This is a genomic window from Arthrobacter sp. MDT2-3, from assembly GCF_059090465.1.
In genome coordinates, this window is the sequence record NZ_JBNHFS010000001.1 from 168,221 (window position 1) to 1,076,943 (window position 908,723).

Consider the following 908,723-nt stretch of genomic DNA (forward strand, 5'->3'; position numbering starts at 1 on the left):
AGTTCCTTGGCCAGCAGCTTCAGGGCGCGGGAGAATTCCGAAACTTCCTGCTGGCGCGACTCCACCTTTTTGCCGGAGCTCATCAGCTGCAGGTAGTCGAGGATGACAAGCTTAAGATCGTGCTGCTGCTTCAGCCGCCGGCACTTGGCACGGATTTCCATCAGGGACATGTTGGGACTGTCATCGATAAACAGCGGAGCGTCATTCATCCGGCCCATCGTGGTGGCGATCTTGGACCACTGCTCATCCTTGATGGTTCCCTTGCGGAGATCCTGCAGGCCAATGGTGGCTTCGGCTGAGAGCAGGCGCATGGCGATCTCGTTGCGGCCCATTTCGAGGGAAAACATCACAGTAGCCAGGTTGTTCTTGATGGCGGCGGACCGGGCAAAGTCCAGGGCGAAGGTGGACTTACCAACTGCGGGCCTCGCTGCGATAACAATCATCTGGCCTGGGTGGAGGCCGTGCGTGAGCTCATCAAGTTCGTAGAAACCGGTTGGCACACCGGTCATTCCCTCGCCGCGGTGGCCGGACGCCTCGATCTCGTCCACAGTGGACTCCATCACGTCCTTGAGCACCACGTAATCCTCAGCGGTGCGCCGCTCGGCCACGGCATAGACCTCGGCCTGGGCCTGGTTCACCAGGTCCTCCACCTCGCCGTCCGAGCCGTAGCCCAGCTGCACGATCTTGGTGCCGGCATTAACCAGGCGCCGGAGGACCGCCCGTTCGGCAACGATCTCTGCGTAATAGCCCGCGTTGGCTGCAGTTGGAACGGTCTGGATCAGCTCATGCAGGTAGGCGGGGCCGCCGATCCGGTTGATCTCGGCGCGCTTTGTGAGCTCATCGGAGACTGTGACGGCGTCGGCCGGCTCACCCCGGCCGTAGAGGTCGATGATGGCTTCATAGATGGTTTCATGTGCCGGCCGGTAGAAATCCTGGCCGCGGAGGATTTCCACGACGTCGGCAATGGCGTCCTTGGACAACATCATTCCGCCAAGGACCGACTGTTCGGCGGGGATGTCCTGCGGTGGCTTCCGGCTCACGTCCGATCCGCGGGTGGCCTCGATCGGATCCAAATGCGCTACTGACAAAGCTGCCGTCCTCCATGTGTACCGGGGACCGAAGTGCCCGGTGGCTAACCATCCTGCTAAAGGCGTTGCGCCGCCCAAGCTGCGCTCCACCACCTGTCCAGGTTTACCGGCTGGGTCTGACAATCCTGCGCAACCCGCGGGTGTGCGGGCTTTTGCCGGAGTTATCCCCACTATCCACAGGTTTTCCACATTTGGCCGCCCCTGCAGGTTGCAGCGGTCCCGCCCTGTACCGTTTCATAGCCCTTTTGAAAGCCGTAGCGGGCACCGAAGAACAGGCACCCCGCTACGCTAGCCGCCAGGAGTTCAGCCTCCAAGCCAGCATGCGGGAGGGGTTGTGGATAACCTGTGCAGTACCGGGCATAGCTTGTGCACAGCCTGTGGGGAAAGCTGTGGAAACAAAAAAACTTTAAAACTGCTTGTGCGGCTGACCTGCGGAAACGTCTTTGGCAGCATGTGGAGTAAATATTTCTTTCGGGGAATTTCATCCACAGCCTGCACCGCGGACCCCGGCAACGAGAGACGCCCGGGGAGCCGCCAGCTGATACCGCCGGCGGCCTTGTGGCAATCATCATATTCCGCCCTGCCGATTTGACCCGGCCCCCTGCCCGCCTTTATGCACCATGCTGAATATTGCTGTGGATAACCCGGATCTGGCATAAGCTCTATGCATGGGCGAACTACTGCTGATGCTGTTGCCTGCGATTGTTTTGGTGGCGCTCATTTGGGGTCTTTTCACCGCCCTGAGCCCGCGCGACTCGGGGATGTCCGACGCCGAAAAATACCAGCGCGACCTGGCGGAGCGTTCGGCACAGCATTACGCAGCCCAGGTCGAGGCTGCCACCGCCGCCCGCGCCCGGCTCGAACGGAATACGATGCCCAGCCAGAACACTGCCCAGGCAAAGCAATCAGATCTGGCTGCTGCCAGGAAGCACATAGAACGGCTTTAGACAATGGAATCGCTCGTGGCCCCTGTCCTTATCCTCCTGGCAGTTATTGCCGGAGTAACCCTGGCTGCCCGCGCCATCAGCAGGCGGAAGGCCGCCCGCAGCGCCGAACCGGCGGAACCTGCCGTTACCCCCGCCGAACTGGCGCGCGCGGCCGCCGCCAAACTTTCCGAAGAGGAACACCGCAGGCTTTATGCCTTGATCGCGCAGGGCCAGGCTATGGCGGCCATCAAGCTGTACTACGAGGCCACAGGAGAGGGCCTCCGGGCGTCCCGTGACGCCGTCGGGGCCCTGGCAGCCCACCCACAGCCCTACCGGGGAACAGAGGCTCCCCCTGCCCCCGTTGAAGACGACGAGGACGAGGAGCCGCAGCGCTTCCCCTACCGCTACCGAGCAATTGCCAGCAAAGGCGATGTGACCCGGGAAGTCAGCAGCAACATGCTCAATGACGAGATCTACGGAAGGATCCGCACGCTGGCCCGCAGCGGGGACACGGAAGCTGCTGCCACCGCGCTGACCCGGCACTCCGACATCACGATGAAGCAGGCAAGGGAATTCATCGAACTACTGGACGACTGACGTACGGGGCGCCGGCTTTCCCGGCGTGGCCTGGCGTCCTGTGTGGGCCAGGCCTAGAAGTCGAACATCTCTCCCAGCCAGCCTTCCTTCTTCTTATGGCGCCGCCGGTCAGGGTCCCGGTCGTAGTCCTGCTTGCCGTACCTGCGGTCGTCGTAGCCGCGCTGTTCCCTGCGCGGTTCGAAATTGGGATACAGCGGCGGGGGCGCTGCCGCGGGCGCGGGGGCCGGGCGTGCCGGTGCAGGGCCAGGCACGGAATCCGCCGCCCGGTCCAGGATTTTGTCCAGTTCGCCGCGGTCCAGCCACACCCCCCGGCATTGGGGGCAGTAGTCGATCTCAACCCCGCTGCGCTCGGTCATCAACAGTTCCACTGAATCCACAGGACATTTCATGCCCACACAACGTCCCGCGCCGCCCGAAAGTTCGGCGCGGCCGGCTTACCGTGATCCGGAGATGCCTGCCAGCAGCTGCTCAAAGGGCAGGGACTCCATCGGGGCAGGCTTCCGCCCCGGCTGCGGTCCTTCAAGCAGGCGCGTAAATTCGCCGGCGGCCCGGTTGATGCGCTCCGCAAGGCCTGAGCCGCCGTCGTCCGTCGTGCCCCAGTCCTGGGGGCCGGCGAAGACTCCAGTGGCTGCCGTCCGCGTACGGAGGTAGCTGAACAACGGCCGCAGGGCGTAGTCCAGGACCATCTGGTGGCGGTCCGTTCCGCCGGTGGCACCCAACAGGACAGCTTTGCCGTCCAGTGACTTGGGGTCCAGGACGTCGATGAACGACTTGAACAGCCCGCTGTAGGAGGCACTGAAGACCGGCGTCACCGCGATGATCCCGTCTGAGGCTTCCACGCCTCCAATCACTTCGGCGAGGCGGGGGGCCGCGTAGCCGGTGACAAAGTTGTTGGCGATGTCCACAGCAAGGTCGCGAAGCTCCACGACGTCAATCCGGGCACTGAATCCTGCCGCGCGAAGTTGCCGCTCAGCAGAGGCGGCAAGCTGGTCCGCCAGCAGGCGGCTCGAGGACGGTACGCCGAGTCCGGCGGAAAGGACTGTGATGCGGCGGGTGTCCATGGCATTCTCCTGTTGCTCGTTCATTCCATCATACATGCGTATGCATCTATCCTCTGAACCGGGGGAGCTCTCCAGATATTCCCGTATTCCGGTTCTACAGCACCACTGATCCCCGAATGCATGTGGTCGAATGTCCGCCTACCCAGATGTCGGCGTCCTCAGCCTTGATGTGAAGGCGACCGGCCCGCCCGAGGACGGTTCCCTGCGCGGCCACGTACTCGACCGGGGCTCTGTTGCTGCTCATCAGCCACTGCGCCACTCCGGCGTTGAAACTGCCGGTAACGGGGTCCTCCATGATGGCATCACCGGGGAGGAAAGTCCGCACCTCAAAGTCGGCATCGGCTCCGGGTTCGTGGGCTCCGACGATTCCCACCTTCAACCCGCCCATCGCCGCGAAATCCGGCTGGACGGCCAGCACCTGCTCGGCAGATTCGAGCAGGACGCCGATCCATTCCGGACCGTTAACCAGCCATGACGCATCAAGAATCCGGGACTCGGGAAGCCGCAGGCCGGCTGCCAGCTGCCGCCGAATGATGTCCTCCACCGGGCCGAAGCGGGTGAGCGGCGGGGCCGCGAAGGCCAGCCGGCCGGCGTCGTGCTTCACCTTCACCAAACCGGCACCGCACTCCTGCACCACAAAGCCGTCTGACTTTGGCACGCCCCCGGACTCCAGCCAGGTGTGCGCCGAACCAAGTGTCGGATGCCCCGCGAACGGAAACTCCTCGCTGCCCGTGAATATCCGCACCCGGTAGTCGGCGCGGGGATCTGTAGGGGGCAGAAGGAACGTCGTTTCGGAGAGGTTGGTCCAGTTGGCGAACTGCTGCATCTGTTCCGCGGACAGTCCCTCGGCGTCAACGACGACGGCGAGCGGGTTGCCGCGGTACGGCTCACGGGAGAAGACATCCACCTGCTGGAAGGGGCGGCTGCGTGGGGAGGGTGAGGTCACCGGTGCAGATTATCACCGGGTGCTGGCCGGCGGTGGTCCGGTCTGCGACACTACGACCATGGCAGAGAACAAGACCCAGCCCACCGCGGTGCCCGTAGATGAGTTCCTGGCGTCGGTGGAGCACCCTGGCCGCCGTGCCGACAGCTTCGAGCTGCTCGAACTAATGGGCAGCATCACCGGGCAGGAAGCGGTGATGTGGGGACCGGGCATCGTTGGTTTCGGCAGTTACCACTACCGGTACGCCAGCGGACGGGAAGGCGATGCCGCTGCCGTGGGTTTTTCTCCGCGCAAGACCAACCTCGCCCTCTACGGACTGACCTACGGCCCGGACGCCGAGCGGCTGCTCCCGGCCCTGGGCAAGCATAGGACGGGGGTGTCCTGCCTCTACATCAGCAAGCTGCAGGACGTCGACCGCGACGTGCTCGCCGAGATGGTGCGGACGGGTTACCACCACGTGATGGCGGAGCTTCACAGCCCGTAAGCGGAAGCGGGAGGGCACGAAAAGACCCCCACCACCGGAATCCGGCGACGGGGGTCCTTGCGCAGTCAGGAGACTACTTACCTGCCACTACGTCGAGTTCGATGACAGCAGCAACATCGTCGTGCAGACGGACGTTGGCCTGGTAGGAACCAACCGACTTGATGTGTGCCGGCAGTTCAACCTTGCGCTTGTCGATGCGGCCAAGGCCAGCGGCCTCAACAGCGTCAGCTACGTCGGCCTGCTTGACGGTGCCGAACAGGCGTCCGGTCTCACCAGCCTTGACAACGAGCTTGACCGGCTTGGCGGAGAGTGCAGCGGCCTGCTTCTGAGCATCTTCCAGGGAAGCGTGCTCGCGGGCGGCGCGGGCAGTCTTGATGGACTCAACCTGCTTCTCGCCACCCTTCGACCAGGTCAGGGCGAAGTTGCGGGGGAGCAGGTAGTTACGTGCGTAACCGTCCTTGACCTCTACAACATCGCCAGCAGCACCGAGACCGGTTACTTCGTGGGTCAGAATGAGCTTTGCCATGTTAGTTAATCCCTTCCTTAGCCGCGGCCAGCGCCGGAGTAAGGCAGCAGGGCAACTTCGCGGGCGTTCTTGATTGCCTGTGCGATCTTGCGCTGTTCCTGCACCGTGACGCCAGTGACGCGACGGGCGCGGATCTTTCCGCGGTCGGAGATGAACTTGCGCAGCAATGCTACGTCCTTGTAGTCGATGACAGTGATGTCAGCGGCCTTCAAGGGGTTGGACTTTGGTTTGGGCTTACGGAGTTCAGCCTTAGCCATCGTGGAGCTCCTATTCTAGGGAGCCCGTGGATATTGATCCACGGGATGGTGGTGGTCCGACGGCGGCAATCACCTTGGTGCCTTGCGGCAGTTCCGGTGTCCCGTCGTCGGGCCTTAATTGGTTGTTAGAAGGGAGGTTCGGAATCGGGGCCGTTGCCCCAGCCGCCTGCATTGGAGACACCGGGCGTTGCCCAAGGATCGTCCTGTGCAGCCTGCTGGTTGCCGCCGCCCCAGCCTCCACCGGAGTTGCCGCCCTGGTTTCCACCAGGAGCGCCGCCTCCGAAGCCACCGCCGCTGTTGCCGCCGCCGAAGCCACCCTGAGCACCCCCAGCGCCGGAGCGCTGGGTGCGGTTGACCTTGGCATTGGCGTAGCGCAGGCTCGGGCCGATTTCATCGACCTCGAGCTCGATAACGGTGCGCTTTTCGCCTTCTTTGGTTTCGTAGGAACGGCTCTTCAGGCGCCCGGTAACAATCACGCGCATGCCCTTGGTGAGGGACTCGGCGACATTCTCGGCCGCTTCACGCCAGACAGCGGCGCGGAGGAACAGGGTTTCCCCGTCCTTCCACTCGTTGGACTGGCGGTCAAAGGTGCGGGGGGTGGAAGCGATGGTGAAGTTCGCTACTGCTGAACCGGACGGTGTGAACCGCAATTCCGGGTCATTGGTGAGATTACCGATGACCGTAATGGTGGTCTCGCCTGCCATCTACTGCCTCCTTGTTCGATCCTGGGTGAAGAGTGCGTTTCCTGCGGGGTAAAGAATGAAAATTGGGCTGAAATTACTCAGCAACAACCTTCTGCTCTTCGGGGCGGGTGATCTTGGTGCGCATGATGGTCTCGTTAAGAGACAGCTGGCGGTCAAGTTCCTTGGCGGTTTCCGGCTTGGCGGTGAAGTTCACCACGGCGTAGATACCTTCGGACTTCTTCTTGATGTCGTAAGCCAGCCGGCGACGGCCCCAGATGTCAACCTTTTCGATGGTTCCACCATCGTTCGTGATGACGTTCAGGAACTTCTGAAGCGACGGCTCAACGGTACGCTCTTCGACCTCGGGGTCGATGATTACCATCAATTCGTAAGGACGCATATGTGAACCCACCTCCTTTGGGCTAAGCGGTTACGGCATTTCCGTAACAGGAGGTTCATTTGCGATGCCATGCAATGCCCCACCGCCGGAACGGAGGCAGGACGCAGCACAGACTTCAATATCTTAGTGCATTTGGACCGGATAGGCGATTCGCGCTTGACTCCAAGCTAAGCGTCCGGCAGCGGCGCGGAAACCACTGCTGCGCCTATGTGGAAAACTTGCCGCTCGCGCTGGTATCCGGACTCGGGGCGGCCATCCCACCCAGCATGGGCATCACCAAATATGAGTACTTGAAGGCCCGGATCTCTCTGGTGCGGATTATGGATCAGGGTTATATTGGCAACCATCGGCTGGGTACCGTGCTGGATGCGACAAGCGGACAGACATTTGGTCCGCTGGACGTGCATTCGGCTGGCGTCCCAAATAGGCGGATTTGGACAGTACAAAGGAATACAGGTCTCCTTCTTCGATGGATGGGGACCACATGTCGTTAATAGGCCGAAGCAAGGAGCTGGACCGGATCCTTGCCGTGATCCGGGGGCCCAACGAGTCCGCACTGAGGGTCGTCGGCCAGCGAGGTGTAGGAAAATCCTCCCTGCTGTCCGAGATTCCCAGGCTTTCCGACTACCGGACTGTCTTCCTGCGGGCAAGCGCATCAGAGTCAGATTGGCCGCTCTCCGGTCTTACAGCGCTCCTGGACGGAATCGACGATCCCGTCCTTAACCGCTTCGCGGACGACTTGCTCCGCGATTCCACCGGCACCATGGACATTCCCACGGTCTCCACCATGCTCCTCAACGCACTGCACCAGCGCTCGTCCTCCCGCACGGTGATTGTCGTGGACGACGCTGACCGGCTGGACCCCAGCAGCCAGGCGGTGATCGGATTCCTGGCGCGCCGCCTTTCCCGAACCGACATGGCGCTTTTCATCAGCGTGCGCGAAGAAACCCCTGACAGCACGTTCGCAAGCCTGCCGACCCTTCTACTCAGGCCACTGAGCTACAACGACACCGTACGGATGCTCGAGTCAATCCCGGCTCGGCAGGCCGCGACCGCGGCCGCCCATGTGGTTGCCGCCGCAACCCGGGGCAACCCGCTCGCCGCCGTCGAGCTCTACACCTGCCTGCTTGAACGGCAGGCCGAAGGGAAATATGCCCTTCCGGTGCCTTTGCCCTGCAAGGGCAGCTTCGAATTCGAGTTCGCCGCGACCGTTGGCGGGCTGAGCCAGGATGCACGCCACGTCCTGGATCTCCTCTCGTTGTCCTGCCGGAGCGACATCGCGACTTTGGAAAAGGTGTACAGCCAGCTGTGGCCCGGGATCGACGAACTCCTGGCCACCGGCATGGTCAGCAGGACCGGAGCGCACCTTCGGATCCAGGACCAGCTGCTCCGCGGCTACGTCTTCGCGGCCATGACACCGGCAGTGCGGACCGCCAACCACCGTGCCATGGCCGAAGCCGCCGACCCCACTGACCCCTATGCCCGGCGGTGGCACCTGAGCTTTACCGCGTTGGAGCGGCAGACGCCGTTCGGCCTCCTCGGGTTTGCCGTTGACCTTATCCGCAGCGGGGAAATCGCCTTCGCCGTCGAATACATCGAACGTGCCCTCACCATCAACCCTTGGGAGCCCGAGGCTGCCGCCCGCCTCACTGCTGTGGCCGAACTTCTGTTCAACAGGGCCGAGTTTGTCTATGCCAAGCGCTACCTGGCCTGGGCACAACGGGTGACGGGCAACCCTGCCCTGATCCTTCGCCTGACCGGACTTGCCTTCGAGATCCAGTTCATCCAAGGGGCCGCGGTGCGCTCAAGCATGGTGTTGCGCCTGGTCAGGGAATTCGGCCAGCACGACCCCGTGTTCGCCTCAAACCTGCTGGCCATGGGTTCCCTCTACTACGCCGAGCGCTGGGAACTGGAGGACGCAGTCAACCTGCTGCAGTACATCGAGAAGTTCCGGGATTCCGCGTCCGTGGAGTGCTTGGCGGTTGCAGGGCGCGCCCAGCAGCTGATCGAGGTTATCGGCGGAAACACAGAACACGCCGGCCGTAAGCATGGGGCCGGCCGGCGTGACATGGTGGCGGCGCTCCTGGTCCAGGGCCGCTCCCTGAGCTATGCCGAACACCATGAACTCGCCCAGGAGGCGTTCACCATGGTCCGGAACTCCGTTGAGGCGGGCAACATCAACTGGCGGGAGACGGCGAACTTCCTTGCGGTGGACAACGAGATCCGCGCCGGCAATGTCCGAACGGCAATCAAACTTATTGAAGACCTGGAACTCTCTGAGCCGGAGACCAAATACCATCGCGGGATGCGGCACATCTTCCGGGTGTGGCGGGCGAACGCTTTGGGTGATGAGGCACTGGCACGTGTTTATCTGGCAGAGGCACAGCACTCCTTTGGCGCCGAAAGCCACCCGGCCATGACCGCCCAACTGGCCGCCTGCCAGGGCCATTTTGCCCTCATGCGCGGCAATCTTGCGGAGTCATTCGCGCAGTTGTCCCGGGCTGCTGAGATCGGCATGGCCTTCCGAAACCCCGCCCTGCTGCGATGCGAGGCGGACCTGGTGGAAGTCCTGGTCCGTCTGGGACGGCACAGGGAAGCGACGGAAGTGCTCTTCCGCCTGGAAGGACGTTCCGTGGGCCTGCGCTCACCATGGCTCATGTCGGCTATTGCCCGCAGCCGGGCGATGCTGGCCGACGGCGAACAGTCCCTGCAGCTGTTCAGCCAGGCGCTGGAGGGCAGGATCGGCCGCGAGTCTCTCCTGGAGCGGGCCCGGACAACACTCTGCTACGCGGAGCGGCTGGGTGCGTTTGGCCGGCTGCGCGAAGCCCGGGAAGGGCTGCTGCGTGCGAAAGTGATGTTCGACGAAGCCGGAGCCGATGCCTGGACCCAGCACGTGGATTCCCTGCTGCTTGACGAGCGGGTGGAACCCGTCCGCGTCCCTGGCAACCCCGCCATGCTGATGCTCGCCGACCACGAACGGGCACTGGCAAAAATGGTGGCCCGAGGGATGCGGAACAAGGAAATCGCCGCCACGCTCTATGTGTCCGTCCGGACCGTGGAAGTGCGCCTCACGGCGATCTACCGCAAGCTGGGTGTGGAATCGCGTGCCCAGCTGACGGCACTGGCAGCAGGTAAGGAAGCCGCGTCCCGGGAGCCCTACGTCCTGCCCGTCCTTTAGGCAAAGCCCGAGCCGAAGGCCAGGCAAACCGGGCCATTGCAGGTAGCCGCAGTTTCCACAGTCTTCCCTTCCGGTACCCACAGAGGCCCTGCCTTTCCCCGCTATAGCCGCCTTCGAAGGGCTATTTTTGTATCAGGTCACAGCACAAGAGCGGGCCACGCCGGGAAGGGGTAGTCATGGCAGGAATATCACTTGCCCGGTCCCACCGCGCAGCCTTTGGCTGGCCCGTTGCGTGCGTTGCTGCACAACCAGTTGGCCTGGGCCCTATCCGGGAGACGGCGGCAGAGTACATCGCCGGTGCGCAGGCGTGAGCGAGCTCATCCTTATCACCGCGAGCGGCCTTGCCCGCGAGGTCCTGGCGATGGTGCGCAGCAGCGGCCAGTACGACGTCGTGGGCCTGCTCGATGACGACAAGGAGATGGCGGGCGTCACGGTGGACGGCGCGCCGGTCCTGGGAACCATCGATGATGCCCGCAAGTACACGCACGCGTTTGTGCTCGTATGCATCGCCTCCGGAAGGTCAAGGGAAGCAGTGGTGGAGCGGCTGACAGCCATGGGCCTGCACGAGGCCCGCTACGCCACGGCAGTTGACCCCTCCGTGCAGCCGCCCGAGGGGTGCAGGATCGGCCGCGGCAGCATCCTGCTGCGGAACGTTACCCTGACTGCGTCAGTCACCTTGGGAAGCCATGTAGTGGCCATGCCCTCGGTGACCTTCTCGCACGACGACGACGTGGCGGACTTCGCCACGTTCGCCGCCGGCGTCTCGCTGGGCGGCGGCGTCCGGATCGGGCGGGCGGCCTACCTCGGGATGAACTCCAGCGTCAGGGAACGGACATCGGTCGGAGCCTACGCAACCGTCGGCATGGGCGCCGCCGTCCTCAGCAACGTGCCCGACGGCGAGACCTGGGCGGGCGTCCCTGCCCATGAAATCGACCGGGACGCGTTTGGGTTCGCTAACGGACGATGAGCGCCACTGCGCACTTCGGGCGACAGACTCTGGCGCACGTCGGCATTTCTCTAGGCGCGCACAGAGTCCGCCGCCCCGCCCGTGCGCTGACCCGGTGCCGGCTCAGCTGCCGTCCGGACGCCAGAACCGCAGCCCGCCGCTAGTGGCGCCGTCGGCGGCCACATCGACCAGGGCGTACGGGAACGCCCGCCTGTCCGACTGGTCCGGTCCTCGGCCGCGGACGTCCGAACTCCACGTACCGGTGTTGATGTACCGGGCGGAGCCACCCTCGAGCGCCGACTCAAGGGCCCGGTGGGTGTGGGCTGAGACGTACCAGGCCACCCCGGACCCGTGTGTCTCAAGGGTACGTACGAACCGGCCCGCTGCAGCAGGAGCCTTGTCCCCGGAGGTTGTACGTCCGGCGGCCGCAAGAACCATGCGAGTGGCGGTGCGCGGGAGCGCCGACACCGTTCGGAACCTGGACAGGCGCGCCAGGTCCCGAACGGCCACTTCATCGAGCGCGAGCCGCAGTGATTCGGTCTGCAGCAGCTCACCGTACCCGGGCTCCCGGACGCGGCGTTCCGCCCGCTCAGATGCCAGGCAGGCCCGGGCAACGGCCCCGGCGCGGCTCAGGCGCGACCTGGACGGATGAGCGTGCCAGGCTGCGAGAGGTGGCAGGTCCAGCTCGTCAGTGCCATTGACTGCCGCGCGGAGTACCTCGGGAATCCGGTGCAGCGCGTGGTGCTGGTGCCCGTGCTCCGCCACGAGTACGTGGGGCACGTGCAGGAACCACGGGTGCACCCTGACCCGTGTTGTCTCGGCGGGTGACAGGAGAGCGGACAGTCTTGCTGCTACCGCCGGCCGGGCCAGCTCCACGTCGTGGTTGCCGCACACGAAGTGCAGCTGCACTCCGTGCGCTGCACATGCCTGCAGCGCACGGTACGTGTCGGGATGCCGGACCAGGATGGACTCAAGCCGGGCCAGGCTCTCGTCCTCGTCGAACCCTGCCAACTCGAACGTGTCACCGACAAAGACGACGTGCTGCTGCAGACCGGAGGCTGCGAGCACCTCGCGGTGCAGGAAATCGGGCAGCACTGTGCCGGGACGCCGGGGGTCGACGTCGGACACACCCAGGTGCAGGTCGCTGAGGAGCCACCAGCGGGCCGGGCGGCTCACGCGAGCAGTTCCAACACGCGCGGCAGGAAGAAGAGCAGGGACACTATCCACATGACGGCTACGACCCTGCGGCTCACTGTCCTGCCGAGTAGCGTTGGTCGTGTCGTGGGTTGCCCGGCTTCCGGTCCAACGCGTCGGACCTCAAGCCCGACAAGGGTAACGAGCAGGGCGAGGGTGACGACCAGCGCGGCCGTCCCGATTATTGCCGACAGATCGATCATGACACGGCCTCCTGGCGTGCGCGTGCTACGCACGCGAGGATGGTGATGACGCCCATCGCGACAATGCATGCCTGCCACGACCACACAGCGAGGTAGAACATCGCCGTGGACACCGTCGTGAGGGCGGCGAGGCCAAGCGCCAGGACCAGCAACGCGCTGAGCGCGAAGTCGGTAACCGGCGTGAGTCGGGCCAGTGCCTGCCCTGGAAGCACGACGAGGACGGCTATCGCTGCGACCGCCTGCAGCGGTGTCGGAAGCCCGATGAGCGTCACGAGCGACAGCACGACGGCCGCAGCAACGACCACCGCGGTGGGCCGGCTGATGGCGGCGCTCATGGCGTCACCCGGTAAACGCGTGCATCAACGTTGCTGAACACGAGCTCCACACCTTCCTGCGCGGTCAACCACGCTTCCAGTTCATCGAAACTACCCTCGTTGCTGACGCCCCGGACTACGAGGCTCGCTTCCGACGAGCGCGTGAGCAACACGACGGCACCGGCAGCGTTGTCCTTGGCGTTTTTGTAGACGAGCGGTCCGCACGTCGGCGTCGACAAGTCGGACTTGCACATGAAGTCGATCGTCCGGTACCGGTGTTCGAGGTATGCCTCGCTGCGCCACGGCGTCGGGGTGGACGCTGAGATCATCATTGAACCGGGGGGCGCGAGGCGCTGTGCAGCGGCGACGGCGGCGATCTCATTGTCGGTGAAGACGTCATACTGGGCGTTCCCGAACCTGCCTGTCACGGTCATCCCGGCCAACAGGAGGCACGTGAGCGCAAGGCCACCCGCGGCGCGGGAGGAGGGGCGTGTGCTGCCGTCCGCGGGGAGCAGGACTGAGCACGCCTGCAGGGCGATGAAGGGCAGCGCGAACAGCGAGACGCGGATGAGCATCTCCCCGCCGTACAACTGGACGGGGAAGAGCAGCAGCGGGGTGAGGGCAAGGAGGACCACCCGGATGTCGAGACGCCCCCTGCGCCAGTCGCGCACGGCCCCTGCCGTGGCAAGCGCCCACAGCACGAGGGTGAGAAGGACCCGGACCTGCACCACGAGCACGTGGCCCGCAGTTCCGCTCACGCGGTCGACGACATTGGCGTCGATTGCGGCCAGCAGTCCTCCTTCCGCCAGGGGTGGGTTACCGGCGAGGTATGCGCTTGCGGGGTAGACGAGCCAAAGCGCCAGCACGACCCCGATGATCAGGGGCAGCCGGCTGGGCCAGACACGTCCGCTCAAGGTGAGGGCGGTGACGGTAATGAGCACCAGGAACGGCGTCAGTTGATGGCTGGCGCAGATGACCGTGATCAGCAGGAGGGTCACCGCGAGGGCGGTCACCCGGTGCCCCGGCCGGTGCTCGGCGGGTGACCGCCCTCGCCACCACTCCACCAGGTCGGCGCGTCCGAAGCCGAGGAACTTGGGTGTCCGCGCGGCCAGCGGGCCGAGGACCAGCGCGATCACAACGAGGTACAGGAAGAAGCCAAAGGCCTGGGGAGACAGGTAGTCCTGGTCCTGCCAGTTGCCGAGGCAGAAGATCCAGAGCACGAGCCAGCGCCGCCGCGCATCGCGGGTCAGGTAACCCGTCAGGACACTCAGGGCAGCGAGCCATAGACCCATGTTGAGCACCGGCGCCCATAGGGCAACGGTCACCGGGTCCAGACCGGTCGCCTTAAGCACCGTCGCCAGGAGGGCGAAGAAACCCGGCCAGTTGAAGTAGGCATCGATGTCCGGGTTAACCCCTTCGGTGCGCGTGAGTGCGTCCGCAATGCCGAGATGGCGGAACGCGACCTCACCCCGCGGTATGTCCGTCACGAAGGATGCGGTCCCAAAGAGCACGAGGACCAGCACCAGCACCAGCCACAACATAACCGGGCGGCTTGCCGGGCCCGCGGAATCTCCGCGCAGCGCCACTACAAAGGCGACGTTCAGGACCAGAAGCCCCACCCAGAACGGGTAGGGCAGGACGGCGGCGAGCCCCAGATCGCTGTTCACGGGTAGTGCCACCGTGGACGCGGCCCATACGGTAAGCACCAGTGACACTACTCCCGCCAGTGCGCACCCCACGTCACGGGGCTTCCAGCGGGCCTGGATACTGCTGGGTGCATCAATTGTGGTGGTCATCTTGACTCCTTGGTGATGCGCCGGAGAACGGCGACTAACCGTAGGCCGACCGCAACGGCCCCAATGGACAGCACCACCAGCCACGCTTGGGCCATAGCACCGGGGCCTGTTTCGGCGACCCACAGCGCTGAAACGCAGAGGGCGACTCCGATCGTCACGCCGACCACGATCGGCTCCGTGTAGCGGCCGAGAGCCCGGCACACGGCGTTGTAGGCCTGCAGCACCGCGTACGGCAGCAGTCCGGCCGCCAACCACCGCAGCGCGTCAGCGGATGCGTCGGCGTACCGCTCGCCCAGCAGACTAAGCAGCGGGTGAGCGAGGAGGACGAGGACGACTGCGGCCAGGCCTCCTACGGCGAGCGACCAACGAAGACTCGCCCAGGTTGTGGACACCAGGCGGTGCGGGTCGCGGACACCCTCGGAAAACTGGACGATGCCCATCAGCATCGGAGCGGAGTAGGCTGCCCAGGCCATCATCCATGCGGGATACCAGTAGGCAGCGGTCTCCGGTGCCACCGTGTGGGCGAGCAGGAGCGGCAGCACCAGCCCGGGGGCGCGCTCCGTGAGGGTGAGGAGCTGGTACGGGATACCCACCGCCAGCAGTGGACGGCCGCGAGCCGAGCGCAGGGATGGTCGCGGCCGGTAGCCAATCAGTTTTCGCAGCTGGACCACGCCGACGACGCACGCCACCGTATTCCCGAGGGTCCAGCAGGCCATCACCACGTCGGCGGAGGCGCCGTGCGCCTGCCAGGCCACGAGCGCTGCCGCCCCGAGTGAAACCCCGCCGCCCAACGCGTACCGCAAGCTAGCGCTGGCACCGCGGCCCAACGCCACGAGCGCCTGGTCCAGGACGATCACCAGGGTGCCGGTGACGGCAGCCGCAAGGAATGTAAGCCAGAAGAGAACCGAGGCCGACGCCGTGTCCGGCGCCACAGCCGACTGCAGCACGAGGTAGCCGACGGCCAGCACGGTGCCGGCTACCCCCACGATGGCGAACGCCGCATCCAGCACCCGAGCGGGCGGCTCTCCCCGCCCCACGGCAACAATTACGGCCGACCCGGCACCCAGCACTGCGAGCTGCGTGCAGATCATCACTGCCGCAACTGCGGCCATGGTGAGCCCGACTTCACGGTCTGACGTCGCACGCGCCGCCACGACCCAGAAGGCAAAACCCCAGCCAATCTGGGCACCCTTGCCAACGATGAGGCCAAGGGAACTGCGCAAGGCGGAGTGCCGAACGGTTGAGGGGTCCGTGACGGCGGTCCCAACCTCGGCACTCATGACGCGAGACCTTTTCTCAGGCCCGCATAGTTGTACCAGCAGAAAGCGAGGTAGTAGCGCAGCCACCGGGGCTGGCCGGAGGCGAGGCTTAGGGCGCTGCCGCGGACTGCCGCGGCGGCGGGCAGCAGCGCCAACCTCGCACCTCGCCAGCCGTGCTTGCGGATCATCCGTCCCAGTCCTGTTCCGTCCATAAGGAACTGGTCGAGCGCAAAGTCGAAGTCATCCGCCGCGAAGCGGTGTTCGACAACGACCCGTTGTGACACGCCGGTTCGCAGCCCTGCCTGCCGCATCCGCCAACGCAGCTCGATGTCCTCCCCCGACTTGAACTTGTCGTCGAAACCGACACCCAGCATGAGCTCCCGGTCGACGACCGTCGCCACGAGCCCGAACCAGTTGCGGCTGCGGCCGGTGCGGTGGTGGTGTGCGAGCGCCTGCCCCCAGTAGCCGGGTCCGGCGACACTCTCCAGACCGGCCTGGAGTGCGTCGTAGCCGCCTTCGACCAGCTCCGAGAGCAGGTCTGCGACCCCCGTTGGCCCGAACACGACGTCGGAATCAACGAGCAGGACCCAACGGGTGTTGCTGTTCTGCACCCCGAGCGTTCGGGCCCACGGCAGGCCACGGCCCTCGTCACTCAGGATCCTGGCACCGGCCGCGAGGGCGATTTCGACGGTCCTGTCGGTAGAGCATCCGTCCACCAGGATGATCTCGGCGACGCCGGACTGGCGCAGGGCTTCCAGGCAGCGCGGGAGCATGAGCTCCGCGTTGCGGGCCGGAACAACCGCGGTGATCTCGGAAGGGCTTGGACCCACTCTGTCCACCCCCTCAGATCTGCTCGTCGAGGACCGACGGCAGCAGCTCCTCGAGATACCGGACGATGTCGTCCGACGCCTCGTCCGCGCTGTACGCGGCAGGCACCTGCAGCAGGTGGCAGGGCCGCCCGTCGAGGGCTTTGCTCAGCACTACCCCTTTCGCGGCGAAGTGCTCACGCCATGGGACGACGGACGTGGCGGCCAGGCCTGTCACCACATGCTGCGAGAAGCCAGCCATCTCGATGTGGAAGTTGCCGAGCATCCGGTCCACCATCCAATCGGTTGTCCGCTCGACAATCCGGGACCGGGAGCCCTCGTAGCGCTCAATGTAGATGGCCGCCGCGAGCGGGGCCGTGGTGGTCACTTCGCGACCCGGAAACGCCTTCGCAGCATCAACCATGCGGTGCTCCGGCGACCACCGCCGGGAGAAGTCCGCGAGGCGCGGGTAACGGATGACGTAGGGATGCACCACCGTGGTGAGGCGGCCGACGCTCTTCGAGAGCTGCGGCGGGACGAGGGGCTTCCGGACACCTTCAAACAGGTGCGGGTAGATGGCCCGGTGGTGCGGCTTGATGAACATCGGCTTCGCGTAACCGAGCAACGTGGCGTCCTCGGCGAGGAAGGCCCAGTCATCACCCATGAACGACCACCCTTCGCGCCGCATCAGCTTGGCGGCGGTGCTCGTCTTACCGGTCCCCCCGGCGGCCGGAAGCGCGATCGCGTGCCCCCGGTACGCCATGGTTGCCGCGTGGATCATCCCCGCTCCTCGAGCGACCATGGCGGCATCCAGAACAGGGACCACGGAGGTCAACAGCTCGCCCGGGCCGTGGATGCGCCACTGGTTTCCGTCCCTCACGACCTGGAGCCGCTCGGCCTGGAAGCGCACGCTGTTTTCCGTGTACGCGAGCTCGTGCTCAAGCAGACCGGCATCCGGCATTGGCTCCAGTTGGTCATCCACCGTGATATCGGCCGGCCGTTCGGTGTCGGTAGCGAAACACGCCAACATGCTTCGGAGCTGCGGCGCTGACGGCGCCGCTGCGTCAACGCGGAGCGTGATGCGGCCATGGATGTCGAAGTGCAGTGCCTTGGTGTTGGTTTCGGTCTGCTTGTGCATTGTTTGTCCCCTGTTTTAGTGGTGCCTGTTAGATGGTGTTGCTGGTAGATGTGTCGGACGGATGGTTGCTCGTGTGGACGGGTGTCGGTCGTGTCGACGGCGTCCGGCTAGTTCGCCAGCGTGAGTACCAGCTTGGGTGCGTATATGCCACTGCTGGCCTCCTTGGAATTAAGGTCCACGCCGTCGCTGCTGCTGGAGTCCATACCAAGAGAGAGTTCCTGGCCGAGCTCACCCATCAAGGCGTTGGCGTTCAGTGAAACGTTGTAGTTGGTGTTGGTTGCTGTTGGCCCGAGCGTGCCGAGAATGCTGGTGCCGAGCGCGGGCTTGTTGCTGTAGGTGATGCCGGTCTCGGTCCAGCTGTCAATAGCAACCAGCTTGACGTTCTGCGTACCCGTGGACCCGCTCCCGGCGCTGCGCAGCTGCAACACTGCGCCCTGCAACGTTCTGCCTGCATAAGCCTGCAGGTTGAACTTCAAGTACGTGATCTCCTCGGTGCTGGCGTCTACGCCCAGCATGGTACTGGTGCCATTGTTCACTGTCACCGCCCCTGCCGAGACGTAGCTGTCAGCGGTGGCAGTGAGCGTGACGGTCGTCGACGTGCCGCCGGCGGAACTGACGCTCCAGGTCCGCGTCGCTGGTGTGACATCGGTGTTACCGGTTGCGTCGATGGCCCGGACGCTGAATGTGTGGGCTCCGACCGACAACCCTGTGTAATCCCGGGGCGAGGTGCACGCCACGTACGCTGCACTATCCAGGCTGCACTGGAACGTCGAACCAGCCTCAGTCGAGGTGAATCCAAAGGAGGCGCTGGTCGACGTCGACGTCGATGCCTCAGATGGTCCCGACGTGATCGTTGTATCCGGAGGTGTCGTATCACCGCCGCCGGAGCTGACGCTCCAGGTCTGGGTCGCTGGTGTCGTGTCGGCGTTGCCGGCTGCGTCCGTGGCCCAGACGTTGAACGTGTGGGATCCGACCGACAGCCCGGTGTAGTTCTGGGGCGAGGTGCACGCCGCACGGGCAGCACCATCCAGGCTGCACTGGAACGTCGAATTCGCTTCACTCGAGGTGAATGTAAAAGAGGCACTGGTCGACGTCGATGTCGCAGGTGGTCCCGACGAGATCGTCGTATTCGGAGCCGTCGTGTCACCACCACCGCCGCCGCCCTTGGGGTCGTAGAAGTGCCAGTACCTGCTGGTGGCGTTCACATCCGCGAGCAACAGCAAACCGCTGTTGGCCGTGCCCGTCGAATTGTTGAGGTTCTGCTTCGTCGACGTCGCGTTGTGGACATACTGGTCGGCGTCCACAATGCGGGCCGTCTTCGCAGTGGTGAAGCTGATGTTGTTCAGCGGCGTGGATTTTTCGTAGATCGCGCCTCCCGAGCTGGTGCAGACACCGGCGTTCGTGATGCCCGTGCCACTCGTCTTCGGATAGGTAGCGAAGGTACGCAACATCTGCGTGCTCTCATCAATCAGGACAACCACCCGGTTCGGGCACTCGGCCACAGTCGCGATCGTGTGCGCCGACCAGGCCGACGTCGTAGCGTTCAATGCCAACAGCTGGATCAGCGGCTGGGACGACGACGTGAAGGACGTCTTGATAGCGGCGAAAACCCTTCCGCCCGAGGAGTCCAGCCACTTCAGGTTCATGTGGTCGTCACCGCTGCGCTGGCCCGATACTGCCGCTACCGGGGTGGTCCAGGCGTTGCTCGCTGCTCCGTCGACGTGGTAGCTCCAGTACATGCCGTCCGTGGAGTCACCCACTTGCCGGCTCCACATCACGCCCATCTTGTTCCCACCGAACGCGATCACAGCCGAGGTGTCGTCCACAGACACGTTGCTCAATGACGCAGGATGCGTGAACGGCGTCCCCCACGTCGTGCCGTCCGTGCCAGTGACGTTCAGATAAATCCGGTTCCCCTGCTGCCACGTGGCCCACAGCCGACCAGTCGAGTCCTTATCGATGGTCAGGGCCTCGACGCGGTGGTTGTTGATGTTGGCAGAACCCAGCAGCCTGTACGTCTTTGCAGCCGAGTCGTAGCTGTAACGCCGCATTGTCGTAGGGTAGTTGGGCTCAGCGGGCACGCCGTCGTTGACGAACCGATAGCTGGCCACATACAACGTCTTCCCGTCCCACAGCACGTCATGGTGGGTGTTAGCCCGCGTATCCGTCGCCACACGTGTATCAACCCACGTGTTCGTCGCGGCGTTGAAGCGGAAGATATGGAAATCCGAGCTGGCCGTGTCCCACAGGTTCCCCCACCAGGACCCGTCATTGAACCACAGCCCACTCGTTGACCGCTTCGTGCCCGTCGGCGTCCCCGTCCCGGTATGCGACGGGCCCTCGACCCCAACATCACCCGTGGCAGCCGATGCCGCAGGCACCATCACAACAACACCCACGGCAAGCAGCACTGCCGTCAGCAGTGCTGCCAGCAGTGAGTGTGGCCGCAGCTTCCGCGACCCGTGTGAACGGAGACCATCTCCGGCGACGAAACCGCGCGGAGCTGTACCCTCGCGCGCAATCTGGTTATTCATGTTCATTCCCCGACCTTTTCAAACTGAAAACTTCTGACAGTGCCGCTCCACCGTGCCCCCGGCCGGTCCGGCAATCGATCACTCTCCATACCCGGAATCAGCTCCGGGGACCGCGGCGTCGGCGGCCCGTAGCAGCTCCTTCGTACGTTTACTCACTGGACTTCCCGCCAGGCAGCATCCACGGGAGCTGTGCTCCCCGGAAGCGGCGGGACGTGGGCCAAGCGCCGGCCTCGCACATAACCTGCGGCTGTGACGGCCAAAACCGAAACCACCGCCCCTGCCCGCCCAAGTCCTCCCCGGTCGCGGTTTCTGCTCCAGTCGTAAATTCCGGAAACAACGGCGCGTGGCAGGACGCTGCGGACATAGCGGCGTTCGGGGCCCAATGCCCGTTTGTGGCCTACGACCTGGCTGACCTGGGCCTTGGATATCCCTTCGGACCAGGACCTGGCCAACATGTAGCGGAACGTTCCCCTCTGGGCCGGAACGTGATGGTGTACCAGGGCGGCGGGTTCGTACACGATGCGTGACCCCGGTGTGCCCATCCTCGAACGTATGCAGATCTCCGTCTCTTCACAGCCGAGGGGCTTTGTCCCTTGGCGTCCAAGGTCCAAATTGAAGCCGCCGACCTGACGGAGCACTTCCAGCCGGAAGGACATATTCGCACCGATGACGTTCCTGACCTCGGAGGCCACCTTGGGCAATCCCCTGTAGCTGCAGCCGACGATCCAGTCCAGCTCCTCGCCGAAGTAGGAGGGACGGCCGGCTTCCCAGACCGGTTCAACGCGACCGCCCACAGCCAGTACATCGGGATCGTCGTAGTAGGTGATCAGCCGTTCCAGCCAATCGGGAGCCGCCTCGGCGTCGTCATCGAGGAAGGCCACGACATCGGAGGTACAGAGGCCCACTCCCGTGTTCCTGGCCCCGGAGAGCCCCGGGGCACCGCTGCTCTCCACAAGCCTCACGTCATCAACAGTGGCGATGAGGCGCTTATAGAGATCCTGGTTGTGGTCGACAACCACAAAGACCTCGTGTGGGACAACGGTCTGGGCACGGACGGAACCAATGACGTCCAGCAACCTGTCCCAGCGTGCCATCGTGTAGCAGCAAATGACCACGGAAACGGTGGGAGGTTCAGTATGTGTGCGCATTTCAAAGTCCTTGAACTACGGAAAGAAGGCTCTGGGGATCAGTAGGTGTACGTGGAAACCTGACGTTTTCGTATGCATACTTCACTCGCCGGAGGGCCTCGGGGCGGGCTCCGGCAGTCGGCGCTTCCCAAAGCATGCATTCGCGTGCGAGCGTCCCCAGGACCCGCCACCCGTCACGGAACGTCTGCAGATTCGAGGCTCCGGAAATGCGGTCGAGCTCAATGCTGGGTACCTCGGCAATGCGAAGGCCCGCCCTGGCTGCGCGGACAATCAGCTCGGTCTCAATCTCGAACCCGTCTGATTCCAGCTGTAGAACCTCCAGGCATTCCTTGCGGAAGGCTATATATCCGTAACAGAGGTCGGAGTAGTTGCTGCGCAATACAGTATTGGCCATCCACGTAAACGCGCGGTTGCCGGCGCTCCGCAGCCAGGTCAGGTCTTCGGATCCGCCTCCCGTGACGTAACGGGACCCTTTCACGAAGTCGTAGTCGTGCTGGAGCGGGGAGACAAACCACCCGATCTCCTGGGGGTCCATGCTTCCGTCAGCGTCCAGCATGACGATGATGTCTCCAGAGGCTGCAGCGAACCCTGCCCGGAGTGCGACGCCCTTGCCCTTGCGCTGCTCGTCCACCACAACAACGTCGACGCGCAGTGCACGGGCAACGTCGACGGTGTGATCGTGGGAACGCCCATCCACGATCACAACCTCGTCCACGTAGGAGGGCATGCGGCGAATGACCCAGGGAAGGTTCATTGCTTCATTCAGGGTTGGAATAACCACGCTGACTGACGCTCTTGGTGACGAGATAGTCGGCTCGGACAAGGAGACTGGGAGCTGGGTGGAAATAGACAAATGCATCACCACTTCATGACAATTACCGAATAGGAGACAACGTCGCTCTTATGAATGCGCGACACTAGCGCTTGTCGGTCTCGGTCTAGTCTGTGGCCCCAGCTCTTCAGCCGTTGACTCTGCCCGTGTCAAAAGAGCCTACGGTCCGCCCCTGGGGGTGTCACGAGTAGCCTGTACTCCCTTTTCGCCGCAGAATCCCCTGGCCCTACGTAAGTAGCGGGGTTACTGTGCAGGCAAGTACTTAGGTATAGGGTTATCGCCCCATCCGATGATTAGGTATAGGGGGTTTCACGCGTTCCGGGGAAATAGGTACAGGGGTTGTATTGCGAAGTATTTGGCGCCGGTCTATTGTTTTGCATTTTGGGTCTACGGCTCGCTGAACTCCAGGCGTATCGTTCAATTCCCCAGTAGGAACAGCGATGAATACGAAAGCTACGTCCGCTGGCTTACCTGCGGGGAGAACCGGTTACGCTGACCCGTTAGCCGCCGTCCGGAAGAACAGCTCCGTCACGGCTGCCAGACGCCGCGGGTCCTCCACCCCGCACAGCTCCCTGGCAGAATGCATGGAAAGCAACGGAACACCCACGTCCACCGTCCTGATCCCAAGGCGCGTCGCAGTCAGCGGACCAATGGTGGAGCCGCAGGGGATCGCGTTGTTTGAAACAAACTCCTGGTACGGCACCCCGGCTTCACCGGAAAGCCGGGCCCAAAAAGCTGCCCCGTTGGCGTCCGTGGCATAGCGCTGGTTGGCGTTGATCTTCAGCAGCGGGCCGCCGTTGAGTACAGGGCGGTTGGCGGGGTCGTGCCGCTCGGCGTAGTTGGGGTGGACAGCGTGCCCGGCGTCGGCGGAAACACAGAACGACGCCGCCAGCGCCTGCCGCCGTTGGCTCACCGTGGCACCGAGGCCGTCCGAGATGCGCACCAGCACATCCTCGAGGATGGGCCCGCAGGCCCCGGAGCGGGAGTTGGAGCCAATCTCCTCGTGATCGAAGGCGGCAAGTACGGCGATCGGCCCGCCGGCGGCGCCACCACCAACAGATGAAGCATGCGCAATCAGCGCCACCAGCCCTGCGTGGGTGGCCGAAAGGTTATCCAGGCGCCCGGACGCGAAGAACTCCCCGTTGCCCCCGAAAACCGCAGGTGCCTGTGTGTCTGCAATGACGACGTCGTACCCGCCAATCCGGGCAGGGTCCACGGAAGCGCCGGGAACATGGGAAGCCAGCACCGCAAGCAGGTCAGAATCCCCGGCGTTGCCGAGCCCCCATACAGGATTCATGTGCCGTTGCTTGTCCAGTGTGAGGCCATCGTTCACGGTGCGGTCCAGGTGGATGGCCAGCTGCGGGAACCGGAGCATGGGGCCGGTGGCCGTGAGGTGCTCGGTACCGTCCAGCATGACCAGCCGCCCGGCCAGCTGCAGCTCACGGTCCAGCCAGGAGTTCAGCAGCGGCCCCCCGTACACCTCTACGCCTGCCTGCAGCCAGCCGTGCGCACCGATGGTGGGCTTGGGCTTGAGCTTGAAGGAGGGGGAGTCAGTGTGCGCCCCCAGGATGTTGAATCCGGTGGTGGGTCCGGCGCCCCCGGGGACCACCCAGGCGATCAGCGCGCCGTCGCGGATGATGAAGAATGAACCGGCGCCGCCCTCCCAGGGCTCCAACTCATCCAGCCGGACAAACCCGGCGTCCAGCAGCCGGCGGCCGGCTTCGTGCACGGCATGGAAGCTCGACGGCGATGCGCTGACGTAGTCGCCAAGGTCCTGGATGTGGTCTGCAGCGGAGGATGAAGAAGGCATGCTCCCGAGTCTAGAGGGTGACGTTCAGCCCCGCCGTGTAGCCTGCCGCAGCTGATCCGGTCATGGTGGCGAGCTGATAGATGCCGCCGTCGTTCCTGAACACACTGTCCGACTGCAGCGTGGTGCGGCCCATATTCCGCCTGCTCGTCTCGTAGCCCGGAGAGGCGTAAACGTCGTCGCAGGACGCCTTGGTGAGCGCAATCTGCGAAACGGCCAGCACCTGCCCTGCCGCCGTCGCATTGTTCATGGACTCGAACACCTCGAAGTGGATGTGCGGCCAGCGTCCGGAATAGGCGCCGGGGAAAATCGACGTGAAGGTGGCCCGGCCGTTTGCGTCCGCTTCCTGGACGCCGCGCAGATAGTTCTCGTTGGCTAGTTCCGGGTCGTACATTGAATACCTGCCTTCCCGGTCGCAGTGCCACGCATAGACGGCCGCGCCGGCCAGCGGGACGCACCCGTTCGCGTTGTCCAGCAGTGTCAGGGTGAAGGTCAGCGGTACCCCCTCGGCCCTGGCGGTCCCGGTCCCGAAGCTGGACGCGATGTCCCGCCGCACTACGCCCGAGGCTTCCAGCAGGTTGGGCCCGTTCGAGCCGTCAGCCGGAAATGGCCCGGAGGTTTCCCGCGGAATTTCAACGCCGCACTCGGCAATGGCCCGGGTCAGGGTTGATGACGGCGACGCTGGTGCAGCAGCGCCGCCCGCAGCAGCAGTTGCCGGGCCGGCGGACGACGTCGAAGGACTGGCGTTGGGCGTCGGCCCGCCAGGAGTGCAGGCAGCCAAGGCAGCGGCGGCACCGCCCGCGCCGAGGATCATACCCAGTGACCGGCGGCTCATGATGGTCGAAAGGTCGAATTCGAGGCCGCGGTCGTGGTTCGGGTGGGGGAGGCGATTGCTCATGGAACCATCCAACCGCCCTGCCCATAGCCTGCATAGGGTTTCCTGGGGGACGCGTGCGTCAGTAGTCCGGGTTGCTGGGAACCACCAACCCGGTTTCGTACGCATAGACCACTGCTTGGACGCGGTCGCGGAGGTGGAGCTTGGTGAGGATGCGCCGGACGTGCGTCTTAACCGTGGCCTCTGACAGGAAGTACCGGTGGGCGATCTCCGCATTGGAGAGGCCCTCGGCCATTGCCTGCAGCATTTCCGTCTCCCTGGGCGTCAGGTCGGCCAGGAGCGGATCGGGCGCAGGAGCCGCCGGTGCGGGCTTGGCGGCACCGCGGACATAGGTCTCCAGCAACCGCTGGGTGATCCTGGGCGCCACGACGGCGTCACCGCTGGCCACCAGCCGTACGGCGTTGATCAGTTCCGACGGCGCGGCGTCCTTCAGCAGGAACGCGGACGCGCCTGCCTGGAGGCCCGCGAAGGCATACTCGTCCACATCGAAGGTGGTCAGGATGATGATCCTGGCGCAGGCCCCGGATTCCGTGATGGCACGCGTCGCCTCGATGCCGTCCAGCAAGGGCATCCGCACGTCCATCAGTACCACATCGGGGTTCAGTTCCCGGACCTGGCGGACGGCCTCGGAACCGTTTGACGCTTCGCCCACGATCCGCAGGTCATCCTCGCCCTCGAGGATGAGCCGGAAGCCCATGCGAAGCAGCGGCTGGTCATCCACCAGCAGGACGGTTACGGCCGGATTATTGGTCATGCTTTGCCTTGGAGTTCGTAGGGACGGAGGGATTCGGAAACATCATCGCCAGGCCAGGTAAGAACGGCGTGCACCCGCCAGCCCCGTCCGCTGCGGCCGGCCTCTACTGTGCCGGCGTAGATCCGGGCCCGCTCAGCCATTCCCGTGATTCCCTGGCCGGTGCCGTAGGAGCCGTGCCCCGGGGCGGGGGCCGCGCCGTCGCCAGGGGCGGGCCGCCCTGGAAGTCCTGCCCCGTCGTCGAGCACGTCAATGGTGACCGTTGAACCCGTGCGGATAATCGCGACGTCTACCCGTCCCAGCGAACGGCCGTAACGGAGCACATTTGTCAGTGATTCCTGGACAATCCGGTAGACGGTGAGCTGGAAGGAGGCGTCGTCGGGCAGCGCCGGCCCGGTGTGGGAGTAGTGCAGGGGCAAGCCCGCGGTGCGGAACCCCTCCAGCAGCTTGGACAGGGTGTCTCCCGAAGCGAGCGGCAGCGGGGCCGCTGCTCCCGCATCGTCGCGGAGGACACCCAGGACCCGCCGCATGTCGGCGAGGGCCGTCCGGCCTGTCCGGGACAGTTCACCCAGCACCTCGCTGGCGCGCTCGGGACTTTTCCGGACCACGACGGCGGCGCCGTCCGACAGACTGATCATCACCGTCAGCGAGTGGGCCACGACGTCGTGCATCTCCCGGGCGATGCGGTTTCGTTCGTTCACCGACGCCAGCCGGGCGGTCCGCGCTGCCCACGCGGCAACTTCCAGTTCGTGTTCCCGCCCCTGCCGGACGGAGATGCCAATGCCTGTGGCGATGAAATTGGACAGCGTGATGGTCGCCCCGGTGGCGATGCTGGTCAGCAGGTGGAAGTCGCCGGGGTTGACTCCGGTGTCGTGGACGAAGGAGTTCTCCATCGGCCCGACGGCGGCCAGCAGGTAAAGGAGGGCCAGCGGCGCCGTGGCCACCGCCATGGTGATGAGCGCAAAGCGGCGGGTGTGGGCCACTGCCACGCCATACAGCGAGAACCAGAGGCCAGCCGACACATTGGAGCCCCACGGGTGCAGCAGCGTCACGGCCACCTCCGCCACTGCCACAAAGGCAACAAGGCCCACCGGGTGGAAACGGCGGAGGAACAACGCACCGGCCACCGCCACCAGCAGGGCGATGGCGGGCCAGTTGCCGGACCGGACGGCGTCCGCAACTGTGGGCGCCACCAGCAGGCTGTAGCTGGCGGCCACCACGGCGTCCATCACAAGGGGGTGCCGGTGCAGGTAACGGCGGATGCGCCCCCGGCGCCTGGCCGTGAGCTCGGCAAAGGACGCGTCGGCCTGTCCGGCCGGCGCGTCCCTTCCTTCTGCCGTTTCGGTCATGGTCGCGGTTCTTGGTCCATGTTTAGACGTCGCGCTTCTTCAAGGCGATCATTGCCGGGATCAGGAACAACAGCACGTAGCCCAGGAAAATCAGGCCGCCGTGCCAGGGATCGATCATGCCATCGGTGTGGCCGATGGACAGGAAACGTCCGCCCGCCTCGCTCGGAATGTATTGCGGAACGTACTTCCAGAATTCACCGGGAATAAGGGACATGAACCCCGCAGCGATGGAGAGGACGAAGAACATGGCCACCAGGACGGTGATGCCGCCGGCGGAGTTCCGCAGCAGCGTGCCCAGGGACAGGCCGATCAAGGCAACGCCGGCCACGTAGAGGCCACCGGTGAAGATGCTGTAAAGCACCCCATCGGTGGACCAGCCGAGGTCGAAGCCCATGCCCTGGAATACCGGCATGGCGATCAGGAAGGTTACTGCTCCGGCGATGGTGGTGATCACGTAGGAAATGACCGCAAGGATGATCGCTTTGGCCACAAAGGCGGGGGTGCGCCGCGGCACGGCGTTCATGGTGGAACGGATCATTCCGGTGGCGTATTCGGAGGACATAAAAAGCACCGCCAGTGATCCGAGGATCAGGATGCCGATCTGCAGGCCGGCGTTCGGCAGGTTGTAGAGGTCGAAGCCCGAGCCCGGCGGAAATGATGCCTCGAGCATTTCGGGGGTCATCGTCTGGCCCTGCTCCCTGGCATTGCGGATCATCTCGTCCAAATAGGTGTAGCGGATCAGGACGGTCAGAGCGCCAACACCAACGATGGCCGCCAGTGTCAGCAGCAGCAGGATGCGAGTGGACATCAGCGAGAAAAGCTTGATCCATTCGGACCGCAGGACGCCGCCAAAGGTCACGCCCCGTGATCCCGCAGAGGACCGGGTGGAGGCGGTACGGGTTTCAGTCATCGTGCTCATCGTCCTTACTTTCCTGCCGCTGCCGGGGCGGCCACTGCGGATCCGCCGGTCAGGTGCGAATGGTATTCCACTTCGTCCTTGGTGAGGTCGAAGTACGCGTCTTCAAGGGAGGACATCTGCGGGGTGAGCTCGTAGACCAGGACACCGTTGTCCAATGCCACCTGTGCGATCCCGCGGGAATCCATCCCTGTCACTTCGAGGGTTTCGGGCTCGCTGTGGTCCACGGTGACGCCATCGCCTGCCAGGAGGGCAGAAAGTTGCAGCGCGTCGCTTGTGCGGACCAGGGTCCTGGCCTGCCGGGTTCCGGCGATGATCTCCTGGACCGGCGCATCGGCGATGATCCTTCCACGGCCGATGACAATCAGGTGGTCAGCAGTCTGGGACATTTCACTCATGAGGTGCGAGGACAGGAAGACGGTTTTGCCCTGGTTTGCGAGGTACCGCACCAGGTTGCGGACCCACAGCACGCCCTCCGGGTCCAGGCCGTTGACGGGTTCGTCGAGGATGAGCGTCTGGGGATCACCCAGAAGCGCGGCGGCGATCCCCAGCCGCTGGCCCATGCCAAGGGAGAAACCGCCGGCCTTCTTGCGGGCCACGGCCTCCAGACCAGTCATCTCGATGACCTCATGGACCCTGTCCTTGGAAATGCCATGCGTGGCGGCCATGGCCAGGAGGTGGTTGTAGGCGCTGCGGCTTGTGTGCACGGCCTTGGCGTCCAGCAGCGCACCCACCTCGTGCAGCGGTGCCTTGTGGTGTGCGTACGGCAGGCCGTTCACGGTGACGGAGCCCGACGTCGGCCGGTCCAGCCCCATGATCATGCGCATGGTGGTGGATTTACCGGCTCCGTTCGGGCCCAGGAATCCCGTGACCAGCCCTGCTTGGACGGTGAAGCTGACCCCGGCCACGGCGGTTTTTCCGCCGTAAACCTTGGTCAGGCCTTTTGCCTCAATCATTGATTGTTCCTTCGGACGGCAGCGCGTGGCTGCGGCAGATGTTCGGGGACGCTTGCGTTATCCACCACGCTACCGAGGCGCAGGCCTGTTTTCGCCGGTCTCAGGGATGATTCAGGGGTAAACCGGGGTAGTCCCCCTGGATGAGGCGCGGCCACCATCAGGGGATAGCGCCGTCAGGGACGGGGGGAGTAGTAGGCAAGAGCCCGGGGCCGCACCCTGTACTCGACACTGCGGACGCCGGCCAACGCCTCGCCGTCGACAGCCAGTGCCATCGGTGCTCCGCCCGCTTCGATGCGCACTTCCTTGGCCTCGGACAAATGGGTGATTCGTGAGGTGGCCAGCGTGCCGGTCAGCACCGACCAGAGCAACCTCAACCGGGCGAAGGACTCATCTGCCGTGATCAGGCGGATGTCCAGGACGCCGTCGTCCATCACCGGCCGCAGCAACGGGGCATGGTCGCGGGGATAGTACCGGCCCCGTCCCACATAGGCGATCCACACTCTGTGGAGCCTGCCGTCCACGGTCAGGGTGGTGGGAGTGCCCGCCGCGAACGTCCGGAACATTGCCACCACTCCGGCGAGGGGCTTTCCCAGTGCCGGCTGCAACTGTTCGCGCCGCCGCACAAAGTTGGGATACAGGCCGACACTGGACGTGTTGAGCATCGTCACTTCCGCCTTTTCGGGCTTTCCGGCCAAGCCGCGCTCCACAGTGATGGTCCCGACGTCCGCCAGGGCAGCTTCGCCTTTCGACGCGGCCGCCAAGGCTTCTTTCAGGCTCCCCGTTCCAGCGTCCCGGGCAAAGTGGTTGATGGTTCCGCCGGGCAGGACCAGCAGGGGGAGTGACCGCTCGACGGCGGCAGTGGCCGCCGCTCCCACTGTTCCGTCACCGCCCCAGACACCCAGCGCTCGTGTCCCGGGACGATCGGAGGTCTCATGGATTGCGGCACTCAGGTCATCGTCCGGCTGCACTGTCTTTATATACGCCTTCGGGAATACCTGCTGAAGTGCTGCGGCCGTCTCCTTGGTAAAGGAACCACCCAAAGTATTCACTACAATCGCCAGCCCTTCCCCTTCGGGCAATTGGGGCGCAGTGGTCCAGGTCCTTGCCGTCTGCGGGAACGACGGGCGGACGGGCCACCACCGCCTCGTAACCAGCGCCGCACCGGCACCTATCGCCGAACCGAACAGCACATCAGAGGGCCAGTGCGCCCCCGTATGGACCCGGGAGTATGCCACCCCGAGCGCTGCCGGAGCCAGCGCTGCGCCCAGGGACGGCTTGACCAGCCCTGCCCCTACCGCGAACGCCACCGCCGAAGCCGAGTGACCAGACGGCATGGACGAACTCTTCGGCTGCGGATGCACGAACCGGAACACAGGAAGGTGTTCCGGCAGCGGACGGGCGCGGGGCAGCAGGCTCTTGAACACTCCATTGGTTACTGCGGAGGCAACTGCCTGAGCGATCAGTCCGTGAAGTGCGGCGCGGCGCGGCCTGCCCGGGATGGTGGCTACGACGGCGGCAATCCCCATCCACAGTTTTCCGTGGTTTGCAGAGGCTGACAGCCGGCGGAAGAACTCGTCATGGTTTCCACCTGGCAGCTTTGATACATGCCGTACCAGGTACTTGTCCGTGCGGCTGATCCACTGATGGCCCCGGCGCCATTTCCTCTGCATGACCTCACCCTACCGCCGCCACTGCACCTGGCGGCGATGGGTGCAGCACTCCCGGGAGGACCTTACGTGACCTTCAGCGGCTTGGCGGCGCCGGCGAGCAGGAGCGCCAGGATGATAGGTGCAAGGATCGCCAGCAACGCGAAGTGGATTCCCGTCAGGTCGCCCAAATATCCCAACAGGGGAGGCCCGGCCAGGAATGAGGTGTACCCAAGCGTGGAAACAACAGAAACCCTTGCTGCTGCATGTTGGGGGTCATCGGCGGCAGCGGACATTCCCATCGGGAAGGCCAGGGCTGCTCCTACACCCCAGAGTGCCGCGCCCACGGCAGCCAGCCACACATTACCGGCCAGCACGAAGAGGCAAAGACCGGCGGCTGCTGCTGCCATGCTGGCGCGGAGCACGGCAACGCGGCCGTATTTGTCGATGACGCGGCCGCCCAGGAAACGCATCGCTGTCATGGCCAGGACAAAGAGGGCGAACATCAGGGCGCCGGTGGACTCGGAGGTGCCGAGGCCGTCAACGGATGCCTTCGCAATCCAGTCATTGCCAGCACCCTCGGTCAGGGTGGCGCCAAGGATAACGACGCCGATGAGCAAGGTCCGGCTGTCCCGCCAGGCCGAAGGGCCTTTGGCAGGCTTGGCTTCTCCATCCGCCAGTGTTGGTGCCGTGATGTGCGGAAGGAAGTAGCGGGGAGCAACCATCGTCACCAGCAGCACGATGCCCACGATAACCAGCAGGTGCACCGGCAATCCGACGCCCAGGTTCGACAGCCCTGCTCCAATCAGCGCACCCACGAAGGCTCCGCCACTGAACGCAGCATGGAACTGCGGCATGATGGTCCGCCGCAACTTGTGTTCGACGTCGGCACCTTCAAGGTTCTGGGACACATCCCAAAGCCCGATGGCTATGCCAAAGAAGAACAAAGCGACTGCTGTGCCCGGAATGGAGGCCATCGAAAGGGACAGCGCAATGGCCGCCCCGGCCACCGAGGCCACCAACCCGCCGAAACGCACAGTGTTGGCCGTGCCGATCCTGCCCACCACCCAGCCGGCCGTGGGCAGGGCGAGCAAAGAGCCGATGGCGGTGCAGAGCAGCAGTGTGCCCATTTGGCCGGAGGTTATCTGCAGGGTCTCGGTGACCGCAGGGATCCTCGCTGCCCAGCTGGCGAAAACCAGGCCGTTAATGCCGAAGACAACGAACGTGGCAACTGCCGCTGCTTTCAGGCCAGCCTGCTGTGCCGTTCCGGTATTTAAGCTCATACATTCACTACTTCCACAGAATTGTCATCGAGTCGTCGTTGTTCTTCACGGCTGAACTGTTTGTTGGTGACATCAACACGCTCTCTCACTTAATGCGTCATTTCCGCCAACGCTCTTCCACCCGTGCGAGAGCGTTGGCCCAAAGTGTGCGGGAAGTGAGAGAGCGTCCTGTTAGCGGACGCGCTCCACGCGCTTCTCGTCCCACACCGGCTCGGCTGATTCGTACACCTTGCCGTCCGATCCAAACACCAGGAAGCGGTCGAAGGTCCGGGCGAACCAGCGGTCGTGGGTCACGGCCAGGACTGTGCCCTCGAAGTGGTCAATTGCCCGTTCCAGTGCCTCGGCCGAGTGCAGGTCCAGGTTGTCCGTGGGCTCATCCAAAAGAAGCAGGGTGGCACCGCTCAACTGCAGTAGCAGGATCTGGAACCTGGCTTGCTGCCCGCCGGAAAGGGACTCGTACTTTTGCTCCGACTGCCCCGCCAGCCCATAACCGTCCAGCGCCCCTGCTGCTGCCTCGCGGCCCAGGCCGGACCGGTGTTCGTCACCGCGGTGGAGGATTTCCAGCAGGGTCTTGCCCAACAGGTCGGGCCGGACGTGCGTCTGGGCAAAGAACCCGGGGCGGATCCTGGCTCCGAGTTTGACGGTGCCCTCGTGCGGCACTTCGGCGATTTCGACGTCGGACACGGGCAGGTGCTCCCGCTCCGGATCGGTGCCCCCCGTGGCCAGCAGCCGGAGGAAGTGGCTCTTACCCGAACCGTTTGAGCCCAACACACCTACCCGGTCCCCAAACCACACCTCGGTGGAGAACGGCTTCATCAGCCCGGTGAGCTCAAGCTTCTCCGCCACGATGGCGCGCTTGGCGGTCCGCCCGCCCTTGAGGCGCATCTGCACGTTCTGCTCGATGGGCAGTGCCTCGGGCGGCCCGATCTCCAGAAACTTCGCCAGGCGGGTCTGGGCTGCGTGATACCGGTTGGCCATGTCGGAGCGGAACGCGGCCTTATTCTTGTACATGTTGACGAGTTCCTTGAGCTTGATGTGCTCCTCGTCCCACCTCTTGCGGAGTTCCTCGAAGCGGGCGTTGCGGTCCGCCCGTGCGTCCACATAGGAGCCGAACCCGCCGCCGTGAACCCAGGCCCCGGCGCCGCTGATTCCGGGCTCCAGCGTGACGATGCGCCCGGCTGCGTTGTTCAGCAGTTCACGGTCGTGGCTGATGAAGAACACCGTCTTCTTCGATTCGTTCAGCTTGTCCTCAAGCCAGCGCTTGCCCGGCACGTCCAGGTAGTTATCCGGTTCGTCCAGCAGCAGCAGGTCATCCGGGCCGGCAAAAAGCGCTTCCAGCACCAGCCGCTTCTGTTCACCGCCGGAAAGACTCGACGCCGGGCGGTGCTGGGCGCGGTCAAACGGTAGTCCCAGCGCGGCCATGCACACTTCGTCCCAGACTGTCTCCACGTCGTAGCCTCCGGCGTCTCCCCAATCAACGATGGCTTGGGCATAGCGCATCTGGCTGGGTTCGTCGTCGTGCTCCACCATGGCGAGCTCGGCGTCGTCCACCTCGCGGGCCGCCGCTGCCAGGGCGGGCGGCGCCGCGGAGACCAGCAGGTCGCGGACGGTGGAGCCGTCGCGGACCTGGCCGACGAACTGGCGCATGATGCCCATGTTCCCGGAGCGGCCGATCACGCCTTCGTCGGGAACCAGATCCCCGGCGATGATCCGAAACAGGGTGGTTTTGCCAGAACCGTTGGGGCCGATCAGGGCCGTTTTGGTGCCGTCCGGAACCTTGAAGGTCACGCCGTTCAGCAGTTGGGTGCCGTCGGAAAGGAAGTAATCGATACCGGAAACGTCAATATGGGCCACGTATTCCATCTTCCCACGCCGCGCCCACCCGGATTCTTGTCCAGGTCTGCAGGCCTACCCGGCGTCAGAAGTCCGCGTCTCCGGACAAAAACCCTAGCTCGCGGCGGTCAGGAACTTTTGCAACAGCGGCCCGGAGGTTGTCGCCCCCAGGCCTCCATCCTCCACAAAAACTGCAACGGCGAGATCACCCTGTACGGCCACAATCCAAGCGTGCGTCTTTGGCGGATTCTCTTTGCCGAACTCGGCCGTGCCGGTCTTGGCGCCAACGGGGGCGCCGGGAACACTGGACAGGAAACCTGCGTGGCCTGATGTCACTACGGCCCGCATCATGTCGGCCAGGGACGCCGCTTCCTCGGCGGTGATGGGATTCTCAGAGGCCCGGGACGGAGCCTCCCCGGTGGCCGTGGCGGATGGCTGGGCAGCGGGAGCAGTGGAGCCGCTGGTTGTTCCCTCGGCAGCGGCACCGGCGTCGGCATTCAACACCAGCTGCGGGGCAACCGGCGCACCCTTGGCCACGGAGCCGGCCATCATGGCGGCGGCCAGTGGCGACAGCAGCACCTTTCCCTGGCCGATCATCGAAGCGGCGTGCTCAGTTCCCGCGGCTTCCCCGGGGACGGATCCCAGGAAGGCGGCGGCGCCGAGCGTGGGTGCCTCGACGGCGAGGCCCATCGCCATGGCGGCCGCTTCAAGCTGTCCCTGCGAAACGGTGTCACGGGCGGCGATGAACGCTGTATTGCAGGAGTGGGCAAAGGCGTCACGGAGCGTCACTGAACCCAATGAGCCTTCCGGGTAGCCCTCCGCGTTTTTGAAGGTCCGTCCGTCCACCGTCAACGTGGGCGTGCATTCAACCTTCGACTCAGGGGTCAGCCCGTTACGGAACATCGCCAGCGAATCCACCATCTTGAAGATGGAGCCGGGCGCGTACTGGCCCAGCATCGCCGTGTTGTAGCCGTTGCTGCCCGGGCCGGAGGCGACCGCCAGGACAGCGCCGGTTGAAGGCCGGAGCGCAACAATCGCAGATGCCGGTTCCACGCCTTCCAGCGTGCTCTCCGCCAGCGACTGCAGCGTAGGATCCAGGGTTGTCTTCAGCGGGGTTCCCGGTGTGGGCTTCACCTCAAAAAGCACCCGGCGCGGATCTGCTGCGGCGGACTGGATCTGTTCCCTCGTCAGGTCGGCGCGCTGAGCACGGATAACGACGGCGTCCGTCCCCCTGAGCTGGTCGTCGTACTGCTGCTGGAGGCCGCCGACGCCGGTGACGTCACCGGCCGTCAGCTCGCCACCGGATGCCTCGATCTGCTCCGCCGTGGCCTCGCCCACCGAGCCGAGGACGGCGCGGGCAAACGTGCGGCTGGGAGCCAACGGCATTGAGGCCGGAATGGCACGGGCGCCTGGAATCGCCGCAATCTGCTCATTGGTGATAGTGCGGCCTTCTTCGCGCAGGGTGATCGCGGAGACAAAGGCCTCGGCACCCGACGCCTGCACCTGCTGGACGTAAGCGGCAGGGTCAACTCCGACGAGCGCTGCGAGCTTGGTGGCCGCATCAGCAGGATCTCCAGCACCAAGCTGAGGCTTGTCGATACCCACATTCACCACGGGGCGGTACGTCACCAGGGGTACGTCGCCCGCACCCAGGATGTCTGCCCGCTGGGGTGACTGGGAGCCCTTGGTCAGGATCTCGCTGTCGGCCAGGTCCGGCGCCAGGGTGGCCGGATCCCAGACCGTCAGCCATTTGTCCCCGGACTTCTTGAATTTGGCCGAGACGGTGTACTTCCACTCGGCACCACCGAAGTTCCAGGTGTAGTGGAGGGGTGCAGAGGCGTTGTCCCCGTCAAGGGCCAGTTCGCCTGCTTCGACGGCGGGCTTCTGGGGACCAAGTGCCGCAAAGACTTTTTTCAGCTGGTCATTCGCAGCTGCGGAATCCTTGCCGTCGAAGGGCACCGAGCCCACATCCAGTCCGGCTACTGCCGCGGCCAACTGCCCCGCAGCCGCCTCAGCTCCGCTCCTGCCGTCATCGCAGGCAACCAGCGACGTTCCGAGAATGACGGCAGCGATGCCCAAAGAAAGTTTTGTTGATATCCCCATCGCGCCATTATCCCCCGCTTTTGAGGTCACTTTGGCACGTTCCGTTCTTCCGTGCCGCCGGAGACGGGAACTGGAGGGCTACGCTGCTGCCAGCCCGAGCGCCGGGACGGAAAGACCGAACATGTCCTGAAGTGCATACTTTGCGGCGTGGTACCCCGGCATGCCTGTAACACCCGGGCCCGGCGGGGTGGAGGAAGAACACAGGTAGACGCCACGCAAGGGGGTACGCCAGGGGACCGGCGACACGACCGGCCTCTGGACAAGGTTCAGGAGGTCCATAGTGCCCGCGCTGAAATCCCCGCCGACGTAGTTGCGGTTGTACTTCGCCAGCCCGGCAGCGGTAATCGCCCTCGACTCCACCACAAGGTCCCTGAACCCTGGCGCGAACCGCTCCAGCTGTGCAGTGATGGCTTCAGTCATGTCCCTTGTCGATCCGGAGGGGACATGGCAGTAGGCCCACAGGGTGTGGTGTCCGGCAGGCGCCCGACCGGAGTCGAAGCGTGACTGCTGGGCCACCAGGACGTACGGACGCTCGGGGTGTCTGCCCGCGCTGACCTCGTTCTCAGCGCGTGCCACCTCCGCCCGGGTACCGCCCAGGTGCACCGTTCCGGCGTCGGCCAGTTCCCTTGCCGTCCACGGCACGGGTCCCGAGAGGATGAAATCCACTTTGCACGAGCCATTTCCGTACCTGAACGATTCCAGCGCCCCCCGGTACCGGGCGGGAAGGGCACCACCGGCCATGTTCAGCAACCCTTGCGGGGCAACATCCAGCAACGTGGTGCGTGCGGACGGCAGGTCCACCAGCCGGTCGATGGGTGCATCGGTGTGGATAACACCCCCATGGGCAACGATGTCCTCCGCCAAGGCGGTAGCTATGGCGGCCGACCCTCCTTCCGGGATCGGCCAGCCACCGGCATGCCCGAGCGCCCCCAGCATCAGTCCTGCCCCGGACGCGGCGAGGGAGGGCAGGTGGGAGATGGCATGGGCGGCAACCCCGGCCAGCAGGGCAGGTGCAGAGTCTTCCTTGAAACGGGCGTTCCACAGTCCGGTTCCCTGCTCCACGGTCCTCAACCCGAACAGCCCTGCCGCCAACGGGTTGCGGGGGACCCGGATCAGCTGGTTCTGGGTGAAGTCCATGATCTCGTCGATGCTGTCCACGAGAGGTGCCATCAGCCGCCGGTAAGCAGCACCGTCGCGGCCCAGTCCGTCAGCTGTCCGGTCCAGCGACCGATAGGCGAGGGCGGCCCTGCCACCATCCAGCGGGGATCCGTAGGACAGGTCGGGAGTTATCAGGTTCACCCGGCGGGACAGTTCGAACGCCTTGAAAAATGGTGAGGCTACTGCCATCGGATGAACAGCGGAGCAGATGTCGTGGAAGTGCCCCGGCTGCATCAGTTCACTGGTCCGGGTCCCGCCGCCGATGGTACTGCCTGCCTCGAAGAGCTCCACGGACAGCCCGGCCCGCGCCATTACCGCTGCGGCTGCAAGCCCGTTCGGCCCGGCGCCTACTACCGCTACGTCAGGCATTGGAACCCGTCTTCCAGGGCAGTACGGAGTTTGATCGCTCTCGAAGGTTCAACCGGAGCCAGTCAGGCGCGCCGGCGAAGGGACCGCTCTGGGGATCATCAAGATGATGCCGGCGGATGGGGTCGTAGTCCGGGTTGTAAATGTCCCAGGTCACGCGCAGCATAAGGTAACCCACCGCGGCCATGTGCGCCGCCACGGCGAGGACGTAGTAAGGCATATCCAGGTTGTGCTGGGAAGAGCCTGCGCTGGTCACTTGTCCAAGGTACATCCACACTGCTGCCCAGTGCAGGCCCTCGATTCCCTGCCAGATTAGAAAGTCACGCCATCTGGGCCGCGCCAGCGCAAGGAGGGGGATCAGCCACACCACGAACTGCGGCGAATAGACCTTGCCGGTCAGGACAAACGCCGCCACGATCAGGAAGGCCAGCTGGGCAAGGCGGGGACGGCGGCGGGCGGTCAGGGCAACGGCTGCAATGGCCACACAGGACAGTAGAAAAAGGCCAGGGGACAAGAGGTCGACGGCGGCCGGGCTGAGTTCCGTCCATTGCAGCCGGTTCGCAACGAGATTGTAGGCGAACCAGGGCGAGCTGTACCCGGCGTCACGGTCCACGCTGAACTGGAAGAAGTAGGCCCACCCGGCAGGGTTGGCAGCGGCGAAGGGCAGGTTGACGGCAAGCCATGAGGCGGCGGCAGCGCCCGCCGTCACCAGCAAGGGACGGAACCGTCCAGTCCGGATGGCCAGCAGCAGGATCGCGCCAATAACAAGCAGCGGGTACAGCTTCGTCGCCGCCCCCAGTCCGATGAAAAACCCGGCAAGCACCAGCCGTTCCCGGGAGAAGAAGTACATGCCCAGGGCGAGCAGGGCTACTGCCCACAGATCCCAATTGATGGTGCCGGCCAGCACGATGCCCGGGGCCAAGGCCACCATGGCAGCATCCCAGGGCCGTCGGCTGGACATCCGGGCGGTGGCCAGAACCGTGACCACAGTAACCGCGGCCAGAAGGGCAACATTGATGTCGAAGTAGGCCAGGACACGCGAATCCGATATCCCTGTCCCGGGAACGAGCCATGCCGTCACCCCCGCGATCAGGGCGATCAGAACCGGATACTCAAACTGGCTACCGGCACCAAGGACGGGTACGGTTCCCACTGCCAGTCCACGGTTCCGAAAAAGCTCAGGGAAGTCCGAATAGCAGGTGGCGTAGAACTGCGTGGGGGATTCCCAGCCGTTGACGCGGCAATACCCTTTGACGAGGATGCCCGCAAGGGCCGCCAGGACCGTGAGCAGGATCAGTACACGTTCAACGGTGAAGATGCCGGGGGAAACGATGCCCGGGGCGGCCCTGGTTCCGAGGGGACCGCCGATGGCTTCGGTGAAGTTGCGCAGCAGGACATCGCTGCGGCTGGGAACTACCAGGCGGGTCCGCCCTCGATGCTCCGGCGGCTGGGTCTCCTGCATGGCATCGAGCTTACCGCCGCTGCCTGACACTATCGGAAGATGGCCCGCGAGGAGCCCACGCGCCGCCGCGTGGGCTCCGGCACTGGCACTGATGTGCGCCCATGTCTTCTCCTGGGGGCCACACGGGCGTTAGCGCATCCCGCCCAACTGCTGGTGCATCAGGAGGAAGACGTCTTCCCGCTGCTTCTCCAGCAGCGGGCGGTTGAATTGCCTGCGGCTGCTGCGTCTCCCGCGTGAAGGAGACAGGAGTTTCTGAAGCTTCTTGATCATTGTGGTCACCTCCTTTCGAACTGGCTGGCCCGCAAACTGGGCGCGACAATTAAGCCCCCAATCCGGACCATAAAGAAACGGGCGGTTTTGGGGCGTAGGAATACCCGGAAATGAATAAGTAATTAGAGCGCGCGGGAAGGGAGCACAAAGCCAAAAGCTGCCGATGGCAATAAAAGAAAACTGCCGGGCTAATGGAGTAGCTGCTTATCCCATACAAGACGCAGGGGTGCGGAGACCGGTGCCTGATGCACCCGAAGCATCGCTGCCGGTCTCAGTACCGGCGGCAGGGGTGGCGGCTAGGAGCCGGTGAACCCTGCAAACGGGCGCGCAAAAGCATCAGAGGCCGGGTCCGCGGTGATGGTTGTCTTCCGTCCGCTAGTCAAAGTAATCATTTTTCCCAACCTCCTTTTCTGCTCTGCCGTTGCTGGCTGACTGGCCTTTGCAACGAACGCCACGACCCCGGCAGGACGCTCTGGGGTCAGGAATAAAAGTACACCACGATTACAGTGCACCGCTACCTAATTCGTGAAACTTTCTAAAGAAACTCGGAAATAGCTATTAAAGGCCCCATCGGACAATTGCCGGAGTCCTCTTATCCCAGCCCAGGGTGCACACTTTCGCGGTTCCGAGAATAAAGTGGCGCCCCTCGGTGGGCGGCAATTCAAGCCAGCGGGCTGTGAGGATCCGGGAGAAGTGCCCGTGGGCCACAATGAGGACGTTGTCCATGCCGGATTCCAAGACGCGCCCAATGATCTTGTCCGCCCGGGCGGCCACCTCGTCCAGCGTCTCTCCGTTGGGCACGCCGTGGGTCCAGATCAGGTAATCGGGGTTGTCTTTCCGGATCAGGTCCGAGCTGATGCCTTCATAATCGCCATAATTCCATTCGACGGCGAGGGGCTCATGCTGGGCGTCCGGGAAGCCTGCCAGTTCCGCCGTCCGGCGGGCACGCCTCAGGGGAGAGGTCAGTACCAGGTCAAAATCGACGGGGTCCAGTACCTTCCGGGCCTCCACCGCCTGCTGCTCGCCTTCAACAGTGAGGGGCAAATCAGTAAGTCCCGTGTACTGCCCGCTTTTGGACCACTCGGTCTCGCCGTGGCGGAGGATCCAGAGCTGGGGCCGGGGGGCAAGGGCAGGATTGGTCACTTGGACTCCTTGGAGGAAAGGTCGACGGCGGCAGGAGGCGTTCCGGCCCCAGGTTCGGCAGGTGCAGATTCAGGCTGCTCCGCCCACCAGCGGAGCAGCCTGGCTTCCGCTTCTTCGGAGGGCAGGGGCCCGTGTTCCATCCGCTCATTGAGCAGGAACTTATAAGCGCGGCCCACTACAGGGCCAGGTTTTAGGTCCAGGAGGGCCATGATCCGGGCACCGTCCAGGTCAGGGCGCACCGAATCCAGCGATTCCTGTTCCCGGAGCGCCGCGATCCGGGCCTCGAGGTCGTCATAGGCGAAAGCCAGCCGCTCGGCCTTCCGCTGGTTGCGCGTGGTGACATCCGAGCGGGTCAGCCGGTGCAGCCGTTCCAGCAGCGGCCCGGCGTCGGTCACGTAGCGGCGGACCGCGGAGTCACTCCAGCCGGCATCGCCGTAACCGTAAAAGCGCATGTGCAGCTCCACCAGGCGGGCAACGGCCTTGATGGTGTCGTTGTCGAACCGCAGGGCCTTCATCCTCTTGGTGGTGAGTTTGGCACCCACCATGTCGTGATGCCGGAAGCTCACCGCGCCGCCCGGTTCAAAACGGCGCGTAGCCGGCTTGCCGACGTCGTGCATCAAGGCTGCGAAACGGAGCACAAAGTCCGGCGCCGGCACGGGGCCGTCAGCGTCCGTTTCCAGTTCCGCCGCCTGTTCCAGCACCTGCAGCGAATGCTGGTACACGTCCTTGTGGCGGTGGTGCTCATCCGATTCGAGCCGGAGGGCGGAGACTTCCGGCAGCACGAACTCGGCCAGGCCGGTGTCCACCAGCAAGTCCACGCCCACACGGGGGCGGCGGCCGCAGATGAGCTTGGTGAGTTCGTCCCGTACACGTTCGGCGGAAATGATGGTGATCCGTTCGGCCATCCTCGTCATGGCCTCGCGGACGTCATCGTGGACGGAGACACCCAATTGCGCCGCGAACCTGGCGGCGCGCATCATCCGCAGCGGATCATCCGAGAAGGACGCTTCCGGAGCCCCCGGCGTAGCGAGGATGGAGGCGTGCAGGTCGCGTACGCCGCCGAACGGATCCACCAGTTCCAGGGAAGGCAGTTTCAGGGCCATGGCGTTGATGGTGAAGTCGCGCCGGAGCAGGTCGTCAGTCAAGGAGGAGCCGAACGCCACCACCGGTTTCCGGGACTCCGGATCGTAGGCCTCGGCACGGTAGGTGGTTATTTCGATCTGGAAGCCGGCCTTGCGCATTCCGATGGTGCCAAAGGCGCGGCCGATCTCCCAGAAGTTGTCCGCCCACTTCTTGATGAGGGCCACCGTTTGGTCCGGCGTGGCGTCGGTGGTGAAGTCCAGGTCCGGGGAGGTCCTGCCCAGGAAAAGGTCACGCACGGGACCGCCCACCAGCGACAGTTCGTGGCCTGCGTCCACAAAACGCTGGCCGAGCTCCAGGACCACCGGGTCCACCTGGAAATCGACGGTGTGGGATTCAGTCTTGTGATGTGGGTGCGCCATAGTTACTTAAGCTTGTCAGAAACCAGCGGCAGCGCAGGCCAAAATGCTGTCAAGATCCTGCTCATTCCGTGCGGCGCCGGCAAACCGCGTCATATGCAGTCCATGTTGGTGTCATGTTCCGGTCATCACGAACGGGCAACAGTCGTTAGAGTGGACTCCATGGCCCATCCAGTACCGAGCGCTCCAGGCAGGAGGACGAACGCACCGTTGCCGTCGGCGATCGGTGCGCACGTTGCACCTGCCCAGCATTCGGCACCGGCTTCGCTGCCCACTGTCGAGGAAGTCTCTGCCGGCGGCGTCGTCGTGGACACCTCCGACGCCGAACTGAGGGTGGCAATCATCGCCCGCCTTAACCGCGGCGGACGCCTGGAATGGTGCCTGCCCAAGGGGCATCCGGAGGGCAAGGAAAACAACGAGCAGGCCGCGGTCCGTGAAATCGCCGAAGAAACCGGCATCGAAGGTGACATCCTCGCGCCGCTGGGCAGCATCGACTACTGGTTCACCGTGAGCGGCCACCGCGTACATAAAACAGTCCATCACTACCTCCTGCGGGCTACAGGCGGCGAGCTGACCATCGAGAACGATCCGGACCAGGAAGCGGTGGACGTCGCGTGGGTTCCCATCCAGGAGCTCGCCCGCAAGCTGTCCTTCCCCAATGAGCGCCGCATCGCCGACCTGGCACGCGAAGTCCTGCCAGAACACCTATAGGGCGGCATTGCCGGCGCCGGCATTGCGGTGATAGGCGCCTGCGGGTGAGACGATGAACTCGATGTCAGCTTCCAATTTTCCTTCCGATCAAGCCGGCCGGGCCGGCGGCGCTCCAGAGGGCGTACCTGCCGACGGTGTACCCCTGGACGGCGCGCCCCAGGCTGCAGCACCCCTGGACAGCACAACGCAGGACAGCGCTCCCGCGGAAACCGCGCACCTGGCTGCGCCTGTGGACGGGTCTCCCTTGGACGGCGGACAAGCCGGCGCTGAGCAGGCGAGTGAAACCAGGTCCAGCGCCATCATGGCCGCGGGAACCCTCGTTTCGCGTTTCCTGGGATTTGGCAAGACGTGGATGCTGGGAACGGCCCTCGGCCTCGGTTCCACCGTTAATGACACGTTCATCAACGCCAATAACCTGCCCAACCTGATCTTCCTGCTGGTGGCCGGCGGCGTTTTCAACGCTGTGCTCGTGCCGCAGATCATCAAGGCCAGCAAGGCTCCGGACAGGGGAGCGGACTACATCAGCCGGCTGCTGACGCTGGCTGTCCTGCTCCTGCTGGGACTGACGGGCCTGGTGACGCTGGCGGCGCCCTGGGTCATCGAACTCACCACCCAGGGCTATTCCCCACAGCAGAAAGCGTTGGCCGTAGCCTTCGCCTTTTGGTGCCTGCCACAAATTTTCTTTTACGGCCTCTACGCCCTCCTCACCCAGGTCCTTAACGCCAACGGTGCCTTCGGGCCGGCCATGTGGGCGCCCATCCTCAATAACCTGGTGGCCATCGCCGGGTTGGGCATGTTCATCTACATCTTCGGTGCCAACGAGTTCAACCCGCACACCCTGGACAACTGGGGCGACACCCAAACACTGTTCGTGGCCGGCTTCTCGACCATCGGCGTCGTGTCCCAGACGGTGATCCTGATGATTCCCGTTTTCCGGCTGCGGCTGGGGTTGCGTCCGCGGTTCGGCTGGCGGGGAGTGGGACTCGGCAAGGCAGCCAAGCTGAGCGTCTGGACTCTCCTAACGGCCGCCGTCGGGCAACTCGCTTTCCTGTATGTCATGCGCATCGCCACCATCCCGGGCGCGGAACGGCTCCGGCTGGAGCGCGCCGGGGATCCCGCCGCTGACTTCCTGCCCGGCAACGCCGTGCTGGAAGTGGCCAGCCAGCTCTACCTGCTGCCGCACTCCATCATTGCGCTGTCCCTCGCCACAGTGCTGTTCAACCGGATGACCAGGGCATCGCAGGACGGCAATCGGGCGCAGTTGCGGGATGCGCTCTCGCACGGCCTGCGGACTATGGCCGTCGCCACCGTTTTTGGTGCCATGGCCCTGTTTGCCCTGGCCGGCCCGCTGGGCATGTTCTTCTCCGGCGGCGACAAGCAGGACGGCGTGATGCTCGCGCAGACGCTCACCATCCTGGCCCTTAGCACCCCCTTCATGAGCGCCAACTTCATGATGTCGCGGGTGTTCTACGCGAATGAAGACGCCCGGACCCCCTTCTACGTCCAGCTGCAGCTTGCCGTCGTTTACGTTGCAGGCGCGTTTGCCATCCAATTCCTCCCGGTAACCCAGATCATCTACGCCATCGCAGTCCTCTATATGGTGGGCAACATTTTGTCCGTTGTGATCAGCGCCTACTTCCTGCGGCGCCTCCTCGGACACCTCGACGGACCGAGGATCGCAAATTCCTACATCCGCATGGGCTACGCCGCCCTTGGTTCCGCGATTGCGGGTGCGGGAGCGCTGTGGTTGATGGGCAGCTACAGCCCGGACGGGTTCGCCTGGCGCGATCGGCTGACGGCGCTCATAACAGTCATCGTGGTGGGTCCCATCATGCTGGTGGCCTACTTCTTCCTGCTCAAACTGTTCCGCGTCTCTGAACTGCGCGACTTGCTCCGTCCCCTCCTGGGAAGGCTGGGACGCGGCGGGCCGGCTGCGCCTGCTTCAGAAGACGGGACCCCGCCGTCGGACGATACAGCTGGAGCAGGCTCGGCTGACCGTCGGCCCCGGGCACCCGAGCGTGCCACCACCTCCGTGGATACTGGGCTTATCCCACGCATTTCAGGAGAGTTTGACTCCGTCTCCTTCCGCGCCGGTCCAGTCCCCGAGCGCGGGGCAGGACACCGGGAACCGGCCGACGGCGAAGATCACTCCGGCGGTGACGGCACGTACCTCCCTGGCGAGGACCAGCCCAGCACCGCGCGCGGCGGACTGCTGCGCGATCAGATTCCGCTTCCCGGACGCCGGACCTTCCAGGGGAAGCCCGGCGAGAACCCGAATTTCAGGCCTCGGCGGCCGCGGAAAAAGTGATGTTGGCGCGGTCTGCCGCTGTCTTTGTCCACGGTGCGTAAGGCGCAATCGGCTAGGATCGATAGGGAACAGGGGTAGTTGCATTCAAGGGCCAGCCTTTCCGGCGGCCCCTTGAACGGTGGTTGCGTCATCCATCCCGGCAATACCGGACAGTCTAGGAGGAACACGTGTCCAACCCGATCGATGTCGGATCAGTACTGGGCGGCCGTTACAAGGTCACAGCCACTGTATTGGCCTCGCACGACCACGATCTGGTGCTGGATGGTGTGGACCAGGTGCTTAATCGCCCTGTCAGCATCCTGGTTGCCGGACCAGAGAACACGGAGCAGGTTGCACAAAGCGCGCGCGAGGTTGCAACGGGTGAACGCCCCGGCACCGTTCAGGTTCTGGACCTCGGCGTGACCGAGGCCGCCACCTACCTCATCACCAACCACACGTCTGCAGCGGACCTGCTGGATCTTGTGGTGGCTTCCAACCCTCCCTATGTGGAGCCGTTCTTCACGGACACGCTCGGAAGTGAAATCTTTGGGCAGCCGCGGTCCCATGAGCCTGAGCCCTACGACGACGAAGATCACGTAGACGCCGGCTACATCAACTACGGCGATGCACACCCCAGCCAGGTTGATCCTTTCCGTGCTGCACCCGCAGTGCCGCCGAGGCCTCCTGTCCGGCCGACGAATGCACCCGCGGGCCGTAAGCCGTCCGGTGCATCCCCAATCGGCGGAGCAGCTCTGGGCGGCGCGGCGGGGGCTGCGGCGTCCCATTCTTCAGCTCGCCCAGCCGGCCCCTCGACGCGGCCCGCTGAGGATCCGGCAACGGCCAGCTTCGCCTCCAACCCGAGGAATCAGCCGGAGTCGGCCGGCAGCGGGAAGCCGAAGGTGTCCCTTTGGTCCGAGGATGATTACGCCAGCGCCGGAGACCAGGACCGGTACGAAGACTCTCCGGTTAGAGATGAAAATCCGGCCAAGAAGAAGTCCCCCGTGTTTGCGCGGCCGGCTGCCGCTGCGGCGCCTGTTGGCCCCTCTTACGCTGAGCAGGACGACTATAACGACGACGACCGGGATGCACCGGCACGTGAACCGCGGTCCATGCGCTGGCTGGTGGGCGGGCTGCTCGCCGTGGTTCTGATTGCTGGGCTTGTTTTCGCCGTGACCAAGCTCGGCAGCCTGTTTTCCTCGGAGCCGCAGGCCAACCCCTCAGCTCCTGCCACCGCCAATGGGGCTCCCGCAGGCTCTGCCGCGCCAACGCAGGCGCCTACCTCGGCCCCGCCCGCTGTCCCGCCGGCCATTGAAAGCGTCAGCCGGCAGGGTAACTTCGATTTTGCCGCCACCTTTGACGGTGACCTGGTGAGGGCATACGACGGTAACGCAGCCAGCTACTGGTCGGACATGGAATTCGCCTCGGAAAACTGGGGAGGACTGGCCGCCCAGGGCGTGCCGCTGGTGGTGAAGCTTGAGAACCCGGCAACGGTTTCCTCAGTAACGCTTTCGCAGCTGGGCGGTTCAGGTGGAAACATCACGGTGTACACCAACGATCAGCCGTCTTTGGACGGAGCGAAGGCAGTCGGGACAAACAGCTTTACATCAACCGATCTCAATATGCCCCTTGCGGAGCCGGTACAGGCCCAGTACGTTATTGTGTCCATCAACTCCCTTCCCCGGCTGGCTGCCCCGAAGACGCGCTATGGCTACGGCCTCCGGTTGGCGGAGATCAAGGTCCAGTAACCCCACTGCCCCTGCACCGGTTCCGCAGAACTGGTTGGGCCGTAATCCTTACTGTGCTTGGGTTTGCCATGGGACGGTAATCTGGAAAGAGCGTCTCGCGGAGTTCGCTTACTGCCGTCCGCGGTAATCCGCCGTGCCCTGGGTCGGAATATTCAGCCTGCAGTATCAGTTGTGCCATGTGGCCGGCCTCCAAAGCGGGGCGCGTCAAATAAGGAAGAGGTTCACCGTTCAGTGACCATCACAGAAAACACCACGTCAGAAGTACGTGATGTCATCATCGTCGGCTCCGGCCCGGCTGGTTACACGGCAGCTGTCTATACTGCCCGCGCCAACCTGAAGCCTCTGTTGCTGGCAGGTTCTGTCACTGCCGGCGGTGAACTGATGAACACCACCGATGTCGAGAACTACCCGGGCTTCCCGGAAGGCATCATGGGGCCGGACCTGATGGAAAGCTTCGAGAAGCAGGCGGCGCGCTTCGGCACCGAGATTCAGTTCGAGGACGTTACGTCGCTCCAGCTCGAAGGACCTGTCAAGACTGTCACCATCGCCACCGGCGAAAGCTTCCAGGCAAAGGCAGTGATCCTCTCCACCGGCTCCGCCTACCGGGAACTCGGCCTCCCGAATGAGAAGCGGCTTTCAGGCCACGGTGTCAGCTGGTGTGCAACCTGCGATGGTTTCTTTTTCAAGGACCAGGACATTGCGGTCATCGGTGGGGGAGACTCTGCCATGGAAGAGGCGCTGTTCCTTACTAAGTTCGCGAAATCGGTGACGGTTGTCCACCGTCGCGATTCTTTGAAGGCTTCGAAGATTATGGCTGACCGCGCACTGGCCCACGAGAAGATCAAGTTCATCTGGAACAGCACTGTGGACGACGTAGTTGGAGACCAGAAGGTCACCGGCTTGAAGGTGAAGAACCTTGTGGACGGTTCCATTTCTGATCTTGCGGTTACGGGCGTATTCGTCGCCATTGGCAACGACCCCCGGACTGATCTCGTTAAGGGAGTCCTGGACCTGACGCCGGAGGGAACTATTGCCGTCGAAGGCCGGAGTTCCAAGACCAGCCTGTCAGGCGTGTTCGCAGCCGGCGACGTCATCGACCCCACCTACCGCCAGGCGATCACAGCGTCCGGTTCCGGCTGTGTTGCCGCTATTGACGTCGAACACTACCTCGCAGACCTGCAAGCCTAAGACCCTAAGCGCTACGAAGAGAGAGATAAAACTATGAGCAATGCAAAAGACGTAACTGACGCCAGCTTCGGTACGGATGTTCTGTCCTCGGATAAGCCGGTTATCGTGGACTTCTGGGCGGAATGGTGCGGTCCCTGCCGCAAGCTGGGCCCGATCCTTGACGAGATCTCCGTCGAGTACAGCGAAAAAGTTGATGTTGTGAAGCTGAATGTGGATGACAACCCCGGTATTGCCGCACAGTACGGTATCACCTCGATTCCAGCTGTTTACCTGTTCCAGGGCGGGGAAGTGAAGAGCACGGTTATCGGAGCAAAGCCGAAGCAGTTCTTTGAGAAGGAATTCGCGGACGTCCTTTCGTAGGTCGTAATCCCGGGGCTCTTGCCCTGTAAGTAGAGAAGTGGTCACCGCTCATAAAAGCGGTGGCCACTTCTTTTTTGGCTCCACGTCTGTACCAGGACGTCTCCGTTGCCTCGCTGCGGACGCGACCCCCAGCGTCCCAAGGCGATGCCCGGGCAAAGTTGGAGTGTATCGAGACGAACAAGAGGAACATTATTAACGGTTGTGATCCCGGGGTTGAGACGCAAGCCGGGTGCGGTCGTAGGCGTCGTGGATCTGTTTCACGTGAAACACCGGGGTCCGTGTGGAGCTGCACGAAGGCGATGAAGGAATCGAAACGACATCCCCCGAAGTCCGGAACACGGCCACGTCTCCAGCCGAAATTTTTGCCAAGGTGATGCGCAATGAGATGCCACTCCTACCCTCTTCCACGCTCGTCGCGCTCTCTAGTCTTCCTCCAAAGATCCGGCTATGCCGTACTGCCCCAAGTTGTCGCCGCTGGTAATCTCGGACTTTTTTGCACGGCATCTGGAAGGCTCTTGCCCCCGGCTGTAGTCCTATGCCGTATGGCTACCGTGGACGGGGATGCCGCCAAGGGCCGCGCGGATATGCGCAGTACGACATCACAAGGAAGACCTCTGCAGCCCTCTGCTCGTAACGTTTCACGTGAAACGGACGACCAGGCGGATGGATCAGTTGCAATTGCGCGGGAAGCGCCTTATCCGGCGCTATTTAAGATGCGTCAGAGGAAAAGCGCGCCTACCTTGAATGGGCCGCCAGTAACTGCGACAGCCCCAGACACATTACCCCCTGCAAAAGGCAGGATTCAGGCGGGCTAACGGAAAACAACTCCCGCATGGTTCGTCTTGAGGGTGAGTTTACACAGAAGGGGTAGAAATATGGGCTTTACGCCGTGTGCGAGGAGCGGTAGTTTTTAGACGCTACGGTTCGAAAATTTGGACGGTCCCCAGCGTTATGGGGAGGCGACAGCACCGCAAGGATACGAGGTATGGGCAAAGCCTGCGCCGGTAGCGACGAAAACATAGTTCCGGCTGAGACGAAAAGGGACCAGTACGCGACCAACGCTCCTAACCAGGGAGTCGGTTGATGCACCACCGCATCTCGGAAGTCGAGGGTAGGGGCCCGATCGAACGACGGTCGAAAAGTAGGAAAATGGCAACACTCCAGCAGGGTCCTGCAGGGATACCGGGCACAGCACTTGAGGTGCGTCCCAGCATCGTAGTGCCCAACCAGCACGTGCTCTCAATCATCCAGATGTGGGGGTTACAGCAACACCGGGCGTTCCTATTGGGCACACCAACTCTAAGTGCGAGGACCCGATATTAATCAGACCACATGTGGAATATGACAATCCGTCCCGCTCCTAGCCATCCAACCATCGGGCCGCTCTCAGCTACGCATCAGCCAGAACGTGCCCACCCCTGTACGCACCAATCTTCATATCGGGCACGCCAAGTTTTAGAGCCGGCTGTCGCGGTACATCGAGGTTGACTAGGCTATCGCCCGTTGTCGAGTAGCGAGCGTCGAAAAGCCTGGTAGGCCGGCGATGCCGTGTGAGGGGGAGCCGCCTCAATAGTCTGCCTGGACCATGTTCGCGCCGATGAGGCGCGGGCAGGATGACCGCGATGGCCCTCCGCTGTTTCACGTGAAACAGAGGATCAGCTCGAAGTGGGCACCCCCCTGCGGCGCTGCCGCTACCGGCGCTCGGCTTGGCCGTCGCAGGTAGCCACAAACCCGCCAGCAGCAAACCCCGGCCGTGGGCGCCCGGAACTTCCAGCCGACAGCAGCCATACGAGGAGCGCGCTACATCTATTCCAGACCACGAAAAGACCAACTGAAATTCCGCAAGTCAGGGAAGAGGTGTTTCACGTGAAACAAGCAGTGGAGTGGGCATCCCCATCCAACCGGTCCGCTATTGCCGAAGCTGCCAATGGTCTAGAAGGACTCCGGGCAAGCGCTACCCCTCCGGCACGGATGAAGCGATATCTAAAGTAGGAGCCAGCGGTCTCTTCGACTTATCGCCGATGTGTCCCCTTAACCCATTGCAAGGACTTCCGTAGCGGCCTGGTGCGACAATCGCGCTAGGCAAGCTGGAATAGAACGCCCGTCACCTGGAGGTCTGACAGCACGTGCATGCTCCATGAACGCGGTATCGCTCAACATCGAACACGCCTACTTCGCGTCTCTCGCACTTCTGAACCTGAAGTCCCCGACTGGTGATCCATGCGCGACCAGGGCAACTGCGGACGCGCCCACTGCTCTCCCCAACTTGCCGTTTGGGAATCAGGTCTTACGTGCCTGCACCGCGCCCGCGCAACCAACCAGATCTATAGTCTGAGCGGCGGCAATTATGCATCTTCGACAACAGCGCTACACCTCTAGGGTCGGCACGCGCCACGGCAGCTCTCAGTACACCAGCGCTCCTTACCTGACCTGCTTCACACTGTCAGTGCGATCAGCGACGGATGATGACGCCCAAGAGCGCTCACTTGCTATGCGCAACTGCACAGGACCAGTTGTTATCCCCAACGATATCCACAGCCTTGCTGATCCGTTATCCCCAGCATTATCCACAGCCCAGCTGTCGGTCCACAGCAGACTGATCCCGTCCTTTTGCGACCCCACCATCAGAGTTGCCGCGCTTCTTGTGGTAACTGGTGCGCGCGCATGCGGCTGGCAGGCATCCCGAGGGGCTTGGCGGCGGATTTGCGATGCCTTCGGGTTGATTTCAATATATATGGGACTTGCTTCCCGCACCTTCATCACCCCGGGTCGTTTCACGTGAAACACCCTCAGCGACACTGCAACCCGGAAGCACGCAAAGCGGCAGCGCCGACGAGCAATTCCTATGGCGCTGCCACAAAATATCCACAACGGGCCACCGGTGTATCCACAAGGTTATCCACAACAGTATCCACCGTACGAACCTCGGTTCCCCACCACCTCACAGTTGACGTGCAGCTGGACATCTAGGGCCGAAGCATGTGAGAACTGCGAGCCTGTAGATCTTAGGGCTGTAGACAAAAAGCCAGTCAGGACACCGCCCCGGCTACACGTCCTGTCCCGTCCTCAGGGTAGGGCCAATGATCAGCGCGGGTCTCAGTCCCGGGGGCAAGGGAATGCCCTTTCGCCGCATCTTGGCTTGCGCTATGGGTATCTTGGCGGGAACCAAGAAGGGCAGGTCTCCTGGTAGCACACGGTGTCCTGACCGTCCTCCTCGGGAGAGGCAAGCGGTCTATGAGCTGAGTACGGGGATGGGCACGAGGCCAAAGTGTCCGGCGCGGCGTGCAGGGCAGTAGGCCGACGGACTAAGAGTGGGCTCCTCGGTTCACGGACAAGCGTCCAGGGGCGACTACCGAAAAGGCACCTACCAAGGACTCAATGGCCGCTCACCTGTGCCGATCCCAGGTCGAATCAGTGCGAGTCTGAGTTTTCCTGCGTATCACCATGGCACGGGCTGTGCCAATGAGTCGGGGTAGTAGCCGCTCTCACCATATCCTTTGCGAACAGACGAGGGGACTTCATCGGGCACGGAACGATAAGCATATGTAGGCAGCTGCTGCAGTTTCCTGGGCACCAACACGTAAAGACTGGAAGTGCCAAGGAGACGGTCGATTACCCCGGCGGAGACTGACTAGCTTAGGATGGGCACGTCCTTTTCCCTTCCGCAGTAGTTTTTTAAGGAGTTCGCCCGCATCGATGTTGTCCGCTCGACGGGCAAGAATGTAATTCGTGCGGGTATCAGCAAGAGTTGTCGTGATAGCTACCTGCTTGCGCTCCTTTACCGGTGGCTGGACTCCGTAGTACGTTCTTCCTTCTTGTATCAGGAAAGCCGCATAGTTTCCGACTTGCGACGTACGCACGGCCCAGCAGGAGTAGCTGTGGCTGGCTGGGGATTGGATACCATGCTCCCACCGGCGAGCTTCCAGAAGAGAGCTCGTTTCACCGCTCGTCCAAATGTCGCGGCCGAAGCCGTAAGCGTCCACGCGGCAAGTGTTGCGCAGTCTATTGTGGTTCCCCCTGTCCTCACTTCGTTTTACGTGAAACAGTGCAGCGAACCTTTAGTGCAGCTATTCGAGTTGCTGGTCGAAGATTTTGGGCAGTAGGAAGGCTCTTTACGCTGCTGTCCGCAACTAACTAAGATGAAGTCTGCTCAATTTCCCTCGTAGTAAGACAACCGAGGAGAAATACCTGCACCGAGTGAGCACCGCGGACCGCCCCACGAGCCGCAGGGGCGGTCGGACAAACCCTGCACTTCCAGGAAGAGGCCCCTAATCCGTAAATGGTGGTTTGATCGGCAACAAGGTATACGACGTTCCACATACCCTGCCGACTGCTCTACAGAATCAAGAGCATCGCCGCCCGCCTGTTATCAGAAGGCCGCTTAGCGATAGAAGGGGCCACAGTGGCGTGACGTCTATACGCCCTGCAGTGGTACGCACGGTAAGCGAGATGAGTCCATATAGGGCCGCACATCTGGCTACCCAATAGGGATAGAGACGTTTCACGTGAAACAGATGCCCGGGAAAAGCCGTGGATAGTTATGCGAGTTTTTGCAGACGGCAACCGGCGGGTAACGGAGATAGCTGTCCGACCCAGGGATTGCGGCCACTGCAGCTAAGGCCGCGTACTTGGAGCCTGCAATCGGCCCATAGTTCGGCCCCCCACTTAGCACATCACAAAAGAATCAACCGCACGTCGGAATTCACGGCACAAAGCAAGAAGGCCTCTAGCCCTTTGTCATTGAGAAGCACAAAAGCACTTCTACTGCGGAACGAAGCACTGCAAGGACAGCAATCACAAAGCCGCGCGCACGGTAACTAGTTCTCTGCCCCTGGCGCGAGCACATCCATGATGCGGTTAAGATCCTCGACGCTGGCAAATTCGATGCTGACCCGGCCCTTGCGGACCCCAAGGGAGATCTTTACGTTGGTGTCCAGGCGGTCGGAGAGCGATGAAGCCAGATAGTCCAAGCGCTCGTGTCGCGCGCCGGGACGGGGGATGTTGTTCTTGGCAGGTTTGGCCGGGTCCTGGTACATCGCCACGGCTTCTTCCGTGGCGCGTACAGACATGCCTTCAGCCACAATCCGCTGTGCCAGACGTTCCATGGCGGCGGCGTCAGGAAGCGCCAGGAGCGCACGCGCATGGCCCGCCGACAGCACTCCTGCTGCCACGCGCCGTTGGACCAACGGGGGCAGCTTCAGGAGCCGGAGGGTATTGGAAACTTGGGGACGGGAACGGCCGATCCGGTCTGCCAGCTGTTCATGGGTGGTACCGAAGTCTTCGAGCAGCTGCTGATAGGCCGCCGCTTCTTCCAAGGGGTTCAGCTGGCTCCGGTGGAGGTTTTCCAGCAGCGCATCCCGCAGGAGGTCGTCGTCGGTGGTGTCCCGGACGATTGCGGGGATAGTTTCCATGCCGGCGGCCTGTACTGCACGCCAGCGCCGTTCACCCATAACAAGCTCAAACGGTTCTCCACCGTTTTCGGTTGAGTTCCGGACCACAATTGGCTGGAGGACACCTATTTCGCGGACGGAGTGTACAAGCTCCGCCATGTCGTCCTCGTCGAAGACAGCACGGGGCTGCTTCCGGTTTGGATGAATATCAGAAACGCGAATTTCTGCGAATCGAACCCCGGGCACCGGCACCAGTTCCACGCCCGTGTCCGTCCCAAACGAATCGGGGGAATCGTCGGCGGCGACGGCCAGGACTTCCTGCCCGTCCGGGTCGGCGGGCACCGCCTGCTCGGCATCCTTTTTAGCCGTAGGCTTGTGCCCGTTCTTGGTGCCCGCAGCAGTCTTCGTTGCAGAACTGCTTCCTGAGTTGTTGGAGGTAGAGGTTGCGTCAGCTGCCCGCGTGGACGATTTCGTAGCAGCCGGCTTACGCGAAGGGCTGGTAGCTTTGGCCGCAGAATCCTTTACGGTCGCTGGCGTAGTAGTAACCGCAGTTGACGGCGCTAATTCCTCGGCCTCTGAAGGGTCCGCAGCCGTCTCGGGCTCCGCAGTCTTCCTGCGCCCCTCGGGAAAGAAGAGATCGACGGGACGCGAAACCGCTGCGCCGTTGCCAGCCCCATTCGCACCGGCGGAACTTGGAATCAGTGCGCCAAGACCGCGGCCTAAGCCCCTTCGCTTCTCGCTCATGGGTAAATCCCTCCAGTGGTAGAGACCGGCCGTGCCGGACTCCAGTTGTTGCAGTTCTTGAAGATTTTAGCGTTCTGCTATTTCAGCAGCGGCTTCCAGGTAGGACAGGGCTCCACTGGATGAGGGGTCGTAGGTCATCACGGTTTGTTGGTAACTCGGAGCTTCGGAAATACGAACCGAGCGCGGCACAACCGCAGACAGTACTTGCTCGGGGAAGTGTTGGCGGACCTCGGCGGCGACCTGGGCGGCAAGGTTGGTGCGGCCGTCGTACATCGTCAGGAGGATGGTGGAGACCACGAGGTCGGCGTTGAGATGCTTCTGGATCATCTCGATGTTTTTGAGCAGCTGGCTCAGTCCCTCCAGTGCGTAGTACTCGCACTGGATGGGAATCAGGACTTCACTTGCTGCACAGAAGGCGTTGACCGTCAGAAGGCCAAGGCTTGGAGGGCAGTCAATGAAGATGTAGTCCAGGCGTTGTTCGCCCTTCTTCTCTCGAACCTTTGCATAAACATCAATCGCTCGTCGCAGCCGCTGCTCGCGGGCCACGAGCGACACGAGCTCAATCTCTGCACCCGCCAAGTGGATTGTGGCCGGTGCACAGATGAGGTTGTCGATGTCCGGGCATGGCGCGACCACATCGGCCAGGGGAACGTCGTTGATCAGGACGTCATAGATACTGTCCACGTCCGCGTGGTGCTCAATGCCCAAAGCAGTTGAGGCGTTGCCCTGGGGGTCGATGTCTATCACCAGGACATTCAGTCCGGCGGCGGCAAGGGCGGCCGCTATGTTCACTGTTGTGGTGGTCTTGCCCACGCCGCCTTTTTGGTTGGAGACCGTAAAGACCCTCGTCTTCTCGGGACGCGGCAGTTGCCGTCCGACAAGCCGTTCACGCCGGCGGGTTTCGTGCGCCAGTTCGCGGGCGATAGGACTGGAATCATCAATTGCATCGATAATGTTCGCCCTACCCGCAGAAGTTGTTTCACGTGAAACCAACACCGGAGAGGAGTTTGATACCCGACGCGGTTGACTCCCCAGCAGACCGGAGGCGGCCGAAACAGCACCAGCGAGAGAACGTGCTGACCCCAATGACACGAACGGCGGTATCCGTTGCGTGGAGGCTTCGCTACTGGTCACTGGGGCACACTCACTCTCGTTCAGCTATTTTTGCTGCCGTTGACTAGCCTAACTGCTTACCCCGGCAGACTGTGGCCGCCGGGCCTACCCTAGGCCTTCTTTTGGGACTTGTTTACAACGATGCGTACTACAGTGGTGGGTTCCTCCAGCAGGTTGTCGCCAACCGTGATGACAGAGGTCTGAACGCCCCCCAGTTTGCGGATAACCTTTGCTGCCTTCTCGATTTCCTCAGCGGCACTGCGGCCCTTGATGGCCACCACTTCGCCGTGGCCTCCCAGCAGCGGAATGGTGAGGCCGGCGAGGTTACTCAGCGCCGATACCGCCCGGGCCGTCACGACGTCGGCCTCCACGTGGCCAACCGCAAGTTCGGCCCTGGTCCTCATCACAGTGACATTGTCCAGGCCCAGATCGTCAACAACTTCCTGGAGCCAGATGACCCTGCGCTCCAGCGGTTCGATCAGGGTGAGCTCCAGGTCCGGACGTGCGATCGCGAGGCAAAGGCCCGGCAGTCCGGCGCCGCTGCCGACGTCGGCAACATGGCTTCCCTGGGCGATCTCACTTTCGATGACGGCACAGTTGAGGACGTGCCGCCCCCAGAGGCGGGGTATCTCCCGCGGGCCGATAAGCCCGCGCTCAGTTCCGGACGTGGCGAGGTGTTCCACATAGCGCTTGGCGAGATCCAGGCGGTCGCCAAAAATCTTTTCAGCTGCCAAAAGCTCAGCTGCCGTGATGTCAACCATGATCAGCGAATCCGCAATCTCTAGTCTGCGGATACAACAATATGGCGTCCGGCGCCTTCGCCCTCGGACTCGCTCACCAGGCCCAAGCCGGCAACAGCGTCGTGAACAATTTTCCGCTCATAGGCACTCATCGGTTCCAGGGCAACAGCCTGGCCGGTTTTCTTCACAGCAGCGGCTGCATCTTCGGCAATCTTCTGCAGGTGGCCAGTGCGTTCCTGTCGGTAGCCGTTGATGTCCAGCACCAGGCGGGAGCGGTTCTCCGTTGCGGACAGGACGGAAAGCCGGGTCAGTTCCTGCAGGGCTTCCAGGACTTCGCCGTCTTCGCCCACGAGGTTGTCCAGGCTATCGGACTCTTCCTCGGTAACGATGGAGATGTAGGTACGGCCGTTGCGGACCTCAATGTCTATGTCACCGTCGATGTCCGCGATGTCCAGCAGTTCTTCGAGGTAGTCCGCAGCAACATCCCCTTCTTCCTCCAGTCGGCTGGCTGAGGAAGCCTTCGGGGCGGAGCTGTCCTGGGCAGCGGACTCGTCCTGATCGTCGATGATCTCTTCGGAAAGGGCGTGTTCGGTACTCTCGGCTGACATTACTTCTTCTTCCTGTTCTTGCGTTGCGGCTGAATGCGCTGTCCCTTGGCCTGCGCCACGGCTGCGGCGGCGGCAGCGTCGGCGTCCTCGTCCTTCTTACCACTCAGGATCGAGAGGGCCGGCAGGCCTTTGGCGGCCCGGCGCTCGGCGAGGGCCTTGGCTGCGGGGGATCCCGGCGTCGGCATGCGGCGGATGACAAAGAACTGCTGGCCCATGGTCCAGAGGTTGGTGGTGGTCCAGTAGATCAGGACACCGATGGGGAAGTTGATGCCGCCCACACCGAAGACGATGGGCAGGATGTACAGCATCATCTTCTGCTGGCGCATGAAGGGGCTGGCCATGGCTTCTTCGGACATGTTCTTGGCCATGATCTGCTTCTGCGTGATGAACTGCGAGGCGGTCATGGCGAGGATCATCAGGATGGAGAGGATCCATACTGCCGTCTGGTTTCCGTCACCGCCATGCAGCAGGGAGGCAGACAGCGTGGCACCGAAGATGGTGGAGTCATCGAACTGAACCACCTGTTCGTGGCTCATGGCCCCGATGCCGTTCCCTGCGGCGGCGGCTCCGGAGATCCCGGAGAGAACCGTGAACAGTGCGAAGAAGAAGGGCATCTGGATCAGCATCGGGAGGCACGCGGAGAACGGGTTGGTCCCGTGCTTCTTGTACATGGCCATCTGTTCCTGAGCCATGGCCTGGCGGGACAGCTGGTCAGTCTTGCCCTTGTACTTGTCCTGGAGCTTCTTCAGGTCGGGCTGAAGCAGCTGCATGCCGCGCTGCGCCTTGATCTGCTTCACGAACACAGGAATAAGGGCGGCACGGATCACCAGCACCAGGCCGATGATGGACAGAGTCCAGGTCCAGCCGGAGGCCTCAGGCATGCCAATGGTGCTCAGGCCCTCATGGAAGCCCACCATGATGATGGACACAAGCCACTTGAACGGAAACATGATTGTTTCAAAGAAGTCCATACTTATCCCTATTCGTCAGGCCGCCGTGCGGCCTTCTCCATCAGTCCGAGCAGCCAGGTACTTGTCCGGGTTGTTCAGCACAACAATTGTGGGGGTCTGGCTTAGAGGCCATTCCCGGCGGCCGGCGGGGACGTGGTCCACGCCACCGGCATTCCATGGATGGCAGCGGCAAAGACGGCGGAGGGCAAGCCAGCTCCCCTTGACGGCACCATGGACGGTAATCGCTTCAAGGGCATACGCCGAGCATGAAGGAAAAAAACGGCAGACCTGGCCATACAAGGGAGAGATCACCTTGCGGTAAGCCTTCAATAGAAGAATGAGGATGTTCCGGGGCAGGTTCCAGAGGAACCTCCCGGCAGCGGCAGCAACAGGACGGACATAGGTGACGACGACGGCGGTGGCGTTACGCACGCGGTGTCCCCTCCTGTGTTGTACCGGCCGAACCGTTGGCAGCAGCCCGTGAAGAGCGGGCAGCCAGCCGGGTCATCGTCGCTGCCAAGGCGGCGTTGTAATCCGACAACAGCTGATCCCAGCTTGCGGACGCGGACGCAGGAAGCGCCCGGACCACTATGGCAAACCCGGTACCATACTCGCGCAGCGAGGCAGCACCTGCTTCTCTCAGTCTCCTCTTAACGAGGTTCCTGACCACAGCGTTCCCGACACCCTTGGAAACGATGAACCCGATCCGGCTGGGTTCGTCAGCAGCAATGGCTGCCGCATATAACACTACGTTCCGGCGTCCATTGCGGACACCGGAACGTACAGTTGTTGAAAAATCGGTTGCAGTCCTCAAACGGTTGCGGGTGGCCAGCACCTTAAACTCGCAAAGAAATGTCTACCGACGAGTCAGTATTAGGCCGACAGCTCGGTACGGCCCTTGCCACGACGGGCTGCCAGGATGGCGCGGCCGGCACGGGTACGCATACGAAGGCGGAAGCCGTGCTTCTTGGCTCGACGGCGGTTATTCGGCTGAAAAGTCCGCTTGCTCACGTTAGTTACTCCAGTGGATCAAAGGTGCGCCCACCCGATCAGTAAAGGGGAAGAACTGGCCGACGCTAAGTTTTGTATATGCACGCTTCCCCCGGCTGCCCAAACGCACTGCGTCTGGGAGATTCAGATGGGGCCAAAAAGCGGACACAAAGGACTTCACAACGTTAGGGCAATTTGAGCCCCTGAGTCAAACCGGAGCAGGGTGCAGGCGCTATCCACAGTTGTGGCCAAGTGACCCTTCCAGCCTGTGGATGAAGTGGCTCACAGGGCCACTTTTCAAACAACAACCGTGTAATTATCCACAAGCTTCTTGCCAGCTATCTTCTAGGCTTTTCATCCCCTAGAGTGGCTCAGTAGCCGATTATCCACGTGCTGTGCATAACCCTGTGGATGAAGCTGAACCCATCCTGGTTCAAGACTTGCGGCTGCAGGCAATGCAGGCAAAGCAAGTTTTGAGGGAACCGATTGATGACAGTAGACGAAGCCAACCACGCCAATACTGTCGGAAGTTCCTGGCGGCGGGTTGTCACCCTGCTGGAGCAGGACCACCGCGTCACACCGCGGCAGCGTGGCTTTGTCATTCTCGCCCAGGCGCAGGGCCTGATCGGCTCCACCCTGCTGGTTGCCGTTCCCAATGAGCTCACCCGGGAAGTGCTGCAAACCCAGGTCAAGGACGCGCTGGACGACGCACTGCACAACGTGTTTTCCGAAGACATCCGCTGTGCCATCGACGTGGACACCGATCTGGTGCCTGTCCACGAAGAGCCCGAACCCGTCGTAGAACCTTCCTTCTCGCCGGACCAGCTCATTGAGCAAAAGCCGCAGCCCATGCTGCCCAGCACGTCACACGAATTCGGCCGGCTGAATCCCAAGTACGTCTTCGATACCTTCGTGATCGGTTCCTCCAACCGCTTCGCCCATGCTGCTGCCGTCGCAGTGGCTGAAGCACCGGCGAAGGCTTACAACCCCCTGTTCATCTACGGCGACTCCGGCCTGGGAAAGACGCACCTGCTCCACGCAATCGGCCACTATGCCCGGCGGCTGTACAGCGGCATCCGAGTCCGTTACGTCAACTCGGAAGAATTCACCAACGACTTCATCAACTCCATCCGGGACGATGAGGGCGCCAGCTTCAAGACCACCTACCGCAACGTGGACGTCCTGCTGATCGACGACATTCAGTTCCTGGCGGGCAAGGACCGGACGCTGGAGGAGTTCTTCCACACCTTCAACTCGCTTCACAACAACAACAAACAGGTGGTCATCACCTCTGACCAGCCGCCCAAGCTACTCGCAGGCTTCGAAGACCGCATGAAGTCCCGGTTCGAGTGGGGCCTGCTGACGGACATTCAGCCGCCGGAGCTCGAGACCCGAATTGCCATCCTTCGGAAGAAGGCCCTCAGCGAAGGCCTCTCCGCTCCGGATGACGCACTGGAGTACATCGCATCCAAGATTTCGAGCAACATCCGTGAACTCGAAGGCGCCCTGATCAGGGTTACTGCCTTCGCCAGCCTCAACCGGCAGCCCGTGGACGTTGCCCTCGCTGAGATGGTCCTCAAGGACCTCATTACCGACGACGGCGCCCAGGAAATTACATCGAGCCAGATCCTCACCCAGACAGCGGACTACTTCAAGCTCAGCATGGAGGAGCTCTGCAGCAAGTCCCGTACCAGGACCTTGGTCACCGCACGGCAGATCGCCATGTACCTGTGCCGGGAGCTGACTGACATGTCGCTTCCCAAGATCGGCCAGGAGCTCGGCGGCCGGGACCACACCACCGTGATCCACGCGGACCGGAAGATCCGCGAACTGATGGCCGAGCGCCGTGTGATCTACAACCAAGTGACAGAGCTGACCAACCGGATCAAGCAGCAGCAGCGCGATTCGTAGCGGCGCATCTATACCTTATTAACAGGTACATGTGGATAAGCCTGTGGATACTTAAGGGGACAACCGCGGTTAATGGGCTTAAAACCCTTAAGGCGCCTGTGGATTCGAAAAACCGCGAAAAATGTTGTCCCCATCCACACCCTGTTTAAAACCTGCTCCACCCACAGTCCATGAACAGGGCTTAACCGCCGGATCATGCGGGCGGAGGCAGTTATCCACAGTTTCCACAGCAGTTATTAACACTACTAATCCCAAAAATTTGAAGTCCCTCAAATAACAAGTCCGATCTCCAGCACCGCACGAAGGGTCCAGCGGCCCAAAGGGACCTGGCGCTGCCGGCTGGGGATGGGTTAATCGCTGATCTTCCGGCTAAGCTGTCAGCAGCGCTCCCATCCTTGGGTTTCTGCGTGGTCCAGGCAGCACGGACCATGCAAGTTCAGGTGCAGGGCAACTCCTTGGGAACTTCCTGCGGGAAGTTTCGTCGAACACCATCGCAGCAGCAATGAAAGGCGGCACCCTTCCGTGAAGTTCAGAGTCGATCGGGACGTCCTGGCAGAAGCCGTCACCTGGACAGCCCGCTCGTTGTCTCCGCGGCCGCCTGTTCCCGTCCTCTCCGGCCTCCTCTTGAAGGCTGAAGCAGGCACGGTCAGCCTTTCGAGCTTTGATTACGAGACCTCCGCGCGTCTCGAAATCGCAGCTGACATCCGGGACGAAGGCACCATCCTGGTATCGGGACGCCTCCTTGCGGACATTTGCCGCAGCCTCCCCTCGGCTCCCGTCGACGTCGAAACCGATGGCAACAAAGTCACCCTGACCTGCCGCCGAAGCAGCTTCCACCTGGCCACCATGCCCGAAGCCGAGTACCCGCCGCTTCCGGCACTGCCGGCCGTCAGCGGAACGGTTCCGGGCGACTCGTTTGCCCAGGCCGTTTCCCAGGTGATCATTGCTGCCAGCAAAGATGACACGCTGCCCATCCTTACTGGCGTTCGGATGGAGATCGAGGATGACCTCATCACACTCCTCGCCACGGACCGCTACCGCCTCGCCATGCGTGAAGTTCCGTGGAAGCCGGTCACGCCCGGAATCTCCACCAGCGCCCTGGTCAAGGCAAAAACGCTGAACGAGGTGGCCAAGACCCTCGGCAACAGCGGCGACATCCACCTTGCCCTTTCCGATGACGACAGCCGCCTGATCGGCTTTGAAAGCGGCGGCCGCACCACCACCTCGCTGCTGGTGGACGGTGATTACCCGAAGATCCGTTCGCTCTTCCCGGATTCAACCCCGATCCACGCGACCGTGCAGACGCAGGAACTCGTTGAGGCAGTACGCCGCGTGTCCCTGGTGGCAGAACGCAACACCCCTGTCCGCCTGGCCTTCACCCAAGGACTGCTGAACCTCGACGCTGGTACCGGCGAAGATGCCCAGGCTTCCGAAGAACTGGAAGCCCAACTCTCCGGTGAAGACATCACGGTGGCCTTCAATCCCCACTACCTGGTGGAAGGCCTGAGCGTGATTGAAACCAAGTTCGTTCGCTTCTCCTTCACCACGGCACCGAAGCCGGCCATGATCACCGCCCAGGCGGATGCCGACGGCGAGGACCAGGACGACTACCGTTACCTCGTGATGCCGGTCCGCCTCCCCAACTAATCCCCACCGCCACCCTCGCCTCGCAAGTCCCCATCGGCTCCCAACCTTCGCAAGCGCAGAAAGAGGTTCCACCGTGCATATTGGACTGATCGGCCTTGGCAAAATGGGATTCAACATGCGCGAACGCCTGCGCAAGGGCGGTGTGGAGGTCACCGGGTATGACCGCAATCCGGACGTCACCGACGCCGGCTCCATCGATGAACTCCTCACCGCTGTTCCAAGTCCGCGGCTGATTTGGGTGATGGTTCCCGCCGGTGACATCACGGACGCCGTCATCAGGGAGCTCAGTGAAAAGCTTGACGAGGGCGACCTCATCATTGACGGCGGCAACTCCCGCTTCACCGAAGACCAAAAGCACGGGGAACTCCTGGCCGCCAAGGGCATCCGCTTCGCGGACTGCGGGGTATCCGGTGGCGTATGGGGCCTGCAGAACGGTTACGGACTGATGGCCGGCGGCGACGCAGCCGACATCGAGCGGGCACTTCCGGTCTTTGACGCCCTGCGCCCGGAGGGGGAACGCGAGGACAGCTTTGTCCATGTAGGCGGGATCGGCGCAGGCCACTACGCCAAGATGGTGCACAACGGCATCGAGTACGGCCTGATGCAGGCCTACGCCGAGGGGTACCAGCTGCTCGCCTCCAAGGACATCATCACTGATCTGCCAGGCACTTTCCGGGCTTGGCAAAAGGGCACGGTGGTCCGGTCGTGGCTGCTGGACCTGCTGGTCAAGGCACTCGATGAGGACCCGGGCCTGCAAAACATCGACGATTACGTCGAGGACTCCGGTGAAGGCAGGTGGACTGTGGAAGAAGCCATTGCCAACGCGATTCCCGCGCCGGCCATCACGGCCGCGCTGTTCGCGCGCTTCGAGTCCCGCGAGGACAGTTCCCCGGCCATGAAGATGGTGTCCGCCCTGCGCCACCAGTTCGGCGGACACGCAACCCGTCCCGCCAAGTAGCCTCCACCGGGAACTGCGAGGTTCCCAGAATTGCCGAAAACCGCGTGTACCTAGAACACCTTTCCCTGACTGACTTCCGCAGTTACGCGCAGGTCGACCTTGCCCTGGGCCCGGGTGTCACGGTTCTGGTGGGCTACAACGGCATCGGCAAGACCAACCTCATGGAGGCCATCGGTTACCTGGCCACCATGAGCTCCCACCGGGTCAGTTCTGACGGGCCGCTTTTGCGCTTCGGTACTGACCGCGCGCTGGTCCGGGCCAGGCTGGTCCGCGGCGGACAGACCACCGTCCTGGAGCTGGAAATCAACGCGGGGCGGGCGAACCGGGGACGCATCAACCGCAGTAATCCGGTCCGTGCCCGCGATCTGCTGGGCATCTGCCAGACAGTGCTCTTTGCCCCGGAAGACCTGGCACTGGTCAAGGGCGACCCCTCAAACCGGCGCCGTTTCCTGGATGAGCTGCTCGCCAGCCTCATTCCGCACCACGCGGCCACGCGCAGCGATTACGACCGGGTGCTGAAACAACGCAACGCCCTGCTGAAATCCGCCCGCGCCGGGAAGTTCACATCCGCCCACGAGGCAACGCTGGACGTGTGGGACCAGCACATGGCCAAGGCCGGCGCTGAGCTGCTGTTCGCGCGGCTTGAACTGGTGGAGCGCCTCCGCCCCCACGTGGCCCGTGCCTATGCTGAGCTGACTGACGGGTCAAAGCCAGCTGACGCCGTCTACCGCGCCACCCTCCAGAACCAGATGGACGACGACGGCGCCCCCGTGGTGCGCACTGCCGGCACCAGTGCCGCAGGTACTTCGGACGACGTGGAAGACCTGCGCCAGCTGACGGTGGATCAGCTAACCGAACGGTACGTGCGTGCCTTTGCTGAAGCGCGGAAAAAAGAACTGGAACGGGGCATTTCCCTGGTAGGCCCGCACCGGGATGAACTGGAGCTGGTCCTGGGCCAGGCACCGGCGAAGGGGTATGCCTCCCACGGAGAAACCTGGTCCATGTGCTTGGCACTGCGGCTCGGTTCGTACTATGTGATGCTGGACGATGCCAGAACCGGAGGCTCAGCCCCCATCCTGATCCTCGACGACGTTTTTGCCGAGCTGGACGTCCAGCGCCGGCGTAAACTGGCGGCAATAGTCTCGGGTGCGGAACAGGTCCTGGTGACCGCCGCCGTCGACGCCGATATACCGGAAGAGCTGTCCGGACGGCGGGTGAAGGTCATCGCGGGAGGTATCGATGAATAGGGACGACGAAAGCGCCGGCGGCAAAGCCCCCCGCCACGACGCGGACGGCCGCACCCCGGACAACATCGACGCACCCCAGGCTGCACTGAACAGAATGCGCGAGGCTGCCGCCGCGCGGGGCGAAATCCGCCGTGCCGCCCCGCGCCCCGGATCCCAAAAGGCCAAAAAGGGCATCCGCGACACCCGCGGTTTCAGCCAGTTCCACGCTACCGGCCGCGATCCCCTGGGCCTCGGCAAAGTAGTGGGCCGCCTGGTGGCCGAACGTGGCTGGACCTCGCCTGTTGCAGTCGGGTCTGTCATGGCAGAGTGGGCCACGCTGGTGGGACCGGAAATTTCAGCCCACTGCACGCCCGAAAGCTTCACCGGCACCACCTTGCACGTCAGGTGCGATTCGACCGCCTGGGCCACACAGCTGCGGCTCCTCAGCATGAGCCTGCTGGAGAAATTCCGGGTGGAGCTCGGCGATGGAGTGGTCACCAGCATCCAGGTCTTGGGGCCCTCCGCGCCCAGCTGGCGCAAGGGCGGCAGGTCCGTCAACGGCCGGGGACCCCGGGACACCTACGGATAGCCCGCCGTCGAACTCTTGAAAATCCCCTGATTGGCGTGTAGCGCCCTGGAAGGGCCGGAGGGTGTATAGGCACCCGGAGACCGGACCATTGGAGCGCCCAAGGCGCGGTCTACGGCCTGCAAAGGGCACATCGACTGCCATCCACGCCCCTGGAATGCGGGGATACTGCCCGTTTCGCGGTAGAATCGTTGGAGATAACTGGGCGCGGGTTAAACGTTGACTGAGTCCGTTTTCCGCACGCTTCCAGCACGCGGACTTCGGATTCCGCCATCAGCTACTAACCGGCGCTATAAGTTTGTGCCTGTTGGCAGATGACTTTCCTGATGGAACCGAGGAAAAGAATCAGCCGGCCATCATCGAGAACAGAGGAGTCGACAGCACCTGTGGCTAACGACAATACAGATATTCTGGCAGCTGAGCCCGCAGTCGAGGATGCCCGCACGCCTGACACCCCGGGGGAAGCTGCCACTCCACGTGAGTACGGCGCCAGCGACATCACTGTCCTTGAAGGCCTCGAAGCAGTGCGGAAGCGCCCGGGCATGTACATCGGCTCCACCGGGCCCCGCGGACTCCACCACCTGGTCTACGAAGTGGTGGACAACTCCGTGGACGAGGCACTGGCCGGCTACTGCACCCATATTGAAGTCGTGCTCCAGGCCGACGGCGGCGTGAAGGTCGTAGACGACGGCCGCGGCATTCCAGTGGACATGCACCCCACCGAACACAAACCAACTGTCGAAGTGGTCATGACCATCCTGCACGCGGGCGGCAAGTTCGGCGGCGGCGGCTATGCCGTATCCGGCGGCCTGCACGGTGTAGGTATCTCCGTTGTTAACGCCCTCTCCAGCAGGGTGGACACCGAGGTCCGCCGCCAGGGCCACGTCTGGCGGATGTCATTCGCCGACGGCGGCAAGCCCCAGGGCAGCCTGGTGAAGGGTGAGGAAACCGACCTGACGGGAACCACCCAGACGTTCTACCCGGACGCCGAGATTTTCGAGACCACCGAGTTCGACTTCGAGACGCTGCGCGCCCGCTTCCAGCAGATGGCGTTCCTCAACAAGGGACTGCGCATCACGCTGACTGACGAACGCACCTCTGCCAGCGATAACGACGCCGACGCCGACCTTGACCTTGATGCTGTTGTAACCGAAGGCGAAGTAACTGCCGAGCACCGCACTGTGGTTTACCAGTACGACGAAGGCCTGCTGGACTACGTCAAACACCTGAACTCCGGCAAGAAGGTGGAAGTGGTCCACGAGGACGTCATCGCCTTCGAGACCGAGGACAAAGAGCGGCGGATCGCCCTGGAGATGGCGATGCAGTGGACCAATGCCTACTCCGAAAGCGTCCACACCTATGCGAACACCATCAACACCCATGAGGGCGGTACGCACGAAGAGGGTTTCCGCGCTGCCATGACGTCCCTGATCAACCGCTATGCGCGCGAGAAGGGGATCATCAAGGAAAAGGATGACAACCTTACCGGTGATGACATCCGTGAGGGCCTCACCGCCGTCATTTCCGTCAAGCTTGCCGAGCCTCAGTTCGAAGGGCAGACCAAGACCAAGCTCGGCAACTCCGAGGTCAAGGGCTTCGTCCAGCGCGTTGTTACGGACGGACTTGGCGACTGGCTGGAACGCAATCCCGGCCCTGCCAGGGACGTGATCCGCAAGGCCATTTCGGCGGCACAGGCTCGCATGGCTGCCCGCAAGGCCAGGGACAACGCGCGCCGCAAGAGCCCCCTCGAATCCTTCGGCATGCCGGGCAAGCTGTCCGACTGCTCCTCAAAGGATCCGGAGAAGTGCGAGGTCTACATCGTGGAGGGTGACTCGGCAGGCGGTTCCGCCAAGCGTGGCCGGAACCCCGAAACCCAGGCCATCCTGCCGTTGCGCGGCAAGATCCTGAACGTGGAGCGCGCCCGCCTGGACAAGGCACTGGGCAACGCAGAGGTCCAGTCCATGATCACGGCGTTCGGCACCGGCATCGGTGAGGACTTCGACCTCTCGAAGCTGCGATACCACAAGATCGTCCTGATGGCCGATGCCGATGTTGACGGCCAGCACATCACCACCCTGCTGATGACCCTGCTGTTCCGCTACATGCGCCCGCTGATCGAAAACGGCTACGTCTACCTGGCCCAGCCTCCGCTGTACCGGATCAAGTGGTCCAACGCCGCCCACGACTACGTCTACAGCGACAGGGAGCGTGACGCGAAGCTGGTTGCCGGCCAGGCAGCCGGACGCCGCATCCCGAAAGACAACGGCATCCAGCGTTACAAGGGCCTTGGCGAGATGGACTACACCGAACTGTGGGACACCACCATGGATCCGGACCACCGCACCCTGCTGCAAGTCACTATGGATGACGCCCTCGCGGCGGACCAGATCTTCTCTGTGCTGATGGGTGAGGACGTGGAATCACGCCGTAACTTCATTCAGCAGAACGCCAAGGACGTCAGGTTCCTGGATATCTAAGCGCACGTCCTTCGCATATTCCAGAGCTGACATATACCTGAAACGGAAATAGAAAATGAGCGACGAAACACCCGAGAACCCGGTCCCCGAGGCCGGGAACCCGGACACCGTTCTTGAAGGCGATGTGCTGGTGGACCGCGTGGAGCAGGTGGACCTGCAGACGGAAATGCAGCGGTCCTACCTTGACTACGCCATGGCCGTCATCGTGGGCCGTGCCCTTCCGGACGTCCGCGACGGCCTGAAGCCGGTTCACCGCCGCGTGCTTTACGCCATGTTCGACGGCGGCTACCGCCCCGAGCGCTCGTTCAACAAGTGCGCGCGTGTGGTGGGCGAGGTCATGGGCCAGTACCACCCTCACGGCGACACCGCGATCTACGATGCGTTGGTCCGCCTCATCCAGGACTGGACCATGCGCTACCCGCTGGCCCTCGGCCAAGGGAACTTCGGCTCACCGGGCAATGACGGTGCTGCTGCGCCCCGTTACACCGAGACGAAGATGGCGCCGCTCGCCATGGAAATGGTCCGGGATATCGACGAGGAAACGGTCGATTTCCAAGACAACTACGACGGCAAGAACCAGGAACCCACCATCCTGCCGGCCCGGTTCCCCAACCTCCTGGTCAACGGATCCTCAGGCATCGCCGTCGGCATGGCCACCAACATCCCGCCGCACAACCTCCGCGAAGTAGCCGACGGCGTGCAGTGGTACCTGGCCAACCCGGGAGCCAGCCGCGAAGAACTGCTGGAAGAACTCCTGCTGCGGGTCAAGGGCCCGGATTTCCCCACCGGTGCCACCATCCTTGGCCACAAGGGCATCGAGGATGCCTACCGGACCGGCCGCGGCTCCGTCACCATGCGGGCCGTGGTGAACGTGGAGGAGTTGCAGGGACGCACCTGCCTCGTGGTCACGGAACTGCCGTACCAGGCGAACCCGGACAACCTCGCCATTAAAATCGCCGAACTGGTCAAGGACGGCAAGATCCAGGGCATTGCCGACCTGCGCGATGAAACGTCCGGCCGGACCGGCCAGCGGCTGGTCATCGTCCTCAAGCGCGACGCCGTCCCGAAGGTGGTGCTGAACAACCTTTACAAGCACACCGAACTGCAGAGCAACTTCTCCGCCAACATGCTGGCCATTGTTGACGGCGTGCCCCGCACCCTGAGCCTGGACGCCTTCATCAGGCACTGGGTGACCCACCAGATGGATGTCATTGCCCGGCGCACCCGGTACCGGTTGCGCAAGGCCGAGGAAGAAGCCCACATCCTGCGGGCGCTCCTCAAAGCACTGGACATGCTCGATGAAGTCATCGCCCTTATCCGCGCTTCCAACACCACCGAAGCGGCGCGCGACGGCCTGATGGAACTGCTGGACATCGACGAGCTGCAGGCACGGGCCATCCTGGACATGCAGCTGCGCCGCCTGGCGGCTTTGGAACGTCAGAAGATCCAGGACCGCCACTCAGAGCTGGAAGCGCTGATCGCGGAGTACAACGAGATCCTTGGCTCCGAGCAGCGCCAGCGTGAAATCATCAGCACCGAGCTTGGCGAGATTGTGGCGAAGCACGGCGATGACCGGCGAACCAAAATCCTCATGGGCTACGACGGCGACATGTCCATGGAGGACCTCATCCCCGAAGAGGAGATGGTTGTCACCATCACCCGCGGCGGCTACGTCAAGCGCACGCGGAGCGACAGCTACCGGTCCCAGCAGCGCGGCGGCAAGGGCATCAAGGGTGCCCAGCTCCGCGGCGATGACGTGGTGGAACACTTCTTCGTCACCACCACCCACCACTGGCTGCTGTTCTTCACCAACCTCGGCCGCGTGTACCGCGCCAAGGCATACGAGCTAATGGAAGCCGGCCGCGACGCCAAGGGCCAGCACGTGGCAAACCTGATGGCGTTCCAGCCGGACGAGCACATCGCCCAGGTCCTGGACCTGAAGGACTACCAGCAGGCGCCGTACCTGGTTCTCGCCACCAAGCGGGGCCTGGTCAAGAAAACGCGGCTGGAGGACTATGACACCAACCGTTCCGCGGGCGTCATCGCGATCAACCTCCGCGATGGCGATGAACTCGTGTCCGCCCAGCTGGTTTCGGAAACCGATGACCTGCTGTTGGTGTCCCGCAAGGGCCAGTCCATCCGCTTCACGGCCACCGAAGACGCCCTTCGCCCCATGGGCCGGGCAACCTCCGGCGTCACCGGCATGAAGTTCCGCGAGGAGGACGAACTGCTCGCAGCCAACGTGGTGACCGACGGCTCGTTTGTGTTCATCGTCACGGACGGAGGCTACGCCAAGCGCACCGCGGTTGAGGAATACCGGCTGCAGGGACGCGGCGGCCTGGGCATTAAGGTGGCCAAGCTGGCCGAAGGACGCGGTGACCTGGTGGGGGCGTTGATCGTCCAGGAAGAGGACGAGGTCCTGGTGGTCATGGAAGGCGGCAAGGTTGTCCGTTCTTCGGTTGCCGGCGTCCCGGCCAAGGGACGCGACACCATGGGCGTCATCTTCGCCAAGCCGGACAAAAACGACCGGATCATAGAGGTGGCGCGCAACAGCGAACGCGGTCTTGAGGGCGAGGAATCGCTTGAGGATGACGTAACGTTGGCTGAAGATGGCGGTTCCCCGGAGGAAGCCGCAGAGTCAGCAGTGGCAGAAGAATCACCGGCCGTTGAGTCAGAGGACGCCTCGGGCGACGCTGAGCCGAACGAAGACAACACGGAGGTAACGAGTGAGTAATCCGGACTCATTTCCCAAGCCGAACACTTCTGTTCCCGAGGGAAGCCGGCCCTCGGCTGCGCCCCGAGTGAACGCTCCTGTTCGTCCCCAGCAGCGGCCGGCAGCTCCCGCAGCTGCCCCGGGCCAGCGCCCGTCTGTTCCCGGCCAGCGCCCTGCCCAGGGTGAGCGTCCGACGACGGGGCAGCCAGCCCCGCGCACGGCTCCGGGAAGTCCCGTGCAGGGTCAGCGCCCCGTGCAGGGCCAGCCGGGCCAGCGCCCCGCTCAAGGAGCTCCCGTACAGGGCCAGCGTCCTGCCGCGGGCACACCCGGATTGGTGAAGCCGGCACCAAAGGCCAAGGTCAGGCGTGCCCGGCTGCTGGTCAGCAAGGTGGATCCGTGGTCTGTGCTGAAGATGGCATTCCTGCTGTCAGTAGCGCTGGGAATCGTCACCGTGGTCGCAGCCATCGTCCTGTGGACCGTTCTGGACCTCACGGGGATCTTCGACCAGGTGGACAGCCTGCTGGGCACGCTCGCCGGCTCTGAGGGCGGCGGCTTCGAGCTGAAGAAGGTCGCCAGCCTCGGCCAGGTGGCATCATTCGCCACCATTATTGCCGTAGTGAACGTGGTCCTGCTGACCGCGCTCTCCATGCTGTCTGCCGTTCTGTACAACATCGCTGCCACCCTGGTGGGCGGCATTGGCGTCACCCTCACCGACGATTAGGTGCCTGCTTTCACCGGCCAGTTCCCGGTGAAAGCGCCCGATTTGAGATCGGGCCGGGATGTGCTGTAAAGTCATGTCTCGGCCCGATGAGGTATCGGGGCGTATAGCTCAGGCGGTTAGAGCGCTTCGCTGATAACGAAGAGGTCCCAGGTTCAAGTCCTGGTACGCCCACGGAACCTGTGCAGGTTCAAGTGGAGGTTTGGTTCGCATCACTGCGGCTGAACCGGAACGGGGAGCATGTGAAGAAGTTGCTTGTATTGGCAGCCGCAATCGCAGGCGTCCTGGTCTTCCGGAAAGCACAGGAATCCGAAGCCCGGAAAACTGTCTGGAGCAAGTCAACCGATACGGTTGACTAGGACAGGCGCCCGGTGCCGGGGCTGGTCAGCAGCCCTAAGGTTCTAGGGTATGATTGACGGGTTGCTTCTTATGGGGGCATGGCGCAATTGGTAGCGCACCTGCTTTGCAAGCAGGGGGTTCGGGGTTCGAGTCCCCGTGCCTCCACCATAAGGAAGTCCCGGTCAGCGGAAACGCTGGCCGGGACTTTTGCTTTTCCCCGCATTACCCGACATTAGGGTTGGACAGTGAACTTCTTTCTCGCGGCCCTGGGGGTGCTGGGCGTTGCGTCCTCCGGTCCCCTGATAGCGGCAACGCTTGGGGCAACCAGCGTCAGCGCGCTGGCCATAGCCTTCTGGCGCAATGCCATTGGCGCCGCTGTCATGGCGGCGCCCACCCTCATTCGGGAGCCTGCCCAGTTCGGCAGGGTTACAAAGGTGGAGTTCCGCTGGTCCGTCCTGGCCGCCGTCGCGCTGGCCCTGCACTTTGCCTGCTTCATCACCTCACTGCAACTGACGTCGGTTGCCGCAGCCACAGCCCTGGTCTGCCTGCAGTCGGCGTGGATCGCCGTCTTCCAGCTCTTCAGGGGAACCAAGCACCGGTGGCAGGTACTGGCCGGACTTGGCATCGCGTTCGCCGGTGTGGTGGCCATTACCGGTTTCGATCTGGGCACGTCACCCGAAGCCCTGCTGGGGGACCTGCTGGCTGTGGCCGGCGGAGCCCTTGCCGGGCTGTATACACTCGCCGGAGGCAAGGCGAGGCAGAGCATGACCACTGGGACCTACACCACGCTGTGCTACGGCATGTGCGCGGCGCTGGTGGCCGTGCTGGCCCTGCTGGGCGGCCAACCGCTGGTGGGCTTCGAGGCGGCGGGCTGGCTGGGCATCGCAGCCATTACGGTCTGCGCGCAGCTTATCGGGCACACGGCGTTCAACCACCTGCTGGCCACCATGAGTCCGCTTTTGGTGTCGATGATCATCCTGCTGGAGATCCCCGGGGCTGCCCTCCTCGCAGCGCTCTTCCTGGAGGAGGTGCTCCCCGCGGGTACGTACGCCGGACTCGCGCTCATCCTGGTGGGGCTCGCCGTCGTCGTCCTTGGGCAAAAGTCCGGAAGGGCAGGGCGGCGTAGCCGTGCGGCAGGAACAGGCAATGCTGATGGGCCGCCGGAGCGTCCCCTGGCGGAACTGGGGACAGACTGACCCTGTGCAGGTTCAGCTGCGGCAGGATCCTATTGGCCCCCGCGGCGGACGGGCTGGGCCGTATTGACCGTGTGGATGGCCCGGAGGAGTTTGGCCGGGAAATACACCGAGAAGAACACCACCATGGGCGCTTTGAGCGCCATCTTCTTGACGTTGTGTGCCTTGTAGGTACGGTCAAACCGGGTGACGTAGAAGCGGTAGTCCCGCGGTGAGTCCTCAAGCCGGCGGGCCGACATGCCGGAAACCATCTGCGGACAGTAACTGATCTTCAGGTCGTGGTCCGCCAGGTGCAGGGAAAGATCGATGTCCTCATGCATCTCGTCCTTCTCGTCACGGCAGGTCTCGGACCGGATGATTTGCCAGGCTGAGGAACGCAGGGCCATGTTGGACCCGAACAGGAAGTGGTACTGGTGTTTGGCCAGCTTCAGCATGAGCTGGCGCATCTTGTCGTCGGCTTTCAGGCCGAAGCGGCGCATGGGCATGTCGTAATAGACGACGGGACCGGTGGCCGCCTGGACGGATTCGTCCAGGAAGGCCCGCTGCACCTGTTCCACCCAGTCCGGCTCCACCACGGAGTCCGCGTCAATACGGCCGAGGATGTCACCGGTGGCGTTGTCCAGGCCGTAGTTCCGTGTGGGAATGAGGCCCTGTTCCTTGTCCTGGCTCAGCAGGACGATGGGGCTTTCCGGATATTCGAGCTGCATCTGGCGCACAATGTCCGCGGTCCGGTCCTTTGACAGGTTGTCCACCACGATGATCTCGTGGGCCGGGACGGACTGGTAAATGGCAGCAATAAGGCACTGCCGGATCACGCTCTCCTCGTTGTATGCCGGGATAACGATTGACACGCGGGGCAGTTCTGCTGCGTCGTTCAAGGCATCCTCAGAGGATTGATCGGCTGACATCAGTCCAAATCTAGCATCGATCAGATGCGCCTCCCGGGAGGGCGGCTGTGCCCGGAGACGAATGAGGGGCCCCGCCCCAAAGGCAGGACCCCTCACCGGACATCCGGACCGCTAGGACTGGATGGAGCCCTTGTCCGCACCGCTGCTGCTGGAAACGTCCTCAGCCACGTGCTTTGCCTTCTCCGCGGCGTCTCCCGCCGAGTCCTTGGCAGCCTCGGCCACCTCGGAGGCGGAGCCGGTGGTTGCTTCCGGGACCTCGTTCACTGTGGTGGCAGGAACCGGCGCGGGCGTGCCTGTTCCTGTAACAGGCGAGGGCGTCTTCCACGGATCCTCGACCGGCTTGGAGGCTTTCCAGGCTGCCACGCCCGCGGCAACCGCCGCGGCGATGACACCGAAGACCAGCCAACCGCGCTTCTTCGGTACCTCGGGCTCCGCGAGCTGAACGGGTGCCGTGCGGCCGGCTTGGGTGGCCGCAGCCTTAAGCTGCGTTCCGGTGGCCAATGCCTGCTCCTGGAGGGCGTGGATGATTCCCACGTCGCCAAGCTTCTGGGCAACGGCGTCCACGCGGGCGGGCGTGTTTTCCAGCGTCCGGTGCACAACGCTGGATGCGGAACCGATCTGGTCTGACAAGCGGGGCAGGTATTCCACCACCACGCGGTCACGGGCATTAAGGATGACAGGCGTGGCCTTGTCCAGGGCCTCATGCAGCCGCGGCGAAGCGCCGTCCACAGCATCGTTAATCCGCGGAGCGAGCTGGGCCAGGCCGTCCTGGATGCGGGGCGTCACCACGGCTACTCCGTCCGCCGCCCTGTGGGCCGCGGTCTTCAGGCCTTCCTGAATCTTGGGAGATGCGGTATCCAGGCTGTGCTGCAGACGGTCCACGGCTGCTTCCACGCGGGGGGATGCCCAATCCTTGGCATTTTCCATGGCGCCGATGACTGACAGCTCAAGGTCACGGGCAATACGATCCGATTTCTTCACAACTACCTCCCGAATTAATGTGACGGTCTGTGGTTAGCCTACGTGCCTTGGTCTTCACCGGCTATTCTCTCTGCGGATTTTAGGCCGATTTCACCCAGCGCGGAACTGATGCAACAGCCATCACCACCCCGGACCGCCGTGGAAGAATGGGCCCTATGACTGCAATCGCAACCGCAAAAGCAACCATCCACACCAGCCTTGGCGACATCGTCGTCAACCTCTTCGGCAACCACGCGCCGAAGACGGTCAAGAACTTCGTTGGCCTCGCCACCGGCGAGCAGACGTGGACCCACCCGGAGACGGGCGAGGAGAAGACCGGCACGCCGCTGTACAACGGCACCATCTTCCACCGCATCATCAAGGACTTCATGATCCAGGCCGGCGATCCCCTTGGCCGCGGCACCGGCGGACCGGGCTACCGGTTCGACGACGAGATCCACCCCGAGCTCAGTTTCAACCAGCCCTACAAGCTGGCCATGGCCAACGCCGGGATCCAGATGGGCAAGGGCACTAACGGTTCACAGTTCTTCATCACCACCATCCCCACCGACTGGCTCCAGGGCAAGCACAGCATCTTCGGTGAAGTGGCCGACGACGAATCCAAGAAGGTTGTGGACGCCATCGAGGGCGTTCGCACCGGCATGGGCGACCGCCCGGTGGAGGACGTCACCATCAACAGCATCGACATCGAACAGCTGTAATCCCCACCCATGAGTTACGGAATTCCGTCGGCTGAGCCGTCCGCACAGGTTCCGGTGTGCCCGCGGCATCCGGACCGGCCATCCTATGTCCGCTGCCAGCGGTGCGGGCGGCCGGCGTGCCCTGACTGCCAGCGGGCGGCCGCCGTCGGATTCCAATGCATTGACTGCGTCAACGAGACAAGGCGGACGACGCCGCAGGTCCGGACGGTTTACGGCGGCGCCGTGGCGTCGGGCAAACCAGTGGTGACGTACGGGATTATTGCCCTTTGTGCGGTGATGTACGTGCTCCAATGGGTGGTTCCCGGCCAGGTGGTCTACGAGCAGTTCGCCTACAACAACGTCTTTGCTACCCCTGAATACGGGGCGTTTGAGCCATGGCGGATGCTGACCGCAGCTTTCCTTCACTCGCCGGATTCCGTCCTGCACATCGCCTTGAACATGTACACACTGTGGATCTTCGGCCAGGCCCTCGAGCCACTCTTAGGGCGTGCCCGCTTCCTGGCGCTGTACCTGATCTCGGCCGTGGGCGGCTCCGTTGGATACCTGCTCCTGAATCCGGTGCTGGTACCCGGACAAGGGTTGGTGGGAGTTGTGGGCGCTTCAGGCGCCATTTTCGGCCTCTTCGGCGCCATGCTGCTGGTGCAGCGGCACCGTGGCGGGGACACCCGCCAGTTGTGGGTGCTGATTGCCATCAACGGGGTGATTGGATTCCTCATCCCCCAGATCGCATGGCAGGCGCACTTGGGTGGCCTGGTAACGGGTGCCCTTTGCGCGGCAGTCCTTGCCTACACTCCCCGCGGACGGCGGCAGGGCCTCATCCAGGCAGCAGGCCTGGTGGCGGTCCTGGTACTGCTGGGCGTTGCCAGCTGGGTGAAAATCTCGATGTAAGCCCAAAGGCGTGCAGCCTGAAGGGCTGACGACCGTCCCGTTCTCAAAGAGGGCCCCGACATTACCAATGTCGGGGCCCTTTTTTATCCACAGGACTTATCCACAGTGTTGGTAACTTACACGTCTGTAGTTCGATTGGGGAAAGCAGTTTTTCCGCCAGTCCGCGGCGCTTTGTGAAAGCAGCACGGCTCGCCATCCACATCTGTGGATAACTCTTGGGGATAGTGCTGTGCTTAAGTGGACAAAAGCCGTTAAAAGCTGAGGTCTGTGGATAAAACAGTGGAAGACGGCCTGTATCGGCAGCACATGAGGCTTTCAGGGGCTTCTTTCAACAGCCTTTTGCACAGTGTTAATAAGTAACAGCGGTGTAATCGTGTTGCCGTAAATGCCCGGACTGCGGCCCGTAAGGAGTGACGATCCGCTTGCAGCTTCCGCAGTTTCCACAGTTGTGGATAACTTGTGGGTATCGCAATGTTGGTAAGTGGACAACCCCGCCGGGGTAGTTGAAGCTAGGTTCCAGTTCGCAGTTTCACCGCAGGTTGCCGCCACTTGTGGGCCTGCATTGCCGTCCGACCCAGGAGAATCTCTTGAGCGCCACCACGCAGCACATCTTCCTCGACAAGCAACATCCCGTCCTCTGGCGGGCACTGAACGGGCTGGGGCTCAAAGTGCGGGAGGCCGCAGAGGCAGCAGGGCTGGACGGGAAGACAGTGGAGCTCCTGCACGTCCGGATATCGCAGCTCAACGGCTGCGCTTACTGCCTGGACCTGCACGTCAGGGACGCGCTGAAGGCGGGTGAGAGCGGACAGCGCCTGGCGGTGCTCCCTGCCTGGCGTGATACGGCCCTCTTCACCGAGAAGGAACGGGCTGCCCTTGCATTGGCCGAAAGTATCACGGAGTTACCGGACCACCATGCGCAGGCCCACGAGGAAGCGTTCGCCCGCGAGCATCTCACGGACGAGGAATTCTCAATCGTCAGTTGGCTGGCGATCACCATGAACGCCTTCAATCGGATATCCATCACCAGCCACCACCCCGTCCGCCGCGACCGCTGAAGCAAGGTGGACGCGCGGGTCGGTTTATCCACAGGTCTTCCACACTGTTAATAACCGCATCCGGATGGCATGATTGGTGTTTTCACGCTGCCGGGCGGTCCAACAGCCTGCATTCTTCCGGTGCTCCCAGGTTTTCAACAGTGTGGATAACTTTCCCAACAGTTGGGGAAAACCGGGGAATCAGGCGCGTGGCCGCGGCCAGATTCCTGAGGATCCACGGCGGTGGCTGTCCAGCAGGTGCGTATCCACCATGCCGATGGCTTCCATGAGGGCAAACATGGTGGTGGGACCAACGAAGGAGAATCCCTTTTTCCGCAATGCCTTGGAGAGGGCCACGGACTCCGGGGACTGGGTGGGGATATCGGTGTGGACTGCAGGGCGGGGGGTGTCTGTTGGTTTGAACTGCCAAACAAAGTCCACGGGCCGCCTTCCTGGCGCAGCGCGAGTGTGGCCTGTGCATTTGCCACAGCAGACCGGATTTTCAACCGGTTCCGGACGATGCCGGGATCCTGCAGCAGCCGATCGATGTCCCCCTCGGTGAACAGCGCTACCGCATCCGGGTCGAAGCCTGCAAAGGCGGCCCGGAACGCAGGGCGCTTCCGGAGGATGGTGGCCCAGGAAAGTCCTGCTTGAAAACCCTCTAGGCAGATGCGCTCGTAGAGCCCCTGTTCGTCGGTGACAGGAAGGCCCCACTCATTGTCGTAATAGTCGCGGAGGAGTGGGTCAGTGGACGCCCACGCCGGCCGGGCGAGGCCGTCCTCGCCGACGGCTGCACCGCCGTGAGCAGGCCGTCCAGAGGCTGGATCGCGGCTATCCGTTGTGCCGACGGCTGGACCGCCGTCAGGAACTATGAGCGCCACCGGGTGGTCATGAGGAAGCCGATGATTGCGATGCCGAAGCCGGCCACGATGTTCCACGATTCCCACGCCGCAACCGGCAGCTGGCCCTCGCTGATGTAGAACGTGATAATCCAGAAGAGGCCGATGATCATCAGGCCGAACATGACCGGCTTAAACCAGACGGGGTTGGGCTTGTAGGCCTGCGACGAAGCCTGCTGGGGGGTGCTGGCGGTCTTCTTGCGAGGCTTTGACTCGGGCACGGGTTCTCCTTGGCGGGCTGAGGCAAGCTCGGCGTTCCGGGCTTGATATCCTGCAAGAAGGAAGTTGCCAGCGGTCTGCGCGATCTTGGTCAAATCTGGATTCTTACTAGCAGCCAATTCTAGCCGTAGTCATGGGTCACCAATGCCCATCGCAACCGCCGGGAGGAGAACCCGTGGTACTGCAGGAGAAGGCGAGGCCCGTTGCTGCGCCCGCTGCCGGCGTCGTCATTCTGCGCGGGGCAGTCCTGGTGTTGGGTGAGCTGCTCATTACAGCCGGGATCATCCTTCTTCTTTTTGTTGCCTGGCAGCTGTGGTGGACCAACGTGGAGTCCGACGCCAAGCAGAGCGAGGTCATCAAGGAGTTTGCACAGGACCTCGGAGCTGCCGCTCCAGCCGCCCCGGACGCGCCGGCAGCCCCTGAAGATTTCGGGCCGCCGGCGGTTTCGGCAGCGCCCGGCCACGCCGGCACCATCGGGATCATGTACATTCCCCGGTTCGGCGAGAACTACACCCGGCCCATCGTCCAGGGGACCACCAGCGACGTACTGGACACGCTCGGGTTGGGGCACTACACCAACACGGCCATGCCGGGAGCGGTTGGAAATTTCGCTGTTGCGGGGCACCGCCAGACCCATGGTGCGGTCTTGGACAACATCCACACCCTGGTTCCCGGGGACAAGATCTACGTCCAGACCAAGGACGGATACTACGTGTATGTCTTCCGCAACAACCAGATCGTGATGCCGTCACGAACGGACGTCCTGGAACCTGTGCCCACTCTGCCGGGCGTCACCCCCACGGAAAGCTTCCTCACCATGACCAGTTGCAACCCCCGCTTCGGGGCGGAAGAACGCATAATCGCCTATGCCCTGCTGGACAGCTGGCGCCCTGCATCAGCCGGTCCGCCTGCTGAAATCGCACGCCAGGTAGCCGCAGCGATCGGAAGGGGCTGAGCATGTACGGCTGGATCTTCCGCCATCTTCCCGGGCCTTTGTGGCTGCGGATCGCCACCTCGCTGGTGCTGATCGCCGCCGCACTGGTATTGATGGTTCAGTTCCTTTTCCCGTGGATGTCCGAGTACACCCAATTCACCGACTCAACGATTGGTTCGTAAGCCAGCCATGACCACAACCAAGATCCTCGTGGTGGATAACTACGACAGCTTCGTCTACACCCTGGTGGGCTACCTCCAGGAGCTTGGCGCCGAGACCACGGTGGTCCGCAACGACGACGTCACCCTGGCGGAGGCCACCGAACTGGCCGGCACCCGCGACGGCGTGTTGATCTCTCCCGGCCCTGGCAACCCTGCTGAAGCGGGGGTCTGCATCGAACTCATCAAATGGTGTGGCGAGAACAGCGTGCCTATGTTCGGCGTGTGCCTGGGACACCAGGCGCTGGCGGAGGCATTCGGTGGCAAGGTGACCCATGCCCCGGAACTTATGCACGGGAAGACCTCCCTGGTGGAACACATCGGAACCAGTGTCTTTTCGGGACTCCCCTCCCCCGTCACAGCCACCCGCTACCACTCCCTCGCTGCGGTGCGGGACACGCTTCCCGATGTCCTTGAAGTGACTGCGGAAACCGCGTCAGGCGTGGTGATGGGGCTCCAGCACCGGACCGCACCCCTGTGCGGTGTGCAGTTCCACCCGGAATCCGTGCTGACTGAGGGCGGCTACCAGATGCTGGGGAACTGGCTCGAGTCCCTGGGCATGAAGGGCGCGGCTGCGCGGGCAGCCAAGCTGAGCCCGCTCATCCAGCACTGACCTGTTGCGGCCTGCCGTTCAGTCGTCATCCTTTTTGGTGGATGTCGGCGTGGGCGTTGGGGTCGGAGAGGGGCTTGGCGGCGGAGGCGGCGCCTTGGCAACCACGATGGTGACAGTCTTGCCCTGCTCCACCGCGGCGTTAACAGCGTCGCTCTGATCCGTGACCCTGCCTGGTTCCACCTGCGCGTTCTCCGCCTCAACCACAGCGGGTACCAGGCCCAGTTCCTTCAAAGCCGCTTCTGCTTCTGCCCGGGTCCGTCCGCGGAGTTCGGGGACTGCGACCTTGCCCGTGGACACCACCAGCTCAACGCTCGTGCCCACGCCAACGCTCTGTCCCGGGGCGGGGCTGGTGGTGATCACGATACCTGCCGGGACTGTGGCGCTGTTGGCGGTGGTGGTTGAGGGAGCGCCCACCAAACCGATTTGGCGAAGCATGTCCCGGGCGGCAGCTTCGGTCTTGCCCGGCAGGCTGTCTGGAATCTTGACCGCGCTGGGCCCGTCGGAGATATTCAGGACCACCTCGGCTCCCGGATCCACGGCGACGCCGGACGCAGGATCCGTTCCGATGGCGGTGCCCTTGGGCACCGTGTCATGTTGTGCGCGGACAATTCTGGGCTCGAGGTCCGCGCCGTAGAGCTCCTGCAAGGCAGCAGACTCAGTCATCGCCGCTACCGCAGGAATCGAAACCTTCGGCGGCGGCGGTGCCGGGCGGTTGACAATGTTGTACAACCACAGTCCGCCGCCGGCCAGGACGAGGACGGTGAAGATCACCAGGGTAGTGATCCAGGCACGACGCCGGGACTTTTGCCGTGCGGTCCGCTCGCGTTCCGGAGGGAGGCCGAGAAACAACTCATCCCGTGTGGAAGGTTCGTAAGCACCAGGACCGGGGCTGCCGCCGTCGTCCGGTGTGCTGATGGCAGCGAGCCGTCCCGTAGGTGCGTCATCCAGGAAGCCCGCGCCCGTAACCGCAAAGGCTTCAGTGGCAGGGGAAGAGGACGAAGGTGGGACATGGTCGTTGGGATCGGTGGGCGCCTCAGAGGGCGATGCCGCCGCAACAGGAATACCGGCCCTGGCGGCGCGCAGGGCACGCTGGAACGCTGCGGCATCCTGGAACCTGTCGTCGCGGTTCTTCTGCAGTGCCTTGGCCAGCACGGTGTCCAGTGCAGGTGATATTTCCGGGTTCAGGCTGCTCGCCGGTGCAGGGATTTCACGCACGTGCTGGTATGCCACCGACACGGGACTGTCGCCAACGAACGGCGGGCGCGAGGTGAGCATTTCGTACAGGAGGCAGGCGGCGGAGTAGAGGTCGCTGCGCGCATCCACTGTTTCACCGCGGGCCTGCTCCGGTGACAAGTACTGGGCGGTGCCCACCACGGCCTGCGTCTGGGTCATGGTGGCCGAGGAATCGGCAATGGCACGGGCGATGCCGAAGTCCATGACCTTCACAGAGTCGCTGCCGTCGCAGTACATCACGTTGGCCGGCTTGATGTCCCGGTGCACGATCCCCGCCTTGTGGCTGTACTCGAGGGCTCCGAGTACGCCCAGGCAGTAGTCGATCGCCTGGTCGATAGTGACGTCATTGGCCCGGATAAGATCCCGGATGGTCTTGCCCTCAACGAACTCCATCACGATGTACGGCACGCGGACGTTGTCATCCGAACCGTCGTGGACGAGGTGCTCGCCCGTATCGTAGATAGCCACAATGGACGGGTGGTTCAGCGCAGCAACAGCCTGCGCTTCGCGCTTGAAGCGCGCCTGGAACTGGGGATCACGTGCAAGATCCGCGCGCAGCAGTTTGATGGCTACGGTGCGTCCGAGCCGGGTGTCCAGGCCCCGGTGAACGTCCGCCATTCCTCCCCGGCCAATGAGGTTGCCCACCTCGTACCGTCCGCTGAGGACGCGTTGGCTATCCACCGGAAGGCTGTCCTCCCGGTGCAACGGTGTGCGCGCTGACTCGTTCATTGGCTGTCCTGGCGGTTACGGCTTGCAGGTCGGCGGCAGGCCCGGCAGCTCGCCGGCGGCGCAATCCGGGAGGGGCGACTGTGCTGACTGTGCTGTGGGTGCTGCCGCGGAGGAGGTGGTGGGTGCCTGTGTCGGCGTCGGCGGCGGAGAGGTTGTGGTGGGGGCGGGCGGTGCCACGGCATACGTGATGGTCACCGGCGAACCCACTTCCACCAGACCTGACCGCGACAAGCCAATCACCGAGTTGGGTGCTGAGTTCGCATCAACCTGCGGCTGCACGCTGACGTCAAGGTTAAGGGCGGAAAGCTGCGACTGAACCGTCCGGTAGTCCTTCCCCAGGTAAGCCTCAGGAATGACATTCACGGTTTCCGGCGGCGGGGGCGTGCTCACTGTGGGTGTGGCGCGGGTCTGTGTCGGCGTGGCCGACGGCGTTGTCCGGGTGGGGGTCGCGCTGCTGGGCTGAGTGCTTGAAGGGGCGGTGGAGGTGGGGTCGCTCGACGGAAACAGGATGCCCCGCTGGTTGAGGAAAAAGCCAACCAGCGCGAACAAGAGCAGCAGGATCAGGGCGATCAGCGGCCAGGTCCAGGGGCTGCGGCGGCGGCGTTCGGGCTCATCGGCCGGCTCGTCGTCGTACGTTGTTTCTTCCGGCACCCAATTCCGCTCGGCGGCGAGGGCATTGGCGCGGGCGAGCGTTCCCTGCGGCTCCTCGGCATCCGCAGCCGATCCTGCGGCACCGGCCGCTATTCCTGCCACTGCACCGGCAGCACCGGCACCCAGCACCGGCAACGCAGAGGTTGCCGTGGCGGAAGTGTCACGCTGGGCACCGATCACACCGGTGGGTGCAGTTGTTGTGTCCACCGGTGCCGTGATGGGACCGGTATCGGCGTCAAACAGGAGCATGCCCGGGACTGCGGCGCGGGCGGCGCTGACGTCTCCGTTCCGGATGGCCTCCGCTGCCTCAGCCAGCTTGATGGCGTTAGCGGGCCGGTTCTTGGGATCCTTGGCGAGCATGGACATCAGGAGGGCCCGCACCGGTGTGGGAAGCGACTCCGGCAGTGGCGGCGGCGCGTCATTGACCTGGGCGAGGGCGATGGCAATCTGGGACTCGCCGGAGAAGGGCCGGTGCCCGGAGAGGCATTCGTAGCCAATGACACCCAGTGAGTAGATGTCCGAGGAACCGGTGGCCGTCTGGCCGGTGGCCTGCTCCGGCGCCAGATACTGGGCAGTGCCCATCACCTGGCCCGTCTGGGTGAGGGGCACCTGGTCGGCAAGGCGGGCGATGCCGAAGTCAGTGACTTTCACGCGTCCATCAGGAGTGATCAGGAGGTTGCCCGGCTTGATGTCGCGGTGCACCAATCCCTGGGCATGCGCAACGGAGAGCGCACGGGCTGTCTGGGCGATGATGGACAGGGTGCGGTCCGGGGACAGCACCTGCTCATGTTCGATAATGCTGCTCAGCGGCTGGCCGGGGACCAGTTCCATGACCAGGTAGGCGGAGCCCTCTTCCTCGCCATAGTCGAAGACGTTGGCGATGCCTACGTGGTTGAGCAGGGCAGTGTGGCGGGCCTCTGCGCGGAAGCGCTGAAGGAAACCGGGGTCCCCCGTGTACTCCTCTTTCAACACCTTGATGGCGACGATGCGGCCCAGGACGAGGTCTTTGGCTTTCCAGACTTCGCCCATGCCGCCGATCGCGATCCGCGTGGTCAGCTGGAATCTGCCGCCGAGGGTGATTCCGGTTGTAGGCCTCACTTATTCAACACCGCCTCAAAAATTCTCTTCGCATTCGGACTGGTTAGCTGTGCGCCGGTAGTGATGTCCACGCCCTCCATGACGATGGTGACACCCACCTGCGGGTTGTTTGCCGGGGCAAAGCCGGTGAACCAGGAGTTGTTCACGCCATTGCCCAACTCTGCAGTTCCGGTTTTGCCTGCCACCTGGACTCCCGGAACTGCTGCCCTGTTGGCGATGCCCTGGCTGACCGCACTGGTCATCCACTCCGTGATCTGGTTGGCGATCTCAGGCGTGGTTGAGGTGCGCAGTTGTTCCGGCTGCGGTTCTTCGATGACACGAAGGTCCGGGGAACGCAGGGTCTTGATCAGGTTGGGCCTCATCTGCACCCCGTCATTGGCGATGGCCGCGGTCATCATGGCCACCTGCAGGGGCGTGGCCCGGACGTCCCGCTGTCCGATGGCTGATTGGGCGAGTCCCGGCGCATCCAAGTCGTCGGGGAAGCCGTTGTCCCGGGCGTAGCCGAGCTTCAGCTGGTCCCCCATGTCCTCGCCGAAGCCGAACTTCCTTGCCTGTTCGGCGATTGCGTCCCGGCCCAGGTCCAAGGCAATGCTGGCGAACGGTGTGTTGCAGGATTGCTGCAGCGCGAACGCGAAGTCCGCCGTGTCCCGGGTGTAGCAGTTGCCGCCTGCATAGTTGGGAAGCTTGTACTGGATGCCGTCGAAGGGCATTTCAGCCGGATTGGGAAGCTCGCTTTCCTTGTTGTATTTGCCTGACGCAAGGGCGGCTGCGGTGTCCACGAGTTTGAAGACGGAACCCGGGGCAAGCAGTTCACCGGTGGGTCCGCTGACGTTCGGGTTCAGGTTGATGCCCGGAACTTTGACGAGTTCGTTGATATTGGCCGACTCTTCGGTGGGATTCTGGGTGGCAACCAGGTTGGGGTTGTAGGAGGGTTTGGACACCATGGCCAGGATTGCGCCGGTCTTGGGGTTGGTGACCACAATGGAACCGCGCTGCCCTTCCGGGATGAGGTCGTAGGCGAGCTGCTGGATCTCCGGATCGATGGTGAGTTCCACCGACGCACCCTTTGGCTGGCTGCCCAGGAAAAGCTGGCCCACCCGGTCCAGGAAGAGCTGGTCCGAATTGCCTGCCAGTTGCTCGCCCATGGCCTGCTCCAGGCCGGTGGCCCCGTAGTTCTGCGAGAAGTACCCGGTGATTCCCGCATACAGCTCCGGCTGCGGGTAGGTCCGCTGGAACGCGCAGGTCTCCGAACCGCTCTCCACTGATTCCGCCACGGGTGATCCGGCCACAACGATCGCACCGCGGTCATTGCAATAGTCCTGCAGGATGGCACGCTGGTTCCACGGGTTGGCCTCAAGCTCTTCGGCGCCAATCACCTGGACGTAGCTGATGGCGCCGAAGATCAGTGCGAACATTGCAATCGCCGCTACCCATGAATGCCGTATCGCCTGGTTCACAGGTGCTTCACCGCCTCGGTAGGAGTATCAATGCCCGTGGATTCCGCGCCCTTTGCCGGTGGCAGGGGCGTGGTGTCCACCGGGCCGCGGGCGGTGTGTGAAATCATCAGGAGCAGGCCCACGATGATCCAGTTGGCCAGCAGGGAGGAACCGCCGGCGGCCAGGAAGGGCGTGGTCAGACCGGTCAGCGGAATGAGACGGGTAACGCCGCCAATGACCACGAAGCACTGCAGCGCCACCGCGAATGACAGGCCGCAGGCCAGCAGTTTGCCGAACGCATCGCGGGTGCCCAGGGCCGCCCGGAACCCGCGGGTGAAGAGCAGCAGGTACATCAGGACGATGGCAAAGAGTCCGATCAGGCCAAGTTCCTCGCCGAGGGAGGCGATGATCATGTCGCTGTTGGCGAACGGAACCAGGTCCGGCCGGCCCTGGCCCAGGCCGGTCCCTACGAGGCCGCCGTTGGCCATGCCGAAGAGTCCCTGCACGATCTGGTGGCTTCCACCGGGAGCCCGGTCGTAAACCTCCGGGGTGAAGGCGTTCAGCCAGCCGCTAATACGGAGTTCCACGTGGGAAAAGACCCGCGACGCCGCAAAGCCGCCGCCGAGAATGAGGGCCAGGCCGATCACTACCCAGCTGATACGGCTGGTTGCCACGTATATCATGACGATGAACAGGCCGAAGAAGAGCACGGAGGAGCCGAGGTCGCGCTGGAAGATGAGCACACCGATGCTCACCAGCCAGGCAGTGATCATGGGGCCCATGTCCTTGAACCGCGGAAACTGCAGCGGGCCGATCTTCCGGCCGGCCAACAGGATTAGGTCCCGGTTCGAGGAAAGATACCCGGCGAAGAATATGGCGAGGGTGATCTTGGCGACTTCACCCGGCTGGAACGTCATGGGCCCAAGCCGGATCCACACGCGGGCACCCAGGATTTCGCCTGCGCTGATGCCGGGAACCAGAGGCAGCACCAGCAACAGGGCGCTGGCGGCAAGGGAAATGAAGGTGAACCTGCGGAGGATGCGGTGGTCCTTGAGGAACCAGATGACGGCGATGGCGACTGCCATGGCGATCAGGGTCCACCGGAGTTGGTTGTTGCCGGTATCGTCCCCGGGCGCGTCCAGCCGGTGGATCATGGCCAGGCCGATTCCGTTGAGGGCCACCACCAGGGGAAGTATTACCGGATCTGCATATCTTGCGCGGAACCGAAGCACGCCGTGGAATACCAAGGCAGCGAGGGCAAGCAGGCTGGACTGGAACCAGAAGTCCGAGTCGAACGCCTTCTCCTGGTCCACCCCCACCAGCATGTTGGCCCCAATGCCGACCGCAAGGGCCAGCAGGAGCAACGCAAGTTCCACGTTGCGGCGGGGTTTGGTTGTGGTACTGAGCTGGCTCATTGGCCCACCTCGCAGGTGACTGTGGGACTGGGTGTGGGGGACGGGCCCGCGGGGGTGGCCGAAGCATCAGGCGTCGGTGCGGCGGTAGCAGTGGGCGTGGCCGTGGGGGTGGGCGCGGCCGTAGCGGTGGGCGTGGCCGTGGCGGTGGGCGCGGTCGAGGCGCCGGGGGATCCCGAAGGCGCCACGCACTCGTCTTCAGGTGACGTGCTGCCCGTCAGTTCGAGGTTTTTCACAATCCGCTGGGCGTCGTAGAGGTCCTGGGCAGGTACCGTCTGTCGAACGCGCTGCTGCGAGAACGGCGGTAGGGAATCCATCCGGATCTCGGTTACCGTCTCAAGACTCGAGAGCTGGATGGGTCCCAGGCGCTGGGAAACACCGTTGAAGATGGCAACGCGGGCATCGAACTCGCCGACGTAATAACGGGTTTGGGTCCAGGCGTACCCGAGCCAGAGTCCGATAGTCAGGAGCACCAGGACGGACGCAGCAATGGACCAGGTCAGCCACCGCCGTGGCTTGAGGGCTACGACTGCGTCATCGTCACCGGCTGGGGGTTCCGCCTTGTGCGTGAGGAGGGTGGCGGCGCGCCGCGCAACAGTGCGGCCGGCGATGGTGGGAATGGAACCGGACTCCGCAGCTGTTGCGGCTGCTCCCACAAGTTCGTGCGGGCGTGAGGCCAGTTCGTCACGGAGCACTTCGGCGGAGAGGTGCTCGCCAAGGTGCGGGTCCGTGACTCCCGCTCCGGGGGTATCCGGGCTGCCGCTGTTTTCGGCCGAGGCCGGTTCCTCCGGCTCCTTAACGGGATCGGAGTTCTTGGCATCATTGGCGGCAGGAGGTTTTGCCGGGTTGACGGCGGCGGGCTTGGGGCTGTCTACCGCATCCGGTGCCCCGGCTGCCACGGAACTGGCGCTCTTCGCCACGGCAGCGGCTTTGGTGACTTCGTGGGAGGGAATGACGTCGACGGCGGCAGTACTGACGTCGTCGGGCGTTTCCTCAACGATTTCCACCATAACAACGGTGACGTTGTCCGGGGAGCCGGCCTCGAGGGTGAGGTCCACAAGGGTCTCCACACACTCGCGCAGGTCCTTGGTCTCGCGGACGGTCCGTTCAACTGCATGTCCGGCAACGTAGTTGAGGCCGTCCGAACAGAGGAGCCAGCGTTCCCCGGGTTTCACGTCCAGGCTGTCAAGGTCCAGTTCAGGGCTGGCATCGACGTCACCCAGGACACGCATCAGAACGTTTTTGTGCGGGTGGGTTTCGGCTTCCTCGGGCCGGAGCCGGCCTTCGTCGATCAGCCGCTGCACAAAAGTGTGGTCAACACTTACCTGCTCAAACTCGCCGTCACGCAGGCGATACGCCCGGGAATCACCGATGTGCGCAAAGTGCAGCTTCCCCTCGGCAAGCAGGAGCGCCGTGACGGTGGTTCCCATCCCGGCCAGCTTGGGGTTGACATGCACAAGCTCGGACAGCAGGGAGTTTGCGGTCTGGATCTCATCGGCCAGCGTGGTGGCGGCATCGCCGGCGTAATCACCCCGGTCCAGGTGGATCATGTCAAGAACAGTGGCGGCCGAAGCGACGTCGCCGCCGGCGTGCCCGCCCATTCCGTCCGCGACTACGGCCAAGTGGCGTCCCGCGTAAGCGGAATCGTCGTTTTTCGAGCGGATTTTTCCGACGTCGGACCTCGCCGCGAAGCGCATGATGAGGGGCCGCTCCACCGGCTTGGGGCCGGGTGCGGGGCTTTCCGGGGCGGCCACGGCTATGGCCTCAATTCAATGACCGTCTTGCCGATTCTCACGGGTACGCCAAGCTCAACGGGCAGGGCACGGGTCAGCTGCTGGTCAGCTAGGTAGGTGCCGTTGGTCGAACCCAGGTCCTCGATGAACCAGCGGCTGCCCTGCGGAAACAGCCTGGCGTGACGGCCGGAGGCGTAGTCGTCCTCCAGGACCAGGGTGGCCTCCTGCGCGCGGCCCAAAAGGATGGGGCTCGCGGCCAGCGGAAGTGTTCGGCCCTTAAGCGGGCCTTCGACGACCACCAGTTGCCGGGCCTGCTGCTTCACGGGTTGTGGCGTGGCTTCGGCCAATTCGGGATTTTTGCGCATCTGCCGGGCTGTTGGGGCGCCGGCGGCGGCCTTCCGGCCCACCATAAGATCCCGGCGCATGGTGGAGACGATGCTGAAGATCAGCACCCAGAGCAGCAACAGGAAACCGAACCGCAAGGCGGTGATGGTGAGTTCACTCATGCGTGGCCGCCAGGGCTGGCAGGAAGCAGGCGGAAGATGATCTTTGTCCGTCCCATGGTGATGGTGGAGCCGTCGGTGAGTTCGGTGCTTCCCGAGACCTTGTGCCCGTTCACGTAGCTCCCGTTGGTGGAACCCATGTCCACTGCCGTGGTGACGCCATTAGCCGTGCGGATTTCAAGGTGGCGGCGGGATACGCCGGTGTCCTCGACCAGGATGTCGGCCTCCGAGGACCTGCCGAGCACGATGGACGGGGCGTTGAGTGAGTACCGCTGGCCGTCGATATCGAGGACGGGCTGCAGCCGGACCGGCTGGCGGCTGGGAGCGGCAGGCAGGTTGGGCCGGGGCGGGGGAGCGCCTGTTGTGCCTTTGGATTTCTCGGTTGAGGAGACAATTTCGAAGTCGCCGGCGCGCAGTTCTGTATCACGGCGGAAGGAGATCCGCACCGAACCCTGCAGGGTGTAGCCCTGGCTGCGGACGTGGTTGATCACAACATCGCAGAGTTCTTCGGCCAGCGGGGTACCCCATTCCTGGGCGCGTTTGAAGTCATCATCGCTGAGCTGGACATCAAAAACGTTGGGCACCAAGGTGCGTCCCGCGGCGACGGTAAGGGACTTGTGGTCCACTTCCCGGCGCAGCCTGCTGGCGATTTCGACGGGTTCAACCTGGGCGCGCGAGCCGGTGGAGAAGACGCCCCGGACGGCCTTTTCAATGCCGCGCTCGACTTTGTCCAGCAGACCCATGGTTCTTCTCCTTTCCCCCCGGCTGCGGGGCAGTTTTCGTTCCGTAAATTCACTTGCAGTGGTGTTCCCAAGCCGCCGGTGTGCCTGCATCCAGCAGCCACTCCTACATCCGATACTACTGGGCGGGCCCGTGAATGACCTTAATCCACAACGGCCGGGCGCTGCCAAAAGTTCAGATTCCGATGGTCTGCGGTGCCTGGTTGCCCGCGGTGTTGGCTGTGTTGTGGGTCGGTTCCTGGCCTTAGTCCGAGGGCGGTTGCGGGTGGCCGGGTGCCCCAATTGGTATTTTCCGGGCAATGTCCGTTATGCTTGATCTCGCTGCTTTTACAGGGTTGCGGCTCGGGAAACCGGACGGGATTCTGTGAAGGAAGTTGCGCGCGAGTGGCGGAACGGCAGACGCGCTGGCTTCAGGTGCCAGTATCCGAAAGGGTGTGGGGGTTCAAATCCCCCCTCGCGCACGCACATCAAGAGCCCCGGTCAATAGACCGGGGCTCTTTTGCTTTTGCTGCCCGAATGCCTGCCTGCATCCCTGCCTGCCTGGGCGCAGGGCCGGAAACAACCCAGGTTAGGGCCGGGCGGAAGCCTTGAACCGGCGTCGGGAGTTGGCAAGGTGACTGCGCATGGCGGCGGCTGCGGCAGCCTCGTCGCCCTCGGCAATGGCTTCTGAGATGGAACGGTGTTCCTGGACCACCTGGTCGAAATGGTCGCGCGCATAGTGTTCCGCGTCGGTCATCAGCCGGGTGCGCGGCATCGCGATCATGGTCTGGCCAAGGGCGGCCAGGCAGTCGGAGTAGTAGGGATTGCCGGACGCGGCAGCAACGGCCCGGTGGAACTCGAAGTCGGACTTCATGGCATGCGCCGGATGGCCGGCACTCAATGTGAACTCGTCAAGTGCCGCCGTAACAGCACGGAGCTGCCGCTCGGTGTGGTTCCGTGCGGCCAGCGCCGCCGCTTCAGCTTCCACCCCGATCCGGAATTCGAGCAGGTGGAGCCGGTCCTCCATGGTTGCGACGGGACGGGCCCCGGGTGCTGCCTGGGGCCCGTCCGATGGCGGGGTGAGGGCGAAGCTGCCGCGCCCTCGTTCGGTTTCGACCAGTCCCTCGGCCTGCAGCCTGGTCAGCGCGGCGCGCACCACGGTACGGCTCACCCCGAAGTCGCTGATGAGGGTGTTTTCGCTGGGGAGCTTCTCGCCCGGCTGGATGACGCCGTCGACAATGCGGGTGCGAAGGTCAGCGGCGAGGTCCGCGGTGAGGTTCCGGCTCATGGCAACAAGGTTACGCGCCGAACTCCACGGACTCGGTGGTCCAGGCGCGTGCCTGGTCGCTCAGCGTGACGCCCAGGCCGGGGCGGTCCGGAACGATCATCCGGCCGTCTTTGGTCTCAAGCCGCTCGTTGAACAGGGGATCGAGCCAGTCGAAGTGCTCAACCCACGGCTCGCGCGGGTACGCAGCGGCCAGGTGCAGGTGGATTTCCATGGCGAAGTGCGGGGCAAGGCCCAGCCCGCGCTCGTCGGCAAGCGCAGCCAGGCGAAGGAACTGGGTGATACCGCCCACCCGGGGGGCGTCCGGCTGGATGATGTCGCAGCTGTTGGCGTTGATGAGGCCTTTGTGTTCGGCCACGGAAGCGAGCATTTCGCCGGTGGCGATGGGGGTGTCCAGGACCTGGGCAAGGTGCGCGTGGCCCTCGAAGTCGTAGGCGTCCAGGGGCTCCTCGATCCAGATGAGGTTGAACTCTTCGAGCTGGCGGCCCATCCGCAGCGCGGTGGCGCGGTCCCACTGCTGGTTGGCGTCCACCATCAGCGGGACGTCCCAGCCGATGTGCTCGCGGATGCCGGCGACGCGGCGCAGGTCCTCTTTGCTGTCCGGGAGGCCCACCTTGATTTTGATGCCGCCGATGCCCTCCTCGAGGGACTGCGTGGCGCGGGCCTTCACTTCTTTAAGGGTGGCGTTGAGGAAACCGCCGGAGGTGTTGTAGGTCTGCACGGAGTCGCGGTAGGAGCCAAGGAACTTGGCGAGCGGCAGGCCGGCCCGCTTGGCTTTGAGGTCATAAAGGGCGATGTCGATCGCTGCCAGGGCCTGGGTGGCAACGCCGGACCGGCCTACCGAAGCTCCTGCCCACAGCAGTTTGGTGTAGATCTTGGCGATGTCGTTGGGATCCTCGCCGATGATGCCTTCGGCCACTTCCTTGGCATGCGCGTACTGGGCCGGGCCCCCGGCACGCTTTGAGTAGCTGAAGCCGACGCCGGTGTGCCCCAGCTCCGTGGTGATCTCGGCGAAGAGGAAGACCACCTCGGTCATGGGCTTCTGCCGGCCGGTGAAAACCTTGGCGTCGCTGATGGGAACAGCGAGGGGCAGGCGGGCGGTGGACAGTTTGACGTGGCGGATCAGGTCGACGGTACTCACGGTTTCTCCTTTGGGCGGCGCTGGGCTCCTTCGCCCACCCTCTTATTCTACAAGTGAGCAACTTGTATTACAACCACGATTGGCTTATGGGTCTGACATCCCCCACCGGAGGCAGGTTTCACTATCAGTGGGAAAGAGGCGCCGCATAAACTTAGGGGGTACGCAGCGAACGCAGTTGGCGGGTGCAGCGTGCTTCAGAACGGAGAGCGCCATGCTCGGGATCCTCATGTGCAAACTGAACCTGCGCCACGTCTGGCACATAGAATCTGCGGAAGATGGCAGCGGCCGTTATCGGCGCTGCACGCGATGCGGTAAGTACGACCGCGACAGGGACGGCAGTGGCTTTATGCACTGACGGGCACGGCGTTGCCGCGTCCCTTTTTCGGCAATATCAAGGCATGGGACAATGGAGGGGATGACTTCCCCCACTTCTTCCTCCGAAGCTCCCGCGCGCGCCCGTCAAGAGGCCCCGGAGAGCACCCGCCCGCAGGTCCGCCCGACTGCCGAAGGCTGGGAGCAGGCGCGTACCGTCGAGGGCCGGCCGCTGCTCCAATTCGCGTCACCGCGGGTAAAGCAGCCGCCCACGCATCTTGCCGACCTGAGCCTGGCCGAGCGCGGAGCGAAGATGAAGGAGCTTGGCCTTCCTGCCTTCCGGGCGAAGCAGCTCTCCACACACTACTTCCAGCACTGGACCGTCGACCCGGAAGCCATGAGCGACCTCCCCAAGGCCGGCCGGGAGGAACTCGTTTCCCAGATGTTCCCGCCGCTGCTCACCGAGGTCCGCCGCCAGCGCAGCGACAAGGGGGATACCATCAAGTTCCTCTGGCGGTTATTCGACGGAGCGCTGGTGGAGTCCGTGCTGATGCGCTACCCCGGCCGCATCACTCTCTGCATCTCCTCACAGGCCGGCTGCGGCATGAACTGCCCGTTCTGCGCCACCGGCCAGGCCGGTCTGACCCGGAACATGTCGACGGCGGAGATCGTTGACCAGGTGGTCGCTGCGAACCGGGTAATAGTGGCCGGTGAGCTGGGCCCCAAAGAGCACGACGACGAGCGTGTCACCAACATCGTCTTTATGGGCATGGGTGAGCCGCTGGCCAACTACAAGCGCGTCATGGCCGCGCTCCACCGCTTCGTGGATCCCGCACCCGAGGGCCTGGGTATGTCCGCCCGCAACATCACGGTCTCGACGGTGGGCCTTGTCCCCGCCATCCGCAAGCTTGCGGACGAGGACCTGCCCGTCACGTTCGCGCTGTCCCTGCATGCTCCCGACGACGAGCTCCGCGACGAGCTGATCCCGGTCAACAACCGCTGGAAGGTGGACGAGGCGCTCGACGCGGCCTATGACTACTACCGCAAGACGGGCCGCCGGGTCAGTATCGAGTACGCGCTTATCAAGGACATGAACGACCACCCCTGGCGTGCAGACCTGCTGGGGAAGAAGCTCAACCAGCGCGGCCGCGGCTGGGTGCACGTGAACCCGATCCCGCTCAACCCGACCCCGGGCTCCATCTGGACCGCCTCGGATAAGCCGGTGGAGCAGGAATTCATCGCGCGGCTCCGCGCCGCGGGCGTGCCCTGCACCCTGCGCGACACCCGCGGCAAGGAGATCGACGGCGCCTGCGGCCAGCTTGCCGCTGCCGAAGACTAGGGGCTCTCAGCCCCGCAGGGCACCGAGCCCTGAGATCAGCGCCTCGAGCCCAAGCTCGAACGCCGCGTCCGCCGGCCGGCCCGGCACTTCGGCACCGCTACGGGCGGCGGCGCTTCGGACGGCTGCGGTGAAGTGAGGCGTGGTGCCGGCCATGGATCCCGCCTCGAAGATGTCCTCGGGTGCGGTCACGTCGTACGCCGAGCCGAAGATAAAGGACTCCAGCGCCACGATGGAGGACACGACGCGGTCCTGGGGGAAGCCGGCGTCGAGAAAGCCCTTGCTCACGGTCTCGTACATCGCCAGTGTCTGCGGCGCATCAGTTACCGGAAGGACGGCGATCACCGGAATCAGGGGGGTGTGCTCGGCGAAGACGTTGCGGTAGCTCCACGCCCAGCTGCGCACCGCGTCCTCCCAAGGGGCCGAGCCGAAATCGGACACATCCACCAGCGAGGTGAGGTGGTCCTCCACCAGGAGCAGGACGTCCCGTTTGGCGGCCACATGGTTGTAAAGGGCCGACGGCGCCACGTCCAGTTCCTTGGCCAGGCCCGCCATTGTCAGGCCGTCGTAGCCCTTGCGGTTGATCAGTTCCAGCGCCGCCGCCGTGATTCCGGCTTTGTCCAGCAGTGCGGCCGAGGGCCGGCCCGCCCGCCGCCTGGCGGTGCCGGGTTTTCCGGCGGCGCGTCCCTGTACAGCTGGTACTGCCGGCATTACTGGCCTTTCTCTGGTGGTCTCCAGCATTATTCCATCCGGCACTTCCGGTCGGTGCAGGGAACCGCTATAGTTCTAATAAATGAATGGCATTCATTTAGTGGTCCCCATCACTGCGGGGACCCAAGAGAGGACATCATGCTGAACCTGAACCGCGACGTTGTGGTCGTTGGAGCCGGGCCGTCCGGACTTACCGCAGCCCGTGAACTGAAGAAGGCCGGCCTGAGCGTCGCCGTGCTTGAGGCGCGCGACCGCGTAGGCGGCCGCACCTGGACCGACACGGTGAACGGGGCGATGCTGGAGATCGGCGGCCAGTGGGTCTCGCCGGACCAGACCGTACTCCTGGAGCTGCTCGAGGAACTCGGCCTGCAGACCTATCCCCGGTATCGCGAAGGCGACTCGATGTACATCGGCGCCGATGGCGTGCCTGTCCGCTACACGGGGGACACGTTCCCTGTGGATCCGGACACCAAAGCCGAGATGGACAAGCTGGTGGGGCTGCTGGACGCGCTGGCCGCTGAGATCGGCGCCACGGAGCCGTGGGCACATCCGAAAGCACGCGAGCTGGACACCGTTTCCTTCCACCACTGGCTGCGGCAGAACTCGGCCAACGAGGAAGCGTGCAACAACATCGGCCTGTTCATCGCCGGCGGCATGCTCACCAAGCCGGCCCACGCGTTCTCGGCCCTGCAGGCAGTGCTGATGGCCGCTTCGGCCGGGTCCTTCACCCACCTCACCGACGAGGACTTCATCCTGGACCGGCGCGTCGTGGGCGGTATGCAGCAGGTTTCCCTGCTGCTCGGGCAGGAGTTGGGGGACGACGTCGTCCTTAACTCCCCGGTGCGCACCATCAACTGGGAGCCGGACGCCGACGGCGGGCACCGCGTCACCGTCGTCTCGGAACGGGCCACTGTGAACGCCCGGTTCGTGATCATGGCCGTGCCGCCCAACCTCTATACCCGCGTCTCGTTCAACCCGCCGCTGCCCCGCCGCCAGCACCAGATGCACCAGCACCAGTCACTGGGCCTGGTTATCAAGGTCCACGCGGTCTACAGCCGCCCGTTCTGGCGGAACTCCGGCCTGTCCGGAACCTGCTTCGGCGCCGGATCCCTGGTCCAGGAGGTCTACGACAACACCAACTTCGAGGACACCAGGGGAACCCTGGTGGGCTTTATCTCGGACGAAAAGGCCGACGCCGTCTTCGAGTTGAGCCCCGAAGAACGCAAGGGTGCGGTGCTGGAGTCCATTGCCGGTTTCCTCGGCGCCGAGGCGCTGGAGCCCGAGGTCTATTACGAGTCGGACTGGGGTTCGGAAGAATGGACCCGCGGCGCCTACGCCTCCAGCTATGACCTAGGCGGCCTCCACCGCTACGGCAAAGACCAACACGCACCCGTTGGACCCATCTACTGGTCGTCTTCGGACCTCGCGGCGGAAGGCTACCAGCACGTTGACGGCGCCATCCGGATGGGCCGCCGCACCGCAGAACGCATCTGCGAAGCGGCGCGCGTGACGGTCCCTGCCTAAGCCCGGACAGCCCGGCCGGCGACGAAAAGGCCGGCCGGGTGGATTCTAAGCATACTTACTAATAGGCTGGTGGATGGGGAGCGTCCCCGCATGCAGACGAACGAGGTGAGATATGACTGACACCGAGAGCATCAGCAAGGTCACGGACATCATCAACGATTCCCACATCGGAATGTTGACCACCATTAACGAAGAAGGCGCCCTCGTCAGCCGGCCGCTGGCGGTCCAGGATGTCAAGGACGACGGCGATATGTGGTTCTTCACCGGCCTCGGCACCTCGCAGGTCGCCCATGTCCGGGCTGACCCGCGCGTGAACGTTTCCTTTGGCAAGAACACTGAATGGGTCTCCGTTGCCGGAACCGCTGAGGTGGTAACGGACCGGGAGAAAATCCGGGGGATGTGGAACCAGGCTGTTGAAGCGTGGTTCCCGGATGGCCCGGACACTCCTGAGGTGTGCCTGCTCCGCATCGATTCGGACTCCGCCGAGTACTGGACGAGCCCCGGCGGGACCGCCGCGACGGTGTTCCAGTGGGTTAAGTCCAAGGTGACCCACAGCCGAATGAGCGTGGGCGAAAGCGGCACCGTAGAGCTGTAGGCCCGATTAACCGTTCAGGGCGCCGAGGACGGCGGGCAGCAGCACGTTGTCCCGGCCCCAGGACGGGTCCAGGATCTCCACGTACCAGGAGTCCGCTAGCAGGAGCGCCAGCGTTTCGTTGGTTTCATCGGCCCAGTCCTGGATCTGCTCCTCCGTCACGGGGTTCTCGCTGGACCCCAGGACGGTCACCACCTCGCCTCCGTCTACGGTGACCGGGATGGCTGCACTGCTTGACTCGCCCGGGGCATGCACCACGGCGACCAGTTCGGAGCGGGTGGAGAGGGCCAGGAGTTCCGTGGCGACTTCTGCACTGCAAAAGCCGGTGACGTACTGGCGCTGGGCAAGGCCGGCTGAGCGGAGCCCGGGTTGTGATTCCTTCGTGAACACCCCGCTTCGGTTCAGGGCAGCGAGGCCGGGCGCGATGGTTGCGGTTTCAGCATCGTAGGTGGCAGTGAAGGTGGCCGCCTGATACCCGCTGTGGCCCTCCAGCCAGCGCGCGGTCAGCTCACCCGCAGCCTCCAGCGTGATGGCCTGGCGCCAGGCTTCCCGGTCCTCCAGCCGCCTGCCGAACTGGTCACGGCTTTCCGTTTCTTGAGGCTCCATCCTCGGATGCTACGGCGCTGCGCCGCCGGACTCCAGCGGCTGCGACACAGCAGTTAATGCGCGCCGGCAGTCAGTGTCCGCTGGCGGGGATTCCTGCCGCCTGCTCGGCGGCGGCGAGAGCGCGGCCAAAACGTTCGACGGCTGGCGGATACCCTTGGTGCCCCGCGGCCCGGAGCTGCTCGGCCTCGCGCATGGCCTTAATAACGGCGGCGGTCTGGGGCAGCCGGACGTCGGTCATGGCAGGGTAGTCGATGCAGTACGCGGGATCCAGTTCGTATCGGCGCCAGCGCTCCAGCAGCACGCTGTGTTCAGCCTGTGCGGCCGTGTGCAGGGGCAGGTACTCCCGGCGTTGCCGCCGAAGGGACAGCCAGGCCACCATCCGCGGGCTGCCCCAATAGGCAGCGACACCGGAAGCAACGGCCGCGCCGGCGAGGAAGAGCCCTGCCCAGGCCGATGTCAGTGCGGGGATGAGCAGGGCAGGTAGGGCCACCGCCGCGCCGAGGAACAGGTCCCAGAACAACTGGTCCGAACGCTCAGGTTCCGTGCCCGTGCCGGCCAGGGCCCGCCGTCGTACCTGGAAAACGGTGGCCGCAACGCTGCCCACCAGCACGGATCCACACAGTAGAAGGACCCACGCCCCCTGGAACAGGGATTCTGCGATGGCTGCCACCTTGCACCTCCACGTCCGCAGGCCCGGGCGGGAAACGCCGGGCTGGTCCCTCCATTCCAGCGCCTTCCCGTTCTTGGGTCAATGGCAATGGCAGACCGCCGGATGGCGAGGGCGGGGCTTTCCGGGCCGCTTGGCGGCACGTACGTTTGGGACCATGAGACTCAAAATGTGCAACATCCACGTTCAGGACCCCGCGGCGGCCCATACCTTCTACACCGAAACGCTTGGCTTCGAAACCCTGATGGCCATGCCTGAGTACAACCTGTTCATCATCAAGGACCCCGGCGCGGACCAGAGCTCCGTGGGCCTACTGCTGGAACCCAGCGACAATCCGATTGCTGCGGACTACATGAACGGACTGTACAAGGCCGGCATGCCTGCGATTGTTTTTGGCGTCCCGGACGTGCGGGCGGAGTACGAACGGCTCACCAAGGCGGGAGTGAGCTTCCGCGGCGAACCGGCGGAAGACCCCTCCGGGATCAGCGCCGTGTTCGACGACGGCTGCGGCAACTACATCCAGCTCCATCAGGACTGATTTCCCCCTGGATAACAGAAACTTGTTCGCGGATCCCGACCACAAAGGGTCTGGATCTGCGAACAGGGCCAGTTAGGAGCCGCGGATTACTCCGCCTGGGCGCGGGCCTGCTTGGCTTCCTTTTTGGCGGTTTCTTCCTTGACTCGCTGGGCTTCAGCCCGAACGGCGGCGTGGGTGGCGCGCTCGGTGACCAGCCACGCGGGGGGAGCCTGCAGCAGTGCGGTGATTTCCGCCGTCGTCAAGGCTTCCTCGATGCCGCCGCGGGCCAGGCCGCTGATGGAGACGTTCAGCTTCTGGGCCACTACCGGACGCGGGTGCGGACCGTTGCGGCGGAGTTCGGCGAGCCATTCCGGCGGGTTGGCCTGGAGTTCGGCGAACTCTTCGCGGGTGATGGTTGATTCCTGGAACTCCTGCGGTGTTGCGGGCAGGTAGATGCCAAGTTTCTTGGCAACGGTGGCCGGCTTCATGGACTGGGAGTTTGCAGAGGTCATGCTTCAAGGGTATCCGGGCGGGCGGTACTGTGAAGACGTGCCCACCGACAACGCCCCCCAGACAGACGCCGGTTCCGCAGGGTCTGCTGACCCGGCTGGGCCGGATGCCCCCCGCACGCTCCGCATCGCCTATGTGGCGGGGGTGACGCCCGGAAAGTGGATCCGCCGGTGGGAAGAACGGGTGCTGGACATTCCGCTCCAGGCGTTTATGTCCGACGACGGCGCGCAGGTCGAGGTGTTGCGTGACGGTACCGCGGACCTCAGCTTCGTCCGCCTTCCGGTGGAGCGCGAGGGCCTCAGCGTGATTCCCCTGTACGAGGAGCAGCCCGTGGTGGTTGCACCCAAGGGCCATGAGATTTCGGTGTTCGAGGAAGTGGCGCTGGCTGATGTGGAGCAGGAGGCCTTCCTGGACGTGGCTGCGCTCGGCGGTCCGGAAGCTGCGTTGCAGGTGGTGGCAACAGGGGCGGGCCTGGTGATCCTGCCCATGTCCGTGGCCCGCCATTTCAACGTCAAAGACACGGTGGCGCGGCGGCTCATGGGAGCGCCTCCGACCGAGATAGCTGTTGCCTGGCCTGCCGATTCCACGGACGAAGTCATCGAGGAATTCATCGGGATCGTCCGGGGGCGTACCGCCCAGAGCTCCCGCCAGCCGTCCGCCCAGCCCGTAAAGGCCAAGAAGGAACCCAAGCCGGACCGGCGCGGCAGCGGAACCAAGAAGGCGCCCAAGGTAGCGCAGCGCTATGCCCCCAATCCGGACAAGGGCCGGGGTAAGGGTTCCCGCAAGAAAGGCAAGCGCTAGCCAAAACACTAAAGGTGGAAGCCGTCTACGTGGCTTCCGCCGATGAGGCCGCTTCACACTTAGGGTGTACAGGGTGAATTAAGTTAGCCTTACCTTGCCCAATTCGCGTGCGGTAAGAGTGCTGCCCCTTTGAGAAGAGCTACGAGTGTCCCGTCGAAGCGTGATCGCTGCCACAGCAGGCCTGACAATCCTGGCGTCCGCCGTAACTGGTTGCGGCATCATTGGTGGGCAGCCCGCTGACCTCCAGATCTATTCCGCCCGCCACTACGATTTGGAGGGCGCTTTCGGGCAGTTCCAGGATGAAACTGGAATCTCCGTGGAATTCATCAGCGGTGACGACGCCGAGCTCCTCGAACGCCTGAAGGCTGAAGGTGAGGACTCCCCAGCCGATGTCTTTATGACGGTGGACGCCGGCAACTTGTGGAATGCGGCCCGCCAGGATGAGCTCGCCGCCGTCGACTCCGCAACCCTGAATGAAGCGGTGCCGGAGGACCTCCGTGATCCGCAGGGCCGTTGGTACGGCTTGGCCATGCGCGCGCGCACCGTCACCTACAACCCGCAGAATGTGGATCCCGCTGAATTTGACGCGGCGGACACCTACGCCGCCCTGGCGGACCCGAAGTGGAAGGGGCGGCTGTGCATGCGGGACGCCACCTCGTCCTACACCCAGTCACTCGTGGCCAGCCTGATCGACCTGCACGGCCGGGAGAAAGCCCTGGAGATTGCCAAGGGTTGGGTGGCCAACGACGTGCAGATCATGAGCAATGACGTGCTTTTGCTTGAAGCCATCGACGCCGGCACCTGCGATGTGGGGATCAACAACCACTACTACCTGGCCCGGACGCTGGAGGACAAACCCGATTTCAAGGCGGAGCTGTACTGGGCCAGCCAGGACGGTGCCGGGACTCACGTCAACATTTCCGGTGCGGGCGTGGTGGAGGGCTCTGATAATGCAGGGGATGCCCAGCGGCTCGTCGAATGGCTCGCCACCAAGGGCCAGAACGCCTTCGTGGACGCGAACCACGAGTTCCCGGTCAACCCGGCGGCGAAACCCGAGCCAGTGATTGCAGGCTTTGGCGACTTCAAGCGGATGCCGCTGAACGCCGAAGCCTACGGCGACCTCAACGCCGGGGCCGTGGACCTGCTCGCCGAGGCCGGATACAAGTGACCGAAACGGCGGTCCTCGCTGAAGCGGGGACGCCGAAGCGCCGTCCACGCCGGACGGCCGGTGCCGGGCGCCCGGCGTGGTCCGCGCTCGTGGTCCTGGTGGCCGTGGTGGTTGCCACCCCCGTGTTCGCCGTGGTCCTTGATGGCCTGGGCAGCATGGGCGACACCGCGCCGCCGCGGGGACTTGCCGGCATGGTTCTCACAACCCTGCTCCTGATGCTGGGAGTGGCAGCGGGTTCCCTCCTGGTGGGCGGCGGCCTGGCATGGCTCGTCACCGCCTACCGCTTTCCGCTGCGCACTGTCTTCGCCTGGCTGCTGGTCCTGCCCCTGGCGGTACCCGCCTACATCCTGGGCTTCGTCTTCCTCTCCGTGTTCGACGTCTCCGGGCCGGTGCAGTCCGCCCTGCGCGCGGTGCTGGGTACGGACGCCTGGGTCCCCAACGTCCGGTCGCTGCCCGGCGCAGTGCTGGTGATGTCGCTGTCCCTCTACCCCTACGTCTACCTCTTGGCGCGCACCGCGCTCAGTGAGCACGCGTCGGGAACGTACGATGCAGCGCGGACCCTCGGTGCAGGGCGGGGCCGCGCACTCCGGCGAGTTCTGCTGCCGCTCGCCAGGCCCTCGCTGGCCGCGGGCATGGCCTTGGTGATGATGGAAACCCTGACTGATTTCGCCACGGTGCAGTACTTCAACGTCCAGACCGTTTCCGTGGGTGTCTACCTGGTCTGGAAGGGCACCTTCAATTTCCACGCAGCTACCCAGCTGGCCGTCCTGGTCCTGCTGTTCGCCGTCGCCGTGCTGGCGGGGGAGCGGGCACTGCGCGGCCGGGCACGCTATCACCGGCAGGGCGGGAGGGGGCAGGGCCTGCAGCCGAAAACACTCCGCGGCGGCCGAGGCCTGGCTGCCGCCGCACTGTGCACAGCTGCCGTCAGCACAGGCTTCCTGATTCCCGTCCTCCAGCTGCTGGGCTGGGCCGTGGGGGGGGCAGTTAAGAACCCCGGCTTCCTCGCGGATCCGCGGTTCGGCGAGTACATCGTCAATACCCTCCTGGTTGCGGCAGCCACCGCTGCGGCCTGCGTGTTCCTCTCCGTGGCAGTGGCGCACGGCGTCCGCCTCAGCGGTGGCCGGTTCGTCTCCTCCGCGGCGCAGCTGACAACTTTCGGTTACGCGGTGCCGGGCGCCGTGGTGGGCATTGGCGTCCTCATCTCCTTCGCGGCACTCGATAATGCGCTCGAGGCTGCCGGCGTTCCCGGCGGCACCGGACTATTGGTCACGGGGTCGGTCCTGGGCATCCTCTACGCCTACGTGATTCGTTTCCTCGCACCGGCCTACCAGGCAGTGGACGCGAGCTTCGCGAAAATCCCGGCAACCCTCACTTTCTCGGCCCTTAGCCTGGGTGCTGCCCCGCGGCGCATCCTGGCGCGGGTGCATGTCCCCCTGGCACGGTCCGGGATTGCGGTGGCGCTGATGCTGGTGGCGATCGACGCCGTTAAGGAGCTGCCCATCGTGCTGCTGCTCCGGCCCTTCGGATTCACCACGGCGTCCGTCTGGGTCTATGAACTGGCCCGTGAAAACTTCTGGGAAAAGGCGTCGCTGCCCGCACTGGTGATCGTTGCGGCCGCCGTCCTCCCCGTCCTGGTCCTCGTGAGGCAAGCCCGCCGCAATGAAACACCTGGAAAGGCCCCAGCATGACCATGCGCATGGCACACGGAAATCGTCCTGCGGGCATGGAGACTGCTCCGGCAGCGCTGGTCTTTGAAGGCGTCAGCAAGCACTACGGACGGGCCGTAGGCGTGGATATGCTGGAGCTCGCAGTGCCGGCTGGCGAGCTGGTCACCCTGATCGGTCCTTCAGGCTGCGGTAAGTCCACTACGCTGCGCCTCGCCGCAGGCCTGGAACGGCCGGACGGGGGCACCATCCGGGTGGCCGGGGACGTCGTGGCGGGCAAGCGCCACTTCGTCGAACCCGAGCAGCGCCGGGTGGGGTTGGTGTTCCAGGACTACGCACTGTTTCCGCACATGACCGTGGCCCAGAATGTCGAGTTCGGGCTGGACCGGCTGAGCCGCGGTGAGCGCAAAACGCGGGCCGGGGAAGTCCTGGACCTGGTACGGCTTGGCCACTTTGCGGGCCGATACCCGCACGAACTATCCGGGGGCGAACAGCAGCGCGTGGCCCTGGCCCGCGCCCTGGCGCCCCGCCCTGCCGTCGTCCTCCTGGACGAACCGTTCTCCAGCCTGGACGAGTCGCTGCGCGCGCAGGTGCGCCGGGACACTGTGGCGACGCTTCGCGAGGCCGGCACCACCGGCGTCCTCGTCACCCACGACCAGACCGAGGCGCTCTCCGTCGGCACGCGGGTGGTGGTAATGCGCGGCGGCGTCATCGAACAGGCGGACACGCCGGAGAAGGTCTTCGAGCAGCCGGCCACACGATTTGTGGCCTCCTTCATGGGCGACGCGGACTTCCTCCCGGCCCATGTGCACCGCGCCCTGCTGACCTGCGAGATCGGCGTCGTTTCAACTGTCCCGGGCTGGGCCAACAGCGAAGCGGACGTAGATGTGGTGCTGCGGCCGCACGAGGTGGCGCTGCACCCGGACCCCGACTCTGCGGCGCGGGTGTCCGCGGTGGAGTACCACGGCGCCTTCGTCCTCCATTACGTGCGGCTGGCCTCGGGACGCACCGTGCGCTCCTGGCAGCCCCACACCGTCCGCCATCCGGTTGGAACAGCGGTAGCGGTGTCCGTAGCGGCAGGCACCACGCCCACGCTGCTGCTGGGCGACCATGCCATCACATCCCCACCCCCGGGCAGCACATTGAAGCAGCGCTCGCCCGAGCCAGTCCAGCTAAGTTAGGCCAGTTCCATGTCCCTACATACCGCCCCGGTGTCGCGTTGACCGCGCAGCCAGACCTCGCCCGGGCCGCCTTCACCGACCTCGCCCGCCACGGCGACCGCCCGGCGGTGCTCACCGCGGATGGCGTCCTGTCCTACGGGGAGCTTGCCGCCCGCGTGGACGACGCCGCCACCCGCCTGGGAACAGCACGGCGCCTGGTGGTGCTGGCAGCGCAGAACGACCTGGACTCGCTGGTGGCGTACCTCGCCGCGCTGTCGGCTGGCCATGTCCTGTTGCTGGCCCCGGCCGACAAGCCCGAAGCCCTCGCGTCCCTCATGGACGCTTACGACCCGGACGTACTGCTGCGCTCCGGCGACGGGCACGGGGTGCCCGTGCTCGAGGAGCGGCGCGCCGGCTCCCGGCATGAGCTGCATCCTGAACTGGCCCTGCTGCTCAGCACCTCGGGTTCCACGGGCTCGCCGAAACTGGTGCGGCTTTCGCATACCAACCTCACAGCCAACGCCGAAGCCATCGCCGAGTACCTGGGCATTGGGCCGGACGACAAGGCCGCCACCACGCTGCCCCTGCATTACTGCTACGGCCTGTCCGTTGTTAACAGTCACCTGGTCCGCGGGGCAGGGCTGGTCCTCACGGACCTCTCAGTGGTGGATCCCTGCTTTTGGGATCTCTTCCGGGAACGGCAGGCCACCTCCTTCGCGGCGGTTCCCTACACCTTCGACCTCCTGGAGCGGGTGGGCTTCGCCGATGCGGACCTGCCCAACCTGCGCTACGTCACCCAGGCCGGCGGACGGCTGGCACCGGAGAAGGTGCGCGCCTGGGCGGAAACCGGGCAGCGCCGCGGCTGGGACCTCTTCGTGATGTATGGAGCAACGGAAGCCACCGCCCGGATGGCCTATCTGCCACCTGACCTGGCCGCCGACCATGCTGAAACCATCGGCGTCCCCGTACCGGGCGGATCCTTCCGCATTGAACCGGTGGAGGACCTGGCAGACGGGGAACTGGTCTACAGCGGCCCCAACGTCATGCTCGGTTACGCCGACCACCCCGGGGACCTGGCACTCGGCCGGGAAGTCCGCGAACTGCGCACCGGAGACCTCGCCCGCCGGCACCCGAACGGCCTGTACGAGGTGGTGGGACGGCGCAGCCGGTTCGTGAAAATTGTCGGCCTGCGCGTGGACCTCGGCCAGGTGGAGCGGATCTTCGCCGACATGGGAATCACCGCAGCCGCCGCCGGCACCGACGACCGCCTTGTGGTCGCCGTCGAAGGCGGGCACGACGGCGGTTTGCTCGCCAAGACCCTGGCCGGCACGCTGGGGCTGCCGCGCACCGCCGTCGTGATCCATGCCGTGGAAGCCCTCCCGCGCCTGACCACCGGCAAGGTGGACTACCCGGCCGTCCTGGGACTTGCCGCTCCAGCGCCCGCTGCTGCGGGTGCCGTCGGTACCGCCCGCGCCGCAACCGCCAAGCCGGCACCGGAGGGCCCAACCCCCGCCGGCAACCCCGACGACATCCGAAGCATTTTCGCCGAGGCCCTGGAATGCCCCGTTGTGGGAAACGACGACACGTTCGTCTCCCTTGACGGCGACTCGCTGTCCTACGTGGCGGTCTCGGTTCAGCTGGAACGTGTCCTGGGACAGCTTCCTTCCGACTGGCACCTTTTGCCGGTGCGGGAATTGGAGCGCCGCCGGAAGCCCAGGCGGCGGAGCCCCTTTTCCTTCCTGGAAACCTCGATTGTGCTCCGGGCCGTCGCCATCGTGTGCATTGTGGCCACGCACGTGGAGCTGATCATGTTCCAGACCGCCCACCTGCTCTTCGTGGTGGCCGGCTACAACTTCGCACGCTTCCAGTTGGCGGACCAGCGGCTCCCGCGGCTGCGCCGCCAGCTCCGCGGTGTGGCCCGGATAGTTGTGCCCTCCACCGCTTTTATCGCCGTGGCCTACGTGCTCACGGACCGCTACAGCGTTGCCAACATCTTCCTGTTGAACGCCATAGTTGGGCCCGAGCAAGTAACCACGCAGTGGCATTTCTGGTTTGTGGAACTGCTGGTGTACATCCTGTTGGCCGTGGCAGCGCTTATGGCCGTGCCCTGGGTTGACCGGGTGGAGCGCCGTGCGCCGTTCGCTTTCGCCGTGGGGCTGGTGGCCATCGCGCTGCTCAGCCGGTACGACATCGTGGATCCTGGCCTTCCCAAGCCGCCGCCCGTGTTCTGGCTCTTCGCGCTCGGCTGGGCGCTCGCCCGGGCCCGCACACACTTCCACAGGATTACTGTCTCGGTCATCACCCTGATGACGCTGCCGGGGTTCTTCGGCAGCACCGTCCGCGATGTCACCGTCGCTGCAGGCATTCTGCTGCTGGTGTGGGTGCCAGCCCTGCCGGTGCCGGCCGTCCTGCGCCGGGTCATCGGCTGGCTGGCCGCGGCGTCCCTGTATATCTACCTCACCCACTGGCTGGTCTACCCGCTGCTGCTTCCCATCAACCCGGTCCTTGCGGTTGCCGGGTCCCTCGTGCTGGGGATGGGCTACTGGGCACTCTGCAGGTGGTTGCCCACTACGGCGGCCTTTAAATCAACGGGGCGATGCTTCACATCGTTGCTACGCCCCGTTGAACGGGAACGATTGACGTAAGTCCCAGCCCGAAGTGCGTTATGCAAATGTGACAAATGGGGCTGTTGTGACGTAGGGTCTGAAGCCGTGCCCGTTTCTCCGAATGCGGCACTCCTGAGCAGACTTGCCTAACTCTGCCGCTGCCCGGGATCCGTTCGCAAAATCGTCCGGCAGAGACGGGGAACCCAATAACGGCCTGCTTCCGGCAGGCCTTGGGGTGAAGCCGTGCCTGGTGCCTTTCGCGCATCACCACGGCCGGGTGTCTCCCATCCGAATCCGACAGCTAACCTCGCAGGCAGTGGGAGAGGCTCTTTCATGCCCAATGGCAAAGCTCACGGCCGCCGCCGCGCGGTCCCCGTCCAGACCAGCCCCCTGGCGGTCCTGTCCAAATCCTTCGCCGGCCACGCCGGCGGTGTAGGCCGTCAGGCCGCCGTCATTGCAGCCGCTTCCGGCCTCGTCCTGACCAGCGGCATCGCCGCCCAGGCAGCAGACGCCCCAACCCAGCGCGAAGCCGAGCCGGCATCGAACCTGGAAGTCGCCAGCCAGGTACAAACCCCGCTCAGCGCAGACGCCACAGTGCAGATCTCCTTCGAGCGTCCCGCCGTCAAGACCACGCCTGCCCCCGTCGTCGAAGCACCCAAACCAGTCGTCGTCGAGGCCCCCAAAGCTGCCGCTCCTGCCGCTTCTGCCGCCGTCAAGACGCAGGCCGTTGCGCCGGCCAAGGCCCAGGTAACCGTCACGCCCGCCGCTCCCGCTCCCGCTCCGGCTCCTGCCCCGGCAGCGGGAGGCGTAAATGCCATTATGGTGTCCTCCGCTTACGCCCAGATCGGCATGATTCAGGACTGCACACGACTGGTCGAAAATGCCCTGAATGCTGCAGGGATTCCTGTCGGTGACCTTGGTCCGATGCAGTTCATGAACTACGGCACCGTCGTCACTGATCCCCAGCCCGGTGACATGGTTGTCCAGTCCGGCCACGTGGGCATCTACGTCGGCAACGGCCAGGTCCTCAGCTCCGGCCTGAACGGCAAGAACGAAACCGCCGTCCACCCCCTGACCTGGATGACCTCCAAGGGCGCCGTCACCTTCGTCCGCGCAGGCAAATAGAAACTACTGAAGGCCGGTGAGTCAATGCCTTGGGGGCATTAACTCACCGGCCTTCAGCATGCCCTCTGCACATTGGAGCACTGCCATTTCCGCCGGATCGCGTGGTTATGTTGCCCCATGCCTTCCCGACCTTCGGCCGCGGACTGAGTTCCGCCGCGTACGCGAAGCAACCAAGATGCCGCCTGCTGCTCCCGCAACTCGACTCAGCGCCTGGTCTCATACCTGGTCAGGACCACACCGTCGGGAAACTTCCGGGTCTCCACCAGGTTGAGGTTCACCCAGTTGTCCAAGGCTGTGAAGAACGGCGTGCCGCCGCCCACCAGGACCGGATGGGTGACCATCATGTATTCGTCGATCAGTCCGGCCCGCATGGCCGCCGCGGCGAGTGTGGCACCGCCGATGTCCATGAAGCCGCCGTCATCCGCTTTGAGCCGGGTGATCTCGGTGACCGCGTCGCCGGTGGCCAGGCGGGTGTTCCAGTCGACCGTGCTGGGCGTCGAGGAGAACACCATTTTCGGCATGGCCCGCCAGCGGCGGGCAAACTCGATGTGCGCCGGCGTGGCGCCGGGCTGCTGGTCGGCCGTCGGCCAGTGGGAGCTCATCGTCTCCCACAGTTTGCGCCCGTACAGCGCCAGGCCCGTCGCCCCCACCCGGTCGGACCACCACTGGAACAATTCGTCGCTCGGGACGCTCCAGCCGAGGTCGTCGCCGGGCGCGGCGATGTAGCCGTCCACGCTCACGTTCATGCCAAAGGTCAGGTTGCGCATGGCGACAGTCTCCCGCGCGCCGGTATTCCTTGTACAGACCAGCACGGAGCGGTACGGATCGCAGCATCAATTTCCGCGGAGGTGGTTGGTGGCTGCTTCCTCATTGGACTTCAACTCGGTGCTGTTAGCGGCGGCCCAATTCGCCAGCAGCTGCAGCCCGTCGTTGGACGCGGAGCCTGGTTCCGCGGAGAAGACCAGCATCTGGAGGCTGTGGTCGGAGGCCAGGTCAAGGCCGAGGTAGTTCAGGTCGAGGTCGCCGACGATGGGATGGTGGACGCTTTTGATGCCGGTGCGGTGTTCCCGGTCGTCGTGGGCTCCCCAGAGCTGCCGGAAGAGGTCGCTGCGGGTTGAGAGTTCACCGACAAGATCGCTGAACTCGCTCCAACCTGCCGTGGAAGAACGCCACGACGAGGCCAACATGGCCTCCATCGAGCGCTGATCCCTAGCGGTGTGGTGTCCCCCCGGGGGACGCGCCGAGGAAGCGGAAAGGCCGGCCCCTGCGGGAGCCGGCCTTTCCATTCCTAAACAACTTTTAGGTGTTTTGGACGTTGGTTTTGGCGTCGGTGGCGCGGTCTTTGACGTCGGTGACGGCTCCTTGGCCTTCGGCTTTGACGTTTTGGGCGGCGTCGGTGGCGGTGGCTTTGACGTTGTCCATGGCTTGCTGGGCTGGTTCCTTCAGGTCCTGGACCATGTCCTTGGCGGCGTCGGTGACCTGGGTGGCGAGGGGCTCGGCGGCGGTTTTGAGCTGCTGGGCTGCTTCGCGTTCCTTTTGGCTGGCCGGGATCAGGGACGAGACGAGCATTCCGGCGCCGAAGGCGATCAGGCCGGCGGCCAGGGGGTTGCCCTGGGTTTTGGCTTTGACCTGGTCCGGTGCGTGGGAGAGTGCGGTGCCGGCGTCAGAGAGTTTGGCGGCGGCGGTGTCCTTGGCGCCGTGCAGGGATTCGCCGGTGCTGTGCAGGGCGTCCCCGGCGTGCCCGGTGCCGGAGGAGACCTTGTCCTGGACCCGGGTGGTGGTTGAGTCTGCTGCTCCCATGATTTTCTCCTTGACCCCTGTCACGGCGTCCTTCACTGATTCTGTGACTTTTTCAGTCTGGCGGTGGACGATGTTGGAGGGGGTAACTTTGTCGGCGACCGCGTCCACGTTGGTGCCCAGGCGTGCGCGGGTGGCTTCTATGTCTTGGCGGATTGCGTCCGGGTTATCGCTCATCGGTTTACCTCACCTGGTTTTAGGGTTGGGGGAATTTCAGAGAGTGTTTCGCCTGTCTGGGGCATGCCTTTGATTTGTTTGAGTTCCTTGCGGCCGATCGAGGCCAGGACCGCGGCGATGATGCCCCAGATCACGGCGACGATCACGGCGGCCCAGCCCAGCGGCATCAGGGCGCCCAGGGCGAACATCAGTGCCAGGGAAAGGAACAGCAGGACGAAGTGCCCGGCGACGCCGGCTCCGGCGAGCATGCCGGAGCCTTTGCCTGCCTTGGTGGCGGACTGTTTCAGTTCGGCCTTGGCGAGCTCGACTTCCTGGCGCATCAGGGTGGACAGATCCCGGGTCACATCACCCAGCAACTCACCCAAGGACGCGTTGTCCGCCTTCACATGCGCCTCACTCGGCGGCGGCTCCGGAATAGAACTACTCACAGGTGGCGTCCTTCCTTCGACTGGTAGGGGTCATCCTCAAAGCGCAGGGCGCTGTCTTCCGCGGTACCGGAAGGCAGCGACGCTGTGGATACCGGAGTTCCCGTGCCTACAACCGGCTCGTCGTACAGGTCGGTGGCGCTTCCTGCAGCGAACACCGTCTCCTGCCGGAGGGGTGCTGCCTGCGGAGCGGCCACAGGGCGCTGTGCGGGGGAGGACTGCAAGGTCCCGCCCTGGGATGCGTTGGTGTCTGCGGTGAGGCCGCGGGTCAGGCGGCCTGCGAGGACGCCGGCGCCGGCGGCCAGCAGGAGGAAGGTGCCGGGCTTGTTGCGGGCGAACCTCTGGACTTCGCCCAGCAGATCGCCCGGCTGCTTGTTCTCAAGCCAGGAAGCCACCGACTCGCTGCGCTGGGCAGCCTGCCGGATCAGGTCGCTGGCCATGCCCTGCTGGTCCGGGGCGTCCGCCATGCTCTGCAGCTGGCTGGAAATGGTGCGGATGCCTTCGGCCGCCTTCTGCTGCTGGGTGCCGGCCTGGCTGGAAAGCCCTGATTTTGCCTGGGACAGCAGGTCCTGTGCGCTGGACTTTGCCTCGGAGGCGACGTTGGCCACTTCCTCCTTGGCCGTCTGGGCGACGCCCTGTACTGCGGTTGCGGCCTGGCCGGCTACGTTCGAAGCTTCTTCCTTGGCTGCCTGCTTCTTGGAACTGGCGCCGGAATCAGGCGTGCCTGAGGAAGTGAAGGTGTCTTCAGCACCAACCTCTGAGGCGCCGTAAGGATCCGAGATGGCGGGGTTAGGCGTCTGGGGCCATTGGTTCTCTGTCATCATGCTCTCTTTCGTAGAAGGGTCAGCTGGCGATCAAGAACCAGCAGTGCTGGCTGTAGTTAGTAAGCATGGTTACTACTTAGATACTAAGCACACTTCCCATTTGCTTTGCAAGGGGGTGTGTTGGTGGAGGTCCCGTGGAGGGTTGTTTGTGCGGGGAGTCGCGAAGATGTTTTGACGGTGAATAGTAAGCCTACTTGCGAATAGGATGCTAAGCATGCTTATTGTAGGTAGGTAGCGACGCATGAAGGGGTGAGGACACCCGCACTTCGCCACCTACAGGAAGGCCGCGGCCGATGACCAGCAACCTCGATCCGGATGCACGGAACAGCTACCGCCTTATTACACTGGCGGCGCGGCTGGTCCAAAGGCGTCAGGATGACGCTCTGGCGCCCCTTGGACTGACCCGCGCCGCCGTTATTGCCCTGGAAGGGCTGGCTGCCGGGCCCTTGAACCAGGAGCAGCTTGCGGAAGTGGTCCGTGTGCAGAGCCAGACCCTGGGCCGAGTACTTACCAGGTTGGAAGCTTCAGGGCACATCAGCAGGACCCGGCAGTCAGCAGACCGCCGGCAGTTTAAGGTCGAGCTGACAGAAGTTGGCAAGGCTGCGTTGGATGCGGCACGGCAGGCAGAAAGTGATGCTTATCCCGACGATCCCAACATCGCGTGGAAGGTCCTGCACGAGGAACTTTCGAAATTCATTCGGGCTTTGCCGGCAACCCGGGATCCCGAGGTGGTTCCGTTCGTTGCTCCTGAGCACAGGAACGTACGCCGGCCCCATGGCGGCCGCGGCAGCGGGCTGCGCGGGCTGGACCAGCCGCACCAGTGATGACAGGACCGTGGTGATACATCAGAGGGGCAGGGCCGCATGGCCTTGCCCCTCTTCTCCATAGCGGTTTACTTGTTGTTCTCACCCCTGCACCTCCTGGGTGCTGGCAGGAGTGCCTGAGCCGGCGTAGTGCAGCCGGATCTCGCCGTGTTCGCGGCTTACCTCAGCCACAACATAGGGGAATTCCTCCGGGCGGTGCTTAGCGAGCGGGTCCACTGTGCCGGTTCCGGCATCCACATAAGCCGTACACCAGGGACCTTCCCGCAGGTAAAGCTCAGCCTATTCTTCAGGCTACCGGTCACTGTTCGTCCTCCTCATCGCTGATGGAGTCCGGGGGAGCTACGGGATTGAGGGCTTCCTGGATTTCGGCGGGATCTCAAAGAGGCAATGAAAGGGAATAGCCTTACGCCGTGCAGGCATCCTTCAGGGCCTGGACGGACTCGGCCGGCACCTGGTCTCCGGACTCCGCAATCTGGCCCAGCGGCGTCGTAATTTCGGCCGGAACGCCGGCCGTGCGGGCAGCGGAGACCAGCCCCCCGAGCACCCGTTTGTCCTCCACGCTGACCAGGCCGTCCTGGACCACCGCGCAGATCTGCCGGTTCACTTCGTCGGCGGCGGCGGTGGCAACCTTTGAGGCAGCATCGCTGGCTGCGTTCCCCGCGGCTTCCTCTACGGCGCCGCAGCCGGCAAGCAGCAGCAACAGGGGGACAGCGGACAGGGTGGCAAGGCGGCGGTTCATGGGTACAGCCTAACAATCCAGCGTATTGACGTTCCGCGTACCATGAGGTTCCTATGGAGACAACGCCGCCTGCTCCCGGAAATCCGGCATCCCCCGTCCCGTCCGCTGCACTGAAGGTGCTGGCGGTCCGTGCGGTGGGGACCACTGCGGTTCTCGCCGAGCTTTCCGGGCTTCCGGGCGTTCTCGCACTGCAGGCATTGCTGCTGAAACATCCGCTTCCAGGCCAAGTGGATGTCCTTGCGGCTGCGGAAACAGTGCTGGTGATGGCCGATTCACCGCGTGCGGCGCGCCGGATGCCGGCGCTGCTGCTCGCAATGGACCTTGCGGTCCAGGAGCGGGCGGAGGGCAGGCTGGTAACCATAGATACCGTGTACGACGGCGAAGACCTCGCCGAAGTGGGAACGCTGACCGGCCTGGGTCCGGACGGCGTGGTGGCTGCACATACCGGACAGGTGTGGACTGTGGCCTTTGGCGGGTTCGCCCCCGGCTTCGGCTACATGGTGGGCGAGAACCAGGTGCTCGACGTTCCGCGCCGATCCTCGCCCCGGACTGCTGTTCCGGCAGGGTCGGTGGCCCTCGCCGGAAGCTACTCGGCCGTTTATCCGCGGCAAAGCCCCGGCGGGTGGCAACTGATTGGCCGAACGGCTGCCCGCATGTGGGACCTGGGCCGGGAGCAGCCCGCGCTCGCCGCCCCCGGCGACCGGGTGCAGTTCCGGCCCGTCCGGGAACTCATCGACGTGGCAGTCCCGGATGAGGGGACTAAGAAGGCGGGGTCCCCACCCGACGCGGGGCTGCGCGTACTGTCGCCGGGATTGCAGAGTCTTATCGAGGATCTCGGCCGCCCCGGGTACACCGGTTCGGGTGTGGGCACTGCCGGCGCTTTGGACCGATCCTCCCTGCGCCGAGCGAACCGGCTGGTGGGCAACGGCCCGTCAGCTGCCGCCGTGGAAGTCGTGGCCGGAGGACTGCAGGTGCAGGCAGTCGGTGACCAGATTCTGGCTGTCACCGGCGCCCCTGCGGCGCTGACTGTGAAGGGCCCGGTCGGGGATCCGGAGGACGATGACGCATACTTCGAGCGGAATATATCCATGGCAGAACCGTTCGTGCTGCTGGACGGTGAGCTGCTGATTATTGGCCCGCCGGAACAAGGCTTCCGCAGCTACCTGGCCATGCGTGGAGGCGTGGAGGCCGAACAAGTCCTGGGCAGCCGTTCCACGGATACCCTGTCCGGCCTGGGGCCCGCCCCGCTGGCGGCGGGAGACTTTATCCATGCTGGCGATGCCACGGAATCCCGTGTGGTGAGCAATCCCGAGGTCCAGCCCGATTTCCCTGGCGAGGGAGTGACGGTGCTGGATGTTGTGCCCGGCCCCCGGGAGGACTGGTTTGGCGCCGCGGCGGTGGAATCGTTCTACGCCCAGGAGTGGGAGGTCACCCCCCGGTCCAACCGGATCGGAATGCGCCTTTCGGGCCAAGCGCTGGAGCGGAACCGGCAGGGGGAGCTGGCCAGTGAAGGCACCGTGGCCGGCGCCCTCCAGGTCCCTCCGGAGGGGCTGCCCGTTCTGTTCCTCGCCGACCATCCCGTCAGCGGCGGTTACCCCGTGATCGGGGTGGTGGTGGACCACCAGTTGGACCTCGTGGGGCAGGTGCCCATCGGCGGCCGTATCCGGTTCCGGCGGGTAGAGCCCGGCGGCTGAGGGTACGGCTGCTTTTGCATAAGAGGCACTGCCTTGGCCTCACCCTGACCCTCCCGCCGGGGCCGCCACCGCACTAGGATGACCCGAAACGGACGGAGGACCACCCCATGCCTGAGCCAGTGACGCCAGCCCCCGAAACGGGATACGCCCCCGTCAACGGCCTGCAAATGTACTACGAGCTGCACGGCGCCGGCGGCACGCCGCTGCTGCTCCTGCACGGCGGACTGTTCGACATCGAGCAGCAATTCGGCGCCCTGATCCCGGGCTTGTCAGCGGGCCGGAGGGTCATCGCAACAGATTTTCAGGGTCACGGCCGGACCAACGACATCGACCGTCCGCTGAAAACCCGCGACCTTGCTGCCGATGTCATCGGACTCCTTGAACACCTGGGCGTCCCGAAGGTTGATGTGTTCGGCTTCAGCGTCGGGGGCGCGGTGGCGCTGCACTTGGCGGTCAAGCATCCGGAACTTGTCCGCAAGCTCATTGTCTCGTCGGTATCATTCCGGCCCGACGGGGACCGCGGCGGAAACGCCGAGGCGGTAGCCGCCATGACCGTCGATATGATCGCCGGCACTCCAATGGAACAACGCTACCTGGCTGTTTCGCCGCACCCGGACCGCGAGCACCTGCAGGGGCTGTTGGACAAGCTCGGCGGCTACGACGCGGATGCCATCGGATGGAGCGATGAGGAGATCCGCAGCATCGCCGCCCCGACGCTGATCACGGTGGGCGATTGCGACATGGTCAAGCTCGAGCATGCCGTGCGGTTCCTGCAGCTCCGCGGGGGAGATGTAAACGGTGACTTCGACGGCGTACCTGCATCGCAACTGGCGGTTTTTCCCGGTACGACGCACTTCTTTGGGTTGTCCAGGAGCGGGCTGGTGCAGGACGTTGTGACCACGTTTCTGGACGGGCCCCCGCCTGCCGGCTGGAGCGACCGGTAACCAACTGAAGCGTTCGACGGCGGGTGGGCACCCGCCGTCGAACGCTTCAGTTCGCGGCCCGCCGCGGGGGCGGGCGTACCCATTCAGTTACCGGCCGCTTTCAGTTACCGGCCGCTCGCTGCGGGGACGCCGAGGATGCTGTCCAGCAGAGCATTGCGGAACTTGCCCTCGGGATCGTGGGACGACGCCAGGGACCGGAACCCGGCGAAGCGGGGGTAGAGCGTCTCCCAGTCGTGGCCCCCGGGGGAGAAAAGCTTGCCCCAGTGCGGCCGGGCGCCGAAGGGCCGGAGCAGGTCTTCGAGTTCCGGGAGCAGGGATTCCACCTCGGCCTGCAACGGCTTCCAGGTGAAGTGCAGGGCAACGCTTTGCTGCTTGTAGAAGGGGCTCAGCCAGAATTCGTCCGCGGCACCCGTGCGGACTTCCGAGACAAAGAGCAGGGGCGCGAGCTTTTCCGCCAGGCTGCGGACCGCCTGCAGCGCGGCCGGTGCATGCTCCAGCGGCAGGATGAATTCGCTCTGGAGTTCCTCGCCCTTGCTTGGGGTGAATTCGTGACGGAAGTGCGGCAACCGGTCCAGCCACTGCCCCGGCTCATCAAGCTGGATAGTGCAGTTTTCGGCGGACATATCCGGCAGCGGGTGCCGGGGCCGCAGGGCCGGCGTTGCGCCGAACAGTTCGGTCAGCGGGGGCTCCGAGCCCAGCGCTTTCAGCCACACCTGGCTGATGGTGTCACCGGCGTAATTGGTGAAAAGGCTGACGCTGTACGCGCTGGACATGATGTCCGGAAAGGCTGCCAGCGCCCGTTCCCATGGCAGGTCCTCCAGCACGCGCTGGCGCACCTCAAAGCTCGGCTGGACGGCCAGTTCAAGGCCGGTGACAATCCCCAGGGCGCCCAGGCCCACTACGCTGGCCAGGAATTCGTCCCCATCTTCCCGGGACAGGGTGACGGTTTCGCCCGAGGGCCTTACCAAGTCGATGGACTGTACGGCCCCGGCCAGCGACGGGTTATCCACACCGGAGCCGTGGGTTCCCGTCTGCACTGCGCCTGCGACCGAAATGTGGGGAAGTGACGCGAGGTTGTGGATAGCTGCACCCGACTGCTCGAGGGTTCGGCACAGGGCGCCGTAGCTGACGCCGCCGCTGACCCTAACAGTGTTGCGATCGGTGTCCAGGGCTATGTGCTGGGGCAGGGCGTCGAGCAGGACGTGGACTCCATCGGTGTCACCCACACGGTTGAAGGAGTGGCGTGATCCCAGGGCCTTGACGCGGGCCGCTCGCTCCACAAGCTGTGCCAGTTCCGCCACGGATTCCGGCCGTTCGACCTTTGCAGAGGAGTATTCGAGGTTTCCTGCCCAGTTCTTCAATGAATCAGCTTTCCGATGGGGGATGGGTGGCGGCTCACTCAACTGTCAGCGCTCACAATCTGCATGTCAAGGCGGCGGCACGTGCCGCCGCGTCGTTTCCCGAGGCAACCCGGATGCTCTTGCCTTCGCCTTTCTATCGTTGTAAATTTTTCCGGTGACGCTTGCCGAGACTCCGCCGATGGGCTGGAACAGCTGGGACTGCTACGGCACCACGGTGACCGAGGAGGAGGTGCTGGCGAACGCCACTTTCATAGCTGAGCACCTGTTGCCCTTCGGGTGGGACACGGTGGTTGTGGACATCCAGTGGTACGAACCCGCGGCGAGGGCGGGCGGCTACAACGAGGGTGCCGTGCTGGAACTGGACAGCTTTGGCCGGCAGCTCCCCGCCGTCAACCGGTTCCCCTCGGCCGCGGGTGGACTCGGCTTCAAACCCCTGGCGGACCGGATCCACGCTTTGGGGCTCAAGTTCGGGCTGCACATCATGCGGGGCATACCCCGACAGGCGGTGCATCAGGGTCTCCCCATTGAAGGCACGGCCTTCACTGCCGGCGAAGTGGCAGACAAGTCTTCGGTGTGCGATTGGAACACGGACAACTACGGACTGGACCATGACCACCCCGGCGCCCAGGCCTACTACGACTCCCAAGTGCGGCAATTCGCCGGCTGGGGAGTGGACTTCGTCAAGGCGGACGACATGCTGGGGCCCTACTTTGGCGCTGAAATCGAGGCCTACCGCCAAGCCCTGGACAGCAGCGGCCGGGACATGGTCCTCAGCCTTTCGCCGGGCAGGGCGGTGTCACTGGCGAGGCTGGAGCACCTCCGCGGAAATGTCCAAATGTGGCGGGTATCAGACGACCTTTGGGACGTGTGGGAGGACGTGGAGGCCCAGTTTGCCCGGCTGGCAAGGTGGGCCGCCCACCAGCGCCCCGGTGCCTGGGCGGACGCCGACATGCTGCCCGTCGGCAGGATCGCCCAGCGGGCAGAACGGGGAAGCGAGCGGCTCAGCCGCCTCACCCTTGATGAACAGCGGACCATGCTGACACTCTGGTGCGTTGCACGATCGCCGCTTATGCTCGGGTGCGACCTCCCGTCGTCCCCTGCGGAAACCTTGGACCTCCTGACCAACCGGGACCTCCTGGACGCGCACGGCGCCAGTACCAACAACCGGGAGTTACTGCGCGACGGCGGCCTGGTGCTGTGGGCGGCGGACAGCACGGCGTCGGACGATTACTTTGTTGCGGCGTTCAACACCGGAACGGCCGGGTTGTCCCGGACGCTGCCGCTCGCGGACCTTGGGCTTCCAGGCCCTGGTGCTTCCATTGCGGGCACAGCTCTTTCCGACGCCGCCCTTTCCGGCACTGCCCGCCTGGACGGGATGGAGTGGCACGGCCGTGAGGCGTGGAGCGGGCGCAACGCCGTGATCCGCCCACTGAGGGGCTGGCCGGCGCTGCATGTTGAGGTTCCGCCGCACGGCGTGCATTTCTACCGGTTCTCGCAGGTACGGACCCCCTGAGCCGCCGCTCACCGGAAATTCATCGCCCGGCGCCGTTCGGCCGGCGGTTGAATCATGGCAGAGTGGAATGCAGTCGAGTTGAGGGAGGAACTCAGTGTCTGAACTGGGAAAAGCTACCGCCAGCGTCTTTGAGGATGATGCAGCAGAGCTAGCGGGGGACACCGGCGGTGTGACCGAAGCGGAGGCAGCGGAAGCTGCGGAGCTTATGGAGGCCCCGGAAGCGCCGGAAATTACCTTCGATGAAAAGTTCTACCCTGCACGGCCCAAGGCGCTGCGGCCTGTAGCCCGCCGCCGGCAGTACTTTGCCAACGCGCCGTCACTGGAACTTGACGGCCTCAACAAAACCTATGTGGAGTGGCTGAGGAACCAGGCGATGCTCGGCGATGCCAATGTCCTTGCCCGGCAGCTGTCAGGGCAGGCGAGCATGTGGCAGCACTCCTACGCGCACCCCAACCCGCGGGCCGCCGTCGAACGCGCCTCGGTGTGGTTCACTGCCTACCCGCTTTCGTTTATGACGACGCCGGGCCAATCCTTCCTGGGGGCGCTCGGCGATCCTGAATTGTGGAAGACGTTCCGGGAAATCGGCATCCGGGCCATCCACACAGGACCGGTGAAGAAGGCCGGCGGCCTGCAGGGGTGGGCAGAAACGCCCAGCGTGGACGGCCACTTTGACCGCATCAGCATGGCCATCGATCCACTGTTCGGTTCCGAAGACGAGTTCCGCAGGATGTGCGAGGTTGCCGGCGAACACGACGGCACCATCATTGATGACATCGTCCCCGGGCACACCGGCAAGGGTGCGGACTTCCGCCTGGCCGAGATGAACTACCGGGACTACCCCGGCATTTATCACATGATCGACATCCCGGAATCGGACTGGCACCTGCTGCCCGACGTTCCGCCGGGCGAGGACTCGGTAAACATCAGCCCCGAAGCCGAGCAGGCCCTGCAGAAGGCCGGATACATCATCGGCCGGCTGCAGCGGGTCATCTTCTATGAACCGGGCGTGAAGGAAACCAACTGGAGCGCCACCCGCACCATTGTGGACACCACCGGCCAGAAGCGCCGGTGGGTGTACCTGCATTACTTCAAGGCCGGGCAGCCGTCCATCAACTGGCTGGACCCAACCTTCTCCGGCATGCGCCTGGTGGTGGGCGACGCACTGCATTCGCTGCTGGACCTGGGCACCGGCGCGCTGCGGCTGGATGCCAACGGCTTCCTCGGCGTCGAAAAAAGCGCAGAGGAACAGCCCGGCTGGTCCGAAGGTCATCCGCTCTCCGAAGCAGCGAACCAGCTGATCGGCAGCATGGTACGCAAGGTGGGCGGCTTCTCGTTCCAGGAACTCAACCTCACCATTGATGACATCAAGGCGACCTCGGAAACCGGCCCGGACCTGTCCTACGACTTCATCACGCGGCCCGGCTACCACTATGCCCTGGTCACCCAGGACACGGAGTTCCTGCGGCTGACCCTGCGGCTGGCGATGGAGATCGGTGTGGACCAGGCGTCACTGGTGCACGCGCTGCAGAACCACGATGAGCTGACCTATGAGTTGGTGCACTTCGCCACCCGGCACAAGGACGACGTCTTCGAGTTGGCTGGTTCCGAATTGACTGGCGCCGAGCTGACCGAACATGTCCAGGACACGCTCCGGAACAAACTCACGGGCGAAAACGGGCCCTACAACGCGGTCTTCACCACCAACGGTATTGCCTGCACCACGGTCAGCGTTATCACCGCCGCCCTGGGCATCAAGGACATTTCCTCGCTGACTGCCGAGCAGGTTGAGACGGTGCGGGAAGCCCACCTGCTGCTGGCAATGTACAACGCGCTGCAGCCCGGAGTCTTCGCGCTTTCCGGCTGGGACATGGTGGGCATGACAACCCTGGACCGGGCGCAGGTCAGCGAGCTCACAGCCCAAGGCGATACCAGGTGGATTAACCGGGGCGCCCACGACCTGATGGGCACCAACGCCGAAGCCACCGTCTCAGCTTCGGGGATGCCACGGGCACGCAGCCTTTACGGTCCTCTGCCCGAGCAGCTCAAGGACGACCGGTCCTTTGCCCGAAGGCTCCAGAAAATCCTCAAGGTCCGTGAGGAGTGGGGGATTGCCACCAGCCTGCTCCTGGACGTCCCGGACGTTTCCCACCGGGGCCTGCTGGTGATGGTGCACCGCCTCGCATCAGGGCAGATCCAGGTGACGGTCCTGAACTTCTCCGGTGAAGGCATCACCGGAAGTGTCCAGTCCACCCATCTGGAAGCCGGCGCGCAGGTCCAGGACCTCTTCACCGAGGAGACCGTGGGCCAGGTGGACGACCTGCACAGTTTCTTCATCGAGCTCGGCCCATACCAGGGCACGGCGCTGCTGATCGAGGAACCGGTCAGCGTGGAGGACGAAGCATAGGGACAACTGTGGTGGGGACGCTTCCCCGGGCGGCGCTGCCTCGGTGCAGCTAGGCTGCCTTGACGAGCGGAAGCTCGTCCCAGTGGGTGGTGTACCTGGGGGAGCGCATGTCCCGTTTCATGGTCCAGTCCGGGCCGCCGCGGATCCCGGCGTGGCCCAGGCCGATGGAGCCGCGGCCGTAGCGGCGGGTGATGTCCTCCAGCAGCGGCCCGATGTGCCTTTCCTCGTGCGGGTTCTCAAAGGGCTCCAGCGGTTTCTGGTTGCCGCTGGGCCGCAGGTCCGTGACCATGATGCCGGCGCGGGCGTACTTGGCGCCGTCAATGATGGCGGGCAGCAGCGCGTGGGCGGCTTTGGTGAGGATGACAGGGTCCGCCGTCGGCATGGGAAGCGGGATGCACACGGAGGGAAAGGACGTTTCCTGCGCGTTGAAGTGGGACGTTCCGGCGAAGGCGGTGAGGAGTTTGGCCTGCAGGTTGTGCTTGGCCAGCCGGCCGCTGGCCATTTGGGCATAGACGCTGAGGACCTGCCGCACGTCGTGGGCCCTGGTGATGGGAGTGGAAAAAGAGCGGGAGAAGATCAGCTGGTCCCGGCCAATCCGGGCCTCCTCCATGGGGATACAGGGTGTCCCCTGCAGTTCCAGGACGGTCCGCATCATCACCACCGAGAAGCGCTCGCGGATCCGGACAGGGTCTGCGCGTTTGAGGTCCAGAATGGAGTGGATGCCCATGGCGTTGAGGCGTTTGGTGATTCTGGTTGCCACGCCCCAGACCTCAATCACCGAGAGCCTGGCCATCAGTGCCTCCTGCTGCTCCGGCGGTACCGAATCCCAGCGGCAGACGCCGTTGAACGCCGCATTGTGCTTGGCCCACTGGTTGGCCAGCTTGGCCAGGGTTTTGGTGCGGGCGATGCCCACGCAGACGGGGACGCCGACGTTCCGGGCTGCCGCGGCCTTGATGGTCCGCCCGAGTTCCAGCAGGTGGTCCGGGGTGCCCTTAACGCCGAGGAATGCTTCGTCGATGCTGTAGACCTCCAGCCAGGCGGAGTAGCGGCCCAGCAGTTCCATCACGCGGGCGCTGATGTCTCCATAGAGTTCGTAATTGCTGGACTTCGCGATCAGGCCCCATTCCTTGGCCCGCGGTGCGAGCTTGAACCAGGGCTCGCCCACTCCGATGCCCAGGGCCTTCGCTTCGGGTGAGCGCGTGACGGCGCAGCCATCGTTGTTGGAGAGCACGATCAGGGGCTTTCCCTCAAGGGAGGGGTCAAAGGCGCGTTCGGCGCTGGCATAGAAGCAGTTGACGTCCACGTGGGCGATCTCGGGCATCTGCCGCATGATGGCTGGCCGGGTCACGCGTGTCCCTTAGACATGGTGCAGGCACCGGGTGGCCACGCCCCAGATGGTCAGCTCACTGAGGGCCGACACCTTGATATCGGGGTACTTCGGGTTTTCCGCCTGCAACACCACGCCCGTGGCGGTGATGCGAAGCCGCTTGACCGTCAGCTCACCGTCCAGGACGGCGATAACCACGCAGCCGTCCTTTGGTTCGAGGGCCCTGTTGACGATGAGTTCATCGCCGTCGCTGATGCCCGCGCGCTCCATCGAGTCGCCGGTAACCCGGACCACAAACGTGCTGGTGATGTCCTTGATCAGGTGCTCGTTCAGGTCTATCCGGCCGTCGAAGTAGTCCTGCGCAGGCGAGGGATAACCGGCAGCAACGGGCACCGGAGACACCCAAGCCAGCTGCAAAGAGAGTCCCGCATCTATCACACGGGGACCGACAACAACGCCCACAACACACCCTTATTCGAATATATGTTCGATACTCTGAGTGTACTCCCCGGTCCGGACATTCACAGCCAGCGGCCTTCCTTTCTGGCGGGTGAAGTAGAGCGCACGAAGCGACACATTGACGACGACGGCCTACGGCGTGCGCTCCACCGCCGCCTGGATGGCGCGGGCGAGTTCCGCGGGCTTGGTGAACTGGGGCCAGTGCCCCGTGGGGAGGTCGACGTACTCGACGTCGCGCATCCGGGCCAATTCGGCAACGAAGGGGTGGCCGCCGTTGATCCATTCCTTCAGCATGGAGGACGGAAATTCGCAGGCGATGATGGTGGCCGGAACGTCGTAGCGGCGCTCATCACTCAGGTGCTGCTGGTCGTAGGCGACGCCTTTCGGCTGCGGGATCGCCCGCGCACGGAAGGCCTGGCGAAGCCCCTCGTCCAGATCCACCAGGTCGGCGTCTTCAAAGCCCTCCCACGGCGGAAGTGGCACGTCGTCGCCCTCGGCGGGCAGTTCGTCGTTGATGACGCCTCCTTCGCCGAGGGGCCCACTGTCCACGTAGATGGCCCGCTCCACCCGGTTCGGCCGGGCATCCAGGGCCGCGTGGATGATGGCACCTCCGCCGGAATGTCCTACGAGCACAACCTTGCCTTCGAGGGAATCGAGGAGGGCCACCACCGCATCGACATGGTCGCGGAGGCCGATTCCGGCACGGCTCGCGTCCACCGATTCGAGCCCGGGAAGCGTGAGCGGATGGGTCCGATGACCGGCGACCTCCAGGGCCGGCGTCACCTCCTCCCAGGATGAGGCGTCCAACCAGAATCCGGGTACGAGGATGATGTCCATGACGGAACCCTACTACCGGGGAGGCACCGACAGGAGCTGGACGGACAGGAGATCCCCTGTCCGCATGCCGGGCAGCGCCGTGACGGTGAAGGCGAGTCCGCCGCCAGGGAATGCAGCCCGATGGGTATCCCCGATGCGAAAGTCGCTCAGCACCTCCCCGCCCTCTTGCTCCTGGCGGACAAGTTCGCCCAGAGGCAATCCGTTCAGACTCAGCTGATGGCTGCGGTTTTCGTCCGGGCGGAAGCGGACCCGCAGCAGGCTGGCGCGGGCATCACGATCATTAAGGACGTAGGAGAACCACCCGGTTGCGCTGCGCCAGTGGATGCCCTCGCCGCCCCCGGCACGGGTGCCTTCACCACGGAAGCCATGGTCCGCCTCCGGCTGTTGCTCCCCGGCGGTTACGCCATCCACCACTTCCCCCTGTACGACGGCGGCCCGGTCCAGTTCCAGCAGTTCCTCCCGCCGCTCGCTGGGCTCACCGGAGGGCCAGTACACGGTGTACCGCTCGTCGTGGATGGCGTGGAACGGTTCCAGGACAACGGTGCCGGGTTGCCCGCCGGCGTCGATTATTGACAGCTCCGCCGTTACTGTGGCTCTGTCGCGAAGCCGGATGGATGCGGCGTTGGGGACCACGGAGGCTTCGGCAAGCGGCAGCAAGGGCCCCGAGGCCACGTGCCCCATCCGTTCGTCCGCTGCCTCGAACCCGGGTACGCCTTCCGTTCCCGCCCGCGATGCCAGCACCACGGGGCCGTAAAGGAATGAGACCCAGGGCGAACCGTCCGGCAGACCTTCTGATCGGAAGCCGGGGGTCAGCCGGATCCGGACGTCGGAATCGCCCTGCCAGGTGCGGCTGATGCTGACGTGGCCGGCGCCGGCCGGCGCGGCCCCGCCGTCGACCTCAAATGCCGCGGCCCATCCCGGACGCCTCAGGGTGATGGTGGCCTCAACGGAGGTGTGTGCCGTGACGTGCAGCGTTGCCTCGTCGGAGTTCGGGAAGTCCGTGTCGAGCCTGACCTGCAGGCCCTTATCCGTCCAGTCGAGGGTCGAGGGGATGTAGAGGTTGACGAGCAGTTCGTTCCCGCTGTGGCTGTAGATCAGTTCACCGTAGCGGGCATGGTTTTCCAGCCCCGAACCGACGCAGCACCACATGGACTCCTGCGCCCGTGAATAGACGCGGTAATGCCGGGGGCGCATGGGCGTGAAGTACACAAAGCCGCCGCGGCGGGGGTGCTGGGAGGACAGGATGTGGTTGTAGGTTGCCCGTTCATAGAAGTCGACGGCGGCCGGGTCGCCCAACTGTTCAAAGCGCAGCTTGGCCAGCTTCAGCATGTTGTAGGTGTTGCAGGTTTCGGGGCCCTGGGCATCAAGGATCATCGGCGTGAAGTCGGCTGAGGGATGGAAGTGTTCCCGCACGCTGTTTCCGCCGACGGAAACGGAGCGGCGCAGGACCACCGAGTCCCAGAAGCTGGAGCTGGCCTGCTCGTATTCCCGGTGGCCGGCGGCGGCGAGCCTGGCGTAGCCCACCGCCTTGGGGATCTGGGTGTTGGCGTGCAGCCCGTCCAATTGGTCCTGGCCGGCGGCGAGCGGCTCCAGGATGGCGCGGTGCGCGAACCGGTGGGCTTCCTGAAGGTAGTTGGCCCGGCCGGTAATTCCGGCAAGGATGGCGAAGGCGTCGTTCATGCCGCCGAATTCAGTATGCAGGAGCTCCTCAAAAGCCTCGCCGGAAATCTTGGCCGAAATGCCCAGCCACCAGTCGGCAAGCCCGGCGGCGATCTCCAAGGCCTCCGCTGATCCCGCGTACGAATACGCGTCCAGCAATCCAGCGAGCGTTTTATGGAGGTTGTAGAGCGGGACCCACCGTCCGTTCAGGGTGAAGAGGTCCGCATCCACGGTGCCCGCGGCCAGTTCCTTTCCCAGCTTCCGGCCGCCGGGTACGCCGCCCACATAGCCGTCGTCACCGGCGTCCTGGCACCTGCCAAGGACGCCGACGACGGACCGCACCTTGTCGAGCAGGCGCGCATCCCCGGTGGCCGCGAACAACTGTGCGCAGCCTGACAGGTAATGACCGCCGATATGCCCACCCATCCCGTCCCGTTCCCAGCTTCCGTACGGTTCAGCACCGGCATCCAGGCCGGCCTCCGAGAGGTAGGGGGCGCAGAGCCTGTGTGTATCAAGTTCCAGGACGTACCGGATGGAGGTTTCCTGGGCAGTCTTGAAGTCACTGTCGAGGAGTCGGACCCGATCAAGGGGGAACGGTGCCACAGGACGCCCTGCCTCGAGCCTGGAAGTGGCGGTGCTGCTGGTCATCGCATGGGCTTTCTTGCTGGTGGGCGTTACTGCTTGGGAGAGAGTCCGACGGCGTCCGTGGTCACCGTACCGTGGGCGTTGCGGAAGACGGCGCGCACCAGCACGTCCGGGTCGCCGGGCATCCGGGGCGGAAGTTCGAGGGTGGAACGGTAGATGCCCTCGTCGGTGCGTTTGGTAACCGGCTGGGTCCCGACCCTGTGCCAGCTTGCGCCGCCGTCGGAAGAGGTCTCCCAGGCAGCAACCGGACCCGGCGTTCCCGTGGCGGCGGCACTGAAGCTGGCATTTTTGCCGCTACCCGCCTCTACGGCTTTGGGCTGCTTCGCAATCACCGGCAGCCCCACAGTTTGGTCGAATACCGGCCAGCCGTTAGCCCATTCGATCTTCTGCACACCCAGGGTGGGGAAGTAGGGGATCTCCTCGTTGGAACCGTCGTAGTAGTGGAACGCCAGGTAGTCGCCGAAGACCGACTGGCCGCCGGGTCCGGTGATGGCTCCATGCGAATCCAGCACCACGGAACCGCCGCCGCCAAACATGTCTCGGCCCTCTTTGTCCAGGTAGGGGCCCTTCACGGAAGTAGACCGGCCCACGGCTACTTTGTACGTGGAGTCGCCCCCGCGGCAGCAGGAATCGAACGAGACAAACAGGTAATAGTAGCCGCCATGCCGGGTGATGTAGGGCGCCTCGATGGGGTTGCCGGGCATAAAGCGGTCCGCAATGTTCACAGTCTTTGATTGCCAATCCGCTAAAGGCTTGCCGCTGGGCCACTCGATGGGTACCAGGAAGATGCCGTACCAGAAGGAGCCAATGGCCATGTAAGGCGTGCCGTCAGCGTCCTCGATGATGCCGGCATCGATGGCGTTGAAGGTTTTTCCCGGGTTGCCTGGGTCGAGTCCGGTCACCGGCGAGGAAACAACGAGGCCTTGGTCAACCCATTCATAATCCGGGTGGTTCGGATCGAGGGTGGTGTTGGTGGCCAGCGCCGTTACCGAGTTGCTGCTGCCAAACCGCGACGCCGAATAGTAGAGGTAATACGTGCCGTTGTGCTCAGTAATCTCAGGGGCCCAGAGATTGCCCGGCAGTTCCCCGTCGGAAAAGTGCTCGTCGATCCAGGCGGGGATCCGGTCCCACACCGTCCCGCTGTATTCCCACGTGGTTCCCGCGTCGTGGGACGCCCATATCTGGATGGTGCCGCCGTTTTCGCGGTTCACCAGCCCGGTTGAATAGACGTACCAGGTGCCGTCCCCGGCGATGATCAGCGCGGGATCGTGTATGGGGGACGTCTGACCCACTACGGTCTTGCCCCCGGGAAGGTCCGGCTGGACCTTCTCCTTGGCGGGCCATTCGAGCGCAGACTTTGCTGTCTGCCGGGCTTCCAACGCTGCTGCCGGGGCGCTGACGGGACTGGCCGTCGTCGGAAGCGCTGCTGCTGTGAGGGCGATGCCGATGGCTGCAGCTAATCCTGCAGCGCGCAGCGCCCATGGACGTGACTTCATCATCACGTGGTCCTTCCGGGAAGTGGATGCGGCACGGGGCCGCAGCTGGGAAAAGAAAGCTTGCAACGTTGTAATGGAAATATGGCATGCGACCTGGATCACGTCAAGCAGCCGCCGCTCCGCGTTGGAGACGTTCGTTTTCTAACTCTTGACGATTCATCTGCTGCTGTGTGATGGTTTCTTACAACGTTGCAAAGAACCTCGCAAAGACGCTCCGCTACCGCGGCGTGCGGGGTCCGGTACCGCTCAGCTCAGCCCATACACTTGTTGCTCCACCAACCCGGAAGGACTGCGTGATGATGAAGTCACGTCCCATGGCCGCAACCCTGGCGCTCTTTACCGCCGCCGGCCTTATGCTCGGCGGTTGCTCCGCCCCCACCGGCGGGGACGCCGGCGGCGAAAAGAAGCTCACGTTTATGTTCCGCGGAGGTGAAGACGAGAAGAAGGCCTATGAAAAGGCCGTGGAGCAGTTCGAGGCCGCCAATGGTGTGGACGTGGACATCATCGTTACCACCGCTGACCAGTACGCCACGAAGCTGAAGGCCGCGATTGCCGGCAAGCAGGTCCCGGATGTGTTCTACATCGGGCCGGGTGACGTCCAGGCCTACGTGCAGAACGGCATCGTCAAGGACATCACCGAATACGTGGAAGGCTCCGACACCATCGACCTGGAGAACATCTGGGAGTACGGCGTGGACAGCTACCGCTACGACGGGAATAGGGTGGGCGAGGGGGCCATCTACGCCCTGCCCAAGGACGTGGGCCCGTTCTCCTTCGGCTACAACAAGACGATGCTGGAGAAGGCCGGAATTCCGCTGCCGGACAAGGACAAGCCGTACACCTTCGACGAGTTCGTGGCAGCTGCCAAGAAGCTGACGGCGGACACCAATGGCGACGGCACCTTGGACCAGTGGGGCACCGGACTGAACGTCCAGTGGAACCTGCAGCCGTTTGTCTGGTCCAACGGCGGGGACTGGCTCAACGAGGACCGCACCAAGGTCACTGTGGACACCCCGGAGTTTGCTGAATCACTGCAGTGGTTCGCCGACCTGCAGAACGTCCATGGTGTGACGCCTTCGGTGGCTGAAGCCCAGACCCTGGACACCTACCAGCGCTGGATGAAGGGCGAAATCGGGTTCTTCCCCATCGCCCCCTGGGATCTCTCCACCTACCAGAAGCTGGGCTTTGAATGGGACGTTATTCCTTACCCGGCCGGAGAGACCGGCAAGACAGCCAGCTGGATCGGTACCCTCGGCGTCGCTGTTTCCGAAAGCACGAAGTACCCCGAAGAAGCTGTAAAGCTGGTGGAATACCTCACCGCCAACAAGGAAGCCCAGCAGAGCCTGGTGGACGCCGGAATCCAGATCCCCAACCTGAAAGACATGGCCGAGACCTGGGCCGCGGACACCACCACCAAGCCGGCCAACAAGGCCGAGTTCCTCGAGATCGTGAAGGACTATGGCCGCGCGCTGCCAGGCGGCAATACCTTCAACGCTGAGTGGTACGACGAACTCTTCACCAATATCCAGCCTGTTTTGGACGGCAAGCAGACGGCGGCGGACTACCTGAAGGAAGCACAGCCCAGGATGCAGGAATTCCTGGACTCCGCCAACCAGCAATCCGGCAACTAGAGGGGGGGATCACCGGTATGACAACCATGACGCGCCCGCGCCGCTCGCGGCTTCACCGGAAGGAACACCAGCCGCCCTTGCATTTGTTGCCATACCGGTGATCGGGTTCCTCCTCTTTACGCTTTTCCCACTCCTTTTTTCTGTCTACGCATCCTTCACGAACTGGAACGGCATTTCAGCGCCGGTCTTCAAGGGCCTGGACAACTACACAAAGATGTTCGGCGACCGCTACTTCCTGCAGTCGCTCTGGAACACGCTGTACATGATGATCGGCATTCCGATCGGCCTGGTCATCTCACTGGGCCTGGCACTGGCCATGAACCGCAAGATGCGCGGAACCACGTTTTTCCGCACCGTCTACTACCTGCCCGTGATCTCCTCGATTGCCGCCGTAGCCATCCTCTGGCAGTGGGCATTCAACGGCGACTTCGGCCTCATCAACCAAGGCCTTGCCCTGGTGGGGATCGACGGCCCCAACTGGCTGCAGGACACCGCGACGGTGAAGCCAGCGCTCATCATCATGGCCATCTGGAAGGGACTGGGATACTCCATGCTCCTGTACCTGGCCGCCCTCCAGTCGGTCCCCCGCTACCTCTATGAAGCAGCCGCGCTGGACGGCGCCACCGCGTGGCAGCAGTTCCGGCACATCACCATCCCCATGGTCCGGCCGGTCACCTTCTTCCTCATCGTCACCAGCATCATCGGGGGATCTCAGATCTTCGTGGAGATCAACATCATGACCCCCACCGGCGGCCCTGAATTCCAGTCCGCTTCCATCGTTTGGTACATCTGGCAGAAAGCGTTCGACAACCTCCAGATGGGCTACGCATCGGCCATGTCCGTGGTCCTGGGGCTGCTGGTCTTCGTCATCACCTTCATCCAGTTCCGGCTCAACCGCCGCAACCAGTTCTCGATCGATTGAGGCAGGCAGCCCATGTCCGCACAGAATGTCATCACCACCCCACCACTGGAACCAAGCCAGGAAATTCCGGGCGGCACCGGGGGTTCACGCCCCTCCGCTTCGCGGACAAGCGGCGGCACCCGGTCCGCCAAGGACACGCTCCGCCTGGGAAACATCCTCACCACCCTGATCCTCAGCGTCGGTGCCATCGTGATGATCGCCCCGCTCGCCTGGACCTTCTCCACCTCACTCAAGACCAAGGACGGCGTCTTTGAGCTTCCGCCGCAGTGGATCCCGGATCCGTTCGTGTGGGAAAACTACGCCCGTATCTGGACTGCGGGCCCGCTCCTTAGCGGCATCCAGAACAGCCTGATCGTGGCATGCTCGGTGACCATCGTGGGCTCACTGACCTCCGCGCTCGCGGCCTTTGCCTTCGCCAAGATGCGGATGCCCTTCAAGAACGTCCTGTTCCTGGGACTCCTGTCCGGGCTCATGATCCCGTTCCCCACCCTGATGATTCCGCAGTTCACCATCTTCGCCAGCATCGGCTGGGTGGATACGCTGCTGCCGCTGATCGTGCCGGGACTCTTCGGCAACATCATCATGATCTTCTTCCTGCGCCAGTTCCTGAACAGCATCCCGGACTCCATCGTCGAAGCAGCCAGGATCGATGGTGCCTCCTACCTGCAGATCTTCTGGACACTCATCCTGCCGGCCATCCGCCCGGCCCTCGCCGCCCAGTTCATCCTCTGGTTCATGGCAATGTGGAACGACTACCTTGCCCCGATCATCTACTTGAACTCGCCGGGTACGCAGACGCTGCAGCTGGTCATTGCCAACTTCAACGCCCAGTACGCCATCCAGACGGACTACCCGCTGATCATGGCCGCATCCTTCGTGGCGCTCCTGCCGGTACTGATCGTCTTCGTGGTGTTCCAGCGCCAGATCATCGAATCCATCGCACTCTCCGGCTCCAAGGGCTGAACCGTGGCTATCGATCTTGACGTTTCCCGCGAGCTGCTTCCGCTCCCGGCAGGGGCCCGCCAGGAAGCTTCCTCCTGGGGAGCCCGCCACGCCCACGATCCCACCGTAGTGCGGGACGATGACGGCACCTACTACATGTTTTCCACTGACGCCGTCGCCAATTCGGAAGATATACCGGCGGGAGTACATATCAGGACTTCCGCTGACCTGGTGGCGTGGACGTACACCGGAACAGCGTTTGACGGGGTGCCGAAAGAGGCTGCGCAATGGTCCGGGGCAGTGGGGTTGTGGGCGCCGGACGTGGTTCGCTGGCCGAACGGTGAATGGCATATGTACTACTCGGCGTCGACCTTTGGCTCCAACACCTCAGCCATCGGGCTTGCGGTTGCACCTTCACCGGCCGGTCCGTGGGAGGACCGCGGGCTGGTGGTGGCAACGAGGAAAGGCGAACATTCCCAAAACGCCATAGACGCGGCAGTGACCTTTGACGCCGATGGCCTCCCCTGGCTGACCTACGGCTCCTTCTTCTCCGGCATCTACATCCTCCCGCTGGACCGGAACTCCGGGCTACCGCTGGTGGAGGGTGATCTCGGATCCGCCATCGCCCGCCGGGCGAAGTCCGTGGAAGGGGCAGTGGAAGGCGCCTTTGTGCTGTACCGGCCTGAGGAGGACCGCTACGTCCTCTTTTGCTCCTACGATTCGCTCTTCAATACCTACAACATGCGTGTGGGCGTCGCGGACTCCATCACCGGTCCTTACCGCGACTTCCGTGGCACGGAGATGACGGATTTGGGCGCCCCTCCCGCGGCTGTGGGAACCAAGGTGCTGGGCGGCTACCAGTTCGACGGCGGCACCGGCTGGCTGGCCCCCGGCCACAATTCAATCCTCACCCAAGCGGGTCCGGACGGCATGGAGTATTTCGCGGTCCACCACGTCCGCTTCGCAGCGGATCCGAGCCAACACGTTGTCCAGCTCCGGCGGGTCTTCTTCACCGCGGCCGGCTGGCCCCTGGTGTCACCACAGCCCTTCGCAGGAGTGCAGCGTGAAACGCTCCCCGCACCTGTACCGGTGGCAGGAACGTGGCAGGTTCTCCGATTCGCTCCTGAGTCCGCAGGCCTTGTCAGGGCTGTGGCCATGGAACTCGAAAGCACCACCGGCGGCTGCGTTGTGTCCTCCGGCGCGCCAACCCGCATCGGGCTCCGGACCGTCCACACCGAGCCAGACGATGCCGTCGAGCTTGATGCAGTAGTTTTCGGTTCCTGGGACTGGGCCGGGCGCCGGACTGCCTTGTCCTTCAGCGGCATGGACCAGCACGGTGTGGCCTGGTCCGGAACCCAGGATGCACCGCGATGATTGATGCTTCCCTGGGGTGGGCCGGCCGTCTGATGGACTGGCTCCGCTTTGCAACCCGGCTGGTCCTGGTCAACGTGCTGTTTGTGGCCGGAGTGCTGGCCGGGCTGGTGGTCCTGGGGGTCTTCCCCGCGGCCGTCGCCGCCACCTCAGTCCTGGGCAGGCTGCGTGGCGGAGCGGCCGGGGACGCACTGGTCCGGGACTTCATCACGGCTTACCGCTTCCAGTTCCGGCACGCCAACCGGGTGGGAAGCGTCTTTTGGATAGCCGGCGCCGTACTCCTCCTTGACTTCCTGGCGCTGCTGGGACAGGCCGGGACCGCGATCCCACCGGCCGCACACGCTGTCCTCCTGGTGCTTTCAACGGTTGCCGCCCTCGTAACGGTGGCTGCCGCGGCAACCGCAGTCGCCCTGTGCAGCCGCTACCGGGACGAGGTGGCGAGGACGTGGCGGACGGCCTTTGTGCTGCCGCTGGTGTCGCCGGTGATGAGCCTGTCCCTGCTGGCCACCCTGGCGGCCGCCGCCGCCGTTTTTTCCGGGATGGCGGTGCTGGTGCCCCTTGTGGGCGCGTCGGTTCCCCTGCTGCTCTCAGGCTGGCTGGTGGGGAAGCGGCTCGCAGGGTTGGAACGCGCAGCCACCTCTCCCGCCTAGAACCCCATAACCACCCGCTCCTACCTGATTTTTCAACTTCTACAACGTTATACAGAACAGGAACAAACCAATGACCATCACCTCAGCCGCTGCCGACCAGACGGAACTGGCCGTTGTGGCACCTACCGTCGTCACTATCGACAGGGCCGCTGTTGTGGCACCTGTCAGCCGACGCATCTTCGGTTCCTTCGTGGAGCACCTTGGCCGCTGCGTCTACGACGGCATTTACGAGCCCGACCATCCCACCGCCAACGAGGACGGCTTCCGGCTGGACGTCATCGAACTGGTCAAGGAGCTGGGCTCGAGCACCATCCGCTACCCGGGCGGCAATTTCGTCTCTGGCTACCGCTGGGAGGACGGCGTTGGCCCGCGCGACCAGCGCCCGGTCCGGCGTGACCTCGCCTGGCACTCGCTCGAGTCCAACCAGGTGGGCCTGGATGAGTTCGCACGCTGGTGCAAGCTCACCGGCTCGGAGCTGATGATGGCGGTGAACCTTGGAACCCGCGGCATCGAAGCCGCCCTCGACCTGCTGGAATACACCAACCACCCCTCGGGGACCGCACTCAGCGAGCAGCGCATCGCCAACGGCGCCAAGGATCCCTACAACATCACCATGTGGTGCCTGGGCAACGAGATGGACGGTCCCTGGCAGATCGGCCACATGTCCGCCGAGGATTACGGAAAGCTCGCCGCCCGCACCGCCTCCGCCATGAAGACCGCGGACAAGAACCTCGAACTCGTAGTCTGCGGCTCCTCCGGATCCTCCATGCCCACGTTCGGTGAGTGGGAGCGGGTGGTCCTGGAGCACAGCTACAACTACGTGGACTACATCTCCTGCCACGCCTACTACCAGGAGCGCAACGGCGACCTCGGCTCCTACCTGGCGTCCTCGCTGGACATGCAGTACTTCATCGAAACAGTGGTGGCCACCGCCGACCACGTCAAGCACAAGCTCAAGAGCAAAAAGACCATCCAGCTCTCCTTCGACGAGTGGAACATCTGGTACCTGGACGAGCACCAGGCTTCCGACGAGGTCAACGAGGAATGGACGCACGCGCCGCGCCAGCTCGAGGACACCTACTCCGTGGCCGACGCCGTGGTGTTCGGCAACCTGCTGATGACGCTCCTGAAGAACCACGACCGGGTTGCCGCCGCATCCCTCGCCCAGCTGGTCAACGTGATCGCGCCCATCATGACCGAACCGGGCGGTGACACCTGGCGGCAGACCACCTTCTTCCCGTTCTCCGTCACGTCCCGCCTCGCGAAAGGCGAAGTGCTCCGCCCCAGGATCGAGGCCGGAACCTACACGACGGCGGTGTACGGAGAAGCCCCGCTGGTGGACTCGGTGGCAACCACCGACGCCGCTACCGGAGAATCGGCCGTCTTCCTGGTCAACCGCAGCCAAACCGAGGCCATCGACGTGACCATCAACGTCGCCGAACTCAATGCGAAGACGATCACCGAGGCCGTGACCCTGCACGATGAGGACGTTTACGCCAAGAACACCCTTCAGGACCAGAACCGCGTGGGCCTGAAGCAGCTCGACGGCGCCGTCCTGGACGAAGGCACTCTCACCGTGACGCTTCCGCCGGTGTCCTGGTCCGCCGTCGCGCTTGGCTGACGTGACCCAGCCAGGCAGGTCCGCTGCCAGCCGCCCTGCTGTTCGATGGACAGCGGCGCGGCTGGCGGCGGTGCTGGCCGCCGTCGTCCTTGTCCTGACGGGATGCGGTGCACTGCCACCTGCGCCAAAGGCAGGCCCTGCCGCCGAACTCAGCGGTGACTTCTTCACGCACGATCCCGCGCTGGTCAAGGGGGAGGACGGCAAACCCTGGTTCATCTACTCCACCGGGAGCGGGCAGGTGGCGGATGGCAACATCCAGGTGCGGCGCTCAGACGACGGCGTGAAGTGGGAGTACGCCGGCGAGGTGTGGCCGGACAAACCCGCGTGGCTCAAGGAAGCGGTGCCTGGCGTGGACAATCTCTGGGCACCGGAACTGTACGAGCATGACGGGACCTGGTACCTCTACTATTCGGCGTCGACGTTCGGGAAGAACCTCTCGGTGATCGCACTGGCCACGAACACCACACTTGACCCTGCCGACCCGGCCTACGAGTGGGTGGACCAGGGGCAGGTGATCTCCTCCAAGGGGGAGAGGTTCAACGCCATCGATCCGGGCATCGCCAAGGATGAAAACGGCACGCCCTGGCTGTCCTTTGGCTCCTTCTGGACGGGACTGCAGCTGGTGGAGCTTGAATGGCCGACTGGCCTGCGCGCCGGGACGGAAGAGCCACTAACGATCGCGGACCGGAAGGCGCCGCCCAACGCGATCGAGGCGCCGTACATCCTCCCGCACGACGGCAAGTATTACCTGTTCTTCTCCCGCGACTTCTGCTGCCAGGGGCTCGAGAGCACGTACAACATCGCCGTGGGCAGGTCGGACAGCATCACCGGTCCGTACCTGGATGCCGAGGGCAAGGAACTGCTCGACGGCGGCGGCACGCCCCTCCTGGCGTCCGACGGCGGGCGCGTGGGGCCGGGCGGACAGTCCGTTTCCGGCAATACGCTGGCGTTCCACTACTACGCGGAAGAGCTCGACGGCGCCTTCCGCCTGGGGCTTGTCGGGCTGGAGTGGGAGGACGGCTGGCCCAGTGCGCGGTGGGAATAGGGTCTACGCGGCGCCGGCCGCGCTGCCCATGGTCGATTCCCTTGCCACCACGCGGAACGCCGTCTCGACTTCCCGCGGCGGTGTTCCGGCAGGGTCCTTGATCCGCTCGAGCAGCATGCGGATGGCGGTCTCGGCGATCTCCGTGCGGCCGGGATCGACAGTGCTCAGAGTGGGAAGGGTGTAGCGGGTTTCATCCAGGTCGTCGAAGCCAATCACGGCGACGTCGTCCGGGACCCGGTAGCCTGCTTCCTGCAGGACACGCACCGCGCCCTGGGCAAGGGTGTCATTCAGGCCGAAGACGGCGTCGAAGGACACTCCGCGGTCCAGGAGGTCGTGCATGGCTGCGGCACCGTTGGACCGGTGCCAGTCCACCACGTAGGCGACGATCCCGTCGTCGTACGGGATGCCCCGGGCCTCAAGCGCCTCCCGGTACCCGCGCAGGCGAAGCCCCGCGGAGCCTATGACCTCGCCCTCATGGGCGCCGACGACGGCAATGCGTTTCCTGCCGAGGTCCAGCAGGTGCTCGGTAGCGGCCCGCGCGGCCGGAACATTTTGCATGGTGACGTGGTCTGAAGAACTATCGAAGATGCGCTCGCCGAGGAGGACAATCGGCACGTCAGCCTTGATCAGGTCCGCATCTTCCTGGCCCAGTGCCAGCGGGCTGAAGATCAGGCCGTCGGACATTTTGAGCCTGGGGCTGGCCATCACCTCCAGCTCTCGCTTGCGGTCGGCGCCGGTCTGTTCAATGAGCACCACCAGCCCGCGCTGCGCCGCCGCTTCGATCACGGCGTCGGCCAGTTCCGCGAAATAGGGAAGGCGCAATTGCGGCAGCGCCAGGGTGATGGCCCCGGTGTGCCCGGAGCGCAGGCTTCGGGCGGTCAGGTTGGGCCGGTAGCCCAGCTCTGCGATCGCCTTTTCCACTTTGGCGCGGGTGGTGTCCCGGACATGGGGGTGGTGGTTGATCACGTTGGAGACGGTCTTGAAGGACACGCCTGCCACGCGGGCCACGTCGTGAAGAGTCGCCGCCATCCCTGCCCCCTGCTCCTGCCGCGGCCCGCAGGCCAGTACCTGCGATTTTACAACGTTGAATCGATAACTCGTGTGCAGGATGCGCCAGGAACGGGCCGCCCATGACACAGAACTGGGCGGCCCGCCTCCTCAACGCCGCTTCCGGCCCGACCGGTCCTTCCGCTCTGCTGTCTCCCGCCCGGCCCACCGCTGGGACTTCCCGGCCGACACCACCTTCTGGTGCCACTCCCGCTGGTAGGCGCGCTGCGCCGCGGCGTCGCTCCGGCGGGCAAGGGCGGCCAGCTCACGCTGCAGCTTCAGGTAGTTGTGCCAGCGGCGTTCCTCCAGCACGCCGCCGGCAATGGCTTCCTGCACGGCGCAGCCGGGCTCGCCCTGGTGGGCGCAGTCCGAAAACCTGCACCGGCCCGCCAGTTCCTCGACGTCGCCGAACATCTCGCCGATGCCGTCCTCGGCGTCGAACAATCCGAAGCCCCGCACGCCGGGCGTGTCCATCAGGACCGTCCCGTTCCGAAGCGGCACCAGTTCCCGCGACGTGGTGGTGTGTTTGCCCTTGAAGTCGCCGGCCCGCACCTCCCCGGTGTCCTGGACATGGCGGCCCACCATCGCATTGATGAGTGTGGACTTTCCGGCGCCGGAGGGTCCCAGCAGGACGATGGTGCCGCCCGCCGGAATGTGCGCCAGCAGTTCGTCGATGCCGTCCCCGCTCTCCCCGGACGTGGTCACCACGTCTACGCCGGCGGCCTGCACCATGACTTTCCCGACGACGTCGTCCGCCACCTCGGCGAGGTCCGCCTTGGTGATAATCACCAGGGGAGTGGCGCCGGAGTCCCACGCCGCCACGAGGGTGCGTTCCAGCCTGTTGTGCGTCAGTGGCCGGTCCACCGGCACCACCACGCCTACCATGTCCATGTTCGCGGCCAGGACCTGCGCCGCGGAGGAGTCCTCGAAGGCGCGCTTGCGGCTGAGCTCCGAGCGGCGGGGAAGGACGCCCAGGATCTGGCGCCCGCCGGCCCGGTTGGGTCCGAGCCAGACCCAGTCTCCGGTGACTGCTGCTTCGCCGGTCAGCGGATAGGGCAGGTGCAGGAGGTCCGCGCCAGCTGCCACCAGTAACAGGTTGCGGTCCACGCGGACCACCCGTCCCGGCTCGGTTGCGTCCGGGAGGGCATGATTCTGGAAGTGCCGGGCAACGGCGGGCGTATATCCGTAGGGGACAGGGCCCTTGCTCGTTGAAGCCGAAGTGCTCGACGTTTTGTTGCTCGGCGTGCTGATGCTGTCCAGGGGGCTGCCTGAAGATGTTTTCACTGTGATACCTCGGGGTATTGCCCCTCCGCAGCGGCTGCTTTCGGCTTTGGTGCTGGGCGCTCCGCGGTGAGGTCAGGCGGGGCCGGTGCGGTACAGGGGAAGGGTCTGGATGATGGGTGCGGAGCGCGTTGGGCGCGCGGCTGTGACAGTCATCGAAAACACCTCCCTTTCCCGAAAACGGGACTGGTATCAAGTTCCTCAATTCCGAAGCCTAACTGGCTGGCGGACGGCCACACCTGCGTGCAGTCGCGGATCCGCTCCTACTCTAGCTGCGGGTATCCATATCCACCAGAGTTTGTCTTGCCGTCTGGGCTGGCCACAGCCCGCGCGGCGCCGTTCCAATGTTTTCCCAGCCTCGCGCTTCTACGATCCGAGGATCTTGAGGACTCTCGGGCTGGGAAAAAGGCGCAATGAACAAGACAGCACTCGGAGTTCTGGCTCTAGCCGGGACACTCTTCGGTCAGCTCGCTGGTGCGGGACCGGGTATCGCGGAGGAGCCGCGTCTCATCACGAAAACCGTGGCGACAGGGGAGGCCATGACCGCGGAATTTGACCACACGGATGGATGTATACGGACGACGGTCAGCGTGTTCGGCAGCGTCTTCACGGTCCGCGGAGCAACTGCCCTTGAGAAGCTGGGCTTTGTATCGGTCACCCAGGACAACACCTGTACAGGCACCACGCTGATTAACGGATTTGGGGAGACATAGACCCTGGAAATGGACTCTCCAAACGGGTTGTCCAGAGGGCGCCTGAAGATGTCCATGGAATTCACGAATTTTGCAGACCCCGGCAATCCAGTGAATTCGCAGTTGACGGCCGATATGTCCTTCCGGGCCACGGCTGAAGCGGACAGGACGCGGGTGAAATCCCAATCCGCTTCGGCGGGTGTTCGTTTTGTCTCGTCGGCAGATACCAGGAGCCGGCCCGTCTCCTCCACCGGCACGGTAAAACTGGGGGCTCAAACTGTTGTTTCGGTGGGCACGCCGGCGTACTACGGGATGCTCGCCTCGATGGTAAGCAAAGAGAAGACAGTTGCCCGCCCCGTGAAGTAGCGGCCGGCAGCCCGTGTTTCCGGGCTTTGGTGCGCTTCACCGGCGGAACGAACGGGCAACGGTATGGTCTTAGCGCTGGAGTTCCAGTGCCCGCTTTTCCCGTGCGGAGATTCGCGAGACGTAGCCGCAGTTCGTACAAGTGATCTGGTAGGACCGCGACGTAGTAAACACCGGAATGAAGAAGAGAGTGAACTTGGTGGCCCGCTCCTCGAGGTGGTGGTGAACAAACGAGCGGCAGTACTGGCAGGTGGCAGGTTTGCCGGGGAGCGCCTTAAGCACTGTCTTGAAACCAAAGAGAAGGAGCATGGGTTTGCCTTTCGGGTTTGTCCTGCGGGCTATCTGACAACCCTAAGCCCTGGAAAAGGTCCTGGGGATAGCCTGACATGCTCCCCGGCCGGTGTAATACTGGGGGTCAGCGCGCTCTTCGGCATCAGGGGGACTTCGGTTACATGGTTCTGGATACCGCCACGCTGAGGATTGCGTTTGGCCTGATGGCCCTGGTTCTTGTGTTCCTCTTCTACTTCTCCGCGTACCGGATCACGCGCTCACCGTACAGTGGCTGGTGGTGCCTGGCCCTCATCTTCTTCCTCACTGGGGCTGCCTGTTTCCTGCTGGACGGGACGGCGCACCAGATCTGGGCCAACCCGGCCGGCAACGTGCTGCTGGTACACGGCGGGGTGGCTGTCTGGGCCGGCGCGCGCTCGCTGCGGACGGTGCCGCCGCCGAAGTGGGCGTTCACCGGCATCCCGCTGGTTACTTTGGTCGCCTCCGTGATGGACAACCCGGCCACCAACACCTGGTCCGGCGGGCCGGTGTTCCTCGCCGCGATGAGCATCACCATCGGGCTGGGGTCCCGGGAGCTGTGGCGCCTGGAGCCCGGCTATTCACGTGCCCGGATTCCCATGGCCGTGTCCGCCGGAGGACTCGCCATCTTCTACTTCTTCCGCTGGGTGGCGTTTGTCCTGGAGGGCCAGAACGGAACGACGTTCGTCACCGTCTTCGGCTCCGCCGCGACCACGCTGGTGACAATGGTGCTGCTGGTGGTGGTGTCATTCAGCATGGCCGCCCTCAGCAACGAACAGCAGACCAGGGCCCTGCGCATGGTGGCTTCCCGCGACGACCTCACCGGGCTCCTTAACCGCAAAGCCTTCCTGGACCTGGCCACAGGGCAGTTGGCGGACCGTGCCATCACCCGAGGTTCCGGCACCCTCATCCTGGCCGACCTGGACCACTTCAAATCCGTCAACGATACGTACGGCCACGCCGCGGGGGACCTCGCCCTGAAGGCCTTCGCCGACGCCTGCACGGCGACAGTCCGCTCCACGGACCTGGTGGGAAGGTACGGGGGGGAAGAATTTGTCCTTCTTTTGCCCGGTACCAGCGCGGAGCGGGCTGAAATGATCGCCGAGGAGATCAGCCGGCGCCTGGCGGCGGCACCATCGGTGGACGGGATGGAGATGCCAACGGTCAGTTACGGGATTTCCACCTACGACGCCGGCACAAGGGACGTGGAGGACCTCATCGCCACGGCGGACGGCGCCTTGTATGCGGCAAAGTCACTGGGCAGGAACCGCGTCGCCCGCAGCGACCGGATGCGCTAGGACGGTCAGCCTGCGTTAAGCTTTCCGGCCAGCCGCTCGCGCATCTGGACGCTGGCCGAGTTCAGGCCCAGCAGCTCCACCTCCCGGCCGTGGCGGCGGTACTTCTCGGTCACGGCGTCCAGCACGGCGATGGTGGAGGCGTCCCACAGGTGTGAGGCGTGCAGGTCCACCACCACCCTGCTGATCTCGGGCTCCGCGTCCAGGGCGTACTCGAACTGCATGTAAAGATCGTTAGACGAGGCAAAAAACAGCTCGCCGTCCACCGTGTACGTGGCAACATTCTCGCCGTTGATCTCAAGGACCGTCCGCTCAACGGTGACAAAGTGCGCCACCCGCCGGGCGAACATTGCCATTGCGGCTAGCACTCCGACGCCGACGCCGATGGCCAGGTTGTGTGTCGCCACCACCACGCCCACCGTGATCAGCATGACGGCGGTTTCCGACTTGGGCATCCGCCGCAGGGTCTGTGGGGCGATGGAGTGCCATTCGAAGGTGATGGCGGAAACGAAGATCATTACCGCTACCAGGGCTGCCATGGGGATGAGGCCCACCACGTCACCCAGCACCACCACGAGGACCAGCAGGAAGACGCCGGCGAGGAAGGTGGATACGCGGCTGCGCGCTCCGGAGCCCTTGACGTTGATCATCGTCTGGCCGATCACAGCGCAGCCACCCATGCCGCCGAGGAACCCGGTGACGATGTTGGCAACGCCCTGCCCCCATGATTCCCGGGTCTTGTTGGAGCGCGTGTCCGTGATGTCGTCCACCAGCTTGGCGGTTAGCAGGGATTCGAGCAGTCCCACCAGCGCCATGGACAGCGAAAACGGCGCCAGGACCTGGAAGGTCTCCCAGGTCAACGGGACGTTCGGGAGGAAGAAGCCGGGCAGGCTTTCCGGCAGCTGGCCCTTGTCATGGACGGTTGGCACGTCGGCGCCCGCGAGTACAGCGACCAGGGTGAGCACCACGATGGCAACCAGGGGTGAGGGCACCGCCGTCGTCATCCTTGGCAGCCCCACCACGATGACCAGGCCGGCGGCGACGAGGGGGTAGACCAGCCAGGGGACGCCGATCAACTCCGGCAACTGGGCCATAAAGACCAGGATGGCCAGCGCGTTGACGAATCCCACCATGACGGAACGAGGGATGAAACGCATCAGCCGGGTGACACCGGCTACCGCGAGCATGATCTGGAAGACGCCGGCCAGGATGACTGCCGCAATCAGGTAGTCCAGGCCGTGGCTGCGCATCAGCGGAGCAATCACCAGCGCCACGGCCCCGGTTGCGGCCGAAATCATCGCGGGCCGGCCGCCCACAAATGAGATGGTCACCGCCATGGTGAAGGAGGCGAAGAGGCCGATTCGCGGGTCCACGCCCGCAATTACCGAGAACGCGATGGCCTCGGGAATGAGCGCCAGCGCCACCACCAACCCGGCCAGGGCTTCCGTCCTAAGCCGCCGCGGGGAGCGCAGTGTGGCGCGCACAGACTGCAGTTGCTGGGGCGAGGGCGCCCTGTTCTCGGCGGTGGAAACAGCCATGGTCCGGCTCCAATCGGGTATCGAAACGCGGCAGCAGGGGAGGCGCGCGCCTTCGCAGGGAGGTGGGTGGTCAGGAAGGAAGGCGCTGCCTTGCGCCGGAGTGAAAGAGTCGGCCGGGGCACAAGCGGTTTGCGGCGCCCGGACTCTCCAACTTTACGCGGAGCCGCGGGGGAGCCTGCACGTGCGCATGTTGTCAAACTGTGGCTTCCTGCGGCCCGTCATCCGGAAGCAGCTGGAAGCTCGACTGGTAAAATGGCGGGGTTGCAGGGCGGCCTTTTCGCTGGTGCAACCAGCGCCGTAACGAAGTAGGGGACCAACAATCATGACGGCAGGCGGTGCACACCTCGGGACGTCGGAAAGCCAGCCAGGCTCGCTGGCAACCGCCGTCACCGAGCCCGTCAAGCGCCGCGCCTACGTGGCCATTATTGAGGGGTTCCTCGGCGCCCTCATGATGTTCGTCGGTTCCATCGGCACCGGCTGGATCGCCAACGGCTCGCCGATGATCCGCCAGCCTGTGGTCATTGCGCTCCGTACAGAAGGCTGGGGAGTGACGGTTTCCACCATCCTGCTGACGGTGGGAGCAATGGTGCTGATGCGATCGTGGCTCCGGCTGGGGCAACGGCTGACTGATTGGGGCATATCGTCCCTTCGGTCCGTTGTTATCGCCATTTCTGCCTGGTCCCTGCCGCTGCTTTTCTGCGTACCGGTTTTTTCCCGCGACGTCTACGCCTACACAGGCCAGGGCCGGCTGGTGATGGAGGGCCAAAACCCGTATGAGGTGGGCATTTCCACGCTCAACAACTGGTTCTCGCTCGGGGCAGATCCTGCGTGGGCGGAGAACAGGACCCCCTACGGTCCGTACTTTTTGTGGCTGGCGCGCGCCGTCGTCGGGCTCACCGGAGCCCAGCCCGATGTTTCCGTGCTGCTCTTCCGCCTTCTAGCCGGCGCCGGCGTCCTCCTCTGCGTCATCTACGTGCCGAAGCTGGCGGAGCTGCACGGCATCAACGGTGCCCGTGCACTGTGGATCTCCGTGGCCAATCCCCTGTTCCTGATCAGCTTCATCGCCAGCGCCCACAATGACGCACTCATGGTGGGGCTCGCCGTCGCCGGCGTCTACTTCGCGGCAACGCGGCGCTACCTGCTGGGCATCTTCCTGGTCACCGCCTCCATCGGCATCAAACCCATCACTGTGCTCCTGCTCCCGTTCATTGGGGTCATGTGGGCGGGCCCCTCTGCCTCCTGGCTGCGCAAGTTCCTCATTTGGGGCGCGACGGCGGGTATCAGCTTCGGCGTCCTGGCCGTAAGCGGCATCCCGTACAACCTTGGACTGGGCTGGACCTGGGCCATCATGGATCCCACTCCCGGCTATACCGGCTACTCGCCGTCAGGCTTCCTGGGCCAGCAGGTGGAGTTCCTGGCCAATGTGCTGGGGCTGCCGGGCGGGACGTTTGCCACCCTGCTCCGGACGGGCATGAAATATGCGGCCATCGCGCTGGTCCTGCTGTTGATGTTCCGCGGGGACTACTCCCGGGCGGTGCGCCGGATGGCCTTGGCGTTCACCGCCGTCGTGATGCTGTCACCCATCATCCAGCCCTGGTACATCCTGTGGTTCCTGCCGTTCCTGGCTGTCACCGGCATTCGGGACGACTGGCAGATCCGGTCGCTGTACGTGGGCGTTACCTTCTTTGTGGTGTTCGGGGCGCAGGATCAGCTCTCCGTGTGGTCCTTCGTTGAGCTTCCCATCGACGCCTCATCGCTGGCGTTCGTGACGGCCCTGGGGTTCACGTTCTACCTTTTATTCCTCGACGTGCATACACGAAAACTGCTGATTGAAGGCAAGCCGCTGGACCTCGCAAGGCGGGGCCTGAACTGGATCACCGCGAGGCGTGAGGTGCGCCGCCTGCGCGCTGAACAGCCCGATCGGCAACAGCTCGGAAGCCGCTGAGCTAAGCTCCGGCCGGTACTGCGGCAGGGGACTTCCTGCCCAGCTCGGCTGTCCGCTGCACCGACCACCAGAGCAGCACCACCAGAAGCACATTGCGGGTGGTGAGGATGGCTGCCATCACCGGGTGGGCATGAATGAGCGGTGTATAGAACAGGGGATAGATCACGAAAGTGGTCATGGCGATCCCCATCAGCAAGGCAGCCGGAACCTTCCAGCGGTTCCAGTCATGGGTGAGGCCGGCAATGATCACCGGCGCCAGCCAGATGATGAACTGCGGGGAACCCACCTTGTTGAACACGATGAACGCGGTGACCATCATGAGGGAACCTTCCAGGAACAGTTCCTCGCGTTCGGCACCGCGGTTCATCGCGCGGACCAGCAGGACAGCCGCTCCCGCCGCCGCGAGGATGAGGAGCGGCTGCATCAGGAACGCCGCAGTGCTGGCGCCCGGGCCGTAGACCTCGGTGGAGTTGATGGCAGTGTTGTCCGCCATTTTTGAACCGGCGATGTTGAAGACGCTCAGCCACACCCACGGCGTGGAGAAGGTTGCTTCGAGCTGCATGCCGCGCTCGCCCTGGTTGGTGAGGAAGTCCATGATGTGCGGCAGCCCGCCGGACAGCCACGTTCCCAGGGCGACAACCGCCGTTACCACCACCCCGGAAAGGACCACCTGGATCCGTTTCTGGCTGGCGATAACGATGGGCGCCAGCACCGCGGCCGGCCAGACCTTGATCCAGGTGGCAATACTCAGCAGGATGCCCGCCACCATCGGCCGCTGCGCCGCATACAGGAGGGCAATCAGCACGATGGGCGCGGTAATGCCCTCCACCCTCGCAAAGCTGAGGTAACCCATAAAGACGGTGAAAAACAGCCACCACCAGGCCGGGGCCACACCGCTCACCTTTCGCGGACCCCGGGTGAGGAAGGCAAGCCCGACGGCGTTGAGGGCTGTGATGATCAGGAACCAGGCCAGGAGGTACAGCCCTGGTCCGGCGATGTTCGCGAGGAAGATGGGGATCTGCGCCAGCACCGGGTACACCCACGGGCTGATCTTCCCGTCGAGGTTCTCCGGGTTGTAGCCGTCCGTGGCCCACTGGCGGTACTGCTCGGTGTCGCTGAAGGTCTCGCCGTGCAGGAAGAAGGACGCCATCCAGCCCAGGAAGTAAAGATGGACCACCGCGAAACCCCACCACACGCTGGACGGCCGCGCGAACCAGTCCACGACCTTTGCGGGAACGATTTTCGTGCGGACGCTGGACAGCCCGTCGAAGAACTTCGTGGAAATCTTAGGACTCCTTCAGCGCGGGAGCGGCTGCAGGCGTCTTTTTGCCCAGCGAGTAGAGGCGCCGGACGCTCCAGAGGAACAGGACCACCAGGAGGACGTTGCGGATGGTGAGCACCAGGGCCATCCACGGGTTGTTGTGGCTGAGCGCGTCGTAGAACAGGGGGTAGATGAAGTAGGTGGCCACAGCGATGACGATCAGCATGGCCGCCGGGACCCGCCATTCGCGCCAGCTGTGGGCCAGCCCGACGGCGACCGCCGGGGCGAGCCACACCATGAACTGCGGCGAGCCCACTTTGTTGAAGACCACGAACGCGGTGGCCAGGGTGAGTGCGCCGGCCAGGAGCAGTTCGGTGCGGTCCACCCCGCCGGTGAGGTTGCCGTTGTGCAGCGCCCAGAACGTCAGGCCGGCCACCAGCAGGGCGGCCAGGATCAGGAGGGGCTGCATCAGCACGGACATCACGGCGGTGCCGGGGCCGTCCACCTGCATGGAGTTGATGTCCGTGTTCATGTACATGCGGGAATCGCCGATGTTCAGGACGGACAGCCAGAGCCACGGCGTGGTGAAGGTGGCTTCGAGCTGCATGCCGCGGTCGCCCTGCTGGGTGAGGAAGTTCAGGAGCTTCGGAAGGCTGCCTGCCGAAGCGGCCAGCGCAACCACAACCGCCGACGTCGCAATTCCGGCAAGCACCACCAGGATCCGGTTCTTGACGACGGCGAACAGGGCCAGCATGACAGCGGCGGGCCAGACCTTCACCCAGGTGCCGATGGCCAGCAGGACGGAGGCGATGAACGGCCGGCCCACGCCGTAGGCGAGGGCCACCAGGACCAGCGGCGCGGTGAGGCCGTCCACGCGGGCGAAGCCGAGCCAGCCCATAAGGAAGGTGAAGGCCAGCCACCACCAGCCGGCGGGGATGGCCTGGCGGTCCCGGCCCCGGTTGGTCAGTTTCAGCAGGGCCCAGCCGTTGAGCACTGTGGTCATCAGGACCCACAGGAAGAAGAACGGCCCGGGACCGGCAACGCCTGCGATGGCCATGGGGATCAGCGCGAGGATGGGGTAGACCCAGGGGCTTGGGCCGCCGGTGAGGTTGGCGTCGTTAAACCCGGCCATGGCCCAGTCACGGTAGATAAACGTGTCGCTGAAGGCCTCGCCGCGCAGCGAAAGCGAAGCGGCGAAGACCAGGAAGACCAGGTGCACCACGATGAATCCGGCCAGCAATCCCCGTCCGGTATTCAGCCGGGACTGGAAGGACGCCGGGATGAGGAGGTTGCGGATCCGGGTGAGATTGCCGAAGAAAACGTCGGTGGAGATGGCGGAATCCTTGTCAGGTCGTTGCACAGCAAGGTCGTTGCGCAATGGTGCACGGGTCATGCCGGGAGGCTTCTCCGGGGCATTGGAGGCGTTCAAAAAACAGCTTCCACTCCCCATCAACTCTAATTGACCATGCCTCAGGGCCCGTAATTGTGGTGCTTGCCTGATGGAGTGCGGGCCGCTGACCTGCGGTTCTTTGTTACTTGATTTTTCAAGTTGCTGGTGGGGCGATGCTAGGGCATCATGAATTGGGCAGTAAGATGCCCTGCGCGTTGGTAGCTTGGGGGAGCGGACCGATGTTTTGTCCCACCCCTAAAACACTAAGGCTAGACCCATGACCGCTCACAACTTCCCACTGACCCTGACCGTCGCCGACCGCGAGAGCATGGACAGCCAGCTCGACGCCGCCGTCACGGCCGCCAAGGCCCACGCCCTCGCTGAGAAGCGCCAAGGCATACTGGTGACACGGCACGGCGTGGACAAGTTCACGGTTGCCCTCAGCGAGACCGTCCCCTTTGGCCTCACCCGCGAGCACCAGGCCTGGTAGCCCCGGCGCGCCGGTCTCCCTGACGGCGCCCTAGCCTCCGGCGTTGCCGGAATCGTCTCCGGATACCCGTCCGCTGCGTTGTTGCAGCCGGTCGATGTGCTTGGACGCTTCTGCTTTGCTGAGGTCCGCCGGGAGTTCTTCGCCTGCTTCGCGGGCCAATGTATCCAGGTAGCTCCGCTGCGCTGCAGTCATCGGCTCGTCGCCGGTTACCCAGTCTTCCGGGTCCCGGTTCAGGCCTGCATCAGGTTCAGGGGTGGGGCTGCCGATGGTTTCCTTGTTATCACTCATGCCTAAAAGTTTAGGCGCCGCGTACCCTCACACCTCGGCAAGCTCCGGAGGTTATCTGTACCACCCCACGGAACGGTCGAAACTGGACACCAGCGCTCCCGTGCCCGGTACGCCGTCCCCGCCGGCAGGAAAATATATAGCCCCGAACTCGGCGCACTGGGCTTCGATCCGTTCCCGCGCCCAGATTTTGGCGTCCTCGATGTCCTTCTCCGGAATGCTTTCCCGTGTGCTGGGGCTTCCGCTGTGATGGATGTCCAGTTGATACTGGCCCTCCTGTGAAGCGCCGGCGTGGTGGGACGGGTCTTTTTCATCCCGCATGCTGACCATCACCTCAGCTGCGGCATGGAGAATAGCTGGTTCCTTGGCCGCGCTGCCCTGCTGCTGCTGTTCGATCCGGAGGCCTGAGACCACGTTCTCCACGGTGTCCTCACCGCGGACCACGTAGACAGCTTCGTTGACGTCAGACTCTGACCCCCCGACACTTTTCAGGTTCTGCATAAATTGCTCGGAGCTGGACTGTGTGGAGTTCATGCACCCTCCCTGAGGGCTATTCGCGGCGAGTGCCGACCCCACCCACACTAGACCTATTCGGGTGCGTCGAACCGGCGCTCCAGGGGATGATGTGGACGGCCGCAACGGCAGGCGGGAAAGAGGCTGAAACGCGGCTTCCATTTCCAATGTATCCCCCGGGGTGGGGCTTGCGGCAAGGGCCGGGCCGGGCCGCATAATCGCAGCAGGCCGCTGGAGGGCCACAAGCGGGAGAACGGGGCAGGCGTAATGGGTGATCATGCGGTGGTGATCGTTGGCGGCGGCCCTACCGGGCTGATGCTGGCAGGGGAGTTGGCGCTGGCGGGAATTGACGCGGCCATCGTGGAGCGGCGTGCCACCCAGGACCTTGCGGGGGCCCGGGCAGGCGGCCTTCACGCCCGGACCATCGAAGTCCTGGATCAGCGCGGCATCGCCCACCGATTCCTCTCGGAGGGGCAGGTGGCGCAAGTGGCGGGGTTCGCAGGAACCCGTCTTGATATCAGTGACTTTCCGTCCCGTCACCCCTACGGCCTCGGGCTGTGGCAAAACCACATCGAACGCCTTCTGGCAGGCTGGGTGGAGGAGTTGGGGGTAAAGGTCTACCGCGGACGCGAGGTGACGGCACTGGAGCAGGACGTCGACGGCGTCGACATCCTCTTCCCGGACGGCCGGAAGCTGCGTGCGGGGTACGTTGCCGGGTGCGACGGCGGCCGGAGCCTGGTCCGCAAGGCGGCAGGTATAGATTTCCCCGGCTGGGATCCCACCACCAGCGCCCTGATCGCAGAGGTGGAGATGACGGTGGAGCCGGAGTTCGGCATCCACCAGAATCCCTTTGGCATCCATTCGTTTGGCCGGCGGGAGTACGAAATCCGGGACGGCCAGGTGGTCTATGCAGACAGCGGCCCGGTGGGGGTCATGGTGACGGAAGAGCACGTGGGGCCCGCCACTGAACCTACCCTGGGCGATCTCAGCGGGGCGCTCATTGCTGCCTGCGGCACCGATTACGGCGCTCACAGCCCCACCTGGATCTCCAGGTTCACGGACACCACCCGCCAGGCGGCCGCCTACCGCAAAGGGCGCGTCCTGCTGGCCGGTGACGCTGCGCACGTGCATGCCCCCGACGGCGGGCAGGGCCTGAACCTCGGGGTGCAGGACGCGGTGAACCTGGGCTGGAAGCTGGGGCAGGTGGTCAACGGAACGGCGCCGGAAAGCCTTCTGGACACCTACCACGCCGAGCGTCACCCCGTTGCCGCCCGCGTGCTGCGCAACACCATGGCGCAGACAGCGCTGCGCCGCGCGGATCCCCGGATCAAGGCCGCGGGCGAGGTGGTTTCCGAGCTCCTCAGCATGGAGGAGCCGCGCAAGCGGTTCGCCGGGATGCAGTCCGGGCTGGACATCCGCTACGACTTTGGCGAGGGGCACCCGCTGCTCGGGCGGCGGGTGCCCGACGTCGACCTTGTCACCCAGGGCGGCCCGCTGCCGGTCTATGAGCTGCTGCATGAGGCACGGCCTGTCCTGCTGAATTTCGGGAGGCCCGGGAGCTTGGACAGCATTCCCCGGCCGGACCGGGTTCAGCTGGTGGACGCCGAGTACCGCGGATCCTGGGACCTGCCGGTACTGGGGAAGGTCGCCGCGCCTGCCGCTGTCCTGGTCCGGCCCGACGGGTATGTGGCCTGGGCGGGGGACGGAACTTCGCTGGGCCTCAAGGAAGCGCTGGCCGCCTGGTTCGGACCGGCGGCCGCGGCCTAGGGGCAGGCACCTCGGATGCGGGAAGAGCGCTAGGCCAGGTGCTCGCCGGTGGCGTGCGCGAGGTGGTTTAGAAGACCGTTTTGGAACCGCTCGTCGTGGACGGCCGGGTGTGCTTTCTGCCGGTGCTGGTGGTACCAGTAGCCGCCGCTGGTGGTTGCCTCCGGGTCGTCGCTGGTGGCGAGCCACTCCTGCGTGCGGTGGCCGAGACGGAGGTCGTCCGGAGCGCCGCGCCCGCCCATCCTGGTGGGCACCCAACCGGGGTCGACGGCATTGCTGAGGACGCCGGGCCACAAACGGGCGACGGCGGCGGCCAGGGCGGTGACGTAGAGCTTGCTGTCCGAGTAGGTCACCTCGTGAGCGCTCGGGTGGATGCTGTCGAGGTGGGGCCGGCCGCCGCGGTGCATGCCGCTGCTGAGGTAGATCAGCCGCCGTGGGTGGGGGATCAGCACCGTGAGGAGGTAGGGTGCCACAACGTTGACCTGGAAGATGTGCGGGCCGTGGAGCACACCGGCGTTGTGGACCACGGCGTCGACCGGACCAATCTCGTTTACCTGGCGGGACACGTCGCGCGTCTGCTCCACGTCGGACAGGTCCCCCACCACGCCTGCCGCGCCGCGGTCAAGCAGGTCCTGCACGGCGTCCAGGCGGCCCGCGTTTCGAACATGCACGATGACCTGGTGGCCCTCATCCATAAGGGACTGTGCTGTGGCACGTCCCAGCCCGTCGGCCGAGCCCGTGACGAAGATGCGCGCCATTGTTCTTTCCGGTGCTACGCGGGCTGCCCGTCTCGATGCGTTTCCCTGACGGCGGCGGGTATGGCGCCCTGGAGAACCCAGCGATTGCCGTCCGGGTCGGCAAAGTAGGCAAACTGCACGCCACCCAGGTCCTGGACGTCACTGATGTCGGCGCCCCGGCCGACGAGTTCGGCGCGCGTGGCGCCCATGTCCGGTACTACAAGCTGCAGCCCCTCAAGGCTGCCTGGTGCCATGCTGGTCATTCCAGTGCCGATGACGATCGAAGCAGCCGAACCCGGCGGCGTCAGCTGGACCACCCGCATTCCGGGGATGTGCTCCACATCGTGATCCAGGACGAAGCCCAGCTTCTCCGTGTAGAAGGTTTTGGACCTGTCCACATCCGCTACAGGTACCTGGACAACTTCTAGGCGCATCTCCATCCGCCCACAGTACCCCCAGCATCGCCAACGGGCAGCCGGAATGCGGGCTGCGCTGCCGGCAAATTCCTACGGCAACCGGCTTGGCCGCAACAGGCTCGGCACATCCGCCTGCGCAGGATCAAGCGGCACGGGGCTGGCCAGCACTGCCCGGCCGCGGTGAAGCGTGCCGCTGGAAAGTGCCCGGCAGCGGATGCCGCCCCGGCCCCGCATGGCCGCGTGCCCGCCCGGCGCGAGCACCTCGTTCATCCAGGCGCAGGGGTGGGCCGGGCGCCCGCCGTGGAAGTGGACCGTGGAACCGCCGGATTCGAGCGCGAAGTCGTGACCCAGCAGGGGAGCCAGGTGCGCTCCCCGGAGGATCACGTTCCGCCGCGTCGCCAGCGGATTAAACGGCCCGGCACCAAGTTCCGCGGCCATGGCTTCGAGGGACTCCACGGCGAACAGGGTCACCGCAGCGTCCATGTGCGCCGCTTTGCCGAAAAAGCGGTCACCCACAATGCCCTTGCCGGCCACCACATCGGCGGAGTCGGCATCAGTAGTTGGCACGTCCGCCGCGCCGTCCTTAGCCCGACCAAAATAGGCGTGCGCAGGCGAGACCAGCAGGTGCAGGATCTCGACGTCGTACCTATAGGTCTCTGCCATGCCGCTTATCCACCGACGTAGGCCGCGAGGTGCTTGCCGGTGAGGGTGGAGGCGCCGGCCACAAGGTCAGCGGGCGTGCCCTCGAAAACGATCCGGCCGCCGTCGTGCCCTGCTCCCGGCCCAAGGTCAATGATCCAGTCGGCATGCGCCATCACGGCCTGGTGGTGCTCAATAACAATCACGGACTTGCCCGAATCAACCAGCCGGTCCAGCAGGCCCAGCAGGTTCTCCACATCCGCCAGGTGCAGGCCGGTGGTGGGTTCGTCGAGGACGTACACGTCGCCCTTTTCGGCCATCTGGGTGGCGAGCTTGAGGCGCTGGCGCTCGCCGCCGGAGAGCGTGGTAAGCGGCTGGCCGAGGCTGAGGTAGCCCAAGCCGACGTCTTCGAGCCGCGCAAGGATGGTCCGTGCGGCCGGGGTCTTGGCATCGCCCTCGGCGAAGAAGGCGGCGGCCTCCGTCACGGACATCGCCAGCACGTCCGCGATGTTCTGGCCTCCCAGCGTGTATTCGAGCACCGAAGCCTGGAAGCGGCGGCCCTCGCAGTCCTCGCACGGGGACTCCACGGTGGCCATCACGCCCAGCTCGGTGAAGATGACACCGGCACCGTTGCACGTGGGGCAGGCACCCTCCGAGTTCGAACTGAACAGCGCCGGCTTCACGCCGTTGGCCTTCGCGAACGCCTTGCGGATAGGCTCCAGCAGGCCCGTGTAGGTGGCCGGGTTGCTGCGCCGCGAACCGCGGATGGCACCCTGGTCGATCACCACCACGCCGTCACGCTTCGCAACGGAACCGTGGATGAGGGAGCTCTTGCCCGAGCCGGCCACCCCGGTGACCACCGTCAGGACGCCCAGGGGGATGTCGACGTCGACACCCTGCAGGTTGTGAGTCGACGCGCCGCGGACTTCCATCGCGCCGGAGGCCTTCCGGACGGCATCCTTTAGTGCTGCCCGGTCTTCCAGGTGCCGGCCGGTGATGGTGTCGCTGCTCCGCAGGCCCTCGACGGTGCCCTCGAAGCAGACCGTTCCGCCTTTGGTGCCGGCCCCTGGACCAAGATCGACGACGTGGTCGGCGATGGCAATCGTCTCGGGCTTGTGCTCCACCACGAGCACGGTGTTGCCCTTGTCCCGCAGTTGGAGCAGCAACTGGTTCATCCGCTCGATATCGTGCGGGTGGAGCCCGATGGTGGGTTCATCAAAGACGTACGTGACGTCGGTAAGCGAGGACCCGAGGTGCCGGATCATCTTGGTGCGCTGGGCCTCGCCGCCGGACAGCGTGCCGGCCGGCCGGTCGAGGCTAAGGTAGCCCAGCCCGATGTCGGAAAACGAGTCGAGCAGGTGCTGGAGGCCCTTGAGCAGGGGAGCCACCGAGGGGTCCTTGAGGTCGCGCACCCACCCGGCGAGGTCGCTGATCTGCATCTGGCACAGCTCGGCGATGTTCTTGCCGTTGATCTTCGAGGACAGAGCCTGCCGGGTCAGCCGGGTCCCTTCGCAGTCCGGGCAGGTCTGGAACGTCACGGCCCGCTCCACGAACCGGCGCACATGCGGCTGCATCGCCTCCGGGTCCTTGGACAGCATCGACTTCTGGATCTTGGGGATGATGCCCTCGAAGGTCAGGTTGACCCCCTCCACCTTGATCTTGGTGGGCTCGGCGTACAGCATCGTGTCCAGCTGCTTCTTCGTGAATTTGGCGATCGGTTTGTCCATCGGCAGGCCCATGCCTTCGAACAGTCGCCCGTACCAGCCGTCCATGGAGTAGCCCGGGACAATCAGCGCGCCGTCATTAAGGGACTTGTCGTCGTCGTACAGCGCTGTGCGGTCAATGTCGCTGACTGCACCCATGCCCTCGCACCGGGGGCACATGCCGCCAAGGTAGACCGCCTGCTGGACCACGGCTTTCTCCACCCGGCCGTCGCTCTTCTCCGTGGACATCACGCCGCTGGCCTTGCGGGTGGGCACGTTGAAGGAGTACGCCGTGGGCGGGCCCACGTATGGGGTGCCGAGCCGGCTGAAGAGGATCCGCAGCATGGCGTTCGCGTCGGTGGCGGTGCCAACGGTGGAGCGGGGGTTGGCGCCCATCCGCTCCTGGTCCACGATGATCGCCGTCGTCAGGCCTTCCAGGAAGTCCACCTCGGGCCGGGCCAGCGAGGGCATAAAGCCCTGGACGAACGCACTGTAGGTCTCATTGATCATCCGTTGCGACTCTGCAGCGATGGTGGCGAACACCAGGGAGCTCTTGCCGGAGCCGGACACACCCGTGAAGACTGTCAGCCGGCGCTTGGGCAGCTCAACGCTGACGTCCTTGAGGTTGTTTTCCCGCGCCCCCTGGACGCGGATCAGGTCGTGGGTGTCGGCGACGTGCAGCCCGTTAGTCCGGGGGTCGGTGTTCGTGTCGGTACTGGTGTCCGTGCTCATCGGGTCTCCATCTGCTGGGCTGCGATTGTTCGTTTCGGGGGGAGCCTGCGTTTGCAGCCTCCCCCGGCGCCGCTGGTTCCAATCCTCCCAGCTCAGGGCTGCTGGTTGATTCGGACGGTGTTGCCGGCCGGGTCGCGGAAGGCGCAGTCGCGAATTCCGTAGGGCTGGTCGACGGGTTCCTGTACGACGTCGGCCCCGGTCGCCTCCACTTTCGCGAACGCGGCGTCCACGTCCGGAGCGGACAGGATGACTGTTGCGAAGGTGCCCTTCGCCATCATTTCCGCGATGGTGCGGCGTTCGTCGTCGGTGATTCCGGGGTCCACGGCCGGCGGGTGCAAGACGATGGAGACGTCGGGCTGGCCGGCCGGGCCCACCGTAATCCAGCGCATGGTGCCGTGGCCTACGTCGTTGCGGACCTCGAAGCCGAGGGCGTCGCGGTAGAACGCCAAAGAGGCGTCGGGATCGGTGTGCGGAAGGAAACTTGAGCTGATGGTGATGTCCATGGCAGTCATGCTAGTTGCGGCTCCGGCGCGGGCGCTTCTCGATTCCTGACCGGTCTGGTGACCTGTTTTGCCACGCACGCCGGGATGCCCGCCGTGGATACCGCTGCCTCCTGTTTAAAGATGCTTGGAGGCATCCCCACCAGCTCGGTGAAGCGCGTGCTGAAGGTGCCCAGGGAGGAGCAACCGACGGCGAAGCACACCTCCGTGACGGGAAGGTCGCCGCGGCGCAGGAGCGCCATGGCGCGCTCGATGCGGCGGGTCATGAGGTAGCTGTAGGGCGATTCCTGGTAGGCGAGCCTGAACCTGCGGCTGAGATGCCCGGCTGACATGTGGACGCCCCGGGCGAGGGATTCGACGTCCAGCGGCTGTGCGTACTCCCGGTCGATGCGGTCCTTGACGCGGCGAAGGTCCCGGAGCTCGCGCAGGCGTGCATCGGAGAGGGGGCTGGTGGTCACCTTTCAGATGGTGCTACTTGGCAGGGAAGTTGTCCATAGGCGGCAGCCTGGGCGCCGGGCGTTAGAGCAGCTTCTGCGCAGAGTATGATTATCCCGCCGACCAACAAATAGGGTCCTCGCCCCCGCACGGGCTTGAGTAAACGCTTTGTCCGGCTAAGCCTGATTTATCCAGCAATGGCGTCCGGCAAAAGAATTTCCAAACCCACGCCTGGTTCCTTATTTCCGCCATCGCTCTTATCCGGATGCGTTCGACCGATCAGCCGCCGGCGGCGCCTGTTGAAGCGCCGCCGGTTCAGTTTCCGGGTGTTCCCGACACCACGGGGCAGATTGCGGTTGTTGAGGCCGTTACTGCTGCTGTCCACGGCGATGTCCCGGCACGTACGGCTGCCTGCCACGCCAGCCTGGGCCATGAAGGCTCCCTTCACTCCGTGCCCATGGCAGCCGGGGTACACGAAGGGCGCTAACCAGCCTTCCTGCCGCCGGCACCGCCGTGAGCTTTAGTGCCCGATGGGTGCCGGCCCCAGCTCATCAAGCAGCTTCTGCATGGCCACGTACGCCTTGTTGCGGTAGGCGATCAGCTCGGGGGTGCGCTCTGCGGGGACGTTGAGGAAACCGGCACCGGTCTTGGTGCCGAGCTTTCCGGCGTCCACCAGGTCGCTGAGGATTTTCGGGGTGGCAAATCGCTCCGGGAACTCCTTTTGCAGAGACTTGTAGCAGAAGTTGTACACGTCCAGCCCGGCCATGTCGGCAATGGCGAACGGCCCGAAGAACGGCAGCCGGAAGCCGAAGGTGGTGCGCACCAGGGTATCCACGTCGTCCGCGGTGGCAATGCCCTGCTCCACCAGCTGTGCTGCCTCGTGGAAGAGCGCGTACTGCAGGCGGTTGAGGACAAAGCCGGTGACATCCTTGACGACGGCGGTCTGTTTGCCGGCGGCGTGGACCAGCCCGCGGACGGAGCTGATGGTGGCTGCAGACGTGCCGGCGTGCGGGATGATCTCGACGCCAGGGATAAAGGGCGACGGGTTCGAAAAATGCACGCCCAGGAACCGTTCCGGGTTGCTGACTGGCCCGGACAGTTCGGCAATGGAGATGGTGGAGGTGTTGGAGCCGATGATGGCGTCAGGCGCGGCGGCGGCACTGATGCGCGCCAGCGTCTGGTGCTTGATGGCGATGACTTCGGGGACCGCTTCCTCGATGAAGTCCGCATCCGCGACGGCTTCCTCGATGTCCTTCGCGGCCCACAGGTTCTGCTTCAGAATCTCGGTGGAACCGGCAGGAAACAGTCCGTCGGCCACGAACTGGTCGGACTCAACCAGGAGCCGGTCGTAGTTTCCCTGGGCCACCTCGGCGGACACATCGGAAAGAGCCACGCGGGCACCTCCCAGCGCCAGGACCTGCGCGATCCCGCCGCCCATGTAGCCGGAGCCCACGATGGCGATCTTCCGGGCCCCGGGAGCGCCCGCGGCGCCACCGGTGCTGGTTGGGTGGGACGAATTTTCGGTCATGATCAGACTGCTTTCGTGGATTCGGGTTCGTAGGAGCAAATGGCGTCCACCTTCGCGGCGGAGGCCGAGGTTTCGTCAAACCGGTAGCCGAGCCATTCGCCCACCAGTTTCTTGGCCAGTTCCAGGCCGATGACGCGCTGGCCCATGGTGAGGACCTGTGCGTTGTTGCTCAGCACCGAGCGCTCCACCGAGTACCCGTCGTGGGCCGTGGCCGCCCGGATTCCCGGGACCTTGTTGGCCGCGATGGCCACGCCCAGTCCGGTGCCGCAGATCAGCAGGGCGCGGTCCGCCTCGCCCTGCGCCACCTTGCGGGCGGCGTCGACGGCGACGTGCGGGTAGGCGGTGGTGTCGCCGGCACCAACGCCCACGTCCAGAACGGATGCAACGCGGCTGTCAGCTTCGAGCATCGCCTTCAGTGCATCCTTGTACTCGACGCCGGCCTCGTCGTTCCCGATGACGATCCGCCATCCTGCCGGAGCGCCGGCGCTCATGCCTGAGCCCCATGTCCGGCCGCCAAAGCGGCCACCCTGGGAGAGGACAGGGGTGGTGAAGACTCGAAGTAATCAGATACCCGGGTTACGATCAGGGCAAAGGACACCGCTCCGGGATCCGGGTGGCCCAGGCTCTTGTCGGCCAGCGGCCGGGCCCTTCCCTTCAGCGGCCGCAGGGATGCGGTGGCGTCGGCCGCCTGCCGGGCGGCGGTCACTGCCGAGGCCAGCGCCCCGGTCACAGCCGTCCCGTTGTCGAACGCCGCCACGAAGGCGTCCCGGAAGGGAAGCAGCGAATCCACCATTGTCTTGTCGCCCACATCAGCCTTGCCCAGGGTAGTGACGGCGTCAGCGAAGGCGGTCACTGCGGCCGCTGCGTCCCCGCCGCTGTACGAGTCCTTGTTGCCGAGTGCGCGCCCGGCCGCCGCCACCGCGGATCCCCAGAGCGCCCCCGACGTGCCGCCGGCGCGCTCGCTCCAGGCTTCGCCCGCCGCGGTGAGGACGCGGTGAACCGAAAGTCCCGCGCCAACAGCTTCACCGGCCGCTGCCACCGCGGCGTCCACGCCCCGGCGCATGCCGACGCCGTGATCGCCGTCGCCGGCAATGGCATCCAGCCTGCCCAGTTCCTTTTCATGCCTGACCACGACGTCCCGCGCCTGAACGAGCACGGCGGCTGCCAGCCGGCCCAGCTCAGCTGCTGCCGCCGTCGTCTCTTCCATTTCAGCGGCCACGGCGTCTTCCGGTGCGGCCAGTTCCCGCTGTACCCGCGGTGCCAGGTTGCCCTTGCGGAACGCTGGGGTGTCGGCCGGAGCTGTCCAGTAGCGCTCCAGTTCGTCATCAAGCCACAGCAGCGTGAGCGAGAGGCCGGACATGTCCAGGCTGGTGACCAGCTCGCCGCATTCCGGCTCCACGATGGTCAGGCCGGCCGTGGTGAGGAGCTTCTCGATCTTGCCGAAGAGCAGGAACAGCTCCTCGTACTTCACCCGGCCCAGGCCGTTGAGGATGGCCACCACACGCTTCCCGGCAGCATCGGGCTTGTCATGGAGAAGCCGCGAGACCAGCAGCTCCGCAAGTTCTGAGGCGGTAGGCATGGGATGGTCGGAGATGCCCGGTTCACCGTGGATGCCCAAGCCGAGCGACATCTGTCCGTCGGGCACGTGGAACAGCGGCCCGGCAGCACCAGGCAGGGTACAACCGTCGAAGGCCACTCCGAGGGAGCGGGTGCGGTAGTTGGCGCGGACCGCGAGCCGTTCGACGGCGTCCAGGTCCAGTCCCGCCTCGGCCGCGGCGCCGGCAATCTTGAAGACAGTCAGGTCACCTGCAATCCCGCGGCGTTTTTCGATCTGGTCCAGCGGTGCGCTGGCGATGTCATCCGTGACCAGGACGGTGCGGGTCTCGATGCCTTCGGCGTTGAGCCGCTCCTGTGCCGCGCTGAAATGGATCACGTCCCCCGCGTAGTTGCCGTAGCTCAGCAGCACGCCGCCACCGGCGCTCACCGCCTTGGCCACACGGTACGCCTGCCCGGCGGATGGCGACGTGAAGATGTTGCCGCACACGGCACCTGCGGCCAGGCCGGGCCCCACCAGGCCGGCGAAGGCCGGGTAGTGGCCCGAGCCGCCGCCCACCACCACGGCCACCTGGCCGGCGGGGACTTCTGAGGACCGGACGATGCCGCCGTCCACCCGGGCGACGTATCCGCGGTTGGCCGCGACGAAGCCGTCCAGTGCCTCGTCCTCAAAGTCAGCCGGGTTATCAAAGATCTGGGTCATGGTTTCCTCGTTAGTCCTTGGGTGGGAAGGAGGTGCTTCCGGCAGGCGCCGCGCTTACACGCGGGCGAGTTCCGCCGTCGGCTGTTGCCGCCCCTGGGCCACCTGGCTCGTGCCGGGCGCGTAGCCGTCGGTCTTGGGGAGAACGTGGCGGCGAAGGTAGTCCTGGTTGCTGGCAGCAACGCTCAGCCCATCCCCGCCGTAGTGCTCGGTGCAGAGGATGCCCTGGAAACCGACGGACAGGGCCAGTTTGAAGGCCTCGCGGTAGTTGATGATGCCGCTTTCCATGGGAGCCGGCATGGTCACGTACATGCCGCGGGCCGCGTCCTCGTCCCTGAAGTAGTTCTTCATATGCCAGAAGTTGGCGTACGGCAGGGTCTTCGCCACCAGCTCCCGCCAGTCCTCCACCGGGCGGTGCAGCCGGATCAGGTTGCCCAGGTCCGGGTTGAGGCCCACGTTGCGGAGCCCAATGTCATGGACAAGGCGCACCGATGAGTCCGCGGTGCCCAGATACGTGTCCTCGTACATTTCGAGCGAGAGCAGGACTCCAACTTCGGCGGCGTGCCGGCCCAGTTCGCGGAGGCGGGTGACGGCGTGGCCCCACGTCTCCTTGCTGCCCGCCGGGTCCTTGTGGCCTTCCACCGTCCAGAACCACAGCTGTTTCTGCTGCTCCGGCGTGATGGCCTGGTGGAGCCCGACGGAGACAACCTCGCAGCCCAGCTCCGCCGCCGCATCAATGGTCCGGTGGCTGTAGGCCAGGTTCTCTTCCCAGTTGTCTTCCTCAATGATGCTGCGGCGGATGGCGGAAATGGCCGGGATGCCGATGCCTACTTCCCCTGCCGTCTGCTTGAACTCGGCCAGGCGGCTCCGGTTGAGATCACCTGGACGAAGCCAGCTGTCCGTCAGGTCTGCGTTCGCGAACCCGGCGTCCTTAACCTCCGTCAGCGCCGCGGCCCACGCTGAGGAATCAGCGTCGTTGATATGCGTTCCCTCGGCGTTGGTGCCCGGGAACGGCAGCATGGCCGCGGCGATGGGCCAGTTTTCGGCGGTGTAGGCCATGGCTAAGAAGCCGCTTCCTGGGCATGGAGCGCGTCCACACGCTCGGTCAGGACGGTCAGTTCGACGCTCGCCGGCCGCTCAACGGTGCTGCGGATCGCTACTGCCGCGCCGCTGTGGGCTGATTCGAGGACCGATTCCATGACTTCGAGGGCGTGGTAGGCCAGGGCCCCGCCTGCCCGGGGTTCGGCGCCCGCAGGGGTGGACGCCAGGTCGGCGATGCCGAAGCCGCGTCCGGCGTCAACGTAGCCTGCGGATACGGGGAGGGTTTCCCAGTCCTCGGCCCCAAGGGAAAACAGCTGGACGTCGCCGTCGAAGTGGTTCGGGTCGGGGACCACCAGCGACCCCCGTTCGCCGTGGATCTCGATGTTGGGCGATTTGGACTTCACGGCGTCGAAGCTCATGAACAGGGTGGAGAGCGCACCGGAGGCGTGCACCAGGACACCGGTGACATGGGAATCGATGTTAACGGGGACCTTCTCGCCCTGCCGGGGCCCGGAGCCGATGGTGCGGTCGTTGCGGGTGTGGCTTGCGGCGCCGATGACCGAGACGACGGGACCCAGCAGGGTGACCAGGGCGGTCACGTAGTACGGGCCCATGTCCAGGAGGGGGCCGCCGCCGGGCTGGTAGTAGAAGTCCGGGTTCGGGTGCCACCGCTCATGGCCCGGCGTCACCATCGTGGCGCTCGCCGAGATGGGTGCGCCGATAAGTCCGTCATCGATCGCCTTGCGCGCGGTCTGGATGCCTGTCCCCAGAACGGTGTCCGGGGCACAGCCGACGGCGACGCCCGCCTCGCGTGCCGCGTCCAGCACCTGGCGTGCTTCGGCAGTGGTGGCGGCCAGCGGCTTCTCGCCGTAGACGCTCTTGCCGGCGGCGATGGCCTTCAGCGCCACCTCGGCGTGCGCGGCGGGGATGGTCAGGTTCAGGACCAGTTCGACGTCGTCCGCGGCGAGGAGTTCCTCGACGGAGATGGCGCGGACGCCTTCGTATTGCTCCGCCACCGCCTGGGCGCGCGCCGGGTCCAGGTCCGCCACGGCCACCAGGTCGATCTGTCCGAGTTTGCGGAAGTTCGCCAGGTACTGCGCGATGATGGCTCCGCAGCCAATAATTCCGACTTTCAACGGCTTGCCCACAGCAGGCCCCTTTCGATGATGGTGCGGACGTTGGTGTCCTGGAGGATGTCGACCCGGTGGCCGGGGGTGGCAACGAAAATGCGGCCTTTGCCCCACTGGCGCGTCCAGATGGCCGGGGAGGTGACTTCGCGGTTCCACGGGTCCCACTCGCGGACCTGCTGGGTGGTGGTGGCAAGGACGTCGATGTAGTCGTCGGAGAGCACCCAGTACTGCTCGGTGACCAGGTCGAAGTCGGAGATGCCCTGGGTGATGGGGTGCTCCGCGGCCGCCGGACGCATGGTGACGGTGTAGGGAACGTAGTTGTCCGACTGCTCGCCGACGCACTCGTCCGGGTGCTTGCCGGGGTGGCACGCGAACTGGCCGCCGATCAGGTGCAGGTAGTCCGAGTTGTTGCGGTACGAATCGGCGATACCGCCGTGCCAGCCAGCCAGGCCGGTGCCGTTTTCGACGGCGGTCCGCAGTCCGGCGAACTCGTCCTTTTCGATGGTGGTCATGGTCATGCACTGCATGATCAGGTCCACGCCTGCCATGTATTCGGCGTCGGCATAGACCTTGGGGGATTCCTCGACGCGGACGTCGTAGCCGTTGTCCTTGAGGTAGGGGATGAAGAGTTCCGTGGCCTCGTACGGCTGGTGGCCGTCCCAGCCGCCGCGGACCACCAGGGCGTTCTTGCGTTCTGTCATGTCGGGGTTTCCTTTTGGTTGGCTGCCGGCCGGGGGGCCGGAAAGTATGTGTCAGCGGCTGGCGAAGGCTGCGTCGAAGGCGGCAGCCGGCGGGGCGATCCGGGCGAGTTCCTGGACCATCGCCAGTGCCTGCGGTGCGCCGACGAGCCGGTCCATGCCGGCGTCCTCCCACTCGATGCTGGTGGGCCCGGTGTAGCCGATGGCGTTCAGGGCGCGGAAGATCCGGTTCCACTGGACGTCCCCGTGCCCGGCTGTGACGAAGTCCCAGCCGCGCCGCGGGTCTGCCCAGGCCAGGTGGGAGCCGAGGCGGCCGTTGCGGCCGTCAAGCTGCCGGACCGATTCCTTGACGTGCACGTGGAGGATGTGTTCTGCGAAGTCCTGCAGGAACATCACCGGGTCCAGGTCCTGCCAGATGAAGTGGGACGGGTCGAAGTTCAGCCCGAAGCTCTTGCGGTGGCCGATGGCCTCCAGGGTGCGCTTGGCGGTCCAGTAGTCGTAGGCGATTTCGGACGGGTGGACTTCCAGCGCGAAACGGACGCCCACCTCGTCGAAGACATCCAGGATGGGGTTCCAGCGGTCCGCGAAGTCCTGGTAGCCGGCGTCGATCATTGCCTCGGAGGCGGGCGGGAACATGGCCACCGCCTTCCAGATGGAGGATCCGGTGAACCCCGTCACTGTCTTGACGCCCAGGCGCGCGGCGGCCCGGGCTGTGTCCTTCATGGACTCCGCGGCCCGGCGGCGCACGCCTTCCGCTTCGCCGTCGCCCCAGATTTCCGCGGACAGGATGCCCTGGTGACGTTCATCGATGGGGTCATCACACACAGCCTGGCCGGTAAGGTGGTTGGCGATGGCGAAGACCTTCAGGTGGTTCTTTTCCAGGATGTCCAGCCGGCCCTGGAGGTAGTTGTCGTCCTCCGCCGCCCGGCGGGGGTCCAGGTGGTCGCCCCAGCAGGCGATCTCGAGCCCGTCGAAGCCCCACTCGCCGGCAAGCCGGGCCACCTCCTCGAACGGCAGGTCGGCCCACTGGCCGGTAAAAAGCGTGATTGGTCGTGTCATGGGGGTTCCTTCTCCTGTGCTCACGTTCCTAGACCTTCTGCCAATGGCTGGAGTTGGCGGCGCTGGCCTCGACGGCGGCCAGGACCCGCTGGACCTGCAGGGCGTCCGCGAAGGACGGTTCCGGCTGGCGGCCCTCACCGATTGCGGTGACCAGGTCCACCACCTGGTGGGTAAATCCGTGCTCGTAGCCCAGGCCGTGGCCGGTGGGCCACCAGTTGCCGACGTACGGGTGCTCGGGTTCGGTGACGAAGATTTTCCGGAAGCCTGCGTCCGGAGACTCTGCCGCGTCGTAGAAGGACAGGACGTTCATGTCCTCGAAATCGAAGGCAAGGGAGCCCTTGGTGCCGTTCAACTCCAGGCGCATCGCGTTCTTCCGGCCCAGCGCATACCGCGTGGCTTCAAAGACGCCGATCGCACCCGCGGAAGCGCCGCCGTCGAACTTTGCGCTGAAGATGGCGGCGTCATCCACGGTGACTTTCCCGCGGGGCGCATCGCCGCTGAGGTCGCCGTGGCCGCCCAGGCCCACGAGGTCCCCGGCCAGCGGGCGTTCCGGGACAAACGTTTCAAGCAGCGCCGAAACGCCGGTGATGCTCTGGCCGGCCACCCACTGGGCGGCGTCGATGCTGTGCGCACCGATGTCGCCGAGGGACCCGGACCCGGACTTGCTCTTGTCCAGCCGCCAGGTCATGGGGGCGTTGGCGTCGGAGAGCCAGTCCTGCAGGTACTGCGCCCGGATGTGGCGGATCTCGCCCAGCCTGCCCTGCTCCACGAACCGTTTGGCCAGCGCCAGCGCCGGGGTGCGGCGGTAGCTGAAGCCGCACATCGACATGACTCCCTGCTTGGCGGCGGTCTCGGCGGCGAGGGTCATCCGCTCGGCTTCCTCCACGGAGTTCGCCAGCGGCTTCTCGCACAGGACGTGCTTGCCGGCCTCGAGGGCTGCGATGGCGATCTCGGCGTGGGTATCGCCGGGTGTGCAGATGTCGATCAGGTCGATGTCGTCGCGCTCGATCAGGCGGCGCCAGTCCGTCTCCACCGAGTCCCAGCCCAGCTTGTCGGCGGCCGCCCTGGCGGCATCGGCGTTCCGGCCGGCGACGGCGGTCAGCCGGGGCTGCAGCGGCAGGTCGAAAAACCGTGGTGCGGTGCGCCAGGCGTGGGAGTGTGCTGCGCCCATGAAGGCGTAACCCACCATGCCGACGCGAAGGGGCTGTGCGGGGGTCATGGGTCTGTCCTTTCGTGAAAGTTCCTGGGTGTTACTTGCTGAAGCCGGCGGTGAGGCCGCTGAGCAGCTGCCGGCGGCCCACGACGTAGAGCACCAGGATGGGCAGGGTGCTGAGCACCACCGAGGCAAGCACGGCCGGGATGTTGACGCTGTATTCGCCCTGGAAGCTCCACAACGCCAGGGGAAGGACGCGCAGGCCCGGGCTCTGGGTGAGGACCAGCGGAAGCAGGAAGCCGTTCCAGACGTGCAGGCCGTTGTAGATGGCGACTGTTACGATCGCGGGGCGGGTCAGCGGCAGGGCAAGCCGCCACATGGTCTGCCATTCGCTGCAGCCGTCCAGCCGCATCGACTCGAAGAGTTCGTTTGGAACGTCGCGGATGAAGTTGGACAGGATCAGCACGGTCAGCGGGATGGCAAAGGCGATGGAGGGAAGCATGAGTGCCAGCAGGCTGTCGTAGAGGTTCAGCCGGATGATCATCAGGTAGATCGGGATGATCGTTGCCTGCAGCGGGATGGCCAGTCCCATCAGGAACACGCCGTTGACCAGCTTCAGGAACCTGCCCTTGCCCCGGACAATCGCGAACGCGGCCATGAAGGAGACCAATACCGTCGGAATGACGGCACCCAGCGTGACGATGGCGCTGTTCATGAAGTATTTCGCGAAGTCAGCCTCGAGGACCAGCTGGTAGTTTTCCAGCGTTGGGGAGGTGGGAAGCGCCAGCGGATTCTGGCCGAAGTACCCTTCCTGGGTCTTCAGGCTCGTGATGACCACGTAGTAGACCGGAATGATGATGATGGCCAGCCAGATCCAGCCGCCGAGGCCGGCCGAGATGTTCAGCCGCCTCATCCGGAAACCGAGCCCCCGCTGGACGGCGGCGGAGTTGGCCCGGGAACCGGTGGGAGTTTCCTCCGTGCTGCTTTTCAGGACGGTGCTCACCCTACATACCTTCCAATTGGCTGCCCTGCTTGTCCTTGCCTCCAAGGCGCTGGAGGAACAAGGCGAGTGCAAGGCCGATGAGTACGAGAATGACGGCGATGACGCTGGCCGGGCCCATGAGGTTGGCCCGGAAACCCCGCAGGTACATGTCCAGGGCAAGGATCCGTGTGGAGTTGCCCGGGCCGCCGCCGGTGAGGACGAAGATCAGGTCGAAGTACGTCAGGGACCCCACCACCATCAGGGTGGAGGAGGTGATGATGGTGTACTTCAGCTGGGGGAGGGTGATGTGGAAGAACTGCTTGATGGTTCCCGCCCCGTCGATTTCCGCTGCTTCGTAGAGTGACTTGGGAATTTGCCGCACCCCGCCCTGGTAAATGAGCGTGTGGAAGGGAACGAACTGCCAGGCGATCACAAAGATGACCAGCCCGAGGGCCAGGTGGGGGACACCCAGCCAGTCCTGGGCCAGGAAGGGCAGTCCCAGCCCGGTGGCCAGGCCGAAGTTCGGGTCCAGCAGGGCCTTGAAGGCGATGGCGACTGCTGCCGATGAGAGCAGCAGCGGCAGGAAGTACAGCACGGCCAGGGCAGCCCGGTACCGCTGGCTCCCCGCGGTGAAGACACCCAACAGGAGGCTGATGGGCGTCTGGACCAGCCAGGAAGCAATCATGATCAGGAAGGTCAGTCCCAGGGCGTTGTACAGCCCGGGGTCCGCGAGCACGGAAAACCAGTTGCCCAGCCCTGCCGACCCGATGGCACCGATGCCGTCCCAGCTGGCGAAGCTCAGGATGAGGACACCGGCCAGCGGCACCACGGCGAACACCAGGAAGAAGAACAGGGCAGGCAGTGTCAGCCAGGCGAGGGCGGCGTTGCGCTGTCCGCTATGGCCCGGGTCGCCCTTGGAGCGGGCGGCCCGGGCAACGGGCTTACGGGCGGTGGAGACGGCGTTACTCATTTTCCGAGCGTGGCATTCATGTTCTCAGCGAACTGCTGCGGGGTGATCGACTTGAGGAACAGCTGGTCGATATTGTTCAGCAGGGCTTCGGCAGCCGTGGGGCTCAGGGCCTGGTCCCAGGACTGCTGGAAATTCGGAGCGTTCTTGGCCAGATCGTAGACGAAGTTGAGGAAGTCCTTGTCAGGGGACGTGTTCAGCTTGTCCTCGATGCCGTTGACGATGGGGACGGAGCCGGAATTGATGTAGGTATCGATGACGGTCTCGGTCAGGATGCCTTCCTTGAAGAACTTCTTCGCCGTCTCCTTTTCCGCGTCGGTGGCCTTGGACGAGATCGACATGTACTGGGCGGGGTTGCCCACGCCGTTCTTCGGGTCGCCCTTGCCGCCGGCTACAGTCGGGAACTGAACGAAGCCGAGCTTTCCGTCCTGGACGAAGTTCTGTCCATTCTTCTTCATGGCTCCGTAGGTCCAGGAACCATGCAGCATCATGGCGGCCTTGCCCGTGAACAGAAGCGCCTGGTCGGCATTGGAGTCTGCGGCGATGGAGGAGAAGCCCTTGATGAAGCCGTCCGCGGAGACGAGCTCCTGGATCTTGGTGCCGGTCTCGATGACGGCTGGATCCATCCAGGAATTGGGTTTGCCCTCGAAAATGGCCTTGAAGACCTCCGCGCCGCCAATCCGGTCAAGCAGGTATTCAAGCCACATCATGGAGGTCCAGCGGGACTGTCCGCCGAGGGAGAAGGGTGCCACACCCATGTCATTGAAGGTCTTCACCAGGGACATGACATCCTCCCAGGTCTTGGGTGGCTGGACGCCGGCCTTTTCGAACAGTTCCTTGTTGTAAAACAGGACGATCGGCGCAACGTACTGGTTGGGCACCGCGTAAATCTTTCCGTTGACGGTGGCTGCACCGAAGGACGCCGGGAAGAACTTGTCCTTCAGGTCCGGGTTCTCGTCAAACCAGCCGGTCAGGTCGTCCACCTGTCCGGCTTCGGCGTAGGTCTTCAGGGTGCCGCCGCCCCAGCCATAGATGATGGTGGGCGCCTGGCCGGCGCCGATGGCCGTCTTGATCTTGGTCTTGTAGGCGTCGTTCTGGAAGTAGGTCACGGCGATCTTGTTGTCCGGGTTCGCGGAGGCAAACGCGTCCACGGCCTTCTGCATGGTGGTCTCGTTGGGTTGGCCGGAGAGGTACCACATGCTGGCGCCCCCGCCTGCGCTGGAGGTGCCCGGTCCCGACGTCCCACAGGCAGTCGCCATCATGGCGGCGAAGGGAGTCAGGGCAGCAAGGGCGAGGAAAGAGCGGCGGGAGGTCTGGGGTTGCTTCATTGCTTCTCCATCTGAAATTGCTTCGTTGCAAAGGTCGGGGCCGTGAACGCAGCATCGCGTTTCGAAATATTTCGAATCCGTGATTTAGGTCACGGTCTAAACTAAAGGTGCGGAGTGGTAGAGGTCAATAGGGGCCCAAGACTTTCTTGTGCATTCGGTTGCACCCCTTGACCGGCGGCATAGGGCAAGGAAAGAATGAAACACCCGAAACTTTTCGAAAGGTTGCGAATTCATGGCACTGAAGATGCCGGAGCGGGCCAAACCGACGCTCGCATCCGTGGCGCGCCAAGCCGGCGTCTCGGCGCCTACCGTTTCGAAGGTAGTCAACGGGCGGGAAGATGTAGCGCCCGAAACCAGGGCCCGAATACTCGCCGCGCTGGAGCAGGCGGGGTACCAGTCCCCCCTGCAGCGCCGTTCCACTGCGGAGGCAGGGAACGTCGTGGAGGTGGTTATTGACGTGCTTGACTCCGCTTACATGATTGAGGTTCTCAACGGGGTACTGCAGTTCGCGGCGGCTTCCGATGTTGAAATTCTGTTGAGCGTCACGGGTCCGGCACCCTCGAGCCCCCGCGGCCCGGAGCGCCGCGCCCAGCGCATGATGGACGAAGGCAGGGCGGGGATGATTGTGGTGACGTCCGCTTTCAGCGAGGCGCAGCTGCATGCGTTCCGCCGCCGCCACATTCCCGTCGTCGTCATCGACCCGCTCAACCCGCCCTCAGCCGATGTGGTGAGCGTAGGAGCGACCAACTGGGCCGGCGGCAAAGCCGCGACAGAGCACCTGCTTGAGTTGGGGCACCGGCGTATCGCCTACATTGGCGGTATACCGGGGGCTGAATGCAACCAGGCGCGGCTGCACGGTTATATGGCGGCTTTGATGGCCCAGGGCGTTCCCGTGGAGCCCCAGTACATTATTTCCGGCGGCAAATTCCGCCGTGAAAGCGGGATCACCGGGCTCAAGGCGCTGCTCCAGCTCGACCAACGGCCCACGGCCATCTTTGCCGGAAGTGACAGCATCGCCCTGGGTGTTCTCGGGGAAGCAGGCCGCCACGGTATCCGGGTTCCGGAAGATATCAGCCTTATCGGCTTCGACGGAACAAAACAGGGCGAGGAATCCATCCCGGCGCTCAGCTCCGTAGCCCAGCCGCTGGAGGAAATGGGGCGCGCAGCGTTGCGGTCGCTCCTGCGCCAGGCCCGGGGGGAGATCCTCGATTCCCACCGGGTGGAACTGGCCACCCAGCTGATTGTCCGCGACTCCACGGCCCCTCCCGCGGGCACAGCAAAGGGGTGAGATTGGCGAGGATGATCATCACGGGCCTCGACACTGTTGTCGTCGATTTTTACCGGACCAACCTGATCTTTGTCCGCCTGCACACGGACTCCGGCCTCACCGGCGTCGCGGAGGCGACCCTTGAGGGGCAGGAACACGCTGTCCGCGGCGCCGTCGCTGTCCTCGCGGACGCGGTCCGGGGTAAGGACCCTACCCGGATCGCCCAGACCATCTACGAACTCAACCGGGACGCGTACTGGCGTGGTGGCCCTGTTTCGATGACTGCCCTCAGTGCCCTCGAAATGGCGATGTGGGATGTTTCGGCACGCGCCCTGGGTGTACCTGTGCACCGCATGCTCGGCGGACAGGTCCGGGACCGGGTCCGGGCCTACGCCAACGGCTGGTTCTCCGGAGCCAAAACCCCTGAGGACTTCGCCGACGCCGCTGTTCAGACAGTTGCCCAGGGCTTCCGCGGACTCAAGTGGGATCCGTTCGAGGCAGCGGACCTGACACTTGGCCCGCGGGATCTGCGGCGCATGCTTGAGCCCGTGGCCGCTGTGCGGGAGGCAGTGGGCGATGATGTTGAAATCTTTATTGAAGGACACGGCCGGTTCGACGTGCCCACGGCCATCCGGGTAGCGCGCGAAATCGAGCGATTTCAACCAGTGTTCTTCGAGGAACCATGCCCGCCGGACGGCATCGACTCCCTTATTGAGATCCGGTCCAAATCGCCTGTGCCGATCGCGGCCGGGGAGCGCTGGTTTGGACGGAACACCTTTGTCCCCGTCCTCGCACGGAACGCAGTTGACTACATCCAGCCGGACGTCACGCACGCCGGCGGCCTGCTGGAACTGTCATTCATCTCTACGCTCGCCGCAGCCCATTACATTCCCTTCGCCCCGCATAACCCGAGCGGGCCCCTGAGTACCGCGGCCACCCTGCAGCTCGGCGCCATGCTGCCCAACTTCCGTTACCTGGAGATCATGGCCTCGGACGTCCCATGGCGGAGCGAGATCTCCAACGAGCGCCTCCAGCTGACGGAGGAAGGGGACATTCTCATCCCCGACGGTGTCGGCCTCGGCGTCGAACTGGACTTCGACGCCATCGCCGAGCACCCGTACACACCGCATCCGATGAGGATCTTCAACGACGCTGTAGCTGACATCAGGCCGCCGGATGCCCGTTCCTACTTTAACCTCGAGCGCACCCCAGAGAGCCTGGACAGGCTATGACCACCACGGCATCGCTGCCCATTCTCCCGGCCGACGCTGCAGACGCGGTCCTCGTTGGCCGAGTGTGGGATCCGGCCTCCGGCGGTCCAAGGGTGGTGTGCGTCCGGGGTGATGAGGTCTTTGATCTCACCCCCGGGGTCCGCACTGTCGCCGGGCTCATGTGTCACTGGAACCCGGTGGACTTCGTTCTGCAGACAGCCGGCGCTCCTCGCTGGAACCTGGCAGAATTGGTGGAAGCCTCGCTCGGCGGGGACCGGGACCGGCCCCACCTGCTGTCCCCGATCGACCTCCAGGTCATTAAGGCCTGCGGGGTCACCTTTGTGGAGAGCCTGATCGAGCGCGTCATCGAGGAACGGTGCGGCGGTGATTTCAACCGGGCAGCGGAAGTCCGCACAACCGTTGCCGAGGCCCTGGGCGGCAGCCTGGATTCCCTGCGCCCCGGGTCTGAAGAGGCCCGGGAGGCCAAGAAGGTGCTGTCCAGCCAGGGCATGTGGTCGCAGTACCTGGAGGTGGGACTTGGCCCCTACCCGGAGGTCTTCACCAAAGCCCCGGTCCTGTCTTCCGTTGGTTTCGGTTCCGCCGTCGGCATCCCCGGATTTTCCTCGTGGAACAACCCGGAGCCGGAACTTGTGCTCATTGCCGACTCAGCCGGGACGGTTCGGGGTGCAGCCTTGGGGAACGATGTGAACCTGCGGGACGTGGAGGGCCGCAGTGCGCTCCTCCTCGGTATGGCCAAGGACAATAACGCTTCCTGTGCCATCGGTCCGCTGATCCGTCTTCTCCACCAGGACTTCACGCTGGACTCGCTGCGAAGCGAGGACATTACCCTTACCGTGGAAGGCATGGACGGCTACCGCCTGGAGGGCCGCAACAGCCTTGCCCGCATCAGCCGCCCCTTCGAAGAACTCATGGCAGCAGCCCACGGCCGGCACCACCAGTACCCCGACGGTTTCGCCCTCTTCACCGGGACACTGTTCGCTCCAACGCAGGACCGTGATGCCGAAGGGCTCGGCTTCACACACAAGCCCGGCGACGTGGTCACCATCAGCAGCCCGCAGCTCGGCGCGCTGATCAACCGGACGCAGACCACCGAGGACATGGAGCCCTGGACCTTCGGGCTCAGCGCCTTATTCAGCTACCTTTCCCGGCTGGAGGCCGGGCCTTGGCCGTCAACGGGTGTGAACTGCACGGATTCCCACGTCTCCCCATAGGGCACCTGATCGCTCAGTTCGACGGTGAAGCTGCCCGGGCCGCGCCTGGTTACGAGGATGCCCCGTACGGGGTTTTCCTGGGCCAACGCCCGGAGCTGTTGGATGGAGACGTTCAGCTTGTCATCAACGTCGGATCTGGTCGTGGCAAGGACAGTCAGGCAGTGCGGCGTTCCCATGGAATTCCTTTCGGCTTGCAGGTGGCCGTGCCAAGGGCGCGGCCACCTGCCTCTTGTCTCAGTTGCCTGGCGTCACCGTGACATCGCAGTGCAGCCGGCGGCTGTGGTCAACGATGCGTGTTTCACCGGTCAGCCGGAACCCGGCCCGCAGGCGGATGTCCCCGCTGGAAGCCCCGAAGCGGAGTTCCACGTCGCCGGCCTCGACGATTCGCTTGCCATCCCGGCCCGTAAACGATGTGACGTCGGCGGGCACCGTAAAGGAAACCCTCGCCGAAGCTTTCGCCTCCAGTGGCACGCGGGCATACCCCACCAGCTTCTGCACCGGGCGGACCACTGAGGCCACCGGATCGTGGAGGTACAGCTGGACGAGTTCGACGCCGGCCCGTTCACCGGTGTTCGTGACGGTGATGCTGGCGTTCGCCGCACCATCCACCGCCACGGTGGAGGACCCGTCCAGTTCCAGGCCGCTCCATTCGAACGTGGTGTAGCTGAGGCCGTGGCCGAAGGGGTAGGCGGCCGCCGGATCGATGTTGGAAACGCTGCTGGCCTGGGCCAGTGGAGAGGCCAGGTATGACGAAGGCTGGGCGCCCGGCCGGGCGGGAATGCTTACCGGCAGACGGCCACTGGGGTTGACGCTGCCGCTGAGGATCTTCGCCACAGCCGGCCCGCCTTCCTCGCCGGGGAAGAATGCCTGCACGATTGCGGCGGCCTCTTCGACGGCGGACCCCACGGCGTAAGGGCGGCCTGTGAGGAGCACCAGCACCACGGGGACACCGGTTTCAATCAGCCGGTCCAGCAGTTGCTGCTGGACGCCCGGGAGCACCAGGGATTCCACGTCGCAGCCTTCACCGCTGGTTCCCCGGCCGAACAGGCCGGCGCGGTCACCCATCACAGCGATGACGACGTCGGCCTCGCCGGCGGCAGCAACGGCGTCGTCAAATCCCTCAGCGGACGGGCCGTCGATGGAGCAGCCGGCCGCTACCGTGATGCGGCTGTCCGGGAATTCGGCCCGCAGGGCCTGCGCCACGGTGGGCAGCTCGATGCCAACCGGGATGTCCGGGTGCTGCCCGCCGACGTGTGCCGGGAAGGAGTAGCAGCCGAGGAAAGCCGCGGTGTTGTCGGCGTTGGGCCCGACGACGGCTATGCGGCCGGGATTGCGCAGCGGCAGGATGCCGTTGTTGCTGGCCAGGACGATCGACTCTTCGGCAATTTGGGCGGCGAGCTTCCTGTTTGCCGCGGTGTCAAGGGTGATGCTGCCCTGCAGCCCGGCACTGTTCTGCAGATCGGTGTCCTGCAGGGCAAGGGGAACGGCAGACCAGTCCTCATCCAGCAGGCCCAGCTCGATTTTCTGCACGAGCACCCGGCGCAGGGCACGGTCGATGAGGCTGACCGGAACGCGCCCGGCTTCGACTTCGGCCAGAAGGTGCCCGCCAAAGGCGTGCACGGTGGGAAGTTCGACGTCGACCCCGGCGGCCAGGGCGGCTGCTGCAGCTTCGCCGAGGGACCCGGCGACGCCGTGCAGGTTTTTCAGGAAGGCGATGCCGAAGTAGTCAGCGACCACAGTGCCATTGAAGCCCCACGTGTTGCGCAGGAGGTCAGTGAGCAGGGAAGCGTCGGCTGCCGAGGGGACACCGTCCAGGTCCGTGTACGCATGCATGACGGAGCGGACGCCTGACTCCCGGATGGCCATCTCGAAGGGCGGAAGCAGGACGTCTGACAGCTCGCGGGCGCCAACGGAGACGGGGGCCAGGTTGCGGCCTGCCTTTGAGGCCGAGTAGCCCACAAAGTGCTTAAGCGTGGCGACGATGCCGCTGCTCTCCAGGCCCTGGATATAGGCGGTGGCGAGGGTTCCGATCAGGTAGGGGTCCTCGCCGATCGTTTCCTCCACGCGGCCCCAGCGGGCATCGCGGACCACGTCGAGGACGGGGGCAAGGCCCTGGTGCACGCCCACCGAGCGCATGTCGGCTCCAATCGACGCACCCATCGTACGGATGAGGTCAGCGTTGAAGGTGGCGCCCCACGCGAGCGGCACGGGGTAGGCCGTGGCCTGCCAGGTGGCGAAGCCCGCCAGGCATTCTTCATGGACCAAAGCCGGGATGCCGAAGCGGTTGGCGGCGGCAATGCGCTGCTGGGTCCGCTGAAGCGACAAGGCACCCAACGCCGGGTCGACAGGGGCCGTGCCGAACGGCCTGGTGAGCTGTCCCAGGCCGTTTGGCAGGATCTCGTCGAGGTCAACCGCCGGGTTCATCTCATTCTGGTGGGGGGCTACTTCGCCGCCCTCCGTGGAAGCACCTACCCAGATGCCGAAGAGCTGTGCGGTCTTCTCCCGAAGCGTCATGGCGGCAATCAGGCTGTCGGCGCGCTCCCGGGGGGTGGACGCGGTGTCGCGCCACGGCGCGCTGTGAGTTTTGGTTTCTGTCATGATTACTTTCCGCCAGCGCCCATGAGGCCCTGGACAAGCGCGCGGCGCGCGAAGAGGTAGGCGAGCAGTACCGGCACCATGGATAGGGTCACGGCCGCCAGGAGTCCGGGGATGTTGATGCCGAACTGAGTCTGGAAGTTGAACAGGCCGAGGGTGACCACACGGGTGGATTCAGACTGCGTCAGGATCAGCGGGAAGAGGAAGCCGTTCCACGCCTGGAGCGCTGAGAACACGGCGATGGTGGACAGGCCGCCCTTGGACAGCGGCAGCACTAGGCGCAGGAAGGCACGGGCGGGGGATGCGCCGTCCATGGCCATGGCCTCATAAAGGTCCGGCGTGATGTCGCGCATGGTGCCGCTGAGGATGATCGTGCAGATCGGGAGTGCGAAGGCCGCCGTCGGAAGAATGACGCCTAGCAGGTTGTCATAGAGGCCCACCGTGTTGATCAGGTAGAACACCGGAACAATGACAGCCTGGGCAGGAATCGCCAGGCCCAGCAGGAACAGGCGGAAGATGGCCGTCGCGGCACGGCTTTGGCTGCGCACAATGGCATAGCTCAGCGGAGGTACCAACAGCAGGACGAGGCCAACCACACCCAGGGTGACGATAACCGTGTTAAGGAAGTACCTGCCGAAACCGCTGCTGATGGCATCCACGTAGTTCTGCAGGGTGAAGCTGGTGGGGAACGACAGCGGCCCGTTGTCGCCGAACTCGGCACGCGTCTGGAACGTCGCGGACAGCATAACGTACAGCGGAACAGCAACGATGGCCAGCCAGATGAAGGCTCCGACGCCGGCGAGGTAATTCGGACGCGTTTTCATTTAGAGCCCCTCCATGGAACTGCGCATCTTGTCGTACCCGGAAACGCGGACCACTGCGAAGGAGATCGCCGTGGAGATGACGACGAGGACCAGCGCAATCGCGCTGCCGGTGCCGAAATCGAACCTGCGGAAGGCTTCCTGGTACATGTGGAAAGCGGTGATGGTGGTGCCGGTTCCCGGTCCGCCGTTGGTCAGGATGAGGACTGTTTCAAAAGTCGTCAGGCCGCCGACCACCATAAGGATCACCGACGTGATGATGCTGTTCTTCAGCTGCGGCAGCGTGATGCTGAAGAACTGCCTGACGGTGCCGGCCCCGTCGATCGACGCCGCCTGGTACAGGACCGGCGGGATCTGGCGGGCGGCACCCTGGTAGATCAGTGTGTGGAACGGCGTGAACTGCCACATGCCCACGAAGATCAGCACCGCAATGGCGCCGGTCTGCGTGCCGAGGAGGTTGCCGTCCCCGAACAGCCAGGACAGCTGGCCGGGGAGGCCGAAGTTGGGGTCGAGGAGGGCGCGCCACAGGACGGAAATCGCCGCGGAGGACAGCAGCAGCGGAACGAAGTAGATGGCGCTCAGGATGGCGCGGTTTTTCTGGTTTCCGGCCGCCCAGACGCCGAGCAGGATACTCAGCGGAGTCTGGGTGATGATGCCGAGCGCAATAAACAGCAGGCTCAGCCAGAGGCTCTGGAGCATCACCGGGTCCTCAAAAAGAGCCTCCCAGTTCTTGAGCCCCACAAATTTGGGATCGCCGAGACCGCTCCACGTAGTGAAGGACAGCACCGCCACCGCAACAAGCGGCACGAGCGCGAAAAGCCCAAAGAAGATAGTGGCAGGAAGAGCCCAGACAAAGCCGGGGCGGCTCGAGGTGGAGCCGCCCCGGCGTGTGGGACGGCCCTTTTCAGGGCCGCCCGCACGTTCCGGGCGCCTGCGGTTGGCAAGCGTCGTCGTCATGATTTTTCCTAAAGGCTCTGCATGGCCTTGATGAAGCCGTCTTCATCAATCTGTCCGCTGAAGAACTGGGAGACGGCGGTGAGGATGGTGACAGTTGCTTCCGGCGGGTACGCCTGGTCCCAGGAAAGCTGGAACGACGGCGCTTCCTTCACCAGGCTGAACTGGTACTTGGCGTACTCGGGGTCGGCAGCCTTGTCGAGGAACTTTTCCGTGTTCGTGGTGGTGGGAAGGTTGCCGATGGCCACCTGTTCCTCCACGAACTGATCCGAGTACATGAGCTTCAGGAAGTCGCGGGCGGCTTCCGGATAGCGCGTGTTCTTGTGGATCGAGTAGAAGTTGTTCGTGTTGCCCACGAGGTTGTCCTCGTCGCCTTTTCCACCCTCGATCTTCGGGAACTCGCTGTAGCCGAGGACATCCGCAGCGAACGCAGCATCATTGCTCTGCTGCGTGGAGTACTCCCACGAGCCCATGAGCTCAAAACCGGCCTTGCCGCTGGCAAGAAGGGCAGGCGAACCGCCGTCGGTGAACTTCACGGAGTCGAAGTTGGTGCCAAAGGCCCCCGCATCCACCAACTCGCGGAGCATGCCAAGCGCCTTGCGGCTTTCTTCGGATTCCCAGACGCTGCTGTCCCCTTCCAGCGCCTTCTGGAACAGACCCTCGCCTGCAACGCGGTCGTAAAGGTACTCAAACCACATCAGCGTCGGCCACCGGTCACCGGCCCCCAAAGCAATGGGGGTGATGCCCTTGTCCTTGAGGATCTTTACGTCCTCCAGCAGTTCATCCCAGGTGGCCGGCGGCTTGCTGATGCCCGCGTCAGCCAGGACCTTGGTGTTGTTGAAAAGCATGACCGGCTGGGTTCCCCGCATGGGAACCCCGTAGGACTTGCCGTCGATAACCGCAGTTTCAAACACAGACGGCAGGAAAGCGTCCTTGAGCTGCGGGTCTTCCTTGATGAAGTCGTCCAGTGGAAGCACAAGGTCGGCATCCACAAAGCTCTTGATGCTGCCGCCGCCCCAGTTGAAGAAGATATCCGGTGCGGTGGGGGTATCCATGATCGTCTGCAGCTTGGACTGGTATTCGGCACCTGGAATCTTGTCCAGGACAATCTTTACCTCGGAAGTAGCGTTAAAGGCGTCGATCATCTTTTGCTCAACTACGTTGCCTGCGTCGCCGTACATCGCGACGTGGAGTTCATTCTCCGGCCGGCTTGATGCGCCGGACCCGCCGGAGCAGCCTGCCATTGTCAGGCCAAGGGCAAGTGCCGCACCGCCTGCGATAGTGCGGGCTACCCATCCATGGTTGTTCATCTTCGAACGCCTCTCGAAAGTTTCGATACTTTGATCGAAAGTTATGTGACGGTTGCCAGTGTAAGTTGCGTTACACCTAGGGCGCAAGGTGTAAGTATTTCGGGCACCAATGGACGAAACGCCCGCTATGCTGGTCCTCATGTCCAGCCCTGCATCGTCCGACGCGCGCGTTACCTTGGCCCAACTGGCAGAGGAAGCGGGCGTTTCGTTGTCCACCATCTCGAAGGTTCTTAACGGCCGATCGGACGTTTCTCGTAAAACGCGATCGAAAGTTGAGGAGCTCCTCGAGGAGCATGGCTATAAGCGGCGGAAAACGACGGCGTCCAAATCCGCCCTCCTGGAGCTTGTGTTCCATGAGCTTGAAAGTGCGTGGGCGCTCGAAATCATCCGCGGTGTGGAGAACGTCGCCAAAGCGAACGGCATGAGCGTCATCCTCACCGAAAGCGGCACCAGGCATGCTCCCGGAACGGATTGGATCGAAGGGGTCCTGGCCCGCCGGCCCGCCGGGGTGGTGCTCGTCTTTTCCGATCTGCCGCAGGAGTACCGGCAGCAACTGGATGCCCGCTCCATCCCGTTCGTGATCATCGACCCGGCAGGTGACCCTGCCCCCGACGTGCCTTCGGTTGGTTCAGCCAACTGGGCCGGGGGCATGATGGCCACCCGCCACCTCATCGAACTCGGCCACACCCGCATTGCCGCCATCTCCGGGCCTGAGGACATGATGTGCTCCCTCGCCAGGATCGATGGCTACAGCTCGGCCCTGAACACCGCGGGCATCCCCATCGACCGGACCCTGATCCGATACGGTGACTTCCACGTGGACGGCGGCCGGAAGCACGCCCTTGAGCTGCTGCAGATGGAGCAGCGGCCTACCGCCATCTTCGCCGGAAGTGATTTGCAGGCCCTCGGCGTGCTGGACGCAGCCCGCCAGCTGGGAATTTCAGTCCCGGCCCAGCTGTCCATCGTGGGCTATGACGACCTCCAGGTGGCACGGTGGTCCAGCCCCGCGCTGACCACCGTGCACCAGCCCCTGATAGAAATGGCTGAAGAGGCGGCGCGCATGGTCCTGCGGCTCCGGGAAGGTGAACGGCCCAACAACCTGCGCCTTGACTTGGCAACATCCCTTGTTGTCCGCCAAAGTACTGCAATCTGCCCCGACTGATTCGCGGGCAGCATCTTCCTGAAAGGAACACCATGTCCAGTGCGGGGCCCAACGGAGATCTGATCACCCTCAAGGCGGGGGCCTATACGGCTACTGTCGCCAGCGTGGGGGCCGGACTCGTAAGCCTGTCATTCCAAGGCCAGGACATTGTGCTGCCCTTTCCCGAGCACGAACTGCCGCCAGCCTACGCGGGGAAGGTGCTGTTGCCCTGGCCCAACCGTGTAGCCGGCGGCGCCTACACCTTCGCCGGCCGGCGCTATGAGTTGCCGGTAAACGAGGCCACTACCGGCAGCGCCCTGCATGGGCTTGCACTGTGGAACGCCTGGCAGGTAGAGCACAGCTCGGACAGTGAAGTGCTACTCACCCATCTGCTGCACGGAGAACCTGGCTACCCGTTCCAGCTCGCGCTCTCGGTGCGCTACGCGCTGGACAGCGGCACAGGGCTTCGGGTCGAGCTTCACGCCTCCAACTGCGGCACGGCGGCAGCCCCTTACGGCTGCGGCTCCCACCCTTACATCACCGTGGGCGGCGAGGACGTCGGCAACTGTGAATTGAGCTTCCGGGCCGGCAAAGTTCTCCTCACTGACAGCAGGCTCCAGCCCACGGAGCTCCTGGACACCAAAGGTACGGACTTCGCATTTCCCGAGCCGCGCATGCTGGCTTCGCAGTCGCTCGACCACGCCTTTACAGACCTCCCCCAAGGGGACTGGAACGTCACGCTGCGCAACCCCGCCCTCAGGCTTTCGGCAGTGGTGGAAGCTACTGGAACCGAGGCCCCCTGGCTGCAGCTCTACTCGGGCGAACTGCGCGGCCGGAAGGGCTTGGCTGTCGAGCCGATGACCTGTCCGCCCGATGCCTTCAACTCCGGGCAGGACCTTGCTGTCCTTGAACCAGGTGAGTCACATTCCCTCACCTACCGGATCCATGCTGTGAAGGGCTAGCAGCAGGAAACGGCAATGCGGCCCGGAACCACGTGGTTCCGGGCCGCACCTTTATGAGTGACTGCCGGTGGTGTTACTGCTGGTAGGCGGGGTGGTGGCCGGCACGCTGCTCACCACCCGGATTGGCCTTGAGGAGCGTGGACTGCAGTGCGTCGTACGAAGGCTTGCGCGTGTAGTCCTCCCACATCACCGTTGCCTCGCCCTGGCCGTTGAAGAAGACCGGCACCCATGAGTACTTGTCATTGAAGCCCCAGATGGTGAAGGACTTGCAGTCCTCAACATTCAGGCAGGCTTCCAGCGCGCGCTGGTAGTAACTGGCCTGCTTGGCCAGCTGCTCTTTGGTCGGCTTGGTGCCGGCAGCAATGTTCATGCGGACATCGATTTCCGTGACGGCGGTTTCCAGGCCGAGGTCATCGAAGCGCTGAAGGTTCGCCTGCAGGTCGCCGGGGAAGCCGTACTGGGTGCTGAGGTGGCCCTGCACGGCGAAGCCGTCCACCTTGACGCCCTGGGACAGGAGCTTCGAGATGAGTCCGACGTAGGCCGTGCTCTTGGGGTTGATGCTTTCCACGCTGTAGTCGTTGAAGAAGAGCTTGGCCTTCGGATCGGCTTCGTGCGCCCACCGGAAAGCATCAGCGATGATCTCCGGACCAAGTTCCCGGATCCAGATGTTGTCAGTGGTCCGGAGTGTACCGTTGTCATTGAAGATCTCGTTGGCGACATCCCACTGCTGGATCTTGCCCGCGTACCGGCCAACAACAGTGGTGATGTGGTCCTTCAGAATGGAGCGAAGCTCGTCCTTGCTGAAGTTGCCCTGCTCCAGCCAAGCCGGGTTTTGGCTGTGCCAGAACAGCGTGTGGCCGCGGACCACCTGGCCGTTCTGCTGGGCGAACTCGACGATGGCGTCCATCTCAGCGAAGCGGTACTGATCGCGCTGGGGGTGGATGAACTCCCACTTCGCCTGGTTCTCCGGCGAAACCGAACTGAACTCTGAGGCCAGGACTTCACGGTACTGCTGGTCTGAAGTGAAAGGGTTGGCATAGGGCATCGTCTCGTGGTGGCCACCGCCGGCAACTGCCGTGCCAATTCGAACGTTTTTCGGTGCGGCCCAGCGCAGGGTGTCCTGCTTGGCAAGGCCCGGGGGCTGCGGCTTGTCATTCCCGTCGGCAACTGCTGGCAGTGCCGTGGGGAGGACAAACGCTGACGCCATGACGGCGGCAGCAACCATTTGTGCAACCTTCATAAAGAGCTCTCCTTTGAGTACGAGCCGATCGGGAACCTGATTCCGACCAGACCTTTCCGGAAAATTCCGGAACTTGGTTGTTGTAGATTAGGAGCGTTTCGGAGAGCGCGTCAAGGGTTTCGCCGAAAATGCCGTGGCTGGCGGTGCGACATGAAGGCCTATACTGGCAGCGACCCAGGAGGAATGCGTGCCCGAGAGCCAGCGCCCGGCAGTCACGATTTCGGCTATTGCTGCCGAAGCGGGGGTGTCAGTGCCTACAGTTTCCCGCGTGCTCAACGGCAGGGGCGATGTGTCCGCGCGTACCCGCGAGCGGGTGGAAGCCCTGCTGCGGGACCACGGCTACCAACGGCGGGGGATCCGCCCGGATGTCCGGTCAGGCCTTATTGACCTTGTTTTCAACGACCTGGACAGCCCTTGGGCGGTGGAAATCATCCGTGGCGTGGAGGAAGCCGCCAATGAAGCGGGGGCTTCGACGGTGGTGTCCGCGATCCACCGCAAAACAAGTCCCACCTCCACCCGGCAGTGGCTGGACAACGTCAGTGCCAGGGCGAGTGACGGGGCCATTCTGGTCACCACAGACCTCGATTCCTTCCTGCGGGCCGAACTGCAGCGCCTGCACGTCCCCGCAGTCGTGATTGATCCTGCGGGCGTGCCGGACTTGGACGTGCCAACGATAGGTGCCACCAACTGGACCGGAGCGGTCGGTGCAACCGAGCACCTCACTGGAATCGGCCACCAGCGGATTGGATTCGTTGCCGGCACACCTGGCCTGTGGTGCAGCAGGGCGCGGCTGGACGGCTACCGCGCGGGCCTTGACGCGGCCGGGATCCCCTTTGATCCCGACCTGGTGGTGGACGGGGACTTCGACTACCAGTCCGGGTTTCGCGCCGGGTGCCGGTTGCTTGAGCTGCCCCAACCACCGTCTGCCGTGTTCGCCGCGAGCGACCAAATGGCCCTCGGCGTCTACGAGGCAGTGCGAAAGAAGGGGCTGCGGGTGCCCGAGGACATCAGCGTCGTTGGATTTGACGACCTTCCGGAAGCCCGCTGGGCGTCTCCTCCGCTGACCACCGTCCGGCAGCCGCTGGCGGAGATGGGCAAACTTGCTGCGCGCACCGTGCTTCGGATGCTTCAGGGCGAGGGTGTTGAAAGCCCCCGCGTGGAACTCTCCACCAGGCTTGTGGCCAGGGAGAGCACCGCCGCGCCCCGCAACACGTAATCCCTGCGCTCCGAAACTCCTCTTGGCGCACCCTTGACGAGGTGATTAGCACAAGCCTACGCTCAGCGCATTCCGGAAATTACCGGAAATTCCCGTGACTCCGATGAGGTAGACATGAACTTCCCACTTCGCCGCCCGTCATTTCTACGCAGGGCGGCGCTGCCTTTCGCTGCCACCGTTGTGGCACTTGGTGCTGCCGTTCCGGCAGGCCTTGCTGGCGCAGCTCCTGCCCAGGCCGACCAGGCCACCCCCGCGATCGTCGATTCAACCAGGCACGAGGGCAAGTACCTAAGCCTGACGTTCGACGACGGTCCCGATCCCGTCAACACCCCAAAGCTGCTGGCCGTGCTGGAGAAGCACCACGTCAAGGCCACCTTCTGCCTGTGGGGAGACCACGTGAAGCAGCACCCCGAGGTTGTCCGCCAGGTCGCGGACGCGGGCCACCTGCTCTGCAACCACACGATGCATCACCACAACATGGGTGGCTGGAGCGCCGAGGCCATCAGGGCCGATCTCGAAGAGACGAGTGCCGTTATCCGCGAGGCCGTGCCGGAGGCGAAAATCAACTACTTCCGCGCTCCCTATGGAAGCTGGGGACAAACTCCGGAGGTAGCCGCAAGCATGGGCATGCAGCCGCTTGGCTGGGCCACGGTGGTGGGCGACTGGGATCCCCCGGGGACTGCAGAACTGGTCCGCCGCATCAGGGATGGCATCACGCCGGGAGGGGTGGTGCTCCTGCACGACGGTGGCGGGGACAGGAGCCAGACGGTGGAAGCAGTAGACCAGGTCATTCCGGAACTACAGTCCGAGGGCTGGCGCTTCGACCGGCCTGCCCGGCGCGGCTGACAGCCTTCCAGACGCAGCCCGTCCCCACCTCCCTTGACGGTGCTGCCGCCGCAACCATATAGTTCAATTTATAAACTAATTGGCTGTTTCCGGCCTTACTCTTTGACTGCAAGGACGCATCATGACTCTTACCCCGACCCCCGCTGAGAAGTTCACTTTTGGTCTTTGGACTGTTGGCTGGACCGGTGCCGACCCGTTCGGTGTTGCGACCCGTGCGGCGCTGGATCCGGTGGAGGCGGTCCACCGCCTCGCCGAGCTGGGCGCCTACGGCATCACCTTCCATGACAACGACCTGGTCCCGTTTGAGGCCACGGCCTCGGAGCGCGAGCTGATCCTGAAGAACTTCAAGGCGGCCCTGGCCGAGACCGGGTTGAAGGTCCCGATGGTGACCACCAACCTGTTCAGCCATCCGGTATTCAAGGACGGCGGGTTCACCTCCAACGACCGCTCCATCCGCCGCTTCGCCCTGTCCAAGGTCCTGCGGAACATCGATTCCGCCGCGGAGTTCGGCGCCGAAACGTTCGTGATGTGGGGCGGACGTGAGGGCAGCGAATACGACGGGTCCAAGGACCTTTCCGCGGCCCTGGACCGGATGCGCGAGGGCGTGGACACCGCCGCCGCGTACATCAAGGACAAGGGCTACAACCTGCGGATCGCCCTGGAGCCCAAGCCCAACGAACCCCGCGGCGATATCTTCCTGCCCACCGTCGGGCACGGCCTGGCGTTCATCGCCCAGCTCGAACACGGCGACATCGTGGGTTTGAACCCCGAAACCGGGCACGAGCAGATGGCCGGGCTGAACTTCACCCACGGCATCGCCCAGGCCCTGTGGGCCGGCAAGCTGTTCCACATTGACCTTAACGGCCAGCGCGGCATCAAGTACGACCAGGACCTCGTCTTCGGCCACGGCGACCTCACCAGCGCCTTCTTCACCGTGGACCTGCTCGAAAACGGCTTCCCCAACGGCGGCCCCCGCTACGAGGGCCCGCGGCACTTCGACTACAAGCCCTCCCGCACCGATGGGTACGACGGCGTCTGGGAATCCGCCAAAGCCAACATGTCCATGTACCTGCTCCTGAAAGAACGCGCCACCGCGTTCCGCGCCGACCCCCAGGTCCAGGAAGCCCTCGCCGCCTCCGGCGTCTTCGAACTCGGCGAAACCACCCTCACCGCCGGCGAAACCGCCACCGACCTGCTCAACGACACCACCGCGTTCGAAGACTTCGACGCCGACAAAGCAGCCGAACGCTCCTTCGCCTTCGTCCGCCTCAACCAGCTCGCCATCGAACACCTCCTCAACGCACGCTAAGCAGGTCATTCCGTCACTGCCGTCCGGCCCCTTCAGCAGCAGCTCCATCGAGCGCGTCCTGAAAGGGGCCGGCGCTGCGTTTGAGCTCTAAGCCAGAGGCGCGCGACGGCGGTCATGCCGGCTGGGGTGCCTTGCTGGCCTGGCTTCATTCGGCTGCGCCTCGTGCACCTGTGCCTGTGCGGAGCAGCGGATTTTCCCCTATGGATCGTGTTGTTGCCGCATGGTACTTTGACCCTCTTACGTCGCTTACCGGAAGCGATCCAGGAGGAGGCGAGCTCATGAGTGATACTGATTCCGCCGGAACGAACGTGGATGTCGTAGACATCCTGACCAGTGACCACCAGGACATGGTTGCACTGATCGGGCAGATCAAAAGCACGCCGGATGGCACCGCGCGCAGGGACCTTGCGGACACCCTGATTGCCGAAGTCATGCGCCATGCCGTCGCGGAGGAAATGTACGTCTATCCCGCCATTGAGGACCACGTGCCCAACGGAAAAGAAGAGGTGGAGCACGACAAGAAGGAGCATGACGACATCGTCAAGCTGATGAAGCGGCTGGAAAAGGTTGATTCCTCCGACCGGGAGTTTATGGAACTCGTGGGTGAGCTTGAGGGACAGCTGACCCATCACGCCAACGACGAGGAATCCGAGCAGTTCCCGAAGCTCCGCCTGCACATTCCCCGCGAAAAACTCATCGAATTGGGGCAAAAAGTAGAGAAAGCGAAAAAGGTGGCACCCACCAGGCCGCACCCAAGCGCCCCGCATTCGGAGCTGTTCCATAAGACGGTGGGACCGGGGGTCGGCATGGTGGACCGGCTCCTGGACAAGCTCACTCATCGGCAGACAGGTTCGAAGGACGACTGACAGGCTGCTTATGGCTTTCGGGGCGGGTTGCCTTGGTGGTGACGCCACTCGCGGTTAGGTTGGCAGGAGTTCTTTGCCTACCACCGACACCGAGGAGGAGTCATGAGCGACGGCGCCATGGACAGCACCGGCCCAACGAGCAGGCCGGCAACGGCCGCGCAGCAGCAGCTAGCTTCAAAGGCCGGCCATGCCGACCGGATTGATGACGACGGCGGCCGTCCCGCCAAATGGCGCATCATCGGGCCTGGCCTGGTGGTCGCAGCCACCGGCGTGGGCGCTGCTGACATGGTGGCCACTTTGGTGGCGGGCTCCCGGTACGGTTACGGCCTGTTCTGGGCGGTCATCGTTGGCGTGGTCTTGAAGATCATCCTCGTTGAAGGCGCCGGACGCTACACGCTGGCAACCGGAAAGACGATCTTCGAGGGATGGCGTTCCCTCGGCAAGTGGACCACCTGGTACTTCGGGCCTTACATCATGATCTGGGGCTTCGTCTACGGAGCCACTGCCATGTCCTCCGCAGCCTTGCCGCTCGCGGCCGTGTTCCCAATCCTGCCGCTGTGGGCGTGGGCCATCCTGATGGGCCTGGCCGGTTTCGCGATGGTGTGGTGGGGCAAGTACGCCACCTTCGAGAAGATCACTGCCGTGCTGGTGGGCATGATGTTCGTGACCGTGGTGGGTTTGGCCATCATTGCCGCCCCGAACATCCCGGAGATGCTCACCGGCCTGATCCCGATGATCCCATCGACCGATGGCGGCATCTTCTACACCCTGGCCCTGGCCGGCGGGGTGGGCGGAACCATCACGCTGGCCGCCTACGGATACTGGCTCCGCGAAAAGGGCTGGTACACGCCCAAGTGGATGAAGGTCATGCGGATCGACAACTCCATGGCCTACGTGATGACAGGGATCTTCGTGATCGCCATGCTCATCGTCGGTGCCGAGGTTGTCCGCTCCGCCGGTGTTTCCCTCAGTGCAAGCGATGAAGGACTGCTGGATCTCTACGATGTCCTGAAAGCGGAGTACGGCGACGTGGTGGGAACGGGGTTCCTCGTCGGTTTCTGGGCCGCTTCCTTCTCCTCCATCATCGGCGTCTGGAATGGCGTTTCTTTGATGTTCGCCGACTTCTGGGGCAATATGCGGGGCAAGGAATCCGGACACCCTGATACCCGGGTGGGCGGGAAATACTTCAAGTTCTACATTCTTTGGCTCACGTTCCCGCCCATGATCCTCTTCGCCCTGGGCCAGCCCATCGGCCTGATCCTGCTTTACGGCGCTTTGGGTTCACTGTTTATGCCGTTCCTGGCACTGACCCTGCTCGGCCTGCTCAACGGCAGGCGGATACCCAAAGCCTGGGCCAACAAGCTGCACTCCAACATAGCGCTGGGAGTGTGCGCCCTACTGTTTGTCGTCCTGGGCATCCGCCAGTTCTGGACGTCCCTGTCGCCGCTCTTCGGCGGGTGAAAAAGCCGCATCAAGTGCGAGAGCGTTGCCGGAAAAGCCGCATCAAGTGCGAGAGCGTTGCCTCTGGAGCACGTTCCCTGTGCGTCGGAGACCACGACGCAACGGACCCGGCCGTGGAAGCGGCCGGCCCGCAGCTCCCGGTTTGCCGGATTGGCCGGAGTACGGGCCCGGCCGTAGGACGATGATCCTGGATGAGCTGCCCCGTGTGGCGGAGGACCCCCGCCGGGAGCTTCGGGAGTTCTGGGCGGGGGCTTGAACCGGCTGTACAACTTCCAGCAGCAGGACAAAGCAGGCGCCCTGCGATGGGTGGAACGCTCCAGGTTGAAAGATCCCCGACCAGGAACTGCAAATATCGGACAGTCCGCTCCAGCGCCGAAACCCTACGTCTTCGTCAGCCGGTACCGTTCGATCTGTTTGAGCCGCCGCAGGAGGCTGTCGCGCCGCGGGTGCGGGACGGCGTCGGCCGCTTCGGCGGTGAGGTCAATGTGTTTGGTGCCGTACTGCCACAGCAGCAGGTCATCGAGCAGCCGGTCCGGACCGGGGGAGTAGCGGTGGTCCAGGGCCTTGCGGACTTCGGTGATGCGGTTGGCGCTCAGCAGCCCGGCGAGCTGCATGGTCTGGTTAAGTCCGTGTGCGGCGAGGAGCTCCGCGGCCCAGCCCCAGTCGTCATCCACCTTGCGGTCCACGTGCGGGAGCAGGGTGCGCCACACGTCGCGGATCCGGTTGGGTGTCAGCGGCGCGGCGCCCTCGCCCTCGGTGTCCCAGAAGCTGCGCACTTCCTCGTACCGTTCGTGCAGGTCCGCGAAGGCCGTTTCCACCGTTTCCAGCATCGCCGCCGTGGCGGTGAACTGCCGGTCGAAGTGCGGGGTCCAGGCGCGCGGGTCCTCGGCCTTGAACCGGATGTCGTGCTCGATCTCGCTCCAGGCGTGCGCAAAAATCGTGCGGATCTGGCATTCAAAGAAGTAGCTGCCGTTGGGCTGGGCATCCGGGTTGAAGACCTGTTGGTACTCCTTGACGGCCTCGTTCTGGATGGTCCGCAGGATCAGGTGGCGGCTGGAGTAGCCGTAGGTGCCGGACTCGATGGAACCGATGTCCTTCTCCCGGTCCCCGCGGCAGTCGAACAGTTGCCGCTGCCGCTTGATGATGTTGGCCACCGCGGCATTTTCGGCCGGCAGCTTGGTGATCACCCTGATGCCTACCATGTCATTCAGCGTCCGGAACGGGTCCGGGAACTTCAGCACCGGCGGGCCGCCTGGCTCCAGCGGCTCCTCGATCCGAGAGATCTTCTCCTTGAACGATTCCACCGTTTTGGTGCGCCCGGTAACGAACAGCGGGGTAACCTCGCTGTCCTTCAGCATGTCCCGCATCAGCAGCAGGACATCCCGCGTCACCAGTTTCAGGGCAGGCCGGACGCGCTCATAGATCTCCACGTTCTGCTGTACAGATTCGCGCAGGCTAGGGTCCAGGCTGTCCCAGTTACTCGGCATAGTCCCAGCTTACGGCCGGGCACAGACAGAACGACGGCGGCTGGAACCGTCAGCGTTCCGCCGCCACTGTGGATCCGCGCACCACGAGGGAACTCTCCAGCGTGGCCCCGGTCTGCTCCAGTGCCTTCCCTTCCATGAGGCGGCGCAGCTGCTCCCCGGCCTTCAGGCCCAGCGAAGTGGCGGGCAGATGGACGCTGGTGAGGCCGGGATTGCTCGTGGCGGAATAGGGGAGGTCATCAAAGCCGGCCACCGCCAGCTCCTCGGGTATCCGCACCCCTGCCACCCGCGCTTCCTGCAGCACGCCGTAGGCGTGGGTATCGGTGCCGCAGACGACGGCGGTCACCCCCTCACGTTGCCACGCCGGCCAGGCGGAGGCGAACGCGGCGGCCGCCGTTCCGACGTCGATGGTGGTGCTGATGATGCGGTCCGGCCCAACGCTGATGCCGCGGGCGGCCGCCTCCTCCAGGAAGGCTTTCCGCCGCAGGGCGAAGGTTTCCGTGCCGGTGACGCTGTCCACGTACGCCGCCTCCCGGTGCCCGGCGTCCGCGAGGTGCGCCGCGAGTTCCCGCGCTCCACTGGCCACGTCCAGGTTCACCGACGGCGCGTACGCCTCCAGCCCGGGAGCATCCAGCAGGACAAGCGGCGACGGCGACGCAAGGTCTTCGAGGAAGCCGGCGTTGGGTGCGTCAACGAGCAGCCCGGCCGGACGTAGGGACATCAGCCGCCGGACGTCGTCGGCCTGGGGGAACTCGCCCGCCTCGGTGACCGACAACAGCAGCTGGTACTGCGAACCCAGGGACTCCCGCACGCCGGCAATCACCTTGGCGAAGAATGGATTGGAGATATCCGGCGCCACCAGGATCACGATGGAGCTCACACCCTTGGCGAGGGAACTGCCGATGCCGTCCACCACGTAGCCGAGTTCGGTGATGGCCTCCCGGACCTTGGAAACGTTGTCCTCGGAAACACGGCCCGCAGTCTTGCCGTTGGCCACCAGCGAGACGGTGGCCGTGGAGACGCCGGCGCGGGCAGCGACCATCGCCGCCGTGATCCGCCGCGAACGCGAGGGCTGGTGCGACTGATCCGCGAATTCCATACTTCGATCGTAGTAGGCGATGCGCCGGCTTCAGGTCAACCGGGGGGCAGCCCTACCTGTCGAGGCCCAGGTCCTCGATCACCCCTGCCACCCGGCGGCGTTGGTCCCCGCTCAGCCCCTGGATCGGCAGGGGCAAGCAGGCCTCCGGCGCCAGTTCAAGCTGCTCCGCGATGGCGGCGACCACCCTGATGCTTCCGCCGAATTCGGCAAACAGGTTCCACAGCGGCGCAAGCCGCCCGGACTCGGCCAAGGCGTCGGCAATCCGGCCCTCCTGGGCAGCCCTGGTGATTCCCGCAGCAAGGGCGGGCAAGGTGCCGCCGATGACGGAATACCAGGCATCGCACCCGGCCGCCAGCCCGGCGGCGGCACGTGCATCACCGGAGACGCCGATGGTCACGGACGCCGGGACAACAGCACGGATTTCCTGGAGCCGGGCCGCTGCCTCCTCCAGGCCGCCCGGCACGCCCGGTATCTTGATGGACGCGATCCGCGGCAGCGCGGCAATCCGCCCGTAAAGCTTCGTGCTGAACGTGAAGTGGGTAGTCCCCGGGTTGTCATAGACGGCGACGGGCAGTGACGTGTGCGCAGTGACCGTCCGGAAGAGTTCGAACACGTCGTCGTCCGTCAACGGTTGATACGTCATCGGCGCAAGCAACAGGCCGGAAGCGCCGGCCCGCTCGGCGTTCTCCGCGTTGGCCAGCACCTGGGACGTCCGCAGCGCCCCGATCCCAACGATCACCGGAGTGGACCCGGCATGCTCCACCGCCAGCCGGGCAACACGGCTCCGCTCTTCCCCGCTCAGGTACGCGTAGGAACCGGTGGAGCCGAGCGCGGTGATGGAATCAACGCCGGCCTCCCTTAGCCGTTCCACCAGGCGGACGAACGAAGCCTCGTCCACAGCATCGTGTGCCAGTGGGGTGAGGGGAAAAGCGCTCAAGCCAGTGAACATCGGCTCAACCGACAAAGTCGAGATCGGCGGGGCTGGCTGCCTGCTTCCTGGGCGAACGGCGGCTGCCACCGCGCTGCGCCGCGGAACCGGCCAGGACCACCAGCAGGATTCCCACCACCTGGATGGCAGAGGGCTGCTGGTGCAGGATGAGCAGTCCGAGGAGGACGCCGACGGCGGGTTCGAGGGCCATCAGCGTTCCAAACGCCGTGGGTGTCATCCTGCGCAGGGCCAGCATTTCCAGCGCGAACGGCAGCACGGGCAACAGAAGGGCCAGTCCGGCGGCGGCAGCCAGGATGTCAAGGCTGAGGTGGCCTGCGGCCTGCGGGATTCCGACGACGGCGGCCGTCACCGCGGCGATGGGCACCGTGAGGGTGAGCGCGCCGATGCCGGTGAACCGGTCGCCGATCCGCTGGGTGAGGAGGATGTAGAAGCCCCAGGCGACGGCTGCCAGCGCGGCGAACGCAACGCCGGTGGGGTTGAAGTCGCCCTGCCAGGGCTGGGTCAGCAGGACCACGCCGACGAGCGCCAGCGCAGGCCAGGCGAGGGCCTTCCGGTTGTGGCTGCGGATGGCGGCCACCGTCAGCGGACCCAGAAACTCAATGGCGACGGCGGTCCCGAGCGGTATGTGCTCCACCGCGGCGAGGAACCCGATGGTCATTACGCCAGTGGTGATCCCGAGCCCGAGCAGCGGCAGCACGTCCGGCCGCCGGATGGAGCGCAGTGGCGGGCGGCCAATCGCAAGCAGGATGAGGGCTCCCATGCTCAGGCGCAGCCATGCGGTACCGGCCGGGCCCACGTCCTCGATCAGGCCCACGGAGAGGGCTGAGCCCAGCTGGACCGAGAGGATCGCGGTGACGGCCAGCCCCCACGGCGGTACCGGAACGTTTCGCTTGAGCATGTCAGTTTCCTTCGGTGGTTGTTGGGGCGGCGGCGTTAGCTTCGGGGCGGTGCCCCGAGCCAACGCCCGGTTCGAAGACCGCGAGCGTGAACGTGGCCGGTTCGTTGGCCGGATTGGCATATGAGTGCTCGACGTCGCCAGGGAAGGAGACGGCGTCACCCGCCTCGAGGACGAAGGTTTCGCCGGCAACCACAACCGTGATGGATCCCCCGCGGACCTGGAGCAGTTCCTTGGTGCCGGCTGCATGGGCTTCGCTCTCGTGCCGGTCACCGGGCGCCAGGGTCCAGTCCCACAGCTCAACCACATCAGGGGACTCGGTCCCGGCCACCAGCACACCGCGGCCACCGGAGGCAGAACTCCAGAGGGCTGCGCCCTTACCGCTCCTGGTGACCGTTACGGGCTTGGGCTGCGGCGAGTCCACCAGGGCCGGCAATCCTATGCCCAGCGCGTCACTGATTCGAAGCAGGGTCCCCACGCTGGGATTCGCAGCGCCCTGTTCGACGTTGACCACCATGCGGCGGCTCACTCCCGCGGCTTCTGCCAGCTGGTCCAGGGTCCAGCCCCGTGACTGGCGTTCCTGCCTGACCCGGCTGCCGATCGCTGACGCCAGGGCTGATGTGCTTTTATCCATTAGTGCATCATACTGCACCTTTAGTGCACTGCGTGGACGCTCGGTGAGGAAGGGGAGCGTGGGTTGACGGAGCCCTTCCTTAGGGGGACGCCAGGTGGGACGATGCCCTTATGAGCGATACAAGCGGAGGGGGCACGCGCGATCTTGGTCCCCACCAGCATGCGCACGCAGCACCCAGCACCCAGCAGATGAGGACCGTCGGGCAGCGCCGGCGGGACGCCGAGGAGAAGTTGGAACACCACCTTCAAGAAGCACGCCAGAAGCACGAACATCACGACGTTGAGGGCGACCCGGAGGCGGGGCTGGCCGGCACTGTCCAGCCCTAGGACGCCTTTCTCGCATACGGCCCGAAAAGGAGCACCGGCAGCCAGTGGGCTGCAGGCGTCAAACGCTTGACCTGCAACTACGTCAAGCGTTTGACGTGATGCTGCTGACGGTGCCATGATCTCTCCTGAACGCTTTCGCTCCCCGCGCTGCGGTCAATACACCCGGCGCGGGCCCCAATGACGTGGAGATCATCGTGGAACCCACCGCCCAGTCCCTCAGAGGGCAATCCCCCGACCGCAAGAAAATCATTCTCGACTGCGACCCCGGGCATGACGACGCTGTGGCGTTGCTGCTCGCGCACGGCAACCCGGACATCGAACTGCTGGCCGTCACCACGGTGGTGGGAAACCAGACCCTCGAAAAGGTCACCCGCAACGCGCTGGCCGTCGGCACCATCGCTGGCATCACCGGCGTTCCCTTCGCCGCCGGCTGCGGCCGCCCCCTCGTCCGCAGCATCGAAACCGCCCCGGACATCCACGGCGACAGCGGCATGGACGGCCCCGCCCTCCCCAACTCCACCATCGAGCTGGACCCGCGGCACGCCGTCGACCTCATCATCGACACCGTGATGGCCCACGAACCCGGCACGGTCACCTTGGTGCCCACCGCCGGCCTCACCAACATCGCCATGGCTGCGCGCAAGGAACCGCGCATCGTTGAACGCGTGAAGGAAGTTGTCCTGATGGGCGGCGGCTACCACGTGGGCAACTGGAGTGCCGTGGCGGAATTCAACATCATCATCGATCCCGAAGCCGCCCACATCGTCTTCAACGAAAAGTGGCCGGTGGTCATGGTGGGCCTTGACCTGACGCACCAGGCGCTCGCCACCCCGGAGGTGGTGGAAAAGATTGCGGCAATCGGCACGAAGCCGGCGAAGTTCGTCACGGAACTAATGGACTTCTTCGCCCATACCTATAAGGACGCCCAAGGCTTCGACTCCCCGCCGGTCCACGATCCCTGCGCCGTTGCCTATGTCATCGACCCCACGATCGTCAGTACCCGCAAGGTGCCGGTAAACATCGAGCTGCAGGGAACCCTAACGCTCGGCATGACGGTGGCGGACTTCCGTGCGCCGGCCCCGGCTGACTGCCACACGAGCGTTGCCGTAGACCTCGACCACGAGAGGTTCTGGAACCTGGTCACCGACGCGTTGGTCACCATCGGTGAGCCCCTCGGCGGCGAGGGCGGCAGCGTCGCCAACGCGGCCGACGCCGAACGCCGGGAACCTGCCCACCTCACCGCGGGAGGCGTCAAGTAAATGACTGCCACCATTTTCGAAACCAAGGCCACCCGCGGCAACGTTACCGCCCTGATGGTCGCCCTGCTGGCGGCCTGCGTGGCCTTCCAGCTCAACGCTTCCATGCTCAGCCCGGCCCTGGTGACCATGGGCGAGGAGCTCAACACGGACCAGGCCGTTATTGGCCTCTCGCAGACATGGTTCTTTACTGCGGCCGCCCTGTTCTCCCTGTTCCTGCCCCGCCTGAGCGACATTGTGGGCCGCAAGAAGATCCTGGTGGGCATGATGCTGCTCATGGCCGTCGGATCGGTCATCGCAGCCCTCGCTCCGGACGTCACCTGGCTCTTTGTGGGCCGCATCATCCAGGGCGTCAGCGGCCCCACCGTTCCGCTCTGCCTGATCATGCTGCGCTCCGCGGTCAGCAACCCCCGCAAGTACGGGACGCTGATGGGCCTTATTACGGCCGTCAACGGCGGCGTGGCCGGCGTTGACTCGTTCGTGGGCGGCTACTTCGCCGAGCACTTCGGGTTCCGCAGCATTTTCTGGCTCATGGTGGTGCTGGCACTGGTGGCCACCGCACTGATCGCCTTCCTGGCCGGCGAAAGCAAGCCGGCCGCCGGTACGCGGATGGACTGGCTGGGCGTGTTCTTCATCGTCGTTGCCGTGGGTGCGCTGCTGACTGCCCTGAACGAAGGCGCCAAGCTGGTGGGCGCCTTCTCGTCCGGCACCCTGATGCTGAGCCTGGCGCTGGTGCTGGTGTCCGCCGTCGCGTTCTATGCCTTCTGGACCGTGGAGAAGCGGGCGAAGCAGCCGATGGTGGAAACCGTGCACCTGCGCCAGCGCTCCACGTGGGCGCCGCTGCTGACCACCACCCTGACCATGACCGGCATCTTCGCCGTCATCAACGGAATTGTCCCCGCCTATGTCCAGGCGGCCGACGGTTTCGGCGTCGGGCCCACCGAAATGTCGCTGATCATCCTTACGCCGTACGCCCTGCTGGGGTGGATCGTGGGGCCGCTCAGCGGGAAGCTCGCCCCGGTGCTGGGCTACACCAAGGTACTGCGCATCGGCCTCCTCGGCAGCATTGCGGCGCTGGCCATCATGGCGTTCTTTGGCCTGGGCAGCCTGCCCCTGATGATCGCCGGCACGGTCTTGCTGGGCATCATGTACGCCGGTACGGTCAACATCATGCTCAACGGACTCGGCGTTGTCCTCTCGCCCGCGGGGAACCCCGGCTTCCTGCCCGGCATGAACGCCGGCGCCTTCAACCTCGGTGCCGGCCTCAGCTTCCTGGTGCTCCCCGCCGTCCTGGTGGCCACCTCCGCCCTGGGTGATGCCAGGGCCTCCTACCTCACCGTGATCGTGGTGGGCCTGGCCCTCACCGTGGCAGCCTTCGCTGCCTCGCTGCTGATCCCCAAGCCGGTTGAAGCCGAGGTGGCCGAATGAACGCCACGGAAAAGGCCGGCCGGATTGTCGTCGTCGGCTCCCTGAACGCCGACCTGACCATTTACTGCGAACGCCTCCCGCTCCCGGGCGAGACCGTGCATGGCAACGGGTTCGCCGTGAATCCGGGCGGCAAGAGCGCCAACCAGGCGGTCGCCGCGAGCCGGTTGGGCGGGAACGTGAGCCTTGTCGGCGCGGTGGGTGAGGACCCCAACGGTGACATGCTGCTCTCCTCCGCTGCCGGTTCGGGGGTGGACGTCGGGCATGTGCGGACGTCGTTTGAGCCCACGGGTGTCGCGGTCATCGCCGTCGATGCCAGCGGCGAGAACAACATCATCATCTCCGCGGGTGCCAACGGCACCCTGTCTCCGGCGGACGTGGCGGAGGCCTCGGACGTCCTGGACGACGCCGCCGTCGTCTGCCTTTGCCTGGAAGTCGGCATGGAGACGGTGCTGGCAGCGGCGCAGGCAGGGCACGACGCCGGCGCAACAGTTTTGCTGAACCTCTCGCCGTACGGTGAGGTTCCGGAGCCGCTGACTGCCCTCACCGGTGTCCTGCTGGTCAACGCCCATGAGGCCGCGCTGTTCCTGGGTGACGGCGCCGCCGTTCCAGGCCCGGAGGCGGCCGGCGCCGAATGGGACAAGGTCCGGATGCGGTTTGCGGAGCGGGGGATCCGGCAGGTCCTGGTGACGCTCGGTTCGCAGGGTTCGATGGTGCTGGATTCGCTGGCCGCCGAGGGCCGGCAGGTGGTCCGGATCGCGCCCACGAAGGTGAAAGCTGTGGACACCACCGGGGCGGGCGATGCCTTCACGGGGGCCGTTGCAGTCCGGCTCGCCGCCGGCGATGCGCTCGCCGACGCCGCTGCCTTTGCCTCGGTGGCTGCTGCCCTGGCCACCACCCGGAAGGGAACGCAGGCTGCGTACCCGGAAGCGGCTGACGTGGCGCGGCTGCTCCGGAGATAGCCGCGCTCGGGTGGGGCCTTCAGGAAGGCCCCACCCGAGTCGAATCAATTGCGGGCCAGGTCCTTATCGGATCCTGCGTTGGTGCCGGCGGAGGCCATGGCGTGCGGGACCGCCAAGAGGGCAACCACGGCAAGGGCACCCGCTGCTGCGAAGACGTAGAAACCCCACGGGTAGGCGATGCCGGCGGCGACCAGGCCGCCTGTCACGGCAGGTCCTGCGATGGCGCCGACGCGGCCCACGCCGGCAGCGAAGCCGAGTGCCGTTGCGCGCAGGCGGGCCGGGAACAACTGGCTGACCCAGGCGTAAACGAGGACCTGGGAACTGAAGACGAACACTCCCGTGACGAAGACGAGGGCGTTCAGCAGGACCGCGTTGTCCACCTTGATGCTCAAGAGGCCAAGGCACACCGCCGAAAGGCCAAACCACAGCAACACGACGGGCTTGGTTCCGTGCTTGTCAGCCAGGACGCCGGCGATGATGAGACCGGCAACAGCGCCGAGGTTCAAGACAAGGAGCAGGGAAAGCCCTGCGCTTACCGGATATCCAGCGGAAGCCATCAGTTGCGGAAGCCAGGTGTTCAGCCCATATACCAGCAGCAGCCCCATGAACGACGCCGCACCGATCGCCGCGGCAATCAGGGGGTACGGCTTCTTCACCAGGTTCCGGAACCCGGTCTGCTCCTCTGTCCGGGCAGCCCGGGCGGCGGGCAGTGTCTCGGGCAGCTTGAACCACAGGAACGGCAGGAGGATCAAGCCGGACACGCCTCCCACCACGAACATGATGCGCCAGTCCGGAATGACGATCATCGCCAGGAACGCGGTGGCCACCGCACCGACGTGGTACCCGGTCATCGTGCGGGTGGTTGACTTACCGGCGGAACCTGCAGGGGCATAGTCGTTCATGTAGGCAAGGGCTGCCGGCAGGCATGCCCCAAGCCCGGCCCCGGCCAGAAGCCGGAGGGCACCAAACACGGCAACGTTCGGCGCCCACACCACCGCGAGGGCAAAGAGCGAGAACCAAAGCACGCAGGCAACCAGCAGGTTCCGGCGCCCGAAGCGGTCCGAGAGCGGGGCGATAAAGAGCGCCCCCAGGCCCACGCCCACGAGGGATATCGTGGCCACGAAAGTAGCGCCCACCGCGTCAAAGCCAAGCTCGCCGGTCTTGATCAAGGTGGGAATGACGGTGCCGAGCACCACGAGGTCAAAGCCGTCCAGGACCATGGCCAGCCAGCAGAGCCACACCGGCCAGCGGGAAGGGCGGGCGGAAGGGGAAGTTGTCATGGAATCCTCATTGATTTAGGGAAAAGAATGGAAGCAGGGCCGGTCGAGAGTTTTGCCACAACTGGTTGTGACTCGCGGCATAGTTTCCGCCCACAAGAGTACAGGCTTGTTCAATGAACGCACAAAAGTTCACTAGTCGAACATCGGTGTTCCTAGACTCGGCGGCCGGTAGTCTCGGCTCATGACTGGCTTCCGTCGTCGGACCTTCCTCGTAGGGGCAGCCGCGGCAGGTGCCGGCCTCGCCACCTGGGCAGGGGTGCCGCCAAGCGGCCAGCCACAAGAAAGAGCAACGGAGGACCCCATCAACGAAGCAGCAGTCCAGCGGCACCGGTACCAGTACGGCGATGACCCGAGCCAGTGGGGTGAGCTGTTCCTTCCCGAACTGTCCGACGGCGGGAAGCATCGCGGCGTTGTGGTGGTCATCCATGGCGGCTACTGGCGCTCGCGGTACGGGGCCGAGCTCGGGGAGCCGCTGGCCCGGGACCTGGCCACCCGCGGGCTGGCGGCGTGGAACCTGGAGTACCGCCGCGCGGGAAACGGCGGCGGCTGGCCGCACACCTTCCAGGACATTTTGGCGGGCATCGACAAGCTTGGCGAGCTCGCCGGTCCGCATTCCCTGGACCTGAGCAGGGTGGTGGCGCTGGGCCATTCTGCCGGCGGCCACCTGGCGGTGTGGGCGGCAGGGCGGGACCGGTTGGGCGGGCTGGGGCCGGAGGCCGAGCACTTCGAGGCCGGCGCGGGTACTGACGGCGTCCGTCTCACCGGGGTGGTGAGCCAGTCCGGTGTGCTGAACCTGGCTGAAGCCGAAAGGCTCAACGTCAGCAACGGTGCGGTGGCCAACCTGCTGGGCGGGCCGTCGTCGAACTTTCCTGGCCGTCACCAGTACGCGGATCCGATGGCAGCGTTGCCCCTGACCGTTCCCATTTACGCGGTACACGCCGCGGAGGACGAAGACGTGCCGCTCAGCATGTCCTCGTCCTACGTTCAGGCGGGCCGGACCGGGTCCACTCCCGCGCAGCTGGTCATGGTGCCCGGGGACCACTTCGCATTGATCGATCCCGCAGCACCCGCATACGTAAGGTGCCGGGAACTGGTCCAGGAGCTGCTGCGCTGACACGAACTGCTGCGGGAGCCTCTTCTCTGGCAAAGTATGACCATGCTCACTGTTATTGGCGAAGGCCTTGTTGACGTTGTCCAGCGCGCCTCAGGAATTGAAGCGCATGTGGGCGGAAGCCCGTTGAACGTCGCGGTGGGCCTGGCCCGCCTTGACCACCCCGTGCAGTTCATCGGCCGGTATGGCCGGGACGCGTACGGCGATTCGGTCGCGGCACACCTGCGCGCCAGTTCGGTAATGCTTCCGTTGGGTCCCGATGAGCTGCCCACCAGCGTGGCCACCGCCCTGATCGACGACGACGGCGCCGCCACCTACACGTTCGACCTCACCTGGGAGCTCCCCGGCATCGCCGACCGGCTTGCCTTTATGCTGCAGGGCACCACCCTGCTGCACACCGGATCGATCGCGACCATGCTGGCGCCGGGCGCCACGGATGTCCTCGCCACCGTCGAATATGCCCACCCGCATGCCACCATCAGCTTCGACCCCAACTGCCGGCCCAGCATCATCACCGACGTGGACTACGCGCGCCGCCACGCGGAGAAGTTCGTGTCCCTGGCGGACGTTGTAAAGGCGTCCGATGAGGACCTCGCCTGGCTCTACCCGGACCTTGACGTGCTGGACGCCGCGCGCCGCTGGTTGTCCCTAGGCGGGCCGGAAGGGCCGGCGATGGTGGTGGTCACGCGCGGGGCAGACGGGCCGTGGGGAGTGTGCCGGGCAGGCGAGGCCCAGGTGCCTGCTCCCAAAGTTGAGGTGGCAGACACCGTGGGCGCCGGTGACTCCTTTATGGCAGCCCTGCTCTCCGGACTGGTGGACCGCGGCCTGGATGGCGCCCAGAACCGCAAGGACCTGCGGGAAGTTCCCGCTGAGGGCTTGGCTGAACTTTTGGCGCACGCGGCCAAGGCGGCAGCAGTCACGGTGTCACGGCCCGGCGCCAATCCGCCCACGCGTGCCGAGTTGAACGGCGCGTCCAGGGAGAGTTAGGTAGATTCCTCACAAACTTAAGTGCGAAACCGACATAATACTGTTACGCTGGTTTCGTACCTAGAGAGAGTGAGCAATGATGCTTCTCGAAAGAGACCTCATCCAGTCAGTTGGCTTCCGCAACGTCACCGAAGGCGGGCGCGTGACGGGCTTCCAGTTCCGGGTCCGGATGCCTTCGTACCGGGGCATGGCCGCATCCCTCATCGACGGCATCGCGGTCCGCGTGGGCAACCTCGTCGACGTCGGCCCTGACGTTCCGCTATGGACGTTCGGCGGGCGGACCTACACCCTGCAGCAGCTCTGGGAGAGCGACGGCGTCCGCTGGCCCCTTGAGGAGGCGGCAGTGGTCACCGTTCCGCTCGAGGGCGGCCTGCCGCAGGGCGTTTATGAACTCGCCATTGAATTGCGGCTGCGCATGTCCTACATCCCGGTTGAACACCAGCCCACCACCCACCGGGTCAGCCGGAAAGTAACGCTGGCACCGGAAGGCGGCGACGGCACCTTCCGCTACGGCGTTTCCCTATACAGCTTTATGGGCGACTACGGCACCGTGATGGACCTGGAAACCGCCTTGGCCGCCGTCGCTGACCTGGGCGCCACGGGCGTCGAAATCCTCGGCGAGGGCCACGTCCCCGGTTACCCGGAACCTTCCCCGGCGTGGATCGACAACTGGTTCAGCCTGCTCGGGAAGTACTCCCTGGAGCCCACGAACTACGGCTCCTGGATTGACACCCGGCTGCACCCGGGCCGGACCATGACAGCGGGCGAGGGTGCAGACGCTCTGCAGCGGGACCTGAGGCTTGCCAGCCGGCTTGGCTTCAGCTTCGTGCGGCCCAAGATCGGCGTCGTCTCCAGTGACCTGGTCCCGGATTCGATCTGGACGGAGTCCGTGGAGCGTTCCCTCGACCTGGCGCACGAGCTGGGAATTATCGTCTGCCCCGAGATCCACTCGCCCACGCCCATAAAGCACCCCGTCGTGGAGGACTACATCGGCCTCATTGAACGGACCGGAACCAAGAACTTCGGCCTGCTCATCGACACTGGAATCTTCCAGGACCGGCCTATCCCGCTGCGTGAAGGGGAAACTCGCGAGACCCGGCCCGCGTTCCTGGACGGCATCGGCGTTGATCCCGCAGACTTCGCGGATATCGCCCAGTATGTGGTGTTCATCCAAGCGAAGTTCCACGACATCAACGAGCAGTTGGAGGACCAGCAGATTCCGTGGCGCCCGGTGCTGAAAGCTCTCAAGGACTCGGGCTACACCGGCTATCTCTCCAGTGAATACGAAGGCGAACGCACTCCCTGGCGTGCCATTGAGCAGGTGCGGCGGCAGCACTCCCTTATCCGCCGCATCACGTCCGAGCTTCCCTGATCCCTTCCATCCCACGAACAAAGTGAACAACCATGCCAAACGGACTTCTTGACGATTCAAGCCTCCGCGCCCATCCCGAGGGTTTCGCGCTGGCCCTTGCCCTTCCGTGGTACCGGAGCCTGTGGCTCTCCTCCGTCTCAGCCCTGCGGCTCACTGTTGACGGCCAGGAAGTTCCCACGGAGGACCTGTCCCTTGAACTGGGCGGCGTCCGCTACACCCTTCCCGACCTGCCGGCGCAAAGCGAAACCCTCTGGTACCTGCAGGAGCACCCCCTGCTGATCGCCAAGCGGGATACCCCTCTGGCCCGGGGCGAGCAGCACACGGTCCAGCTCATAGGGGAGCTGCGCCTGCCCTACATGCAGATCGCCCCGGGCCAGGACGGCGGCCCCGGCATGTACGTCCCCAACTTCGTGAACCAAACGCTGGAGCTGACCGTCACGGACAGGGCTGCCGCGGTTCCGGAACTCACGACGGCGGTCACGCCGCCTCCGCCGAAGGCCGCGGACGATCCGTTCTCGCTGGGCCTCACCCTGTACTCCGCCAGCGCCGAGTTCCGCGCCGGCTGGTACGACTTCGACGGCCTGCTGAACCGCGTGGCGGAACTGGGCATCGGCCCCGGCATCGAAATTGTGGCGTCCCAGGTCCTGCCCACCTACCCGCAAGTGACGGATGACTTCGCCCGTTCTTGGCAGGAGGCCTTCGACAAGCACGGCTTCACGTCCAGCTCCTTCGGCGCCAACCTGGACATGGGCCGCCGCCGCGACCGCGACATGACCCCGGACGAGGAGTATGAGTTCACCGAGACTCTCTTCCACGGCGCCAAGAAACTCGGCTTCCCGCTGGTCCGCATCCAGAGCGCCAAGCCGGCCCTGCTGCGACGGCTGCTGCCGCTCGCCGAGGACCTGGAGCTCAAGCTGGCCTACGAGATCCACGCACCGCTGGGCCCCAACTCCCCGGAGATTATGAAGGTCCGCGACGTGTACGCGGAACTTGACTCACCGCTGCTGGGGTTCGTGGCTGACTTCTCCTCCACCATGCACAGCATGTCGCCCACGCTCCTGCGGGCTGTCCGCCGTGCCGGGCTCGACGACGAAGCCGTCCAGAAGCTGCAGGCCATCTGGGCCACCGACGCGCCGATGCGGGCGCGGCAGGAGGAGTTTATCGGATACCTTCGCGGGCGGGGCTTCGATCCCGCCCGCCTTGGTTCCTTCGCACACCTGGCCTTCAACATGCACGGCCATGTCAGCCCGAAGGAGTGGGCGGACATCATGCCGCAGATCATGCACGTCCACGCGAAGTTCTACGACATCGATGAGCAAGGAAACGAACCGGCCATCGACTATCCGGAACTCGTCCGGGTATTCGTCGAGGGCGGGTATCGCGGCTACTGGTCCAGCGAGTGGGAGGGCCACGCCTTCGCCGAGCTAGGCGAAGTTGATCCGCTGCTGCTGGTCCGCCAGCAGCACGACCTCATCCGCAGGAGCATGCGGTCGGCGCTGGCATCGGCCTGACCCTGCCCGAATGCCTCAGTGCCCGTCAGTTTAGCCGGCGGGTACTGAGGCGTTTAAGGGCAGACAGGCGTTTGAGCGCTCACGGCGTTTACGGGGCTTCCTTGGCCGCGGCCGCTGCCACGATCTCGCCAGCCTCCTTGAACAGGTCCCGCATCCACTCGTGCTCCGAATCGCGGTTGTGCACGGGATGCCACCACAGGGCGTTGACCAGCGGCGTGGCATTGAAGGGCAGTGGCAGGATCCGCACCCCGCCCACCCGCAGTGCGAACGGCACAAGTGCGGCCTGGATGAGGGCGATGCGGTCGGTGCCCACCACAAAGTGCGGCAAGGACTGAAAGCTCTCCACCACTACGTCCACGCGGGGCTCAACGCCGAGCTGCATGATCTGGCGTTCCGCCGAGGTTGACGCCGAGCGGGTTTGGTAGGTCATCACCCAGGGAAGCTCGGCGATGTTCTTCATGGTGATGTTCTCGCCGACGGCGTTGTTGGAGGAAGAGACGACGGCGACCCAACCGTCCCGCCACAGGTCCAGGTACGGGAGCCCGGTCAGGAAGCCGTGCGGAATCACCATGCCGTCCACCGAACGGAGGCGGTTGGCGGCATCCTCCACCACCATCGGGTTGTGCAGCATAAACCGGAACCGGACGCCGGGGGCGCGCTCGGCCGCAAGCTCGGAAACCACGCGCCCGATGGTGGTAAACCCGTAGTCCGAGCCGTAGATGGAGAACTCGCGCTCTGACTCGCTGGGCTCCCATATTGCCTGGCTCTCGAAAACCCGGCGAGCGGCCTCAAGTGCTGTGGTTGTGTGCTCCGCCAGGCGCAGCGCGAAGGGAGTGAGTTCATAGGCATTGCCGCGGCGGGCCAGGATGGGATCGCCAAAATGGGCCCGGAGCCGCGCGAGCGAAGCACTCAGTGCTGGCTGGCTGAGATGGAGCCGCTCGGCCGCCCTCGTCACGCTCCGCTCGGTAATGAGGGCATCCAGCGAGATCAGCAAGTTGAGGTCGAGCCGGGAAAGCAGGACATTATTCGTCACGGCACGGCGATCTTTCAACGGTGAACTTTCGTCCCGCCAGTCTATCAGCGGCATCAATAGCGGCGGCGTAGTGCATCACACCCTCCGATGCAAGTGGGAGCTTACGCAGACCCCCGTGAAACTTATGTCTATCATCGGCAATACTTATGTGCTTTTTCTACACATCTCCTGCATACTGATGAGTGACCGGGGTCACGGCTCCCGGATGTTTTCGACAACGAAGTCAGAAAGGCTGGACATGACACAGCACCGTCGCTATTCGGGCCTGAAGGTCGGCGCCCTCGCCGTCCCCACGATCGCAGCCCTCGTCCTTACTGGCTGTTCGGCCCCCGCCGGCAGCAACGCCTCCTCCGGTGGCTCCAAGGAATTTTCCCTGTCCTTTGCTACCTCCAACACCATCGAAAGCCCATTCCAGGTCCTGGGGGAGAAGTACATGGAGGCAAACCCGGACGTGAAGATCACGTTCAACCCGCAGCCCAACGACTCCTATGACCAGACCCTGCGCACGCAGCTCCAGGCCGGAAATGCCTCCGATATCGTGGTGACTTCGCCCGGCAGCGGCCAGGGACGCAGTATCCTCCCGCTGGCGGAGGCCGGGTTCCTTGAGCCGCTGGACGATGCCGCCAAGGAGCTCCTGCCTGAAGGGAGCGCCAGCACCTTCGGCCCGGAAGGCAAGGTTTTCGGCCAGGCCACGGCCATCACCGTGTCAGCCCTGGTCACGAACGAGACTGCGGCTAAGGCTGCCGGCGAGTTTCCTGCGGACTTTGCGGCTCTTGAAGAGCAGTGCAAAACCCTCGAATCGTCCGGGAAATCCCTCTTCGCCCTTGCCGGTGCCGCGCCTCCCAACACGGGCCTTACCGCGATGTCCCTGGCAGCCTCCCGCGTTTACGGGGAAGACCCCCAGTGGAACGAAAAGCGCGCGGCCAATGAAGTCACGTTCGCAGGCTCGGAGGGATGGAAATCGGCACTGGAAGCAGTCAACACCTTGAAGGACGCGGGCTGCTTCCAGAAGGGTGCCGCAGGTGCCGGTTTTGACGCCATCACCAAGGGCCTTGCCAGCGGTACGTCTCTGGCAGGATTCATCCCGGCCACGAGCTGGAAGCAGCTGCAGTCCGCTGCTGCCGGCTCAGAATTCGGCGTGCGCGCCCTCCCGGCCGAGAGCTCGGACAAAAGCTTCGTCTACGCCAGCGCCAACTACGCCTTCTCCATCAACGCGGCCGCCAAGAACAAGGAGGCGGCCAAAGCCTTCCTTGCTTGGGCGGCTGAACCGGAGCAGACCAAGGCTTTCGCAGAAATCGACGGCGCGCTTCCGGTCACCGGCCTGGACACCTACGACTTCGAAGGCGGCGCCTACAAGAATATCGGCGACCTGATCAAGAACGGCAAGTATGGCCCCCTGCCTAACAGCCAGTGGCCTAACTCCGCCGTGTACGACGCGCTGGCCACAGGGGTCCAGGGCATCATCACCGGCCAGAAGAGCCCTGACCAGGTCCTGCAGGCCATGGACGCCGCCTGGGGCCAGTAAGCCGTTCCCATCAACGTTCCGACCACTCAAAGGGACAAGCAAGGAATACCATGACTGCGACGATGCAACCGAAAAGCGAAGCAGCAGAAGCCCCCCGGCGAGGCAGGCGCACTCCGGGGGCGGGGCAGAACACCCGCTCCCGGGGCCGCGGCCTGGAGTTCGGACACTGGTGGTGGGCCCTGCCGGGAATCGCCCTGGTGTTTGCCATCCACTATGTGGCAACCGGGATCGGCGGATTCTTCGCCTTCACCAACTGGACGGGCATCGGCTCGTTCAAAATCACCGGCTGGGCCAACTTCGAGGCCATCTTCAAGGACCCCACGAAAGTGGGGGCCCTCTCCAACACCCTTTTCCTGGCCTTTGGCTCGGTACTCCTGGGCAATATCGCCGGACTGGTCATTGCGTTGGGCCTGAACCGGGTCCTCAAGACGCGCTACATCCTCCGGACCCTCTTCTTTATGCCGGTGGTGCTCAGCCCGCTGGCCACGGCCTACATCTGGAAATACATCTTCGACTTCGACGGCCCGCTCAATGCCTTCCTTACGGCAATAGGTGCCGGCGACCAGGCGAAGCCGTGGCTGGCCGACCCGCAATGGGCCATTTGGACCGTCCTGGTGGTGCTTGTCTGGTCTTCAACCGGCTTTGCCATGGTGATTTTTATGGCCGGCCTGGCCGGTGTCCCCGCGGAAGTGGAGGAGGCGGCCGCCATTGACGGCGCCAACCTCTGGCAGCGGTTCCGGAACGTTATCCTGCCCGCCATCCGACCCGCCGTTGCCATCGCCACCACGCTGGGAATCGTCCAAGGACTGCGCGTCTTCGACCCCATCATGGCGCTCACGGGCGGTGGCCCCGCAGGGGCCACCGAAACGCTGGCCACCCAGGTCTACAAGCAGGCCTTTGCGCTCGGGAACTTCGGTGGCGGTGCCGCCCTGGCCCTGGTGCTCGCCGCCATCATCCTGATCTTCGCCGTACTCCAGCAGCGGCTGACGCGTTCGAACCCTGAGGACTAAGCCATGTTCCGCTACACCAAACTCACCCTGCTCCGCGAAGTCGGCCTGTGGGCACTCGCCCTGCTGTTCCTTACGCCGTTCTACTTCCTGGTGACAACTGCACTGAAGCCGGACACCGAGTTGTTCACCACCTCAGCCCTGGCTCCGCCAACAAGCCCTGACTTCAGCAACTTCATCGACGTCCTCACCGCCACCGGCAACTCCAATGTGGTGATGGGCCTCGTCAACAGCCTCATCATCACCGCAGGCAGCATTGTGGGACTTATTGCACTCGGCTCCATCACCGGATACGTCATCTCACGGAGCACCCGACGCTGGAGCAAGGGCGCGTACTACCTCTTCCTGGTGGCCATCATCCTGCCCGGCCAACTCGGCGCCGTACCGCTGTACATGGGTGCACGCGCCCTTGGACTCACCGGATCCGCCTGGGGCCTGATCGTCCTCTACACGGGCATGCTCCTGCCGCTGTCGATCTTCCTCTACGCAAACTTCTTCCGTGGCCTCGGCACGGACTATGAAGAAGCGGCAACCATCGACGGCGCCAGCAAATCCCAGATCTTCTCCAAGGTGGTGTTCCCCATGATGGCTCCCGCCACGGGCACGGTGACCATCTTCGCCGGGCTCATCGTGTGGAACGACTTCTTCACGTCGCTGATCTTCCTGGGCGGCTCCGCCAACCAGACGCTGCCGGTGGCCATGTACTACTACATCGGCTCCCTGGTCTCCCAGTGGAACTCGATCTTCGCCATTGTCATCGTGTCCATGATCCCCATCCTCGCCCTGTTCCTGTTCGCGCAGAAGCGATTCATCCAGGGATTCTCCGGCGGCCTGAAGGGCTGATCCGCAACGGTTGACCACCGCTCAGCGTTTCGAACGCTGCGCGGCGGCCTTTCACACCCAAAAACTGGTGGATCCGGGCGCTGATGGCCCACAGTCCAGCTCACCTTCCTACTTCAAGGAGAAATCCATGTACCAACTTGCGCCCAATATCGACCTCCTGTTCTCAGAAGCAGGGGACAGCGCCGCAGACCGGGTCCGCGCAGCAGCCGCCGCCGGCTTCGACGCCGTGGAAATGTGGGGCCCCACCGGCAAGGACATTCCCGCGCTCAAGGAAGCCCTTGAGGAAACCGGAGTCCAGCTCACCGCCCAACTCGCCGAACCCCGCATGCAGTTCATGATCCCGCCCAAGGACCACGCACCCTTCTACACCGGCCTCGAAGCCGGCGTCGAGGTGGCACAGCAGGTCGGCTGCCCACGGATCGTGGTGGGCAGTGGCACCGGCTTTGGCGGACGCAAGCGGCAGGACCAGCTGGACGAACTGATCGAGATCTTCACCCGCGGCGTGGCGCACATCGAGGGTTCGGGCATCACCCTGGTCCTCGAACCGGTGAACATCCGTGTTGACCACCCCGGAGCCCTCCTGGACCGGACCTCGGAAGCTGTCTACGTCGCCAGGGGCGTGGAGTCGCCGAACTTCGGCGTCCTCTACGACCTCTACCACTCCACGGTGGAGGGCGAGGACGTGGTTGCCGAACTGGCCAACGCCGGGGACCTCATCAAGTACGTGCAGATCGCCGATGCCCCGGGGCGCGGGGAGCCCGGGTCGGGTTCCATCGACTGGACCGCCCGGATCGCGGACCTTCAGAACAGCGGCTACACGGGCCCGATCGGGCTGGAGTACTACCCGACCATTGACTCGGCAAAGTCCGTCCGGCGCATCCAGGAACTGGTGGCGGGCCATGGGCGGTAACCGCTACCCCGCACGGGTCGACGTCGCCATCGTCGGCAGCGGGCCCACAGCATCGGCCTATGCACGGATCCTCAGCGAGGAAGCCCCCGGCACCACCATCGCCATGTTCGAAGTAGGCCCCACCGTCAGCAATCCACCCGGGGCGCACGTCAAGAACATCGCGGATCCTGACCGCCGGAGCATCGCCCAGCGCGCTTCCGAGGGGCCGGGGGCAGGGGCAGCAACGATCACCTCCCCCGGCGCCGCCAAGAGTGGAGAGCGCCGGGCCAGGGCAGGCACGTACCTCCTACCGGACGGTTACGCCTTCCCCGGAGAGGACGGCATGCCCGTCGCCGCCATGTCCAGCAACGTGGGAGGCATGGCGGCGCACTGGACCGCCGCCTGTCCTCGTCCCGGAGGCACCGAGCGCATTCCGTTCCTGCCGGACCTGGAGCAGCTTCTCGACGACGCCGACCGCCTGCTGGGCGTCACCACCCACGCCTTCGACGACGCACCGTTCTCGGACCTCGTCATCAGCCGCCTGTCGGCCGTCCTGGACGAGGGCCGCGACCCTGCGTTCCGCGTCCAGCCCATGCCGCTTGCTGTCCACCGGCGGGAAGACGGCGGCCTCGTCTGGTCAGGCTCCGACGTCGTGATGGGGAACGTCACCCGCGAAAACCCCCAGTTTGAGCTCTTTGACGAGTCGCTGGTGACCCGTGTGCTGGTGGAGGACGGAATTGCCTCCGGCATCGAAGTCCAGGACCGCCGCAGCGGCGAAACCCATCACGTGGCCGCCCGCTATGTTGTTGTGGGAGGGGATGCGCTGCGCACGCCGCAGCTGCTGTGGGCTTCCGGCATCAGGCCCGACGCCCTGGGCCGCTACCTCAATGACCAGGCGCAGGTGGTGTTTGCGAGCAGGCTGTGCGGCGTTTCCGCCGAACACGTGACGCGGGCCGCTGCCGGTGCCCTGAGCGAGCAGAGCGGCGTGGCGTGGGTTCCCTACACGGACGCGGCACCCTTCCACGGCCAGATCATGCAGCTGGATGCGTCCCCGGTCCCGCTGGCCGAGGATGATCCCATTGTTCCCGGATCGATTGTGGGACTGGGCCTGTTCTGCGCCAAGGACCTGCAGCGGGAGGACCGGGTGGCCTTCGACGACGACGCGCGCGACGCCTACGGAATGCCCGCCATGCGCATCCACTACCGCCTCACCGAGCGGGACCACGAGGTGGTGGAGCGCGCGAAGCAGGAAATCGTCCGCCTGGGCAAGGCGGTGGGTGACCCTCTCGACGAGCGTCCGTTCGTGATGCCCCCCGGAGCGTCCCTGCATTACCAGGGCACGACGCGGATGGGCGAAACGGACGACGGCGGGAGCGTCTGCTCTCCCGACAGCCAGGTCTGGCAGGTCCCCGGCCTCTTCGTGGCCGGCAATGGCGTTATCCCTACCGCCACGGCGTGCAATCCCACGCTGACGGCGGTGGCGCTCGCCGTGCGCGGTGCCCGCAAAATCGCAGGAGGACTGACCAGCGCTTTACTTATGTCTGAATCAGACAATAGAATGGTTAAATAATGAAGAAGTGGCAGCGTCTAGCCCTTTCGTTCAATCACAGGCATTTCATTCACCGGCAAGGCATGCCGCAGACAAGGAGGTCTCGATGATCGCCGATCGCATAATCGAGCAGGGAACACTCAGTACCCAGGACGGCCGCACCGCCGTCGAAGTCCGCATCCCCTGGTACCGCGCCCTTCCTGGCTCGTGCATCGCCGGGGCAGCACTGACGGTTGACGGCGTTGCCGCCCCCGAGGACTCGCTGCGCTGGACCATGAACAACCGGACGTTCAGCTTTGAGGAGCTCGTGGACGAGACCGGCGAATGGTGGTTCCCGCTGGATTCGGCCGTCCTCTCCGGCGACCTTCCCGTCCAGGATTCCGATGCAGAACATGAGGTCCGGGTGGACCTGAAGCTCTACATCCCGTACATCATCACCGACCACGGCGTGCTGCATATCGAAGAGCACGACACCAAGACCATGAAGGTGGCACAGCGATGACCAGCCTCGGCACACCGATCCAGGGCGTCACCCTTTACAGCTTCACCCGCGCCTTCCACGCCCGGCAGTACGACCTCGACGGCCTCATCCGTAAGGTGGCCGCCGAAGGCTTCGGTCCGGGGCTTGAGGTCATCGGATTCTCCAGCCTCCGGGGCTTCCCGGACCGCATCGATGACGCTTTCGTGGGCCAGTTCCGCGACCTGGTGGCTGAGGTGGAGCTGGTCCCCACGTCCCTCGCAGTCAACGTAGACACGGGGATCCGCCGGGACCGGCTCATGAACCACGACGAACTGGTCGAATACATGCGCAAGCAGATCGAGGTGGCGGCCAGGCTCGGCTTCCCGATTGCCCGTGTGCAGATCTCGCTGACACCCGACGCCATGGAAAGCCTGCTGCCGGTCGCCGAGAAGTACGGCGTCACACTGGCCTTGGAAGTCCACGCTGACCAGCACGGCGCCCACGAGCGCGTTCTTGCCCTCCGCGACCGCTACGAAAAGCTCGATTCCCCGTTGCTGGGCTTCACCGCCGACTGGGGCGCCACCGTCACCGGCTTTGCCCCCTCCCTGCTGGAGGCCTACCGCCGTCGTGGTGCATCCGAGGACCTGCTCCAGCAGGTTGTTGAGCTGTGGCACGGCTTCTACGCGGAAGGTCCCCCCAACACACAGAAGGTCCATGGTGAGCGCTTCGGTGCCTTCATCGGCCTGGCCGCCCGCAACGGCCGGCCGGACCTCGGCATCGACTTCGGCATCAACGGAACAGGGCTGTTCGGTCCCGCACCGCTTGACACCTGGCTGGAAATCATGCCGTGGGTCCGCCACGTGCACGGCAAGTTTTTCGGCATCGACGAGAACGGCGAGGAGCCATCGGTTCCGGTGCGCGGCCTGGTTCGCCAGCTCGTGGACAACGGCTACACCGGTGCCATCTCGAGCGAATATGAAGGCTGGCACTGGAACAACTGGCAGGATCCGTTCGACATCATCCGCGCGGAGCAGGCCGTCCAGCGCTCTGCCGCGGCTGACGCCGGCTCGGCAATGATCACCGACGCCTCAGAAGCGCGCCGCCTCCTCAGCAGCCACCTCGCCCAGCCCGTCCGCGGCTGAAACAGAAGGAACACACACATGTCAGAAGGCATCGCAGGCTCGGGCATCGAGCTTGGCATCACACTCTATTCACTCACCTCCGAGTTCGCCGCCGGGCTCTACACGCCGGAGACGCTCATCAAGGCCGTCGCCGATGAAGGCCTTGGCCCCGGCGTCGAGTTCAACATCGCGCAGATGCTCCGCACCTACCCCGATGTGGACGAGGACTTTGTCCGCTTGTGGCGGGGCAGCATGGACCGTTACGGCCTGACCCCCAGCGCCGTGGGCACCAACCTGGACATGGGCCGCCGCAAGGACCGGGACATGACGCCGGACGAGGAGTACGACTTCTTCGCCAGGCAGCTCAAGACCGCCAACACGCTGGGGTTCAACAAGATCGTCATCCGATCCGCCGGCAAGGAACTGCTCCGCCGGCTGCTTCCGCTGGCCGAGAAGTACGACCAGAAGCTCGGCTACGAGATCCACGCGCCCCAGGGCCCCAACGATCCCAAAATTCTGCAGATCCGAGAAATGTATGAGGAGCTCGGCAGCGACCGGCTGGGCTTCACGGCAGACTTCAGCTCCACCATGCACAGCCTGTCGCCCACGCTGTTCCGCACCCTGACCCAGATGGGCCTGCCGCAGGAGCACTTTGCGGTCATGCAAGACATCTGGCGCAAGCCCCTGCCTATGCAGGAGCGGAACCAGGAGTTCGAGGACTACCTGCGCGAAAAAAACTTCGATCCCACCCGCTTGGGCCCCTTCACCCGGCTGGCGTTCAACATGCACGGACTGGTCCCGCCGGAGGAATGGCTGGACATCATGCCGCAGATGTTCCACGTCCACGCGAAGTTCTACGACATCGACGAGAACGGTAACGAGCCCGCCATGGACATCCCGCGCATCGTGCGGCAGTTCGTCAAGGGCGGCTACACCGGATTCCTCTCCAGCGAATGGGAAGGCCACGCCTTCGCCGACCTGGGAGAATCGGACCCCATCGACCTGGTCAAGAAGCAGCATTCGCTGATGCGCCGCGCCATCGAAGAATCCGTTGATGCAACTGTTTCCAACCCGGCCCTCGTCGAGACTGCGAAGTAAGGAAAGCCATGGCAACCCACAACTCCCTGTTCCAAGACGCTGACGTCCGCAGGCACCCCGAGGGCATTTCAGTGTCCGTTCAACTGCCCTGGTACCGCAGCCTCTGGCTGTCCGCCGTGGACGATGTTGCGGCCACAGTCAACGGCGCGGTGATCCCCAAGGGAGCCCTCCGCTTCGAACTCCAGGGAGTGTCCTACTCCATCGCCGAACTTCCCGAACAATGGGAAACGCTGTGGTTCGTCGCCGACAAGCCCGATGTGATCATCCCGCTGGACCGCATCCCCGACGCCGGCGAGGAGATCGACGTCGAAGTCATCCTCACCCTCCGCCTGCTCTACATGCAGATCGCGCCCATGCGCTACGTCGGAAACCGGGTGGCGGTTGAGCGCAAGGTAGTTCTGGCATGAACACCCTGCGCGTGGCCATGATCGGTTACGGCTTTATGGGTGCCGCCCACTCCCAGGGCTGGCGCACGGCTCCGCGGGTGTTCGACCTGCCGGCGGAACCGGAAATGGCGGTTGTGGTGGGACGGAACGCCGAAGCGGTGGCCGCGGCCGCCCATAAGTGGGGCTGGGCTGAGTCTTCACCAGACTGGCGCGAGGTGATCGCCCGGGACGATATCGACGTCGTTGACATTGTCACCCCCGGTGATTCCCATGCAGAGATAGCTATAGCGGCGCTGGAAGCCGGGAAGCACGTCCTGTGCGAGAAGCCGCTGGCCAATACGGTGGCCGAAGCCGAAGCGATGGCCGAAGCGGCGGAGCAGGCGGCAGCACAGGGCATCCGGTCGATGGTGGGGTTTACTTACCGCCGCGTCCCCGCCGTCACTTTCCTGCGCGACCTCATCGCTGAAGGCGCCGTGGGGACTGTTAACCAGGTACGTGCCTCTTACCGGCAGGACTGGCTCGTTGATCCCGAGATGCCGCTGGCCTGGCGCCTGCAGAAGGAGCACGCCGGCTCCGGTGCGCTGGGGGACATCGGTGCCCATGCCATCGACCTGGCCCAGTTCGTCACCGGGCTGAACCTGGAGAAAGTGTCCGGCACCATCGACACCATTGTGAAGGAGCGCCCCCTTTTGGAGGACTCAACTTCCGGCCCCGGGCTTTTCGGTACTGCCGGGGTGGGCAAGGGCCAGGTGACCGTGGACGATATTGCCATCTTCACCGGTCGCTTCGAATCGGGCGCCCTGGCGTCGTTCGAGGCTTCGCGCTTCGCCACCGGACGGAAGAACGCGCTGCAGATCGAGGTCTCGGGGGACAAGGGCGCTCTTGCCTTTGACCTTGAGGACCTCAACAGTGTCCAGTTCTATGACCGGACGGCACCCGCGGACCGCCAGGGCTTCCGAAAGATCCTGGTCACCGAAGCGGAGCACCCCTACGTCTCCGCGTGGTGGCCCGCCGGCCACATGCTCGGCTACGAGCACGGGTTCTCGCACCAGGTCAAGGACCTCGTGGAGGGCATCGCGGCCGGCACGGACCCGCAGCCCACATTCGCTGACGGGCTGAGGGTGCAGCGGGTGCTCGACGCCGTCGAACGCAGTTCCGACAATGATTCAGCCTGGACCCGCGTCGCTTCCGGCGTCACTGTGCAGGCCGGGTAGGAAGGGGAAGTTAGATGGCACGACCCATTACTTTGTTCACCGGCCAGTGGGCCGACCTGCCGTTCGAGGAGGTGGCGCGGCTCGCCGGCGAATGGGGCTACGACGGGCTGGAGATCGCGTGCTGGGGTGACCACCTGGACCCCTGGCGTTGGGACGACGACGCCTATGTCCAGGGAAAGCTCGACATCCTGGAACGCCACGGCCTCAAGGTGTGGACCATCGCCAACCACCTCAAGGGCCAGGCTGTCTGCGACGACCCTATCGACGAACGGCATCGCGGCATCCTGCCGGACGCCGTATGGAGCGACGGCGATCCTGAGGGAGTGCGCCGCCGCGCCGCCGAGGAAATGAAGAACACCGCGCGGCTCGCCGCCAAGCTCGGCGTGAAGAAGGTGACCGGCTTTACCGGCTCGTCCATTTGGAAGTACGTGGCGATGTTCCCGCCCGCCTCAGAAAAGATGGTGGACGCCGGGTACCAGGACTTTGCCGACCGGTGGAACCCCATCCTCGATGTCTTCGACGAGGTCGGCGTCCGGTTTGCCCACGAGGTGCACCCGTCCGAAATTGCGTACGACTACTGGACCACGCAGCGGGCGCTGGAGGCAATCGGGCACCGCGAGGCCTTCGGGCTGAACTGGGATCCGAGCCACATGGTGTGGCAGGACATCGACCCCGTGGGGTTCCTCTGGGACTTCAAGGACCGGATCTACCACGTGCACTGCAAGGACACGAAGAAGCGGCTCAGCAATGGGCGCAACGGGCGGCTGTCATCCCACCTGGCATGGGCTGATCCGCGCCGCGGCTGGGACTTCATCTCCACCGGCCACGGTGACGTTCCCTGGGAGGACGCGTTCCGGATGCTGAACTCCATCGGCTACCGCGGCCCACTGTCCGTGGAGTGGGAGGACGCCGGGATGGACCGCCTGGACGGAGCCCCCGAGGCTCTGGCGTTTGTGCGCAGGCTCTCCAGCTACGAGCCCTCCGCGGCAGCCTTCGACGCCGCCTTCAGCACCAAATAACACCACCCAGCACAACACGGTTACAGCAGAACGGCCGGCTCCGGAACTCCGGGGCCGGCCTCTGTTGTTTAGTCTGTCAGGTCGTGGAAACCCTCCATCACCTCCTGCAGCAATTCGGCGCACCCTCCATCACCTCCTGCAGCAATTCGGCGCACCCTCCATCACCTCCTGCAACGAATCGGGGAACCCTCTATAACCTTTGGGTTTGCCCGGGGCTACCGCACGCACACGGCCGGGGAGCGCTCCAGTTGGACTTCATCAGGATTTGATGGAGGGTGGCCGGGAAAGCGGCGGGAGGTGATGGAGGGGTGGCCGGGAAAGCCGCGGGAAGTGATGGAGCGTTGCCGGGAAAGCGGCGGGAGGTGATGGAGCGTTGCCGGGAAAGCCGCGGGAGGTGATGGAGCGTTTTCCTTCCGGGATCGGGTTTCGAGGGGTTCAACCAACGAAAGAGGTTTCGACGGGTTCAACCACCGATGGGAAAGGTTAAACCAGCGCTGCTTCCGCCAGGGCCAGGTGCCGCCGCGTCATTTCGGTGGGGTCGTCCTGCAGCCACTCGTGGCCGCCCCACTCGCTGGTGAGCGTGCCACTGAAGCCGTTACGGCGCAGGAGGCCGCCCAGGTCCCGCAGCGGCTGCGAAACCCGCCCGGCGTCGTCGTCCAGGTCCCAGAACTTCAGGTGGAAGGCGCCCACCAGGGGCAGGATGCCCTGCAGGTCCGCAGCGTCGCTGCGGCCAAAGCGGATCAGCAGGTTCATAAAGAGGGTGTGGATCCGCGGCGGCACGTTTCCTGAACGGAGCAGGGCGGTGACGGCGTCGAGGGTAGCCGGATCCCGCCAATCACTCTCCAGGCGCACCAGAAGATCCGGGGAAACACCGCCCTGCCGCAGCTCCTCGAGATAGGTGACCGGAGGGGCCGGCATCAGCATGCTGATATCCACGAGCACCCGTACATGGCCATCTGCGAGCGTCGCGATCGCCTCCAGTGCAGGTTCGACGCCGGGACTTCCGGGGGTCTGCTGCCCCTGTATTTCCTCGTACAGCACCAGGTCGAGCTCGTGCAGGAGCGGCTGCACCAGCGTGAGGAGTTCTGTCCCCGCCTGTCCGATGGGCAGCCGGACTCCGCGGGCTCCCACCCGGTGGGCGGCATGCAGTTGGGGGACCAGGAAATCCAGGCGCTCCTGCAGGGAGCGGCGGTCCGTGGGTGACGTGTAGTCGTCCAGGCTTGCCCCCACAATGCTGACCGCTCCGCCCTTTGCCGCCAGGGCATCGCGCAGGCCGTCAACCTCGTCATTCTGCGGAACGGGGAAGGACCGCCACACCAGCCCGGGCTCGAGCTCTACCGTCTTTGCCGCCGAGTCCGCAATGCCGGCGACGATGTCCTGCGCCGTCCGGCGGGCGGCGAGGATGTCCGGAGTCCAGTTGAAGGAGCTGGCGCAAAACGTCCAGCTGCTGGGAATTTCGGGAGCCATAGGGCGTCTTCCCCTTTATGCTTGTTAATGACAAACTTATGTCAGATTCAGGATAAAGGATGGAAGCCATGTTGGAAACCGCCTTGCGCGAAGATGCGCTGACCGCCACCCAGGGAGGCTTTGAGCTCCGGATTGGCCTGCCGTGGATCCGTTCGATGCCATTGTCCAGCGTTGCCGGCCTGTTAGTTGACATCGACGGCGTTCCGCTTGCGCCGGGGGAGTTGGCGGTGGTGCTCGGGCCCCGCACCGTGCCGCCTGATGCGTTGCAGGCAGAGCCCGGCTGGTGGTTCGTGCAGGACAGGCTCGTTCTGGCGGGCCGGCGTGAACTCCCGCGCGGACCGAGCGCCATTGCCGTCGCCTTCCGGCTGATGGTGCCCTACCTGCAGGCACCTCCTGGCTCTCCGCTGGTCCTTCCATTTCGCCTGGAGGCCCGCTTGGAGCTTGACCGGGTGTCGGTCCCCAGCGTGTCCCTAGACGTGGCCTGAGGAGGTCCGGGCCCCGCCGCGGCGGGACCCTAGGCGGAAAGGGCGACCCGTTCCGGCGACGGCCGTCCGTCCGCGAACCAGCGCGGGAAGGTGATATCGAACAGTTGCTCGCGGGCCAGCTCGGCTCCTCCGCGCAGCGGCTCGCGCTCATCGTTGACGGAGAGGGTGATGGTGAGGTCGCGGGTGGCCAGCGGCAGGGATAGTTCGTAGACGCGTTGGCGCACTTCGGCAAGGAACACTTCGCCGGCCGATCCCATGGCACCGCCAATGACAATAACGCCGGGGTTGAACATGTTCACCAGCGCGGAAATGGTCTCGCCCGCCACCCGCGCCGACTTTTGGACGAGGGTAATGGCCAGGGAGTCGCCCGCCTGGGCTGCAAGGGTGATCTCCTCGAGGGAAAGCCCTCCCTTCTTCGCCGGCGCGGCAAGGGAGGTGGTGACGCCTTCCTTGATGGCCTCTTCCGCGTCCCGGACCAGTGCCCAGCCGCCGGCAACGGCTTCCAGGCAGCCGGTCTTGCCGCAGCGGCATTGGGCATCGGAGTCGGAAACCCGGACATGGCCGATGTCGCCTGCCGCACCGTTGGCGCCGCGGTGGATCCTGCCCTTGGACAGCAGCCCGGCTCCGATGCCCGAGCCGATTTTGCAGTAAATGAGGTCCGCGAGCGAGTCGCGCCGGCGGGCACGTTCGCCAAGGGCCAGCAGGTTGGAGTCGTTATCCACCCACACGGGCGCCTTGAGCCGTTCCTCGAAGGGGGTGCGGACGTCGAAGCCGTTCCATCCGGGCATGATCGGAGGCGCCACGGGCTGTCCCGAGGCGAAGTCCACGGGCCCGGGAAGGCCCACCACTACACCCCAGACCGGCACGTCCGGGTACTGCCCGAGTACTTTCTCCACGAGGGCCATGACCGCATCGATGGTTTTCTCCGGACCCTGCGCGATATCCCAGGTGCGGTGCGTGTGTTCCAGGATGTCGCCGTCGAGCGCTGCTACGCCCACCCTGATATGAGCAGCTCCAAGGGCGCAGATAACGATGTGTCCCTGCTCCGCGCGAAAGCGGAGGGTTCGGGGTGCGCGGCCACCGGACGAGGCCCCGAAGTCGCCCTCGCCGAGGAAGCCCATGGAGATGGCCTGATCCACGCGCTGACTGACAACGCCCCTGCCGAGCCCGGTTACCTTGCCGATTTCGGGCCGCGTGGTGGCCTCGCCGGTTCGCACCAGGTTGACGATCCGCAGGAGGCTCGTCACTTCATCCGTCTGTGCCCCAAAGCGGAGGGTGGAGTCTGTGCTCATGGCAACAATTCTCACATAGATAAGCCAACTAAGGTGCGGTTAAGCGCGACTATAGCCAGAAGCGTCCTTACTTAGGAATAATAAGAACAAAAGTGAGGAGCAATGATGCCTTGGAGTGTGGGGATACTGGGCGCCGGGCCGGGCGTTGCGGCGCTGCATCTGCCGGTGCTGGGACGCATGGGGGACCTGTACAACGTGGTCCATATTGCCGACGCCGGTAGTGGCCGTGCGCGGGTGCTTGCGGAAAGGCTTGATGCACGCTGGTCGGAGGGGGAGGCCGACCTCCTCGCCGATCCTGCGGTGGATGTGGTGGCCGTCTGCAGCCCGCCCGGTGAACATGCCCGCCAGATCCTCGGCGCGGTGGCCGCCGGAAAGCGCGCAATCTTCTGCGAGAAACCGCTGGCCACCAGCAGGGATGAAGCCGATGACGTGATTTTTGCATGTCGGGCCGCGGGCACGCTCCTGTTGGTGGGAACCAACCACCTGTTTGATGCTGCATGGGGGCGCGCAAAGCACCATCTTGTCGCCCTGGAGGGCCGCGTGCAGGCCATCTCCGTGACGCTGGCGCTGCCGCCAAACGACAGGTACCACCGGCTGGTGGCTGAGGGCGGTTCCCTGCAGGCTGCCCGGCGGGGACGCCCCGACCTTGGCAACCCGGCGGTGGCGGCGGACGTCCTGCGGCAGTTGCTGACCGGGCTCGCGATCCATGATCTTCCTGCCGTGCGGGATATCGCGCCCGGCATCGATGAAATAGCCTACGCAAGGATCGTTGCGCCCATTGGCTACCTTGTGGGGTACCGGACCGGCGGAGTCCTGGTCCAGCTGGCACTCACCATGCTGCCTGAGGGGCCGGATGCCCTCTGGCGGATGAGCATAGCCACCACCCACGACCACATCGAGGTGAACTTTCCGCCCGCCTTCGTCCATGCCGGAAGCGCTGCCATCCGGGTGCGAAGCGTGGACGGGCACTGGACGGAGTATCCGCGGGATGAGGAAGACGGCTATGTGGCAGAGTGGCGCCTGATGGCCTCGCTCCTGCAAGGTGACGCCCCCGTGGAGTACGACGAACTGCTCGCCGACGCGCATTTTGCCGTCGAGCTGGCCGATGCTGCGGCAGCCAAAGTCCTTGAAGGGGTGCCGCAATGAGCAGGGACGGCGCATTCGGCGTCTTCACAGCGTTGCCTGCCTACGCGGCCGCTGTTGCTGAGCTTCCCGTCAGCGCTGCACTCACAGGGGACATGCGCGGTGCGGTGGTAGTGGTGCCGGGGACCGGGGATTGGTGGCCGGGCATGCTGGCCGCCCGAGCCGGGGGAGCTTCGGCAGTGGTGCTTGCGGATCCTGCTATCCTCCCGGGGGGAGCTGTTGAGTCGGAGCGGTGGCCCGGGGACATCCCGGTGATCGTTGAACGCCCCCGCCTGCGTCCCGATGTTGTGGCCGGTGCGGTTGCGTCAAGGCGAGGCATTGCGGTCCGCCTGGTCACCGTCGAATGTGCCGCCCCCGCTGCAGGCCTTGGTGCGCTGATCTGCGACGGTTTCGGCTGGATGCGTTCGCTTGCCGGCGGAGCCTTGGTGCTTCAATCCAGCATTGCCACCATGCACAGCAGGATCGCTCTCCTGGACCCGCACGAGTGCAAGGGCGGGAGTGCCCCCGCCACCCTTTCGGCAACCGCCATCGGTGGCCTCCGTGCCGGAGGCCTGCTCCAGGTGCTGGCCCTGGGGGACGTTCGGACGGAAGTGACCGTCGACGAGCCCGCCGGCCTGACCCGGGTGGAGACCGTCACCGAAGAAGGGACCTGACGCGCTCCCGCCCGCTATGAGTCCTCGGCGCGCCTGGCCCTTCGCCGGGCGATAAACGCCTGCTTGTCGGGCGAGTGGGCAGCTGACCTGGAAGAGCTGCTCCAGGACATGGCCCTGACCCGGGCCCTGCGCGATGCGTAGGCAGGGCGCCTCACCTACATGTGCGAATCACACAGTCTTATGTTGTTTTCTGACTAAAGTGCAGTATCATGGATAACGGCGCCGGGGTTCCTTCCGGACCCGTTCTCCGGTGTGATGGTGCGTCGGAGGCACACCACGTCGCGTCGACGGCCCGATCGTTCGGGTAGATCACTATGCCACTTTCGCCTTTGAGACTCCGTCTCCTTGTTGTCTCCCTGCTCTCGGTCTCCTTCCTCGGGGCCTTGGACCACACAGTGGTGTCCACGTCCCTGGCCACCATCTCCGGTGAACTGGGCGCCCTGACGCTCATGAGCTGGGTTGTGGTGGGCTACACCCTCGCCAGCACCGTGCTGCTGCCGGTACTCGGCAAGCTCGGTGACGTGCTGGGCGCCCGCCGGATCTTCATCGGTTCGCTGGTGATGTTCCTCGCCGCGTCCCTGGCCTGCGGTTTCGCGACCGACATGGCGTGGCTGATTGCCGCCCGCGTCCTGCAGGGCATGAGCTCCGCGGGCCTGCAGCTGATGTCCCAGACGATCATTGCCCGCGTCACCAGCCAGCGGGAACGGCCCCGCTACATGGCCATCATCGGCGCGGCTTTCCCCATCGCCATCCTGGTGGGGCCGGTGCTCGGCGGTGCCATCACTGACTACTGGGGCTGGCAGTGGGTTTTCTGGATCAATATCCCCGTTGGTGCGGCGGCCCTGGCCCTTGCGCTGCTTGCTGTGCCGCACCTGGAGCCAGGCCCTGCGCCCCGCCACTTCGACGTTGCCGGGGCTGCGGTCTTCACCACCGCACTGGTGGCGCTCGTTCTCACCGTTACCTGGGCCGCCGAACGCAGTGCAGGCTTCGCCACGGCCGCCGCGCTCGCGGTAAGCATCGCCGGCTTTGCTGCCTTCTTTTTTATCGAGCGGCGTGCACCCGAACCCATCGTGCCACTCCACTTCTTCGCCAACCGGACCATCGCCGCCGGCACGGCACTCTCGGCGATTATCGGCGTCGGCCTCTTCTCCATCACCGCCTACCTGCCCACGTACTTCCAGATGGCCTACCAGACCACGGCCACCGTGTCCGGCCTCGTTCCGATCGCCACGGTGTTCGGCATGCTGGTCAGCAACCTGCTGACCGGATGGCTGGCCAGCCGGACAGGGCAGTACCGGGTTTTCCCGATCGTGGGAACCATGATGGGGGCCGCCGGGCTATTGGTGATGGCCATGCTGCCGGTGGGCCTTCCGCTGTGGGTTCCCATGATGGTGATGGCTGTCGTGGGAATGGGCACCGGCGCGTTTATGAGCTTAATCGTGGCCGTAGTCCAGGGCGCCGCCCCAGCCAGCCAGACCGGCACCATCACGGCCACCATCAACCTCGTGCGGCAGGTGGGGTCCACAGTGGCGACGGCGGTCATCGGCGGAGTGATTGGCTTCGGCGTGGCCGCCCTCCTACCGGCAGGCCTTGATGCTTCCACGCTGACGCCGCAGCTGGTGCACGCAGCCGCACCTGAAGTCCAGGCCAGCGTGGCCCAGATCTACAGCTCTGTTTTCACGCCGATCTTCATTGCCCTGGCAGCCACCTACGCGGTGGGGATTGTCGCGGCGGTCCTGCTTCCGCACGGCCGCCTCTCCGACGACCCTGTTCCCGCTTCCACCACCACTTCCGAATCCCTCTCGGCCTGATTTCAAAGGAGACATCATGTCCAACCCCACCATTGCCATCGTCGGCAGCGGACCCATCGGCTCCACTTACGCCCGGGTGCTCCTGGAGCAGGTCCCGAACGCGCGGGTAGTGATGTTCGAAGCCGGGCCGCAGCTCACCGACGTCCCCGGCGGGAGCGTCCGCAACATCCCCAATCCTGCAGAGAAGGCGCGTGCCCGGGAAATGTCCCAGGGGCCGCAGGCCGGCGCCTACCGGGAATCGCTTGGCATTCCTGCAGGCACTGTCACCGAAGGCATGTTCACGGCGCGGCAGGGCACCCACCTCCTGGACTTCGGCGGTGCGGGCTCCGCCCACACCCCCTCCTTCCCGGCCGCGGCTGCGGCCACCAACGTGGGCGGACAGGGCGCGCACTGGACCTGCGCGACGCCGTCGCCGGCCTTCAGCGAGAAGATCCCTTACATCGCCGACGACGAGTGGGATGGCCTGATTGAGGACGCCAAGCAGCTTCTGCACGTCCACAGCGCCGCGTTTGCGGACTCCAAGGTGGGCGAAGCCATCCGGTCCCTCCTCGATGAAGAGTTCGGTGCGGAACTGCCGGAAGGTTATGGGGTGGGCACCCTTCCCGTAGCCGGGGATCCGCAGCCTGACGGGTCCGTACGCTGGGCGGGTGCCGACGTCGTCCTTGGCCCGCTCGTGGACAAGGACAGTCCGCTTTCGAAGCAGTTCGAACTCCGCGATCTCACCCTGGTGCGCCGGGTGGAACTGGACGGACGCCGGGTCACCGGGGTCACCGTCCAGGATCTCCGGACGGGTGAAACGTCATTTGTGGCAGCCGACATCGTGGTGGTGGCCGCCGATGCCTTCCGTTCCCCGCAGCTTTTGTGGGCCTCAGGCGTACGGCCGCAAGCCTTGGGCCACTACCTGACCGAGCATCCCGTGGTCATCTCCACGGTGGCTTTGGATGCCGAGAAGATGGGGCGGTTTGCCACAGAGGAGGACCTCAATGCTGAGCTGGCCAGGCGCGGGCTGAATTCCGCCGATCCGGTGGCGGCAGTGAACCGCATCCCGTTCTCGGAGCCGGAGCACCCCTTCTCGGTCCAGGTGATGTATACCGAGACCACGCCGTTCCCCATGGAGCCGGGCACCCCGTACGCGGAGAACCGCTGGGGCTACGTCAACATGGGCTACGGCCTGCGCAAGCACCCGCGCTACGAGGACGCCGTCACCTTTGACGACAACGAGCCGGACTACCGCGGTTTCCCGAACATGACCATCGACTATGCGCTCACCGAGCGGGAGGAAACGGAGATCGCCCAGGCCACGGAACGGCTGCGCCGCGCCGGCAAGGCCCTCGGCGTCTTTGTTGCCGAGCCCAGGCTGATGCCCAATGGCTCCAGCCTGCACTACCAGGGCACCATGCGGATGGGCGCTAACGACGACGGCACCTCGGTGGCGGATCCGTGGTCCCGGGTGTGGGGCTACGAGAACCTGGTGGTGGGCGGCAACGCGCTCATTCCGACGGCGACGGCGATGAACCCCACCCTGATGAGCGTTGCCATTGCAGTGCGCGGGGCCCGCAAGGTTGCGGAGGAACTGGGGTCCTGACACGCTTCCGGTCCGGTTGTCGCCCTGGGATCCCTGGCGTCCGTCCATCCGTCCCATGGATACCAGCTATCCCAAATCTATGATTCCCGGATAGTCCAAGGGTTGTCAGAGTGAGGGAGGTCACTTTCAGCGCCTAAATCGTGCTGAACCCTCCGTGACCATCAAAGGCTAAGGAATTCAATGGAGAATATTCAGCTCACGGATACCGGGACCAGGAGTGCGGCACCCGGTCCCTCAACGCCGCGCAAGGCCGGACGGCTGCAGGCGACCCTCCTGGTCGCCGGCAGTTGCATGCCGGTGCTGGGCGCCGTCCTTTTGGCACCCATACTGCCCACCTGAACCAGGCGTTCGCGGACACCCCGGGCGTCGCCATCCTGGTGCCGCTCACCCTCACACTGCCCGCGCTGTTCGTGGCACTTTTCTCACCACTTGCCGGTTACGTTGCCGACAGGGTGGGCCGCAAGCAGTTGCTGGTCTTCGCCATGCTGGCCTACGCTGCGTTCGGGACGGCGCCGCTGTGGCTGAACACGCTTGAATCCATCGCACTGTCCAGGGTGGGTGTCGGAATTGCGGAAGCCGCCATCATGACCTGCTGCACCACCCTCATCACCGACTACTACGCCGGCGAACAGCGGAACAAATACCTGGGCCTTCAAACCATGGTCAGCGCGCTCGCCGCCACCGCGTTCTTCGCCCTCGGCGGCGCCCTGGGCAGCATCAGCTGGCGGACGCCGTTCTGGCTCTACGCGGTCAGCGCGGTGATCGTTATCCCCATGATCTTCAAGCTGTGGGAGCCGGCAAAGAACCAGCGCGCGACGGCGGAAAGGACGCCGGTGCCATGGCGGCAGATCGGTGCCCCGGCGGCAGTGACGCTGTTCGGCGGGATCGTCTTTTATGCACTCATCGTCCACCTGCCCTACGTCGTCACCGGACTGGGCGTAGGCGACGCAGCCCTCATTGGACTCGCTGCGGCCATCGCGTCCCTTGCAACCGCAGCAGGCGCCATCTCCTTCCGCTTCCTGGCCAAGCTGGGCACGCGGAACCTGCTGGCGCTCGCCTTCGGGCTGGCCGCCGTCGGACTTTCCCTGGTCTCCGTCGCGGGCAACGTGCCGCTGGCAATCGCCGGGGCCGTGATTGCCAGCGCGGGAACCGGCGTGTTGCTGCCCACCCTGCTGACGTGGGCCGTGAACGGCCTTGAATTCCGGCAGCGCGGGCGGGGCACCGGCGTCTGGACCGGCACTTTGTTCATCGGCCAGTTCCTGACCCCTATCGTCCTCGGCGCGGCCGCGGCGGCAACCGGCAGCCTCAGCCTTGCCCTGGGCGGATTGGGCATCGCGTGCGTAGTGGCTCTCGTGGCTGTCCTGGTGCGGGGACCGCGGATGGTGCCCGCCAGCCACTAACCGCCCCTGGAAGGGCGACTTCGGACGGATAACCTTAGGAACGTGAAGAACCTGGACCTGAACCTGCTGCCCCACCTGCAGGTCCTGCTTGAACTGCGGAACATCTCCCGGGCAGCGGAGCGGCTCCAGCTCAGCCAGCCGGCCACCAGTGCTGCGATGGCCCGGCTCCGGCGCCATTTCGACGACGAACTCCTGGTGCGGAACGGCCGCACCTATGACCTCACGCCCTTTGCGCAGTCGCTGGTTCCGCTGGTTGATGAAGCCATGCTTCACATCCAGCGGGCCACGCGCGTGCGGTCCGGTTTCGACCCCGCCACCAGTGAGCGGGAGTTCGTTATCGCCGCCTCGGACTATGCGGCGGCGCTGATCGTGGGTCCGCTGCGCGGCATCCTGCGCCAGGAGGCCCCGGGCGTGTCAGTGGACTTCGTGCCCACCGCCGGTTCCGGGATCCAGGGGCAGATGGCCGACTATTCGAAGATCGACCTGCTCGTGGGGCCCACCGGGTACCAGATGCAGGGTGCCAGCAAGCAGGTGTTCCGTGACAGCTTCGTGGCGATCGCCGACGCCGGGAACCTCCTGCTCCAGCAGCCCCGGCTGACGTTGGAGGACCTGGCCTCGGTGCCCCACGCCGTCGGCTATTTCGGCGAGGGAATCAGTACCCCGGCGGACAAGCTGTTCGAGTCGCGGGGCATCCAGCGCCGCGTGGCTGCCGTGGTGGCCGGGTTCCTGTCCCTGCCGCTCCTGGTGGAGGGGACCGACCTCGTCGCCTTGGTCCCGCGGATGCTGGCCGCACGGGCCCAGCGCGGCGCGGACATCGTCGTGCTGGAGTTCTCCGAGGGCACGGAAGCTTCCCTGGTGGAGGCCATGTATTGGCACCCGTCCCAGGCGGAGGACCCGGCCAGCGTGTGGCTGCGGTCCGTCGTCCAGCGTTCCTGCGCCCGGCTCCACGAACTCTTTCCCGTCACAGCGCATCCGGTGACTGTCCACGCGGAAGATGCCACGCAGGCGTAGTACCCGCGGACGTTCGTGGTGGACCTCGGGGCCCCATCCGAGGCCTGCTGGAAGCTTTCATTCGCAGTAGCGCGACCGACTGGTCGGTCTGTTTCGTGATATCTTTGCTGCATGACGGCTAAAGAACGCATCCTCGATGCAGCACGACGGCTCGCCATCGAAACGGGGGCGGTGCCATCGATGGACGTGATCGCTTCGGCGGCCGGGGTATCCAAGGGGGGCTTCACACATCACTTCAGAACGAGGTTGGCCCTACTGGCCGGTCTCGCGGAGCACGCGATCGCCTCCATGGATGAGGCCCTCGATGCGGCAGTGGCTACCGGTGATGTCGTGAGGACCTGGTTGCAAATTTCCATGTCCCGGGAGGAAGCAGATCTTTATCGGGCCCTGCTGATGTCCTTCAACGAGGGAGGATCGGACAGCTCCGAGCTCCTGCGCCGGTCGGCCGAGGCGTCCGCCAGGTGGGAACGCTTGCTGGCCGAGGAATTGGGCGATCCCGTCGCCGGGTCCGTAGTCCGGCTCCTTGGCGACGGACTTATCGTCAACGCGTTGACGGGCGACGCCCTGCCGTCGCTCGAGGCCATCCTGGCATGGCTGGACCCGGAGCGGGACACGTGATGAGTGCCGGTCTTCTGTGGGCGATCCTCGGGCTCGCACTGACCGACAGCCTGAATCCTGCGACGATCGTGACGATCACCCTCATCCTCCTTACCGTGCCTCGATACCCGGTTGCCTCGGCCATGTCCTTCGTCCTGGGAGCGTTCAGTACCGTCTTCGTCCTGGGAGCTGTCATCTTCCTGGGCGCGGGGGCGGCAGCAGAAACGGTCAGTGGTGGACTCGTGTGGCTGCGGCGAATCGTATTCCTGATCGCCGCAGGCACCCTTTTCATAGCCGCAGTACGTCGCCTAAAGGACCGCGAGAAAAAGGGCATCGGCCTGCCCTCATGGTTCGGAGTTGGGACGGCTTTGCCTCTCGGCATCCTCGTAACGGGAGCCGACCTGCCCAACGCCTTCCCGTACTTTATCGCCATCGAACGCATGATCGATGCGAACATCAGCACCGGTACCGGACTACTCGCCCTGACCGGATACGCGGTCATATACTGCACTCCCTGCCTGATCCTGCTCGCCCTCGGTATCGCTAACGGCGACCGGGTCCGGCTTCGCCTGCAGAAGGTCTACGACCGCTTTGCGACCGGCACCACTAAACGCTCCATTCCCGCGGCCGTGGCTCTCACGTTCCTCGGTCTCGGCGTGCTAACCATCGCCGTCTGGCCCTAAGCCGCTCACGCACTAAATCCCTCCTGACCGGGAGAGAACGCAGACGTAGAATCGTGCTCACGCCGAGCCGGGCAGCGACACAACCACATACGGAGGACTGTTATGCGCAATGTAACCACCAGCCCTGAGGCGGCCGCCGCCGCACAGACCCTGTTCCGGGTTGGCCTCGGAGGCGTGCTTATCGCGCACGGATCCCAAAAACTTTTCGGCTGGTTCGGCGGGGGAGGCGTTGAAGGCACCAGTAAGGGTATGCACGCGATGGGGTTCCGCCCCGCAAAACCCAGTGCCGTCCTCGCTGGTGTAGGTGAAGCAGGAGCGGGGCTTGCCTTGGCCCTGGGGCTCGCTACCCCCGCCGCCGGCGCCGCTGCTGCCACCACGATGGGAGTGGCGGCCAGCGTCCATGCCCCCAACGGTTTCTTCGCCCAGGAGGGCGGCCTCGAGTACCCCGCCGTGCTGGGGCTGGCGGCAGCGGCGTTCACTATCGGGGGCTCCGGGCCCTTCTCCCTGGATGCACTCACCGGCCACGTCCTGGACCGGCCCTGGATGCGGATCACCGCTTTGGCCGCGATCCCCACAGCCATTGCCGTCCAGATTGCGCGTCGGCGCAAAGCCCTCGCCGCAGACGCTGCAGCCCCGGCCACGGGCACCGCCGTCGAAGACGCATGAACCTGCCCCTGTAAGTATCCAAGCGGCAGATACCACCTAGACCCAGAGGGCCGTTCCCCGGTCAGCCTATCCCTGCGAGAGTCGAAGAAACACGCCTTCGGAAGGACCATTTACGCCTGTCTCCAGCCAGCGCTGGCCGGCAAGACCGCCGTCATCACCGTTACGGCCAGCGGCCAGGGCAGGGCGGCGGCGCTCGCCTTCGCCCGGGCAGGAGCGGTGGTGGTGGGCTGCGACATGGACGACGACGGCGCCGCGGCCACGGTTGAGTCGGTCACCGCCGCGGGTGGCCGGATGAGCAGCAGCCGGGTGGATCTCACGGATGAGGCAGCCGTGGCCGGATGGGCGTCGGATGTCGCCGAGGAACACGGTCAGGTCCACATCCTGTACGCCAACGCGGCAGTCACCCGCTTCGCCCCGGTGGAGCAGCTCACCCTTGCCGACTGGAAATGGAATGTAGAGCACGAGATGGATGTGGTGGTCCGGGCATGATCCGCACCGCGGCTACCGAAGGCAACCTGCTGGCGCCGGACCACCCCATGCGGACCATTGCGGCCAGCATCCCGCTGGGGCGGATCGGGGCGCCGGAAGAAGTCGCCAACTGTGCGCTGTTCCTGGCATCCGACGAAGCGTCCTACGTGACGGGCGCAAACCTAATGATCGACGGCGGATGGTCGGCCGTGCTGCCGGGCTAAGTTTCTGCTGTGGCCTCGGGGACTAGCGCAGGGCGTCGGAGATTGACTTGGCACCGCCGTGGCCTGATTGGCCGCCGTCCACCGGGATCTCCGCGCCCGTCACGAACGAAGAGAGCGGGCTGAGGAGGAAGAGCACGACGCCGGCCACCTCCTCCACGGTTCCGGTGCGGCCCAGCGGGGTTTCGGCAAGCGTGGCCTGTCGGAACGCCGGCTTGGCGCCCGCCGTCATGGGGGTCTCAATAAAGCCGGGGTGCACGCTATTGACCCGGGTCCCGCGGGGCCCGAGTTCCATCGCGGCCACCTGGGAGAGCCCGCGCAGCGCCCACTTGCTCGCGGTGTACGCCACCGGATAATGGGCGGTCAGGCCGGCAACAGAGCCGACATTGACGATCGATGAGCCGCTGCCCATCAGCGGAGACAGTGCCTGGATTCCCAACAGGCTGCCGGCCACGTTCACTTCATAAACCTTCTGCAGGTCTGCCACCGAGGCGTCCAGGAGCCTGCTGCGCTGTGTGATGCCGGCGTTGTTGACCAGCCCGTCCACCTGCCAGCCCCGGGATCGGATCCAGGAAGCGAGGCTGGACCAGCCGGCTTCGTCACTAACGTCCAGCTGCCGGTACACCAGGGCACCGGCCCAAGCCGAAGACTCCGCGCCCAGCCCGGCTGGCATGTCCGCCGTCAGATCCGTGGCGATCACCCGTGCCCCGGCCTCCGCCAGCAGCCGTGCTTCCGCCGCGCCCTGCCCCTGGGCTGCACCGGTGACCACCACGGTCCGGCCGTCAAGGTGAAGGGAAACCACCCTAGATGCCCCAAGGAGCCGCAGCGGCCACCCGGGTGCGCGGGCGGACGCGGGCGGCCACCCGGGTCACAGCCTCGCGCCGGGCGCCCACCGTGTTCTCGATGGTGCCGATCCCTTCCACCGTCATCCTCACCACGTCGCCGGTTGCCAGGGGCGGGGGAGTCTTCGCACCGTTCCGTCCCCACAGCTCGGCGAGGCAGCCGCTGCCGCACGTGCCGGAGCCCAGGACGTCGCCGGGCCGCACCACCGAGTCCTGCGACGCGTAGGCCACCAGCTCGGCGAACGGCCAGCCCATATTGGACAGCAGGTCCTGCCCGATGAGCTGCCCATTAACCTCAACGGCCGTGGAGATGGGCAGGAATCCCTCGGCGTCGTGCCGGTCCTCGAACTCGTCCGCCGTCACGATCCAGGGGCCCAGTGTGTTGGCGAAATCCTTGCCCTTGCAGGGTCCCAGGCTGACCTTCATCTCGCGGCGCTGCAGGTCGCGCGCAGACCAGTCGTTGAGGATTGTGTAGCCGAAGATGTGCCGGTGCGCCTCCGCGGCGGTCAGGTTCCTGCCGTCGCTCCCGGGGACGCGGCCGACGACGGCGGCCACCTCCGTCTCGAAGTCCAGGTCCTCGCAGCCTGCCGGAATACCAATTACCTCGCCGGTTCCGGTCACCGTGTGCGGGTTGGTGAAGTAGAACGTGGGCGCCTCGTACCACTCGGGCACCACGCCCGCCACGCCGTCGATGCTCTTCCGCACGCCTTCAACGTGTTCCTCGAAGGCCACGAAGTCCCTGATGGTGGAGGGAACCAGCGGGGTGAGCAGCTGCACCTTCGACAGTGGAACGGCAGGGGCGGAACCTGCGGTTTCCCGGGCAACGCGCAGGGTTTCGTCCAGTCCGGCGTCCAGCAGCGTCTGGACGCCCTGGCCGGCGGGCATTGCATAGCAGTGTCCGCCGTCCACGAAGCCGGACTGCGTCCCGCCGTCGTGGTTCCAGCGTGCGATCTTGACCATGGAAGTGTTCCTTAAGCAGTAGGTCGGGAGGTCAGGGCGGCCGCCGAGGTGATCCCCAGGGTGCGTGCGTTGCCGCCCAAAACCTGGGCCTCGCCGTCGAACGCCAGGCCGGCATCCTGGACCTCGTCCACCGGAAGGTCGGAGCCCATGTCGAACGGGTAGTCCGAGCCCAGCAGTACCTGCTCCGGACCGGCTGCGGCCACGAGTGCCCGCAGTTCAGCGGGGCTGTGGACGAGCGAGTCGAAGTACAGCTTCTTCAGGTAGGACGACGGCGGTTGTGCGCAGCCGTGTGCCTCAGGCCGGACCTTCCACGCGTGGTCCGAGCGGCCTAGGGTGGTGGGCAGGTAGCCGCCGCCGTGCGCCGCCACAACCTTGAGCTCCGGGTACCGGTCCAGGACGCCGCTGAAGATCAGGTGGGACAGGGCCACCGCGTTCTCGGCGGGTTGGGACACCGTGTTGGCGAGGTAGAAGCGGTCCAGCCGCTCATCCAGCGAGCAGCCGAACGGGTGCAGGAACACCAGTGCACCCAGCTCTTCGGCCCGGCTCCAGAACGGCTCCAGGCGGGGGTCGGAGAGTTCGACGGTGCTGCGCTCCGGATCGTTCGGGGTGGCGGCGAACGATCCGATTTCGACGCCGAGCAGTCCGCACTCGAGCACGGCGTGCTCCAGGGCTTCCACCATCAGGGCGGGGTGCTGCAATGGGACCAGGCCCAGGCCGTTGAGCCGCTCAGGCACGCGGTCCACGAACTCCCGCACGGCCTGGTTGGCTGTCTTTGCCACCTGCAGGGCAAGTTCTTCGCCCGCAAAGTAGTAGAAGTGCGACGGCGACGGGGAGACCAGCTGCACGTCCACGCCCTGGGCATCCATGTCAGCGAGCCGGCGGTCCAGGTCCGTTAGCTGCGGCCATCGCTCCCTGATCATCCGGCCCGAAGCGGCCATCGATTCGGGCCCGTTGCGCCGCACCTCCAGGGCCTGCTGGGCGCCAAAGCCCTCGGGGTCCGCTTCGGCCACGAGCTGCTGCAGGGCCGGAAGCAGGATATGGGCGTGGACGTCAACGGTGGGGGATTCAGTGGTGGGAACGTTCATGCCGGTTCCTTCACCAGGCTGGAGATTGAATGCATGAGGCCGGGCACGTTGGCATCCCGGACGCCGTCGAGCATCCACTGGCCCAGCTGGACGGACGCGTCGACAACTGCCTTTGCCCTGTCCAGGCGCCGGTCGGTGAACTCTTTCCACAGGGTCTCGGTAACGTCGTCGGCACTGATGAGCAGCTCGGCCAGCACGGCCGCATCCTCCATCGCCATGGCAGCACCCTGCGCAATGGTGGGCGGGCAGCTGTGCGCGGCGTCGCCGATGATGACGCTGCGGCCGCGGTTCCAGGGCCCGTCGACCAGGTGGGTGGTGAACCAGGTGTAGTTGATGCGGGCACTGTGGTCCAGGTTGGCGCGGATCTCGTTCCAGGGGCCGCCGTAGGCCGCGGCGAGTTGGGCCATGATGCGGGGGCCGTCCTCGTGCTTGCGCTCCTGGGCCTTCTCCACGAGGTAGGCGTAGATGGTGTCAGGGCCGGTGGGGCAGTAGCCGGCGATGAAGCAGGGGCCGCCGTAGGTGAGATCCGTGCGGACCACTTCCTCGGGGCGCTCCACGAAGGCACGCCAGATGCCCATGCCCGTGGACTGGGGTTCAACCTCGATGCCGATGGCCTTGCGGACGGCAGAGTGCAGGCCATCGGCGCCGATGAGGAGGTCGTAGGTGGCGCTCCCGCCGTCGGCGGTGCTCACGATGATGGACCCGCCGTCGTCCGTTATGCCGGTGACCGTCTTGCCGTAGCTGATCCGGGCGCCTGCCTGCTCTGCACGTTCGCGGAGGATGGCGGTGAGGTCGGGACGGTACATGCCCATTGTGGCGGGGAGGTCATCGCCGCCCGTCCGGATGTCCTCAAGGACGGCGAGGACGGTGCCGGCGGGGTCCGGGGCGCGCAGGCCCAGGGTGCTGAAGCCGTAGCCCTTCGCCTCGACCTGCTCCCAGACGCCGAGTTGGCGGAGAATCCGCAGGGCGTTGCCCTGCAGGGTGATTCCGGATCCAAGGGTCTGCGGTGCTTCCGCCTTCTCGAGGATTTCCACCTGGATTCCGGCGTCGGCCAGGAGGATGGCTGCGGTCAGTCCCGCGGCTCCGGCCCCGACGATTCCGACGTTCTGTACTGCTGCCATCGCTGACTCCTTTGTATTGACGGCGTTACTGCTGGTGGTTTTGTTGCTGTTTTAACTGAAGCTACCGGACGGCGATCGGGTTGACGGGCGATCCGACGGCACCGGTGATCGGCAGTGGCGCGGCGGTGAGCAGGAAGTCGCACCTGCCGTCCGCCGCGCACGCCTCGGCCAGCCCGTCCGGATCCCACATCTCGCCCAGGAACAAGCCCAGGTTGGGGATGGCGATCTGGTGCAGGGGCTGGAAGGCGGCGTCGAACTCGTTGGGCCGGACTTCGAAGCCCCAGGTGTCGGTGGCGATCCCGGCGATCTCGGAGCGGTGCAACCATGGCGCCGTGGTGAAGGACAGGCCGGGGGCAGAACCGCCGGCGTAGTCACCCCAGCCGTCTCGGCGGACCCTGGTGTACTGCCCGGTGCGGATCACTACAATGTCGCCCCGGCCCACCTTCGAGCTTGGGCCCTGCAGGTCGATGGTCCGCTGGAGGTGTTCGGGGGTGATGGCGAAACCGTCCGGCAGTTCGCCGTCGTTCCCTCCCAGTTCGGGGCCGAGCGCCCGGCCAACGTCCAGCAGCACGCCTCGGGTGACGATCTTGGCGGCGGCTGTTTCGATGCCGGTCACCAGGTCGCCCTCGGAGGTGACCACGTCGCCGGCGGCGCGGCCGTTCCAAGCTTTGCCCTGGTCGAAGATGTGGCCCAGGCCGTCCCACTGGGTGGAGCACTGCAGCGGCATGGCGATCACGTCGTCCGCGCCGCCGAAGCCGTGCGGGAACCCCTGGTTGCCGCGCTCTGCGTCCACGCCCGTGTCCGTCATGGTGTGGACGGGGTTGGTGCGGCGGCGCCAGCCCTTTTGCGGGCCATTGGTGTCGAACGGCTGGGACAGCGAGAACGCCTCGCCGGTCTTCACCAGGGCCGCGGCCTCGACACGCTTGGGCGCGTCGATGAAGTTCAGGGTGCCCAGGACGTCGTCCTGGCCCCAGCGGCCCCAGTTGTTGTGGGCCTCGGCCATGGTGCGGATGCTGCCGAGCGGGTCTTCACGCCGGATGACCGGGGAATCGCTTGATTCCCCGGTGCCGGTGGTGAATGCAGTGTCCTGGGTGGTCACTGGACTTCGTCCTTGCAGTGGATGAGCTGGGTGCCCAGTCCGGTGATGGTGCCTTCCATAATGTCGCCGTCCTGAAGGAGGCGTCCCCAGTGCTGGCCGTTGCCTGCCGGGCTGCCGGTGAGCACCAGGTCACCCGGGCGCAGCGGCATGATCTGGGAGGCTTCGCTGACGAGCTTGGCGACGCCGAAGATCATGTCCTGCGTGGACTCGTCCTGCATGGCCTTGCCGTTGAGCTTCAGCGTCACCTGGACGTCCTGCGGGTCGCCGAAGAACTTCGCCGGCACCAGCAGGGGCCCGGTGGGCAGGAAGCCGGGGGCGTTCTTGGCGCGGTACCAGTCCGAGCCGATGGCCGGCATGTCCTTGCGGAAGACATATTCACGGGTGGTGATGTCGTTGACCATGGTGTAGCCGAATACGTAGTCCAGGGCTTCCTCGGGGGTGACGCGGAACGCGGTCTTGCCGATGACTGCTGCCAGCTCCAGCTCCCAGTCGTGGGACTTGGAGTAGGCAGGCAGGGTGAGGTCGTCCGTGGCAGAAGCGATCGCCGTCGGGAGCCCGATAAAGAAGTACGGCGTGCCCTGGCCCGCGCGCTTGTCCATCATGGCGGCCGTTTTGGCGCGCACCTCCTCTTCGTCTTCGCCAGGTTCGCGGTGGGCTGCGGCGAGGTCGATGACGTGCTTGCGGTAGTTCGCGCCGGTCTGCAGGACCTGGGCCGGTTCCACCGGGGCGAGAACCTCGACGTCGGCCAGCGCCAGGCCTGCGTCCTGGCCAGCGGAGGCGGCGAGGGCGTCCAGCTGTGCTTCGGTGGTGTCCCAGTGCTCGATCAGGGAGTTGATGTCCCCGTCCAGCGGCAGGACCCGGTCCTGGACCAGGAGGCCGGCGCGGGCCTTGCTGTCACCCGCCTCCTGGAAGCGGATGAGGGAATATGTTGCTTCAGGCATATCTTTCTAGCCCCGTCCCTGCTTGGCGTAGGGGTTGAGCAGGGCTTCCTTCATTTCGGGGGAGGCGCCTTCTTCGGTGGCGGTGAAGCCCTCGGCCGGCGGGAAGGATTCGGTCATGGAGTGCGGCATGGCGCCGTTCTTGTAGAAGTTGTTGGAGCCCAGCGACGGCTTCCAGGTGTTGGCATCCCAGTCCGGGACGTAGTTGCGGTAGCCGCCCGAGTTGAGCTCGACGCGTAGGCCGGAGGGGTCGCGGAAGTAGAGGAAGTTCTGCTCGCCCACACCGTGGATGGAGGGGCCATATTCCATGGGGGTGCCGTTTTCCATCATGACGTCCGCGGTGCGGAGCAGGTCCTCGGTGGCGTCCACCCAGAAGGCGATGTGGTTGACGCGGCCGGCGCGGCTGGAGGTGTCCAGGACGACGCCCAGGTCGTGGGACTTTTCGTTGGTGGTGAGGACGGAGAAGACGGTGATGGGTGCTTCGTCCAGGTCAACGAAGGCCATAACGCGGAAGCCCAGGGCCTCGTTGTACCACTTGGCGAAGCCGCGGACATCGGAGGATGCCACCGTGACGTGGTCCAGGAAGCGGGGTGCGGCGGCGTGGCTGCTGCGGCGCTCCGGGCGGTCCGGGTAGGTGGACTCGAAGCCGGGCTCGGCCACGAACTTCTCCACGTCATAGAAGAGGCGCATGGGGTGGCCGTACGGGCCAGTGAATTCGTAGGCCTTGCCGAAGCCGTGGCCGCCGGGCGTCCAGGTGCCCTGCACGCCCGTTGCTTCGATGCGCTGGGCTGCGGCTTCAAGGGCTGCCTGTGAGTTGGTGCGCCAGGCCATCCGGCCCAGGGACGCTTCCGGTCCTTCGGTGATGACCAGGCTGTAGCGGTAGTAGTCGCCCCAGCAGCGCAGGTAGACGTTGCCGTCCACGCGGTCGATGATGCGCATGCCGAACTTTTCCTCGTAGAACCGCGCCGAAGCTTCGACGTCCGGAGTGGTGATCTCGAGGTGGGCAAGATGGGAGAGCGGAGTTTCCACGTTGAAGTCCTTCTGGTTACTGGCTGCGGTACTGGTTGTTGCAGGTCCTGTAACTACTGTGAGGCACTTCATATATTCGGGGAAGGCGAGCTTTTTGATATGAACTATCCGCCGCACCGATACCCGCCTAGTGCGACCCTCTCTCACTTAATGGGCTTAAATCACCAACGCTCTCTCACTTTCTTAAGGAAAGTGAGAGAGCGTTGGCCGGAATGCCCCGTTAGGTGAGAGAGCGTTGGCCGGAATGCCCCGTTAAGTGAGAGAGCGTGCCAGCCGCTGTGTTACTCCTTGCCCAGCCCCGCGGCCGAGGTCTTCTCGTCCGAAACGCTGTTGAGCGCGGTCAGGTCGAAGATGCCGTTGATGTCGGCCTGCTTAGTGGTGCCGGCAGCGACGCCGTCGGCCAGGAGCTTCTGGTACGTCCCGGCGAGCGGGTCCACGGTGAACACGATGTTCTTCAGCGACCTGTCGATCACGTCCGCCTTCAGCTCGGCACCCGCGGCTTCCTTGAGGGCCGCGTTGATGACGGTGGCCTTCTCGCCGTCGGCAGCCTTGTTCAGCCACTCAACCGACTTCACGTGGCCCTTCAGCAGCGCCTTCACGGTGTCCGGGTGGTCAGCGGCGAACTTCTGGTTCACGATCAGGATGGTGGTGGGGAACTCGCCCGGCTTGCCGGACAGCGAGCCGTCCCACAGGTCCTTTTCGTCCACCAGCACCTTGGCGCCGGCGGTGAGCACCAGGCGGGAGGCCCAGGGCTCAGGCAGCCACGCGCCGTCGAGCTTACCGTCCTGGAACAGCTTCAGCGTCTGGGCGTTTTCGGTGGGATTGATGGCGACGTCGCCGCTGCCGTCCACATTGGTCTTGTAGCCCTGCGCGGTAAGCCAGGCGCGGAGGGCCACGTCCTGCGTGCCGCCGAGCTGCGGGGAGGCGAGGGTCTTGCCCTTGAGGTCTGCTGCGGAGTTGATCTCCGGCTTGACCACCAGCTGGGCGCCGCCGGCCGCTGCGCCGGCGATGATGTTGATCGACTCCCCGCCGCTCTTGACGTAGGAGTTGATGGCCGGGTTGGGCCCGATGTAGGTGGCATCGATGGCGCCGGCGTTCAGGGCCTCGATGGCGGCGGGGCCGGCGTTGAATACCTGGGTGGTCAGCTTTGTGTCGCCGAGTTCATCGGCGATGTGGCCCTGGCTGACGCCGACAAGGGCGGGGGCGTGGGTCACGTTGCCGAAGTAGCCGAGCTTCAGTTCGGCGGCGGGGTTGCCGGCAGGTGCGGCCTCCTGGACCGCTGCCGGGGTGTTGTTGTTGTTGACGGCGGAGGCGACGGCGGCGCCGCCGCCCACCAGGGCCAGGATGCCGGCGGCGATGCCGATCTTCAGGCCGAGGGGGCGCTTGGGAGTGGCTGACTGGCCGGCGACGATGCGGGTGGAGGCTTGCTGTTCCGGGCTCTTGTCGGAAGGGTCTGACATTGGAAGTTCCTTTGCTGGGACGGATGCTGAGTTGAGATTACGGAGCACCCGGCAGCGCCACAATCATCACCGTAGCGGGCGTTCACGCGACGTCGCGAAGGCGCAACAGGGCGTAGCGCAGCGTCAAGGAACGACTCGGGAAGACACAGAACAATGCTTACGACGGCCGTCGCCCGGCTCAGCGGGCGCGGGACGTCTGGCGCGTGGATAGGGAGCGCCTGCGGATGAAGTATTCCGCTACGGCGAGGTTGATCGCCCAGGCCGCGCCCATCAGAACGGCCCTCGTTGTGACGTCCGGCGGGCTGGCGAGGAGTTCGGGCACGATGAGGATCAGGGCCTGGGTTCCGGCGCCGAGACCGATGGCGTACGCCCTGGCCATCCACGCACCGTGCCTCGTGAAGTCGCGGCGCAGCACTGCGCGAAGTCCCAGGATCAGGCTCACTGCCATGGCGGAGCCGAAACCGAGCCGAAGGACGAGCAGCAGCTGCCCGTCACTGGGCGGCAGGGTGTAGAAGACTGCCATCCATAGGCCGGACAGCGCCGCGAGCAGGCCGGCGGGCAGGAGGATCCGGCCGGCGATGCTGTGCCAGCGGCGCCGGCGAAGCGACGGAACGAACTGGAATGCTCCCAGCAGGGAGTACACGGTGACACTGACGATATGGATTACCACCGGCGCGGGAGAGTCGAAGAACCTGGCGTTGCGCTCCGTCACTGCCGCTCCACCGGTCAGTTCGGTCAGCCGGGCGGCGCCGGCGATCACGGGGATGAGGCTGAGGAAGATCAGGCCGGCGGGAATAAGCCACTCCGGCCGCTGCCGGCGTGCAGTGGCCGGTGCCTTCGCCGGTGCACTGTGCCTTGTGGTTTGCATTGACCTGCTCCTCTTGTTGCCGGAGTGCCTATCCTCAGGAAGCAGACCGCAAGGGCGCCCTTCGGAATCAGGTGTACGGCGTACACCTTTAGGACCAAATGTAGGTGTACGCCGTACACTAGTCAAGGGGTGCAAGGAAACGGAAGGACCAATGGCATGAGCAGGCAAGGCCCGGTGCAGCGCGTGCGCCTCAACCGCGACCGGGTGCTGCAGGCCGCCGTCGCGCTCGCTGACGAGATAGGGATCGGGCCGCTGAGTATGCGCAGGCTTGCCCAGGAGCTCGACGTGGTGCCCATGGCGCTCTACAAGCATGTGGCCCACAAGGATGAACTTCTCGACGGCATGGTCGACGTGATTATCGCCGAGATCGATCCGCCGGCCACCGGCCCGGGCTGGAAGGACGTGGTCCGGCGCAGGATTCTTTCAGCCCGGAGCGTCCTCCAGCGGCACCCATGGGCCCGGCAGGTCCTCGAAACGCGCACCAACAAAACGCCTGGCGTCCTCGCCTACATGGACTCCTTCATCGGGATGTTCCTCCTCGACGGCGGCTTCTCGGTGGACCTGACCCACCACGTCATGCACGCCATCGGCAGCCGCATGTGGGGCTTCACCCAGGAGCTGTTCCAGGAGCCGGCCGAGCCAACAGACGGAACGGGGGCGGAGCCGGACGAGGCGGCCCAGCAGGCAGTGCTCCAGGAGATGGCCAGGCGCTACCCGAATATCCTGACAATCGCCATGGCTTCCGCCCACGATCCGGACGCCGTTGTTGGGCAGGGCTGCGATGACCAGTTTGAATTCGAGTTCGCGCTCGACCTGCTGCTGGACGGCATCGAGAAACTGCACGCCCAGGGTTGGACGTCTGCGCGGGCGTAAGGCCGGAACTGCTTAAACACAAGGGAGTGGCACCGCGCCCTTCGCTGAAGGCGCAGTACCACTCCACTCTTTGTTGTGTCGGGTTTAGCTGCCGGCGGCTGCCGGCCTGGACTCCCTTACCACCGGTGGCGTGAACCTTGCCCCGGTGTCCGGGAACGCGGGCACTTCGATGCGGGCGTGGGTGTGGACTTCCTGGACCGTCCGGCGGGTGTGTTCGGCGATGTCTTCCATGGTGGCCACCCACATGCCGTCCATCCCCTTCACCCGTTCAATCAGCCTTTCCAGGGCCACTGCTTTTGAGGGCCGCCCGGAGATGAAGGGATGGTTGGTGAGGACAAAACAGCTGCCCTGGGCATGGTGTGCCTCCGCCTCGAGCGTCCACATCTCAAGGACCTTGGCCGGGCTTTCGATGACGCCGCTGCCCGTGACGCCGGGGTAGAAGGCGTACTGCTCCCAGTCGTCCAGGGCCCAGTCGACGGGGATTTCCACGATGTCCCGGGTGTCACCCGGGGCGACGCTGAAGCGGTAGGGGGCGTCGCCGTCGAGCAGGCTCGAATCGTAGAGGAAGCCGCGGTCCGCCAGAAGTGCCGGTGAGTGCCAGTTGAGCTCCCACCACGGCGCCCGGTACCCCACCGGCTCTACTCCCGCGGCCTTGGCCAGGGCCTCGAGTCCACGGTCGATGTAGCGGGCTTCCGTTGCGGCGTCGATGCCCTGCATTGGCTCGTGCAGGTAGCCGTGGTGGGCCACCTCATGCCCGGCGTCCACAATGCGGCGGACGGTGTCCGGGTAGCACTCGGCCGTGAAGCCGGGGACGAAGAACGTGGCGCGGATGTCCTGCCGCTGGAGGATCTGCAGCAAGCGGGGGACTGCCACCTTGGGCCCGTAGGACTGGTGGGTCATCAGGGACATCCGGCTGGTGCTCTTGGGGTCGTGGGCGATAGTGCAGGATTCGGCGTCGACGTCGAACGTGAAGGACGCTGCTGCCCGCTTGCCTTCCGGCCAGGTGATGGGGTGGGCGGCGTCGGGGAATGCTTCAAGAGTCATGCGGGGAATTCCTGTCGTAACGGGGTGTGGCGGTTCAGAAGGTCCGGTTCAGAGTGCGGCGGGTGTGCCGGGCTGGGCAGCGGCACCCGTCAGCTCTGTGGGCAGGTGGCGGTGGGCAGATCCCGGGGCGGACTCAATGTATTTGCGGTGCATCGTCGGTCCCAGAATGGCGTAGCTGGTGGCGCTGGCAAGGCCGCCGGCGAGCCAGGACAGGTCCCAGCCGCCCAGGGCCACGGCGATGGGGCCCTGCATGGCGGGGACGAGGCCGTACATAAACAGCCAGGTGGCGAAGATGCCCACCAGGAGGGAGGTGATGCCTGCCCAGTTGACGCCGGGGAGCCGCCGGGTGCCGACGCCGTCGAACAGCCTTTCGGGGTTGCCGGGCCAGCGCTTGTCGATCCAGAAGTAGTGGACCAGCATGACGCCGCCCCAGGCAGCGACCCAGGCAACGAGCCCGATGAGCCAGGCGTCGAGGACCGCTGCGAAGTCCTCCTGGAAGATGAAGAACACGACGGCGGCGAGCGAGAAGACGCCGACGAACAGGTTGAGCTTGCGGCGGCTGATGGTGATGTCGAGTGCCTGGGTGGCAACTGAGAAGGTGTAGATGTTGAGGATGTTGGTGGCGATGGGGCCGTGGAGCACCATCAGCAGTACGGGCAGCGCGAGGACTCCGAAGTTCTGGACGATGAGCTTGCCGGGGTCGATTTCGCCGCTGTTGGTGGCCAGGCTTGCGCCCAGGACACCGAGCCAGACGACGGGGATGAACTGGCCCAGGACCGATGCCAGGTAGACCCTTTTCTTGGGCACTTCGGTGCTGACGAACCGCGAGTAATCTGCGGCGTAGGTGAACCAGGTGATGCCCCAGCCGATGCCGATGGCGGTCATCACGGCACTCATCGCGGCAATCCGCTCCGAGCCTTCCAGGATGTTGCCCGCGGGGCCGGCGTAGCCCCAGTTGATGTCCATGCCGAACCACGCCACGGCGGACATCACGGCCAGGATGACGATGGTTGGCGGGACGGTCCACTTTTCGAAAGCCGCAATTGCCTTGTAGCCAAACCAGGCGATGGCTACTTGGGCGGCCATGATTCCGGTGGCGACGGCAATCTTCCAGCCGTAGTTGGCGGCTGTAGGATCCACCCAGCCGAGGGTGCCGAAGAGCGCCATGACCAGGTCCAGGATGATCCAGGTGTTCACGGCGCACCAGCCGATCACCAGGAGCGCCTGGATGGCTGCCGGGAGGTAGTTCCCCTGCCTGCCGAATGCGGCCCGGGCGAGCACCATGCCGGTGGCGCCGGTCTTCTGCCCGAGGAGGACGAAGCAGCCGAAGAGCAGCATGCCGATCAGGTTGCCCAGTACCAGGACGGTCACGGTGTCCGCGAAACCCAGCCCCAGGTGGATTCCGAGGGCGCCCAGTACCCAGTTGATCGGTGCCAGGTTGGCGCCGGCCCAGATCCAGAACTGGCCGGAGACCTTGTGCGTGCGCTGGGATTCGGGAATTGGCTGGAGCCAGGCTTCGACGTCTTCCGTGTGAACGGATTGCTCGGCTCCTGGGGCTGTGGGTGGTTGTTGCATCGGGGCCTCTTCGTTGAGGGGATGGGGATTCTTCAAGATTATGTGTCGAGGGCCACATCCACCATCTACAATGTGTCTTGAGCTTTCCCCTTCTCCATGACGGAGTGTCATGCCTGTTCATTTGGAAGATGTCCTGCGGCATTCGACCGTTGTTGCCGCGGATCCCGTGGTCCGTGCGGCGGCGGGTGTGGTTTCCCAAACCCAGCTTCGGTGGATCCACTCCAGCGAGGTCCTGGACATTGCCTCGCTGCTGGGCGGCGGGGAGCTGCTGCTGACCGGCGGCCAGGCCCTGGCGCTGGCTTCCGATGAGCGCCGCACGGGTTACGTCCGGGATCTGGCCGAGCGTGGGGTAGCGGCGCTCGCCATCGAGACCGGCAGTGTGCTGCCGTCCATCCCCTCCTCGATGATTTCGGCTGCCGAGGAAGCCGGGCTTCCCCTAATCGAGCTTCGCAAGGTGGTGCCTTTCGTGGCGGTCATGGAGGCTATCAACTCACAGCTTGTCAGCCAGTCCGCCGCCCAATTGCAGCAGGCCGACCAGGCCAGCCACGCCATGGCGGTGGAGCTCGCACATGGAGGCAGCCTGGACCGGATTCTGGCCGTCCTTGCTGCGGCCACGGGTGCAGAGGTGGTGCTCACCTCTACCGCCGGGATTACTTTGGCGAGTGCGGAACCTGCGGGGGAGCGTGAAGCATCCTTCTCCTTGGATGGCGCTTCCGGCGAGCATCGGAGCACCGTCCATATTGAAGTGCCCGTGCGGGGGATTCCCTCCGCCCGCCTGACACTGCAGGTACGCGGCGGAGCCGACGTGAACCTGGCGCGGATCGCCGGCAACCGGTCCGTGGACATCCTGGCCCTTGCCTTGCTGCAACGGATGCCTCCCGGCTTGAAGGAGATGGCCGGCGCTGCCTTGATCCGGGCCGTTGATTCCGGCAAGCAAAACTGGCGGCTGCAGGAACTGGCTCCCGCCGCAGGTATCCCTGTCTCTGCTCAAGTGGTGGCGGTGGTTATGCGCTCCTCCGCTTCGCAACAACTCCGGCGGCAAGTGGAGCACCTCCTGGACCCGGGTGGCCAGCACGGTGCTAGTTATGCGGACAACGCGGAGCTGCTGGCCCTGGGCGTCCTCCGCTCCGGGAAGGCCCAGGATGAGCGGCAAGAAATCGTGGCCGGCCTGCAGTCGTTGGACGTACCGGAGGGAACTGTGAGCGCTGTCGGGCCCATTGCCTCGGGTATTTCCTCCGCCCCGTGGTCCCTCGCCGAGGCGAGGCTCACGCTGGAACTGGCTGCCGACGTCGGACGCGTCGGTTTAGGGGGAACGGCACCTGGGCGGGTGCTTGATGCCCAGGCATTCGCCGTGGAACGGCTCGCAGTTCACTCCATGGACGAAACCCTGCGCCGTGACTTCGTGAGCCAGCAGCTCGCCGCCGTCCTTGAGCACGACGCCCAGCGCCAGTCCAAGCTGGTGGAGACACTGCGGGTCTGGCTGGACTCCGGGTGCAACACCGCCCAGGCTGCAAGGGAACTGCACGTGGAGCGGCAGTCCATGCACCAGCGGCTCCAGCGGATCTTCTCCCTCTGCGGCGGCGACCCCCGCGGAACGGGCCGCCTGCCCGCGCTGCACCTGGCCACCCGCCTCGCCGCCCTCCAGCCCAAATAACCCCTGCGACGCTCTCTCACTTAACGTGGGTTTTAGGGCGACGCTCTCTCACTTAACGTGGGTTTTCCGGGGACGCTCCCTCACCCGCCGACGCGCAACGGCAGGCCTGTGGATAACTTCTGCGGCGTCCTGCCCTGAGAAGGCACAATGCCAGCATGCGAAAGCAAGGTTTCCTGCCGCCACCGTTGGCAGAGGCTCCTTTCACCTTCGGTTCGGCCAGGGCGTCCGGCGTCACCCTGGACAGGCTTCGCCGCAAGGATGTGGTCAACGTGGGTCGCGGTCTTTATCGCCCGGCGGATTGGGACTTTGATCTGGAAGGTGCCGCCAGGGCGTTATCCGCTGCCTCGCCCGGCGCTTGGATTTCACACGTGACCGCGGCCCGGCTCCGGTGTCAACTGCTGCCACCGTGGCTGGCTGATTCCACGGAACTGCATCTCAGTAAGCCGCGGGCACTGCCGTCGGTCCGCCGGAAGGGCATATTCGGGCACACCGTGCTGGCCCTTGAGGATGAGGTTGAAGTGGTTGACGGCATCAGCCTGAGCACGCGGTCCCGTACTTGGCTCGACCTGGCACGGGTCTTGCTGCTCAATGACCTGGTGAGCATGGGTGACGAACTGATCCGCATCCCGCGGGTGGATTTTGAGGGAAGGACGCAGCCCTACGACACCTTGGCGGGGCTTCGCATCCTGGTGGGCCGCCACCCGAATCTCCAAGGCATCGTCAGGGCACGCGAAGCGCTGGATTTGATGCGGGTGGGTGCGGACTCCGCGCCCGAATCGCTGCTCCGCCTGGCCATCGTCAGCGCGGGCCTACCCGAGCCCGAACTTCAGGTGCCCTTGCGCGCGGGAGACGCCATGTCGCCGTCGGCCGATCTCGGCTACCGTCATCGGCGCCTTGCCATCCAGTACGACGGCGGGCATCACCTTGGCGACGCGCAGATCCTCAGCGACAGGCGACGGGACAAAGCCTTCGAAGCAGCCGGCTGGACCGTCCTTGTTCTTGACAAGGACGACCATGCTGACGGTTTCGAAAGAGCAGTACAACGCATCAAACGCGCACTTCGGAAGGGCTGGCTTGACCACCCGCAGGCATCAGGGTTTGCCAGCGGCGATTGAGCGTCGGGCGAAATGTGCGGCATGACGAAGACGGTCCTTAACGCCGTGGCGCTCCCTCACCAAAGGTGAGAGAGCGCCACGGAAAGACCCACGTTAGGTGAGAGAGGGTCGCGCGAAAACACATCAAGTGAGAGAGGATCGCGGGAGAACCCACGTTAAGTGAGAGAGCATCGGTGGGGGACTAGCGGAGCACCACGGTCCGGTTCCCCTGCAGGATCACCCGGCCCTCGCAGTGCCAGCGCACCGCGTTGGAAAGGGCCTTGCACTCGGTGTCGCGGCCGGCTGCCACCAGCTCTTCGGGTCCGTAGGTGTGGTCCACTTCCACCACCTGCTGGGCGATGATTGGCCCCTCGTCCAGTTCCGCGTTGACGTAGTGTGCGGTGGCGCCGACGGTCTTCACACCGCGGGCGTACGCCTGGTGGTACGGCTTGGCGCCCTTGAAGCTGGGCAGGAACGAGTGGTGGATGTTGATCGCCTTCCCGTCCAGCTTGCGGGTCAGGTCGTCGCTGAGCACCTGCATGTACCGGGCCAGAACCACGAGTTCCACATCGAACTCGTCAACCAGTTCCAACAGTCGTGCTTCGGCTGCGGGCTTGGTTGCGGCCGTAACGGGCACATGGAAGAACGGTATCCCGTGCCACTCCACCAGCGCCTGGTGGTCTGTGTGATTGGAGACCACGGCCACCACGTCCACCGGCAGTTCGCCAATGCGCGCTCGGAACAGCAGGTCGTTGAGGCAGTGCCCAAACTTGGACACCATGATCAGCACCCGCCGCTTGGAACCGTGCCGCTCCAGCCGCCAGCGCATCCCGAAGCGCTCCGCAACGGGGCCAAAAGCGGCCCGCAGCGTGTCCGCGGTGGAGGCATCGCCGTCGGACGCAAAATGCACCCGCATAAAGAAGTGCCCTTCGGAGCGCTCACCGAACTGCTGGTTGTCGATGATGTCGCAACCGTGCTCCAGCAGGAAGCCTGAGACGGCGTGGACAATGCCGGGCGATTCGGAGCAGTCCAGCGTGAGGACGTGCTCCACCGTGGTGGGGGGAGTTACAGCAACATTTTCAGTCTGGATGGCAGTCATGGCTCAACACTCGATAACGTTGACGGCAAGGCCTCCGCGGGAGGTTTCCTTGTACTTGGTTTTCATGTCGGCTCCTGTTTCGCGCATCGTTTTGATGGCCTTGTCGAGGGATACCTTGTGGCTGCCGTCGCCGTGCAGGGCAAGGCGGGCGGCGTTGATGGCCTTCACGCTGGCGATGGCGTTGCGCTCGATGCAGGGGATCTGCACCAGTCCGCCCACCGGATCGCACGTCAGGCCGAGGTTGTGTTCAATGCCCACTTCGGCGGCGTTTTCCACCTGGGCAGGCGTGCCGCCCAGCACTTCGCAGAGCCCGGCGGCGGCCATGGAGCAGGCGGAGCCCACTTCGCCCTGGCAGCCCACCTCGGCCCCGGAAATGGAGGCGTTGATCTTGAACAGGATTCCGACGGCGGCCGCGGCCAGCAGGAAGCGGACCACGCCGTCGTCGTTGGCGCCGGGGACGAACTTCACGTAGTAGTGCAGCACCGCGGGGACGATGCCGGCCGCGCCGTTGGTGGGTGCGGTGACGATGCGCCCGCCGGCGGCGTTTTCCTCGTTCACGGCCAGCGCGAACAGGTTCACCCATTCCATGGCCCGGAGCGGATCGGTCACCCCGGTGTCCGCCGTCAGGGTCTGGAATAACGACGGCGCGCGGCGGCGGACGTTGAGCCCACCGGGAAGGATTCCTTCCGCGGCGCAGCCGTTGTCCACGCATTCGCGCATGACCGCCCACAGCCCCAGCAGCTTCTCCCGGAGTTCCGCTTCGGTCCGCCAGACCAGCTCGTTGGCGAGCATAACGTCGGAAATGGACATGCCTTCGCGTGCGCAGATCTCCAGGAGCTCGTCCGCGCTGGCGAACGGGTAGGGGAGGACGGTGGAGTCGGCAACCACCCTGTCGCCGGCGTCGGCGTCCCCGTCAACAACGAAGCCGCCCCCAATGGAATAGAAGCTCCGTTCGCTGAGGACAGCCCCCGTGTGATCGAGCGCGCGGAAGGTCATGCCGTTCGGGTGGGCCGGGAGGGACTTGCGCCGGTGCAGCACCACGTCCTCGTCCCAGTTGAAGTCCACCCGGTGGTCGCCACCCACCCACAGTTCGGCGTCCAGGGCGGCGGCCGCCACCTGGTCATCGGCAGTGAAGGTATCCACGGTCTCCGGGTCGAGCCCCTTGAAGCCCAGGACCACCGCCTTGTCCGACCCGTGCCCCCGGCCGGTAGCGCCCAGCGAGCCGAACAGTTCGGCCTGCACACGCCTGGTGGAGCTGAGGTGTCCGTCGCCTTTGAGTCCGTCGGCGAACAGCTTCGCTGCCCGCATCGGGCCCACCGTGTGTGACGACGACGGCCCGATGCCAACGGAGAACAGGTCCAGGACGCTGAGGGCCATTTAGGGGACCTCGGGGGAGGCGTACTCCCGCATGGCGTCAAGGAGCCAGCGGCCCAGGAAATCGGCGAACGACGCGCGGGGGAAGATCCGGAAGGTCTCCTCGCCGGTCTTCCACAGAACCACGGGGATGTTGCCGATTTCCGTGGACAGTGCCGTGCCGGCCTTCAGCACGCGGGGGTGCAGGTCCAGGGAGCAGCCCTTTTCCAGGACGGCGCGGGACCGGGGCCCGGTAAGTTCGAAGGTGGTGCGGTTGGCGGAGAGGTCCACCACCTGGCCTTCGCCGTCGCCGAGTGCTTCGCGGAGTGCCTGGATCAGGTCGCCGCCGAGGGACTCATGGGCTTCGGTGGGGGCCACCACCAGGAACTCTTCCGGCCCGAGCCACAGCACGGACGTGTCCCTGGTGCCGCTGACGGCGCCGCAGGCCGCTGGCAGGCCGCCGGTGACGGTGGCTACGCGCTGGCCGGCGTCGCTGGTCCGGTTGACCCGAAGGCCCACCATGGTCAGGAAGGACACCTCGGACAGTTCCACCACGCCCGGGACGGAGCCGGTTTTAAACGCTGCCCGGAGCTGGGCGGCGGGGCTGACACGGAGGGAGAGGTTCTTCTCGTAGGAGGTTGCGGGTGCTGCTGTTTCAGCCATCTTTGCGGGTCCCTTCGGGGTCAAAAAGTACGGTTTCGGCGACGACGACGTCCACAAGCTGGTCGCCGGCGGCAGCCACCAGGGTTTCGCCGATGCGGTTGCGGCCGTTCTTGATCAGTGCCAGGCCGAACGACCTGCCCAGGGCGGCGCTGTGGTAGCTGGAGGTGACGAAGCCTTCCATCGGCACCGGCCCGTAGGCAGGGTTCGTGGAGCGGCCCTTTTCCACAAGCTGCGTGCCTTCCGGCAGGCGCAGCGTCCCGTCCACCGGGAGCACACTGACCAGGTGCTTGCGGTCCTCGCGCTGGGCGTCAGCCCGTGCGTAGGAGCGCTTGCCGATGAATTCCTTGGCCTTGGAGACAATCCATTCCATACCCGCGTCCTGCGGGGTCACGGTGCCGTCCGTGTCCTGCCCGACAATCGGGTAGCCCTTTTCGGCGCGGAGCACGTGCATGGTTTCCGTGCCGTAGGGGGTGATGTTGAACTCGGCACCGGCGGCTGCCACGGCTTCCCACGTGTTCAAGCCGTACCAGGACGGCACGTTGATCTCGTAGGCCAGTTCACCGGAGAAGGAGATCCGGCACACCCGGGCACGGACGCCGGAGGCGAGGGTGGTTTCGCGGAACGTCATGAACGGGAAGGCCTCAGCTTCCAGCCCGCCGTTGGCGGCCAGTTCCGGTGCCACCTTTGCCAGGACCGCGCGGGACTTGGGCCCGACGACGGCAATGGTGCTCCACTGTTCGGTCACGGAGGTGCAGTGCACGTCCAGGTCCGGCCACTCGGTCTGCAGCCATTCCTCCAGCCAGTCCAGCACCTTGGCGGCGCCGCCGGTGGTGGTGGTCATGAAGTAGCGGTCTTCATCGAGACGCAGGGTCACGCCGTCGTCGAAGATCATGCCGTCAGCCATGCACATCACGCCGTAGCGCGCGGAGCCCGGCGCGAGCTTCTTGAACGCGTTGGTGTAGATCCGGTTGAGGAACTCACCGGCGTCCTTGCCGCGGATCTCGATCTTGCCCAGGGTGGTGGCGTCCATAAAGCCCACGGAGTCGCGAACGGCGGCGCACTCACGCAGGACGGCCGCGTCCATGTCCTCCCCGTCCTGCGGGTAGTACCAGGGCCGCTTCCACTGTCCGACGTCCTCGAAGAGGGCGCCCTTGGCCACATGCCACGGGTGGATCGAGGTGACGCGGGCGGGGTCGAACAGCTCACCGCGCTGGCGGCCGGCAAGTGCTGCGAACGCCACGGGGGTGAAGGGTGCGCGGTAGGTGGTGGTGCCGATGTCGCCGATGCCGCGGGACGCTTCGCCTGCGGTGCGCAGCGCGGCGGCGATGACGCCGATTGCATTGACGCCGGAGGTCTTGCCCTGGTCGTTGGCGGTGCTGATGGAGGTGTAGCGCTTGATGTGTTCCACGGACCGCATGCCGGCTCCGGTGGAGCGCAGCACGTCAGCCACGGACTGGTCGCGCTGGAAGTCCACGAAGTGGTGGTGCCAGTCGTCCGGGGTGCCCTGTTCGCCGGGGACCAACCACAGCTGGCGGGTGGGCGCGGCGGCCTTCGGCTCGCTGAGCGGTGCGGGTTCGACGGCGGCGCTAAAGCCAGCTTCGATGGCCGCCTTGGCGCCAGCGGAGATGCCTTCGGCCAAGCAGTCTGCGGTGTTGAAGGAGCCGCGGCCGGAGCCGACAATCTGCTGGTTGGGGACCACGGTGCTGGGCACAAAGGCGGCCAGTTCGTCGTCCCAGCGCAGCTTGCCCTGCCGCTGGGAGTGCAGGTGGACCAGCGGGCTCCAGCCGCCGGAGACAGCCAGCAGGTCGCAGGCGATCTGTTCGATGCCCGAGGTGAGCTCGCCGTCGTCGTTAATGCTGCGGACGGTGACGCCGTCCAGTCGGCCATCGCTGCCGGCGGCGGTATTGGCCACGGCGCTGCCGATCAGCACGCGGGTGCCGGCTTCGACGGCGGCGGCGGCCACCGAGGTGAGCTGCGGCCGGGCGTCCACCACGGCGGCAACCTTGACGCCGGCGGCGCGCAGGTCAGCGGCCAGGGCGTAGGCGCTGTCGTTGGTGGTGCTGATGACCACGCGCTGGCCGGCGGCGACTGCGTACCGGTTGAGGTAGCTGCGGACGGCCGAGGCGAGCATGATGCCCGGCCGGTCGTTGTTCTCGAACACCAGCGGGCGTTCGTGGGCGCCGGGGGCCAGCACCACCTGATTGGCACGGATGTGCCAAATACGCTGCCGGGATACGCCGGACGCGGCGGGGGAGGACAGGTGGTCGGTGCGGTTCTGGACGGCGATGACGTAGTTGGCGTCGTAGGCGCCAAAGGCGGTGGTGCGGTTCAGGACGGTGGATTCGGTGCCGGAGACGAGTTCGGCTTCGACGTCAGCCACCCATTCCAGAGCCGGCTTTCCTTCGATCGTTTCCGCCAGTTCCGGTGCCGTGGAACCGGACAGGAGCGATCCGCCCAGTTCCGGCTGGTCGTCCAGGAGCATCACACGGGCGCCGGTGCGGACGGCTTCGCGGGCTGCGGCCAGGCCGGCGGGGCCGCCGCCAATCACCAGGACGTCGGTGTGGACGTACTTCTTGTCGTACTCGGCGCGGTCTTCCTCGGGGTCCAGCTTGCCGAGGCCGCTCAGCAGTTCTACCTGCAGGCCGTCCACCAGCGTGACGGTGGTGGCGGGGAGCATGGATTCGGCCACGTGCCCGGGGAAGCGCGGCTGCACCTTGACCAGGGCGTTGGATTCCTCCACGCCGGCGGACATGATGCCGCGGGGGCGGTCCTCGTAGAGGGAGTTGCCGGCGGCGATGCGGCCGTTGGCGAGCAGGGCCGAGGCGAGGGTATCGCCCGGGTGGCCCGTGAATTCCTCACCGTCCACCGTGAAACGCCAGGAGATGGTGCGGTCGATGCGTCCGCCGGCGGCGAGGCGGGCGTTGTGGGAAGTCACTTGGTTGCTCCTTCCGGGGCGGTGGTGCTGGCGGGTGTGGTGCTGGTGCCGGAAATGCTCGTTCCGGACGTGCTGGGTGCGGCGGTCCCGGTGGTGGTGCTGTCAGCGGCGAGGCTGGCGGTGCCGGACTCGGGCGTCGTCTTGCCGGCGGCATCAGGCCGGGGCGCGCCCATCGGGTAGACGGCCTGGATGTCGTAGGTGACGGTGTCGCGGAGCATGTTGAACCACTGGCGGCAGCCGGTGCTGTGGAGCCAGCGCTCGGCGAAGGCGCCCTTGGTGTTGTCCCGGTAGAACAGGAACTCAGCCCATTGGCGGTCGGTCAGTTGGTTGGGGTTTTCCGGGTAGGCCACGTGGGCCTGGCCGCCGTAATGGAACTCGGTCTCGTCGCGGGAGCCGCAGTTGGGGCAGGAGATGAGCAGCATGTGCGTCTTCTTTCTAAAGTGCAGGTTCGCTGGCGGCTAGTGGGCGACGGCGGCGGCGCCGTGTTCGTCGATCAGCGCGCCGGTTTCGAACCGCTCCAGCGCGAACGGCTTGTTCAGCTTGTGCGGGGCGCCCGTGGCGATGTTGTGTGCGAAGGTGAGCCCCGCCGCGGGGGTGCCCTTGAACCCGCCGGTGCCCCAGCCGCAGTTCACGAACATGTTCTCCACCGGCGTGTTGCCCACGATCGGGGAGGCGTCCAGGGTGGTGTCCACGATGCCGCCCCAGGTCCTGAGCACGTGGGCCCGGGCGAAGATGGGGAAGAGCTCCACGGCGGCTGCCATCTGGTGCTCGATCACGTGGAAGGAGCCGCGCTGGCCGTAGCCGTTGTAGGAGTCAACGCCGGCTCCCATGACGAGTTCGCCCTTGTGCGCCTGCGAAACATAGACGTGCACGTGGTTGGACATCACCACCGTGGGGTGGACGGGTTCGTGCAGTTCGGACACCAGCGCCTGGAGCGGGTGGGACTGGATGGGGAGCCGGAAACCGGCCATTTCCGCCAACACTGAGCTGTGCCCGGCAGCGCAAAGGCCCACCTTTTCGGTGTTGATGGTGCCCTGGTTCGTCTTGACGCCCACCACGCGGTTGCCGTCCTTGACGAAGCCGGTGACTTCGCAGTTCTGGATGATGTCCACGCCCAGCTCGTCGCACTTGCGGGCGAAGGCCCAGGCTACGTGGTCGTGCTTGGCGATGCCGGCGCGGGGCTGGTATGTGGCGCCCATGACGGGGTAGCGGATGTTGTCGCTGATGTTCAGGATGGGGCAGAGTTCCTTGACCTGCTGGGGGTCAAGCCATTCCGCGTCCACGCCGTTGAGCTTGTTCGCTCCCACGCGCCGCATGCTTTCGCGGACGTCGCCCAGGGTGTGGGCGAGGTTCATGACGCCGCGCTGGCTGAAGAGGAAGTCGTATTCGAGTTCCTCCGGCAGGATTTCCCAGAGCTTGAGGGCGTGCTCGTAGATTGCGGCGCTCTCGTCCCAGAGGTAGTTGGAGCGGATGATGGTGGTGTTACGGGCCATGTTGCCGCCCGCCAGCCAGCCCTTTTCCAGGACGGCGATGTTGGTCATCCCGTGGTTCTTCGCCAGGAAGTAGGCAGTTGCCAGGCCGTGCCCGCCGCCGCCGACAATCACGGCGTCGTAGGAGGACTTGGGCTCCGGGTTGCGCCAGAGGAAATCCGGGTGCTCGGGGAGCTGGTGGGTGCTCACTGGGCTGCTCCAATCATGTCTGTTTCAAAGGCGGTAATGTCGCTGCCGCTGTCACCCTGGGAGAGGTGGGGGTAGAGGGGGAACCGATCGGCAAGGGCTGTCACGCGGGCGCGGAGTTCGACGACGGCGCTGTCGCTCAGGGACGCGGTCCCGGAGGTGCTGTTGCCTGCCGAGGCGATCAGCGCCGTCGCGATGATGTCCGCAACTTCTGCGAATTCCTCGGCGCCGAAGCCGCGGGTGGCGAGGGCCGGGGTGCCGATCCGGAGTCCGGAGGAGACCATCGGAGGGCGGGGGTCGAAGGGGACGGCGTTGCGGTTGACGGTGATGCCGATGCGGTGCAGGGCGTCTTCGGCCTGCTGTCCGTCCAGCTCGGAGTTGCGGAGGTCAACCAGGACCAGGTGGACGTCGGTGCCGCCGTTGACCACGGAGATTCCTGCTGCGGCAACGTCGTCCCGGAGGAGCCGCTCGGCGAGAAGCTTGGATCCCTGCAGGACGCGTTCCTGGCGTTCCTTGAATTCGGGGCTGGCGGCGAGCTTGAAGGCCACGGCTTTCGCGGCGATCACGTGCTCCAGGGGTCCGCCCTGCTGGCCGGGGAACACGGCGCTGTTGATTTTTTTGCCGTACTGCTCCTTGGCGAGGATGACGCCGCCGCGGGGGCCGCCGAGGGTCTTGTGCGTGGTGGTGGTGACGACGTCGGCGTACGGCACCGGGTTCGGGTGCAGGCCGGCGGCTACCAGGCCGGCGAAGTGAGCCATGTCCACCATGAGGTAGGCACCCACGAGGTCGGCGATGCGGCGGAACTCCGCGAAGTCCAGCTGGCGGGAGTAGGCGGACCAGCCGGCAACGATCAGCTTGGGCTTGTGTTCAAGGGCCAGTGCCTCGACCTCGGCCATATCGATGCGGAGGTCTGATTCGCTCACGTGGTAGGGGACCACGTTGTAGAGCTTGCCGGAGAAGTTGATCTTCATGCCGTGGGTCAGGTGTCCGCCGTGGGCCAGGCTCAGGCCCATGATGGTGTCACCCGGGTTCAGCAGGGCGAACATGGCGGCGGCGTTGGCCTGCGCGCCGGAGTGTGGCTGAACGTTGGCGAATTCGGCGCCGAACAGGGCCTTGACGCGGTCGATGGCGAGCTGCTCCACAACATCCACGTGCTCGCAGCCGCCGTAGTAGCGCTTGCCCGGGTAGCCCTCGGCGTACTTGTTTGTGAGGACCGAGCCCTGTGCCTCCATGACTGCGGACGGGGCGAAGTTCTCCGAAGCGATCATTTCCAGCGTGGACTGCTGGCGGCCCAGCTCATGGGTGATGGCCTGCTGGACCTCGGGATCGACTGCGGAAAGTCGCTCGTTCAACTGCTCAACCACGGATGCTCCTTTTTGAAATACCATTTGCTCGGTAACTGATATATCAGTGTGAGGTCAATGGTATGATCAGCATCACATCAGAGTCAATAGCTGGACCCAAAGCGGCAGGAAGCTACCGTGTCCGGTCCGGCACGTCATGGAAGAACGGAGCGGCGCGTGAATGCACTTCTTGCTCTGACCCCTGTGGAGGAGGAAGCTCCGTCCCAGGCGGAGGCCGCGTACCGGCAGCTGCGGGACAGGCTGATCATGCTGGAGATCCGGCCGGGGGAGCCGATCAATGACGGGCAGCTGGCGGTTGAGCTTGGCTTCGGGCGGACTCCCGTGCGCGAGGCCATTAAGCGGCTTGAGGTGGATCACCTGGTTGTTTCCTATCCCCGCCGCGGAACGTTCGCAACGAACGTCGACTTCACGGAGCTGGCGGATGTCTCGGAGATCCGGGAGCTGCTGGAGCCCCTCGCGGCCCGCCGTGCGGCCGCCCGGGCCAGCGAGGGTATGCGCCGGGAACTGCTGCGGGTGGCCGATGCCATTGCGGGAATTGACCCCACGTCCGGGGAGTCGCGGGACCTCATGCGCTACGACCTGATGGTGCACCGGCTGATTTACAAGGCAGCCGCGAACCCGCACCTGGAAAGCACGCTGATCCGCTACGACAACCTGGCCACCCGCATCTGGTGCGTGGTGCTGGACAAGGTTCCCTCGGTGACAGGCCATATCACCGAGCACGTCGATTTGCTCAAGGCGGTAGCGGCCGGTGACGCCGACAAGGCCGGGGAATTGGCTTTGCACCACGTCACGAGCTTCGAGGAAACAATCCGTAAGGTGCTGTAGTCCCATGCCTATTGCCACCCGGAACGGACAAGCCCGCACCGCCAGGATTGGCTTCGCCCTGATCGGTGTTCTGCTTATTGCCGTTAACCTGCGAGTGTCCTTTGTCAGCGTGGGACCGGTACTCGCGAACATCAGCGGTGACCTCGGCCTGTCCAGCGCCGCAGCGGGGTTCCTGACCGGTCTTCCGCTCATTGCCTTTGCGGTCTTCTCACCCGTGGCGCCCGGATTCGCTTCCCGCCTGGGGCTGGACCGCGCGCTGTGGATGTCCCTGCTGTTCCTGGCCTCGGGCATCGTGCTTCGCTCCTTGCCTGTGCCCGGCTTCATCTGGGCCGGAACGGCGTTGATTGGCCTGGCGATAGCGTTTCTGAATGTCTTGGTCCCCTCACTCGTCAAGCGGGACTTTCCGGCAAAGGTCAGCAAGGTCACCGGAAGCTACACCGCAACCCAGGCCGCCTTCGCAGCGATGGGGGCCGCCGTCGTCGTACCCGTGGCGCAAACATCACCGGCGGGATGGCGGCTTGCCCTGGGTGTCTGGGTGGGACTGGCCCTCATCGCCATGGCGGTGCTCCTGCCGTGGCTGCGCCGGCACGGGGCAGGCACCGTGAGCGCCACCAAGCCGGAGGGTTCCTACCGGTCGCCGTGGGCCTCGGCCCTGGGCTGGCAGGTGACGGTTTTTATGGGGTTGCAGTCCATCGCCTTTTACGTCCTGATGGCGTGGCTGCCCACCATCGAACAAAGCCGCGGGGTTTCAGCCACGACTGCCGGCATCCACCTGTCCGTTTTCCTGCTCATCAGCGTGTTCGCCAGTCTTATGGCCGGGGGCATCCTTCACCGGGGTTCGGACCAGCGGCTCGTATCCTTCGCGAGCGGCGCGGCGATGTTCGTGACGTTCCTCGGGTTGGCGCTTGCACCGGACCTCACATTGCTGTGGGTCGTTCTGGGGGCAATCGGGTGCGGGAGCCTCATTGTGATCGCCCTGTCACTGTTCAGCCTCCGGACGGTGAACTACCCCCAGGCGGCGTCACTCTCCGGCATGGCGCAATCCGTCGGCTACGGGCTGGCTGCTGTGGGGCCAGTGATGTTTGGTGCTCTTCGCGACGTGAGCGGCGACTGGACGCTTCCGCTGCTCGTCACTGCGGGCATCATGGCGATTCTCGCTTTCATGGGTGTGCTCGCTGGGCGTGACCGGGTGATCAGCGGTTCAGTGTGACGCATGGTCGGTTTGTTGGGCTGCGGCGAACCGGTTCACCCTGAGCATTTCCGGCCTTGGTTCCTTCGCGGTCTTCTGTCAGGTTGAGGTCTCAGAGTGTTCGCACCGGGCGTGCAGGAACTGCCTTTCGGACCCTATTCTGACGGTAATTGCGTGAATGTCTGACGTCAGGCTGGGGTGTGCCCCAACATGACGGACTCCCACCCATGAGCCCAGGTGCTTCCGGGCCCCTCTGAGCCGGTTACACAAGGGGCCCTGCTCGCCAAAACTTTGAGCAGGCTGCCCGCCCTTAGGAGAAGACAGGCTCTGTGGCCGCCTTGCGGGACGCGAAGGAGTTCAGCACTCCGGTTTTCGCCAGACCGCGGGTGGCGATCCAGGACAGCACGCCGGCGATGATGGCACCGGAAATCGCGGTAAAGATGATGTAGGTTATTTTGTCTCCGGCCGCGTAGGCGATGTTCCACCCCCACGGAGCAAAAGAGTCGTTCAGGCCGCAGAGCAGCCCGGCGCCCGAACCAGCTAGCAGCGAAACGGGAAGGTTGAACTTTTTGTACCTGAACGCTGCGAAAACGAGCTCGGCGCCAAGGCCCTGCAGGAGGCCCGAGATCAGGACCGTCGTGCCGTACTGGGATCCCATGATCAGTTCGCCGGTGGCTGCCACGGTTTCGCAGAACAGTGCTGCCCCCGGCTTGCGGATCACCAGCATGCCCAGCACTGCCGGGATCATCCAGCCGCCGGCGTAGAGGCCGGTCAGTGGCGGGTAGACCGCGTTGATGGGAGCGGAGATGAGGTTTGCGCCATGGGACCAGGCCCAGAAAATCACGCCGCCGGCGACGGCGATCAGTGCAGCCACCACGATGTCGGCCACCCGCCAGTTGTTGCCTGTCTTCTTCTTTGCTCGAGTTGTCATGGTTGGCTTCCGTCAGTTGGTTGCTTTTACGGCGTGGGGATGGGGGCTTCGATGAGTTCTTTGAGTCGTTTAAGGAAGACCGCTCCCATGGAGCCGTCCACGGCCCGGTGGTCGCAGGTGAGGGTCAGTTCGGCGATGGGCCGCCATTGGGGTTGGCCGTCATTCATGACGTATTGCTGGCGGGTGGAGGCCACGGCGAGGATAGCGACCTGAGGGACGTTGATGATGGCGTCGAACCGGTGGATACCGAGCATCCCGAGATTTGAGATGGTGAAGGTTCCTGCTGAAATGTCGGCCATTCCAAGCTTTCTGGCGCGGGCCTTGTCGACGGCTTCACGTCGCCTTTGCGCTATGTCAGGCAGGCTGAGTGTCGGCACTTGGTGGATGACCGGGACGGTCAGACCGGCATCTGTTGCCACTGCGAGTCCGATGTTGATGTCCTCGAAAGTAGTGACACCTTCTTCGGAGTAGTGGGCATTAAGCCCGGGGTTCTCCTGCAGGGCCGTGGCTGTCGCGGAGATGAGCCGGTCGGTGACAGTTGATTGGGGTGACACGGACTTCACCGTGAGTGCGTTGGTCATGTCGACTTCGACGGTGAGGTGAAACGCCGGCGCTTCCCAGGCTGCGACCATCTGTCGTGCTGCTGCCCGTCGGATGCCTTTGAGCGGAACCGTGGTTCCTTGAAGGATCTGGATTTCATTCGTAGTCATGTGGTGTTCTTTCTGGTTCAGGGCGCCCGGGTCAGATGTTGATGCTCTGGCCGGCTGCGCCATGGAGGGCTTCTTTGACTGCTTCACTCAAGGTTGGGTGTGCGTGGACGTTCCGGGCCACCTGGGTGACGGTCAGCCCTTCCTGGCGCGCCAGGGTCAGTTCCGGCAGCAGCTCGGTCACGTCCGGGCCGATGAGGTGGGCGCCCAGGAGTTTGCCATCGCGGCTGTCGGTGAGTAGTTTCACGAAGCCGCCCGGTTCGCCAACAGCGTGGGCTTTGGCATTTGCTACGAACGGGAAGACTGTTTTCTTAACTTCGCTGCCCGCGGGGGAGGACCCGTTTTCCGAGTATCCAAAGCTTGCGATCTGCGGGCTGGTGTACGTGGCCCGGGGCATCATGAGGTAGTCCAGAGGATGCGTAGGTTCGCCGGCGAGGGCTTCGGCCGCGACCAATGCCATCGCTTCGGCCGCGTGGGCGAGCATAAGCTTGGCGGTCACATCACCAATGGCATAGATGTGGGGGACGTTGGTTCGCATTTTGTCGTCCACGGCGATGGCACCGCGGTCCGTAAGTGCTACGCCGGTTTTTTCCAGGCCGTAGCCTGTGACTCGGGGGGTGAACCCGGTTGCCTGAAGGAGTTTTTCTGCACGGACAACCTCGGAAGACTCACCCTTGGTCAGTGTGACGGCGACCTCGTCAGGGTACTCTTCAACGGCAGTGACTGCGGTGGCGGTACGTATGTCTATGCCAAGTTTCCGGTATCGCCGGGTCAACTCCTTTGACACGTCCGGGTCTTCCAGCGGGACAATTCGCTCCGCAAATTCGACCAGTGTCACTTTGACGCCGTAGCTGCTCATCACGTAGGCGAATTCGACACCGATGGCGCCGGCGCCGGCGATGACGATGCTTTTGGGCAGGGTGGATGAGAGGATCTGTTCCTTATATGTCACTACCCTCTCGGAGAGTGCTGTTCCTGGCAGCAGCCGGGTTTCCGCTCCGGCAGCGATGATGGCGTGGTCAAAGGTCAGGCTTTGCCGCTCACCGTCGTTCAGTTCCAGGTCCATGGTGTTTGGTCCGGTAAAGGTTCCACGGGCGTTGAACTCGGTGATGCCGTTCTTTTTCATCAGGTAGTGGATGCCTTTGACCCGGCCGTCGGCGACTGACCTGCTGCGGTGGTGGGCGGCCTGGAAGTCATAGGCGACCTCCCCGTCCACCTGTATGCCGTGTTCCTTTGCGTCATTCTTGAACGTCTGTACCAGCTGGGCGCTGTAAATCAGCGACTTGGAAGGGACGCACCCGATGTTCAGGCACACGCCCCCCCAGTACCGTTCTTCGACGATCGCGACCCGTTTGCCTAACTGGGCTGCGCGGATAGCTGCCGTATACCCTCCTGGGCCGGCACCAACAATGAGGACATCAAACTGCTGCGGATTCATCTAAACCTCTTTTGTTCTCTTCGGATTTCTGTTTTCGCGCTCTTGCGCCCTGCTAAGTGGTCAGCAAGCTGCCTGTTAACCCCGGATGTGGGCCAACGCGTGGGGCAGTTCGCGGCCCTTTTTCGCCATGGCCTCTGCCCACAGCCGTCCTGCCCGGTAGGAGGAGCGCACCAGGGGACCGCTCATGACACCGAGAAATCCCATCTCTTCGGCTTCTGCCTGGAGCTCAACGAATTCCTGGGGTTTGACCCAGCGGGAGACGGGGTGGTGTCTCTGGCTGGGGCGCAGGTACTGGTTGATGGTGACGAGATCGCAGCCGGCTTCGCGTAGGTCGTGCAGTGCCTCTGACACTTCGGCCCTGGTCTCGCCCATCCCGAGGATGAGGTTTGACTTGGTCACCATGCCCTTGTCGTTTCCCTGCCGAATGACGTCGAGGGAACGTTGATACCGGAATGCGGGGCGAATGGCCTTGAAGATTCTTGGCACCGTTTCGAGGTTGTGGGCAAATACTTCGGGCCGGGCGTCGATGACCAGCTGGATGAGCTCCCGGTGGCCGGTGAAGTCGGGAATCAGGATTTCAACGCCGGTTCCCGGGTTGAGCGCATGGATTTGCCGGATGGTTTCTGCATACAGCCAGGCTCCTTCGTCCGGGAGGTCGTCGCGGGCCACTCCGGTGACGGTGGCGTAGCGCAGGCCCATGGTCCGTACGGACTCGGCGACCTTAATGGGTTCGGTCGGGTCCAAATCCTCTGGCCTGCCCGTGTCGATCTGGCAGAAGTCACATCTCCTGGTGCATTGCGCCCCACCAATGAGGAAGGTTGCTTCTTTGTCTTCCCAGCATTCATAGATGTTGGGACAGCCGGCTTCTTCACAGACTGTGTGGAGGCCTTCTTTCCGTACCAAGTTTTTTAGCCCGATAAATTCAGGTCCTGTTTTTACTTTGCTTCTGATCCACTCCGGTTTGCGTTCCACGGGTGTTTCAGAGTTACGTGCTTCCACGCGCAGCATGCGCCGGCCCTCCGGTGCAATGGTCACGATCGCGCTCCTAACTTGTGCATTGGAATAGTCGCGCGCCCTCGGCTCCTTCAGCGCGGGGCACTGCTGCTCCGGACACCTGAAGCAGACGTGCCTGCTTGCATAGTTTTTCCGTATGCCCGGAGTACCGCGGTGGAAGTGTCGGGCCAAGCGATAGGCGCCCAGTCCCCGAATTCGATTGTCGAGAGAGCCGTACAGGCCAGACCGGCTTCCCTGTCCACCCAGAGGAAGCTCCCTGCCATGCCGAAGTGGCCAAAAGTCTCTGGGGAATTGTTGGGGCTGGTCCAATGTGGTGACTTATGTCCTCGTACTTCAGCTCCCGCCCCCCAGTCGTTGTCGGTGTGGTAGCCGAAGCCTGGTAAAAATCCCCCTAGACCGGGGTAGGCCAGTGACGAGAGCGCGTCAATCCGCGCTTTGGGAAATACCGTCGGCTTCAGTAATTCCCAGGCAAGGCGTGCAGTATCTGTGATCGTCCCTTCGCCACCTTTTGATGGCGGACCGGTCAGTTCCGTCTTATGCATGCCCAAAGGCTCCAGCACCCGGATCCGCATCTCATCGCGGAAGTCCTTCCCGGACCGGCTCGCCAGGTAGTCAGCAGCAAGGTCGATGCCGGTGTTGGAGTAGATTCGCCGGACCCCCGCCGGTGCACGGACCTGCTCGTCAGCAAACCCCACCCCTGATGCATGCGAGAGCAGGTGCAGGAGCGAGGACCCAGGCGGGCCGGCCTCGTCATCGAGTGAAATTACCCCCTCGTCCGCTGCCGAAAGAACCGTAAGGGCAGTAAGGAGCTTCGTAACCGAAGCCAGCCGGTACACCCGCCCGGAATCCTTGCATCCCAGGATGCCGTCCTCCCCGATGACGGCCAGGGATGGTTCTCCGGGCCAATTCTCCAGTTCCAACGAGACCTCCTTAGCGAGAGGGGGGAAGTCTTTGTCGCTTAGCGCCCTCATTGGCACCCTTTCGAGTTCATTGCCGGTAATTGTGGAAAACCAACGAGAGGAACCGTCGCGTCCTACGTTGACAGGCCTTCGTGATCTGGGTCATACTCTACCTATGAATCACATATGTGAGCAAGTGCACAATTGTGAGAATGAGGAATCCGAGGCATTGGCGCCGGTAGACATTCTCGTGATCGGCGGTGGTGTCAACGGCCTTGCTGTAGCCAGGGAAGCCGCGTCCCGCGGATGGCAGGCTGCGGTCGTGGACGCAGAGGACTTCGGGGCCGGAACGTCAGGAACATCAAGTCGCCTGATTCATGGCGGCATCCGGTATTTGGAAAACCTGGAGTTCCACCTCGTGCGGGAGTCACTGCGTGAACGTGAACGGCTTCTCCAGACCGCGCCCCACCTGGTCAAGCCTTTTCCGCTCCTGATCCCGTTTTACCGCCATAACCGCCGCTCAGGCCTCATGATGCGGCTCGGCATGTTCCTGTACGACCTCTTGTCCTTCGACAAGTCCACGCCGCTGCATAAGGCACTGTCTAAAGCAGAGGTTGAGCTCATGTACCCCGGGCTGGAGGCAGATGATCTTTACGGAGCTGTCCTTTACTACGATGCCCAGGTCGCCAACGCGGAACGGCTTTGCGTGGAACAAGCACTGGATATCGCCCGTTTCGGCGGCAAGGTCCACAACCACATGAAAGTAACGGGCCTGGACCAAAGCGAGGGCGGTGTGACCGTTTGGCTCACCGACACTCTCACCGGCCGGCAGCTGGTTCAGTCCGCACGGGTTGTGGTGAACGCGTCGGGACCGTGGGTCGATATGGTGCTGTCCACTTCCACGCCCGAAAATGCACGGCTCATTGGGGGAACCAAAGGCTCCCACATGACCGTCGTCCCCTTTCCAGGCGCCCCCAAGACGGGGGTGCACTACGAAGCAGCCAGTGACGGCCGCGCAATCCTGGTGCTCCCCTTGCCCGATGGAAACTACCTGATCGGCTCCACGGATATCTTCTTTGAAGGTGATCCGGCCGAAGCCGTCATGACTGACGAGGAGATCGCGTATCTGCTGAAAGAAGTGAACACTCTAATACCAAAGGCCCGGCTCACCTCTCAGTCCGTCCTGCACACCATCTCCGGAGTTCGCCCCTTGCCCTACTCACCTAAAGCCACAACAGCTGCCCAGGTGAGCCGGAACCACCACATCAGCGTCCACCCCACGATCAAGAACCTCTTCAGCATCAGTGGGGGAAAGCTGACCACCCACAGGGCACTGGGCCAGATGGCGATGAATGTCGTCGAAAAGCATGAAAAACCACGCACGTCGCGCAAATCCCTGCGCGGAGTCCTTCCGACCTCCGTTGCATCCGGGACAAAGAACCTTAAATTGCCCGGTGCGCGCTGTGCCGACTGGGGACAGTTCCAGAAGGACTTTCGGGAACGGACCAAACTGTCTCCGGACACCGCACGCAGGCTGCTCGGACTCTACGGAGTTCGCGCGGCCAGGATCGAAGAACTGATCTGCGAAGATCCGTCCCTCGCCACCCCTCTGCCCAGCCATAAGGACGCGGTCGGCGCCGAAGTCGTGCTCGCCATCCGCGAGGAGTACGCCCGCACACTGACGGACATTGTCGCCCGCCGGATGCTGCTGTCTTGGGGCGACGATGCCGGGCTGAAGGCGATCGAAGCCGTCGCTGAGATCGCCGGCCGGGAACTGAAGTGGAACGAGCAGCGCATTCAACAGGAAATTGATGCCTACCGCAAATGGATCCGCCACCGCAGGCCGCGTCTTCTGGAAGACATTGCCACCTTGCATTCCAACCTTGCCAAGTACCAAAAATCAATGAAGAAACTGGAGCTATAACTCATGTCACTCGTATCCCTTCCCGAACTGCTGGACCACGCTGGAAAGAACCGCTACGCAGTCGGATACTTTGAGTCCTGGGACATCTACAGCCTTGAAGCCACCATCGCAGCGGCAGAGGCGAGCAAGTCCCCGGTCATCATCGGTATCGGCGGCCTGTCCTCCAACCACGAATGGCTGCAGTCCGGCGGCATCGAACTTTACGGCGCGGCGTGCCGGGCCCTCGCCGACCGTGCCAAGGTTCCCGTCGCCACCTTGTTCAATGAGGCAGACAGCTTCGCCGAAGCAGCAGGCGGACTCGGTGCCGGTTTCAACTCCGTCATGATGCACACCCAGGGTTGGGATCAGGACAAGCTGATCGCCGACACCGCAGCCCTGGTGGCAGCCGCTCACGCCGTCAACGTCGCAGTTGAAGGCGAAATCGGGGCGCTGGCAGAAATTAAGGACGGCGTCCTTGACGTCGCCGGGGCCTCCTACACAACCCCGGAAGCCGCAGAGCTCTTCGTCCGCGAAACCAAGGTGGACTGCCTCGCAGTCGCCGTCGGCAACGTCCACTTCGTGACCGGCGGCCACGTTCCCACGGTTCAGGTGGACCTCATCAAGGAAATCGGCAACACCGTCGATGTCCCCCTCGTTCTGCACGGCGGATCCGGCACACCTGACGATCAGACCCGCCAGGCCGTCGAAGCAGGCATCACCAAGGTCAACGTCGGCACCAAGCTCAAGCACGTCTTCGGGCAGGCGCTTGTCGCTGAGCTGGGCCGCCCCGTCGAGGACCCGAACCTTGTCTTCGGCTCGCGGTTCGAAGGCGACGCCAACTCCCGTGCAGGCGTGGCGCTGCGCAAAGAAATCCAGCGTCTCATGGACGTCTTCGGTTCCACCGGTCAGGCAGGCCGCTAATGTCACAACCAACAGATACCTTGCAAAAGGAAGTTCTGAGCGCTGAAGAGAGCCTTCACCTCCTTGAGGAAATGGTCCTTATCCGCCAGTTCGAACAAACCGCCTACCTGCGCTACCTGCAGGGCGAGATCCCCGGAACGCTGCACCAGTCCCAGGGGCAGGAAGCCGTGGCCGTAGGCGTCTGTTCACTGCTGCGGACCGAAGACTGGATTACCTCCACTCACAGGCCCCACGGCCACGCCCTGGCTAAGGGCTTGGATCCTGCCGCCGGAATGGCCGAAATTTACGGTCGGGAGACCGGCTGCCTGGGTGGACGCGGCGGTTCCATGCACCTGGGAGATCCTGCCCTGGGTATCCTTCCCTCCATCGCCATCGTCGGCGGCGGCGTCACCATTGCCCCCGGCCTGGCACACGCCCTCAAGTACAAGGAAACGGACAACGTTGTCGTCTGTTTCTTCGGTGACGGAGCCGTCAACGAAGGCGCCTTCCACGAAGGCGTGAATTACGCCGCCGCGTTCAACCTTCCCGTGGTATTCGTCTGCGAGAACAATATGTATGGGGCTTCGACTCCGTTCCACGAGACCACCCGGAACGTCAACGTGGCCTCCAGAGGCGCAGCCTACGGAATACCTTCCGAGCAGGCCGACGGAATGGACATCAGGGCCGTCAGGGACGCAACCCAGCGTGCATTGGAAACCGCCCGCAGCGGCAAAGGCCCGGTCCTGCTCGAGTTCCTCACATACCGGTACGTTGGCCACAGCCGTGGCGACGCCAGGGGTTACCGGACCAAGGACGAGGAAGCCATCTGGGCGGCCAAGGACCCGATCAAGACCTTCGGCGCCGCGATCGTGGAAGAAGGCATCGCCTCCGAGGACCAGGTGAAGGAAGCCACCTCCCGGGCCAAGAAGCGGATCGCGGAGGCGCTGAAGCACGCCCAGCAGGCACCGTGGCCGGACCCGGTCACCGCCCTTGCTCCCAACATCATCTTCGGCAACCCGCCGCAGGAAGTTGAGGGCGCGGGCCCGCTGGAGGAAAGTACCGACGAGGAACGGTACATCACCATCGCTGACTCCATCAGGGAGACGCTGCACAGTGAGCTCGGCACAGACGATTCACTGGTCCTGCTGGGTGAGGACGTCGGCGTTCCAGGCGGCTTCGGCGGCGCGTTCGGCGTGTACCAGGGGCTTGCCGAGGAATACGGCCGGCACCGCGTCATTGATACGCCCATCAGTGAGAAGGCCATCATTGGTGCAGCAATCGGTGCCGCCATCGGCGGGCTGCGCACTGTGCCGGACCTTCAGTACGCGGACTTCGTCTTCGAAGCCATGGACGAACTCGTCAATGAGGCCGCCAAACAGCGCTACATGTCCAACGGAAAACTCACGATTCCGATGGTTCTGCGCTGCCCGGTCGGCGCTTCACAGCGAGGTGCCCAGCACGCCCAGTGCCCGGAGAGCTTCTTCATGCACGTGCCCGGCATCAAGGTGCTGTGCATCTCTGATCCTTACACGGCCAAGGGTGCCCTCACTGCCGCCATCCGTGACGATGACCCGGTCCTGGTCTTCGAACACAAGCTGCTTTATGGCGCAAAGAAACGCCAGGAAGCCGGGGCCATCAACACCAGGGCTTATGTTCCGGAAGAGAACTTCGAACTGCCCGTCGGGCAGGCGCGTGTGCGCCGCCGAGGTAAGGACGCGACGATTGTTGCGACCTTTACGGAGCTGTACAAGGCGCTGGAACTTGCGGAGAAACTTTCGGCTGAAGGTATCGAGCTGGAAGTGATCGACCCCGTATGGCTTTCCCCGTTCGACTGGCCGACCGTCATGGAAAGCGTCAAGCGGACTGGCCGGCTGGTCATCGCCCATGAAGCCCACCTGACCGGTGGCTGGGGCGCCGAAGTGAGCGCCAGGGTCTCTGACGAGCTGTTTGCCGACCTCAAAGCTCCAGTGCGCCGAGTGGCGAGCCGGGACATTCCGATGCCGTTCTCGCCGCCCCTGGAGGCTGCAGTCCTGCCGCTGGCAGAGCACATTGAGTCGGCCGTCCGGGACGTCCTGTCCCACGACCCAAAGCGATCAGAAAAGGAGTAACACCGTGGAAGCAATCGTCATGCCTGCCCTTGGGCAAACAAGCGAAGAAGCCTACATCCAGGAGTGGCTTGTAAAGGAGGGCGACGAAGTCGAAATGGGCCAGCCCCTCCTCAGCGTCGAAACCGACAAGGCACAGCTGGAGGTCGAATGCGTAGCCGACGGCGTTCTGCTGAAGATTGTCTGCCCTGCTGACACCACCGTGAACGCGGGAACAGTCATTGCCTACATCGGCGAAGCCGGAGAGTCCGTCCCCACGGAGTAGCTCGATACATGTCGCCATGGTTCGCGTCCCGGAACTCCACCGGGACGCGAACCATCACCCTACCCAGGAGGGCCATTGTGAGGCCGCCCCAAGTCTTAGCCATTGACTGCGGAACACAGTCGGTCCGCTGCCTCCTTATCGACCCTGTAACCGGCGCGCACGAAGTCGGAGCATCGGAAAAACTCGCGCTAAAAATCAAGGGTCCGCAACAGATCGAAATTGACCCCGTCGAACTTGTTGCCGCAACCGTCCGGGTACTGCGGGCCACCATCGCCCGGAGTGAAGAGGCCCCGCTGTGTATCGGGATCACCAACATGCGCGAGTCAGCAATCGCGTGGTCACGCGACACCGGGCTGCCCGTCCATGACGGCATCATGTGGATGTCCCAACAAAGCCAGAACATCGTCGCACGCTGGGATAAGGACGGACTTGCGCCGTTGATCCGGCAAAGAACAGGGCTAAGCAACCACACGTTCTTCTTCGGATCCAAAGTTGCCTGGCTGCTTGACGAAAAACCTGAACTCGCAGCCATGGCCAAAGCCGGCAGACTAGCTGTTGGAACCATCGACTCCTGGTTGCTGTACTCCCTCACTGGCGGAACTACTCACGCGACCGATGTATCAAACGCCTCCCGATATCAGCTCCTCAATCTGCATTCGCTGGATTGGGACGATGATCTTCCCGAAGCTCTCGGGATACCCCGTGCAGCGTTGCCGGAAGTCCTGCCCACCTCCTCGCATTTTGGCCTTACCGATCCCGAACTCACCGGTTATCGCATACCAATTACGGGAATGATCGGAGATCAGCAGGCTTCACTGCTGGGTCATGGTTGTGACCGTACGGGAGAGGCGAAAGCAACGTTCGGCACGTCCTGCGTCGTCAGCGCCAATCTTGGCGAAAACCCTTCAGCGGCCGAGGGCCTGGTTACCTCGGTTGCATGGTCCACCTCCGTAAGAGCAGTTGTGTACGAGATGGAAGGATCTGCCTTCCACTGCGGGTACACGATGTCCTGGCTTTCCCGCATGCTCTCCCCGCAGGCCACCACCAACACTGAACCGGAACGAAGCCACCTGCCGGCCAGCCGGCGCGTCTATCTGGTGCCCTCGTTCACGGAACTTGGTGCACCATGGTGGCCAAAGGGATCCGGAGCAATCATCAGCGGCCTGCGTATGGATTCTGACCCATCCGACATCGTAAGGGCAGGAATTGAAAGCATGGCGTTCCAGGCCTTTGATCTTGTCAAAGCCATTCCCGGCTTACTGAGCGGCCGTCAGCCCTTGTCTGTCGACGGGGGTGGAGCCGGCAACAATTATCTGTGCCAGCTGCTCTCAGACCTTACGTCAAAGGCAATAGTCCGGCCGCCCAGCCGTGAACTGACGGCGCTGGGGGCTGCCCGGGTAGCCCTCAGAACGTTCGGGGACGACCTACCCGCAGGCTCTGCGGTGGCAGTATCTCCGGATTTTTTCCACCCCTCGGAGGAGCAGTCTTACGCGGCGGATGGCTTTTATCACTGGACGGAGCTCGTCGCCCGGAATCTCGATTGCGGCCGTCCAGCCGGTGGTGGAGGGGCCGATACAATTTAAGACAGTTTCATTCGTGGCACACCGGTGCCGGTAGGGAGCAGCATGGTTAGGCAAAGCGCTGAGCGGCTGGCTCATGCCGCATTCCTGTACTACGTCCAGGGCCTGTCCCAGTTGGAGGTAGCCAAGCAGCTCGGTGTTACGCGTTCAAATGTTTCCCGCATGCTCACAGCCGCGAGGGAACAGTACATTGTCAAGTTTGAGATCGCCTACCCGCTGGACCGGGACCCGGCTATGGAACAACGGCTGCTGGCCAAGTTTTCCACTGACGGAGTGTCTGAAGTGATCGTCGTGCCGGGCCGCGAAACCGGAGTAGGGGCTTCCAGCCACGGGTTGCTGGCCGTCGGCCAGGCGGGCGTTGGGTGGTTGGATAAAAACCTCCGTGATGGTCAGACTTTGGGTCTTTCCTGGGGCAGCACTGTGGAGGCGATGGTTGACAGCGCGCATTTCAACCGGCGGGTGGATGTCGAGGTCGTCCAGGTCGCAGGAGAACTTAGCCTGGACTCCCGGTTTTCCGGCCACGACCTGGTGAGGAATCTTGCAGAAAAACTGGGCGGCCGGTACCGCTACTTCAACGCACCGGCGACCGCTCCGGATGAAACCACCGCAGCCGCCCTGATGAAGACGGAACAGGTCGCGAATGCCCTCGCCCTGGGACGAACCTCAGACGTGGCCGTCCTCGGCATCGGCCAATACGGAATGGAAAGCTCCAACCTCTTCCTTCAGCGCGCAGGAGCATCGGACGACGAGATCCGCGAAGCCGTGGACCTCGGCGCCGTGGGGCAGATTTCCGGGCGCTTCTACGACAGCGCCGGTAAACAGCTCGACCTTGCCATCAACCGGCGGATTATTTCCCTGGACCTGGACGACATTAGAGACATCGACACTGTAGTGGCGGTCGCCAGTGGACCCTTCAAGGTTGAAGCCGTCAGCGCCGCGATCAGAGGAACGCTCGTCAACGTCCTCATCGTCGATAGCGCCCTCGGTCATGCGCTGGAAGCCGTCTAAACGGATCGCAATCCCCTCCCACTCAACCTCAATGCACCGCCTGCATGCACCTGCACCCAGTGCCTGCCTGCGGCAGCAGCGGCCCTGCATCAGCCGCCACAACATGTCCCGCCTGCGAAATTTCTGCCAGCGGCACTCTGAGTTGAGGGCTTGTGCCGGGAACTTGGGATGAAACTGATAGGCAGTCACCCCGACCTGTTCCCGCCAGGCCTTATCCGCCGGCCGACCCGTGCTAGCCCCCTCCGAAGATGTCGTTGCGGACCTTCGTGCTGGGTTCAGCAGCAACCTCCGAATCAAAGAACTGCCGTTAACTGAGCGGTTATCCCCTGTCAGGTCCTCCGGGCCATAAGTTCAGCCTGAGCCAGCGACTCCGGCTGACCGTGTTATCGCAGCACGCTCACCTACAGCTCGCCATAAACAGGGAACAGTCCTAGGCCGCTCTACGGCGCACTTCAGAGCGCCGTACGGAGCCCGCCTCATTGACAACTGTGATTCATAACACTAGCCTTGAACTCACATACGTGATTCTTCTCACAAATGTGACTTGCTTTAGTCCAGATGAAACCTCAGCCCAATGTGGGGCCACGTTTCACGGCTACTAGATTCCCGATAAATTCTTATGAAACGTGAGTATCCAATGACGAATCCACAGCATTCTGAAGACAGCGCCAAGTCCCGGCTCCTTGCCCGCTTGAACGGGCAGCCCGACGTCCGGCGCCGCCAGTTCCTCCAGGGTCTCGGAATAGGCGCTCTCGCACTTGGCGCAGGAAGCACCCTGGCCGGATGCAGCGAACCACTGGGGTCCGGTGCCGGTGCCGGCGGCACGACCGGTGCTGCGGGCGGGGGAGTAGCTCTCGCCTCAGTGCCCACCCTGACCAATGAGTACTTCACCATGTGGAAGGCCGGCGGCACAGAGGCCGCGCAGGCCCTGGGCCTGACCTACCGGATGCAGAGTTACGAGGGATCTGCAGCCGCCCAGATTGATCAGTTGCGCTCGGCCAAGGCAGCGGGCGCGAGCCAGGTGGTGACCTTCCCAATTAACAATGATGCGGTGCGGCAGATGGGTGAAATTCTGGCCGGCCAAGACATCCAGCTGGCAACGTCCTTTGCAGCGACGCCCTGGATGGTCCCGTCAGAACCGGGCTATAAAGACATGTACTCCACACTTTTCACCCCGCGCGAAGTGCTTGGCCAAAAAGCCCTGAGTGAGGCAGTTTTCAAAGCCATCGGTGGCAGCGGCAACGTCGTATACATTCAGGGTGCCCCCACGAACCGGACGTCCAACGCCCGGGAGAAGGGGTTTGACATGGCGGTCGCGAACTTCCCCGGGATTAACGTGCTGGCGAAGCAGGACGGCAAGGAAACCGGCCAGGACACCCGGCCAGTCGTCCAGACCATGCTTTCGCGCTTCAACAACATCGATGCCATCATCTGCCACAACTCCTCAGAGGCCCTGGGAGCAGTGTCCGTTCTCGAAGAGAAGGGAAACGAGCACATCAAAGTAGGCGGAACAGATGAGCAGATCGCGATTCTGGACAAGCTGATCCAGGGCCCGAATGTCGTCGCTGTGCAGTCAATATTCGGAACATGGCTGGGCGGATACATGATCGTCCGCAACTATGACCTGGCCAACGGGGTCGAGCTGGATCCGGTCGAGCGCATGATCTTCCAGGACTCCCTGATCATCGACACCAAGGAGTCCGCGGCGGAGTACAAAAAGATCGCCACCTCTCCAACAACAGGCTTCGATTGGAAGAAGATGTCCCGGCACCTGCACCCCGATGACTGGGACACGCAGGTAGCTCTGGCTCCGGTGGACCCGGTCAAGTTCTTCACCGAAGATCTCGCCACTCCCAGGCCCTCGGACTTCAAATTCCCTGACGCGCTCGAGGCCTCACTCAATGCCGGGGGAGTGGAGAAGTTCACTGACCTGTACGCACAGCACACGAAGAACAACCCGTATGCAGAAGCCGTCAAACTCACCACCACGGGAGCGACAGTCTTCGGAACGAAGTTCTAACAATGGCCACGGACCACACCCTGCTGGAGATTAAAGACCTCACCAAAGCATTCAAAGGGGTAAAGGCACTGGACTCGGTGTCCTTCAACCTTGAACTTGGGGAAGTCGTCGGACTCGCCGGCCACAACGGCGCCGGGAAATCCACCCTGCTGAATATCTTGTCGGGCGTCTTCACCGCCGATTCCGGATCAATGTCCCTTGACGGCAAAAAGTTCAAGCCGACCTCATATTCGGGGGCAACCGAAGCAGGCGTCTTCCGCATCTACCAAGAGCTTTCCGTCATCGACAACCTGACCGTTGCGGAGAACCTCACACTCGGCACAGAAAAGTACATCCGGAAGTTTGGCCTGCTCACACCTAAGCGGACCACCGCAACCGCTGCTGACTTCCTGGACGACGTCGGACTCGGAGATCTCGACGCTAAAAGGCGCGTAGAACAACTCACCATGGCCGAACGGCAGTTAGTCGAAATCGCGAAGGCGCTCTACATGGCCCGGCTGGCGAGGATCGAAAAGCCGGTTTTGCTGCTGGATGAACCGACAAGCGGCCTCACCCAGACCCAGGTGGACTTCCTGGAGGGCCACATCAATAAGCTCCGCAGTCAGATGGGCATCATCCTTACCACCCACCGGGGCAGCGAACTTCTGGAATGGAGCGACAGGGTGGTGGTTCTGCGCGACGGGCGTGTAGTGGGCGAACCTGACCCACGCACGACCTCGGCAGAAGAACTCGGCAACCTCATGGTTGGCGAAGCGGAAGTCACCCGACATGCCCGCCGGGATACCCGCGGGGAGCAGGGAAAGCCGGTGCTGGAACTCCGGAACCTCGTCCTGCCCAGCCTGGCTGAACCGGTGAACCTGGTTTTGCAACCAGGGGAGGTCGTTGCACTCATTGGCGAATCCGAGGAAAAGACGCAAATCGCACGGTGCATTTCGGGTCTGCTCAAACCATCATCCGGGGAAGTTCTGGTTAACGGGACAAAAGTTCCGGCAGCCGTCAAGGGCGCCCTTGACGCGGGCGTCAGGTTTGTTCCCGCTGACCGGGGAGGCGAGGGGCTTTCGCTCCTTCACTCCGTCCAAGACAACCTGGCTCTGGGTGCAATGGCAGCCGAGCACCGACAGGACCTTGCCCGCAAACCAAAGGTCGAGAAGGCCTTCGCCCAAGATCTCGTATCCAAGTACGGCGTCAAAGTCGCCAGCCTGGAGCAGGCCTCCGGCTCCCTGTCCGGCGGCAACCAGCAGAAGCTCCTTGTCGCACGGGCCATGTCAGAAGCGGCACAGGTCATCGTGTTGGACAAACCCACGCGCGGCATCGACGTCCACGCCAAGTCCGAAATTTTCCGACTAATCCTGGAAGCATCCGACCGAGGCGTTTCAGTTCTTGTTGCCAGCGACGAACCCGAAGAACTTATGCCGATCTGCGACCGGCTCATCGCTTTCCGCAACGGAAGCATAAGCGCAGAATTCAATTGCCGGTCCGGGGCAGAACCAACGCTGACCGAACTTGCCGAAGCAACCTCATAGTTTCAAAGGAGAATCACCATGAGTTCCGAACGACTGGCAGCCCAAAAGCCGCCCACCAGCAACGGCAAGCCGCCGGCAAAAATAAGCCTTGGCCCCATCCGGTCCATACAGACCCCGGTGATGATGAACCGCGACCGCCTCCAGACGCTTCTTTTATTTGCCGCCCTGGTCATCCTGCCCATCATCTTCACCTCAATGAACCCGCAATACCTTTCCCCGGGCAACCTCGACAGCATGATGCGCCAAGCATCCGTGCTGCTCCTCGTGGTCGCCGCAGGAACAGCACCCATTCTCCTCGGCTCCATCGACCTGTCCGTCGGCGCGATCGTCTCGCTGTGCGCGGTGTCAGCTGCGCTGCTGGCGCAATCCATGGGCCAGGCAGCCGTGTTCCTGGTGCTACCGCTTGGTTTGCTCATCGGCCTGTTCAACGGCGTCATCTGCTCCTACATCAAGCTCCCCTCATTCCTTGTCACGTTGGGAACCTCCTTCGCCTTTGGCGGCATAGCCCTCCTTTTGTCCGGAGGCTTTCCCGTCCAGCTGGTCAGCGGCCCCCTTAACGCGGCCTTCCAGCGCAGCCTCTTCGGCATCTTCCCCCTGCCGCTGGTATACGCCGTCATCCTTTGGCTGCTGCTAATCATCTTCCTGAGGCGCACCGCGACCGGCCGGTTCATCTACGCCATCGGCGGGAATGAACGCGCCGCGAAGGTGTGCGGTGTAAATGTCCCATGGGTAAAAGCCCTCGCCTTCGGCGCCAGCGGCCTGTGCTGTGCCCTTGCAGGCGTGTTGGTTCTCTTCTCCACCACTGCTGCCACTCCGGACATCGGGAACGCCTTCCTCCTGCCATCCATTGCCGCTATCGTCATGGGCGGCACCCCGTTGTCAGGCGGGCAGGGCGGTGCGGCACGAGGCCTCATTGGCACCCTGATCCTGGTAGAGCTCACGAACGGAATGCTGATCATCGGTCTGCCCCCGGCAGCCCAGCAGATAGTGCAAGGACTTGTAGTCATCCTCGCGGTTCTCCTGACCTTCGACCGCCGCGGAGTGGCAGTAGTTAAATAGCGCCACGGCCCGGCCCGAATACACTACAGCGACGGGTTCATTGCACCCTCACCCTGTACCGCAAATAGGAGAAAATTAGATGGCCACTCGGCTACTCGGGATAGATTTCGGAACAGGCGGAGCCAAGGCCTGCATCATCGACGATCAGGGTGAAGTCCTTGCCTACGCATTCCGCGAATACCCCATCTTCCACCCACGTCCGGGCTGGTCAGAACACGACCCGGAAACGTACTGGCGTGTGACGTGTGAAATGGTTCAGCAGGTGCTGCGCGACACCCAGTGCCTTCCACAAGAGATCGCCGGAGTAGCCGTGTCCAGCGCACTGCCGTCCATGGTGCTGGTCGATGCCCAAGGCCGCCCAGTGGCGCCTGCCATGAACCTCATGGACCGCCGTGCCCTGGATGAAGTTAACGTCATCAGGCAGGTAGTGGGGGAGTCGGTTATTGAGGACGTGACTGCCAACCGCATCGAGGACCACCCGAACCTGGTGAACCTGTTCTGGTACAAAAAGAACAAGCCACAGATCTATGACAAGGTCTACAAGGCCCTCACTATAGATGGTTTCATCGTGTCCAGGCTCACCGGAGAGTTCACTCTAAACACCAGCTCAGCGGTTTTCTACGGCGTCGCCTTCGATATCCGCAAAGGTGTTTTCCACAACGACATTCTGGAAAAGCTAGGAATTGATCCGAGCATCCTCCCCCGTCTCTGCGACAGCACTGACGTAGTAGGAAGCATCACTACCGAAGCGGCAGGGGCTACCGGACTCCAAGCAGGCACTCTCGTTGTTGGAGGACAGGTCGACTGCAACGCTGGCTGGATCGCCGGGGGAGCGGTCGAGCCCGGTGACATGCAACTGAACCTCGGGACCGCCGGTGTGCTAGGTGTGGTGCATCAAAACCTGGAGTACCTGAGCTCACCTGACGGACTCCGCATGGTGAACATCCCGTACACGACCTCACCCCGGGACACGTTCTCCGCGGTAGCTGTGACCACGACCGGCGGGCAAGCCCTGCGGTATCTCCGTGACACCTTCGGGGAGGGAGAAGCCGACGTTGAGCGGCTCCTGAAGGTCAGTTCCTATGATCTGATCACGCTTCAGGCCCGGGATGTCGCTCCAGGCAGCGAAGGGCTGCTGGTGCTGCCCTACCTGATGGGTGAGCGCTCCCCGATTTGGGACACGTCAGCCCGTGCCGTCATGTTCGGTCTATCACTGCATCACCACCGCGGCCATGTCTTCCGGGCCTTCATGGAAGGCGTCGCTTACGCACTCTTTGACTCATACACCGTCCTGCAGCGAACGGGCCTAAAAATCAACCACCCACTCATCTTTAATGAGGGAGGAGCGAAAAGCGAAGTCTGGCGCCGCATCATCACGGACGTTTTCGGCATCCCGACAGCGATGCTTAAAGGCCGCACCGGGGCGCCGCTGGGCGACGCAATCCTGGCCGGAGTCGGTGTGGGGGTGTTCGACGACTTCAGCGTCGCTAAAGAGTGGTGCACATACAAAGAACACCTCGAACCCGACCCGCAGAACCACGAGATGTACATGGAGTACTTCCAGCTGTACAAAAACATTTACTCGAACGTTCAGGGAAACTTCCAGGATCTTCAGGCGATCGTCCGCCGCCACCAAAGTTGACCTATACGCATCTTCTAGTCCCAACCTTAAGCAAGTGACCGTCCCGCGGTCAGCTGCACTGCCGTCCCGGCCAGTCACACGCCTACTTACAATCAGGAGGATCACAGTGAGTGCCCCGAAGTTCACGCTCGAAAATAAAGTCGCAGTTGTCACCGGCGCAAGCAGCGGCATTGGCCGCGCCATCGCCGTCGCCATCGCTGAACTAGGTGCAGCCGTAGGTTGCGTTGACCTCGCAGGAAGTGATTTGGAAGGTGTCACCGCCGATATCAAAAATGCCGGTGGACGCGCTGTCTTCGTCGCCGCGGACGTTACCCAGCCCCAAGACATGATCGACGCCGTCGCCACGATCGAAAAAGAGCTGGGCGCCCTCTCGCTGGCAGTCAATGCCGCAGGCATCGCCAACGCAGCACCAGCGGAAGACATGTCCTTGGCTCAATGGCAAAAGGTCATCGACGTCGACCTGACCGGGGTCTTCCTGTCGTGCCAGGCGGAAGGCAACGCGATGCTCCGCAACGGCGGCGGAGCTATCGTGAACATAGCTTCCATGTCGGCCACAATTGCCAACCGCGGTCTGGTTCAGGCTCATTACAACACGGCCAAGGCCGGAGTGGTCCATTTGGGTAAAAGCCTTGCCTGGGAATGGGCCTTACGCGGCGTCAGAGTGAACAGTGTGAGCCCTGGATACACAAATACCCCCATGACCAAGCGCCCTGAACAGGCCAGTGCGATGGCCGGGTACGCCCAAGACACCCCATTGGGCAGAAATGCCGAACCAGAAGATATCGCAGGCCCCGTCGCATTCCTCCTCAGTGACGCTGCATCTTTTGTCACAGGAGTGGACTTGCTGGTCGACGGCGGCTTTGTCATTTGGTAAGCCGTTGGGGGTAGCTCCGTGACAGCAGCAGCGGTGGATAACGTATGAGAATTGTCCCCGGCTGCGGGCGGCGGTTTCATACTTCTTCTTCACGCTGCAGGGGAAAATAAATTCCATTGTCAGGTTGGGGTGTGTACTTCAGATTGACTCCGCGGATTCGGGCCCATCACTGAAGTGCCCGTGCGCTTGTCCTGGGCTTCGATCTTGTCTCCGAGGGAAGCAGCAGCAGGCTTTCCTTAGCGCATCCTGCGGCTCGCCCGACGGCCGCTCTGAGCGGTTACGGCGAAGACTAGAGGTTGGAGGCTTTGAGGGAGAGTGCTGTCCGTGCTGGGACGTGCCAGTTGATGGCCTGCGCGGACAGTAATGCTGCGCCGACGGCGGTGACCTCAGGTTCGGGGATGACGTGTACGTCGGTGTCGATGAAGGTTCGTTTGATGTCGATCCAGCCTTGGGATCTTGCCCAGCCCCCGGCGACGTATACCGGGGCTCCAGGGGGCATCCGGGAAGCAACGACTTCGATGGCGGCGTCGCCCGCTCGTGCCAGGGCGCCGGCAACTGCGGATGCGCGTGACAAGGGTGCGGCCGGGGCGTCGGGGGAGTACTTGGGCCTGACGCCCCCTTGCCCGCCGGGAATGAAGCATTCCGAGTCGAGGTACTCGTCCGGTTTTTGGCTTCCTTCGATGATCGCCTGAAGTGCAGCGGCGACGGCCGGGTCCTGTGACGTCCACTCCACGTTCCGTGCCAGCTCGGTGACTGTCAGGAGGGTGCTTCCGTCGCTGAGGATGCCGGGCCCGACATCGCAGCTCCCGAATCTGGGGACGTTGGGGGTGGGGGACTGGGCGACTACGACTTCCGCGGTGCCCATGGAATCCAGAATCGCGCCGGGGTGCAGCTGGTCCACCCCCCATCCGCCGATGGGGTGGTCATGGCCGCCGGCAACGACGGTGGCGTCAGGTGCGAGGACCCCGGCATCGCTCAGACGAGGGGAGCGCAGGGGCCCGACCGGTTCTCCAGTGCGGATCACTTCCGGCAACAGGTCTGTTGAGCCAAGGGTCAGCTGGACCCGGTTGGTCAGCCAGGTCCGGGTCCGTCTGTCCCAAGCCGCTGTCCGTGACGCTAGGGTGTCGCTGATGAATGGCCTTCTGGTCCAGCGGATAGCGGCGTAGTCGGTGATGGCGGCCCAGGACGCAGCCTTGTTGCTCCCATCCTGCTGGCGGGACCAGAGCCAGCCGGTGAGGGTGTGGGAGGGGTTGGCGTGGACGCCGATCCAGTCGGAGGAGGAAAGGCTTGGTTCGAAGCTCTCGAAAAGGCGGGTCCGGCGGGGGTCGAACCAGGCCAGGGCACGGCCAAGCGGGTGGCCGTCCGCATCGACGAGTACGCCGTCTTCTCCGACTCCGGCGCAGGCCACTGCGGCAACCAGGTAGTCGGTGCCGCACACTTCAAGGATCATGTCCTCGACTGCGTCCAGAATGCCCTGGGCATCAATGGAAAGGTCGGTGCGGTTGCGGGGGGTCACCTGCCGTGCACGGGCGACGACGCGTCCGCTGCGGTCAACTGCGACGACTTTGCAGTTTGTGCTTCCGATGTCGATGCCACAGACGACCTCTGTACGCCCGCTTGATCCGCCCATGTTTTGCATCCTTTGCTTGACACCCATATATGAAGTTCAGGTCCTAATCGCTAAAGGAAACGCTCTTGGTCAGGGAAGCGATTTCAGCCAGGGTCTTTTCCGCGATGACGCGTTCGCGCTGCCAGATGTTTCGGCCGACGATAACACCTCGCGCCCCGGCGCGGATGGTTCCCGCAACTGCGTCGATGGTATCGGCAGGCTCGCCTGAGAGGGGGCCTCCGGCGATGACGAGGGGCACGCCGAGTTCGTTGGCGAGGCGCTTCGTGCGCTCTTCACCGGGGAAGGCGATTTTGATGATGTGGGCGCCGAGGTCATAAGCGATCCGGGCTACCTTTTCTTCTTCGATGATGACCTCTTCGGTCCTCGGTGCGCCAATGAGGACAGGCTCGAGGACAAGCGGGATGTCCCACTGGTCACATGCGGAGATGACTTGCCCGACGCGGGTGCACATGGCCACCCTTTCAGCATTGGACATGTTCCAGGGGAACAGCATCTTGACCGCATCAACGCCCATTCGGACGGCTTCTTCCACCGTCGTAATGAGACCGTGGGAACCCTTGCCGTCCATCTCGCGGTAGTCATAGTAGGTATCGATGGCGAGAACGCGGCTCAGGTGCGGGTTCTGGGCAAAGAAGCCCTCCGTTTGTTTCACCTGGCCAGGGGTCATCATGAAGCCGGTAACGCCGTGGCTAGCCCAGGCGGCGAAGGGAGCGGAGGGGGTCTCGAGTCCCTCGATGCGGTCAAAGATCAGGCCATGGTCGACGGGCATAATGATCGCAGCACGGTTGCTGGGCAGCGTACGGCGTAGACGGTATTCCATGGACATTGAAGCCTGCTTTCTATAGACGAGCCACGTTGCTGTCGACAGCCGTTCTTAGATGGTCGGGGGTCCGGTACAGGCAAGATCACAGTGCATCTTGTACGTACAGTATGGACTGATCTACCTTATTATCCGGGCTTCTTCGCCGTCAAGGGGCATGAGATCCCAACAACTCACTCGGTGGTTTTGCTGACCGTACAGTACGGTCGGTCTACAATGGAGCAGACAATGTTTTTCCGTGCGTAGACCTCATTAAGGAGGGCCTCGTGTCAGTAGCAGCTGCCGAGTCGATCGACCGCCAGTCCCCCACGCCTTATTACCAGCAGCTGTTTGATGTCCTTGAGCGGAGGATTGCTGCCAAGGACATCGCGGCAGGGGAGCGGCTGCCTAGTGAGAATGAGCTGTGCACCGAGTTTGGCCTCTCACGGGCGACGGTGCGCCAGGCGCTGAAGCTGCTTGAATCCAGGGGCTTAGCCCACCGCATCCCGGGGCGGGGCGTTTTCGCGAGCGAACCGACGGCGGACAAGGGCTGGATCATCCAGGGCCAGCAGGGCTTCCTGGAAAACGCCATCAGTCACCAGAACAGGCACGTCACCACTCAGGTGCTGCGTTCCGGTCCGGTCATCCTGCCCGACAGCGCGTGCCGTTCGTTGGAGCTTCCCGAGGGGACCAGGGGTTTCGAACTGGTCCGTCTGCGCTCCCTCGACGGCACTCCTGCGGTCTACAGCATCAACTACAGCCCGCCGGCCGTCGCCCCTGTCATCGCGGGGGCACAGGAGGTTTTGTCGGGGCAGGCTTCGCTGTCTGAGCTTCTGGCAGGTGCGGGCTATGGTCTTGGTGGTGCAAACCGCACTATCCGGGCGGTCAACCCGGCACCGGAAATTGCCAAGGCGCTGAATGTTACGGATTCCTCGCCGCTGCTGCGGGTCCAGTCCACTTCCTGGACGGCCCGCGGTGAGCGGTTTGACGTCTTCGAGACGTGGGTGCGCAGCGAGATTGTTCCCCTCGAGGTCAATGTCAGCACTGTTGACCCTACGGCCGGCCGCTAAGGGCCTTGGGACAAAAGAGCCTCCGTTTCATTCCTGAAACGGAGGCTCTTTCTGTTGTTGGTGCCCTCTGCAGGACGACGGTTGGTGTAGCTAGGCCTGGATCAGCTGCGAGGCAGCTGCTGCACTTTTGTCGGCCTCGGTCGTCTCAGGAACCTGGAGCCAGCGGACTGCCACGCCGGCGGCTACATAGAGTGCGGCGAAGATGATCGTGACTCCGCCGGGGCCGATCAGCCCGAGGAAGAGGGCGACAATCAGGGGGCCAACGAAGGTGGCGGCGCCCGCGCCGAGGTTCAGCAGGGCGACGGCGTTGCCTTTCTGGCCCGGGGCCATCAGGGACATCAGCACCGAGATGGGCGTGAAGCCCGCCAGGGTCACGCCGTAGAAGGCAGCGCAGGCAATGGCGACCCAATACTGGGATCCGGCTATCTGAGGAACGAAGTAGAAGCACAGGCAGCTGATGGCAGAGCCGATGCAGCCAAACCAGCGCAGCGTGCGGTGCCATCCGAGCCTGTCGCTGAGGACGCCGAAGAACAGGTTTGCGAAGATGTTGGCAAAGCCAAGAGTGAAGATCAGTTGCAGCCATCCGGCGGTGCCGAAGCCGAGGTCCGTGGCGAAGACCGTGGGGAGGAAGACCAGGAATCCGAACTGGGGTGCGGTGTTCACCACGCGGATGAGGGCGCCCAGCCCGACGCGGGGGACCTGCACGGCGATGGAGACGCTGCTGATGATGCTTTGGCGGGCTGTCACGCCGGGCGCGGCGAGCCGGTCGCCGCCCTTGGCTTTGCGGATGCCGACGAGGCAGACCACGCCTCCGGCGATGACCATGAGCAGTGAAACCCACAGGGTCATGTATTCGCCGATGATGGGTTCGGTGCCGCTGGCCATCAGGGAACCCAGGGTGGGCAGGCCGCCGGTGAAGGCGAAGTAGAACCAACCGACAGCGGATCCGAGCCGGTTGGCGGGACTTCCTGCCAGGATCCAGACCAGGAACCCGTAGGCGAACAGGGGGTAGCCAAAGCCGCGGATGGCGTAGGTGATCAGGATCAGAGTGTAGTTCTGGGACGGAACGGCAATGGCCAGGAAGAGCACTTCGAAGACGACCCAGATGGCCAGGCCGAGGAGCATGACCCGCCTGGGACCCCAGATGTCGGAGAGAGCGCCGGCAAGCCAAGAGCCCAGGGTGACGATGAGGCCGTAGGCGGTAATGATGATCGCGGCATGGGTTTCGTTACCGGCCCCGTTGGAGGCCAGGAAGGGGGCGATGTAGCCGGATTCGACCCCGTCGCCGACCATGAACAGCAGGAGCCCGACGAATCCCCAGACCAGCGGCCGGGGCAGCCCCAGCCGATCCAGCAGGGCGGGACGGGTGAAACTGCTCGCAGCAGGTTGTGCAGACATTTATAAGTACTTTCTCAAAAAAGGGGTGCGCTTTACTGCTGCGGCAGAATGAGGACTTTGCGGGCCGACTCGGAGTGCGCTGCTTCAAGTGCTGCTGCATAATCGGAGAGGCCAAACGTATGGGTCACCATTCGGGACGCGAGTTCGGGGAGTTCCTTGATGGCCTCGACTGCAGCAGGGTAGGACGTGGCCACTGACTGCGAACCGACGAAGGACAGCTCACGGTCAAAGAGGTCGTACGGGAAAAGATCGATACTGGCGGTGGAGCTCACAACGCCCATCTGCAGCAGCGTGCCCCGTTCTGCGAGTTTGGCGATCGCGTCCTTGACGGCCGAGGGGTGGCCGCTGGCTTCAATGACCAGGTCAACGTCGCGCTCCGTGGTGCGTTCACCCGGCGCGTAGGCGTTGTCCGCACCGAACTCAAGGGCGGCTTCCCGGCGCACGGGGCTCGGCTCGACGATGTCGATGGAAGCAGCTCCCCGTGCCCTAACCAGGGCTGCTGCCAGCAGGCCGATAGAACCTGCACCGTAGATCAGGACGCGCTTGCCGACGACCGGATCGACCCGGCCGAGGGCGTGCAGGACGCACCCCAGTGGCTCAATGAGTGCGGCGGTGGTCCAGTCAATGCCGTCGGGAAGGGCGAAGACGACAGACGTGGGAACCTTGACCAGTTCGGCGACGGCACCATTGCTGGTGACTCCGATCGGTACGAGGTTCCGGCAAAGGTTTACTGCACCTGCCTGGCACTGGTCACACTGCCCGCAGGCGACGTTGGGATCTACGCATACGCGGTCTCCCACTTTAAAGCCGTTAACACCGGATCCGACCTCGACGATAGTCCCGGCAAACTCATGCCCGGGAACAACCGGGAAGGTGCCGGTGGGGTAGTCGCCCGAGGCCAGATGGATGTCGGTGCCGCAAATGCCTACTGCTTCCGGGGCGATGACAACTTCGCCTGCCCCGGCAACCGGATCGTCAATTTCTGCGACCTCAATCGAGCCTTTTCCATCAAGGATTACTGCGCGCATCTATGCGCTCCTCTCCGCTTCGCTACGGCAGAGGGCGATCCTCGACCGTGAGAGTTAGTCCGGCTCCGGGCATGTGGAGCGGGATGTCTACTGGGGCACAAGAATACGGCAGGAAGGACCAAAATGTCTAGACGAAGCGTACTGTACATACACGCCGGCTGGGCCGCGGCGTTTGGAGGTAGGCGCAGGGCCTTCAGACCTCTTTGGAAGATTAAAGCGCGAAGGCCCCCGCAGGTGCGGGGGCCTTCGCTGGCAAGTGCTTCTGCCGTGCCGCCCGTATCCGGGCGGGTCAGGGTCTACATGCGGTGGGTGCTATTTCACGGCGCCGAAGAGGAGCCCCCGGACGAGGGACTTTTGGGCCACCCAGCCGGCGATGATGACGGGGATGCTGACCAGGGTTGCTGCCGCGGCGACCTGCGCGGTGTACAGCTCGCCGAAGCTGAGGAACTTCTGCAGGAACAGCGGCAGCGTGGAGGTGGAGTTGGTGAGGTTCAGTGCGAAGAAGTACTCGTTCCAGGAGAACACTGCGCACAGCAGGGCTGTGGAGGCCAGCCCCGGCCGGATCAGGGGGAGGATGATCGATCGGGCTGCCCGCCAGCGGCTCGCACCGTCGACGGCAGAGGCTTCCATGATTTCGAGCGGTATTTCCTGCATGAATGACCGGATCATCCAGATGCCCAGTGGCAGGTTCATGCCGATGTGCATCACGATCAGGATGCCCACGGTGTTCAGCACTCCCAGGGCGTTTGCGATGACGTAGATCGGGATGATGGCCGCTGCGATGGGCATCATCTTGGTGGAGATGAAGAAGAACAGAACGTCCTGGGCTTTGGCGACCGGCCGCACCGACAGGGCGTAGGCCGCCGGTACGGCCAGGATGATCACGACGGCGGTGGAGATGATCACGACCAGCAGCGAGTTGATCGCGTACGGCCAGAAGCCTGCCTCGAAGACCTCGCTGTAGTTCTCCATCGTGGGCGTGAAGATCAGCTTCGGGGTGGCTGCCGCTGCGTCCGGCTCCGTCTGGAAGCTCTTCAGGAGCATGTAGGCGATCGGGAGGAACAGCAGAAGGCTGCCGGCCCAGCCGCCGACTCCCATCAGGACATTCTTGATTTGTTTTGTCGCGCGCGGGCGGCGGATCTGCAGGTTGCTGCGTGAGGTGGTGCCGGCGGTTGTCTGCCGGTGCGTTGTGGCGGTCATCGACGGCCTTCTTTCTGGAAAATACCGGACAGCAGGCGCAGGGCCGGCAGCACGAGTGCGATGGTGATCACGAGTGCTACGACACCGAAGGCGGAGGCGGTACCAAGATCAAAGGAGTTGAACCCCTTCAGGTAGATGTAATAAGTGATGTTCGTTGTGCCGAAGGCCGGGCCGCCTGCGGTCAGGAGGGCGATTTCGCCGAAGGTCTGAATGAGGTTCATGGCCAGGAGCAGCGCAGCGAGCTCGATGTAGGGGCGCAGGTGCGGGATGAGGATTGACCCGAACTGCCGGAGCGGTCCGGCGCCGTCGACCTTGGCGGCCTCAAGCTGTTCCTGTGGTGCGGACTGCAGCCCTGCGATCAGGATCAGCAGCGCAAATGGTGCGAACCGCCAGGTGAGCAGGATAATCAGCGCGGCGAGGGGGTACTCGCTCAGCCAGTTGATCGCCGGCAGCCCCAGCAGCCGGGAGAACCAGCCAAAGAGACCGAAGCCGGGGTCGAACATCGCGGAGCGCCAGAAGAGGGTTACGGCTACCGGCATGAGGAAGAAGGGCGTGATGGCCAGGGTTCGGGCGATGCCCCGGCCCGGGAAGGAGTGGTTCAGCAGCAGGGCCAGGCCCAGGCCCACCACGAGGCATGCCACCGTGGATACGCCGGTCATTAGCCCGGTGTTGGTGATGGAGCGCCAGAACACCTCATCGCTGAAGGTCGCCAGGAAGTTCGCGCCTCCGTTGAAGACTGCAGGCCTGGCGCTGAGAAGGTTCCAGTTCTGGAAGCTGTAGATAAGCGTGAGCAGGAAGGGGAGCTGCGTCAGCAGGATGGTGAAGATGAGGGCCGGCAGAAGCGGTCCGCGAACTTTCCAGCGTTCCGCCAGGCTCAGCTCGGCGACGAGCGGCTTAGGGCGGAGGGCTGCGATTGTCTTAGCCAATTGAGATGGTCCGATCGTAGCTAGCATGGTCCGCGGGAACCCCGGGCGGAGTTCCCGCGGACGATGCGATGGGTCTACTTGAGGTAGCCGGCGGTCTTGACCACGTTGGTGGTGTAGTCCTGGCTCTTCTTGAGGGCTTCTTCCACGGTCTGGGTGCCGCTGATGGCACCGGCGACCTGCTGGGAGACGAAGTCGCCGATTTCGACGAATTCAGGGATCTGAACGTACTGGACACCCGTGTAGGGGACCTTTTCGGCGGTCGGCTGCTTGGGGTTAGCTGCCTCAATCGACTTCTGGGTCAGATCCGCATACTGGGCGGCCGCCTGCTTGTATTCAGCCAGCTCGTAGGTGGACTTACGCGAGCCGGGAGGGATGGAGTCCCAGCCGGCCTTTTCACCGGCGAGCTTGATGTACTCGGGGCTGGTAACCCAGGAGATGAACTTCCAGGCCTCTTCCGGGTGCTTGCTGCTGGAGGTGATGCCCAGACCCCAGGACCAGAGCCAACCGGACTCGATGTTGGCCGGGCCGGTGGGGGCCATGGCGAAGCCGATGTTGTCCTTCACCTCAGGGGTGGCCTGGCCAAGGACCGAACCGGCGAAGACGGTGTCGTCGTACCACATCGCCGTGGTGCCCTGGCTCATCTTCTGCAGGCAGCCTTCCCAGCCGTCCTTTGCCGCGTCGGCCTGGCCGTGGTTGCGCAGCAGGTCGACGTAGAACTGGACAGCCTTCGTCGTTTCAGGGGAGGTCAGCTGCGGGTTCCAGTTCTCATCGAACCAGCGCCCACCGAAGGTGTTGATCACGGTGGTCAGCGAGGCCAGATTCTGGCCCCAGCCCGGAAGACCGCGCAGGCAGATCCCGGAGACGCCGTTGGCCTTGTCGTCCATCTTCGCCGCCGCGTCTGCAATCTGCTCCCAGGTCGGGGTTTCGGAGATGGTGACGCCGGCCTTCTGTGCCAGGTCCTTGCGGTAGAACAGGAACGAGGACGAGCCGTAGAACGGCGCGGCATACATCTTGTCATCGGCGGAGAGAATATCCGCGATGGGCTTCTGAATGTCATCCTTCTTCCACGCAGCGTCCTTCGAGGCGTAGTCCTCCAGCGGGATGATCCAGTTGTTCTTCGCCCAGATCGGCACTTCGTAGCTGCCCATCATCGTGACGTCGAACTGGCCGGCCTTGGAGGCCACGTCCTTCGTGACGGTCGGGCGGAGGTCGTTCTCGGGCAGGGTGGTGAACTTGACCTTGATGCCCGGGTTCTTCTGTTCAAAATCACTGATGAGGGATTCAGCGGTCTTCATCTGCGGGTTCGCAGCCAGAGCCACGTTGATCGTGACGTCACCGCCTCCGCTGGTTCCGCCGCCGCTTCCGTCGGTTGAGCAGGCTGTGAAGGAGCCTGCAAGTACTGCCCCAGCCGCTGTAACGGCCAAGACCTTGGCAGCCGCCTTGCGGCGATTGGGTCCGATTCGCATCTTAAACCTTTCGGGATAAACAACACTGGTTATCAAGCTGTACGTACAATCCGTATCGGCTGGACTGTCTATAGCATAGGGCCGAGCTGTAAAGCGGTCAATACGCTGGGTTTTTCGTCACAGAACCCCTTGATGCCGGCCACATCGGCCACCGCAGCCCAGCTAGACCATATTGTACGTACAGGCTCGACAAGCCGTACACGACGGTTTATTGTGGTGGGCATAACAGCTTGGCGGAAGCCCAGCAGTGACCCCTCCGAAACATCACCGGACACGAACGCCAAAAGGCTGCAGTTGCTCGTGTCCCTGTCGTCGCCCGCATCACGGTGATGACCCCTCGAAAGGACTTTCAATGGCTTTGGTCAGTGGCATGGACATCATCAAGGAATGCACCTCCCGGGGGCTGGTGGCCGGTTCGTTCAACACCACCAACATCGAGACGACGATGGGCATCGTTGCAGCCATCGAGCGGGTAGGTGTCCCGACTTTCATCCAGGTGGCTCCAACAAACGTGGCGCTCTCCGGCTACGAGTACATCTATGACATGGTGAGCCGTCGGCTTGAGACCTGTGATGTGCCCGTTGCCCTGCACCTGGACCACGGAAAGTCGCTGGAATCCGTTGAGGGAGCGCTGGCCGCCAAGTTCACCTCGATCATGATCGATTACTCGGAGTACCCGTACGAAGAGAACATCAGGGTCTCGGCGCGTGCCCGCGAGATGTGCCCCCCTGGTGTGGCGCTTGAAGCGGAGCTTGGCAGTATCGGAGGCAAGGAGGACGATGTCGCTCCCGAGCACGCCAGCTACACGAACCCTGACCAGGTGAAGCACTTCGTCGATTCCGTAGGGTGTGACATGCTCGCAGTCTCGGTGGGCAACCAGCATGGCTACGCGCCCAACGCCCGAATCAATTTCGACCTACTGGCCAAGGTGCAGGCCGAAAGCCCTGTCCCGTTGGTCATTCACGGCGCCTCGGGACTGCCGTCCGAGCAGCTTGGCCGCTTGCACGAGTTCGGCGTGGTCAAGGTGAACGTTGCAGCCGACCTGCGCAACGCCATGATCCGCGCGTTCGGTGAAGCCTACGCAGCGAACCCCAACGAGAACTCGCTCATTCGCGTGTCGATGGATGCCGTCACCGCGGTCACGGACGTGGTCGAAGCGCGCATCCGTACCCTGAACCCGTCTGTGGCATAGCGAGGAAAAGTTCGTGCTACCCACAATCACAGTCGACGTTGGAACGACCAGCATCAAGCTGTGCATGTTCGGCACCAGTGGAAAAGTGCTCGCATCGGCGCGCCACGCCACGCCTACGGTGATGGACGCCTGGGGTGAGATCTATGACCTGGAAGCCTTGACCGGCGCAGTCTTCGATTTCATCCGGCACCTGGACCCAACCTTGCGCGCGACCGTCAAAAGGGTAGCTATCACCGGGGTGGGCGAGTCCGGCGGGCTCGTCCGCCCGGACCTCTCACTGGCCTCGCCCATGATTCTCTGGCACGACCACCGCGGAGCGGACTACCTTGCCCGGCTCAGCCAGGGGGCCCGTTCACAGCTTTACCGGATCACCGGCCTGCCGGCCAACGCCAACTACGGGCTGTCCAAGGTCGCATGGGCTGCCGACCATGCCACCGATGCGGCAAGCGCCCAATGGCTAAACATTTCCGAGTATCTGGCCGCGGTGATGACCGGGCAGCGCTGGTCTGAGTACTCCCTTGCAAGCCGAACCATGGCCCTGGATCTCAACCTGCGCAAATGGTCACCTGAAATCTGCGCACTCGTCGGACTAGATGTCGGGGTATTCCCCGAACTGCGCAGCGCCACCGAAGGCGCCACCGTCACGCCTGACTTTGCCCGCACCATCGGCCTGCTGGACGACGTCCGTGTCCATGTGGTCGGCCATGACCACATGGTCGGTGCAATTGGTGCAGGCCTGGATCACGGAGAGCTGCTCAACTCCACCGGAACCACAGAAGGACTTCTGTTCCTTCAGAATGCCCCCAGTCTCGACAAGCACACGGAGCAGTCAAAGCTGGCCAACGGTTTCGCCTGCACCGGCACCGACTACACCTTGTTCGCGTCCATCCCGACAGGCGGATCAGCATTCGCGACGCTGCAAACCATGCTCGGCCTCGATGCAGCCCAACTCTCGGCCTGCATTAGCGACCTGCACGAGCGCTACATGGCAGGGAAAGTGGGCCTCAGTGCGATCCCGCTCGTCCTGCCACAGTTCCGGGGCAGCCCGCCACCAACAAAACGCGCCGCAGCCCGCGGAGTGATCGCAGGGCTTCGAACCGATACGAGCACCGAGGACATCGTCCTTGGCTGCTTCCTGGGCATGGCCCTGCAGTTCCAGGACGTCCTTAACCTCTTCCCCGCGGCACCGGAACGTATCAAGGTCATCGGCCCCGCCAGTGCAAATCCGCTCTGGCTCCAGCTCAAGGCCGATCTACTCGGAACACCGCTGAGCGTGTCACAGATGAGCGAAGTCGTCTCCCGTGGCGCGCAAGCCCTGGCATCGGACGCCTCATGCGATTGGGAAACCTGTCAGCCAGAAGACGTACTCGTAGACATCGACCGTAACGCGCGCCTTGGCCAGTGGTCTGCGGACATCCAACCTCAGTGGGAGTACCTGAAAGGACTCCCCGCGTGAAATCCCGGGACGGACAAGCTCAGGGAAAAACCACGCTCAACGAAAATGCAGGAGCGAAGCAATGATGCTTGTCGCGGGAGTCGATTCCTCCACACAGACATGCAAAGTCACGGTTCGTGACTTAGCGACCGGGATGCGCGTCCGCGAGGGCAAAGCCTCCCATCCAGCCGAGACCATCGTCCATCCGGACGCCTGGTGGGACGCGCTGCTCACTGCCGTACGACGCGCGGGCGGACTTGACGACGTCGTGGCCATTTCCGTCAGCGGCCAGCAGCACACGCCCATCTTCCTCGACACAGCTGGAAACGTCGTCTGCAAGTCGCCTCTGTGGAATGACACAGATTCACACTCGCAGATGGTCGACCTGAACAACGAGCTCGGCAAGGACGAATGGATCCGGCGGACCGGCTTGCCCATCACTCTTTCAGACACCGTCACCAAACTGCGGTGGCTGCGGGACGTAAATCCCGAAGCCACCCGGCGCACAGCAGCCGTCGCTGTAGTCCACGACTGGCTGACCTGGCGCCTCATGGGATTCGGCCCGGGCACAGGAGGCGTAGACCATCTGATCACTGACCGATCTGAAGCGAGCGGCACGGCGTACTGGTCGCCTGAAACCGGCGACTACTGCATGGATCTCTTTGAACATGCATTCGGCAAGAAAGCGATACTGCCGCGGGTGCTCCACCCCCTGGACACGGCCGGAGTGATCGGACCCGGGATTCCCGGCATCCCCGCCGGCATCCCCATCGGGGTCGGCAGCGGAGACAACGCAGCCGCAGCCCTGGCGCTCGGACTTGCCGAAGGAGATGCCGTTCTCTCCCTCGGGACATCAGGGGTGGTCTATGCCCGGTCCGCCATGCCCGTTCACGACTACGCAGGATATGTGTGCAATTACGCCGACGCCACCGGCGCGCACCTTCCCCTCGTCGCCACCCTCAACGCAGCCCGGAACTTCGACCTCGGCGCGGCACTGCTGGGGTGCAATTACACCGAGCTCTCCGACCTGGCCCTGCAGGCACCTCCCGGAGCGGAGGGCCTGACACTCTTGCCCTACTTTGAGGGTGAACGGACACCGGATCTACCCAACGCGCGTGGTTCACTGCACGGGGCGTCGCTGACCAACTTCAACCGGCCCAACTTCGCCCGGGCCGTCATCGAGGGAACGCTCGCCAGCCAGGTTGGAATGCTGGACCTTCTCCGGAACTGCAAGGTCAAGGCCAATAGGCTGATGCTCATTGGGGGGGCAGCGGAAAGCCCCGCAGTCCAAAAAATCCTTAGTCAGATGGTAGATATCCCCGTCGTTGTTCCGGAGTTCGACGAATACGTGACCAAGGGTGCGGCCATGCAGGCTGCCGCGGCCTTGGTGGGTTCGTTCCCCTCCTGGCACGTGGTATCGGCTGAACTGCCAACTGCACCGCTGCAGTCACAAATCGTGGAGCAGCACGCCGCAGCCAAAACCGAACTGGGATACCAAGAGACGAAAATCGAAGAGCCTCACAGGGTGCAAGCTGCCAAGGCAATTCCGATCACCTAGTAATCCCGTTCGGCACCCCCAGAACAACCCAAATTCAGATCTGAGGTACGGCCGTGAAGTTCACTAACGACTAGGAGTAGTAGACAGCAGGCTCTACCGTTGCTGGATAGGCATAAAAGCAAAACTGCTTTGCGGGGTGTATGCCTCCAAAATCGGAACGAGTGTGGCAATGCCGCGGCGTCGATGTTCCTCAAGCGCGGCTCGTGCGCGAATCGGGTCCCTGTTTGAAATCTCCTGGAGGATACGTGCGTGGTCGTGATTTGAGGCGCTGGGCCATGGCCTCAAATTGACCGTTAGCAGGCGAGCCCGGTGAGCATGTTCCATTACTGAGGCCGCCACTCTGGTAAGCCTGGAATTGCCGCTTCGTTCGATCAGGAGGCGGTGAAAGTGGTCATCCTCCGCCGCCCAGCGCCGTAGGTTCTTTTCTTCAAGTGCTAGTTCGCACTGCCTGCAGGCGTCTTGCAGTTCGAGGTCCACAGCGTCGTCAAGTGCTGGCTGCCGCGAGGCAAGAGAAGCGACTGCGACGCCCTCGAGTCCAATCAGGACTTCGTAGATTTCCCGCATTTCGTTGGCGCGGAGAGGGGCAATAGTAATACCTCGCCGTGAACTGACTTCCAGCCATTCTTCATTTTGGAGGCGGACGACGGCCTGATGGACAGGGGTTCTGCTTACATTCAACTGTTCTGCGAGTTGCTGTTCGGAGACCCTGCTGCCCGGGGCCAGCGCACCGCTGATGATTGCGGCCTTAATCTGCTCGTAAGCGATTTCAGCATGGGGTAGCGGCGCACGTCCGCCGGGTTGGGCAGTGTCCACTGACGCCATGACTCCCATACCCGCTCCATCCGCTATGTCAGGCGACGGTGCTCACCTGCTAGCTCCTACGGTACTCGACTTACCAATTTCTTGCATTGCATCTTGCATACCAGTTCGCATGGAAGTAAGCTGGATCACAATAAGGCAAAGGAGCCCGCATGAACATGCAGACAGCAGTCCTCAGTCCCCGAACCGCCCGTTCCGGAATTGAGACCCAGAAGTTCCTCGTGGCTGGCGAATGGCGCACCGGAGAACGTTCAGTAGAAATCTCTTCCCCCTGGAGCGACGATGAGAACGTTAGGGTGTGTTTGGCTGGTCCGGCCGATATCGAGGATGCGCTCACGGCAGCAGAAGCTTCCCGCGCTCAGCTGGCCGATACGTCCCGCTGGGACCGGGCCACCGCCCTGGAAAGACTCGCCGGTCTGGTCGCTGATAATTCAGAAGACCTCGCTTTGCTTCTCGTCGAGGAGGTAGGTAAGACGTCCCGGGACGCGGCCGGGGAGGTCGGACGCACCATTTCCACCCTGCGCTTTGCTGCCGACGCTGCCCGCAGCCTGGTTGGTGACATTCTCCCGTTGGACGCGATGGCGGAAGCCCGCGGTAAATTCGGCTACACGGTAGCAGAGCCGATCGGTACTGTGATCGGGATACCCGCTGCGAACTTTCCTTTGCTTATCGCCGCGCACAAGGTTGCGCCGGCGGTCGGCGCTGGTTGCCCCCTTATCCTGAAGGCACCGGACCTCACACCCCGGGTTGTGCTCCGGTTGGCCGGGTTGCTGATTGAAGCCGGATGGCCCGCCATGGGTATCAGCGTCTTGACCGGTGGCCCTTCAGTCGGGGAAGCGCTTATCAGGGATGACAGGCCGCGCCTGGTGTCCTTCACTGGATCAAGCCCGATCGGGAAACTGATAGCCAGCCAGGCAGGTTTCAAGCGCCTCCTCCTTGAACTTGGATCCAACGCTGCGACCATCGTCAGCGAATCCGCTGACGTACAGCTCGCGGCCTCACGGATCGTCGCCGGAGCATTTGCCGCCGCAGGCCAGTCCTGTATTTCGGTGCAACGCGTCTATGTGCACCGCGCCCGGCGTCAGGAACTGGAAGACCTGATCGTCGAGAAAACATCCAAGATCCGCCTCGGCAACGCGGGCAACCGTGATGCAGACCTTGGACCGCTCCTTACGGAAAGCGCCGCAAAGCGGGTGGAAGACATGGTCAATGACGCAATCACCCAAGGAGCCCAACTGCTTTGCGGAGGACACCGCACCGGCAGGTTCTTCGAGGCAACGGTGATTTCGGGCCTCGGCCCGACTATGCAGCTTCATCGGGAAGAAGTATTCGGCCCCGTTGTCGCCCTGGCAGAATTCTCAACTTTCCAGGAAGCGCTGGACCTTGCAAACGACAGCAAATACGGGCTTCAGGCGGGTGTCTTCACCGACTCATCCTCCGAGGCACACCTCGCCGCACGTCGTCTGGAAGTCGGCGGTGTACATATCAATGAAATCTCAATGTGGCGCGCGGACCACATGCCATACGGCGGAGTGAAAGACAGCGGCTTTGGAAAAGAAGGCCCCGCATGGGCAATGCGCGAGATGACAGTGAACAAAGTCGTCTCCTGGAAGCAATAAAATACCCCGCCACTTTCTGAAGAACACATCGACTTTAAGGATTTCCATGCCCAGCACAGCCAGCTCAACCGATTTTAGTGACCGTTCAGCACCGACCCCGGGTCTGTCTTCCAGCATCCTGAATCCGTCCGATTTGGCCGGAAAGGCCGTCCTCATCACCGGAGCATCCTCCGGCATCGGACGAGCCACAGCTCTCGCCCTCGCATCCTCGGGCATGCTTGTCACCTGTGTTGACATCGCTCCTCCTGAGCAAACCGTCGAGGCTATCCGGACTGCCGGGGGCACTGCGATGGGAGCCGTAGTCAACATCGCCAATGACGAAGCAGTCCGGGCAACAATCGAGCAGGCGGCAGCGGCCTACGGCCGGTTGGACGCCGTAGTGAACTGCGCCGGCATCGGCGACTTCACTACCTTGGAGCAGACAACTCCCGAGCATTGGGAACGCCAGCTGGCCATCAACCTCACCGGACCCTTCTACTTGGTTCGGCACGCCATTCCCATCATGAAAGCCCAGGGTTCAGGTTCAATCATCCTGTTCGGTTCCATTGCGGGGAAGACGGGCGGTCTTAAGAACGGCCCTGCGTATGCCGCGGCTAAGGGCGGAGTCCATTCACTCGTCAAATGGGCCGCGAAAGCAAACGCCTCGTCGGGCGTACGCGTGAACTCCATCGCACCGGGCCCCGTAGACACCCCCTTCACCCAAGGCCAGGGCTTCGATCCAAAAACCGTCCCCCTGGGCAGGATGGGCGAAGCCGCAGACTTCTCCGAAGCCGTCAGTTATCTGGTCTCGGACGCCAGCTCATGGATCACCGGACAGATCCTCAACATCAACGGCGGACTCCTGATGGAGTAACGCCCCCCAAAGTAGGGCCCACCCAGCGCGGCTTCCTACAACCAGGATTCCCATCGTTCATAGGAGAACATGAAGTGGCATCACAACAGGTATCCGCCAACCAGAAACATCGGGCGGTCGCAGTCGGCACAATGGTCGGCGCAGCAATTGAATGGTACGACTTTTACATCTTCGGCATCGCCGCCGCACTTGTATTCAACAGGGTTTTTTACCCCGACGTCGACCCTGCTCTAGGAACGCTTCTGGCTTTCGGCACCTTCGCCACGGCATGGTTCGCCCGACCTTTGGGCGGAATAATCTTCTCGCACCTCGGAGACCGCCTGGGTCGCAAAAACATCATGCTCGCCACGCTGATCCTCATGGGTACGGCCACAGTAGTCATCGGTCTGCTCCCTGACTACAACACGATAGGCGTCGCCGCCCCCATCGCACTGATCGTCCTGCGCCTCCTCCAGGGCATCGCCTGCGGCGGCGAATGGGGCGCAGCCACGGTAACAGCCGTCGAAAGCGCCCCGCCAGGCCGGCGAGGCCTGTTCGGAGCGTTCCCGCAAATGGGCGTCGCCATCGGGCTGCTGCTCTCATCGGCCGTCTCACTCATTTTCTACGCACTGCCAGATGACCAACTGCTGAGCTGGGGCTGGCGCGTACCGTTCCTCCTCACCGCTGTCTTCGTCATCGTCGGTCAGTACATCCGACGGCGCCTGCCTGAGAGTGAAGACTTCACCGAAATGAAGCGGAAGGGCGACATTGTCCGTTTCCCGATGGTTGAAGCTTTCCGACGGCACGGCAAGGCAATCCTGATCGTGTTCATGGGCCAGGCAGTCATCAACGTCGTGTTCTTCACCGCCACCACGTTCATCCTGAATTACTCGACCGTTGATGGCACGTTCGAAAAGACTACAGTGCTCACCGCCGTTACGCTTGCAGCGGTGGTGGACCTCGGCGCGATCCTCGCCGGAGGCCTCCTCGCGGACAAATATGGTGCCAGGCGAATCTACCTGATCGCCACCACGTCCTCGATCTTCGTCTTCGCACTGATCTTTCCCCTTGTCGGCACCGGAAACATCTTCGCTTTGTTCCTGGGCGTATCCGTGCTCTTCCCCATCGTCCACGGCCTTGCCTTCGGCGCCCAGGCGTCGTTCTTCGCGAGCCTTTTCCCGCCCAACGTCCGCCTAACGGGCATGTCCACCGGCTTCCAGTTTTCCGGCATGGCATTCGGCGGTCCCCTGCCGTTGCTCGCTGGCCTGCTCGTGACTATGGCCGGTGGCGGCCCGTGGCTGCTGATCGCCTACATCGGCTTGGTCGGGCTGGTGAGCACCATCGGAGCACTCATGGCTCCAACCGACCCAAAGCGCCTGTTCATGGACGCCCGTGCGAGAAAAGAAGAAGAAAAAGCGGGCGTCTAACGACCACTAACAACACCCCAGGGAACGCGGCAGGCCGCACTCAAACCCCGCACACGCCACAACGTTGAACTAAAGGATTAGCCATGACCACCACCAAACAATATGACATCGCAGTTCTGCCGGGCGACGGCATCGGGCCGGAGGTAATCGCCTCCGGACTGGAGGTACTCCGCGCCGCCGCCGACACTTTTGGAATCGCATTCGACTGCACCACATTTGAGGCAGGAGCCGGCCTGTACGAGAAGACAGGGGCATCGATCTCCGATGAGGATATGAACGCGATCGGAACTGCCGATGCAATGCTCCTGGGCGCCATGGGGCATCCTGATACCCGCAAACCGGACGGCACCGAAGTAGCCCCGCAGATCGACATCCGGGAACATTACGGTCTGTTCGCCAGCCTTCGTCCTGCCAAGCTTTTTCCGGGCGTCCCGACGAACCTGCGATCAGATTCCATCGACATGCTCGTCATCCGGGAAACCACAGAGGGTCTGTTCGCAGGCCGTCACGACAAGGCAGCCCCCAGTGATGAGGCAGTCAGCGACCGGCTGACCATAACAAGGGCCACGAGTGAAAAGCTGTTCCATCTTGCCTTCGAGCAGGCCGCCGCGAGAAAACAATCCCACGGCTCACCTGGCCGCGTGACGCTCTTCGACAAGTCAAACGTCCTGCGCAGCAACGCCTTCATGCGGAAGGTGTTCGACGAGGTGGCAGCAGCACACCCCGACATTGAATCCCAGAGGCTCTACATCGATGCCGGCTCAATGATGCTTGTAACCAACCCGGAGAGATTCGACGTCATCGTCACCGAAAACGTATTCGGTGACATAGTGTCCGAGATCGCCGCAGGCGTTGTCGGTGGCCTGGGCGTCGCCCCCTCAGGTGACGTCAGCGCCAATCACGGGGTCTTTCAGCCCTGCCACGGTACGGCACCGGACATTGCAGGGGCCGGGCTGGCCAATCCAGTCGCCACGATCCTGTCCGTGGCGATGATGCTTGACTGGCTGGGAGTACGAAACGGCGATGAGCGATGTGTCGCCGCAGCAAAAGCCGTTCGCGAATCCACAGCTGATGCCCTGGCGCGTGGCCTTTCAACACCAGACATCGGCGGCACGCTCTCGACCAGTGAACTTTCCGCGACCATCAGCGGGACCCTCCGTTCGGCAACAGTCGCGGCCTGAGTAAACCCGTATACGGCGAAAATTGATGTCCGATCTAGGACACCAAGAACCAGAAAAGGTAGGAAACCAATGGCCAAGATCGCGATCATCGGGGCCGGCGCGATGGGATCGGTTTACGCCGGCCTCATGCAGGACGCCGGTCATGAAGTGCACGGTGTCTGTAAATGGGCAGACCACGTCGAGGCAGTCAATGCTGCAGGGCTCAGGGTCACCGGTGCGAGCGGTGACCGCACCGTGCGGCTAAGCTCCTTTTCTCAAAATGTGGATGGGGGATTGGGCCACATGGACTTGGTCATCCTTGCCACTAAGTCCTTCGACGTGGAAGAGGCAGCTGCATCCGCGCATCCCCTGATCGGACCGGCCACCATAGTGCAAACGATCCAGAACGGTCTGGGGGCTCCGGAGCGGGTCGCTAAAGTTTTAGACCCTGACCGGCTGGTTGTTGGGGTCGTGGGGGGCTTCGGAGCCTCCGTTCCCAAACCCGGAACTGCGCACCACAACGGCATGGAGATGATCCGATTCGGCGCCTTCGGGTCTCTTTCCCGCGTGGAACTCGAGCGCTCAGCCGCAATATGGACCAGTTCGGGTTTCACGGTCAAACTGTTCGAGGACGTGCAGCAGATGGTTTGGGAAAAGTTCATTATGAACGTCGCTTTCTCCGGAACGACGTGTGCGACCGGCATGACCATCGGCCAAGTCATGAACAACGAGACTTCCTGGGCCGTTGCACGTAAGTGCTCTGAAGAAGCCATAGCAGTTGCCAAGGCCCGCGGGGTACACCTCGATGTCGGGGACCCGATTGAGCACGTCCGCAAGCTCGGTTCAAAGATACCCGATGCCAAGCCCTCGATGCTGCTGGACGCCAGCCTTAAGCGCCGGTGTGAAGTCGATGCTATCAACGGTGCAGTGGTCGAAGAAGGCCGCCGCCTTGGCGTGGCAACCCCCGTCAACGAAACTGTCGCAAACCTTATCCGGGCACGCGAACTGACCTACCTCTAACCGGCCGCACCAGGGGTTCGTGCACCGAGACCCTGAGTACGTCCGTAGCGAACACCGAATCCACTCCGCTGATGCAGCCTACGGGGTGGATTCGGCCATTAACCGCACAGGTTAACCCCCAGTTAAGCCGGGGACGGAAAAGGAGCCGCAGTAGTTGCTGCCTCTTTGGTGCCCCTGCTGTTGACTGCCGTATTGCCCCACCAGCCGCCAGCTCTGAACCACTAATCGTGAAAGGAACGCCGACTGATGAATGACGAACTTAGAAAAAAGCTACAGTCGCGTGAGACTGCATTTGGGCTTTGGGTCACCCTCGAAAGCCCAGCAATGACCGAGATTGCGGCGAAGCTCGGACTGGACTGGATTTGTATCGACCTTGAGCACGGGCACTTGGACTACCGTGACGTAAGGAATCACTTTCTGGCGGCCCGAGGTTCCGGGCTTTCCATTCTGGTAAGGCCTCCAACCCACGAACTGGAACCCACCAAACGTGTTCTCGACCTTGGTGCCGACGGCATCATTCTGCCCATGATAGAAACTGCGGATCAGATACTCGCCGCCAAATCGAACATGCTCTACCCACCTCAGGGCAGACGTGGCATCGGGGGCGAGCGGAATGTCTGCTGGGGGCTGGAAATGGACAACTATGTCACCAGTGCCAATGACACCCTCATGCTCCTTCCGATGATAGAAACTCGGCGCGCCGCTGAAAATATTGACGAAATCCTTGCCGTCCCTGGACTGGAAGCGATATTCCTGGGACCCGGTGACATGTCTGCAAGTTATGGATTTATAGGACAGTGGGAAGGACCAGGTGTGGCGGATCTAAACCTGAACCTCAGGCGGGCAGCTGCGGAGAAAGGCATCGCCACAGGAGTGGTCGGACGCAACGTCAAAGACGTCCTCGAACGCCGCGATCAAGGTTTTGGCATGGTTTCCATCGGCTCAGACATTGGCCTGATGGTTCGAGAGCTGCAGGCTAATATAACAGCTCTCGACAAACAGGCTGTCCCGCATCGGTGGTTTTAAGCACAGCAGGCATCCCGATCCTGACGGCGAAAAGCTCGTCACGTCCTGGCGCACACTTGCAACACCGGTCCACGTCGTATCGGCGACCGCGGCAAGCATCACTTTAGGAGGACCTATGACACTGCAAAACTATCCGGCTTGGAATCGACTTATTGGGGCACCCGTCGAAATCCGCCGTGACGGCCAAGTCGTAAGCGCAGGCGTCGTAGAAGACGCCATGCCGGATTCTTCCGCCCTCTGGATCGCAGCCGACGGGGTCCAGCCACGACGAATGTACGTGGCCGCCCTGAACGATCAGGTTTGGGTCGAGCCACAGCAGCTGACCGGAAGTATTAGCTACCGGATGACATACACCCAGCTCTACCCCACACTGCCAAACATCTAAAAGCAAGAACAGGATCAAGAAAAGGACTCTCGTCTCGAAGCAACCACCTCGATTTCACCGCGTCCATAGTTGACCTTTTGTCAACCTGCAGATTTGGAAATGCTCCGGCTTCTTGACCACCGTGAGTGCTTTAAACGTCTCCTTATAGCCGTCCACGGCTGGGGGTCAAGTCCGGGTATCCACGGCTGAAGATCGGAGCCGTTGGGGGAGCTCCGCAAGCAGCAGCGGTGGATAAACACGAGAAGTGCCCCCGGCTGTGGACGGGGGTGCTTCCCCCGCTGGAGCCAATGACGACGATTTCTGCCAACTTGGTAGGGAGCCGTCGGACGCAAGACTGCTTTTTGAGCGGGTAAGGAGTGATTGGTGCCAGGCTGGGGTGCCCCAATTTGGGCGAAACTTTTGGTCAATCGGCTAGGCTCCCTAATCGCTTTGGTGCCGAGGACTTCTCCGTACAAGGCCACACGGAACCTCCGGGTGCGCCCGCACTACGAAGTGGCCCTTTTGAATCTCAGTGACCATGATTCCCATGTCGTTCCTGCTGGCGGCTGGGGTGACTTGAAGGATGGCAGCTTCGAGCGCGGATCCCACCTCCTCCCCTTCAGGCACAATGAGTTCCAGCATGCCAGGGGTCCTCAAATCCTCACTATAGGCCGTGTTGTTTGAAAGGGGTCCAGAAACAGGTACGTGGTTATGCATGCTTTTGTCCTCACTGCGTTCTTGGCGTGTTGATTCGGAGCCGTAGTTTCACTTACGGCTCCGCTCCGCCGGAGGCCAGAAGAGGGCTATTTAACCGGATTCGACTCCGTCGCCGATCATGAACAAGAGAGGTCGGACGAAGCATAGTTGAGGTGTTTGGCAGCCCAAAGCCGTTCAGGAAGGTGCGGAGGCGCGGCGTGTTGTATCCGGTGCGGTCATGAGTGGTGAATGGTTTCCTGCGGGCGCCGCTCCCTTGGTTGCACGAAGAATGTCACTGGACGACAAACTTTTCAGGGTGGCGCAGCCGGAAGCTGGCTGCACCACCCTGGACGTATGACGGGTTAGGTGTCCGGCAACTGGAGTTGGGTCAGTTAGCTGGCTGACCCTCGAAAGCTGCGATGTTGGCAAACTCGGCTGCATCGAGGCTGGCGCCGCCGACCAACACGCCGTCGACGTCAGGCTCGTTGAGTATGGCGGAGGCGTTGTTTGCCTTGACGGAGCCTCCGTACAGGAGCCGGGCTGTGGCTGCGACGTCGGCATCGAAGAGTTCTGCCAGTTCGGCGCGGATAGCGGCGCACATCTCCTGGGCGTCCTGTGGGCCGGCGACTTCTCCAGTGCCGATGGCCCATACTGGTTCATACGCGACTACGAGCCTGGATGCCTGGTCATTCGTCAACCCTTCAACACCTGCCCGCAGCTGGGTCAGCGTATGTTCAACATGTGTTCCGGCTTGACGGATTTCAAGGCCTTCACCGACGCAGAGCACCGGGACGATGGAGTGACGGTAGGCGGCCTTTACCTTGGCATTCAGGATGTCGTCGGTCTCGTTGTGAATGGTCCGGCGTTCGCTGTGCCCAACGAGGACATACTTGCAACCGAGCTTTGTCAGGAACTGCGCGCTGGTGTCGCCAGTGTAGGCGCCGGAGTCAAAGGGTGATACGTCCTGACCACCGGAGGACAGATTCAGACCATCGTCCTCGATAAGAGCCTGGACGGTGCTAAGAGTCGTGAACGGCGGGAAAACGGCAACCTCAACCCGGTCTGCATCATGCTTGGCCTCCGACAGCGCCTCGGCCAGATGCTGCAGTAGGTCCGTGCCCTGAACATGGTCCATGTTCATCTTCCAGTTCCCCGCAATCAAGGGTTTGCGCCGGTTGGAATTGTTGGTAGATGTGGTCATGGCTTCCTCTGCTTCTTTCCGATAAGTGATGGTAGTGCTTTTGTGGTCTGTCTTTGCCGGACTGATTTCCCGGACAGGGGCTGGCCTAGGGCTTTTCCCGGCGGTGCAGCTGGGTTCCGTCGAGTTCGTGCAGGAGATGCCGTGTTCCGAATCCCCATGCCCTGATCCAGACGATGTCCGATTTCTCGCTCATGGTCTCGATACAGGCCGTGTAGGTGTATCCCCCGGGCTCGATAACATGAACGAAGTCACCGACCTGAAGTGAGGTCCAGTCCTGGGCAATCGTCTGGTCATCACCGCTGACCTGCTTGGCGCGCTTCATTGCCGTGCAGAAGCGAGAGCGCGCTCGACGTCGCCGAGCAGTTCCTTCCAGCTGGCCACGAACTTGTCCAGACCTTCTGATTCCAGAACTGCGACGACCTCGTCGTAGGAAATGCCCAGGCTTTCTACCTCGCTTATAACGGCTGCGGCATCGGCATAGCGTGAGGTGACGGTGTCCCCTGTGATGACGCCGTGGTCGAAGGTGGCGTCCAGGGTCTTTTCCGGCATGGTGTTCACGACGCCGGGGGCGACGAGCTCGGTGACGTACAGGGTGTCCGGGTAGGCCGGATCCTTCACGCCGGTGGAGGCCCACAGGGGACGCTGGGGGAGTGCGCCGGCTTCAGCCAGCAGGGTCCAGCGCTCTGTGCTGAAGAGTTCTTCGTAGACCTGGTAGGCCAGGCGGGCGTTGGCCAGGCCGGCCTTGCCCTTGAGGGCCTTTGCCTCGTCCGTGCCCAGGGCGTCGAGGCGCTTGTCGATCTCGGAGTCCACGCGGGAAACGAAGAATGAGGCCACGGAGTGGATCTTCGAGAGGTCGTGGCCATTTTCCTTGGCCTGCTCCAGGCCGGACTGGAAGGCGTTGATGACGGCGCGGTAGCGCTCCAGGGAGAAGATCAGGGTCACGTTGACGCTGATGCCCTCGGCCAGGGTGGCGGTGATCGCTTCGAGGCCCTCGAGGGTGGCGGGGATCTTGATCAGGACGTTGTCCTTGTTGACCCTCTTGTACAGGTGCTTGGCTTCAGCGATGGTGCCGGCGGTGTCCCAGGCCAGGCGCGGGTCAACCTCGATGGATACGCGGCCGTCAACGCCCTTGGTGGCTGCAGCGACGGGTGCGAACAGGTCGCAGGCGTCAGCGACGTCGGTGGTGGTGATTTCGAAGATGGTGTCTTCAACACTGGCGCCGGCTGCTGCCTGCTTTGCGATCGTGCCGTCGTAGTCGGCGCTGGTTGTGATCGCGGCGTGGAAGATGGACGGGTTGGTGGTCACGCCAACCACGTTCTTTTCTTCGATGAGCTTGGCCAGGGTGCCGGTTTCCAGGCGTCCGCGGGAGAGGTCATCAAGCCAGATGGAAACTCCGGCGTCGGAGAGCTGCTGGGTGGGAGTAGTCATTGTTCTATATCTCCTAGGAAATCGGGTTTTCAGGCCTGGACGGCGGCGAGGGAGTCCTTGGCGGCCGCAGCAACTGCTTCTGCGGTGATGCCGAACTCCTGGAAGAGGCGCTTGTAGTCCGCGGAAGCGCCGTAGTGCTCAAGGCTGACGGAACGGCCGGCGTCGCCAACGAATTCCTTCCAGCCCAGGGCCAGTCCTGCTTCGACGGACACGCGCGCCTTGACCGCGGACGGGAGGACCGACTCGCGGTAGGCGGCGTCCTGCTTGTTGAACCACTCAACGCAGGGCATCGAGACAACACGGGCGGCGATGCCTTCGGCCTGCAGGGCCTCGCGGGCCTTCACGGCCAGCTGGACCTCGGAGCCGGTGCCGATGAGGATGACGTCGGCTTCGACGGTGGCGCCGTCCTTTGATGCTTCGGCCAGCACGTAGCCGCCCTTGGCGACGCCGGCAACGGAACCGAAGGTGTCGCCGTCGGCCTCGCCCTCGCCGCGTTCCCAGGTGGGGATGTTCTGGCGGGTCAACACGATGCCGGCAGGGTTGGAGTGGTTTTCCAGCATCGTCTTCCAGGCCACAGCTACTTCGTTGGCGTCACCGGGGCGGACAACGTCCAGGCCAACGATGGCGCGCAGCGACGCGAGCTGTTCCACAGGCTGGTGCGTGGGGCCGTCCTCGCCCAGGCCGATGGAGTCGTGCGTCCAAACGTACAGGGACGGCACACCCATCAGCGCGCCAAGGCGGATGGCGGGCCGCTGGTAGTCGCTGAAGATCAGGAACGTGCCCGAGAACGCGCGGGTCCGGCCGTGCAGGCTGATGCCGTTGACGATCGAGGCTGCGGCGTGCTCGCGGATACCGAAGTGCAGCACACGGCCGTACGGGTTGCCCTTCCACGCGTCCGTCTGCTTCGACGCCGGAACGAACGACGGCGAGCCCTCGATGGTGGTGTTGTTCGACTCTGCAAGGTCGGCAGACCCGCCCCACAGTTCGGGCAGGACCGGGCCCAGGGCGTTCAGGACCTTGCCCGAGGCGGCACGGGTGGAGACGTCCTTACCGGCCGGGAAGACCGGAAGGGCCGCGTCAACATCGTTGGGCAGTTCCTTGGCCTCGATGCGCTGTAGCAGGGCCGCGCCCTCGGGGTTGGCCGCCTGCCAGGCGTTGAAGGACTCTTCCCACTCCTTGCGGGCGGCAGCACCGCGGTCCACCACGGCGCGGGCGTGGGCCAGGACGTCCTGGTCCACGTCGAAGGACTTGGCCGGGTCAAAGCCCAGAACCTCCTTCAGTGCGGCGACTTCCTCTGCACCAAGGGCAGAACCGTGGATCTTGCCCGTGTTCTGCTTTTTGGGGGCCGGGTAGCCGATGATGGTGCGCAGCGACACGATGGACGGCTTGGACGTCTCAGCCTTGGCGGCGAGGAGCGCCGAGTAGAGCTCCTGGACGTCTTCCTTGTATTCGCCGGTCTTGGTCCAGTCCACGCGCTGGACGTGCCAGCCGTAGGCTTCGTAGCGCTTGAGGACATCCTCCGTGAAGGCGATGTCGGTGTCGTCCTCAATGGAGATGTGGTTCTCGTCGTACACCACCACGAGGTTGCCCAGTTCCTGGTGGCCGGCCAGCGAGGAAGCCTCAGCTGTGACGCCTTCCTGGAGGTCGCCGTCGGAGGCAATGACCCAGATGGTGTGGTCGAACGGGCTGGTACCCGGGGCGGCGTCGGCGTCGAACAGGCCGCGCATCCGGCGCTGGGAGTAGGCAAAGCCGACGGAGGACGCAAGGCCCTGGCCCAGCGGGCCGGTGGTGATCTCCACGCCGGCGGTGTGCTTGTACTCGGGGTGGCCCGGGGTCAGTGAACCCCACGTCCGCAGCGCCTCCAGGTCCTTCAGCTCCAGGCCGTAGCCGGAAAGGAAGAGCTGGATGTAAAGGGTGAGGGAGGTGTGGCCCGGGGACAGGACAAAGCGGTCACGGCCCAGCCAGTCAGGATTCCGCGGGTCGTGCCGCATCAGCTTCTGGAAAAGGAGGTACGCGGCCGGAGCCAGGCTCATTGCCGTTCCCGGGTGGCCGTTGCCCACCTTCTCCACGGCATCTGCTGAGAGCACGCGGATAGTGTCCACCGCACGCTCGTCCAGTCTGGTCCAAGACAGTACGGGTGTGGGCGCTGCGGCAGTTTTGTTGGTGGATGTCGACATTTGAGGTCGCTTTCTGAGCTGGCGGTTTCCGGGAAAGAGGCCAGCTTCAGGTCGCTGGCGACGGTGTCCGTGCAAATGCGCTGTGGGGGAGTTGCAAGGGTACGATCAGGTCGGGAAAGCACTCGACTGAATAACAATTCAGTACTGCATTACCATGAATTATATCGGCTTTCCCTCCGAAGAATCTAGGATTGACATGTCTCTTGCTGAAATTGATGCCGCCGTTGAAGCCCTGAAGGCTGGCCTGCCTGTCATCGCCGTCGACGATGAAGATCGTGAGAACGAAGGTGACATCATCATGGCGGCCGAGCATGCGACCCCTGAGTGGTTGGCTTGGATTATCCGGGTGTCCAGCGGTTTTGTGTGTGCTCCGATGACGAACGAGCGGGCTGATGCGTTGTCGTTGCCGTTAATGACTGAGGACAATAAGGATTCCCTTCGTACTGCCTACACGATTACGGTGGACGCTGCCGGTCAGTCCTCTACTGGTATTAGTGCCACGGACCGGGCCCGGACTTTGAAGGTTCTTGCCGACCCGGACTCCGGCCCGTTGGACCTCCTTCGCCCTGGACATATCCTTCCCCTGCGCGCTGTTGACGGGGGAGTGCGCCAGAGGCCCGGCCATACCGAGGCTGCTGTGGATTTGCTGAAGCTGGCCGGTCTTGTACCGGTCGGCGTCATCGCCGAGGTTGTGGCTGATGACGGGGAGATGATGCGTTTGCCGGGGCTGCTGGAGCTGGGCCGTGAGAAGGGGCTCCCGGTGATCAGTATCGCGCAGCTCATTGATGCTTTGAACTGAACATTTGGTGCTTTGCTGGAGCCCCGGGGTTTCCGGGGCTCCAGCAGGTTTTTTTGTTACTGGGCGCAGAAGCCGCCGTCGGCAAGCAGGTCGATTCCTGTGACGAACGAGGCGGCGTCCGAGAGCAGGAACACAGCTGGTCCGGCCATTTCTGAAGGGTCTGCGATGCGCTTCAGGGGGGTCTCCTGGGCGAAGACCTCCATCTGGTGCACCATCTCGGGGCGGGAGTTCATTTTGGTCATGGTGTAGCCGGGGCTCAGGGCGTTCACCCTGATGCCTCGTTCGGCCCATTCCATCGCAAGGGACTTGCTGAGGTGGATGACGGCGGCTTTGGCGCTGTTGTAGTGGGCCTGGAGCAGTCCCCGGTTGACGATGGACCCGGACATGGAGGCGATGTTCACGATGGATCCACCGCCGTTTTTGAGCATGGCCCGGGCTTCGGCCTGGCAGCTGAGAAAGACGCCGGTGACGTCGATGTCGTAGACCTTCTGCCATTGCGCCAGCTGCATCTCTTCGGCGGGGGCGGCGTTGGCTATTCCTGCGGAGTTTACGGCCATGGTCAGCGGTCCCAGGTCGGCCTGGATCTTCGCGACGGCCTCTTCCATCTGTTCGGCGCTGGTGACGTCGCCCGAAACGAAAGTCGCTTTGGCTCCGGCAGAGCGGATCAGGTGCAGGGTCTCTTCGGGACCTTCTCCTGGCAGGTCGACGATGCCGACAGATCCGTTTTGCTGGGCGATGCCCAGGGCGATGGCTTGTCCGATGCCGGATCCGCCGCCGGTGATGAGTGCGGTGCGGCCGTCAAGAGAGAAGGACAGTGGGTTGTTCATGGTTTTCCTCTGCGAATGGTCTTGTGGGCGCTTTTTCTGATTCCAGTTTCAGCGCGGTGTTTTTGTCTGTGATGAGTACGTTGACCCAGTTGCCTTCAACCGCTGCCTTGATGGCTGCGTATTTCCTGCTGCCGCCTGCGACGCCTATGCGTCGGCCGATTTTCAGCATTTGCTCCGGGCTGATGCCCAGGACGCGGTCGTTAAGGTCGGAGTGGATCAGGGTGCCGTGTTCGTCGAAGAACCGCAGGCAGACGTCTCCGACGGCTCCTGCCTTGGCGAGGTTGCTGAGCTCTCCTTCTCCGAGGGAGTTTCCTGAATCCCGCAGCAGGGGGGAGGGTTCGATGCTTCCGATGCCCAGCAGCAGGGTGTCCAGCCTGTCCCATTCGGCGGCAACTTCTGCCACGAACGGGTCCGCGAAGAGCGCATCCCGGCCTTCGGGGCTGGAGACAATGCCCGGGGCAGGCAAATACCTCGGCGTCGCCTTGGTGACACTTGCGAGCCGGTCCGCCAGGTGCGTGGCGCGCACCTGGACGGTAGGGTTGCCCACCCCGCCGATGACCTGGATGACACTCTCCGCGGTTTTGACGTTCTTGGGTGCCATGGCATCAACAGTGGCCAGCAAGGTCGATGACCAGGAGGAAAGTCCCACCCTGTTTGCACCCGTGAGTGTGACTTCGAGGTAACCTGCTGCGGCTGCCCCTAGGGAGCGGATGATCGACGCTTCGTCGTCGGTGCCAGGATCGGCGACGATGACGGCCTGTAGTCCGTACTTGGCTGCCACGGCTTCTTCCAGGTCCGACTCCGTACCCGACGGGGCCACCACGATGGTTCGAACAATCCCCTGCTTGATGGCGTCGGACAGCCAGCGGGACACCCGCGACTGGGAAACGTGCAGTTGCTCCGCGATTTCTGCCTGGCTGAGTTTTTGCTCGTGGTACATCCGTGCGGACTTGACCACGAGTCCGAGCTGTTCGGATGAAAGGGGCTTGTGTCGCGGAACCAAGGAGTGTCCTTCAGTAGGGCTGCAGGCTAAGGATGAAATTATTTCACGTCCTCCTTAATCTTCTACCTTGTGGCCAGTTCCATGACCCGGGTGGGGGAGGCCTCGTGCGGATCGAGGATTCCCTGGTTCTGTCCGCGGGCCAGGACCATCACCCTGTGGGCCAGACCCAGGACTTCCTCCAGATCGGAACTGACGACGATGACGGAATCGCCGTTCCGTGCCAGCTCAGCTATCACCTCGTAGATGGAGGCACGCGCCCCGACGTCGATACCGCGCGTTGGTTCGTCCAGAATGACCAGACGCGGGTTGCGTTCCAGCCATTTACCAATAACCACCTTCTGCTGGTTGCCACCGGACAGGGACCCCACAGGCAATGCGACATTGCCTTTCATCCCGACACTCTTGGCAACACCGGCGGCAAGTTTGCGGACCTTTGCCGGAGCAATCCAACCGCCGGAGCTGAGTTTGGCCATATTGGGCAAGGCGATGTTGTTCTCTATGGTGTCGGAGACCACCAGCCCCTGCTGTTTGCGGTCCTCAGGGATCAAAACGATACCGGCCTTTATGGCCGCCATGGGATCGTCGGCTTTCAGGGTTTTTCCGTCCAGCACGACGGTGCCGCCATGACGGTGCTGGGCACCGGCGATGGCGCGGACGAGTTCGGTGCGTCCGGCACCGACAATTCCGGCGATCCCGAAGATTTCGCCTTCGCGGACGTCGAAGGATACGTCAGTGAAGTTGCCGTCCTTGTCGTGCAGGTCCTTGACCTCCAGCACGACTTTGTCTCTGGGTGGGGGGACCTCAGGGAAGAGCCGGTCTACCGGGCGGCCTACCATTTCCTCGACAAGCTGCTTCGGTGAAACTTCCCCGGAGGCATGCTCAGTGATCTTCTGTCCGTCACGCAGGACGACGATGCGGGTAGCGATTTTGGCAATTTCGGCAAGGCGGTGGCTGACGTAGATAAAGGAGACGCCTTCGGCCTGAAGCGAGCGGACGCATTCGAACAAGGCGTCCGTTTCGGATTGGCCCAGTGCTGCCGTTGGTTCGTCGAGGATGAGCAGGGATGCGTTCAACATCAAAGCTTTGGCGATTTCCACCTGCTGCTGCCCGGCTACGCTGAGGTCCCTGACATTAGTGTCTACACTGCCCTTGAACCCGAGCCGCTGAAGCTGGGCCTTTGCTTTTTCGCGCATGGTTTTCGCATCAAGCATTCCGCTGCGCATGGGCCAGCGTCCGATCATGACGTTTTCGGCGACGGTGAGATCGGGCAGGAGGCGCATTTCCTGGTGAATGAGCCCAATGCCAGCGGCGATGGCATCACCTGGAGTCGCGGGAGCGTAGGGTTCCCCGTTCCAGGTCATTGTCCCAGTGGTGGGCTCGGTGACGCCGGCGATGATGCTGGAGAGGGTGGATTTTCCTGCGCCGTTTTCTCCCAGAAGTGCTACGACTTCTCCGGGGTAGATGCTCAGGTCCACGTCCTGGACAGCGATGGTGCCGGGGTATTTCTTGGTGACGCCGCTGACTCGTAGGCCGCGATTGTCCTCGGTAGGCATTTTAGGCTCCATTGACTAAGGGAATGGCCAGGGCGGGCGACGCCCCTTATCAGGCGCCGCCCGTTGCTTGGTTAGGGGTGGTTGGCGATGAAGCCGTCGACGTTTTCCTTGGTTGTCAGGACGCCGTCCTGGAGCTGCTCGGCGGGAACGTCTTCACCGTTTGCCAGCTTGATTGCAGATTCCAGGGCGAGTTTGCCCATGGCCTGTGTGGGCTGGGTGACGGTGGCTGCCAGCGTTCCATTCTTTACGGCTTCCAGGCCGGCCTTGTCGCCATCGAACCCGACGATGGTCGCACCTTCGACGCCGGCGTTACGGACAGCCTGGGCGGCTCCCAGGGCAAGCGCGTCAGCGCGGCCGAAGAAGATGTTGATGCCCGGGTTGGCCTGAATCATGTCAGTAGCGATTTGGTAGCCCTCATCCTGTGCCCACTGCTGCGAGGCCTGGCGTGCTACTTCCTGGATTCCCGGGAACTGGGCAATGCCGGCCTTAAAACCTTCGTCACGGGCCTGTTCGGGGGTGGTACCGATCTGACCCTGAATCACGCCCAGCTTCCCTTGTCCGTTGACCGTCTTTCCTACCCATTCGCCCAGTTCCTTGGCGGCGGCGACACTGTCCGTTGCGATGAAGGTGCTACCAGGCGCGCCTTCAGGGTTGCGGTCCACGGCCACGATCGGGATGTTGGCGGACTTTGCAGCGCGGACCGGGACGGTGGCAGCGGTGGCGCCGGCAGGAATGTAGATGATTGCGTCTACCTGCTGGGTGATGAAGTCCTGGATCTGGGATACCTGGGTGTTGGAATCACCCTTGGCATCGGCGACGACAACCTTGACGTTTTGTTCCTTGGCTGCTGCTTCGACTGACTGGCGGATCTGGTTGAAGAAGTCTGCCTGCTGGTTGGCTACCGCCAAGCCGATGGTCTTCTGCTGCTCGCCCCCGCCTCCGCCGGAGCCTGCGTCTCCGCCGCCCCCGCCGCAGGCGGCCAGGGAAAGGGTGGTGGCTACGGCAACCGCGGCTACTGTGATTTTCTTAAACATTTCATCTCCATTGATTAATTCGGGTGGGTACTGCTTGTTTCGTGGGGCTGCTTGGTTGGGGGCGGTCAGGCCTTTTTGCGGCGAAGCACGTCTGCCATCACGGCGATGGCGATGACGAGGCCGATGACAATCTGCTGGATGAACGGTGAAACCCCCAGGAGGTTCAGGCCGTTACGCAGCACGCCGATCAGCAGCACGCCGATGATCGTTCCGCCAATGCGTCCTACGCCGCCGTTGAGGCTGGCGCCGCCAATAACGACAGCGGCGATGACGTCCAGCTCATAGCCGACCCCGGCGCTGGGCTGGGAGGAGTCAAGACGGCTGGCCAGGGCGATGCCGCCGAGGCCGGCCAGGGCGCCTGCAAAGACATAGACCCAGATGGTGACCTTCTTGACATGGATGCCTGCCAGGCGCGCTACTTCGGCGCCGCCGCCAATGGCGTAGATCGAACGCCCGGATGCGCGGTACTTCAGCCACGCCCAGGCCGCGAGGTACAGGGCTGCGACGACCAGCAGGGTCACCGAAAAGAAGCCGAGGTACCGTTCGGAGGAAAGGTTGAAGAACCATTCGGGGTATCCGACGATCTGCTGGCCGTCGGTAATCAGGTTCGCCAGGCCGCGGGCTATGGAGAGCATGGCCAACGTGGCTATGAACGGCGGCAGCTTGGCGTAGGTAATGCCCAGGCCGTTGAGCGAACCGGCGAGGGCACCCACTGCGATGGCTGCCAGCATGGAAGCCCACATCGGCCAGCCGCCCTGATGGGAGAGCCAGCCCAGGACCATTGTGGAGAGTCCGAGGATGGCACCGACTGACAGGTCGATGCCGCCGGTGATGATGACCGCAGTTGCTCCGACGGACAGGATGCCAAGAACGGTTACCTGGTCCAGGATGTTGATGAGGTTGCGGCTGGTCAGGAAGAAGGGCGAGGCGAAGCTCAGGATGATGAACAGGGCGATCAGGCCGAGCAGGGCGCCGCCGCTTCCGGAGAACAGTCGTGCGCTGAGGGTGGAGAAGAGAGGTGCTTTGGCGTCGGTTCCCGCGGGATCCGCTCCGCCGGGGCGGTGTGCTACTTGTTGACTCATGGTTGACTCCGTTGGCAGTTGAGATGGGCTAGTTCATGAACATTCCGCCATCAATGTTGATGGCCTGTCCGGTGATGTAGCTTCCTGCGTCGGAAGCCAGGAAAAGCAGAAGGTTCGCCACGTCCGTGGCTTCGGCAGGCCGTTTCAGGGGGATCCCGTCAATCCATTCCTGAATGAGCTCACCAGGCTTGTAATTGCCGAGCCGGCTTCCCCATTCGCGGTCGTTGTACTCCCACATCTCCGTTTTGACGATGCCCGGGCAGTAGCTGTTGACCCGGATCCCGGAAGGAGCGAGCTCCTTCGCCAGGGACTGGCTCATTCCAATGACACCGAACTTGCTGGCCGCATAGTGCGGAGTGAAGATGAAGCCCTGACGGCCCTGCCCGCTGGAAGCGTTAAGGATCACGGCATTGTTGCTGGCCTTCAGCAGCGGGGCTGCTTCCCGGCAACACAGGAAGACGGCAGTCGTGTTGACCGCGAGAACCCTGTTGAACTCCTCGAGGCTAAGGTCCTCAAGGTTGGAGATTGTGATGATCCCCGCGTTGTTCACCAGGATGTCCAGGCCGTCCCACAGTTGAACCACCTTGGCAAAGGCAGCCCGGACCTGGTCCTCATCGGTGACATCGGCAACGGCGTGCTCCACATCGAAGCCTGCTTCGCGTAGAGCTGCAGCGGCGTCAGCAACGGCAGGGTTACGGTCAACAAGCAGCACGGAGGCGCCGGCTTCGGCGAACGCCTGGGCGATACCGAGGCCGATCCCGCTGCCGCCCCCTGTCACCAGAGCACGGCGGCCCTTGAAGTGCCCCGCGAAGATCGCCGATCCCACAAGGTTTGTCACTTACCTGCTCCTTCCGCCGTGGACGCCAAAGCCGCGTCCTGCCGTTCCTCAATGCCGGATTCGGCAGGAGGAGTCCACCGCGCCCGGGCAACGGCGCGGGACCAGCTCAATTTCCGTGCCGCGGCCTCTTCGCCGGTGATCTGCGGGCGGACCTCGGTACGGTTCCGCGGGACCGCTTCGATGTCTTCGGCACTGCACAAGCCGCTTTGAATGGCTGCCATATGGGCAACACCCAGGGCGGAAAGGTCAGGCACCGTACTGCGCAGGACAGTGCGCTGGCTCAGGTCCGACTGCAGCTGCATCAGCCAACTGTTTGAGCTTGGGCCGCCATCGGCGAGGACGGAACGGATCGGTGTGGAGATGGATTTCTCCGCAGCCGCCAGAACATCCTCGATCTGCAGTGCAATCGACTCGAACGCTGCCCGGGCCAAGTGCGCGCCCGAGGTACCAAGGTTGAACCCGCTGATGGACGCTTCGGCACGTTCGTCCCACCACGGCGCGCCCAGTCCAGCGAAAGCGGGAACAATGTTCACGCCACCGCTGCTTTCCACGGTCCTGGCCAGGGAATCAAGGTGTGCTACGTCAGCTTCGAACACCTGGGCAAGCCACATGGCTGTGGCTCCGGTTGCCAAGATGTTGCCTTCAAAGGCGTACCGGGGAGCACCGTCATGCCATGCCAGGGTCCTGACCAGACCAGCCAACGGCGCCGACTGTGCAGCTTCGGTCAACAGACCCATGATGGAGCTGCCCGTACCGTAGGTGGCCTTCACCGTTCCGGGCTCCCGCACGCCGTGCGCGTACAGCGCGGAATGCGAATCGCCAAGTACTGCACACACGGGTGCGCCGGCGGCGTCCGAGATGGTCAGCGGAGAGCTGGGCTCGTTGGACGCGACAATTTCCGGGAGCACCTGCGCCGGGACATTGAAGAGATCCAGGAGTTCGGGATCCCAGTCCACGCTGTCCAGGTTCATCAGCTGGGTGCGGCTGGCGTTACCGGCTTCGATGCGGTGCTGGCCCGTGAGGCAGAAGACCAGCCATGAATCGACCGTGCCGGCCGCGATCTTCCCGGCCAGGCTGAGCCGCCGATCGGGGTCAACGCTGTCCAGCAGCCACTGAAGTTTCAGGGCCGAGAACATCGGGTCAATCGGCAGTCCGCTGGCACGCTGCACCATCTGCCCGGCACCATCATTGATCAGTTCCTTCGCCCGCTGGGCGGTGCGGCGGTCCTGCCAGCCCAGGATCGGACCAAGTGGCTGGCCGGTGGCCCTGTCCCAGATCATGACTGACTCACGTTGGGTGCTGAGACCGATACCCAGAACCAATTTTGATTCAAGGGGCTTCAGGCTCTGACCAATGGCGGAGATGACGCTGTCCTTGATGGCCAGCGGGTCCTGCTCCACCCAACCCGGCTGCGGGTGCTGCTGGGTCAGGCTCACATGGGCGCGGCCGAGGATGTCACCGGCCGCGTCCATGATGAGTGCCTTGGTTGCGCTCGTGCCCTGGTCCACTGCAACGACGACTGAGGACCCGGCGGCGGCACGGTTCTGGCTAGACACGGTTCAAAGCTCCACGTACTGCTTTGGCAATGTCATCAGCCTCGAGACCGAAGTGTCCCAGCAGGTACTGGGTGCTGCCGGTGGGAGCGAAGTCCTTGAGCCCCAGAATACGGAGGGGCACACGGGCGCCGTCCTCAAGCTGGCCGACGACGCTGGCAACCGCTGCGCCCAGGCCGCCGGCGACGTTGGCTTCCTCCGCGGTGACAATCGCACCGGTTTCACGGGCCGCGGTGACGATGGCTTCCTCATCAAGGGGGCTCAGGTAGGTAGCGTTCAGCACACGGGTCGAGATGCCTTCTGCCTCCAGCGAAGCTGCTGCCCACAGGGCGCGGGAAACTTCGGTGCCGGTGGCAATGACGGTCGCGTCTGAACCTTCGCGGGCGGTGACGAACTTGCCGCGTTCAAAGCTCGAATCGTGGTCCGATACTTTGGGGACCTTGAAGCGGCCGACACGGATGTAGGTGGGGCGCGGGTTGGCGACGGCGTTGCGGACAGCAGCGCGGGTCTGGTCGCCGTCGGCCGGGACAACGATATCCAGGCCGGGGAGGGCCCGGAGCCAGGAGAAGTCCTCAACGGAGTGGTGGGTGGGGCCGAGTTCGCCGTACGCCATGCCCGGGCTCATGCCGCAAAGGATCACGTTGTGCTGGCTGTAGGCGACATCGGCTTTGATCTGCTCCAGGGACCGCCCGGTCAGGAAGGGGCCGGCAGCGCAGACGAAGGGGATGAGCCCGGCGTTGGCCAGGCCGGCGCCGACGCCGACCATGTTCTGCTCGGCGATGCCAACGTTGATCAGTCGGTCCGGGAATTCATCCCGGAACTTGGTCAGGTTGCTCGACCCGACCGAATCGTTGCAGACAGCGACGATGCGTTCGTTTGTCCTGGCCAGCTGGATCAGCTCGTCGGCGAAATCCTGCCGGTTGTCGAAAGTGGGTGCTTCTTTGAGCACAGTGGTCGTGGTCATGAGAGCTCCTGGAATGCCTGGGTGGTCTGTTCTGCGGATGGCACCTTGTGGTGCCATTCGACGCGGTCCTCAATGAAGGACACGCCCTTGCCCTTGATCGTGTTGGCGATGACACCAACCGGAGAACCGGTGGTGGAAGGAGCCATCGCCTCAATGAGGGCGTTGTAGTCGTGGCCGTCGATAACCCTGACCTCAAGCCCGAAAGCAGCGAGGCGGGCATCGAGCGGATCAAGCCCGTTGGTGTCCTCAGTCCGTGCGCCCTGCTGAAGCCGGTTGCGGTCAACGATCACGGTCAGGTTGTCCAGCTTCTGATGCGACGCTGACATCAACGCCTCCCAGTTGCTGCCTTCCTGCATTTCACCGTCACCGGTGACGACGAAAACACGCGAGTCGTTCTTCAAGAGCTTGGCGCCTAGTGCGGTACCTACGGCCACAGGGAGGCCGTGACCCAGAGGCCCAGTGTTGGTTTCAACTCCAGGAACCTTCACCCTGTTCGGGTGACCGTTCAGCGCGGACAGGGGCGCCATGAACGTGTCCAGTTCGGATGCAGGGAAGAATCCACCGTGGGCCAGGGTCGAGTACAGTGCAGCCGCGCAGTGGCCCTTGCTGAGAATGAAATGATCGCGGTCTTCTTTGCGGGGATCTTCCGGATCGATATCCAGCACCGCGTCAAATAGGACCGTCAGGATGTCTGTGACCGAGAAGTCCCCGCCGATGTGACCCTGACCGGCGTCCGCAATCATTTTCAGGATGGAGCGCCGCGTTGCCTGCGCCCGCTCGTGCAGTTTCTCGGCGCGGAAAGAGGCGTCACCCGCCAGTAGATCTTCTCGAAGAGACCGCCACGCCGCGGCCTGTGAAGCATCTGCAGTAAGCATTGTGCATATCCATTCAGTAGTGACTGTATGTGAATATGTTACGGATGCCACACTTGCAAAGTCAACCCCCCGCGCTTGTACTGTGGGAAAAATAACCCCTCAAGCGCGTACCTGACAGAACCCGCCAACAACTGATTGGAAAACCGTTATGTCCTCAAACTCTTCGTATCCGCGCGTACACATAGCCACCGACCACGCAGGGATGGAGTTGAGCGCGCACCTTGTTCGCCATTTGGAGGCCCAAGGTTATGAGGTAGTCGATCATGGGCCTAAGGAGTACGACCCCTTGGACGACTACCCGTCCTTTTGCATCAATGCCGTCCATGCCGTGGTCGCCGACCAGGAAGCCGGCCGGCCTGCGCTGGGCATCGTTCTGGGCGGGTCCGGGAACGGCGAACAGATAGCGGCCAACAAGGTTAAGGGCATCCGGGCAGCCCTCGCCTGGAATCTCTCCACGGCGAAACTGGCCAGGCAGCACAACGACGCCAACGTCGTGGCCGTCGGCGGTCGCCAGCACAGTGTCGACGAGGCCACTTCACTGATCGAGGCGTTCCTGAAGGAGCCATTCAGCGCAGATGAACGGCATTCCCGCAGGATCGAGAAAATTTCCCGCTACGAGAGCACGGGAGTCGTCCCCGACTAAATTTTCTCCGCGCGTGGCGCCTTGGGACGACAGTGTTTTGGTCGAGCCTGCCCCTGGATCACCGTTCAAAGGGCCAGAGGGAGTCAGCGGGCCCGACAGGGAAGTTCTCTCCACTACCCGGTGGGGAGTAGGGTTTTGCGTTAGTGACACGGGGTGCCCTGCTGGTAGGGGCTGAGAGAACACCCGTTGAACCTGATCTAGTTCGTACTAGCGAAGGGATGTCGCGGATGACTATTCGCCTGACGCCTGACCATGCCTGGACCATGCTCGAACGGCTCCGGGAAACCACGCCCTTGATTCAATGCCTGACCAACACAGTGGTGACAAACTTCACCGCCAACGTGCTGCTCGCCATCGGTGCCGCACCCGCGATGGTTGACGTCCCTGCCGAGGCAGGACCGTTCGCGCGGGTTGCGTCGGGAGTGCTCGTAAATGTCGGCACCCCTCACGAAAAACAGCGGGCAAGTATGCGCGAGGCAGTACGCGCCGCCTGCGAATCCGGGACACCCTGGGTTCTTGATCCGGTGGCCGTGGGTGTTTTGCCGGTCCGTACCGCGCTGGCTGCCGAGCTGCTGAATCACCGCCCAACGGCGGTCCGCGGCAACGCTTCGGAGATCATGGCCCTGGCGGGCGTAGGGCAGGGCGGACGCGGAGTCGATGCCGTAGATGGACCCGAAACCGCATTGGAAGCAGCCAAAAGCCTAGCCCTCCAATATGGTTCGATACTGGCGGTCTCGGGGCCAACCGACATCATCACAGACGGCACGGATTCTGTACGAATCAGCAACGGCCACCCGCATCTGACCAAAATCACCGGGGGCGGGTGTGCACTGGGTGCGGTCACTGCGGCCTTTTTGGCCGTCGATGATGACAAGCTCGCCGCTACCGCGGCTGCCACTGCCGTGTACACGGTGGCGGCGGAGATGGCAGCTGAGGGTGTTCGGGGTCCGGGCACTTTCGCCGTCGCGTTCCTTGATGCCCTGGCAAGTATCGACACAGGGATGCTTTCGTCCCGGATGAATCTCTCATGACCGCCGGGGACAGGGCGGCCGGGCGCATCGACGGCATTTACCTTGTGACCGACACTCAGTTATGCGGTCGCAGGGGAGTGGTGGAGACTGCCCGGGCGGCTGTTGCGGGAGGGGTACGGATCGTTCAAATCCGCGAAAAAAGTGCCAGCACCGCCGACCTATACGAGCTGGTCCTGTGTACTGCTGAAGCTGTCGGGCATGCGGCCACCGTTTTGGTGGATGACCGGGTGGATGTCTTTCTGGCCGCCCGGGCGGCAGGTGCTGCCGTGCACGGAGTCCATGTCGGCCAAAGCGACCTTCCCGTCGAACGGGTACGGGCGCTGGTGGGTGCCGGGGCCGTCGTGGGGCTGACCGCAAACACCCCTGAGCACCTGGATACCCTGCATCGCTTGCCCGGGGGGACGGTGGATTACCTGGGGGTGGGGGTTATCCGCCCGACGTCCACAAAGGCTGATCACCCGGCGCCCTTGGGCGTCGACGGGTTTGGGCGGATCGCGGCCGCTACCACCCTGCCTTGTATGGCCATCGGCGGTATTGAACCTGGTGACGTAGTTCCGCTGCGCCGTGCCGGGGCAGCGGGAATAGCTGTGGTCTCCGCGATTTGCGCCGCGGACGATGCGACGTGCAGCGCCGAAGACCTTGTCGAACGCTGGAATTCCTTAGGATCCTCAACCGCCGAGCCAGGCGTCAACTTCCCCGCCTGCAGAAACAGCACCCCTGCTGCGCAGGATTAGCGTCCCGGGGCTACTTACTGTCCCGGTTCTCTTTTTTACTGCCCGGCGCCAACCATTGTTCGCCCCAAGAAAGAAAGCCTAGAAACCATGCAAATCTCAGAGCAGATCGTCCTCGTCACCGGTGGTGGCCGCGGTCTCGGCCACAGCATCGTTCAAGCGTTTGCCGACCAGGGCGCCAGAGTAGTGATCAACTACCGCAACAGCGCCGAGGAAAGCGAAGTCTTGGCAGCCAAGTACGGCCCCAACCGGGCCGTAGCCCTGCGGGCCGACGTGACAGACGCCGATCAAGTTGCAGCCATGCTCAACCAGTCCCAGGCGCACTTCGGCGGCCCGGTGACCACAGTGGTCAATAACGCCCTGGCCGACTTTTCCTTTAATGGTGACGCCCGCTCCAGTGCTGGAGGCATCAGCTGGCCGGAATTCGAAGCCCAGTTTTCCGGGAGTGTCCGCGGCGCACTAAACACCATCCAGCAAGCTCTGCCGGGCATGACTGAACACGGTTTCGGCCGGGTCATCAACATCGGCACCAATCTGTTTCAGAACCCGGTAGTCCCGTACCACGACTACACCGCGGCGAAGGCAGCGCTGCTGGCCTTGACCCGGACGATGGCCGCAGACCTGGGCCAGCACAACGTATCGGTGAATATGGTCTCCGGCGGGCTGCTGCGCACCACCGATGCCAGCGCAGCCACGCCCGAGGAGGTTTTCGACTACATAGCTGCGGCCACGCCTCTTCGCCAGGTCACAACACCGTCGGGCTTTGCTGACGCCATTCTCTTCTTTGCTTCCCCCTGGGCACGCTCCGTCACCGGCCAGAATTTGGTGGTCGACGGCGGCCTGGTCATGAACTAAGGGACGGACGGTCATGCCGAACCCTGCCGCACCCCGGCGGCAGCTCCACTTCAACGCTTTTCTCTTTGGCTGTGGCCACCACGGAGCCGCCTGGCGCCGACCCGAATCGGCCGTGGAGCAACTGGGAGAAATCGCCTATTATGAACGGCTTGCCCAAAGCGCCGAGCGCGGCCTTTTCGACGCAGTCTTCTTCGCCGACGGACACTCAGCCGGCGATCTAGGTCCGGGGCCGAGATGGTTCCTTGAACCGCTGACGGCGTTGGCGGCCATGGCACGGGCCACCAGCAGGATCGGGCTGGTCAGCACCGTCTCGACCACCTTCTACACGCCCTTCCACGCCGCGCGGATGCTGGCATCCCTTGACCACATCAGTGGTGGTCGTGTCGGCTGGAATGTTGTTACGTCCATGTTCGACGCCGAAGCCCGCAACCATGGGCTGGAGGCCATGCCCGCCCATGCCGAACGCTATGCCAGGGCGGCCGAATTCATCGAGGTCGCGCTGCAGCTCTGGGATTCGTGGGCCGATGATGCGCTGGTGATGGACCGTACCGGTGTGTACGTCCACCCGGACAGGCTGCAGCCGCTGAATCATGTCGGTGATCATTTCCGGGTGGAGGGCCCGCTGACCGTACCCCGGCCGCCCCAAGGCCGGCCGGTACTGTTCCAGGCCGGCGCCTCAGGGCAGGGCCGTGACCTGGCGGCCCGGTATGCCGAGGGGATCTACGCGGTCGCCTATGACCTGCCCTCCGCTCAGGACTACTACGCCGACATGAAAAGGCGAATTGCAGCCGCCGGGCGGAACCCGGACACGGTAGCCATCATGCCGGGACTGGTTACGTACGTGGGATCAACCGAGGACGAAGCCCGGCGCCGGCAGGCGGAGGTGGACGTACTGCTCCCTGCCGCGCACTCGCTGGCCCAGCTAGGCACGTTTATCGGTCAGGACTGCAGGGAGTGGGAACTGGATGCCCCCGTCCCGCCCCTGCCACCGGCCTCCGAGTTCACCGGGCCACAGGGCCGCTATACCACCGTCCTGCGGATCATCGAGGCTGAAAAGCCTACGGTGCGGCAGCTGCTCGGAAGGCTGGCCGCAGGCGGGGGACACTGCACCATGGTCGGAACCCCGGAACAGATTGCCGACGATATTGAACTCTGGTTTGGCTCCGGAGCCGCAGACGGGTTCAACCTGATGCCGCCGCTGCTGCCGGACTCACTAGATGAATTCGTGGACAGAGTGATTCCCGTACTTCAGCGGCGAGGACTCTTCCGAAGCAGCTACACCGCGGATACGCTACGTGGGCACTTGGAACTCGAACGCCCGTCAGGCATCTTGGGAGTATCACCGTGAAAGAATCTTCCAAATGACTTCCCAAAGAAAGGAACCACCCTTGTCATCTCCGGCCACCTCCTCCTCGCGCGTAGCGATCGTTAGCGCTCGATGGCATGCTGACATCGTTGATCGTGCCGTCGACAGCTTCCAAGCCCGACTCAAGGAACTCGACATCACCAACGTTGATGTCTACCAGGTGCCCGGCGCCTTCGAAATTCCGCTACTCGTCCGACGGCTTGCAGCGTCCGGACAATACGCGGGCATCGCCACTTCCGCCCTCGTAGTTGACGGCGGTATCTATCGCCACGAATTCGTCGCACAAAGCGTTGTGGACGCCCTCATGAGGGTACAACTGGAAACGGACGTGCCGGTATTTTCTGGCGTCCTGACTCCGCACCACTTTCACGAGCACGAAGAGCACCACAACTACTTTTCCCGGCATTTCGTAACCAAGGGGCAGGAACTGGCAGACGCTCTCGCCTCAACTCTTAAAACCTTGGCGTCCGTGTAGGTCTGACAGGTACCGCTTCCTGCCGCCCCTGCACGAGCCAATAATGACCTCTCGTGCAGAAGAGGAAGCAAAGCACGATGCAATTACGCCCATTGAGGAAGCGTGTGGCGTTGGTAGGCCTTACCCACGCCCGAACCCGAGTAAAGGAACCTAGATATGAGTGGAATCATTGTTGTTGGGGTTGACGAGAGCGGAACAGCAAGGCAGGCAGCCGAGTCGGCCCGCGACCTGGCAGCGGCTTTGAACGCATCGCTCCACGTGGTGTCGGCCTTTGACACTGACCGGACCGAAGTGGTCGGCAGCGGCAGTGACAAATTGACCGTGACCGCCTTCGACGCAGCCGAGCACGTGGCACGGACTGTGGCGGAGTCCCTAGGGGAGAGCGTGAAGGTGACCTACTCCGCAGCCAGGGGCCGGCCCGCAGATGCCCTCATCCAGGAAGCCATCCGCGTGGAGGCCCGAATCATCGTGGTCGGCAACCGCAGGATGCAGGGCATCGGACGCGTCCTAGGCAGCGTTGCCAACAGCGTCGCGCACAACGCGCCATGCGACGTCTACATCGCTAATACCTACGACGCCGACTGACAGTCACGCGCGTCCCATATCTTGTTGACGATCCTGGCTCTCGGAATAGCTACGATTTTCGCCGGACCTGGCGTTCTGGCAGCTCGGGTATACACAAACTCACACCCGTCGTATCGCGCGATTTCTCGCCCTCTTGCACACCCAATATCAAGAGCCGATAACGGATTTTCCGTTAACTTGCCTGTCTCGGGCAAGTCGGCTGGCTACGACGTCTCGCGGGCCTTGGCATAGGCCTTTCCTCTTCCGGATTAATAGGGGAGGGGGAGGAACAGCACCTTTTTTTGGGGAATTCTTCCCATGTCCTGTACGTTGCAGGACCGGTAACCCACCCCAACAGAGAAGAGATGCACCGCCGTGGCAACCGATTACGACGAACTGCGCACCGACGTTAAGGAGTCCCAGGAAAATTCGCTGGAGGCCCTGAAGTCCGCCAAAGCACCGGATGCCAAGTCTGTAGTTCAGGAGCTCGACGAGGCTGACACCCTCGACGGCCTGACCCCGGGCGGCGAGTTCATTGCCGAAGAGCTCGTTGTGCAGGTCATTCCGCAGGCTGAGGATGAGTTCACCTGCAACTCGTGCTTCCTGGTCCGCCACCGTTCGCAGAAGGCGCGCGAGAAGGACGGCCATGCCTACTGTGTCGAATGTGAGGGCTGAGCCCCACTACTGGCCGGCTGTCCCGGAGCAGGTCTGGGACAGCATCCGCGAAGAATTTACCCTGCCAACCGCGGCAGACATGGAGACCCACTTCCGGTCTCTCGGCGAGCCCGAAGGGATGCGCCGGACCGTCTACGGTGTTTATCGGCGAGGAAACCTTCTGCCCGGGCTTCCAGCTCAAAGACGGGGTTCTCCACGAACCCGTACTGCGGCTCTTTGACCACGCCATGGCGCTGAAGGTCCCGCACAACGTGTTCGCCGCGTGGATGGTCAGCCCGCTGTCAGCCGGGGCGTGCTCCAGACCCGTGGACATGCTGGACAGCATGACGCTGCTCCAGAGCTCCCTCGCTGCTTTCGCAGACAGGTACCGTCCGGCCCGAAAAACGACGCTGACGCCTTGATGGCTACTCTCGTTGGCCAGGCGTGCATGATTCAAGGGTCTTCAGCTGGTTTTGGGTTCTGATCTTCAGCAGTGCCACGTGAGGCTCGACTCTCTTGGAGCGAAAAAGGAATAGGGACGCCTTCCAGCGTCTTGTTGCTGATGGGGCCGCTGACCGTTGGCTGCCTCATTCGAAAGGACCCTCTTGCCCACAGCTTTCATTCCCTTCACCATGCGCGCCTCAGCCCGTAATGACCACCGCGGCACCTTCCGCACTGACATTGAACGACTGAGCGCCGGACACCGGCACTGGGCGCCCCTGGACGTGCTCAGGTCCACGAATACCCAGGCTGTTTTCCGCGGTGCCGTCCCGAAGGGCGCACACACCGCGACTGATGCGAGCCTTGCACGCTTCCTCCAGGACCGTCTCGCCACGGTTGACATCCATCTGGACCTCAGCGTCACGATCGAGCGATAGCCGGCCCCAAAGCCCCGGACCACTATCCGGGGCTTTTCTTGTGCCCGTCACAGTCACCAGTCCGGTCAGGCCAAAGGAACCGAACAGCCGCATTGGACGGCCTGGCAGACAGCGCGGGGCCACCTGCGGCGGCCGATCGGCCGGCCTCAGCTGGCAAGCGAAACTCGAAGCAACGATCGGCGTGGCGTCAGAATAGGGCGAAACTTCCCTTTTTTGGGCCGTCGCTCATGATGGTCTCAAATCCCACCCTGACAGCCGAATGGCAGGAAACCGAGGTGCGGTAGCCCGAGAATCATCGAAATAGGCCAAAGAACCGGGACTCGGTGAGACCCGCTTGCGGCAGGAGCTGACGAAGTCCCCTCTTGCGGCTCACAGGTGTCTGAGAACAAGACCGAAGCCCCAAGGCAGGTGAATCCTCCCCTGCGAAACCGCCTTTACGTCAGGCTGGGGTGAGCCCTAACTCGTTAGGGGCATGCCGTCGGCATTTTCAGGGGCGCGTATTGTCCATGCCAGTCAGGACGCGAGCGGGCTTAAGTTCTCTAATTGGCACAGTCGACGTCCCAGAATTGATGTTGCTATTAGCGGGACCGCGGTGGTTAGGGCCGACCGACCGCATAAGCCTGGCTAATAAGCCGCCACCAGACAACACCACACCGTCGCACCATAATCGGTAATTGCGGAGTCAAAATAGAGGATTAGGAGACGATTGTCATGGAGGATAAAGCTGCACAGGAAGAACCCGCCGTTCGCCCATCCGACTTCAAGATCAGGGATGATATATCCCATGTACGGGCCCGCGAGGAGCTCACCACGCTGCTCCGGACGCACGATCTCCCGGAGTCGGTACCTAACTTCGCGCAGCTCACAGACGAACACGCCGCGCTGCTCCGCCAAATCGCCCAAGAGTCGGGCACTTCAAATACAGATCCCACTTTGCGCCGCAAAGCAATAACTGCACTCGGTCACTGGCCAGCATTAAGCAACATTAAGGTGCTACGCGCGGTAGCCGAAGGAGATGACGACCGAGCGGTCCGGGTTACGGCCCTGAGGGCGCTGGCCCATTGTGGAATGGAATCTGAAATCCCGCTACTGCTTGCAGCCCTTGGCTCGCCTGATCCCGTCGAATCGGTCGCCGCCGGCAAGGGACTGCTTACACTTGCCGCTCGGTTAGGTCCGGACGTCGTTGCGCACGCACTACCGTCGGAACAAGCCCTCGAGAGCGCGGACGGCCTCCCGCGAGAGGCGGGCCATTGAGCGGATCCTCCTACTCGCAGGAGTCATTGCCATCGAACATGGCAACCTCCTGAATCGTGAACATGGCCCCCGAGATTCAGAAGGGACTGCCCCGGGTTTCGTTAACTCCTTGACCTAGCGAGCTTGTGCTCGTGGAAGTGACGGTAACCATGCCCACGGCTCAGGGGGGCGGAGTTCCGCCAGGACGTTATTCATGTGGCCCGCAAGGGCGAGGCGCCGCTGGCCCAGATTGCGAAGGATTTCGGGCTTTCGGTCACCACGTTGAAGCGGCGGAGCGTAATCGCCGAACGTGAAGATTCCGGGGCCGGCCGGCAGGCGTGGAGTCGGGCGAGATGCGGGAGTTGAAGAAGCGGAACCGCCTGTTGGAGCAGGAGAATGAGATTCTGCACCGGGCTGCTGCCTATCTGGCCAGGGACATTAACCCAAGATGGTCTACCCGCTGGTCAGGGATCTTGCCGCCGACGGTGTTCCTGTGGCGGTGACCTGCAGGGTGTTGAAGTTCAGCAAGCAAGGCTATTACCGGTGGAGGGCCAGTCCGGTGACCGAACGGACCGGGTGGATGCGCACTAAGTCAACGCCGCCCGGGAAATTCATGCCGAGGACCCGGCGTTCGGATACCGGTTCATCGTCGACGAACTCTCGGAGATGGGCCTCCTGGCGGGTGAAAACAGGGTCCAGCGGCTGTGCATGGGACCACGGCATCTGGTCGTCCTTCTCCAAGAAGCGGGGCCCGAGCTGACGTTCCCTATTCCCGTCCAAGGGGCTCGCACGGGCATACCAATCCAAGGTCCAGTCCCGTTCTGATTTGGCACACTCCCGCTGGGACGCGCTTCCGTAGACTTCGAGCTGATCACTACGATTGGAGACCCGACATGCCGCATGGTGACGATGGAGACATGAAACGGGGGCAAGTGCAGGAGCAGGGCATCGGCGTGGACGACTCTTCCCGAATGCACTCCGAGTTCTCCTATGATGCTTCGAAGTACCGGTTGGCTCTGCCGCCGGCGTTTTCCGGCCTGCGTCGAGGGACGCCCGGACTGGCGGTGGCATGCTCCTCCGCGCAGGTACCTAGCATCGCGCGATGGCGCAGGTTCGATGGCTGGGAAACGCGATAGGTGGGGGCGTGGTCTTCGACCTTTCCGCGCCGCCTGATCTCAGTTGAACATTCGACTCCGACTTTGATGAGCTGCGCTCCCACTTTGAGGCCGCCACCCAGGGGGAGGCGAAGACATTCCAGAGGCTCTTTCTTGCATATCCCGTGAGTAGAACACCCCAAATTGAAAGAAGACTATGTCGAACAGCTGCTGGATCCCGGCTCTGATACCAATCGCCGATGACGACGAGTGTGATGGACACTGCCATTTCTGCCGTGGACCTGAGACTGATTGACACCGTCAGAACGGAAAGTCGCAGGGACGAAATGACAAGGCAATTCTCGCTAATGCTCCAAACCGCGGAGGGCACGGCTTTCCTCCTCCCCGGCGGGGAACCCGCGAATGACCCGATGCCACCTTCCCCGTCTTGAGTAGCAAGGAATTGAGGACCATGTCCGAGGGTAACGGTCGAAACGACACGCCTTTGATGAAGCTCTTCTACGATCCATTTGCCCCCACAAGGGCATCAGAATCCGAGTTTTTCCCTGACAGGGTGCGGTCCCGAAGGCAACAGCAGGGGCGCAGGGACGCTGAATGGATGCTCCAATCGCGTCAGCAGGCAAGAGCTGTCGCCCTATCTCAAGTTGCCCGCGACCTTCAACGACTTATGGACGGCCTTCAATAGAGCGCACAGCTGGAAGGCTGTCCCACCGGCAGTGCGAGACGGGCAGGAACTATTTCCGATAACAATGCCTTGGGCTAATTCAGGCAAGAGCTTCCTGAGTAGCCCAGCAATCCAGTGCATCTGCTTGGGGCGCTGGTATAGTAAGCCGCCTTCGTGATTGTCGTGGGTAATGAACATTTCCTTTGGCCACCTAACTGTAATGGTTCATCTTTGAATTGTATTTCCATGACTAGCCCTGCTTCTTCTTCGGACGTGCGCGTTACTCTCGCCCAGCTGGCGGAGGAGGCGGGCGTATCGCTGTCGACAATTTCGAAGGTCCTCAATGGCCGCGCTGACGTTTCCCGGAAAACCCGAACGAAAGTGGAGGAGCTCCTGGAGGAGCATGGGTACAAACGGCGAAAGGCATCGACCAAGTCGGCGCTCCTGGAGCTGGTCTTCCTTGAGCTCGAAAGCGCCTGGGCGCTGGAAATTATCCGCGGCGTCGAAAATGTCGCTAAAGAGAACGGCATGAGCGTCGTCCTCACCGAAAGTGGCACCAGGCACGCGCCGGGTGCGGGCTGGGTGGAGGGCGTGATGGCTCGGCAACCTGCCGGGGTTGTCCTCGTCTTCTCCGACCTGCCGCTGGAATACCGGCAGCAGCTGGATGCCCGCTCCATTCCCTTTGCCATCATTGACCCCGCCGGTGACTCCGCCCCCGGCGTTCCGTCCGTTGGCTCCGCCAACTGGGCCGGAGGCATGATGGCAACCCGCCACCTGATCGAACTCGGCCATACGCGGATAGCCGCCATCTCCGGCCCGGAGGACATGATGTGCTCCCTGGCGCGGGTCGACGGCTACAACTCCGCCTTGGCTACAGCTGGTATTGCAATCGACCGGTCGCGTATCAGATATGGCGACTTCCAGGTGGACGGCGGACGCGCCCATGCCCTGGAGCTGCTGGGCATGAAGGAAAGGCCCACCGCCATCTTCGCGGGCAGTGACCTGCAGGCCCTGGGAGTGCTCGATGCCGCCCGCCAGCTTGGCCTGTCCGTTCCCGGGGATCTGTCCGTTGTAGGATACGACGACCTTCAGGTGGCACGCTGGTCCAGCCCGGCGCTCACCACAGTGCACCAGCCCCTTATTGAGATGGCCGAAGAAGCTGCCCGGATGGTTCTGCGCCTGCGCGAGGGCGAACGCCCCAACAATCTGCGTCTCGACCTCGCAACATCACTCGTTGTCCGCCAAAGCACAGCACCTCCCGGCAGGAATTGATCCGGGCCACTCCTCCCGCAGGAACACCATGTCATTCTTCGTCAACGCCAACGGTGGGCTCATCACCCTCGAGTCGGGGGACGGCACGGGCAGTTGTCACTACTGGGGGGGCCGGCCTGCACAGCCTCGCTGGCGGACAGGACCTGCTCCTGCCCTTCCCGCCGAGGAGCTGTCTCCCGCGTTCGCAGGCACGACTCCTATGCCGTGGCCGAACCGGGTGAACGACGCGCCTACGCCTTCGCGGTGCAACGCTATGAGCTGCCCATCAATGAGGCGGCCACCGGCAGTGCCTTGCACGGGATTGCGCTGTGGAGCGACTGGCGCGTGGAGCAGCCCCCCCCCGGGCGGGCGTACCCATGGTCGAGAATCCGCTGATACGTCCCGATGCTCCCCGGGGGGAGGGACGGACCAGCAGGTGGATATGTTCCTGGACGACTTCCGCGACGGTGGGAACGCCTTGCTTCCCCGATGGTTGGCAGGCGGAGACGGCTCCTACATCTGCCCGTTGTCATTGAGGTACTGCACGAGGCCACTAGCTTCCCGCTCCGACCCTACGGTCACACGGCCGTGGCGACGGGTCCCATGTTCCCGCCATCGAACCGAGTAAGCCATGGTCCCATCCGAAAGTGATCAAGTGACAATGCTGCTGGCCACGCGACCACGCTCGCCCATACCCAATGCAAGCAGCAATTTGGCTGAGAGTGGTCGTCTAATGAGCAGTTGTGGTGTGCCTAACTGGGCGAAACTTCTGGTCCATTGGCTAGGGTCCCTACTCCCTTTGGCGCCTAGCATTGCTCCGTATGAGGCCAGTTGGAACCTCCGGGTGCGCCCGCACTACGAAGTGTCCCTCCTGGATCTCAGTGACCAGGACACCCATGCCGTTTCTGCTAGCGGCCGGAGTAACTTGAACGATGGCAGCTTCGAGGGTGGACTCCACATCTTCTCCTTCAGGCACGATGAGTTCCAGCATGCCAGGGGACCTCTGATCCTCACCGAAGCTCCTGTTATTTGAAGGCGGTCCAGAATCATGAAGCTGGTTATGCATGCTTTTGTCCTCGCTGTACTTCTTCGCTTGGTATTTCCTGCGCTGCCGTCCCGGCTCGTCAGCGGTGGTGAATGCTTTTCTTGCAGGGCTTCCTGAAGGCGTAGGACGCAAGCGGCACCAGCAACGCCGAAAGTGAAGGTTTTCAACCACCCTTGCAGGGGATACAAACGCCGATACCGCATATTCCGTCCAGCTGCCTCGGCCGGCAAACCCGTTACTGATCACGAGGCGGAACTGGGGGATTCTGATCGGTCCATGGCGGGTCCAATTCAGGTTATCCACAGCTGGAAATCGACCTTCACGGCTTGGCTCATTCCCGGCAAATAGGACGAACCTGCCAGCCGTCGTCCCGGCGGTATATCCGTTCACTTCTCCTATAGGAGAGTCTGAGCCGGATAGTGTCTTGATCCGAAGCCAAGTCTTCGATTACTCCACGTGCAATGACCAGACCACCATCGAGCACCTCGATCTCATCACCGGGTCTAAGCCTGTTCCAGTCGAAGATTTCGAAAGATATTGGGGTCAAGGAGCCTTCCTTGTTTTCTTCGGTGGGGACGTGTTAGTCAGGAGAGTTTTGAGTAGCATCCGAAAAAGATGGCCGTCGAGAGCAAGCGACTACTCGCGTTTTCTTAAGCGAAGCAAGGCCAGATCGCGGGCAACGGCGTTCTGGGCCTGAGTGCGACTTGCGTAACCATCGCCCTTGGACTTCCTTCGATGCTTTGCGGCTAGGGGTACCTCGTCACCGTTCCAACTAGAAGACAGCGGGTCGTAAAAGACAACGTCCATGCTTTGCCGGCCGGCGGTCAAGCCGGGAGGTAGAAGTACCAAATCAAGGTGGGTGCTAGCAGCGACAACTTGTGGGAGGACATTCGGATACAGCACGCCAAGGACAACCACTACACTTTCCGACTGGAAGGGCTGCGCCCGTCCAATCGTGACGAAGCAGCCTTTCGGCTCTCCCCACTCCCTGAATGGAAGCTCGTCGCCCTTCTTTGAGCTGCGGGGCATGGATTTCCTCGCCTCAAGCTGCTACTTCATCTTGGTGGTGATCCACAAAGGTTCCGTTTCGTCAGGTCGGGGTGTGCCCTAACAGGAGGAACACTGGGCCAGGCGTGCAAGTATCCGACCCTGATCGTTCTACCCGACGTGTCGTGATCGCATGCGTCTGATACTGTCACGCCGCCTAGGGCGGGGGTTCAGAGATGAGTGACTTCAACGATTGTTATCGGCAGACTCAAAAGCCCATGTTGCCCGGTGCAGTGCAGTAGCAATGCGCGCTCTCAGATTCCTTGACCACGGAAACAGAAGCTGGTCTTGATCCGTGATAGTCGGCGCATCCGGAAGAGCGCTCCGAGCGCCGTTAACGTCTCGACCCGCGAAAAGGAAAGCGAGCGAGTAATGGCTATCCAACAACTATCTTCTCCTTGATTGCGTTTGCGTACCGTCGAGGGGTGTGGCTCGCGCTGAAGTAAGCAACAGCAGCATCAATTGAGTATGCTTGCCGCTGATCAAATCGCATTGTGCCAAATTGGGACACGGCATGCGTGAATGTGCGGCGCGTCTAGGTAACCGCTCTCTTCTGGCACCCACGCCTCAGCATGTAGGTATAAAAAACCTTTTGCGCCGACTTATTTCTCGGACTGCGGTGCGGCCTGTTCCATTAGGTCACCCACCCAGGGTAGGTATCCTCGATGGAACACCATGCCCTCGGGCAGTCCCTGAATTGATACCGCAGAGTGGGAGATATCGATGGTGATACGGCCAGCCCCCATAGGGGCGTTCGTGATGTGCAGGTCGCCGTAGGATTCCGGGAGGACAGGGTCCATCCAGACGCCGCCCGAGGAAACGTCGGGGTCATAGCGCATTAATGTTGTCACCAGCTGTATGGGTGTCGTGGCCGCCCACGCCTGCGGCGAGCACGCCGTGGGATAGGGCACGGGCGCGGCAAACTGCTCCCTGCTGAACCCGCAGAACAGTTCTGGAAGGCGCCCCGCCGAAAAATCCGCGGCCTCCAGGAGTGCCGTCGAGATCCGCTGCGCCTCCGTCACGAACCCGTAGCGCATGAGACCGACTTGGATAATCGCGTTGTCGTGGGGCCATACCGCCCCATTATGGTAGCTGGCCGGGTTGTAGGCGCCCATGTCGGATCCCAAGGTGCGTACCCCCCAACCGCTAAACATCTCGGGGGACATCAGCCGTTCCACGACCAGTGGTGCTTTGTCTTTGTCGACGATACCGGTCGTCAGGCAGTGGCCCATGTTGGAGGCGCAGGCGTCGACTGGTCGCTTGTCGCGGTCCAATGCGACGGCGTAATAGCCTTTGTCTGGCAGCCAGAACTGTTCGTTGAATTGCCGTTTCAGCCGGGCCGCACGATCCCGTAGGTCAGCTGCCTTTTCCCGGTCGCCGGCGTCGAACGCCATCCATGCCGCTGCCAGACAGGCGCCGTAGACGTAGCCTTGGACCTCGCACAACGCTATTGGCGGCTCTGCGAGGGCCCCGTCGGCAAAGTTAATGCCGTCCCACGAATCTTTCCAGCCTTGGTTTATCAATCCCTGGTCGTTGAGGCGAACATACTCGACGAAGCCATCTCCATCCCTGTCCCCGTAATTACGGATCCATTCCATCGCTCGGTCGGCGTGGGGCTGCAGCGCAGTGATGGTCTCGGAACCGAAACCCCAGCGGCTCACCTCACCAAGTACCATCAGGAACAACGGCGTGGCATCGACGCTTCCGTAATACGCGGACTTCCCGCCCAAGGCCAGCACACTGGACACATCCATTCTGACCTCATGCAGTATTTTGCCTGGCTCCTCCTCGCTCATCAGGTCCACCACGCTGCCCTGGCGGTCAGCGAGCGTCTGCAGCGTGCCTAAGGCCATTGAAGGATCAACCGGTAGGGCCATGAGGGATGCCCACAGAGAGTCTCGCCCGAACAACGTCATAAACCAGGGCGCCCCGGCGGCAACCACTACCCGATCCGGGTGTTTCGGATCCTCGATACGCAAGGAACCCAGGTCGTCGTAGCTACGCCGTAAGGTCCGCTGGATTGAGCGGTTTCCCATTTCTAGCAAGGGAATCTTTGCCACCCATTCCTGCCGACGGCGTACACGTGGGGACAGGCCGTCCACATCGGGATGAATAGTAGGCGCAAGTCCTCCGGTCCCGTCCACGACGGGTGCCACGCTCAATAGCATGGTCCAGCGGCCGCGCGGGGGAACAGTCTTCTTGTAGATTATTGCCTCTGCGGTGACGGCGCCGCCTTCGGCCTTGACGATGACACCCTTGCGGGTGTCCTTCCAAGTGGCCTCGATTATTAGGGAGTCCCCGTCCACCTGCCGTGTCTCATTCCACTGCCTCTGGATCTTGGCCCCCTTGACTTCGAAGATGTCTGCGAAATCCGATTCGACAGTCAGGGCAACCACGCACTCGGCGGGCTGCCTGGAGTAGTTCTGAACTGTTATTTGTTCCAGGAGCCCGCCCCCGATTTCCCGCACCCGCTCGACGATGAGGGAATTGTCCGGGTGCCCGTCCGTGTGCGGCACACGTCCGGCCAGCAGGGCACGGTAGGGCTCCTTGGTCTCGGCCGCCAAGGGTTCCAGCATCTGTCCGTTAACGGTCAGGTTCCAGCGAGACAGGATTCGAGTGTCCTCGTGGAAAACCCCGTGAGGATACTCGGGAAAGATGTCACCACTCGCGGATGAAATGCAGAAGTTCGGTCCATCCACCAGCGTGACCGTCCCGCCCAGTGGACCGGCTGCTGTGTCAGCGTTCCATCCAGCCATCCCGGCTCCTTCATGCTTCCCGACACGTGGGTGTAGTGGCTGGCTCTTCGTCTTCGGCTGGCGGCCGCTGTCTTCACCGATATTGACGCTACGCTCGTCTATGGCGGGGCGCCACCCTCGCGTTGACTCGTAAATGATCTCCCTTTGATACCGCCTTGGACGGCGAGATTCGGCAACAAAAGGTGCTCGCGGTGATGTCGACGCCCTTACCGGGAGAAGGCGTCCAGCCTGGAGTTCCTCCGGTTGAGGGAATCGAAAATGTCCCCACACCGCTTGGCAACATCGGCGACCGACGTCGCTTCTGCCGCTACGAATACAGGGTGATGAGATGTTTGAAAACCTGATTGCTAACGCACCCGATCACAGGCCGCAGGTATGGGTATCGGCAGCTGTCTCAAAGTGACACGTTTTGTTCCTTGCCCCGAACCCCATGCTGGAGGAGACCTTTTAGTTCTCAAAGCATGGTGAGTTGATCAAAATGATGAACCGGAAGCTTGCGCACGGTCGAAACCTCGAGTGGGAGCTACGCGTGAATGAACAATGCAACCCACAGGTGGCCTTCGACGGCGAGTCGGAACAGCGTAAGCAGCGCTCGGAGTTGAGAGAGCCCATTGGGCGGTGGTTGCCTGCTTCCAACGACTCACTGGTTTCAGTTGTTTGTCTTACCATCGACGGCATATGGCCCGACACCATGGCAGCGATGGCCTGACACGGTGCCACGAGGACATGGAACAAGGTAATGCTGCAGGGGCATGGCTACTACACCCGCTTTCGGGATCTAGGTCATTGGCGACGTTGATCCTGCAAAGCTGTTGCACAAACAATTCCTATTTACAGATCAAGGTGAAGGTAAATGAAGGCTCGAGAAGCTCATAGGAGACAGAGAAAGCACGCTGCGCTTTCCGATTGGCGACAACTGCAACAAGGTGAACGAGTGAACATCTTGAGGAATGCGAGGATCGTCGCTCAAGGTCTAGTAGAAGAAATCTCGGAGAGTGGGGGAGTGCTGTGGATTGTGAATGACCAGTCCGAAAACCAGGCATTTCTCAAATCGGACGGGGTTCTTGTTCACAGGCATTGACAGCGATCGAAATTATGCGGACCGCCGGCGACCGCTGCCGGACAGGGTCTCTCGTGAGGTGGCAGAAGTTCGAGGACGATGTCATCGTGAACGTCGCAAGTGATGATAGCCCGGCATCGTTGAAGACGCCGGTGCTATTGCCATCGTAAAGTTCGAGCGCGTCCCGGCTGATATGAGCGCCAAGGGAGATGTGGGCCGCATATCCGATCCAGACATGATCAATGAAATATCGCTGTCCATCCCGATCATGGCAAAAGCTTGCAGCAGGGAGTTAGTGGACATTGGAGGGACACTTGGAAATCATGCCGTTCTATCGGCAAAGCCGGATCGAAAGTTCGCTAAATTGTTCTGCCGCAACAGCTCGCGGATGACGCGTCTGTTACTTTGAGGATCTCAGCGCAGGCACCTGGATAGTGGCAGCGCAGCGCGCCCATTGGCCAGTTCGAGCTCGGGTCGAGGGCCGAGACTCGGGCTCCAGGCGCTAGACGCCCTTATTCGAAAGGTCCTGAGAAGTCTCCGTTGTGAGCGTTCTCACTGTTCCGTTGAGCTCCTTGGGCCGCGCTGACTCTGCGGTGCGCCAACGTGTCTCAAACTGACACGGTCGTTTGGTGTATCTACAGGCGATGCTTTAAGCCAGACAATCATTAGATACCACGGAACATAAAGGCCAGATCCGTCTGGTACCAGAATCACTCAGTGCACAAGTTATTCAGACACGGCGACATGATTTCATCAGGTAGTTTTATAAGGGAACGGTGCAAAACCTATGACGAGAATTTTTAGGATGCGTTGGGACAACGTAGCTCGACGTGACGTAGTAGAAGTAAGTTTCGACGGGAAATTCGTGCAGAGGGGAATCGTTGATGAGTGTACTTCCGACGGTGACTTCGTTTGGCTTCTAGACAGCCTTGGCGAGCGGAGGCTTTTTCATCAACACGACGGTTACAACCTCGAAAAACTGGATCAGTAGGGGATTGCACTTCCAATTCTAAATGCGAAGTTTCGCACGTCCTGGATACATAGGAGACCCCTGGCCCGCTCTGATGGTTAGTTGTTGAAACGGCTGCGTTTTTTCATATCTTGCTCCTCGCCCTTGGGAGCTTCCAGGCTTACACCTTGAGATACAGTGACGGCCAGTCTTCCGGGGACGTGTGGAGCCGGTTCTAAGCAACAAAAGTCAGTAGCAAACTGCTCAGCTTTATCGTGGTCGCGATGAAGCATGGAGCTGGAGATCCAGCTTGAGAACGGCGTGCGAGAGCAGGACCGCCCGGTCGGTCAGGTTGTCCAATTCTTCGTCGTCGCAGTCTGGTGATGCCCAGCGCGTCGCACCTTCAAGCAACGTCACGACAACTTTGGCTCGATCTTCCGCCTCGGGATACCCCATATCCGTGGCTGCGGCTACATACATGTTTTGGTGCATCCGCACCCAGTCATCGACCTGGGTGCGGAGTTCCACTGGAAGTATGCGCGCCGCCCTGTCCGTGGCAACCAGCAGGTCCCACAGATTGCTCTCCGGGAGTCGCACCTGACGGGTGAAATGGAGCCTGACCATCGCATCCCAGAAGTCCTCAGCGGACGCGGCCTGCCCAACCGCTTCCAGCAGCGCGACGCCGAACCGATGGAAGTGCCACCTGAGCGACTCTGCAACGATCTCATCCCTGCCATTCGGAAAGTGTGAGTAAAGGCTCGGTGGTTTGATGTGGACAGCATTCGCGATAGTCCGCATCGAGACTGAGTTGAACCCGTTTGCTATGGCCAGCTCAAGGAAAGCCTCCAGAATGTGCCGTCGAGATGCCGACTGCCCGGCCCAGCCCCACTCCTCCAGGCGTTCTGCAAAAGCGTCGCGTGCGCCCACATACGATGTACCACTCATAGCTTGACCCTAACAAGCAACCAACGGGACAAAAACCCTTGGCTAACGATCATTAGTTAGGTACTCTTGAAGTGGCGCAAAGGAGCACCCGCTTTTGGCGTTTCCATAGATGCGATTTTGAGCAAGGAGAGCGGAACATGGTTACCGAAAATACAAGCCGGGGGACAACCCAAGACTGCAACCTCTTTGGAAGCGGCCTCTCCGGCATGATTGCCGCGCATATCAGCGCCAAAGCTCTGGAAACTAACGCCTCCCAGGACGACGCTTGGCAAGCGCAGCAGGCCTTCCGTCCCCGGACCCGGGGTTGGCTCGCAAGGCGTGCTGCCCCCCACCGCCGCGGAACTGCCGCTGCCTCCTAGACCGTCTCACTTTCTCCAGAAAGACAGTTCTTCCATGGCCGCTGAAATGCTGTCCCCTTGGCCGCATAACTCGTTGCGCGAAATAAATCGCCTTCGAGAACTTTTCCTCATGCAGCCTCATACGGATCTTCGTGGAATCCGGCCGATTGTGGCGCGCTCTTGGTACCGCAGCAGGGCCGCCGGAGTCGACGCCGTAGCCGATCGAGGCTTCTTTGACGAAGGCCGGGTGGACGAATATACGATCCAAGCGGCGGGCCCGCATTTGCAGAAGCTGGACGAAGTGGCTGCCGATTTGGGTGGATATGTCAATCTGACCGCACCTAACGGCGTCCTCGTCAAGGCCGATTTCCTTCGCGACGATGGCTTCCCGGCCGGGTATTCGCTTCTGGAAGAAAGCTGCGGCAGCAACGGTGAAGGCTTGGCGCTGGAGGAAGGCCGCGGCGTCTGGCTGGCCCCGGAGGAACATTTCCGCGAAGACATGCGAGGGAACTGGTGCTTTGCTTCGCTGGTTCGGGACCCGTTCCACAACCGCGTGCGAGCAGTCGTTGGCCTGACACTTCCCGCCAACCGCGTCTCTACCTTGGAACCCTCCTCTACGCTGCTGATGCTTGAGGGCGTAGCCTCGCGGATCGAACGCGATATCGAAGTGCGGACCTCATCCAGGGAGCGGGCGCTGCTCAATGAGTACTTGAAAATCTCGCGCCGAAGGGGCAACCGCGCGGTGATAGCACTTGATGGGAAGAACTCCCTCCAGAACACCACTGCAACGGCTTCTTTGCAAGACAGCGACTTCTCGATCATATCCGGCTACGCTACGGCGGTAATGTCTTCCGGTCGCGGCCTGAACTGTGAGGTCATGCTCCAAGGGCCTGGACTATCTACTCTGGAAGTTTCCCCCGTAACACTGTCCACTGCGAATGTCGGCGCGATTGTTGTAGTCCGGCCCCATGCTCCAAACAATGAGCGGGCCGTCACTGCTGCAGCCATTCCGCCGCAACGGGAGTCTTCACCGCAGGGAACCGCTGAGCGACTGATGGAGCACCTGGATGGGACCAGCACCGAATTCAAGCGCACCCTTAACCTGGCCCGCAAGGCGGTGGACGAGGGCAGGTCCGTGATGATGATCGGTGAACTTGGCAGCGGGAAACGCCGCTTGGCCAGTGCCATCGCATCGCTGCGCGGAGGGCACATGACGGTTGATGCACGCAGTGGCGCCCTCAAGAACCCGCAATTCAGGGACGTACTCCACAGGGTGGCTACAGAACTGCCTGCGACGCTGATTATTGAGCACGCCGATGAGCTTTCCCAGAACGAAGCCAGCGAGATCGCCCGCAATCTAAGGGGGAATTCGGCCACCAAATTGATTTTCACCATTGCACGGCCAACAGATGCAACCCTGTTGCTCTCCGAGTCTTTTGACGCCCTTGAGGTACCAGTAGCGCCGCTGCGGAACAGACGGGAAGACATCCCGCAACTCGCCACTGCCATTGCGGAGGAACTGGGGGAGCGCAGGCTTTCCCGTAGGCTCGTCGCAACGCTCACACAAGCCGACTGGCCGCGGAACATAGACCAGCTCCGGTCCGTCGTCTCCAACGCGGTGGAGCGGTCAGAAGGTGCCGAAGTGACGGTTGACGACCTATCGCAGGGCTTCCACCGCGTCTTGACCAAGGGGCGGCTTTCCCGGCTGGAAGACGCCGAACTTAGCGAGTTGCGCACCGCCCTGCAGGAGGCGAAAGGCAACCGCAGCCTCGCAGCGGAAACACTACAGATCGGCCGCTCCACCCTGTATAGGCGCATGGACTACTTCCGCAGTCGGGGCATCGACCTCTGATTCCAGCATGCAGAAATAACGGAGCCGGCCATCCTTGATGGCCGGCTCCTGCGTGCTGCCCTACAACTCTGACCCGCGGGACAGGTGTCCCGCTCTTGTGTCTCGATCTGGCACGGATAGAGGCCCTGATATCGCGTTGTACTTGAAATCACCCGACACCGGCACTCGTCCCATGGAGTGTTCGGCAGCGAACGAGGGTACGACACGAACAGGACGACAGACTATGACGCGCGATGCCCAGGGAACCATTCTTGTGGCCCCTCACCATTTCCCAAATTTGGACCGTGAGCACGCCCTCGCGGTTGAGTTCGGTTACGAACTCAACCCCGCGGCTGACGCCGATGCCTTCCGTAAAGGGCTTCCCGAAGCCGACATTGTCATGATCACCCCCTATGCCAAGCTCACTGCTGCTGACTTCCCGGTCATGTCCAAATGCCGGGCAGTCATCAGGTACGGAATCGGCTACGACAACATCGATGTTGCTGCTGCCACCGAGGCCGGCATTCCGGTTTCGATCGTCCCGGGGACAGCTTCGGAGGAAGTTGCTTCACACGCTTTCGCCATGGGCCTGGCGTTGGCACGCAGACTGCCTGCAGGTGATGCGTCGATCCGAGATCTCGGCTGGGCCGGGACCATCGGATACGACACGCCGGTTTTGTCCGAGCTCGAGGTCGGTGTTCTTGGAATGGGGCGTATCGGCCAGCATGTTGCCCGGATGTACCAGGCTGTGGGCGCCCGTGTACGGGCCTACGATCCATTCGTGACGGACAGCTTCGTGCAGCTGACCGGGCTGGACGACATCCTGGAGAACTCCGACGTCGTCTCGTTGCACCTGCCGCTGACCGCGGAGACGGGAAACCTCCTTTCCGAGAACGTCCTGGCACGGATGCGCAAGGGCGCAGTGGTAGTCAACGTCTCTCGCGGCGGCCTCATCGATGAAGCAGCACTTGCCGAAGCGCTGACCTCGGGACACATTGCCGGTGCCGGCATCGACACCTTTGCTGAAGAGCCGCTGCGTGACGGGCACCCGCTCCGCTCAGCACCCAACGCCATCCTGACTCCCCACATCGCATGGCGTTCCAACCGCTCGACGGGCGCACTGCAGGACGGAGCCGTGGAACGGGTCCGGCTGGCGCTGACCGGGCAACCGCTCATCGACCTCGTGAACTGAAAGACTGGAGAAAAACCAATTGGGAACAAAAAACCATCTGGAAAAGGTCGCGGAGGGTCACCCCGCGGAGGATCCACACCTGCGCAGGGGACCCCGCGGCTTCCCCTTGCTGCCGGGCGGCTACGGCCGATCAACGTATTACACCGGAGCCCCAAGCCCCTATGCCATCCGAGGCGAAGGTTACCGCGTCTGGGATGACCGCGGCCATGAACTGATCGATGCAAACAACAACTTCACCTCGCTGATCCACGGCAACGCGCACCCTGAGATCACCGAGGCCGCAACAAAGGCACTCAGCGCCGGCGCCAGCTGGGGAATCCCGAACCTCTACGAGTGGGAACTGGCAGACCTCCTGCTGTCCCGCCTGCCTGATCTTGACCAAGTACGATTTGCCAACTCGGGCACCGAAGCCGTGATGTCCGCAATCCGCATCGCCCGCGCAAGCACTGGGCGCGAACGCGTCATCGTCACTAAGGGCGGTTACCACGGAACGTCCGAGGTGGCCCTGGTTCCTGGCGGACCGGCGTACCAGCGCGGAGTGACCCGTGGTGTAATCAACGACGTCACGGCGGTGCCGCTCAATGACGTCGACGTCCTGCGTCAGGAAGTTGAAGCCGCACCGGAATCATACGCCGCAATCATCTTGGACCTGTTGCCCAACAGGGCCGGTCTTCTCAGGATTTCCGAGGATTTCGTACACGCTGCCCGTGAGCTCGCAACGCGGTACGGGATTGTCCTGATCATTGACGAGGTCATCAGTCTGCGCCTCGGATTCAACGGCTTCAGTGGCGAATACGGCGTTTCCCCCGACTTGCTCACCACTGGAAAATTGATCGGCGGCGGCTTCCCCGTCGGCGCCGTGGCCGGCCGGGCTGAACTGATGGCCGAAGTGGATCCGACCCATCCGGGCAGTTTGCCACACGGGGGGACCTTCTCCGGGAACCCGGTCAGCATGGCTGCCGGAGCAGTCGCCTTGCGCCTCTTCACCGAAGAGGAAGTAAAGCGACTGAACCACCTCGGTGACACCACGCGTGACGCAGTGAACCTAAGGATCGCCGACGCCGGCTGGGAAATGCGCGGCCGGGGTTCTCTGCTCCGCGCGGTTCCTGCCGGCGCAGAGAAGGTCGACGAACAGACCCAGCACCGGCTCTGGTGGGCCTCCTACGAGCGGGGATTACTCGGTTCGCCCGCCAACCTGCTGTCCTTGTCCACCCCCATGGATGAGAAGGTCGCGGGGGACATCGCCGAACGACTGGCTGATGCCGTGCTCGCAATTGCAGGCCGGACCCCGAAAACGGAAAACGGAAAGTAGCCATGAAGATTGTTTCCTACCACCACGAATCCGGCGTCCGCGGGGGGGTGCTGATTGACGATGCTGTTTATGATCTCGAACTGCTCCTCCAAGGCTCAACAGATGCAGTTCATGGCGCAACCACCTCGGTCCGTGAGTTCCTGAAGCTCTACGGCGACAGGATCCCTGCAATCTCGGCCGGGGTGACCAGCCTTGCCGCCCAGGACCCGGAGGCCCGGGTCGGCGCATTGACCGAGGTTCGGTTGACCACACCGGTCACTGATCCGGCCAAGGTGCTCTGCATCGGTCTCAATTACAAGGACCACGTGGCGGAAACCGGCCGGGCCTTTCCCGAATATCCGGACGTGTTCGCAAAATTCGCGTCCACCATGGTTGGCCCGGAGGACGAAATCGGCGGTGCCGGGGTCAGCGATAACCTTGATTTCGAGGGGGAAGTTGCCGTGGTCATTGGCCGCCGGGCGAGCGGAGTCTCCGAGGAGGACGCGCTGAACTACGTCGCGGCCCTTGCCGCACTGAACGATGTCACAGCACGCGATCTGCAGTACCGCGGAACTCAGTGGCTGGCCGGCAAAGCCGTTGACGGTTCAACCCCATGGGGGCCAGCGCTGGTCACGCTCGATGAAGTAGGAGACCCGCAGGCGCTTGACCTGGCGACCCGGGTGAACGGCATCGAAGTGCAGCGCTCCAACACGCGATACCAGATCTTTTCCATCGCCCGCGTCGTCTCCTATCTGTCGAGCTTCCTCACCCTCGAACCGGGAGACGTCATCGCCACCGGCACCCCGCAGGGCATTGGGGCCAAGCGGAATCCTCCTGTCTGGCTTGAGCCGGGGGACATGGTGGAAATAGAGATCGACAAAGTGGGGCTGCTCCGCAACCGCGTCGGCAAGCCCCAGCAATAATCCTCCAACTCTACGAAAGTAAGAAGACCCATGAGCGAAGTACAGACACAACCGGGTGAAGCGAGGTACCGCATCGCCGTCGATACCGGTGGCACGTTCACGGACGTGGTGGTCGGATCGAACACAGGCGACATGGCGGTTGGCAAGGCATTGACCACCTATGACCGCGTCTTCACCGGCTTCGAAGCCTCCGTCCGACGGGCCGCCGAATCAGTTGGCTGGAGCGGAGATGACGTCCTGCGGCACGCGGATGTGATCGTCTACGGCACCACACACGCCACCAACGCAGTACTGACGGGCAAGGTGGCCAAGACGGCCCTGCTGACCACGAACGGTTTCGCCGACACCTTGCTGCTCCGTGAGGGTGGCCGCCGGGACGCCTTCGACTCCAAGGCAGCCTACCCGCCGCCCTACATTCCCCGTCACCTGACCTTTGAGATCACCGAACGCATTTCCGCTGAAGGCGATCTCTTGGTACCGCTAGACGAAGGGCAAGTACGTGAGGTTCTGAATTCCTTTAAGGATCAGGGAATCGAGGCTGTAGCCGTTTCCTTCCTCTGGTCGATCATCAACGACGTCCACGAGAAGCGCGTCGCGGAACTCATCCAGGAAATCCTGCCCGGTGTTCCCTACACGCTGTCTAACGAAGCAAACCCGACGATCCGCGAATACCGCCGCTCCTCGGCCGCCTCGATCGACGCCTCCCTGAAGCCGCTGATGGCTGACCACCTGGGCAAGCTGCGTTCCGACCTCGAGGAGTACGGTTTCGGAGGTGACCTGCTGGTGGTCACCTCCGAAGGTGCGGTGCTCGACGTCGTGGATGTCCTGGACCGGCCCGTACTGCTGCTGAACTCCGGTCCGTCCATGGCCCCCCTTGTGGGCGCGGCGGCCGCCCCGGAGCGGGACACGGTAGTGGTCTGCGATATGGGCGGCACCACTTTCGACGTATCCCTGGTTGAAGAGGGCGTTGTCCGCCACACCCGGGAAGCCTGGCTGGGTGAGCCCTTCGTAGGACACCTGACCGGTCTGTCCTCGGTGGCCGTCTCCAGCATCGGCGCCGGTGGCGGCAGCATTGCTTGGATTGACGGTGGCGGTCTGCTTCGTGTGGGTCCGCAGAGTGCCCGCAGCACTCCAGGTCCGGCCGCCTACGGACGCGGTGGTGAGGAACCAACAGTCACTGACGCCTGCGTTGCGCTGGGTTACCTTGACGCAGAGGGCTTTGAAGGCGGGTTCACGCTGGACCGCGAGGCAGCTGTCCGTGCCATCGATACACGCATTGCCGGGCCCATGAACATGGACACCCTGCAGGCCGCACAGGCCATCCTGGACGTATCTGCCAACCACATGGCCACAGCCATCCGCCAAGCTTCACTGGAACACGGCGTCGACCCCCGGGGCGCCTTGATTGTGGCCGGCGGTGGCGCAGGCGCTATGGTCGCAGCCGCTATCGGTGTCCTCCTCGAAACAGATACAGTCCTGATTCCCGCGACAGCCGGCGTGCTGGCCGCCTACGGGGCCCACCGCGCTCCCATCGCCACGGAATTCCTCTCACCGCTGCACAACAACACGCGCAGTTTCGACGCCAGGTCAGCCTCCCGTGCAGTCGAGGACCTGACGGGCAAGGCGAACGCGTTCGTCGAGCGCTTCCACGGCGTAGGGGACGCACCCAATGTCACGTACTTCGTCGACGCCCGTTACCCAGGTCAGGCCTGGGATCTGCGGGTCTACCTGGACGCTGCCCCCGACACCGCAGGCGACGCTGCCGGGATCATTGAGCGGGCCTTCCACGAAGAGCACGACCGCCGCAATGGAACCCACGATTCGGACAGCCGGGTAGAGATCATCACCTGGGGTGTCCGGGTGGAAATCCCGAGGCCCGAGCACACGAAGGACCAGACCGAATCGAGCCGGACCATCGAAGTCCACCGCACAGACTCCATCGTGTTCGGCGGCGAAAGTTTCAGCACCCAGCGGTACCGCGGCGTCACGCTTGCCCCCCGGGACAAGATCGTTGGCCCTGCAGTCATCGACCAGCCCACAACCACCATCGTCGTGCCGCCGGAGTGGAACGCCACACTCGACGAACGATCCAACATCTACCTCACCCGTAAGGAGGCGTAGCCGTGACGCGCGAATTTGATCCCGTAAAGCTCTCGGTACTTGCCAACGCATTTGACGGCATTGTCCGCGAGATGACCAGTGGCCTACTGCGTTCGGCCCGTTCCTCCGTCATCAACACAGCAAGGGATTTCTCCTGCGCTGTGTTGACAGCGGACAACCAGCTGCTCGCCGCTGCAGAAGGTGTCCCGGTGCACGTCTTCGGCGCCGGCCCGCTCGGCGAAGACATGGTGGAACTGCACGACGACATCCGGGAAGGTGACGCCTTCCTCCACAACGACCCCTACCGGGGAAACTCGCACGCAGCAGACCACGTGATTCTGGTGCCGATCTTCCTCCAGGGACGCCACCTCTTCACCGCCGTCACCAAGGCCCACCAGGCCGACTGCGGCAACTCACTCCCCACTACGTTCTTCGCCACGGCACGTGACGTCTACGAGGAAGGCGCCCTGATCTTCCCCTGTGTCCGCGTCCAGCGCGACCACAAGGACATCGACGACATCATCCGCATGTGCCGGGCCCGCATCCGCGTACCTGATCAGTGGTACGGCGACTACCTCGCCTCGGTGGGCGCCTCCCGGATCGCCGAGCGCCGCATTCACGAACTCGCGGAGAAGTTCGGGGTCGATGATCTGGTGGACTTCGTCGACGCCTGGTTCGACTACTCCGAGCGCCTCACGGCAAGCGCCATCGAGACGCTGCCCGAGTACGTCCTGCACGGGACTACCGCCCACGACCCGTTCCCGGGGACCGGCCCGGACGGGGTGCCCCTGCAGGCAACCATCGAGGTCAAGCCCAAACAGGGAAAGATCACCATCGATCTGCGGGACAACCCGGACAACCTTCCCAACGGCCTGAACCTCACGAAGGCGACGGCGACAGGCGCGGCGCTGGCAGGCATCCTCTCCGGTATCCCGGAGAACCTGCCGAGCAACGCTGGAACCTTCCGGAGGGTCGAGGTGCTGCTGCGTGACGGCTGCGCGGTCGGTATCCCTAAGCATCCCTTCTCCTGCTCGTCCGGCACCACCAACCTGGCAGACCGCGTCGTGAACCTTGTCCAGGCCGCGTTTTCACAGATCGACGACGGATACGGCACCGCTGAGGGGGCTGCCGGGCAGGCACCCGCAAAGTCGGTCATTTCTGGAATCGACGAGCGAAACGGCAACGCCTATGTGAATCAGATCCTGGTAGGCGGCGTCGGCGGTCCGGCCACCCCTTACGTCGACGGTTGGCCGACGTACCAGCGGCCCGTCTGCGGGGCCCTTCTCTACCACGACAGCGTGGAGGTAGATGAGCAGCGCTACCCCATCCTGGTCCACGAACGCACCCTGGTCGCTGACTCCGGCGGCGCCGGCAGGCAGCGAGGCGGACTCGCAACGCGGGTCACCATCGAACCGCGGGTCCAGAGCGTGACCATCACGTACGGCATCGAAGGCAAGCTGAACCCACCCAGAGGCGTCCGCGGCGGCCGTGATGGCGCTGTACCGTCGGCGTGGGTTGAAGACCTCAAGACCGGCGAACGCCGCGAGATTCCCGTGGTGGGCCGCTACGACCTGCAGTCCGGTGAAAAGGTCGTTTCCATCACCCCAGGTGGTGGCGGATACGGCGACCCGCTGGAACGTGAAGTGCTGGCGGTCCTCGACGACTACCGCGAGTCACGGGTTTCCCTTGAAGCAGCAGTTGCCGAATATGGCGTCATCATCACCGACGGCGCAATCGACGAAGCTGCTACGGCAAAGACCCGCCAAGAGCGTCTGGCCATCTAAAAGTACCAGCCATAGCAACTGATTCCGGGGCGGGGTATATTTCCTCGCCCCGGAAGGTTTCACCAACTAATGACGGAGATTCACATGGAACCCATTCGAGTCGGCATCATCGGCGTCGGAAACGTTCTCAACCAATACCTGGACAAGATCGGCGTCCACCCGGACGTCGACATCGTGGCACTGGCAGACGTCAACGCGGAGGCCGTGAAAGCACGGGCAGCAGAATACGCGGTTCCCAAGGCCCTCTCGCCGGACGAACTGCTGGCCGATAACGAGGTAGAGCTGGTACTCAACCTCACCCCGCCAAAGCTCCACGCGCCGGTGACCCTCCAAGCCATCGCCGCAGGTAAGCACGTCCTTTCGGAAAAGCCGTTTGCCACCTCCCTAGATGAGGCACGCCAGATCCTGGACGCCGCGCGCGAGGCTGGGGTGAAAGTGGGCTCAGCTCCCACCACCTTCCTCGGCTCCGGCATGCAAACCAGCCGCAAGCTCATCGATGACGGTTGGATTGGAGAACCCGTCGCCGCTTTCGCGTCCTTCGCGTGCCGCGGCTATGAGTACTGGCACCCGAACGTCGACCCCTTCTACAGTCCGGGAGCCGGCCCCATGCTGGACATCGGGCCGTACCTGATCACCAACCTCGTAAACTTCTTCGGCCCGGTCAAGCGAGTCTCTGCAACAACACCGCGTTCATCGGAGACCCGACCCCGTCCCGGCAAAGAGGGCGGAGTCATTCAGATCAAGACCCCGACGCACGTCACGGGCACGATCGATTTCGAGTCCGGTGCATCCGCAACGGTGATCGTCAGCTGGGACATCTGGAACCACAACCTGCCGCATCTGGAAATTTATGGAACAGGCGGCTCGCTGGCGGCGCCAAACCCTGACCACTTCTCCGGGGCACCTGTGCTGCGCCGAGGCGAGCCCGGCGACCTGGCGCTGGACATGACCCCTCCAGGCGGTGGTGACTGGCGCGAAACTCCAATCACACACCGCGACGACGCCTACCGGGGCATCGGCCTGGCCGAGTTCGGCTACGCCATCCGCAAGGGCCTGGAGCCGCGCACCGGTGGCGACTTCGCCTACCACGTGCTGGAAGTCCTCCTCGCCTTTGAAGCATCCTCAGAGCAGGGCCGTCACATCGAGATTGAAAGCACCTGCGAGCGGCCACGGCCGCTGCCTTCTGTGGGACCACAGGAGCCCTACCGTTTCGACTAGGGGAACGTAAAACAACAACAGCAGTCGACGGCGGTACTTGCGTGCCATCGTCGGCTGCTGTTTTTCGTACCCCATCGCAAGCTGCGTATCAAACTGGGACACAACATTGCTTCCCCACAGTGAAAACCTGAAGTTCGGGCGAATCGGTTTGCAAAATGCCGACGCACCTACGAATTTAGGAGAACGCATGACTAGCACAGCCGCCGCTGAGATCGGCACCGAGGTCGACGTCAAGGCCGTCCGCCGCCGTACTGTCGCACAGGCAATCGTTGAATACCTTCAGGTCCAGTACAGCGAACTGGATGGTGAAAGGAGGCGCCTGATTGCCGGAATGTACGGCATCTTCGGACACGGCAACTCCGTGGGCCTGGCGCAGGGAATCGACGAGTATGGCGTGGACTTCCCGTACTACCAGGGCAAGAACGAGCAATCAGTGGTTCACGCGGCCATTGGCTTCGCGAAAGCCTCAAACCGCGCCGCAACCCTCGCCTGCACTGCCTCCGCCGGCCCGGGATCGACGAACATGGTCACCGGTGCCGCCACGGCTACCACCAACCGCCTTCCAGTGCTTTTGTTCCCCGCGGATATCATCAACAACCGATTTGGTGACCCCGTTCTGCAGCAGATTGAGCACCCGGTAGAACGGGATGTATCCGCCAACGACTGCTTCCGCCCGGTCAGCCGCTACTTCGACCGGATCACCCACCCGGCCCAACTGCTGTCCACACTCCCTGAAGCGATGCGGGTCCTCACCGATCCCGTCGAAACCGGCGCCGTAGTAGTTTGCCTGCCCCAGGACATACAGGGCGCGGAATTCGACTTCCCGGAATCCTTCTTCACACCGCGGGTGTGGCACATCCGTCGTCGTCCGGCTGTGGAGGACGAGTATCGCGATGCTGCCGAAATCATTGCGAACGCCGAACGCCCCCTGCTGATCTCAGGTGGTGGCGTCCGTTACTCGAAAGCACAGGAGGAGCTGGCACGCTTCAGCGCCGACTTCGGCATTCCGGTGGCCGAGACGTACGCCGGCAAGGGAAGCGGCCCCATCAGTGAACTTAATCTGGGCGCCCTCGGCGTGACCGGCACGGTGGGGGCAAACGAAATCGCCGATGGCGCGGATGTTGTCATCGCTGTAGGTTCACGCCTCCAGGACTTCATCACTGCATCACACTCACTGTTCCAAAACCCCAATGTGAAGTTCGTGAACCTCAACGTTGGCTCATTCGACGCCCACAAGATGGGCTCATTCCCCGTTATTGGCGATGCCAAACTGTCCCTTGCCGCGCTGCATGAACGCCTCGCAGCTCGTCAGTATGGCACATCCGAGGACTTCCGCAGCGACGTCGCGGATGCCCGGAAGGCCACCTTCGAGGTACGCAAGCACGACCTTCAGGCGTTCCCCGGTGAGAACATGAGCCAGGCGCAGGTAATTGACGTGCTGAATCGCACGGCCACGAGCCAGGACGCGCTGATCCTGGGATCCGGCGGGGTGGTTGAAGGCATCCACAAGGCCTGGGATCCGTCCAACGGCACCGAGATCCACTTCGAGTACGCCAACTCCTGCATGGGCCATGAAATCCCGGCCGGCCTGGGTTACCGGATCGCCCGGGGGGACGCCCCCGGCGAGGTGTACGTGCTGATCGGTGACGGCACCTACTTCATGCAGCCTACCGAGCTGGTCACTGCGGTGCAGGAACACAAAAAGATCATCACCATCGTGATCGACAACCGCGGGCACCAGTGCATCTGGCCGCTTCAGGTGTCGAAGGGCGGCCCTGGCCGCGAGTTTGGTACGCAGTACCGGGAACGCAGCAACGAGTCCGGTCGCCTCGACGGAGCAATTCTTGACTTCGACATTGCGGCCAATGCTGCCAGCATGGGCTGTGCTGCCTGGTCCACGACCACCATCGAGGAATTCGAGGCGGCGCTCACCGAGGCCAGGGAAGTGGACGGCCCCGCAGTGATTGTGGCCCGTGTGGAGCGTGCGCGCTACCTGTCCGGCAACGGAGCTTTCTGGGATGTCGGAGTTCCCATGACGTCGGAGCGCCCAGGCAGCCAGGAAGGGACTGCGAAGCACCTGGAGGGCCGTGCCCGCCAGCGCTTCTACGCAGCCACCACCGCACCTGACGCGCGCTAAACGCGCCGGGCGGGACCGCGCTGCAGCGGTTCCGCCCGACGTTTTACGGGGCAACCCCGTTCTTTCAATTTTCTGACAAAGGAGCATCCACCATGAGTGCATTCGCTGTTGTAGATCCGGCCACAGGAACCACCCACGCGCATTACCCTGCGGCTACCGACGCAGAGGTCGAGGCAGGCCTCAGCGCAGCGCAGAGCACCTACCAGGACTGGTCACGCACCACTACCGTGGCTCAGCGCGCAACGTTGGCAAAGCGACTGGCCGACCTGTTCGTAGAACGCAAGGACAAGCTTGGCGCCATCATCAACCGGGAGATGGGCAAGCCCCTTCCGCAGGCGGTGGGGGAAGCAGAGTTCTCCGGCGCCATCGCCGCAGCCTTTGCCGAGCACGCGGAGGAATGGCTCGCCGATGAAGAACTTGAGGTAGCCGACGGCTTGCGGACCTTCTTCCGCTACCAAGGGCTGGGCGTGGTCCTCGGCATCATGCCGTGGAACTACCCCTACTACCAGGTGGCACGCTTCGCGATTCCCAACATCATCCTGGGCAACACCGTGATTGTCCGCCATGCGAGCCAGTGCCCTGAGTCGGCCCTGGCCCTTGAGGAACTCTTCCGCGACGCCGGTTTCCCCGAGGGTGCCTACGTCAACCTCTTTGCCACGCACCAGCAGATCTCGGACATCATCGCCGACGACCGCCTTCAGGGAGTATCACTCACAGGTTCGGAGCAGGTAGGTGCGATTGTGGCAGAACAGGCCGGGCGTGCCCTGAAGAAGTGTGTGCTGGAACTCGGCGGCGCCGATGTGTTCATTGTGCTCGACACCGATGACGTTGACCTCGCAGTGAAGAAGGCTGTGATGGGCCGGATGGGCAACACCGGCCAGTCCTGCAACGGCTCCAAGAGGATCGTTGTGCTGGACAAGTACTTCGACGAGTTTTCGGAGAAGTTCAAAGCTGCTATTGCCGGTCAGTCTTACGAGAGGGGCGATTTCGGTCCACTCTCCTCAGACTCCGCCACCAAGTTCCTGAAGGAGCAGGTGCAGGGCGCCCTCGATCAGGGCGCCGAAATTCTGGTGGGCAACAACCAGCCTCAGGGCAACGTGTTCACACCAACGGTGATCACGAACATCTCTCCCTCCATGGACGTCTACAGGGAGGAACTCTTCGGCCCCGTCGCGCAACTTTACAAAGTCAGCAGCGACGAAGAAGCAATCAAGCTTGCGAACTCCTCGCCTTACGGCCTTGGTTCCGTGGTAATTTGCGACGACGTTGAGCGGGCCGAGCGCGTCGGCAACCAGCTCGACGTGGGCATGGTCTTCATCGGCGCCTATGACCTCAGCGGTGCCGACGTTCCCTTCGGCGGCGTCAAGAAATCAGGCTACGGACGCGAACTTGGGAAAGTTGGAATGCTGGAGTTCGCGAACAAGAAGCTATTCCGGTTCGCAAAGTAGCGCACCTGCGCATCATGCAAGGGGAGGTCCCGGCGGACGGACCTCCCCTTGACTTTTTACTCGGCACAGAATGGCCGCCTGCCGTACGGACGGATCGTGCCGGACATCAACTGGAAGGATCAGGATGGTAGGACTCATGGTTGAACCAGCAGCCGGCTCTGGCGATGGTTCGGCGGGTAAAGCAGCCTCGCTCCGCTACGCCCCCGGACCCTACTTCGGTGCCTACGGTGGACGCTGGATGCCTGAGGCGCTGATCCCCGCCCTTGACCAGCTGGAGGTGACCTTCGAAAAGGCCAAGGCCGATCCTGAGTTCCGTGCCCAGATAGATAACCTGAACAAGAACTATTCGGGCCGACCCTCGCTGCTGACCGAAGCCAAGCGGTTCTCTGTACACGCCGGGGGCGTGCGGGTGTTCCTCAAACGCGAGGACCTCAACCACACCGGCTCGCATAAGATCAATAACGTGCTGGGCCAGGCGCTTCTTGCCAAACGCATAGGCAAGACACGTGTTATCGCCGAGACTGGCGCGGGGCAGCACGGCGTGGCAAGTGCAACGGCAGCTGCCCTGCTAGGCCTCGAATGCGTCGTCTATATGGGTGCCGAGGACTGCCGCCGGCAGGCGTTGAATGTGGCCAGGATGGAGCTCCTTGGAGCGACTGTCGTTTCGGTCGCAACGGGTTCTCAGACGCTTAAAGACGCCATCAACGAAGCCCTCCGGGACTGGGTAGCCAACACTGATAACACCCATTACATGCTGGGCACGGCAGCGGGCGCCCACCCGTTTCCGGCGATGGTCCGGTATTTTCACGAGGTTATCGGTGACGAAGCCCGCAGACAGATACTGGAGCGGACGGGACGCCTGCCCGACGCGGTTTGCGCCTGCATTGGCGGTGGGTCAAACGCCATCGGCCTCTTCCATGCCTTCCTCGACGATCCTTCCGTGAAGATTTACGGATTTGAGGCCGGTGGCGCCGGCATAGAGAGCGGGCGCCACGCGGCCCCGATCACGCTCGGCCTGCCGGGCGTACTACACGGTGCCCGGTCCTACCTGATGCAGGACGACGACGGACAGACCATCGAATCCCACTCAATTTCCGCAGGGCTGGATTACCCCAGTGTCGGGCCGGAGCACTCACACCTCGCTGACATCGGGCGGGTCAACTACGAAGCGATCACCGACACAGAGGCCATGGAAGCCTTCCGGCTGCTCTGCCGCACTGAGGGCATTATTCCTGCTATCGAGTCGGCACATGCACTTGCCGGTGCCATAAAACTGGGTCAGCGGCTGTCCGCCGGAACCGGCGCTGCGAGTGATGCCACCGACAAAGTGGTGATCGTAAACCTGTCCGGCAGGGGCGATAAAGATGTGGGAACTGCCGCCGAGTGGTTCGACCTCCTGCAACAGCGACCTCGCTGAGGCCGCTTGTCATCGAAGGCCGAGGGCTGTGAAGGTAGGCCGGTCCAGGCGATCCGGCCTACCTTTGCCTATGTTTTCTACGAGAGAAGCTCAGCCATTCGGCTCCGCGGCCGGCATGATGCCGGCTTCGATGGCGGCCAACTGCAGCGCGAGCAGTTTTGAGTAAAACCTGCCATCGCCGATGCCGAGTGAAACCATGAACCACAGCTGGTCCACTCCGGTGCGTCGCCACAGGCGGCCGTATTCACGGTCTGGCCCCACCATGGCGAATTGACCCACTCGATCAGCGATGTCATCACCGAGGACCTCACGGACCACCGAGGGCGCACCCTGGTAACCGGTGGCGAACACAACGAGGTCAGCGTTCAGGGAGCGGGCCCCGTCCAGCATGACACCGCGGGGGCTGAGGCCCTCCACACTGCCATGGAGCAGCTTGATGGTTCCATCGATGATGAGTTCGGAAGCACCAGCGTTGTAGTAATAGCCGGTCCCGTTGAGGCCAAAAATCAGCCCAAGAACGCCTTGGCCATCCGGGCCGTCGCTCAGCTCGAAACCTGCCTCGACCAGACCCTCCAACAGTTCCCGGTCCATCGCCTTGACCAACTCCACATGCTTCGGGCCGTGGGCAGGAAGCGCTCCGAAGGGAGTTGAAGCGTTGACCAGGTCGGCTTCCTCGGTGCTGTATCTCCCGCTGACGTGGTTGGCGTGCATCACTTTGTGGAAGGTGGAGGTATTCATGACAAACGTTCCAGACCGCTGGATCATAGTGACATCGACGCCATGCTCGGCCAGGTCCTGCGCAATGTCGTGCCCACTGACGCCGGAGCCCACAACCACTGCACGCTTTCCGCGCCATTCTGCGTGGCCCTTGTAATCCACGGCATGCATCACGGTGCCTTGGAACTCCGACCGTCCGGGTACGTCCGGGATGTTCGGTGCAGCGTTCATGCCGGTGGCAAAGATCAGATGCCTGGGGTTGATCGTGCGGTGTTTTCCCTGCCGGCTGACATCAACGATCCACCGCCGGGACGATTTGTCGAACTCCGCGGCGTTTACTGTCGTGCCGGTCCAGACGGCGAGATCCAGGAGCGTCGCGTAGCTCTCGAGGAAATCGCCCAACTTGTCCTTGGGAGTGAACCGTGGCCACGTTGACGGGAACGGAAGATAAGGCAAGTGATCGGACGCAAGTGGGGTGTGGAGTGCCAGCGAACTGTACCGCTTGCGCCAGTTATCACCAACGCGCTCGTTGCGTTCCAGGACAAGGGCAGGAATGCCCAGGGCATGAAGGCGGGCTGCGAGCATGAGTCCGTTGTGTCCGGCACCGAGGATGACAACGTCCGGCTCCTGCTGCGTGAACTCGGGGTCGAGTCCCTCCTGCCAACCAAGGCGGTTCCGCACCGGGCCGTGCGTCTTTCCACTCGGGCGGCCGTCGAGATGGCGCTCCGGGTGGCTGTCCACGGCGTCGAGGGCCAGGACCAGGCTCGCCGCCAGCCAGGTGCCGTTATCTTCCTGCACTAAGCGGACGTGGCCAAGACCCCTTCCAGCGCTGTTCCTGAACTGAAGGAAAGCTGAGATGGTGCCGGGAGTTCCGTCTTCGACAACGATGGACTGGCTGCCAGGCTTTACGTTGATCTGCGTTAGCCGGTGCGCCGGCGGAACTGCAAACAGCTCGCAGATCTCCTCGTATCCGATCGCATTGCGGAAATCCCAGGACAACGCCAGAAGGTCGCGGACAACGCTGTCCGGTCGAAAAAGGCCAGCAGCGGCAACGGCGTCCATGGAGGCCAAGATCTTGGCCAGCCGTCGTGTCCACTCATGCACGATCAATCCGTACGTATTGATCGAGACCGGCCTCATTGCCGGGGGTACGGCTACATCAGTCACGTCCACCGATTCCTTTGTGTGTGTCATGTGTGTGGTTTCCTTCATTCTTGAGTGGGCTGGCTGTCCGCCCTTATTGCGCGGTGTATCCGCCATCGATCAGGAGGTCTGCGCCGGTGACGTAGCTAGCTTCGTCACTGGCCAGATACAGGACGCCGTAGCTCACTTCGATGGGCTGGGCGGCGCGTTTCATGGGAGTTGCATTACTGAACTCGCGGTTGGACTTTTCGCCCTCTTCTTTGGCCATCGGAGTCATGACCAATCCCGGCGAAACGGAGTTGACCCTCACGCTACGGTGTGCATATTCCATGGCCGCGGCGCGCGTCATCATCTTCACAGCCCCTTTCGAAGCCTGGTAGGAGAATCCGCCGGGGTTGCCGACGGTGCCATTGATGGAGCACGTGTTGACGATTGCGCCGCCGCCGCTTCGCTCGATCGCCGGTGCACCATGCTTGAGGCCAAGAAACACGCCTTGCTGGTTGATGGCGGTCGTGAGGGACCAACCCTCAAGGCCCTCTTCTTCAACGGGCTTCATTGTGCCGATGATTCCCGCGTTGTTGACTAGGATGTCGACGCGCCCCCAGCGCTCTTCTGCCGCTGCGATGACGTTTTTCCATTCGTCTTCGGAGGCAACGTTCAGATGCATGTAGTGCACATCGTGCCCGGAGTCCCTGAGTTCACTGGCAACTGCCTCGCCGGTTTCATCCAACATGTCGGTGACAAGCACCGATGCACCCTCTTGCGCGAAAAGGCGCGCGTGGGATTCGCCCTGCCCTCTGGCGCCGCCGGTGATGATGGTTACTTTGCCTTGAACACGGCCCATGAGTGTCTCCTTCGTGATGGATGGGGTGAAGTGCTTCACGCTTTGGAAGACGCTACTGCCGCCTCCTGACGGGATTTGTGTCAGAAAGAGACATTTTTCGCCTCATGGTCCGGGCAAACATTAGTCAGACGCGCGGCACCGGACCGCGCCGGATCAAGAGGGACCAACAGTGGGTGTGCGACTCGAAGGCAAGACAGCAATTGTGACCGGTGCAGCTTCTGGGCAGGGTTTGGCTACCGTACGGGCGCTGGTAGCGGAAGGGGCCAATGTCATGGCGGCGGACATTGATGAAATTGGGCTGGAGGGGCTCTCAACCGAGAGCGGGCAGATTACGACCCGACGCTGTGACGTGAGCAAGGCAGCCGAGGTGGAACGGCTAGTTGCCACAGCCGAACAGACCTACGGGGCCGTCCATGCCCTGCTGAACTGCGCCGGATATTTGCGGGCGGCATCCGTGCTTGAGACCAATGACGATGTGCTCGATCGCATCATCGATATCAACCTGAAGGGCGTGTTTTACGGCTGCAAATATGCCATCCCCGCCCTGCAGCGGGCTGGCGGCGGATCAATCGTAAATTGGGGCTCGGTCAACTCGATGGTGGCCGAACCGGATATCGCGGCTTATTCCGCCTCAAAAGGAGCGGTCCTGATGCTCACCAAATCCGTGGCCGTTGAATATGCCAAGGACAATATCAGGGCCAACTGCCTGTGCCCAGGCGGTGTCCTCACGCCGATGGTGGCCGGCTTTTTCGATGAAGGGTTTCTCAAGGATGAACAAGCCCAGCGCGCTTACCAGCCGCTCGGCCTGATCAGCCCGGAGGAAGTAGCTGACGTCGCGGTGTTCCTGGTTTCGGACGAATCACGAAAGATGACCGGTTCCGCCGTAATGGTCGATGCGGGGTACACAGCGGTCTGACAGATGTCTCACCTTGGGACAGTAGTCCCCTTCCCTGCTGCGTAATCTCGACAGAACCATCGCGCCACGTCCGGCGCAAACAATTCACAGAGGAGTTACTTGGCGATGACCATTGACGAACAGCAGGCCTTCGCAGCCCGGGTGGTGGAACAACGGCGCACCCGCCCTACAACTGTTCCCCACATCATCGCGGGCCAGGAATATTTCGAAGGCGCGCTCCTGCAACGGGAAGACCCCAGCAATCCCAATGCGGTGGTCAGTGCCTGCCACGATGCGCCTGCTGAACTCGTGGAGCGGGCCGTCCAGGCGAGCCGTGCGGCCCAACGTGACTGGTCCCGGGTTCCACCTATGGAGCGCATTGAACGGGTACGCCGGGCAATTCCCTTTATTGAGGAGCGTCTCGAGGAGTGGGCGGTCCGTGTGGCCCTAGAGATAGGCAAACCCTATGCCGGTGCGCGGGCTGAAGGGGCGGAAGTTCTTGAGATTGTCCGCCAGTACACCGAATACGCGTCGGCTCCAGGAGCTTTTGAGGATCAGAGAACAGACGACCCGACAGGTCTATCGAATGATTCCGTGCTTCGGCCCTACGGTGTTTTCGGCGTGATTACACCGTTCAACTACCCGATTGTCCAGGCCGCAGGTCCTGCCATCGCTGCACTGATCGCGGGCAATGGAGTGGTCGTCAAGACATCGCATGATGGTCCGTGGTCCGGGCATGCCGTTTATGATCTCTGCGAGGCAATGGGGCTTCCGGAGGGACTGGTGAATGTGGTCCACGGAGGCGACGGTCCAGGCCGGGCTTTGGTCGCGTCGGACATCGATGGCATCTGCTTCACTGGTTCCGTCGCTGTGGGCAAGTCCATCCTGGGTGATTTCGCTTCCGGGCCGTATCCCCGCCCGGTCATTGCCGAAATGGGCGGCAAGAATCCGGTGATCGTCACTGATACGGCTGATCTCGAACAGGCAGCCGACGGCATTGTCTTCTCGGCCTTTGACCTCAGTGGACAAAAGTGCAGTGCACTGTCCCGCGTGTTGGTTACGCCCGGCGCTCACGACAGGCTGACGGAACTCGTCGCGGAGAGAGTCAGGGACCTGAAGGCCGGCGACCCCATTGACGCGGATGTATTCGCGGGTCCCGTTGTTTCTGCCGACGCAGTGGAACGCTATGACGAACTGCTGACATCCGCTCGCGGAGAGGAGTTCCATATAGCGACCGGCAAGGCCCAGGACGGCGGCTACTTTGTTCCAGCCACCGTGGTCTCCGGAGTGCCGGCCACACACCGGTTAGCCACTGTGGAGCATTTTCTGCCCTTCGTGACCATCAGCAAGCTGCCAACTTTCGAAGCAGCCCTGGCTGCCGCGAATGACACAGAGATGGGTCTGACCGCGGGGCTCTATACCGGGGACGAGGGCGAAGCAAGGGAGTTCCTTGATCGTATCGAGGCTGGCTGTGTGGACGTGAACGTCCCTGGCCACGCCACCACCGGGTGGTGGCCCGGGCCACAGACCTTTGGCGGATGGAAGGCGAGCGGTACCACCGGCAAACAAACACTCGGGAAGTGGTACTTCCAGCTGTTCGGACGCCAGCAGGCGCGGAAACTTCCGCCGCACCTGGAGCACCTACTGCAGCACTGACATCAGGCCAGACATCATTGAGAAAGCAGGCACTGGCATGGCTTCGAAGGACGTTTCATGGCTCCATGCGGTTTCTTCACTTCGGGTGGGCGGGCGGCCTAATGCGGAGGTCCAGTCGCTCAGGGACCGTTTCCTTGCCGAGCCCGAGGCGACGGACCTAAGCAGTCTGCGGCCCGTTATTGCCCGATCCTGGCAGCGGAGCCTGGCCTGCAATGTGACCGCCGCCTCACCCTTTTTGCAGACGGCGGCCCACCAGGCTGACGAGCAGTTGCTGGCTGCCGCCGAACCCGTTTTGACCGAACTCGAACGTCTGTGCAGCGACTCCGGGGGGCTGGTGGTGCTCACTGATGCCGAAGGCACATTGGCTATCTTCCGCGGTGATGCCACAGAACGGCGGAAAGCGGAGCGGTTGTTCCCGAGCCTGGGAGCGCGGATGGCGGAGGACCTGATTGGAACCAATTCCGACGGAACTGTTCTTGAGGAGGGCGAAGCAGTACAGGTATGGGGAGCCGAACACTTCCATGAGGCGCTCCAGAACGCTTACTGCACGTCCGCTCCAATCCGTGACCCGATACGTCGATCCGTTCGGGGTGTCCTGGGCCTGATGTTGCCCGAGAATCTGGCCCGTAGCACGGATCCCGGTTCCGTTCTGTTGACGGTCCACGGAGCGGCCGCAGACATCACCAGGAGGTTGGCAGAAAGGCTGGCGGCGCGGGAGCAGGCGCTGATGTCCGAATACCTCAAGGAGATCCGGAAGCGCGGGGCCGATGCGGTGGTAGCGATGGACGAGCGCACCACGATCGCCAGCAGATCTGCCCTGCGAATGCTAGATCCCAGCGATTTCGCGGTACTCGCGTCCCTGGCGCGGGAAGCAGAGCAGCGGGACGGTTTATCCCAGCATCGCTTGAATGTCAGCACTGGCAGTGAGGTGCAGCTTCACATCCGTCCCATGGATTTTCGCGAACCAGGCTCCGGCGGAGCGTCCGTGGTGCGTGTCCAGCTGCCCTCCGCCACCCAGGGTGTGCGGGCGGCGCCAACTGCACGCGAACCCCAAGCACAGTTTGACGGGATGGTTGGAACCAGCCGGGCACTCAAGAGGTCCCTTGGCGCCGCAGCTGCAGCCGTGAGCCGGCGGATGCCTGCCTACATTATCGGCGAGCAAGGCAGCGGCAAGCGCACGTTGGCCGAGGCCATGGCCAGTCGTCTGTCACGAGAGACCCGCCTATTCGACTTCACTCACCGGCAGCGTGGGGCGGTTACCATTGACGACGTCGATTCGGCCTTGGAGCAGGGGGCGGCGGTCATCCTCCACCGCGTGGACAAGTGTCCCTCGCCTATTCTGGAGGACCTGGCCGCCTTGCTCCAGGTCCTGGAGCAACCCCAACTCATCTTGACGGCCGGCGCCGTCAGCGATGATCTCTTGCCGGTACTCTCTGCGCTGAGGGGCATTGAGGTAGGTATGCCACCTCTTCGTGACAGGCGCGAGGACGTTGTCGGTCTGGCGACGCACTTGCTCAGGAAAGCACTGGGCAGGGAAGTCCGGATGTCGCCGAAGCTGCGGGATGCGCTGGTAGCCGCCGACTGGCCGGGCAACGTGCGGCAGCTCCGCGACCTGGTTGAATCTGCTGCCACGCGTTCCCTGCGCGGCGAACTGCACCTGTCGGATCTCAACGCGGTACAACTGCGCGGACTCGGCACTATGCCGCTCACCCGATTGGAAGAAGCGGAACTCCAGCAGATCAGGGCCGCTCTCGCTGAGGCGTCAGGTAACCGGGTGCGGGCCGCTGTACTGCTGGGGATCGGCAGATCCACGCTCTACCGCAAAATCGAAGCATACGAAGCCAAAGGGTTCGATTTGGCACTCGGCTGAGGTTCTATCTGCCCACACTGCATCATCCTGGCACAGTTCAGGTGGAGTTCGAAGATCAGAATCTAGGAACCGACGGGGAGCCCGCTTAACGCCACCCGCCAGTTCACAACAGTAGGACCAGCCGGCTTGCCTTTCACCCGACACAGTGCGAGTCAACGATGATTCCATTCCTCCGAGGAGAACACACGTGAAACAAGAACTCCCCGTCCAACGCGCAGCAGCGGACAATTCAGAAGACCGTGAAGCCCGATCGTCGATGTACCAACTGAGGGGCCGGATGGGAACGACCGGGCTGCTCTTCACGGTGCTGGCCTTCACGGCTCCTTTGGGCGTCGTCTTCGGCTTTGTCTCTGTGAATATCTCCTTCGGGATAGGGGTGCCGATCGCTTTCGTCGCGGTTGCTGTCCTGATGGCACTCTTTGCCATGGGGTTCACAGGAATGACCAAGGCCATACCACGCCCAGGTGCGTTCTACACCTACATCCGTGAGGGCTTGGGCCGTCCCCTCGGCCTGGGCGGATCCTTCCTTGCATTGGTTACGTACGGATTCAATGTGACCTCCTGCATTGTCGTTTCAGGCATCGCCGTGAACAACCTGCTCGGTGCTTTTATGGATGTTGTGACAACCCCCTGGTGGTTATGGAGCATGGTGTTGTTCGGCATCGCGTGGGTGCTGAGCTACTTCAACGTGGAGCTCTCCGCCAAGGTCCTGTCCGTCATCCTGGCAGTCGAGGTCCTTTCGGTAGCGGTTTTTGACGCGGTCATCATCGCTAACGGAGGGCCGGAGGGTCCGTCCTTCGAACCTTGGGATCCGACCAACCTGTTCACCCCGACCATCGGTGTCCTCCTGTTGTTCAGCATTGGCGTGTTCAACGGATTTGAAGCTACGGCCATCTACAGGGACGAGGTCAAGAAACCGGCCATCACCATTCCCCGGGCCACCTTCCTGGCGGTTGCTTTCCTGGGCATTTTCTACGCCATCTCGGCGTTTGCTCTGATCCTGTCAACGGGAACATCACAGGCAGTGGCCGCAGCCCAGACGGACCCTACGGCCATGATGCCTGACGCGCTGCTGCGCTACTTTGGAGCCTTCGCGAACCAGGTCATCGCCATCCTGCTGGTCACCAGCTTTTTTGCCTCAGGTCTGTCCCTGCAGAACATCCTTTCCCGCTACACTCATTCCCTCGCCGTGGATGGCATCTTTCCACGGTCGATCGCGGCGGTCCACCCCAAACACGGGTCTCCGCACCGCGCCGCAGTGACAGTTGGTGCCGTTCTCCTGCTTGTCCTGCTCGTCCTGGTCCTGTCAGGCGGTGACGAGAACTCTCTTTACGCAGCGGCCGCAGGCGTTGCGTTTTATGGGATGCTGCTCCTACTCTGCCTGACTGCCGTTGCCGTCATTGTTTATTTCCGCAGGAACAAGTCGTCGATGTCGTACTGGCGGACGCTGATCGCCCCTATCGTCGCGCTCGTAGGGATTGGGTTCGCTTTGTTGACAGCTTCCTTCAACATGGAGCTGCTGGTTGCCGGAGATCCGCTCCTGCTGACGGTCCTGCTTTTGATTCCGTACGTGTCGATAGCGGTCGGCGTCTTCGTGGCGCTGGCCCTCCGAAGCCGGAAGCCGGACACTTACGTTCGGATCGGACGCGCCCTGGACTAGGTGTGGCGGAGCAGCACTCATTACGTGCAAGCACGACAAAAGGAGGCCGGATCGTGGTGATCCGGCCTCCTTTCATTGCCCCAAGCCATCCGGACCCCGGAAACTCACGCCCCGTACGTCGTACGCCCTGAAACCTCGGGAATTTCCACCCAGTTTCCGGAACTGGCGCTGCGCAAGGAAGCATCCACCAGTTCGGAAGCTGACCAGCCGTCAGCCACCGAGGGGCCGAGCTGCTTGCCGTCGGCCACCGACTGCAGGAACAGTGCAGCCTCGATTGTCTTGAGGTCGTTGAACCCGATTCCCGGGCCCGGGCCTGGCTGGAAGCGACCGAACTCTCCAAAGGACGGCGGGGTCATGATCGTGCGGTAGCCGCTGCGGTCAGTCGCCAGCTCCAGCTGGTTCATCCGTTCGAAGTTCCAGCGCAGGGATCCCTCAGTACCGTAAACCTCGATGATGTATTCGGCATGGGGTCCGATAGCCACTCGCGTGGACTCAAACATGCCGATTGCGCCGCCTTCGAAGCGGGCAAGCATGGCGGTGTAATCCTCGTTTTCCACCTGCCGGGTGACGTCCGAGGCCTGGCCCATGTCGAAGGAATTCGAGGAGTTTCCCGCCGGCATGGGTCGGTCCTTGATGAACGTCTCCGTAACGGCATTCAGCGACGCTATGCGGCCCACCAGGAACTGCGCGAGGTCAAATCCGTGGCTGAGGACGTCGCCCAGGACGCCGGAACCTGCACGGGCCTGCTCATAGCGCCACGTAAACACTTGGCTTGGATCCGAGGCGTATCCGGTGAGGAGGCGGATCTGCACGTTGGTGATGCGGCCCAGGGCTCCGGACCGGATGAGCCGTCTGGCTTCCGCCACGGCGGGTGCATGCCGGTAGTTGAATCCTACGGACGTGATGAGCCCAGCGGCTTCTGCGCCCTGGGCTATTTCGCGGGACTCCTGCGCGCTGCGCCCCATGGGCTTCTCGATCCAGAAGTGTTTGCCGGCCTCGATGGTGGCCAGGGCTATTTCATGGTGGAGAAAGTTCGGGGAGCAAATGGACACAACGTCCACGTCCGGGTTCTCGAGTACCTTGCGGTAATCCGTGGTCGTTTCTTTGTAACCCAGTGCGTCCTCGGCATGATGGCGGCCGGCGTCGTCCGGGTCCGCGGCGATCACCAACTCCGGATGCCGGGGCAGTTCCGGAAAGAACTGTTTGGTGGCCAGGTACGCGCGCGAATGCAACCTGCCCATCCATCCGACCGAAATCAAGCCAACCCCAATGCGGTTCTGCTGTTCCAAGAGCGCTCCTTCGTCTTTGCCGCTGTCCAGCGGTGCAGTGCCGCAGACTGACAGCGGCATCTGATGATCAGCCTAGGAACGTTGGCGGTGTGTGCTGTGTCTCAATGTGAGACAGCCGGAGTCAGGGGAGCGCTGTTTTAGTGGAACGTACTAGTCCGATACTGCCGAGCAAGAGGAGCCCGTCGCCGATGATGGACCGCGATCAACAACTTCGAACGGAATCCCTTCGGGTACTCATCACTGGTGCAACATCGGGTGTTGGGGAAGCAACCGCCAAGCTTTTCGCCAAACGGGGTGCCCGGGTGGCGCTGCTGGGCCGGCGTTCTGCAGAACTACAGCGCGTAGCTGAGGAGATCGGCGCCGGTGCGCACACCGTGGTTGCCGATGTCTCCGATGCCGCCGCAGTCAAGAACGCCGTCCGAGGTGCGATCTACGCATTGGGCGGCTTGGACGTAGTGGTCAATGCTGCGGGTGTGGCCGGGCATGTTGCTCTGGAGGACCTCGACGAGAACCACTGGCACGAAGTGCTTGGAACAAACTTGTCCGGCACTTTCTACGTTGCGCGGGAAGCCGCGCTCCACATGCGGCGGTCCGGGGGAGGCTCGATCGTCAATGTGGCATCCGACCTCGCTGCCATGGGCGTGCCGGGGCTTGTTCATTACTGCGCGGCCAAAGCTGGCGTTGTGGGTCTTACCCGCGCCATGGCACTGGAGCTCGCGCCCCTTGTACGGGTGAACGCCATTTGTCCAGGGCCGATTGATACACCCATGGTGCGTGAGGGCCTGGCAGCAGCGCCGAATCCAACGGAAGCCCGGAGATTGAAAGAAAGCAGCGTGCCGCTAAACCGGCTCGCGGATCCGGACGAGGTGGCAGCGGCTATCTATTTCCTGGCTGTCGAAGGGACTTTTGCTACCGGAACCAGCATGGCGTTCGACGGCGGCACAACAGCCGCGTAGGAACGCCCCATTACCTGTCAAGACGGAACAAGCCCAAGGAGTTTTAAAGGACATGGAAGAGTCGAACTACAAGGACCTCCGCAGTGCGCGATGGTTCGCACCGCACGACCTCACCGGATTCGTTCACCGCACAGCGATCCAGGCAGAGGGCTTCTCGCGCTTTGCCCTCAAAGACAAGCCGGTCATCGGCATCGCCAACTCCTGGTCGGAGCTGGTCAACTGCAACATCCATTTCAAGTTGCTGGCAGAGGCTGTGAAGCGCGGCGTTCTCATGGCCGGCGGGCTGCCGCTGGAATTCCCCACCATCTCCCTGGGTGAAAGTCTCATGAAGCCGTCGGCCATGCAGTTCCGCAACCTCATGGCCATGGACGTTGAAGAGTCCATCCGCGCCTACCCACTAGACGCCATCGTGCTCCTGGGCGGTTGCGACAAGACAGTCCCAGCCCAACTCATGGGTGCCGCCAGCGCAGATGTTCCAACCATCATGCTGACCGGCGGCCCCCAAGAGCCCGCACACTTCCGGGGCAAGCAGCTCGGGGTCGGCACAGACACCTGGAAGTACGCAGATGAGCTCCGCGCAGGAAAGATCACCGAGGCGGACTTCGACGAGCTTGAATCGGCTGCGAAACCTTCCGCCGGACACTGCAGCGAGATGGGCACAGCCTCCACCATGACGTCCCTCGTCGAAGCACTCGGCATGTGTCTTCCGGGCACAGCCTCGATCCCTGCGGTAGATGCCCGACGCGCCCAAGCGGCGGAAGCCACCGGCCGCCGGGCAGTGGAGATGGCCATGTCACAGGGACCAAAGCCCAGCGAAATTCTGACAAAAGAGGCCTTCGATAACGCAATCACCCTCCTGATGGCTGTGGGCGGTTCCACCAACGCCGTGGTGCACCTTCTGGCACTGGCCCGACGGGTTGGTTATGAACTGCCGTTGGACCGCTTCCACAAGATCAGTCAACGGACCCCTCGCATTGTCAACGTTCGTCCATCAGGCGAGTACCTGGTGCAGCAACTGTTCCAGGTCGGCGGCATCTCCACCGTACTAAAGGAACTGGCGCCGCTGCTGAACAAGGACGCCCTCACGGTCACTGGGGAGTCCCTCGAGAATGGCTACAGGTCGGCACCCGAACCCGACGGCGTCGTGGTCAGTACTCTCGAGGCCCCTTTCGATGCCTCCGGAGGCATCGCCGTCGTCCGTGGTTCCCTTGCACCCAACGGAGCGGTCATCAAACGGAGCGCGGCGTCCAAGGATCTACTGCAGCACAAGGGCTCAGCAGTGGTCTTCGAGGACATTTACGACCTGGGACGCAGGATTGACGATCCCGACTTGGACATCACAGAAGACTCCGTTTTGGTCCTGCGCAACAGCGGGCCTGTAGGAGCTCCCGGCATGCCCGAATGGGGCATGCTCCCCATTCCCGAAAGGCTCCTACGCCGAGGGATCCGCGACATCGTCCGCATATCAGACGCCCGGATGAGCGGCACCGCCTTTGGCACCACCGTGCTGCACGTGTCTCCGGAGGCCGCTGTAGGTGGACCGCTGGCGATTGTTCGGGACGGGGACCCCATTGTGCTCGATGTTGAGAACCAGCGCCTGGATTTGGACATCCCTGCCGAAGAGATCGAGAGCCGACTGGCAGAACTCAAGCTTCCGGAACCGAAATACCGGCGCGGCTACGGACGGCTCTTCATCGATCACGTGAACCAGGCCGACGAAGGGTGCGACTTCGATTTCCTCAAGGGCCTGCCGGACGAGGAGCCACAACGCTTGCCATACGGCCTGATGAGCGGTTGGCAGGGCGGCTGGTAAAACGGCAGCAAACTGCAAACACCAGAACAAGCAGCGGCTGCCCTAGGCGCAGCCCGGGAAGGGGAAGATGTGTCAAGACCAAAAGTGATGGTAATTGTCCAGGAGGGCCGCCCGCGCCCTCCTGTGGAACAATTGGAGGCCGAGGCAGATGTCGTGGTGGTGCGCACCGCGGACGAGTTCCGGGCTGCCCAGCCCGGCGCGGAGATCCTGTTCCTGAACGACTTCAGGACCAATCTCCTGCGGGAGGTGGGGCCGGGGGAGCTGCGCTGGATCCACACCTCAAGCATCGGCGTTGACAGCCTCATGACCGATGAAATCGTCAACAGCAACATCGTCGTGAGCAATTCCCGCGGCGTGTGCGAGCGGCCGATCGCTGAGTGGGTCCTGGGCGTCCTGCTGATGTTCACCAAAGACCTGCGCCGCACCATAGAGCTGCAGCGGGCACGTACCTGGCAGCACCGCGAAACCGAGCCGCTGCTGGGACGTAAAGTGCTGGTGGTGGGGCCGGGGCCGGTTGGCCGCGAAACTGTCCTCCTCCTGCGAGCTGCCGGAATGGACGTTAAGGTTGTGGGCAGGTCTGCCAGGAATGATCCGCAGCTGGGTTCGATCTCCGGCTTCGATGAGCTTGACCAGCTTCTTGGCCAGGCCGATGATGTGGTGCTGACCCTGCCGCTCACATCAGAAACCCGTGGCCTGTTCAACTCGTCGCGGTTCCGCAAGATGCGGCCCGGGGCGCGCCTGGTCAACGTGGGCCGCGGGGCGGTGGTGGTGGAGCAGGACCTCCTTGATTCCCTTGACGTCGGACACTTGGGCGGGGCGGCACTGGATGTGTTTGAACATGAGCCTTTGGATGCTGGGAATCCGCTGTGGAGCCGTCGGGACATTCTGGTCTCCCCGCATGCCTCCGGCGACTTGATCGGCTGGCGTGGAAGGGTAGTGGATTGCTTCGCACGTAATCTCAGGCGGTGGAAGGCCCATGAGCCGCTGCAGGACGTGGTGGACCTGAAGAAACTTGGTCCGGCTACTCCTGCCTTGGCGTCTGACGCGCCCTGATCAAGCCATTCCATGGGGTATTCCGAATTCTGGAAACAGGGCCGGAATGCCCCATGGGATCCCGTGTCCCAAGCTGGTACAGTGCTCCCACGATCCCCGTCGATAGTGTGATTCAGCACTCAAAATTTCGCGACGAGGATTACATGTCAAGCACAGCAAGAGGTACGACGAAAACGCCGACCCAGACCCAGGAACACAAGCTCAGCGGCAATATGGGCGTAGGTGAGCTCGTAATGAACGTGCTCGCCTTCTCCTCTCCGCTGACAACCGTTGCAGGCACCTTGCCCGTGATGCTCCTTTTCAGCGGCCACACGGCGCCGGGCATCTACCTTCTGGTGACCCTCATGCTGCTGATCTTCTCTGTTGGCTTCGTGAAAATGAGCCGCAGCGTTGAAGCGCCGGGTGGTTTCTACTCGTTTGTCACTGCCGGTCTGGGGAAGCCCGCAGGTCTTGGAGGTGCGCTGCTGGCCCTCTTCGGATACGTATTCATTGGCTTCTTTGCACCCTCACTTTTTGCTTTGACTCTCCAAAGCTTCGTGGTGAACACGTTGAACGGCCCTGATGTCCCTTGGTACTGGTATGGGCTTGGCATCATCGCCATCACCACACTCCTGGCCTATAACCGCATTGATCTCTCGGCGAAGGTCCTCACGGTCGTCATGCTGCTGGAATCGGCAGTGGTGGTCATCTTCGACGTCGCCGCTTTCGCCGCAGGATCCGTAGAGGTCGTACAGGGCATCGGCTTCTCCATGCCGTGGATCACGGATGCCGGGCTGGGGCTGGCACTGCTGTTCGCCGTCGGAAACTTCTTCGGGTTTGAAGCGACAGTGATCTACCGGGACGAAGTCAAGAATCCGGACCGCACCATCCCCCGGGCCACCTACATCGCGGTAGTGGGAATCGGGCTGTTCTACGCCGTGGCGGCATGGGCCTACACCGCCTTTATTGGGGCAGACAAAGTTCAAGGTGAAGCTGCCGCCAACACGGTGAACCTCTTCAATGACGGCGCCACGGTCCTGGTTGGCAAGATCTTCGCAGACATTGCTGTGGTCCTTCTCATCACCTCGATTTTGGCTTCGATGCTTTCGATCCAGAACATCGCCGCCCGGTACAGCTTCTCGCTGGCGGCCGACGGGGCACTGCCCTCCGTGCTCGGCCGGGTCCACCCCCGCCACAAGTCGCCCTACGTTTCCGCACTGGCAGTTGGCCTCCTGTGGGCCGCGGCTACACTGGTCTTCACCGTGCTGGGAGTTGCTCCCGAGATGCTGTATCCCATTGCCAGCGGCAGTGGAACCTTTGCAGTGCTGCTCTTGATGTTCATCACGAGCTTTGCTGTTCTCGTCTACTTCGTCCGCCGCCGCAGCTTCGCTCCGGAGTCGGTCTGGAAGACCATCGTTGCTCCCATGATCAGCGTGGTTTTCCTGGGCCTAATCACCTACCTGGCAATCAGCAATTACCCCGAGCTCATCGGTGGCTCTACCATCATGACCGCAATCTTTATGACATTCACCTTTGCGCTGTTCTTTGGCGGCATTGTTTATGCATACCTGTTGCGGTCCAAACGGCCCGACATTTATGCCCGCCTAGGCCGCCAAAAGACTGATTAACATTCCCTCTCAATACACACGCTTGGAGACCTGCGATGACGCAACAGCTCAGAATTGGCTTGTTCGGAACCGGACGGATCGGGCAGGTTCATGCGCTGAGTTTGGCCAGCTTGGAGGAGGCAACACTCGCCTGGGTGTGTGACCCGCTCATAGAGGGAGCCAAGCAGACAGCTGCCGAATTCGGTGGTCGCGTGAGCGATGACCCGGGGGAAGTCTTTGCCTCAGGAGAAGTCGATGCCGTTATTGTGGCCTCACCAACAGCGACCCACGTGGACCTGGTGGAGAGAGCCATTGATGCAGGTGTGCCCGTGTTGTGCGAGAAACCCATCGACCTGGAAATTGCCCGCGTTGACGCGATCCGGGCTAAGGCTGCTGCGGCGGACGTCCCCATAGCCCTCGGTTTTAACAAGCGCTTCGACAGGCACTTCGTGGAACTGAAGCGCCGTGTGGGAGCTGGCGAGATCGGTGCGCTGGAGCAACTTGCCATCACAAGCCGTGATCCGGGAGAACCGCCGGCAGCGTATGTCAGGCAGTCCGGCGGCATTTTTCGGGACATGACCATTCACGACCTGGACATGGCACGCTACTTCATACCTGACATTGTGGAGGTGTCCGCGCGCGGCGCGAACGTCTTTAGTGAGGACATTCGTGAGGCCGGGGACTTCGACTCGGCAGTGGTCACCCTGCGCGGTTCTAATGATGAGCTCGTGACCATCGTGAACTCACGCCACGCAGCCTACGGTTACGATCAGCGCATTGAGGCCTTTGGTCCATCGGGCTTGCTTCAGGTGGGCAACAAGAATGACGCTCTCGTTCGGCACTGGGGTGCCAGAGCTGTCGAAGCGATTGGCCCTTACCAAAACTTTTTTCTTGAGCGGTACGCGGAAGCCTACCGCCTGGAGGTGGCCGAATTCCTGCGGGCGGTACGCGGTTTGCCTTCGCGTAGCCCCGGTTTCGAGGACGGCCGCGCAGCGCTGATCCTGGCCGACGCAGCGGAGAAATCCGCCCGGACCGGGGTTGCGATAGAAGTGGACCTTTCCTAGAGGGGCCAACAATGCCGCTTGTCCTGGGCCGTGATGTTTCGCAACAGCATCTCCGGCCTAGGGCAGGCTCTTTTCGCTGATGACAAGTAATCGACCGGAATGAGCGGGGCCGCGGAAAGCCGGTGTCGGCACGGCTCATAAACCTCTGGGCGTTAAGGCTGACTGCCCATCGGCGGTTACCTTTTAGCAGAAGGCGGAAACAAGCGACCCGTTCCGCTGCGAAAGCCGGGCACGGTATCTCGGGGGCGAGGGTCCCCTCTTTCACAGGACAATCGGCTGCGGCCTTGTCATAGGGAGATAAGCCTGCGCCGCCCTCCAAACCTCGGATCAGCAGGGCTGCCAAAAACCAATATTATTTGAAACGATCCATGGCGAGATTTCTGGCGCTTCATGCCCCTGTTTCAAACTGGCACACATGGCACCTTCGAGAATCCGTCAAAGTTCAAGTAAGTGAAACAGTGTGGCGAGGGTCACGCGAATAAAGGGGCTTCTTTTCAATTACCCCTGAACTGCAGGATCAAACGAAAACAATTTGATCGACCGCCGCCGCCTAAGTTGTTTCACCGGTTCATTTGCGTAGCCCAATCGAACGAGGATGAGATGACCGACGCACCACCGGCGACCCCTCCACTGGTCGCCCTTAAAGACATACACAAGACATTCGGGGCGGTGTCCGCTTTACGCGGCGTCAGCATCGATGTCCAGCCCGGCGAAACCTTCGCGTTGCTTGGCGACAACGCTGCCGGCAAATCAACGCTTATGAAGGTACTCACGGGCGTCTACCAACCCGATCGGGGTTCCATCGAGCTCGACGGAAAAAAGACGGAGTTTCCCACCCCCTCAGCATCCCGCGACCAAGGGGTCGAGATGGTCTACCAGGACTTTGCCTTGGCAGACAACCTGGATGTCCGTACCAACATTTTCCTGGGAAGGGAACCGCAAAAGAACATCCTCGGCCCCTTCCTGCGAATCATTGACCGCAAGAAAATGGAGGTCGAGACCAAACGGGTGCTTGAACGCCTGGACATTCCCATCAACCCCCGGCTCAAGGTCAAGCGGCTCTCGGGTGGCCAGCGGCAGGCGGTCGCGATTGGGCGCGCACTGGCCTTTGATGCCCGGTTGATCATCATGGATGAGCCCACGGCCAACCTTTCGGTCGCGAAAGTGGACAAGCTCATCGAGGTGACCCAGCGCCTCAAGGACCTGGGAATAGCCGTCATCATCATCACGCACCGGCTGGATGAAGCCTTTGCCGTGGCCGACCGGTTTGCCGTCATGCGTCAGGGGCAAGTGGTGGGCCGTTTCCGTGTCGGAGACGTCACCGAGTCCCAGGTGGCACACCTGATTTCCCACGGCACGCTGGACGACTACGTCGACGACGGCAACGGCATACCCGAGGAGCGGCGCAAGATCGGCAGCACCTCATCCCTGCCCGTTGTCGATGCAATGGCAGCACCCGGAACGACCATCAACGGGAGCGACTCGTGACCCTCACAATGGATAACCTCAAGACAAAACTGGGACCCGCGGACCTCAAAAGCGGGTCGACCGCCACCAGGGTCAAGCGCTTTGTTGGGGACTACGGCATCCTCGTGTTCTTCGTACTGATTATTGCGTTCCTGGCTTTTGCTGCTCCTAACTTCCTCACACTGAACAACGTGGTCAACGTGGTCAGGCAGTCGTCCATCATTGGATTGATTGCCTTGGGAATGACGTTCATCATGATTACCGCGGGCATCGACCTCTCAGTCGGCTCCATCGTAGGCCTGGCAGGCTTGACGTTTGCGTTGCTCGCCCCTGCCAGCGGTGGGGCGTTCTGGTTGCCGCTGATAGCCGGTCTTGGCGTCGGCCTGCTCGTGGGATTCCTCAGCGCGGCGTTGGTGGTGTGGGGTGCCATCCTGCCTTTCCTGGCAACGCTTGCCACCATGGCCATAGCCCGCACAGCGGCCCTGGTCATCACGGACGGGCAAGTGGTTTCCGGCCTGAGCGGCCCGGCGGAATGGCTGGGATCCGGCTTCGTCGGTCCCATTCCCGTCCCCGTGATCATCTTCCTGCTGGCCGCAGTGATCTGCGAATTTGTTCTGAGCCGCACCAAGTTCGGTTCACACGTCTACGCAGTCGGGGGAAACGAAGAATCGGCCAAAAAAGTGGGAATCTCCACCAGCCGAGTACTTTTCACCGTTTACCTCATCGGCGGTGTCACCGCCGCACTGGGTGGCCTTGTCCTGACGGCCCGTCTGGACGGTGCAGCGCCGGTAGCCGGTACCGGCTATGAGCTTCAGGTGATCGCCGCCGTCGTGATCGGTGGGACGAGCCTCTTCGGCGGCGTCGGCACCATCCGTGGAACCGTCATCGGCGTCCTCCTGCTGGGCGTCGTAATGAACGGCATGAACCTGATGGGCGTCTCCTCCTACTACCAGCAAGGCGTGCAGGGCGTCATTCTGGTGCTCGCAGTCCTCCTGAACCGGTGGAAGTCGGACTGACCGAACCACCCCCAAAACAAGGAACAAAAACCTCCTTGCGTACAGACAAAACCCCCGAAAGGAACAACCATGGGAATGCAACGTAAAATCGCCGCGGCGGTCGCCATGATGGCAGCAGGCGCCCTCACCCTGACAGGATGTGCCGGCAGCAGCAATGCAGGCAACAGCGGCGGGACGGACAAGACCTACAACATTGGCGTTGTGGTGCTTGACCTGCAGGACCCGGATCTGGCCCACATGACCGACGCTATGAAGAAGACGGCCGATGAAAAGGGCGCCAAACTGAACATCACCGACTCCAAGAAAGACGTCGGAAGTGAACTGAACCAGGTTGAGGACCTACTCACCCGGTCGGTCGACGCCATCATCATGCAGCCTTTGGACGGGGAAGCCAGCCAAAACGCGGCAAAGCGGGTCATCGCCGCCGACATCCCGCTGTTCATCCTGTCCACAGAATTCGCAGAGGGTGCGGACGTTGGATACAAGAGCTACATCGGTGTAGATGACACCGTGGCCGGGGAAATGCAGGCCGAGTACTTGAACAAGACGCTTCCTGAAGGCGGCAACATTGTCTTCGCCGCCGGAATTTACGGTGCGTCTTGGACGGATCGCCGCAAGAGTGGCTTTGACAGCAAGATCAACGAGAACTTCAAGGTGGTTGCGGAGTTCCAGGCCAAGGGCAGCCGTGACGACGCCAAGCGAAACATGGAGGATACTCTTCAGCGCTTTGGTGCCGGCGAAATCGATGCCGTGGTGGCCAACAACGACGAGATGGCCATTGGCGCAGCCTCTGCCATTGCTGACGCTGGCCGCACTGCCGAGTTCAAGGCGGTAGTTGGCGTCGACGGTACGGAACCGGCACTGCAGGACATCAAGGCAGGAACTATGTCGGCCACGGTCCGCCAAGACTCTGCTGGCCAGGGCGCCAAGGCAGTTGAGGTCGTCACCGACTTCCTGAAGGGCGGAAACGTGGAGAACCGGTACACGCTGCCGTTCACGCTCATCACCAAGGACAACCTTTCCGAGTTCTTGAAGTAGGCAGTTCCATCAATCCAACGGGCACAGCGGATGCATCCGCTGTGCCCGTTCTGTTTTGGCACACCCCCGAGTACGCCACACCTGCCTACACTTCCTGCGGACCACTACGAATGGAGAATTCGACCATGCCCCACGACGACGGTGACACCAAACTGAGGCAGCTACTGGCCAGGTTGAAGGATCACGGCATCGAGGTGGACGACTCTCCCCGAAGGCGCTCTGAATACTCCTACGATGCATCGAACTACCGGGTACGGCCTGCCGCCGTCGCCTTCCCCAAGAACGTCGATGACGTACGGAAAGTTTTGCGGGGATGCTCGGCCGCAGGTGTACCGACCACCGCGCGCGGCGGGGGAACGTCGATGGCAGGAAACGCCGTAGGCGACGGTGTGGTGATCGACCTTTCCCGCCACATGACCACTGTGCGAGACCTCGATGCCAGCCAGGCGACGGTCTGGGCAGACGCGGGGGTTGTCCTCGGTGAGCTGCGCGCGCAGGTTGAAAAGACCACCGCAGGCAAGCTGACATTTGCCCCGGACCCTTCTTCCCTGACGCGCGCCACGGTAGGGGGATCCATCGGTAACGACGCCTGCGGAAACCACTCAGTAGCATATGGCCGCATGACCCATCACGTGCAGGAGGTGGAGCTGGTCACGGCCGACGGCGCGTACCTAAGGGCAGGGCGGGATTTCCTTCGCGCCGTGGACGAAAACGACATCCATTCCATTGCCCGGGCGGAGGAACTGCTGGGAGGTCTCCAAGCGCTGGTGAAAGCACATCTGGCGGTCCTCCGGAAGGAGCTGCAAACCATTCCCCGGCAGGTCTCCGGGTACCATGTGGGCCATCTGCTGCCGGAACAGGGTTTTAATGTGGCCAGTGCACTGGCAGGCAGCGAAGGTACGTGCGCCATCGTTGTGCGGGCCAAGATGGGCCTTGTGCAAAAGCCCTTGACCACCGCGCTGCTGTGCCTTGGCTACGCAAACACTATCGATTCCGCGCGTGACGTGATGACCATCCTGGCCGCAAAGCCGAGCGCTATCGAGGGCCTGGATGTATCGATCGTGGACATCATGCGGCACCGCAGGGGAGCTGCCAGTGTGGAGTCATTGCCGGAGGGCAAGGCCTTTCTCCTGGTCGAGTTTTCGGATGACACCCTTCAACAGGCGGCCGCTTCTTGCGACGACCTGATTGACAAGCTCAGCGTCGACGGCCGCGTCGTTGACCATTCGATCGTCACGGAACCCCTGGAACGGGCCGCACTGTGGCGGGTACGCGAAGACGGCGCGGGGCTCTCGTCGAGACGGATTGATGGAGTGCAAACGTGGCCCGGCTGGGAAGATTCTGCGGTTGCACCGGAGCGTCTTGCTGACTACTTGACTGAGTTGCTCCCACTGGTGAAGAAGTACGGCTATACAGCCTTTATGTACGGCCACTTTGGCGCAGGGTGCGTCCATATGCGGTTGGATTACGATCTGCGCAGTGACTCCGGGCGCAGGGTGTTCAGCGACTTCACCCGGGAAGCGGCCAGGCTGGTGGTGGCCCATGGCGGCTCGCTGTCGGGGGAACACGGTGACGGTCGCGCGCGGAGCGAATTACTTGAGGTGATGTACTCCCAGGAGATGATGGGCATCTTCAAGGCCTTCAAACGCCTCTGGGATCCGGAAGGGGTCCTCAACCCCGGGATCATCGTCGACGCGGAACCTTTCTCTGCCTCGCTGGCTTTGGAAGGAGTAGTTGCGCCCGGCCCCACCCACGATCAGCTGTCCACAACCGCGAGTGCCGCTGCCCTACCTTCTTCCGGAGACCGTGCTCTGCTCCCGGTGGCGAGTCCGTTCGTTGGGAACACCCACGCATGCATCGGTGTAGGACGCTGCCGGTCTGCCACTGGTGGCTTCATGTGCCCCAGCTACCGGGCCACGAAGGATGAAAAGGATTCGACCCGCGGCCGGGCCCGGGTGTTGCAGGAACTGACCCGGACCCAAGGCAGCAGCAAGGACGGCTGGTCAAGCCCGGAAGTCCGGGAGGCACTGGACCTCTGCCTGTCCTGCAAAGCCTGTTCCGCCGACTGCCCCACCGGCGTGGACATCGCCGAGGCCAAGTCGGAACTGGTCGATGAGCATTACCGCGGGCGCATCCGGCCCTTCACTCACTACTCCATCGGCTGGCTGCCCCGGTGGCTCCCGCTGCTGACCCGGGTGGCACCCCTGGCCAATGTGGGGACAGCATTTCGCCCCTTCCGGCTTGTGGGGCAATGGTTGGGCATCAGCGCCCGACGGCGGCTTCCGGCTTTTGCAACGACCGGCAGAATCCGGCGACAGGTGCGGGAAGCCGGGTTCACGGCCAACGCCGACGTCCTTCTGTTCATCGACAGCTTTACGCGTGCCTTCCGGCCCGAGGTCGTCCCGGCTGCAGCCCGGGTGCTCCGCGACTCCGGCAGCTCCGTTGGGTGTACTTCGGATGCTTGCTGCGGCCTAACCTGGATTTCCACCGGGCAACGCGATGGAGCCCGACGGCGGCTGGCCCGCCTGATAAGCAAACTCGACGACGGCACGGACCGGGATATCGTGGTCCTCGAACCCAGCTGCGCCGCGACCATCCGTGACGAAGGCCCAAAGCTGGTAGGCGGCGCGGCCGCCGCCAGGGTGGCCGCAAGAGTCCGCTCGTTCTCCGTCGCTGTTGACGAAGCCATCAAACGCGGGTGGAAGCCCACGGCGCTGGCCCCCAAAACGACCGTGCTGCAAACCCACTGCCATGAGCACGCCGTATTCGGTTCAGGTGCCCAGAAACGCGTCCTGAAAGCCTGGGGAGTTCCGAACCTCGTGGAATCGTCCTCTTGCTGCGGCGTCGCCGGCAACTTCGGTTTTGAGGCCGAACACTTCGAGATGTCCATGAAAGTCGCCGAGCACTCCATCATCTCCGCCCTCGCAGAAGGCGACGCTGACGCCCTTGTTCTCACCGACGGCTTCAGTTGCGCCATGCAGGTCTCGCAGATAGACCCCGGGCGCTTGAGCAAGCACCTCGCCGTGGCATTGGACCCGGACAATGCAAGCGGGGGAAAGTAGGTGGAATACTTCGGAATTTTCCTCATTTTGGTAGCGGCCGGGTTGGGCTTGATTGGCCCACATTTGACTAAGCCCGCCCGTCGACCGCAAAACATGGCCAACATCCGGGGAATCTTTTTTGTGCCGTCGGGCCCAGCAGCCTTTTTAATCGCCGCGTCCGGGTTCTTCATCTTCGTCACGAACATCAGCTCACGCTGAACCCGCCGCCATTAACGCGGGGCGTGTGGCTGACACCCTGCGACATTGGGATTGGGCATCCGGCGTGCTGAAGATCGGGGGAGCAGCCGCCAACCTAACTATCGTTAGTTACCATGGAGGTACCGACCAGCCCTGTGAGGATCAAATGAGGTATTCGCCGCGTGAGCAGGCCAACGCTGCTGTCAGAGATTTCCTGTCCAGCCGCGATTGGTCAACTCAGACACCCGCTCGGCAACGGATCCTTGGGGCGTTCCTGCGCCTAGCTACTGCAAATGGCTTCAATTCAGTGACCATGAGGACTTTAGGCCGGGAACTCGATATGAAGGCCCCCAGCCTGTACTCAAGCTTCCCGCGCGGCAAGGACGAAATTGTTGCCGAGTCGCTCCGTTGGTTTACCCATCGATTCGCCCGCGACCTCCTTAAAGCAGTCGAAACCACCACCACACCGGAGGAGTACTGGGCGGCCCTTGTCCGCTTCCACCTCGCCCAGCAGTTGCAACGGCCCGAGGCAGATCTCTGGGACCTCCTGGTTGCAACTGACCGGGTAGCCCGCTTCCTCAGCGACGAGGTGTGCGAGGAAGTGGCGGCGTGGATGACGCTGCACGAGGACATGTATGCGGCTGCCGCCGAGGAGATGGGCTTCCCGCTCTCCAGGCAGACCACCCGGGTGATTTTCACACTCCTCGACGGTGCAGGACGCTGGGCTGCATGGAACGGCAGCGACGCGGAACTTGAAATCCTCCTGCACCACGCCGTGGCCCTGAGCCGCTCCATTCTTGAAGTTGGCAGCAGAACCCAAGCCTTGACTTAACCGTTAGGACCACATAACTGCGCTCTGTACAGGAGCGCCGCTTTGGCGTGCCCCGGAATAAGCGAGAGGCTGCTGGATCCGCTAAATATTGTGCAGATCTCTTGCCTAACTAACGTGCGTTAGCCTACAGTCGTCGCAAGGTCCGAAGATGTACCTGCAGGAGTCTCGACCTCACGATTACCTAAAGTAATTCGACAAAGGGATCCACAATGAGTAATTTCACCAGTGCCGAACGCGACGAGTCGGCCGTCCGCAATACTACTGAACCTTCAAGCCAGCTTCGCGGCCATCTTGGCGTTGGAAGCATCCTGTTCTCCGTCGTAGCATGGGCCGCGCCGTTGCTGGTGGTTGTGGGACTGATGCCGTCCATGATTGCCTTCGGGGGCAATGGGATTATCGCCGCACTGGCGGTCGCCACAGTCATCCTGCTTTTGTTCTCCGTGGGATATACGGCTGTCACCAGATATGTGGAACGTCCAGGCGCTTTTTACGCCTACATCACTGCCGGCTTGGGCAGAGAGATCGGGCTCGGTGGCGCCTTCCTCGCCATGTCGGGTTACCTGGTCCTCCTTCTCTCCACGTGGGCCGCGTTTGGTGTGTACGGACGCGCGCTGGTAGTGGATACATTCCATGGGCCCGATCTGCCGTGGTACCTCTACGGGTTGCTCGGCGCCCTCCTGGCGGGAGTAGCTGCGTACCGCAAAATCGAGCTCTCGGCCAAGACACTTGGCGTGGCCCTGATCTTGGAAGTCGTCCTCGTCCTGGTGTTCAATCTGCGGGTATTTTTCGACGGAGGCCCTGCTGGTCCACCGCTGGATGCCCTGACATGGGACGCTGCCAGCACTGGCAACTTTGGTCTTGTGCTGTTGTTCGCGATGCTGTGCTTTGGGGGTTTCGAGTCCTCGGCGATCTACCGTGAGGAAGCCAAAGACCCCAACAAGACAATTCCCAGGGCGACCTACATTGCAGTCATCCTTATCGGGCTGTTCTACCTCGTGGCGGCTTGGGTAATGCTGACTGCCTTGGGGCCGCAAGGGGTGGCTGATGCCCGGGCGGGCGGAGCAGTTGCCTCCATGTTCGGCGACCTCGCCGCTTCTTACGTGGGCAGTGTGGTGCCTGGCATCATCAACGTCCTCGTGGTTTCCTCGACGTTTGCCTGCCTCCTGGCCCAACACAACGCTGTAGCCCGGTACGCCTACTCGCTTGGCAAAGACGGCGTCCTACCGCGGACGCTGGGCGTGGCACACGCCCGGCATCATTCCCCATTTGTAGCCTCGCTTATTGTCACCGCGCTCGAAGTCGCGGCAATTGTGGCCATCGCCGCCGGCACTGCCTTCGACCCCGCCGGCACGGAGGCCTTCACGGTCTACATCCGTCTGAATGGCCTGGGTGCGATCGTCGTCGTCGCACTCCTGGTCCTGGTCTCCGTAGCAGTCCTCGTCTACTTCCATCACCACAAGGTGCCAGGTCGCGGGGTATGGAAGACGCTGGTTGCCCCGGCCTTGGCCTTGGGGAGCCTCGCCATCGTGCTGGTACTCAGCTTCCTCAACGTTGATGCGCTAATCGGGGCGGGACCCATCGCTTCCTTGGCCTTCACCATCCTTATTCCCTTGGTGTGGGTGGGCGGCATTGTGTACTGCCGCTGGTTGAAGAAGGCCAAGCCTGCTGTCTACCAAAAAATCGGCCGCCAGTAGGCGGTCCCCGTCTTACGGGCATGACTACCAAGAAGGACACCACCATGACACAACGTCTCACCGGCAAGATCGCTGTCATCAGCGGAGGAGCCAGCGGCATGGGCGTCAGCCACACCCGCAGGATGATCCAGGAGGGGGCGAAGGTCATCTCTTTCGACCTGCATGAGGGCGCAGGACCCCAGCTCGTGCATGAATTTGGCGAAGACAAACTGATCTTCCTCCGAGGAGACGTTAGGAATGCCGAGGACTGGGCCAGGGTGGTATCGGCCGGGCGGGAGCATTTTGGCACGCCGAATGTACTGGTCAACAATGCAGGTATCTCTCCGCTGCAGACACTGGAAAAGGTATCCGAGGAAGACTACCGCCGCGTGATCGATATCAACCAGGTTGGCACCTTCCTGGGAATGCAGGCGTTGATTCCATCGCTGCGGGAAGGCGGCGGATCCATCATCAACATCGCATCCACCGCAGCGCTCGTCGCATTTGCAGATCTATTCCCCTACGTCGCATCAAAGTGGGCGGTGCGCGGAATGACAAAAGCGGCAGCACTGGAACTGGCGAGAGACGGCATCAGGGTTAACGCTGTATGTCCGGGAGACACGGATACCCCGATGATTCGCGCCATAGCCGACACCCCCTCAGGAGCGCTTCCGCCAGCTGCTGACCTGCCTTTCAAAAGGTGGGCGCAACCTGAGGAAATCAGCGCCGCCGTCGCTTTCCTCGCCTCGGACGACTCGTCATACATGAGCGGCAGCGAACTTGTCATCGACGGCGCCTTCACCGCGCAGTAGCGCCCAGCAAACAGAAAAGAGAAGGACATTGGATAGAGTGCAGGGCAAGATCGCGATCGTGAGCGGAGCCGCCAGCGGCATGGGCGTGGAACACGTCCGTGCCCTGGTCCGGGAGGGAGCAAAGGTGGTGGGTTTTGACCTTGTTGAGGGGGTTGGGCATGTGCTCGTCGATGAGCTCGGCTCCGACAATTTCCACTTCCTGCCCAACCGCAGCGTTACCTCTGCGTCCGATTGGGCAGAGGTCGTCCGGCACTGCGAAATCAATTTCGGAGCGCCGACAGTCTTGGTCAATAACGCTGGAATTTTCCGATCGACGCGAGTCGAAAGCGTTACGGAGCAAACATACCGGTCCGTTATCGATGTGAACCAAGTCGGCTCGTTCCTTGGCATGCAAAGTGTTATTGCAGCAATGCGATACGCCGGAGGTGGGTCAATCGTGAATATCTGTTCCACCTCCGGCCTGGTGGCCTTCGAAGACAACTTTGCCTACGTGGCGTCCAAGTGGGCAGTCCGGGGGATGACAAAAGCCGCGGCCCTTGAGCTGGCCGCAGATGGCATTCGCGTAAATGCTGTCTGTCCCGGAGAGACGGAGACACCCATGCTGCTCAACAGCACGGAACCCGGCACCTCCTTGCCTCCGGAGAGCTTTCCCTTCGGCCGGTGGGCCAGGCCTGACGAGATTGCCTCTGCCGTGCTGTTCCTCGCCTCAGACGAATCGTCGTACATGAGCGGCAGCGAAGTTGTGGTGGATGGGGCGTATACCGCGGGCTAAACGTGCTCTGGGCGGGGGAGTAGCCGCAGTGACAATGACCGTTCAGCAATACCTCGCTCCAAGCCTGCGCAGCTCAGTACCCGGCCTCTCCCCTGCCCATTTTCAAACGCCAATAATAAAGACTCCACCAATCTGATCTGGCGGTAAACCCGTGCTTGCCTAATCGCGCCGTCGGAACTCGTGGCGACTCTGGCCCGTCCATAGTTGGGGTCAATTCAGGTTATCCACGGCTGGAATTGGGAGCCGTTGGGGTAGCTCCCTGGCAGCAGTAGCCGTGGATAACCTATGGGAATTGTTCCCGGCTGTGGGCGGGCGGACCTGACCTCAGGTGCAAACGTAGATCGCTTCCAGTTGTTCCGAGGACCAGGCAAGGGACCCTATGTCAGCTTTGGGTGTACTCAAACCGGTCGAACGTCTGCGCTTCCGACTCTCTCGCGGCACGATTTTCACCACGTAGAACGAGCCTGCTTTTTGTCTTGTTGTATAGCGGCATAGCCTAAGTGCTTTTCGACCATGCGACGCGGTAACACCCCATCCAGTTCGAGCCAGAGAAGATTGCCCTCCGCGGTGACGGCCTCGACTGTGCCTGAATCAATCATCTTGCCGTGCAGGTGAAAATCAACGACCCTGCCTTCTAACGTTGTCCAGTCATCCACCGGCAGCGAAGGGGCACCCTGTCGATGGCCGGGGTCGCCTGAAAAAGCTTCCATGGATCTTGTCCTCCTTATAAACGTGCAAAAAGACCGCTGGCGGAAGCGCCACAAATGGGGGTGTGGACCCTGCTTTCGAGCACAACCCAGGAGGCCATGAGTCTTTGAACGTTGCGTCTATGCGGTTTTCATCTGAACAAAAGGGATGTGAGGGCTTCGTCGAAATCGAACTCTGCGGCATTTGCTTGTGCGAAGCCGAGGATGGTAGCAAGGGGCATGGAGCCGAACAGGGGAAGGGACTCCTCGGTGGTGAGTGCATCGGCCGGTTGTCCTATGTCGGTCACTTCCTGCTGTAGGACGAGCGGGCCAGTAGGGTGGGTTGGCCACTTCTGGAGCATTAATTCGGTATCAGGGTTGCGTGAGGCCGTGGAACGTTCACCGTGATGGTTTCGAGAAAGCAGGTCGCGGGAATTAGGGCAAGCGTGGATCGTGAGTTTTCCAGGTCTGACGGTCCAGGCTTCTTTGTTGACGTTGATGGTCTGCATTGAGGCGCCCAACACGTCGGAGAGCAGGATGAATTCCTGTCGGCGTGTCGAGTATGCGCGCAGGGACTCAGAGTTGCGATGCCTCGTCGAGCCGCTGCAGATCCCTAGTGCTCAACTGGATCTGCATTGATTTCACGAGGGGAGAGAGCTGGTCGGTTGTGCGGGCGCTGGCGATCGGGGCCGCGACCCCATTCTGCGTTGCGAGCCACGCCAGGGCGATGGACGCGGGCTGAGCGGAGTGCTCCTCGGCGACGCTTTTGACTGCGGCGATGACTTTCCGGCCGTGGGCGTTGAGGTACTTTGCAGCGTCGGGAGCGCGAGGGCTTTCGATCTCCTCGCCGTCGTCGTACTTTCCCGTCAGGAAGCCGTGGGCGAGGGAGTAATAGGGAACAACGGCAAGGCCATGGTTACGCGCCAGGGGGAGGATATGGGCTTCAATCCCTCGTTCGACAAGGTTGTACTGAGGCTGGACGACGACGGGGGCGTGAAAACCTTCGCGGGCGGTGATGTCCAGCCATTCTTTGATTCGCTCCGCTGTGTAGTTCGAGATGCCAATTGAGCGGATCTTTCCTTGGTCGACGAGTTCGGACAGAGTTGCGATGCTCTCGATGAGCGGCGTTGTGGGGTCGTCGTAGTGTGCGTAGTAAATATCAACGGCGTTGATGTCGAGGCGGGTCAGCGAGGCGTCGATGGCGGCGCGGATCGTTTCGGAGGCCATGCCGGCGAATTGCGGATGGTTACTTACCTTGGTGGCAATGACGAGGTCGTCACGGTCGGATCTGCCGGTCAGCCATTTGCCGATGATCATTTCGGACTCTCCGCCTGTATTGCCCCCGGCCCAGAACGAGTATGAGTCGGCGGTGTCCAGGAAGTTGCCTCCACCTTGTACGTAGGCGTCGAGGACCTGGCACGACGTCTGAGTATCAGCGGTCCAGCCGAAGACGTTCGTGCCGAGCGCTAGGGGGGACACGGTGATTCCTGGGGCGATGGTCCGTTTGGCGACCAAGGTCTGCCTCCTAGTCAATTTTGTAACGTGTGGGGCGGGTTGGAGTAGGACCCTCCTGTGGGAGCCCGCGAGGGAGGGTCCTACTCTGTGTGGCGTCAAGCCCTCAGTTGATAGCGGGCTGCGGAGCTTTGGGATCAGATGGTGGGGTTGGCCCTCGGTGACTGCCAACCCATGCCGCGTGCAGGACGCAGCGGACATCGTCGTAGGTGATGGGCGGGATTGCCGCAGAAGCGGCTGGTCCCCTCTTCAGCGATACGGTTGAGATGCCCCGCGCGGCCAGGGATCGGGGGCATTCAGTTCGCCGGCGATCTGCCACAGCCTCCCGGCGGGATCTGTAGCGCCACCGAGGGTGAAAGGGGCGCAACCGCAGTCGTGGACGCGCGACCGGAGTCGTTCGTCCATGCCCGCTGGACAAAGGTCTACGCGTCAGCGAGATGCGTACCGCCAAGAAGTATCGTCGCTGCTTCTCGAGCATGCTGGCCGATATGGACGCCTCTTTCCCGTGCTGACGCGTTGGCTGCCGAAATGATGCCGTCCTCGTAGGTGCTCAGAGCGTCGCCGATCCGTGCGCTTTCCGTCGAGACGGCTGCGGCGGCGATTCCGTGTGACTCAAGTTCGTCAAGCCCTTCAATTCCTGAATCGTCAAGACCAAAGCCAGCGTCATTGCAGATGACGCCTCGCGGAGAAGTGCGCAGTACGTACAACGCCATAACTTTGGCGCCGTGGGAGGCAACGACAAGAACGTCGCGTGAACGATCACCGGTGATGCGCGATGATGACCATACCGCGTAGATGTTGCCATGGGGCGTTTCGGCGACTGTGTGGACGCTCTCGTCGATGATTCCCTCGACATCGTGCGGCGTCCCTAAGGGCGCGTTGAGCATTGTCAGTGCCGCTTCCTCGCCGGTTTGCCCTGGGCGGACGCCCACTGACAAGGCAGTTTCGTTTGCGTGGCTGACCCTGCCGGTTAACAACGAGTCGCCGTCAGACAGCCTCGCCTCCCGGGTGGCAATGGCCGCGGCGGGCACGCCGTACTTGTCCGCGAGCGGCAGTCCAGCTATCCCGGCCTGGTCTTTGCCTGGGCCGGCCGCGTGTGCGATCCATCCTCGTGCCCCCTGGCGCACAGGCAAGATACCGGTTGGCGCCCCTGCAAAGGATGCACCCAGCACCACAGCATCTGCAAGGTCGTCGTCGAACTCAAATGACGTGAGGGAGTTGCCGACCAAGATCCGTCCGCGGGGATCTTTTATATGGAGGCGATATGCGAGAGTAGCGTCACCCATAGTGGTTGTGACCTTTCAATTGTTGGACACGAAAAACTGGTTTGTTCCCCTGCTGTGGCTTTAGCGACAGCTACAGGCATGCGATGCCAAAGGCGATTGCATCAACGAGCTCGTCGATGTGATGGTCTTCCACGACGAATGGAGGTGACACGGCAATCTCGTTGCCGGACAGAGCCCGGACGAGCACACCCTTTTCTCGCGCGGCGAGGACTACTGTTTCGAGATTGATCCCTGAGTCGAACTTCACGGCGGCGAGGAGACCATGTCCTGCCCGCACCTCGATGACGCCCGTGCTGCCCGCGAGTGAGTGGACCCCGGCGTCCAGCGCTTTTCCAAGCGTCTTCACCCGTTCCACAAGCCCCATCTCTTCAATGAGGTCAATGTTGGCTTCTGCCACCGCGCAAGCCGTATTATGCCCAGCGTAGGTAAGCCCGTGGCGGAACACTGGGGCATCCGGACCGGAGAAGAAACGATCCCATACCCGCCGGGCCACCTGAACGCCTCCGAGCGGCAGATAGCCGGAGGTGATCCCTTTGGCCATAGTTATCATGTCGGCATCAATCCCGAAGCGGTCGGTGCCCCAGTAATCCCCTGTGCGGCCAAATCCCGTGATGATCTCGTCCACGATGATCAGGAACTCGTGCTTGCGCGCGAGTTTATTCAGCTTAGAGAAGTAGCCCTCAGGCGGAGCAAGAATTCCGCCCGATCCGATGATCGGTTCGGTGATGAACGCTGCGATGTTCTCCGCGCCGAGCTCCTCTATAAGCCGTTCCACCTCGTCAATGTCGTCCCAGGGCACGCGAAGGGTTTCAGGGATGAGGGATTCAACGCCATAGCCTTCGCGGTTGAATTGCAGACCAGCGAGACTGGTGCCGAAGGCGTGCAGCCCGTGATAGGCGCGATCCCTGAACAGAATATATTTCTTGTCGTGGCGGCCCTCCAGCTGCCAGTGCAATCGGGCTAGCTTGCAGGCAGTGTCGATCGAGTCTGAGCCCCCGCTGGTAAAGAAAATTTTGGCGTCGTCGAGCGGACTGAGGTCGCGTATTCGGGAGGCAAGGCGCTCCGCGGGCTCGCCAACGAAATGCCCGTGGTTGTGATAGAACTCTAGCTTTTCCATTTGGGCACGGGCGGCCTCGACGAGCTTGGGCTGGGCGTGTCCGACATTGCAGAGGAACAGTGCAGCTGTCCCATCGAGCAGTCGATTTCCCTCGCTGTCAATAACGTACGGTCCGTTACCACTGACGATCTTAATCGTGCTTTCGATGACCGTCGGCATATGCGCCTGAGAACGCCAGTGGGCGGTGTTCGCGTATTTCCCCGCCGTGGGCCGCATTATCTGTTCGGACTCGAGGACCACAGTGTCTCCTTCTTTCGACATTCGTTGGATATGTCTGGCGGTTCTCGAGAGACGGAATGATTCCGACTACTGCTCGCTAGGCCGTACCGGGCAAGTTTCGTTGCCTACAGACACACGAAAAGTGTACAACAATTCTTGCTTTGGGCCATCGGCGATACCCGATAAATAGTTCCGAACCCCTACTGCCCGGATCCGCCATTTTGCGGCAAGAAGTGTATGTCCTCCGGGCCCCAGGGCCCACAGCTCCTTACATCGGAAGCATCCCGGCCGTAGTCCTAGCGGACGGGATGTTCCACAATATAGACTGCCGTTGGTGTGTGATCTGGTACACCAACACCATCACGCTGGGGATTGGAGAAAAGATGTCCGAAAAGGATCGTGTCGTAGTCATAACAGGTGCCGGTGGAGGAATGGGCAGCATTGCTGCACACGCCTTTGCCGCATCCGGAAGTCGTCTCGTGCTTGCTGACCTGGCACTGGACCGGCTCGAAGAAGTCGCTGCGCAGCTGCGTGAAATTCATAGCGGAGCCGAGATCCTCACCATCCCGCTAAATATTGCAGACGAAGACTCTGTCGCCGCGGCAGCCGAATCGGTGCGCGCGTGGGCGGGCAGGGTCGATGTGTTGGCCAATATCGCCGGAACTGAGCAAAGCGGCACCGCAGTCGTCGACATGAGTACGGCTGAGTGGGACCGCGTGCATAACATCAATCTCCGGGGACTGTTCTTCATGTGTAGGGCGTTCGTCCCTCTGATGCCGCACCATTCAGACGCCGCGATCGTTAACATCGCATCGTGGTGGGGTCGGCGCGCGCATGGTCTCTATTCCGCGTATTGCACGTCAAAGGCAGGGGTAATCTTCTTCACACAGAGCCTCGCAATGGAGCTCGCCGAGCTGGGGATCCGCGTGAACGCTGTCGCTCCGGGCAACATCAATACGCGGATGCTGCAGTCGGTGATGAAGAAGTACGCGCAGGAGCTGGGTATGGGCTATGACGAGCTCATGGCGGAAGAGAATTCGAAAATTCCACTGCACAAGCCAGGGGAGCCTGAGGATATTGTTGACGCGATCGAATTCCTGTCCTCGAAGCGTGCCTCGTACATCACGGGAGCTACGCTTGACGTCAATGGCGGAGTGGCACTCACGTGAGCAAAAGCGAGACGGCAGCAGCGGTGCCTTCGATCCTGCTCCAATCCGGTTACACCATTCCCCAGCTCGGCTTCGGAGTGTGGCAGATCGAGCCGTCCAATACCGCCCGCGTCGTGTCAGAGGCCCTGAGTGTGGGTTATCGCCATATCGACACGGCGCCTGTCTACGGTAACGAACCTGGAGTGGGGCAGGCGGTGACCGCAAGTGGTCTGGACCGTGACGAAGTGTTCATCACCACGAAACTATGGAACGACCAGCAAGCGGACGACAATCCCAAGACTGCCCTCTACCGGAGTCTTGACGATTTATCGCTTGAGTACGTAGACCTGTACCTCATTCATTGGCCTATGCCCAAGGTTGGTACGTATGTGAACGCGTGGGAAAAACTCATAGAGCTGCGCGATATGGGTCTAACTCGATCAATCGGCGTTTCTAACCACCTTCCGGCGCATTTAGCCAGGTTGGTCACCGAAACGGGGGTTGTTCCCGATGTCAACCAGGTCGAATTGCATCCAGCACATCAGCAGCAGGACGTGCAGGCTTGGGCCAGAGATCACGGTATGCGGGTGGAATCTTGGGGTCCGCTTGGCCAGGGCAAGTACCCGTTGCTCCAGTCGGAGCCGGTGCGAGCTGCTGCCGAGGCGCACGGCACCTCGAGTGCCCAGGTCGTCATTCGATGGCATCTTCAGAACGGCCTCATACTGTTTCCGAAGTCGTCGCGGCGTGAACGCATGGTAGAGAATCTGAATGTTTTCGAGTTCGAACTCTCGGCGGATGAAATGGCTGCGATCGACGCGATGGACCGCCCGGACGGGTCTGGCCGGGTAGGTAATGATCCGCTTATGTTCAATGATGGAGTTGTACCTGACTCCTGAGCTCTCGGGCCCTGGGTAAGCTCAGGGGCAGCTGCCCTGAAGCTGGGGCGATAACGCGGGCCCACAATTAATGTAGCGGAGCCAGTGGTCTCGTTACTGCGAACCTATTGTCCCGGCACGTTTACTCGGCTTTGATTTGGTGCAATAAGGCAACCTCCGGGTGCTGTCTGGTTCTCGTCGAGAGCGAACAAAACAGCACCCGGAGGTCGTTGTGTCTGTAAGCGGGGCTGGAGGGCCGAGGGGCTGGCTTCTAAGGCGCCCGTACCCGGGCTTCAGTACGCACTGAGCCATGCGTTTGGGACTACGCTGAGCAGGACAGGGGAATCGGTCCGGATCGCCAGCGAGCACCTGCACCTGCCCCAGCCCGTGTGCGTCCTGACCCGGAACTTCTTCCGGCCGCTGCGCTTCACCGAACAGGTGACAGGAGTCAGGCTCCGTGACAGTAACTGTGCCCGCAAAAATGCTTCGGTCGGGTCAAAGTGATTCACGTGGACATCGAGGATGTCCGGAGATTCTCCCTGGAGGCAGGCACTTGACGACGGGGGCGGGCAAGATGAATTCCCGGGAACGAAACCTGAGTGAAGGCCTGCTCAACTACCCCCAGCCAGGGTCCGGACTACTCGTTCTTACCCTCCTAGAGGGGAGGGTACGACCATTTCCGGCTCGTCTATTTCGCAATCCTGCCGACGAAACCCAGGCACCGCCGCGGCGTTCAGGGGCATCGTCATCGCCCCCTTCGCCGTTCAAGGTGAAATTCTCCCCCGAGCCGGAATCAAAGACGACCGCACCATGACGTGCCGTCCTCAGGCCAACGGCAAAGCCGAGCGCCTCAACGGCTGACTCGAGGACGAATGGACTCAGGCGACAGCCTAAGGGCGAAAATCTGAACGCCCATGCTGCTGGCCAAACTGTCAAGCCCTACCGCGACAGGCACCACAGCGCCAGTCAATGTGCGCTTCACGTGCCTGGCCGGCACAAAGCTGCTCCCCGGGAGTTGGACTGAATGTCAGGCCAACTCCCGGGGAGCAGCTCGTGCCAGCGGGTTAGCGTCGAATTTGTGGTTTAGCCACGCATACTTGAGCGCAGGCTTTCCGTCTCCTCGGGCAAGATCCGCAGGCTGTTTTCTTCGAGAGCGCCTGCCAGTACCACGCCGTAAATAGAACGGGCACGCTGGACGGTTTCGTAGCCTTCCACCACATCTGACAGCACCCGCGCTGGCTCGCGGTCCAGAGGATCGCCGTAGCCACCCCCTCCGTTGTCGATAGAACGCACCCGGTATCCCGGTTCCAAAGCCAGCAACGACAGGCCCGGCAGCGGCTTTTCAGAGCCATCTGGCGCAACGACGAACATCTGGGCGGCTCCCCCTGCGTGCCCACCATGCACTCCCGCGGGCGGGTGAACCATGCCATCAGCGGCCACGGCCAACTCCATCTCGGAGAAGCGGGACCCATAGATGATTTCCTGCCCGGGTGCCCCGCGGAACTTTCCTGCGCCACCGGAGCCTGGAACGATCCGCACGGACTCGACCTGGACCGGATATTTGCTCTCAACGACTTCGATACTGTCGCGCAGCAGCATTCCGTTTACACCGGCACCACCGAAGTTGATCCAGCCGTCAACCCGGGCCGTGGCTGGGCCGCCGCCGAAGGCGGAGAACAGCTGATTCACATAGAACCTGTCATCAAACCGACGATCGAGCCCGGAAATGACACCCCACGCCGCTGACATACCCGATGCGCCGGCACCCGAGCCAAGACCGTATGCGATGTTCGCGAAGGCGCACTGAACTGCGCCAATCAGGCGGTAGAGCAAATTTGTCGTCGCGAGCGAGGCACTGTGAGGGAATGCGGCTTTACCGACGGCCGCGCCCTCTCTCATCTTGACCTCGATCCGACGGAAACTACCACCGGTGATTGGTACCTGTTTCGGGAGCGAGGTCATGACTCCGATGAGTGCGCCGGCGAGGGTGGTCGCTTCTGACAGGTTCAGTCCATTGGACATGCAGTCATCGTTGTCCCTCAGGTCAACGATGATCTTGCCTTCGGTGGGGTCAATCTCCACGGCGGCATGGATGCGGAAGCCGTCAGGCATCAGGCCAGGTGCGGGATCGTGACGCACCTCGTATTCAGCACGTCCAGCGGGCAGCTCGCGAATGGCAGCGCCCATCATCTCATCGCCATAGTTCGCCATCCACTTCAAGTGACGGAGAATGGTCTGCGCGCCGAACCGTTCGGACATCTCCCGGATCCGCTGCTCGCCAAGTCGGATCGCGCCTATCATCGCGCGATAGTCGGCGTACCACTGATCGGCAGCACGGATGCGCTTACGGCACATCCGGATAATATCCTCGACGTCCTCATAGTCACGCTGGACCTGAGTTGCAGTGAAGATTAAGGCGCCTTCGTTGTAGACGTCCTTTGCGTCGAACATGTAGGTGGTCGGCTGGCTATTGCCGATATCGGCCTGGTGGGCGAGAAGGGTGAGGGTGAAGCAGTGGACGTCGTCGATGACGACGGGCACCAGCAGAGTGAAATCCGCCGGGTGAGTGCAGCCCTCGTACGGATCGTTATGCAGGTAGGCGTCGCCGTTGCGCAGCGTCGGATGGTGACGGCGCAAGGATTCCACTTGCAGATGCGAGCCGAGAATATGGATCGGCAGCGAGTTGGCCAGCGAAATGAGTGTCCCGTCGGCCGTCATCAGCGCACCAGACATGTCGCGTGCCACTGAGATAAGGGCGGAGCGGGCCGAATGCATGAGCGCATCATTCATCTCACGGTTGATTGCGTTCAGACGGTTCGAAATCACCGCCGCGAGGATAGGGTCGATGGCGTCGTCGGTGCGGGTCTTGGGCGATTCGAGAGTCTCAGACATGGACATTTCCTTCCGCTGAGCGATTGGCAGGTGCGCTGGGTTCATCATCGATGGTGAGAATGAAGTCGCCGTGGGGTGTTACACGGGCGACACTGTCGGGGTAGAGCACAAGGGTGCTGGTGGGGCTAACAAGCGCCGCAGGCCCTGCGACGACTGCCCCCGAGGGAAGGTCGTCCATTGCGAGAATAGGGGTTTCCATCTCGACCGCACCGAAATGGCACATCCGTATCGCCAGAGGCTCGGGGCGGTTGTGATCAGTTCCGGCGGGAGCCGTGGGATCAGAAATGTCGAGGATGCCTCGAGTGACTCCGACCCAGCTGATGAACTCTACGGAACTGCTACGGTCGACGAACGTATACTGCTTCTGGTGTGCCTCATGGAAAGACTCTACGAGACGGTCGACGTCCTCCTGGGTTACGCGATGGCCGCCGATTGGCAGCTTGAACTCCACTTCCCATACTTGGCCGGCATAGCGTGCTTCGGCGCGGTATTCGCGTTCCCACACGGCAGAGTGCTCTCCGCTTGCCTTGACCGCAAAAGCATCCAGGCGCTCGTCAATGGCGGCGAGCACCTCGTTCACCCCTTCCGCGTCGAATGCAGCGGAGTTGGTGATCTTCGCCTGCTCGCTGCGGAAGGTGAGGTCTGAGTACTGCATACCGACGGCACTCAGCACACCAGCATGCCTGGGCACGATGACCTTTTTAACCCCAAGTTCGCGAGCGATCGGCACGATGTTGATGCCCGCCGCGCCGCCACCGGCAACCAGGACACTCTCGCGCGGATCAATGCCCGCGTTGATGGTTAGACCGTGGATGGCATCGATCATGGATTCGCTAGCGAGTCGAATGATGCCTTCCGCCGTCTGGGGAACGCTTGTACCGAGCCGCTGGCCGAGCTTCGCGATCGCCTCGCGCGCACTATCAACCTCGAGTGTCATCCGGCCGCCAAAGAAAAAATCGGGCTGAAGATAACCCAGCACAGCCGCCGCGTCTGTCACAGTCGGCTCTGTACCGCCCTTGCCGTAACAGATCGGTCCCGGCTCAGACCCTGCACTGCGTGGCCCGACCGATAGAAGACCGCCGTGGTCAACGCTGGCGATTGAACCGCCGCCAGAACCAATGCTCTTGATGTTCACGGTGGCCATCGCGATGAGGTCACCGATACCTTCGGGACCCATCCAGGTAACGCGCGATTGTGAGATTTCGCCATCTTGAATCATTCCAACGTCGAAAGTAGTGCCTCCAGTGTCGACTACGACGACGTCCCCGTGGAATTGCTCCAGCTCGGCGTAACGTCGAGCTGCCACCGGAGCCATCGCCGGGCCGGACTTCATGAGGTATACCGGGTGTGTTATCGCGTGATCAATAGGGACGACACCGCCGGCTGATGTACAGAGCAGGATGGGCCCATTGAAGCCGGCGCGCCGAACTTCGTCCTCGACGGCGCCGAGGCTTTCCTCGACAAGCGGTTTGAGGGACGCATCCAGCGCAGTCACCGACGCGCGCCTGTACTCACGCATGATGGGGAGGAGCCGATGCGACAGCGTGTAGGCAACGCCGGGCAGTTCCTCTTCGATAAGCTCTCCGATGCGACGCTCATGTGCATGGTTGGACGGCGCCCAAATGAGGGCAACCGCGATTGCCTCGAACTGTTCCCTTTTGATCCTGCGAAGCGTGTCGCGGACTTCAGACTCGTCCAGAGCGCGAACTACGCCTCCTTCTGCATCAATACGTTCATCGATCTCGAACGTTTGGAGTCGCGGGATATATGGCCCAGGAAAGGGCACGTTGAATTCGAAGGTCTGCTCTTGAGGACGCCCACCCTCGCGGAACAGCAACGTGTCTGCGAATCCCTTGGTAATGAGCAGTGCCGTCTTCGCAGTCTTACCTTGAACGTAAGCGTTAACGGTATGAGTTGTGCCGTAGACCAGCCTGTCCGCACGGGCGAAGAGCTCGTCTCGGGTGAGGCTCAGACTCTTGGCTGCGTCCTGCACCGCGCCGAAGAATCCGTCGACCAACCCGCCGTAGGTCGTCGGAGCCTTGCCGACCGCCATGATCGCTCCATCGATGGTCACGACCGCATCGGTGAAGGTGCCTCCGGTGTCCACAGAAATGCAGACATTACTCTCATTAGCAATCATTGCAAACAGTTCTCCATCCTGGGAGCAGCGCCCTGATGGGCTCGCTAAGTGTGATCGGCGTTACAGCCTGGTGAGTAGATCGTACCCTGTTGCCAATTGTGGAACAAATCTCTATTCTCGGTTTACTGCTTCCCAAGTTTTCCTGCCCCAGCAACGGCCAAAACCAGTAGTCTGCGGCGAATTAGCGACTCGACGAGTCCCGAGAAATTGAGGTACGAAGTGCGTAATAAACAGATTGGAACGGTCGCAGCGATGGCCGCAGCCGGCTTGATCATCAGCGCCTGTTCCGGTGGGGGCACGGCCCCCGCAGCAGAAAAAACCGTCAGGACGGGGCCATGGGAGTACGGGGCAACCGTTACTGCCGAGTGGGGTGGGGAGGGTACGCCTACGCAGTGGAAATCAGTTGACGACGGAGCTGGTAATGGCACCAACATGTGTGTGCTCTTTCCGCACCTGAAGGATCCGACGTGGGTTGCTCAGGCTGAGTCGCTTTACGATGAGGCCAAGCGGACCGGTATTTCCTATGACCTGTTCGAGGCCGGCGGGTACGGGAATCTTTCTACCCAGTTGTCGCAGATGGATGACTGTATCAACTCTGGAAAGTACGACGTCATTGGTTTGAACGCCGTTTCAGGCGACGGTGTGTGTTCCACTGTCGAGAAGGCGCTGGAGGCGGGGATCGCCGTTATTGACTCGATCAACGGCACCTCGTGCGATGCAACCGTGACCGGCCATCCGAAGTTCCATCAGGTGGCCGCGAAGTACTACCAGGTTGCTAAGGCTCTAGGGGACCACATTGCGAAGCAACCGGGCGCAAAGAAGATCCTAGTTTTGGCTGGCCCCGAGGGCGTGACGTGGTCGGACGATTCGATGAAGGGCTTGAAGGATGCCTTCGCCGCGGCCCCGGAGAACGTCATTGTCGCCGCACCCCGGGGCGACACCGATGCAACCAAGCAGCTTGCCTTTGCCTCCGATGCGCTGACAGCAAACCCGGACATCACCGACATCGTATCTGTTGCCGTCGCTTCCAGCGCCTCGATGGTCGCCGTACGAGATGCAGGGCGCGAGGGCGAAATAAAGCAGTACTCGTGGTCTCCGCCGGAGGATGCCTACCTCGCGGTTCCCGATGGCACGGTCGCAGCAGTCTCGTCCGACGTGGTTCCGATTCAGCAGCGCATGGTTGTCAACGAGGCGATTCGACTCGTTAAGGGCGAGCTTGACTACAAGGCGGTCGCGGCGGAAGGTCTCATTATTACCGCAGACAACTTCGACAAGATTCCTCGCACTGACGTCACGTCTTCGCCAGGTGCTTCCCCCGTCTTCCACTACGCACCGTGACCCAGTTGATTTCTGACGAAGGAATTCAGATGTTGCCGACGACTACATCGTTTGGACGCGACACTGCTGAAAGCGCCTCCGTACCGCCGACTTCCCCAGTGCTCGAACTGCGGAAGGCCACCAAGAAGTTCGGTGCGGTTTCTGCGTTGACCGATGTATCAATCGAGCTAATGGCCGGCGAGTGCCTTGTCCTCCTTGGCGAGAACGGGGCGGGCAAGTCAACACTCGTTGGTGCCATACTCGGTCGACACACTCTTACAGAGGGGCAACTACTGATCCGCGGTGAGCAGGTAGAGCACTATAACCCGCACGCGGCGCGCCAGCACGGCGTGCGGGCGGTCACCCAGGAGTTCAGCCTCTGCGAGAGCCTGCCGGTCTATGCCAATCTTTTCGTCGGCCAGGAACCACAGCGCGCCGGGTTCCAGCGCAAGCGATTCATGCGCACCGAGGCACGACGTCGCCTTAAAGAAGTCGACGCCACCTTCTCCGAAACCGATCCAGTTTCTGCCCTCACACGGGCTGAGCAACAGCTGGTAGAGATTTGCAAAGCCGTTACACAAGACTCTGACCCAGGAGTAATCCTTTTTGACGAGCCTACGGCGGCAATCAGCGCGACCGAGGCGCAAAAACTGTTCGATATCATCGATCGACTCAAAGCGACGGGCTGGGCGATTGTGTACATCAGCCACCGAATGGAGGAGTTACGCCGGGTCGGTGACCGCGTCGCGGTACTCCGCGACGGCCGGCATATTGCCACCCATCATCTTGCGGACGTCGACGATAAACAGCTGATTAATCAGATGGCAGGACGAGACCTCGATACCGTGCACCCTGCGAAGGCGCAGGTGTCGGAGATTGGCCAACCGGTCTTGTCCGTGGACCAGCTCGCGACCAGCAACGGCAAGGTCCTAGACGTGTCCTTTGAACTCCATGCTGGCGAAATTCTCGGAATCGGTGGCCTCGTAGGCTCAGGAAAAGGCGACGTGGCGAGTGCCATCTTCGGTCTTGAGCCGCTGACTCACGGAAAAATCCACGTCGGCGGGCAACACGTCTCACGTCCCACGCCCCGCACCATGTACCGTCTGGGCTTCGGCTTCCTCGCAGAGGATCGAAAACGTGAAGGCATCCTTCCGGAGACCTCGGTCGGAGCAAATGTGATGGTGGAGCGCCTCGCGGTCTCACGTACATTTTCCCGCGCTGGCTTCCAGCTCAAGCGGAAGCTGCAGGACGCCGCATCGCATCTCATCAATGAGTTCGACGTACGTCCATCCGGGGCCTTACGGATGCCGATCGGCCAACTCTCTGGAGGCAACCAGCAGAAAGCACTGGTTGCTCGCGCACTGTCCACTCCGCGCAAAGTACTCGTTGTCGTTGAACCCACTGCGGGTGTGGACATCGGTTCGCGGATGGAAATCTATCGGCACCTGCGAGCCAAGTGCCAGGAAAGCGGCATTGGCATTCTGCTGGTTTCCTCCGACGTGGAGGAGCTGGTGGGCATGTGTGATCGGGTGGTCGTAATGAACACGGGGCGCATTACCACCACCTTGTTCGGAGCAGAAATCACCCCCGACAACATCGTCGCCGCATCGTTCGGCACCACAGAGGAGAACCACCAGTGACCGCAACACTTTCCCCCAAAACCAAGAGTGGAGCTGACTCGGGCCGACGGAGTATGGACTGGATTATCCTTCAGTTCGGACGGGTCGGCCCTCTTCCGCTGCTTCTCCTTGGTGTCTTCGTGTACTTCGCGACGACAACGCCGACGTTTGCTACGTCAAACAACATCACCGAGCTATTGCAGCGATCCGTTTTCCTCTTGCTGATGGCGATGGGCCAGATGCTAATCCTTGTGTCCGGAGGGTTTGATCTCTCCGTGGCTGCCGTCGTCTCCTTCATGAGCATCGTCGGCTCGCAGGTCATGCTTCGCACATATGCCGGAAGTGGAAACGAGGTTACGGCGGTACTGGTGAGTCTCGCCCTGACGCTGTTGGTCGGCGGCCTCATCGGCCTGATTAACGGCATGGGCGTCGCGCTACTCAAGATCAACGCATTCATTGTGACGCTCGCGGCCGCAACCATCCTTGGGGGCCTCACCATCATCGTTTCCGGCGGCATCACCGTAACGGGACTTCCCCCGCTGTTTTCGCGCGTACTCGCCAGCGACGGTCCTCTGGGACTTTCATGGCTGGTGTATCTTACGATCCCCGTGGTGATCGCAATGTTCTTTCTAACGAACAACAGCGTGTTCGGAGCTAATCTGTACGCGCTTGGAGACAACCCGGTGGCCGCTCGTATCGCCGGCATCCCTGTGCGACGGGTGACAATCATCGCGTACGTCCTGGGTAGCATGCTGATCGCATACGGCGCCTGGCTGCTAACCGCCCGGATCGGATCTGGACAACCGACACTAGGCGCAACTTACACGATGGAGACAATCACCGCTGCCGTCATTGGCGGCGCCTCCCTTCGGGGCGGCCGGGGCACAATCATAGGTGTTGTCATGGGTGTGCTCTTCATGCAGATGTTGACCAACGGTATGAACCTCGCCCGTTTGGACGCAAACTCCCAACAAATCGCGATTGGCGTTGCGCTCGTCTTCGCGGTCCTCATTGATCGACTCCGCGATCGAGCACGTACGTACTCGGCTGTCCAGCGCACCCTAGCCCTGGCCGCATGATCGGTCCACGAGAAGCGGGCGAGCCCTATAAAGGACTCACCCGCTTCTCGTGCATCAGGATTAAATTGGGGCGAGGCTGCTCTGCTTGTCCTCTTCAGATGACCAATCCTGGGGCAGGAACGATCGACGCACGTCCTCCCGGGTGGATAGTACGGCGTCACCCACGGCCTTTACGGCGCGCTCGGGGTCACCGCTGGTAAGAGCATAGAAGATATCAACGTGGCACCGGCCCCACGTCTCCCGGTCCCCGAACAAGTCGGACATCGACAGAACGAAGAGTGAAAACTTAAGTTCCTGAGCGAGGCGTTCGTAGTATTCGTTCAGACGCCGGCTTCCCATCAAGGCAACGACCTGGGCGTGGAACTCCAGATCACGCTCAACGATGTTTCGCGGGTCGCCTGCATCCAGCGCCTCCACCAGAGCGTTCAATGCCTTTTCCAGGGCCGAGAAGTCTTTTCCAGGACCGACGGTGCGCGCGGCTGCTGTCTCTAGGTAGAAGCGGGTCAAGTGGACGTCCAGGAGGTCCTCCTGAGTGGGCCGCCAAACTACCCAGCCGCGATTTCGCTCGTACCGTGAGAGTCCCTGAAAATCCAAAACAGCAAGTGCTCCGCGCACTGTATTGCGGGAGACTTGAAACTCCTGTGCAAGAACACTCTCTTTCAGCCTGCCTCCGGCAGGTATCTTGCCGGTGAGAATGCGCTCGGTAAGGGAGTCAACGAGCTGGGCGACCGCGATCTTCGCCGAGGCAGCGTTCGGCTTTTCACTCATTATCGGCGCTGCAGGGGTCGGACGAGCAAACCCGTTTGCTGCGCTGGGAGCACGGCATCGTCGAGAATACTGCTCCTGTCAGCACACTCAATCGTAGGGCGATTTCTGAATAATGGCGCCTTTGGCTGTTGGCGTGCGGTGGTCATCGTCTTTCCTTCCATCCGGGGAATCTCTCCTGACTCCTTTATTTGCTATGCCTCTGCCCCAAGATTACCCTCCTCCAGGCCCCACGCGAAGTATTCTTGCTTCTTCATAAAAATGTTCTACAATTTTTTCAACCGCCGAACGCTGAGAGACAAATCACGGCAGTTGCGGAGGCTGGCAACGATGCCTAGCTCCCAGATTCAATGACGAAACACTGAAGGATGTACATGGACATGGACATGCGTGAGATTGCGGATCGAATCGAGATACCAGCCACCCTGGCTAGGTACTCCTCTGGTTTGGACACACCTGGGCGTGACTTCAGTGAGTGGGACCTGGCGTTCACCCCTGACGCCGTATTCGTGAACTGGAACGGCCCCGGTTCGGAGATGTCTGCTGAGGAGATGAAACCGTTCCTGACCAAGGGCGATCCGGTGTATTCGCATCAACACCTGCTAAGCAATGTCCTGATTGTCTCCCTGGAGGGAGAGAAGGCCGCAACCCGCGCCGAGTATCTGCATGTGGGGGTTCACCGTACTTCGGACCCCACTAAGGCGAACTTCATTTTCAAGGGCGGATTCTACGAAGACGAGCTCATTCGCACTCCGGATGGATGGCGGATTGTGCGGCACACAATTCATCGCCGGTGGGACCGTTATGAGGTCATCCCGTGGCCCCCCGCAAACACGACATGGGGGCTCACTGACATGTCCCTTGCGCTTGATGACGCGACGAATGGAGTCAAGGCATGACCTCGTATGAGCTTCGCATCTATGATGCCGTGCCTGGACGCATGCCCGATCTGTGCGCCCGTTTCCGGGAGCACACGCTCGGCTTGTTCAGGGAGCACGGCATCGAAAGCCTCGGCTACTGGATTGATGCCCAAGACGCGAACCGGCTCGTCTATCTCCTGCGTCATTCGGACGCCGAAACTAGCTGGGCGGCTTTCAAAGCTGATGAGCGATGGCTGTCGGTAAAAGCAGCTTCGGAGGAGAACGGCCCTCTGACGACCGAGATAACCAGCATGTTCCTGGCCCCGACTGCGTTTTCTGCCATGCAGTGAGCGGCGGATTGCGTTCAAAGGGATCTATCTCTCGAGATGCTCGTTCTAACTTGAGGAAGGAACACGGAGAGTGCATTTTCCGAAAGACGCATTACCAATCGGAACCAATGCCCTGACCGAGCTAATCCTCCTGGCGGACGGTGGCGGAAAGACGGTACTGCTCGATACGCCGTCCATCTTCATTGGACTAAAGACGTTTGCGCCCGGCGAAGTCTTCGCCAATCACTTTCATGAGGGTTACGACGAATTTTTTGCGGGGCTGGAAGGAACAGTGAGCGTCTGGCGAGGACGAAGCAGCCGTTCGGAGTTGACCAGGGGAACGTCCCTGCTCTGCCGCCGCGGAATTCACCATTACCTCGTCAATGAGACTCCACTGCCAGCCACGATCCTTTTTGCGAAGGTTCCGATGGTCCAGGACGACACGATCTGGGTCGACTGGGTGCCAGCATGCGATGACACGACGGCCGCGGTCGAACTCCCAACTAGAAGTAGAGGATATATATGAGACTCGGGACTGTACGCCGCGACGGCGGCACCCAAGCGTTCCGCCAGAAGGGCGGAACGACGACGTACTTAGACATCCCCGATGCCGGGGCGCTGCTAGAGCGCTCTGACTGGTCATCGTTAATTGGGAAACAGGGACCTGAGCCGCTGCCAGAAGAACTGGCACCTCCAGTGATGCGGCCCGGGAAGTTTGTTTGCGCGGGTTTGAATTACTTTGACCACGCCCGCGAGGTGGGAAAGGATGCCCCCGCCTACCCCACGCTATTCGCCAAAACTCCCAATGCGCTCCTGGGTGCGCGTGATGATATACAGCTGCCCGAAAGGGAACAGAGCTCGCGCGTCGACTGGGAAGCCGAACTCGTGATCGTCATAGGCATGAGAGTCAGAAACGCTGATGCCGATGCCGCCGCCAAAGCAATAGTGGGTTACACCGCACTGAATGACGTGTCTGTCCGCGACTGGCAGAAGCGCACTGAGGAATGGTTTCAGGGGAAGAACTTCGACGCAACCTCCCCTGTTGGCCCATTCATCGTCACAGCCGATGAAATAGACCCTGCCACGGGCCTTTCCGTGCAATGCCTGGTCAATGGGAACCTAATGCAGAGCGGCCGGACCGACGACATGATCTTCAGCTGCAGGGAACTGGTGGCCTACATCAGCCAGTTCATGACCTTGGAACCAGGAGATCTGATAGCAACAGGCACGCCCGCCGGCGTTGGCGCAGGAAGGACCCCCCAGCAGTTCCTGAAACCAGGAGACGAACTTGTCACAAGGATCGAAGGCATCGGTGAACTACGTAACTTCTGCCGCTAGGCAGCCAGTGGCACTGACAAGGAGAAACACCCCATGGCAAGCAAAGTAGCCGCGACAGAGGTGGAGAACCGCTTTTTTCCGCAGGAGCGCAACAAAAGACGCATTGTTGTCTTGGATTCTGCGACCCATTCGCATCGTCATGCCGCCTCTGCCGAAGCTCGACCAAACGCTGAGGTGGTCGTCAACGCCTCCTACGCTGGAGTGTATTGTGCCCGGCTACTGCAGGAGATGCGTCCTGTGGCGACGATCGGCCTCGATTGCGGTGTCGGCAAAGATGGCGCGGGAATTTCCGGGCTCTGGTACTTCGAAGCCCTCGGCATTCCTGCCGCCGCGGCTGACATCACGGGTGTGGAACACGGTAACGGCGCAGACCTTTACGAAAACGGGGTCATATCCAAGGTCAACGGCTACGCAAATGCTTTAGGGGTTGCCCCGGGGATGACCGTCAAGGATGCCGCCGATCTCATGTTGGACACGCCGGTCAACGGTGTGGAGCTGGATGCAACCAATCGTCAGGTGGTTGAAGAAGGCCCGAATGGCCACAATGTCGTCTGCACAAACTCCATCGCCGATGCCCTACCGGAAGATTGCAACACCAACGTTTTATGTACTGCCGGGCACACCGGCCGGTCTGTAATCGACTACATCACCAAGTTCCGCCCTTACGGCTTCATCTGTTCTGACGGAGCTATCGGGAAGAACAACTCCGGCATCGCAGCCCTTGGCCCTGCCAACGACGCCGGAGTCCCCGGGGCCACCGTTTCGGCCAACACTGCCCGTATGGGTGATGGCCACTCCACCTACTACGACGGCATCATCAGTGCCTGCAATGATCTGGCCACTGCCGCCGGCGTGCGCGTAGGCATGAGTGCCGTGGAGGCCGCCCATCTGCTCGTCAACCGCTGACCACTCCTGAAAGAGGAACGAGAAAATGAAGTTTTGGAACCTGGCCAAAGCACACAACGGCAGCCAAAGCTACGACGTTGTCGTCGTCGGCTCAGGTGCAGGCGGCCTGCTTACCGCCATCGTCGCCGCAAAGGCCGGCAAAACTGTCGCGGTGCTGGAGAAAGCCCAGTGGTTCGGCGGGACAGCCGCCATCTCCGGCGGCACTCTTTGGATCCCTAACAATCGCTATATGCGCGAACGCGGGCTGACCGACAGTCGGGAGGGCGCCTTAAAGTACCTGCGCAGTATCACCCGGGGACACACTGCCGATGATGTCCTCGAAGCCGTCGTGGATAGCGGCCCGGCCATGATCGACTTTCTTGCGGAGCACGCGGACCTCTCCTTTGCCTCCGTGGATGACTACCCGGATTACCGCCCAGACCTTGAAGGATCGGTTCCTGGCGGGAGGTCCTTGGACCCGGCATTCTACGACTCCACCAAGCTGGGGTCCCTCAAAGGGGCCCTCCGCCCCGACCGTCGCATGCCGTTCTCCATGCAGGAATACGAACAATGGGTTGCGTTCACGCGATTCCCCTGGGACAAACTCCAGGAACGATTGGACGCCGGCATAGTCTCGCGGGGCAACTCCGTGGTGGCACCGCTGTTAAAGGCCGCCGACGACCTTGGCGTTGTGCTGGTTACGGAATCACCTGTCGAGAAGCTGCTCACCGAAGGCGGGCGCGTCACTGGCGTTATCGCCGCCGACACCGAATTCGCGGCGACGGCAGGCGTAATGCTGGCCTGCGGCGGTTTCGAATGGGACAGGCAGATGGCAAAGGAGTTCCTGGGCGGCCCCGTGATGGCCCTTTGCTCTCCTCCTAACAACACCGGAGACGGCATCCGGATGGCTCAGCGGCTGGGCGCCAAACTAGGCAACATGCGCGAAGCCTTTTGGGCCCCCATGGCCGTCGTTCCCGGAGAAGAGTCTGAAGGGGAACAGTTAGGCACCCTGATGCGCTTCGAACGTCAGGGACCAGGCAGCATCATCGTCAATAGACACGGCCAGCGCTTCGTTAACGAATCGCAGAACTACAACGACATGACCCGGGCGTTCCACGCAGTGGACCCAATTCACCACAACTGGGCACATCTCCCGGCATACATCATCGTCGACCACGAATACATGGAACTGTATGGCTTCCTCACCTACAGAGCCGGAGAGTACCTGCCGGTATGGCTGCGCTCCGAGGAAACGCTGAACAAGCTAGGTGCAGCCCTCGGACTACCAGAAGGCTCGCTCGAAGTAACGGTAGAACGGTTCAACGAGTTCGCCCGCTCAGGACAGGACCTTGACTTCGCACGAGGGGATAACGACTACGACCAGTACTGGGGCGACGGAAACCGTGGCTACCCCAACCGGTCCCTCGCTCCGCTGCAACGGGGACCCTTCTATGCGGTTGAAATAGTACCTGGCGCCTTCGGCACGAACGGCGGCGTGGTCACCAACGCCACCGCTCAGGTGCTGGACGTCGACGGGGAGCCGATTCCCGGCCTCTACGCCGCCGGCAACACTACCGCCCATCCGGTGGGCGGCGGCTACCCCGGTGCAGGCGGAACGCTGGGGCCCGGTATGACCATGGCCTACATCGCCGGCAAAACCCTCGCCAAAGCATGACCACCCCCCCTCACCAACAAGTATCAGGAGACAAAAATGAGCAACACCCAGACCGCGACCAGTTACCGTCTTGAGGGCGATAATGCCCAGTACGCAACGGACGGCAAGGTTATTCCCGTAGTGACAAAGGCCGGCCAGGAATACGGACACACCGGCCAATCCGGGGGAGCGCACCGGGTGTCTGGAGTCAGTATCCAGCACACTCCGGCGACAAAAATCTGGTTTGGGAAAGTCCACAACGATCCCGGCTTCCGGTCCCTTCCCCATCACCACGGCGAAGCAGAAACAGGCGGCTTCGTCTACAAGGGCCACGGGCGCATCTACTACGGCGCGAACTACTCGGAATACGTGGACATGTTTGAAGGTGATTTCGTATTCGTCCCCCCATTTATGCCCCACGTTGAGGTCAACATGAGCACCACTGAGGAACTCATCTGGCTCACCACCCGCACCCCTGAAAACCTCGTGGTGAACCTGCCGGATGTCGACGACTCCATCCTCGAAGGCTATCGCCGGACCTGACATTCAAAGCGCTGCTCAGGTCCTTGCCCTCTGTCTCGGTCTTTTTAATGGCCTCATTACTGAACATCCGGAGGCAAATGAGCTCTCCGCTGATCCAGCCCTGCAGGGACACCACGCCTGAGAGGAGCTATTGTCCTCGGGAGCACTAGGCAAGCAGTCACTGCAAAATGGACCGTAACAGCCATAAGCGCCCGAGAAGGTGCCACAAGATATCAATTCAGGTCTTTTGCTGTTGCGGGGGGTTCGACGACCAGCTTGTGCGGTCGTCCGCATTCAAGCGTGTGGTCGCCTTCAAAGTGGCCTCGGTCAAATATTCAGACTGTGCCTAGTGCTCCCGAAAGCATCCTGCTTTCGGGAGCAAGGCTTTCGTACACAACTCCCGGGGGAATCTGCCTGCTTACCTCAACGGTGAAGGACCAGGGGCTGTACCAGGTGACCAGGATGCCGGAGGATTCGCTTGAGGCTTCTTCGGAGTAGATTCGCGTAATTCTCCAGCTAGCTGATAATCGGCGGTGAAGGTTTTTGAGGGTTCTGTTCGTGCAGGCGAAGTTGGCCAACCACCAACTGCCATCTAGGTTGTAGATGAAATGCCATCTGGCGTCACACGTCCTTGCGGAGAAGGGCGCCGTGCCTGCCGCTATGAGGCGGACAGGCACGGCGAATTACTAAACAGTCACGAGATCCTGCCAGCCAGCGAGGTCGTATCCATGAGCATCACTTACCGACTTGTTCGTAACCTTTCCGGCCACCACGTTGAGACCGGCCGCCAAAGCAGGGAGTCGCTCAAAGGCAGCCCTAGCGCCCAAATCGGCCAAGGCAACCGCATAGCGCAGGGTGACGTTCGTCAGTGCGTGGGTGGAAGTGCTTGGAACGGCACCAGGCATGTTGGCGACACAGTAAAAATGGTTTCGTGGACCTTGTAGGTCGGCTTCTCGTGGGTGGTTGGACGGGTGTCTTCGAAGCAGCCGCCCTGGTCCACAGCGATGTCCACCAGGACCGCGCCCGGTTTCATCCGGGCCACGAGATCGTTGGTAACCAGCTTGGGCGCCTTCGCTCCGGGAACCAATACTGACCCGATTACGAGGTCTGCATCGATAAGGGACTTTTCGATCTCGTATGAGTTAGAAGCGACGGTCTTTAGCCGGCCCTGGTACTGGGCATCGAGTTCACGCAAGCGGTTGATGTTGATGTTGATGTTGATGTTGATGTTGATGTTGATGTCCAAGATGGTAACGTCCGCTCCGAGGCCCAGCGCCATTGTTGCAGCGTTAGTACCGGCCACGCCTGCACCAAGAACGACCACTTTGGCTGGGCGGACGCCGGGAACTCCGCCCAGCAACACACCCTTGCCGCCGGCAGGAGCCATAAGAGAGGAGGCGCCCACCTGGACAGCGAGGCGACCGGCGACCTCAGACATCGGAGCGAGCAGCGGGAGCGAGCGGCCCTCTTGTACGGTTTCATAGGCAATTGCCGTGACGCCGGAATCAACTAGCGCCCGGGTCAGCTCGGGCTCGGCAGCAAAGGTGAAGATAGGTAAAAAGGAGTAGCCCATCCCGAAAGTGACGGTACTCGGAGGCGATGGGTTCTTTAACCTTCATGACCATGTCTGCTCGGGCCCAGATTTCGTCGGGCCGTCTGAACGATCTCCGCTCGGGAGAGTGCCTATTCCTGGTCACTGATACCGGAGCCCGTTCCAGCTCCGCTTTCTACAAGCACTCGATTTCCTTCCCCACATAACGGCCAAGAACACCGAGCACATCCGCCAATTTGTCATCGATCACTTATCGTCAAACCCTGCAGTGGCTGGCACCCAAACAAATCTTGTGTTCGAGCATGGCAGGGGTTCGACGTCAGGGCTGTAAATGCCGGGTGAATTAACGCCTTTCGGATGGCCACCCCTAACCGGACATGTGGATTTTCAAGCCTAGGTCGAGCAACAGAGACGTGATTCGTCTCAATCGGGAAGTCCCGGACATTTGCCAGGCCAGAGAATGGGCAGTCGCGGATAAAGTACACTACACCTCCAAAAACCGGACAAGCAGTGCAAGTCCCCGACAACACGCAGGCAATAGTCAGACTCACCGTTTTCCATCCGTACTCGCGTCCCCTGTGGTTATGCCGTCGGCTTTGCGAGGCCATGAAACGCGTTCCACTGCCCCGGTACGACTTCCTCGTACGGGCCAAGCGTCGTTTCGGCCGCAAGGTAGTCACCTTCTGTCAGAAGTATGGTGGGGTAATTGTCATGACATTGAGGTCCGTCCTGTAAGGAGGAGTCCAGATGGTATTTGCCTCTGACACGGAGGTGGCGCTGCGCACGGTGGTTAAGCTCATCAACTCGGCGGCGAACGGCAGGGAGGAGCTGTTGACACAGGAGGACCTAGACGGCTTCCTGGCTGCCGAAGGGTTCTCTGGTTTTAGGACCAGGGACGCTGCTAGAGCTGGCCAGCATCCAGCAACTGCGGCAACACCTTGCGGCAGTGTGGACTGCAGGTGAAGACGCGGCGGTGGAGGCTATTAACAGGCTGCTGCGGAAGGCGAACGCCCTGCCCCAGCTGGTCAAGCACGACAGCTGGGATTGGCACCTGCATGCCACTACCCCGGAGGCCCCGCTGGCAGACCGGATGAGCACGGAAGCGGCCATGGCGCTGGCGGACGTCATCCGCGGCAATGAGATGGACCGGCTGCGCATATGCGAGGCCGAAGACTGTGACGCCGCAGTGCTGGACCTCAGCCGGAACCGGTCAAAGCGATACTGTGACACCGGCAACTGCGCCAATCGAATGCATGTGGCAGCCTACCGCGCGCGGCAGGCTGCAGCAGGCTAACGGCACTCCGATCAAACCGTGGCGGGTCAGAGTTCCCTGGTCTCTGGGCACCGGAAAGGCCAGAGTCTGGGGGACCGCCGTCGGAAGAAGGGCGGCGGTCATGGGTGCAACCAACCCGACCCTGCCCGGCACCGTCGCCTGGGCGGGACGTTCAGAGCCAATCCCGTGACCATGAATGCCCGGGCTAACGGCCGTTGACTACCTCCGCGAGGCAATGCTGCAGGCCGGAGTTCAATGCAGCGGGTTTTGGATCGCTCATACAGCAGATCTTTCCAATGACATGAACGCCACCTGGTGGCGGGCTTACCGGGAAGGACTCCCCCTCGGAACCTCTGGACTGATTGCGCGGTCCACCGCGATGGATGCTGCCTGCATTGAAAAGATCCTTCAGGCTGTCACTAAGGTCAGCAAGCAGTAATCAATTGCTAGGGAACGCGGATCCGTCCCGTAGCGGTATACCTAACATCAGTCCCTCGTGCCCGGATCCACCAAGTACGTCCGGAGCGGGGCAAAGCACGGCGCCTTCATGTCTGGCCCAGCACCGCGTCCCAAGTGGTACCGCCAGTTCCCCTGCAGAACGCGGTCAGGATACTTCCACAAAGGATGGTGCTCTCACGGTCAGCGGAGCCAGTGTTTCTCCGGCTGAGTAGCTATCTGCGAAAACAGCCGCTCCTGCGCTGGTCAGAGCTACCGGGACATTTGCCCACATATTGATGCCGTCTTCCACCGACACCCCGGCAAGTTGAGATGGGCGAGGTGCACGATGTCGTTTCCTTGTTCGATGGACAGGCATGCCCCGTCGGGCCCGACTATTATTTTTGGGTTGCAAATCGAGACCGACATAAGCCCGTGATGGGCGAGGAAGCGGTCCTCTCCACCGAACTGGAGCACAAAGTTGTGCCCGTCAGAATGATCCAAGCTTCTGAACGGGAAATAGAACTGTCGGGTATTTGTCACGGCAGCACCCTCGTCAGGAGTATGCGTCCATCGCGCATAGACTGCACGTACTGTACAAAGCTCTCTTTCACCGCCCAGGCCATGCCGAGATCTGCTCTTTCCACCGGAAGTTCGGACATCATGTGTTCCTTCTCGTTGCCAGGTTGCACACGGCCGGTGGTGCTCCCGCTCCCGACACACCAGAAATGGGAGTGGCTTCCCGACTCTTCATATTCGACCATTTTCGTGCCGACGCAGAGGATCGATATGTACTGCGGGCACAGCGTTCGCATCTCCTGTGTGCCTGGTGCCCATCCGCAGAACGGTGGACCCCGCAGTCGGCTCGTCATTGAGGTCAACAGCCTGCTGGAAGGGCGCCGTTGGGGGAGGGGCGCTGATAGGCTCGATCAGCCAGACCGGTCCTGAATCAGTCTGAGAAGTTCAGTTCAGTTGTTCAGGGGCGACGCACTCGTAGACGAGTCCAGGAGGAAGCTGGTGGCTGAGCTCAAGGGTGTGGGACCAAGGGCCGTGCCAGGTGACAAGAACGCCGGAAGCTTCATCCTGGACTGTTTCAGAGCGCAGCCGAGTAATGGCTCTTGCTAACTCATTATCATCATGCAGCTGTTCCAGAAGCTGTACGCGTCCAGGCGCAGCGGAGTGTTCGCACCTCATGGTGCAGCAGCATGCTGGAAGCCAGGGCAGAGGCTGGACCGGTAGGTTTCCCATCTATAGTCGACCCACACCTTGAAACCGTCTGCCCGGTGAAAGAGACGGCGGGGCTCGGTGCCGTCACTGTCGAGCCATAGGATTTGATCATCATCGGTGACTGCATCGACAACTCCACGGCGGATCTCCTTGTCCAGAAGTTTCACTATGACCACTTGGCCAACCAGCGGCTGCCATTTGGGTTGCAGGTGAAATGCCATTTGATGCCATGCCCTTCCTATGGAGGGGGCTGTGCCTGCCTTCTATCGTGCAGGCACAGCCGATGTCCTAAACCGTCACGAGGTCCTGCCAGTCGGCGAGGTCATGTCCATGGGCATCGCTGACAGATTTGTGGGTGACCTTTCCCGCCGCCACATTCAGACCGCCCGCCAGAGCGGGGAGCCGGTCGAAAGCACCCTTGACGCCGTGGTTGGCCAAAGCAACCGCGTAGCGGAGCGTGACGTTGGTCAGCGCGTAGGTGGAGGTGTTCGGGACAGCGCCGGGCATGTTGGCCACGCAGTAGAAGATCGTCTCATGAACCTTGTACGTGGGTTCCTGATGCGTGGTGGGGTGCGTGTCTTCAAAGCAGCCGCCCTGGTCCACCGCGATGTCCACCAGGACCGAGCCGGGCTTCATCCGGGCCACGAGGTCGTTGGTGACGAGCTTGGGTGCCTTCGCTCCCGGAATCAGGACGGAGCCGATGACGAGATCTGCATCGATAACTGACTTTTCGATCTCGTACGAGTTCGACGCCACGGTCGTGAGTCGGCCCTGGTACTGGGCGTCCAGTTCGCGCAGCCGGTTGATGTTGATGTCCAGGATGGTGACGTCGGCACCGAGGCCCAGCGCCATGGCCGCGGCGTTGGTGCCTGCGACACCTGCACCGAGGACCACCACTTTGGCTGGACGGACGCCGGGAACGCCGCCAAGCAGCACGCCTTTGCCGCCGGCGGGCGCCATGAGGGAGGTAGCGCCGACCTGGACGGAGAGCCGGCCGGCCACCTCGGACATGGGCGCGAGCAGCGGCAGCGCTCGGCCTTCCTGGACCGTCTCATAGGCGATGGCCGTGACGCCGGAGTCGACAAGCGCCTGCGTCAGTGCGGGCTCCGCGGCAAGGTGAAGGTAAGTGAAAAGGAGCAACCCCTCGCGGAAGTGGCGGTATTCGGACGCCACGGGTTCCTTAACCTTCATCACCATGTCGGCTCGGGCCCAGACCTCTTCTGCAGTCTCAACGATCTCAGCTCCGGCGAGTGCATACTCCTGATCGCTAATGCCGGAACCAGCGCCGGCACCGGTTTGCACGAGCACGTCGTGGCCATTTGCTTTGAATTCATGCACGCCGGCAGCCGTGATGGCGACGCGGAACTCGTTGTTCTTGATTTCCTTGGGGACGGAGATGATCATGTTCATGCTTTCTGGGGAGACTGATGCTTGTGGGCAAAAGAATGACAGCATCCACGGCAAAATTATGTTTAGTTGCAGGATCTGCGGAAGAATAGGCAAAAGTGACCAATCTCTGCACTGTGAGGAGTGTTACACCGTGTCCGACCCGCAGAAACTGCAGCAGGTGACTCTGGACGAAGTCGACCAGAAGCTTCTGGGCCTGCTGTCCAAGAATTCAAGACGTACCAATCAGTCGCTGTCAGAAGCCCTTGGACTTGCGCCGTCAACCTGTCTTGCCCGTCTCAAGGCGCTCAAAGAGTCGGGGGTGATCAAGCGGTTTACCGTCGAAGTCGCACCGGAAGCGATGGGCCTGCCTCTCCAAGCCCTGGTTAGCGTGCGGCTTAGACCTGGCGCCCGTCACCTCATGAGCGCCTTCGGAAACGAGTTACGGGACCTTCCCGAAATCAAGCAGTTCTTCGTACTTGGCGGTGCCGACGATTTCTTGATCCACATCACCGCCAAAAACACCGAGCACATCCGTCAATTCGTACTGGACCACTTGTCGTCGAATCCTGCCGTGGCAGGCACCCAGACCAACCTAGTGTTCGAACACGATCACGGAACCGCCTTCGGGCTCTAGGTGGACTAGGAAAACTCGTCGTAGATGGCCCGGGCACGCACCGCTCAGAAGCTATCGCCTCCTCCGGAAATAGGCGGCGTGAAACTGCGCCCACAGCGGCGAAATGAATCCCTCGGGCAGCTGGCCAGTCGGGTGCACACGAACCCCGGCAGGGCATGCATCCCAAACAACCGAAAGCAGAGTGAGACGAGTTCTCTCATCTACTTCTTCTACTCCCGTTGGTTTAACGCCGATAATGAATATTCCGTCAGCCTGCAAGCCTCAGATGCCCCTGTTGCCGACCAGGCTGCAAAAGGGGTTACCTTGAACCGGTCATTCGGTGCAAAACCACCATCTATTTCTCACTGGAGGCCGCGGTGCGCCAAGGGGTCTCCTTCTTAGCTGCCCGGTGGTGCGCGGGGAAGGTGTACGCATGACGTTGTCGACCTCAAGTAGTAATTTGAGGGTCGAAACCCCTAATAGGCTAGCCCGGTGACTGACGAGATAAACCCGGTGACTGACGAGATAAAGTGGCCCACGCTGCGGGATGACCCTGATCGCGGCCGCCGACTGAATGCCTTGCTTCTTGGTGCCAACGAGTGGATCCATCGCCGAGTTGACTCCATTACGCTCGGCTCGGGCGGTACTACGAGGCGGTCTATCTCTTTCGACTTAACAGTTCCCAAGGATCAAGGACTGGAAATTAGCGCGCCAGGGGGCGGCCAACAAGTATTGATACCCCTAGCTTTGCTACAAAAGGGGGCTCTGAGGAGAGTCGATGCCAAGGACTCGTCAGGTCATCCACTACCGATCATCGGATCGCGCGACAACAGTACTCTCGCAGCTGAGCTTCTTGGGTTCATGCTCGACGTTCCCGGCGGTGAGGTACCCACAAAGCTTTTGAATGATCTTGTATCTTTCCGCCCCGAAGCGGACAAGACGGAGCGGGAAAAGATCGAGGCTGAGTTAGCCAGTGCGATCAACGTGGTCCGACCGACTCTCCCTGATGGGCAGGCCGAACTCATTGAAAGCATCGGAAAGGGATTTTTGGACCACTTCCTGCTGGTAGTGGCCATCGACCAGGATCTTCTCGGTCAGCGCATCATCTTGAAGTTCGCATACGACCACGAGGTACCTGTCCCAAAGCGGGGCAACCGCACCGGCGTAATCACGTTTTCACTGCCAGACATTGGGTTGGCCGGGAGCCAGCACGTTGAATTCGAAGCCCCGGCAGGGCTCAAAGTGAAGAAGTTGGAGGTCACGGAAACCTTCAAAGAGGAGTCGATAGCTGAACCCTACCTAGATAAGCCGACTGAGCCCCGTGCCGTAGCGCATGTAGCCTTCACCCCGAAAAGTCCGGTGTCATCAGCAGATGTTCGTGTACATGTATCTCCTTTAGGGTCAGGGATTCTCTCCTTCACAGTTACCACCGTCGTGGCCGTGCTGATCTTTGGCGCCTTTGTATACATCGAACGGCAGCCGGGTCCTCAGTTTTTGCCGGCTGATTTAGCAAGATCGGGTTCACAGGCTGTCTCGCTTCTGCTCATCGGGCCTGCCCTTTTCCTCTCCTGGATGGCGCGTGCACCTGAGCATCGGACCTTGGCCGGTTTGCTACTACCCTTGCGGCTCGTGCTCGTCATGTGCACCATAGAACTAATCCTCGGGGCGATTGCGCTAGCTCTTCCGTTGCAGCGGTGGGCATGGGTATACGTCTGGGCCGCCGTGCCTTGGATGTCGGCAGGTATCGGGCTTGCCCTAGGGCTCTACCTCGTAAACGCTCTCGGCCTCATTCGGTCTGGATACAACTACCTACGCTCACTGTAAAACGGGCTGACCGCCCGGTAGAGTTCTGCTTGAGAGGAGGGCACGATGCCGACCGGTAAGAAGCCGAAGATTAAGAGAAAGAGCCGGCCATTCTGGCGCAGGACGGATTCAGATATGCACATTAATCTGGGGGGAGGAGCCCTCGTTAGCAGCGATATTGCCCTCACGGTTGTCCAAGCGAACTCTGCCGTGAAGCTCTTACTTGCGAAATCCCAGAATCCCTCTCGCAGCGTTGGCGCCGACTCAAAGCCTGCAGGACCCGTTAGCGTCTGACGGCTCGAAAGATACTTACGAGACGCTCTGCTGCCAAAGTCCCAAGGGGATACAGCGAATCAAACTGACCTACCCATGGGCAGGTAGGCAAGCCGACTTTCTGATGCACTCGAAGTGACAGGCTTGCGATTGATAGGGGATCCCCTCATTAATGACGTCCTCGACGAAGCGCCCATAATTGACGTATGTAAGCCTGCATGCCCTTCAATGCCGTCGGGCCAGGAGGTTGCACTGCGCTCCCTTACGCGACCGGTCAGGCGGCCCGTCTTACCGTTCAGGGTATAGACGCACGAACTCCGCCAACTGCCGGCAGTCTGGCCCGCTCGATTGTCCGCAAATTCAGAGGCCGCGAGATGGTCGCCGGAGGCCGTGGCGGACCTGCTCGAAGAAACCGGATACGAACATGAAGCCGTCCTCGCGGAGCTGGAAGTCGCCGGGTACATGGAGAAAGTTCGGGTCGACACCGACGGCGACGTCTGGTGGGACTCGACCATCCAGGGCAATGCCCTGGCGATGGCAAGCTTCGGAAAGCCGATCAGCAGAAAAACCGCGGACCGCCTGGTAGCAGGGTTGGTGGAGCGGGCGCAGGCCTACAACGGTGATCCAGGCAAACCCCTGTTCATCAACACGCTCAGGGTTTTCGGAAGCTACCTCAGCCCGGATGTCGATTCACTCGGAGATGTCGACATCGAGCTCACGTACGGCAGAAGAATCACCGATCGGCAGGCGCTCTCGGACTACACCAAGGCCACCGGACGATCGTTCGGGACGTACTTCGACCAGCTGATGTGGCCGCAGACCGAACTGGTTCGGCACCTGAAGAAACGGTCCGCGTTCATCAACATCACGCTCGAGGACATCACCAGCATTACCGATACCTTCGACACCATCTACAGCATCGGCGAAGACCCGCGCGCGGTCCCGCCGCAGGCCGACAGAACCCTCATCGGAAGGTGAAAAACGTCAATAGCTGACCTTTCATCAAGCTGCGAGACGCGCCGAAGGTGAGGTCACTCCGTCTTACAGGTAGGGCAGCGGCCCCTGTAAGAATGGATTTCATGGACATCTTTAACGCCGGGGCGGGGGCTGACGAGGACTCGATTCTGGAGCTGCGCGTGGAGCTGGTCGACAGCGAGCCTGAGATCTGGCGTTTATTCCAGCTTCGGAGCTCCCTAGCTCTGAATCAGGTACACCAGGTGCTGCAGACAGCCTTTGGCTGGGAGGACGCGCACCTGCACAGGTTTGTAACCAGCGACCCGTTCGCGCCGCTGCGGCCGGTCGAAGGCGAATTCCCGGAAGTCCCACAGTGGCTTCCCGGGCAGCAGTGCGAGGAACCGGGCGACAGGCCTGAGGAGGATTGCTCCCTGGATCAGCTGCTTTCATTGGGTTCAGGCGAAGCGTTCTACGAGTACGACTTCGGTGACAGCTGGCTTCACCGGCTCGAGCTCGTTTCACGCCGGCCCGCAGATCAAGACATTCCGCCGGCCCGCTTGGTCGACGGCGCCCGGCGCGGCCCGATCGAAGACTCCGGAGGTTTCCCCGGCTACGAGGAAATTATGGATGCCTTGGCCGACCCGTCGCATCCTGATCACGCCGAACACGCTGCATGGGTGGCCGACATAACCGGTTCCGATGCGCCTTTTGACCCTGCATTCCTGGACACTCCCGCCGTGAACCGTGCGCTGGCTGAGCAGTTCCGACGTACGCATTCTGGGGAAAAACGCCGTAAATGACAGGCAAGAAGCAGCCCCTTTGCGGGGCACCTCCCCCGCCTGTTTTAAAAGGCCGATAATGTAGGTTATGTAAAGCTAATGGTTTGTGCGGTCCAGGGCACATCGACGACCAGGCAGGGGAGCGGATCACTCCAACTTTGCGTTGCGGAGGTACTGGTAGACGGTCTCCCTGCTGATCCCGTAGTCACGGGCAAGAAGTGCTTTCGAAACACCGCTGCCGGCGATGGACGAAATCGGCTGCCCGGTCCGGTGTGAGGGTCTTTTTCCGTCCTTTGTAGGCGCCGCGCTGCTTGGCCAAGGCGATGCCTTCCCGCTGGCGTTCCCTGATGAGGGAGCGTTCGAATTCGGCGAAGGCACCCATGACGGACAGCATGAGGTTGGCCATGGGGGAGTCCTCGCCGGTGAAGACCAGGCTCTCCTTGACGAACTCCACCCGCACACCTTTGCGGGTGAGGCCCTGGACAAGGGCCCGCAAGTCATCAAGGTTCCGGGCGAGCCGGTCCATGCTGTGCACCACAACAGTGTCCCCATCCCGGGCGAACCGCAGCAATTCGGTAAGCTCCGGTCTGGAAGTGTCCCGGCCGGAGGCCTTGTCCGTGAAGACTCGGTCCAGAACCTGGCCTTCGAGCTGGCGTTTCTCATTCTGGTCAAGAGTGCTTACTCGGACGTACCCGATCCGTTGTCCTGCCACCGCCGCCTCCAACCCTCGTCCTGTCAGGTTGAGTCCTAGGCTCCTCTCAAAAGAAAGCCAGGACAAGGTGACCCAATCGTCTGGTTGGGGTGTAGCCAACCTGAACAAGCTCCTGGCCTATGTGCTAGTCCTTTATGAAGTCGTAGGTCAGCGGATGACCAGATGGGGTGTTCTGATGATGGTGGCGGGGTAGCCGGTTTCCTTCTATGCGTCCACTGCGAGTTGATCTCAGCACTGCCAGACGCGACCGATAGCCGGCAGGTCAGGTCCTGCTGCTCGTTCAGTCTTCGTCCGCGTTGCGCGTGTGTCGCGGAAGGAATGCCGCGGTCACGAGGGCGACGACGGCGATAACAGTGCCGACTGTGAAGGCAGCGCGTGCACCATTGGCGATTGAGGTAGCGTCGGTACCGTCGGCATTCGTGCTGAGAACCGCGATGAGTACCGCCAAACCGGCCGCGCCGCCGAGCTGCTGGATGGTGTTGAGCGCGGCGCTGCCGTGCGGAGCGAGAGCACTTGGAAGCGATCCCAGCGACATGGTGAACAGAGCGACCCAGGCGAACGCTTGTCCGGCGCAGACGAACATGTAGGTGGCCAGGACTACCCACATCGAGGTGTTCTCGGTGAAGGTCGTCATGAACCACCAACCGGCACTGACGACGATGGCTCCCGGGATCGCAAGCCCCCGGGCTCCGATGCGGTCGTAGTAGCGTCCGACGAGGAGGGACACGATCCCGATCGTCGCGCCGCCGGGCACCATGAGCAGCCCGGTCTCCAATGAACCGAGTCCGAGGGATTCCTGCAGGATGAGGGGGAGCAGGGTGGCGAGACTGAAGGCGCCCATCACCAGGAACGTAAAGACGATAACGGGTCGTGCGAACCCGGCATGCATGAAGATCCGCATGTCCAGAACGGCCGCGTCACGGCGCTGCAGTCGGAGCTGACGCAATACGAAGGCTGCGATGCCCGCCACGCCCAGCGGGACGGCGATCCAGAAGGCTGCTGAGAAGTGACCGCCGCTGGATTCGCCGGCACTCGCCAGGCCGTACACCAACGCACCGAATCCGATCGCGGAGAGCACCAGCGACAGCATGTCGAATCCGATGCGCCGCGGCGTAGTGAGGTTCGGCATCTTGGTCGCCCCGATGAGGAGGCCGAGGACCGACGGCGGCAAGATGATGATGAACAGCCACCGCCAGGTCAGCTGCGACATCACCAGGCCGGAGAAGGCGGGACCGAGGGCAGGTGCGACGGCAGACACCGCAGTGACTAACGCCATCATCTGTCCACGACGAGACGGCGCAACGAGACCCATCGACGTCGTCATCAGCAGCGGGACCAACACCGCCGTACCGAGGGCCTGCACAATTCGGCCGGTGAGCAGCAGCGCGAAGCCAGGCGCCACGGCCGCGATCAGGGTGCCGAGGGTGAACAATCCGACGCTGACAATGAAGATCGTCCGAAGCTGGAACCGCTGCATGATGTACCCGGTAGTCGGGATAATCACCGCGAGGGTGAGGGTGTAGCCGGTGGTTAGCCACTGCCCGGTCGTAGCCGTGATGTTCAGGTCGTCCATGATCTGTGGCAGCGCCACCCCGACCACCATCTCGGACAGGAACGCCACGAACGCCGAGAAGACCAGGACGGAGATCGTCAGGACCTCTCCCGAAGACAATCGTTTCGTTGGTGCCGGGCTGGTCGCAATCGGGCCGGTAACCGCTCCTTGGGGATCGGCGATGATGCCGGCGGGCCCTGTTGCAGGGGCGGGGCGCGTGTCACTACTCATAAGCTGTTGACTCCAAGGTGCTCGTAAGATTCATCGGTTCGGGTCGGAATCCACAGGATTACCGCCTGGACAAAGCACCGCGCCATCGGAGAGCTTGTCGGTATTTCAGTCTCTACCTTTACACTAATGTGAAGGTAGGACGGCTAAGCCCTAACGTTCCGATTTGTGTCGGCGTCGGCGCTCGAGTCCATCGTCTTGGCGGGAAATCTCCGGTGCCTGGCGTGCGGCGGGCGCCACCAGCGGAGACAAGTTCGGTCGGTCAGCCCTCTTGTTTTAGGCAAGCGTCCGGGGTTTGACTGCCACCAGGATCAGGGCGCCGAGCACGGAGGCGAGGCCGCCGAGGACCTGGGCTGTCTGTACGCCGGCACCGTCGACGAGAAGCCCGCCAATGAACGCGCCGAGGGCGACCGCGACCTGGAGCACACCTGTCTGCAGTCCGCCGATGCTTTCGAGGCGGCTCGGTTCGGCTCGTGCGAGCCAGGTCGAGATGACCGTGGGCAGGGCACCGAAACCGGCTCCCCAGAGCGCGGCTGCAATGAAGAGCAGCACTGTGCTGCTGCCCATGTACACGAAGGCGATCATCGCCAGGCCGAGGACGAGCGGGAAGATCAGTGTCGCGATGCGCAGGGTGCGGTCGGCGAGAGGTCCGGCGATCAGGTTGCCGCCCACGATGCCTAGGCCGTACACCAGGAGCAGGACAGCGAGCTGCTCGGGATCGAGTCCGCCGACCTCGGTCGCTGCAGGACGGATGTAGGTGAAGCCGGCGAAGTGACCGGCACCCATCAGAGCCATGGTGAACAGGCAGAGCAGCACCAGGCGGGAGCGCAGTGTCTGTACCAGGGGCCGGAATCCGCTTGAGGGGCCGGTCACCATCGAAGGCAGGGCGAGGAATTGGATGACCATGGCGATGATGCCGACGCCCGCGGCCAGGGCGAACACTGCACGCCAGCCCCAGATCTCACCGAGCAGCGTGCCGAGCGGGACGGCGGCGACGGTAGCCAGGGTCACGCCCACGTTCACGATCGTTAGACCCAGACCGAGTTTCGACGCCGGAACAAGGCGCGCTGTGATGGAGATCGCCAACGCCCAGAACCCGCCGATCGCGATGCCGAGCAGGACGCGGGCGGCCAGAAGGATCGGGTAGGTCGGCGCGATCGCCACCAGCACATCGGATACGACGGCAAGCGCCGAGAGGATGATCATCAGGTGCCGGCGGTCCATGCGCGAGAGCACGACAGGGATGGTGATGCCGGAGATGGCTGCGACGATGGCGGTGATGGCGACGGACTGACCGGCCACACCCTCTGTCACCCCCAGATCCGCGGCAACCCGGGAAAGAAGGCTTGCCGGCAGGAATTCGGCCATCACGAGGGCGAATACACCCACGCTCAGCGAGGCCACTCCCGCCCATGATGGTTTCTGCGTCGGGCCTGCACTGTCGGACCGTGATCCGTGAGCGCCGGTCTCTTGTGTTGCTGTTGCTTCGTGAGAAGTCATTCGGTAGGCATCCTGGCTTGCGTGTGAGTGCGCATCAGTAGGTGCGCGTTGGTGCGTGGGGGAGTTGTGGGGTCGTAGCGTCAGCTGTAGCAGGCACGGTTGATGGCGACGAGGAACTTGCCGTCCGGTTTGCCGCCGGCATCGATGTACCCGCCGATGGCGTCCATGGCCAGATCCCGACGCTGGGGGACGCGCTCCTTCTGGGCGGCTGCCAGGAAGGCTGGCATCTCTTCGCGTCTACGGTCCGTGCAGTAGACGGGGGCGCCGGGCTGCTGCCGCCAGGACTCGGCGAGGACGCCGGCATCGACAGCGTCGAAGCCGGTCTGCTCCACCAGTGACATCGCCACCTTCCGGTGGTCGTCCTGGTCGGCTGCCACCGGGATGGCGACTCGGCCTGCAGCCCCGGCCTCGGTGGCCTTGGCATCGAAGGACTGGGATGTGATGGCGTTCCAGGCTTTCGTGACGGGGCGGCCGAACAGCTCGGACAACCAGATGCTCTCGGGCTGCCCGTCGACAAAGGCCGGGACGATGCCGTCGCGGGCCGGATAGTAGTTGGACGTGTCGATGACGACGGCGGCCTCGGGTGCGCGCCGGACGTGGGCGGCGATGTCCTCGTTGCGGTTCATCGGGACCGAGACGATGAGGACGTCGACGCCAGTGGCCGCTTCGGAAGCCGTGACGGCTCGCGCGCCGGTGCTCAAGGCTGCGGCAGCAATCGTCTCCGGGCCGCGTGAGTTCGCGATCGCTACGTCATGTCCGTGACGGCTGAGCCGCCGGGCAATGGTCGAGCCGATCGAACCTGCGCCGATGATTCCGATCTTCATGTGTCTCCCTAGTGCGATATCTGTCCTTCCATCATCAACCTTGCCATTAGTGTGAAGGTCAAATCGGGGGTGTCTTATACCGGACGAGGACGAAGGTAAACGACCCACCGATACATCGACCTACACACGCATCAGGCAGGGTCGAGCTCGTGGAGGGCTCGATATTGGCCTTGGAAGTACACCAGTGGATCAGGGTGTTCTTCAGGAGATGTACCTAGTTCGATAACGCGTCCGAGCACGATGAGATGGTCGCCGGCGTCGTGCTCAGCCCAGATTGTGCAGTCGAGCCAGGCCAGGCTTTCATCCAGGACCGGGTTGCCCTGTGTTGTGGGGCTCCACCGGATGTTGGCCCATTTGTCCGTGCCTCGTCGAGCGAACTGGTTGGATACTGCTTCCTGGTCGCGCGAGAGGATGTTGACCGTGAAGGTTCCGGTGTCGCGGATCCTCGGGTAGGTGGTGGAGGTTTTCATGACGCTGAAGGACACGACCGGCGGGTCGACGGAGACACTGTAGAACGACTGGCAGGTGAACCCGATCGGCCCCTGGTCATCGTAAACGGTGATGATCGTGATGCCTGACGCGTAACGGCCCACGGTGCCACGGAAGAGACCTTGATCAATGATGTGGCTCTGATTGTGGCTGGGGTTGTCGGTGGTTGTCGTCATTCGGCGTTATCCGCGAGTCGAGCGTCCAGGCCGTACTGGGCGGGGGCGCCGAGGTGATCACGGAGGGTGGTGCCTTCGTAGTCGTCGTGGAAGAGGCCGCGCTTCTGGAGCAGGGGGACGACGTCGTCGACGAAGGTGTCGATACCGTCCTCGTAGACGTCGATGGACACCCAGAAGCCGTCGCAGGCGCCTGCCTCGAACCATTCCTGCATGTGGTCCGCGGTCACGGATGCCGGGCCTACCGGGGTGGGGTGGTAGTCGATGACCCCGTGGGCGAGGATGTCGCGGAGGGTCCATCCTTCGCGGGCGACCTCGAGCGCTTTGGGGGAGCGGGGATCGAAAGGGCTGGGTCGGGCTGCTGCCAGCTGGGCGGGCCTGAGTGGCTCGTCGATCTGGCTCGCAGCGAGAGTCAGTCCCAGCATGGAGCCGAGATAGGGAACGAGGGCCGGGGCGGCTTGGTCGCCGAGGGCTACGCGGCGGTCCAGTGCCGCCCGTTTGGTGGCGGCGATGGCCGGCATCACTCCGGCGATGAATTTCACCTCGTCAGGGTTGCGTCCGGCCCTGCGCGCTGCGTCCCGGACGGCTTCGCGCTGGGCGCGGGCGTCCTCGATGGTGAATACGGCGCCGATGACGGCGCTGGCGTACCTACCGGCGATCTCGAGGCCGTTCGCGCCTCCGCCGGCCGAGAAAACCACAGGTTGGCCCTGCTCCGACGGCGGGATGGGCAGCGGTCCCCGGGACGCGACATATTTGCCCGGCAGGTTGGTGGCCTTGATCTTCTCCGGATCGATGAACCGGGCATTCGTTGTGTCCCTGATCCAGGCATCCTGCTGCCAGCTACCCCAGAGAGCCTGGGTGATCTGGATGGTCTCGTGCGCCCGCTGGTAACGCTGCGGCCGGGGCGCGATCTCCTGCCCGAAGTTCGCGGCGGACGCAGGGTCGCTGGTCGTCACAGCGTTCCACCCGGCCCGGCCATGACTCATCACGTCCAGGGCCTTGAACTGGCGAGCGAGGTTGTAGGGCTCGTTGAAGGTCGTCGAGCCGGTCGCTACGAGACCGATGCGCTCGGTCGCGCGGGCTATGGCTGCCAGGGTCAGCATGGGTTCCAGGGTGAGCATGGGCGCCTCCTGCACGCCATCTGCTTTGTAGGCCAGGAAGTCGGGCAGGAACAGGAACGCGAACTTGCCCCGTTCGGCGGCCTGGGCGTAGCGCACCTGCGCGTCGAAGTCGGCGTAATTGGCCGGGTCCACGCCCGCGGCGCGCCAGGCCGACCCGTGGGCGCCGTACCCGTTACCGAGCTGCAGGCCGAGGATCATTTTTGGAGATGAGGAGGAAGTCACCTACCCATAGTGCAACCTTCTCACTAGTGAGAAGGTCAAATCGTGCGCCTGCTGCTACGCCGGCTGTCGTTCGCGCGTGCCGCTCCTGCTGCCGGCGGTCTCCAGTGCCTGGATGTAGCGGTTGATGGCGTCCCGGTTCTGCGAAAGGACGTCGATCTTATGGGTCATCCGGTCCCGCTCCTGCCGCAGAATTTCCAGGAGTTCCGGGTCAGCGTCGTCGACGACGACGGTCTGCGGCTGGTTCAGGCACGGCAGGATGTTGCCGATGATCCTGGTCGGAATACCCGAGTCGATGAGCCCGCGGATCTTCGCCACGCGGTCCACAAGGTATTCGTCATACTCCCGGTAACCGTTGTCGAGGCGGCGCGGTGTCACCAGGCCCTGCTCCTCGTAGTAACGGAGCATCCGAGCCGGCACACCGGACCTTTGTTCCAATTCGCCTATACGCATGCCCGCTCCTTCGATCGCTACCAGATCTGCATCAACCTTCACACTAGTGGACGGGTAGCACGGTGAGCTACCCGGATCGGAGTCGGAAGCAGTATCTGCGTCCAGCGATGAGCCTTTACAGCTGAGCGCGTATTCGACTGGTTCCAGCGGTGGTACCGAGTTGTTCGCGGACCCGCTGGTAGGTTTCGCCGAGCGCCGTCTGGTGACCGGCGTCGGTAAGTTCGGCCCATCCGTCGAAGGCGGCGCGGGCTGCTATCCCAGCGAATTCGGTCACGAGGCGTGCTTTCTCGGGGCTCACCTCGCCCTCAAGAGCGTTCTCCGTCAACCTGGCGAGGCCCGGACAAGCTGCGCCGGGTGACTTTGTTCCGTCCACAGTTGGAGGCAATTCGGGTTATCCACAGCTGGATATTGGGAGCCCCTGGATTAGCTCCCAGAGCAGCAGTAGCGGTGGATAACCCAGGAGAACTGTCCCTGGCTGTGGGCGGCCGCGGAACCCAAGCCTCGCAATGAACTCGGATGGAAGTCCCTCATTTCTGGGGCCCAACAAGGCCCCTGTGTCAGGTTGAGGTGTGCCCTATCTGAATGAACTCCCGGCCCCGTGTGGAATTTCTGGCACCTCGTATAGGCTGCGGATGAGTTCGGCCGTTTCGGTTTGGAGTGCGGGCGGGTCGGTTTTCGACCAGGCCAGGTAGACGGGGACTGGTGGTGCGTCCCGGACGACCCGGTAGACCAGGCCGGCCCTTCGGTATTGGTGGGCGGTGGATTCGGCGGTTATGCCCCGGGCTTTGCCGCTGCCGATGACCGTCAGCCAGTCGTCCACGTCACTGGTGATTACCGTTCGAACTGGTTCCTTTCCTTCGGGCCAGAGGTCCAGGCGGGTGCTTCCGGTACCTACATCAATTGCCACCGTGGCATCTCTGACTTGGGCGAGCGTGACAGTTCGTTTGGTTGCCAGAGGGTCCTCGATTGCCATCGCGCAGTAGCGCTTTTCGTACCCGGTGAGGACGACGTCGAGGTTTCCTGGTTCCGGGGTGCGGCGCAGGATCGCAAGATCGGTTGTCCCTTCGGCCAGCCCTGCAGTAGGGGTGTTTGTCCTGATGAGTAGCAGGTCTTTGTTGGGGAAGGCAGCGGTCCATCGGCGTTGAAACTCAGGCGTGTGTCTGCCCAAGGCAGACCACGCATATCCAATCCTTACCGTGCTCTTGGAGGCGGACGCTTCACGCTGAAGATCCTCCAGCGCCGTGAGGGCATGTCGGGCGCGACCTATCACGCGCTTCCCCGCGGGAGTAAGTTCCACGCTGCGAGTGGTCCGCACCAGCAGCCGGACTCCTAATGCCCGTTCAAGGGCAGCGACGTTCCGGGAAACGGCGGCCTGGGAGATACCCAGTTCAATGGCCGCGTCGGTGAACGTCCTAACCTCTGTAACCCTGAGGAAAGATTTCAGGTGGCGTATCTCGAAGTCCATGGCCACCAGTTTATTCATGCAGGATCTGCATTAGTCGGCGCACCTATGCATTATGGGGGAGTGCGGCCGTTGCGGAGAATCCATTCATGGATAAAGCAGGGAAAGGGCGTCAGGGGCGGGCAACCGCCACGCTCGTAGCAAGTGCCCTCTCAAACCAGCTGGGTGCGGCCAGTGGTTCGATGGCCTTTCCGGCAGTAGGCCCCGTAGGCGTTGTTGCAGTTCGTCAACTTGTTGCTGCCGCGGTACTCCTTCCGCTGGTCCGGCCACGAGTCCGGGATTTCACGCTTTCCCAATGGTGGCCGATACTTCTGCTCGCGTTGGTCTTCGGTACGATGAATCTCTCGCTTTACGCCGCCATCGAGCGGATCGGTTTGGGACTGGCGGTGACGCTGGAATTCCTTGGGCCTCTTGCAGTTGCCATAGCCACAACCAGGAATAAAGGCAGCATGTTCTGTTCCGCCATTGCTGGTGCGGGCGTTGTTGCCATCACACAACCAGGGGCTTCCACAGACTACGCCGGAATCGGTTTTGCACTCATCGCGGCATCGAGCTGGGCTGCTTACATCCTGCTGAACAGAACGGTAGGTAACCGGATACCCGGTGTTCAGGGAACCGCCACAGCTACGGGAGTATCAGCCGCGCTGTTCCTCCCCGTCGGGGCAATTGTCTTCGTCACTCAGAGGCCCGACGCCACCATGGTCCTTTGCGCCATCGTAGCCGGACTCTTGGCGTCCGTCGTGCCCTATATTGCTGACCTGGTAGCGCTGCGCAGCGTCCCCGCTAACCTCTTCGGCGTCCTCATGAGCATCAATCCTGTTTTCGCTGCGGTCATCGGAGCCATCGCACTCCATGAGGGACTGGGCGCTGTTGAATGGGCCGGGATAGTCCTAATTGTCAGCGCTAATGCCGTCGCTCTGCGCCTTCAGCGTTGAAGTGCGGGCGGGTTTAAGCCTGATGAGCAATGTCATGTGTTTACGACGAGGACTATCGGCGCCAGGGTGCTGGCTTTGACGTGCGTCAGTTCTGCACGCGTTGCCGGAACTGACGCGGCGTTTCGCCGGCGTCGTTGAGGAAATGCCTGTTGAAGTTGGACAGGTTGGAGAACCCCACTTCGTAGCAGATATCAGAAATAGCCTTGTCACTGCGTTCCAGCAGGCGCCGGGCGTGGGCCAGGCGAAGCTTGCGGACCAGGTCGCTGAAGTTTTGGCCGGTAGCGCGTTTGAAGTATTTCGAGAAGGAAGCTTCCTGCATCCCGACCATTGCGGCCGCCTCCGACATCGTGACGCTGCCGGCATGATTGTTGAAGACGTACTCCAGGACAAGGTCCACGACTGCGGCGGCTTGGCCGTCCAGTTGCGGCCGGAACCATTCCTGGGCCAGGTAGCGGCGGTCTTCTTGAGGTGCTTGGACCAGGATTCGGAACAGTTCAAACAGGTGCTGGAGCCGCGCCAGCCCGGTGGTTGTCCCCATCACTTCGATGGCTGTTGCCGCTTCCTTGGCTGATCGTCCCATGAACTCGATCCCCCGCTGTGACTGCTCCAGCAGCGGCTTGATCTCGGCCATTTCAGGAACGAGGGCAGCGGCCTGCTCAACCCACTTTCCGTCGAACTGGATAACGGCGTCTCGGTTTTCCAACACTTCACCGGCCTCCAGGTCACTGACCCAATCATGGGGCAGCCCGGACCCCACGAGGGCAACGTGGCCTGCTTCGAAGGTCCCGATGTGGTCGCCGACAATGAATTTTCCGGTGCCCTTCCGAATGAGGTGGATTTCGTACTCGGGGTGGTAATTCCAGCGGGCCACCGGGCTGGGATAGCTGTGCTGGTGCCACCGGACAGAGTGGTTGGGATCAGGCGGGATGACTTCCCTGTTGGCCCGCATTCCCAGCAGTCGTTCGGCGAGCCTCGCCGTGGCTCCGTCAGCAGTGTCGGCGGCAGTCATCGTGGTACTCCGTTGGTTCGGTGGTTTATGAACTCTGGACAGTGCTTGAGGGCCCTGATCCCAGATTAGTGCCTAACGCGGTGACAGGTAGGGAAAATTAGTATCAGAAATCGGCAAGCAGGGCGCTAGTTGTGACCTGCACCTCCCGCCTAATCTGGAAGAACATCAGCGAGGTATATCGGGATTTCCGGTTAGGCCCTCGCCCCGGTCCGGTACCCCGACATGGCAGTCGAGGTGCGGTGACTGTGCACCCCTGAAAGAACAAAGGAGTCCTTAATGCGCCCAAAAATGCGTGCTGCGACCCTGGCCGCCGGCGCTTTGTGTGTCGCGCTGAGTGCCTCGGCCTGTGCAGGTGCCGGCGGAGGTAATTCCGCCGGTGACCCGAACAGCATCAGTGTCCTGATGGTGAACAACCCTCAGATGGAGGATCTGCAGCGGCTGACCGCAGAGAACTTCACCAAGGAAACCGGGATCAGGGTCAATTACACGATCCTGCCGGAGAACGATGTCCGGGCCAAGATCAGCCAGGAGTTCTCCAGCCAGGCCGGCCAGTACGACGTCGCATCCCTGTCCAACTACGAGATTCCGTTCTATTCCGCCAATGGCTGGCTCGCCCCACTGGATGACGTTGCTGCGGACCCGGAGTTTGACCAGGGCGACATCCTCCCCGCCTACACCGCGTCCCTTACGGGCGAGGACGGCAAGCTGTACGGCGAACCGTTCTACGGCGAGTCCTCCTTCCTGATGTACCGCAAGGACATCCTGGAGTCCAAGGGCCTGACCATGCCGGCGAAACCCACCTGGGACGAGGTCGCCGAGGTCGCGGCGCAGGTCGACGGCGCGGAACCGGGCATGAAGGGCATCTGCCTGCGCGGCCAGCCGGGCTGGGGCCAGGTCTTCGCGCCCTTGACCACTGTGGTGAACACCTTCGGCGGAACCTGGTTCGACAAAGACTGGAACGCCCAGGTCAACTCCCCCGAATTCACCGAGGCAGTGGAGTTCTACACCAAGCTGGTGCGCGAGCACGGTGAGGCAGGGGCCGCACAGGCCGGGTTCACCGAATGCCTGAACAACATGAGCCAGGGCAACGTGGCCATGTGGTACGACGCAACATCGGCCGCGGGCGCCCTGGAAGCTGAGGACTCCCCGGTGAAGGGCAAGATCGGCTACGCCCAGGCCCCGGTGAAGGAAACCAAGTCCTCCGGCTGGCTGTGGACCTGGTCCTGGGCCATGCAGGCCGCCTCCACGAAGCAGGACGCGGCGGAGAAATTCATAGCCTGGGCCAGCTCCAAGGACTACGAGGAACTCGTCGCCTCCGAGCTTGGCTGGGCGAAGGTCCCGTCCGGCAAGCGCATCTCCACCTACGAGAACGCCGAGTTCCAGAAGGCCGCCCCCTTCTTCGAAACCGAGCGCTTCGCCATCGAGAACGCCGACCCGAAGAACCCCGGCGCCCAGGAACGCCCCGCCGTCGGCATCCAGTTTGTCGGCATCCCCGAGTTCGCTGCCCTGGGCACGAACGTCTCCCAGGGTGTCAGCTCGGCCATCGCCGGTCAGGGCAGCGTGGCTGACGCGCTGGCCAAGGGCCAGGAAGCCGCCCAAAAGGTCGGCAACAAGTACAAGCAGCCCTAACCGAACAGCAGGAGAACATCATGACTACCGCAACGGCGCGCATCTCCCGCCCGGGACACCACGCAGCCAAACCTTCGAAGGACGCCAAGTCGCGCGAACGCGCCCTGGTCTGGGCACGGCGCGCACCACTGCTCCCGGCCCTGGTCTTCCTCATCCTGGTCACCCAGCTTCCGTTCGTGGTGACCCTGATCATCTCGTTCATGAACTGGAACAGCCTCAGCCCGGACAAGACCGCCTTCGCCGGCCTGGAGAACTACGTCACGGTCCTCACGGACCCTGACCTCCGCCAGGCGATCTTCACCACCATCCTCCTCACCGTCTCCGTGGTGCTGATCAGCCTGCTCATCGGCCTGGGCCTTGCCCTGCTGCTGGACAAGAAGTTCATCGGCCGCGGCCTGGCACGCACCCTGCTGATCGCACCGTTCCTGGTGGTTCCCGTGGCAGCGGCCCTGATCTGGAAGCACGCCCTGCTCAACCCCACCTACGGGCTGATCAACGGCATCCTCACCTGGGTGTGGTCCCTCTTCGGCAGTGCCGCAGCCCCACAGCTGGATCTGCTTTCGCAGGCACCGATGATGGCAGTGATCCTCTCCCTGGTCTGGCAGTGGACGCCGTTCATGATGCTCATCCTGCTGGCCGGACTGCAGTCCCGCCCCATGGACACCGTGGAAGCTGCGCAGGTGGACGGCGCCACACCCTGGGCGATCTTCCGCCACCTGACCCTGCCGCACCTGCGCCAGTACCTGGAACTGGGCGGGCTGCTCGGAGCGATCTACATCGTGCAGAACTTCGACGCCGTCTTCACCCTCACCGCCGGCGGACTGGGCACCGCCAACCTGCCCTATGCGATCTACCAGACGTTCTACTTCGCCAACGAATACGGCCTGGCCTCCGCGGCCGGCGTCGTGGTGGTCATCGGCACCATCATCGTGGCTACCTTCGCACTCCGCACCGTCTTTTCACTCTTCAAAAAGGAGGCAGCACGATGAGCACCCTAACCCCCGCTGCACCGCAGAGCACCCCTCCCGGCCCCACCGCATTGAACACCGGTACCCGCAAACGCGGCAAGGCACGTATGGACCCCACCCGCAACAACACCGCCGCCGGCATCGCTGCCTGGCTGCTCGCGCTGCTCTTCGCCGTCCCGGTCCTGTGGATGCTCCTCACCTCGTTCCACTCCGAGACCGACGCCGCCACGAACCCGCCCTCCATCGCAGCGAACCTCACCCTGGACGCGTACCGCGAGTTCTTCGGCGAAACCTCCGGCGTCAGCCCCTGGCCGTCACTGATCAACTCCGCCACCGCCTCGATCCTGTCCACGGTCCTCGTGCTGCTCCTGGCATTCCCGGCCGCGTATGCCCTGTCCATCCGGCCGGTGAAGAAGTGGACCGACGTGATGTTCTTCTTCCTCTCCACCAAAATGATGCCCGTGGTCGCGGCGATCCTGCCGCTCTACCTCTTCGCACGGACCGTGGGGGCCCTGGACAACATCTGGTTCCTGATCCTGATGTACACCTCCATGAACCTTCCCATCGCCGTCTGGATGATGCGCTCCTTCCTCGCCGAAGTGCCGGAAGAAATGCTGGAGGCCGCCCAGATCGACGGCGCCAACCTCCTGCTCATCCTCCGCAAGGTCATCGCACCAGTGGCAATGCCCGGCATCGCCGCCACCGCCCTGATCTGCTTCATCTTCAGCTGGAACGAACTGCTCCTGGCCCGGGTCCTCACCGGCGTGGTCGCAGGAACAGCGCCGGTGTTCCTCACCGGCTTCGTCTCCGGGCAGGGCCTCTTCCTCGCCCAAGTCTGCGCAGCCGCCGTCGTGATCTCCCTCCCGGTGCTGTTCGCAGGCTTCGCCGCCCAGGACAAACTCGTCCAAGGCCTCTCCCTCGGCGCCGTGAAATAACAGGCTTTGAAATAGCCCGCCGGTTCCCCACCAAACTCTTTCAAGGATTACCTCGATGACAACGACAACCACCCAGTCACCTGCCACCGGCTCCGGACTGCCCGCCACGATGCGCGCCAACACCCTCAAAAGCAAGGGCAACATGGTCATGGAAACCCTGCCCCTCCCGCAGCTCGACGCGGACCAGGTCCTGGTGCAGGTCGCCGCCGTCGGCGTCTGCGGCAGTGACGTCCACTACTACGAGCACGGCCGGATCGGCCCCTACGTGGTGGACCACCCGCTGATCCTGGGCCACGAACTCTCCGGTTGGATCGCCGCCGTCGGCAGCGCCGTCGACCCTGCCCGCGTAGGCCAGCGCGTAGCCGTCGAACCCCAGCGCCCCTGCCGCACCTGCAAACAGTGCAAGGCCGGACGCTACAACCTGTGCCCGGACATCGAGTTCTACGCCACCCCTCCCATCGATGGCGCGTTCGCGGAATACGTGACCATCCAGTCCGATTTCGCCTATGTCATCCCGGACAGCGTCAGCGACGAGGCAGCAGCCCTCATCGAGCCGCTCTCCGTAGGGCTCTGGGCCTGTGAGCGGGCCGGGATCAAGCCGGGAAGCCGGGTCCTGATCGCCGGCGCCGGCCCCATCGGCATCATCGCGGCGCAGGCCGCACGTGCTTTCGGCGCCACCGAAATCTACATCAGCGACATCGCCGAAGACCGGCTCGCGTTCGCCCTCGAACACGGCGCCACGCACGCGCTGAACGCGAGGACGGACAGTGTGGAAGGGCTCGACGTCGACGCGTTCATTGACGCCTCCGGCGCACCGCAGGCCGTCCGCTCCGGAATCAAGGCCGTCGCACCCGCCGGCCGCGTCATCCTAGTCGGGCTGGGCGCCGACGACGTCGAACTCCCCGTCTCCTACCTCCAAAACAGGGAGATCTGGCTCTCCGGGGTCTTCCGCTACACCAACACCTGGCCGCTGGCGATCCAGCTGATCGCCGACGGGAAAGTGGATCTGGACATCCTCGTCACCGGCAGGTTCTCCCTCGCCGAGTCCGAGGAGGCACTCAAGGCCGGCAAGCAGCCGGGCCAGCTCAAAGCCGTCGTGTACCCGGGCCGCTAAGCCCTGCGGACCGACGATCACGAGCAGTAGCCCACCTGAAAACTCACCTGCAAGGAAGCAGCCATGCCCGCACAACAGAACGTTCCCGCCCCGGAGCTCGATGACGACGGGGCCCTGGTCACCGTCATTGGCGAGTCGCTCGTCGACATTATTGATGACACTCAGCGCGGAACCTCCGCGCTGCAGACGCATCCGGGCGGCAGCCCCCTTAATGTTGCCGTCGGCTGCGCCCGTTTGGACCTAAGAACAAAGCTTGTCACGCACTTCGCGGACGACCCGCACGGCCAGTTGATAGCCAACCATCTGCGCAACAACGGTGTGGAGACCTTGGTTGGCGGTTCTTTTCCCACGTCGTCCGCGGTGGCGAGACTGGATGGCACCGGGGCGGCCGAGTACACGTTCGCGATCAACTGGGACATCAACGGAGCCGCCCTTCCTGCGATGGCTGCGGCAGAGAGCTCCCTGCACGTCCATACCGGATCGATCGCCACGGTGCTGGCGCCGGGCACCAAGGCGGTCCGCAGCGTGATCGAAGCAGCGCGTCCGCATGCCACGGTCAGCTTTGATCCGAACTGCCGGCCCGGGATCAGCAGCGACGTTGATGAGGCCCGGCGCGAGGCGGAAGCATTCGTTGCGGCCAGCGACATCGTTAAGGCCAGCGACGAGGACCTGCGGTGGCTCTACCCCGACAGGGCAATAGAGGAATCCCTCTTTTCGTGGCTGGAGTTGGGCCCGGCGCTAGTGGCTCTAACCCGCGGCGCGGACGGGCCCGTACTCCTCACCCGGCAGGGCCGCGTGGAAATGGCAGCGGAAACTGTCACCGTGGCTGATACCGTGGGCGCCGGCGACTCCTTTATGGCCGCCCTAATCGCCGGTCTCGCCCAGCTCGAAGCACTCGGGGCGGAAGGAAGACAACGGTTACAGACACTAAGCCGCGATGAAATCAATGCCCTGGCCGCGTATGCCAACCGGGCGGCAGGGATCACCTGTTCCCGGCCCGGGGCGAACCCTCCACACGCCGCTGAACTCGGAACTCTTTCCGCCACGACACCGGCACAGGGTCGGTGACGTCATGCGAAGCCTGAATGCCACTATCGTCTTAGCGGCCCCCGTTTCGTTGGCCACACCCCGGTACGACCGCAAGGGCATTACCGCCGGCATCGTCCACGTCGGGGTGGGAGGCTTTCACCGCGCCCACCAGGCCATGTACCTTGACCGGCTGATGAACGCCGGCCGCGCGCACGACTGTGCGATCGTCGGTATCGGCGTTTTGCCTGGAGACGCCCGTATGAAACAGGTGATGGACGACCAGGACTGCCTGTACACGCTCACGGTCAAAAACCCTGACGGAAGCAGGGAAAGCCGGGTGGTTGGCTCGATCATCGAATACCTCTTCGCACCGGAAGACCCTGAAGCCGTCATCGAGAAAATGGCGTCCGAGGACATCCGCATCGTCTCCCTCACAGTCACGGAAGGCGGCTACAACTTCCACCACCTCACCAGCGAATTCAACGCCACCAATCCCGACGTGCTCCACGACCTGGCCCCCGGGGCAGCGCCAAAAGCGACCTGGCCTGGTAACTGAGGCCCTCGCCCGCCGGAGGGCACGGGGCCTCAAGCCGTTCACTGTGATGTCGTGCGACAACATCCAAGGCAACGGCGACGTGGCCAAAAGGATGTTCGCCGCCTTTCAGCTCCAATGGCACTTCATCGGGTCCGGAGAGCCCTTAAAGAGCCGTTGTCCGCCAGAACATATCGGCTATCGAGATCCAGTCGGCAAATTCAGGAGAAGCTTGAATCCCTGTCGGTCCAGCGATGACCCCGTTGCGGAAAGCAGCACGACGGCGGTACCGGCCTTGCGGTCCAGCCCCATCCACGAACGGAACCCGCCAGTGGCTCCGTTGTGCCACGTAACCGTCCGTCCTTTAACCTCAAGGCTGAGCCAGGCATTGCCTATTCGCGCGGCAGGCCCGGCAAACCGCGACACGGGGTTCAGGGCTGCACTCCCTGGCGCAGTCCCATCCAGGAGAGCCTGGGCTAGGACGCCCATGTCTTGGATGCTGGCACGCCAGCCGCCAGCCGGAGCCAGAGCCTCTCCAGTCCACGGCTGCATAAGGCGCCCGGCCCTGCTCCTGCCGGGCAGTGCCGTCTGCCGGAGTTCGTCAGGGTACGAAGGCGCATACAGCGATTGCAGCCCCAAAGGCACGGAGATCCGGTCCGCCATGAGATCCCGGTAAGGCATTGGCGTACCAGCTGCGATGGCATGCCCGAGTAGTTCGAAGCCAAAATTCGAATAACGGGGCCTGGGGGATGCCAAGCGCGTTTTCCGGGCCTGAGCGAGCAATTCCTCAAGAGTCTCACCGTAAGGGTTGGCGCCGCGAAGCCACAAGGCAGCAGTACGGCGAACAATGGCCTGAGACGGAGCCAGGCGCGGCAGCCCGGAAGCGTGCCGGGTGATGGATTCGAGTGAAACCCCTGCCGCTCCGGAGCCATTCAGGGGCAGCCGGTCACCTAAGGTGGTACCGCTGTCGAGCTCCCCGCGATGTAGGGCATCGGCGTAAAGGAGGCCAGTGAGGCCCTTTGAGACGGAGCCGATTTCATAATCCGCATCTAACGAAGCACCGGCGCTGGCAGTTTTTAACACTCCGTCCTGCACCAAAGCCACCGCAGAAGCACCTCTCCGCGACCAGGTCCCGGAGCGATTCCACATGAGCGCCTTCTGAGCTGCCTCGTCACCATAGAACCGGACATCCTGCCGATTCTTTAGCGCCTCGCAGTTAGATTCCCCACCCATGCAAATCAGTATTACAGGGCCGCTGGGTCAGCTCTACTCGGTGCAAGGCCCTTGAACGCAGCAGGATTGGCCGGGCTCAACATCACCAGCGGGTATGAGGCCAAGGAACAGGAACAACACCAGGCGGCCGGCAACGCCGCCGGCGCTGTCCCCATGCATGGTTCCTGACCGGCTGCGCTCGTTCCACCGGAGGGGGCGGGTACCCCTGGAAGTGGCAGCGAAATCACTGTCAGCGTATGCCGGCGGTCTCGGCCGTGAACCTGCCGTCAGTCTCATTTACCGGGTTCCCTTACACAGGGGAGGAACGGGCCGGTATTGATGCAGGCGGTGGAGCAGATCCGCGCTGACGGGCAGATGATGCTGCTAAGCCTGAAGCCGATGAACGGCCGGATGCGGTGACGGTGGAAGAGGTGGAGGGCTTTGCGAGGGTCCTCGCCGGGTTCAGTTTCGTCGTTGCATAGGTTGACATGCCCTGCGTGGCACCCTGGTGCACACTCATGCCAGAACTTCTAGGTTGGCGACAAGGACTGTACTTATTGGCAGAGGGCGGCGAGAAACAGGGCTTCGGCAAGGATGGAGTTTCGCAGTTCGCCCAAGTGCACGGATTCGTTGGCTCCATGCGCACGTGAATCGGGGTCTCGGGGGCCTGTCAGCAGGATGAAGCAGCCGGGATGGTGCCGGTGGAGCTCTGCCACGAACGGGACTGACCCGCCAGTGCCTCTGGTCACCGCCTCGGTTCCCCATGCCTCCCCTAGTGCCCACAGGGCTGTTTGCGCCATCTGGTCGTGCGGCGCTACCGCGAAGGGTTTGCTCTTGGTGCCAGGAGTAAATGTCACTTCAGCGCCAAAGGGAGCGTGTTTCAGGGTGTGCCGGCGGACCGCCTCCATTGCCTCGTCCGGGTCATTACCGGGCGGAATCCGGAGGCTGAACTTAACGGCGGCCGTCGGAACCAGGGTGTTCGGAGCGGTTGCTATGGGCGGGGCATCGAGTCCGACGAAGGACAGCGCGGGCTTGCTCCACAGCCGGGAGTTGATCTTTCCCGTGCCCGCCAGCTGAATGTGATCCGGGACGCCGGCATCATGCCGGAATTCCTCCTCCGAGAAGTCCGGACCTTCTGTGCTTGCTGTTACAAGGCCTTCCACGGCGACTGAACCATCATCATGGTGGAAGGTCGCCATCAGCCGGGCAAGGACGGTAGGGGCATCGAGGGCGGGGCCGCCGAAGCTCCCTGAATGCAGCGCATGATCCAGGGTTCGCACTTCGATGGTCCCGTCCACCAGTCCTCTAAGACTGGTCGTGAGCGCAGGAATTCCGATTTTCCAGCTGCCAGCGTCAGCAACGATCGCTGCCTCTGCCTGGAAACGCGGTTTGTGCTGCGCGAGGAGGGCCGGCAGCGTGGGCGACCCCGATTCTTCCTCGCCCTCGATAAAGAAGGTCAGACCCAGACCGTTGCCCGATCCCAGGACTGCGTCCAGGGCCCGGACAGCAGCAACATGCATGAGGATTCCGGCCTTGTCATCGGCCGCTCCACGCCCCCATAGGCGCTCATCCCTCACGAGTGCAACAAATGGGGAGTTCTCCCATTCCTCGGCCGGGCCAGAGGCTGAACGTCGTGGTGGGCGTAGAGCAGCACCCTTGGCTTGCCGGGAGCGGCAGGCCTCGCCGCCAAGACCGCGGGTGCCCCCGGTGTCCCGTCCGGGTCGGCGGCGCGGATGATTTCGGCGTCAGCAAAACCTGTCTCACGGAGCAGCTCCCGGACGTTCCCAGCACTTTGCTCCAAGGCACTAGGCTCGAAGTCGGGCCAGGCGATGCCGGGCACAGCCACCAGCCCCGCCAGGACGTTCACTGTCACGGACATCCCGGCATCAACGGCAGATGCCAGCCTTGCCACGGTTTCCCGCGGCAGTCTCCCTGCGTCGTTCATGGGACCATGGCTCCGACCGCGCCGCTTCGTGAATGGATTGAGATAAGCGTACTTCTCTTTCCATTAGTCGGAGCAGTTAGATTTTTCCCCAGTGGCTTACGCCGACTACTCAAAATATGCCAGGACGCCCATTGCCTACCTGCTCACCAACTTCAAACCCGCTAAGAAAGGCGCTCCCCCGCCCGTTTTCGTTCGCCGATAACCGGCGTTCCGTCAAGCTGCCTCGGGCCGCCCAAGCAATGCTTGCTAATCACGGTGCCCGAACTGGTGGCGCTGATCCGTCCACAGCTGGGGTCAACTCAGGTGTTCCATCGCTGGAAGCGGGATCTGGAGCGGTGAACAACCTGCCCACGGGAATTGTCCCCGGCTGTGTGCGGGTGGACCGGAATTTTCGTTCAAAGGTAGATAAATTCAGGTTATTCCAAGGACAAGGCAAGGAGCCGCTTGTGAGCTTTGGGTGTGGCTTACTCAGACGAAATTCCCGATATACGCCTCTTGGGGATCCCAACGCTCCCGGGAGTCCCGTGGCCGGCGTGGAGGTACGAACTCCGAGGATGCCTAGGTACTCCGTGCGTCGATACCGGAAGGACTTGGCGTGCCCGCGCCGACCGGCGGCGGAGGGTTCTTTTATAGGGGAGCAACACGAGGATCGTAGCGGTGATGAATACCAGTTGCATTAGCGTCCGCGGCAGGAGCGCAGTTGCCGGGGCTCCGTTGACCATGAGTCCGGTGAGTGCTGCGTAGACGTTTGCCGGGAACATGGCCACCATCAGCAGGGCAAGTCCGCCGGCCGCCCACGGCGTCGTCCGCCGGTAGAGCAAACCGGCGGCTCCAAGCAGTTCCAGCACGCCGGTCACCGTGACCAGCAGTTCGGGATGGGGCAGGGCGGGCGGCACCATTGCGACCAGATCCTGGCGCATGCCGTTGAAGTGGGCTGTCCCCGTAAGGATGAACATGGCAGCCAGGCCCCCGCGCAGGCTGGTGTGCCAGGACCGGAGCCCTTTGATACCTGCAGCGCCGGCGGCGCGAACCAGGAGGGTGACTGCCAAAAGGGTGATGAGGGGTGCCATGATGCGTTCCTTTCAGTGCATCAAACCAATCTTGACAGTGACTAGATTACTCACGAGCTCGAACTTGTCAATGACTAGTTTGGCGCTAAGCTATGGACATGAGCCCGCCGCCCTCGAGCTACCACCACAAAAACCTGCCGAGCACCATCATCGGTGCTGCACTGGAGGTCATCGCGGAGTCGGGTCCTTCAGCGCTCAGCCTGCGGGACCTCGCGCGGCGGGCGGGCGTATCCCATGCTGCTCCGGCCCACCACTTCGGAGACAAAGCAGGCCTCCTCACTGCCGTTGCAGTGCAGGGCTTTACGCTCCTGGCAGAGGCGCTGGCGGACGCGCAGCGGCGTACTGGTGACTTCCTGGAGGTGGGGGTGGCATATGTCGACTTCGCCGTCAGGCACCCGGCCCACTTCGCTGTAATGTTTCAGCCGGAGCTGTATCGGGCTGATGATCCAAAGCTGACGGCCGCCAAGGAGAGGGCGGGGGAATCGCTCTATCAGGGGGCAGCCCCCTTTGCTGCGCCGGGGCCAGGTCCCCAACCGCGGGAAGCCGCGCTGGCGGCATGGTCACTTGTTCACGGCTTTGCCACTCTTTGGCTTAGTGGGAACCTTCCTGCAGGGGTGCCGGAAGACCCCCGGGATGCCGCCAGGGCTGTTGCTGCTGTTCTTTTTTCCGGGCCGCAGTAGCGCCTGTCCCCACCCACACGCCGCGTCGAGAACAGCGCCGCGTACAGCAGTGGGGCGGGCACTGTCGCAGGTCAGCCGGCACCACGTGCTGTACAGGTCGTGACAGCACGATCGTTAGTTCGCATCTGCGAGCCTAAAATTGGGACAGGCGGTGCGCTCGTTTTAGTGCCGCATAGCTCTCAGGATGGACTCATCATGTTCAAAACACTGCTTTGTAGAATGAACTTGGGGCACCACTGGTTAGCCACCGAGGTCCAGGACGGCTACTTCCGCAGGCGTTGCACTAAGTGCGGAAAGTACGACCGCCACAGCAGGACGGTTTCTGGACGCATCGGCGGCGGCGTTCCGGCAAACTCCAGTGACGGTGGCCTCAACGGAATCGCCCCTTCCGGGCCCTTCATCTCACCGTAGGAACTCTTGGCCATACAAACGCTCTCTTCTGTGCCGGTTCGAGACGCCAGAAGCCAGAGGGTATTCGACCGTGCCAGGGGTCACTTTCTTACTACTCCCCCGCCTATTTTCAAACGCCGATAATGGAGATTCCGTAAAGCTAACGGTCATGGGGACCAAGCACCCTCGCGAGACTAGAGATCGTCCGGGCGCTGTCCCGACATGCTCTCTACATCCTCCTCGATACTGCTGGAGCGCTCCACGTCCTCCATGTAAAGCCGGCCCGAAGCAATTTTGCCGTCCCTGACCTTGAAAAGTGTCACCCCGCGGACTTGGACGTCCTGGCCCTCAACCCGGTGCCCGGACCAGGACCACTCACTCCAGGTGGTGTCACCGTCGTCGACGGAGCGGACCAGTTCAGCGTGGAAGTCAGGGATGCCCTCCAGAATGGCTTTCCAATTAGCGTGCATCTGCGCGCGGCCGACAAAGGCTCTGCCGGGGTGGGCGGGTTGTTCGCTTTGGTAGTCCTCGTGCATGAGCGCCGCTGCCGCTTCGAGGTCGTGGGCATTCAGAGCGGTTATTAGCCGGTCGACGACTTCACTCATGGGCTTCTCACGCCCTCAGTGCCGCCGTCATCTTCCTTCACGCTGCGCCGGCACAGCGTTCCGCCACCCGGATTTCCCGGTGGCGAGTTCCTCGAAGCCGCCCCGCTCAACCAGTTACTGGCCGCGCGCTGCCGCAAGACCTTCGGGTCCGGATCGCGAGTCTCCACACTTCAACTATGGGCGCTGCTTCCCGGTGGGTCCATGGCCAGTTGCGCGACGCATGACGTTCTGGGATCCCCGCATTACCTGACGAAGTCGGAGGTGCCACTACACCGCACCATCAGCTGACAGGACCCTCGCCGGGTGCAAAGCGCGTTCATTTCAAGGGAGCTCCCCCTCCCATTCACAAATGCATAATAGTATTTCCCGTCAACCAGCCTCGGCCTGGGCAGACCCGTGCCTGATGATCGCGCGGCTGGAACTGGCAGCGCTCGGATCCGCCCATGGCGGCAGTCGCCGACTCCTTCCCACTAAGTCTTCGGTCCCGGCCGAGCAGACCGAGTCAGGGGCGGTGGAAGTCACGACACGAATGAGCTATTTCCAAGAAGCGACACCAGCCGCACCTACAAGGCGCAAGGCTCGCAAGGTGGGACGGGTCCTAAGTCGCTCCGGGTACAGTGGACCGTCCAGGAGAAAGGCGGGTACCTGGTGGTTGACCAGAGACGGGTGAAGCGTGAGACAGTCCCGCAAGCGGCTGAGCAGACACCGAATGCAGTGGCACGCGATGAGCGGCGACTGCAGCTTCTGCAGGCAGCCCAGGAAGTTTTTGTAGCCAGTGGTTACCAGGGTGCCAACATGGACGATATTGCCCAAGCGGCCTATGTGAGCAAGCCGGTTCTGTACGAGTATTTCCCATCCAAGCGTGAGCTGTACCTCGAGCTGCTGGACATCAACCTCAAGGCACTAGGCGATGTATTGCAGGAGCCCGTCCGGTCCACGAAGCTCAATAAAGAACGGGTGCATGATGCTATCCGGGCTTATTTTGGCTACATTGCCCGTGACGATGGTGCATATCGCCTCGCCTTCGAATCCGGTTTGAGCAACGATCCTGACGTCCGCGTGAGGCGGGAGGCATTCAGAAGTGGATTCGCCGGCGCAATCGCCCGAATCATCAGCGAGGACGCTCATTTGCCGTTTGTCGAAGCGGAACTGCTGGGTAGGGCTTTGATGGGTTTGGCTCAAGCAAGCGCACGTTATTGGGCAGGGGACACTGCTGAACAAGGCAGCGCTGCCCTTAGCCTGGACGCTGCCAGTGAGCTCGTTTACCGCCTGGCTTGGCGCGGTATTTCACGCTTTCCCAAGGAGACCTAGAACTGACTGAGGTGTCACCCGGGGCTTTGTCAGGGTTGATAGCTTTTGACCCCGTTGCTATCTTTCCCACCGTACTGTCGCGGTTGAACACACGCGCCCACACATCTTCCTGGTTCTTCAGGCTTTGCTCGCCCGCTTAGAATGCTCCTGTGAAGAGGACTAACGACTCGGGTTCCATGGGAAAGCCTGCTGGCCTACAGCGCAACAACGATCCCAACCAGCGACCCAGTAACAGAAGTCTCCGCTTCTGGTCTGGATACTGGACAGTCTTTTGGACTCTCTTCTGTGGGGTTGGGTTTACGGTTGGATACGTTTTCCTGAGCAACCTGATCGTCGGGCGCCCCTACGGCATCCTGTCGATTCTGTTCTTCGTGCTCGGATGCGCCCTTGGACTGGGTTTGTACCTATCCGAGCATTTCAGAGCCGCCCGTAAGAAGCGTGCCGATTTTGTGAGGGCTGGCGGTGATCCTACCGGCATCACTCCCTGGATGTTCGGTGCCATGAGAGGACGTATCAACGAGGACGGCGTGTGGGCCTGGTACACCTCGTCAGGCTCCAGCGGAGAGTCGAGCGCGATATAGCAGCCTCCCATAACCGTCTGGCGTCGAGACCCGGATTCCCGGACGTTGATAACGGCCGACATAAACCGGTTCCGATGCGCCTTTTGACCCGCCCTTCCTAGACATCCCCGCCGTTAACTGAGCGCTGGTTGAGCAGTCTGATCCCCGGTACTCCGGGGGAAAAACGCCACGAACGACGGGCGGAAACAGACCTTTTGCAGGCACTTCCCCGTCCGTTTTCGTTCGCCGATAAAGGATGTTCCGTCGGGTTAACTCCTGAGCAGCGGTGTACAGACCCGCAATGGGTGTGCGACAACATCTGGTTCGGATGGATATCGGCTGCTAGCCGTTGCGGCTTTCGTTCAGGTACGCGAGTTGACGGACCCAGTGGTGTTCCTGCCCTCCCTCGTGGCCGTTGAAATGGTAGACCTCGATAGATTTGGTGGGCCCTTGTTCCGAGCGTCGTGAGCTTCCGGTTCCATAGCTGTTGTAGGAAGCGAAGACGGTTGACGGCGGGCACACGTCATCGAGCAGGGCCACGGAAAACAGTGCGGGGGCGGTTGCCCTGCGGCTGAGGTGGACTCCGTCGAAGTAGTTCAGGACCTCTAATGTGTGCTCATGGCGGTCCCGGTGCCGGGAGAGGAACGCGGCGATTTCGGGGTAGGGGCCTCGTTGGGCCAGATCAATTGCACGAGGAAAGTCCTGAAGGAAGGGTACGTCCGCTAGAACAGCTCGAATTCCGTCCAGTCTCCTGGCAGCAAGCCCGGCGGCTGCGAGGGCCAGGCCTCCACCCTGGCTTATACCGGCAAGGAAGACGGTGTTGGCGTCGACGTCGGGGAACCTTTGGACGGTCTCGATAGCGCGGAATGCGTCCACGTACAACCGGCGGTAGTAGTAGTCCTCCTTGGAGGCGAGACCGCGTGTCATGAGGCCCGGGTGGGCCACCTCTCCTGCTGATGGGTGTGGGTCCGCCGTGTCGCCGGTGATCCCGCCGTAGCCTTGGCCTCGGGTGTCCATGATGAAGTGGGCGTACCCAGCCTGTGCCCATTTGGTGTCCTGCTGGACCAAACCGCGGCCGCCTGAGTATCCGATGTACTGCACAACTGCTGGCAGGCGGTGGCCGCGGGACCGGTATGCCGGAAGGTGGAGCCAGCCCCGGACCGGGGCCCCGCCATAACCGGCAAAGGAAACATCGAAGCTGTCGATGAGTGGCAGTAGATTGTCGACGGGAGTGACTGTCGGCATCAACGGGAGGGCGCGGGCCTCCGCGAGGGTTGCATCCCAAAACACATCAAAGTCCTCCGGCTCAGTCGCTACGGACGCATAAGTGCGCAACTGCTCCAGAGGCATGTCAACGGTAGGCATACTGGCTCTCCATCATCTGGGTCTACGGGGATCCCACCCTGCCGGTGAGGCCGGATTATAGGATTCTAAAAATAAGAATGGCGAAACAGGACAGAGGATGTCCCATCTCCTGTACCATTAGTTTAGACGAGCGGCCGCCACCGGACGGCGGCCAAAGGAGATGACGTGACAGTAGCACCCGCCTCGGTTTCGCCGGCCAGGTTCAGCGCGCAAATCCGCTCCCAGGCCCTGCAGACTCGGATTATGGAGCTCATCTTGGAGCGTGGCCTGGACGTTGGTGACGCCCTTCCCACTGAGAGTGAATTGTCCACTGAGCTGGGTGTGGGGCGTAATACTGTCCGGGAATCCCTGAAAGTCCTGCAGGCTCTGGGCGTCATTGAGATCCGGCACGGGTTCGGCATGTTCGTTGCCCCCAATAATTTCAGCGCACTCGTGTCCGGGCTGACCTTTCGAGGCAGGCTCTCGCTCCGCCATAAGGGCGAGGAAGCGATGGAGCTTATCGATGTGCGGCAGGCTCTTGAGTCCGGCCTTATCGGGTCGGCAATTGACCTTTTGACCGACGAGCATCTGGCTGATTTGCGTACCACGATGGAAGCGATGCAGGACGCCGCCGGTAAGGGTGAACTCCTCGTTCAGCACGACGCAGAGTTTCACCGCCGTCTCTACGCGCCACTCAATAACGACCTGCTTATCAACCTCATGGACGTCTTCTGGCAGGTTTACCGCCAGATTCATGAGGCATTGGGCTCCGGGCCGGTCAACCTTGAAGAACAGGTCCAGATCCATTGGGACATCTACGACGCAGTGGCAAACAGGGACAAAGCCTTGGCTTCTGAGCGCCTTCAGCGCCACTTCGACGGTATCCGCCGCAAGTTGAAGGACGTCGCGTCCGCCTAATGTCACAGCCGAGGGTGCGGAAAAGACCAACTGCCCCTTTGCCTCACGCTGAACAACCCGTCCGTCCCATAGTTCGCGCCGCCAGGATTGGCGGCGGTTACACACCGTGCGAGAGAGTACCCCCTTTTTGCCATGGAGATTTTTGTTGTGCCCGATGCCTCGGGTACCGGAGCTGTTGCCGCCGGGATTCTTGCCGCCGTCATCCGGAGCAAGCCTGACCTGGTCCTTGGTGTCGCTACGGGCAGCTCCCCACTGCCCGTCTACGCGGCACTGGCCGAGCACACTTTGGACATGTCCGGGGTCCAAGCGTTTGCCCTCGATGAGTATGTTGGCCTGCCGGCTGGGCACCCGCAAAGCTACGCCGAGGTAGTCCGCCGTGAGGTAACCGAACGTTTAGGTTTGGACCCGGGCCTGGTTTCAGTTCCCGACGGCGGCGCCGAAGATCCTCACCACGCAGCAGCCCTGTATGACGCCGCCATCCGCGCCGCCGGCGGCGTGGACGTGCAGATTCTGGGGATCGGCCACAACGGCCACATTGCCTTCAATGAACCGGGTTCCGGGCTGGATTCCCGGACCCGGGTGGAATTTTTGGCCGAGCGTACCCGCAAAGCCAACGCGCGCTACTTCCGGTCTATTGACGACGTGCCGACTCGGTGCATTACCCAGGGCCTCGGTACCATTCGTGAGGCCCGGCACCTGCTGATGGTGGTCAACGGGGCGGATAAGGCTGAAGTTCTGGCTGCAGCGCTGCACGGGCCGGTGTCAGCTGAGTGTCCCGCTTCGGTCCTGCAACTGCACCCGCACGTGACCGTGGTTGCAGATGAAGCCGCGGCTGCCCTCCTTGGTGCCGGTCTCGGGCAGGTGGCCGTCCGGGTCGCGACGCCGAGCGCCTGAACCGAGCGCCTGAACTGGGGCGAAGCCTTAGGAAGCAGTCGCGGGGGCAGCGGTGATGGCTGCAGCCTGCCGAGGGACAGGGAGGCCGCGACGGAACACCCTGATCGGGCCGAAGTCGCGGTCCACCGCCAGGATGTCTGCCCTCAGCCCTGTGCTGAGGCTTCCTACCTCTTTCTGGAGGCCAAGGATCCTGGCCGGAACGGCCGTGGCTGATGAAACGGCGCTTGCCGCGTCCACCCCTGCTTCGACCGTCCGCCGTACAACGTCCAGCAGTGTTGCGGTTCCGCCGGCGAGGGCACCATTGCTGCGTAGTCGGGCCTTCCCGCCGCTGACGCAGACCCCTGCCGGGCCAAGGTCGTAGTCGCCGTCCTGCAGTCCCGTCGCGGCCATGGAGTCGGTCACCAGGATGACGTTGTCACCGCCAACAAGTTCGAAGACCATACGGACGGTGTCCGGGTGGAGGTGGACGCCGTCGGCAACAAGTTCCACCGCAATGGTGCCTGTTGCTGCCAGTCGCAGGCAGGCTGCTACGGGCCCGGGGTGGCGGTGGTGCAGGGACGGCATGCCGTTGAACAGGTGGGTGACCGTGGGCCGGGCGTTGCTGCCCAGCGTGGAGGCGAGCAGGTTCGCTGCCTCGGTGAGGGAGGCCGCCGTCGTCGGGGCATCGGCGTTGGTGTGTCCCAGGGACGGCGTGACGCCGAAACCAACCATCGCGTGCACCAGAGAGGGGACGCAGGGTTTCGGCAACGCGCATCAGGTCCTCCCGGGGAGCGGTTACCAGACTCGCCAGGAGGGTGGTGGTACCGCTGGCGTGGAGGAATTTCACCGCTGAGCGGGCTGACGGGAGATCACCCCCGGGAAAGTCCCCGCCTGCCGCGCCGTGGCAGTGCAGGTCCACCAGGCCGGGCAGGAGCAGGGTCCCGGGCGGCAGCTCCACTTCCTCCAACCCTGGAAGAGAGTGGCCATCGAAGCCTGCCCTTGGGCCGGCATAGGCGATGCGTTCCCCGGAAACGGCGACCACCGCGTCCTCTAGGACAGTTCCGTCGTTGACGATGGTGCCGGGCAGCAGGAAGGCGGGAGGCGTCTGGGAGGTCATTTCAGGGCGTCCGCGAACCAGCCGGTGATGGTGGCCGGGTGGGTGATGGCTGTTCCGACCACTACCGCGAAGGCCCCGGCATCAAGTGCTTGCCTCGACTGGGCGGGGGTGTGCAGCCGGCCTTCGGCGATGAGCGGCACACCGAAGTCTGCCGCCGCAATTTGTTCCAGCAGTTCAAGGTCGGGGCCGTGGGTTTTGGGGCGTTCACCGGAATAGCCGGCCAACGTGGTGCCGATCAGGTCTGCGCCCGCCTCGACGGCGGCCGCTGCGTCCTGGAGGGAGCCGCAATCGGCCATGACCAGAGCGTGGGATTCGGTGTGGATTCCGGCTACGGTCTGGGCGAGGGTGAGGCGATCGGGGCGTGCGCGGCGGGTCCCGTCGATGGCCACGATGTGGGCGCCGGCGCCGGCTACCGCAAGGGCGTGCCGGAGGGTGGGGGTGATGAAGACCCCGTCGTGCCCGTCCTTCCAGAGTCCGATGACCGGGACTTCCACTGCTGCGCGGGTGTGCTGGACGTCCGCCAGGCCCTGCACCCGGACTGCAGCGGCCCCGCCGATGACTGCGGAAGCGGCGACCTGGGCGGTGGTGCGGGGATCGCGCATGGGCTCGCCCGGGTAGGCCTGGCAGGACACGATAAGCCTTCCCCGCAAGGATTCAAGCCGGTCAGGGGAGAGGATCATGGTCACTTCCTTTGGAGAATCGTTGCTGGGGTGAGGACGAGGCGGGCTGCGCCCACGATGGCGGCAGCGTTGCCCAGTGAGGCGGGCAGCACTTGAACGTTTGCCAGGGCTGGGAGGAGTTCGGCCCGGACGGCCCGTTCCATCGGCGGCCACCAGGGGGCTCCTGCGTCCGAGAGCCCGCCCGAGACCACCACGACTTCCGGGTCCAGGATGTTCGCCAACCCGCCCACGGCCTGCCCGGCCGCAGCCGCCGCGGCGCTGATGGCCCTGATGGCGATGGGATCACCATGGTTGGCGGCCAGAGCAAAGATGATGCGGGCATCAGCCGCTGGTGTCTGCCCGCCCAGTCGCCGGTAGGCTTCCGCGATGGCAGGTCCGGAGGCGATGGCTTCAACATGCCCTGCTCCGCCGCAGACACAGGGCAGCGGCTGGCCGTCGTGGAAGGCGTACGGCGAGGCGAAGTGGCCAACGTGTCCGCCCACATAGTGGTGCCCCAGAACCGGTGTGCCTTCAAGAACGTAACTGCCGCCGACGCCGGTGCCGAAGGCCACCAGGAGTGAACTGGCGGTCCCGGCGGCGGCACCGGTCCAAGCTTCGCCAAGCGCGTGGGCGTGGACGTCGTTTACTGCCTGAATGGACGACGGCGGCAGGTCCAGGCGCGCTGCCAGGCCGGTGCTGATGGCTGTTCCGGCCCAGCCGAGGATCGCATCGGTTGCTGACACCACTTCGCCCTTATGGGTATCAATGACACCGGCCGAACCGACGCCGACATGATCGACGGCAATTCCGGCAGCAGCAGCGCGTTCCATGAGTCCGGCAACCAGACTGGCAGTGGCGTTGAGAATTGCCTCGCCGCCATCACGGTTGAGGGTGGGAATAGTCTCGGAAAACAGCACTTTACCCGTGTCTGAGACGACCCCGGCAGCAGTCTTAGTGCCACCGAGGTCAACACCAATGGCGTGCATCAGCTTCAGCGCCCGTCCCTAGACCAGGCTGTTGCGTTCGAGGATGACCTTGATCGCGGTGGTTTCCTCTTCGTTCAGCGCGGGCATGGGGATGCTCATGGTGTTGGATTCGATGATGCCCATGACCTGCAGGGCGGTCTTGAAGGCGCCCAGGCCGGCTGCTCCGCCGGAGACGCGTCCGTTGGGGGTGTAGACGATCTCGAAGAGGTCGGCCAGGCGGTCCTGTTCCGCGGCGGCCTTGGCCCAGTCTCCGGCAATGGCGGCGTCAACGAGGTTGCGGTAGCCGCGGGGGTCCACGTTGCCCAGGCCGGGAACCACGCCCTGCGCGCCGCCGAGGAGGGCGCCGTCGACTACTACTTCATGACCGGTGAAGATGTCGAAGTTGTCGATGTCCTTGGCTGCGAGCAGCAGTTGACGGAAGGAGACGTCGTCGCCGGAGGAGTCTTTGACGCCGGCGATGACGCCGTCGCGGCCCAGCCGGACCAGCAGGTCCGTGGGGAGCTTGAAGTGGGTCCGGACCGGAACGTCGTAGGCAAAGATCGGGGTGTCGACGGCTTCGTGAATGTTGCGGAAGTGGGTCTCGGTTTCCGCTGCGTTGCCGATGGCGTAGTACATCGAGGTGACCACGATGGCGTCAGCGCCGAGGTCGATGACGCGTTTGGCTTCCTCGATGACGCGGTTGGTGGTCTGTTCGTTGGCGCCCACGATCAGGGGAACTGCTTTAGCACCAGCAGACGCGTTGGCCGCGGCGATGGTGCTGACCACCAGCTCACGTTCTGCGTTGGTCATGTAGGGCACCTCGGCGGAGGAGCCCAGGACGAAGAGTCCGGAGACGCCGCCGTCGAGCAGGTGCTTGGTGAGGTTCTGCAGTGAGGCGGTGTCGATGCTGCCGTCAGCGTGGCGGGGGGTGACGACGGGCGGGATGACGCCGGAGAACTGGGAAGACACGGAAAAACTCCAATGGGTGGGTGTAAAGGTGGGGTGTGAAAATCTAGGTGTGCAGCAGGCTGGGGGCTGCTCCGAGGAGCTTTTTGGTGTAGTCGTTCCGGGGGGTGTCGAAGACCTGGGCGGCTGGGCCTTCCTCGACGATTTCGCCGAAGTACATCACGCAGATGCGGTCCGAGACGTAGCGGACGGTCTGGATGTCGTGGGAGATGAACACCATTCCCAGGTTCAGCTGGGTCTTCAGGTCCGAGAGCAGGTTCAGGACCTGCGCCCGGACCGAGACGTCCAGGGCCGACGTCGGTTCATCCGCGACGATGATGTCCGGATCCAGGGCCAGTGCCCTGGCAATGGCCACCCGCTGCCGCTGGCCCCCGGACACCTGCGACGGCGTCACTTCCGCCGCGGAGGCCGGCAGGCCCACCAGCGCAAGGAGTTCCCGGACCTTGGCCGCCCGGGACGCGGCGTTGCCGATTCCATGCACCTGGAGCGGGTCCGTGAGGATGTCCTGGATGGTCATGCGCGGATTCAGGGCCGTGGCGGGGTCCTGGAACACCACCGATACGGCCCGGCCGAATTCCTTGCGCATGGCCGCGTTCCGTTTGATGGCCGGTTTGCCGTGGAAGAGGACCTGTCCGGACGTGGGTGCCTGAAGGCCCACGAGCACGGAGGCCAGCGTCGACTTGCCGCAGCCGGATTCACCCACGATGCCCACGGTTTCGCCGCGGCTGATGGTGAAGTCCACACCGTTGACGGCCTTGACGATGTTGGGGCGGAAAAGGCCGCCTGTCCTTGCGCGGTGGTGGACTTTGACGTCCTTGAGTTCAATGACGGGTTTGCCGGTGGAAACGCTCACTTGGCGTCCTCCTTTCGGTGGCTGGCCCAGTAGTGGTCGGAGTCCCCGCCTACGGCGGTGAGGACCAGCTGCTGGTTCGGATCGGCGTCCCGGCGCTGGGAGCGCGGTGCGAAGCGGTCACCGGGGGCGAAGTCCTGTGGTGACGGCACGGTGCCGGGGATCTGGTGGAGGCGGGCGGCGTCGGCTTCGATGGAGAGCACGGCGCCGAGCAGGCCGCGGGTGTATTCGTGCTTGGGGTTCTGCAGGAGCTCGGACGCCTGGGCTGATTCGACAACCTGGCCGGCGTACATAACGGTGATGCGGTGGGCCAGGGAGGCGACCAGGGCAAGGTCGTGGCTGACGAACACCATGGCGAAGCCGAGCTGTTCGCGCAGTTCGTTGAGCAGGTCCACCACCTGTTTCTGGACGGTGACGTCCAGGGCGGTGGTTGGCTCATCTGCCACCACAATCTTGGGGGAACGGGAGAGTGCCATGGCGATGAGGACGCGCTGGCGCTGGCCGCCGGAGAGCTCGTGGGGGTAGCTGGCCAGGGTGCGTACCGGGTCGAGTTTGACCATTTCCAGCAGCTCGGCAGGGGTCTTTCGCCCGCCGCGGCGGGTCAGCTGGGTCATCTGGTCCTTGATCTTCATGGACGGGTTCAGCGAGCTGAGCGCGTCTTGATAGACCATGGCGATCTGTTCCCCGCGGAGCCCTTGGTAGGCCTTGGGATTGCTGTGGCTGGTTTGCGGGTCCAGCAGTTCCTTGCCGTCGAACTTGATGGAGCCGCTGATCCGTGCCGTTTTGGGCAACAGGCCCATCACGGCGAGGGAGGTGATGGACTTGCCGCAGCCGGATTCGCCCACCAGGCCCATGGTCTCGCCCTCACGGACACTAAAGGAGACGTTGTCCACGATGGCGGTGTCACCAAACCTGCCGGGGAACCGGATGGAAAGGTTATTCACTTCCAGGACTGTCCTTGCGTCTGCGGGGACCTGCGGCAAACGGTCCGTCCGGGTGGCTTCTACGGCTGCCAACAGTTCCAGCTCGCGGTCGAGCAGGAGGTGCGGGTTGGCCGCGGCCACCTTCACGTCCGTGAGTAGCGCGGACCTGTTGTAGTTCTCCTCGTCGAAGATTCCCCCGGAAGCGGTACGGACGCCGTCGAGCTCGTGCTCTTCGATGACCGATGGTTGGGCAACAGAGGTTGCAACCTCGGTGTCCACGGCTGCGCCGGCAACGGCAGCTGCCGATCCGTCGTCGTCTTTCACCACGGGGGCCTTGCGCAGTTTGGGGTTGACCATGGCGTCGGTGAGGCCTTCGGCGAGGATGTTCAGCGCCAGCACGGTGAGCAGGATGGTGAGGCCGGCGAAGGTGGTGGCCCACCAGCCGCCGGACAGGACCAGGTTACGGCCGTAGGAGATGATGTTGCCCCAGGAAGGTGCGGGGTCCTGGACGCCGGCGCCCAGGAAGGACAGGGACGCTTCCAGGATGATCGCATCGGCCACCATGACGGTGGCGAACACCAGGACCGGGGCCGCGGTGTTGCGGACGATGTGCTTGGTCAGGATGTAGAAGCGGCCGGCGCCGATGACGCGCTCTGCCCGGACGTAATCTTCGCCGTACTGGGCCAGGACGTTGGCGCGGACAACCCGGGCGAGCTGCGGGGTGTAGATGATGGCGATCGCAATGATGATGGTGGGCACTGTGTTGCCGAAGGCCGCCAACAGGACGGCCGCCAGGGCGATCCCGGGGAAGGCCATCAGGATATCCATGACCCGCATGATGAGTTCGTTGACGGCTTTGCTCGATGTCGCAGAGAGCGAGCCCAGGAATGCGCCCACCAATACGGCCAGCCCGACTGCGCCGAGGCCGATCAGGAGGGAGGACTGCGATCCGTAGAGCAGGCGGGAGAAGATATCCCGGCCCAGCCTGTCGGTGCCGAAGAAGTGCTCGGCCCCCGGAGGCGTGGCCGGAATAAACGTTTCGAGCGGGTCGTGTGGTGCCAAGACCGGAGCGAAGATGGCGGCAATGGCGATCACCACGAGGAAGGCGAGGGCCAGGCGGGAACTCCAGGGCAGGGCCTTGAAGCGGAGTCCCGGGGCGCTCAGACGTTCAGCGAGTTTGCTGCGCATGGTCACACGGTCCTGATTCGGGGGTTGATGAGCAGGTAGAGAAGGTCCACGGCGATGTTCACCAGGACAAAGGTCACGGAGATGGTGAGGACCACGCCCTGCACCAGGTTGACGTCCAGGTTGGTGATGCCGTTGAGGATCAACTGGCCCATTCCGGGCAGGGCAAAGATCATTTCAATCACGACGGCGCCGCCGAGCAGGTAGCCGATCCGCAGCCCCAGCACGGTCACCGGGGTGACCAGGGCGTTGCGGAGCACGTTTTTGGAGACCACTTCGCGGTAGGGGACGCCGTTGCCGATGGCAGTCCGGACGTAGTCCCGGTCCAGCTCCTCCACCATGGAGGTCCGGACCACCCGGATGAGGGAGGCTGAGACCGGGATGCCGAGGGCAAGGGCGGGCAGCGCCATCGAGTTGAGCCAGCCGCCGAAGCCGGACTCGGGAGTGGCGATGCCGCCAGAGGGGAACAGCGGATTAGACCCCAGGGCGAACCACTGGATCAGCAGGATGCCCAGCCAGAACGACGGCGTCGCCACCGCGGCGATGGAGAATACACGGACCAGCTGGTCCTGCCACTTGTCCCGGTACAGGGCGCCCATGATGCCAAAGACCAGGGAGACCACCACGGCGATGATCACGCCCAGGAACGTCAGCTGCAGGGTGAGCGGAAAAGCTGAGCCGATCATGCTGGCCACGGACTTGGCCGGGGGAGTGGTGACACCCAGGTCGAACTGCAGGAGCCTGCCAAGGAAGCGGACGTACTGGAGCAGGATCGGATCGTTCAGGCCGTTGGCCTGGCGGTACTGCTCTTTTGCTTCCTCGCTTGCCCCTTCGCCCAGGGCGCTGCTTGCCTGGTCGCCGGGGGCGGCCTGCAGGACGAGGAACACGAGCAGTGTGATGCCCAGGATCATCAGCGGCAAGGCAGCGAGCCGTCGGCCCAGCAGGCGCAATATCGTGGTCAATGTATTCTCCGGTTGCTAGGGCTAGGAGGTGCGGCCCACACCAACGAAGGAAACTCCGGTGGTGGGCAGGGGCTTGAAGCCGCTGAGCTTTTCGGAATCCCAGGCGCTGGGAAGCTGGCGGTGGAACAGCGGGTACAGCGGGACCTCGTCGGAGACCAGGTCCACGATCTCGCCGGTCAGCTTCTTGGCGTCGTCCTTCGAGGCCTGGCCGGCCTTGGACATCAGGTCCACGAGCTGGGCACGTTCGGGTGTTTCGCCCCAGAATGCACGGTTCTTCATCCAAGTGTCGCCGGCGTAGAACCAGCTCAGCAGCAGGTCTGCGTCGTTGCCGAACACCGACGGGTCACCGGGTGCTGCGACCACGGTGTAGTCACCCTTGGCAACGCGGTCCGTGTACAGGGCGCCGGACTGGAGGTTCTTCAGGGTCACCTTGACGCCCGGAATCTTGTTCCACGACTCAAGCATCAGGGGAGCAACATCCTTGACCCAGGCCGTGTCTGTGGTGAGGAGTTCAAATTCGAGGCTGGTGACGCCGGCTTCCTTAAGCAGTTCCTCGGCCTTCTTCGCATCGTAGCCGTAGACGTTCTTGGCCTTGACGTAATCCGGGTGGCCCTCCTGGAAGTAGGAGCTGGCCGGTTTGGCGTTGCCGAAGAGGGCCTTCTTGATGATGGAGTCCTTGTCCAGGCCGTAATGCAGGGCCTGGCGGACCAGCTTGTTGTTAAAGGGTGCTGCGTTGCAGTTGAACATCATGAAGAGCAGCCCGAAGGACTGTACGGATTCAACGGTGGCCTTGGACTTCAGGCCCTCCATGTCGAGATAGGGGACATCCTCGATGGCCTGAACGCGGCCGGACTGCATGGCTGTGACGCGGGCCGCGGCATCGGAGAGCAGCAGCCACGTCATGCCCTTGGCCAGGGCAGGCATCGGGCCGGTGTAGGCGTCGTTGGCCTCGAAGATGATCTTGTCATCCTTGACGGCGGAAATGAGCTTGTAGGGGCCGGTGCCGACAGGCTTCGCGTCGAAGGACTTCAGCTGTTCAGAGCCGACCGGGAAGTTGGTCAGGGCCTTGGGAACGACCTTGACCACGGAGATGCGGGGTCCGAAACCGGGGAACGCGTACTTGAGGCTGAACTCGACGGTCTTGGCATCCAGCGCCTTGACGTCCTGGATGAACGGGATGAACTGCGAGAACAGCGACTTATTGGCCGGGTCCATCACCCGGGTGAAGGAGAAGACAACGTCCTCGGCGGTCACCGGGGTGCCGTCGTGGAAGACGGCGCCGTCGCGGATGGCCACCTGGTAGGTGGTGTCATTGACCATCTTCGGGTCCGCGGCGGCCAAGGCGTTGTACGGCTCACGGGTAGCCGGGTGAAGCTCGATCAGGCCCTCGAAGATATGCAGGTTCGCCGCCATGGGAGTGGCGCCGGAGGAGGAGATCGGGTCGAAGCCGGTGGAAAGGGCATAGGAGATACCGGCCTCGATAGTGAGGTCCTTGTTGATCGGCGAGGTGTTCGTCGTAGCGCCGGAAGTCGTGGTGGCCGGGCCGCCGCAGGCAGCAAGGGTGGTGGTGAATGCTGCGGCGACACCCATGGCGCCAGTCAGTTTGAGGAAGTTCCGGCGGCTGGCATCTTTGACCAGCGGCAGGTTCTTGGAGGAGATGTTCATAAAAGCCTCGCCATTCCAGAAGGTTTATCGGATGTAGGACATCCGAGCTCGTGGTAAAACTGTAAGTCCCATCACAGCCGGGGGTCAAGTGCCGGTTCTTAGCCAAGGGGCGCTGAGGAAGCGCCAGCTTGGTGCCACGGTTCCATCCCCCGGTATGTGCCTTCGCCAGCCGTCGTCAAAGGAGTTCGACATGTCCCTGATTGTGGGTGCGTATCCCGCCGTGCCGGAAGCGCCGCAGCAGCAGGAGTTTTACCAAGGGCTCGGACGTGTTCGGTCCATCCGGGGGCTGGAGCTCCCTTACAGACAGACCGGCGGCAGTCCCTGGCCAGTCGGGGCGCCGGGCAACTGGTCCGCGGTGGTGACCGCCATTCCCGGCACCATGCAACGCCTGAGCCAGGACAAGACCTTCGGCCTGGCCTCCACCGACAGCTACGGCCGGTTGCAGGCGCTGGAGTTTGTGTCGGGACTGCGGGATTATGTCCTTCAACTTGCGGGGGAAGGGCACCCTGTGGAGGCAGTGGAAGTGCACTCCGCCCCTCCACGGTCATCCTCCGCCAAGGCCCTCGAGGAGTCCTTCAAGGAACTGCTCGGCTGGGATTGGGGCAATACTCGTCTGCTGATCGAGCATTGCGATGCCCCCCGTCCCGGAAGCAAGCCGGAAAAGGGGTTCCTGACCTTCAACGAGGAAGTGGATGTCATCGCCTCCCTCCGGGAGCAGGGGTGGGACCATCCGGGAATCGTCGTGAACTGGGCCCGGTCCGTCATTGAAACGGAGAACCCTGGCACTGCCGTGGAACAACTGTCCCAGGCCCGGGAAGCCGGCACCCTGGCCGGACTGATGTTCTCCGGCTGCTCACCCATCGAAACCGAATTTGGTTACCCCTGGGTTGACGCCCATCTTCCCGCCGTCGAGGTGCCCGGCGCCCCGCCGAGCTCGCTGCTGAACGCCGGCGAAATCCAGCGCTGCCTCCACGCGGCCGGCCCGATTTCCCTGACCGGCTTTAAGATTGGGCTTCCCCGGCACGGGCTGTCTGCCGAGGAGCGTGTCGCCCGGCTGCAGCAGATGTGCGACCTGATCGAATAAGCACCGGCGGCCGGCGCTGCCGGGGCTCTGTCGCCGCAGCCTCTGCCCGCCCGGTTTGGCCATCCCTCGTCCAGTTATGTTGAGGACGTATCCTCGACGCTGACCTCTCCGGTGGCGACGTCGAAGCGGAAGGCCCGGGACCATTGGTGACGGGATCGGTTCTGCAGTGCCTCGACCGTGTAGATGACGTCGAATGTCGGTTGCTCTGCGTCCTCTTCGGTGACTGTGTAGGCAGGGGTGAAGTAAAGTGTCTGCTCACCCGGGGAAAGGTCGGTTGCGGGGAAGGCGTCGGAGCCCGGGCCGGTCAACCGCACCCCGTAAGCGCCCTCGGTCCCGTCGTTCCTTGCCCGCCCGGTGAAGGCGATGATGTCCCCGGCTTTGTACCCTGGTAGGACAGGACCGTAGTTCAGGTCCTGCGCCTCGCGGGTGCCAAGGACCTGGACCTGGTCCGGTGAATAGCCCTGACCGATCTCCTTCCAGGTCCCGGCGCCCCAGCCGCTCCCGTCCGTAGCCAAAACATGGGATTCCCCGGCGTCCTGCCACACTTCGGGCAGGCCGGCGTGATGGAGCGCAACTCCATGTCAAAGGAAAGGCCCGGGCCGGCCGGAGGCGCTCCATCACCCGCTGCCGCCGGTGTCCGCGCGGCAAGCTGATCGGTCAACTGACCCGGAGGGACGGAGACAAAAACGATCTCCCGGTAGCCCTGGCGCTCGTACAGCACGCCAATATTGCCGTCGGGCAGGCGCGTCGCCGTCGAATACGCGGAACTGCCCGCACACAGGACAAGCTTCGCCGGCCACGTCGCCCCATTGTCGGGGGAGAGGCTCAATACGGTGTTCCGGCGCAGGTTGGTGTCGTGGTTGTTGGTCGCCAGCAGCCACTGGTCCGTTGCTACAGAGGCCAGGTTGAGCCCGGGCTGTCCGTCGAAGCGGGCAAGGGAACCGTTGTCGCTCGGGTCCGGCAGGTCTCCGACGGGAACCAAGGAGCTCCAGCTGTGGCCGCCGGCGTTCGAGAACGCGGCAAGCCGGCGTGGAGTGGCGCGGCTGTGCAGGAGGAGCCGGCCGTCAGCCAGCGCGGCCACCTTGTTCTCATTGGGGGCAGTGCCTCCGGGCGCCGCATCAATAAGTTCCCCCAGGGTCCAGTTGTCCCCGTGGTCGTCGCTGTAGGCCGAGGCCGCCATGATCCTGCCGCCGCGGAGAACAACGAACTGCTGGACGAGACGGCCCCGGTACGGTCCGGTGTGGATCTGAATGCCCTGCCCCGCGGACGCGAAAATGCCGGTAACCTCCCGGGCGGAACTGCTGCCCTTCAACTGGTCCGTGATACGCCGGTGCTGCCAGGTCACACCGTCGTCGTCGGAAAAGCTGAGATCGCAGTGCTGAAGCAACTCATCGTCCGGGTCCAGCCCGGTAGTGGATTCAAAAAAGCCGGCCCGTGTGCCCGCGGCGTGGAAGAGGAAGATCCGACCCGTTTCGGCATCCACCAACAGGCTTGGATCCCCATACCCATCTAAACCCGACCCGGTACGCACCACCTGCTGGGGACCCCAGGACTTCCCGTTGTCCACGCTACGGCGGACCAGCAGATCGATGGGGCTGGGCAGATCATCAAGGTTTGGCCGCCCGTCGTATGCCGCCAGCAGCGTCCCTTGAACGGTGACCGCCAAGGCGGGAATGCGGTACTGCCGGTAGCCGCCGTACCCCCGAACGGCCAGGACCTGCTGGATGGACGGGTGGGCGGGCACAAGCGAACCCGGTACATAGGATGTCACATCTTTAGTGTAGCCAGCTATGGCTTTGTGACAACGGACACCCTATGGTTTGTAGGACGTCGTATGTAGAAGGAGCAACAGGAATGCTCCATGACCTGCGCCGACGTCTCCATGTAGGGCCGCGCAGCGGCGTCCAGAAAGGGCAATGGATTTGCGAGATATGACAAGATGCAAGCGACAACGGTCGATGGGCCGGGCAGCGGGAGCCGGGGTGCTGGCGTTGGCTCTGCTGGCCGGAAGCGGGATTGCCGCCCAGGCGGCCCCCATCCCGTCCAGCAGTCCAACCGCCTCTCCCGGATCTTTCCAGGAAGTAAACCTGGCAGCGGATAGGACAGCGGACAACTTCTTTTACCGCATCCCAGCCCTGACGTACCTGGGCAACGGGGTGGTCTTGGCCGCGTGGGACGGCAGGCCCGGCAGCGCCGCCGACGCCCCTAACCCCAACTCCATTGTCCAGCGGCGCAGCACCAACGGCGGCCAGACCTGGGGCCCGGTGCAGGTTATCGCTGCCGGGCACGTGGCTGATGCGGCCGGCCCGAAGTACGGCTACAGCGACCCGTCCTACATTCACGACGCCGAGACCGGCAAGGTCTTCGCCTTCTTCGTCTACTCCAAGGACCAGGGTTTCGGCGGAAGCCAGTTCGGCAACAACGATGCCGACCGTAACGTTATTTCCTCCGCCGTCATTGAATCCACGGACGGTGGCCTCACCTGGAGCCAACCCCGGCTCATCACTGACGTCACCAAGCCCGGCACCAGCAAAACCAACCCGGTGGCCGGTGATGTCCGCTCCAACTTCGCCTCCTCAGGTGAAGGCATCCAGCTCAAATACGGCCCGCACAAGGGCCGGCTGATTCAGCAGTACGCAGGGGACATCCGCCAGGCGGACGGCACCAACAGGATCCAGGCCTACAGCGTCTACTCCGATGACCATGGTGCAACGTGGCACAAGGGCGCCAACGTGGGCGACCGGATGGACGAAAACAAAACCGTGGAACTCTCCGACGGGCGGGTGCTGCTGAACTCGCGGGACAACGCCAACCAGGGCTACCGAAAGATCGCGTACTCCACCGACGGCGGTGCCACCTATGGCCCGGTTACCCGGGACACCGAGCTGCCGGACCCGGCCAACAACGGCGCCATTGCCCGGATGTACCCGTCCGCCGCCCAAGGATCCGCCGAAGCGAAGAAGCTCATCTTCACCAACTCGAACTCAAAGACAGCCCGGGAAAACGTCTCTGCCCGGATTTCCTGTGACGACGGCGCCACCTGGCCCGGTGTGCGGACCATCCGCCCCGGCTTTTCCGCCTACTCCACAGTGACCCGGCTGGAAGACGGCAAATTCGGCGTCCTGTATGAGGCCAACTACACCGACAACATGCAGTTCGCGGCGTTCGACGACGCCTGGCTCAACTACGCCTGCGCCCCGCTGTCCGTACCCGCCGTCACCACCTCACCTGGCGCCACCCAACAAGTGCCCGTGACAGTAACCAACCAGGAAGCCGGGACGCTGTCCGGCGCCACCGCAACCGTCTACACGCCAACGGGCTGGTCCGCCACCACGGTGCCGGTGCCCGACGTCGCACCCGGCGCCTCGGTCACCGTAAACGTGGCCCTCACCGCACCGGCCAACGCCAGCGGCCCGCAAGACCTTAACGCCGCCTTCACCACGGGGGACCGCCGCGTATCCCAGTACACCTTCACCGCTACGGTGCCGGTCGCGCCCCAGGTGGGCTTGAACATCACGGGATCCGCACCTGCGCGCGACGTCGCAGCCAACCCCTACAAAGCCGGCGACGTGCTGACCTACACGTTCAACGTCAGAAGCACCGCGAGCGTCACCGCGAACTCGGTACCGGTCTCCGGCTCCTTCGACGCCGGCTTCCTGCCCCCGACCGCCCCGAACTGCCGGTACAACAATCTGGCTGCCGGTGCCAGCTACACGTGCACCACCGCCAAGCACACCATCACGGGAGAAGACATGACCCGGGGCTACTTCCTCCCCGAAGCCGTGTTCTCCGTGACAGCCAGCGCGACGCCCACGCTCACCAAAGCAGTGGCGTTCACCGGCCCTGCCGTGGCGCTGCGGGACGGGTTGCTCTCCGCAGACATCAAGGGCAGCCGCAATGACAGCGGCCGGGACCTGACCGTCCAGCCGTACGTTGCGGGCGAGGCGTTCCCCTACAAGTTCGATGTCACCAACACCAGCCCGTTAACAGAAAAGGTCGTTCCCACGGCCGGGAACTTCAGCCCGTTCGTCCCCGATGGGCCCGGTAACTGCCGCTACAGCGCCCTGCCGGCCGGACAGGCCTACACCTGCGCCACGCCCCGCCACACCGTCACTGCCGACGAAGCCGAGCAGGGCTTCTTCGTCCCCAACACCACTTGGGAAGTCAGCGCCACCGGCCAAACCACCCGCACGTACGCGGTGGACGGCGGCGAAGTGGACCTGAAGGTCCGCGACGCAAAACTTGAAGGCACCGTTGCCGCCGAATGGAAAGACACCGACGGCGACAAGTACGCCTCCGCAGGGGACACCGTCACGTACACCTACACCCTCGGTAACGCCGGCAACGTCCTGCTGACCGGTATCAGCGCCCCGGCGGCCGGCATCAGCCAAGAGCGCCTAACTGCTGGCGACAGCATCACGGCCACCCGCGACCACGTCCTGACAGCTGCGGACATCGCCGCGGGCAGGCTTGGCACCGTGACGTTTGAGGCCACCGGAACCAACGGATCCAGGGAAGCCACAACTACCGTGACCGGCGGCGGGACAGATCTGAACGTCCAGCCCGCACAGCCTGAAACAGATCCCGCCCTGACCATTCAGGAACTCGACGGGCAAACCGTACCATCCGACTTGGGAACCAGCGACAAGTACCGCAACGGACAAAAAGTCGTTTTGCACGGCCTCAAGTACGGGCAGTGGTACTACATCCACCTCAACAAGCACAGCTACCGCATCGGCTGGATCTTCCCTACCACCGATGACACCGTCGAATTCATCCTTCCGACAGATGTCCAGAACGGCCGCGACGACGTGGTGGTCCTGAACAAGGACGGCATACAGGTCTCCTTCGACCGCCTCCACGTCACACCGAAAGGATGACCAAGCAGCGCCCTTAAGGTTCCAGCACCACTAAGAGTTACAACAGAGACAGGAACAGCCGGAGGTCCCGCCGGCTGTTCCTCTCTGTGAGCGGCGAGGAGGTTTCCTTGCTCCAAAAGCTACTCCCCAGCCCAATGTCGTAACACCGATAACCAGCCATATGTTGGGCCAAGGAAAGCCGCTGGACTTCCCGGGACCGCGGTGCCACTATGGCCGCAGAGGCGGTCGCCGCTCGGCGAAATGGCCTAGCCGGATATTGGAGGGACAATGTCAGGGACAGTCGAACTGATCCTGAAGCAGTACCATCGCGCCCTTGACGCCGTGGTCTCCGGTAACTCCGCACCAATGAAAGAGCTGATTTCCAGGCGGGATGACGTCACGCTAGCCAATCCGCTCGGCCCGCCTGTTAGGGGCTGGGAAAACGTCGAGAAAACGATGGACCATGCGATTTCCCATTTCCGCGAGGGCGAGCCAACCCGGTTCGAGCGGATCTCAGAGTTTGTCGGAACCGAACTCGCCTACGTCGTTGAACTTGAACGGACGCGGGTGAAGATCGTTGGGTCCGACGAGCTGGTACCGATAGCCCTCAGGGTGACAACGATTTTCCACCTGGAAGACGGAGCTTGGAAGGTTCTCCACCGCCATGCCGATCCTATAACTGCTCCCAGATCGATCGAATCCATCGTCTCCAGTAACAAGAAGGAAATTGGGCCCTTAGATCCCTCTGGCTGAACAACTTCAGATCCTTTCGGAAGACGCTCACGCGGCCATTTTCGATTGCCGATAACGGATATTCAGTAAACTACGGCAAGAGGGGAGGCTCGGCGGGGGAGAGTGTTCCCGGCTGGCCTGGATTCGCGCAGGTACTGGTAGACCGTCTCCCTGCTAATCCCGTAATCGCGGGCAATGACGTTTTAAAATGCCGCTGCTGGCCCGCTGGACCAGCTCGTCTGCCCGTTCCGGCGTCAGGGTTCCGCCCCTGATACGCGCCGCGCTGCTTGGTTGGGGCAGTTCCATCCGTTGGCGTTCCCTGATGAGGGAGGGTTCGAATTCGGCAAAGGCGGCCATTACGGAGAGCATGAGGTTGGCCATGGGCGAGTTTGCACCGGTGACCCCAAGGTTCTGGTGCTTCGGCCTTGCCTGGAATTTGCCTTGAAGACCTCGCCGCCCGGGCGCTTAGGCCAACCTCCGACGGTTTATTGGGCAGCAGTCCTCTGAAGTGTCCTGGCAGAGGGAGTCAGGTCAGGCAGTGGCACTCATGAGCCACTCGGTGGCTTCTGTTCGTGACGTGAAAAAGCGTTTGGTACGCGATGTCTTGTTCACGGCCAAAACGAAGTTGGCGATGACTTTATCTACGGGTGAAGCGCCTAGTAGCGCAACGTGTGATGCCTGGCAGGGCCGGGCAAAGGCAGCACGTGCCCCGCGACTCACCCGGGACGTGGTGGCCATGTCTACCAGCAGTGGACGTTTAGCTTGTCCGCACAGCTCATTGACCACATGTATGGCTGCCTCAGCATCGCTGGTTCCGATGGCGGCGTTGCGTGCCCATGTCAGCTGAAGAATCCCGTGTTCGTCCAAGAACACTTCACTTTTACCCGACCCAACAGACGCCGTCACCTGTATCTCCCATGCTTTCTCTAAATCCGTTCACCAAATGTAAACCGAATGGATAAGAAACGGGTTTCACTGAATGTCCCGATCGCCGAGCTTTGCCTAACGCAGGTTGCCGTGGGCACTGCCAAGATGCCCTCAGCCACAAGGGATGCTCAAGATTCACGCAATTACTCCGGCGATTGGATTATACACTTCCATCGCCGGTCAATGCTTCCTACTCTGGTGAGGCAAGCTCGTCGAGGGGGACTTCTTGGTAAACGCTGACGCACTTTTGGTTGATAAAGAACATGCGGCCTTGCAGCAGATGGTCCTTCCGGCACCGGCGGAAACAGGGTACGGGGCAACTGACTGGACCGGCGATGCCCTGCTGACTCTTCCACATTCCGTTCACTTCGTAAGCGCGGACTGGCCTTGATCATGTTGACCGGCACCGAATACGCAGTCGCGGCTGCGGGGCCCTGTAATGGATCGAGTGATTCTTTTTTGATCCGCTGGAGTTCAGGGACCTCGGTTCGGCTTCACCGGCCACAGGCGGGGTGTCCCTTCCCGCTTTTCCAAGCAATCCCCCTACAGCATCTCCAGCTGCGCTTCGTCGTCTCGAACGTGAAGTACGCCAGCTCATCGCCGACCTTGCCGTTCTCAGAGTCGAGCGCCGGCAGCAGCTTTCCTCGAGCGGAGCGTGGGGGAGCATGGCCTTCGCCCAGGCGTGCGGTGAGGTTGACTAGGCTGATCCACGGCGGTCACGTCGTGGTTTCGTCGGGGGAATGTTTGTGGGAGATTTGCTGATGTCAGGTGAATACCTCGGGTCCCGGCTGACCGTTGGGATAGCCGGATCGTTCGGGACACTGTGGTACGCGTTCCTTGCCTTGGCCACTTCATCCCGAACGTCTGGGAGTGACATGGCCGGGCAGTCAGCGCCTAATTCTCTTACAGAGGATATGTTGAGGCGTGGGTTCAGGCGGGCGTGCAACAGCGACTATTCGGACATCGCCTTGAAGGCTCAACCAGCCGATGGCAGCGTGCTGTGCCTCTGCTAACGGCCGTGTTTCAGTGTGGTTCGATGACAATCTGGCATGGTCCGAGCGTTTCGACTCAAAGGACGAGGAAACTGTCCGCTGGTTAGAGGCGGCGCGGACCAGGGAAATCACTCTCATTAGCGGGAACTATCTCCTGATATCGGGGGCCGACGTCGATCCGACAGCCGCTGCCGATAAACGAACCTTGGTGATGGCCAAGATCCCCACTGTTTGAACCTAGGAAGGCACCGAGCGGCACGTTCTGCACACGACATGTACAGCGGCTGCCAGGAAAGTTCTCCACGTGCTTCGTACTGGACGGTGCCGGCTAACCGGCGGCGGGTTTGGTCTCGATGTAGTTGATGACCAGGAACTCTCCCGCCGGGACCAGTTCCACGTACCAGCGGGTCGGCTTGTCCAGGTCTTCCCAATTGCCCTGGCCGGCCACTACGGGGCGGTAGACGGCATCGAACTTCACGAACGTTCCGCTGTCTGTGGCGCTCGAATCGATCTCCTGCAACAGTTCGAACTTCCCCCGCCCGCTGCCCTCCGGCTCGGCAGAGCGGACCGATGTCAGGTTCTGCTGGTTCATCACCTTTACAGAGGTGAAGTATTGCTGCCAGGCCACGTCGCTGTGCGTGGTGAACAGGGTGGCCGAGTAGGCCTCCGCGTTCCTTGCGGCGAGCCGCTCAACACAGCTCTCAGGAACGGCTGTGCCTGGACTCCAGGCGGCGATCAACTCGGAACCGGCGTTGAACCAGCCGCTGTAAGCGTTCAGGACACTGCCGATCGTCTCGCGCGGGGTACCCAGGGGGATCCGGACCGGCGTTAGGTCGTTCTGGCCAACGAAGGGGCACTCCGGCGGAAGCACCGACACAGGCGTCGCCGGAGCGATATCCGGCAGAGGCGGCGGAGACGGGAACAGGCTGCAGCCGCTGATGCCGGACAGCAGCACAAGTGCGGCAGCCGCCGTCGTGATTTTTCTGCCGAGCCCACGCCTGACTGGAACTTTCATTACTTCTCCCCCAATTACGCCATCCTCATCCGGACGACGCTGACCATCCTACCGGGCGGTAGATAGGCTAACAGGGCGTATCGGGGTTGATCCCGTAAGGTGCTGCGGCGCCGCTTGCCGGCTGAGGCGTCGGCATTGGCGCCGACAAAGAGCAACCCGTCGCACCTATCCAGGTTCTCGGAGATCGCCTCGCCGAAGAGCCGCATTCGACGGCCTGGCAGACAGCGCGGGGCCACTTGCGGCCGCCGATCGGCCAGCCTCACCTGGCATGCGAAACTCGAAGCAACGATAGGCGTGGGGTCAGAATAGGGCCCTCTGGTTGCACGCAGCGCGAACCAGGGAAATCACTTGCATTAGCGGTGACTATCTCCTGATATCAGGGACTGACGTCGATCTGACCGCCGCTGACCATACGGACCTTGGTGAAGGCAAAGATCCTGCTGTTTAGACCCAAAAGTCCACTGGCGGTCCGTCGATTACATCCGGTCCGCCTTGACCGACTGAGCCAAGCAGAATTTCGAGGCTTCAGCTGTGTGCTTCTTGCGTCGATCTTGCGTGCCGCTTTACGGTCCGTTGAGCCTCAGGGGAATGCGGTGGTCTTGATTGAAGCTTGTCGTTTTGTTGCCGCTTCTCTGCTGGTCATTTGAGTTCCCGTTGAAACCATCAAAGTCAATAGGACTTAGTGAATTTGCGGGGGCATTATGGAAAGAATTGCTGCGCTGCAGCATATGGGCCGGTGGCGCCAATACGGCTCCGTTGTCGGGTTTGAACAGTGATCACGGTCATAATTCCGGCTCACAATGAGGCTGTGGGGATTGGCGATACTTTAAGTTCTCTCCGGTCCCAGACAATTACTCCTGACCGTGTGATTGTGGTTGCCGATAATTGCACCGATGCTACGGAAACGATCGCCCTGGCAGCGGGCGCCGAGGTGGTTCGAACAGTGGGTAACACCGATAAAAAGGCGGGAGCCCTTAACTTTGTGTTGGCGGACGTGCTGTCTGAGGCGGCTCCGGAGGACATGTTCCTGGTTCAAGACGCCGACTCTCAGCTTTCACGGGACTTTCTTGAGCGTTCGGCTGCCCATCTGAAGGCGGACTCGCGGCTGGGAGCCGTCGGTGGTGTTTTTCGTGGCGGCCGTGGCGGTGGTTTTGTAGGCCACTTGCAGCGCAATGAGTATGCGCGTTATGCGAGGGACGTGCGGCGGCTGCACGGAAAGTGTCTTGTTGTCACCGGAACTGCAGCGCTGTTCCGGGCGCGGACACTGCGGGATATCGTGACGGCACGACTGGATGGAACCCTGCCGCCGGGCAATGGCCGCGGTGGAGTCTACGACACCTCTGTCCTGACCGAGGATAACGAGCTCTCGTTCGCCTTGTTGACGCTGAAGTACAGGATCAAGTCGCCAGCGGACTGCACACTTGTCACCGAGGTCATGCCGACATGGCGGGAATTGTGGGCCCAGCGGCTGCGGTGGAAGCGCGGCGCCGTGGAGAACTGCGTTCAATACGGCTGGACAGCGGTCACCAGACCTTATTGGGGCCGGCAGGCGCTGACGGTTGTGGGCGTTGTGGTGACTCTGGCTTATCTGAGCACGATGGCGGTTGCACTGGCCACGGGGCAAGGGCTGCAGATTCAGCCCTTCTGGCTTGCCGTGACCGGTGTCTTCGTGATCGAACGGGTGGTGACCGTGCGGCACCGAGGATGGAAGTACATGCTCGCCGCCGCAACCATGTACGAGCTGGTGATCGACCTGTTCCTGCAGGTGGTCCACGCGAAGGCGTACGCAGATGCAGTCTTCAATAGAAAGAAAGCCTGGTAGAAAACCGATGTACAACAACCCTGCAATTCCAGCGGCAGCCGGGGCCGGCTCCGGCACCCTTGCAATGACCGGCGCCGGTGATCTGTTTTGGATCGCCCTCGCCGCGTTTGCGCTCCTGGCGCTTGGCCTTGCCGTCAAGCGGATCATCCCCGTGCGGGGCGCCAAGTCCTGACTACCGTCGCAGAAAAGAATGCCCGGTAACACAAGGAACGCAGGGCCGGTTCAGGCCCTGCGTTCCTGCTTGGTGCTCCCACTGACGGGCTGCCGTCACGTCACGACGGTGACCACATTTGAGCACCCAGCCGTGTCACAGATCTTGTAGGAGATAGTGCTTCCACCTTTTACGGTGTTGATGTAGCTGCCTGTGTTGGGAACGGATCGCCGTGTGTCGTTGACCCAGACCGTCACGTTGGTGCCCGTGGCGCCAGACCATTTGAGCGTAGTGGTGCTCATGGATTTGGCTTTGGTAGTAATAGCGCTCAGTTTGATGAACGATGCAGGAACCGGGGTGACTGTCCCGGCTGCAGGCACGAAGGAAAAGTCTCTGATAACCACACTTTCGGGCTTTACGTGGGCCGGATCACCGCCGCCTCCGCCGGTAACCCAAAGGTTGAAGTGGATCTGTTCCTTCGCGGGAACCGGAACGGTGGCACCTTCCAGAACAGTGCGCTTCAACAGCGTCCCGGCGAACCCTTCCCCCGAAAAAGTCTCGAACGTGAGCCGGCCGGGCTCCCAGACCATCCGGTGGGTGGAGATCGGGTTTGAGGTTACGTCGAAAACAATGGTGTTGTTGCCTTCCCCTGGGGCTTTGGTGGCGTCAAACCAATAACCGTGGGCCTGCGTGACTGGCCAGGACTCCCCGTAAGCGGCGCCGCCGCCCCACGCGGACGCCTCGCAAAGGTCAATTTCGTTGTACCCGGGCGCAGCCAAGGGGTCGTATGTGAAGAGGCAGCCCCAAACTACTTCCTTCTGCAGGGTAGTCAAGTCCTTTTCGATTGTGGCGCTGTAGGTCCCGTAGCCGAACCCCTGCCGGGTGGACTGGAATTCTGCCCCGGCCGGGGCCTCACCCGTTGGGTTGGTCAGGTTCATCGTGATGTGTCCGTTGGCATCGGGATTGCTGACGTTGGCGGCATCGAAAGCCTTGTTGTACATTGGCGCCCCGCCCCAGAAGCGTTTTTCCCAGTTGAACCCCTTCCAGCTGAAACTCCCGGCAGGGCCGGGATTGGGATCAAGAGGGGTGGTATCGGCTGCCTGGACCGCCGGCACACTGGCCAGCATGGCGACGGCGATCACTGCCGTGAGGACCAGTGGCTTTGCCCGGCGAAAGGGATGGAAGACAAAAAAGCGGGAATAAGTCATGCAACGCCCCTTATCGTATTGCTCCCAGCGAGCAATCATGCGCCCCCATTGAGCACAGCTTGATCTTCGTCCACCGCCACTGCCTAAGGCAATAGGTCCAGGCAGAAAAGTATTCACCCGAAAAAGAACCTCAGGATATGCTCAATATTTTTCCAAACCTCAAGGCCCGCTCAATGTGCACGAAAGACGGCAATTTCTGCTCAACCCATTCGGTAGGCTCGATAATGCATTCCGCTGCGCCGGAGGAAAAAGCCATCCGTCCGGCCAATGTCGCCGAATGAAATATGTACACATAAATAAAAGATGCGGGTGATGCATGGTGGAGCGCGGTATTGCCGTGGTGGTCGAGGACGACGACGATATCAGGTCGACCCTGACAGAGGTGCTGCAGCAGTCCGGGTTCGCTGTTTATTCAACATCTTCAGGCAGCGACGGAGTCGAAGCAGTCCGGGCCCACAAACCGGACATCATCACCATGGACGTTGGCCTGCCGGACTTTGACGGCATAGAAGCATCGCGGCGGATCCGAACGTTCACGGACGCCTACCTCATCATTGTCACGGGCCGCGTGGATGAGGCAGACGCCCTGATGGGCTTCGAGGCCGGGGCCGATGACTACCTCACCAAACCATTCCGACCCCGGGAGCTTCGAGCCCGGATTGCCGCCATGCTCCGTCGGCCACGGACCATGATCATCGCTCCCGCAGAACGGGCACCATCCCCAGGCCGCATCGTAGGGTCCGCACACCAACTACGTTCCTCCAGGCAAGCCCCAACCCCTGCCCCGATCCAACCCTCGGAAGCCGAACAGTACGTGGTGCCGGAGGCGGGCTCCTACGACTTCGTTCACAAAGATTTGACCCTTCACGAGGGTTCCCGTCTGGCAGCCATCAACGCTGTGCCAGTAGACCTTACCCGCACCCAGTTCGACCTGCTGCTGTTCCTGATGGAAAGCGGGCGGACGGTTCAAACCAAGGCGGACCTGGTGCGCCGGCTGCGCAACGAGCCCTTCAATACCGGTTCCCTGGTCAGCGCCGGTGAGGAGCGTGCTGTGGAAGTCCACATCGGCAACCTCCGCAAAAGGCTGGGCGACAGCTCCAACCACCCACGCTGGATCGAAACCGTACGCGGCGTGGGCTACCGTATGACACAGTAGCCGACCGGCTATCCCCGGCAACCCCCGATACAGGCCTGGAGCCCCCTGCCGCCGAAAGGGTTTGCCCCGACAGTCATCAGCACCGGCAGAGAGGCCCGCAAATGCGGCTTTATAAACAAGCTTTGGTGACCACGGCAGCGGGCGGAAGGTTGGAGGTAATGCCAGCGCTCATCCCTATGGTGGCGAAGGCAGAGATGCGAAAATTTTCTGCAGGCTGTAGTCGGTGAACATGGCCAGCAGCCTGGTGCCTGAACGACTGCAGCAATGCCCAGCAGTGCCCCGGCCTGCCGCCTGCCATCGCAGCCCTATTGCCCGGGTAGGTCAGAAGCCTGGAGTCACTTGTCTGCGCGCCGGATCAGCGTGTAGACGGGAAGGGTCAAAATCCAGGCGATTAAAGCAGCCACTGCCAGCGTTCCTGTGTATGTCAGCGCGAAGGAAAGCGTTGCAGGATCAGACATTAAGAGCCGTCTCCGGAGATAGTTGGGGAAGCCATTCGTTGCCTCGCTCCGTGAAGGGAAGAAGCGCAACGGCAGTGCATGCAGGTTGGCTGTGTTCCGACTGCAATTTCAGGTTTGATGCCAGCTCTACGCGTGCGGATATGATCGCGAGAGTATCGGAACGGGCCGGGGGATTCTTAATGACAGGTGCAGCAGGACGACTGGCTTTCAGCAACGACATCAGCCGTGACCTTGAACTGCTGGAGTACGGGCTCGACCCGTCCCTTGACTCACCATTGCTGCCCAACGCAGCCGTGATGGATGCGCTGCAGAACCTGGTCCGGTTGGCCACCCAGTTGTGCGGTGCACCGTTCGGTGTCGTGAACATCATCAGTGCAGGTCACCAGCACCAGATCGGGGCCTGGGGAGTGGACCCCGGGGTGTGCTCCCGTGAGGATTCCATGTGCGCCAAAGTTTTCCTGTCCCGGGAAAAGACGGTAGTTCCAGACGCCTCACGGGATCCCCGGTTTGCGGACAGCCCGTTTGTTACCGGTGAGATCGGCAGGGTCCGTTTCTACGCCTCGGTTCCCCTGGAAACGGAGTCCGGGTTTGTGCCGGGGACGTTGTGTGTCTTTTCCGAAGCTGCCCAGGAACTTAGCCCTGGGCAGGTGGACATGTTGGAGGTCCTCGCTAAACAGGTAGTGGAGCTTTTGGAGCTGCAGCACCGGACGGCCCAGCTCGACCGGGCATACCTTGAGCTGGAGGAAAGCAACGCCCGGCTCGCCGGGTTCGCCGGACGTGTCAGCCACGACCTGCGCACCCCGTTGACCACAATGCTGGGCTACCTGGAAATGCTGCAGGACGATCCCGAAATCCGCGCTGTCCCCGGTGCCGCAGACGATTTGGACAAGGTCGGCGCGTCCGGGCGCCGTATGCTCGCCATGCTCAGCGACGTCCTGAACTACTCCCGTGTTGGCGGCAAAATTCAGCCTGCCTACCTAAACGTCCAGACGGTGGCCAACGAAGTGATGCTGGACCTTGGCATATCCGACCAGAACATGGTGGACGTGCAGGATCTGACCGTATACGCCGACCGGGGGCAGCTGCGCACGTTGCTGCAGAACCTGCTGTCCAACGCGATGAACTACCGCAGCTCCCACCGGGAACTGCACATCCGTATCAGCGGAACCGCCAACTACCACGGGGCCACTATCTTCGTGGCGGACAACGGCAAGGGCATCGCCCCGGAAGACCGGGCGAAAGTCCTGGAACCCTTGGTGCGGCTCCAGCGCGAAGGCGACGGTGCCGGCACAGGCCTGGGCCTGGCCACATGCAGCACTATCGCGAAAGCCCACGGTGGCGAGCTCACCCTTTCAGAATCTCCGGGAGGCGGAACCACCGTCGCCGTCAGTTTCCCCGCTGGCTAAGCCGCCGAGCCTCCCGTCGTGGCGAGAACCAGACGGCGAGGTTCAAGAAACTTCCGCCGTCCGGTCACTTGTTACACGAACGGGCAAACTCGCCCCTGCTCCTGTGGCAGGAGCAGGGGCGAGTTACCAGGCTAGGAGATCCTGCGCTTGCGGAGCAGGAGGAGCCCGGCGCCCAGCAACAGCAGGGCGAACGGTACGAGCGAGATATCGATGCCGGTGTTGGCCAGAGCGCTGCCATTGGCGGTGGTGGTGCTGCGGTAGGAAGAGTCCGTGCCGATCACGCCGCCAACGGTGGTGGAACCAGCAGCCGCGATGAACGTGCCACGGTTACCGGAAGTGCCGGTGACCGTTGCCCCATCACTGGTCCCGTTGCCGTCGGTACCGCCGTCATCGGTGCCGGAGTTGCCGCCGGTGCCGGGATCAACAGTGCCGGTGCCCCCGGGTGCCCGGATCGACCGTTCCGTTGCCACCTGTACCGTTGTCAGGGTTTTCCGTGCCGGGGTTCCCGCTACCCGGGTCAGCGGCGACGTTTGCATCGGCGATGTCCCCGTCGGTAACACCAAGATTTCCAAGACGAAGGTCGACGACGGCTGCCGCTGCAAGATCGGTGGTGTTGCCTTGGTCGGACCCGCCCAGGATTCCGGTGCCCAGAGCGCCGTCCACAGCAGCGGTGAGGACAGACGCGGACGGGTCGTGCCCGGTGGTGGTTTTCGAGGCGTTTGCCGCGGTGCAGCCCAAGGCCAGCAGGCCGCCGGCAAAGAGGGTGCCAAGCAGCCCTCTGCGAAGGTTGGAATTCATGATCTGTGTCTCCTGACAAATAGTTGAGGTGCGGGCGCTGATCAGCTGCCCGTTAGGCCCGTATGCCGCCGATGAATGGCAGCAGGGGACTCAACTAGTCAGAAGAAGAACCGGGGTCGAATGACACCGGCACAGGAGCGTTCTCAGAAAGCTCACCGGCGCGGGAAGAGCCGGCCAAGGAAAGATGAAGGTCAAAGGGGCTCAGCCAGGCTGCTGAACCGGAGTCACCCGTGCGTGGACAGCCTCTACTCCAGCTTTACCGCGCTTTACGCTGCCTTCGACGACGTAACCGCCGCCATGACAAATGGCGAACGCCGGGACCTCTTTGCGGAAACAGCAAGGAAAACCTATCGCGTCGGACGCCCCGGCCCGGCCGCCTACCGATGAGCGCCTCCACTGCCGTATGAGGTACGCAGCGAAACGGAGGCCAAAAGCCCGCCTCATCCCTACAGCGGGTGAGGCGGGCTTTCTCTTGCTGGTCGGGTTGCGTGCAGTTGCCGGCCGCAGGGGTGACAGCTACTGCGCCGGCACCAAGTCTGCCAAGATGCGCTCCATTGTTTCTTCAATGCCTGCCTCAGAAGTCAGGGTAATTCCTGCCTCGTTTGCTTCGAGAGGCTCGAGGGTTTCCAGTTGTGAGGCGAGAAGGGATGTAGGCATGAAATGGCCCGGTCGTTGGACCAGCCGTTTTTCCAACACTGTGGGGTCCGCGCTCAACAGGATGAACCTGGTGGAGGGAGCGGCTGCGCGGATAGCGTCACGGTAGGCGCGTTTGAGTGCTGAACAGGCAACCACGATCCCGTGGGGGTGTTCGGCCGCGAGTTCTGCGCCGACCAGGCGAAGCCAGGGCCATCGGTCTTCATCGGTGAGCGGTATGCCAGCTGTCATTTTTTCGACGTTCGGCAAGGGGTGCAGGTCGTCAGCGTCCATGAAGGTGGCTCCGAGCCGGGCTGCCAGGGCAGCGCCGACCGCAGTCTTGCCTGCACCACACACGCCCATGACGACAAGAGGGCTATGCACTACAGCGCTCCCTGCTGTGCTGTTCCTGCGGGGATCGGAACCATCCGGGTCACTACGACAGGCCTTTCCAGCAGGCCTTCGAGGGAGGCGTTCAGGCGTTGGACCGGTTCACCTTCGCCATGGGCGTCCAGCAGCGCAGCTGATTCCCATTTCTCAATCATGAGGATCTGGTTGTTAGGGGCTTCATGGATCGCGTAGAGCAGGCAGCCGGGTTCCTGGTGCACTTCGCTGATTGCGGGGGAGAGGGCGGCGACGACCTTGTCGAAGGCGCCTTCCTTAGGGCTAAAAGCTGCAGTGACGACGATGGTCATCGTGAGGTTCTCCTAGTGTTACGGGTGCCGTGAGGGCGTGAGAGGGTCCTGGGGGCCGCGGCGCGGACCGGCGGTAATAGCACGTCGGTCCGCGCGAACATCCGCAGGGTTTTACTTGGATTCAGCTGAGAGCGGCGAGGTTTCCAGGGGCCGGGCTTTCAGTGGCTCCGGCAGCCCAGAGGAATGAGTGCCGGTGGATCAGGGTGCCGGAACCGCTTCAAAGGCAAGGGCCTCGGTTTCGCGGCGCAGTTCGAGGGCCTGGGCGAGCGAGTCGTCCATGATGACGTCTTCCCAGCGGACGATCCCGCCCTTGGCTACGTCATTGCGCAGTTCCACGTGGTGGGCCAGTGCGACCGGCAGTGCACCGGTAGTGACGGAGTGCTTCGCGGAAACGAGTTGGCCCCACACGGTGTATCCGCCTTCGCCGTCGAGGAATTCACCGGCTTTGAGGTCCTTCTTGGCGGTGGCGACAACGTCGCCGAAGAACCCGATGGGTGAACCCGTGGGGATTCCGCGGAGGACGGCGTTGGCGATGGATACGTTCAGCTCAAGGCCGACGTAGTGGTACGGGCGGTACAGGGCGGCGTACTGGCCGGTGGGGTCCGGATGCCAGGGGTATTCATTGAAGCAGCCGGAGACGTAGGCGTTCGTTGCCTTCACGACGACGAAAACGCCTTCCTGGGTGTTGTGGGGGATCCAGGTGCCGTCGCGCTTGACACTGGACATGACGTCGACGGTCCCTTCGTGTGCGAGGGCTCCTCCGACGTCGGCGGGGCGGCAGATTGAGGCGATTTCCTCAACGTCTCCGGGCGTGAAGGTCAGCCCGGTGTCAGAGGGGACCAGTCCTGCCCCGTTGGCGACGGCGGCCATTTCGATGGCGGCCTTGGTGCCGTCGCGGAAGGAGGTGTGCATGTTGGGGTTCAGCTGCCCGGAGTCGGTGAGCTCCTTGGAGAATTCCCAGTTCTCCCACACGTTGTCGGGGTTCATCTCGTGGTAGTGCTCGAGAAATTTGGCGCCCTTGCCGGCGCAGACGACGTCGAATCCGCTGGTGCGGGCCCAGTCGACGAGTTCCATGATGAGGGCCGGCTGGTCGCCGTAGGCCATGGAGTAGACAACGCCGGCGGCTTCTGCCCGCTTGGCCAGGGCGGGCCCTGCCAAGGCATCGGCTTCAACCGTGACCATGATGATGTGCTTTTTGGTTTCGATGGCACGCAGTGCATGCTTCACACCAACGATGGGGTTGCCGGTGGCTTCCACGATGATGTCGATGTCGACGTCGAAAAGCTCGTCCGCGTTGGCCACGATCGCCGTGGAGCGGTCCCTCAGGGCGGTTGCTATGTCGGGGGCGATCTGCTCTTTGGGCCATCCAACGAGATCGAAAGCACCTTCAGCGCGCTTGACGTTGATGTCTGCGATGGCGACGACGTGGATGCCCGGGATGTTGTTTGCCTGGGCCAGGTACATGGTCCCGTAGCGTCCGGCGCCGATCAGGCCGACCCGGATGGGCTTTCCGTCGGCTTCGCGCTGGGTCAGGAGATGGTGCAGATTCATGGGTTGCCTTTCAAGGGAGACGGCGCTGTTCCGGAAGGGATGCAGGCTGGTCTGGGATCAGCCGCAGCTTGTGGGGCTCTACTTTTCACCGTGCGGCTCTTCGCCATTGGTAGTGAGGCTGCAGACCAAGCGCAACCGAACTAAGGTAAAAGAAGTGGAACCGGTACACTTTTATGTCACAGGGGCAGGCCCAAGGTCAAGCCCTAGGCTGAAAAAGGTTCCAGATGTCCAGGAAGTGCCAGACAAAGGAGTAGGCGTGCAAAAACAACCGACCATCCGCGATGTTGCCCAGGCGGCCGGGGTGTCCGTTGCAGTCGTCTCCCGGGTGCTGAACCCGGGGTCAGGTCCAGTCGCTGCAGCTACCCGCAGCAGGGTGAACGACGTCATGAAGAACCTGGGCTACCACCCCCGCACGGCAGCCAGGGAGCTCAAGTATGGCCCGCCTACTACGCTGGGGCTGCTGCTCGCCGATGTCTCCAACCCCTTTTTCGCCCGGCTCGCCGACCAGGTAGTGCAGGAAGCGCACGCCCGCGGAATCCAGGTGCTGCTGATGACCACGCAGGAGGATGACCAGCTGGAGTCAGAGCGTCTGGCGACACTGATCGAACGCAGGGTCAGTGGGATTATCGCGACCCCCACCGGCAACAACCTGGCAATCTGGAAGCAGCTCCAGGACCTGGGCACTGAGGTGGTTTTTGTCGACCGATCCATACCTTCGCTCCCCGAAGTAGACGTTGTCAGCATTGACAACTTTGAGTCCGCCCGGTCCGCAACGGCGCTGCTCGCCGCCCACGGGCACCGCCGCATCGGGATCATCTCCGGGCCGGCTGCCTCCACTACAGGAAGGGACCGGATCGCGGGCTACCGGCAAGCCCTGGAAGCAGCGGGCCTGGTGCAGGATGAGCTCCTCATCCGGCACGCCGCGTTCCGCGGTCCGGCGGGGGGAGACGCCGCGTCCGCGCTGCTCAATATCGAGGAGCCGCCCACCGCTTTGGTGGTGGCAAATACCGCCCAGGTAACCGAAGTTCTGCGGCGCCTCTCCCACGCCGGAATCGACATCCCTCGCACCTTGTCCGTTATCGTCTTCGACGATTCACCCTGGACCGAACTCATGACCCCGGCCCTGACAATCGTCAAGCAACCCATTGATCTGCTCGCCCGGCACTCCGTGCAGCTCGCTTTGTCCAACACGCAGGGCAAGACGTCGGGAAAACCCAACGTCATACGCGTAGCCGCCGAACTGGTCGAACGGTCCAGCGTCGCCCGGCTGCAGTTCTCGAAGTAACAAGCTGCTATCCGCTTCTCAACGGTTTACAGCCCGCGCCCCCCTGTGGTAAAAAAGTGTACCGGTTCCACTGAGGCCGCGATCTTCCACCCTGTTCTGTAGGCCGCGTCTGCAACGCACTGGGCAATCGGGACGAGAAAGCAGCAAGAGCGGCCCTACTCGAAATATCCATAGCCCAGGACGCTTAACCACCGCCGTCAAAGCATCAGTACCCCTGTCCGTACAGGCCAGGAACCAGCACGTATTCAAAGGAGAATCAGATGCCAAAGCGCATCCTGGCCACCGTAGCTGTGGCCGTTGCACTCACCGTTACTACTGCCCTCACCGGTTGCGGCGGGGGCGGGGCCGGTGGCGCCGGCGCGGCCAGCACCACCGTCCGCCTCGGCCTCGGAGACCCCGCAACCTCTTCCATGGGCGTCAGCGCAAAGCACTTCGCCGACAAGGTCGCCGAGCTGAGCGACGGCAAGGTCAAGGTCGAGACGTTCCCCGACGGCACCCTCTTCGGCGGGGACCAGAACGCCGCCGTCAACCTGCTTGGAAACGGCACGCTGGACTCGACCATCATGTCCACCTCGGTGTACGCATCCTTCGAACCGAAGATGAATGCCATCAGCCTTCCCTACCTCTTCAAGGACACGGAGGAGGTCACCAAGTACCTCGAAGGAGAGCCGGGCAAGGAACTGCTGGGCTCACTGGACAAGTTGGGCATCAAGGGCGTGTCCATGCTGACCCGTACTCCGCGCCACACCACCAACTCGTTGCGTCCCATCACCCAGCCCGAGGACTTCAAGGACCTGAAGCTCCGCGTACCGCAGAATGACCTCTGGGTTAAGTTCTTTGGCTCACTGGGCGCCAACCCGACGCCGATGGACTTCAAAGAGGTTTACACTGCCCTGCAGCTCGGTACTATCGACGGCCAGGAGAACCCCCTGGAAGTTCCAGTCAACAACAAGTTCTTCGAAGTCCAGGACTACCTCTCCCTGACGAGCCACATCTCCGACGCCTTCGTCCTCGGGTTCAGCAAGAAGAAGTGGGACTCCTTCGATGAGGACACCCGGAAGGTCCTGCAGGAGGCTGCAGACGAGACCGCTGACTTCAAGACGAAGTACGACACCGACGAAGCCGCCAAAACCCTCGAGAAGCTGAAGGGCGAAGGCGTGAAGATCAACGAGCTAGCGCCCGAAGCCAGGGAAAAGTTCCAGGCGGCAGCGCAGAAGGTCTACCCCGAGCTTGAGGGCAAGGTCGGCAAGGAATTCGTCCAGTCAAGCCTTGAATTCCTCGGACGCTAGGGTGACGGGTCCAGTGGAGAAGACGAGCTCAGTGCATGATGATGGAACCCCAACCCGGGGGGCCGAGCACCAGGCGGCCGAACATAGCATCAAGGTGGTTCCGGTAAACGAAGTCTCGGAACCTCATGGTCTGATCTGGAAGGCCGTGGATGCTCTCCTCTTCGTCGGAATCACCGCGATGCTGCTCAGCCTTGCTGCCCAGATGGTCAGCCGGCAGATGGGAGCCTCGCTGCCATGGACCGAGGAAATGACCCGTTTCCTGTTCATGGACACCACCTTCCTGGGGATGGCAGCAGGCTTCCGGGCCGCCGTGCACCCCCGGGTGAACTTCGCGGTGGCGTGGGGACCAGCCTGGCTCAAACACGTCAGCATGCATCTCTACGCCATCTGCGGGACCGTGTTCTTCAGTGTCCTGCTCTACAAGACGGTGGAACTGATGCTGCAACAGTATGCCGCCGGAGAGTCCAGTCCCGCCCTGGGACTGAAGATGTTCCTGGTAACCCTGCCCCTTGTGATCAGTGCGGCACTCGCCATCGTCGCCCATATCACCACCGTCTACTTCTCCCCGTATATGCGTAAGAGGATCCTCGAAGGAGAGATGATCGCATGAGCCTGACCCTGCTGGGCATTTTCCTCCTCCTGCTGCTGCTGGGCGTTCCGCTCTCAGTCTCACTCGGCATTGGCGTCATCGCCACGCTCCTGATCTTCGACATCCCCCTCGACCTGTTGCCGCAGTCCATGATGAGCTCCATGAACAGCTTCCTCCTGGTTGCTGTCCCCTTGTTCGTCCTGGCCGGCAACCTCATGGCCGGAGGAGGTATCTCGGACCGCATCTTCCGTGGCGCCGAGGTCATCTTCGGCCGCTTCCGTGGCGGCCTAGGCCAAGTGAACATCGCATCTAGCGCGATCTTCGGCGGCATCTCCGGTTCCTCGGTTGCCGACATTGTCAGCCTTGGCAAGATCGAGATCAAGGCCATGACTGACCATAAGTACCCGAGGCCCTATGCGGCAGCGATGACCATGGTCACCGCTACCCTCTCCTCACTGATACCGCCGAGCATCCTCATGATCATCGCCGCCTCGACCGCGAACGTCTCGGTAGGCGCGGCACTCGCGGGAGGATTTGGACCGTCCATTGTCCTGATCATCGTCCTGATGCTTGTGAATTTCTTCCTATCGGCACGCCATGGTTACGGCGAGGTCTCAAAGACGCCTTTCAAGAAGGGCCTTAGGATCGTCCTCGGGGGAATCCCGGCCATGGGCGGCCCGGTGATCATCCTGGTGGGCATGTTCAGCGGGCTCGTCACGCCCACGGAGGCGGCCGCCGTCGCCGTCTTCTACAGCCTGCTGGTGGGCATCTACGTCTACCGGGACATGAAGTGGCGCCAGATGCCCAAAATGATCGTGGACGCCGGCCTCACCACCGGCACCATCCTGCTCATCGCCATGATCGCCGGCGTCGCTTCTTACATCTTCACCATTGACGGGCTGCCGGCAAAGGTCAGCAGCTGGCTGCTGAGCATCAGCACCAACCCCACCATCGTCATGCTACTGATCGGCCTGATCCTGATCCTCATCGGAACCGTGATGGACAAAGTCGCAGCCATCCTGCTCTGCACACCAGTGCTCATGCCCGCGGCCGTGTCTTCCGGTGTGGATCCCATCCACTTCGTCGTCTTCCTCGTTGCTGCCCTTGCCGTTGGCCTGGTCACGCCGCCTGTCGGCGTCTGCCTGTTCGCGGCGTCCTATGTCAGCGGGCTGCCGATGGAGAAGATCGTGAAGGCCGCTGTGCCGCTCTACGTGGTCATGGTGGTTGCCATCGTCATGCTGGCCGTCTTCCCGCAGCTCATCCTGTGGCCGTCTGATCTCCTGACCAACCAGTAACGCCTGCCCTCAGTTCGCTATCCCAAACCGTCACAGAAACAGGAAAACCATGTGTTCCCCCAGCCGGAAAACCGTCAGCAGCTACATTGCCGGTCCTGTATGCCCTAATCGCTACAGGATTCCCAATGCCTGAGCATGACCACCCAGCCCTTGCCCTGATGGGATTAGGGCCGATGGGGGAACCCATGGCGCGCCGGCTGCTGAAGGGCTACGGCGAGCTGACAGTCTGGAACCGGACTGCTTCCAAGGCCGAAGCCTTGGAGGGCCTGGGCGCCAGCGTTGCGGCTTCTCCTTTTGAGGCGGCCGCCGACATCGTTCTCACCGTGTTGCCGGACCTAAGCCACGTCGAATCGTTGCTTCCCGGAGAAGATGGCCTAATAGCCGGATGGACAGCCAGGGGCATTGCCCGGCCGATACTCGTGGTGCACGGGACGGTTTCGCCGGGGGCAGTGGCGGCTTTTGGCGAACGAATGCTTCGCGAGCACGGCGTCCGAGTCCTGGACGCCCCCGTCAGTGGCGGCACCGTGGGCGCCGAAAACGGCACCCTGAGCATCATGGTGGGCGGGGACGAGGACGCACTTCACGCGGTCACCCCGGCGTTCCAGTTCATGGGCAGCACCATCCGGCATATGGGCCCGGGAGGTTCGGGCGCACTTGCCAAAGCCTGCAACCAGATCGTGGTGGCCGGCACGGTCACGGCAGTTTCCGAAGCCATGCTTTTGGCGCGCGGTGGGGGACTGGATCCATCGGTGATGCTTGAACTGCTCCGGGGTGGGCTGGCCGACTCCGAGGTGCTGCGCCAAAAAGGGCACAGATGGATTGACGGCGACTTCACAGGTGGCGGCAGCGCCCAAAACCAGCTGAAGGACCTCAACTTCGTGCTCGCGGCAGCTACCAAGGAAAACCTGGAGCTACCCCTGAGCACGGTAATCCAGGATCTTTTCGAGGATATGGTCGCGCGGGGCGACGGCGCCCTTGACCATACAGGAATCCTTCGGACCCTTGCTCAGCGCAACAACGCTCTCACTGAAACCTGAAACCCTCACGAAAAGGCGCGAAAGTATGCGCGCCATCACACAACCACCTTGTCAGGCGTGTTCGTCTTCACCTAGGCGGAGGAATAAGGTCGACGCTGATGCCGAAGAGCGCCTCCAAGGCGGACGTGTAGTCCTCGTGACGACCCGCGGCCGCCATTTCCCTGGCACGGACCGCGGGCGTATGGAGCAGCTGATGCACAACGCGCCGCAGTGCCACCGTTGTTTCCTCAACCGAGGTAGGTGTTCCGTTTCGTTTTTTGAGGCGTTCCACTTCACTGTCGAGAACAGTCTGCAGGTGGTGGCGCAGGGCGACGATGGCGGCATCAATTGCCCGCACCGACTCTTGTTGAGAAAAACGGTCTGCTGCTTCGCTGATGAGGGCGCGGGCCAGCTGGAGTTCCGCCGCGTCGGCTTGCGGGGCGGCGCGGCGGACTGTCTCCAGGGTCACCAGGTCGATGCCTGTCAGGTCAGCAACGGCAGAATCGAAGTCACGGTTGGGGGCCAGGTCTACAACCACAAGCGGACGGGTATTCTGCCTTGGTTCAATCATCGTGGTGTCGATTCGAGTTCCGCTGCCGCTGCAGCCGATGATGATGTCCGCGTGGCCAATGGCTGTAGGGAGCTCGGCTGCCGTAAGGGCCTTCACCCCTCGGGCGGCGGCGAATGCCGTTGCGCGGCCTGAGCGGGAAAAGACGGCGACAGATGAACAATGCCCTCTTAGCAGCAGGTCCAAGATGCAGGCGGCGTAGGACCCGCTGCCGATGAGGACTACAGAAAGCTCGGAGAGCGTCGCCGGCCTTAGCCGGGAGGCGGCCAGTTCGACAGCCACCGAAGCTACCGACCTTCCTGCGCTGCCAAGGCGGGTCCGTGCCCCCACCTCTTTAGCAGTCCGGGAAGTCTCTTGGAATAATCGGATGAGCCGTCCGGTAGTCGTGCCTGCGGCTTGGGCCGTGGCCAGCGCACGCCGGACTTGGCCTGCAATTTCACGTTCACCCACAACGAGGGAATCAAGACCGCATCCCACAGCCAACAGATGCTCGGCTACTGCTGTACCTTCGCGGTAATCGAATAGTGTTAGCAAATCTTGTAAGGGAAGGCCGGAACAGTAGCTCACAGCCTCGAGTGTGTCCGAGCACGCCTCTGCGGCATCAGACGTAGCCGAAATTTCACAGTAAATTTCGAAGCGGTTGCAGGTGGACAGAACGATGCAACCTGACACTGCTGTAGTGGCATCTAACAGCGCTTGAGCAATAGTTGTGGACACTGCTTGCAGCGTGACGATTGAATCAGCGGGGAAATAGCGGTAGCGGGCCGTGAGCACCACCAGGGGTGGAGTGCTAACCGTGCCTTGAAAGCTCGGGCTCACTGTAATGAACGTTCCTGCCACTGCTGTTCCCCCCACGAGAAATCCATCTGCTGACGCAGTTAGTGAGACCATCTGCTCTAAGACAGTGTGTTACAGCAACCTTTGGAAATTCTTGGCATGTACGTCTCGGATGCCTCTAAAAGCGAAGTCCGGATCAAGGTCAGCTCACAAGCAGTCTGCCCCACCGCGGATCCAGTAGTTGTGCGCCAGCTAGCCTGAGGGCGTGCCAGAGCGTGACGGACACTGAGTCCAGGACAGGTACGCCGGTGCTTTCTTCCATCTCGGCTGTGATGTTCGCGCCGTAGAGGTTGGTGCACAGGTAGACCAGGGCGTCGGGGTTGGTGGCTGCAAGTTCACGCGAGCCGGGCCGCATCTCGTCGTCGGTCACGCGTGCGAAGGATTCGTTGTCACTCAAGCCCAGGGCGCGGTGGTCAACTGTTTCGATGCCTTCCCGCTCGTAGGCGGCGATCACCTGGTGGTTTACATCGTCAGTGTACGGAGTGAACAGACCGATCCTTTTGGTGCCGAAAGTTCTGAAGGCCTCCAGGTAAGCGAGTGTGGACGTGGTGGCCGGGATGCCGGTTGCGTCAGTGATCTCCTGCACCAGCTCCTGGTCGTGTTTGGCGCCCAGCCAGGAACCGGACGTGCCGTTCCAGGCAATAACATCCACATCCGCCGTGGCAAGCAGCCGGGCGGCGTCCCGCATGACTGCGGAGTCGAACTGCTTGTTCGAGGAATCGTCCAGGGCAATCCGGGTGACGGGGATCCGGGTGAAATGGACGGTGACGTCGGTCCGGCTGCCCAGGATCCGGTAGGTCTGAGGCTCAAGGCAGGTGTTGGATGACGGAACGATCATGCCGATCCGGCGGGGGCGTGTTGGTGAAGGCATCGAAGCTTTCCGTTTCTATTCTTGGCGCAGGCTAGAGATTTGCAGTAGCCGGGACGCCGGCAGGGACGGTTGAATCATGCCGGTGGAAGCCGTTCCGGGCCAGGAACCGGCCTACACTCCCGGGATCGTGGAAGCCGTTGCCGTCCAGCACCACACGGCCTGCGGAAATTACGACGGCGGGCCAGCCGGTGAGTGCCTTGCCATCGAACGGGGAGAAGTCTGTGCCCATGTGCAGGGCAGCACCGTCCACCGTGCGTTCCTCGGCGGGGTCGAAGACCACCAGATCGGCGTCGAACCCTTCGGCGATGCGTCCTTTCCCGGGGACGGCATTGATCCGTGCCGGCTCCGCCGAGAAGACTTCCACGAAGTCCTCCACACTGGCACCGGCAGAGGTCATGGCCGTGAAGGTGACCGGCATCCGGGTCTCGACGCCGGGCAGGCCGTGTGGCATGGCCCGGACATCGTCCGTGCGCTCGCGCTTCTGGGACAGGTCGTAGCAGGAATGGTCCGATGACATGGTGTGGATGGCCCCGGAGGCCAGCCGTGCCTTCAGTGCGGCCACCGTTTCGGCGTTGCGCATGGGCGGGCAGCAGGCGAACCACTCAGGAAACTTTGAGCCGTACACGGAGTCATCCAGCGTGACGTAGTGCGGGCAGGTTTCGGAGTACGCCTCCAGCCCGCGGGTCCGTGCCTCCGTCACCAGATCCACGGCCCCTGGCGTTGATTGATGAACAAAATAGACCGGTGCGCCCGTGTATTCAGCCAATGCGAGCGTTTCCTTGACGGATACTTCTTCCGCCAGTTCGGGGCGTGTCCGGTGCAGGTGCTCGATGCCGATCCGGCCGTCCTGGGCGTGCTGCTCCGTGCAGTCGGTGATGATGGGATCGTGCTCGGCGTGGATGTAGGTAAGACCATCCAGCCGGACCATTTCCCGCATGACTTTCAGGATGGTGTCCCCGTCCGCCATGGTGGTGCCGCGGTTGGTGGTGTACATCTTCACGGAGCGCACGCCTTCGGCGGCAAGCTGCTCAAGCTGCCAGGGCACGGTTTCATCCCAGCTGATCACAGCACCGTGCAGGGCAACGTCGCACCTTGATTCCGTTGCCAGCTCCTTTTTGTGCAGCACGGCTGCGAGCGGGGTTTCCTGCGCATCACGGGGGATGCCGAAGTCGATGATGGTGGTGGTGCCGCCCCACAGGGCTGCGGTGGACGTGGTGCGGTAGTCGTCCAGGGTGCGGAAGCGCCCGGTGACCTGTGCCACGTGGCAGTGGCCGTCCACGCCGCCGGGAATCACAAGGCGCCCGCTTGCATTGATGGTCCGTTCGGCCCGGGGGACGGCTTCCGAGGCGTCGATGAGCTGTATGATCAGGCCGTCCTGGACCACGATATGGGCGTTCTGGCGGCCGAAGCTGTTGACGACGGTGGCGTGGGCGATAACAAGGTCTGGATGCCGGGACATTGATGTCCTCCTTCTGAAGAAAGCTTTTTGTCTAAGTGGTGGGCAGCGCGGACGCGGCGCTGTTCTGCGCGGCGGAGAGGGCGGCGTCGAGGTTTTCACTGAGTCCCTTGCGGCCCTTGGCGGGTGGGGGAGCGAAGGCGCCTTCGCGGTGCTGACCGGACTGAAGGCCCACTACGGCCTCTGCCATGCGAATTCCGGCTGAGATTCCGTCCACTACGGGGACGGGAATCTGCTCTTTGAGTTCGCGGGCCAGCCCGGCAAGCGGTGCCCCTGCGAGGATAACGACGTCGGCGCCGTCCTCCTCGACGGCCTGGCGGCTGAGTGCCAGGAGGGATTCCTTGAAGTCCCGCTGGACAGAGCCGATGCCGTTGAGCTCTTCGTTGATGGACCTGATGGAGGCCAGCCTTCCGAGCAGGCCGAACCGCTCAACGCAATCTCGGTACCAGGGTTTGATGCGCTCTGAGATGGCGATGATGGAGAAGCGGTGGCCCTGCAGTGCGGCGGCGCAGAGTGCTGCCTCGGTGATGCCGACGACCGGAACGTCCGCCAGTTCCTTGAGGGCGGGCATTCCGGGGTCGCCGAACGCTGCCACCACCACCCCGTCGACGGGCTCCGTGCCAGGGCGGGTGTATTCGGCGATGATCTCGGCTACGGCGCCGGCTGCGATGAGGGATTCGAAACGCGTCTCGATGTATTCCACTCCGCGGCCGGCGGTGCGGACCACCAGTTCGGTGCCGAGTGCAGCGGAACGGAGGGCCTCGGATTCGATCAGGGCGGTGACATCGTCACTGATGTTGGGGTTGATGACCAGGAGTCGCATTATTTCTTCCGGTGAAGTTGGGGTTCGGTTTTCTGGAAGTCCTCGGGAAACTGTTCGCGGTACTTGCCGATGTGGGATGCGGATTGTGCCGCGGCACGGTCCGGGTCCCCGGTGGCGATTGCTGTGTACAGATCGCGGTGTTCCTGGATGAGTTCCGGCAGGTCACTGACGTGGCGGAAAAGCCAGTGCATGCGGCCCTGGAGAGGTTCCAGTGCTGATTTGAGGAAGTTGTTGTCAGCGATGGAGGTGATGGCGTCGTGGAACTCACTGTTTGAGCGGTGCGCTTCCCGAACGGCGCCCTTGGCGAGGAAGCCTTCGGCGTCGTCGAGCAGCCCTTTCAGGTATGCGAGGTCCTGCTCGGTTGCCCTGATGGCGGCGAGCCGGCAGGCCAGGACTTCCAAGGACTGGCGAACGTCGAAGAGGTCCTCCACGTCTTTGGGGCTCAGGGTGCTGACTTCTGCTCCCCGTGCACCGCGGTCACTGATAAGGCCTTCCTGACGGAGCATGCGGAGTGCTTCGCGGACGGGCAGCCGGGAAACCGAGAATTCCGCCGCCAGGTCACGTTCCACCAGCCGCGTGCCGGGAGCGTAATGTCCTTCGAAAATCCGGGTGCGAAGTGTGTCCCGGACGGCCTCGCGGAGGGGGCGTTCCTTGTCCTGGGTATCTTCTGCGATAAGCATGGTGCTCCATTCGGGTTTTCGTGTGACGTCGCTCCCGGCAGCGGGGGCGTGGGTTGCGTGTTGCCTTGGGTGGCCAGCTTAGACAGGAAGCCGCTTGTTGTAGTTCAACGTCAGGACAGATGCACCCATAATGATCGCTGATCCTACGAAGTACAGCAGGGCCCACGTGTATGAACCTGTGGCCCCCACGATGAGGCCGACGGCGATGGGTGTGACGAATCCGGAGATGTTGCCACTGAAGTTCATGGCACCGCCCAGGACGCCCGCGTTGGTGCGCCCGCCCAGGATGGATGGGATGCTCCAGAACAGGCCGACCCAGCGCAGGAAGAACATCACGAGCGACAGCAGGACCACGGCCGTGGTGGGGTCGGGAACCACCGTGACGCCGATGAGACCGCCAATGACCACCAGGCTGGAAATTCCCAGGAGGGTCCGCATGACGCGGTTGGCTGAGGCGCCGGAAGCACGCCACTTGTCGGCGATGGTGCCGCCGATGATTTCGCCAACGAATCCTGCCCCGAAAATCACGAAGGTGGACCAGCCGATGGTCTTCAGGTCAAAGCCTTTGTCCTGGGCGAGGTAGAGCGGGCCCCAGGTGAGCAGGCCGTAGAACACGCCGTTGAAACCCAGCCAGCCCAGGCACATGGCCCAGAAGGAGCGGAATTTCAGGTAGGGAAGCAAGGCGCGCTTGCCTTTGCTGCCGTCGAGCTCCGCTTCGGCGTCCTCTGCCGCGTGGGAGGCTTCGATATAGCTGGCCTCGGCCTCGTTCACGCCGCGGTGTTCGCGGGGATTGTCCCGGACGTACCACCAGACGGCGAGACCCATGAGGACGGTAGCGGCGCCGGCGATCACGAAGGCCAGGCGCCAGCTGCCGGTGGACGCAATAAGTCCGGCGATGATGATGCCGCCAAGCCCTGCACCAAGGGGTGCACCGGCATCCAGGATTGTCGCGCCGCGGCCGCGTTCGGACTTGTGCATCCAAATGGCATTCAGTTTGCCGCCGGCTGGCATGACGCCGGCCTCGGTGACGCCGATGCCCATGCGGGCGATGAACATACTAAGGAATCCACCTGCCATGCCCGAGGCCGCAGTGGCAGCCCCCCAGCCGACGCAGGACGCGGTCATGACCTTGCGGGGTCCGAACCGGTCGATCAGCCAGCCGACGGGGATCTGCATGAGGGCATACGTCCAGAAGAAGGCCGAGAGCAGCAAGCCCACCAGTTCCGGGGCGAGATTGAATTCCTTCTGGATGATGGGGAGCGCCACGGAAATGGAACCGCGGTCGATGTAGTTGACGGCAACCAGGACCAGGAGCAACAGGAAAAGCTTCCAACGGACGGTGGTGCGTCGTTGCACGCCATCCTTCTGCGGGTCGTCGGTGGCTACCGGGCTTACAGTGCCGTCGGTGGCGGCTGTTTCAGTATTAGGAATAGACACAGCTTCTCCTTCACGGGGAAGTTACGGATGGGGAAAGCAGGGACGGGCAAATGTGCGGGTGTGTGCCGGGTGGGAACTGAAGACCAGATCTGGTCGCTGGCACTGCGGGAGCGAAACCCGGCTGCGCCTTTGGGCGATCCGGAGCGCCAGACGAAGCTAGATTTGGGATCCCGTTTTGGGATCCCAAAATCAGAGTAGGAGTGACGCGCGCCACTGTCAAGGGCTTTTCGACCCTGGGCCCGGATGTGGCGAAAATTCCAATTGTGACTGCCGTCGCTGGGCGGGCATCCTGTTGGCGGTGGGATCAGCCTCTACCGCCCTGCTTCCGCTGTTCCCACGCTGTGGGAAGCTTCGCCGCCCTCCCCGTAGGTATGGCCGTGGCGTGGTTAGGCTACTCACTGTGGGTCAGCACCCGCCTAACGGGCTCCCCGGCTGCCGGGACCGTCGTCCCGGGGCGTGGCCGCGCTGTGGCCCAATGATGATCACAGACGAGCACGAACCCGGCCACTACGAGCTCCGGGTGGAAGGGCACCTCGATGATCACTGGGGGAATGGTTCGAGCATCTCGAACTCACCCGCGCAAGTGACGGTACAACAGCCTTCTACGGCCCGGTAACAGACCAGGCCGCACTGCACAGCCTCCTCAACAAGGTCCGTGACCTGGGCATGGTCCTCATCTCCGTACGAATGATCAGCCCTCCAGCGGGCCCGGACGAGGGTCACTAAAACTCATCCTCTACACGTTGAGTTCAGTTCCCATCGCGCTGCGGACGGTGTTTCCGGAAACTGTGCTGCCGCTGGGCCTGGTTGGTTTGGCAGTGGCCGCCGCTTTCCTTGCCTTCTGGATACTTCGCAATGTCGCTCGTGCAAGCAACAACGTAAGCCCAGCAATGGGCCGAGCCAACGCTTAGGACCGTTACCGGGAGATCGGGGAGGGGTCACACTGGAGGGACAGCCACAAATGCAGGTGCAACCTAGGAACCTATCGCGGGTGTGGCCCTCAAAGCATTAACCGCCCTATCCGCGGTAACTTCGGCGTCAGTTCCGGAATCAAGGATGGTATTGCGCGCTGATGCGGGATCAACCTTGACGGCCGTAACGGCGAGGGCTTGCGAAGCCTCGGTTGCCAGCAGAGCGTCCACCTGGGCGGAGAAGCACGAGTCACTTGATGTGGAGCGAACGTCCATCGCCACCGCGTGGTTGTTGGAGACGAAGTTGCCCACCCCCGCCATCAGCCGGATGACGACGGGCGTCGCACCCGCAGGCCGGATGCTTTCCGAGTCGACGATCTGGGAAAAGTGGTTGCCGATGACCGAGTTATTGCTGCCGCTGACGCAGAGAAGTCCGTAGGGGTCGTCCAGTCCGTTGTCCACCCCGAGGAAGGGCGTCCAGGGCTCATGGTCACGCAGGAAGTGGTTCGTGGCCACGAGGTTTTCCGAACTGTCCGCGAGAACCAGCATCCCGGGGTAGAACGAATGCAGACGGTTGTTGGTGACGCTTGACCGCGTGACGCCGTTGAGGTGGACGCTGCTCGCCCCGCGGGGAAACACGTTGTTCGCGGTTATCAGGAGGCCGCCATGGTTCTCGGCGTAGATCGAGTGACCCTTGGGGCCTGCTCCCACCAGGTTGTCCGTAATCTTTGATGCCTGCCCCCACCCGCGCAGCTCGATGCAGCTTCCGCATTCGGCGATAAAGTTGTCGTGGATGGAAAGCGCGTCTGCCTTGCAGATGGTCAGGGCATTCTCAAGGTAGACGAACCCCATGCCGGTTACCCGGAATGAGTCATTGGCGCTCGCCACGTAGATACCGGTCTTGCCGTTGACGTAGGTGTTCTCCGCCGGCATCCCTGAGCCATCCGGGGTGAAGTGCAACCCGTCGATGCAGAAGTTGGAAAACTCCACCGAGCTGATCCGCGGGCTCCCGCTTCGCTCAACGTAGAAGGCGGCTCCCTTGGCTTCCTCCCCATCTCCGGCGAGGGGAATGTCCACGATGATGCGGCTCCCTCCGGGCCATAGCTCGTGCAGGTCCGGCCATTCGTCTTCGGGCACGTTGAAGCGGATGCTCGACGACGTAAAGCCGTGCCCCGAGCCCTCAATCCGAAGGAAACTGATGTCGATTACCACCTGCGTGCGAAGGTGGTAATCCCCGGGCGGAATATAGATTACGGCGCCTGGCTTTCCGCCACTGTCCACATCGATGGCGGTCTGCCGGTCCTTGATGTCAGCGATGATGCTGTTGATGACTTCACCGACGTCCTTGGACGGATTGCCGACCGGCCACGTCGTCACGTCGTAGTGGTTGCTGCTTGGCATGGGTTCTTCCCTGTCTTGTGGTTTCTGTGGCGCTGCGGGGATTAGGTGAGTGTCGAGACCGCGAGCTTCAGTATCGTCGCTGGTCCGCCCTCAGCCCATACCCGGTTCTCCAGGTTTCCGCTTTTGGGAAAGATGAGGTCAGTCAGGACCACCGCGCCGCCCTGGGCGAAGACCTCCACCGAGCAGTGGTCGACGACGATCTGCAGCTTGAGCACGCCGTCCTCGAGTACCAGCGGGGCTGACTCCACGGAGGGAAACTTTCGGTGAAAGCCGGTGTTGCCTGACCTTCTGCGGTCCAGGATGAGTTGGGCGCTAGTTGTGTTGTAGCTCAGGATGGCACCCTCGCTCCCGTCAGCGCTTCCGAACAGATGGAAAGCCACGGCTTTGGCGTTTCCGGGCAGTATTTCCGCCTCGATGATGTGGGCCCTGCCGGGTACCGCATCCGGCAAGCGAAAAGATGAATTCCGCAGCTCAAAGGCGTCCGCATCCATAAGATCCGTCCCAGCAGGCAGGATTTCTCCTGCGCATGGGTCCGCCAGGACCGGTTGCTGGATCAGGCGGGCGGAGCCGTTGACTGCTGTGAGGCGCAGGTCGCGGGCGAGGGTCATCGAGGACCGCCAGGGGGCGGTGGGCAGCTCGTTGGCGTAGTCCCAGTTGTTCATCCAGCCGATGATGATGCGGCGGCCATCCGGGGCGTCGCTAAAGGATACGGAGGCGTAGCAATCGCGTCCCCAGTCCAGCCACAAGCACTGCTGCAGCGCTGCTGCGGCAGCGGCGGAATCGCCCAGAGCGCTGACCCCTACCGGCGCCACAACGGACCCGGGATCGGGGGTGAAGCGGACGCCGTCGAAATGCCCGACAAAGTACTGGGCGCCGGAGCCGCCCGCCACAGCGCCCGGATTGACGTTGACGATCAGTACCCATTTGATGGTGTCCGGGTCCCCGTCCACCTTCAGCGGAAAGAGATCGGGGCACTCCCATTCGCCGGCGTCGGCATTGGCCGGGCCGAAGTCGCTCAGGAAGTCCCAGGATTTGAGGTCTTCCGAACGGTAGAAGACCACCTTTTGGTGCTGCGCTTCGACGGCGACCATGACCCAGCAGGCACCGTGGTCCCCTTGATACTGGAAGACTTTGGGATCGCGGAAGTTCGCGGAGTTCCTGCTGAGGACGGGGTTGTTCCCGTATTTCTGCCAGGTCATTCCTGCGTCTGTGCTGTATGCCAGGGACTGCGCCTGCGTGCCGCAGTGTTCGGACGCGGCTTTGTAGGCGCTGGTGTAGATGGCCACGAGGGCAGGTGCCTCGGCCGTGCCGAAACCGGAGGTGTTCGCATGGTCAATCACTACGCTGCCTGAGTAGATGTCCTCTGCCTCGTCACAGGCAATGGCAACAGGGTGCTCCGTCCAGTGCAGCAAATCACGGGAGGTGGCGTGGCCCCAGGACATGTTGCCCCAGACGCTGCCGTACGGGTTGGTCTGGAAGAAGAGGTGGTACAAGCCGTCGTGGAAAACCAGGCCATTGGGGTCGTTCAGCCAGGTATCCCTTGCCGTGAAGTGGACGGCAGGCCGGAACCTGGAGGTTTCTGCCGGGGCTGTTTCCGGGCGTGCAGCATCAAGGCGACTGGACATATCTGGCGGTCCTCGTGGGAAGTGGAAGGGGCTGGCTGCCTAGTGCCGCGGAGCCGCGATGGAATCACGGGGCACGAGGGGGCAGCTCAGAATGGTCGGGTGAAGCGCCATGAGGGCAAGGTCGGTCTTCCCCTCGACGGCGTCAATCAGGTGCTCGGTGGCCCAGGCACCCATTTCATAGTGCGGCAGGGCCACGGTAGTGAGGCCGGGATGAAGGTTGGCGGCGATCAGTTCCTGGTCATCGAAGCCCACCACTGAGAGGTCATCCGGGATGGCGAGCCCGAACTCCGCAGCGGCGCGGTAGGCACCCATCGCCATCCGGTCGTTGTAGCAGAACAATGCCGTAGGCATATCAGCGCGTTCCTCGCGTGCCAGGATCCGCCGGGCCGCCTCGTAGCCGCCCTGCACCTCGGAGACCTCGGACTCGACAGGTGCCGCGTCGCCGTCGAGCCCTGCTTCGGTCAGCCTGGCCCGGAAGCCCCGGAGGCGCTCATGGGTTGCGGGAACGTCGTCCGTGTTGTTGATGAAGCCGATACGGGTGTGGCCCGCTGCGAGGAGCGCTTCCACTGCCGTGCGTGCACCCCCCTCCTCGTCCGGAACCACGGCCGTGATGTTTCCGCCGGCGGCCACGGAGTCCACCAGGACGGAGGGCACGCTGCCGAGGTTGGCCGGTAGTTCCACCTTGCGGTGATACATCGTGGCGTAGAGGATGCCGTCCACCCGGCGTTCCAGGAGGGCCTCGACGTCGGCCTGCCGGGATTCCAGGCTTGCGGAGCCGGAGGTGTTGATGATCATGAGGTTGTATCCCCGCGCCTTGGCGGCCTCGTCCGCGCCGAGGATGATCCGGCCCGCGTGCGGTGTGGTGGCGATATCCTCGCTGACCAGGCCCAGCATGCCGGTTCGCTGGGTGCGCAGGGCCTGGGCAAGGCGGTTGGGTCCATAACCGAGCTCCTCGGCCGCGGACCTGACCTTGTCCCTGGTTTCGGGGCTGATCCGTGCATAGGAAACGTCGTTGAGGACGTGGGAGACAGTTGTCACGGACACGCCGGCGGCAACCGCCACGTCCTTGATGCCGATGTTCTTGTTGCTCATCTGTCTCCCACGTCCTTATGGTTTGTGATGCCCCTGGGGGTTACCAGTAGGCTACTCGTTGCTTTGCCTAGCCCTTGACGGCGCCGAGCGTCATCCCTGCGACGATCTTGCGCTGCAAGAGGAGGGTCAGGATGATGACCGGGATGGAGTAGACCGCCGCCAGCGCCGTCATGGATCCCCAGTCCAGGCCGAACTGGGTCTGGAAGTTCGCGATCACCACGGGCGTTGTCTGGGAGCGGATCGCTGTCATCAGGAGTGCGAAGAGGAACTCGTTCCAGGACGCCAGGAAGGCGAAGATCGCGGTGACCGCGATGCCGCCGGAGACCACCGGGATCACCACCCGCCACAGGGCGCCGAGCCTGCTGCATCCATCCACGGTGGCAGCTTCCTCCAGGTCCTTCGGCACGGCTTCAAAGAAGCTGGACATCAGCCAGATCGAGAGCGGCAGCGAGATAGTGGTGTGGGCGATGGACAAGGCGATGGGCGTATCGGACAAGCCCATGGACGCCATCATCGAAGCCAGCGGAATGCCGATCGCCACCGGCGGCACCATACGGGTTACCAGCGCGGCCATGATAAAGATCCTGCCGCTGAGGGTTTTGTAACGGGTGATGCCGTAGGCCGCCGGTACCGCCAGCACCAGCGAAAGCACGGTGCTGATGATGGCCGTCTGGATGCTGTTGATGAAGGAGGCGAGGACTCCGCTGCGGCCCAGCGCGTTGGTGTAGTTCTCCAGCGTCCATTCCCGGGGAAGGATGGTGGGCGGCACCGCAATCGTGTCGATCGGCGTCTTGAAGGATGTGAAAAGCAGGTACAGGAACGGGAAACCGTAGAGCACCATCGCTGCCGCGAGGAGGATCCACAGCAGGGTCCTGGTGCTCCGCCGGCCCGCTTCCAGGCCTTCGCGGTTGACGCCCCGGCGCTTGCGGCCACCGCCGCCGCCGCTTGTGGTGCTTGGCGCGGAAGGCCCGGCAGCCGCGGGAGCTGCCTTCCCGCCGTCGTTCTTAATTCGCTCGGCGACGCGCATCAGTTGTCCTTTCCTGGCCGCCAGATGGTGGACACCGCGATGAACGCGACGGCCAGCATGGCCAGCAGGTAGAGGGTGCCCATGGCGCTGGCCAACCCGGGATCCCCAAAGCGGATCATGGTCCGGTAGATCAGCAGGCTCATGGTTTCCGAGGCGGACTGGGGGCCGCCGTTGGTTTGGATAAGGATGGTGTCAAAGGCCCGGGCCGCGTCGATGCCGCGGACCACCAGGGCGACGGCGATGACCGGACGCAGGAGCGGCAGGATGATGCGGAACAGCATGGCGGGTGCGCGTGCGCCGTCCAGGCGTGCTGCTTCAATCAGGTCCCCTGGGATGTTCTGCAGCCCGGCGAAGAGCACCAGGCACATAAACGATGTGGTCAGCCAAATGTCCGGAATGGCTACGGAGTAGAGCACGATGTTCGGGTCCGAGAGCCAGCCGATCTGGTTGGGGTTGGACAGGATGCCGGCCTGGTGCAGGAGGGTCCCGATGAGCCCGAAGTTGTCGATCATCAGGAACTTCCAGAGGAGGCCTGCCACGATCGGGGCGATCATCAGCGGGTACATAAACACGGTCCGCCAGATTTGGGAGCTGCGCCCCAGGGTGGTGAACAGCAGCGCCATGCCCAGGCCGAGGGCGAATTCGAGGGTGACCACGATCAAGGTGTAGGCGAGGGTCCGCCAACCTGCGCCGATAAAGGCTTCGGAGGCGAAGGCCCCGAAGTAGTTATCCAGGCCCACGAAGTCGCGGGGGCCGCCGGCAATTGGCGAGATCTTGAAGAAGCTGTCCGCCACGAGGCGGAACAGGGGGAAGGCGACAAACACTGCCAGGAACAGCGCCGCTGGTGTCATCAGGAACAATGCGAAGCGGCGATCGGAGATACGCACGGTTTTCTCTTCCGCTGGTTGGGGGCCGCGGCCGGCACCGGGCTTGCTGTGCCTCTTCGGCAGGTGCCGGCCGCGGGGGTCTTACTTGAGGAGGTCCTCGATCTGCTTCTTGGCGTCAGCGAGGAGGGCGGCGGAGTCACCGCCGGCCACGGCTTTCTGCAGCATGGGAACCAGTACCGTGTCCACGATCTGCTGCCACTTCTCGGTGGCCGGGCGGGTGGCGGTGGCCTCGCCATTGAGGGTCTCGATCAGGGGTCCGAAGCTTTCGTAGCCTTCCTTGTCCTGGTACTTCTCGAAGGCGGAGATGCGGGAAGCAAGGCCCAGGCTGGATTCGATGCCCTTGTCGTTGTAGTCGTAGGCGCACTTGACGAACTTCTTGGCGCCATCAGCGTTCTTGGTGGCCTTGGGGACTGTCAGGTACCACGGTCCCGGAACGCCTCCGATGCCGGCGGATCCGGCAATCATGGGCGCTGTTCCCACCTTGCCGGCCACGGCGGAATCCTTGGGGATCTGCCGGTAGGCGTGGGCCCAGAAGCGGGTCATCGCCGTCTTGCCCTGGTTGAACAGGTTCTGAGCGGCAGCCCAGTCAACCTGCGCGGCACCTGACGGAGCGGACTTGGTGAGGCTTACGTAGAAGTCCAGGGCCTCTTTGTGCGCCTCGTTGTCGATGACCACCTTGTCCCCGTCCAGAACCATGGGAGACCCCGCCTGGAGGACGTGGGCCAGCCATTCTGTTTCCACCCCGCCCTTCACGTCCGTTCCGTACATGCCATCCCTGGTGAAGAACTCGGAGATGTCCTGGTACTGCTTCCAGGTGGTGGGGGCTGCGAGGTCGTAGCCGTACTTGGCTTTGAAGTCCGCCATGTTCTTGGCGTCCTCGAAGAGGTCTTTGCGGTAAAGGATAATTTCGGCGTTGGTCCAGGCGGGCATGCCGATGAAGTGCCCGTCCACGTTGGCTTCCTTGACCAGGGCCGGGAAGATGTCCTTCTTGGCCTCATCGGTGAAGAGTTCGTCGATGGGCTGGACGGCGTCCTTGAAGCTGGGGAGCCACACGGAGTCCAGGGCAGCCACGTCGAAGGAGACGTTGCCGGAGGAGAATTCGCTGGAAAGCCGGTTGAACATGCCGTCGTAGGGCAGTTCGACGAAGTTCACGTCAACTCCGGCGTCCTTTTTGCACTGTTCCGCCACGCCGGTCAGCTCGGCGTGGCCGCCGGCCTCGACCAGGACGTTCACTGTGCTGGTGCCGGCGCTACCCGTGGTGGTGGGGCCCCCTGCACCGCACCCGGTGGCCGCCAGTGCGACGGCGGTGCAGATGCCGCCGATGGTGGCGAACCTGTTGATGGTGTTTCGAGTGGACATCGCTGTCGACTCACTTTCTCTCGAACGGAAATGCGAGACAGGAATTGGGGTGAAAAATCGTTTTGCTAAAACGACTTAGCACCAACAATAGGACCGTGATGGGAGAAGTGTCAAGCATCACACCCGCCGGGATTCAACCTCTCGGTGACGGCACCAAACGAACGGTGGCCCCGCATCAAAAAGATGCGGGGCCACCGTCGTGATGTGAACCAGGGCCCGCTTCCTGCGGGCCGGAATTAGCGAAAAGACCTAGATAATGGCCGCCCGCAGTTCCTTGGCTGCCACGGCGGGGTCGTCGGCGCTGTAGATGGAACCTCCTACTACGGCAACGTCGGCGCCGGCCCGCTGTACGGCCTCGATGGTGGCAAGGTTCACGCCGCCGGCCACGGAGAACGGGACATGGGCCTCCTCGCCGGCGGTCAGCAGCACGTGCAGGTTGTAGCCGGGCTTGGCCTGCTCATCCAGCCCTGCATGGAACTCGATGAACTTGGCACCCAGGGCCCGGGCTTCCTTCGCGCGGGCCACCTTGTCCGTAACCCCGATCAGGTCCACCACAATGCCCTTGTTGTGCGACTTGGCGGCCTTGACGGCGCCGGCGATGGTGGAGTCGTCGGCGCTGCCGAGGACTGACACCAGGTCCGCGCCCGCGGCGAACGCGATCTCCGCTTCCAGCTCGCCGGCATCCATCGTCTTCATGTCCGCGAACACGATCTTGTCCGGGTGGGCGGTCTTCACGGCGGTAACTGCCGAGAGTCCGGCGTTCTTCACCAGCGGCGTGCCCAGTTCGATGATGTCCACGTACTCGGCGACTTTGCCGGCCAGGTCGAGTGCAGCTTCGACGGTGAGGACATCCATTGCTACTTGCAGCTTCATTTTTGTCTCTTTCGGTTTTTTGATAAATGGGTAGGGGAGTGGGTGGCTTACTCGAGGTTGGCGTGCCGTTGCCACAGGTCTTCGGGCGCGGACGAATCCTCGTCCCAAAGGCTTTGGAACACCGCCTCGGTGGTGGCGAACAGCACCTGCTCGAAGAGGCTCCCCGAGTACTGCCGCGTCAGAGCCGAACCGTGGTCCGTCTTCTGAGCGGCCGGGATAAGCACGACGGCGGCAGCGGCGGCCGCGAGCGGGGAACCTTTGCTGGTGGTGTAGACGGCCACCCTGGCGCCTTGCGCGGCGGCGGTTTCCGCCGCCGTGACGATCCCCGCTGTGGTTCCGGAACCGGAAGCTGCCAGCAGCAAGTCACCCGCGCGGATGGCCGGCGCCGTGGTTTCGCCCACCACATGCACGGTCAATCCAAGATGCATCAGCCGCATCGCCGCCATCTTCAGGACAAGGCCACTCCGTCCGGCGCCGGTCACGAAGATCCTGTCCGCCAGCCGCAGCTCTGTCACCAGGGCCGCGACCTCTGCCGGGTCAACCCGCTGGAAGACGTCGCTGATCTCGTCCAGGACTAGGATCCGGTTGCGGTCAAAAGCCCGTGGTGTTCCGGTCAGGGCCGCCGTCTCAGTTTCTGTGATGGCGCTCATGGCGACTACCTCCTTCTCAACGTTGTGACGCATTCATCGTCGCCCGCCCGCAGGGTAGGTAAAACGCCATCATTGGACGGTTCTGACTACCCAAAGGGGTAGGTCGTCCTCACCCGCCTGCCCATACACTGGGCACGTGGAACGCACCAATACAGCCCTGCTCAAAGCGGTCGCCGCCCTGGCTACGGCCCCGCTGATTGACATAGCGCACCGGCTGCACGAGGCCATGGACCCTTATCTCACATCCAGCGCCCTGGTGATCTTCACCGAGGACTGCACCGGCAGGCCACAGAAGAAGGCCGGTGATGAGGCCATCATCAGCCGGGTGTCAATCGCCGAACTGGATGCCATTAGGGCCTCACTCGCCGACGACGGAGGCAGCAATACCTGGCGCGGCGAAGCCGCGTTTGGCGGTGACGTACGCCCGGTCCTCGCCTTCTCGTCGCCAAGCAATGCGATGCTGGTCCTTGCGGACCCGCAACCCAGCCCGCACCCCCAGCCCAGCCCCCTCCGTCTATCACAGGACCCCGCCGCCGAGGGTGAAGCACAGTGGATCCTCCGCTACCTCTGGACTCTGGCAGCCGAGCGGATCCGCGAAAAGGTGGCTGATGCGCCGCCGTCGTACCTCATCGAATCCCGCGCCGCCTCGGCGGAACGCCTTCGGGTGACGGCGGAACTCGTGGACCAGCAATCCACCACCCTCGAAACCCTGCTCTCGGCGCTAAGGTCGCCGGCACTTGCCGACGCCGCTGCCCGGACGGCAGCAACGGATGTCGCCGCCAAGGCGCTGGTGGGACTCCGCACCCTCAGCGACCGCACCACGGACCTTGTCGAAGAACCTGTGGCTTCCGCTTTCCAGCGCCTCCGCGAGGACCTGCGGCCGTTGATGAACTTCAGCGGGATCGACGTGCAGTTCATCGAGCCGCCGGTAAACGGCCGGGCGCTGCCCGGCGAGGTGGCGCATGCTGCCAGGGCGATCGTGCGCGGACTGGTCCTGGCCATGGTGGACCAGGACGGAGTGCGCAGAATCCGCACCCAATGGGATTGCGACGGTGTCAACCTCCTCATCAACGTGCGCGACGACGGACCCGGGGAACTGTCGGCGTCGGCACCGGCCATGGCGCGCCTCGTCCAACGCGTTGAGGTGCTCAACGGGAGCATGGGGGTGGACGTAATGCCAGGCTGGGGTGCCGATATCGCTGTCACCATTCCGCTCGATCCGCCATCACGCCAGCCCGCCGACGTGGCGGGATGGAAGCTCGGGGAGCGGGAACTCGAGGTGTTCCAACTGCTGGCTGCCGGCCAGCGGAACCGCGCCATCGCAGGGCAGCTTCACATCAGTGAAAACACAGTGAAGTTCCATCTCAGGAACATCTTCCGGAAGATCGGGGCGTCCTCACGCACAGAAGCGATTGCGCTCGCACACAGCAGCGGATTGCGTTAAGCCACTTGACGCCATGTCAGCTCCGTCACAGTCCGCAGTCTAGGATCGGACGTGTGGAACTAGCCGGGAGGACGCTTCAGGCGGCCTCATTGCGGGAGAGCGAGCCGCAGAAACTACTCGAGAGTATGGATCATGGCTTCGAACATTGACCCTGAATCTGACATTGATGGTGAGGGCGGTCAGTCCGGAGGAGTACAGTCCGTTGACCGGGCACTTGCGGTGCTGGAAATCCTGGCGCGGGACGGCCATGCCGGCGTCAGTGACATCGCCGAGGAGATGGGCATCCATAAGTCCACGGTCTCGCGCCTGCTCGGCTCGTTGGTGGCGAGGGAAATGGTCCATCAGAACAGCGAGCGCGGAAAGTACCAGCTGGGCTTCGGCATCCTGCGCCTGGCCAGCTCCATCCCGGGCAGGCTCAGCCTGGTCCGGGAGGCCCGCCCCGTCCTGGAAAGCCTGGCGGAGGAATTCAAGGAGACGGTGAACCTCGCCGTGCTGCGCTCCAACTATGCCGTTAACGTGGACCAGGCAATGGGGCCTTCGACCTTGGCCACGTATGACTGGGTGGGCAACCTGACGCCTCTGCACGCCACCTCGAGCGGGAAGGTTTTGCTTGCCGCGCTGCCGGCCGAGGATCGGGACCGCATCCTGAAGGAGACCGGCCTGCCGTCGCGGACTCCCCGGACCATCACCAACCGCAAGGAACTTGAAAACCAGTTGCTCGCCGTCGCCCGCGACGGCTATGGGGTGGTGCGCGAGGAATTCGAGATCGGACTGACGGCGGCCGCCGTTCCCGTCTACAACCACATGGGTGCCGTGATCGGGGCCATCAGCATCTCCGGCCCGGCCTTCCGCTTTGATCCGGAAGGGATCCCGGGACTGATCGAAGCGCTGAAGCACGGCGGGCTGCAGGTCAGCGCCAAGATGGGCTACACCGGCCGCTAAGGCATCAGCGTCCAGCTGAGGATAAGGAAGCTGCCGAACGCCAGGACACCGCGCGCCGGCAGCGCTTAGAGATCCTCTTCGGGACGGGCAGTGAGGATACGATTGGCATTAGCCTGCAGGATGCGGAGCGACTCCTGAATCAGGGGTGAGACGATGCTGCCCCTGCGCACCGCGGCGACGATACGGCGCGTGGGTTTTGCCTTGCCGGTGATGCGTAGCCGAACCACGTTCTCGGCACCATGCAAGGGCGCCAGCCGGGGCAGCAGGCCGACGCCCAGCCCCGCACCCACGAACGCGATCTGGGTTTCCCATTCAACGGCCTCATGCGCAATCCGCGGTGTCACGCCGACTGCTGTGAACGCCGCGGTAAAGAGGGAATGGTACGTGGAACCGGCGGTCTCCGTGATCCACGGTTCCGATGCCAGCTCTTCGAGCGTCGCTGTTTCCCGTGCTGCCAGCGGATGGTCTCCGGGAATGATCACGTCCAGTGGATCATCGAGCAGAACTCTCTGCTCGAAGCGCGGATCGTCCTCACCATAATTGTCCGACTGCATGGCGACAATGACTGCAAGGTCGATTCGTTCCGCAACCAACAAGTCGAAGCAGCGGGCCGGATCAGCCTCAAGAACCTGCACCTCCAGCAGGGGGCGTGTTGAGCGCAAGGTGGCGGCCAGCGGCGCGAGCAACTGTGCGGCTGCAGTGGAAAATCCGCCGAGGCCAAAGTGGGACTGGACCTGGTCGCCGGCCTCCATGGCTGCGGCGCGCAGGCTCTCCCACTGGGCAATGAGGGTATCCGAGCCCGCCACGAGAAAGCGGCCCGTGGCGGTCAGCCGTACACCCCGGCCGTCCTTCGTCAGCAGCTGCATTCCCAGCACGCGCTGAAGCTCCCGCAACTGCGCGGAGACGGCCGAGGGAGAATAGCCCGTGAGTTCCGCGGTTGCGCCGACAGTTCCGCACCGGGCAAACACCCGAAGGGTTATGAGCCGTGGATCGATCATGCATCCATTGTGCATGGTGATCTTCAAAATCTTGCGCTTTTGTTGCAGCTGCTGTGACCCTAATCTCATCAGTACAACTACTTCGACCATGCCGGTAGCACCCCGCGCACGCATGGCCAACGCAACACCCACTACCCATGCCTCCCGGGAGGAAACCCATGACTGCTTCAGTGAACGTGCCCCTCAATTCACGCGGAAAACTCGCTGCGTCCCTGCCTGCCGAGCAGTTGGCAGAAATCAGCGCGCTGTTTGAGTTCCGGCGCACCGGCTACTCCCTCGATGCCCCCTTCTACACCGATCGATCGATCTTCAACATCGACATGGAGGCCATTTTCGGCCAGCACTGGATCTTTGCCGCCAGCACCGCCGAACTGCCGGAGCCGGGCGACTACGTCACTGTCGACTACGGGCCCTACTCCCTGATTGTGCTGCGCAACGATGACGGCGCCGTCAATGTCCTGCACAACGTATGCCGCCACCGCGGCGCCCGCGTCCTCACCGAAGCTGCCGGGTCAACCGGAAACCTGGTCTGCGGCTACCACTCCTGGACATACTCCCCGGAGGGCAATCTGATCCATGCCTCCGCGCCGGGGGAAACGAAGTTCGACAAGAGCTGCTTCGGCCTCAAACGCGCCCACGGCCGCGAGGTCGCCGGACTCATCTTCGTCTGCATCGCTGATGAACCGCCGACGGACTTCGACGAAACCGCAAAGATCTTTGAGCCCTACCTGGCGCCCCACGATCTCTCGAAGACAAAAATTGCCTACCAGCAGAACATCATCGAAGAGGGCAACTGGAAGCTCGTCATGGAGAACAACCGTGAGTGCTACCACTGCGACGGCCACCCTGAGCTCGCCTGCTCCCTCTTCCCCACCTGGGGCCTGACGGAGGGCCTGATCCCGCCCCACCTTGAGGAAGTGTGGAACCGGAACAAGGACGCCCAGTCCTCCCTTGAGGAGCGTTGCCGCCGCTACGGCCTTCCCTATGAGGTGGTCGAGCAGCTTGACACCCGCATCGCGGGAATCCGGATCTCGCGGGAATCACTCGATGGAGAGGGTGAATCATTCTCCGCGGACGGGCGGCGGCTTTCCAAGAAGCTACTGGGCGACCTGCCCGATTTCCGTCTTGGCCGCTGCTCGATGCACCTGCAGCCCAACAGCTGGTTCCACTTCCTCGGCGACCACGTGATCACGTTCGGTGTCTTCCCCATCAACGAACACCAGAGCCTCGTGCGCACCACCTGGCTGGTGGCTGACGACGCCGTGGAAGGCGTCGACTACGACCTGGAGAAGCTCACCTACACCTGGAAGCAAACGAACCTGCAGGACAAGGCGTTCGTGGAGCTGTGCCAGCAGGGTGCCGGCAGTCCCGCCTACGAGCCCGGTCCCTACATGAAGAGCGAATACCAGGTCGAGGCATTCATCAACTGGTACGTGCAGCGCGTGCAGGAGCACTTGGCATGATCGAACTCCTCACCGAAACGGCCATCCAGGAACCACAGCGTATCCGCGGTCTTGAGATGCCGTGGAACAGGGTGATGGGAAGCCCGGAGGCACCTGCCCGGGCAGCCCGTGCGCTGGGCCCATGGCACCCGCAGGAGTTTATGGCCGAATGTGTCGAGACCGTTCCCGAGGCCGGCGCCATGATGACCTTCGTGTTCCGGCGCTGCGACGGTGCGCCGCTGGCGTTCCGTGCCGGCCAGTACGTCAACGTCGCATTTCCCGTCAATGGCGAGGACCAGGAACCGGTGGACCGCAGCTACTCGCTGTCCAGTTCGCCCACCGAGCCCTGGACCTTCAGCATCACCGTCAAGTGCGACCCCACGGGATTGGTCTCGCCCTGGGTGCACGAGAACGTCAAACCCGGCACCGTCCTTGAGATGCTCGGACCGGTGGGAGCGTTCCACCTGCCCGATGCCGACCGGCGGGCACGGTATCTCCTGCTTGCTGCCGGCGCCGGCATCACTCCCATCATGTCCATGGTCCGGACCATCCACTCCCTGCCCGGACACGCCGATGTTGTGGTGCTCTACCACGGCTCGGATGCTGGAGGCTTTGCCTTCCACCGGGAACTGGCCTACATCGCCTCCGTGGACTCCCGCTTCAAGGTCCACTATTCCCTGGGCGACCGCAGCGTACCGGAGGGGTGGGAAGGGCTCAAAGGAAGGCTGACGGCGGCCATGCTCGAGGAGGTGGCCCCCGATGCCAACGGCCGGCAGGTGTACGCATGCGGTCCCGAGGGTTACCTGAACACCGCCACCGAGCTCCTCAACAAGGTCGGCGTCGATGACACTTCCATTTACATCGAGTTCTTCTCCGGAGACCGCCAGACCCTCCTTGAATACCAGCAGGAAGTGTCACTTGCCGCCGACGTCGCGGAGGAGATTGCCGAAGAAATCGCCGAATCCGCCGAGGACTACTACGAAAGCCAGCCCGCCGCGTTCGGGCTCTATGAGCCCGGCTACGACGCCGACGGGACGCTGCAGGCCTCAGGGCTGCCGCTGGAAACCGCCCACCCGGAAGCACCCGGCTCCACCCCCGCCGTCGACAGCCCGGGCATGGAACCGGAAGCCGGTTCCCCTGACGCCTCCACCTTCAGCACGGTGGGAACAGGGAGCCTCACCATGTCCTTCATGCGCACCGGCATCAATGTCCGGATCGACCCCACCGAACACATCCTCGAGGCGGCCCAGCGCGCCGGCGTCAGGATCGGCGCGAACTGCAAGGAAGGCATGTGCGGCTCCTGCAAGGTCGTCAAGCTTTCCGGAGAGGTCGAGATGAACCACCAGGGCGGGATACGGGCGCGGGAAATCTCAGCAGGCAAGTTCCTGCCCTGCTGCTCCACCGCGCAGACGGACCTCGTTATCGATGCCTGACCCTTCTGCCGGCCCACTGTCAGCGCAGCCGAACCCCTGAAATAGGGCTTCAAACTTCGGAAAAACCTTGACAGGTGGCTGTGACTCGGGCCACTCTGTTGCTTATGGCGAGACGTGTTGTTCTTTACGGAACAGCCGCCGCGTTGGAAGCAAAGCTGACCTTGATCACTGAATGACAGGAAGCCCCGATCTTCCACCCGGTTTGGGGACGCCGGAGCACAGCGTGAGCCCATGAATTCAAACCAAAGGACTTGACATGGCTTTGAACAGCGACATCCGCACGGATGCCCAACCCCCCAACGAGCTGGAGGAGCCCAAGCTCGTTCCTGCACCGGAAAACTCCCCTTCCGCCCACGACTCCCACGACGCGGAGGACACCGAACAGATCATGCAGGAGCTTCGCCAGACCCGTTCCGAACAGGCCGTGGCTGAACGGCGGAACCGCAAGCTCACGCTCGACAAGGCCACCTTCGGTATCACCGGTGTCCTCGCCCTGGCCTTCGTGGCCTGGGGCTTCCTCGGCCGGGACAGCCTGGCCGCCACCTCAACAGCCGCCCTCGGGTGGGTGATGGAATACACCGGCTGGCTCTTTATGGTCCTGGCCTCGCTGTTCGTTGTTTTCGTCCTCTGGCTGGCACTGGGCAAGTGGGGCAACATCCCACTGGGCAAGGACGGCGAAAAGCCTGAGTTCCGGACCGTGTCATGGATCGCCATGATGTTTGCGGCCGGCATGGGCATCGGCCTGATGTTCTATGGTGTGGCCGAGCCGCTCTACCACTACATCTCCCCGCCACCGGGAACGGTGGACGGACGGACCCCCGCGGCCATCCAGACCGCCATGGCCACCTCCATCTTCCACTGGACCCTGCATCCCTGGGCGATGTACGCCGTCGTCGGCATTGCCATGGCCTACGGAACTTACCGCCTGGGCCGCCGGCAGCTGATTTCCGCGGCGTTCACGTCTCTATTCGGCATCAGGACGGTGGAAGGGCCGGTAGGCAAGTTCATCAACATCCTGGCAATCTTCGCCACGCTCTTCGGCACGGCGGCTTCCCTGGGTCTCGGCGCCCTCCAAATCGGCAGTGGCCTCAGTTCGAACGGCTGGATCGGCGAGATCGGTACCCCCGTCCTGGTGGCCATCGTTGCCATCCTGACTGCGTGTTTCGTGGCCTCGGCGGTGTCCGGCATCAGCCGCGGCATTCAGTGGCTGTCCAACATCAACATGGTCCTGGCTGTTGTCCTGGCGCTCATCGTGTTCATCGCAGGGCCAACGCTGTTCATCCTCAACCTCGTCCCGGCCGCGGTGGGCGACTACGCCAGGGACCTGGCCGAGATGTCCTCCCGCACCGAGGCCGTCGGTGACGAGGCCCTGCGCACCTGGATGTCCGGCTGGACCATCTTCTACTGGGCCTGGTGGGTGTCCTGGACGCCTTTCGTGGGCATGTTCATCGCCCGGATCAGCCGCGGCCGCACCATCCGGCAGTTCGTCACCGGCGTCCTGCTGGTACCCAGCATCGTCAGCGTCATCTGGTTTGGCATCTTCGGCGGAACGGCCTTCAAGATCCAGGAGGACGCGGATAAGGCAGGCACGGCCGGCCTCGTGTCCATGGCCAGCGGGTCACCGTCCATCGACTTTGACGGAGCCCTGTTCGACCTGGTGAAGAACATGTCCATGCCGGCCTGGCTGACCGCGGCGGTCATCGTCCTCGCCATGGTTCTGGTGGCCATCTTCTTCATCACGGGAGCCGACTCGGCGTCGATCATCATGGCGTCATTGAGCTCCAACGGATCCTCGGACCCGAAGCGCGGCCTGGTCATCTTCTGGGGCCTCCTCACCGGCGCGGTTGCCGCCGTGATGATGCTGGCCGGCGGAGACGAGCCTTCGGAGGCACTGTCCGGCCTGCAGCGCATCACCATCGTGGCCGCCCTGCCGTTCGTGCTGGTCATGCTGCTGCTCTGCTTCGCCCTGGTGAAGGACCTGCGCCGGGATCCGCTGTCCCTGCGGCGGCGGCTGGCTGACTCAGTAGTGGAGCGCGCCATCCGGACCGGCGTGGACCAGCACGGCGGCGTCCAGTTCGATCTCGTTACCAAGCATGAATGTGATCAGCGCTGTTCGGACGGCGGCCCCTGCGCCGCTTCCCCCGCTGACACCCCAGCCCCCGCAAAGAACCAGGAGTAAACCATGACCACAGTCCTTGAGGGCCGCCCCACCGGTAATGCGACCGTGGAGGCCGGCGACGTTGCCGGCGTCCGCGGTACCGACACCGTGCAGTACGTCCTTACCCTTGCGTGCCCGGAACGCCCCGGAATCGTCCGGGCCATCACCGCATTCCTCGCTGACCGCGGCTTCGACATCGTTGAACACCAGCAGTTCGATGACCACATGAGCGGCAAGCTCTACCTGCGCACGGCCTTCACCCCGGGGGACAACGAAGTTTCCGCGGAAGGCCTCAGCGCGGAGTTCGCTGCCGTCGCCGATGAGTTCGACATGGAATTCGCCATCCACGACGGCCGCCCCCAGCGCCTGCTGGTGATGGTCTCGAAGTTCGGCCACTGCCTCAACGACCTTATCTTCCGCTGGCGCGCCGGCAGCCTGGGTGCGGAAATCGCCGTCGTGGTGTCCAACCACGAGGACCTCCGCCCCATGGCGGAAGCCGCCGGCCTGCCGTTCATCCACGTCCCGGTCACGGCCGCTACCAAGCCCGAAGCCGAAGCGCGCCTGCTGGAACTTGTGGCCGAGTACAACGCCGACCTGGTGGTCCTTGCACGCTACATGCAGGTCCTGTCCAACGACCTGTGCGCCAGCCTCCGCGGCCGCGCCATCAACATCCACCATTCCTTCCTGCCCGGGTTCAAGGGCGCCAAGCCTTACCACCAGGCCTATGACCGTGGCGTGAAGCTCATCGGAGCCACCGCGCACTACGTCACCGCAGACCTGGACGAGGGCCCGATCATCGAGCAGGAAGTGTTCCGGGTGGACCACAGCCTGGACCCGAACGCACTGGTCACGGTAGGCAGAGACGCCGAATCCCAGGCATTGTCCCGCGCAGTTAAGTGGCACTCCCAGCACCGGGTCCTGCTCAACAACACCCGCACCGTCGTCTTCCGCTAACGCCAACGCCCACGCAAAACAGGAGAAACAACACTTATGAGCGCATCACCACGCGTTGTCATTATCGGCGCCGGCATTGTCGGAACCAACCTTGCCGACGAACTCGCCACCCGGGGCTGGACCAACATCATGGTGGTGGAACAGGGCCCGCTGGAACTTGCCGGCGGCTCCACCTCGCACGCACCGGGCCTGGTGTTCCAGAACAACCAGTCACGGACCATGACCGAATTCGCCACCTACACGGTCAACAAGTTCCTGTCGCTGAGCAAGGACGGCGAGTCCTGCTTCAACCAGGTAGGCGGCCTGGAACTGGCCACCACCCCGGAGCGGCTGGCCGATCTCCACCGCAAAATGGGCGTGATGACCTCGTGGGGAGTGGAAAGCCGGATCGTCGACGCCGATGAATGCGAAAAGATTTACCCCCTCCTGAACACCGGCAAGCTCACCGGCGGCCGCGAGGTCCTCGGCGGCCTGCTCATCCCCACCGACGGCCTGGCCCTGGCCGCCCGTGCGGTGCAGCTGCTGATCGAGCGCTCCAGTGAGGCCGGCGTGACGTACCAGGGCAACACCACCGTCACCGGCATCGCCCAGGAGGGCGGCAAGGTGACGGGCGTGGAAACGTCGGAGGGTTTGATCCCGGCAGACATCGTGGTCTCCTGTGCAGGCTTCTGGGGCCGTGAGCTCGGCAAGATGGTTGGCCTGGAGGTGCCGCTTCTGCCGCTGGCGCACCAGTACGTGGTCAGCACTCCGCTGCCCGAACTTGAAGGCGTCAACGAGCTTCCCAAGGGTGCCAGCAAGCCCATCCTGCGCTACCAGGACAAGGACCTGTACTACCGCGAATGGGGCAACCGCATCGGCATCGGCAGCTACGCCCACCGCCCCATGCCGGTGGACATGTCCGCCCTGCCGAAGGTCGCCGCAGAGGAAATGTCGGACCACCGCATGCCCTCCCGGCTGGAGTTCACCCTGGAAGATTTCCTGCCCGCGTGGGAGGACAGCCAGGACCTGCTGCCGGCGCTGCGCAGCTCCGCGATCGAGGACGGCTTCAACGGCATCTTCTCCTTCACCCCCGACGGTGGCCCGCTCATGGGCGAGGCGCCCGAGCTCGACGGCCTGTTCGTGGCCGAGGCTGTCTGGGTCACGCACTCGGCCGGCGTGGCCAAGGCAATGGCGGAGCTGCTGGTAGAAGGCCGGTCCCGCACGGACCTGCACGGCTGCGAGCTGACACGCTTCGAGAAGGTGCAGACCTCCGACGCGTATGTCAGCGAGACGTCCCAGCAGAACTTCGTGGAAATCTACGACGTCATGCACCCGCTGCAGCCCAGGGAATCCCCGCGGGATCTGCGCGTCAGCCCGTTCAATGTGCGGCAGAAGGAGCTGGGGGCGTTCTTCCTGGAGTCCGCCGGCTGGGAGCGGCCGCACTGGTTCGAGGCCAACCGCGGCCTGCTCGAGGAGCTGCCGGAGGAGTGGCAGACGCCCGAGCGGGATGCCTGGTCCGCCCTGTACTCGTCCCCCATCTCGGCTGCCGAGGCGTGGAAGACGCGTACCGCCGTCGGACTGTACGACATGACGCCGCTGAAGCGGCTGTCTGTGGTGGGCCCCGGTGCGCAGGATTTGCTGCACCGGGTCAGCACGGGCAACATTGCCAAGAAACCGGGTGCCGTGACGTACTGCCTGCTGCTGGAGCACGACGGCGGCATCCGCAGTGACGTGACCGTCGCACGGCTGGCGGAGGAGGAATTCCAGCTTGGCGTCAACAGCAACGTGGACTTCGACTACCTCCGGGTTGAGGCCCGCAAGCAGTCGGCCGCGGATCCCGCCCAGTGGGTGCACGTCGCCGACATCACCGGCAGCACCTGCTGCATCGGACTGTGGGGTCCGCTGGCCCGTGAAGTCATCGGCAAGGTCAGCGCCGACGACCTCACCAACGACGGCCTGAAGTACTTCCGCACCAAGGAAATCTCGGTGGGCGGCATCCCGGTCACGGCCATGCGCCTCTCCTATGTGGGCGAGCTCGGCTGGGAGCTGTACACCACCGCCGAGTACGGCCTGAAGCTGTGGGACCTGCTGTTCGAAGCCGGCCAGGAGCACGGCATCGTTGCCGCCGGCCGCGGGGCCTTCAACAGCATGCGGCTGGAGAAGGGCTACCGGCTGTGGGGCACGGACATGACGTCCGAGCACCAGCCCTACGAATCGGGCCTGGGCTTCTCCATTGCCAAGGACAAGACCGGGTTTGTGGGTGCCGAGGCCCTTGCTGCACGCAAGGAGCAGCCGGCCACACGGGCGCTCCGGTGCCTGACGGTCGACGACGGCACCTCCATCGTGCTGGGCAAGGAACCGGTGTACGTGAACGGGTCCGCAGCCGGTTACGTCACCAGTGCGGCCTACGGCTACTCGGTCCGCAAGCCGATCGCGTACGCCTGGCTGCCGGCGTCGGTTTCCGAGGGCGACGCCGTGGAGGTCGAGTACTTCGGCAAGCGCATCGCCGCGACGGTCTCTGCGGAACCGCTGTTCGATCCGGGCATGGAGCGCCTCCGGGGGTAACCCGCTGTCCAGAAACCGGGGGTCGCCGAACGGGTGGCCCCCGGTTTTACGCGTGCCCGTCGCATTGTCAGACCCCCTTGTCCATGATTGGTTTATGGGCAAAGCAGCCGTGGCGAAGGCGTTTGAGGACATCAATGCCGCTCTTGCTGTGCTCAATGCCGAAGCGGAGGGCTGGGGGTCGGAGGCGTTCTGCCCTGCTGATCCGTTGGCCGGCCTTGCGGACGGTTGCCTGGACATCCTCGCCGGGGGTGCCGGGGTCCAGGCCCGGGTGTCGGGACTATTGGCCAAGGCCACAGCGACGTACGCAGACACTGCCCGGGCTGCTGCTGCTCCGGACGCGCCCGTGCAGGGACAGGAAATGGCGATCGCGGCGGAAATCGGGTGCGTCCTGGCCCTCAGTGACCGGGCCGCCGGCGCGCTGCTGGCCGCATCCCAAGCCCTGACCAAGGAGTTGCCGCTGACACTGTCGGCACTGCAGTCGGGGACGATCTCCTGGCAGCACGCACTCGTCATGGTGGATGAAACGGCCAGCCTTGACATGGCCGGGGCCGCCGCCTTGGAGGACCACTTCCTGGACCCGGACACACCGGGACCGGCCGCCGCGGCCACGATCGGGGAGATGCCGGCGTACCGGTTCAAAACCAAGGCCCGGACCTGGCGGGAGCGCCACCACGCCGAGTCCATCGAAAAACGCCACGCCAAGGGCATCGCGGATCGGCGGGTAGAATACCGGCCTGATCAGGACGGAATGGCCTGGCTCTCCGCCTACCTGCCCGCAGACCAGGCGCTGGCGGGCTGGAACAAGCTCACCGCCGACGCAAGGGGACTACAGGGCCCGGAAGAGGCCCGGACCCTCACCCAGCTGCGAGCGGACCTCTACGGCAACCTGCTCCTCGGCGGAACAACCAACGGCGGTCCCGACACGGAGGCAGGAACAAATGCCGGCCCGTCATCGTCGATCCGCGCGCAGGTGCTGGTCACCGTGCCCGTGTTCTCACTGCTGGGCCTCACCGACGAACCCGCGATGCTCGACGGGTACGGACCCATCCCGCCGTCGATGGCGCGGCAGCTGGCCACAAATGGTGCGGGTTCGTTCTACCGGGTGCTGGTGGATCCGCGGGACGGGGCGCCGCTGGAAATCGGCCGCACCAGCTACCGCCTTACCAAAGCCATGAAAAAGGCACTGCAGCTCAGGGACGGCAAATGCACTTTCCCCGGCTGCAACAACCCATCCCTGGACAACGAGGCAGACCATCTTCAGGCCTGGCAACACGGCGGCCATACGGGCATCAGCAACCTGGCGCAACTCTGCCCCAAACATCACCGCCTCAAACATGCCACCGGCTGGACACCCACCCAAGCCACCACAAACCAACCACCCGGCTGGACCTCACCCACCGGCCGCCACTACAAAAGCGAACACCACGACTGGGAACCACCGCACTGGCCAGACCTGATGCAGTCTGCGCCCGTGGATCCGCCGCGCGGCGACGTGGATCTTGTGCGCATCGGTTTATCCCTCGGAGAAGACGGCATCGAGCGATTCCTGCACGCCCGGGCCAATTGAACCCTTGCAGCCACCTTCGGCTGGTGCTTGGCTGGTGGGATGGCTGATGAAGAGGTTTCCAAGAACATTCCGGACGACGAGCACCTGCGGCAGGACGTCGCACCAGAGTCCGAGGGAGAACCCCAAGGAGCTCCAGACAGCGGTTTTACGCCAGGACAAACGAATGCAGCGCAGCAGGTCGGCGGGCTTGCTTCGGCTACCGGCTACGGCAAAGACGTCGATCCCGAAGCGCAGCCTGACGGCAACAACCCCGTGTAAGCGAACCCAGTGACTAAACGGCGACGGCAACATTCGGCACCTGCCGGATGTCGCCGTCGCTGTTCTCGGTCTTGGAACTAGCCCACCGCGGCTGGCTCTGGCTCGAGCTCGCCGGTAGCGGTTGTGCCCGCGGCTTCCGCCGGGTGCGGGACGAAGCGGACGAACATGGCTTTGAAGCCGGGGGTGTTGGATTCGCGGGCGACGTTTTCCTTGTGGACCAGTACGTTGGCTTCCGGGAAGTACGCGGCGGCGCAGCCCTTTGCGGTGGGGTAGGCCACGAGCCGGAACTTGTCCGCCGTCCGGTCGTGGCCGCGGAAGGTGCTGACCACGTCCACGAGGTCCCGGTCCTGGAAGCCCAGCTCTGCCAGGTCTTCCGGGTGGATGAGGATGACGCGGCGGCCGCCCGAGATGCCGCGGTAGCGGTCGTCCAGGCCGTAGTAGGTGGTGTTGTACTGGTCGTGGCTGCGGATGGTCTGGAGGACCAGGTGACCCTCGGGAGGGGTGAGGTATTCCAGCGGGCTGACGGTGAACCGGCCGCGGCCGATGTCCGTGGCGAAGGAGCGGGTGTCCCGTGGCGGGTTGGGCAGCACAAACCCGTTCTTAGTCCGGACCCGGGCGTTGAAGTCCTCGAAGCCGGGCAGGACACGTTCGATGTGGTCCCGGATCACGTCGTAGTCCTCGGCCATGGCCTTCCAGTCCACGGAGTGGTCCGGGCCGAAGGTCGCCTCAGCCATCCGGGCCACGATGACCGGCTCGGCGAGGAGGTGCTCGGATACCGGGGTCAGCCTGCCCTGGGTGGAGTGGACCACGGACATGGAGTCCTCCACGGAGAGGAACTGGGCACCCTTGGGGTGCTTGTCGTCCTTGTCCGTCCGGCCGAGCGTGGGCAGGATCAGCGAGGTGCGCCCGTGCACGATGTGGGAGCGGTTGGGTTTGGTGGAGATGTGGACGGTGAGGCCGATCCGCTGCATCCCGGCTTCGAGGGTTTCGGTGTCCGAGCAGGCGAGGGAGAAGTTCCCGCCCATGGAGACAAAGACGTCCACCTCGTCGCGTTCGAACGCTTCCATGGCTTCGACGGCGTCGTAGCCGTGGTGCCGCGGGGAGGAGATGCCGAATTCGCTGTCGAGGGCCTTCAGGAGCCATTCCTTCGGTTTTTCCCAGATGCCCATGGTCCGGTCGCCCTGGACGTTGGAGTGCCCGCGGACCGGGCAGGCGCCGGCACCGGGCTTGCCGAAGTTTCCCTGCAGCAGCAGGACGTTGACCATTTCCTTGATGGTGTCCACCGAGTGCGGCTGCTGCGTCACGCCCAGGGCCCAGCAGAAGATGGTTGCCTTGGACTTAATGAGCATCCCGGCCACGGTCTCGATCTGTTCCCGGGACAGGCCCGTGGCTTTCTCGGTCTCTTCCCAGTCCAGCTCCTTGCGGGCTTCACGGTAGGCGTCGAACCCGTCGGTCTGGGCGGCGATGAAGGAATGGTCGACGACGGAACCCGGGTTCCGATCTTCCTCGGCCAGGAGCAGGTGGCCCAGGGCCTGGAATAGTGCCAGGTCCCCGCCGACCTTGATCTGCAGGTACTCATCGGCCAGCGGCGTGCCGCCCCCGACAACGCCGGAGACAGTCTGCGGATCCTTGAAGTTGAACAGGCCGGCCTCGGGCAGCGGGTTGACGGCCACCACCTTGCCGCCCTTGTCCTTGCATTCCTTCAGCGCGGAGAGCATGCGCGGGTGGTTGGTGCCGGGGTTTTGCCCCACCACGAAGATCAGCTCGGAATCATGGATGTCCTCCAGGGACACGGTGCCCTTGCCGATGCCGATGGTGGGGTTCAGTGCCGAGCCGGAGGACTCGTGGCACATGTTTGAACAGTCCGGCAGGTTGTTGGTGCCCAGCGCCCGCGCGAACAGCTGGTACATGAACGCGGTCTCGTTCGCGGTCCGGCCGGAGGTGTAGAAAACGCACCGGTCTGCCGTGGTGGCCCGGACGTGTTCACCGATCAGCTCGAACGCGTCAGCCCAGGAGATCGGCGAATAGTGCGTCTCGCCGGCGCGGATCACCACCGGTTCGCTCAGCCGGCCCTGGTTGCCGAGCCAGTACTCGGTCTTGGTGGAGAGTTCGGCGATGGAGTGCTTGGCCCAGAACTCGGCGCCCACGGTCCGCAGGGTGTTCTCCTCGGCCACGGCCTTGGCCCCATTCTCGCAGAACTCGGCCGCCTTGCGCTTCTTGTCCGACTCCGGCCAGGCGCAGCCCGGGCAGTCAAACCCGCCGCGCTGGTTCAGGCGCAGCAGCGACTGCGCCGTCCGGGTCACCCCGGCCTGCGCCACCGCACGCTCCAGCGCCACCATGACGGCCTTCACGCCCGCCGCCTCGGTCTTGGGCTTGTGGACGGAGAGTTCGTCCTCGTTGATGTCCGCGACGGGTGCGGGCTGCTTACCGAACTTCATTGTTCCAACTTCCTTACCGGCTTACGTAGTTCTGGCACCAGCAAAGGCGCACCAAGGTTCCTGGCGCGCCTTTGCTGAACACTTCTGTTACTTCGATGGCTACTGGTCGACCTTCGCCAGCGTCTCCCGCTCGGCGCCGATGGTGGTGTTGTCTCCATGGCCGGTGCGGACCACGGTTTCGGCCGGGAGCGGAAGCAGGCGTTCCCGGATGGAGGCCAGGATGGTGGGGTAGTCACTGTAGGAGCGCCCCGTGGCACCCGGTCCGCCGTTGAAGAGCGTATCCCCCGTGAAGACGGTCCCCTCGCTCTCCAGCAGGAAGCAGGTGGAGCCGGGGGAGTGGCCAGGGGTGTGGATTGCCCGCAGGCTTGCCCCGCCCACGTCGAACACGTCCCCGTCGGCCAGTTCCCGGTCCGGCTTTGAACCGGGGTAGACCTGCTCCCAGAGGACCAGGTCTTCCGGATTCAGGTAGATGGGGGCACCCACGGCGTCCGCGACCTCACGTGCCGCGCCAATGTGGTCGTTGTGCGCGTGGGTGAGGAGGATGGCCTGAACCTTCCGGCCCTGGACCTGGTTGATGATGGCCGTGGCATCGTGCGGCGAGTCAATGATCACGCATTCGGTGTCGTTACCCACGATCCAGACGTTGTTGTCCACGTCCCACGTGCCGCCGTCGAGCGAAAAGGTGCCCGAGGTGACCAGATTCTCGATCCTAACGCTCATGCCGACGCTCCCGCCGCGGGGATCTCAACAACCGAGCGCAGGACCTTGCCCTCGTGCATCCTTTCGAAGGCTTCCTCCACTTGGTCGATGGTGATGCGCTCCGACACGAAGGCGTCCAGGTCCAGGTTGCCCTGCTTGTAGTGGCTGACCAGCATGGGGAAGTCACGGGAGGGCAGGCAGTCGCCGTACCAGGAGGACTTCAGCGACCCGCCCCGGCCAAAGACGTCCAGCAGCGGCAGTTCCAGCTGCATGTCCGGCGTCGGGACACCCACCAGCACCACCCGGCCGGCGAGGTCGCGGGCGTAGAACGCCTGCTTGTACGTTTCAGGGCGGCCGACGGCGTCAATCACCACGTCAGCCCCGTTGCCGCCGGTCAGGGCCCGGATGGCCTCAATGGGGTCTTCCTTGCTGGAGTCAATGCCGTGGGTGGCGCCCAGGGACTTGGCCATCTCCACCTTGTTCGCGTCAATGTCCACGGCAATGATGGTGGTCGCGCCGGCCAGTTTGGCCCCGGCGATCGCGGCGATGCCCACGCCGCCGCAGCCGATCACAGCCACGGATTCGCCGCGCTTGACTTCACCGGTGTTGATCGCCGCACCGATGCCGGCCATGATGCCGCAGCCGAGCAGCCCGACGGCGGCAGCATCAACCTCGGGGTCCACCTTGGTGCACTGTCCCGCCGCGACGAGGGTCTTCTCGGCGAACGCACCGATGCCCAGGGCGGGCGAGAGCTCCGTGCCGTCCTCCAGCGTCATCTTCTGGGTGGCGTTCGCGGTGTTGAAGCAGTACTGCGGCTGGCCCTTGGCGCAGGCACGGCACTCGCCGCACACGGCACGCCAGTTCAGGATGACGCGGTCACCCGGGGCGACCGACGTCACGCCGTCACCGACCGCACTGACCACACCGGTGGCCTCATGGCCCAGCAGGAAGGGGAAGTCGTCGTTGATGCCGCCCTGCTTGTAATGCAGGTCCGTGTGGCAGACCCCGCACGTGAGGATATCCACAAGCGCCTCGCCCGGGCCCGGATCCGGGACCAGGATGGTCTCCACCGACACTGGAGCGTTCTTTTCCCTGGCAATGACTGCCTTGACTTTATGAACCATTAGCTGGGGTGTCCTTTCCTAGTCCCGGGACTCTAAGGGGGTGCCCCGGGCAGTTCGTTCGGCCCGAGTTCAGCCCGACTTCTTATTCTCGTGCCTCAGGCAGAATGGCGGATAGTCGACCTGTTCACTGCATGCGTATTGCGTATTACACAACAGGATGCACATCGCGCGTACTCGAAAATATGTCAGGCGTCACGCGGGGTGTCAATAGACGTCCGAGTACTGCGCGGGGCCAGCTGCTAACGGAAGCCAGGTTTCGCTGTTGCGTGCAACGTAAATCCGTCAGGTGCAACAACTGCAACCCACGCACCCTGTTGGCGCCTGCGGGCGGCCTACCTGCCGCGAGTCCATGGATCCCCTTTAGACGGCTCAGTAAAGACCATTGACTGTGGTCCCCATCACGCTTAGTCTAATGCAACAGCGTTGCGCTGAATGCAACCCCAACAATTTGGTGGATCCATGAGTAACGAAACCTCCTCCCCCGCCCGCGGGCGGCGCCCTGGCCCGGAGCTGAATGGCAGCCAGTCAGGCTCTACGCCCGGCGCTGGCACGCTGGGCGGGAACCAACCTGAACTTGCAGACAACGCCGTCAGCAAGGAAACGCGGCGCCGGGTCATCGCCGCCAGCTTCATCGGCAACTTCGTCGAATGGTTCGACTACGCCGTCTACGGCTACCTGGCCGTCACCATCGCGACAGTCTTCTTCCCGGAGTCCGATCCCCAGACCGGGCTTCTCCTGACCTTTGCCCTTTTTGCGATTTCATTCCTGGTGCGCCCACTGGGCGGTTTCGTCTGGGGCCACATCGGCGACAAGGTGGGCCGCCGGACCGCACTCTCCCTTTCGATCCTGATCATGTCCGGAGCGACCTTCTGCATAGCGCTGATTCCGGGCTACGACACGATCGGTATCTGGGCGCCCCTCCTGCTCCTGATGATCAGGGTGGTCCAGGGCTTCTCCGCGTCGGGTGAATACGCCGGAGCATCGGCCTTCCTGGTGGAATACGCCCCCGCCAACAGGCGCGGCCTCTACGCCGCCGTGGTCCCGGCCAGCACCGCCGCCGGCCTGCTCCTCGGCTCACTCATCGCCGGCCTGCTGACAACCCTGCTGTCAACCGAAGCGATGCACAGCTGGGGCTGGCGGCTGCCGTTCCTGCTGGCCGCCCCAATGGGCCTGATCGGCCGCTACATCCGGACCAAGCTCGAGGACACCCCCGTGTTCCGCGAACTGGCCGCCGAGGACCAGGCCGCCAAGGCACCGGTGTCCAGCCTCTTCCGGAACCACTGGCGGCAGTTGCTGCAAGCGGTCGGGGCCGTGCTGCTCAACGCCGTCGGCTTCTACGTGATCCTCAGCTACATGCCCACGTACCTGTCCTCGGAGCTGGGCCTGGGTGAAACCGAATCATTCCTGGCCACAACCATCGCGCTGGTCACGTACATCGGTTTTATCTTCCTCACGGGCATGCTCTCGGACCGGTACGGGCGCAAGAAAGTGCTGATCAGTGCATCGGTTGCCTTCATCGTCCTTACTGTCCCCGCCTTCGCGCTGCTGGGGACCGGGAACTTCCTGGTGATCGTCCTGGTCCAGATCCTCCTGGGCGCCATGCTCACCCTGAACGACGGCACGCTGCCCAGCTTCCTGGCGGAAATGTTCCCCACCCGCGTCCGCTACAGCGGCTTCGCGGTCAGCTTCAACCTCTCCAACGCCCTTTTCGGCGGTACCGCCCCGTTTATGGCAACGCTGCTGATCGCTGCCACAGCCAGCGACCTGGCCCCGGCCTGGTACCTGGTGGCTGCCGCCGTCGTCTCCCTGATCGCCGTGGCCCTGTCCAGGGAAACCTGCAAAGAGCCCCTGCGCCACGAATAGCTTCCCTCCCAACCAACCGCACTGAAGAAATGCACCACAGAAAGGCATCACCACGATGACCATCACCACCGAGAACGCAACCACCGTCGCCGAACTGGAGCGGACGAAGGTCCTCAAGAACGGCGAAAAAGTCGCCCTCACCTTTTCCGATGCAGAGTTCGAACGCAGGATCGCCGGGCTTCGCCTGATCATGGCGGAAAAGGACCTCGACGCCGTCGTCCTCACCAGCTACCACTCCATCAAGTACTACTCCGACTTCCTTTTCACCACCTTCGGCCGCTCCTACGCCATGGTGGTCACCAAGGATGACACCGTCAGCGTCACGGCCAATATCGACGCCGGGATGCCTTGGCGCCGAAGCTACGGCGACAACATCGTCTACACGGACTGGCGCCGCGACAACTACATCTTCGCCATCCAGGAAGTCCTGCGCACCCGCGGCATCAACCCGCGCCGCCTCGGCGTCGAGGACGACTCGCTGCCGCTGGACAACCGCAACAAGATCCAGGCCGCATTCCCGTCCGCAGCCCTCGTGGACGTCGCCCAGGCAGCCATGCGCCAGCGCATGATCAAGTCCGCCGAAGAAATCGAGGTCATCAAGCACGGCGCACGCATCGGCGACCTCGGCGGCGAGGCCATCCGCAACGCCATCACCGCCGGGATCACCGAGTACGAGGTGGCGCTGATCGGCACCGAGGCCATGGTGCACGAGATCGCCCGGACCTTCCCGAATTCCGAGATTCGCGACACGTGGGTGTGGTTCCAATCCGGCATCAACACCGACGGCGCGCACAACTGGGCCACCACCCGGAAAATCCAGGAACACGACATCCTGTCCCTGAACTGCTTCCCCATGACCTCCGGCTACTACACGGCCCTCGAGCGGACGCTGTTCTACGGCGAACCGGATGCCCGCTCGCTGGAACTGTGGAACATCAACGTCGAGGTCCACAAGCGCGGCCTTGAGCTGATCAAGCCCGGTGCGGTGTGCAAGGACATTGCCGCTGAACTCAACGAGATCTACGTCGGCTACGGCCTGCTGGCCAACCGCACCTTCGGCTACGGACACTCCTTCGGCGTCCTGAGCCACTACTACGGCCGGGAAGCCGGGCTGGAACTCCGCGAGGACATCGACACGGTGCTCGAACCGGGCATGGTGGTGTCCATGGAACCCATGATTACTGTCCTCGACGGCCAGCCGGGCGCCGGCGGTTACCGCGAACACGACATCCTGGTGGTGGGGGAGGACGGCGCGGAGAACATCACCAAGTTCCCGTTCGGGCCCGAGTACAACATCATCGGCGCCTAGTCCCGCCAGGCCCGTTCCCTGGCATCGAAGGCGCGGCCAGGGAACGCGGCCATGAACCCTAACAGGGCCCAAACCGGAAGCGGCGTCATCATCATGGCGCCGCTTCCGGCACCCGCTAAGGAATGATGGGTAACACCATGAGCGCAACAGAACCCGAGACCACAGGCAACGGCGACAGCAAGGGCGCCTCCGTGATCGTCAACGCGATCGCCGTCCTCCGCACCTTCACCGCGGACGAGCCACTGCTGGGGGTCACCGAGATCGCCAACCGCGTAGGGCTGCATAAGAGCACCGTCTCGCGGATCCTGGCCACCTTCGAACAGGAACACCTGGTGGAACGTGACGCCGAGACCCGCCGCTTCCGGCTGGGACTCGGTCTGATCGCTGTGGCCGGCCCCCTGCTGGCGGAACTGGAGGAGCGGCGGGTCGCTTACCCCGTGCTGCGCGAGCTGTCGGAGCAGACCGGCGAAACCAGCGCCCTCATGGTCTGGAGCGGTGACGAATCCATTTGCGTCGAGCAGATCGCCAGCCACCACCAGATCAAGCACACCACCCCGCTGGGCGCCCGGTATAACGACGCCCTCAGCGCCTCGGTGCAGGTGTTCCTTGCGCAGGAACCCGAAGGCCGCGTCCGTTCCCTCCTTAGCAGCGGTGCCATCACCTACCCCGGTTTGGACGAGTCGAGCCTGGACGCCTACCTGGTCCGCCTGAAGGACGACCTCAAGCGTGGCTGGGCCATCAACTACGGGGAAACCTCCATCGACGAAGTGGGCCTGGCAGCACCCGTTTACGATCATCGCGGCGAAGTGGTGGCTGCCGTCCTGATCCCGGCGCCACGGTTCCGGGTGTCCCAGGACCGGCTAAAGGCGCTCGGCGAATCCTGTGCCGCCGCGGCAGCCAAGGTCACTGCCCGGCTGGGCGGCAGGGCGCGCGGGGCCGCCACGTAGACTGGCAGGATGCGGTTGGTAGCAAGTGACATTGACGGAACGATCCTTGGGCACGATGGAAAGATCAGCGACCGCACCGTCCGCGCCTTCCACGCCTGCCGTGACGCCGGCGTCGAACTCGTTTTTGTCACCGGCCGGCCGCCGCGCTGGTTGCACCCCCTGCAAGACCAGCTCGGCCATACCGGAACCGTCATCTGCTCCAACGGGGCCGTGGTCTGGGACCTCGAGGCTGAACAACTCGTGTCCGCCCGTACCCTGGCCATCGACGCCGTGCTGGAGATCCGCCGCATCATCAAGGAGCTGCGCCCGGCCGCCCTCTTCGCCGCGGAGACACTGACAGGCTTCCACCTCGAACCCGGCTTCATCGAAAACGGCTCCTCCGAACTGCTCTCGGAATTCACCCCGGCGCCGCTTGCCGAAACCCTCACCACGGACGACGCCGTCGTGAAGTTCCTCGCGATTGTCCGGGAGGGGACCGCCGATGATTTCCTGGCGGAGGTGAGGCCCGCCGTCGAACATCTGGCCGCTGCCACGCACTCGTCGCCCGGCGTCTCCATGCTGGAGTTGTGCCTGCCCGGCGTCAACAAGGCCGTGACGCTGGCGGAGTACGCCGCCGCGCTGGGCATCGACGCCGTCGACGTTGTGGCGTTCGGGGACATGCCTAACGACATCGAGATGCTCCGCTGGGCCGGCCATGGCTACGCGATGGCCAGCGGCCACCCGGAGGCAATCCGCGCCGCCGGGCAGCAGGCACCCCATTTTGACGACGACGGCGTGGCCCAGATCCTGGAGGCCCGCCTGGCGTCGCTGGGCGTCAAACTTCCCTGATCCCGCTGGACAGCGGCTAATTTCCAGCTGACGCTCACCTTGTGTTCACTTTTGCTCCCTACCGTGGAGCAAGGGGGCCAAGAGTTCCCCTTTCGGCTCAAGGGGTAATGATGGCAAAAAACGTCAAGCACAACGCAGTTGATGTGCCGCTGCGCAGGGCAACGCCCGCGCCGCATTGGAAGCAGTTGCGCCAGGGCGACCGCGTCCGCGTGGTCTTCACGCCCGGCTTCGAGAGCGGCGGCCTGGTGGACGCCATCACCGGCGACCACACCGCAGTGTGGATAAACCTCGACGGCGGCCGCGGCCGCACGCTGCTGCACTGCAGCGACGGCGTGGAGATCCTTCCCGAAGAGGATTAGGCCGGCCGTACCCGGCTCCGCGTCCCGGCGGCTCCGGTACGCTCGCAGGGTGAGTTTGCCGTTCTTCAGCAGCCCGGACAATACCGGTCACCAGCCGCCTGTCGCCATGGCCCACCGGGGCTTTTCCCGGGAGGGGCTGGAAAATTCGATGGCAGCGTTCCGCGCCGCCGTCGACCTCGGCTACCGCTACCTGGAAACCGATGTGCACACCACGGCGGACGGCGTGGTGCTCGTCTTCCACGATGACACCTTGGACCGGGTAACCGACGGGCGTGGGCGGATCGCCGCGCTCACCGCCGCTGAGGTTGCCGGCGCGCGGATCAGTGGACGCGAGGCGATCCCGACTTTTGATGATGTGGTCACCGGGCTGCCCGGGGCCCGTCTCAATGTTGACGTCAAGGACTGGAACTCCGTCCGGAGCCTCGCTGCCGCCATCGAACGCCACCAGGCCCACTCCCGCGTCCTGGTCACCAGCTTCTCGGACCGGCGGCGACGGGCGGTGCTGAAGCTGCTGAGCCGTCCGGTGGCGTCATCGGCCGGAGTGGTTCCGGTGGCTTTGTTTACGGTGCTCGGCCGGGTGCTTCCAGGACCCGCCTTCCGCTGGCTTATGCGCCGGGTCCTGCACGAGGTCCAGGCACTCCAGGTTCCCGTGCGGCGCAGGATGATCGAAGTGGTGACGCCCGGTTTTGTCCGCCGCGCGCACGCCTTGGGTCTGGTGGTCCACGTTTGGACAGTCAATGAGCCCGCGGAAATGCGCCGCCTGCTCCAGCTCGGCGTGGACGGCATTGTGACCGACCGCGCAGACCTCCTCCGGGACGTGTTGCAGGAACGCGGCGAGTGGCCGGGGCCGCCGGAGGCCTAACCCCTGCCTGTACTGGTGGAGGGGTCCTGGTCGCCCTCGGACGGATCTGCGCGCAGCTCATCCGGGTCACCTTCCGGCAAGCCTGCGGAACCTGGAACGTCGCGGGGAACCCCTGCCGTGCCGCCCGTGAATGCGGACGCAGTGCCGGCCAATCCGCTTGCTCCGGTCCCGGTGGTGCCGGGAGCCTCCGACCCTGTTTCTGCCTCCTCCGCTTCCCCTTCCTCGACGTCCCCGCCGAGGGGAGCTTCGGAGACCGGGCCCGGGGCCGCGCCGGCCTTCAGGCCGGGAGCCTTTTGCTTCTCCGCCTCCATGGCGTTGGATCCCTCGCTGAGGGAGGAGTGGACTTCCACGTCATCATTGGGATCCGAGGGGTCCGGAACATGCAGTTTCTCAGTGGGCTTGCTCGTTCCTGCCAGGTCCTCCATGGCGTTCTCTGCTGCCTTGCCGATGCTGTCGCCGATACCCATGTGACTGCTCCTTCTGACATTGCGTGCCGGGCGCCCCCAGTGGACTTCCGGAACATTACCCTTCCAGAATTATCAGCATGCTTACAATTAGTCCAGAGCTGGGGTTACGAGACCACAGCCCGGCACAGGAAGGACGAGTATTGTGAGCAGCTACCATCCGGAAAACGATCCCGCCAACCCTGACCAGCCTGGCAAGAATCCGCCGGGCCCTAGCGAGGCGGGTGCGGCCCAACAGGGCGGGCGGGACTCTGCCGGCTCGGCGAATCCGGACCCGGCGGCAGGCAACGTAACGGGGCTGGAGCCAGGCGGGGGAGTGCCGCCAGGTGAGACTCCTCCGGCGGAAGACCAGATGAGCGCCGACCAGGGGCACGATGAATAAACCGTCCGCCACGAACGGCCCGGCGGACACGGATAGACAGCGCCGGGCCGGCGCTTAGGTTCCAGCCATCCGCGGGCCCTGCCGGTCCCAGCGGCAGCCGATCGTCAGAGGGAGTCTTCGGATGGGGTGCTGCCGCCGGACTTCTCGGGCCCGACGAGTTGCCGCTTGAGCCCGTCCATATCGAGGCGGGAGTTCCAGCTTGCCCAGTCCTGGGGCCGGACGGACGGCCTGCCCAGCAGGTAGCCCTGGCCGGCACTGATGCCAAGTTCCGTGAGGACCTCGAGTTCGCCGACGGTCTCGATGCCCTCCGCCACCAAGGTGGTGCCGATCTGCCCGGCGAAGTCCACGAGGCAGGCGACCATGGCCCTCTGGATGCCGTCCTTGTCCACGTCCCCAATGACATTCCTGCCAACCTTCAGGAAATCCGGCCGCAGGTGCACCATCCGGCTCAGCGCACCGGCCTCCGGGTGCGTGTCGTCAACGGCGATACGCAGGCCCTTGTCGCGCAGCGGGCTAACGGCGGCGATGAACTGCGGGTACTCCTCATCGCTGATGGTCTCCGTCAGTTCCAGCACCACCCGGCTGATGGGAAGGTCAATGTGCTCGAACAGTTCCGGCAGGCGCGGGTCCAGGCATGAGGTGGGTGAAATGTTAAGCGAAACGTACAGGTCTTGGGGGAGATCCCTGGCTGCAGCAGCAGCAGATCCGAGAGCCGAAAACTCCAGGTTCGCGCCCAGGCCCACCGCCGCCGCCTCCGCAAACCAGAGTTCCGCGGCAGCGCCATCGTCGCTGACAAAGCGGGACAGTGCCTCCACTCCCACAACCGATTCTTTCGCGAGCCCGTAAATGGGTTGGAAGGCCGTCATCAGCATCTGGCTGTCAAGCAAAGCACTGATGCGTGACATGCTTCGAATCGCATCAATCTGTTCGGCGAGTTTCGGCGGGATGGCGATGGATTCCAGGCGCATTTTCCTGGCGCTGTCCAGCGTCTCAATCGTGTTGGCGTCGCTGCGCCGGGTTTCGAGGAGATACTCCAGCAAAGCCCGCTCGGGCACGCCCGGATTCTCGTCGAGACTGTTGCTAAGGCGCTGCCGTACAGCGGCCCCGGATGGATCCGAGTCCGCCAAAACAGCGGCAATGATTCCCCACGCCTGTACACGAACCGACATTAGCTACGCCCCCAGTTGACGAAGTAATGACCCATTGGCCCTTTGTTGTTCAATTTCCAACCGCTTCTGAAGTCCCGTGCTGCTGATCAGCCGCGACATCCACGGCGACGAAAATCAGACCCAGCACGATGATCGTATATCGGGGCGGACGAAAGTGCAGTACTTTTCTGCTACTGGTTAGCGCTTTCCGGCTGGCCTGCCAGGAGTTCCGGAACCTGGGCAGGCGGGACAGGGCGGCTGAAGTAATAGCCTTGCGCACTGAGGCAGCCCAAACTTCGTAATATCTCTGCCTGCTCCGCCGTCTCGACGCCTTCCCAGACCGCCTCCAGGCCGCATGCGCGGACGAGTTGCAGGACGGCGGCCACCAGGGCCGGTTGGGTGGGATCGGTGCCCAGGCCGGTGATGAGGGAACGGTCCACCTTCACCCGGTCCACCGGCAGCCGGCGCAAGTAGCTGATGGATGAGTAGCCGGTGCCGAAGTCGTCGATCTCGATCCCCACGCCCAGGCCGCGCAGCCCGCCCAGCGAGTAGCGGTCCAGTTCGTTGCCCTTGACGATCGCTACTTCCGTCAGTTCCAGGACCACCTGTTCCGGCCGGACGAGGGTTTCCTTCAGGACATTCCGTACATCCTCAATGAACTGAAGGCTTTGCAGGTCGGTGGCGGAGATATTGATCCGGACGGAGAAACGGCTGTCCACAAGGGACTCGTCAATCCATTGCCGCAACTGGTGCACCGCCGTGCGAAGCACCCACAGCCCCAGGACGGAGATCAGCCCGGCATCCTCGGCCAGTGGAATGAACTCATCCGGCATGATGAGCCCGCGGGTCGGGTGGTTCCAGCGGACCAGGGCCTCCACGCCTTCGATCCGCCCGGAGCTGAGTTCCACCACCGGCTGGTAGTGCAGCGTCAGGCCGTCGCTCTTGATAGCTGCCCGGAGGTCCTCCACGAGCTGGCTGCGGAGCCTGCGGACCAGCAGGAGGCCGGGTTCGAACCGGTGAAGCTTGTTCTGGCCCTCGGCCTTGGAGGCGTACATGGCGACGTCGGCCTCCATCAGCATGTCCTCGGGGGTCTGCCCGGCTCCACCAACACTCAGCCCGATGCTTGCACCGCAGCGGATACTTCGCCCCGGCAGTTCAATCGGTTCGGTCAACGCCGAAAGGATGCGGTGGCCCACGATGGCTGCCTGGTCTGCGGAGACCGCCGGCATAACGATCGCGAACTCGTCGCCACCGAGGCGTGCCACGACGTCGGTAGTGCGCACTGCGCCGCGGATTCGTTCCCCCACCGTGATCAGGACCTGGTCACCGGCCGTATGGCCCAAGCTGTCGTTGATGGATTTGAAGGCATCGAGGTCCATCAGCAGGATGACTGGGCCTTCTTCGTCGGCAACGTCGTCGTCAATCGCAGCGCGCAGTGCCTCGATGAGCGCCGAGCGGTTTGCCAGGCCGGTCAGCGGGTCCTGCATGGCCATCTTCTGCATTTCCAGGTGGGCCTCGTGCAGCAGTTGCGTGCGCACCTGCACCCGCTGTTCAAGTTCCTCGTAAATGATCTGAAGGTCCTCGGCCAGAAGGTTCGTGCCCATAATGATGGCATCGAGCTCATCGCGGGCTTCGGATACCTCGATCCGGGAGCCGAGGTCTCCCGATGCCAGCCGGACAATGCCTTCCAGCAACTGTGAGAGCCGGGGGTCATTGTCAGCAAACATCAGTCCTCCTTCCCTGCTCAGTTGGCCTGGCTGCGGTCGGTATCCAGCGGAAGGCTGACGGTGACAGTTGTACCCGAGCCCAGGGTGGAAGCGACATCGATGTGGCCACCGTGGCGTGCCACGATGTCCTTGGTGATGGCCAGGCCCAGGCCCGTTCCGGGAATCGCGCCGGACATGGCGTTGGAGGCGCGGTAGAACCGGGTGAAGACGTGGTCGATTTCCTCGCTGGAGATGCCGATGCCGTTATCGGCGACGCTGACGGTGGCCCACCGCGTTCCGTCCGCCGCTGCGTGGGATTCGCTGCCCACCTCGATCCGGCCACCGCTGGGGGTGAACTTGATGGCGTTGGACACCAGGTTGGTGAACACCTGCTGCAGCTGTACCTCATCGGCCAGGATTTCAGGATCTTCAGGGAGCGGGTCGACGGCGATGGTGACGTTTTGCAGCTGGGCCAAAGGACGCAGCGCACCGGCGACAAGGTCCAGGGTCTGCCCCAAGCGCACCGGGGTGAGGTGCATCAGGTTGTCATCGAGGCCGTTGCGGGAAACACTCAGCATGTCTTCGATCAGCGTCCGGAGCCGCTCCGTGTTCCGCACCACGATGTCCAGCATCTGGTGGACCTCGGGGGAGACCGGCTGCTCAGTGCTCTCCTGAATCATGTCCAGGTACGCCATGATGGACGTCAACGGCGTCCTCAGCTCGTGGTTGACGGTGGCAAGGAAGTCTGTTTTCGCCTTGTCGAGCTGTTGAAGCTGCTTAACAACCTGCTGCTGGCTGCTGATGAGGTGGCTTTGGATCAGCCCATGGGCGGCATTGCCCGCCACGTGCTGGATCAGCCCCAGCTCGGCGCGGGACCATTGCCGGGGCTCGTCCAGCATAACGATCCAGATAATGCCCAGCGAGGAGCTTCCTTCTCCCATCGGCACGGCCAGTAACGACGCAGCCGGTGCAAGGCGCGGGCCGCTCGATGCTTCACCCGCTTTTGTATCCTCTTCGGACCCGTCGAAAGATAGCGTTTCAGCAGCCTCCCAGAGCACGTCCGCAGTGTGCCTGGCAGATTCCTGATCCGGAAGAGCTGCTGCTGGAAGCTTCTCCAGTCCAGGCCGTGTCCACGTAGCCTCGATCGGGGAGACCCGCTCGTCCTCAAAAGTAGAGAGCCGGACGTGGTCAGCCTTAAACGTACGGCCGAATCCCTCCACCACGAGGCGGGCAATCTGCTGCGGATCGTTGGTGCCCCGGACGGCAGCGGATACCAGCCTGAGCTGCTCCCGGAGACCTTCGGCTTCCTGCCGGGCCGCTGCCCGCCGGGCCACCTGCCTGATGAGTGCTGTGGCACGATGCACCAGTTCTTTGGGCGGCACAGGTTTAGCTATGCAGTCGTGGATGCCGGGAGGCTGCATGGCTGCGAGCTCGGCGGGGCTGTCCAGGTCCACCATCACAAGGACGGGAGCTTCTGCTTCCACCGCGGACAGCAGCGTATCAACCACGATGACCGACGGTTCGCCTGCGTCGAGCATTGCGGCAAGCCCGCTCGCATCCCCTGCGGTGCGAACCTCGTAGCCGGCATCGCGCAGTGCCTGTGCGTTGACCGCCAGCCTGCCGTCGTCGGGGTCCGCCACAACAGCGGTGCGAGGCACAGTCGAGTCCCACGGCATGTCAGCCGCCACAACGCCCCCCCTTTGATCCCAGTTGAGTACATTGTAGGGCGACGACGGCTGGATGAACCCGCAGAAGGTGTACATCCCGCAAGAGTGACGAAACAACCGGAGCGGGGAGGGGCGGCGCACCGCAATTGGCACCGCTTGGCGGTGTTCCCCACGGGGCACGCCCTATATTTGATGCGTGTCCTCCCCAGCGAAATCAGTGCGCTCTGCCTGGCAGAAGTACCTGATGGTCCCCAAACTCGTCCGGCTGTCCCGTTCCGCGCACAAGGACCGGCCCGCGGCGTGGGACAGGTACTGGGCAGGCATCAAGGTGACCGGTGCAGGGGGCGAGGTCCTCTGGGACTCCGGCAGGGACAATGAGTTCCTGGGCTACAGGGATGTGCTGGTGCGCCACCTGGACCCGAAACTTCCCGTGGTTGACGTGGGATGCGGGCACGGTAGCTTCACGCGTGCCCTGGCCGGCGTCTTCCCTGCGGTGATAGGGGTGGACGTATCCGCCCATGCTGTTGCCCGTGCCCGCACGGAATCCGCGGTGGACGGAAATACCGCGGAACGCGTCCGCTACGAAGTGCGGGACATGACAGCGCCCGGCGCCGCGAGCGGGTTGGGGGACGAAAGCGGAGCCAACGTCTTCATCCGCGGGGTGCTGCATGTGCTTAACCCTGATGACCAGGTAGCACTGGTGGAAAACCTTCGGCTGCTGGCCGGCAGGGACGGCGCCGTGTTCCTTGCCGAGACCAACTTCCAGGGAAACCCTGTGGACTACGTTTCACACTTGGGCGCAACCACCAAGGGCATCCCCGCGCCCCTTGAACGGGCCATCCGCGAACTGCCCATGCCGGGCCATTTCGGCCCTGCTGAACGGGTCCGTGTCCTCCCCGAAGACGCCTGGGAGCTCCTCGAGGACGGGGCGGTGGCCATCGAAACGAACCCCATGACGGACGTGCCCGAACAAAGCCTGATCCCCGGCTATTACGCGGTGCTGCGCCCCCGGCCCTAGCCGAAGCTGCCCGGGCGGAGGTACGATCTGCATCCGCACGGCCCCCTGGCCCCTGCCCCCTTGACACGGGGGCGGAACCGGAGGCTACATAGTAAGTAGACTTACTAGTTATCTCCAGGGGAAGGATAGCCGCCATGGCACAGGACAAAGGCAATAAGGCCCGCGGGGCTGAAGCGGAACGGGACGAAGACGACCTGGGCGCAGGCCCGGATGGCGGGAAGGTTCGTACGGGCCCTGAATCATCCAAGTCCCTGAAGTATTCGCAGGAGGTCACCTCAACGGACGACGAACCGGAGCGCGAGGGCCGGAGCCTGGTCACCACGCACCACGAAGTCATCAGGCAGTGGGCGGAGGAGCGCGAGGGCGTTCCGGCCACAGTGGAGGGCACCGAGCATGGTGACCACCTTGGTGTGTTGCGGATCGACTTTGGCGGCGAAAATGACAAGCTTCGCCACATCAGCTGGGAAGAATGGTTCGAAACCTTTGACTCCCGCCAGCTGAACTTCATTTACCAGGAACAGCGCAGCGACGGCCAGCAATCCAACTTCTTCCGGCTGGAAAATCCCGGCCGGGAAGACGCCTAAGCCGCATCCGTCCAGCCGTACCCCGAAAGAGCAGCACCGGATCACCTCCGGCGCTGTCCCGTCGTCGGCAGGCGTAAACCAACAGGAACAACCATGCGCGAACTTATCCCTTCCGGTTCCCTCCGCGGGATGCTGCTGCCACCAACCTACGGCCGGCACGTCACGGACAACACCGCATTCACCGTCCTCTCCGTCGAAATCTGGGCCACAGGGCTGGTTGTCAACATCCAGCTCGCCTCAGACGGCGAGCCGGAGCCCAACATCGTCCTCCAGGACCACTTCGGGACCGAGTATTCGCTGCGCAGCTCCGCGAATTTGGGCTCCCGGAACCTGCAGGTCTTTACCCCCTCGGTGCCGCCGGGAACAAGGAGCCTGACAGTCAGGTCGGCTGACGACGCCCAGGCCAGGCCTGTTGTTACCTTTGCCGTCCCGCTCATGGCCGTGCAGGATGACACGGCCGACAGGGACGACGACGGCTACCCCTCGCCGCCGGAACTCCGCCGCCCCGCCTGATCACCCCAAAAGGAGCCACCATGCAGGACACCACAGGTTTCAGCCCTGCCACCGCCATCGTCACCGCATCAGATTCCGGAATCGGCAAGGCCACAGCCGTGGCACTCGCCAAAGCGGGTATGGACGTCGGCGTGACCTGGCATTCGGACAAGGCGGGCGCCGAAGCCACCGCCGAAGAAATACGGAGCCTGGGACGCAAAGCCGTGGGCCGGCAGCTGGACACCACAGAGCTCCGGGCTGCGGGCGGCGTCATCGAGGAGCTGGCTGAGGAGCTCGGCGGAGTGGACGTATTCGTCAACAATGCCGGGACCGGAGACGGCACAAAGTTCCTGGACCTTGACGTCGACACCTGGATGCAAACGCTGGACACCAACCTCAACGGCGCGTTCGTGTGCCTTCAGGCGGCCGCCCGGCGCATGGTGCAGGCAGGCAGGGGCGGGCGGCTGATTGCCGTCACCAGTGTGCACGAGTTCCAGCCAAGGGTGGGGTCGTCCGCCTACGACGCGTCCAAGCACGGCCTGGGCGGCCTGATGAAGACGCTCGCCCTGGAACTCGCCGAGCACGGCATTACCGCCAACAGTGTTGCCCCCGGCGAGATAGCCACGCCCATGACGGGCCAGGAGGATGAGGATCCGACGGCGAAGGACAGGCCGGGGGTCCCGCTGGGCAGGCCCGGGGACGCGCGGGAAGTCGCTGCCGTCATCGCCTTCCTCGCTTCGCCGGCCTCGAGCTACGTCACCGGAGCTTCCTGGGCAGTCGACGGCGGGATGCTGCAGATGGGCCCGCAGGGCGGCTCGCACATCACCAGCCACGATTGGCGCGAGGGGTAGGGGCGTCCAGCTAGGCCTCTAAGGAGTGCTTATCCGTATTACGCCAGCGGCAAGCGCTTTCCAGGAGGGGGCTGGCATGATGGAGCCATGCGCATTCTTATTGCTCCGGACAAGTTCAAGGGTTCCCTCACGGCTGCCGAAGCAGCTGCCGCCATCGCCGAGGGCGCGCTACGGGTCTACCCCGACGCCGTCGCCACGCAGTTCCCCATCGCGGACGGTGGCGAGGGCACCCTCGAAGCCGCCGTTGCTGCCGGGTACGAGGAACGGATCAACGCGGTGGTGGGTCCTATCCTCGCCCCCGTGGGCGCTGCCTGGGCCATCCGGAAGGACGACGCCGGCAAGGTCACGGCGGTCATTGAGACGGCCCAGGCTTCCGGCCTGGCCGAGATGGAGCCCACCCCGGCGAACGCGCTTCGGGCCCACAGCTACGGCTGCGGACAGCTGATTGCGGCGGCGTTGGACGCAGGCGCCACCGAAATTGTGCTGGGGCTCGGCGGATCGGCAATGACCGACGGCGGCAGCGGTGCCTTGCGCGCCCTGGGCCTGAAGCCCCTCGACCGGGCCGGAAACGTGGTCCCGCTGGGCGGCGGCTCACTCGCGGACGTGGTGACGCTGGACTCCTCCGAATTGGACCCCCGGCTGGCCGCCACCAGGTTCCGCATCGCCGTCGATGTACGCAATCCCCTCTACGGAACGCTGGGCGCCGCGCACGTCTTCTCCCCGCAGAAGGGCGCGGACGAAGAGTCCGTGGAACTGCTCGACGCCGGACTTCGCAACTGGGCGTCCCTGCTCCGCGAGGCCACGGGCCGGGACGTCAACATCGAGGGGGCGGGCGCTGCCGGCGGCTTCCCGGCGTCCTTCCTTGCCTTTACCGACGCCGCGCTGGAAGGCGGCTTCGCACTTGTGGCGGGACTGACCGGACTGGCGGACCAACTGTCCGGAGCCGACCTGGTGATCACCGGCGAAGGCTCCATGGACGTCCAGTCGCTGACCGGCAAAGCCCCCATTGCGCTCGCGGACGCGGCCAGAGAACGGGGCATCCCGGTCATCGTGGTGGCCGGCAGGATCCTGGTGACTCCCGAAGACCTCGCCGGGCATGGCGTGGTCGCTGCAGCGCAGCTGCTGGATGTCGCGTCAGGCCCGGAGGACGCGGTGGCCAACGCAGCCAAGTACCTGGCCTGGGCAACAAGCCAGGTACTTGAAGGCGCTTAGCCAAGTGTGCGCCGGCACCTGGCGCCTGAACCTAGACGATGGTCTTGTTGCCCCGGCGGCGATTCCAGATGAAGATCACGATCAGCGTCAGCAGGATGACCCCGCCGATCACCCAGGGCGTGTTGTCGGTGCGGGTCGACTCATTCTGGGCCGACTCACCCGTTCCGGGATTGGCCGGGCCGGTGGAGGCGGTATCCCCGGGAGAAGGCGTGGGAGATGCCGCGGACAGCGCAACGGTAGTTCCCGAACCGTCAGCCGCCATTGAGGCGTGGGCGGCGCCGATTGAAAGTGCCGGTGCGGCAAGCAGCAGCAGGGCCAGCAGAGCGGTTCTCAAAAGTGCTTTCATAGGGTTTTCCTGTCGGTTGTCAGCGGCTGGTTGTCCGGCCGCGTGGGGTGGTAACGGGACGCATGGTGTAGCTGGGCGAAAGGGCGGGGTGACGGGTTCTTCCGTGGCAGGTCCGGAGTGTGGGCCCGGGCTGCCCTGTTGCGGGTTCGTAGTTACCTGGCCGCTTCAGCCCGCTTGTTCAGATGGATGGGGACGTAGACCAGCAGGACCACCATCACGGCCAACAGCGCGCCGCCGGCAGTAAGGCCGGCTGAGCGTCCGGCGGCCACGTCAAAGACCAGGGCAGCAGCACCGGCGCTCAGCAGTGCAATTCCGGCAAGGGTGATCTTGGCGATGGTGTCGCCACTGGAGACCAGGGTTTCCTTGAGGCGCTTCCGGAAAAGCCGCCGGTGGACACTCACCGGCAAAAGGATGAGTGCGGTGGTCAGCGCAGCGATCACCACGTTCGTCAGGTAGAGGACAATCTGGAAGTCATCAAGGTCTTCAAACCGCTCCTGGAAGGGCAGTGTCAGCAGGAAGCCGGCCAGGATCTGCACGCCCATCTGCAGCACCCGCATCTCCTGGAGCAGTTCAGCCCAGTTGCGGTCCAGCTGTTCCTCGCGGGTCTCATTCCTGCCCGTCCGGCCTGTGTAATCCTCCACATCCGACATTGTTTCTCCTTCCTGCGCCATCCTGGCCCTGGCTACCTTTCTACTCCCCGGGTACCCAGAAACCGGGATAACGTTGCACCGCCGCCCACATTTGATAAGTTTACTGATTATTCGCACGGAACGGTGGACTTTGCTCCGCCGGCCGGGATAGCTTCGAAGGGCCGGTGCACGGCGGGGCCCTCGGAAACCGACAGAGTGAGTAGGCGGACTATGAGCGACACGGACAAGCAGACAGACCAGCCAAAGGATCCCCGGGGCGGCTACCACGCAGGCCCGTTCCCGGAGCAGGAGCAGAAGCAGCCCGGCCTGACGGCGCCCATGGAGCCGAAACCGGACCACGGCGAACTCAGCTATGAGGGGCACGGGAAGCTGCAGGGCAAGGCGGCACTCATTACGGGCGGGGATTCGGGCATCGGCAAGGCTGCTGCCATCGCCTTCGCCCGTGAGGGTGCCGATGTTGCCATCTCCTACCTTCCCGAAGAGGAGGAGGACGCCCAGGACACCGCGGACTGGATCCGTAAGGCGGGCCAGCGGGTTCTCCTCTTTGCCGGTGACGGCCGTGAAGAGGAATTCAGCACCCGGATCGCCAACGAAACGGCGGCCGAGTTCGGCCGCCTCGATGTGGTGGTGCTCAACGCGGCGTACCAGAAGAACCGCGAGAGCCTGGAGTCACTGCCCACGGAGGAATTCGACCGGGTCTTCAAGACCAACCTGTACTCGCTGCTGTGGACGGCGCGGGCGGCCGTGCCCCACCTGAAGGCCGGTGCCTCGATCATCACCACGGCTTCCATCCAGGCTTTCAACCCTTCGCCGGGGCTCATTGACTACGCGATGACCAAGGCGGCCCAAGTGGCGTTCACCAAAGCACTGGCGCAGGAGCTTGGCCCCAAGGGAATCCGCGTTAACGCCGTGGCTCCCGGACCAATCTGGACCCCGCTGATTCCGGCTACTGAGTGGCCGGAAAAGCTCCCCAAGTTCGGCCAGGACACACCGCTGGAACGGGCGGGCCAGCCGGCCGAGCTTGCCGCGGCCTACGTCCTGCTGGCCTCGGAAGACGGGTCCTACATTTCGGGGGCCGTACTCCCGGTCACCGGCGGTAAGGGGCTCTGAGCAGCCACCCCCGCAGTTCACAGCTTCATCCAACGCACAACAGGAGGAACCATGACGCAGGAAAACCAGCACGCCCAGCCGGAAACGGACCCGGGCGGATACGGCACTCCCACCGCTGAGCAGGAACTGGGCGGGGCACAGGCCTCCGCGGGTGGCTCGGACACCGGCAGTACAGGTGAGACGGGCAGTGTAGGCACGAACGAGCCGCAGTCCGGTACCAGCGAGGACCCCGTGCCGCGCGACGTGGACCTTCCCTCCGGTGAGGCGGAACTGGATGAAGGTAACGACGACTCCCAGGGGTCTGCCCCGGTGTCCTCGGAACCCGGGCAGGAAGCCGCCGGGATTCCGGACGGCAGCGGCAACGACTTGCCGAAGGAGAAATCACCCAACGACGACGGCGGCGAAAGCTTCGACGCCGGGTAATCGCCTTGGGTGCCCGTCCGAGGGCGGTGCGCCCACCCGCTGAAGGCCTCCGCCCCTGCCCCGGGATGGCAGCGGGTGGAGGCCTTCGCCGTGCCCGGGCATACATTTCCGTGATCTGGGTACAGGACCAGCGAACCCCATGCACTATCAATGCCGAGGCAGGCGCCAGGAGGAAAGGCTGTGAGCAGGAGATCATCAGAACAGTGGGCACGGCGTGTTGAGGCGCCGGACAGTGTGGCAGTTGACGTGCTCGTTCCCACCTGCAACCGCCCGGCAGAACTGGCCGTGACCCTGGCCGGCCTGGCAGGGCAGGCTGACCCTGCATTCCGCGTGGTGGTGAGCGACCAATCTACTGATACTCCTGGGTGGGAACATCCTGCAGCCGCGGCGATGGTGCGGGTCCTCGAAGCCCAAGGCCGCCCGGTCACGCTGCTCCGCCACCTGCCACGGCGGGGATTGGCAGAGCACCGCCAGTACCTGCTGGATCAGTCGACGGCGGAGAAGTGCCTTTTCCTTGATGATGACATCTGGCTGGAACCGGGTGCCCTTGAGCGGCTCAGCCGGGCACTGGACGAGCTGGAGTGCGGTTTTGTCGGGATGGCTCCCCAGGGCCTGTCCTACCTCGATGACAGGCGGCCGGAGCAAACGGCCGGCTTTGAAGCCTGGGATGGCCCCGTGACGGCGGAGCGCATCCGGCCCGGGGACCCCGGCTTTGATCGCTGGCCGCTTCATAGCGCCGCCAACCTCAGCCATCTCAGCGCTGACCTTTCCCTGGAACCGGGAGAGTGGGTGCCCTACCGCGTTGCCTGGCTCGGGGGATGCGTGCTCTACCGGCGGGAAGCCCTGAACACCGCAGGCGGCTTTGCCTTCTGGACCAGCCTTCCCGTTGACCACGCGGGGGAGGACGTCGTGGCCCAATGGCAGGTCATGGAAAGGTATGGCGCCGCTGGCATCCTGCCCTCCGGAGCCGTCCATCTGGAGTCCCCCACCACCGTGACGGACCGCCGGGTGGAGGCGTACGACGTCGTTCTCAGCGCACATTCACAGGCGTATTCGGGACATACCGCAGCCGCAGACTAGGCAGCCAAACGCGCTGCCCCTCCCGCCCGCACGGTGGGCGACGTATTCTTTAAAAATCGAGGTTTTGCAGTAGGCCGACGCGCTCAACAAAGGCGTGGGAACATGGCCGCTGAACCCACAGGGCAGGTTGGCTGGGGACCGCTTCACATGTCCCCGGAGCCGGTTTTCGACAGTAAGGACGTCGAGACCTACCTCTGGGAAGTTACCCATGATTTCATGGCGGACATCAAGGGCGAAGGCCGCGGTATCGTCTGGGCAGCCACCCTCTTCCGCCTGGGAAAAGGGCACACCATTGCTGCCAGTGCGGAGCAAGCACGCGAAGCGGACCGGGAACAGTGTTCCTTCGCTGACGGGCCAGTCATCGAGGCTTTGCGGACCGGCGAGTTCGTGCTGCTGTCCGACGTCAGCCGCGACCGGCGCTGGCCCGGATACGCCAGCGCGGCCGCAAGCCATGGCGTCCAGTCGCTCCTGTCAGTCCCCATCGTGGCCGAGGGCGGGACGAGCGCAGCCATCAACCTATACGCGTCCTCACCCCATGCCTTTACCAGTGATGACCTTCTCCGAATCCGGAGCTACGTTCAGCAGGTTGCCCGCGCGCTGCGCGTGGTAGTCCGGGTGGCGGAGCGCGCGGAAATGACGGCGGGCCTCGCCGTCGCCCAAAGCTCCCTGGTCCTGGTGGACCTGGCGGTGCGCAGCCTCATGGACGAGTACGGACTCTCGCGCGAGGGCGCCCTGCGGTTCCTGCAGAGGGAGGCGTCGCACCACGAGCTGGGTCTGCGTGATGCAGCACTGACCATCGTTGCGCCGGTCTCCGGCAGGGATCCTTCCGGGCCGCGGAGGGAGGCCTTCGAAGACGTCGAGGACTTCCGCCTGGTGGCGCCGGCGGAGCTGGACCAGCCGCTTGAAGCAGTCGCGGCACCGGAAATGGATCCATCCCCAAGGGCGAGAGGACGGCGGCCATGACCACCCACCAGCAGGAGATGTGGCCAGGGGTACCCCCGGCAACGCGGCACCCCTGGCACCGCTTCGTAGCCCTCGGCGACTCCTACACGGAAGGTGTGGGTGACCCCGAGCCCCTCAGCATCGGTGGGCTCCGCGGCTGGGCTGACCGGGCGGCGGAGGAACTCAGCACCGGCCAGCGTGATTTCGCCTATGCCAATCTTGCCGTGCGCGGGCTGGTGCTCCAGGAAATCCTGGACCGGCAGCTGGAGCCCGCCCTGGCCCTCAAACCGGACCTGGTAGGAATGTCCGGCGGCGGAAACGATGTTCTTTTCCACCGGGGCGATCCCGACAAGCTGGCCGAGAAAATGGACCAGGCGGTGGGCTTGCTGGCCGAAACCGGCGCCACGGTCCTGCTTTTCGCCGGACCGGACTGGGGAAGCACACCGGTGTTCAGCCAGATCCGGGGAAGGCTGGCCATTTACAACGAACACCTCCACACGATCGGGCTGCGCCACCACGCCGTGATGGTTGACCTGTGGTGCCTGCCGGGGCTCCACGACGCCCGGATGTGGGACAGGGACCGGCTTCACCTTTCGCCGCTGGGGCACCAGGCCGTCGCCATTGCCACCCTGGACGCGCTGGGAGTACCGCATTCGCTCAAGGCCCTGCAACCGCGGCCGGTTCCATCCCATGGCTGGACGCAAGCCAGGGCGGAAGACCTGATCTGGGCCAGGCAATACCTGTTACCGTGGGTCCTGCGGCGGCTCCGGCCCCGGCCTGAGTCCCTGGCCGCCAAGAGGCCGCAGGCCGGCCCGGTCTTCGGCGTCGGCCTCCCTGGTCCGTTCCCTCCCGGCTACCCCGCCTCCTTGGCGATGGACAGCCTGGAGGACGCTGCGGTGACCGCGATCGGTGGCGGGACCGCGGGCACGGCATTGCTGGAGGACGGGGCGGAGCGGGAGGACGTAGACGAATCCGGGGAAGTCGCCTAGCGCGTTGGCCTAACGCTTCTTCGGTGCCCGCTTGGCGGCCGAGTTCATCGCGGCCTTGGCCGCCGGCGGCAGGCCTGCCTGCTCAATCTCCGGCTCGGCTACAGTGCCCCGGGCCTTCGCGATGGCCTTCATGCCGTGGTAGATCACAAGGGCAGCGGCCGAGCCCAGCGCGATGCCGGTGAACGTGAGGTCGCCGATGGTCCATGTGTAGTCCGCGATGCCGATGATCAAGGCAACGGCGGCAGTAGTGAGGTTTACCGGGTTGGAGAAGTTCACCTTGTTCTGCACCCAGATCTTCACGCCCAGGACCCCGATCATGCCGTACAGCATGGTGGCGGCGCCGCCCAGTACTCCCGGCGGAACAGTGGCAATGAGCTCCCCGAACTTTGGGGAGAAGCTCAGCAGGATGGCGAAGACGCCTGCCACCCAGTAGGCCGCCGTCGAATAGACCTTGGTGGCGGCCATAACGCCGATGTTCTCGGCATAGGTGGTGGTTCCGGAACCCCCGCCGAGGCCGGCCAGGACGGTGGCTGCGCCGTCAGCCATGAGCGCACGCCCGGAGACGCCGTCGAGGTTCTGGCCCGTCATGGCTGCCACGGACTTCACATGGCCGATGTTCTCGGCCACCAGCACCAGCACGACGGGCACGAACAGGCCGAGGACGCCCACATGGAACTCCGGGGTCTGGAACTGCGGCAAACCCACCCATGCGGCTGCCTCCATCTTGTCGTAGCTGACCTCGCCCCGGAGCATGGCCACGAGGTAGCCCACCACCACGCCCACGAGGATGCTGAGGCGGCCCAGGATGCCGCGGAACAGGACGCTGACCAGGATGATGGTGGCCAGCGTGACGACGGCGGTGACGGGGGCGGCGTCGAAGTTCTGTTTGGCGGCGGGTGCCAGGTTCAGGCCGATGAGCGCCACGATGGCGCCGGTGACGATCGGAGGCATGAGCCGGTTGATCCAGCCCGCGCCGAACTTCTGCACAATGGCTCCCACGGTGGCCAGCGCCGCGCCGGCCAGGACCACCCCACCCAGGGCACCGGGCACGCCGAACTGCTGCTGCGAGGCCGTGATGGGGGCGATGAAGGCGAAGCTTGAGCCGAGGTAGCTGGGCACCCGGCCCTTCGTGATCACCAGGAACAGCAGCGTGCCGATGCCCGAGAAGAACAAAGTGGTGGCCGGGGGCATCCCGGTGATGATGGGCACCAGGAAGGTGGCGCCGAACATCGCCACCACGTGCTGCATGCCCACGCCGATGGTCAACGGCCAGGCCAGTCGCTCGTCCGGGGCCACCACATGGCCCGGCTTGATGGACTTGCCGGTGCCATGCAGCTTCCATTTGATTCCGAGCATGCTCATGGTGGGGGCCTTTCAAGGGGGTGCCGGGGGCGAGGATCGCAACTGGCTCCAGAATACCGCCCGCCTTTTATACCGGTCAGCTGTGCCCAACGTCACCTGCCGTCACGGGAAGAGGACCTGGCTACTTGAAGTTGCAACTATGGAAAGCAACAAGGCCACCCCAGCAGCGGGGAGGCGCAGCGAAAGGTAAGCCAATGACCATTGCCCACGAAGAAGCAGTCATCGATTCGGCCGCCGTCGACGCCATTTTCGCCCAGGCCCGCACAGCCAACTCCTTCACCGGAGAGGTAACCGACGAGCAGGCCCAGGCGATCTACGAACTCACCAAGTTTGGCCCCACAGCCTTCAACTCCCAGCCCTTGCGCGTCACGTACGTCCGCTCGGACGAGGCCCGCGCCAAGCTGGTGGACGCCCTGATGCCCGGCAACCGCGCCAAGACGGCTTCCGCCCCGCTGGTTGCCATCCTCAGCTACGACACAGACTGGGCTGGGCAGTGGGACAACTTCCTCCCCGGCTACAACGCTCCGAAGGCCATGTATGACGCCAACCCGGAATTGGCTGCCGCCACAGGCAACAACAACGCCCACCTGCAGGCCGGCTACTTCATCCTGGCCGTCCGCTCCCTCGGCTTCGCGGCGGGCCCCATGACCGGTGCCGACTTTGGTGCCATCGACGCTGCTTTCTTCCCCGCGGGTGACCAGAAGAGCTTCTTGGTGGTCAACATTGGCCAGCCCGCCGAGGACGCCTGGGGCGAAGCCAAGCCCAAGTTCGCCTACGAGGACGTTGTCCGCACCGTCTAATCCCCCGGGACGCTCTCTCACCTAACGCGTCTTTTCGGCCATCGCTCTCTCACTTCCCTAAGGAAAGTGAGAGAGCGTTGGTGTTTAAGGCGCATTATCTGAGAGAGCGTCTGAGGGGGGCGGAGCGGTGAGGTGCGGTGGCAGACTGGGCTGATGCGGAACCTTATCCTGGTTGCCTTCGTCGAACCCGTGGCGGACGGGCTGGTTTTCGCGCGGACGCACTGGCCCCTGCACATCACGCTTGTGAGGTTCGACGTCGGCACTGATCGCTCGGCCGAACAGATGGCAGCCCTCGCCGCGCCGTACGCCGGTGCAGCCTTGGGCGCCACCCTTACGGTGGGGGAGGACGCCGGTTTCGGCCGGAACGGTTCTGTGCCCGTCAGCCTCATCCAACCTCAACCGGACCTGCAGGCCCTGCATGAGCAGCTGGTCACCGCCGCCGAGAGCCTTGGCGGCAAGATCCTCACACCGGCCCACACCATGTCGGGTTACCGGCCGCACGTCTCACACCACGGCACCAAGCGCCTGAACCCGGGCGACGCCGTCGTGCTTGACCGGATCGCCTTGGTGGACATGGCGCCGGACGGTGACCGCACCGTCCGGCGCGTCCTGCGGCTGTGGAGCCTGGACGAAGCGCCCGGCTAGGCGATGACGCCGTCCACCAGGGCCTTGGCTTCCGCCTGCACCTGCTTGAGGTGATCCTCGCCCTTGAAGGACTCGGCGTAGATCTTGTACACGTCCTCGGTGCCGGACGGGCGGGCGGCGAACCAGGCATTTTCCGTGACCACCTTGAGCCCGCCGATGGAGGCACCGTTGCCGGGCGCTTCCGTAAGCTTCGCGATGATCGGCTCGCCGGCCAGCTCAGTCGCCGTCACGTCCGACGGCGACAGCTTCCCGAGTGCCGACTTCTGCTCCCGCGTGGCTGCTGCATCAATGCGGGCGTAAACGGGCGCGCCGAACTGGTCCGTCAGGCCCTTGTAGAGCTGGGACGGGGACTTGCCCGTAACGGCGGTGATCTCCGAGGCCAGCAGGGCCAGCAGGATGCCGTCCTTGTCCGTGGTCCAGACGCTGCCGTCCTTTTTGTTGAAGGACGCACCGGCCGACTCCTCGCCGCCGAATGCGCCGTCACCGGAGAGCAGTCCCGGCACAAACCACTTGAAGCCGACCGGCACCTCTACGAGCTTGCGGCCCAGGCTTTCTGCCACGCGGTCGATGATCGAGGAAGACACCAGGGTCTTGCCCACCACTGACTCCGGGTTCCAGCCGCTGCGGTTGCGGTACAGGTAGTCGATGGCAACGGCGAGGTAGTGGTTGGGGTTCATCAGCCCGCCGTCCAAGGTGACGATGCCGTGGCGGTCCGCGTCGGCGTCGTTGCCGGTGGCAATGTCGAAGGCCGACTGGCCGGACGATGAAGCGTCTGACATCCGCTTGATCAGCGAGGCCATGGCGGCGGGGGAGGAGCAGTCCATGCGGATCTTCTCGTCCCAGTCCAGCGTCATAAAGGCCCACTGCGGATCCACGCTCGGGTTCACCACGGTGAGGTTCAGGTGGTGGCGCTCACCGATCTCGCTCCAGTAGTCCACCGCGGCGCCGCCCATGGGGTCCGCACCGATCCGGACGCCGGCGTCGCGGATGGCGTCCAGGTTCAGCACGGAGGGGAGATCATCCACGTAGCTGCTGAGGAAGTCGAACTTGCCTGTGGTGTCAGCCGCAAGCGCGTCGGCCAGCGGGATGCGCTTGACGCCGCGGAGGCCGTTCTCCAGCAGTTCGTTGGCGCGGTTCGCGATCCAGCCCGTGGCATCAGAATCGGCCGGGCCGCCATGCGGCGGGTTGTACTTGAATCCGCCGTCGGCCGGGGGGTTGTGGCTGGGGGTGACCACAATGCCGTCAGCCTGCGGCGCTCCGGCGCCGGCGTTTCTGTTGTACGTGAGGATGGCGTGGCTCAGCGCCGGCGTGGGGGTGTAGCCATGACGGGCGTCGATGAGGACCTGGACGCCGTTGGCGGCCAACACCTCGAGCGCGGAGTTCTGCGCCGGCTCACTCAGGGCGTGGGTGTCCTTCGCCAGGAACAGCGGGCCTGTGATGCCCTGCCCGGCCCGGTATTCCACGATGGCCTGGGTGATGGCGACGATGTGCTTCTCGTTGAATGACGCCTTGAGGCTGGAACCTCGGTGCCCGGAGGTGCCGAACGCCACGCGCTGGCCGGGGTCACCCAGATCCGGCGTGATGTCGTAATACGCGTCGAGAAGCGCAGTGATGTCAACAAGGTCCTGGGGTTGGGCAACTGTACCCGCGCGGCTAGCCATGGCACCAGCATGCCAGACCCGGGCCGCAGCCAAAACGATCCGTCCATAATCCGGCCACTGTGTCCCGCCCTGTGACGGAAGAACGTCATCAACCAAGTAGCGGAGCTGAGTACCGGGGCCGCAAAGTACTTATATACCGCCGCCTGCACGCCCTGTTACTTTCGAAAAATCGGGCGGAATGTCCGTAAGCAAAGGGCGACGGCGGCCTCCCGCCGTCGTCCTACGGCAAGGGAAGCAGGGCGGCCATGGGGGCAGGGGACGGGGCAACGGAGCAGGCCAGGCTGGCTGCGGAAAGGGTTGCCAGGCTCAAGCGCCAGCTCGACCAGGCCGAACGTTCCACCAAGGCCTGGGATGCCGGTGCCGCCGGCGGGCACGTGGTGGCAGAGAAGCTGAGCGAACTGGTGCCGCGCGGCTGGTACGTGTTGCACGACGTCCACTGGCCGGGCAGGCCCAAGGCCAACCTGGACCACGTCCTGGTGGGGCCGGGCGGCGTGGTGGTGGTGGACGCCAAGAACTGGACCGGAGAAGTCAAAGTCTCCTCAGGTGTGCTGTGGCAGGGCCGCTACGCCAGGACCCAGGCCGTGGAAGGTGCACTGGCCCAATGCGCCGCAGTCGCCTCGGTGATGGCCCCGCCGCACCGCCGGCTGGTGCGTCCCCTCATCTGTATGGCCGCGCAGCCGGACCTTTTTGGCGTGACAAACTCCGATGTCGCCGTAGCGGGTGCCCAGCGGCTGGTGGGTGCCATCGAATCGCTCCCGCAAGTGCTGGACCAGCAGACCGTAGTGGGGATCTACGCGCACCTCGGCCAGCAGCTCACACATGAACAGGAGGCCGGGATTACAGCATTCCGGAACGTCCGGCCAGGGACCGTGGTCCAGCCAACGGGTGCCTTGCCGCCACGTGGGCCAGCGACCGAGGGTGCGACTGGACGGGCAACGGCTGAGGATTCCCGTTCCGAAGGTGGCTCCGGGCCCGCGACGGGCAGGAACACCTCAAACCGGCGCGGGAGCTCTGTGCGGAATCCCGCGGGCCGCCACCTCAAGGCAGCCGGGGTGCGGCAGGGCCGGAACGCCAGGGCCCACCAGCACGCCGGATCCGGTGCGGGACGCCTGGCGCTGCTCGCCGCGTTCGTCATTTTCGCCGTTTATATCCTGCCGTACTGGGGGTACTAGCTCCACGGCCGGCCCATGACGGCGGCTGTTCCGTACCTGCCCTGGAGTGGGCAGGAACCAGCAGTTTGCTGCTGGCCTGCCGGACGGTCTCCGTAAAACGGTTGAGCCGTTCGGAGTCCAGCGTCCAGGACTGCCAGTAGAGGGCAACGTCCTGGTGGCTGTCCTCCAGGCGGACCAGGGACCCTTCGGCGATCTCATCGGTGAGCTGCAGTTCGGGGATCATTCCCCACCCCAGCCCGGCCCTGACAGCGGCGAGGAATCCTTCTGAGGACGGAACGGTGTGGGTGGGCGGAAGCGGGTCAATACCTTTGGCATCAAGCAGCTGACGCTGAAGGGTGTCCTTGGCGTTGAACTTCAGCACGGGCATCACCGCCCAGTCCAGGCCCTCGGGAGTAGTAAACCGGCCATGCAGTCCGGCGGCGGCCACCGGGATGTAGCGCATGTGTCCCAGCAGCTCCACCCGGCAGCCGCTCACCGGGACGGGATCAGAGGTCACTGCGCCCATCACTTCCCCTTCCCGCAGGAGCTGGCTGCTGTATCCCTGGTCCTCGACATGGAGGTCGATGGTGGTGTCATCCCAGCCGGCGGCCTTTGCCAGGACCGGGACGAACCAGGTGGCCAGCGAATCCGCATTGACGGCCAACGGCAGGTGGGTCCGGGATGACCCGCCACTGCCCAGGGCGTTCGATGCCTCGAGCTCGAGCACCTGCACCTGGCGGGCCATGCGCAGCAAGAGCATGCCGGCGTCGGTCGCAGTGCACGGTACGCGGCGGCGCACCAGGACCTGGCCCACCGAGGCTTCCAGAGCCTTGATCCGCTGGCTCACGGCTGAGGGGGTGATGCGCAGCGCGTCCGCCGCGGCCTCGAAGGTGCCTTCGTCAACCACGGCAGTCAGTGCTCTCAGGTGCTCAAAGTTCATGAAGATATTCTAATTACTTAGTAGAATCTTTTATTTGTCTTCATGATATCCGGTCCCCTAACGTCAAACCATGTGGACTGTAGGGCTGACCGGACTATTGACCGGCCTCGCGTTGATCGTGGCAATCGGGGCGCAGAATGCCTTTGTGCTTCGGCAGGGAATCCGGCGGGAACACGTTGGTGCTGTGGTGGCCGTATGTATGGCGGGTGATGCATTGCTGATCATCGGCGGCACGGCCGGCATCGGGGTCCTGGTCACCCGCTTTCCCGAGGCCTTGGAGATATTGCGCTGGGGCGGGGCTGCATACCTGCTCTGGTTTGCGGCCCGGTCCTTCATCGCGGCGTTGAAGCCCTCCTCGCTGACCGAACAGCCGCCGCGATCGAAGCACTCGGTGGTCGGGACTGCGGCGGCCCTGACCTTCCTGAACCCCCACGTGTACCTGGACACCGTGGTGCTGCTGGGCAGCCTTGCCAACCAGCAGGGCGCCGGAACCCGGTGGGTCTTCGCGGGCGGTGCCGTCACCGGCAGTGTGCTCTGGTTCTCCGCCCTGGGGTATGGGGCGCGGAGTCTGGCGGGGGTCCTCAGCAGCCCGCGGACCTGGCGCTGGGTGGACCTGGCCATCGGGGTGTTGATGCTGGTGCTCGCCGTCAGGCTTGTAGTGCACTGACCGCTTCCGGAGGGCGCTTCAGCGGTAGGCTGGGAACCAAAACCTCCAGGGGGAAACCTTGACTGACCAGCCTTCCCAGCGGCACGAATCCGAACGCACTGATGGCGCCCCGCCGTCGGGTCTTGAACCGCCCAGGTTTGCCGCGCCCTACGGCGCGGAGCCCCCGACCCAGCAGCAGTACGGGCAGGGTAGCTATGGGCAGGACAGCCATGGACAGGGCGGCTACGGGCAAAACCAGTATGGCGAACCCGGCCAGCATGGTGCCCCGTATGGTCAGCCGCCAGGCCCGTACAACCAGGGTCCCTACACCCAACCCAGCCCCTACGGCCAAGCCAGTCCCTACAACCAAGCCGCTGGCCCCTACGGGCAGCCCGGGTATTACGGCGGGCCGGCTGAGCCGAAGACGCTCAGTATCGCGAGCATGGTGTGCGGCATTGCGTCGGTGATTATGGGTTTCCTCCTCCTGCCGCAGGTCGCCGCGATCGTGACGGGCCACATGGCGCTCAAGCGGGAGCCGTCCGGCAAAGGCATGTCCATCACCGGCCTGGTCCTGGGCTACTTGTGCCTGCTGGGCTATGGCGCGTTCTGGCTGCTGCTCATTATCGGTCTGGCCTACGCCAGCACGACGTCAACGAACACCTTCTAAACCCTCGGATGCCCTGTCACCTTTGGTCCCCAATGCGCGGTTTTAGGGACAAAAGTGATAGGGCATCTTCAGTTTCTTAGGCTTTGGATCCCGCCGGGAGCGGAAGCTTTTCCGCCGGAGCCGCCGGATAGATTGATTCGGCGGGGGCACGGTTGGTGGCCTTCGCCCATGGGTAGTAGATGGCGAGGGTGACTGCGATCCCCACCAGCCATGAGATGTCGGCGCCGCCCAGCCAGCGGGTGACGGGTCCTGTGTACAGCGCCTGCGCGAGGAAGGGGATCTGGACCACGACGCCGATTCCATAGGATGCCAGCGCGGCGGCGTTCCAGCGGCCGTAGCGGCCGTCCGGGTCGTAGAGCGCGGGAATGTCCAGCCGGTCCCGGGAGATCTTGTAGTAGTCCACGAGGTTGATCACGGACCACGGCGTGAACACCATCAGCAGCAGCAGGACAAAGTTCTTGAAGAGGTTCAGGAAGTCCTTGCTGGCAAAGAGCGCGATGAGGACGCTGGCCGCGATCACCGCAACGATAAAGACGATCCGCACGGTCTTGGACACGGAATCCCTGCGGTTGACGGCAGTGCTGATGGTGACGCCGCACATAAAGGCGCCATAGGCGTTGAGGCAGTTGACGGTGAGTTTGCCGGTGACGATCACCAGGTAGATGAAGATGGCGATCAGGCCGCCGCCGGCAAGGTCGCCCATGTAGCCCACCTGGTTCTTCAGGAAGTCGCCCCCGAGCTTGGCAGCGGAAAGGCCGCCGGCGATGGCGCCCAGGGTCATGGCCCACTGTGCGCCGCCCACGGATCCGGCGAAGGTGTACCAGAAGGTCTTCCGCTCGGGGGTGTCGGCAGGCAGGTACCGGGAGTAGTCGGCCACGTAGGGGCCAAACGTGAGCTGCCAGCCTGCGCCAAGGGCGATGGCGGTAAGGAATGTGGGCCATTCGAAACCCTTGACCATCATCACCTGGGTCACATCGAACTTCGTAAAGACGGCCACTGTCAGGTACAGGAATCCGGCCAGTCCCACTACGGTGGCGATGCGGCCCAGCGCGTGGATGTACTTGTAGCCGAGGATGGCCAGCAGTGCGGTGGCCGCGCCGAAGATCAGGATGCCGACGGCGGGAGCCTCCACGCCGAGCATCAGGTTGATGGCCTGCCCCGAGAGAACGGTGCCCGTGGAGGCAAAACCGATGTACATCAGGATGACCAAGACCAGCGGGATCACCGCCCCGTAGACGCCGAACTGCGCCCGGCTGGAAATCATCTGCGGAAGACCCAGCTTGGGGCCCTGCGCCGAGTGCAGGGCCATCACCGCGCCGCCCACGACGTTGCCGACCAGCAGTCCGACTATGGCCCAGAAGGCATCGGCACCAAAAACAACGGCGAGTGCGCCATCCACGATGGCGGTGATCTGGGCGTTGGCGCCGAACCAGAGGGTGAACTGCCCCCGCGGGTGGCCGTGGCGCTCGCCGGGCGGAATCATTTCAATAGAACGTGCCTCTACGGCACTGCTTGTTGCGGCCATGGCCAACTCCTTGGGTGATAAAACGTAGGTTCCATCACACTGGGTTTGCAGCCCGATAAGAACAGGAAATACCGTCCGGCTGTCCCGTACTCCAGACAGCCCGGCGTGTCGGCGCAAAATTCCCCTCCGAATGGGCTATTCCCCCGCGCATTCCGAAGGGAAATGACCGTTTGGTGGGGAGTTGCCCTCCGGGACCCAGCGGGTGCGCCGCTTATCGGAGCAGTTCCACGTCCGCGAACAATTTCCCGAGAATGTGCAGGTGGCGGAAAACCTGTTCAACAAGGGGCTGATCGACGGCGTTGTTGAGCCTGCGGACCTTGCCGAACTGGTGGGCAGGGCTTTGGACATCCTCTGCGCCCGGCGCGGCCCCGGCCCGAAGCTCCCGAGACGTTGGCTGTCCGGCCGGCCTCCGTGGATGCCTGGACGTCCATTGGAATTTCCCGGCGTCCCCGCCGGCCGGACTTGCGGCAGCTCCTCAAGTTTGGTGCGGGCGACGCGCTGCCGCTGAATGGAGCCGGGCAGGGGGAGAAGGACCCCGGCTCCTGCTGGCCCTGGCCGTGAAATCGCACGGTCGCTGCACGAGCCCATCGGGCTGGAAGCGCCTTCAGTTTCGGTGCTGCTGGGCCAGGGGGCCGGTGGAGGGGCCCTGGCCCTGCTGCCCGCGGACAGGACCATCGCGGCCCAGCACAGCTGGCTCTCACCACTGCCTCCCGAGGGCGCGAGCGCAATCGTCCACCGGACCACCTCGCATGCTCCCTCGATGGCCCAGGCTCAGGGCGTGAACGTGGCTTCCCTTTACGTCCACGGCTTGGTGGACCACATCGTGGATGAGCGGGACGACGCTTCCCTCGAGCTTCCGGAATTCTGCCGGCGGCTGGCGCTCGCCATCGAATACGAGCTGGGATCAGTTGCCGGGATCTCGGTTCCCGAGCTGGTGGCAGCGCGGGCGGGAAAGTACCGCAACGTCGGGAACTTCTGAGCCCTGTGGGCTACCCGCTCGTTATGAAGCTCTGCTCTTTATGCAGCCTCGGGGGCTACCTTCGCTGCGTTGCCCGCGCCCGGCGGGCGTTGGCACGCAGCTGAAGGATGCGCGCGCCGCCCGCCGCGGCCACCAGGACCCCGCCGGTCACGCTGGCGATAAACAGTGCCATGCCCAGTGGCAAGCTTCCTTCGAAGCCCAGGAACCTGACCAGCACCAGGTCCTGGTTCTGGAGGATGAAGATGATCAACAGGATCAGGAGCACGAGGGCGGCCACAACTGCGGCCCACACAACGCCCGCCCGGGTCACCTTGGGCTCGCCGGCACCCGCTGGGGCGGGCGGTGTGGTGGCAGGGGAAGAGTCTGCGGGGCGCGCGGCGGGTACCCCCGGCGTGCCGGTCCGGTCAACCGGCGGCATTCCGTCGTCGTGTGGCTCCAGTGGCCCGTCAGTCCCCGGCGTGTACTGTCCAGCACTCATTGCCGTCCCCTTCCAGGATGCTAAGCATGCTTATGATGCCACTCTAGCGGGGAGGTTTCGGCTGGCACAACGCCACGCCTCCTAACTGCCGGCAATTCGTTGCGCATGCTCGTGCTCCGCGCTGGTCAGTTCAGCGGCTTTGGCCCCCACAAGAGCCCAGCGGGACAGGGTGCCGTCGGGGCGGGCCTGCGATCCTTTGGCAAGCGCCGCGTCAATACGACGGCGGACCTCGGCTTCCTGCCTTGGATCGGCTGCGAAGATTGTCCGGAGCCTTACTGACTGTCCCTCCTGCTGGACGGCAGTGTGGTGGGCGGCGAGCGGGCATGGCGGGGGATGCTCCCAACTGCCGCACAGGGCTACCGTGATCGCAGCTCCGGGGGCCGCCGCGTCGGCGTCGGTGTCAATCCGGAGGGTGGCTTCGTGAACGTAGAAACCGGGCATGCGTCCATTCTCCGGCAACGGGCGCCCCGCCGCCGGACCAGGCCCCGCCTGAGCATCCCCGCACGCAACGGAAGGGCCCCTTGGGGAGGCCCTTCCGAGGACTTCGGCGCTGTGTCGGACCCGGCATTCCGTCAGGCCGGCACTGTGTCAGACCCGTTCCTTGCTCCGCTCGCCGGAGGGGGTGCTGGGCCGTGGCGTCCTGCGCCAGTTGGGGAAGGCCCAGAACTTGTAATCCTGCGCCTTGACTTCCTGCTCCGGAGTTTCCACCGGGGTTTCCTGCTTGGCTTCAGGCTGGCGGTGGGTTTCCTTCTTGACGCCCCACCCGAAGTCCTTGCTGGATGAATAGCACATCGCAGACCTCCTTGTAGTGACTGCCCCTTAATCGTCCTCCCGATATGCCGCAGAGTCGACACCCTGCAAGCGTCCCGCTAGAACCCCAGCTGGTGGGCCACCTGCAGCAGGAGGGTCTCCGAGCCCTTTGGCCCCACCAGTTGGATTCCCATGGGCAACCCCTGGCCGGGAGCTCCGCCGGTCCAGGAAACCGGAACCGTGATGGCGGGCAGCCCGCACACGTTGACCATGGAGGACCACGGCGCGAACTCGCACTGCTTCCGGTAGTCGCCGTCGGCATCTCCTGCCCACTGCGCAGACGGCCAGCGGTCATCACCATGGGCTGTTCCGGTGAACCATCCCACCGGGCGCGGTGTCTGGGCGAGCGCCGGCATCAGGATCAGGTCCCACTGCGCGTACTGCGTCACCGTGTCCCGCTGGAACTGCCGCAGCAAGGCCAGTGCTTCATTCAGCTTCGCCGCGCTGCGCTGTTGGGCACGGCGCCGGAAGGTCCGGGTCAGCGGCGCCAGCAGCGCTTCGCGATGGGGGCTGATTCTGGCCGCGCCCACCGGAGCCGTCCAGACGGTGGTGAAGGCGTCCGGGTAGCGGTTGTCATAGCGGATGGCGGCGTCGCTGAGCGAGTGGCCCGCGTGCTCCAGAAGTTCCTGCCCGGTACGGAGCGCGTCCAGCGCCTCCTGGTCGGGAGTAAAAGGGAAGGTGCCGGACCAGGGGCTGTCGAGGGTGACGCCGATCCGCAGCCGCGGCGGCTCCTGGCCCACAGCCGCGAGGTAGGCGCCGTCCCTGATATCCGCAGGGGAGGGGACCAGCGCATCCATCATCAGCGCGGCGTCGGCCGCGCTCCGGGCAAGGGGACCGGCCACCACCAGCCGTGCGGGGTCGCCCAGGCTCTCCCCGGCCGGCACCAGGCCGCGCCCCGGCTTCAGGCCCACCAGGCCACAGGCGGCGGCAGGGATGCGGATGGAGCCGCCGCCGTCCGTGCCAGGTGCGAACGGAAGAAGTTTGGCGGCCACCGCCGCGGCGCTCCCGCCGGATGATCCTCCTGAACTTCGGCTGGGAGCATGGGGATTGCGCGACGGCGGCGCCACGCGGTTTTCGCTGTAGGCAGTCAGTCCGAATTCGGGCACCTGCGTCTTGCCCAGGCAGACCACGCCCGCTTCCCGGAGGTGCGCCACCAGCGGTCCGTCACTGACTGCCGGCTTGTGTTCCAAGGCAGCGCTGCCGTGGCTGGTCACCACGCCGGCCACGTCCGTGAGGTCCTTGAACGCCAGGGGCATGCCGTGCAGGAGTGGCAGTTCGTCAACAGGAGCGCTGCTTCGGAGCGTGTCCGCCGCGCGGGCGTTGTCCATCGCCTGCTCGGCCGTCACAGTGACAAATGCCCCGAGCAAGGGGTTGTGCCGTTCGATCCGGCCCATGAAGTGGGCTGCCGCTTCCACTGACGAGACCTCCCCTTTGCGGAGGCTGTCCCGGAGGGCGACCGCGGAAAGGTCGTGGAGCTCAGCCAAGGTACCGCGGCTCCAGGCATTCCTCATCGGCGCCCTCTCCGTCCTGGGAACGGGTCACGATGTACGCGCCCTTGCCGCGGACTTCGGCCACCGCCTCGATCAGTGACGTGCCGTGGTAAACCAGCCCCACGCCGTCGTCCGTGCAGTGTGTTTCGCCCAACGTCCCGTCAGCCACCAGCCGGTGCACCAGGGGGCGCCTGCGCTCCTCCGAGTCGTAGTGCACTCCGTTGGCGAATGGCAGGAACGCCAGCCCGTTGGTCACGGCGCGGAGTTCAGGGCCGAAGGAATCCGTGGTGCCGCCCTGGAACCAGCAGATGGACCCGGCAGAAACGCCTGCCAAAACCACGCCGCTTTGCCATGCCTTATGCAGCATGTGTTCCAGGCCGTGGGCCCGCCACACGGCCAGCAGGTTCACGACGGAACCGCCGTTCACCCAGACCACGTCCTGGTCCAGCAGGTGCGCCTCGGGATCGGCGTGGTTGGGCATGGTGAAAAGGTTCAGGTGGCTGAAGTCGAATCCCGCCTGCCGCGACGCCTCATCCATCTCGGCGTTGAAGGCGCGTTGGTCACCGGCGGCCGTGCCGATGTGCGTCACCTTTGGTGCCCGGCCGCTGACGCCGGAGAGTTCGACTGCGTAGTGCAGCAACCGGTCAAATTCGAGTCGGGTGCGGCTGCCGGGCTTGAAGCCGCCCGAGGTTGCCAGAACGGTGGGCTGCTCTGCAGGCAAGGGTCCTCCTAGGGTCTTCCGAGTAGCCTAACGTGCAGTTCTTCCGGGCGGGGGAGGGCCTGTGGGGGCTAGGCTTAACGCTGAACCCGATCAGCCAGACAGGACTTTCCATGAGCGATTTTGATTCCGTCCCCGTCAACGACATCCCTGCCGACGCCGCCATCCTGGACGTGCGTGAGGATTACGAGTGGGTGGCAGGGCATGCCGACGGGGCCCTTCACATTCCCCTGGACCAGTTGCCCTCGCGGCTGGACGACCTCGATCCGGACCAGGACCTGTATGTCATTTGCCGGACCGGCGGCCGGTCCTTCCGCGCTGCACAGTGGCTCACCGGCCAGGGTTACACCGCAATAAATGTCTCCGGCGGCATGGACCAGTGGCTGGAAGCCGGTAAGCCGCTGGTGTCAGACAACGGGCTGAAGCCGCTGGTGCTCTAGCACCTCCGGTTCGCTTCCGCGTTCCGCGCGCCCTGCCCCGGGTGCTCCCATGCCTTCGAAGGAATACCTATGCCTGCGCCCTTTGCCACCTACGCCTTCCTCGGGCCCGAAGGTACCTTCACTGAGGCTGCCCTGCTGAAGGTACCGGGCGCCGGCAAGGCCGCCCGCATCCCGGCGTCGAACGTCAACGTTGCATTGGACAAGGTGCGCGGCGGAGCGGCCGACGCTGCGATGGTGCCCATCGAGAATTCAGTGGAAGGCGGCGTCACGGCCACCTTGGACGCCATCGCCACCGGCCAGGAACTGCGGATCATCCGGGAAGTCCTGGTGCCCATCAGTTTTGTGCTGGTGGCCCGCCCCGGCGTGCGGCTGCAGGACATCAAGCGGGTGTCCACCCACGGCCATGCCTGGGCACAGTGCCGGCTCTGGATGGACACCCACCTTCCCGGTGCTGAATACGTGCCGGGCTCATCCACCGCTGCCGCTGCCATGGGGCTGCTGGAGGAGGAATCCCATTATGACGCCGCGATCTGTGCCCCGCTGGTGGCCCGGGAACAGCCGGGACTTACCGCGCTCGCCGAGGACATAGGAGACAACCCGGGCGCCGTGACCCGCTTCATCCTGGTCAGCCGCCCGGGCATCCTGCCCGAACGCACCGGAGCGGACAAAACCACAGTGGTGGTGCCCCTGCCGGAAGACCGTCCAGGTGCCCTGATGGAGATCCTGGACCAGTTCGCCAGCCGGGGAGTGAACCTCAGCAGGATCGAATCCCGGCCCACCGGGCAGTACTTAGGGCATTATTTCTTCAGCATCGACGCCGACGGCCACATCGGTGACGCGCGTGTCGCGGACGCCCTGGCGGGGCTCCACCGCATCAGCCCGGCCACGCGTTTCCTGGGCTCCTACCCGCGGGCTGACCACCAGGAGACAGTGGTGGCGCCGCATACTTCCGATGGCGCATTCGAAGCAGCGCGGGCTTGGGTGGAAGGGCTGCAGCCGCAAACCAGTCGTCCGGAAATCGGTTCCGCCGCTTCGCCCACAGCGTAGGTGATTGCCTTTTCTACCACTTCCGCGGGCTGTGGACAATGCGTATGCTTACTTGATCCACAATTGGGGGATGGCCCCTAACGAAGGGAGCGGGTCATGACTACCAACAGCTCTGACAACGACGGCCAGGGGATGATCGTTAATCCCCGCCCCACCGCCGACAACCAGGACTGGGACGGCGACGAGGCCGACCGGGCGGACCGCCTGCGCTTCGAAGAGGAACAGGCCATGATCCGTGAGCAGTCCGAGGCCCGCGCCGCCGCCAAGGCAGCCGCCGAGGCGCGCAAGGAAGCCCACGCCTGATCCTCCAGCTTCAGACCAGCAAGCCCTGCCCTTTAACCCTGATCAGTAACGAACGCGGCTCTACCTGCACAGTGACCTTGGTGGCTTCGCCTGCCGTGTCACCGTCGAGCTGGGTGGGCATCGGCTCGGGGCACTTGATGACGACCCTGCCTGACCTGTAAACGGTCATGATGGGCAGTTTGCCGCTGTGCTTGAACATGATTTTTACGTACATCAGCAGCCAGCCGATGGCACTCCGCGGGCTCATCACCACCACGTCCAGCATGCCGTCGTCGATCATGGCCTGCGGAATGAAGTCGATGCCGCCGGGAACCAGCCCGCAGTTGGCAAAAAGGATGCTGCGGATGTTCCGGACCTGGTCCGGGCTGCCGTCCAGCGAGATTGAGATCCTCTTGCGACGGCCGGGCAGGTGGCGCATGCCGGCCTCCGTGTAGGCGAGCCAACCGAACGTTTTTTTGAGGCCGGCGTTGGTGTCGGCCAGGACTTCGGCGTCCATGCCGATTCCCGCGATCACCAGGAATGCGTGCTCGGACGAATGGCCTGTCCGGGAGTTTTCAATCCCCATCCGGGCCGTGTCGATGTACCGCTGGTGGCCGAAAAGTGCGGTTTGCACGCTGCCGTGGAGGTCGTTGACGTCCAGATCCACGTTGCGGGCCAGGAGGTTCCCGGTGCCCAGCGGGATGATGCCCATCGCGACGCCGGTGCGGGCGAGGGACTCAGCCACCACCCGGACGGTGCCGTCGCCGCCGCCCACCACGACGACGTCGGGCTTGTGCTCCAACGCCGCCTGCACCTGGGAGAAGCCCGGATCCTCCGCCGTCGTTTCGTAAAACACCGGCTCATCCCAACCGGCCGTCAGGCAGGCGCGCTGGATAGTGGCTTTGGCTTCGTCGGAGCGGGCCTTGATCGGGTTGAGGATCACCACCACGCGCTGATCAGTGAGCCCCGGTTTGTGGGCGTCCCCGCCCACGGCGCTGCGCACATGCAGCGCCTTGAGCCTGCGCACTCCCCACCAGCTGGAGATGGCAAAGGCAAGCGCCACCGCAATCAGCACGTAGAGAATCAGGTCGCTCATGGTCCCCCAACAGTATCCCGGCGGGCGGTGCGCCGGTCCTGGACGCCTGCGGCCGCCGTCGTACTCCCTCGGATTGGATACCCTTGTGTGGTGATCGACGTAAAAGACCTCAGCGAAAACCCGGACAAGTTCCGAGCCAGCCAGCGCGCCCGCGGCGCGGACGAATCAGTGGTGGACGCGATCATCTCCGCGGACTCTGCACGCCGGGCGGCGCTGATCCGCTTCGAGAACCTCCGCGCCGAGCAGAACGTCTTTGGCAAAAAGGTGGCCCAGGCCAAGGGCGACGAGAAGAAGGCGCTGCTGGCCGAGGTGAAGGAACTGGCCAACTCGGTCAAGGCCGCCTCCGCTGAGGCAGACGCGGCGCAACTGAAGCAGGAAGAGCTGCTGCGCACCATTCCCAACCTCATCGAGGACGGCGTTCCCGAGGGCGGCGAGGACGACTACGTGGTGGTCAAGACCGTCGGGACACCCCGCGAATTCCCGGACTTCGAGCCGAAGGACCACCTGGAAATCGGTGAACTGATCGGCGCCATCGATATGGAGCGCGGCGCCAAGGTGTCCGGCGCCCGCTTCTACTTCCTCCGCGGCGTGGGCGCCCGGCTGGAGATGGCCCTGCTGCAGATGGCGATGGACCAAGCCATCGAGGCCGGCTTTATCCCGATGATCACGCCCACCCTTGTGCGTCCGGAGACCATGCAGGGCACCGGCTTCGATGTAAAGCACGACGCCGAGATCTACCGTCTCGCCGAAGACGACCTGTACCTGGTGGGCACCTCCGAGGTGGCCCTGGCCGGATACCACGCGGACGAAATCCTCGACTTCTCCAAGGGCCCCATCCGGTACGCCGGGCAGAGCTCCTGCTACCGCCGCGAAGCCGGTTCGCACGGCAAGGACACGCGGGGCATCATCCGCGTGCACCAGTTCAACAAGGTGGAGATGTTCATCTACACCACCATTGAAGAAGCCGCCGCCGAGCATCAGCGGCTGCTGGCCTGGGAAGAGGAGATGCTGGCCAAGTGCGAGCTGCCGTACCGCGTGATCGACACCGCGGCCGGCGACCTTGGCACGTCTGCTGCGCGGAAGTACGACTGTGAAGCGTGGGTCCCCACCCAGGGCGCGTACCGTGAGCTGACCTCGACGTCCAACTGCACCACCTTCCAGGCACGCCGGCTGAACATCCGTGAGCGCGTGATGAACGAGGCCGGTGTTGCCAAGGGCACCCGGGCGGTGGCCACCCTGAACGGCACCCTGGCCACCACCCGCTGGATCGTGGCTCTCTTGGAGCACCACCAGAATGCCGACGGCTCGGTCAACGTTCCGAAGGCACTGCAGAAGTACCTGGGCGGCCTTGAGGTCCTCCCGGTCCTCTAAAAGTTTCCCGCCGGAGTGAATATCCACCCCGGCGGGATGCTTCGGACGTTAACCAACAGTTCAATAAATCTGTGGCGCGCGTCCTAGCGGGGTGGGGGAGCGTCTGGTCTACTTGTTGGATGACAACGCTGACTGAAACCTCAGTCGCCGGCAACGATGACCGGCGAGAGAACGAAAACGACACCGTAAACCAGAAGTTCATGGTCGCCCTGGACGTGGACGGCACCCTGGTGGACCACGACGGGCACATGTCCCCGGCGGTCCGCGAAGCGGCGCAGGCGGTAGTAGCCGCCGGGCACGAGGTCATGATTGCCACCGGCCGCTCACTCAACGCCATGCTGCCCATCATTGAGAACATCGGGATCGAGCGCGGTTACGCGGTGTGCTGCAACGGCGGCGTGACCCTGCGGCTGCACCCGGAGCTGGAAAAAGGCTACGAGGTCATCCATAAGGCCACTTTTGATCCTGCTCCTGCCCTTCGTGCGCTCCGCGAGCGGCTTCCATCTGCCAAATACGCGCTGGAAGATGAGGACGGAAACTTCCTATCCACCGAACGCTTCCAGGACGCAAGCTTCGGCGTTGAGGCCGTCGGCGTGGACTTCCACACCATGCTCGAGGCCACCGCAGTGCGCGTAGTGGTGTTCAGCACGGAAAACACACCGGAAGAGTTCAACGAAGCGATCGAGCACGTTGGCCTTGCCGGCGTTACCTACTCCGTGGGCTGGACAGCTTGGCTGGACATTGCCGCTGCTGGTGTGACCAAGGCCAGCGCCCTGGAAAACCTGCGGAGCCGCCTCGGCATCGAACCGCACCTTACCGTGGCTGTCGGAGACGGCCGCAACGACATCGAGATGCTCAGCTGGGCCGGACGGGGCGTGGCCATGGGCCAGGCTCCGGAGGAAGTGATTATGGCCGCTGACGAGGTCACCCACTCCGTGTTCGACGACGGCGCCGCCCACGTGCTGCGCAGCCTCCTCTAGCTGCCGGCACTTTAGGTGCTGGTTCAGCTGGCGGCCTGGGCCGCATGCGCCGTTTTGGCCGGCCTGGCCGTGCTCCAGGCCGCACTGGCGGGCGGTGCTCCGCTGGGCCGGTTCGCCTGGGGTGGGCAGCACAAAGTCCTGCCCACCGGGCTTCGGGTGGGCAGCGCCGTGTCCATCGTCCTGTACGGGGCCTTCGGATACATCGCCCTTGCCAAAGCCGGTTTGGTGCCGTTGCTGGCGGACGGCGCTGTCACGTCGGTCGCCACCTGGGTGCTGGCAGGCTATTTCGCGCTCGGGGTGCTGGTGAACGCCATATCGCGGAGCAAGCCAGAGCGTGCCGTGATGACGCCCGTGGCGCTGGTCCTTGCCGCCGCTTACCTGGTTCTTGCGGTCAACTGATCCCCGCCCGAGGTGAACCGCTGCTGAATGGCGGCTACAGCGCCGGACGCCAGCCGGCGTCCGGGTGTTGGCCGGCCGTCGGGCAGAATAGAAGGCATGACCCTTACGACGTTCGCCCTCATCCGCCATGGCCAGACTGACTGGAACGCCGAACGCCGGCTGCAGGGTTCCACGGATATTCCCTTGAACGACGTCGGCCGGGCACAGGCGCGTGACGCGGTGGCCGTTTTGTCCGCTTACGAATGGGACGCGATTGTGTCTTCGCCGCTCAGCCGCGCTGCTGAAACCGCAGACCTGATCGCCGCCGGGCTCGGGCTCACTGAGGTCCGCCGCGTGCCGGAACTCATTGAGCGCAGCTTCGGGCCCGCTGAGGGCATGCAGGCCGGTCCGGAACTCGACGCTCTGCGGATCCCCGGGGGCTTCCGCGGCGCCGAAAGCGAGGACGAGGCAGCAGACCGGGGACTAAACGTCCTGGAGGCTTTGGCTGAGGAGTTCCGCGGACGCCGGCTACTCGTTGTCGCCCACGGGACGCTGCTCCGCGTGAGCCTCAGCCGGGCGGTGGGGAGCACTTTGAAGAGCATCGACAATGCCGTCCTGAACCTTGCGCACCACCACGCAATTGACGGATGGCAGCTCGAATACTTCAACGGCGAGCCCGTGATGGCCGCCACCCAGCGGTGATCACAGGCATGTTTTAGCGGCCCTGCCTTTCAACAGGTGGGCGGTCTAGCGCACTTCGAGGATCAGCCCCAGCAGCCGGGCAGCCGCGGGCCGGGCCGCGTGCTCCTCGTTCCACTGCGCCCGGGCCACGGCTTTGCTGACGGCCTGCGTGGTGATGCCCAGTTCGTGGGCCACGGCCTTCTGCTGGCCGCGGACGCCCGGGGTCAGCAGGTCAAGGACCCGCCACTCGGCATCGGAACGGTCCCGGACGATATGTCCCAGCAGCCGAAGCACGGCCTCGGCATCATGGGACACATCGGCCAGGGGCCCCTCCACCGCGACGGGAATCCGTTCCTTGCTGCTGCGGATCCGGTCCACCGCGCGCCGGGCGTACACGAGTCCGTGGCCGGAAGCGTCCTTGATCTGGTTGGGCAACGGCTCGTTGACAGGCCCAACACCGATGCCCACGTACCAGGAACCGCAGCGCAGCGCGATCAACGCTGCCTCCACGGCTTGATGCGGGCTGTCCACGATGCCCTGGACCTCGTCCTCCACCGACCGGTCGAAATCCAGGCGCGCGGGAATATGCCGCAGGTCCTTGAGCAACTGCGGCACCCGGTCGCCATCGCGGCGGCTGTCGGTTTGGTTGATTGTCAGCGTGAACATCTGAAACCAAAGACTACCCGCTGGTATCGGAGTGCAGGCAAGCGGGGTTGCCTCGTCCGGAGCCATCTGATGCGATGGACCAACGGCCGCCTATTGGGGGCGAACGTGACGTGAGGATGGTTATGACCAGCAGCATGGGGCAGGACGAACTCGAACGTGTGGACCGCTGGTGGCGCGCCGCCAACTACCTATCGGTAGGCCAGATCTACCTCCGCTCCAACCCCTTGCTGCGCGAACCGTTGAAGGCCGAGCACACGAAGTCCCGGCTGCTTGGCCACTGGGGCACCACCCCGGGCCTGAACTTTGTCTACGCCCACCTGAACCGCGTGATCCGCCGCGACTCCGCCGAGATGCTCTTTGTGGCGGGTCCCGGCCATGGCGGCCCCGCCGTCGTCGCCAACGCCTGGCTGGAAGGGACCTACTCCGAAATCTACGGACACGTGGGCAACGACGCGGACGGCATGGCCGAGCTCTTCCGCCAGTTTTCCTACCCCGGAGGCATCCCCAGCCACGCCGCTCCGGAAAGCCCCGGCTCCATCAGCGAGGGCGGCGAACTCGGCTATTCCCTGGCCCATGCCTACGGCTCTGTGCTGGATAATCCCCAGCTGGTCACCGCCGCCGTGATTGGCGACGGCGAGGCGGAGACCGGGCCCCTTGCCGCCAGCTGGCATTCGCACAACTTCCTCGACCCCGCCACGGACGGCGCCGTGTTGCCCATCCTGCACCTGAACGGGTACAAGATCGCCAACCCCACCATCCTGGCGCGCATGCCCGAAGGGCAGCTGGAGCAGCTCCTGCGGGGCTACGGCCACGAGCCCCACTTCGTCACCGTGAAGGACCCGGACGACACCGAACAGGCGCACCGGGACTTCGCCGAAGCTTTGGAGGGCTGCCTGGCCGGCATCCGCGCCATCCAGGACTCCCGGCGCACCCCGCAGGCGGGCATGGATGAGGCCGACGCCGGCGCGCCCCGCTGGCCCATGATCGTGCTGCGCTCGCCGAAAGGCTGGACCGGGCCCCGCGAAGTGGATGGGCTGCAGGTTGAAGGGACGTGGCGGAGCCACCAGGTGCCGCTCTCCGAGGTCCGCACCAACGAAGACCACCTGCGGCTGCTGGAGCAGTGGCTGCAGTCGTACCGCCCCCAGGAGCTGTTCGACGGCGACGGGCGGCTCCGGCCAGACGTCGCCGAGGGGGCGCCCACCGGGGAATTCCGGATGAGCGCCACGCCCCACGCCAACGGCGGCCTGCTCCGCCGGGCGCTGAAGCTGCCGGCGTACCGGGACCACGCCGTCGAGGTTGCCCGGGCAGGCAGCGAGCGGGTCAGCCCGATGGTGACGCTGGGCTCCTGGATGCGGGACGTCATTGAACTCAACATGGAAACGTTCCGGCTTTTCGGCCCGGACGAGACGGCGTCGAACCGGCTGCAGAACGTTTATGAGGTCACGGATAAAGTGTGGCAGTACCGGATTGACGACGTCGATGAGCACCTCGCGCGCTCCGGCCGGGTGATGGAGGTGCTGAGCGAACACCTGTGCCAGGGCTGGCTTGAGGGGTACCTCCTGACTGGCCGGCACGGCGTCTTCAGCTGCTACGAAGCCTTCATCCACATTGTCGACTCGATGTTCAACCAGCACGCCAAGTGGCTGAAGGTGCACCGCAAGCTGCCGTGGCGCCAGCCGGTGGCGTCGTTGAACTACCTGCTGTCCTCTCACGTGTGGCAGCAGGACCACAACGGGTTCTCCCACCAGGACCCGGGGTTCATCGACCACGCGGTGAACAAAAAAGCCGAGGTCATCCGCGTGTACCTGCCGCCGGATGTGAACACGCTGTTGTCCGTGATGGAGCACTGCCTGGCGTCGACGGACTACGTAAACATCGTGGTCAGCGGAAAACAGCCGTCTCCCACCTGGCTGGGACCGGCCGACGCGGCCACGCACTGCCAGCGGGGCTTGGGAATATGGGAGTTCGCCGGCTCCGAAGTCCCGGGTGAGGAGCCCGACGTCGTGCTGGCCTGCGCGGGCGACGTGCCCACCGTGGAGACTGTTGCGGCGGCGGAGCTGCTCCGGCTGGGTGCTCCGGGGTTGAAGGTCCGCGTCGTGAATGTGGTTGACCTGATGCGGCTGCAGGACGAGGGCGAGCACCCGCACGGGCTCCCGGCACACGATTTCGACGGGATCTTCACCGCCGACAAGCCCATCATTTTTGCCTACCACGGCTACCCGGCGCTGATCCACCGGCTCGCCTACCGCCGCAGCAACCAGGAAGGGCTGCACGTGCGCGGCTACAAGGAGGAGGGGACCACCACCACGCCCTTCGACATGGCCATGCTGAACGGCATCGACCGCTTCCAGCTGGCCATCGACGCCATCGACCGTGTTCCCGGCCTTGCCGAGAAGCACTCGATGCTGCGGCAGGAGCTCCAGGACCGCCGGATCCGTGCCCGCGAGCACACCCGCACCCACGGGGAGGATCCGGAGGAAATCCGGAACTGGCAGCTCGGCTAGTCCTTTGGAGTTTTTGTCCGGATATGCGGACTTCCGGCAGTGCGAAGCCGTCTTATCTGGACAAAAACTCTCCTAGGCAATCAGTCCGTCGAGGCTGCCCGCGGGCAGGTGGATCCAGCCTTCGCTGCGGGCCGCCGCGGCGTGGACGTCATCCGGGAGCACGGTCAGGCCGACGGCGACGGCACGGGCGGTGAGGGCTGCGACGACGGCGTCGAACAGGTCATCCGAGCCGGCCAGGCGGTCCTCGTGGCCGCCAAGGTCCAGCCACGGTGCCTGCTGGCATAAATGGCGGAGGAGCAGGGAAAGCTGTTCCCTCTCGGCGCTGCCCCGCCCTTTGTAACCGCGGGCGCTCAAGCCCCAGAGCTTTAACGAAGCAGCAGGGTAGACCTCAGCCAGGCGGCCCGATCCGTCCCGTGGTTGGGGGCTGTGCCCGGCCGCTATTTTCGCCTGGATCACGGCGCATCTCATGGCGGGGTGGGCCAGGCGGTCCGCCGAGACACTGAGCGGAATCAGGTTCGTTTGGGCCGTGACGAAGCGGTCCGTATCCCGGTACGCGAGCAAGCGCCTGCCCTGGATGCCGTCGTGCGCCAGGACGGGGCCGGCGTCGAAGTTCAGGTGCCCGGTGAGGAACGGAACCAGGGCCTGCGGCCAACCAACCGGGCAGTCAATGCCCGTCACGTCCGTGGTGCCGAAAAGCTCCACGATGTGGTGGTCATCCACGTCGAGTGCCAGATGCACCAGCCGGGCCGAGCCGTGGCCCCATTCGATGACGGCCACGGCTGTTTTCCTGGCTGCTGCCGCGAGGTCCACTCCGAGCGTTCTCACGTGACCAGACTCTACCCCTGGCTTTCCCGGCCCGTTCTGGACACTGGATGACCCGGGCCCCTGGTTCTGGAACGCTGGTGCCTGGTGCGCCGTCCCGGCAGACCGTGACCGAAAGGATCATCTTCATGCCATGGCTTGATGTACTCGGCAACGACATCCACTACACGGACTCAGGCGCCGGGCGGCCGGTGGTGCTGCTGCACGGCCACGCCTCGGCGGCGGCCTGCTGGGAACCGATTATTGCTGAACTGGAGCAGGACTTCCGGGTTCTGGCTTATGACACCTACGATCACGGCTGGTCCTCCAACTCGCCGCGGCAGGGACCGTTGGTGGACCGCGCTGCCGAGCTGGAGCACTTCGTCAACTCGCTCGGCCTGGAGAATCCCCTCATCGTGGGGCAGTCCATGGGCGGAATGACAGCCCTTCGCTGGGCTGTCCGGAATCCAGACGGTGCGGCCGCCCTCGTGGTGTGCGGGATGGGCTGGCCGTTAGTGGTGCCGCCCCCGGGACAACCCGGCGAGCCGGAGAAATTCGTGGTGTTCAGCTCACTTGATACAGATGAACGGATCTGGCTGGGGGTCGGAAACTCCTTCACGGAGCGGTGGATCGCGGAGAACCCGCGTGATTACGCCCGCTATATCCGTGTCCGATCCACCGCGACGGCGATTGAAGCGGCCCGCCACCCGCGCAGCCTCGAACAAAGCCAGGGGGAGTTCCTCAGCGCCAACCCGTCGGACGTCGACTGGTTCCAGCAGGGGCTCGAATCAATAACCAGCCCGCTGGTGGTGATGATTGGGGACGAGGAAAGGCCGCGCATCCGCCGCGGGGCTGAGCACGTTGCGGCCACGGTGCCCGGCGCCCGTCTTTTGGTTGTCGAGGAGGCCGGCCACAACGCCTACTTCCAGCGCCGGGACATCCTGGTGGACACCATCCGGAACACCGCAGCCACCGCCTAAACCTGCTTGGAGTTTTTGTCCAGATATGCAGGCTTCTGCGGCCCGGAAGTCCGCATACGTGGACAAAAACTCCTGGTTACGCCGCGTGATACGTCAGCGCCCCGGGAATCCCGCCCTTGTCGCCGAGCGAGTCTCCCCGTGCGAAAGCAGCCCACAGGCTGCGCAGCTCGCGTCCCACGGCGTTCACGTCCTCCCAGCGGGCACCGGCGATAAGCCCTACGCCGTCCCACGTTTTGCGGTTACCGAGAAGCAATGGGAGATCTATAGTGTGGGCAGCACCAAAGATGTTCCCTGGTGCACGCCAGTGCAGGATGTAGCGGTAAGCCTTTCCGCCAGCCAAGGCATGGCGCCGCGCGAACTTCCGGGCCGCCCGGCCGTAGACGGTTTCAGTGACCACCCAATCGATGGCCCGGACGGCCGCGGTCCCGGCGACAGGGACCTTGGCCAGCCGGCTCAGGTACGGGCTTCGTGGCAGGAACAGCCGCGCCTCCTCGGAGGTATGGCCAATCAGCACCTCAATGCCGGGAGCGGAACGGTTCCAAGCTGCCTCTATCGCGGATTCCTCCGGCAGCGGCGCGTGGCCGTACTGGGTGCCGAAAGGCATGGCGGCCAGCATGCCGAACTTCCGGGCCACCTGGGCCACGTGGTCCTCGCGCTCCACCACTTCCATCGCTGGCGTTTCCTCGGTAACGGCTTCAGCAGCGATGCCCATTGCGTGGTTCATTTTGTCCCGGCCGCGCGAGATGCCCAACGGTGCACTCTGGATGATGGCCCGCTGGAACAGGGACGGCGCTTCGGGAGTGGCCATGAGGTGGGCGATCGCGTCACCACCGGCCGACTGGCCGAAGGCCGTCACACAGCCCGGGTCACCGCCAAACGCTGCAATGTTCCGCTGCACCCAGCGGAAGGCTTCCAGCTGGTCCAGCAGTCCCAGGTTCCCGGGCCGGCCGCTTCGCGTGGCCAGGAAGCCGAACAGCCCCAGCCGGTAGGTTACCGAGACCACGACCACCCGGTTCTCGGCGACCAGCACGGCAGGATCAAAAATCGCCAGATCCCCGGATCCTGTGGTGTAGGAGCCGCCGTGGATCCACACCATCACGGGCAGGCGCTCACCGGGCGCATGATCGCCGGGCATGGTGATGGAGAGGTTCTGGCAGTCCTCGCTACCCGGCAGCTCCCCGTAGCGGGTGCCCAGGACGTCGTCGAGGAACGGCACCGGACCCTGCGGACAGGCAGGAGCGAGCGAGGTTGCGGACAACGGTTCGTCCCAGTCCGGCACCGGAACGGGAGGCTGGAAACGGCCGGCCTTGGCGTACGGGATGCCTGTGGCCCGGACGACGTCGCCGTCCCGCCAGCCACTGACGGGACCGCAGGGCGGGTGGAAGATTGGCGCGGAAGTCACCGATTCACTTTAAACCACAACGCGAGGTCACATCCGGCCCTATCCTTGCGGTTGATTGGGCGCGGAGTAACCTCGCGTTGATTTATGCGGTGGGGATCAGTGGCCGGCGGGCACGTAACGCTTGATGGAGGCTTCCAGCTCGGCCTCAGCGGCAGCGCGGTCACCCCAGCCTTCGGCCTTGACCCACTTGCCCGGCTCCAGGTCCTTGTAGCGGGTGAAGAAGTGCTCGATCTCCTTGATCAGGAAATCGTTGACGTCGCTGACTTCCTGGATGTGGTCGAAGCGGGCATCCACGGGGACGCAGAGGATCTTGGCATCTCCGCCGCCGTCGTCAGTCATGTTGAAAACGCCGATGGGGCGGGACTCAACGATGACGCCCGGGTGCAGGTCGAAGTCCTGCAGGAGCACCAGTGCATCCAACGGGTCGCCGTCCTCGCCGAGGGTGTTCTCGAAGTATCCGTAGTGCGTGGGGTACTGCATGGAGGTGAAGAGGACGCGGTCCAGGCGGACGCGGCCGGTCTCGTGGTCAACTTCGTACTTGACGCGTGATCCCTTGGGGATCTCGATGGTCACGTCATGCTTCATGGAATGCTCCTCGGCAATTGCAGGGGGTTCGCGGCACACTTGACGGCTCACCAAAATTGAGTCTCCGTGCCGCCGACTATTATTGAGGATATAGCGAGAGGCCCTGGAATCAGGAACTTGTGGGGATATTTCAGGACTTGAGGACCAGCACCAGCATGACCAAACCAACTGCCGCGGAACCATGGCTTGACCGTGCCCGCCGGGGTCTCCGGGTGGGCGTTACTGGGCTGCGGATGTCCTGGCCGTCGGTTTTGCTGACGGCCCTGCTGGTGGTCCTCGTGGTCCCGGCTGCCCTGCTGGTTGCCCCGGGTTTCCTCGGGCCCGAACCCCCGGCCCCCGCTCCGCCGGCGCCGGCATGGCAGCAGCCTCCCGCCACACTCTCGCCCGAGCAGGGACTTGCGCCGCTGAATGACTCGGCGGCCGTGCCGCTCGCGGCGAGCGTGACCGCCCAATTGGAACCCCTGTTGAAGACCGACGGCGGCGGTACTTTCACGGGATTGGTCCAGGATGCGCTCACGGGCCAGGTCCTTTTTGACCGCGGGGGTTCCGAGAACCGGGTGCCGGCTTCCAACATGAAGCTGCTGACCGCGGTGGCAGCTTTGCGCTCCCTCGGTCCCGGGCACCGCTTTACCACCGAGGTGGTGGCGGGCCCTGCAGCCGGGCAGGTGGTGCTGGTGGGCGGCGGCGACGTCCTCCTCGGACCCGGGGAATCGAACGGGGACCTGGTGATGGGCCATGCCGGCCTGGGCACGCTGGCTGCCCAAACGGTCCAAGCCCTGTCAGCAGCCGGAACCGCCGGGGAAATAAAGATCCTGCTAGACGATTCCCTGTTTACCGGTCCTGCCCTGAACCCGGCCTGGGAGAGCGGTGACGTGGCCGCCGGGGAAGTGGCGCCCCTGTATGCGCTGGCCCTGAACTCGGGCCGTTACGATCCCGCCGTCACCACCGGCCCCCGCCCCCAGGACTCAGCCATCACCGTGGCTGAGGAATTCGCGGCCCGGCTGCGGACTGCGGGCGAGGCCGCGGGACTGACCGTTGCAGCCGCCGTCGAGCGTTCGCCACAGCAGGCACCAGCGGGTGAACCGGCCGAAGGCGCAGGCGGCGAGCCGGTGGTCCTGGCCGGGGTGCAGTCGGCAACGGTGGCCGAACAGGTGGACCATATGTTGCAGGAATCGGACAACTACCTCGCCGAAGTCCTGGGACGGATGGCGGCAATAGCGGCAGGCCAGGCAGGCAGCAACGACGGCGCCACGGCTGCCGTCCGGGCGCAGCTCGCCGACGCCGGAATACCCGTCGACGCCATGAAACTGGTGGACGTGTGCGGCCTGGCCATGGGCAACCAGGTCTCAGCCCGCCAGTTTTCGGAGGTGGTGCGTGCCATCACCTCGGGCACGGACAGCAGGCTTCGCGCCGCGCTGGACGGCTTTCCGGTAGCGGGCCTCACCGGAACCCTGGGCACCCGCTACGGCGACGATTCAACAGCCCGGGGTGCAGGATTGGTCCGTGCCAAGACCGGCACCCTGAACTCGGTGCTGGCGCTCAGCGGCTACGTGGTTGATGCCGACGGCCGCCTCCTGGTCTTCTCCTTTATCGGCAACGGGCTGGCGCCGGGCGCTGCGGGCAACAGGGTGGCCCTTGACCGGGCTGCCACCGCGCTCGCGGCCTGCGGCTGCCGCTAGCACCCTGCTGCCGCTACGACTCGGGACTCGGGCGTGGGTGCGGCAAGCGTGGTCCTGCCCCGTATGAGCTGCCATGGCCAGCACCGCTTGTGCGGCCCCGGGCCGTCCATGCTGAGCTGACAGCGGCCTGTCCGCGGTTCGCCGGTGAGCGAACTTAAGGGCGATCCCCAGCCTGCTGTGTTCTGATGGGAACTATGGAGTCCACTGCAGGTGAGTCGTCAGCCCAAACGTTGTCCAGCCAGGCCTCGGCCCTGATTAATTGGGACCTCGCCGCCTCCACCGCGGCGCGGCTGGTTCCTGCCGGGCCGGTCCTGACCCAGGCGGCTATTGGTGACGCGGTGGAAAGCCTCCGCCGGCTTGCCGACGCTTCGGTTGAACACGTGCATGAGATCACCGGGCTGGAAGCGGCAAGGGACCTCCGGGACTCAAACGTGCTGGTGGTGGACCGGGCCTCGTGGGCAAAGGCAAACACCCAAAGCTTCGCCGTGATGCTGAAGCCGGCCATGGAGAAGATGCTCGAAAACCGGCGCGGAAACCTTACCCCGGCCGCGGCCAGCGTCAGCGGCGCCATCACCGGCAGCCAGTTGGGCGCCGTCCTGGCGTTCCTGTCGAGCAAGGTCCTGGGCCAGTACGATCCGTTTGCCGCCCTGGCCGAAGGTTCCACTGCGCCCTCCGGCGGACGCCTGCTCCTGGTGGCGCCCAACATCGTGGCGGTTGAGCGGGAACTGAACGTCGCCCCCGAGGATTTCCGCCTGTGGGTGTGCCTGCATGAGCAGACACACCGGGTGCAGTTCGCTGCCGCCCCCTGGCTGCGGCACCACATGCTGGAGCAGATCGACGAGCTCAGCGTCCATCTGCTCGGCAACGTTGACACCCTGATGGAGCGTGCCACCGCAGCTGCCCGCTCGCTGAAGGACCGCACCGGCAACGGAAACACCCCCGGCCGCGGCGCCATCCTGGACCTCCTGCAGGACCCGGAGGAAAAGGCCGCCATCTCGCACCTGACCGCTGTGATGAGCCTCCTCGAGGGCCACGCCAACGTGGTGATGGATGCCGTTGACGCCAGCATCGTGCCGTCAGTGAAAACCATCCGGCAGCGCTTCAACGATCGCGGCAAGGACCGCGGCGTGATCGAGAAATTCCTCCGCAACCTCCTCGGCCTGGACGCGAAAATGCGCCAGTACTCCGACGGCGCCCGGTTCGTCCGCGCCGTCGTGGACGTCGCGGGAATGGAGGGCTTCAACAGGGTCTGGGAGTCGGCCGACCACCTGCCCACGGAACCTGAAATCCACGACGCCAAGCTGTGGCTTGAGCGGATGGGGCTCTGATTGCCGGGCGCCAGCCTGCCTGACGCGTCCCTGCCGACGGCACGCATCACCGCTTCTGCCCAGCGCAGTGGCCGACGGCGGCCTGGAAGGCTGGCGCCCGTCGTCGGCACAGCGCGGAAAATGCTCCGGGACGCCCTGGCCCAGGCCGGATATCCAGAGCACGTCATTGTGGCCTGCAGCGGCGGCCCGGATTCCCTCGCCCTGGCGTCGGTTGCCGCCTACTTCGCCCGCCGCGGGCACGTCGACGGCCACCCCTTAACAGTGGGCGCAGTGGTGGTGGACCACCAGCTGCAGGAGGGTTCGGCACAGGTGGCTGCGGAGACAGCCCACGTCCTGCAGGATCTGGGCCTCGCCCCCGTGGAAATCCGGACCGTGACCGTGGCCGGAGAAGGCCTCGGGCCGGAAGCCGCCGCGCGGGAAGCCCGGCATGCAGCGCTTGAGGCGGCGGCCGTGAGCCAGGGCGCGGCTGCCATCCTGTTGGGACACACTTTGGACGACCAGGCCGAACAGGTGCTGCTGGGCCTGGCCCGGGGCTCGGGGACCCGGTCGCTGGCAGGAATGAGGCCTGCCCGCGGCATGCTGCTTCGCCCATTCCTGGGGCTTCGCCGGGCGGACACCGAGGAAATCTGCGCCATTGAGGAACTGCAGCCCTGGCACGATCCCAGCAACTCGGACCCCGCATTCGCCCGGTCACGTACCCGGGTGGAGGTGCTGCCGCACCTCGAGGACAAACTCGGCCCCGGCGTCGCGGAATCCCTCGCCCGGTCGGCATCCATCCTGCAGTTGGACGCCGACTACCTGGAGGATGTGGCGGAAGCCACCTTCGCGTCCCTGGTGGAGCGGAATGGCCAGGAACTGAGCCTCCCGGAGGACGCGTTGCGGGACTTGGCCCCGGCGATCAGGTTCCGCGTGATCGCCAAGGCAGCGGCCGACGTCGGGGGGCAACAGCCCAGCTACCAGCGCCTTCTGGCGGCGGAAGCACTGCTGCGGCGGCAGGGTTCTGCAGGTCCCGTTGAACTGCCCGGGGGAGTGAGCGTGTTCCGGTTGTCGCTCGCGCAGCTCGAAGACCTCCCGGCCGCCGGTGGCCCGGCCGCCGCGGATAAGGGCACACCCGTTCCCCGCAGAGGCGCACGCTGTGGGAAGCTAGTACTCCGGCCTCAAAAACCGCCCGCAAAATAGTCGCACCCCGCATCTACACAGGAGCCATTGGTGGATTCAAACGACGTCCAGGCAGACCTCAAGCACGTTCTCTACACCAAGGAGCAGATCCAGCAGCGGATCACGGAGCTCGCTGCGCAGATCGACAAGGACTACGAGGGCCGCGAGATCCTCATTGTGGGCGTCCTCAAGGGTGCAGTCATGGTCATGGCTGACCTTGCCCGGGCACTACACAGCCACATTTCCATGGACTGGATGGCTGTTTCCTCCTACGGCTCCGGCACCCAGTCCTCCGGAGTGGTCCGCATCCTGAAGGACCTGGACACGGACCTGATGGGCAAGGACGTGCTGATCGTCGAGGACATCATCGACTCCGGCCTCACGCTGTCCTGGCTGAAGACCAACCTGGAATCGCGCGGCACGGCTTCGGTGGAAATCTGCACGGCCTTCCGCAAGCCCACGGCCGCCAAGGTGGAGATCGACGTCAAGTACGTCGGCTACGACATCCCCAATGAATTCGTGGTGGGCTACGGCCTGGACTACGCCGAGAAGTACCGCAACCTCGACTTCGTGGGAACCCTCGCGCCGCACGTTTACGAGTAGGATGCGCCGGCGGGGGCATTGCCACCTCGCCATATGCCGGCCGATGCCTGGGGGCAGATGATGCTGGCGCCCCCGGTTCCAGGCCCGTGCAGCCTCCTGCCCGAGTGGCGGCGGCCACTACGCCCAGAGGGAACTTTTGCCCGGCACCATGCGTGATCTACTCCGGACGGTGTATAGCTAGAAGCTGACGCAGCACCATCACGCGCGCAGATTTCTCGCCGTGCAGCACTACCAGGAGGGACGGGGCCAGCCCCCGACACAGATGAAAGCTAAGAACTTCTTCAAGGGCCCGGGCATCTGGATCGTCGTCGTGATCGGCATGCTCCTGGTGGCTTTTGCAACGCTGGCTCCCGGCGGTGCCGCACGGATTGACACTGACAAGGGCCTCGAACTGCTCGCCGGCGACAACGTTGAGCAGGCAAAGATCTTCGATGGTGAAAACCGCGTTGACCTCGTGCTGAAGGAAAACTACCAGCTGGACGGGCAGGACAAGGGCAAGAGCGTCCAGTTCTTCTTCGTTGATGCCCGCGCCCAGGACGTTGTCCGGGCTGTCACCGCTTCCGCACCCAGCGGGGGTTACACGGACCAGCCGATCGAAAGCAACTGGTTCTCCGGCCTGCTCTCCCTCCTCATTCCGGTCATCCTCCTGGGCGCGCTTTTCTGGTTCCTGATGACCCGCATGCAGGGTGGCGGCTCCAAGATCATGCAGTTCGGCAAGTCCAAGGCGAAGATGGTCAGCAAGGACATGCCGCAGGTGACGTTCGCTGACGTGGCAGGCTCCGACGAGGCTGTGGAGGAACTCCAGGAGATCAAGGAATTCCTGCAGGAGCCGGCCAAGTTCCAGGCTGTTGGTGCCAAGATCCCCAAGGGCGTGCTGCTGTACGGCCCTCCCGGCACCGGTAAGACCCTCCTCGCCCGGGCCGTCGCAGGCGAGGCCGGCGTTCCCTTCTTCTCCATCTCCGGCTCGGACTTTGTGGAAATGTTCGTCGGCGTGGGCGCCTCCCGTGTCCGCGACCTTTTTGAGCAGGCCAAGACGAACTCGCCCGCCATCATCTTCGTGGATGAAATCGACGCGGTGGGCCGCCACCGTGGTGCCGGCATCGGCGGCGGCAACGACGAACGTGAGCAGACCCTCAACCAGCTCCTGGTGGAGATGGACGGCTTCGACGTCAAGACCAACGTCATCCTGATCGCTGCCACCAACCGTCCCGACGTGCTGGACCCCGCGCTGCTGCGTCCGGGCCGCTTCGACCGCCAGATCGGCGTGGATGCGCCGGACCTGATCGGCCGCGACCAGATCCTGCAGGTCCACGCGAAGGGCAAGCCCATGGCGCCCGGAGTGGACCTCAAGGCGGTGGCCAAAAAGACCCCCGGCTACACCGGTGCGGACCTGGCAAACGTGCTCAATGAGGCCGCCCTCCTTACCGCCCGCTCCAATGCCAACCTCATTGATGACCGCGCTCTGGACGAGGCGATCGACCGCGTCATGGCCGGCCCGCAGAAGCGCAGCCGCGTAATGAAGGAACACGAGCGCAAGATCACCGCTTACCACGAAGGCGGCCACGCCCTGGTGGCAGCCGCGCTGCGGAACTCTGCGCCGGTCACCAAGATCACCATCCTTCCCCGCGGCCGTGCTCTCGGCTACACGATGGTGGTCCCGGAGAACGACAAGTACTCAGTGACCCGCAACGAGCTGCTGGACCAGATGGCCTACGCCATGGGAGGCCGCGTCGCCGAGGAAATCGTCTTCCACGATCCCTCCACCGGCGCCTCCAACGACATCGAAAAGGCCACCGGCACCGCCCGCAAGATGGTGACCGAATACGGCATGAGCGAACGAGTTGGCGCCGTGCGCCTGGGCCAGGGCGGCGGAGAGCCGTTCCTGGGCCGCGACGCCGGGCACGAGCGCAACTACTCGGACCAGATTGCATACGTGGTGGACGAGGAAGTTCGCAGGCTGATTGACCAGGCCCATGACGAGGCCTACGCCATCCTCATCGAGAACAGGGACGTCCTGGACCGCCTGGCCCTCGAGTTGCTGGAACGTGAAACGCTGAACCAGTCCGAGATCGCCGATATCTTCCGTGACATCCGCAAGCGTGACTTCCGCGAGGTGTGGCTGTCCAAGGAAACCCGTCCGGTCCACACGGCTGGACCGGTGGAATCCCGCCAGGAAAAGGCGGAGCGCGAGGCCCAGGAGGAAGCCAAGCAAGCGCGCCTGGACGAGCCGCTGGATGCCCAGCCGCCGCATCCGCAGGGAGTCCCGGAGGACGCCCCGTTCCAGGGAGGCATCCCCGACTCGGGGCCTGACGCCCTTCGCGGCTAAGCTTTCTACCGTGACCCACTTCGACGACGACGACGTTCCCGCCTCCGCCGTACATCTGGCGGAAGGCGGCGCCCACCACTCCAAACACCAGAAAGTGGACCGGCCCCGCATCGAGGCAGCGGTCCGTGAGATTCTCCTGGCCATCGGAGAGGACCCGGACCGCGCCGGCCTCGTGGACACCCCAAAGCGGGTGGGCAAGGCCTATGCCGAGATGTTTGCCGGGCTGCACCACGACCCGGCCGAGATCCTCGCCACCACCTTTGACCTTGACCATGAGGAGCTCGTCCTGGTCAAGGACATCCCGTTCTATTCCACCTGCGAGCACCATTTGGTGCCGTTCCACGGAGTGGCCCACGTAGGCTACATCCCCTCGCACGACGGCAAGGTGACCGGGCTGAGCAAGCTGGCCCGGCTGGTGGACATGTACGCCCGCCGGCCCCAGGTGCAGGAGCGCCTCACCACGGAAATCGTCGAAGCGTTGGTCAACCACCTCAAGCCCCGCGGCGCGATCGTTGTCGTCGAATGCGAACACATGTGCATGTCCATGCGCGGTATCCGCAAGCCCGGAGCAAAGACCGTAACCAGTGCGGTCCGCGGGCAGCTTCATGACCCGGCCACCCGTGCCGAAGCCATGAGCCTCATCCTCGGAAGGTAATCATCAGACCATGGATTCACTAGCTGCAGCGCCGGGAACCGGCCCCGCAACCTCTCCGCTGCCCATCCTGCGCAAACCGCGGCCGGTGGCCCGTTTTGAAGACCTGCCAACTGACCGCACGCTCGTGATGGGCATCGTCAACGTCACCCCGGACTCCTTCAGCGACGGCGGCAAGCATGCGACGGCGGACACCGCCATAGCGGCCGGCCTCCGGATGTACTACTCCGGCGCGGACATCATCGACGTCGGCGGGGAATCCACCCGACCCGGCGCAGAGGACGTCAGCCCGGAAGAAGAACAACAGCGTGTGATCCCCGTGATCGAGGCGCTCGTGAAAGCCGGTGCCCTTGTCAGCATCGACACCGTCCGCGCTTCCACGGCAGCCGCCGCCCTTCAGGCCGGCGCCGCCATCATCAATGACGTCTCCGGCCTCACGATTGAACCGGAGATGGCCGAGCTCGTGGCGTCCTCCAAGGCCCCGTACATCCTCACCCACCGCCGTGGTGACGCCCGCACCATGAACTCCCTGGCGGAGTATAAGGATGTTGCCGGCGAAGTGGTGGCTGAACTGGCCGGGGTGCGGGACAAGCTCTACGCCGCCGGGGTCAGCGAGGAACAGATCATCATCGATCCAGGCCTGGGGTTCGCCAAGAATGATGCCCAGAACTGGGAGCTCCTGCAGAACCTGGACCAGCTGGAAAGCCTGGGCCACAGGATCCTCGTGGGTGCCTCCCGCAAGCGGTTCCTCGGCACCCTGCTGACGGTGGCTGGTAAATCCGCTGCCCCGCACGAGCGGGATGCTGCCACCGCGGCGATCACTGCCATCAGCGCCTACCGCGGCGCCTGGGCCGTACGCGTGCACGACGTCGGCCCCAGCCTGGACGCCGTCAAGGTTGCCGCGCGCATGGCCGCCCCAAGAACCAGCCAGTAGGCCCAGCCATGGACAGGATTACGCTGACCGGCGTCACCGCCGTCGGCCATCACGGCGTCTTTGATTTTGAACGCCGCGAGGGGCAGCCTTTTGTTGTGGACGCGGTGCTTTATTTGGACTTCGCCAAGGCGGCGGAATCCGATGACGTCCGGGACACCGCGCACTACGGCGAGGTGGCTCAGCGTATTGCTGAGTGGATATCGGGGGAACCGCTGAACCTGATAGAGGCGCTGGCCGTCCGGATCGCGGACAGCCTGCTGAATGAATTCCGGCTCCAAGCCGTGGACGTCACGGTGCATAAGCCACAGGCGCCCATCGAGGTGCCCTTCGGGGATGTGGCCGTCAGCGTCCACCGTGCCCGGAACAACGGGGAGAGTCCAGTCCAGGGGGAAAGACCATGAACTCCGGTTATTCCAAGGTGGTGTTGGCACTGGGCAGCAACCTGGGTGAGCGCAACGAGACACTGACCGAGGCGGTTGCGGATCTCGTTGACCCGCCGGAGATCCGCCTCCTCGCTGTGTCGCCCATTGTCCAGACCAAGGCCGTCGGCGGACCGTCCGGCCAGCCGGACTTCCTGAACATGGTCATCACGGTGGAAACCAACCTGACCCCGCACGAGCTGCTGGAACATTGCCAGTCTGTGGAAAACAAGCACCACCGCGTGCGGGAGGTGCGCTGGGGGCCGCGTACGCTCGACGTCGATATCATCACCTACGGCGACCTCCGCAGCGATGATCCGGTCCTGACCCTGCCGCATCCCCGCGCCGCCACCCGTGCCTTCGTTCTCTACCCGTGGTCGCTCATTGAGCCGGCTGCCACGCTGGACGGCGAACGCATCAGCACTTTGGCTGCGTGGGCGGAGGATTTTGGTGACCTCGCGCCGTTCGACGGCTTCGGCGACTTTGACGGCCTGCCCACCGCGGGGGCGGTGGAGGACCGATGAAACCCATCAATCCGCTGCGCCTCCTGCTCATCGGCTTCATCCTGGCCGTGGCCGGCTGGTCGGCTACCGTGGTGACGAGCCGTTACAGCATGGCCACTCCGGTCCTGCCGCTTACGGCGCTGGCCACCATGGGCGTCATTATCGCCATTACCTTGACCCTGGGCATCCGGGTCCTGCGGTGGCGCAACAGCAACAAGCCCAACAGCACGCAAAAGAAAAAGGTGCTCGATCCGCTCCTCGCAGCCCGGACGCTGGTGCTGGCCCAGGCCTGTGCCTATGCCGGGACGGTCCTGCTCGGCTGGCATGTGGGGATCTTCCTGGACCAGCTGCGGATCTGGAGCCTGCGCAGCAACCAGAGCATCACCTGGATGGCGCTGGCGATGGCCGGTGGCGGACTGGTGATGATCGTGGTGGGACTGCTGGTTGAACGGTTCTGCAGGATCCCGCCGGAGGACGGCGACACCACGGGTGCAGACGGAAAACCGGGCCGCGCGGTACGCGGGGAAGCCGCGGGGGAAGGCGAATATGCATACCGAGGCGATTGACCCGCCGGGAATCGTCTGGCAGCGGGTGTCACCCAAATACGTCACTGTCCGGCTGGTGCAGTGGGCGCTGGGGAATCTCATCACCGTCCTCCTCCTGTCACTGCCCCTGGTTTTGGTGCTCATGGACGTCTGGGCCTGGCCGCCGCTGTGGCTGGCCGTCACCGTCCCGTCCGTTGCATTCGTCCTCGCCATCTGGCGGCTGGTGCTGATCCCGCGCCAGGTGCGGGCCATCGGGTATGCCGAACGGGACGATGACCTGCTGGTCAGGACCGGCATCTTCTTCCAGCGCACCATGGCCGTACCCTACGGCCGGATGCAGTACGTGGACATCGGAGTAGGGCCTGTGGAACGCGGACTTGGCCTCTGCACGCTGAAGCTGCACACCGCCTCGCCGGGAACGAACGCCCAGATCCCTGGGCTGCCCGCGGCGGAGGGCGCGCGGCTGCGCGAGCAGCTCGCTGCCCGGGGCGAAGCCAGGCTGGCAGGACTGTGACGGCAGAGGGGCCGCGTCCTGAGCCGGGGGGCCCTGCCACTGTCCCTGCCTCCGAAAGCGCCGTGCCGGACCCTTCGCCCGGCACCGCGGCCGGCGGCGAATGGCTGCGGGTGCACCCGGCGTCCCCCTTCGTGCGCGGCTGGGTGGCCCTTGCCGCCATCGGCTTTTTCGTCGGCCGGGACTTTTTTGAGCGGGCGCTGCAGGGCAGGCCCATCCTCGAAGATGAATTCGCCGGCCGGGCACCGTTCCTGCTGGCCGGGGGCGCCGTGATGCTGCTCATCGCGGTGCTGGGCTTTATCCTCACCTGGTACTTCACCAAGTACCAGGTGTCTGGTGGCTACGTCCGGGTCAACACCGGCTTCATTTTCCGGCAGCAGCGCCAGGCGCGGCTGGACCGCGTCCAGGCCATCGACATCGTGCAGCCCTTGCTGGCCCGGATCTTTGGCCTGGCCGAGCTCAAGTTCGAGGTGGCCGACGCAGGGGAGTCCGCCGTCCGGCTGGCCTACCTGAAGATGGACGACGCCCGCCAGCTCCGGGCCACCATCCTGGCCAGGGCAGCCGGGGTGACCCTTGATCCTTCCCGCCCGGAAGAGCCGGCACCCGAGGCGCCGGAGTTTCCGGTACTGTCCGTGCCGCCGTCGCGCCTTGTCGGTTCCCTGCTGCTCAGCGAGCAGAGCGTCATTGTGGTGCTGGGCGCCGCGGCATCCGTCTTTTTGACTGCCGTCACGGGCAATGCAGCGTTCTACTTCTACCTGATTCCCGCTGCGCTCGGCCTGGCAGCCAGCTACTGGGGGCTGTTCAACAAGGGGTACAACTTCACGGCGGCCATCTCGCCCGATGGCATTCGGCTGCGCTACGGACTGCTGGACACCCAGGCCCAGACACTTCCGCCGGGCCGGATCCAAGCTTTGAAAGTTATCCAGCCGCCGCTCTGGCGGGCGCTTGGCTGGTACCGGATCCAGGTCAACGTGGCTGGCTACGGCATCATTGAAAGCGCCGGCGAGGGCTCGGGCCGGACCACCCTCCTGCCGGTGGGCAGGCTCGATGACGTGATGTCGATCCTCGCGCTGGTGCTTCCGGATCCCGGCACGGCGCAGCCCGCCGTGGTGTTCGGTGCCGGGCTCCACGGGCTGGATACCGACGGCGGTTTCGTCACCACTCCGCGCAGCGCCCGCCTCCTGGCACCGCTGGGATGGCGCCGGAACGGATTCACGGCCACGGACACCGCATTGCTGATCCGCTCAGGCCGCTGGTGGCGGGAGCTCGTGGTGGTGCCGCACCAGCGGACCCAGTCCATGGCATTGCACCAGGGCCCGCTGGCACGCCGGTTCAGGGTAGCCGACCTGCTGCTGCACACCACGGTTGGCCCGGTCACGCCGCGCCTTCGGCAGGCAGACGTGCAGCAGGCGATGGCGCTCTTCGACGAACAATCGGCTCGCGCCCGGTTGGCACGAAAGCGGCAGACCACTGAGCAATGGCTTCGGCAGGTAGCTCCGGGGGTTGAGCCTGCAACCCGGCCCGCCGAAACCAAGCCTGCCGAAACCAAGCCCGCCGATACCCCCGTCCCAACCCAGGAAGGCCCGCAGCATGGCTAAACCCGGACGCCTCGGCGTCGGAATTGTCGGCGCAGGAAAGGTGGGCGCGGTGCTGGGCGCCGCCCTGCGCGCGGCCGAACACGCCGTCGTCGGTGTCTCAGCGGTTTCCGAAGCAAGCCGTGAACGCGCAGAAACGTTGCTTCCCGGGGTCCCTGTCCTGGAAGTCCAAGACATCGTGGAGCGTGCCGAGCTGGTGCTGCTGGCGGTGCCGGACGACGCCCTGCCGGACCTCGTGGACGGCCTCGCGAAACTGGGTGCGTGGCAGCCCGGCCAACTGGTCGCCCACACGTCGGGCCGGTTCGGGGTGGGGGTCCTGCATCCGGTGCGGGCTGCGGGGGCCGTCCCGCTTGCCCTGCATCCGGCCATGACCTTCACCGGGATGAGCCTTGACCTGACCCGCCTTCTGGACTGCACCTTCGGCGTCACCGCGGATGCCGCCATGTTGCCCATCGCGCAGGCGCTGGTAGTGGAAATGGGCGCAGAGCCGGTGGCCATTGCCGAGGCGGACAGGACGCTGTACCACGCGGCCTTGGCGCACGGTTCCAACCATCTCGTCACCCTTGTGGCGCAGGCTTCGGAGCTGCTGGCTGAGGTGGGAGTGGAGGCGCCGGAGCGGATGCTGGGTCCGCTGTTGCGGGCAACCCTGGAGAACGCGCTGGCCTCCGGGGAGTCCGCCCTCACCGGCCCGGTAGCCCGCGGCGACACGGGAACTGTGAAGGCGCATGCCGAGGCGTTGCGGGAGTTCGACGGCGGCGGGCAGGGGGACGTGCTCGCGGCGTACCTGGCGATGGCGCGGGCCACAGCCCTGCGCGCCGAGGGGCGCGGGCTGCTGAAACCTGACCAGCTGCGGGAGTTGCGCAAGGCCTTGGAACCGGAGGAAGACTGAGAATGCCCATCAAACTAGTCACAACTGTTGCCGACCTGCACGCGGAGAGCGCCCGGCTCCTGGCGTCCCAGCGCGGGACGTCCCAGGGCCTGGTGCCCACCATGGGTGCGCTGCACCAGGGGCATGCCGCCTTGGCCCGGACCGCCGTCGAACAGAACGATGTTGTGGTGGCCACCATCTTCGTCAACCCGCTGCAGTTCGGCGACGCCACTGACTTGGACCGCTACCCGCGGACGCTCGACGCCGACCTCGCCCTGCTTGAAGAGCAGGGAGTCGACCTGGCCTTTGCCCCGTCGGTGGACGAGGTGTACCCGGGCGGCATGCCGCTGGTGCGGATCACCTCCGGAGTGCTTGGGGAGAAGTGGGAGGGTGCTTCACGGCCGGGCCACTTCGACGGCGCCCTCACGGTAGTGGCCAAGCTGCTGCACTATGGAATCCCGGGGGCAGGGCTGCCCGCTTCCGGCGTGGCGGAGGCAGGCCTGCCCGCCTACCGCGCCTACTTCGGGCAGAAGGACGCCCAGCAGTTGGCGCTGGTCCGGCGGATGGTGGCCGACCTGAACTTCCCGGTGGAAATCGTGGCAGTGCCCACCGTGCGTGCCGTCGACGGGCTGGCGCTGTCCAGCCGCAACCGCTTCCTGTCCGGGGAAGAGCGCGAGGCGGCACTGGTGCTGTTCCGCGCACTGCGGCTGCTGGAGGAGCGGGCGAAGGCCCGGGAGCCGCTGGATCTTGGGTCGGCGCAGGAGATGGTGGAGTCCCAGCCGCTGGTGGGTTTGGACTACTTCGATGTTGTTGACCTGGCCACCTTGGAACCGCTGGCCGAGAACTGCCGCGAGACACCGTTCCGGGGTGAAGCCCTGGCGATAATAGCTGCGAAGGTGGGACCGGTGCGGCTGATAGATAACCTCCCATTGAGTTCATAGCCGGGCGCCAAGGGCAGGTCGGCGGTCTTCACTAGGCCACCACCCCTGTTGGCGGGGCGGGCATTCCGGTATGCTCAAATTGTTGCCCCAGACCTTGGCATCGCCTTATTTCGGCGACCAGGAGGACCAACTATCTGCGCGGGCACCCCATACTCCAACACCGTATTTGCCTATGTGCATTGTGCTGCCCGGCCGTCCAACATCCGGCCCAGCCGCGTTCGTGCCTGCAGCGGGCACGGATGCACCGTGCATTTCTCCCTGTGGCTGACGTGCCACGTCCATTTCAGAAGCAGATTCCCATGATCAGCTCAACCAGGGACAGAATCCCTGTTGGAGACCTCGATGTCTACAAGTCATGAAATTGCTCTCCCCACCCCCACGCCCAGTCGCGGTCGGACGTCATCAGGGTTGCATCCCGTGACGCCCCACCTAAGCCCGATAGGAGTGCAGGCGCTCGAGATCATCAGCTCAATCCTTGATGATCCTTCTCCCGGGCTTGCCGACATCAAGCTGCGACTGCGCTCGTGCGTTGCCAATCATCCCGGCCACCCTGAGCAGGCGCTGCTTGCCCACCTGACGGAGAGATCCAGCCGCGCCAATTTAAAAAACAGCCCTCATTCTGTGTAAGTAAACTGGGCAGAGACGGTGAGTATCCTTAGGTCAGGACACGCCGTTCCGGTTCAGCCAGCAGCCGGCTCTGCGCCAGCGGACCGAATCAGGGATCAGGGGCTCACAATGGATGTTGCACCCGGGCTTGCCGCGGGTGAAGAAGACCTGTGTCGCCCCTATCTCGCCAAACTGCCCGTTACCGGCGCTGCTGTTTCCCTCTTCGGCGGTGCCACGGCTGAAACACTGGTGTGTGCGAGCGATGCCCTGGCTGCCCGCCTTGACGAACTTCAGTTCAGTCTGGGTGAAGGACCGCGCTGGCGGGCCGTCCGGACCCGGCTGCCCGTGCTCGTCCCGGATGCCCAGTCCGTGCTGCACCCTGACTGGCCCATGTTTGACAAGGCGATCAGCGGCACGGACGCAGCTGCGCTGTTTGTCTTCCCGCTGACGGTGGGGGCCGCGGACCTGGGTGTAGTGGAGCTCTACCATTCAGTACCGGGAACACTCAGCAGGACTGAGCAGGCAACAGCGGCTATGCTTGCCGGCCAGACCTCGTGGTGCCTCCTCCGAAAGATCCTTACCGTCAGCTCACCGGAGGCGGATGCAGCCGCGGATCCGGTCCTTATGTCGCGCCGTGAAATTCACCAGGCCACGGGTATGGTCCTTGCCCAATCCGGCGCCAGTGCGGCGGACGCGCTGCTGATGCTGCGGGCTTATGCCTTCGCCCACGACCTCACCCTGCGGGAGACGGCCGGCGCGGTCATTGAAGGCCGGTTGTCCTTCGAGTCGGGCCCCAGAAACGGCCCTCAGGCCAGCCCTCTGCAGTAAAATAGCGCCATGCCATCAACTACCCGCGCGGAGCGCGTCAGCGTGGCGTTCGTGAAACTCACGGACACCCTGGTTGCAGACTATGACGTTCTGGACCTGCTGCACACCTTGGTCGAAGAGTCCGTAGGGCTCCTCGATGTGGCGGCTGCGGGGCTGGTGCTGGCTGATCCCAATGGGGAACTGCAGGTTCTGGCGTCAACGAGTGAGGAAAGCCAGCTCGTGGAGGTCCTCCAATTGCGCGCCGGGGAAGGCCCCTGCGTTGAGTGCTATGTCACTGGTCTTGTGGTGGAGGTGGACGACGTTCGATCCCTTGCCCGCTGGCCTGAGTTCAAGGCCGCGGCGTTGTCCCAGGGCTTCCGTTCGGTGCATGCGGTGCCCATGCGCATCCACGGCCGGACCATCGGCGCGATGGGACTCTTCGGCTCCAGCCCGGGGTCACTGACAGAAGAGGATTCGGCAATCGGACAGGCGCTGGCCGACGTCGCCACCATCAGCCTCATTCATGAACGCACCATCCGGGAGGCGGCCGTCGTCAACGAGCAGCTGCAGCGGGCGTTGAACAGCCGGGTATTGATTGAACAGGCCAAGGGAGTCATCGCGCACACGTCCGGGGTGGACATGAACGAGGCGTTCAGGCTGCTACGGGACCATGCCCGTGCCCACAATGAAGGACTTCATGAGACAGCCGGCCGTATTGTGGACCGGAGCCTGACCCTTTAGCCGGACCCTATCGGACCTGCCAGTAAGCCGGGCCCGCCCCTAACCCAGCAACTCCCGGTTGCACACCAGTTGCTCCAGCAACGCCTGCTCGGGTTTGCCTGGATGCCGTGCGACGCAGCGGCGCAGCCGGGCCCGTGCCAGGTCATCGCCGGGTGTCTTTCCGCAGAGCACTTCGTCGATGATCTCCTGCGCCTGCCACCGAAGCGACTCGAGGGCGAGCTGACGAACTTCGGCAGGCGTATCGCCGGACATCCAGGGATCAGGGTCCGAGGGGACACTCTGAAACATCCGCTCTGCTGACATCGGGGCCTCCTTGCACCAGTCCGAAGCGGCCGGGGCCCCTACGGCGTCGTAAGCACTGCTCTGGAATAAACATTACAGGGGGAAAGACCGGTCTGTCTTCCCTAACGGCGAGTAAACTGGAGAGGCCATGTATCCAGAAGCGGAACTTCCACCGGCAGCGGTGGACAACGATTCTTCAGCCACGTTTCCCGCGGCGGCTCCTTCACCCATGGTTACCGAAGCTGCTGCGCCTGAAAGCGGGGCAGCCAAATCCGTGGCCAGGATCATGTCCGTGGCCTACGAACTTTTCTCCCGCCGCGGAGTGCGTGACGTGGGTGTCAACGAGCTGATCGAGCGGTCCGGGGTAGCCAAGGCAACTTTTTACCGGCATTTCCCATCCAAAGACTCCCTGGTCCTTGCCTTCCTTGAACAGCGGGACAAGCAGTGGACCGTGGACGCCATAGTCTCGGGGGCGCGTCGGAGGGGGGAAACTCCCACCGATCAGCTTCTGGCCATTTTCGACGTCTTCGGCGACTGGTTCCTCAGCGAGGATTTTGAAGCCTGTTCCTTCATCAACGTCCTGCTGGAGATGGGCCCGGCCCATCCGCTGGGCCAGGCGAGCATCGATTACCTCGCCAAGATCCGGGGGCATGTGCAGGTCCTGGCTGAAGAAGCAGGACTCCAACGTCCCGAGGAGTTTGCCCGGTCCTGGCACATCCTCATGAAGGGCTCCATTATCTCTGCTACCGAGGGCGACATGCAGGCGGCCAAGCGCGCACAGCAGATGGCCGGCTGGTTGATCGAGCACCACCGGAGCTAGCTCAACCATCAGGTATCGGGGCACTGGCATTTTCCCGTGCCAGTCCAGCCTCTCGTCGCCGCAGGATGGCCTAAGAATACTCAGCTTGCTTATTACTTTCCGCCTTCCTAGGCTGGAAACCGTCAGGCAAAGGACTCTCGAAGCGGCAACGCCGCGCGCGTATCGCCCAAGGCGGCGTCCGCCCCCAGCGAGGAGGAAAGAATGTCAGAACACAGCATCGCAGGCAAGAAGGTCGCATTCCTGTTGACGGACGGCGTCGAACAGGTTGAACTCACCAGCCCCTGGCAGGCAGTCAAGGACGCCGGCGGGCAACCCCTCCTGGTGGCCCCCAAGAGCGGAAAGCTGCAGGGTTACAAAGGGACCGAAAAAGGTGACACATTCGACGTCGACCTAACAGTCGCCGAGGCGAACGCCTCCGACTTTGACGCCCTGGTCCTTCCCGGTGGCGTAGTTAACGCGGACCACCTCCGCGTGGACAAGGACGCCCAAAGCTTCACCCGAAGCTTCTTCGAACAGCACAAGCCCGTTGCTTCCATCTGCCACGGACCTTGGCTGCTCATTGAAGCCGGAGTGGTGCGCGGGCGGAACCTCACGTCCTACCACACCCTCCAGACGGATCTAAAAAACGCAGGCGCCAACTGGACGGACGAGGAAGTGGTGGTGGACCAGGGCCTGGTCACCAGCCGCAACCCGGATGACCTCCCGGCCTTCAACGGCAAACTGGTGGAGGAAATCTCGGAGGGCCAGCACGCCGGCCAGACCGCCTGATCTCCGGGACGGGTGGCGGCCCGGAGGCCTGATCGGTCCGCCGGCGGCCCTTTTTGAATTCCCGCTGTTCCCTCAGGGTTAAAGAAAAATTCCGAGAGGAGGAATTACTCCAAGCGGTAGAGTGTTGGAGTCTGCAGCGACACTGATCGCGCACCACTTCCACAACTCCCTGAGGGAACACGCATGTCTACCGAAGTTTCTCCGAACGCCAGCGGCCAGTCCGTTAAAGCTGCAGGAACCAAGCCCGCCGCACCGGAGAAGATGTCCCGCGAATCGGTGACCATCATCAGCACGCTGTTGGTGGCAACGTTTGTGGTGATCCTCAACGAGACCATCATGAACGTCGCCCTGCAGCGGCTCATGGTGGAACTGCAGGTGGACGCGCCCACCGTGCAGTGGCTCTCCACCGGCTTTATGCTCACCATGGCCGTGGTTATCCCCACCACCGGATTCATCCTGCAGAGCCTGTCCACCAGGGCTGTGTTCATGCTGGCCATGGGCCTATTCGCCGGCGGTACCGCCCTCGCGGCAGTAGCTCCCGGCTTTGAGCTGCTCCTGCTGGCCCGTATCGTCCAGGCTGGCGGGACGGCCATCATGCTGCCGCTGCTGATGACCACCATCCTGACCCTGGTTCCGCTGGCCAAGCGCGGCGCCGTAATGGGCAACGTCAGCATCGCAATCTCGGTGGCCCCGGCCATGGGCCCCACGGTTTCCGGACTGATCCTTGAACACTTCACCTGGCGCTTTATGTTTGTGTTCGTCCTCCCAGTGGCCCTGGCCGCCCTTGCCATTGGTGCCAAGTACCTGACCAACATCGGTGAGGTGGAGAAGACGAAGCTGGACGCACTTTCCGTCGTCCTCACCGTCCCGGCATTCGGCGGACTGGTCTATGGCCTGAGCCAGATCGGCGGCGGCCACGGCGGCCAGGCCGGCCCGGGCGCTGTCGCCATCACCGCGCTGGCCATTGGTCTCGCCGGCCTCACGGCATTTGTCCTTCGCCAGCTTCGCCTGCAGAAGGCCGAAGCCCCGCTGCTGGACCTGCGCGCATTCAACTTCCGTATGTTCACCGTTTCGGTCCTGCTGATGGTGGTGGCAATGATGGCGCTGTTCGGCGGCGTCATCCTGCTGCCCCTGTACCTGCAGGAGATCCGCGGCCTGGGCTCCCTGGAGACCGGCCTGGCGCTTCTTCCCGGCGGCCTGGCAATGGGCCTGCTGGGGCCGGTCATCGGCCGGCTGTTCGACAGGATAGGGCCGCTGCCGCTCACCATCACCGGCTCCATCCTCATGGTGCTGGCCCTCTGGCAGTTCTCAATGCTCGACGCCGGCACGTCAGTGGCGTGGATCGTCACCCTTCACGTGGGGCTGAGTTTCGGTTTGGCGTTGCTCTTCACTCCGGCATTCACCACCGGACTGAACCCGCTTCCGCCGCACCTCTACTCGCACGGGTCCGCGATCATGAGCACCACGCAGCAGGTGGCCGGCGCCGCGGGCACTGCCCTGCTGGTGTCCATCTTCGCCGTTGTATCGGCGACGTCGGGCCTTGTTGCCGGGATGAGCGCCGCCTTCCTGACGGCGACTGTCATAGCCTTCGCCGCCGTCGTTCTTTCAGCGATGATGCGCAAGACCGAAGGTGCCGGCCCGGGGCACGCTCCCGGCCACTAATGCACCGCTGTTGGCCCAACTGGCTCGCAGTTAATGTCGCGAAAAGCGCTTTTCGCGACGTTAACTGCGAGTTACTTTGCGTAGTTTTGGGCTAGCCGGCGTAGAAGTCGGCAAGTTCCTTGATCAGCCGGTCCGGGGCTTTGATGACACCGTCGTGGCCGTGGCCGGGCAGGATGGTGTAGCTGGAGCCTGAGAGGACGTCGTGGATCTGGCCGCAGGCCACCCCGAAGTAGGCCGGGCTCTTCTCGCCCACCACGATCAGCGTCTCCAGCGGCAGTTCCAGGAACGGCTCTGCCGGCATGTCCGCGGCGATGATCGCCTTGATTTCCCGGACGCCGGTCCTCATCATCTCGCGCTGTTGTTTACCCTCAGATGTCCCGGCGGTCAGCTTGTTGGCCAGCGTCAGCATGGAGAGCGGCATGCGGGAGGAGAAGGCGCCGCCGGCTTCAAGGCCGCGCTGCAGGACAGCAAGGGCGCGGTCGTCATCCCCGGCAGCGGCGGCGCGCTCGTACTCGGCGGTCCAGTCGGCCTTGACGCTGTGGTTCACGGAGACGGCGGGGTCATAGACAGCGAGCCGTTCCACCGGGAGTGTGCGGGCGGCGTGAAGGGCAACGGCGCCGCCGAAGCTGTGGCCGAACACGTCCGTGCTGGACGTGTGCTTCATGACCGTCGCCAGGTCGCGGATGTCCACATCAAGGGTGTAGTCCTCGGGCTGGGGCGATGAGGAACCCCGGCCCCGGCGGTTGAAGGTGTGGACCGGACGGCCCAGCGCTGCACTGAGCTTCTGCGCGAACCTCGTGTAGTCCGCAGCGGTCACCATTGAGGGCGGGACAATAACAACGCCCGAACCGGCGGAAGCAAGCTCCCCACCCGTGGAGAAGAGCTCCAGAGTGCCGCCGTCGGGGGTCCTGATGTTCTCACGCGTCATGTTCCGAGCCTAGCCGAGCAACCTGAACACAGGCACCATGGACACCGTCACCCGCCTGAGGTGCACAAGGGCTGTCAGCCGAGGCTTTTGATGAGCGCGGCGCTTTGTTCGCGAATGGCGGCCAGCTCCCGGCCAAGCCCGCAGAGGATAAGACCGGCATCAGCCGCCTGCAGCGGCGAGCCGGATGTCGCCATTCCGTCAGCGCGAAGGTTAATCAGGGATTCGACCAGGCGGAAGGCGAGATCACCGGAATCGCCTCCTGGAGCGACTGCCGGGTCACCGGGGGACAACGCCGCTCCCAGCTCCCGGTACAGGTTGCGCAGCTCCTGCCGGTCCGTGAGGAAACGTGCGAAGCGCGCGCTGCGGGCCTCGGGCAGGTGGTAGAGGACTCCGAGGTTCCAGCGGGCGCTGCACAGTTGCGTTCCGTCGTAGAGCGCGACGGCGTGGAGCCGGCTTCCGGCCGGCCCTTCAGTTGGCAGCTCCGCCACCGCACGCGCAAACTTCAGCCCGCCCAGCACGGTGCCCTCCAGCAGGTCTTCGAGGATGTCGTCCTTGGTCTTGAAGTGGTGATAGAGGGACGACTGCCTGATCCCCACGGCATCGGCAATGGAGCGGGTGGACGTGTTGGCGAACCCCTGGGTGGTGAAAAGCTCGGCCGCCGCGTCCAGGATTTCGTCACGGGCGGTGGCCCCGGGCCTGGAGGGCTGTTGGCTGCGGGGTCTCCCCGGTCCGGCTGAAGTCACCGCATCATTCTTGCACCCGCATCCGCGCCTTTCGGCGCTCCGGCTGGAGGTGAGGGGACGGAAATACAGCGGAAACAAGATGTCTATGTGCCTTTTACAGAGGCGAAACTCGTTGGGGACATCGCGCTGGAAAACTATCAAGTGACCGGTATTCCGCAGCCATCGGCCGAGTGCTGCACTACCGGAAGGCTCCACCCCAACGCCGTTCCAGCCCCCGGAGAATCCGATGACCTCAACCGTTCTTCCCACCGTCCATGCGGACGATGCGGACCTGACGTCCCTTGGCTACGAGCCCACGCTTCACCGGAAACTCGGCCGCTACGCTTCCTTCGCCGCCGGTTTTTCCTTCGTGTCCATCCTGACCACCATCTTCCAGCTGTTCGCCTTTGGCTACTCGTTCGCCGGGCCGGCCTTCTTCTGGACCTGGCCGGTGGTGCTGGTGGGCCAGCTTCTTGTGGCCCTGAACTTCGCGGAACTCGCCGCCCGCTACCCGCTGTCGGGAGCCGTGTACCAGTGGGCACGCCGTGTGGGTGGCGAGGGCGTGGGCTGGTTCGCCGGCTGGTTCATGGCCATCGCCCAAGTAGTTACTGCGGCCGCCGCTGCGATCGCCCTGCAGGTGGTGCTACCCCAGCTTTGGGACGGGTTCCAGATAGTGGGCGGTGATCCGGCGCTGAATACCGTGACCGGCGCTGCCAACGCTGTCATCCTGGGAGCAGTGCTCCTCGTGGCCACCACCATTATCAACTCCCTCGGCGTCAAGCTCATGGCCCACGTCAACTCCGTCGGCGTCACCTGCGAAATCGTCGGCGTCGTGGCGGTCATCCTTGCACTCATCAGCGCCGCGCAGCGCGGGCCCGACGTTGTTGCGGACACCACCGTGCTCCAGGGCTCGGACCTCGGGGCGGTAGGAGCCTTCCTGGTATCCGGACTGATGGCCGCCTACGTCATGGTGGGCTTCAACTCCGCCGGCGAGCTTTCCGAGGAGACCAAGGACCCCCGCCGTACCGCGCCGCGCACCATCCTTTCGGCCCTGCTCATCTCCGGAATCGGCGGAGCACTGATGATCATCACCGCCCTGATGGCCGCACCAAGCCTTGACGACGGCCGGCTCGCCACTGAAGGCCTGCCCTACGTCCTCACCGCAGTCCTGGGCACCTTCTGGGGCAAGGTCCTTCTGGTGGACGTGGCCATCGCCATCTTTGTGTGCACCCTTGCCATCCAGACAGCCGGCTCGCGGTTGGTGTTCTCCATGGCACGCGACGGGAAACTCCCGGCCTCGGCGCTGCTGTCCTCTGTCCATCCCACCCGCGGGACACCCATGTGGCCCTCGATCGTCATCGGCGCCCTGGCAGTCGGCGTGCTGGCCATCAACGTAGGCAATGCCGCCCTGTTCACCACCCTCTGCAGCGTCTGCATCGTTATGGTCTACATCGCCTACCTCCTGGTCACCGTGCCGCAGCTGCTCAACCGGCTCCGGGGCGACTGGAACCGGGTAGGGCAGACCCTGCCGGCAGGACTCTTCTCGCTGGGACGCTGGGGCCTGCCCGTCAACATCCTCGCCGTCCTCTACGGAGCGCTGATGGTGGTCAACCTCGCCTGGCCCCGGCCCGAGGTGTACGACCCGACTGGTGAAAACGGCATCCTCCTCTACTCAGCACCGCTCATGGTGACGGTGGCCCTGCTCCTTGGACTCTGGGTCCGGCGCAGGAACCTGGCCGCCAACGCCTAAGCCACCCAAAACTTCACCAGCTTTCCGACTAACGCAACCACGCGGACCAATAGGACTGACATGACACAAGTAACCGAAAGCCCAGCAGCCGGTACGGCCACCACCGCCGGCGCCCGTGCCCACGCCAGGGATCAGCACGGCAGGACAACTGACACCATGCGCTTCGTTCCGGGTGATTCCGCCCCGGCACGGCTGACGGCGGGCCTTCCTGAAGGCGCCATCGCCGAGCTTTCCTGGGCGGAATCCCTGGCCTTCGGCCGCTACACCACCATGACCCTGGCCCGCGGCACCAGGATCAGGCTCACGGATACCCAGGGGGATGCCTGCGTGCATGCCCTGCTCTACCGCGCCGGAGCCCTGCACGAACGGCTCAACATCGCTGACACCGTCAAGGTCCCTTGGCAGGCCTACCCTGGTGCAGGCCACCCGCTCCTTTCCGACGCCGGCCGGCTGATTGCCACGATCGTCGCTGACAGCTCGACCCGGCACGACGCCCTGACCGGGGCCACCACACTTGAAGGCAACACGGCAAGGTACGGTGCAGGAACCGCCCACAGCGCATCTCCGGCCGCCCGGGAACTGCTCACGCTTGGCGCCCTTAAGAGTGGCCTGGGTCCCCGCGACGTGGCACCGTCGCTGTCCCTGTTCAAGGGAGCCAGCGTTGACCCTTCCGGCAGTATCACCTTCACCGGAAGTGCCGGCACGGGCGCGGCCGTCGAACTTCTGCTCCAGCTGGATGCGGTCCTGGTTCTTGCCAATACAGCGCACCCGCTGGACCCGCGCACAGACTTCACCGGAACCGCCGTCGACATCGTTGCCTGGCACGCGCCGCAAGACCTCGCAGCGCTGCGAGAGGGCACCCTCACCGGGCCCCTGGCTCCGGAACACCTGCAGGCACTGCACAACACCGAACACGACCTGATCGCAAGGAACGCCCGATGAACACCGCCACTTACACCGATCCCATCGCGGACGCCCGCAACCTTGCCCTCACACCGGGCGAAGTGGTCCTTGACGAGTTCGTCGAAGCCCGCGGCCCCTGGTCCGCAGTGATCCCTGCCGGAGACGTGCTGACCATCGTGGACCTGGAAGGCAACCAGGCCGTGGACTGCCTGCTGTACGCCGCGGCTGACACCACCGTCCGTTACTCCGCCGCCGTCACCATCGCCCGGCAGCAGTCCATCGTCCTGACCACCGGTTCGGTCCTGCGGGCGGAAACGGGAGTTCCCCTGATGACCGTCGTGGCAGACGAGGTGGGCGTCCACGACACCATCGGCGGGGCCTGCTCCCAGGAATCAAACACCCTCCGCTACGGGCAGCACACCCGCGAACAGCACGCCTGCGTGGAGAACTTCCTGATCGAGGGCTCACGCTGGGGACTCGGGAAGCGGGACCTGGTGTCCAACATCAACTGGTTCATGAATGTTCCGGTGGACCCGGACGGCGCCCTGGGCATTGTCGACGGACTCTCCGCACCCGGAAAGCGCGTGGCACTGCGCGCAGAAGTGGACACCCTGGTGCTGGTGTCCAACTGTCCCCAGATCAACAACCCGTGCAACGGCTTCAACCCCACCCCTGTCCGCATGATCGTCACCCGGTCGGAGGCAGCCCTGTGAGCACTTTCGACACCCTCCTGATTGCCAACCGCGGCGAAATCGCCTGCCGCATCATCGAATCCGCCCGCAAGCTGGGACTCCGGACGGTGGCCGTGTTCTCCGAAGCGGACCGCGGTGCCAAGCACGTCCGGCTGGCGGACGAAGCAGTGCTCCTCGGGCCCGCACCGGCGAAGGAATCCTACCTCCGCGTGGATGCGCTGCTGGAAGCGGCCAGGTCCACCGGTGCCGGAGCCATCCACCCCGGCTACGGCTTCCTGTCCGAGGACGCCGCCTTCGCAGAGGCAGTCGAGGCCGCGGGCCTGGTCTTTGTGGGACCCACCGCCGAACAGCTCCGCATTTTCGGCACCAAACACACCGCCAGGGATGCTGCGCGGGCGGCAGGAGTGCCGATGATCGCCGGGTCCGGGCTGCTGGCGGACGTGGACGGCGCCGTCGCGGCAGCCGCCGCAATTGGCTTCCCGCTGATGCTCAAAGCTACCGGCGGTGGCGGCGGAATCGGCATGACGGTCTGCCGCACGGAGGCCGAACTTGTGGAAAGCTTCCCGCGCGTAGCCCGCCTGGCGGCCGCCAGCTTCGGCACCGCCGGAGTGTTCGCTGAGCGGTACGTCGAAAACGCCCGGCACGTCGAGGTCCAGGTTTTCGGCGACGGCGAAGGCCGGGTGGTCAGCCTCGGTGATCGGGACTGCTCCCTCCAGCGCCGCCATCAGAAGGTCCTTGAGGAAGCGCCCGCACCGGACCTCCCGGACGAGCTGCGCGAGGAACTTCACCGCAGCTCCCGTGCCCTCTGCGCGTCCCTCAACTACCGCTCCGCCGGAACCGTGGAATTCGTCTACGATTCCGTCCGCCGCGAAGCCTCCTTCCTCGAAGTCAACGCCCGGCTCCAGGTAGAGCACCCTGTCACCGAGGCCGTCACCGGCGTGGACCTGGTGGAATGGATGCTCCGCCTGGCCCAGGGCGGCACCGAGGCCGCAACGGTCCTCGCGGAAGTACCGGACAGCCTGCCGGTTTCGGGCCACGCCGTGGAAGCACGCGTCTACGCCGAGGACCCCGCCCGCGGCTTCCAGCCCAGCGCCGGCACCGTCACCAACGCCGTCTATCCCGCGTTCGGGGACGTCCGCGTGGACGCCTGGGCCGAGACCGGCACCGAGGTTTCCACCAACTACGATCCGCTCCTGGGCAAAATCATCACCGCCGGGGCAGACCGCTCCGAAGCCCTTGACCGGCTCGCCACCGCGCTCGCCGGCACCCGCATCGACGGGATCGAGACCAACCTCGGCCTGCTCCGCGCCGCAACGGGACTGGACGTGGTCCGTGCCGTACAACACTCCACGAGCACTTTGGATAACGTGGGGGACCCGGAGCCACGCATTACCGTGGGCCGCCCCGGCCTGCAGACAACCGTGCAGGACTGGCCGGGCCGGACAGGGCTGTGGCAGATCGGCGTACCGCCCAGCGGGCCCATGGACGACCTGTCCTTCCGGCTCGGCAACACCGCCCTCGGGAACGCGGAGGGTGCTCCCGGCCTGGAATTCACCATGACCGGCCCCAGCCTGACCTTTACGCACCGCACCACTGTCTGCGTCACCGGCACTGAGGTAACAGTGACAGTTGACGGGACGGAGGTGACCACCTGGGCACCTGTCACGGTCCCTGCGGGTGGAACGCTCGACGTCGGGACCGCCGGCGGCAACGGGCTTCGCGGCTACATCCTGTTCCAGGGCGGCCTGGACATCCCGCAGTACCTGGGCAGCGCCTCCACCTTCACCCTCGGGCAGTTCGGCGGCCATGCCGGGCGCGTCCTTCGCGCAGGCGACGTGCTCCGCGCAGTTGCCCCGGCCGTCTCCGGAGCCGCAAATAGTGAAGAAGCGCCGGTGGCAGCCGTACCGCTGGACAGCAGGCCTGCACTGACTTCAGCCTGGGAACTGACCGTCGCGGAAGGGCCGCACGGCGCACCGGAGTTCTTCCAGCGTGAGGACATCGAAGAGCTCTACGCCTCCGAGTACGAGGTCCACTTCAACTCCGCCCGCACCGGTGTCCGGCTTATCGGCCCCAAACCGCGCTGGGCCCGGACCGACGGCGGCGAAGCCGGCCTGCACCCGTCCAACATCCACGACACCGCATATTCGGTGGGAGCCCTGGACTTCACCGGGGACACACCCATCCTGCTCGGTCCCGACGGGCCCAGCCTGGGCGGGTTCGTCTGCCCGGTCACGGTAGTCACCGCGGACCGCTGGAAGCTCGGCCAGCTTCGGCCCGGCGACAAAGTCCGGTTCGTACCCATTCCGGTGCGCCAGGCGCCGTCGGCCAAGGATCTGGGACCTGGCCGGCAGTTGGTGCTGCCGGGCGGCGCAGGCTGGTCCCCGGACATCTCCCGGCTCACGGCAGCAGGCGCCCACGCATCGGCACCTGCCAGCCGCACGGCGCGGGGGGATGGCGACGACGGCGTGCTGGGCCGCGTGCCGGAAAGTTCCGGCAGGCCCGCGGTCACCTACCGCCGGTCCGGGGACGACAACCTGCTGGTCGAGTATGGGGAGATGGTCCTGGACCTTGGGCTCCGGGCCAGGGTCCACGCGCTGCACCAGCACCTTGAGCAGCTCCGCGTGCCGGGAATAGTGGACCTCACCCCCGGGATCCGCTCCCTGCAGATCAAGGTGGATCCGTCCGTCCTGTCCACCAAGCGCCTGCTGGACCTCGTCCAGGAAGTTGAGACCGCGCTGCCTGCGAGCTCGGAGCTGGTGGTTCCCAGCCGCTCCGTCCGGCTGCCGCTCTCCTGGGACGATCCCGCCACCCGTGAAGCGATCGAACGCTACATGGCAGGTGTCCGCGACGACGCCCCCTGGTGCCCGTGGAACATCGAATTCATCCGGCGGATCAACGGCCTGGACTCCGTCAACGAGGTGTTTGACACCGTCTTCAATGCCGAATACCTGGTCCTGGGGCTGGGCGACGTCTACCTTGGCGCCCCGGTGGCAACCCCACTGGATCCACGCCACCGCCTGGTTACCACCAAATACAACCCGGCCCGCACCTGGACACCGGAGAACGCGGTGGGCATCGGCGGAGCGTACATGTGCATCTACGGCATGGAAGGGCCCGGCGGCTACCAGTTCGTGGGCCGCACCACGCAGGTCTGGTCGCGGTACGCGGACTCCGCCCCGTTTGAGCCGGGCTCGCCGTGGCTGCTCCGCTTCTTCGACCGCATCTCCTGGTACCCGGTCAGCCCCGAGGAACTCCTGGACCTGCGGGCGGACATGGCCGCAGGCAGGGGCCGCGGCGTGGACATTGAGGACGGCACATTCTCGCTGGCTGACCATGAGGTGTTTTTGGAGGAAAACCGGGAGTCCATCACGGCGTTCCGGGAGAAGCAGGGCGCGGCGTTCGCGGTGGAACGGCAGGCCTGGGCCGACGCCGGGGAGTTTGACCGCGCGGACGCGCTTGCCGCCGTCGTGTCATCGGATGCAGACGAAGTAGTCGTTCCCGAGGGAGGATCCCTTGTCTCCGCACCGTTTGCTGCCAGCGTCTGGAAAGTTGACGTGGCGGTAGGGGACCGGGTGGTGCGGGGGCAGCCGTTGGTGTCTTTGGAGGCCATGAAGATGGAAACCGTGCTCGAAGCGCCGTGTGACGGCGTGGTCCTGCAGGTCCTGCCGACTGCGGGCTCGCAGGTGGTTGCGGGTGAGGCGGTGGTGATCCTTGGCGGGCTGGGTGCCGAAACCGAGCCTGTAACTCCGGGCGCAGCCCCGGGAGCGCAGACGCTGGAAGCACCAGAACTGGAAGCGGCAGCAGTATGAGCAACGGAACCATCGGCGCTGCCACCAGGCGGGTCCAGGCCGCCCTCACCGCATTGGACGCAGTGGATCGCCCCGAGATCTGGATCGCCCTCCGTAGTGCGGACGAACTGCTGGCCGAAGCTGCCGCCATTGACACGGCCGCTGCCGGTGGGGCGGACCTGCCGCTCGCCGGGCTCCTGCTCGCCGTCAAGAACAACGTTGACGTAGCAGGGATCCCGACGACGGCGGCGTGCCCCGGCTTCGCTTACCAGCCGGACAAGGATGCGGAAGCAGTGGCCCGCCTCCGTGCCGCCGGTGCCCTCGTCCTGGGGGCCACCAACCTCGACCAGTTTGCGACAGGCCTTGTAGGTACGCGAAGCCCGCATGGTGCAGTCCGCGACTCCCGCCGTCCGGACTTTATCTCCGGCGGCTCAAGCTCCGGCTCTGCCGTCGCCGTGGCTTTGGGGCTGGCGGATATCGCCATCGGAACGGACACTGCAGGATCAGGCCGCGTGCCCGCGGGGCTGCAGGGAATCGTGGGCATCAAACCGACGCTGCATGTCGTCTCCACGGCCGGGGTGGTGCCGGCCTGCCGGTCCTGGGACGCCGTCACCATCTTCGCCCGCCAGCTGTCCACCGCCGAGCTCGCCATGGGCGTCATGGCGGGAGGAGCCCGGGCCTGGCCGGCGGACATCCGGCTGGCCGCGCCGGAAAAACCGCGGATAGCGTATCCGGCAACCCTGCCGGGACTGCCGGAGGCCTGGGCGGCGGAATTCCACCGGAACATCAACCGGCTGCGGGATGCGGGAGTGGACACGGAAGCCATCGAATTTGATGTCTTCCTTGAGGCCGCCCGGCTGCTGTACGACGGTGCGCTGGTGGCGGAGCGCTATGCCGCCGTCGGCGGTTTCCTTGAAACAGCCGGCGCCGATGCGGACGCTCAGGCGGGCATCGATCCCACGGTGGAACGCATCATCCGGGCTGCGGGCACGGTGCCCGCCCACCGCTACGTCAACGACACCGCGAAGCTGGAAGAACTGAAGCGAAAGGCGATGGCACGGCTGGACGGGTTCGACGCCCTGCTGATCCCCACCGCGCCCTTCCATCCCACCCTCGCCGAGGTAGCCGCTGATCCTGTGGGCGTGAACTCGTTGATGGGCACGTACACGAACTTCTGCAACCTGTTCGACCTGTGCGCGGTGGCTGTGCCTGCCGGTGAAGTGGACGGTGCCCAGTTCGGCGTGACCGTGGTGGGCAGGACCTTCGAAGATGCTGTTGCCGCCCACATCGCACGCCTGCTGGAGGCAACCCCGGACGTTCCCGCACTCTTCGCCCAGGGGGCGGCGCCGGCAGCCGCGCAGCCTGCCGGCCGTGCGCCGTCGTCATTCCCCTGGCCAGTAGCCGCCGGGGCCGCCGCTGTACCGATGGTAGTGGTGGGCGCGCACCGCAAGGGGCAGCCGCTGGCACCGCAGCTGGAGGAACTTGGTGCGGCGTGGGACGGCCCGGTGCGTACGGCCGCCCGCTACCGCATGGTGTCCCTCGACACTGTGCCGCCGAAGCCGGGGGTGTACCGCTCGGACGACGGCGGCGCGGAACTGGTGGGGGAGCGGTGGCTGTTGTCCGAAGCGGGGATGGGCTCCTTTCTGGCTTCCCTCCGGGAGCCCATGCTGCTCGGGTCAGTGGAGCTTTCGGACGGTTCCAAGGCCGTCGGGTTTGCCTGCGACGCTGTCGCGGCGGCATCCGGGGAAGACATCACCCGCTATGGCGATTGGCTGGCAGACCGGACCGGGCCGGCAGGCGGAGAGGAGCAGCAGGAGGCGCGGAGTGTGTGGCAGAACCTGGGCGGCGCGGCGCTGGCCGGTTTCCGCCGTGGCGCCTAGCTCTTGAAGTATTCGGAGATGTCGGAGACCAGTTCGTTCACGGCGGCGGGAATGGAACCGTGGAAACCCTTGGGGGAGAGCTCATAGGTGCTGCCGGGGACGGCCGCATGCAGCCGCTCAGCCGTTGCCTTGTAGTAGCTGGGGCTCTTGCCGCCGGCCATGAAATGGGTGTTGGCAGGCAACACACTGAAATCCCTGGCGTGGTCCGCCTCCTTGTAGGCGGCCCGCAGCTCGCCAACGCCACTGGGCATCACCTCACGGAACATCCTGTTGACCTTCGTCCGGGACAACAGGGCCATCAGCCCGGCGAGCACGGGCTCCGGGATCTTCGCCATCGCCGACCCGGGGCTCGTGGCCTTCTTCATATGGGCAAGGGCGCGGCCAACCTTGCCGCTGTCCACGGCGTCTTCGAATCCGGACAACCAGGAGGTGTCGATGCTGCCATCAATATTGACGGCAGCGTCGTACACTGCCAGCTTGTCCGGAACGTAGGAGGTTCCGGTGAACTCCTGCACGGCGTTCAGTGCCACCGACCCGCCCAGGCTGTGGCCCAGGATATTCCGGGCACCGGTGGCATCCAGGACGGTACGGACGTCGGCGATCTCCGTGGCCATGGAATAGCCGTGCGGCTGCTCGGAGGAGCTGCCCCGTCCACGGCGGTCGTAGACGTCCACGGCCCACCCCTCACCCAGGCCCTTGGCCAGCGCAACCGAAAACGGCCGGTAGATCAGCGCAGTCAGGAACGCGCCGCCGATCAGGAGCACCCGCCGTTCTCCCGGCGCATCCCCGGTGCCGTAACTGTACAAGGCGAGGCGGCCGCCGTCGTGCGTTGGAATGACCTGTTCTTTCACCACCCCATCCTAGGCGGGAGCCCACTGCCGCCAGCGAAGCCGGGCCAGCCCAACTCCCGGTAAACTTGATGATTGTGACTTCCCAAAACACCCCCTCGCCCAAGAACTCCCCAGAGCCGCTCGATGCCAGCGAGCAGATGCGGATCCGCATGGAGAAGCGCGCCAAACTGATCGAGCGCGGCGCCGAGGCGTACCCGGTGGGTGTGGAGCGGACGCATTCGCTCTCCGAGATCCGTGAAAAGTACGCCCACCTCGAGGCAGACGACACCACCGGCGACGTCGTCGGCGTCACCGGCCGCGTGGTGTTCGTGCGCAACACCGGAAAGCTGTGCTTCGCAACCCTCCAGGAGGGCGGTACCGACGGCAAGGGCACGCGCCTGCAGGCAATGCTCAGCCTTGCCAACGTAGGCGAGGAAGCGCTCGCCGACTGGAAGGCGCTGGTTGACCTCGGCGACCACGTGTTCATCAAGGGCGAGGTCATCTCCTCCCGCCGCGGCGAGCTCTCTGTTATGGCCGAGTCCTGGTCCATGGCCTCCAAGGCGCTCCGCCCGCTGCCCGTACTCCACGCGGAGCTCAACGAGGAAACGCGCGTCCGCCAGCGCTACGTGGACCTGATGGTCCGCGACGAAGCCCGTGAAATGGTGTACACCCGCGCGGCCATCACGCGCTCAATCCGCGAAACACTCTTCCGCCACAACTATGTTGAAGTCGAAACCCCCATCCTGAACCTGGTCCACGGCGGCGCCCTGGCGCGGCCGTTCGAGACCCACATGAACGCCTTCGACCAGAAGATGACCCTGCGCATCGCCACCGAGCTGTACCTCAAGCGTGCCGTGGTGGGCGGCATCGACCGCGTCTACGACATGGGCCGCGTGTTCCGCAACGAGGGCGTGGACTCCACCCACAGCCCGGAATTCACCACCCTTGAGTGCTACGAGGCGTGGGCGGACCAGTTCGTTATGGCGCAGCGCATCAAGGAGATCATCCTCGACGCCGCCGATGCCGTGGGTGCCGGCCGTGTCCTTCACACCGAAGCAGGGGAAATCAACCTCGACGGCGACTGGGCATGGGTTTCCGTCTACCCGGGCCTGTCCGACGCCGTTGGCCAGGAAGTCACGCCGGAGACTTCCCTGGAGGTACTGAGGGAAATTGCCGAAAAGCACGACGTCAAGGTTGACCCCAAGTGGGACGCCGAGAAGCTGGCCGTGGAGCTTTTCGGCGAAATCGTGGAGCCCACACTGCTGAACCCCACGTTCGTGTACGACTACCCGCCCTCTGCCCAGCCGTTGGCCCGCCCGCACCGGGAGGACGGCCGGCTGATCGAGGCCTGGGACCTGATTATTGGTGGCATGGAGCGCGGCACCGCCTTCTCCGAGCTCATCGACCCGGTCATCCAGCGGGAGCGGCTCACCGAGCAGTCACGGCATGCAGCCGCCGGCGACGATGAGGCAATGCAGCTGGACGAAGACTTCCTGCGCGCCCTCGAATACGGTGCGCCGCCGATGGGTGGCATCGGCCTCGGCATCGACCGCTTGGTGATGCTGTTCACCGGGGCCGGCATCCGCGAAACAATCCTCTTCCCGCTGCTGAAGCCTGAAGGACACTGATCGTGGAATACGTAGCTGTACTCCTGCCTTCGCTGGTGGTCGGCCTGCTTTTCTGGTTTGCCATGAAGTCAATCTTTAATGCGGACAAATCCGAACGGCAGGCAGAGGCACAGGCCCAGGCAGAAGCCGAAGCACGATCGGCGGCGCCGGTGGACCGGCCGGATCCGGAAACGAATAGATAAACCCCTGAGCTTTCCCCCTTTTATCCCCCGGAACCATTTGCCGCTTTGACGCGTTGCCATAAAGAGAGTCATACTTTTAGGGAAACATCCTGCTTTTCTGAAAATCGAACCCTTTCCAAGAGGAAGACTTTAAATGGCACAGAAAGTAAACATCATCCTCGTTGATGATTTGGATGGGGGATCCGCAGACGAGAATGTTAAGTTCGGCCTTGACGGGGTCAACTACGAGATTGATCTATCGGCGGCCAATGCCGCTGAACTCCGTTCCTCATTGGAACGGTTTATTGGCGCCGCCCGTAAGGCTTCCGGCGGCAGCGGCGGGCGGGCTGCCCGGACCAAAGCCTCCGGTGGAGGCCGCAGTCACGATTCGGCGCAGATTCGCCAATGGGCGCGGGAAAACGGCTATACCGTTAACAGCCGCGGCCGAATTCAGGCCGAAATCCAGGAAGCCTACCAAAAGGCCAATTCCTAGTTACGGCCTCGGCCCGCAAAAAGCCCTGCATCCCGGTTCGGGAGGCAGGGCTTTTGCCGTTTCCAAACCTGAAATGCGAGGCTCAACAGAAATTGCTCCCGCAGGGCCAGGATGCGCGGGCCGGTGGCGGGGTGGGTGGCAGAGGACGCCACAGTAAGCCAGCGACTGCCACGGATCCGGTCCCTGGGAGGGCTCTTTAACTGCTCACTGAAGGTGCCGGCAGGGCTGCAAAGCGGCCTCTGCCGATATTCCCGGTCCCGGCGCGGTTTCCCCCGTGGCGAACACGCTCCACAAGTCTGGGTCAGCCACGTAGCATCAAAGTACGTCGTAGCTAGGAGTGTGGCGAAATGTTTGAGCGATTTACGGACCGTGCCCGTCGCGTAGTTGTGCTTGCCCAAGAAGAGGCACGCATGCTGAACCACAATTACATCGGTACCGAACACATCCTCTTGGGTCTGATCCATGAGGGTGAGGGCGTTGCCGCCAAAGCTCTTGAGTCCTTGAGCATTTCGCTCGACGGCGTTCGCGAGCAGGTGCAGGAGATCATCGGACAGGGCCAGCAGGCGCCGTCCGGGCATATCCCCTTCACCCCCCGTGCCAAGAAGGTGCTGGAGCTCTCGCTGCGCGAAGCCCTCCAGCTGGGCCACAACTACATCGGCACGGAGCACATCCTGCTGGGCCTCATCCGCGAGGGTGAGGGCGTTGCCGCCCAGGTGCTGGTCAAGCTCGGCGCCGACCTCAACCGGGTCCGCCAGCAGGTCATCCAGCTCCTTTCGGGCTACCAGGGCAAGGAAACCACCGGCGCCGGCGTCGGCTCGGGCCAGCCTGAAGGTGCCCCGGCCGGCTCTGTTGTCCTGGACCAGTTCGGCCGCAACCTGACCCAGGCTGCCCGCGAGAACAAGCTGGACCCGGTCATCGGACGCGAGCAGGAGATGGAGCGCGTCATGCAGGTCCTCTCCCGCCGCACCAAGAACAACCCTGTGTTGATCGGTGAGCCGGGCGTCGGTAAGACGGCCGTCGTCGAAGGCCTGGCCCAGGCGATTGTCCGCGGTGACGTCCCGGAGACCATTCGGGACAAGCAGCTCTACACCCTGGACCTCGGTTCCCTGGTGGCAGGCTCCCGTTACCGCGGTGACTTCGAAGAGCGCCTGAAGAAGGTCCTCAAGGAAATCCGCACCCGCGGCGACATCATCCTCTTCATCGACGAGATCCATACCCTCGTGGGTGCCGGTGCCGCCGAAGGTGCCATCGATGCTGCGTCCATCCTGAAGCCCATGCTGGCCCGCGGTGAACTGCAGACCATCGGTGCCACCACGCTGGACGAGTACCGCAAGCACATCGAGAAGGATGCCGCCCTCGAGCGCCGCTTCCAGCCGATCCAGGTCAAGGAACCCTCCGTGGCGCATGCCATCGAGATCCTCAAGGGCCTGCGTGACCGCTACGAGGCGCACCACCGCGTCACCATTACCGACGGCGCCCTGGCGTCCGCCGCCAGCCTCGCCGAGCGCTACATCTCGGACCGCTTCCTCCCGGACAAGGCGATCGACCTGATCGATGAGGCCGGCGCACGGCTGCGCATCCGCCGCATGACCGCTCCGCCGGAGCTCAAGGCCATGGACGAGCGCATCGCCAAGCTGAAGATGGAAAAGGAGTCCGCGATTGACGCGCAGGACTTCGAAGGTGCAGCTTCGCTCCGTGACAAGGAGCAGAAGATGATCACCGAGCGCGCGGAGAAGGAACGCCACTGGAAGTCCGGCGGCATGGATGACATCTCCGAGGTGGATGAGGATCTCATCGCCGAGGTGCTGGCCAACTCCACCGGTATTCCCGTGTTCAAGCTGACCGAGGAAGAGTCCTCGCGGCTGCTGAAGATGGAAGACGAACTGCACAAGCGCGTTGTGGGCCAGAACGAAGCCATCAAGGCTCTGTCCCAGGCAATCCGCCGTACCCGTGCAGGGCTCAAGGACCCCAAGCGCCCGGGTGGCTCGTTCATCTTCGCCGGCCCCACCGGCGTCGGCAAGACCGAGCTCGCCAAGGCACTCGCGGAGTTCCTGTTCGGTGAAGAGGACGCCCTCATCACCCTGGACATGTCCGAGTACTCCGAGAAGCACACCGTCTCGCGGCTCTTCGGTGCCCCTCCGGGCTACGTGGGCTACGAGGAGGGCGGCCAGCTGACCGAGAAGGTCCGGCGTCGTCCGTTCTCCGTGGTGCTGTTCGACGAAGTGGAAAAGGCCCACGCGGACCTCTTCAACTCCCTCCTGCAGATCCTGGAAGACGGCCGCCTGACCGACTCCCAGGGCCGCGTGGTGGACTTCAAGAACACCGTGATCATCATGACCACCAACCTCGGTACCCGGGATATCTCCAAGAGTGTTGCCACCGGCTTCCAGTCCGGCACTGACACGCAAACCGGCTACAACCGCATGCGTGCCCGTGTCACTGAGGAGCTCAAGCAGCACTTCCGTCCCGAGTTCCTGAACCGTGTGGATGACGTTGTGGTGTTCCCGCAGCTCACCCAGGACGAGATCATCGAGATCGTGGACCTCTTCGTCACCCGGCTGGAGAAGCGCCTCAAGGACAAGGACATGGGCATCGAGCTCACGCCCGCCGCCAAGGTGCTCCTCGCAACCCGCGGTTACGACCCCGCCATGGGTGCCCGGCCGCTGCGCCGCACCATCCAGCGCGAGATCGAGGACCAGCTCTCCGAGAAGATCCTGTTCGGCGAGATTCACGCCGGCGACATCGTGGTAGTGGACGTGGAAGGCGACGGCGACGACGCCAAGTTCACGTTCGCCGGCAACGCCAAGCCGCGTATCCCGGAAATCGCCCCGAGCGTCTAAAGCACCACCGGAAGGCCCCGCCAGCTCCCAGAGCTGGCGGGGCCTTTCGCCTTTAACCCACACCGCCCAAAGGTTGAGTCCGGGTGCGTCACTGGGACTCGGTGCCTTTCCATGGTTGAGTCCGGTGCCGGCCATCAGAGATTTCCCGGCGCCTGCTCGTTCCTCGCTTTGACGGCGCCTACATGCCCGGCACCTCGTGCCCGCGGGGCACCAAGCGCAGGTGCCGGGGTCATTTGTGTAGCTTGCGTCAGAGCGACGAAGGAGCAGCAAGCGGCAAATGGCGCCGCTGGCGGCGCGACCCTGCCACGGACCGACGGCGCCAAGCCGGCGACGCGCCTTGCATTGCAGCCTTCGAAAACTTCGGGGCGTTCCGCCGGTAGTGAAGTGGTTGTGACCGGAAGCACAAGTCGGGTTGAATCGGGGGCATGGCTAATCTGAATCCGGCGATCCCGGACGAACAACCTTTGACCCCTTTCCATGATCTGGACCATTACCTCTCCATCCCCCGGGTGAGCGGGCTGGCGATGAGCCCTGACGGCCGGCGGCTGGTTACCACCGTGGCCACCCTTAGCGGCAAGGGAACCGAATTTGGCACGGCCCTGTGGGAGCTCGATCCGGCCGGGCAGAAGCAGGCGCGACGCATCACGCGCAGCGCCAAGGGCGAGGCCGGAGCGGCGTTCGCAGCCAACGGTGACGTCTACTTCACCTCAGCCCGGCCCGACCCTGACAGCCCCGAAGGCGATCCCGTCAATGCCCTGTGGCTCCTTCCCGCCGACGGCGGTGAAGCCCGCGTGGTGCTGAACCGTCCCGGCGGCGTCGGTGCTGTGAGGACAGCCATAGCGGCGGACGCGACGCTCGTTGTAGCGGAAGTCTTGGCGGGCTCGGCCGATGAAGATGACGACGCCGAGCGGCGGAAGTCGCGCAAGGACAACAAAGTCTCCGCCATCCTGCACAGCGAGTATCCGGTGCGTTACTGGGACGCGGACCTTGGGCCCGGCCAGCCTCGGATCTTCGCGGTCGAGCCCGGAAAAGAGAAGGACCCCGGCAAACCCGCCACTGTCGACTCCACGGTGCCATTGACCCTTCGGAACCTCACACCCGACGCAGGTCCGCGGCTGCGGGAGGCGGAAATTGCCGTCAGCCCCGATGGCCGGACCATCTACGCGAGCTACACCAAACCGCTGGCCAAGGCGGACAGCCGCTCCGTCCTGGTGGCCATTGACGTGGCCTCCGGAAACACCAGGGTGCTCCTGGACCACGAGGGCATGAGCTACTTTCCCGGCCCGGTCAGCCCGGACGGCAACACCCTGGTGGTGGTGAGCGAAAGCGACACCACTCCACGCCAGGCTCCCCAGGTAAAGCTGCACCTCCTGGATGTCTCCGAAGCGTCAGCATCCGGCACTGGGCAGCTGACCGTTCTGGCGCACGACTGGGACCGCTGGGCCAAGCCGGCAGCGTGGCTGCCAGACGGTTCCGCCCTCCTGGTCACCGCGGACGACGACGGCGCGTCGCCAATTTTCCGGATCACCGTCCCGGCGTCTGCCGCTGAAGTGAGCGTCACCCGGGTGACCCAGGACGCGGCGGCCTACACCGACGTCGTGGTTTCGCCTGAGGGTCGCAGCGCCTACGCCCTGCGCAGTTCTTACGAATTCCCACCGGAGGCAGTCCGCATCGACCTGCAAACCGGTGAGACCACCAGGTTGCCGGCACCGGCGGAACGGCCCAGCCGCCCCGGCAGGCTGGAACGGATTGCGGCGACGGCGGCGGACGGCTCGCGCGTCCCGGCCTACCTTGCGCTGCCTGAGGGTGCGTCTGCGGGCTCCCCGGCGCCGATGCTGCTGTGGATCCATGGTGGACCCCTGGGGTCCTGGAATGCCTGGACCTGGCGCTGGAACCCCTGGCTGCTGACAGCGAAGGGGTACGCGGTGCTCCTGCCCGATCCGGCCCTTTCCACCGGCTATGGCCAGAACTACATCCAGCGGGGCTGGGGCGAATGGGGTAAGGGCCCGTTCACCGATCTCATGGCGGTGACTGATGCCGCCGTCGACCGCCCCGATATTGACGCGGACCGCACGGCAGCTATGGGCGGTTCCTTTGGCGGCTACATGGCCAACTGGGTTGCGGGGCAGACGGACAGGTTCAAGGCGATAGTGACGCACGCGAGCCTCTGGGCGCTGGACCAGTTCGGCCCCACCACGGATGCCTCGCAGTACTGGCTGAAGGAAATGACCGAAGAGATGGCGCTGGAGAACTCGCCGCATCTTCATGTGGAAAAGATCAGCACCCCCATGCTGGTGATCCATGGCGACAAGGACTACCGCGTACCGATCGGGGAAGGCTTGCGCCTCTGGTACGAACTGCTGTCTAAATCGCAGCTCGCGGCGGACCAGGACGGCCGGACCCCGCACCGGTTCCTGTACTTCCCCGACGAGAACCACTGGGTCCTCCAGCCCCAGCACGCAAAAGTCTGGTACGGCGTCGTGGAGCACTTCCTGGCCCGGAACGTCCTGGACCAGGAACTGCCCTTGCCTGCTGATCTGGGACGTTAGTCACCCTCGGCTTAGTCTGGCGGGAAAGCTGCGACATTTACCGCTTGCTGCTCCTTCATCCCCACTGGCCCCCTAGCCTCGCAAGCTCGGCCAAGGAACCCTGCCAGCGTGGGCCCTCAGCAAGCTACGCAAATGTCCCAGCCTTCCCGCCTCGTGCCGAATGTGCTGACAGCGATGCAGTTGTATCCCGCCCGTCCCGCACCGTCTGCCTTTGTATTTGAAATTAGGGAGCGTCCACCGATTCCTGTTCCGCGTCCTGCTCGTGCAGCTGGCCTTTTTGCCCGCGGCCGTACTTGTAGTGGAAGTAGGCGTAGCAGGCACCTACAAAGGGGATTCCGAAGTAGAGGGCTGTGGCCTGGGTGGGGTCGAAGCCGATGCCTATCAGGGAGATCAGGCACAGGATGAATGCCGCGATGGGCAGCAGCGGAAACAGTGGTGCTTTGTACGCCAGGTCTGCGGTGCGGCCTCCTGACCGCAGGAAAGCACTGCGGTGGAAAAAGTGGGATGCCGTGATGGACATCCAGACGCCCACCGTCGCAAACCCGGCGATGGACACCAGGACCAGGTAGACGGTGGTGGGGGCTACCACGCTGCTGACGAGGGAGGCCAGCCCGCCCAGCATACTTACGCAGAGGGCGAGGAGGGGAATTCCGCGTTTGGTCAGCTTCCCGAGTGCCTTCGGGGCATGTCCCTCGTCCGCCAGCGAGAAAAGCATACGGGCGCAGGAGAACAGGCCGCAGTTTCCGGCCGACAAAAGGGCGGTGATGATGACGAAATTCATGACGTCGGCGGCATAGGGAATGCCCAGCTGCGAGAAGACGGTGACAAAGGGGCTTGCCTCCAAGGAAGTTTCCTCATAGGGAACGGTGCAGGCAATCACCGTAATGGCGCCAACGAAGAAAATCAGCAGGCGAATAACGGTAGTCCGCATCGCCTTCGGAATATTGACTGCAGGATTGGCAGTTTCACCCGCAGCTACGCCAATGAGTTCCGAACCGGAGAAAGCGTAAAAGACAGCAAGCGTGGTGATGAGTACCCCGGTAATTCCATTGGGGAACAAGCCCTGCGCCGTATTGAGGTTCTCGCCCAGGAACGGGTAGCCGTTTTCAGCAAGAGGATGGAAGCCGAACAGGGCTGCGCCACCCAGGACAATCAGCCCGATCACCGCAGCGACCTTTATCAGCGCAAACCAAAACTCCGATTCACCAAAGACCCGCGAGGAGATCGCATTTAGTGCGAACAGGATGGACGCAAAAACAAGGCACCAGATCCAAACGTCTACCTCGGGAAACCACCGCTGCATCAAAAGGCCCGCGGCCGTAAACTCCGAGCCCAGGGCAACTGCCCAGCACAGCCAGTACAGCCATGCTGTTGCAAAACCGGTGGCAGGACCAATCGACCTCGCAGCGTAGATGTGGAAGGCGCCGGAAACCGGATAGGCAACAGCCAGTTCACCCAGGCAGGCCATCACCATGTAGACCACCGCTGCGCCGATGAGGTAGGCGATGATTGCGCCCAGTGGCCCTGCCTGCGCAATGGTGTACCCCGAGCTGAGGAACAGGCCTGATCCTATGACCCCTCCCATGGCGATCATCACCAGGTGTCGGGCTTCCATCGACCTTCGAAGGCCGCGTTTCTCGTTCTGCTCTAAGGATTTCTCGGTGAGCGTTGGGGAGCCTATGGCCATTTTTCCTCCGGAGTTGGGCGCCGTTGCCCATTGGCGTGACGGGGGTAACATCCGAAACACTGCTTGGTAGGCGCTCACCTGCGCAAACGCAATGGCGGCACATTTCAGAACCCTGCGCAGTCACGGCCAAATCCAGCTCCCGAGCATAAGCAGAGCTTCAACTCGACGAGCTCATGACGCATAGCTGCTGGTTGTCTGCGCTCCGGCGCTGGCAATTGTCTGATTGGCGGCACCGGCTTGCCCCTTAACAGCAAGCTGAAGCATGCGTTCGGTTGGCCGGTGGTCGGCCCGGTCGAACTAGGATTGCCCTGTGACTGACTCCTTCCACATCCGTCCTGCGCGCACCGGCGATGTTTCCGCCATCAAGAAACTGGTGGCGCCGCTGGCAGAGCAACGGATCCTGATGGCCAAGGAGACGGTGGCCTACTACGAGAGCCTGCAGGAGTTCCGGATCGCCGAGTCCTATGACGGCGAAGTTATTGGCTGCGGGGCACTCCATGTGATGTGGGAAGACCTTGCAGAGGTGCGGACACTGGCTGCTTCCGGGGACTGGCGGGGAAAAGGCGTAGGACACGTGCTGGTGGAGAGCCTGCTTGAGGAAGCGCGCGCCCTGGGCGTTGCCCGAGTGTTCTGCCTTACCTTCGAGGTGGACTTCTTCAAGCGCCACGGCTTCGAAGTGATGGCAGACCAGTCGGCCGTGGATCCCGTGGTGTATTCAGAACTGCTCCGCTCCCATGACGAAGGTGTAGCCGAGTTCCTGGACCTCGCGAGGGTGAAACCCAACACGCTCGGAAACACCCGCATGATCAAGTTCCTCTGACCCAAATCCTTTCGGGCGAGGGTACAGGAACTCCCTTCCTGGTGGACGGCGTCATGAATGACTGTTGGTCCTTCTCATCCTCTTTTCCACGGCATTTTCCCGGCGACGTCGCGGCTGCTGTCAGGTGCGCTTCCGGCTGCCGCGTGACATAGGCATGACACCCTCCCAACGGCAGCTCAGGTAGGCGCGAAAGGCGCTTGACCAGCACTTCCTTTTACTCGATTTGATGGATAAACTAGCTTCGGCCGGGATGGGGGGCCCAGGGAAAGGGACAGTCATTGGGGGCTGTCCCTTTTCTGTATCCGGCAAGGCGGGAGCCCTACCGCCGGCGCGCTGCCCGGTAGTAGGGTCGGGAATGTCACCCTCCAGGAAGCAGACCAGGAGTACCCCCCATGAAAAAGCTCATCAACGATCCCAAGGCGGTAGTTGACGAATCTGTGCAGGGCTTCGGCCAGGCACACGCAGACCTCGTCACCGTCAGCGCAGATCCCACCTTCATCACGCGCAAGGACGCGCCTGTCAGTGGGAAAGTAGGCCTCGTCTCGGGCGGCGGCAGCGGCCATGAACCGTTGCACGCGGGGTTCGTGGGGCGTGGCATGCTCGACGCCGCCGTGCCGGGGGCGGTGTTCACTTCGCCCACTCCAGACCAGATCCTCCCCGCGACACTCGCCGTTAACTCGGGCGCCGGCGTCGTGCATATCGTCAAGAACTACACCGGTGACGTCCTGAACTTCGAAACGGCGGCAGAACTCGCCGAAGCGGAAGGCGTCAACGTCCGCACCGTCCTCGTCAACGATGACGTTGCTGTTGAGGATTCGCTGTACACGGCGGGCCGGCGCGGCGTGGGAGGGACGGTGCTGGTGGAAAAAATCGCCGGAGCTGCCGCCGAACGAGGGGACGGCCTGGACGCGGTGGCCGCCATCGGCGAACGCGTCAACAGCAACGTCCGCACCATGGGCGTGGCGCTGAGCGCCTGTACCGTACCCCATGCGGGCTCGCCCAGCTTCGACCTGGCCGAGGATGAAATCGAGATCGGCATCGGGATCCATGGCGAGCCGGGCAGGCACCGTATCCCGATGGAAAACGCTGACGGCATTACCGACCGCCTGTTGGCGCCGGTGCTGGCCGATCTGGGCATCAGTTCCGGGGAGAGGGTGCTGCTGTTCGTGAACGGAATGGGCGGCACCCCCTTGAGCGAGTTGTACATTGTCTACCGGCGGGCCGCGCAGGTGCTGGCGGACAGGGGAGCCGCCGTCGAGCGGTCCCTGGTGGGGAATTACATCACGGCCCTCGAGATGCAGGGCTGCTCCATCTCAGTGCTGCGGCTGGACGACGAACTGACCGAACTGTGGGACGCCCCGGTCCACACCGCGGCACTGCGTTGGGGCGTGTAGCTGTGGTTTTGGACGTGAACTGGACCGTCAAGTGGCTGACCCTGTGCGCGCAGGCGATGGCGGAGCACAGGGTTGAGCTGATCGAGCTGGACCGGGCCATCGGGGATTCTGATCACGGCGAAAATATGGACCGCGGCTTCCAGGCTGTCCTGGACAAGCTGTCCGAATCCCCGCCGGAAACGCCAGGCGCTGCGCTGAAGCTGACGGCAATGACGCTGATGTCCAAAGTGGGTGGCGCCGCCGGTCCGCTCTACGGAACGGCGTTCCTGCGCGCGGCAACTTCGCTCGGGGACTCTGCGGAGATTGCTCCTGCCGCGTGGGCCAGTGCATTGACTGCGGCACGGGACGGGATAGTGGCCCGGGGCAAAGCGGAGCCAGGGGACAAAACCATGGTGGATGCCTGGACGCCGGCGGCAGAGGCAGCAAATAAGGCCGCGGCAGACAGCAGCCCGGATGCCTTGAGCGTTTTGGTCGCCGCGGCAGAGGCCGCCGAAGCCGGAGCCGTGGCTACCGATCCGCTGGTAGCCCGGAAGGGACGTGCAAGCTATTTGGGGGAGCGAAGTGCCGGGCACCGGGATCCCGGCGCCGCTTCCAGTGCGCTGATTCTCCGGGCGGCCGTGAAGGCGGCTGCGTGACCGTCAGCATCGTGGTGGTCTCGCATAGCGAAAAGATAGCCGACGGCGCCGTGGAGCTCGCCGCGCAGATGGCGCCGGACGTCGTGCTGCTGGCGGCAGGCGGCACCATGGACGGCCGGATCGGAACCAGTTTGGAGAAGGTTCTGGCGGCGCTGGATAAGGTCGCCGGCGGTGACGGAGCGGTAATCCTGGCTGACCTTGGTTCTGCCGTAATGACTGCAGAATCCGCGCTGGAATTCGCAGAGGACGCCGCGGAGATGGTGCTGGCGGACGCGCCGTTGGTGGAGGGGCTCGTCGCAGCCGCCGTTGCTGCACAGGGCGGCGGGGATGTGCAGGCAGTGAAACGGGCGGCGGAAGCTGTGCGCGGTCCTGCCCGGCAGGCCGGAAGCCCCGCGCTGCAGGAGGTCGGGGAAGGCTCTGTCACTGGTTCCGGTCCCGATTACACGGGTGACTTTGAGCTCGTCAACCAGGCCGGTATGCATGCACGTCCCGCCGCGAAGATTGCCGGCGGGCTGTCGTCGCTGGATGCCGAGGTGCAGGTCAACGGGGTTGACGGCGCCTCCATGACGGCGCTGATGACGTTGGCGGCCGGCAAGGGGTCCGTACTGCACGTGGAGGCGTGGGGAGCGGACGCAGAGCGGGCGGTGAATTACGTGGGCGGGCTGGTGCAGGCAGGCTTCGGCGAGCCGTAGCTGCTTGAACAATCCGAATGCAGACTTGGCGGTGTGTTCCCAGCGCCGCAGCGGGCCCCTACGAATATGCTCGATGGCATGGAACGGCTCCACCTTGAAGACAACTCCCCGGATATTGAAGTGCTGGAGGGGCAGCTGTCGGTTGAGGAACTCCTCGCGGAGCTGGGTTTCGAGTGGCGGGCTGAGTCAGAGGCCGCGGGAGGCCCGGACAAGGCTGCAACGGATGAAAGTTTCACCCAACCGGCGCTGTTCTAGCCTCAGGACTGCTCATGCAGGCCAGCGGCGTCGAGCAGCACCGATGCGGTGATAAACCTGCCGCACTGCTCGCCGAACGGATAGTCGCCCCGGGGGCGGAAGTCCAAGGCCTGCACAGGCAGGGGTGATCCGTCCGGGGCAGTTGCCGATGCGGTTACCGACATGGGTGACTCGGTGAGGGTTTGCAGGAACAAGTTGGCGAATTTCGTTCCGTCGGGGGAGGCAGTGGCGGAGCACACGCCTTCCGGGGTGCAGCCCTGGTCGATCGACGCGCTGCCCGGGTGGAGTTCCACGTCATCTTCAGTGCACTCGCCGTCCTGGCAGGCCTTGAGGTGCAGTGCTGCCACCTGGGGCGCGTAGCTGGCTGAAACCGTGACGGACACGGCGGTGGCCTGTGCGATGGCCGGGCATGGAGCCGCGCCGGGGCCGGGGCCGCACGCAGAGGCGAGTCCCGCCGTCGTCATTAACGCTAGAAGCAGCCCGGGCTTGCCCATACTTCAGGGTACGGCCGGGGCGCTGCCTCCACGTGGTCAGCCGTGAAGTGATGCAAACATCGTTATGCTGCCGCGCTTAGGCCAGCGGGAAGACGCCGATAAACCAGAACAGCGCGATCGCGAACACCGCGAAGAACGGGATCAGGCAGCCCATCGCTGTCCTGGGGGCGGAGGAGACCTGGAGTGACTCGTTGGGGTTGGCGGGGTTGTAAGCCACCTCAATCAAGGACCCAGGCACCGGCTTTCTGGCGAAGGATACTTCGGATTCACCCGGGAACAGGGTGCCGTGGGGATCGGCGAACTGGTAAGTAGGGAAGAAGCGCCGGCTGCGGCTTGATCCGCCGCCGCCGTTGGTCCACCCAGCGATGCTGCCGGTGACGGTTGCCTGAACCTTCGGCCACGCTGCCGTGAGCTGGTCCCGGCGCCTGGTTTTGCGCAAGGCCCGGACGAGGGCTAAGAGCGCGGCCACAACAAACAGGGCCCAGATGATGTACAGAATGATTCTCACGGTTTCCCCCGGTTCCGGTCACCAAGAAGTATGCCATTCCGTGCACCAGCCTCGGCGCCTGCCGCTGTCCGGACGGGTGCTCAGGCGGGAAGCCGGTACCCGCCGCCGTGCAGCTCCGCGAGGCCGTCTGCGAGCAGGCCAGCGAGGGCCCGTTCCAGCTGTTCAGGAGCAGAATTCAACCTATGCAGGGCGCCCAGCGGTACGCCAATCCCTGCAGGCGCGAAGCCCAGGTCGGCCGGCTCCCGCTGGAACATCTCCGGCGGCACCGGCGCATCGGCCTCGCGCAGCACAGCGATCACGGCACCGCGGACCTGGCGGTCGGTGCCGTGCCAGGCCTGGCCCTTCGGGACGTACGACGGCGGCGGCTCGCCGGCTGCCCGCCACGCGCAGGAGTCCCTGACCGGGCAGTCGCCGCACTTGGGTGCGCGGGCCGTGCAGATCAGCGCCCCCAGCTCCATGACCGCAGCGTTCCAGCGGACTGATGTGTCGCCGTCGTCCGGCAGGAGCCGGGCGGCGAGCCGCATTTCGGCCGCGGTCAGCGCCGGGGCGGGGAGTGCCACCCCGGTAATCAGCCTGGCGTGGACCCGCCTGATGTTGGTGTCCACCACCGTTTCGCGGCGTCCGTAGGCGAAGGCTGCCACTGCTGCGGCCGTATAACTGCCCACGCCGGGCAGCGCCAGCAGTTCGGCGTAGCTGTCCGGAACCTTGCCGCCGTGGTCCTGGACGATGGCCGCTGCTGCTGCGTGCAGCCGCAGCGCCCGGCGCGGGTAGCCCAGCCGGCCCCAGGAACGCACTGCCTCTCCCGCAGGTTCACCCGCAAGGCCAGCCGGTGTGGGCCAGCGCTTCAGCCACTCCAACCAGACGGGCAGCACCCGGACCACGGGGGTTTGCTGCAGCATGATTTCGCTGACCAGCACGCCCCAGGGTGAACAGTCGGGCTTCCGCCAGGGCAGGTCCCGGGCGACGTCCGCGAACCAGGTGTTGATCCGGCCGTGCAGCATCTGCAGTTCCGCCCCGGCTGGAGGGAGGGCAGGCGAAGCGGTGGTGGAGGCTTGAGTATCGATCCCAACACTGTAATTGATCCGCTTGGCGGGCCGGAAACGTGATGTGACCAGAGCGTTGTCCGGGCGGCGGCGTGGTGGCGGAGCAGATCCGCACCCGTTCTCTAGCCTAGAAGAATGGGCAGGCAAGGCGATTCAGCATCACGTGGCAGGGCGACTACATCCGGTTCCAGCACCGTCCGCAAGCCGAGCCCTGCTGTGTACCGCCGGCGCCGGCTGTTCCTGGCTGCGGCGCTGCTGATAGTGATTGCACTGATCGCCGGAAGCTTCGCCCTTGCCGGGGCCTTCAGCGGCAAGTCGGAGCAGGCATCGTCCACGGACGGCGCCGGCGCACCAGCGTCCGCTGATCCCTCCATCCAGGCATCGCCGTCGGCCCCGGCTCCGGAACCCACGCCCACGCCATCGGCCACCCCTTCCTGCAACCAGAACCTCGTGACGGTCTCTGCCTCCACGGACAAGGCCGCGTACGGGCCCGGGGAAAATCCGCTGCTCACCCTTAAGGTGACAAACGGCGGCACCATGCCGTGCGAGGTCAACATTGGAACCTCGCAGATGGAGTTCCTGGTGACAAGCGGCGCGGACCGCATCTTTTCGTCCCGGGACTGCCAGGCAAAGAGTGAAGACCTGGTGAAAATCATCGCCCCGGGCGCCAGCGAGACCGCCAACTTCCCGTGGCCGCGCAACCGCAGTGTGGAGGGCTGCCAGCCGGTGGAAGCCAAGCCCGGGGGCGGCGGAGCGTATTACATCTTCACGGCGAAGCTTGGCTCAAAAGCCAGCCCCAAGGCAGTTTTCCAGCTGGCCTGACGAGTCCTGCCAGGCTCTTAAAGGAAGCGGTCCAGCAGGCTTGCTTCCGCCATCCGGCTCAAACCTTCCCGCACTGTCCGGGCGCGCTGGTCGCCGATGCCGTCCACGGTCATGAGGTCGTCGATGGTGGCTGCCATCAGGAACTGCAGCCCGCCGAAGTGGTCCACCAAACGGTCCGCGACGGCTTTAGGGACTGCCTTCAGCCCCGAGAGCAGCCTGTAACCCCGGGGCTGCACCACCGCGTCCAGGTTTGCCTCGCCGCCCGCGAAGCCGACGATTCCGGAGATTTTTCCGAGGTCGATCAGCTCGGTGGGTCCCAGGCTCACCAGGGCGCTGACGGCCTTTTCGATGTCCTCGGGGGAAGCGTTGGGCGAGGCGTAGTCGCGGATGATTACGTCGCTTCCGGGCCCGCGGCCCACGGTGAGCTCATCGAGCTGGAGGGAGAGGAGGCGGCCGTCTTCGCCCAGTTCCAGGACGTACTGGGAAATTTCCTCGGAAATGCGGCGGACCATTTCCTGGCGCTGCAGGGTGACGGCCACATCCCGCACCGTCACCATCGCCTCGATCTCCAAAGCGGACAGCGAACTGGTGACCTGGTCCAGGCGGGAGCGGTAGCGCTCCAAGGTGGCCAGGGCCTGGTTTGCGCGCGCCAGGACCTTCTCCGAGCCCTCCAGGACGTGCCGCAGGCCGTTCACGTACAGGGCAATGATCTGCATGGATTGGCTGACGGAGATGACAGGCACGCCGGTCTGGATGGCCACCCGTTCGGCCGTGCGGTGGCGGGTGCCGGACTCCTGGGTTTCGATGCTGGAGTCCGGAACCAGCTGCACTGCCGCGCGGAGGATATTGCCGGCGTCCTTGTCGCAGATGATTGCCCCGTCCATCTTGGCGAGCTCGCGCAGGCGGGTGGGGGAAAAATCGATGCCGATGTCGAAGCCGCCGGAACAGATGGAGTCGATGGTCCGGTCCGAGCCCAGCACGATGAGGGCGCCGGTCCGCCCACGGAGGATGCGTTCCAGGCCGTCCCGGAGCGGGGTTCCGGGTGCCACTCTGCCCAGAGTTGCCCTCAGAGATTCTTCGGGGCTCCGCGCCATCAGGTGTTTCCCTTCACAGTTGCGGACCTTCGCCCGCAGGAATGCCGGCTTTAACGCTTGGCCGGCAGGATCAAAAAGTACTCATTTTCCCGCAAGCTCAATGATAGGGGTAAGAATCGCCTACTTCCGCACGGGCAAGCCCTAAAGTGCCCCATTAGGGGAGGGCAGGAAGAGGCGCAGGAACGCGATCGACGGCGGGTGGCGGGGCCGCACTTTCCCGCTCCAAAGCAGTCAAGGACAGTGCAGTAGGACTCAGCGTGCCCGCTTGCGCAGCATCCGTTCCAGCTCCCTGCTGACTTTGCTTAGTGACGCTGCACGAAGGGCCCGTTCGTCCACAGCGACCTTCTTCCGGGGCCGGGGCCGGGGCCGGGGCTCCTCTGCAGCGAAGCCGTCTCCACCCGAAGGGGACCCAAGTCCCTGCTCTCCTGGTGCTTTAGGGGCGCCCGCCAACGGATCAAAGAACAGTTTGCCTGGATGGGAAGTGCAGCCTGCCGATTCAGGTTTTTTCGGCGGCGCAGGGGACGGGCGGGGCGTCATCATGCGGTCACGGTAGTCCGAACTCATTTCGCCGTTTTGAAGCGCGGGTTTCGCCGGTGTTAAGCACAACCCGTGGTGCTGCTCCAAGCTGCGATAAACTGGGAACTTGGCTGTCCGCCAGCCCGTCTCCCCTGAAGCCTGTCCAGTGCCAGGGGCAGCCCAGACCGCAGCGAAAGTAGCACCGTGTCCCAAGATGTCCTCACCCCCGCCCGGATCTCGGAGATTCACAAAGAGGCGGGCCGGCGTCGGACCTTTGCTGTCATCTCCCACCCCGACGCCGGCAAATCCACGCTGACCGAGGCTCTGGCCCTGCACGCCAAGGTGATCGGCACCGCCGGTGCCTCCAGCGGCAAGGCCAACCGCAAGGAAACAGTCTCGGACTGGATGCAGATGGAAAAGGACCGCGGCATCTCCATCAGCTCCGCGGCGCTGCAGTTCTCCTACCGGGACACCGTCATCAACCTCTTGGACACCCCCGGCCACGCGGACTTCTCCGAGGACACCTACCGCGTCCTGGCCGCCGTCGACTGCGCCGTGATGCTCGTGGACGCAGCCAAGGGCCTCGAAACCCAAACCATGAAGCTGTTCGAGGTCTGCAAGCAGCGGAACCTGCCCATCATCACCGTCATCAACAAGTGGGACCGCCCCGGCCTGGACGCGCTGGCCCTGATGGACGAAATCACCGAGCGCACCGGGCTCCAGCCCATGCCCCTGACCTGGGCCGTGGGCATCTCCGGGGACTTCCGCGGCGTCTGGGACCTCCGCAACGACCGTTTCGCACGCTTCCAGCGCAACAACGCCGGCGCGCAGATCGCCATCACCGAGTACTTCACCCCGGAGGAAGCAGCGGAAAGCCAGGGCAGCAACTGGTCCGACGCCGTGGACGAAGCGGGCCTGGTGATCGAATCCAACCTGGAGTTCGACGTCGAAAGCTTCCACGCCGGCAAGGCCACCCCCATCCTGTTCAGCTCCGCCGCGCTGAACTTCGGCGTCAAGGAACTGCTGGACGCGCTGGTTGACTTCGCGCCGCCCGCAGCTCCGCGTCCGGACGTGGACGGCACCCCGCGTCCCGTCGCATCGCCGTTCTCCGGATTCGTGTTCAAGGTCCAGGCCGGCATGAACAAGGCCCACCGCGACCACGTTGCCTTCATCCGCGTCTGCTCCGGCGTCTTCGAGCGCGGCATGGTGGTCACCCAAACCCGCACCGGGAAATCCTTCGCCACCAAGTACGCGCAGCAGGTGTTCGGCCGCGAACGCGAAGTGATCGATGAGGCGTACCCCGGGGACGTGGTGGGCCTGGTCAATGCGTCCTCCCTGCGCGTGGGGGACAGCCTCTTCCTCGAGGACCCGGTGGAATACCCGGCCATCCCGCTGTTCGCCCCGGAACACTTCCAGGTTGCGCGTTCCAAGGACCCCAGCAAGTTCAAGCAGTTCCGCCGGGGCATCGAGCAGCTCGAGCACGAAGGCGTGATCCAGGTGCTCCGGTCCGACGTCCGCGGGGACCAGGCGCCGGTGCTTGCCGCCGTCGGCCCCATGCAGTTCGAGGTGGTGGAGGACCGGATGGCGCACGACTTCAGCGCCCCCATGCGGCTGGAACGCCTGCCCTATTCCCTGGCCAGGATTTCGACGGCGGATGCCATGCCGGCCCTGGCCAACGTACCGGGCGCCGAGGTGCTCCTGCGGTCCGACGGCGAGTACCTGGCCTTGTTCAATGATGTTTGGGCCCTTCGCCGGATCGAAAAGAACCACCCGGACCTCACCCTTGTCCCCATCGGTACACACAACCCCGCAAAGTAGGAACCGTGAACGCAGTTCAACCCCGTGCGCTGATCACGGGCGCCGGCACCATCAATCCGCTTGGTTCGTCTGTGGCCGAAACCTGGTCAGGCCTGGTGGCCGGAAAGTCCGGCATTGCCCCGCTTGAGGAGGCCTGGGCGGAACAGCTGCCCGTGAAGATCGCAGGACAGGTCACCGCTGACCTTTCCGGGCACCTCAGCACCCGTGAGATGAAGCGCATGGACCGCTGCGGGCAGCTGGCGCTCATCGCTGCCCGGGAAGCCTGGAAGCAGGCCGGCGCCCCGGAGGTGGATCCAGAGCGCTTTGCCGTGGTGATCGGCTCTGCGTACGGCGGGCTGGGCTCCACCCTGGAGCAGGACCGGACCCTTGCCGAATCCGGCCCCCGCAAGGTCTCGCCACACACACTTACCCGCCTTATGGTCAACGGCCCGGCGGCCTGGGTCTCCATCGACCTCGGCGCCCGCGGCGGCGCCCGGACGCCGGTAAGTGCCTGTGCCTCCGGGGCAGAGGCGATTGTCCAGGCAGCGGAGATGATCCGCTCCGGGGCGGCCGACGTCGTTATCGCCGGCGGTGTTGATGCCTCCATCAACGACCTGGTCATCACAGGCTTCTCCCAGATCCGTGCACTGTCCACCCGCGCCGGGGACCCGCAGCGTGCATCACGCCCGTTCGACGGCGGCCGTGACGGCTTTGTCCTCGCGGAGGGCGCCGGCGTGGTGGTGCTGGAGAGCGAAGAACACGCCCGCGCCCGCGGTGCAGCGGTGCTGGGGGCCGTGGCAGGCGGAGCGGTGACCTCGGACGCGAACGATATCGTGGCTGCCGATCCTGCCATGCAGCGGCGCGTCATGCAGAAGGCGCTCGAATCCGCAGGCCTCACGGCCCAGGACATCGGATTTGTGCACGCCCACGCAACATCCACCCCCGTGGGGGACCGGCTCGAGGGCCAGGCCATCAACGCGATCTTCGGCTCCGGCATCCCTGTCACCTCCACCAAGGGCCACACCGGCCACCTGCTGGGCGGCGCCGGTGCGCTCGCCGCCGTCGTGGTCCTTGGGGCCCTGCGCACCGGGATGCTGCCCGGGACCCTCAACGTTGAAGAGCTGGACCCGGAGGTGGACCTTAACGTCGTCACCGAAGACGCGCGCCAGCTCCAGCCGGAGAATGCTCCGGCCGGCCTGGTGAACGCCTTCGGCTTCGGCGGGCACAGCGTTGCCCTGGTAATCACCGGCCAGTAACGCAGACGCCCGGGACGGTTTTCCCGGCCCGGGCGCTGGAACAGTGCGGTGACGCCCGGAACGCTACAGCGTCCCGGCGGCGTTCCGGCGATTGCGGCACAATCGCCTTATCACTAGGCCCGGCTGGGCACCCCCGCCTCCACACTGCGGTCCTCGGACTCGGCGGACGGCTCCGTTTCGCTGCGGCGTTCCTTCAGGAAGTACACCAGGCCGGCGGCAATGGTGGAGGCGGCGGCCAGTGCAAAGAGGCCGGGGATGACGCTTCCCGTCTGTTCCTTGATGATGCCGAAACCGAACGGTGCAACGAATCCGCCCAGGTTGCCCAGCGAGTTGATGATGGCGATGGCCGGGGCCAGGACCAGCGGGTGCAGCCCGGACTGCGGGATGGTCCAGAACAGCGGGGAAGCGCTTTTGAAGCCCATGGCCGCAACGGCCAGGAACACCAGGGCCATGACCGGTGAGGCGATGGCTGCCGCGAACGTGCCAACTGCGGCAACCAGCAGCGCGGCCACCAGCAGCGGCTTCTTGGACCGGGCCTTGTCCTGCAGCTTTGCCGCGAAGTACATGGCGAAGACGGCGCAAATCCACGGGATGGAGGACAGGAAGCCGACGGTCAGGTCGGTGGTGCCGGGGATCTGCTTGATGATGCTGGGGAGCCAGAACGTGTTGGCGTAGATGGACAGCTGCACGGAGAAGTAGATGCCGCACAGCAGCAGGATCTGCGGGTTCAGGAGCATTTTCCAGCGGTTGATCTTTCCGCCGTCGGCCGTGGCGTGCTGGGCGTCCTCATCGGCGATGGCGCGGGACAGGGCGTCCTTTTCAGAAGCGGTGAGCCATTTGGCGTCCTTGATTTTGGCGTCCAGGAGGAAGAACACGGTGATGCCGACGACGACCGACAGGGCGCCTTCGAAGCCGAACAGCCACTGCCAGCCGCGCAGGCCCAGGGCACCGTGGAGGCTGAGGAGCATCCCGGCGATTGGGCCGGACAGCGCTGCGGCGATGGAAGAGCCGGCGATGAAGATTGCCGTGGCTTTGCCGCGCTGGCCGGCGGGCACCCAGCGGGCGAAGTAGAAGATGACGGCGGGGAAGAACCCAGCCTCCGCTGCACCCAGCAGGAACCGCAGGACGTAGAACATGGCCTCGTTCTGTACGAACGCCATGAGGAAGGAAACCGTGCCCCAGCTGATCATGATCCTGGTGAGCCAGACCTTGGCGCCGTACTTCTCCATCATCACGTTGCTGGGAAGCTCAAAAATCGCATACGCGATAAAGAACAGCCCGGCCCCGAACCCGTAGGCGGCCGCCCCGATGCCAACGTCTGCCTGGAGGTGGTCCTGGGCGTACCCGATGTTTGACCGGTTCAGCTGGTTGCAGACCAGCATGACCAGCATGATGGGCAGCACGCGCTTGAAGAACTTTTTCGTGGCCGAGGCCACGTCCGAGACAGCATTGTCCACAGACATCATTGAATGTTTCCTTTGGAATAGATAACGCAGGCCGGCTGCAGGCTCCTGAAAGTAGTGGGGCCGGCCACAGCGACCCCACTACTTTACTGGACGGCACCTGCCGGGCGGCTACCGTACGAGGCAGGGCCGCTTCGGATCGAAGGACCAGCCATCGATGTAGTACTGCATGCCGATGCTGTCATCCCGGGCGTCGAGGCCGTGCGCCAGATACAGCTGGTGCGCCTTGTCCAGGGCTTCGCGGTCCAGGTCGATGCCGAGGCCGGGGGCGTCCGGAACGTCGATGGCACCGCCCTTGATCTGCAGCGGTTCCTTGGTGAGGCCCTGGCCGTCCTGCCAGATCCAATGCGTGTCCAGGGCGGTGATCTCGCCAGGCGCCGCGGCGCCAGTGTGCGTGAACATGGCCAGCGAGATGTCGAAGTGGTTGTTCGAATGAGATCCCCAGGTAAGGCCGAACTCGTGGCACATCTGCGCCACCCGTACCGACCCGTGCATGGTCCAGAAGTGCGGATCAGCCAGCGGAATATCGACGGCGTTGCTGCGGATGGCGTGCGACATTTCCCGCCAGTCCGTGGCGATCATGTTGGTGGCCGTCTTCAGGCCGGTGGCCCGGCGGAACTCGGCCATCACTTCGCGGCCGGAGAAGCGGCCCTCAGCCCCGCAGGGATCCTCGGCGTAGGCAACGACGCCCTGCATGCGCTTGCCCAGCCGGATGGCTTCGTCCAGCAGCCAGCCACCGTTGGGGTCCAGCGTCACCCTGGCCTCCGGGAAGCGCTTTGCCAGGGCGGTGACAACATCCACTTCGTCGTCGCCGGACAGCACGCCGCCCTTGAGCTTGAAGTCGCTGAAGCCGTAACGTTCCTGGGCGGCCTCGGCCAGCGCGACGACGGCTTCCGGGGTCATTGCCTCCTGGCGCCGGAGCTTCTCCCACCGGTCAGCCGGTGCATCCTCCACCAGGTAGGGCAAGTCGGTGCGGGAATGGTCGCCGATGAAGAAGAGGTAGCCGAGCATCGGGACGGAGGTGCGCTGCTGGCCGTCGCCCAGCAGCTCCGCCACCGGGACGCCGAGGAACTGGCCGTGCAGGTCCAGCAGGGCCGACTCGACGGCGGTGACTGCATGGACCGTGGTGCGCAGGTCGAAGGTCTGCAGGCCGCGGCCGCCGGCATCACGGTCGGCAAACTCGGCCGCCACTTCGCGCAGGAGCGACCGGTAGCGTGCCACCGGTTTGCCGTTGATGAGGGCGCCAGCTTCCTCAATGGTGGTGCGGATCTTCTCGCCGCCGGGAACCTCGCCGAGGCCGGTGCGGCCTTCGGAATCGGTGATGATGACGACGTTGCGGGTGAAGAAGGGGCCGTGTGCTCCGCTGAGGTTCATCAGCATGCTGTCATGGCCGGCAACGGGCACTACTTCTACATTGGTGATTGTGGGCTGGTTGCTCATGCGCCGACCTCAGCCTTCTCCGCAGCGGGAACAACTTCGCCGTCAATTCGCCGGTTGAGGTGCCAGGGGTTTTTGTCCTGGAGGGGTGCGGGAAGGAGTTCCTGGGGGAGGTTCTGGTAGGCGACGGGGCGCAGGAAGCGATTGATGGCCAGGGTTCCGACCGACGTGGTGCGGGAGTCGGAGGTGGCGGGGAAGGGGCCGCCGTGGACCATGGCGTGGCCTACTTCGACGCCGGTGGGCCAGCCGTTGACGAGGATGCGGCCCACCTTCTGTTCCAGGACGGGAAGGAGGCGTGCCGCCGTCGGGTAGTCCTCTTCCGTCAGTTGCAGCGAGGCGGTGAGCTGGCCTTCGATGCGGGCGGCGGCCTGGAGGAGGTCCTCGACCGAGGCGTAGCGGATCACCAGGGATGCGGCACCGAAGATTTCCTCGTGCAGGACCGGGTTGGTCACGAAGTCGCGGACCTGGGTGCCGAAGATCGTAGGGGCCGGGGCGTTCTCGGTTTCGCCGTCGGTGCCCTTGCCGATGAGGTTCACGCCTTCAGCGCTGCCGAGGGCTTCGGCACCGGCTTTCCAGGAGCCGGCGATGCCTGCTGTGAGCATGGTCTGGCCGGAGCAGGCGGAGACAGCGCGTGCGACGGCGGCAGCGAGTTTGTCCCCTGCCTCACCTTCCGGGGCGAACAACAGGCCGGGGGAGGTGCAGAGCTGGCCGGAGCTGCCGGTGACGGCGGTAACGTACAGCTGCGCAAGGGCGTCGATTTGTTCGGCGGAGCCGTTCAGGGCGCCGTCGAACACGAAGACCGGGTTCAGCGAGGACATTTCGGCGTAAACGGGGATGGGCTCGCGGCGGGCTGCCGCGGTCTTCATCAGCGCGATGCCGGCGGCTTGGGAGCCGGTGAAGCCGACGGCCTTGATGTTGGGGTCTGCGACGAGGGCCTGGCCGATGCTGGCGCCGGGTCCGTAGACCAGGGAGAACACGCCGGGGTGCAGGTCGAAGTCCTTGACGGCCTTCACAACTGCCTGCCCGACGAGTTCACCGGTGCCGGGGTGGGCGTTATGGGCCTTGAAGACCACGGGGCACCCTGCGGCGAGGGCCGCGGCGGTGTCCCCGCCCGCCGTCGAAAAGGCCAGTGGGAAGTTGCTGGCTCCGAACACCGCGACCGGGCCCAACGGGATCTGTCGCTGGCGGATGTCTGCGCGGGGGAGGGGAGTGCGCCCGGGCAGCGCGGGGTCGATGCGGACGCCGCGGAAGTCGCCCTGCCGGACCACGGCCGCGAAGAGGCGCAGCTGGCCGGTGGTGCGGGCGCGTTCGCCCTGGAGCCGCGCGGCGGGGAGGCCCGTTTCCTGGCCGGCGCGAACGATGAGTTCTTCGCCGATGGCCTCGATGTTGTCAGCGATGGCTTCCAGGAAGCCGGCGTGGGTTTCCGGGTCAAGGGTGCTGAAGGACGCGAAGGCCTCGGAGGCGGCAGCCGTTGCTGCCTTGAGCTGCTCCTCGGTGAGCAGCGTGTAGGTGGGCTCCAGCGCCTGGTTGGTTGCCGGGTCGAAGCCGAACGTGGTTTTGCCTTCGCCGGCAGTGGGCTGTCCGGCGATCAGGGAGTGTCCGGTAAGGGTCACAGTGGTTCCTCCTAGTAAAGGGTGGATCAGGAGAGGGCGGATCAGGAGACGGCCGCGATGAGGGCCTTGAGGTCCGCGAGGTCCTGCTCGGCGAGGTCCTGCAGCGGCGGACGGACCGGCCCGGCGGAGCGGCCAATGGCGTCCAGGCCACCCTTGACGATGGACACGGAATATCCTTTCACGCGGTCGCGGATATCCAGGTACGGGATCACAAAGTCGTTGAGCTTCTTGTTCACGGCAACCCGGTCGTTGTTGCGCACGTCCTGGTAGAAGTCCAGGGCGAACTGCGGAACGAAGTTGTACATGGCGCTGGAGTAAGTGCTCATGCCGAGCTGCAGCAGCGGCAGCGCAAAGGTTTCGGCGGTAGGCAGGCCGCCAAGGTAGAAGAGCCGGTCGCCGAGCTTGGCGTAGACCCGGGCGTCGTGCTCAAGGTCGCCCACGCCGTCCTTGAAGCCGATGAGGTTTTCGTGGCGGTCAGCCAGGGTTGCCACCGTGGTGTCCTTGTAGATGGCGTTGGCCCGGTTGTAGATGATGACACCAAGGGAAGTGGCCGCACATACTGCGCTCACGTGCTCGGTCAGCCCGGCCTGGTCCGCTTCTGTCAGGTACGGAGGGAGGAGCAGGAGACCGTCCGCGCCGGCCGCTTCGGCAGCTTTTGCGTTCTCGATCGCTTGCGCGGTGGAACCGCCGGCAGAGGCAAGGACAGGAACCTGGCCGCCCACTTCATCGACGGCGGTGCGCACTACGCGCTCTGATTCGGCCGGGGTCAGTGAGAAGCCTTCGCCGGTACCGCCGGCCGCGAAAAGGCCTGCTACCGGGAAGCTCGCCTGCCACGCCAGGTGCTTGCGGTAGTTCTCCTCATCAAACTGCAGCTCGGCATCGAATGAGGTGACAGGGAAGGACAGCAGGCCTTCCTTGAGGGTGTCCGCCAGTTCCTGGGGTGAGTACTTTGCCACGGTGTGGTCCTCCGGTGTGTGCGCCGCGGGCGGCGGGCTGATGATTCCTTCCCAGACTAGGAGTGACGCCGATGCCTGTCTAAGTGCAATTTTGTATGTATTGATACCTTCCAGGCATTGCAGGCAATGGCCGCCCCAATCTATTCCATGGCGAACTCAAGGTCCCGCAGCAGGCGCTGAAGGGCGGGGTTCGTAATCCTGCGGTTCCAGATGGCGTGCAGCTCAACCTGCTCCCCGTCCCCGCCTGTGAGCGGGAGGAACTCCACGCCCTTGATGCCCAGCAGGGTGGCGGAGTGGGGCACAAAGGCCAACCCGCGCTTTGCTGCAACCAGCGACACCATGGTCAGGATCTGGCTCACGGTGTGGACAACGTTGGCATGGTTGAAGGGGAGCGTCCGGACCACGAGGTCGTAGAAATAGCGGGCCCGGGTGGCGGAATGCATAATCAGCGGCTCCTCTTCGAAGTCCTCCGGCGAGATATCCCGCGCCAACAGCGTCAGTGGATGACCGGACGGGACGGCCAGGACCATGGACTCGCGGTATAGGAGGTGGGAGTCGAAGGTCTCCTTGTCGAACGGAGGACGCGCCAGCCCGAGATCCAGTTCGCCCGTCAGCAACCCGTTGAGCTGCTCGCCTGTGACCAGCTCCTGCAGGTCCACATCCACATCGGGAATGATTTGTGAAAGCTCCTCCAGCAGCGGCCCCAGGATGCTGAAGCCGCTGGCGGCGGTAAACCCGATGCGGAGCATGCCCGACCGCCCCGAAGCGATGCGCCGCGCCGTTACCGGCGCCCGTTCGGCAAGGGCCATGAGGCGGCGCGCTTCCTCCAGGAACGTCTGTCCTGCATGCGTCAACTCCACTTTGCGATTGTCCCGCTCAAGCAGTTCCGCACCCACGATCTTCTCCAGCTTCTGGATCTGGCGGCTTAGCGGGGGCTGCGTCATGTTGAGCCGTTCCGCCGCCCGTCCAAAGTGGAGCTCCTCCGCCACGGCGATAAAGCCGGCGAGCTGGTCAAAAGTAAACATGATGCCTTCCAGGTATCAAATGATGCAGATTTGGGCTTAGACATGCATCATAACCACTCCCTACACTCGACAAAGCGAACGGGGTGACCCGCTTCACAGATGTTCCGGGCCCCAACGCCCGCCGTGCCAACTAGGAGTTCCAATGAAGCACTTCCCCACACGCCGCACGATTCTCGGAGCGGCATCGGCCGTTACGCTGCTGGCGCTGACGGCGTGCGGCAATGTCGCCGGCGGCGGCGCGGCCGACTCGGCCAAATACCCGTCCGGCCCTGTAAACCTCTCCGTGGGCCAGGCTGCCGGTGGCAGCACCGACCTGATTGCCCGAGCCCTCGCCGAAGGTGCCTCCAAGACCCTCGGCCAGCCGATGCCAGTGGTCAACAAGCCTGGCGCCAACGGCGCCCTGGCCACCAAGGAAGTGGCCGGCAAGCCCGCCGATGGCCAGGAATTGGTCCTGCTCAACGCATCCCTGATCACCATCACCCCCTTGGCGGTCAGCGCCGATGAAGCAGTGAACATTGATGACCTGGACATCATTACGGGCTTGTCGCAGGACGATTACGTGCTGGTGGCCAGCGCCGAGTCCGGATTCAAGACCTTCCAGGATGTCACTGGAGCAGGACGCAACGTCACCTTCGGCACCACCGGCGTCGGCACGGGTAGCCAACTTGCCCAGACGGTGCTGTTCAAGCAGGCTGACGTCAAAGGCACGGACATCCCCTTCGACAGCGGCAAACCGGCCCTGACTGCAGTCCTCGGCAACCAGGTGGAGCTCGCCACTATCCAGCTGGGCGAAGCCATGCCGCAGATCGAGGCCGGAAAGGTGAGCCCGCTCCTGGTCTTCTCGGAAGAGCGCAACAGCTTCCTTCCTGACACGCCCACGGCAAAGGAAGCCGGCTATGACGTTCCGGTTGCCCAGTACCGTGCAGTGGCCGCCCCGAAGGGTACCCCGCAGGAGGTCAAGGACAAGCTGCTCGCCGCGTTCCAGGAGTCGTTCAAGTCTGACGCCTACAAGGAGTTCAACAAGAAGAACATGCTGACCCCGAAGGAGATTTCCGGCGAGGAAGTCGTGACGGAATGGAAGGCATACGCAGCGAAGTACAAGGAACTGGTGGAGAAGCACGACATCAGCCTGAGCGGAAATAAGTGATTTCTGTGAAAGGAACCCCCGCAGGACCCGCCGGAGGCAGCAGTGCTACTGCTGCCTCCGGCGGGGACGCCCCCCACACCTTCCCCGATGAAGTCCTGGATGACCTGACCCCAGAGCAACTCGCAGCACAGTGGGAGGAAGAAAAACATCCCGCAGCCGGAGCCCTCGCCAACGTTGCATCATCATTGGTGGTTCTTGGCGTCGGCGTTGCTGCAGCCATCCTCTCGATGGCAATGGGGCTGGGCACGCCGTCCGCCCCGCAGCCCGGCCTGTGGCCGTTCATCATCAGCTGCGTCATGGTGGCACTGGGCCTGTTCCAGCTGGTTGCCGGCCGGCATAACCGGGACGCGGAAAAGTTCACGCGCATGTCCACCTCGCCGCTCACCGGCCTGGTGACCCTCGCTGCCATGGTGGCCCTCATGCCGCTGATTGGCTTTGAACTGCCTGCCCTGGTGCTCTGCATTATCTGGATGCGCTTCCTCGGCGGCGAAACCTGGCGCTCCACGCTGGTGGTCAGTACGAGCGTCGTCATCGCTTTTTATGCCATCTTCGTCCTCGCGCTGAACACCTCCGTTCCCCACCTCTTCTAGGAGACCTCCCGTGGATTTTCTCAATCCCGTTATCAACGGATTCGCGGTAGTCCTGGAGCCCACCAACCTCCTTTACTGCCTGATCGGCGTCGTGATCGGCATGCTGATCGGTGTGCTGCCCGGCCTGGGGCCCGCGGCAACCATCGCCATCCTGCTTCCGCTCACCTACAACGTGGAGCCGGTCACCGCCATCATCATGCTCGCCGGAATCTTCTACGGCGCACAGTACGGCGGCACCATCACTTCCGTCCTCCTGCGCCTGCCGGGTGAAGCTTCCTCGGTGGTTACCGTGTTCGACGGCTACCAGATGGCGAAGCAGGGCAGGGCCGGCACGGCGCTGGGCCTGGCCTCCATCGGCTCCTTTGTGGGCGGCACCGCGGCCATTATCGGCTTGACGTTCCTTGCCCCCATCGTGGCCAGCTTCGCCCTGGACTTCGGGCCGCCCGAATACACCGCGCTGGCCATGCTCGGCATCCTCCTCGTGGCAACCATCAGCAGCGGGTCAAAAGCCAAGGCACTTATCGCCGCGGCGCTCGGGCTGCTCCTCGCCACGGTGGGCCGGGACATTTTTACCGGCGAAAGCCGGTTTACGTTTGGCAGTCTGCAACTCGCTGACGGCATCGACTTCGTGCCGATCGCCATGGGCATTTTTGGCCTCGGCGAAATCCTCTACAACCTTGAGGAACGGCACCGGGCCGCCAAGGCGCCGTCGAAAGTTGCCAATGTCTGGCCGTCCCGCAAAGACCTCAAGCAGGCGTCGGGGGCGATCGGACGTGGTTCCGTGCTGGGTTTCTTCCTGGGCATCCTGCCCGGAGGTGGTGCCACTATCGCCTCCATGGCCTCCTACGCCATGGAGAAAAAGCGGGCAAAGCAGCCGGAACGCTTCGGCAAGGGGGCCCCCGAGGGCGTCGCCGGGCCGGAAACCGCCAACAATGCTGCCGCCACATCGTCCTTCATACCCTTGCTGACGCTTGGCATCCCCGCCAACGCCACCATGGCGCTGATGTTCGGTGCGCTGCTGATCCAGGGCGTCACCCCCGGCCCGCAGCTGGTGGAGCAGAACCCCGAGCTCTTCTGGGGCGTGGTGAACTCCATGTACATCGGCAACATCCTGCTTCTGATCATGAGCCTGCCGCTGGTGGGGATCTTCGTGAAGATCCTCCGCGTCCGGGCCGCCATCCTGGCTCCCGTCACGGCCCTGATCACGCTGTTGGGCGCCTACACCATCAACAACAGCATGTTTGATGTGACGCTCGTGGTCGTTTTCGGCATCATCGGCTACCTCATGAAGAAGTTCGGCTTCGAACCGGGCCCCCTGGTGCTGGCCTTCGTGCTCGGCGAGCTGCTGGAGAGCTCCATGCGCCGTTCCCTGCTGGTCTTCGGCGGCGATCCCCTTGGGTTCTTCGGCCGTCCCATCTCTGCCACGCTGCTGGTGGTCTTCGTTCTGGTAGCTGTACTTCCGGCCATACGTACCGTCATCGCCAAGCGCAAGCGCAGTTCAACTGCCCCAACATCAGCCGTCACGCCGGACATCAAGGAGAAGGTATGAGCATCATCGTCGGATTCGTCCCAACGCCCGCAGGACAGGCCGCACTCGCAGCAGGCATCGCCGAAGCAAAGCTCCGCAACGAAGACCTGGTGATCGTCAACTCGGCCCGGCAGGGTGCCCTGGTGGACAAGTCTGTGGCTACGGAGGACGTTTTGGCGCAGGCTGCCAAGCGTGCTGCCGACGTCGGAGTAACGGCATCTGTCATCCAGCCGCCCTACCAGCACGATCTGGCCGATGAGTTCCTCGATGTTGCCAGGGAAGTTGATGCCTCGCTCATCGTTATTGGCCTGCGGCACCGCACCCACGTAGGGAAGTTCATCCTGGGCAGCCATGCCCAGCAGATCCTGATGCAGGCGGACCGCCCGGTCCTGGCCGTCAAAGCCGACGGCGGGCACTTCTAAGGCAGATGACGGGAAGCTCCAATGTACAAACACAATCCCGCCCGCCGCAGCCCGGTGCCCGCAGCTGCGCCTATCCCTGACTGGTCCAAACTGTGCAGGAACGATCACGTGGAGGTCCATACAGCCGGTGGGGCCATGATCTCCGGAACCATCGACATGATCGCCGCAGACCGCAGCGTTTTCTGGATCATCAGGAACGACGGCGCCGGGAGGACCATGCTCTGTTCCGTTGACGGCGTTACGGTCATCAAGGTAGCGCAGGACGGGGCACCCGCCCGGACGCAGGCACCTTCACAGGTTCAAGCGCGGGTCGGGCCGCCGCGACAGGCGGCTGCTTGACGCCCGCCCTATGACTGCCCCCGGACGTGTTCCGCCAGGGCATCAAGGACCGGCAGTTGGCCCTTGACCAGCTTGAACCGTGCTTCCGCCTCGGGAAACCAGCGGGCATCGTCAATTTCCGGGTAGTTCTGGATCCGGCCCGAACCCTTGGGCCACTCCAGCGGGAAAGTGTTGCTGACGATCCGGTCCGGCTGGAAGTCCTGCTCTGCAGTAAACACCGTAATGATCTTGCCGGACGGCTGCCGGAACTGCCCGAGCTGCTGGTAATCCGCGGCCGGGGCGGGCGAACCCATCTCTTCGGCGAACTCCCGCAGGGCGGCCGCCAGCGGATCTTCGTCCACGGTGTATTCGCCCTTCGGCACTGACCAGGCATGTGCGTCCTTGCGTGCCCAAAACGGGCCGCCCATGTGGGCTATCCAGACTTCCAGGCCGCCGGGGTTTGCCCTCCTGTACAGCAGTAGTCCTGCGCTGAAAACCGGCATCTGTCCTCCACCTGCTGACATTTCACAATGAACGGTAGTTGCCGTCCAACGTTAACCTGCAGTTCACGGCCCTGCTTTAGGTTATTCCTTCAGGCACTTTGCTCGAAGGGACCGGTCATGGCCAACATCGCTGAGGTTTTGGGACGGCTTACGCCGGAAGAACTTGATGAGCTTCGCATTCTTGGCCCGCAGGGCCACCTGCCGCGGCACTTGGTTGACGCCTTGGACCGTGCGGCGGGCGGACCCGGATCAGGCCGTGGCTATTACGTGCCCACAGGAAACGTCAGCGCCACCGGCGGCCCGCTCCTGGTGCTGCGCAGCGATGTTTCCGGCTGGCTCTTCAATTCACACATGGACGACCCCGATTCGTTGTCGCAGCACGGCTGATCCACTGCCGGGCTTCGGTACGGCTGGCCGGCTGACGGCTTAGTCTTCAGCGCATGGGATCGTGAATGTTGCGGTGGTACCCACACTCGGGGTGCTGGCGAGGCTGATCGATCCGCCATGGGCTTCGATGATCGTTTTGCTGACCGGCAAGCCCAGGCCGGCGCCCGGGATGGCGGTTTCACGGGACCGCGCCGATCGGAAGAACTTCGTGAACGCCTGCTCCTGCTCTTCCGCGCTCATGCCAACACCGGTATCCGCAATCGAACAGACAAGCGCTTGCCCATTCCTCCGTGCCAGCGCCGTGATCCGTCCGCCCTCCTTCGAATACTTGATGGCGTTGGAGAGGAGGTTGCCGAGCACCTGGCGGATCCGGCCTGGGTCAACGCGGGCGGGCAGGGGCTGCTCGACGTCGAGCACCAGTTGGAGGCCGTTCATGGCTGCCTCGGGGATGGTCGCATCAACTACTTCCGTCACCAGCTTGGCCAGGTCCGTGTCCTCCAGGGACAGCTCCACGCGCTCCGACGCGACGGCGATCAGGTCGTTGACCAGGCCCAGCAGGTGTTGGGCATTCCGGTGCACCACCAGGAGCTCAGCCTGGATTTCCTCGTGGCCTGGCTCGTCCAATACCAGCTCAAGGTAGCCGAGGATCGATGTCAGCGGTGTCCGCAGCTCGTGGGAAACGGTGGCAACAAAGTTGTCCTTGGCTGCCAGCGCGCTGATCAAACGCGTTACGTCCACGAATGTCAGGACCGAACCCCCGCCCTTCCCTTGGCTGGCAGGTATGCCGTGGGCGCCCACCGAATATGCACGTTGCTGGGCCGGGTCGCCGGGGTCGCCGGTCCAATACAGCTCATCGGAAATGGTGGAGCCGCTGATGGCACGCGACACCGGCGACAGGTCCGGGGGCATCGGAGAGGACCGGTCTGCCAGGAAAAGCCCGCCGTGGCCGGCCGCTTCAGTAAGGGCGGCCAGCGCGGGATCGGCTTGCATCGCCTTATTCGTCAGGACGGTCCTGCCCTCAGCATCCACCACCCAGACCCCTATTCCTACTGCTGCGAGCACTGCGTCCAGAAGGCGCTGGCGGCGCACGTTCTCCGCGAGCGTCTGCGCCAGTTCATGCTCACTGTGCAGGAGTCTTTGGTGTTGCCGGAGAACGATGCCGGCCACCGCATACGCCGTCACTGCGATAGCTGACATTACAAGGGGCAGGAATATCATCCGGATCATTTCCGGTGGAGCCGGAGCTGAGCCGGCGACGGCGGTGGGGACCGCAGTGCTGAGCACCGCCCCAAGGATGGCAAGGAAAAGCATGTGCCGGCGGCGGCGCACGGAAAGCCAAATGACGGGAAACACCAGCAAAAGGCTCAGGACGTTGAAGGCCGGCCCGCCGGCTTCCCCTGTGAACCCGATAGCGACGCAGTCAAGGATGGGAATAGCGGCAGAGGCACCTGGCGGCAGTTTTGCCCATGGTATGGCAAGGCAGGCGGCGAAGATCGCCGTGTGGGCCAGCAGTGCCAGGCGGAACATGTCACTTGCCAGGGTGGCCGGGCTGAACGCCGCGGCAGCTGCCACCACCAGGCAAACGGTGATGGTGAGGGGCAGCTGGGCCAGCACAACCCTGCCCCGGTCTCCGAGCCGTCCATAGATCGCATCAACTCTGTCGGCAAGGGGGCCGTTGATGGCAAACTCCCCGGCATCGACGAACGCAGCCCTGTCCGATTCTTGACGTTGCTTCACCAATCTGGCCCCCCAGCGCAGAAATAATAACCCTCTGGCTGCTTGAAAGTAGCTTCAGAGTACCGGTGGAAGCAAGACATCGCTGGTGTTTCCCACCCGCAAGCTCTACCCATGCTTCATGGAATCATCCAATCAGCAGGCTCAAGGCTTCCGTCAAGTGCTCCACTTCACGCACCGAGAAACCGGCCGGAACGGGCCCCGGCCCGGTATGGCTTGCCGGAACCACCGCGTGGGTGAAGCCCAGCCGGTGGGCCTCCTGGATGCGCTGGTTGATGCCGGGGACGGGGCGGACCTCGCCGGCCAGGCCTACCTCGCCGAAGGCAACCAGCCGGATGGGCAACGGCTTGCGGGCCTTGGCTGAAGCCACGGCAAGGGCAACAGCGAGGTCCGTGGCGGGTTCGCTGAGCTTCACTCCGCCCACCGTAGCCACGTAGGAATCATCCTTGTGCAGCAAGGTACCTGCCCGTTGCTGCAGCACGGCCAGCAGCATGGAAACCCTGGAACTGTCGAGGCCGCTGGTGGCCCGCCGCGGCTGCGAGTTGGGGCTCTCGGCGAGCAGTGACTGCACCTCCGCCAGCAGCGGACGCCGTCCTTCCATGGTTACGGTGATGCACGTGCCCGAAACAGGATCCTTGGTGCGGCTGACAAAGAGCCCGCTGGGATCGGCGAGCCCTTCGATGCCGTTTTCGTTCAGGTCGAAGCAGCCCACGTCGTCGGTAGGCCCGTAGCGGTTCTTGACCGCCCGGAGCAACCGGAGCCGGGAATGGCGTTCACCCTCAAACTGGCACACCACGTCCACCAGGTGCTCTAGCAGCCGCGGCCCGGCGATGGAGCCATCCTTGGTCACGTGACCCACCAGCAGGGTGGTCATGTTCCGCCTTTTGGCCGCGGCAATGATGGAAGCTGCCACTTCCCGGACCTGCGAGACGCCGCCGGCACTGCCGTCAACATCGGCGCTGCTGAGGGTCTGTACCGAGTCCACGATCAGCAGCCGCGGCTCAATCTTCTCCACCTGCCCGAGGGCCTGGCCCAGGTCCGTCTCGGCGGAGAGATACAGGGATTCCGCGACGGCGTCGATCCGCTCCGCGCGCAGCTTCACCTGCGCTGCGGACTCCTCGCCGGTCACGTACAGCACGTCCTGCGCCGTTCGGGCAAACTTCGCGGCCACGTCCAGAAGGAGGGTGGACTTGCCGACGCCGGGTTCGCCGGCGAGCAGGATGACGGCACCCGGGACCAGGCCTCCGCCCAGCACCCGGTCCAGTTCGTCAACGCCCGTTGGCAGGTAGGCGGCTGTGGTGGCGTCCACCTCGGCGATTCGGCGCGCGGGCTCCAGAACGGTGGTAGCCGCCGTCGTCCGCGCCACTGCGGTGCCGGTTTCCTCCACGGTGCCCCATGCCTGGCACTCGCCGCACCGGCCCACCCACTTGACGGTGGTCCAGCCGCATTCGGCGCACTTGTAGGCGGGCGCCTTGGATGCCCGGGAAGTCTTGGTAGCCATGCGTTCCACCCTAGTGGCGGGCACTGACATTCCCGCCCGGCTCCAAGCCTCGAGCGGCCGTGCCCTAGGCCCGCAGGTCGTGGATCACGGTGAGAGAGCGCTCTCTTGACAGTGATCGGCGTCACCAATAGAGTTCAGGGACTTGCTAGAGAGCGCTCTCTCGGCATCGGCAGTCCCACACAAAGGAGTGACCTTGAAATTTGCACGTCGACATACAGCGGCCGCCATCGCGGGCGCAGCGGCCCTGGCCCTGATGGCCACCAGCTGCAGCAGCAGTACAGGACAGGCAGCAAGCGCAGACAACCCGGTGGAGCTCACGGTCACCACCTTCGGAACGTTCGGCTATGACGATCTTTACGGTGAATACGAGCAGGCCAACCCTGGAATCAAGATCAAAGCCACCAACATCGACCGCGGAGCGAACGCACGCACCGACGCCTTCACCAAGCTCGCAGCCGGTTCCGGCCTAAGTGACGTGGTGGCCATCGAGGAGGGCTGGCTGGGATCCATTATGGAGGTTTCGGACCAGTTCGTGGACCTGAACGAGCACGGCGCAGCGGACATCAAGGACAACTGGGTGGACTGGAAGTTCAAGCAGGGCACTGATCCGGACGGCCGTGTCATCGGGTACGGAACGGACATCGGACCGCAGGGCCTCTGCTACAACGGCAAGCTGTTCGAGGCTGCCGGCCTGCCGAAGGACCGCGAATCAGTAGCGAAACTTTTTGGCGGCGACGACGCCACCTGGGAGAACTACTTCAAGCTTGGCGAGCAGTACAAGGCGGCCACCGGAAAGGCCTGGTACGACCAGTCCGGCTTCGTCTGGAACTCCATGGTGAACCAAATGGAGGAGGGCTACTACACCAAGGACGGCGAGCTGAACATCGAGGGCAACTCCGAGATGAAGGCCAGGTTCGAGATGCTGGCTGCCGGCACCGCCTCCGGATTGTCCGCCAACCAGACCCAGTGGGACTGGGGCAACGGCAAGGCGTTCACTGACGGTTCCTTCGCCACCTTCGTCTGCCCAGGCTGGATGCTCGGCACCATCAAGGGCCAGCTGGAATCAGCGGGCGGCGGCACCGACAGTGGCTGGGACTTCGCCGACGTCTTCCCCGGCGGTGCCTCGAACTGGGGCGGAGCATTCCTCTCAGTGCCCAAGACCTCCGAGCACCCGGCAGAAGCGGCCAAGCTCGCGGCCTGGCTGACCGCCCCTGAGCAGCAGGTCAAGCAGTCGGCTGCGGCCAACAACTTCCCCAGCACCCTGAAGGCACAGGAAAAGCTCGTGGCCGACGCCACCCCCAACGTGCTGTTCAACAACGCCCCCACCGGCGTCATCCTTGCCAACCGCGCCAAGGGCGTGGTGGCCCAGTTCAAGGGGCCTGACGACTCCGTAATCCAGGAGAACGTGTTCGGCCCGGCGATGAAGATGCTCGACGGCGGCACGGCCGATGCAGACAAAGCCTGGTCCGAAGCCCTGACGCTCCTCAACGACCTGGTCGTAAACAACTAGCACCACCCGCTGTGGGGCCTCCCGGAAAGGGAGGCCCCCCGATGGAGGGCAAGAGCCCAATGACAACCACCCTGAACCGCCCCGCCAAACCCGCGGCCATCAAAGCCAAGCCAACCTTTCGGCAGAAGCTGAACGTCTTCGACGTCAAGGCATCGCCCTACTTCTACATCGCCCCGTTCTTTATCCTGTTCGCGCTGGTGGGACTGTTCCCGCTGGTGTACACGTTCGTGGTCAGCCTCTTCGACTGGCACCTGCTCAAGGGCCAGGGCCAATTCGTGGGACTGCAGAACTTCGTGGAGGTCCTGCAGGACAGATTCTTTTGGAACTCCCTCTTCAACACGGTGAGCATCTTCCTGCTGTCCGCCATCCCGCAGCTTGCCGTTGCACTCTTCCTGGCGGCCATGCTGGACCAGAACCTGCGGGCCAGGACGTTTTGGCGCATGAGCGTACTCCTGCCCTACATCGTCACCCCGGTGGCAGTAGCCATGATCTTCACCAACATGTTCGGCGAACAGTACGGACTGATCAATAACGTGCTGGGCAACTTCGGCCTGGACCCGGTGATGTGGAAGAGCGAAACACTGCCCAGCCACATCGCCATCGCCACCATGGTGAACTGGCGCTGGACCGGTTACAACGCCCTGATCCTGCTTGCGGCAATGCAGGCCGTTCCCCGGGACCTCTACGAGTCAGCCGCCCTGGACGGAGCCGGCGCCGTCCGCCGGTTCTTCAGCATCACCCTGCCGAGCATCCGGCCCACCATGGTGTTCGTGGTCATCACCTCCACCATCGGCGGCCTGCAAATCTTCACCGAGCCCCGCCTCTTTGATCCCGCCACGGCCGGCGGCTCGCAGCGGCAGTTCCAGACCACGGTCCTGTACCTCTGGGAAATGGCCTTTCAGCGCCAGAACTTTGGCAAGGCATCCACCATCGCCTGGCTGCTCTTCCTGATCATCGTGCTGTTCGGCCTCATCAACTACCTGATCTCGCGGCGGATCGCCACGGCCGACGCCGCCAAGCCCCCACGAGCAGCCCGGAGAGCTGTGCGGAAACGCGCCGAAAGGACCAAGCGATGAGCACCATCGAAGGCGTTTCCACTGCGCCGGTTGAAGCCCCGAACCCAAGTAACAAACCTGTCGCCGGCCCGGCACGGTTGCGGAAGCGCCTTTTCGGCTCCGGTGAAAGACCAGGATTCCTGACCTACGGCCTGCTCCTCTCATTCCTGGTGTCCTCGGCCTATCCGCTCTGGTGGTCCGCCGTTATCGGCAGCCGGTCCAATGAGGCCCTGGGTGAGACGTGGCCGCCGTTGCTGCCGGGCGGGAACTTTTGGACCAACGTGGGTGAGGTCTTCGACACCATTCCCTTCTGGCTGGCCTTGGGAAACAGCGTCCTCATTTCCTGCATCATCACCGTCTCCGTTGTCGGCTTCTCCACGCTGGCCGGCTACGCCTTCGCCAAACTGCGGTTCAAGGGCCGGAACGGGTTGATGCTTATGGTCGTGGCCACCATGGCCATCCCCACCCAGCTGGGCATCATCCCGCTCTTCATGGTGATGCGCACCCTGGGATGGACGGGGGAGATCGGTGCTGTGGTGGTTCCTACGCTGGTGACGGCGTTCGGCGTCTTTTTCATGCGGCAGTACCTCGTGGACGTGATTCCGGACGAACTCATCGAGTCCGCAAGGATGGACGGGGCCACCATGATTTCCACTTTTTGGCACGTGGCCATCCCCGCCGCCCGGCCCGCCATGGCCATCCTGGCTCTGTTCACGTTTATGACGGCCTGGACGGATTTCCTCTGGCCCCTGCTGGTGCTCGACGCCGGCAACCCCACTTTGCAGACGGCACTCAGCCAATTGCAGTCCGCCCGCTACGTGGACTACTCGGTGGTCCTCGCCGGAGCGGTCCTGGCAACACTCCCGTTGTTGGTGCTCTTTGTGCTGGCCGGAAAACAACTTATCTCAGGAATCATGCAAGGAGCAGTTAAGGGCTAATGGAGCACCCGACGTACAAGAGGCAATGGCCCGAGGGCTTTATCTGGGGATCGGCGACGGCGGCCGCACAGATAGAGGGCGCCGGCTGCGAAGGCGGCAAGGAAGATTCCATCTGGGACCACTTTGCCCGGATCCCCGGTGCCATTGCCAACGGTGACCATCTTGAGCAGGCGGTGGACCACTACCACCGGATGCCCCAGGACGTCCGGCTGATGAAAGAGCTGGGGTTGGCCTCATACCGGTTCTCCACCAGCTGGGCCCGGGTGCGTCCCGGAGACAGGGCAGTCAACCGAGAGGGATTGGACTTCTACTCCCGGCTGGTGGACGAACTTCTTGAAGCAGGGATCCTGCCATGGCTCACCCTTTACCACTGGGACTTGCCGCAGGCACTCGAGGAAAAGGGCGGCTGGGCCAACCGGGACACCGCGTACCGGTTCGTCGAGTACGCCAGCGATGTGTACTCGGCGCTGGGGGACAGGGTCCATCACTGGACCACCTTCAACGAGCCTTTTTGTTCTTCCCTCCTGGGCTACGGGTCCGGGGTCCATGCTCCCGGCCGGCAGGAGCCTTCCGCAGCAATCGCTGCCGTACACCACCAGCACCTGGCCCACGGGTTGGCGGTACATGCGCTGCGGGACAGGGGAGCACAGCATCTTGGGATCACCCTTAACCTCAGCAATTCGATCCCGCGGGACAGCCAGGACCCGGTGGACCTTGACGCTGCCCGCCGGTTTGACTCCCTGCAGAACCGGATCTTCCTCGACCCAATCCTGCGGGGAAGCTACCCGGAAGATTCCCTGCGGGACCTCGCCCCGTTCGGCCTGCCGGACGTTATCCTGCCCGGGGACCTGGAGATCATCAGCGCACCCCTGGACTTCCTCGGGGTGAACCACTACCACGATGACCTGATCAGCGGCCACGCGGACGACGCCGGAAGCGACGGCCATTCCGGCGGCGCCGAGCGCCCCTCCGTTTCACCGTGGATCGGCTCCGAGTCCATTGCGTTTCCCAGCCGGGGCCTGCCCCGGACTGCAATGGGCTGGGAAGTAAACCCGGACGGGTTGCGCAAACTCCTGGTCCGGCTGGGGGAGGAGTACCCGTCCCTGCCGCCGCTGTACATCACCGAGAACGGGGCCGCCTATGAGGACAGTGTCAGCGCCGACGGCGCCGTCCACGACGAAGAGCGGACCGCGTTCATCCTGGAGCACGTGGCTGCCGTGGGCGAAGCCATCGACCAGGGCGCGGACGTCCGCGGCTACTTCGTCTGGTCCCTCCTGGACAATTTTGAATGGTCCTGGGGCTACGGAAAACGCTTTGGGATTATCCGCGTGGACTACGGCACGCTGGAAAGGACAGTCAAGGACAGCGGCAAGGCCTATTCGGAACTGATTGCCGCCGCAAAGAAGTACGCTTCCCGGCCCGCTGCATCCTTGCCCGGTTAAACTGAAATCCCCGGCCAAGTGCCAGCCAGACCACGGAGCGATGATTGTGAAGCAAGACACCAGCGGAAGCCGGCCAACGCCCACCCTTGAAATGGTGGCAGCGCTGGCCGGGGTCTCCCGCGCCACCGTCTCGCGGGTGGTCAATCACGTTCCAAGCGTGGACGAGGACATTGCGGCGAAGGTGCGCCAGGCCATCCTTGCCGTGAACTACACGCCAAACCGGGCAGCGCGGTCCCTGGCAAGCAGGCGGCCCAACTCCGTGACGCTCATCGTCCCGGAGTCCACGTCGAAGGTGTTTGCGGATCCCTTCTTCGCGTCAGTTGTCCAGGGCGTGGCGTTGTATCTGGGGGAGACTGACTACACCCTGAACATGGTCATCGCCTCGGAAGCCAAGCCCGAGAAGACGAGAGCATTCCTGCTCGGCGGCAACGTGGCGGGCGCGCTGGTGGTATCCCACCACGCCGGTGACAGGTCCTGGACCCACCTGAGTGATTACATTCCCATGGTGTTCGCCGGCCGGCCGCTGGGAGAAGGCGCCCGCTACTACGTGGACGTTGACAATGAAGCTGCAGCGGCGGGTGCAACAAGGGTCCTGGTCGAGGGCGGGCGGACGCACATTGGCACCATCGCAGGCCCGCAGGACATGCCGCCCGGCATAGACCGCCTCAACGGGTGGAGATCTGCCATGGCCGAGGCCGGGTTCGAGGATTCCCTGGTGGAGTACGGGGACTTCACCCTGGCATCGGGGGCGAAAGCGATGCGCCGTCTGCTGGCCAGCGGGCGGCAGGTGGACGGCCTGTTCGTGGCCAACGACCAGATGGCCGCCGGCGCCTACACTGTGCTCCAGGAACGCGGGCTCCGCATCCCCCAGGACGTAGCAGTGGTGGGCTTTGACGACGATTCGTTCGCGACTTCGGTAAACCCGCCGCTCACCACCGTGCACCACCCGATCATTGAGATGGGAAAAAAGATGGCCGAAATCCTGGTAGATCTGATCGAGGGCAAGGACGCTGACCGTGTCACGCGGATCCCCACCTCACTCGTGATCCGTGAGTCTGCCTGATGGCTGGCAACGCGCTGAGCGGCAGCACGGGAAGTGACGTGACGCTCCGCTGGGGCGTTGTGGCAACAGGACGCATCGCGCACCGGGTCACCCGGGACCTCGCCTGCCTTGAAGGCGCGGAGCTGTACGCGGTAAGTTCGCGCAGCAAGGGTTCGGCGGACGCATTCGCTGAAGAGCACGGCTTTGCCGTCAGTTATCACGACGGTCTTTCCGGAACCGGATACCAGCAGCTCTTTTCCGATCCCCGGGTCGATGTGGTGTACGTGGCCACCCCGCATGCACAGCACTTCGAGGTTGCCCGTGCGGCGCTGGAAGCCGGGAAGCATGTCCTGTGTGAAAAACCCTTCACCATCAACGCCGGAGAGGCCCGCGAGCTGGTCCGGTTGGCCCGTGAACGGGGTCTTTTCCTGATGGAGGCCGTGTGGACCCGCTTCCTGCCGGCAACCCGACGAGCCCTGGAGCTGACCGGCGGCGGGGAGATCGGAGCGGTCTGCTGGGTCCAGGCCGATCTGGGCTTTCCAGCTGCCTACGACCCTGCCGACAGGCTGTGGGATCCGGCGGCCGGCGGGGGAGCGCTGCTGGACCTTGCCGTTTACCCGCTGACCTGGGCCATCGCTGCCCTCGGGTTCCCCTCCGGGCTTATGGCAAGAGGCCATTTGAACCGGGACGGCGTGGACGTCCAGAATTCCATCACCCTGGAATACCCGGAAGGGGCTGCAGCGCAGCTGACCTCCTCACTGCAGGCTGCGGGACCAGGTACCGCCACCATCAGCGGAACCGCCGGCTGGATCAGGACCGGTTCCCCGCTGTACAACCCGCGCATGCTGGAGATTTGCGGGCTGGACGGGAGCATCCGTGTGGAGGAATTCGCAGAGGACACTGAGGGCTTTATCCACGAACTGCGCGAAACCGCCCGCTGCATCCGCGCAGGCCTGCAGGAGAGCCCGCTGATGCCCTGGAATGAAACCGTGCAGGTGATGGAACTGCTGGACGAAGCACGGCAGCAGCTGGGGCTGCGCTACCTGAATGATGAGCAGGCGCGTTAAACACCGGGCCTACCTAGAGCGCGGGCAACACATCCCGGGCTTCACGCGCGTCCATCCCGGTGGCCTCCAGCAGGTCCACCATTAGCGGGCGGTACAGCATGACCACCGTTTCGCCTTCCAGCCTCTGCACCTCCAGCAGCTTCGGATGCAGGCGCAGGGCTATCTCGCTCAAGTCCCGGCGGGCGGTGCGCAGATGGGCGCGGCGGACGCCGTCGTGCGTTTCCGCCAAGCCCAGCGAAAGCTCATCAATCGCGGCAGCGGTCTCCTGCAGTACCTCCGCAATGTTTTCCGTCGCCTCGTCCGAAAGCGCCGCGTGGTTGATGGCGCTGGTGAGCCGCCGCGCGAAAACCCGGCTGTTCCTCAACGCCAGGTCAATGAAGTCCAACGATTGCTTCAGCTGGTCGAGCTCTTCCCTGTGCCGCCTGTAGGCGGGCGCCAGGGTGGCCACCTCCCCGGAAGCGCGGAGGGACTGGCGCATCCCGTCCACCAGCGGCTGGCAATTCCGCCCCCGGATAAGGGCGTGCCAGGCCTGGGTGGAGTCGCTCTTAACCAGGGCGTCGCCGCACTCGCGCAGCACCTCGGCCAGTTCATGCAGCAGCTTCTGCACATCCTTGCGCGGCTCCCGGCGCGGATCCTTGGGGATAAGGATGGTCACCAGCAGCGCGCAGAGGCCGCCCACCACCGCGTCAATGCTCCGCGTGAAGGGTCCCCCTGCCGGCGCGGGCAGGAGTACAACCAGCAACGACTGCAGCCCAAGTTGCGTGGTGAAAATTGTGCCGCTGTCAAGGAAGCGGGCCAGCAGGATGGAAAAAAGAAGGACGACGGCGGCCTGCCAGATTCCACCGCCCAGCCAGTGCAGGAGCAGATCACCTACGGCGATGCCGATGGTGCAGCCCAGGCCCACCTCCACTACCCGCCGCAGCCGCGGTTCGCGGGAAAAACCCAGCGCAATCAGGGATGAGGTGGCGGCGAACAAGGGCCCGGAGTGCCCCAGCACATACTCGGCGAAAGCATACGCACCCACGGCACAGACAGTCATTTGGATTGCAGGAACCAACGAGTTCCGGCTGCGGATGAGCCCGGTGCGGATACGGCCGCGCAGGAACCGCCTGCCTGCTGAAAGTCCTGCTGCCGAAGCCATGCGTTCCAGTCTATTTGCTGGAGGTCCACTACGGCCGGACATGTGATCTGCGCAATGGGAACCCGGCACTTGTAAGCCATTATCCCGCCGTCGTTAATGTTCCGTTCACTTTGGACAGCCCATCCCGTTACCTACGGCCCATACCTTCGATAAACGTACAGAACGTACGCATCGCGCTGCAGGGTTCTCCGTCCCTGCCCGCACCTGAATAACCCTGGAAGGGGTACATCTAGTGAAGGCACTCCGCTTCGGCCGCCACGCGGCTATCGCTGTTCTCGCAGCCGGCGCACTCGCGCTCACCTCCTGCGGTTCAGACAACGCCACGGGCACCACCCCCGCCGGCGAACAGACTTCCGGCGGCCCGAAGGTCACCGGCACCCTCACCGGCATCGGCGCATCCTCCACCGGCGCAGCCATGGACGCCTGGAAAGCCGGTTTCGCTTCCGCAAACCAGGGCGCCACCGTGCAGTACTCCCCGGACGGCTCCGGCGCAGGCCGCAAGGCCATCATCGACGGCTCCGCACAGTTCGCCGGTTCGGACGCTTACCTGAAGGACGAAGAGCTCGAAAGCTCCAAGGCAGTTTGCGGTCCCGACGGCGCCATCAACATCCCCGTCTACATTTCACCGATCGCCGTGGCCTTCAACGTTCCCGGTGTCACCGAGCTGAAGCTGGACGCAGCCACGGTCGCCAAGATCTTCCGCGGTGAAATCGCCAACTGGAATGATCCCGCCATCGCCGCCCTGAACGAGGGCGTCACCTTGCCGGACCTCAAGGTCACCCCGGTGAACCGCTCGGACGATTCCGGCACCACCACCAACTTCACCGACTACCTGGCCTCCGCAGCACCTGAGGTATGGACGGACGCGTCCTCCGGTGTCTGGCCTGCAAGCCTGCAGGGCGAGAACGCCAAAGGCACCTCCGGTGTTGTCAAGACCGTCACTGACACCCCCGGCGCCGTGACCTACGCGGATGACTCCGCAGTGGGCGGCAAGCTCGGCACCGCGGCCATCAAGGTGGGCGAGGAATTCGTCAAGATCTCCGCCGAAGCTGCCGCCAAGGCCGTGGAAGCGGGCAACCCCGTCGAGGGCCGCACCAGCAATGACGTGGCCATCAAGCTGGACCGCAAGACCACCGAATCCGGTGCCTACCCGGTGGTCCTGGTTTCCTACCACGTGGTCTGCAGCGCCTACGACAAGCAGGAAACCGTTGACCTGGTCAAGGCCTTCGAGAACTACGTAGTTTCCGAGGAAGGCCAGCAGGCCGCCGCGGATTCCGCAAAGTCCGCCCCGCTCTCCCCGGCCCTGGCCGAGAAGGCCACCGAGGCCATCGAGTCCATCAAGGTCAAGTCCTAATTACCGCTCTGAATCCGGGTTCCCCGCCTGCCGACAGGCAGTGCGGGGAACTTGGCTTTGGAAGCCACCCTTTCCAGTTCCAGTACCACCACGATCGAAGGGCCGTCGAATGACCGCCACCTCCCTGACCAGCACCCAGGGCGCCGGCCGCGCCGGGGACAAAATCTTTTCGGGTGCCGCACTGGCCGCCGGCTGCCTTATTCTCGCCGTCCTCTTCGGCGTCGCACTCTTCCTGGTGGTCCAGGCGATCCCGGCGCTGACCGCACCGGCCGCCGATATCCAGGGCGGTAAAGGCTTCTTCGCCTACATCTGGCCCATCGTCATCGGCACGCTCATCGCAGCGGTCATCGCACTGGTCATCGCCACACCCGTCGCCATCGGGGTGGCACTGTTCATCTCGCACTTCGCCCCGCGCGGCCTCGCGTCAGGGCTGGGGTACGTCGTGGACCTGCTCGCCGCCATCCCGTCCGTCATCTACGGCGCCTGGGGTGCAGCGTTCCTGGCCAGGGAAATCTCCCCGGCCTACAACTGGCTGGCGGAAAACCTGGGGTGGCTGCCCATCTTCCAGGGCCCGGCCTCGGCCACCGGCAAGACGATCCTCACTGCCGGCATCGTCCTCTCCGTCATGGTCCTGCCCATCATCACCTCCCTGTCCCGCGAGATCTTCCTCCAGACCCCCAAACTGCACGAGGAAGCCGCACTCGCGCTGGGTGCCACCCGCTGGGAAATGATCAAGATGTCGGTCCTGCCCTTCGCGCGCCCCGGCATCATCAGCGCAATCATGCTGGGCCTGGGCCGCGCACTCGGCGAGACCATGGCCGTGGCCCTGGTGCTGTCTTCCGGCGCCCTGACCGCAAGCCTGATCCAGTCCGGCAACCAGACCATTGCAGCCGAGATCGCCCTGAACTTCCCCGAGGCCAGCGGACTCAAGGTCAGCACGCTGATCGCCGCCGGCCTGGTCCTGTTCGTCATCACCCTGGCCGTGAACATGATCGCGCGCTGGATCATCACCCGGCACAAAGAATTCTCGGGAGCCAACTAAATGACCTCCACGCTTACTCCCGTCCGCAGCAAGCGCTCGGCCCTGACAAAGGGCCAGCTGCCAAAGTACGCCCCCTATGCCGTCCTCGCCGCCGCGCTGATTGCCGGCGCCGCGATCATGGCCCTGATCGGCTTCAATCCGTTCGGCTGGGGCATTGTCTCCGCGATCCTGTTCGCCATCGGACTGGTGTCCTGGAGCGCCGCCGTTGAGGGTTCCCGCAAGGCAAAGGACAAGCTCGCCACCTGCCTGGTGGTGGGATCCTTCCTGGTGGCGCTGCTCCCGCTCTTCTCGGTGATCTGGACCGTGCTGGCCAACGGTGTTCCCGGACTTATCAACCCGGGATTCCTTACCAACTCCATGAACGGGGTAACCGGCGTTTACGACAACAGGGCGGTGGAAGAAGGCGCACCCGTCCTCGGCGGCATCTACCACGCATTCCTGGGCACTGTGCAGATCACCCTGCTGGCCACCGTCATTTCGGTTCCGGTGGGCCTGCTGACCGCCATTTACCTTGTGGAGTATGGCAACGACGGCCGGCTCGCACGCGCCATCACCTTCTTCGTCGACGTGATGACCGGCATCCCGTCCATTGTGGCCGGCCTCTTCTCCGCGGCTTTCTTCTTCGCCGTGGTCGGTCCCGGTACCAAGACCGGCGCCGTTGCCGCCGTCGCGCTTTCCGTGCTGATGATCCCCGTGGTGGTGCGGTCCAGTGAGGAAATGCTCAAGATCGTTCCCAACGAACTCCGCGAAGCGGCGTACGCGCTGGGCGTGCGCAAGTGGCGGACCATCATCAAGGTTGTCATCCCGACGGCGATCTCCGGCATCGCGTCCGGCGTGACCCTGGCAATCGCCAGGGTCATTGGTGAGACTGCGCCCATCCTGGTCACCGCCGGCTTCGCCACCAGCATTAACTCCAACGTGTTCAGCGGCTGGATGGCCTCGCTGCCCACGTTCATCTACACCCAGATCCTGAATCCCACGTCTCCGGCCAACCCGGACCCGTCCTCGCAGCGGGCCTGGGGCGCCGCCCTGGTGCTGATCATCCTGGTGATGGTGCTGAACCTGGGCGCCCGGCTGATCGCCAGGGTCTTCGCCCCGAGGACGGGCCGCTGAGGCCCAGCTCCTTCCGGTCGTTTGGGCCGGACCATAGACTTCAATCCATACCCAGTTAGTGAAGGAACACCATGTCTAAGCGCATCGACGTCAAGGACCTGAACGTGTACTACGGCGATTTCCTTGCCGTGGAGGACGTCACCATCAACATCGAGGCCAAGTCCGTCACCGCGTTCATTGGTCCGTCCGGCTGCGGCAAGTCCACCTTCCTGCGGACCCTGAACCGTATGCACGAGGTGCTTCCCGGCGCCCGCGTGGAGGGCGAAGTCCTGCTCGACGGCGACAACCTGTACGGCCCCGGCGTGGACCCGGTTACCGTCCGCTCGCAGATCGGCATGGTCTTCCAGCGGCCAAACCCGTTCCCCACGATGTCCATCCGTGACAACGTGCTGGCCGGCGTGAAGCTGAACAACAAAAAGATCTCCAAGGGCGAGGCTGACGTCCTGGTGGAACGCTCGCTGAAGGGCGCCAACCTGTGGAACGAGGTCAAGGACCGGCTGGACAAGCCCGGTTCAGGCCTCTCCGGCGGCCAGCAGCAGCGCCTCTGCATTGCGCGGGCCATTGCCGTGGAACCTCAGGTGATCCTGATGGACGAGCCATGCTCTGCCCTGGACCCCATCTCCACCCTGGCCATCGAGGACCTCATCAATGAGCTCAAGGACCAGTACACCGTGGTGATCGTGACCCACAACATGCAGCAGGCCGCCCGCGTCTCAAACCGTACGGCTTTCTTCAACATCGCGGGCACCGGCAAGCCGGGCAAACTGATCGAGATCGGTGATACCCACACCATCTTCAGCAATCCCACACAGAAGGCAACTGAGGACTACGTTTCCGGCCGCTTCGGATAATCCCCAGCCGCGCCCCAGGCTCGCACGCTCGCCCGGGGACCCCTGCGGCCGTGGGCCCACAGCCGGCTGAACCAGGCGCGGGTGCGGCTACTCCGGCACTTCCAGCTGGAAACCGCACCGGCAGCGCAGGACCCTGGTGGGAAGTGAGACGGAGCTGAGGGCGCCACCGCCGGAACTGCTGCGGTAGCAAAGGCGCTCGATTTCGAACTCTGCTTCCTCCATGGGAAAGCCGCAGTGGATGTAGTCATCACCGAACATGATGACTTTCGCCATCCAGCGCACCTGGTGCAGGGCCGCGGCCACGTCCGCCGCGTAGGCAAGGTGTTCGTGGAACCGGCGGCAGTTATTGCATGTGTAGGAAACTGTGACCAAGTCGCCGTTGGCCCCACCCATGGCCATGATGGCGTGGATGGTCAGGTGATGTTCCGTTCCGCACACTTCGCATTCCATATGCCGTGGCTGGGGCAGGGAGTGCCGGGGATTCGAGTTAGCCACAATGCCTGCTCTTTTCCACAACGTGCATCCAGTCCGCCGATATGCTGCAGCGGCGTTCATCCGCGGCCCTGCACCCGGCGGCGGATATCAGCCCCCGGCAACAGCGCGTTGGAGGCGTACTTCCGAATTTACGTCACATGGATCGACCTGTACAGGCCGGCAAGGGCGGACAGACTTCCGGAAGGGTGGAAGTCCCGGCCTCCGCGGCGCCGTCGCTGCCGTTGGCGGCCAGACGTCCGGCACCGCTTATCCGGCCACCGGGGAAAGTGCCAGCGCCAGGACAAATGCCAGGGCAGCCGTTGCCGCAGGAGTCAGGATCCAGAGGCCCACGATGCGGATCACGAGCTTTCGGTTGGTCACCGAAAAATGCTGGTTCTCGCCTGCGCCCAGCACGGCTGAGGTAACGGTGTGTGTGGTGGAGAGGGACCACTGCAGCCCGATGGCGCCCACAAACAGCATGAGGGCGCTGAAGATCTGTGCCACCGAGCCGCGCAGCGGATCAACACGGGTGATCTTGTAGCCGATGGTGTGTGAGATCCGCCAGCCCCCGTACATTGTGCCGGCGGTAATCATGACCGCAGAAAGCAGCGCCACCCACACGGGGACAGTCCCGCCGTCGGAATATCCTGCCGCCAGCAGGGCGAGGAGCAGCACCGCGTTGATCCGCTGGCCGTCCTGCAGTCCGTGGCCGAACGCCACCGCCCCGGCGGCAATGGACTGGCTTCGGCGGAACCGCTGGTTCACCACATTGGGCTGCGTGTAGCGGGCGGCCCACGTGGCCGGGTAAACCAGCAGGAAGGACCCGCTGTAGGCAACCAGCGGCGACAGCACCAGTGGCAGGACAACCTGGAACAGCAGGGAGCGGTCCACCCCACCCACACCCGTGCCGCCCACTGCGAGGCTGGCTAGGCCGGCACCGGCAAGGCCGCCCACCAAAGCGTGCGTGGAAGAGGCTGGAATGCCCCGCCACCACAGCAGGATGCCCCAGGCAACGGCGCTGCCCAAACCGGCGAGCAGTATGTTGAGGCCGTCCGTACCGCCGGGAAGGTTGATCCAGGTTTGGCTGACGGCGACGGCAAGGAGTGCGCTCAGCAGGGCGCCGAGGAAATTGAAGAAGGCAGCCAGCAGAACGGCCACGCTGGGCGTCAGAGCACGGGTGCGCACGGCAAGGGCAACAGAGGTGGAGACGTCGCGGAAGCCGTTGACGAAGGCGAACACGGCCGTCAGGACAACCACCGCGCCGAAGATGACTGCTGTCACCTCAGGATTCCTTGACGATGATGCTGCCTACCTGCGTGGCGATGCGCCGCATGTCCTTGGTGACCTCCACCAGTTGGTTGGCAACATCACGGTTGCGTGAGTATTGCGCCCACTTCATGTCCCTGATCATGTCTGCCACCCAGACGCGGTGCGTCCGTTCTGCGCGTTTGGCAAGCCGCAGGATTTCGATCCAGTAATCCTCGAGGTCATCGAGGTTGTCGAGCCGGCGCATGGCGTCCACCGTGAGTTCGGCCTGCCGGCTGATGACCTCCAGCTGGTCCGCAGCCCTTTTGGGCAGCCTTTCCAGCCGGTAAAGCGCCACCAGCTCCGCCGCGGCATCCAGCTTCTCGATGGCCTCGTTGAGGTAGCGGGACAAGGCGTACATGTCTTCGCGGGGGAGCGGGTTCACGAAGCTGGTGCGCATGTGGGTCAGGAGGGCGAAGTGAAGTTCGGCGGACCTGGCCTCGTGGTTGTGCATGTCCTCCACGAGCTTGCCGTGCTCGTCGGCGGGGACGCCGAGGATCTCGGCCAGGGTGGCACTGGCCAGCACGATTTGCTGCGCCATCTGGGATAAGAGGTTCAGCCCGGCGGGCTCCTGGGGAAAAAGGCGCAGCTTCACGTAGTTACCGGTCTCCGGGATAAGTACAGGGCGGGAGTTGCCTGCCGTGTGACTTGACCCCGGCGCGCAACTGACGCTAACTCTACCGGGCCGGAACTGCACCCCTGAAATGGGAAAACAGGAACGCGGGCACCAGCAATTGGGCAGAAAAATGGTGCCGAACCGGATACGCCTCTCGGCGGTAGGCCGCTCTAGGCGGCTGAATGTTGAAGCCCGGGGGTTTCGCGGCTCGGCACCAGTTTCAGTGTTCTACGTTGGTTGGCCCAAGTCAACATTGACAGATCCGGGGTCTTGGGTCAGTCGAGTTCGCCAAGGCGCCACGCGTTGGCGGCGTGCTCAAGGTCCTCGGCGGTTTTAACCAACTGGTGGGAATTGCGGGTCAGTTTGCTGGCGTGCGCCTCGTTGCCGTGTTCGGCACCGTCAGCGAGAGTCGCCTGGCCGAGCGCCACAACCCGGCAGAACGCGGCGGAACGCTCCAGCGCGACGTCGAACTCGCCGTCGAACGCGCCCGAAAGGATGGCATCAGCCATCGCTTTCATCTCGTCCGCGCCGGGAGGCTCAGCGGCTCCGGCCACTACGTTGGAGACCTGTGCAGTGTCCTTGCCTGCGCGGAAGTAAACCGAAATGCGCTCCGGGTCCTGGACCGTAGCCGCCCGCAGGGCGTACAACCGCCACAGCGCGCCGGGAAGGGAACGGGCGGGGCTCTCGGCCCACATCTCCGCGATGGCTTCCAGGCCCTGCTCGTCCGCAAGTTTGACCAGCCGGTCTGTCACTACGGGATCATCGCTGTCCCGGCCGTGGCGGACCAGCGCCTGGGCAGCGAGGTGGGCGGCCTCGGACACCCGGGCGGGATCGGCGCCGCCGGCGAAGGGTTCGAAGTCCACGGGCGCGAAAGGCTTCGGCTTGTGGTGCCGGTTGGCGCCGCCGTAATGGCTGGGACCTGTTTGCTCGCTCATGCCCCCCACGCTACTCCTGTGCCCTGCGGGAAATCGAGCATCCGGACAATGCCAGTCGGTGCCACAGAATGTCCGACGGCGGGACCAGGCCTGCGTGCGAATGGTGCCGTGACGATGGGTTAGAGTATTAACGTCCAGAAATGGACTGGGCCGGGTCGGCCGGTACAGTGTGCCGAAGCAGCCCGGCAGGGGCCTTTAGCTCAGTTGGTAGAGCATCGGACTTTTAATCCGTGGGTCGTGGGTTCGAGCCCCACAGGGCCCACCGTTTACGCAGGTCAGAGGCATCTAGCCTCTGGCCTGCGTGGGTTTAAGGGCCCAATAGGCCCGGGAACACTGCTTCATTGCCTCGCCTGAAAAGCCCGCTTCGGGTGCACGCTGAAGCAGGTGTTGACTTTGTAGTCGCGCAGGGAGCAGCTTTGGCGTGGGGAAGAGCTTCAAACTGTCCGATCAGGTTAAGGATCTGCCGCGACCTTGCCGCTGGTTCGAGGCCTTTTGACCGCGCGTCCATAGTGATTAGGGGCCGCTTGCGGACGCCGGGATGCCCGGCGGCTCGCTGATGCGGGGTGAGTGCCGGTACGGGCATGAGTATCCCGCAGGCGCCAAGCAGCAACGAGTGCTGCTACAAACTGGGCCACCAGCCACAGCACCGACACCCCTGTTAGCCCGTAGAGATGGGCAGCGGCTGCGGCAGGCACTACTGCAATGGCTGCTGCCAGGCATGCAACAGCGGTCGCTTCCGCCTGATGCTCACGGGCCCGGCAAACGCCGTAGTAAATTTGCGTCACACAACTCAGGACCAGTGCCAGGACCAGTACCGGAAGTAGAACCCAGTGTGGGGCGTACTGAGAGCCGAGCATTTGTAGGATGAAGGGACTTGCTCCAATCAGGACGCCCCCTGCTGCAAGGGTGAGGAAGAGACTGATTCGAAGCGCCCGTACAACCAGGCCCGGATGATGGCCGGGGGCCGCGAGCTTAGTCTGCAGGGAATAGCCGGCGGACTGTTGAACGAAAAAGACTGCTGTTGCCAGCATCCAGACGACGTACCAGGCCGCAGTGGCCGAGGCGCTGAGTGTAGCAGCGATGATGAGAGGCAACACGTAGCCGGGCGCTCGGTCAGCCAGCATGAGGGGATAATTCCGGAGGGCGGGATGGAGTAAATTCAGGATTTGCCGAAACCGCAGGACGTATTTGCCCCCGGGACCACTTCCGCCACGGTATACCTGTAGCAGTCCAAGAAGTACGCTGGCTGCGGCTCCAGCAGCGACCGCGCCGACGACGGTGTTGAGACTGCGGTATCCGCCGGCCAGGCAAGTAGCCAGAAGGGCCAACTGGACGAGACTCTGGAGCAAGCTGCGCATCAACGCCAAGTGGGCTTGGCATTGAGCAGCATGGATATGGTCAAGCTGGTAAGCCGTGGTAGCGAAAAAAGCGGTAGCCAGAAACGCTGCCGCTGCTGTTGGATCAGCCCAGGCCTGGCCGACCCCAGGACCAAGGGCACCAGTTATTATGAGCAGCGCAGTCGCGACTATGAGGGATGAGAGCCCTACAGTGAGCAGGCTTGTGGTTATCAGCCGACGCTCTTCGGTTTCCGCGGGCAGGAGGGTCAGTATGGCCGGGCCAACACCAAGCATCCCTACCTGAACTGTCAGCAGCGCCGCCGCGACGACCGCGGAAGCTAAGCCGAGCTCAGCCGGGGCCAAACGAATTGCAGCCAGGGCCCAAAATAGAAGGCCCGTGACCATGGGCACCACACGGGCTGCGGTTAACCAGATCGTGTTGCCGCCCAGAGAGAGTACCTTAGCGGCCAGGCGCACGAGCTACCCCCTGGCCTTCAAAACAGGTATGTAGCAGGAACGCTGCCGGGTGGGGCAAGTGGCGGGGGCGCTTATCACTGCCGCGGAGGCATCGAAGCTGGGAGCTGATAAAGATGCACAACTGCCTCACCATTTGCTTCATTGCATGGATATGAAATTGGCCGGTAAACGCTCCAACTCCCGGGAGCACCCCACCAGCGCTCCTAAGGACATAGTCAGGTCGCTGGCCTGGCAAACCAACAACCATAGCATTGCCCTACCCGGCAGACTAGTGCCTGCACGGGGAGAAAAAAGCAGTAGTAAGTACTCGTTTCTGTGGCGTGCACTTACGTGCATCGTTCCGCCCCTGGGGCCTTCAGCAGCGACCCTGGATTGGGGGTTTTATAGGTAGGATCGCCCCCTTCCACTCAAGGCTGTGAAGACGTAAATTTGTCCCCATGAATCGCCACGAACAACCCGCCACGTGCGTGTCCGCACGTTCGCTGGGATGTTCCTTTCCGTGGCCGCTTTCCTTATGACTGCAGCGATGCCTGCCTTTGCAGCACCGCCCAAGCCAGGTAATACGGGCCTGAACGCACACCCTGCTGCGCTGGGTGATTTAAATGAACGCGACCTCGGGGTGGCCAGACAACGCAGTCATACGCGGCCCTCCTGAGTGCCCGGCCGCGCACAATGCTAACCGGGCAATGTCACGCCACAACATCCCGAATCCATACCGCAAGAAAGGAGCTGAAGAGCGGGACCATGATCACCCCGGGTGTGGGTGGAAATAATCCCGGCAAAACAGCAGTTGCGAAATTCTCATAACCGAACAGGTGCTGACAAAACGGGCGGCGTATGACCAAAGCCGTACACGGTGTGTCGAGGAAAAATAACTCATGTCCATGGCGCTGTAGCGGGTCCCTGACAGGCCAGACAGTCTGCAACGGAAATTCCCTAGAACTGGGCTGCTTTTGGCCAACTCTTCAATCGTCCGACGGCGGTTCCATAGTTCCGCGCTGGCGGCGAGCAACACGGAACATTGCATGCGGATCGGGAAATGCCGCTCCTGTTGTGTCCATCAAAGGGACGTGTCCCTGAATGTCACAGGCACAGTCCACGGGACGTCAGAGCCTCGGCGTAACGACCTGTCCGCCCCTTGATATGGACGCCTTGAGAATTTAGGACCCTCGCTGGGCAGGGACCGCCACTGGAAATTTCGAACGGAGTCAGTTATGCAGATAACACCGATGTATGTCCAGCGACTCGCGCGCACCGTATTAGCCCTACTCCTCGTGGCTGGCACAGCACTCGCCGCCCCACCGGCCTTGGCCGCTCCTGATCCCCTCACCTGTGCCGGTTATCCCGAAAAGCGGCACTTCGTTGATGCCCAGTCCTGGTGGTTGGCCACCGAGGGTGCGAGTCCGGCCGGTACCAACCATGGTCACATCCACGTTGGTGCTTGTATACCCGAACGCGAAACCGTAACAGGACCATTTACGCTTGATATCCGGATGGTGTTACATGATCCTGGCCGCCAAAAGGTCAATAGCGGCAGTACCTCAACGCCATACGTCTCGGTGGTCATGAAAGATAAGTCCATTGAGAAGGTGCAGTCCAAGATCTTCCAAACCGGTTGGACGTGTCCCACCCCGGGTACCTGCACCCGCTGGGGCCAGGTTAGCGTCAACCCATCCGTATTTTCGACCGACGGTCTCAAAGAAACGCGCCTGCGCTTCTTCTCTGACGTCGATGACGCTGCTGCGGGCGGCAAGACAGTTACGGCGAGTATGACCGCCAACCTCAACTTCCAGTATTACGTTGATCTGTCGCCCACCCGCGCCAATAGCGACGTCTCCCGCGATCCTTACTTGCGCGGTAAGGGATGGTACTCAGCCCCCGGCCGCAACCTCGCTGTGGGCGGGTACTGTGAAGCCGATCTCGTGACCGTTCCGGTTCCGAATACTCCCATCAGCGGCATATGGTCACCCGTTGTCAAGATGGTCTGGCACGGCAATGCGCGCGACCCGCACGTCACGGCCCATGAAGTCCGCATCGACCCCGATTTCCATAACAATAATCCCGGTGTAGTCGTTCGCCGGGCGGCCGGGGAGTACGACGGCCCGATCAGTATCGACACCACGCAGCTGACAAATGGCAAGCACACGCTGTTCCTGCGCGCGGATTGCAACGACCAGTACGGCCGCAACTCCACCACCTCGGGCGTCCTGACGGTGCCATTTGAGGTCGGCAACGGCATCGGATAGGTCTTGCCGCCTGGCTATGGGTCGTGGGTTCGGCCCTTACCGGCGCACCCTTTAGGCGAAGAACGGGACAATCCCAGGCGGCCTCCTCCACGCCGCCGGGGAATGTCCTGGTGGCGGCAACCGGCACAATGGGGACATGACAAAAAGCAGCACCGGGCGGCTGCCGCGCCTTGAGGACGTGGCCGAACTTGCTGGCGTCTCCCACCAGACCGTTTCCAGGGTGGTCAACGGCCATCCCAACGTCAGCAAAACGACCCGCGAAAAGGTTGAGGCGGCCATCGCGGAGCTGGGCTACCGGCGCAACACCGCGGCGCGAAGCCTGGTGACGAGGCGCTCGCAGACCATCGGTGTGCTGGGCAGTGAGCTTTCCCAGTACGGCCCGGCCAACACCATGCTGGGCGTGGAGCAGGCAGCGCGGGACGCGGGCTACTTTGTCAGTATCGCTGCGTTGCGTTCTGTGGGCAGGGACGCCATCTTCGATGCGCTGAGGCACTTTCTGGACCAGGCGGTGGACGGGATCGCCGTCCTGGTGCCGCACACCGAAACCCTGCGGATCCTGGAGGAGTTTAACCCCGGTGTGCCCGTGATGGCTGTCGGTTCGCTGGGCAACGAGGCCGTCAGCGGAGCGATGGTGGACCAGAAACGCGGGGCCGAGCTCGCCGTCGGGCATCTCATTGAGCTGGGGCACAGCAGGATCGGCCACGTTGCCGGGCCGGCGGACTGGATCGACGGCGCCTTGCGCACAGAGGGATGGCGCGCAGCGCTGCGGCACGCAGGCCTCCAGGACGACCTGCTGTTGGAAGGCGACTGGAGCGCGGGGAGCGGATACGCGCTCGGGCGGAAGCTGGCGGCGGAACGAAGGGCAACCGCCGTGTTTGTGGGTAATGACCAGATGGCCCTCGGCGTGTTGCGTGCCTTCAACGAGGCGGGGGTCCGGGTGCCCGACGACGTCTCGGTGGTGGGGTTCGACGACCAGCCGGAGTCCAGCTACTTCACCCCGCCGCTCACCACGGTGCGGCAGGACTTCGAAGAGCTTGGCCGGCGTTGCATGGACACCATGCTGAAGGAGATTGAGGCGGGCGCCGCCGTCAGCTCCACAGTGGTAACTCCGGTGCTGGTGCGCCGGGACAGCGCAGCAGCACCGAGGCATTAGCGGTTGCGTCGCTGTGGCCTGACGCGACGCCGCAGCCTGAAGTGATGCCCGTCATTATTCTGAGGCGCCCGGGACTACGCTGCGCGGGAACTTTGGCGGTCCGTGGAGCTGCGGCGGGACCAGGCGGCAATCCGGGGCCAGTAATTGATGGCCGCGTACGCTGCCAGTGCCGCGGCCATGTGCAGATGGAGCATCAGGTGGAGTGAATGGCCGGCGGGCGCAGCCACTTCACCGGCCGGCGGCACGTCCCGGATAATTCCGCCGTGGCCATGGACAGACAGTCCACTTCCGGAGCCGCCGGAAAAAACTGCGAACCCGAGATGAAGCAATTGCTGGGCCACTCCGCAAAAGAGCAGCAACACCCAGGCCGGCATCGGGAAGCGCCCCAGGATCGCGGCGGCCATGCCAAGCAGCGCGGCGAGCGCCAGGAGGATGATGAGGCCGGGTGCAGGCCCTCCGGCCGCCAGATGGGCTGCCAGTCCGAGGCCAGTGGAGATGGGGCCCGCCAGCCACGCGCCGGAGCCGGCGCGGACCTTTGGTTTCGGGTCGTCCACGGAGCTCCTTCTGGTTGGTCACTGTTCATGCTGTCCTTACCCCATTGGGCAGCGTCCCACACTTCGCACTTGCCGTCCTCCCTCCGGCAGAGAATGAAAGGCCATCCGCCATTGACATCGCTGTTGTTAGCGCTCACAATCGAAGGGTCGCGAAGCTGCGGCAGCTATCGGAGGAACTTTCTATGGACGTCAAAGTGGACACGGACAGCTACGTCATCGGTGTGGATTATGGAACGCTCTCCGGACGGGCCGTCGTGGTCCGCGTCCGGGACGGCAAGGAGCTCGGCAGCGGTGTGTTTGAGTACCCGCATGCGGTGGTCACGGATGCCCTTCCGGCAGACGTCGCGGACCTTTCCGGTGAACCAGGTGCACGGCTTCCCGGCGAATGGGCGCTGCAGGTGCCGAACGACTACCGCGACGTCTTGCGCATCGCGGTTCCCGCCGCCGTTGCTGAGGCAGGGATCGACCCCGCCGCCGTCGTCGGAATTGCCACGGACTTCACCGCCTGCACCATGGTGCCGGTCAAGGCGGACGGCACCCCGCTGAACGAGCTCCCGGGATTCGGAAACCGGCCCCATGCCTATGTGAAGCTGTGGCGCCACCACGCTGCGCAAAGCCAGGCTGACAGGATCAACCGGCTCGCGGCGGAACGGGGCGAGGAATGGCTGCCGCGTTATGGCGGACTGATTTCTTCGGAATGGGAGTTCGCGAAGGGCCTGCAGCTCCTGGAGGAGGACCCCGAAGCCTATGCGGCGATGGATCACTGGGTTGAAGCTGCTGACTGGATCGTCTGGCAGCTGTGCGGCCGCTATGTCCGGAATGCCTGCACGGCCGGTTACAAGGGAATTTACCAGGACGGCCGCTACCCGTCCGAGGACTTCCTTGCAGCCCTGAACCCCCAATTCAAGGACTTCGTCAGCAGCAAGCTCGAGCACACCATTGGCCGCCTGGGCGATGCCGCCGGCTACCTCACCGCTGAGGCTGCTGCCTGGACCGGCCTGCCCGAGGGTATCGCCGTGGCGGTGGGCAACGTGGACGCCCACGTCACCGCTCCTGCCGCGAGGGCAGTGGACCCGGGCCAGCTGGTGGCCATCATGGGCACCTCTACCTGCCACGTCATGAGCGGGACGGAACTGCGCGAAGTGCCCGGCATGTGTGGTGTTGTGGACGGCGGCATCGTGGACGGGCTGTGGGGCTACGAAGCCGGCCAGTCCGGCGTCGGAGACATCTTCGCCTGGTTCACCAAGTACGGCGTGCCGCCGGAGTATCATCAGGCAGCCGACGCTGCCGGCCTGGGCATCCACGAATACCTCACCGAACTGGCCTCCGGCCAGTCCATCGGCGAGCACGGCCTGATCGCGCTGGACTGGCACTCGGGCAACCGCTCGGTGCTGGTGGACCATGAGCTCTCCGGCATCGTGGTGGGGCAGACTCTGGCCACACGCCCGGAGGACACCTACCGCGCACTGCTGGAAGCCACCGCCTTTGGGACCAGGACCATTGTGGACGCATTCCGCGACTCGGGCGTTCCGGTGAAGGAGTTCATCGTGGCCGGCGGCCTGCTCAAGAACCCGCTCCTGATGCAGATCTATGCGGATGCCACCAACCTGCAGCTATCCACCATCGGCTCCGCCCAGGGCCCCGCCCTCGGCTCCGCCATCCACGCCGCCGTGGCTGCCGGGAAGTACACGAATATCCGCGAAGCGGCCGCCGCTATGGGCTCCGAGCCGGGCGAGGTTTACACGCCCATTCCGGAGAACGTGGCCGCCTACGAGGAACTTTTCCGGGAGTACAAAACACTGCACGACTACTTCGGCCGCGGCAGCAATGATGTGATGCACCGGCTCAAGGCCATCCAGCGCCGGGCGGCCGGTTCGCGTCCGGCTCCCGCTGCGGTTGCTTCCGAGGCTGCCATGGAGGTGCCGGCATGAGCATCCTGGACACAATCTCCCGCGTGCGGGAGGAAGTGTGTGCCCTGCACGCCGAGCTGACACGCTACGAACTGGTGGTGTGGACGGCGGGCAACGTCTCTGCCCGGGTTCCCGGTCACGAGCTGATGGTCATCAAACCCTCGGGCGTTTCCTACCAGGACCTGACGCCGGAACAGATGGTGGTGACGGATCTCTACGGGGTGCCCGTGGAGGGGGACGCAACAGGTACGTGGGGCAATCCGCCGCTGTCGCCGTCGTCGGACACTGCGGCGCACGCATACGTCTACCGGCATATGCCGGAGGTGGGCGGGGTAGTGCACACGCACTCCACCTATGCCACCGCCTGGGCGGCCCGCGGAGAGGCCATTCCCTGTGTGCTTACCATGATGAGCGACGAATTCGGCGGATCCATCCCCGTAGGGCCGTTCGCCCTGATCGGCGACGATTCGATCGGCCACGGGATCGTGGAGACGCTGAAGAACTCCAATTCCCCGGCCGTGCTTATGCAGAACCATGGGCCGTTCACCATCGGCAAGGACGCGAAATCCGCTGTGAAGGCAGCCGTGATGTGCGAGGAGGTGGCCCGCACGGTGCACATCGCACGCCAGCTGGGCGAGCCCCTCCCCATCGACCAAAGCCACATCGACTCGCTCTACGCCCGCTACCAGAACGTTTACGGGCAGTAACCGCCGGCCCTTTTACTGATGACCCAAGACTTACTCCCAAAGGAGACCCATATGAGCACCGCAGCAAACACTTCCCTTGACGGTTACGAGGTCTGGTTCCTCACCGGCAGTCAGCACCTCTACGGCGAGGACGTCCTCAAGCAGGTGGCCGCTCAGTCCCAGGAAATCGCCAACCAGTTGAACGCGTCCTCCTCGGTGCCTGTACGGATCGTCTGGAAGCCGGTCCTGACTGACTCTGACGCCATCCGCCGGACTGCGCTTGAGGCCAACTCGGACGATTCCGTCATCGGCGTCACTGCCTGGATGCACACGTTCTCGCCGGCAAAGATGTGGATCCAGGGCCTTGACCTGCTTCGCAAGCCGCTGCTGCACCTGCACACCCAGGCGAACCGGGACCTGCCGTGGGCGGACATCGACTTCGACTTCATGAACCTCAACCAGGCCGCGCACGGTGACCGCGAGTTCGGCTACATCCAGTCCCGCCTGGGCATCGCCCGCAAGACCGTGGTGGGGCACGTGTCCAACCCCGAGGTGGCCCGCCAAGCGGGTTCATGGCAGCGCGCCGCAGCTGGCTGGGCTGCCGTCCGCACCCTGAAGCTGACCCGCTTCGGGGACAACATGCGAAACGTCGCCGTCACCGAAGGCGACAAGACCGAGGCGGAGCTCCGCTTCGGCGTCGCCGTGAACACCTGGTCCGTCAACGAGCTCGCCGACGCCGTTCACGGTGCCGCGGAGGCCGACGTCGACGCCCTGGTTGCAGAGTACGAGGACCTTTACGACGTGGTCCCCGAGCTCCGCGCAGGCGCCGCACGGCATGACTCCCTCCGTTACGGCGCAAGGATCGAACTGGGCCTGCGCAGCTTCCTCGAAGCCAACGGGTCCGCGGCGTTCACCACCTCCTTCGAGGACCTTGGCGCACTCCGCCAGCTCCCCGGCCTGGCCGTGCAGCGGCTGATGGCCGCCGGTTACGGTTTTGGTGCTGAGGGCGACTGGAAGACCGCCATCCTGGTCCGCGCCGCGAAGGTCATGGGCGCGGGCCTGCCTGGCGGTGCTTCGCTGATGGAGGACTACACCTACCACCTGGAACCCGGAGCCGAGAAAATCCTGGGCGCCCACATGCTGGAGGTCTGCCCCTCGCTGACCGCCGGGAAGCCGCGCCTGGAGATCCATCCGCTGGGCATCGGCGGCAAGGAAGACCCCGTGCGCCTGGTGTTCGACGCCGATGCCTCCCCGGGGGTCGTCGTCGCCCTGTCCGACATGCGGGACCGGTTCCGCCTGGTGGCGAACGCCGTGGACGTGGTTCCCCTGGACCAGCCCCTGCCAAACCTACCAGTGGCCCGCGCGCTGTGGCAGCCAAAGCCTGACTTTGCCACCTCCGCGGCAGCCTGGCTCACCGCGGGCGCAGCCCACCACACCGTATTGTCCACGCAGGTGGGGATGGATGTCTTCGAGGACTTCGCGGAAATCGCCAAAACCGAACTGCTCACCATCGACGAGGACACCACCATCCGGCAGTTCAAGAAGGACCTGAACTGGAACGCCGCCTACTACAAGCTGGCCGGCGGGATCTAGGCTGCCTTCTGACAGCAGCCCCGGACATGTCTTCCGGGGCTGCTTCAATCTTCTTGGGGCCGCTGCCCCTTCCTTCCGGGCTTCCTAGTGGCCGAAGTGCGCGCGTGGAGGGCCCTCGGGCAACCGCTCGAGGATGTCCTCCGCCACCCTGCGGACCTTGATGTTCCGATGGCTTGATGCCTTGGCCAGGATCGAGAAGGCCTCGTGATACGAACATCCGTTCTGGGCCATGATCACGCCGCAGGCAACGTTGATGGACGTGCGGCTGTCCAATGCCAGCCGCAGGTCCGACGCGGTGGACCTCGCTGTGTGCAGGTCAAGGGCCATCTGCAGGCTCTTGGCTGCAAGGCCGGCGAAGGAACGGGCCTCTGAGATCACCTGCAGGGGGAATGCCTTGGCATCCTGGGCGAAGAACGCCAAGGCTGCGCTGGTAGGGCGGACCGGTGTGCCATCGTTTCGCGCCTCCCCGGCGCCCTGGTCCACAGCGAGCCGAACACCAAGGACGCTGCCCAAGCGGGCCAGCTGCAATTGGTTGCAATACCGGGGCCAACGGAAATCCCCGCTTCTCTGCAAGACGGCCACGGGATGGCCTCCGGACAGAACTTCGCTGACCGGCCCTTCACCCGCTTGCTGCTCCCACTCCAACAGCCGGATGACGTCCGGCGTGGTACCGGTGATGGCCGGAGTTCTCTTGGGTTGGCGCACCACTACAGCGCATTCGATGACTACGTCTGCGGTGCGGACGACGGCGCGGGCGGACGCCGCGGCGAGCAGCTCAAGTGAGTCGTGCAGCGTCTCCGCGCCGGTCATCAGGTCCAGCAGGATTCCGTCCGGCTTCCCGGATGCCGAAGCGGCTGTCCACGGCTGGCCCTGCCGTGCCGGCGCAGCATGGCCCAATGGATTCCCGTGGGGCCCGTGTGCCGGCGCGGTAACCCCTTGGCGGTGGTGGCTTGGTGCGGAAATGAGAGGGCCGGCGACGGCTGGGGGAGAGGCCTTGGTCTCAAAGGCCTCCTCGTCGCCGGCCCCGCTTAATGCCCGAGTCCTTTGGACCGGGAAGTTGGAGCTTGCGTATCTCGCATGCATTACGTCTCACACCCCCTCGTGAGTCAATTACTGCGAGCCGGAAGATGGCTTGTCTATGTGAAAAACCTAGTTCCGTAGCCGCCTCGGGAGAACGCGTAACCGGTACTTGTCTTTGAGATTAGGTATTACTTGGTTTTCGGCCTGCGCTGCCTGCTTTTCGATGTCCTTCGCTGGCGGGTGGCCCTTTCCCGCCCTGGGCTGCTGAAGCACGCTGCCGGGGGCAGGCTGCGGCAACGGGCTTGACTCCTGACGGGCTACCCCACAACAATGTTTCTATAACGTTGTAGAAGTTGAGCAGAATCCAGGAACGAGGACGTTTTCGTGGCAGCACCAGAACCCGCCGGCCCCACCGTGCCCAGCCAGGCAGGACCGGCAGCAGCAAAGATCACCATGGATCCCGCCTTTGTGGTGGGACCCGTCCGCCGCCGCACTTTTGGTGCCTTTGTGGAGCATCTGGGACGCTGCGTCTACACCGGCATCTTCGAGCCGGAGCACCGCACTGCGGACGAGGACGGGTTCCGCGGGGACGTGCTGGAGCTGACCCGGGAACTGGGGGCGTCCACGATCCGCTATCCGGGCGGTAACTTTGTTTCCGGCTACCGCTGGGAGGACGGCGTTGGCCCCGCGGAAAAGCGGCCGGTCCGCCTTGACCTCGCCTGGCACTCCACCGACCCCAACCTGGTGGGTGTGGACGAGTTCGCCAAATGGTCTGCTAAAGCCGGTGTCGAAACCATGATGGCGGTGAACCTCGGCACGCGCGGTACGCAGGAAGCGCTGGACCTGCTGGAGTACTGCAACATCGACGGCGGCACCTCCTTTTCGGACCAGCGCAGGGCCAACGGTGCGGAAAACGGCTACGGCATCAAGATGTGGTGCCTCGGCAACGAGATGGACGGACCCTGGCAGATCGGGCACAAGAATGCCCAGGAGTACGGCCGGCTTGCTGCCGACACCGCGCGCGGCATGCGGATGATCGAGCCTGACCTGGAACTCGTGGCCTGCGGCAGCTCCGGCCCCACCATGAGCAGCTTTGGCGAATGGGAGCGCGTTGTGCTCTCCGAGACCTACGAGCTGGTAGACCTGATCTCGGCTCACCAGTACTTCGAGGACTTCGGCGACCTGCAGGAGCACCTTTCCGCCGGCCACCGGATGGAAGCCTTCATCCACGACATTGTCAGCCACATCGACCACGTAAAGTCGGTGAAGAAGTCCGCCAAGCAGGTAAACATCTCCTTCGACGAATGGAACGTGTGGCACATGAGCCGGGACGAGTCCCGGGCACCGACCGGCAAGGACTGGCCGGTGGCCCCCGTCCTGCTTGAGGACACCTACACGGTGGCGGACGCCGTCGTGGTCGGCGACCTCCTGGTCACCCTGCTCAAGAACACGGACCGCGTCCACTCCGCCAGTCTGGCGCAGCTGGTCAACGTGATCGCCCCCATCATGACCGAGCCAGGCGGCCGCGCATGGAAGCAAACCACCTTCCACCCGTTCGCGCTGACCTCCCGGCACGCCTCCGGGACGGTTCTGCAGCTCGCCGTCGAGTCCCCGCTGGTCAGCGGCGGCAAGACGACGGACTTTTCCGCGGTGTCCGCCGTCGCAACCTACGACGCCGGGAAGGGCGAGGCCGTGGTGTTTGCCGTCAACCGCTCCGCCACGGACGCGCTGGGACTGGATGCCGTGGTGTCCGGGCTGGGCAACGTGCGGGTTGTCGAGGCAGTCACGTACGCCAACAAGGACCCGTACTGGCAGGCTACCGCTGATGATTCGACGTCCGTCCTGCCGTCGGAGAATGTCTCCGTCAAGGCCGACGGCGGCCGGCTCACCGCCGAGCTGCCGGCCGTGTCCTGGTCCATGATCCGGCTGGCCGTGGGCGGCTGACGCACCTGCCAACCTCTGGGAGGATGGACGGCATGGAACTGCACATCACGGGCGATCCCGCCGCGGACAAGTTGTTGAGCGAGGACGCCTTCGCACTGCTGACGGGCATGCTGCTGGACCAGCAGGTGACCATGGAATCGGCGTTTGCCGGGCCCGAGAAAATCAAGAGCAGGATCGGGTCCATACATCCGGAGGCAATTGCCTCCCAGGACCCGCAGGCCTTCGTCGAGATGTTCAAGGAACGCCCTGCCGTCCACCGTTTTCCGGGTTCGATGGCCGCACGCGTGCAGGCGCTCGCCGAAACCGTGCAGAACGAGTGGGAGGGCGATGCCACTGCAATCTGGACCAAGGGCGACCCCGACGGCCAGGAGGTGCTGCGCCGGCTGATGGCCCTGCCCGGATTCGGCGAGCAGAAAGCGAAGATCTTCCTGGCACTCCTCGGCAAACAGCGCGGTCTCCAGGCGCAGGGTTGGCGTGAAGCGGCCGGCCACTATGGCGAGGAAGGGGCCTACCTGTCGGTCGCCGACATCGTGGATCCGGAGTCGCTCACCAAAGTTCGGGCCAGCAAGCAGGCCGCCAAAGCCGCGGCGAAGGCAGCAAAAGCCAGGGACTGACGGGCTCCCCCTGGCGCCCTTTGCAGCGGCCGGTTCCCGTACGGATGGAATGGTCTGCAACGATGTATGCCAGGAACAGCGGAACCACAAGAAGGAGCCACGATGGCGGTCACCATGAACGACGTAGCAAGGGCGGCGGGTGTCTCGCTGAAAACGGTGTCCAACGTCCTGAACGACTACGAGTTCATCCGTCCCGCAACCAAGCAGCGGGTCCAGGACGCCATCGCCGAACTGGGGTATGAAGCCAACCTGACGGCCCGCAGCCTCCGCTCCGGCAAGACACGCATGCTGGGCCTGGTCCTGTCAGACCTCTCCGCGCCCTACTACGCGGAGCTCGCTTCCCGGCTGATGAAGGCTGCTTCACAGCGGGGCTACCGGGTACTTGTGGAGCAGTCGGACGCAGTGGCGGAGGTGGAACTGAACGCCCTGCAGGGGCCGTTCCGTCAGCTGACCGATGGCCTGCTGTTCACACCGCTGATGATCGACGCCGATGCCATCGCAGCACGCCTGGGCAAGAAACCCCTGGTTATGCTGGGCGAACACATCCTGGATCCCCGGTTCGACCTCGTCACCATGAAGAACGAGGAAGCGGCGGCTGCCCTGACCGCCCACCTCCTGGCGGCCGGCCGCCGTCGGATCGCTGTGGTCGGTGCCCGCCCGGAGGAGTCCACGGGGAGTCCCGGCCTGCGCCTCAACGGCTACCGGAGGGCGCTGGAGCAGGCCGGGGTCCCGTTCGATCCGGTACTGATCGCACCGTGCGAGTGGCGCCGGGACAACGGCGCGGCTGCCGTCGCCGGGCTCATGGAGAAAGGCGTGGAGTTTGACGCCGTCTTCGGCCTCAACGACGTTCTCGCGTTGGGCGCCATGCATGAACTGCTGATCCGCGGCGTCCGGGTGCCGGATGAGGTGGCCGTGGCAGGCTTTGACGACATCGACGAGGCCCGGTTTGCGTCGCCGTCCCTCACCACAGTCTCGCCAGGCATGGAGGAGATCGCCCAGCGCTCCATCGCCCTGCTGCTCGACCGCATCGAGGGCCAGGAGACGGCCGGCGAGGGCGTGCACGTGAAGGCGGGGTTCCAGCTGAAGGTCCGGGAATCCGCACCCTAGGTTTCGCCCGGCCGGCCTTCGGGTACCTTTCCCGCAGAGCTCAACGAGGGAAAGATGCCACATGATTGCACTTCTTGTCATCGACATGCAGAACGCGTACTTCGAGGCGCCGGAACTGGCGGCGCAACAGGAACAACTGGTTGCGTCCTGCAACAGGTTGCTCGAAGCCTTCAAGGCAAGCGGACACAAGGCGTTGATGGTGGGAACCGAGCACGAGCGGGACAAATCCACCTGGACCCTGAACATGCTTGACGATGACCAGGGCTTCATTTTCCGCGGCACTGAGCAGACCCGGGCCGTGCCGGGCCTCGCCATCGACGGCCTGCCCCAGCTGAACAAGACGCGTGACAGCGCTTTCGTTGGCACCAACCTGCTGTCGCGGCTGCGCAACTGGGGCGCTGACGAAGTGGTGCTTGCGGGAGTTTCCACCCACAACTGCATCGCCCAAACCGGCGCCGACGCCTTCGCACACAACATCCGGGTCACGTACGCAAAGGACGCGATGGGCTCGGAAGACAACCAGGACGCTAAGGACATGCTGCGCATCCTCTCCACCAGTTACCGCCAGCCGGTCCAGTCCACGGAAGAGATCCTGGCCCGGCTCAGCCGCTGAATCTCCCCACCTTTGAGGACGGACGACGGCGTGTCCCGGCGACGCGCCGTCGTCCTCGCCTTTCCGGCGTTGGGACGCGGGGAGATTCAGCGCGTTGTCCGGAGACCGGCGCTTATTACGGCGGGTGAGAGCCGCGCATAACAAACCTGAAACGTAGCGGAAACCTCCGCCCCCTACTGTGGGTCCCACGCCGTCCGCTGGCCGTCGAAGGGACTTTCATGCATCTGATGCCACGTGAGCAGGAAAAGCTCATGATCGTGGTGGCCGCCGACCTTGCCCGGCGACGCCAGGCCCGCGGACTCAAGCTTAACTATCCCGAAGCCGTGGCCATCATCAGCTACGAGCTGATCGAGGGCGCCCGGGACGGCCGTACAGTTGCTGACCTCATGAGCTACGGCACCACGCTGCTGCGCCGGGAAGACGTGATGGAAGGCGTGCCCGAGATGATCCACGACGTGCAGATTGAGGCAACCTTCCTGGACGGCACCAAGCTCGTCACCGTCCACGATCCCATCCGCTGAAGGGCAGGCCATGATTCCAGGAGAGTACGTCCTCAGGCCGGAACCGGTGACGGCGAACGCCGGGCGGGAGGCGATCGACGCCGTCGTGGTTAACACCGGTGACCGGCCCGTGCAGGTGGGGTCGCACTTCCACTTCGCCGAAGCGAACGCGGCCCTGACGTTCGACCGCGACGCCGCTTACGGCCGGCGGCTGGACATTCCCGCCGGCACCGCGGCGCGCTTCGAGCCAGGGGACTCCCGGAACGTGCGGCTGATCGAACTGGCCGGCGCCCGCGAAGTGTACGGGCTGGGCAACGCCGTCAACGGTCCACTGACAGAGGTCACAGGGTCCGCAGGCACACGGTACGAAGAGAAGGAGGGCGGCAAGTGAGTTTCCAGATTCCCCGCCGGCAGTACGCCGACCTGTACGGCCCGACGGCGGGTGACGCCATCCGCCTGGCCGATACCGACCTGTTCCTCGAGATCGAGAAGGACCTTACCGTCTACGGCGAGGAGGTGGTGTTCGGCGGCGGCAAGGTGATCCGGGACGGAATGGGCCAGAACGGCCAGGTGACACGGGCCGGTGTTGGTTCCGGCGGTGTTGGTTCCGGCGGCGGAGTGCCGGACACCGTCATCACCAACGCCGTAATCCTGGACTACACAGGCATCTACAAGGCTGATGTGGCCATCAGGGATGGACACATCTACAAAATCGGCAAAGCCGGCAACCCGCAGATCACCGACGGCGTGGACATAGTGATCGGGGCGAGCACGGAAATCATCGCCGGCGAGCGCAAGATCCTCACCGCCGGGGGAGTGGACACCCACATCCACTTCATCTCCCCGGACCAGATTCCCGCGGCACTGACCAGCGGCATCACCACCATGATCGGCGGCGGCACCGGCCCGGCCGAAGGCACCAAGGCCACCACAGTGACGCCCGGAAAGTGGCACATCCAGCGGATGCTGCAGGCGGCCGAGGGCTTCCCCATGAACATCGGGCTGTTCGGCAAGGGCCATGCGTCCGCCGTCGAACCCCTGGCTGAGCAGATCCGCGCAGGTGCCATCGGCCTTAAGGTCCACGAGGACTGGGGGTCCACCACGTCGTCCATCGACATGTCCCTGACCGTCGCCGACGAATACGACGTCCAGGTTGCCATCCACACTGACACCCTGAACGAGTGCGGCTTTGTAGAGGACACCATCAGCGCCATCAACGGCCGTGTCATCCACACCTTCCATACCGAGGGCGCCGGCGGCGGGCATGCCCCGGACATCATCAAGATCGCCGGGATGCCCAACGTCCTGCCCGCCTCGACCAACCCCACGCTGCCTTACACGCTCAACACCATCGAAGAGCACCTGGACATGCTGATGGTGTGCCACCACCTCAACCCGGACATCCCCGAAGACGTCGCATTCGCTGACTCGCGCATCCGGGCGGAGACCATCGCCGCCGAGGACGTGCTGCAGGACCTCGGCATCTTCTCCATCACCTCCTCCGACTCCCAGGCGATGGGCAGGGTTGGCGAGGTAATCACCCGCACCTGGCAGGTGGCGGACAAGATGAAGAAACAGCGCGGCGTGCTCATGGACCCCCGTGCCGGCAGCGCTGCCGGCGTCCACGGCTCAGCGCAGGGTTTGGGTTCGGGAAGCGACAACTTCCGCCTCAAGCGCTACGTGGCCAAGTACACGATCAACCCGGCGATCGCGCAGGGGATTGCGGACTCGGTGGGCTCGGTGGAGGTGGGCAAGTTCGCGGACCTCGTGTTGTGGGACCCGGCCTTCTTCGGCGTCAAGCCGGAGCTGGTGCTTAAGGGCGGCCAGATCGCCTATGCATTGATGGGGGATGCGAACGCCTCCATTCCCACCCCGCAGCCGCGCACCATGCGCCCGATGTTCGCCGCGTTCGGGAAGGCCCTTCAGCAGTCCTCCATAACGTTCCTGTCCCAGGCAGCGATCGACGCCGGTGTTCCCCACGAACTGGGTTTGGAGAAGGTCATCCGGCCCGTCTCGGGAATCCGGACCCTGACCAAGGCCGACCTGAAATACAACGACGCCACCCCGGACATCCAGGTGGACCCGGAAACGTACCAGGTGACGGTCGACGGCGAGGACGTTACCTGCGAGCCGTCCGACGTGCTGCCCATGGCCCAGCGCTACTTCCTCTTCTAACTTCCACTGGAGCCCGACGTGATCATCGACAAAGTCCTCGGCAACCTGCACGAACTGCCGGATCCGCACGCGTACGCCAACCTGCACCAGGAGAAAGTGGTGCTGCCCAGCGCCCAGCTGGTCAAGCGCATCCAGCGCGCCACCACGGACCATGGCAAGGAGATCGGCATCCGGCTCACGTCCGGGGCGGGCGACTTGCGCGACGGCGACATCCTGCACGTGGCCGACTCCAACATGATCGTTGTATCCGTGCTCCCCACCGACGTCCTGGTGATCGCGCCCCGGACCATCCACGAGATGGGCGTCGTGGCCCATTCCCTCGGCAACCGGCACTTGCAGGCACAGTTTTTCGACTCTGCTTCGGAGTATGGGGCCGGCGTCATGGTGTGCGCCTACGACCACACCGTCGAGGACTACCTTCGCCACGCCGCCGTGCCCTACTCCCGCCAGGAACGCGTTATGCCTGTGCCTTTCCGCCATGCTGAGCACTCGCACTAGTAGTCCTGGCACCACGCTGCGCGCCCCACGGGATGTGCTGGCTGGGTGCGCCGCCCCGGATTGGGGGCCGTGCCCGTCCCCTGGCGCTCCCAACCCTCGCAAGCTCGGGTCGGGGCCCGCGCGCCAGTGGGCCCCCCGCGCGGCCCGCCACGCCGCGGCCCCCAATCCGGGGCGTCGCTTTGCTCCGTCGCGTTGGGCGGCAGAGCAGTGAGCAACTACCAGCTTGCTTTACAGCAACTCGTTGACTCAGCGCTTCCTACCGGGGCCTTTGCGCACTCTCTTGGATTTGAGGCGTACATCGAGCGGGGGGTCATTTTTGATGAGGGGTCCTTTCGAATGTGGCTCGGTGCCTTTATCGGACAGCAGTTGACCTACTCGGATGGGTTGGCTGTTCGGTTCCTTTATGAGGATGCTGATGTTCTTGAACTCGATGGCCTGTTGTCCGCGTCTTTGTTGCCGCGGCAGGTTCGGGAGGCCAGCGTCAAGATGGGGCTTCGGTTGCTTGAAATTGGGGCGGAGGTCTTTCCCTCGGCTGAGCTGGGACTGTACCGGGACCTGGTGAGTGGGAGCCGTGCCGCCGGGCATCAGCCGCTCGCTTTCGCCGTCGTCGCCCGCTCACTGGGCGTGCCGCTCAACGAGGCGCTCGCCGCCTACCTTTTCGCAGCCGTCACGTCCCTGACGCAGAACGCCGTCCGCGCCATCCCGCTGGGCCAGAACGCCGGCCAGAGGCTGCTCCGGCAAGCGGCCGACGACGTTGCTGCCGCCGTCGAACGCGTCCCGCGCCTGTCATTGGATGACTTCGGGGCAGTCACCCCCGGACTGGAAATTTCACAAATGCGGCACGAGCACCAACGTGCCCGGATGTTTATGAGCTAACTGCGTTTTTTACTCAGGAGGACAGAATGACTGAACCGATTAAGATCGGCATCGGCGGACCCGTCGGCGCCGGCAAAACCCAGCTGGTGGAGCGGCTCACCCGGCACATGAGCGGCGACATCTCCATGGCCGCCATCACCAATGACATCTACACCATCGAGGACGCCAAAATCCTGGCCGCCAACGGCATCCTCCCCGTGGACCGGATCATCGGCGTCGAAACCGGCGGCTGCCCGCACACCGCCATCCGCGAAGATACCTCCATGAACACCGCCGCCATCGAGGAACTCAAAGCCCGGCACCCGGACCTGCAGGTCATCTTCGTCGAATCCGGCGGCGACAACCTCTCCGCCACCTTCAGCCCCGAACTCGTGGACTTCTCCATCTACATCATCGACGTAGCCCAAGGCGAGAAAATCCCCCGCAAAGCAGGCCAGGGCATGATCAAGTCCGACCTCTTCATCATCAACAAAACCGACCTCGCCCCCCACGTCGGAGCGGACCTCGCCGTCATGGAACGGGATTCAAAGGAGTTCCGCGGTGCAAAGCCCTTCTGCTTCACGAACCTTAAGACCGACGAAGGACTCGACAAGGTCATCGATTGGATCCGTCACGACGTTCTGATGCTCGACCTGGCTCAATGACGACGACGGCGGCCCCCTTGAGTGCGGCCGGCTCCGCCGCCTCTGCGGTTGAGTCACCTCGCGGAGTGCTGGAGCTAGTCATCACTGAGCGTGGGAAGCGTTCCATTGCGTCCCGGCAGTTTCATGAGGGTGCCCTTCGTGTAATGCGGCCGCATTATCTGGATGACTCCGGGCAGGTCTGTTACGTCGTTGTTAATCCTGGCGGCGCTTATCTCGGGGCGGATCTCTTTGTGCTGGATGTGGAAGTCGGGGACGGCGCTGATCTGTTGTTGACCACTCAGTCCGCTACTAAGGTGTACCGGACTCCGGGGTCTTTTGCTGAGCAGCGGATAGCTGTTCGGCTGGGGGAGGGGGCCCGGCTGGAGCTTATGCCTGACCAACTCATCGCCTACCGGGAGGCCAGCTACCGGCAACGGACGCACGTGACTCTCCGGCCGTCGTCCTCCCTGGTCATGGCGGAAGTGGTGACTCCTGGCTGGTCGCCGGACGGGGCCGCCTTCCGGTACGAGGAACTGCGGCTGCGGAACGACATCCAGGTCGAAACAGACGAAGGAAGCCAGTTGCTGGCGCTGGACAACCTGCTCATCCGGCCGCCGTCGGGGGATGTTACCGGGACGGGGTTCATGGAGGGCTTCAGCCACCTGGGTTCGCTGATCGTGGTGGACGCCCGGGTGGACCAGGCGCTCGCCGATGAGCTCCACAGCATCACGTCGGCGCGCGATGCCTTGACCGGAATCTCGCTGACCCGCAGCGTTGCAGGGACCACCGGGCTGGTCCTGCGGTCACTGTCGAACAGCACAGGGGAAGTGAACCTCCTCCTTGGCGCCTGCACCTCCCTCCTCCGGGAGCGGTGGCATGGGCAGGAACCACTGAACCTGAGGAAGCACTGATGACAGCCGTCACCAGCATCACCGCCCTGTACCGCGGGCGGGATGCCTTGCCGCTGCGGACCCGTCTGCTGTGGATGTTCGGTGCGGTGGCCGCCCTGCACGCCGCCGCCGTCGTACTTCTGCTCGCCGGCGGAGCAGGCAACACAGGGGGAACGGGTGCCCAGGCCCTCACCGGGGGCCTGGCCCTGACGGCCTATCTCGCGGGTGTAAAGCACAGTTACGACTGGGACCACCTTGCGGCTATCGACAACTCCACGCGCAAGTTCGTGGCACAGCGGCAGGACCCGGTGAGTGTCGGGTTCGCGTTCAGCCTAGGCCACAGCTCCGTTGTCACCCTGGCCGGTGTGCTGGTCATCGCCGGCGCCGCCGCCGTGGGGGAGTTTATGCAGGACGGATCCACCGGCAACCTGGTGCTCGGACTGATCGGCAGCGGCGTTTCCGGCCTTTTCCTGCTGGCCATGGGCCTCTTCAACGGGTCGGCCTTCGCCCGCGCTGCGCAGGCCTACCGCAGGGCTCGGTCCGGCGAGGCGATTGATCCCCAGGATCTCAAACCCACAGGACTGGTGGCGCGGCTGCTGGCCCGGCCGCTGGCCAAGGTGCGGCGGCCGCGGAACATCTACGCGATCGGTTTCCTGTTCGGGCTGGGCTTTGACACCGCCACCACCATCGGCCTGCTCATGCTGACGACGGCGGCGTCGCTGGCCGGGGTGCCGCCTATCGCCCTCCTGGCGCTGCCGCTGGCGTTCACCGCCGCCATGACCCTGTGCGATTCCCTGAACGGGATGGCCATGATGCGGATGTACCGTTCGGCGCTTGATGACCCGCAGCGGAAGCTCGGTTTCAACGCCCTGGTGACAGGTATCTCGGCGGTCTCCGCGCTGTTCATCGCGGTGATCACGCTGGGCGGCTTCGTCAACGCCGCCTTCGCGCTGGACGACCCCCTGACCGTGTGGCTGGGATCGGTAGACCTGGGAGACGCCGGCCTGCTCCTGGTGGCGCTGCTGCTGGCGGTGTGGGCTGTGGCTGCCGTGAAAGTGCGGCTCGGATGCGGACCGCGGCACTAAGAAGGGGCGACGCGGGGGCTGCCCGGGCGGGATTCAGGGCGGGCGGTCGTGCCCAGGAGCAGGTCAGGCAGGCACCACCCCGGCGGCCGGGCGGGTCAAGCCGCCATCCGGCCCCTGCCCTTCCGGTGCCCACGGTTCTTCGCCTGGTCCCGAACAGCTGCCTTCGAACCCAACAGCACCTGCCCGCCGTCGGGAACCCTGCTGTCCGCGTGCAGGTGCACCCCGTGCTCGATGAGGACGCTTGAGCCGATGCGTGAATGGCTGCCGATGTGCACACGGTTTCCGATCACAGCGCCCCGGCCTATCCGCACACCATCGCCGATCACGGCCCGGTCACCGATGGTGGCATCCCGGTCGATCCAGCTGCCGTGGCCAATCCTGCAACCCGAGCCGATCCGGGCGCCGTACTCCACATAGGTCATCGGGCCGATGTGTGAGCTTTCGGCCGCTGTGGCACCGGGAGCGATGAGGCCGCCGCCATTGGCGTGGCGGGCGTAGCGGGTGACCTTCCCGGCGTCGTCTTCAACTGATACAAACTTCGCGTTCATTCAATCCCTCGTTAACGGCGGCGGCCTTTTCAGCCGCACATTCAGTTAACGGTTCGGAACTCAAAGGGATTCCCGGGAACCGGGACGGGAACGCCGGGGCCGCCTGTGAAGCCCGTGCCTCAGGCCACAAGGTTGGCTGCGGCGGTGTCCATGTGGGCGCGGATGGTCTTCCGGGCGAGTGATGCGTCGCCTGTTTCAATGGCCGCCACAATGTCACGATGCCGGTCAACACTCATGTTCTTAACGCCCTTTTCCAGGCCGCCGAACATGATGGACATCCGGATTGACCCTTCCAAGGACTCCCAGGAGTGAAGCAGGGTTTCATTGCCGGTCAACCGGCAAAGAGTGCGGTGGAATTCCATGTCGGATTCAATCCGCTCTTCCAGGGACAAATCCTGGGCTGCTTCCATGACGTCAATGGTCCGGCGCAGGGACTGGATAGCGTGGGCTCGGTCCGGGAGTTCGCAGAGGGTGCGCGCAGCCAAGGATTCGAGGGCTGCACGTACAGCGAAGATGTCCCGGATTTCCTTTTCATCCAGGTGCCGGACTGACAGCCTGCCGCGGGGCCCTGCGGACAACAGCCCCTCCTGTTCAAGCTGGCGCAGAGCCTCGCGGAGCGTTCCCCGGCTGATCTGCAGCATCTCGGAAAGTTCTGTCTCCACCAGGTGCCGCCCGGGTGCGAGTTCACCGCTGGTGATGGCGGTCCTCAGCGCTGAGAGTGCCTGCTCACGCAGGCTCTTCTTTTGCAGTCCCAGCAGCGGGGCTGTGAGTCCGGCCATGGCGTCTGTCCTCGATGTTGTAAGTCGACTGTTTACAGTCGGTCGTAGTTCCGATAGTACGGCAGAAAGCACGGCACCGTGCAGGACCGGTACCGTGCTTCCCGCATTCGCCGGAGCCGTGCTAGCCGAGCTCTGCGAGCACCTTTGCCACGATGCGGTCCACGGCCAAACCGTAGCGGTCGTGGAGGGTGGGCAGTGCCCCGGCGTCGAGGAACTGATCCGGGAGTGCGACGGGAACTACGCGCTTTCCCACGCCCGCCGTGACGACGGCGGAGGCTACCGTTTCGAACAAGCCGCCCACAACAGAGTGGTTCTCCAGCGTTACGGCCAGGCGGTCGGTGTTGATTTCGGCGAGAACGGTGTCGGCATCGAACGGCTTAATGGTGGGGGTATGCACGACGGCGACGTCCACGTTGTGCGCCGCGAGGGCCTTGGCTGCCTGCAGGGCGCGCATGGTCATCAGGCCGGAGGAAATGAACACAACGTCATTGCCGCCGCGCAGCACCTTGGCCTTGCCGAGTTCAAACGTGTAGTCGTATTCGTCCAACACGGTGGGGACATTGCCCCGCAGCAGGCGCAGGTAGGTGGGTCCCTCGGATGCTGCGAGCTGGGGGACGGCCTGTTCGATGTCGATCGAGTCGCAGGGGTCAACGATGGTCAGGTTGGGCATTCCGCGGAAAATGGCCATGTCCTCCGTGGCCTGGTGGCTGGGGCCGTACCCGGTGGTCAGGCCGGGCAGGCCCCCCACGATGTTCACGTTCAGGTTCGGCTCAGCCGCGTCCAGGCAAAGGAAGTCGTAGGCGCGGCGGGCGGCGAACACCGAGTACGTGGACGCGAACGGGACCAGTCCGGTTTCGGCGAGCCCTGCGGCGGCGCCGAAGAGCAGCTGTTCGGCCATGCCCATCTGGAAGAACCGCTCCGGGAAGGCTTTGGCGAAGATGTGCATGTCAGTGTACTTGCCCAGGTCAGCCGTGAGGCCAACAATCTTGTCGTTCTCCTGCGCGGCCTTCACCAGCGCGTGCCCGAACGGTGCCGAGGAGGTCTTCTGGCCCGGATCAGCGAAAGACGCGATCATGGCCGAGGTCTTCAGCTTGGGCTTTGCGGCGGTTGTTGTGTCGGGGGCCTCGGTGGTGGTGCTCATGCTGAAGCCTTTCCTTCGAAACCGGCGGTGAGCTGCTCGCGGCAGGTCTGCCATTCGTGTTCTTCGATGCGCATGAAGTGCGCCTTTTCGCGGTCCTCCAGCAGCGGTACGCCGCGGCCCACCTTCGTGTCGCACAGGATTACCGAGGGGCGTCCGACGGCGGCGGCCTGGGCCGCTGCGTTGTCGAACGCTTCCAGCAGGGCAGCGACGTGGTTCCCGTCCACGCGCTGCGTGTACCAACCGAAGGATTCCCACTTTTCCGTGATCGGCTCGGTACGCAGCACGGAGTCCGTCTTGCCGTCGGCCTGCAGGGCGTTGATGTCCACCATGGCGGTCAGGTTGCCCAGCTGGTGGTGGTGCGCGCCCATGGCCGCCTCCCAGGTGGAGCCCTCGTCCAGCTCGCCGTCGGAAAGGAAGTTGAACACCCTCGATTCCGAGCCCTGGTAGCGGAGTCCCAGCGCCATGCCCACCGCGATGGTCAGGCCATGGCCCAGGGAGCCGCCGGAGATTTCCATACCGGGTGTGTAGGTGGACATCCCGGACATCGGCAGGCGGGAATCGTCCGAGCCGTAGGTTTCCAGTTCTTCCACCGGGACAATCCCGGCTTCGGCGAGGGCGGCGTAGTGGCCGATGGCGTAGTGGCCGGTGGAGAGCAGGAACCGGTCCCGCGCCTCCCAGTGCGGATCGTCAGCACGGAAGTTCAGCTGATCTCCATAAACTGTGGCGAGCATGTCCGCAGCGCCGAGGGCCTGGCCAACATAGCCCTGGCCCTGGACCTCGCCCATGTTCAGGGCGTGGTGCCGGATGCGGTAGGCAGCAGCGCTGATTTTAGTGATGCGGTCCTGCGCGACGCCGGTGGAGGTCACCCCGTTCCGGGCTGTCTGGTCCTGGACAGTAACTGTCGGCATTGCTTGCTCCGTCTTCGTTTCGTGTGTGGCAGTCATTAGACGCTCACCGTGTTGGGGGTGCTTTTGGTGGCTTCGTCAGCCAGTTCGCGTTCCCGCTTGCCCCAGGTTTCCCGGGTGACGATTGCTGCCCAGAAGCCAATGGCTGCGTAGAAGCTGAAGAGGAGGGCGGGGCCCATCCAGCCGAGGGCCACGAACAACAGGGTGGTGACGAAGGGGGTGAATCCGGAGACCATGGCCGAGATCTGGTAGGCCAGCGAGGCTCCGGAGGAGCGGGTCTTGGCCTGGAACAGTTCGGGGAACCACGGACCCTGCGCGCCGGCAAGCGAGTTCTGGCAGACAGCGTAGGAGATGACGATGGTGGCGATGACGAAGATGAACAATCCGGTATTCACCAGCAGGAACATTGGGATGCCGAACAGTGCGGCGAAGGCGCAGGACCAGACGTAGAGGGGCCTGCGGCCGACCTTATCGGTGAGGCGGGCCCACGCCATGGTGGCGAAGATTCCAATGAACGAGGCGATGCAGAGGGCCACCAGCGTTTCGGTCTTGTCCGCCAGTTGCTGCGTGTGGAGGTAGGAAATCATGTAGGTGATGGACACTGCATAGCCCGCGGTCTCGGCGATCCGCAGGCCGATGCCACGGACAATGCTGCGCCAGTCGGTCTTGATGACCTCGATGATGGGGTTCTTGACGATTGCGCCGCTTTCCTTGACCTCATCGAAGACCGGTGACTCAGGAACTTTGGAGCGGATGATCAGGCCGACAGCGACAAGCACGATGCTCGCCAGGAAGGGCACGCGCCAGGCGAGTTCGCCGCCGAGGTTGACGCTGACCAGGAAGACCAGGTTGGCCAGCAGGAGGCCTACGGGGAAACCGGCCTGGACGATGCCGGTGTATTTGCCCTTGGATTTCCAGGGAGCGTGTTCGTAGCTCATAAGGATGGCACCGCCCCATTCGGCGCCGAACGCCAGGCCCTGGACTACGCGGACGAAGACCAGCAGGGCAGGAGCGAGCAACCCGACCTGCTCGTACGTGGGCAAGAGGCCGATGAGGAACGTGGCAACGCCCATGAGGATCAGGGAGGCCACCAGGACGGGCTTTCGGCCCACCTTGTCGCCGAGGTGCCCGCCTATGATGCCGCCCAGGGGGCGGGCAGCGAAGCCGACGCCCAGGGTGGCAAATGCAGCCAGGGTGCCGGTAACAGGATCCCCGGTGGGAAAGAATGCGGTCCCGAAGTACAGCGCAGCCGCGGTGCCGAAACCGATGAAGTCATACGTCTCAATCACAGCGCCCACACCGGAGCCAATGGCAACGCGCTTGGCGTCCTTGGTGCCGTGCACGTGGCCGCGCATCTTCAGAGCTTCATTGCTCATGGTGGTTCCTTTCGGAAAGCGGCTTATGGGGGATGAGCCGCTGTCGACGGTTAACAAATGATAGATCCAGTGTGATGCCGGTCATGTGTAATGTCAACAGTCAACTTTGAAGGTTGACTGTTGACACTCGAACCGAATACTGTGGTCCCAGTCACTTTGACCAAGTTTCACCGACGCACGCACTCATTGATCCAAGGGAGCATCATGACCACCATCCAGCGCACTGCCGTCCTCACCGGAGCAACTTCGGACCGGGGCATTGGCATCACCACTGCCCGCCGCTACGCACGCGAAGGCTGGGGCATCGTCGTCCTGGACCTCGACGGCGAGAAGTCGGCAAAGGTGGCAGCCGACATCGGCAACGAGTTCAACGTCCCCGCCTTCGGCCATGAGATCGACGTCGCCAACGAAGCCTCGGTCACAGCCGCCCAGGCAGCCGTCACTGCTGAGGTGGCCGCCGGCAATTTGCCGCCCGTGGGTGCCCTCGCCAACATCGCCGGTATCACCTCCCCGCTCCCGTTCCTCGAAACCACCCTGGAGCTGTGGCACAAGGTGATGGACGTCAACGCAACAGGCACCTACCTGGTCACCAAGGCGTTCCTGCCGGACATGATCGACAACGGCTGGGGCCGGATTATCAACATGTCCTCCGTCTCTGCCCAGCGCGGCGGTGGCGTGTTCGGGAAAGTCCCGTACTCCGCAGCAAAGGCGGCCATCCTGGGGTTCACCAAGGCCCTCGCCCGCGAACTGGGGACCACCGGCGTGACGGTCAACGCAATCACCCCGGGCGCCGTAGACACCAACATCCGGGTGGGCAGCACGCAAGAGCAGGAAGCCGCAATCAACGCCGGAATTCCGCTGGGCCGCAACGCCACCACGGAAGAAGTGGCTGCCGTCATCACCTTCCTTTCCTCGGAGGACTCGGCCTACCTCACCGGCACCACCATCGATATCAACGGCGGAAGCCACCTCCACTAACGGAGCCAGCGGCAAAGCCTGGCTGGAGAAAAGGCGGATTGGGGTAACGCGATGAAGCCGTATCGCTACCATGACTGGATCCGGCTCATCGGGACACCGGTGGAGGTTCGAAAGGACTTCGAAATTGTGCGCACCGGTGTGGTCGATGATGCTATGGCGGATTCGTCAGCCCTGTGGTTGGCGGCCGACGCAGGAGGGGGCCGGGCACTTTTTGCTGCCGCGGAGGGTTACGAGGTGTGGGTCCGGCCGAGGGAACTGGGTGGGAAGCTCTGTTTCAAGATGGCAGCCGTCCAACTCTCGGGGTCCGGGCAAGGGCGCGGGTCCCTATAAGCCAGCGAAGGGGTGGGCTTCCCTCCGCACGGTTCCTACACTTGGGTGATGATCACAGTAACCGGAAGTGTGGAAACCAAGCTGCCCGCCGAACAGGCCTTTGCCTACATGCGGGAGTTCGAAAACACGAGCGAGTGGGACCCCAGCACCCCGGTGATGGACAAGCTGACCCCAGGGCCTGTGGCTCTGGGGCACAGGTACCACGCCGAGTCGGAGTTCCGGGGCAAACGGCAGACCCTTGAATACGAGGTCATCGAGCTGACGGAGAACCACATCAAGCTCCGCGGCGAGAACAAAACGGTCACGGCTTTTGACTCGATCGATGTGAGCTCCAACGGTGCGGGTTCGGTGGTCAAGTACACGGCGGAGTTCAGCATCAAGGGCCCGGCCAAGATCATCCAGCCACTGCTGAAACCGGCCTTCATGTCACTGCGCGACCCCGCGCTGAACGGGATTAGGGACACGCTCAACTCCCGTGCCGGAGTATAGCGAAAGCGCCCCGGACCATAACCAAAGCGCCCCGGGCGATGAACGGAGCGGGTCAATCGCCGGAGGGGGCATTACAGTCCCGTAAGGCGGGAGCAAGCATCCCACAAACGCCGGCGGGCTTCGGGATCCGAGCCCATGCCCGGCGTCGGGAGTTCCTTCCGCTTCGCCCAAAGCTTCCCGGAAACCTCCGCTGTTTTCGGTGAGGTGGCAAGCCAAACCGCTGTGTCTGCCGCCTTTTCGGCCGGGGCACCAAAGGTGTTGGTGACCCAGCGGAACGGGCCCCCGACGTCCTGCAACAGCGCCGTGTTCTTGACGAGGCCGGGATGTACGGCGTTTGCCACCACGCCCGTGCCGCGCAGGCGCTCGCCGAACTCCTGTGTAAGGAGGACACGGGCAAGCATTGTGGGCGGCGTGGACCGAAGGTAGCTGTACTTGCCCTTCGCAGTCTGGAGGTCATCGAAGTTAAGCGTGGCGTTGCCGTACCTTGAAGCAACATTCACGATTCGTGCGGTAGAAGCCGCCGGACCAGGCGTGCCTGCGGTTCCGGTGTTTGCCTGCCCTGCACGCGCGGCGCGCTTGAGTGCGTCCAGCAGCAGATTTGTCAGCAGGAAGTAGGCCACCACATTCGTAGCGAAGGTCAGTTCCAGCCCGTCCGGAGTAACGTGGCGTTCCTTGCGGAAGACCCCTGCGGCGTTGACGAGCACATCCAGCCTGTCGTGGCGGGACAGGACGTCGGACGCTGCTCGCCGGATGGACGGCTGGGACGACAGGTCGCAGTCCAGCGGTTCGATCCTGCCATCCGGAACGAGCGCTCTGATGTCCGCTATCGCTGCCCCCACTCTGGCAGCTGAGCGTCCGACGACGACAACGGCAGCCCCCTCGCGTGCCAGGCCCGCGGCTACGGCTTTGCCCAGCCCGCCCGTCGCGCCAGTCACCAGCGCCAAGCGTCCATCCATTGTTCCCACCGCCGCCTCCTCAGCACCTCGGCCTTCCCGCCTCGGCCGTAGCTCCTTCGGTAGGAGCCCAGGAGCCCAAAAGCCGAAGACCCCAAGCGCCTTCAGGTTACGCCGTCCCCCGACCTCTTCCTACTGGCATCCGGGCAATGTTGAAAGCGTAGCTGGGTAGACTGAAGGAATGGCTTGGCCTCTATCGGAAGCGCGTGGACCGCGAGGAAGGACCGCGGGAGCGCGTGCTCGCCATCTTTGACGCCTACCTCGATCATGCCCGCTTTGCGTACCACCACGGATTCCGGGGGTGCGGGCTGCTCAACGCCGCCGCGGAACTGCCCGCAGGCAGCCCAGGGCGGACGGCGGTACGGCGGCACAAGGAAGAAGTTCAGGCCCTCCTCGCAGCGCACCTGGCGGAACTGCTCCCAGGCCAGGAAGAACGCCGTATGAGGCTGGCCAGCCACCTGGCCTTCCTCCTGGAAGGTGCCATGGTCCGTGCAGGACTCGAGGGCGGGGACGCCCGGCTCCTTGAAGGCCGAGCCATTGCCGCGCAGATGCTGGACGGGCTGTGACTGCTTCCGCCGGCCTGGCGTCCGGTCCGTTCTGGGGCGCTGTTTTTGTGCTCGCCGCATCGGTGCTGTGGGGCACCACAGGAACTGCTGCCACCTTTGCCCCCACCGTCAGCCCACTGGCCATCGGCGCGGTTGCGATGGGAGTTGGCGGTTTGCTGCAGGCTCTGTACGCGGCACATCACATCAGCGCGCAGTGGCGACTCCTAGTGAAGCGATGGCCGCTGGTGTCCCTTGGGGCGTTGGCGGTTGCGGTATATCCACTGGCCTTTTACAGCTCAATGCATCTTGCCGGCGTGGCCGTGGGAACGGTGGTGTCCATCGGCTCCGCCCCGGTGGCAGCGGCGGTCATTGAGCGCATTGTTGACCAAAAGCCGCTCACGCGCCGCTGGATGGTCGGGGCGCTGATCGCCGTGGGCGGCGCCGTGCTGTTGTCATTTGCCGGGCACCGACCCGACGGCGGCGGCGCAGGTACCGCTGCGGAGTCCTGGGCCAGCACGTCCTGGTCCAGCGCGGCGGGAATAGCACTGGGCCTGGTCGCAGGGACCACCTACGCCCTGTACTCGTGGGCGGCCCATCGCATCATCGGCGGTGGCGTGTCCTCCCGGGCCGCCATGGGGACAGTGTTTGGGGTGGGCGGTGTCCTGCTGATGCCTGTCCTCTTTCTCACCGGCCGCCCGCTCCTTGAGACCTGGACGAACTTCACCGTAGGGGCGTATATGGCGCTCGTGCCGATGTTTGCCGGGTACGTCCTGTTCGGGTGGGGCCTGGCGCGGGTGCGCGCCAGCACCGCCACGGGTCTTTCCTTGGTGGAAACTGTGGTGGCAGCGGTATTGGCTGTCCTGGTAGTGGGGGAACGGTTGCCGGCAGCGGGTTGGATCGGAGCCGCCACGGTCCTGGCGGGCCTGTTCTTCCTGGTCCCACGTGCTACACCGCAGGGGCAGCAGAGGCTGAACGGCCCAGGGCTATGTGGGCTGCCCGTAACGGCGGCGGCGCCCGAGGAGATGCTTACTCAGCGCGAGGTAAGCCCCCAAAGGCATCAGGAACAACCCCGAGACAGCCACACCGATGACCTGGCCGCTGACACCGGCGATGAAGAGCACAAGGCCGAGCAGGCCCGCGGCTGAGCCGTAGTAGAAGCCTGCACTGAACCGGCGTGAGGGGTAGCCGGACAGCAGTTCCATGGCGAGGTGGGGGTCGTCGGCGATCAACCCGAGCTCCAGCTCCTTGAGGAGCCTCCGCTCCTCTTCGGACATTGGCATTGGACGCCCTTGAATCTAAGTCGGGAGTATCGATATCGACCGTAGGATTCTTGTCCTGTTGAGTCAAGGGTCCGGTTTGCCCGGTTGTGGCGGCTTATCCCGAGACGTCATATCTCAGTGAGTTTCCCAGCACCCTTACGCCTTGAGTCGGGACATGGGTGGTGGGCCGGGAGCGGGGCATCAGATGCTCCACGGGAAGTCCGGCCAGGAGGACGCAGTGGTCGGCGATGAGCCTTCGGTGGCATCTCCACCAGAGGGTTTCGCTACACATGATGGCGGTGGGTTGATCCTGTGCGTCTACCATCAGTCGTTCCGCGGCGGCGCAGAACTCCCCGGTGCGCATATAGGCAGCGTAGGCCCGGAAAGAATCGTTGCGGAGGGCCGTGTCCGGTGATTCCGGCGGAAGCTTGCGGAAACCACCCAGGAGTTGCTCCCACCGGTAACTGATGCCGGCTTCCGGCAGCCAGGCGGCCATGCTGTCCTTGCCAAAGTGGGGGTGCCTGCGGCTGCCGGGACCGATGCGCACGTCCACGAGGGATGTCACGCCAGCGCTTTTCAGCAGCTCCTCGAAGTCAGCCTGGGAGCCTGTCCCGTGCCCCACCGTAAAAAGAACGCCCACGGCAGCCATGATAGGCACGTGGGCATCTTTCCAGCAGGAACATCCGCAGCGAGGAGCCGCAACCGGGGTTCCTGAAGCAGGAGGCAGGACGACGGCGGGACTGGCCTAACGCCGTCGGAGTTCTGCGAACTCAAGCGAGGGGACGATGGCTCCGGCGTCCCGCTCCACGAAGTTCGTGCCCGGCGGTACAACGTCATCGATCGCATCCAGAACCGACTCGCCCAGCCTGACTTCGGCCGCACGCAGGTACGCGGCAAGGTGCTCTTCGCTGCGCGGCCCGATAATCACGCTGCTGATGGCCGGATGTGCCAGGGCGAAGCCGACGGCGAGGTCCACCAGCGAGAGCTCCAGCTTGTCCGCCAGCCGTGCCAGGGCATCCGCCGCGTGCAGCTTGCGTTCGCTGGAGGGCCCGGAGATGTCGTAGCGGCCGGGAAGTGAATGTACGCGGGTGGGCGGCTTTCCGGATTCCAGGGTAAAGCTGCCCGACAACCAGCCGCCCGCCAGCGGGCCGTACGCCAGTACCCCGAGGCCATACTGCTGCGCGATCGGGAATACGTCCCGTTCGTTGGCGCGCACCAGCATGGAGTACGGCACCTGGTTCCCGAGCGGCGGGATCAGATGGTTGGTGGTGGCGAGCCACTGCGCCTCCACCAGCTGCGCCGGCGTGAACACCGAGGTCCCGTAGTAGAGGATCTTTCCCTGCCGGATCAGGTCATTAAGGGTGGTGATGGTTTCCAGGACATCGGTGTTGTAGTCCGGCCGGTGCGCCTGGTACAGGTCAATCCGGTCGGTCTGCAGGCGGCGCAGGCTGCCCTCGACGGCCTGGGTGATCCAGCGCCGGGAGTTGCCGGCGTGGGCCGGATTGGGGCTCATTTGGCCGTGGAACTTGGTGGCGAGGAAGACGTCGTCGCGGCGGCCCCGCAGTGCGCGTCCCACCACTTGCTCCGATTCACCCTGCGAGTACACATCTGCGGTATCTATGGCGGTGATGCCGGCGTCCAGCGCGGACTGGATGATCCGGATGCTTTCGTCTGCTCCGGTGGGCGCGCCGGGAGCTCCACCGGCCCCCTCGCCGAAGTTCATGGTGCCCAGGGTCAGCGGGCTGATAGGGGTGCCTGATCGCCCGAACACCCGCAGTTCGCTGAGGCTCATCTCCGGTCTCCTCCGATTTTTTGGGCACGTTGCTTCCAAAGCGTGCCCTTGGTCGTCACGAGGCTACACAGATCAGCCGCGCCCCGGCGGATATGCGCCTCAGTGCTTCTCTTTTCGTCTTGGGGAGTAACGGAGGGAGCCGGGTATGACGTTTTATGGAGCGTTACGGGCAGTACTTCCGTGCGGAGGATCGTTGACGACCTCGCGGCAGGGAACCCGACCGGGTGAACGCGGGCGCGCGGTCAGCACGCATAAAGAGCACTGATGCGCTGGGTAACAGGGTGCTTGGGTTTCGCCTCTGCGCCGCCCTGCAATAATCTGAACCAACGGTTGTGCGCGGGGGTGCAAGCGCCCGGTACAACAAGCAGCACTGTAAGTTCGGGCCACATCACACCAGACGAGGCGGACACGCATGACGGCTTCAGACCAGCAGCACCCACAGCAATCGCAGATGCCCGCGGATCGGCCAGGCCTTCCCTCCGCTGCCCGTGAAGCTGCCACGGGCGCCGTGGACCCGCACCTCCTCAAGCAGTTGGCGGACGCCCATGGCGTGGGAACCTCCTTCCAGGGCTGGGACGGGTTGCCCCACAGTGTCGCCGAAGAAACACTGATCAAGGTCTTGGCCTCCCTGGGGGTCCAGGCCCACACCAACCAGCTCATCGAGGCGGCACTCGCGGAAGCCGAACTGGCGCCGTGGCGGCGCATGCTGCCTCCCGCCGTCGTTATCCAGCAGGGCGAGCCGGTGCAGGTCCCGGTCCATCTGCGGGACGGAGCCACCGCCGAAGTCAGCATCACGCTCGAAGGCGGCGCAGGGACGCGGGATGCCGTTCAGCAGGACCTCCGGGTGCAGCCGCGGGACGTGGATGGGGTTGCCACCGGACGTGCCACCTTCGCCCTTCCCCAGGACCTGCCGCTGGGATGGCATACCCTCCACGCGGAATCTGAAGGCGCCACCGCGTCCACGACCCTGGTGGTAGTGCCCGCCCGGCTGACCACCGCCGCACCGCTGGAAGCGCGCCGCGGTTGGGGATTGGCTACCCAGCTGTACTCCGTGCGTTCCAAGCGGTCGTGGGGCATAGGCGACTTCTCCGACCTGGCCGACCTCGGCGCGCTGAGTGCGGCCCGCGGCGCAGACTACATTTTGGTTAATCCGCTGCACGCTGCCGAGCCGGTTCCGCCTGTCCAGCCGTCGCCGTATTCACCGTCCACCCGGCGGTTCTTCAACCCGCTGTACATTCGCATCGAGGCAATCCCCGAACTGGCCTACCTCAAGCCGCGCAAGCGTGCCGCGGTGGAAAAGCTTCACGAGGAAGTGGCCGCCCTGAATAGGGAGGGCGCCCGGCTGGACCGCGATTCCGTCTACTCGGCCAAACTCCAGGCCTTGGAGATGCTCTACCACACCCGCCGGTCGCCGGCCCGGCAAGCTGCCTTTGACGAATTCTGCCGCATCTCCGGCAGGGGCCTCGACGACTTTGCCCTCTGGTCCGCGATCCGGGAGGACCTGCCGGCCGGGGACCCCTTCTGGTCGGACCCCGCCTGTGCCCTTGGCACGCCGCAGACCGAGGCACTGCGGGAAAGGCTTGCAGACAGGATCGGGTTCTACCGCTGGCTGCAGTGGATCTGCGACGAGCAGCTCGAAAGCGCGCAGCGGGCGGCGCTTCGGTCCGGGATGCGGCTCGGCGTGGTCCACGACCTGGCGGTGGGGGTGGACCACAGCAGCGCCGACGCCTGGACGCTCCGCGACGTCCTGGCTCCCGGCACCAGCGTGGGCGCACCGCCGGACATGTACAACCAGCAGGGACAGGACTGGGGCCAGCCGCCATGGCATCCGGCCCGGCTTGCGGAGGCAGGCTACATCCCGTTCCGCAACATGCTGGCCACCGTGCTGCGGCATGCCGGCGGCGTGCGTGTGGACCACATCCTGGGCCTGTTCCGGCTCTGGTGGATTCCATCCGGCAACGCCCCGGGCGACGGCGCCTACGTGCGATACGACCATGAGGCGCTGATCGGTATCCTCGCCCTTGAGGCGCAGCGTGCCGGGGCGGTTGTGATCGGCGAGGACCTGGGCACGTTCGAACCCTGGGTGCGCGACTACCTTGCCGCCCGCGGCATCCTGGGCACGTCCATCCTTTGGTTCGAGTACGACGGCGATTCGCCCCTTGCGCCCGAGAGGTACCGCACGCAGGCACTCGCCAGCGTGAACACCCACGACCTTCCGCCCACCGCCGGGTACCTCGCCGGTGACCACGTGGCGCTGCGCAGCGGCCTGGGCCTCCTTGAGCGCTCCGAGGCGGAGGAGCGGGCTGAGCACAATGCCTCCCTGGAGAAGATGCTTGCCCTGGTGCGCGAGCGCGGCTACCTCCCCGATGATGTTTCCGGCGCTCCGGGGGCCAGCGAGGAGCGGACCATCGAGGCGCTGCACCTGCTGCTGGCGCAGGCGCCGTCGGTACTGCTTGGCGTTGCGTTGGTGGATGCCGTGGGGGAGCGCCGCGTCCAGAACCAGCCCGGCACCACCGAAGCGCTGTATCCGAACTGGCAGGTACCGCTCGGCGGGCCGGACGGCAAGCCGGTGTTCCTGGATGATCTTCCCGCCAATGCCCGGTTCAACTCCCTGCTGGCGGCGGTGGAGGAGGCCCTGCACGGCTAAGTCAACAGTCAGGAGAGCACGATGGGTGAGGGACCAGTACTGGTAGTAGGCGGCACCGGCATGCTCGGCGGCCAGGTGGTGACGGAACTGCTGAACCGGGGAAAGCAGGTGCGTGCCCTGGTACGCCCCGGCTCGGATGCCTCCCGGCTGGAATCGGCGGGTGTTGAGATTGCCCGTGGGGACATGATGGATCAGGAAGCGCTGCTGCATGCCATGGCCGGCGCGGATGCGGTTGTCACTACGGCCGCCGGTTACACCCGGCACCGCAAAGGCGACACCCCGGAAACCGACACAGTTGGCAATTCGAACCTCGCTGAAGCGGCGAAGCGTATCGGCGTCCGCAGGTTTGTGTTGACCAGCATCCTGACCTGCGACCAGACGCCCCGCGTCCCGCATTTCTGGCACAAAAGGCTCATGGAGGACCGGCTCCAGGCGCTGGGCGTCCCCTTTGTCGCGCTCCGGCCCGGAGCATTCCTGGATCAGGTGACCCGGTTCGGCGGCGACCCGCTCAGCAAACACAAAGTCATGTGGTTCGGCTCGGCAGGAATCCCGCTGACGTTTGTGCTCACCGCGGACGTCGCCGGGTACTTGGCCGCTGCCGTGGATGCTCCGGGTGTGGAGGGCCAGCGCATTGATGTCGGCTGGGACAGGCCCATCTCCATGCAGGAGTTCGCTGACCTTACCGAGCGGCTGACGGGTGAGGAGGTCCGTGTCCGGTCGGTTCCGGTCGGGCTCCTGCGGGCGGCAGGAAGGGTTATGGGGCCGGTTAACCCCATGGCCAAGGACCTGGCAGCAATGATTTCGTGGTTCCAGACGGGCCGGTACGTGGCTGACACCACCCGCCAGAGTGAGGTCTTTGGGGCTCCGCCCACTGCCGAGGACGCCGTTCGTAGGCTCATCACCAGCCTCGGACACGCGGTGCGAGGCTAGGCTCTCGTCCCGACGGGAAAACCCAATTTCGGCACGATAACCCCATCAACAGCGGGGCCACCTGCCGCTTCCCCGGTTCGGGTTGGCGGCAGGTGGCCCATTGCTGTGGCGGCAGGAAAGCTTTAGCCCGCCGTGATCAGGTGCGTGAAGTGGTCGTAGCGGAAGGTGACCGCTCCGCCGTCGTGCTTGAACGCTATGTTGCCGCCGTTTGGCGAGCCGTTCGCGCCGTAGCTGACGCCCCAGGACCGGTCCAAAGCTGCCTTGAACTCGTAATTGCCGGCCGCAAGGTTGGGAACGGTCAGCTTCCACACGAGGTCAGCCGGATCCAGCACCAGCTGTGCCTGGCCGCAAGCGGGCTCCCAGTCCGTTGCGCAGCCCAATTCAGTGTTCAGGCTGCCAGCCACGGCGACCGCCGAGGGCTGCTGGGACGCGTACACGGCACTCATGACATGCGTGCTGTTGTCATAGCGGAATGTCACCTTGCCACCGGGGTGGTCAAGCACGATGTTCCCTCCATCGGCCGAGCCGCCGGCTCCGTAGCTCACATCCCAGGTGCCGTTGAGCGCGGCCTTGTACTCGTACTGTCCCTTCGGCAGATCCACCGTCAGGCGCCAGATTTTGTCCGCGGGGTCCAGCTGCAGCATGGCCTGTGCGCAGGATGGCTGCCACGGTTCGGTGCAGCCCATCAGCTGGTTCATGGATCCGGCCACCGTCACCGAGTCCGGCTGCGGAGCATCACCGACTGTGACGGTCCGCGGCTCGCTCACAGCGTGGAATCCAGGGCCAGCCATCGCGGCCCTGTACTGCACCTCGGTTCCGTCCTCCAGTTTTGAAACGTCGTCGGACACCGAATAGACAGGCGATGAGTCATCGGTTCCGACAGCTGTCCAGTCTCCGCCGGCCACGCTGCGCTCAAAAGACACCACGTGGCTGGCCTTTTCCGGGTCCGCTGTGGCGCTGAGCTCCACCGAGCCTTTGACACTGCTTCCTTCCACTGGCTTATGCAGGGTGAGGACCGGGGCGGGAACTGCGGCCGTGCGGGCCTGGGAGGTGGCAGTGTGTCCGGCGTTGTCCAGCACGGTGGCGCGATACTCAACGCCAGTGCCGGCATCCAGCGCCGCCACATCGTGGAACACCTGGTAAGGCGCCGTGTCGTCGGTGCCGATGGGCTGCCATTCACCGCCTGCCGTCTTGGCCTCGAAGGTGACCTGATGGAACGAGGAGCCGCCGACGTCGGCTGTCACCTTTAGGCGCCCGTTGTCACCTTGCGCCGCCACCGGCTCCTGGAGGACGACGGCGGGCGCCGCCTTGGAGTGCGGAATCCGGCCGGATGACTGGTACACCACGGCAGAAAGCGGGGGAACGGTGACTGCCAGCTTGCCGTCCGCGGAGGTTTTGGCCTCGTCGGCGCCTTCACCGTAAACGCGGGTGTAGTTGCGCTTGGCGATGTACGTTGGCACCTCTGCGCTCTGCGTCTGCTCGCTGTTGTTTAGCGCCACGACGTACTCGCGCTGGTCTCCGGCGTCCGTGCGGGAGAAGGCGTAGATGCCTTGACCTGCGGAGGCGTAACGGTGCTGGTGGGCGCCGTCGCGCAGTGCCGTGTGTTCCTTGGTCAGGCCTGCGAGCTGGCTGATCTTCGAGTAGAGCGGGTGCCCGGGGTTGAAGTTGTCCGTGGCGTGGGTGGCGTCCGAGCCCAGCAGGTCGTCGTCGAGGTATTCCGGCACCTGGCTGGCGAAGAGTGTCTGCCGGGCATCCTGGTCACCGCCAGGGCCGGTGAAGCCCTGTTCGTCGCCGTAGTAGATCACAGGGTTGCCGCGGGAGAAGTACATCAGCTCGTGGGCCAGCTGATCGCGGGCCACCTGCTCCGCGTCGGTTGATCCGGGGTTGTCGGCGGCGATGAAGCTGCCGATGCGGCCCATGTCGTGGTTGCCCAGGAAGGTGGGCAATTGGTAGACGTTGGAGTCGGCGTCGGTGTACCAGTCATCGCCGGCGAAGAAGGCTTCCAGGTTCCGTGCGTCCTGGCCCTTCGAGGCGAAGTTGCGGGCAGCGTCCTGGAAGGGGAAGTCCAGCACTGACTGCATCTGGTTGCGGGTGGTGAACTGCGAGGTGAAGCTCTTGGTGGTGTCAAAAACCTCACCGAACATAAAGAACTCGTCTTTGCCCTGTTCCTTGGCGTAGTTCAGGACGTCGGGGCCGAAATCCTGCCAGAACTCGTTGTTCACGTGCTTCATGGTGTCGATCCGGAAGCCGTCCACACCGAAGTCGCGGATCCAGGCCTTATAGATCTCTTTCATGCCGTCCACCACCTTCGGGTGCTCGGTGAAGAGGTCATCCAAACCAAAGAAGTCACCGTAGTAGGCATCCTCTCCGGCGAAAGTGGTGTCACCCCGGTTGTGGTAGAGGTTGGGATCGTTCAGCCAGCCCGGAACCTTCAGATTCTCTTCGCCGGATTCGAGGACAGGTACGTAGGGGAACGACTTGGTAGCTTCCAGTTTGGGAAAACTTTCCGAGCCCGCATAGTCCCTGTCGTCGAAAGCCTCGCCGTCCGCAGTCTCATAAGGCACTTCATCCTTGGACGCATAGCGCATGCGCGGGGCTTCCTCGTAGCCGATGACGTCCGCGGTGTGGTTGGTGATGATGTCGAAGTAGACCTTCATGCCGCGGCTGTGGGCTTCGTCGATCAGGGCTTTGAGTTCGGCGTTGGTGCCCAGGTGTGGATCGATTTGGGTGAAGTCCGTGATCCAGTAACCGTGGTACCCGGCCGATTTGTCCTCCGGCTGCACTGCCTTGTTCTTGAAACTCGGCGTCAGCCAGATGGAAGTTGTGCCCAAACCCTGGATGTAGTCGATCTTGTCCAGCAGGCCGGCCAGGTCACCGCCGTTGTAGAAACCCTTTTTGGTGGGGTCGAAGCCGGACACCATGGGGTCGTTGCCCAGGCCGCCCTGGTCGTTGCCCGTGCTGCCATTGCTGAAACGGTCAGCCATGACGAAGTAGAAGTTTTCGTCTGTTACCGGGCCGCGGAGGCTGTGCAGGGCCGACCCTGCGCCCGGGCCCTTGGGGCCGGGAGTTGCCTGCGCGGGAACTGCGGACGCTGAAACGGCTACTGCGGCTGCTACTGCGGCTGCCAGCAAGGCAACGGCCGTTCGGGCTGTGGTGGTCCGGGCTGTGGTGGTCTGGGCCGTGGTGGTCCGGGACCGGGCGTGGGATGCCGTGAAGTGTGGTGCTGTAGTGGAAGGTGTTTGCGTCGTCGTTCTTGCGTCTTTTGTTGTGCTTCCCTTGGCGCGTATTCTCACGCCTGTTCTATCGCTTGGGGGCATGCTCGAGAGGGTGCGGAATTTCAAGGCAGGAGACCTTTCCTGGTAGCTGCGCTGCTGTTCAGGCTTGCCGGGGCAAGGGGGTGGCATGAGGATGCCAAGCCCACAGGGCAACCCAGCTGCCCTGTGAACCAAGTCACAACTGTAAGCGCTTGCACGGAATAACTCCAGCGTTTAGGAAATGCCGCTGCCTGTAAGGCTCGTGCTATCTTTTGCGCTTGGGATGAAGTGGGCTCCTCAGGTCCTCAAGCCTCGGCGGGCGAAGCTTATCCTGCGGGCACCAAGGCGGTGGGGGAGGGCACCTCCAGGTTGTGGACCAGGGTCCCCGGCAAGCCCGTGGCGGGGTCCAGCTCAAATGTGGCTACGTTGTCCGACCGTTCATGGGCAACGTGGAGCCAGCGGCCCCTGATCAGATGATGCCGCGGCCAGTTTCCTCCACTCGGAAAGTCGTGCACCGGCACCAGTTCTGTCCCGCCGGCTCCGACCTCCAGCACGCTTACCAGGTTGGAGCCGCGCACGCCCACATAGACGTGCCTGCCCTCTTGGCCGAGGCCGATTTCTGCGGCAGAATCGTCGGGCTGGCTGCCGCCTGCAGTGGCAGGGCCCCGGAAGACGAGTTCAAAGGTTCCGGCTTCGGGCCTGACAACGAAGACTTCAATCGAGTATTCAGAAACCACAAAAACGTTGCCGCTGGCGTGCTGCACCAGGTGGCGCGGGCCGCACCCGAAGGGGAGGGCCACTTCGTGGTCGGCCACCAAGCCCGACCCGGGCATGTAATTCCAGATCCGGAGGGTGTCGTGGCCCAGATCCGTCGTTATGATGCGCCCGTCCGTCAGCATCAGGCTTGCGTGGGCACGGCTCTGCCGGGGCTCGCCCGGGGTCTGGCTGGCGTGCGGATCCACCGAGGGCAGCGCTGGGAAGCGTGCCGTGATGCCGCCGTCGGAATCCAATTCGTACAGCAGGACCTGGCCGTCTCCCCAACAAGTGGCGGTGAGGAAGCGTCCCTGGGGGTCGACCGCAACGTGACAGGTCGCTTCTCCGGAGGGTTGCGGGTCACCAAGCGGCTCCAGCCGGAAATCTCCGGTGCGGCGGAAGGCCCTAACCATTTTGCGCTGCTCGGCCACCGCGTACACCACAGGCAAAGTGGGGTGGACGGCAACGAACGATGGCGAATCGGTCTTGACGGCCGTTCCCAACCATTCGAGCGAGCCGTCAAGGTGGGCCGACAACGCTCCGATCCCTTCCGCGCGTCCGCCGCCGTCGGGGGTGTAGGTGCCGGTCCAAATCAGGGAGTGTGGGGCAGGGGAAGTCATAGCACTATCCTGCCAAGAAAAGCCCACTAAACCGGGGAATTGCGGATTAGCATTAGACTCCTGCGGTTCAAAAGGGGTGCGTCCGATTCCTGCTTCATCCGTTTCCGGTGGCTCCTATTGCGCCGTGCGGGCCTCCTCGCCCGGTAATGAGAGGGATCCCCACCGGATCACCGAAAGGGCTTTATGCCGGTTGCTGACTCACTTGCTTCGCCCACTTCCGCCGAGCTTGTGTCCATGCTGCGGGCAGCTGGCTGTGTCTTCGCCGAAGACGAGGCGCAACTCCTCCTGGCGGAAGCATCCGGCCATGCTGAGCTTTTCGAGTGGGTGGAGCGTCGCGTTTCCGGTGAACCACTTGAATACATCCTTGGTTGGGCGGAGTTCTGTGGACTCCGGGTCACCGTTGACCCAGGTGTCTTTGTGCCGCGACGACGCACCGAACTGCTCGTCTCTGAAGCTGCCTCGCTGCTGCGGGACAGCTTGAGGCCGCCCGGCCCGTCGGTATCCCCCGTCGTTGTGGACCTCTGTTGCGGATCAGGGGCCGTGGGCGTGGGCGTAGCCTCCCAAGTTTCCGTAGGGGAACTTCACTCGGCGGATATTGATTCTGCTGCAGTGGAGTGTGCCCGCCGGAACGTTTCAAAGGTGGGCGGGTACGTCCATCAAGGTGACTTGTATGCTGCACTTCCTTCCAGGCTTATGCGGCGGGTTCAGCTCATCGTGGTGAACGCTCCCTACGTGCCCACAAGCGTGCTGCCGACAATGCCGCCCGAAGCCCGGATCTACGAACAGCAGATCTCGCTCGACGGTGGTTCCGACGGACTGGACCTGCACCGGCGGGTGATCGAAGAAGCTACTGAATGGTTGGATCCGGCTGGCCACCTCGTCATCGAAACCAGTGAGCGCCAGGCCGCTGGAACCGCCGCAATCATGGTTGCTGCAGGGCTTGGGACACGGACTGTCCACTCCGACGAGCTGGACGGCACAGTTGTGGCGGGCACTCCAAGGGCATAGTTCCACCTTCCGGAGCCTTCGGCGCCATTCGCTTCGGGGCGGAGCTTTCCAACATCTGGGGCCAACACTCGTGCAGCCGATCCTGCAGTAACTCCTGCAGCGTCCGCGGCCGCGGCAACCGGGGGGAAGGATCCTGCAGCGCCCCCCACCTCGGCATCCGGGGCGGGAAGTGGCATTACCGAGTTGATTGTTGGCCAGAAGGGCCACTCAGGCCCAGAAGCCCACACTCATTTCCGGGGTGTTGGTGGGGGTGGTGGTTTGAAGTAGGTGTTTTGTTGGGGTTTTTGGTGGGGGTCGAGGTGTTTTGGGGGTGTGTACCAGGGGGTGTTGTTGATGGTGGTGATGGTCCATTGTTCTTTGTGGATCAGGTGGTGGTGGCTGAGCAGAGGAGGGCGCCGTTGTCGGTGTTGGTGGGGCCGCCGTGGGACCAGTAGGTGATGTGGTGGGCTTCGCACCAGGGGGCGGGGACTGTGCAGTTGGGGAAGGTGCAGCCTTGGTCTCGGGCGGTGAGGGCTTGGCGTTGGGCGGGGGTGAAGAGCCGGGTTTTGCGGCCGAGGTCAAGGAGTTCGCCGTGGGTGCCGAGGAGGGCGGGGATGATGTCGGCGTCGCAGGCGGTTTTGCGGATTGTGGTGGCGGCGACGGGTCCGGTGAAGGCGAAGTTTCCGGTGCCGTTGCCGGTGCCGGTGGTTTTGGGATGTTCGGGGTGGGGGAGGAGGTCCTGGTAGTTGATGGTGGCGATGATCTGGGGGCGGTTGCCGCCGGTGGCGGGCAGGGTGTTGGTGGCCAGGGCGGTTTTGACGGCGCTGACGATTCCCTCGAGCTGTTTCTGTGGCCGGGTGCGCCGGTCCAGGTCCACATCGCCGTCCCGCCAGGAATCAGTGCCAGCACCAGTACCAGTACCAGTACCCGTACCCGTACCAGTACCAGTACCAGTACCCGTACCAGTACCAGCAGCAGCGCCAGTGCCTGCACCGGTGGTGGTGGGTGGGGTGGTGCGGGGGTTGGTGGCGGTGTTCATGACGGTGAGGATGTGTTCGTACTGGTCGGTGGTGGCGAAGATTTCGATGTGGTGCAGGCCGTGGCGGGGTTTGCGGATGAAGGCGCCTTGGGTGTGGCGGAGGGCTTCTTCGCTGGGTTCGGTGCCGTCGGCGTCGATGGTGTCGGCCCAGCGGCGGGCGACGCGGGCGACGAAGTCCGGGTCCGCGGTCGCGGCTGTGGTGGTGAGGTTTTCCTCGATCAGCGCCAGCCGCTCCGGTGTGACGAGGTGACGGAGCCGGTTCAGGGTCAGGGCGATGATGGTCCCGGCCCGGGAGGAGACCGCCGGGCTGGCGGCGCTGCAGGCGGTTGGTGTTTCCCCGCTGCCGTCCCTGGCGGCGTCGGTGGTGTCCGTTGTGTCCTGGAGGTTGCCGGCGGGTGCGGGTGTGGGTGTGAGGGCTGCGGCGAGGTGTTCGCGGGTGGCCGGGATGGTGTCGCCGGTGAGGGTAGTTGTTGGCAGGATGTCCGCTGCGAGGGCGAGGCGGCGGTGGGCTTCGCTCTTGCCGATCCGCAGCCGCTGGCGCAGGAACTCTGCGGTGGTCGCGCACCCGTCATCAGCCGGGGAGGTGATTACCCGGGCGGGGCTGTCCGTCTCGATCTGCGTCCGCGCGCCTCTTGCCGCTGATCCGCTGGCCGGTGAATTGTTGAGTGCAGAGTCTCCGGGCCAGGCGGTGTGGGTTTCGTTCAGGGTTTCCACGCCGTTGTCCCAGCCGGTGACCCAGCCCTTGCCCGTGCGGGAGCGGCTGGCCCTGGCGGCGTCCGCCGCGGCAATGGCCTGCGTGCGGGTGTGGTCCACCGTCCCGGCGGCCAGGATCTGCAGGTACTCCACGGACCGGGAGAGGTCCTCGACCCGCCCGGCAAAGTCGGCGGCCTCGACGTAGTCAGCGGCGGCGAGAATCCTGGGGGCGGCAGCCGCGGCAGCGGCCAGGAGTCCGCTGATCTCGCTCAGGCCAAGCGGCTGATCTGGACTGAACGGGTCGCCACGCTGGGGTGACTTCGCAACAAGGGGCTGATCAGGACTGGAAGGGCGCGCCGACGGGAGGGGCGCCGATGCATGCCCCGCCACAGGAAGGGGCGCAGCCGCGTGGACCGTGGGCAGGCCGGGAACGGCACGGCCCCGGCCCGCAAAACCCTGGCCGGGGCCGCCGTCGGACGCCTTGGAACCACGGGAGGAGACGCTGCCAGCCCGGGTCAGCACAACGGTAGAACCGCCGTACTCCGCAAGCTGATCCCCACTGGCTTCCATAGGACAACTCTGCCAAAGACCACTGACAAAAGTGCCAGCCAAAGACGCTATGTGGATAAACCAGCCTCGTCCCGGATATGCGGGAGTTTCAGCTTGATCGGGAGGGCAGGACGCACTATCGGTGGGTCAAACGCCGCTGGCCGCCGCGTCCCCCAAGGATCGCGACGGCCAGCAAAGCCATTCAGTTGTAGCACATCAACGAGGCGGCCTCATGTCACAAAGGAGGACAAGTGGAACCGCCACGAAAAGGACGGGCGCGACTACGCTTTGGAGTCCGGTTCGTCGCTGGTGGTTCCCAGGTTGTGGGTCTCGGGGTGCGTGCTGTGGGCAGGGATGTGGTCCTCGCCGAGCTCCGCGTCGCTAAGCGTTCCGGACGTCCCCGCGGCGCCGGGTGTACCGGGTGTACCGGCTGTTCCCAAGGTGGCCGAAGTCCCGAGCGTATCCGTCGTAGCGGATGTGCCGGTAGCGCCGAAACCGCCGGAGGTACCGGTAGTCCCGGCCGGTCCGGTGGCGGAGCCCGTTGTCGTGGCGTCGCCGGACGTAGAGGACTTGCCGTCCCCGGACGACCCGTCACGGTGCATCGCGGAGCCGATGACGGTGCCTGCGCGGCGGGCCGCCTCGGTCAGCTGATCCGCAACTTCCGGGGCTTTCTCCTTGATCGCCTCCGTGGCCACGGACACCTTGTCCTGGACAGGCTTGCTGTCCCAGATGCCGGCAGCGCGGGCCTTGAGCTTGTCGTAGGCTGCCCGGCCGGACCGCGACCCAAGCACGTATCCGGCGGCAATTCCAACGCCCAAAAGAAGTTTGTTTTTCATGATGAACTCCTGCTCCCTGAGAGGGTTTCACTTCCGGCCAGAGAGGCCGGGAGATGGGAAAACCGGCCTGGGGATGGTGTCCCCAGGCCGGTCTCCTGGCTTGCGCGCTAGTTAGTTAGCGACGCGCACCGCGCTTGGTGACCATGCCGTACACCAGCAGCACGATAAGCGCGCCGCCGATGGCCAGCAGCCACGTCTGCAGGGAGAAGAACTCCTGCAGTCCGGTGCCGAAGATCATTCCGCCAATCCAGCCGCCGAGGAGTGCTCCGACGACGCCCAGTACGAGGGTGATGAGCCAGCCGCCACCCTGGTGGCCCGGAAGGATCGCCTTAGCGATCGCACCAGCAATAAGTCCGAGAATTAGAAATGCAATGAATCCCATTTTTTGTTCCTCTTCCTAAGTAAAGGAGGCCTCCGGATCCCGGAAGCACTTCATCCTTCTGCCTCAATAGTAATCATGCTTACTATCTATTTGCCAACCCCGGGTTCAGGAAAAAGCGCACTTCAGGCCCGTTTCAGTGCCCTGTAACGTCAGAATCGTTGCCCGCGCCGGGGCCCTCGTCCAGGACCGATAATTCCGCTAAATCCTGCAGATCCAAGGCGAAATCGAAGATGTCCAGGTTTTCCCTCATCCGGTCCGGATTCGACGTTTTCGGAATCGTTACAATTCCGTTTTGAACATGCCAGCGAAGGACCAGTTGACCAGGGGTTTTTCCGTGCTTTTCGGCAAGTTGAAAGAGGATGGGCGCACCGAGCAGGCCGGCGCCGTCCCCTCCCAGCGGGCTGTAGGACTGGGTCACAATCCCATGCTTGTCATGGAACTCGCGTTCTGCCGACCGGGTGATGGCAGGGTTCAACTGGATCTGGTTCACCGCGGGCACTACTTCTGTCTCCGCCATCAGCCGCTCCAGGTGGGCGGGCTTGAAGTTGGACACCCCAATGGAGCGGACCTTGCCCTCGGCCTGCAGCCGCTCGAAGGTCTTCCAGGTGGAGACATATTCATCGCGCTGCGGAAGCGGCCAGTGGATCAGGAACAGGTCCACGTAGTCGAGCCCCAGCCGCTTCAGCGCCCCGTCCAGCCCTTCAACTGCACGGTCGTTGCCTTGGAACTGGCCGTCCACCTTGGTGGTGATGAACAACTCCTCCCGGTCCACCCCGCTGGCCCGGATACCGTTGCCCACGCCACGTTCGTTGCCGTACTTCACGGCAGTGTCGATGTGCCTGTACCCGGCTTCCAGAGCCTGTACGACGGCGGTGGCCGCCTGATCGTCGTCCAGCGGCCAGGTGCCAAGACCCACCTGCGGAATGGAGTAGCCGTCGTTGAGTTTGATCAGCGGTGCACGTGTCATTGCAACAGTCTCTCCCTTATGTGCTGCCCGTCCTAGTCCCCAAACGCCCGCAGGATGTTTTCGGCGTTGTAGGTCAGGGCCACGCGTGCGGTGTCCGATACCTTGTCCGGGCCCTTCTGCTGGCCCAGGAAGTCCGTAAAGCGCTGCAGTGCCTGCGCGGCCCTGGCTTCGTCGCCGTCCTCAACTGCCTTCGCCGCTTGCTGGATGCTCGCCGTCAATTGGCTTCCTACCGGTCCTGCGACGTCCCCTGACTCGACCAGGTCTTCCAGGACGTGCTGCAGCGCCTTCACGCTGCCCGGCAGCCACGCCGCCCGCAGGGGCACGTCAGCGAAGTCCATGTCGGAGGCGAGATAGAAGTCCGTGTAGGCAGGCTGGTTATAGGCGGTGTTTTGCCGTGCAATTTCTGCGCGGTACTGCGGATCGTGCATCAACGTGTAGAGCTTGTGGTTTGTCACTTCGGTGCTGAGGTACATCCGCAGGGCCGAGCTGTCCACGGTCCTTACCAGCAGTTCTTCCCGCCAGTCACCCACCACGTCCGCCACCAGGCTCGGGTTGCCCTTGGTGTCGTTGTTGGTGCGGGTGCCTGTAGCAGTGAGGAGCCGGCCGCGCTTCCAGTCGTCGATCGAGGGCGTCTGGTCCCTGGAGCCGTTGACGAGCTGTGTGGTCATGTCCGCGGCCCACTTGATGTTCATGTTGGTACCGGGGCCTGTGGAGGAGAGCTTGCGGCCGTCGGCTGACTGCATGCCGATGGCCCAGTTCTCGATGCCTGGGACAGTCTTATCCACGTCGCCGATCATGCCGCGGCCGGTGTCCCTGCCGGAGTAGGCGCCGAACAGCACCTCGCCGGTAGCGGCGTCGCGCATTGCGTAACCGTAGGGGGCATAGGTTCCGCCCTCGTGCACGCTGAAGATTTCCTTGCCAGGACGGGCGGGGTCAATGTCGGTGACGTGCATGGCGTCGCCGTGGCCCAGGCGCGCTTCTTCCCCTGGCGTGGCGCTGCCGGCCGGCATGGTGTCGAAGGAGCTGTAGAGAAGCGACCCGTCGTCGTCGATCGTGGCGGAGCCGTAGACGATTTCCTGCTTGCCGTCACCGTCCACGTCCGAGGCACTCAGGGAGTGGAAGCCTTGCGTGGTGAGCGTTCCGAACTCAGGATCGGTGCCGTTCCGGCCATGGGGGCCGTCGTTGAACGGGTTGGTCATGGGGGTCCAGCCTGAGTCCACATTCCACACGGGGGAGAGGTTGGAGCCGTCCCAGGTGTAGGCAGCCAGCGTGCTGCGCGTGTAGTAGCCACGGGCGAACACGGCTGCCGGCTTCGTGCCGTCCAGGTAGGCGACGCCGGCGAGGAACCGGTCCACGCGGTTGCCGGGTTCGATGCGGGCCATGGCGTAATCGCCCCACATCAGGCCGTCGTCGTGCCTGCCGGGCTCGTAGGCGACCGTCTTCAACTCCTTGCCGGTGGCACCCTCGAAAACGGTAAGGTACTCCGGGCCGGAGAGAATGAAGCCCTCGAAGGCGCGCAGGTTGTTCCGGGCGCTGCGCGCCGGGGCGTAGACGTCCATAAAGTAGTCGGTCAGTGCTTGGGCGTCGGCCTGGGACAGGGGGTACTGGTACTTCGGGGCGATCCCGAACGCTTCCTCCAGGGTGGCTGGCCAGTTGCCGGCCTTCACTTCCGGATGTTCGATCCAGTCCTGGAACGTCTTCACCACGTGTTGGTAGTAGTCAGCGGCGCTCATCCGGTAGTCGTCGGAATTGGCGTAGCCGGCATTAATGTCGGACTGCAGCAGTGTGATGAAACTTTCCGAGGCAACGCTGCCGTCAGCATTGAAGTTGGTGCTCTTGGTTCCCGGGGCGGTCTTCATCATCATCTCCGCGCGGCCGTCGCCGTCGAAGTCGTTGACCAGGAGCTGGGTGTAGTGGGCGCCCGAGCGGATGTTCACGCCGAGGTCGATCCGGTGGAGGAGGGTGCCGTCAGCCTTGTACGTGTCCACGTAGGTGTTCCCGGTGTAGCCCACCTGGGAGACGTCCTTGGAGTTGTTGGGATCCCACTTGACGATGAACTCGTATTGGCCGTCGCCGTCCACATCGCCGATGGACGCGTCATTCGCGGCATATGTGTATGCCTGGCCCGTGGGGGTGACGCCGTCGGCAGGCTTCTTGAGCGGGATGTCCTTGAAGTTGCCGCCCCAGGAGGTGGCGGTGGCGCTGCGGTCGAGTTCAACGCCGCCGACGACGGCCCGCACCTGGTATCCCGACGCGGTTGTCCCAATGGGGTCGAGGAAGTTGGTGCTGTCCGTGACCGTGGCCAGCTTCTGGCCGTCACGGTAGACGTTGAAGTCCGTGCCGGTCAGGCCCGTGGCGGATGATCCGGTAGCTTCGTGGCCCAGGAGGCGCCAGCTCAGGAAGACACCTTCGGAGGTTTTGGCAGCCACGAGGCCGCGGTCAAGGTGGTCAAGCTGGACGCCGGGAGTGCCGGGCTTAGGGGAACGTTCGACGGCGGATGCGGGGGCGGAGAGGCAGCCGAAGGTGAGGGCAAGGCCCAAGGCACCTGCCGAAAGGAGGCGGGCAGAGTTCCTGCTCGGATTCATCGGTGAATCCTTTCAACTTGAGATTGGGAAAACGCTTCCCCAGTAACCTAGTGGTGGGTAGTGGGTTAAACAAGCCCTTGCGGCGCGGAAGGAAAGTCGCTATTTAGAACGTTGTAGAGGCCCCGCCCGGAAAAGCCGGACGAGGCCTCACGGAGGGTCAGGCGCCGCTGCGGGCCCAGCCGGTCAACCGGTCACTGAGGTCCATAAACTGCTGGTTAATAACCTGCAGTCCGGGATTGGCGTCGTACCAGTCCACGATTTCCCGGGCTCCGTCAGCAAACGGGATTGTGGCGCAGTAGTCCGGCACCAGGGACTTGATCTTGGTGTTGTCGAAAACCACAGAGTGGGAGCGGTCGCCCAGCAGGTTGGGTCCAAGTTCGTCACTGTGCGCAGCAATGGTTTCAGAAGCCACGTGCACCAGCTCCGGCTCCGGCACGCCTGCCGCCCGGGCAAACAGCTGGTAGATCTGGTTCCAAGGCAGGTATTCATCAGAGGTGATGGTGTAGCTCTCGCCAACAGCCTGGGGCCGGCCCAGCAGCCCCACGAAGGCCTTCGCAAAGTCCCTGCTGTGGGTGAGGGTCCAGAGGGACGTGCCGTCGCCATGCACCATGACGGGCAGCCCGGCCCGCATTCGGTGAATGTCCGTCCAGCCACCCACCATGGCAATCTTGGTGCGGTCGTAGGTATGCGAGGGGCGCACCACGGTGAGCGGGAAGTCCTGTTCCCGGTAAGCCTCGTAGAACAGCTCCTCGCAGGCAATCTTGTCCCGTGAGTACTGCCAGAAGGGATTCTTCAGCGGCGTGGACTCGCGGATCGGTAGCCGGGTTGGCGGCTTCTGGTACGCGGACGCGGAGCTGATGAACACATACTGGCCGGTATATCCGGCGAACAGGTCGAGGCTGGCCTTGGCCTGGTCCGGCTTGTAGGTAATGAAGTCTGCGACAGCGTCGAACTCGCGTCCCGCCAGCGCTTCCCGGACTGCGGAGACGTCCCGAACGTTCGCGCGCAGAGTCTCCACCCCTTCCGGGACCGGCCTCGTGGACCGGCCCCGGTTGAGGATTGTCAGCCGGTGCCCCAGCGCGACGGCGCGTTCCGCCGCCGTCGCGCTGATGACCCCGGTGCCGCCGATGAAGAGGATGCTCCTCGGCGCCACCGTGTCGGCTTCGCGAACGAGTGGGTTCACCACGCGTAGTCTTCCGGCGCCGTCCGGTGGCCCGGGAAGATGTCGTCGAGGCGCTTGAGCGCATCGGCGTCCAACGAGACATCCAAAGCACGGACGGCGGCGTCGAGCTGTTCCTGGGTCCTCGGCCCGATGATGGGCGCCGTAACGACGGGTTGATGCAGCAGCCAGGCGAGGGCGACGTCACCGGGCTCCTGGCCCAGCTCCTCGGCGAAGTCCTCGTACTGCTGGATCTGGTCCTGGTGCTTCTTCAGGGTCTCGGCCGCCCGCCCCTCGGTCCGGCGGACGCCCTGCCGTTCCTTCTTCAGCACCCCGCCCAGGAGTCCGCCCTGCAGTGGCGACCAAGGGATGAGCCCCAACCCGTACTGCTGGGCCGCCGGAATGACTTCCAGCTCCACCTGGCGCATAAAGAGGTTATAGATGGACTGCTCGCTGACCAGCCCTGTGTAGTTGCGCCGCCGCGCGGCCTCCTGCGCCTGGGCGATGTGCCAGCCGGCGAAGTTGCTGCTGCCGGAATACAGGATCTTGCCCTGCTGGACGGCCACGTCGATGGCCTGCCAGATCTCGTCCCAGGGGGTGTCCCGGTCAATGTGGTGGAACTGGTAGATGTCGATGTAGTCCGTCTGCAGGCGCTTCAGGCTCGCATCCAGGGCGCGGCGGATGTTCAGCGCGGACAGCTTTGATTCGTTGGGCCGGTCCGTCATGGTTCCGTAAAGCTTGGTGGCCAGCACCGTGCGCTCCCGGCGCTCGCCGCCCTTGGCAAACCAGCGGCCGATGATCTCCTCGGTCCAGCCGCGATGCCCGGCTCCGCCATACACGTTGGCAGTGTCAAAGAAGTTGATGCCATGGTCCAGTGCGGAGTCCATGATGCTGTGGGCGTCAGACTCCTCCGTCTGCGGGCCGAAGTTCATGGTGCCCAGGCAGAGCCGGGAAACCTTCAGGCCGGAGCGGCCCAGATGGGTGTACTGCATTTGTGGATCCTTTCGTGGCAGGGCCTGTCGGGGCCCTGGCTCAGCTGGGTGGGCTACAGCTGGATGGACTACATCTGGGTGAAGGAGGCGACGGCGGGATCCGAGCCCTGCCGCGCTCCGGACTCGAGCGCGGTGATGGCCGCAAGCTCCTCATCCGAAAGGGTAAGGGCCGAGGCCGCGAAGTTTTCCCGGATCCTGGCAGGCTGGCTGGACTTGGGGATCACGATGTTGCCGGCCGCCAGGTGCCAGGCGAGCACCACCTGGGCGGTGGTGGCGTTGTGGGCGGTGGCAATGGCTGTCACGGCATCACCGTTCAGGTCTGCGCCCCGTCCCAGCGGGCTGTAGGCTTCCACCGCGATGCCCAGGCGGCGGCACTTGTCCGCCAGTTCCGCCTGCTGGTAGCTGGGGTGGAGCTCGATCTGGTTCACGGCGGGGACAATTTCGGCGGACTCCAGCAGGTCGTCCAAGTGGCCGGCAAGGAAGTTGGAGACTCCTATTGCACGGATCTGGTTATTTTCGTACAGCCGCTCCATCTCCTTCCAGGCCTGGACGTACAGGCCCTGCGACGGGACGGGCCAGTGGATGAGGTAAAGGTCGACGTAGTCCAGGCCAAGTGCTAAACGGCTGTTCTGGAACGCTTCCTGTGCCCGGTCCTGCTCGCCGTTGCGGAGCTTCGTGGTCACAAAGATGTCCTCGCGGGGGATGCCGGTGGCATCGATCGCTGCCCCGACGCCGGCCTCGTTGCGGTATGCGGCAGCAGTGTCAATGTGGCGGTATCCGGCCTCGAGCGCGTCCTCCACAGTCCGCTGGGTGTCTTCGGGCGGTACCTGGAAAACACCGAAACCAAGCTGGGGGATGGTGACGCCGTTGTTCAGTGTCAGCTCTGACATAGTGGGGCTCCTTGAAAGGTGCGGGTGTGGGTGCCGGTGGCTCGACGCCGAGAAAGCGGTTTCCGCTGGCTCGTTACTGAGCCTATGCACTTTTGGCTCGGATGTCAGTAAGCAAGGCTGATCTTGTTTTTCCTAGGACTGCCAGTCCTACCTTCGTTGTAGAAGCTGCCGGACAGCGCGGGTCACAATGGTTTGCATGGGTCAAAGCGCCGAGTTCGGAAAATTCCTCAAAGCCATGCGTTCCCGGCTGAGCCCCGAGGATGCAGGGGCGGGGCCCACCTCCGGGGCCCGCAGGGTGCCCGGACTTCGGCGTGAGGAAGTGGCAAGGCTGGCGGGAGTCAGTACCGATTACTACGTCCGCCTCGAACAGGGCCGGAACATCCACCCCTCGCGCACAGTGCTGGACGCCGTGTCCCGGGCGCTCCGCCTCAGCAGCAGCGAGCAGGCGCACATGATGGATCTGTTGGAGAACTGCGCTGCGAACCCGCGCTCAGCCGGGCAAACGGCGCAGTCGGTCCGCCCGGCCCTTCGCCACCTCCTGCAAGCCGTGGGAGACGTGCCGGCGATGGTGTTGGGGCGCCGGAGCGACGTATTGGCCGGGAACCGTTTGGCGTTCCTGCTCTTCACCGATTTTCCGGCGCTCCCGGTGGCGGAAAGGAACCTGACCCGCTGGCTCATCCTCGACCCCGCAGCCCGGGAGCTGTTCCGCGACTGGAAGACGGTGGCTGCAGAAGCCGCCGGAGCGCTCCGCCTTGACGTTGGCCGGCATCCCAACGACGCCCAGGCCAACCAGCTTGTGGGTGAACTGGCGGTCAACAGCGAGCACTTCCGGCAATGGTGGGCGGGACATCGCGTGGCAACCAGGTCCGCAGGGACCGTCCGTCTGCACCACCCCGCCGTCGGGGACCTGGAACTGAACTTTGAGAACCTTGTCCTCCCGGAGGATCCCGACCAGACGCTTAGGGTCTATTCCGCCCGGCCCGGGTCGCCGTCGGCCGATGCCCTTGCCTTGCTCGGCAGCCTCGGTGCGGTAGCGAATCCGGAGCAGCCGCGCAGTGCCGTGGCGGACGCCCCTGCAACCGTTGCCGAAAGCGGCGGCTAGCTGCTGCCTGCGCCGCCTCCGCTGTGCGTTTGACCAGCCGTACGGACGGATTCTGGCCACGAGCCCATTGGGCAGGACAGCAAGCCTTCCTAGGCTGGAGGAACAAGTTCTTACTCCAAGGATGGTCTCAAAGATGAAACGCATCGCCCTGCTTAAGGAACGCCAGGCTGCTGCCGCCGTCGGTGCTCCCTCTACCGCTACCGGTTCGCACTGCCCGGTGTCGGGCCTCTGGAGCCCGGACCAGGACCCGCACACGGTCCTGTCCTTCTTCGAAGGCCACGTGTTCCCGGCGTTCGACGGCGTCCCCACCGTGTGGCGGCGGCGCTCAGCAGGTGCCGTTTCAGCGAATTAGCCTTTTTGCGTTAAAGCCGAACTGGCCCGCAGGTTAACGCCGGAAAACAGGTGTTATCTGCGGGCCAGTTGGGCTTTGGATTAGTGGTCTTCCAGCCGGAATCCGAGCTTGATGGTGACCTGCCAGTCGGCGATCTTGCCCTCTTCCAGGTGGCCCCGGATCTCCTTGACCTCGAACCAGTCAAGGTTCCGCAGGGTCTGGGATGCCTTGGCGATTCCGTTCCGGACGGCGTCGTCCACTCCCTGATCCGACGTGCCGACAATTTCAGAAATGCTGTACGTGTGGTTGGACAACTTCGCTCCTCGTGATTGCCTTGGGGCTCCCGGTTGCGGGCCGTTCTTGAAGACTAGTAGGACTTCAAGAACGTTGACCACCCCTTATTCGGATGTTCCATTGAGAACCGCCACGTTCGAATAGCTGACGTTCCTTCCCGTGGTACGCAGGACGGTGCTGTTCTGTGGGGTGTCGGACGTGACCGTGAGGTCCTTCACTGTTGACCCGTCGGCCGCCACCAGCAAGGTAAGGCCTTCGCTGTTCGTCAGGACCACATCCTCAGCTTTTCCGGTAGCCCCCGCCAGGGTAATGTTCCGCCGGTCGCTCCAGACGACGGCGGGTTCGCGGTACGTTCCGGGCTGGACCAGCACAGTGACGGGGCCGTTGTTGGTGGGAATCGCCCCTACCGCCGCCCTGATGCTGGCGAAGTCTCCCGTGCCGTCCAGTGCCACCGTAATGACCTTCCGGGCAGCAGGTTGCGTGCCGCGCAAGGGCCCGCCGAACGCCCGGACAAGTGCCGGCACCGCAGCCGTGGGCGTCAGTTCGTAGGTGTACGCCTCGGTGGGATCAAACGACTGTCCCCGCTCATGGCCGGTGTTGCCGGTGCACGCCTCGAAAATGTTGCCGCGGGCCACCAGCTCACCGCCCGGTCCCTGATGGTGCAGTGGGTTCCGGACGTCGCGGAAGTAGTTGCCCTCCACCACCAGCAAGGCAGCGTTTCGCCCGAGCATCCCATAACTGGATATGTTCTCGAGGTAGTTGTTGTAGACGTGCGATGCTGCTGTGTTGTCCAGGCTTGCATTGCGCTGGTGGGTGTTCCGGGTCCAGTTGTGGTGCAGGGTGAGCCGCGTGACTACGTTCAAGGTCCAGCCTTCGCCGAGCGCCTTGTTGTGGTCCGAGAAAACGTTCCAGGACAGGGTGACGTTGTCGCAGTCCTTGCGGATGTCCACCAGGCCGTCGCCCAGCCGGGTGAAGTGCATGTGGTCCACCCAGACGTGGGTGCAGGTGTCCATCTGGATACCGTCCCTGTCGTTGTCAGGGCGCTTTCCCTCGAAATCGCCCGGAATGTAGGAGTCCCGGACGGTGAAATTGCGGAACACCACGTTGGAGACGTTGATGAGCTTGAATCCTGCATTGACCACCGCAGCTCCTTCGCCTGCCCCGAGGAAGGACTTGTTGGCGCTGACAACCAGCTTCTCGTAGTGAGGGAATACCAGTTCGCCGTGCAGGATCACCACCAGGGGTTCGGGGCTCCTGGCAAAGCCACGGAGCTGGTCCGGGGTGACGGCATGGACGACGTCACCGCCGGCCCCTCCGGTGGTGCCGGCGCGGCCGTGGGCTGCCACCCCGGCAAAGCCTGTGGGCTCGTCACTCCAGGCATTGCCTCCCAGGGTGCGGTTCACCGGCAGGCCGGCTTCGGCAAAGCCGTGGGAGCTGGAAGCGGCGTCCCGGCTGCTCGGAGCCGCCGTCGCCCTCGGGGCAAGAAGGCCGGACCCCGCCAGGCCAGTTGCGGTGAGGCCGGCTGCCAGGAGGGTCCGCCGTCGGAGGTTCACCCCAGGTGTGCGGGCCATCTTAACCACGTCCCGCCGGAGTCCAGTCACCGAGGAAGGCTTCCTTGGTGAACTTGTTGGCCTCTTCCGGGGTGAGTTGGGGGTGGAATTCGTTGACGAGGGCGCCGGGTCCGCTGTTGTTGTACTCAGCGAACCGGCCCTCGGTCCACGAGTGGCCGCTCATATCCGCCCAGCCGCGCACTGCGATGTGGCTGCCCAGGACGGAGTCCCGGATCACGGCCATGGGATGCGCGTCAGGATCACTGCTCGCGAACCAGGGGCGTCCCAGGCTGACCGTTCCCGCGGCGGCGTTGGAGGTGAGGTTGCTGTCGACGATCAGGATGCCGTACGGATTGGAGTTCTTGGTGCTCGGAGCCACGATGTAGCCGTTGTTGGTTGCACTGCCGCGGTCCAGGGAATGGATGGTGCAACCGTCCAGCACGGCGGTGCCGCGGCCGTAGATGAAGTCCACGTCGCCTTCGATGTAGCAGTTCTTGAGGTAGGTGCGTGCGGTGACATCGCGTCCGGTGGTATCCGCCAAGTAGGTGTCTTGGTTGCCAAGGAAGCGGGTGCCGTCGAAGGTCACCTTGTCCGCCACGCTCCGGACGGCGAGCGCCTGGCTGCCTCCGTTGGCGGCCTCATCGTAGGTGTTCTCCACCGTCAGGTTCCGCACGGTGGTTCCCTCGGCGAGGACGTTGAGGGTGGCGCTTCCACCTGCGCCCCAGGTGCCGCCGAAGAACTTCACGCCGTTGGCCGGCAGGTCGTAGCTGACGACGACGTCGGCCGGGTTGGCTGTTGCACCCTGGATGGTGAGGTTGGGGCGGTCCGCCCAGATGTTCACCGATTCGCGGTAGGTGCCGGGTTTGACGGTAATGGTGCGGGGCGCCGTGCTTCCGCTGGGGACGGATCCGATCGCTGCCTGGAGGCTGCCGAAGTCGCCGGTGCCGTCCAACGCAACGGTGATTTCTGTTGAGTTGTTCGGGGCGTTGTTTTCCCGTGGGCCTGCGCCGGCGGCAACGATGTCCGGAACGCGGGCGGCGTCGTCCTTCTGGTAGGCGTAGTTCTGTGCGGGGTCGAAGGCGGAGCCTGTGTTGTCCCTGCGGCCGCGGGTGCCGTTGAAGACGTTGTCCCGGTTGACCACCTCGGTGCCGGGATCCTTGGCGACGATGGGGTCCTGCACGGTGCTGAAGCTGTTGCCCTCCAGGACCACCTTGGCGGCGTTGCGGCCCATCATGCCGTACTGGCCGATATCCTGCAGATAGTTGTTGTAAACGTGCGCCGCGGCGGTGTTATCGAGGCTGAAGTTCCGCTGTGTGGTGTTGCGGATCCAGTTGTGGTGGATGGTCATCCGGGTCACCGCATTGGAGGTCCAGCCGACGCCCAGGGCTTTGTTGTTGTCCGCGAAGACGTTCCAGGAGTAGGTGATGAGGTCGGAGTCCTTGCGGGTGTCGATCAGGCCGTCGCCCATGCGCTGGATCTTCATGTGGTCAACCCAGACGTGGTGGGTGGTGTCCAGCTGGATGCCGTCGCGGTCGTTGTCCGGGCGCTTGCCGTCCCAGTCGCCGGGGATGTAGGAGTCCCGGATGGTGAAGTTCCGGAAGATTACATTGGAGACGTTGATGAGCTTGAAGCCTGCGTTGACCACTTCAGATCCGGCACCCGCCCCGATGAAGCTTTTGTTGGCGGCGACCGGGATCTTGATGTAGTCCCTGGCTGTCAGGCTGCCGCGGATGAAGATGACCAGGGGTTCGGCCGCTGCTGCGTAGTTGGCCAGTTCCTCAATGGTGGACGCGGTGACGATGCGGCCAGCCTGGCCGCCGGTGGTTCCGGCAAGGCCGTAGCCTGGCAGCGCCGCAAAACCATCGGGCGTTTGTTTCCACATCGCTTCGGGGGTGGCTCCGGCAGGGGAGGCAGTGGCGGCAGGAACCGCCGTCAGGCTTCCCAGCATCACGACGGCGGTGGCCGCGCCGAGCAGGCGTCGCAGACTCATACAAAAACTCCTTTGTTTTGTGCCCGGGCAGCCTCCAGCCCGGGCACGGGTAATCAGGGATGTTCAGTGATGATGCGTACGGAGAAGGTCGTTGCTGCTAACGGCCTGGGCTACTTCAGCCCGGTAGTGGCGATTCCGTTGATGAGGTATTTCTGGCCCGCGATGAAGAAACCGATGATGGGCGCGATGGACACGACGGACATGGCGAACATTGGCCCCCACATGCTTTGGCCCTCGGAATCCATAAAGGCCCGCAGTGCCAGCGGCACGGTGTAGAGGTCTTGGTTCTGAATGTAGAGCAGGGGGCCAAAGAACTCGTTCCAGGTGGAGATGAACGTAAAGATGGCCGTGGTGGCCATCGCCGGAACACACAGCGGCAGGATGACGCGCAGGAACGTCCGGAAGGGTCCGCACCCGTCGATCTGGGCGGCGTCGTCCAGCTCCTTGGGGAGGGCCTTCATGAACTGGACCATGAGGAAGATAAAGAATGCGTTCGTTGCCATGAAGTTCGGCACGATCAGGGGCAGGTAGGTATCCAGCCATCCCAGTTGCGAGAAGATGATGTACTGCGGCACCAGGAGCACGTGCCCGGGAAGCATCAGGGTTCCCAGCATCAGGGCGAAAAAGAGCTTCCGGCCGGTGAACTCCATCCTGGCGAAGGCGTAGGCAGCCAGGGCACAGGAGAAGATGTTGCCCGCGATGGAGAAAACCACCACGATCAGGGAGTTGATCAGGTAGACGTGGAAGGGCTGGTTCAGCGCCGTCCAGCCCTGCTCGTAGTTGCTGAAGTCCCAGTTTTCCGGCCATAGTCCAAGCTGCCGGAAGATGTCGTTGCTGGGCTTGAACGAGCTGGAGACGAGCCACAACAGGGGGTACAGCATCACCAGGCCAACCAGGCACAGGATCAGGTGCCGTGAGAAGCGTGTACCGGTGGTCCCGGTGAGCGCGTCCTCTGCGGGAACGTCCTTCTTTTGCTTGTTCTTGAGGGGTAGTTCGAGGAGAGCCATAGCGGTGCCTTAATTGTCGTAGAAGACCCAGAACTTGGATGCGATGAAGTTGATGGCCGTGAAAATCGCAATGATCATCAACAGCAGCCATGCCATGGCCGAGGCATACCCCATCTCGAACTCCGTGAAGCCCTTCTGGTACAGGTAGAGGTTGTAGAACAGAGTGGAATCCGCCGGTCCGCCGGTGCCGCCGCTCATCACGTAGCCCTGGGTGAAGGTCTGGAAGGATCCGATCAGCTGCATGATGAGGTTGAAGAAGATGATGGGGCTGATCAACGGCAGGGTGATGCTCCGGAACTGCCGCCACCGGGACGCTCCGTCGATCGAGGCGGCCTCGTAGTACATGGTTGGCACCTGGCGCAGGCCGGCGAGGAAAATTACCATCGGCGAACCAAATGTCCACACGTTCAGGACGATCAGGGTGCTCAACGCGAATTCAGGGTCCGTGACCCATGCCGGGCCCTGGATCCCGAAGAGACCCAGGAAACCGTTGACGATTCCGTCATTGCCGAAAATGTAGCGCCAGAGCATCACAATTGCGACGCTTCCGCCGAGCAGGGACGGCAGGTAGTAAACGGAGCGGTAAATCGCCAGGCCTTGCAGGCCGCGGTTCAGTACCAGGGCTATCAGGAGGGCCACGGCCAGGGAGATGGGCACGGAAACGAAGGTGTAGATGAATGTGACCTTCAGCGACTGCAGGAGCCGCGGGTCCTCGAACATCGCCTGGAAGTTTGCCAGTCCCACGAAGTTCGGCTCGGTGAAGAGATTGTAGTCCGTAAACGCGAGGTAAAGGGAGGCGAAGAACGGGATGATCGTAAACAGCATGCCGATGAACCACGGCAGCAGGAAGAGGTAACCGGAACGCTGATTGGTGCGCTTTCCGCGTGCACGGCTGGGTTTCCCGCCCGGCGCGGCCAGGGTGGGGGCCGCGCCGGAGGCTTGCTTGGTCAGCACTGACATGCGTCAGGCTCCTATCTGCGTAACGAAAAATCTGGATGTGGGCCGGCTACTTGTTGATGGCTGCATTGCTCTTCTCGAGGAAGGTCTTTGCTGCATCGGCAGGGGTGACGCGGCCAAACTCGACTTCTGTCGCCAGCTGCTTGAGCGTGTCCGCGACAACACTTGCACCCTTGGGGTAGACGTAGGCCGGTGCGAGGTCGTCCTTCTGGATGTCGGCGACCATCTGCACAAACTTCGTGTCATCCTCGCCGAGCTTGGGCATAATGGCCTTTGTCACTTCGGGGTTGATCGGAACGCCGCGCTGGGTCAGCGTCTCCGCTGCGCCGTCGACGTCGTTAATCAGGAAGTTCAGCAGCTTCGCCGCTTCCTTCGGGTGCTTCGACTTTGCGGCAATGGACCACAGCATGCTGGGGTCGGCGGAGTATCCGCGGCGCTTTTCGGTGGTTTCGCCCGGCATGCGCAGCAGGACCACGTTTCCGCCGGCGGCTTCGTTGTATCCCTTGTAGTTGTTGATCGGGATGATCTGGGAGGCGACGGTGCCCTTGGCCAGGTACGACTGGGCAGGAGAGCCGCCAATCTGCTCGAAGAAGCCCGCGGGCGGGTAGCCTCCTGCAGCCCGCAGGTCAACGCTGTACTGGAACCAGTCGCGCATGGTCTCCTCGCTGACACCGAGCTTGTTGTCTTTGGTGTAGAAGTCCTCGCCCCGCTGCCTTGCGAGGAGGATGGGGCCCGTTTCGGTGGCTACGTCATAGCCGGCGCCGTAGATTTTGCCGCCGGTTTTCTGCGTGATCTCGGTGGCGAACTTTGCGTAGTCTTCCCAGCTCCAGGTTTTGTCATCCGGAATGGTGACCCCGGCCTGGTCGGTAATGGTTTTGTTCACCACCATGCCGATGAGGTTGACCCCAGTTGCCAGGCCGTACAGTTTCCCGTCAACCTCGCCGCGGCTTTGGATTGTGGCGGGGATGTTCTTGAGGTCGACCTCCGGGAAGGACTTCAGGTCGGCGAGGGTGCCCCGCTGTGCGTACTCAAGGAGCGTGCGGTTGGCCATGTTCAGGACGTCAGGTGGGTTTCCGCCCGCGAAGCGGGTAGCCAGTTTGTCGGCATAGGGGCCGCTGTCCTGGTATTCGCTCTTGACAGTGATGCCGGGGTTCTTCTCCTCGAAGATCTTGATTGCCGCGTCCGTCATCTTGGCCCGGTTGGAGTCACCCCAATAGACAAAGTTCAACTCCACGTTGCCGCCGCCACCGGCAGCAGGTGTCGAACCGCCTCCACAGCCGCTCAACGCCAAGCCCGCAGCCGTAACGGCTGCGCCCAGGACCAGCCTGCGGGAGATGGGGGTGCTGACAGTCTTCATCATTGAATGACGCCTCTCTAGGGTTGCCCACTGCTAGTGCGCGGGCCTTAAAAGTGAAAATACTTCAGAAAGTTTCTGTGTCAGATACAGCAGCGGCTTCTCAAGGAAAACCAGCCCAAACAGCCAAAGTAACGAAAACGAAAACTCGGTAAACGATTTCTAGCAAAGATCGGCTGTGACTGTCAACACAATTTTCAAACCGGAACGGGAGAGGAATCGGAAAGTTTCTATGCTCATTGCCGACTCTTTCTGATGTGGCTATGCTGAACCCCACAACCCTTGAACTGCCCCTACTGGAGGTCGGCTTGGCCCACTACACCCAACCCGCTGAAGCGCCGGGTCCAACCCGGCGGGAGCACCCTTCCGCCGCCCACAACACCGCTCTTCAACAGCCGGCCAACCTTGCGCCCCGGCCCTATCTGCACCCGGTACGTTCCAAGGCGGGCGTTGTTGTCACCGATGCTGAACCGGCTGACCACCGGCACCACCTGGGGCTTTCCATCGCCTTCTCCGATGTCAACGGAACCAATTTCTGGGGCGGGTCGACATATACGGCCGGCAATAGACCCATGCTCCTGGCCAATCACGGAAGGCAGCTTCCGCGAGCCTGGCAGTCAACGCCGGAGGAAGCATCGGGCAACGTTTCCTGGTTGTCCAAGGACGGCGGGGAACTCGCCGTCGAGCAGCGTCGCATCCGCTACTTTCCCCATACGGGACCCGGGACGTGGGGCCTTTCGCTGTCCTCGGTAATTGTCCCCGGGGCAGGCGTGCAGCGGCTGGAGGTATCGTCGTCGGCCGTGAAAGGGCGGAAGGGTGCCGGATACGGCGGCATTTTCTGGCGCTTTCCCCACGGCAGCAGCGCGCCGCTTGTCCTGTCCAACGCCGGCCGCGGTGCCGATGCTGCCCACGGTTCACTCTCGCCCTGGCTTTCGGTCGGCATGGTGATCGATGGCGTAGCTGTCAGTGTTGTGCTCGCACAGGAGCCAGGCCAGCTGCTTCCGTGGTTCGTTCGCGCCGGAGGCTACCTTGGCGCCGGACCGGCCGTGGCATGGGCGGAACCCGCCGTCGTGGACCACGGCAACCCGCTCAAGCTTGCCCTGCACGCCGTTATCCACGACGGCCAGGTGTCCACCGCCGCCCAGGCCTTGGGCCTCCTAAGCCAGCACCCCCTCGTAAGCCCCAGCTCTCCCGACAGGACATCATGACTACCCGGATCCCCGCCCCCGCCTACCGCAACCCGATCCTTAACGCCGACTGGCCGGACCCGGATGCGGTGCAGGTGGACGGCGTCTACTACCTCATCGCCTCCAGCTTCAACCGCGTCCCCGGCCTGCCGGTCCTTCGCTCACGGAACCTCGTGGATTGGGAGCATGCCGGCCACGCGCTCGCCGAGCTCCCCCAGACCGGCCACTACTCGCTGGTGCGCCACGGCAGCGGCGTCTGGGCTCCCTCACTCCGGTACCACGACGGGCGCTTCTGGATCTTCTACCCCGATCCGGATCATGGCATCTTCGTGCTGAGCGCCGAAAAGGCTGAGGGCCCGTGGACCACCCCGCACCTCCTGTACCCCGGCCGCGGGCTCATCGATCCCTGCCCCTTGTGGGACGACGACGGCCAGGCCTACCTGGTGCATGGCTGGGCCCAGAGCCGGGTGGGCGTGAAGAACCGGCTCACGGTCCACCGCATGAGCCCGGACGCCGGCAGGCTGCTGGACCACGGCACGCATGTGGTCAACGGGGCCGACCTCCCGGGCTACAGCACCCTGGAAGGTCCGAAGTTCTACAAAAGGGACGGCTGGTACTGGATCTTCGCCCCGGCGGGCGGAGTGGCCACCGGCTGGCAGTCGGTATTCCGGTCCAGGTCCCCGTTCGGGCCCTACGAGGAGCGGCGGGTCCTCGAGCAGGGAAATACCGAGGTCAACGGGCCCCACCAGGGCGCCTGGGTCACCAGTCCCCGGGGCGAGGACTGGTTCCTGCACTTCCAGGACCGCGGACCCTACGGCCGGGTGGTGCATCTGCAGCCCATGGGGTGGAGCGAGGACGGCTGGCCCTGGATGGGAGTCCGGAATCCCGACGGCGGACCGGGAACCCCTGTGATTAGCCATCCCTACCCGGCGGGTACTGCCGCGGAAAACGTTGCACCGCCGGCCAACGACGACTTCTCGTCACCGCGCCTGGGGCCGCAGTGGCATTGGCAGGCGAATCCCCAGGATGACTGGGCGCACCAGTGCGGGGGAGGGCACCTCGTCCTCAAGCCCAAGGCTAACGATCCGGTAAACCTGCGCGAGCTCCCGAACCTGCTCGGGCAAATCCTGCCCGGAACGCCATCCACGTTCACCACGTCGCTTGAGCTGCAGGACGTCCCGGTGGGAACCCGCGCAGGCGTGGTGGTGCTGGGGCTGAAATACGCCTGGCTGGGCATCGTCAGGACAGCTGAAGGCTTTGTCCTCGGCGATGGCACTGGGGGAGAGGGGCCCCACGAGCAGCGGCTGGGCAGGCAACGTGTCCTGCCGGGTTCCCGGATAGAACTGCAGATTCGAACCGACGGCACGCCCCGGTCCACCTTTGCCTGGCGCTCCGGACCGGGGGAACCGTGGGAAGTGCAGGGCTGGAACTTCGACGTAGTGAAAGGCCAGTGGATCGGCGCGGAGCTGGGCCTCTTCGCGGCCTCACCACTGGGTTCGGAGGATGGCGGCAATGTTATCGTGGGACCCGTGCGGGTGGACGTTGCGCCAGCCCGGCGTCCCACCGCCCCGCAATTCGCCGCCCTAACTACATGACTCCGAGGACCGCCCCTGTGACCGCCACTCCGCGTCCCAAAATTGCTGACGTCGCGGCCGCAGCAGGCGTCTCCGTGCCCACGGTGTCCAAGGTGCTCAACGGCCGGACCCACGTCTCCGAGGCCACCCGCGCCAGGGTTCAGCAGGCACTCGAGGAGCTTGACTACTCGAAGCGCGCCGCGTCGGTCACCCAGCCGGGAGTCCTGCAGCTGGTGGTTAACAACTTCGACTCTCCCTGGGTCCTGGAGACCATGGCGGGAGTGGAGGCGGCCGCGGACCGGCTGGGATATGCCGTTGCCTATGCACGCGCCGAGCATGCTACCGCGGAGCGCTGGCGGAAGCTGCGCGAGCCGTCCGTCAACCGGCTCGATGGCGTGCTGCTGCTGGCACCGCGGAAGGATTCGCGCCTCGTGACTGCGCTTCGGACGCTGAAGATTCCCGCCGTCGCCATCGACCCGGAAGGAACCGAAGGGCTGGCAATCCCCAGCGTCAGCCCGGCGTCGTTCTCCGGCGCCCTGGCCGCAGTGAGCCACCTGCTGGGCCAGGGCCATCGCAGGATCGGCATCATCACCGGCCGCAAGCACAGTCCCGGGCACGGCCGTGCCCGCTACGCAGCCTATGCAGCTGCGCTTCATGAGGCCGGGCTGCCCGTCCTGCCGGAGCTCGTGCAGGACGGCGACTTCAGTATCGAGTCGGGTATGCGGCTGGGCGGGGAGCTGCTGGACCTGCCCCAGCCGCCCACCGCCATCTTCACGGGCAGCGACCTGCAGGCCCTGGGCGTGATGAACGCGGCAGGCCAGCGCTCGCTCCACGTTCCCGAAGACCTGAGCATTGTGGGCTTTGACGATATTGCGCAGGCCGCGTTGACGTCGCCGCCGCTCACCACGGTCCGGCAACCGCTGGCACAGCTTGCTTCCATGGCGGTGGGGATGTTGACGGAGCAGCAGGAACAGACGGCTTCAGCCGTTCCCACAGCCCTCGAAGTAGCGACCGAACTGGTGGTCCGGGGAACAACGGCCCCGCCGGCGCGCTAAGCCAGCAATTACTTTGCCTCGAGCACCAGGTTCTTGAGGTCGTCCAGGGTCTGCTGCATGTGTGCGTCCATTGCCTCCCGGGAGCGCGCAGCGTCACGGGATTCCAATGCTTCGGCGATGTTCTGGTGATGACCGATGGCGTGCACCTGGATCTCGCGTACGGCTGACGTTTCGGTCCGTCGCTTTTCCAGGACCCGGTGGAGCGGTTCGAAGAGAACGGCCACGAAAACGTTCTCGGAGGAATGCAGGATCAGGTCGTGGAACGCGAGGTCCGCTTCCACGAAGGCCGCGACGTCGTTCACCTCGTGGGCGGCGCGCATGGCGGCCACGTAGCCGTGAAGCACCTGGATGTCCGCGTCGCTGATACGCCCCGCGGCGAGTTCGCAGGCACCGGTTTCCAGCATGCGGCGGAGTTCGATGAGCTGGACGGACGCCTCCGCTTCGTTCTTGCCCTCGGAGGCGGCGCGCAGCACTGCCTCCAGCGAGGCCCACCGGTTGAGTGGGTTCACAAAGGTGCCGCGCCCGCGCTCGACACTGAGGATCCGCTGCGCCTCAAGAGTTTTCATCGCCTCGCGGACGGTCATCCGGCTCACTTCATGGGCGGCGCTGAGTTCGTGCTCACCCGGAACAGTGGCGCCAGGAGGAAATTCGCCCGCAATGATGCGGTCCAGGAGCTCATCCGCCACCTGCCCTACCAGCGACTTCCTTGCCATGCTTCCCCCATCGGTGCCCTCTGCGGATATGTCAGACAAATCTACTTGCGCGTCTTTATGTCCTATGCCACACTAGCATCAGATGCAAGATGTCAGACATCTTACAGATACCTTTTTACATCTCAGGATCCGCCTGGATTCATACACAACGGAGTGCACTGTGACGCTTGAAGCAGACGTTCTGGCCGCCTACCCGGCCCAGGTCCGGATTCCCGCCGAACTGGTGGCCAGCACGCTGGCTGCCTCCAACGCGGAGACCCCGCGTGTCCTGGTAGTGCTCGACGACGACCCCACCGGAACCCAGTCCGTGGCAGATTTGCCGGTGCTCACCCAGTGGGAAGTGGAGGACTTCATCTGGGCCTTTGGCCAGGCCAAACCCGCCGTCTACGTCCTCACCAACACCCGCAGCCTTGACCCCGCCGAGGCAGCCGCCCGCAATGAGGAAGTGGTCCGCAACGCCCTCGCCGCTGCCGGCTCGCCGGAGGGCGGTGTTGGTTCCAGTCTCCGACTGGGCTTCGTCAGCCGCAGCGATTCCACCCTCCGCGGCCACTACCCGCTGGAGCCGGATGTCATTGCCGCCACCGTTGCTGACGTCAGTGGCGAACAGACCGACGGCGTGGTGCTGGTCCCGGCCTTCCCGGACGCCGGGCGGGTCACCATCGGCGGCGTCCACTACATGCGCGGCACAGGTGATGCTGACGGCACCCTCACCCCGGTGGCCAACACTGAATTCGCCAAGGACGCCACCTTCGGCTTCACGACGTCCGTGATGGCCGACTACGTCGAGGAGAAATCCCAGGGCCGCTTCGCTGCGGACTCGGTGATCGTCCTGGACCTGAACATCATCCGCGCCGGCGCTTCGGCCGCAGATGCGTCAGACGGTGCGCGGATCAGCGCCAACGCCATCGCCGACGCCATCGAAGCGGCCACGGACTCCACCCCGATCGTGGCCGACATTGTTACCGAGAATGACCTTCGGGCGTTGTCCCTCGGGCTGGAGGAAGCCGAGCGACGCGGCAAGACACTGCTCTACCGCGTGGGTCCGCCGTTCGGCCGCGCCCGGATCGGCCAGGAAATCCGCACCGAACTCAGCGGCGCCGAGGCATACGCGGGCAACACCCCGTCTGAGTCCGGCGGGCTCATCGTCGTCGGCTCCCACGTCGGGGTCACCACCCGCCAGCTCAAGGCCCTGACCGAACAGCACAGCGCGGCCCGGATCGTTGAGATCGACGTCGAAAAGCTCCTTGGCGCCCACGCTGACAGCCACCTGGACCACACCGTGGACACCGTCGTCGAAGCCCTCCGCGGCGGCGACGTCATCGTCCACACCAGCCGGCTGCTGATCAAGACGGATGATCCCGCTGAAAGCCTGCGGATCGCCCGCACCGTTTCAGCCGCCGTCGTAGCGGTGGTCAACCGGACCCTCAAGACCTTCCCGCCGCGGTTCGTCATCGCCAAGGGCGGGATCACCTCCTCGGACGTGGCTGCCCACGGCCTGGAGATCCGCCATGCCATCGTCCGGGGTCCCATGCTCCCCGGCATCGTGAGCCTTTGGGAACCGGTGGACGGCCCCGCCAAGGGCATCCCCTACATCGTTTTCGCCGGCAACGTGGGCGACGACCAGTCCCTGGCCGACGTCACCCGCAAGCTCAGCAACACCTTCTAATCCAGCACACCTTCAATGGAGAACACCATGATCAGCAACTACACCGTCACCGTCCTGGGCCTCGGCGCCATGGGCCTGCCCATGGCCACCCGCCTCGCTTCGCAGCTGACCGTTCACGGCTTCGACATCGCCGACCCCCGCCTCAAGCTCGCCGAAGAAGCAGGCATCGCTACCTTCGCTACTGCCCGCGAAGCCGCCAAGGGCGCTGACGCCGTTCTCCTGGCCGTCCGCAACGGAGAGCAGCTCAACGACGTCCTCTTCGGTGAAAACGGCGTGGCCTCTGTGCTCGAGCCCGGCGCCGTGGTCATCCTGGGCAGCACCGTAGGCACTGAAGCCATTCCCGCAACGGTCGCAAAGCTGGCCGAGTACGGCGTCGAACTGGTGGACGCCCCGCTGTCCGGCGGCCCGAAGCGCGCCGGCGAAGGCGACCTGCTGATCGTCGTCGGGGCTTCCCCGGAAGCACGCGAAAAGGCGGCTCCGGCCCTGGAACTGCTGGCCTCCACCCTGACCGTCGTGGGCGACAAGCCCGGCGACGGCCAGGCGCTCAAGACCGTCAACCAGCTCCTCTGCGGCGTCCACATCGCCGCCGCCGCCGAGGCTATGGCCCTTGCCGACGCACTCGGCCTGGACCAGGCCAAAACCCTTGCCGCCCTCGAAGCCGGTGCCGCCGGCTCGTTTATGCTTTCCAACCGCGGCCCCCGAATCCTGGAGGCCTACAACGAGGACGGCGCCGAGGTCCTCAGCCGCCTGGACATCTTCGTCAAGGACATGGGCATCGTAGGCAAGGCCACCCGGGCGGCAGGACTGGCAGCTCCGGTTGCCGCCGCTGCTGAGCAGCTTTACCTCTTGGGCCAGGCCCAAGGACTCGCCGCCGCTGATGACTCCGCCGTCATCAAGGTTGTTGCCCCCACTAAGCGCACCAACTAGCCCCACCTTCCAAAAAAAGTATGGCGACGGTCCCCCTTCCGCCGTCGCCGTACCTCCCGGCCTTTCCCCAATAGAAAAAACCAGCGCCTGATTGCCCGTCTTCTTGAAGACTGGCTCGTCAAAGGAGACACCCACAGTGAACCATCTGATGAACCCGCTGATAGTGCGGGCGGCTGATGCTCCAGCCATCAAACCCGCAGTGGAGCTCGGCACTCCGCTGCTGCTGACCATCGCCGCACTCGGCATCGCCGTGCTGCTGGTGATGATCATCCGCTTCAAGATCCAGGCCTTCGTTGCCCTGCTCACCGTCAGCATCATGGTTGCTGTCGCCGCCCAGATCCCGCTGAAGGACGTCTTCACCGTTGTCGCCAACGGCGTGGGCAGCACCATGGGCAAGGTGGCGCTGCTGATCGCACTCGGCGCCGTCCTGGGACGCATGATCGAGGTTTCCGGCGGCGTGCAGTCCCTTGCCGCCCACTTCACCGACAGGCTCGGTGCCAAGCGGGTGGCCGTGGCCCTCACCGCCGTCGGCTTCCTGGTTGCCATCCCCGTCTTCTTTGAAGTCGGCGTCATCGTGCTGGTCCCCATCGTCTACGCCTTCGCGAAGATCGCCAACGTGCATCCGGTCAAGTTCGGCCTGCCCATGGCCGGCATCATGCTCGCCATCCACGTGGCCGTCCCGCCGCACCCCGGCATCGTGGCAGGAGCAGGTGTCTTCGGCGCCGACATCGGACTCATCACCCTGATCTCCTTGGCCATCTGTGTTCCCCTGGGCTTCCTGTCCTACTGGGTGGCCAGCATCATGAACCGCAAGGAGTATGAACTCCTCCCGTCGGTTAAGGCGCAGGTGGAAGAATTCGGCTCCGATTCCCTGGCCAAGGTAGGCCATGACGGCCCCGGTGCCGCAGCCATCGCACCTCCCCGCCCCGGCCTGATCATCTTCCTCATCGCCGCACCCATCGTGCAGATCCTGCTTGGCACCCTGGGCACCCTCACCATCCCCAAGGACAACTCCTGGTACGGCCTGGCCGCGTTTGTCGGCAACCCGTTCTTCGCGCTCCTCGTCGCCGTCGCGCTGTCCTTCTTCCTGCTTGCAGTCCGCCGCAACTGGTCACTGAAGGAAACCGGCGAAATCTTCGAGGGGGCACTGCCTCCCATCGCCTCCATCCTGATGGTGGTCGCGGCCGGCGGTGTGTTCGGTGAGGTCCTGCGGACGTCCGGCATCGGTGCCGCCTTGTCCCAGACCCTGGACCACCTGGGCCTGCCCGTCATCGCCCTGGGCTTCGTGATCTCCCTGGCCCTTCGTGCCGCACAGGGCTCGGCAACCGTTGCAATCGTCACCACCACCGGCCTGCTGACCTCCGCCGTGATGGAAGGCGGCTACACGCCGGCCCAGATCGCCGTGATCGTCATCGCCATTGGCTTCGGCTCGCTGGGCCTGTCCCACGTGACCGACGCAGGGTTCTGGACTGTGGTGCGCTACTACGGCCTCACGGTCTCCGACGGCCTGAAGACCTGGACCGTCCTCACCACCATCCTGGGCCTTGCCGGCTTCGCGCTGACTTTCGTGGCCTGGATCCTGGTAGGAGGCCTGGGCGTCTGATGCGCACCCGACTCGACCACCTGGTCACCTCCGCCCTCCAGCAGGGGTCCGCCGTCCCGGCCTTCACCTGCTACGACTTCACCACCGCACTGGCCGTGGTGGGCGCTGCAGAGGAATCCGGCCGCGGCGTCATCCTCCTCGTGGCACCCAAGACCGCCGCCACCTCCAACGGCCTGCGCCTCATCGGGGCCCTCCGGGGCCTGGCTGACGCAGCTTCAGTGCCCGTTGCCGTGCAGCTTGACCACGCTGCGGACCTTCAGGTGATGGCCGACGCCGTCGCGGCAGGGGCGGACTCTGTCCTCGCCGACGGTTCATCCCTTCCTTACGAGGACAACATCGCACTGGTCATAGCTGCCCGTAAGTTGCTGGGGCCCGACGTCGTGCTGGAAGCCGAGCTGGGCGGACTCGCCGGTGATGAGGACCGTGCCTTTGGCGCCGACCAGTCCGGCGTGGCCGTCGCCGGGCTGACGGATTCGGCCCAGGTGGAGGACTTTGTGTCCCGGACCGGCGCGGAACTGCTGGCGGTCGCCGTCGGGAATGTCCACGGCAAGTACAAGGGCGAGCCGCAGCTGCGCTGGGACGTGCTGCAGGACATCGCGGTGCGGACGCACATTCCGCTGGTCCTGCACGGGGCCTCCGGGATCCCTGCAGAGGAGCTGGTGAAAGCCGCGTCCATGAACGTTGGCAAGGTCAACTTCAACACCGAGCTCCGCACCGGCGTGCTCGCCGCCCTGCAGGAGCAGCTGCCCGGGCACCGTTCCGACGGTGAAAACCTGCAGGGGCTCCTGGGCCACTGGAACCAGTCCGCGGGCAGCTTCGCCACAACGGCCCTGGGTATGCTCACGCGCTGATCCTGGCCTCCCTCTTTTGCCTTCCTGGCCCTTGCCCTACTGATGTTGAAGGGTAAGCGGGGGCATTGCCAGCGGGCTGAAGTAGTGCCAGTGTCGAAGCATGACCGAGAACACGATGTCCACCGAGGATAGGTTCACGCCCGATGTCACGCTGAGGCGCAACGACGCGCAGCACCGCTATGAACTGCTGGTGGGCGGCAAGCTGGCCGTCCAGTCCTTCTACCAGGACCTGCCGGGCCATATCGACTTCAGCCACACCGAAACGTCGCCGGACTTTGAGGGCCAGGGCTTGGGCAAGGTACTGGCCCACTTCGCCCTGGATGACGTCGTGGCAGCAGGAAAACGGATCATCCCGCACTGCCCCTTCATTGCAAGCTACCTCCGCAAGCACGAGGGCTATGAGCAGTGCGTCGACTGGCCGGAAAGCCAGGCCACTAGCGGTTCGGGAGCCTAACGAACAGACTCAGCTCCGAGAAGAAATAAAAATCCTCCTTCCGGAACCGGACTGCGTGTTACAGCGCCGCAGCGCCGGGTACCTTTCCTGAGCGCGGTCTTGCAGAGGGCGCACGCAGTTGAATGCGCCACCTTTCAGGGAGCAGCGCACCGGGGAAGGAATCCTGGATGAATCACCAAGAACAGCTATTCGACGTTGCCGTCATCGGCGGGGGACCGGCCGGGCTGAGCGCAGGCGTTGCCCTTGCCCGGGCGCTGCGCTCCGTGGCGGTAATCGATGCCGGCGGGCAGCGAAACCTGCGCGCGGAAGGAGTACATGGCTTCCTGTCCCGCGAGGGTATGAGCCCCAGCGAGCTTCTTGCTGCCGGGCGCCGGGAACTTGCGGACTACGGCGGGGAGACCGTCACCGGTTTTGTTGAGTCCGCCAGGCGGGACGGCGGCAACTTCGTGCTCTCGCTCGAAGACGGCACTACCTGCACGGCCCGCCGGCTGCTGATTACCTCGGGAATCAAAGATGAGCTTCCCGACCTGCCGGGTGTAGCCGAGCGCTGGGGCAGGGACGTACTTTACTGCCCTTACTGCCACGGCTGGGAAATCAGGAACCAACAGGTTGGGGTGCTTGCATCGGATGCCCACGCTGTGTTGCATGCCCTGACCTTCCGGCAGTGGAGCCCAGACGTGACCCTCCTGCTCAACGACAATTTGACGCTCAGTCCGGGCCAAGCGGAACAGCTGGGAGCACGGTCCGTCAAAGTGGTGGATGGCAGGGTCCGCAACGTGTTGGTCCAGGACGACAAGCTCACGGGGGTCACGCTCGACGACGGATCAGCGGTACCGCTGGAGGTGCTGGTGGTCAGCCCAGCCACCGTGAGCAAGGCCAACATGCTCCATGCCCTCGGGCTGGAACCGGATGGCCTGGAAGAAGGGCCGGGGACGCGGCTGGCCACCGACGAGTCGGGACTTACGTCCTGCCCGGGGGTTTGGGCGGCCGGCAACGCGACCGACGTCTCGGCCCAGGTGATGACGGCCGCAGCGGCTGGATTGAAAGCGGCCGCCGCCATCAACGCGGATTTGGTACTGGAAGATACGCGGCGGGCAGTGGAGGCGGCGAGGACTGCTGCAGTGCATTAGCCTGCTGCTTAGCTGGCGGCCGGTTAGTTGGCCGGCTTGCTTGCTGGTTTGCGGGGCACCCGTACCCACCAGGTTCCCCGCAATCCGGCTCGGTGTGAGTCAGCCGGCGGTTCCGGCCAGCTCTTCCCTTGTGGTCAGCTGGCCAGCGCGTGCATGCTGGCAGCCGGGACATCAATAGTGAAGCCGCAGGCACAGCGGTAGGTTTCCACGCTGGCGGGCGGGGAGCCGGCGCCAACGGGAATGACCGTTGCTCCATCAACGTGAACGGGCTGGTACAGGGACAGTGCGTCCGGATCCACACGCAGCATCGGGGCGCGGCAGTGCATTCTTGAATTCAGGGTGACCAACAATCCCATGTCAACGGGGAGGGTGGAGCTCAAGAGGGCTTCGGGTCCTGTCTCGGGCTTCGCAGGAGCCACTGGCTGATCTTCTGTAACGATGGTCATGATGTTCGTCCTTGGGCTTCTTCACGGTACTGCCGGCGTTGGCAGCCCCGCCGCGACTGCTTGCGGAGGTTCATTTACCCCATAACCTAAGCATGCTTACTAATAGTTGGGCAAATCAGCTTGTGATCCAGCGCACCCCGGGAACCCCGTCCACCCCGTCAGTGCCGCAACGCGGTCCTGGCTGCCCCGGCGCCGCGGGTTCCAGCCATCCGTGCCCGCCCCGACTTCAGCCGCGCCGGCGCTGCCACTGGAATGCGTGCCAGAACAGCAGGCAGATGGCAGCAGCAAGCCCCGCGACGATCGCATAAGGGGCAAAAGTGAACATCAGGAAAGATGCCGGCATTCCTGAAGTCGTCGGGCCCACCATCGTGTTGGCGTTGAGGAAGATCAAGGCTCCGCCCCCAATGAGCAGGATGGCGAGGAGCCACAGAATCACAATGAACGGGTTCACGGCGGGCACGGGACTGCTCTGCGACTCTTCCCCCGCTCCGGACCGGAATGCCTCCGTTGCTGGGTTTCCGTCCTGGTCCACTTCCCGGAATTCGATCGCACTTCCTGGCTGTTCCATGTTTCCCCCTGTGATTTCTGCAATGCCCGGCTGCCGGTACGCGCCAAACCCTAGTCCGGGACTTCGCGCATGTCTTGTCTGCAGCTGTGCTGGAGGGGCCATTCTGCAGGACGCCTAGCTCGCGCCGCCAGTCAATGACGGACTCAGCGGCGAAAAAACGGCGAATCGCGGACCTCGGGACAAATACATCACAGAAGTTTGCTTAAAAGGCTGCCCTAAGTAAGGCTTACCTTTGCAACTTGCCGGATACGCCGACCAAAGGAAGACCAGTGCCGCTTACGCCCCGCCTTGACGAGTTACGAGTGGATGACCCGCGCCATCAACAGCAGGCCCCAGGCCAGGACTTCGGGTCCCGCGTGGAGCTCGCCCTGGGGGCCACAAACCATCTCTTCAACGCCCGCAACTCCCCCCGCTATGTGGCGCAGGTGCTGCAGGGCGTCACGGCCGTAGCCACCAAACTGGAGCGGACCACCCGGCCGTTCACCGGCGTCGGGCCTTCCCAGATGAAAGCCCGCGTTGCCGCGGTGGACCTTGAAACGCCCCTGCAGGACACGGCAGCGGCACTGCAGGAGCTCGAAGACGTGTACCTGCGCGACGCCATCTACTTCCACGACGCGAAGTACGCGGCACACCTCAACTGCCCCGTGGTCATTCCGGCGCTGGTGGGAGAAGCCATCCTGTCTGCCGTAAATTCATCGCTGGACACCTGGGACCAGAGCGCCGGTGCCACCATGATCGAACGCCGCCTCATCGACTGGGCAGCAGAGCGGCTGCACCTCGGGGATAACGCGGACGGAATCTTTACCTCCGGCGGCAGCCAGTCCAACCTCCAGGCCCTGCTGATCGCCCGCAACCACGCCGTGGCCCGCCTCCGCCAGGACCCGTCCCGAAGCAACTTCCGCCTTCCGGCCCTCCTGGACACGCTGCGGATCTTCACGTCCGAGGACAGCCATTTCAGCATCCAGAAGTCAGCCTCCATGCTGGGCCTGGGCTTCGACGCCGTCATCACCGTTCCCTGCACACCCGACCACCGCATGGATCCTGCTGCCCTTGCCGGGGCCATGGTTGAAGCGCGCGACGCCGGCCTGTCACCCATGGCAGTTGTCGCCACCGCCGGGACCACCGACTTCGGCGCGGTTGACCCGCTCGCAGACCTCGCCGCCCTGGCCCGGGTCTATGGGGCCTGGTTCCACATCGATGCAGCATACGGAGGCGGCCTGATGGTGTCCGGCCGCTACCGCCACCTGCTGGACGGAACCGGCCTGGCGGACTCCGTCACCGTCGACTTCCACAAGACCTTCTTCCAGCCGGTCAGCTCGAGTGCCCTCCTGGTCCGGGAAGCATCCATGCTGCGCCACATCACCTACTACGCCGACTACCTGAACCCGGAAAGCGCGGCGCTCGCCGAGATCCCCAACCAGGTGGACAAGAGCATCCAGACCACCCGCCGGTTCGACGCACTGAAGCTGTGGCTCACCCTGCGGATCATGGGTGCGGACGCGATTGGCGCCCTGTTCGACGAAGCCATCGACCTTGCCGCCCGCGTGGGCTCCCTCCTTGCCATCGAGGACGACTTCGAACTCGCCGCGCCGCCGCAGCTCAGCACTTTGGTCTTCCGGTACCGGCCGAGGCTGGATGGCGGCGGACGGCTCTCCGAGGACGCGGCCGACGCGCTCAACCCCGCTATCCGTGCCGCCGTTTTCGCCTCAGGCGAAGCTGTGGTTGCCGGTACAAAAGTGGGCGGCCGGCACTACCTCAAGTTCACGCTCCTCAATGCCGAGGCCACGCTGGAGGACATCGCCGGCATCATCGACCTCCTGCGCCGCACCGGCGCGGGGCTGCTGCAGAGTGAGGTATCCGCATGAGCCGCATTCACGACTTTGCTGCCGTCGGCGTCGGGCCTTTCAACCTGGGGCTGGCTGCGCTCAGCGAGCCGGTGGAGGGCCTGGACGGGATCTTCCTGGAACGCCGGGAATCCTTTGACTGGCACCCCGGAATGATGCTTGAGCCGGCCCACCTTCAGGTTCCCTTTATGGCCGACCTCGTCACCCTGGCAGACCCCACCTCGCCCTACTCGTTCCTGAACTTCCTCAAGCAGACAGGCAGGCTGTACCGCTTCTACATCCGGGAGAACTTCTACCCCCTGCGCGCGGAGTACAACCAGTACTGCCAGTGGGTGGCAGGGCAGCTGCCATCCGTACGTTTTGGCACAGCTGTGCTGGACGTAACGCACGACGACGGCGTGTACCGGCTGTCCGTGTCCGGTCCCGAAGGGCCTGAGGTGCTGCTGGCGCGGCGGCTGGTGCTGGGCACCGGCACCTCCCCGTACGTGCCGGAAGCCGCGGCGGACATCGCTGCCGATGCAGCAGCAGGACACGGTGGCGTGGCCTTCCACAACGCGGACTACCTGGCACGGAAGGCGGAACTGCTGCAGCAGCGCAGCATCACCATCCTGGGCAGCGGCCAGAGCGCAGCCGAGATCTACTATGAACTGCTCCAGGAGTCGGAGGCGCACGGCTACCAGCTGAACTGGGTGACCCGCTCTGGCCGGTTCTTCCCGCTGGAATACACCAAACTGACGCTCGAGATGACTTCGCCCGAGTACGTCGACTACTTCCACAGCCTCCCTCAGCACCAGCGCGACCACCTCAACAAGACCCAGAAGAACCTCTACAAGGGCATTAACTCGGATCTCATCGATGCCATCTACGACCTGCTCTACACCAGGAGCATCTCCGGAATGGTGGACACGCAGCTGCTGACCCATTCGGCACTGACCGCTGCCCGATGGGATCCGGAAACCGGTACGCACACCCTGCACCTCCGGCACGGCGAGCAAGGGACGTCCTACACGCTGGACAGCGAAGCCGTGGTGCTCGCCACCGGCTACGGTTACCAGGAACCCGGCTTCCTGGCCGGCATCCAGGACCGCATAGCCCGGGACAGCGCAGGAAGGTTCGCCGTGGACCGCAACTACAGCACCGGCGTCGAACCGGGGGAGATTTTCGTCCAGAACGCCGAACTGCACACGCACGGATTCGTCACCCCGGACCTGGGACTGGGCGCGTACCGCAACTCCTGCATCCTCCGGGAAATCACGGGGCGCGAGGTGTACCCGCTGGAGCGCAGCATCGCCTTCCAGCAGTTCGGGTCACCCGCCGGCATGGGCGCCCAGCCTGACGTTGAAACCAGGACAGGGGTGCCGGCATGAGGTTTACCTTCCGCTGCCTCGACGCGAAGGCGGACGCACCGCTCCTCCACAGCTGGGTGACCCAGCCCTACGCCTCGTTCTGGGGGATGCTGTCCGCCGGCGTGGACGACGTGGTGGAGGAATACGCCAAAATCCAGGCCAGCGCCCACCACCACGCGCTGCTGGGGCTCGACGGCGGCATCCCCGCCTTCCTGATGGAGGAGTATCTTCCCGCGTATTCGCCCCTGGCGGCGGTCTATCCCGTCCTGCCCGGCGACCTGGGGATGCACCTGCTGGTGGCGCCGCCGATGTCAGGGCCCAGGCCTGGTTACACCGCCGCCGTGATGGACGCCGTCCTTGACCGGCTCTTTGCCAAGCCCGGAGTGGACCGCATCGTGGTGGAACCTGATGCGCGCAACACCAAGATCCACGCCCTGAACGAACGGCTGGGCTTCCATCCCGCCGGCGTCGTGACCCTTCCCGACAAGGACGCGCTGCTGAGCTTCTGCAGCCGCGACGAATACCTGGCCGCCCGCACGGCACTCGACACTCTTTCCAGACCCGTCCCACAGGGAGCCTCACTGTGACTATCCATCTCGACCCCGCCGCCCCCGCTGTCAGCGCCGGCCCACCCTTATCCGCGAATGATGCCGGCACCAACACTGCCGACGTACCGCACCTCACCGGAGAACGCTGGGACAAGGCCAACCGGCATGTACTGCGCAAGGCGCTCGCCGAGTTTTCGCACGAACGTATCCTCGCCCCGGAGCGGTGTCCCGACGCCGGCACCAACGGGGTCGCCGGCGCTGTTGGCGGGACCGGCAGGTACCGGGTGCGCAGCGACGACGGCAGGCAGGAGTACCGGTTCGCCGCCAGGGTCCTCGAACTGGACCACTGGTCCATCGACGCCGCTTCCATCCGCTGCTTCCAGGACGGCACCGAAACGCCGCTGGAAGTGCTGGACTTCATCACGGCTTTCCACCGCACCTTGGGCATCAACCTCCAGATGCTCCCGGTGTACCTTGAGGAGGTCAGCAGCACCCTGGCAAGCCACGCCTACAAGCAGTGGGCCGGCCAGCCGTCGGCTCACGAACTCGCGGCCGGAGTTACCGGCGGGGTGGACCGCGCCGCCGACTTCCAGGCCATTGAGCGGAGCATGACCGAGGGGCATCCGTGCTTTGTTGCCAACAACGGACGCCTGGGTTTCGGGATCACCGACTACCGCGCGTTCGCTCCCGAAACCGGCGCCCCGGTCCAGCTGGAATGGATCGCCGTCCACCGCAGCCACGCCGTTTTCACATCCGCTGCCGGGCTGGACTACCGGGCCCACCTGGAAGCCGAGCTCGGTCCGTTGTTGGGCAGTTTCGACGCCGAACTGCAGGTGCGGGGACTGGACCCGGACCAGTACTTCCTGATGCCCGTGCATCCGTGGCAGTGGGAGAACAAGCTCACCGTCACGTTCGCGGCGGAAATCGCCCGGCAGCGCATCGTCCACCTGGGCACCGGCACGGACGTCTACCAGGCGCAGCAATCCATCCGGACGTTCTTCAACACCAGCGCACCGGCGCGCCACTACGTCAAGACCGCAATGTCCGTACTGAATATGGGGTTCATGCGCGGCCTGTCGCCGCAGTATATGAAGGCCACCCCGGCCATCAACGACTGGCTGCGGAACCTGATCGAGTCAGACGGTGCACTTCAGGCCCGCGGTTTCACCATGATCGGTGAGACCGCAGCCATCGGTTACCACAACAGGAACTACGAGGCCGGGTCCGCGAACGGTTCGCCCTACCGGAAGATGCTGTCGGCGCTGTGGCGCGAGAGCCCGCTGCCGCTCCTGAAGGACGGGCAGCAGCTGGCCACCATGGCGTCCCTCCTGCACGTGGATGCCGAGGGCAGGCCGATGGTCTCCGCCCTTATCGGGCGTTCCGGACTGGCCGCGCAGGACTGGTTGCGGCGCTATTTCGAGGCCTACCTGGTTCCGCTGGTGCACTGCCTGTACCAGTACGAACTGGCGTTTATGCCGCACGGCGAGAACGTGATCCTTGTCCTCGAGGACGGGGTGCCGGTCCGCGCCATCATGAAGGACATCGCCGAGGAAGTTGTGGTGATGGGCGACAGGCTGGACCTGCCCGAAGAGGTGTCGCGGATCAAGGCGGCCATCCCGGACGGCGAGAAGGTGCTGGCCATCTTCACGGACATCTTCGACTGCATCTTCCGCTTCCTGGCTGCACTCCTTGCAGAGGACGGCAAGCTCAGCCAGGAGGAGTTCTGGCGGACGGCCGCCGCCGCCATCCAGGACTACCAGGCCCAGCACCCCGGGCTCGCGGACCAGTTCGCCCGGCATGACCTCTTCGCGCCGGACTTTGAACTGTCCTGCCTCAACAGGCTCCAGCTGCGCAACAACCAGCAGATGCTGGACCTGTCGGATCCCTCCGGAGGCCTGCAGATGGCCGGGCGCCTGGCGAACCCGCTGGCGAGGTTCGCCGGAAAATAACACCGGGAACAGCAAGGCCGCCCGACTGCAGCCGGGACACTGCAGCCCGGACAGTGCAGCCAAAAGCCATCAGCTGATCGTTAGGCTTGCAGCATGACTGCAGACTCCTCCGGAACGACGGCCCTGATCACCGGTGCCAGTGCAGGACTGGGTTCCGAGTTCGCGCGCCAGCTCGCAGCCCAGGGCTGCAACCTGGTGCTGGTGGCGCGGAACCGGGCCCGCCTCGAGGAAACCGCGGCGGGCCTGGAACGGCGTTACGGAATCACGGCTGAGGTCCTGCCCGCCGACCTGACGGATGACGCCGGCGTGGCAGCCGTCGTCGCACGCCTTTCCGATCCGCAGCGGCCGGTGGGCATCCTGGTCAACAACGCCGGGATCGGGTTGCTGCACAACTTCGAGGACAACCCCATCTCGGAGGAGAAAAAGCACCTGAAGCTGCACGGCGAGACGGCCATGGAGCTCACCCATGCTGCGCTGAAAGGGATGCTGGAACGCGGCGGTGGCCGGATCATCAACGTGGCCAGCATCGCCGCTTTCCTCCCGCGTGGAACCTACTCCGCGGCGAAGGCGTGGCTGGTCAGCTTCAGCCGGTGGGCGAACCTCGCCTACCGGCAGCGGGGCATTAAGGTCACCGCCGTATGCCCTGGCTTCACCCATACGGAGTTCCACGACCGGATGGGCATGGACAAATCGGTGGCGCCCTCGTGGGCCTGGCTGCACGCAGACCGGGTGGTCCGGGACGGCCTGGCGGACAACCAGCGGGGCAAAGCGGTTTCCATCCCGTCCAGGCGGTACAAGGTACTGGCGGCGGTTGCCCGGGTGGCGCCAGCCAAACTACTGGCGGGTCCTCCGCGGAAGCCGAAATAGGGGCGCGAGGCCAAGCAATGCCCGCGGGCTGCGGGTCCCGGACCGGCGGACGGCTACCACCACCGCGATGCCCACCAATGCACCGACCAGCGTCTCGACGCCGCGCTCCAGGATCAGCACCGCGGGGTCGATGGGCGCGGCGAGCTGGGTAATCAGCAGGATTACCGGCGTAAACGAAACCATGGCCAGGCCGTAGTGGCGGGCCATAAACAGCTCGGTAGTGAACTGGAAGAGGATCACCAGGAGGGCAAGCACCACGGCCTGCCGGCCCGGGAACAGCCCGGCCAGGGACCAGGGGCCGGGAAGGATAACGACGGCGGTGACCGCCAAACCGAGGAATGTCCCCACGATGCGGTGGATCCCGCGGCGGACGCTGCTGGGGAGGTCGGCCCCGGCAAGGGGTACCGCAGCGGCGGCCATAGCCCAGTGCGGGTGGCCGCTGCCGGACAGGACGCCGACGGTGCCGGCAGCTCCCACGGCCAGAACGTAGCGGGCTGCGTGCACCAACAACTCAGCACGGCCGGCGGGGTGCATGGCGGGAACGTTCCGGACAGCGCCGCGGTACCAGGACCTGCTGCGGATCCAGCCCCCGAACCCCACCAGAATGGAGAAGGCGGCGGACCCTGCGGCGATCAGCATGGCCACCTGCCAGGGAACCGCCGCAGGTACCGAGGCGCAGGCCCCCAGCGCGAGGATGCCAAAGAAGGGCCCGTTGGGTTTCAGCCGCACCCGGTCCGCAAAAACGGATCCCGCGCCGGCCAGCACCGCTTCGACAGCGACGAGCCACCAGGAGTGGAGGTGGTTGACGGACAGGAACAGGCCTGCCGCAACACCACCGAGCAGGACCACCGCGGCCTGGGACTGGTGCCGGAGGCGGAGCTGGTGCGGCTCGGAGCGCCCGTACATGCCCGTCAACGCACCGAAGACGGCGTACATGATGAGGTCTGTGCGGCCGGCGGCCAGGAGCAGCAGTGAAGGAACTGCAACACTGAGGGCTACCCGCAGGGCTGCGAGATGGTCACGGTTGGCGGGTTCCAGCCGGTGAAGGGCGCGCACCTGCTCCATCAGAAGCTTCATGCCGCACCTCTCCTGCTTTTTTCCGGATCCCTTCCGGATCCCTTCGGAACGTATCACCGGCTTCGCGGGTCAGGCCATTTCTCCGGGCGTCGGGGGACATAAAGCGACATCGGTGGGCGGGCGTTGCATGGCGAAGGCCCGTCCTGCTCAGCTTTCCGGGAAGCTGTGCATGACGGGCCCTGGAGCGCTGCTGCTAGCCCTGCCCGTGGGGGAGTGCCTGGGTGCCACCGCCTGCCGGTTGCCGCCCTGCTAAACCCGGGCCGGAACCTTATCGGCTGCACTCGAATCCGTGATGTCCTGGGTCTCGAACGGGAGTTCGTCCAGGTCGATCAGCGGGTTCTCGTCCTGCGTGGCCACCAGTTCGCGGGCCTCCGCCTGGGTATCCACGCTTGGCATGGAACCCGGCAGCGGGCGCTGGGCCGATTCCTTCAGGAAGTAGATGGCAACGGCACCCACCAGGGAAGTTCCCATCAGGTAGTAGGCCGGCATCATGTCGTTGCCCGTGGCGCTGATCAGGGCTGCCACGATGAAAGGCGTCGTTCCGCCGAAGATGGCCACCGAGAAGTTGTACGCGATGCCCATGGCGCCGTACCGGCTGGAGGTGGGGAACTGGGCCGGCAGCGCGGAGGCAAGGTTGGCCACGTAGAACGTCACCGGGAAGGCGATCAGGGAAAGCCCGGCCAGCGTGGACCAGATTTCGCCGATGCCGATGAGCAGGAAGGCCGGGGAGGCCAGGACCACTGTGCTCAGCGCACCGATCCACAGCACGGGGCGGCGGCCGATCCGGTCGGACAGCTTGCCCGTGAGGGGGATGCAGAGGCTCATGACGACCAGCACTGGGATGGTCAGCAGGGTACCGTGCACCTCGTCGTAGCCCTTGGACTCCGTGAGGTAGGTGGGCATGTAGGAGGTCAGGGCGTAACCCGCGGTGTTGGCGGCCGCAACCAGGATCATCGCCACGATGATGGAGCGCCAATAGGCCTTGACGATTCCCACCGGGCCCTTGGCCGTTGCTTCATCCGAGGCAGCGGCATGCTTGGCGAGGTCTTCCTGGGCGTCCAGGGTCGCCTGGAACTGGGGGGATTCCTCGATCTTGCTGCGGAAGTAGACGGCAATCAGGCCCAGCGGACCGGCCACCAGGAACGGGATGCGCCAGCCCCACTCCTCCATGGCCGCCTGGCCAAGGGTCAGCTGCAGGGCGGACACCAGGGCCGCGCCGAGGGCGAAACCAAGGTAGCTGCCCATATCCAGGAAGCTTGCGAAGAAGCCGCGGCGCTTGTCCGGGGCGTACTCGCTGACGAAGGTGGTGGCACCGGCATATTCGCCGCCGGTGGAGAAGCCCTGCACGATCTTCAACAGCACCAGCAGGCCTGCCGCCCACAGTCCGATCTGGGCGTAGCCGGGAAGGAGTCCGATGGCGAACGTGCTTGCCGCCATGATCATCAGCGTGGCGGCGAGGATCTTCTGCCGGCCCATCTTGTCGCCCATCCAGCCGAAGATGACGCCGCCCAGGGGGCGGGCGATGAACGTGGCGGCAAAGGTACCCAGCAGGAAGAGGGTCTGGGTGGTGGGGTCGGACTCCGGCAGGAAGACCGGACCCATGGTGGTGATGAGGTAGCCGAACACGCCGACGTCGTACCACTCCATGGTGTTGCCTACGATGGTTCCGCCCAGGGCTTTCTTCAGCATGGGCTGGTTAACAACGTTGACGTCCGACTCCTTGAGCCGGCGGCGCTTCAAAATGTTTGGCTTGCGTGGTCCCTTGGCAGCCGCGGGTGGGGTGCCTGGGGGTGTAGCTTGGTTGGTTCCGGCGGCGTTGTATACGCCTGCGGAAGAGTCGGTGATGCTTCGGTCTGTGGGCATTTGGGCGACTCCCGTGGAGGTCATTTGCTTGCGACTTGTAGCTGCCCCGCTCCGGGCAGGCCTTCAATTTTACGCGAATGCCGTAGCGTCTGCGCGGTCTATGCCGTAGGATCACCCCTTTTTGAGGCTTTTCGTGCCGTTTCCTTGAGATTTCTTTCCCGGCTTTTCCCGCGCCGTTATGGGGATCTGCGGGGTCGGGCGCCCTTGTCACCGAATTTTTTTCGCAGTCGGCTCCCCTTGCCGTCGTTTTGAACGCTTCACACGCGAAAAAGTGATGCCCGCCACGGCTTCCTGAGCTCTCCTCCACGACCCGGCAGAGCCGCCGTCGTCCTTTTTGCCCACCTCTTTTATGGGGGTTCACAGGTGCCCGGCGCTTCCCTAAGGTTGTGCCATGGGAACACTTTCTTTTAGGTAGGCGGACGCCTGCGGCCGGGCATGGCCGGCCGCTCTGACAGTCACAAAAAGGCCCTGGCTGGCCTCGATTGGTAGCACTTCATTTCATTGCGTTGCGGGAAAGGAAGAACAAATGGCTGACGAAAACAACAAGCACATCGCTCCGGAGCTGGCGAGCCACCTGGCGGAGGCAATGGACGCCCCGGACATGCCTGGCGCGGCGGCCCCGCTATCTCCCATGGGAGCGGGCGGGCAGCAAAGGTGGCCCGATGGTAACGGGAAGCGGCGGCATCCGAAGGAACGCGGTTCCGGCTTTGGCCGGATGGGGCAGGGGGCTGCCGTCACGGCGGTCCACCGCACCAGCCGGCCACAGATGCCGCACTCGTCCTGAGGACATTGAGGCAAACGGAGGACACCGACGTCGTAGGACCGTGAAGGAATGGGGACACCGGAATCCGGTGTCCCCATTAGCCTGTCAGCCTTACCAGGCAAAGCCCTGGACTGGGGTTGTCCCTGCCTGCTGCATTCCCCAGGGGTCAGAGGGCAGCCGCCTTGGCGAGCAGAACAGCCTTTTGTTGTTCGTTGGCCGTGAGTTGGGCTGCCTGAAGCAGCTCTGATTTGGCCTCGTCGGTTCTCCCGAGCTTGGTGAGCAACTCTCCCCGGATGCTGGGCAGCAGGTGTGAGCGGCGGAGGGCGCCCTCGGCAACGAGGCGGTCCACGATCCTCAGGGCCGCGGCAGGTCCGGTGGCCATGGAAACTGCTACCGCGTGGTTGAGTTCGACGACGGGGCTGGGCGCCAGGCGTCCCAGGGCTTCATAGAGCAGCACAATCCTGTTCCAGTCCGTTTCTTCGAAACTGCTGGCAGTGGCGTGGCATTGGGCGATGGCAGCCTGCAGGCAGTAGCTCCCCCTTCCGCGGCCGAGCGCATCGGCACGGGCCAGGGAGGTAAGGCCACGGCCGATCTGCGTCCGGTCCCAGCGCGACCTGTCCTGGTCAGCGAGCAGGATTGGGCTGCCGTCGCGGTTGACGCGGGCGGCGAACCGGGACGCCTGGAACTCCATCAGCGCTACGAGTCCGTGAACTTCAGGCTCCCGCGGCAGCAGGCCGGCGAGCACGCGGCCAAGGCGCAGGGCCTCATTGGCGACCTCGGTCCGGATCCACCTGTCACCGGTTGTGGCGGCATAACCTTCGGTGAAGATGAGGTACAGCACCGCCAGTACCGCGCCCAGGCGCGCGTTCCACTCGTTGGGGTCGGGGGTGTCAAAGGGCACGTGGGCGGCCGACAGGGTTTTCTTTGCCCGTACGATGCGCTGCTGGACGGTGGCGACGGGAACGAGCAGCATCCGTGCGATCTCCTCGGTGGTCAGGCCACCGACGGTTCGCAGCGTCAAGGCGACCTGCCCCTCGCGGGAGAGCACAGGGTGGCAGGCGATGAAGACGAGCCGAAGCACGTCATCGGGGATTGGCTGCCACTGGTCTTCAGTCATCTCCCTGAGGTCATGGGCAATCGCGCGGTAGCGTTCGTCCAGCCGCTCCCGGCGGCGCCAGGCATCTATGGCCTTGCGCTTCGCCACGGCCGTGAGCCAAGCGCCCGGGTTTTCCGGGACGCCCGACCCCGGCCACTGCGTCAGGGCGTCGAGCAGCGCTTCCTGAGCAAGGTCTTCAGCCAGGCCGACGTCGCCAGTCACCTTGGAAAGCGTGGCGACGATCCGCGCGCTTTCGATCCGCCACACGGCGTCCAGGGTGCGCTGGATCGCCGGCGTTGGCAGGTCCTTGTCTGCCATGTGGCTAGGGCTGGTTCAGTTCCTCGCGCCAGCCGGCTTCCTTTTGCAGGAACTCGTTGTCCGAGAAGTCCTCGAAGTCGCTCATATCGGTCACGCGGCGGACTTCGAGTTTGTTGCCCGGGCCCAAGGGGCAGCGGCTGGCCCACTGGGCCGCCTCTTCCTTGCTGGCGGTCTGGATGATCCAGAATCCGTTGAACAGTTCATGGGTTTCCCCGTACGGCCCGTCGGTAACGATGGGGTTCTCGCCTGAAAAGTCGACAACGAACGCTTCGCTCATATCATCGGCGAGCCCCTCACCGGCCAGCAGAACCCCGGCCTTCATGAGGGACTCGTTGTAGGCGCCCATCGCGTTAATGATCTGTTCGATGTCCGCCGTTTCGTAAGCCTTCTTGGCCTCGTCCGTAGCGCGCATTATCAGCATGAACTTCACGGTTCTTCTCCTTCTGATTGAGGACGCCTGATGCGTCCTTCTACTATCGCGTCGAACGGGCGGGCACCGGATCGACAGGAACCAGGAAAATTCTTATTCAGAATGCCGCATGCGCCAAAGTATTTCTGGCCGGGAGCCTTTTAAGGCGCCTGCGGTGCTGAATATCGGGGCGAACCGCTCGACTGGCGGGGCATGAGCGTGGGCAGGGATTTCCGGATCCTGGGTTCCTTGCCGGGGTTCACGATGAGGTCGATCGCATTGGCTGCGATCTGGTCCAGGGGCACCCGCACCGAAGTGAGCGGGGTTGGAAGGCGGGAGGCGAGGGGTATGTCGTTGTAGCCGACCAGGGCCAGGTCTTCTCCCACGGTGATACCGAGGCGGTGGGCGGCGGCGATAACCCCCATGGCCAGGTTGTCGTTGGCGGCAAACACCGCGCTGGGACGTTTTCCAGAGTCGCCGGACAGCAAAGATTCCGCGGCGGAGAACCCGCTTTCGATGCCATAGCCGGCGGCAATCAGCCAGTCTTCCCGGGCCTGGATGCCTGCACCCTCCAGGGCTTTGCGGGCACCGGCGAGGCGGGCTATCCCGGTGGAGGTAAAGGACGGTCCGGTCACTACCCCGATGTCACGGTGCCCAAGATCAATCAGATGCCGGACCGCCAGGTATCCGCCCACCTCATCGTCGCCAAGAGCCGAGGGGCTGACACCGTCGGTGCGAAGGACCAGCGCGTGCGCCACACCCCGTTCACGCAAGTGCTTGGGCAAATCGTCGTCGATTCGGGCCGTGGCCAGGATCAGCCCGTCCACATTGCGGTCCAGGAGGGTTTCCGCTGCCCGGCGTTCGTCGTCGGGATCATCGCCGCTGGTTGCAACCATGGCAAAGTATCCGCGGTCCGACGCCGCCCGCTCGAGTTCCTCGAACATCAGGGCCATTACCGTGTCGCTGAGCCGCGGCACGAGCACGCCAAGGGTCCGGGTCTCACCCCGGCGGAGGTTGGATGCGAAGGAGTTGCGGCGATAGCCAAGCTCCTCGGCTATTTTCCTGACATGCGCGGCTGCTGCCGAACGCGACGTCGTACGTTCATCCAGGGCGCGGCTGGCGGTGGAGATGCTCACGCCGCTGGCCGCAGCAACGTCCTTGAGTGTGACGATCATGCCGGGAGCCGCCGGTTCCATGCTGGTTCTCCTCTTCGAAAGGGGCGTAACAGACACTCTATTCCCCCTTTTTGCAAACGTTCTCTTGACAGTGAGCTGGGACACGTTGCAATATTGAAAACGTTCCCGCAAACGTTTTCAACCGGCGGGACTGCCGACCATCAATGAAGACAAGAAGGTAGCTGTAATGACACTCGATCTCCGCGGACTCAGCCCCGCACCTGTCACCCCGTTCACCGAAGATGGCGCTGTCGACTTCGCTGCAATCCAGCGTCTGGGCTCGTGGCTCGGATCGATCGAGGGCGTGAAAAGCCTCGTCGTCCTGGGGCACGCCGGCGAAGGCACGTTCCTCACCGAAGAGGAGCAGCTGGACGTTATCCGCGCGTTCGTGGCGTCGACCGACGGCCGTGTACCGGTCGTGGCGGGCATCACGAAGGAAGGCAACAAGACCGCGGCCCTTGAGGCCAAGAAGGCCGTCGAGGCCGGCGCGTCAGCTGGTCTCGTCTACCCCTCGCACGGGTGGCTGCGCTTCGGATACCAGAATGGCGCGCCCCAGTCGCGCTACCAGGAGATCTATGAAGAGTCCGGCCTGCCGCTGATCCTGTTCCAGTACCCCGACAACACCAAGGCGACCTACGACCTCGACACCCAGCTGGAGATCGCCGGCCAGGAAGGCGTCTTTGCTACGAAGAACGGTGTCCGGAACATGCGCCGGTGGTACACAGAGATCCCCGCGCTGCGCGCCGCGTACCCCGAGCTGCAGGTGCTGTCCTGCCATGACGAGTACCTGCTGCCGACGATGTTCGATGTCGACGGTCTGCTCGTCGGCTACGGCAACATCGCCCCCGAACTGCTCGTCGAACTGATCGAGGCCGGGAAGGCGCAGGACTACAAGCGCGCCCACGCCATCCATGAGCGGCTGCTGCCGGTGACCAAGAACGTTTACCACCGCGGGTCCCACATGGAGGGCACCGTCGCCTTGAAGTGGGGCCTCGTGAACCGCGGCATTCTGGACCACGCCACAGTGCGCACCCCGCTCCTGCCCCTGCCCGAGGGCGCCGATACCGAAATTGCGGAAGCCTTCGCTGCCGCAAACATCGGCAAGGTCACCGTCAGCGCCTGATCCACCCTTCACGGGTCCTCACGGGGGGCGGGCTCTTAGCCCGCCGCCCGTGCCCCAGCTTTTACTCTCCACCCCGGGCCAACGACGCCCCCAGCAATGTCGCTGTATAAGGAGGACTCGCCGATGCGCGAGCAGAATAAGACCATCACCCACCCCGGAACCACGGAAGATCAGATGGCAACCCAGCAAGGAAACCCGACCCAAGGCACCACAAAAAAGCACCGAACATTCCTTGGCTACCTTGCCCTCATGGGCCCGGCATTCGTCGTCGGAGCCTGGCAGTTCGGCCCCGGCAACCTGACCACCGCCGTCCAGGCCGGTAGCCGCTTCGACTACAGCCTCGTTTGGGTCATCGCCGTCTCCACCATCCTGATGATCTTCTTCACCGACATGAGCGTCCGGCTCGGCATCGCCACACCCGTGTCCCTGATTACCTCCATCAAAGAACACCTGGGCAGATGGGTGGGCGTCCTGGCCGGCTTCGGCGTCTTCGGCATAACGCTGATGTTCTCCGTCGGCAACGCCGTCGGATCCGGGCTGGGACTTTCCCTCATTTTCGGCGGATCCCCGGTCCTGTGGACCGTGGTCTGCACCGCCGCCGTCGCTTTCGTCCTGGCCTTCAAGAACGTCTACGGAATCGTCGAAAAGGCCCTCCTGGCCATCGTCGTCCTCATGGGCATAGCCTTCATCGCCAGCACCGTGGTCGCCCAGCCCGACTGGTACCGCTCCCTTGAGGGCATGGTCCCCACCCTTCCCGCCGGAAGCGAGATCCTCATCGTCGCGCTCGTGGGCACCAACTTCTCCATTAACGCCGCCTTCTACACCTCCTACGGCATCAAGGAACACCGCCGCACCCGAGCCGACTACCGCGACATCACCCTCGTCGACACCATCCCCGGCATCGTCGCCCCCGGCATCATGACCGCGCTCGTCATCATGGTCGCCGCAGCCGTCCTCGGCAAAACCGGAGCTGAGGCCGGAACCATCAACGCCCTCGCCTCCATCTTCACGCCCCTGGCAGGCCCCGTCGGCGCGATGCTCTTCGCACTCGGCCTCTCCGGAGCAGCCTTTTCATCCATGATCGCCAACGCCACCGCCGGAGGCACCATGCTCTCCGACGCCATGGGCCGGGGCGCCGAAGCCGGATCGCCTGCCGCCCGCATCGTCACCGGCATGATCCTTGCCTTCGGACTGATCATCACCCTGTCATTCCAAGCCTCGCCCGTGGCACTGATCGTCATCGCCCAATCCCTCACCGTGCTCATCGCACCCATGCTCGGCGTCCTGATCGTCATCATGGCCAACAGGCGCTCCGTCATGGGCGACCTCCGCAACAGGTGGTGGCACAACCTCTTCGGAGCCATTGGCCTCATCGCCATCATCGCCTCCTCCATCAGGCTCATCACCACCCTGATTGGCTAGAAAGCACCCGACCAGCGACAACCATAAGGAGCGCCCCCTGCGCAAGCAGGGGGCGCTCCTGCCAGTGTCAGGCTTCGTCCACCACGTCCGCCGGGTCCTTGTCCAGCCGCCAACCCCGCCACACCGGATGCCGAAGCCGGCCCGTCCCGGTCCATTCGCTGTACGTCACTTCACCCACCAGCTGAGGGGTTACCCAGTGCGCATCCGCCGAGTCCTCGCGCGGAACGTCCTGGAAGGGAGATGTCTTTCGGGCAAGCCGTTCCACGGTCTGCCGGAGTTCCGTCAGTTCGCGGAAACTGAAACCGCTGCCCACCCTGCCCACGTAGCGCAGGTTCCGTCCCTCCGGGATGCCCACCAGCAGCGAACCCACCGAGTCCCGGCGGGCACCCTTGCCCGGCCGCCAGCCGCCCACCACCACCTCCTGGGTCTGGTCGAGCTTGAGCTTGATCCAGGTCCGCGTCCGTTGCCCGCTGACGTAGCGGCTGTCCGTGCGCTTCGCCATCACGCCTTCGAGGCCCAGTTCCTGGGCGCTTTCCAGGATGTGCTCCACCCGGTCTTCCAGCACAGTTGAAAGATCCACCGGGCAGTCAGACGGGCTGAAGAACTCCTCCAGCCGGTGGCGCCGCTTGGCGAGGGGCAGCCTGCGAAGGTCCGTGCCGGCGTCGTACAGCAGGTCAAAAAGCATCAGCCGGACCGGGATGGCCCTGCGCGCTTTGGCGACGTCGCCGGGCCGGGTGAGCTTCATGCGCCCCTGAAGCAGTCCGAAGTCCGGCCTGCCTGAGGGCCCGACGGCGATGATCTCGCCGTCCGCGACGAACGGCTGGGGCGGCCAGCAGTTCCGGTCCGTGAACTCGGGGTAGGTCTTGCTGACGTCGTTTCCGTTGCGGCTGAAGATCCTTACTTCAACCTCGTCCGCTACGAGGATGGCTCGGACGCCGTCCCACTTGAGCTCGAACTGCCAGTTGCTCCCCTGCAGATGAGCTGTTGTCCCCGCGGTGGCCATCATGGGGCTGTAATCCTCAGGTGATGCGGAAGCGGCGGCTGAAGGGGGCGCCGGAGAGGTTTCTTCAGCTTCTTGGTGGTCCGGCTCTCGGGCTTCCTCCGGCTCCTCTTCCTGCTCCGGCCTTGCAGAGTCCGGCGCCTCCTCATGCACCTCGGCAGCCTCGTCCTCGGCTTCTTCGGGCTCCTCCTCCCGCGCCGGCGCAGGCCGGTGCCGGCTGCTGGCATGCTCCTTGTCCATGAGGTGGATCAGCCACTGGCCCTCGGAGTCCTTGCCCTGCCCCCGGCCCGTATGGATCAGGGCGAACTTTCGGGTGCCGCCCAGCCCGCCGCCTTCGGAACCGGTCAGGGTAACGATGACTTCCCTGCCGTTGATCCACTTATGCAGTTCATACGTGCCGGTATCCCAGATGGTCATCTCGCCGGCGCCATACTCCCCTTTGGGAATGGTGCCCTGGAAAGTGAGGTAGTCCAGTGGGTGGTCCTCTGTCTGGACGGCCAGGTGGTTCTTGCCGCCGGATTCCGGCACCCCCTTGGGCAAGGCCCAGGACACCAGGACGCCATCGTGCTCGAGGCGGAGGTCGAAGTGCAGCCGGCTGGCGTGGTGCTCCTGGATAACGAAGGCGTCGCCGCTGCCGGCGGCGCCAGAGAAGGGCTCGGGTGTTTTCTGCGGGTCCCGCATGGACCGGTACTTGCTCAGGCGGGGGTTGCCGTCGTGATGTTCGATGCGTACCTCGGGGTCCCGGCCGGCGGTGTTCACGACGGCGGCAAAGGGGTCCGTGCCTTCCTGCACCCGTTGCAGCACGGCCAGGTAGTCCAGGTGCGTCAGGCCTGGCGAGCCGATCTCCTGCCAGGTCCGGGGCGCGGCGACCATCGGGGCGGGACGGCCCCGGAGCGAGTAGGGCACGATGGTGGTTTTGGCCGCGTTGTTCTGGCTCCAGTCCACCAGCACCTTGCCCTTGCGCAGGGTCTTTTTCATGTCGCTGACCGCAAGATCCGGATGGTCCGCTTCCAAGGCGCGTGCCAGCTCACGGGCAAAGGCCGAGATCTGATCCGAGGTCTGGCTCCGGTCCAGGGGTGCGTAGAGATGGATGCCCTTGCTGCCGCTGGTTACGGGGACGGGATCCAGGCCGACGTCCTCGAGGATTGAGCGGGCCAGGAGGGCCACTTCCACGCACTCTTCCAGGCCGGCGCCTTCACCGGGATCCAGGTCCAGGACAAGCCGGTCCGGATTGAGCTGGTTGCCGTGGGAGTCCACCTGCCACTGGGGAACATGGATTTCCAGCGAGTTGATCTGGCCAAACCAGGTGAGCGTAGCGGGGTCGTTGACCATCGGATAGTGGATGGTCCGGTCTTTGTGGGTAATGGCCGCGCGCGGGAGCCAGCCGGGAGCGGAGTCCTCAAGGTTCTTTTGGAAGAACACCTCGCCGGGCTTCCCCGCAGTACCCACGCCATTAACCCACCGCTTCCTGGTGGCCGGCCTGTTGGCGGCCGCCGGGATCAGGACGTGTGCCACCGCTGCGTAGTAGGCGAGCACGTCCGCCTTGGTGGTGCCGGTCTCCGGGTAGATGACTTTACCCAGGTTGGTGAGCGTCAATTCCCTGCCGGCAACCCGGACACGCTCCTTAGCTGCGGCCATGGGGCTTCACCTCCGGGGCTGCGTGATGTTGACTTAGGGAATGAGAGCCATCTGGAAAGGTGCCATCGCGTTCGGCCTGGTCAACGTGCCCGTGAAGGTCTACAGCGCAACCGAAGATCATGACATCAGTCTGCACCAGGTCCACAATGCCGACGGCGGCCGGATCCGCTACCAGCGCAGGTGCGAAGTGTGCAGCCAGGTCATCGATTATTCGGACATCGAAAAGGCCTACGAGGAGGACGGCCGGACGGTGATCCTGTCCAAGGACGAACTCAAGGCCATTCCCGCCGAGAACAGCCACGAGATCGAAGTGGTGCAGTTCGTTCCGTCCGAGCAGCTTGAACCCATGATGTTCGAGAAGAGCTACTACTTGGAGCCGGACTCCAAGTCGCCCAAGGCCTACGTCCTGCTGCGCCGGGCGCTGGAGGACACTGACCGGGTGGCCATCGTCCAGTTCGCCCTGCGCGAGAAGACCCGGCTGGGGGCCCTGCGGATCAAGGACGACGTCCTGGTGCTCCAATCCCTGCTCTGGCCGGACGAGGTGCGCGAAGCCAACTTCCCTTCCCTGGATGCATCCATCAAGATCTCCCCGCAGGAACGCGACATGTCTGCGGCGCTCGTGGAGTCCATGGCGGCCGACTTTGATCCCGCGCACTTCACGGATGACTACCAGGTGCAGCTGCGCCAGCTCATCGAGGCCAAACTGGAGCAGGGCGACTCCCTGGATACCGAGGAAACCTTCGGTGTGGAAGCCGGCGAAGGCGGCAAGGGTGAAGTCATCGACCTGATGGAGGCACTGAAACGGAGCCTTGACCGGAAACGTGGGGGCGGGGCCGATGCCGCCGCCGATTCGGATGGCGGGGACTTGGGCAATGAATCCTCCGGAGACGACGAAGAGGCCGCCAAACCGGCGCGCAAGAGGGCCACCGCCAGCAAGTCCTCGGATTCCACGTCGGGTGAGAGCAAGTCCGGCGCTGCGAAGTCGGCGGCCGCGAAGACCAGCACGGCGAAGACCGGCACAGCGAAGGCGAGTACGGCAAAATCCACTACAGCCAAGGCCGGCACAGCAAAGTCCAAGGCGGACACATCCACTGCGGCGAAGTCCTCGCCGGCCAAGTCCAGTGCCAAACCGGCCGCTAAAACCACCACCAGCAAGGCAACGGGCACCAGGGCGCGCAAGCCGGCGTGAGGGTCCGTGGCCGGCGGCGTCTTTTCCCGGGGTTGATGCCATGACTACGAAACTACTAAGCTTGCTTGCTTTTCGGTAGCCGGCACTGGTTTTACCAGCGGTCTGCCTGCGCGGCCTACCGCAGCGGGCTCCCTTACGGCTGCTCTCTTTACAGCCGAGTTCGGCGAGTTCACAATGAGTCGCATCGCAGCCTCCGCTGTGGCCGCAGCGCGCTGTTCACTCACTGACGAACCATCACGGTAGAGAGGCACAGTCATGGATGACCAAACCGATGTCCTCGAGGCGGACCGGGCGCTCAAGCAGAAGCATCGTGCGATGTGGGCGTCAGGGGATTATCCTGCGCTCGCGAGTGAATTGCTGCCGGAGCTGGGAGCCATCCTTGTGGAAGCCTGCGGCATCAACTCCCGGCAGCGGGTCCTCGACGTCGCCGCGGGGGCAGGCAATGCAGCGATCCCCGCCGCCATGATGGGTGCGAAGGTTGTGGCGAGCGACCTCACCCCGGAACTGTTCGACGCCGGCCGCCACCAGGCAGCGGACCGCGGAGTGGAGCTGGAATGGAAAGAAGGGGACGCGGAGGCGCTGCCTTTCGCCGACGCCGAGTTCGACACCGTGATGTCCTGCCTCGGCGTGATGTTCGCGCCCCATCACCAGCCGGCAGCCGATGAGCTCCTGCGCGTGTGCAAACCGGGTGGCACCATCGGACTTCTCAGCTGGACACCCGAGGGGTTCATCGGCAGGATGTTCGCCACCCTGAAGCCGTTTGCCCCGCCACCGCCGCCGGGTGCCCAGCCGGCACCGCTGTGGGGGAGCGAGGACCACCTCCGCGAACTCTTCGGTGACAGGATCACCGAAACCAACGCCCGGAAAAAGACTTTGGCGGTGCACAGTTTCCACCAGCCGGAGGACTTCGTGCGCTACTTCAAGTCCCACTACGGCCCCACGATTTCCGTGTACAAGTTCATCGCCGAGGACGGGGACAAGGTCAAGGAGCTGGACAAGGCGCTGACGGACCTGGCCGAGTCGTTTGGCGACGCCCATGGCGACACCCCCTTCCAGATGGAGTGGGAGTACCTGCTGTTTACCGCCAAAAAGGCCAAGGGTAATGCCGGGTGATTATGTCGCCACGTCCTCGGTCACTGTCGAAGCACCGCCCGCCAGGGTGTGGGACACCATCACGGACCCGGCTGCCACGAGGATTTTTATGTTCGGCACCGAGCTCGGCACGGACTGGACTGTGGGCGGACCCATCACCTGGAGTGGCAGCTGGGAGGGCAAGGAGTACCAGGACAAGGGAGTGATCCTTGAAGTGGAACCCGGCCGAAAGCTGGTTTACACGCACTTCAGTCCTCTGGGAGGCCAGGAAGACAAGCCGGAAAACTATCACACGCTGACCTGGACGCTTCAGGACCAGGGCGTCCGCACGCTGCTGGTGTTGTCGCAGGACAACAACGCCAGCGCGGAGGCTGCCGAGCACTCGAAGGGCATGTGGGACAAGCTGGTGGCGGACGTCAAGAGGCTCTCCGAGCGCGGCTGACCCACCCCACGCAACTATGTAGCCCTACGTGTCGTTATAGGCGCCGTAACGACACGTAGGGCTACCTGCTTGGGTAGGGAGGGGACCGCTTAAACGCAACCGCCGCCGTCGGACTCCCCAGGGAGGGAAAGTCCGCCGGCGGCCGCTGCTTAGCTGCCTGGGCTGCGGTGCCGCTACTCGGCGTCGTGATCCGTTTCGAGGATCTGGACCAGGTGGTCCAGGGCGGTGTCAGCGCCGTCGCCTTCGGCGCGGAGGACTACCACGTCCCCGTGTGAGGCGCCCAGGCTCATGAGGGAGAGGATGCTCGCGGCATCCATGGCCTCATCGGCCGGTTCGCCTTCGCGGGCGATGGTGATGTCCAGGTCGTATTCTCCTGCTGCCTCGGCAAAGATGGCGGCGGGGCGGGCGTGCAGGCCCACACGGCTGGCGACGGTTGCTGTGCGTTCTGGCATTTTTGCTCCTTTGTCTTCCGGGCGGCTGGCGTTCAGCGCCGGACAGGTAGTGGGTGAGGCAGGTCAGACCGTTGCTGGAACGGTCTCCACCGTAGCAGCGCTCTTGGGGGCAGCCCAACGCTTCAGTGCCACCACTGCCAGCGCGCTGACAATGGTTCCGGCGATGATTGAGATCACGAACATCAGCAGGTTGCCGATGGCAAAGAACACGAAGAGGCCGCCGTGGGGTGCCTGCGAGGTGACGTTGAAAGCCATGCACAGTGCGCCAGTGAGTGCACCGCCTACCATGCTTGCGGGGATGACGCGCAGCGGGTCGGCCGCGGCGAAGGGGATGGCACCTTCTGAGATGAATGACGCACCCAGCAGCCAGGCGGCCTTGCCGTTTTCACGCTCGGCCAGGCTGAAGAGCTTCTTGTCCAGGACCGTGGCCAGGGCCATCGCCAATGGCGGGACCATGCCGGCGGCCATAACGGTTGCCATGATCTGCCACGGTGCCTGGTTGTCGGCGCTGCCGGCGCTCAGGCCTGCGACTGCAAAGGCGTAAGCCACCTTGTTGACCGGGCCGCCGAGGTCGAAGCACATCATCAGGCCGAGGATGATCCCGAGGACGACGGCGGACGCGCCGGTCATCCCGGACAGCCAGCCGTTGAGGGCCAGCGTGAGGCCGGCGATGGGGCCGCCGAGGACCAGGAACATCAGGCCGGAGGCGAAGATGGAAGCGAGCAGCGGGATGATCACCACGGGCATCAGGCCGCGGAGCCAGCGAGGAACCTGCCAGGTCCCGATCAGGTGAGCCATGTAGCCGGCGAGCAGGCCGCCGACGATGCCGCCGAGGAAGCCGGCGCCCATGAACCCGGAGACTGCACCGGCAACGAAACCGGGTGCAATGCCCGGCCGGTCCGCAATTGCGTAGGCGATGTAACCGGCGAGTGCAGGGACAAGGAATCCCATGGACAGGGCGCCGATCTTGAACAGCACTGCGCCGAGGTAGGTGGTCAGCCCGCCCTCAGGAAGGTTGCCGAAGTTGTTCTCCACGACCACCGTGTCCGCAACCTCGGTGATGTCGTAGCCGCCCAGCAGGAAGCCGAGGGCGATCAGCAGGCCGCCGCCGGCGACGAACGGAATCATGTAGCTCACGCCGGTGAGGAGTGCGCGCTTCAGCTTCTGGCCGATGTGCTCGCCCTTTTCCTCGGCGTCGTGCTCTGCCTGTTCCTCGGCACCGAAGTGCGGGACGCGGCGGGCGTTCGGGTTGTCCGCGGCGGCCAATGCTTCCTGGACCATCTTGGCGGGCTCATCGATGCCGCGCTTGACCGGGGCGTTGATCACGGGCTTGCCGGCAAAGCGTTCCTTGCCGCGCACGTCCACATCCACGGCGAAGATGACGGCGTCCGCTGCGGCGATAACGGCGGGGTCCAGCGGCTTGGCGCCGGAGGAACCCTGGGTTTCCACCTGCAGGTCGACGCCTGCCTCCTGGGCAGCGGCGACGAGGGAGTCGGCTGCCATGTAGGTGTGGGCGATGCCGGTGGGGCATGCTGTTACGGCGACGAGACGCTTGGGTCCCGGGGCGGCGGAGCCGTCTGAACCTGCCGCGGCTACTGCGGAGGCCCCGGACTGCCCGGAAGCGTTCAGGGAACCGCCCGCAGAAACGCCTGCCGAAACCGGCGCTGCATGGGCGGCCGGCTTGTCAGCGAGTGCGCCGTCCACCAGTTCCACGATCTCCTCGCGGGAGGAAGCGTTGCGCAGGGCGGCGGTGAAGTCCTTCTTGATCAGGGACCGGGCGAGCTTGGACAGCAGCTTGAGGTGCTCCTGGTCCGCGCCGTCCGGGGCTGCGATGAAGAAGATCAGGTCTGCTGGGCCGTCCTTGGCGCCGAAGTCCACCTTGGGGTTGAGGCGGGCCATGGCCAGGGTTGGTTCCGTTACTGCGGCGGAGCGGCAGTGCGGGATGGCAATGCCGCCAGGGATGCCCGTGGCGGTCTTCTGCTCGCGGGCGTAGGCATCGGCGAAGAGGCCTTCAACTTCTGTTGCGCGTCCGGCGGCAGCTACCTTGCTTGCCAGGTGCCGGATCACCGCCTCGGGCGCGTTGCCCAGGTTCTGGTCGAGCTCGACCAGTTCCGTGGTGATGAGCTGGGTCACTGTCAATCCTTTCGAAGGGCCGTGATGGTTACGGCATCCGGGGTGGTTTGGTGAACTGCCGGAACTGTGGAACCGGGCAGGGAGGCGGCTGCGGCACCATGGGCCACGGCCTGACGAAGGCAATCGGCCGGGGCGGCGCCCTGGCCGTGGGCGAGCAGGTAGCCTGCGAGGGCCGAATCGCCCGCACCGACCGTACTGACCGCGGCGACCGGCGGGTGCGTGGCCAGCCACGCGCCGTCGGCCGTTACCAGGACAGCTCCCTTTGATCCGAGAGTTGCCAGCACAGCACCCACACCGGAACGTACGACGGCGGCGGCTGCTGCTGCGGCAGCAGCCGGGTCCGCTTCCAGTTCGTCAGCGGTGGCCGGGGAGGCGAAGCCGGCTGCAGCAGCCAGTTCCGCCAGTTCTTCGGCGTTGGGTTTAAGGAGGTCCGGTTTTCCCGAACCATCGCCTGCCTCGTCGCTGGAGACGGCGGCGGCAAGAGGAGCGCCGGAGGAGTCCACGGCGATCTGCGGGGCGTTTCCGTTCCCCGCAGAGCGGAGCCGGCGCGCCACGGTGGCGTAGAAGTCTGGGGGGAATCCCGGCGGAAGCGACCCGGCAAGGACCACCCAGCTCGCACCGCGGGAGCTCTCGAGCAGCAGCTTCATCAGGGCTTCCTGCTGGTCGGCGTCGAGCAGCGGTCCGGGCTCGTTGATCTTGGTGGTCACTCCGCCGGGCTCAGTGAGCGCCACGTTGGTGCGGAGCGGCTCATTGATGGGGAGGGAAACGAAGGGGACTCCGCTTTCGCGCAGGCCGGCCAGGACGGGGTCACTGTCCGCGCCGGGCAGGACGGCCACGGATTCAAGGCCGGAGGCCACCAGCGCGCGGGAGACGTTGACGCCCTTGCCGCCGGATTCCTGGCTGACGGAGACCGCCCGCTGCACTTCGCCCCGTTCGAGGGGGCCGGGGAGCGCCACGGTCCGGTCGAGGCTGGGGTTGGCCGTGAAGGTGACGATCATGCGATCACCACATCTACGCCGGCTTCTTCCAGGGCGGCTGCAAGTTCCGGGCCGGGTTCGCTGTCTGTAATCAAGGTGTCCAGATCTTTCAGGGAGGCGAACTGGACCAGGGTTTCCGTGTCCAGCTTTGAGGAATCAGCCAGCACCACGATGCGGCGGGCCGAACGGACAAAAGCTGCCTTGACGGCCGCTTCTTCGGGATCGGGAGTGCTGAGGCCGAATTCCGGGTGGATGCCGTTGGTGCCGATAAACGCGATGTCTGGCCGGAGCCTGCCGGCGGCGTCCACAGTTGCCTGGCCCACGGCAACCTGCGTGATGCCGCGCACGCGGCCGCCCAGGATCTCCAGGGCGATGCCCGGAACGCTCGAAAGCTTGCCGGCGATGGGGACCGCATGGGTGATGGCAACCAGTTCCGCCCGCGGTTCTGCCCCGTCAATGCGCTCGACGGCGGTGCGCCGGGAGAGCAGGTCCGCCAGCACTTCCGTGGTGGTGCCGCCGTCGATGAGGACGCTGCCGGGGGAGTTGCGGGGGATGAGCGCCAGCGCAGCCTCGGCGATCCGGATCTTCTGGTCGGGCCGTTGTATGGCCCGTTCGTTGACGCTTTCCTCCGTGGTGCTGAAGCGGTCTGCCGCAACGGCCCCGCCATGCACGCGCCGGACGGTGCCGGCGTTTTCCAGGGTGGCAAGGTCCCGGCGGACGGTTTCGGTGGTGATGCGGAAGCGCTCGGCCAGGAGGGTCACGCTGACCCGGCCGGTGCCGGCTACAAGCTCGGCGATCTTCTGCTGGCGCTCCTCGGCGAACACATACCCTCCGTTGCATAAGGCTTGATGGTGCGGCTGTTCATGATGCTGCTTCTGATGATGGAAGCGGGCCGGTGCGTGACTGGCATCACATGATGTTGTGTTACTTGACTTTATCTTTGGTTGTGTTGGTTTGTCAATGGAAATCCACACGAAACAAAATGCGCCAAGTTTCAGCCCTCGCGGCGCAGCGTCCTGCCGTCCGGCCCTGCAGGGACAAGAATGCGGGGGACAAGAAAGCCGGGCCGGACCGCAATGGTCCGGCCCGGCTTTAGCGGGTCACGATGCTTCTTTCTGCCTGGCTACAGTCCGCCGTCGCGGCTTTCATTCCGGGTGATGCGCTCTCCGGTGTTGGGGTCCACCACCGAGCGGCTCTCGCTGATGCGCCTGCTGCGGCCGGGGGACGCGAGTATGAGTGATGCGATGAGGCCGATCACGCCGACGGCCATCAGGATGTAACCCACCAGCACCTGGTCGACGGCGGGTATTAGGCCTGGAGCGACCGCCCACGCGAGGATGGCGCCGAGGGCGATGAGGAAGATGGAGGATCCGATTCTCATGACGTGCTCCTTGTGGTGGCTGGTGGGCGTGTTCATAGCCCGTTGACGGTTGCTAAGCATGCTTCCCGTTAAGCGTCACGCTACAGCCCCAAGTTGCGGTATTCAATGACCGGGGCGGGGCAGTTGGTGGCGGCGCGACGCGGGGCAGGTGTGACTCAAGTGATTAAGGTATCCGGTTGAGGCTTGTTCCTAACCTGCCTCGTTAGGCTGATTCGATGGAAACAGTTGTGTGGTCCAAGCCGGAGAACGAGCGGGCGGGCACTCCGTTGCTGGTGATGATGCATGGCTACGGCACGGACGAGTCACGCATGGTCAGGCTATTTGAGTACCTGCCGGCGGAATTTACCTGCGCGGCCCTGCGGGCCCCGATGCCCATCGGCGACCACTTTGGCTGGTTCCTTCTGGACTACTTCCTGGCCAATGACTTCGCCGACGTCATCAAAGCCTCCAGTGCCGTCCAGGCATGGATCAACAGCGTCAAGGGCCAGCACAGCAGCGTCAGCCTGCTTGGCTACTCGCAGGGCATGGCGATGGCCAGCACGCTGCTGCGCCTCCACCCCAAGGACTATATGGCCGTGGTGGGGCTTTCCGGTTTTGTGCTCGAGAATGAGCTGCTGTCCCTCACTGAATCCTTTGACGCCAAACCGCCCTTCTTCTGGGGGCGGGACAAGGCCGACCTTGTCATCAACGAAGACGCGATCGCGTACACCGAGGAGTGGCTCCGGAACAACACCCTCCTCACCGCCCGGACTTACCCGGGCATGGGGCATGCGATGTCCAAGACCGAGATGGTGGACGTGAGTGCCTTCCTGCGCCATTACGTGCTCAGGCCCGCAGCGGCCGTTGGAGCCTAGGCGGGCTGGGCTAAACCCAGCGCGCCGGCCATGTTGAGCCGTGAAGCGCGTCACAGTTTGACCGAACGAAAAAACAGTTGCCAGCCAAATTTGTAAGCGCTTACACTCGTCTTCGGCCGTTATTGCGGCCCTGAACTGGGCGGACAAGGAGATCAACGCGGTGCGGACGGTTTACTGTGGCCCCAAACGGTCAGCTGCCCTGACTTTCGCAGTCCCAGTTGAATGCTCCGACGGTTTGTGCGATAGCGCACCACACGGTCATGATGGAATACAACGATCAGCTAGCTTACGGGCCCCGGCAATGTCTATGCCGGCAGTTGCCTGCCGCGACTGCGGATCGTCCGGGCATCGAGGCCTCCACACTCCCAAAGCATCCCGCCTTCGAGGCTGCCCACGTCCTGAAAGGACAACCCACCGCTGATGACTGAAAACATGGCTACAGAACAAGCAACCGCCGAACTCTCCGCCTGGACCGGCGCCTCTGCCATCCTGTTCGACCTGGACGGGGTGCTGACCCCCACGGCCACCGTCCATGAGCGGGCGTGGCAGGAACTGTTCGAAGGCTACCTCGCGTCGCAGCCGCAAGTCGCCGGCTACAGCGAAAGCGACTACTTCGACCACATTGATGGTAAGCCGCGCTTCGATGGCGTCCGGGACTTCCTGGCCTCGCGCGGAATCGTGCTTCCGGAAGGGCCCACCGATGACGACCCCGGTAACATCACCGTGCAGGGCCTGGGCAACCGGAAGAACCGGATCTTCAACGACATCGTCAGCGCCGGCGTCGAGCCTTTCGAAGGCTCCGTGCGGTTCCTTCATGCCGCGCTTGACCGCGGACTGAAGGTCGCCGTCGTCTCTTCCTCCCGCAACGCTCCGGCTGTCCTGGCGGCCGCCGGACTCAGCCGCCACTTCGAGGTGGTGGTGGACGGCGTGGTGGCAGCCAGCGAAGGCCTGCCGGGCAAACCCAGCCCCGCCACCTACAACTATGCCGCGCGCCTGCTGGACCTGCCCTCTGAGGAATGCGTGGTAGTCGAGGACGCTGTCTCCGGTGTACAGGCTGGAAACGCCGGCACATTCCACTCTGTCGTCGGAGTGGACCGCGGCGCCGGACGGAAGACGCTTCTCGAGGCCGGGGCCACCGTGGTGGTAAGGGACCTCGACGAGCTCCTCTAGCCGCACCGTACCGGGTGGCGTCCCCCAATCCCGCCGCCGGAACACAACGAACCACCTAAGCAAGCAATAAGCAGCACCCCCAGCTGCCACAATCCCCCTCGGCACGCCTGGCCGGCCCACCCGGCAGCACCGCCACAGCACAAGGACCCCAACATCATGGCTCTGATCTCCGCGGACCGCGAAAGGTTCCCGAACACACCCTGGCAGCTCGTGGAAACACGCCACGAACAGGGCAATGAGGGGACGCTGGAAACGCTCTTCGCCCTGGGTAACGGGCACCTGGGAATCCGTGGTGCCCATTGGGCGGCAGCGGACTCGGACCTGCCGGGCAGCTTCATCAACGGCCTGCACGAAATCTGGGACATCAAGCATGCCGAAAACGCCTTCGGCTTCGCCCGCACCGGCCAGCGCATCCTGTACATCCCGGACGCCAACAACTTCACCGTGATTGTCGACGGCGAGGCCCTCAGCCTGGCCGAATCCGAAGTGCTGGACTACCGGCGCTCCGTTGATTTCGCCAAAGGCGTCTACGAATGCCGGATCACCTGGCAGTGCCGCTCCGGCGCTGCCGTCACCACCACCGAACGGCGCGCCGTCGGATTCGCTTCCCGGGGAACTCTTGGCATCTCCCTGGAAGTGGCCACGGACCGCGACGTCTCCCTGGACGTCACCTCCTCAGTGATCAACCGCCAGGACCAGCCGGTGGAAGACCATTCCGCCCACGATCCGCGCCGGGCGGGCCGCCACGCCGGACGCGTGCTGCTGCCCGTGCGGCTGGACGGGGGGGACGGGTCCCTCCGGCTCGCCTGGGAGGCCGCCGAATCCAAGCAGCGGATCGGCGTTGCGGTGGACCACTGGACGTCCGCAGGGCATCAGCCGTTCGACACCTTGGTGGACCAGGATGACAGCAGCGTCCGCTACGTCCTGGCCGTCAGCGCGGACGAGCCGTTCCGCCTGGAAAAGAGCGTCAGCTACGCGGCCGGCCCGGCGCTCCAGGACCATGCAATTGACGCCGCTGGCGTAGCAGAGCAGAATCTGCGTCCGGTCCAGGACATCTTCGCCGAAAGCGAAGCGCACTACCGGGACTATTGGGCCACCGGGGACATCGTGGTGGCCGGCCAGCCCGAATTGCAGCAGGCCATCAGGTGGAACCTGTTCCAGCTGGCGCAGGCAACTGCCCGCGCCGATGTTGCCGGGATTCCCGCGAAGGGAGTCACGGGTTCAGGCTACGAGGGCCACTATTTCTGGGACCAGGAGGTCTACCTCCTGCCGTACCTGACGTACACCAATCCGGACGGCGCCCGCCAGGTCCTGGAGTACCGCCACGCCATCCTCCCCGAGGCCAGGATCCGCGCCAAGGAACTCAGCGTGGACGGGGCGCTGTTCCCGTGGCGCACCATCAACGGACTCGAGGCCAGTGCCTACTATGCCGCCGGTACCGCCCAGTTCCACATTGCAGCCGCCATCGCCTTCGCCACCAACAGGTACGTCTGGGCGACGGGGGACACCGCGTTCCGTGACGGGATGGGCGCTGAATTGCTCATTGAGACCGCACGCATGTGGCTCTCATTGGGCTTCTTCGGCAAGGACGGGCTCTTCCATATCCACGGCGTTACCGGGCCCGACGAATACACGGCCGTGGTCAACGACAACCTCTACACAAACGTCATGGCGCGCTTCAACCTGCGTGCTGCTGCCGCCTTGGAACATGCCGGCATCAGCCTGGAAGAACGGCAGCTGTGGGAGGCAGCGGCGAACCGCATGCAGCTGCCGTTCGACGACCGCATGCAGGTCCATTCACAGGACAACGACTTCATGACCCTGGAGCCCTGGGACTGGACCACGCCCCGGTCCAAGTACCCCCTGCTGCTGCACTTCCACCCACTGGTGATCTACCGCCACCAGGTCCTGAAGCAGGCGGACACGGTCCTGGCGATGTTCCTGCAGTGGCAGGATTTCACCGCGGAGGAAAAGCAGCGTGCCTTCGACTTCTACGATCCGCTGACAACGGGCGATTCGACACTTTCCGCCTGCGTCCAGGGCATCATGGCTGCTGAGGTGGGGTACTCCCGCGAGGCGCTTGAGCACTTCACCAACGCTGTGTTCATCGACCTTGACGACACGCACGGCAACACCATCGACGGTGTGCATATCGCCTCCACCGGCGGCGTGTGGAGCTCCCTCGTCTGCGGGTTCGCCGGCCTACGGGACCAGGGCCCGGTCCCGTACTTCGATCCCCGGTTACCCGCTGATTGGGAAGCCCTGACGTTCCACCTCAAGATCCGCGGCCGCCTGCTGCTGGTTGAGCTCGTCGCTGGTGCCATCACCCTGGCGGTCGAGGAAGGCGAGGCACTGGAGGTGGACGTCCGCGGCCAGCGTCTCAGCGTGGGCGCGGAGCCCGTGCGGGTAGCGCTCGAACCCGTGCCGGAGCCCGAACCCACCGTGTTCCCCAGCGGACTTCCGACGGCGAGCATCCCCGTGGTGCGCGCCAACAACTAGTCTCCGCCCGCCGTCGAACGTTCAACTTCAGTTGCCCTGTCCAGCGGGTGGGCCAGTTCGTCGTCGGGCATCCGTGCCACCATCATGGCGATGACCGCCATGATGGGGCACACAACGCCGGCCACCAGGAAGAGCAGCCAGATAGGCAGAACCTCGGCGGCCGGCCCGGCCAGGGCCATGGAGACTGGCATGAGGGCGAGCGACACAAAGAAGTCCAGGCTGGAGACCCGGCCCAAAAGATGGGGCGGGACGCGCCGCTGCAGCAGCGTGCCCCAGATGACCATGCCCACGCTGCCGGTGGCGCCCCAGATGAACAGCGACGCCGCCATGACCCAGAAGTTGTCCATGAGCCCGACGGCGGCGAGCGGCAGGCTGCCGGCGCCCCAGGACACCATCATCACCGTGAGATAGCGCCGCGGCAGCCTCAATGATGCCGTGAACAGCGAGCCTAAGGCCGCGCCCACGCCCATCACGGCGAGGAGGAAGCCGAACATGCGGGAATCGCCGCCAAGTTGGTCGCGCACCACGAACGGCAGCAGGACCTCGATGGGGCCGATGAGGAACAGGACCGAGATGCACGCCCACAGCAGGGTCCACAGCAGCCACGGGGTGCGCAGCGTATAGCTGACACCCTCGCGCAGGTCCTGGAGGAAGGACGACTTGCCGCGTTCTGCTCCCGCAGGGTGGGAACCGCCTTCGGCCCCGTTGACGGGCGCGTCCAGGGAGTGCTGGCCCAGGAAGTTGAGGACGATGAAGGCCGAGAGGTGGCAGACGGCCACCGCCGTTACGGCATGCGACGGCGAGAGGGCGGCCACCACGATACCGGCCACTGCGGGACCGGCGGCCTGCTGGAGTACCGGCCGCATGGAACCCTCCACCCCGTTTGCTGCGAGCAGATCTTCTGCCGGCAGAATGCGCGGCAGGATGGCCGAATAGGCGGGGAAGAAGAACGCCGCTCCCACGCCCAGCACAAAGGCGCCCACTGCCAGATGCCAGAGTTGCAGCCACCCGGCCATGGCGAGCCCGCTGATGGCGGCGATGACGGCGAGGTTGGCTCCCTCCACGGCAATGATCAGGCGCCGCTGCGGGATCCGGTCGGCGGCGATTCCGCCGGCCAGCAGGAAGGCCACCAGGCCAACACTTCCGGCGGCAGCCACCACTGACAGCTCCAGCGGTCCGCCGCCCAGATGGATCACCTGGTAGACCATTGCGACGGCCCACATTCCGGAACCGAAAATGGAGATGGCCAGGGCCGAAATCAGTACCCGGTACTCACGATGGGCAAAGGGCCGCAGGGCTTTGGGGGCGGGCATAGGGTAAGTCTAGGCTTTGGACGGATACCCGGACAGCAGGGTCAAACTATCCTCATGGCCACCTGGGGCAGGCATGCCGTGGCCTAGTGTTAAGCAACCTTAGTATTAGGAAAGGCCGCATCCGACGCGGCCGGCGAGACCAACAGAGGTGACCATGGCCAGGCGCAGCAATCCCGCAGCACGAATCGCACACGAGACCGCCCACAATGCCGTCTTCGACGCAGACGGCAACCCGAAGCCGGGCGTGCACAACATGCTCCTGAAGGCAGTGGAGATCCAGCGCCCCCTGGTGCTGGCCTACATCCGCAGGCTGCAGCGCAAGCATCCGCGTGCCACCGCCGCCCAGCTGGCGGACATCCTGGAACGCGACTACCTGCGCGCCGTCACAGGCGGCGGGGCCCTGGTCGGCGCCACCGCGGTGGTCCCGGGCGTTGGCACCGTGGCCTCCCTCGGCCTCTCCGCTGCCGCGACGGTTGGATTCCTGGAGGCCACCGCCCTCTACGCCACTTCACTCGCGGAGCTGCACGGCATCCGCCTCACCAACCCGGAAAAGGCCAGCACCATGGTGATGGCCCTCATGCTCGGTGAGGAAGGCACTGCTTTGCTCGGAACGCTGAGCGGCCAGGCGGCCGGCAACAGCATTGGTGCTTCCAGTGCGTGGGGCAACGTGCTGTCGAAGTCGATGCCCGTGCCCGGCTTTGGCTCAATCCGTAACCGGATCCAGAAAGCCTTTCTTAAGAACCTCCTCAAGCGCCAGGGCACCGCGCTGTTCGGCCGGGCGCTGCCGTTCGGCATCGGCGCAGTGGTGGGCGGAGCCGGTAACCTCATGATGGGGCGGGCAGTTGTGTCGAACGCGAAGGAAGCGTTTGGTCCCATGCCGGACACCATCCCCGGCGAACTCAACGCCGCCGCACCGGACAACCTGACGCTGGAAGGTGACAATCTTGGACCTCAACGCTGACCTCGGCGAATCATTCGGCTCCTGGAACATGGGGGACGACCCCGCCATGTTCCGGCTGGTCACCAGCGCCAATGTGGCGTGCGGCTTCCATGCCGGCGACCCCGTTACCATGCTGGACAGCTGCCGGGCGGCCTATGAGCTCGACGTGACCGTCGGCGCGCACGTCGGCTACCGCGACCTTGCCGGGTTCGGCCGCCGCTCGCTGGACATGTCCTTCGACGAACTTTTCGGGGACGTGCTCTACCAGCTGGGCGCGCTCGACGGCGTGGCCCACGCCGTGGGTGCCTCCGTTGACTACGTGAAGCCGCACGGCGCGCTGTACAACAGGCTGGTACACGATGCCGACCAGGCCTCCGCCGTGGTGGCCGCCGTGAACTCCTACGATCCCGGCCTGCCCATCCTCGGTCTGCCCGGTTCGGAGCTTCTCAAGCAGGCGCAGGAAGCGGGGCACCCCGTCTTTATCGAGGCGTTTGTGGACCGGGCCTACATGGCTGACGGAACACTGGTGCCGCGCTCGCAGGAGGGCGCCGTGCTGCACGACGTCGACTCGATCGTCGAGCGGGCTGTGCGCATGGCCACCAAGGGTGAGGTGGCGGCCCTTGACGGAACCGTGCTGCAGGTACGGCCGGACTCGCTGTGCATCCACGGTGATACGCCGGGGGCGGTTGAGATGGCTGCAGCCGTCAGGGCGGGCCTGGAAGCTGCCGGTGTGGAGCTGGAGTCTTTCGCGTAGGCTTCGCTTACCCGAAAATCAGGTGCGCCACGGTAAAGATCGTGAGCCCGGCCAGTGAACCCACCACGGTGCCGTTGATCCGGATGAACTGCAGGTCCTTGCCCACCTGGAGCTCGATCTTCTGGGAGGTTTCCTCAGCATCCCAGCGGGCAACGGTATCCGTGATGACCCCGGCGATATCGGAGCGGTACGTCCGTACCAGGTAGCCGGCGGCGTCGCCAATCCAGGCGTTGACCTTTCCGGCGAGTTCGGGATCGTTGACCAGGCGCGAGCCGAAGTCGCGGACCGCTGCCTTGAACTTGATGGTGAGGTCGCTTTGCGGATCATCAACAGCACCCAGCAGGGCGTTCTTTACTGTTCCCCACGTCCGGGATGCCAGTTCCCGGACTTCGGGATCACCCAGGACCTGGGCCTTGATGTCCTCGGCGCGCGCGATCATCACCGGGTCGTGCTGCAGGTCCTGTGCAAGGTCGTTCAGGTACTTGTCGATGGACTGCCGGACCTGGTGGTTCGGATCGGACTGCACGGCCCGGACGAATTTGAGGAATTCGATGTAGACCTTGTCACCCACCAGCCCGTCCACGAACTGCGGCACCCAGGTGGGCGAACGCTCCGACACCAGCCGGCTGACCGTCTCGTGGTTTTCACTGACCCAGTCCGCTGCCCTGTCCACCAGCAGGTCCACAAGCTTGTGGTGGTGCCCGTCGTGGAAAATCCGCTCGGCCATCCTGCCCACGGGAGGTCCCCACGGCGGAGTGAGCAGGTGCTTGCGGACCATGCCCTCAATGACCGCCTGGACGTCGTCGTCGTTCAGGACCTTGAAAACACCGCGGATGACGGCGGCGCCCTCCTTTGCCACCCGCTCGGCGCCTGCCGGCGTCGCCAGCCATTCGCCTGCCCGGCGCGCGATGTTCACGCTGGCCAGCTTGTCCTGGACCACCTGCTCGGACAGGAAGTTGGTTTCCACGAATTCACCCAGCGAGGCGCCGATCTGGTCCTTCCGGCGCGGAATGATGGCGGTATGCGGGATTTTGATGCCCATGGGGTACTTGAACAGCGCGGTGACGGCGAACCAGTCGGCCAGCGCGCCCACCATGCCGCCTTCAGCCGCAGCACGCACGTACTGGAGCCACGGATACTCCTTCTGCAGCGCGAACGCGAACACGAAGATCACCGCCATGGCCGCCAGCAGCGCCAGCGCCACCAGCTTCATTTTCCGCAGCGCTGCCGCCTTTTCGGCGTCACCGGCGCTGAGTTTATGGCCGACGGCGGCACGCACCTCTGCGCCGGGCGGTGCGGCCGGAGCGGACGGTGTGTGGTTGGTGCGTGCTTCCCGGGTAGTTGGCTCAGAGTTCACCTGCATGTGCCAAGCCTAGTCCCGCAGTGCGGCCCGGGTCGGCTACCGTGTCTCCATGACTACTGACGAGTCAGTGCCGCCGCGGCCCCTGGTCTTTGCCCACCGGGGCTCGAGCGCCGCGTTTGCCGAGCACACCCGGGCAGCCTACCTGCAGGCGCTGGCGGACGGGGCGGACGGCGTGGAGTGCGATGTCCATCTCACCCGCGATCAGCACGTCATCCTCCTGCACGACGCCAACCTGGACCGCACTTCTGATGGAACCGGGCCGGTGGCGGAACGGACGCTGCGCGAGCTCCGCCGCCTGGATTTTTGTTCGTGGAAAGGCGTGCGCATCCCCGAGGTGTATGGTGCGAGGTCCGAGCAGTTCCTCACCCTTCCCGAGCTGCTGGAGATCCTTCGCGGGGCCGGACGGCCCGTGGGGCTGGCCATCGAGCTGAAGCATCCCAGCCCGTACCAGCTCAAGTTGGAGGACCGGGTCCTGGAGGTTCTCCGCGGCGAGGGCTGGGACGCCGGGAGTTCATCCCTGGACAACGTGGCGGTGACCTTTATGAGCTTCAGTCCGGAATCCGTGCGCCGCCTGCTCCGGTCGGTTCCGGCCGAGTACATCTGCCAGCTGGTGGATGACGTGGATGTGCGTGAGCTTCGCGAGGAATTGGGGCTGGGGCTGATCACCGGCGGTGCGATTGCCAACGTCATGAAAGCCGCCCAGCTGGAAGGTGAGCGGATCCTGGACGCAGGCGAAGCCGTTTTGGCCGGTCCAGGCGTCGACTACGTTCGCCGCCACCCGGCAACTGTCCAGCGGTGGCTCGAGCAGGGCCGGCGCTTCCGGGTGTGGACCGTGGACTCCGAGCAGGACGTGGCCCTCTGCCAGGACCTCGGCGTCCACGAGATCACCACCAACGTGCCGGCCCGTGTGCTGGGCCAGCTTCAGGTGGCTTCGACGCAGGGAAGCTGATCAGGGAAGGCAGGCCGGCCACGTGAGCAAGTCTTTCGACGGCGTTCCTCAGCTGTTCCGGAATCTCGAGCCGGCATACGGCCCCGCGCCCGTGCTCAGTGGCGGAGAACCAGCGCTCGGCGACGCCCTGCCGCCCTGGTCCGGTCCCCGAAGCTGGTGGGGCGGCCCCCTGGACGTGGAAGGCCTCGCTCTGGGAGCCGTTGGCGCTGCAGCCGCAGTATTGAACCTCCTGGCCGGTGCGCCGGGCCGCTTTACCACCACGGCGGCCTTGACGGCCGGAGCCTTTGACTCCTCCGGGCACCTGCGGATCAACGGCCGGAAGATCCAGGGCTTCGCCCCGCTGTCCGGCTTCCGGCGCACGCAGGACGGTTGGATCCGGCTGCACGCCAACTACCCGCACCACGAACAGCGGCTGATGCAGGCGGTGGGAGCCAGCACGGCCGATGGCCTGGCCGCTTCCCTCCGCACGATGACGTCCCTCGAAGCCGAGGCCGCGATCCAATCCCAGGGCGGAGTGGCCGCAGTGGTGCGAAGCCGCAACGAATGGCTGGAGTCCGGGATGGGCCGGGCTGCAGCAGCGGGGCCATGGATCGATTGGACCCTCCCGGCGGGCGAAACCAACGGCACCGAAGGCCCCCTGCGGCTCGCGGCTGAAGACCCGCGCCGCCCCCTCAAGGGAGTTCGTGTGCTGGACCTGACCCGCGTCATCGCCGGACCCGTGTCCACCCGGCTGCTGGGGGCACTGGGCGCCGACGTCCTGCGGATCGATCCGCCGCAACTGCCTGAAATCATCGACCAGTTCGTGGATACCGGGTTCGACAAGAGGAGTACCGAGGCCGACCTGACTGCCGCCGGCGGCCAACACCAGTTGGAACAGTTGCTGGAGACCGCTGACGTAGTGATAACCGGCTACCGGCGCGGCTCCCTGGACCGCTTTGGGCTGGAGCCGGCGGTGCTGCTGGCATCCCGCCCGGAGCGCGCGGTGGTCTCGCTGGACGCCTGGGGCAGCATGGGGCCCTGGAGTGGCCTGCGCGGTTTCGACAGCATTGTCCAGGCGGCCACCGGGATCGCACACCTTTACGGGACGGAGAACCACGACGGCGAGTGGCGGCCGGGTGTGCTCCCCGTCCAGGCCCTGGACCACGCGACAGGGTACGGTGTGGCCGCGGCAGCCATCGCCCTGCTCGCCCGGCGCCGGCGGACTGGCCTCGGCGGATGGGCCCGGTTGTCGCTGGTCCGCACCGCAGAGGAACTTTTCGCCCTGCCGGCCGTGCATTCCGCGGGCATGGCAAGCCTGCTGCCTGAACCCCAACTCGGAACCATGGCCAGCACTTATGGGGAACTCCGCTACGCTCCGCCGCCGCTCCTGGTGGCCGGACGACCCCTCGACTACACCGCGCCGCCAGTGCCCTATGGACGTTCGGCTCCTGCCTGGAACTGACGGTTTGCCCGGGCAGATGGGTTAAGTGGGCAGAGGGTGGGTTGGGCCTGGGGTTTACGCCGGGCCGGGCGGTTTCGATGGCCCGCCGCGCTTGTGATTGAGTGGAGCCATGCCTTTTCCCCGGTCCGGCCGGGCCCTCCAGAGCCTTTCCGCTGCAGCCATGAGCGCGCTGCTGCTGGCCAGCGCCATGAAACACTTCCGCGACCCCGGCTTCTTCCGCCAGGTAGTGCCCGATTACCTCTGCCTTGTGGACTCAGAACGGCAAGGAATGCGCGACTGCGGTGCGGCCGCCAGCAACCCGGAACCAAGCCGCCGTCGGCCCTTGGCTGTGATGACCAGGGAAGAATGGATCGCCGTCAGCGGCCTGCTGGAACTCTCTGCCGCCGTCGGCATTCTGGTGCCGTTGACGCGCAAGGCGGCGGCAACCGCCCTCACCGCGATGTTCATCGTCTTCCTGGCGGGCCATGCCGATGCCCTCCGCCGGGCCTACGGCCCCCAGGGGACCCCTCTGCAACGCAAAGTTCACAGTTTGCGCCTCCCGTTACAGTGGCCGCTGATCGTCTGGGCATGGAGTCTTCGGAAGCCTGCATTGGGTTCGTGGCCGTGGCAGTGAAACTCCTGGCTTCCCCTGCCGTGCGCGTGGGGCTCTCCATCAGCGTGGCCACCGGCCTGTACGGAATATCATTTGGCGCACTCTCCGTCACGTCCGGACTGGACTTCTGGCAGACGATGGCCCTTAGCCTGCTCCTGTTCAGTGGGGGCTCGCAGTTCGCCTTTATCGGCGTGGTAGGTGGCGGCGGCTCGGGCATGGCGGCGATGAGCGCAGCCACGCTTCTGGGAATGCGCAACGGCATCTATGGCATGCAGCTGAACGCCTTGCTGCACCCCACGGGGTGGCGCAAGTACGTGGCCGCCCAGGTGACCATCGACGAATCCACAGCCACCAGCACCGGCCAGACCGACCCCGCAGAGCAGCTCCGCGGCTTTTGGGCAGCCGGCATCGGCATCTACGTCCTCTGGAACCTGTTCACCGCGGTGGGGGCGCTGGCCGGAAGCGGACTGGGGGACCCCAAACAGTGGGGACTGGACGGAGCAGCGGTGGCCGCTTTCCTGGCCCTGCTCTGGCCCCGGCTGAAGGGCCGTGAGCCGATCGCCATTGCTGTGGTTTGTGCCGTGGCCACGGTGGCGGCAGTACCTTTCGTTCCTGCCGGAGTGCCGATCCTGGTGGCCGCCGTCGTGGCGGCCGTGATGGGCTGGTTCAGCCACGGCCGGAGCGACGAGGGCCTGGAGCCGGATGTGGATCCCTACCGGGAGCACCAGCACCGCGGCGCGGACCATCACCGTGGCGGGCGCGATCCGGACGGCGGGCACCGCCGGCACGGCGCAGACGGCGGCCACCAGCGTGGCGAGGGCGGCACCTCAGGGGCCGGCACATGACCCTCTGGATTTGGCTGCTGATCGCCTGTGCCTTGGCTTATGCCTGGAAACTGGTGGGCTACTTCGTCCCGGCCAGGTTTTTGGAGAATCCACGGATGTCACGGGTCGCAGGCACCATGACTATCGGGTTGCTTGCATCCCTGACAGTAGTGAACGCCGTAGCGTCAGGGCAGGCCCTGGTGGCCGATGCGCGCCTGGGTGCGCTCGCAGCAGCCGCGGTCGCCCTGGCGCTGAGGGCACCGTTTCTCGTGGTGGTGGTGGCCGGTGCCGGGACTGCGGCATTGCTCCGGATGCTGGGCTGGAACTGACCCACGAGTAAGAACGTGACGCCGTTCTCTTCCCTTGCCGGTGGGTGTGAGTTGTACTATGAGAGCGGCTATGCAGTTGGCCCCAACGATTTGATGAACGGCAACGATGGAAGATCAACTGCACGCGTCCGCGGCAAGGGCCGGAAGACCCCGTCCACACAAGGATTTTCGGCGACGCGCGGGGCTGCCCGTCAAGCGTTTCTTCACCCGCTTTTCCGGTATCTCCGACGTCCCGGCCGAGGACTTGGAAGCACTCGCAGAAAGCCTTCAACGGGCTATGGACGTGGACCCGGCCTCCCAGGTTCCTGCGCTGCAGGCCTTGGTCCGCCGGGAGATCCGCGCCAGGGGAGCAGCTGACAGCAACTAACTGGGCCAGGACATCAAGAGCGCTATCAGGAGAGTCCGCACGCGGGCGACGGAATGTGGCTAGGCTACCCCGTGGGTGGCGCCGTCAGGTGCAGCTGACCGGCGCATGCTTTCTTCAACCGCCATCTCGTACCAGGCCTGGGCGCCGAATTCGGGTTCGGGTGTGTCAAGGTTCTGGTAGAGGGCATCCAACAGTTTTGCGAGTTCCTCTGCCGGCAGGGTGGGAAGTAGTTCCTCGGGGCCGCGCGGGTCGTTGATGTAGTGCAGAAGCCGGGAACTGTTCATCGCGCTGGGGCCGTGGAGGGCCGTAGGTGCAGGAACTGTGGCATGCGTGGGCTCCATCTGGAGAGGAACAGAGGCTGGCTGCGTAACCCACTTGAAGTGTATTGCACCGGCTGGAGGCCCACAATGGGGAGGCCCAGGCGTCCCTGCGGGCAGGATTCCTGCGGCTAGAGGGGTTGCTGCCCCGCCAGGGAAGCGGCCGGCAGCGGCACGTGGACAGGAAGCGGGCGCGTGGGCCGGACGGTCCGGATGGCGTCTTCCACCAAGGCCAGCGGACGGCGCCAGGCATCGGATCCGGGCTCCATGGTGTCCACAACTCCGATAAGCATGGCGAGCAGCCGGAACATGTCCGTCATGGAGATGTCCGAGCGCAGGCTGCCTTGGCCTTGGCCGCGTACCAGCAGAACACCCATCGACTCCATCAGCGAGCCCGTGATGCCTGTCAGGAGCTCCCGGCGGCCGGCGACGGCCCCCAAGAGATTGGCGTCGTCACTGGCGACGGCCATTAGGGCCTCCATGACCCGCAACAGTCCTGCGGTTGCGTCGATGTCGGCAAGGGCACCGTCCACGACCGGATCCACGGTGAGCCGCAGCTGCCGGTTGAGGGCGGCGAGGACCAGCTCCTCCTTGTCCGAGAAATTCCGGAAGAGTGTTGCCGGTCCGACGCCGGCTGTGGCCGCAATTGTCTGCAGCGGTACTTCCGGGCCGAACTCGCGGAAGCATTGGCGTGCCGCCGTGATGATCTTGTCCACGTTCCGCGCTGCGTCGGCGCGGAGGGGCTTGCGGGCGACTGCGAGGCTCATGCCAAAAGGTTAGCAATCGAGCCTGCTGCCTTCACCGTTACCGAAGGGTAGGGGGTTATGTGACGAGGGGGCCAGCCACCCTGTCCTGCGTCATCGCCGGCGCCGTGGCACACTGGGCTTCATGCTGCTTGCGTTTTCTGTCGCCCCGTCCGGTACTCCCAGCGAAGGTTCCCGGCCCGCTGACGCCTCCGTCCACGACGCCGTCGCCGCCGCCGTGAAGATCGTCAGGGAGTCGGGCCTGCCCAACAAAACCGACTCGATGTTCACCACCATCGAGGGTGAGTGGGATGAGGTGTTCGATGTCGTGAAGCGCGCCACGGAGGCGGTGGGCCGCTACGGCAGCAGGGTTTCCCTGGTCATCAAGGCCGACATTCGGCCCGGTTACTCAGGTGAGCTGACCGCCAAAGTGGACCGCCTGGAAGACGCGCTCTCGGACGGTTCCTGAACACGGGCGTCCCCTCCGGCGTCGGCCGTGCACTCTCTGGACCCGTGGGTTGCCCCGTGCCAGACTGTGCCTCATGTTCGAGCACAAGCCCCGGCCGGAGTGGATTGCCGCGGAGAAGTTCCTGTCCGACGTCGTGGTCCATCCTGATCCAGGCTTGCTCAGGGCCGTGCAATCCGCGGCTGCCGCCGGCATGCCCGCCATCGAGGTGGCGCCCAACGCCGGCAAGCTCCTCAAGCTCCTGGTTCAGCTCTCCGGCGCGCGCCGCGTCCTGGAGATAGGCACCCTGGCCGGTTTCAGCACAATTTGGATGGGGCAGGGACTGCCCGACGACGGCACTTTGGTCACCTGCGAATTCCTCCCCAAGCATGCGGAGGTGGCGTGGGCCAACATTGACGCGGCAGGCCTGGGGCAGAAGGTGGAGATCCGGCTGGGACCGGCCCTGGACACGCTCGCCGCTCTGGCAGAGGAGGACCGTGAACCCTTTGACTTCATCTTTATTGATGCGGACAAGGAGAACAACAGCCATTATCTGGACTGGGCCATCCGCCTGGGGCGCCCGGGGACAACCATCGTGCTGGACAACACCATCTGGGAAGGTGCCGTCATGGACCCCGGCATGGATCCCGTCAATGCCCAGGGAATTGTTGATGCGCTCAAGCTGTTGGGCGGCCATCCCAGGCTGGATGCCACCGTCATCCAGACAGTGGGCTCTAAGGGCTGGGACGGATTCGCTCTCGCGCTGATCAAGTAGGGCTGCGGAGGGTGCCACAGCCCCGGTCACTGATCCGGCGCTGCCACTGATCGGGCAAAGCAAAAGGGCCTGCCGCGGTGTTCCGCAGCAGACCCTTCCTGAGGGACTCAGTCTTTCTTGAAAGCGTCCTTGACTTTCTCGCCGGCCTGTTTCAGGTCCGCTTTGGCCTGGTCCATCTTGCCTTCGGACCGAAGGCTTTCGTCATTGGTGGCCGCACCGGTAGCCTCTTTGGCCTTGCCGCCCATCTTCTCTGCGGCGTTGTCGATCTTGTCATCCAAACCCATGGTGATTCTCCCTTCGGCTGGTGGCCTGCGGACAGTAACCGCTGGCCATGTTCAATGCTAACCAGCGGAAGGTAGCTTCGACAGGTTCGATAGGTTTTGTCAGACCAGGTCCGGCGCACTCGCCACAATGTAGTCGGCGGCGGCGGGGCCCGTCATGGACAAGTTGTTGCTGTCCGGGTTGATCCCGCGGGAATGAAGCGCCTCCCACAGGGCTTCCGGAGCTTGGAGCGGTGCGTTGTGGAGGAGGCACCAACTGGTGTACAGCCCGTAGAGCTCATCGCGCCGGAGGCCCAGGCCGGGCTCCCTGTCTGCGACAACTGCTTCGGCAAGAAAATCTTCAAAATGGGTAGCAGGCATATTCGCTCATTCGGGGTCGACCGTGTTGCCGCCGTTTCTGCTTCAGCGGCACTGCCGGATCCCAAGGGAACCAGCAGGGTAATCATGAACGTATGGCAGCACGGCTCGTTTTGTCCAGTTACGCCGGGAATTTCACTGGATCGAGGGGGCCGACGGCGACTGGGGGGACTGGCCTCGGTCTCAGAAGAGGCCATCTCACCGCCGGCCCCGTCTTTGTCCCGGGCCACCTTGTTGTTGACCGGGGAAGCCTGTACAGGACCCTCCAACACAATTTTCCCCCATCTGGCAGGTCCTGCCTAGTCCCCGGGACTGCGGCGCCCGTCTACAGGCTTCCGCTCGCCGCAGTCCCCGTTTTTCAACTGCTCAGTCCCGGCTGGTGCCACGGTCACGCAGCTTGTTCCGTACCCGGTCACGATGCGGTTCCCTGGGCTGGCCAGTGTCCTGGTTGCCGGCCTGGCCGTTGTCTCCGTTTTCCCCGGAGTCCCCGTCCTTGCCGTTCTCCGCACTGTACTTCTCGCGGAGTTCACGTCCGTGCTTGATGTCCTCTTCCTCTTGCTTTTGCAGTTTTTCGCTCTTCTTGGTGTCACGCGGCGGCAGCTGGATGGTCTCTTCTGCCTCGATACCTGCCTGGAGCTGGCGGCCCCGCTCCATCTCGGCGTCGAACTCGGCGCCAAAGAGCAGGGACATGTTCAGGATCCACAGCCACAGCAGCATCACGATCACGCCGCCCAGGGCGCCGTAGGTCTTGTTGTAGTTTCCGAAGTTGCCTACGTAGAAGCCAAAGCCGAGCGACGCCAGCAGGAACACAAAAAGTGCGATGCCGGAACCGAGGCTCATCCACTTGAACTTGGGCTGCTTGACGTTGGGAGTCGCGTAGTAGAGGACAGCGATGATCACGATGATGAGCGCGACCATGACCGGCCACTTGGCAATGTTCCAGATGGCGAGGAAAGCGCCGCTGAGCCCGATCAGGCCGCCGACCGCTTCTGCCACCGGCCCGCTAAGCACCAGCATGCCGGCCAGGATCGCGATGATCACTACCGACAGGAGGGTTACTATCAGCATGGTGCCGCGCAGCTTAACGAACGGCCGCCCCTCGTCCACCTCGTAGACCCGGTTCATGGCCCGGCCGAAGGCGCCCACGTACCCGGAAGCCGACCAGAGGGCGGTGGCAAGACCAAGCACGAGGGTCAATCCTGCGGCCGGAGCGTTGGCCAGTTCCGATACCGTGCCGCTGACAGTGTTGACAGTCTCCGCAGGAGCGAAGCCCCGCACGATCTGAAGCAGGGCGTCGGTGGTTTTCTGCGGATCCCCGAAAAGTCCGATCAATGAAACGAGTGCCAGGATGGCCGGGAACAGCGACAGCACCGCGTAATACGTCAGCGCAGCAGCGAGATCCGGGCACTGGTCCTTGTTGAATTCCCGCAGGGTCTTCTTGGCAATGTACTTCCAGTTCGGCTTGTCCAAGTCCTTGGGGCTGTCCGGCTTCCGTGAGTCGTTGGGATCCGGTGCCTGGCGTGCTTTGGCTGTGCTGCTCTCGGATGCGTCGTGAGTGGCCATGGGGTGTCCTCTCGATAAGGGTGCGAAAACTGAAAGGCCGGCTCCGCGGGATGGCGGGGCCGGCCTCTCAGATGGTGCTCGTGCCTCTTGGTGCCGCGATTAGTGGCGGGTCAGGTGTTTTGGACGTTGGTTTTGGCGTCGGTGGCGCGGTCTTTGACGTCGGTGACGGCTCCTTGGCCTTCGGCTTTGACGTTTTGGGCGGCGTCGGTGGCGGTGGCTTTGACGTTGTCCATGGCTTGCTGGGCTGGTTCCTTCAGGTCCTGGACCATGTCCTTGGCGGCGTCGGTGACCTGGGTGGCGAGGGGCTCGGCGGCGGTTTTGAGCTGCTGGGCTGCTTCGCGTTCCTTTTGGCTGGCCGGGATCAGGGACGAGACGAGCATTCCGGCGCCGAAGGCGATCAGGCCGGCGGCCAGGGGGTTGCCCTGGGTTTTGGCTTTGACCTGGTCCGGTGCGTGGGAGAGTGCGGTGCCGGCGTCAGAGAGTTTGGCGGCGGCGGCGTCCTTGGCGCCGTGCAGGGATTCGCCGGTGCTGTGCAGGGCGTCCCCGGCGTGCCCGGTGCCGGAGGAGACCTTGTCCTGGACCCGGGTGGTGGTTGAGTCTGCTGCTCCCATGATTTTCTCCTTGACCCCTGTCACGGCGTCCTTCACTGATTCTGTGACTTTTTCAGTCTGGCGGTGGACGATGTTGGAGGGGGTAACTTTGTCGGCGACCGCGTCCACGTTGGTGCCCAGGCGTGCGCGGGTTTCTTCAATGTCTTGGCGGATTGCGTCCGGGTTATCGCTCATCGGTTTACCTCACCTGGTTTTAGGGTTTCGGGAATTTCAGAGAGTGTTTCGCCTGTCTGGGGCATGCCCTTGATTTGTTTGAGTTCCTTGCGGCCGATCGAGGCCAGGACCGCGGCGATGATGCCCCAGATCACGGCGACGATCACGGCGGCCCAGCCCAGCGGCATCAGGGCGCCCAAGGCGAACATCAGTGCCAGGGAAAGGAACACCAGGACGAAGTGCCCGGCCACGCCGGCTCCGGCGAGCATGCCAGAGCCTTTGCCTGCCTTGGTGGCGGACTGTTTCAGTTCGGCCTTGGCGAGCTCGACTTCCTGGCGCATCAGGGTGGACAGATCCCGGGTCACATCACCCAGCAACTCACCCAACGACGCGTTGTCCGCCTTCACATGCGCCTCACTCGGCGGCGGCTCCGGAATAGAACTACTCATCAGAGCCCGCCTGACTGCCCGCCGGCACGCCGGTCCCGAGCGAGGGGATCATCATCCAGCGGATCAGCGGCCAGCCGGGGATCACCCAAGGGGTCCTCAGCTGTCCGGTTTCCGGACCAGGGCTCCTCTTCCACCAGCTGCGGACTGTCGAGAGGGCTGGCGGGACGTGCTGCGTCGGGGTAGCCGGTACCCGGGGCGCCGCCGTCGTAACCAGCTGTGGTGGTGGCCGGGCCGGGGAGCTGGACCGGGGGAGGCGGGACTGTTCCGCCGGCAGGGGTGTAACCCTCGGTGTACTGGTCGCCGTAGGGGCTGGAGTACTGGCCGGAAAGTCCTGCAGTGCCGGCATTGCCGGACGGGGTTGCAGTTTCGGTAGTGCCTGCGGTGAGGCCGCGGGTCAGGCGGCCTGCGAGGACGCCGGCGCCGGCGGCCAGCAGGAGGAAGGTGCCGGGCTTGTTGCGGGCGAACCTCTGGACTTCGCCCAGCAAGTCGCCCGGCTGCTTGTTCTCAAGCCAGGAAGCCACCGACTCGCTGCGCTGCGCAGCCTGCCGGATCAGGTCGCTGGCCATGCCCTGCTGGTCCGGGGCGTCCGCCATGCTCTGCAGCTGGCTGGAAATGGTGCGGATGCCTTCGGCCGCCTTCTGCTGCTGGGTGCCGGCCTGGCTGGAAAGCCCTGATTTTGCCTGGGACAGCAGGTCCTGCGCGCTGGACTTCGCCTCGGAAGCAACGTGGGCGGCTTCTTCCTTCGCCGTCTGGGCCACATTCTGGGCGGAGCCCTTCGCGGTCCGGGCTACGTCAGCTGCTTCTTCCTTTGCTGCGTCCTTGCGGGACGACCCCGAGGCGTCACCGATTGGTGCCTCGCCATATTGGGGGGTGGCGGCGGACGGGAAAGTGCTCGCGCTTCGCTCGCCCGGAATTCCTGTAGAGGCCGGCGGAGCCGTGTAGGCGGGATCCTCGGGCCATTGGTTCTCTGTCATCTTCGCTCTCTCTTTCCAAGAAGGCCGGTTGTTGATCAAGAACCAGCGATACTGGCCCTAAAATAATAAGCATGATTACTAATAAAAGGTAAGTACGCTTGCTAAGCGAGTTATTAACGGTTCCAAAAAGTCAGCCGGAATGGCCTCCGCCGGCCCGGTCACATCGAAGTGGAAGTGGTGGGTAATTTGGAAATGGCTCCGTGGATTTGGGTGGTAATTGCCGTAGTCGTGGTGGTGCTGATCGTGCTGCTGCTGCTCGCAACAGGACGCCGGCGAAAGGCGATTCAGCAAAAGCGGGACGATGCGCACCGCGAGAAGGCCGCGGAGATCCGCCGTGAGGCCGAGAACAGGGAACTTGACGCCCGGGAACGGGAGGCTAAGGCGGCACGCGCCAAGGCGGACGCAGAACAGGCGCAGGTTGAAGCAGCGCGACTGAGCCAGCATGCGGATCAGCAGGCCGCCGAGGCCAGGGCGATCCGCGAAGACGTGGGTGAACGGACGCGGAAAGCGGACGAGCTCGACCCCGACATCAAGGGGGACCGCGACGCCAACCGGGGCACCACCAATCGCCCCAATGCGGCCCGCGATGCTGCTGACACTGCCCGCGGGGCGGGAGGAGCCCGTGACGGCGCCCGCGAGGACCGCCGCAACGATGGCGCCAACCCTGGCCAGGGCGGCTCGCACTTGGATCGCGACAATCCGCGCTCAGGCATCTAGGCCGTTACGCGGGGCGGCGCTGAGTCGAGGGGCGGGGGCTGCACCTAGCTCTTAGGCGCAGTGCCGTGCCTCGGTTTTAGGGTGGGGGAGGGAGTGACTCCTTCCCCCCTTCCTATGCCGTCCAGCACATCAAGAACTGCCTCTACTGATGAAGTCTTCGCTTCCCAGCCCAGGATCCGGCGCGCCCGGCCGGTGTCCATGACCGGTACCCCCGCCGCCATCTCAACCCAGCCCGAGTCGGTCGGTATCAGCCGGAGCCGCCAGGCGAGGCCCACGGCCTTGTGAAGCAGGCCCATGGGTATGGGAAGGATTCTTTGAGCCCGCACAATGCGGGCAAGTTCCTGGGGTGTGAGTACCGGTTCCGCTGCAATATTAAAGGGCCCGGAAGCCCGCTGGTCGATGACCCGCCAGTAGGCTTCAGCCACGTCGTCCGCGTGGACTGCCTGGAAAATCAGGTTGTCCGGAGCGGGCAGCAGCGGAAGCCAGGGCCTTCGTGGCAGGAGCCGGGGAATGAGCGGTCCGAGGAAATACCTGCCGATCTCGCTCCCGGCGTCCCGCTGGAAAATAAGCCCGGGCCGGAGCCTTGCGACGGCGATACCCGGCTCGGCTGCCGCGAACTCGTCCAGGAGTTTTTCCTGCGCTGCCTTGTGCCGGCTGTAATGCGAGCCGGCCATGCCCTGTGCAGGCCAGGACTCATCCGAGCGCCGGTCCTTGGGTGCCTTGCTGTAGGCACCGATCGATGACGCGCAGACGACCTGTTTGACGCCGGCCGTCCGCGCGGCTTCCAGGACATTCGCTGTTCCCGTGACGTTGGTCCGGTACAACTGGTCCAGGTCCCGGTTCGGTTGAATCTGCCAGGCCAGGTGGACAACGGAGTCCACCCCGGCCAGCGCCGATTCCAGCTTTGGGCGGTCGCTTTCCAGCCCCACATCCAGCGTGCGCCACTCCACGCCCCGATAGGGCGGCTGTGACGTGTCCGGCAGGCGCCTGCTGATCCCGGTCAATTGCAGACTTTCCGGCTTCCTGGACAGCTTGGCCTGCAGGTTCCGAAGCAGTGCTGTTCCTGCGTTTCCACTGGCTCCGATAACGGCGATGCGCATGACAAAAGCTCCTTGGCAGGGGGGTATGCAGTTCGTCTTACATGCCGAGCCTAATGCCGCGAAGGATTGTTTTATAAGCAACCTTATGATTTCCTATGGCTAAGTCTTGCCGCAGGCTTCGGAACCAGACCGAGGGAACCAACGACAATGCCCGAATCTTTTGCCGCGCTTGCCGTGGACGCTACGCCTGTCCAGGAGCCGTGCCTGGAACCACCGAATGACAACCGCCCAGCCGCCAAGGCCGGGCGGTTGCGGGAGACCTTCGAAAATGACCTGGTCCTGAGTTATCTGGACCTTGCCGAGGCCCTCGCCGGCCGCTTCGAAGCCCGGGGACGGGAACGGGCAGATCTGAACCAGGTGGCCTATCTTGGCCTGGTTAAGGCCGCCCGCGGCTTCGACCAGACCAAGGGTGAGAGCTTCCCCGCATACGCTGCGCCAACCATCGCAGGGGAGTTGAAGCGATACCTGCGTGACCGCACATGGGTGGTCCGGCCGCCCCGGAACATCCAAGACCTTCGCACCAGGATGTTCCGGGTGGAGCCGGAGCTGGTGCAGTCCCTGGGCAGGAATCCCAGCGTGGCCGAGCTGGCCGCGGAGCTAGGGGCGGATGCTGCCGAGGTGCAGGAAGCCATCTCGGCGTCCAGCAGCATGCATCCGGACTCCCTGGACGCGGCGAACGTCCACAGCGACGCTCCCTCGATCGGTGACTTACTGGCTTGCCCCGAGACGCCCTTGGAGCGGCTTGAGGACCTTGCCTGCCTGCGGGAGGCCATGCAGGACCTGGACGCCGCGGACAGGGAACTCCTTTACCGCCGCTACTTCTGCGAGGAGACCCAGGTTCAGTTGGGGAAGCGGCTGGGGATGTCGCAGATGCAGGTTTCGCGCCGGCTGGCCCGGGTCCTCGTTGAACTCCAGCGCAGGCTTTTGAGCAGTACCCAGGGAGACGGCGGCCGTGAGGAGCAGGAGCTTCCCACTGGGTCCACCGCTTCTGTAGGCCCCGTCCGCCGTGCCGCCGGCACCGGAGTGTCCAGCAAAAATTCTGCCCGCCGGAGCGGCCCGCGGGCCAGGGGCAGGTAGCCCTGCAAGGCCATCCATGGGCCCCAGGAGAAGGCTCCGAACGGGCCAGGAGCAGCATCAGCAGCGGTATCTTGCCTGTTCAAACCGCTGACACCGCACGAGCGGAAAGACGAGAAAAGCAGCAGCCCCTGTTTAGGAGCAGCAGCAGTGGGGAACAGGGAGGATATGGGAAGCTCCGTATCCTCCAAGCTCCGCGCTGTCCTGTTCGACCGGGACGGGACCCTGGTGGTCGACGTGCCCTACAACGGCGACCCCAGCCTGGTCACACCAATGCCGGGTGCCAAGGCGGTCCTGGATGCACTTCGTGCCGATGGGATAGCAACCGGAGTCATCAGCAATCAGTCGGGAATCGCACGCGGCCTGATTACCGCCGCCAACGTGGCGGACGTCAACGCCCGGGTGGAAGAGCTCCTGGGCCCCTTTGACGTGTGGGAGGTGTGTCCGCACTCCGAACAGGACGGCTGTGACTGCCGCAAGCCTGCGCCGGGGATGGTGCAGAGCGCCTGCCGGAAGCTGGGCATCCAGGAATCGGAGGCGGCGCTGATCGGCGACATTGGTGCTGACGTCCTTGCCGCCGAAGCCGCCGGAGCAACCGGTGTCCTGGTACCAACGCCGGTGACAAGGGCCGAGGAAGTGGCCGAGGCCCAGCTCGTGGCCCGCAACCTGGCCGAGGCCGTCTCGCTGCTATCGGAGCGGCCCTGATGGGCCGCGTCCTGGTGGCACGCCTGGACAGCATGGGCGACGTTCTCCTGGCAGGACCCGCCGTGCGGGCCGTGGCGAACGGACGGTTCCCGGACGGCAGCCGGCCAAACCACGTGGTGATGCTCTGCGGCAGGCAGGGCGAGGCGGCGGCGGGTATGTTGCCGGGCGCCGCGGAGGTCTACAGCTGGGACAGCCCATGGATCATGAATCCTGCGCCCAAGATGACCGGCCCACACGCTGACAGGCTGATCGAGTACGTTCGGAATTCCAGGATCACCGAAGCGGTCATCCTCACCTCCTTCCACCAGTCACCCCTGCCGCTCGCCCTGCTTCTCCGGCTGGCCGGTGTTGAACGAATCACCGGTGCCTCCACCGATTACGCCGGCTCGTTGCTGGATGTCCGGCTCAAGCCGGGCGAAGACTTCCCTGAGGACCAGCCCGAGGCGGAACGCGCGCTGGGCATCGCGGAGGCGGGAGGATTCCGGCTCCCGGCAGGCGACGACGGAAAACTCCGCCTCACGTCCGTCCCCAACGTCCGTGGACTGGTGGGTGAGGAACCCTACGTGGTGGTCCACCCCGGCGCCGCCGTCCCCGCCAGGGCATGGCCGCCGCTGCACCACGCGGCCGCCGTCGAACTTCTTCAGGGTGCGGGCCACCGCGTCGTGGTGACCGGCGGTCCCGGCGAGACTTCGCTGACTGCCACCGTCGCCGGGCCATCCGCACTCGACCTTGGCGGGCAGACGGACCTCCACACCTTGGCGGGAGTCATGGCGGGGGCCGACGCCGTCGTCACCGGCAACACCGGTCCCGCCCACCTCGCGGCAGCAGTGGGCACGCCCGTCGCGTGCCTCTTTTCGCCGGTAGTGCCGGCCATCCGGTGGGCGCCGTACGGAGTATCACTTGAGCTGCTCGGCGACCAGAACGCCGCCTGCCGGATGACACGGGCCCGTGTCTGCCCCGTCCCTGGCCACCCCTGCCTTGACTCCGTTTCACCCGAGGAAGTGGTGGCGGCCGTAGAACGCCTGATCGGCGGAGTCAGCTCCTTCAGCACCCACGTCAGTACCCGTAGAAAGGCCCGCAACAGATGAGAATCCTGCTCTGGCATGTCCACGGTTCCTGGACGGATGCGTTTGTCCGCGGCCGTCATGAGTACCTCCTTCCCGTCCTGCCGGAAGGTGGTGCCTGGGGCCTTGGCCGTGCCGGCAGGGACTGGCCGGCGTCCGTGCGGGAGGTGGACCTCGCGGCGCTGGACGCCGACGCCGTTGACGCCGTCGTTCTTCAACGACCCGAGGAAATTGACGAAGTTGCCCGTCTGCTGGGCCGGCGGCCCGGCGTTGACCTGCCCGCTGTGTACCTTGAGCACAACACCCCTAAGGGCGATTTCCCCTTCACACGGCATCCCCTCGCGGACCAGCACAGCATCCCCCTGGTGCATGTCACCCATTTCAATAGGCTGGCCTGGGACAACGGGTCAGCCCGCAGCCTGGTGATCGAACACGGAATCCCGGACCCGGGGCAGCTTTATACAGGGGAGCTGCCGGAGCTGGGCGTGGTGGTGAACGAGCCCATCCGCAGGGGACGTGTCACCGGGACCGACCTGCTGCCCGCCTTCGCCTCCGTAGCGCCGCTGCAGGTCTTCGGCATGAAGACCGACGGCCTGGCTGCCGCCGCCGGCATTGACCCGTCCCGGCTGACGGCCCGCGGCGACCTCCAGACCCGGGAACTGCACCGGGAACTGGCCCGCTGCCGCGTCTATGTGCATCCCATGCGCTGGACCTCCCTGGGCTTGTCCCTGCTCGAAGCCATGCACCTGGGGATGCCGGTGGTCGCCCTGGCAACCACTGAAGCGCCGCGGGCGGTGCCGCCGGAGGCCGGCGCCGTTTCCGCCGATATCGATGAGCTGCTCCGCTGTGCGCGGCGGCTGGTCAACAATCCGGATGAAGCCCGACGGCGGGGCGTTGCCGCCCGTGAGGCGGCACTGGAACGCTACGGCCTGGGCAGGTTCCAGGACCGCTGGGATGAGCTCCTGGCGGACCTGGGCGGCCGGCTCCGGCACTCCGACAACGAACGCCTGGACAGGAAGATCCTTGTTCCGGCGGGAGAGAGGAAGACCCCATGAAAATCTCCATGATTTCCGAGCACGCCAGTCCGCTGGCGGCATTGGGCGGGGTGGACGCCGGCGGGCAGAACGTGCACGTTGCTGCGCTGTCCGAAGCCCTTGCCAAGCGTGGCCACCACGTCACCGTCTACACGCGCAGGGATGCAACGGAGCTCCCGGCCAGGGTCCGCGTGGGGCGCCGCCTGGAGGTGGTCCACGTGGACGCCGGCCCGGCGCGCCATGTTCCCAAGGACGAACTGCTTCCTTACATGGGCGAACTTGCCGACGGCGTGGCCCGGGACTGGGGCCACCGGCCGCCCGATGTGGTCCACGGGCACTTCTGGATGTCCGGCGTCGCCGCCCTGGACGCCGCCAGGCGGCCGGACCAGGGCTACCGGGTGCCCGTCATCCAGACCTTCCACGCATTGGGCACCGTCAAGCGGCGGCACCAGGGCGCAGAGGACACCAGCCCCCTGGAGCGGCGGTGGCTGGAGCCCGGCGTCGGACGCTCCGCGGACCGGATCGTCGCCACCTGCTCCGATGAGGTCTTCGAGCTCAAGGCGATGGGAATCAACACGGGGAAGATCTCCATCGCCCCCTGCGGCGTGGACCTCGGCTTCTTTTCCGTTGAGGGTCCCGTTGCCGCCAGGAAGCGCACCCACCGCATCCTCTCCGTAGGCCGCCTGGTGCCGCGCAAAGGCGTGGACCTGGTGATCCGGGCGCTCCCCTACCTTCGCGAGGCGGGTTTTGAGGACGTCGAACTCCTGATTGTGGGGGGCGGCGGAGACTCCGGCGCGCTCCATGCCGACCCCGAAGTGCGGCGCCTCATGGACCTGGCAGCGGAATTGGGCGTCTCGGACCAGGTGAGCCTGCAGGGCCAGGTGTCCCGCGGCGAGATGCCCGGGATCTTCCGCAGCGCCGACGCCGTGGTGTGCGCACCCTGGTACGAACCGTTCGGCATCGTCCCGCTGGAGGCCATGGCCTGCGGTGTCCCCGTTGTTGCTGCGGCAGTGGGTGGCCTGCGGGACACTGTGGTGGACCAGGGGACAGGCCTGCACGTGCCGCCGCGGGATCCAGAAGCCATCGCATCGGCGCTCGCCCTGCTGCTTGAAGACCCCACCCTGCGGGCGGAGCTTGGCAGCGCGGGGAAGAAGCGTGCCCGCACCCGGTATTCCTGGGACCGGGTAGCGGCCGAAACCGAAAAGGCTTATCAGCTGGCGGTGGCCGGTGCTGCCGCCGGTATTGTCCCGATGGAAGGAGCAGCACTGTGACTCCGGAATCATCCCTGCGTGAGGCTGACCTGCAAACTTTGGCAACGCCTGCCGCCTTGCCCGCGGTGCTGCCAGGTGCCACCTTTGTGGACCCGGCCAGTGCAGATGCTGTCCGTATCCACCTGGACAACGTGGTACCGGCGCTCGAATCGCTGCGGAGCCAGTCCGGCCGGCTTGCGGCCTGGGGTGTGGAGCTGGCCCAGCGCCTGCTCCGCGGCCAGCGGCTGCTTGCCGCCGGCAACGGCGGTTCAGCAGCGGAGGCCCAGCACCTCACCGCGGAGCTGGTGGGCAGGTTCGACGGCGAGCGGGTTCCGTTTTCCGCCATTTCCCTGCACGCGGAATCATCAGCGGTGACCGCCATTGCCAACGATTACGGCTACGACGACGTCTTCGCCCGCCAGGTGCGGGCGCATGGCCGGTCCGGGGACGTACTGATACTGCTGTCTACCAGCGGCAAGAGCCCCAACCTGCTGCGGGCCGCCGAGGTCGCGGCCCGCCTGAACGTGACCACCTGGGCACTCACGGGAGCCGGACCCAACCCGTTGGCCGACGCCTGCGACGAGGCCGTCATGATTGACGCCCTCAACGCCAACGCCCAGGAGGGCCATCTGATCGCCCTCCACGCAATCTGCCGCGCCTTCGACCTGGAAGTAGCACGGCACAGCTCAACGGATATTGTGGGCCTGCAGAACCTCACCCTGCAGAAGGGGGGTGGCAGGGCATGAGGATCGTCGTCGTTGGTGATGTGATGCTGGACGTGGACCTGTCCGGCGAGGCCACGCGGCTGAGCCCGGACGCACCCGTACCGGTGGTGGACGTTTCCGGCGTCAAGCGCCGTGCCGGCGGAGCAGGGCTGGTGGCCCGGATGCTTGCCGGGGACAACTGGCCCGTCACGCTGGTGACGGTCCTGGGCGATGACGACGCCGGCCGGCAGCTTGAGGCCCACCTCGCCGGAGTGCGGCTTGTGGCAGGTCCAAGCGGCCATGCCTCGCCCGTCAAGACCCGCGTGCGGGCCGGATCGCATCCGGTGGTCCGGTTCGACCAGGGCTGCGAGAAGGCTCCCGTCCCCGATGTCAGCCCCGCCATGCTCCGCGAGGTGGAGAAGGCGGGCGTGATCATCGTGGCCGATTACGGCCGGGGGCTGGCGGCCAACCCGCAGCTCCGCGAGCTCCTGGCCAGGCTCGCCGGGCACGTGCCCATAGTCTGGGACCCGCATCCTGCCGGGCCAGACCCGGTGCCGGGAGTCGCCGTCGTCACGCCCAACCTGTCCGAGGCCCGGAAGGCCGTGCAGTTGCGCGGCCGGCAAGAAAACCGCGCCCCGCAGGATGGCGCGTCACGGGACGGCGGGGACACTGCTGCAGGGGATCCGGCCGCAGAGGCCGGCGCGGTCCTGCTGGAGGAATGGGGCAGCCGCGCTGTCTTGGTCACCAAGGGTGAGCAGGGCGCCGTCCTGTGCCGGCGTGACCGGAGCCCGCAGCCTGTTCCCGCGCCCCGGGTGGAAGCCGGCGATCCCTGTGGTGCCGGCGACCGGCTCGCAGCGAGCCTCGCTGTGCACCTTCTGGCCGGCCGGGACCTTGCCGAAGCCGCGGAACTTGCCGTCCATGACGCCGCAGATTTCCTCGCCAACGGCGGGGTGTCCGCCCTTCCCGATAGCGGCGGGGAGCCCGCGCAGCCAAAGCCCCGGGTCAACGATCCCCTGCTGCTGGCCCGCGCCGTGCGGGAAAACGGCGGGAAGGTAGTGGCCACCGGAGGGTGCTTCGACCTGCTGCACGCCGGGCACGTCCGGTCTCTGGCCGCTGCCCGTGAGCTGGGCGACTGTTTGATCGTCTGCTTGAACTCGGACGATTCCGTGCGGCGGCTGAAGGGGCCGGAGCGTCCCATCATCGGCCAGCATGACAGGGCCGAACTGCTCCTGGCCATGGAATGCGTGGACGCCGTGATGGTCTTCGACGAAGACACACCTGAGGCAGCCCTCGAACGCCTTCGCCCCGACATCTGGGTCAAGGGCGGCGACTACAAGGGTGCCAGCCTGCCCGAGGCCAGCTTGGTGGAGAGCTGGGGCGGCCGTTGCCTCACTGTGCCGTACCACCCGGCCCGTTCCACCACGGGCCTGGCCGACGCCCTCGCAAAGGTCAGCTGAAACCGGGTGGGCTAAACCGTCTGGTCACGCCCGCCCAACCCAAGTTTTGTATTCCCCGTTGAAAGGAACACCATGACTGCAGAATCAAACACCCCCGGCCGCGTACTCGTAACCGGAGGTGCCTCCGGACTGGGTGCCGCCGTCGTCGACGCCGTCCTGAAGGCGGGCGGCACTCCGGTGGTCCTGGACCGCGATATCAGCAACGTATCCGCCGTGAAAGCCTTTGAAGTGGACGTCTCGGACCGGCAGGCAGTGGAGGCCGCCGTACGCGAAGCCGCGGAATCCCTTGGTGGGCTCGAAGCAGTGGTCACTGCCGCCGGCATCGACCGCTGCGGCAAGCTCGCCGACGTCGAGGCCACAGAGTGGGAGAAGGTCATCGGCGTGAACCTGATGGGCACCGTATCAGTGGTGCGCGCAGCATTGCCGTACCTGAAGTCCTCCCACGGCCGGGTGGTGACTGTCGCTTCCACCCTGGGCAAGCGCGCCGTGGCCGACGCAACGGCGTACTGCGCATCCAAGTTCGGTGTGGTGGGATTCAGCCACGCGCTGGCTGCCGAGACCGGCGGCGAAATCGGCGTGACCACCATGATCCCCGGCGGCATGAAGACGCGCTTCTTCGACGACCGCACAGAGCAGTACAAGCCCCAGGACGATTCGCGGCTCAATGACCCCAACAACGTGGCCCAGGCCATCCTCTTCGCGCTGTCCCAGCCTACCGGATGCGAGGTCCGCGAGATGCTGATCTGCCACGAGGAAGAGGGCTCCTGGCCCTAAACCCCACATACGACCAGGCCGGAACCGACGGGAGGAATCTCATGCCCACCATTGCTACAGAAACGACTGCACGCCCGGAAGCCGCCGACAGCAACGGCATCACCATCCGGAACCCACGAACCGGTGACGTCCTTTGGACTGTGCCGGAGGCCGAACCGGAAGCAGTGTCCCAGGCGGTAGAGGTGGCCCGGAGCGCTGCGGCGGATTGGGCTTCCACTGCGCCGGCCGAGCGGGGTGCGGCACTGCGTGCTGCGGCAAAGGCGCTCGCTGCAGCGGCCCGGGAGCTCGCGGAACTCAACGCCAGCGAAACGGGGCGGCCGGTGGAGGAATCGCTCGCCGGCATCGGCGCAGGGGTTTCCACGCTGGAACAGTACGCGGAGCTGGGGCCCGTCCACCGGGGGCACAGCCTGCGAGGCAACCGGCTTGCCTCCGATTACACCGTTGCCGAGCCCCGCGGCGTGGCTGTCCTGCTGACCCCGTGGAACGATCCCGTTGCGGTGGCATGCGGCCTGATCGGCGCCGCGCTGGCTACCGGCAACACCGTGGTGCACAAACCAAGCGAGCGGTGCCCGCGGCTGGGTGAGGCCTTGGGCGAAGTCCTGGCGGCAGGCTTTCCGCCCGGCGTTTTCCAGACGATTTCGGGCGGCGCCGGCGTTGGTGCACTCCTTGCCCAGTCAGAGGTGGACGTCATCGCGCACGTGGGCTCCAGTGCGGCCGGAGCGCGGATCGCCAGGGCCGGAGCGCTGACGGGTGCCCACGTCATCCGGGAGAACGGGGGAAATGATCCGCTGCTGGTGGACCGGGACGTTGACCCGCTATGGGCTGCCGAGCAGGCGGCAATTGGTGCCTTCAGCAACAGCGGCCAGATCTGCGTGGCTGTTGAGCGGATTTACGTCCATGAGGACATCGCCGCAGAGTTCTGCGCAGCCTTGGAAACCGAAGCGGCTGTGCGTAACGGCAACGGGTCAGTGGCCCCGCTGGTGGATCTGAGGATGCGGGATGAGGTCCACGCGCAGGTCACTGACGCCCTGAGGCAGGGTGCGCATGCCGTCGAGGGCGGTGCCCTCCCGGACGGCCCGGGCTCCTTCTACCCCGCCACCGTGCTGCTGGAATGCACGGACCGGATGCAGGTCATGACGGAGGAAACCTTTGGACCCGTTGCCCCCGTGCAGGTGGTGAAATCGTTCGACGAGGGGCTCCGCCTGGCATGCAGTGGCAGGTACGGCCTGGCTGCCACCGTTCTCAGCAACAACATCGCCCACATCCAGCGGGCAGTCGCTGCCCTCCCGGTTGGGACGGTGAAGATCAACGAAGTGTTCGGCGGCGCCCCCGGCGGTGCTGCCCAGCCGCGGGGCGAAAGCGGCGCGGGCTTCGGCTACGGCCCGGAACTCCTGGACGAGTTCAGCCGGGTCAAGGTGGTGCACATTGCGGCGCCTCCGTCTGCAGCCCCTGACGCGGCGGCGGATGCGGAATCCGCGGCTGAACAGCAGGACGGGTCATGAGTCTGTCACCGGAGAACCTGCCTGCCGACCTCCCGGTTGAGCCTGCCGACGTGGACCTTTCCAGCCAGCGGGCGCTCTCCGAATGGCTGCCAGGGCGACTGGCCGCGGAAGAGCCGGCGATCATGGTAATCGGCGACCTGATGCTGGACGGCTGGTGGAGCGGCAGCATCGAACGGCTGTGCCGGGAAGCCCCCGCCCCGGTAGTAGACGTGCAAACCCGGGAGTCCGTTCCCGGCGGGGCCGCCAATACCGCCATGAACCTGGCAGCCCTCGGTGCCCGGGTCTCCGTGGCAGGCATCATCGGAACCGACGATGCCGGCGTGGACCTGCGCAGCCAGCTGGTGGATGCAGGCATCGATGTCAGCCACCTGCACAGCCACCCGGACATGGTGACCACCACCAAGATCCGCATCAGCAGCGGCGGACAGGTGATGCTCCGCATCGACGACTCCGCCAAGGCGGTGCCGGCCGAAGCGCTGGCCGCGCTGGCTGCTTCCGTGCGTGCCGCCGTCGACCAGCAGGACGCCGTGCTGGTTTGCGATTACGGCAACGGGGTGCTGGCGGATCCGGTGCGGGCCAGCCTGGTGGATGCTCTCGCCGCCCCGGCTGCCGGCGGGGATCGTCCGCTGCTGGTGGTCGATTCGCACGACCCCCGGCCCTGGGCGCCGCTCCGCCCGGACCTGGTAACCCCGAATGCGCAGGAAACGGCGCGCATGCTGGACCTGCGGCTTCCCGACGGGCAGGACAGGGTGGCAGAGGTAAGCAAGCACGCCGATGCCCTGCTGGAAGCCACGGGCGCAGGGGCCGTGGTGGTCACCCTGGACCGTGACGGCACCGTCCTGCTAAGGCCCGACGGCGTGACGCACCGTACGTGGGCCCGTCCGGCCGCGGAAAAGCAGGCCTCCGGTGCAGGCGACACGTTCGTGGCTGCGCTGACCCTGGCGCGCGCTGCCGGGCTGCCGTTGACGGCGAGCCTGGACCTGGCGCAGTCGGCCGCGGACGTGGTGGTGCACCAGCCGGGCACGTCCGTTTGCAGTACAGGCCAGCTCAGCCGGTACCTCAAGGCCTTCGCCGACACTGCCCTGGGTGCGGACGAGCTGCAACGGCAGCTGGAGCTGCACCGGGCGCAGGGCCAGCGCATCGTGCTGACCAACGGCTGCTTCGACGTGCTGCACAGCGGCCACACGCGCTACCTCAACCAGGCGAAACAGCTGGGGGACGTGCTGGTGGTGGCGCTTAACAGCGACGACTCGGTCCGAAAGCTTAAGGGCGCCGGCCGGCCCATCAACGGGGTGGCGGACCGTGCAGCGGTGGTGGCGGCACTGAGTTGCGTGGATTACGTGACTGTCTTCGACACTCCCACCGCGGCCCCGCTCATCGCGCAGCTCCGGCCCGAGGTTTATGCCAAGGGCGGGGACTACACCCCGGAAATGCTCGCCGAGACGCCGGCAGTGGAGGAGTACGGCGGCCGGGTGGCCATTCTGGACTATGTGGCGGAACGGTCCACCACGGCTGTGGTGAAGCGGATCCGGGAAGGCGAAGGGGCTGTGCCGGGCAGCTAGGGTGCGGGCACCGGTGCTGTCGGAAGCAATTAGGGTTGAAACATGACTGAAGCGCGGCACGGGTAATGGCAAAACGCGGCAGGTCAGGTGGCCGGAACGGCCTGCGCCCTGTAGCAGGAGTGGTGGAGGTCCCCGCGGGAGCCCGGCCCAGCGGACCAGTTGAAGGCGTCTACTACGTCGACACCGGGGACTGCGAGCTGATCGCCGACCAGGACAACTCCACCGGCTGGCTCCTGAAGATCAACGGCGTGATGAGTTCGCACATCGACCTCGCCGACCCGCTGTTCCTGGATTTCGAGTACATGCGCTGGATGGCGGCGCTGATCGAGTCGCGCTGGCCGCCGTCGGAAACGGCGGGAACCAGGCCGAAGCTCCGCGGCTTGCATCTGGGCGGCGGCGCCTGCTCCCTGGCCCGCTACTTCCATGCTGTCTATCCGGACGCCCGGCAGGTGGTGGTGGAGCTGGACGGCAAGCTGGCGGAGTACGTGCGCGGCTGGTTCGACCTGCCCAAGGCGCCGCTGCTCCGCCTGCGGGTGGGGGAGGCCCGCGAAGTCACGGAGACCCTGACGGCCGAGACCCGGGACTTCATCATTCGGGACGTTTTCGCCGGTGCCCTGACCCCGCGCCCGCTGACCACGGCCGAGTTCACCCGGCACGTCAGGCGGGTTCTCGCGCCCGGCGGGCTGTACGTGGTGAACTCCGGGGATGCGCCGGACCTGAGGAACGCCAGGCAGGACGCCGCCACCATCGCGGCTGCCTTCAAGCACACCGTCATCATCGCGGACCCGGCTATGTTGAAGGGGCGCCGCTACGGAAACATGGTCATGGCGGGCAGCGATACCCCGTTCGCTGATGACCCCCAACTTGCGCGCCGGCTCCTGGGCGGCGCCGTTCCGGCGCACCTGTGGGACGACACCCAAGTGCGGGCCTTTGCGGCCGGATCACCCGTGCGGCACGACCCGCCCGGTAGCTAGCTCAATCACCGGAACCTCGGCCCAGCAGCTTCTCCCGGTGCTCCGCCATCTGTTCCCGCAGCGCGTGCACTACCGCCGCCACCGCAGGCCGCCGCAGCGAGTCCGGCCGGAGCACCATCCAGTACGGCAGCAACTCGGCGATCTCTGAGGGCAGCAGGCGGACCAGGTCATCGTGGAGGTCGCCCATAAAGCAGGGCAGGAAACCGATGCCGGCCCCGGCGCGGGTTGCCTCCACATGGACAAAGACATTGGTGGAGGTGAGGCCGTCGCGCATCCCCGGGACCAGGCGGCGGGGCGCGTCAAGGTCATCCACCTGCAGCATGGAATCAACGAAGTAGACCAACGGGTGTTCGTTGAGTTCGGCCACGGTGGCAGGCGTGCCGTGCTCCTCCAGGTAGGCGCGCGAGGCATACATGCCCAGCATGTAGTCACCCAGCCGCACCGCTTCGGCCCGGTGCACCTGCGGTTCGCCCACCACCACTTCGATGTCCAGTCCGGAGCGCTGCTGCAGCGCCCGGCGGGTCATGGTCACCACCTCAACGCACAGCCCCGGATGATCCCGGCGCAGCCGGGCGACGGCAGGGGCGGCGATATAGGCGCTGAAGCCATCCGTCGCCGTCATACGGACGACGCCGGTAATCGGGTCGGGTGCCTTCCCGGCTGCTCCCAGCGTGCCCACCACCGCTTCCACCTGTTCGGCGACCTGCACGGCCCGGGCTCCGAGGTCAGTCAGTTCCCACCCTCCGGTGGCACGCGCCAGAACCCGGCCGCCGAGCGCCTTCTCAAGGGCTGCTATCCGCCGCGAGACGGTGGTGTGGTTGAGCCCCAAGGCCTGGGCCGCCGTCGTGTACTTTGCGGAGCGGGACACCGCGAGCAGTACCAGCAAGTCATCGGGGTTGGCTTTCATATCTGCAATTCTGCATGCACTTGGTGCTTGATTAGTCATTGAAGGTGCATGTCTGTGCAGTAATACTCAGTGGGAAACACCCGAGGGGATTGCTATGGAAAACACTTTGAATGGCCGCAAGGCATTGGTCACCGGCGGTGCAAGCGGCATCGGCGCCGCCTGCGTCCGGGAACTGGCCGCCCGTGGAGCGAAAGTGGTGGTTGCCGACGTCGACGCCGCCGGCGCTGCCGAGCTTGCCGATGAGGTGGGCGGCACCTCCTGGGCTGTTGACCTGCTGGACGTGGACTCGCTCGCCACCCTGAGCCTGGATTGCGACGTCCTGGTGAACAACGCCGGGATCCAGCGCATCAGTCCTATTGAGGAATTCGATCCGGTAGAGTTCCGCCGGATCATCGCCCTGATGCTGGAGGCGCCGTTCCTGCTGATCCGGGCTGCCCTGCCGCACATGTACACCAGCGGGTTCGGCCGGATCATCAACCTGTCCTCCGTGCACGGCATCCGGGCCTCGCCGTTCAAGAGTGCCTACGTTTCGGCAAAGCACGGTTTGGAAGGGCTCAGCAAGGTCACAGCGCTCGAAGGCGGGGACCACGGGGTGACCTCCAACTGCATCAACCCGGGGTATGTGCGGACGCCCCTGGTGGAGAAGCAGCTCGCGGACCAGGCTCTGGTGCACGGCATCCCCGAGTCGGAGGTACTGGCCAAGGTCATGCTCACAGAGTCGGCCATCAAGCGCCTGGTGGAGCCTGAGGAAGTTGCTTCCCTGGTCGCATGGCTGGCTTCGGACCACGCCGGCATGGTGACCGGAGCCAGCTACACCATGGACGGCGGCTGGTCCGCGCGGTAGTGCCGCCCGTGGAGGCACGGAGTTTTTGTCCAGGTATGCAGGGCTGGAGGCCGCTGAAGCCTGCAGATCTGGACAAAAACTCAATCCAGCCTTTTGAGGTGCCGGTGGTCGTAGAAGAAGACGCCCTCGGCGGTGTCCACCCCCGCGGACAAGCCCTGCAGGAACACCACCACTCCCTCGCGGCGGCCCTTGAAGGGATCGTCTGCCACTACTGCGTCACCGATCCTGTAAGGGGACCGTGGGGCGAAGGGCTTCACGACGCGGCTCCACGTTTGCGCCGCGACGGAGGCCAAGGTTACAGGCTGTCCCATGCTGGACAGGTCCTGGACAAGAGGTTTGACCATGCGTACCAACTCCTTGCGGGCGGCAAGCCGCCCACTGGCAGTGCAGGCAAACCGGAACGCTCCCAGCGGAGGACGGCCCTCCCATTCCGGCTGGCACCTTACGCCAAAGCTATGCGCTATTCACAGCAGTCACACCAGTAACATGTACTCGCTTTTTGAAGGGGCCCATACTCGCTCCGGTTGATTACTTGAGGAGTGCCTGGGAAGCCCTTCGGGTTGCTCCTATTTTTCTCAAGGCTGCCCTTTGATGATGTCGTCAGCGTTCTCGAAGGCCCACGCCACCAACGGAACGAGCAGCGCGCTCAGCTCATAACCGCGCCCGGTCAGGCTGTAGTCCACCCGTGGCGGAATGACGGGCTGGGCCGTCCGCGTGACGAGGCCATCACGCTCCAGGGTCTTGAGTGTTTGGGCCAGCATCTTCTCGCTGACGCCCTCTGCCCGCCGCCGCAAGTCGCTCCAGCGCTGCTCGCCCTCGGAAAGCGCCAGCAGGATCAGTACGCCCCACTTGCTGGTGATATGGTCCAGGACGGTGCGGCTGGGGCAGCCGGCCGGGAAAACGCCGTCGGCAAGGGCAGCCGGAAGGGGTGCTGCGTGGCCGGTAAACCCCTCGGCACTAACTTTCATGTAAGTACCTTACCTGAAAGTGCGTACTCTCTTTCGGGAAGTAATCGCGGAAGGGCGTGGTTGTGCTCCCTGACAGAACCCCGAATGGAAGGAAAATCATGACCATCGTTATCACCGGAGCAACCGGACAGCTGGGCCGCCACGTCGTCGAGGCCCTGCTGGAGCGGAACGTTCCCGCCGGGGAGATTGTGGCCGCGGGCCGTTCCGTCGAAAAGATCGCAGACCTCGCCGGGCGTGGTGTCCAGGTCAGGAGAATGGACTATGCCGACGCAGCCTCCGTAGCGGAGGCCTTGAAGGGCGCCCGCAAGGTGCTCCTTATCTCGGGCAGCGAGGTGGGCCAGCGGGTGGAGCAGCACCGGACCGTCATAGAGGCGGCGAAGGCTGAGGGTATTGAACTGGTGGCGTACACCAGCATCGCGAATGCGGACACCACCGGAATGAAGCTGGCAGCCGAGCACCAGGCAACGGAGGCCATCCTGCAGGAATCCGGCGTTCCGTTCGTGCTGCTGCGCAATGGCTGGTACCTCGAGAACTACACCGACCAGCTGCCCGGCACGCTCGCGCAGGGCGCCATCGCAGGCAGCGCTGGGGAGGGGCGTGTCAGCGCAGCTTCCAGGGCAGACTACGCAAATGCAGCTGCTGCAGTGCTGGTTGCCACCGACCAAGCCGGCAGGATCTATGAGCTGGGCGGCGATGAACCGTTCACCATGGCTGAGCTTGCGGCCGAGATCAGCGCCGCGGCCGGCACCCACGTTTCCTACCAGGACCTTCCGCCGCAGGAGTACGCCGGGATGTTGACCGGCTTCGGAGTGCCGGAGGCGTTCGCGGAGATCCTGGCCGACTCGGACCTGGGGATAGCCCGCGGTGACCTTCTGGTGAGCTCTGGCGACTTGCGCAAACTGATCGGACGCCCGGCCACTTCGTTGGCAGACGCGGTTCGTTTAGCCGCTCCCAGTGCCACTGCCTAGCATCTAGGACTTGGTGCCTGTGAGCGCCAGGGTCCCGCCCAGACCGATCATGATCGCCCCGCCGGTTGCCTCCATAGCTGAGACCCGGCGGGGCGACCGGGCAAACCATTGGCGGGCGGAACCTGCTGCTATTGCCCATAGGCTGTCCGAGACCAGTGCGATGACCAGGAACACCACCCCCAGCAGCGCCAACTGGAACGCGATGGCGCCTGACGGGTAGTGGACAAACTGCGGCAGCACGGCCATGAAGAACACCACTGACTTGGGGTTGGTGACGCCTACCACCAAGCCCTCAGCAACAAGGCGCAACGGGCGTGCGTCTACTGGCCGGGCGTCGAGGGAGTGGTGGCTCCGCCGGTGCCGGATGGCTTTGATGCCAAGGTAGATCAGGTAGGCGGCGCCCGCCAGCTTGACCGCACTGAAGAGGACCACGGACTGGGCAACAACAATGCCCACCCCCAACGCCACGGCCGCCACTTGCAGCAACTGCCCGGCGGCGTTGCCAAGGACGGTGAGGACGCCGCCCTTCCACCCGAGTGCCAGCGACCGGCCAATCACGAACAAAACGCTCGGGCCCGGCACGGCGATGAGGATCACGGCTGCAAGCGCAAAGGCCAGCAGGTTGGAGAGTGGAACCATGCCTGATCTTAGCTCCGGCAGTCACTGGTTTAGCCTCCCGAAGTCCTGATACTTACTTGCTGCCGGGGGCTGCGGTGACCACCGGCAGGGGCGAGGTCTCGTCCACGAGGTCAGCACGTCGTCGTCCGTCACCCTTGACCCACAGGCGGTAGGCAAGGACCAGAAGCGCCAGCCAGGCCCCGCCAACGTAGAGCGCGATCCTGGTGTCCTCGAATGCGCCCAGCACGGCGATCACCAGCGCCATGAAGGCAATGGTGAGTAGGGATGCCGCGGGCCACAAGGGCGACGGGAATTCCGACGCCGGCAGGCCGGTACGAGCGATTTCCCGCTTCATGGCCACATGGGAGGCCAGGATCATGACCCATACCCAGACAGTGGCAAACGTGGCGATCGAGGCGATGAGGATGAAGACGTTCTCGGGAATTACGGCGTTCAGGATGACTCCTACAAGGAGGATCCCGGCCATCATCACTACTGTCATCCACGGCACGCCGTGTCGCGATACCTTGCCGAAGGCAGCGGGAGCGTGGCCTTGCCGGGAGAGCCCGAAGAGGATGCGGCCGGCGCCGAAGATGTCGCTGTTGATGGCGGAGAGGGCCGCCGTGATCACCACGGCGTTCAGGATGTGGGGGGCTGCGGGGATGCCAAGCCCGCTGAAGATCTGCACGAAGGGGCTGCCGTTGCTGCCGATTTCATTCCACGGGAAGAGGCTCATGAGCACTCCCAGCGTCAAAACGTAGAACAGCAGGACGCGGACCGGGACGGTATTGACTGCCTTGGGGATGACTTTCTTCGGGTTCGCGGCCTCGCCGGCCGTGATGCCAAGCGTCTCGATACCGCCAAAGGCGAACATCACCACCGCGAAGGATGCCAGCAGGCCTTCGAAGCCGAACGGGAAGAAGCCGCCATGGTCCACAAGGTTTCCAAGGCCAGGCGCAACTGTTGAGCCGCCGGCCTGGAAGCCGAACGCGATAATGGCTGCGCCGCCGGCAATCATGGCAATGATGGCCACCACCTTGATCAGCGAGAACCAGAACTCCAGCTCGCCGAAGACTCTGACGCTGAGGAGGTTCAACGCGGCGAGGAAGAAGATGATGGCCAGGATCCAGACCCAGCGCTCCACCTGGGGGAACCAGAAGCCCATGTAGATACTGAAGGCTGTAACGTCCGCGATGGCGACGATGGCCATTTCGAAGACATAGGTCCAGCCTGTGACGAAGCCTGCCAGGGGACCAAGGTAGCGGCTCGCATACTGGCCGAAGGAGCCGGAGACCGGATGCCGCACCGCCATTTCGCCTAGGGCCCGCATCACCATAAACACTGCCGCGCCGCCAATGATGTAGGCCAGCAGGACCGCTGGTCCGGCTTTCTGGATAGCTGAGGCGGAACCATAGAAGAGGCCTGTTCCGATCGCGGAGCCCAGGGCCATGAACCGGATGTGCCGCACGTTCAGTCCGCGGTTGAGTACGCTTCCGACGGCGGCTGCGGGCGCCTGTTTTCCGGCCGGACTTTTGGTCCGGGCAGGGCTGGGTGCTGGTTGCATACAAATACCTTCTCGTCTTTGGGAGGGGAGCCGCTAACCAGCAGACCACTTTCGGAAGCGGCGTGATGAGTCTCACGGGGCGTTGGTGTCTTTGATTTCAGACGACGTGCTGTTTCAGCCTTCCGCTACGGCGGGGTACAACCCTTGACTCGATGGGTGGGTTCTCCTTAGTTTGAGGGGCCCGCTGTTGAACCCGGCGAATGACGCCGGACGGGAACTGCTTGAGGACGGGTTCAAGCACCCGCAGCCTGAAGGAGATTGACCATGAGAGCTATCGTGCAGGATGTTTATGGATCGCCCGACGTACTTGAGTTGCGGGATATCGCTGCGCCGGTGCCCCGCGAGGGCGAGGTACTGATCCGCGTGAGGGCGGCAGGCGTTGAGCAGGGTGTGTGGCACCTGATGACCGGGTTGCCGTATCTGGTCCGGCTCTTCGGTTACGGCTTGAGGAGGCCCAAGGTTCCCGTGCGGGGCCGGGAGGTAGCGGGCGTTGTGGAGGCCGCGGGTGCAGGAGTAACCCGCTTCTCTGCCGGTGACGAGGTCTACGGAACCTGCGACGGATCCTTCGCAGAGTACGTTCGCGCGAAGGAGGACAAGGTGGCCCGGAAGCCGGCGAACCTCTCGTTTGAGGAAGCGGCTGCGGCACCCATCTCCGCTGTCACCGCCCTGCAAGCTGTCCGGGATGCGGGCGAGGTCACCGTTGGCCAGAAGGTGCTCATCATCGGAGCCGGCGGGGGAGTTGGCTCCTTTGCGGTTCAAGTGGCCAAGGCTTTTGGAGCAGAAGTCACGGGAGTGTGCAGTACCGGCAAGGTGGAGCTGGTCCGGTCCCTTGGCGCGGATGCGGTCATCGATTACACCAAGTCCGATATTGCCGGGTCCGGGGTGCTGTATGACGTCATCCTGGACACGGCCGGCAACCGGCCGCTGTCCGTCCTGCGCGCGGCTCTAACGCCGAAGGGCACATTGGTGATCGTGGGAGGCGAAGGAGGTGGCAAGCTGACCGGCGGCTTTGAACGGTCCCTTGGCGCACCGTTTGCTTCAATGTTCTCGGGGCAGAAGTTCAAGGGGCTTGTTTCGAAGGAAACGTCCTTGGATCTCGAGGCCCTCACATCGCTGATCGAGGCCGGCAGCGTGAAGCCGGCAGTCGACAAGGTCTTCCCGCTGGCTGAGGCACCGGCGGCCATCAGGTACCTGCACGAGGGGCGCAGCCGCGGCAAGGTTGTCGTCACGATCTGAATCGACGGCAGGCTTGTGCATGCTCACGCCTGACTTGCCGCAGGCTTTGCCGTCTGAGAATGTCGTACCCCCTCGCCATGATGGAGGTATGGATACGAACGCGGCAGTGGTGCAGGCGGAGGCGGCCGTTGTGGCTGCTGTCGCTGCGTTTGCTGCGGTGCTCGCTGGCGGCGATGTTGCTGTTTCCGGTGGTGCTGTTTCCGGTAGTGCTGGTCCTGGGGCCGCGGTTGAGTCTGATGATCCGTTGCAGCGGGTTGTTGATGGGGCTTTGGATGTTCTTGCCGGGGTGGCACGGTCGGAAGCGAAGCTGGCGGCCCTGAAGGCGCAGGCGGTGGCGGTGTTCGCTGTGGCCACGAAAGCGTTGAATGCTCCGGTTTCGTCGCCGTATGAGGTGGCGGCGCAGGAGCGGAGCCTGGTGGCGGAGGTGGGGTGTGTGCTGGCGATCGGTGACCGGGCCGCCGGTGCCTTGCTCGCCGATTCCCATGCCCTGACCACATCCCTGCCCCGGACCCTGGCTGCTTTGCAGGCCGGGACGGTTTCCTGGGCGCACGCCCGGACCATGGTGGACCAGGCCGCGAGCCTTGACCGTAAAGGGGCGGCGGCGTTGGAGGCGCACTTCCTGGACCCGGACACGCCGAAACCGGGAGCAGCCGCCTCGGTCGGGGAGATGCCGGCGTACCGGTTCAAGGCCAAGGCCCGGGCCTGGCGGGAACGCCATCACCCGGAGAGCCTGGAGAAGCGGCATGCTCGGAGTGTGGCGGACCGGCGGGTCGAGTACTGGCTTGATGGTGACGGGATGGGTTGGGTCGCTGCCTGCCTGCCCGCGGACCAAGCGTCCGCCATCTGGGACCGGCTCACCACCATCTCCCGGGAAATGCAGGGACCGGACGAAATCCGCACCCTCACCCAGCTCCGGGCCGATGTCGCTGCAGGCTGGCTTCTGGGCGGCACCACCACCAAGATCCCCGCACCCCGGGCGCAGGTGCTGGTCACCGTGCCCGTGTTCTCGCTGCTGGGCCTGACTGACGAGCCGGCGGTGCTGGACGGGTCCGGCCCGATCCCCGCCTCGATGGCACGGAACCTCGTCGGTAACGGGGCCGGCTCGTTCTACCGGGTGTTGGTGGATCCGCGGGACGGGGCTCCGTTGGAGATCAGCCGGACCAGCTACCGGCTGACCAAGGCGATGCGGAACTGGCTGCGGCTGAGGGACGGTAAATGCCCGTTCCCGGGCTGCAGCAACAACTCTTTGGACAACGAGGCAGACCACCTCCTCGCCTGGCACCAAGGCGGCACCACCGGAATATCGAACCTGGGCCAGCCCTGTCCAAAGCACCACAAGCTCCGCCACACCAGCGGCTGGAAACCAACACCAGCCACCACAACCGAACCACCCGGCTGGACCTCACCCACCGGCAGGCACTACAAAAGCGAACACCAGGACTGGGAACCACCCCACTGGCCCACTGAATTGGGAGTATCGCTGCCACGGGCAGTTGCCGCCGCGGACGTTCTTTATGCGGGATTTCAGGCTGCGGACGTTCCGAGTGCGGGATTTCAGGCTGCGGACGTTCTGAGTGCGGGATTTCAGGCTGCGGAACTCCGAGCAGAGGATTCGGCGCTTACATATGATCCCTGGGTCGATATAGCACCGGAAGACTTCATAACTTCCGACGACCTTTCACCTGAAGAACCCCGCTGGGAGGACCTCCATGACGTGCCCGAGGTCCTGCCGCACGATCCGTTCCCGGACTGGGAGCTGTTCCTGACGTCGAAACCTGTCCTACACGTTTGAAGCCACGCGTGTATTCCAGCGTGCGTGTTCTGGTCCAAGGGAAGCTATGCAGTGCTGGACGCAGCTCGGGCTGCAGCCTCGATCGAGGCGCGGTGTGCCGCCCATTCTTCCGCGCTGCGAACGGTCAGGTTGGGATCTCCGGGCCGCTGGCCGGCGCTCCCGTCGATGAGTTCGCGCAGGATGTCGGCGTGGCCCAGGTGTTGCGCCCGCTCTGCAACCATATGGACCAAAATCTGGTGCAGGGTGACGTGGCGCCGCTCTGCCGGCCACCACGGCACTACACCTGGAGCATCCAACGGAAGTGCCTCGATGGTTGCATGGCTGTGGGCAGCGGCAAACAGGTGCAGTTCCACGATGAAGTCCATGGATTCATCGGCCAGCGCCCACATGTCGGCGTCGGGGCTTGCATCCTCATCCAACCAGGGGAGGTGGCGTCCGCTGGGCCGGCCAAAAACCTCACCGAAGTAACCGAGCTCCACGCTTGCCACATGCTTCACCAAGCCCAGCAGATTGGTGCCGGTAGGCGTCAGCGGGCGGCGGATGTCGTATTCGCTCAGGCCATCCAGCTTGCCCAGGAGATTGTCCCGCCTGACGCGCAGATAGTGAAGCAGTGTCTCTTTCTCATCCATAGCGGGAGCATACCCAACGCAAGTTTTGTCATCGGCCGGGCAGCCAGGAGCAGCCCCTAACAGTGGTCGACGCGCCATCACGCCCGCCCAGCTCGTCGTTTCCTCCTCCTGTCTGGTACTCCAGACAGGAGGCATGCGCTGAACGCAATTGGAGAACCAGCGGGGGCGCATGCTTAAGTACGGGATCCCGGATAGCAGTGGGAGATCCCGCGAGGAACGAAGGAGTGTCCGGTGTTGACTACAGAAGCGAGGCCGCAGTCGGTCAGTGAACCGAAGGCGGCATCTAAGGTGGCGTCGAAGGTTCCGGCTGCCGAGAACACGCTGCGCATCCTGAAACTGCTGGCCTCCCGGCGGGGGCCGATGGCGGCGTCGCAAATTGCGTCTTCCCTCGGCCTGCCCCGCTCAAGTGTTTACCACCTGCTGGGCGTCATGGAGGCAAATGGTTTTGTGCTCCATCTCCATGAGGAGCAACGGTACGGGCTCGGCATCAGCGCCTTCGAGCTCAGTTCCGCGTACTCCCGGCAGGAGCCACTGTCCCGGCTCGGCCGGCCACTGCTGGCTTCCCTCGTGGATGCCCTTGGAGAAAGTGCACACTTGGCGGTGCTGCACGGCCGGGATGTGCTCTACATCGTGGAGGAGCGGGCCAAAAACCGCCCGTCCCTGGTGACCGACGTCGGCGTCCGGCTCCCCAGCCACCTCACCGCCAGCGGGCGGACCATCCTCGCGGCTCTGCCGAAGTCCCAAGTGCGGGCGCTCTACCCGAACGCCGCAGCCTTCACCGCCCGGCACGAGGTGGAGGGCGCCATCATGAAGTACTCGGCATTGTCCTCGCACCTGGACCAGGTGAGGCAGCGCGGCTACGCCACCGAACACGGCGAGGTCACACCAGGCTTCGGCTCCATCGCCGCCGCCGTCACCGACCATCTGGGATGGCCGACGGCGGCAGTCGCCGTGACGTTCCTCGAGGACAAATTGCCCCCGCAGGAATGGCCGGTGCTGGCTGGCCGGGTCCAAAAGGTAGCCGACGAACTGTCCGTCCGGCTTCACGGCCGCCCCGTCAAGTAGCCGCCCCCGCTCCCCATTTTTGCCCTATCACCTACGGTCCCCAACCGGGGCTTTCGGCAACCAAAACTGCTGGCGCAACGGGAGCGTTGGGTACGTCTGGAATACCGGACACCACCCCCTTGAAACCCCTGTAAAGCCCGACCGCCAAGGGCTTTAGTTGATACAGAACCTCTTTCACACCACAGACATCAGACGAAAAGGAGCCACCATGGCACCCGCCGATTTCACCACCGGTGCCCGCCCGGTCAAAGCAGCCCGCGGCACCGAGCTCACTGCCAAGTCCTGGCAGACGGAAGCCCCGCTGCGCATGCTCATGAACAACCTGGACCCCGAGGTGGCCGAGCGCCCGGATGACCTGGTGGTCTACGGCGGCACCGGCCGCGCCGTCCGGTCCTGGGCAGCGTTTGACGCCATCACCCGCACCCTGGAGACCATGGAAAAGGACGAGACCCTGCTGGTCCAGTCCGGCAAGCCGGTGGGCGTGTTCCGCACCAATGAGTGGGCGCCCCGGGTCCTGCTGGCGAACTCCAACCTGGTGGGCGACTGGGCCACCTGGCCCGAATTCCGCCGGCTCGAGGCCGAGGGCCTGATGATGTACGGCCAGATGACCGCAGGTTCCTGGATCTACATCGGCACCCAGGGGATCCTGCAGGGCACTTTCGAGACGTTCGCTGCCATCGCCCGCAAACTGACCGGCGACGAAAACGGTACCTTGGCCGGCACCCTCACCCTCACCGGTGGCTGCGGCGGCATGGGCGGCGCCCAGCCGCTGGCCGTTACCCTGAACGACGGCGCCTGCCTGATTGTCGACGTCGACGAAACCCGCCTGCGCCGCCGCGCCGGCAAGCGCTACCTCGACGAAGTGGAAACAGACCTCGACGCCGCCATCGCCAAGGTGCTCAAGGCCAAGGAAGAGCGCCGCGGCTGGTCCGTGGGCTACGTGGGCAACGCCGCCGAGGTCTTCCCCGAAGTCCTGCGCCGCCACAAAGCCGGGGAGCTTACGGTGGACATCGTCACCGACCAGACCTCTGCGCACGATCCGCTGTCCTACCTGCCCGAGGGCGTCTCGGTGGAGGAGTGGCACCGCGAAGCCGAAGCAGATCCGGAAGGCTTCACCAAAAAGGCCCAGGCATCGATGGCACGCCACGTCCAGGCGATGGTCGAATTCCAGGACGCAGGCGCCGAGGTCTTCGACTATGGCAACTCCATCCGCGACGAAGCCCGCAAGGGAGGCTACACCCGGGCGTTCGAGTTCCCCGGCTTCGTTCCCGCCTATATCCGGCCATTGTTCTGCGAGGGTCTCGGTCCCTTCCGCTGGGTCGCGCTGTCTGGAGACCCCGAGGACATCCGGGTCACCGATGAGGCCATCAAGGAACTCTTCCCGGAGAACAAGCACCTGCACCGCTGGATCGACGCCGCCCAGGAACGGGTGGAGTTCGAGGGCCTGCCCGCCCGCATCTGCTGGCTCGGTTACGGCGAACGCCATAAGGCAGGGCTCCTGTTCAACCAGCTCGTGAAGGAAGGAAAGGTCAAGGCCCCCATCGTGATCGGCCGCGACCATCTGGACTCCGGCTCCGTCGCCTCCCCGTACCGCGAAACCGAGGCCATGGCCGACGGTTCGGACGCCATCGCCGACTGGCCCCTGCTGAACGCCCTGCTGAACACCGCCTCGGGCGCCACCTGGGTATCCCTCCATCACGGTGGCGGCGTGGGCATCGGCCGGTCCCTCCACGCCGGCCAGGTCTCCGTCGCCGACGGCACCGACCTCGCTGCCCAGAAACTTGAGCGCCTCCTCACCAATGACCCCGGCATGGGCGTCATCCGCCACGCCGACGCCGGTTATGACCGCGCCCTCGACGTCGCCAAGGAACGCGGCGTCCGCATCCCCATGAAGGAATCGGCAGATTCCGCAGAGACAAAGAAGTAGGAACCACAAGTGACTGCAATTACCCACGAACCGCTGACCGTCACCCTCGGGTCCAGCGGGGTTACGCCCGAGGACGTCGTCGCCGTCGCGCGCCACAACGCCAAGGTCTCCATCTCCCCGGAAGCACTGGAAACCGTTGCCAAGGTCCGGGCACACATCGATGACCTGGCTGCGAGCGACGTCCCGGCATACGGAATCTCCACCGGCTTCGGCGCCCTGGCCAACCGCCACATCCCCAATGAACTGCGCACGCAGTTGCAGAAGAGCCTGATCCGCAGCCACGCCGCCGGCATGGGTCCGGCCGTGGAACGTGAAGTGGTGCGCGGCATCATGTTCCTGCGCGCCAAGACCCTCGCCTCCGGCCGTACGGGTGTCCGCCCCGTGGTCCTGCAGACCATGGTGGACGTGCTCAACGCCGGCATCACCCCACTGGTCCGCGAATTCGGTTCCCTTGGCTGCTCCGGCGACCTCGCCCCGCTGTCCCACTGCGCCCTGGTCCTGATGGGGGAGGGGGAAGCAGCCGGGCCCGACGGCGAGCTCTACGGCATTGCCGGCCGCCCCGCCGTCGCCGAACTTCTCGCCGAGCATGGCATCGAGCCCGTCACCCTCGCCGAAAAGGAAGGACTGGCACTGGTCAACGGCACGGAAGGCATGCTGGGCATGCTCCTTATGGCCATCGCGGACCTTCGCCAGCTCCTGACGACGGCGGACATCACCGCCGCGCTGAGCGTCGAGGCATTGCTGGGCACCGACCAGGTGTTCTTGCCGGAACTTCACGCTGCGCTGCGCCCGCACCCCGGCCAGGCGGCAAGTGCCAACAACATGCTGCGCGTGCTGTCCGATTCTCCGATCGTGGCCTCCCACCGGGTGGGGGACTCGCGGGTACAGGACGCCTACTCGCTCCGCTGCGCCCCGCAGGTTGCCGGTGCCGTCCGGGACACGCTGGACCATGCAGCCCTCGTCGCTTCGCGTGAGCTGGACGCCGCCATCGACAACCCGGTGGTCCTACCCGACGGACGGGTCAGCTCCAACGGCAACTTCCACGGCGCCCCGGTGGCCTACGTCCTGGACTTCCTCGCGATCGCCGTCGCCGACCTGAGCTCCATTGCCGAGCGGCGCACGGACAGGATGCTGGATCCGGCCCGTTCCCACGGCCTCCCCGCCTTCCTCGCAGCTGATCCCGGCGTCGATTCCGGGCTCATGATTGCCCAGTACACCCAGGCAGGCCTGGTATCGGACAACAAGCGGCTCGCTGTTCCAGCATCAGTGGACTCCATCCCGAGTTCCGCTATGCAGGAGGACCACGTGTCCATGGGCTGGCACGCGGGGCGCAAGCTGCGGAAGGCAGTGGAGAACCTGCGGAGGGTGCTGGCCATCGAACTGGTGACCTCAGCCCGTGCCTTGGACATCCGCACCCAGCTCTCCGGTGGAGTGCTGACGCCGGGGCCGGCAGGCGCCGCCGTCGTCGCTGCCCTTCGCGCTGTGGTGGACGGGCCGGGAACGGACCGCTTCCTCTCGCCGGAGCTGGAGGTGGCAGATAGCCTGGTCGGAGCCGGGGAAGTGCGCCGGGCAGCCGAATCCGCAGTCGGTGCCCTCGCCTGAGTACGAAGAATCTTCAGCTGAACCGCACAAACCGTCCGCCTGGTGAAATTTCGGGTGACACAGTCATCAGGCGGACGGGGAGTGTAGTAGAACTGAAGGTGTAGTGAAAGTCACATCAAAGAGGCTGTGGCGCGGAACATATACAAAGGGGTAGAAGTTCAAATGAAAGCACGTGGGGCAGTCCTGTCGAGGCGAAATGCCCATTCCGCCGCGGTTACCGACTGGAGGACTCTTCAGGCCGGGGAACGCGTCGAGATCATCAAACAGGCGCATGTGGTGGCCACTGGCGAGGTGGAAGAAGTGTCCCAGAGCGGAAACGTGCTGTGGCTTGTGCCGGCTGGTCCGACTGAGAAGCAGCTCTTTTTGAAGTCCGACGGCGTGCAGGTACGCCGCGGCTGACAGCCTTCGCAATTCCAAAACAAAAGTCCCCGCCGCTGCTTGACGCAGGGCGGGGACTTTTGCTTGATACCCCGACGGGCGGGGCTGATATGTGAGATGACTGCCCTCTGGAGGGCATGAGGGGCGGGCCCGGGAGGGCCCGAAGAGCCGCGGAACTGCGGTCACAAACGGTGCGGTGGCGGAAGCCAACCCGCCTCGGCCACCATGGTGGTAGTCCACCTACGATCCGGCTCCAGAAAGAAGGAATTCCTGTATGAAGATCATGCGCCTGGGAGAAAGCGGCACTGAACAGCCGGCCGTCCTGATGTCATCGGAAGACGGATCCGAACGGTACTTCAGCCTCCTGCCCCTCACCCGCGATGTGGACGGCGACTTCCTGGCAGCGGGAGGGCTGGGCAAGATCCGGGAAGCACTGGATGCAGGTACCCTGCCGGTCCTGGCAGAAGCAGCCGCCCTTCGCGTCGGGGCACCGCTGGCACGCCCGGGAGCAGTGGTGGGCATTGGCATGAACTACGCCGCCCATGCGGCTGAGTCCGGCTCGGCACCACCGGAGATTCCCGTGGTGTTCCTCAAGCCCACCAACACCGTAACGGGGCCCTACGACCCCGCCCCCGTGCCCCTGCACTCCAATAAATACGACTGGGAGGTGGAACTCGGCATCGTGATCGGCAGGGAAGCCAGCTACCTCGGGTCCGTGGCCGAGGCAAAGAAGTGCATCGCCGGCTACGTCACGGCCAACGACTTCTCGGAGCGTGAGTACCAGCTTCCCGGGGCTGCCGGGCAATGGACCAAGGGCAAAACGCTGCCGGGTTCAACGCCGCTGGGCCCATGGCTTGTTGCGGCAGACGACATCGACGGCGGCAAGCTTCGGCTGCGCAGCTGGGTCAACGGGGAAGGGCGGCAGGACTCCAGCACATCGGAACTCATTTTTGACCCGCCTACCCTGGTCCACCACTGCAGCCAGTACATGCGGCTGGAGCCCGGCGATGTGATTCTCACCGGGACTCCGGAGGGGGTGGCGCTGAGCGGCCGCTTCCCCTACCTCCAGCCCGGCGACGTCGTCGAGGTGGAGGTGAAGGGGTTGGGGCGCCAGCGCCAGGAACTGTACCGTGCAGGGCAGCCCCGGACCGGGCAGCCTGCGGCGCAGGAACAGGAACAGGAACAGGAACAGGAACAGCCGCAGGGGCAGCTCCAGTCCCGCTAGCCGGCCTTTACCGCCAGGACCGGGCAGTCCGCCTCCAACAGGATCCGCTGCGACACGCTGCCCATGATGAGCTTGCCCACCGGCGTACGCCGGCGCAGCCCGATCACGATCAGCTCGGCGTTGTTTTCCTCAGCGGCATCCAAAACCTCTGCGGCGGCATCATGGCCACGGACCGGCTGCTTGATCACGTGGTCGATGCCCTGGGTGGCCAGCCGGTCCTCGATGCTCTGGATCTCCGGCTCCTGGGCGTAGCGGTTGTCCACCAGGGCGTCGCCCTTTGACGAGTTGATAACCAGCAGCGTGGTGTTGCTCTTCCGGGCTTCGTGGATGGCCTGGGTCAGGGCTGCTTCGCCCTCGGGGGTCGGGACGTATCCCACCACGATGGTCATGGTGTCTCCTTTGTTTTCTGGGGCCACATGGAAAGGGTTCCCTGGCCGAGCTTGCGAGCTTAGGGGGTCCGTGGGGAGGGTAGTTGATGCCGGCAGGAATTGCGGGACGGCTTCTTAGCCGTCGCCGTCGGCCGGACCGTCGGCGCGGTGGCTGCCGTGGCTCACGCTGCCGCCGACCTCCCTGGGGACGGTTGCGCCGGAGTTGGCGGGGATCGCGGTCTTCGACGCCGGACGCGTCCGCCGGTACAGCTTGAAGAGCAGCGGCCACAGCAGGATGAGGCCCACGATGACGTAGATAACGACGGCGATCGGCTCGCTGAAGAGTCCGGCGGGGTCGCCGGCGCTGAGCTGGAGGGTCTTCCGGAGCTGGCCTTCGATGCGCGGGCCGAGGATCACGCCGAGGATGAGCGGCAGGACGGGCAGGCCGAACCGCCGCATCATGAAGCCGAGTGCGCCGAGGACCAGCAGGAGCACCAGGTCGAACGCCTGCAGGTTCACCGAATAGGCGCCCAGCGTGGCGAAGAAGAGGATGCCCGCGTACAGGTACGGCCGCGGCAGCTGCAGGAGCTTGGCCCACAGGGGAGCGAGCGGCAGGTTGATCAGCAGGAGCAGCAGGTTGCCGATGAAGAGGCTCGCGATCAGCGCCCACACCAGGGGGCCCTGGCTTGAGAACAGCTGGGGGCCGGGCTGTATGCCGTAGGACGTGAACGCGGCCAACATCACGGCCGCGGTGGCATTGGTGGGCAGGCCAAGGGCAAGCATGGGGGTAAGGGTGCCTGCGGCAGCTGCGTTGTTGGCAGCTTCCGGACCCGCCACACCTTCGATGGCGCCCTTGCCGAATTCCTCCGGGTGCTTGGTCAGGCGCTTCTCGGTGACGTAGGACAGGAACGTTGGAATCTCGGCGCCGCCGGCAGGAAGGGCGCCGAACGGGAAGCCGAAGGCGGTACCGCGCAGCCAGGGCTTCCAGGAACGGCTCCAGTCCTTCTTGCCCATCCAGGGACGGCCAACCGGAATGACGTGCAGCGGGGTGCGGCGCAGGTGGGCCGCTACCCACAGGGCTTCACCCACGGCGAAGATGGCTACGGCCACAACCACGATGTCCAGGCCGTCCGCCAGCAGCGGCTGGCCGAAGGTCAGGCGGCGCTGGCCGGTAACGGAGTCGATTCCCACCAGGCCGATGGCCAGGCCGAGGGCCAGCGAGGCAAAGCCGCGCAGCCGGGACGACCCCAGGACCGCGGTGACGGCCAGCAGGGCCAGGACCATGATGGCGAAGTAGCTCGGGGCGCCCAGGCTGACGGCGAACTCGACAACAATGGGTGCGCAGACGGCAAGCAGCGCGGTGCCGATGGTGCCGGCAACGAACGAGCCTATGGCCGCCGTCGCAAGCGCCTGCGCTGCGCGGCCCGCCTTGGCCATCTTGTTGCCTTCGATCGCCGTCACCACCGACGACGATTCACCGGGTGTGTTCAGCAGGATGGAGGTGGTGGAGCCGCCGTACATGCCGCCGTAGTAGATGCCGGCGAACATAATGAAGGCGCTGGTGGGTTCCAGTGCGTAGGTGACCGGAAGCAACAGTGCCACGGTCATGGCGGGGCCCAGTCCTGGAAGGACGCCGACGGCGGTGCCCAGGAGTACGCCGATCACGGCGTATAGGAAGTTCATGGGGGTTAGGGCGGTGGCGAAACCGTCCATCAGTGAGGACCAGACGTCCATCAGAGGATTCCTTCCAGGAGTCCGGCGGGCAGTGCGATGCCGAGGCCGAGGTAGAAGCCGTAGAAGGTGAGCAGGGCCAGGGCGAGGGAAATGATCCCGTCACGGATGTAGTGACGGCTGCCCAGCGCCAGGACGCTGCCCCAAAAAAGGACAGTGCCGGAGATGACCCATCCGGCCCAGTCGATGAGCAGGATGTTCAGGATGAAGGCTCCCGCCAGGGGCAGGATGGTCTTCCAGTCTGCGGGGTGGGTGAGGTCGACGTCTTCGCCGCCTTCCGCCTCACCCTGGCCGCCGCGGATGACGTTAACTGCCAGCAGGACAGCGCAGGCCACCAGTAAACCGGCCACAATGTACGGAACGGTCTTGGGACCGACCGGATCGGATTGGGAGTACGGGGTTACCAGGCGATTGGCGTCCAGGAAGACCAGGACGCCGGCCGCGCCGAGCAGGAGTGCAACTCCCAGCTCGGCGCGGCCTTTCAGGCCTGAAATCAGGGAGCTCACGCCAACCCAAGCTTGGTGAGGACGTCCGCCACCCGCTTGTCCTGGTCGGTGAGGAAGGCTTCGAACTCGTCGCCGGTGATGAAGGCGTCGGACCAGCTGTGCGTCTTCAGTGCTTCCTTCCAGCCCTCGGTGGCGTGCATCTTCTCGAGGGCGGCGATCAGGGATGCCTTGTCCTCGTCGCTGATGCCCGGAGGGGCCACGATGCCGCGCCAGTTAGTGAACACCAGGTCGATGTTGGATTCCTTCAGCGTGGGGGCGTCCACACCTTCAAGCCGCTCTTCACCGCTGGTGGCCAGGACGCGCACTTCGCCGGACTGGATCTGCTGCAGGAACTCGCCCGCGCCGGAGGCCGCAAAGCCGAGCTTGTTGCCGAGGATCGCCGGCAGGAGGTCGCCACCGCCGTCGTAGGAAACAAAGTTGACCTTGGTCGCGTCGATGCCCACGGCACCTGCAAGCTGCATCGGCAGGAGGTGGTCCGGGCCGCCGGGGGAAGAGCCGCCGCCCACGGAGATGGAAGCGGGGTCGGCCTTCCAGGCCTTCACCAGGTCGTCGATGGTCTTGTAGGGGGAATCCTTGCTGACCATGATGGCGCCCGGTTCTTCGATGAGGCGAGCCAGCGGGGTGGTCTCGGTCAGCTTCGACTCGGATTTGTTGGTGTAGCTGGCGCCAACGACGCCCAGCCCCATGAGCATGGCGAGGTCGCCGTTGCCCTTTTCGTTGACCACGCGGGCCAGGCCCACGGTGCCGCCTGCACCGGCGAGGTTGAAAACTTCAGTGTTGGTGGAGATCTTCTCGTCGTCGAGGACCTTGGCAGCTGCGCGGGCGGTGGTGTCGTAACCACCGCCCGGGGTGTTAGGGACCATGATCTGCAGTCCGGTGATGGGCCCGGCAGCGGCGCCGGAGCTTTCCGAACCGGTGGAGCTCTTGCCGGTGGCACCGCAGCCGGTGGCCATCAGGGCGATGCCGGCGGCGACGGCGGCGACTCGCAATGCGCGGATCTGGCGCATGGTGTTCCTCTTCTCAGTGATGCATGCTCTACGGGGGATGGCCAGCGAACTTGACCTTGTGCTTCGATGCTAGGTCCATCCGTGACGCCCATCACTCTTGTGTACGCAGAGAAAGTTAAGTTCATTGCGTTCACGTTTCCGGGGTCCCACATGGCCTCCGGCAGCAAGGCTCCGCGGCGTGCACGACGGCGGTCCCCGCTGGTTCGTGCATGCCCTGCGGTATAGTTCCGATACGCCGGGAGGGGACGGGCGGCGCGCCCCTGCGCACCAGCGACCGCGGGCACTTCAACCACCACTAAAGGAATCCACGCAGTGACTCGACGAAGAGGAATGTCCCTCGCCGGTCAGTACCTTGTGCTGCAGTTGCTGATTGTCCTGGCGGTGCTGGTGGCAGTGGTGGCCATTTCCCTTGCCCAGTCTGCTGCCGCCTTCGAGCGCACTGAGGGCCGCAGGGCGCTGTCCGCAGCCGAAGCCCTGGGCAACAACCCTGCGGTACGTGCTCTGCTGCCCGACGCGCAACCGCGGGTGGGGGCCGCCCTGCCCGCAGTGGCTGAATCCGTCCGGACCGTCTCGGGGTCTTCGCACGTGGCGCTGGCAAGGCTGGACCAGACGGTAGTGGCTGCTTCCGATCCAAGCCTGCTGGGCAATCCGCTGGAACTTGGCCCCAGCAGGGTGATGGAAGGCCGAGCCTGGACGGGCGTGGTGGGTGGCAGCGGCGCCACCGTCCTGTCTGCCCATGTGCCGGTGCTCGACGACGCCGGAAAAATGATCGGTATCGCCTCCGTCAGCCGCAACTACCCCTCCACCCTTGAGCGGCTGGGCGACGCCGTTCCCAACCTCCTGACCTACCTCGGCGTCGCGAGCGTCCTGGGTGTGGCCGGATCCCTGCTTCTGGCCCGTCGCGTCAAACGGCAGACCCTGGGCATGGAGCCCAGCGAAATTACCGGACTCGTGGAAAACCGGGAGGCCATGGTGCATGGCCTGAAGGAAGGCGTGGTGGCGTTGGATCCCCATGAGCGCATCACGGTGGCCAATGACAGCGCACGGATACTGCTGGGGCTTCCGCAGGACTGCGTGGGCAAGAAGCTCGCCTCCCTGCCCGTGGACCCCGCGCTCAAGGTGGTCCTGACCCGCGACCAACAGGACCCGGACCAGCTGGTGCTGGTGGGGGAGCGCCTGGTGGTGGCGAACCGGGTCCCCATCCGCTCCCGCGGCCGGGACATCGGCTCGGTCACCACCCTGCGGGACCGGACCGAGCTGTCCTCGCTGGAACGTGAGCTGGGGGCCACCCGCACCGCCACGGACACGCTGCGGGCCCAGGCCCATGAGTTCGCCAACCAGCTGCACGTCATCTCAGGCCTGATCCAGATTGGTGAATATGATTCCGTGGTGCAGTTCGTCAATGGGGCCACGGTGGACCGGACCAGGCTGAACGATGAAGTGACCAGCCGCATCCAGGACCCTGCGCTCGCCGCCCTGCTGATCGCCAAGTCCAGCCTGGCCACCGAACGCGGCGTGGCCCTTCAGCTCGATCCCGAGTCCGCCCTGCGCCAGGTCAGCGATGACCTCTCCCGGGACCTCACCACCGTGGTGGGGAACCTTGTGGATAACGCGTTCGACGCCGTTAGCGGACTTCCGGGCGCAAGTGTCCGCGTGCTCGTGGAGGACAGCGCGGACCACGTCACCGTCACCGTCCGCGACACTGGCCCGGGAGTCCCGGCCGAGGCTCTGGAGGAGATCTTCCGGCAGGGGTTCTCCACCAAGGAAACGGGACCGGCAGATGGCCGCGGTTTTGGGTTGGCCCTCTCACGGGTGGTCTGCCGGCGGTCCGGCGGCGACCTCACAGTGGCCAATGACAACGGGGCAGTCTTCACAGCACGATTCAAAAGAGGTACAACGCAGCCATGATCAAGGTGCTGATCGTCGATGACGACTTTATGGTGGCCAAGGTCCACGCCGGGTTCATCCAGCGGACACCCGGGTTCTCCGTAGTGGGGGTGGCCCATACGGGTGCCCAGGCCGTCCTTGAAACGGAACGGCTGCAGCCGGACCTGGTGCTGCTGGACATCCACCTCCCGGACATCAACGGACTGGACCTGATGCACCGGCTGCGGGACGTTGCCCCGGAGCTGGATGTACTGGTGATCAGCGCGGCCCGCGAGGTGGAAACGGTGCGCAAGGCCCTGCGCGGCGGGATTGTGCACTACCTGATCAAGCCGTTTTCGCAGTCCGACCTGCAGGAGCGCCTGGAGCATTACCGGAGCGCGTACCAGGGCCTGGATTCAACCAAGGACGTGGCGGAGCAGTCGGACGTGAACCGGGTGTTCGGCCTGGACCGGACGGAGCGGCCGCTTCCCAAGGGTTGCAGCATCGAGACGCTCAAGCTCGTGGAAGCAACGCTCAAGGGGGCCGACGGCGATCTGTCCGCGGCCGAGGTGGCCGAACAGCTGGGAACATCCCGGGTCAGCGCCCGCCGGTACCTCGAATACCTGCATGATGAAGGAACCCTTGAGGTACGGCTCAAGTACGGGGTGGGGCGTCCGGAGCGGCGCTACGTCCTCAAAGGCCAGTAAGCGGCGGCCCTTAGTCCTGAAGGACCGCCGCATCACTCGCCGCCCGGTGTGGGGCCGGGGAGGAACTCGGAGGGCAGCTCGGCCACCGGGACGATCACCATGTCCTGCACTTTCCAGTCCATGGCCACGCAGGCATCGCGGGCTGCTTTGAGCTGCTCAAGGGAGGGCGCGGCCTTTCCGGCCGGGACCACGAAGGACTCCACGTGGAACACGTGTCCCTCGTCGCGGATCCGCGACTTGGCATCCTCTGTCCAGTCGAGGCTGCGGAGGTACTCATCCAGTTGCCGGCCAAGCGGGTGGGGCTTGCCGTCGTCGTACGTCATGGCGCGCTTGTCCATCAGGGCCGAAACGGCGGCGCGGGTGTTTTTGAAGCCGTCGCGCAGGATGCTGGCTGAGATGATGAGCGCGGCAGCGTAGTCGGCCCACCATAGTCCGATGCCGATTCCCGCCACCCCGGCAACCGCCGCTATTGCCGTCATCCAGTCGGCCTTGTTCATGTCCGCATCAGCGTAGAGCACTTTGTCGTGCAGTTTCTCGGCGAGTTTCATTTTGGCCCGGCCAAGGAAAACCGGCGGCGCCGAAGTGATGATCATGACGGCCATCATCAGCCAGCCAAGCCAGATGGTGTTGCCGAAGAGCTCGATGCCCCCGATGGTGGGATGTTCAGCCTTGAGCAGGCCAAGCCCGGACTCCACCAGGAGGTAACCGCCCATCACCGTGAGCGCGACGGCGGCCACCAGGTGCGCCACCCCGGTGGACCGGTGGTAGCCATAGGGGTGGTTTTCGGAGGGAGGTTTGCGGATGGCGTGGGCCGCCACCAGGAAGGAGATGGGCGGCAGGAAGGAAAGCAGGTCCTCGATCCAGGCAGCCTTCATGGCCTGCGAGTTGCCCAGCACCAGGAACACCATGGTGGTGGTGACCACCAGGAAGCCCATGGTGGCCCATTCCACCCTGCTGGCCTTGCGCAGCGCCTCTTGCTGTTCCGGCGGCAGTTCGGTGTTCCCGAACCGGACGGCGTCATGGCTCGTGACGTCTGTCATTTCTGCTCCTTCACTGCCATCAGGAACTTATCGAGCTCAAGCAGGAAGGCGTTTTCGCCCAGCGGCACCAGCATGACGTGTTTGTGGAGGTTTCCGCGTTCGTCACGCGATTCCGCGTAGGGGCGGGTCACGCCGGCGTGCGTCACCCACGGTGTTTTGTCATCCAGACCGCCGATCACCAGGTCCAGCCCGCCGTGCTTGAGCTCTTCGGCCAGGACCTGCTCGGTGCCGGCCACCCACTCGACGTCCGCGCCGAGCCGCGCCGCGAAGTCCCGTACCAAGTCGGCCTCCGTGCCCTGGACGTCGCTGCTGCGCACATCTCCGCTGGCGTCCGCGGAGATCCGGACCCAGTCCCCGTTCATGCTCGCACCCACCCTGAGGGTTCCCCCCTGTGCCTTCTCCAGGGTTCCCTTGGGGTCGGCGGGGAAGCTGCCCGCGCAGCCGGTGAGCATCAGCAGGACGGCCAGCAGCAGTCCTGCCACCATTCCTCGGCCCCGCATTCCGCTTACTCCCTTCCTCCAGTAGAAAGTCCAATATTAGACAGCCTACTTACTTTTTGGGGTATGGTGCGGCCACACAATGACCGGCCACGGAAGGATGAGCGGGGAGAAGCGGAGGGCAGAGGGATCAGCGCAGCAGGGTCTCGATCAGGCGTGCGGCGACTTTCGCGGTCCTGCCGTCGATATCAAAGCCGGGGTTCAGCTCCGCGACGTCCAGGTGCAGCAGCTTCCCGGACCGGGCCACCTGGCGGCACACGGCACTGATGACCGCAAGGGGAACGCCGTACGCTGCCGGCGCGCTGACGCCCGGGGCCACCGCTGCCGGCAGCACATCGAGGTCAATGGTCAGGTACAGGGCGTCGATGTCCGCAAGGAACCCTGCCACGAAGTCCCGCACGCGCTCCGCGCCGCAGTCCTCGTCGAGCAGGTACCGGACACCCAGCTTCTGTGCGGTGTCGAAGAGGGCGCGGGTGTTGCTGGGTTCTGATATCCCGACGACGGCGTACCGGAAGTCGCGGCCGGCGGCGGCTTCGGCCCGGGCCATCTGGAGGAACGGGGTGCCGGAACTGGGTTCGGGCTCATCCCGCAGGTCGAAGTGGGCGTCGAGGTTCAGGACGCCCAGCCGCCGGCCTTCCTGGACGGCAGCGGATCCGGCCACGCCCAGGTAGCTGGCGTACGCGGTTTCGTGGCCGCCGCCCAGCACCACGGTGAGGTGTCCGTCGTCGAGCGTTGCCGTTACTGCCTTGCCGATCCGCGCCTGGCCGGCTTCAAGATCGCTGCCGGCAACCACCACATCCCCGGCATCGGCAAGAGGCCGGTCCAGATGGAACGCCAGCGGGCCAAGGGCGGCGCGCAGTGCAGCGGGGGCGGCGGCTGCTCCCGCCCGGCCCTTGTTCCGGCGCACTCCTTCGTCACTGCAGAAACCGAGCAGGACGGCGGGCTTTGGGGCGGCCCCTGTTGCAGCTCCACCTTGGTAGGGCGTGACGGCCTGCCACCAGCGGCGGTGCTCTGCGCCGTCACCGTCAAACCTGCCGTTCCAGGGCTGCGGCGGGACATCGACGGCGGGGATTGAGGAAGGCATGCCTCAAGCTCACCGCATGCCGGCGGCCAAAACCAGCAACGCCGCCGTCGTGATGTCTGGAATCCAAGAATCAGCAAGCTTCTAAAGACTAAAGCATCCACAAACCGTGCGGAGCGCTGAAGGGGCTATTGTGGAGCAATCCCTTCCCGGGACTGAAACGCCATCTTGCCGCGCCAGCAGGGCGCAACGATCCAGGCCGGAGAACAGCAACGTGTTTGAAGCCCCCAACATCCTGTTTGCGGCCGCGGGCCTTGCGGTGTTCATTGCCGCAGTGCTCCCCAAGCTGCTGCGCGACGTGCCCTTTTCCATGCCCATGGTCTTCCTTGGCGCAGGAATGGCGGCGTTCGCCCTGATTCCCACCCTTCCCGACCCCGACCCGTTAACGCATTCCGACTTTGTTGTGCACCTCTCGGAAATCTGCGTGATCATTTCCCTGATGGGCGCGGGTCTGGCCCTGGACCGGCCAGTGGGGCGTAAACGGTGGTCCACCACGTGGCGGCTGCTGGGGATCGCCATGCCCCTGTGCATTATTGCGCTGACCCTGCTGGGGCTGTGGTTCCTCGGCCTTGGCCTCGGCGCCGCCCTGCTGGTGGCCTCCAGCCTCGCGCCCACGGATCCCGTACTGGCATCCGAGGTGCAGGTGGGCGAGCCGGCAGACCACGAGGAGGGGACCAATAAAGAGGATGAGGTGCGGTTCGGGCTCACCTCCGAAGCTGGCCTCAATGACGGCCTGGCCTTTCCCTTTGTCTACCTTGCGATCGCCATCAGCATCGCCGGGCCATCCCCTTCAGCATGGTTCCCCGAATGGTTTGGTGTGGATGTACTGTGGCGGCTCGCCGTCGGGCTGCTCCTGGGCTTCCTCACGGGCAAGGTGCTGGCCAGGATATTCTTTTCGGCCCGGGCCGAAAGCCTGCGGCTCTCCAACCATTCGGAAGGCTTCGTAGCGCTGGCTGCCACGTTCCTGGCCTACGGCGTCACTGAGATGGTCGAGGGCTACGGATTCATCGCGGTGTTTGTCTGCGCGGTCACAATCCGCGCCGCCGAGCACACGCACGGCTACCACCGGGTGTTGCACTCCTATGTGGAGCAGTTGGAGCGGCTCATGACAGTAGTGATCCTGGTCCTGCTGGGCGGTGCAATCGCCCGCGGGCTGCTCGAAGGTGTTGGCTGGGCCGAAGTTCTCGTGGCGCTTGCCTTCCTGCTGGTGGTCCGGCCGCTGGCTGGCTGGGTGGGGCTGCTGGGCGGCAAAACCGGGCCCAGAGAGCGGATCGCCCTCTCGTTCTTCGGCATCCGCGGGATCGGCTCGCTGTACTACCTTTCCTATGCGCTGGGCAAAGGCCAGTTTGCGGACCAGGCGGAGTGGCTGTGGGCCTTCGTGGGCCTGGTGGTCGCCCTGTCCATCGTGATCCATGGGGCCACCACCTCGCCGCTTATGAACCGGCTGGACAAGCTCCGCGAGAAGAAGGCCCTCGCCGTGTCCGGCGACGAAGGCCTGGCTCCCAACACTCCCGTGTAACAGGCGCTGCGCCCGCCTGCCTGTGCCCGCAGGCCGGGGGCAGCAGGCTACATGCCTACGGCGGCCTCGATCGGACCGATCGCGAAGAACAGCAGGAATGCCCCGGCCACTGCCCACATCAGCGGGTGGACGTCCTTGATCCGGCCCTGGACAGTGCGGATCAGGACGAACGCTATGAATCCGGCGCCGAGGCCGTTGGCGATGGAGTACGTGAACGGCATCAGCGTGAACGTCAGGAAGGCGGGAATTGCGATGCCCCAGTCCTGCCAGTCGATCTTGCCCACCTGGGACACCATCATGAAGCCCACTACCACCAGGGCCGGGGCAACAGCCTCGAAGGGAACCAGGTTGATCAGCGGGGTGAAGAACATGGCCACCAGGAACAGCAGGCCGGTCACGATGGAGGCGATGCCGGTGCGGGCGCCTTCGCCGATGCCGGCGCCGGCCTCGACGTAGATCTGGTTGGAGGATACCGAAGCGCCGCCGCCGGCGATCGCGCCGAGCGCGTCCACCTGGAGGACCCTGTCGACGTTGGGAATGTTGCCGTGCTCATCCACCGTCCCTGCCTCGTTCGCAAGGCCCACCATCGTTCCCATGGCGTCGAAGAAGATGCTCAGCAGGATCACGAAGGCCAGCAGCGTGGCGGCCACGAAGCCGAGGTGCTCGAAGGCGCCGAACGGGTTGGCCTTGCCGATCAGGGACAGATCGGGAGCCGCCCATTCAGAGAAAGTAGGAGCCACCAGGGACCAGCCCTGGGGGTTGAAGGGTTTGCCTGGCTGGACGCTCGGACCGATCTGCAGCGTCATTTCCAGGATGACGGCAATAACGGTGGACGTGATGATGCCGATCAGGATTGCACCCTTGACCTTGCGCACCACCAGGGCGATGGTCAGGATCAGGCCAAAGACGAACACCGCGGTGGGCCAGCCCAGGAGCTTGCCCTCAAAGCCCAGCCCAACCGGAACGGTGGTGCCGGCCACGTCCGGGATGCGGCGGACAAAGCCGGCGTTAACCAGCCCAATCAAGGCAATGAACAGCCCGATGCCCACCACAATCGCCGTTTTGAGCCCCTCGGGCACGGCCCGGAATACGGCGGTACGGAAACCGGTGAGGACCAGGATCAGCATCGTGACGCCGGACAAGACCACAAGGCCCATCATGTCCGGCCAGGTGAGGCCCGGATTGGTGGCGACGGTGACGGCCACAAACGCGTTAACGCCCAGCCCGGTGGCCAGCGCGAAGGGATGCTTGGCCCAGGCTCCCATCAGGATGGTGAGGATGCCCGCAACAAAGGCCGTGACGGCGGCAACTGCCGGGAACCCGAGGGTGTTGCCGCTGGAGTCAGGTCCGGAGAGGATCAGCGGGTTCAGTACCACGATGTAGCTCATGGCGAAGAACGTGGCGAAGCCGCCGCGGATCTCGCGCGAGAAGTTGGAGCCGCGCTCGGTGATCATGAAATACCGGTCCAGGGCAGAGCCTTGCTTAAGCATTAGTCCTCCGGGGGAGTCTTTGGGGATACCTGAATCCTATGGGGGCTCCGGCAGGGTCACCGTCAATTTCGCCTAGTCTGTTAGGAAGCCAACACCAAGGGAGCAGTCCAAGCATGGGTTCCATCCGCCACTTACTAAGCTTCGTCCTCGGGTCCTTCATTTTTGCTGCCGCTGTCCTGGGCCTCGCCGGACCGGCTGCAGCACACGACGCCGCCGAGTCCAGCACCCCTGCCGAGGGCGCCACAGTGGCGGTGCCGCCGGAGCAGGTCTCGGTGACCTTCAGCAACAACCCTTTGGGTATTGGCTCATCCTTTTCCGTCAAGGATGCTTCGGGGGCAGAGTGGGCGGACGGGCCGGTGGACATCGTGGACAACGTGGCCAGCCAGAAGCTCAAGGCGGGCGGACCGGCAGGGCAGTACACGGTTGCTTGGCGGGTAGTGAGCTCCGACTCGCATCCCATCGAGGGGACCTTCACGTTCACGGCTTCTTCGGCAGCCGAGGGGGCTGCTTCCGCGGCGGGTTCAACGGCGGGTTCGACGGCGGCCGCTACCGTTCCCGGCATGGGAACCGCTGAGCCGGGCGTGACGGCGGCGCCGAAGAACACCGGCTCAGGGGAGCCGTTCCAGTGGAGCATCGTCATTTTCGCAGCGGCCGCGGTGGGCTTGCTTGTCACCCTCGCCATCCTGGCCCGCCGGAGGCTCGCAGCGGGCACCGATGACGAGGGCTGACCGGCACTAGCAGGGCAGGATCGCCAGGCTTCCGGTATACGGGAGAGCAGGGTTCTCCGGGTTGACCTTTGCGGAGATGGCCTGGCCCACCGTCTTGGCCTGGCGCAGGACCTCTTTGGGCGAGGGGGTGATCAGCTCCCCGACGCCTACCAGGTAGATGCCGATGGCACGCATGGCGGCAACGAGGTTCCGGCCCACCGAGATGCCGAAGTCGTTGATCATCCGCCGCAGCTGGCTGTGGGCGCACCGCGTGAGGACGATATGGTCCGCCACCAGGATTCCGGTGGGGGTATGAACCTCCCACTGCGGGACGGCATGTCCCGTCGACGTGGCATCCACCTTGGTCAGTTGAACGGCGCGGGTGGTGTTGCGGACATCCACATCGTGGCTGGCGGCATAGTTGCGCAGGTGCCGCAGGATTTCGTTCCGTTCCCGCAGGTTAGCCGAGTCCGCTGCATCGCAGCGCTGCAGTGAGGCTGTATTGGCCGGCTGTGCGGCGCCCAGGATGTCCAGTCCGTCCACCACTATCGAGTCCACCCCGCGGCGGCACAGTTCAGCGGCCACGGCCAGGCCGGACAAGCCGGTGCCAATGATCACAGTGGTGGTCTGTTCGGTCCCGGCATTCCCAGGCATGCTTGACACTACAGTTTCCTCCTTCGAAGCTTCGGCAGGTGCGGGCGTCGTCGCCCGCGCGCGTTCCGTTACCCCCAAAGTCCGGCCGCAGTGCGTTGCCGGGCAGCTCTGACAGGAAATTGCAGCAGGCGTCCCGGACCAACAATGTCCTGAAGACTACAGAAGATTCGCGGCGCTGGATAGCCCAACCCGTAAAGATTCGCCTGCTGGTGAACACGCTTTCCAATGTGCAGGCCAGAGCCTGTGGATAACCGCCGTTTCCTGCCCTGAACAGGCTTGCTAAGCAACGGTGGACGGAGAATAGTGAGAACTGGAAGCGGACCTTCCTGAGCAGCGGCGGCTGCCATACGGGTGCACGGGGAACGGCCTGCTTTCTGGCAGAATAGCCGCAACATCAGGCAGTATCGCGAGGAGGCGGCCCAATGGGCGCACAAGAGTTGCATCCGGACCCGGCGAGGGACAGCGGTGGCGCTCATGCCGCTCCCGACGGGATCGTTGTGGGCGTGGACGGATCGGACCACGGCCAGTGCGCGCTGGTGTGGGCAGCCCGTGAAGCCCGGCGCCGCCGTCGTCCACTGCATATCGTTACCGCTTACTCGGTGCCGATCTTTGCCGCGTCCGGCCTCGACGGCGGTTACGCCACCGTCGATGATTCAGTCATCCGCGAAGGTGCCGAAGCGGTGGTCAAGCAGGCCCTGGAGAAGGTCTCGGCCTACGACATTGACGTGAGCGCCTCGGTGGAAAACGGTGATGCGTCCGGTGTGCTGCTGGAAATGTCCCAAACAGCAGAGCTCCTGGTCTGCGGCACCCGCGGCCGCGGCGGGTTCGTTGGCAGGCTCCTCGGCTCCGTCAGCAGCGCGCTGCCGGCGCACGCGAAATGCCCTACGGTCACCGTACCGCTGGTCTGCTCGGACCGGCTGGGCGAAACCACTGAGGACCGGCGCGTGAAAGCAGAACAGGCCAAGGCCGGGCACCAGCGCGTGGAGAATGTGGTTGTCGTCGGTGTGGACGGCTCTGAACAGGCACGGGTAGCCGTGCTCGAAGCCGCGGACCAGGCTGAGCGGCTGGGTGCATCGCTCCGGGTTGTCTGTGCGGTTCCGCAATACAGCGGCTCGCTGGCCTGGGTTCCTGCTCCGATGGACCGTAAGGCGCTTTTCGCGGATATCCAGGTGACCCTTGATGCGGGGATGGCCTGGCTGAGGAGCCACTACCCCAACCTGCCCGCAGAATCTGAGCTGACGGACGGTTCCCCGGTTGACATCCTGGTGGAAGCAAGCCGTCACGTGGAGCTGGTGGTCGTGGGGACCCGCGGCCGCGGCGGCTTCACCGGGATGCTCCTGGGATCCACGTCGGACGGCGTTCTCCACCATGCCAAGGGTCCCGTTATGGTGGTTCCGGACCGCGAGGACCCGCGCCTGGCCGACCGGGCCCGCTTCGGGCCGATCCTCGGCGCAGCCTGACCAGATCCTGCGGCAGGGAGCGTCATCATGGCAGCCGACCCACCAAGGAAGGCCGGGCGGGTTTCCGGTCCACCGGACGGAAATACCGCCCCCGGCCTCATCCTTCGCCTCAGTCATGTTGACGGCGGCATGCTTCCCCTCGTGGGAGGCAAGGCCGCCAACCTCGGTGAACTGACAGCAGCGGGCCTGCCGGTGCCGGACGGGTTCTGCCTCACCACCCAGGCCTACCGCGAAGCCACCGGGACGGTCCGGGCCGGGGTGCTCGCAGAGCTGGGGAACCTGCAGGCCGCGCGTCAACCGGGAACCCCGGGCCAGGCCGCTGAACTGGCCGCTGTGGCCGGCAGGATACGGGAGACTATCCGCGCCATCCCGGTTCCGGCCCGGATTGTTGCCGCCGTGGAGAAGGCATATGCAGCACTGGGGAAGGCGACTCCAGTGGCCGTCAGGTCCTCCGCCACGGCGGAGGACCTTCCGTTTGCGAGCTTCGCGGGCCAGCAGGACACGTACCTGAATGTCGTAGGCATCGAGGCCGTCCTCGAGGCAGTGCGCAACTGTTGGGCCTCCCTCTGGACAGACCGGGCAGTGGCTTACCGGGCAGCACTGGGGATCGCGCCGCACGAAGTAGCCCTCGCCGTCGTCATCCAGCGGATGGTTGACGCCGCAGCGGCCGGGGTGATGTTCACAGCAAATCCCTTGACTGGGCGGCGGCGGGAGGCCGTCATCGATGCCGCCCCAGGGCTGGGCGAAGCGGTGGTTTCCGGCGTTGTCAATCCGGACCACTTCGTGGTGGATACGGACAAGGGCCGGATCCTTGAGCGGAAGCTGGGCGACAAGCGCGTTATGGTGCGGCCGCTTCCGGGTGGCGGAACGGAGACGCAGGACCTCGCCGGCGCGGCAGAAGCCTCCAGCCTGACGGACGGGCAGGCACTGGAGCTTGCCGCCCTCGGCCTGCAGGCCGAGCGGCACTTCGGGTCCCCGCAGGACACCGAATGGGCCATCGACACCGGCGGCGCCCTCTGGCTGACCCAGTCCCGGCCAATCACCACCCTCTACCCGATCCCCGAGAGCCGTTCTGCCGGAACCGGAACCAGGGTCTACCTGTGCTTCAGCCTGGCCCAGGGCCTCACCCGGCCCCTCACGCCGATGGGGCTGGCGTCGCTGCGGCTCGTTGCCTCTTCAGTAGCCAAAGCGGCCGGCTTCGCCGTCCCCGAACCCCGTGACGGTCCCCCGCCGTTCGCCGAGGCTGCCCAGCGCATCTACTTTGACCTCACCACGCCAGTCAGGAGCAACGTGGGCCGCCGGATTCTTCCACGGATTTTTGACGTGATGGAAGCCAGGTCAGCCATGGTGCTGCGCCACGTTTTTGATGATCCCCGGTTCTCTGTGACCCGCAGGACACCGCTCGGGCTCGTGCGCCATGTCCTGCCGGCGGCGGTGCGGTCCCGTGTCCCGGAATCGGTGCTCCGGGGACTGTTCCGGCCCAAGTCGGCCCTGCGCCGCCTGGACCGCTTCACCCGGCAATTCGCCAAAGACCTCGAACTCGAGGCAGGAGCGGGGCCAATTAGACGGCTGGACCACGCGGAGCGGCTCCTGGGAGGCCGGCTTTTTGCGATTGTGCCCGCCATCCTGCCACTGCCCGCACTGGGCTTCGCGATGCTCTGGTTGGCAGGAAAGCTGCTGGGCGGAAAGGACCGTGGGAAGGACCTGCAGAAGGTGCTCCGGGGCCTGCCTCACAACGTGACCACAGAGATGGACCTCGACCTGTGGCGCCTGGCCTCAGCCATGAAGGACGACCGCGAGTCACGTGCGGCCCTGGAGACGCTGGAGCCATCCGTGCTGGCAGCGGAGTTCGACGCCGGGCGCCTGCCCCCTGTCCTGCACGCGGGCATGGCGCGGTTTCTCGAACGCTACGGGCACCGGGCCGTAGCCGAAATCGATGTGGGCCTGCCCCGGTGGTCCGACGACCCCACGCACATCCTGGGTGTGCTGGCCAACTACCTGCGCCTCACTGATCCCGCCATGGCGCCGGAGGTGCAGTTTAGCCGGGCAAATGCAGAGGCTGAGGCGGAAGTGGAGCGGCTGGTTGCAGAGGCGCGCAGCCGCGGCAGGGCACGTGCGCTGCTGGTCGGAGCCGCGTTGCGCCGCACCAGGCTTTTCGCCGGGCTGCGGGAACTGCCCAAGTACCAGTTGGTCCTGGGCATCGCTGAAGTACGGAAGCAGCTGGCCCACGTGGGAGCTGTGCTGGCAGCGGATGGCAAGCTGGAGAGCCCGGACGACATCTTCTTCCTCGACTTCGAGGAAGCCCGGCAGGCATTGGGCGGCGGCAGCGACAAGGGGGCCAACCAACCGCGGAGGCTGCGCGGACTCGTCCTGGAGCGCCGTGCCGCCTATGCCAGTGAACTGGGCAGGCGCCACATCCCCAGGGTCCTGCTCTCTGACGGCAGCGAGCCTGAGGTGCTGCACGCCGCGGGTGCTGCGGTGGCCGACGGTGCGCTGTCCGGCAGCCCCGCCTCGGCAGGTTTGGTCACGGCCCCTGCCCGGGTCATCCTGGATCCCGTTGGTGCACATCTCGAAGCCGGGGAAATCCTGGTGGCACCGTCCACCGATCCTGGATGGACTCCCTTGTTCCTGACGGCCGGCGGCCTGGTGATGGAAATGGGCGGACCCAACTCGCACGGTGCAGTGGTGGCGCGTGAGTACGGCATCCCCGCCGTGGTGGGGGTTCCCGATGCCACCGCCCGGCTTGCCACCGGACAAAGAATAACGGTCGACGGCGGCGCCGGGACCGTAGTGCCCGAGTAGCACCCCTGCGGACCGCCGGGCAGGTGTGGGGAGTGGTCCCGAGGCGTACCCTTGGACTATGGGCTCCAAGGACGGAGACGGCCGGACAATGAACGACAGTTTGAACCGCCGGAGTAAGAACGGCCCGGATACGAACCGGGCTGTAAGGCACGGCATGAACCGCGCCTGGTTGCGGTGGGTGCCGGCAGGGGCGGTGCCTGCGGTGATCGCCGCTGGGGTTCTCGCTGGATCCCTTCCGGCGCGCGCCGGCGATCCATTGCCTGACAAGACCCCCGCCGAAGTGGTCGCCCTGCTCGCCGGTCACACGACACACACGTTCTCGGGCACCATCGAACAATCTTCGGAGCTGGGGTTGCCGGAACTGCCGGCAACGGGTCCCACCTCCGGCCCTGCATCTGCCGGCGGTGCAACATCCATCATGGAGTTCCTCACCGGTGAGCACACGGCCAGGGTGTTTATGGACGGCAAGGCCAAGGCGCGCATCCAGGTGGTTGACCGGCTCGCCGAGCGGGACATCATCCGCCGCGGCAACGACGTCTGGTTCTACTCGTCAAAGGACAACTCCGCCGCCCACCTGACCCTGCCGGCTCACGCCCGGGACCTTCCGCTGACCGACCCGGGCAACACCGGGACGCCGCCACTGGCTGAACCCGAGCCGGATATGCCGGTCCCGCCCACACCCCAGGAGCTTGCCGACAAGTTCCTGGCCGCGGTTGACAGTTCGACTGCCGTGTCCGTGGGTCCCGAAGTGGAGGCCGCCGGGCGCCCTGCCTACAATCTGCTCCTTGAGCCCCGCACCGAAGGCACGCTGGTGGGCACGGTGGCCATCGCCGTCGACGCAGCGAACGGAATGCCGCTGTCCGTGTCGGTGACGGCACGCGGTGCCGCCCAACCTGCCTTTAGCGCCGGATTCACCAGCCTGTCCCTGGATGCTCCGGACGAGGCACTGTTCAATTTCGTCCCGCCGCCGGGCAGCACCGTGGAGGAGCTCCAGTTCCGCCATCCCGAAAGCTGGCTGCCGAGTTCAGGGCTCCCGGGTGATCCTGGCACGCACACGGCTCCGGATGACTTGGCGGAGAACATCAAGGACAAAGCCCGGGAACATCTGACAGGCACTGGCTGGGAAACGGTGGTGGAAGTCCCGGCGGAGGCAGGGGCAGCCGCTGCCGCGAATACTTTGCTTTCCGGGAACCCGCTCCTGGCCCAGGCCGCCGTCGCCGTCCCTGGCGGGCGGTTGCTCTCCACCACGCTGTTCAACGTCCTGCTCACCGACGACGGCCGGATCTTCGCGGGCATGGTACCGCCGGAGAGGCTGCAAGCCGCATCAACCGCTCCGTGACCGGGGCCGCAGGAGGCCCCGGCTCCCGGGCTTATGGCCTGACCATCGAGACGCAGGGGCTGACTAAACGCTTCGGGCAGCAGTTGGCCGTGAATGACATTAATCTGTCGGTGCCTCCCGGCGCCGTCTTTGGGTTCCTGGGGCCCAACGGCTCCGGAAAAACAACCACCATCCGGATGCTGTTGGGCCTTGCTGCTGCCTCAGCGGGAACCGTTCGCCTGCTGGGGATGGACATGCCGGGCAAGTTCCAGGACGTCCTCCCGCGCGTGGGGGCGCTGGTGGAGGGCCCGGCCTTCTATCCCTTTCTCTCCGGCACCGCGAACCTCCACCGGCTTGACGCCGCCACCCGGCATGCCGCCCCCGCCACCCGCAAAGCCCGGGTGAGCGAGGCCCTGGAACGGGTGGGATTGGGTCACGCAGCCGGCAAACGGGTACACGCCTACTCGTTGGGTATGAAGCAGCGGCTGGGCATCGCCAACGCCCTGCTGTCACCCCGGGAACTGCTGGTGCTGGACGAGCCCACCAACGGCCTGGACCCGCAGGGCACACGCGAAGTGCGCAACCTGGTCCGATCCCTCGCGGCAGACGGGACCACCGTTTTTGTTTCGAGCCACCTGCTGGCCGAGGTCGAACAAATTTGCACGCATGCAGCAGTCATGAGCGCCGGCCGGCTCGTGGCCCAGGGTCCGCTGCCGGAATTGCGCCGCTCCGGAACCGCCGGCATCCGGCTGGTGACGCCGGACGCCGCGGCTGCCCTGGACGTTTTGGCGCGCCTTGGGCTATTTCCGGAGCCAGCGGCTGCGCAGTCGGATGGCGCGGTGGTGACGGCGGCGCTTGCCGGAAACCCCGCCCCTGAAGACATTGTGGCCCACCTGGTGGAGGCCGGCGTCCGGGTCCGTGGCTTCGCGGTGGAACGTGAAAGCCTTGAGGACCGCTTTGTCGCCTTGACGGGGGAGGGGTTCGATGTTGCCCAGTAGCGCACGGGCTAGTGGAACACATGGCGCAGAGGCTGGGGCAACACCGCGCGGATCCGGGCTTTCCCTCCTCTGGTCCGAACTTCGGGTGTTGTTCGGACGGCGGCGCACGTGGGCCTTGCTGCTCGCGCTGGCCGCAATTCCGGTTATGGTCGCAGTGGCCGTCAGGATCTCCTCAACGGTTCCCCCGGGGCGGGGCCCTGCTTTCCTTGACCGCATCACGCAGAACGGGCTGTTCGTGGCCTTCACCGCCATGCTGGTGTCTGTTCCACTGTTCCTGCCGCTGACCGTGGGCGTGGTGGCAGGGGACACCATCGCGGGCGAGGCCAACATGGGAACGCTGCGGTACCTGCTGGTTGCTCCCACAGGCCGGGTACGGCTGCTTTTGGTGAAGTACGCGGGGGCGCTGGCCTTCTGCCTGGCTGCGCCCGTCACCGTGGGCCTGGCCGGTGCCGCCATTGGGGCCGCGCTGTTCCCGGTGGGCCCGGTGACTTTGTTGTCCGGGGACGTGATCGAGCCGCCGGAGGCCGCACTGCGCATCCTCCTGATTGCGGCCTACCTGTCGGTTTCCCTGGCCGGGCTCTCCGCGATAGGTCTCTTCCTGTCCACCCTCACCGTGGTTCCGGTGGGGGCCATGGCCGCCACGGTGGTGGTCTCGGTGGTGTCCCAGGTCCTTGATCAGTTGCCGCAGCTGGAGTGGCTGCACCCGTGGCTGTTCAGCCATTACTGGCTGGGGTTCGGTGACCTGCTCCGCCAGCCTGTGCTGTGGGACTCCTTCGCCAGCAATGCCCTGCTGCAGGCGGGGTACGTGGCCGTGTTCGGCGCGCTCGCCTACGGACGTTTCGTCACCAAGGACGTGCTGAGCTGAGAGGTGCTGAGCTGGACAGCTGAGCTGAGCAGGCCGGTCCCTGCCCGTTAGTAGCGCGCAGCGTATGGGTAGAGCTGCATGCCGGCCATCGCGCTGAGCTGCGTGACGCCGATGCCCTCCTGCGGGTTGAGCGCCTGCACCACCTGGCCGTTGCCCAGGTAGATGGCAACATGGTAGAAGTTCGACGGTGACCCCCACACCAGCAGGTCGCCGCGCCGTGCCTGCGAGATCGGTACGTGGACGGGAGCAGCAGAGTACTGCTGGGCTGCCGTCCGCGGAAGGTATTTCCCGGCGGCCGCAAACGCTGTTTGCACCAGGCCTGAGCAGTCGAAACCGTAGGGGCCCGTGCCGCCCCACCGGTAGTGGTATGGCGCGCCCACCTTGCTGAGTGCCACCGAGACGGCGGCCTCGTAGGTTCCACTCCCAGTCGGGGGAGCGGGAGCCGGAGCGGGCGCGGGAGCGGGAGCGGGAGCCGGAGCGGGCGCGGGGGCGGGCGCGGGGACAGGTGCCGCGGGCACCGGAGCGGGTGCAGGCGCCGGAGCTGCAGGTGCGGGTGCGGCCGGTGCGGGAGCTGCGGGAGGTGCGGCCGGTGCGGGAGGTGCGGCCGGTGCGGGAGCTGCGGGTGGTGCGGCTGCGGCCGGTGCGGGAGCGGGTGCAGCCTGTGCAGGTGCCACCGCGGCAGGACGGCTGGCGGACGGAGACCGTTGCTCCTGGTTGACCCGTTCGGCTGCCGCCAGTGCAGCAGCAAGCCGGGCCTCCTCGCGTTGCCGGTCGAGGGCGTCCACCCGTGCCGATTCGAGGGCCACGGTGGTGTTCCGGAGTTGGGCCAGCTGGTCCACCAGGACGGTGCGCTGGGTCTGTGCGTCGGCCACAGCCTTCGCCTGGGCTGCGTTGGCCTCCTCCGCCTGGGTCTTCCGGATTTCCGCCGTCATTGCTGCATCGTCGGCAGCTTTTGTGGCATCTTCCGCAGCTGCGGTCAATGACTGTGAGGCCTGGGCTGCTGCATCTGCCGCTTCGAAAGCGCGGCTTCTGCCGGCGGAGAGGGCCTGCAGCGTGGCTGCCTGCTGCAGAGTTTCAGCGTTGCCGCTCACAAAAGTACCGAGAGTGGGGTTGAGCCCGCCGTGACGGTAGAGGTCGCCCGCCAGTTGTCCCACCAGTTTCCGGGCCTCGTCCTGCTGTTCCTGCGCCGACGTGGCCTTGGCTGAAGCGGCAGCTGCCGCGGATGATCGTTGCTGCAGCTCTACGAGGGCCTCGCTGTAGGCATTGTTGGCCTGCATTGACACGGCGAAGGCAGCCTGCTGTGAGCTCGCCGCTGCTTCCAGGATGCGTTCGATGGTGGAGACCTGGTCCGCGGTGGCAGCCTCGCTGGCCTTGGCCGCGGCGATGTCTTCGGGGGATGGAGTTTCAGGAGCTGCAGGAATGGAAACGGCTGGCAACAATGGTGTTGTGCCGGCCCCGGCCGGCGCTGCAATGGTTCCCAGAAGTATGACAGTGGCGCACAGCACGGCCGCTTTGCGCCCGGATCCGGTCAAAACCATGTGCAGAAACCCCGTAATGATCAGGCTGGAGTTCCTGTTCACGGCAAGGCGATGCCCCTGGCCTGCTCCCCAGCAGACCCGAGGCTACGTGAGCTTTTGCACTTTAGGAACAGCAATCACATCAATAACATAAACCACAGCAGTGTCATGGCGGGGGAGGCGCACGGGCGTGTCGCCGGTTGAGGGACCAGAGGGCTCTTGGGACTCCCGGCAGTAGCGGTCAGCAGCCAGGTTAGGCGTGCTGGTGCGCCTCGTGTTCTGAGTGCGTGGCCGGTTCCAGCTGGAAGGTGCAGTGGTCGGTATCGAAGTGTGAGCCCAGGCAGGTGACCAGTTTGTCCAGCAACTGGTCTGCTCCGCGGGCGGTCAGCACACCGTCCTCCACCACCACATGCGCAGAAAAGACGGGCACCCCGGAGGTGATCGTCCAGATGTGGATGTCGTGCACATCCGAAACGCCCTCTACGGAGAGGATGTGCTCCCGGATCATCTGCACCTCCACTCCCTTGGGGCTGGCTTCGAGAAGCACGTCAACAACGTCGCGCAGCAGGCGCCACGCACGGGGCAGGATCAACAGGGCAATCACCACAGACGCGATGGTGTCGGCGGCCTGGAATCCGGTCACCATGATGACCACGGCCGCCGCTATGACTGCGAAGGAGCCCAACAGGTCGCCCAGGACTTCCAGGTAGGCGCCCCGTACGTTCAGGCTTTCCTCGTGGGCGCCCCGCAAAATCAGGAGCGATACCAGGTTGGCCACCGCGCCCAGGATGGCGGCAAAAAGCATGATGTCCGTTTGCACCTCAGGCGCGGAACCGATCCGGCGGACCGCCTCGGTAAAAATGACCACGGAAATCACGATCAGGATCAATGCGTTGGCCAGGGCCGCGAGGACTTCGGCCCGCTGGTACCCGTAGGTCCGCTGGTCGCTTGCCGGTTGGCCTGCAATCCAGGCGGCCAGCAATGCGATGGTCACGCCGGCGGCGTCCGAAAGCATGTGGCCGGCATCGGCTAGCAGGGACAGTGAACCCGAGAGGGCCGCCCCCGCCACCTGGACGAGGACCACAACAAGCGTGATGACCAGGACGGCCACAAGCCGGTTGCGGTGCCGGCCTGTGGCGGTGACGCCGTGCGTATGGCTGTGGTCGTGTCCCATGCCTACAAGGCTAGCCCCAGCCAAGCTCGTGCAGCCGGTCATCGTCGATCCCGAAGTGGTGGGCGATCTCGTGGACCACTGTCACCGCCACTTCGTGGATGACGTCTTCGCGTGACGAGCAGATATCAAGAATCGGTTCCCGGAAGATGGTGATCCGGTCAGGCAGGGACCCCGCGTCCCACCACGAATCCCGTTCGGTCAGCGGCACGCCCTCGTAGAGTCCCAGCAGGACAGTGTCCGGGTCCTCCCCGGGCCGCGGAACGTAGTCGTCCTCGATGAACACCGCCACGTTGTCCATGGCGCTGGCCAGTTTGCCCGGAATGCTGTCCAGGGCATCCTGGACGGCCGCCTCGAATTCGTCTGCGGACATGGTGAAGCCATGGGGTCCGGTGAAGGGAAGGGGCTCGCTGGGACCCTCAGGAACGATGGGCAGGCCCGGCGGGAGGGTGGCTGGCATACTCCGACTTTAGCGAAGAAACCTTTCGCTTGGCTCCTCGTCCTGGCCGGGTCCTGCGCCGGGTGAGCCCCACCCCCACGAGGCAGACCAGACCGCCCACCAGGCCCAGTACGGTGGGGATTTCGCCCAGCAGGAGCCACGAGATCAGGATGGTGGTGCCGGGCACCAAGTACGTGGTAGCTGCAAGCTTGCCGGCCTCAATCAGCGAGAGCGCGTACGCCCAGGTGGTGAAGGCAATCGCCGTGGGAAAGATCCCAAGGTAGACCAGGCCCATTGTCGCTTCGGGCGGCGCTGCCTGCACTTCGGAAACCAGTTGTCCGGTAAACGGCAGGCAGCACAGGGCGCCCACCATGATCCCGAACCACGTCGCCTGGGCGGCGGGAAACTTCCGCAGCACCGGCTTTTGGATGATGACGCTGACTGCGGCGAGCACAGCGGCAAGGAGGCACAGCAGCACGCCGGCCACATCCGCCGTCGGGCTTTCCCCTGGTGCGGACGGCTGCGCCGAACCCACGGCGATCAAAGCAACCCCGGCGAAGGCAACCAGGCTTCCGATGATCAGCCAGCGTGGGAAGCCCTCCTTGAGGAAGATACCGGCCATGATTGCGACGAGGATGGGATTGACGTTTATGAGCAGGGCGCTGGTGCCTGCATCGAGCACGTGCTCCGCCGCGTTCAAGGCCACGTTGTACCCGCCGAACCACATCACGCCGTAAGCGAGGATCGGCCACCACTCCCGGCCCCGGGGAAGGATCCGGCTCTTCATCAGTTGGGGGAGGACCAGCAGGGCCAGGACGACGGCGGCGATCGCCAGCCTGCCGAGCGTCAGGGAGCCAGGGGAGAAGTGGGGGCCGATCGCCCGGATTCCCACAAAGGCCGAGGCCCAGAGGACCACGGTGATGGCCATTGCGGCCACGCCAAGGGCTTTGACCCGGGACGCGGGCGTGGGTGGGGGAGCAGTTGTGCTGACCGGGGTGCTTGATGCCATGGAGCCAATCTAGCCCTGGGCAGGGATCCCGGGCTGGCGGAAATCGGCCACGTCTAGCCAAGTTCCTGCCAAAGATGAGACTCCCCGGACCCGGCCAAGTAAGGGCTAGTTCGCCCCTGCCCACTCCAGCAGCTGTTCGACGGGCCAGGTGGTGACGATACGGTCGGCCGGAACACCGTTCCGGTCCGCTCGCTCGGCGCCGTACTGCAGGAAGTCCAGCTGTCCGGGCGCGTGTGCGTCGCTGTCGATCGAGAAGAGGCAGCCGGCGTCCAGTGCCAGCTGAATCAGTGCGTCAGGTGGGTCCTGGCGCTCAGGCCGTGAATTGATCTCCACTGCCACATTGTGTTCGGCGCAGGCCGCGAACACCTCCTTGGCATCGAATTCCGACGGCGGCCGCGTCCCCCGCGATCCCTCCACCAGGCGCCCCGTGCAGTGTCCCAGCACGTTGGTGTGCGGATCCTCGATCCCTTTGAGCATCCGCCGGGTCATGGTTTTCCGATCCGACCTCAGCTTGGAATGAACGCTGGCCACCACGATGTCAAGGCGGTCCAGCAGTTCCGGATCCTGGTCCAGCTCACCCGACTCCAGGATATCCACCTCGATGCCGGCCAGCAGCCGCACCGGCTGGTCCTGCTGCCCATCGGACCCGGGATGGGTGCCGTCGTTGATAGCCGCCACGACGTCCAGCTGCTGCAGGAGGCGTTCCGCCGAGAGCCCGTTCGCGATCGTGAGGTTGGGGGAATGGTCCGTCAGTGCGAGGTAATCCCTGCCCAGGACCCCGGCGGCGGCCACCATCAGCTCAATGGGGGACCCGCCATCGGACCATTCGCTGTGGCTGTGCAGGTCTCCGCGGAGTGCTTCGCGAATGGCCGTGCCGCCGGAAGCCAAGGGCTGCGCACCCTTCTCCCGCAGGTCGGCGAGGTAGTCCGGGACCTGGCCCTCCACCGCATCCCGGATTACCTGGTAGGTCCGGTCACCGATTCCCTTCATGGATTTCAGCCGGCCGCTCCGGACCCGGTCTGCCACTTCTTCCGGCGACAGCGGCGCGATCACCCCGGCGGCTTTTCGGAAGGCCTGGACCTTGAAGGTGGCTGCGCGTCCGCGCTCCAGCCAGAAGGCAATCTCGTTGAGTGCTGCAACGGCATCCATCAGTCCATCTTCACCTGTTCTTCCCTGCTGTTGGCGCGGAAATTGGCCGATTTTGGATAATTCCTACCTAGGCCCTATAGTTTTAGAGTCCAGTTCGGAGAAACGCAAAGGACAAAGACGGAAAGCCTCGCTTGACGCCTTTTATTTTGTTCCGAACGGGTTCTGGCCCCCATCGTCTAGCGGCCTAGGACACCGCCCTTTCACGGCGGCGGCACGGGTTCGAATCCCGTTGGGGGTACGCAAGGAACTGGTCAAACAGACAAAAAATGTCTGGTAGGCTGGAAGCCTTGAAAAAAGCGGTAGAGATGCTGCTGAAGCAAGAAACGCAAGGCCCTGTAGCGCAGTTGGTTAGCGCGCCGCCCTGTCACGGCGGAGGTCGCGGGTTCAAGTCCCGTCAGGGTCGCTCTGATTGCTGGAAGAGATTCCGGCTCTCATGGTGACTAGTCACCTAGGCTCTGTAGCTCAGTTGGTAGAGCGTTCGACTGAAAATCGAAAGGTCACCGGATCGACGCCGGTCGGAGCCACCACTGGGAAGCATCAGTTCTTCGGAACTGGTGCTTTTCGTCTTTAACCCTGGATCCCGACCGTATCCCCGCCTCCTGCCGTTAAACCGCAGGCGGGGATAGGGTTGGGATCAACAGAAGGGGGAGTGCCTGATGGAATACCAGAACCCACAACCCGGCCAGGGCATCCAGAGCCGTGCCGTGCCGGTCCCTGTGCCGGCACCCAGCCACGGCCGCACCGTGATTTCCGAGACCGCCGTCGCCAAGGTGGCAGGAATTGCCGCCCGTTCCGTCCCCGGGGTCTACTCCCTCGGCTCAGGACCTTCACGTGCGCTCGGCGCCATCCGCGACGCCGTCGGCAGTTCCGAACATGCCGCCGGCGTGCGTGCCGAAGTCGGTGAAACGCAGGTTGCCGTGGATATCAGCCTCGTGGCGAGCTACGGAACACCGCTCCATTCACTGGCCAATGAGGTCCGCGCGGCCGTTTACCAGGCTGTCGGGGAACTCGTGGGGCTGCAGGTGATCGAGGTCAACGTGGAAGTCACGGACGTCTACGTGCCGCCTCCGGTCAAACCCACCATTGCCGGCTCGACAGAGAGGGAGGCGCTGCTGTGAACCTCACCGTGGCGGGCACAGCGATGGGCGCGTTCGTGGCCTTTATGTCCCTGCAGTTCGGTTTGTGGGGCTTCCTGATTTCCCTGCTCTTTATGGCCATCGGGGCACTCCTGGGCCGTGCCGCGGAAGGGAAACTTGACCTTCGCGGCGTCCTGGACGCCATCACCGGCCGGCGCTCGTCCTCATGAGCTCCGCCGTCCCGACTGTCCGGGGCCAGGAGCTTCGCGGCCACAACCGCATCAGCACGCAGGCCCTGACAAGCCTCGCCAAGGCGGCAGCTGCCCAGTTCCTGGGCGTGGACGCGGAGGATGTCCGGGCTGACTGGACGGACGACGACGGAATGCTGGCGCTGTCCCTCGTCACGCCGATCAGCATCCCGCCTTTGACTGCCGTGGTCCGTGACCCCTCGCGTGTGGAGGCCGCCGGCGGCTCCATCTGGGACCGTACGGTCAAGGCAAAGGCCCGTATCCTGGCGACAGTGACGGAGCTTAGCGGTGCACGGTTGAGCCGGGTGGATATCAGGATCAGCGGAGCAACGACCATTGAAGGGGGACGCGTGCGATGAGCCGGCAGGTCGAGAGCCAAGGCCCGGATATGGACCGCATCCTGCACCGGGAGACGCACTCCTCACGTGCGGTGGTGGCCACAGCGGCCGCGGTCCTGGTTATTGGGCTCGCTGCCTACGGGCTCCTCGAGGCAGCCGTCCATGCCATCGGGCAGCCGGCCTGGCTGATCGAGCCGCAGGTGGCAGCTGAACGCCTCGTGGCCTTGCCCGCAGGGATTTCGCCGCTGCTGCTGGGCGCCATCGGAGGGGTCCTGGCAATGTTCGGGCTGGTCTTTTTCCTCAATGGGGTTCTGCCCGGACGCCGGGCCCGTCACCTTCTGCGTGGCGGCCGGAACACCGCCGGTCCTGCTGTGGTGGTGGATGATGAAGTCATCGCTTCCTCCCTGGCGCGCCGTGCCCGGCTCGCCGCGAACGTCACGCCGGAACAGGTCATGGTGGTCGTCTCCCAGCGGCAGGCAGAGGTGAACGTGCGGCCCACTTCCGGAGTGCCTGTTGACGAGGCTGCTGTGCTCGCGGCAGTCCGAAGCGAGCTCGATGCCATGGCACTGGATCCCTCACCTGAAGTGCGCGTCATGGTGGCACATTCGGGAGTGATTGGCGCATGAACAGCACCCCCACCCTTCTCAACCGGATACTGATAGCGGTCCTGGGTTTGATGCTGCTTTCAGTGGGCGCCCTGCTGATGTTGCTGGCCGCAGTGCCGGCCGTAGCTTCGTGGTGGCATGCCTGGTCCGCGGGCGTGTGGAGCCGAGTCAACGGGGCCTTCAACGCCACCAGGTTTCCCGGGCGCACCGAAAGCTGGTTGTGGATCCTGGTAGCGCTGGCCCTGCTGGTGCTTATCGGACTGATGGTGGCGTGGGTTGCCCAACAGGGAAAGGGCCGGGCCAACCTGCTGGCCATGGAGTACGATCCCGGCGATGTCCCCGGTGACGTGAGGATCGGCGGGGGAGTGGCCGAGCAGGCGCTCAAGCATGCCCTCGCGAACCGTCCCGATTTAGCCGGCGCCACGGTAGCCACGTACGACGTCAAAGGCACGCCCGCCTTGAAGGTGCGCCTCCTGCCGCGCCAGGGCGTGGCCCCGCACCTGCTCGCAGACGAGGTGCATGCCCTCGTGGCGGCGCTGGAAACGGTGGTGGGAAAGAACATCCCCGTGCTGATTCACATCGGAGCCGGTGCACGGACACGCTTCAGCAGGGCTGAGCGTGTCCGCTGACGTGATTTTTAGGTTACTGTTCAGAAACAAAAGCGTGTAAACGCTTGCATCATTGCGGCTGGCTAAATTACCGTGATGGTCACCACATCGTTCCTGGCGGATGTTATCTCTGCAACTCATAGAGGAGTTCTCGGCATGAAAAATCGCAAGTACCTGCTACCCGTAGCGGTGACCGGAATCCTGGCGCTGTCCCTCAGCGCGTGCAGCAATTCGGAAGAAAGCACAACTGACCCGGCCGCCACCGCCGATTGCTCCAAGTACGAAAGCTACGGCAAGCACGACGGGAAGACCGTCTCTGTCTACTCGACCATCGTTGACACCGAGGCCACCAACCTCGAGAAGACCTGGGCTGCTTTTGAAAAGTGCACCGGCGCCACCGTCAAGTACGAGGGCAGCAAAGAGTTCGAGACCCAGATCGGTGTTCGGGCAAAGGCCGGAAACGCCCCCGACATTGCTATCTTCCCGCAGCCCGGCCTGATGGCAGACCAGGCCCGTGCCGGGAACCTGAAGCCGGCACCGCAGGCTGTATCGGACGCTGTTGACAAGAACTGGTCGGCGGACTGGAAGAAGTACGGCACTGTAGACGGCGTCTTCTACACCGCCCCCATGCTGGCCAACGTCAAGGGATATGTCTGGTATGCGCCCAAGACCTTCGAAGACAAGGGCTGGGAAGTTCCTAAAACCTGGGACGAGATGTTGGAGCTTTCCAAGAAGATTGCCGACGACGGCAGCATGAAGCCCTGGTGTGCCGGCTTCGAGTCCGGTGAAGCCACCGGCTGGCCGGGCACCGACTGGGTGGAAGACGTGGTGCTTCGCTCGCAGGGACCTGAGGTTTACGACCAGTGGGTCAACCACGAAATTCCCTTCAACGACCCCCGCATCGTTGAAGCGCTGGATAAAACCGGCGAAATCCTGCTTGACGACAAGATGGTCAACGGCGGCTTCGGCGACGTTCGCTCCATTCTCACCACCGGCTTCGCACAGGCTGGCCAGCCGGTGCTCGACGGGCAGTGCGCCATGCACCACCAGGCAAACTTCCAAGCTGCAAACTGGCCTGAAGGAACCGTCGTGGCTGAGGATGGCGACGTCTGGGCCTTCATGACCCCGCCGATTGATGCGTCCCAGGGCCTGGCTATCACGGGCGGCGGCGAAATGGTTGGCGCCTACAAGGACACTCCCGAGGCCCAGGCCTTCCAGGCCTACCTGGCCAGTGCTGAATTCGCCAATGACCGCGTCAAGCTGGGCGGCGTCGTCAGCGCAAACAAGGGCCTTGATCCGGCAAGTGCCCAGACTGAACTGGACAAGCTGAGCATCGAGTTGCTTCAGGATGAGGAAACTACGTTCCGCTTCGACGGTTCGGACCTGATGCCGGGCGCTGTTGGTTCCAACTCGTTCTGGAAGGGCATCGTTGCATGGATCAACGGCACGCCGTCCAAGGAAGTTGCGGACAGCATCGAAAGCAGCTGGCCTAAGAGCTAACTCTCCCTGGTTCTGCGCCTCCGGCTTCAACCCCGGAGGCGCAGTGTCATCCTGCACATTCGATCTACCCACAACCATGGAGATGGGCAATGGAATTCATCGGAGGAAAATTCCTTCAAGTCGTGATCGCGTTGGCGGTTTTCGCCGCGATCATCGGACTTATCATGCTGTTGGTGGACAGGGCCCCAAAGTCCGCCAAAGATAAAATCACTGTGGCCGGATTCCTGGCTCCTGCGGCAATCCTTTTGCTTGTAGGGCTGGTCTACCCCGCTGCGCAGACCTCATTCCTCGCGTTCACCGACGCCAGCGGCAGGCTAAACGGGGTTGATAACTTCGTCTGGATGTTCACCCAGCCCGAAGCCCTGGTAACGCTCCGGAACACCATTATCTGGACTGTTCTGGTGCCGCTGCTGTCTACTGTTTTCGGTTTGGCCTATGCAGTCTTCATCGATAAAGCCAAGGGCGAGCGGATACTGAAGGCCCTCGTGTTTATGCCCATGGCAATTTCGTTTGTGGGCGCCGGTATTATCTGGAAACTTGTCTACGACTACCGCGGACCTGCCATTGAGCAAACCGGCGTGCTGAATGCGCTGCGTGTCGCTTTTGGGATGGAGCCAAAGCAATTCCTGCTGGACGCCCCCGAGAACACCATTTTCCTGATTATCGTGATGGTCTGGATCCAGACCGGTTTTGCCATGGTTATTCTTTCGGCGGCCATCAAGGGCGTCCCGGCAGAACTGGTGGAAGCTTCGCGTCTGGATGGCGCCAATCCGTGGCAGCAGTTCCGTAACGTAACCATTCCGGGGATTCGCGGTTCACTCGTCGTCGTGCTCACCACGATTACCATCGCTACTTTGAAGGTCTTCGACATCGTCCGCACCATGACCGCTGGCAACTACGAAACTTCCGTGGTGGCCAATGAAATGTATACCCAGGCGTTCCGTGCCGGCGAACCGGGCAGGGGTGCCGCCCTGGCGCTGATCCTCTTCCTTCTGGTCCTCCCAATCGTCGTTTACAACGCCCGCGTACTTCGTCAGCAAAAGGAAATCCGATGACCGTCATGCCAGCGCCGGATGAGGCGGCAAATACACGAACTGCGGCCACGCGTGGGGGCGGTACGGCTTCACCTGTTGAAAGTTCCGCGCCGATAATGCGCCGGGTCAAAAGCAAGCTGACGTCCCGCTGGGCGACAGCCGCTGCCTTGGTCATTGCTGTGGTCTGGACTATTCCGACTTTCGGCCTGCTGGTCTCTTCCTTCCGTCCGGCCGCGAAGCAGGTGGGACCCCGTTCAGACGGATGGTGGAACTTCTTCGGCGACTGGCAGTTCACCTTCAAGAACTACGCGGACGTCACTGCCGCGGGGGGATCACAGTCGGCCAACCTGACGCAGTACTTCGCCAACTCCCTGGCAATTGTCATTCCGGTCACTGTCTTCGTCCTGGTTCTTGCCTCCATGGCCGCGTACATTTTTGCCTGGGGAAAGTTCAGGGGCCGGGAAGCCGCCTTTATTTTCGTTTTTGCCCTGCAGATTATTCCCCTGCAAATGGCCCTGATTCCACTCCTCCAGCTGTTCACCCAAGTCCTGCAAATTCCGCCAGGTTCCTACACACAGCTTTGGATCGCCCATACAATTTTCGGGCTGCCACTGGGCATCTTCCTGCTGCATAACTTCATCTCCGAAATTCCAGGTGAGGTCATTGAAGCCGCAAAGATGGATGGCGCCGGCCACACGACCATCTTCTGGCGGGTCATCCTGCCACTGTCAGTCCCCGCCCTTGCGTCGCTGGCGATCTTCCAGTTCCTCTGGGTCTGGAATGACCTTCTTGTGGCGCTGGTGTTCTCCGGCGGAACTGCCGACGTTGCTCCCATCACCCAGCGCCTGGCGGAAATCTCAGGAACCCGTGGCGCAAGGGACTACCTGAATCCCGCCGCCGCCTTCGTTTCCATCATCGTTCCGCTGGCCGTGTTCTTCAGCCTGCAGCGGTACTTCGTCCGGGGACTCCTTGCGGGAGGCCTCAAGGGCTAATAACTGACAGGGCCCCGTGCGGCCGGCCGGTGCGCCGGCCGCCCGCGGCCCTGCTAACCCCGGAAAGGCCATCATTCGATGGCGGCCGGAAACGCTCAAGGGACAGATAAGGGGGCACCGTGGCACGCGCAGGCGAGAGGTCACAACGAGGCGGCCACAGTGGTGTCAGCATCGAAGACGTGGCGGCAGCGGCGGGAGTATCTACGGCCACCGTCTCGCGGGCAGTCCGGGGCCTGCCCCGGGTATCACCGGCCACAAGGGAGAAGATCCTCGAGGTAGCCGGAAACCTGGGCTACGTCGCCTCCAGTTCCGCCTCGGGACTGGCAACCGGCCGCACCAGAACCATCGGGGTGCTGGCACCCTTCGTGAGCAGGTGGTTCTTCTCCAAAGCCATCGAAGGCGCCGACCGGGAACTGCACGCCCGGAACTACAATCTTTCGCTGTTCAACCTGGGCGGCCACGGCAGCAACCGTGAGCGGCTGTTCAGCAAAACCATGGTCTATAAGCAGATCGACGCCCTGCTGGTGCTGTGTATGGCACTATCGCACGAGGAACTCGACCACCTGCAGAAGATCGATATTCCGTTGGTGGTGGTTGGCGGCCATGTTGAGGAATGCGCCTACATCGGCATCGACGACTACGCCGCCGCGTCCACCGCAGTCAGGCACCTCATCGACCAGGGCCACCGGGACATTGCCCTGCTGCACGGAGACGATGAGACAGACCTCAACTTTGACGTTCCCCGTGTCCGGATCCTCGCGTTCAAGGACGTTATGACGGCGGCCGGCCTGCCCACCCGGCCCGAATGGGACGAGTGGGGGGACTTCACCGTCCGCAGCGGACAGGAGGCCTTCCGCCGGCTCTGGTCCAAGCCCGGCGGCAGGCCGACAGCGATATTCTGTGCATCGGACGAGATGGCGATGGGCGTCATTTTCGAAGCTTCCCGGATGGGCGTCCGTGTCCCCGAGGACCTGTCCGTCGTGGGCATCGACAACCACGATTTCGCAGAGGCGATAGGCCTCACTACGGTGGGCCAGCGGCCTGACGAGCAGGCCGAGCAAGCAACCAAGATGCTGCTCGACGAACTGGACGGTGACGCAGGAGCGGTGCAGTCCGCCGTCGCGCCCCATGAACTGATCGTCAGAAGGACAACCGCCCCGCCCCAGTCCTAGCGCCGTGAGTCCCTAGGCACAGGCACAGGCACAGGCACAGGCACAGGCACAGGCTCAGGAAGCGCGGGCCAGCTGACGGATGGGAATCCACCGGGAGGCCAGGCGGCGGTACGCCGCGGCGGCCCCCGTCATGTCCCCCTCGGCCAGGCATTCGATGCCCAGCCTGATATCCATGGGTGAATCGTCCGGGTACACCTTGTCGGCAACAGCTCCGTAGTCCAGCTCCACCATTGAGTTCACATGGAAGAGTTCAAGCCATTCGGTGAGCTGGGCAAGATCGTCCAGCATGTCAAGGTCCGGTGCCGCCAGTGCCAGGTTGGCCACGGCATAACGGGCACGCTCCAGGGCTTCCGTGATGGGTGCCCACACCCGGACCGTGAGGATCCGCCCGGAAGCCTCCACCACGTCTTTATGGTCCGAATCCATAAACAGGGAAAACCAGCTGAAGGGGATCCCCCAGGTGGATGCCCTGGTGTGCACCCGGATGGACCCGTCACGCGCCTTTACCTGGTCGATCCGCTCCTGGTGCTTGTCCCGCTGCTCTTCAGGAATCAACAGCTCAGCCAGCGGGCCGTGGATTCCCTCCATCAGCGCGTTCGCCGCCAAGCCGGCCCGCAGTACCAATTGGCTGGGACAATACAGCAGCTCAGGCTCTGCGTCAGCACCGTCGTCGGACGTGCCTCCGCCGGCAGCCGGGGCAGTGGTGACACGCACCAGGTCGGTTCGTCCGGTGGGGAACGGGTCGCCGCCGGATCGGGTGATCCGCCCCAGCGAGGCCAGCAGTTCCGCGTTTTCGACGGCGGCGCGCGAGGCAGTCTGCGCGCCCGCCGCGGCGATCGCTTTCCGCTGCTCCTCGGGAAAGGCGTCCAGGGGTTCGTAGACGCGGAGCGTCGAGGAGAATGGCAGGCCTGCCTGGCCCCGGTAGAGGTTTCCCGTCATCACGGCCTCCTTGAATGGGTCCAGGACAATGTCATTAGTCTGCCAGTTCCACCAGCACGGGTGCGTGGTCCGACGCGCCCTTGCCCTTGCGCTCTTCGCGGTCGATCGACGCGCCGGTCACCCGTGCAGCCAGGGCGGGGGAGGCCAGCACGAAGTCGATCCGCATGCCTTCCTTCTTGGGAAAGCGCAGCTGGGTGTAGTCCCAGTAGGTGTAGACGCCGGGACCGGGCGTGTACGGGCGCACCACATCCGTGAAGCCTGCGGATTCGAAAGCGTGGAACGCCTCGCGCTCCGGCGGGCTGACGTGGGTGTACCTGTTGTTGGCGAACAGGTCGATGTCCCACACGTCGTCGTCGAACGGCGCGATGTTCCAGTCACCCATCAGTGCCACCTGCGCCTGGGGGTTTTGCGCGACGAGTCCCTGCGCATGCGTCTTGAGGCTCTCCAGCCACTTGAGCTTGTACGGCATGTGTTCGTCGTCCAGGGAGCGGCCATTGGGGACGTAAAGGCTCCAGATCCGGACGCCGGCGCAGGTGGCAGCCATGGCACGGGCTTCCTGCACTGGCTCCGTGCCGGCCTTGCCAAACGCGGGCTGGTCAAGGAACGTCCGCTCAACATCTTCAAGCCCCACGCGGGAGGCGATGGCTACGCCGTTCCACTGGTTCACGCCGAAGTGGGCCACTTCGTAGCCCATCCGCTCAAAGAGTTCCCACGGGAAGTTTTCGTCCTTGCACTTGGTTTCCTGGATGGCCAGGACGTCACAGTCGCTGCGCTGCAGCCAGGCTTCCACGCGGTCGGCACGGGCTCTGAGCGAATTCACATTCCAGGTAGCAATCTTCACAGTTCCTAACTTACCGTGGCCGCGCCACCACGGGTAAAGCCCAGGTAAAGCACCGGTAAGGCCCCCGGGCAAGCTCCCGGCAGGCGCATCCGGGGTGAGCCCGGTTCGGTGGAGTTTAGTAGGAAGTCCGAGTATATTCGCAACCAGAAATGACCTGCGTCACACGCGAAGGAGCTTCCGGCCATGGTGCGCGAGCTTTCCCACTACGTCGGCGGCCAGCATGCAGCCGGCAGCTCCGGCCGCTTCGGCGACGTCTTTGACCCCTGCACAGGAACTGTCCAGGCCCATATTCCGCTGGCCGGCCGGGACGAGGTATCCAATGCCGTTGCTGTCGCCGCAAAGGCCCAGGCGGAATGGGCGGCCATGAACGCCCAGCGCCGCGGCCGCATACTGCTCCGCTTCGTGGACCTGGTCAACCGGGACATGGACGCACTGGCGCGGCTGCTGTCCTCGGAACACGGAAAAACCCTCGCCGACGCCCGGGGAGACATCCAACGCGGCCTGGAAGTGGTGGAGTTCGCCGCCGGCGCACCGCATCTGCTCAAGGGGGAGTTCTCCACCGAGGCAGGACCCGGGATAGACATCCATTCGCTGCGCCAGCCCCTTGGTGTGGTGGCCGGGATTACGCCGTTCAACTTTCCCGCCATGATTCCGCTCTGGAAGTCCGGGCCGGCCCTGGCCGCGGGCAACGCGTTCATCCTCAAGCCCTCCGAACGGGATCCTTCCGTGCCGCTGCGCCTGGCCGAGCTGTACTCCGAAGCTGGCGTGCCGGATGGCGTGTTCAACGTGGTCAACGGCGACAAGGAGGCGGTGGACGCCCTCCTGGAGGATTCCCGGGTCAAGGCCATTGGGTTTGTGGGCTCCACCCCTGTTGCCCAGTACATCTATGCCACGGCAGCCACCCACGGCAAGCGGGCGCAGTGCTTCGGCGGAGCAAAGAACCACATGGTGGTGATGCCGGACGCAGACCTGGACCAGGCTGCCGACGCCCTCATCGGTGCGGGATACGGCTCGGCCGGGGAGCGCTGCATGGCCGTTTCGGTGGCTGTTCCGGTGGGGCAGGAAACCGCTGACCGGCTTGTCGCCAAACTCCAGGACCGGGTGAAGGGCCTGAAAGTGGGCCACAGCCTCGACCGGGACTCGGACTTCGGCCCGGTGGTGGCCGCCTCGGCCAAGGAACGGATCGAAGGCCTTATCGAGGCGGGACTGGACGAGGGCGCCACGCTCCTGGCGGACGGCCGGGGAGTCACGGTGGAAGGCTACGAGAACGGTTTCTGGGTGGGGCCAACGCTTTTTGACCACGTGACGCCAAACATGGGCATTTACCGGCAAGAGATCTTCGGTCCCGTCCTCAGCGTGGTGCGGGCGTCCGACTACGACGAGGCGCTGCAGCTGTGCAGCAGCAATGAGTTCGGCAACGGCGTGGCCATCTTCACGCGCGACGGCGACGCAGCCCGGGATTTCGCCGCCCGGGTGGATGTGGGCATGGTGGGCATCAACGTCCCCATCCCGGTGCCGATCGCGTACTACACGTTCGGCGGCTGGAAGGCGTCCGGGTTCGGCGACCTGAACCAGCACGGCGCAGACGCCTTCCGTTTCTACACCAAGACCAAGACAGTCACCACACGGTGGCCCTCAGGCATACGGCACGGGGCCAGCTTCGTAATGCCGGAAGGAAGCTGATGACGGACAGCCTGAAGCCGGCTGCGGACAACCAGGCCGAGGTGCACTTTGAGCGCCGCGACCGGTTGGGGATCATGACCCTCAACCGGCCCCAAGCCGTCAACGCGTTGACCGCGGGAATGGTGGATGCGCTGCTCGGCCAGCTCACCGCATGGGCGGACGACGACGGCGTTGCCACGGTCCTGGTGCGGGGCGCCGGTGACCGTGGGCTGTGCGCCGGGGGCGACATTGTGGCCATCTACGAGGACATGCTGGCCGGCGGCGGGCTGACGGCGGACTTTTGGCAGGTGGAGTACCGGCTCAATTCCCTGATCGCCCGCTACCCCAAGCCATATGTGGCCTTGATGGATGGCCTGGTGTTGGGCGGCGGCGTGGGGATTTCCGCGCACGGATCGGTCCGGGTGGTGACGGACCGTACCCGGATGGGCATGCCGGAGACCACCATCGGTTTTGCGCCCGACGTCGGCGGGACCCTTCTGCTGGCCCGGGCACCGGGGGAGTCGGGAACCCATGCTGCGCTGACCGGCACCCACCTGAGCGGGACGGATGCCCTGCACCTTGGACTCGCCGACCACTATGTTCCGTCAGACAGGCTCGAGGACCTGCTGGCGGCACTGGAAACCGAAACTGCGGAAGCCGCCGTCGCGCGTTACAGCGAGGCGCCGCCGCCCTCGGCCCTTGAGGAGCAGCGTGACTGGATTGACACGTGCTACGCCTCCGATGACGCCGAGGAAATTGTCCGGCGCCTCCGGAGCTTTGACGGCGACGCCGGCGAAGCCGCCCGGATTGCCGCAGACACCATCGAAGCAAAGTCACCCACGGCCGTGAAGGTCACGCTGGCCTCCCTCCGCCGCGTGAAGGGCCTAAGCCTCGATGAGGCCCTGGCGCAGGAGTACCGGGTAGGTTTGCGGTTCCTGGAAACGCCGGACTTCCGGGAGGGCATCCGGGCGCAGGTGGTGGACAAGGACCGCACGCCCCGCTGGCGGCCGCCCACCCTGGCGGAGGTGCTGCCCCAGCAGGTGGAGCGCTTCTTTGAGCCCTTGGGCAGCAAGGAACTTGACCTGCAGCTAAAGGAGACGGACCATGCCTGAGATGTACACCGTTGCGTTCCTGGGCCTCGGCCACATGGGCGGACCCATGGCGGTTAACCTGGTCAAAGCGGGGTACACGGTAGCCGGTTTCGACGTCGTGCCCGCAGCCCTTGAAGCAGCCCGTACACATGGTGTTCCGGTCGCGGCCAGTGCTGGCGAGGCAGTATCCGGTGCGGACGTGGTCCTCACCATGTTCCCGAGCGGCCGGCATGTGCTTGATGCCTACCTGGGCAGGGCTGGCGGCCCTGGCCTGCTGGCGGTGGCTGCCCCCGGAACGATGTTCCTGGACTGTTCCACCATCAACGTGGACGAAGCCCGGGAAGCAGCGAGCCTGGCCAATGAAGCCGGACACCGCTCGGTGGATGCCCCGGTCTCCGGCGGAGTGGTGGGCGCCGAAGCCGGCACCCTCACGTTTATGGTCGGCGGGGATAACGCGGACTTCGAGGCGGTGCTGCCGCTGCTGGACGTGATGGGCAAACGCGTGGTCCACTGCGGTGCCCATGGTGCTGGACAGGCTGCCAAAATCTGCAACAACCTGATCCTGGGCGCCTCAATGATTGCCGTAAGCGAGGCCTTTGTGCTGGGGGAGAAGCTGGGCCTGAGCCACCAGGCGCTGTTCGACGTGGCCTCGGCAGCGTCCGGACAATGTTGGGCCCTCACCACGAACTGCCCCGTTCCCGGTCCCGTCCCCACCAGCCCGGCCAACCGCGATTACCAGCCCGGCTTCGCCGGTGCCCTGATGGCCAAGGACCTCAACCTCGCCGTCAACGCACTGCACAGCACAGGAGTTGCAGCCCGGGTTGGACCGCTGGCTGCCGAAATCTACGATACGTTTGCCGCGGAAGGCGGTGCAGGCCGGGATTTCTCCGCGATCATCACGGACATTCGGGACCGGTCGAACGCCGAGGACAATCCGGCGGCCGTGGCGGCATCCGGATCGGCGGCTGCCGGAAACCCGGCGTCCGGCGTTCCAGCCCCGGAATCACCGGCATCACAAGCACATCAGGCAGCGCAGGACGACGGGAGCCCCGAATGACGGAATACACGAACATCCTCGTGGAACAGCGGGGCCGGGTGGGCCTGGTGACGTTGAACCGGCCGCAGGCGTTGAATGCGCTGAACAAAGCCACCATGGAGGAGCTCGTGTCCGCCGTCCGTGCCATGGATGCTGATCCTGGTGTGGGGGCGGTGGTCATCACCGGCTCGGGCAAGGCCTTCGCCGCAGGGGCTGACATCAAGGAAATGGCGGCCCAAGGTTACATGGACATGTACGCCGCCGACTGGTTCCGCGGCTGGGAGGACTTCACCAGGCTCCGCATACCCACGATTGCCGCAGTCTCGGGATTTGCCCTGGGCGGGGGCTGTGAGCTGGCGATGATGTGCGATCTCATCATCGCCGGGGACAACGCGAAGTTCGGCCAGCCGGAGATCAACCTGGGCGTACTGCCTGGGATGGGCGGATCCCAGCGCCTGACCCGCGCCGTGGGCAAGGCCAAAGCAATGGACCTGATCCTCACCGGAAGGTTCATCGGGGCAGAGGAAGCTGACCGTTGCGGCCTGGTGTCCCGCGTGGTGCCCGCTGAGGATGTTGTGGACGAGGCAATGAAGGCTGCCGAGGTGGTCGCCGCCAAGTCCAAGCCGGCGGCCATGGTGGCGAAAGAGGCCGTGAACGCCGCCTTCGAAACCGGGCTGGCCCAAGGCGTCCTGTTCGAACGCAGGCTGTTCCATTCCCTTTTCGCCACTGAGGACCAGAAGGAAGGCATGGCGGCGTTCACGGAAAAACGCCAGCCCGAATTCAAGCACCGCTGAGCGACATCGACTCCCGGTAAGCGGCCAGGTCCGCGGCCATCTCCTCGGCCATCAGATGGTTATTGATGACGACGGCGGTCCAGGCGGCAGCTGCCGCGGAGGCGAGCACCTGCGCCTTCAGGTCCGTCACGTTTCCCGCCGCCCACACGCCCGGTACGGACGTGTGGCCATCTGCATCGGTCGCGAGGTAGGTTCCCATTCCGGTGGGGTGATCGGACGGAGCCAGCCCGAGGCCGGCGAAAGCTTCCAGCCGTGCCTGGACCCGTGGACCCACCACCAGGGCCTCCACCGCAACTTCCGGTCCTCCGGCCAGGGCAACACCCCGCAGGCGGTCCTCCTCCACCCGGACCGATTCCACCGCGCCGGCTGCCACCTTAATCCCGCGGGCTGCCAGTTGTTCCGCTTCGATTTCGGACGGGACCACCTTGTTGTTGAGGAACAGCGTGATGTCGCTGCTCCACTGCCGGAAGAGCAGGGCCTGGTGCACGGACCACGGTCCGTTCCCCAGGATGCCAATTGCCTGGTCCTGCACCTCCCAGCCGTGGCAGAACGGGCAGTGCAGCACGTCCTTGCCCCAGCGTTCCCGGAGCCCGGGAACGCCCGGCAGTTCGTCGACCAGGCCCGTGGTGACCAGGAGCCGACGGCCGCGAAGCTGTCTCCCGTCGTCGAGCGTTACTTCGAAGCCCTGGTCCACGTCGCCGCGGGCGGCAAGCACCCTGCCACGGACGACCGCCGCACCGTAGCTCCCGGCCTCCTCCCGGCCCATGGCGAGGAGGTCGGCAGGCTTGATGCCGTCGCGGGACAGGAAGCCATGGACTCCCTCGGCGTGGGCGTTGCGTGGTTCACCGCTGTCCACCACCACGACGGAGCGGCGGCTGCGCCCCAGCATCTGTGCGGCGCTCAGCCCGGCTGCGCCGCCGCCGATAATCAGGACATCGGCCATTGATTCTCTGGATTTCGTCATAGGTCCAATGATCTGGTGCCTCTCCTTCGGCTGGCAAAGGCTTTTGCCGAAGTGGCAAAATAGGGCCATGGATGAACAACTGGATGACGTCTTGGCGGCTGTTGGCCCGAGGCTGCGTGCACTCCGTCTAACGAGGGACATCACCTTGTCAGCACTGGCGGAGGCCACCGGAATCTCGGTCAGCACGCTGTCCCGGCTGGAGTCCGGCCAGCGCCGGCCAAACCTCGAGCTTCTCCTGCCGCTGGCCAAAGCCCACCAGGTGCCGCTCGATGAACTGGTCGGTGCGCCTGCCACCGGGGATCCGCGCGTCCACCTGCGTCCCATCAAGGCAAGGGGAATGACGATCATTCCGCTCACCAGGAAGCCGGGCGGCATCCAGGCCTATAAGCACATCCTGCCTGCCGGGCCGCTGGAGGAGCCCAGCCCGAAGGTGCATGAGGGCTACGAGTGGCTGTACGTCCTTAACGGAAATCTTCGAATGGTTCTCGGCATCCAGGACCTCGTACTCCGCGCTGGGGAAGCGGCGGAGTTTGATACCCGCGTGCCGCACTGGTTCGGCCGCGCGGACGGTAAACCCGTGGAATTCCTCAGCCTTTTCGGCACGCAGGGGGAACGGATGCATGTCAGGGCCAAGCCCGCCTGAACCAGGGTCCCAGCCTGTGCGCAGGTGCGTAAGGTAGACAGGGGAGACCAAACGTGGACGCGGACGGGGGAGTTGTATGTGGGGAACGGCGGCGGACGAAGGCGGCTCAACCGAGAACCTTACCGGACTGGTGGGCATAGCCGCCCGCGGCATCGAGCAGTTGGGCGAGTGGGGGGTGGGGCTCTTCACCCTTGCTGAAACCGTGGTGCCGCCCATCCCCAGCGAAGTGATTTTGCCACTTGCCGGCTACCTCGCACGGCAAGGGGCCCTGAACCTGGTCCTCGTTTTTGTCACCAGCACGCTGGGAGCCTACCTGGGTGCACTTTTCCTGTACTGGCTGGGCGCCAAGCTTGGGCTTGAGCGATCCATCCGCGGCTTATCCCGGCTGCCCCTGGTGGACCGGGAGGACTTCGAGCACGCAGCGGGCTGGTTCCGCCGTCATGGACGGTCGTCCATCTTTTTTGGCAGGTTGCTTCCGGGAGTGCGGAGCCTGATCTCCCTTCCTGCCGGGGCTTCCGCAATGCACCTTGGAACGTTCAGCCTTTACACCCTGGCAGGCAGCGGACTGTGGAACGGGGCGCTCCTGGGGCTGGGCTACCTGGTGGGCACGCAGTACAGAATCGTCGAGGAGTACTCCCGGTTCCTGAACTACGCCGTCTATGCCGCCGTGGGCGTCGCCGTGGTGCTGCTCGTGGTCAGGCGCATCAAGCGTAAGAAGGCCGCACGCTGATCCGGCTGCGGGGAAGTTCGTCCAGGAACGGCTCCGTGCCCTGTTCAGGAATCAGTGAAGTCGCCTGCATTCCGGCGGAAGTCACGTAGGATCCGGATCAGCTGATCCACATCATCCGGCCCGAACCCGGGGTCGCTGAAAACACCTGCGTTCAGTGCCTCCGTCGAACGCTTCACCAGGGTGCGGCCCTCTGCGGTGAGCTCCACCAGCGTGGTGCGGCCATCCGTAGGGTGCGGGGAGCGGCGCACCAGCCCGGCGTCCTGGAGCCGGTCCACCGCGTTGGTGATGGAGGTCGGGTGGACCTGGAGGAGCGTGCTCGCCTTCTTCATGGGAAGGGATCCGTTCCGTGCGAAGCTCAGCAGCGCGAGCAGCTCATAGCGGGCGAACGTCAGCCCGAATGGCTTGAGGGTGAGTTCGATCCTGGCCAGCAGGATCTGCTGGGTCCGCATGATCGCCGTGATGGCAGCCATCGGCGCAGCGACGTCCGCCCAGCCGCGCTCCTCCCAGTTGCGGCGGGCATCTGCAATGGGATCACGGGATAGCGGACTGCCCACAGCCAGCCTTTCGCAGAGTGATGTACCTCACGTGAGTGGTGGACCTGTGCAATATACTAGGACATCCAATGGTTCGTACAGCGGTTTGGGAGCAAGGGGGATCGCCGATGTACCCCCCGGCACATAATGCAGGAGCACCGCCGTATCCGGATGCGGACCTCATGTACATCGTGGACCTCCTGGCGGCCGCTGAGCGTGACAGGTACTTCACCATCCGCAGCTTCCTGCAATCCTCCGTCCGGCAGCCCTCCATTGAATACTGGAACCGCGAGGAGTTCCCCTTTGGCCTGCTGGCGGACATGGGAAGGTACGGCCTCGGCGCCCTGCAGCTGGATGGCAGCTCCGCCCTCTTCAAGGGCCTGATGTACGTAGAACTTGCCCGGGCGGATGTGTCCCTGTCTGCGCTGGCCGGGATCCATAACGAGTTGATTCTCGGGATGATCAGCCAACTGGGGTCCGAGGAGCAAAAGGCCCGGTGGCTGCCGGGCCTGAGAACTTTCCGCCACCTCGGAGCCTTCGCGCTGACGGAGCCGGAGCACGGCTCGGACATCGCCGGCGGGCTGGAAACCTCAGCGAGGCTCGACGGCGGCAGCTGGGTACTCAACGGGGCCAAGCGCTGGATCGGGGCGGGGACCATCGCCGATTTCGCTCTGGTATGGGCGCGGGACGAGGCGGACGGGGAAATCAAGGGTTTCATCGTTGAGACAGACCGTGCCGGCTATACCGCCACCAAGATCTCGAACAAGATCGGTCTGCGAATCATGCAGAACGCGGACATTGTGCTCGAGGACGTGAGGATTCCTGCCGCCAATCTTCTGCCCGGGGCCACCAGTTTCTCCCGAACCAACGAACTGCTCCGGGACTCCCGCGCCTGGGTTGGCTGGCAAGGTGCCGGCATCCAGCTGGCGGCGTTCGACGTCGCGCGCGCCTACACCTTGGACAGGCGTCAGTTCGGCAAGGAGCTGGCCCGATTCCAGCTGGTCCAGCAGCAGCTGGCGGACATCCTGGGCAACGCTTCCGCATCCTTGGCGCTGATGGTGCAGTTGGCCCGCATCCAGGAAGGCGGGAAGCTTGAGATGGCGCAGGCGGCCATGGCCAAAGCCACCATCACGCGTTTGGCACGTGCCTCGGTGGCTATGGGCCGTTCACTCCTGGGCGGCAATGGCATCAGCAGCGACTATGAAATGGGCAAGCTCTTCGGTGACGCCGAAATCCTTTACACCTACGAGGGCACCTACGAGATCAACTCTCTCATCGTGGGCAGGGCGGTCACCGGAAAATCCGCCTTCCTCTAAGTTCCACCCTCTTCACCCAAGCCGGGGCCGGGCCGTGGTCGCGCCGGCCCGTTGTCCCGCCGGCCCGGCATGGGTAGCATCAAACACTAAGCCTACTTAGTGTTTAACCCGGATGTTCGCTCGAAAGGGGAGGCGGAATGCGCGTCAAGAATTCAGTAGTGGTGATTACGGGCGCGTCCAGCGGGATCGGGAGGGCCACCGCACTGCGCTTCGCCGCCAAGGGGGCCCGGCTGGTCCTGGCTGCCCGGGGAGCGGAACCACTCGAAGCCGTTGCTGCACAATGCAGGAAACGCGGCGCGAAGGCAATCGCCGTCCCCACCGACGTCACCGACCCGGGCAAGGTGGAGGCACTGGCATGCCGTGCCGTTGAGGAGTTCGGGCGGCTGGATGTGTGGGTCAACAACGCAGCGGTCGGTGCGTTCGGCCTGCTGACCGAGATTCCTCCAGAGGAGTTCCAGCGGGTACTGGATGTCAACATCGCCGGCTACGTAAATGGCGCCCGGGCGGCGCTGACCCGCCAGACAGCCCAGGGCTCTGGCACCCTGATCAATGTTTCGTCCATCGTGGCGGAAATACCGCTGCCCTACTCCGCCGCGTACTCCATTTCCAAGGCCGCGGTGCGGGCCCTCAGCATCAGCCTGCGCTCGGAATTGGCCCGCGAAGGCGTTACCGGCGTTGACGTGTGCACGGTCCTCCCGGCCACCATTGACACGCCGTTCTACCAGAACGCAGCCAACTTCACGGGCCGCCGCCCCATGGCACTGCCCCCCGTCTACACCCCGCAGCGGGTGGCGAAAGCCGTGGTGAAACTCGCTGCCCACCCGCGCCGGGAAACCGTGGCAGGAGGAGTGGCGGGCTGGCTCCTGGTCCTGCAGCACAAGTTCACGCCGGGCGCAGTGGAAGCGGCCACGGCAAGCCAGGTGGACCGCCGCCAGCTCTCGCGGCGGCGGTCAGCCACTGTGACTACAGGGAACCTTCACCAGGCGTCGCAATCCATCGGGAAGGCGTCCACCACGGGCGGATGGCACGGCCGACGGCGGACGGCGCAGCGGGCGGTAGCGGGCGCGGCAGCACTGGCGGGAGCTGCAGTGGCATTGCGGAAGCGGCTGGGCTGATTCCCGGGAGCTGTCCCCGGCCGGACATCCCGGCCCGCGCCGTTGTCCCCGCGGGTACTGCCTAGAGGTTCCTTTCGGCGTAGGCCCGCAGCGCGTCCCGGACGAAACCGGCGCCCGCCTCGCTACCGTAGTTGGCCGCGAACCTGGCGTCGGCCACGTACATCTCCGCCAGCCCCACGACATAACCCTTTACGTCCCCTCCGCTTTCCGATGCCGGAGTGCCGGGGATGGACGTCAACCAGTCAACGTGGCGCCGCGCCAGGTCCTGCGCTTCGGAGCTGTCGGCGGCGAGTCCTGATCCCGACGCTGCAATCCAGTCGCTGCCCAGCTTTTCGGCGCGGGACTTCCACTCCTGTTTCTGCTCTGTTCCCATGCCCCGCCACCATGCGTCGCTTTTGGCGTAGGCCTCCTTGCCCCAGCGCTCCTCCACCTCGTCCTTGTACTGGGTGTGGTCGAAGCCGTCAAACATCTTTTCGGCCATGAGTTCGCCTCCTCCTTTCACTGTTTCGATTGTTTGCTGTACGGACAGAACCTGGCGGGCCAGCCGCGCCTGCTCCTGCCGCAGCCAGTCCAGGTGGCGGCTCAGCGCTTTGACCGCGTCTGTCTCGTGCTGGAAGACCTCAGCGATGGCCGGCAGCCCCAGCCCGAGTCCCCGGAGCAGGAGGATCCGCTGCAGCTGCAGGAGCGCTGCCCCGTTGTAGTAGCGGTAGCCGTTACGCCCAACGCGGGTGGGCTTCAGCAGCCCGATGTCGTCATAGTGCCGGAGGGTCCGGCTTGTTGTGCCTGCCATCCTGGCGACATCCTGGATGGACCAGTCGACGGCCGCCTCCGCTTCGGTTGCTTCCATGCTTCGAGCGTAGGGGTTGACGCAGCGTCAAGGTCAAGCCGGTTTCCCGGGGTATCGGTTACGCAGTGGTCGGGTGCGGGGCGAGCGGGCGCGGGCCTGGGCGACCAGGCGCGTGAAGGCGAAGATGAAGACTGCCTCGATAAGGATCATCAGCGCCACAAGCAACCATTGTTCCTCGGCAACAAAAACGACGCAGCCTGCGAGCGCGAGCACTGTCCCGAGCACCAGGGTGTAGACGGCAAATCCGACGGCAACGCGCGCACTGCGGACGCCGGTCCGGAAACCGAAACCCTGTGGCTCTCCGCCGGGCTGTCCGGGAACGCGGTCCGGCGCGGCAGGCGGAAGCCTGTCGAACTCTTCCCACGGATCCTTCGTTGGGTCGTTGCCCGGAACGTTGTCCGGGTGCTGTCCGGTCATAGTCCAAGTATCCCAGCACCCGCCCAGGGATAGGGAGAGGGGCCCGGAAACCGGGACGGGAGCCCGGTCACCAAACCCCGCGCGACGTTTACCTTGACCAAGCAGAAGCAGGGGACACAAAAACAGCGGCCCCTCCAACTGACGTTGGAGAGGCCGCTGCTGTGGCGACATTCCTCCTGCAGGTGCGGGAGGGAAGCCGAAGCCTTAGAGCGGGCGGATGTTCTCTGCCTGCGGGCCCTTGGGACCCTGGGTCACATCGAATTCAACCTTCTGGTTCTCATCGAGTGAGCGGTATCCGCTGCTGGCGATTGCTGAGTAGTGGGCGAAAACGTCAGCGGACCCGTCATCGGGGGCAATGAAGCCAAAACCCTTTTCGGCGTTGAACCATTTAACTGTGCCTGTTGCCATGGCTGCATTCCTTCGTGTGACTCTGATTCTCTCCCCGGGCCACCGGCCCGAGGTGCGCGGAGAACGTCCCCCGCAGTCCCCAACGTACGGGGCCAACGCCAACCATGCAAGGGTAACGACATTAAAGTGTCGTCAGCGCATCCCCTCGCGGCGGATTGCGGTGGCAATGGCAGCGGCCCGGGTTTCCACTCCCAGCTTGGCGTAGATGTGGGCGAGGTGGGTCTTGACCGTGGCCTCCGAGATGAAGAGGCGCTGTCCGAGTTCACGGTTGCTGAGGCCTTGCGTGAGGAGGCTGAGCAGTTCGGCCTCGCGCGGAGTGAGGATTTCGTCGGGGTTGCGCAGCTGCTGGAAAAGCCGCGATGCCACCGGGGCGCTCATGACGCTCTTGCCTTGGACTGCCCCGCGGATGGCAGCGAAAATCTCATCAGGTGCGGCGTCCTTCAGCAGGTAGCCCATCGCGCCGGCGTCCACTGCCCGCACGATGTCCGCATCGGAGTCGTAGGTGGTGAACACCAGGATGGCCTGCCCTGTGTTGCGCTCGCGGATCCGCTGGATGGCCTCGATCCCGTCCATGCCCGCGCCCATGGCCAGGTCCATCACCACCACCGCGACGGCGTCCTGTTCCAGGCGTTCCAGCGCTTCCTCCCCGGAGGCTGCCTCGGCGATGACGGCGATATCAGGTTGGGTGCCCAGCAGGGCCCGCAGCCCGCTCCTCACCACCAGGTGGTCGTCCACCAGCAGCACCGTGATGGCGCTCATGCAGGGTCCTCCATGCTTGCAGGCTCCGCCGGCGCGGGCAGCTGGGCAGCTACGATGGTCCCTTCGCCGGGTGCGCTTTCCACCGAGAAAACGCCGCCCAGCTGCTCCACCCGCTGCCGCATGGCCCGCAGTCCGTACCCTCCGGCGTCCGACGGCGGTGCTGCCGCCGCGGGATCGAAGCCGGCACCGTCGTCGTGGACGTCCAGGGTGACGGCGTCGGGAAGGTAGCCAAGAGTTACGGTGGCGGTGGCGGCGCCCGCATGGAGCTTGATGTTTGAGGCAGCGCTTTGGACTACCCGGAGGAGGGCGTGGCGCACATCCGGCGGCACCGGCCGCGGTTCACCCGTGACCAGGAGCCTGGCGTCCGGAACGTACTGCCTGGCCGCGAAAAGCAGGGCCTCAGGCAAGGGCGACGCGTCCAGTCCGGGGGAGGCAAGTTCATGGACCAGGCTCCGGGTCTCGGACAGGTTGCCCCGGAGCAATGAAGTGGCCTGGCTGAGGTCGGCGTGGGCTGAAGGACTGGGCCACGCCCTGCCGGCTGCCTCCAGCAGGAGCAGGCTGCTGGCCAGCCCCTGGGTGACGGTGTCGTGGATTTCCCGGGAGACACGCTCCCGTTCGGCGATGGTTCCTGCCCGGCGCTCGCTGGCCGCCAGTTGCCCTTGGGCGAGGGAGACTTCCGCGTGCAGGCGGCGCTGTTCCTCGGCGTCGTGCTGGATCCTGTCGTAGATCAAGGTCAGCATCAGTCCCACGGCGAGCGGGCCGAGGAGCATGGCAAGGTCAGTGCCGCTGCTCAGCCGGAACAGCCCTGCCGCGGTGGCAACAGCGGTGGCTCCTGCCGCTGCGTACGCGGCTGCACCGCTCAGTGCACTGCGGCACAGGAAGAAAAGCGCAAACGAGCACCAGGCAAAGCTCGGCGCCGCAATGACCAGGACGGCCCACACTGCAACCAGGGTGAATACCCAGGGCGCTCCCGGTTTCCCGCGCGATGAAAGGACGGCAACGGCAAAGTACAGCAGGCAGGCCGCCGCAGCCAGCCCCAGGACCAGGACGTTGTCGGCGGGGCTGTGCCGCATCACGTACCGGACAAGGGACGCCACCAGCAGGACGGCGAAGCCACCATGAACGGCGGCATCAATGCTGCGGAAGCGGGCTGCGGTGCTGGTGGACGCCCTGGTCCCGTCCGCGCCGGTCCTGCCGAGAGCGATCGAGTCGGGGAAGGATGCGGCCGGGGCGGCGCTGGCGTGGGGAGGCATGGGAATTCCGGTTCCGGTGGGGAATGCTACCCACCATGCTATTGCCCCGGCACGTGCACCGTCTCTCAACCTTTTGGCTGATACGGCTGGCCTATTGGAGCAGGACGCTACAGCCAAAGGCCCGATGGCAGGCAGCAGGAGTCCCGGAAGGATTGGGGATGAAACGAACCCCGCTCCGAATGTGGGGCTCCGAGCAAAGGAATCAGCATGAAGAAGTCCACGAAAGTTCTTGCCGCCGCAGCCGCCAGCGCCCTGGCCCTCACCGCCGGGGTAACGGTTGCCGCCAATGCCGGCGCCGGTTCCGCTCCCACTGCCGTCCCTGCTGCCGACATCCAGCCCGTACCGGAGAACGTGGTGCAGCAGAACCGTATCTCGGTCGGCGCCTCGGCCAAGGCGGTGCAAGCGGCGCTGGCCAAATGCCAGGCTGACAAACTTCCCTTTGTGACGGTGGCCCTGGTGGACCGCTTCGGGACTGTCCAGGCGCTGCTTCGGGGCGACAACGCGGCCGAGCACACCATTGAAGCCGCACAGCAGAAGGCCTACACCGCCGCCGCCTTTGGAACCCCCACCAGTGAACTGGCAAAGCGAATCAACGGAACCGGACCCAGCATCGCCGACCTCCCCGGCACCCTTTTCCTGGCGGGCGGCGTCCCGCTGAAGGTGAACGGGGTTTCGGTGGCCGGCATCGGCGTCGGCGGCGCTCCCGATGGGGCGCTGGATGAGGCCTGTGCTGCAGCCGGTGCGGACGCCATCGCTACCGCCGGTTCCGCTCAGTAGGCTAAGCGCATGAGGTGGTTCGGGGCCCTGTTTGTGGCGCTTATCCTGACCGCGTGCCAGGCGGGTCCGGGGGAGCCGCAGCAGTCGGGGTCCCCTCCGCCGTCGGTCCTGGACCCTGCGGACGCCCTACCGTCCGCAGGGTCCCCGGCATCCCCCGCGTCCCCGGCGTCCCCCGCCCCGGCTGCACCAGCCACCACGCCGCCTGCGCTCCCCGCTGAAGCACAGGCGCAGGTTGACCAGGAGTTGATAGCCGCAGCCAAGGCCAACAACGCGCCGCTGGTCAGCCAACTGATTGCCCGTGGGGGCAATGTCAACGCCAAGGACGCCATCCAGGATTCGGCTTTCCTCTACGCGGGGGCCGAAGGATTCAATGAGGTGCTCCGGCTGACTTTGGCCGCCGGGGCCGACGTCGCGAGCACCAACCGGTACGGCGGGACAGCCCTTATTCCGGCCAGCGAACACGGCCACGTGGAGACGGTGCAGATCCTGATCGACGCAGGAGTGCCGGTGAACCATGTCAACAACCTGGGCTGGACTGCCATGCAGGAGGCCATCCTGCTGAACAACGGCGGGCCCAGGCAGCAGGAAGTGGTCCGGCTTCTCCTGGCAGCAGGCGCCGACCCCAACATCAGGGATCCGCAGGGAAGGACAGCACTGCAGAACGCCGAACGGCTGGGCTTCGCGGACATCGCCGCTTTGCTTCGCGCCCGGGATTGACTTCGATCCGCTACACAGCCTCGAGGACGCTGACGTAGTTGGCGATGCCCACGCCGCCCATGTTCTGGACCGCGGCGCGGCGGGGGTTGGCGAGCTGCATGCCGCCTGCGGTCCCGGTCAGCTGCATGGCTGTGATGACGTGCTGTGATACCCCGGTGGCTCCCACGGGATGGCCCTTGGCCTTGAGGCCGCCGGAAACGTTGACGGGCAACTTGCCGTCCTTGTACACCCAGCCCTCCTCGATGGCACGGGCACCCTGGCCCGGTTCTGTCAGGCCCATCGCCTCGTACATCAGCAGTTCGGCGATGGTGAAGCAGTCGTGCACTTCCGCGAAGTCCAGGCCCTCCAGCCCGACGCCGGCCATTTCCAGTGCGCGCTGCCAGGACACCCGGGTGGCGTTGAAGGCAACCGGGTCCCGGCGCGAGGCGGGGAAAAAGTCGTTGGCGTGGCCGAAGCCTGCCAGCCGCACAGGTGCAGTGGCACCGCCGGTCGGGGAGCTGGACAGCACGACGGCGGCGGCGCCGTCGGACACGGGGGAGCAGTCGGTGCGGCGCAGCGGCTCGGCCACCATGGGGTTCTTGTCCGAGACCGTTCGGCAGAAGTCCTCGCCCAGGTCCTTGCGCAGCTGCGCGTAGGGGTTGTCCACGCCGTTGCGGTGATTCTTCGCCGCAATGCTGCCCAGGACGTCACCCAGGGTGCGGTCGCCGTACCGCTTCCCGTAGTGCTTCGCCACCTCGGCAAAGAGCCCGGTGAAGCCGGTGGTGGAGGCCTTGCCCGCCATGTCATAGTCTGCGCCCAGCAGCCCCGCGCCCACAACGTCGGCTCCGGCATGGGTCATCTTTTCGGCGCCGATCACCAGCACCGTTTTCGCCGTGCCCGCCAGCAGGGACTTGGTGCCCTGCTGGAACGCAGCGGAACCGGAGGCGCAGGCATTTTCCACCCTGGTGGCGGAAACGTTCGCCAGATCTGCAGAGACCTGCAGCGCCAGCGACGACGGGAAGGCCAGCGGCATCATGCCCGAGTTGAACTGGCCGAGATAGATTTCGTCGATCTGGCCGGGCTCGATCCCGGCGTTCGCGATGGCCTTGGTGGCAACCTGGACGATGAGGGACTCAAGGGTTTCCTCCGTCAGTTTTCCGAAGCGGCTGTGTCCCCAGCCTGTCAGCAGGACATCCTTGCCGAACTGTTCCTGCAGGCTCATGCTGTGGCTCCTTCCAGGGCGTTGGTTGCCGGTGCCGGCGTATCCAGGGCGACGGTAAATCCGGCTTCCGTCTTTTCCCGGATCTCCTCCACGGTGACGCCCGGGGCGAGGCGGGTCAGCGTGAGCTGCCGCCCGCCGTCGTTCGTCCTGTAGAGGACAAAGACCGCGAGGTCGCTGACGATCCGGTCCACCACCGCAAGGCCCGTCAGGGGCAGAGTGCACTCGCTCACGATCTTGGCGCTGCCGTCCTTGGCATTGTGCTCGGTGAGAACCACCACGCGGGGCGTTCCGGCCACGAGGTCCATGGCGCCGCCCATGCCCTTGACCATCTTGCCGGGGATGGTCCAGTTGGCGAGGTCACCGTTGCCGGAGACCTGCATGGCCCCGAGGATGGCTACTTTGACGTGGCCGCCCCGGATCATGCCGAAGGAGGTGGCGGAATCGAAGATGCTCCCGCCCGGCAGCACCGTGACGGTTTGTTTGCCGGCGTTGATGAGATCGGCGTCCTCCTCGCCCTCGTAGGGGAACGGTCCCATGCCGAGCAGTCCGTTTTCGCTCTGCAGCACAACCCGGACGCCGTCGGGCAGGTTGTTGGCCACCAGTGTGGGGATCCCGATGCCGAGGTTAACGTAATCGCCGTCGTTCAGTTCTTCGGCTGCGATGGCAGCCATTTCATCCCTGGTCCAGGCCATGGGGGTCTCCTTGAATGGGTAGTGGGGGTTAGGCCGGAACAGTCTCGGCAGTGCGGCGTGCAGCGGTGCGCACGGTGCGCTGCTCGATGTCCTTGACGCGGTCCCTGGCCTGCACCAGGCGCTGGACGTACACGCCGGGCGTGACGATGTGGTTGGGATCCAGTTGGCCCGGTTCCACAATCACCTCGGCCTCCGCTATGGTCAGGAGGCCGGCGGTTGCAACCACAGGGTTGAAGTTCCGGGCGGTGTAGCGATAGATCAGGTTTCCGTCCGTGTCTGCGGTGTGGGCGTGGACGAGCGCGACGTCGGCCCGAATGGCGCGCTCGCGGACGTACGTTTCGCCGTCGAACACCTCGTGTGGCTTGCCCTCGGCAACCAGGGTGCCCACACCGGTTTTGGTGTAGAAGGCGGGGATGCCGGCGCCGCCGGCGCGGAGACGCTCGGCCAGGGTTCCCTGCGGCGTGAACTCCACTTCCAGGTTGCCGGCCAGGTACTGCTCGGCGAAGAGCTTGTTTTCGCCCACGTAGCTGGCGATGACTTTGCGGACCTGGCCCGCTTCGATCAGGATGCCGAGGCCCTTCCCGTCCACTCCCATGTTGTTCGAGACCACTGTCAGGTCCTTCACGCCGGAATCGCGGACGGCCTCGATCAGGTCCGCGGGAATTCCGCTCAGGCCGAATCCGCCCACGGCAAGGGTGATGCCGTCCTGCAGTGCGCCCTCCAGGGCGACTGCGGCTGCTGGCTGAAGTTTGGACATGGCGCCTCCTCCTTGAGAATCCCGCGATGGGGTCCATTTTGTGGACGCGGGGCTTGGGAAAGGACACTACGGGCGCTGCGAAAGGCCTGTCAAGCCCGGAAAATCGGGCTTACACTGCTGGTTTTACAGTGTGGACGGTAGCATTGCAGGAGTCCATAATGTGGAAGACCGGAGGCTTAAGTGACTAATTTGCCAGTACAGGGCGCCCAGGTGGTCAGCCGCATCGCCGGACTGCTGCGGCTTGCTGGCCGCAGTGCAGAGGGGCTGCCGCTGTCCGTGCTGGTGAGGGAATCGGGCCTCACCAGGCCCACCGTCCACCGGCTCCTCTCCTCCCTCGCGTCGGAGGGATTGCTGGATCACGACGCCGGCAGCGGGAACTGGGTGCTGGGCCCGGAAATGCTCCTCATGGGGTCGGTGGCTGCCGCGCGGTTTCCGCTGGAGGACCTTGCCCGGCCCAGCCTCCGAAGGCTGGCCGAGGCCACCGGTGAGAGTGCCTTCTTCTCCATCCGCCGCGGTTCCGAGACGGTATGCCTGCTGCGTGAGGAGGGGAGCTTCCCGGTCCGGTCCTTTGTGCTGCACGAGGGCGTCCGGTTCCCCCTCGGTGTGGCCTCTGCGGGCACCGCGATCATGGCGTTCCTGCCCGAGGCCGAGCAGGAGGAGTTGCTGAAGGGGTGGGCTGGACACGCAGGTGCTTTCGCCACTGCGCACACGGAGGAACTCGTCCGGGCCAACCTCGCGCAGACCAGGCTGCTGGGCTACTCGGTGAATCCGGGGCTGGTCCTCGAAGGCAGTTGGGGAATGGGCGCCGCGGTGTTTGATGCCTCAGGCAGGCCCGCCTGGGCCCTTTCCCTCACCGGGATCGAACCGCGCTTCAAGCCCGAGCGGCAGGAGGAGCTGGGCGGGCTCCTGATGGCCGAGGCGCACCGGATCACCCAGCAGCTCAGCGGGGACGGGAAGGGGCGCCGGCCGCGCTGAATTCCTACACAGCTGAATTCCTAGAGCCCCACGCGTGGCTCTTCGGGCCCCTGGTGCTTCCACCAGGTATCAAAAATGGTGACGGGGACGGTGCGCTTGTGCCGGGTCCGCAGGTACTTCTCTTCGATCAGCGCGGCAACGGATTCAGGGACGTCCCGGCCTTCCAGGTAATCGTCGATCTGGTCGTAGGTCAGGCCCAGCTCGTCCTCATCGGTGCGGCCCGGCTTGTCGTCCAGCAGGTCGGCGGTGGGTACCTTTTCCCAGACGCGGGCGGGAGCGCCGAGTTCGGCCAGCAAGGCGCGGTTCTGGCGCTTGTTCAGCCCAAACAGCGGAAGGATGTCTGCGCCGCCGTCACCGTATTTGGTGAAGAAGCCGGTGACGGACTCCGCGCCGTGGTCGGTGCCGAGGACAAGGTAGTTGTGTTCCCCGGCCAGGGCATACTGGGCGATCATGCGGGTGCGTGCCTTGGTGTTGCCCTTGTGGAAGTCGGAGATTTCCGAGCCCACGGTCTTCTCGAACTCATCCTCGAAGCCATCCACCGCGGCCGAGATGTTGAACGTCCACTCGGTTTTGGGCTGGATGAAGTCCAGGGCAGCCTGGGCGTCTTCTTCGTCATGCTGGACGCCATAGGGCAGGCGCACGGCCACGAAGTTCGCGTCCACACCTTCGGCCTCGAGCTCCTCGACAGCCAGTTGGGCTAGTTTTCCGGCCAGGGACGAGTCCAGGCCACCTGAAATGCCCAGGACGAAGCCCTTGGTGTGGGTGGCTTTCAGGTAGTCCTTCAGGAAGGTGACGCGCTTGCGCACCTCCCCGGCGGGGTCGATCCGGGGCTGAACGCCCATTTCTTCAATGATCCTGGCCTGGAGTTCGCGCATGTGGTCCAGCCTAGCCAGCCCTGTCAATCGGCCTCAAGCATCCACACCGGCCGGCCCCCACTAAACTGGAGTCCATGACTTCCCCCAGTGAGACTGCAGTAGACGCTGCAGCCGCCCGCGCCCGCCTGCTCGAACTGATCAAGGAACTCGCCGTTGTCCGCGGCAAGGTCATCCTGTCCAGCGGAGCGGAAGCCGATTACTACATTGATCTCCGCCGCATTACGCTGCACCACGAGGCCTCCAAGCTGGTGGGACAGGTCATGCTGGCCCTGGCGGACGACGCCGGGATCGACTTCGAGTGCGCAGGCGGACTCACCATGGGGGCCGACCCTGTTGGTACCGCGGTGATGCACGCTGCCGCAGACGCCGGCCGGGCCGTTGACGCGTTTGTGGTCCGCAAGGCCCAGAAGTCCTACGGCATGGGCCGGCAGGTGGAAGGCCCGTCCGTGGAAGGCCGCAAGGTGCTTGTCCTGGAGGACACCTCCACCACGGGCGGCTCGGCGCTGACCGCCGTGGAAGGCGTCCGCAAAGCCGGCGGCAACGTTGTGGCAGTCGCCGTCATCGTGGACCGGGACACCGGGGCCAAGGAAAAGATCGAAGCGGAGACCGGCGTCCCCTACCTGTTCGCCTTCGGCAAGGATGAGCTCGGGCTTTCCTAGACCCGCCGTTGTTGGGGCCCGGGCACACACCGTGCCCGTGCCCTGATGTTGGAGCGGGAGGCAGGGCTGGCCTATCATTTGCGTTATCCCCTTAACTCCCCTGTACGGAGAACGTGCACGATGCTCCCCCCTCAACAGTCCTTAAGCGCGACCGACCAGATCCAGAACCTCATTCTGGAAAGTGCCGACTTCGAGGACTTCCTGAACGAACTGGCCCGGTTCTCCGCCCATCAGATGGCTGGCGACGGCGATGACGCACTCTGTGGCATCACCCTGCTCCGGGACCGCAAGGCGGCAACGATTGGCTGGAGCAGCGACTCTGCGCGGGAAGTGGATGAGATCCAGTACTCCTTGTCCCAGGGCCCCTGCCTGACTGCGGCGGAGGAGGAACGCGAAGTCCACGTTCCGGACCTCTTCGAGGAGGACCGCTGGGGACCGGACTACGCGTCAGCGGTGGCATCGCACGGACTGCGGTCAGTCCTGTCGCTGCCCTTCAACCTGCAGGGCGAGGCGAGAGCTGCCCTGAACCTGTATTCCGAAGTCCCCCATAAATTTGATGACCGTGCCACTGCAAAGGCCCGTGGCTACACACGGGAAATTTCGCAGGCACTGAGGCTCGCGGTGAGGTTCTCGCTTCACACGGACAGCGCTGCAAATCTTCGGGCAACCCTGGAATCCCGGACCATCATCGACATCGCCGTTGGCATTGTGATGGCACAGAACAGGTGCAGCCAGGAGGCGGCGGTCAGCATCCTCACCGAGGCCTCCAGTAACAGCAACACCAAGCTGCGGGATATCGCCAAATCGTTGGTGGACTCGGTCGGGGGTTCGGGTACGCGCACGCACTACCAGGAGCCCGGGCAGCGGCAAACCGGCCAAACCGCGTGACCAACGGCTTGTGCCTTACTCGTGCTGGAGGTTACGCTTACCGAGGTTGAGCCGTCGGCCATAGACACCCTCTTTTGGAGTACCTATGGACCGCGCACTAAACGCCTTCGTTAACCTCGATGTCCCTGCCGACATTGTCTGCATCGATGTCCGTGGGAGTTTGAACCAGGACTCCCGGCCGGGCCTGGTCCAGATCATCCGCCGGATCAGGAAAACAGGGATCCGCTCGCACATCCGCGTAGAGCTTTCCCGCGCAGCCATGGTGGAGTCTTTAGCGCTCGCGGGCCTTCGCAGTGACCTCAACGCCATTGACACCAGCATCCTGCCAGGGACTTACGGCGCAGGGGTGTCCCTTGATCTCTCGCCCGCCGGGGTGGAATGGGCTGCTGCGCCTGAACAGGCCCTGACCCTTCTTGACGGCTTCTCCGCCGGTGCCGTTTTGGACAATGGCGCCGTTGGCTACCCGGCTGCCGCTCCTGGCGACGCCGGAATCCTGCCGTTGGATCTCACGGAGTTTGAGGTGCTGTGCGGGCGCGCGCTGCAGGAGTACACGGATGAGGAACTGCTGCTTGCCAGCGACACCCTCTTCACTCTCCTGGACAACCCGGCAGCTTTCCCGGGATTGGACCTGCTGGCCAGGTACGACGACATCGGGCACGAGATGCTGCGCCGCCAGCAGGACACCGCGGCCCCCATTCCGGCAGCCGAAGGACAGGCCGCCAGCTGATACGACGTCACTGAAAGGTTACCGGCGGCTTCTTGCGACGGTGACTTCCAGTGTGCCTACGGTAGTGGTGTGCCATATGAGGGGGAAGTAAATCCGCAGGACAGGCGCGGCGCTTCTGGAGCCCGGCTGCTGCAGGAGGCCGCTGCCCTCAAACAGTTTTCACGCCGGGGATTCCTTGCCGGGGCAGGCATGTCAGGCCTGCTCGCTGCAGACATGCTGGTCACCCGCCAGGTGCAGTCCGCCCGCCAGGTAAACCGTATCCTCCCTGTTCCCGACGACTTCGCTGATGTGTACTACCCCGACGCCAGCTGGTTCCTGTTCCCCGGCTATAAAACCAGCTGGGAGGAGGGGCAGTGGATCCTGAACTCCCTCCGGGGCACGCTGAACAAGCGCGCCAGGCTCGCCGCCGTCGGCTATTCCAACCTAGGCCTGGACATCGATGACATCGTCATCGCCGTCATCGAGCACGTCCGCGCCCAAAAGCTGACCAAGTTGTTTTTCTACGGGCACAGCTTCGGTGGAATGGTGGCCACCCAGGTGGCCGCCCGGCTGCTGGAGCTCCATGGGGTGGGGGTGGAATTCATCGTGTTGGACTCGAGCCCGTACAGCAAGCACGACGTCCTGGACCAAAGCTGGTTCGACGGCGTGGTGTTCCTGTACGAAAGGGGTTTCCGGTTCCCGTCCACCTTCCGCGGCGGGTACGAACTGGGGGAGCGCGTCATTCACAAAGACGAACGGACGTGGCGCCAGATCCTTGACCAGACACTCGAACAGCTCTCGCCCATCGCACCGTCCAGCCTGCTCGTCCAGTCGGAGTCTGCCTACATTTACCACTTTGACGGCACCCGGTTCACCGACAAAATAGGCGACGCCAAAATGGCCTACATCGGCAACCCCCGGGACCGCACCGTGCGCTACCAGACAGCCGTGGGAGCCTGGGCGGTTGCCTTCAAGAACAACATGGTCCCCAGCGAGCTACAGACGGAAGGGGCCGTGCCCGCCCACGCCAGCCCCGGGTGGAACCCGAACATCTACCGCCCCATCCTTGAAGAGCTCCTTGACGAGAACTTCCCGCTGCCCCGGGGCGGATCGCGGGTAACGGTCTTTTAGGGCGGTCCTAGATCTGGTTCTTCAGGTCCGCCACGGAGTTCAACACCTGGTTGGGCCGGAACGGGTACGAGCCGATCTCTTCGCGCTGCGTGATGCCGCTGAGGACCAGGACGGTGTGCAGCCCCGCTTCCATGCCGGCGATGATGTCCGTATCCATCCGGTCCCCGATCATGGCGGTGGTTTCGGAGTGCGCGTCGATCTGGTTCATGGCGGAGCGGAACATCATCGGGTTGGGCTTGCCCACGATGTACGGCTCCCGGCCGGTGGCCTTGCTGATCAATGCCGCGATGGCGCCGGTAGCAGGCATGGGCCCGTCCTTGGACGGGCCCGTGGCGTCAGGGTTCGTTGCGATGAACCGTGCCCCGGCCAGGATCAGGCGGATGGCCATGGTGATGGCCTCAAAGGAATACGTGCGGGTCTCGCCCAGCACCACAAAGTCCGGGTCCTGGTCGGTGAGGATAAAGCCGGCCTCGTGCAGCGCCGTCGTCAATCCTGCCTCGCCGATGGTGTAGGCGCGGTTCCCGGACCCAGAACCCTCCACCTGGTTCTTGAGGAACTGCGCGGTGGCAAGGGCTGAGGTCCAGATGTTCTCCTCGGGAACCTCCAGCCCGGAGGCGCGCAGCCGCGCGGCGAGGTCGCGTGGCGTGAAGATGGAGTTGTTGGTGAGCACCAGGAAGCGCTTGGATGTGTCCACCCAGCGCTGGATAAGCTCGGCGGCGCCGGGCACCGCCTGGTTTTCGTGGACCAGGACGCCGTCCATGTCCGTCAGCCAGCACTCGATGTCCTGCCCGCTGCGGTATACCGATGGTGACCCTTTAACCTTGTCCGCTTCTGCCATGCCTACCTCCGCCGGTGATGAAAGCCCGAAAGGTCCAGTCTAGTGTTGAGGGGTGAAGCAAACGCCCGGTATGACGTCCGAACCGCCTGCAGCACCTGGACCGGAACACCCGGAGGCGCCGGGCGAAAAGCCGGAAGTCGGCGTCGGACCTTGGGAAGGCGAGCTGCCGGAAGGCGACCATTGGGACCCTGACCTCCTGGCGGACGGCGACCGCCGCAATGTGCTGGACAAGTACCGCTACTGGAAGCATGACGCGATCGTGGCGGAGCTGGACTCACGGCGGCACAACTTCCACGTCGCCATCGAAAACTGGCAGCACGACCTCAACATCGGCACGGTGGTGCGCACCGCGAATGCCTTCCTCGCCAAGGAGGTGCACATCATCGGACGACGGCGGTGGAACCGCCGGGGCGCCATGGTCACCGACCGTTACCAGCACGTCCGCCACCATCCCACCGTGGAGGATTTCGTGGCCTGGGCGCAGGGGGAGGGGCTGGCGATCATCGGGATCGACATCTTCCCGGACTCCGTTCCTTTGGAGACCTATGAACTGCCCAAGGACTGCGTGCTGGTGTTTGGCCAGGAAGGGCCCGGGCTGACCCCTGAGGTCCACGAGGCCGCCCTCGCCACCTTGTCCATCGAGCAGTTCGGTTCCACCAGGTCCATCAACGCGGCCTCGGCGGCCGCAATTGCCATGCACGCCTGGGTACGCCGGCACGTGTTCAACCAGCACGTGTAGCGGGGCAGGGCCAGGGTCCGGGCGTAACCCACAGCACTCCCAGCGCGGTAATGACTAGGATGGTGCTAGCCGTAAGCGGTACTCCAGGGTTACCAGCCCACAGACGAACCTCAGCATAGGAGTCAGCATGCCCATTGCAACCCCAGAGATCTACTCCGAGATGATCGACCGCGCAAAGGCGGGCGGCTTCGCATTCCCGGCCGTGAACGTCACGTCCTCGCAGACGCTGAACGCAGCCCTCCGCGGCTTCGCCGAAGCTGAGTCCGACGGCATCGTCCAGGTCTCCACCGGCGGTGCGGCCTACTGGTCCGGCGCCTCCACCAAGGACATGGTTGCCGGTTCCCTGGGCTTCGCCGCTTTCGCCCGCGAAGTTGCCAAGAACTACAACGTCAACATCGCGCTGCACACTGACCACTGCCCCAAGGACAAGCTGGACGGTTTTGTGCTGCCCCTGCTCGCAGCTTCCGAGGCTGAGGTCAAGGCCGGCCGCAACCCGCTGTTCAACTCCCACATGTGGGACGGCTCCGCCGAGACCCTGCAGGAAAACCTGCGCATCGCCCGCGAGCTGCTCGAGCGCACCGCTGCCGCGAAGATGATCCTTGAGGTCGAGATCGGCACCGTGGGCGGCGAAGAAGACGGCGTCGAGAACGAGATCAATGAAAAGCTCTACACCACGGTCGAGGATGCCCTGGCCACCATTGAGGCATTGGGCGCCGGCGAGAACGGCCGCTACATCACGGCACTGACCTTCGGCAACGTCCACGGCGTCTACAAGCCCGGCGGCGTTAAGCTCCGCCCGGAGATCCTCAAGGACATCCAGGCACAGGTGGGCGCCAAGATCGGCAAGGACAGCCCGTTCGACCTCGTGTTCCACGGCGGTTCCGGCTCCTCTGACCAGGAAATTGCCGACGCCGTTTCCTACGGCACCATCAAGATGAACATCGACACCGACACCCAGTACGCCTACACGCGTCCGGTAGCGGACCACATGTTCCGCAACTATGACGGTGTCCTGAAGGTCGACGGCGAAGTGGGCAACAAGAAGACCTACGATCCCCGCGTCTGGGGTGCTTCGGCCGAAGCCGGCCTGGCAGCCCGCGTGGTGGAGGCGACCAAGCAGCTCGGTTCGGCCGGAAAGACCTTCTAGATGTCGGACGAGTTCCGCAAGAACCTGATGGGCCCGGAACCCACGCTCCTGCCTGCCGAGACGGAGGTCTACCAGCAGCTGGAAGCCGGCCAGGAAGCCCTGGACCTGGTGGAGAAGCACCCCACTTCCTCGTTGTTGTGGGCCGTCTTGGCTGAAGAGGCCTGGGCCGAGGGACGCACCATCGATTCCTACGCTTACTCACGCGTGGGCTACCACCGTGGGCTGGACTCGCTGCGGCGCAACGGCTGGCGCGGCGTCGGCCCGATCCCGTGGGAGCATGAGCCCAACCGCGGCTTCCTGCGGGCGCTGTACTCGCTGGGGCGGGCTGCTGCGGCCATTGGCGAGGCGGAGGAGCCGGAACGGATCGAGAAGTTCCTGAACGACTCGGACCCCACGGCGAAAGCAGCCATCGAAGGCGAGTAATACGCGTTGCGGTAAAGAACGACGACGGCCGGTCACCTTCTTTGGAAAGGTGACCGGCCGTCGTCGTACGTGCAGGAGTTTTTGTCCAGATACGCAGCTCAAAACGCTGTTTTGGCCTGCATATCTGGACAAAAACTCACAGGTTTGGGGGGATTAGCTGGCTTTTTGCAGGCCCGTCCGCGCCATCGCGTCGGCGTAGGCCACGCGCATGTCCTCGAGGTACTCCTCCTGGCGGGCGGGCGAGCCGGCGAACGCGCGGCCGCTGAGGGAGCGCACCTTGTAGGTCTTCAGTCCGCGACGCCAGAGCAGCGGCACCTCAGTCTTCAGCAGCAGGTTCGCCAGGCGGTTGGCCTCCGTGCCGTGGGCCACGATCACCGAGGCACGCGGAACCAATGCCAGGAACTTCAGCAGCGGCTTGAGGCCCGCGGAAATCTGGTCCGGCGTGAACTTCCCGTTGGCCTCCCCGGCGACGTGCCAGGGATGGACGTTCCACGGCATAACGAACTCCGGCCGCAGCCCCAGCTTCCACTGGATCCCCAGCATCCGGGTGGCGGCGTCGTGGTCGCCGGCGGTGATGAATCCGGACGGGTCGGCCTCGCCGATGTTCGAGTACAGGCTGATGATGCGGCACTCGTCGACGTCGTGCATGGGGTCCACGTAGGGCACAATGGTGCCCGGCTTGGTCCCCTGCAGGGAATCGCACAGTTCGTTGACGGCTGCAACGTTCGGTTCGTAGCGGCGGTTCAGAAGCTGATCATGGAAAGATTCGGGTGCCAGGGCTGTCATGTAGTGCTGGGTCTCCTGCGGGGATTGGTGTTGCTGCCACCGCGAAAATGGGCGCACAATGGCGCAGCAAATCCGAAGTGGTTGAAATGGGGCGGACCGATTCCTGGTCGGCCTTTACCAGTTTAGCAAGCCCTGCGAAACGAAACGCCGGTCCCGCGCACCCAATCCAAGCGGGGCACGGAACCGGCGGTTTGCGTTTTCTGTTCCGGGCTACCAGAGCCGCTTGGTGGCCCGGCGCGCACCCTCGCCCAAGGCTTCCAGCTTGGCGAAGGCGATCTGCGGGTGGACCCTGCCGCCCAGGCCGCAGTCGGTGGAGGCGATGACGTTCTCCCGGCCCACAACGTCTGCGAACCGTACGATCCTGTCTGCCACCAGGTCCGGGTGCTCCACCACATTGGTGGCGTGCGAGACGATACCCGGGATGATGACCTTGCCCTCGGGGAGCTTGGTCTCCTCCCAAACGCGCCACTCGTGCTCGTGGCGGACGTTGGCAGCCTCGAAGGAGTAGCCGCCGGCGTTGATCTGCAGCATCGTGTCCACCAGGTCCGCAAGGGGAAGGTCGGTGGTGTGCGGGCCGTGCCAGGAGCCCCAGCAGAGGTGGAACCGAACCTGCTCCTCGGGAAGGCCGCGGAGGGCGTAGTTCAGGGCTTCCACGCGGATTTGGGTGAACTTCAGGTAGTCGGCCACACTCGGCTCGGGGCTGATCTGGTCCCAGTTCTCGGCGATGGAGGGATCGTCGATCTGGAGGATCAGGCCGGCGTCGATGATGGCCTTGTACTCTTCACGGAGCGCGTCGGCGCAGGCGTAGATGTATTCCTCCTCCGTGGCGTAGTACTCGTTGGTGATGCGTGAGGCGCTCCCGGGGGAGAGTGCGGCAACAAACCCTTCCTTCAGACCGGCGGCGGCCAGGCCTGCTTTCAGGTTTGCAATGTCGGAGGCGACGGCGTCCTGGCCCGTGTAGACGAGCGGTCCAGTGACCTTGGGGAAGGGCTTGGGGCCACCGGTGAAGATGCCGCTGGTGGGATCGTTGTAGGCCTCTGCAAAGTGGGTGCGGTCGCGGCGATGGATGAAGCCGGTGAGCTGTACGTTGCCCGGGGTGGATTCCTTCGGTTCAACCGCCCACTTGGCGTCGTTGTCCAGTTCCAGCCCGCCCATGCGTGCGAAGGAATAGGACCACCATGCGCCATAGTCCACAGCGGCGGACATCGCGTGCCCGTATTCGCCGTCGTTGGGGATGTCGATGCCGAGGCCCTGCTGGCGCTGGACCAGGTCCACCACGGAAGCGGTAAGGAGTTCGTTGAAGCCCCCGACATCGGAAGGTTTCTCTTCGCGGGCGGCGTTGGCGGCGATCAGCTCAGGGGTACGCGGCAACGATCCGGCGTGGGTGACGCGGATGTGGTCTGTGTTCAGGGACATGCTGGATTTCCTTTCCATCGGTCCTGGCAGTAGCACCTTCGCAGGCAGGACGTACCTGCACTCTGTGGGGTTGCTGCGGCGTCATCGATCCAGGTCTCTCGGCCGCTCCGGATGGGCACTCTCACTTAAATGCACCGGTACGCCCGGGAGCAAATCCGCTTTCGGATTGTGTCGGCGGGGACACGAGGGCCGGAGCTTTCAGAACGTAATAACTGGCTGCAGATTGGTGTCACCTCATTGACAGCCTTTGTCGAGGTTGGTTGTCTTTTGTCACAGCCCGCGATGGGGGACATGGCGGGCTGGACGCACCTAATGCACTCGAAAGAGGTACCGCACCGTGAGAAAAACCCTGGCAACCTTCAGGACCCTGGCAGTTTCCGGAGCCCTGGCACTGGCAGCAGTAGCCGCGCCGGCACCGGCGATGGCCGTGGGCGAAGGCCCCAACTATGACGGCAACGGCCAGATCACCACATCGAAGCTTGCCACCTACGAGCAGATGGTCTCCTTCCTCAAGGACCAGGACGCCCGCCAGGGCGCCATGGAGCTGGAGGTCATCGGCCAGACCGTGAAGGGCCGGGACATACACCTGGTCAAGTACATGTCGGACCCGGCCAAGCCCACCATCCTTTACCTGACGCAGCAGCACGGCAACGAGCAGCTAACCACCGAGGGCGCGCTGGAATTCGTCAAGCACCTGGGCACCGGCAAGTCCGCAGACATTCTCGGCGGCGCGAACATCCTGATCGTTCCCATGCTTAATGCGGACGGCGCCATGGGGGACGTGAACTTCCCCCTGGACGACTACCTGGCCAAGGGTGACCGCAACATGACGCGGTACAACGCCGAAGAAGTGGACCTCAACCGCGACCACGTAGCCAAGGTCCAGCCGGAAACGCAGGCGCTGCACAATAACGTGATGCGCAAGTACCGGATCGATTACATGATCGATCTGCACCACCAGGGCACCCGCAGCGAACGCGACGGCAAGCTGGTTTCCGGGTCCATCTTGTACCCCACCACGCCGAACGCCGATCCCGCAGTTGTTGAAAAGTCCAAGCAGTTGGGCGCCGTCGTCTTCGATAACGTTGACTCCACCGGTTGGGGCCACCTCGGCAAGTACGTCGGCGGCAGCGCCGAAACGATCAGCCGCAACGGCATTGCCGTGGAATACGGGATCGCTACGCTGCTGTTTGAGATGCGTGGCATGTCCGACCACTATCTGGACGGCTACGCCCTGGGGCTCCGTAGCAACGGATACCTGATCAAGCAAACGGTCACCACCCTCACCGCAACCGCCGCAGCAATCGCTGATGGATCAATTGCCGACGCCGACACCTCCTTCTGGGACAGCCTCGCCACCCAGACCTCCCGCCCCGGCGAGGAAGCTGACGACGAGTAGCGTCACCGCTGACAGCCCGCCGCGGTCCTTTGCCGCGCAGGATTCCTTTACCCTGCAAGAAGGACCGCGGCGGCCCAACGAGTGGACAAAGTCCCTCATCGGCTAAACTTGGGTGGTAAGAGCCCCGGAACTCTTGCGTCGCTGTGCCGCCCGCGGACCAGCGAAGGCCGGTCCATTCGGGGCATTCTCATGAACGGCGCTGCACCAGGCCGCCACGTTGTGGCATGGCACGGGCAGCCCGAACGAATGGGGGAGGATCCCATGCCAGCAATTGTGATCGTAGGAGCCCAGTGGGGCGACGAAGGAAAAGGCAAGGCGACCGACCTGCTGGGCGGCCGCGTTGACTACGTCGTCAAGCCCAACGGCGGCAACAACGCCGGGCACACCGTCGTCGTAGGCGGTGAAAAATACGAACTCAAGCTGCTTCCGGCAGGCATCCTCAGCCCCAACGCGGTACCCATCATCGGCAACGGCTGCGTTGTTAACCTCGAGGCGCTGTTCCAGGAGATCGAAGGCCTCCAGGCCCGCGGCGCCGACACTTCAAAGCTTCGCGTCTCTGCGAACGCACACCTTGTTGCTCCCTACCACCAGGTGCTGGACAAAGTGACGGAGCGCTTCCTTGGCAGCCGCGCCATCGGGACCACGGGCCGTGGCATCGGCCCCGCCTACATGGACAAGGTGGCCCGCCTGGGCATCCGGGTCCAGGACGTGTTTGACGAGTCAATCCTCCGCCAGAAGGTGGAAGGTTCGCTGCGCCAGAAGAATGAACTCCTGGTCAAGGTCTACAACCGCCGCGGCGTGCTCGTGGATGAGATCGTGGAGTACTTCCTGTCCTTCGCCGACCGGCTCCGCCCGCTGGTCATCGACAGCACCCTGGTCCTCAACTCTGCCCTGGACGAGGGCAAGGTGGTCCTGATGGAAGGCGGCCAGGCGACTTTCCTGGACGTGGACCACGGAACCTACCCGTTCGTCACCTCCTCCAACCCCACGGCCGGCGGAGCCTCCGTGGGGTCGGGCATCGGGCCAACCCGCATCTCCCGCTCCATCGGCATTATCAAGGCGTACACCACACGCGTTGGCGCCGGCCCGTTTCCCACGGAGCTTTTCGACGAGATGGGCGTCTACCTGCAGAAAACCGGCGGTGAATTCGGCGTCAACACCGGCCGGCCGCGCCGCTGCGGATGGTATGACGCCGTCCTGGCCCGCCACGCCTCACGCGTCAACGGCTTCACGGACTACTTCGTCACCAAGCTGGACGTGCTCACCGGCATCGAGCAGATCCCCGTGTGCGTTGCCTATGACGTCGATGGCGTGCGCCACGACGAAATGCCCATGACGCAGACCGAGTTCCACCACGCAGTGCCAATCTTCGAATACTTCGAGGGCTGGACAGAGGACATCACGGGTGCGCGGACCCTGGCGGACCTGCCGGAGAACGCACGCAACTATGTGCTGGCCCTGGAGAAACTGTCCGGGACGCGCTTCTCCGCCATCGGTGTCGGACCGGACCGGGACCAGACGATTGTGGTGAACGACCTCATCAACGACTGACGCGTCAGCAATTACGACGGCGGCGGGCCACCCATAAAGGGTGGCCCGCCGTTGGCTTTCGCCGCGGAAGGGGCGTGGGCTGCAATTTACACAGGGTTAACCCGGCCGGTCTTGTGAGGTGTCCGGCGGCGGCCGCAGACTCTTTAACACCAGGTGAACTGATCACCACACGGTTCCACACAAACCCCTCGGAGAGAACGCAGCGATGCGTCCGGACAACCCGGCCAAAGACGTCGCCAGCAGGATCCCCGTAGACGGAAGGATTCGCTATGGCCGGAAAGTTCGAAGTGTTTGTCGACGCGGACTCGCTGTTCAGGTTCCGCCTGCTGGCAGCAGACGGCACGATCATGGCTGTTTCCCAGGCGTTTGAGGACAAGCGGGCAGTGGCCGCCGGGATCGCAGCAGTGCGCGAGTGCGCCGGGACCGGGCTGGTCACCGATCTTTCCTCGTCCGTCGCTGTTGCCCGGCCCGTTCCTGCGGCTGTCCACAGTGCCGCAACCGTTGAAGCCAAGCCCGATTGCGGGCCGCGGATTCCAGTCAAAGTGCACGCCTTCACCCATGCCAGGGGAACGCGCCAACTGGCCGTTGCGCCGCGCTGATTCCGCGTCTCCGACTCCTCGCCACCAGCTCCGAAAGTTCTGCAAAAAAACTTTTGAAACCGCGTAACCCTTTGGGCGGCCCTGACGATTACCCCTATGTAGCGCCGGCTTGGAACTTGTCCCCCATCACGTTCCAGGCCGGCTCTTTCACTTCCCGGTGCCAAAGGCAGTTGCGGCAACTGGCCGCAGCGCTTTGCGTGGCTGGCTCGGGGCAGTAGTTACTGAGGGGTAAAGTGATGCGGGGAAAAGGCATTCCTCATTGGATCAGGCCTCTTCCGTCCGGAACCCCTTTTTGACTGAAAGCACGACGTCCGTGACAGATGCACTCACAGACGGAACCCTGCGGGACCAAGCCGCCGGTGCGTCCGTCTTCAGCCTTGTCTACCGGACCTATGCATCACAAGTCCTGGGCTATCTCGCCGCCCGGGGAGTCGAGGACCCGGAGGCGGCCATGCAGGAAGTGTTCCTCTCCGTCCTGCCACGGCTCGACACCATCCATGGTGGCGCCGCGGGCCTCCGGACTTTTATCTTCTCCGTCGCGCACGCCCGGATGGTGGACGATCACCGGCGCCAAAGCCGCACCCCCGCCAGGTTGCCCTTCGAGCCTGAACTGGACCAGCGTGAAGATTGCTCCGCGGAGACGGACGCCCTCAAACGTATTTCACCCCTTGAGGTCATAGGCCTGCTGGACGGGTTGCCGCAGGACCAGCGCGAGGCCCTGGCCCTTCGCCTCGTTGCCGGACTCACCGTGGAGCAGACAGCTGAAGCCATGGGCAAGAGCGCCGGCGCCGTAAAGCAGCTTCAGCGGCGGGGACTGGGGAAACTTCGGGAACTTTCGGCTGTGAAGGAGTACCTGAGGCCATGACGCACGTGGATTTCCTGCCCACAATTGTGGAGGAGTTGCTCCTCGACGCCGGACACGGCAAGGACCCCGAGCTTCGCGCCGCGCTTCTTGCGGTGGGGTCGCTGGCGTCACTGCCCGCACCGGCCCCGTCCGGAAAACTTGCGGTTCTGCTGGCGGAATGCGGCGACGGGTCCACTGGCGGCGCGGGCGATGCGGCCGGGACTTCGGAAAGCGGGCCGGATGAACTCGCCAGGCGCCGGGGGCTCCGGGCACACCGGCCGACCGTCGTCGGCCTTGCCCTCATAGCAGGCATGGGACTTGGCGTGGGCGGGGTAGCGGCCAGTTCCGCCATCCCCGGTGCAACCGGCAGTCTCTCGATCCAGCACATGCTGGACGACTGGACGCCCGCCTGGAGCCTTCCCACGCGGGACGCCGTAGTGCTGTCGGACCCCATGGATGGACCCAACTCCGATGCAGCGGCGCACGGGGAGCGGGAACCTGGCGATGCCGAAGAAGACACTACTGCCGGGGGCACCCGCACGACCGCTCCCGTCGCGGAGGATCCGCCTGTCCCACCCGGCAGGCCGGAAGCCGCGGCACCGGACCGGTTCGGGCAGGGGAAACACGTAAACGGGGAGGCTCACAGGGGCGGCGGGCAGAACACTGCCACCGGCTCCGGGAAGAGCGACGCCAAGGGGCCCGACGAGGAGGAATACGCGGTCCCTGCCGGTGTGCTCCCGGAGCAGGCAGTTGGCCAGGGAGGGGCAGGTGCCCAGGACGAGCCCAACCATGTGGCTGGAGCGGTGCCAGTGGTACGGGCGGACTCCGTGCCGGAAGTCCTCAGACAGGCTGCGGACGCCGCCGGGGCAGCTGCACATGCAGTGCCCGGTGGGAAATAGCTGCAGAAGTTCAGCCGGTAGGCGCCACGGGGAAGTACGTTAGCCGGCGTGCCCTCCCGGCCACGTAGGCTAGGCACATGGGGCACAAGAATGATCCTGCCGTTGTCGAACGCCTGATGCGGACCAAAGGGCGGTGGGCCATTGTGGGCCTCACCACCAATGAGTGGCGCGCCGCGTACGACACTTCGCTTTTTATCCGGGACCGGCTGGGGATGGAGATCATCCCCGTCAACCTTCGGGGCGAGCCGGTACATGGGGAGGCCGGCTACCGGAGCCTTGGTGACATTCCCGCTGAGAAACACCCCATCGACGTGGTGGACTGCTTTGTGAACTCCCAGAAAGTGGGGGAAGTGGTGGACCAGGCAATCGCCGTTGGGGCGAAGGCGGTGTGGCTCCAGCTTGGGGTCATCGACGAGGCCGCGGCGGAGCGGGCCAAGGCGGCCGGGCTGGATGTAGTGATGGACACCTGTCCCGCGCAGCAGGCCTGGAAATACAACCTCTGACGGGCCGGCAGCTAGCGGTTCAGAAGCTCGGGATAGTGCCGCTCCGTGACGTCCGGGTGGGCACGCATCCTGCCCTTGAGCATATTCATCCCGTACGAGGCCAGGAGCGGGTTCGCGGGGTCGTCTGAAATGCCCCTTGCTTCAGCCTTCAGTTCGGGCGGCAGGGGGACCGGGCCGATCACCGCGTCCAGCCGGGGAGACCAGAAGAACGGGACGGAGTACCTGTCCACCCCCGGGGGTGGCGCCTGGACCCGGTGGATGGTGGCCGCCAGGTATCCCTCCGTTGCTACTTCGAGCATCTCGCCGAGGTTCACTACCAAGGCGCCCGGGATAGGCTCCACAGGCAGCCACTCCGTGACGCCGGGGGGCTGGACCTCCAGCCCGCCTACCTGGTCCTGCAGGAGGAGCGTGACGAATCCGTAGTCCGCATGGGAGCCGACTCCCTGGTCGCCGGCTGCCTCGACCACGCCGCCGACGTAGTGCACCAGTTTGCCCATCCAGGCAGGTGAACCGCGGAAGGGCTCGTCGAAGTAGTCCTCGGGCAGTTCCAGGGAAACCGCGATGGCACGAAGGAGCTCCATTCCAACCGTGCACATCAGCTCGGCCCACTCCATCGCCGCAGGCTTGAGCTCGGGGAAGGACTCGTCCGGCCACAGGTTCGGACCCTGGAGCAGCCAGTACGGCTGGTCGGCCGGATAGTCCCTGACCGGCTCACGCTCGGGGGAGTAGTCAATTTGTTCGCGGGCATCCGCCCTGCCCTGCGTCACCTCGGTGCCCATCCGGGTGTATCCCCGGAAGTGCGGCGACAGGCGGTTGTCCAGCTTCATCCGTTCCTCCAGGGGCAGGCTGAAGAAGCGCCGGATGACGTCCAGGAGATGTTCGGCCTGGCCCGGGCCGGCACCGTAGCCGGTGACTTGGAAGAAGCCGACGTTATGGGTGGCGTACCGCAGCTGTTCAATGAATTCCGGACTGAAGGACCCGTAGGGCTGCCGCGCCGTGCTCAGGTCCAGAACAGGTATCCCCTGATCGTGTGACATCCTCGCAGACTAGCACCGTCAGTGGCCTGCTTTATAGGCTGGCTTTATGGACCCCGACGCGCTGAGGAAAATTTGCCTTTCTTTCCCGGGCGCCTTCGAGGATTACCCGTTCGGGCCCGAAACTGCCGTATTCAAGGTCCGGGCCAGGGTTGCCGGCGGGGCCCGGCACGAGGCCAAGCTCTTTGCCTTGTCCTCGATGGACGCCAGCGATTTTTACGTAAACCTCAAATGTGAGCCCACCCTGGCCGTTCAGCTCCGCGCAGCGCACCCGGAAATTACCGGGGCCTGGCACATGAACAAAACGCACTGGAACGGCGTACGCCTCGATGGGGCGTTGCCCTATGGCATGGTCCGGGACATGGTGGAGGACTCCTACGACCTGGTGGTGGCTGGCCTCAGCAGGAAGCAGCAGGAGCAGCTCGGCTGGGCGCGCCTGGCAGGGAGCAGAGGTGAACACCTTTGAAGGCAAAGCGCATGGCAGGCGATGTCCTCAACTACCCCGGCATCGGCGGCACGGAGCACGGTTCCGCGCCTGCGGGTTACGCGACCGTGCTGGAGGAGGTCCGCCTCGGCACCGGCCTGCGGGTTTACCAGCGGGTGGCCGCCGGCATCCTGTCCTGGGAGTTGCAGCGGCGTGCGGGCCTCCGCGTCCGCACTGATTCCCCGCGTGCAGTGCCCGGGGCCCGGGTGGCAAGCGGGTTCGGCGTCGGGCCCTTGCGGCTGGACGCGCCGTGCGAGGTGGTATGGGTCCGTGAACCGCTGCCTGGGGGAATGCCCCAGTCTGCCGGATTCGGGTACGGAGCACTGCCCGGGCATCCCGCGCGGGGAGAGGAGTCCTTCGAGGTGGAAATCAACGGAAACGCCGAGGTTCTCCTTCGAATCCGGGCCTTCAGCAAGCCGGGCAACTGGTTTTACGCGGCCGGCGGACTGGTGACCCGCGCTGCGCAGCGCCACGTTACTTCCCGGTACATTGAAGGGGCACGCCAACTCGCCGTGGAAGGACAACTCCCGTGATCTTTATCGTCGTTAAATTCAAGGTCAAGCCTGAATGGTCCGAGCGTTGGCCTGATCTTGTTGCGGACTTCACCCAGGCAACAAGGCAGGAACCGGGCAACCTCTGGTTCGACTGGTCCCGCAGCCTGGAGGACCCGAACGAATACGTCCTGGTTGAAGCGTTCAAGGACGACGCCGCCGGAGAGCACGTCAACAGCCCGCACTTCAAGCAGGCCATAGCTGACATGCACCAGGCCCTCGCCGAGACACCCCGCATCATCAGCCGCCAGCTCGACGGCGAAGGCTGGGACCGGATGGGCGAACTTTCCATCTAGCCCCGCAGCCGTATTTCGTTAGGCTGATGCCATGTGGATCGGCTGGATCGAATTCGACATCCTCCTGGGCGACGTCCAGAGCCTGAAGGAGAAGCGCTCGGTTATCAGGCCGCTGCTGGCTGACATCAAGCGCAAGTATGACGTGTCTGTGGCTGAGGTGGGGTATCACGACCAATACCGGCGCTCGCAAGTGGGCGCCGGCCTGGTGGCAGCTGACCGGGCCCACCTCGTGGAGGTGCTCGACGCCGTCGAACGCCTCGTGGCCGGACGGCCGGAAATCGAACTGCTGAGCGCACGGCAGCGGGACCACCACAGCGAGGACTGACTGCTAGTTCCGTTGCCAGGCGGCCTGCCACGTGATGTCCGCCAGCGTTGCCTGGCCCTGGAGGCTCGGGTGGAAGTAGTCCAGGACACTTACGTCGCCTGCGCTGAATCCGTGGGCGTAGACGGCTCCGCCATCAGTACGGCAGCTTTCATACCGGGCACAGGTGTCTGCGAGGACCTCGTTGAATGCTTGCTCCCGCTGGACCACCTGCCGGCGCATGTCCTCGGAGTTCCGAGCAGCCAGCATGGATTGGCAAATGCGGCCGGCGGACCAGGCTGATTGTGCTGACGGGTCGAGGCGCAGGACATTCCACAACTGGTACATGTCAGGGATGCTGCTGACAAAAACCTGGGGCCGCGGACGCATCTGGTCCAGCGTGGCAAGCGCGCGGGTCACGGAGGCCCGGAAGTCGTCAACCGGGGTCATCGTGTCCAACGACGGCGTGCAAAGATCGTTCGCGCCCACCAGCACGGTGACATACGCGGCGCCTTGTCCGGCTGCGGCCTCGGCTTGGCGGGGCAGATCTGCTGCTTTTGCCCCGCTCACGGCGTTGTTGAAGTTTTTCTCCCTGATTCCGGGCGTCAGCTGGAGCAGGCGTTCGTAGTGGCTAGTGACCCCATCGCTCGGGCCGTCACCGGTGGACCAGGACCGTGCCGGATCATCGCCCTGCGCGCAGCAGGCGCCGTAGGCCTGGGTGATGGAGTCCCCGAGGGCCGCCATGCTGTGGGGGTAGGCAGCGTTCGGCGCCGATCGTGGTGTAGGCGCCGCCGCAACCAGGATCAGGATCGGCAGCAGCAGGAAGCTGAGGAACCTTGCCACCTTGGCCATAGCTCGATTAAAGCGGAAATCCGCGCCACCTTCCGAAGGGGGCGCGGATGTCCGTGTTTGGCAGTGCTGGGGTCAGCCGAAGTACTTGGGCAGGGTTCCCTCATGGGCTTCCCGGAGGGCGTCCAGGGACAGGCTCTCCACCCCGTTGATCTCCAGGGTGCCGCTGGCCGCGTCCACCACGCCAATACGGGTGTGGGCGAAGCCGCGGGCGGTGCACATGTCCGTGAACCGCACTTCCTCGGAGCGCGGGACGCCAACGACGGCACGGCCCTGGGATTCGGAGAAGAGCGCCGTGAAGAGGTCCACGCCGTCCCGGTCCAGGACATCCTGCAGCGCGATCCGGGCACCGACGCCATATCGCAGCGAGGATTCCACGAGGGCCGCCGCGAGGCCACCTTCAGAGAGGTCGTGCGCGGAATCGATCATGCCATCGCGCGAAGCGTTGATCAGGATCTCACCCAGGGCACGTTCGGCGTCGAGGTCAACCTTGGGCGGCTGGCCGCCCAGGTGGCCGCGCATGTTCGCCCACTCGGAGCCGTCCAGCTCTGCCGCGGTGGTGCCCAGCAGGTAGATTGCCTGGCCATCCTCGCGCCAGCCCGACGGCGTGCGGCGGGCAACGTCGTCGAGCTTGCCCAGCACTGCCACCACAGGGGAGGGGTGGATAGGCGTGGTGCCCGTCTGGTTGTACAGCGAGACGTTGCCGCCGGTGACCGGGATGCCCAGCACCATGCAGGCGTCGGACAGGCCACGGATCGCTTCGGCGAGCTGCCACATAACGTCCGGGTCCTCGGGGGAGCCGAAGTTCAGGCAGTCGCTGACAGCCATGGGGACGGCGCCGGACGTGGCAACGTTCCGGTACGCCTCAGCCAGCGCCAGCTGTGCGCCGTGGTACGGATCCAGGTAGGTGTAGCGGCCGTTGGCGTCGGTGGCCAGAGCCACGCCCAGTCCGGTTTCCTCGTCCACGCGGACAACGCCGGCATCATCGGGGAACGCCATGGAGGTGTTGCCGCCCACGTAGCGGTCGTACTGGTTGGTGATCCAGGACTTGGAGCACATGTTCGGCGATGCCACCAGCTCGGTGACGGCCTTGGCCAGTTCTGCCGGAGCGGAGGGCCGGCTGGCGTCCTGGACGGAACCGGTGAAGGTGTCTGCCTGCACAGCGTCCTGCCACTCCGGACGGGCGAACGGACGGTCATAGACCGGGCCGTCGTGTGCCACGGTGCGGGGATCGACGTCGACAATCACCTCGCCTTCCCATGTGATGATGAGGCGGCCGCTGTCCGTCACCTCGCCCAGCCAGGCGTACTCCACAGCCCACTTGTCCATGACCGCTTCGAACGCTTCCACGTTTTCCGGGGTGACAACGGCCATCATGCGTTCCTGCGACTCGGACATGAGGATCTCGCCCGGGGTCAGCGTGGGGTCGCGGAGCAGTACGGAGGTCAGCTCAACGGCCATCCCGCCGTCGCCGTTGGAAGCGAGTTCGGAGGTGGCGCAGGAGATGCCGGCTGCGCCCAGGTCCTGGATGCCCTCAACCAGCGAACCCTTGAACAGTTCCAGGCAGCACTCGATCAGGACCTTCTCGGCGAAGGGGTCGCCTACCTGGACTGCGGGGCGCTTGGACGGCTTGGTGTCGTCGAAGGACTCGGAGGCCAGCACGGAGGCGCCGCCAATGCCGTCGCCGCCGGTGCGCGCGCCGAACAGGACCACCTTGTTGCCCTTGCCCGAGGCATTGGCGAGGCGGATGTCCTCGTGCCGCATCACGCCCACGGCCAGGGCGTTGACCAGCGGATTGCCCTGGTAGACGGAGTCGAAGACCATCTCGCCACCGATGTTCGGCAGGCCCAGGGAGTTGCCGTAGCCGCCGATGCCGGCAACGGCACCGTGCATCACGCGGGCCGTGTCAGGATGGTCGATGGCGCCAAAGCGCAGCGGATCCATCACAGCGACGGGGCGGGCACCCATGGAGATGATGTCGCGGACAATGCCGCCGATTCCGGTCGCAGCGCCCTGGTAGGGCTCAACGAACGACGGCGAGTTGTGCGACTCGATCTTGAAGGTCACGGCCCAGCCGTGCCCCAGGTTGGTCACGCCGGCGTTTTCGCCGATGCCCACCAGCATGTCCTTCTTCATCTCCGGGGTCACCTTTTCGCCGAACTGGCGCAGGTGGTTCTTGGAGGACTTGTAGGAGCAGTGCTCGCTCCACATAACGGAGTACATGGCGAGTTCGGCGCCCGTGGGACGGCGGCCCAGGACCTTCACGATCTCGTCGAACTCGTTCTGCTTGAGGCCCAGTTCGGCCCAGGGGAGTTCGGTATCCGGAGTCTTCGCGGCATGCTCAACGGTGTCGATGTTGAACTTCTTGGTGGTTTCGATGCTCACTTGTCGCCTCCCACAATCTTGGTCAAAACGGAGGTGAAGAAGCCCAGCCCGTCGGTGTCGGACCCGCCGACGCCGTCGAGCGACTCGGGACCGAATCCGGGCTCCACTGCGTGCTCGGGGTGCGGCATGAGGCCCACTACGTTGCCGGCGGCGTTGGAGATGCCGGCGATGTCGCGGCGGGAGCCATTCGGGTTGAAGCCCACGTAGCGGAACACCACGCGGCCCTCTGCCTCGAGCGCGTCAAGGGTTTTGTCATCCGCGAGGTACTGGCCGTCCTGGTTCTTGAGCGGCACAGTGATTTCCTGGCCGGCTTCGTAGTCCAGCGTCCATGCGGTGTTGCTGTTTTCGACACGCAGGACCTGGTCACGGCACATGAACTTCAGGTGGTCGTTCTTGATCATCGAACCGGGCAGCAGGTGCGACTCGGTGAGGATCTGGAAGCCATTGCAGATGCCGAGTACGGGAAGCTTAGCGTCGCTGTTGGCGGCATCGATGATCTTGGACATCAGCGGCGCGAAGCGGGCGATGGCGCCCGCACGGAGGTAGTCGCCGTAAGAGAAGCCGCCGGGAATCACGACGGCGTCGACGTCGCCAAGCTCTTTATCGGCATGCCAAAGCTCGACGGCGGTGCCGCCGGCCAGGCGGACCGCACGGGCGGCGTCGCGGTCATCCAAAGTGCCTGGGAACGTGACCACGCCGATCCGGGCGCCGGCGAGCCTGGCGGCACCGGAAGCGTTGGCGGCGACGGCCTCGCCGATCAGGGGAAGTTCAGTCATTTCAGGCCTCGACGACCTCGACGTTGACGACGTCCTCGATCACGGGATTGGACAGCAGGGTCTCTGCGGCGTCGCGCGCCTGGGCCAGGATCTCCTCGGTCACCTCGCCGTCGACGGTCAGTTCGAAGCGCTTGCCCTGGCGGACAGAACTGAAGCTGGTAAAGCCCAGCCGGGGGAGAGCGCCGACGATAGCCTTCCCCTGCGGGTCCAGAATCTCGGGCTTGGGCATAACGTCAACAACGATCCGGGGCATCCGGTAACTCCTGTGCGTGAGCTTGGGTAAGGGCGCAGCGGAGTGGTGCCGTCTCACGCCGTACCGAGGTGTTGATACACCTTGTTAAACCTTGTGGACGGGCGCTCCGCGAGCTTGCCACTCCATTCTACCGGCCGGAGCGCCCCAGCCTGTATTCGGCAAATTCCAGTCACCGGCGGCGGCCGGAACCCTGGATTTGAGGAGCAGCGGCGGGCGGTTCGCCGCGGGATCTGGAGTTGAGCCAAAGGTGTCACTAGGATTGCTGAATGGCTGCGAAATCGAGATCCGTGCTGTTGCCCATGGTTGCTGCGGCAGTGTTTGCCGGACTGGGGCGAATGGTGCTCCAGAAGATCAAAGCCGACCGGTTCGCGCGGGAAAACCGGGTCGCGGGGCCCATGGATGAAAAGACCCGGCAGTGGATCAGCGACGTGGTGCGCACACCCCGGTAGCAGCGTCTGCCCGCACTCACTCTGAACTTGCCAGGGCGCCCTGCACGGTGCCCTTTCCATGCCACCGTGCCCTGCCCGGCGCAGGCGTGGAACTGGCGAAAGATTCTCATTGTGTCCTATGTCATATTGAGCTATCAGTCTGTACTCTTTGAATCGACTGGTCTCACGAAATGACAAGATCTGTAATTTCGCTGACAGCCAGTCATTTTCGGCCCGCAGTCGTGGCGGGGCCGGTACCTCGTGAAAGGGTTGCACGTGAGATCTACTGGAAAGAGTCCCTTACGGGGCGGGGGATTCCGGAAGGCTGCGGCGCTGGCCGTGGGTCTGCCTCTACTCCTCACCTCGATGGCCGTAAGTCCCGCTACCGCGGTGCCGGCCGGACAGGATATGGCAATAGCTGCAAAGAAGACCACGCCCGCGGAGTTCAAGGACGGACGCTACATCGTTGTCCTCGCGGGTGCGGCGGCTGCGGCCTACGAGGGTGAAACGCCGGGACTTGGGGCCACCAAGCCGCAGAGCGGCCGGAAGCTGGAACCCGGAAGTGCCAACTACAAGGCCTACGACGCCCATCTGCGCAAGCAGCAGCGTGAGGTCGCTGCCAGCAAGGGGGTTACTCCGGTAAAGCAGTTCACGGCTGCCCTCAACGGTTTCAGTGCCGAGCTGAACGCAGATCAGGCCATGGAGTTGTCCAGGGACAACCGGGTTCTGGCCGTGGCGCCGGATGTGGAGAATGCCCCGGACTACACCACCACTGACTTCCTCAAGCTGACTGGCCCCGACGGAGTCTGGGCAAAGCAGTTCGGCGGGGAAGCCAACGCCGGCAAAGGCGTTGTCGTAGGGGTCATCGATTCCGGGTACGCCCCGGACAACCCATTCCTGCAGGGCGAGCCAGTCCAGCCGCTGAGTGGTCCCGCGCAGGTGGGCGTGCCGTACCGGACCGCCGAGGACCGGATCGCCATGCTCAAGGCCGACGGCACCACCTTCGAAGGCGAATGCCAAAAGGGGCAGGGGACGGGCGCCTCTTTCGACGGCTCCCAGTGCAACTCCAAGGTCATTGGCGCCAGGTACTTTGCCGATGCCTTCCTGCAGTCCGTACCGCCCGGAAACCGGGCCCCGGAAGAACTCATCTCACCGGTCGATGTCGGAAGCCACGGCACCCACACTGCCACTACCGCCGCAGGCAACGCGAACGTAGAGCAGGTGATTGACGGCTTGGGGTTCGGCAAAAGCTCCGGCGTTGCTCCCGCCGCAAAGGTCTCCGTCTACAAGATCTGCTGGGAGGACACCAACCCCGATACCGGAGGCTGCTACTCCTCCGCTTCGGTCGAAGCAGTGGATGCCGCCATCAAGGACGGCGTGGACGTCCTGAACTACTCGATTTCGGGCAACAACAACAGCACTACTGATCCGGTGGCACTGGCGTTCCTCAACGCTGCCGCCGCAGGGGTTTTTGTTTCCGCGTCCGCCGGCAACTCCGGCCCCACCGTCTCAACGGTCAACCACGCCTCACCCTGGCTGACCACGGTTGCGGCGTCCACCTTCCCGAGTGACCTGCTTGGGACCGTCAAGGTCTCCGACGGCTCGCTGTACCGCGGAGCTTCGATCATGAAATCGGAAGTCGCAGACAAACCGGTTGTCGTCGCCTCAGCTGCGGCAGCAGCAGGTGCTGCCAATCCGAACCTCTGCGGCCCCGGTTCCCTCGATGCTGCCAAGGTGGCTGGCAAGGTGGTGGTCTGCGACCGCGGCGTTGTGGACAGGATGGCCAAGAGCCAGGAGGTCCAGGACAAGGGCGGCGTCGGGATGATCCTGGTGAACCTCACCAGCAGCTCCGAAGATGCGGACAATCACGTGCTCCCCACGGTGCACGTCAACGCTCCGAAGAGCTTGGAACTGAAGTCCAAGATTGAAGCCAACCCCGCTTTGACAGTCAGCCTGGTCAAGGGGGACTTGACCGGAGAACCCGCTTCCCCGACGCCCCAGATCGCCGGCTTCTCCTCCCGCGGGCCAAGTCTTGCTTCCGGTGGCGACCTGCTGAAGCCGGATATCGCTGCACCCGGTGTGAACGTCCTCGCGGGCGTTTCCACCATCGGCAACGACGGCGAGCAGTTCGGCTTTATGTCCGGCACGTCCATGGCCGCACCGCACATCGCCGGTTTTGGGGCGCTGGTGCTCAGCAAACAGCCCAAGTGGACGCCTGCCATGGTCAAGTCGGCAATGATGACCACTGCCTACCCGCTGGTCAACGCTGACGGTTCACCCAACACAGATCCCTTCCAGGGCGGCGCGGGCCATATCGACTCAACCCGCTTCCTGGATCCAGGCCTGGTCTACAACTCGGGCGTCAAGGACTGGCTCGGCTTCCTCAACGGTCAAGGTGTAGAGACGGGGGTTCCACAGGCCGGCACCATTGCCGCCCGCGACCTGAACCTGCCGTCCATCGCGCTCGGCAGCCTGGTGGGGGAAGTGCAGGTCAAGCGCCAACTCACTGCCCTGGTTCCCGGGATGTACCGGCCGGAAGTCAACATGCCGGGCTTCAGCGTCCAAGTGGAGCCGAATGCGCTGAACTTCGCGAAGGCAGGCCAGACCCGCGAGGTTACCCTGACCATCAGGAACGTGAGCGCTCCGGTGGGCAAGTTCAGCACCGGCACCCTGACCTGGAAGGGCCCGCGCACTGTGAGCTCTCCCATCGCCATTCGCCCTGTTGATGCCCAGATTGCCCCGTCGTTCTCCTTCAGCTCAGCCACGGGCAGCGGCAGCGGCACCATGGAACTGGTGTCCGGTTCGGACAACCCCATCAAGGTTGGGGTGGAAGGCCTGGCGCCGGTAAGCCAGACAGCCATCACGAAAACTCCGGGGGCGTACGCCCCGACAAATGATGCGCACAACGCGCTGCTTGAGGTAACGGTGCCCGCCGGGGCTTCATTCGCCCGCTTGGGTGTCCAGGCGCAATCGAACGACGTCGACTGGGACATGGTGGTCTACGCACCTAATGCTTCGGGCGGGGTGACGGCAACACAGGTGGCAACGGCTTCGGCCAGCGAGTTCCTGGATGTGGAGTCGCCGCGAGCGGGCACGTACTACATCGTGGCCAACCTGTACTCCACTCCTGACAATGAAGCAGCCAGCGCGTCCGTTCAGGCGGTCACGTTTGCGGGGGACGCCGGCAACCTCACGGTCGAACCGAACCCGATTGTGGCTCCGAACGGCACGGCCACCTCGGCCACGCTGGCTTGGACAGGCCTGTCCGAAGGGACTTACGCTTCGCGCCTCAGCCTGGGCGACAACGGCATCAGGACCTGGATCAACGTCCAGGTGGGCGGCGCCTCCGCTGCTCCTTCCGGAGCTCCGCAGGTAGCTCTCGCGGACGCGGTTCCCGGGGCCTAGCAGCCTGACGCTTACCGAACAGGATCCCCGGCGGTTGTACCGACCGGGGATCCTGCTTTTCCGGCTTTTTCCTCGGGCAGACGGCGTTGCCTTAGATGGCGCCGGAAGCTCCACTGACGTTACCCAGCAAAGAAGCCATTGTCTTCCAGCGCGAGATTTCGCATCCGTCCGTCCGCGTGAAGACCGCTTCAACTGAGCGGCCGTGGAACGTCCCTGTCACCACGGCGACCTGCGGTCCACCATATTGCTGCGTGCACAGCTTCGGAGGGCCCGGTTTGGGAAAGAAGATATCCTCGCCGTAGCGTTCCACCGCGGCCAGCGCAGCCTCAGGGTCCGGCACTGTGCTTTCAGTGGAAGGACGCCCGCCGTCGGCCACCAAGTGGAATTCGTGCTCGCCGGCGTCGGGGCTTTCCCGCAGCCGGATGGTCAGGTCGATCACGGCTGTCCGCCCCCGGACAAGGCGGCCAGTTCCAGGGCCAGCTTTTCCCGGAGTCCTGCTGCCTCGGCTGCAAAGGACCGCTGGTGCTCCACATAGGCAGCCTTGCCCTGCGGGGTTTCGATGGGGATGGCGGGGTAGCCCCACTCCACCAGGTCGTAGGGGGAAGCCTGCATGTCCATGGCCCGGATCCGCCACGACAGCTCAAAGCAGTCCATCACCAGCTCACTGGGCAGGGCGGGCAGCAGCTTGTACGCCCATTTATACAGGTCCATGTTGGCGTGCAGGCAGCCAGGCTGTTCAAGGTGCCGCTGGGTTTCCCGGCTGGGTGCCAGTTCGTTCAGCGGAATCGCGTCAGGGGTGTAGAAACGGAAGGCATCAAAGTGGCTGCAGCGGATCCGGTTGTCCTCCACCACCTTGTCCGTCCCGGCCGACCCGAGGCGCAGCTGCAGATACTCGTGGCGCAGGTCGAACCGGTCCTGGTGGTAGACCATTGCCCATTCATGGAGCCCGAAGCAGCCAAACTGCGCAGGGCGGGCGGCAGTGCCGCGCAGGATGATCGCGGCGAAGGCGACGGCATCCTTGCGGTCGGCGAGAAACGCGTCCCGGTCCATGGTGACCGCGGGGCTTCCCGGCGGCAGCCCGAGGAAGGCAAGTTCGCCGTCGTCGAGCGTCCGATAGTGTTTCCACCCGCGGCGGTCCGCTGCTTCCCGGCCCAGAAGAACGACGCCGGCGCCCGGGTGCCAGCGGCGGAGCTGGCCCGGTTTCTGGGTGTAGTAGGTAAAGAGGAAATCCTCCACCGGATGCTTTTCTCCGGCTGACCGGCGGGCAAGGTACGGGTCCGCGTAGCGGCTAACCCGCTGCTGGTGGGCTTCTTCCCTGGCCCGCCACTCGTCGGCCGCCAGGACGTTAAGCCGCTCCACCAGTAGCACCAAGTACATCCTTCGCAGCATCCCAGGCGCTGATTTCGCAACCGTTGGTGCGGGTAAAGGCAGCATCAACAGAAATCCCGTCCACTACGCCGGTAACGGTAGCTTCCTGCGGCCCGCCGTACTGCTCCGTGCAGACCTGGTCAGCCCGTTTCGGAGAGGGGCTCAGCAGCGCCGCGTTTTCCTTCAGGGCGGAGCAGGCAGCGTCAGCAGCGGGATGGTTGCTTTCTGCGTCAGGCCTACCGTCGACGCAGACCAGGGTGTAGTGGACCTCGGACTCGCCGGCGGACGGCTTGAAGGCGATGGCCAGTTCGGCGTTGCCCTGCCCGGGGCCTGATGACGGCGCAGCAGGCTCGGGGGCCGGCGCGGGCACGGAAGTCTCAGCCTCAGGGTCGGCGCTGCCCGAAGGGGCAGGCGAACCTGGCGATTCCGTCGAGGAAACGGAGGCCGAGGGCGAGGCTGAGGCGTCACCGGTAGGACTTCCCCCACCCCCGTCCGGGGTGCAGGCGGGCAGCAGTACCGCCACGAACAACAGCGCCGCGATGCGGAAGTGCATGGTGGCTTTAGGACGCCTCGGGCGGGGACAACCCGCTGGGCGCATCACATGCACTGTGTCCCGTGAATGCATATTGAGCCGGCGCTGTGGCAAGTCCGTCATGATGCCATTCTACTGCCGCGGTCCTGAGGGCTGGCTAAGAGTGCCGGCCTTGGGAGGTGGCTGCAATGAGTCCCATCATGGACGCGTGCAGTTCACTGACCTGGTTTCGGGTCAGGCCCAGGCGTTCCATCATGGTTCCGGGTACATTGAGGGCCTCCTGTCGAAGGGACGCTCCTTCGGGAGTGAGACCGACGGCGAGGGCGCGCTCGTTGCCGTCCACCCGCCGTCGTGAAATGAGCCCTGACGCTTCAAGCCGCCGCAGCAAGGGCGAGATGGTGGCCGGTTCCTGTGCCAAGGCATCGCTGATGTTGCGGACGGTGCGCGGGCTGGATTCCCAGAGGCACAGCATAACCAGGTATTGCGGGTGGGTGAGGTTCAGCTTCTCAAGCACGGGTTTGTACGCACCCACCACGCTGCGTGACGCGACGGTCAGGGCAAAGCAGAGCTGGTGCTCAAGCAGCAGATCGTTGTCCTCCGGGACGTCTACGCCGGCGGTTGCAGTCCTCGCTGGGGTGGAAGTGCTGGATGCAGTGGTCATCGGGGCCTCCAATTGTTAGTGGGCTAATTATTAGCGTACACTGTGGATAAGAAAAAGGGATCACTGGAAGGAGCCAGTTCATGGGTAAGGCCAGCTCAGAGGGCAAGGAAAACGCCTCGCAGCGCTTCATGCGGGCAACCGGCAAGCTGCGTGCCATCTTCGGTCCTGCAAACCGGTCTTCCCTCATGCACGACATGACAGAGGAAAACCGCAGGCTCCTGGCCCAGCGCGAGGCTGAAACCCAGCAATGGGAAACGGTCACCCGGCCGGACGGCAGCACCTATGTGGTGCCCAGGAACCCCGGCGACAAGTCCCTCCGCTGAGATTGGAACCCGGAGCCTTTTGAGGCGCCCGGGCGTAAAATAAGGGCACTGACTCCGCGAGGAGCAGCTGCCGTATTTGGGATTGGCTCTTCGTTCCCCTGAATGCAGAAAGGGGGTGGAAAACAGTGCCGCATGTACTCAGCGGGTTCATGAACGCGACCGACAAGCTCCGCTTCTTCTTTGGGCCGGCCACCCGCCTGGACTCCAGCCTCCCGGTGGTGCACAAGCATGACGAGTTCGAGCAGGCTTCGGAGGAGGAACTCACACACTTTGTGGTGGAGACCGATACCTCCGGCCACCACTACGCCGTACGCCGCGAAGACCTCGAGAAGGAGGCCTGACGCCGGCCTTGCCGGGAAGCAATGCCGTGGTCACCCCCGGAAAACACAAAATGCACTGGTCACGGAAGAAATCCCCGGCCAGTGCATTTTTATGTTTTCGGAACCGCCGGTCAGCGGCCGGTGCCTCCGTAGACGGTGGCTTCGTTGTCGCTGTCCAATTCAAAGGCCCGGTGGATGACGCGTACGGCCTCATCCAGGAGGTCCGCATGGGTAACAACCGAGATGCGGATTTCTGACGTGGAGATCATGTTGATGTTGATCCCGGCATCCGAGAGTGCCTTGAAGAACGTGGCGGAGACCCCGGGGTGGGAACGCATGCCGGCGCCGATCAGGGAGAGCTTGCCGATCTGCTCGTTGTACTCGATGCTTTCGAAGCCGATCTGGTCCTGGGCTGCGTGGAGGGCCGTCAGGGCGTCGGCACCTTCCACGATGGGCAGTGTGAAGGAGATATCCGTCCGGCCGGTGCCATGCGTGGAAACGTTCTGCACGATCATGTCGATGTTCGAATGGGCATCGGCGATGACCTGGAAGATGGCGGCCGCCTTGCCGGGGATGTCCGGAACGCCAACAACGGTGACCTTGGCTTCGGAACGGTCGTGTGCGACGCCGGAGATGATTGGCTGCTCCAAGGCAACTCCCTCTTGTGTGGTGATCTTGTCTTCGGCGCTGGGAATGACCCAGGTGCCTTCGTGCTGGCTGAATGACGAGCGGACGTGCAGCGGCACACCGAACCTGCGCGCGTACTCCACGCAGCGAAGGTGCAGGATCTTGGCGCCGGAGGCTGCGAGCTCCAGCATCTCCTCGCTGGAGATCGTGTCGATCTTCTGGGCTGAGGGGACAACGCGCGGATCGGCGGTGTAGATGCCGTCCACGTCCGTGTAGATCTCGCAGACGTCGGCTTCGAGGGCTGCTGCCAGCGCTACGGCCGTGGTGTCCGAACCGCCCCGGCCAAGGGTGGTGATCTCGTTGGTGGCCCGGCTCATGCCTTGGAAACCGGCCACGATGGCGATATTGCCCTTATCCAGTGCAGTGCGGATACGGTGGGGATCGACGTCGATGATCCTGGCTTTGCCGTGGATGCCGTCCGTAATCATACCGGCCTGGGAGCCCGTGAAGGATTGGGCGGAGGCGCCCAGTTTGTTGATTGCCATGGCCAGGAGCGCCATCGAGATGCGCTCACCGGCAGAGAGCAGCATGTCCATCTCGCGGGCCGGGGCAGAGTCCGTTACCTGGCCTGCGAGATCCAGGAGTTCATCGGTGGTGTCACCCATCGCCGAGACCACAACAACCACCTCATTGCCCGCCACCTGGGCGTCCACCACGCGCTTGGCCACGCGCTTAATGCCGTCTGCGTCCGCCACGGAGGAACCACCGAACTTCTGCACGATGAGCTGTTTGGTGACGGCACGGCCGACGGGCAGCTCCTGTGGCTGCGTTGCGTTGTGCACTTCGGTAGTGGGCGTACTCATGCGCGTACCTTCATTGGATCAATTGGAGTCCGGCCAGACAGCCGTAACGCTGTGCTGGCCCTGACGCTGGGAACTAGCGCCATCGTTGGCGCGACTTCTGGTTCCAGTTTATCGCCGTGCAAGGCCGGGCGTTGAATTGTGACCGAATCTCAGCCCGGGGAAGGACCGGCCGGGGAGCCCCGCAGGCGTACGCTCAGACTGTCAAAATGCATAAGAAGACTGTGGGGGACAGGTGCGCAATACATGGCAATGATTTCTGAATTACCGGAGGCTGCGGACGGGCCGGAACCGGACGACGGCATAACGGCACGGGCTGTGAGCCGCAGCTTCGGCGCGGTGCGCGCCGTCGAACACATGGACTTCCATGCGCCGGCCGGGAAGGTGACCGCCCTGATCGGCCCGAACGGGGCGGGGAAAACAACGCTGCTGCTGATGCTGGCGTCGTTGCTGGCACCGGATGCCGGCAGCATCAGCGTGGACGGACTCGATCCGCGCCGGGACCGGGCGGAAGTGCGCAGGCGATTGGGGTGGATGCCGGACACCCTGGGCGTATGGGAGTCCCTGACGGCGCGGGAAATTCTCACCCAGATGGCCCGCTTCTACCGGCTCCCGGCCCAAGGCATCGGGAAGAGGGTCGCGGAGATGCTCGAACGGGTGCGGCTGGACGACCTTGCGGACCAGCCGGCGCGGGTGCTGTCCCGTGGGCAGCAGCAGCGTCTCAGCCTTGCCCGGGCACTGATCCATGACCCCTCCGTCCTGCTCCTCGATGAGCCCGCATCGGGGCTGGATCCGGGTTCCCGTGTGGAGCTCCGAATCATGCTCCGGCAACTCGCGGCAGAGGGCAAAGCCGTGGTGGTCTCCTCCCACGTGCTGAGCGAACTGGACGAAATTGCCGATGGCGCGGTTTTCGTGAACAAGGGCCGTACGGTCCGGCGTCAAACCATCGAAGAGGCTGCCGCAGCCGGGCGCCGTTACGCAGTCACCGCCTCTGATATCGCCGCACTTGCTGCCAGGCTCACCGAACTGGGGCTGGCGTTCCGCCGCGAAGACGGGCGGCGTCCGTCCGTGAGTTTGATGCTGGCAACCGACGACGACGCCGAACGGCTGCTGCGCGACCTGGTGCTGGCCGGCGTCGGGGTAAGTTCCTTCGCCCCCGCTTCAGGGGCCCTTGAAGAGACTTACATGAGCCTTGAGGGGGAACGGCAATGAGCCACGCGACAGAAGACCGGCAACATACGGCCAGCCACCGAACCACGGGCGGCTACCTGCCCGGTGTCAGGGACGTGGTGGTCCTGGAGCTCAAGCAGCGGCTGCGGTCCCGGGGCTGGTACATCATGCTGGCCATCTGGTTTGTCCTCACCGGGCTCGTGACCTGGCTGACGTGGGCCAGCTGGAACGCCTCCCAAGCCGCACAGCGCGAAATCCCCGGTTATGTCCCGCCGCCCGAGTCGGGGCCCGGGTCCATGATTTTCGAGGTGGTCCTGGCCTTTGTCCTGTTGTTTGCGTTGCTCGTTGCTCCGGCGCTCTCCGCCAACGCCGTGAATGGTGACCGCGCAGGGGGCACACTGGCCATCCTCCAGGTGACACTGCTGCAGCCCGGCCAGATTTTGTGGGGCAAGTTTTTCGCAGCATGGGCGGCAGCACTCGCGTTTCTGGTGGCCAGCACCCCCTTCCTGGTGATCGGAGTGGCGCTGGGCGGAATGACTCCCGGCCATGTGCTGGTGGCGTTGCTCATGCTCGCTGTTGAGGTGGGGGTTGTGTGTGCCATCGGTGTGGGCATCTCGGCGCTCGCAGGCAGGCCGCTGTTCTCCATCGTGGTCACGTACCTGGCAGTGGCCGGGCTGGCGGTTGGCACGCTGATTGCCTTTGGGCTGGGCGCGGGGCTTACCCAGGGCACGGTCCTGGCGAACCAGGCCCAGCACCGCGCGTACGAGCCGCTAAATAGCGGGCCGGTGGAACCGGAGTACACCTGCTCAGGGCCGTTGCAGGAGCAGATGGTTATGCGGAGCGAACGGGTGGCGTGGTTGCTGGCCATGAATCCCTACGTGGTGGTGGCAGACGCCATACCGTACAAAGACCGCTCGCAGGAGCGCAGCTTCTCCTCAGTGGGGGCGATAGAAGGTATCAGCCAGGGAGCCCGCTCCGCGCTTGCCGGTCCTGAGGGCACGTATCCGTGCGCCAATGGGGAGGTCAAGCCTCGGTACCTGGCACAGTCCACACCAATGTGGCCGCTGGGACTGGGCCTGCAGCTCGTGATTGCCGCGTTGCTCATGTGGCTTGGCTGGCGTTCGCTCCGTACGCCTGCGCACCGGCTGGCCCGGGGCACGCGTATCGCTTAAGCCAATCTTGGCTGAGCTACTCTGGACAGGCCCGGCCTGGGCTGGGGGATGAGTGCTGCGGGTTGTCCAGCCTGAACATCAGCAGGGGGAAGCCTTTGCCGGCCGTTTCCTGGTCTGCCGGGAGAAAGGGGTCCCGCCGGAATCCAAGGCTTTGGAGGAGCCGGATGGAGGGACTGTTTGGTTCGTGGACTGCCGCGACGGCGGTACTGATTCCGCAGTGCGTGAAGAGCCACTCGACCAGCACCGCCGCAGCCTCACGGCCGTAACCCTGTTTGTGGTAATCGGTATTGAGGACATAGGCCAACGCTGCCTCCCCGGCAGGATGTTTGCCGGGGGCGAGCACACCCGTCGCGGCCAAGGCTGTGCTGTTCCACGTACGCGCGTCACCAATTACTTTTCCTGATTCCCGCAGGGTAATTGCCCAGCCGTAGTTGAACCAGGTGCCGTTGGAGGCCGCGCCCAGGGCCAGGAGCTGTGTCAGTCTTTCCCTGTTTGCCTCGGAGGTAAGGGGATTGTGCGAGAGGTATTGGGTGACCGAAGGGTCGCTCCGGTACGTGTGGATGGCGGCCTCGTCCGAACCATCGATCAGGCGCAGGACGAGCCGCTGGGTTACCAGCGGCCTTGGCTCTCCCGGGAGCATGTGGGCCAAATCCTCAGGTCAGGGCGTTGCGGCGGCCCTCGAAAGCACGCCCCAGCGTAACCTCGTCCGCGTATTCGAGGTCGCCGCCCACCGGCAGCCCGGAGGCCAGCCTGGTCACGGTAATCCCGATCGTCTTCAGCATGCGGGCCAGGTAGGTGGCTGTAGCTTCTCCCTCAAGGTTCGGATCCGTCGCAATAATCACTTCCTGGATGGCGCCGTCGTTCAGCCGGGTAAGGAGCTCCCGGATCCGCAACTGCTCCGGGCCGATGCCGGCGATCGGATTAATGGCTCCGCCCAGAACGTGGTACCTGCCCCGGAACGAACGGGTGCGTTCCACGGCGAGGACGTCTTTTGATTCCTCCACTACGCAGATCACAGCCGGATCGCGTCGGGGGTCACGGCAGATATTGCATTGTTCCTGCTCGGTGACGTTGCCGCAGACGGTGCAGAACTTGACCCGTTCCTTGACGGAAGTGATGGCGTCCACCAGCCGCTTCATGTCCTGGGGGTCTGCTTCAAGGATATGGAACGCCAGCCGCTGTGCGGATTTTGGGCCCACGCCGGGAAGGCGTCCGAGCTCGTCAATCAGCTCTTGGACAGCACCTTCGTACACGTTTTTCCTCTTTAGCTAGGGGCGGACAGTGGTTGGATCAGTAGCGGGGTGAAACGGGACTTCCGTCGAGGGAACGCTCTTCGATCAGCTTCCCGCCGAGGATACGTTCCACCGCCGCACGGCCGAAGACCCCGGATTCCTCAATGGTCTCATCGTCGGCGCTGGGGATGTCCTGCACGTAGGTTGCCGCCGCGGGAACGGCCCGGGCAGGGGCTTTTGCCCGGCCCGCCTCGGCCTCCGGGCTGTTGGACAGGCGCTGATACAGGCTTTGCCGGCTACCGGCCGCAGCAGGTAAATCGGCGGGAACCGGGGAAGCTGCGGGGGCAGTGGTCGGAGCAGGGGCAGCCGCGGGGGCAGCGGCCGGAGCAGGGGAAGCCGCAGGGGCAGCGTGGGCAGGTGCGGCCGCGGCTGAAGCCATGGCGTATTCCCGGGCCGGAACTGGAACGGAACTCGCGGGGACGTTAGCTGCGGACACCGCGCCCGAAGGGGCAGTGCCGGAGGGAGCGGTGACTGAGGGAACCGCACCCGAGGGAACGGCACCCGAGGGAACGGGGCTCCGGGTAGCCGGTTCCGCAATTGTCGCCCTCGTACTCGCCTTCGTGGGCGGGGTCGCAGTTGGCGCCAAACCCCACTCGGCGTCCACGGAAGCCACCGCATTGGAAACGGGGATGGAAGGCGGAATCTGGGCGGTAGCCGGCTCGTACCGCGTGGCTGACGGCGCCGCAACTGCTTCCTTTTCGCGCAACCCGGAAGTGGTGTTCCTGCCCACGTTGCTGGCTTCCCCCACAACCCACACGCCCGGTGCCTGCTCAATCGCACGCGCCCAGGGATCGGAGGCGTCTGTGGCCGGGGCTTGGGCCGTTGGAGTTTTGGCAGTTGCGGTTTCGGTGCGGGGTTCCGTACCAGCATGTGTGCCCTGCTGGCGTAAGCCGGTTGCGGCGGAGATGCCACCCGGGGCGGCGGCCGGAGCGGAGCGGACATCGGAGCGCGCGGAAGGGTCCCATTCCATGGGAGGCTCTTCTTCCAGCGGTGGCACGTCTTCATCCCGGGGCGGGCCCCAGTCGTCATCCGAGTAGGAGTAGTCTTCAACGCTGCCACTGTAAGAGTCAGCTTTAGCTGAGGGGGTTGCTGAAGGGACCGCCAACGGCTCAGCCTGGGAAGTGCCGGCGGTGGGTGCGCGCCGAACCTGGGAAGGGCTGCTCCCTGGTGCAGGCTGACGGTTTTCTCCTGCCTGGAGCCCGGCGCCAATCGAGCCGATGCTCCCGGCCGGGCCTTCGGTTTCTGGCGCTGTTGGGCCGGGTATCTGCCCCTGGCCAGCACTTGCCGGAGCAGAGGGCGCCGGTGCATCCGTCGTCGCCGACCCGGGTGCAGGCGCCAGTCCCCAGGCAACATCAGCTGAAGTCGCCGGACCAGTTGCCGGTGCTGGCCGGCTAGCGGGTGCTTTTGGGTTTGGCTCAGAGCTCGCCCGGCCAGCGCTTCCGCCGGCCACCGCATTGATCTGGCAGTCAATGCCCACAGTTTTATGGATCGCCTGCCGAAGGTTCTCCGAATGGTCTGCCCGGCCAAAAGCGCCGGCGAGTCCGGTCGTGGTGAATGAAAGCGTGAGCGTGTGGCCGTCAAACGCAGTGACTTGAGCGTTTGGTTCAACAAGTGCCCAGGTGCTGCGCTTGATCTTGGAAAGCGTCTGCAGGACATCCGGCCATGCCCGACGCAGCACTTCCACGTCGCCCATGGCTGCAGGGGAAGCGGCGGAAACAGATCCGGCAGGGGCCGTTTCGGGCCGGCCAGCTGCAGGGGCGGCCTGGGCAGCCGGAGCCGGACCCTGCCCGTTGTCGGCAGTCGGCGTCCCGCTGGCAGGGCCTTCTGCGGCTGCCCTGTGTGCCACGGCGGGACGGGACTCGATGCGGGCAGTCCGGGAGTCTGCGGCGGGCTCGACTGGCCAGTCGCTGGTGCTTACCCGGGGAGCGGTCAACTGGGCACGATGGTCCGGGTCCACCGGGTCCACCGGCTCCACCGGCTTGGACGTTGCGGCAGGGGCCGGGGAGGAGACAGGTGCCGGCTCGGGAGCGGCTGCGGCCCCCGCGGGCTCGTGGCTGGCGGGCTGGGCGGTGGTGGATTGAGTGGTGGCCGGGGGTACGGGGCGTGAAGGTCCGGACATCACCGGTTCCGGGGCCGCCGGGGCGGCGGAGGTTTGGCCGGCCGGTGCAGGATGGCGGGGCGGGGCGGGGGCTGCGGTGGCGGGAGCCCCGACGTCGTTCCCTGCATAGTTGAGCCGCCGCTCCACACGGTCTATTCGCGCGGCCATGCCGCGCTCGTTCTGCTCGGAACTGGGCAGGAGGATCCGGGCACAAAGCAGTTCCAGATGCAGCCGCGGGGAGGTGGCGCCGGTCATTTCGGTCAACGCGGTGTTGGTGACATCGGCCGCGCGGGACAACTCGGCGGCGCCCAGGTTGTGCGCCTGGTTTTTCAGGCGGGCAATCTGGTCAGCAGGCATTCCGCGAAGAATGGTCTGGGCGCTTTCGGGCATCGCCTGGACGATGATGAGGTCGCGGAAGCGCTCCAGGAGGTCCTCGACGAAGCGGCGCGGGTCGTGGCCGGTTTGGATGACCCTGTCCACGGCGCGGAAAACGGTCGCGGCGTCCGAGGCAGCCACCGCCTCGACAACATCGTCCAGCAACGAAGCGTGGGTGTAGCCGAGCAGCGCCACGGCAAGTTCGTAGTCCAGGCCGTTGGCCCCTGCACCTGCCATCAGCTGGTCCAGGACGGACAGGGAATCACGGACAGAGCCGCCGCCGGCACGGATCACCAGCGACAGGACACCGGGCGCAACCGGAACGTTCTCCTGGTTGCAAAGAAGTTCGAGGTAGGCCATGAGCGGCTCCGGCGGCACCAGACGGAAGGGGTAATGGTGCGTCCGGGAGCGGATGGTGCCGATGACCTTGTCCGGCTCCGTGGTGGCGAAGATGAACTTGATGTGTTCCGGGGGTTCTTCAACGATCTTCAGCAGGGCGTTGAAACCGGCGGACGTGACCATGTGGGCTTCGTCAATGATGAAGATCTTGTAGCGGTCACGAACGGGGGCATACGTCGCCCTCTCGCGGAGGTCCCGTGCGTCGTCCACGCCGCCGTGGCTGGCGGCGTCGATCTCGATGACGTCGAGTGACCCGGAGCCGCCGCGGGCAAGCTCAACGCAGCTGGGGCACGTGCCGCAGGGGGTATCGGTGGGCCCTTGGGCGCAGTTCAGGCAGCGTGCCAGAATGCGCGCCGACGTGGTCTTACCGCAACCCCTGGGACCGGAAAAAAGGTAAGCGTGGTTGACCCGGTTTTTCCGCAGAGCGGTCATCAGCGGTTCGGTGACATGTTCCTGCCCGATAACGTCAGCGAAGGAGTCTGGACGGTATCTGCGGTAGAGGGCGGTAGTAACTGTCACAGAGAAAACCCTACCAATCCGGGCAGACAGTCTGCCGCCCTGTGGGGGAATAGTAAAGACCCCCCATGCACCCGCCAGAGCCCATTTACCCTTGCTACCTTCCGGTCCTGGGGGAGTTCAACAGGATGACGCCACATGAGGGGCCGTCAGATACTTTACCCGAACTTCAGGCCCGACTCGAATCGGGGTCCAGGAGCCTCCAGCCCTCAACCTTCCAGCTCATCAGCGCGGGTTCCTCATAGGGGTGTACGGCACGCAAGGCAGCGACCACAGCCTTGAGCAGCGGCCCTTCAACCACGCATTCAATCCGGTCCTCAGGCACTTCCTCCGGAGTGCCCACACCTCCGACGTAAGGAGCGGCACCCGCCTGCGGAGTGAACCGGCCGGTGCCCGAGGTCACAAAGGAACAGTGGGAGTAGTTACCGATCCGGCCCGCTCCGGCGTCGCCGATGGCCTTCAACACTCGTGGCGTATGAGTGGCCGGGACGTAAACCACCAGCGTATGCAGCTCTGTCATGGCTCCCATCGTGCCCCAACCAGCCAGCGGCCAAACGCAAAATTCATTGCTTATCCAATCACCAGCCGCGATCATGGATATGTACACCGATTGGGGCAATCTCAAGATTGTGAGCTGCGAGGCCTGGCTGAACGGAGCCGGACCCGGCAGCTCAACGGTGTTCCGGTGGAATGGGCGCATTGGGGGCGTCCATTTCTGGTTTAAGCCCGCGTTCGAACCCGCCCGCCCGAGAGGGTGGAAAGCCGTCAAAACCGGCGTCGGAGCCTCAATTGGGCGAAGCGGAAAACATCAGGTACTCTAGTATCTGCTTTTGATTCAGAAGCAGTTGGAGAATTCGCCTAGCGGCCTATGGCGCACGCCTGGAACGCGTGTTGGGTTAACGCCCTCGGGGGTTCAAATCCCCCATTCTCCGCCGGTTAGGAACCCGGCCCCGGCACTGCTGGGGCCGGGTTCTTTCGTTATCGGCATAGCGTATTACGCGTCCGCGGCCGGCACGCCCAGGCGGTGAAGGCGCTCCCGGGCGGCCAATTCGCTGGGCCCCCTGGGTCCCAAAGCCAGGCGTACGACGGCGAGAACCGCCTTTGTTGCGAGCCTCACCGGCAGCGCGACCGGACCCAGCCGCGGAACAGCCAGGCCGAGCATCTGACGGTATCGTGGCTCCAAGCTGTACACCGCACCGGCAAACAGGATCCGGTAGCCCGGTTGGAGCATCCGGCTTAGCGGCGGGTTCCGGATGAATTCCACTGTCTCTGCCACCCGGCCGTCAACGCGAAGCTCACCGCTTTCGTACCAGCGGTCCAGTTGCCTGTGCATGTCTGCCTCGGTAAGCGGTGGATCTTCCACCCCCATTAGGCGGCCCGCCTGGGCCCACTCGCGGACATAGGCGTCGGGTCCTCCCGGAATGGAGCCGCCCCAGATTTTATGGGCGGTGAGGAACGCGTCCGTGAATGCCAAGTGGATCCAGCTGGCCAACTCAGGATCGTTGGCGCTGTAGTCGCGTTGCGCCCCGAGGTTGTCGCTGTAACTGCCCTGGACCGCTTCATGCAGCCGGCGCACCCTGCGCGAGGCGTTTTCGGCAGCGTCAGTGGACCCATATGTCACAGTGAAAATCCAGCGGATGGTGTTAGCCAACCTGATCAATGGATCCTCGCGGAAGCTTGAATGTTCGTGGACACCGGCAAGTGCCCCGGGATGGAGGGCCTGCATTAACAGTGTGCGTATTCCGGCCACGATGGGCGACATGGAACCGTGCACCGCCCAGACTGCCGAACCGGGAAGGTGGTACCCGGGATCGTCGCCCTCTGCCAGCTTCGGCACCCAGTCGGGCACCTCATCAGCCCTGCCCGTAAAGGTTTTCTTAAGTTCGTCCTGCCATTTCCGAAGGAAACTCCGCATATATCATTGTCACCCAAGGGCGCCTGGCGGGGCAGTTGGGCCGTTCCGCAAGGTTTTCTCAAGTAGTTACAGGCACGATAGGACGAGGTTCACAGGCTACCGGCCCTTTGGTCCCGTGCCGGGTCACTATGTTATGGAGACACACTTTGGGGAATCGTCACACTTCGGGTAAGCGAACGGACGTGCGCCGTCCACATGTTTCTGTCCTGCGCGCCCTGACTGCCACTGGTGCTGTTGCTTTATCCATCTGGTCCCTGAACCTTTCCGGCAGCGCAGGGGAGCGGGAGGCCTCGAGAGCCACGGCTGCTGGATTTGGTACGGAGACAACCACGTCAAGCAACGGAGGCTCGGAGGCGCTGGCTTCGGACAGGGTTGGCGCCGGAATGCTGCAGGCAGCGGCCTCTACGAATCCAGGGGCACGTGTCACCTTTCCCCATGCGGCAATTGGCGGTTACCGCGGGGAGAACTCCCCGCCGCTGACAGTCGGGACGACAGGCTTCGGCAGGCCGCCGGCCGGATTCCTGATGGCGCCACTGACTCTGCTCAATGCCAGCTCGCCCTTCGGTTTCCGGGTGAGCCCCTTGTCCGGGGCGGCCGGCGACTTCCATCTGGGGCAGGACTACGCCGCCCCTTGTGGAACAGGCGTTTACGCGGCGGACTCAGGGCTGGTGCGTGCTGCAGGCTGGCACCCTTGGGGCGGCGGCAACAGAGTGGAAATCGATCACGGCAACGGGCTAATCACAACGTACAACCACCTCGAGGCCATCGCTGTCCGTACGGGTGACGAGATCAACGCCGGCCAAATCCTCGGCCGGGTGGGCAGCACCGGTTGGTCGACGGGATGCCACCTGCACTTTGAAACGATCCTCGATGGCCGCCACACAAGTCCGATGAAGTGGGCTCTCATGCCCGCCCGGCCTTTGGCTGGCAGCGGATCCGGTGAAATGCGGAGTTACCTGCCCGGGTTTGGCTCTCCCTCCCAGGGGACAATCAGTTGGGCCCTGCCGTTGAGCCACGATCACGACGACCCTCATGAAAGTGAAGTCCGGGCCGGAACGCCTGCAAAACCGGCTTCCCCGCTTTTGCTGAGGCCTGCCGCGGCGATTGGTGCTGCAGGCACCCAACCGGCGGTGCCGCCCAGTGTGTCGTCCCCGACATCGCTACCGACCCAGCCGCCGACGTCGTCGACACCGGCTGAAGTCACGCCGACGCCCACGCCGACGCCGCCACCTACACCCACGCCGACACCGGCTGAAGTCACGCCGACGCCACCTACACCCACGCCGACGCCGGCGCCGGTTGAAGTGACGCCGACACCGCCACCTACACCCACGCCGACGCCGGTGCCGGTTGAAGTGACGCCGACACCTACACCCACGCCGACGCCGGCACCGGTTGAAGTCACGCCGGTCCCGACCCCGACACCGGCGGAAGCCACCGCGGCGCCGATCGAACTCATGCAATCACCGTCCCCTGCCCCGGTTGCACCATCCCCGACGTCGAACCCCATTGACCTCACGGATCCGACCGACACTGCGACGGTGCCAACGCCGTCGCCCCTAGGGGCCGCATCCCCGGCGTCGGATAGCTGTCCGGCAGACCCGACTCCGGAAACACCAAACCTGCCCGCTGATGTATCAGCAACGGATCCGGGCAGCGGACAACTTACTGAGGGCACAGCGTGTGAAAACCTTGTACGCGATCCGGCAGACCCTGCATGACGGCCCCCAAAAATGCCTGAAAACCAACTCCTTTGACACCACAATGGCGAACGTCGTAGCCCGGGCACCGACACACCTCACGCCGGGAGGAAGGGACTTTTCGTCCAGAGCCCGGGTCCGGGGCTGATCACAAGCACAAAGCGGGCTGTCCACGTGCAGGCTTGGGCAGCCTACGGGCGGAAACAAGACGGCGGGCATCCACAAAAAAACCGCATTGTCCCGTTACGGGGTTCACAGGGACCCGACATGTATGTTCACATGGGAGGTACCGTCAAGACAGGGGCGGTCGTCACGTCCTGGAGTCAGTCTTATGGGCACTCACGCGGTTTCGGGGAAGGACGCCCAAAACCCCCGAGGGGTATGCCTGCCCGCCGCCCGTGCTGTGGCGGCCACCGGGGTACTCGCCATTTCGGTCTGCGCTTTAAACCTTTCCGCGAGCACCCCCGAATCTGGGACTGCTACTGCCTCTGTCGTCCGTCCCGTCGCAGCAATGGGTGCCGTGGGGATTCCCGCGGGATCGAGTACCGGTTCCAGCGCCGGTCCCAGCACCGGAACCAGTACCGGAACTGGAACAGTGGTACACGGCAGTGCCGACGTGGTAGTGCCGCCGTCGGACGGCCTTGTAGCCAGCCCCGTGACTGCAAACATCCTGACCGCTCCAGACGTGGAGATTACTTTCCCGCGTCCGCTGGTAAGCAGCTCCAGCGAGAGCACTCCGTCCCCACTGGCGGTCGAGCTTACCTGGCTTGGGAGGCCGCCGGCCGGTTACCTTATGGCGCCCCTCAAACTGCTGTATCCCTCTTCACCCTTCGGATTCCGCGTAAGCCCACTGTCCGGCGCAGCGGGGGATTTCCATCTCGGCCAGGACTATGCTGCTCCCTGCGGCACACAGGTTTACGCCGCTGATTCAGGAGTGGTACGCGCTGCCGGTTGGCATCCTTGGGGCGGCGGTAACCGGGTAGAGATAGATCACGGCAACGGACTCATCAGCACCTACAACCACCTTGAGTCCATTGCCGTCCGCAGCGGAGACTCCATCAACGTTGGCCAGGCCATTGCGCGGGTAGGCTCGACCGGGTGGTCGACGGGATGCCACCTGCACTTCGAGACGATCCTCAACGGGCACCACATCAGTCCCCTGAAGTGGCGCCTGATACCAGTTCGATCCGTCGGCGCCGGACCGGCTGACCTGCGGACGTACCTGCCGGGCATCGGTGCTCCGTCACCTGGGCCGGTAACGTGGACCATCCCCGTGGGGCAGGGCAATGAACCTCCCCAGGCTCCTCGCTGGGTAAGTTCGCCGACGACGGTTGCCGCCCCACCTTCTTGGCCAGCATCCCCGCTGTCACCGATTAGGCCCGCCGACTCCGGAACACTATCGCCGAGTGAGCCTTCTGGTTCGGGGACGGCGTCGCCGTCGCCGAGTGGGCCGGTTGGTCCAGGTTCGCCGTCGCCGTCGCCGAGTGAGCCGGTTGGTCCGGGTTCGCCGTCGCCGTCGCCGAGTGAGCCGGTTGGTCCGGGTTCGCCGTCGCCGTCGCCGAGTGAGCCGGTTGGTCCGGGTTCGCCGTCGCCGAGTGAGCCTTCTGGTCCTGGTTCGCCGTCGCCGTCGCCGAGTGAGCCTTCTGGTCCTGGTTCGCCGACGCCGTCGCCGAGTGATCCGGCTGGTCCGGGTTCGCCGACGCCGTCGCCGAGTGAGCCTTCTGGTCCGGGAACGCCGTCGCCGACTCCGAGCGAGCCCGCGCCTTCCCCGATCCAACCCGCGCCGACTCCACCGCCACCACCTGCACCTGCGCCGGCACCGCCTGCCCCGGCGCCACCGCCTCCACCGCCATCGCCTGCGCCGGCACCTGCACCTGCGCCACCGCCTCCACCGCCATCGCCTGCGCCGGCACCTGCACCTGCGCCACCGCCGGCACCGCCTGCCCCGGCACCTCCGGCACCTGCACCTGCCCCGGCACCTCCGCCACCGGCTGCGCCGGCACCACCGCCGCCACCACCACCTGCACCACCACCTGCGCCCGCTCCGCCTCCTACTGCGCCGATCACGCAGCCCCCGATCCAGCCTGCCCCGGCACCAAGCCAGGCGCCGGCACCGATCCAACCTGCACCGATTCAGCCTGCGCCGACCGAACCTGCGCCGCCGACCAGCCCGTCCGCGACACCGGAACCGTAAACCCCAACGGGAGTTGCACCAGGAAGTCCCAGCCCGGACCAGTACAGTGGTCTGCTGGCAACGAATTCCACGCATGGACAACTTTCCGAGGACGCAGCCTGTGACCCCCTTGTACCCGATTCCACTGACCCTCAACGACGGTACCGCCACTGATTTCGGCAGATTCAAGGGCAAAGTGGTGATGGTGGTGAACGTTGCCTCCAACTGCGGGTTCACGTCCCAGTACGCGGGCCTGGAAGCACTTTATGAAAAGTTCCGGGACCGCGGGTTTGAGATCCTCGGCGTCCCATGCAACCAGTTCGCCGGGCAGGAGCCCGGCAGTGACAGCGAAATTGCCGAGTTTTGCCAGCGGAACTTCGGAGTGACGTTCCCGCTGACCGCCAAGGCGGACGTCCGCGGCAGGGACCGACACCCGCTTTACGGGGAGCTCACCAAGTTCAAGAGCGGACTGCTGCCCGGATTGGTGAAGTGGAACTTTGAGAAGTTCCTCGTCAGCCGGGAGGGCGAAGTGGTGAACCGCTTTGCGCCGACAGTGGAGCCCGATTCGGCGGAGGTTATTGACGCCGTCGAGGAAGCCCTCGGCTGAAAAAGGCCGCTTTGACCGAACGTGGCAGCGCAAAAGCGCAGTTCTTCTACCTTTTTCCACATCAGCTACGGCGATTTACCCAAAGTTAGCCAAATGTCTGATTGGATAAACCTTACTGAAGGGTACAAGGGAAACGCCGTTTCCCACCGACCACAGAGGCAGCAATGGAGCACATCGAGGCCGAACACCCCCGGCCACGCCACTTCCTACTCCACCTGAGCGATCCCCACTTGATGGGAGGGCCGGATCCCCTTTACGGCGTCGTTGACAGCGAAGCGCGGCTCATCCAACTCTTTGAAGAGGTAAAGGCGTCGGGGGCGCGGCCCGAAGCTGTGATTTTCACCGGTGACCTTGCAGACAAGGGCGATCCGGAAGCCTACGTGAAGCTCCGGGCCATCGTGGAGCCGGCGTGCCAGGAGCTGGATGCAGAAGTTATCTGGGCGATGGGAAACCACGACAACCGGGCGAACTTCCGGAAGGGCCTGCTGGACCAGCCCGGGAGTGACGCTCCCGTGGACCACAGCTATTTTGTTAATGGGCTGCGCGTCATCACCCTGGACACGTCGGTGCCGGGTTTCCACCACGGCGAACTTAGCGACTCCCAGCTGGACTGGCTGGCGCTCGAGCTGGAGACACCGGCTCCGGACGGCACCATCCTTGCGCTGCACCACCCGCCCGTCCCATCCGTCCTCGACCTCTCGGTCCTGGTTGAGCTGCGGGACCAGGCATCCCTCGCCGCGGTAGTCCGCAACTCGGACGTCCGGACCATCCTGGCAGGCCACCTGCACTATTCCACGACGGCGAGCTTTGCGGGGGTTCCCGTCTCCGTCGCCTCCGCCAGCTGTTACACCCAGGACCTCAATGTTCCTGTTGGCGGCACCAGGGGACAGGACAATGGACAGTCATTCAACCTCGTCCATGTGTACGAGCACACGATCGTACATTCGGTGGTTCCCTTGGGCAGGTCCACGACGGTGGGTGAGTACGTTCCGCCCGACGAGACAGCCCGCCGGCTGGAGGCCGCCGGAGTCCGTATTCCTGAAACCAGCAAGCAGCGGAGCAGCGCCAGGGCGGGCCTGCCCACAGGCCGTTAGGGCGCGCCCCCAAAGCGCTGCAAGGTCCGTGCCGCCGGCACGGACCTTGGTTCGGGCGTCCTACTTTTCCCAGGGCGCCTTGATGGGGAAGTACTTCTCCAGGAAATCGGTCACCAGTTCGGCGCGCTCGTCCGCCTCCACCTCAGGGAAGCTGCCGTCATTCAGGCAGAAGAAGTCCATGTTGCGCTTGGACAACAGCTTGGGCAGGTAGTTGAGCCCGGCCCGCATGGTGGTGTCCACGTACCGGACCTTCGCCGCCGTCTGGGTTACCGCGCGGCCCGTGAGCAGGGCGTAGTAGTGGTAAAAGGAGTTGGTGACGGAAATGTTGTCCGCCGCCCGGAACCGGCTCGCCGCCGTCTTCCGGAATTCCTCCGGGAACTCGCGTTCCATCCTGGCCACAACGCTGCGCCGCAGCGGCGCGGCACTGTGCTCCAGGTGCCGCGTGGTGATCCGCCCGAACCGGTTCCACAGCAATTTGCGGTTGACGCGGGCCGCGTTCTCGAAGCCGCTGCGCTCTGCAGCGTTCTCGCCCAATCCAATCCGGGTTTCCGCCTCGATGAATTTGGTGATGCCGCCCGGCGTGAAAAACAGGTCTGGACTGACCGGCCGGCCGAAGAACATGTCGTCATTGGAGTACAGGAAGTGCTCTGAGAGACCCTCAATGTTGTGGAGCTGGCACTCCACCGCCTGTGAGTTGTGCGTGGGAAGCACCGAGGGGTCCGAGAAGAACTCCTCACTGCGCACGATGGTCACCGACGGATGTTCAGCCAGCCATTCAGGTGCCGCTGAATCTGTGGCAATGAAGATACGGCGGATCCAGGGAGCGAACATGTACACGGACCTGAGCGCGTACTTGAGTTCGTTGACCTGCCGGAAGCGGGCCTCGTGGTCGTCGCCTTCGCCGAGGACAACATCTTTCTGCTGCGCCCGCCGCGCTGCAATGTACTCCGGGGAGCTGCCGTCCACCCAGGAGAACACCAGATCGATATCGAAGCTGATGTCGCTGGCGTGGTCAGCGAACATGTTCTCGATGGTCGGCCAAGTGTGGCCGTAACGCTCGACGGTGCCGCGGACGGCGTCCTGCCGGAGCAGGGTCCTGCGCGTGAGGGAATTCTCGATCGGCAGTGTGATCTCATCAGCCTTGAAGGACCAAAGCTCGATCTGTACACCTGCGGAAGCACCGAACTCGAAGCCGCCGGCCGGTTCCACCCGCGGGCGGTACAGGCGGAAGATGCGCGCCTGCCGATTGTAGGAGAGCTCGCCGTCCGCCACCAGCAGTGAGGTTTTTTTCTTGGCATCCACGGTCATGGAATAGAAAGGCTCGTCCCGGCAGGCCTCCACCAGAGCGGCCCGTAGTTTCTTCCTGTCTTTCCAGTCCAGGGCGATGACGGGCCGGTCATTGTTGCCCCTGACCAGCAGGTACGCCAGGTCCGCGTTAGCCAGCACATTGCGTACGAACAACAGGTCCTCCACCATTGCCTGGTAGGGAGTCCTGTTGTGGTTGATCAGCGCAATGCGTCCCTTGTGCCTGATGACGTCAGGTCGGGGGTTAAGCCGCTGTTCAGCCTCGGCTGAAGTGATTTCCGCGTGAAATTGTTCCTCTACGGATGCCTGGCCGCCGTAGTAGACCTCGTCCTGTACCGGTGCTTCTGTAATGGTCGTCTCCGTGCTCGTCATAGTATGCGTTTCTACCTGCATGATAGCCGCGCGGGGGAAACAGCAGGTTTCAGGCGGGGTTGCCCGGGGTATGGAACCGGGTTAGGCGCCCAGTTCTTCCAGCCAGCTGCGCAGGAAAGCGCCGCCGGCGTCGTCGTGGATGACGGTGGCCTCGAGTCCCAGGTCCGCGGCGGTCAGGACAGGGTAAGGCTTGTCCGGAACGCCATCGGCAGGCCGGACATCCACATGCTTTACCGGGTGGTCGTTGTGGTGAAGCCAGTCAGCCATGGCGTAGTCCGTGCGGGAATCTCCCACTGTCCGCCAGGCCTGTGGCGTGATGCCTTGGGCGGCGAGCAGTTCCACTGCCCGGCTGGCGCCGAGATCCTTGCCGAGCCGCACCGACTCAATGTCTGTAGAAATGATGGTGGGGTCCACCCGGTAGTCCACTTCGTCGTCGGAATTGGGGGCATGGTGGTCCAGCCGGACCACCCCCAGCCCGTGGCGGCCCATCAGGTCCATGGCGTCAGCGTCGAAAAGTTTCTGTTCGGCCAGGTAATCGGTATCGACCACGCCAATGTGCTGTTCTACGGACACCATGGCCCGCTTGGTTTCATCGAAGAACATATGCGCCGCGTAGTCCTCTGCCACCAGCCGCCTGACGTCGTCACCATAGGCTGCGGGCACCGCCAGGTCGCGGTCCACGTGGATGGGACCGGGACCTGCTGACGTATAGCTGAACCACACGGCGCCTTTTTCACAGATGGCGTGGATGATGGTACCGGCCGGAATGCCGGCAGCGATCATCGGTTCCATGACCTGCTCACGGATGAAGGCATCGGAGCGGCCGGTGTTGAAAATGACGGGAATGCCGGCAGAGGCCAGGGCAACGAGATCCCGGATGATGTCCTGTTTCACATCGCGCGTAACCGGACTTGCAATTGGCCCGTCCACATCCAGCAGCAGCGCGAGGGAAGGCGTGGCCGGGTGGTGTACGTCTGACGTGGAGGCGGCAAGGAACTCGGATGCTGTCATGCCTCCATTCTGTCAGCAGCACCGTTATGTCAGCACCGTGAACTCCCGGTGCCGTCCCGCGTAGACGACCGCGTGTAACACTTGGTCACTGTTTGGCTACAACCTGCCCGACGGCGTGCTGGCTACTTTCGCTGGGACCATCGGGTGCCTAGGGTGGCATGGTGATATTCAAAGCTGTGGGCGAGGGCCGCCCTTACCCTGACCATGGTTACAACACCCCCAAGGAGTGGGCTGCGCTGCCCCCGCGTCCGGTCAGGCTGGACGAATTGGTGACCACCAAGCGCACCCTGGACCTGGAGGCGCTCCTGGCCGAGGATTCCACTTTCTTCGGAGACCTTTTTCCGCACGTGGTGCAGTACCAGGGAACCCTTTACCTGGAGGACGGTCTGCACCGCGCCGTCCGGACCGCCCTGCACCAACGCACGGCGATCCATGCCCGTGTACTGGTCATAGATGGCTAGGAAGAAGCAGCAGGACGCCAGCGTCCTCCACGGCCACCACGTTGTTACCGGCCCTGAGTTGCGGGCCGCGTTCGAAGCCGACAGCGGCGCCGATGACACGGTGCGGGTGCGCCGCCGCGTGCTGCATGCGGTGGTGCTTGTGGTCCTCATCGGACTCATCGTGGCCGCGATTATCACCGCGCTGGCCATCATCAACGGGCGCCTGAAGATTCCTGCCGCCGAGCCTGCGCAGGAGACTGTCTCCACCTGCCCCGCGGCGACCTTCGACTACACCCCCAACGACAAGATCAACCTCAACGTCTATAACTCCACGAGCAGGCCGGGCCTGGCGCGGTCAGTGGCGGACGAGTTCCTGGCCCGGAAGTTCGTTGTAGGGGCGGTGTCCAATGTCGAGGCCAGCTACCGCGGCGTCGCCGCCGTGGTGTCCGGGGCTGCCGGCCAGTCAGCTGCGTTCAGCGTCCAGCGCAACCTGCCGGGCTCGGATTACTTCCAGGACGGCAGGACAGATGGCAGCGTGGACGTGATCCTTGCCCAGGACTACGCTGCGCTGGCCCCGGCGGAGCTCGTTGACCAGACGCCAGGCACCCTTAGCTGCCCCCGCGAAAGCCGCCGGATCGCGGACGACGACAAGTCGCCCGTCATCCCCTCGGCGGCACCCGCGCCCTGAGTCGAACCCGCAGATGCGCTATCGGGCCTGGTTTCTAGGCTGGCCTGGCGGGGACTAAAGGTGGCAGGCGCTCAGCTGGCAACGGCGGGAAGCGAGGCAAGGCGGACGGGGCGGCCGGCGTCGTCGAACCTCGCTCCCGCGCCCAGCTGGATGAAGCGCACGGTCCTGGCCACCCTGGCTTCCAGCTCCGCGGGCTCGTCACTGCCCCTGGCCGCGCTGGAGGACAGCGTGCCAAGGATCAGCTGCGCCTGCTGGCCGATGTCCGCCGTCGGCAGGTACCCCTGCTCCATCCCATCGCGCAGGATGCCCTGCAACAGGACGCTCAGCTCGCCCACATGGTCCGCGAGTTTGGCAAAGGACGACGGCGACAGCACGGCTCCCATCGCCGGCCCGGGCGGCAGGTGGCGGCGGCTGAGGTCCACCACCTGGGCGCGCACGTACAGTGCCAGCCGTTCCACCGGGTTGTCCAGGCGGCCAAGGGCTTCGCGGAGCTCGGACAGGAACTTCTCCGTCTCCTCAAGGGCATAGGAGATCAGGAGCTCTTCGATGTCCGCGTAATAGTTGTAGACGGCGGTCCGGCCCACCCCTGCGTGCCGGGCCACATCCGTCATGGTCAGCCCGGGAAGGCCGTGGGAAAAGAGGAGCTCGCCAAAGGCGGTGAGGATGCGGCGCTGTGTTTCCGCGCGCTGCTCGGCGTTGCTGGCCGCTGAAATCCTGGGCATGTAGACACTTTACCGCGAAGTGTCACCAAACCGCGGTTACGGCTGGACGCAGCCGTCCGGGCCACAGGCTTCGCCGTCGGTGGAGTTCACCAGCACCAGCGGGTTGGCATCCTGCCAGGCCTGCGTCAGCGCTGCGGTGAACGTTTCGACTGGCTGGGCGCCGGAGAGCCCGAACTTGCGGTCTATGACGAAGAAAGGGACTCCGCTGATGCCCAGGGCGCGGCCTTCCTCGAAATCGAGGCGGACGTCGTCGGCGTACTTGTCCGTGGTGAACAGCTCATCCGCTTCATCGGTGCTGATGCCCAGATCGAGGGCGAGCGACGTCAGGTATCCGCGGTTGCCGATGTCCTTGCCGTGCTCCAAATGGTCGCTGAGCAGGCGTTCCTTGGCTTCGTCCTGCTTGCCGTGGGCGGCGGCAAGATGGATCAGGCGGTGTGCGGTGAAGCTGTTCGCCACCACCACCGAATCGAACCGGTAGTGGAGGCCCTCGCCCTTGGCCTGCTGCGTGACGTGGTCAAACATCTGCGAAACCTGCTGCCGGGGCATGCCCTTGCGGCTGCTGAGGTAGTCCAGCTCCGTCCCGTCGTAGTGCTCGGGGAGGGTGGGATCCAGCTGGTAGCTGCGCCACGTCACGTCCACCGCTTCCTTGTGCGGGAAGGCCGCCAGGGCTGCCTCAAAGCGGCGTTTTCCGATGTAGCACCACGGGCACGCGACGTCCGACCAGATCTCAATCTTCATATTGGGGCCAACAGCGGGTTTCCGGCCACCATTCCTGGAATCGGTGTTAGATACCGCACACAAGGTCTTGTCCCCGGGGTGATCCTGGGCAATAGTCAGAGTGTGGGTTCCACGGACGTCCCCGGGTGTTCGCTGGTTCCCGCAACGCCGCGGCCCGAAGCAGGTTCTGCGGATAAAATTGCTTGGCCAACTGGGGAGCCCGGCCTGTTCTAGGCGAGGCCAGGAATGCGGATAGGACTGGTTGCTGGACCATGGATTCCGGTTCCACCGTTAACGTACGGTGGCACCGAAAGGGTAGTGGACAGCCTGGCACGGGGGTTCCATGAGGCTGGACATGAGGTACTGCTGGCAGCGTCCCCGGAAAGCAGCTGCCCCGTGCCGAGGGTTCCCGGAATGCGGCCTGCCGAACAGGGTGGTTTGAACTGCACCCTCTCGGAGCTGAGCCATGTGGTCAGGGCCTACGAGGGGCTGCAGGACGCCGACATTATCCATGACCACACGATGGCCGGACCGCTGTACCTGCACCGCCCTGACCGGGTTCCTTTGGTAACAACCATGCATGGACCGCTCACTGCTGAGTCTGCCGACATCTACCGGGCCATTGCACGCAGGGGAGCGGTCATTGCCATCTCAAGGGACCAGACCTCCCATGTCGCGGGCGTTCCAGTGACCAGGGTGATCCATCACGGCATGGACGTCTCCTCCGTGCCGGTAGGATCCGGTGCCGGCGGCTACCTGTGCTTCGTCGGGCGGGCCTGCCCGGACAAGGGCCTGCTGGAAGCCATCATGGTTGCCCGCGAGGCGGGCATGCCTTTGCGGATCGCGGTCAAGATGCGCGAGTCAGAGGAGTTGCGCTACTTCCATGAGGTCATTGAACCCCTGCTGGGACCCAACGAAGACTTTGTGGGGGAAGTCAACGACGAAGCCAAATACAAGCTGATGGGTGAAGCGCTGGCCTTCCTGAACCCCATCCAATGGTCGGAGCCCTTCGGGCTGGTCATGATCGAGGCGCTTGCCACCGGTACCCCGGTGATAGGCACGGCCGTGGGGTCCGCGCCCGAAATCATCGATCATGGCCAGACCGGATTCTTGGGGCGTACGCAGCAACTGGCAGGCTTTGTACAGGAGGCGGAAGGGCTCAGCCGGGCAGCCTGCCGGAAGGTTGCGGAGGATCGGTTCAGCGAGGAACGCATGGTGAACGAGCACCTTTGGCTTTTCGAGAGGCTGGTTGCAGGGGAGCCGCCGGCAGGGGTTCCGGATACCGTCAGGTTGCACCAGAATTTTTAAGGGATGGTCTTGGGAATCCGCGAAAAGTCCGCCGCCTAGCGAAGGAGTGCCTTCATGACCGCATGGAACGCCGATACTGAAGCGGGCGCATCCGAATCAGGGTCGGTCACGATCGTGGAAGGGTCCTCGTTCTGCATCTCGTCTGAAACGGGCGACATTAGTGCTGACGCCGGCGCAAATGGGGCATTTTTCCAGGACACCCGCATCATCTCCCGCTGGATCTTGCGGATCAACGGCGCGCTTCGTGAGCCCCTCGTCGCCCAGAAGCCGCAGCCCTTCGGAGCCACCTTTGTTGGCCGGGCAAAGTGGCCGGACGGCAGGTTCGACAGCCCCCTGGTGGTCCGCCAGGCCCGTCACGTCGGTCCAGGCCTGCAGGACGACATCACCCTGGAAAACTTCTCGGCCGAGCCCGTGGACTGCGAGATCGAGCTGCTCCTGGATGCCGACCAGGCCGATCTCTTCGACGTCAAGGGCGGCCGGACAACGCGGGGCGCTGAGGCGACGCGCGAAGTAGTTGACGGCAGCCTCGTGATCGAGGCCGGCCGCCACGGGCAGCGGCGGGGAACCTCAATCAGGGCGGCAGGTGCCGACGTCGGCACCGATGGACTCCGCTTCCACGCTACGGTGCCTGCCAGGGGCAAGTGGGCCACCAGCGTCATTGTGGTGCCACTCGTCAACGGACAGGCACCGGCCGATCCTTTCACCGAGGAGCGGCTTCCACGCCACCGCGAAGGGGTACGCCGGCACCGGGCCTGGGAGGAAAACGTCCCCCAGGTCACAGTGACGGACAGCAACCTGCAGCAGGTGCTTAACCGTAGCCAGAGCGACCTGGGCTCCTTGCGGATCTTCGACGAGCACCATCCCGGCCGGGTGGCGGTGGCAGCTGGGGCGCCGTGGTTTATGGCCCTGTTCGGCCGGGACTCGCTGCTCTCGTCCTACATGAGCCTGTTGGTGAGTCCGAAACTGGCGGCCGGAACGCTGCAGACCCTGGCCGGGCTGCAGGGAACCAAGGTGGATCCGGACTCGGAAGAAGAACCGGGACGAATTCCGCACGAGGTGAGGCTGGGTGTGACTGCCGGGCTGTCGCTGGGAGGCATAGCTTATTACGGCACAGCAGACGCCACCCCGTTGTTCGTGGGCCTCCTGGGCGAGTTGAGCCGCTGGGGCCTCTCTCGCGAGATCATCCACCCGCTGCTTCCGCATGCGGACCGTGCCCTGGACTGGATTGAGAAATACGGTGACCGCGACGGCGACGGATTCGTTGAGTACAAGAGGCCTAATGACCACGGGCTGGTCAACCAGGGCTGGAAGGACTCGTGGGACGGTATCAACTTTGCTGACGGCACCATGGCAGAAGCTCCTATCGCCCTGTGCGAAGTTCAGGCGTACGTCTACTCCGCCTATATCGGCAGGTCGCTGCTTGCGCGCTGGGACGGCGATGTGGCTCTGGAACAGCATTGGGCCGACAAGGCCGCTACCCTCAAGGCTGCCTTCAATGAAAAGTTCTGGCTGCCGGACAAGGGTTATTTCGCGGTGGCGCTGGACAAGGACAAACGGGCAGTGGATGCCTGTACCTCGAACATGGGCCATTGCCTCTGGACGGGCATCGTGGACGAGGACAAGGCACCCTCCGTGGTGGAGCATCTGATGTCGCCCCAAATGTTCTCAGGCTGGGGCATCCGCACCCTCGGGTCGGACATGGGCGCCTACAATCCCGTGAGTTACCACAACGGTTCGGTCTGGCCGCACGACTCTGCGCTGGTGGCCACAGGGCTGATGCGGTACGGATTCGTGGAGGAGGCGCGGCGGGTTGCTTCCGGCCTCATTGACGCCGCCGAACACTTCGACGGACGGCTGCCGGAACTGTTTTGCGGTTTTGACCGCGGCGAGTTCGCAGGACCTGTGCCCTACCCCACCGCGTGCTCACCCCAGGCCTGGGCTGCGGCGGCACCGGTGCAGCTGATGCGCGTGCTGCTCCGCTTCGACCCCGTCTACACCCACGGAGTGGTGCACTTGGCGCCGATCCTCCCCGAGGACATGGGCGATTTCGAGGCTGCGAACGTCCTTATCGACACCTCCCGAATCACTATCAGGGCCCACGGGACCGGCGGCAGCATTGATGGGCTCCCACCGGGCCTGAAGCTCTTATCGGAACCACGTCCGCCCCTGGCCTACCCGCCAAAGGCTCACCAGCACGCCTGAAGGCACAAGCATGCTGGCACCGAGGCTGGTGCAGCCGTCAGGGGACCGGGCGCTCCAGCACGAAGTCATGCTCCACGGTGCTGCTCAGTTGGAACGATTTGGTGCCCACCTTGCGGAATCCGGATTTTTCGTAGAAGCGGACGGCCCTGGCGTTCTGGCTGTTGACACCCAGCCAGACGCCCAGTCCTCCTGCTCGCGCAGCCGCATCCAAACTGGCGTGCATCAGTTCTGCAGCGGCACCGAGCCCGTGGTGTTCCGGGTGCACATAGCACTTGCTGAGTTCCACCGATGGCAGGATTCCCAGCACTGAAACCACGTCCGGGTCTTCTGCCGGCCGGTTCACCAGCAGGCTGTAGCCGCGCAGGTCGCCGCCGGCATCGATCACCAGGATGGTGACGTCCGGGTCGGCGAGGTACGCCTGGAAGTGCCGTTCGCTGAGCGTGTTGGCAAGGTGCGCCGCGATGTCCTGAGGCGACGATGACGGCGGGCACGCCAGCGGAAAGGTGACGGCCGCCAGCACAGCCAGCGCGCCGGCGTCGTCCGTTGTTGCCTTTCGGATGGAAGGTGTCATGCAGGGATTGTACGTGGCCTGCCTTCCGAGTTTCTGTCCAGGTATGCAGGGCTCGAAGCCGCCTGCATACCTGGACAGAAACTTTTCGGGTTACTGCTTGAAGGCGGCGTCGAAGGAGGTGTTCGACGGCGGGAAGTCGAACTTCTTGAGGGCGGCGAGGGCTTCGGGGGCGCCGTGGAGGCGGTCCATGCCGGCGTCCTCCCATTCCACCGAGATGGGTCCGTCGTAGCCGATGGCTGACAGGGCGCGGAAGGACGCTTCCCAGGGGACGTCGCCGCGGCCTGCGGAGACAAAGTCCCAGCCGCGGCGGGGGTCGCCCCAGGCGAGGTGGGAGCCCAGGACGGTGTTGCGGCCGGTTTGGCGGATCTTGGTGTCTTTGCAGTCCACGTGGTAGATCCGGTCTTTGAAGTCCCAGATGAAGGAGACGGGGTCGATGCCCTGCCACATCATGTGCGAGGGGTCCCAGTTCAGCCCGAACGCTTCGCGGTGGTTGATCGCCTCGAGGGTGCGGACGGTGGTCCAGTAGTCGTAGGCGATCTCGGAGGGGTGGACTTCGTGGGCGAAGCGGACGCCGTTTTCGTCGAAGACGTCCAGGATGGGGTTCCAGCGGTCGGCGAAGTCCTGGTAGCCGGCGTCGATGACTTTTTCGGGGACGGGCGGGAACATGGCGACGTACTGCCAGATGGAGGAGCCGGTGAACCCGACCACGGTGTCCACGCCGAGTGCCTTGGCGAGCCGGGCGGTGTGTTTCATTTCCTCGGCGGCCCTTTGGCGGACGCCTTCGGGGTCGCCGTCGCCCCAGACCTTGGCGCCGACGATGGCTTCGTGGCGGAAGTCGATGGGGTCATCGCAGACGGCCTGGCCCTTGAGGTGGTTGGAGATGGCCCAAACCTTCAGGTTGTACTTCTCCAGCACGGCGAGCTTGGATTCGACGTAGCCGGGTTCGTCCCAGCGCCAGGCGTCCAGGTGGTCCCCGGAGACCGCGATTTCCAGGCCGTCGTAACCCCAGCCGGAGGCCAGGCGCGCGACTTCCTCGAAGGGGAGGTCGGCCCACTGGCCGGTGAACAGGGTATAGGGGCGGGGCATGTCAGGCTCCTTCGGTGGTGGTTGCGGCAGGCCGGGCGGCGGGAGTGAGCTGGATGGTCGAGCTCTTTGCAGCGGCCGACTCCTCGACGGCAGCAAGGATGCGCTGGACTTCCAGCCCGTCCTCGAACGACGGCGAAGGTTCAGTGCCGCCGTCGATGGCGAGCAGGAAGTCGCGGACTTCGTGGGTGAAGGTGTGCTCCCAGCCGATGATGTGGCCTTGCGGCCACCAGGCGTCCAGGTAGGGGTGCTCGGGTTCGCTCACCAGGATGCGGCGGAAGCCCTGCTCACGGGCAGGCGCAGTGGCGTCAAGGAACCGGAGTTCGTTAAGGTTCTCCAGGTCGAACATGATGGCACCCTTGTCGCCGTAGACCTCCAGCTGCAGGGAATTCTTCCGGCCGGTGGCCACCCGGGAGGCCTCCACTGAGGCGACCACCCCGGAGGCGAGGGTCAGCGTTGCCCAGGCGGCGTCGTCGACCGTTACGTCTTCAAGCCCCTGGGCGCCGGGCCGGCGGCGCACGAAGGTCTGCAGGCGTCCCGAAACCTCCGTGACCTGGTCATCGAGCAGGAAGAGGACCTGGTCGATGGCGTGGGAGGCGATGTCCCCCAGCGCACCGGAGCCTGCGGTGTCCTTCTTCAGCCGCCAGGTCATGGGCGCGGACTCATCGGCGAGCCAGTCCTGCAGGTAGGCCGCGCGGACCTGGCGGACGGTACCGAGCCTGCCTTCCGCGATCAGCTCCTTCGCAAGGGCCAGGGCGGGAACGCGGCGGTAATTGAACCCCACCATTGACTGCGCACCCTTGACCCTGGCTGCCTGGGCTGCGGCGGTGATGGCCTCAGCCTCGGCCAGGGTGTTGGCCAGCGGCTTTTCCAGCAGCACGTGCTTGCCGGCTTCGAGGGCTGCGATGGCAATCTCGGCGTGCATCCAGCCCGGGGCGCAGATGTCCACGATATGGATGTCGTCCCGGTCCAGCACCGAGCGCCAGTCGGTGGCCGTTTCGCTCCACCCGTACTTGGCGGCGGCTTCCGAGACTGCGGCGGCGTCCCTGCCAACGAGGATTTTCTGTTCGAAGGCGGGGACGTCGAAGTAGCTTGCCACGTTCCGCCACGCGTTCGAATGTGCCTTGCCCATGAAGGCGTAACCGATCATCGCTACGCCCAGCGGGCCCCTGTTGCTTGGTTCCTGCCTCATGCGGAAGCCCCAAGGGTCAGCGTTTCCGGGGCCCAGTCTTCGGGGAGCGCGGGCGACGCGGACGCCGAGCTGGCCACGTCCACGAACGTCCCGGATTCCACGGATTCGTTGATGGAGACCATGGCATCCAGCACGTGGTAGGCCAGTTCGCCTGTGGCCCGGTGCGGGACACCTGCGCGGATCGACCTCGCCATGTCCAGCACCCCCATGCCGCGGCCGTTCGCCGGGCCGGTGGCGGGGATGGTGGTCCAGTCCTCGTCGCCTGCGCGCCACAGCTTGATGTTGCCGTCGAAATAGTTGGGGTCCGGCAGTGAGATGGTGGCCTCGGTGCCGGTGATCTCCACGAAGCCCATCCGCACGCGCGGAGACTCGAACGAGAACACGCTGTGCGAGGAAGCGCCGCTTTCGAACTGGGCCATGGCGGACACGTGGGTGGGGACCTCCACGGTGAACTCTTCGCCGGCTTTGGGTCCCGAACCGATCACGCGGATTTCTTTGGCCTTGGACCCGACGGCGGCCACTTTGCGGATGGAGCCGAAGGCCTGGATCAGGGTGGTGAGGTAGTAGGGACCCATGTCGAACAGGGGGCCGGCGCCGTGCTGGAAAAGGAATGCCGGGTTTGGATGCCATGATTCCGGGCCCGGGGTCTGGAAGGTGGTCATCGCGGTAAGGGGGGTTCCGATATCGCCGCGCCCGATCAGTCGCAGTGCGGTTTGCAGGCCGGCACCGAGGAACGTGTCCGGAGCGCAGCCGAGGCGGATCCCTGCGGCGTCAGCGGTTTTGAGCAGGCCCACGCCGGATTCGCGGTCCAGCGAGAAGGGCTTCTCGGTCCAGACGTGCTTGCCGGCGTTTACGGCGGCCGTGGCAACTTCGACGTGGGCGGCCGGGATGGTCAGGTTGACGATGATTTCGACGTCCGGGTGGTTCAGCGCCTTTTCGACTCCGCCCCACTCGGGGATGCCATATTCCTTGGCGCGGGCTTCCGCCGCTTCCTCGAACAGGTCCGCGATGACGTGCACCTTGAGGTCCGGGAAAACGGTGAGGTTGTCCAGGTACTGCTTGCTGATGTTCCCGGCGCCGATGACGGCAACGCCTACCGGACCGTGCCCGGTTGCGGCGTTCAGGGGCGATGCGGCGCTCATGCTTCTGCTCCTGCCGTGGCGGTGCCGGACTCCTGCAGGAACTTCAGGCTCTGGGCGATGCCGTCGAAGATGTCGCCGTCGTAGTCATCAAACTCCACCACTCCCGCTTCGAGCGACTTTGCTGCTGCGATGACGTCCAGGACCGCCACCTTGCCCTTGCCCGCCGGAAGCTGGGCCTTGGTGTCTGTGGTCAATGGCCCGTCTTTGATGTGGATGAACTTCACGCGGTTCCCGAGCTTGGTGAGGATGTCCACGGGGTCCTGGCCGCCGACGGCCACCCAGTAGGTGTCTACCTCCAGAACCAGTTCGGGGTCCAGCAGGTCTGCGAAGTACTCCAGGGCGGTCCGGCCCTCGATGATGGACTCAAGCTCCCACTGGTGGTTGTGGTAACCCACCCGAACGCCGTATTCTGCACCCTTTTTGGCTGCCTCGTTCAGCTGGGCGGCCGTCGCCTGGACGTCCTCGGCTGACTGCCAGCGGTCGGCGGGAATAAAAGGATCGATCACTGTGGTGATGCCTAGTTCCTTGGCTGCAGCGAAAATTTCGTCCTGGTCCTGGCTCAGCAGCGGTGCATGGCCGGAAGGCGCGGTGAGGCCATTCTCCTTCAGGGCCGCGCCGAGTTCCTTGGCGGTGGCGACGAAGTTGTAGGGCTCTACCTGGGCGAAGCCGATCTCCGCCACTTTTTTGATGGTGCCGGAAAGATCCTCCTGGATAGCGTTCCGCACGGTATAGAGCTGGAGGGAATAGGACATGTGGTCTCCTGAGTTTCGTACTCGGTTCCGGGCTGCGGGGAGTGGTCTTGGCCACAGCCCCTTGGTCTACTGCAAAGCTAGGGCTACTTTTGCTTTGCGTCAAGCAAAAGTTGACCGCGTGACATACAGAAGTAGCCGTGCTATCTATTTCCTATGACCAAGACAGCAGGCAGCACCGCGGCGTCTGAGCCTGCCACAGCCCAGGGTGGGGCAGGCGACCTGTTCCAGCTCCTCCGCGACGGTAAGGCGCGGACGCGGGCCGAACTGGCGCTGACCACCGGTCTGGCACGCTCCACAGTGGCAGCGCGCATTGACGCACTCATCGCATCAGGACTGGTGGGCCCTGCCGGTGAGGCGAACTCGAGCGGCGGAAGGCCGCCGTCGCGCTTTGCTTTTAACCCCGCGGTGCGCGTGGTGTTGGCGGTGGATGTAGGGGCCACCCACATGATCGTCGCCGTCACGGACCTCAACAGCAACGTCCTCGCCGAACAGCGCCTGGCGCAGGATGTAGCGGACGGCCCCGAGGCCGTCCTGGCCCGTGCGCTCAAGGAGGGATTGTCGCTCCTGGCCGCGGCAGGGCGGGATGCGGCTGATCTGGCAGGTGTCGGAATCGGCTTGCCGGGGCCGGTGGAGCACTCCACGGGCCAGCCCGTCAAGCCGCCCATCATGCCGGGCTGGGACGGGTTCGACGTCGTCACCTACGTCCAGCGCTCCCTGCCGGTCCCGGTGCTGGTGGACAACGACGTGAACATCATGGCGTTGGGGGAGCGGACCGCGCACTGGCCCGGGGACGACAATTTCCTGTTCATCAAAGTAGCCACCGGAATCGGCTCCGGGATCATCAGCAGCGGGACCCTGCAGCGCGGTGCCAATGGTACCGCCGGCGACCTGGGCCACGTGCGGGTCCCTCGAGGCGACGACGTGCTCTGCCGCTGCGGCAACTACGGCTGCCTCGAGGCTTTGGCATCCGGTCCGGCGTTGGCCGCGGAGCTGAACCGGCAGGGCGTGCATGCCGCGAAGGGCAGTGACGTCCTGCGGCTTGTGGCGCAGGGAAACCTGCAGGCCATCCAGGTGCTGCGCCAGGCGGGCAGGGACGTGGGCGACGTCCTGGCCACCGTGGTGAACCTGCTCAATCCGTCTGTCGTGGTGATTGGCGGAAGCCTGGGCCAGGCCGGTGAACACCTGATGGCAGGCGTACGCGAGGTGGTTTACCGGCGCTCGCTGCCGCTGGCCACGGCCCACCTTCGGATCGCACTGTCCCTGGCCGGCGACCGGGCTGCCATCCTGGGAGCAAGCCAGATGGTAACGCAGCACGTGTTGGCCCCGGCAGCGATCGAGGCAACCCTTCAGGCAACCGGGTAGCCTGCTGCGTCCCTTTCGGCCGTACCGGAGGACAGGCTGAAATTCGGTTCAGGCGGAAATCACACGCACGGGTGAGCCAGCGAGCCAGGCCTTCACGTCCTCCAGCGCCCCGCCGTAAAACTGCCGGTAGCTCTCCCGTGTGACGTAGCCCAGGTGCGGGGACAGCACCGTGTTGGGGGCACTGAGGAGCGGGTGGCCTGCGGGCAGGGGTTCGTGGTCGAAGACATCCAGCGCGGCGCCGGCGATCCAGCCTTCGGACAGGGCCCGCACCAGGGCGTCCTGGTCAACCAAAGGACCTCTTGCGGTGTTCACCAGGACGCCGTCGGGCCCCAGCAGCCGCAGCTCCGGTTCGCCCACTATGCCCTCGGAACGGGGAGACAGGCGCAGGTGGAGCGTGGCGACGTCGGAATTTCGAAACAGGTCGGCCTTGGACACTTTCTGCACCCCGGCCTCCGCTGCGTCCTCGTCTGCCAGGTTCTGGCTCCACGCAAGGACCTCCATGCCGAAAGCCTGGCCGTACGCGGCAATCCTGCGGCCTATCTTGCCCAGGCCCACCACGCCCAACGTCTTGCCCGCGAGTTCGAACCCCACCGCGCTCTGCCAGCCGCCGGAGCGGAGCGAAGCGTCCTCGGCGGGGATGTTGCGCGCGATGGCCAGGAGCAGTGCCCACGTCAGTTCCGGGGCGGCGGTGGGCGATCCGGGCGTACCGCACACCGTCATTCCAAGCTCAGCCGCCGCCTCCACGTCGATGGACGCGTTCGCCATGCCCGTGGTCACCAGGAGCTGGAGGGCGGGGAGCTTTTCAAGCACCTCCCGCGGGAAGGCCGTCCGCTCCCGCATTGCAATGATGATGGTGACACCTGCCAAAGCGGACACCAGAGCGTCCTGCGATGCAAACGGTTCCCGGTAGGAGGTGACCGCCACGCCGTCCGCCTCGAGGGAGGACCAATCCGCGAAGCCATGCGCCACGTCCTGGTAGTCGTCAAGGATGGCAAGCCGGTGCTGCATGGTGTGTCCTTCGTCCCGGAGTCTGCGGCTGTGATGTTCATCGTAAGGCAGGACCGGCACGCCGCCACGGGGAACTGCCGTGTTGGTGCCCGTGATAGCAATGGGGGTAATGAAACGTGATCACACCCCTAAGCCCTGCCGGTGAGGGCCCGCTTCCTCGCCAGGATTCCGAACACCTGGATCCTGCTGGCCTGCATCGGGCTGCTGGCGCTGAACCTTCGCGGCCCATTTGTGGCCGTGGCCCCGGTAGTGGATGTTATGCAGGCGGACCTGGGTTTTTCCCCTGTGGTGCTGGGGCTGCTGACCAGCATCCCGGTGCTGTGCTTCGCGCTCGCAGCACCCCTGGCTTCGCTGGTGGCCCGGGGGTATGGCGCCGAGTTCGCGGTGAGCCTCACCATCCTGGGCGTGCTGGCCGGGGTCATCGTCCGTTCGGCAGGTGGCCCGGCACTGGTGCTGGCGGGGACAGTGGTGATTGGCCTTGCCATCACCATCGGCAACATCGCCGCGCCCCTCATCATCCGCCGCGACTTCCCGCCCTTGCGGCAGGGAACGGCCATGGGCGTTTATACGGCCGCGCTGAACGTTGGCTCCTTCCTGACCTCGATGGTCACGGCGCCGCTGGCCGAACTGGCGGGGTGGCGGCTGGCGCTCGCGTCGGTGGGAGTCTTCGCTGTAGCGGCAATGGTGTGCTGGGCGCTCGCCGTCGGACTGCGCAATGCCTTCGTTCCTTCCCCCGCTGATGTCCCGGACGGACCCAGGGACGGAGCTGGTGCCGGATCGGCATGGACCACGGCGGGGCTGACGGCTGCGTTCGCAGGACAGGCCTTCTCCTACTACGCCGTCACTGCGTGGCTGCCCAGCTACCTCAATGACGAACTCGGCATGTCCGCTGCTGCGGCCGGAGCGGGATCCTCGCTGTTCCAGGTGTTTGCCATTGTGGGCGGCCTCGGCGTGCCGTTCGCCGCCAAGTACTTCAGTACGACGACGGTGGCCGTCACCTTGGGCCTGTTGTGGACCACAGTGCCGGCCGGGCTCCTGCTGGCCCCCGAGCTCTGGTGGCTGTGGTCAGTCTTTGGCGGGGTTGCCCAGGGCGGCGGGATTACGCTGATCTTCATCGCCATCATCAAGCTGGCCCGCGACCAGGTTGCCGCCGGCCGGATGTCCGCCACCGTCCAGGGGCTGGGTTACTGCTTCGGTGCCGTCGCTCCACCACTGGTGGGATACGTGCACGACGTCTCAGGATCCTGGACACCGGCCCTGCTCCTTATTTTGGCGTCGGTGCTGACGTTTTTCCTTGCTGCCACCCTCTCCGTGCGGCGGGTGCCCAAGGGGCGGTGACTCGTAACAGCAGCCCGCCGCCGTCGTGCTTTCCCCCGGCGTTCATCGTGCTTTCCCCTGCCGTCCCCACCCGGCCTCCCGGGACGCTCTCTCACTTAATGCAGATTAACGGCTGACGCTCTCTCACTGTCTTCTGGAAAGTGAGAGAGGATCTTTGGATGTGTTGCGTTAGGTGAGAGAGCGTCCGGTTGTCGTGGGGGTGGGGACGCCCGGCACCGGACCTGCTCAGGGGGTGCTCCGTCGCCGGGCCGACCCTCCGGATTTCGGAGGTGCCTGTTGCGGAGGGCGTGCCGGCCCGGCGGACGGAAGTCTGGTTATGCTGCAGCGAGCTCCTCGACCGATGCGCGTTCACGCGCTTCTGTGAGGTAGCGGGCGTAGGCGGGGAGGGTGAGGAAGGACGGGAAGTCCTGGGCCAGGGTGACTTCTTCGAAGATGTCGCGGGCGTCTTCGAAGCGGTCGCCGTCGAAGCGTTCGAGCCTTGCGAATTCCTCGTCGAGGAGTTCCTCTACCCAGTGGTGGGTGATGATTTCGCCGTGGTCGGTGATGGCGCGGGCGTAGATCCACTGCCAGAGTTGGGAGCGGGAGATTTCGGCAGTGGCGGCGTCTTCCATCAGGTTGTGGATCGCTACCGCGCCGTTGCCCCGGAGCCAGGATTCGATGTAGCGGATCCCCACTTCGATGTTGTTGCGGATGCCCTGTTCGGTGATGGTGCCCTCGGTGGCGGCAACGTTGATCAGAGCCCGGTCATCAGGGGTGACGTCGTCGCGGGTGCGGTCCAGCTGGTTGGGTTTGTCGCCGAGGATGGTGTCGAACACTTCGCGGCAGACCGGAACGAGGTCGGGGTGGGCCACCCAGGAGCCGTCAAAGCCGTCGCTGGCCTCGCGGGACTTGTCCGCGCGGACCTTTTCGAAGGCGTTGGCATTCGCTTCGGGGTCCTTGCGGTTGGGCACAGCTGCTGCCATCCCGCCGATGGCCATGGCGCCGCGCTTGTGGCAGGCGCGGACGAGCTGCTCGGTGTAGGCGCGCATGAAGGGCTGGGTCATGGTCACCTGGCCGCGGTCCGGGAGGACGAACCGGGGGCCGCGGGTGCGGAAGTTCTTGATAAGGGAGAAGATGTAGTCCCAGCGGCCGGCGTTCAGGCCCGCGGCGTGGTCGCGCAGTTCGTAGAGGATCTCCTCCATCTCGAAGGCGGCCGTGATGGTTTCGATCAGCACTGTGGCGCGGATAGTGCCCTGCGGGATGCCGAGGAGGTCCTGGGCGAGGATGAAGATGTCATTCCAGAGCCTGGCTTCGAGGTGGTTTTCGATCTTGGGCAGGTAGAAGTACGGGCCCTTGCCCTGGGCCAGCAGGCGGCGGGCGTTGTGGAAGAAGAACAGGCCGAAGTCAACGATCCCGCCGGCCACCGGGGCGCCGTCGATCAGCATGTGCTTCTCCGGCAGGTGCCAGCCGCGGGGGCGGACCACGATGGTGGGCAGGTCCCCGGCGGGGCGGAGCTTGTATTCCTTGCCTTCTTCGGTGGTGAAGTCGATCCGGCGCTCCAGTGCGTCGGTGAGGTTCAGTTGGCCCTTGATGACGTTGCGCCACGTGGGGGTTGAGGAGTCCTCCATGTCCGCGAGCCACACCTTCGCACCGGAGTTCAGGGCGTTGATGGTCATCTTCTTGTCCACCGGGCCGGTGATCTCCACCCGCCGGTCCTCCAGTCCGGGTGCCGGGGGAGCGACCCGCCAGGACGGGTCATTACGGACGTGCTCGGTCTCCCGCAGGAACCGGGGGTCCTGCCCGCCGGCAATCTCAGCCCGCCGGGTCCGCCGCGCCTGCAGAAGTTCCTGGCGCCGCGCCGCCGTCGCCCGATGCAGCTTCGCCACGAACTCCAGTGCGTCCGGAGTAAGGACCTCGTTCTGCCGGCAAATCGGCTGGGCGGTCAGGGTTATGCCATTAATCGTGAAGCTGTCAGTAAAGCTGTTCATTTCTGTCTCCTTAAAGACGAAAGGGAAGTTCGACGGCGGTACTGCCCAGGTGGGCCTGGAAGGGAAATCCTCCGCGTGCTATTCCCTGTCCCCGTCGTAAGACCTCGCAGAGCTCGGTCAACGACGGGGACAGGGCCCTTTTACGCACGCTTCCGGATTCCCCTTCCTGGCCAGCGACGGTCACGCTTAGATGAGTGCCGCCGTCGTGCCTCTTTGGTGAGCCAAGCGAACTACTCACCTGTGGGGAATGTGGTTAGTGGAACTGGCCCTCTTCGGTCGATCCGACCAATGCGAGGGTGGATGCGTTCGGGTTGAGCGCGGTGGCGATGTCGTCGAAGTAGCCGGTGCCGACTTCGCGCTGGTGCTTGGTTGCGGTGTAGCCGCGGGATTCGGAGGCGAATTCCTTTTCCTGGAGCTCGACGTAGGCGCTCATGCCTTCACGGGCGTAGCCGTGGGCGAGGTCGAACATCGAGTAGTTCAGGGCGTGGAAGCCGGCCAGGGTGATGAACTGGAAGGTGAAGCCCATGGCGCCGAGTTCACGCTGGAACTTGGCGATGGTGGCGTCGTCCAGGTGCTTGCGCCAGTTGAACGACGGCGAGCAGTTGTAGGAGAGCATCTGGTCCGGGAACTCGGCCTTGACGGCTTCGGCGAACTTGCGGGCCAGTTCCAGGTCCGGGGTGCCGGTCTCCATCCAGATCAGGTCCGAGTAGGGGGCGTAGGCCTTGGCGCGGGCGATGCAGGGTTCGATGCCGTTGCGGACCTTGTAGAAGCCCTCGGCGGTGCGGACGGGTTGTCCGCCTTCGCGGAGGATGAATTCCTGGTCGCGTTCGTCCACGTCGGAGGTGATCAGGGTGGCTGCCTCGGCGTCGGTGCGGGCGATGACCACCGTGGGGGTGCCGGCGACGTCGGCCGCGAGGCGGGCGGCGTTCAGGGTGCGGACGTGCTGCTGGGTGGGGATTAGGACCTTGCCGCCGAGGTGGCCGCACTTCTTTTCGGAGGCGAGCTGGTCTTCCCAGTGAACGCCGGAGGCGCCGGCCTGGATCATGGATTTCATGAGCTCGTAGGCGTTCAGCGGGCCGCCAAACCCTGCCTCGGCGTCGGCGACGATCGGGACCATCCAGTCCTCGACGGTCTGCACGCCCTCGGCGAATTCGATCTGGTCTGCCCGGAGCAGGGCGTTGTTGATGCGGCGAACCACCGTTGGGACGGAGTTGGCCGGGTAGAGGGACTGGTCCGGGTAGGTGTGGCCGGAGTTGTTGGCGTCAGCGGCCACCTGCCAGCCGGAGAGGTAGATTGCACGGAGCCCGGCTTTGACCTGCTGCACGGCCTGGTTGCCGGTCAGGGCGCCGAGGGCATTGGTGTACTTGCCTTCCTTGTGCTCTTCGGTGAGCTGCTTCCACAGCTTCTCTGCGCCGCGGCGGGCCAGGGTGTGTTCTTCGGTGACGCGGCCGCGGAGGCGGACGACGTCGGAGGCTGAGTAGTCCCGGGTCACACCTTCCCAGCGGGGGTTGGCGGCCCACTCGAGCTCCAGGGCGGCGGCCTGTGATTCTGTGTCCTGGCCGGACGGCTGCTGGGTGGGCTCAAATGCTGCAGTCATCGTTGATCTCCTTGATTGAGCTCCGGGATCGGTAGGCGGGAACCGCGCCTTTGCGCTTCCCGCCGGCTTCCCGGTGCGTTGTTTCTTTCCGTGATCACTACTTTTCAGCACTTCCAACAGGGTTGGTAGAGAAAAACTGTGGAAAGAAATGCACTTCTTCCCGTATTCTTCAGAAATGTCGCTTACAAGCTGGAACCGGGAAGTTTCCCAGCCGCCGCCAGGGGCGGCGGTTGACCTGGACGTCATTTCACTCGGCCGCCGGGTACGCCACCTCCGCAAACAGGCGGGGCTTACGCTCGAAGGCCTCAGCGCCGCCGTCGGGACAGCGCCCAGCCAGCTGAGCCTGATCGAAAACGGAAAGCGGGAACCAAAACTCGGGCTCCTTCAGCACCTGGCGTCCGCACTGAACGTCAGTATCGACCAGCTGCTGGGAGCCGAACCGCCCAGCCGCCGGGCGGCCCTGGAGATCGAGCTTGAGCGGTATCAGCGCGGGCCCCTCTACGAATCCCTGAATCTGCCGAAAATCCGCATCAGTTCGCGGCTTCCACTCGATGTGCTCGAGGCCCAGGTGGGGCTGCTGCAGGAGCTCGAACGAAAGATGAACGAGCAGGTAGCAACTCCGGAGGAAGCCCGCCGCGCCAACGGTGAACTCCGGGCCATGATGAGGGAGCGGGGGAACTATTTTCCGGAGTACGAAGCCGAAGCACAGAAGGTCCTCAAGGAAGTGGGTTATACCACCGGGCCGCTGAGCCAGCACGTGATCGCGGACATTGCCGAGCACCTCGGTTTCACCCTGCACCATGTGGGCGACCTGCCCCATTCAACCCGCTCCGTCACGGATCTGAAGAACCGCAGAATTTACCTGACCCAGAGCCAGCGGCAGGACCACGATCCGCGCTCGGTGTTGCTGCAGGCCCTGGGCCACTACGTGCTGGGGCACGAAACGCCCAGGAACTACGGTGATTTCCTCGCCCAACGGGTGGCCACCAACTATTTCGCCGCAGCCCTTCTCCTCCCTGAGCAGGCAACTGTGGAATTTTTGCAAAAGGCCAAGGCCGCGAAGGAAATCGCCGTAGAGGATATCCGGGACGCTTTTGCCGTTTCCTATGAGACAGCGGCCCACCGCTTCACGAACCTGGCCACCAAGCATCTGGGCATCACCACGCATTTCCAGAAGACGCACCAGAGCGGGATCATCTACAAGGCCTATGAGAACGACGGCGTGAACTTTCCTCAGGACCATACCGGCGCCATTGAAGGGCAGCCCTCGTGCAAGGCCTGGACGTCACGCGCTGTTTTCGACGTACCGGACAAGTTCAGCGCCTACAGCCAGTACACGGATACGCCGTCCGGTACGTACTGGTGCACGGCGCGCACGGAACGTTCCGCCAGTGGGGAGTTTTCGCTGAGCATCGGGGTGCCGTACCAGCACGTGAAGTGGTTCCGCGGGCGGGAGACGACGGCGCGGGCTGCTTCAAACTGCCCCGATCCCACCTGCTGCAAACGCCCGCCGGAATCGCTGACGTCGGAGTGGGCAGGGAACGCGTGGCCCTCCGCCCGCGCCCACTCCCATCTGCTCGCCGCCATGCCGCCGGGCGCGTTCCCCGGGGTGGACGAAACCGAGGTGTACAGCTTCCTGCAGGCCCACTCGGGAAACTGAACGCTCTCTCACTTGCTGTGGTGTTTTCCTGAACGCTCTCTCACTTGCTGTGGTGTTTTCCCGAACGCTCTCTCAGTGCCTGCGGCAGGGTTTTGATCCAATCCGTGATCGGTGAGAGAGCGTTGCCCATTTCTATGCAGGACGTGATGGAGCGTTGACCTTCACCGGTGAAGCTTCCGGTATGCGGAAGCGCCCCGCCCCGCTGTGGGCGGGCAGCGATGGCGGCTGGGGGAACAGAGCGAACCAGGGCAGTACGACGGCGGCAGCCACCCGTCGTCGTACCTCGCCGCACCAGGACGCTCTCTCAGGTTCTGCAGGAAAAGCCCCTACGCTCTCTCACTTTCATCAAGAAGTGAGAGAGCGCCCCGGGTTTTCCTGCGTTAAGTGAGAGAGCGTCGTGGTGAGGGGTCCGTGGAAGGTAAACCCGGCCGGCACGGGCCGGAGAGACCCTAATGAGTGCAAAGCGTGACCGAATAGGCATCGCCTGATGCCGCCGTCGCTGTTTCACTGGGAGGAGGCGGATTCCCGCCATCGTCTGCCGGGGGAGGCAACAGAGGTGTTTCGTTTTCAGCGGATGATTGCATTGGGTGCCCTGATAGGACTGGCAGCGTGCGCAGCCCCGGCGCCGCCGGGGTTACTCACGGCCGACGGCGTCGAACGGCTGGCCGTGGACCGCGACGAATTCCGCGCGGAAGTGTCCGCCTATCGGGATTCCGCGTTCAGGCTGGGTAATGCTCTCCTGGCCGTAGGGGGAGAAGGCAACGTTGTTGCGTCACCGGGAAGCCTGCTGGTTGCTCTGGCCATGTTGCGCGCCGGCGCCTCAGGGGAAGCCGCCGCAGAAATGGACGCGGTACTAGGGCTTCCGGAAACGGCGCGGGATGAAGCCATGAACGCTTTGCTCGCCTCCTTGGAGGAGTACGACGGCGATCCGGGGTCCGTTGACGAGGAGAACCCGCCTGCCAAGCCGCTCCTGCACACCGCGAACGGCTTGTTTTTGGACAGGAACGTTTCCACCGGCGAGGACTATCTGGAGACTCTGGCGGAGCACTACGGCACGGGAGTTTATCCCGTGGACTTCCGTGACGAGTCACAAACCAAACCCGCGATGGATGCGTGGGTCAACAGGAACACTGGCGGCAGGATCGAGAAGGCGCCCGCCCGGTACGACACGAGGAACACCTTCAGCCTCCTGAACACCGTCTATTTTGCCGCCGCCTGGGATGTTCCGTTTAATGCCGAGGCCACGTCGGATGCACCGTTTGCCACGGGACAGGGCGGCCGCGTGAGCGTGCCGATGATGCACGGCCAGCAGGACATGGCATTCGCGGAGGGGCCCGGCTGGCAGGCGGTGGACTTGCCTTACGGAGAGGGGTTCGTGATGCGGCTGGTGCTTCCCGCTGAAGGTTCCGACGGCGGTGCCTCACTTGAGGCGGACCGGCTGGCCGAGGTGGCACGAGCGCTGGAAGGAGCCGAGCCCGAGATCGTCCAACTGGCGCTGCCCACCTGGGACCACAAGAGCAGTTTCGACGTGCGGGCCGTTCTAGAACAACTGGGGCTCGGCAAAACCTTGGAAACCACCCGCGACTTCGACGCGATTCAACCGGGCCTGATGGTCACCCAGGCCGCGCAGGACGCCAACATCACAGTCGCGGAAAAGGGGACGGTGGCCGCCGCGGTCACCCAGATCAACGGCATGGTCACCAGTGCCCCGCCCCAGCCCACGAGGTCCATCACCTTCAACCGGCCGTTCCACTACCAGATTGTGCATGTGGAGAGTGGCCTGCCGCTGTTCATGGGAAAGGTTGCGGACCCGCGCTGACTTGCCTTAGCGGCCGGACCTGCCACCGGGACGGCGGCGGCGGATGGCACCGTATGCGGCGAACAGGCGCGGCAGCACAACATACACCGCCGCCGGAACGACCACCAGGGTGAGCGCCAGCGCCCTGAGGACCGGGTGCCAGTTTTCCACCAGCGGTGCGCTTCCCATCATCCCTAGCGCCACCAGCGGGAAGATGGCCAGCCACGTAATGACAGCACGGACGTGGACCGAAGGGGCGGCAGGGGACACGGGGCTGGTCGCGGGCGCGGCGGGGGCGGTAGTGCTATTCACGGGAATCTCCAACTGTCTGGTTGCTTTTGCTGGGATTGACACTAGACCTGGACGAGCAAAACTGCAACCACTTAGTTGGAATTGGCGTAGGATGAGGTCATGGCCTGGGATACCGAACGCACCAAAGCGCTGCTGCTCGCGGCCGCCACGGAAGAATTCAGTGAGAAAGGCCTGGCAGGCGCCCGGGTGGACCGCATTGCGGCGGCGGCGGGCGTGAACAAGGAGCGCATCTACCAGTACTTCGGAAAAAAGGATGACCTTTTCGACGCCGTGTTGGCAGCAGAAATGACGAAGGTGATGACCGAGGTGCCTATCGAGGGGCATGGCGTCGCAGCCGTAGGGGAATACGCCGCCAGGCTCTTCGACCGTCATTCGAGGGACACCGCTCTGGCGCGACTCCTTTTTTGGGAGGGGCTGGAGCGCGGGAGCCAGACAGTGGACCGGGCCACGCGCGCGGACCACTGTGCCGTCAAGGTGGACCAAATGCTCGCAGTGTTGCCCGGGATCGACCGCACGGACGCTGCAGACCTCGTCATCACCATCGTGACGCTGTGCGATGGCTGGCAGGTGCTGCCCCAGATCGACGCACTATTGGCCGGATCGGCTCCTGACCGCATGGACCGCCGTCGGGCCTTTGTTTCGCGGACCGCACGGCTGATGGCTGAAAGCCTCCTTGAAGGAGTTCCGTCGCCTGCGGCTTAGCCCTGGGTAACCAGTAGCTAGCTGGCGCCGCCCTGCCAGAGGGCATCAAAGGGCGCGCCCGAAGCTACGCGGTTCCGGATCCCGGCAGTGACAAACGCTTTTGCTGTGCGGGCAGCCTGCAGCGGCACCGCGCCCTTGGCCAGCTCAGCCGTTACTGCAGCGGCGAGGGAGCACCCGGCGCCGGACACCGCGACGTCCCCGACCTTGGGCGCGCTCAGCACCTCGAGCGTTTCGCCGTCATAGAAAACGTCGACGGCGTCGGGGCCTGCCAGCCGCACGCCACCCTTGGCCAATACTGCTGCTCCGCTGATTTCGTGGATGCGCACAGCCGCGGCCTTCAAGGATTCGACGTCGGTGATCTCCATCCCAGACAGGGACTCGGCTTCAAAGTGGTTCGGGGTCACGAAGGTGGCCAGCGGGAGGATCTGTGCCTTCAGCGCCTGGTCTGTGTCCAATGCGTGCCCGGGCTCCTGGCCCTTGCAGATGAGAACGGGGTCCAGGACCACGTTGCGGAACTGACCCGCCTCGAGGGCACCCGCCACGGTGCTGATGGTGGCCGGACTGCCCAGCATGCCGATCTTCACCGTCTCCAGGACTGACGGTGCGCCGGAGTCCCGCCCGTAGGCCGCCGTCGTCGCCTCCAGTTGGTCGGCGATCACCTGCTGGTCAACGGGCACAAAGCGGTGGTTCCAGCTGTCGTTCGGGTTGAAGGACACGATGCAGGTCAGGTTGGCGATGCCAAAGACGCCGAGCTCCTGGAAGGTCTTCAGGTCGGCTTGGGCGCCGGCGCCGCCGGTGGCCTCAGAACCTGCGATCGTCAGGACGACGGCGGGAGCAGCAGCGGGGGAGTGGACATCGGCGGAAACAGAAGTCATGGCACTATCCTGCCATCCGGCGTCGCTCGGCCGCTTTGTATGCCTGAACAGCAGGCGGCGCCGCCGGTGGTCAGGGCTCCAAAGGAAAGGGCCTCGGCCGGAACGGTTCTGCCTCTGTACCGAAGCGGCCGGGTAAGGATGTCCCTTTGGCGATCTGCAGGAGTGCTCTGCCCAGTTCAGGCTGGCTGTAGACGAAACCGGAGTTCAGGAGCTTCTGCGGCTGGACCCAGCGGCTTTTCAGGACCAGTTCGGTCTCCGTTCGGATCAGTATGGCGCCAAGCTTCAGCAGCCAGGCGGGAGTGGGGATGCCGAATCTGGCTCCATAAGCCCGGCGGACCATGCGCATAAGCTCGCGGTTGTCCACCACATCGGGCGACGCCACGTTCACGGGGCCTGCAATGTCCTTGCGGGCATGCACAAAGAGCACCGATCGGTAGAGGTCCTCCACGTGGATCCAGCTGAATTTTTGTGTGCCCGGGCCCATCCGGCCTCCCAAACCCAGCCGGGCCAGGTTGGCGACAGGCCGCAGCGCTCCGCCGCCCGGGCCCAGGACGATGGCAATCCGCAGCGGGACCTTCCGTGTCCCGGGTGTCACCGCGGCTTCCAGCTCCGCTTCCCACGCGCGGGCCACATCCACCGAAAATCCCGTGCCCATTTCGCCGTCCTGTTCGCTCTGGGGTCTATCCGTGGCATGACGGTAGATTGTTCCGGTGCTCGCGTTGAGCCAGGTCGACGGCGGCTGCCGGCAAAGTGCCAAGGCCCGGCCAAGAGCCGCCGTGGTGGAAACGCGGGACTGCAGTATGGCTGCCTTGTTCCGGGCGTTGTAGCGGCAGGAGACCGAGCGCCCGGCGAGGTTCACCAGGAGCTCTGTTCCTTCGAGCACCCTGGCGATAGCGCCGTCGTCGTCTTCCCACGTGGCCGACGGCGAACTCCTGGCGCCCTTGCGGCCAACGGTGCGCACGGTCCAACCGTCCTGCTCAAATCGAGCCCGGAAGTATCTGCCGATGAAACCGGACGCTCCGGCCAGTACCACCGTTCTGGTGCTGCTCATCTTTCCCCCTGTGTTGTTTCGGTACTTAGCCGCGGATGCTGCGGCTCAAGCTGAGGACGTCGTCCAGGATCTTGCTAACCCCTGGAATCCGCGCCAGTGAGAGCCCCCTTGTGATCAGAGGAACGGCTCCGTCCACCAGCCGCCGTGTCCGCTGCTGCCCTTCCGAAGTGTCGTATACCCAGAAGAGGGTGACGCCCATGTAGCAAAGCCACAGCAGTTCCGGAAGATCGGCCCTGAGCTTTTTCGGTGCCGGAGGCTTCGCATCCTCCACCGCCCTGCGGAAGATGTCCAAGGAAGCCTCGCGCGCAGCCGTCGAGCCGGCGGCGAAGGGATTTACCGGGGAGGTGGGACGGATGGCCGTCGCTACGAAGTCGGCGCCAAACCGGTGGTAGGGGGCCATGACGTCCAGGCCGGTGTGGAGGGTGGCCTTCAGCCGGCTCGTGAGGTCAGCAGCATCGTCAAGCGCTTCGGCAGCCTTGGCCGCATGCTCCGCCTGGACCTGGAGATACAGCTCATGGACCAGATCGTCCTTTGACGCGAAGTAGTAGTAGGCGTTGCCCACCGATACGCCGGCTTCCGCAGCGATGGCGCGCATGGTGGTCTTCGCGAAGCCCATCTCCCGGAACATCCTTAGGGCGACGTCCGCAACCAGCTGGCGGGTCTGCTCGCTCTTCGTCACCGTTGGGCTCCTGAGGGTTTTGAACGTGTTCAAGAAGTATCGCACGAATTGAACGTGTTCAGATCCAGTTCTCCTTGCGCTGGCGTTGGATGGGACAATTGGGCGGACAGTGCTAATACAGCCGGCGGCCTTCCCAACTTCGGACGCCGAGCGAACCACTTTGAACGGACTCGCCATGCCCTCAGCCTCAGGCCACAACGCCCTGCCCGAAGCAACCCCGCCAGGCAGCGCGGCCAGGTTCGCCTCGATCGGTTCCCCCTACTTCGGGATCATGCTGGCGTCCATGGCGGTAGTGCTCATCCTGTCCAACATCGGTGCGTCCAAGGGGGTAGCCATCGGGCCGATCATTACGGACGGCGGCTTCTTCCTCTTCCCGCTGGCTTACATTTTGGGCGACGTCATCAGCGAGGTCTACGGCTTTAAAGTGGCCCGCAAGGCCATCTTCACCACCTTTGCGCTGTCCGTCTTCGCGTCCCTCTGCTACTGGGTGATCATTGCCCTGCCCGGCTTCGACGATGAGTTCGGATCGTCCAAGCAGGCCGCCCTGGAAGGCGCCCTGGGCCCGGTGCCGCAGATTGTGCTGGCTTCGCTGCTCGCGTTCCTCGCAGGGCAGACCATCAACTCGTGGATCCTGGTCAAGATGAAGGCCCGCTCCGGCGAGAAGTCCCTGTGGGCGCGCCTTATGGGTTCGTCAGGCGCCGGCGAGTTCGTGGACACCCTCATCTTCTGCAGCATTGCAGCGTCAGTTATTGGCATCACCGACTTCGGAACCTTCGTGAACTACGTGGTGGTGGGCTTCGTTTACAAAACCCTGGTGGAGTTCA

834 protein-coding genes, 8 tRNA genes, 1 other RNA gene, 11 pseudogenes and 3 riboswitches (2 of these 857 running past the window's edge) are annotated in these 908,723 nt (G+C 64.1%); of the genes and pseudogenes, 460 read left to right on the top strand and 394 right to left on the bottom strand.

Translation table 11 applies throughout. The features are described 5' to 3' along the window. Positions 1–1,088, bottom strand: the 5' portion of a protein-coding gene (dnaB, locus tag AC5RUQ_RS00800) for a replicative DNA helicase (RefSeq protein WP_163165060.1). The gene continues 295 nt to the left of window position 1, outside the view; the window shows 1,088 of its 1,383 coding nt (coding positions 1–1,088); its start codon is at positions 1,086–1,088; its stop codon lies off the left edge, out of view. 668 nt (positions 1,089–1,756) lie between these two features. On the opposite strand from dnaB, the gene AC5RUQ_RS00805 reads away from it, so the two are divergent. Together AC5RUQ_RS00805 and AC5RUQ_RS00810 are read left to right on the top strand one after the other, a co-directional pair. After that, the gene (locus AC5RUQ_RS00805; RefSeq protein WP_493945527.1) at positions 1,757–2,035 is read left to right on the top strand and encodes a hypothetical protein; all 279 of its coding nucleotides are present in this window, start codon (positions 1,757–1,759) and stop codon (positions 2,033–2,035) included. A gap of 3 nt (positions 2,036–2,038) precedes the next feature. Further along, positions 2,039–2,611: a hypothetical protein gene (locus tag AC5RUQ_RS00810; protein WP_493945528.1), complete on the top strand. Its 573-nt coding sequence runs from the start codon at positions 2,039–2,041 to the stop codon at positions 2,609–2,611. 53 nt (positions 2,612–2,664) lie between these two features. Here the strand turns inward: AC5RUQ_RS00810 and AC5RUQ_RS00815 are convergent, their stop codons facing one another. The 3 genes from AC5RUQ_RS00815 to AC5RUQ_RS00825 all read right to left on the bottom strand — a co-directional run bounded on the left by AC5RUQ_RS00815 (position 2,665) and on the right by AC5RUQ_RS00825 (position 4,618). Continuing rightward, on the bottom strand, positions 2,665–3,000 hold the full coding sequence (locus AC5RUQ_RS00815; protein WP_493945529.1) for a TFIIB-type zinc ribbon-containing protein: 336 nt from the start codon (positions 2,998–3,000) through the stop codon (positions 2,665–2,667). A gap of 45 nt (positions 3,001–3,045) precedes the next feature. Then, positions 3,046–3,672, bottom strand: a complete 627-nt coding sequence (locus AC5RUQ_RS00820; protein ID WP_493946369.1) for an FMN reductase — start codon at positions 3,670–3,672, stop codon at positions 3,046–3,048. Positions 3,673–3,766: 94 nt separating this feature from the next. Further along, positions 3,767–4,618, bottom strand: coding sequence for a PhzF family phenazine biosynthesis protein (locus tag AC5RUQ_RS00825; RefSeq protein WP_493945530.1), 852 nt, complete (start codon positions 4,616–4,618; stop codon positions 3,767–3,769). A 58-nt stretch (positions 4,619–4,676) separates the two neighbouring features. Here AC5RUQ_RS00825 and AC5RUQ_RS00830 point away from each other — a divergent pair, with 58 nt between their 5' ends. Next, positions 4,677–5,099 carry a DUF1801 domain-containing protein gene (locus AC5RUQ_RS00830; protein ID WP_493945531.1) on the top strand — a complete coding sequence of 141 codons (423 nt, stop codon included), beginning with the start codon at positions 4,677–4,679 and terminating at the stop codon, positions 5,097–5,099. Between the two features lie 73 nt (positions 5,100–5,172). Here AC5RUQ_RS00830 and rplI read toward each other — a convergent pair whose 3' ends face one another. The 4 genes from rplI to rpsF form a co-directional block, all read right to left on the bottom strand. Continuing rightward, a complete protein-coding gene (gene rplI / locus AC5RUQ_RS00835; protein WP_461173125.1) occupies positions 5,173–5,625 on the bottom strand; it encodes a 50S ribosomal protein L9 in 453 nt (150 codons plus the stop codon). 17 nt (positions 5,626–5,642) lie between these two features. Further along, a complete protein-coding gene (rpsR, locus tag AC5RUQ_RS00840; RefSeq protein ID WP_003800144.1) occupies positions 5,643–5,882 on the bottom strand; it encodes a 30S ribosomal protein S18 in 240 nt (79 codons plus the stop codon). A 125-nt stretch (positions 5,883–6,007) separates the two neighbouring features. Next, positions 6,008–6,586, bottom strand: a complete 579-nt coding sequence (locus tag AC5RUQ_RS00845) for a single-stranded DNA-binding protein (protein WP_163165048.1) — start codon at positions 6,584–6,586, stop codon at positions 6,008–6,010. Between the two features lie 73 nt (positions 6,587–6,659). Next, on the bottom strand, positions 6,660–6,965 hold the full coding sequence (rpsF, locus tag AC5RUQ_RS00850) for a 30S ribosomal protein S6 (protein ID WP_015939036.1): 306 nt from the start codon (positions 6,963–6,965) through the stop codon (positions 6,660–6,662). A 484-nt stretch (positions 6,966–7,449) separates the two neighbouring features. Here rpsF and AC5RUQ_RS00855 point away from each other — a divergent pair, with 484 nt between their 5' ends. The 3 genes from AC5RUQ_RS00855 to AC5RUQ_RS00865 all read left to right on the top strand — a co-directional run bounded on the left by AC5RUQ_RS00855 (position 7,450) and on the right by AC5RUQ_RS00865 (position 11,110). Next, positions 7,450–10,143, top strand: a complete 2,694-nt coding sequence (locus AC5RUQ_RS00855; protein WP_493945533.1) for a helix-turn-helix transcriptional regulator — start codon at positions 7,450–7,452, stop codon at positions 10,141–10,143. Positions 10,144–10,319: 176 nt separating this feature from the next. Next, on the top strand, positions 10,320–10,454 hold the full coding sequence (locus tag AC5RUQ_RS00860; protein ID WP_493945535.1) for a hypothetical protein: 135 nt from the start codon (positions 10,320–10,322) through the stop codon (positions 10,452–10,454). Next, a complete protein-coding gene (locus AC5RUQ_RS00865; RefSeq protein WP_493945536.1) occupies positions 10,451–11,110 on the top strand; it encodes an acetyltransferase in 660 nt (219 codons plus the stop codon). Before AC5RUQ_RS00860 ends, AC5RUQ_RS00865 begins: the two co-directional genes overlap by 4 nt. A 102-nt stretch (positions 11,111–11,212) precedes the next feature. Here the strand turns inward: AC5RUQ_RS00865 and AC5RUQ_RS00870 are convergent, their stop codons facing one another. From AC5RUQ_RS00870 to AC5RUQ_RS00990, 25 genes are all read right to left on the bottom strand, one after another. Further along, on the bottom strand, positions 11,213–12,265 hold the full coding sequence (locus AC5RUQ_RS00870; RefSeq protein WP_493945537.1) for a hypothetical protein: 1,053 nt from the start codon (positions 12,263–12,265) through the stop codon (positions 11,213–11,215). Continuing rightward, positions 12,262–12,486, bottom strand: a complete 225-nt coding sequence (locus AC5RUQ_RS00875) for a hypothetical protein (RefSeq protein ID WP_493945538.1) — start codon at positions 12,484–12,486, stop codon at positions 12,262–12,264. Before AC5RUQ_RS00875 ends, AC5RUQ_RS00870 begins: the two co-directional genes overlap by 4 nt. Continuing rightward, positions 12,483–12,791, bottom strand: coding sequence for a hypothetical protein (locus AC5RUQ_RS00880; RefSeq protein WP_493945540.1), 309 nt, complete (start codon positions 12,789–12,791; stop codon positions 12,483–12,485). Before AC5RUQ_RS00880 ends, AC5RUQ_RS00875 begins: the two co-directional genes overlap by 4 nt. A 26-nt stretch (positions 12,792–12,817) precedes the next feature. Continuing rightward, a complete protein-coding gene (locus tag AC5RUQ_RS00885; protein WP_493945541.1) occupies positions 12,818–14,596 on the bottom strand; it encodes a glycosyltransferase in 1,779 nt (592 codons plus the stop codon). Further along, positions 14,593–15,876, bottom strand: a complete 1,284-nt coding sequence (locus tag AC5RUQ_RS00890) for a lipopolysaccharide biosynthesis protein (protein ID WP_493945542.1) — start codon at positions 15,874–15,876, stop codon at positions 14,593–14,595. Before AC5RUQ_RS00890 ends, AC5RUQ_RS00885 begins: the two co-directional genes overlap by 4 nt. Beyond that, entirely contained in the window at positions 15,873–16,685 is an 813-nt protein-coding gene (locus tag AC5RUQ_RS00895; RefSeq protein WP_493945543.1) for a glycosyltransferase, read from the bottom strand. Before AC5RUQ_RS00895 ends, AC5RUQ_RS00890 begins: the two co-directional genes overlap by 4 nt. 13 nt (positions 16,686–16,698) lie before the next feature. Then, positions 16,699–17,799: a hypothetical protein gene (locus AC5RUQ_RS00900; protein WP_493945544.1), complete on the bottom strand. Its 1,101-nt coding sequence runs from the start codon at positions 17,797–17,799 to the stop codon at positions 16,699–16,701. 107 nt (positions 17,800–17,906) lie between these two features. Beyond that, the gene (locus AC5RUQ_RS00905; protein ID WP_493946370.1) at positions 17,907–20,183 is read right to left on the bottom strand and encodes a CBM96 family carbohydrate-binding protein; all 2,277 of its coding nucleotides are present in this window, start codon (positions 20,181–20,183) and stop codon (positions 17,907–17,909) included. 302 nt (positions 20,184–20,485) lie between these two features. Next, a complete protein-coding gene (locus AC5RUQ_RS00910; RefSeq protein WP_493945545.1) occupies positions 20,486–21,481 on the bottom strand; it encodes a glycosyltransferase in 996 nt (331 codons plus the stop codon). Between the two features lies 1 nt (position 21,482). After that, a complete protein-coding gene (locus AC5RUQ_RS00915; protein ID WP_256247218.1) occupies positions 21,483–22,340 on the bottom strand; it encodes a glycosyltransferase family 2 protein in 858 nt (285 codons plus the stop codon). Between the two features lie 460 nt (positions 22,341–22,800). Next, positions 22,801–24,123: a M18 family aminopeptidase gene (locus AC5RUQ_RS00920; RefSeq protein WP_493945546.1), complete on the bottom strand. Its 1,323-nt coding sequence runs from the start codon at positions 24,121–24,123 to the stop codon at positions 22,801–22,803. Positions 24,124–24,133: 10 nt separating this feature from the next. After that, positions 24,134–25,018, bottom strand: a complete 885-nt coding sequence (locus tag AC5RUQ_RS00925) for an intradiol ring-cleavage dioxygenase (RefSeq protein WP_493945547.1) — start codon at positions 25,016–25,018, stop codon at positions 24,134–24,136. Positions 25,019–25,076: 58 nt separating this feature from the next. After that, a complete protein-coding gene (locus AC5RUQ_RS00930) occupies positions 25,077–25,769 on the bottom strand; it encodes a response regulator (protein ID WP_493945548.1) in 693 nt (230 codons plus the stop codon). Continuing rightward, on the bottom strand, positions 25,766–27,115 hold the full coding sequence (locus AC5RUQ_RS00935; protein ID WP_493945549.1) for a sensor histidine kinase: 1,350 nt from the start codon (positions 27,113–27,115) through the stop codon (positions 25,766–25,768). Before AC5RUQ_RS00935 ends, AC5RUQ_RS00930 begins: the two co-directional genes overlap by 4 nt. Positions 27,116–27,137: 22 nt before the next feature. Beyond that, positions 27,138–28,034: a DUF2705 family protein gene (locus AC5RUQ_RS00940; protein ID WP_493945550.1), complete on the bottom strand. Its 897-nt coding sequence runs from the start codon at positions 28,032–28,034 to the stop codon at positions 27,138–27,140. Between the two features lie 5 nt (positions 28,035–28,039). Continuing rightward, entirely contained in the window at positions 28,040–28,987 is a 948-nt protein-coding gene (locus tag AC5RUQ_RS00945; RefSeq protein ID WP_493945551.1) for an ABC transporter ATP-binding protein, read from the bottom strand. Positions 28,988–29,160: 173 nt separating this feature from the next. Continuing rightward, positions 29,161–30,657, bottom strand: coding sequence for a bifunctional phosphatase PAP2/diacylglycerol kinase family protein (locus AC5RUQ_RS00950; protein WP_493945552.1), 1,497 nt, complete (start codon positions 30,655–30,657; stop codon positions 29,161–29,163). Between the two features lie 62 nt (positions 30,658–30,719). Then, on the bottom strand, positions 30,720–31,916 hold the full coding sequence (locus AC5RUQ_RS00955) for an MFS transporter (RefSeq protein WP_493945554.1): 1,197 nt from the start codon (positions 31,914–31,916) through the stop codon (positions 30,720–30,722). A gap of 171 nt (positions 31,917–32,087) precedes the next feature. Beyond that, positions 32,088–33,770 (bottom strand): ATP-binding cassette domain-containing protein, encoded by a 1,683-nt coding sequence (locus AC5RUQ_RS00960; RefSeq protein ID WP_493945555.1) that lies wholly within the window; start codon positions 33,768–33,770, stop codon positions 32,088–32,090. 93 nt (positions 33,771–33,863) lie between these two features. Then, positions 33,864–35,852, bottom strand: a complete 1,989-nt coding sequence (locus AC5RUQ_RS00965) for a penicillin-binding transpeptidase domain-containing protein (protein ID WP_493945556.1) — start codon at positions 35,850–35,852, stop codon at positions 33,864–33,866. Positions 35,853–35,930: 78 nt separating this feature from the next. Next, positions 35,931–37,379, bottom strand: a complete 1,449-nt coding sequence (locus AC5RUQ_RS00970; RefSeq protein WP_493945557.1) for a phytoene desaturase family protein — start codon at positions 37,377–37,379, stop codon at positions 35,931–35,933. Next, a complete protein-coding gene (locus AC5RUQ_RS00975; RefSeq protein WP_493945558.1) occupies positions 37,372–38,838 on the bottom strand; it encodes a glycosyltransferase family 87 protein in 1,467 nt (488 codons plus the stop codon). Before AC5RUQ_RS00975 ends, AC5RUQ_RS00970 begins: the two co-directional genes overlap by 8 nt. Positions 38,839–38,967: 129 nt before the next feature. Then, positions 38,968–39,108, bottom strand: a complete 141-nt coding sequence (locus tag AC5RUQ_RS00980) for a hypothetical protein (RefSeq protein WP_256247205.1) — start codon at positions 39,106–39,108, stop codon at positions 38,968–38,970. Positions 39,109–39,666: 558 nt separating this feature from the next. Next, the gene (locus AC5RUQ_RS00985) at positions 39,667–40,251 is read right to left on the bottom strand and encodes a histidine phosphatase family protein (RefSeq protein ID WP_163164999.1); all 585 of its coding nucleotides are present in this window, start codon (positions 40,249–40,251) and stop codon (positions 39,667–39,669) included. Beyond that, positions 40,248–41,753, bottom strand: coding sequence for a CCA tRNA nucleotidyltransferase (locus AC5RUQ_RS00990; RefSeq protein WP_493945559.1), 1,506 nt, complete (start codon positions 41,751–41,753; stop codon positions 40,248–40,250). Before AC5RUQ_RS00990 ends, AC5RUQ_RS00985 begins: the two co-directional genes overlap by 4 nt. 207 nt (positions 41,754–41,960) lie before the next feature. On the opposite strand from AC5RUQ_RS00990, the gene AC5RUQ_RS00995 reads away from it, so the two are divergent. The 5 genes from AC5RUQ_RS00995 (at position 41,961) to trxA (ending at position 48,041) form a co-directional block, all read left to right on the top strand. Then, the gene (locus tag AC5RUQ_RS00995; protein ID WP_050057127.1) at positions 41,961–42,461 is read left to right on the top strand and encodes an NUDIX hydrolase; all 501 of its coding nucleotides are present in this window, start codon (positions 41,961–41,963) and stop codon (positions 42,459–42,461) included. Positions 42,462–42,522: 61 nt separating this feature from the next. Further along, positions 42,523–44,769, top strand: coding sequence for a murein biosynthesis integral membrane protein MurJ (gene murJ / locus AC5RUQ_RS01000; protein WP_493945560.1), 2,247 nt, complete (start codon positions 42,523–42,525; stop codon positions 44,767–44,769). A 167-nt stretch (positions 44,770–44,936) separates the two neighbouring features. Continuing rightward, complete coding sequence (locus AC5RUQ_RS01005) at positions 44,937–46,493, top strand: ABC transporter substrate-binding protein (protein WP_493945561.1); 1,557 nt, start codon at positions 44,937–44,939, stop codon at positions 46,491–46,493. Between the two features lie 231 nt (positions 46,494–46,724). Next, a complete protein-coding gene (trxB, locus tag AC5RUQ_RS01010) occupies positions 46,725–47,681 on the top strand; it encodes a thioredoxin-disulfide reductase (protein WP_493945562.1) in 957 nt (318 codons plus the stop codon). Between the two features lie 33 nt (positions 47,682–47,714). Then, positions 47,715–48,041, top strand: coding sequence for a thioredoxin (gene trxA / locus AC5RUQ_RS01015; protein ID WP_493945563.1), 327 nt, complete (start codon positions 47,715–47,717; stop codon positions 48,039–48,041). A gap of 4,817 nt (positions 48,042–52,858) precedes the next feature. On the opposite strand, the gene AC5RUQ_RS01020 is transcribed toward trxA, so the two are convergent. The 8 genes from AC5RUQ_RS01020 to rpmH all read right to left on the bottom strand — a co-directional run bounded on the left by AC5RUQ_RS01020 (position 52,859) and on the right by rpmH (position 58,597). Beyond that, positions 52,859–54,175 carry a ParB/RepB/Spo0J family partition protein gene (locus AC5RUQ_RS01020; RefSeq protein ID WP_493945564.1) on the bottom strand — a complete coding sequence of 439 codons (1,317 nt, stop codon included), beginning with the start codon at positions 54,173–54,175 and terminating at the stop codon, positions 52,859–52,861. Positions 54,176–54,241: 66 nt separating this feature from the next. Further along, positions 54,242–55,309, bottom strand: a complete 1,068-nt coding sequence (locus AC5RUQ_RS01025; RefSeq protein WP_493945565.1) for a ParA family protein — start codon at positions 55,307–55,309, stop codon at positions 54,242–54,244. Between the two features lie 89 nt (positions 55,310–55,398). Then, complete coding sequence (rsmG, locus tag AC5RUQ_RS01030) at positions 55,399–56,049, bottom strand: 16S rRNA (guanine(527)-N(7))-methyltransferase RsmG (protein WP_163164983.1); 651 nt, start codon at positions 56,047–56,049, stop codon at positions 55,399–55,401. A 20-nt stretch (positions 56,050–56,069) separates the two neighbouring features. Continuing rightward, entirely contained in the window at positions 56,070–56,636 is a 567-nt protein-coding gene (locus tag AC5RUQ_RS01035) for a Jag family protein (protein ID WP_493945566.1), read from the bottom strand. Continuing rightward, complete coding sequence (gene yidC, locus AC5RUQ_RS01040) at positions 56,636–57,607, bottom strand: membrane protein insertase YidC (RefSeq protein ID WP_493945567.1); 972 nt, start codon at positions 57,605–57,607, stop codon at positions 56,636–56,638. The genes AC5RUQ_RS01035 and yidC overlap by 1 nt, the downstream gene beginning before the upstream one ends. A gap of 15 nt (positions 57,608–57,622) precedes the next feature. Further along, positions 57,623–58,018: a membrane protein insertion efficiency factor YidD gene (gene yidD, locus AC5RUQ_RS01045; protein ID WP_493945568.1), complete on the bottom strand. Its 396-nt coding sequence runs from the start codon at positions 58,016–58,018 to the stop codon at positions 57,623–57,625. Then, on the bottom strand, positions 58,011–58,421 hold the full coding sequence (gene rnpA, locus AC5RUQ_RS01050; RefSeq protein ID WP_493945569.1) for a ribonuclease P protein component: 411 nt from the start codon (positions 58,419–58,421) through the stop codon (positions 58,011–58,013). The genes yidD and rnpA overlap by 8 nt, the downstream gene beginning before the upstream one ends. A 38-nt stretch (positions 58,422–58,459) precedes the next feature. After that, positions 58,460–58,597: a 50S ribosomal protein L34 gene (gene rpmH / locus AC5RUQ_RS01055; RefSeq protein WP_003800212.1), complete on the bottom strand. Its 138-nt coding sequence runs from the start codon at positions 58,595–58,597 to the stop codon at positions 58,460–58,462. Positions 58,598–59,065: 468 nt separating this feature from the next. On the opposite strand from rpmH, the gene dnaA reads away from it, so the two are divergent. The 12 genes from dnaA (at position 59,066) to AC5RUQ_RS01115 (ending at position 72,347) form a co-directional block, all read left to right on the top strand. Continuing rightward, on the top strand, positions 59,066–60,487 hold the full coding sequence (gene dnaA, locus AC5RUQ_RS01060; RefSeq protein WP_163164975.1) for a chromosomal replication initiator protein DnaA: 1,422 nt from the start codon (positions 59,066–59,068) through the stop codon (positions 60,485–60,487). A 522-nt stretch (positions 60,488–61,009) separates the two neighbouring features. Further along, positions 61,010–62,134 carry a DNA polymerase III subunit beta gene (dnaN, locus tag AC5RUQ_RS01065; RefSeq protein ID WP_493945570.1) on the top strand — a complete coding sequence of 375 codons (1,125 nt, stop codon included), beginning with the start codon at positions 61,010–61,012 and terminating at the stop codon, positions 62,132–62,134. Between the two features lie 73 nt (positions 62,135–62,207). Next, positions 62,208–63,092, top strand: a complete 885-nt coding sequence (gnd, locus tag AC5RUQ_RS01070) for a phosphogluconate dehydrogenase (NAD(+)-dependent, decarboxylating) (RefSeq protein WP_256247196.1) — start codon at positions 62,208–62,210, stop codon at positions 63,090–63,092. Between the two features lie 44 nt (positions 63,093–63,136). Beyond that, the gene (recF, locus tag AC5RUQ_RS01075) at positions 63,137–64,339 is read left to right on the top strand and encodes a DNA replication/repair protein RecF (RefSeq protein WP_493945571.1); all 1,203 of its coding nucleotides are present in this window, start codon (positions 63,137–63,139) and stop codon (positions 64,337–64,339) included. After that, positions 64,332–64,907: a DciA family protein gene (locus tag AC5RUQ_RS01080; RefSeq protein ID WP_256247194.1), complete on the top strand. Its 576-nt coding sequence runs from the start codon at positions 64,332–64,334 to the stop codon at positions 64,905–64,907. The genes recF and AC5RUQ_RS01080 overlap by 8 nt, the downstream gene beginning before the upstream one ends. A gap of 383 nt (positions 64,908–65,290) precedes the next feature. Next, positions 65,291–67,381 carry a DNA topoisomerase (ATP-hydrolyzing) subunit B gene (gene gyrB / locus AC5RUQ_RS01085; RefSeq protein WP_256247193.1) on the top strand — a complete coding sequence of 697 codons (2,091 nt, stop codon included), beginning with the start codon at positions 65,291–65,293 and terminating at the stop codon, positions 67,379–67,381. Positions 67,382–67,436: 55 nt separating this feature from the next. Continuing rightward, the gene (gene gyrA, locus AC5RUQ_RS01090) at positions 67,437–70,115 is read left to right on the top strand and encodes a DNA gyrase subunit A (protein WP_493945572.1); all 2,679 of its coding nucleotides are present in this window, start codon (positions 67,437–67,439) and stop codon (positions 70,113–70,115) included. Continuing rightward, complete coding sequence (locus AC5RUQ_RS01095) at positions 70,108–70,815, top strand: DUF3566 domain-containing protein (protein WP_493945573.1); 708 nt, start codon at positions 70,108–70,110, stop codon at positions 70,813–70,815. The genes gyrA and AC5RUQ_RS01095 overlap by 8 nt, the downstream gene beginning before the upstream one ends. A gap of 97 nt (positions 70,816–70,912) precedes the next feature. Then, positions 70,913–70,986: transfer RNA gene (locus AC5RUQ_RS01100), tRNA-Ile, on the top strand. 68 nt (positions 70,987–71,054) lie between these two features. Further along, complete coding sequence (locus tag AC5RUQ_RS01105; RefSeq protein ID WP_493945574.1) at positions 71,055–71,171, top strand: DLW-39 family protein; 117 nt, start codon at positions 71,055–71,057, stop codon at positions 71,169–71,171. A 72-nt stretch (positions 71,172–71,243) separates the two neighbouring features. Then, positions 71,244–71,319, top strand: a tRNA-Ala gene (locus AC5RUQ_RS01110). A gap of 77 nt (positions 71,320–71,396) precedes the next feature. Then, positions 71,397–72,347, top strand: coding sequence for a DMT family transporter (locus AC5RUQ_RS01115; RefSeq protein ID WP_493945575.1), 951 nt, complete (start codon positions 71,397–71,399; stop codon positions 72,345–72,347). Between the two features lie 29 nt (positions 72,348–72,376). On the opposite strand, the gene AC5RUQ_RS01120 is transcribed toward AC5RUQ_RS01115, so the two are convergent. After that, positions 72,377–73,252, bottom strand: coding sequence for a glycosyltransferase family 2 protein (locus AC5RUQ_RS01120; RefSeq protein ID WP_493945576.1), 876 nt, complete (start codon positions 73,250–73,252; stop codon positions 72,377–72,379). Positions 73,253–73,363: 111 nt separating this feature from the next. Then, positions 73,364–74,233, bottom strand: coding sequence for a hypothetical protein (locus AC5RUQ_RS01125; RefSeq protein ID WP_493945577.1), 870 nt, complete (start codon positions 74,231–74,233; stop codon positions 73,364–73,366). A 155-nt stretch (positions 74,234–74,388) separates the two neighbouring features. Here AC5RUQ_RS01125 and AC5RUQ_RS01130 point away from each other — a divergent pair, with 155 nt between their 5' ends. The 3 genes from AC5RUQ_RS01130 to AC5RUQ_RS01140 all read left to right on the top strand — a co-directional run bounded on the left by AC5RUQ_RS01130 (position 74,389) and on the right by AC5RUQ_RS01140 (position 76,877). Continuing rightward, positions 74,389–74,934 (top strand): peptidylprolyl isomerase, encoded by a 546-nt coding sequence (locus AC5RUQ_RS01130; protein ID WP_163164953.1) that lies wholly within the window; start codon positions 74,389–74,391, stop codon positions 74,932–74,934. Between the two features lie 9 nt (positions 74,935–74,943). Continuing rightward, the gene (locus AC5RUQ_RS01135; protein WP_493945578.1) at positions 74,944–75,822 is read left to right on the top strand and encodes a rhomboid family intramembrane serine protease; all 879 of its coding nucleotides are present in this window, start codon (positions 74,944–74,946) and stop codon (positions 75,820–75,822) included. A gap of 587 nt (positions 75,823–76,409) precedes the next feature. Then, on the top strand, positions 76,410–76,877 hold the full coding sequence (locus AC5RUQ_RS01140) for a carboxymuconolactone decarboxylase family protein (protein WP_493945579.1): 468 nt from the start codon (positions 76,410–76,412) through the stop codon (positions 76,875–76,877). 180 nt (positions 76,878–77,057) lie between these two features. Here AC5RUQ_RS01140 and AC5RUQ_RS01145 read toward each other — a convergent pair. Further along, positions 77,058–77,728 (bottom strand): annotated as a pseudogene (locus AC5RUQ_RS01145) (DNA-3-methyladenine glycosylase I). Next, positions 77,725–77,976 carry a cell division protein CrgA gene (locus AC5RUQ_RS01150; RefSeq protein WP_163164945.1) on the bottom strand — a complete coding sequence of 84 codons (252 nt, stop codon included), beginning with the start codon at positions 77,974–77,976 and terminating at the stop codon, positions 77,725–77,727. Before AC5RUQ_RS01150 ends, AC5RUQ_RS01145 begins: the two are co-directional and overlap by 4 nt. Before the next feature lie 173 nt (positions 77,977–78,149). Between AC5RUQ_RS01150 and AC5RUQ_RS01155 the strand changes: the two genes are divergently transcribed. Genes AC5RUQ_RS01155 through AC5RUQ_RS01165 form a run of 3 tightly spaced genes read left to right on the top strand, consistent with a single transcriptional unit; the run spans position 78,150 to position 79,739 of the window. Then, positions 78,150–78,929, top strand: coding sequence for a class E sortase (locus AC5RUQ_RS01155; protein WP_493945580.1), 780 nt, complete (start codon positions 78,150–78,152; stop codon positions 78,927–78,929). A 2-nt stretch (positions 78,930–78,931) separates the two neighbouring features. Beyond that, positions 78,932–79,090, top strand: coding sequence for a hypothetical protein (locus AC5RUQ_RS01160; RefSeq protein ID WP_493945581.1), 159 nt, complete (start codon positions 78,932–78,934; stop codon positions 79,088–79,090). A gap of 7 nt (positions 79,091–79,097) precedes the next feature. Continuing rightward, positions 79,098–79,739, top strand: a complete 642-nt coding sequence (locus tag AC5RUQ_RS01165; RefSeq protein ID WP_163164941.1) for an aminodeoxychorismate/anthranilate synthase component II — start codon at positions 79,098–79,100, stop codon at positions 79,737–79,739. A gap of 18 nt (positions 79,740–79,757) precedes the next feature. On the opposite strand, the gene pknB is transcribed toward AC5RUQ_RS01165, so the two are convergent. Genes pknB through AC5RUQ_RS01200 form a run of 7 tightly spaced genes read right to left on the bottom strand, consistent with a single transcriptional unit; the run spans position 79,758 to position 89,277 of the window. Further along, positions 79,758–81,701 carry a Stk1 family PASTA domain-containing Ser/Thr kinase gene (gene pknB / locus AC5RUQ_RS01170; protein ID WP_493945582.1) on the bottom strand — a complete coding sequence of 648 codons (1,944 nt, stop codon included), beginning with the start codon at positions 81,699–81,701 and terminating at the stop codon, positions 79,758–79,760. A 15-nt stretch (positions 81,702–81,716) separates the two neighbouring features. Then, a complete protein-coding gene (locus AC5RUQ_RS01175; RefSeq protein ID WP_493945583.1) occupies positions 81,717–83,450 on the bottom strand; it encodes a serine/threonine-protein kinase in 1,734 nt (577 codons plus the stop codon). Further along, a complete protein-coding gene (locus AC5RUQ_RS01180; protein ID WP_493945584.1) occupies positions 83,447–84,907 on the bottom strand; it encodes a peptidoglycan D,D-transpeptidase FtsI family protein in 1,461 nt (486 codons plus the stop codon). The genes AC5RUQ_RS01175 and AC5RUQ_RS01180 overlap by 4 nt, the downstream gene beginning before the upstream one ends. Then, positions 84,904–86,301, bottom strand: coding sequence for an FtsW/RodA/SpoVE family cell cycle protein (locus AC5RUQ_RS01185; RefSeq protein WP_493945585.1), 1,398 nt, complete (start codon positions 86,299–86,301; stop codon positions 84,904–84,906). Before AC5RUQ_RS01185 ends, AC5RUQ_RS01180 begins: the two co-directional genes overlap by 4 nt. Further along, entirely contained in the window at positions 86,298–88,052 is a 1,755-nt protein-coding gene (locus tag AC5RUQ_RS01190) for a PP2C family protein-serine/threonine phosphatase (protein WP_493945586.1), read from the bottom strand. The genes AC5RUQ_RS01185 and AC5RUQ_RS01190 overlap by 4 nt, the downstream gene beginning before the upstream one ends. Positions 88,053–88,054: 2 nt before the next feature. Then, entirely contained in the window at positions 88,055–88,537 is a 483-nt protein-coding gene (locus AC5RUQ_RS01195) for an FHA domain-containing protein FhaB/FipA (protein WP_163164931.1), read from the bottom strand. Then, positions 88,534–89,277, bottom strand: coding sequence for an FHA domain-containing protein (locus AC5RUQ_RS01200; RefSeq protein WP_493945587.1), 744 nt, complete (start codon positions 89,275–89,277; stop codon positions 88,534–88,536). The genes AC5RUQ_RS01195 and AC5RUQ_RS01200 overlap by 4 nt, the downstream gene beginning before the upstream one ends. 375 nt (positions 89,278–89,652) lie before the next feature. On the opposite strand from AC5RUQ_RS01200, the gene AC5RUQ_RS01205 reads away from it, so the two are divergent. Next, positions 89,653–89,735 (top strand) — tRNA-Leu (locus tag AC5RUQ_RS01205). A 107-nt stretch (positions 89,736–89,842) separates the two neighbouring features. Here the strand turns inward: AC5RUQ_RS01205 and AC5RUQ_RS01210 are convergent. Both AC5RUQ_RS01210 and AC5RUQ_RS01215 read right to left on the bottom strand, forming a co-directional pair. Continuing rightward, on the bottom strand, positions 89,843–90,541 hold the full coding sequence (locus tag AC5RUQ_RS01210; RefSeq protein ID WP_493945588.1) for a FadR/GntR family transcriptional regulator: 699 nt from the start codon (positions 90,539–90,541) through the stop codon (positions 89,843–89,845). A gap of 10 nt (positions 90,542–90,551) precedes the next feature. Then, positions 90,552–91,679, bottom strand: a complete 1,128-nt coding sequence (locus AC5RUQ_RS01215; RefSeq protein ID WP_493945589.1) for an L-talarate/galactarate dehydratase — start codon at positions 91,677–91,679, stop codon at positions 90,552–90,554. Between the two features lie 415 nt (positions 91,680–92,094). On the opposite strand from AC5RUQ_RS01215, the gene rlmN reads away from it, so the two are divergent. Continuing rightward, positions 92,095–93,330 (top strand): dual-specificity RNA methyltransferase RlmN, encoded by a 1,236-nt coding sequence (gene rlmN, locus AC5RUQ_RS01220; RefSeq protein ID WP_493945590.1) that lies wholly within the window; start codon positions 92,095–92,097, stop codon positions 93,328–93,330. 6 nt (positions 93,331–93,336) lie between these two features. Here the strand turns inward: rlmN and AC5RUQ_RS01225 are convergent, their stop codons facing one another. Further along, positions 93,337–94,038: a TetR/AcrR family transcriptional regulator gene (locus AC5RUQ_RS01225; protein WP_493945591.1), complete on the bottom strand. Its 702-nt coding sequence runs from the start codon at positions 94,036–94,038 to the stop codon at positions 93,337–93,339. A gap of 138 nt (positions 94,039–94,176) precedes the next feature. Here AC5RUQ_RS01225 and AC5RUQ_RS01230 point away from each other — a divergent pair, with 138 nt between their 5' ends. Both AC5RUQ_RS01230 and AC5RUQ_RS01235 read left to right on the top strand, forming a co-directional pair. Beyond that, positions 94,177–95,562 carry a flavin monoamine oxidase family protein gene (locus AC5RUQ_RS01230; RefSeq protein WP_493945592.1) on the top strand — a complete coding sequence of 462 codons (1,386 nt, stop codon included), beginning with the start codon at positions 94,177–94,179 and terminating at the stop codon, positions 95,560–95,562. A 112-nt stretch (positions 95,563–95,674) separates the two neighbouring features. Then, a complete protein-coding gene (locus tag AC5RUQ_RS01235; protein WP_256247172.1) occupies positions 95,675–96,157 on the top strand; it encodes a pyridoxamine 5'-phosphate oxidase family protein in 483 nt (160 codons plus the stop codon). Between the two features lie 6 nt (positions 96,158–96,163). On the opposite strand, the gene AC5RUQ_RS01240 is transcribed toward AC5RUQ_RS01235, so the two are convergent. Both AC5RUQ_RS01240 and AC5RUQ_RS01245 read right to left on the bottom strand, forming a co-directional pair. Further along, positions 96,164–96,760, bottom strand: coding sequence for a DUF6919 domain-containing protein (locus tag AC5RUQ_RS01240; RefSeq protein ID WP_493945593.1), 597 nt, complete (start codon positions 96,758–96,760; stop codon positions 96,164–96,166). A gap of 70 nt (positions 96,761–96,830) precedes the next feature. Next, entirely contained in the window at positions 96,831–97,430 is a 600-nt protein-coding gene (locus AC5RUQ_RS01245; RefSeq protein ID WP_493945594.1) for a hypothetical protein, read from the bottom strand. 154 nt (positions 97,431–97,584) lie between these two features. Here AC5RUQ_RS01245 and AC5RUQ_RS01250 point away from each other — a divergent pair, with 154 nt between their 5' ends. Beyond that, positions 97,585–97,965, top strand: a complete 381-nt coding sequence (locus AC5RUQ_RS01250) for a VOC family protein (protein ID WP_493945595.1) — start codon at positions 97,585–97,587, stop codon at positions 97,963–97,965. An 86-nt stretch (positions 97,966–98,051) separates the two neighbouring features. Here AC5RUQ_RS01250 and AC5RUQ_RS01255 read toward each other — a convergent pair whose 3' ends face one another. Next, a complete protein-coding gene (locus tag AC5RUQ_RS01255; RefSeq protein WP_493945596.1) occupies positions 98,052–98,456 on the bottom strand; it encodes a DUF5997 family protein in 405 nt (134 codons plus the stop codon). On the opposite strand from AC5RUQ_RS01255, the gene AC5RUQ_RS01260 reads away from it, so the two are divergent. From AC5RUQ_RS01260 to AC5RUQ_RS01285, 6 genes are all read left to right on the top strand, one after another. Next, the gene (locus tag AC5RUQ_RS01260; RefSeq protein WP_493945597.1) at positions 98,419–99,255 is read left to right on the top strand and encodes a LysR family substrate-binding domain-containing protein; all 837 of its coding nucleotides are present in this window, start codon (positions 98,419–98,421) and stop codon (positions 99,253–99,255) included. The two genes, AC5RUQ_RS01255 and AC5RUQ_RS01260, sit on opposite strands and share 38 nt — an antisense overlap. 145 nt (positions 99,256–99,400) lie before the next feature. Continuing rightward, complete coding sequence (locus tag AC5RUQ_RS01265; RefSeq protein WP_493945598.1) at positions 99,401–100,423, top strand: extracellular solute-binding protein; 1,023 nt, start codon at positions 99,401–99,403, stop codon at positions 100,421–100,423. Further along, a complete protein-coding gene (locus tag AC5RUQ_RS01270; protein ID WP_493945599.1) occupies positions 100,420–102,111 on the top strand; it encodes an ABC transporter permease in 1,692 nt (563 codons plus the stop codon). Before AC5RUQ_RS01265 ends, AC5RUQ_RS01270 begins: the two co-directional genes overlap by 4 nt. Then, on the top strand, positions 102,108–103,268 hold the full coding sequence (locus tag AC5RUQ_RS01275; protein ID WP_493945600.1) for an ABC transporter ATP-binding protein: 1,161 nt from the start codon (positions 102,108–102,110) through the stop codon (positions 103,266–103,268). The genes AC5RUQ_RS01270 and AC5RUQ_RS01275 overlap by 4 nt, the downstream gene beginning before the upstream one ends. 38 nt (positions 103,269–103,306) lie before the next feature. Beyond that, positions 103,307–105,892: an AMP-binding protein gene (locus AC5RUQ_RS01280; protein WP_493945601.1), complete on the top strand. Its 2,586-nt coding sequence runs from the start codon at positions 103,307–103,309 to the stop codon at positions 105,890–105,892. A gap of 99 nt (positions 105,893–105,991) precedes the next feature. Further along, a riboswitch (cyclic di-AMP (ydaO/yuaA leader) is annotated at positions 105,992–106,183 on the top strand. A 3-nt stretch (positions 106,184–106,186) separates the two neighbouring features. After that, on the top strand, positions 106,187–106,978 hold the full coding sequence (locus AC5RUQ_RS01285) for an NlpC/P60 family protein (RefSeq protein WP_493945602.1): 792 nt from the start codon (positions 106,187–106,189) through the stop codon (positions 106,976–106,978). A gap of 203 nt (positions 106,979–107,181) precedes the next feature. Here AC5RUQ_RS01285 and AC5RUQ_RS01290 read toward each other — a convergent pair whose 3' ends face one another. The 5 genes from AC5RUQ_RS01290 to AC5RUQ_RS01310 all read right to left on the bottom strand — a co-directional run bounded on the left by AC5RUQ_RS01290 (position 107,182) and on the right by AC5RUQ_RS01310 (position 110,198). Next, a complete protein-coding gene (locus tag AC5RUQ_RS01290) occupies positions 107,182–107,745 on the bottom strand; it encodes a dihydrofolate reductase family protein (RefSeq protein ID WP_493945603.1) in 564 nt (187 codons plus the stop codon). Positions 107,746–107,811: 66 nt separating this feature from the next. Then, positions 107,812–108,264, bottom strand: a complete 453-nt coding sequence (locus tag AC5RUQ_RS01295) for an MmyB family transcriptional regulator (protein WP_493945604.1) — start codon at positions 108,262–108,264, stop codon at positions 107,812–107,814. 13 nt (positions 108,265–108,277) lie between these two features. Next, the gene (locus tag AC5RUQ_RS01300; RefSeq protein ID WP_493945605.1) at positions 108,278–108,952 is read right to left on the bottom strand and encodes a DUF3618 domain-containing protein; all 675 of its coding nucleotides are present in this window, start codon (positions 108,950–108,952) and stop codon (positions 108,278–108,280) included. Next, positions 108,949–109,380: a phage holin family protein gene (locus AC5RUQ_RS01305; protein ID WP_493945606.1), complete on the bottom strand. Its 432-nt coding sequence runs from the start codon at positions 109,378–109,380 to the stop codon at positions 108,949–108,951. Before AC5RUQ_RS01305 ends, AC5RUQ_RS01300 begins: the two co-directional genes overlap by 4 nt. Further along, positions 109,377–110,198 (bottom strand): hypothetical protein, encoded by an 822-nt coding sequence (locus AC5RUQ_RS01310; protein ID WP_493946371.1) that lies wholly within the window; start codon positions 110,196–110,198, stop codon positions 109,377–109,379. The genes AC5RUQ_RS01305 and AC5RUQ_RS01310 overlap by 4 nt, the downstream gene beginning before the upstream one ends. Positions 110,199–110,494: 296 nt before the next feature. Between AC5RUQ_RS01310 and AC5RUQ_RS01315 the strand changes: the two genes are divergently transcribed. Then, positions 110,495–111,025 carry a MarR family winged helix-turn-helix transcriptional regulator gene (locus tag AC5RUQ_RS01315; protein WP_493945607.1) on the top strand — a complete coding sequence of 177 codons (531 nt, stop codon included), beginning with the start codon at positions 110,495–110,497 and terminating at the stop codon, positions 111,023–111,025. An 81-nt stretch (positions 111,026–111,106) separates the two neighbouring features. Here the strand turns inward: AC5RUQ_RS01315 and AC5RUQ_RS01320 are convergent, their stop codons facing one another. Further along, positions 111,107–111,262 carry a hypothetical protein gene (locus AC5RUQ_RS01320; protein ID WP_493945608.1) on the bottom strand — a complete coding sequence of 52 codons (156 nt, stop codon included), beginning with the start codon at positions 111,260–111,262 and terminating at the stop codon, positions 111,107–111,109. A gap of 166 nt (positions 111,263–111,428) precedes the next feature. Further along, positions 111,429–111,764, bottom strand: a complete 336-nt coding sequence (locus AC5RUQ_RS01325; RefSeq protein ID WP_493945609.1) for a hypothetical protein — start codon at positions 111,762–111,764, stop codon at positions 111,429–111,431. A 53-nt stretch (positions 111,765–111,817) separates the two neighbouring features. Between AC5RUQ_RS01325 and AC5RUQ_RS01330 the strand changes: the two genes are divergently transcribed. Beyond that, a complete protein-coding gene (locus tag AC5RUQ_RS01330; protein ID WP_493945610.1) occupies positions 111,818–113,458 on the top strand; it encodes a 5-oxoprolinase subunit B/C family protein in 1,641 nt (546 codons plus the stop codon). 107 nt (positions 113,459–113,565) lie between these two features. Beyond that, positions 113,566–114,402: an alpha/beta fold hydrolase gene (locus AC5RUQ_RS01335; protein WP_493945611.1), complete on the top strand. Its 837-nt coding sequence runs from the start codon at positions 113,566–113,568 to the stop codon at positions 114,400–114,402. A 104-nt stretch (positions 114,403–114,506) separates the two neighbouring features. Here the strand turns inward: AC5RUQ_RS01335 and AC5RUQ_RS01340 are convergent, their stop codons facing one another. Further along, positions 114,507–115,763: a D-arabinono-1,4-lactone oxidase gene (locus tag AC5RUQ_RS01340; protein WP_493945612.1), complete on the bottom strand. Its 1,257-nt coding sequence runs from the start codon at positions 115,761–115,763 to the stop codon at positions 114,507–114,509. Between the two features lie 154 nt (positions 115,764–115,917). Between AC5RUQ_RS01340 and AC5RUQ_RS01345 the strand changes: the two genes are divergently transcribed. Next, positions 115,918–117,276, top strand: a complete 1,359-nt coding sequence (locus AC5RUQ_RS01345) for a glycoside hydrolase family 27 protein (protein ID WP_493945613.1) — start codon at positions 115,918–115,920, stop codon at positions 117,274–117,276. A 205-nt stretch (positions 117,277–117,481) separates the two neighbouring features. Beyond that, positions 117,482–119,680, top strand: coding sequence for a maltose alpha-D-glucosyltransferase (gene treS / locus AC5RUQ_RS01350; RefSeq protein WP_493946372.1), 2,199 nt, complete (start codon positions 117,482–117,484; stop codon positions 119,678–119,680). Positions 119,681–119,729: 49 nt separating this feature from the next. Here the strand turns inward: treS and AC5RUQ_RS01355 are convergent, their stop codons facing one another. The 5 genes from AC5RUQ_RS01355 to AC5RUQ_RS01375 form a co-directional block, all read right to left on the bottom strand. Beyond that, a complete protein-coding gene (locus AC5RUQ_RS01355; RefSeq protein WP_493946373.1) occupies positions 119,730–121,010 on the bottom strand; it encodes a Y-family DNA polymerase in 1,281 nt (426 codons plus the stop codon). 27 nt (positions 121,011–121,037) lie between these two features. After that, a complete protein-coding gene (locus tag AC5RUQ_RS01360) occupies positions 121,038–121,469 on the bottom strand; it encodes a LexA family protein (protein ID WP_493945614.1) in 432 nt (143 codons plus the stop codon). A 129-nt stretch (positions 121,470–121,598) separates the two neighbouring features. Beyond that, a complete protein-coding gene (locus tag AC5RUQ_RS01365) occupies positions 121,599–122,303 on the bottom strand; it encodes an alpha/beta fold hydrolase (RefSeq protein ID WP_493945615.1) in 705 nt (234 codons plus the stop codon). A gap of 12 nt (positions 122,304–122,315) precedes the next feature. Next, positions 122,316–124,610, bottom strand: coding sequence for a beta-L-arabinofuranosidase domain-containing protein (locus AC5RUQ_RS01370; protein WP_493945616.1), 2,295 nt, complete (start codon positions 124,608–124,610; stop codon positions 122,316–122,318). A gap of 26 nt (positions 124,611–124,636) precedes the next feature. Further along, positions 124,637–126,106, bottom strand: coding sequence for an arabinan endo-1,5-alpha-L-arabinosidase (locus AC5RUQ_RS01375; RefSeq protein ID WP_493945617.1), 1,470 nt, complete (start codon positions 126,104–126,106; stop codon positions 124,637–124,639). 293 nt (positions 126,107–126,399) lie between these two features. On the opposite strand from AC5RUQ_RS01375, the gene AC5RUQ_RS01380 reads away from it, so the two are divergent. From AC5RUQ_RS01380 to AC5RUQ_RS01410, 7 genes are all read left to right on the top strand, one after another. Next, positions 126,400–127,734 (top strand): ABC transporter substrate-binding protein, encoded by a 1,335-nt coding sequence (locus AC5RUQ_RS01380; RefSeq protein ID WP_493945618.1) that lies wholly within the window; start codon positions 126,400–126,402, stop codon positions 127,732–127,734. 97 nt (positions 127,735–127,831) lie between these two features. Next, positions 127,832–128,656: a carbohydrate ABC transporter permease gene (locus AC5RUQ_RS01385; RefSeq protein WP_493945619.1), complete on the top strand. Its 825-nt coding sequence runs from the start codon at positions 127,832–127,834 to the stop codon at positions 128,654–128,656. Positions 128,657–128,668: 12 nt separating this feature from the next. Then, on the top strand, positions 128,669–129,619 hold the full coding sequence (locus AC5RUQ_RS01390) for a carbohydrate ABC transporter permease (protein ID WP_493945620.1): 951 nt from the start codon (positions 128,669–128,671) through the stop codon (positions 129,617–129,619). A gap of 3 nt (positions 129,620–129,622) precedes the next feature. Further along, positions 129,623–130,972 carry an arabinan endo-1,5-alpha-L-arabinosidase gene (locus tag AC5RUQ_RS01395; RefSeq protein ID WP_493945621.1) on the top strand — a complete coding sequence of 450 codons (1,350 nt, stop codon included), beginning with the start codon at positions 129,623–129,625 and terminating at the stop codon, positions 130,970–130,972. Then, positions 130,969–131,619 (top strand): DUF624 domain-containing protein, encoded by a 651-nt coding sequence (locus AC5RUQ_RS01400; protein ID WP_493945622.1) that lies wholly within the window; start codon positions 130,969–130,971, stop codon positions 131,617–131,619. Before AC5RUQ_RS01395 ends, AC5RUQ_RS01400 begins: the two co-directional genes overlap by 4 nt. A 70-nt stretch (positions 131,620–131,689) precedes the next feature. Continuing rightward, the gene (gene arfA, locus AC5RUQ_RS01405) at positions 131,690–133,240 is read left to right on the top strand and encodes an arabinosylfuranosidase ArfA (protein WP_493945623.1); all 1,551 of its coding nucleotides are present in this window, start codon (positions 131,690–131,692) and stop codon (positions 133,238–133,240) included. A gap of 1 nt (position 133,241) precedes the next feature. Beyond that, complete coding sequence (locus AC5RUQ_RS01410) at positions 133,242–134,285, top strand: arabinan endo-1,5-alpha-L-arabinosidase (RefSeq protein WP_493946374.1); 1,044 nt, start codon at positions 133,242–133,244, stop codon at positions 134,283–134,285. 3 nt (positions 134,286–134,288) lie between these two features. On the opposite strand, the gene AC5RUQ_RS01415 is transcribed toward AC5RUQ_RS01410, so the two are convergent. Further along, on the bottom strand, positions 134,289–135,314 hold the full coding sequence (locus AC5RUQ_RS01415; RefSeq protein WP_493945624.1) for a LacI family DNA-binding transcriptional regulator: 1,026 nt from the start codon (positions 135,312–135,314) through the stop codon (positions 134,289–134,291). A gap of 129 nt (positions 135,315–135,443) precedes the next feature. Then, positions 135,444–136,616, bottom strand: a complete 1,173-nt coding sequence (rsgA, locus tag AC5RUQ_RS01420) for a ribosome small subunit-dependent GTPase A (RefSeq protein WP_493945625.1) — start codon at positions 136,614–136,616, stop codon at positions 135,444–135,446. 410 nt (positions 136,617–137,026) lie between these two features. Here rsgA and AC5RUQ_RS01425 point away from each other — a divergent pair, with 410 nt between their 5' ends. Both AC5RUQ_RS01425 and AC5RUQ_RS01430 read left to right on the top strand, forming a co-directional pair. Then, complete coding sequence (locus AC5RUQ_RS01425; protein WP_493945626.1) at positions 137,027–137,326, top strand: hypothetical protein; 300 nt, start codon at positions 137,027–137,029, stop codon at positions 137,324–137,326. Positions 137,327–137,380: 54 nt separating this feature from the next. After that, entirely contained in the window at positions 137,381–137,671 is a 291-nt protein-coding gene (locus tag AC5RUQ_RS01430) for a hypothetical protein (RefSeq protein ID WP_493945627.1), read from the top strand. Between the two features lie 69 nt (positions 137,672–137,740). On the opposite strand, the gene AC5RUQ_RS01435 is transcribed toward AC5RUQ_RS01430, so the two are convergent. After that, entirely contained in the window at positions 137,741–137,977 is a 237-nt protein-coding gene (locus AC5RUQ_RS01435) for a zinc-ribbon domain-containing protein (protein WP_138606428.1), read from the bottom strand. Positions 137,978–138,120: 143 nt separating this feature from the next. On the opposite strand from AC5RUQ_RS01435, the gene AC5RUQ_RS01440 reads away from it, so the two are divergent. Beyond that, positions 138,121–139,272 carry a GGDEF domain-containing protein gene (locus AC5RUQ_RS01440; protein WP_493945628.1) on the top strand — a complete coding sequence of 384 codons (1,152 nt, stop codon included), beginning with the start codon at positions 138,121–138,123 and terminating at the stop codon, positions 139,270–139,272. 5 nt (positions 139,273–139,277) lie between these two features. Here the strand turns inward: AC5RUQ_RS01440 and AC5RUQ_RS01445 are convergent, their stop codons facing one another. Further along, positions 139,278–140,807: a SulP family inorganic anion transporter gene (locus AC5RUQ_RS01445; RefSeq protein ID WP_493945629.1), complete on the bottom strand. Its 1,530-nt coding sequence runs from the start codon at positions 140,805–140,807 to the stop codon at positions 139,278–139,280. Positions 140,808–141,129: 322 nt separating this feature from the next. Here AC5RUQ_RS01445 and mptB point away from each other — a divergent pair, with 322 nt between their 5' ends. Further along, positions 141,130–142,752, top strand: coding sequence for a polyprenol phosphomannose-dependent alpha 1,6 mannosyltransferase MptB (mptB, locus tag AC5RUQ_RS01450; protein ID WP_493945630.1), 1,623 nt, complete (start codon positions 141,130–141,132; stop codon positions 142,750–142,752). Position 142,753: 1 nt separating this feature from the next. Here the strand turns inward: mptB and AC5RUQ_RS01455 are convergent, their stop codons facing one another. After that, on the bottom strand, positions 142,754–143,974 hold the full coding sequence (locus AC5RUQ_RS01455) for a glycosyltransferase 87 family protein (protein WP_493945631.1): 1,221 nt from the start codon (positions 143,972–143,974) through the stop codon (positions 142,754–142,756). A gap of 64 nt (positions 143,975–144,038) precedes the next feature. Further along, a complete protein-coding gene (locus AC5RUQ_RS01460; RefSeq protein WP_493945632.1) occupies positions 144,039–145,406 on the bottom strand; it encodes a glycosyltransferase family 87 protein in 1,368 nt (455 codons plus the stop codon). Positions 145,407–145,680: 274 nt separating this feature from the next. Between AC5RUQ_RS01460 and AC5RUQ_RS01465 the strand changes: the two genes are divergently transcribed. Beyond that, positions 145,681–145,893 (top strand): hypothetical protein, encoded by a 213-nt coding sequence (locus tag AC5RUQ_RS01465; RefSeq protein ID WP_493945633.1) that lies wholly within the window; start codon positions 145,681–145,683, stop codon positions 145,891–145,893. A gap of 30 nt (positions 145,894–145,923) precedes the next feature. Here AC5RUQ_RS01465 and AC5RUQ_RS01470 read toward each other — a convergent pair whose 3' ends face one another. Both AC5RUQ_RS01470 and AC5RUQ_RS01475 read right to left on the bottom strand, forming a co-directional pair. Beyond that, the gene (locus AC5RUQ_RS01470) at positions 145,924–146,181 is read right to left on the bottom strand and encodes a DUF3072 domain-containing protein (protein WP_493945634.1); all 258 of its coding nucleotides are present in this window, start codon (positions 146,179–146,181) and stop codon (positions 145,924–145,926) included. Between the two features lie 51 nt (positions 146,182–146,232). After that, entirely contained in the window at positions 146,233–146,712 is a 480-nt protein-coding gene (locus AC5RUQ_RS01475) for a hypothetical protein (protein ID WP_493945635.1), read from the bottom strand. 246 nt (positions 146,713–146,958) lie between these two features. On the opposite strand from AC5RUQ_RS01475, the gene AC5RUQ_RS01480 reads away from it, so the two are divergent. Further along, on the top strand, positions 146,959–148,458 hold the full coding sequence (locus tag AC5RUQ_RS01480) for an FAD-dependent monooxygenase (protein ID WP_493945636.1): 1,500 nt from the start codon (positions 146,959–146,961) through the stop codon (positions 148,456–148,458). A gap of 29 nt (positions 148,459–148,487) precedes the next feature. On the opposite strand, the gene AC5RUQ_RS01485 is transcribed toward AC5RUQ_RS01480, so the two are convergent. The 18 genes from AC5RUQ_RS01485 to AC5RUQ_RS01570 all read right to left on the bottom strand — a co-directional run bounded on the left by AC5RUQ_RS01485 (position 148,488) and on the right by AC5RUQ_RS01570 (position 165,757). Further along, a complete protein-coding gene (locus AC5RUQ_RS01485; protein WP_493945637.1) occupies positions 148,488–149,213 on the bottom strand; it encodes an SDR family NAD(P)-dependent oxidoreductase in 726 nt (241 codons plus the stop codon). Between the two features lie 14 nt (positions 149,214–149,227). Further along, entirely contained in the window at positions 149,228–149,632 is a 405-nt protein-coding gene (locus AC5RUQ_RS01490; RefSeq protein ID WP_493945638.1) for a VOC family protein, read from the bottom strand. 66 nt (positions 149,633–149,698) lie between these two features. Continuing rightward, positions 149,699–150,271, bottom strand: coding sequence for an MOSC domain-containing protein (locus AC5RUQ_RS01495; protein ID WP_493945639.1), 573 nt, complete (start codon positions 150,269–150,271; stop codon positions 149,699–149,701). Between the two features lie 5 nt (positions 150,272–150,276). Continuing rightward, positions 150,277–152,682 carry an ATP-binding cassette domain-containing protein gene (locus tag AC5RUQ_RS01500; protein ID WP_493945640.1) on the bottom strand — a complete coding sequence of 802 codons (2,406 nt, stop codon included), beginning with the start codon at positions 152,680–152,682 and terminating at the stop codon, positions 150,277–150,279. Positions 152,683–152,774: 92 nt separating this feature from the next. Continuing rightward, positions 152,775–153,194 carry a VOC family protein gene (locus AC5RUQ_RS01505; protein ID WP_493945641.1) on the bottom strand — a complete coding sequence of 140 codons (420 nt, stop codon included), beginning with the start codon at positions 153,192–153,194 and terminating at the stop codon, positions 152,775–152,777. Further along, positions 153,191–153,640, bottom strand: coding sequence for a helix-turn-helix transcriptional regulator (locus AC5RUQ_RS01510; RefSeq protein WP_493945642.1), 450 nt, complete (start codon positions 153,638–153,640; stop codon positions 153,191–153,193). Before AC5RUQ_RS01510 ends, AC5RUQ_RS01505 begins: the two co-directional genes overlap by 4 nt. Before the next feature lie 164 nt (positions 153,641–153,804). Continuing rightward, positions 153,805–154,050, bottom strand: coding sequence for a hypothetical protein (locus AC5RUQ_RS01515; RefSeq protein WP_493945643.1), 246 nt, complete (start codon positions 154,048–154,050; stop codon positions 153,805–153,807). A gap of 87 nt (positions 154,051–154,137) precedes the next feature. Beyond that, positions 154,138–155,145, bottom strand: a complete 1,008-nt coding sequence (locus AC5RUQ_RS01520) for a 3-hydroxyacyl-CoA dehydrogenase family protein (protein WP_493945644.1) — start codon at positions 155,143–155,145, stop codon at positions 154,138–154,140. Between the two features lie 2 nt (positions 155,146–155,147). Continuing rightward, positions 155,148–155,636: a ribose-5-phosphate isomerase gene (locus AC5RUQ_RS01525; protein WP_493945645.1), complete on the bottom strand. Its 489-nt coding sequence runs from the start codon at positions 155,634–155,636 to the stop codon at positions 155,148–155,150. Beyond that, positions 155,633–157,402: a dihydroxyacetone kinase family protein gene (locus AC5RUQ_RS01530; protein WP_493945646.1), complete on the bottom strand. Its 1,770-nt coding sequence runs from the start codon at positions 157,400–157,402 to the stop codon at positions 155,633–155,635. The genes AC5RUQ_RS01525 and AC5RUQ_RS01530 overlap by 4 nt, the downstream gene beginning before the upstream one ends. A 54-nt stretch (positions 157,403–157,456) precedes the next feature. Continuing rightward, on the bottom strand, positions 157,457–158,458 hold the full coding sequence (locus AC5RUQ_RS01535) for a sugar phosphate isomerase/epimerase family protein (RefSeq protein WP_493945647.1): 1,002 nt from the start codon (positions 158,456–158,458) through the stop codon (positions 157,457–157,459). 2 nt (positions 158,459–158,460) lie between these two features. Further along, the gene (locus AC5RUQ_RS01540; RefSeq protein ID WP_493945648.1) at positions 158,461–159,588 is read right to left on the bottom strand and encodes a Gfo/Idh/MocA family protein; all 1,128 of its coding nucleotides are present in this window, start codon (positions 159,586–159,588) and stop codon (positions 158,461–158,463) included. Continuing rightward, entirely contained in the window at positions 159,573–160,271 is a 699-nt protein-coding gene (locus tag AC5RUQ_RS01545; protein WP_493945649.1) for a ThuA domain-containing protein, read from the bottom strand. The genes AC5RUQ_RS01540 and AC5RUQ_RS01545 overlap by 16 nt, the downstream gene beginning before the upstream one ends. Positions 160,272–160,322: 51 nt before the next feature. Further along, a complete protein-coding gene (locus AC5RUQ_RS01550) occupies positions 160,323–161,327 on the bottom strand; it encodes a sugar phosphate isomerase/epimerase family protein (protein ID WP_493945650.1) in 1,005 nt (334 codons plus the stop codon). A 28-nt stretch (positions 161,328–161,355) separates the two neighbouring features. Next, positions 161,356–162,546: a Gfo/Idh/MocA family protein gene (locus AC5RUQ_RS01555; protein WP_493945651.1), complete on the bottom strand. Its 1,191-nt coding sequence runs from the start codon at positions 162,544–162,546 to the stop codon at positions 161,356–161,358. Between the two features lie 31 nt (positions 162,547–162,577). Further along, the gene (locus tag AC5RUQ_RS01560) at positions 162,578–163,483 is read right to left on the bottom strand and encodes a carbohydrate ABC transporter permease (protein WP_493945652.1); all 906 of its coding nucleotides are present in this window, start codon (positions 163,481–163,483) and stop codon (positions 162,578–162,580) included. A 1-nt stretch (position 163,484) separates the two neighbouring features. Beyond that, positions 163,485–164,432 carry a carbohydrate ABC transporter permease gene (locus AC5RUQ_RS01565; RefSeq protein ID WP_493945653.1) on the bottom strand — a complete coding sequence of 316 codons (948 nt, stop codon included), beginning with the start codon at positions 164,430–164,432 and terminating at the stop codon, positions 163,485–163,487. Continuing rightward, positions 164,429–165,757 (bottom strand): extracellular solute-binding protein, encoded by a 1,329-nt coding sequence (locus tag AC5RUQ_RS01570; protein ID WP_493945654.1) that lies wholly within the window; start codon positions 165,755–165,757, stop codon positions 164,429–164,431. The genes AC5RUQ_RS01565 and AC5RUQ_RS01570 overlap by 4 nt, the downstream gene beginning before the upstream one ends. Before the next feature lie 232 nt (positions 165,758–165,989). Between AC5RUQ_RS01570 and AC5RUQ_RS01575 the strand changes: the two genes are divergently transcribed. The 3 genes from AC5RUQ_RS01575 to AC5RUQ_RS01585 are packed head-to-tail and all read left to right on the top strand — an operon-like array spanning position 165,990 to position 169,467. Further along, positions 165,990–167,045, top strand: a complete 1,056-nt coding sequence (locus tag AC5RUQ_RS01575; protein ID WP_493945655.1) for a LacI family DNA-binding transcriptional regulator — start codon at positions 165,990–165,992, stop codon at positions 167,043–167,045. 11 nt (positions 167,046–167,056) lie between these two features. Continuing rightward, a complete protein-coding gene (locus AC5RUQ_RS01580) occupies positions 167,057–168,256 on the top strand; it encodes a mandelate racemase/muconate lactonizing enzyme family protein (RefSeq protein ID WP_493945656.1) in 1,200 nt (399 codons plus the stop codon). Next, positions 168,253–169,467 (top strand): fumarylacetoacetate hydrolase family protein, encoded by a 1,215-nt coding sequence (locus tag AC5RUQ_RS01585; protein WP_493945657.1) that lies wholly within the window; start codon positions 168,253–168,255, stop codon positions 169,465–169,467. Before AC5RUQ_RS01580 ends, AC5RUQ_RS01585 begins: the two co-directional genes overlap by 4 nt. A gap of 234 nt (positions 169,468–169,701) precedes the next feature. On the opposite strand, the gene AC5RUQ_RS01590 is transcribed toward AC5RUQ_RS01585, so the two are convergent. The 4 genes from AC5RUQ_RS01590 to AC5RUQ_RS01605 are packed head-to-tail and all read right to left on the bottom strand — an operon-like array spanning position 169,702 to position 175,147. Next, the gene (locus tag AC5RUQ_RS01590) at positions 169,702–172,065 is read right to left on the bottom strand and encodes a beta-xylosidase/alpha-l-arabinosidase (protein WP_493945658.1); all 2,364 of its coding nucleotides are present in this window, start codon (positions 172,063–172,065) and stop codon (positions 169,702–169,704) included. A 2-nt stretch (positions 172,066–172,067) separates the two neighbouring features. Beyond that, positions 172,068–172,886: a carbohydrate ABC transporter permease gene (locus AC5RUQ_RS01595; protein WP_493945659.1), complete on the bottom strand. Its 819-nt coding sequence runs from the start codon at positions 172,884–172,886 to the stop codon at positions 172,068–172,070. Continuing rightward, a complete protein-coding gene (locus tag AC5RUQ_RS01600) occupies positions 172,887–173,840 on the bottom strand; it encodes a carbohydrate ABC transporter permease (protein ID WP_493945660.1) in 954 nt (317 codons plus the stop codon). Positions 173,841–173,848: 8 nt separating this feature from the next. Continuing rightward, entirely contained in the window at positions 173,849–175,147 is a 1,299-nt protein-coding gene (locus AC5RUQ_RS01605; protein ID WP_493945661.1) for an extracellular solute-binding protein, read from the bottom strand. A gap of 139 nt (positions 175,148–175,286) precedes the next feature. Here AC5RUQ_RS01605 and AC5RUQ_RS01610 point away from each other — a divergent pair, with 139 nt between their 5' ends. Together AC5RUQ_RS01610 and AC5RUQ_RS01615 are read left to right on the top strand one after the other, a co-directional pair. After that, positions 175,287–176,309 (top strand): LacI family DNA-binding transcriptional regulator, encoded by a 1,023-nt coding sequence (locus tag AC5RUQ_RS01610; RefSeq protein WP_493945662.1) that lies wholly within the window; start codon positions 175,287–175,289, stop codon positions 176,307–176,309. A 32-nt stretch (positions 176,310–176,341) separates the two neighbouring features. Continuing rightward, a complete protein-coding gene (locus AC5RUQ_RS01615) occupies positions 176,342–177,250 on the top strand; it encodes an aldose-1-epimerase (protein ID WP_493945663.1) in 909 nt (302 codons plus the stop codon). 73 nt (positions 177,251–177,323) lie between these two features. Here AC5RUQ_RS01615 and AC5RUQ_RS01620 read toward each other — a convergent pair whose 3' ends face one another. Continuing rightward, positions 177,324–178,490: an endo-1,4-beta-xylanase gene (locus tag AC5RUQ_RS01620; protein ID WP_493945664.1), complete on the bottom strand. Its 1,167-nt coding sequence runs from the start codon at positions 178,488–178,490 to the stop codon at positions 177,324–177,326. Positions 178,491–178,677: 187 nt separating this feature from the next. On the opposite strand from AC5RUQ_RS01620, the gene AC5RUQ_RS01625 reads away from it, so the two are divergent. The 5 genes from AC5RUQ_RS01625 (at position 178,678) to AC5RUQ_RS01645 (ending at position 184,188) form a co-directional block, all read left to right on the top strand. After that, positions 178,678–179,706: a LacI family DNA-binding transcriptional regulator gene (locus AC5RUQ_RS01625; RefSeq protein ID WP_493945665.1), complete on the top strand. Its 1,029-nt coding sequence runs from the start codon at positions 178,678–178,680 to the stop codon at positions 179,704–179,706. A gap of 114 nt (positions 179,707–179,820) precedes the next feature. Beyond that, positions 179,821–180,552: a polysaccharide deacetylase family protein gene (locus AC5RUQ_RS01630; protein ID WP_493945666.1), complete on the top strand. Its 732-nt coding sequence runs from the start codon at positions 179,821–179,823 to the stop codon at positions 180,550–180,552. Between the two features lie 121 nt (positions 180,553–180,673). Next, a complete protein-coding gene (gene xylA, locus AC5RUQ_RS01635) occupies positions 180,674–181,861 on the top strand; it encodes a xylose isomerase (protein ID WP_493945667.1) in 1,188 nt (395 codons plus the stop codon). Positions 181,862–182,139: 278 nt separating this feature from the next. Then, complete coding sequence (locus AC5RUQ_RS01640) at positions 182,140–182,727, top strand: hemerythrin domain-containing protein (protein WP_493945668.1); 588 nt, start codon at positions 182,140–182,142, stop codon at positions 182,725–182,727. Between the two features lie 102 nt (positions 182,728–182,829). After that, positions 182,830–184,188 carry an Nramp family divalent metal transporter gene (locus AC5RUQ_RS01645; protein WP_493945669.1) on the top strand — a complete coding sequence of 453 codons (1,359 nt, stop codon included), beginning with the start codon at positions 182,830–182,832 and terminating at the stop codon, positions 184,186–184,188. A gap of 380 nt (positions 184,189–184,568) precedes the next feature. Here the strand turns inward: AC5RUQ_RS01645 and AC5RUQ_RS01650 are convergent, their stop codons facing one another. The 5 genes from AC5RUQ_RS01650 to AC5RUQ_RS01670 all read right to left on the bottom strand — a co-directional run bounded on the left by AC5RUQ_RS01650 (position 184,569) and on the right by AC5RUQ_RS01670 (position 189,249). Next, positions 184,569–185,675, bottom strand: a complete 1,107-nt coding sequence (locus AC5RUQ_RS01650) for a GTP pyrophosphokinase (protein WP_493945670.1) — start codon at positions 185,673–185,675, stop codon at positions 184,569–184,571. Between the two features lie 49 nt (positions 185,676–185,724). After that, positions 185,725–186,714, bottom strand: a complete 990-nt coding sequence (locus AC5RUQ_RS01655) for a LacI family DNA-binding transcriptional regulator (RefSeq protein WP_493946375.1) — start codon at positions 186,712–186,714, stop codon at positions 185,725–185,727. 109 nt (positions 186,715–186,823) lie between these two features. Beyond that, positions 186,824–187,720: a dihydrodipicolinate synthase family protein gene (locus tag AC5RUQ_RS01660; protein WP_493945671.1), complete on the bottom strand. Its 897-nt coding sequence runs from the start codon at positions 187,718–187,720 to the stop codon at positions 186,824–186,826. A gap of 4 nt (positions 187,721–187,724) precedes the next feature. Further along, positions 187,725–188,618 carry an EamA family transporter gene (locus tag AC5RUQ_RS01665; protein WP_493945672.1) on the bottom strand — a complete coding sequence of 298 codons (894 nt, stop codon included), beginning with the start codon at positions 188,616–188,618 and terminating at the stop codon, positions 187,725–187,727. A gap of 1 nt (position 188,619) precedes the next feature. After that, complete coding sequence (locus tag AC5RUQ_RS01670; RefSeq protein ID WP_493945673.1) at positions 188,620–189,249, bottom strand: helix-turn-helix domain-containing protein; 630 nt, start codon at positions 189,247–189,249, stop codon at positions 188,620–188,622. A 110-nt stretch (positions 189,250–189,359) separates the two neighbouring features. Here AC5RUQ_RS01670 and AC5RUQ_RS01675 point away from each other — a divergent pair, with 110 nt between their 5' ends. From AC5RUQ_RS01675 to AC5RUQ_RS01690, 4 genes are all read left to right on the top strand, one after another. Beyond that, the gene (locus tag AC5RUQ_RS01675) at positions 189,360–189,575 is read left to right on the top strand and encodes a hypothetical protein (protein WP_493945674.1); all 216 of its coding nucleotides are present in this window, start codon (positions 189,360–189,362) and stop codon (positions 189,573–189,575) included. A 194-nt stretch (positions 189,576–189,769) separates the two neighbouring features. Next, positions 189,770–190,834: a uridine-preferring nucleoside hydrolase UriH gene (gene uriH, locus AC5RUQ_RS01680; protein WP_493945675.1), complete on the top strand. Its 1,065-nt coding sequence runs from the start codon at positions 189,770–189,772 to the stop codon at positions 190,832–190,834. Continuing rightward, entirely contained in the window at positions 190,835–192,259 is a 1,425-nt protein-coding gene (uriT, locus tag AC5RUQ_RS01685; RefSeq protein ID WP_493945676.1) for a uridine transporter UriT, read from the top strand. After that, positions 192,256–193,218: a ribokinase gene (locus AC5RUQ_RS01690; RefSeq protein ID WP_493945677.1), complete on the top strand. Its 963-nt coding sequence runs from the start codon at positions 192,256–192,258 to the stop codon at positions 193,216–193,218. Before uriT ends, AC5RUQ_RS01690 begins: the two co-directional genes overlap by 4 nt. 44 nt (positions 193,219–193,262) lie before the next feature. Here AC5RUQ_RS01690 and AC5RUQ_RS01695 read toward each other — a convergent pair whose 3' ends face one another. Continuing rightward, positions 193,263–194,498, bottom strand: coding sequence for an MFS transporter (locus AC5RUQ_RS01695; protein ID WP_493945678.1), 1,236 nt, complete (start codon positions 194,496–194,498; stop codon positions 193,263–193,265). A gap of 181 nt (positions 194,499–194,679) precedes the next feature. Between AC5RUQ_RS01695 and AC5RUQ_RS01700 the strand changes: the two genes are divergently transcribed. From AC5RUQ_RS01700 to AC5RUQ_RS01715, 4 genes are all read left to right on the top strand, one after another. Further along, entirely contained in the window at positions 194,680–195,612 is a 933-nt protein-coding gene (locus AC5RUQ_RS01700) for an alpha/beta hydrolase (protein WP_493945679.1), read from the top strand. Positions 195,613–195,654: 42 nt separating this feature from the next. Beyond that, entirely contained in the window at positions 195,655–196,596 is a 942-nt protein-coding gene (locus AC5RUQ_RS01705; RefSeq protein ID WP_493945680.1) for a carbohydrate kinase family protein, read from the top strand. Between the two features lie 79 nt (positions 196,597–196,675). Next, positions 196,676–197,968, top strand: a complete 1,293-nt coding sequence (locus tag AC5RUQ_RS01710) for a C-glycoside deglycosidase beta subunit domain-containing protein (protein ID WP_493946376.1) — start codon at positions 196,676–196,678, stop codon at positions 197,966–197,968. Positions 197,969–198,000: 32 nt separating this feature from the next. Then, the gene (locus tag AC5RUQ_RS01715; protein ID WP_493945681.1) at positions 198,001–199,479 is read left to right on the top strand and encodes a C-glycoside deglycosidase beta subunit domain-containing protein; all 1,479 of its coding nucleotides are present in this window, start codon (positions 198,001–198,003) and stop codon (positions 199,477–199,479) included. Positions 199,480–199,567: 88 nt separating this feature from the next. On the opposite strand, the gene AC5RUQ_RS01720 is transcribed toward AC5RUQ_RS01715, so the two are convergent. Further along, the gene (locus AC5RUQ_RS01720; protein WP_493945682.1) at positions 199,568–200,512 is read right to left on the bottom strand and encodes a LysR family transcriptional regulator; all 945 of its coding nucleotides are present in this window, start codon (positions 200,510–200,512) and stop codon (positions 199,568–199,570) included. Between the two features lie 238 nt (positions 200,513–200,750). Here AC5RUQ_RS01720 and AC5RUQ_RS01725 point away from each other — a divergent pair, with 238 nt between their 5' ends. The 11 genes from AC5RUQ_RS01725 (at position 200,751) to AC5RUQ_RS01775 (ending at position 211,623) form a co-directional block, all read left to right on the top strand. Then, positions 200,751–202,037 carry an ABC transporter substrate-binding protein gene (locus tag AC5RUQ_RS01725; protein WP_493945683.1) on the top strand — a complete coding sequence of 429 codons (1,287 nt, stop codon included), beginning with the start codon at positions 200,751–200,753 and terminating at the stop codon, positions 202,035–202,037. Between the two features lie 50 nt (positions 202,038–202,087). Beyond that, a complete protein-coding gene (locus AC5RUQ_RS01730; protein WP_493945684.1) occupies positions 202,088–203,047 on the top strand; it encodes a carbohydrate ABC transporter permease in 960 nt (319 codons plus the stop codon). Between the two features lie 3 nt (positions 203,048–203,050). Continuing rightward, positions 203,051–203,887, top strand: coding sequence for a carbohydrate ABC transporter permease (locus tag AC5RUQ_RS01735; protein WP_493945685.1), 837 nt, complete (start codon positions 203,051–203,053; stop codon positions 203,885–203,887). Positions 203,888–204,014: 127 nt separating this feature from the next. After that, positions 204,015–204,797 carry a TIM barrel protein gene (locus tag AC5RUQ_RS01740; RefSeq protein WP_493945686.1) on the top strand — a complete coding sequence of 261 codons (783 nt, stop codon included), beginning with the start codon at positions 204,015–204,017 and terminating at the stop codon, positions 204,795–204,797. Beyond that, on the top strand, positions 204,787–206,346 hold the full coding sequence (gene carA, locus AC5RUQ_RS01745) for a c-glycoside 3-oxidase CarA (RefSeq protein WP_493945687.1): 1,560 nt from the start codon (positions 204,787–204,789) through the stop codon (positions 206,344–206,346). The genes AC5RUQ_RS01740 and carA overlap by 11 nt, the downstream gene beginning before the upstream one ends. An 85-nt stretch (positions 206,347–206,431) precedes the next feature. Then, entirely contained in the window at positions 206,432–206,827 is a 396-nt protein-coding gene (locus AC5RUQ_RS01750; RefSeq protein WP_493945688.1) for a C-glycoside deglycosidase beta subunit domain-containing protein, read from the top strand. Next, positions 206,824–207,927, top strand: a complete 1,104-nt coding sequence (locus AC5RUQ_RS01755) for a sugar phosphate isomerase/epimerase family protein (protein WP_493945689.1) — start codon at positions 206,824–206,826, stop codon at positions 207,925–207,927. Before AC5RUQ_RS01750 ends, AC5RUQ_RS01755 begins: the two co-directional genes overlap by 4 nt. A gap of 18 nt (positions 207,928–207,945) precedes the next feature. Then, positions 207,946–209,004, top strand: coding sequence for a sugar phosphate isomerase/epimerase family protein (locus tag AC5RUQ_RS01760; RefSeq protein WP_493945690.1), 1,059 nt, complete (start codon positions 207,946–207,948; stop codon positions 209,002–209,004). Positions 209,005–209,012: 8 nt separating this feature from the next. Further along, positions 209,013–209,411, top strand: coding sequence for a C-glycoside deglycosidase beta subunit domain-containing protein (locus tag AC5RUQ_RS01765; protein WP_493945691.1), 399 nt, complete (start codon positions 209,013–209,015; stop codon positions 209,409–209,411). Next, complete coding sequence (locus tag AC5RUQ_RS01770; RefSeq protein WP_493945692.1) at positions 209,408–210,604, top strand: Gfo/Idh/MocA family protein; 1,197 nt, start codon at positions 209,408–209,410, stop codon at positions 210,602–210,604. Before AC5RUQ_RS01765 ends, AC5RUQ_RS01770 begins: the two co-directional genes overlap by 4 nt. 14 nt (positions 210,605–210,618) lie before the next feature. Beyond that, positions 210,619–211,623, top strand: coding sequence for a sugar phosphate isomerase/epimerase family protein (locus AC5RUQ_RS01775; RefSeq protein ID WP_493945693.1), 1,005 nt, complete (start codon positions 210,619–210,621; stop codon positions 211,621–211,623). A 483-nt stretch (positions 211,624–212,106) separates the two neighbouring features. Here the strand turns inward: AC5RUQ_RS01775 and AC5RUQ_RS01780 are convergent, their stop codons facing one another. Beyond that, a complete protein-coding gene (locus AC5RUQ_RS01780) occupies positions 212,107–213,090 on the bottom strand; it encodes a restriction endonuclease subunit R (RefSeq protein ID WP_493945694.1) in 984 nt (327 codons plus the stop codon). 68 nt (positions 213,091–213,158) lie between these two features. On the opposite strand from AC5RUQ_RS01780, the gene AC5RUQ_RS01785 reads away from it, so the two are divergent. Next, entirely contained in the window at positions 213,159–213,575 is a 417-nt protein-coding gene (locus AC5RUQ_RS01785) for a hypothetical protein (protein ID WP_493945695.1), read from the top strand. A gap of 29 nt (positions 213,576–213,604) precedes the next feature. On the opposite strand, the gene AC5RUQ_RS01790 is transcribed toward AC5RUQ_RS01785, so the two are convergent. Further along, the gene (locus AC5RUQ_RS01790) at positions 213,605–214,867 is read right to left on the bottom strand and encodes an ROK family protein (RefSeq protein ID WP_493945696.1); all 1,263 of its coding nucleotides are present in this window, start codon (positions 214,865–214,867) and stop codon (positions 213,605–213,607) included. 102 nt (positions 214,868–214,969) lie between these two features. Here AC5RUQ_RS01790 and AC5RUQ_RS01795 point away from each other — a divergent pair, with 102 nt between their 5' ends. The 11 genes from AC5RUQ_RS01795 (at position 214,970) to AC5RUQ_RS01845 (ending at position 225,108) form a co-directional block, all read left to right on the top strand. Continuing rightward, positions 214,970–216,013, top strand: a complete 1,044-nt coding sequence (locus tag AC5RUQ_RS01795) for a Gfo/Idh/MocA family protein (RefSeq protein WP_493945697.1) — start codon at positions 214,970–214,972, stop codon at positions 216,011–216,013. Further along, on the top strand, positions 216,010–216,663 hold the full coding sequence (locus AC5RUQ_RS01800; RefSeq protein WP_493945698.1) for a hypothetical protein: 654 nt from the start codon (positions 216,010–216,012) through the stop codon (positions 216,661–216,663). The genes AC5RUQ_RS01795 and AC5RUQ_RS01800 overlap by 4 nt, the downstream gene beginning before the upstream one ends. A gap of 329 nt (positions 216,664–216,992) precedes the next feature. Continuing rightward, a complete protein-coding gene (locus AC5RUQ_RS01805) occupies positions 216,993–218,474 on the top strand; it encodes an MFS transporter (RefSeq protein WP_493945699.1) in 1,482 nt (493 codons plus the stop codon). A 16-nt stretch (positions 218,475–218,490) separates the two neighbouring features. Further along, entirely contained in the window at positions 218,491–220,059 is a 1,569-nt protein-coding gene (locus tag AC5RUQ_RS01810; protein WP_493945700.1) for a GMC oxidoreductase, read from the top strand. A 287-nt stretch (positions 220,060–220,346) separates the two neighbouring features. Continuing rightward, the gene (locus AC5RUQ_RS01815) at positions 220,347–221,459 is read left to right on the top strand and encodes an MFS transporter (RefSeq protein WP_493945701.1); all 1,113 of its coding nucleotides are present in this window, start codon (positions 220,347–220,349) and stop codon (positions 221,457–221,459) included. A 42-nt stretch (positions 221,460–221,501) separates the two neighbouring features. Beyond that, positions 221,502–222,470: a LysR family transcriptional regulator gene (locus AC5RUQ_RS01820; protein WP_493945702.1), complete on the top strand. Its 969-nt coding sequence runs from the start codon at positions 221,502–221,504 to the stop codon at positions 222,468–222,470. Positions 222,471–222,581: 111 nt separating this feature from the next. Next, the gene (locus AC5RUQ_RS01825) at positions 222,582–223,088 is read left to right on the top strand and encodes a TetR/AcrR family transcriptional regulator (protein ID WP_493945703.1); all 507 of its coding nucleotides are present in this window, start codon (positions 222,582–222,584) and stop codon (positions 223,086–223,088) included. Further along, a complete protein-coding gene (locus AC5RUQ_RS01830; RefSeq protein ID WP_493945704.1) occupies positions 223,088–223,750 on the top strand; it encodes a GAP family protein in 663 nt (220 codons plus the stop codon). The genes AC5RUQ_RS01825 and AC5RUQ_RS01830 overlap by 1 nt, the downstream gene beginning before the upstream one ends. A gap of 102 nt (positions 223,751–223,852) precedes the next feature. Beyond that, complete coding sequence (locus AC5RUQ_RS01835) at positions 223,853–224,416, top strand: DoxX family protein (RefSeq protein WP_493945705.1); 564 nt, start codon at positions 223,853–223,855, stop codon at positions 224,414–224,416. Between the two features lie 153 nt (positions 224,417–224,569). Further along, positions 224,570–224,905, top strand: a complete 336-nt coding sequence (locus tag AC5RUQ_RS01840) for an SDR family NAD(P)-dependent oxidoreductase (protein ID WP_493946377.1) — start codon at positions 224,570–224,572, stop codon at positions 224,903–224,905. After that, complete coding sequence (locus AC5RUQ_RS01845; RefSeq protein ID WP_493945706.1) at positions 224,902–225,108, top strand: SDR family oxidoreductase; 207 nt, start codon at positions 224,902–224,904, stop codon at positions 225,106–225,108. The genes AC5RUQ_RS01840 and AC5RUQ_RS01845 overlap by 4 nt, the downstream gene beginning before the upstream one ends. A gap of 22 nt (positions 225,109–225,130) precedes the next feature. Here the strand turns inward: AC5RUQ_RS01845 and AC5RUQ_RS01850 are convergent, their stop codons facing one another. The 9 genes from AC5RUQ_RS01850 to AC5RUQ_RS01890 all read right to left on the bottom strand — a co-directional run bounded on the left by AC5RUQ_RS01850 (position 225,131) and on the right by AC5RUQ_RS01890 (position 234,507). Further along, positions 225,131–225,907: an SDR family NAD(P)-dependent oxidoreductase gene (locus AC5RUQ_RS01850; protein WP_493945707.1), complete on the bottom strand. Its 777-nt coding sequence runs from the start codon at positions 225,905–225,907 to the stop codon at positions 225,131–225,133. 1 nt (position 225,908) lies between these two features. Then, on the bottom strand, positions 225,909–226,907 hold the full coding sequence (locus AC5RUQ_RS01855; RefSeq protein WP_493945708.1) for a fumarylacetoacetate hydrolase family protein: 999 nt from the start codon (positions 226,905–226,907) through the stop codon (positions 225,909–225,911). 11 nt (positions 226,908–226,918) lie between these two features. Continuing rightward, on the bottom strand, positions 226,919–227,992 hold the full coding sequence (locus tag AC5RUQ_RS01860) for an amidohydrolase family protein (RefSeq protein WP_493945709.1): 1,074 nt from the start codon (positions 227,990–227,992) through the stop codon (positions 226,919–226,921). Next, entirely contained in the window at positions 227,989–229,113 is a 1,125-nt protein-coding gene (locus AC5RUQ_RS01865) for an FAD-dependent oxidoreductase (protein ID WP_493945710.1), read from the bottom strand. Before AC5RUQ_RS01865 ends, AC5RUQ_RS01860 begins: the two co-directional genes overlap by 4 nt. 61 nt (positions 229,114–229,174) lie before the next feature. Further along, positions 229,175–230,212: a cyclase family protein gene (locus AC5RUQ_RS01870; protein ID WP_493945711.1), complete on the bottom strand. Its 1,038-nt coding sequence runs from the start codon at positions 230,210–230,212 to the stop codon at positions 229,175–229,177. Then, on the bottom strand, positions 230,209–231,153 hold the full coding sequence (locus AC5RUQ_RS01875) for a fumarylacetoacetate hydrolase family protein (protein WP_493945712.1): 945 nt from the start codon (positions 231,151–231,153) through the stop codon (positions 230,209–230,211). Before AC5RUQ_RS01875 ends, AC5RUQ_RS01870 begins: the two co-directional genes overlap by 4 nt. A gap of 6 nt (positions 231,154–231,159) precedes the next feature. Continuing rightward, entirely contained in the window at positions 231,160–232,179 is a 1,020-nt protein-coding gene (locus AC5RUQ_RS01880) for a VOC family protein (protein ID WP_493945713.1), read from the bottom strand. Between the two features lie 281 nt (positions 232,180–232,460). After that, complete coding sequence (locus AC5RUQ_RS01885; RefSeq protein WP_493945714.1) at positions 232,461–233,639, bottom strand: ABC transporter substrate-binding protein; 1,179 nt, start codon at positions 233,637–233,639, stop codon at positions 232,461–232,463. Between the two features lie 178 nt (positions 233,640–233,817). Then, on the bottom strand, positions 233,818–234,507 hold the full coding sequence (locus tag AC5RUQ_RS01890; RefSeq protein WP_493945715.1) for a DUF2306 domain-containing protein: 690 nt from the start codon (positions 234,505–234,507) through the stop codon (positions 233,818–233,820). 156 nt (positions 234,508–234,663) lie between these two features. On the opposite strand from AC5RUQ_RS01890, the gene AC5RUQ_RS01895 reads away from it, so the two are divergent. Beyond that, positions 234,664–235,380, top strand: coding sequence for a TetR/AcrR family transcriptional regulator C-terminal domain-containing protein (locus tag AC5RUQ_RS01895; RefSeq protein ID WP_493945716.1), 717 nt, complete (start codon positions 234,664–234,666; stop codon positions 235,378–235,380). 84 nt (positions 235,381–235,464) lie between these two features. Here AC5RUQ_RS01895 and AC5RUQ_RS01900 read toward each other — a convergent pair whose 3' ends face one another. Together AC5RUQ_RS01900 and AC5RUQ_RS01905 are read right to left on the bottom strand one after the other, a co-directional pair. Next, the gene (locus AC5RUQ_RS01900; RefSeq protein WP_493945717.1) at positions 235,465–236,424 is read right to left on the bottom strand and encodes a polysaccharide deacetylase family protein; all 960 of its coding nucleotides are present in this window, start codon (positions 236,422–236,424) and stop codon (positions 235,465–235,467) included. Positions 236,425–236,472: 48 nt separating this feature from the next. Further along, complete coding sequence (locus tag AC5RUQ_RS01905) at positions 236,473–237,999, bottom strand: purine-cytosine permease family protein (RefSeq protein ID WP_493946378.1); 1,527 nt, start codon at positions 237,997–237,999, stop codon at positions 236,473–236,475. Positions 238,000–238,108: 109 nt separating this feature from the next. Between AC5RUQ_RS01905 and AC5RUQ_RS01910 the strand changes: the two genes are divergently transcribed. Next, positions 238,109–239,653: a PucR family transcriptional regulator gene (locus tag AC5RUQ_RS01910; protein ID WP_493945718.1), complete on the top strand. Its 1,545-nt coding sequence runs from the start codon at positions 238,109–238,111 to the stop codon at positions 239,651–239,653. A 155-nt stretch (positions 239,654–239,808) separates the two neighbouring features. Continuing rightward, entirely contained in the window at positions 239,809–240,768 is a 960-nt protein-coding gene (locus AC5RUQ_RS01915; protein ID WP_493945719.1) for a hypothetical protein, read from the top strand. A gap of 181 nt (positions 240,769–240,949) precedes the next feature. Here the strand turns inward: AC5RUQ_RS01915 and purU (AC5RUQ_RS01920) are convergent, their stop codons facing one another. From purU (AC5RUQ_RS01920) to glyA, 7 genes are read right to left on the bottom strand one after another with little or no spacing between them, the layout of a single operon-like run. Beyond that, positions 240,950–241,846 carry a formyltetrahydrofolate deformylase gene (gene purU, locus AC5RUQ_RS01920; RefSeq protein ID WP_493945720.1) on the bottom strand — a complete coding sequence of 299 codons (897 nt, stop codon included), beginning with the start codon at positions 241,844–241,846 and terminating at the stop codon, positions 240,950–240,952. Between the two features lie 3 nt (positions 241,847–241,849). Continuing rightward, positions 241,850–243,223 carry an L-serine ammonia-lyase gene (locus tag AC5RUQ_RS01925; RefSeq protein WP_493945721.1) on the bottom strand — a complete coding sequence of 458 codons (1,374 nt, stop codon included), beginning with the start codon at positions 243,221–243,223 and terminating at the stop codon, positions 241,850–241,852. Continuing rightward, positions 243,224–243,862, bottom strand: coding sequence for a sarcosine oxidase subunit gamma (locus tag AC5RUQ_RS01930; protein ID WP_493945722.1), 639 nt, complete (start codon positions 243,860–243,862; stop codon positions 243,224–243,226). Further along, on the bottom strand, positions 243,855–246,797 hold the full coding sequence (locus AC5RUQ_RS01935) for a sarcosine oxidase subunit alpha family protein (protein WP_493945723.1): 2,943 nt from the start codon (positions 246,795–246,797) through the stop codon (positions 243,855–243,857). The genes AC5RUQ_RS01930 and AC5RUQ_RS01935 overlap by 8 nt, the downstream gene beginning before the upstream one ends. After that, positions 246,794–247,219: a sarcosine oxidase subunit delta gene (locus AC5RUQ_RS01940; protein ID WP_493945724.1), complete on the bottom strand. Its 426-nt coding sequence runs from the start codon at positions 247,217–247,219 to the stop codon at positions 246,794–246,796. Before AC5RUQ_RS01940 ends, AC5RUQ_RS01935 begins: the two co-directional genes overlap by 4 nt. A 36-nt stretch (positions 247,220–247,255) precedes the next feature. Then, the gene (locus AC5RUQ_RS01945; RefSeq protein ID WP_493945725.1) at positions 247,256–248,476 is read right to left on the bottom strand and encodes a sarcosine oxidase subunit beta family protein; all 1,221 of its coding nucleotides are present in this window, start codon (positions 248,474–248,476) and stop codon (positions 247,256–247,258) included. Next, entirely contained in the window at positions 248,473–249,837 is a 1,365-nt protein-coding gene (glyA, locus tag AC5RUQ_RS01950; protein WP_493945726.1) for a serine hydroxymethyltransferase, read from the bottom strand. The genes AC5RUQ_RS01945 and glyA overlap by 4 nt, the downstream gene beginning before the upstream one ends. 156 nt (positions 249,838–249,993) lie before the next feature. Between glyA and AC5RUQ_RS01955 the strand changes: the two genes are divergently transcribed. Then, positions 249,994–250,665 carry a GntR family transcriptional regulator gene (locus AC5RUQ_RS01955; protein ID WP_458780500.1) on the top strand — a complete coding sequence of 224 codons (672 nt, stop codon included), beginning with the start codon at positions 249,994–249,996 and terminating at the stop codon, positions 250,663–250,665. Between the two features lie 4 nt (positions 250,666–250,669). After that, complete coding sequence (locus AC5RUQ_RS01960) at positions 250,670–251,875, top strand: MFS transporter (protein WP_493945727.1); 1,206 nt, start codon at positions 250,670–250,672, stop codon at positions 251,873–251,875. A gap of 289 nt (positions 251,876–252,164) precedes the next feature. Here AC5RUQ_RS01960 and AC5RUQ_RS01965 read toward each other — a convergent pair whose 3' ends face one another. The 5 genes from AC5RUQ_RS01965 to AC5RUQ_RS01985 form a co-directional block, all read right to left on the bottom strand. Beyond that, the gene (locus AC5RUQ_RS01965) at positions 252,165–252,785 is read right to left on the bottom strand and encodes an ECF transporter S component (RefSeq protein WP_493945728.1); all 621 of its coding nucleotides are present in this window, start codon (positions 252,783–252,785) and stop codon (positions 252,165–252,167) included. 26 nt (positions 252,786–252,811) lie between these two features. Continuing rightward, entirely contained in the window at positions 252,812–253,495 is a 684-nt protein-coding gene (locus tag AC5RUQ_RS01970; RefSeq protein WP_493945729.1) for a 2-oxo acid dehydrogenase subunit E2, read from the bottom strand. Positions 253,496–253,526: 31 nt separating this feature from the next. After that, positions 253,527–254,930, bottom strand: coding sequence for a dihydrolipoyl dehydrogenase (gene lpdA / locus AC5RUQ_RS01975; RefSeq protein WP_493945730.1), 1,404 nt, complete (start codon positions 254,928–254,930; stop codon positions 253,527–253,529). A gap of 75 nt (positions 254,931–255,005) precedes the next feature. Beyond that, entirely contained in the window at positions 255,006–255,965 is a 960-nt protein-coding gene (gene lipA, locus AC5RUQ_RS01980) for a lipoyl synthase (RefSeq protein ID WP_493945731.1), read from the bottom strand. A gap of 50 nt (positions 255,966–256,015) precedes the next feature. Next, entirely contained in the window at positions 256,016–256,864 is an 849-nt protein-coding gene (locus tag AC5RUQ_RS01985; protein WP_493945732.1) for a serine hydrolase domain-containing protein, read from the bottom strand. 154 nt (positions 256,865–257,018) lie between these two features. On the opposite strand from AC5RUQ_RS01985, the gene AC5RUQ_RS01990 reads away from it, so the two are divergent. The 11 genes from AC5RUQ_RS01990 (at position 257,019) to AC5RUQ_RS02040 (ending at position 271,722) form a co-directional block, all read left to right on the top strand. Beyond that, on the top strand, positions 257,019–258,767 hold the full coding sequence (locus tag AC5RUQ_RS01990; RefSeq protein ID WP_493945733.1) for a glycerol-3-phosphate dehydrogenase/oxidase: 1,749 nt from the start codon (positions 257,019–257,021) through the stop codon (positions 258,765–258,767). A gap of 3 nt (positions 258,768–258,770) precedes the next feature. Beyond that, positions 258,771–259,667, top strand: coding sequence for a class II fructose-bisphosphate aldolase (locus AC5RUQ_RS01995; RefSeq protein WP_458779814.1), 897 nt, complete (start codon positions 258,771–258,773; stop codon positions 259,665–259,667). Beyond that, on the top strand, positions 259,667–261,754 hold the full coding sequence (locus AC5RUQ_RS02000) for an alpha-ketoacid dehydrogenase subunit alpha/beta (protein ID WP_493945734.1): 2,088 nt from the start codon (positions 259,667–259,669) through the stop codon (positions 261,752–261,754). Before AC5RUQ_RS01995 ends, AC5RUQ_RS02000 begins: the two co-directional genes overlap by 1 nt. Before the next feature lie 4 nt (positions 261,755–261,758). Then, positions 261,759–262,016, top strand: a complete 258-nt coding sequence (locus AC5RUQ_RS02005; protein ID WP_458779812.1) for a biotin/lipoyl-containing protein — start codon at positions 261,759–261,761, stop codon at positions 262,014–262,016. A 77-nt stretch (positions 262,017–262,093) separates the two neighbouring features. Continuing rightward, entirely contained in the window at positions 262,094–263,599 is a 1,506-nt protein-coding gene (locus AC5RUQ_RS02010; RefSeq protein WP_493945735.1) for an FGGY family carbohydrate kinase, read from the top strand. A gap of 42 nt (positions 263,600–263,641) precedes the next feature. Then, positions 263,642–264,604, top strand: a complete 963-nt coding sequence (locus AC5RUQ_RS02015; RefSeq protein ID WP_493945736.1) for a sugar-binding transcriptional regulator — start codon at positions 263,642–263,644, stop codon at positions 264,602–264,604. A gap of 637 nt (positions 264,605–265,241) precedes the next feature. Further along, entirely contained in the window at positions 265,242–266,624 is a 1,383-nt protein-coding gene (locus tag AC5RUQ_RS02020; protein WP_493945737.1) for a sugar ABC transporter substrate-binding protein, read from the top strand. Positions 266,625–266,626: 2 nt separating this feature from the next. After that, positions 266,627–268,147 carry a sugar ABC transporter ATP-binding protein gene (locus AC5RUQ_RS02025; protein ID WP_493945738.1) on the top strand — a complete coding sequence of 507 codons (1,521 nt, stop codon included), beginning with the start codon at positions 266,627–266,629 and terminating at the stop codon, positions 268,145–268,147. Between the two features lie 18 nt (positions 268,148–268,165). Further along, positions 268,166–269,206, top strand: a complete 1,041-nt coding sequence (locus tag AC5RUQ_RS02030; RefSeq protein ID WP_493945739.1) for an ABC transporter permease — start codon at positions 268,166–268,168, stop codon at positions 269,204–269,206. 79 nt (positions 269,207–269,285) lie between these two features. Continuing rightward, positions 269,286–270,848: an FGGY-family carbohydrate kinase gene (locus tag AC5RUQ_RS02035; RefSeq protein ID WP_493945740.1), complete on the top strand. Its 1,563-nt coding sequence runs from the start codon at positions 269,286–269,288 to the stop codon at positions 270,846–270,848. A gap of 106 nt (positions 270,849–270,954) precedes the next feature. Then, positions 270,955–271,722: an SDR family oxidoreductase gene (locus AC5RUQ_RS02040; RefSeq protein WP_493945741.1), complete on the top strand. Its 768-nt coding sequence runs from the start codon at positions 270,955–270,957 to the stop codon at positions 271,720–271,722. 289 nt (positions 271,723–272,011) lie between these two features. On the opposite strand, the gene AC5RUQ_RS02045 is transcribed toward AC5RUQ_RS02040, so the two are convergent. Together AC5RUQ_RS02045 and AC5RUQ_RS02050 are read right to left on the bottom strand one after the other, a co-directional pair. After that, on the bottom strand, positions 272,012–273,352 hold the full coding sequence (locus AC5RUQ_RS02045; RefSeq protein ID WP_493945742.1) for an FGGY-family carbohydrate kinase: 1,341 nt from the start codon (positions 273,350–273,352) through the stop codon (positions 272,012–272,014). Between the two features lie 43 nt (positions 273,353–273,395). After that, positions 273,396–274,172 (bottom strand): class I fructose-bisphosphate aldolase, encoded by a 777-nt coding sequence (locus tag AC5RUQ_RS02050; protein WP_493945743.1) that lies wholly within the window; start codon positions 274,170–274,172, stop codon positions 273,396–273,398. 266 nt (positions 274,173–274,438) lie between these two features. Here AC5RUQ_RS02050 and AC5RUQ_RS02055 point away from each other — a divergent pair, with 266 nt between their 5' ends. Beyond that, positions 274,439–275,221, top strand: a complete 783-nt coding sequence (locus tag AC5RUQ_RS02055) for a GntR family transcriptional regulator (RefSeq protein ID WP_493945744.1) — start codon at positions 274,439–274,441, stop codon at positions 275,219–275,221. Positions 275,222–275,311: 90 nt separating this feature from the next. Here AC5RUQ_RS02055 and AC5RUQ_RS02060 read toward each other — a convergent pair whose 3' ends face one another. The 5 genes from AC5RUQ_RS02060 to AC5RUQ_RS02080 all read right to left on the bottom strand — a co-directional run bounded on the left by AC5RUQ_RS02060 (position 275,312) and on the right by AC5RUQ_RS02080 (position 281,239). Beyond that, positions 275,312–276,619, bottom strand: coding sequence for an MFS transporter (locus AC5RUQ_RS02060; RefSeq protein WP_493945745.1), 1,308 nt, complete (start codon positions 276,617–276,619; stop codon positions 275,312–275,314). A gap of 32 nt (positions 276,620–276,651) precedes the next feature. Continuing rightward, positions 276,652–277,647, bottom strand: a complete 996-nt coding sequence (locus AC5RUQ_RS02065) for an alcohol dehydrogenase catalytic domain-containing protein (protein ID WP_493945746.1) — start codon at positions 277,645–277,647, stop codon at positions 276,652–276,654. A gap of 312 nt (positions 277,648–277,959) precedes the next feature. Next, positions 277,960–278,847, bottom strand: coding sequence for a carbohydrate ABC transporter permease (locus AC5RUQ_RS02070; protein WP_493945747.1), 888 nt, complete (start codon positions 278,845–278,847; stop codon positions 277,960–277,962). Continuing rightward, positions 278,844–279,773 (bottom strand): carbohydrate ABC transporter permease, encoded by a 930-nt coding sequence (locus AC5RUQ_RS02075; RefSeq protein WP_493945748.1) that lies wholly within the window; start codon positions 279,771–279,773, stop codon positions 278,844–278,846. Before AC5RUQ_RS02075 ends, AC5RUQ_RS02070 begins: the two co-directional genes overlap by 4 nt. A gap of 74 nt (positions 279,774–279,847) precedes the next feature. Continuing rightward, entirely contained in the window at positions 279,848–281,239 is a 1,392-nt protein-coding gene (locus AC5RUQ_RS02080; protein ID WP_493945749.1) for an ABC transporter substrate-binding protein, read from the bottom strand. A gap of 352 nt (positions 281,240–281,591) precedes the next feature. Here AC5RUQ_RS02080 and AC5RUQ_RS02085 point away from each other — a divergent pair, with 352 nt between their 5' ends. The 3 genes from AC5RUQ_RS02085 (at position 281,592) to AC5RUQ_RS02095 (ending at position 285,424) form a co-directional block, all read left to right on the top strand. Beyond that, a complete protein-coding gene (locus tag AC5RUQ_RS02085; RefSeq protein WP_493945750.1) occupies positions 281,592–282,431 on the top strand; it encodes a class II fructose-bisphosphate aldolase in 840 nt (279 codons plus the stop codon). Positions 282,432–282,444: 13 nt separating this feature from the next. Next, a complete protein-coding gene (locus AC5RUQ_RS02090) occupies positions 282,445–283,887 on the top strand; it encodes an FGGY-family carbohydrate kinase (protein WP_493945751.1) in 1,443 nt (480 codons plus the stop codon). Positions 283,888–283,948: 61 nt separating this feature from the next. After that, positions 283,949–285,424: an FGGY family carbohydrate kinase gene (locus AC5RUQ_RS02095; protein ID WP_493945752.1), complete on the top strand. Its 1,476-nt coding sequence runs from the start codon at positions 283,949–283,951 to the stop codon at positions 285,422–285,424. Positions 285,425–285,517: 93 nt separating this feature from the next. Here AC5RUQ_RS02095 and AC5RUQ_RS02100 read toward each other — a convergent pair whose 3' ends face one another. Beyond that, positions 285,518–286,255, bottom strand: a complete 738-nt coding sequence (locus AC5RUQ_RS02100) for a GntR family transcriptional regulator (RefSeq protein ID WP_493945753.1) — start codon at positions 286,253–286,255, stop codon at positions 285,518–285,520. Between the two features lie 140 nt (positions 286,256–286,395). Here AC5RUQ_RS02100 and AC5RUQ_RS02105 point away from each other — a divergent pair, with 140 nt between their 5' ends. The 7 genes from AC5RUQ_RS02105 (at position 286,396) to AC5RUQ_RS02135 (ending at position 293,712) form a co-directional block, all read left to right on the top strand. Next, positions 286,396–287,862: an aldehyde dehydrogenase family protein gene (locus AC5RUQ_RS02105; RefSeq protein ID WP_493945754.1), complete on the top strand. Its 1,467-nt coding sequence runs from the start codon at positions 286,396–286,398 to the stop codon at positions 287,860–287,862. Positions 287,863–287,908: 46 nt separating this feature from the next. Beyond that, positions 287,909–288,715 (top strand): SDR family NAD(P)-dependent oxidoreductase, encoded by an 807-nt coding sequence (locus tag AC5RUQ_RS02110; RefSeq protein ID WP_493945755.1) that lies wholly within the window; start codon positions 287,909–287,911, stop codon positions 288,713–288,715. Between the two features lie 74 nt (positions 288,716–288,789). Continuing rightward, positions 288,790–290,121, top strand: a complete 1,332-nt coding sequence (locus tag AC5RUQ_RS02115; protein WP_493945756.1) for an MFS transporter — start codon at positions 288,790–288,792, stop codon at positions 290,119–290,121. Between the two features lie 83 nt (positions 290,122–290,204). Next, positions 290,205–291,302, top strand: a complete 1,098-nt coding sequence (locus tag AC5RUQ_RS02120; protein ID WP_493945757.1) for an isocitrate/isopropylmalate dehydrogenase family protein — start codon at positions 290,205–290,207, stop codon at positions 291,300–291,302. 69 nt (positions 291,303–291,371) lie between these two features. Then, positions 291,372–292,301 carry a ketopantoate reductase family protein gene (locus AC5RUQ_RS02125; RefSeq protein ID WP_493945758.1) on the top strand — a complete coding sequence of 310 codons (930 nt, stop codon included), beginning with the start codon at positions 291,372–291,374 and terminating at the stop codon, positions 292,299–292,301. Positions 292,302–292,547: 246 nt separating this feature from the next. Then, on the top strand, positions 292,548–293,327 hold the full coding sequence (locus AC5RUQ_RS02130) for an HpcH/HpaI aldolase family protein (RefSeq protein ID WP_493945759.1): 780 nt from the start codon (positions 292,548–292,550) through the stop codon (positions 293,325–293,327). A 115-nt stretch (positions 293,328–293,442) separates the two neighbouring features. After that, entirely contained in the window at positions 293,443–293,712 is a 270-nt protein-coding gene (locus tag AC5RUQ_RS02135; protein WP_493945760.1) for a hypothetical protein, read from the top strand. A gap of 1,063 nt (positions 293,713–294,775) precedes the next feature. Here AC5RUQ_RS02135 and tpiA read toward each other — a convergent pair. The 4 genes from tpiA to tkt all read right to left on the bottom strand — a co-directional run bounded on the left by tpiA (position 294,776) and on the right by tkt (position 299,193). Then, entirely contained in the window at positions 294,776–295,588 is an 813-nt protein-coding gene (tpiA, locus tag AC5RUQ_RS02140) for a triose-phosphate isomerase (protein ID WP_493945761.1), read from the bottom strand. A gap of 85 nt (positions 295,589–295,673) precedes the next feature. After that, positions 295,674–295,910: a hypothetical protein gene (locus AC5RUQ_RS02145; RefSeq protein ID WP_493945762.1), complete on the bottom strand. Its 237-nt coding sequence runs from the start codon at positions 295,908–295,910 to the stop codon at positions 295,674–295,676. Beyond that, positions 295,907–297,016 (bottom strand): transaldolase, encoded by a 1,110-nt coding sequence (tal, locus tag AC5RUQ_RS02150; protein ID WP_493945763.1) that lies wholly within the window; start codon positions 297,014–297,016, stop codon positions 295,907–295,909. Before tal ends, AC5RUQ_RS02145 begins: the two co-directional genes overlap by 4 nt. Positions 297,017–297,045: 29 nt before the next feature. Next, positions 297,046–299,193: a transketolase gene (gene tkt, locus AC5RUQ_RS02155; RefSeq protein WP_493945764.1), complete on the bottom strand. Its 2,148-nt coding sequence runs from the start codon at positions 299,191–299,193 to the stop codon at positions 297,046–297,048. A 196-nt stretch (positions 299,194–299,389) separates the two neighbouring features. Here tkt and ribB point away from each other — a divergent pair. Then, a pseudogene (gene ribB / locus AC5RUQ_RS02160) lies at positions 299,390–299,977 on the top strand (3,4-dihydroxy-2-butanone-4-phosphate synthase); the annotation flags it as partial. Positions 299,978–300,048: 71 nt separating this feature from the next. Here the strand turns inward: ribB and AC5RUQ_RS02165 are convergent. From AC5RUQ_RS02165 to AC5RUQ_RS02205, 9 genes are all read right to left on the bottom strand, one after another. After that, positions 300,049–300,819 (bottom strand): SDR family oxidoreductase, encoded by a 771-nt coding sequence (locus AC5RUQ_RS02165; protein WP_493945765.1) that lies wholly within the window; start codon positions 300,817–300,819, stop codon positions 300,049–300,051. Beyond that, complete coding sequence (locus AC5RUQ_RS02170) at positions 300,791–301,822, bottom strand: sugar-binding transcriptional regulator (RefSeq protein ID WP_493945766.1); 1,032 nt, start codon at positions 301,820–301,822, stop codon at positions 300,791–300,793. The genes AC5RUQ_RS02165 and AC5RUQ_RS02170 overlap by 29 nt, the downstream gene beginning before the upstream one ends. 62 nt (positions 301,823–301,884) lie before the next feature. Beyond that, on the bottom strand, positions 301,885–303,375 hold the full coding sequence (locus tag AC5RUQ_RS02175) for a sugar ABC transporter ATP-binding protein (protein WP_493945767.1): 1,491 nt from the start codon (positions 303,373–303,375) through the stop codon (positions 301,885–301,887). Between the two features lie 71 nt (positions 303,376–303,446). Next, positions 303,447–304,409 (bottom strand): substrate-binding domain-containing protein, encoded by a 963-nt coding sequence (locus tag AC5RUQ_RS02180; RefSeq protein WP_493945768.1) that lies wholly within the window; start codon positions 304,407–304,409, stop codon positions 303,447–303,449. 65 nt (positions 304,410–304,474) lie between these two features. Beyond that, on the bottom strand, positions 304,475–305,491 hold the full coding sequence (locus AC5RUQ_RS02185) for an ABC transporter permease (protein WP_493945769.1): 1,017 nt from the start codon (positions 305,489–305,491) through the stop codon (positions 304,475–304,477). A gap of 28 nt (positions 305,492–305,519) precedes the next feature. Beyond that, a complete protein-coding gene (locus AC5RUQ_RS02190) occupies positions 305,520–306,329 on the bottom strand; it encodes an SDR family NAD(P)-dependent oxidoreductase (RefSeq protein WP_493945770.1) in 810 nt (269 codons plus the stop codon). Beyond that, on the bottom strand, positions 306,326–307,885 hold the full coding sequence (locus AC5RUQ_RS02195; protein WP_493945771.1) for an FGGY-family carbohydrate kinase: 1,560 nt from the start codon (positions 307,883–307,885) through the stop codon (positions 306,326–306,328). The genes AC5RUQ_RS02190 and AC5RUQ_RS02195 overlap by 4 nt, the downstream gene beginning before the upstream one ends. Beyond that, complete coding sequence (locus tag AC5RUQ_RS02200; protein WP_493945772.1) at positions 307,878–308,846, bottom strand: transketolase family protein; 969 nt, start codon at positions 308,844–308,846, stop codon at positions 307,878–307,880. The genes AC5RUQ_RS02195 and AC5RUQ_RS02200 overlap by 8 nt, the downstream gene beginning before the upstream one ends. Then, a complete protein-coding gene (locus AC5RUQ_RS02205) occupies positions 308,843–309,721 on the bottom strand; it encodes a transketolase (RefSeq protein ID WP_493945773.1) in 879 nt (292 codons plus the stop codon). Before AC5RUQ_RS02205 ends, AC5RUQ_RS02200 begins: the two co-directional genes overlap by 4 nt. 148 nt (positions 309,722–309,869) lie before the next feature. Here AC5RUQ_RS02205 and AC5RUQ_RS02210 point away from each other — a divergent pair, with 148 nt between their 5' ends. From AC5RUQ_RS02210 to AC5RUQ_RS02270, 13 genes and pseudogenes are all read left to right on the top strand, one after another. Then, a complete protein-coding gene (locus tag AC5RUQ_RS02210) occupies positions 309,870–310,364 on the top strand; it encodes a ribose-5-phosphate isomerase (protein ID WP_493945774.1) in 495 nt (164 codons plus the stop codon). A gap of 139 nt (positions 310,365–310,503) precedes the next feature. Beyond that, positions 310,504–310,600: riboswitch (TPP riboswitch) on the top strand. Then, complete coding sequence (gene thiM, locus AC5RUQ_RS02215; RefSeq protein WP_493945775.1) at positions 310,592–311,395, top strand: hydroxyethylthiazole kinase; 804 nt, start codon at positions 310,592–310,594, stop codon at positions 311,393–311,395. (Overlaps the previous riboswitch by 9 nt.) Next, the gene (gene thiE, locus AC5RUQ_RS02220; RefSeq protein WP_493945776.1) at positions 311,392–312,129 is read left to right on the top strand and encodes a thiamine phosphate synthase; all 738 of its coding nucleotides are present in this window, start codon (positions 311,392–311,394) and stop codon (positions 312,127–312,129) included. Before thiM ends, thiE begins: the two co-directional genes overlap by 4 nt. An 87-nt stretch (positions 312,130–312,216) precedes the next feature. Beyond that, a complete protein-coding gene (locus AC5RUQ_RS02225) occupies positions 312,217–312,981 on the top strand; it encodes a 3-oxoacyl-ACP reductase (RefSeq protein WP_493945777.1) in 765 nt (254 codons plus the stop codon). 13 nt (positions 312,982–312,994) lie between these two features. Then, a complete protein-coding gene (locus AC5RUQ_RS02230) occupies positions 312,995–314,329 on the top strand; it encodes an LLM class flavin-dependent oxidoreductase (RefSeq protein WP_493945778.1) in 1,335 nt (444 codons plus the stop codon). 13 nt (positions 314,330–314,342) lie between these two features. Beyond that, on the top strand, positions 314,343–314,822 hold the full coding sequence (locus tag AC5RUQ_RS02235; protein ID WP_493945779.1) for a 6,7-dimethyl-8-ribityllumazine synthase: 480 nt from the start codon (positions 314,343–314,345) through the stop codon (positions 314,820–314,822). Between the two features lie 156 nt (positions 314,823–314,978). Continuing rightward, positions 314,979–315,407 carry a universal stress protein gene (locus tag AC5RUQ_RS02240; protein ID WP_493945780.1) on the top strand — a complete coding sequence of 143 codons (429 nt, stop codon included), beginning with the start codon at positions 314,979–314,981 and terminating at the stop codon, positions 315,405–315,407. 354 nt (positions 315,408–315,761) lie between these two features. Continuing rightward, positions 315,762–316,061: a DUF4193 domain-containing protein gene (locus AC5RUQ_RS02245; RefSeq protein WP_258804177.1), complete on the top strand. Its 300-nt coding sequence runs from the start codon at positions 315,762–315,764 to the stop codon at positions 316,059–316,061. A 137-nt stretch (positions 316,062–316,198) separates the two neighbouring features. Then, on the top strand, positions 316,199–316,462 hold the full coding sequence (locus AC5RUQ_RS02250; RefSeq protein ID WP_493945781.1) for a hypothetical protein: 264 nt from the start codon (positions 316,199–316,201) through the stop codon (positions 316,460–316,462). 183 nt (positions 316,463–316,645) lie between these two features. Further along, complete coding sequence (locus AC5RUQ_RS02255; protein WP_458779752.1) at positions 316,646–316,918, top strand: hypothetical protein; 273 nt, start codon at positions 316,646–316,648, stop codon at positions 316,916–316,918. A 711-nt stretch (positions 316,919–317,629) separates the two neighbouring features. Continuing rightward, positions 317,630–318,172 (top strand): HEAT repeat domain-containing protein, encoded by a 543-nt coding sequence (locus tag AC5RUQ_RS02260; protein WP_493945782.1) that lies wholly within the window; start codon positions 317,630–317,632, stop codon positions 318,170–318,172. Positions 318,173–318,361: 189 nt separating this feature from the next. Beyond that, positions 318,362–318,902, top strand: a pseudogene (locus AC5RUQ_RS02265) (transposase family protein); the annotation flags it as partial. 1,274 nt (positions 318,903–320,176) lie between these two features. Further along, a complete protein-coding gene (locus AC5RUQ_RS02270; RefSeq protein WP_493945783.1) occupies positions 320,177–321,202 on the top strand; it encodes a LacI family DNA-binding transcriptional regulator in 1,026 nt (341 codons plus the stop codon). Positions 321,203–323,875: 2,673 nt separating this feature from the next. On the opposite strand, the gene AC5RUQ_RS02275 is transcribed toward AC5RUQ_RS02270, so the two are convergent. Next, positions 323,876–326,029 carry an amylo-alpha-1,6-glucosidase gene (locus AC5RUQ_RS02275; protein WP_493945784.1) on the bottom strand — a complete coding sequence of 718 codons (2,154 nt, stop codon included), beginning with the start codon at positions 326,027–326,029 and terminating at the stop codon, positions 323,876–323,878. Positions 326,030–327,225: 1,196 nt separating this feature from the next. Between AC5RUQ_RS02275 and AC5RUQ_RS02280 the strand changes: the two genes are divergently transcribed. Next, complete coding sequence (locus AC5RUQ_RS02280; RefSeq protein ID WP_493946379.1) at positions 327,226–327,498, top strand: hypothetical protein; 273 nt, start codon at positions 327,226–327,228, stop codon at positions 327,496–327,498. Between the two features lie 810 nt (positions 327,499–328,308). Here the strand turns inward: AC5RUQ_RS02280 and AC5RUQ_RS02285 are convergent. After that, positions 328,309–328,983, bottom strand: coding sequence for a TetR/AcrR family transcriptional regulator (locus AC5RUQ_RS02285; protein ID WP_493945785.1), 675 nt, complete (start codon positions 328,981–328,983; stop codon positions 328,309–328,311). A 405-nt stretch (positions 328,984–329,388) separates the two neighbouring features. On the opposite strand from AC5RUQ_RS02285, the gene AC5RUQ_RS02290 reads away from it, so the two are divergent. From AC5RUQ_RS02290 to trpB, 10 genes are all read left to right on the top strand, one after another. After that, positions 329,389–331,173, top strand: a complete 1,785-nt coding sequence (locus tag AC5RUQ_RS02290) for a sigma-54-dependent Fis family transcriptional regulator (protein WP_493946380.1) — start codon at positions 329,389–329,391, stop codon at positions 331,171–331,173. A gap of 223 nt (positions 331,174–331,396) precedes the next feature. Next, positions 331,397–332,344, top strand: coding sequence for a C-terminal binding protein (locus tag AC5RUQ_RS02295; protein WP_493945786.1), 948 nt, complete (start codon positions 331,397–331,399; stop codon positions 332,342–332,344). 19 nt (positions 332,345–332,363) lie between these two features. Continuing rightward, positions 332,364–333,656: an aspartate aminotransferase family protein gene (locus AC5RUQ_RS02300; RefSeq protein ID WP_493945787.1), complete on the top strand. Its 1,293-nt coding sequence runs from the start codon at positions 332,364–332,366 to the stop codon at positions 333,654–333,656. Positions 333,657–333,658: 2 nt separating this feature from the next. Beyond that, a complete protein-coding gene (locus AC5RUQ_RS02305; protein WP_493945788.1) occupies positions 333,659–334,558 on the top strand; it encodes a fumarylacetoacetate hydrolase family protein in 900 nt (299 codons plus the stop codon). A gap of 30 nt (positions 334,559–334,588) precedes the next feature. Next, a complete protein-coding gene (locus tag AC5RUQ_RS02310; protein ID WP_493945789.1) occupies positions 334,589–336,679 on the top strand; it encodes a hydantoinase/oxoprolinase family protein in 2,091 nt (696 codons plus the stop codon). A 2-nt stretch (positions 336,680–336,681) separates the two neighbouring features. Further along, on the top strand, positions 336,682–338,442 hold the full coding sequence (locus tag AC5RUQ_RS02315) for a hydantoinase B/oxoprolinase family protein (protein ID WP_493945790.1): 1,761 nt from the start codon (positions 336,682–336,684) through the stop codon (positions 338,440–338,442). Positions 338,443–338,526: 84 nt separating this feature from the next. Further along, a complete protein-coding gene (locus AC5RUQ_RS02320) occupies positions 338,527–339,660 on the top strand; it encodes a Gfo/Idh/MocA family protein (RefSeq protein ID WP_493945791.1) in 1,134 nt (377 codons plus the stop codon). A 187-nt stretch (positions 339,661–339,847) separates the two neighbouring features. Next, complete coding sequence (gene iolD / locus AC5RUQ_RS02325) at positions 339,848–341,797, top strand: 3D-(3,5/4)-trihydroxycyclohexane-1,2-dione acylhydrolase (decyclizing) (RefSeq protein ID WP_493945792.1); 1,950 nt, start codon at positions 339,848–339,850, stop codon at positions 341,795–341,797. Positions 341,798–341,889: 92 nt separating this feature from the next. Further along, the gene (locus tag AC5RUQ_RS02330) at positions 341,890–343,245 is read left to right on the top strand and encodes an aldehyde dehydrogenase family protein (protein ID WP_493945793.1); all 1,356 of its coding nucleotides are present in this window, start codon (positions 341,890–341,892) and stop codon (positions 343,243–343,245) included. 136 nt (positions 343,246–343,381) lie between these two features. Then, the gene (gene trpB / locus AC5RUQ_RS02335) at positions 343,382–344,662 is read left to right on the top strand and encodes a tryptophan synthase subunit beta (protein WP_493945794.1); all 1,281 of its coding nucleotides are present in this window, start codon (positions 343,382–343,384) and stop codon (positions 344,660–344,662) included. 90 nt (positions 344,663–344,752) lie between these two features. Here trpB and AC5RUQ_RS02340 read toward each other — a convergent pair whose 3' ends face one another. Continuing rightward, on the bottom strand, positions 344,753–346,573 hold the full coding sequence (locus tag AC5RUQ_RS02340) for a flavin-containing monooxygenase (protein WP_493945795.1): 1,821 nt from the start codon (positions 346,571–346,573) through the stop codon (positions 344,753–344,755). A 43-nt stretch (positions 346,574–346,616) separates the two neighbouring features. After that, positions 346,617–347,405, bottom strand: coding sequence for an SDR family NAD(P)-dependent oxidoreductase (locus tag AC5RUQ_RS02345; protein WP_493945796.1), 789 nt, complete (start codon positions 347,403–347,405; stop codon positions 346,617–346,619). A 163-nt stretch (positions 347,406–347,568) separates the two neighbouring features. On the opposite strand from AC5RUQ_RS02345, the gene AC5RUQ_RS02350 reads away from it, so the two are divergent. The 4 genes from AC5RUQ_RS02350 (at position 347,569) to AC5RUQ_RS02365 (ending at position 353,447) form a co-directional block, all read left to right on the top strand. Then, entirely contained in the window at positions 347,569–348,282 is a 714-nt protein-coding gene (locus tag AC5RUQ_RS02350) for an SDR family NAD(P)-dependent oxidoreductase (protein ID WP_493945797.1), read from the top strand. 105 nt (positions 348,283–348,387) lie between these two features. Further along, entirely contained in the window at positions 348,388–349,917 is a 1,530-nt protein-coding gene (locus tag AC5RUQ_RS02355) for an aldehyde dehydrogenase family protein (RefSeq protein ID WP_493945798.1), read from the top strand. A 37-nt stretch (positions 349,918–349,954) separates the two neighbouring features. Next, positions 349,955–351,787, top strand: coding sequence for a sigma-54-dependent Fis family transcriptional regulator (locus AC5RUQ_RS02360; RefSeq protein WP_493945799.1), 1,833 nt, complete (start codon positions 349,955–349,957; stop codon positions 351,785–351,787). A 187-nt stretch (positions 351,788–351,974) separates the two neighbouring features. Next, positions 351,975–353,447: an APC family permease gene (locus AC5RUQ_RS02365; RefSeq protein WP_493945800.1), complete on the top strand. Its 1,473-nt coding sequence runs from the start codon at positions 351,975–351,977 to the stop codon at positions 353,445–353,447. A 104-nt stretch (positions 353,448–353,551) separates the two neighbouring features. Here the strand turns inward: AC5RUQ_RS02365 and AC5RUQ_RS02370 are convergent, their stop codons facing one another. Further along, positions 353,552–354,736, bottom strand: coding sequence for a Gfo/Idh/MocA family protein (locus AC5RUQ_RS02370; RefSeq protein ID WP_493945801.1), 1,185 nt, complete (start codon positions 354,734–354,736; stop codon positions 353,552–353,554). Between the two features lie 188 nt (positions 354,737–354,924). Here AC5RUQ_RS02370 and AC5RUQ_RS02375 point away from each other — a divergent pair, with 188 nt between their 5' ends. From AC5RUQ_RS02375 to AC5RUQ_RS02435, 13 genes are all read left to right on the top strand, one after another. Next, on the top strand, positions 354,925–355,692 hold the full coding sequence (locus AC5RUQ_RS02375; RefSeq protein ID WP_493945802.1) for an SDR family NAD(P)-dependent oxidoreductase: 768 nt from the start codon (positions 354,925–354,927) through the stop codon (positions 355,690–355,692). A gap of 52 nt (positions 355,693–355,744) precedes the next feature. Next, positions 355,745–357,505, top strand: coding sequence for an IlvD/Edd family dehydratase (locus AC5RUQ_RS02380; RefSeq protein ID WP_493945803.1), 1,761 nt, complete (start codon positions 355,745–355,747; stop codon positions 357,503–357,505). A 69-nt stretch (positions 357,506–357,574) separates the two neighbouring features. After that, on the top strand, positions 357,575–358,558 hold the full coding sequence (locus AC5RUQ_RS02385; RefSeq protein WP_493945804.1) for a D-2-hydroxyacid dehydrogenase: 984 nt from the start codon (positions 357,575–357,577) through the stop codon (positions 358,556–358,558). Positions 358,559–358,701: 143 nt separating this feature from the next. Further along, entirely contained in the window at positions 358,702–360,165 is a 1,464-nt protein-coding gene (locus AC5RUQ_RS02390; protein ID WP_493945805.1) for an APC family permease, read from the top strand. Positions 360,166–360,200: 35 nt separating this feature from the next. Beyond that, the gene (iolG, locus tag AC5RUQ_RS02395; protein WP_493945806.1) at positions 360,201–361,208 is read left to right on the top strand and encodes an inositol 2-dehydrogenase; all 1,008 of its coding nucleotides are present in this window, start codon (positions 360,201–360,203) and stop codon (positions 361,206–361,208) included. 669 nt (positions 361,209–361,877) lie between these two features. Next, complete coding sequence (locus AC5RUQ_RS02400; protein ID WP_493945807.1) at positions 361,878–362,696, top strand: ATP-binding cassette domain-containing protein; 819 nt, start codon at positions 361,878–361,880, stop codon at positions 362,694–362,696. Then, a complete protein-coding gene (locus AC5RUQ_RS02405; protein ID WP_493945808.1) occupies positions 362,693–363,691 on the top strand; it encodes an ABC transporter permease in 999 nt (332 codons plus the stop codon). The genes AC5RUQ_RS02400 and AC5RUQ_RS02405 overlap by 4 nt, the downstream gene beginning before the upstream one ends. Before the next feature lie 69 nt (positions 363,692–363,760). Then, the gene (locus AC5RUQ_RS02410; RefSeq protein WP_493945809.1) at positions 363,761–364,729 is read left to right on the top strand and encodes a sugar ABC transporter substrate-binding protein; all 969 of its coding nucleotides are present in this window, start codon (positions 363,761–363,763) and stop codon (positions 364,727–364,729) included. A 125-nt stretch (positions 364,730–364,854) separates the two neighbouring features. Next, positions 364,855–367,791: an FAD-binding and (Fe-S)-binding domain-containing protein gene (locus AC5RUQ_RS02415; RefSeq protein ID WP_493945810.1), complete on the top strand. Its 2,937-nt coding sequence runs from the start codon at positions 364,855–364,857 to the stop codon at positions 367,789–367,791. A gap of 343 nt (positions 367,792–368,134) precedes the next feature. Continuing rightward, positions 368,135–368,800 (top strand): TetR/AcrR family transcriptional regulator, encoded by a 666-nt coding sequence (locus AC5RUQ_RS02420; RefSeq protein ID WP_493945811.1) that lies wholly within the window; start codon positions 368,135–368,137, stop codon positions 368,798–368,800. Between the two features lie 209 nt (positions 368,801–369,009). Next, positions 369,010–370,494, top strand: coding sequence for an APC family permease (locus AC5RUQ_RS02425; protein ID WP_493945812.1), 1,485 nt, complete (start codon positions 369,010–369,012; stop codon positions 370,492–370,494). Positions 370,495–370,538: 44 nt separating this feature from the next. Then, the gene (locus AC5RUQ_RS02430) at positions 370,539–371,285 is read left to right on the top strand and encodes an SDR family NAD(P)-dependent oxidoreductase (RefSeq protein ID WP_493945813.1); all 747 of its coding nucleotides are present in this window, start codon (positions 370,539–370,541) and stop codon (positions 371,283–371,285) included. Positions 371,286–371,322: 37 nt separating this feature from the next. Continuing rightward, on the top strand, positions 371,323–372,057 hold the full coding sequence (locus AC5RUQ_RS02435; RefSeq protein WP_493945814.1) for an SDR family oxidoreductase: 735 nt from the start codon (positions 371,323–371,325) through the stop codon (positions 372,055–372,057). Between the two features lie 446 nt (positions 372,058–372,503). On the opposite strand, the gene AC5RUQ_RS02440 is transcribed toward AC5RUQ_RS02435, so the two are convergent. The 5 genes from AC5RUQ_RS02440 to AC5RUQ_RS02460 all read right to left on the bottom strand — a co-directional run bounded on the left by AC5RUQ_RS02440 (position 372,504) and on the right by AC5RUQ_RS02460 (position 376,898). Beyond that, complete coding sequence (locus tag AC5RUQ_RS02440; RefSeq protein ID WP_493945815.1) at positions 372,504–372,767, bottom strand: hypothetical protein; 264 nt, start codon at positions 372,765–372,767, stop codon at positions 372,504–372,506. A gap of 128 nt (positions 372,768–372,895) precedes the next feature. Then, on the bottom strand, positions 372,896–373,252 hold the full coding sequence (locus AC5RUQ_RS02445) for a hypothetical protein (RefSeq protein WP_493945816.1): 357 nt from the start codon (positions 373,250–373,252) through the stop codon (positions 372,896–372,898). A gap of 67 nt (positions 373,253–373,319) precedes the next feature. Further along, complete coding sequence (locus AC5RUQ_RS02450) at positions 373,320–374,222, bottom strand: aldo/keto reductase (RefSeq protein ID WP_493945817.1); 903 nt, start codon at positions 374,220–374,222, stop codon at positions 373,320–373,322. 455 nt (positions 374,223–374,677) lie between these two features. Next, entirely contained in the window at positions 374,678–375,484 is an 807-nt protein-coding gene (locus AC5RUQ_RS02455) for a hypothetical protein (RefSeq protein ID WP_493945818.1), read from the bottom strand. Between the two features lie 127 nt (positions 375,485–375,611). Then, on the bottom strand, positions 375,612–376,898 hold the full coding sequence (locus AC5RUQ_RS02460) for an aminotransferase family protein (RefSeq protein WP_493945819.1): 1,287 nt from the start codon (positions 376,896–376,898) through the stop codon (positions 375,612–375,614). A gap of 317 nt (positions 376,899–377,215) precedes the next feature. Here AC5RUQ_RS02460 and AC5RUQ_RS02465 point away from each other — a divergent pair, with 317 nt between their 5' ends. Both AC5RUQ_RS02465 and AC5RUQ_RS02470 read left to right on the top strand, forming a co-directional pair. Beyond that, positions 377,216–378,046 carry an SDR family NAD(P)-dependent oxidoreductase gene (locus AC5RUQ_RS02465; RefSeq protein WP_493945820.1) on the top strand — a complete coding sequence of 277 codons (831 nt, stop codon included), beginning with the start codon at positions 377,216–377,218 and terminating at the stop codon, positions 378,044–378,046. Next, on the top strand, positions 378,043–378,921 hold the full coding sequence (locus tag AC5RUQ_RS02470; protein ID WP_493945821.1) for an aldo/keto reductase: 879 nt from the start codon (positions 378,043–378,045) through the stop codon (positions 378,919–378,921). Before AC5RUQ_RS02465 ends, AC5RUQ_RS02470 begins: the two co-directional genes overlap by 4 nt. A 1,062-nt stretch (positions 378,922–379,983) precedes the next feature. Here the strand turns inward: AC5RUQ_RS02470 and AC5RUQ_RS02475 are convergent. Both AC5RUQ_RS02475 and AC5RUQ_RS02480 read right to left on the bottom strand, forming a co-directional pair. Then, positions 379,984–381,792, bottom strand: a complete 1,809-nt coding sequence (locus AC5RUQ_RS02475; RefSeq protein WP_493945822.1) for a hydantoinase B/oxoprolinase family protein — start codon at positions 381,790–381,792, stop codon at positions 379,984–379,986. Next, the gene (locus AC5RUQ_RS02480) at positions 381,785–383,932 is read right to left on the bottom strand and encodes a hydantoinase/oxoprolinase family protein (protein ID WP_493945823.1); all 2,148 of its coding nucleotides are present in this window, start codon (positions 383,930–383,932) and stop codon (positions 381,785–381,787) included. The genes AC5RUQ_RS02475 and AC5RUQ_RS02480 overlap by 8 nt, the downstream gene beginning before the upstream one ends. 219 nt (positions 383,933–384,151) lie before the next feature. Between AC5RUQ_RS02480 and AC5RUQ_RS02485 the strand changes: the two genes are divergently transcribed. The 3 genes from AC5RUQ_RS02485 to AC5RUQ_RS02495 are packed head-to-tail and all read left to right on the top strand — an operon-like array spanning position 384,152 to position 387,947. Next, entirely contained in the window at positions 384,152–385,270 is a 1,119-nt protein-coding gene (locus AC5RUQ_RS02485) for a substrate-binding domain-containing protein (RefSeq protein WP_493945824.1), read from the top strand. Continuing rightward, on the top strand, positions 385,267–386,889 hold the full coding sequence (locus AC5RUQ_RS02490) for a sugar ABC transporter ATP-binding protein (protein WP_493945825.1): 1,623 nt from the start codon (positions 385,267–385,269) through the stop codon (positions 386,887–386,889). The genes AC5RUQ_RS02485 and AC5RUQ_RS02490 overlap by 4 nt, the downstream gene beginning before the upstream one ends. A gap of 53 nt (positions 386,890–386,942) precedes the next feature. Then, positions 386,943–387,947 carry an ABC transporter permease gene (locus AC5RUQ_RS02495; protein WP_493945826.1) on the top strand — a complete coding sequence of 335 codons (1,005 nt, stop codon included), beginning with the start codon at positions 386,943–386,945 and terminating at the stop codon, positions 387,945–387,947. Positions 387,948–388,007: 60 nt separating this feature from the next. Here the strand turns inward: AC5RUQ_RS02495 and AC5RUQ_RS02500 are convergent, their stop codons facing one another. Continuing rightward, the gene (locus AC5RUQ_RS02500; RefSeq protein ID WP_493945827.1) at positions 388,008–388,715 is read right to left on the bottom strand and encodes a GntR family transcriptional regulator; all 708 of its coding nucleotides are present in this window, start codon (positions 388,713–388,715) and stop codon (positions 388,008–388,010) included. Positions 388,716–389,086: 371 nt separating this feature from the next. Here AC5RUQ_RS02500 and AC5RUQ_RS02505 point away from each other — a divergent pair, with 371 nt between their 5' ends. From AC5RUQ_RS02505 to AC5RUQ_RS02540, 8 genes are all read left to right on the top strand, one after another. Next, positions 389,087–389,611, top strand: a complete 525-nt coding sequence (locus AC5RUQ_RS02505) for a nuclear transport factor 2 family protein (protein WP_493945828.1) — start codon at positions 389,087–389,089, stop codon at positions 389,609–389,611. Further along, positions 389,608–389,922, top strand: a complete 315-nt coding sequence (locus AC5RUQ_RS02510; protein WP_493945829.1) for an NIPSNAP family protein — start codon at positions 389,608–389,610, stop codon at positions 389,920–389,922. The genes AC5RUQ_RS02505 and AC5RUQ_RS02510 overlap by 4 nt, the downstream gene beginning before the upstream one ends. 70 nt (positions 389,923–389,992) lie before the next feature. Continuing rightward, on the top strand, positions 389,993–390,427 hold the full coding sequence (locus tag AC5RUQ_RS02515; RefSeq protein WP_493945830.1) for a cupin domain-containing protein: 435 nt from the start codon (positions 389,993–389,995) through the stop codon (positions 390,425–390,427). Then, a complete protein-coding gene (locus AC5RUQ_RS02520; protein ID WP_493945831.1) occupies positions 390,424–391,239 on the top strand; it encodes a fumarylacetoacetate hydrolase family protein in 816 nt (271 codons plus the stop codon). Before AC5RUQ_RS02515 ends, AC5RUQ_RS02520 begins: the two co-directional genes overlap by 4 nt. A 33-nt stretch (positions 391,240–391,272) precedes the next feature. Further along, on the top strand, positions 391,273–392,145 hold the full coding sequence (locus tag AC5RUQ_RS02525) for a hypothetical protein (RefSeq protein WP_493945832.1): 873 nt from the start codon (positions 391,273–391,275) through the stop codon (positions 392,143–392,145). 25 nt (positions 392,146–392,170) lie between these two features. After that, entirely contained in the window at positions 392,171–393,799 is a 1,629-nt protein-coding gene (locus AC5RUQ_RS02530) for an FAD-dependent oxidoreductase (RefSeq protein WP_493945833.1), read from the top strand. A gap of 36 nt (positions 393,800–393,835) precedes the next feature. After that, positions 393,836–394,321, top strand: a complete 486-nt coding sequence (locus tag AC5RUQ_RS02535; RefSeq protein WP_493945834.1) for a cupin domain-containing protein — start codon at positions 393,836–393,838, stop codon at positions 394,319–394,321. 321 nt (positions 394,322–394,642) lie between these two features. Further along, the gene (locus AC5RUQ_RS02540; RefSeq protein ID WP_493945835.1) at positions 394,643–394,798 is read left to right on the top strand and encodes a hypothetical protein; all 156 of its coding nucleotides are present in this window, start codon (positions 394,643–394,645) and stop codon (positions 394,796–394,798) included. A gap of 188 nt (positions 394,799–394,986) precedes the next feature. Here AC5RUQ_RS02540 and ald (AC5RUQ_RS02545) read toward each other — a convergent pair. Then, a pseudogene (gene ald / locus AC5RUQ_RS02545) lies at positions 394,987–396,046 on the bottom strand (alanine dehydrogenase); the annotation flags it as partial. A 47-nt stretch (positions 396,047–396,093) separates the two neighbouring features. Between ald (AC5RUQ_RS02545) and AC5RUQ_RS02550 the strand changes: the two are divergent. Then, positions 396,094–396,183, top strand: coding sequence for a hypothetical protein (locus AC5RUQ_RS02550; protein ID WP_493946381.1), 90 nt, complete (start codon positions 396,094–396,096; stop codon positions 396,181–396,183). A 416-nt stretch (positions 396,184–396,599) separates the two neighbouring features. After that, a pseudogene (locus AC5RUQ_RS02555) lies at positions 396,600–397,146 on the top strand (CGNR zinc finger domain-containing protein). A 583-nt stretch (positions 397,147–397,729) separates the two neighbouring features. On the opposite strand, the gene AC5RUQ_RS02560 reads toward AC5RUQ_RS02555, so the two are convergent. The 5 genes from AC5RUQ_RS02560 to ald (AC5RUQ_RS02580) all read right to left on the bottom strand — a co-directional run bounded on the left by AC5RUQ_RS02560 (position 397,730) and on the right by ald (AC5RUQ_RS02580) (position 400,191). Beyond that, positions 397,730–397,855, bottom strand: coding sequence for an HtaA domain-containing protein (locus AC5RUQ_RS02560; protein ID WP_493945836.1), 126 nt, complete (start codon positions 397,853–397,855; stop codon positions 397,730–397,732). Beyond that, positions 397,834–398,103, bottom strand: a complete 270-nt coding sequence (locus tag AC5RUQ_RS02565; RefSeq protein ID WP_493945837.1) for a hypothetical protein — start codon at positions 398,101–398,103, stop codon at positions 397,834–397,836. The genes AC5RUQ_RS02560 and AC5RUQ_RS02565 overlap by 22 nt, the downstream gene beginning before the upstream one ends. Next, the gene (locus tag AC5RUQ_RS02570; protein ID WP_493945838.1) at positions 398,100–398,225 is read right to left on the bottom strand and encodes a hypothetical protein; all 126 of its coding nucleotides are present in this window, start codon (positions 398,223–398,225) and stop codon (positions 398,100–398,102) included. The genes AC5RUQ_RS02565 and AC5RUQ_RS02570 overlap by 4 nt, the downstream gene beginning before the upstream one ends. Before the next feature lie 525 nt (positions 398,226–398,750). Further along, positions 398,751–399,008 (bottom strand): hypothetical protein, encoded by a 258-nt coding sequence (locus AC5RUQ_RS02575; protein ID WP_493945839.1) that lies wholly within the window; start codon positions 399,006–399,008, stop codon positions 398,751–398,753. 67 nt (positions 399,009–399,075) lie between these two features. Next, positions 399,076–400,191 (bottom strand): alanine dehydrogenase, encoded by a 1,116-nt coding sequence (gene ald, locus AC5RUQ_RS02580; RefSeq protein ID WP_493946382.1) that lies wholly within the window; start codon positions 400,189–400,191, stop codon positions 399,076–399,078. 136 nt (positions 400,192–400,327) lie between these two features. Here ald (AC5RUQ_RS02580) and AC5RUQ_RS02585 point away from each other — a divergent pair, with 136 nt between their 5' ends. The 4 genes from AC5RUQ_RS02585 (at position 400,328) to AC5RUQ_RS02600 (ending at position 404,619) form a co-directional block, all read left to right on the top strand. Then, complete coding sequence (locus AC5RUQ_RS02585; RefSeq protein WP_493945840.1) at positions 400,328–400,810, top strand: Lrp/AsnC family transcriptional regulator; 483 nt, start codon at positions 400,328–400,330, stop codon at positions 400,808–400,810. 471 nt (positions 400,811–401,281) lie between these two features. Continuing rightward, positions 401,282–402,613: a hypothetical protein gene (locus tag AC5RUQ_RS02590; RefSeq protein WP_493945841.1), complete on the top strand. Its 1,332-nt coding sequence runs from the start codon at positions 401,282–401,284 to the stop codon at positions 402,611–402,613. Between the two features lie 600 nt (positions 402,614–403,213). Then, positions 403,214–403,843 (top strand): hypothetical protein, encoded by a 630-nt coding sequence (locus tag AC5RUQ_RS02595; RefSeq protein ID WP_493945842.1) that lies wholly within the window; start codon positions 403,214–403,216, stop codon positions 403,841–403,843. Positions 403,844–403,944: 101 nt separating this feature from the next. After that, positions 403,945–404,619 (top strand): plasmid pRiA4b ORF-3 family protein, encoded by a 675-nt coding sequence (locus AC5RUQ_RS02600; protein WP_493945843.1) that lies wholly within the window; start codon positions 403,945–403,947, stop codon positions 404,617–404,619. 126 nt (positions 404,620–404,745) lie between these two features. Here the strand turns inward: AC5RUQ_RS02600 and AC5RUQ_RS02605 are convergent. The 9 genes and pseudogenes from AC5RUQ_RS02605 to AC5RUQ_RS02645 form a co-directional block, all read right to left on the bottom strand. Further along, positions 404,746–405,310: pseudogene (locus tag AC5RUQ_RS02605) on the bottom strand (recombinase family protein). Between the two features lie 280 nt (positions 405,311–405,590). Beyond that, a complete protein-coding gene (locus tag AC5RUQ_RS02610; RefSeq protein WP_493945844.1) occupies positions 405,591–407,093 on the bottom strand; it encodes a DHA2 family efflux MFS transporter permease subunit in 1,503 nt (500 codons plus the stop codon). 273 nt (positions 407,094–407,366) lie between these two features. Then, on the bottom strand, positions 407,367–408,590 hold the full coding sequence (locus tag AC5RUQ_RS02615) for an MFS transporter (protein ID WP_493945845.1): 1,224 nt from the start codon (positions 408,588–408,590) through the stop codon (positions 407,367–407,369). Between the two features lie 80 nt (positions 408,591–408,670). After that, entirely contained in the window at positions 408,671–409,414 is a 744-nt protein-coding gene (locus tag AC5RUQ_RS02620) for an NADPH-dependent F420 reductase (protein ID WP_493945846.1), read from the bottom strand. Positions 409,415–409,545: 131 nt separating this feature from the next. Beyond that, the gene (locus AC5RUQ_RS02625) at positions 409,546–410,079 is read right to left on the bottom strand and encodes a flavin reductase family protein (protein ID WP_493945847.1); all 534 of its coding nucleotides are present in this window, start codon (positions 410,077–410,079) and stop codon (positions 409,546–409,548) included. Beyond that, positions 410,076–411,419, bottom strand: coding sequence for an NtaA/DmoA family FMN-dependent monooxygenase (locus tag AC5RUQ_RS02630; RefSeq protein ID WP_493945848.1), 1,344 nt, complete (start codon positions 411,417–411,419; stop codon positions 410,076–410,078). The genes AC5RUQ_RS02625 and AC5RUQ_RS02630 overlap by 4 nt, the downstream gene beginning before the upstream one ends. A gap of 54 nt (positions 411,420–411,473) precedes the next feature. Next, positions 411,474–411,869 (bottom strand): MerR family transcriptional regulator, encoded by a 396-nt coding sequence (locus AC5RUQ_RS02635; RefSeq protein WP_493945849.1) that lies wholly within the window; start codon positions 411,867–411,869, stop codon positions 411,474–411,476. A 115-nt stretch (positions 411,870–411,984) separates the two neighbouring features. Beyond that, the gene (locus AC5RUQ_RS02640) at positions 411,985–412,143 is read right to left on the bottom strand and encodes a hypothetical protein (RefSeq protein WP_493945850.1); all 159 of its coding nucleotides are present in this window, start codon (positions 412,141–412,143) and stop codon (positions 411,985–411,987) included. Positions 412,144–412,443: 300 nt separating this feature from the next. Beyond that, complete coding sequence (locus tag AC5RUQ_RS02645; protein ID WP_493945851.1) at positions 412,444–413,334, bottom strand: LysR family transcriptional regulator; 891 nt, start codon at positions 413,332–413,334, stop codon at positions 412,444–412,446. 86 nt (positions 413,335–413,420) lie between these two features. On the opposite strand from AC5RUQ_RS02645, the gene AC5RUQ_RS02650 reads away from it, so the two are divergent. Next, positions 413,421–414,266 carry an EamA family transporter gene (locus AC5RUQ_RS02650; RefSeq protein ID WP_493945852.1) on the top strand — a complete coding sequence of 282 codons (846 nt, stop codon included), beginning with the start codon at positions 413,421–413,423 and terminating at the stop codon, positions 414,264–414,266. Between the two features lie 85 nt (positions 414,267–414,351). Here the strand turns inward: AC5RUQ_RS02650 and AC5RUQ_RS02655 are convergent, their stop codons facing one another. Beyond that, entirely contained in the window at positions 414,352–415,275 is a 924-nt protein-coding gene (locus AC5RUQ_RS02655) for an AraC family transcriptional regulator (RefSeq protein ID WP_493945853.1), read from the bottom strand. A 276-nt stretch (positions 415,276–415,551) separates the two neighbouring features. Between AC5RUQ_RS02655 and AC5RUQ_RS02660 the strand changes: the two genes are divergently transcribed. The 7 genes and pseudogenes from AC5RUQ_RS02660 to AC5RUQ_RS02690 form a co-directional block, all read left to right on the top strand. Next, entirely contained in the window at positions 415,552–416,904 is a 1,353-nt protein-coding gene (locus AC5RUQ_RS02660) for an ABC transporter substrate-binding protein (RefSeq protein ID WP_493945854.1), read from the top strand. Positions 416,905–416,924: 20 nt separating this feature from the next. After that, the gene (locus AC5RUQ_RS02665) at positions 416,925–417,893 is read left to right on the top strand and encodes a carbohydrate ABC transporter permease (protein ID WP_493945855.1); all 969 of its coding nucleotides are present in this window, start codon (positions 416,925–416,927) and stop codon (positions 417,891–417,893) included. Next, positions 417,890–418,807, top strand: a complete 918-nt coding sequence (locus AC5RUQ_RS02670) for a carbohydrate ABC transporter permease (RefSeq protein ID WP_493945856.1) — start codon at positions 417,890–417,892, stop codon at positions 418,805–418,807. Before AC5RUQ_RS02665 ends, AC5RUQ_RS02670 begins: the two co-directional genes overlap by 4 nt. 55 nt (positions 418,808–418,862) lie before the next feature. Next, positions 418,863–419,921, top strand: coding sequence for an NAD(P)-dependent alcohol dehydrogenase (locus AC5RUQ_RS02675; RefSeq protein WP_493945857.1), 1,059 nt, complete (start codon positions 418,863–418,865; stop codon positions 419,919–419,921). Positions 419,922–419,984: 63 nt separating this feature from the next. Beyond that, positions 419,985–420,989, top strand: a complete 1,005-nt coding sequence (locus AC5RUQ_RS02680; protein ID WP_493945858.1) for a carbohydrate kinase family protein — start codon at positions 419,985–419,987, stop codon at positions 420,987–420,989. A gap of 4 nt (positions 420,990–420,993) precedes the next feature. Beyond that, positions 420,994–421,506: a mannitol dehydrogenase family protein gene (locus AC5RUQ_RS02685; protein ID WP_493945859.1), complete on the top strand. Its 513-nt coding sequence runs from the start codon at positions 420,994–420,996 to the stop codon at positions 421,504–421,506. Further along, a pseudogene (locus AC5RUQ_RS02690) lies at positions 421,496–421,546 on the top strand (hypothetical protein); the annotation flags it as partial. The gene AC5RUQ_RS02685 and the pseudogene AC5RUQ_RS02690, both read left to right, overlap by 11 nt. A 134-nt stretch (positions 421,547–421,680) precedes the next feature. On the opposite strand, the gene AC5RUQ_RS02695 reads toward AC5RUQ_RS02690, so the two are convergent. From AC5RUQ_RS02695 to AC5RUQ_RS02710, 4 genes are all read right to left on the bottom strand, one after another. Then, entirely contained in the window at positions 421,681–422,715 is a 1,035-nt protein-coding gene (locus AC5RUQ_RS02695; protein WP_493945860.1) for a serine hydrolase domain-containing protein, read from the bottom strand. A 533-nt stretch (positions 422,716–423,248) separates the two neighbouring features. Continuing rightward, entirely contained in the window at positions 423,249–424,271 is a 1,023-nt protein-coding gene (locus AC5RUQ_RS02700; RefSeq protein WP_493945861.1) for a M20/M25/M40 family metallo-hydrolase, read from the bottom strand. Next, positions 424,268–424,639: a hypothetical protein gene (locus AC5RUQ_RS02705; RefSeq protein ID WP_493945862.1), complete on the bottom strand. Its 372-nt coding sequence runs from the start codon at positions 424,637–424,639 to the stop codon at positions 424,268–424,270. Before AC5RUQ_RS02705 ends, AC5RUQ_RS02700 begins: the two co-directional genes overlap by 4 nt. Positions 424,640–425,103: 464 nt before the next feature. Continuing rightward, positions 425,104–425,709, bottom strand: coding sequence for a DoxX family protein (locus tag AC5RUQ_RS02710; RefSeq protein WP_493945863.1), 606 nt, complete (start codon positions 425,707–425,709; stop codon positions 425,104–425,106). A gap of 98 nt (positions 425,710–425,807) precedes the next feature. Here AC5RUQ_RS02710 and AC5RUQ_RS02715 point away from each other — a divergent pair, with 98 nt between their 5' ends. Beyond that, the gene (locus AC5RUQ_RS02715) at positions 425,808–426,389 is read left to right on the top strand and encodes a TetR/AcrR family transcriptional regulator (RefSeq protein ID WP_493945864.1); all 582 of its coding nucleotides are present in this window, start codon (positions 425,808–425,810) and stop codon (positions 426,387–426,389) included. A gap of 584 nt (positions 426,390–426,973) precedes the next feature. Here the strand turns inward: AC5RUQ_RS02715 and AC5RUQ_RS02720 are convergent. Then, positions 426,974–427,384, bottom strand: coding sequence for a nuclear transport factor 2 family protein (locus AC5RUQ_RS02720; protein WP_493945865.1), 411 nt, complete (start codon positions 427,382–427,384; stop codon positions 426,974–426,976). A gap of 648 nt (positions 427,385–428,032) precedes the next feature. Here AC5RUQ_RS02720 and AC5RUQ_RS02725 point away from each other — a divergent pair. Both AC5RUQ_RS02725 and AC5RUQ_RS02730 read left to right on the top strand, forming a co-directional pair. Then, on the top strand, positions 428,033–428,695 hold the full coding sequence (locus AC5RUQ_RS02725; RefSeq protein WP_493945866.1) for a TetR/AcrR family transcriptional regulator: 663 nt from the start codon (positions 428,033–428,035) through the stop codon (positions 428,693–428,695). Between the two features lie 149 nt (positions 428,696–428,844). Then, a complete protein-coding gene (locus AC5RUQ_RS02730; RefSeq protein ID WP_493945867.1) occupies positions 428,845–429,276 on the top strand; it encodes a hypothetical protein in 432 nt (143 codons plus the stop codon). Positions 429,277–429,597: 321 nt separating this feature from the next. Here AC5RUQ_RS02730 and AC5RUQ_RS02735 read toward each other — a convergent pair whose 3' ends face one another. Then, positions 429,598–430,620 carry an acetylxylan esterase gene (locus AC5RUQ_RS02735; protein ID WP_493945868.1) on the bottom strand — a complete coding sequence of 341 codons (1,023 nt, stop codon included), beginning with the start codon at positions 430,618–430,620 and terminating at the stop codon, positions 429,598–429,600. Between the two features lie 165 nt (positions 430,621–430,785). Here AC5RUQ_RS02735 and AC5RUQ_RS02740 point away from each other — a divergent pair, with 165 nt between their 5' ends. After that, the gene (locus AC5RUQ_RS02740) at positions 430,786–431,517 is read left to right on the top strand and encodes a FadR/GntR family transcriptional regulator (protein WP_493945869.1); all 732 of its coding nucleotides are present in this window, start codon (positions 430,786–430,788) and stop codon (positions 431,515–431,517) included. Between the two features lie 132 nt (positions 431,518–431,649). Next, entirely contained in the window at positions 431,650–432,411 is a 762-nt protein-coding gene (locus tag AC5RUQ_RS02745; protein ID WP_493945870.1) for a glucosamine-6-phosphate deaminase, read from the top strand. Positions 432,412–432,438: 27 nt separating this feature from the next. On the opposite strand, the gene AC5RUQ_RS02750 is transcribed toward AC5RUQ_RS02745, so the two are convergent. From AC5RUQ_RS02750 to AC5RUQ_RS02785, 8 genes are all read right to left on the bottom strand, one after another. Then, positions 432,439–433,122, bottom strand: a complete 684-nt coding sequence (locus AC5RUQ_RS02750) for an amidohydrolase family protein (protein WP_493945871.1) — start codon at positions 433,120–433,122, stop codon at positions 432,439–432,441. A 381-nt stretch (positions 433,123–433,503) separates the two neighbouring features. Then, the gene (locus tag AC5RUQ_RS02755) at positions 433,504–434,187 is read right to left on the bottom strand and encodes an N-acetylmannosamine-6-phosphate 2-epimerase (protein WP_493945872.1); all 684 of its coding nucleotides are present in this window, start codon (positions 434,185–434,187) and stop codon (positions 433,504–433,506) included. A gap of 2 nt (positions 434,188–434,189) precedes the next feature. After that, positions 434,190–435,152 carry an ROK family protein gene (locus tag AC5RUQ_RS02760; protein ID WP_493945873.1) on the bottom strand — a complete coding sequence of 321 codons (963 nt, stop codon included), beginning with the start codon at positions 435,150–435,152 and terminating at the stop codon, positions 434,190–434,192. Between the two features lie 18 nt (positions 435,153–435,170). Further along, entirely contained in the window at positions 435,171–436,100 is a 930-nt protein-coding gene (locus AC5RUQ_RS02765; protein ID WP_493945874.1) for a dihydrodipicolinate synthase family protein, read from the bottom strand. Between the two features lie 43 nt (positions 436,101–436,143). Further along, positions 436,144–436,950: an ATP-binding cassette domain-containing protein gene (locus AC5RUQ_RS02770; RefSeq protein WP_493945875.1), complete on the bottom strand. Its 807-nt coding sequence runs from the start codon at positions 436,948–436,950 to the stop codon at positions 436,144–436,146. After that, the gene (locus AC5RUQ_RS02775) at positions 436,947–439,058 is read right to left on the bottom strand and encodes a dipeptide/oligopeptide/nickel ABC transporter permease/ATP-binding protein (protein ID WP_493945876.1); all 2,112 of its coding nucleotides are present in this window, start codon (positions 439,056–439,058) and stop codon (positions 436,947–436,949) included. Before AC5RUQ_RS02775 ends, AC5RUQ_RS02770 begins: the two co-directional genes overlap by 4 nt. Before the next feature lie 2 nt (positions 439,059–439,060). Beyond that, entirely contained in the window at positions 439,061–440,017 is a 957-nt protein-coding gene (locus tag AC5RUQ_RS02780) for an ABC transporter permease (protein ID WP_141001176.1), read from the bottom strand. Between the two features lie 21 nt (positions 440,018–440,038). Next, positions 440,039–441,682, bottom strand: a complete 1,644-nt coding sequence (locus tag AC5RUQ_RS02785; RefSeq protein WP_493945877.1) for an ABC transporter substrate-binding protein — start codon at positions 441,680–441,682, stop codon at positions 440,039–440,041. Positions 441,683–441,872: 190 nt separating this feature from the next. On the opposite strand from AC5RUQ_RS02785, the gene AC5RUQ_RS02790 reads away from it, so the two are divergent. Next, a complete protein-coding gene (locus AC5RUQ_RS02790) occupies positions 441,873–442,766 on the top strand; it encodes a DUF4862 family protein (RefSeq protein ID WP_493945878.1) in 894 nt (297 codons plus the stop codon). 74 nt (positions 442,767–442,840) lie between these two features. On the opposite strand, the gene AC5RUQ_RS02795 is transcribed toward AC5RUQ_RS02790, so the two are convergent. After that, the gene (locus AC5RUQ_RS02795) at positions 442,841–443,281 is read right to left on the bottom strand and encodes a hypothetical protein (protein WP_493945879.1); all 441 of its coding nucleotides are present in this window, start codon (positions 443,279–443,281) and stop codon (positions 442,841–442,843) included. After that, positions 443,173–444,537: a sialidase family protein gene (locus tag AC5RUQ_RS02800; RefSeq protein WP_493945880.1), complete on the bottom strand. Its 1,365-nt coding sequence runs from the start codon at positions 444,535–444,537 to the stop codon at positions 443,173–443,175. The genes AC5RUQ_RS02795 and AC5RUQ_RS02800 overlap by 109 nt, the downstream gene beginning before the upstream one ends. A 160-nt stretch (positions 444,538–444,697) precedes the next feature. Between AC5RUQ_RS02800 and AC5RUQ_RS02805 the strand changes: the two genes are divergently transcribed. Beyond that, positions 444,698–447,646: an exo-alpha-sialidase gene (locus AC5RUQ_RS02805; RefSeq protein WP_493945881.1), complete on the top strand. Its 2,949-nt coding sequence runs from the start codon at positions 444,698–444,700 to the stop codon at positions 447,644–447,646. A gap of 267 nt (positions 447,647–447,913) precedes the next feature. Continuing rightward, positions 447,914–448,378 (top strand): YybH family protein, encoded by a 465-nt coding sequence (locus AC5RUQ_RS02810; RefSeq protein ID WP_493945882.1) that lies wholly within the window; start codon positions 447,914–447,916, stop codon positions 448,376–448,378. 62 nt (positions 448,379–448,440) lie between these two features. Here AC5RUQ_RS02810 and AC5RUQ_RS02815 read toward each other — a convergent pair whose 3' ends face one another. From AC5RUQ_RS02815 to AC5RUQ_RS02830, 4 genes are all read right to left on the bottom strand, one after another. Continuing rightward, on the bottom strand, positions 448,441–448,554 hold the full coding sequence (locus AC5RUQ_RS02815) for a hypothetical protein (protein ID WP_493946383.1): 114 nt from the start codon (positions 448,552–448,554) through the stop codon (positions 448,441–448,443). Then, positions 448,532–448,738: a hypothetical protein gene (locus AC5RUQ_RS02820; protein ID WP_493945883.1), complete on the bottom strand. Its 207-nt coding sequence runs from the start codon at positions 448,736–448,738 to the stop codon at positions 448,532–448,534. The genes AC5RUQ_RS02815 and AC5RUQ_RS02820 overlap by 23 nt, the downstream gene beginning before the upstream one ends. A 150-nt stretch (positions 448,739–448,888) precedes the next feature. Further along, positions 448,889–449,263: a DUF7793 family protein gene (locus AC5RUQ_RS02825; RefSeq protein ID WP_493945884.1), complete on the bottom strand. Its 375-nt coding sequence runs from the start codon at positions 449,261–449,263 to the stop codon at positions 448,889–448,891. Between the two features lie 1,341 nt (positions 449,264–450,604). Next, positions 450,605–451,291, bottom strand: coding sequence for a hypothetical protein (locus AC5RUQ_RS02830; RefSeq protein WP_493945885.1), 687 nt, complete (start codon positions 451,289–451,291; stop codon positions 450,605–450,607). Positions 451,292–452,063: 772 nt separating this feature from the next. On the opposite strand from AC5RUQ_RS02830, the gene AC5RUQ_RS02835 reads away from it, so the two are divergent. Further along, the gene (locus tag AC5RUQ_RS02835) at positions 452,064–453,113 is read left to right on the top strand and encodes a glycosyltransferase family 2 protein (RefSeq protein ID WP_493945886.1); all 1,050 of its coding nucleotides are present in this window, start codon (positions 452,064–452,066) and stop codon (positions 453,111–453,113) included. A 7-nt stretch (positions 453,114–453,120) separates the two neighbouring features. Then, positions 453,121–453,285, top strand: a complete 165-nt coding sequence (locus tag AC5RUQ_RS02840) for a hypothetical protein (protein ID WP_493945887.1) — start codon at positions 453,121–453,123, stop codon at positions 453,283–453,285. 95 nt (positions 453,286–453,380) lie between these two features. On the opposite strand, the gene AC5RUQ_RS02845 is transcribed toward AC5RUQ_RS02840, so the two are convergent. Next, positions 453,381–454,472, bottom strand: a complete 1,092-nt coding sequence (locus tag AC5RUQ_RS02845; RefSeq protein ID WP_493945888.1) for a LamG domain-containing protein — start codon at positions 454,470–454,472, stop codon at positions 453,381–453,383. A 137-nt stretch (positions 454,473–454,609) separates the two neighbouring features. Here AC5RUQ_RS02845 and AC5RUQ_RS02850 point away from each other — a divergent pair, with 137 nt between their 5' ends. Together AC5RUQ_RS02850 and AC5RUQ_RS02855 are read left to right on the top strand one after the other, a co-directional pair. Next, the gene (locus AC5RUQ_RS02850) at positions 454,610–454,753 is read left to right on the top strand and encodes a hypothetical protein (protein WP_493945889.1); all 144 of its coding nucleotides are present in this window, start codon (positions 454,610–454,612) and stop codon (positions 454,751–454,753) included. Between the two features lie 35 nt (positions 454,754–454,788). Then, positions 454,789–455,628, top strand: a complete 840-nt coding sequence (locus AC5RUQ_RS02855) for a response regulator transcription factor (RefSeq protein ID WP_493945890.1) — start codon at positions 454,789–454,791, stop codon at positions 455,626–455,628. A gap of 335 nt (positions 455,629–455,963) precedes the next feature. On the opposite strand, the gene AC5RUQ_RS02860 is transcribed toward AC5RUQ_RS02855, so the two are convergent. Continuing rightward, positions 455,964–456,086, bottom strand: coding sequence for a hypothetical protein (locus tag AC5RUQ_RS02860; protein ID WP_493945891.1), 123 nt, complete (start codon positions 456,084–456,086; stop codon positions 455,964–455,966). A 179-nt stretch (positions 456,087–456,265) separates the two neighbouring features. Here AC5RUQ_RS02860 and AC5RUQ_RS02865 point away from each other — a divergent pair, with 179 nt between their 5' ends. After that, positions 456,266–457,492 carry a sensor histidine kinase gene (locus tag AC5RUQ_RS02865; protein ID WP_493945892.1) on the top strand — a complete coding sequence of 409 codons (1,227 nt, stop codon included), beginning with the start codon at positions 456,266–456,268 and terminating at the stop codon, positions 457,490–457,492. 131 nt (positions 457,493–457,623) lie between these two features. Here AC5RUQ_RS02865 and AC5RUQ_RS02870 read toward each other — a convergent pair whose 3' ends face one another. Next, positions 457,624–457,962 (bottom strand): hypothetical protein, encoded by a 339-nt coding sequence (locus AC5RUQ_RS02870; protein ID WP_493945893.1) that lies wholly within the window; start codon positions 457,960–457,962, stop codon positions 457,624–457,626. Beyond that, a complete protein-coding gene (locus AC5RUQ_RS02875; RefSeq protein WP_493945894.1) occupies positions 457,913–458,290 on the bottom strand; it encodes a hypothetical protein in 378 nt (125 codons plus the stop codon). Before AC5RUQ_RS02875 ends, AC5RUQ_RS02870 begins: the two co-directional genes overlap by 50 nt. Before the next feature lie 234 nt (positions 458,291–458,524). Here AC5RUQ_RS02875 and AC5RUQ_RS02880 point away from each other — a divergent pair, with 234 nt between their 5' ends. Beyond that, entirely contained in the window at positions 458,525–458,677 is a 153-nt protein-coding gene (locus tag AC5RUQ_RS02880) for a hypothetical protein (protein WP_493945895.1), read from the top strand. Between the two features lie 129 nt (positions 458,678–458,806). Here AC5RUQ_RS02880 and AC5RUQ_RS02885 read toward each other — a convergent pair whose 3' ends face one another. From AC5RUQ_RS02885 to AC5RUQ_RS02895, 3 genes are all read right to left on the bottom strand, one after another. After that, positions 458,807–459,307, bottom strand: coding sequence for a gluconokinase (locus AC5RUQ_RS02885; protein WP_493945896.1), 501 nt, complete (start codon positions 459,305–459,307; stop codon positions 458,807–458,809). Next, entirely contained in the window at positions 459,307–459,618 is a 312-nt protein-coding gene (locus AC5RUQ_RS02890; RefSeq protein ID WP_493945897.1) for a putative quinol monooxygenase, read from the bottom strand. Before AC5RUQ_RS02890 ends, AC5RUQ_RS02885 begins: the two co-directional genes overlap by 1 nt. Before the next feature lie 198 nt (positions 459,619–459,816). After that, positions 459,817–461,169: an NAD(P)H-dependent oxidoreductase gene (locus AC5RUQ_RS02895; RefSeq protein ID WP_493945898.1), complete on the bottom strand. Its 1,353-nt coding sequence runs from the start codon at positions 461,167–461,169 to the stop codon at positions 459,817–459,819. Positions 461,170–461,425: 256 nt separating this feature from the next. Here AC5RUQ_RS02895 and AC5RUQ_RS02900 point away from each other — a divergent pair, with 256 nt between their 5' ends. The 5 genes from AC5RUQ_RS02900 to AC5RUQ_RS02920 all read left to right on the top strand — a co-directional run bounded on the left by AC5RUQ_RS02900 (position 461,426) and on the right by AC5RUQ_RS02920 (position 466,664). Further along, positions 461,426–462,454 (top strand): LacI family DNA-binding transcriptional regulator, encoded by a 1,029-nt coding sequence (locus AC5RUQ_RS02900; protein ID WP_493945899.1) that lies wholly within the window; start codon positions 461,426–461,428, stop codon positions 462,452–462,454. A gap of 260 nt (positions 462,455–462,714) precedes the next feature. Continuing rightward, on the top strand, positions 462,715–463,743 hold the full coding sequence (locus AC5RUQ_RS02905) for a DctP family TRAP transporter solute-binding subunit (protein ID WP_493945900.1): 1,029 nt from the start codon (positions 462,715–462,717) through the stop codon (positions 463,741–463,743). Between the two features lie 145 nt (positions 463,744–463,888). Further along, positions 463,889–464,353, top strand: coding sequence for a TRAP transporter small permease (locus tag AC5RUQ_RS02910; RefSeq protein ID WP_493945901.1), 465 nt, complete (start codon positions 463,889–463,891; stop codon positions 464,351–464,353). Continuing rightward, positions 464,350–465,627: a TRAP transporter large permease gene (locus AC5RUQ_RS02915; protein ID WP_493945902.1), complete on the top strand. Its 1,278-nt coding sequence runs from the start codon at positions 464,350–464,352 to the stop codon at positions 465,625–465,627. Before AC5RUQ_RS02910 ends, AC5RUQ_RS02915 begins: the two co-directional genes overlap by 4 nt. A 125-nt stretch (positions 465,628–465,752) precedes the next feature. Next, positions 465,753–466,664, top strand: a complete 912-nt coding sequence (locus AC5RUQ_RS02920) for an NAD(P)-dependent oxidoreductase (RefSeq protein ID WP_493945903.1) — start codon at positions 465,753–465,755, stop codon at positions 466,662–466,664. A 67-nt stretch (positions 466,665–466,731) separates the two neighbouring features. Here the strand turns inward: AC5RUQ_RS02920 and AC5RUQ_RS02925 are convergent, their stop codons facing one another. The 6 genes from AC5RUQ_RS02925 to AC5RUQ_RS02950 form a co-directional block, all read right to left on the bottom strand. Beyond that, on the bottom strand, positions 466,732–468,102 hold the full coding sequence (locus tag AC5RUQ_RS02925; RefSeq protein WP_493945904.1) for a glutamyl-tRNA reductase: 1,371 nt from the start codon (positions 468,100–468,102) through the stop codon (positions 466,732–466,734). Between the two features lie 88 nt (positions 468,103–468,190). Further along, on the bottom strand, positions 468,191–468,919 hold the full coding sequence (locus AC5RUQ_RS02930) for a maleate cis-trans isomerase family protein (RefSeq protein WP_493945905.1): 729 nt from the start codon (positions 468,917–468,919) through the stop codon (positions 468,191–468,193). A gap of 31 nt (positions 468,920–468,950) precedes the next feature. Continuing rightward, on the bottom strand, positions 468,951–470,378 hold the full coding sequence (locus AC5RUQ_RS02935; protein ID WP_493945906.1) for an amidohydrolase family protein: 1,428 nt from the start codon (positions 470,376–470,378) through the stop codon (positions 468,951–468,953). A gap of 31 nt (positions 470,379–470,409) precedes the next feature. After that, positions 470,410–471,198, bottom strand: coding sequence for an aspartate/glutamate racemase family protein (locus AC5RUQ_RS02940; RefSeq protein WP_493945907.1), 789 nt, complete (start codon positions 471,196–471,198; stop codon positions 470,410–470,412). After that, positions 471,198–471,878 (bottom strand): GntR family transcriptional regulator, encoded by a 681-nt coding sequence (locus tag AC5RUQ_RS02945; protein WP_493945908.1) that lies wholly within the window; start codon positions 471,876–471,878, stop codon positions 471,198–471,200. The genes AC5RUQ_RS02940 and AC5RUQ_RS02945 overlap by 1 nt, the downstream gene beginning before the upstream one ends. A 78-nt stretch (positions 471,879–471,956) precedes the next feature. Continuing rightward, complete coding sequence (locus tag AC5RUQ_RS02950) at positions 471,957–473,315, bottom strand: MFS transporter (protein WP_493945909.1); 1,359 nt, start codon at positions 473,313–473,315, stop codon at positions 471,957–471,959. A 543-nt stretch (positions 473,316–473,858) separates the two neighbouring features. Here AC5RUQ_RS02950 and AC5RUQ_RS02955 point away from each other — a divergent pair. After that, positions 473,859–474,041, top strand: coding sequence for a DUF8691 family protein (locus AC5RUQ_RS02955; protein ID WP_493946384.1), 183 nt, complete (start codon positions 473,859–473,861; stop codon positions 474,039–474,041). 248 nt (positions 474,042–474,289) lie between these two features. Here the strand turns inward: AC5RUQ_RS02955 and AC5RUQ_RS02960 are convergent, their stop codons facing one another. From AC5RUQ_RS02960 to hxlB, 8 genes are all read right to left on the bottom strand, one after another. Then, positions 474,290–475,627 (bottom strand): right-handed parallel beta-helix repeat-containing protein, encoded by a 1,338-nt coding sequence (locus AC5RUQ_RS02960; RefSeq protein WP_493945910.1) that lies wholly within the window; start codon positions 475,625–475,627, stop codon positions 474,290–474,292. A gap of 41 nt (positions 475,628–475,668) precedes the next feature. Then, on the bottom strand, positions 475,669–477,252 hold the full coding sequence (locus AC5RUQ_RS02965) for a glycoside hydrolase family 32 protein (protein ID WP_493945911.1): 1,584 nt from the start codon (positions 477,250–477,252) through the stop codon (positions 475,669–475,671). A gap of 39 nt (positions 477,253–477,291) precedes the next feature. Continuing rightward, entirely contained in the window at positions 477,292–478,344 is a 1,053-nt protein-coding gene (locus AC5RUQ_RS02970) for a LacI family DNA-binding transcriptional regulator (protein WP_493945912.1), read from the bottom strand. Between the two features lie 67 nt (positions 478,345–478,411). Further along, on the bottom strand, positions 478,412–479,371 hold the full coding sequence (locus AC5RUQ_RS02975) for a carbohydrate ABC transporter permease (protein ID WP_493945913.1): 960 nt from the start codon (positions 479,369–479,371) through the stop codon (positions 478,412–478,414). Continuing rightward, a complete protein-coding gene (locus AC5RUQ_RS02980; protein WP_493945914.1) occupies positions 479,371–480,258 on the bottom strand; it encodes a carbohydrate ABC transporter permease in 888 nt (295 codons plus the stop codon). The genes AC5RUQ_RS02975 and AC5RUQ_RS02980 overlap by 1 nt, the downstream gene beginning before the upstream one ends. A gap of 81 nt (positions 480,259–480,339) precedes the next feature. Continuing rightward, positions 480,340–481,617: an ABC transporter substrate-binding protein gene (locus tag AC5RUQ_RS02985; RefSeq protein WP_493945915.1), complete on the bottom strand. Its 1,278-nt coding sequence runs from the start codon at positions 481,615–481,617 to the stop codon at positions 480,340–480,342. Between the two features lie 249 nt (positions 481,618–481,866). Then, a complete protein-coding gene (gene hxlA, locus AC5RUQ_RS02990; protein WP_493945916.1) occupies positions 481,867–482,490 on the bottom strand; it encodes a 3-hexulose-6-phosphate synthase in 624 nt (207 codons plus the stop codon). Positions 482,491–482,537: 47 nt separating this feature from the next. Continuing rightward, a complete protein-coding gene (gene hxlB / locus AC5RUQ_RS02995; RefSeq protein ID WP_493945917.1) occupies positions 482,538–483,140 on the bottom strand; it encodes a 6-phospho-3-hexuloisomerase in 603 nt (200 codons plus the stop codon). A gap of 136 nt (positions 483,141–483,276) precedes the next feature. Here hxlB and AC5RUQ_RS03000 point away from each other — a divergent pair, with 136 nt between their 5' ends. After that, positions 483,277–484,584: a LuxR C-terminal-related transcriptional regulator gene (locus AC5RUQ_RS03000; protein ID WP_493945918.1), complete on the top strand. Its 1,308-nt coding sequence runs from the start codon at positions 483,277–483,279 to the stop codon at positions 484,582–484,584. 132 nt (positions 484,585–484,716) lie between these two features. Beyond that, the gene (locus AC5RUQ_RS03005; RefSeq protein WP_493945919.1) at positions 484,717–485,526 is read left to right on the top strand and encodes an IclR family transcriptional regulator; all 810 of its coding nucleotides are present in this window, start codon (positions 484,717–484,719) and stop codon (positions 485,524–485,526) included. 65 nt (positions 485,527–485,591) lie between these two features. On the opposite strand, the gene AC5RUQ_RS03010 is transcribed toward AC5RUQ_RS03005, so the two are convergent. After that, positions 485,592–486,524, bottom strand: coding sequence for a LysR family transcriptional regulator (locus AC5RUQ_RS03010; RefSeq protein WP_493945920.1), 933 nt, complete (start codon positions 486,522–486,524; stop codon positions 485,592–485,594). A 158-nt stretch (positions 486,525–486,682) separates the two neighbouring features. On the opposite strand from AC5RUQ_RS03010, the gene AC5RUQ_RS03015 reads away from it, so the two are divergent. The 7 genes from AC5RUQ_RS03015 (at position 486,683) to AC5RUQ_RS03045 (ending at position 496,880) form a co-directional block, all read left to right on the top strand. Then, entirely contained in the window at positions 486,683–487,987 is a 1,305-nt protein-coding gene (locus AC5RUQ_RS03015) for an aromatic ring-hydroxylating oxygenase subunit alpha (RefSeq protein WP_493945921.1), read from the top strand. Then, positions 487,984–489,399: a ferredoxin reductase gene (locus AC5RUQ_RS03020; RefSeq protein WP_493945922.1), complete on the top strand. Its 1,416-nt coding sequence runs from the start codon at positions 487,984–487,986 to the stop codon at positions 489,397–489,399. The genes AC5RUQ_RS03015 and AC5RUQ_RS03020 overlap by 4 nt, the downstream gene beginning before the upstream one ends. A gap of 256 nt (positions 489,400–489,655) precedes the next feature. Further along, on the top strand, positions 489,656–491,578 hold the full coding sequence (locus AC5RUQ_RS03025) for a BCCT family transporter (protein WP_493945923.1): 1,923 nt from the start codon (positions 489,656–489,658) through the stop codon (positions 491,576–491,578). Positions 491,579–491,581: 3 nt separating this feature from the next. Further along, positions 491,582–492,511 (top strand): formyltetrahydrofolate deformylase, encoded by a 930-nt coding sequence (purU, locus tag AC5RUQ_RS03030; RefSeq protein ID WP_493945924.1) that lies wholly within the window; start codon positions 491,582–491,584, stop codon positions 492,509–492,511. 36 nt (positions 492,512–492,547) lie between these two features. Further along, entirely contained in the window at positions 492,548–495,055 is a 2,508-nt protein-coding gene (locus tag AC5RUQ_RS03035) for a GcvT family protein (protein WP_493945925.1), read from the top strand. Positions 495,056–495,149: 94 nt separating this feature from the next. After that, positions 495,150–496,622: an HNH endonuclease signature motif containing protein gene (locus AC5RUQ_RS03040; RefSeq protein ID WP_493945926.1), complete on the top strand. Its 1,473-nt coding sequence runs from the start codon at positions 495,150–495,152 to the stop codon at positions 496,620–496,622. A 39-nt stretch (positions 496,623–496,661) separates the two neighbouring features. Beyond that, positions 496,662–496,880 (top strand): hypothetical protein, encoded by a 219-nt coding sequence (locus AC5RUQ_RS03045; protein WP_493945927.1) that lies wholly within the window; start codon positions 496,662–496,664, stop codon positions 496,878–496,880. A 77-nt stretch (positions 496,881–496,957) separates the two neighbouring features. Here the strand turns inward: AC5RUQ_RS03045 and AC5RUQ_RS03050 are convergent, their stop codons facing one another. The 3 genes from AC5RUQ_RS03050 to AC5RUQ_RS03060 all read right to left on the bottom strand — a co-directional run bounded on the left by AC5RUQ_RS03050 (position 496,958) and on the right by AC5RUQ_RS03060 (position 501,141). Then, positions 496,958–499,318: an FdhF/YdeP family oxidoreductase gene (locus AC5RUQ_RS03050; protein ID WP_493945928.1), complete on the bottom strand. Its 2,361-nt coding sequence runs from the start codon at positions 499,316–499,318 to the stop codon at positions 496,958–496,960. A gap of 99 nt (positions 499,319–499,417) precedes the next feature. Beyond that, positions 499,418–500,038 (bottom strand): MBL fold metallo-hydrolase, encoded by a 621-nt coding sequence (locus tag AC5RUQ_RS03055; protein ID WP_493945929.1) that lies wholly within the window; start codon positions 500,036–500,038, stop codon positions 499,418–499,420. Further along, complete coding sequence (locus AC5RUQ_RS03060; RefSeq protein ID WP_493945930.1) at positions 500,035–501,141, bottom strand: S-(hydroxymethyl)mycothiol dehydrogenase; 1,107 nt, start codon at positions 501,139–501,141, stop codon at positions 500,035–500,037. The genes AC5RUQ_RS03055 and AC5RUQ_RS03060 overlap by 4 nt, the downstream gene beginning before the upstream one ends. A gap of 459 nt (positions 501,142–501,600) precedes the next feature. Between AC5RUQ_RS03060 and AC5RUQ_RS03065 the strand changes: the two genes are divergently transcribed. The 6 genes from AC5RUQ_RS03065 to AC5RUQ_RS03090 all read left to right on the top strand — a co-directional run bounded on the left by AC5RUQ_RS03065 (position 501,601) and on the right by AC5RUQ_RS03090 (position 507,309). Further along, entirely contained in the window at positions 501,601–503,004 is a 1,404-nt protein-coding gene (locus AC5RUQ_RS03065; protein WP_493945931.1) for an MFS transporter, read from the top strand. 55 nt (positions 503,005–503,059) lie between these two features. Continuing rightward, positions 503,060–504,313 (top strand): aminopeptidase P family protein, encoded by a 1,254-nt coding sequence (locus tag AC5RUQ_RS03070; RefSeq protein ID WP_493945932.1) that lies wholly within the window; start codon positions 503,060–503,062, stop codon positions 504,311–504,313. Between the two features lie 137 nt (positions 504,314–504,450). Continuing rightward, positions 504,451–505,260: an IclR family transcriptional regulator gene (locus AC5RUQ_RS03075; protein WP_493945933.1), complete on the top strand. Its 810-nt coding sequence runs from the start codon at positions 504,451–504,453 to the stop codon at positions 505,258–505,260. A 9-nt stretch (positions 505,261–505,269) separates the two neighbouring features. Then, positions 505,270–506,088, top strand: a complete 819-nt coding sequence (locus AC5RUQ_RS03080) for an HAD family hydrolase (protein WP_493945934.1) — start codon at positions 505,270–505,272, stop codon at positions 506,086–506,088. 110 nt (positions 506,089–506,198) lie between these two features. Further along, positions 506,199–506,447, top strand: a complete 249-nt coding sequence (locus tag AC5RUQ_RS03085) for a hypothetical protein (protein ID WP_493946385.1) — start codon at positions 506,199–506,201, stop codon at positions 506,445–506,447. 49 nt (positions 506,448–506,496) lie between these two features. Beyond that, positions 506,497–507,309, top strand: coding sequence for a glycerophosphodiester phosphodiesterase family protein (locus AC5RUQ_RS03090; protein ID WP_493945935.1), 813 nt, complete (start codon positions 506,497–506,499; stop codon positions 507,307–507,309). Here AC5RUQ_RS03090 and AC5RUQ_RS03095 read toward each other — a convergent pair. Then, positions 507,306–507,776, bottom strand: coding sequence for a hypothetical protein (locus AC5RUQ_RS03095; protein ID WP_493945936.1), 471 nt, complete (start codon positions 507,774–507,776; stop codon positions 507,306–507,308). The two genes, AC5RUQ_RS03090 and AC5RUQ_RS03095, sit on opposite strands and share 4 nt — an antisense overlap. 142 nt (positions 507,777–507,918) lie before the next feature. Here AC5RUQ_RS03095 and AC5RUQ_RS03100 point away from each other — a divergent pair, with 142 nt between their 5' ends. After that, a complete protein-coding gene (locus tag AC5RUQ_RS03100) occupies positions 507,919–508,155 on the top strand; it encodes a DUF6480 family protein (RefSeq protein WP_493945937.1) in 237 nt (78 codons plus the stop codon). Positions 508,156–508,259: 104 nt separating this feature from the next. Here AC5RUQ_RS03100 and AC5RUQ_RS03105 read toward each other — a convergent pair whose 3' ends face one another. The 3 genes from AC5RUQ_RS03105 to AC5RUQ_RS03115 form a co-directional block, all read right to left on the bottom strand. Next, positions 508,260–509,324, bottom strand: a complete 1,065-nt coding sequence (locus AC5RUQ_RS03105; protein ID WP_493945938.1) for an EAL domain-containing protein — start codon at positions 509,322–509,324, stop codon at positions 508,260–508,262. 170 nt (positions 509,325–509,494) lie between these two features. After that, positions 509,495–511,030, bottom strand: a complete 1,536-nt coding sequence (locus AC5RUQ_RS03110) for a putative bifunctional diguanylate cyclase/phosphodiesterase (protein ID WP_493945939.1) — start codon at positions 511,028–511,030, stop codon at positions 509,495–509,497. Positions 511,031–511,047: 17 nt separating this feature from the next. Then, positions 511,048–512,685 (bottom strand): ATP-binding protein, encoded by a 1,638-nt coding sequence (locus AC5RUQ_RS03115; protein WP_493946386.1) that lies wholly within the window; start codon positions 512,683–512,685, stop codon positions 511,048–511,050. Positions 512,686–512,920: 235 nt separating this feature from the next. Between AC5RUQ_RS03115 and AC5RUQ_RS03120 the strand changes: the two genes are divergently transcribed. From AC5RUQ_RS03120 to AC5RUQ_RS03140, 5 genes are all read left to right on the top strand, one after another. Further along, complete coding sequence (locus AC5RUQ_RS03120) at positions 512,921–513,694, top strand: class I SAM-dependent methyltransferase (protein WP_493946387.1); 774 nt, start codon at positions 512,921–512,923, stop codon at positions 513,692–513,694. 134 nt (positions 513,695–513,828) lie between these two features. Next, positions 513,829–514,278 (top strand): Rho termination factor N-terminal domain-containing protein, encoded by a 450-nt coding sequence (locus AC5RUQ_RS03125; RefSeq protein WP_493945940.1) that lies wholly within the window; start codon positions 513,829–513,831, stop codon positions 514,276–514,278. Positions 514,279–514,371: 93 nt separating this feature from the next. Continuing rightward, on the top strand, positions 514,372–514,791 hold the full coding sequence (locus AC5RUQ_RS03130) for a hypothetical protein (RefSeq protein ID WP_493945941.1): 420 nt from the start codon (positions 514,372–514,374) through the stop codon (positions 514,789–514,791). 20 nt (positions 514,792–514,811) lie between these two features. Further along, positions 514,812–515,621 (top strand): SDR family oxidoreductase, encoded by an 810-nt coding sequence (locus AC5RUQ_RS03135; protein WP_493945942.1) that lies wholly within the window; start codon positions 514,812–514,814, stop codon positions 515,619–515,621. An 87-nt stretch (positions 515,622–515,708) separates the two neighbouring features. After that, positions 515,709–516,833: a glycerate kinase gene (locus AC5RUQ_RS03140; RefSeq protein WP_493945943.1), complete on the top strand. Its 1,125-nt coding sequence runs from the start codon at positions 515,709–515,711 to the stop codon at positions 516,831–516,833. 31 nt (positions 516,834–516,864) lie between these two features. Here the strand turns inward: AC5RUQ_RS03140 and AC5RUQ_RS03145 are convergent, their stop codons facing one another. Together AC5RUQ_RS03145 and AC5RUQ_RS03150 are read right to left on the bottom strand one after the other, a co-directional pair. Then, positions 516,865–517,179: a LuxR family transcriptional regulator gene (locus tag AC5RUQ_RS03145; protein WP_493945944.1), complete on the bottom strand. Its 315-nt coding sequence runs from the start codon at positions 517,177–517,179 to the stop codon at positions 516,865–516,867. A gap of 152 nt (positions 517,180–517,331) precedes the next feature. Next, positions 517,332–517,829 (bottom strand): DUF6328 family protein, encoded by a 498-nt coding sequence (locus AC5RUQ_RS03150; protein WP_493945945.1) that lies wholly within the window; start codon positions 517,827–517,829, stop codon positions 517,332–517,334. Between the two features lie 210 nt (positions 517,830–518,039). Here AC5RUQ_RS03150 and AC5RUQ_RS03155 point away from each other — a divergent pair, with 210 nt between their 5' ends. From AC5RUQ_RS03155 to AC5RUQ_RS03175, 5 genes are all read left to right on the top strand, one after another. Then, a complete protein-coding gene (locus tag AC5RUQ_RS03155) occupies positions 518,040–518,939 on the top strand; it encodes an SDR family oxidoreductase (protein ID WP_163161211.1) in 900 nt (299 codons plus the stop codon). Positions 518,940–518,990: 51 nt separating this feature from the next. Then, positions 518,991–519,362 carry a hypothetical protein gene (locus AC5RUQ_RS03160; protein ID WP_493945946.1) on the top strand — a complete coding sequence of 124 codons (372 nt, stop codon included), beginning with the start codon at positions 518,991–518,993 and terminating at the stop codon, positions 519,360–519,362. A gap of 180 nt (positions 519,363–519,542) precedes the next feature. Further along, entirely contained in the window at positions 519,543–520,442 is a 900-nt protein-coding gene (locus AC5RUQ_RS03165) for a glycosyltransferase family 2 protein (RefSeq protein ID WP_493945947.1), read from the top strand. A gap of 102 nt (positions 520,443–520,544) precedes the next feature. After that, positions 520,545–521,405: a GAF domain-containing protein gene (locus AC5RUQ_RS03170; protein ID WP_493945948.1), complete on the top strand. Its 861-nt coding sequence runs from the start codon at positions 520,545–520,547 to the stop codon at positions 521,403–521,405. After that, positions 521,402–522,373, top strand: coding sequence for an SGNH/GDSL hydrolase family protein (locus AC5RUQ_RS03175; protein WP_493945949.1), 972 nt, complete (start codon positions 521,402–521,404; stop codon positions 522,371–522,373). The genes AC5RUQ_RS03170 and AC5RUQ_RS03175 overlap by 4 nt, the downstream gene beginning before the upstream one ends. Positions 522,374–522,382: 9 nt before the next feature. Here AC5RUQ_RS03175 and AC5RUQ_RS03180 read toward each other — a convergent pair whose 3' ends face one another. Then, positions 522,383–523,735, bottom strand: coding sequence for a uracil-xanthine permease family protein (locus tag AC5RUQ_RS03180; RefSeq protein WP_493945950.1), 1,353 nt, complete (start codon positions 523,733–523,735; stop codon positions 522,383–522,385). Between the two features lie 194 nt (positions 523,736–523,929). Between AC5RUQ_RS03180 and AC5RUQ_RS03185 the strand changes: the two genes are divergently transcribed. Together AC5RUQ_RS03185 and AC5RUQ_RS03190 are read left to right on the top strand one after the other, a co-directional pair. Further along, the gene (locus AC5RUQ_RS03185) at positions 523,930–524,535 is read left to right on the top strand and encodes a malonic semialdehyde reductase (protein WP_493945951.1); all 606 of its coding nucleotides are present in this window, start codon (positions 523,930–523,932) and stop codon (positions 524,533–524,535) included. Between the two features lie 153 nt (positions 524,536–524,688). Next, positions 524,689–525,180, top strand: a complete 492-nt coding sequence (locus tag AC5RUQ_RS03190) for a 2'-5' RNA ligase family protein (protein WP_493945952.1) — start codon at positions 524,689–524,691, stop codon at positions 525,178–525,180. On the opposite strand, the gene pgm is transcribed toward AC5RUQ_RS03190, so the two are convergent. After that, on the bottom strand, positions 525,177–526,841 hold the full coding sequence (gene pgm / locus AC5RUQ_RS03195; protein WP_493945953.1) for a phosphoglucomutase (alpha-D-glucose-1,6-bisphosphate-dependent): 1,665 nt from the start codon (positions 526,839–526,841) through the stop codon (positions 525,177–525,179). The genes AC5RUQ_RS03190 and pgm overlap by 4 nt on opposite strands. Before the next feature lie 245 nt (positions 526,842–527,086). Here pgm and AC5RUQ_RS03200 point away from each other — a divergent pair, with 245 nt between their 5' ends. Continuing rightward, a complete protein-coding gene (locus AC5RUQ_RS03200; RefSeq protein WP_493945954.1) occupies positions 527,087–528,013 on the top strand; it encodes an NERD domain-containing protein in 927 nt (308 codons plus the stop codon). Here the strand turns inward: AC5RUQ_RS03200 and AC5RUQ_RS03205 are convergent. After that, entirely contained in the window at positions 527,973–528,932 is a 960-nt protein-coding gene (locus AC5RUQ_RS03205; protein ID WP_493945955.1) for a LysR family transcriptional regulator ArgP, read from the bottom strand. The genes AC5RUQ_RS03200 and AC5RUQ_RS03205 overlap by 41 nt on opposite strands. Before the next feature lie 70 nt (positions 528,933–529,002). On the opposite strand from AC5RUQ_RS03205, the gene AC5RUQ_RS03210 reads away from it, so the two are divergent. Together AC5RUQ_RS03210 and AC5RUQ_RS03215 are read left to right on the top strand one after the other, a co-directional pair. After that, the gene (locus AC5RUQ_RS03210; protein ID WP_493945956.1) at positions 529,003–529,599 is read left to right on the top strand and encodes a LysE/ArgO family amino acid transporter; all 597 of its coding nucleotides are present in this window, start codon (positions 529,003–529,005) and stop codon (positions 529,597–529,599) included. A gap of 58 nt (positions 529,600–529,657) precedes the next feature. Then, positions 529,658–530,245 (top strand): DUF4190 domain-containing protein, encoded by a 588-nt coding sequence (locus AC5RUQ_RS03215; RefSeq protein WP_493945957.1) that lies wholly within the window; start codon positions 529,658–529,660, stop codon positions 530,243–530,245. A 76-nt stretch (positions 530,246–530,321) separates the two neighbouring features. Here AC5RUQ_RS03215 and AC5RUQ_RS03220 read toward each other — a convergent pair whose 3' ends face one another. Then, a complete protein-coding gene (locus AC5RUQ_RS03220) occupies positions 530,322–531,770 on the bottom strand; it encodes a purine-cytosine permease family protein (protein WP_493945958.1) in 1,449 nt (482 codons plus the stop codon). Between the two features lie 208 nt (positions 531,771–531,978). On the opposite strand from AC5RUQ_RS03220, the pseudogene AC5RUQ_RS03225 reads away from it, so the two are divergent. Continuing rightward, a pseudogene (locus tag AC5RUQ_RS03225) lies at positions 531,979–532,749 on the top strand (carboxyl transferase domain-containing protein); the annotation flags it as partial. A gap of 55 nt (positions 532,750–532,804) precedes the next feature. On the opposite strand, the gene AC5RUQ_RS03230 reads toward AC5RUQ_RS03225, so the two are convergent. The 5 genes from AC5RUQ_RS03230 to AC5RUQ_RS03250 all read right to left on the bottom strand — a co-directional run bounded on the left by AC5RUQ_RS03230 (position 532,805) and on the right by AC5RUQ_RS03250 (position 536,248). Beyond that, positions 532,805–533,227, bottom strand: a complete 423-nt coding sequence (locus tag AC5RUQ_RS03230) for a lipopolysaccharide assembly protein LapA domain-containing protein (protein ID WP_493945959.1) — start codon at positions 533,225–533,227, stop codon at positions 532,805–532,807. Positions 533,228–533,308: 81 nt separating this feature from the next. After that, the gene (locus AC5RUQ_RS03235; protein WP_493945960.1) at positions 533,309–533,668 is read right to left on the bottom strand and encodes a hypothetical protein; all 360 of its coding nucleotides are present in this window, start codon (positions 533,666–533,668) and stop codon (positions 533,309–533,311) included. Between the two features lie 147 nt (positions 533,669–533,815). Beyond that, on the bottom strand, positions 533,816–534,019 hold the full coding sequence (locus AC5RUQ_RS03240) for a hypothetical protein (RefSeq protein WP_493945961.1): 204 nt from the start codon (positions 534,017–534,019) through the stop codon (positions 533,816–533,818). A gap of 77 nt (positions 534,020–534,096) precedes the next feature. Continuing rightward, positions 534,097–535,521, bottom strand: coding sequence for an amidase (locus AC5RUQ_RS03245; protein WP_493946388.1), 1,425 nt, complete (start codon positions 535,519–535,521; stop codon positions 534,097–534,099). After that, positions 535,514–536,248 carry a Type 1 glutamine amidotransferase-like domain-containing protein gene (locus AC5RUQ_RS03250; protein WP_493945962.1) on the bottom strand — a complete coding sequence of 245 codons (735 nt, stop codon included), beginning with the start codon at positions 536,246–536,248 and terminating at the stop codon, positions 535,514–535,516. Before AC5RUQ_RS03250 ends, AC5RUQ_RS03245 begins: the two co-directional genes overlap by 8 nt. 110 nt (positions 536,249–536,358) lie before the next feature. Here AC5RUQ_RS03250 and AC5RUQ_RS03255 point away from each other — a divergent pair, with 110 nt between their 5' ends. From AC5RUQ_RS03255 to AC5RUQ_RS03265, 3 genes are all read left to right on the top strand, one after another. Then, positions 536,359–536,685 (top strand): rhodanese-like domain-containing protein, encoded by a 327-nt coding sequence (locus AC5RUQ_RS03255; RefSeq protein ID WP_493945963.1) that lies wholly within the window; start codon positions 536,359–536,361, stop codon positions 536,683–536,685. Between the two features lie 69 nt (positions 536,686–536,754). Further along, positions 536,755–537,732 carry a prephenate dehydratase gene (pheA, locus tag AC5RUQ_RS03260; protein WP_493945964.1) on the top strand — a complete coding sequence of 326 codons (978 nt, stop codon included), beginning with the start codon at positions 536,755–536,757 and terminating at the stop codon, positions 537,730–537,732. A gap of 96 nt (positions 537,733–537,828) precedes the next feature. Beyond that, positions 537,829–538,035, top strand: a complete 207-nt coding sequence (locus AC5RUQ_RS03265) for a hypothetical protein (RefSeq protein ID WP_493945965.1) — start codon at positions 537,829–537,831, stop codon at positions 538,033–538,035. Between the two features lie 10 nt (positions 538,036–538,045). Here AC5RUQ_RS03265 and AC5RUQ_RS03270 read toward each other — a convergent pair whose 3' ends face one another. After that, positions 538,046–539,110 (bottom strand): diacylglycerol/lipid kinase family protein, encoded by a 1,065-nt coding sequence (locus tag AC5RUQ_RS03270; RefSeq protein WP_493945966.1) that lies wholly within the window; start codon positions 539,108–539,110, stop codon positions 538,046–538,048. 90 nt (positions 539,111–539,200) lie between these two features. On the opposite strand from AC5RUQ_RS03270, the gene serS reads away from it, so the two are divergent. From serS to AC5RUQ_RS03290, 4 genes are all read left to right on the top strand, one after another. Next, positions 539,201–540,481, top strand: a complete 1,281-nt coding sequence (serS, locus tag AC5RUQ_RS03275) for a serine--tRNA ligase (RefSeq protein WP_493945967.1) — start codon at positions 539,201–539,203, stop codon at positions 540,479–540,481. Between the two features lie 119 nt (positions 540,482–540,600). Beyond that, entirely contained in the window at positions 540,601–541,461 is an 861-nt protein-coding gene (locus AC5RUQ_RS03280) for an HAD family hydrolase (protein WP_493945968.1), read from the top strand. Positions 541,462–541,476: 15 nt separating this feature from the next. Continuing rightward, positions 541,477–541,860 carry a hypothetical protein gene (locus AC5RUQ_RS03285; RefSeq protein WP_493945969.1) on the top strand — a complete coding sequence of 128 codons (384 nt, stop codon included), beginning with the start codon at positions 541,477–541,479 and terminating at the stop codon, positions 541,858–541,860. 96 nt (positions 541,861–541,956) lie between these two features. Continuing rightward, positions 541,957–542,541, top strand: a complete 585-nt coding sequence (locus AC5RUQ_RS03290) for a histidine phosphatase family protein (RefSeq protein WP_493945970.1) — start codon at positions 541,957–541,959, stop codon at positions 542,539–542,541. A gap of 45 nt (positions 542,542–542,586) precedes the next feature. Here AC5RUQ_RS03290 and AC5RUQ_RS03295 read toward each other — a convergent pair whose 3' ends face one another. Then, positions 542,587–543,186, bottom strand: coding sequence for a hypothetical protein (locus AC5RUQ_RS03295; RefSeq protein ID WP_493945971.1), 600 nt, complete (start codon positions 543,184–543,186; stop codon positions 542,587–542,589). 122 nt (positions 543,187–543,308) lie between these two features. Between AC5RUQ_RS03295 and AC5RUQ_RS03300 the strand changes: the two genes are divergently transcribed. Further along, entirely contained in the window at positions 543,309–545,690 is a 2,382-nt protein-coding gene (locus AC5RUQ_RS03300) for a phosphoketolase family protein (RefSeq protein ID WP_493945972.1), read from the top strand. Between the two features lie 72 nt (positions 545,691–545,762). On the opposite strand, the gene AC5RUQ_RS03305 is transcribed toward AC5RUQ_RS03300, so the two are convergent. Further along, on the bottom strand, positions 545,763–546,515 hold the full coding sequence (locus AC5RUQ_RS03305; protein WP_493945973.1) for a DUF429 domain-containing protein: 753 nt from the start codon (positions 546,513–546,515) through the stop codon (positions 545,763–545,765). A gap of 125 nt (positions 546,516–546,640) precedes the next feature. Between AC5RUQ_RS03305 and AC5RUQ_RS03310 the strand changes: the two genes are divergently transcribed. Beyond that, positions 546,641–547,471, top strand: a complete 831-nt coding sequence (locus tag AC5RUQ_RS03310) for an alpha/beta fold hydrolase (protein WP_493945974.1) — start codon at positions 546,641–546,643, stop codon at positions 547,469–547,471. Positions 547,472–547,547: 76 nt separating this feature from the next. Here AC5RUQ_RS03310 and AC5RUQ_RS03315 read toward each other — a convergent pair whose 3' ends face one another. Together AC5RUQ_RS03315 and AC5RUQ_RS03320 are read right to left on the bottom strand one after the other, a co-directional pair. Then, a complete protein-coding gene (locus AC5RUQ_RS03315; protein WP_493945975.1) occupies positions 547,548–548,873 on the bottom strand; it encodes a carboxylesterase family protein in 1,326 nt (441 codons plus the stop codon). 96 nt (positions 548,874–548,969) lie between these two features. Continuing rightward, positions 548,970–549,458, bottom strand: a complete 489-nt coding sequence (locus AC5RUQ_RS03320; protein ID WP_493945976.1) for an inorganic diphosphatase — start codon at positions 549,456–549,458, stop codon at positions 548,970–548,972. A 155-nt stretch (positions 549,459–549,613) separates the two neighbouring features. Here AC5RUQ_RS03320 and dacB point away from each other — a divergent pair, with 155 nt between their 5' ends. From dacB to AC5RUQ_RS03400, 16 genes are all read left to right on the top strand, one after another. Then, positions 549,614–551,137, top strand: a complete 1,524-nt coding sequence (gene dacB / locus AC5RUQ_RS03325; RefSeq protein ID WP_493945977.1) for a D-alanyl-D-alanine carboxypeptidase/D-alanyl-D-alanine endopeptidase — start codon at positions 549,614–549,616, stop codon at positions 551,135–551,137. Positions 551,138–551,331: 194 nt separating this feature from the next. Then, on the top strand, positions 551,332–552,465 hold the full coding sequence (locus AC5RUQ_RS03330) for a zinc-dependent metalloprotease (RefSeq protein WP_493945978.1): 1,134 nt from the start codon (positions 551,332–551,334) through the stop codon (positions 552,463–552,465). A gap of 120 nt (positions 552,466–552,585) precedes the next feature. Next, the gene (gene tilS, locus AC5RUQ_RS03335) at positions 552,586–553,644 is read left to right on the top strand and encodes a tRNA lysidine(34) synthetase TilS (protein WP_493946389.1); all 1,059 of its coding nucleotides are present in this window, start codon (positions 552,586–552,588) and stop codon (positions 553,642–553,644) included. Between the two features lie 30 nt (positions 553,645–553,674). Further along, positions 553,675–554,226 carry a hypoxanthine phosphoribosyltransferase gene (gene hpt / locus AC5RUQ_RS03340; RefSeq protein ID WP_041651844.1) on the top strand — a complete coding sequence of 184 codons (552 nt, stop codon included), beginning with the start codon at positions 553,675–553,677 and terminating at the stop codon, positions 554,224–554,226. A 262-nt stretch (positions 554,227–554,488) separates the two neighbouring features. Next, positions 554,489–556,552, top strand: coding sequence for an ATP-dependent zinc metalloprotease FtsH (ftsH, locus tag AC5RUQ_RS03345; RefSeq protein ID WP_493946390.1), 2,064 nt, complete (start codon positions 554,489–554,491; stop codon positions 556,550–556,552). A gap of 10 nt (positions 556,553–556,562) precedes the next feature. Beyond that, the gene (folE, locus tag AC5RUQ_RS03350; RefSeq protein ID WP_493945979.1) at positions 556,563–557,207 is read left to right on the top strand and encodes a GTP cyclohydrolase I FolE; all 645 of its coding nucleotides are present in this window, start codon (positions 556,563–556,565) and stop codon (positions 557,205–557,207) included. Positions 557,208–557,217: 10 nt separating this feature from the next. Then, complete coding sequence (folP, locus tag AC5RUQ_RS03355; protein ID WP_493945980.1) at positions 557,218–558,138, top strand: dihydropteroate synthase; 921 nt, start codon at positions 557,218–557,220, stop codon at positions 558,136–558,138. A gap of 8 nt (positions 558,139–558,146) precedes the next feature. Next, positions 558,147–558,539: a dihydroneopterin aldolase gene (folB, locus tag AC5RUQ_RS03360; RefSeq protein WP_493945981.1), complete on the top strand. Its 393-nt coding sequence runs from the start codon at positions 558,147–558,149 to the stop codon at positions 558,537–558,539. Then, the gene (gene folK / locus AC5RUQ_RS03365; protein WP_493945982.1) at positions 558,536–559,081 is read left to right on the top strand and encodes a 2-amino-4-hydroxy-6-hydroxymethyldihydropteridine diphosphokinase; all 546 of its coding nucleotides are present in this window, start codon (positions 558,536–558,538) and stop codon (positions 559,079–559,081) included. Before folB ends, folK begins: the two co-directional genes overlap by 4 nt. Beyond that, positions 559,078–559,626 carry a DUF3180 domain-containing protein gene (locus tag AC5RUQ_RS03370; RefSeq protein ID WP_493945983.1) on the top strand — a complete coding sequence of 183 codons (549 nt, stop codon included), beginning with the start codon at positions 559,078–559,080 and terminating at the stop codon, positions 559,624–559,626. The genes folK and AC5RUQ_RS03370 overlap by 4 nt, the downstream gene beginning before the upstream one ends. Beyond that, a complete protein-coding gene (locus AC5RUQ_RS03375; protein WP_493945984.1) occupies positions 559,607–560,119 on the top strand; it encodes a PH domain-containing protein in 513 nt (170 codons plus the stop codon). The genes AC5RUQ_RS03370 and AC5RUQ_RS03375 overlap by 20 nt, the downstream gene beginning before the upstream one ends. Positions 560,120–560,181: 62 nt before the next feature. Then, positions 560,182–561,714 (top strand): PH domain-containing protein, encoded by a 1,533-nt coding sequence (locus tag AC5RUQ_RS03380; protein ID WP_493945985.1) that lies wholly within the window; start codon positions 560,182–560,184, stop codon positions 561,712–561,714. Further along, positions 561,707–562,600 (top strand): Rossmann-like and DUF2520 domain-containing protein, encoded by an 894-nt coding sequence (locus AC5RUQ_RS03385; protein ID WP_493945986.1) that lies wholly within the window; start codon positions 561,707–561,709, stop codon positions 562,598–562,600. The genes AC5RUQ_RS03380 and AC5RUQ_RS03385 overlap by 8 nt, the downstream gene beginning before the upstream one ends. Before the next feature lie 2 nt (positions 562,601–562,602). Next, a complete protein-coding gene (gene panC, locus AC5RUQ_RS03390; RefSeq protein WP_493945987.1) occupies positions 562,603–563,520 on the top strand; it encodes a pantoate--beta-alanine ligase in 918 nt (305 codons plus the stop codon). Positions 563,521–564,255: 735 nt separating this feature from the next. Then, on the top strand, positions 564,256–564,954 hold the full coding sequence (locus AC5RUQ_RS03395) for a GAF and ANTAR domain-containing protein (RefSeq protein WP_493945988.1): 699 nt from the start codon (positions 564,256–564,258) through the stop codon (positions 564,952–564,954). Between the two features lie 9 nt (positions 564,955–564,963). After that, on the top strand, positions 564,964–565,674 hold the full coding sequence (locus AC5RUQ_RS03400) for an ANTAR domain-containing protein (protein WP_493945989.1): 711 nt from the start codon (positions 564,964–564,966) through the stop codon (positions 565,672–565,674). A 39-nt stretch (positions 565,675–565,713) separates the two neighbouring features. Here the strand turns inward: AC5RUQ_RS03400 and AC5RUQ_RS03405 are convergent, their stop codons facing one another. Further along, on the bottom strand, positions 565,714–565,977 hold the full coding sequence (locus AC5RUQ_RS03405) for a hypothetical protein (protein WP_493945990.1): 264 nt from the start codon (positions 565,975–565,977) through the stop codon (positions 565,714–565,716). Between the two features lie 208 nt (positions 565,978–566,185). On the opposite strand from AC5RUQ_RS03405, the gene AC5RUQ_RS03410 reads away from it, so the two are divergent. The 3 genes from AC5RUQ_RS03410 (at position 566,186) to AC5RUQ_RS03420 (ending at position 569,206) form a co-directional block, all read left to right on the top strand. Then, the gene (locus tag AC5RUQ_RS03410) at positions 566,186–566,776 is read left to right on the top strand and encodes a TetR/AcrR family transcriptional regulator (RefSeq protein WP_493946391.1); all 591 of its coding nucleotides are present in this window, start codon (positions 566,186–566,188) and stop codon (positions 566,774–566,776) included. A gap of 201 nt (positions 566,777–566,977) precedes the next feature. Next, positions 566,978–567,544 carry a type 1 glutamine amidotransferase domain-containing protein gene (locus AC5RUQ_RS03415; protein WP_493945991.1) on the top strand — a complete coding sequence of 189 codons (567 nt, stop codon included), beginning with the start codon at positions 566,978–566,980 and terminating at the stop codon, positions 567,542–567,544. Between the two features lie 183 nt (positions 567,545–567,727). Continuing rightward, positions 567,728–569,206: a DHA2 family efflux MFS transporter permease subunit gene (locus tag AC5RUQ_RS03420; RefSeq protein ID WP_493945992.1), complete on the top strand. Its 1,479-nt coding sequence runs from the start codon at positions 567,728–567,730 to the stop codon at positions 569,204–569,206. Positions 569,207–569,297: 91 nt separating this feature from the next. Here AC5RUQ_RS03420 and AC5RUQ_RS03425 read toward each other — a convergent pair whose 3' ends face one another. Together AC5RUQ_RS03425 and AC5RUQ_RS03430 are read right to left on the bottom strand one after the other, a co-directional pair. After that, on the bottom strand, positions 569,298–570,134 hold the full coding sequence (locus AC5RUQ_RS03425; RefSeq protein WP_493945993.1) for an alpha/beta fold hydrolase: 837 nt from the start codon (positions 570,132–570,134) through the stop codon (positions 569,298–569,300). Between the two features lie 74 nt (positions 570,135–570,208). Further along, positions 570,209–570,877 (bottom strand): TetR/AcrR family transcriptional regulator, encoded by a 669-nt coding sequence (locus tag AC5RUQ_RS03430; protein WP_493945994.1) that lies wholly within the window; start codon positions 570,875–570,877, stop codon positions 570,209–570,211. A 226-nt stretch (positions 570,878–571,103) separates the two neighbouring features. Here AC5RUQ_RS03430 and AC5RUQ_RS03435 point away from each other — a divergent pair, with 226 nt between their 5' ends. The 5 genes from AC5RUQ_RS03435 to atzF are packed head-to-tail and all read left to right on the top strand — an operon-like array spanning position 571,104 to position 579,869. Beyond that, on the top strand, positions 571,104–572,606 hold the full coding sequence (locus tag AC5RUQ_RS03435; protein ID WP_493945995.1) for an amino acid permease: 1,503 nt from the start codon (positions 571,104–571,106) through the stop codon (positions 572,604–572,606). A 60-nt stretch (positions 572,607–572,666) separates the two neighbouring features. Next, entirely contained in the window at positions 572,667–573,548 is an 882-nt protein-coding gene (locus AC5RUQ_RS03440) for an urea amidolyase associated protein UAAP1 (RefSeq protein WP_493945996.1), read from the top strand. Next, positions 573,545–574,222, top strand: a complete 678-nt coding sequence (locus AC5RUQ_RS03445; protein WP_493945997.1) for an urea amidolyase associated protein UAAP2 — start codon at positions 573,545–573,547, stop codon at positions 574,220–574,222. The genes AC5RUQ_RS03440 and AC5RUQ_RS03445 overlap by 4 nt, the downstream gene beginning before the upstream one ends. After that, positions 574,219–578,010: an urea carboxylase gene (gene uca, locus AC5RUQ_RS03450; protein ID WP_493945998.1), complete on the top strand. Its 3,792-nt coding sequence runs from the start codon at positions 574,219–574,221 to the stop codon at positions 578,008–578,010. The genes AC5RUQ_RS03445 and uca overlap by 4 nt, the downstream gene beginning before the upstream one ends. After that, a complete protein-coding gene (atzF, locus tag AC5RUQ_RS03455) occupies positions 578,007–579,869 on the top strand; it encodes an allophanate hydrolase (protein WP_493945999.1) in 1,863 nt (620 codons plus the stop codon). The genes uca and atzF overlap by 4 nt, the downstream gene beginning before the upstream one ends. On the opposite strand, the gene AC5RUQ_RS03460 is transcribed toward atzF, so the two are convergent. Next, positions 579,866–580,720: an alpha/beta fold hydrolase gene (locus AC5RUQ_RS03460; protein WP_493946000.1), complete on the bottom strand. Its 855-nt coding sequence runs from the start codon at positions 580,718–580,720 to the stop codon at positions 579,866–579,868. The genes atzF and AC5RUQ_RS03460 overlap by 4 nt on opposite strands. A 68-nt stretch (positions 580,721–580,788) precedes the next feature. On the opposite strand from AC5RUQ_RS03460, the gene lysS reads away from it, so the two are divergent. From lysS to AC5RUQ_RS03485, 5 genes are all read left to right on the top strand, one after another. Beyond that, the gene (gene lysS, locus AC5RUQ_RS03465; RefSeq protein WP_493946001.1) at positions 580,789–582,327 is read left to right on the top strand and encodes a lysine--tRNA ligase; all 1,539 of its coding nucleotides are present in this window, start codon (positions 580,789–580,791) and stop codon (positions 582,325–582,327) included. A gap of 2 nt (positions 582,328–582,329) precedes the next feature. Then, positions 582,330–582,509, top strand: a complete 180-nt coding sequence (locus AC5RUQ_RS03470; RefSeq protein ID WP_493946002.1) for a hypothetical protein — start codon at positions 582,330–582,332, stop codon at positions 582,507–582,509. 133 nt (positions 582,510–582,642) lie between these two features. After that, positions 582,643–582,981 (top strand): histone-like nucleoid-structuring protein Lsr2, encoded by a 339-nt coding sequence (locus AC5RUQ_RS03475; protein WP_493946003.1) that lies wholly within the window; start codon positions 582,643–582,645, stop codon positions 582,979–582,981. A 347-nt stretch (positions 582,982–583,328) separates the two neighbouring features. After that, positions 583,329–585,821 (top strand): ATP-dependent Clp protease ATP-binding subunit, encoded by a 2,493-nt coding sequence (locus tag AC5RUQ_RS03480; RefSeq protein ID WP_163161328.1) that lies wholly within the window; start codon positions 583,329–583,331, stop codon positions 585,819–585,821. A 425-nt stretch (positions 585,822–586,246) separates the two neighbouring features. Continuing rightward, positions 586,247–588,370, top strand: a complete 2,124-nt coding sequence (locus AC5RUQ_RS03485; protein ID WP_493946004.1) for a S9 family peptidase — start codon at positions 586,247–586,249, stop codon at positions 588,368–588,370. A gap of 223 nt (positions 588,371–588,593) precedes the next feature. Here AC5RUQ_RS03485 and AC5RUQ_RS03490 read toward each other — a convergent pair whose 3' ends face one another. Further along, complete coding sequence (locus AC5RUQ_RS03490) at positions 588,594–590,057, bottom strand: amino acid permease (RefSeq protein ID WP_493946005.1); 1,464 nt, start codon at positions 590,055–590,057, stop codon at positions 588,594–588,596. Between the two features lie 310 nt (positions 590,058–590,367). On the opposite strand from AC5RUQ_RS03490, the gene AC5RUQ_RS03495 reads away from it, so the two are divergent. The 5 genes from AC5RUQ_RS03495 (at position 590,368) to AC5RUQ_RS03515 (ending at position 593,853) form a co-directional block, all read left to right on the top strand. Then, on the top strand, positions 590,368–590,877 hold the full coding sequence (locus AC5RUQ_RS03495; protein ID WP_493946006.1) for an amino-acid N-acetyltransferase: 510 nt from the start codon (positions 590,368–590,370) through the stop codon (positions 590,875–590,877). 392 nt (positions 590,878–591,269) lie between these two features. Beyond that, positions 591,270–592,271 (top strand): dihydroxyacetone kinase subunit DhaK, encoded by a 1,002-nt coding sequence (gene dhaK / locus AC5RUQ_RS03500; RefSeq protein WP_493946007.1) that lies wholly within the window; start codon positions 591,270–591,272, stop codon positions 592,269–592,271. A gap of 2 nt (positions 592,272–592,273) precedes the next feature. After that, entirely contained in the window at positions 592,274–592,906 is a 633-nt protein-coding gene (dhaL, locus tag AC5RUQ_RS03505) for a dihydroxyacetone kinase subunit DhaL (protein WP_493946008.1), read from the top strand. Next, on the top strand, positions 592,903–593,598 hold the full coding sequence (gene dhaM, locus AC5RUQ_RS03510) for a dihydroxyacetone kinase phosphoryl donor subunit DhaM (protein ID WP_493946009.1): 696 nt from the start codon (positions 592,903–592,905) through the stop codon (positions 593,596–593,598). Before dhaL ends, dhaM begins: the two co-directional genes overlap by 4 nt. A gap of 78 nt (positions 593,599–593,676) precedes the next feature. Next, a complete protein-coding gene (locus tag AC5RUQ_RS03515) occupies positions 593,677–593,853 on the top strand; it encodes a hypothetical protein (protein WP_493946010.1) in 177 nt (58 codons plus the stop codon). 2 nt (positions 593,854–593,855) lie between these two features. Here the strand turns inward: AC5RUQ_RS03515 and AC5RUQ_RS03520 are convergent, their stop codons facing one another. From AC5RUQ_RS03520 to AC5RUQ_RS03530, 3 genes are all read right to left on the bottom strand, one after another. After that, positions 593,856–594,347: a hypothetical protein gene (locus AC5RUQ_RS03520; RefSeq protein WP_493946011.1), complete on the bottom strand. Its 492-nt coding sequence runs from the start codon at positions 594,345–594,347 to the stop codon at positions 593,856–593,858. Positions 594,348–594,423: 76 nt separating this feature from the next. Beyond that, complete coding sequence (locus AC5RUQ_RS03525) at positions 594,424–594,855, bottom strand: DUF3592 domain-containing protein (RefSeq protein WP_493946012.1); 432 nt, start codon at positions 594,853–594,855, stop codon at positions 594,424–594,426. A gap of 80 nt (positions 594,856–594,935) precedes the next feature. Then, the gene (locus AC5RUQ_RS03530) at positions 594,936–595,856 is read right to left on the bottom strand and encodes an HhH-GPD family protein (RefSeq protein ID WP_493946013.1); all 921 of its coding nucleotides are present in this window, start codon (positions 595,854–595,856) and stop codon (positions 594,936–594,938) included. Positions 595,857–596,033: 177 nt separating this feature from the next. Here AC5RUQ_RS03530 and AC5RUQ_RS03535 point away from each other — a divergent pair, with 177 nt between their 5' ends. Continuing rightward, the gene (locus tag AC5RUQ_RS03535; RefSeq protein ID WP_493946014.1) at positions 596,034–596,720 is read left to right on the top strand and encodes a hypothetical protein; all 687 of its coding nucleotides are present in this window, start codon (positions 596,034–596,036) and stop codon (positions 596,718–596,720) included. 17 nt (positions 596,721–596,737) lie between these two features. Here AC5RUQ_RS03535 and disA read toward each other — a convergent pair whose 3' ends face one another. Continuing rightward, on the bottom strand, positions 596,738–597,814 hold the full coding sequence (gene disA / locus AC5RUQ_RS03540) for a DNA integrity scanning diadenylate cyclase DisA (protein WP_493946015.1): 1,077 nt from the start codon (positions 597,812–597,814) through the stop codon (positions 596,738–596,740). 720 nt (positions 597,815–598,534) lie between these two features. Here disA and AC5RUQ_RS03545 point away from each other — a divergent pair. Both AC5RUQ_RS03545 and AC5RUQ_RS03550 read left to right on the top strand, forming a co-directional pair. Continuing rightward, positions 598,535–600,148, top strand: coding sequence for a peptide chain release factor 3 (locus AC5RUQ_RS03545; protein WP_163161347.1), 1,614 nt, complete (start codon positions 598,535–598,537; stop codon positions 600,146–600,148). A 5-nt stretch (positions 600,149–600,153) separates the two neighbouring features. Further along, the gene (locus AC5RUQ_RS03550) at positions 600,154–601,383 is read left to right on the top strand and encodes a beta-ketoacyl-[acyl-carrier-protein] synthase family protein (RefSeq protein WP_493946016.1); all 1,230 of its coding nucleotides are present in this window, start codon (positions 600,154–600,156) and stop codon (positions 601,381–601,383) included. Positions 601,384–601,496: 113 nt separating this feature from the next. Here AC5RUQ_RS03550 and AC5RUQ_RS03555 read toward each other — a convergent pair whose 3' ends face one another. The 5 genes from AC5RUQ_RS03555 to AC5RUQ_RS03575 form a co-directional block, all read right to left on the bottom strand. Next, positions 601,497–602,849, bottom strand: a complete 1,353-nt coding sequence (locus AC5RUQ_RS03555; protein WP_493946017.1) for an MFS transporter — start codon at positions 602,847–602,849, stop codon at positions 601,497–601,499. Positions 602,850–602,957: 108 nt separating this feature from the next. After that, positions 602,958–604,286 (bottom strand): enolase C-terminal domain-like protein, encoded by a 1,329-nt coding sequence (locus AC5RUQ_RS03560; protein WP_493946018.1) that lies wholly within the window; start codon positions 604,284–604,286, stop codon positions 602,958–602,960. Next, positions 604,283–605,896, bottom strand: a complete 1,614-nt coding sequence (locus AC5RUQ_RS03565; RefSeq protein ID WP_493946019.1) for an aldehyde dehydrogenase (NADP(+)) — start codon at positions 605,894–605,896, stop codon at positions 604,283–604,285. The genes AC5RUQ_RS03560 and AC5RUQ_RS03565 overlap by 4 nt, the downstream gene beginning before the upstream one ends. A 41-nt stretch (positions 605,897–605,937) precedes the next feature. After that, positions 605,938–606,852, bottom strand: a complete 915-nt coding sequence (gene kdgD, locus AC5RUQ_RS03570; protein WP_163161357.1) for a 5-dehydro-4-deoxyglucarate dehydratase — start codon at positions 606,850–606,852, stop codon at positions 605,938–605,940. A gap of 140 nt (positions 606,853–606,992) precedes the next feature. Continuing rightward, the gene (locus AC5RUQ_RS03575; RefSeq protein WP_493946020.1) at positions 606,993–607,877 is read right to left on the bottom strand and encodes a LysR substrate-binding domain-containing protein; all 885 of its coding nucleotides are present in this window, start codon (positions 607,875–607,877) and stop codon (positions 606,993–606,995) included. A 142-nt stretch (positions 607,878–608,019) separates the two neighbouring features. Here AC5RUQ_RS03575 and AC5RUQ_RS03580 point away from each other — a divergent pair, with 142 nt between their 5' ends. Genes AC5RUQ_RS03580 through AC5RUQ_RS03600 form a run of 5 tightly spaced genes read left to right on the top strand, consistent with a single transcriptional unit; the run spans position 608,020 to position 611,903 of the window. Further along, positions 608,020–609,024, top strand: a complete 1,005-nt coding sequence (locus tag AC5RUQ_RS03580; RefSeq protein WP_493946021.1) for a Bug family tripartite tricarboxylate transporter substrate binding protein — start codon at positions 608,020–608,022, stop codon at positions 609,022–609,024. A 5-nt stretch (positions 609,025–609,029) separates the two neighbouring features. Beyond that, positions 609,030–609,614, top strand: coding sequence for a tripartite tricarboxylate transporter TctB family protein (locus AC5RUQ_RS03585; RefSeq protein WP_493946392.1), 585 nt, complete (start codon positions 609,030–609,032; stop codon positions 609,612–609,614). Positions 609,615–609,624: 10 nt separating this feature from the next. Further along, complete coding sequence (locus AC5RUQ_RS03590; protein ID WP_493946022.1) at positions 609,625–611,163, top strand: tripartite tricarboxylate transporter permease; 1,539 nt, start codon at positions 609,625–609,627, stop codon at positions 611,161–611,163. After that, a complete protein-coding gene (locus tag AC5RUQ_RS03595) occupies positions 611,160–611,564 on the top strand; it encodes a universal stress protein (protein ID WP_493946023.1) in 405 nt (134 codons plus the stop codon). Before AC5RUQ_RS03590 ends, AC5RUQ_RS03595 begins: the two co-directional genes overlap by 4 nt. A 21-nt stretch (positions 611,565–611,585) precedes the next feature. Then, positions 611,586–611,903, top strand: coding sequence for a hypothetical protein (locus AC5RUQ_RS03600; protein ID WP_493946024.1), 318 nt, complete (start codon positions 611,586–611,588; stop codon positions 611,901–611,903). An 8-nt stretch (positions 611,904–611,911) separates the two neighbouring features. Here AC5RUQ_RS03600 and AC5RUQ_RS03605 read toward each other — a convergent pair whose 3' ends face one another. After that, the gene (locus AC5RUQ_RS03605) at positions 611,912–612,385 is read right to left on the bottom strand and encodes an NUDIX hydrolase (RefSeq protein ID WP_493946025.1); all 474 of its coding nucleotides are present in this window, start codon (positions 612,383–612,385) and stop codon (positions 611,912–611,914) included. A 117-nt stretch (positions 612,386–612,502) separates the two neighbouring features. Between AC5RUQ_RS03605 and AC5RUQ_RS03610 the strand changes: the two genes are divergently transcribed. Continuing rightward, positions 612,503–612,772, top strand: a complete 270-nt coding sequence (locus tag AC5RUQ_RS03610; RefSeq protein WP_493946026.1) for a hypothetical protein — start codon at positions 612,503–612,505, stop codon at positions 612,770–612,772. A gap of 39 nt (positions 612,773–612,811) precedes the next feature. Here the strand turns inward: AC5RUQ_RS03610 and AC5RUQ_RS03615 are convergent, their stop codons facing one another. Beyond that, positions 612,812–614,509 (bottom strand): sensor histidine kinase, encoded by a 1,698-nt coding sequence (locus tag AC5RUQ_RS03615; protein ID WP_493946027.1) that lies wholly within the window; start codon positions 614,507–614,509, stop codon positions 612,812–612,814. Between the two features lie 124 nt (positions 614,510–614,633). Continuing rightward, positions 614,634–616,007: a DNA repair protein RadA gene (radA, locus tag AC5RUQ_RS03620; protein WP_163161373.1), complete on the bottom strand. Its 1,374-nt coding sequence runs from the start codon at positions 616,005–616,007 to the stop codon at positions 614,634–614,636. A gap of 253 nt (positions 616,008–616,260) precedes the next feature. Between radA and AC5RUQ_RS03625 the strand changes: the two genes are divergently transcribed. From AC5RUQ_RS03625 to AC5RUQ_RS03650, 6 genes are read left to right on the top strand one after another with little or no spacing between them, the layout of a single operon-like run. Next, positions 616,261–617,517, top strand: coding sequence for an ABC transporter substrate-binding protein (locus AC5RUQ_RS03625; protein ID WP_493946393.1), 1,257 nt, complete (start codon positions 616,261–616,263; stop codon positions 617,515–617,517). A 59-nt stretch (positions 617,518–617,576) separates the two neighbouring features. Beyond that, positions 617,577–618,593, top strand: coding sequence for a carbohydrate ABC transporter permease (locus AC5RUQ_RS03630; protein ID WP_493946028.1), 1,017 nt, complete (start codon positions 617,577–617,579; stop codon positions 618,591–618,593). Then, the gene (locus AC5RUQ_RS03635) at positions 618,590–619,510 is read left to right on the top strand and encodes a carbohydrate ABC transporter permease (RefSeq protein ID WP_493946029.1); all 921 of its coding nucleotides are present in this window, start codon (positions 618,590–618,592) and stop codon (positions 619,508–619,510) included. Before AC5RUQ_RS03630 ends, AC5RUQ_RS03635 begins: the two co-directional genes overlap by 4 nt. Beyond that, positions 619,510–620,952 (top strand): GH1 family beta-glucosidase, encoded by a 1,443-nt coding sequence (locus AC5RUQ_RS03640; RefSeq protein WP_493946030.1) that lies wholly within the window; start codon positions 619,510–619,512, stop codon positions 620,950–620,952. Before AC5RUQ_RS03635 ends, AC5RUQ_RS03640 begins: the two co-directional genes overlap by 1 nt. Positions 620,953–620,992: 40 nt before the next feature. After that, positions 620,993–622,015, top strand: a complete 1,023-nt coding sequence (locus tag AC5RUQ_RS03645) for a LacI family DNA-binding transcriptional regulator (protein ID WP_493946031.1) — start codon at positions 620,993–620,995, stop codon at positions 622,013–622,015. Then, positions 622,015–623,061, top strand: a complete 1,047-nt coding sequence (locus AC5RUQ_RS03650; RefSeq protein WP_493946032.1) for a Gfo/Idh/MocA family protein — start codon at positions 622,015–622,017, stop codon at positions 623,059–623,061. The genes AC5RUQ_RS03645 and AC5RUQ_RS03650 overlap by 1 nt, the downstream gene beginning before the upstream one ends. Positions 623,062–623,074: 13 nt before the next feature. On the opposite strand, the gene AC5RUQ_RS03655 is transcribed toward AC5RUQ_RS03650, so the two are convergent. Continuing rightward, positions 623,075–624,202, bottom strand: coding sequence for an FUSC family protein (locus tag AC5RUQ_RS03655; protein WP_163161398.1), 1,128 nt, complete (start codon positions 624,200–624,202; stop codon positions 623,075–623,077). 232 nt (positions 624,203–624,434) lie between these two features. Between AC5RUQ_RS03655 and pstS the strand changes: the two genes are divergently transcribed. The 4 genes from pstS to pstB all read left to right on the top strand — a co-directional run bounded on the left by pstS (position 624,435) and on the right by pstB (position 628,562). After that, positions 624,435–625,556 carry a phosphate ABC transporter substrate-binding protein PstS gene (gene pstS / locus AC5RUQ_RS03660; RefSeq protein ID WP_493946033.1) on the top strand — a complete coding sequence of 374 codons (1,122 nt, stop codon included), beginning with the start codon at positions 624,435–624,437 and terminating at the stop codon, positions 625,554–625,556. A gap of 109 nt (positions 625,557–625,665) precedes the next feature. Further along, on the top strand, positions 625,666–626,598 hold the full coding sequence (pstC, locus tag AC5RUQ_RS03665) for a phosphate ABC transporter permease subunit PstC (RefSeq protein WP_493946034.1): 933 nt from the start codon (positions 625,666–625,668) through the stop codon (positions 626,596–626,598). Further along, positions 626,599–627,711, top strand: a complete 1,113-nt coding sequence (gene pstA, locus AC5RUQ_RS03670; protein WP_493946035.1) for a phosphate ABC transporter permease PstA — start codon at positions 626,599–626,601, stop codon at positions 627,709–627,711. It begins immediately after the preceding gene. Between the two features lie 71 nt (positions 627,712–627,782). After that, positions 627,783–628,562: a phosphate ABC transporter ATP-binding protein PstB gene (gene pstB / locus AC5RUQ_RS03675; protein WP_163161406.1), complete on the top strand. Its 780-nt coding sequence runs from the start codon at positions 627,783–627,785 to the stop codon at positions 628,560–628,562. An 87-nt stretch (positions 628,563–628,649) separates the two neighbouring features. Here pstB and AC5RUQ_RS03680 read toward each other — a convergent pair whose 3' ends face one another. From AC5RUQ_RS03680 to AC5RUQ_RS03695, 4 genes are all read right to left on the bottom strand, one after another. Continuing rightward, positions 628,650–629,000, bottom strand: a complete 351-nt coding sequence (locus AC5RUQ_RS03680) for a hypothetical protein (protein WP_493946036.1) — start codon at positions 628,998–629,000, stop codon at positions 628,650–628,652. 303 nt (positions 629,001–629,303) lie between these two features. After that, the gene (locus tag AC5RUQ_RS03685) at positions 629,304–630,317 is read right to left on the bottom strand and encodes an inorganic phosphate transporter (RefSeq protein WP_493946037.1); all 1,014 of its coding nucleotides are present in this window, start codon (positions 630,315–630,317) and stop codon (positions 629,304–629,306) included. 1 nt (position 630,318) lies between these two features. Beyond that, entirely contained in the window at positions 630,319–630,936 is a 618-nt protein-coding gene (locus AC5RUQ_RS03690) for a nuclease PIN (protein WP_256249300.1), read from the bottom strand. 296 nt (positions 630,937–631,232) lie between these two features. Next, positions 631,233–631,892, bottom strand: a complete 660-nt coding sequence (locus AC5RUQ_RS03695) for a hypothetical protein (protein WP_163161414.1) — start codon at positions 631,890–631,892, stop codon at positions 631,233–631,235. 189 nt (positions 631,893–632,081) lie between these two features. Between AC5RUQ_RS03695 and AC5RUQ_RS03700 the strand changes: the two genes are divergently transcribed. Then, a tRNA-Lys gene (locus AC5RUQ_RS03700) sits at positions 632,082–632,154 on the top strand. A gap of 190 nt (positions 632,155–632,344) precedes the next feature. On the opposite strand, the gene AC5RUQ_RS03705 is transcribed toward AC5RUQ_RS03700, so the two are convergent. Next, positions 632,345–633,016 carry a hypothetical protein gene (locus AC5RUQ_RS03705; protein WP_493946039.1) on the bottom strand — a complete coding sequence of 224 codons (672 nt, stop codon included), beginning with the start codon at positions 633,014–633,016 and terminating at the stop codon, positions 632,345–632,347. A gap of 1,904 nt (positions 633,017–634,920) precedes the next feature. On the opposite strand from AC5RUQ_RS03705, the gene AC5RUQ_RS03710 reads away from it, so the two are divergent. Further along, positions 634,921–635,952, top strand: coding sequence for a hypothetical protein (locus AC5RUQ_RS03710; RefSeq protein WP_493946041.1), 1,032 nt, complete (start codon positions 634,921–634,923; stop codon positions 635,950–635,952). Between the two features lie 136 nt (positions 635,953–636,088). Beyond that, on the top strand, positions 636,089–637,105 hold the full coding sequence (locus tag AC5RUQ_RS03715; protein ID WP_493946042.1) for a LacI family DNA-binding transcriptional regulator: 1,017 nt from the start codon (positions 636,089–636,091) through the stop codon (positions 637,103–637,105). 74 nt (positions 637,106–637,179) lie between these two features. Here AC5RUQ_RS03715 and AC5RUQ_RS03720 read toward each other — a convergent pair whose 3' ends face one another. Further along, a complete protein-coding gene (locus AC5RUQ_RS03720; RefSeq protein WP_493946044.1) occupies positions 637,180–637,659 on the bottom strand; it encodes a hypothetical protein in 480 nt (159 codons plus the stop codon). Between the two features lie 182 nt (positions 637,660–637,841). Between AC5RUQ_RS03720 and araB the strand changes: the two genes are divergently transcribed. Genes araB through araA form a run of 3 tightly spaced genes read left to right on the top strand, consistent with a single transcriptional unit; the run spans position 637,842 to position 641,848 of the window. Beyond that, the gene (araB, locus tag AC5RUQ_RS03725) at positions 637,842–639,590 is read left to right on the top strand and encodes a ribulokinase (RefSeq protein ID WP_493946045.1); all 1,749 of its coding nucleotides are present in this window, start codon (positions 637,842–637,844) and stop codon (positions 639,588–639,590) included. Next, positions 639,587–640,276, top strand: coding sequence for an L-ribulose-5-phosphate 4-epimerase (locus AC5RUQ_RS03730; protein WP_493946046.1), 690 nt, complete (start codon positions 639,587–639,589; stop codon positions 640,274–640,276). Before araB ends, AC5RUQ_RS03730 begins: the two co-directional genes overlap by 4 nt. Before the next feature lie 51 nt (positions 640,277–640,327). Further along, positions 640,328–641,848 carry an L-arabinose isomerase gene (gene araA / locus AC5RUQ_RS03735; RefSeq protein ID WP_493946047.1) on the top strand — a complete coding sequence of 507 codons (1,521 nt, stop codon included), beginning with the start codon at positions 640,328–640,330 and terminating at the stop codon, positions 641,846–641,848. 84 nt (positions 641,849–641,932) lie between these two features. On the opposite strand, the gene AC5RUQ_RS03740 is transcribed toward araA, so the two are convergent. Continuing rightward, the gene (locus AC5RUQ_RS03740; RefSeq protein WP_493946049.1) at positions 641,933–642,745 is read right to left on the bottom strand and encodes an ANTAR domain-containing protein; all 813 of its coding nucleotides are present in this window, start codon (positions 642,743–642,745) and stop codon (positions 641,933–641,935) included. Between the two features lie 576 nt (positions 642,746–643,321). On the opposite strand from AC5RUQ_RS03740, the gene arfA (AC5RUQ_RS03745) reads away from it, so the two are divergent. From arfA (AC5RUQ_RS03745) to AC5RUQ_RS03800, 12 genes are all read left to right on the top strand, one after another. After that, positions 643,322–644,812, top strand: coding sequence for an arabinosylfuranosidase ArfA (gene arfA / locus AC5RUQ_RS03745; RefSeq protein ID WP_493946394.1), 1,491 nt, complete (start codon positions 643,322–643,324; stop codon positions 644,810–644,812). Positions 644,813–644,835: 23 nt separating this feature from the next. After that, complete coding sequence (locus AC5RUQ_RS03750; RefSeq protein WP_493946050.1) at positions 644,836–645,426, top strand: HhH-GPD-type base excision DNA repair protein; 591 nt, start codon at positions 644,836–644,838, stop codon at positions 645,424–645,426. 102 nt (positions 645,427–645,528) lie between these two features. Continuing rightward, positions 645,529–646,533, top strand: a complete 1,005-nt coding sequence (locus AC5RUQ_RS03755) for a LacI family DNA-binding transcriptional regulator (protein ID WP_493946051.1) — start codon at positions 645,529–645,531, stop codon at positions 646,531–646,533. 61 nt (positions 646,534–646,594) lie between these two features. After that, positions 646,595–647,146: a cysteine hydrolase family protein gene (locus AC5RUQ_RS03760; protein ID WP_493946052.1), complete on the top strand. Its 552-nt coding sequence runs from the start codon at positions 646,595–646,597 to the stop codon at positions 647,144–647,146. A 218-nt stretch (positions 647,147–647,364) separates the two neighbouring features. Next, positions 647,365–647,667, top strand: a complete 303-nt coding sequence (locus AC5RUQ_RS03765) for an urease subunit gamma (RefSeq protein ID WP_493946053.1) — start codon at positions 647,365–647,367, stop codon at positions 647,665–647,667. Between the two features lie 10 nt (positions 647,668–647,677). Next, on the top strand, positions 647,678–648,037 hold the full coding sequence (locus AC5RUQ_RS03770) for an urease subunit beta (protein WP_493946055.1): 360 nt from the start codon (positions 647,678–647,680) through the stop codon (positions 648,035–648,037). Beyond that, a complete protein-coding gene (ureC, locus tag AC5RUQ_RS03775; RefSeq protein WP_493946056.1) occupies positions 648,034–649,821 on the top strand; it encodes an urease subunit alpha in 1,788 nt (595 codons plus the stop codon). Before AC5RUQ_RS03770 ends, ureC begins: the two co-directional genes overlap by 4 nt. Before the next feature lie 18 nt (positions 649,822–649,839). Further along, entirely contained in the window at positions 649,840–650,319 is a 480-nt protein-coding gene (ureE, locus tag AC5RUQ_RS03780; RefSeq protein WP_493946057.1) for an urease accessory protein UreE, read from the top strand. 207 nt (positions 650,320–650,526) lie between these two features. Continuing rightward, positions 650,527–651,195, top strand: a complete 669-nt coding sequence (locus AC5RUQ_RS03785) for an urease accessory protein UreF (protein ID WP_493946058.1) — start codon at positions 650,527–650,529, stop codon at positions 651,193–651,195. Between the two features lie 26 nt (positions 651,196–651,221). After that, on the top strand, positions 651,222–651,839 hold the full coding sequence (ureG, locus tag AC5RUQ_RS03790) for an urease accessory protein UreG (RefSeq protein WP_479773654.1): 618 nt from the start codon (positions 651,222–651,224) through the stop codon (positions 651,837–651,839). Next, entirely contained in the window at positions 651,836–652,729 is an 894-nt protein-coding gene (locus tag AC5RUQ_RS03795) for an urease accessory protein UreD (protein ID WP_493946060.1), read from the top strand. The genes ureG and AC5RUQ_RS03795 overlap by 4 nt, the downstream gene beginning before the upstream one ends. After that, entirely contained in the window at positions 652,729–653,793 is a 1,065-nt protein-coding gene (locus AC5RUQ_RS03800) for a HoxN/HupN/NixA family nickel/cobalt transporter (RefSeq protein ID WP_493946062.1), read from the top strand. The genes AC5RUQ_RS03795 and AC5RUQ_RS03800 overlap by 1 nt, the downstream gene beginning before the upstream one ends. Before the next feature lie 95 nt (positions 653,794–653,888). Here AC5RUQ_RS03800 and AC5RUQ_RS03805 read toward each other — a convergent pair whose 3' ends face one another. The 5 genes from AC5RUQ_RS03805 to AC5RUQ_RS03825 form a co-directional block, all read right to left on the bottom strand. Then, entirely contained in the window at positions 653,889–654,341 is a 453-nt protein-coding gene (locus AC5RUQ_RS03805; protein WP_493946064.1) for a DapH/DapD/GlmU-related protein, read from the bottom strand. Positions 654,342–654,460: 119 nt separating this feature from the next. Continuing rightward, a complete protein-coding gene (locus AC5RUQ_RS03810) occupies positions 654,461–655,120 on the bottom strand; it encodes a GntR family transcriptional regulator (protein ID WP_493946065.1) in 660 nt (219 codons plus the stop codon). A gap of 121 nt (positions 655,121–655,241) precedes the next feature. Beyond that, positions 655,242–656,261 carry a transketolase family protein gene (locus tag AC5RUQ_RS03815; RefSeq protein WP_493946066.1) on the bottom strand — a complete coding sequence of 340 codons (1,020 nt, stop codon included), beginning with the start codon at positions 656,259–656,261 and terminating at the stop codon, positions 655,242–655,244. Then, positions 656,258–657,169 carry a transketolase gene (locus AC5RUQ_RS03820; protein WP_493946067.1) on the bottom strand — a complete coding sequence of 304 codons (912 nt, stop codon included), beginning with the start codon at positions 657,167–657,169 and terminating at the stop codon, positions 656,258–656,260. The genes AC5RUQ_RS03815 and AC5RUQ_RS03820 overlap by 4 nt, the downstream gene beginning before the upstream one ends. Positions 657,170–657,204: 35 nt before the next feature. Next, complete coding sequence (locus AC5RUQ_RS03825; protein ID WP_493946069.1) at positions 657,205–658,542, bottom strand: MFS transporter; 1,338 nt, start codon at positions 658,540–658,542, stop codon at positions 657,205–657,207. Between the two features lie 204 nt (positions 658,543–658,746). On the opposite strand from AC5RUQ_RS03825, the gene AC5RUQ_RS03830 reads away from it, so the two are divergent. Together AC5RUQ_RS03830 and AC5RUQ_RS03835 are read left to right on the top strand one after the other, a co-directional pair. Beyond that, positions 658,747–659,520: an SDR family NAD(P)-dependent oxidoreductase gene (locus AC5RUQ_RS03830; RefSeq protein ID WP_493946070.1), complete on the top strand. Its 774-nt coding sequence runs from the start codon at positions 658,747–658,749 to the stop codon at positions 659,518–659,520. Between the two features lie 378 nt (positions 659,521–659,898). Then, positions 659,899–660,339: an SRPBCC family protein gene (locus AC5RUQ_RS03835; protein ID WP_493946071.1), complete on the top strand. Its 441-nt coding sequence runs from the start codon at positions 659,899–659,901 to the stop codon at positions 660,337–660,339. Positions 660,340–660,410: 71 nt separating this feature from the next. On the opposite strand, the gene AC5RUQ_RS03840 is transcribed toward AC5RUQ_RS03835, so the two are convergent. Next, the gene (locus AC5RUQ_RS03840) at positions 660,411–661,295 is read right to left on the bottom strand and encodes an SDR family NAD(P)-dependent oxidoreductase (RefSeq protein WP_493946395.1); all 885 of its coding nucleotides are present in this window, start codon (positions 661,293–661,295) and stop codon (positions 660,411–660,413) included. A 203-nt stretch (positions 661,296–661,498) separates the two neighbouring features. Here AC5RUQ_RS03840 and AC5RUQ_RS03845 point away from each other — a divergent pair, with 203 nt between their 5' ends. Then, entirely contained in the window at positions 661,499–661,858 is a 360-nt protein-coding gene (locus AC5RUQ_RS03845) for a hypothetical protein (RefSeq protein WP_493946072.1), read from the top strand. Next, positions 661,855–662,982, top strand: coding sequence for a DMT family transporter (locus AC5RUQ_RS03850; RefSeq protein WP_493946073.1), 1,128 nt, complete (start codon positions 661,855–661,857; stop codon positions 662,980–662,982). The genes AC5RUQ_RS03845 and AC5RUQ_RS03850 overlap by 4 nt, the downstream gene beginning before the upstream one ends. Here the strand turns inward: AC5RUQ_RS03850 and AC5RUQ_RS03855 are convergent. From AC5RUQ_RS03855 to AC5RUQ_RS03865, 3 genes and pseudogenes are all read right to left on the bottom strand, one after another. Beyond that, positions 662,938–663,117, bottom strand: a pseudogene (locus AC5RUQ_RS03855) (DUF3040 domain-containing protein); the annotation flags it as partial. The gene AC5RUQ_RS03850 and the pseudogene AC5RUQ_RS03855 sit on opposite strands and share 45 nt — an antisense overlap. 94 nt (positions 663,118–663,211) lie before the next feature. After that, entirely contained in the window at positions 663,212–663,745 is a 534-nt protein-coding gene (locus AC5RUQ_RS03860; protein ID WP_493946396.1) for a DUF488 domain-containing protein, read from the bottom strand. Between the two features lie 96 nt (positions 663,746–663,841). Next, positions 663,842–664,888, bottom strand: coding sequence for an aldo/keto reductase (locus AC5RUQ_RS03865; protein ID WP_493946074.1), 1,047 nt, complete (start codon positions 664,886–664,888; stop codon positions 663,842–663,844). Positions 664,889–665,300: 412 nt separating this feature from the next. On the opposite strand from AC5RUQ_RS03865, the gene malQ reads away from it, so the two are divergent. Continuing rightward, complete coding sequence (gene malQ, locus AC5RUQ_RS03870) at positions 665,301–667,535, top strand: 4-alpha-glucanotransferase (RefSeq protein ID WP_493946075.1); 2,235 nt, start codon at positions 665,301–665,303, stop codon at positions 667,533–667,535. Positions 667,536–667,556: 21 nt separating this feature from the next. Beyond that, the gene (locus AC5RUQ_RS03875; protein WP_493946077.1) at positions 667,557–668,465 is read left to right on the top strand and encodes an SDR family oxidoreductase; all 909 of its coding nucleotides are present in this window, start codon (positions 667,557–667,559) and stop codon (positions 668,463–668,465) included. A gap of 122 nt (positions 668,466–668,587) precedes the next feature. Here AC5RUQ_RS03875 and AC5RUQ_RS03880 read toward each other — a convergent pair whose 3' ends face one another. Together AC5RUQ_RS03880 and AC5RUQ_RS03885 are read right to left on the bottom strand one after the other, a co-directional pair. After that, on the bottom strand, positions 668,588–671,593 hold the full coding sequence (locus AC5RUQ_RS03880) for an alpha-amylase family glycosyl hydrolase (RefSeq protein WP_493946397.1): 3,006 nt from the start codon (positions 671,591–671,593) through the stop codon (positions 668,588–668,590). Between the two features lie 452 nt (positions 671,594–672,045). Beyond that, the gene (locus AC5RUQ_RS03885) at positions 672,046–673,092 is read right to left on the bottom strand and encodes a lactonase family protein (RefSeq protein ID WP_493946078.1); all 1,047 of its coding nucleotides are present in this window, start codon (positions 673,090–673,092) and stop codon (positions 672,046–672,048) included. A gap of 183 nt (positions 673,093–673,275) precedes the next feature. Between AC5RUQ_RS03885 and AC5RUQ_RS03890 the strand changes: the two genes are divergently transcribed. Next, complete coding sequence (locus tag AC5RUQ_RS03890; RefSeq protein WP_493946079.1) at positions 673,276–674,100, top strand: putative protein N(5)-glutamine methyltransferase; 825 nt, start codon at positions 673,276–673,278, stop codon at positions 674,098–674,100. 364 nt (positions 674,101–674,464) lie between these two features. On the opposite strand, the gene AC5RUQ_RS03895 is transcribed toward AC5RUQ_RS03890, so the two are convergent. The 8 genes from AC5RUQ_RS03895 to AC5RUQ_RS03930 form a co-directional block, all read right to left on the bottom strand. Next, positions 674,465–676,381, bottom strand: coding sequence for an HNH endonuclease signature motif containing protein (locus AC5RUQ_RS03895; RefSeq protein WP_493946080.1), 1,917 nt, complete (start codon positions 676,379–676,381; stop codon positions 674,465–674,467). A 260-nt stretch (positions 676,382–676,641) separates the two neighbouring features. After that, on the bottom strand, positions 676,642–677,196 hold the full coding sequence (locus tag AC5RUQ_RS03900) for a hypothetical protein (protein WP_493946081.1): 555 nt from the start codon (positions 677,194–677,196) through the stop codon (positions 676,642–676,644). 115 nt (positions 677,197–677,311) lie between these two features. Next, on the bottom strand, positions 677,312–677,578 hold the full coding sequence (locus tag AC5RUQ_RS03905; RefSeq protein WP_493946082.1) for a GlsB/YeaQ/YmgE family stress response membrane protein: 267 nt from the start codon (positions 677,576–677,578) through the stop codon (positions 677,312–677,314). Between the two features lie 133 nt (positions 677,579–677,711). Next, complete coding sequence (locus AC5RUQ_RS03910; RefSeq protein WP_493946083.1) at positions 677,712–678,545, bottom strand: aldo/keto reductase; 834 nt, start codon at positions 678,543–678,545, stop codon at positions 677,712–677,714. 32 nt (positions 678,546–678,577) lie between these two features. After that, positions 678,578–681,130 carry a rhamnogalacturonan lyase gene (locus AC5RUQ_RS03915; protein WP_493946084.1) on the bottom strand — a complete coding sequence of 851 codons (2,553 nt, stop codon included), beginning with the start codon at positions 681,128–681,130 and terminating at the stop codon, positions 678,578–678,580. A gap of 157 nt (positions 681,131–681,287) precedes the next feature. After that, on the bottom strand, positions 681,288–682,316 hold the full coding sequence (locus AC5RUQ_RS03920) for an SDR family oxidoreductase (RefSeq protein ID WP_493946085.1): 1,029 nt from the start codon (positions 682,314–682,316) through the stop codon (positions 681,288–681,290). Next, complete coding sequence (locus AC5RUQ_RS03925) at positions 682,310–683,281, bottom strand: aldo/keto reductase (protein ID WP_493946086.1); 972 nt, start codon at positions 683,279–683,281, stop codon at positions 682,310–682,312. The genes AC5RUQ_RS03920 and AC5RUQ_RS03925 overlap by 7 nt, the downstream gene beginning before the upstream one ends. A 68-nt stretch (positions 683,282–683,349) precedes the next feature. Next, positions 683,350–684,171, bottom strand: a complete 822-nt coding sequence (locus tag AC5RUQ_RS03930; RefSeq protein ID WP_493946087.1) for an aldo/keto reductase — start codon at positions 684,169–684,171, stop codon at positions 683,350–683,352. Positions 684,172–684,367: 196 nt separating this feature from the next. Here AC5RUQ_RS03930 and AC5RUQ_RS03935 point away from each other — a divergent pair, with 196 nt between their 5' ends. Beyond that, a complete protein-coding gene (locus tag AC5RUQ_RS03935) occupies positions 684,368–685,273 on the top strand; it encodes a helix-turn-helix domain-containing protein (protein WP_493946088.1) in 906 nt (301 codons plus the stop codon). A gap of 133 nt (positions 685,274–685,406) precedes the next feature. After that, positions 685,407–685,625 carry a hypothetical protein gene (locus AC5RUQ_RS03940; protein ID WP_163161497.1) on the top strand — a complete coding sequence of 73 codons (219 nt, stop codon included), beginning with the start codon at positions 685,407–685,409 and terminating at the stop codon, positions 685,623–685,625. 80 nt (positions 685,626–685,705) lie between these two features. Here AC5RUQ_RS03940 and AC5RUQ_RS03945 read toward each other — a convergent pair whose 3' ends face one another. From AC5RUQ_RS03945 to AC5RUQ_RS03970, 6 genes are all read right to left on the bottom strand, one after another. After that, complete coding sequence (locus tag AC5RUQ_RS03945) at positions 685,706–685,918, bottom strand: dodecin (RefSeq protein ID WP_256249351.1); 213 nt, start codon at positions 685,916–685,918, stop codon at positions 685,706–685,708. A gap of 84 nt (positions 685,919–686,002) precedes the next feature. Then, positions 686,003–687,499, bottom strand: coding sequence for a pectate lyase family protein (locus AC5RUQ_RS03950; RefSeq protein ID WP_493946090.1), 1,497 nt, complete (start codon positions 687,497–687,499; stop codon positions 686,003–686,005). Further along, positions 687,471–689,438 carry a pectinesterase family protein gene (locus tag AC5RUQ_RS03955; RefSeq protein ID WP_493946092.1) on the bottom strand — a complete coding sequence of 656 codons (1,968 nt, stop codon included), beginning with the start codon at positions 689,436–689,438 and terminating at the stop codon, positions 687,471–687,473. The genes AC5RUQ_RS03950 and AC5RUQ_RS03955 overlap by 29 nt, the downstream gene beginning before the upstream one ends. A gap of 110 nt (positions 689,439–689,548) precedes the next feature. Next, entirely contained in the window at positions 689,549–690,445 is an 897-nt protein-coding gene (locus AC5RUQ_RS03960) for a carbohydrate ABC transporter permease (protein ID WP_493946093.1), read from the bottom strand. Between the two features lie 9 nt (positions 690,446–690,454). Further along, a complete protein-coding gene (locus tag AC5RUQ_RS03965) occupies positions 690,455–691,405 on the bottom strand; it encodes a carbohydrate ABC transporter permease (RefSeq protein ID WP_493946094.1) in 951 nt (316 codons plus the stop codon). 46 nt (positions 691,406–691,451) lie between these two features. Next, positions 691,452–692,762 (bottom strand): ABC transporter substrate-binding protein, encoded by a 1,311-nt coding sequence (locus AC5RUQ_RS03970; protein WP_493946096.1) that lies wholly within the window; start codon positions 692,760–692,762, stop codon positions 691,452–691,454. Between the two features lie 257 nt (positions 692,763–693,019). Here AC5RUQ_RS03970 and AC5RUQ_RS03975 point away from each other — a divergent pair, with 257 nt between their 5' ends. From AC5RUQ_RS03975 to AC5RUQ_RS03985, 3 genes are read left to right on the top strand one after another with little or no spacing between them, the layout of a single operon-like run. After that, the gene (locus tag AC5RUQ_RS03975; protein WP_493946097.1) at positions 693,020–693,964 is read left to right on the top strand and encodes a DUF6807 family protein; all 945 of its coding nucleotides are present in this window, start codon (positions 693,020–693,022) and stop codon (positions 693,962–693,964) included. Beyond that, positions 693,961–695,538 carry a glycoside hydrolase family 43 protein gene (locus tag AC5RUQ_RS03980; RefSeq protein WP_493946098.1) on the top strand — a complete coding sequence of 526 codons (1,578 nt, stop codon included), beginning with the start codon at positions 693,961–693,963 and terminating at the stop codon, positions 695,536–695,538. Before AC5RUQ_RS03975 ends, AC5RUQ_RS03980 begins: the two co-directional genes overlap by 4 nt. Positions 695,539–695,555: 17 nt before the next feature. Continuing rightward, positions 695,556–696,572 (top strand): LacI family DNA-binding transcriptional regulator, encoded by a 1,017-nt coding sequence (locus AC5RUQ_RS03985; protein ID WP_493946099.1) that lies wholly within the window; start codon positions 695,556–695,558, stop codon positions 696,570–696,572. A gap of 8 nt (positions 696,573–696,580) precedes the next feature. Here AC5RUQ_RS03985 and AC5RUQ_RS03990 read toward each other — a convergent pair whose 3' ends face one another. After that, positions 696,581–697,285: a FadR/GntR family transcriptional regulator gene (locus AC5RUQ_RS03990; protein WP_461188859.1), complete on the bottom strand. Its 705-nt coding sequence runs from the start codon at positions 697,283–697,285 to the stop codon at positions 696,581–696,583. Between the two features lie 160 nt (positions 697,286–697,445). On the opposite strand from AC5RUQ_RS03990, the gene AC5RUQ_RS03995 reads away from it, so the two are divergent. The 6 genes from AC5RUQ_RS03995 (at position 697,446) to AC5RUQ_RS04020 (ending at position 703,916) form a co-directional block, all read left to right on the top strand. After that, a complete protein-coding gene (locus tag AC5RUQ_RS03995; protein WP_493946100.1) occupies positions 697,446–698,951 on the top strand; it encodes a four-carbon acid sugar kinase family protein in 1,506 nt (501 codons plus the stop codon). 27 nt (positions 698,952–698,978) lie between these two features. Further along, the gene (locus AC5RUQ_RS04000) at positions 698,979–699,878 is read left to right on the top strand and encodes an NAD(P)-dependent oxidoreductase (RefSeq protein WP_493946101.1); all 900 of its coding nucleotides are present in this window, start codon (positions 698,979–698,981) and stop codon (positions 699,876–699,878) included. Between the two features lie 136 nt (positions 699,879–700,014). Continuing rightward, the gene (locus AC5RUQ_RS04005) at positions 700,015–701,481 is read left to right on the top strand and encodes a GntP family transporter (RefSeq protein ID WP_493946102.1); all 1,467 of its coding nucleotides are present in this window, start codon (positions 700,015–700,017) and stop codon (positions 701,479–701,481) included. Further along, positions 701,481–702,332, top strand: coding sequence for a class II fructose-bisphosphate aldolase (locus tag AC5RUQ_RS04010; protein WP_493946103.1), 852 nt, complete (start codon positions 701,481–701,483; stop codon positions 702,330–702,332). The genes AC5RUQ_RS04005 and AC5RUQ_RS04010 overlap by 1 nt, the downstream gene beginning before the upstream one ends. 100 nt (positions 702,333–702,432) lie before the next feature. Then, entirely contained in the window at positions 702,433–702,786 is a 354-nt protein-coding gene (locus AC5RUQ_RS04015; protein ID WP_493946104.1) for a GNAT family N-acetyltransferase, read from the top strand. A 167-nt stretch (positions 702,787–702,953) separates the two neighbouring features. Continuing rightward, the gene (locus AC5RUQ_RS04020; RefSeq protein WP_493946105.1) at positions 702,954–703,916 is read left to right on the top strand and encodes an NAD(P)/FAD-dependent oxidoreductase; all 963 of its coding nucleotides are present in this window, start codon (positions 702,954–702,956) and stop codon (positions 703,914–703,916) included. 134 nt (positions 703,917–704,050) lie between these two features. Here AC5RUQ_RS04020 and AC5RUQ_RS04025 read toward each other — a convergent pair whose 3' ends face one another. Both AC5RUQ_RS04025 and AC5RUQ_RS04030 read right to left on the bottom strand, forming a co-directional pair. Further along, the gene (locus tag AC5RUQ_RS04025; RefSeq protein ID WP_493946107.1) at positions 704,051–704,362 is read right to left on the bottom strand and encodes a hypothetical protein; all 312 of its coding nucleotides are present in this window, start codon (positions 704,360–704,362) and stop codon (positions 704,051–704,053) included. Between the two features lie 226 nt (positions 704,363–704,588). Continuing rightward, the gene (locus AC5RUQ_RS04030; protein WP_493946108.1) at positions 704,589–704,930 is read right to left on the bottom strand and encodes a hypothetical protein; all 342 of its coding nucleotides are present in this window, start codon (positions 704,928–704,930) and stop codon (positions 704,589–704,591) included. Positions 704,931–705,199: 269 nt separating this feature from the next. Here AC5RUQ_RS04030 and AC5RUQ_RS04035 point away from each other — a divergent pair, with 269 nt between their 5' ends. The 5 genes from AC5RUQ_RS04035 (at position 705,200) to AC5RUQ_RS04055 (ending at position 711,484) form a co-directional block, all read left to right on the top strand. Next, positions 705,200–706,795, top strand: a complete 1,596-nt coding sequence (locus AC5RUQ_RS04035; protein WP_493946109.1) for a pyridoxal phosphate-dependent decarboxylase family protein — start codon at positions 705,200–705,202, stop codon at positions 706,793–706,795. Then, positions 706,792–708,141, top strand: coding sequence for a lysine N(6)-hydroxylase/L-ornithine N(5)-oxygenase family protein (locus AC5RUQ_RS04040; RefSeq protein WP_493946110.1), 1,350 nt, complete (start codon positions 706,792–706,794; stop codon positions 708,139–708,141). The genes AC5RUQ_RS04035 and AC5RUQ_RS04040 overlap by 4 nt, the downstream gene beginning before the upstream one ends. Beyond that, the gene (locus tag AC5RUQ_RS04045) at positions 708,138–708,707 is read left to right on the top strand and encodes a GNAT family N-acetyltransferase (protein WP_493946111.1); all 570 of its coding nucleotides are present in this window, start codon (positions 708,138–708,140) and stop codon (positions 708,705–708,707) included. Before AC5RUQ_RS04040 ends, AC5RUQ_RS04045 begins: the two co-directional genes overlap by 4 nt. Further along, entirely contained in the window at positions 708,704–710,617 is a 1,914-nt protein-coding gene (locus AC5RUQ_RS04050) for an IucA/IucC family protein (RefSeq protein WP_493946112.1), read from the top strand. Before AC5RUQ_RS04045 ends, AC5RUQ_RS04050 begins: the two co-directional genes overlap by 4 nt. A 93-nt stretch (positions 710,618–710,710) precedes the next feature. After that, positions 710,711–711,484 carry an SDR family NAD(P)-dependent oxidoreductase gene (locus AC5RUQ_RS04055; RefSeq protein ID WP_493946113.1) on the top strand — a complete coding sequence of 258 codons (774 nt, stop codon included), beginning with the start codon at positions 710,711–710,713 and terminating at the stop codon, positions 711,482–711,484. Here the strand turns inward: AC5RUQ_RS04055 and AC5RUQ_RS04060 are convergent. Further along, positions 711,452–712,561 carry an FUSC family protein gene (locus tag AC5RUQ_RS04060; protein ID WP_493946114.1) on the bottom strand — a complete coding sequence of 370 codons (1,110 nt, stop codon included), beginning with the start codon at positions 712,559–712,561 and terminating at the stop codon, positions 711,452–711,454. The two genes, AC5RUQ_RS04055 and AC5RUQ_RS04060, sit on opposite strands and share 33 nt — an antisense overlap. Before the next feature lie 249 nt (positions 712,562–712,810). Continuing rightward, on the bottom strand, positions 712,811–714,424 hold the full coding sequence (locus tag AC5RUQ_RS04065) for an MFS transporter (protein WP_493946115.1): 1,614 nt from the start codon (positions 714,422–714,424) through the stop codon (positions 712,811–712,813). Positions 714,425–714,950: 526 nt separating this feature from the next. Here AC5RUQ_RS04065 and AC5RUQ_RS04070 point away from each other — a divergent pair. Then, complete coding sequence (locus AC5RUQ_RS04070; protein WP_493946116.1) at positions 714,951–715,208, top strand: hypothetical protein; 258 nt, start codon at positions 714,951–714,953, stop codon at positions 715,206–715,208. 145 nt (positions 715,209–715,353) lie between these two features. Here AC5RUQ_RS04070 and AC5RUQ_RS04075 read toward each other — a convergent pair whose 3' ends face one another. The 3 genes from AC5RUQ_RS04075 to AC5RUQ_RS04085 all read right to left on the bottom strand — a co-directional run bounded on the left by AC5RUQ_RS04075 (position 715,354) and on the right by AC5RUQ_RS04085 (position 718,206). Continuing rightward, positions 715,354–716,601 carry an RNA polymerase sigma factor gene (locus tag AC5RUQ_RS04075; RefSeq protein WP_493946117.1) on the bottom strand — a complete coding sequence of 416 codons (1,248 nt, stop codon included), beginning with the start codon at positions 716,599–716,601 and terminating at the stop codon, positions 715,354–715,356. A 4-nt stretch (positions 716,602–716,605) separates the two neighbouring features. Then, the gene (locus AC5RUQ_RS04080) at positions 716,606–717,031 is read right to left on the bottom strand and encodes a YciI family protein (protein WP_493946118.1); all 426 of its coding nucleotides are present in this window, start codon (positions 717,029–717,031) and stop codon (positions 716,606–716,608) included. Positions 717,032–717,171: 140 nt separating this feature from the next. After that, positions 717,172–718,206, bottom strand: a complete 1,035-nt coding sequence (locus tag AC5RUQ_RS04085; RefSeq protein WP_493946119.1) for a LacI family DNA-binding transcriptional regulator — start codon at positions 718,204–718,206, stop codon at positions 717,172–717,174. Positions 718,207–718,372: 166 nt separating this feature from the next. On the opposite strand from AC5RUQ_RS04085, the gene AC5RUQ_RS04090 reads away from it, so the two are divergent. Further along, positions 718,373–719,308: a dihydrodipicolinate synthase family protein gene (locus tag AC5RUQ_RS04090; protein ID WP_493946120.1), complete on the top strand. Its 936-nt coding sequence runs from the start codon at positions 718,373–718,375 to the stop codon at positions 719,306–719,308. A gap of 123 nt (positions 719,309–719,431) precedes the next feature. After that, positions 719,432–720,730, top strand: coding sequence for an Nramp family divalent metal transporter (locus AC5RUQ_RS04095; RefSeq protein ID WP_493946121.1), 1,299 nt, complete (start codon positions 719,432–719,434; stop codon positions 720,728–720,730). Between the two features lie 67 nt (positions 720,731–720,797). On the opposite strand, the gene AC5RUQ_RS04100 is transcribed toward AC5RUQ_RS04095, so the two are convergent. Continuing rightward, on the bottom strand, positions 720,798–723,368 hold the full coding sequence (locus tag AC5RUQ_RS04100; RefSeq protein WP_493946122.1) for an ATP-dependent DNA ligase: 2,571 nt from the start codon (positions 723,366–723,368) through the stop codon (positions 720,798–720,800). A gap of 40 nt (positions 723,369–723,408) precedes the next feature. Here AC5RUQ_RS04100 and ku point away from each other — a divergent pair, with 40 nt between their 5' ends. The 3 genes from ku to AC5RUQ_RS04115 all read left to right on the top strand — a co-directional run bounded on the left by ku (position 723,409) and on the right by AC5RUQ_RS04115 (position 726,091). After that, positions 723,409–724,557: a non-homologous end joining protein Ku gene (ku, locus tag AC5RUQ_RS04105; RefSeq protein ID WP_493946123.1), complete on the top strand. Its 1,149-nt coding sequence runs from the start codon at positions 723,409–723,411 to the stop codon at positions 724,555–724,557. A 255-nt stretch (positions 724,558–724,812) separates the two neighbouring features. Beyond that, the gene (locus tag AC5RUQ_RS04110; RefSeq protein WP_493946124.1) at positions 724,813–725,670 is read left to right on the top strand and encodes a class I SAM-dependent methyltransferase; all 858 of its coding nucleotides are present in this window, start codon (positions 724,813–724,815) and stop codon (positions 725,668–725,670) included. After that, complete coding sequence (locus AC5RUQ_RS04115; RefSeq protein ID WP_493946125.1) at positions 725,660–726,091, top strand: SRPBCC family protein; 432 nt, start codon at positions 725,660–725,662, stop codon at positions 726,089–726,091. Before AC5RUQ_RS04110 ends, AC5RUQ_RS04115 begins: the two co-directional genes overlap by 11 nt. A gap of 173 nt (positions 726,092–726,264) precedes the next feature. Here AC5RUQ_RS04115 and AC5RUQ_RS04120 read toward each other — a convergent pair whose 3' ends face one another. The 5 genes from AC5RUQ_RS04120 to AC5RUQ_RS04140 form a co-directional block, all read right to left on the bottom strand. Then, the gene (locus AC5RUQ_RS04120; RefSeq protein WP_013599585.1) at positions 726,265–726,543 is read right to left on the bottom strand and encodes an HPr family phosphocarrier protein; all 279 of its coding nucleotides are present in this window, start codon (positions 726,541–726,543) and stop codon (positions 726,265–726,267) included. Between the two features lie 63 nt (positions 726,544–726,606). Continuing rightward, complete coding sequence (locus AC5RUQ_RS04125; protein ID WP_493946126.1) at positions 726,607–728,676, bottom strand: PTS fructose transporter subunit IIABC; 2,070 nt, start codon at positions 728,674–728,676, stop codon at positions 726,607–726,609. A gap of 2 nt (positions 728,677–728,678) precedes the next feature. After that, positions 728,679–729,674 carry a 1-phosphofructokinase family hexose kinase gene (locus AC5RUQ_RS04130; protein ID WP_493946127.1) on the bottom strand — a complete coding sequence of 332 codons (996 nt, stop codon included), beginning with the start codon at positions 729,672–729,674 and terminating at the stop codon, positions 728,679–728,681. Next, positions 729,671–730,477: a DeoR/GlpR family DNA-binding transcription regulator gene (locus AC5RUQ_RS04135; protein ID WP_493946128.1), complete on the bottom strand. Its 807-nt coding sequence runs from the start codon at positions 730,475–730,477 to the stop codon at positions 729,671–729,673. The genes AC5RUQ_RS04130 and AC5RUQ_RS04135 overlap by 4 nt, the downstream gene beginning before the upstream one ends. A gap of 299 nt (positions 730,478–730,776) precedes the next feature. After that, entirely contained in the window at positions 730,777–731,034 is a 258-nt protein-coding gene (locus AC5RUQ_RS04140; protein WP_256249387.1) for a DUF6458 family protein, read from the bottom strand. A gap of 215 nt (positions 731,035–731,249) precedes the next feature. On the opposite strand from AC5RUQ_RS04140, the gene AC5RUQ_RS04145 reads away from it, so the two are divergent. The 3 genes from AC5RUQ_RS04145 (at position 731,250) to AC5RUQ_RS04155 (ending at position 735,557) form a co-directional block, all read left to right on the top strand. Next, entirely contained in the window at positions 731,250–731,888 is a 639-nt protein-coding gene (locus tag AC5RUQ_RS04145; RefSeq protein WP_493946129.1) for an alpha/beta hydrolase, read from the top strand. Positions 731,889–732,308: 420 nt separating this feature from the next. Continuing rightward, on the top strand, positions 732,309–733,058 hold the full coding sequence (locus AC5RUQ_RS04150; RefSeq protein WP_493946130.1) for an HAD family hydrolase: 750 nt from the start codon (positions 732,309–732,311) through the stop codon (positions 733,056–733,058). 156 nt (positions 733,059–733,214) lie between these two features. Continuing rightward, positions 733,215–735,557, top strand: a complete 2,343-nt coding sequence (locus tag AC5RUQ_RS04155; RefSeq protein ID WP_493946131.1) for a glycoside hydrolase family 65 protein — start codon at positions 733,215–733,217, stop codon at positions 735,555–735,557. Here AC5RUQ_RS04155 and AC5RUQ_RS04160 read toward each other — a convergent pair. Continuing rightward, complete coding sequence (locus AC5RUQ_RS04160) at positions 735,554–736,870, bottom strand: MFS transporter (RefSeq protein ID WP_493946132.1); 1,317 nt, start codon at positions 736,868–736,870, stop codon at positions 735,554–735,556. The genes AC5RUQ_RS04155 and AC5RUQ_RS04160 overlap by 4 nt on opposite strands. A gap of 154 nt (positions 736,871–737,024) precedes the next feature. Between AC5RUQ_RS04160 and AC5RUQ_RS04165 the strand changes: the two genes are divergently transcribed. Together AC5RUQ_RS04165 and AC5RUQ_RS04170 are read left to right on the top strand one after the other, a co-directional pair. After that, positions 737,025–737,831: a hypothetical protein gene (locus AC5RUQ_RS04165; RefSeq protein ID WP_493946133.1), complete on the top strand. Its 807-nt coding sequence runs from the start codon at positions 737,025–737,027 to the stop codon at positions 737,829–737,831. Continuing rightward, positions 737,815–738,564: a LamB/YcsF family protein gene (locus AC5RUQ_RS04170; RefSeq protein WP_493946134.1), complete on the top strand. Its 750-nt coding sequence runs from the start codon at positions 737,815–737,817 to the stop codon at positions 738,562–738,564. The genes AC5RUQ_RS04165 and AC5RUQ_RS04170 overlap by 17 nt, the downstream gene beginning before the upstream one ends. Positions 738,565–738,571: 7 nt before the next feature. Here AC5RUQ_RS04170 and AC5RUQ_RS04175 read toward each other — a convergent pair whose 3' ends face one another. Continuing rightward, the gene (locus tag AC5RUQ_RS04175; RefSeq protein WP_493946135.1) at positions 738,572–739,927 is read right to left on the bottom strand and encodes a DUF445 domain-containing protein; all 1,356 of its coding nucleotides are present in this window, start codon (positions 739,925–739,927) and stop codon (positions 738,572–738,574) included. Positions 739,928–739,976: 49 nt separating this feature from the next. On the opposite strand from AC5RUQ_RS04175, the gene AC5RUQ_RS04180 reads away from it, so the two are divergent. The 6 genes from AC5RUQ_RS04180 to AC5RUQ_RS04205 all read left to right on the top strand — a co-directional run bounded on the left by AC5RUQ_RS04180 (position 739,977) and on the right by AC5RUQ_RS04205 (position 744,429). Further along, a complete protein-coding gene (locus tag AC5RUQ_RS04180; protein ID WP_493946136.1) occupies positions 739,977–740,876 on the top strand; it encodes a glycerophosphodiester phosphodiesterase in 900 nt (299 codons plus the stop codon). A gap of 22 nt (positions 740,877–740,898) precedes the next feature. After that, positions 740,899–742,317, top strand: a complete 1,419-nt coding sequence (locus AC5RUQ_RS04185) for a CoA transferase (protein ID WP_493946137.1) — start codon at positions 740,899–740,901, stop codon at positions 742,315–742,317. 109 nt (positions 742,318–742,426) lie between these two features. Beyond that, positions 742,427–742,930 (top strand): DoxX family protein, encoded by a 504-nt coding sequence (locus AC5RUQ_RS04190; RefSeq protein WP_493946138.1) that lies wholly within the window; start codon positions 742,427–742,429, stop codon positions 742,928–742,930. Beyond that, positions 742,885–743,754, top strand: a complete 870-nt coding sequence (locus AC5RUQ_RS04195) for an AzlC family ABC transporter permease (RefSeq protein ID WP_493946139.1) — start codon at positions 742,885–742,887, stop codon at positions 743,752–743,754. The genes AC5RUQ_RS04190 and AC5RUQ_RS04195 overlap by 46 nt, the downstream gene beginning before the upstream one ends. Next, on the top strand, positions 743,751–744,062 hold the full coding sequence (locus AC5RUQ_RS04200) for an AzlD domain-containing protein (RefSeq protein ID WP_493946140.1): 312 nt from the start codon (positions 743,751–743,753) through the stop codon (positions 744,060–744,062). The genes AC5RUQ_RS04195 and AC5RUQ_RS04200 overlap by 4 nt, the downstream gene beginning before the upstream one ends. A 106-nt stretch (positions 744,063–744,168) precedes the next feature. Continuing rightward, positions 744,169–744,429, top strand: a complete 261-nt coding sequence (locus AC5RUQ_RS04205) for a hypothetical protein (protein ID WP_493946141.1) — start codon at positions 744,169–744,171, stop codon at positions 744,427–744,429. Between the two features lie 59 nt (positions 744,430–744,488). On the opposite strand, the gene AC5RUQ_RS04210 is transcribed toward AC5RUQ_RS04205, so the two are convergent. Both AC5RUQ_RS04210 and AC5RUQ_RS04215 read right to left on the bottom strand, forming a co-directional pair. Further along, positions 744,489–744,770 (bottom strand): hypothetical protein, encoded by a 282-nt coding sequence (locus tag AC5RUQ_RS04210; protein WP_493946142.1) that lies wholly within the window; start codon positions 744,768–744,770, stop codon positions 744,489–744,491. 107 nt (positions 744,771–744,877) lie between these two features. Continuing rightward, complete coding sequence (locus tag AC5RUQ_RS04215) at positions 744,878–745,513, bottom strand: TetR/AcrR family transcriptional regulator (RefSeq protein WP_493946143.1); 636 nt, start codon at positions 745,511–745,513, stop codon at positions 744,878–744,880. A gap of 121 nt (positions 745,514–745,634) precedes the next feature. Here AC5RUQ_RS04215 and AC5RUQ_RS04220 point away from each other — a divergent pair, with 121 nt between their 5' ends. Together AC5RUQ_RS04220 and AC5RUQ_RS04225 are read left to right on the top strand one after the other, a co-directional pair. Continuing rightward, on the top strand, positions 745,635–745,958 hold the full coding sequence (locus AC5RUQ_RS04220; RefSeq protein ID WP_163168031.1) for a thiamine-binding protein: 324 nt from the start codon (positions 745,635–745,637) through the stop codon (positions 745,956–745,958). Between the two features lie 73 nt (positions 745,959–746,031). Continuing rightward, positions 746,032–746,709 carry an O-methyltransferase gene (locus tag AC5RUQ_RS04225; protein ID WP_493946144.1) on the top strand — a complete coding sequence of 226 codons (678 nt, stop codon included), beginning with the start codon at positions 746,032–746,034 and terminating at the stop codon, positions 746,707–746,709. A gap of 107 nt (positions 746,710–746,816) precedes the next feature. Here AC5RUQ_RS04225 and AC5RUQ_RS04230 read toward each other — a convergent pair whose 3' ends face one another. The 6 genes from AC5RUQ_RS04230 to AC5RUQ_RS04255 all read right to left on the bottom strand — a co-directional run bounded on the left by AC5RUQ_RS04230 (position 746,817) and on the right by AC5RUQ_RS04255 (position 751,097). Further along, the gene (locus AC5RUQ_RS04230) at positions 746,817–746,993 is read right to left on the bottom strand and encodes a CsbD family protein (protein ID WP_256249403.1); all 177 of its coding nucleotides are present in this window, start codon (positions 746,991–746,993) and stop codon (positions 746,817–746,819) included. 99 nt (positions 746,994–747,092) lie between these two features. Then, positions 747,093–747,350 (bottom strand): hypothetical protein, encoded by a 258-nt coding sequence (locus tag AC5RUQ_RS04235; protein WP_493946145.1) that lies wholly within the window; start codon positions 747,348–747,350, stop codon positions 747,093–747,095. A gap of 363 nt (positions 747,351–747,713) precedes the next feature. Then, positions 747,714–748,910, bottom strand: a complete 1,197-nt coding sequence (locus AC5RUQ_RS04240; RefSeq protein ID WP_493946146.1) for a YihY/virulence factor BrkB family protein — start codon at positions 748,908–748,910, stop codon at positions 747,714–747,716. A 110-nt stretch (positions 748,911–749,020) separates the two neighbouring features. Then, positions 749,021–749,695 (bottom strand): DUF3618 domain-containing protein, encoded by a 675-nt coding sequence (locus AC5RUQ_RS04245; protein ID WP_493946147.1) that lies wholly within the window; start codon positions 749,693–749,695, stop codon positions 749,021–749,023. Next, positions 749,692–750,123: a phage holin family protein gene (locus AC5RUQ_RS04250; RefSeq protein WP_493946148.1), complete on the bottom strand. Its 432-nt coding sequence runs from the start codon at positions 750,121–750,123 to the stop codon at positions 749,692–749,694. The genes AC5RUQ_RS04245 and AC5RUQ_RS04250 overlap by 4 nt, the downstream gene beginning before the upstream one ends. Then, positions 750,123–751,097 carry a hypothetical protein gene (locus AC5RUQ_RS04255; RefSeq protein WP_493946149.1) on the bottom strand — a complete coding sequence of 325 codons (975 nt, stop codon included), beginning with the start codon at positions 751,095–751,097 and terminating at the stop codon, positions 750,123–750,125. The genes AC5RUQ_RS04250 and AC5RUQ_RS04255 overlap by 1 nt, the downstream gene beginning before the upstream one ends. 192 nt (positions 751,098–751,289) lie before the next feature. Here AC5RUQ_RS04255 and AC5RUQ_RS04260 point away from each other — a divergent pair, with 192 nt between their 5' ends. Continuing rightward, positions 751,290–751,814, top strand: a complete 525-nt coding sequence (locus AC5RUQ_RS04260; RefSeq protein WP_493946150.1) for a hypothetical protein — start codon at positions 751,290–751,292, stop codon at positions 751,812–751,814. Positions 751,815–751,858: 44 nt separating this feature from the next. Here AC5RUQ_RS04260 and AC5RUQ_RS04265 read toward each other — a convergent pair whose 3' ends face one another. Next, positions 751,859–752,914: an NAD-dependent epimerase/dehydratase family protein gene (locus AC5RUQ_RS04265; protein WP_493946151.1), complete on the bottom strand. Its 1,056-nt coding sequence runs from the start codon at positions 752,912–752,914 to the stop codon at positions 751,859–751,861. Positions 752,915–753,061: 147 nt separating this feature from the next. Between AC5RUQ_RS04265 and AC5RUQ_RS04270 the strand changes: the two genes are divergently transcribed. From AC5RUQ_RS04270 to AC5RUQ_RS04320, 11 genes are all read left to right on the top strand, one after another. Next, on the top strand, positions 753,062–753,991 hold the full coding sequence (locus AC5RUQ_RS04270; RefSeq protein ID WP_493946152.1) for a sigma-70 family RNA polymerase sigma factor: 930 nt from the start codon (positions 753,062–753,064) through the stop codon (positions 753,989–753,991). 165 nt (positions 753,992–754,156) lie between these two features. Then, positions 754,157–754,693: a D-glycero-alpha-D-manno-heptose-1,7-bisphosphate 7-phosphatase gene (locus AC5RUQ_RS04275; protein WP_163164868.1), complete on the top strand. Its 537-nt coding sequence runs from the start codon at positions 754,157–754,159 to the stop codon at positions 754,691–754,693. After that, entirely contained in the window at positions 754,693–755,781 is a 1,089-nt protein-coding gene (locus AC5RUQ_RS04280) for a glycosyltransferase family 9 protein (protein ID WP_493946153.1), read from the top strand. Before AC5RUQ_RS04275 ends, AC5RUQ_RS04280 begins: the two co-directional genes overlap by 1 nt. After that, entirely contained in the window at positions 755,778–756,812 is a 1,035-nt protein-coding gene (locus AC5RUQ_RS04285) for a glycosyltransferase (protein WP_493946154.1), read from the top strand. The genes AC5RUQ_RS04280 and AC5RUQ_RS04285 overlap by 4 nt, the downstream gene beginning before the upstream one ends. Beyond that, on the top strand, positions 756,809–758,062 hold the full coding sequence (locus AC5RUQ_RS04290; RefSeq protein WP_493946155.1) for a glycosyltransferase: 1,254 nt from the start codon (positions 756,809–756,811) through the stop codon (positions 758,060–758,062). The genes AC5RUQ_RS04285 and AC5RUQ_RS04290 overlap by 4 nt, the downstream gene beginning before the upstream one ends. Then, on the top strand, positions 758,059–758,787 hold the full coding sequence (locus tag AC5RUQ_RS04295) for a D-sedoheptulose-7-phosphate isomerase (RefSeq protein ID WP_493946156.1): 729 nt from the start codon (positions 758,059–758,061) through the stop codon (positions 758,785–758,787). The genes AC5RUQ_RS04290 and AC5RUQ_RS04295 overlap by 4 nt, the downstream gene beginning before the upstream one ends. After that, complete coding sequence (locus tag AC5RUQ_RS04300) at positions 758,784–760,202, top strand: PfkB family carbohydrate kinase (protein ID WP_493946157.1); 1,419 nt, start codon at positions 758,784–758,786, stop codon at positions 760,200–760,202. Before AC5RUQ_RS04295 ends, AC5RUQ_RS04300 begins: the two co-directional genes overlap by 4 nt. A gap of 72 nt (positions 760,203–760,274) precedes the next feature. After that, entirely contained in the window at positions 760,275–760,976 is a 702-nt protein-coding gene (locus AC5RUQ_RS04305) for an SDR family oxidoreductase (RefSeq protein ID WP_163164856.1), read from the top strand. A gap of 41 nt (positions 760,977–761,017) precedes the next feature. Then, the gene (locus AC5RUQ_RS04310) at positions 761,018–762,478 is read left to right on the top strand and encodes an aldehyde dehydrogenase family protein (protein ID WP_493946158.1); all 1,461 of its coding nucleotides are present in this window, start codon (positions 761,018–761,020) and stop codon (positions 762,476–762,478) included. Then, entirely contained in the window at positions 762,475–764,040 is a 1,566-nt protein-coding gene (gene rfaE2, locus AC5RUQ_RS04315; protein WP_493946159.1) for a D-glycero-beta-D-manno-heptose 1-phosphate adenylyltransferase, read from the top strand. The genes AC5RUQ_RS04310 and rfaE2 overlap by 4 nt, the downstream gene beginning before the upstream one ends. Before the next feature lie 65 nt (positions 764,041–764,105). After that, a complete protein-coding gene (locus AC5RUQ_RS04320; RefSeq protein WP_493946160.1) occupies positions 764,106–765,014 on the top strand; it encodes a spermidine synthase in 909 nt (302 codons plus the stop codon). Between the two features lies 1 nt (position 765,015). Here the strand turns inward: AC5RUQ_RS04320 and AC5RUQ_RS04325 are convergent, their stop codons facing one another. Next, positions 765,016–765,921 (bottom strand): LysR family transcriptional regulator, encoded by a 906-nt coding sequence (locus AC5RUQ_RS04325; RefSeq protein ID WP_493946161.1) that lies wholly within the window; start codon positions 765,919–765,921, stop codon positions 765,016–765,018. A gap of 94 nt (positions 765,922–766,015) precedes the next feature. On the opposite strand from AC5RUQ_RS04325, the gene AC5RUQ_RS04330 reads away from it, so the two are divergent. Continuing rightward, entirely contained in the window at positions 766,016–766,765 is a 750-nt protein-coding gene (locus AC5RUQ_RS04330) for a 3-hydroxybutyrate dehydrogenase (protein ID WP_493946162.1), read from the top strand. A gap of 80 nt (positions 766,766–766,845) precedes the next feature. Here the strand turns inward: AC5RUQ_RS04330 and AC5RUQ_RS04335 are convergent, their stop codons facing one another. Together AC5RUQ_RS04335 and AC5RUQ_RS04340 are read right to left on the bottom strand one after the other, a co-directional pair. Next, positions 766,846–767,109 carry a hypothetical protein gene (locus tag AC5RUQ_RS04335; protein WP_493946163.1) on the bottom strand — a complete coding sequence of 88 codons (264 nt, stop codon included), beginning with the start codon at positions 767,107–767,109 and terminating at the stop codon, positions 766,846–766,848. A 231-nt stretch (positions 767,110–767,340) separates the two neighbouring features. Continuing rightward, entirely contained in the window at positions 767,341–767,733 is a 393-nt protein-coding gene (locus tag AC5RUQ_RS04340) for a winged helix-turn-helix transcriptional regulator (protein ID WP_493946164.1), read from the bottom strand. A 98-nt stretch (positions 767,734–767,831) separates the two neighbouring features. Between AC5RUQ_RS04340 and AC5RUQ_RS04345 the strand changes: the two genes are divergently transcribed. Next, entirely contained in the window at positions 767,832–768,701 is an 870-nt protein-coding gene (locus AC5RUQ_RS04345; protein ID WP_493946165.1) for an SDR family oxidoreductase, read from the top strand. A gap of 3 nt (positions 768,702–768,704) precedes the next feature. Here AC5RUQ_RS04345 and AC5RUQ_RS04350 read toward each other — a convergent pair whose 3' ends face one another. Both AC5RUQ_RS04350 and AC5RUQ_RS04355 read right to left on the bottom strand, forming a co-directional pair. After that, positions 768,705–769,340, bottom strand: coding sequence for a LysE family translocator (locus AC5RUQ_RS04350; RefSeq protein ID WP_493946166.1), 636 nt, complete (start codon positions 769,338–769,340; stop codon positions 768,705–768,707). A gap of 52 nt (positions 769,341–769,392) precedes the next feature. Next, entirely contained in the window at positions 769,393–770,883 is a 1,491-nt protein-coding gene (locus AC5RUQ_RS04355) for an amino acid permease (protein WP_493946167.1), read from the bottom strand. 264 nt (positions 770,884–771,147) lie between these two features. On the opposite strand from AC5RUQ_RS04355, the gene AC5RUQ_RS04360 reads away from it, so the two are divergent. Further along, positions 771,148–772,119: an NAD(P)-dependent alcohol dehydrogenase gene (locus AC5RUQ_RS04360; RefSeq protein ID WP_493946168.1), complete on the top strand. Its 972-nt coding sequence runs from the start codon at positions 771,148–771,150 to the stop codon at positions 772,117–772,119. Positions 772,120–772,207: 88 nt separating this feature from the next. After that, positions 772,208–773,911, top strand: a complete 1,704-nt coding sequence (locus tag AC5RUQ_RS04365) for an HNH endonuclease signature motif containing protein (protein WP_493946169.1) — start codon at positions 772,208–772,210, stop codon at positions 773,909–773,911. A 44-nt stretch (positions 773,912–773,955) separates the two neighbouring features. On the opposite strand, the gene AC5RUQ_RS04370 is transcribed toward AC5RUQ_RS04365, so the two are convergent. Beyond that, positions 773,956–774,540 carry a DinB family protein gene (locus AC5RUQ_RS04370; RefSeq protein ID WP_493946170.1) on the bottom strand — a complete coding sequence of 195 codons (585 nt, stop codon included), beginning with the start codon at positions 774,538–774,540 and terminating at the stop codon, positions 773,956–773,958. Positions 774,541–774,774: 234 nt separating this feature from the next. On the opposite strand from AC5RUQ_RS04370, the gene AC5RUQ_RS04375 reads away from it, so the two are divergent. The 5 genes from AC5RUQ_RS04375 to AC5RUQ_RS04395 all read left to right on the top strand — a co-directional run bounded on the left by AC5RUQ_RS04375 (position 774,775) and on the right by AC5RUQ_RS04395 (position 780,737). Next, entirely contained in the window at positions 774,775–775,605 is an 831-nt protein-coding gene (locus tag AC5RUQ_RS04375) for an IclR family transcriptional regulator (protein ID WP_493946171.1), read from the top strand. 208 nt (positions 775,606–775,813) lie between these two features. Further along, positions 775,814–777,532 (top strand): urocanate hydratase, encoded by a 1,719-nt coding sequence (hutU, locus tag AC5RUQ_RS04380; protein ID WP_493946172.1) that lies wholly within the window; start codon positions 775,814–775,816, stop codon positions 777,530–777,532. Positions 777,533–777,541: 9 nt separating this feature from the next. After that, on the top strand, positions 777,542–779,134 hold the full coding sequence (gene hutH / locus AC5RUQ_RS04385) for a histidine ammonia-lyase (protein WP_493946173.1): 1,593 nt from the start codon (positions 777,542–777,544) through the stop codon (positions 779,132–779,134). A 162-nt stretch (positions 779,135–779,296) separates the two neighbouring features. Further along, positions 779,297–779,533, top strand: coding sequence for a hypothetical protein (locus AC5RUQ_RS04390; RefSeq protein ID WP_102976692.1), 237 nt, complete (start codon positions 779,297–779,299; stop codon positions 779,531–779,533). 253 nt (positions 779,534–779,786) lie between these two features. After that, positions 779,787–780,737 carry a fumarylacetoacetate hydrolase family protein gene (locus tag AC5RUQ_RS04395; RefSeq protein ID WP_493946174.1) on the top strand — a complete coding sequence of 317 codons (951 nt, stop codon included), beginning with the start codon at positions 779,787–779,789 and terminating at the stop codon, positions 780,735–780,737. Here AC5RUQ_RS04395 and AC5RUQ_RS04400 read toward each other — a convergent pair. The 4 genes from AC5RUQ_RS04400 to AC5RUQ_RS04415 all read right to left on the bottom strand — a co-directional run bounded on the left by AC5RUQ_RS04400 (position 780,734) and on the right by AC5RUQ_RS04415 (position 784,349). Next, positions 780,734–781,126 (bottom strand): universal stress protein, encoded by a 393-nt coding sequence (locus AC5RUQ_RS04400; protein ID WP_142043255.1) that lies wholly within the window; start codon positions 781,124–781,126, stop codon positions 780,734–780,736. The two genes, AC5RUQ_RS04395 and AC5RUQ_RS04400, sit on opposite strands and share 4 nt — an antisense overlap. A gap of 114 nt (positions 781,127–781,240) precedes the next feature. Further along, on the bottom strand, positions 781,241–782,839 hold the full coding sequence (locus AC5RUQ_RS04405; RefSeq protein ID WP_493946175.1) for a tripartite tricarboxylate transporter permease: 1,599 nt from the start codon (positions 782,837–782,839) through the stop codon (positions 781,241–781,243). Further along, entirely contained in the window at positions 782,839–783,342 is a 504-nt protein-coding gene (locus AC5RUQ_RS04410) for a tripartite tricarboxylate transporter TctB family protein (RefSeq protein ID WP_430229063.1), read from the bottom strand. The genes AC5RUQ_RS04405 and AC5RUQ_RS04410 overlap by 1 nt, the downstream gene beginning before the upstream one ends. Further along, a complete protein-coding gene (locus AC5RUQ_RS04415; RefSeq protein WP_493946176.1) occupies positions 783,339–784,349 on the bottom strand; it encodes a Bug family tripartite tricarboxylate transporter substrate binding protein in 1,011 nt (336 codons plus the stop codon). Before AC5RUQ_RS04415 ends, AC5RUQ_RS04410 begins: the two co-directional genes overlap by 4 nt. Positions 784,350–784,679: 330 nt before the next feature. On the opposite strand from AC5RUQ_RS04415, the gene AC5RUQ_RS04420 reads away from it, so the two are divergent. Beyond that, positions 784,680–786,257, top strand: coding sequence for a sensor histidine kinase (locus AC5RUQ_RS04420; RefSeq protein WP_493946398.1), 1,578 nt, complete (start codon positions 784,680–784,682; stop codon positions 786,255–786,257). Then, on the top strand, positions 786,254–786,922 hold the full coding sequence (locus AC5RUQ_RS04425; RefSeq protein ID WP_493946177.1) for a response regulator: 669 nt from the start codon (positions 786,254–786,256) through the stop codon (positions 786,920–786,922). Before AC5RUQ_RS04420 ends, AC5RUQ_RS04425 begins: the two co-directional genes overlap by 4 nt. A gap of 32 nt (positions 786,923–786,954) precedes the next feature. Here AC5RUQ_RS04425 and AC5RUQ_RS04430 read toward each other — a convergent pair whose 3' ends face one another. From AC5RUQ_RS04430 to hutG, 3 genes are all read right to left on the bottom strand, one after another. Further along, the gene (locus AC5RUQ_RS04430; protein ID WP_493946178.1) at positions 786,955–787,962 is read right to left on the bottom strand and encodes a cation efflux transmembrane domain-containing protein; all 1,008 of its coding nucleotides are present in this window, start codon (positions 787,960–787,962) and stop codon (positions 786,955–786,957) included. Continuing rightward, the gene (locus AC5RUQ_RS04435) at positions 787,959–788,462 is read right to left on the bottom strand and encodes a transporter substrate-binding domain-containing protein (protein WP_493946179.1); all 504 of its coding nucleotides are present in this window, start codon (positions 788,460–788,462) and stop codon (positions 787,959–787,961) included. The genes AC5RUQ_RS04430 and AC5RUQ_RS04435 overlap by 4 nt, the downstream gene beginning before the upstream one ends. 127 nt (positions 788,463–788,589) lie before the next feature. Beyond that, positions 788,590–789,543, bottom strand: a complete 954-nt coding sequence (gene hutG, locus AC5RUQ_RS04440; protein ID WP_493946180.1) for a formimidoylglutamase — start codon at positions 789,541–789,543, stop codon at positions 788,590–788,592. A 211-nt stretch (positions 789,544–789,754) separates the two neighbouring features. Here hutG and AC5RUQ_RS04445 point away from each other — a divergent pair, with 211 nt between their 5' ends. After that, on the top strand, positions 789,755–791,059 hold the full coding sequence (locus AC5RUQ_RS04445; RefSeq protein ID WP_493946181.1) for a cation:proton antiporter: 1,305 nt from the start codon (positions 789,755–789,757) through the stop codon (positions 791,057–791,059). Positions 791,060–791,106: 47 nt separating this feature from the next. Here the strand turns inward: AC5RUQ_RS04445 and AC5RUQ_RS04450 are convergent, their stop codons facing one another. Next, positions 791,107–792,549 (bottom strand): NCS2 family permease, encoded by a 1,443-nt coding sequence (locus tag AC5RUQ_RS04450; RefSeq protein WP_163164800.1) that lies wholly within the window; start codon positions 792,547–792,549, stop codon positions 791,107–791,109. Between the two features lie 113 nt (positions 792,550–792,662). Between AC5RUQ_RS04450 and AC5RUQ_RS04455 the strand changes: the two genes are divergently transcribed. Continuing rightward, a complete protein-coding gene (locus AC5RUQ_RS04455; RefSeq protein WP_493946182.1) occupies positions 792,663–793,277 on the top strand; it encodes a copper resistance CopC family protein in 615 nt (204 codons plus the stop codon). 6 nt (positions 793,278–793,283) lie between these two features. Here AC5RUQ_RS04455 and AC5RUQ_RS04460 read toward each other — a convergent pair whose 3' ends face one another. Further along, positions 793,284–793,910 carry an NAD(P)-binding protein gene (locus AC5RUQ_RS04460; protein ID WP_493946399.1) on the bottom strand — a complete coding sequence of 209 codons (627 nt, stop codon included), beginning with the start codon at positions 793,908–793,910 and terminating at the stop codon, positions 793,284–793,286. Between the two features lie 422 nt (positions 793,911–794,332). Between AC5RUQ_RS04460 and AC5RUQ_RS04465 the strand changes: the two genes are divergently transcribed. The 5 genes from AC5RUQ_RS04465 (at position 794,333) to AC5RUQ_RS04485 (ending at position 801,353) form a co-directional block, all read left to right on the top strand. After that, positions 794,333–795,370, top strand: coding sequence for a universal stress protein (locus tag AC5RUQ_RS04465; protein WP_493946183.1), 1,038 nt, complete (start codon positions 794,333–794,335; stop codon positions 795,368–795,370). Positions 795,371–795,397: 27 nt separating this feature from the next. Then, a complete protein-coding gene (locus AC5RUQ_RS04470; protein WP_493946184.1) occupies positions 795,398–798,172 on the top strand; it encodes a PEP/pyruvate-binding domain-containing protein in 2,775 nt (924 codons plus the stop codon). A 154-nt stretch (positions 798,173–798,326) separates the two neighbouring features. After that, positions 798,327–799,511, top strand: a complete 1,185-nt coding sequence (locus AC5RUQ_RS04475) for a LolA family protein (protein WP_493946185.1) — start codon at positions 798,327–798,329, stop codon at positions 799,509–799,511. Further along, positions 799,508–800,488: an ABC transporter ATP-binding protein gene (locus AC5RUQ_RS04480; protein ID WP_493946186.1), complete on the top strand. Its 981-nt coding sequence runs from the start codon at positions 799,508–799,510 to the stop codon at positions 800,486–800,488. Before AC5RUQ_RS04475 ends, AC5RUQ_RS04480 begins: the two co-directional genes overlap by 4 nt. Continuing rightward, entirely contained in the window at positions 800,475–801,353 is an 879-nt protein-coding gene (locus tag AC5RUQ_RS04485) for an ABC transporter permease (RefSeq protein WP_493946187.1), read from the top strand. Before AC5RUQ_RS04480 ends, AC5RUQ_RS04485 begins: the two co-directional genes overlap by 14 nt. A gap of 47 nt (positions 801,354–801,400) precedes the next feature. Here the strand turns inward: AC5RUQ_RS04485 and AC5RUQ_RS04490 are convergent, their stop codons facing one another. From AC5RUQ_RS04490 to AC5RUQ_RS04510, 5 genes are all read right to left on the bottom strand, one after another. Continuing rightward, positions 801,401–802,891 (bottom strand): C40 family peptidase, encoded by a 1,491-nt coding sequence (locus tag AC5RUQ_RS04490; protein WP_493946400.1) that lies wholly within the window; start codon positions 802,889–802,891, stop codon positions 801,401–801,403. Positions 802,892–803,123: 232 nt separating this feature from the next. Beyond that, on the bottom strand, positions 803,124–804,044 hold the full coding sequence (locus AC5RUQ_RS04495) for a cation diffusion facilitator family transporter (protein WP_493946188.1): 921 nt from the start codon (positions 804,042–804,044) through the stop codon (positions 803,124–803,126). A gap of 10 nt (positions 804,045–804,054) precedes the next feature. Beyond that, the gene (locus AC5RUQ_RS04500) at positions 804,055–804,501 is read right to left on the bottom strand and encodes a metallopeptidase family protein (RefSeq protein ID WP_430229019.1); all 447 of its coding nucleotides are present in this window, start codon (positions 804,499–804,501) and stop codon (positions 804,055–804,057) included. Continuing rightward, entirely contained in the window at positions 804,461–805,489 is a 1,029-nt protein-coding gene (locus AC5RUQ_RS04505) for a DMT family transporter (RefSeq protein ID WP_493946189.1), read from the bottom strand. Before AC5RUQ_RS04505 ends, AC5RUQ_RS04500 begins: the two co-directional genes overlap by 41 nt. Positions 805,490–805,594: 105 nt before the next feature. Next, on the bottom strand, positions 805,595–806,638 hold the full coding sequence (locus AC5RUQ_RS04510) for a PHP domain-containing protein (protein WP_493946190.1): 1,044 nt from the start codon (positions 806,636–806,638) through the stop codon (positions 805,595–805,597). Positions 806,639–806,803: 165 nt separating this feature from the next. Here AC5RUQ_RS04510 and AC5RUQ_RS04515 point away from each other — a divergent pair. The 12 genes from AC5RUQ_RS04515 to AC5RUQ_RS04570 all read left to right on the top strand — a co-directional run bounded on the left by AC5RUQ_RS04515 (position 806,804) and on the right by AC5RUQ_RS04570 (position 814,211). Then, positions 806,804–806,876: transfer RNA gene (locus tag AC5RUQ_RS04515), tRNA-Glu, on the top strand. 91 nt (positions 806,877–806,967) lie between these two features. After that, positions 806,968–807,041, top strand: a tRNA-Asp gene (locus AC5RUQ_RS04520). 48 nt (positions 807,042–807,089) lie between these two features. Further along, positions 807,090–807,165: transfer RNA gene (locus AC5RUQ_RS04525), tRNA-Phe, on the top strand. 129 nt (positions 807,166–807,294) lie between these two features. Continuing rightward, entirely contained in the window at positions 807,295–807,756 is a 462-nt protein-coding gene (locus tag AC5RUQ_RS04530; protein WP_493946191.1) for an Asp23/Gls24 family envelope stress response protein, read from the top strand. Beyond that, entirely contained in the window at positions 807,753–807,944 is a 192-nt protein-coding gene (locus AC5RUQ_RS04535) for a hypothetical protein (RefSeq protein WP_163164777.1), read from the top strand. Before AC5RUQ_RS04530 ends, AC5RUQ_RS04535 begins: the two co-directional genes overlap by 4 nt. Beyond that, positions 807,941–808,321 (top strand): hypothetical protein, encoded by a 381-nt coding sequence (locus tag AC5RUQ_RS04540; protein ID WP_493946192.1) that lies wholly within the window; start codon positions 807,941–807,943, stop codon positions 808,319–808,321. Before AC5RUQ_RS04535 ends, AC5RUQ_RS04540 begins: the two co-directional genes overlap by 4 nt. Next, positions 808,318–808,926, top strand: coding sequence for an Asp23/Gls24 family envelope stress response protein (locus AC5RUQ_RS04545; protein ID WP_493946193.1), 609 nt, complete (start codon positions 808,318–808,320; stop codon positions 808,924–808,926). The genes AC5RUQ_RS04540 and AC5RUQ_RS04545 overlap by 4 nt, the downstream gene beginning before the upstream one ends. Next, on the top strand, positions 808,923–809,534 hold the full coding sequence (locus AC5RUQ_RS04550) for a hypothetical protein (protein WP_493946194.1): 612 nt from the start codon (positions 808,923–808,925) through the stop codon (positions 809,532–809,534). Before AC5RUQ_RS04545 ends, AC5RUQ_RS04550 begins: the two co-directional genes overlap by 4 nt. Before the next feature lie 135 nt (positions 809,535–809,669). Continuing rightward, positions 809,670–811,013, top strand: a complete 1,344-nt coding sequence (locus AC5RUQ_RS04555; protein ID WP_493946195.1) for an ABC transporter substrate-binding protein — start codon at positions 809,670–809,672, stop codon at positions 811,011–811,013. An 89-nt stretch (positions 811,014–811,102) separates the two neighbouring features. Continuing rightward, a complete protein-coding gene (locus AC5RUQ_RS04560; RefSeq protein WP_493946196.1) occupies positions 811,103–812,068 on the top strand; it encodes a carbohydrate ABC transporter permease in 966 nt (321 codons plus the stop codon). Next, positions 812,065–813,039, top strand: coding sequence for a carbohydrate ABC transporter permease (locus AC5RUQ_RS04565; protein ID WP_430229001.1), 975 nt, complete (start codon positions 812,065–812,067; stop codon positions 813,037–813,039). Before AC5RUQ_RS04560 ends, AC5RUQ_RS04565 begins: the two co-directional genes overlap by 4 nt. A 119-nt stretch (positions 813,040–813,158) precedes the next feature. Then, entirely contained in the window at positions 813,159–814,211 is a 1,053-nt protein-coding gene (locus AC5RUQ_RS04570; RefSeq protein WP_493946197.1) for a LacI family DNA-binding transcriptional regulator, read from the top strand. Between the two features lie 54 nt (positions 814,212–814,265). Here AC5RUQ_RS04570 and AC5RUQ_RS04575 read toward each other — a convergent pair whose 3' ends face one another. Both AC5RUQ_RS04575 and AC5RUQ_RS04580 read right to left on the bottom strand, forming a co-directional pair. Beyond that, entirely contained in the window at positions 814,266–815,150 is an 885-nt protein-coding gene (locus tag AC5RUQ_RS04575; protein WP_256249461.1) for a DUF8083 family protein, read from the bottom strand. Positions 815,151–815,184: 34 nt separating this feature from the next. Next, the gene (locus tag AC5RUQ_RS04580; RefSeq protein ID WP_493946198.1) at positions 815,185–815,991 is read right to left on the bottom strand and encodes an exodeoxyribonuclease III; all 807 of its coding nucleotides are present in this window, start codon (positions 815,989–815,991) and stop codon (positions 815,185–815,187) included. 183 nt (positions 815,992–816,174) lie between these two features. Between AC5RUQ_RS04580 and AC5RUQ_RS04585 the strand changes: the two genes are divergently transcribed. From AC5RUQ_RS04585 to AC5RUQ_RS04600, 4 genes are read left to right on the top strand one after another with little or no spacing between them, the layout of a single operon-like run. After that, positions 816,175–817,674, top strand: coding sequence for a CoA-acylating methylmalonate-semialdehyde dehydrogenase (locus AC5RUQ_RS04585; protein WP_493946199.1), 1,500 nt, complete (start codon positions 816,175–816,177; stop codon positions 817,672–817,674). Continuing rightward, positions 817,674–818,765: an enoyl-CoA hydratase/isomerase family protein gene (locus AC5RUQ_RS04590; RefSeq protein WP_493946200.1), complete on the top strand. Its 1,092-nt coding sequence runs from the start codon at positions 817,674–817,676 to the stop codon at positions 818,763–818,765. Before AC5RUQ_RS04585 ends, AC5RUQ_RS04590 begins: the two co-directional genes overlap by 1 nt. Beyond that, entirely contained in the window at positions 818,758–819,801 is a 1,044-nt protein-coding gene (mmsB, locus tag AC5RUQ_RS04595) for a 3-hydroxyisobutyrate dehydrogenase (protein ID WP_493946201.1), read from the top strand. The genes AC5RUQ_RS04590 and mmsB overlap by 8 nt, the downstream gene beginning before the upstream one ends. Continuing rightward, positions 819,798–820,574 (top strand): enoyl-CoA hydratase, encoded by a 777-nt coding sequence (locus AC5RUQ_RS04600; protein WP_493946202.1) that lies wholly within the window; start codon positions 819,798–819,800, stop codon positions 820,572–820,574. The genes mmsB and AC5RUQ_RS04600 overlap by 4 nt, the downstream gene beginning before the upstream one ends. Here the strand turns inward: AC5RUQ_RS04600 and AC5RUQ_RS04605 are convergent. Beyond that, positions 820,561–821,538 (bottom strand): NAD(P)/FAD-dependent oxidoreductase, encoded by a 978-nt coding sequence (locus AC5RUQ_RS04605; RefSeq protein WP_493946203.1) that lies wholly within the window; start codon positions 821,536–821,538, stop codon positions 820,561–820,563. The genes AC5RUQ_RS04600 and AC5RUQ_RS04605 overlap by 14 nt on opposite strands. Positions 821,539–821,605: 67 nt before the next feature. Between AC5RUQ_RS04605 and AC5RUQ_RS04610 the strand changes: the two genes are divergently transcribed. Further along, positions 821,606–822,181: a helix-turn-helix domain-containing protein gene (locus AC5RUQ_RS04610; RefSeq protein ID WP_493946204.1), complete on the top strand. Its 576-nt coding sequence runs from the start codon at positions 821,606–821,608 to the stop codon at positions 822,179–822,181. Between the two features lie 76 nt (positions 822,182–822,257). Continuing rightward, positions 822,258–822,911, top strand: coding sequence for a DedA family protein (locus AC5RUQ_RS04615; protein ID WP_493946205.1), 654 nt, complete (start codon positions 822,258–822,260; stop codon positions 822,909–822,911). A gap of 44 nt (positions 822,912–822,955) precedes the next feature. Here AC5RUQ_RS04615 and AC5RUQ_RS04620 read toward each other — a convergent pair whose 3' ends face one another. After that, the gene (locus AC5RUQ_RS04620; protein ID WP_493946206.1) at positions 822,956–823,465 is read right to left on the bottom strand and encodes a MarR family winged helix-turn-helix transcriptional regulator; all 510 of its coding nucleotides are present in this window, start codon (positions 823,463–823,465) and stop codon (positions 822,956–822,958) included. A gap of 107 nt (positions 823,466–823,572) precedes the next feature. Between AC5RUQ_RS04620 and AC5RUQ_RS04625 the strand changes: the two genes are divergently transcribed. Then, positions 823,573–824,760, top strand: coding sequence for an acyl-CoA dehydrogenase family protein (locus AC5RUQ_RS04625; protein ID WP_493946207.1), 1,188 nt, complete (start codon positions 823,573–823,575; stop codon positions 824,758–824,760). Positions 824,761–824,897: 137 nt separating this feature from the next. Beyond that, positions 824,898–825,875, top strand: coding sequence for an SDR family oxidoreductase (locus AC5RUQ_RS04630; RefSeq protein WP_493946208.1), 978 nt, complete (start codon positions 824,898–824,900; stop codon positions 825,873–825,875). 61 nt (positions 825,876–825,936) lie between these two features. Here AC5RUQ_RS04630 and AC5RUQ_RS04635 read toward each other — a convergent pair whose 3' ends face one another. The 5 genes from AC5RUQ_RS04635 to AC5RUQ_RS04655 form a co-directional block, all read right to left on the bottom strand. Continuing rightward, a complete protein-coding gene (locus AC5RUQ_RS04635; protein WP_493946209.1) occupies positions 825,937–826,722 on the bottom strand; it encodes a MerR family transcriptional regulator in 786 nt (261 codons plus the stop codon). A 33-nt stretch (positions 826,723–826,755) separates the two neighbouring features. Beyond that, positions 826,756–827,139, bottom strand: coding sequence for a hypothetical protein (locus AC5RUQ_RS04640; protein WP_493946210.1), 384 nt, complete (start codon positions 827,137–827,139; stop codon positions 826,756–826,758). 204 nt (positions 827,140–827,343) lie between these two features. Beyond that, positions 827,344–827,547 (bottom strand): cold-shock protein, encoded by a 204-nt coding sequence (locus AC5RUQ_RS04645; RefSeq protein WP_013599688.1) that lies wholly within the window; start codon positions 827,545–827,547, stop codon positions 827,344–827,346. 132 nt (positions 827,548–827,679) lie between these two features. After that, positions 827,680–828,306 (bottom strand): response regulator, encoded by a 627-nt coding sequence (locus AC5RUQ_RS04650; protein WP_493946211.1) that lies wholly within the window; start codon positions 828,304–828,306, stop codon positions 827,680–827,682. Further along, positions 828,303–829,559: a sensor histidine kinase gene (locus tag AC5RUQ_RS04655; protein ID WP_493946212.1), complete on the bottom strand. Its 1,257-nt coding sequence runs from the start codon at positions 829,557–829,559 to the stop codon at positions 828,303–828,305. Before AC5RUQ_RS04655 ends, AC5RUQ_RS04650 begins: the two co-directional genes overlap by 4 nt. A gap of 207 nt (positions 829,560–829,766) precedes the next feature. Between AC5RUQ_RS04655 and AC5RUQ_RS04660 the strand changes: the two genes are divergently transcribed. Both AC5RUQ_RS04660 and AC5RUQ_RS04665 read left to right on the top strand, forming a co-directional pair. Then, on the top strand, positions 829,767–830,336 hold the full coding sequence (locus AC5RUQ_RS04660; protein WP_493946213.1) for a GlcG/HbpS family heme-binding protein: 570 nt from the start codon (positions 829,767–829,769) through the stop codon (positions 830,334–830,336). A 9-nt stretch (positions 830,337–830,345) separates the two neighbouring features. After that, on the top strand, positions 830,346–831,053 hold the full coding sequence (locus AC5RUQ_RS04665) for an ankyrin repeat domain-containing protein (protein ID WP_493946214.1): 708 nt from the start codon (positions 830,346–830,348) through the stop codon (positions 831,051–831,053). Positions 831,054–831,063: 10 nt separating this feature from the next. Here AC5RUQ_RS04665 and AC5RUQ_RS04670 read toward each other — a convergent pair whose 3' ends face one another. From AC5RUQ_RS04670 to AC5RUQ_RS04680, 3 genes are read right to left on the bottom strand one after another with little or no spacing between them, the layout of a single operon-like run. Next, on the bottom strand, positions 831,064–832,254 hold the full coding sequence (locus AC5RUQ_RS04670; RefSeq protein ID WP_493946215.1) for an acetyl-CoA acetyltransferase: 1,191 nt from the start codon (positions 832,252–832,254) through the stop codon (positions 831,064–831,066). Then, entirely contained in the window at positions 832,251–832,946 is a 696-nt protein-coding gene (locus AC5RUQ_RS04675; protein ID WP_493946216.1) for a CoA transferase subunit B, read from the bottom strand. Before AC5RUQ_RS04675 ends, AC5RUQ_RS04670 begins: the two co-directional genes overlap by 4 nt. 28 nt (positions 832,947–832,974) lie before the next feature. Beyond that, complete coding sequence (locus tag AC5RUQ_RS04680; RefSeq protein ID WP_493946217.1) at positions 832,975–833,703, bottom strand: CoA transferase subunit A; 729 nt, start codon at positions 833,701–833,703, stop codon at positions 832,975–832,977. Between the two features lie 180 nt (positions 833,704–833,883). Between AC5RUQ_RS04680 and AC5RUQ_RS04685 the strand changes: the two genes are divergently transcribed. After that, entirely contained in the window at positions 833,884–834,678 is a 795-nt protein-coding gene (locus AC5RUQ_RS04685) for an IclR family transcriptional regulator (RefSeq protein WP_493946218.1), read from the top strand. Between the two features lie 20 nt (positions 834,679–834,698). On the opposite strand, the gene nadE is transcribed toward AC5RUQ_RS04685, so the two are convergent. Further along, positions 834,699–835,553: an NAD(+) synthase gene (gene nadE / locus AC5RUQ_RS04690; protein WP_493946219.1), complete on the bottom strand. Its 855-nt coding sequence runs from the start codon at positions 835,551–835,553 to the stop codon at positions 834,699–834,701. Positions 835,554–835,627: 74 nt separating this feature from the next. Here nadE and pyrE point away from each other — a divergent pair, with 74 nt between their 5' ends. The 4 genes from pyrE to AC5RUQ_RS04710 all read left to right on the top strand — a co-directional run bounded on the left by pyrE (position 835,628) and on the right by AC5RUQ_RS04710 (position 838,937). Continuing rightward, positions 835,628–836,212, top strand: coding sequence for an orotate phosphoribosyltransferase (pyrE, locus tag AC5RUQ_RS04695; protein ID WP_493946220.1), 585 nt, complete (start codon positions 835,628–835,630; stop codon positions 836,210–836,212). 120 nt (positions 836,213–836,332) lie between these two features. Further along, positions 836,333–837,100, top strand: coding sequence for a GAF and ANTAR domain-containing protein (locus AC5RUQ_RS04700; protein ID WP_493946221.1), 768 nt, complete (start codon positions 836,333–836,335; stop codon positions 837,098–837,100). An 85-nt stretch (positions 837,101–837,185) separates the two neighbouring features. Then, positions 837,186–837,827: a hypothetical protein gene (locus AC5RUQ_RS04705; RefSeq protein WP_493946222.1), complete on the top strand. Its 642-nt coding sequence runs from the start codon at positions 837,186–837,188 to the stop codon at positions 837,825–837,827. Positions 837,828–837,896: 69 nt separating this feature from the next. After that, complete coding sequence (locus tag AC5RUQ_RS04710) at positions 837,897–838,937, top strand: alpha/beta fold hydrolase (RefSeq protein WP_493946223.1); 1,041 nt, start codon at positions 837,897–837,899, stop codon at positions 838,935–838,937. A gap of 7 nt (positions 838,938–838,944) precedes the next feature. Here AC5RUQ_RS04710 and AC5RUQ_RS04715 read toward each other — a convergent pair whose 3' ends face one another. Next, positions 838,945–839,775: an HAD-IIA family hydrolase gene (locus AC5RUQ_RS04715; RefSeq protein WP_493946224.1), complete on the bottom strand. Its 831-nt coding sequence runs from the start codon at positions 839,773–839,775 to the stop codon at positions 838,945–838,947. Positions 839,776–839,845: 70 nt separating this feature from the next. Here AC5RUQ_RS04715 and AC5RUQ_RS04720 point away from each other — a divergent pair, with 70 nt between their 5' ends. From AC5RUQ_RS04720 to AC5RUQ_RS04730, 3 genes are all read left to right on the top strand, one after another. Continuing rightward, positions 839,846–840,514: a TrmH family RNA methyltransferase gene (locus tag AC5RUQ_RS04720; RefSeq protein WP_493946225.1), complete on the top strand. Its 669-nt coding sequence runs from the start codon at positions 839,846–839,848 to the stop codon at positions 840,512–840,514. 127 nt (positions 840,515–840,641) lie between these two features. Beyond that, complete coding sequence (gene fbaA, locus AC5RUQ_RS04725; protein ID WP_163164703.1) at positions 840,642–841,661, top strand: class II fructose-bisphosphate aldolase; 1,020 nt, start codon at positions 840,642–840,644, stop codon at positions 841,659–841,661. Continuing rightward, positions 841,662–842,084 carry a DUF3151 domain-containing protein gene (locus AC5RUQ_RS04730; protein WP_493946226.1) on the top strand — a complete coding sequence of 141 codons (423 nt, stop codon included), beginning with the start codon at positions 841,662–841,664 and terminating at the stop codon, positions 842,082–842,084. It begins immediately after the preceding gene. A gap of 153 nt (positions 842,085–842,237) precedes the next feature. Here the strand turns inward: AC5RUQ_RS04730 and AC5RUQ_RS04735 are convergent, their stop codons facing one another. Further along, the gene (locus AC5RUQ_RS04735; protein ID WP_493946227.1) at positions 842,238–842,870 is read right to left on the bottom strand and encodes a uracil-DNA glycosylase family protein; all 633 of its coding nucleotides are present in this window, start codon (positions 842,868–842,870) and stop codon (positions 842,238–842,240) included. A gap of 210 nt (positions 842,871–843,080) precedes the next feature. Continuing rightward, positions 843,081–844,286, bottom strand: coding sequence for a cobalamin-independent methionine synthase II family protein (locus tag AC5RUQ_RS04740; protein WP_493946228.1), 1,206 nt, complete (start codon positions 844,284–844,286; stop codon positions 843,081–843,083). An 11-nt stretch (positions 844,287–844,297) separates the two neighbouring features. After that, positions 844,298–844,404, bottom strand: a riboswitch (SAM riboswitch). 219 nt (positions 844,405–844,623) lie between these two features. Between AC5RUQ_RS04740 and AC5RUQ_RS04745 the strand changes: the two genes are divergently transcribed. From AC5RUQ_RS04745 to AC5RUQ_RS04770, 6 genes are all read left to right on the top strand, one after another. Then, complete coding sequence (locus AC5RUQ_RS04745) at positions 844,624–845,685, top strand: M14 family zinc carboxypeptidase (protein ID WP_163166588.1); 1,062 nt, start codon at positions 844,624–844,626, stop codon at positions 845,683–845,685. Between the two features lie 261 nt (positions 845,686–845,946). Then, positions 845,947–847,236, top strand: a complete 1,290-nt coding sequence (locus AC5RUQ_RS04750) for an adenylosuccinate synthase (RefSeq protein WP_163166586.1) — start codon at positions 845,947–845,949, stop codon at positions 847,234–847,236. A gap of 269 nt (positions 847,237–847,505) precedes the next feature. Then, on the top strand, positions 847,506–847,835 hold the full coding sequence (locus tag AC5RUQ_RS04755) for a YegP family protein (RefSeq protein ID WP_493946229.1): 330 nt from the start codon (positions 847,506–847,508) through the stop codon (positions 847,833–847,835). Positions 847,836–848,148: 313 nt separating this feature from the next. Further along, a complete protein-coding gene (locus AC5RUQ_RS04760; RefSeq protein ID WP_493946401.1) occupies positions 848,149–848,700 on the top strand; it encodes an RNA polymerase sigma factor in 552 nt (183 codons plus the stop codon). Beyond that, on the top strand, positions 848,697–849,578 hold the full coding sequence (locus AC5RUQ_RS04765; protein WP_493946230.1) for a hypothetical protein: 882 nt from the start codon (positions 848,697–848,699) through the stop codon (positions 849,576–849,578). The genes AC5RUQ_RS04760 and AC5RUQ_RS04765 overlap by 4 nt, the downstream gene beginning before the upstream one ends. 77 nt (positions 849,579–849,655) lie before the next feature. Continuing rightward, the gene (locus AC5RUQ_RS04770; protein ID WP_493946231.1) at positions 849,656–850,081 is read left to right on the top strand and encodes a CoA-binding protein; all 426 of its coding nucleotides are present in this window, start codon (positions 849,656–849,658) and stop codon (positions 850,079–850,081) included. Positions 850,082–850,092: 11 nt separating this feature from the next. On the opposite strand, the gene AC5RUQ_RS04775 is transcribed toward AC5RUQ_RS04770, so the two are convergent. Continuing rightward, on the bottom strand, positions 850,093–851,118 hold the full coding sequence (locus tag AC5RUQ_RS04775; protein WP_493946232.1) for an isopenicillin N synthase family dioxygenase: 1,026 nt from the start codon (positions 851,116–851,118) through the stop codon (positions 850,093–850,095). 46 nt (positions 851,119–851,164) lie between these two features. Between AC5RUQ_RS04775 and AC5RUQ_RS04780 the strand changes: the two genes are divergently transcribed. From AC5RUQ_RS04780 to AC5RUQ_RS04795, 4 genes are read left to right on the top strand one after another with little or no spacing between them, the layout of a single operon-like run. Further along, complete coding sequence (locus AC5RUQ_RS04780; protein WP_493946233.1) at positions 851,165–851,581, top strand: MmcQ/YjbR family DNA-binding protein; 417 nt, start codon at positions 851,165–851,167, stop codon at positions 851,579–851,581. A gap of 11 nt (positions 851,582–851,592) precedes the next feature. Next, positions 851,593–852,132 carry a DUF1990 domain-containing protein gene (locus AC5RUQ_RS04785; RefSeq protein WP_493946234.1) on the top strand — a complete coding sequence of 180 codons (540 nt, stop codon included), beginning with the start codon at positions 851,593–851,595 and terminating at the stop codon, positions 852,130–852,132. After that, complete coding sequence (locus tag AC5RUQ_RS04790) at positions 852,129–852,446, top strand: putative quinol monooxygenase (RefSeq protein WP_493946235.1); 318 nt, start codon at positions 852,129–852,131, stop codon at positions 852,444–852,446. The genes AC5RUQ_RS04785 and AC5RUQ_RS04790 overlap by 4 nt, the downstream gene beginning before the upstream one ends. A 31-nt stretch (positions 852,447–852,477) precedes the next feature. After that, the gene (locus AC5RUQ_RS04795; protein WP_461173818.1) at positions 852,478–852,771 is read left to right on the top strand and encodes a DUF503 domain-containing protein; all 294 of its coding nucleotides are present in this window, start codon (positions 852,478–852,480) and stop codon (positions 852,769–852,771) included. A gap of 3 nt (positions 852,772–852,774) precedes the next feature. Here the strand turns inward: AC5RUQ_RS04795 and AC5RUQ_RS04800 are convergent, their stop codons facing one another. The 4 genes from AC5RUQ_RS04800 to purS form a co-directional block, all read right to left on the bottom strand. Next, positions 852,775–853,599: a GDSL-type esterase/lipase family protein gene (locus AC5RUQ_RS04800; protein WP_493946236.1), complete on the bottom strand. Its 825-nt coding sequence runs from the start codon at positions 853,597–853,599 to the stop codon at positions 852,775–852,777. 72 nt (positions 853,600–853,671) lie between these two features. Next, positions 853,672–855,981 carry a phosphoribosylformylglycinamidine synthase subunit PurL gene (gene purL, locus AC5RUQ_RS04805; protein ID WP_493946237.1) on the bottom strand — a complete coding sequence of 770 codons (2,310 nt, stop codon included), beginning with the start codon at positions 855,979–855,981 and terminating at the stop codon, positions 853,672–853,674. Continuing rightward, positions 855,978–856,757 (bottom strand): phosphoribosylformylglycinamidine synthase subunit PurQ, encoded by a 780-nt coding sequence (gene purQ / locus AC5RUQ_RS04810; protein ID WP_493946238.1) that lies wholly within the window; start codon positions 856,755–856,757, stop codon positions 855,978–855,980. The genes purL and purQ overlap by 4 nt, the downstream gene beginning before the upstream one ends. A 1-nt stretch (position 856,758) precedes the next feature. After that, positions 856,759–857,010: a phosphoribosylformylglycinamidine synthase subunit PurS gene (gene purS, locus AC5RUQ_RS04815; protein ID WP_015935902.1), complete on the bottom strand. Its 252-nt coding sequence runs from the start codon at positions 857,008–857,010 to the stop codon at positions 856,759–856,761. Positions 857,011–857,276: 266 nt separating this feature from the next. On the opposite strand from purS, the gene AC5RUQ_RS04820 reads away from it, so the two are divergent. Next, complete coding sequence (locus AC5RUQ_RS04820; protein ID WP_493946239.1) at positions 857,277–857,459, top strand: hypothetical protein; 183 nt, start codon at positions 857,277–857,279, stop codon at positions 857,457–857,459. Positions 857,460–857,714: 255 nt separating this feature from the next. Further along, a complete protein-coding gene (locus AC5RUQ_RS04825; RefSeq protein ID WP_493946240.1) occupies positions 857,715–860,843 on the top strand; it encodes a S8 family serine peptidase in 3,129 nt (1,042 codons plus the stop codon). A 91-nt stretch (positions 860,844–860,934) separates the two neighbouring features. Here the strand turns inward: AC5RUQ_RS04825 and AC5RUQ_RS04830 are convergent, their stop codons facing one another. The 4 genes from AC5RUQ_RS04830 to AC5RUQ_RS04845 are packed head-to-tail and all read right to left on the bottom strand — an operon-like array spanning position 860,935 to position 863,404. Further along, positions 860,935–861,282, bottom strand: coding sequence for a serine protease inhibitor (locus AC5RUQ_RS04830; protein WP_493946241.1), 348 nt, complete (start codon positions 861,280–861,282; stop codon positions 860,935–860,937). Next, positions 861,279–862,220 (bottom strand): 3-methyladenine DNA glycosylase, encoded by a 942-nt coding sequence (locus tag AC5RUQ_RS04835; protein ID WP_493946242.1) that lies wholly within the window; start codon positions 862,218–862,220, stop codon positions 861,279–861,281. Before AC5RUQ_RS04835 ends, AC5RUQ_RS04830 begins: the two co-directional genes overlap by 4 nt. Further along, positions 862,189–862,866 (bottom strand): SSI family serine proteinase inhibitor, encoded by a 678-nt coding sequence (locus tag AC5RUQ_RS04840; RefSeq protein WP_493946243.1) that lies wholly within the window; start codon positions 862,864–862,866, stop codon positions 862,189–862,191. The genes AC5RUQ_RS04835 and AC5RUQ_RS04840 overlap by 32 nt, the downstream gene beginning before the upstream one ends. A gap of 34 nt (positions 862,867–862,900) precedes the next feature. After that, entirely contained in the window at positions 862,901–863,404 is a 504-nt protein-coding gene (locus tag AC5RUQ_RS04845) for a MarR family winged helix-turn-helix transcriptional regulator (protein ID WP_493946244.1), read from the bottom strand. 80 nt (positions 863,405–863,484) lie between these two features. Between AC5RUQ_RS04845 and AC5RUQ_RS04850 the strand changes: the two genes are divergently transcribed. Both AC5RUQ_RS04850 and AC5RUQ_RS04855 read left to right on the top strand, forming a co-directional pair. After that, positions 863,485–863,727: a hypothetical protein gene (locus AC5RUQ_RS04850; protein WP_493946245.1), complete on the top strand. Its 243-nt coding sequence runs from the start codon at positions 863,485–863,487 to the stop codon at positions 863,725–863,727. 149 nt (positions 863,728–863,876) lie between these two features. Beyond that, positions 863,877–864,068, top strand: coding sequence for a hypothetical protein (locus AC5RUQ_RS04855; RefSeq protein WP_305479902.1), 192 nt, complete (start codon positions 863,877–863,879; stop codon positions 864,066–864,068). A 110-nt stretch (positions 864,069–864,178) separates the two neighbouring features. Here the strand turns inward: AC5RUQ_RS04855 and AC5RUQ_RS04860 are convergent, their stop codons facing one another. Beyond that, entirely contained in the window at positions 864,179–865,537 is a 1,359-nt protein-coding gene (locus AC5RUQ_RS04860) for an aspartate kinase (protein WP_163166552.1), read from the bottom strand. A gap of 243 nt (positions 865,538–865,780) precedes the next feature. Between AC5RUQ_RS04860 and AC5RUQ_RS04865 the strand changes: the two genes are divergently transcribed. Together AC5RUQ_RS04865 and AC5RUQ_RS04870 are read left to right on the top strand one after the other, a co-directional pair. Then, on the top strand, positions 865,781–866,746 hold the full coding sequence (locus tag AC5RUQ_RS04865) for an ABC transporter ATP-binding protein (RefSeq protein WP_493946246.1): 966 nt from the start codon (positions 865,781–865,783) through the stop codon (positions 866,744–866,746). Then, positions 866,743–867,876, top strand: a complete 1,134-nt coding sequence (locus tag AC5RUQ_RS04870; RefSeq protein ID WP_493946247.1) for an ABC transporter permease — start codon at positions 866,743–866,745, stop codon at positions 867,874–867,876. The genes AC5RUQ_RS04865 and AC5RUQ_RS04870 overlap by 4 nt, the downstream gene beginning before the upstream one ends. A gap of 16 nt (positions 867,877–867,892) precedes the next feature. Here the strand turns inward: AC5RUQ_RS04870 and AC5RUQ_RS04875 are convergent, their stop codons facing one another. The 5 genes from AC5RUQ_RS04875 to AC5RUQ_RS04895 form a co-directional block, all read right to left on the bottom strand. Further along, a complete protein-coding gene (locus AC5RUQ_RS04875) occupies positions 867,893–868,516 on the bottom strand; it encodes a GNAT family N-acetyltransferase (protein WP_493946248.1) in 624 nt (207 codons plus the stop codon). Between the two features lie 13 nt (positions 868,517–868,529). Next, a complete protein-coding gene (recR, locus tag AC5RUQ_RS04880) occupies positions 868,530–869,129 on the bottom strand; it encodes a recombination mediator RecR (RefSeq protein ID WP_493946249.1) in 600 nt (199 codons plus the stop codon). A 37-nt stretch (positions 869,130–869,166) separates the two neighbouring features. After that, positions 869,167–872,559, bottom strand: coding sequence for a DNA polymerase III subunit gamma and tau (locus AC5RUQ_RS04885; RefSeq protein ID WP_493946250.1), 3,393 nt, complete (start codon positions 872,557–872,559; stop codon positions 869,167–869,169). A 51-nt stretch (positions 872,560–872,610) separates the two neighbouring features. Then, positions 872,611–872,707, bottom strand: an RNA gene (gene ffs, locus AC5RUQ_RS04890) — signal recognition particle sRNA small type. 18 nt (positions 872,708–872,725) lie between these two features. Then, positions 872,726–873,076: a hypothetical protein gene (locus tag AC5RUQ_RS04895; RefSeq protein ID WP_493946251.1), complete on the bottom strand. Its 351-nt coding sequence runs from the start codon at positions 873,074–873,076 to the stop codon at positions 872,726–872,728. A 327-nt stretch (positions 873,077–873,403) separates the two neighbouring features. On the opposite strand from AC5RUQ_RS04895, the gene AC5RUQ_RS04900 reads away from it, so the two are divergent. Continuing rightward, positions 873,404–873,488, top strand: a tRNA-Ser gene (locus AC5RUQ_RS04900). 62 nt (positions 873,489–873,550) lie between these two features. Here the strand turns inward: AC5RUQ_RS04900 and AC5RUQ_RS04905 are convergent. Continuing rightward, the gene (locus AC5RUQ_RS04905) at positions 873,551–874,471 is read right to left on the bottom strand and encodes an oxygenase MpaB family protein (RefSeq protein ID WP_493946252.1); all 921 of its coding nucleotides are present in this window, start codon (positions 874,469–874,471) and stop codon (positions 873,551–873,553) included. Positions 874,472–874,995: 524 nt separating this feature from the next. Here AC5RUQ_RS04905 and AC5RUQ_RS04910 point away from each other — a divergent pair. Next, positions 874,996–875,349 (top strand): annotated as a pseudogene (locus AC5RUQ_RS04910) (M23 family metallopeptidase); the annotation flags it as partial. Positions 875,350–875,501: 152 nt separating this feature from the next. Here the strand turns inward: AC5RUQ_RS04910 and AC5RUQ_RS04915 are convergent. Continuing rightward, positions 875,502–875,930 (bottom strand): hypothetical protein, encoded by a 429-nt coding sequence (locus AC5RUQ_RS04915; protein ID WP_493946407.1) that lies wholly within the window; start codon positions 875,928–875,930, stop codon positions 875,502–875,504. Between the two features lie 1,034 nt (positions 875,931–876,964). Here AC5RUQ_RS04915 and AC5RUQ_RS04920 point away from each other — a divergent pair. Then, positions 876,965–877,270 (top strand): annotated as a pseudogene (locus AC5RUQ_RS04920) (M23 family metallopeptidase); the annotation flags it as partial. Positions 877,271–877,544: 274 nt separating this feature from the next. Here the strand turns inward: AC5RUQ_RS04920 and AC5RUQ_RS04925 are convergent. Then, complete coding sequence (locus AC5RUQ_RS04925; protein WP_493946408.1) at positions 877,545–878,204, bottom strand: hypothetical protein; 660 nt, start codon at positions 878,202–878,204, stop codon at positions 877,545–877,547. A gap of 261 nt (positions 878,205–878,465) precedes the next feature. On the opposite strand from AC5RUQ_RS04925, the gene AC5RUQ_RS04930 reads away from it, so the two are divergent. Together AC5RUQ_RS04930 and AC5RUQ_RS04935 are read left to right on the top strand one after the other, a co-directional pair. Then, entirely contained in the window at positions 878,466–878,951 is a 486-nt protein-coding gene (locus AC5RUQ_RS04930) for a glutathione peroxidase (RefSeq protein WP_493946253.1), read from the top strand. 164 nt (positions 878,952–879,115) lie between these two features. Then, positions 879,116–880,045 (top strand): phosphodiesterase, encoded by a 930-nt coding sequence (locus AC5RUQ_RS04935; RefSeq protein ID WP_493946254.1) that lies wholly within the window; start codon positions 879,116–879,118, stop codon positions 880,043–880,045. A gap of 60 nt (positions 880,046–880,105) precedes the next feature. Here the strand turns inward: AC5RUQ_RS04935 and AC5RUQ_RS04940 are convergent, their stop codons facing one another. Together AC5RUQ_RS04940 and AC5RUQ_RS04945 are read right to left on the bottom strand one after the other, a co-directional pair. After that, on the bottom strand, positions 880,106–881,743 hold the full coding sequence (locus AC5RUQ_RS04940) for a stealth family protein (protein ID WP_493946255.1): 1,638 nt from the start codon (positions 881,741–881,743) through the stop codon (positions 880,106–880,108). 60 nt (positions 881,744–881,803) lie between these two features. Further along, positions 881,804–882,733 carry a hypothetical protein gene (locus tag AC5RUQ_RS04945; protein ID WP_493946256.1) on the bottom strand — a complete coding sequence of 310 codons (930 nt, stop codon included), beginning with the start codon at positions 882,731–882,733 and terminating at the stop codon, positions 881,804–881,806. Between the two features lie 161 nt (positions 882,734–882,894). Here AC5RUQ_RS04945 and AC5RUQ_RS04950 point away from each other — a divergent pair, with 161 nt between their 5' ends. Both AC5RUQ_RS04950 and AC5RUQ_RS04955 read left to right on the top strand, forming a co-directional pair. Further along, positions 882,895–883,194, top strand: coding sequence for a type II toxin-antitoxin system VapB family antitoxin (locus AC5RUQ_RS04950; RefSeq protein WP_170850843.1), 300 nt, complete (start codon positions 882,895–882,897; stop codon positions 883,192–883,194). Beyond that, entirely contained in the window at positions 883,187–883,861 is a 675-nt protein-coding gene (locus tag AC5RUQ_RS04955) for a LytR C-terminal domain-containing protein (protein ID WP_493946257.1), read from the top strand. The genes AC5RUQ_RS04950 and AC5RUQ_RS04955 overlap by 8 nt, the downstream gene beginning before the upstream one ends. A gap of 71 nt (positions 883,862–883,932) precedes the next feature. On the opposite strand, the gene AC5RUQ_RS04960 is transcribed toward AC5RUQ_RS04955, so the two are convergent. Both AC5RUQ_RS04960 and AC5RUQ_RS04965 read right to left on the bottom strand, forming a co-directional pair. Next, positions 883,933–884,583 carry a TetR/AcrR family transcriptional regulator gene (locus tag AC5RUQ_RS04960; RefSeq protein ID WP_493946258.1) on the bottom strand — a complete coding sequence of 217 codons (651 nt, stop codon included), beginning with the start codon at positions 884,581–884,583 and terminating at the stop codon, positions 883,933–883,935. A gap of 36 nt (positions 884,584–884,619) precedes the next feature. After that, positions 884,620–885,321, bottom strand: coding sequence for a DsbA family oxidoreductase (locus tag AC5RUQ_RS04965; protein WP_493946259.1), 702 nt, complete (start codon positions 885,319–885,321; stop codon positions 884,620–884,622). 225 nt (positions 885,322–885,546) lie between these two features. On the opposite strand from AC5RUQ_RS04965, the gene AC5RUQ_RS04970 reads away from it, so the two are divergent. Next, on the top strand, positions 885,547–886,608 hold the full coding sequence (locus AC5RUQ_RS04970; protein WP_493946260.1) for a glycosyltransferase family 4 protein: 1,062 nt from the start codon (positions 885,547–885,549) through the stop codon (positions 886,606–886,608). A gap of 54 nt (positions 886,609–886,662) precedes the next feature. Beyond that, the gene (locus AC5RUQ_RS04975; RefSeq protein WP_493946261.1) at positions 886,663–888,810 is read left to right on the top strand and encodes an amylo-alpha-1,6-glucosidase; all 2,148 of its coding nucleotides are present in this window, start codon (positions 886,663–886,665) and stop codon (positions 888,808–888,810) included. Positions 888,811–888,847: 37 nt separating this feature from the next. Here the strand turns inward: AC5RUQ_RS04975 and AC5RUQ_RS04980 are convergent, their stop codons facing one another. The 5 genes from AC5RUQ_RS04980 to AC5RUQ_RS05000 form a co-directional block, all read right to left on the bottom strand. Continuing rightward, on the bottom strand, positions 888,848–889,381 hold the full coding sequence (locus tag AC5RUQ_RS04980) for a GNAT family N-acetyltransferase (RefSeq protein ID WP_493946262.1): 534 nt from the start codon (positions 889,379–889,381) through the stop codon (positions 888,848–888,850). Positions 889,382–889,471: 90 nt separating this feature from the next. Continuing rightward, the gene (locus tag AC5RUQ_RS04985) at positions 889,472–890,467 is read right to left on the bottom strand and encodes a sugar phosphate isomerase/epimerase family protein (protein ID WP_493946263.1); all 996 of its coding nucleotides are present in this window, start codon (positions 890,465–890,467) and stop codon (positions 889,472–889,474) included. A 1-nt stretch (position 890,468) separates the two neighbouring features. Next, positions 890,469–891,656, bottom strand: coding sequence for a Gfo/Idh/MocA family protein (locus tag AC5RUQ_RS04990; protein WP_493946264.1), 1,188 nt, complete (start codon positions 891,654–891,656; stop codon positions 890,469–890,471). After that, the gene (locus tag AC5RUQ_RS04995) at positions 891,653–892,798 is read right to left on the bottom strand and encodes a Gfo/Idh/MocA family protein (protein ID WP_493946265.1); all 1,146 of its coding nucleotides are present in this window, start codon (positions 892,796–892,798) and stop codon (positions 891,653–891,655) included. The genes AC5RUQ_RS04990 and AC5RUQ_RS04995 overlap by 4 nt, the downstream gene beginning before the upstream one ends. After that, the gene (locus AC5RUQ_RS05000; protein WP_493946266.1) at positions 892,795–893,550 is read right to left on the bottom strand and encodes a sugar phosphate isomerase/epimerase family protein; all 756 of its coding nucleotides are present in this window, start codon (positions 893,548–893,550) and stop codon (positions 892,795–892,797) included. Before AC5RUQ_RS05000 ends, AC5RUQ_RS04995 begins: the two co-directional genes overlap by 4 nt. Positions 893,551–893,703: 153 nt before the next feature. Between AC5RUQ_RS05000 and AC5RUQ_RS05005 the strand changes: the two genes are divergently transcribed. Beyond that, complete coding sequence (locus AC5RUQ_RS05005; protein ID WP_493946267.1) at positions 893,704–894,912, top strand: ROK family transcriptional regulator; 1,209 nt, start codon at positions 893,704–893,706, stop codon at positions 894,910–894,912. A 48-nt stretch (positions 894,913–894,960) separates the two neighbouring features. Here the strand turns inward: AC5RUQ_RS05005 and AC5RUQ_RS05010 are convergent, their stop codons facing one another. Then, on the bottom strand, positions 894,961–895,920 hold the full coding sequence (locus tag AC5RUQ_RS05010) for a D-2-hydroxyacid dehydrogenase family protein (RefSeq protein ID WP_493946268.1): 960 nt from the start codon (positions 895,918–895,920) through the stop codon (positions 894,961–894,963). A gap of 141 nt (positions 895,921–896,061) precedes the next feature. On the opposite strand from AC5RUQ_RS05010, the gene AC5RUQ_RS05015 reads away from it, so the two are divergent. Continuing rightward, complete coding sequence (locus AC5RUQ_RS05015; RefSeq protein WP_493946269.1) at positions 896,062–897,258, top strand: MFS transporter; 1,197 nt, start codon at positions 896,062–896,064, stop codon at positions 897,256–897,258. A 314-nt stretch (positions 897,259–897,572) separates the two neighbouring features. Here the strand turns inward: AC5RUQ_RS05015 and aceB are convergent, their stop codons facing one another. Beyond that, a complete protein-coding gene (gene aceB / locus AC5RUQ_RS05020; protein WP_493946270.1) occupies positions 897,573–899,225 on the bottom strand; it encodes a malate synthase A in 1,653 nt (550 codons plus the stop codon). 253 nt (positions 899,226–899,478) lie between these two features. After that, the gene (gene aceA / locus AC5RUQ_RS05025) at positions 899,479–900,822 is read right to left on the bottom strand and encodes an isocitrate lyase (protein ID WP_493946271.1); all 1,344 of its coding nucleotides are present in this window, start codon (positions 900,820–900,822) and stop codon (positions 899,479–899,481) included. 148 nt (positions 900,823–900,970) lie between these two features. On the opposite strand from aceA, the gene AC5RUQ_RS05030 reads away from it, so the two are divergent. Continuing rightward, positions 900,971–902,482: a helix-turn-helix domain-containing protein gene (locus AC5RUQ_RS05030; protein WP_493946272.1), complete on the top strand. Its 1,512-nt coding sequence runs from the start codon at positions 900,971–900,973 to the stop codon at positions 902,480–902,482. Between the two features lie 574 nt (positions 902,483–903,056). Next, positions 903,057–904,301, top strand: a complete 1,245-nt coding sequence (locus AC5RUQ_RS05035) for a serpin family protein (RefSeq protein WP_493946273.1) — start codon at positions 903,057–903,059, stop codon at positions 904,299–904,301. 6 nt (positions 904,302–904,307) lie between these two features. Here the strand turns inward: AC5RUQ_RS05035 and AC5RUQ_RS05040 are convergent, their stop codons facing one another. After that, positions 904,308–904,592 carry a hypothetical protein gene (locus AC5RUQ_RS05040; RefSeq protein WP_493946274.1) on the bottom strand — a complete coding sequence of 95 codons (285 nt, stop codon included), beginning with the start codon at positions 904,590–904,592 and terminating at the stop codon, positions 904,308–904,310. Between the two features lie 99 nt (positions 904,593–904,691). On the opposite strand from AC5RUQ_RS05040, the gene AC5RUQ_RS05045 reads away from it, so the two are divergent. Further along, positions 904,692–905,294 (top strand): TetR/AcrR family transcriptional regulator, encoded by a 603-nt coding sequence (locus AC5RUQ_RS05045; RefSeq protein ID WP_493946275.1) that lies wholly within the window; start codon positions 904,692–904,694, stop codon positions 905,292–905,294. Positions 905,295–905,311: 17 nt separating this feature from the next. On the opposite strand, the gene AC5RUQ_RS05050 is transcribed toward AC5RUQ_RS05045, so the two are convergent. The 3 genes from AC5RUQ_RS05050 to AC5RUQ_RS05060 all read right to left on the bottom strand — a co-directional run bounded on the left by AC5RUQ_RS05050 (position 905,312) and on the right by AC5RUQ_RS05060 (position 907,899). Continuing rightward, positions 905,312–906,169, bottom strand: a complete 858-nt coding sequence (locus AC5RUQ_RS05050; protein ID WP_493946276.1) for a hydroxymethylpyrimidine/phosphomethylpyrimidine kinase — start codon at positions 906,167–906,169, stop codon at positions 905,312–905,314. A 70-nt stretch (positions 906,170–906,239) separates the two neighbouring features. After that, a complete protein-coding gene (locus tag AC5RUQ_RS05055; protein WP_493946277.1) occupies positions 906,240–907,220 on the bottom strand; it encodes a TIGR01777 family oxidoreductase in 981 nt (326 codons plus the stop codon). 25 nt (positions 907,221–907,245) lie between these two features. Then, positions 907,246–907,899 (bottom strand): TetR/AcrR family transcriptional regulator, encoded by a 654-nt coding sequence (locus AC5RUQ_RS05060; protein ID WP_493946278.1) that lies wholly within the window; start codon positions 907,897–907,899, stop codon positions 907,246–907,248. Between the two features lie 175 nt (positions 907,900–908,074). Between AC5RUQ_RS05060 and AC5RUQ_RS05065 the strand changes: the two genes are divergently transcribed. Then, a protein-coding gene (locus AC5RUQ_RS05065) for a queuosine precursor transporter (protein ID WP_493946279.1) crosses the window boundary here: on the top strand, positions 908,075–908,723 show its 5' portion. Its footprint extends 95 nt past the window's final position; 649 of the gene's 744 nt are visible here — the first part of the coding sequence; the start codon lies at positions 908,075–908,077; its stop codon lies off the right edge, out of view.

Excerpts from the sequence above, each read along its gene's own strand:
- AC5RUQ_RS00935 (WP_493945549.1), bottom strand. The coding sequence starts at position 27,115 with ATGACCGAAACGGCAGAAGGAAGGGACGCGCCGGCCGGACAGGCCGAC.
- AC5RUQ_RS00945 (WP_493945551.1), bottom strand. The coding sequence starts at position 28,987 with ATGATTGAGGCAAAAGGCCTGACCAAGGTTTACGGCGGAAAAACCGCC.
- AC5RUQ_RS02000 (WP_493945734.1), top strand. The coding sequence starts at position 259,667 with ATGTCACAACCAACAGATACCTTGCAAAAGGAAGTTCTGAGCGCTGAA.
- AC5RUQ_RS01440 (WP_493945628.1), top strand. The coding sequence starts at position 138,121 with ATGGTTCTGGATACCGCCACGCTGAGGATTGCGTTTGGCCTGATGGCC.
- AC5RUQ_RS01585 (WP_493945657.1), top strand. The coding sequence starts at position 168,253 with ATGACCACCACGGCATCGCTGCCCATTCTCCCGGCCGACGCTGCAGAC.
- AC5RUQ_RS03705 (WP_493946039.1), bottom strand. The coding sequence starts at position 633,016 with ATGCTGGCTGACCGAGCGCCCGGCTACGTGTTGCCTCTCATCATCGCT.
- AC5RUQ_RS03640 (WP_493946030.1), top strand. The coding sequence starts at position 619,510 with ATGGAGCACCCGACGTACAAGAGGCAATGGCCCGAGGGCTTTATCTGG.
- AC5RUQ_RS03300 (WP_493945972.1), top strand. The coding sequence starts at position 543,309 with ATGACCAGCAGCATGGGGCAGGACGAACTCGAACGTGTGGACCGCTGG.
- AC5RUQ_RS03490 (WP_493946005.1), bottom strand. The coding sequence starts at position 590,057 with ATGGCCATAGGCTCCCCAACGCTCACCGAGAAATCCTTAGAGCAGAAC.
- mmsB (WP_493946201.1), top strand. The coding sequence starts at position 818,758 with ATGCCTGAGATGTACACCGTTGCGTTCCTGGGCCTCGGCCACATGGGC.
- AC5RUQ_RS02965 (WP_493945911.1), bottom strand. The coding sequence starts at position 477,252 with ATGTCCAGTCGCCTTGATGCTGCACGCCCGGAAACAGCCCCGGCAGAA.
- AC5RUQ_RS00875 (WP_493945538.1), bottom strand. The coding sequence starts at position 12,486 with ATGATCGATCTGTCGGCAATAATCGGGACGGCCGCGCTGGTCGTCACC.
- AC5RUQ_RS04850 (WP_493946245.1), top strand. The coding sequence starts at position 863,485 with ATGGGTAAGGCCAGCTCAGAGGGCAAGGAAAACGCCTCGCAGCGCTTC.
- AC5RUQ_RS02845 (WP_493945888.1), bottom strand. The coding sequence starts at position 454,472 with ATGACTTATTCCCGCTTTTTTGTCTTCCATCCCTTTCGCCGGGCAAAG.
- AC5RUQ_RS01740 (WP_493945686.1), top strand. The coding sequence starts at position 204,015 with ATGTACCAACTTGCGCCCAATATCGACCTCCTGTTCTCAGAAGCAGGG.
- AC5RUQ_RS03185 (WP_493945951.1), top strand. The coding sequence starts at position 523,930 with ATGACCATTGCCCACGAAGAAGCAGTCATCGATTCGGCCGCCGTCGAC.
- AC5RUQ_RS03410 (WP_493946391.1), top strand. The coding sequence starts at position 566,186 with ATGGTTACCGAAGCTGCTGCGCCTGAAAGCGGGGCAGCCAAATCCGTG.
- AC5RUQ_RS04055 (WP_493946113.1), top strand. The coding sequence starts at position 710,711 with ATGACTGCAGACTCCTCCGGAACGACGGCCCTGATCACCGGTGCCAGT.
- AC5RUQ_RS02175 (WP_493945767.1), bottom strand. The coding sequence starts at position 303,375 with ATGCCTACCGAGGACAATCGCGGCCTACGAGTCAGCGGCGTCACCAAG.
- AC5RUQ_RS02525 (WP_493945832.1), top strand. The coding sequence starts at position 391,273 with ATGGCAAGCAAAGTAGCCGCGACAGAGGTGGAGAACCGCTTTTTTCCG.
- AC5RUQ_RS01020 (WP_493945564.1), bottom strand. The coding sequence starts at position 54,175 with ATGAGCGAGAAGCGAAGGGGCTTAGGCCGCGGTCTTGGCGCACTGATT.
- AC5RUQ_RS04980 (WP_493946262.1), bottom strand. The coding sequence starts at position 889,381 with ATGACACCTTCCATCCGAAAGGCAACAACGGACGACGCCGGCGCGCTG.
- AC5RUQ_RS02850 (WP_493945889.1), top strand. The coding sequence starts at position 454,610 with ATGCTCAATATTTTTCCAAACCTCAAGGCCCGCTCAATGTGCACGAAA.
- AC5RUQ_RS02620 (WP_493945846.1), bottom strand. The coding sequence starts at position 409,414 with ATGAAGATCGGAATCATCGGCGCAGGTTCGATCGGCTCGACCATTGCC.
- AC5RUQ_RS03220 (WP_493945958.1), bottom strand. The coding sequence starts at position 531,770 with ATGGCCGCAACAAGCAGTGCCGTAGAGGCACGTTCTATTGAAATGATT.
- AC5RUQ_RS02100 (WP_493945753.1), bottom strand. The coding sequence starts at position 286,255 with ATGGGAGTCATGGCGTCAGTGGACACTGCCCAACCCGGCGGACGTGCG.
- AC5RUQ_RS00815 (WP_493945529.1), bottom strand. The coding sequence starts at position 3,000 with ATGAAATGTCCTGTGGATTCAGTGGAACTGTTGATGACCGAGCGCAGC.
- AC5RUQ_RS01925 (WP_493945721.1), bottom strand. The coding sequence starts at position 243,223 with ATGGCCCTCAGCGTCCTGGACCTGTTCTCCGTTGGCATCGGGCCGTCG.
- AC5RUQ_RS00900 (WP_493945544.1), bottom strand. The coding sequence starts at position 17,799 with ATGCACAAGCAGACCGAAACCAACACCAAGGCACTGCACTTCGACATC.
- AC5RUQ_RS02695 (WP_493945860.1), bottom strand. The coding sequence starts at position 422,715 with ATGGGTGGGGAATCTAACTGCGAGGCGCTAAAGAATCGGCAGGATGTC.
- AC5RUQ_RS04360 (WP_493946168.1), top strand. The coding sequence starts at position 771,148 with ATGAGAGCTATCGTGCAGGATGTTTATGGATCGCCCGACGTACTTGAG.
- AC5RUQ_RS02130 (WP_493945759.1), top strand. The coding sequence starts at position 292,548 with ATGAATGACGAACTTAGAAAAAAGCTACAGTCGCGTGAGACTGCATTT.
- AC5RUQ_RS00990 (WP_493945559.1), bottom strand. The coding sequence starts at position 41,753 with ATGGCGCACCCACATCACAAGACTGAATCCCACACCGTCGATTTCCAG.
- AC5RUQ_RS01165 (WP_163164941.1), top strand. The coding sequence starts at position 79,098 with ATGACCACAACCAAGATCCTCGTGGTGGATAACTACGACAGCTTCGTC.
- AC5RUQ_RS03310 (WP_493945974.1), top strand. The coding sequence starts at position 546,641 with ATGCCATGGCTTGATGTACTCGGCAACGACATCCACTACACGGACTCA.
- AC5RUQ_RS04310 (WP_493946158.1), top strand. The coding sequence starts at position 761,018 with ATGCCCACCATTGCTACAGAAACGACTGCACGCCCGGAAGCCGCCGAC.
- AC5RUQ_RS00860 (WP_493945535.1), top strand. The coding sequence starts at position 10,320 with ATGGCAGGAATATCACTTGCCCGGTCCCACCGCGCAGCCTTTGGCTGG.
- pgm (WP_493945953.1), bottom strand. The coding sequence starts at position 526,841 with ATGGCTAGCCGCGCGGGTACAGTTGCCCAACCCCAGGACCTTGTTGAC.
- AC5RUQ_RS03800 (WP_493946062.1), top strand. The coding sequence starts at position 652,729 with ATGACAGCCGTCACCAGCATCACCGCCCTGTACCGCGGGCGGGATGCC.
- AC5RUQ_RS02240 (WP_493945780.1), top strand. The coding sequence starts at position 314,979 with ATGAGTGGAATCATTGTTGTTGGGGTTGACGAGAGCGGAACAGCAAGG.
- AC5RUQ_RS01800 (WP_493945698.1), top strand. The coding sequence starts at position 216,010 with ATGAGCAGGGACGGCGCATTCGGCGTCTTCACAGCGTTGCCTGCCTAC.
- AC5RUQ_RS03045 (WP_493945927.1), top strand. The coding sequence starts at position 496,662 with ATGGCTGATGAAGAGGTTTCCAAGAACATTCCGGACGACGAGCACCTG.
- AC5RUQ_RS02035 (WP_493945740.1), top strand. The coding sequence starts at position 269,286 with ATGGCCACTCGGCTACTCGGGATAGATTTCGGAACAGGCGGAGCCAAG.
- AC5RUQ_RS04130 (WP_493946127.1), bottom strand. The coding sequence starts at position 729,674 with ATGATCGTCACCTTCACGGCCAACCCCAGCCTCGACCGGACCGTGGCG.
- AC5RUQ_RS01845 (WP_493945706.1), top strand. The coding sequence starts at position 224,902 with ATGATCCGCACCGCGGCTACCGAAGGCAACCTGCTGGCGCCGGACCAC.
- AC5RUQ_RS02135 (WP_493945760.1), top strand. The coding sequence starts at position 293,443 with ATGACACTGCAAAACTATCCGGCTTGGAATCGACTTATTGGGGCACCC.
- AC5RUQ_RS02070 (WP_493945747.1), bottom strand. The coding sequence starts at position 278,847 with ATGACCGCCACAACGCACCGGCAGACAACCGCCGGCACCACCTCACGC.
- AC5RUQ_RS03385 (WP_493945986.1), top strand. The coding sequence starts at position 561,707 with ATGGCTAAACCCGGACGCCTCGGCGTCGGAATTGTCGGCGCAGGAAAG.
- AC5RUQ_RS03630 (WP_493946028.1), top strand. The coding sequence starts at position 617,577 with ATGACAACCACCCTGAACCGCCCCGCCAAACCCGCGGCCATCAAAGCC.
- AC5RUQ_RS03635 (WP_493946029.1), top strand. The coding sequence starts at position 618,590 with ATGAGCACCATCGAAGGCGTTTCCACTGCGCCGGTTGAAGCCCCGAAC.
- AC5RUQ_RS03825 (WP_493946069.1), bottom strand. The coding sequence starts at position 658,542 with ATGAGCAATGAAGCTCTGAAGATGCGCGGCCACGTGCACGGCACCAAG.
- AC5RUQ_RS03075 (WP_493945933.1), top strand. The coding sequence starts at position 504,451 with ATGAGCGCAACAGAACCCGAGACCACAGGCAACGGCGACAGCAAGGGC.
- AC5RUQ_RS04345 (WP_493946165.1), top strand. The coding sequence starts at position 767,832 with ATGACCATCGTTATCACCGGAGCAACCGGACAGCTGGGCCGCCACGTC.
- AC5RUQ_RS01835 (WP_493945705.1), top strand. The coding sequence starts at position 223,853 with ATGCGCAATGTAACCACCAGCCCTGAGGCGGCCGCCGCCGCACAGACC.
- AC5RUQ_RS03865 (WP_493946074.1), bottom strand. The coding sequence starts at position 664,888 with ATGAGCCTCAGCGAACTGCGGGTGTTCGGGCGATCAGGCACCCCTATC.
- hxlA (WP_493945916.1), bottom strand. The coding sequence starts at position 482,490 with ATGAAGCTGCAAGTAGCAATGGATGTCCTCACCGTCGAAGCTGCACTC.
- AC5RUQ_RS00970 (WP_493945557.1), bottom strand. The coding sequence starts at position 37,379 with ATGCCTGACGTAGCGGTAGTAGGCGCCGGGCCGAACGGGCTTGCAGCC.
- thiM (WP_493945775.1), top strand. The coding sequence starts at position 310,592 with ATGACTATTCGCCTGACGCCTGACCATGCCTGGACCATGCTCGAACGG.
- folB (WP_493945981.1), top strand. The coding sequence starts at position 558,147 with ATGGACAGGATTACGCTGACCGGCGTCACCGCCGTCGGCCATCACGGC.
- AC5RUQ_RS03330 (WP_493945978.1), top strand. The coding sequence starts at position 551,332 with ATGGAGTCCACTGCAGGTGAGTCGTCAGCCCAAACGTTGTCCAGCCAG.
- AC5RUQ_RS04800 (WP_493946236.1), bottom strand. The coding sequence starts at position 853,599 with ATGGCCAAGGTGGCAAGGTTCCTCAGCTTCCTGCTGCTGCCGATCCTG.
- AC5RUQ_RS01330 (WP_493945610.1), top strand. The coding sequence starts at position 111,818 with ATGGAGACAACGCCGCCTGCTCCCGGAAATCCGGCATCCCCCGTCCCG.
- AC5RUQ_RS04650 (WP_493946211.1), bottom strand. The coding sequence starts at position 828,306 with ATGAGCGCCATCACGGTGCTGCTGGTGGACGACCACCTGGTGGTGAGG.
- AC5RUQ_RS04245 (WP_493946147.1), bottom strand. The coding sequence starts at position 749,695 with ATGAGCGATAACCCGGACGCAATCCGCCAAGACATTGAAGAAACCCGC.
- AC5RUQ_RS02230 (WP_493945778.1), top strand. The coding sequence starts at position 312,995 with ATGCCGAACCCTGCCGCACCCCGGCGGCAGCTCCACTTCAACGCTTTT.
- AC5RUQ_RS04610 (WP_493946204.1), top strand. The coding sequence starts at position 821,606 with ATGGATGAACAACTGGATGACGTCTTGGCGGCTGTTGGCCCGAGGCTG.
- AC5RUQ_RS03295 (WP_493945971.1), bottom strand. The coding sequence starts at position 543,186 with ATGTTCACGCTGACAATCAACCAAACCGACAGCCGCCGCGATGGCGAC.
- AC5RUQ_RS03910 (WP_493946083.1), bottom strand. The coding sequence starts at position 678,545 with ATGACACGTGCACCGCTGATCAAACTCAACGACGGCTACTCCATTCCG.
- AC5RUQ_RS03210 (WP_493945956.1), top strand. The coding sequence starts at position 529,003 with ATGTGGACTGTAGGGCTGACCGGACTATTGACCGGCCTCGCGTTGATC.
- AC5RUQ_RS01990 (WP_493945733.1), top strand. The coding sequence starts at position 257,019 with ATGAATCACATATGTGAGCAAGTGCACAATTGTGAGAATGAGGAATCC.
- hutU (WP_493946172.1), top strand. The coding sequence starts at position 775,814 with ATGGCACCCGCCGATTTCACCACCGGTGCCCGCCCGGTCAAAGCAGCC.
- AC5RUQ_RS02320 (WP_493945791.1), top strand. The coding sequence starts at position 338,527 with ATGGAACCCATTCGAGTCGGCATCATCGGCGTCGGAAACGTTCTCAAC.
- AC5RUQ_RS01475 (WP_493945635.1), bottom strand. The coding sequence starts at position 146,712 with ATGAACTCCACACAGTCCAGCTCCGAGCAATTTATGCAGAACCTGAAA.
- AC5RUQ_RS02715 (WP_493945864.1), top strand. The coding sequence starts at position 425,808 with ATGAGCCCGCCGCCCTCGAGCTACCACCACAAAAACCTGCCGAGCACC.
- AC5RUQ_RS04220 (WP_163168031.1), top strand. The coding sequence starts at position 745,635 with ATGCTGCTTGCGTTTTCTGTCGCCCCGTCCGGTACTCCCAGCGAAGGT.
- AC5RUQ_RS01665 (WP_493945672.1), bottom strand. The coding sequence starts at position 188,618 with ATGCTCAAGCGAAACGTTCCGGTACCGCCGTGGGGGCTGGCCGTCACC.
- AC5RUQ_RS04875 (WP_493946248.1), bottom strand. The coding sequence starts at position 868,516 with ATGCTCCCGGGAGAGCCAAGGCCGCTGGTAACCCAGCGGCTCGTCCTG.
- AC5RUQ_RS01240 (WP_493945593.1), bottom strand. The coding sequence starts at position 96,760 with ATGGAGCCTCAAGAAACGGAAAGCCGTGACCAGTTCGGCAGGCGGCTG.
- AC5RUQ_RS04755 (WP_493946229.1), top strand. The coding sequence starts at position 847,506 with ATGGCCGGAAAGTTCGAAGTGTTTGTCGACGCGGACTCGCTGTTCAGG.
- AC5RUQ_RS02505 (WP_493945828.1), top strand. The coding sequence starts at position 389,087 with ATGGACATGGACATGCGTGAGATTGCGGATCGAATCGAGATACCAGCC.
- AC5RUQ_RS01780 (WP_493945694.1), bottom strand. The coding sequence starts at position 213,090 with ATGGCTCCCGAAATTCCCAGCAGCTGGACGTTTTGCGCCAGCTCCTTC.
- AC5RUQ_RS04645 (WP_013599688.1), bottom strand. The coding sequence starts at position 827,547 with ATGGCAACAGGCACAGTTAAATGGTTCAACGCCGAAAAGGGTTTTGGC.
- ftsH (WP_493946390.1), top strand. The coding sequence starts at position 554,489 with ATGAAAGCTAAGAACTTCTTCAAGGGCCCGGGCATCTGGATCGTCGTC.
- AC5RUQ_RS02060 (WP_493945745.1), bottom strand. The coding sequence starts at position 276,619 with ATGTCTGCACAACCTGCTGCGAGCAGTTTCACCCGTCCCGCCCTGCTG.
- AC5RUQ_RS02805 (WP_493945881.1), top strand. The coding sequence starts at position 444,698 with ATGACAAGATGCAAGCGACAACGGTCGATGGGCCGGGCAGCGGGAGCC.
- xylA (WP_493945667.1), top strand. The coding sequence starts at position 180,674 with ATGACTCTTACCCCGACCCCCGCTGAGAAGTTCACTTTTGGTCTTTGG.
- AC5RUQ_RS04680 (WP_493946217.1), bottom strand. The coding sequence starts at position 833,703 with ATGTCCAAACTTCAGCCAGCAGCCGCAGTCGCCCTGGAGGGCGCACTG.
- AC5RUQ_RS04965 (WP_493946259.1), bottom strand. The coding sequence starts at position 885,321 with ATGAAGATTGAGATCTGGTCGGACGTCGCGTGCCCGTGGTGCTACATC.
- AC5RUQ_RS03120 (WP_493946387.1), top strand. The coding sequence starts at position 512,921 with ATGGTCCCCAAACTCGTCCGGCTGTCCCGTTCCGCGCACAAGGACCGG.
- fbaA (WP_163164703.1), top strand. The coding sequence starts at position 840,642 with ATGCCCATTGCAACCCCAGAGATCTACTCCGAGATGATCGACCGCGCA.
- AC5RUQ_RS03065 (WP_493945931.1), top strand. The coding sequence starts at position 501,601 with ATGAGTAACGAAACCTCCTCCCCCGCCCGCGGGCGGCGCCCTGGCCCG.
- AC5RUQ_RS02480 (WP_493945823.1), bottom strand. The coding sequence starts at position 383,932 with ATGATTGCTAATGAGAGTAATGTCTGCATTTCTGTGGACACCGGAGGC.
- AC5RUQ_RS01605 (WP_493945661.1), bottom strand. The coding sequence starts at position 175,147 with ATGAACAACCATGGATGGGTAGCCCGCACTATCGCAGGCGGTGCGGCA.
- tal (WP_493945763.1), bottom strand. The coding sequence starts at position 297,016 with ATGACTACTCCCACCCAGCAGCTCTCCGACGCCGGAGTTTCCATCTGG.
- AC5RUQ_RS03530 (WP_493946013.1), bottom strand. The coding sequence starts at position 595,856 with ATGCTGCACGGCCGGATCAACACCTGGTTCGCGGACGTCGCCCGGGAC.
- AC5RUQ_RS03055 (WP_493945929.1), bottom strand. The coding sequence starts at position 500,038 with ATGAGCGTTAGGATCGAGAATCTGGTCACCTCGGGCACCTTTTCGCTC.
- AC5RUQ_RS01965 (WP_493945728.1), bottom strand. The coding sequence starts at position 252,785 with ATGACAACTCGAGCAAAGAAGAAGACAGGCAACAACTGGCGGGTGGCC.
- AC5RUQ_RS01885 (WP_493945714.1), bottom strand. The coding sequence starts at position 233,639 with ATGTCAGACCCTTCCGACAAGAGCCCGGAACAGCAAGCCTCCACCCGC.
- AC5RUQ_RS04030 (WP_493946108.1), bottom strand. The coding sequence starts at position 704,930 with ATGGAACAGCCAGGAAGTGCGATCGAATTCCGGGAAGTGGACCAGGAC.
- AC5RUQ_RS02915 (WP_493945902.1), top strand. The coding sequence starts at position 464,350 with ATGAGCCTGACCCTGCTGGGCATTTTCCTCCTCCTGCTGCTGCTGGGC.
- AC5RUQ_RS01235 (WP_256247172.1), top strand. The coding sequence starts at position 95,675 with ATGACTGACACCGAGAGCATCAGCAAGGTCACGGACATCATCAACGAT.
- AC5RUQ_RS05000 (WP_493946266.1), bottom strand. The coding sequence starts at position 893,550 with ATGTCCTATTCCCTCCAGCTCTATACCGTGCGGAACGCTATCCAGGAG.
- AC5RUQ_RS02625 (WP_493945847.1), bottom strand. The coding sequence starts at position 410,079 with ATGACGACAACCACCGACAACCCCAGCCACAATCAGAGCCACATCATT.
- AC5RUQ_RS01810 (WP_493945700.1), top strand. The coding sequence starts at position 218,491 with ATGTCCAACCCCACCATTGCCATCGTCGGCAGCGGACCCATCGGCTCC.
- AC5RUQ_RS03270 (WP_493945966.1), bottom strand. The coding sequence starts at position 539,110 with ATGAGCGACCTGATTCTCTACGTGCTGATTGCGGTGGCGCTTGCCTTT.
- AC5RUQ_RS04470 (WP_493946184.1), top strand. The coding sequence starts at position 795,398 with ATGGCAGCCGACCCACCAAGGAAGGCCGGGCGGGTTTCCGGTCCACCG.
- AC5RUQ_RS02985 (WP_493945915.1), bottom strand. The coding sequence starts at position 481,617 with ATGTCCACTCGAAACACCATCAACAGGTTCGCCACCATCGGCGGCATC.
- AC5RUQ_RS00910 (WP_493945545.1), bottom strand. The coding sequence starts at position 21,481 with ATGCGCACACATACTGAACCTCCCACCGTTTCCGTGGTCATTTGCTGC.
- pstC (WP_493946034.1), top strand. The coding sequence starts at position 625,666 with ATGACCGCCACCTCCCTGACCAGCACCCAGGGCGCCGGCCGCGCCGGG.
- AC5RUQ_RS02290 (WP_493946380.1), top strand. The coding sequence starts at position 329,389 with ATGCTGTCCCCTTGGCCGCATAACTCGTTGCGCGAAATAAATCGCCTT.
- AC5RUQ_RS04615 (WP_493946205.1), top strand. The coding sequence starts at position 822,258 with ATGTGGGGAACGGCGGCGGACGAAGGCGGCTCAACCGAGAACCTTACC.
- AC5RUQ_RS03280 (WP_493945968.1), top strand. The coding sequence starts at position 540,601 with ATGACAACGCTGACTGAAACCTCAGTCGCCGGCAACGATGACCGGCGA.
- AC5RUQ_RS04700 (WP_493946221.1), top strand. The coding sequence starts at position 836,333 with ATGCTCCCCCCTCAACAGTCCTTAAGCGCGACCGACCAGATCCAGAAC.
- AC5RUQ_RS01655 (WP_493946375.1), bottom strand. The coding sequence starts at position 186,714 with ATGGTCGCTGCCCGCGCCGGCGTCTCCACGGCCACCGTCTCGCTGGTG.
- AC5RUQ_RS02790 (WP_493945878.1), top strand. The coding sequence starts at position 441,873 with ATGTCCCTGATTGTGGGTGCGTATCCCGCCGTGCCGGAAGCGCCGCAG.
- AC5RUQ_RS03905 (WP_493946082.1), bottom strand. The coding sequence starts at position 677,578 with ATGGGATTCATTGCATTTCTAATTCTCGGACTTATTGCTGGTGCGATC.
- AC5RUQ_RS04350 (WP_493946166.1), bottom strand. The coding sequence starts at position 769,340 with ATGGTTCCACTCTCCAACCTGCTGGCCTTTGCGCTTGCAGCCGTGATC.
- AC5RUQ_RS01825 (WP_493945703.1), top strand. The coding sequence starts at position 222,582 with ATGACGGCTAAAGAACGCATCCTCGATGCAGCACGACGGCTCGCCATC.
- AC5RUQ_RS04820 (WP_493946239.1), top strand. The coding sequence starts at position 857,277 with ATGGCTGCGAAATCGAGATCCGTGCTGTTGCCCATGGTTGCTGCGGCA.
- tilS (WP_493946389.1), top strand. The coding sequence starts at position 552,586 with ATGCTCCGGGACGCCCTGGCCCAGGCCGGATATCCAGAGCACGTCATT.
- AC5RUQ_RS02755 (WP_493945872.1), bottom strand. The coding sequence starts at position 434,187 with ATGATCCTCTCCCCTGACCGGCTTGAATCCTTGCGGGGAAGGCTTATC.
- dhaK (WP_493946007.1), top strand. The coding sequence starts at position 591,270 with ATGAAAAAGCTCATCAACGATCCCAAGGCGGTAGTTGACGAATCTGTG.
- AC5RUQ_RS04770 (WP_493946231.1), top strand. The coding sequence starts at position 849,656 with ATGGGGCACAAGAATGATCCTGCCGTTGTCGAACGCCTGATGCGGACC.
- AC5RUQ_RS02975 (WP_493945913.1), bottom strand. The coding sequence starts at position 479,371 with ATGCGCGTCGCCGAGCGAATTAAGAACGACGGCGGGAAGGCAGCTCCC.
- AC5RUQ_RS00950 (WP_493945552.1), bottom strand. The coding sequence starts at position 30,657 with ATGCAGAGGAAATGGCGCCGGGGCCATCAGTGGATCAGCCGCACGGAC.
- AC5RUQ_RS04390 (WP_102976692.1), top strand. The coding sequence starts at position 779,297 with ATGAAAGCACGTGGGGCAGTCCTGTCGAGGCGAAATGCCCATTCCGCC.
- AC5RUQ_RS01310 (WP_493946371.1), bottom strand. The coding sequence starts at position 110,198 with ATGACAGAGAACCAATGGCCCCAGACGCCTAACCCCGCCATCTCGGAT.
- AC5RUQ_RS03320 (WP_493945976.1), bottom strand. The coding sequence starts at position 549,458 with ATGAAGCATGACGTGACCATCGAGATCCCCAAGGGATCACGCGTCAAG.
- AC5RUQ_RS02940 (WP_493945907.1), bottom strand. The coding sequence starts at position 471,198 with ATGCGACTCCTGGTCATCAACCCCAACATCAGTGACGATGTCACCGCC.
- panC (WP_493945987.1), top strand. The coding sequence starts at position 562,603 with ATGCCCATCAAACTAGTCACAACTGTTGCCGACCTGCACGCGGAGAGC.
- AC5RUQ_RS01500 (WP_493945640.1), bottom strand. The coding sequence starts at position 152,682 with ATGAGCACGGACACCAGTACCGACACGAACACCGACCCCCGGACTAAC.
- AC5RUQ_RS01160 (WP_493945581.1), top strand. The coding sequence starts at position 78,932 with ATGTACGGCTGGATCTTCCGCCATCTTCCCGGGCCTTTGTGGCTGCGG.
- AC5RUQ_RS04085 (WP_493946119.1), bottom strand. The coding sequence starts at position 718,206 with ATGGAACCGGCGGCTCCCGGCATGATCGTCACACTCAAGGACGTTGCT.
- AC5RUQ_RS04025 (WP_493946107.1), bottom strand. The coding sequence starts at position 704,362 with ATGACCATCGTTACAGAAGATCAGCCAGTGGCTCCTGCGAAGCCCGAG.
- AC5RUQ_RS02430 (WP_493945813.1), top strand. The coding sequence starts at position 370,539 with ATGACACAACGTCTCACCGGCAAGATCGCTGTCATCAGCGGAGGAGCC.
- AC5RUQ_RS04240 (WP_493946146.1), bottom strand. The coding sequence starts at position 748,910 with ATGGCCACTCACGACGCATCCGAGAGCAGCACAGCCAAAGCACGCCAG.
- AC5RUQ_RS03170 (WP_493945948.1), top strand. The coding sequence starts at position 520,545 with ATGGCCGCTGAACCCACAGGGCAGGTTGGCTGGGGACCGCTTCACATG.
- AC5RUQ_RS03695 (WP_163161414.1), bottom strand. The coding sequence starts at position 631,892 with ATGAGCGAGCAAACAGGTCCCAGCCATTACGGCGGCGCCAACCGGCAC.
- AC5RUQ_RS04845 (WP_493946244.1), bottom strand. The coding sequence starts at position 863,404 with ATGACCACTGCATCCAGCACTTCCACCCCAGCGAGGACTGCAACCGCC.
- purU (WP_493945924.1), top strand. The coding sequence starts at position 491,582 with ATGACCACAGTCCTTGAGGGCCGCCCCACCGGTAATGCGACCGTGGAG.
- AC5RUQ_RS03830 (WP_493946070.1), top strand. The coding sequence starts at position 658,747 with ATGACCACCATCCAGCGCACTGCCGTCCTCACCGGAGCAACTTCGGAC.
- AC5RUQ_RS01530 (WP_493945646.1), bottom strand. The coding sequence starts at position 157,402 with ATGACCCAGATCTTTGATAACCCGGCTGACTTTGAGGACGAGGCACTG.
- aceB (WP_493946270.1), bottom strand. The coding sequence starts at position 899,225 with ATGAACAGCTTTACTGACAGCTTCACGATTAATGGCATAACCCTGACC.
- AC5RUQ_RS01465 (WP_493945633.1), top strand. The coding sequence starts at position 145,681 with ATGACCGCTCACAACTTCCCACTGACCCTGACCGTCGCCGACCGCGAG.
- AC5RUQ_RS01855 (WP_493945708.1), bottom strand. The coding sequence starts at position 226,907 with ATGGTCAAGATCGCACGCTGGAACCACGACGGCGGGACGCAGTCCGGC.
- AC5RUQ_RS04305 (WP_163164856.1), top strand. The coding sequence starts at position 760,275 with ATGACTGCAGAATCAAACACCCCCGGCCGCGTACTCGTAACCGGAGGT.
- AC5RUQ_RS04095 (WP_493946121.1), top strand. The coding sequence starts at position 719,432 with ATGCGCGAGCAGAATAAGACCATCACCCACCCCGGAACCACGGAAGAT.
- AC5RUQ_RS03925 (WP_493946086.1), bottom strand. The coding sequence starts at position 683,281 with ATGCAGTACACCCATCTGGGCCGCTCCGGCCTGAAGGTTTCCCGGCTC.
- AC5RUQ_RS01595 (WP_493945659.1), bottom strand. The coding sequence starts at position 172,886 with ATGAAAACGCGTCCGAATTACCTCGCCGGCGTCGGAGCCTTCATCTGG.
- AC5RUQ_RS03965 (WP_493946094.1), bottom strand. The coding sequence starts at position 691,405 with ATGTCAGTGCTGACCAAGCAAGCCTCCGGCGCGGCCCCCACCCTGGCC.
- AC5RUQ_RS02670 (WP_493945856.1), top strand. The coding sequence starts at position 417,890 with ATGAGCACCCTAACCCCCGCTGCACCGCAGAGCACCCCTCCCGGCCCC.
- AC5RUQ_RS02920 (WP_493945903.1), top strand. The coding sequence starts at position 465,753 with ATGCCTGAGCATGACCACCCAGCCCTTGCCCTGATGGGATTAGGGCCG.
- AC5RUQ_RS05045 (WP_493946275.1), top strand. The coding sequence starts at position 904,692 with ATGGCCTGGGATACCGAACGCACCAAAGCGCTGCTGCTCGCGGCCGCC.
- AC5RUQ_RS04210 (WP_493946142.1), bottom strand. The coding sequence starts at position 744,770 with ATGGAGCCCACGCATGCCACAGTTCCTGCACCTACGGCCCTCCACGGC.
- AC5RUQ_RS01250 (WP_493945595.1), top strand. The coding sequence starts at position 97,585 with ATGAGACTCAAAATGTGCAACATCCACGTTCAGGACCCCGCGGCGGCC.
- AC5RUQ_RS04485 (WP_493946187.1), top strand. The coding sequence starts at position 800,475 with ATGTTGCCCAGTAGCGCACGGGCTAGTGGAACACATGGCGCAGAGGCT.
- AC5RUQ_RS04285 (WP_493946154.1), top strand. The coding sequence starts at position 755,778 with ATGAGAATCCTGCTCTGGCATGTCCACGGTTCCTGGACGGATGCGTTT.
- AC5RUQ_RS01760 (WP_493945690.1), top strand. The coding sequence starts at position 207,946 with ATGTCAGAAGGCATCGCAGGCTCGGGCATCGAGCTTGGCATCACACTC.
- AC5RUQ_RS01915 (WP_493945719.1), top strand. The coding sequence starts at position 239,809 with ATGCGAAAGCAAGGTTTCCTGCCGCCACCGTTGGCAGAGGCTCCTTTC.
- AC5RUQ_RS04540 (WP_493946192.1), top strand. The coding sequence starts at position 807,941 with ATGAGCTCCGCCGTCCCGACTGTCCGGGGCCAGGAGCTTCGCGGCCAC.
- AC5RUQ_RS04430 (WP_493946178.1), bottom strand. The coding sequence starts at position 787,962 with ATGACAGACGTCACGAGCCATGACGCCGTCCGGTTCGGGAACACCGAA.
- AC5RUQ_RS03415 (WP_493945991.1), top strand. The coding sequence starts at position 566,978 with ATGTCAGAACACAGCATCGCAGGCAAGAAGGTCGCATTCCTGTTGACG.
- AC5RUQ_RS04970 (WP_493946260.1), top strand. The coding sequence starts at position 885,547 with ATGCGGATAGGACTGGTTGCTGGACCATGGATTCCGGTTCCACCGTTA.
- AC5RUQ_RS01865 (WP_493945710.1), bottom strand. The coding sequence starts at position 229,113 with ATGGCAGCAGTACAGAACGTCGGAATCGTCGGGGCCGGAGCCGCGGGA.
- AC5RUQ_RS04715 (WP_493946224.1), bottom strand. The coding sequence starts at position 839,775 with ATGGCAGAAGCGGACAAGGTTAAAGGGTCACCATCGGTATACCGCAGC.
- AC5RUQ_RS03025 (WP_493945923.1), top strand. The coding sequence starts at position 489,656 with ATGGCTTTGAACAGCGACATCCGCACGGATGCCCAACCCCCCAACGAG.
- AC5RUQ_RS03200 (WP_493945954.1), top strand. The coding sequence starts at position 527,087 with ATGGGGGCAGGGGACGGGGCAACGGAGCAGGCCAGGCTGGCTGCGGAA.
- AC5RUQ_RS02105 (WP_493945754.1), top strand. The coding sequence starts at position 286,396 with ATGAACATGCAGACAGCAGTCCTCAGTCCCCGAACCGCCCGTTCCGGA.
- AC5RUQ_RS02530 (WP_493945833.1), top strand. The coding sequence starts at position 392,171 with ATGAAGTTTTGGAACCTGGCCAAAGCACACAACGGCAGCCAAAGCTAC.
- AC5RUQ_RS01195 (WP_163164931.1), bottom strand. The coding sequence starts at position 88,537 with ATGAGTGAACTCACCATCACCGCCTTGCGGTTCGGTTTCCTGTTGCTG.
- AC5RUQ_RS02945 (WP_493945908.1), bottom strand. The coding sequence starts at position 471,878 with ATGCTTATCGCAGAAGATACCCAGGACAAGGAACGCCCCCTCCGCGAG.
- aceA (WP_493946271.1), bottom strand. The coding sequence starts at position 900,822 with ATGACTGCAGCATTTGAGCCCACCCAGCAGCCGTCCGGCCAGGACACA.
- AC5RUQ_RS04495 (WP_493946188.1), bottom strand. The coding sequence starts at position 804,044 with ATGGGACACGACCACAGCCATACGCACGGCGTCACCGCCACAGGCCGG.
- AC5RUQ_RS01460 (WP_493945632.1), bottom strand. The coding sequence starts at position 145,406 with ATGACCCGTGCACCATTGCGCAACGACCTTGCTGTGCAACGACCTGAC.
- AC5RUQ_RS04915 (WP_493946407.1), bottom strand. The coding sequence starts at position 875,930 with ATGAGTTCGATCGGCGCCGCGGTGGCTTCCGCCGGTGTCGGGGTCGGG.
- AC5RUQ_RS02750 (WP_493945871.1), bottom strand. The coding sequence starts at position 433,122 with ATGGTTGGTTTCGGCGTCACGCCGTCCCTGGGACACACCAACGCCGAT.
- AC5RUQ_RS05005 (WP_493946267.1), top strand. The coding sequence starts at position 893,704 with ATGACCAAGACAGCAGGCAGCACCGCGGCGTCTGAGCCTGCCACAGCC.
- AC5RUQ_RS04250 (WP_493946148.1), bottom strand. The coding sequence starts at position 750,123 with ATGAGTAGTTCTATTCCGGAGCCGCCGCCGAGTGAGGCGCATGTGAAG.
- AC5RUQ_RS00965 (WP_493945556.1), bottom strand. The coding sequence starts at position 35,852 with ATGGGGATATCAACAAAACTTTCTTTGGGCATCGCTGCCGTCATTCTC.
- AC5RUQ_RS03600 (WP_493946024.1), top strand. The coding sequence starts at position 611,586 with ATGTACAAACACAATCCCGCCCGCCGCAGCCCGGTGCCCGCAGCTGCG.
- AC5RUQ_RS04870 (WP_493946247.1), top strand. The coding sequence starts at position 866,743 with ATGAGCCACGCGACAGAAGACCGGCAACATACGGCCAGCCACCGAACC.
- AC5RUQ_RS00915 (WP_256247218.1), bottom strand. The coding sequence starts at position 22,340 with ATGCATTTGTCTATTTCCACCCAGCTCCCAGTCTCCTTGTCCGAGCCG.
- AC5RUQ_RS03160 (WP_493945946.1), top strand. The coding sequence starts at position 518,991 with ATGACGCAGGAAAACCAGCACGCCCAGCCGGAAACGGACCCGGGCGGA.
- AC5RUQ_RS04605 (WP_493946203.1), bottom strand. The coding sequence starts at position 821,538 with ATGACGAAATCCAGAGAATCAATGGCCGATGTCCTGATTATCGGCGGC.
- AC5RUQ_RS03770 (WP_493946055.1), top strand. The coding sequence starts at position 647,678 with ATGATTCCAGGAGAGTACGTCCTCAGGCCGGAACCGGTGACGGCGAAC.
- rpsF (WP_015939036.1), bottom strand. The coding sequence starts at position 6,965 with ATGCGTCCTTACGAATTGATGGTAATCATCGACCCCGAGGTCGAAGAG.
- AC5RUQ_RS04630 (WP_493946208.1), top strand. The coding sequence starts at position 824,898 with ATGCGCGTCAAGAATTCAGTAGTGGTGATTACGGGCGCGTCCAGCGGG.
- hutG (WP_493946180.1), bottom strand. The coding sequence starts at position 789,543 with ATGCCTTCCTCAATCCCCGCCGTCGATGTCCCGCCGCAGCCCTGGAAC.
- AC5RUQ_RS04415 (WP_493946176.1), bottom strand. The coding sequence starts at position 784,349 with ATGCGCCAGATCCGCGCATTGCGAGTCGCCGCCGTCGCCGCCGGCATC.
- AC5RUQ_RS02925 (WP_493945904.1), bottom strand. The coding sequence starts at position 468,102 with ATGGTCTCACTAACTGCGTCAGCAGATGGATTTCTCGTGGGGGGAACA.
- AC5RUQ_RS04895 (WP_493946251.1), bottom strand. The coding sequence starts at position 873,076 with ATGACAGAGCTGCATACGCTGGTGGTTTACGTCCCGGCCACTCATACG.
- AC5RUQ_RS04735 (WP_493946227.1), bottom strand. The coding sequence starts at position 842,870 with ATGACAGCCCTGGCACCCGAATCTTTCCATGATCAGCTTCTGAACCGC.
- AC5RUQ_RS03935 (WP_493946088.1), top strand. The coding sequence starts at position 684,368 with ATGGGTCAAAGCGCCGAGTTCGGAAAATTCCTCAAAGCCATGCGTTCC.
- AC5RUQ_RS04300 (WP_493946157.1), top strand. The coding sequence starts at position 758,784 with ATGAGGATCGTCGTCGTTGGTGATGTGATGCTGGACGTGGACCTGTCC.
- AC5RUQ_RS01300 (WP_493945605.1), bottom strand. The coding sequence starts at position 108,952 with ATGAGCGATAACCCGGACGCAATCCGCCAAGACATAGAAGCCACCCGC.
- AC5RUQ_RS01495 (WP_493945639.1), bottom strand. The coding sequence starts at position 150,271 with ATGGCAGAGACCTATAGGTACGACGTCGAGATCCTGCACCTGCTGGTC.
- AC5RUQ_RS01690 (WP_493945677.1), top strand. The coding sequence starts at position 192,256 with ATGAACGCCACGGAAAAGGCCGGCCGGATTGTCGTCGTCGGCTCCCTG.
- AC5RUQ_RS03835 (WP_493946071.1), top strand. The coding sequence starts at position 659,899 with ATGATCACAGTAACCGGAAGTGTGGAAACCAAGCTGCCCGCCGAACAG.
- AC5RUQ_RS02020 (WP_493945737.1), top strand. The coding sequence starts at position 265,242 with ATGACGAATCCACAGCATTCTGAAGACAGCGCCAAGTCCCGGCTCCTT.
- AC5RUQ_RS02380 (WP_493945803.1), top strand. The coding sequence starts at position 355,745 with ATGGAAGAGTCGAACTACAAGGACCTCCGCAGTGCGCGATGGTTCGCA.
- AC5RUQ_RS02865 (WP_493945892.1), top strand. The coding sequence starts at position 456,266 with ATGACAGGTGCAGCAGGACGACTGGCTTTCAGCAACGACATCAGCCGT.
- AC5RUQ_RS03645 (WP_493946031.1), top strand. The coding sequence starts at position 620,993 with ATGATTGTGAAGCAAGACACCAGCGGAAGCCGGCCAACGCCCACCCTT.
- AC5RUQ_RS04990 (WP_493946264.1), bottom strand. The coding sequence starts at position 891,656 with ATGAGGCAGGAACCAAGCAACAGGGGCCCGCTGGGCGTAGCGATGATC.
- AC5RUQ_RS01670 (WP_493945673.1), bottom strand. The coding sequence starts at position 189,249 with ATGGATAAAAGCACATCAGCCCTGGCGTCAGCGATCGGCAGCCGGGTC.
- AC5RUQ_RS04995 (WP_493946265.1), bottom strand. The coding sequence starts at position 892,798 with ATGAGCGCCGCATCGCCCCTGAACGCCGCAACCGGGCACGGTCCGGTA.
- ku (WP_493946123.1), top strand. The coding sequence starts at position 723,409 with ATGAGAGCCATCTGGAAAGGTGCCATCGCGTTCGGCCTGGTCAACGTG.
- AC5RUQ_RS05035 (WP_493946273.1), top strand. The coding sequence starts at position 903,057 with ATGATTGCATTGGGTGCCCTGATAGGACTGGCAGCGTGCGCAGCCCCG.
- AC5RUQ_RS03105 (WP_493945938.1), bottom strand. The coding sequence starts at position 509,324 with ATGTCGGTTCGTGTACAGGCGTGGGGAATCATTGCCGCTGTTTTGGCG.
- AC5RUQ_RS02050 (WP_493945743.1), bottom strand. The coding sequence starts at position 274,172 with ATGGAATACCGTCTACGCCGTACGCTGCCCAGCAACCGTGCTGCGATC.
- AC5RUQ_RS02830 (WP_493945885.1), bottom strand. The coding sequence starts at position 451,291 with ATGAAAGTTCCAGTCAGGCGTGGGCTCGGCAGAAAAATCACGACGGCG.
- AC5RUQ_RS03940 (WP_163161497.1), top strand. The coding sequence starts at position 685,407 with ATGAAACGCATCGCCCTGCTTAAGGAACGCCAGGCTGCTGCCGCCGTC.
- AC5RUQ_RS03130 (WP_493945941.1), top strand. The coding sequence starts at position 514,372 with ATGCGCGAACTTATCCCTTCCGGTTCCCTCCGCGGGATGCTGCTGCCA.
- AC5RUQ_RS01225 (WP_493945591.1), bottom strand. The coding sequence starts at position 94,038 with ATGCCGGCAGTACCAGCTGTACAGGGACGCGCCGCCGGAAAACCCGGC.
- AC5RUQ_RS03230 (WP_493945959.1), bottom strand. The coding sequence starts at position 533,227 with ATGAGTGCTGGACAGTACACGCCGGGGACTGACGGGCCACTGGAGCCA.
- AC5RUQ_RS03605 (WP_493946025.1), bottom strand. The coding sequence starts at position 612,385 with ATGCCGGTTTTCAGCGCAGGACTACTGCTGTACAGGAGGGCAAACCCC.
- AC5RUQ_RS03975 (WP_493946097.1), top strand. The coding sequence starts at position 693,020 with ATGCTGAACCCCACAACCCTTGAACTGCCCCTACTGGAGGTCGGCTTG.
- AC5RUQ_RS01325 (WP_493945609.1), bottom strand. The coding sequence starts at position 111,764 with ATGAACCGCCGCCTTGCCACCCTGTCCGCTGTCCCCCTGTTGCTGCTG.
- AC5RUQ_RS03960 (WP_493946093.1), bottom strand. The coding sequence starts at position 690,445 with ATGGCTCTCCTCGAACTACCCCTCAAGAACAAGCAAAAGAAGGACGTT.
- AC5RUQ_RS01505 (WP_493945641.1), bottom strand. The coding sequence starts at position 153,194 with ATGACTGCCATGGACATCACCATCAGCTCAAGTTTCCTTCCGCACACC.
- AC5RUQ_RS00855 (WP_493945533.1), top strand. The coding sequence starts at position 7,450 with ATGTCGTTAATAGGCCGAAGCAAGGAGCTGGACCGGATCCTTGCCGTG.
- AC5RUQ_RS02200 (WP_493945772.1), bottom strand. The coding sequence starts at position 308,846 with ATGACCACGACCACTGTGCTCAAAGAAGCACCCACTTTCGACAACCGG.
- AC5RUQ_RS04905 (WP_493946252.1), bottom strand. The coding sequence starts at position 874,471 with ATGCGGAGTTTCCTTCGGAAATGGCAGGACGAACTTAAGAAAACCTTT.
- ureG (WP_479773654.1), top strand. The coding sequence starts at position 651,222 with ATGACTGAACCGATTAAGATCGGCATCGGCGGACCCGTCGGCGCCGGC.
- AC5RUQ_RS02110 (WP_493945755.1), top strand. The coding sequence starts at position 287,909 with ATGCCCAGCACAGCCAGCTCAACCGATTTTAGTGACCGTTCAGCACCG.
- AC5RUQ_RS04090 (WP_493946120.1), top strand. The coding sequence starts at position 718,373 with ATGACACTCGATCTCCGCGGACTCAGCCCCGCACCTGTCACCCCGTTC.
- AC5RUQ_RS03440 (WP_493945996.1), top strand. The coding sequence starts at position 572,667 with ATGACACAAGTAACCGAAAGCCCAGCAGCCGGTACGGCCACCACCGCC.
- AC5RUQ_RS03115 (WP_493946386.1), bottom strand. The coding sequence starts at position 512,685 with ATGCCGTGGGACTCGACTGTGCCTCGCACCGCTGTTGTGGCGGACCCC.
- AC5RUQ_RS03180 (WP_493945950.1), bottom strand. The coding sequence starts at position 523,735 with ATGAGCATGCTCGGAATCAAATGGAAGCTGCATGGCACCGGCAAGTCC.
- AC5RUQ_RS03890 (WP_493946079.1), top strand. The coding sequence starts at position 673,276 with ATGCCGGTTGCTGACTCACTTGCTTCGCCCACTTCCGCCGAGCTTGTG.
- AC5RUQ_RS01370 (WP_493945616.1), bottom strand. The coding sequence starts at position 124,610 with ATGACCAGCAGCACCGCCACTTCCAGGCTCGAGGCAGGGCGTCCTGTG.
- AC5RUQ_RS02930 (WP_493945905.1), bottom strand. The coding sequence starts at position 468,919 with ATGCCTTCACCAACACGCCCCCGCCGGATCGGCATGATCGTTCCGTCA.
- AC5RUQ_RS00885 (WP_493945541.1), bottom strand. The coding sequence starts at position 14,596 with ATGACCACCACAATTGATGCACCCAGCAGTATCCAGGCCCGCTGGAAG.
- AC5RUQ_RS04435 (WP_493946179.1), bottom strand. The coding sequence starts at position 788,462 with ATGCGGGGCCGAGGAATGGTGGCAGGACTGCTGCTGGCCGTCCTGCTG.
- AC5RUQ_RS03420 (WP_493945992.1), top strand. The coding sequence starts at position 567,728 with ATGTCTACCGAAGTTTCTCCGAACGCCAGCGGCCAGTCCGTTAAAGCT.
- pheA (WP_493945964.1), top strand. The coding sequence starts at position 536,755 with ATGCCTGCGCCCTTTGCCACCTACGCCTTCCTCGGGCCCGAAGGTACC.
- AC5RUQ_RS01400 (WP_493945622.1), top strand. The coding sequence starts at position 130,969 with ATGATTGATGCTTCCCTGGGGTGGGCCGGCCGTCTGATGGACTGGCTC.
- AC5RUQ_RS04425 (WP_493946177.1), top strand. The coding sequence starts at position 786,254 with ATGATCAAGGTGCTGATCGTCGATGACGACTTTATGGTGGCCAAGGTC.
- lysS (WP_493946001.1), top strand. The coding sequence starts at position 580,789 with ATGATTGTGACTTCCCAAAACACCCCCTCGCCCAAGAACTCCCCAGAG.
- AC5RUQ_RS00805 (WP_493945527.1), top strand. The coding sequence starts at position 1,757 with ATGGGCGAACTACTGCTGATGCTGTTGCCTGCGATTGTTTTGGTGGCG.
- AC5RUQ_RS03655 (WP_163161398.1), bottom strand. The coding sequence starts at position 624,202 with ATGGCTTCGGCAGCAGGACTTTCAGCAGGCAGGCGGTTCCTGCGCGGC.
- AC5RUQ_RS04365 (WP_493946169.1), top strand. The coding sequence starts at position 772,208 with ATGGATACGAACGCGGCAGTGGTGCAGGCGGAGGCGGCCGTTGTGGCT.
- AC5RUQ_RS04855 (WP_305479902.1), top strand. The coding sequence starts at position 863,877 with ATGAACGCGACCGACAAGCTCCGCTTCTTCTTTGGGCCGGCCACCCGC.
- AC5RUQ_RS04625 (WP_493946207.1), top strand. The coding sequence starts at position 823,573 with ATGTACCCCCCGGCACATAATGCAGGAGCACCGCCGTATCCGGATGCG.
- AC5RUQ_RS02895 (WP_493945898.1), bottom strand. The coding sequence starts at position 461,169 with ATGAATCTGCACCATCTCCTGACCCAGCGCGAAGCCGACGGAAAGCCC.
- AC5RUQ_RS02840 (WP_493945887.1), top strand. The coding sequence starts at position 453,121 with ATGTACAACAACCCTGCAATTCCAGCGGCAGCCGGGGCCGGCTCCGGC.
- AC5RUQ_RS01995 (WP_458779814.1), top strand. The coding sequence starts at position 258,771 with ATGTCACTCGTATCCCTTCCCGAACTGCTGGACCACGCTGGAAAGAAC.
- AC5RUQ_RS02855 (WP_493945890.1), top strand. The coding sequence starts at position 454,789 with ATGGTGGAGCGCGGTATTGCCGTGGTGGTCGAGGACGACGACGATATC.
- AC5RUQ_RS02085 (WP_493945750.1), top strand. The coding sequence starts at position 281,592 with ATGGCTTTGGTCAGTGGCATGGACATCATCAAGGAATGCACCTCCCGG.
- AC5RUQ_RS03060 (WP_493945930.1), bottom strand. The coding sequence starts at position 501,141 with ATGGTTCATAAAGTCAAGGCAGTCATTGCCAGGGAAAAGAACGCTCCA.
- AC5RUQ_RS04075 (WP_493946117.1), bottom strand. The coding sequence starts at position 716,601 with ATGGCAGACAAGGACCTGCCAACGCCGGCGATCCAGCGCACCCTGGAC.
- AC5RUQ_RS04320 (WP_493946160.1), top strand. The coding sequence starts at position 764,106 with ATGGCAAAACGCGGCAGGTCAGGTGGCCGGAACGGCCTGCGCCCTGTA.
- AC5RUQ_RS02600 (WP_493945843.1), top strand. The coding sequence starts at position 403,945 with ATGGACATCTTTAACGCCGGGGCGGGGGCTGACGAGGACTCGATTCTG.
- AC5RUQ_RS03595 (WP_493946023.1), top strand. The coding sequence starts at position 611,160 with ATGAGCATCATCGTCGGATTCGTCCCAACGCCCGCAGGACAGGCCGCA.
- AC5RUQ_RS01640 (WP_493945668.1), top strand. The coding sequence starts at position 182,140 with ATGAGTGATACTGATTCCGCCGGAACGAACGTGGATGTCGTAGACATC.
- AC5RUQ_RS04945 (WP_493946256.1), bottom strand. The coding sequence starts at position 882,733 with ATGACAGCATCCGAGTTCCTTGCCGCCTCCACGTCAGACGTACACCAC.
- AC5RUQ_RS01570 (WP_493945654.1), bottom strand. The coding sequence starts at position 165,757 with ATGAAGCAACCCCAGACCTCCCGCCGCTCTTTCCTCGCCCTTGCTGCC.
- AC5RUQ_RS02935 (WP_493945906.1), bottom strand. The coding sequence starts at position 470,378 with ATGTCCCGGCATCCAGACCTTGTTATCGCCCACGCCACCGTCGTCAAC.
- AC5RUQ_RS03435 (WP_493945995.1), top strand. The coding sequence starts at position 571,104 with ATGACCTCAACCGTTCTTCCCACCGTCCATGCGGACGATGCGGACCTG.
- AC5RUQ_RS01380 (WP_493945618.1), top strand. The coding sequence starts at position 126,400 with ATGATGAAGTCACGTCCCATGGCCGCAACCCTGGCGCTCTTTACCGCC.
- AC5RUQ_RS02820 (WP_493945883.1), bottom strand. The coding sequence starts at position 448,738 with ATGGCCAACCTCATGCTCTCCGTAATGGCCGCCTTTGCCGAATTCGAA.
- AC5RUQ_RS03955 (WP_493946092.1), bottom strand. The coding sequence starts at position 689,438 with ATGAGTCTGCGACGCCTGCTCGGCGCGGCCACCGCCGTCGTGATGCTG.
- AC5RUQ_RS04475 (WP_493946185.1), top strand. The coding sequence starts at position 798,327 with ATGAACCGCGCCTGGTTGCGGTGGGTGCCGGCAGGGGCGGTGCCTGCG.
- AC5RUQ_RS01590 (WP_493945658.1), bottom strand. The coding sequence starts at position 172,065 with ATGACAGAAACCAAAACTCACAGCGCGCCGTGGCGCGACACCGCGTCC.
- AC5RUQ_RS02970 (WP_493945912.1), bottom strand. The coding sequence starts at position 478,344 with ATGAGCAACAAGAACATCGGCATCAAGGACGTGGCGGTTGCCGCCGGC.
- AC5RUQ_RS04330 (WP_493946162.1), top strand. The coding sequence starts at position 766,016 with ATGGAAAACACTTTGAATGGCCGCAAGGCATTGGTCACCGGCGGTGCA.
- AC5RUQ_RS04275 (WP_163164868.1), top strand. The coding sequence starts at position 754,157 with ATGGGAAGCTCCGTATCCTCCAAGCTCCGCGCTGTCCTGTTCGACCGG.
- AC5RUQ_RS02500 (WP_493945827.1), bottom strand. The coding sequence starts at position 388,715 with ATGAGTGAAAAGCCGAACGCTGCCTCGGCGAAGATCGCGGTCGCCCAG.
- AC5RUQ_RS03125 (WP_493945940.1), top strand. The coding sequence starts at position 513,829 with ATGGCACAGGACAAAGGCAATAAGGCCCGCGGGGCTGAAGCGGAACGG.
- AC5RUQ_RS04215 (WP_493946143.1), bottom strand. The coding sequence starts at position 745,513 with ATGAGCCTCGCAGTCGCCCGCAAGCCCCTCCGCGCCGACGCAGCGCGG.
- AC5RUQ_RS02420 (WP_493945811.1), top strand. The coding sequence starts at position 368,135 with ATGAGGTATTCGCCGCGTGAGCAGGCCAACGCTGCTGTCAGAGATTTC.
- tpiA (WP_493945761.1), bottom strand. The coding sequence starts at position 295,588 with ATGACCACATCTACCAACAATTCCAACCGGCGCAAACCCTTGATTGCG.
- AC5RUQ_RS00925 (WP_493945547.1), bottom strand. The coding sequence starts at position 25,018 with ATGAGCAATCGCCTCCCCCACCCGAACCACGACCGCGGCCTCGAATTC.
- AC5RUQ_RS01480 (WP_493945636.1), top strand. The coding sequence starts at position 146,959 with ATGGGTGATCATGCGGTGGTGATCGTTGGCGGCGGCCCTACCGGGCTG.
- AC5RUQ_RS01185 (WP_493945585.1), bottom strand. The coding sequence starts at position 86,301 with ATGAGCCAGCTCAGTACCACAACCAAACCCCGCCGCAACGTGGAACTT.
- AC5RUQ_RS03265 (WP_493945965.1), top strand. The coding sequence starts at position 537,829 with ATGACTACCAACAGCTCTGACAACGACGGCCAGGGGATGATCGTTAAT.
- AC5RUQ_RS03085 (WP_493946385.1), top strand. The coding sequence starts at position 506,199 with ATGGCAAAAAACGTCAAGCACAACGCAGTTGATGTGCCGCTGCGCAGG.
- AC5RUQ_RS01430 (WP_493945627.1), top strand. The coding sequence starts at position 137,381 with ATGGAATTCACGAATTTTGCAGACCCCGGCAATCCAGTGAATTCGCAG.
- AC5RUQ_RS02675 (WP_493945857.1), top strand. The coding sequence starts at position 418,863 with ATGACAACGACAACCACCCAGTCACCTGCCACCGGCTCCGGACTGCCC.
- AC5RUQ_RS03110 (WP_493945939.1), bottom strand. The coding sequence starts at position 511,030 with ATGTTTGCTGACAATGACCCCCGGCTCTCACAGTTGCTGGAAGGCATT.
- AC5RUQ_RS01470 (WP_493945634.1), bottom strand. The coding sequence starts at position 146,181 with ATGAGTGATAACAAGGAAACCATCGGCAGCCCCACCCCTGAACCTGAT.
- AC5RUQ_RS03035 (WP_493945925.1), top strand. The coding sequence starts at position 492,548 with ATGAGCGCATCACCACGCGTTGTCATTATCGGCGCCGGCATTGTCGGA.
- AC5RUQ_RS02615 (WP_493945845.1), bottom strand. The coding sequence starts at position 408,590 with ATGACTTCTCACGAAGCAACAGCAACACAAGAGACCGGCGCTCACGGA.
- AC5RUQ_RS02260 (WP_493945782.1), top strand. The coding sequence starts at position 317,630 with ATGGAGGATAAAGCTGCACAGGAAGAACCCGCCGTTCGCCCATCCGAC.
- AC5RUQ_RS04575 (WP_256249461.1), bottom strand. The coding sequence starts at position 815,150 with ATGACGGGAAACCTCTACCGGGGCCAGGCAGGCCTGCCATTCTCCTCG.
- AC5RUQ_RS03895 (WP_493946080.1), bottom strand. The coding sequence starts at position 676,381 with ATGGAAGCCAGTGGGGATCAGCTTGCGGAGTACGGCGGTTCTACCGTT.
- AC5RUQ_RS04590 (WP_493946200.1), top strand. The coding sequence starts at position 817,674 with ATGACGGACAGCCTGAAGCCGGCTGCGGACAACCAGGCCGAGGTGCAC.
- AC5RUQ_RS03875 (WP_493946077.1), top strand. The coding sequence starts at position 667,557 with ATGGGTGAGGGACCAGTACTGGTAGTAGGCGGCACCGGCATGCTCGGC.
- AC5RUQ_RS04500 (WP_430229019.1), bottom strand. The coding sequence starts at position 804,501 with ATGCCAGCCACCCTCCCGCCGGGCCTGCCCATCGTTCCTGAGGGTCCC.
- AC5RUQ_RS03145 (WP_493945944.1), bottom strand. The coding sequence starts at position 517,179 with ATGAAAGCACTTTTGAGAACCGCTCTGCTGGCCCTGCTGCTGCTTGCC.
- AC5RUQ_RS01545 (WP_493945649.1), bottom strand. The coding sequence starts at position 160,271 with ATGACAGAACGCAAGAACGCCCTGGTGGTCCGCGGCGGCTGGGACGGC.
- AC5RUQ_RS03840 (WP_493946395.1), bottom strand. The coding sequence starts at position 661,295 with ATGGATGGACGCTTGGCGCTGGTGACTGGCGCGACGGGCGGGCTGGGC.
- AC5RUQ_RS04505 (WP_493946189.1), bottom strand. The coding sequence starts at position 805,489 with ATGGCATCAAGCACCCCGGTCAGCACAACTGCTCCCCCACCCACGCCC.
- gyrA (WP_493945572.1), top strand. The coding sequence starts at position 67,437 with ATGAGCGACGAAACACCCGAGAACCCGGTCCCCGAGGCCGGGAACCCG.
- AC5RUQ_RS01765 (WP_493945691.1), top strand. The coding sequence starts at position 209,013 with ATGGCAACCCACAACTCCCTGTTCCAAGACGCTGACGTCCGCAGGCAC.
- AC5RUQ_RS02760 (WP_493945873.1), bottom strand. The coding sequence starts at position 435,152 with ATGCACGCCATTGGTGTTGACCTCGGTGGCACTAAGACTGCTGCCGGG.
- AC5RUQ_RS03080 (WP_493945934.1), top strand. The coding sequence starts at position 505,270 with ATGCGGTTGGTAGCAAGTGACATTGACGGAACGATCCTTGGGCACGAT.
- AC5RUQ_RS02225 (WP_493945777.1), top strand. The coding sequence starts at position 312,217 with ATGCAAATCTCAGAGCAGATCGTCCTCGTCACCGGTGGTGGCCGCGGT.
- AC5RUQ_RS01970 (WP_493945729.1), bottom strand. The coding sequence starts at position 253,495 with ATGACTACGAATGAAATCCAGATCCTTCAAGGAACCACGGTTCCGCTC.
- AC5RUQ_RS04205 (WP_493946141.1), top strand. The coding sequence starts at position 744,169 with ATGGAAGATCAACTGCACGCGTCCGCGGCAAGGGCCGGAAGACCCCGT.
- atzF (WP_493945999.1), top strand. The coding sequence starts at position 578,007 with ATGAGCAACGGAACCATCGGCGCTGCCACCAGGCGGGTCCAGGCCGCC.
- AC5RUQ_RS04290 (WP_493946155.1), top strand. The coding sequence starts at position 756,809 with ATGAAAATCTCCATGATTTCCGAGCACGCCAGTCCGCTGGCGGCATTG.
- AC5RUQ_RS01525 (WP_493945645.1), bottom strand. The coding sequence starts at position 155,636 with ATGAGCGCCGGCGCTCCGGCAGGATGGCGGATCGTCATCGGGAACGAC.
- AC5RUQ_RS04200 (WP_493946140.1), top strand. The coding sequence starts at position 743,751 with ATGACCCTCTGGATTTGGCTGCTGATCGCCTGTGCCTTGGCTTATGCC.
- AC5RUQ_RS03555 (WP_493946017.1), bottom strand. The coding sequence starts at position 602,849 with ATGATGTCTGTGGACAATGCTGTCTCGGACGTGGCCTCGGCCACGAAA.
- AC5RUQ_RS04465 (WP_493946183.1), top strand. The coding sequence starts at position 794,333 with ATGGGCGCACAAGAGTTGCATCCGGACCCGGCGAGGGACAGCGGTGGC.
- AC5RUQ_RS01895 (WP_493945716.1), top strand. The coding sequence starts at position 234,664 with ATGAGCAGGCAAGGCCCGGTGCAGCGCGTGCGCCTCAACCGCGACCGG.
- AC5RUQ_RS01770 (WP_493945692.1), top strand. The coding sequence starts at position 209,408 with ATGAACACCCTGCGCGTGGCCATGATCGGTTACGGCTTTATGGGTGCC.
- AC5RUQ_RS02475 (WP_493945822.1), bottom strand. The coding sequence starts at position 381,792 with ATGTCTGAGACTCTCGAATCGCCCAAGACCCGCACCGACGACGCCATC.
- AC5RUQ_RS04530 (WP_493946191.1), top strand. The coding sequence starts at position 807,295 with ATGGAATACCAGAACCCACAACCCGGCCAGGGCATCCAGAGCCGTGCC.
- AC5RUQ_RS04975 (WP_493946261.1), top strand. The coding sequence starts at position 886,663 with ATGACCGCATGGAACGCCGATACTGAAGCGGGCGCATCCGAATCAGGG.
- AC5RUQ_RS04145 (WP_493946129.1), top strand. The coding sequence starts at position 731,250 with ATGGAAACAGTTGTGTGGTCCAAGCCGGAGAACGAGCGGGCGGGCACT.
- AC5RUQ_RS01900 (WP_493945717.1), bottom strand. The coding sequence starts at position 236,424 with ATGACTCTTGAAGCATTCCCCGACGCCGCCCACCCCATCACCTGGCCG.
- AC5RUQ_RS04120 (WP_013599585.1), bottom strand. The coding sequence starts at position 726,543 with ATGCCAGAACGCACAGCAACCGTCGCCAGCCGTGTGGGCCTGCACGCC.
- AC5RUQ_RS02890 (WP_493945897.1), bottom strand. The coding sequence starts at position 459,618 with ATGACCATCGTCGTCACTGCAGCTTTTAGCCCTAAGGAAGGCGCCTTC.
- AC5RUQ_RS04255 (WP_493946149.1), bottom strand. The coding sequence starts at position 751,097 with ATGACAGAGAACCAATGGCCCGAGGATCCCGCCTACACGGCTCCGCCG.
- AC5RUQ_RS04560 (WP_493946196.1), top strand. The coding sequence starts at position 811,103 with ATGGAATTCATCGGAGGAAAATTCCTTCAAGTCGTGATCGCGTTGGCG.
- AC5RUQ_RS02185 (WP_493945769.1), bottom strand. The coding sequence starts at position 305,491 with ATGAGTCAACAAGTAGCACACCGCCCCGGCGGAGCGGATCCCGCGGGA.
- AC5RUQ_RS01375 (WP_493945617.1), bottom strand. The coding sequence starts at position 126,106 with ATGATGAAGTCACGTCCATGGGCGCTGCGCGCTGCAGGATTAGCTGCA.
- AC5RUQ_RS01130 (WP_163164953.1), top strand. The coding sequence starts at position 74,389 with ATGACTGCAATCGCAACCGCAAAAGCAACCATCCACACCAGCCTTGGC.
- AC5RUQ_RS02645 (WP_493945851.1), bottom strand. The coding sequence starts at position 413,334 with ATGGACTTCGAGATACGCCACCTGAAATCTTTCCTCAGGGTTACAGAG.
- AC5RUQ_RS02270 (WP_493945783.1), top strand. The coding sequence starts at position 320,177 with ATGACTAGCCCTGCTTCTTCTTCGGACGTGCGCGTTACTCTCGCCCAG.
- AC5RUQ_RS03480 (WP_163161328.1), top strand. The coding sequence starts at position 583,329 with ATGTTTGAGCGATTTACGGACCGTGCCCGTCGCGTAGTTGTGCTTGCC.
- AC5RUQ_RS04070 (WP_493946116.1), top strand. The coding sequence starts at position 714,951 with ATGGCTGACGAAAACAACAAGCACATCGCTCCGGAGCTGGCGAGCCAC.
- AC5RUQ_RS03980 (WP_493946098.1), top strand. The coding sequence starts at position 693,961 with ATGACTACCCGGATCCCCGCCCCCGCCTACCGCAACCCGATCCTTAAC.
- AC5RUQ_RS04110 (WP_493946124.1), top strand. The coding sequence starts at position 724,813 with ATGGATGACCAAACCGATGTCCTCGAGGCGGACCGGGCGCTCAAGCAG.
- AC5RUQ_RS03650 (WP_493946032.1), top strand. The coding sequence starts at position 622,015 with ATGGCTGGCAACGCGCTGAGCGGCAGCACGGGAAGTGACGTGACGCTC.
- AC5RUQ_RS04195 (WP_493946139.1), top strand. The coding sequence starts at position 742,885 with ATGGAGTCTTCGGAAGCCTGCATTGGGTTCGTGGCCGTGGCAGTGAAA.
- AC5RUQ_RS04640 (WP_493946210.1), bottom strand. The coding sequence starts at position 827,139 with ATGACCGGACAGCACCCGGACAACGTTCCGGGCAACGACCCAACGAAG.
- AC5RUQ_RS02390 (WP_493945805.1), top strand. The coding sequence starts at position 358,702 with ATGTCAAGCACAGCAAGAGGTACGACGAAAACGCCGACCCAGACCCAG.
- AC5RUQ_RS04835 (WP_493946242.1), bottom strand. The coding sequence starts at position 862,220 with ATGTACTTGGTGCTACTGGTGGAGCGGCTTAACGTCCTGGCGGCCGAC.
- dnaA (WP_163164975.1), top strand. The coding sequence starts at position 59,066 with ATGACAGTAGACGAAGCCAACCACGCCAATACTGTCGGAAGTTCCTGG.
- AC5RUQ_RS01875 (WP_493945712.1), bottom strand. The coding sequence starts at position 231,153 with ATGCCTGAAGCAACATATTCCCTCATCCGCTTCCAGGAGGCGGGTGAC.
- folK (WP_493945982.1), top strand. The coding sequence starts at position 558,536 with ATGAACTCCGGTTATTCCAAGGTGGTGTTGGCACTGGGCAGCAACCTG.
- AC5RUQ_RS04355 (WP_493946167.1), bottom strand. The coding sequence starts at position 770,883 with ATGCAACCAGCACCCAGCCCTGCCCGGACCAAAAGTCCGGCCGGAAAA.
- AC5RUQ_RS01650 (WP_493945670.1), bottom strand. The coding sequence starts at position 185,675 with ATGCCGAGTAACTGGGACAGCCTGGACCCTAGCCTGCGCGAATCTGTA.
- AC5RUQ_RS02305 (WP_493945788.1), top strand. The coding sequence starts at position 333,659 with ATGAAGATTGTTTCCTACCACCACGAATCCGGCGTCCGCGGGGGGGTG.
- AC5RUQ_RS04270 (WP_493946152.1), top strand. The coding sequence starts at position 753,062 with ATGCCCGAATCTTTTGCCGCGCTTGCCGTGGACGCTACGCCTGTCCAG.
- AC5RUQ_RS02665 (WP_493945855.1), top strand. The coding sequence starts at position 416,925 with ATGACTACCGCAACGGCGCGCATCTCCCGCCCGGGACACCACGCAGCC.
- AC5RUQ_RS02355 (WP_493945798.1), top strand. The coding sequence starts at position 348,388 with ATGACCATTGACGAACAGCAGGCCTTCGCAGCCCGGGTGGTGGAACAA.
- AC5RUQ_RS03755 (WP_493946051.1), top strand. The coding sequence starts at position 645,529 with ATGGCGGTCACCATGAACGACGTAGCAAGGGCGGCGGGTGTCTCGCTG.
- AC5RUQ_RS01565 (WP_493945653.1), bottom strand. The coding sequence starts at position 164,432 with ATGAGTAACGCCGTCTCCACCGCCCGTAAGCCCGTTGCCCGGGCCGCC.
- AC5RUQ_RS01725 (WP_493945683.1), top strand. The coding sequence starts at position 200,751 with ATGACACAGCACCGTCGCTATTCGGGCCTGAAGGTCGGCGCCCTCGCC.
- AC5RUQ_RS04040 (WP_493946110.1), top strand. The coding sequence starts at position 706,792 with ATGAGCCGCATTCACGACTTTGCTGCCGTCGGCGTCGGGCCTTTCAAC.
- AC5RUQ_RS03135 (WP_493945942.1), top strand. The coding sequence starts at position 514,812 with ATGCAGGACACCACAGGTTTCAGCCCTGCCACCGCCATCGTCACCGCA.
- AC5RUQ_RS01315 (WP_493945607.1), top strand. The coding sequence starts at position 110,495 with ATGACCAGCAACCTCGATCCGGATGCACGGAACAGCTACCGCCTTATT.
- AC5RUQ_RS01620 (WP_493945664.1), bottom strand. The coding sequence starts at position 178,490 with ATGAAGGTTGCACAAATGGTTGCTGCCGCCGTCATGGCGTCAGCGTTT.
- AC5RUQ_RS04565 (WP_430229001.1), top strand. The coding sequence starts at position 812,065 with ATGACCGTCATGCCAGCGCCGGATGAGGCGGCAAATACACGAACTGCG.
- AC5RUQ_RS04010 (WP_493946103.1), top strand. The coding sequence starts at position 701,481 with ATGCGCACCCGACTCGACCACCTGGTCACCTCCGCCCTCCAGCAGGGG.
- AC5RUQ_RS01520 (WP_493945644.1), bottom strand. The coding sequence starts at position 155,145 with ATGACCGAAAATTCGTCCCACCCAACCAGCACCGGTGGCGCCGCGGGC.
- AC5RUQ_RS01295 (WP_493945604.1), bottom strand. The coding sequence starts at position 108,264 with ATGGAAAGGCCGGCTCCCGCAGGGGCCGGCCTTTCCGCTTCCTCGGCG.
- AC5RUQ_RS04115 (WP_493946125.1), top strand. The coding sequence starts at position 725,660 with ATGCCGGGTGATTATGTCGCCACGTCCTCGGTCACTGTCGAAGCACCG.
- AC5RUQ_RS01775 (WP_493945693.1), top strand. The coding sequence starts at position 210,619 with ATGGCACGACCCATTACTTTGTTCACCGGCCAGTGGGCCGACCTGCCG.
- AC5RUQ_RS04175 (WP_493946135.1), bottom strand. The coding sequence starts at position 739,927 with ATGCAGGTGAACTCTGAGCCAACTACCCGGGAAGCACGCACCAACCAC.
- AC5RUQ_RS03405 (WP_493945990.1), bottom strand. The coding sequence starts at position 565,977 with ATGTCAGCAGAGCGGATGTTTCAGAGTGTCCCCTCGGACCCTGATCCC.
- AC5RUQ_RS05010 (WP_493946268.1), bottom strand. The coding sequence starts at position 895,920 with ATGCAGCACCGGCTTGCCATCCTTGACGACTACCAGGACGTGGCGCAT.
- AC5RUQ_RS04940 (WP_493946255.1), bottom strand. The coding sequence starts at position 881,743 with ATGCAGGTAGAAACGCATACTATGACGAGCACGGAGACGACCATTACA.
- AC5RUQ_RS01490 (WP_493945638.1), bottom strand. The coding sequence starts at position 149,632 with ATGGAGATGCGCCTAGAAGTTGTCCAGGTACCTGTAGCGGATGTGGAC.
- AC5RUQ_RS03515 (WP_493946010.1), top strand. The coding sequence starts at position 593,677 with ATGGAACGGCTCCACCTTGAAGACAACTCCCCGGATATTGAAGTGCTG.
- AC5RUQ_RS03915 (WP_493946084.1), bottom strand. The coding sequence starts at position 681,130 with ATGAATCCGAGCAGGAACTCTGCCCGCCTCCTTTCGGCAGGTGCCTTG.
- AC5RUQ_RS03990 (WP_461188859.1), bottom strand. The coding sequence starts at position 697,285 with ATGGCAAGGAAGTCGCTGGTAGGGCAGGTGGCGGATGAGCTCCTGGAC.
- AC5RUQ_RS00955 (WP_493945554.1), bottom strand. The coding sequence starts at position 31,916 with ATGAGCTTAAATACCGGAACGGCACAGCAGGCTGGCCTGAAAGCAGCG.
- purS (WP_015935902.1), bottom strand. The coding sequence starts at position 857,010 with ATGCCCCGGATCGTTGTTGACGTTATGCCCAAGCCCGAGATTCTGGAC.
- AC5RUQ_RS03205 (WP_493945955.1), bottom strand. The coding sequence starts at position 528,932 with ATGAACTTTGAGCACCTGAGAGCACTGACTGCCGTGGTTGACGAAGGC.
- AC5RUQ_RS01730 (WP_493945684.1), top strand. The coding sequence starts at position 202,088 with ATGACTGCGACGATGCAACCGAAAAGCGAAGCAGCAGAAGCCCCCCGG.
- AC5RUQ_RS01830 (WP_493945704.1), top strand. The coding sequence starts at position 223,088 with ATGAGTGCCGGTCTTCTGTGGGCGATCCTCGGGCTCGCACTGACCGAC.
- AC5RUQ_RS02080 (WP_493945749.1), bottom strand. The coding sequence starts at position 281,239 with ATGCGAATCGGACCCAATCGCCGCAAGGCGGCTGCCAAGGTCTTGGCC.
- AC5RUQ_RS01615 (WP_493945663.1), top strand. The coding sequence starts at position 176,342 with ATGTCCAGTGCGGGGCCCAACGGAGATCTGATCACCCTCAAGGCGGGG.
- AC5RUQ_RS03050 (WP_493945928.1), bottom strand. The coding sequence starts at position 499,318 with ATGAAGTTCGGTAAGCAGCCCGCACCCGTCGCGGACATCAACGAGGAC.
- AC5RUQ_RS01135 (WP_493945578.1), top strand. The coding sequence starts at position 74,944 with ATGAGTTACGGAATTCCGTCGGCTGAGCCGTCCGCACAGGTTCCGGTG.
- AC5RUQ_RS01230 (WP_493945592.1), top strand. The coding sequence starts at position 94,177 with ATGCTGAACCTGAACCGCGACGTTGTGGTCGTTGGAGCCGGGCCGTCC.
- AC5RUQ_RS04730 (WP_493946226.1), top strand. The coding sequence starts at position 841,662 with ATGTCGGACGAGTTCCGCAAGAACCTGATGGGCCCGGAACCCACGCTC.
- carA (WP_493945687.1), top strand. The coding sequence starts at position 204,787 with ATGGGCGGTAACCGCTACCCCGCACGGGTCGACGTCGCCATCGTCGGC.
- AC5RUQ_RS05050 (WP_493946276.1), bottom strand. The coding sequence starts at position 906,169 with ATGACTTCTGTTTCCGCCGATGTCCACTCCCCCGCTGCTGCTCCCGCC.
- AC5RUQ_RS04325 (WP_493946161.1), bottom strand. The coding sequence starts at position 765,921 with ATGAAAGCCAACCCCGATGACTTGCTGGTACTGCTCGCGGTGTCCCGC.
- AC5RUQ_RS04955 (WP_493946257.1), top strand. The coding sequence starts at position 883,187 with ATGGCTAGGAAGAAGCAGCAGGACGCCAGCGTCCTCCACGGCCACCAC.
- araB (WP_493946045.1), top strand. The coding sequence starts at position 637,842 with ATGGACGTCAAAGTGGACACGGACAGCTACGTCATCGGTGTGGATTAT.
- AC5RUQ_RS02125 (WP_493945758.1), top strand. The coding sequence starts at position 291,372 with ATGGCCAAGATCGCGATCATCGGGGCCGGCGCGATGGGATCGGTTTAC.
- AC5RUQ_RS03860 (WP_493946396.1), bottom strand. The coding sequence starts at position 663,745 with ATGGCTGCCGTGGGCGTTCTTTTTACGGTGGGGCACGGGACAGGCTCC.
- AC5RUQ_RS01735 (WP_493945685.1), top strand. The coding sequence starts at position 203,051 with ATGTTCCGCTACACCAAACTCACCCTGCTCCGCGAAGTCGGCCTGTGG.
- AC5RUQ_RS01960 (WP_493945727.1), top strand. The coding sequence starts at position 250,670 with ATGCCTATTGCCACCCGGAACGGACAAGCCCGCACCGCCAGGATTGGC.
- pstB (WP_163161406.1), top strand. The coding sequence starts at position 627,783 with ATGTCTAAGCGCATCGACGTCAAGGACCTGAACGTGTACTACGGCGAT.
- AC5RUQ_RS03575 (WP_493946020.1), bottom strand. The coding sequence starts at position 607,877 with ATGTTTACTTTTGACCAGCTCGCCGGCTTTATCGCCGTGGCGGAGGAG.
- AC5RUQ_RS03290 (WP_493945970.1), top strand. The coding sequence starts at position 541,957 with ATGACCCTTACGACGTTCGCCCTCATCCGCCATGGCCAGACTGACTGG.
- AC5RUQ_RS04015 (WP_493946104.1), top strand. The coding sequence starts at position 702,433 with ATGACCGAGAACACGATGTCCACCGAGGATAGGTTCACGCCCGATGTC.
- AC5RUQ_RS01890 (WP_493945715.1), bottom strand. The coding sequence starts at position 234,507 with ATGCAAACCACAAGGCACAGTGCACCGGCGAAGGCACCGGCCACTGCA.
- arfA (WP_493945623.1), top strand. The coding sequence starts at position 131,690 with ATGACCATCACCTCAGCCGCTGCCGACCAGACGGAACTGGCCGTTGTG.
- AC5RUQ_RS04840 (WP_493946243.1), bottom strand. The coding sequence starts at position 862,866 with ATGACGGACTTGCCACAGCGCCGGCTCAATATGCATTCACGGGACACA.
- AC5RUQ_RS01555 (WP_493945651.1), bottom strand. The coding sequence starts at position 162,546 with ATGACCCCCGCACAGCCCCTTCGCGTCGGCATGGTGGGTTACGCCTTC.
- AC5RUQ_RS04165 (WP_493946133.1), top strand. The coding sequence starts at position 737,025 with ATGGCCAGGCGCAGCAATCCCGCAGCACGAATCGCACACGAGACCGCC.
- AC5RUQ_RS01550 (WP_493945650.1), bottom strand. The coding sequence starts at position 161,327 with ATGACACGACCAATCACGCTTTTTACCGGCCAGTGGGCCGACCTGCCG.
- AC5RUQ_RS03710 (WP_493946041.1), top strand. The coding sequence starts at position 634,921 with ATGCAGATAACACCGATGTATGTCCAGCGACTCGCGCGCACCGTATTA.
- AC5RUQ_RS01285 (WP_493945602.1), top strand. The coding sequence starts at position 106,187 with ATGCCCAATGGCAAAGCTCACGGCCGCCGCCGCGCGGTCCCCGTCCAG.
- AC5RUQ_RS01795 (WP_493945697.1), top strand. The coding sequence starts at position 214,970 with ATGATGCCTTGGAGTGTGGGGATACTGGGCGCCGGGCCGGGCGTTGCG.
- AC5RUQ_RS02875 (WP_493945894.1), bottom strand. The coding sequence starts at position 458,290 with ATGAATTCCAACCTTCGCAGAGGGCTGCTTGGCACCCTCTTTGCCGGC.
- rfaE2 (WP_493946159.1), top strand. The coding sequence starts at position 762,475 with ATGAGTCTGTCACCGGAGAACCTGCCTGCCGACCTCCCGGTTGAGCCT.
- AC5RUQ_RS01715 (WP_493945681.1), top strand. The coding sequence starts at position 198,001 with ATGCCAAACGGACTTCTTGACGATTCAAGCCTCCGCGCCCATCCCGAG.
- AC5RUQ_RS04665 (WP_493946214.1), top strand. The coding sequence starts at position 830,346 with ATGAGGTGGTTCGGGGCCCTGTTTGTGGCGCTTATCCTGACCGCGTGC.
- AC5RUQ_RS03475 (WP_493946003.1), top strand. The coding sequence starts at position 582,643 with ATGGCACAGAAAGTAAACATCATCCTCGTTGATGATTTGGATGGGGGA.
- AC5RUQ_RS02065 (WP_493945746.1), bottom strand. The coding sequence starts at position 277,647 with ATGCGCGCAGTAATCCTTGATGGAAAAGGCTCGATTGAGGTCGCAGAA.
- AC5RUQ_RS00810 (WP_493945528.1), top strand. The coding sequence starts at position 2,039 with ATGGAATCGCTCGTGGCCCCTGTCCTTATCCTCCTGGCAGTTATTGCC.
- AC5RUQ_RS03020 (WP_493945922.1), top strand. The coding sequence starts at position 487,984 with ATGATCGAACTCCTCACCGAAACGGCCATCCAGGAACCACAGCGTATC.
- AC5RUQ_RS02210 (WP_493945774.1), top strand. The coding sequence starts at position 309,870 with ATGTCCTCAAACTCTTCGTATCCGCGCGTACACATAGCCACCGACCAC.
- AC5RUQ_RS02570 (WP_493945838.1), bottom strand. The coding sequence starts at position 398,225 with ATGATGTCCGAACTTCCGGTGGAAAGAGCAGATCTCGGCATGGCCTGG.
- AC5RUQ_RS01645 (WP_493945669.1), top strand. The coding sequence starts at position 182,830 with ATGAGCGACGGCGCCATGGACAGCACCGGCCCAACGAGCAGGCCGGCA.
- AC5RUQ_RS04235 (WP_493946145.1), bottom strand. The coding sequence starts at position 747,350 with ATGCCTGCTACCCATTTTGAAGATTTTCTTGCCGAAGCAGTTGTCGCA.
- AC5RUQ_RS00920 (WP_493945546.1), bottom strand. The coding sequence starts at position 24,123 with ATGCCTTCTTCATCCTCCGCTGCAGACCACATCCAGGACCTTGGCGAC.
- AC5RUQ_RS04985 (WP_493946263.1), bottom strand. The coding sequence starts at position 890,467 with ATGCCCCGCCCCTATACCCTGTTCACCGGCCAGTGGGCCGACCTCCCC.
- hxlB (WP_493945917.1), bottom strand. The coding sequence starts at position 483,140 with ATGAGCGCCATCACAGAAACTGAGACGGCGGCCCTGACCGGAACACCA.
- AC5RUQ_RS02655 (WP_493945853.1), bottom strand. The coding sequence starts at position 415,275 with ATGACTGCCGCCGACACTGCTGACGGAGCCACGGCGAGGCTCGCCGAA.
- AC5RUQ_RS02735 (WP_493945868.1), bottom strand. The coding sequence starts at position 430,620 with ATGCCTACCGTTGACATGCCTCTGGAGCAGTTGCGCACTTATGCGTCC.
- AC5RUQ_RS03820 (WP_493946067.1), bottom strand. The coding sequence starts at position 657,169 with ATGCCGACAGTTACTGTCCAGGACCAGACAGCCCGGAACGGGGTGACC.
- lpdA (WP_493945730.1), bottom strand. The coding sequence starts at position 254,930 with ATGAATCCGCAGCAGTTTGATGTCCTCATTGTTGGTGCCGGCCCAGGA.
- AC5RUQ_RS01905 (WP_493946378.1), bottom strand. The coding sequence starts at position 237,999 with ATGCAACAACCACCCACAGCCCCAGGAGCCGAGCAATCCGTTCACACG.
- trxA (WP_493945563.1), top strand. The coding sequence starts at position 47,715 with ATGAGCAATGCAAAAGACGTAACTGACGCCAGCTTCGGTACGGATGTT.
- AC5RUQ_RS03395 (WP_493945988.1), top strand. The coding sequence starts at position 564,256 with ATGGATGTTGCACCCGGGCTTGCCGCGGGTGAAGAAGACCTGTGTCGC.
- treS (WP_493946372.1), top strand. The coding sequence starts at position 117,482 with ATGGAGGCCCCGGAAGCGCCGGAAATTACCTTCGATGAAAAGTTCTAC.
- AC5RUQ_RS01485 (WP_493945637.1), bottom strand. The coding sequence starts at position 149,213 with ATGGCGCGCATCTTCGTCACGGGCTCGGCCGACGGGCTGGGACGTGCC.
- AC5RUQ_RS03730 (WP_493946046.1), top strand. The coding sequence starts at position 639,587 with ATGAGCATCCTGGACACAATCTCCCGCGTGCGGGAGGAAGTGTGTGCC.
- AC5RUQ_RS03010 (WP_493945920.1), bottom strand. The coding sequence starts at position 486,524 with ATGATCGATCCACGGCTCATAACCCTTCGGGTGTTTGCCCGGTGCGGA.
- AC5RUQ_RS01630 (WP_493945666.1), top strand. The coding sequence starts at position 179,821 with ATGAACTTCCCACTTCGCCGCCCGTCATTTCTACGCAGGGCGGCGCTG.
- AC5RUQ_RS02710 (WP_493945863.1), bottom strand. The coding sequence starts at position 425,709 with ATGGCACCCCTCATCACCCTTTTGGCAGTCACCCTCCTGGTTCGCGCC.
- AC5RUQ_RS01200 (WP_493945587.1), bottom strand. The coding sequence starts at position 89,277 with ATGGGTCTGCTGGACAAAGTCGAGCGCGGCATTGAAAAGGCCGTCCGG.
- AC5RUQ_RS03155 (WP_163161211.1), top strand. The coding sequence starts at position 518,040 with ATGAGCGACACGGACAAGCAGACAGACCAGCCAAAGGATCCCCGGGGC.
- AC5RUQ_RS03610 (WP_493946026.1), top strand. The coding sequence starts at position 612,503 with ATGGCCAACATCGCTGAGGTTTTGGGACGGCTTACGCCGGAAGAACTT.
- AC5RUQ_RS02180 (WP_493945768.1), bottom strand. The coding sequence starts at position 304,409 with ATGTTTAAGAAAATCACAGTAGCCGCGGTTGCCGTAGCCACCACCCTT.
- AC5RUQ_RS01940 (WP_493945724.1), bottom strand. The coding sequence starts at position 247,219 with ATGCTGCTCATCTCCTGCCCCAACTGCGGCTCCCGCGACGAGACCGAG.
- AC5RUQ_RS04490 (WP_493946400.1), bottom strand. The coding sequence starts at position 802,891 with ATGGTTTTGACCGGATCCGGGCGCAAAGCGGCCGTGCTGTGCGCCACT.
- AC5RUQ_RS03810 (WP_493946065.1), bottom strand. The coding sequence starts at position 655,120 with ATGGCCGGACTCACAGCCCCGCTGCTGGGACTGCAAAAGAAGAGCCTG.
- AC5RUQ_RS00940 (WP_493945550.1), bottom strand. The coding sequence starts at position 28,034 with ATGAGCACGATGACTGAAACCCGTACCGCCTCCACCCGGTCCTCTGCG.
- AC5RUQ_RS04065 (WP_493946115.1), bottom strand. The coding sequence starts at position 714,424 with ATGCCCACAGACCGAAGCATCACCGACTCTTCCGCAGGCGTATACAAC.
- AC5RUQ_RS02205 (WP_493945773.1), bottom strand. The coding sequence starts at position 309,721 with ATGCTTACTGCAGATGCTTCACAGGCCGCGGCGTGGCGGTCTCTTCGA.
- AC5RUQ_RS03140 (WP_493945943.1), top strand. The coding sequence starts at position 515,709 with ATGCGCATTCTTATTGCTCCGGACAAGTTCAAGGGTTCCCTCACGGCT.
- disA (WP_493946015.1), bottom strand. The coding sequence starts at position 597,814 with ATGGCGCGGAGCCCCGAAGAATCTCTGAGGGCAACTCTGGGCAGAGTG.
- AC5RUQ_RS04670 (WP_493946215.1), bottom strand. The coding sequence starts at position 832,254 with ATGAGCCTGCAGGAACAGTTCGGCAAGGATGTCCTGCTGACAGGCTGG.
- AC5RUQ_RS01580 (WP_493945656.1), top strand. The coding sequence starts at position 167,057 with ATGATCATCACGGGCCTCGACACTGTTGTCGTCGATTTTTACCGGACC.
- AC5RUQ_RS04655 (WP_493946212.1), bottom strand. The coding sequence starts at position 829,559 with ATGCCTCCCCACGCCAGCGCCGCCCCGGCCGCATCCTTCCCCGACTCG.
- AC5RUQ_RS03240 (WP_493945961.1), bottom strand. The coding sequence starts at position 534,019 with ATGTGCTATTCATCCAGCAAGGACTTCGGGTGGGGCGTCAAGAAGGAA.
- AC5RUQ_RS04795 (WP_461173818.1), top strand. The coding sequence starts at position 852,478 with ATGTGGATCGGCTGGATCGAATTCGACATCCTCCTGGGCGACGTCCAG.
- mptB (WP_493945630.1), top strand. The coding sequence starts at position 141,130 with ATGACGGCAGGCGGTGCACACCTCGGGACGTCGGAAAGCCAGCCAGGC.
- AC5RUQ_RS02810 (WP_493945882.1), top strand. The coding sequence starts at position 447,914 with ATGTCAGGGACAGTCGAACTGATCCTGAAGCAGTACCATCGCGCCCTT.
- trpB (WP_493945794.1), top strand. The coding sequence starts at position 343,382 with ATGGTTGAACCAGCAGCCGGCTCTGGCGATGGTTCGGCGGGTAAAGCA.
- AC5RUQ_RS01445 (WP_493945629.1), bottom strand. The coding sequence starts at position 140,807 with ATGGCTGTTTCCACCGCCGAGAACAGGGCGCCCTCGCCCCAGCAACTG.
- AC5RUQ_RS04100 (WP_493946122.1), bottom strand. The coding sequence starts at position 723,368 with ATGGCCGCAGCTAAGGAGCGTGTCCGGGTTGCCGGCAGGGAATTGACG.
- AC5RUQ_RS02360 (WP_493945799.1), top strand. The coding sequence starts at position 349,955 with ATGGCTTCGAAGGACGTTTCATGGCTCCATGCGGTTTCTTCACTTCGG.
- AC5RUQ_RS01415 (WP_493945624.1), bottom strand. The coding sequence starts at position 135,314 with ATGGCGGCGACTCTTCACGACGTGGCCCGCGTGGCAGGCGTGTCCTTC.
- AC5RUQ_RS03815 (WP_493946066.1), bottom strand. The coding sequence starts at position 656,261 with ATGAGCACCACCACCGAGGCCCCCGACACAACAACCGCCGCAAAGCCC.
- AC5RUQ_RS03520 (WP_493946011.1), bottom strand. The coding sequence starts at position 594,347 with ATGGGCAAGCCCGGGCTGCTTCTAGCGTTAATGACGACGGCGGGACTC.
- AC5RUQ_RS04860 (WP_163166552.1), bottom strand. The coding sequence starts at position 865,537 with ATGAGTACGCCCACTACCGAAGTGCACAACGCAACGCAGCCACAGGAG.
- AC5RUQ_RS02275 (WP_493945784.1), bottom strand. The coding sequence starts at position 326,029 with ATGGCTGGATGGAACGCTGACACAGCAGCCGGTCCACTGGGCGGGACG.
- AC5RUQ_RS00975 (WP_493945558.1), bottom strand. The coding sequence starts at position 38,838 with ATGCAGGAGACCCAGCCGCCGGAGCATCGAGGGCGGACCCGCCTGGTA.
- AC5RUQ_RS04660 (WP_493946213.1), top strand. The coding sequence starts at position 829,767 with ATGAAGAAGTCCACGAAAGTTCTTGCCGCCGCAGCCGCCAGCGCCCTG.
- AC5RUQ_RS02015 (WP_493945736.1), top strand. The coding sequence starts at position 263,642 with ATGGTTAGGCAAAGCGCTGAGCGGCTGGCTCATGCCGCATTCCTGTAC.
- AC5RUQ_RS02440 (WP_493945815.1), bottom strand. The coding sequence starts at position 372,767 with ATGGAAGCTTTTTCAGGCGACCCCGGCCATCGACAGGGTGCCCCTTCG.
- AC5RUQ_RS04675 (WP_493946216.1), bottom strand. The coding sequence starts at position 832,946 with ATGGCCTGGACCAGGGATGAAATGGCTGCCATCGCAGCCGAAGAACTG.
- AC5RUQ_RS04765 (WP_493946230.1), top strand. The coding sequence starts at position 848,697 with ATGACGCACGTGGATTTCCTGCCCACAATTGTGGAGGAGTTGCTCCTC.
- AC5RUQ_RS04935 (WP_493946254.1), top strand. The coding sequence starts at position 879,116 with ATGGAGCACATCGAGGCCGAACACCCCCGGCCACGCCACTTCCTACTC.
- AC5RUQ_RS01390 (WP_493945620.1), top strand. The coding sequence starts at position 128,669 with ATGTCCGCACAGAATGTCATCACCACCCCACCACTGGAACCAAGCCAG.
- rsmG (WP_163164983.1), bottom strand. The coding sequence starts at position 56,049 with ATGGTTGACATCACGGCAGCTGAGCTTTTGGCAGCTGAAAAGATTTTT.
- AC5RUQ_RS05055 (WP_493946277.1), bottom strand. The coding sequence starts at position 907,220 with ATGAGCAGCACCAGAACGGTGGTACTGGCCGGAGCGTCCGGTTTCATC.
- AC5RUQ_RS02095 (WP_493945752.1), top strand. The coding sequence starts at position 283,949 with ATGATGCTTGTCGCGGGAGTCGATTCCTCCACACAGACATGCAAAGTC.
- AC5RUQ_RS02860 (WP_493945891.1), bottom strand. The coding sequence starts at position 456,086 with ATGTCTGATCCTGCAACGCTTTCCTTCGCGCTGACATACACAGGAACG.
- AC5RUQ_RS01365 (WP_493945615.1), bottom strand. The coding sequence starts at position 122,303 with ATGGACATCATCCTCGTACCCGGATTCTGGTTGGACGCCTCATCCTGG.
- arfA (WP_493946394.1), top strand. The coding sequence starts at position 643,322 with ATGGATCCCGCCTTTGTGGTGGGACCCGTCCGCCGCCGCACTTTTGGT.
- rpsR (WP_003800144.1), bottom strand. The coding sequence starts at position 5,882 with ATGGCTAAGGCTGAACTCCGTAAGCCCAAACCAAAGTCCAACCCCTTG.
- AC5RUQ_RS01080 (WP_256247194.1), top strand. The coding sequence starts at position 64,332 with ATGAATAGGGACGACGAAAGCGCCGGCGGCAAAGCCCCCCGCCACGAC.
- AC5RUQ_RS02660 (WP_493945854.1), top strand. The coding sequence starts at position 415,552 with ATGCGCCCAAAAATGCGTGCTGCGACCCTGGCCGCCGGCGCTTTGTGT.
- AC5RUQ_RS01575 (WP_493945655.1), top strand. The coding sequence starts at position 165,990 with ATGGCACTGAAGATGCCGGAGCGGGCCAAACCGACGCTCGCATCCGTG.
- AC5RUQ_RS04510 (WP_493946190.1), bottom strand. The coding sequence starts at position 806,638 with ATGGATGCCGTTGCAGCACTCAACGAGATTGCCTTCTGGCTGGAGCGC.
- AC5RUQ_RS04190 (WP_493946138.1), top strand. The coding sequence starts at position 742,427 with ATGCCTTTTCCCCGGTCCGGCCGGGCCCTCCAGAGCCTTTCCGCTGCA.
- AC5RUQ_RS04280 (WP_493946153.1), top strand. The coding sequence starts at position 754,693 with ATGGGCCGCGTCCTGGTGGCACGCCTGGACAGCATGGGCGACGTTCTC.
- AC5RUQ_RS04060 (WP_493946114.1), bottom strand. The coding sequence starts at position 712,561 with ATGAAGCTTCTGATGGAGCAGGTGCGCGCCCTTCACCGGCTGGAACCC.
- iolD (WP_493945792.1), top strand. The coding sequence starts at position 339,848 with ATGACTAGCACAGCCGCCGCTGAGATCGGCACCGAGGTCGACGTCAAG.
- AC5RUQ_RS04045 (WP_493946111.1), top strand. The coding sequence starts at position 708,138 with ATGAGGTTTACCTTCCGCTGCCTCGACGCGAAGGCGGACGCACCGCTC.
- AC5RUQ_RS01435 (WP_138606428.1), bottom strand. The coding sequence starts at position 137,977 with ATGCTCCTTCTCTTTGGTTTCAAGACAGTGCTTAAGGCGCTCCCCGGC.
- AC5RUQ_RS00930 (WP_493945548.1), bottom strand. The coding sequence starts at position 25,769 with ATGACCAATAATCCGGCCGTAACCGTCCTGCTGGTGGATGACCAGCCG.
- AC5RUQ_RS00980 (WP_256247205.1), bottom strand. The coding sequence starts at position 39,108 with ATGATCAAGAAGCTTCAGAAACTCCTGTCTCCTTCACGCGGGAGACGC.
- AC5RUQ_RS02285 (WP_493945785.1), bottom strand. The coding sequence starts at position 328,983 with ATGAGTGGTACATCGTATGTGGGCGCACGCGACGCTTTTGCAGAACGC.
- AC5RUQ_RS05030 (WP_493946272.1), top strand. The coding sequence starts at position 900,971 with ATGCACTTCTTCCCGTATTCTTCAGAAATGTCGCTTACAAGCTGGAAC.
- AC5RUQ_RS01660 (WP_493945671.1), bottom strand. The coding sequence starts at position 187,720 with ATGTTCACTGGCTTGAGCGCTTTTCCCCTCACCCCACTGGCACACGAT.
- AC5RUQ_RS02330 (WP_493945793.1), top strand. The coding sequence starts at position 341,890 with ATGAGTGCATTCGCTGTTGTAGATCCGGCCACAGGAACCACCCACGCG.
- AC5RUQ_RS01930 (WP_493945722.1), bottom strand. The coding sequence starts at position 243,862 with ATGGCTGAAACAGCAGCACCCGCAACCTCCTACGAGAAGAACCTCTCC.
- rplI (WP_461173125.1), bottom strand. The coding sequence starts at position 5,625 with ATGGCAAAGCTCATTCTGACCCACGAAGTAACCGGTCTCGGTGCTGCT.
- radA (WP_163161373.1), bottom strand. The coding sequence starts at position 616,007 with ATGGCTACCAAGACTTCCCGGGCATCCAAGGCGCCCGCCTACAAGTGC.
- AC5RUQ_RS01535 (WP_493945647.1), bottom strand. The coding sequence starts at position 158,458 with ATGGCCTACACCGCCGAAAACTGGCCCATCGCCGCGGCCATGCTGCCG.
- AC5RUQ_RS03795 (WP_493946060.1), top strand. The coding sequence starts at position 651,836 with ATGACGACGACGGCGGCCCCCTTGAGTGCGGCCGGCTCCGCCGCCTCT.
- AC5RUQ_RS02340 (WP_493945795.1), bottom strand. The coding sequence starts at position 346,573 with ATGACACACACAAAGGAATCGGTGGACGTGACTGATGTAGCCGTACCC.
- AC5RUQ_RS02785 (WP_493945877.1), bottom strand. The coding sequence starts at position 441,682 with ATGAACATCTCCTCCAAGAACCTGCCGCTGGTCAAAGATGCCAGCCGC.
- AC5RUQ_RS01700 (WP_493945679.1), top strand. The coding sequence starts at position 194,680 with ATGACTGGCTTCCGTCGTCGGACCTTCCTCGTAGGGGCAGCCGCGGCA.
- AC5RUQ_RS01710 (WP_493946376.1), top strand. The coding sequence starts at position 196,676 with ATGCTTCTCGAAAGAGACCTCATCCAGTCAGTTGGCTTCCGCAACGTC.
- AC5RUQ_RS02415 (WP_493945810.1), top strand. The coding sequence starts at position 364,855 with ATGCCCCACGACGACGGTGACACCAAACTGAGGCAGCTACTGGCCAGG.
- AC5RUQ_RS04740 (WP_493946228.1), bottom strand. The coding sequence starts at position 844,286 with ATGTCCCTGAACACAGACCACATCCGCGTCACCCACGCCGGATCGTTG.
- AC5RUQ_RS04155 (WP_493946131.1), top strand. The coding sequence starts at position 733,215 with ATGGCTCTGATCTCCGCGGACCGCGAAAGGTTCCCGAACACACCCTGG.
- AC5RUQ_RS00890 (WP_493945542.1), bottom strand. The coding sequence starts at position 15,876 with ATGAGTGCCGAGGTTGGGACCGCCGTCACGGACCCCTCAACCGTTCGG.
- AC5RUQ_RS03715 (WP_493946042.1), top strand. The coding sequence starts at position 636,089 with ATGACAAAAAGCAGCACCGGGCGGCTGCCGCGCCTTGAGGACGTGGCC.
- ald (WP_493946382.1), bottom strand. The coding sequence starts at position 400,191 with ATGATCATCTCCGTCCCCAAGGAAATCAAGAACAACGAGTTCCGCGTC.
- AC5RUQ_RS02560 (WP_493945836.1), bottom strand. The coding sequence starts at position 397,855 with ATGTGGGCAAATGTCCCGGTAGCTCTGACCAGCGCAGGAGCGGCTGTT.
- AC5RUQ_RS03765 (WP_493946053.1), top strand. The coding sequence starts at position 647,365 with ATGCATCTGATGCCACGTGAGCAGGAAAAGCTCATGATCGTGGTGGCC.
- rlmN (WP_493945590.1), top strand. The coding sequence starts at position 92,095 with ATGACTTCCCCCACTTCTTCCTCCGAAGCTCCCGCGCGCGCCCGTCAA.
- AC5RUQ_RS04555 (WP_493946195.1), top strand. The coding sequence starts at position 809,670 with ATGAAAAATCGCAAGTACCTGCTACCCGTAGCGGTGACCGGAATCCTG.
- AC5RUQ_RS02025 (WP_493945738.1), top strand. The coding sequence starts at position 266,627 with ATGGCCACGGACCACACCCTGCTGGAGATTAAAGACCTCACCAAAGCA.
- AC5RUQ_RS02445 (WP_493945816.1), bottom strand. The coding sequence starts at position 373,252 with ATGCAGACCATCAACGTCAACAAAGAAGCCTGGACCGTCAGACCTGGA.
- AC5RUQ_RS01785 (WP_493945695.1), top strand. The coding sequence starts at position 213,159 with ATGTTGGAAACCGCCTTGCGCGAAGATGCGCTGACCGCCACCCAGGGA.
- AC5RUQ_RS02775 (WP_493945876.1), bottom strand. The coding sequence starts at position 439,058 with ATGCGCAGCAAACTCGCTGAACGTCTGAGCGCCCCGGGACTCCGCTTC.
- AC5RUQ_RS03175 (WP_493945949.1), top strand. The coding sequence starts at position 521,402 with ATGACCACCCACCAGCAGGAGATGTGGCCAGGGGTACCCCCGGCAACG.
- AC5RUQ_RS03005 (WP_493945919.1), top strand. The coding sequence starts at position 484,717 with ATGGCTTCGAACATTGACCCTGAATCTGACATTGATGGTGAGGGCGGT.
- AC5RUQ_RS00820 (WP_493946369.1), bottom strand. The coding sequence starts at position 3,672 with ATGGACACCCGCCGCATCACAGTCCTTTCCGCCGGACTCGGCGTACCG.
- AC5RUQ_RS01355 (WP_493946373.1), bottom strand. The coding sequence starts at position 121,010 with ATGCGGCAGATGCCCGAGATCGCCCACGTGGACGTCAACTGCTTCTAT.
- AC5RUQ_RS03190 (WP_493945952.1), top strand. The coding sequence starts at position 524,689 with ATGCGGAACCTTATCCTGGTTGCCTTCGTCGAACCCGTGGCGGACGGG.
- AC5RUQ_RS02120 (WP_493945757.1), top strand. The coding sequence starts at position 290,205 with ATGACCACCACCAAACAATATGACATCGCAGTTCTGCCGGGCGACGGC.
- AC5RUQ_RS01035 (WP_493945566.1), bottom strand. The coding sequence starts at position 56,636 with ATGTCAGCCGAGAGTACCGAACACGCCCTTTCCGAAGAGATCATCGAC.
- AC5RUQ_RS02145 (WP_493945762.1), bottom strand. The coding sequence starts at position 295,910 with ATGAAGCGCGCCAAGCAGGTCAGCGGTGATGACCAGACGATTGCCCAG.
- AC5RUQ_RS04720 (WP_493946225.1), top strand. The coding sequence starts at position 839,846 with ATGACGTCCGAACCGCCTGCAGCACCTGGACCGGAACACCCGGAGGCG.
- AC5RUQ_RS01705 (WP_493945680.1), top strand. The coding sequence starts at position 195,655 with ATGCTCACTGTTATTGGCGAAGGCCTTGTTGACGTTGTCCAGCGCGCC.
- AC5RUQ_RS03375 (WP_493945984.1), top strand. The coding sequence starts at position 559,607 with ATGCATACCGAGGCGATTGACCCGCCGGGAATCGTCTGGCAGCGGGTG.
- AC5RUQ_RS02610 (WP_493945844.1), bottom strand. The coding sequence starts at position 407,093 with ATGAGTAGTGACACGCGCCCCGCCCCTGCAACAGGGCCCGCCGGCATC.
- tkt (WP_493945764.1), bottom strand. The coding sequence starts at position 299,193 with ATGTCGACATCCACCAACAAAACTGCCGCAGCGCCCACACCCGTACTG.
- AC5RUQ_RS04230 (WP_256249403.1), bottom strand. The coding sequence starts at position 746,993 with ATGGGTTTGGATGACAAGATCGACAACGCCGCAGAGAAGATGGGCGGC.
- AC5RUQ_RS04150 (WP_493946130.1), top strand. The coding sequence starts at position 732,309 with ATGACTGAAAACATGGCTACAGAACAAGCAACCGCCGAACTCTCCGCC.
- AC5RUQ_RS01755 (WP_493945689.1), top strand. The coding sequence starts at position 206,824 with ATGACCAGCCTCGGCACACCGATCCAGGGCGTCACCCTTTACAGCTTC.
- pyrE (WP_493946220.1), top strand. The coding sequence starts at position 835,628 with ATGACTTCCCCCAGTGAGACTGCAGTAGACGCTGCAGCCGCCCGCGCC.
- purQ (WP_493946238.1), bottom strand. The coding sequence starts at position 856,757 with ATGACTGAACTTCCCCTGATCGGCGAGGCCGTCGCCGCCAACGCTTCC.
- AC5RUQ_RS01425 (WP_493945626.1), top strand. The coding sequence starts at position 137,027 with ATGAACAAGACAGCACTCGGAGTTCTGGCTCTAGCCGGGACACTCTTC.
- AC5RUQ_RS01610 (WP_493945662.1), top strand. The coding sequence starts at position 175,287 with ATGTCCAGCCCTGCATCGTCCGACGCGCGCGTTACCTTGGCCCAACTG.
- AC5RUQ_RS04400 (WP_142043255.1), bottom strand. The coding sequence starts at position 781,126 with ATGACCATCGTGGTGGGATACGTCCCGACCCCCGAGGGCGAAGCAGCC.
- iolG (WP_493945806.1), top strand. The coding sequence starts at position 360,201 with ATGACGCAACAGCTCAGAATTGGCTTGTTCGGAACCGGACGGATCGGG.
- AC5RUQ_RS04705 (WP_493946222.1), top strand. The coding sequence starts at position 837,186 with ATGGACCGCGCACTAAACGCCTTCGTTAACCTCGATGTCCCTGCCGAC.
- AC5RUQ_RS04405 (WP_493946175.1), bottom strand. The coding sequence starts at position 782,839 with ATGGACGTCTGGTCCTCACTGATGGACGGTTTCGCCACCGCCCTAACC.
- AC5RUQ_RS01515 (WP_493945643.1), bottom strand. The coding sequence starts at position 154,050 with ATGGCCCAGGCTGGCGTGGCAGGCAGCCGTACGTGCCGGGACATCGCC.
- AC5RUQ_RS00830 (WP_493945531.1), top strand. The coding sequence starts at position 4,677 with ATGGCAGAGAACAAGACCCAGCCCACCGCGGTGCCCGTAGATGAGTTC.
- AC5RUQ_RS02650 (WP_493945852.1), top strand. The coding sequence starts at position 413,421 with ATGGATAAAGCAGGGAAAGGGCGTCAGGGGCGGGCAACCGCCACGCTC.
- AC5RUQ_RS02575 (WP_493945839.1), bottom strand. The coding sequence starts at position 399,008 with ATGGCATTTCACCTGCAACCCAAATGGCAGCCGCTGGTTGGCCAAGTG.
- AC5RUQ_RS03370 (WP_493945983.1), top strand. The coding sequence starts at position 559,078 with ATGAAACCCATCAATCCGCTGCGCCTCCTGCTCATCGGCTTCATCCTG.
- AC5RUQ_RS02720 (WP_493945865.1), bottom strand. The coding sequence starts at position 427,384 with ATGAGTGAAGTCGTCGACCGGCTAATAACCGCTCTGAATGCCCACGAC.
- AC5RUQ_RS02030 (WP_493945739.1), top strand. The coding sequence starts at position 268,166 with ATGAGTTCCGAACGACTGGCAGCCCAAAAGCCGCCCACCAGCAACGGC.
- AC5RUQ_RS02680 (WP_493945858.1), top strand. The coding sequence starts at position 419,985 with ATGCCCGCACAACAGAACGTTCCCGCCCCGGAGCTCGATGACGACGGG.
- AC5RUQ_RS03535 (WP_493946014.1), top strand. The coding sequence starts at position 596,034 with ATGGGCAGGCAAGGCGATTCAGCATCACGTGGCAGGGCGACTACATCC.
- AC5RUQ_RS04265 (WP_493946151.1), bottom strand. The coding sequence starts at position 752,914 with ATGCGCATCGCCGTTATCGGAGCCAGTGGAAACGCAGGAACAGCACTG.
- AC5RUQ_RS04395 (WP_493946174.1), top strand. The coding sequence starts at position 779,787 with ATGAAGATCATGCGCCTGGGAGAAAGCGGCACTGAACAGCCGGCCGTC.
- AC5RUQ_RS01675 (WP_493945674.1), top strand. The coding sequence starts at position 189,360 with ATGAGCGATACAAGCGGAGGGGGCACGCGCGATCTTGGTCCCCACCAG.
- AC5RUQ_RS03930 (WP_493946087.1), bottom strand. The coding sequence starts at position 684,171 with ATGTCAGAGCTGACACTGAACAACGGCGTCACCATCCCCCAGCTTGGT.
- AC5RUQ_RS03095 (WP_493945936.1), bottom strand. The coding sequence starts at position 507,776 with ATGGGTATCGGCGACAGCATCGGCAAGGCAGCAGAGAACGCCATGGAG.
- AC5RUQ_RS03485 (WP_493946004.1), top strand. The coding sequence starts at position 586,247 with ATGGCTAATCTGAATCCGGCGATCCCGGACGAACAACCTTTGACCCCT.
- AC5RUQ_RS03400 (WP_493945989.1), top strand. The coding sequence starts at position 564,964 with ATGCCATCAACTACCCGCGCGGAGCGCGTCAGCGTGGCGTTCGTGAAA.
- AC5RUQ_RS01275 (WP_493945600.1), top strand. The coding sequence starts at position 102,108 with ATGACCATGCGCATGGCACACGGAAATCGTCCTGCGGGCATGGAGACT.
- AC5RUQ_RS04180 (WP_493946136.1), top strand. The coding sequence starts at position 739,977 with ATGACTACTGACGAGTCAGTGCCGCCGCGGCCCCTGGTCTTTGCCCAC.
- AC5RUQ_RS04600 (WP_493946202.1), top strand. The coding sequence starts at position 819,798 with ATGACGGAATACACGAACATCCTCGTGGAACAGCGGGGCCGGGTGGGC.
- AC5RUQ_RS03750 (WP_493946050.1), top strand. The coding sequence starts at position 644,836 with ATGGACGGCATGGAACTGCACATCACGGGCGATCCCGCCGCGGACAAG.
- AC5RUQ_RS02310 (WP_493945789.1), top strand. The coding sequence starts at position 334,589 with ATGAGCGAAGTACAGACACAACCGGGTGAAGCGAGGTACCGCATCGCC.
- AC5RUQ_RS04140 (WP_256249387.1), bottom strand. The coding sequence starts at position 731,034 with ATGAGAATCGGATCCTCCATCTTCCTCATCGCCCTCGGCGCCATCCTC.
- AC5RUQ_RS04370 (WP_493946170.1), bottom strand. The coding sequence starts at position 774,540 with ATGGATGAGAAAGAGACACTGCTTCACTATCTGCGCGTCAGGCGGGAC.
- AC5RUQ_RS03015 (WP_493945921.1), top strand. The coding sequence starts at position 486,683 with ATGACTGCTTCAGTGAACGTGCCCCTCAATTCACGCGGAAAACTCGCT.
- AC5RUQ_RS04785 (WP_493946234.1), top strand. The coding sequence starts at position 851,593 with ATGGCAGGCGATGTCCTCAACTACCCCGGCATCGGCGGCACGGAGCAC.
- AC5RUQ_RS04960 (WP_493946258.1), bottom strand. The coding sequence starts at position 884,583 with ATGCCCAGGATTTCAGCGGCCAGCAACGCCGAGCAGCGCGCGGAAACA.
- AC5RUQ_RS02375 (WP_493945802.1), top strand. The coding sequence starts at position 354,925 with ATGATGGACCGCGATCAACAACTTCGAACGGAATCCCTTCGGGTACTC.
- AC5RUQ_RS03805 (WP_493946064.1), bottom strand. The coding sequence starts at position 654,341 with ATGAACGCGAAGTTTGTATCAGTTGAAGACGACGCCGGGAAGGTCACC.
- AC5RUQ_RS02685 (WP_493945859.1), top strand. The coding sequence starts at position 420,994 with ATGCGAAGCCTGAATGCCACTATCGTCTTAGCGGCCCCCGTTTCGTTG.
- AC5RUQ_RS02535 (WP_493945834.1), top strand. The coding sequence starts at position 393,836 with ATGAGCAACACCCAGACCGCGACCAGTTACCGTCTTGAGGGCGATAAT.
- AC5RUQ_RS04225 (WP_493946144.1), top strand. The coding sequence starts at position 746,032 with ATGTTCGAGCACAAGCCCCGGCCGGAGTGGATTGCCGCGGAGAAGTTC.
- AC5RUQ_RS03580 (WP_493946021.1), top strand. The coding sequence starts at position 608,020 with ATGAAGCACTTCCCCACACGCCGCACGATTCTCGGAGCGGCATCGGCC.
- AC5RUQ_RS02410 (WP_493945809.1), top strand. The coding sequence starts at position 363,761 with ATGGGAATGCAACGTAAAATCGCCGCGGCGGTCGCCATGATGGCAGCA.
- AC5RUQ_RS01860 (WP_493945709.1), bottom strand. The coding sequence starts at position 227,992 with ATGAACGTTCCCACCACTGAATCCCCCACCGTTGACGTCCACGCCCAT.
- pstA (WP_493946035.1), top strand. The coding sequence starts at position 626,599 with ATGACCTCCACGCTTACTCCCGTCCGCAGCAAGCGCTCGGCCCTGACA.
- AC5RUQ_RS02520 (WP_493945831.1), top strand. The coding sequence starts at position 390,424 with ATGAGACTCGGGACTGTACGCCGCGACGGCGGCACCCAAGCGTTCCGC.
- AC5RUQ_RS04260 (WP_493946150.1), top strand. The coding sequence starts at position 751,290 with ATGGCTCCGTGGATTTGGGTGGTAATTGCCGTAGTCGTGGTGGTGCTG.
- AC5RUQ_RS02905 (WP_493945900.1), top strand. The coding sequence starts at position 462,715 with ATGCCAAAGCGCATCCTGGCCACCGTAGCTGTGGCCGTTGCACTCACC.
- AC5RUQ_RS03445 (WP_493945997.1), top strand. The coding sequence starts at position 573,545 with ATGAACACCGCCACTTACACCGATCCCATCGCGGACGCCCGCAACCTT.
- AC5RUQ_RS00845 (WP_163165048.1), bottom strand. The coding sequence starts at position 6,586 with ATGGCAGGCGAGACCACCATTACGGTCATCGGTAATCTCACCAATGAC.
- AC5RUQ_RS04750 (WP_163166586.1), top strand. The coding sequence starts at position 845,947 with ATGCCAGCAATTGTGATCGTAGGAGCCCAGTGGGGCGACGAAGGAAAA.
- AC5RUQ_RS00905 (WP_493946370.1), bottom strand. The coding sequence starts at position 20,183 with ATGGTGCCTGCGGCATCGGCTGCCACGGGTGATGTTGGGGTCGAGGGC.
- AC5RUQ_RS01290 (WP_493945603.1), bottom strand. The coding sequence starts at position 107,745 with ATGCGCAACCTGACCTTTGGCATGAACGTGAGCGTGGACGGCTACATC.
- AC5RUQ_RS02510 (WP_493945829.1), top strand. The coding sequence starts at position 389,608 with ATGACCTCGTATGAGCTTCGCATCTATGATGCCGTGCCTGGACGCATG.
- thiE (WP_493945776.1), top strand. The coding sequence starts at position 311,392 with ATGACCGCCGGGGACAGGGCGGCCGGGCGCATCGACGGCATTTACCTT.
- AC5RUQ_RS01790 (WP_493945696.1), bottom strand. The coding sequence starts at position 214,867 with ATGAGCACAGACTCCACCCTCCGCTTTGGGGCACAGACGGATGAAGTG.
- AC5RUQ_RS02745 (WP_493945870.1), top strand. The coding sequence starts at position 431,650 with ATGGAGATTTTTGTTGTGCCCGATGCCTCGGGTACCGGAGCTGTTGCC.
- AC5RUQ_RS04775 (WP_493946232.1), bottom strand. The coding sequence starts at position 851,118 with ATGTCACACGATCAGGGGATACCTGTTCTGGACCTGAGCACGGCGCGG.
- AC5RUQ_RS04585 (WP_493946199.1), top strand. The coding sequence starts at position 816,175 with ATGGTGCGCGAGCTTTCCCACTACGTCGGCGGCCAGCATGCAGCCGGC.
- murJ (WP_493945560.1), top strand. The coding sequence starts at position 42,523 with ATGTCAGCTTCCAATTTTCCTTCCGATCAAGCCGGCCGGGCCGGCGGC.
- AC5RUQ_RS01255 (WP_493945596.1), bottom strand. The coding sequence starts at position 98,456 with ATGACCTCTGCAAACTCCCAGTCCATGAAGCCGGCCACCGTTGCCAAG.
- AC5RUQ_RS02635 (WP_493945849.1), bottom strand. The coding sequence starts at position 411,869 with ATGCGTATAGGCGAATTGGAACAAAGGTCCGGTGTGCCGGCTCGGATG.
- AC5RUQ_RS01695 (WP_493945678.1), bottom strand. The coding sequence starts at position 194,498 with ATGACAACTTCCCCTTCCGCCCGCCCTTCCCGCTGGCCGGTGTGGCTC.
- AC5RUQ_RS03885 (WP_493946078.1), bottom strand. The coding sequence starts at position 673,092 with ATGACTTCCCCTGCCCCACACTCCCTGATTTGGACCGGCACCTACACC.
- araA (WP_493946047.1), top strand. The coding sequence starts at position 640,328 with ATGAGCACCGCAGCAAACACTTCCCTTGACGGTTACGAGGTCTGGTTC.
- malQ (WP_493946075.1), top strand. The coding sequence starts at position 665,301 with ATGACGGCTTCAGACCAGCAGCACCCACAGCAATCGCAGATGCCCGCG.
- folP (WP_493945980.1), top strand. The coding sequence starts at position 557,218 with ATGGATTCACTAGCTGCAGCGCCGGGAACCGGCCCCGCAACCTCTCCG.
- AC5RUQ_RS04635 (WP_493946209.1), bottom strand. The coding sequence starts at position 826,722 with ATGGAAGCAACCGAAGCGGAGGCGGCCGTCGACTGGTCCATCCAGGAT.
- AC5RUQ_RS04545 (WP_493946193.1), top strand. The coding sequence starts at position 808,318 with ATGAGCCGGCAGGTCGAGAGCCAAGGCCCGGATATGGACCGCATCCTG.
- AC5RUQ_RS04460 (WP_493946399.1), bottom strand. The coding sequence starts at position 793,910 with ATGCCTGGGAATGCCGGGACCGAACAGACCACCACTGTGATCATTGGC.
- AC5RUQ_RS02495 (WP_493945826.1), top strand. The coding sequence starts at position 386,943 with ATGGACTGGATTATCCTTCAGTTCGGACGGGTCGGCCCTCTTCCGCTG.
- AC5RUQ_RS03150 (WP_493945945.1), bottom strand. The coding sequence starts at position 517,829 with ATGTCGGATGTGGAGGATTACACAGGCCGGACGGGCAGGAATGAGACC.
- yidC (WP_493945567.1), bottom strand. The coding sequence starts at position 57,607 with ATGGACTTCTTTGAAACAATCATGTTTCCGTTCAAGTGGCTTGTGTCC.
- uriT (WP_493945676.1), top strand. The coding sequence starts at position 190,835 with ATGACTGCCACCATTTTCGAAACCAAGGCCACCCGCGGCAACGTTACC.
- AC5RUQ_RS03970 (WP_493946096.1), bottom strand. The coding sequence starts at position 692,762 with ATGATGAAGACTGTCAGCACCCCCATCTCCCGCAGGCTGGTCCTGGGC.
- AC5RUQ_RS04420 (WP_493946398.1), top strand. The coding sequence starts at position 784,680 with ATGTCCCTCGCCGGTCAGTACCTTGTGCTGCAGTTGCTGATTGTCCTG.
- pknB (WP_493945582.1), bottom strand. The coding sequence starts at position 81,701 with ATGAACGAGTCAGCGCGCACACCGTTGCACCGGGAGGACAGCCTTCCG.
- AC5RUQ_RS03040 (WP_493945926.1), top strand. The coding sequence starts at position 495,150 with ATGGGCAAAGCAGCCGTGGCGAAGGCGTTTGAGGACATCAATGCCGCT.
- AC5RUQ_RS04340 (WP_493946164.1), bottom strand. The coding sequence starts at position 767,733 with ATGAAAGTTAGTGCCGAGGGGTTTACCGGCCACGCAGCACCCCTTCCG.
- AC5RUQ_RS04160 (WP_493946132.1), bottom strand. The coding sequence starts at position 736,870 with ATGCCCGCCCCCAAAGCCCTGCGGCCCTTTGCCCATCGTGAGTACCGG.
- AC5RUQ_RS01910 (WP_493945718.1), top strand. The coding sequence starts at position 238,109 with ATGCCTGTTCATTTGGAAGATGTCCTGCGGCATTCGACCGTTGTTGCC.
- AC5RUQ_RS02425 (WP_493945812.1), top strand. The coding sequence starts at position 369,010 with ATGAGTAATTTCACCAGTGCCGAACGCGACGAGTCGGCCGTCCGCAAT.
- AC5RUQ_RS03425 (WP_493945993.1), bottom strand. The coding sequence starts at position 570,134 with ATGACGCGTGAGAACATCAGGACCCCCGACGGCGGCACTCTGGAGCTC.
- purU (WP_493945720.1), bottom strand. The coding sequence starts at position 241,846 with ATGACTGCCATCCAGACTGAAAATGTTGCTGTAACTCCCCCCACCACG.
- AC5RUQ_RS03255 (WP_493945963.1), top strand. The coding sequence starts at position 536,359 with ATGAGCGATTTTGATTCCGTCCCCGTCAACGACATCCCTGCCGACGCC.
- AC5RUQ_RS04000 (WP_493946101.1), top strand. The coding sequence starts at position 698,979 with ATGATCAGCAACTACACCGTCACCGTCCTGGGCCTCGGCGCCATGGGC.
- AC5RUQ_RS02960 (WP_493945910.1), bottom strand. The coding sequence starts at position 475,627 with ATGCCAAGCAGCAACCACTACGACGTGACGACGTGGCCGGTCGGCAAT.
- AC5RUQ_RS04335 (WP_493946163.1), bottom strand. The coding sequence starts at position 767,109 with ATGGTCAAACCTCTTGTCCAGGACCTGTCCAGCATGGGACAGCCTGTA.
- AC5RUQ_RS04780 (WP_493946233.1), top strand. The coding sequence starts at position 851,165 with ATGGACCCCGACGCGCTGAGGAAAATTTGCCTTTCTTTCCCGGGCGCC.
- AC5RUQ_RS02295 (WP_493945786.1), top strand. The coding sequence starts at position 331,397 with ATGACGCGCGATGCCCAGGGAACCATTCTTGTGGCCCCTCACCATTTC.
- AC5RUQ_RS04550 (WP_493946194.1), top strand. The coding sequence starts at position 808,923 with ATGAACAGCACCCCCACCCTTCTCAACCGGATACTGATAGCGGTCCTG.
- AC5RUQ_RS01210 (WP_493945588.1), bottom strand. The coding sequence starts at position 90,541 with ATGAGCCGGAACCTCACCGCGGACCTCGCCGCTGACCTTCGCACCCGC.
- AC5RUQ_RS04455 (WP_493946182.1), top strand. The coding sequence starts at position 792,663 with ATGGGTTCCATCCGCCACTTACTAAGCTTCGTCCTCGGGTCCTTCATT.
- AC5RUQ_RS01120 (WP_493945576.1), bottom strand. The coding sequence starts at position 73,252 with ATGTCAGCCGATCAATCCTCTGAGGATGCCTTGAACGACGCAGCAGAA.
- dacB (WP_493945977.1), top strand. The coding sequence starts at position 549,614 with ATGACCAAACCAACTGCCGCGGAACCATGGCTTGACCGTGCCCGCCGG.
- AC5RUQ_RS02235 (WP_493945779.1), top strand. The coding sequence starts at position 314,343 with ATGACTTCCCAAAGAAAGGAACCACCCTTGTCATCTCCGGCCACCTCC.
- AC5RUQ_RS04450 (WP_163164800.1), bottom strand. The coding sequence starts at position 792,549 with ATGCTTAAGCAAGGCTCTGCCCTGGACCGGTATTTCATGATCACCGAG.
- AC5RUQ_RS03760 (WP_493946052.1), top strand. The coding sequence starts at position 646,595 with ATGATTGCACTTCTTGTCATCGACATGCAGAACGCGTACTTCGAGGCG.
- AC5RUQ_RS02045 (WP_493945742.1), bottom strand. The coding sequence starts at position 273,352 with ATGGGCGGATCAAGCGGGCGTACAGAGGTCGTCTGTGGCATCGACATC.
- AC5RUQ_RS02165 (WP_493945765.1), bottom strand. The coding sequence starts at position 300,819 with ATGAACAACCCACTGTCCTTCTCTCTTGACGGCCGCACCGCACTCATC.
- nadE (WP_493946219.1), bottom strand. The coding sequence starts at position 835,553 with ATGCGCGAACTCCAGGCCAGGATCATTGAAGAAATGGGCGTTCAGCCC.
- AC5RUQ_RS03900 (WP_493946081.1), bottom strand. The coding sequence starts at position 677,196 with ATGAAAAACAAACTTCTTTTGGGCGTTGGAATTGCCGCCGGATACGTG.
- AC5RUQ_RS01600 (WP_493945660.1), bottom strand. The coding sequence starts at position 173,840 with ATGACGACGACGCTTGCCAACCGCAGGCGCCCGGAACGTGCGGGCGGC.
- AC5RUQ_RS03560 (WP_493946018.1), bottom strand. The coding sequence starts at position 604,286 with ATGAGCAACCAGCCCACAATCACCAATGTAGAAGTAGTGCCCGTTGCC.
- AC5RUQ_RS03625 (WP_493946393.1), top strand. The coding sequence starts at position 616,261 with ATGGCCACCAGCTGCAGCAGCAGTACAGGACAGGCAGCAAGCGCAGAC.
- AC5RUQ_RS01335 (WP_493945611.1), top strand. The coding sequence starts at position 113,566 with ATGCCTGAGCCAGTGACGCCAGCCCCCGAAACGGGATACGCCCCCGTC.
- AC5RUQ_RS02705 (WP_493945862.1), bottom strand. The coding sequence starts at position 424,639 with ATGAACGACGCAGGGAGACTGCCGCGGGAAACCGTGGCAAGGCTGGCA.
- AC5RUQ_RS04020 (WP_493946105.1), top strand. The coding sequence starts at position 702,954 with ATGAATCACCAAGAACAGCTATTCGACGTTGCCGTCATCGGCGGGGGA.
- AC5RUQ_RS04865 (WP_493946246.1), top strand. The coding sequence starts at position 865,781 with ATGGCAATGATTTCTGAATTACCGGAGGCTGCGGACGGGCCGGAACCG.
- AC5RUQ_RS03070 (WP_493945932.1), top strand. The coding sequence starts at position 503,060 with ATGACCATCACCACCGAGAACGCAACCACCGTCGCCGAACTGGAGCGG.
- AC5RUQ_RS03235 (WP_493945960.1), bottom strand. The coding sequence starts at position 533,668 with ATGCCCGGTTTCTACGTTCACGAAGCCACCCTCCGGATTGACACCGAC.
- AC5RUQ_RS01750 (WP_493945688.1), top strand. The coding sequence starts at position 206,432 with ATGATCGCCGATCGCATAATCGAGCAGGGAACACTCAGTACCCAGGAC.